The following is a 922746-nucleotide window of genomic DNA, read 5'->3' as shown; positions in this document are numbered from 1 at the left end:
TGGAACTGGGCGAGCGGAACGACCGCCGGACGCAGGACGGTCCGCGCCCCGCTCCTCCTGCTCGAAGGCTGCGGAGCCGCCGGAGAAGCGGCGCGCAGACACGCCGACCTCGTGGTCTGGGTCGAGGCGGACGACGTGCTGCGGAGGGCGCGTGCCCTCGCGCGGGACGGCGAGCTGTTCGCGCCGCACTGGGACGCCTGGGACAGGAGCTTCCGCGACTACTGCGCCAGAGAGCAGCCCCGCGAGGGAGCCGACATCGTCCTCGACACGAGCGACGACGGGAGCCTGCGTCAGGCCCAGCCGAGCTCGTGCAGGCGCTCGTCGTCGATGCCGTAGAAGTGTGCGATCTCGTGCACGAGCGTCACGTGGATCTCCTCCCGGAGTTCGTCGAGGTCCTCGCACGCCGCGAGGTGCGGTTCGCGGAACAGCACGATCCGGTCGGGCATCTCACCGAAGCCGTAGCGCTCGCGCTCGGTCAGGGCGACGCCGTCGTAAATGCCGAGCAGATCGAGCGAGCCGTCTTCAGGCCGGTCTTCGACGACGAACACGAGGTTGTCCAGTCCGTCGACCATGTCGTCCGGCAGCGCGTCGAGCTCGGCGACGACGAGCGCCTCGAAGGCGGCCTCATCGATGTCGAGCATCGGTTTCACCTCTCTCCGGGAGATCCGGCGCATGGCACGGGAGCGCTTCCGGGCCGGGATGCGAAGAGGCCCGGAGTCTGCGACTCCGGGCCTCTTCCGCTGCATACACAGCCACTGGGGTGAGTAACGGGGCTCGAACCCGCGGCCTCCTAGACCACAACCAGGCGCTCTGCCAACTGAGCTATACCCACCAGGAGTGCGTTCCGCGAGGCGCACCCCGCGAAGCAACTGTACGAGAGTACTACATCCGAGGAGCGAACTCGTCCACCACCGCGGCCGAGACGGCCTGCACCTCGGCTGTCGTCGGGCCTGGCTCCGCCACGAACACGGCACGACGGTAGTAGCGGAGCTCACGGATGCTCTCAAGGATGTCCGCGAGGGCACGGTGACCGCCGTGCTTCGCCGGCGCGTTGAAATAGATGCGCGGGAACCAGCGGCGGGCCAGCTCCTTGATCGTGCTGACGTCGACGTTGCGGTAGTGCAGGTGGGAATCGAGCCGGGGCATGAACTTCGCGAGGAAGGCCCGGTCGGTGCCGATCGAATTGCCGGCGAGGGGGGCGTGCTGTTCGGAGGGCACGTGCTTGAGCACGTACTCGAGCACTTCGTACTCCGCCTCGGCGACACTCACGCCGGAGGGGATCTCAGTGAGCAGACCCGATGTCTCGTGCATGCTGCGCACGAAATCGCCCATGTTCTCGAGCGCGGTCGTGTCGGGCCGGATCACGATGGAGAGGCCTTCATCGAGGGGCTCGAGATCGAAGTCGGTGACGATGACGGCGATCTCGACGAGTTCGTCGACGGAGAGGTCGAGCCCCGTCATCTCGCAGTCGATCCAGACAAGACGGTCGGGGGCGCTACTCATGGCGGCAGTCTATCCGCGGGCACGGACAGCGGCGTCCGGAGCCGGTGGAGCCTCCTACACTGGACCCTCGTGATGACGCTCGTTTGCTGGACCCTGATCGTCAACGCCGTGTGGAACGCCGTCGTCTGGCCGCCGTTCCTCCGCCGCGTGCGCAGGGACCCGCGCGCCCGCGGTGTGGACGGTCGCGCGACGACCTTCCTGCGGGTTCACACCGTCCTGATCGGGATCTCGCTCGCCCTGGCCGCGATCTCCCTGGTGGTGGGCGTCCTCGGCCTGGTGCGGGGCGCCTGACCGTCCCACGACGAGGACGCCGCACTCCCGTCGCCCGGTATCCTGATCGACGCACGCCCCCGTAGCTCAGCGGATAGAGCAGGAGCCTTCTAATCTCTTGGTCGCAGGTTCGATTCCTGCCGGGGGCACCACGCTGGCGAAGGCTGTTCGCCCTTGCTCTTCTCCCTCTCCGGCAGAGTACGCACGATTCCTCCCGACCCGTTTCTCCGGTCCCGATCGGGAGCGCTGCACGATGACCTTTGCCTCCTCTTGGTCAGACCCTCTCCGGCTGCACTGTCGGGTCATCGTGTCCAGATACGGGAGTTCCTCCGCTGCCCTGCCCTTCGGATGAGGAATCGCGGGTCGTGCACCACTAACACACCGGTAAATCAGAGGCAACACCGGCGTGTTTCCCACCCGATGGCGTTTGAGTGTCGTTCAGGCACCTAGTCTTGGGGTGACCGGAATTACAACGACGTAACGAACGGAGGTACGACCATGCTGCTCCTCGCCATCCTCGGTGGAATCGCCGTCGCGTGGACGATCGTCGCGGCGCCACTCGCCGTGCTGGTCGGCCGAGTTGCCCGTGCACGAGATGCACACAGCTGAACCGTACGAGATGCACCACCCGCACGACAGAGAGGGCCCCGACCGCGTCAGCAGTCGGGGCCCTCTCTGCATCCTCCGTTCGGGAGCTCGCTCAGATCGGGTCGGTCGCAGAGACCGGCTCAGTCGGAGGGACGGCCGTCGTCGACCGAGGGCCTTCCAGCATCGTCGGCGCTGGACCTCGCGAAGCGCGCCTCGTCGGCTCGGACGACCGCATCGTCCTCGTCCGCTGAAAGGCTGCTCGGCCCCTGGTCCTGGGTAGCCTCCGTCGGCTCGGGCGTCTCGGCGGGCGCCGGCGACGATTGCTGCGAGCCCTCGACAGGAGCCGTCCGGTTGGTCTCGACGGGAGGGAGCTCCTCGACGGGACGTTCCCGAGACGTCACCTCCAGGCGGTCGACATCGGCGAGGAGCCGGCTGGTCTCGTCCTGCGACGGGTCGGCGTCTGCCGGCGGAAGAACGATGGTCGGGGTGGGTCGCTGGTACTCGTCCGGTCGCGCCGGGGCGGCTCCGACGACGACGGGCGACGCGGCCGGGGCTGCCGTGTCCGCGACGGCGGCCGGGGGCTGCTGGCCAGCGACAGGTCGGTCCGGCATCAGGAGCTGCTCGGCGTCGGTGGCCTCGGCCTCGTGGTCGCGGCCGGTCTCGGAGAAGCGCCAACGCTCGAGGTCGGCGAGAAAAGCCTTGCGTGCACGGCCGGGCCTGTCCCGCCACTGCACGAGACGGTCGCGGAACTCTCCCACGCTCGCCTGCGTCTGATAGCCGCCGGTGCTCGACGTGTGCTTCAGCTCGGCCAGTTCGTGCGCGGCCCAGTTGGCGGCGACGCCGGAGCCCTTGACCGGCAGCAGTCTGAGATGGGTCTCCGCTTGAGCAGAGGCGCGATCGCTCAACACCCGCTCGGACTGGCTCAGCACGTTCCAGGCGGAGGCGTCGACCGCTGCATCCACCAGCGTCGCGATGATCGCGTTCTTGCGCTCGTGGTCCTGCTGGCGGATCAGCCGTGCGATCGACGCGCGGAACACCGACGCGGTGACGACGACGCCGATCACCACCGCGAGCAGGATGACCGCGGCGGTGAAGATCGCCTGATGCCCGTCGCTCGTGCGGATCCAGGACAAGAACTCGTTCCACTGCATGAGGCGAACGCTAGCCGCGGCGACCTGCGCAACGGCGTCGGCACGCCGCCTGGCGGGGGATCGACCTCCTGCGGCGCGGGCCCGGACGGCCACGGGGGATCTCGCGCCCGCTCATCACCCCGGTGGGCACGGTCGCGCTGCGCTCAGGCGACCCGGAAGACCTCGACGGCGTCGTTGACGTTCCAGAACTCACCGAGCTGGGCACCCGCCGGCATTCCGGCGCGCAGCAGCCGGGCCCGGTAGCGCTCGCCCTGCGGATCGTCGACCAGCTCGATGTGGCCGACGACGGCTCCGGAACCCGTGCTGACGCGCCAGAGACGGGAGTTGACCCGGGTGAGAGTCGGCGGTGTGCGGGTCGCCTGCAGCGTGGACAAGGACATCGGTTCCTCCTGCTCGAGTCTCGGAGCACCCCTCGGCCGAGTGCTGTCGCAGACTACGGCCGACCTCCGACATCCCCGCCGGCGATCAGCGGAGGGTCGTCCCGTGCACCGCGAACTCCTCGATCGCTTCGATCTCGTCAGCGGAGAGTGGTCCGGCGTCGAGAGCGGCGACGTTCTGCTCGAGCTGCGCGACACTCGAGGCTCCGATGATCGCGCTCGTCACTGTCGGGACCCGCAGCACCCAGCTGAGCGCGAGCTGTGCAAGGGATTGCCCGCGTTGCCGGGCGAGGGCATTCAAGCCGCGAGCGCGGGTGAGGTAGTCCTCGTCGATCCGCTCCGAGGAGAGGAAGCGTGAGGTCGCCGCGCGCGACCCCTCCGGCACGGATCCGTCGAGATAACGATCGGTCAGCAGGCCCTGAGCGAGGGGCGAGAACACGATGCAGCCGGTGCCGAGCTCGTCGAGCACGGAGAAGAGGCCGTCCTCGGGTCCGCGGTCGAAGAGCGAGTAGCGCGGCTGGTGCAGAAGGAGGGGGACACCGGCAGCGGCGAGCGCCGCCTCCGCCGCACGGGTCTGCTCGGGAGAATAGTTCGAGACGCCGACGTAGAGGGCCTTACCCTGCTGGACCGCCGTGGCGAGTGCGCCCATCGTCTCCTCGACGGGTGTCTGGGGATCGGGTCGATGCGAGTAGAACACGTCGACGTAGTCGACGCCGAGCCGCTGGAGGCTCTGATCGAGCGACGAGAGCAGGTACTTCCGCGAGCCGCCGTCTCCGTACGGACCGGGCCACATGTCGTAGCCGGCCTTCGAGGAGAGAACGATCTCGTCGCGGTACGGCCGAAGGTCCTCGGCGAGGATCCGGCCGAACGCCGTCTCGGCGGCGCCGTAGGGGGGGCCGTAGTTGTTGGCGAGGTCGAAGTGGGTGATCCCCAGGTCGAAGGCGCGGCGGAGGATGGCACGCTGCGTGTCGAGCGAGCGGTCGGATCCGAAATTGTGCCAGAGCCCGAGGGAGAGGGCGGGCAACTGCAGGCCACTCCGTCCGGTGCGTCGGTAGTCCATGCGGTCGTAGCGGGTGGGGGCGGCGGCGTAGCTCACGCCGTGACTCTAATCGAGTCGGAGCCGCGCGCGGAATGCGGCGGCTCCCGAGGGTGTTTGATTCAAGGACGTGCCCGGCGCCCCGGCCGCGTCGACGCGACAGGAAGTGAGTGACCACGCAATGCGCACATTCGTACTCGCCGGAGGATGCTTCTGGTGTCTGGACGCCGTGTACCGCGTCCTCGACGGCGTGACCGAGGTCGTCTCCGGCTACACCGGCGGACGCACGACCGAGCCCGACTACGAGGACGTCTGCTCCGGACGCACCGGGCACGCCGAGGCCGTCGCGGTCACCTTCGATCCCGATGTCATCCCCGAGCAGGTCATCCTCGACGTCTTCTTCACCCTCCACGACCCGCGGCAGCTCAACCGGCAGGGCAACGATGTCGGCACGCAGTACCGTTCGGCGATGTTCTACTCGACCGACGAAGAGAAGGAGCTGTTCGAGGCCGCCCGAGATCGCGCATCGGAGTGGTGGGACGGCCAGATCGTCACGGAGATATCCCCGCTCGGCGTGTACTACCCGGCGGAGGACTACCACCAGGACTTCTTCGCGAAGAACCCCGGTCAGGGGTACTGCCTCGCTGTCGCTCTGCCCAAGGTGAACAAGATCCGGAAGTCCTACTCGACGTACATCAGGGCTTCATAGGCCTCCTCCACAGGGGCCGATATCTGCGATCCCTCCCCAGAAGGGCCCTTCTCCACCCCGGAGGCGGGCCCTTCGTCATGACACTGTTCCTGCGGCGCCCGAGTGGTACCAGCCCCCTCCACTCGGGCGTCGCACCCGGCGCATCAGCGGCGGGTGCCCAGAACGAGAGGACACCACCATGACCGACACGCTGACCGTCATCGGAGTCATCGGCACGGAGCCACGGAGCATCGACACGACGAGCGGTGCCGCGATGACCAGTTTCCGCCTCGCCTCCGCGCAGAGGCGTTACGACCGCGCCGAGCAGCGCTGGGTGGACGGCTCGACGAACTGGTACACCATCACCGCCTTCAACGGCCTGGCCGGAAACGCCCTGGCCTCGCTCGCGCGAGGCGACCGGGTGGTCGTCACCGGGCGTCTCGCGGTGAAGGCGTGGGACTCTGGAGGCAGGACGGGCACCGACGTCGTGGTCACCGCCGAGGGCATCGGCCACGATCTCGCCTGGGGAACGACGCGCTACACGAAGACCATCGCGCGCGCATCCGCTCCTCACGCCTCCGCCACGACGCCCGGGTGGAGTGAGGACCAGCCGAATGGTCACGAGGCACCGAAGGACTGGGGCGCTGCCCCCGAGAGTGCGCCGACGGCGGCCGGCGTGGAGGAGGGCGGTGCGACGCCCTCGCTAGAATCCGGTGACACCCCGTTCTGAGGGGTCGGAGCGAGGTCCGCTCCTGTCAGGAGGAACCGGGTGAGGACACAGACGCAACGGCTCCGGCTCGTACTCGCGATCGGCGCCCTGACCCTCGTCCTCGTCGGCTGCACGGAGTCGGATGTGACGGAGCCTCTCACCACCCCCAGCTCCGCGGAGGCCTCGAGTGCGGCCCCCGCACCGGTCGCCTACCTCGCGGGCGGCACCGCCGAGCAGAACCTCCCGGTCTTCGATCGGACACTGCGCGATGTCGCCGAAGCGGATCCGCAGGTGGCGGGCTCTGCGGTCGTCGACGCACTCGTCGCGGCGGGCTTCCCCCGCGACTCGATGCAAAGGACGGCCGATGAGACCTCCGTAGGCCTGGACGCCGATTCGGTCCAGGTTGCGGTGAAGCTCGGCGACTCCTGCCTGGTCGGTCAGTACGGTCCGCGCAGCGGCGGCGTGCGTGCGGTCGTCGCGGCGCCGATCGCGACGGGTGCCTGCCTGATCGGACGCACTGTTCCTGTCGACGGCTGATCCGCAGTGATCCGCGGCCGGTCGAGCGATCTCGAGGGCCGGAGATGCGGACGCTCCGCGGGTCGGCGGGGTCTTCTCGCGCGATAGTCGGAAGCATCCCGATCATCAGCGCGCTCGATGATGTTCACTGGGAAGTCGGAGAACCGCTCACCGGCTCTCCGTCGAGTCGCCGAATGATCTCTCCAGCGAAGAGGAGTGTTCCGAAGAATTCTCCGAACCTCTTCACCCGTCGATCTCCGCCGTGCGATGCGGGGAATTGCAGTGCCGGATAGGATTCGATGTCTGATCAGTGGCGAGCTCCTGTGCGGCGCTTCGCGAGATCGACGCTCCGACGGCTGACGTCGGTGCACCACGACGACGGGGGAGCCACCGTATGACCGCTGACCGATCGCACCGGACGCCCCGAGCGAGATGGCTGCGCACGGCGATAGCGGCGGCAGGCGTCGCCGCTCTCGTCGCCGCGGGCGTGACCAGCGGAGCAGGGACGGCCTCCGCGGTCACCCGCTCCGTCTTCGTGGCGGGTTCGCCGTACGACTGGTCCATCACCGAGGACTACGCGGCCGCGCAGGTCGCCCCGGTCGCGGGCAACGCGACCGAGCTCGAGGTCACCCTCTCCTCGTCGGCGCGACCGAGCACGCCCTACCCGGACTTCTCCCAGGTCCAGTGGGCGCTCGGGGGCAGTGCCCTGACAGGCACGAGCACCCTGACCGGCGGCAGTCGGACGTTCCGCATTTCGATGAACCGCACGCTCTCCTCCTTCGGAGGCGGGACCGTCCCACTGCGGATCAGCGCGCAGAAGGAGCCGCTCAGCTCCGTCACGCTGCCGCTGGGCCAGCCGTTCGACATCGGGTACGACCTGTTCACCACCGCGATCCTGACCATCGGACCTGGCACAGGGGGCACGCTCGGACGCGTCGACCTGTCGGCCGACGCCGCATCTCTCCAGCGGGGCGGATCGTTCTGGGGCGGCAACGCCTCTGCGACCGACATCGCGGGCAGCGACGTCGTCGTCCTCGAGACCAGCGTGCCCGGCTTCTTCGATCTGCAGGGCATCAGCGCGAACGTCGGTCCCAGCAGGTCGGAGCGGGTGCCGGCGCAGGCCGTCGTCGACAGTGACAAGTCCTCGATCGCGGTGACCATACCCGCCGAGGCCTACAGCGCTTTCGCCGGCAGGACGGGCAGTGCAGTGCAGGTGTCCGGCGTGAGCCGGGGCGGCACGCAGCCCGCAGGCGCCACCGTGAACGTCGATACGGCCGTCCGCGTGACGGGAGCGGGTCCGACCACACCGCCCACGACTCCGCCCACGCCGACTGCTACGCCCACGCCGACCGCCACGCCTACGCCGACTGCCACGCCCACGCCGACGCCTACCGCGACGCCCGTGCCCGGCAAGCCGACCGTCTCGCGCATCGCCGGGACCGACCGCCAGGGCACTGCGGTCGCCGTCTCGAAGCGCACCTTCGGGTCGAACGTCCCCGTCGTCTACATCGCCACGGGCGAGAACTTTCCCGACGCGCTCAGCGCAGGTCCCGCCGCCGCGAAGCAGGGCGGGCCGCTGCTGCTCGTCGATCGCGGATCGATGAGCCAGGTGGTGCGGGATGAGCTCATCCGCCTGAAGCCCGCGAAGATCGTCGTCGTCGGATCCGAACTCAGCGTCGGCAACCAGGTCTACGCGGAGCTCGCGGGCTATGCGAAGAACCGTGACATCAGGCGCCTGGGCGGCGTCGACCGGTACGACACGTCGAAGCTGATCATGCAGTACGCGTTCTCCGGCGGATCGTCGAGGGCCTGGCTCGCGACGGGCGAGAAGTTCCCGGATGCTCTGAGCGCCAGCGCGGCGGCGGGCTCGGTCGACTCCCCGGTCGTCCTCGTCAACGGGACTCTGAGCGCTGCCGACCCAGTCACCCGCGGGATCGTCAGCGGTCTGGGGGTGATGACCCTCACCATCGCGGGCTCCGAGCTCTCGGTGAGCGCGGGCATCGAGAGCTCGCTGCCGGTGCCGACGATCACGCGCATCGGCGGAATCGACCGGTACGACACCTCCGAGAAGCTGAACAGGGCGGCTTTCACCTCGGCGAAGACGGTCTACCTCGCCACCGGCGAGAAGTTCCCCGACGCCCTCGCCGGAGCAGCGGCGGCCGGATACACGAGCAGCCCGCTCTTCGCTGTCCAGCCGACCTGCGTGCCCCGTGCTGTGCTGGCCGACATCACCTCGTCCGGCGCCACCGAGGTCATCCTGCTCGGCAGCGCTGCGACACTGTCCGACTCCGTCGCGGCTTTGACGCCCTGCGGCTGAGACGCTCCTCCTGTCGATGACGGGCCTCCGCCCGCCCAGCCGACCTGCGCCGGAGGGGTGGGCGGAGGCGGCCCGCGCGGCCGACGCACGACACCGACTTCCCGTTATCCTCGATACGTGCGGACGGTCACGCGCCCCGCGTACCGCGTCGGGGCCAGGCCGGCGTTGCTTCCCCGCCCCAGACTCCGACAGCCCTGTGGCGCGGAGCGTGCGGCGAGCGGGCGTCGCGACTCCGCGCAGACCTTCGGAACGTGAGGATTTGGTGTGGCTGAATACATTTACTCGATGGTGCGCGCTCGGAAAGCGGTCGGCGACAAGCTGATCCTGGACGACGTCACCATGTCGTTCCTGCCGGGCGCGAAGATCGGCGTGGTCGGCCCCAACGGCGCCGGCAAGTCGACGATCCTCAAGATCATGGCGGGGCTCGACACCCCCAGCAACGGAGAGGCGCGGCTCAGCCCGGGCTACTCCGTCGGCATCCTGATGCAGGAGCCCGAGCTCGACGAAACGAAGACTGTACTCGAGAACGTGCAGGAGGGCGTCGGCGAGATCAAGGCCAAGATCGATCGCTTCAACGAGATCTCCCTGGCGATGGCGGATCCGGATGCGGACTTCGACAGCCTGCTCGCCGAGATGGGAACCCTCCAGGAGGCCATCGACGCCGCGGACGCGTGGGACCTCGACTCCCAGCTCGAGCAGGCCATGGACGCGCTACGGACCCCGCCGGGGGACTCCCTCGTCACGAACCTCTCCGGAGGCGAGAAGCGCCGAGTGGCGCTGACGAAGCTGCTGCTCCAGAAGCCCGATCTGCTGCTGCTCGACGAGCCCACGAACCACCTCGATGCCGAGAGCGTGCTCTGGCTCGAGCAGTTCCTCTCGAAGTACCCCGGCGCCGTGCTCGCCGTCACCCACGACCGGTACTTCCTCGACAATGTCGCGGAATGGATCGCCGAGGTCGATCGCGGTCACCTCTACCCCTACGAGGGCAACTACTCCACCTACCTCGAGAAGAAGCAGGCGCGTCTCGAGGTGCAGGGCAAGAAGGACGCGAAGCTCGCCAAGCGCCTCAGCACAGAGCTCGACTGGGTCCGCAGCAATGCGAAGGGCCGTCAGGCCAAGTCGAAGGCCCGCCTTGCCCGCTACGAGGAGATGGCGGCCGAGGCCGAGAAGACGCGTGTCCTCGACTTCGAGGAGATCGTGATCCCGGTCGGCCCTCGACTGGGCGCCCAGGTGATCGATGCGAAGAAACTGCACAAGCAATTCGGCGAGCGGGTCCTCATCGAGGACCTCAGCTTCACCCTGCCCCGCAACGGCATCGTCGGCGTCATCGGCCCCAACGGAGTCGGCAAGACCACGCTGTTCAAGACGATCGTCGGGTTCGAGCCCCTCGACTCCGGCGACCTCAAGATCGGCGAGACGGTCGACATCTCGTACGTCGACCAGAGCCGCGGCGGCATCGATCCGAGCAAGAACCTCTGGGAGGTCGTCTCTGACGGCCACGACTACATCACGGTCGGCAAGACGGAGATCCCCTCGCGCGCCTACGTCTCGCAGTTCGGCTTCAAGGGGCCCGACCAGCAGAAGAAGGCGGGCGTGCTCTCCGGTGGAGAGCGCAACCGCCTCAACCTCGCCCTGACGCTCAAGCAGGGCGGCAACCTCCTCCTGCTCGACGAGCCGACCAACGACCTCGACGTCGAGACCCTCGGCAGCCTCGAGAACGCGCTGCTCGAGTTCCCCGGCTGCGCCGTGGTGATCACCCACGACCGGTGGTTCCTCGATCGGATCGCGACGCACATCCTCGCCTACGAGGGCACGGAGGAGGACCCCGCGAACTGGTACTGGTTCGAGGGCAACTTCGAGGCCTACGAGGAGAACAAGATCGAGCGCCTGGGCCCCGACGCCGCGAAGCCGCACCGCTCGGCCTACCGCAAGCTCACCCGCGACTGATGCGCCTGCACGTCGCCATTCCGCTCCGCTGGTCGGACTTCGACGCCTACGCGCACGTCAACAACGCCGAGATGCTGCACCTGCTCGAGGAAGCGCGGATCCAGGCGTTCTGGCGGCCCGATTCGCCGGGCGAGGGCGGGCAGGCGACGGCGGTGCTCGACGCCAGGCCGGGTGCGCCCACCATCACTCTGATCGCGCGACAGGAGGTCGAGTACGTCGCACCGATCCCCTACATGAAGGCTCCGATCGACGTCGAGCTGTGGATCGGGCGGATCGGCGGCGCGAGCCTCGAGGTCTGCTATGAGCTGTACTCACCGGACGGCGTCTCGCCTCGGGTTCTCTACACCCGGGCGATGACGACACTCGTCATGGTGACGGCGGCGACCGGGCGCCCGGAGCGCATCTCGGACGCGCTCCGTGAGGCCTGGGACCCGTACGTCGAGGAGACGATCGCCTTCTCGAAGCGGAGCTGAGGGATCAGCGTCCCGGGACGCGCACCATGCCCTCCTGGGCGACGCTCGCCACGAGCCGGCCGTCCCGTGCGTAGATCCTGCCGAGCGAGAGTCCGCGGCCGCCGGACGCGCTCGGCGCCTCCTGGACGTAGAGGAGCCACTCGTCGACCCGTGCCGGTCGGTGCCACCACATCGCGTGGTCGAGGCTCGCCATTCGCAGGCCCGGTGTCGTCCAGGCGATGCCGTGGCGACGGAGGGTCGACTCGAGGATCGTGTAGTCACTCGCATACGCGAGGGCGGCGCGGTGCAGCAGGGGATCGTCCGGCAGTGCTCCGAGCGAGCGCATCCAGATGCTCTGGTGCGCGACTCGCTGCGGATCGGCGCGGAGGTAGACGGGCTGCTCGACGTGGCGGACGTCGAAGGGCCGCTGCGTCGCCCAGAAGTTGCCCACCGGGTGGTCGATGCCGGCGAGGACCTCCGCAGTGCTCGGCAGCGACTCCGGCTCGGGAACTCCCTCCGGCATCGGTGCCTGGTGCTCGAGCCCCTCGTCCTCGGTCTGGAACGACGCGATCATCGACAGGATCGGCTGACCGTTCTGGTAGGCCTGCGTCCGTCGGGTGCAGAAGGATCGGCCGTCGTGGATCCGGTCGACGGAGAAGGTGATCGGGAGGCTGACGTCGCCCGGGCGGAGGAAGTAGCCGTGCATCGAGTGCACCGGGCGCTCCTCGACGGTGCGCCCCGCTGCGACGAGCGACTGGGCGAGCACCTGGCCGCCGAAGACCCGTCCCTCCGGCGTCCACTGGGAGGGGCCGGTCGAGATGTCCTCGCTGGTGCGTGCACCGGTGTCGGTCAGATCGAGTGCGGCGAGGAAGGAGGACAGGGGATCGGGCACGGTACCTCCGGGGTGTCGGACGGCGGGCCGGGCGGCCTCCGGGTAAGTTTACCGACGCGATGAGTTCGTCCTTCTCCCTGGCGGATCCGCCGAGCCTCTCGGATCTGCGCGTCTTCCTCGGCCGATCGGCACGGGTCGAGGACGGCGCCGTCCGCCTCCTCGCCGAGGATCACGTGCTCGCGGCCTACACAGCCGTGCTGCAGCCGAGGGGGCTGCTCGACCGCTCGGCGACGATCCTCGGGCTGCGGGTCTTCGCGCTCGAGGAGGCCGCCGGGTTCGACCGGGTCGTCCCGATTCGCGCTCTCTCGGACCGCCTCGCCCGCCTGCAGTGGGAGCCGGGCGGTGCCGACGGCAAGCCGGTCGTCCTGCCCGACGGCGATGACGCGACGGCCGGGGCCTGGGCGGGGATCTCGCCTCCGCGGGGTGGCTGGACGCGCCGTGAGCCCGTGGACCCCGCCGTCCTCGAGGCCGTCGCCCGAGCGGGCATCGACGAGATCGCCGCCGCAGTGGGTTCCGAGACCGGTGAGCAGATCGTGGGGCGCGTGCGGACGACGGTCTGGGGGCGGCCGATGGAGGGTCTCGAGGACGTGCCCGCCGGTGCCGCCTTCGCACTCTTCGCGCTCGGTTTCCTCGGAGGGGACGATCCCGTGGCACTGCTCGAGAGCGGATCCTGGCGCCGCCTCACGTCGCGTCGCGGTCATGTTCTGGTGCGCACGCCCGGCTGACGACGCTACTGGCCGATGCTGTTCACCATCGCGTGTGCGGCCCGCTCCAGGTAGTCCCACAACAGGGTCTCGTCAGCGGGCGCGAGTTCGAGCTCGTCGACCGCGACCCGCATGTGCTGGAGCCAGTGGTCGCGCGCGTCGGGAGTGATGCGGAACGGCTGATGCCGCATCCTCAGCCGCGGGTGCCCGCGCTCCTGGCTGTAGGTGCCCGGCCCGCCCCAGTACTGCTCGAGGAAGCCGGTCAGCCGCTGGATCGCTCCCTCGAGATCCTCCGCCGGGTACATCGGCCAGAGCAGGTCGTCCTCGCGGACGCCCTCGTAGAAGCGGCGCACAAGACGCTCGAAGGTGGGCCTGCCGCCCACGTGCTCCCAGAAGCTGCGCAGCGGAGGCGTGCCGCCGATCTGCAGGCCGCTCACGACTGCGGCCCCTGCACGGGAGACGTCGCGCCGCTGTCGCCGGGCGGGCGCTGCTCCCTGGGTCGCCGCACGGCGCGGGGCAGGCGCACCGGCTTACCGTGCTCTGTGGTGATCGTGGGCGACGGCGTCGTCCGTGGCGGCTTCGCGCCTCCGACGCTCGTCGCGCCGTCGAAGCCCTCGAGGACGACGGTCGAGAGCGAGGGCAGCTTCACGTCGAGCGCGTCGAGCGCCTTCTTCACGCGGAGCCGCAGCTCGCGGGCCACATCGTCCTTCGCAGTGGTGCGGGTCTTGACGACCACCCGGACGACGAGGGCGTCGTCGGCGATCGACTCGAGCCCCCAGAGCTCGGGCCTGTCGATGATCCGTGCTCGCCACCGGCTGCTCGCCGCGAGCTCGTTCGCCGTGGCGAGGACCGTCGACTGCACCTGCTCGAGATCGGTCTCGTACGGAACGGCGAGATCGACGATGACGCGCGACCAGCCTTGCGACATGTTGCCGACGCGAACGATCTCGCCGTTGCGGACGAACCAGAGCACGCCGTTGACGTCGCGGATCTGGGTCACGCGCACCCCGACGGACTCGACCACCCCCGTGGCCTGCCCGGTGTCGACCACATCGCCGACCCCGAGCTGATCCTCCGCGACCATGAAGAGGCCGTTGAGCACGTCCTTGACGATGTTCTGGGCACCGAAGCCCAGCCCCGCGCCGAGCGCGGCGGTGAGCAGCGCGAAGGAGCCGATGAGGTCCTTGTCGATGGTGCTGATGATCATCACCAGGGCGATCACGACGATGAGGATCGAGCTGATGTTGTTGAGGATCGAGCCCAGGGTTCGGGTGCGCTGCACCACCCGGACCGCGGCGAGCGGTGAGGCCGCGATGGCCTGCGTGTCTTCCACGCGCTGACGGCGCTTCACTCCCGACACGATCTGATCGACCACGCGCCCGATGAGGACGTGCGCGATGACGCGCACGATCAGCGCGCCGAGCACGATCGCGAGGACCCAGACCACCTTCCAGAAGGCGGGGGAGTCGAAGAACGACACGGTGGCGGCGACAGGATCCGGGGTCGAGGTCTCGAGAAGCAGCATGACTCCTCCAGGCTACGGGACGCCTCCCGCGGGAGTGCGAGCGCGAGGCTGGGCGCAGGCGGTCCGAGCCCCCGCCGTCGCCGCCATATAGATTCAGAGCAGGGCCCGCCCGGCCCCACGAACCGCCCCCAGGGGAAGGACGCCCGATGCTGCACTCCACCCGGACTCCCGCCGAGAAGCGGCGCCTGTTCCGTGAGCGCCTCGCGTCACAGGAGCTGTTGCAGCTGCCCGGCGCTTTCACTCCGCTCTCGGCGCGCCTGATTGAGGCGAAGGGCTTCGACGGCGTCTACGTCTCGGGCGCCGTCCTCTCGGCCGAGCTGGGCCTCCCGGACATCGGCCTCACCACACTCACCGAGGTCGCCGCCCGGTCTCAGCAGATCGCGCGGATGACCGATCTGCCGGTCCTCGTCGACGCCGACACCGGCTTCGGCGAGCCGCTCAACGTCGCGCGCACGGTGCAGACGCTCGAGGACGCGGGAGTCGCGGGCCTGCACATCGAGGACCAAGTGAACCCCAAGCGCTGCGGTCATCTCGACGGCAAGGCGGTCGTCGACGAGGCGACGTCGGTCAGGAGGATCGCCGCCGCGGTCGACGCTCGGCGCGACCCGGATCTAGTGATCATGGCCCGCACCGACATCCGCGCGCTGGACGGCCTGCCGGCCGCGATCGAGCGGGCCCAGCGCCTCGTCGACGCCGGTGCCGATGCGATCTTCCCCGAGGCGATGCGCGATCTCGCCGAGTTCGAGGCAGTCCGCGCCGCGATCGACGTGCCGATCCTGGCCAACATGACCGAGTTCGGCAAGAGCGAGCTCTTCACCGCTCGTCAGCTCGCCGACATCGGCGTGAACGTCGTGATCCATCCGGTCTCGCTGCTCCGGATCGCCATGGGCGCCGCCATGCGGGCGCTCGACACGCTGAAAACCGAGGGGTCCCTCCGCGCGGAGGTGCCGGGTATGCAGACGCGCGCCGAGCTGTACGAGCTGCTCGACTACGCCTCCTACAGCCGCTTCGACGAGGGCGTGTTCGACTTCTCGCTCGCCGAGCACTACGGCGCCTGAACTCGTCGGCGCCCGTCGGACGGGCGTCCGGCATGACCCGGCGGCGCTCCCCGGCGCCGACGTCCCCTCTCGCGAAGGAGCGAAGGATGAGCACGACAGACCAGGACATCCGCAAAGGCCTCGTGGGGGTCGTCGTCGACACGACGGCGGTCTCGAAGGTCGACCCGGCGTCGAACTCGTTGCTGTACCGCGGCTACCCGGTGCAGGAGCTGGCCGCCGCGAGGCCGTTCGAGGACGTCGCCTGGCTGCTCTGGAACGGCGAGCTGCCGACCCGCGAGCAGGCGACCGGGCTGGCCGCCGTCGAGCGGGCGCATCGGGCGCCGGCACCGGAGGTCAGCGCGGTGATCGACCTGCTGCCGGTCTCCGCGCATCCGATGGACGTCGTGCGCACCGCAGTGAGCGTCCTCGGCGCGCTCGACCCGGATCCGGACGCTGACGCGCCGGAGGCGGTGCTCGAGCGCTCGGTGCGCCTGTGGGCGGCTCTGCCCGGCATCGTCGCCCTGGCGCAGCGCCGGCGACGCGGGCTGCGGCCGATCGAGCCCCGCGATGATCTCGACTACTCCGAGAACTTCCTCTGGATGACGTTCGGCGCGGTTCCCGACCCGGTCGTCGTCGATGCGTTCCGGGTCTCGCTCGTGCTCTACGCCGAGCACTCGTTCAACGCCTCTACCTTCACCGCGCGCGTGGTGACCTCCACCCTCTCGGACGTGTACTCCGCGGTCACGGCCGCGGTCGGCGCGCTCAAGGGGTCGCTGCACGGAGGCGCGAACGAGGCTGTGCTGCACGTTCTCGACGAGATCGGACAGGGTCCCGACGCGGCGTGTCGATCGGAGGAGTGGCTCGCCGGCGCCCTCGGCGAGCGCCGCAAGGTGATGGGCTTCGGGCACCGGGTCTACAAGTCCGGCGATTCGAGGGTGCCCACCATGGAGGCGGCGCTGCGCCGGCTCGCCGAGCACGAGGGCGCCGCCGAGCTGATCGAGTTGTACGACGCGCTGGCCGCCGCGATGGCGGAGCGCACGGGGATCCTGCCCAACCTCGACTACCCGTCCGGACCCGCGTACCGGCTGATCGGCTTCGACACCGAGATCTTCACACCGCTGTTCGTGGCAGCACGGGTGGTGGGGTGGACGGCGCACGTGATCGAGCAGCGCGCCTCGAACGCGCTCATCCGACCGCTGTCCGCGTACGACGGGCCGGCGCGGCGCTCCGTGCCGGGGATCTGACCCGATCGGAGCACCGAGCCGACCGGAGCCTCGACCCGCCCCGGTTGCGCGAGCACCTGAGCGTCGAGCAGACGGGGCCGGTGGTGCGGGTCAGCTCTGCGCGTCGCGCGCCTGCGCCCGCAGCGCGCGCTCGACACCGGCCAGGTTCTCGATCACGAGGCGCCGCAGCGCGGGTACCTCGGGGTTCGCGTCGAGCCACGCCCGCGTCGCGTCGACGATCTCCTGCGACGGTGCGGCTGCCGGGTAGAACCCCACGACCAGGTACTCCGCGATCTTGTAGCTCTTCGACTCCCACAGCGAGCGCAGTGCGCCGAAGTACACCGGGACCATCGTCTCGAGCAGGTGCGGGTCCGCGACCCGCTGGAAGCCGAGCCCTGTCGAGCGGACGATCGTGTTCGGTGCCGAGTCGTCGGCGGTGACCGACTCCCAGGCTGCGAGTTTCGCCTCCGCCGTGGGCAGCGCCGCGCGTGCGTGCGCGGCCGACTGCTGCCCGCTGGCAGTGGTGTCGGAGTCGAGTGCCGCGTCGATCTCGTTCGCACCGGCCCGCCCGCCCGCGACGAGCGCGATCAGCAGCTCCCAGCCGAGGTCGGTGTCGATGTCGAGCCCGTCGAGCGCCGTGCCGCCGTCGAGCAGCGCCTGGACCGCCTCGAGGTGAGCGGGCGTCGAGGCGATCGCCGCGAAGAACCTCACGAACTGGAACTGCGCGTCGCTGCCGGCCTCCGCCTGCTGGGCGAGCGTCCACAGCTGGTCGCCCACCTCCTCGACGACCTCGGCCCGGTGCTCCGGGGCGACGTACTGGCCGGCGGTGGTCACCAGCTGGTTCAGCACGGTGCGCAGCGTGGTCGACTCGGTCTCGGTCGCGATGTTCCCCAGCACCAGGCGCACGAAGTCGCGTGGCGCTGACTCTGCGTCCCGGGTCGCGTCCCAGGCCGAACCCCAGACCAGCGAGCGGGCGAGCGGGTTCTCGATGCTCGCCAGATGCTCGATGGCGACGGCGAGCGACGCGTCGTCGAGACGGATCTTCGCGTAGGCGAGGTCGTCGTCGTTGAGCAGGACGAGCGCCGGCCGGGTCCGGCCGATCAGCTCGGGCACCTCGGTTCGCTCGCCGTCGACGTCGAGCTCCAGGCGGTGCACCCGCACGAGGCGGTCGCCCTCGAAGTCGTAGAGGCCGATCGCGAGGCGGTGCGGGCGGACCGTCGGATAGTCCTCGACAGCGCTCTGCAGGATCGCGAACGACGCGATCGATCCGCTCTCGTCGACCACGATCTCGGGACGCAGCGTGTTCACCCCGGCGGTCTCGAGCCACTGCGCCGACCACTGCGTGAGATCGCGCCCGCTCGTGGCCTCGAGCTCGACGAGCAGATCGCTCAGCTCGGTGTTCGAGAACGCGTGCTTCACGAAGTACTCGTGCACGCCCGCGAGGAACTCCTTCTCGCCGACCCACGCGACGAGCTGCTTCAGAACCGAGGCGCCCTTCGCGTAGGTGATGCCGTCGAAGTTGACCTGGACGTCCTCCAGATCGTTGATCGTCGCGACGATCGGGTGCGTCGACGGCAGTTGGTCCTGACGGTACGCCCAGCTCTTCTCCATCGCCGCGAAAGTGGTCCACGCCTCGGTCCACTCGGTCGCCTCGGCCGTTGCGAGGGTGGAGGCGTACTCGGCGAACGACTCGTTCAGCCAGAGGTCGTTCCACCACTTCATCGTCACGAGGTCGCCGAACCACATGTGGGCGAGCTCGTGCAGGATCGTGACGACCCGGCGCTCCCTGACCGCCTCGGTCACCTTCGAGCGGAACACGTACGTCTCGGTGAAGGTGACCGCTCCGGCGTTCTCCATCGCCCCGGCGTTGAACTCGGGGACGAACAGCTGGTCGTACTTCGCGAACGGGTAGGGGACTCCGAACTTCTCCTCGTAGAAGGCGAAGCCCTGCTTGGTCTTCTCGAACACGTAGCCGGCGTCGAGGAAGGGCGCGAGCGAGGCACGCGCGAAGACACCCAGCGGGATCGTGCGCCCGTCGGAGGAGACCAGCGAGTCCCTCTCGACGACGTAGGGTCCCGCGATGAGGGCGGTGACGTACGAGGAGATGCGCGGGGTGGGCGCGAAGCGCCAGGTCGCCGTCCCCTCGCCCGCGGGAACCGGCTCCGGCGTCGGCTGGTTCGAGACGACCTGCCACGCCTCGGGCGCCGTCACGGTGAAGCGGAAGGCCGCCTTGAGGTCGGGCTGCTCGAACACCGCGAAGACGCGACGCGAGTCCGGCACCTCGAACTGCGAGTACAGGTAGACCTCGCCGTCGACCGGATCGACGAAGCGGTGCAGGCCCTCCCCGGTGTTCGTGTACATCGCCTCCGCCACGACCGTCAGCTCGTTGTCGGCGGCGAGCGAGTCCAGGCGGATGCGCACGCCGTCGGCGACGTCCGCGGGGTCGAGCTCCGCTCCGTTCAGCGTCACGGAGTGCACGGTCCTGGTGATCGCGTCGAGGAAGGTCGACGCCCCCTCGGTCGCTGAGAAGCGCACGGTGGTGGTGCTGAGGAAGGTCTCCGGTCCTCGCGTCACGTCGAGGACGATGTCGTAGTCGTGGACCTGGATCAGCGAGGCGCGCTCCTGCGCCTCGCTCCGGGTGAGGTTGTCTCCTGGCACGGGGTGCTCCATCCGTTCGTCTCGGGCGCTGCCGCGGGCGCCTGGGTGCGGACGCCGCCGATCCACCCTAGAGCCGTCGGTGGTTTCCGGAGGCGTGGACCGTCCGATCGCCCAGGGGGTCCCTGAGCGTCACCGCGGCCCCGCACGGCGGCGTACCGTGGAGGCATGACCTCCGTGGATTTCTGGTTCGATCCCTCCTGCCCCTGGGCCTGGATGACCTCGCGTTTCGTGGACGAGGTGACCCCCGCCCGCGAGCTCGACGTGCAGTGGCACATCATGAGCCTCGCGGTCCTCAATGAGGACAACGACGTCGACGAGGCTTACCGCGCCTTCTTCCCGCGGGCGCTGCGCTACACCCGCCTCGTCTCCGCCGTCGCCGAGCGCGAGGGCCGCGAGCACGTGAAGCCGCTGTACGACGCTCTCGGCACGCGGATCCACGTCGGCGGACGCTCCGACGCCGAGGCGATCATCGCGGAGTCGCTCGCCGAGGTCGGCCTCCCCGCCGAGCTGTCCGCCTACGCCGACTCGGACGAGTACGACGGGCCCATGCGTGCGTCCCACTTCGACGGCATCGGCCGGGTGGGCCAGGACGTCGGGACTCCCGTGATCGCCCTGGGCGACGTCGCCTTCTTCGGTCCCGTCATCTCGCCCGCTCCCCGTGGTGAGCAGGCACTGGCGCTCTGGGACGGCGTCGTGGCGGCGGCCTCCTACGACGGCTTCTTCGAGCTCAAGCGCTCGCGCACCCGCGACCCGCAGTTCGACTGAGCCGACCCGCGGTACTCTGACTCCCGGCCCCGGCATCACGGGCCTCAGACGGCTTTCCGGGAGGACGAGCGCGTGCGCATCCACATCGCCACGGACCACGCAGGGCTGGACTTCAGCCGGCACCTGATCGAGCACCTCGGCGCCGCCGGTCACGACGTGATCGACCACGGCCCCACGTCGTACGACCCGCTCGACGACTATCCCTCGTTCTGTATCAACGCGGCGGCCGCCGTCGTGCGCGATCAGCAGGCGGGCGTCGAGGCGCTCGGCGTCGTGTTCGGCGGCTCCGGCAACGGCGAGCAGATCGCGGCGAACAAGGTCCCGGGCGTGCGCGCCGCCCTCGTGTGGAATCTGAGCACCGCGGTCCTCGCTCGCCAGCACAACGACGCGAACGTCATCTCCATCGGTGCCCGCCAGCACTCGGTCGAGGAAGCGACCGGCTTCATCGACGCGTTCGTCGCCGAGCCCTTCAGCTTCGAGGAGCGTCACGCGCGCCGGATCGCCCAGCTCGCCGAGTACGAGGCCACCGGCGCCATCGCGGGTCGCGTGATCGACTCCGCCGAGAAGGGCCGCTGAGTGCCCGAGGGGCACTCCGTCCACCGGATCGCACTCCAGTTCGAGCGCGACGTCGTCGGGCACCGCGTCGCCACGAGCAGCCCCCAGGGCCGTTTCGCCGAAGGGGCGGCGCTGCTCGACGGCCGCCTGGTGCTGGAGTCGACAGCCGTCGGCAAGCACCTCCTCCTCCGCTTCGAGGGCGAGCTGACGCTGCACGTCCACCTCGGCCTCTACGGCGCCTGGGACTTCCTCGGCAGGGTGTCGCCGCTGTTCCCGGACGGCACGGCGGGCAGCAGCATCGGAGCGCCCCGCCGCCGCCGGGCTGTGCGCCTGTCCGAGACCGAGCATGAGACCGACGGCGACCTCGACGAGTTCCCGCCGCCCCCCGTCGGCGCTGTGCGCGTGCGCATCCGGACGGAGGAGACGGTCGCCGACCTGCGCGGCCCCACCGCCTGCGAGGTGATGGACCCCGCCCAGGTCGACGCTCTGCTCGCCCGGCTCGGACCGGACCCGGCGGCGGACGACTCCGACGAGGCCCGCGACCGCTTCGTGAACCGGCTGCGCCGGACGGCGACGCCCGTCGGTCTGGTGCTGATGGACCAGTCGATCGTGAGCGGGATCGGGAACATCTACCGTGCCGAGCTGCTCTACCGCGCCGGGCTCGATCCGCACACCCCCGGCAAGCAGGTGCCGCTTGATGTCGCCCGCGAGCTCTGGAGCGATTGGGCGCACCTGCTCGAGGACGGTATCCGAACGGGGATGATGATCACCCGGCGCGACCTGACCGCGCCGGAGCGCGCGAAGGCCGTGCGCAGCCATGCCGAGCGCAACTACGTCTACAAGCGCGAGGGACTGCCGTGCCGAGTGTGCGGCACGCACGTCCTGCTCGAGGAGATCGGCGCGCGCAAGCTCTACTGGTGCCCGGTGTGCCAGTCGTGACCGGCTGAGCACGAGGAGAGGACCGCATGCTCCACGACGACCACTGGGCGAACGGGCGGGACGAGCGATGACCCCCGGGCTCCTGCTGCGCGACGCGCGCCTGCTCGGTTCCTCCGGACCGGTGCCCGTGCTTCTGCGGGGCGGCCGGGTGGAGGCGGTCGGCGCCGCTGCCGAGGCCTCACCGGGAGACGACGTGCGCGAGCTCGACGGGCGCTGGCTGATGCCCGGCCTCTGGGACGAGCATGTGCATTTCTCGCAGTGGGCGATGACGGCACCGCGACTCGACCTGTCTGCCGCCTCCTCCGCCCGCGAGGTGGCGGTCACGGTGCGCCGTCGGCTGGCGGAGACCAGCGGGCCGGCCACGCTCGTCGGCTTCGGGTTCCGCGACGGCCTGTGGCCGGAGCCGCCGACGACGGCGCTCCTCGACGAGGTGTCGTTCGAGCGCCCGATCGTGCTGATCAGCGGGGACCTGCACTGCGCCTGGCTGAACACGGCCGCCTACCACCGCTACGGCTTCGGGCGGCAGGACGATCTGCTCCGCGAGGATCCGTGCTTCGAACTGGTCACGGCGCTCGGCGCCCTCAGCGACGACGATCTCGACCTCCTCGTCGACGAGGCGGCGCGTCGAGCGGCGACGCGCGGCGTCGTCGGAGTCGTGGACCTCGAGATGCGGTGGAACGTCGGAGACTGGACGCGTCGGGTCGCCCGGGGCACCCGAGCCCTCCGGGTCGAGACGGGCGTGTACCGAGACCATCTCGACCGCGCGCTCTCCGAGGGGCTGCGCTCGGGCGACGAACTGCCGGCCGGAGAGGGGCTGCTCCGGATGGGCCCGCTGAAGGTCCTGATCGACGGCTCTCTGAACACGCGGACGGCGTACTGCGCGGACCCTTACCCAGGGCACGAAAGCCGCGGCACGCTCACGGTCGACCCCGGTGAGCTGGACGCCCTGCTCGCCCGTGCCGCGGACGGCGGCATCCGCGCGACCGTCCACGCGATCGGAGACGCAGCGGCGACGGTGGCGCTCGACGCCCTGGGGCGGATCGGCGGCGGCCGGATCGAGCACGCCCAGCTGGTCGCCGACGCCGATCTGCCGCGCTTCGCCGCGCTCCGCGTTGAGGCGGGAGTCCAGCCGGCGCACGCCCTCGACGATCGCGACGTGGCGGAGCACTACTGGCCGGGGCGCACGGGACGCGCTTTCGCGCTGCGCTCCCTGCTCGACTCCGGTGCGAGCGTGGTGTTCGGCTCGGATGCGCCGGTGGCCCCGCTCGACCCCTGGGTCGCTGTCTCGGCGGCGGTCGCTCGGGCGCGGCCGGGGGAGGAGCCGTGGCACCCGGAACAGCGGGTCAGCGTCGAAGAGGCGATCGTGTCCTCCACGCGGGTGCGCCGTCTCCGCCCGCGGGCCGGCGATCCCGCCGACCTGGTCGTGCTCGACCGTGATCCGCTCAGCGCCGATGCGGAGGGCCTGCGCTCGATGCCGGTCGCCGCGACCCTGCTGGCGGGACGCCTCACCCACGGAGACTGACGGAGCATCCCTCGAGCTGTCCCGCGGGGAGCGAACTGTCGCCTCGGGCGACGCACCAGCGGCGCGGGTGGCCGCTCACCGCGCCAGGCACGTCCTGGAACGACGCACGGCCCGCCGGATCCGTGGATCCAGCGGGCCGTGCGGGGGACCGGTTCTCAGCTCTCGCTGACGTGAGCGAAGAGGAACCAGCGGTCCTTCTCGAGGCCGCGGCCGATCTCAATCGCGACGTCCTGGCTGCTCGCGTCGATCTCGGCGAGCTCGGCGATCGCCGTGTTGACGGTCGCGATCGCGACGTCCATCTGGCGGATGATCTCGACGATCGCGTTCTCGGAGCGCTGGAATCCTGGGGTGAGCGGCTCGGACTGCGTAGCGGACGCGACCGTCTGAATGCGTGCGTCGACGGGCAGGCCGAGGGCGACGACCCGTTCGGCCGCGAGGTCGGCCCACTCGATCGAGTGCGCGACGATCGTGTCGAGCAGCTCGTGCACGCCAATGAAGTTGGCGCCACGGACGTGCCAGTGCGCCTGCTTGCCGTTGACCGCGAGAGCCGTCATCTCGACGACGACGGGGCTGAGGAACTGCGCGACTCCGGATGCGACATCCGGGTTCGACGAGGTGAGCGACGTGACGGATGTGGTGGACATCGTCTGTTCCTTTCGAGAGGGGGTGACTGATCGTCAACAGTACGCAGATCCTGGGGCGTCGCAAGCAAGCGCAGGCTCGGCTCAGTCGGGAGAAGGAGAGGCTCACCTGGCCGCGAGGAGCACTGATCCGGCGGCCCACCCCGGGTCTCGCGCGGCCTCCGCCGCTACGCTCGAGCGGTCACCGCGGCGGTCGCGGGTGCGAGGAGGATCGGATGAGCGCGGCACCGACGGCCCTCGGTGAGGCGATCCGCGGGTACTTGCAGCTCTGGCGTCGGATGCCGCGGGAGGCGCTCTCGCTGGTGCTCGCGGTTCCGCTCGCACTGGTCGGCTCTTTCTGCGCCACCGTCGCGCTCGCTCTCGCGGTCGGTCTCGTCGGAGTGCTGATCGGCCTGGCCTTCTTCCCCGCCGCCCTGCACACCGGTCGCTTCTTCTCGCGCGGAGCTCGGCGGCTCGATGTCCTGGCAGGCAGACCGGCGGTGCCGGATCCGCAGTGGCGCCGTCCGCCCGCCTCGGTCTCGCCCGCCACCTTCGCCTTCTACGGCCCGGTCATCGACGGGCACTACTGGCTGGCACTGCTGCACACGATCCTCGTCGCCCCGATGCTCGCCCTCGTCTTCGGCGCCGTTCTCGCGCTGTGGAGCTGGACGGGGATCGGCACGCTGGTCTCCGCCCTCGACGGGACCGCCGCGGTGAGCCCGGTCGAACTCGTCCTCGGTGTCGGCACCTCCGTCCTCGGCCTGCCGGGGCCGCCGGCCGGGTTCGTCTCGGCGGCGGCGGTCGCGATGACGGTCCTGTTCATCTCCACCCTCCCGTTCGCCACCCGCGGGCTCACCCTGGCGCGCTACCTCGTCGATCGCCTGCTGCTCGGGCCCTGGGAGTCGGAGGCGCTGCAGCGCGAGGTCGCCGAGCTCAGTGCGTCGCGCGGCGCAGCCGTCGCCGCCGAGGACCGGGGGCTGCGGCAGCTCGAGCGCGACATCCACGACGGCCCGCAGCAGCGTCTGATCCGCGTGCAGATGGATCTCGCCTCCGCTCGGAACCGCCTCGCCAGCGATCCGGACTCGGCCGCCCGGCTCGTCGACGAGGCGCGCGAGCACGTGGGGACCGCCCTCGACGAGCTGCGCGCACTCTCCCGCGGAGTCGCGCCGCCGATCCTCCAGGACCGAGGCCTCGAGGCCGCCGTGCAGTCGCTCGCCGCCCTCAGCCCGGCCCCGGTCGAGGTCGTCACCGAGCACCCGGTGACCGATCTGCCCCCGGAGGTCGAGCGCAGCGTCTACTTCGTGATCGCAGAGCTGCTCGCGAACGCCTCCAAGCATGCGTCTGCGCGCTCGATCAAGGTGCACCTCGACTCCCGGGAGGCGGGTGCAGCGGGGGAGCGCTGGCTCGATGCATGGGTGGTCGACGACGGAGTGGGCGGTGCCGTACCGGTCACAGGACACGGCCTCGAGGGGGTCAGCGGTCGCGTGCGGGGACTGCGCGGGGTGATCGCCGTCCAGTCCCCAGTCGGCGGCCCCACCGCGATCGGCGTCCACGTGCCGTACCGGCCCGTCCTATCCTGAGGTGGTGTCCGTGATCCGCGTCGCCATCGCCGAGGATTCTGTGCTTCTCCGCGAGGGCCTGGTCCGTCTCTTCGAGGACGCCGGTTTCGCCTCGGTCGGCGCGTTCGGCGACGCAGACAGCCTGCTCGCGGTCCTCGTCCGCGACCCGGGCTCCGTGGATGTCGCCGTGCTCGATGTGCGGATGCCGCCGACCTTCCGTGACGAGGGCGTCCGTGCTGCGCTCGAGATCCGTCGTCGCCACCCGGGCATCGCCGTTCTTCTGCTCAGCCAGTACGTCGAGGTGACCTACGCACAGGAGCTGCTCGGCTCGGGCGAGGGCGGCCTCGGCTACCTGCTCAAGGACCGCGTCGCCTCGTTGGAGGAGCTGCGCGACGCTGTCGAGCGGGTCGCGGCAGGCGGGACGGTCCTCGACCCGCAGGTCGTCGCCTCCCTGCTGCAGCGCAACCGCGACCCACTGGCCGCGCTCACGCCTCGCGAGCGAGAGGTGCTCGAGCAGATGGCGCAGGGCCGCACCAACGCGGGGATCGCCTCCGCTCTTTTCGTCGGAGTGGGGGCTGTCGAGAAGAACGTGACCGCGATCTTCCAGAAGCTCGGGCTCGAGGATTCGGGCTCCGACCACCGGCGCGTCCTGGCCGTCCTGGCCTGGCTCCGCGCCCGGCGCTGACGCCGTGGTCCACGTTTCACGACCCGAGAGGACCATCGAGATGGCATCGATTCCCGCCGAGGGCGCACGCGTGCTCTCCCTGCCCGGCGGCCGGACACCGCAGATCGCGCCGTCCGCCTGGATCGCCCCCGGCGCGACGCTCGTCGGCTCGGTCGGCCTCCGCGAGCGCGTGAGCGTCTGGTACGGCGCCGTCCTGCGCGCCGAGCACGCGCGGATCGAGGTGGGAGAGGGCAGCAACCTGCAGGACGGGGTGGTCGTGCACGTCGACGCGGGCAGGGACGCCGTCATCGGTGCGGGCGTCTCGGTCGGTCACAACGCGGTCCTGCATGGCTGCACCGTCGAGGACGAGGTGCTCGTGGGGATGAACGCGACCGTCCTCAACGGCGCCGTCATCGGCACCGGCTCCCTCGTCGCCGCCGGCGCGGTGGTGCTGGAGGGGACGGTCGTGCCGCCCGGCTCCCTCGTCGCCGGCGTCCCGGCGAAGGTTCGTCGGGAGCTGACGGAGCAGGAGCGGGCGGACATCCGCCGGAACGCCGCCTCCTACCTCGGACTCGCGCAGGAGCACCGGGAAGCGGACCACTGACGCGGGAGGGTGAGGGACGGTTCGAGGAAAGGAGGCCGTTCTTGCCGAACACGGTCGCGCCGGGCAGCCCCGTTCGTGCACAGCGGCTCTGTTCGTGCCAGACGGAACCGTTCGTGCCAGAAAGACCCGCTCGCGCGCGGACCCGTTCGTGCCAGGCAAGAGGAAAACGGAGGGGCTGACGAGAATCGAACTCGCATCATCTGTTTGGAAGACAGAGGCTTTACCACTAAGCTACAGCCCCGAATCGCGAGGCCGAGAGCCTCAGGCTCCGGATCTCGGATTGGATGACCCGCTCTCGCGAACGGGCACCAGAACACAGTAGTACATCCGTCGGCCGTCGCCGACATCGCACACGCCCGCTGCCGGAGCCGTCGCGCAGTTCCGGCCGCCGCGGCTGCTGTGCAGTACACTTGCGAAGGCCATTTCGGCGTGTCGCGCGAGCGGACGTGCGGGGACGGCTCGACGAGAGTCTCACCGCACGGTCCCCAGGCCCGCGCATCCGGGGCGTAGCTCAGCTTGGCTAGAGCGCCCGCTTTGGGAGCGGGAGGTCGCAGGTTCGAATCCTGTCGCCCCGACCACGAGAACTCATCGTGACGACATCGACCCGTGACGACCGGTCATCCGGCGCCGACACCAACCAGCACAGGAGATCCCCTCACGTGAAGACCACGGTAGAAAAGCTGAGCCCGACGCGCGTGAAGCTCGCGATTTCGGTCACCCCGGACGAGCTCGGCCCCAGCATCACCCACGCCTACGGCCACATCGCCGAGCAGATCAACGTCCCCGGCTTCCGCAAGGGCAAGGTCCCGCCGGCGATCGTCGACCAGCGCGTCGGCAAGGCCGCCGTGCTCGAGCACGCGGTGAACGAGGGCCTCGACGGCTTCTACCGCGAGGCCGTCCGCGAGTCGGAGGTGCGCCCGCTGGGCCGCCCCCAGGCCGACATCGTGACCTGGCCGAACGACAAGGACTTCACCGGCGACCTCGAGCTCGCCATCGAAGTGGACGTGCGCCCCGAGATCACCGTCCCGGAGTACGAGGGCATCGCGCTCACCGTCGAGGCGGCCGCGATCGCCGACGACGACGTCGACGCAGAGCTCGACAAGCTCCGCAGCCGCTTCGGCACGCTGGTCACCGTCGACCGCCCCGCCACCACCGGCGACTTCGCGCAGATCGACCTGGTCGCCTCGATCGACGGCGTCGAGGTCGACACCGCCAACGCGATCTCGTACGAGCTCGGCTCGGGCGAGCTGATCGAGGGCATCGACGAGGCGCTGGATTCGCTGACCGCGGGCGAGAGCACCACCTTCACCGCGCCGCTGCTCGGCGGCGACCACGCCGGCGAGCAGGCCGAGATCGCCGTCACGCTCACAGCGGTGAAGGAGCGCGAGCTCCCCGAGGCCGACGACGACTTCGCGCAGATCGCGAGCGAGTTCGACACCATCGCCGAGCTGCGCGAGTCGCTCAAGGAGCAGGCCGCTCAACAGAAGACCTTCAGCCAGGGCGGCGAGGCGCGCGAGAAGCTCGTCGACGCTCTCCTCGCGCTCGTCGAGATCCCCGTCCCGGCGGCGCTCGTCGAGGACGAGGTGCACCGCCACCTCGAGGGCGAGAACCGCCTGGAGGACGAGGCGCACCGCGCCGAGGTGGCCGAGGCCAGCGAGAAGACCTTCAGGACCCAGATCCTCCTCGACCACATCGTCGAGCAGGAGAAGGTCCAGGTCAGCCAGGACGAGCTGACGCAGTACCTCATCCAGGGTGCGGCGCAGTACGGCATGGAGCCGAACGAGTTCATCAAGATCCTCTCCGAGAACAACCAGATCGGCCAGATGGTCGGCGAGGTCGCCCGCAACAAGGCACTCGCGATCGTCCTGGGCAAGGCGAAGGTCACCGACACCGAGGGCAACGCCGTCGACCTGACTGCGTTCACCGCGGTGCCGGGCGACGGCGAGGCGGGCGATTCCGCCGACGAGGCCGTCGCCTCGGACGAGGCCGAGGTCGTCGAGGAGGCCCAGGCCGCCGCCGACGCCGAGGTGCCCGCCGAGCCCGACGCCGAGCAGATCGCCGCCGAGGAGGAGCCCGCCCCGGCTCCGAAGAAGAAGCGTGCGCCGGCCAAGAAGAAGGCCGCAGCTCCCGCCGAGGAGACCCCGGCCGCGGAGTAGTCGCCGCGAGCACGACCAGGAGCCGCCCCCGATCCGTCGGAGGGCGGCTCCTGCCGTTTCCGGATGCTCGGTCCGCCCCGGGCGAACACGGACCCCTCCCGCTCCGCCCCCGGCGAACACGGGCGGATCGGCCTGGCGGCGTCCGATAGATTCGCCTCCGAAGCGACAACTGAAACGGAGCAATACATGGCCGACATGGTTATGCCCAACAGTGTTTTCGACCGCCTCCTGAAGGACCGGATCATCTGGCTCGGTTCCGAGGTGCGCGACGAGAACGCCAACGAGATCGCCGCGAAGCTCCTGCTGCTCGCGGCTGAGGACGCCGAGCGGGACATCTACCTCTACATCAACTCGCCCGGTGGCTCGATCACCGCGGGCATGGCGATCTACGACACGATGCAGTTCGTCCCGAACGACATCGTGACCGTGGGCATCGGGATGGCGGCCTCGATGGGCCAGCTCCTGCTCACCGCCGGTACCCAGGGCAAGCGCTACATCACGCCCAACGCCCGCGTGCTCCTGCACCAGCCGCACGGTGGCTTCGGTGGCACCGCCTCCGACATCCAGACCCAGGCGCAGCTCATCCTCGACATGAAGAAGCGCCTCGCCGAGATCACCGCGAAGGCGACCGGCAAGACTGTCGAGCAGGTCAACGAGGATGGTGACCGTGACCGCTGGTTCAGTGCCGAGGAGGCTCTCGAGTACGGCTTCGTCGACCACATCCGCTCCTCGGCGACCGACGTCGCCGGCGGTGGCGGAACCGCCATCGCCGACTAGTCCAGCGAACGCGCCGAGAGATCAGGAACAGACAATGACCACACCCACCTTCGGCGGAACGGCTTTCGGCTCGGGAGCCGCGCCGTCCTCGCGCTACATCCTCCCCACCTTCGAAGAGCGCACGGCCTACGGCTACAAGCGCCAGGATCCGTACGCCAAGCTCTTCGAAGACCGCATCATCTTCCTCGGAGTGCAGGTCGACGACGCGTCCGCGGACGACATCATGGCCCAGCTCCTCGTGCTCGAGAGCCAGGACCCGGACCGCGACATCGTGATGTACATCAACTCGCCCGGCGGATCCTTCACCGCGATGACGGCGATCTACGACACGATGCAGTACATCCGTCCGCACATCCAGACCGTGGTCCTCGGCCAGGCCGCTTCGGCCGCTGCTGTGCTGACCGCCGCGGGAACGCCCGGCAAGCGGCTCGCTCTACCCAACGCGCGCATCCTGATCCACCAGCCGGCCGTCCAGCAGGGCGGAGGCCAGGCCTCGGACATCGAGATCCAGGCGGCCGAGATCATGCGTATGCGCGAGTGGCTGGAGGAGACCCTGTCGAGTCACTCGAACCGCTCGATCGAGCAGGTGAAGAAGGACATCGACCGCGACAAGATCCTCGGCGCGAGCGATGCGCTCGAGTACGGACTGATCGACCAGGTCCTCACCAGCCGCAAGAGCCTTCCGGCTCTCACGGTCTGAGCACCGTTCGGAGGGGCCGGGCGTCGGAGCGATCCGCCGCCCGGCCCCTCCGTGTCTGCTGTCGTGCCGTAGCAAAGCGCCACACTCAGCGCAAGGCGCGGCCAATCCGGCCCGCCTGCCGAGGCGTCGTGCCTCAGCGGCTAGGCTCGGAGCACAGCTCGGTGGGACGGCACTGTTCTCACTGCCGGGGCGTCGTCGCTCCGCGCACGACTCGACCGACGCACGACCGATCAACGCACGACAAGGAAGTGGGGCATCCCCGTGGCACGTATTGGCGAAAGCGCCGACCTGCTGAAGTGCTCCTTCTGCGGCAAGAGCCAGAAGCAGGTCCAGCAGCTGATCGCAGGGCCGGGTGTCTACATCTGCGACGAGTGCGTCGAGCTCTGCAACGAGATCATCGAGGAGCGGCTCTCGGAGTCGAGCGAAGAGACGAGCCACGAGTTCGATCTGCCGAAGCCGAAGGAGATCTACGGCTTTCTCGAGGAGTACGTGATCGGGCAGGACCAGGCCAAGCGGGCGCTCGCGGTCGCGGTCTACAACCACTACAAGCGTGTCCGCGCCCGCAACACCATCACGGCGGCCGACGCGATCCATGACGAGGTCGAGATCGCGAAGAGCAACATTCTGCTGATCGGCCCGACGGGCTGCGGCAAGACGTACCTCGCGCAGACCCTGGCGAAGCGGCTGAACGTGCCCTTCGCGGTGGCGGACGCCACGGCCCTCACCGAGGCGGGCTACGTCGGCGAGGACGTCGAGAACATCCTCCTGAAGCTCATCCAGGCCGCAGACTACGACGTCAAGCGGGCAGAGTCCGGCATCATCTACATCGACGAGGTCGACAAGATCGCGCGGAAGGCCGAGAATCCCTCGATCACCCGTGACGTCTCCGGTGAGGGCGTGCAGCAGGCGCTGCTCAAGATCCTTGAGGGGACGGTCGCCTCGGTGCCGCCGCAGGGCGGGCGCAAACACCCGCACCAGGAGTTCATCCAGATCGACACGACGAACGTCCTCTTCATCGTGGCGGGAGCGTTCGCCGGGCTGGAGGACATCATCTCCTCTCGAGCGGGGAAGCGCGGCATCGGCTTCGGTGCCCCCCTGCACAACAAGGAAGACGAGATCAACATCTTCAGCGAGGTCCTCCCGGAGGACCTGCACAAGTTCGGGCTGATCCCCGAGTTCATCGGCCGCCTCCCCGTGGTGACCACGGTGACGCAGCTCGATCAGGATGCGCTGATGCAGATCCTCACCGAACCTCGCAATGCGCTCGTGAAGCAGTACCAGCGGATGTTCGAGATCGATGGAGTCGAGCTCGAGTTCGACCGCGGCGCGCTCGAAGCGATCGCAGATCTGGCCGTGCTGCGCCAGACCGGGGCCCGAGGGCTCCGCGCGATCCTCGAGGAGGTCCTCGGGCCGATCATGTTCGAGGTGCCCTCGTCGGACGAGGTCGCCCGCGTCGTCGTGACCCGTGAGGCCGTGCTCGACAACGCCGCTCCGACGATCGTGCCGCACGCTCCGCGCCGCCAGGAGAAGAGCGCCTGAACCGCAAAACCCGGCGCTGAGCACGTCCGGCTGCGCGCCAGTTGGCCGAGATTGGCCCGCCTGATCGCTGAGCCCGGCGCGGCACCGTCCCTACTCTGGCAGGGCGCGCCCCCGGTGCGCCCGACGGCCGAGGGCCGCGGCTCGTCCCGACCGGAGGCTCCGCCATCGTCCAGCCGCTGCTCGCCGGAGTCGTCGCCGCCCTCACCGGCTTCTCGAGCTCGTTCGCGATCGTCCTCGCGGGAGTCGTCGCGGTCGGTGCCACCGACTCGCAGGCGGCCTCGGGGCTCCTTGCGGTCTGCGTGCTGCAGGGACTGCTCTGCATTCTGCTGAGCCTGCGCTACCGAGTGCCGATGACCTTCGCGTGGAGCACCCCGGGAGCAGCCCTCCTCGCCGCCACGGCGACGCTGCCCGGCGGGTTCGACCGCGCGGTCGGCGCATTCCTCGTCGCCTCCGCCCTGCTCGTCGTGACCGGGCTCTGGCCGGCACTCGGGAGGCTCGTGGCGCGCATCCCGCGACCGCTCGCCACCGCGATGCTCGCCGGCATCCTGTTCCCCCTCGTTCTGGCGCCGGTCCGTGCCGCAGTCGAGATCCCCGTCCTCGCGGTCCCGGTGATCGTGCTCTGGCTGTTGCTCGTGCGGCTGCTGCCGCGCTGGGCGGTACCGGCCGCGATCGCGCTCGCGATCGTGCTGCTCCTGGTGACCGACGGTTCCGCACTGGCGGGTGCGCCGCTTCTCCCTGTGCCGCAGTTCGTCGCACCGGTGTTCGAGATCGGGGCGATGGTGGGCGTCGGTCTGCCGCTCTACGTCGTCACGATGGCGGGGCAAAACATCCCGGGGATCGCCGTGCTGTCGAGTTTCGGCTACGACGCGCACGCCCGAGCGGGCATCGTGTCTTCGGGAGCACTTTCGGGCGTCGCCGCCGTGTTCGGGGGAGTACCGGTCAACTTCGCTGCTCTGAGCGCGGCTCTGACCGCAGGGCCCGAGGCCTCGCCGCGGCCGGAACAGCGCTGGATCGCTTCGGTGTCGGCGGGCGCCTCCTATCTGGTGCTGGGCCTCGTGGCGGGAGCGGCCGCCGCACTGGTCTCGTCGGCAAGCCCTCTGCTGATCGAAGCGGTCGCCGGACTCGCGCTCCTGGGAGTGTTCGTCTCTGCCGTTCAGTCCGCGGTCGAGGAGCCCCGGCTGCGGCTCGCAGCCGCCGCCACTCTCCTGGTCACCGCCTCAGGCACGTCGATCGCCGGGATCGGATCCGCGTTCTGGGGACTCGTCGTCGGACTCGTGGTCCTCGCCTGGGTCGTCCCCGCGCGTCGTCTCTAGACGAGCCCGCGCCGCTCGAGAAGGGGCTCGGTGCGAGCGTCACGGCCACGAAAGGCACGGTACGCGTCGAGCGGGTCGCGGGATCCGCCGAGCGCGAGCAGCCCTCGTCGGAACCGCTCCCCGGCTTCGCGCGTCAGGCCCCCGGTCTCCTCGAACCACTCGCCGGTGTCGGCGTCGAGTATCTCGCTCCAGATGTACGAGTAGTACCCCGCCGAGTAGCCTCCCGAGAACACGTGGGCGAAGTAGGTGCTGCGGTACCGGGGCGGTACCGCAGGCAGAAGGAGTCCGGCTCCGGCGAGTACTTCCTCCTCGAAGGCAGCCACGTCACGCGGCTCGACCGGGGCGGGCAGCGCATGCCAGGCGAGGTCGAGCAGGGCAGAGGCGAGGTACTCGCTTGTCGAGAAGCCCTCGCCCCAGAGGGTGGCCGCCTCCAGCCGCTCGACGGTCCCGGACGGCAGCTGCTCGCCGGTCTCGACGTGCCGGGCGTACGACTCGAGCAGTTCGGGCCGCAGCGCCCACATCTCGTTCACCTGGCTCGGGAACTCGACGAAGTCGCGGAAGACGGCGGTGCCGGCGAAACGCGGATAGCGCGTGCTCGCGAAGAGCCCGTGCAGCGCGTGGCCGAACTCGTGGAAGAGGGTCCTGACCTCGTCGAGGCCGAGCAGGGCGGGCTCGCCCGGGGCCGGGGCGGACAGGTTGAGGTTGTTGACGACGACGGCCGAGTCGCCCAGGAGCGACGTCCGCGAGGAGAGCGAGTTCATCCACGCGCCTCCTCGCTTGCTGTCGCGGGTGAACGGATCGAACAGGAACAGTCCCAGCGGCGCACCGTCCTCCTCGAGCACCTCGACGACGCGGACGTGCGCGCTGTAGCCGAGGAGGTCGGGCCGCTCGACGAAGCGGATGCCGTAGAGGGCCGTCGCGGCGGCGAAGACGCCGTCGTGCAGCACGCGCTCCAGCTCGAAGTAGGGGCGGAGGGCCCCTGAGTCCACCGCATAGCTCTCGGTGCGCACCCGCTCCTCGTAGTAGGCACGGTCCCACGGCTCGAGCGTGAAGCGCGGGCTGCCCGCCGCGTCCTGCTCGGCGTCGGCGAGCTCCTGCATGCGCTCGAGTTCTACGCGAACATTGCGAGCGGCAGGAGCAGCGAGCGTGTGCAGGAGGGTGAGGACCCGCTCGGGTGAGCCTGCGGTCTGTCCCGAGATCACGAAGTCCGCGTGCGAGGAGAAGCCGAGCAGTCCGGCCCGTTCGGCGCGGAGCCCGGCGATCTGCTGCACCAGAGCGGCGTTGTCGTGCTGTCCGCCCTCGGAGGCGCGACCCGTCGAGGCGCGCAGGAGACGTTCGCGGACGCCGCGGTCGCGCAGTCGCGACAGCCAGGGATGCCCCGAGTAGAGGGGGAGGGCGATCAGCCATCCCGTCTCGCCGCGGCTCTCGGCCGCGCGCGCGGCGGACGAAAGGTCGGAGGCGTCGAGCCCGTCCAGTTCGGCCGGGTCGGTGATCAGCACGGCGCGATCGTTCGACTCGGCGAGCAGATTCTTCTCGAAGCGCGTGGTGAGGCTCGAGAGCTGCTCGTTGAGCTCGCGGAGCCGCGCCTTGCCGTCGTCGTCGAGAAGGGCACCCGCCCGTTCGAATCCGGCGAGCCGCCGCTCGAGGAGGTAGGCGGTCTCGGCGTCCAGCCCGAGCGAGGGCGCCCTGTCGGCGAGGTCGCGCAAGCGCGAGAAGAGGCGGGGTTCGAGAGTGACAGCGTCGTCGTGGGCCGACAGGAGCGGCGCGAGCTCCGCCTCCAGAGCGTCGGTCAGCGGTGTGCGGTCTGAGGCGCTGACGGTGAAGAAGACGGCGCTCACTCGGCGCAGCTCGCGGCCCGCGCGCTCCAGGGCGACGAGAGTGTTCTCGATGGACGGGGACTCGGACGACCCGGCGATGGCCTCGATCTCGGCCCGGTGCCTCCGCATCGCCTCAAGGAAGGCCGGCCGGTACGCCTCCGGATCGACGGAGGCGAAGTTGGGGAGGCCGTGCGGGAGGACGCTGGGCTCGAGCAGGACGGCGACGGGATCGGGAGCGCTCACCCTGTGAGCCTAGGGCTGCGAGGGAGGCGGACGGCGCGGCCCCGCGCCGTGGGGCTCAGCCCCAGTCGTCGTCCTCGTCATCGACACGCCCCTGCGGCTGCGTGATGTACGCGGCATCCTCGTCGGCGCGGTGGGTGATGGTCGTGCCGTCATCGAGCTCGAGCACCGGGCGGCCCTCGAGCCACGTGAGCGTCCAGTGCCAGTCGGTCGTCGTGGTGCCGGCCGCGGCCAGCTCTCCTTCGACATCGCGGATCGCGGTGACCACGATCTCGGGCAGGGTCTGCGGCGGCGTGCCGCCGAGCGTCCACCGGGTTCCGAGCTGCATCGGTCTTCCTCTCGTCGCTGCGGGGGGAGGCGGGTCGTCCCGCCTCCCGGGGGAGCCTCCTACGCCTCGGTCTCGAGCTCGACGCTCACCGTGAGCTCGTCGCCCTCGGCGAACTCGAGTTGCGCGATCCGTCCGACGGCGGCGAGGTCGCCTGCGGCGAGGCGCAGAGAGGCGACCAGCGGCGCCGGAGCGGTGACCACGGCCGAGCGTGCCGGTGTCTTCTGCGAGGCCTTCGCGTCGGTCTTCGCTCGGCGGACGGCGGTGAGGACGGTGCTCGCCGCGGCGAGCACGGCCGGGTCGCCGCCGAGGCCTGCGACGGTCGGCCACGGTCGCAGGTGCACCGAGTCGTCGTGCGACCACGACCACGTCTCCTCCGTCGCGAAGGGCAGGAACGGCGCGAACAGGCGCTGCAGAGCGTCGAGCGCCCGGTGCAGGGCAGCGGCAGCGGAGACACCGTCCTCGCCGTACGCGCGCTCCTTCACCAGCTCGAGGTAGTCGTCGCAGAACGTCCAGAAGAACGCCTCGATCGTCTCGAGAGCGCGGGCGTGGTCGTAGTTCTCGAGAGCGCTCGTCGCCTCGGCGATCACTGTGTCGAGCGTGGCGAGCATGCTGAGGTCGAGCGGGTCGGCGACTCCGGCGCTCTCGGCGAGCGGGAAACCGTGGATGAACTTGGCGGCGTTGAGGATCTTGATCGCCAGGCGGCGGCCGATCTTGATCTGCGTCGGGTTCTGCGGGTCGAACGCGGCGTCGGTTCCCAGACGCGAGGAGGCGGCCCAGTAGCGCACCGCATCGGAGCCGTGCTGCTCCAGCATCGCGGCGGGGGTAACGACGTTGCCCTTCGACTTCGACATCTTCTTGCGGTCGGGGTCGACGATGAAGCCCGAGACGGTGGCGGTGCGCCACGGCGCCCTACCGTCCTCCAGCTGCGAGCGTAGGAGGGTCGAGAAGAGCCAGGTGCGGATGATGTCCTGACCCTGCGGGCGCAGGTCGTAGGGAGCGACGAGCTGCCAGAGCTCGTCGTCGCGCTCCCAGCCGCCTGCGAGCTGCGGGGTCAGCGAGGAGGTCGCCCAGGTGTCCATCACGTCGAGCTCGCCCTGGAACCCACCCGCGACTCCGCGCTGGTCCTCGGAGTAGCCGGGGGCCGGGTCACTGGACGGATCGACCGGCAGAGCCGCCTCGTCCGGCACGATCGGCGAGTCGAAGACGGGGTTGCCGTCGCCGTCGAGCGGATACCAGACGGGGATCGGCACGCCGAAGAAGCGCTGGCGTGAGATCAGCCAGTCGCCTGAGAGTCCGTTCACCCAGTTCTCGTAGCGCACGCGCATGAACTCGGGCACGAAGCGTACGTCCCGGCCGAGCTCCAGCAGACGCTCCGAGAGGGCGGCGTCACGTGCGCCATTGGTGATGTACCACTGACGGGTCGAGACGATCTCGAGCGGCTTGTCGCCCTTCTCGAAGAACTTCACCTGATGGGTGATGGGGCGGGGATCGCCCACCATCTCGCCCGATTCGGTGAGCAGCGCCACAACAGCCTGCTTGGCCGAGAAGACCGTCTTGCCGGCGAGCTGGGAGTAGGCCTCGCGGCCGGCCGGGCTGGTGATCACCGCGGGCGCCTCCGACACGAGCCGGCCGTCGAAGCCGATGATCGCGCGGTTCGGCAGGTCGAGTTCGCGCCACCACACGACATCGGTGATGTCGCCGAAGGTGCAGATCATCGCGATGCCCGAGCCCTTGTCCTTCTGCGCGAGGTGGTGGGCGAGCACCGGCACCTCGACGTCGAAGAGCGGCGTGCGGACGGTCGTGCCGAAGAGCGCCTGATACCGCTCGTCGTCGGGATGCGCGACGAGCGCGACGCAGGCGGGCAGGAGCTCCGGTCGGGTCGTCTCGATGAAGACGTCCTCGGCTCCGTCGCGGTGGAAGCCGAGCCGGTGGTAGGCGCCGGGTTGATCCTTGTCCTCGAGCTCGGCCTGCGCGACGGCGGTCCGGAACGTGATGTCCCAGAGGGTGGGAGCCTGGGCCTGGTACGCCTCGCCGCGGGCGAGGTTGCGGAGGAAGGCGCGCTGGGAGGCGGCCTGCGACTCGTCTCCGATGGTGCGGTAGCTCTGCGACCAGTCGACCGAGAGCCCCAGCGTTCGCCAGACGTCCTCGAACTGCTTCTCGTCTTCGACGGTGAGGCGTTCGCAGAGCTCGATGAAGTTGCGGCGCGAGATCGGCTTCTGATCCGCGGCCCTGCTGCTCTTGGTGTCGCCGCCCTCGAACGGAGGTGTGAATCCGGGATCGTACGGCAGGGTCGGGTCGCAGCGCACGCCGTAGTAGTTCTGCACGCGGCGCTCGGTGGGCAGGCCGTTGTCGTCCCAGCCCATCGGGTAGAACACGTGCTTGCCGCTCATCCGCTGGAATCGTGCGACGACGTCGGTGTGCGTGTAGGAGAACACGTGCCCGATGTGGAGCGAGCCGGACGCGGTGGGCGGCGGGGTGTCGATCGAGTACACGTGCTCGCGGGTGAGCCCGGTGCGGTCGAACCGGTAGGTGCCGTCGGTCTGCCAGCGCAGCCCCCACGTGCTCTCGAGGCCTTCGAGGGCGGGCTTCGCAGGGAGGCGGTCGGCGTGGTTCATGATGCTCCGGTTCGCTATGGGCGGCACCGTGTCGGTGGTGATGGTGCCTGGATGGTGGCTCCGGAGCGGGGCGCTCACCGGCCGTCCCGATCCTACCGCGAGCCTCGGAGTCGCCTCCCGAGGCGGGTCGGGCGAGCGAGGGAGGGAGTTCAGCCGAGCGAAGCGGCGAAGCCGGCGCACACGGGCGCGAGCGCCTCGTCGAGGTAGGGCACCAGCTCCCCGCGGGTCGCTCCCGCGCCGGCCCACGCCTGCACGGCCGCCACGGCGGCTCCGACGCTCGCGTAGGCGATCGCCCGGGTGAGGTGGGAGGGCAGCGGACGCGCCGCGCGCTCCTCGACGAACCGCGCGATGACCGCGGCCTGCCGCGCGAGCCTCGAGAGGGCGGACGCCTGCAGCTCGTGCACACTCCCGATCAGCTCGGACTGCGTGAGCACCCACGGCACCGTCGCGGGTCCGAAGCCGGCGCCGATCGCGAGCAGGGCCTCGCGGAGCGCCTCCATCACCGGACGCTCCGTCGGGACCGCGGCGAGAGCATCCGGGAGCTCGGCCAGCCTGTCGTCGACCAGAACCCAGAAGACGTCGCTCTTGGAGTCGAAGTAATTGAAGAACGTATTCCGTGAGACCCCGGCGCGCTGGGCGATCTGCTCGATCGTGGTGCCTGCGTAGCTCTGCTCCACGAACAGGTCCAGCGCCGCGTCCTCGAGCATCGAGCGCGACGACGCGCGCGGCCGTCCCCGCTGCATTCCTGGCACCATGACCGCTCCTGCTCCGCATCCGTCGACGCGCTAGGATATCGACTGGACGACTTCGACCCGGCCATCACCGGCGAGTCTCCGGAAGAACGGCGCCGGTCCCGGCCTGCGCCCAGTAGAACCGGACGGGTGCGGCCCGTGACAGCCGATCGAGTGGGAACGCGTCAGCGGGAGCTCCTCCGGGAGGATCCGGCCGACCGGTCCAAGCGAGGTGGTACCGCGACCCGGCCCGGGGTCTGAGATCCGGGCGGGCCGTCCTCGTGCAGACCAGCAGCACTGCCAGGAGACCGCACGTGACCTACCCCCTGACCCCGCCCACCCCGCACGGTGCCGAGCCCGCCGAGGGCTCCGCGTTCGGCCTCGGGGTGACTCCGTCGCCGCGCTTCCCCGAGATCGAGGAGCATGTGCTGGCCTACTGGAAGGCGGACGACACCTTCCGGGAGTCGATCCGACAGCGCGAGGGCGCACCGGAGTGGGTGTTCTACGACGGCCCGCCCTTCGCCAACGGTCTGCCGCACTACGGGCACCTCCTCACCGGCTACGCGAAGGACGTCTTCCCCCGCTTCGAGACGATGCGCGGGAAGCAGGTGCACCGCCGCTTCGGCTGGGACACCCACGGGCTGCCCGCCGAGCTCGAGGCGGAGCGGCAGCTGGGCATCACCGACAAGTCCCAGATCGAGGAGATGGGCGTCGCGGCCTTCAACGCCGCGGCGAAGGAGTCGGTGCTGCGCTACACGGGGGAGTGGCAGGAGTACGTCACCCGTCAGGCGCGCTGGGTCGACTTCGACGACGACTACAAGACGCTCGACCCCTCCTTCATGGAGTCGGTGATCTGGGCGTTCAAGCAGCTCTACGACAAGGGCCTCGCCTACGAGGGCCACCGGGTCCTGCCCTACTGCTGGCGCGATCAGACCCCGCTGTCGAACCACGAGCTGCGGATGGACGACGACGTCTACAAGGCCCGCCAGGACCAGACGGTCACCGTCACCTTCCCCCTGGTGGGCGAGACGGCCGAGGCGTTGCAGCTCACGGCGGTGCGCGCGCTGGCGTGGACCACGACTCCGTGGACGCTGCCCACCAACATGGCTCTCGCCGTCGGCCCCGACATCGAGTACGCCGTGGTGCCCGCCGGCCCGGACGGCGCGGCCGACGGCAGGGGCGAGCCCGAGGAGCGCGAGCTCTCGGCTGAGTACCTCCTGGCCATCGACCAGGTCGGCGCCTACGCGAAGGACCTCGGCTATCCGGACCCGGAGTCGGCCCTGGCCGCCGTCTCGCGCACCCACCGCGGCTCCGAGCTGGAGGGGATCAGCTACGACCGCCTGTGGGACCACTACGCCGACACCGAGGCCTGGGGCACGCAGAACGCGTGGCGAGTCCTCGTCGCCGACTACGTCACCACGAGCGAGGGCACGGGCATCGTGCACCAGGCCCCTGCCTACGGCGAGGACGACCAGAAGGTGTGCGAGGCGGCGGGCATCCCCGTGATCATCTCCGTCGACGACGGTGGGCGATTCCTGCCGCAGATCGCCGAGGTCGCGGGCCTCCAGGTGTTCGAGGCGAACAAGCCGCTCACGCAGCTGCTGCGAGCAGGGCACCGCCTGCTCCGCCAGGCCAGCTACGAGCACTCCTACCCGCACTGCTGGCGCTGCCGCAATCCGCTGATCTACAAGGCGGTCTCGAGCTGGTTCGTCCGGGTCACCGCGATCCGCGACCGGATGGAGGAGCTCAACCAGGGAATCACTTGGGTCCCCGAAAACGTCAAGGACGGCCAGTTCGGCAAGTGGCTCTCGGGAGCGCGCGACTGGTCCATCAGCCGCAACCGCTACTTCGGCTCGCCGATACCGGTGTGGAAGAGCGACGACCCCGAGTACCCGCGGATCGACGTGTACGGCTCCCTGGACGAGCTCGAGCGTGACTTCGGCGTGCGCCCCGACGACCTGCACCGCCCGTTCATCGACGAGCTCACCCGGCCGAACCCGGACGACCCCACCGGTCGCTCGACCATGCGGCGGATCAGCGACGTCCTCGACGTCTGGTTCGACTCCGGATCGATGCCCTTCGCGCAGGTGCACTACCCGTTCGAGAACGCCGACTGGTTCGACACCCACAACCCGGCCGACTTCATCGTCGAGTACATCGGGCAGACCCGCGGCTGGTTCTACACGCTCCATGTGCTGTCGACCGCGCTCTTCGACCGGCCCGCATTCCGCAACGTGGTCAGCCACGGCATCGTCCTCGGCGAAGACGGACAGAAGATGTCGAAGTCGCTGCGCAATTACCCCGATGTGGCGGAGGTCTTCGACCGCGACGGCTCCGACGCGATGCGCTGGTTCCTCATGTCGAGCCCGGTGCTGCGCGGAGGCAACCTCGTGGTCACCGAGGAAGGGATCCGCGAGGGCGTGCGCCAGGTGCTGCTGCCGCTGTGGAGCACCTGGTACTTCTTCTCGCTCTACGCCAACGCTTCGGCGGGCGGCGGCTACCAGGCGACCCGGCGCACCGACTCCGAGGATGTGCTCGACCGCTACCTCCTGGCCAAGACGCACGACCTCGTGGCCACGGTCACCGCACACCTCGAGGGCCTCGACTCGACACTCGCGGCCGCCGCGCTGCGCGACTTCGCCGACGTACTCACCAACTGGTATGTCCGCCGCTCGCGCGGCCGGTTCTGGCAGGGCGTCGACGCCGACGGCCGCGGCTCTGAGGCGTTCGACACCCTCTTCACGGTCCTCGAGACCGTGTGCCGGGTCGCCGCGCCGCTCCTCCCGCTCGTCACCGAGGAAGTCTGGCAGGGCCTCACGGGCGGTCGCAGCGTGCACCTGACCGACTGGCCAGAGGCGGACGAGTTCCCCGTCGACGACGCGCTCGTGCACGCGATGGATGCCGTGCGCGCCATCTCGTCGACGGCCCTCTCGCTCCGCAAGCAGGCCGGGCTCCGCGTCCGGCTGCCCCTCGCGCGCCTGACGGTCGTGGTCACCGACGCCGCCGAGCTGGCGCCCTTCGAGGCGATCCTCCGCGACGAACTGAACGTCAAGCAGGTGTCGCTGGTGCCGCTCGTCGACTCCAGCGCCGCCGCCTACGGAGTCACCTCCCGGCTCGCCGTGAATGCGCGCGCTGCCGGTCCACGACTCGGCAAGGGGGTGCAGGCCGTGATCCGCGCGGCGAAGACGGGGGACTGGAGCGAGACGGAGGGTGTCGTCACCGCAGGCGGCGTCGACCTGGTCGAGGGGGAGTACGAGCTGACGCTCGAGGTCGGCGGCTCGGCCGGCGACGACCGCGCCATCGCCCTGCTGCCGCACGGCGGCTTCGTCCTGCTCGACACCGCGACCACGCCCGAGCTCGAGGCGGAGGGCCTCGCCCGCGATCTCATCCGCGCCGTGCAGGACGCTCGCAAGGCGGCGGGCTTCGAGGTCAGCGATCGGATCGTCCTGGAGGTCGTGCTGGACGAGCCGAGCCTGCGCGCACTCGAGCCGCACGCGCTCTGGATCGCCGAGGAGACCCTCGCCACCGGTTGCTCGTTCACCCCGCTCACTGTCGCGCTCGAGGGCGGCGAGGGTGCGATCACGTTCGGACCCGCGGGCACCGCTATCATCCGCGTCGAGAAAGTCGAGGCCGCCGATGTCTGATCCGGTCGAGGGCGATTCCGCCGACCGCGACGCCGCGAACGCCGTCTACGCGGCGCTCCTGGATCGCCTCGGCGAGGCGAGCGTCCGCCCGCGCCTGGCGCCGACCCGTCGCGCCGTGGAGATCCTCGGAGACCCGCAGCGCGCCTATCCGGTCATCCAGATCGCCGGCACCAATGGCAAGACCTCCACCAGCCGGATGATTGAGAGCCTGCTGAGGGCTCACGGGCTCCGCGTGGGCCTCTTCACCAGCCCGCACCTCGAGCGCGTCAACGAGCGCATCGTGATCGACGGCGAGCCGATCTCGGACCGCAGCCTCGCGGACAACTGGCAGGACATCGAGCCCTATCTGCGCATGACCGATGCCGAGCTCGCGGAGCAGGACGAGGCTCCGCTCTCGTTCTTCGAGGCGATCACGGTCCTCGCCTATGCGGCCTTCGCCGATGCTCCCATCGACGTCGCCGTCATCGAGGTCGGCATGGGGGGCGAGTGGGACTCCACCAACGTCGCCGATGCGCAGGTCGCCGTCTTCACGCCGATCGCGCTCGACCACACCGATCGGCTCGGCTCCACCGTCGAGGAGATCGCGCGGACGAAGTCGGGCATCGTGAAGCCGCTCGCGTCCGTCGTCTCGGCACGGCAGGCGCCCGAGGCGGAGGCGGTGCTACGACACGCGGCCGCGGTCACCGAGTCGACCATCGCGATCGAGGGCGCCGACTTCGACGTCGACTCGACGACCGTCGCCGTCGGTGGCCAGGTGGTCACCGTCCGCGGCCTGGCGGCCACCTACGAGCACCTGCTGCTGCCGTTCTTCGGCGACCACCAGGCAGAGAACGCGGCCGTCGCGGTCGCGGCGGTCGAAGCCTTCCTCGGCGGAGGTACGCAGGAGCTCACCGGCGATGTGCTCGACGAGGGCTTCGCGGCAGCGAGCTCGCCCGGGCGCCTCCAGCTCGTCGGCCTCGCCCCGCGGACGATCGTCGACGCCGCGCACAACCCGCACGGAGCAGCGTCGCTCGCCGCTGCACTCGGCCGCTACTTCGACTTCGACCGGGTGACGGTCGTGCTCGGCGTGCTGGCCGAGAAGGACGCCGAGGGGATCCTCCGAGAGCTCCTGCCGGTCGTGGATGAGCTGATCGTCACCACGGCTCCGAGCGCGCGCGCACTGCCTGCCGAGGACCTCGCCGCCCTGGCACGCACGATCTTCCCCGCGGACGCGGTGCGGGTCGCGGAGGATCCGCGCGGCGCTCTCACGGCGGGTCGGCTCCTCGCGGCCCGCACCGAGAAGGGCGCTCTCCTGGTCACCGGCTCGATCACCCTTGTCGGCCACACGCTCACCGTCTCCCGCGACGAGGGCTGGCTGGGCTCGTGAGGGCCGGCCGCCCACGCCGAGCCCGGACCGTGCGAGAGAGCCTGGGCTCGATCGTGCTCGGCTTCGAGTCGGTCATCGTCTTCCTCGCGACGCTCGTCGCCTTCGGTCTGAAGGTCGCCGATCCGGTGATCGTCCTGGTGGGAGGCGCGGTGGTCTGTCTCGCGCTCGTAGCCACCCTGGGGCTGCTGAGCCGTCCGCTCGGGTTCCGCCTCGGCTGGGCGCTGCAGTTCGTTATCGTGGCGTCGGGCCTGCTGGTACCCATCATGTACGTCATCGGCGCCGCTTTCGTCGCTCTGTGGACGTACTGCATGGTGACCGGCACCCGTCTCGACGCCCAGGCGCGTCGGGCGGGGGAGCCCACCGACCCCATCGAAGGAGAACGCTGAACCATGGCTACCCAGGAGACCCTCGTCCTCGTCAAGCCCGACGGTGTCGCCCGCAACCTGACCGGTGAGATCCTGCGCCGGATCGAGGCGAAGGGCTACTCGCTCGTCGACGTGAAGCTCGTCGAGGCCGACCGTGCGCTGCTCGCGGCCCATTACGCCGAGCACGAGGGGAAGCCGTTCTACGAGCCACTCGTCGAGTTCATGGAGAGCGGCCCGATCGTGGCCCTCCGTATCGCGGGCGACCGCGTGATCGAGGGCTTCCGAGCTCTGGCCGGCACGACGGACCCGACGACCGCCGTTCCCGGCACCATCCGCGGTGACCTCGGCCGCGACTGGGGCCTCGCGGTCCAGCAGAATCTGGTCCACGGCTCCGACAGCGTCGAGTCCGCCGAGCGCGAGCTCGCACTCTGGTTCGCCTGAGTCCCTCCGCCGTCGGCGACCCGCGCTGCAGGACGCGCTCACTCCTCCCGAAGCGCTGCTTCAGAGGTAGGCGAGCACGTTCAGGCGGAGCTGCGCGATGACCGCGATCCCGAGGTAGCAGACCAGAGTGATGAAGGGGATCCAGCCGTAGGCGGCGCCTGCGGCCCGGCGGACAGCGGCAGGGACGGGGAACACGCCCTCACGCAGATTGCGCAGCGTCACGAGCCAGAACCCCGGGATCACGACCGACCAGGTCAGCATGCACCAGGGGCAGAGCGTCCCGAGCGCGAAGACACTCGTCGCGATCAACCAGCCGACGAACACCAGCGCCAGCACGAAGCCGAGGTTGAAGACAGCCCAGAACCAGCGGTCGAAACGGGCGCCCGCGAGCAGGCCGGCACCCACCACGATCGGGGCGATCCACGCGGCGACTCCGATCAGCGGATTGGGGAAGCCGAAGATCGCGCCCTGTGGCGAGTCCAGATTGGCGCTGCACTGCACCAGCAGGCTGAAGTCGCAGCCCAGGCCCGCCTCCGGGCTCTCCAGGGCCGCGAACTTGTCGTTCGTCAGGGCGAACGCCGCGATCCAGCCGATGACGCCGAGGACGATCAGCAGGACGGCGAAGACGACGGGGCGCGGCTGGGTAGGGGCGTCGCGCACCCCGGAATCGCTGGACACCGGGGGATTATGGCACGCGCCGGATCAGCGCCTCTGGGAATGCGTGCGATAATCGGAGCCGTCGGTCCGGGGGATCCCGCACCGACGCGAAGAAGGTTTACCGGGCGAGCACCGGGCCACAGGAGATCGACAGCGTTCCGCGAATGGACGCGCCGGGTCTCCGCTCCACTGCGAGACGACCACCGGTCGCACCGCGGGGGAGCGCGTGTCGGATAGTCAGTTCCGAGTGAAGCTGCAACCGGAGTCCCGCGCCCTGTGAGCGACGGGACCGGGGGAGCGGAAGGATTCGCGACGGGCCGAGGCCCCTCGCACGAGAGAAGCATCCGGGGAGAAGGCGCGGCGAACGACCCGGCCGAGGAGTGCACCAGGAATGGTGGAAGACAACAGTACGAGCGGATCCGATCCGGACCGCGACGAGCCCCGCAGCGGGGCCAGGAAGATCAGCCGCCTCTTCGGTGGTCGCCGGGCTTCCCGGCGCACCGACTCGAGCGCGCCAGCGACAGGGGAGACGATCATCGACAGCAACGAGACCGACCAGACCGAGACCGACCGGACAGAGACCGCCGCGGCGGGTGAGCAGCACGCAGCGGTGGAGGCCGCGCGGACGAGCGCCGAGCCCTCCGGCGCGGAATCCGTGGACGAGCCGGACCACGCCTCGACGGTCGCCGCCGTCGTCGACGCCCTGCCGTCGAGCGTCGAGCCCGAGGAGCCGCGGCGCCCCGCTCTGCCGAGCACGTCGCTCCTGTTCCAGGCCCCGATCCTGCCCGACTATGTCGAGCTGGCCCCGCTGCCCCCTCGCGGGGTTCCCCTCGGCCTCCAGGACGAGCGCGAGAGCTCCCCGGAGGAGCAGGGCTCCGTCCGCCGCCGTTCGCGCCGCCGGAGCGGTGAGAGCGAGCGCACCGGCTCCGACGACCCCCAGAACACCGTCGTCCGTGTGCGGCAGCCGCGCGAGCCCCGCGAACCGCGCGAGCCCGAGCTGATCACCGAACCCCAGCGCATCAAGGGCTCGACCCGCCTGGAGGCGAAGAAGCAGCGTCGCCGCGACGGCCGCGACGCCGGGCGCCGACGCACAGTCGTCACCGAGTCCGAGTTCCTCGCGCGCCGCGAGGCCGTCGACCGGGTGATGGTCGTCCGATCCAAGGAGGACAGCATCCGGATCGGCGTGCTCGAGGACGGTGTCCTCGCCGAGCACTACGTCGCCCGCTCGCAGGAGGCGTCCCTCATCGGCAATGTCTACCTAGGCCGCGTGCAGAACGTCTTACCGAGTATGGAGGCGGCTTTCGTCGACATCGGTCGAGGCCGCAACGCCGTGCTCTACTCGGGCGAGGTCGACTGGGACGCTGCGAACAATGCCGGTGGACCCCGCCGGATCGAGCTCGCGCTGAAGCCGGGCGACCGGGTCCTCGTCCAGGTCACGAAGGACCCCGTCGGGCACAAGGGTGCGCGACTGACCAGCCAGGTCTCGCTACCCGGCCGCTACCTCGTCTACGTGCCGAACGGCTCGATGAACGGGATCTCGCGCAAGCTGCCCGACACCGAGCGCGCTCGCCTGAAGAAGATCCTCAAGGAGGTGCTCCCCGAGAACGTCGGCGTCATCGTCCGCACGGCGGCCGAGGGCGCCACCGAGGAGCAGCTCACCGTCGACGTGGAGCGCCTCACCGCGCAGTGGACCGCGCTGAGCGCCAAGGCGGCGACCGGGCAGGCGCCGGCGCTCCTGCACAGCGAGCCTGACCTGCTCATCAAGATCGTCCGCGACGTGTTCAATGAGGACTTCGAGAAGATGGTGATCGCCGGCGACGACGCCCGCGAGACGATCGAGCTGTATCTCAGTCAGGTTGCCCCCGACCTGCTCGAGCGGGTCGAGGTCTACACCGGAGACAGGGACGCCTTCGACGAGTTCCGCATCACCGAGCAGATCGAGAAGGCGCTCGAGCGCAAGGTCTGGCTCCCGAGCGGCGGCTCGCTCGTCATCGACCGCACCGAGGCGATGACCGTCGTCGACGTCAACACCGGTAAGTTCGTCGGCTCGGGCGGAAACCTCGAGGAGACGGTCACCAAGAACAACCTCGAGGCGGCCGAGGAGATCGTCCGCCAGCTGCGTCTGCGCGACATCGGTGGCATCATCGTGGTCGACTTCATCGACATGGTTCTCGAGTCCAATCGCGACCTCGTGCTGCGTCGACTCGTCGAGTGCCTCAGCCGCGACCGGACGAAGCACCAGGTGGCGGAGGTGACCTCGCTCGGACTCGTCCAGATGACCCGCAAGAAGCTGGGTCTGGGCCTGCTCGAGACCTTCAGCGAGAACTGCGAGGTCTGCGCCGGCCGCGGAGTGATCGTGCACCACGATCCGGTCCTCAAACACCGGTCCGCCGCCGCTCCGCAGCAGGAACAGCGTCGTCGGGGAAAGGGCGGCGACCAGCCGTCCGCCTCCTCCGGTCGCTCCTCCGCGCCGGCGACGAAGCCGATCAGCACGCACGCGATCACCGACGACGCCAAGAACGCCCTCGCTCAGATCGCGGCGAGCACGATCCAGCCCCCGGCCGTCCGTCAGGCGGCCGAGGAGGCCGCCGCTCTCGTCGAGGATGCGACGGACGCCGCCGGGGCAGCGGAGGCTCCCGAGGAGTCGACGGCGCCCGTCGAGACCGCCGACGAGCAGCCGGCCGAGTCGGGCCGTCGCGGCGAGCGCCCCGCCAGAGGGGAACGCCGTCGCCGCAGTCGCGATCGCGAGCCCGGTCAGGAGCGCCTCGAGGTGCCCGCCGAACACGGAGAAGCCCCCGCGGCCGCTCTGCTCGACATACCGATCGCGCCGGTGACGCCGCCTCGCAGGGTGCGCAGCGAGGTCGCGGAGCACCTGCTCGACTCCGTCCTCGACGCACTGCCGGAGCCGAAGCAGCCGGGGCAAGGCCGCGCGAAGAGCCGTCGCGTGACCACCGCAGCCCTCACGGGAGTCGCGGTCATCCCCGAGCAGACGCCCCGGCGCTCCGATCAGGAGTAGCGGGTCCCACGCGGGTCAGGAGGGCTCGGTGCCCGGCGGAAGCCGGCACCGGGCCCTCTCCCGGTCGCGGCCCCGCACCCGCAGGCCGCTGGCGTGCAGGCGCTCGACCAGTTCCCGCGCGCCGACCGGCAGCGCGCCGGCCGCGATCAGCTCGACGAGCCGCTCCTCGGGAACGTCGTAGTGGTCCAGATCGAACGCGCGCTCGGGCACCCCGGTGCGGAGCGCGAAGGAGTGCAGCTCCTCCAGCGACACATCGCTCACGAGGTGCGCCCAGAGAGTGCCGTGGGCCGGCCAGCGCGCTGCGTCGACGAGGATGACCACTCGTCGATCCTAGGCGGCGCGCCGTCGCGGCGGGCGGGCGCCTCTCCACTATCGTGACGAGGTCGCCGGTCGGGGGACGCAGCCCCCGGGGGTGCGTGCGTTTGACCGTGGAGCACGGATCCCGTACTCTTGACCGTTGGTGTGGCGCGATCCATGTGCTCACGCAGATTTCCGCTGTCGCTCCGCTCTTCACGGGGTGCGAGCCGCGGTGCCGGTTCCCTCGGTCTCATGAGGAGACGGGTACGAACCGGAAGACCGGGGCACCGCCCCGTCCATACAAGCCCCGGATGGCGCCTCCGCTCCGTCCAGACGAGAAACAGGTACGAGAAGTGGTTTACGCAGTTGTGCGCGCCGGCGGTCGGCAGGAGAAGGTCGAGGTCGGCACCATCGTGACGATGGACCGTGTCAAGGCCGACAAGAACGGCACCGTGCAGCTTCCTGCCGTGCTGCTCGTCGACGGCGAGTCGATCACCTCGGATGCGGCGACCCTCGCGGGCGTCACGGTCACCGCCGAGGTGCTCGAGGACCTCCGTGGTCCGAAGATCATCATCCAAAAGTTCAAGAACAAGACCGGTTACAAGAAGCGCCAGGGGCACCGTCAGGACCTCACGCGCGTCAAGGTCACTGGCATCAAGTAGTCCCTGCACGAATTGAGCTGACCTGCGGAGCGAGCCATCGCCCCACAGGAGATCAGCATGGGGCTGCGGCCCCACGGTCTCGAGGAGATGAGAAATGGCACACAAGAAGGGCGCAAGCTCCACTCGCAACGGTCGCGACTCGAACGCGCAGCGTCTCGGCGTCAAGCGCTTCGGCGGTCAGGTCGTGAACGCGGGCGAGATCATCGTCCGCCAGCGCGGAACCCACTTCCACCCGGGTGCGAACGTCGGCCGTGGCGGCGACGACACCTTGTTCGCCCTCTCGGCGGGCGCTGTCGAGTTCGGCAGCAAGGGCGGCCGCAAGGTCGTCAACATTGTGGCGGCCGCCCAGTAGGGTCGGCTCTTCCGCCGCACAGGCACAGGACGCAAGGGGCGGGCTTCGGCTCGCCCCTTGCTCGTCTCCCGGGGCGCACGCCCCCGGCGTCGCAGCCCGACACCGCACACCCCCTTGATCGGACGGACACACACCATGGTCACCTTCGTCGACAACGTCACGCTGCACCTGCGTGCCGGCCACGGCGGCAACGGCTGCGTCTCCGTCCGCCGCGAGAAGTTCAAGCCGCTCGCGGGCCCCGACGGCGGCAATGGCGGCCACGGAGGCGACATCGTGCTCGTCGCCGATCCGCAGACCACGACGCTGCTCGGCTACCACCGCCACCCCCACCGCAGCTCGCAGAACGGTGGGCCGGGAATGGGCGATCACCGCGCGGGTGGGAACGGCGAGCTCCTCGAGCTCCCGGTGCCCCTCGGCACGGTCGTCAAGTCGCCCGACGGTGACGAACTGATCGACATGGACGAGCCTGGTCTGCGGTTCGTGATAGCTCCCGGCGGTCAGGGCGGGCTCGGCAACGCGTCCCTGGCGACCACGAAGCGCAAGGCTCCTGGCTTCGCGCTGCTGGGCACCCCCGGCTGGGAGGGCGACGTCGTCCTCGAGCTGAAGACGGTCGCCGACGTCGCGCTCGTGGGGTTCCCCTCCGCGGGGAAGTCCAGCCTCGTCGCTGCGATCTCGGCGGCGAAGCCGAAGATCGCCGACTACCCCTTCACCACTCTCGCGCCCAACCTCGGCGTCGTGCAGGCGGGTGAGTCGCGCTTCACCGTCGCCGACGTCCCTGGCCTCATCGAGGGCGCGAGCGAGGGGAGAGGCCTCGGCCTCGAATTCCTCCGCCACGTCGAGCGGTGCACCGCCCTGGTCCACGTCCTCGACTGCGCCACTCTCGAACCCGGCCGCGATCCGCTGACCGACCTCGACATCATTCTGCGCGAGCTGGCCGCCTACCCCGTCGGCGACGGCCAGATCCCGCTGGTCGAGCGGCCGCAGCTGGTCGCCCTCAACAAGGTCGACGTCCCCGAGGCGCACGAGCTCGCCGATTTCGTCCGGGCCGATCTGGAGGCGCGCGGGTACCGCGTCTTCGAGATCTCCACCGTCAGCCACTCCGGCCTGCGGCAGCTGACCTTCGCTCTCGGCGAGATCGTCGAGAAGCACCGCCTCGAGCTCGCGGCCGAACCGCGCGTCGAGCGGATCACGATCCGCCCGCGCGCGGTCGACGAGAAGGACTTCGAGATCAAGGTCGAGGGGGGCTCCTACGGGAACGTCTACCGCGTCCTGGGCACCAAGCCCGAACGCTGGGTCGCGCAGACCGACTTCACCAACGACGAGGCGGTCGGCTTCCTCGCCGACCGCCTGGCGAAGCTCGGCGTCGAGAACGGGCTCTTCTCGGCTGGAGCGGTGGCAGGGTCGACGGTCGTGATCGGCCCGGGCGACGGCGTCGTGTTCGACTGGGAGCCGACCCTCACGTCGACCGCCGAGCTCATCACCGCCCCCCGCGGGACTGATGTCCGGCTCGACGAGAACCGCCGCAAGACGCGCAACGAGCGGCGCGAGGACTACTTCGAGCGGATGGACGCGAAGGCCGAGGCCCGCGCCGAGCTCGAGCGGGAGCGCCAGGGAGGCGTCTGGCGGGTCGCCGACGAGGACGACGGCACGGAGTCCGACCGGGAGCACTGACTCCGGTCCGCCGGGTCGTCTGCGAATACACTGGCCGGATGCCGCAGACGACCCCGGACCCGAGCGAGCTGACCGCGCGCTTCGCCGCCTCCCGCACCGCCTCCCGCTCTCTCCGCAGCGCGACGACCGACCTCAAGAACCGGGCGCTCCTGGCCATCGCCGATGCGGTGCGCTCGAGCGTCGATCGCGTCGTGCCGGCGAACGAGCTCGATCTCGAGCGCGGCCGCGCCGATGGGATGAGCGCCGGCCTGCAGGACCGCCTCCGGCTCGACGAGGCTCGCCTGGGCTCGCTCGCCGACGCCGTCGTCGCGGTCGCCGGTCTGATCGATCCGGTCGGGCAGACCGTGCGCGGCTCGAACCTGCCCAACGGCGCCTCGCTGTCACAGGTCCGGGTGCCGTTCGGCGTGGTAGGGGCCATCTACGAGGCCCGGCCCAACGTCACGATCGACATCGCCGCTCTCGCCCTCAAGAGCGGCAACGCGGTGATCCTGCGCGGCGGCAGTGCTGCTGAGAGCACCAACCGCGTCCTGGTCGAGCTGTTGCAGGAGGCCGTCGCGTCCGTCGGGCTCCCGGCCGACCTGGTGCAGACGGTCGACGACCACGGCCGTGACGGTGCCAAGGCGCTGATGCGGGCGCGCGGCTACGTCGACGTCCTGGTGCCGCGGGGGAGCGCCGGCCTGATCGAGTCCGTCGTGACGGAGTCCACAGTGCCCGTCATCGAGACCGGCGCGGGAGTCGTCCACGTCTTCCTCGACGCGAGCGCCGACGAGCAGTGGGCGGTCGACATCGTGCACAACGCCAAGGTGCAGCGGCCGAGCACCTGCAACGCTCTCGAGACGCTCCTGGTACACCGTGACTCGGCAGACCGCCTGCTCCCACCCGTGCTCAGCCGGCTCGCGGAGGCAGGGGTGACTGTCCACGGCGACGAGCGCGTCGTGGCGCTGTGGCCCGACGCAGTCCCCGCCAGCCGGGAGGACTGGTCGGCCGAGTACTACTCCCTCGACGTGGCGGTGGCGATCGTCGACGATCTGGACGCCGCAATGGCGCACATCGACCGGTACTCGACGCACCACACGGAGTCGATCGTGACGAACGACCTCGTGAGCGCCGAACGCTTCCTCGCTGAGGTCGATTCGGCCGTCGTGATGGTCAACGCCTCCACCCGCTTCACCGATGGCGGAGAGTTCGGCTTCGGAGCCGAGGTCGGGATCTCGACGCAGAAGCTGCACGCCCGGGGACCGATGGGACTCCCCGAGCTGACCAGCACGAAATGGCTGCTGCGCGGAGCGGGGCAGGTCAGGGCCTGATAGAGCGCGGGGGAGGGACGCCGATCCGGGACCTCGCGGCATCCGGGTAGACTCGTCGGAGCCCCGCCGGGGCGTCCACGACCTCCAAGGAGCACTGCATGTCCCTCGCGACGACCGTCCTCGCCGAAGCAGCGGCCCACGCGGAGCTTCCGTTCCCCCCGATCGTCTTCGGCCTGATCGCCGCCGTCGCCTTCACGGCGCTCGGCTTCGTCACCTGGAGCTACCGCGACGTCGCGAACCGGCACTCGCACAAGACCGGTGCCGGGTCGCACGACCAGCACGGTCACGGCCACTAGCAGGGAGCCCCGCGATCGTGACGTCCGCTGCGAGCGGAGGCCCGCGGCGCCCGCGAATCGGAGTGATGGGCGGCACCTTCGACCCGATCCATCACGGGCACCTCGTCGCCGCGTCCGAAGTGGCGCAGTCGTTCGACCTCGACGAGGTCGTCTTCGTGCCGACGGGTCGGCCGTGGCACAAGAAGACGGTGACCTCGGCCGAGCACCGTTACCTGATGACGGTGATCGCCACGGCGTCGAATCCGCGGTTCACTGTGAGTCGGGTCGACGTCGATCGGGTGGGGACGACCTACACGATCGACACCCTGCGAGACATCCACGCGGCGCATCCTGACGCCGAGCTCTTCTTCATCACCGGAGCCGACGCCGTCGCGCAGATCCTGAGCTGGAAGGACTACGACGAGCTGTGGGAACTGGCCCACTTCGTCGCGGTCAGTCGGCCGGGACACGTCCTCAACGTTTCGGGATTGCCGGCCCAAGACGTATCCTTGTTGGAAATTCCGGCGCTAGCGATTTCCTCGACGGACTGTCGGAGCCGCGTGAACCGGGGTCATCCGGTCTGGTATCTGGTTCCCGACGGTGTCGTCCAGTACATCTCGAAGCACCACCTGTATCGGAGTACGTCATGACAGTTCAGCCCGAGGAGAAGCCGCTCACCCGGCGCGAGATCCGCGAGCGCGAGAGGCGCGAGGCCGGTACGGCCCCCGCCGCCGCCGCTCCGACCACGTCCCGCCGGGCTGCCACCGCATCCGTCACGGCCGCGGGCGAGATGCCCGTCCTCACGGCGACCCAGGCTCTGCGCATCACTCCCGTCGACCCCCGGCCAGCGAGCGAACCGGACCTTCGCACGTCCTCCCTGGAGATCGTCGCCACTGAGAACGCCACCGGGCGCCCTCTCACGAGACGCGAGCTGCGCGCGCTCCTGGCACAGCAGCAAGCCGAGAAGGTCGCCGCCGCGCCCGACGCCGAGTCGCCCTCTCGCGAGAGCCCCGAGCAGTCCGGCGAGGTCGAGGAGGCGCTCGAGCGCGCTTCGTCCCTGGCGCCGACCGGTTCCGTGCCGGTCGTCGAGGCCGCGGACGAGGAGCCGACGCTCGCCGACTCCGCATCCGCGGAGGATCCGGCCGCCCAGAAGGAGACTCCCGACGCCGACGGGACCTCCGAGACCGGATCGTCCGCGGAGCGGACCGGCGCTCTGCCCGACTCCGAGCAGACACCTGCCGCCGGCACGTCCTCGGCCGAGGAGGACACGACCACAGGCCGCGCCGAACCGGAGCAGCCGCACCTCAACACCGCCCTCTTCGCCACCGTCGGGGGCTCGCTCGATATCGCCGACGAGAAGGCGACCGAGATCACCGGCAGCTTCCAGCCGCCGATCGAGCACCTCGCCATCACCGAGGAACTCGACAGCAAGTCGAAGGAGGAGGTCGACGCGTCGTTCGACTCGCTGATCGCGAGCGGCGTGGCGGCGACGGGAGCGGCCACGACCACGAACGCGCTCATCCTGCCGACGACCGGCGCAGGGACCGCTCCCGGCACCGACACCGGTGAGATCCTGGTCACCGGCTCGTTCGACCTGCCACGCAGCCTCGGCTCAACCGGTCAGCATCCCAACCTCTACGACTCGCCGGACGTCGACCGCTACGTCGATCGCATCGACCGCGAGCAGCCGGCCGCCGACTCCGAGCCGGTCCGAGCCTCCAGTGCCGTGTCGACCCACGCGGCGGGCACCTCGATGATCGCGCCGCAGAAGCGCGCCGGCATCAGCGTGCCCGTCGTCCTGGCGATCACCGCCGCCGTCCTGCTGGTCGCGTCGATCGCGCTGTTCGTCGGCGGCTTTGTGCTCAACATCTTCTGATCTCCACCACCGACACTGAAGGCTTCATGACTGCGACCGATTCCGCCCGCGCACTGCTCCAGCTCGCGGCCACTGCTGCCGATTCCAAGGGCGGAGAGGATCTGGTCGCACTCGACGTCTCGGGTCCGCTGCCGCTGGTCGACATCTTCCTCCTGGCCACGGGGCGCTCCGAGCGCAACGTGGTCGCCATCGCGAACGAGGTGGAGGACCGCCTCAACGACGCCGGAGCGAAGCTCCTGCGTCGCGAGGGCCGGGCGGAGGGTCGCTGGATCCTGCTGGACTTCGGCGACCTGGTCGTGCACGTCTTCCACGAAGAGGACCGCATGTACTACTCGCTCGAGCGCCTCTGGAAGGACTGCCCGACCGTGCCCTTCACGATCGACCAGCCGGTCGTCGCCGACTCGTCCGCGCCGTCCTCCTGACGAACACGCCCGGCGGCTGGGCTCGATTTCGCATCACAGAGTTTGTGTTGTAGTTTGTTCGAGTTGCTTCCGCCGGTCGGGGCCTCAAGTCGCAAGGCGGAGAAGCACGCTAGGGTCCGTGGCGCAGCTGGTAGCGCACCTGCATGGCATGCAGGGGGTCAGGGGTTCGAATCCCCTCGGATCCACCGAAGAGGTCCGCACTTCCCAGGGAGTGCGGACCTTCGTCGTTCCCCCACCACTATGGCTCGCGCGCTCGCGCACAGCGGAGGAGCGGCCACCCCTACCCTGGGACCATGCCCCTGCTGCGCGACGTCCACGCTGTCATCGACCGACTCTGGCCGGAGGCGGCCGCAGAGAGCTGGGACACGCCGGGTCTCGTCACCGGCGACCCCGACTCCTCGGTCGAGCGCATCCTGTTGACCGTCGATGTCGTCGCCGACACCGTCTCAGAGGCGGTGGACGGCGGCTTCCAGCTCCTCGTCGCGCACCACCCGCTGCTGCTGCGCGGCGTGACGTCCATCGCCGAGGACGGCTACAAGGGCCGCTTGCTCGCCGAGCTGATCCGCGGAGGCTGCGCCCTGGTCTCGGCGCACACGAACGCCGACATCGTGACCGACGGCGTCTCCGATGTGATCGCGACCCGGCTCGGCCTGACCGGCACTACTCCGCTCGTCCCGGGCGCGGAGCCGTCGATCGGACTCGGCCGGGTCGGGGATCTGCCCGAGGAGGTCACGCTGGGCCGCTTGGCCGCCGCCGTTGCCGAGCTGTTGCCGGCCACGGCCGGGGGAGTGCGCGCCGCTGGCGGGTACGAGACTCCGGTGCGCCGCGTCTCCCTCTGCGGAGGCGCGGGCGACTCACTCCTGGACGCTGCAGCGGTCCGCACGAGCGATGTCTACATCACCGCCGACCTCCGTCACCATCCGGCCTCGGAGGCGCGGGAGAAGGCCCTGCACGGCACCGGGCCCGCTCTCATCGACGTCTCGCACTGGGCGAGCGAGTGGTTGTGGCTCGACGTGGCTGCTGCCGCGCTGCGCGAAGCCCTCCCGACCGTCGCAGTCGAGGTCAGCGAGACCCGCACCGACCCCTGGGATTTCGCGATCGTGCACTGAGCCGCCACAGGCACGGGAGAATGGTGGCGGCACGCCCACCCTGTGTGCCGGGAACGAGGACCGCCACGTGAAAGCCAGCCCCGCAGACCAGCGCGAACTCCTGACTCTGGCGAGTCTGGACACGAGAGGTGCGCAGCTGCGCCACGCCCTCGCGACGCTCCCGCAGATCGCGAAGATCCAGGCGATGCAGGTCCGCGACAACGAGACCCGCCGTGCGCTCGCGGAGCGCACGGGACGCCTGGAGGACGTGCGCACAGAACTCGGACGCATCGAGTCCGACGTCGCCATCGTCGAGAACCGGCTGAAGCGCGATCAGGACCGCCTGCAGACGGCGTCCTCCGCCAAGGACATCGCGGCGCTGGAGAGCGAGATCACGTCGCTCACGAAGCGCCGCGGCGACCTCGAGGAGATCGAGCTGACCCTGATGGAGCGCATCGAAGGGCTCGACGCCGAGGTCGCCGCTGCGCAGGCCGAGCGCGATGATGTCGTGGCGTCGGCGAAGACCCTCGCCGAGGAGCGGGACGCTCAGGCTGCGAAGCTGCACGACAAGCAGGAGGCGCTCGCCCGCGACCGCGCCGATCTCGTGGAGAGTCTCCCCGAGGACCTCGTCGAGCTCTACGAGAAGCAGCGCGCCCGTTACGGCGTCGGTGCCGCCCTCTTGCGAGGAAAGGTCTCGGAGGGCAGCGGGGTCGCGCTCACCGAGTCCGACCTCTCCTGGATCCGCGCCTCCGCCCCCGACGACGTGGTCCTCTGCCCGGACAGCGGCTGCATCCTGGTGCGCGGCGAGGAGTCCACCCTCGTCTGAGCCGTACACTGGTCGGGCGAATGGGCCGGCAAGACGGTCGCGTCACCCGAGCGAGAGCTCAGGTGCCGAGGAACGTCCGGGCTCCGCAGAGCAGGGCGGTGGGTAACACCCACCCGGGGCGACCCGCGAGACAGTGCCACAGAGAACAGACCGCCGCGGGCTCAGGCACGCGGTAAGGGTGAAACGGTGGTGTAAGAGACCACCAGGGGCCGGAGTGATCCGGTTCGCTCGGTAAACCTCGCCCGGAGCAAGGTCAGACAGAGGACGATGCGGCTGCTCGTCGGGTCCTCGGGTAGACCGCTGGAGGGTCACGGCGACGTGACTCCGAGAGAGATGGCCGTCCAGCGCCCGCCGAGAGGCGCGGCGTCAACAGAACCCGGCGTATCAGCCGACCCTTTCGCCTCGAGAGGCCTCGCCGCGGCGGGGCCTCTCGAGTATCGATGGCTGCGCTGCCCAGCAACGGTGCCACGAGGAGCACCGGCTCTGCGAAGGCTCTAGTGCTGGCCTGCGAGCGCTGCGGCGCCCAGGATGCCCGCGTTGTTGCGCAGTGCGGCGGGCACGATGGGGGTGCGCAGATCGAGCAGGGGCAGGAACTCCTCGTGGTGCTTCGAGATGCCGCCGCCGACGATGAACAGGTCGGGCCACAGCAGTGCCTCGAGATGGGAGTAGTAGCGCTGGAGACGCTTCGCCCAGTGCTTGTAGTCGAGGTCGTCGCGCTCCTTGGCGGCGAACGAGGCCTTCTTCTCGTAGTCGCCGCCGTGGATCTCCAGGTGCCCGAGCTCCGCGTTCGGGATCAGCACGCCGTCGTAGATCTGAGCGGTGCCGATGCCGGTGCCGAGGGTGGTCATGATGACCAGACCGCTCTTGTCCTTCGCAGCGCCGAAGCGCGACTCCGCGTACCCTGCGGCATCGGCGTCGTTCACGAAGAAGATGTCACGCCCGATCGCGTCCTCGAACATCTTCTCGGCCTCGAGGCCGATCCACTCCTCCGAGACGTTCGCCGCGGACATCGTGCGACCGTGCACGACGGCGGCGGGGAAGCAGATCCCGACGGGGGTGTTGGACGGCAGGCCGGGGATCTTGTCGAGGATCTGCTGCACCGTCGCGACGATGTCCTTCGGACGCCCGCCCTCGGGGGTGGCGAGCTTCATCCTGTCGCTCAGCAGCGACCCTCCCGCCAGGTCGACCGACGCCCCCTTGATGCCCGTTCCCCCGATGTCGATCCCGATGGCGGTCGTAGCAGAAGTCATACCGGTCATGCTAGCGAAGGCGAGGGAGTCCGGCTCGGTGGAAGGCCCCGGCGTAGGATCGCCGCATGGCTGACGGCGACGCGAACTCCTGGTGGTACAACCTCACGACCGGCTCGGTGGAGCAGGGCTTCGTGTCCCCCTCCGTCGATCGTGTGGGCCCCTTCTCCTCCCGTCAGGAGGCGGAGCACGCTCTCGAGCGGCTGCACGAGAACAGTCGAGCGTGGGCCGAGGAGGACGCGGCGGAGGATCGCTAGCCGCTACTCGTAGCTGTGCTCCGCGCCGGGGTACGCGCCGGACTCGACGTCGTCGCGGTACGCGGTGACCGCCTCCGTCAGCACGCCGCGCAAGTCGGCGTACTGCTTCACGAAGCGCGGGATGCGTCCGGTCGTGAAGCCGGCGAAGTCGGTCCAGACCAGCAGCTGGCCGTCCACGTGCGGCCCGGCGCCCACTCCGATCGTCGGAATGCGGAGCTCCTCGGTCACCTGGCGCGCGGCGTCGGTGGGAACCATCTCGAGGACGACGGCGAAGGCGCCCGCTTCCTGGACCGCGCGGGCGTCGGCGAGGAGCTGATCGAGCCCGTCGCCGCGGCCCTGCACCATATGCCCGCCGAGGCCGTGCTCGCTCTGGGGAGTGAATCCGATGTGGGCCATGACCGGGATGCCCGCCTCGACGATGCGGCGGATCTGCTCGGAGGAGCGGACGCCCCCCTCGAGCTTCACGGCGTGTGCGTGCGTCTCCTTCATGAAGCGGAACGCTGTGTGCAGGGCGTCGTCAGGTCCGGACTCGTAAGAGCCGAACGGCATGTCGGCGACGACGAAGGCTCGCTCGACTGCGCCCGCGACCGCGCGCGCCAACGGGATCAGCTCGTCGACCGTGACCGGGAGGGTCGTGTCGTAGCCGAGCACCGTGTTGCCCGCGGAGTCTCCCACCAGGAGGAAGTCGATGCCCGCCTCGTCGAAGATCTTCGCGGTCGCCTGGTCGTAGCTGGTCAGACCCGTGATGCGGACACCCGAGTCCTTCGCGTTCTGGAAGTGGCGCGTTCGAACGCGTTTGACGGGCTGCGCTGACATGGCGGCCATCCTAGCGGCGCGCCCGCGGGGCCCCGCGGGCGTCGTTCGGAGGCAGTAGCCTGAGGGGCGAAACAGAAGGGGTCTGGATGGACAAGCAACGGGACTTCGTTCTTCGCACCATTGAAGAGCGAGGGATCAAATTCGTTCGCCTCTGGTTCACCGACGTCGTCGGCACGCTGAAGTCGGTCGCCATCGCGCCGGCCGAGGTGGAGGGCGCGTTCGCCGAGGGGCTGGGATTCGACGGCTCGGCCATCGAGGGGCTGACCCGGTCGTTCGAGGCCGACGTCCTCGCGCACCCCGACCCGTCGACGTTCCAGATCCTGCCGTGGCGGGGCGAGATCGATCCGACGGCGCGGATGTTCTGCGACATCACCACGCCGGACGGCCAGCCCGCCGTCGCCGACCCGCGCAACGTTCTCAAGCGGACGCTAGCGAAGGCGGCGGAGCGCGGCTTCACCTTCTACACGCACCCCGAGATCGAGTTCTACCTCCTGAAGTCCTCGACATTCGGCACCGAGGGCCCCGAGCCCGTCGACTCCGCGGGGTACTTCGACAACGTCCCGGGGGGAACGGCGCACGACTTCCGCCGCCGCTCCGTGCGGATGCTGGAGGACCTCGGCATCTCGGTGGAGTTCAGCCACCACGAGGCGGGTCCCGGCCAGAACGAGATCGACCTCCGCTACGCGGACGCTCTGACGACGGCCGACAACATCATGACCTTCCGCACCGTCATCAAGGAGGTGGCGATCGAGCAGGGCGTGTACGCCACCTTCATGCCCAAGCCGCTCTCCGGCCACCCGGGCTCCGGCATGCACACCCACCTGTCGCTCTTCGAGGGCGATGTGAACGTCTTCTACGAGCAGGGCGCGCAGTACCAGCTCTCGAAGCTCGGACGACAGTTCATCGCCGGCCTGCTGAAGCACGCTCCCGAGATCACGGCGGTCACGAACCAGTTCGTGAACTCCTACAAGCGCCTGTGGGGTGGCGACGAAGCCCCGAGCTACGTCTCGTGGGGTCACAACAACCGCTCCGCTCTGGTCCGCGTGCCGCTCTATAAGCCCAACAAGGGGCAGTCCTCTCGAATCGAGTACCGAGCCCTCGACTCGGCCGCGAACCCCTACCTCGCCTACTCGCTGCTCCTGGCCGCCGGATTGAAAGGCATCGAGGAGGGCTATGAGCTCCCGGCGGAGGCGGAGGACAACGTCTGGGCGCTGTCGGACGCGGAGCGTCGAGCACTCGGCTACGGGGCTCTGCCGCCCAGCCTCGACCGGGCCATCTCGCTGATGGAGGAGTCGGAGCTGGTCGCCGAGACGCTGGGCGAGCAGGTTTTCAACTTCGTCCTGCTCAACAAGCGGAAGGACTGGGCCGAGTACCGCGCACAAGTCACGCCGTACGAGCTGCGCAGCAACCTCGAGATGCTCTGATCGCTCGCCCATGACGCGTGAACGGTCCCTCCGCGACATCGCGCGCCTCGGCTTCGCCGCGCTGGGTGAGGCAGGGGTTCGTCTGGACGAGGCCGAGGAGCTGGCGGGGCGCGGGCTCGAATCGGTGCTGCCTGCCTTCGCCGGGGTCGCCGATCCGGATGCTGCCCTCGGTGCACTGGTCGATCTGCTGCGACGGCATCGCGACCGGATGGATGCGGTGCTCGCCGACGACGAGGCCTTGACGCGTCTCCTCCTGGTCGTCGGAGCCTCCTCCGGTCTGGCCGACTTCCTGCAGCGGCGGCCCGACGAGCTCGGAAGCCTGCTCCACTCGGTGCCGGTCCTGCCGGGGCGGGTCGAGATGACGAGGGAGATGCTCGAATCGGTCGGCTCCGTCGACGGCTTCTCGACTCTGCCGGAGGAGGAGGGCTGGACCGCGCTGCGCGTGCTCTACCGGCGCCTGTTGACGCGGATAGTGGTGCACGACCTTGGCCAGGCCGACCCGGTGGCGGCGATCGACCGGGTCACCCGTGCCCTGGCCGACCTCGCGGGAGCAGCACTCGAAGCGTCGCTTGCCGTCGCTCGCACCGAGCTCGTCGAGGGCACAGGTCCCGGCCGCTTCGGTCGCGACGAGGTGGCCGCGACCCGCTTCGCCGTGATCGGCATGGGAAAGGCCGGCGCCTCCGAGCTGAACTACGTGAGCGACGTCGATGTGATCTTCGTCGCGGAGGGGGATGCCGATCGCGGTCTCTCGAACGCGCGGGCTATCGACATCGCCACGCGCCTCGCCGTCCTGCTCATGCGCGGCACGTCCGCGCTGGCTCTGGAGCCCGAGCTGTGGGAGGTGGACCCGAATCTGCGACCCGAGGGCAAGCAGGGAGCTCTCGTGCGGACGCTCGAGTCGCATGTGACCTACTACGAGCGCTGGGCCAAGAGCTGGGAATTCCAGGCGCTGCTCAAAGCACGCCCGCTCGCCGGCGATCAGCAGCTCGGCCGCGCCTACGTCGATGCCGTCGCACCGAAGGTGTGGTCGAGTGCGTCCCGCGAGAACTTCGTCGAGTCCGTGCAGCGCATGCGCGAGCGGGTCACCGAGAACATCCCGCAGAACGACGTGCACTACCAGCTCAAGCTCGGACCGGGCGGTCTGCGCGACATCGAGTTCACGGTGCAGCTGCTGCAGCTGGTGCACGGGCAGAACGACGACGAGATCCGGATGCCCGGGACGCTCCTCGCCCTCGGTGCACTCGCTGATGGCGGGTACATCAGCCGGTCAGCGGCTGAGGAGTTCTCTCAGGACTACCGCGCGCTGCGGCTTCTCGAGCACCGCCTCCAGCTGAGGCGTCTGCGCCGCACCCACTTGATGCCGCGGGACGAGCATGAGCTGCGCACTCTCGCTCGATCGAGCGGCCTCGCGCGGACGGCCGAGGAACTCCTCACCGTCTGGAACGGTATCAAGCACCGGGTCCGCGGCCTGCACGAGCGGCTCTTCTACCGGCCGTTGCTCTCGGCCGTCGCCGCCCTCTCCGACGGCGGGGCCGAGCTCTCGGCGGGCCAGGCGGAGGCACGCCTCGCCGCCATCGGCTTCGTCGACTCCCGCGGTGCCCTCGGCCACATCGCGGCGATGACCTCCGGAGTCTCGCGCCGCGCCAGCATCCAGCGCCACCTGGTCCCGGTGATGCTGCAGTGGTTCGCGGACGGCGCAGACCCCGACTACGGCCTCCTCGCCTTCCGCCGGCTGAGCGACTCGCTCGGCGGGACGCCGTGGTTCCTGCGGATGCTGCGCGACTCCTCGGGCGCCGCCAAGCGGCTGACCACAGTGCTCTCGGGGTCGCGTTTCGTCGGCGAGCTGCTCGACCGAATCCCCGAGTCGGCCGCGTGGCTCGAGGACGACGAAGCCCTCCGCCCCCGCACCGCGGCGCAGCTCGGCGAGGAGGTGAGGGCGGTGCTCGGCCGTCACGACACTCCCGACGCCGTGGCCTCGGTGTTGCGGTCGATGCGGCGACGCGAAGTGCTGCGGACCGCGATCGGCGGTGTCCTCGGGATCACGACGATCGAGGAGATCGCCACCAGCCTGACCGACATCATCACGGCGCTCCTGAACGGGGTGCTCTCGGCCGTCCGCCGCGCGAGCGCGACCCGACCGGGTGCCGACCTGGAGTTCGCGATCATCGGCATGGGCCGCTACGGCGGCGCCGAGCTGGGCTTCGGCTCCGACGCGGACGTGATGTACGTGCAGCGGCCCGGCACTGCGGAGCCCCACCAGGCGCAGCTCTACGCGCAGTTCCTCGTCGGCGAGCTGGTCCGCCTGACCGAGGACTCCCGCCTCCCTCTCGATCTCGACGCAGATCTGCGTCCCGAGGGGAAGAACGGGCCGCTCGTGCGCTCACTCGACTCCTACCGCGCCTATTACGCCCGCTGGTCCCTGACCTGGGAGGCGCAGGCGCTGCTGCGTGCCAGAGGAGTGGCCGGCGACCGATCCCTCATCGCCGACTTCGAGGCGCTCGCCGACAGCGTGCGGTATCCGGCGTCGATCTCGGATCGCGACATCCGTGAGGTCAAACGGATCAAAGCCCGCGTCGAGAGCGAGCGGCTGCCCCAGGGCGCCGACCCTCGGCGCCATCTCAAGCTCGGCCGAGGCTCCCTCAGTGACGTGGAGTGGCTGGTCCAACTGTTCCAGTTGCAGCACGCCCGGACCACGCCCGAGCTGCGCACGACGTCGACGCTCACCGCTCTCGCGGTCGCCGAGAGTGCGGGACTCGTCGACGCGAACGACGCGGAACGGCTCCGCGCGGCCTGGCTGCTCGCCTCCCGTGTCCGCTCGGGCACCACACTGTGGTCGAACCGCACGAGTGACGTGCTCCCAACCGACCGCCGCCAGCTCGACGGACTCGCCCGCCTGCTCGAGTACCCGGCCGACTCGGCGACGGCTCTCGAGGACGACTATCTCGGCGTGACCCGCCGCTCCCGCTCCGTCTTCGAGCGGCTCTTCTACGGGCCTGCCGACGGGGAGTAGCCCCTCATGCGCCTCGTCCTTGTCCGGAAAGCGACTGCAGGGCCGCCCCTCCGAGGAGGGACGGCCCTGCAGTCGTTGCAGAGGGATCAGACGCCGTAGTACAGCTCGAACTCGAACGGGTGCGGGCGCTGCGCGAGCGGCTTGATCTCCTTCTCGCGCTTGTACTCGATCCAGGTGTCGATCAGCTCCTGTGTGAACACGCCGCCCTGGAGCAGGAAGTCGTGATCGGCCTCGAGGGCGTCGAGCGCCTCGCCGAGGGTCGCGGGGACCTGTGGGATGAGCTTCGCCTCCTCGGGGGGGAGCTCGTAGAGGTCCTTGTCGACCGGCTCGTGGGGCTCGATGCGGTTCTTGATGCCGTCGAGGCCGGCCATCAGCTGAGCGGCGAAGGCGAGGTACGGGTTACCCGACGCGTCGGGCGCTCGGAACTCGATGCGCTTGGCCTTCGGGTTCGTGCCGGTGATCGGGATGCGGATCGACGCGGAGCGGTTGCCGGCCGAGTACACGAGGTTGACCGGCGCCTCGAAGCCCGGGATCAGACGGTGGTAGGAGTTCACCGTCGGGTTGGTGAACGCGAGCACTGCGGGGGCGTGCTTGAGCAGGCCTCCGATGTACCACCGCGCGATGTCCGACAGGCCGCCGTAACCGTTCTCGTCGTAGAAGAGCGGCGTTCCGTCGTTCCACAGCGACTGGTGGGTGTGCATGCCCGAGCCGTTGTCTCCGAAGAGCGGCTTGGGCATGAACGTGGCGGTCTTGCCCCACTGCTCAGCCGTGTTCTTCACGATGTACTTGAACTTCAGGATGTCGTCGGCCGCGTGGACCATCGTGTCGAAGCGGTAGTTGATCTCGGCCTGACCTCCGGTGCCCACCTCGTGGTGCGAGCGCTCGAGGATGAGGCCGGCGTCGATCAGCTTGAGGCAGATGTCGTCACGCAGGTCGGCCTGCTTGTCGACCGGGCTGACGGGGAAGTAGCCGCCCTTGTACGGGGTCTTGTTGCCGAGGTTGCCACCCTCCTCGACGCGTCCCGAGTTCCAGGCGCCCTCCACCGAGTCGACGGAGTGGAAGGCCGAGTTCTGCGTGATCTCGTAGCGGACGTCGTCGAAGATGTAGAACTCGGCCTCGGGGGCGAAGAACGCTGTGTCGGCGATGCCGGTCGAGGCGAGGTACTTCTCGGCCTTCTTGGCGACCTGACGCGGGTCCTTCGAGTAGATCTCGCCGTTGCGCGGGTTGTAGATGTCGAAGACGAGGATCAGAGTGCGCTCGACGCGGAACGGGTCCACGTAGGCGGTCGTCACGTCAGGGATCAGCTGCATGTCCGATTCGTGGATGTTCGCGAATCCGCGGATCGAGGACCCGTCGAAGAGCTGGCCGACGGAGAAGAACTCCTCGTCGACAGTCGAGGCGGGGATGTTGAAGTGCTGCTGGACACCGGGGAGATCGGTGAACCGGATGTCGAGGAACTTGACGTCCGTGTCCTTGATGAACGTGAGCACCTCGGAAGAATCTTTAAACATGCAAAGGTCTCCAATGGCGTAACGGGTGGCTGCAGAGCGCAGCCGTTTCAGGGTAGTGACGAGGGGTTTCCCCGCCGTGTCCCTGTTGTTTCCGGCATGTTACGCGGTGCGCCTGGGCCCGGGCTCGGGACCCGATGTCGGACCGGTGCCGCCCGGATAGGATCAGGGGATGCCAGCAGCCGACCGCAGGACCTTCGCCGATGCCGCGCCGAGCGGATACCCGGGGGAGCGCCTGGGCCTGCCCCGCGAGGGTCGCCTCTCCGTCGGCCGCCCCGGGCGCCGGATCGCGGCCCTGACTGTCGATCTGGCGGTCGCCGCCCTGACCTCACTGGCGTTCTTCGACTACGACCGCTGGGCGAGCCTCGTGATCTTCGTCCTCCTCCAGGCCGTCTTCATCCCCACCATCGGAGGCAGTATCGGCCACCGCGCCCTCGGCATGCGGGTCGTCCGCCTCGGCGGCGGCTGGGTCGGCGCCTGGCGTCCGCTCGTGCGCGCCGTGCTGCTGGCCGTGCTGGTACCCGCCCTCGTCTGGGACTCCGATCAGCGCGGCTTCCACGACAAGGTCGCGGGCACCGTGCTCGTGCGCTACTGACGATCGACCAGCACGTACCGGACGGGCCGACGGGAGTGGTCCCGACGGGCCCGTTGCGCTGAGCGTCAGCGCGAACGCTGCGGCCGCACCTTGAACGGATCGACGCCCTTCGGGATCGGCAGCGACGTGTTCAGGGAGGCGAGGCGGTTCTTGACGGCGAGCACCTCGGCCTTGGTGAGGACCTTCTTGGTCCTGGCGAGCTCGCGCGGCACACGGTGGAGCGGAACGGCGTCCGCATCCGGGCCGACGTTCACGAAGGTGACGGGCACGTTCGGCAGGATGCGGGAGATCTTGCGGCGCTCGTCCTCGAGCATCCGCTTGGTACGCCCAGCAGGGCCCTCGGAGATCAGCACGACGCCCCCGCGACCGACAGCACGGTAGACGGCGTCCTGGGTCTTTCCGTTCACCGCGACGGGCATCTCGCCACCCGTCCACGTGCCGCGGAGGCCGCTGCGCAACACGGCGCCGACCGCTCCGGGCTGCCCCGCGATCTGGCCGTAGGCAGCGCGCTCGGCGCGTCGGGAGAGGACCGCCAGACCCGTGACAAGACCCGCCATCACTCCGACCAGGATCCAGAGCGCGATGACGAAGCCGTTGCCGTTGCCCAGGAGCACCCCGAGCAGCACGCCGAGGAGGATCGGCAGCAGGAGCGCGAGCAGGATGATCCAGACGGCACTGCTGTCGTAGCGGCGGGTCATCTGGAACACCTGCCACATCTGCTTGAGACGTCCGGGTTCCTTGACCGCCTTCGTCGACGGTTCCGTGCTGCGTGCCATGCCGTCAAGGATACCGAGCGTGGGCCCGGCGACGGACCTGCACGGAGTATCGCGCTCCTTCACAGGCAAAGAGTCCGGCCGTGCGTCCACCGATCCTCCTGCGCAGGACCCGCGCAGCATCCCCAGACGCCACGATCGCCCCATGAGATCGAGAAGCGGGCGTGGCGGGCAGCGGGTCGGCGGCTGCCGCGTGAGAGAGCGCACGCCGCTCGGACACGTCGTCGTCGACGACGATGCGGTCACTCTTTCCGCCCGATGCCTCAGTCGGCTCGCCGCGGAAGCAGTCCGGAGCTCGCCGATGGGCTCGCTGCCCGCGCACAGGCACCGCGAGTCGTTCGTCCGCCTCGTCGCATCGCGGGGGCGGCGCATCCTGCTCGCCGCACCGCCGACCGTTGCGACGGCCGACCATCTGCTCGATCCGGCCCGGCATCTGCGCCTGGGAGCCGCGGTCACGCTTCTCGCGCCGATCGTGGGCGCCGTCCGTTCCGCAGGCGCCCGCGGTGTTCATCTCGCGCCCACGGCGGCGGATGTGGGATTGACGGCGGACGGGCGACCCGTACTGCTGCTCACGACACCGGCGGTCGGCTCGGCAGGGGAGGCCCGGACGGCGCTCCGGGGGCTGGTCGCGCGGGTCGGCGAGCACTGCTCGGAGCTCCCGGTCGCGCTTCTCACCGAGCAGCGGGATTCCCTCGCGCTCGAGGGACGGCTATACGGGCTCGCCGAGCCGGAGGGGCTGGGAGCAGCGGTTCGAGAGATCGAAGGGCCGAAGCGACCGCGTGCCGGCGTGCGAACGGTGGCCGATCCCGCTCCGCAGCAGGCGCGCCACCGCCGTGCGCATCCGTTCGACGACGGGATCGCGCGGCTCGGCGCGATCCTCCGTCGCCGACGAGGGCCGGTGGCGGCGGGTTCGGCGATCGTGATCGGAGCCGTTCTCGCGGGTGCGATGGGCACTCCTCCGTCGGGCGGTGCGAACGGCCGGGACCCCGTGCCGACCGTACCCTCCACCGTCGGTGTGGCGGCGGCGCACCCCGCTCGGCCGGCGAGCACGCCCGCGGCGCCAACCGGGGGTGCTCCCTCCGCCCCCGGCGTCGGAGCTGGTCACGGGCCATCGTCCGATCTCCCCGCGGAGGAGGCCGCGAGCCTGTTGGTGACGGCGGCAATGAGCTGCTCCGACATCCTCTGCGCCCAGGCCCTGACACTCGACGACTCGCCGTTGCACGGCTCCCGGGAAGGTCTCGCGACAGCACTGCCGGTGGGGGCGAGCGTCTCGGAGGTCCTGGTGCAGGGCGCCTCGGCCGTTGTCGACCTCGGGACTTCTCCGGAGACGACAGCGGCCTCCGTCCTGATGATCAGGACGGAGGCCGGCTGGCTCATCCGTGACGTCTACGTCGGAGAGACCCCGTGACGGGCCGCCTCAGCGTGAGCGTCTCAAACGCCGAGGTCGTTCTCGAACGAGCCCTCCTCCAGGCGCTCCTTGATCGCGACCAGGAAACGGGCTGCGTCGGCGCCGTCGACTGTGCGGTGGTCGTACGAGAGAGCGAGGTAGACGGTGGAGCGGATCGCGATGGCGTCTGCTCCGTCGACCTGAACGACGGCGGGCTTCTTGGTGACGATGCCTGTGCCGAGGATGGCCGTCTGCGGCAGGAACACCACGGGAGTGTCGAACAGAGCTCCACGCGACCCCGTGTTGGTCAGGGTGAACGTGCCACCGGCCAGCTCGTCGGGCTTGAGCTTGTTGTTGCGGGTGCGCTCCGCGAGGTCGCCGATCGTGGTGGCGATCTGCGCGAGCGTGAGCTCGGAGGCGTTCTTGAGGACCGGGGTCAGCAACCCGCGCTCGGTGTCGACAGCGATGCTGATGTTCTCGTGATCGGGGTAGACGATCGACTCTCCGTCGAGGGTCGAGTTGATCACGGGGTAGGCCTTCAGGGCCTCGGCGGCCGCGAGCGCGAAGAAGGGCAGGAAGGACAGTTTGGCGCCCGTCTTCTCCTGGAAGCTCTTCTTGACGGCGTCACGGAAGCGGGCGACGGCGGTGACGTCGACCTCGATCACCGAGGTGAGCTGAGCGCTGGTCTGCATCGACTCGACCGCTCGCTGCGCGAGCACCTTGCGCAGACGCGACATCGGCTGCGTCGTGCCGCGGAGGGGCGAGGTCTCGAGCGGGGTGCGGGCTGCCTTGGCGGCAGCGGCCGCGGGGGCAGACACGGGGGCGGCGGGAGCCGACTTCGCGGCTTCGACGGCGTCGAGGACATCCTGCTTACGGATGCGGCCACCGACTCCGGTGCCCGTCAGGGTCGAGAGGTCGATGCCGTTCTCGCCGGCGAGCTTGCGCACGAGCGGGGTGACGTATCCGGGGTTGGAGTCGGTGGCCTCCGGGGACGAGGCGGGAGCGGCGGCGGCCGGGGCGGGAGCCGACGGAGCCGGAGTCGATGCGACGGGAATCGACGGAGCCGGAGCAGCAGCCTCGGGGGCGGCGGGCTTCTCGGCGGCCGGGGCGGGTTCGGGCTCGGCCGGGGCGGGAGCCTCGGTGTCACTCTCGGCGTCGACCGACGCAGTCGCCTCTTCCGTGGGCTCGGTCTCGGCGGCCTGGACCTCAGGGGCCTCCTCGGCGGGAGCCTCGGGCTCGGACGCCGACGCGGCTCCAGAGCCGTCACCGATGCGAACCAGCTCGGCGCCGACCTCGACGGTCTCGTCCTCCTGGACGAGGATCTCCTCGATGACACCGGCGACGGGCGAAGGGATCTCGGTGTCGACCTTGTCGGTCGACACCTCGAGCAGGGGCTCGTCGACCTCGACGCGATCCCCGACGTTCTTCAGCCAGCGGGTGACCGTTCCTTCCGTGACACTCTCTCCGAGTGCCGGGAGGCTGACGGATTCGCTCATGAGCCTGTCTCCTTAAGACGCTTGTGTTTCGATGTCCAGCTTACTGATGCGGAAGCGGCGGGTCGCCGCACCGCAGTGGTTCTAGAGTCCGTGCAACGGCTTCCCGGCAAGAGCGAGGTGCGCCTCGCCGAGCGCCTCGTTCTGGGTGGGGTGCGCGTGCACGAGGGGGGCGACGTCCTCGGGATGCGCCTCCCAGTTCACGATGAGCTGCGCTTCGCCGATCAGCTCGCCGACCCTGGCGCCGACCATGTGCACACCGACGACGGGACCGCCCACGACGCGGACGACCTTGACGGATCCGGTGGTGCCGATGATCGTGCTGCGGGCATTGCCACCGAGCCCGTAGTCGTACGTGGCGACACGCTCGGCCCCGTACTCGGCGACAGCGCGGGCCTCGCTGAGCCCGACCGACGCCACCTCCGGGTCGCTGTAAGTCACCTTCGGGACGTTGATGTCCGAGACGACCTGCGGGGAGAGCCCGGCGATCTCCTCGGCGACGAAGATGCCCTGCTGGAAGCTCCGGTGCGCAAGCTGGAGGCCCGGCACGATGTCGCCTACCGCGTAGACGCCGGGCACGGAGGTCCGGAGCCGCTCCGTCGTCAGCACGTAACCGCGATCGACGGCGACGCCGACCTCTTCGAGACCGATGCCCGCGGTCACGGGACCACGCCCCACGGCGACGAGCAGCAGCTCGCCCTCGACCGAGGCGCCACTCTCGAGCGACACCGAGACACCGCTCTCGTCCTGGGCGACCGACGCGACACGCGAGCCGAGCTGGAAGGCGATGCCCCGACGACGGAAGGCGCGTTCGAGCTGCTTGCTCACGCTCTCGTCCTCGTTCGGCACCAGGTGCGGCAACGCCTCGACGATGGTGACCTCGGCTCCGAAGGAGCGCCAGACACTCGCGAACTCGACTCCGATCACTCCTCCGCCCAGCACCACGACCCGCGACGGGACGTGGTCGAGCTCGAGGGCCTGGTCGCTCGTGATCACGCGCCCGCCGATCTCCACCCCTGGGAGGGTGCGGGAGGCGGACCCGGTCGCCAGCACGACCGCGGAACCGTGCAGCACATGCTCGCCCACCGTCACCGTTCCGGGTGCGGTCAGCCGACCCTCACCGGTGACGACGGTGATCCCGCGGGACGAGACGAGGCTCTGGAGTCCTTTGTGCTTGCCCGCTACGACGCCCTCGCGATAGCGGGTGACGCCGGCCATATCGATGCCCGCGAGGCTCGAGAGCACGCCGTACTTCTCGCCGTCGCGGGCGCCGTCAGCGAGCTCAGCGGCGTGCAGGAGAGCCTTGGTCGGTACGCATCCGCGATGCAGACACGTTCCGCCGAGCTTGTCGCGCTCGACGAGCGCAACGCTCATCCCGAGCTGTGTCGCCCGCAGGGCCGCCGCGTACCCGCCGCTGCCACCTCCGAGCACGACCAGGTCGTAGCGCTCTTCCGACACCCAGTGACTCCCTCGCGACATGCGGTCCCGCTGCCTCGCCGAGCGGCTCCGACAGGGAGCATCCGGGCGGTGAGAGAGGGGGACGAGGCGGAATCTCCCGCCCCGTCGACCCTACTACGCGCTCGCGAAGCGCTCGGCCAGAACGATCAGCGCCCGGACCGAGACGCCGGTCGCCCCGGCGCCGGTGAAGCCGTAGCCGCTGCCGCCGTTGCTCGACGGGCCGGCGATGTCGAGGTGTGCCCAGGGGATCACGGTCGCCTCGTCGCCCTCGCCGCGCGTGCCGACGAACTCGCGGAGGAAGTGACCGGCCACGAGCATCCCCCCGGCCGTGTTGCCCGGCTTGACGTTCGCGATGTCGGCGACGTCGGAGTTGAGCAGCGGACGCAGCTCGGCCGGGAGCGGCATGTGCCAGAACGTCTCTCCCGCGGTGCGCGCAGCGTCGAGGACGCGCGCGACGAGCGCGTCGTCGCCGAGAGTGCCCACGGTGCGATTGCCGAGGGCGACCACGGAGGCTCCCGTCAGCGTCGCGACGTCGACGATCGCGTCAGGCTGCTCCTCGCTCGCGGCGACAAGGCCGTCGGCCAGCACCAGCCGGCCCTCGGCATCGGTGTTGAGCACCTCGACAGTGGTCCCGCCGCGCACGGTGAGCACGTCGTCCGGGCGGATCGCTGTGCCCGAGGGCAGGTTCTCCGCAACGCAGAGCCAGGCGGTCGCCCGCAACGGCAGGTTCAGCTCGGCGATCGCGCGGACCACGGCGTACACCGTCGCCGCACCGGCCATATCGGTCTTCATCCCGATCATCGAGGTGGGCGGCTTGAGCGAGAGTCCGCCGCTGTCGAAGGTGATGCCCTTGCCGACGAGGGCGAGGTGCGTGGTCGCGCCCTCGGGCGTATACGCGATCTTCACCAGGCGGGGTGGGCGCGAGGAGCCGCTGCCGACGCCGAGGATGCCGCCGAAACCCTCCTCCGCGAGTGCCTTCTCGTCCCAGACCGTGACCTCGAGGGGCAGGCCCTCGACGCCGTCCTGCACGGCCTCGGCCAGGGTCTGGGGGTAGAGGTGCGACGGGGGAGTGTTGACCAGATCCTTGACCGCCGACACCGCACGGCCGAGCACGAGCGCCCGGTCGAGTACCGCACTGTCGGCGGAGTCGCCGGCGCCGAGGAGGACGACGTGCTCTACAGGGGACTTCACGCCCGACGCGGTACTTCTCCGGAAAGCGGTGAAGGCGTACGACCCGAGCGCAGCCCCCTCCGCGACAGCGCCCAGAGTGCCGTCCGATCCGGCAGGAAGTGCGAGGGCGACGGAGGCGGATCCCGCCAGCAGACGGACGGCCGCGCCCGCCGCCGAGCGCAGGCCCGCGTCGTCGGGCTCTGTCGACCCGAGACCGACGAGGACGACGACGCCCGCGCGGACCGACGAGGGCACGCGCACGAGCGAGTCGGCCGCTCCCGAGACACCGAGCGCCACGAGGGAGGAGGCCAGCTCCTCGAAGCCCTCCACGCCGACGAGCCGAGGGCCGTCCGCCCCAGGGGCGACGCCGAGGACGAGAGCGTCGGTGTCGATGTCGGAGGCCGGAACGGTCGAGTACTCGAGAGAGGAGAGGGGCATGGCGGCAATGCTAAGCGCTGTTCGCTGAGGGCTCAGCGGACCGGGCCGGGGCGGGCGCACCCCCGTCTAAACTGGGCGCCATGCTGGATCCGGAAGACCTGTTCGAGATCGAGGGCGACCTCTCCGAGATCCCGGGAGGACTGCACCTCGTCGCCGGGCTCACGGGCTCCGCCGACGCCGGCGGAGCCGTCGGGCAACTCGGCGAGTACCTGCTCGAGACGCTGGAGCACCGTCCCGTCGCCGTCTTCGACCAGGACCAGCTGCTCGACTACCGCGCCCGGCGACCCATCATCACCTTCGATCAGGACCACCTGACCGACTACCGCCCGGCGACGCTGAGGCTCTCTCTCGCCTACGACGAGCTGCATCAGCCCTTCCTCCTGCTCACAGGCTTCGAACCCGACTTCCAGTGGGAGCGGTTCACTCGCGCCGTCGTGTCGCTGCTCGACCGGCTCGACGTCGCTTCGACGACGTGGGTCCAGGCGATCCCCATGCCCGTCCCGCACACCCGGCCCGTCGGCGTCACGGTCAGCGGCAATCGCGAGGACCTGATCGAGGCGATGTCGGTCTGGAGACCGCACACCCAGGTGCCCGCGAACGTGCTGCACCTGCTCGAGCTGCGCCTCTATGAGCGCGGACTCGGCGTCGTGGGCTTCGCGCTGCTCATTCCGCACTACCTGTCCGACACGGAGTACCCGCAGGCCGCCGTCGCCGCACTCGAGAGCATCGCAGCAGCGACCGGGCTGATCTTCCCGACGGATCGTCTCAGGGAGGGCGGACGCCAGTTCCTCGGGAAGGTCGACGAGCAGGTGGCCGGCAACGAGGAGCTGCAGAAGCTCGTCGCCGCACTCGAAGCCCGGCACGACACCTACATGGAGGGGACCAGCCTCCGCTCGCCGCTCACCGACGAGGACGGCTTCGTGCCGAGCGCCGACGCCATCGCCGCCGAGCTCGAGAAGTTCCTTGCCATCCGTCGCCCGGGTGAGGAGCCCACCGCCCCGTGAGCGACCGCGCTCGGTAGGATCGGGCGAGTGCGAGATCGTCGGGCCTGGTTCGTCTTCGGCGCCGGGGCCTTCGCGTACCTCGTCGCCGTCCTCGACCGCACCACACTCGGTGTCGCCGGCGTCGATGCGGCTGAGCGGTTCGCAGTGACGGCGGCCGTCCTCTCGTCGCTGGCGGTCGTCCAACTGATCGTCTACGCGGCCATGCAGATCCCGGTGGGGATCCTGATCGACCGCTTCGGCCCTCGCACGCTCATCCTCAGCGGCACGGCTCTGATGATGGCGGGCCAGATCGTGGTGGCCGTGGCACCGAGCATCGGAGTCGCGATTCTCGGCCGCATCCTGCTGGGAGCGGGCGACGCCGCGATCTTCACCTCGGTGATCCGGCTCACCGTCACCTGGTTCAGCGGACCGATCGTGCCGCAGCTCTCGCAGTGGATCGGCAACATCGGCCAGGTCGGGCAGATCCTCTCGGCGCTGCCGTTCGCCGCGGTGCTGCACACGTCCGGCTGGACGCCCGCCTTCCTCTCCGCGGCGGGCCTGGGGGCGGTGGCGTTCCTCGCCGTTCTGCTGCTGATCAGCGACGTGCCTCCGCGGACAGAGCCGATCGTTCTCGTTCCGCCGACCCTGCGCGCGACCATCGCCCAGCTGGGCGTGAGCCTGAGACGGCCGGGGACGCAGCTCGGCTTCTGGTCCCACTTCGTCACGCAGTCCTCCGGCACGGTCTTCACCCTCCTCTGGGGGTACCCGTTCCTCGTCTACTCGATCGGGCTGTCCCCGGGCGTCGCTGCGCCGACGCTGACGATCGTCGTCGTGGCAGGCATCGTCGTGGGTCCAGTGCTCGGCGTCCTCACGGCCCGCCATCCGATGAGGCGCAGCAACCTCGTCCTGGGCATCGTCTCGGTGATGGCGATCGCGTGGACCGTTGTCCTGCTGTGGCCGGGGGTGCCGCCGTACTGGCTGGTCGTGCTGCTGCTGATCGTGGTGGGCGCCGGAGGGCCGGGATCGATGATCGGCTTCGACTTCGCCCGCACCTTCAATCCTTCTCGGAGTCTCGGCGCGGCCAACGGAGTCGTGAACGTCGGCGGTTTCCTGGCGAGCTTCACGATGATGTTCGCAATGGGTCTGATCCTGGACGCGCTCGCCGGTCCGGGCGCCTCCTCCGAGCAGACCTACTCCCTCGAGCACTTCCGGCTGGCGTGGTGTGTGCAGTACATCGTCATCGGAGCAGGAGTCGTCGGCCTCCTGATCGCACGCCGCCGCACGCGGCGCCGGTTGGCGGAGGACGAGGGAATAACGGTGGCCCCGCTCTGGGTTGCATGGAGTGACCGTCTGCGCCGCGGCCGCGCACGGCGCTGAGCGTCACCTGCGTCGTTCCACTCCCCGCAGACACCATGTCCCTTCGGATCCGCCCGGATCTCCGCGGAACGAGCCTCGCTCGCACCCGACCGCACGGCTGCACTACTCAGACGTGCAATAATTGTCAATAGGACCCGTTCGGGTCGAGGAGCACCAGGCCCACGACGGGCGTGTGAGGTCCTCGACTTGACATGGGTCCTCGTAATGCCCACCGACGGACGGCGCCCTCCCGGCGCCGCCGCCTCCGGGACGCAACGGATGGAGAGGTGCCGCCATGGCCACCAGAGCTACCAAGACAGCAACGCTCGACGCCGTCGACGACGACGTGACGACGACCGCCAAGAAGCCCGCAGGGCGCAAGCCCGCGGCCAAGACCACGGTGGCGAAGACCGCCGCAGCGAAGACCACGCGATCGCGCGCCACCACCAAGGCCGCCGCGGTCACCGAGGACGAGCCGACCGATGCGGTCGAGCCCGATGAGGCGGACGTCGACGAGGAGACCGAGGTCGTCGTCGAGGACACCGAGGCGGCGAAGGACGACACGGAGACGCCGGAGGTTCCCGCTGCTGCTGCGGCCGTCGCACCCGCGGAGCCGCTGCCGAGCGGTGCGCTGGTCCTCTCCTTCGGGGGCGAGGACGACGAGGTCCCGGTCTACTCGACCGCGATCACCGGCGCCACCGCCGATCCGGTCAAGGACTACCTGAAGCAGATCGGCAAGGTCGCGCTCCTCAACGCGGCTGAGGAGGTCGAGCTCGCGATGCGCATCGAGGCCGGCCTGTTCGCCGAGGACAAGCTCGCCAACTCGAGCGACCTCAGCCCGGAACTCGTGCGCGAGCTGCGCTGGGTCGCGAAGGACGGGCAGCGAGCCAAGAGCCACCTGCTCGGAGCGAACCTCCGGCTCGTGGTCAGCCTTGCCAAGCGCTACACGGGTCGCGGCATGCAGTTCCTCGACCTCATCCAGGAGGGCAACCTGGGCCTGATCCGTGCGGTCGAGAAGTTCGACTACACCAAGGGCTTCAAGTTCTCGACCTACGCGACGTGGTGGATCCGCCAGGCGATCACTCGCGCAATGGCCGACCAGGCCCGCACGATCCGCATCCCCGTGCACATGGTCGAGGTCATCAACAAGCTCGCCCGCGTGCAGCGTCAGATGCTGCAAGACCTGGGCCGCGAGCCCACGCCCGAGGAGCTCTCCCGCGAGCTCGACATGACCCCCGAGAAGGTCATCGAGGTGCAGAAGTACGGCCGTGAGCCGATCTCGCTGCACACCCCCCTGGGCGAAGACGGCGACAGCGAGTTCGGTGACCTGATCGAGGACACCGAGGCGGTCGTCCCGGCCGACGCCGTCGGCTTCACCATGCTGCAGAAGCAGCTGGAGTCGCTGCTCGACTCCCTCTCGGAGCGCGAGGCCGGCGTGATCCGCATGCGCTTCGGCCTGGGCGACGGTATGCCGAAGACACTGGACCAGATCGGCGACACCTTCGGCGTCACGCGCGAGCGGATCCGCCAGATCGAGTCCAAGACGATGGCGAAGCTCCGCCACCCGTCCCGATCGCAGTCGCTGCGCGACTACCTCGAGTAGGCCGGTGATCCGCTACGCGCCGGCGGTCCTCCTCGGGAGGGCCGCCAGGTTCGCTGCGCGAGTCCGGAAGCCCGGCGGTGGGTCCGCCGTACCCGGACTCGTGGTGAACCGCGTCGCACCCGGGTTCCTCCCCGCGGTGCTCAACGGCTTCCCTGAGGGTCTGGTCGTCGTGACGGGGTCAGCGGGGAAGTCGACGACGACGAAAATGCTCGTCGCCGTCCTGCGGGCGCACGGTCTGCGCGTCTTCACCAACCCGTCGACGGCGAACATCGCCCAGGGCCTCACCTCGGCACTGCTCGAGCGGGCCGATCTGCGCGGAGGCATCGACGCGGACATCGCCGTCCTCGAGATGGACGAGGGACACGGAGCCCGGCTCGCTCCACGGATGCGCCCCCGCGTCGTGCTCCTGACGAACGTGGTCGTGGATCAGATCGACCGCTTCTTCGACCCCGCGATGGTCGCGCGCATGCTCGCGACGATCGCGGGACGCGCCACCGGCCGCGTCGTGCTGAACGCCGACGACCGCCACGTCGCCGACATCGCTCGGGGACTCTCCGACGACCTGGTCCGTTGGTACGGCGTCTCCGACTCCGTGCGCGCGGGCGCCACCGGTGGGCTCGGCTACGCGGCCGCCGCCGACGGCGGCTCCGACCGCGCCACCACCCTCGTCGAGAGCACGACTGGGGCGGCCGCCTCGATCCGCAGCGACGGCGACGCGCTCGACGTACGCCTCCCGGCCCGCGGCGTGCACTACGCGGTCGACGCCGCTGCCGCCGTCTCCACCGCGCGCGCCGTGCTCGCCGACCGCTTCGACCCGGCGGTGACGGCCGCCGCCCTGTCGGCGATCGACCCCGTCTTCGGCCGCGGCGAGATCGTGCTCGTGCGGGGTCAGGAGGTCGAGTTCGTGCTGGTGCAGAACCCCGCGAGCTACCGGCTCAACATTGCTGAGATCCCCGAGGGCACCGAGCAGATCATGCTCGCGATGGGCTCGGACGTGCGCGACCCCTCATACTTCTGGCCCGTGGACACGTCGGTGCTGCGGCGGGTTCGCGTGGTCTCCGGCTCGAAGGCCCACGAGGCCGCGCTGCATCTGCGCTACGACGGAGTCGTCGTGGATGAGGTCGACGAGGATCTGGCGCGGGCACTCGACGGCTTCCTCGCCCTGCCGACACCGGAATCCGGACGCAAGACGATCGTCTTCTCGGCCGACTCGATGCGCCGGACCCGCGCGCATCTCCACCTCGTCACGAACGGCGAGGAGACCTCGTGACCATCCTGCGCATCGCGGTGCTCGCCCCGCACCTCCTCGACAGCAACGGGGATGCGGCCAATGCGCGCGTCCTCGCCGCCCGGGCCCGCTGGGCGGGCATCGAGACCGATGTGGTCCCGCTGATCACTCCTGCCGACGCCGTGACTCGGCCGGACGTGCTGGTCGCGGGTACCGGCGCGGACGAGGACCTGCCCGCCGTACTGGACCTGCTCACGTCGGTTCGTTCCGACCTGCACGAGTGGGCCGAGCAGGGTACGCAGGTCGTCGCGGTCGGAGCCGGCTGGGAGCTCCTCGCCGAATCGATCGCCATGACGACCGGAACCGTCGCGGGCATCGGCCTCTTCCCCGGCCGCTCCGTCGCGGGGGAGCGCGCGACCGACGACCTCCTCCTCGAGAGCGCGGACGGCGTCCTCGTCGGTTTCGAGAACCACGAGCGCCGCATGACCGGGATCGCCCCCGAGGACGCGCTGGGTCGTGTGCTCCACGGAACCGGCGACGGGGCCGGCTTCGACGGATTCCGCTCGGGAGGCCTGCTCGGCACGCACCTGCACGGACCGCTCCTGGCCAAGAATCCGGTGCTGGCGGACGCGATCCTGCGGCGCGCGCTCGGCGACGCCTACGCAACCACCGACGGGCGCATCCGAGAGGTCGACGAGACGGCACGAGCCGCCCGCGATGTCATCACGAAGCGGCTCGGTGTCGACCGGTAGCGCGTCGACTGGTAGCGTGTCGATCGTCAGATGTCGGTCATCAGACGCCAACGCCCCGACCGGGGCGAGCGCTAGGGGCGCTGCTCTTCGAAGAGCCGCGCGGACTCGTCGTGCCAGCTCTGCGCGATGCTGGAGAGCTTCTCCTGGTACTTCTTGCCGTGGTGTGCGCAGAACAGAAGTTCTCCGTTGTTCACGACCACGCGGATGTACGCCTGCGCGCCACAGCTGTCGCAGCGGTCGGCGGCGGAGAGCTGGTGGGCACCGGCGAGTTCGTCCACGCCGTTCTGGGTTGCTGTGGTCGACATGACTTGGCCTCCTGCACTCGTTCTTCGATCTCTGCTTAGTAGAGCCCATCCAAGCACGCGATTGTTTCCGCGCGGAGTCGATCGGGCGGCATTTCGCTCTGCGCGTAGGGGCACCGCGTCGCGGGGCTGCCGTGCCAGCGCCGTGCGCCATGCGACGGCGGCCCGAGCCGATCGCGAAAGTAGACTGGGCGGATGGCCTCCACCGACTACAACGCCCGGCACCTCTCCGTCCTCGAGGGCCTCGAGGCGGTCAGGAAGCGCCCCGGCATGTACATCGGTTCGACCGATTCGCGCGGCCTCATGCACTGCCTGTGGGAAGTCATCGACAACTCCGTCGACGAAGCGCTGGCCGGGCACGGCACCGAGATCAGCGTGCTGCTGCACGCCGACGGGAGCGTCGAGGTCCGCGACCGGGCGCGCGGCATTCCGGTCGACATCGAGCCGAAGACGGGACTCTCCGGGGTCGAGGTCGTGTTCACGAAGCTTCACGCGGGCGGCAAGTTCGGCTCCGGGTCCTACGCGGCGTCGGGCGGCCTGCACGGGGTCGGGGCGTCGGTGGTCAACGCGCTCTCGGAGCGCCTCGATGTGGAGGTCGACCGCAACGGCCGCACCTATCGGATGTCGTTCCACCGGGGGGAGCCGGGCCGCTTCGCCGATGCGGGGGAGCCCACCCCGGACGCGCCGTTCACCCCGTTCGAGAACGGCTCCGAGCTGACGGTGGTCGGGAAGGTCGCGAAAGGCGTCACCGGCACCCGTGTGCGCTACTGGGCCGACCGCCAGATCTTCACCAAGGGCGCGTCGTTCCAGACGGACGACCTCGTGACGCGAGCTCGGCAGACCGCTTTCCTCGTTCCCGGGCTCACGCTCGACATCGTCGACGACCGGGCGGAGGAGCGCCGCGCCGAGATGTTCCGCTACGACGGCGGCATCTCGGAGTTCGTCGAGTTCCTCGCGCCCGACGCGCCGGTGACCGAGGTGCTGCGCTTGACCAGGTCCGGAACCTTCACCGAGACGGTCCCCGTGCTCACGCCGGGCGGGGCGATGGTCCCGACCGAGGTGGAGCGCACCTGCGAGGTCGACATCGCGCTGCGCTGGGGAACCGGCTACGAGACCGTGATGCGCAGCTTCGTCAACATCATCGCCACGCCCAAGGGCGGGACCCACCAGACCGGGTTCGAGCAGGGCCTCCTGAAGCTGCTCCGTTCACAGGTCGAGGCCAACGCGCGCCGTCTCAAGGTCGGCTCGGACAAGCTAGAGAAGGACGACGTGCTCGCCGGTCTGAGCGCGGTCCTGACCGTCCGCCTCCCCGAGCCGCAGTTCGAGGGCCAGACCAAGGAAGTGCTCGGCACCCCGGCTGTGCGCGCCATCGTCGCCTCCACGATCGTGTCGACGCTCGGCGCGGTCTTCTCCTCGACGCGGCGCGAGGACAAGGCGCAGACCGCTCAGCTGCTCGACAAGGTCGTTGCCGAGATGAAATCGCGGATCTCGGCGCGCGCTCACAAGGAGACCCAGCGCCGCAAGAACGCGCTCGAGTCGTCCTCGCTGCCGGCGAAGCTCGTGGACTGCCGCAGCAACGACGTCGAGAACAGCGAGCTGTTCATCGTCGAGGGCGACTCGGCGCTCGGAACGGCCAAGCTGGCCCGGAACAGCGAGTACCAGGCGCTGCTGCCGATCCGCGGCAAGATCCTCAACACCCAGAAGGCGAGCATCGCCGACATGCTCTCGAACGCGGAGTGCGCGTCGATGATCCAGGTGATCGGAGCCGGCTCCGGCCGCTCGTTCGACCTGTCTGCCGCGCGCTACGGGAAGATCATCCTGATGAGCGACGCCGATGTCGACGGCGCGCACATCCGCACGCTGCTGCTCACCCTGTTCTTCCGCTACATGCGCCCGTTGGTCGAGGCGGGGCGGGTCTTCGCCGCGGTGCCGCCCCTGCACCGGCTCGTGGTGATGAACGCGGGGAAGAAGCCGAACGAGACGATCTACACCTACTCCGAGAAGGAGCTGCAGAGCGTGCTCGCCGCGCTCGGCAAGGCCGGACGCCGCTACCAGGACCCGATCCAGCGCTACAAAGGCCTGGGCGAGATGGACGCCGACCAGCTCGCGACGACGACGATGGACCGGTCCCGCCGCACGCTGCGCCGTGTGCGGGTCGCCGACGCCGAGAACGCGGGGCGTGTCTTCGAGCTATTGATGGGCAATGAGGTGGCGCCGCGCAAGGAGTTCATCGTGCGCGGCTCGGAGTCGCTCTCGCGGGACCGCATCGACGTGTGAGCCGCGACGGCCGAGCGATCAGAAGAGCTCGGGCGCCGCACCGATGCTCGCGATGGGCGCCGAGAGCGCGACTCCCGAACCGTCGCGCTTCATCCCGGAGTCGGGAAGCGATGCGACCGAGCCGTCCGCTTCGAGCGCGTGGGCGGGGCCGGGGCCGACCCAGGCGACGCCGAGGGCGGTCTCACCCTTGAGGAAGCGGTGCGCACGAACGCCGCCCGTCGCTCGGCCCTTCGCCGGGAACTCCGAGAACGGCGAGACCTTGGCGCTGCCGGTGTCGGTGCCCGAGAGCGCCCAGCTGTCGACGGCGACGGTCGCGACCACCGCCTCCTCACGGTCGGAAGCGGCGACGACGGCGAAGTGGACCACGTCGTCGGTCTCAGCGAGCTTCACGCCCGCCATCCCCGCTGCGGTGCGGCCCTGCGGCCTGACTGAGGAGGCGCCGAAACGCAGAAGTTGGGCCTCTCCGGTCACGAAGACCAGCTCGTCGTCGTCGGTCGACGGGGCCGCTCCGACCACGGCGTCTTTGGGCTTGAGCGCGATCAGGTCGATGTCGGGCCGGTTCGGCAGGTCGCCAGGAGCGACGCGCTTGACGATGCCCTGCTGGGTGCCGAGCGCGATCGGACGAGTGTCGTCGAGGGCGACGAGCGCGAGGATCCGCTCGTCCTTCGCGAGATGAGGGAGGTAGTCGGCCATCCTGACTCCCGCGCCCAGCTGCACGGAGGAGGCGGGCACGGACGGGACGTCGACGGGGGAGAAGCGCAGAAGGCGCCCCGCCGTCGTGACGGCACCGATCTCTGTCCGTGTGGTCGTGTCGAGCGTGCTGATCACAGCGTCGTGCTGGGAGCGGCGGGTCGCGCGCTCGGGGTGCGGCGCGGCCGCCGGGTCTCGGTCGACGCGCACCATGCGGCCCGTCGTGCTGAGCAGGACACGACACGGCACGTCGGCGATCTCGAGCACGGCCGCAGCGGCCTTGCGCCCGGTCGTCGCGACGGAGGCGCGGGCCTCCGTCAGCAGCGTCCGGCGCGGCGTCCCCAGGCGCTGGGCCACCTCGTCGAGTTCGTCGGAGACGAGCTCGTCGATGCGGGCTCGACTGGCGAGCAGCGCCTCCAGCTCGGCGATCTCGGCGAGCAGAGTGTCGCGCTCGGCCTCGAGCTCGATGCGTGAGAACTTCGTCAATCGGCGCAGCTGGAGTTCGAGGATGTAGTCGGCCTGCAGCGTGCTGAGGTCGAAGACCTCGATCAACCGGGCCCGTGCGGCGGCCGTGTCGTCGCTGCCGCGGATGAGCTGGATCACCTCGTCGATGTCGAGGATCGCGACGAGCAGACCCTCGACGAGGTGCAGGCGCTCCTGGCGCTTGCGCAGCCGGTAACGGGAGCGGCGAGTGACGACCTGCACGCGATGGCCGATGTAGACCTGCAGCAGCTCCTTCAGGCCGAGAGTCCGGGGGCCGCCGTCGACCAGGGCGACGTTGTTGATCGAGAAGGCGTCCTCGAGAGGCGTGTAGCGGTAGAGCTGCTCGAGCACCGCCTCCGGGCTGAAGCCGGTCTTGATGCCGATGACCAGGCGCAGGCCGTTGTCGCGGTCCGTCAGATCGGTGACGTCCGAGATGCCGCTGAGCTTCTTGTTCTGCACGCCGTCCTTGATCTTGTCGATCACCTTCTCGGCGCCGACAAGATACGGCAGCTCGGTGACGACGAGGCCCGACTTGCGTGCGGTGATGCTCTCGACTGAGACCCTGGCGCGGGTCTTGAAACTACCGCGACCGGTCGCGTACGCATCGCGGACACCCGCCAGACCGACGATGGTGCCGCCGCTCGGGAAGTCCGGGCCGGGCACGAACGACATCAGGTCGTCGAGGGAGGCGTCGGGGTGCGCGATGAGGTGGCGTGCCGCTCCGATCACCTCGATCAGGTTGTGCGGAGCCATGTTCGTCGCCATGCCGACAGCGATGCCGCTCGCGCCGTTGACCAGCAGGTTGGGGAACGCCGAAGGCAGCACCTCCGGCTGGTCGTGGGAATTGTCGTAGTTGGGGACGAAGTCGACGACGTCCTCGCCGAGGTGCTCGGTCATCGCCGTGGCGGCGGGCGCGAGTCGGGCCTCGGTGTAGCGTGCAGCCGCCGGGCCGTCGTCGAGCGAGCCGAAGTTGCCGTGGCCGTCGACGAGCGCCACCCGCATGGTGAAAGGCTGCGCGAGCCGGACGAGGGAGTCGTAGATAGACGCGTCCCCGTGCGGGTGCAGCTTGCCCATCACCTCGCCGACCACCCGCGCCGACTTCACGTGGCCGTGGTCGGGACGCAGGCCCATCTCGCTCATCATGTAGAGGATGCGGCGCTGCACGGGCTTCAGTCCGTCACGCGCATCGGGCAGGGCCCGCGAGTAGATGACCGAGTACGCGTACTCGAGGAACGAGCCCTCCATCTCGGCCGAGACGTCGACGTCCTCGATGCGCTCGGTGAGCGAGGATCCGGGGGAGGGGGCTGCTGCGTTCATGACTCACTTCGGTGGCGGGCGCGGGACGTCGGTGGGGCGATGACCCGCGCCGGTCGTGACGGGCGGCTCCCGGCGGGAGCGACGAGCGGAGACGGTACCGCGCCGACGGGGCCGGCACCGCTGCGGCGCCGCCGTGCCCGTGCGCGTCGACCCGGCCGGGCGATGGGCTGTGCGACACTGGGCGCAATGACCCCTATGCTACCGCCCGCCCCCACCGGGCGACGGAGCCTCGCCGACGTGCTGCCGGGAGCCCTCGATGCGCTCCTCGGGCGTCCCGGGCTCCTCGGGTCGCCGCGGGTCGAGCGGATCGTGGTGGTCCTGGTCGACGGCCTCGGTGCCGCGAACCTGCGGCAGCGATCCGGGCACTCGCGCCTCCTCGCTCCCGCACTGAACCGCGCCACCACGCTGGTCTCGGGCTTCCCGACTACGACAGCCGCGGCCCTCGCGAGCCTCACGACGGGTCTGCGGCCCGGGGGGCACGGGATGGTCGGCTACCGTGTGCTCGATCGGGCGTCGGATCGACTGGTGAACCAGCTCTCCGGCTGGGACGAGCGGATGGTGCCCGAGCTGTGGCAGCCGCGGTCGACCGTGTTCGAGCGGGCGACCGCGGCCGGCGTGCGGGCGGGCGTGATCGGTCCGGCACGCTATGCACGCTCGGGACTCACGCGGGCGATCCTCCGCGGCGCCGAGTATCACTCGGCGGGGTCGGTCGCCGAGCGGTTCGCGGCCGCCCGGGCCCTGCTCGACGAGGGCGGCCGGCAGCTGGTGTACCTCTACGTCCCGGAGCTCGATCAGGCCGCGCACGCTCGGGGGTGGCAGTCAGCCGAGTGGACGGCAGCGCTGGAGCAGCTCGACGGCGAGCTCGCGGTCGCCGTCCGGCGCCTCCAGGGCCGCGAGGGCCTGCTGGTCACGGCCGATCATGGAATCGTGGACGTGCCAGCCTCCTCGCACATCCTGATCCAGAGAGGTCCGCTGCTCGAGGGAGTGCGGCACCTGGGCGGTGAACCGCGATGCCTGCAGCTGCATCTCGAGCCCGGTAGGAACGCCGACGAGGTGGCGCGCCGCTGGCTCGACGCAGAGGGCACCCGTGCGTGGGTCGCGACCCGCGCAGAGGTGGAGGCCAGCGGCTGGTTCGGCGACATCGGGCCCGAGGCCGCGGGGCGGATGGGTGACGTCTTCGTCGCCGCACGCAAGACGATCGCGTACTACGCGGCCGACGATTCCTCCGGGCGCTCGATGATCGGCCAGCATGGATCGCTCACGCCCGAGGAGACGCAGGTGCCCCTGCTCGGGTTCGGAGCGGTCTCGACCGGCTGATCCACACGGCGACCGGCAGGAGCCCGCGGGCCCCGGCCGATCAGTCGTCGCTGCGCGCCCCGAAGACGATCTCATCCCAGCTGGGCATCGACGCCCGACCTCGGCGGACACTTCCGCGCATACCGGACGGCTGCTCGGGGGCCGGGGGAGCGGTGCGGGGCGGCTCAGGAGCCTTCTCGGCGACCGGAGCCTCCGGTTGCTGTACAGGCTCCTCCCGCCCTCGAAGAGACGATGCGGTATCGCGCTCACCGCGTCGGCGCCGCAGGGCGTCGAGCAGGTCGGCCGTGTCGTTGAGGTTGCGCTCCCTCTGCTCCGTGGTGCTGCTGACGGGGCGGGGGAGCGTCGAGACGGGGCGCGGAGTCTCGGCGAGTGCCGGCTGCGGCTCCGTGTCGGAGGGGCGGACGGCGGCGGGTCGCGCATGGGGCATCGCAGCCGGCCGACCGGCTGTGGGGTGCTCGGACCGCGGGGAGCGCGGCTCCGGCTGCGGGGTGGCGGGAGCATCGGGATCGAAGCGGGTCGCGAGCTCGTCGACGGCGGCCGGGATCACCGCACGCAGGCGCGGGATCAGCGTCGGACGGATCTCCCCCTGCTGCGAGAGCGTGATCGCCTCGGAGGTGAGCGGGGCGAGGAGGGCCTTCCTCGGGTCGAAGCGCCAGCGCGCATCGTGGTCGATTTCGTCGGAGCGGAAGAGGAGTTTGACGACCCAACCCTCCTCCTCCTTCCAGCTCGACCACTGCTCGCCCTCGGCGCCGAGGGCGGCGAGACGCTCGCGGATGACGTCGCCGAAGGGTGTTCCCTCCTCGAGCGGGTCCGGGTCGGTGGTGGTGTACACGCGCACGGCCAACGCGGAGGCGACGACGTGCTCTCGCTCGGCGGTCACCGGCCCCTCGAAGCGCTGCACGTAGTCGAGGTCGGCTCCCGTGAGCTCGGCGACCTCGTCCGCCGAGAGCCCGGAGCGGATGTGCGCCTGGATCTCGCGGGGCGAGACGCGCTTCTCGCGCGGCGGGAGGGAGTGCACCCGCGGCCGGAGCTGGCTCTGCAGCGTCTCGTCGATGCGCACCGAGAATCGCTCGCCGCCCTCCGACACGAGGACGAGCGATCCGCCCTCGACGCCGATCACCTTCAGTTCCATCATCGCGGGGACCCTCCTTCTGGACGCGGACCGGGCCAGGATGCCACGCGCCCGGCCCGTTGGCCGGGAATACCCCGGGCGGGTCGAAAGTTGGTGCGGAAGGAAGCGGGGCGAACGGGTGTCAAGCGCCGTTCGAGGTGGTTTGCGAATCGATGCGTCGTGATGCACACTGACCCCGCCGATTTGTTGAACAGCAGAAATAAGAAGTGGATGGGAATGGCTACGGACTACGACGCCCCCCGCAAGACCGATGACGACTCCGAGTCGATCGAGGCCCTGAAGGAGCGAGTCCCCGACAAGATGTCCGGAGTCGTGGACGTCGATGACGCCGACAACCCGGGCGGATTCGAACTGCCCGGCGCCGATCTGTCCGACCTCGATCTGGACGTCGTGGTCCTTCCGCCCCAGGCGGACGAGTTCACGTGCGTGAGCTGCTTCCTGGTGAAGCACCGCTCGCAGATCGACCACGAGGAGAAGCTCGGTCCGATCTGTCTGGAGTGCGCCGCTTAAGCGCCTCCGGGCTCCGAAGGACGACCGCTCCGTCGCCGTGATCCCTGGATCGCGGCGACGATGTCGTTCGGGCGCCGGCTCGAGAGAAGCCAGTACGGAGTCGGGTCCTCCGGGTCGTCGAGGGGAACCCGCACCACGTCCTTCACCCAGCCGCGGATGACCAGATAGGCCCGAGCGTCGAGTCGCGGTCCGCGCTCGGCGAACGCCTGCCTGCCGGTGTGCGCCGTGGGCTCGCCGACCAGCTCGAGCGGGATGTGCGCTCGCCCCGCGCGCAGCTCTCCCTCCGCCACCTCGATCACGGGCGACAGCGCCAGCAGCGAGAGGACGCAGCCCGCGTAGAGCACCACCGCGACGATCACCCCGACCACGAGGTCGATGGGTGCGAACACCAGGATGCTGGCGGGCACGACGAGGGCGGTGGCGATGAAGAGCCAGGGCGCGGGCCACAGCCTCTCTCGGTAGGACGGCATACCCCTATTGCACCAGACGAAGTGGTCTACCCTCGTCACGTGCTTGCAACCGTCGACGTCCCGATCCGCGCAGACCAGCTCCCGTCCTACGCCCGACCGGGCGACGCCGGAGCCGATCTGCACTCCACGGAGGACGTGGTCCTCGCTCCCGGCGAGCGTGCCAGCGTCGGGACAGGAGTCGCAATCGCACTGCCGGAGGGACACGCCGGCCTGGTCGTCCCCCGCAGCGGCCTGGCCTTCACGCACGGCATCACCGTCGTCAACGCCCCCGGCACGATCGACGCGGGCTACCGCGGCGAGATCCGGGTGGCGCTGCTGAACACGGACAGTCGTGAGAGCTACCACGTCTCGACGGGGGATCGGATCGCGCAGCTCGTGATCGTCCCGGTGGTCCAGGCGCGCTTCACGAGCGTCGACGAGCTTCCGGAGTCGGTCCGCGGCACGGGCGGCTTCGGATCGACCGGGTACGCCGTCGACGCCCAGGAGACCAGAATCCACGAGGAGAGCGCATGAGCGACATCCAGCCCACCGCCGACGAGTCCGTCGAGCAGATCCAGCAGGACTTCGAGAAGTCGGCCCCGGACGACCGCGCCGAGGCCGGTCCGCTCGACGAGCTCGAGGCCAACCCCGTCCGCCCCTACATCGACCTCGGCGGGGTCAAGGTGCTGCCTCGCGAGGGCATGCACATCCGTCTCGAGGTCGAGGAGGGCACGAAGCGCGTGATCGCCGTGGGCCTGGACTACGCGGAGTCGACCCTGCAGGTGCAGCCCTTCTCGGCGCCGCGCTCATCCGGCCTCTGGCACGAGATCCGCGGTCAGATCGCCGAGCAGATCGGCCGCCAGGGTGGATCGACCACAGAGCGCGAGGGCGTCTTCGGTCCGGAGCTCGTCGCGGAGCTGCCCCTCGCGGGCGGTCAGACCCGCGTGGCGCGGTTCGTCGGAGTCGACGGCCCGCGCTGGTTCCTGCGCGGGGTGATCGCCGGAGCGGGCGCCGTCGACGAGAAGGCAGCAGCCGCGGTCGAGGAGCTGTTCCGCAGCATCGTTGTCGTCCGCGGCAGTGGTCCCATGCCTCCGCGCGACCTCATCCCGCTCAAGGTCCCCACGGGCGGCCAGACCCAGCAGAGCGCGAGCTGACCGGCATGGAGCCGCCGCGCCCCGAGCACGAGGAACCCGCGCGCCCGGAGGTGGCGGACGCGATCGCGCAGGCGGCGCGCCGCTCCGGTCTCGGAGCGGTCGCCGACGGCGAGCCTTTCGACGGGAGGGCGCTGCTGCGCACGATGGGCGGAGTCCGGGGCATCCTCGAGGCCGTCGTCCCGGGCATCGCCTTCGTGCTGCTCTACACGGTGACCTCGGAGCTGGTGCTCTCGCTGGTCGCCTCCGTCGGCCTTGCGGTGGCGTTCACTGTCGCGCGGATCCTCGGAAGGACCCCGGTCATTCAGGCCGTCGGCGGCCTCCTCGGCGTCGTGGTCTCGGCGGCACTTGCACTGGTCACCGGCCGGGCGGTGGACAACTTCGTGCCCGGCCTGATCACCAATCTCGCCTACGGACTCGTCTTCCTCGTCTCGGTGCTCGTGCGCTGGCCGCTGATCGGCGTGGCAGCCGGCTACCTGATGGGCGACGGCACGGGCTGGCGAGACGACCGCCGCAAGCGCCGTCTCTTCGGGGCGCTGACGCTGGCGTGGGCCGGGCTCTTCCTCCTGCGCCTCGCTGTGCAGTACCCGCTCTTCCTGGCCGAGGACACGACGGCGCTGGGCACCTGGAAGCTCGTGCTCGGACTCCCCCTCTACGCCCCGTTGCTGGTCCTCACCGTTCTCGCCGTGCGGGCGGAGTACCGCGGGGCCTCCGAGCGCGACGATGACGACGTGCGTCCGGAACATGCGTAGAATTGTCTCGACGTCGAGATAAATAGTGCTCGCCTTCCCGCACCGTCGCGGCGAGGACGACCGGGGGCTGCGGCGTCGCAGAGTTAGGTCCTCCTTGGTGGCAGGTCGACGTGCGCGGTCGTCAAGATGAGGACGGAGAGCGGCTCCGCCCGTCGGTGGTGGTCGCAGTCAGCGAAGGAGAGGGCGACGTGTCCGCGGTAGACAGCTTTGGATCGAAAGACACCCTGAAGGTCGGCTCGACCGACTACGAGGTGTTCCGCATCGACCGGGTCCCCGGTCACGAGAAGCTCCCGTTCAGCCTCAAGGTGCTGCTCGAGAACCTCCTCCGCACCGAGGACGGCGCCAACATCACGGCCGACCACATCCGCGCCCTCGGCGAGTGGGTCCCGGAGTCGGAGCCCGACACCGAGATCCAGTTCACCCCGGCCCGCGTGGTGATGCAAGACTTCACCGGCGTGCCCTGCATCGTCGATCTCGCCACCATGCGCGAGGCCGTCGCGGCCCTGGGCGGGGACGCGAACAGGATCAACCCGCTCGCCCCGGCCGAGATGGTCATCGACCACTCCGTGATCGCCGACCTCTTCGGCACCGAGGACGCCCTCGAGCGCAACGTGGAGCTCGAGTACGAGCGCAACGGAGAGCGCTACCAGTTCCTCCGCTGGGGCCAGACCGCCTTCGACGATTTCAAGGTCGTCCCGCCGGGGACCGGCATCGTGCACCAGGTCAACATCGAGTATCTCGCGCGCGTCACCATGACGCGCGAGGTCGACGGCGCGCTGCGCGCCTACCCGGACACCTGCGTCGGCACCGACTCGCACACCACGATGGTCAACGGGCTCGGCGTGCTCGGCTGGGGCGTGGGCGGCATCGAGGCCGAGGCCGCGATGCTCGGCCAGCCCGTCTCGATGCTCATCCCGAAGGTCGTCGGCTTCAAGCTGTCGGGTTCCATCCCGACGGGGGTGACGGCGACGGACGTCGTCCTCACCATCACGCAGATGCTGCGCAAGCACGGCGTCGTCGGCAAGTTCGTCGAATTCTACGGAGCGGGCGTCGCCGAGGTCCCGCTCGCGAACCGCGCGACGATCGGCAACATGAGCCCCGAGTTCGGGTCAACCGCCGCGATGTTCCCGATCGACGACGTCACCCTCGACTACCTGCGCCTGACCGGGCGCAGCGATGAGCAGATCGCTCTCGTCGAGCAGTACTCCAAGCTGCAGAAGCTCTGGCACGACCCCGCGGTCGAGCCCGTGTTCAGCGAGTACCTCGAGCTGGACCTCGGCACCGTCGTCCCCTCGATCGCCGGACCGAAGCGCCCGCAGGACCGCATCGAGCTCTCCGCAGCCAAGACGCAGTTCGAGTCGGACCTGAACAACTACGCTGACGTCTCGCACGACATCGTCGACCTCACGATCTCGGAGTCGTTCCCCGCCTCCGACCCGGGAGAGCTGCAGCCGCAGGACGCTCACAGCTCGCACGAGCACACCCACCGCTCGCACGCACCGGCCACGGCGTCCAAGCCGACGACGGTGGAGCTGGGCGACCGGGGCGAGAGCTTCACCATCGACCACGGAGCTGTCGCGATCGCCGCGATCACCTCGTGCACGAACACGTCGAACCCCTCGGTGATGCTCGCGGCCGGCCTGCTGGCCCGCAACGCCGCGCAGAAGGGCCTCAAGGCCAAGCCGTGGGTCAAGACCACGCTGGCGCCCGGCTCCAAGGTGGTCACCGACTACTACGAGAAGGCGGGGCTCACCGAGTCGCTCGAGGCGCTCGGCTTCTACACCGTCGGCTACGGCTGCACGACCTGCATCGGCAACTCCGGCCCTCTGCTCGAGGAGATCTCGACCGCTGTGCAGGACAACGACCTCGCGGTGACCGCTGTGCTCTCGGGCAACCGCAACTTCGAGGGCCGCATCAACCCCGACGTCAAGATGAACTACCTCGCGAGCCCTCCGCTCGTGATCGCCTACGCGCTCGCCGGCTCGATGAACTTCGACTTCGAGGTCGACGCGCTCGGCACCGACGCCGAGGGGAACGACGTGTTCCTCAAGGACATCTGGCCCGACGCGGCCGAGGTGCAGGCGACGATCGATTCCTCGATCGACAAGTCGATGTTCGACACCCAGTACGCGGGCGTGTTCGACGGCGACGAGCGCTGGCGCGCGCTGCAGACCCCCGAGGGCTCGATCTTCGAGTGGGACGAGTCGTCGACCTACGTGCGGAAGCCCCCGTACTTCGACGGCATGACGATGGAGACCACCCCGGTCACCGACATCGCCGACGCCCGGGTGCTGGCCAAGCTGGGCGATTCCGTCACCACCGACCACATCAGCCCGGCCGGCTCGATCAAGGCCGACAGCCCGGCCGGCCGCTACCTGGACGATCACGGCATCGACCGCAAGGACTACAACTCCTACGGCTCGCGACGCGGCAATCACGAGGTGATGATCCGGGGTACCTTCGCGAACATCCGCCTGCGCAACCAGCTGCTCGACGGAGTCGAGGGCGGCTACACCCGCGACTTCACGCAGCCGGACGCTCCGCAGTCGTTCATCTACGACGCCTCGCAGAACTACCAGGCCGAAGGCACGCCCCTCGTGATCCTCGGCGGCAAGGAGTACGGCTCTGGTTCGTCGCGCGACTGGGCGGCCAAGGGCACGAGCCTGCTCGGAGTCAAGGCGGTCATCGTCGAGAGCTTTGAGCGGATCCACCGCTCCAACCTCATCGGAATGGGCGTCGTCCCGTTGCAGTTCCCGGCCGGCCAGAGCTGGGAGTCGCTCGGGCTGGACGGCACAGAGTCCATCAGCATCTCGGGGATCGCGCAGCTGAACGAGGGTGTGACCCCCAAGACGGTGCACGTGATCGCCGAGCCGACGGCGCATTCCGCCGAAGGCAAGCAGACCGTCGAGTTCGACGCGGTCGTCCGCATCGACACCCCGGGCGAGGCGGACTACTACCGCAACGGCGGGATCCTGCAGTACGTGCTCCGCTCGCTCGTCTGATCAGCCGCAGAACGTGTGCGCCTCCCCTTCGGGGGAGGCGCACACGCGTTCGCGGGGACCCCGTGCGTAGACTCGGACAACGTTCCCACCCCTCGACTCGACCCTGGAAGGCGACGCGCATGGCTGTTCTCGAGACCATCGGCGGTCCGCGCGATCTCGATCGCCTGACCACGGCCGAGCTCGAGACACTCGCGCAGGAGATCCGCGACTTCCTGGTGCGCGAGGTCTCGAAGACCGGCGGGCATCTCGGTCCCAATCTCGGAGTCGTCGAGACGACGATCGCGATCCACCGCGTGTTCGACTCACCGCGCGATGCGATCATCTTCGACACCGGCCACCAGTCGTACGTGCACAAGCTGCTGACCGGTCGCCAGGACTTCTCGCGTCTGCGTGAGCGCGGCGGGCTCGCCGGCTACCCGCAGCGCGCGGAGTCGCCGCACGACATCGTCGAGAGTTCGCACGCCTCCAGCTCGCTCTCGTGGGCCGACGGTATCTCCCGCGCCTTCACCATGACCGGACAGAGGGACCGCCACGTCGTCGCCGTCGTCGGTGACGGTGCCCTGACCGGCGGGATGACGTGGGAGGCGCTGAACAACATCAGCGATGACAATTCCCGTGGCCTCGTCATCGTCGTCAACGACAACGGGCGCTCCTACGCCCCGACCATCGGCGGAATGGCACGGTTCCTCAACGGCGTGCGGACCCGGCCCACCTACCGCACGATGCACCGTGGGTCCCGCGCCGTATCGGAGCGGCTGGGCGGCCCCGCCGCGGCCGTCTACCGTGGCGTGCGCGGAGGACTGCACGGGTTCCTCAGTCGCTTCATCAACAACGAGGCGCTCTACTCGAACCTCGACATCAAGTACCTCGGCCCGATCGACGGTCACGACGTGACGGCGATGGAGGAGGCTCTGCAGCAGGCGAAGGACTACGGCCAGCCCGTCATCGTCCACGCGATCACCCAGAAGGGCAGAGGATTCGGGCCCGCGGTCGACGACCTCGCCGACCAGTTCCACGCGGTCGGGCAGATCGATCCCGAGACGGGCGAGCCGCTGAGCGCCGCCGGTGCCCGCTCGTGGACCTCCGTCTTCGCGGAGGAGATCGTGACGCTCGCCGATGAGGACCCGACGATCGTCGGGATCACGGCCGCGATGCTCCGCCCGGTCGGGCTCGACCGTCTCGCCGAGAAGTACCCCGAGCGCGTGTTCGACGTCGGCATCGCCGAACAGCATGCCGTCACCTCCGCGGCGGGGCTCGCCTTCGGAGGCCTCCACCCCGTGGTCGCTCTGTACGCGACCTTCGTGAACCGCGCGTTTGACCAGGTGCTGATGGACGTCGCCCTCCACCGGGCCGGCGTGACCTTCGTGCTCGACCGCGCGGGCGTGACCGGCCCCGATGGGCCGAGCCACCACGGCATGTGGGATCTCGCCATCCTCCAGGTCGTGCCAAACATCCGCCTGGCGGCGCCGCGCGACTCCGTCAGGCTCCGCGAGGAATTGCGGGAGGCAGTCGGGGTCACCGATGCGCCGACCGTCGTCCGCTTCTCGAAAGGGAGCGTCGGCGACGAGATCGACGCGATGGAGCGCCTCGGCGACGGAGTGGACGTGCTCGCCCGCGCCGAGCGCCAGGACGTGCTGATCGTCACCGTCGGACCGATGGCCGCGATGGGCCTCGAAGTCGCGCAGCGGCTCGCCGCGCAGGGCATCGGAGCGACCGTGGTCGATCCGCGCTGGGTCGTTCCTGTGCCCACCAGCATCATCGAGCTCGCCCGGGAGCACCGCCTCGTCGTCTCGATCGAGGACGGCGTGCGCGTCGGCGGAATCGGCACCCGGATCCGCCAGGATCTGCGCGAGGCGGGTGTGGACACCGCTGTCACCGAACTCGGGCTCCCCGACCAGTTCCTCGACCACGCGAAGCGCGAGGAGATCCTCGAGGACGTCGGGCTGACTCCGCAGCACATCGCTCGCGACGTCGTGGCCCAGGTGCTGGGCAGCAAGATACCCGTCGCGCGTCCGCTGCCGGACGAGGTGTCCGCGCGCAACGACGCCCGCAGCGACTGACGCCTCTCCGGTCGGAGCGCGATCCGCCGGCGATCGGGGCTTCCTCACGACGGGATTCGCTGAGATCCGGCGTCGCGGGCCGGAGGGAGCGGCGCCGAAGTGTCCCCGGCGCCGCTCCGGGTCAGTCGACGCCGCGGACGGCGGGGTGGTGGAACGTGTCGCCGAAAGCGCGAGCGCTCGCGCCGACGCGGTCGAGATACGGAGTCAGCCCGCCCATCTGGAACGGATAGCCGGCGCCGAGGATGAGACAGAGGTCGATGTCGTCCGCCGCGTGAACCACGCCGTCGTCCAGCATCCGCTTGACCTCGTCGGCGAGCCCGGTCTCGACGCGGAGCCGTAGCTCCTCGGCGGTCATCGGCTCGGTGCCGCCCGCGACGATCGCGGCCGCCCGCTTGTCGACGCCCTTGACCCGCCCCTTCGCGTCGCGCTCGAACACGTGGCCGAGCTCCGCGAGCCGATGCAGGTTCGGACTGTCGAAGAAGCGCTCCGGGAAGGCCGCGTGGTGGGTGTCGAGAACGTGCGCGCCCACCTTGAGACCGACGAGCTCCAGTAGCTCGAAGGGCGTCATCGGTAGACCGAAGGGGGCGAGCGAGCGCTCGACCACCTCGAACGGCGTACCGGTGTCGACGGCGTGCATCGCCTCGCCCAGGACCTTCGCGAGCAGGCGGTTGACGACGAAACCAGGAGTGTCGCGGGTGATAACCGCGTTCTTCTTGAGTGTCGCGGCGGTCACCATCGCAGTCGAGAGCGTCTCGTCATCGGTCTGCGGTGTGCGGACGACCTCGATCAGCGGCATCACCGCGACCGGGTTGAAGAAGTGGAAGCCGACGAGGCGCTCCGGGTGCTCCAGCCTCTCCCCGATCAGCTCGACCGACAGGGACGAGGTGTTGGTGGCGAGGACCGCCGTCGGCGACACGTAGCGCTCGAGGTCGGCGAACACCTCCTGCTTCACGGAGAGCTCCTCGAAGACGGCCTCGATCACCCAGTCGGCGTCCGCGAAGTCGGTGCGATCGGTCGTGCCGGTGATCAGCGCCCGGAGGCGGTTGGCGTCGTCGAGCGAGACGCGGCCCTTCGCCAGCAGGGCATCGATCTCGCCCCTGATGGCCGCCACTGCCTTGTCGACCCGCTCCTGGTCGAGGTCGGTGATGACCACCGGGACCTGGAGACGGCGCACGAAGAGGAGCGCGAACTGCGTGGCCATCAGCCCGGCGCCGACCACGCCGACCTTCGAGACCGGCTTCGCGAGCGCCTTGTCCGGCGCCCCGGCGGGACGCTTCGCCCGCTTCTGCACGAGATCGAAGGCGTAGATGCTCGCGCGGAACTGGTCGCCGGAGATCAGGTCGGCCAGCGCCTCGTCCTCGGCGGCGAAGCCCTCCTCTCGAGTGGTGTTCTTCGCCGCTTTCAGCAGGTCGAGGGCACGGTAGGGGGACGCGGCCACCGAGCCGATGCGCGACTTCAGCTGCTTGCGGGCGACCGAGATCGCAACGTCCCACGTGACCAGCCGCTCGAGCATGCCGGGCGCGTTCGGTCGCTCGACCTTCACCGTGCCGCCGAGCACTCCGTCGGCCCACCGGAGCGAGTCCTCGAGGAAGTTCGCCGGAGCGAACAGCGCATCGGCGATCCCGAGGTCGAACACCTCCTGTCCCTTGAGGGTGCGGTTGTTCTTCAACGGGTTCTCGACGACGACCTTGAGCGCGTTCTCGATGCCGATGAGGTTGGGCAGCAGCCAGGCACCGCCCCACCCGGGGATGATGCCGAGGAACACCTCAGGGAGCCCGAGCGCCGGGATCGACGAGTCGACCGTGCGGTAGTCGGCGTTGAGGCCGATCTCGGTCCCACCGCCCAGAGCCAGGCCGTTGATGAAGGCGAAGGACGGGACGCCCAGCTCCGCGAGCATCCCCAGCGTGCGGTGCCCCAGCCGGGCCAGCTGCCGGCCGAGCTCTCGGCTCGGGATCTGACCGACCTTGCTGAGATCGGCACCGGCGGCGAGGATGAAAGGCTTGCCGGTGATACCCACCGCCTGGATCTCACCCCGGGAGGCGCGCTCCTTCTGCCCGATCAGCACGTCGGCCAGCTCGAAGAGCGACGCGGGCCCGAAGGTGTTGGGGCGGGTGTGGTCGCGGTCGTTGTCGAGGGTGATCAGGGCGAGCGTGCGTCCGCTGGGCAGCGGCACGTCGCGGACGTAGGAGTGGGTGACCACCTCGCCCTCGGCGAGGTCTGCCAGGTTCTCGAATCCGTCGAGCATGGGTCAGCGTCCCTTCCGTCGTGAGCGCTTGCCGTCGAAGTGCGGGTTCTCCCAGATGACGGTTCCACCCTGGCCGAGGCCGACGCAGAGGGCGGTCAGACCGTACTGGACCTCAGGATGGGCCTCGAACTGCCGGGCCAGCTGGATCATCAGCCGCACGCCTGAGGAAGCGAGCGGATGGCCGACGGCGATCGCTCCGCCGTACTCGTTGACGCGCAGATCGTCGTCGTCGAGGCCGAAGTGGTCGAGGAACGACAGCACCTGAACGGCGAACGCCTCGTTGAGCTCGAAGAGCCCGATGTCCTCGATGCCCAGGCCTGCCTTGCGCAGCGCCTTCTCAGTCGACGGAACCGGGCCCAGGCCCATGATCTCGGGCTCGACACCGGCGTAGGCGAAGCTCACCATCCTCATCTTCGTCGTGAGGCCCAGCTCCTTCGCCGCCTCGGCGCTGGCCAGGAGCGACACGGTCGCTCCGTCGTTCAGCCCGGACGAGTTGCCCGCGGTCACCCGGCCGTGCGGGCGGAACGGGGTGCGGAGGCCCGCGAGACCCTCGAGGGTCGTCTCGGGTCGCGGCGCCTCGTCAGCGGTCGCGAGGCCCCAGCCGGAGGCGCTACGGGTGGCGACCGGCACGAGGTCCGGCTGGATGCTCCCCGCTGCGTACGCGGCGGCGAGCTTCTGCTGACTGCGCAGGGCGTAGTGGTCGGCACGCTCCTTGGTCAGGTGCGGGAACCGGTCGTGGATCCGCTCGGCGGTCCGTCCCATATTCAGGGCATCCTCGCCGACGAGCCGCTCCGACAGGAAGCGCGGATTGGGGTCGGCACCGAAGCCCATCGGGTGCCGGCCCATGTGCTCGACACCGCCCGCGAGGACCACATCGTAGGCGCCGAAGGCGATGCCGCCCGCGGTCGTGGTCACGGACGTCATCGCTCCGGCGCACATGCGGTCGATGGCGAAGCCCGGCACCGATTTCGGCAGGCCGGCGAGCAGTGCCGTGGTGCGGCCCAGGGTCAGGCCCTGGTCGCCCTGCTGGGTGGTGGCGGCGATGGCCACCTCGTCCACCCGCTCCTTCGGCAGCGCCCCGTTGCGCTCGAGCAGACCGATCATCGCTTTGACGACGAGGTCGTCCGCTCGGGTCTGCCAGTACATGCCCTTCTCGCCGGCACGCCCGAACGGAGTACGGACTCCGTCGACGAACACGACTTCGGATCTCTCGGCCACAATGCCTCCCAGGAACTCACGGTCGCCGTCGATCGTAGGAACCGCTACCGCCCGGCCGGAATCCTTTGCCGCTTCCTACGAAGGGGTTTCCGCGCGGTCGGCCGGCGCTTGGGCCGCTTCGACAAACGCGGTCGCGAGAGAGCCCGCGGTCGCCTCGACCTGCCAGGGCCGCGCGCCGGCCCTGGAGAGCTCCTCCGCGACCGAAGCGGCGTCCAGGGGCTCGGGCGGGTTCCACGCCAGTCGGCGGAGCAGCTCGGGCGTGAGCAGGTTCTCGACCGGCAGCGACAGCAGCTCGGCGATCTCGGTGACGACGGCGCGTCCGGCCTTGAGCCGCGCGTCGGCCGCCGGGTTACGGTCTCCCCATGCGCGTGGGGGCGGAAGTGTGTCCGCGGCCGGCCGCGTCGGGCTCGGCAGATCCTCCGTCGTCATCCCTCGCTCGATCGCGGCCCACCAGCGATCGACCTCGCCCCGGCTGGCCCGGCCGGTGAAGTCGCGACGGCTCGCGAGCTGCCCGGCACTGGTCGGGATGTTGCGGGCGACCGCGATGATCGAGGAGTCGGGGATGAGACGACCAGGAGCGATGTCGCGCTCCCGGGCGAACGCATCGCGGGCGAGCCAGAGCTCGCGCGCCACCGCGAGGGGCCGCGGGCCGCGCAGGGAGTGCGTGCCGGACAGACGTCGCCACGGATCAGGCGGCAGGAGCTTCGGTGCGCGCGCCAGGGTGGCCTCGAACTCCTCGCGGGCGATCCGCGTCTTGCGCGCTGCGACGAGCATCTCCTCCATCCGGTCGCGCAGATCGACCAGGAGCTCGACGTCCTTCGCGGCGTAGACGAGCCAGCTCTGGGGGAGCGGACGCGTCGACCAGTCGGCCGCCGAGTGCTCCTTGGCGAGGTGGATCCCCAGCAGATCCTCGACGACGGCGCCGAGCCCCACCTTGGGCAGGCCGAGCAGGCGAGCGGCGAGCTCCGTGTCGAAGATGCGGCTCGGGTCGAGCCCGACCTCGCGCAGACAGGCGAGATCCTGGCTGGCCGCGTGCAGGACCCACTCCTCGTCGCCGATCACCGCCTGGAGGGCGTCCATCCGCCCGATCGCGGGCGGGTCGAGGAGGAAGGCGCCGGCTCCGCGGCGGTAGACCTGGATCAGATAGGCGCGCTGAGAGTAGGTGAAGCCGGAGGCGCGCTCGGCATCGACGGCGACAGGACCCTCGCCGGCAGCGAGGGCGTCGACCGCGGCGAGGAATTCGTCGGTCGTGGAGAGGACACGGTAATCAGTCACGGTTGTTCCGTCGGAAGGCGAGCGAGGTCACACCGTCGCCCGATACGGGCGGGAGACCCGCGAGCATGCACAACAGCTCCCCCCAGCCTTCCACGTGGGCGGCGAGACGCGCATCCTCGGGGCTCCAGGAGGCGCGGATCTCGATCTGCGCACCATCGCCCTGAGCGGCGAGCTCGCCGAACCCGGTGGAGAGGACCTTGGTCGCCGTGCCGGAGGCCGCGGAGTACGCCGCCCCGCGCACCTCGAGCGCGTCGATCAGCCACGACCACGCGACCTCGGCGAGGAAGGGATCTGTGCCGATCTCGACCTCGAGCGGCGCCTGAGCGAAGCAGACCACGCGATAGGGGCCACCCCACTGGTCGGGCTCCTCGGGGTCGTAGAGCAGGATGAAGCGCCCCGTGCCCAGCTCGGAGTCGCGGCCGTGGGCCCGCGGTGAGACGTCGCCGGCGAGGGCGAGGGCCCACGGCGCGAGGCCGGTGGGCGATGCGATCTCGGACACGGTGAGCTCGTCGCGCGTCGCTGCGGCGCGGATCGACTCCGTCGCGACCCGGAACTCCTCGGGGAGCTGGGACGACGCTGGGAATTCGGGCACGTCCGCAGACTAGGGTTCCGGCCCGCCCATGAGACGGAGGCACGCCGCGCAGCGGCATCAGCGGATGCGGCTCCACCGGGCGTAGGTGCTGCCGGAGTCATCGACCGCCAGGGCGGTCAGCGCGTAGGAGTCGTCCACCGGCGCCTCGTCGGCGGCGAGGGGGAGCGCGGGCAGTACCACTCGCGCAGCGGTGGTCAGGCAGATCTCGTCGACCCGGCCGGAGGCGAGGAACTGCCCCGTGAGGGACGCGCCTCCCTCGCAGACCACGCGATGCAGCCCTCGGGCCTCGAGGGCATCGAGAAGGGCGTCCACGCTGAGGCGGCCGGACTCGGACGGGATCGCCACCACCTCGACCCCGGGGGGCGGAGCGGAGGTCGCGCCTCGCGGCTCAGGAACGAGCAGCAGCACCCGAGAACCCTCCTGCAGCTCGAGCCGGTGACCGGCGAGATCCCCGGAGGCCGAGACGACGGCCAGCGGAACGCGGCGGGGAACGCGGTAGCCCTCAGCGCGCACGCTCGCCGCTCCGACCAGCACGACATCGGCCTGCTCGCGGATGACGCCGAGGATCGTCCGGTCGACGCGGTTCGTCAGCGTCTCGCTCGTGCCGTCGGAGCCGATGCTGGACCCGGTCACGCTGGCGATCATGTTGATACGCACGCGCGTCGCACCGCCCGGGCGGTAGGCCTCGGCGATCGCGGCCCGGGCCCCGTCCTCACCGAGCCGGATCGGGGGCCCCGGGGGGACGAGCGGCTGGAGGATCACGCCGCCAGGTGCGCGCGGACCTGGCGCTTCGTGCGGCCGAGGAGCGCGCTCATCCCGCGCAGGCGCAACGGAGAGACCGCCTCGGCGAGGCCGATGGTCTGCGGGAAGTCGTCGGGCACCGCCAGCACCTGCTCGGGCGTGAGGCCGGCGAGACCCTGGGCCAGGATCGACGCGAAGCCGCGGGTGGTCGGGGCTTCGCGAGGAGCCGTCGCGTGCAGGTGCACGATCCCGCCCTCGACGTCGACGACGATGAAGACCGGTGCCTGGCACTCCTCGACCCGCTCGAAGAGGTCGGGGTGGTCGCGGTAGCGCTCCGGCAGCTCGGGGAGCTCGTTCGAGAACTCGAGGAGGAGCTGCAGTCGCTCCGGCTTCTCGAGGGCGAGGAACTCGTCGCGGATCTCACGGAGTGCATCGGGAAGGCTGTCGTCGGTCATCGGGATCCATTCTTCCATCCGCAGATCACCTCCCGGCGCGGGGCCGTTCGGTCGGCGCTGTCGAGGAGGGCCCGGTCGAACCGGGCCGCGGAGGGGGCGGAACCACCGGAAGGCTCCGGGGCATCGCTCGGGCTCACGCATGGAGCCCGGCGCCGGAGTCGCTCGTCCACGACTCCGGCGATCGGCTCTGGCGCGGGCGGGCCCGCTCCCACGAGCCTCAGCGAGCGAGAGGGGCCTCGCCGGGCTCGGAGCCCTGCACGATCGGGACCCGCACCGCGCTGCCCCACTCCGTCCAGGAGCCGTCGTAGTTGCGGACGCCCTGGAACCCGAGGAGATGGGTCAGCACGAACCAGGTGTGAGCCGAGCGCTCGCCGATGCGGCAGTAGGCGATCACCGAGTCGCCGTCCTTCAGGCCCGCGCCCTCGCGGTAGATGCCGTCGAGCTCCTCGAGGGGGCGGAAGGTGCCGTCCTCCGCTGCGGCCCGGCCCCACGGCACGTTGTGCGCGCTGGGGATGTGGCCGGCGCGCAGAGCGCCCTCCTCCGGATAGGCTGGCGCGGAGGTGCGCTGGCCCGAGAACTCCTCGGGGGAGCGCACGTCGATCAGCGGGCTACCGAAGTGCGCGAGAACGTCCTCCTTGAACGCACGGATCTCGGAATCGCTGCGCTCGACGACCGGGTACTCGACCGTCTCGGGAGAGGAGGCGTCGGTCGTGACCGGGCGGCCCTTCGCGATCCATTTGTCGCGGCCACCGTCGAGCAGGCGCACGTCCTCGTGGCCGAAGAGGGTGAAGACCCAGAGTGCGTAGGCGGCCCACCAGTTGTTCTTGTCGCCGTAGATCACGACAGTGGTGTCGCGGGCGATGCCCTTGCCGCCGACCAGTGCGGCGAATGCGGGTCCGTCGATGTAGTCGCGCTGAACCGGGTCGTTGAGGTCGGTGTGCCAGTCGATCTTGACGGAGCCGGGGATGTGGCCGGTCTCGTAGAGCAGGACGTCCTCGTCGGACTCGACGACGACCAGGCCGGGCGTGCCCAGACGTTCCTCGAGCCAGTCCGCGCTCACTAGCCGCTCGGGGTGCGCGTAGGAGGCGAACTTCGGCGACGGATCGGTTTCGACGGACAAGGAGGACCTCCAGGATCGTGCGCTGAGCGCGGGCGTGATTCCACGAGCGGGCTACGCTGGAGCCCGCCCTTCAGCGACAGTACGCGTCCGCGGACTCTGCCGCACGGAGAGCGGCGTAAGAGTTCGACACAGAACAGGTCGACACAGAACCGGTCGACACACAGAGCGGTCGGAGCCACGACCGTTCGGACATGGTCCTCCTGTCGGACTCACGACCACTTCGACACAGGACCAGTTCCACACAGGACCAGTTCCACACAGGACCAGTTCCACACAGGCCGGAGTCCGGCCCCGTCCATGCCCCCGAGCGGGACACGACGAGTCCGGACCCCGCCGGACGCAGGATGCGAGACGCGAGTGAGCCACGAGGACGTCCGAGCAACGAGCAGCCTGACGGCGCGCTCCCCACAGATCAGCGGCCACGAGATCGCTTCGGCGCTGGTGCCTCCGCGCCAGTTCGAGGGTGCGACCTTCGAGAGCTACCGTCCCGACCCGGAGTACCCCTCACAGGCCGAGGCCGTCGAGGCGTTGCGGGCGTTCACTGCGGGCGGCGGCTCGAAGGGCGGCGGCGGCGGCTTCCTCGGGTTCGGCCGCCGGAAAGCTCCGGAGGCGAAGCCCGGCGTCTATCTCGACGGCGGTTTCGGAGTGGGCAAGACGCACCTGCTCGCGGCGATCTGGCACGCGGTGCCGGGGCGCACCTACTTCGGCACGTTCATCGAGTACACCGCGCTCGTCGGAGCGCTCGGCTATGCAGCGACGGTCTCGCTGCTCAAGGGCTCGGCGCTGCTCTGCATCGACGAGTTCGAGCTGGACGACCCGGGCGACACGATGCTGATGACACGCCTCCTGGGCGAGCTGGTCGCCTCCGGCACCCGCATCGCGGCGACCTCGAACACGCCGCCGAACGCGCTCGGCGAAGGCCGGTTCGCCGCCGCCGACTTCCTCCGCGAGATCCAGTCGATGGCCGCGCACTTCGAGACGAGGCGGATCGACGGCACTGACTACCGGCGCCGCGACATCGAAGGGCACGCCGTCGTCCGCACCGACGACGAGATCGCCTCGATCGCCTCGGCGGCCCCCTCCGGCAGCGTCGTCACCGACGACTCGTTCGCCGACGCGATCCGGCACCTCGGGACCGTGCATCCCTCGCGATACATCAAGGTGATCGACGGAGTGGACGCGATCGTGCTCCGCGACGTCACTGCGCTCACCGACCAGACCGACGCACTGCGCCTGGTCGCCTTCATCGACCGCGTCTACGACGCGCAAATCCCGGTGCTCGCCTCCGGGACCGCACTCGACGAGGTGTTCGGCGGGGACATGCTGAGCGGCGGCTACCGCAAGAAGTACCTCCGCTCGATGTCGCGTCTGATCGCCCTGACCTCGATGACGCCCTTCGGACCGGCTCGCGCGGGGGAGTAGGCCCCGATCGGGAGGAAGCGCGATCCTCCGACACCGGCGACCGGGTCGGCACGCGAGCCGAGCGATGCGGCTCACGGCGTTCCAGCGGCATTCGTCATGCCGATCGCCAGCGCTCTGTAACGCGGTTTTTACCTGAGGGCCCCGGCCGTAACCTCCACGAAACGCGGTACCGCACGGGACGAAACGTCCCGCCGCAAGACTGTGGGCTACCCGAGGTGACCCGACACCAGCGTGTCCCGAGGACGTGCATCGACGCCGCGTTCCCGCTCCGGGTTTTTCTCTGCACACTCACGAGAGGTTCAACTATGGATCAAGGCAATACCGCGTTCCTGCTCATCGCAGCCGCGCTGGTCCTGCTCATGACCCCCGGACTCGCCTTCTTCTACGGCGGTCTGGTCCGCGCGAAGAGCGTCATCAGCATGATGATGCTCAGCTTCGGCGCCATGGGGCTCATCGGTGTCCTCTGGGTCCTCTACGGCTACGCGATCGCGTTCGGGAACGGGCCGGACGGCCCCGCCGGCGCGGACACCTTCGTCGGCATCGACGGCGTCCTCGGCATCGACACCGCCCAGATCGGGCTGCAGGGTGTCTACACGGATGCGCTCGGCGAGCAGACATCGGCCTTCCCGACCCTCGCCTTCGCCGCGTTCCAGGCGACCTTCGCGATCATCACCGTCGCGCTGATCTCGGGGGCCATCGCCGACCGGGCCAAGTTCGGCGCGTGGATGGTCTTCGCCGGTGTCTGGGCGACGGTCGTCTACTTCCCGGTCGCCTCGTGGGTCTTCAACTTCACGCTCGACCCCGACACCGGATCCGTCGTCGACGGCGGCTGGATCGCCTACGGCGTCGGCGCGATCGACTTCGCGGGCGGCACCGCGGTCCACATCAACGCCGGCGCGGCCGCCCTGGCCCTCGCCCTGGTGCTGGGCAAGCGCGTGAACTTCACCAAGGGCGCGCACCAGCCGCACAACCCGCCGTTCGTGCTGCTCGGCGCGGGTCTGCTCTGGTTCGGCTGGTTCGGCTTCAACGCCGGCTCGGAGCTGGCAGCCGATGGGATCGCTGCAGTCGCCTTCCTGAACACCATCGCCGCACCGGCCGCCGCGATCCTCGGCTGGCTCGTCGTCGAGAAGATCAAAGACGGCAAGCCGACCTCGATCGGCGCTGCCTCCGGAGCGGTTGCCGGTCTGGTCGCGATCACCCCGGCGTGTGCGAGTCTCTCGCCCTTCTGGGCCATCGTGCTCGGCGTGATCACCGGTGCCGTCTGCGCCCTGGCGATCGACCTCAAGTACCGCCTCGGCTACGACGACTCCCTCGACGTGGTGGGCGTGCACCTGGTCGGCGGCCTGATCGGCACGCTGTACATCGGCTTCTTCGGGACCGACGTCGGCCTGTTCCTCGGCGGCGGATTCGCCCAGCTCGGCGCGCAGGCGCTCGCGGCCTTCACCGTCCTGATCTACTCCTTCGTGATGACCCTGCTGATCGGCTTCGTGATCCAGAAGACGATGGGATTCCGCGTGAAGAACGAGGACGAGATCGCGGGCATCGACACCGCGATCCACGGCGAGGCGGGCTACGTCCTCGCGGACTAGACCCTCACGACACAGCACTCGGCGGGGTGCCGGCTCCTCGGGTCGGCACCCCGCCGTCGTTCGTGCGACGCCTCCGACCGGCCGCGACGCATCCGGGCTAGGGTGCCGTGGTGCCTTCCTCGCGTTCGGTCCTCTCCCTGCTCCTCCGACTCTTCGGACGGGCGAGTGCCCCTCGTGCCGATGCCGGACCACTCCCGCAACGCCCGTACCTGACGACGACCGCACCGACTCCCGGCGCCAGCGGCGTGGGGCGCACGGTCGAGGTCGACCCGTCGCGGCTGCGCGGAGTCCGACTGGACTACGCCCCCACCCCCGACGGCGATCCGGACCCCGGCGAGGTCGTCTGGACCTGGGTGCCCTACGAGGAGCACGACGGCCGCGGCAAGGACCGGCCGGTACTGGTGCTGACCGTCGAGAAGGCGGGGACCGTCCTGGCGGTGCGCCTGAGCTCAAAGGAGCATTCGGGCTACCTCGCGGTCGGGACGGGGGCCTGGGACTCGGAGGGGCGGCCGAGCTGGGTCGACCCGGAGCGCGTCTTCCGCGTGCATCCTGCGGGGATGCGGCGCGAGGGCGCTGCTCTCGGGCGCGCGCGGTACGACGCGGTCGCCCGCGTCCTCTCCGCTCGGTTCGGCTGGAGCTGATCGCAGGGGTCAGACCGGCTCGATCGGCACGAACGCCGCGTACTTCGCCGCGCGCCCGTCTCCGGAGGAGGTCCCGGTGAGCCGCCGGTGCACCCAGGGGGCGACGTGCCGGCGGTAGTAGTGAGTGGAGGCGACACGGGAGCGGGCGCCCCGCTCGGGCGCCGTCCCCTCGAGGGCCGACGGCGTCATCCCCAGCGCACGGAGCACCCTCTCCGCCACTCGGACGTGCCCGCGCGGGCCGAGGTGCAGGCGGTCCTCGGACCAGAGCGCGGGATCGGCGAAGGCCGGGTCGTGCCAGTTGTCGGCGACCACGACGTCGCTGCGATGCCCCAGCCGGCGCAGGACGGCGTCGGTGAGAGCGTCACCGCGCCGACGGACAACCGCGCCGAGAGGAAGCCGGGGTGAGGGATCCGCGCCGGCGAGGGCGATCAGTGTGACCCCCTGCTCGTCGCAGCGCTCGAGCACGCGCAGGTAGGCATCGGCGATGCGCTCGATGTCGGCGCGTGGGCGGAGCATGTCGTTGCCCCCTCCGTTGAACGACAGGTGAGTGGGGCCGAGCGCCAGGGCGGGCTCGAGCTGCTCAGCCAGGATCGGCGCGATCAGACGCCCGCGGATCGCCAGGTTGGCGTACTCGATCCGCTCGCCGCCGGCCCGCGCCCAGCCCTGCGCGACGAGGTCGGCCCAGCCCCGTGGAACGCCGTCGGGGCGCTCGTCCCCCACGCCCTCGGTGAAGGAGTCGCCGATCGCGACGTAGCGGACGGCGGTCATCGGAGGGAGCCCGGGGAGTGCATCGTCGCACTGTACCGCCCCACCGGCAGGGCTCAGCCCCGCTGCGGCAGCATGCTCACAGGCGCGAGGATCTCGATCTCGGGACGGATCGGCACGACCGGGCGCACGGCGATGTCGAGCGGGTCGCGCCGCGGCGAGACACGGAACCAGGCTGCGAGTGCCGAGCTGCGCCTGAAACGCCGGTGGTCGCGGTCGAGCTCGGCCGCACCCCGGTATCCCGCGCCCCGGGCGATCCGCTCGAGGCCGCCCAGCGCGACGGGCGTGCTGGCCATCAGCACTTCGGCGAGCTCGAGGCGGCGCAGGGCCAGGTGCTCGTCGAGCGCGAGGCCGTAGAAGCGGCGGAAGCGCATCTTGAGCAGCAACACGCTGACGCGGAGCTCGGCGGCGAGACCCGGCAGGGTGAAGCTCCGGTCGAGATATCGCTCGTTCACGAGAGCGGCCGCCGCGATGGCGAGCACGTCGAGACGGCGCCCACGGCGGCGGGGGACGGAGGAGCGGGTGGGGGAGTCGGGGGCAGCGTGCAGCAGGGGCATAGTAGGGGGACTCGCCCGACCGCTCACTATGACGCGGTGGCGCAAGATACGCGTCACGTGGCGGATTCGGCGCCGGAGCGAGACGGCATCGTGCTCGGGCGCCCCGGAGCGGGGAGGGAGTCCCTCCGCCGCCCGCGGGACGCGCCCGGGCACCGATCCCGCTGCGCACCTGCAGGGACGCTCGCTCACACCTCGGCGAGCGAGGCGGTCAACGCGTCGTCGGCGGCCTTCAGGACTCCTGCCGCGACCTGGATGCCCTCGATACGGTCGAGCTCGACATCCTCGTGCTCGATGTTGACGAGCATGTCCTCGTCGACCTCGCGGAGGGCGCCGAGGAACTCGGTCCAGTAGGCCACATCGTGCCCCTTGCCCAGAGCCACGAAGTCCCAGGACGCGGGCCGGGGCCACTCGTTGGCCCACTCGTCTCCTCCCAGGCCGGTGCGGGGCTCGTCGGGGGAGAGGCGTCGGAAGCTGTTGTCGAGCACGCCATTCAGGTCGGCCGTCGCCGGATTGATCCTGACGTCCTTGGCGGCGGCCTGAACGACCAGCTCGCCGAGGTGGCGGACGACCGCGATCGGATCCATCTGCTGCCAGAACAGGTGCGATGCATCGAGTTCGACGCCGAGGTGGGTGGCGCGGGTCAGGTCGAGGAGCTTGTGGACGTCGGCCGAGTTGAAGACCACGTTCTGCGGGTGGAGTTCCAGCGCGATCTTCACGCCGTGGTCGGCGGCCAGTCGGTCGGTCTCGCGCCAGAAGTCCGCGGCGATCTCCCACTGGTAATCGAGCACGTCGAGCGCGGCGGAGTTCCAGGCGTTGACAACCCAGTTCACCCGTGTCGACCCGGGCTCGCCTCCGGGCAGGCCCGACATCGTGACGACGCGGTCCTGGCCCAGACGCTCGGCGAGGCGGACCGACCGGCGGATGTCCTCCGCGTGCTTCTCGCCGATGGCCCGTGTGGGATGCAGAGGATTGCCGTTGCAGTTGAGGCCGGCGAGGGAGACGCCCGTGCCCTCGAAGAGACCCAGGTAGTCGTCGCGGGCGGCGTCGCTCTCGAGGATCCGGTCGAGGTCGGGGATGTGCACGGGAGGCAGGAAGCCGCCGGTGTTGAGCTCGAGGCCGGTGAGACCGGCGTCGGCGATCGCGTCGATCGCCTCGGGAAGGCTGCGGTCGTGGAGGATCGCGTTGTAGAGGCCGAGTCGCACGATCAGTCTCCGATCGTCTGGGTCGCGCCACCGGCCGCGGCGGAGCGCGTGACGGCGTCGAGGATGAGCATGTTGTGCAGGGCCTCGTCGAACCCGGCGTTCCGGGGGAGGGAGTCGGCTTCGGGCAGCCCCGCCACCTCCTCGAGGAACGCGCGGGACTGGAAGACGAAGCCCTCGTTCTGACCGAAGCCCACGCCGGAGACATCGAGGGGGAGGCCGCCGGCGATGTACGGGTGGTCGTGCCCCAGGGGAATGGTGCGGTAGCCGCGCTGCGCTGCCGGTCCCTCCGAGAGGTAGAGCTGCACCTCTGCCGGGCGCTCCTGCGTCCAGCGCACCGCGCCCCGGGACCCGAAGACCTCGAGTTGCAGGGTATTCGGATGCCCGGCCGCGACCCGGGAGACCTCGACCGCACCGGCCGCTCCGCTCTCGAACCCGAGGGAGAAGGCCGCGTAGTCGTCGTTCTCGACGGTGTCGAGCTCGTCGCTCACGGCGGTGGTTCCGTGCCCGGAGACGGCGCCGAGGGGCCGAGGGCGCTCGGGGATGACCGTGCGGAACCGTCCTCCGCTGACCTCGGAGACCGGTCCTGCCAGGAACTCGGCGAGGTAGGACACGTGGCTGCCGACGTCAGCCAGGACCCCGGATCCCTGGGGGCCCTTGAAACGCCAGCTGATGCCGACACCCGGGTCTGCGGCGTAGTCGGTCCAGTAGCGTGCGCTGAAGTGCAGGACGTCGCCGAGCACGCCCGTCCCGATGAGCTCGTGGAGGTAGGCGATCCCGGGCGCACGACGGAAGGTGAGTCCGATCCGAGCGATCCGATCTGCTCCGCGGGCGGTCTCGGCCATCGCGCGGGCGCTGGCGATCGAATCCGAGAGCGGCTTCTCGCAGAGCACGTGCTTGCCTGCGGCGAGGAGCCCGTCGACGATCTCGCGGTGGAGGTGGTTGGCGACGACGACCGACACGACGTCGATGTCCTCCGCGTCGGCGATGGCCCGCCAGGAGGTCTCGTGCCGGGAGTAGCCGAACCGCTCGGCCGCTGACCTCGCGAGGGGTTCAAAGGTGTCGGCGATCGCGACGAGGCGGATCGGAGGGAGGGTGTTGCCGTACACGGCGGGGGCGGTGCGGTACGCGGCCGCGTGCGCCTTGCCTGCCATGCCTGCGCCGATGACGGCGACACCGATGTCGGTCGTGCTCAAGGATCCTCCTGGGAGTGGTCGGCAGCCTCTCACGGCGCCGGTGCAGTGATGGGGCCTCGTCCGAGATCCTCGGGACGACTGTAGAGATGTATGTATGTCCTGTCAAACTTCCACGCCGTCGGATCCACGCCAGGTGCTCGCCGGCGCGGCGACCGCCCAGCCGAGCGAGCGATAGAGAGCGTGACCGTCCGCGCTCGCGAGGAGCAGTCCGGTCCGCGCGCCCTCGCCTCCTGCCCAGGAGGTCAGCGCACCGACCACGAGACCTCCGAGCCCGCGCCGCCGGAACTCCGCCCCGGTCTCGATCCGGTCCAGCACCGCATCGCTCCCGCTCACCCCGACCTGGCCGCGGGCGGCGAGGACACCGTCCACCTCGATCCGGGCGACGGCCCCGGCCCTCCACCTGGACACGCCGGTCCCGCGGGCCGGGTTCGAGCTCCTCCATTCGCCGAGCGTAGCCAGGAGGATCCCTCCGACCCGCCGGGAGCGGATCTGTCAACCGTCGTGCCTTGCGCGACCGGCCGCGTCTAGCGTTCGGCGCCGCGGAGGAGTTCCGCCGCTGACACGCCGACGGCAGTATCCACAAACGAGGTGAGCCGATGCCGATGGGGGAGGGCGACCTGCGCAGCACCGCTCGTGTGCTCAGCGCGCTGGCCGCCGCGTTCGACGATCCTGGAGCCGCCCATCCCGGTCTCGCGCGACGGGTGAGCGCGGACGCCCGCGGGCTGCTCCATCAGCTCGAGCACGCGCGCGAGCGGTGACCTGGCCGAGTGCCGCTGCCGACCCTGATGGTTCCGCGATCGGTGGTCGACGAGGTGCCCGATCCGCCTCCGGTGCCGCCCGCCGCACTGTGAGGCCGTCGCAGACCTACACTCGGACGATGCGACACGGCATCGTCATCCTCCCGCAGGACCCGTGGGCCGTCGCCCGCCGGAAGTGGCAGTCCGCCGAAGGGCTCGGCTTCGACCACGCGTGGACCTACGACCACCTCTCGTGGCGCTCCCTGGCCGGCGAGCCGTGGCACGCGACGGTACCGACACTCACCGCGGCGGCCCTCGTCACCGAGACGCTGCGTCTGGGCACCTTCGTCGCGTCGCCGAATTTCCGACATCCCGTCCCGTTCGCCAAGGAGATCGCGACGCTCGACGAGATGGCCGGCGGCCGGATCCTCCTCGGGGTCGGCTCCGGCGGAACCGGCTTCGATGCCGGCGTCCTCGGCCAGCCGTCGTATACACCGCGGGAGCGCCACGAGCGCTTCGCCGAGTTCGTGACGGCTCTCGACGTCCTGCTCCGCTTCGAGAAGCCGGGCTCGGACGGCGTCGACATCGCAGGGGAGTGGTTCACAGCGCGCGCTGCACGCATGGTGGGGGAGCCGGCGCAAAGACCGCGTGTTCCCTTCGTGCTCGCCGCGAACGGCCCGCGCGGGCTCGCGCTGGTCGCCGAGCACGGTCGGGGCTGGGTCACCACCGGGCCCGCCGAGCGGACGGGGGAGGAGTGGTGGAGCGGCGTTGCCGACCTCGCCGGCAGACTCGACCATGCCCTCGAGACCGCGGGCAGAGACCCGAGGAGCGTCGAGCGCCACCTCTCGCTCGACTCAGGAGGCGACTACTCGCTCGAGAGCGCGTCCCGCTTCGACGACATGGTCGGCCGCGCCGGCGAGCTCGGCTTCACCGACGTCGTCTCGCACTGGCCCCGTCGGGACGGCATCTACGCCGGCGACGACGACGTGCTGTACGACGTCGCCTCCCGCTTCTGACCCATCGAGACAGGAGAGAGCGGCAACGCGAGTGTCGAACGCACGAGCTCGTCGAAGTCGCGGAGGAGACGGCCAGCCGTGGACGTAGAGCACGTCCACCCGTCACGAGGCGCGTCCTGGCCGACCAAGACGGGCCGTCGTTCCAGATCGCCGACAACGTTCTGCTCGGTCTCGCCCGCACCCGGGAACCGGGTGCGCTTGTGCACAACCACGAACACGAGGCGCAGGGCGATGAACGCGAGCACCAGTGCCGGCAGAAGCAGAAGTCGAGTGGCCGGTCCACAACCTCGCCGTCTCCCTCGAACTGACATAATGTGCATTATCGGATAAAGCGAAGCGGCCCCGGAACTCGTCAGCAGCCCGCTGTCCCTGCTCGGACGAGCGGAGCGGTCAGGCGAAGTCCGAGACGTCGCCGACGAGGCGCGTGTTGTCGGCCGGGATCGGCTCGACGGCCGCGAGGGCGACCTCGGCCGCGAACTCCTGCACGTTGTAGAGCTTGCCCGCAGATTCGCGGCGCGAGCTGATCGCGCCCGGGTTCGAGCGTTCGAGCAGCGTCGCCGTGATCGTACCCTCGATCATGTCGCCCGAGACGACGACGAACTCCACGCCGCGCTCGGCGAGCTCGCCGATCCTCGCACGCAGAGCGTCCTCGCCGGCGCGCTTCGAGAGGGCGACGGGCTCGTACTCGGGCATGGTCGGCGTGCTGCGGATGAAGTGCGCCTGGTGGCTCGTGACGAACACGACGCGGGAGCCCTCGCCGAGCAGCGGCAGCGCCGCATCGAGGGTCGCGACCTGCGAGTCGCGGTTGAGGACCATCGCGTAGTCCTCTCCCCTGTTGCTCTCCATGCCGCCCGAGGCGTTGAGCACCAGCACGTCGAGTCCGCCGTACTCTTGCTCGACCCGCGAGAACAGCGCGGCACGCGACTCGGCGTCGGTGAGATCGGCTCCGACAGCGATGGCCGTGCCGCCGGCCTCGGCGATCTGGGCGACGAGCTTGTCGGCGCGGGGGGCCTTCGAGCGGTAGTTGACGACCACGCGTGCACCCGCTTCGGCGAGGTAGCGGACCGTGTCGGCTCCGATGCCGCGGGACGATCCGGTGACGAGGGCGCGGATGCCGTCAAGGGAGCCGGGTGCGAGGGGGTTGGACACGAGGGTTTCCTCCAGGACGCCGGCGCGGGGCCGGATCGGGCACGATGACGGGCCGCAACCCGACGGATGAGCTTACCAAGCGTCCCGCACCGCCCGCTTCCCTCCCCCTCTCTCCCAGCGCTCGCCCGGGGCCTGTTGCTACCGTGGAAGTGCTCATCGAGGGGAAGGAGCAGTCAGCATGGACGCTGTCACCCAGTACGCGTGGATCCTCTGGCTCGCGCTGATCCTGATTTTCGTCATCGTCGAGATGATCACTCTCGAGTTCACCTTCCTGATGCTTGCCGTCGGCAGCGTCGGCGGTCTCGTGACGGGCCTCATCGGCGCTCCGTTCTGGATCCAGGTCCCCGTCGCCGCGATCCTCGCCGCCCTGCTGCTGTTCACGGTCCGCCCGCCGCTGCTCCGCCTTCTCAAACGCGGCGGTGATCCCACTCCGAGCGGCGCGGATGCGCTCCTCGGTCTCGCCGGCAGCGTCGTGCTCGCCGGCTCCGGTGCCGGCCAGGTGAAGCTCTCGAACGGTGAGACCTGGACGGTCCGCCTCTCTTCCCTCGTCGAGGACCGCGCACTCGGAGTCGGCGAGCGCGTCGTCGTCACCGCCATCGAGGGCGCGACCGCGGTCGTCGTCCCCGCCGAAAGGAGCACTCCGTGACCACCTCAGCACTCGTGACGCTCATCGTCGTCGCCGTCATCGTCCTGTTCGCGCTGGTCGTCCTGTTCCGGGCGGTCCGCATCATCCCGCAGGCGACAGCGGGGGTGGTCGAGCGGCTGGGCAAATACCACAAGACCCTCCTCCCCGGCCTCAATCTGGTGGTGCCCTTCGTCGACCGTGTGCGTCCACTGATCGACCTGCGCGAGCAGGTCGTCTCGTTCCCGCCACAGCCCGTCATCACCGAGGACAACCTGGTCGTCTCGATCGACACCGTTGTCTATTTCCAGGTGACGGATGCGCGTGCCGCGACGTACGAGATCGCCAACTACCTCGGTGCGGTCGAGCAGCTCACGACCACGACCCTCCGCAACGTCGTCGGCGGACTGAACCTCGAGGAGGCACTGACCTCCCGCGACAACATCAACGGTCAGCTGCGCATCGTCCTCGACGAGGCGACCGGCAAGTGGGGCATCCGCGTCGGTCGCGTCGAGCTCAAGGCGATCGACCCGCCCCTGTCCATTCAAGACTCGATGGAGAAGCAGATGCGTGCCGAGCGTGACCGCCGTGCGGTGATCCTCACCGCCGAGGGCACCAAGCAGTCGCAGATCCTCAACGCGGAAGGTCAGCGTCAGGCCGCGATCCTCGCCGCCGAGGGACAGGCGAAGGCGGCGATCCTGAGGGCTGAGGGTGAGGCGAAGGCCATCACGACCGTATTCCACGCGATCCACGAGGGCCGCCCGGACAGCGAGCTTCTCGCCTACCAGTACCTCCAAACCCTCCCGAAGATCGCCGAGGGCAGCGCCAACAAGCTCTGGGTCATCCCGAGCGAGCTGACGGAGGCCCTCAAGGGCGTCGGCGGTGCGTTCGGCCAGCGCGTGCAGGGATCGACCGAGAGCCGCACGCAGGACGTCGGCGGTGCTCCCCCGGCGCCGTCCGCCTGACCCCCGCTCGGTTCGACCCGCGATGCGCGCACCCGATCGGCCGCTGTTCCTGAGCGGCCCGACACCCAGGGTGATCGCGCACCGCGGTTTCGGTCCGGCCGTCGAGGCCAACACTCCGGCCGCCTTCGAGCGGGCCGTCGCGGCCGGCGCAGATCTGCTCGAGACCGACGTCCGCGCCTCACTCGACGGGGTCGCCGTGCTGGTGCACGACGCCGAGGTCGTCGACTCGTCGGGTCGGACGCATCGCGTGGCCGCCGAGCGCTGGGAGGAACTCGCCTCCCTCGATCTCGCGGGCGGCGCCCGGCTCGCCTCCCTCGAGCAGGTGTTGCTGCAGTTCCGGACGGCTCGTCTGAACATCGACGTCAAGTCCGCCGATGCGGTGGTGCCCGTCGCCGACGCCGTCCGGGATGTGCGCGCCCTCGGACGCGTGCTGATCACTTCTTTCTCGGAGCGCCGCCGGTCCGCGACGATCCGCCTGCTCCCCGGCGCGGCGACGTCTGCCTCCGCTGCACGATTCGCAGTCGCCCTCGTCGCGGCGCACCTCGGGATCGCCTGGCCGATCCGACTCGTTCTCGACGGGATCCACGCGCTGCAGGTCCCCGAAAGCGTGCTCGGCCTGCGCGTCACCGAGCCGCGAATCCTTCGGCGTCTGCGCGGGAGCGGATGCGAGATCCATCTCTGGACCATCGACGATCCGACTCGGATGGCGGAGCTGCTGGCACTCGGTGTCGACGGACTCGTCACCGATCGCACGGATCTCGCCCGGACCGCCGTGGACACCGTGCTGACCGACGGCCGGGCGAAGCGCCCGCAGAGGCGGAATACGCCTCCGACCTGAGGATTTTCTGGCAAAGGCAGGGACCGGAAGTCCACCTCCAGGTACGACGTTGACACTGGTGGAGCACAGCGAGAGGAGACCACACAATGGCAGATCGAAGCTTGCGAGGAATGCGGCTCGGATCCCAGAGCCTGCAGAGCGAAGAAGGCGTCGTCTTCTCCCCGCGATCGACCTACGAGTACCACTGCGCCAATTGCGGCCACGACACCGACATGGTGTTCTCGGCCGATGCCGAGGCGCCAGAGACCTGGGAGTGCCGCTCGTGCGGACACGAGGCGACTCTGATGGTGGACTCGAAGCCGGTCGTCGTGGACAAGGGCGAGCAGAAGGCTCCCCGAACCCACTGGGACATGCTGCTCGAGCGCCGCACCCGCGCCGAGCTGGAGGAACTGCTCGAGGAGCGGCTCGCCTACCTTCGTGCGCGTCGCGGCGAGCACAAAATCGGCGCTTAGCGCAGCTCAGCGGGAGCGGCGGCGCGGCACGCGAGTCCTGAGGACGAACGAGACCGTGCCGACGAGGCCGACGGCCAGGAAGTACCAGCCGAGGTCGCGAGCCCACACGAGAGCCGGGGTCGTGGTGGAGGCGAGGGGGACCTCGTCCACCATGGCACCCGGCTCGAACCATGTCAGGGAATCGATCGTCGACCCGTCGGGTGCGATGATCGCGCTGGTTCCGACGGTGGAGATGTTGACGACGCTGCGCCCGGTCTCGATGGCCCGGAGGCGCGCGATCGCGAGCTGCTGCACGCTCTCGTCCGTGCGGCCGAAATCGGCGTTGTTGGTCTGCCCGAGGATGACCTGCGCTCCCCCGTCGATCATGGCGTTGGTCAGGGCGTCGTCCGAGATGTCGAAGCAGATCGCGATGCCGGCCAGCACTCCGTTCACGTCGAACACATTCGGCCGAGTCCCGATCGAGTAGTCACGACTGACCAGATCGACGAGGTCGGGGGCGAACAAGCGCCAGAAGGCACGATCGGGCATGTACTCGGCGAAGGGAACGGGGTGCATCTTGTCGTAGACCTGGGTCGCTCCCTCCCCCGCCTTCCACAGCAGCGAGCTGTTGTAGAAGACGTCGTCGGAGGGGTTGGTGATCGTGCCGACGATGAAGGGGACGTCCATCGTGCGGCTGAGGTAGTCGAGAACCGCCGCCGACTGAGCGTTGCGCGTCGGGTCGATGTCGACACCGTTCTCGGGCCAGACGACCATGTCGACGTCCTCGTCGAGGATCGGCAGGGTCGCCGAGGTGTGATCCTCGAGGATCTGCCCCCGATAGCTCTGCGAGAACAGGCCCGCATCGGAGTCACCCTGCACCGCCGCGATCCGCGTCGTCCCCTCCGTCGGAGCCGGCCAGGCCGGGAAGACGAGCGCCACGACGGCGAAGCCCACGAGCGCGGTCGAGCGCGACGAGGCCGGCACCGAGACCGTGCGAACCGCTTGGGCGAGCACAGCCGCGAGGAACGCGACGACGAAGCCGAGCCCGGCGAAGCCGACCCAGGCGGCTAATCCGGCGAGCGGACTGATGGACTGGGAGAGGGCCAGCCTGCCCCAGGCGAATCCGCCGTACGGCCAGACGTTCGTGACCGTCTCACGCCCGATCCACAGGGCGGCGAGCACAGCGGGCAGGCCCACCATCCGGCCGAGCGGACCCGTCCAGACCCGGTAGCCCCGCGTCGACGCGACCGCCATCAGGCCTGCGGAGAGGGAGAAGAAGATCGCCTGGAGCACGGCCAGAGCGGCCCACGGGACCAGACCGAGGTAGAGGGTCAGCCAGGAGATGTGTACGCCCCAGAAGACGCCTCCGCCGACGAGGCCGACGAGGGCACCGCTCCAGAAGCCGCGCCCCGCGAGAGCGAAGAGGATCGCGGCCGTTCCGACGATCGCGAGCGGCCAGACATCGGAGTCGGGGAAACCGCGGTCGAGCACCGCCCCGCCGAGCGCAGAGAGGGGCACCGCGACCCACAGCGGGACTGTGCGCCCGTCCGCTGGAGGAGGAAGCGGCCTCATGCGACCGTCGAGTGGGCGACGATCCCTCGGCGCACCAGATCGAGGGCGGTCCGCGCGGCCCGCCCCACCTTGCCCTCGGCAACCACCGAGAGCTGATCGAGGAGGTCGATGGTCTGCTTAGCCCAGCGCACGAAGTCGCCGGCGGCCATGTCGGATTCACGGAGCACCGCGTCGAGCGGCATGCCCTTCGCCCACATGTTCATCGACAGGGCGAGGCTCGTCGAGAGAGGACTGCTGCCCGGGAGACGGTGATCGCGCTCGACGTCGTCGAGGCGGGCCCACAGCAGCTGCGTCCTCTCGAGCGCCTCAGGGAACGCGCCTCGGGGAAGGAACCTCTCACCGAGAGTCCCCTCCTCTCGCCGGGGCTCGAAGACGAGGCAGCACGCCATCGCGGCGAGGCCCGCGGGATCGAGTTCGGTCCAGGCCTGCTTCCGCAGGCATTCGGCGACGAGGAGATCGCGTTCGCCGTAGATGCGGCGCAGCGTCCGACCATTCGGCGTGAGCGAGAGCTCCGCGAGGTCGTCGCGGCGGAAGTAGCCGAGCTCGAGCAGAACCTCGGTGATGCGGTCGAAGATGCGCGCCACAGCGCCGGTGCGCGAGCGGATCTGCCGTTCGATCTCATCGGTCTCGCGGCGCAGCTTCCACCAGCGCTCGGCCCAGCGAGCGTGCTGCTCGCGGTCGGAGCAGGCATGGCAGGGGTGAGCCTTCATCCGACGGCGAAGACTCGTCAACTGGCCCTGGCGCTTCTCCCGCTCGGCGTGCGAGGCCGATTCACCGCGCACCGCTCCCCTGCGTTCGAGATCGCCGATCTCGCGTCGGATCGCCGCGTACTGCTCGAAGTCGCCGAGATGGCACTGCATCGCCGTGACGTAACCCTCGAGCGACTCCTCTTGCTGCCGTACCCGACGCGCGAGGTCGACCACGGAACGGTCTGCCTGGAACTGCGCGAACGACGACTCGAGGATCTCGCGGGTGCGCGCTCGGCCGAACTGCTCGATGAGGTTCGCCGACATGTTGTAGCTGGGCCGGAAGCTCGAGTTGAGGGGGTACGTGCGGCGGGAGGCGAGGGAGGCGACGGCCTGCGGATCCATTCCGCCGCGCCACTGGATCACCGAGTGGCCCTCCACGTCGATCCCGCGGCGTCCGGCCCGGCCGGTGAGCTGCGTGTACTCCCCCGGTGTCACAGGGACCCGCGCTTCGCCGTTGAACTTCTCGAGCTTCTCGAGCACGACCGTCCGCGCGGGCATGTTGATCCCCAGGGCGAGTGTCTCGGTCGCGAAGACGACGCGAACCAGACGGCGTAGGAACAACTCCTCCACGACCTCCTTGAAGGCCGGTAGCATCCCGGCGTGGTGGGCGGCGACACCGCGCTGTAGCCCGTCGAGCCATTCCCAGTAGCCGAGCACGGCGAGGTCCTCGTCGCGGATGGTGCGACAGCGCTCCTCGACGATCGCGCGAATCTCGTCGCGTTCGTGCCGCTCCGTGAGCCGCACTCCCGAGCGCAGCACCTGACGCACGGCCTGATCGCATCCCGCCCGGCTGAACACGAAGAAAATGGCCGGCAGCAGGTTCTTGCCTCGGAGGATCTCGACGACGTCCGAGCGCAGCACCGCCTCCTCCCTCGGCGCGGCCTGGTACGGCCCACGCCCACCACGACCGGAACCGCGTCCGCCTCTGGCGCCGCGCTCGACCCTCGAACCGCCCTGTGCCATCCGCGCGAGCTCGGGGTTCACCCTGTTGGTCGCGGCGCGGCCGGACGAGTCGAACAGATCGACCAGCTTGCCGCCGACCAGCACGTGCTGGTCGAGCGGCACCGGACGCTCCTCCGAGACGATCACCTCCGTCTCGCCGCGGACGGTGTGGAGCCAGTCGCCGAACTCCTCGGCGTTCGACACGGTCGCGCTCAGCGAGACCAGCCGGACGCGCTGCGGGAGGTGGATGATGACCTCCTCCCACACGGCGCCGCGGAACCGGTCGGCCAGATAGTGCACCTCGTCCATGACGACGTACGCCAGATCGCGGAGCAGATCGGAGTCGGCGTAGAGCATGTTGCGGAGGACCTCGGTCGTCATCACGACGATCCGAGCACGGGCATTCACATTGGAGTCGCCCGTGAGCAGGCCGACCTCGGACGCTCCATAGTCCTGGACGAACTCCTGGAACTTCTGATTGCTGAGCGCCTTCATCGGCGTCGTGTAGAAGACCTTCGCCGCCGGATCCTGCATGGCGAGGTGGATCGCGAATTCGGCGACCGCTGTCTTGCCTGCGCCCGTGGGTGCGGCGACCAGGACGCTGTGCCCGTCGTCGAGCGCGCTGCACGCCTCGTACTGGAACGGGTCGAGGTCGAATGCGAGGGTCGAGCGGAACGCCTCGACCCTCGCATGGCCCTGTCGGGTGCGGAACGCGGCGAAACGCTCTGCAGGAGACGGTTCGGTCACGCCGGCAGGTCGGAGGGACTGCCGTCGAACACGATCTGGCGCTTCGCTGCTCGTCTGTCGTGCAGGATCGCGATCCCGCAGGCCAGGAAGAACAGGAAGATGATCGGGATGGCCAAGAGGAACATTGAGATCGGGTCGGCCGCCGGCGTCGCGATCGCGGTGAACAGAACGATCGCCATGATCGCCAGTCGCCACGACTTGAGGATCAGCATCCCGGGCAGGACGCCGAGGAAGTTGAGCAGCACGAGGAACACCGGAAGCACGAAGGCGATTCCGACAACGAGGACGAGCTTGAGCACGAACTCGTAGTAGATCTTGGCGTCGAGGAAGCTCGCCGCGTCGGAGCCGGTGAAGCCGGTCAGCAACTCCACGATGTGCGGGAACACGAACCAGCCGGCCGCGCATCCTGCGAAGAACAGCGGAATGGCGGTCAGGATGAACCCGAGGCCGTACTTCATCTCTTTGCGGGTGAGCCCCGGGACGAGGAACGCCCAGACCTGGTAGAGCCAGACCGGGCTCGCCAGGACGATTCCCACCGTGATCGCGATCTGCAGCCTCAGGTCGAAGGCTCCGGCGATGGTCGGGAAGTTGAGGATCGCCTCTTTGCCCTGGCTTGCGGCAACGACGGCGATGGGAGCCTTCAGCGATTCGAAGACCCATTCCGAGGCGAACCAGCCGACGACGCAACAGATCACGATCGCGATCGCCGATTTGAAGAGCCTGTTGCGAAGCTCGATCAGGTGCGCCCCGAGCGACATGCGCCCATCGGGGTTCTTCGATCGCTTCGTCCGTGGCTTCTTCTCTGCCACGGAGGTCATTACTTGATCGGGGACTCGGGCGGCGTGGTGGTGCCGGTGGCGGTGGTCGAACCCGTGGAGCCCGCGGCGGTGCCGGTGGTCCCCTCGGCCGACTCACTGCGCTCAGTGCCGTCCTCGTCCTTCATGGTCTTGACCTCGCTCTTGAAGATACGCATCGACTGCCCGACGCTGCGGGCGAGCTGCGGGAGCTTGGGCGCACCGAAGAGCAGGAGGATCACGGCGAGGATGATCAGGAGGTGCCACCCCTGGAGGCCAGCGAACATTACAGACTCACTTCACTTGTCGGTTGCGGTGTATCAGGAGCTTACCCCGTTCGACCCGCGACGACCGAGAGTGGTCGATCCTGTCGCGCCGGGCGTCGCGCCGCGCCTCGTGCCGGCGCCGGACCGCATCCCGATCCGCGAACAGCGACGACCCCGGTCGTGGCGGTGCTGCCTCGATGGCGCCAGGGCTCACCGCCTCGAGTTTCGCGGTGACCTCTGCGAGCTGACCGAGCAGGAGCCTTCCCTTGCGCCAGTAGGAGAGTGCGAACAGGACGAGCACGGCCAAAGCGGCCAGCACGAGCACCAGCCAGATCAGGATCCACGACCACCAGGTCACGACGCCTCCTCTTCGTTCGCGGCCAGAGCGGCCGCCGCCCACTGGGCTACCGCGGAACGCGCCTCCGAGGGCGCCACCACCGTCACCAAGCCCGCGAGCGACGAAACCAGGCGGGTCAACCCCTCCAAGTGCGCTACGCGGAGCCGCACGAGGACAGCGCTGTCCTCGTCGCTCGGTGCAGGATCGGGGAACTCGGCATCCACCGCGTAGTCGCCGAGCAGGACCACAGCGCTCGGCGCGACGCGCAACTCCACGACGAGGTCCGAATCGGAGGCCTCGAACAGCCGCTCCGAGAGGGTCACCTCGTTCCGGCGGCGGACGATCGGGGTCCCCGTGTCGCGGAGCGAGCTCATCCGGTCGACCCGGAAGGTCCGCACTCCCTCCCGTAGATGGTCCCAGCCACGGAGGTACCAGTCGCGGTCGACGGACTCGAGCACGAAGGGGTCGACGAGCCGGGACTCCGTCTCGCCCCGCGCGCTGCGGTAGTCGAAGGCGACCTGGGTGGCGGAGGCCATCGCCGAGCGGAGCAGCGCTACGGTGCTGTCGGCTGTGCCGCGCGAGACGGCCACGGCGCTGGGCGCGGACGAGGCTCCTCGCGAGAGCTTGCCCATCAGGGAGGCGATCCGATCGTTGCCCTGGTTCTCGGGGAGCGCCGCGAGGTACTGCATACCGGCGATCAGAGCGGCGGCCTCACGCGCCGAGAACCGGGGCGACTCGTCTATCGCGACCTGCTGGGTCAGGACGATGTGGTCGTTCTCCTCGAAGTCGTCCCAGCTGATGTCGAACAGGTCGTTGGCCTGGTACTGCGCCGTCTCGCCGGGGATCCCGGAGACGGCGATGAGGCGCACGGCGCGGCGCACCTCCTCCTCGGGGATCTCGAAGTGCTCGGCCACCTCGTGCACCGAGACGCGCCCGCGGTCGAGCAGGTAGGGCACGAGCGAGAGCAGCACGGCGAGGCGATCGCGAGCCTGAAGCGAGCGAGGCCTAGCCATGGACGCCTCCTGCGTGGTCGTCGAGGCTGCGGCGGAGGCGGTCGAGGACGCGCGTGCGCAGCTCCAGAGGCTCGAGGACGCGCACCTCGGGGCCGTAGCCGGCGAGCTCGTCCGCGAGGATGTCGGCGTCGGTGTAGTGCAGGCGCAGCGTGTCGTTCTCGTCGCCGGCCGGCTCGGCACGGCCGCGCAGACGGAGCGCGGCGTCGGAGGCGGGAGCGATCCGCACCAGCGCGCTGTTGCGCTGGAGGATCTCGTCGAGCTGGGCGAGCGCCGTCGCGGCGTGATCGCCCCCGGCCTCCGGCGCGGGACCGCCGGTCGTGACCGGTCCGACGATCCGGGAGAGCAGGAAGGTCCGCGTTCCCGCGGCGCCCTCGTCCCAGCCGTACAGGTGCCACCGGCCCTGGTGGTTGACCAGGGCGCGGGGCTGCACGGTGCGGATCCGCGGCTCCTCGCCTCCGGGCTTGAGGTAGGGGAAGCGCACGACCTGGCCGCGGTCGAGCGCGGCGGTCAGCGGCTCGAAGGAGGCCTCCCTGACCCGGATCGACGGGCTGATGCCGATGACCGGATCGACCGAGTCGACGCCGATCGAGCGCAACTTGATCAGCGCGCGCCGCGACTCGGCCGAGAGGGTGCCCTCGCGCCAGACCGCCCCCGCCAGACGCAGGAGGGCCAGCTCCTCCGGATCGAAGGTGAGATCGGCCGGGAGATCGTAGCTGTGCTTCGCGATCCGATAGCGGACCGTCTGAGTGTTCCCCGGGTCTCCCGGGGCGTCCACTGTCTCGATCGGGATGCCGAGCTCGCGCAGGTCGTCCTTGTCGCGCTCGAACTGGCGCTCGAGCGATGCCCGGTCGCCCCGATCGGACCGCTGCCGGTAGCCCTGCACCGTCGAGAGCACATCGGCCTTCGTCAGGCCGTTCTCTGCGGCGACGAGCGCCAGCACGAGATTGAAGAGACGCTCCTCGGCCGGGACGCGGCTCGAGGACGGGGCGTCGGCAGGCACGCCCTCCAGTCTAGGGCCGGGCCGGGTCAGGCCTTTCCGAGGATGTCGGCGACGAAGATCAGCGTCGCGCCGCCGGGGATCCCGCCCTGCGGCGAGCCCTGGGCTCCGTAGCCCTGGTCCGGAGGAATGACCGCGATCACCTGGGATCCGACGGGCTGGCCGACCAGCGCCTTCGCGAAGCCGGGGATGACGCCTCCCTGGGTGGTCGAGCCGTCGGCGGCGGCGAACACCGCGGGCCCGCCCTTCTCCCAGCTGGAGTCGAAGACCTTGCCGTCGCTCCACGTCCAACCCGTGTACGCGACGACCACCTGGTCGCCCTCGGCGATGACGTCGCCGTCGCCCTTCTTCAGCTGCGCTATACGCAGATCGGTCGGAGCGTCGCCGGAGGGCTTCGCGAGACCCGGGCGGCCGTCGGTGCCCAGCGTCACGTTCGGGAAGCCGTCGGGCACGGGCTGGGCCGCTCCGTCGGCGCGGGCGAGGGAGGCGCTGCGCACGTCGGCGACGAGGACGAGCGTGTCGTCGGGCGAGATGCCCAGCTGCGCGGAGGCCTGGCCGAAGCCGTCCTCCGGAGCGATGGCGATCGCCACCCGCGAGCCCACCCGGGTGCACAGCAGGCCCTCGTTGAGGCCGACCAGCCCGGCACCGCCGACGCCGAATCGCGCGCTGCTCGATCCGTCGTAGGGCGATGTCTCGAGCACGGTGCCGTCGGCTCCGTTCACCAGCGTGTAGTCGATCGTGACCAGCTGCCCCTTCTCGAGCGGGGATCCCGAGCCCTCGATCAGAGTGCTGACCTGGGTGCCGTCAGCCTTGAGCGGCGTCGGCACGGTGACCTCGGGCTTTGAGCCGAAGTCTCCCGTCGCGCTGACCGCCGACGAGGAGTTCCCGGAGGAGAAGGGTGCGTCGCAGTCCGCCTGTGAGGAGGACGCGGAGCATCCCGTGAGTGCGGCGACGATGCCGATGCCGGCGATGAGCGCGGTGGTCCTGCGCACGGGTCCTCGATTCGGGAGAAGGGGAGCGGTGACGCCCGGGGTGGTGACGGCCCGGAGGCCGGGAACAGCTTAGAGGATGCCCTCGTCGCCGCCGGCTCCGGCCGCCTCCTCGCCGAAGCCGCGCGCCCGCGAGAGCTCGGCACTGGCGGCGGACTCGCGCACGCGCTTGCGCAGGCTCTTCGGGCTGACGGCGCGTTCGCCGAGCGCGCCCGGCGTCCAGGCTTCGACGTCCTCGTCGCTGAAGTCGGTCTTCGAGGGACGGCGCTTGAGTTCGGGGAGGACGGTGTCCGGCGCGAGCCGACGAGCAGTGATCAGGAAGCCGGTGTGGCCGATCATCCTATGGTCGGGGCGGACGGCGAGTCCCTCGACGTGCCAACCGCGCACCATCGTCTCGTTCGAGGAGGGGTTCGTGAAGAGTCCGGACGACCGGATCGCCTCGGCCACCCGCGAGAGCTGCGTGACGGTGGCGACGTAACAGAGCAGCACTCCCCCGGGCGTGAGCGCCTCGGCGGCGACATCGAGGCACTCCCAGGGCGCGAGCATGTCGAGGACGACACGGTCGGCCTCACCGGAGGGAACGGTGCCGGGCAGCGCCTCCACCAGGTCTCCGACGGTGACGCTCCAGTTGTCCGGCGCGTAACCGAGGAACGTCTCGACGTTGGCGCGGGCGACCTCGGCGAACTCCTCCCTCCGCTCGAACGACGCCAGGCGACCCGCGGGGCCGACCGCGCGCAGCAGCCAGAGCGAGAGGGCCCCGGAGCCGACGCCCGCCTCGACGACGCGAGCGCCGGGGAAGACGTCGGCCAGCGCGAGGATCTGGGCGGCGTCCTTCGGGTAGACGATCGCTGCTCCGCGGGGCATCGACATGACGAAGTCGGCGAGCAGGGGACGTAGCGCCAGGTGGTCGACGCCGACGGTGTTGGTGACCACGGAGCCGTCGGGCAGGCCGATGACGGTGTCGTGCTCGATGCCTCCGCGGTGGGTGTGGAACACCTTGCCCGGAACGAGCGTGATGGTGTTCATCCGTCCCTTCGGGCCGGTGAGCTGGACGCGGTCGCCAGCACGGAAGGGGCCGGAATGCTGCAGTGCCTCACCGGTCATCGGCGGGCCTCCGTCTCGGTCGTGACCGGGCACGAGCCGCGGTGCTCGGAGGACACCGACGCGAGGTCTGCGAGGGTGCGGCCCGTGAGGGTGGGCCAGAGGGCGTAGGGGGCCGCTGTGTCGAGCTCGAGCTGGTGTGGCACTCCGATCGCGGCGGCACCCGAGGCGACCGCGGCGCCGAGACCGGCGTGGGAGTCCTCGATCGCCACGCACGCGGCGATGTCGACGCCGAGCGTGCTCGCCGCGAGGAGGTACGCCTCGGGGTCGGGCTTGCTGCGCTCGACCATGTCACCGCTCACGACGGCCGCGAAGGCGGGGAACGGGAGGCGGTCGACGACGGCGGAGGCCATCCGGCCGATCGACATGGTGACGAGCGCCTGCGGAACATTTGCCCGGCGCACGGCCTCCAGGAGCTCGAGGGCGCCGGGGCGCCACGGGATGCTGACGGCCAGCCGGGCGATCACCTCGTCCGTCATCCGATCGATGATCGCCTCGACAGACAGGTCGACGCCCTTGCCCTGCACAATCCGAGCGGACGCAGGCAGGCCGGAGCCGACCAGGCTCATCGCATCCTCGTGTGTCCAGACCCCGCCGAACGACGAGACGAGGGCGTGCTCCGAGGCCATCCAGTAGGGCTCGGTGTCGACCAGCGTGCCGTCCATGTCCCAGAGCACGGCTGCCGGGCCGCCCAGAGGGACGTGCTCGGAGGTCTGTGGGCGGGCGGAGGTCTCGGGAGTCACGAGCGACCATGGTACCGGCAGGGCGGAGGCTCCTCGGGGTCGGAAGCCGGGAGCGAACAGTGCCCCGAATCCGCGGGCCCGGGCGGACTGCGTCGGAGGCGGGTCTTATCCTGGACCGACGGGGCAGGCGCGATGTCCGCTCCCCCGACATCGAGCCGAACGCGGAGACCCTGCCTATGAACGTGATCACGGGGAACGTCCTGGTCGTGGCCTTCGAGGGCTGGAACGATGCCGGCGATGCCGCGAGCGGTGCGCTGCGCCTGGTCAAGGACGCCGGGGACTACGTGCCCCTCTTCGCGGTCGACGCCGAGCAGTACTACGACTTCCAGTACACCCGTCCGATGCTATCCATCGGCGAGGACGGGCGCCGCAGCCTCTCGTGGCCCGGCACGCAGATCTTCGGCCCGGCCGAGACCTCCGTCGACGCCGAGAGCGCCCTCTACCTCATGATCGGGACGGAGCCCTCTCGGAGCTGGAAGAGCTTCGCGGCCGAGGTCGTGGACGCCATGCTGGCGATCGACATCTCGGCGGTGGTCTTCCTCGGCGCGATGCTCGCCGACGTCCCGCACACCCGCCCGATCTCGATCTTCGCCTCCAGTGAGAACGCCGAGCTGCGCACCTCGTTCGAGCTCGAGCGCTCCAGCTACGAGGGGCCGGTCGGCATCCTCAGCGTGATCGGCGAGGCCGCCCAGAAGGTGGGCATCCCGGCCGTTTCGATCTGGGCCTCCGTTCCGCACTACGTGCACAACGCGCCGTCGCCCAAGGCGATGCTGGCGCTACTCGAGAAGCTCGAGGAGATCGTCGGACTCGCGATCCCGCGCGGCGACCTCGTCGAGGAGGCCGAGGAGTGGGAGCGCGGCATCGACGCCCTGGCGGCCGAGGACGAGGAGATGGCCGCGTACATCGCGCAGCTCGAGCAGGCTCGCGACACCGTCGACTCCCCGGAGGCGAGCGGTGAGGCGATCGCGCAGGAGTTCGAGCGCTACCTCCGCCGCCGCGGCGACGGGCGCTCGGGCGAGGAGCCTTGGCGGCCGTAGCCGCAGGCGCAGACGGCCCTGCCGAGGCAGGCTCAGGCCGGGCGCACGCCGAGCAGTGCGTCGAGCGTGTCGCGGAGGAGCGCGGGGTCGTCGACCCCGTCGGTCAGGGCGGCGTCCACCACCGCAAGAGCTGCGGGAGTGTCGAGGTCGTCCGCGAGTGCCGCCCGCAGCTGCGCCAGCACCTCGAGACTCGAGCGCGGGCCGGAGGCGGTGAGCGACTCCTCCCAGCGGTTCACGCGCGCCTGAGCGGCCGGCAGATCGTCGGGCAGCCACTCCCAGTCGGAGCGGTAGTGGTGGGCGAGCAGCGCGAGGCGGACCGCCCTCGGGCCGACTCCCTCGCCCCGCAGCCGCGACACCAGCACCAGGTTGCCGAGCGACTTGCTCATCTTCTCGCCCTGGTAGGCGACCATGCCGGCGTGGGCGTAGGCACTCGCGAGCGGACGGCCCGAGAGCGACGCCGCGTGGGCAGCGCTGAACTCGTGGTGCGGGAAGGCGAGGTCGCTCCCTCCGCCCTGGAGCGTGAACTCGGGGCCGAGACGGTCGAGCGCAATCACGGAGCATTCGATGTGCCAGCCCGGACGCCCCCGGCCGACGGAAGCGTCCCACGCCGGTTCGCCCGCGCGCTCCGCCCGCCAGAGCAGCGGATCGAGCGGGTCGCGCTTGCCCGCACGCCCGGGATCTCCCCCGCGCTGCGTGAACAGCGACTCCATGGCCTCCCTGTCGAGAGCGCTCTCGCTCCCCAGGTGCCAGACGGCGCTCTCCGCGGCGGCGACGTCGTAATAGAGGTCGGCCGCGCCGGGCGCCGCTGCGTCGGAGGCGGGAACTCGGTAGGCGACGCCGTCCCGCTCCAGCCGGGCCACGGCCTCCGCGATGGGCGCGATGGTCTCGGTGACACCCACGTAGTGGGAGGGCGGCAGGATGCGCAGCGCGGCCATGTCGCCGCGGAACAGCTCGACCTGCTCCTCGGCGAGCTCTCGCCAGTCGACGCCGGTGGCCGCGGCGCGCTCGAGGAGTGGATCGTCGACATCGGTGACGTTCTGCGCGTAGTCGATCGAGTACCCGGCGTCGAGCCAGAGCCTCTGCACCGTGTCGAAGGCGAGGTAGGTCGACGCGTGGCCGAGGTGCGTCGCATCGTAGGGCGTGATGCCGCAGACGTAGAGGCGCGCGACTCCCTCGTCGGCGGCGAGATCGACGAGACCGCCGGTGGGCGTGTCGTGGATCCGGGGTACAGGCCCGCGGCCCGGCAGCGCGGGGACGACGGGGGCGTTCCAGGCGCGCATCTAGGCGGCGATGAGGCCGGTGCCGAGCGCAACCATCAGGACGACGCCGAGCACGATGCGGTAGACCACGAACGGGAGGAAGCTGCGACGCGAGATGTAGCTCATGAAGAACGCGATCACCACGAAGCCGACCACGAAGGCCACGACCGTCGCGACCAGTGTCTCGAGCCCGCCGACCTGGATCTGGTTGGGCAGCACCTCCGGGTCGCTGATGCTCTTGTACAGCTGGTACAGGCCGCTGCCGAACACGGCGGGGATGGCGAGCAGGAAGGAGTAGCGTGCCGCCGCCTTGCGCTCGTAGCCGAGGAAGAGGCCGGCGGTGATGGTGCCGCCCGACCGCGAGACGCCGGGGATCAGCGCGAGCGCCTGCGCGCCTCCGTAGACGAGGCCGTCGCGCACGCCGAGATCGCGCAGGCGGCGCTTCTTCGCGCCCACCGCGTCGGCGATGCCGAGGAGGATGCCGAAGACGATGAGCGTCGTCGCGACCACCCAGAGCGAACGGAGCGTCGTCTCGATCGCGTCCTGGAACACGAGGCCGAGGACGATGATCGGAAGGCTGCCGATGATGATCAGCCAGCCCATCCGGGCGTTCGGATCGGAGCGGGGCACGCGACCCACGAGCGAACGGCACCAGTTCGACACGATGCGCACGATGTCGCGCCAGAAGTAGATGATGACCGCGGTCTCGGTGCCCAGCTGCGTGATCGCGGTGAACGCGGCTCCGGTGTCGCGCCCGCCCAGACCGGGCAGCAGTTCGCTGACGATCCGGAGGTGGGCACTGGAGGAGATGGGGAGGAATTCGGTCAGACCCTGGACGAGTCCCAGGATCAGAGCGTCGAGCAGGCCCATGCGTCACTTTCGAGGAGGGCTGGTGCGTCGTCGGCCAGCAGGCGGTCGGTGTCGGTCGGAACTGACCTCAGGATCGCAGCAGGAGATCGGTCAGGACCTTCCTGCCAAACACTAGTGCGTCGAGTGGGACGCGCTCATCGACCCCGTGGAAGAGTGCCGGGAAGTCCAGTGACGGCGGGAGCTGGAGTGGCGCGAAACCGTATCCGGTGATGCCGAGTGTCGAGAGGGCCTTGTTGTCGGTGCCCCCCGAAAGCAGGTAGGGCAGCACCTCCGCCTCCGGATCGAACCGCCGGAGCGAGGCGGCCATGCTCTCGACGAGCGGCCCGGCGAAGGGCACCTCGAGCCCGATGTCGCGGTGCTGCACTAGTATCTCGACGTGCTCGCCGGCGAGGACCTTCAGCCGCTCGAGGACCGCGTCCTCCTCCCCCGGCAGCACACGGACGTCGATCGTCGCCTCGGCGGTGTCCGGGATGACATTGGCCTTGTAGCCGGCGGAGAGCATCGACGGGTTGGCCGTCGTGCGCAGCGTGGCCGCGATGAACCGGGAAGCGGTACCGGTGGCGAGGGCGAGCTCCTCCGGTGTGCTGCGTTGCGGGTCGTGACCGAGCAGGCGTGCCACCTCGTCGAGCAGCTCACGTGTGGTGTCGGTGAGACGAGTGGGCCACTCCTCACTGCCGATGCGCGCGATGGCCTGCGCGAGTCGCGTGACCGCGTTCTCGGTGTTGATCTGAGAGCCGTGCCCGGCGGTGCCGTGGGCACGCAGGGTCAGCCACATCAAGGCCTTCTCGCCGGTCTGCACGAGGTAGGCGCGTTTGCCCGCCAGCTCGATCGAGTAGCCGCCGACCTCGCTGATGGCCTCGGTCGCCCCGGCGAACAGCTCCGGTCGGGTGCGGACGAGGTGGGCGGACCCGCGCACTCCTCCGGCCTCCTCGTCGGCGAAGAAGGCGACGACCAGGTCACGGGACGGGCGGCGGCCCTCGCGGAGGATGTCGCCCAGTGAGGCGAGGATCATGGCGTCCATGTTCTTCATGTCGACCGCGCCCCGGCCCCAGAGCATGCCGTCCTTGATCACGCCGCCGAAGGGATCGACGCTCCAGTTGTCAGCGATGGCGGGCACCACGTCGAGGTGCCCGTGCACCACGAGCGCGCCGCGCTCGCGATCCTCACCGGCGACCCGGGCGACGACACTGGTGCGTCCCGGATCGGAGTCGATCAGCTCGGGCTCGAGGCCGAGATCGCGCAGCTTCGCGGCGACGTACTCGGCGGCCGGTCGCTCGGGTTCGGCCTTGCCGTCGCCGTAGTTGCTCGTGTCGAAGCGGATGAGGTCCCGCGCGATCAGCGCGGTCTCGTCGAGGCGTGCATCGGTCCGGTCTGCGCTGTCGGGCATGCGAGCAACGGTACCGCGCAGGCGCCGCCCGCCTCCGCACCCGCACGAGAGAGGCCGCCCGACGGCCGGGCTGCGGAGGGTGCGACCGCGTTCCCGGAGGTGGCGGAACGGCTCTCCGAACCGTGCTAATGTCTTCTTCGGCCGCGGAAACGCAGGCCGAAAACAACACCCGTCCGGGTGGCGGAAATGGCAGACGCGCTAGCTTGAGGTGCTAGTGCCCGTATAGGGCGTGGGGGTTCAAGTCCCCCCTCGGACACAGGATCTTCCCCCGCGGCTCATCGCCCGGGGGAAGTCGTGGTTAACGGGCCGAGGAACAGCCGGAAGGTCTCGTCCTCCCGGGCCATGCCCGCCTGCTGCTCATGAACGTCGGCGTCTGTCGACCTCTGCCCGGTACAGGGCCTCGTAGCGACCCGTCCGAACGAACCCGTGCAGCCACGCGATCGCCCCGTCGAGGTCGTCGAACTCGCCCGCCTCCTGCGCGCGGACGGAGGCGGTGACCACCGGCGCCATGCCGATGCCGGGCCGGACGCCGGCGTCGAGGAGGTGCCGACCGCGCAGAAGCGGTGCAGCGGCTGCTCCGCCCGGCAGGGTCGCCGCGACAGCGAGCCACAGGGGTCCGGGAGCCGGCTTCCGGCCGGCTTCACGACCGGTCAGATCGGCCTCGACCACGCGCGCCCAGGTCGCGAGCGACGGGCCCGCGCCGGAAGGCCCCGCGAGGCGATGCAGGAGGCGACGCACGGCGGGTCGAGTGGGACCGCTGAGGTGGCTCATGTGCTCCGCGATGAGGACCCCGACCTGGTCGATGAGCTCAGCGGGCGCGCCCACCCGGGACAGGAGCGCACGAGCAGGGGCGACGCCCGCGTGAGCGTGTCCGCGAGAGGTGATCCGCCCGTCGTCCTCCCGGTGGGTGTGCGTCGCCTTCCCGAGATCGTGAAGGAGGGCCGTCGTGACCAGGAGGAGGCGTTCGTCATCGTCGAGTCCGTCACGATCGGCGATCGCCACCGCCGCATCGGCCGCGAGGGCGAGGTGCCGGTGCACGTCGCCCTCCGGGTGCCAGACCGGGTCCTGCGGGACGCCGCGGGTGGCGGCGAGTTCGGGCAGGTGCCGCTCCCACCCGGTCTCCTCGAGTGCGGTCAGCGCGTGGGAGAAGGATCGGCCGCGGGTCAGGAGCTCCACCAGCTCGGCCCACACCTGCTCTCGGACGAGGGACGGGACGGCCTCGGCGGTCGACCGGGCGAGTGCGGCCGTCTCGGGGGCGATCGTGAAGCCGAGCCGGCCCGCGAGCGTCACCGCACGGAGCACCCGGAGCGGATCGGTGGCGACGTCGACGGCGATGTGTCGCAGGACACCCGCGGCGAGGTCGGCGACTCCGTGATGCGGGTCGATGAGGTGTCCCGTCGTGGGGTCCCAGCCGATGGCGTCCACCGTGACGTCCTGGTCGCCGAGCGCGTCCGCGGCGTCGAGCGCGTCCGCGGCGTCGAGGCGCTGAGACGTCGCTCGGTGTCGGTTGGAGGAAGCGCGCCGCGGCAGGCGCACCTCCACGTCCCCGCCGGGCGCGTGCACGATGACGGCACCCGAGGACTCGCCGGGTTCGTCCACTCGGCCGACGGCCTGAAGGGCGCCGACGAGCTGCCGGACGTCCAGGGGGCCGAGCGTCTGGATGGCGACGGTGCCGTCGTGATCAGCCCCCGTCAGCGCATCTCGGACGGCTCCGCCGACGATCAGGGGGTGCCCGCCCGCTCGGACGACGGCGGCGACGATCGCGCGCGCGGCCGGCGTCAGGACGACCAGGTCCGGGTGGGTCATGCCTCGACTATGCCCGCTCGCGGCGCACTCGTTTCCTGCGGGTCGCTCTGAACGGCGTTCCCGACATCGACCGACTGGCCCGGCAGCAGAACGCGGCGCGTCCGAGGAGATGCGACGTCAGCGGCGCACGACGACCGCGACGCTCGAGCGCCGATAGCATCGGCCCGTGCTGATCCTCCCGCGCCACCCGCTCGCCTCGACCGACGGCGGATCGACGGTGCTCGCGGACGAGAGGGGAACGGTCGTCGTGTTCGTGCACCCGCGCATCAGTCCGCCGGAGGGTGCGCCGGCGGGGTGGGACGAGATCCCCGGCGCGCGCGGCTGCACCGCGGAGTCGCGCTCCTTCCGCGATCTCGCCGCGGACTTCGGTGCACTGGACGTCCGCGTCATCGGCCTGTCGAGTCAGTCGCCGGAGGAGCAGCGCGAGGCGCACGCCCGTCTGCACCTGGGGTATCCGCTCGTGTCCGACGAGGAGCTGCACCTGCGGGATGTGCTCAACACGATCGAGGTCGAGGGACGCACGCTGTATCAGCGCTGCACTCTGATCCTCGACGAGGGCGTGGTCGCGCACCGCATCGACGACATCACCGATCCGGAGGCTCACCCCTCGGACGTTCTGCGCATGCTCGCGGCTCGTTCCACAGCAGCGCGACGCCCCTGAGTCAGGCCGAGCCACTGGCCGTCGCGATCGATCGCCGCGCGCCGCAGCTACGCTGCCCGAGTCACTGTCGCCGGGGCCCAGCCCAGCGCCGGCGCGATGGAGTCCGCAACGGTGCGCAGGAGCCGGGCGTTGTACTCAACGCCGAGCTGGTTGGGGACGGTCAGCAGCAGGGTGTCCGCCTCCTGGACGGCGACGTCCCCCGCGAGCTCCGCGGCGAGGACATCGGGCTCGCCCGTGAAGCTGCGGCCGAAGCGTGCGCGCACGCCCTCGAGGGAGGTGATCTGGTCGCGTTCGCCGCGGCCGCCGAAGTAGAGGCGGTCGAGGTCGCTCGTGATCGGCAGGACGCTGCGCGAGACGGAGACGCGAGGAGTGCGGTCCCAGCCCGCCTCCTCCCACGCCGACCGGTACTCGCGGATCTGACGCGCCTGGAGCTCGTCGAAGGGGATGCCCTCCTCCTCGAGCAGAAGGGTGGAGGACTGGAGGTTCATGCCCTGCTCCGCCGCCCAGCGGGCGGTGGCGAAACTGCCGGCGCCCCACCAGATGCGGTTCTCGAGACCGGGCGAGCGCGGCTCGATCGAGAGCGGGACCGACTGGCCCGTCATCGCGGGGTCGGACTGAGCGACCGGTGCGCCTGCGAGCGCCTCACGGAAGAGCTGCACCTTGTGTCGGGCGAGATCGGCGTCGGTCATTCCCTCGGGAGGGACGAAGCCGAAGGCCTCCGAGCCGCGCAGCGCGGTCTCGGGCGATCCCCTGCTGACTCCGAGTTCGAGCCTGCCGCCCGAGAGCAGGTCGGTCGCGGCCGCCTCCTCCGCCATGTAGAGCGGGTTCTCGTAGCGCATGTCGATCACGCCGGTGCCGATCTCGATGCGGCGCGTGCGTGCGGCGATGGCCGCCAGCAGTGGGAACGGCGACGCCAGCTGCGGCGCGAAGTGGTGGACGCGGACGTAGGCGCCGTCGAGCCCGATCTCTTCGGCCGCCTCGGCGAGTTCGACCGTCTGGAGCAGGACGTCTCGCGCGGTGTGCGTCATCGACCCGGGCACCGACTGGTAGTGACCGAAGGAGAGGAAGCCGATGCGCGAGACCATGCTCCGTTCAGCGTCCGACCGGTCGGCGGTATTCCCCGGTCGCTCCGCAATGGTGGGGCGACCGGCGTCGACGACGGGCCTGAAGGTCAGCGGCAGAACGCGTCGAGGAGCGATCGACACTCGTGGGGATGCAGCGGTACCGCACCACCGTGGACACCGCACCGCCCTGGACACCGCACCGGACTCAGGAGGCGTCGAAGTCCACGGAGAGCGAGGCGGTGACCTCGATGTCCTCCGGCTTGAGGGCGAGCGACTCCTCCGACGAACCGAACGTCGCGGTGCGGCTCATCAGCGCCGGCCCCCCTCGATGCGCGTGTTCGGGCGCAGGCCGGGCTCGAAGAGAGCCAGCAGGCGCACGTCGGGGCGCCCGAGGGCTGCGGCGTAGGCCTCCGCTCGCTCCCGGGCATCGCGCACGGCGGCCATGCGGACATCGCGCTCGATGCTCGCTCGTCGAGCGGCCGTGACGTCCCAGTCGACTCCGGAGACCTGGACCCCCGGGACCTCCGCGATCGACCCGACCCACTGCCCGAGAGCTGCGACATCGCGGTACTTCACCCGCACTCCGGCGGCCGCGACAGGGAACAGCTGCGCGACATCGGAGTCCTTGAGGAACCGGCGGACCATCGAGACGGAGACCTGGTCGGCGGACCACCAGGTGGCGACGCCCGAGGCCCGCTCGGCCGCCGCCTCCTCGCGCATCCGCGCGTGCAGGACGCTGACCTCGGACAGCGCCTGCGGCCGCGAGCGCGATTCGCGCCGGATCTCGAGGCGGACCGTTCCGCGCTCGGCGGGATGGAAGTGCTGGGCGAGACCGGCGACGGCGATGGCGCCCATGGCCCCATCGTGCCGCGCGCACCCCTCAGCCCCGCGCGGTCATCATGCTTCGGATCCGCTCGGCCAGCGCTCGCTCGGTCGTGAGGTTGCTGAGCAGCTGCGCACGGTGGCCGCCGCAGGCGCCGGGGATCACCTGGCCGGTGCTCGGGTCGATCCGGCCGCGCAGAGCACGCTCGCCCTGGGCGATCGATTCCTCGAGAAGCGCGAGCCGACGCGCGAGGCGCTCGGACTCGAAGCTCTCGACCGAGATGTGGTACTGGGAGGTGTGGCCAGCGGTGAATGCGGGGACGCTCATCATCATCCGTTTCGTCGGGGCGCCCATCATCGGCACCTTCATCAGAGAGACGTGCGGGATCGGCGATCATGACGCGGCGGCGCGAAACGCACGATCAGGTGACACCCCCTTCCTCGATCAGGACCGGAGAACAGCGAGGTCCTCGTTCTCGACGATGGCGAGAGTGCGCACGAGACGGGTGTAGCGCTCGACCAGACTGCGTTCTTCCGAAGCCTGGCCCAGCAGAGCGGTGATGCTCTCGGCGGGGAAGAGGGAGACGATCTCCATCGCGACGGCGCGGGCGTGCTCGGAGGACAGAGCTCGGGCGTACTCGATCGCGCGGGTCAGCTGCGGGCGCTGCTCCGGATCGGCAGTGGGGTCGGCCGCCGCGGAGGCGGCATGGCCCAGGACGGCCACGAAGACCCGGGCGATCTCGTCGACCCGGAGCGCCCTGACCAGGGTCAGCAGGCGGGAGGAGACGCGCGAGACGCCGCGCGCGAGGAGTTCGCCGCCCAGCGCGCGGACCTCGATGACGTCGCCGCCGCCGAAATCGCCCGAGACGCGCTTGATGCCGGAGGCGAACAGGCTCGATCCCGCGGCGATGCTCCGCTCGGCCTCGAGATTGATCTCGACACGGCCCCGCGCGGTGGCGACCCCCGAGATCCAGCGCTGCTCGATCGGAGGATGCGCATGAACGGCGCGCACGAGCGTCCCCGGGCCGGGGCCCTCCAGAGCGCCGAGGATGACGTCGGGGGTGCGCGATCCGGCGATCCTGGTCGAGACGCCGTTGTGCGCTGCGAGCTCAGCGGCGCGCAGCTTCGAGCGGATCCCGCCACGACCGGTGCCGCCCTTCTGCACCCCGATCCGGCGCAGCTCCGCGATGCCCAGCTCATCGAGATGCACCCCCTCGGCGATGCTGCCCGCGAAAACGCCGGGCACATCGGTCAGCAGAAGGAGCAGATCTGCACCGAGGAGCATGGCCAGGCCTCCTGCGACACCGTCATTGTCCGAACCGGCGGAGTCGATGGTGTCGTTGCCGTTGACCACCGGCACGACGCCTGCGTCGAGAGCGTTGCGGATCGCTTCCGCGACGTGCGACATCTGCCCGGGTGAGGCCAGATCGGACTCGCCGATCAGGATCTGCGCGACCAGTGAGCCAGAGAGCTCGGCGACCGAGCGGTAGAACCCCATGAGCACGGTCTGACCGACGGCGGCGGCCAGACGCGGGCTGATCGGCTCGTCCTGGGAGCGAGCGAAGAGCGCCCGACCGGAGGAGACGGCGCCCGAGGAGACGAGCACGACGTCCCAGCCCAGAGTCCTGGCGGCGAAAGCGCTCTCGAGGGCGCTGGCCAGAAGCACGGGATCGGGGCCGGACTGCTTGGTGACCGAGCTGGAGCCCATCTTGACCACGAGGGTGCGTCGACGCGGTGCGGCCGGTGCGTCGGGAGCGGTGACGTCGAGGTCGGCAGGGTCGGTCAGGGCGTCGGGCATGGCTCCCATGCTAGAGGCGGCGACAGGGGCGGCTCGGCTCGGTGACGCGGCTGTCGGCGCCCGCCCTGGCCGTGTCGGAGGAGGGTGGCAGACTGCGCGGAAGCGCTTTCACCAGTGGCGCGGAGGCTCCTCCACAGGCGGCCCCTCCGAAGCGTTCTCCCCTCCCTCCGCGGGACCCTCGGCGGATGTCGGTAGCGATTGACATACTCGAACACATGTTCGAATATGGGCAGATGAGCCCCCCTTCCACCCCTGTCTCCACGGAGACGGCCGAGGTCGCAGAACCCCTCCTGCGGCAGCTCGCGTCGGTGAAGGAGCTGCAGTCACGGATCCGGGACATGCAGGTGACGAGGCTCGAGACCACGGGCCTCGCCACGCTGCCCGCTTTCTCCTCGGTGCTTCCCGGCGGTTCGCTCAAGCAGGGCGCTGCCTACTCGGTCGAGGGATCCATGAGCCTGGCGATGGGCCTGCTCGCCGGCCCCTCGTCCGAGGGCTCCTGGTGCGGAGTCGTCGGTGTGCCGGAGTTCGGTGCCGAGGCGGCAGCGGGCATGGGCATCGACCTCGAACGGCTCGTTCTCGTGCCCTCGCCCGCCGAGCACTGGCTGACCGTCACCGCCGCGCTGGTCGACGTGCTCACCGTGGTGCTCACGCGTCCGCCCGCCTCCGTCTCGTCGGCCGATGTGTCCCGGCTCGGAGCACGGCTGCGCCAACGCGGCGCGGCACTCGTGGTCCTCGGCGAGTGGCCGCAGGCCGAGGCCAGGCTGAGCATCCGCAGCAGCCGCTGGGAGGGTCTGGGCGCCGGACACGGCTACCTCCGCTCGCGGGAGGCGATGGTCGATGTCGTCGGCCGTGCCGGCACACGGGTGCGCACCGTGAGGATGAGCATGCCCGGCGTCGAGCAGGTCTTCGGCACCCTGGGCGAGCACGCCCGTCTGCACGAACGGGCGGTCTGAGATGACGAGCGCACCCGAGCTGCGCCGGACGATCCTCGTCTGGTGCCCGGACTGGCCCCTCCTCGCGGCGGCTGCCGAGGCGAGACTCGGCGCAGAGGAGCCGCTGGTCCTCTCCGAGAAGAGCCTCGTCTTCGCCTCCTCCCCCGCGGCCCGGGCAGAAGGAGTGCGTCGGGGGATGCGGATCCGTGAAGCGCAGTCCCGCTGCACCGGTCTGACGGTGCTGCCGTACGACCCGGTGCTCGACCACCGGGCGTTCGAACCGCTCATGCAGGCGCTCGAAGAGATCACCCCGGGGGTGCAGCTGATCCGTCCTGGTCTCTGCGCCCTCCGCGCCAGGGGTCCCCGGCGCTACTACGGCAGTGAACAGTCAGCCGCCGAGGCCATCCTGCAGAGGCTGGCAGAACGGGGCCTTCTCGACGTGCGGATCGGCATCGCCGACGGACTCTTCGCCTCCGAGCTCGCCGCCAAGCACTCCGGTCGTCCGGTGACGATCGTCCCGCAGGGAGCGGCTGCGGCGTTCCTCTCCCCTCTCCCCCTCGACGCGCTCGAAACCGAGGCCGTCGCCGCTCCGTCTCGGGTGCCGGCCCGCGGAGACGGCCTCGTGGCCCTGCTGCGCAAGCTCGGCGTGCGCACCCTGGGCGCCTTCGCGGCTCTTCCCCGGGAAGACGTCGCGGCTCGCTTCGGTCCCGACGGGGCCCGGGCCCACCAGCTCGCCGCCGGGGGTGAGACAGCGACGGTGGTGCCGAGGCTGCCACCTGAGCGGCTCGACCGCGCGATGGAGTTCGAGCCGCCCCTGGACCGCATCGATCAGGCCGCCTTCGCCTTCCGCGTCCCCGCCGAGGAGTTCGTCGCCGGGCTCACCCGGGCGCAGCTGGTCGCGACCGCGATCCGCATCGAGGTCGTCAGCGAACGCGGTGAGATCTCGTCGCGGAGCTGGCTGCACCCGCGCTGGTTCAGCCCGGGTGACGTTCTCGACCGCGTCCGCTGGCAGCTGCAGGGCAGCGGAGCGATCGACACCGGGCTCGGTGCTCCGATCGCACGGCTCTGCGTCGAACCCGAGTCCGTCGACGCGATCGGGCACCACGAGCAGGGTCTGTGGGGCACTGCTCCCGAGGAGCGCGTGCATCACGGGCTCAGCCGCGTGCAGAGCATGCTCGGGCACGAGGCCGTGATGACCGCATCGATCGGAGGAGGACGAGCGCTGCGCGATCGCCAGCACCTGATCCCCTGGGTCGACCGCGAACCCGGTGATGCGCGGCCCCTGGGCCTACCGTGGCCCGGGTCGCTGCCGCCGCCGCTACCACCGACCGTCTTCGCCGAGCCCGCTGCCGTCGTGGTGCGCGGGCCGCAGGGCGAACCCGTCTCGGTCGATGAGCGAGGCGCTCTCACTGCCGCGCTCGCCTACTTCGCTCCGGGCACCTCCCGAAGCCGTCTCGAGGCGGTGGCGGGCTGGGCAGGACCCTGGCCGATCGACGAACGGTGGTGGGATCCGCGCACCGCAGTCCGCTACGACCGCTTCCAGGTGGTCGATTCCGCGGGAGTCGCCTGGCTGCTGCTCTGCCTCGACGGGCAGTGGGCGGCCGAAGCCCGCTACGACTGAGCCCGCACCTGATATGCCCCGCACGGAACACGATCCGACATGGGGCACCATCCCTCGCGCACCCCTTGCGCACTGCACGTCCCGAGTACCGAAGGAGCCCCTATGGGCTGGAACAATCCGCCGATCCCGTGGTCGGAGTTCGAGCGACGCCTCTCCAGCGGCCGCCGCGCCGACGGCACGATCGTCCGCGGCGACGGCGGCGACAGCCCCGCATGGTCGCACAAGCGTCCCGCCTACGTCCCCGGCGACGACGTCCGGCCACCGGTGCGGAGTGTGCCCTACGCCGAGCTGCACGCCCACTCCCACTTCAGCTTCCTCGATGGTGCCAGCAGGCCCGAACATCTGGTCGAGGAGGCGGTCAGGCTCGGCATCGACACCCTCACCCTCACCGACCACGACGGGCTCTACGGCATCGTCAGGATGGCCGAGGCCGCACAGGGCCAGGGCGTGCGCACGGCCTTCGGTGCCGAGCTCTCGCTCGGACTCACAGCACCACAGAACGGCGTCGCCGATCCGGAAGGGTCGCACCTGCTGGTCCTCGCCCGTCGCGAGGCGGGCTACCACCGCCTCGCCCGCGCCATCACGGCGGCTCAGCTCGCCGGTGCCGAAAAGGGCAAGCCGAGCTACGATCTCGAGGAGCTCGGCCGAGCGGCCGAGGGGCACTGGATCGTCCTCACGGGCTGCCGGAAGGGAGCCGTCCGCCAGGCCCTCGCCGCCTCAGGCGAAGCAGCCGCGGAGCGAGAGATCCGCGAACTCGTCAGGCTCTTCGGAGCACGCAACGTCCTCGTCGAGCTCTACGACCACGGTGATCCGCTCGCCTCGCGGTACAACGACCTGCTGATGGGGATCGCCGAGCGCCTCCGGCTGCGGCCGGTGGCCACCGGGAACGTGCACTACGCCCGCCCGGAGGAGCGACCTCTGCAGACGGCGCTCACCGCGGTCCGGGCGCGACGGAGCCTCGACGAGATGGACGGCTGGCTGCCCGCGGCCGGCGGCGCGCACCTGCGCTCGGGAGCCGAGATGGCCGAGCGCTTCGCCCGCTATCCGGGCGCCGTCGAGAACACCGTCCTCGTCGCCGACGAGATCGCCTTCGAACTCGGCCGGGTGCGGCCGCGTCTACCCCGCCAGGAGGTTCCCGAGGGCCACACCTCGATGAGCTGGCTGCGCGCCCTCGTCCGGGAAGCGGTGCCCACCAAGTACTCGCGCGACGACCCCGAGGTCCTCGCCAGGCTCGACAAGGAGCTCGCGGTGATCGAGGAGAAGGACTTCCCCGGCTACTTCCTGATCGTGCACGACATCGTCCAGTACGCCAAGCGCAACGGCATCCTCTGCCAGGGCCGCGGCTCTGCAGCGAACTCGGCTGTCTGCTACGTGCTCGGGATCACCGCGGTCGACTCGATCTTCTACGACCTACCGTTCGAGCGTTTCCTCTCCAGCATCCGCGACGAGGAGCCCGACATCGACATCGACTTCGATTCCGAGCGGCGCGAGGAGGTGATCCAGTACGTCTACCGCACGTACGGACGCTTGAACGCAGCCCAGGTGGCCAACGTCATCACCTACCGCCCCAAGTTCGCCGTGCGCGACATGGCCAAGGCTCTCGGCTACAGCGCCGGGCAGCAGGACGGCTGGTCGAAGCAGGTCGAACGCTGGGGCTCGATCACCGAGAGCACCGACCACGACATGCCCGAGGACGTCGTCTCGCTGACCACCCGGGTGCTCGGGACCCCTCGACACCTGGGCATCCACTCCGGCGGGATGGTGCTCACCGAGCGCCCGGTGGGCGAGGTCTGCCCCATCGAACCCGCGCGGATGGAGAACCGGACGGTCCTCCAATGGGACAAGGACGACTGCGCCTGGATGGGCCTGGTCAAGTTCGACCTGCTCGGGCTCGGGATGCTCGCGGCGCTGCAGTACACCTTCGATCTCGTCGCCGAGCACGTCGGTGAGAAGTGGGACCTCTCGACGATCCCGAGGGAGGAGAAGGGCGTCTACGACCAACTCTGCCGCGCCGACTCCATCGGAGTGTTCCAGGTCGAGAGCCGCGCCCAGATGGGCACGCTCCCCCGTCTGCAGCCGAGGCGCTTCTACGATCTGGTGATCGAGGTCGCCCTCATCCGGCCCGGGCCGATCCAGGGCGGAGCAGTCCACCCCTACATCCGACGCAAGCTCGGCGAGGAACCGGTCACCTACCAGCACCCGCTGCTCGTCACTCCGCTCAAGCGCACCCTGGGTGTCCCGCTCTTCCAGGAGCAGCTCATGCAGGTCGCTGTGTCGGTCGGCGACTGCACGGCGGAGGACGCAGACCTGCTGCGACGCGCGATGGGCTCCAAGCGCGGGACCGAGAAGATCGAGAGCCTGCGCGAGCGGCTCTACGAGGGGATGGCGCGCAACGGAATCACGGGTGAGGTCGCCGACGACATCTACCTGCGGATCCAGGCGTTCGCCAACTTCGGTTTCGCCGAGAGCCATGCGATCAGCTTCGCCCTGCTGGTCTATGCCAGCGCGTGGCTCCGTCTGCATTACCCGGCAGCCTTCACCGCAGCGCTGCTGCGGGCCCAGCCGATGGGGTTCTACGCTCCGCACACACTGGTCGCCGACGCCCGACGGCACGGGGTCGAGGTCGAGTCCCCCGACATCAACCGTTCGCTGGCCCCTCCTGGTCTCGAGGCGCGGGAGGGCGCGCCCCCGTATCAGGGAGGTGCGGCCTCCGGAAGGGACGAGTGCCTCTGCGCCGATCAGCCTCCCACCGGGCTCTTCGACCGCTCCGAGCACTTCGACACGGACGACCACCGCCGAGACAGCGGCTTCGTGATACGACTCGGGCTCGCGGGGGTGAAGGGCATCGGCACCGAGCTGGCCGACCGTATCGTCTCAGAACGGGAGCGCGGTGGACCCTACTCGAGCATGGCCGACCTCTCGCGGCGGGTGGGCACCAGCGCCGCCCAGCTCGAGGCGCTCGGTGCTTCAGGAGCCTTCGACTCGCTCGGGCTCGAGCGCAGGCAGGCGCTCTGGGAATCGGGGACGGCTGCAGGCGATCGCGAGGAGTTCCTCGCCGGCTCGACGGTCGTCGTCCAACCGCCCTTGCTGCCCATGCTCTCGCCTCAGGAACGGGTCGTCTTCGATTTCTGGGCCACCGGGATCTCGCCGGACGACCATCCACTGCGGCATCTGCGCGAGGCCCTCGCACGCCGCGGAGCGCGGTCGACCGCCGACCTCCGCGGAACCCCCTCCGGGACCCGGATCGAGGTCGGCGGGGTCGTGATCCACCGTCAACGTCCCTCCACAGCCGGCGGAGTGACCTTTCTTAACCTCGAGGACGAGCACGGGATCCTCAACGTGATCTGCTCCGTCGGAGTATGGAACCGTCACCGCCGCGTTGCACGCGAGGCACCCGCCCTGCTCGTCAGAGGGATCCTCGAGCGCTCCGACGAGGGGGTGACCAATCTGCTCGCCGATCGGTTCGAGACCCTCACGGTCGGCGCGCATACCACGTCCCGCAATTTCCGATGACCCACCAGAAGCGACTACTCGCACCACGAGAAAGCGACACCATGACGACCCTCGACCGCGCCGATCCGCCCCCGCACCTCGATGCGCCGCTCCTTAACGATCGCGAGCTGCGCGAGCGCGTCTCGTCGCTGATCGGACCGGCCTATCGCCGCGCGCTCTGGCCGATCTTCCTCGACCGCACGGGTGTGCAGCTGCCGATCCTCTACCCGATCGAGGGGCTGCCCGTGCATCCCGACGAGGAGAAGACCGAGCGGATCGTCGCCACGCTGGCGAAGGCCGTCGCGCACCAGGACGTCGGCTCACTGGCCTTCGCCCTCGAACGACCGGGTCGGGCGTTCCTGGGTGAGGCCGATCGCGTGCTCGCGCGTGACCTCGCCGCGGCCTGCCACCGCCGGGCCATCCCACTGAGGGCCCTCCTGCTCGTCCACGACGATGGAGTACGGGTCGTGACCGCGACGGAGTACTCCGCGGTCACGACGTGAGACCTCAGGCGGGGGCGCCCAGAATCACCAGCAGCGAGGAGGCGCCGAGGTCGACCTCGGTGTCACCCGGCTGCACGGCGCACTCACCGACGCCCAGGAGCGACTCCGTCACCTCGGGCAGCGGCACCCGCGCCGCCGCCTCGCCCACGTTGATCGCGAGAGTGACGCGACCTCGTCCGAGCGTCAACCAGCGATCCTGCTCGTCGAGATCCACCCGCACCGAGCCGAAGCGAGGATCCGTGAGCTCCGGGAAGCGGCGGCGGATCGCCGCCAGCTCGCGGTACACGGCCAGGACGCGGGCGTGGCGTCCCTCCCCGACCTCGGACCAGTCGAGCCGAGAGTGGAGGAAGGTCTCGGGGTCCTGGGGGTCGGGCACGACCTCCGGGTCCCAACCCATCCTGGCGAACTCGGCGATACGGCCCTTCGCTGTCGCCTCCCCGAGTTCCTTCTCGGGGTGCGAGGTGAAGAACTGCCACGGGGTCGATGCCGCCCACTCCTCCCCCATGAAGAGCATCGGAGTGAACGGTCCGAGCAGGGTCAGCGCGGCGGCGATCGCCAGACGGCCCTCGTCGAGCGTCGCCGTCAACCGGTCCCCGATCGCCCGGTTGCCGATCTGGTCGTGGTTCTGGCTGCAGACGACGAGCCGCCAGGTGGGCATGAGCTCGGTGTCGACAGGGCGGCCGTGGTGACGGCCGCGGAACGTCGACAGGGTGCCGTCGTGGAAGAAGCCCTTCGTCAGGACCTTGCCGAGGGCGCCCAGTGGGGCGAAGTCCTGGTAGTACCCGGTGGTCTCTCCCGTCACCGCGACGTGCACAGCGTGGTGGAAGTCGTCGCTCCACTGCGCATCCAGACCGTAGCCGCCGGCCTCGCGCGGGGTGATGAGCCGTGGGTCGTTGAGATCCGACTCGGCGATCAGGGTGAGGGGCCGCCCCACGCGCGCCGAGAGCACGGAGACCTCGGAGGCCATCTCCTCGAGCACGTGCACCGCTCGCTCGTCCGACAGGGCGTGCACCGCATCCAGCCGCAGGGCGTCCACATGGTAATCGCGCAGCCACATCAGGGCGTTGTCGATGATGTAGCCGCGAACGGCATCCGACCCGTCGCCGTCCAGATTGATCGAGCTGCCCCAGGTGTTGGCCTTCTCGCTCTTCAGGTACGGACCGAACTCCGGGAGGTAGTTCCCGCTGGGTCCGAGGTGGTTGTACACGACGTCCTGCACGACCCCGAGGCCCACGCGGTGCGCGGCGTCGACGAAGCGCTGGTAGGCCTCCGGTCCGCCGTACGGCTCGTGGACGGCGTACCAGAGCACTCCGTCGTAACCCCAGTTGTGGGTCCCGTTCACCGCGTTCACCGGAAGCATCTCGACGAAGTCGACCCCGATCGAGCGCAGGTGCTCCAGCTTGCCCGCAGCAGCGTCCAATGTGCCTTCCGGCGTGAAGGTCCCGATGTGCAGCTCATAGATCACGGCGCCGGCGAGTTCACGGCCGGTCCACGGCCCATCCGTCCACTCGTGCGACGAGGGATCGTACGTCCGCGAGAGCTCGTGCACGCCCTCCGGCTGGCGGCGCGAGCGCGGATCGGGGAACGGGCCGCTGCCGTCGATCCGGTACCCGTAGTCGACGTCGCCCGAGACCGGAGCCGATGCGGGGGCACGCCACCAGCCCTCCTCACCGAGCCGGGTCATGGGCAGGGGCGAGTCGGCACCCAGGACGAGCTCGACGGCGGACGCCGCGGGAGCCCAGACGTCGAAACGCTCAGGTCCGGTCGCCGGACGTGCATAGCGGTAGGGAGTCGTGCGGGTCACGGCGGTCTCCAGGAGGTGTCGAAGGGGTCGGGGAGAGGGCTGCTCGGCCGATCAGGAGACCGGGGCGAGCAGGGCGACGGGGTAGTCGACGAGAAGCTCGGCTACAGGAGTCGCTCCGCCCGCGAAGGTGCGACCGGTGAGGACGTCCTCGACAGGGTGCCCGGGGAGGACGATCACGGTGTCGCGCCATCCGCCCGCGACGGCGAGCCCCTCGGGCAGACGCGTGGCGAGCGTCAGAGCGCCGCCGCGGTCGAAGGCGATGGCGTGCTCAGAGGCCGGACCGATCGCCGGAACGGCGGCATAGCGGGTGAACAGCTCTGGGCGATCGCGGCGGAGGCGGAGGGCGCGCGAGGTGACGAGCAGCTTCGCGGCCCCTTCTGCGTCGATCTCGGGCTTCCAGCCGCCGTCGATCCGCTCGAGCAGAGCGCGACGACGGTCGAAATCGACCTCGCGGCGGTTGTCCGGATCGACCAGCGACGTCTCCCAGAGCTCGCTGCCCTGATAGACGTCGGGGATGCCGGGAGCGGTGATCTGCACGAGCTTGGCCGAGAGACCGTTCGACCAGCCCGCGGCCGAGACGCGCTCGACGGTCTCCTCGATCAGACGGCGTACCTCCGGTTCGTCGAACGCGGCATCGACGGCGGCGTGCATCCGCTTCTCAAACGCCTCATCGGGGGCGGTCCAGCGCGTCGAGCTGCCCGCCTCGCGCGAGGCCTTCTCTGCGTACGCGTGCAAGCGGTCGCGCGCGGCCGGCCACGCGCCCACGATCGCCTCCCAGAGCAGGTGCTCGACCGGGCCGTCACCGAAGCCAGCCCGGACATGCAGGTCGCGCAGTGTCGACGCCCACGCCTCCGGGTCCTCGGCCAACGCCGTGATCCTGGCCCGCGTGTCCTCGCCGCGCTTGGTGTCGTGCGTCGAGAGGGTCGTGAGCGACGCGGGGAACGCTGCCTGGCGCACGCCCTGACGACGATGGAACTCGACGAGGTCGATCGCGAACTCATCGGGATCCGCTCCGACCTCGTTGAGGGACGTGAGGCGGCTGAAGCGGTAGAACGCGGTGTCCTCGACACCCTTGGCCATGACCATGCCGGACGTCTGCTGGAATCGGACGGACACGGGAGAGCCCGTCTCGGCGAGCGCCGCGGCGACGTCGTCGACGGTGGCAGCGATCTCGGGACGGCGACGGACCGCCTCGACCCGCGCATGCTCGAGGTGCTCCGCGCCGTAGGGCAGGTAGCTGCGATACACGGGATACGTCGCGAGGAGCTCCGCCAGGGCGTCGTCGGCCCCCTCGATCCCGGGCAGCAGCCGCGCCAGGCGCAGCACCTCCGAGCGGAGGATGCCGTCCGCGATTCCGCGCTTGGTGTCGTGGATCAGGTCGGCCCAGACCACCGGTGGTCCTCCCCCGCCCAACTCGGCGTCGAGGCCCTCGAGCACAGGGCGGGCATAGGGATCGACGAGGATCCGGTCGATGTCGGCAAGAGCGTCGTACCCCGTCGTGCCCACGGTGGCCCAGTGAGGAGGAAGCTCCTCGTCTCCCTCAAGGATCTTCTCGACCCACACCGGCGCACCGCCGATGGCGCGCGACAGGTCGTCGAGGTATCTCCCGGGATCCGCCAGACCGTCCGGGTGGTCCACTCGGAGGCCGTCGGCGAGTCCCTCCGTGAACCAGCGGACGATCTCGCGGTGCGAGGCGTCGAACACCTCCGGCCGTTCGACAGCGATGGCGGCGAGGGTGTTGACAGCGAAGAAGCGACGGTAGTTCAGTTCGGCGTCGGCGCGGCGCCAGTTCACCAGCTCGTAGTTCTGCCGCTCGTGCACCGTCCGACCGGAGTCGCCCGGCCGAGCGGTTCCCGGCGCGAGGGGCAGGCGGTTCTCGTAGTAGTGGAGCTCGTCTCCCACGACCTCGAGCGCGTCGAGCTCGCTCTCGCTGTCCCCCTCTGCCGCACCGTCGCCCAGGAGCGGGATGCGCAGCCTGCCGCCGCCCGCCTCCCAGTCGACGTCGAACGCCGTGGCGTAGCGAGAGGACCGGCCGTTCTTCAGCAGGTCCCACCACCACGAGTTCTCGCTCGGAGTCGCGACGCCCATGTGGTTCGGCACGATGTCGATCAGGACGCCGAGTCCCTCGGTCCTCGCCGCCCGTGCTGCGGTCGCCAGACCCGCCGCACCACCGCGCTCCGGATCGACCTCGCTGTGATCGACGACGTCGTAGCCGTGGTCCGAGCCGGGCTCGGCCCGCAGCAGCGGAGAGAAGTACAGCCAGTCGGCTCCGAGGGTGCGCACGTAGTCGGCGACGCGCGCCGCCTCGTCGAGGCCGAACGCGGAGCGGATCTGGAGGCGGTAGGTGGAAGCGGGCAGACGCACGTCAGGCTCCTGTCGAGGGGGCGGTCGCGGAATCGGTCGACTCGGCGGAGGGACTGGTCCGCCCCGTCGAGGTCACGATCGGGATCGCCGATGTCGCGGCGAGCGAGGCGAGGGAGGCGGCGACCGAATGGTCGACCTCGGGTTCGGGGGCGCTGTGCTCCTGCAAGATGACGAGCGACTTCGCCTGGACGGTCAGGGTCGCGCCGGCGGGGCGCGGGATCGAGTCCGCCTCGGCGCCGGCGGTGTCGACCAGGACGCTCCAGGCCAGCGCGTACTCGTCGCTCGGGATGGAGAACTCGACGTCGACGTCGTCGGCGTTGAAATACAGCAGGAAGCTGTCATCCGTGACGGGCCGGCCGCGCTGATCGCGCTCGCGGATCCCGTTGCCGTTGAGGTAGATGCCGACCGACCGGCCCAGCCCCGAGTCCCAGTCCGAGGGCGCCATCTCGGTACCCGCTGCTGTGAACCAGACGATGTCCGGCAGCGGCTCGCCGGTCCCGCGCAGCACGGGTCGCCCATCGAAGAAGCGCATCCGCCGGAAGGTCGGGTGCTCGGCACGCAGGCGGATCAGTGCTGCCGTGAACTCCAGCAGCGGCCGGTCGGCGTGCGCCCAGTCGACCCAGGTCAGCTCGCTGTCCTGGGCATAGGTGTTGTTGTTGCCGTTCTGAGTGCGGCCGAGCTCGTCGCCGTGCAGGATCATCGGCACGCCCTGCGAGATGAGCATGGTCGCCAAGAAGTTGCGCTGCTGCCGAGCCCGGAGAGCGAGCACCCTCGGATCGTCCGTCGGCCCCTCGACGCCGTGGTTCCAGGAGCGGTTGTGCGACTCGCCGTCGTTCCCGTCCTCGCCGTTCGCATCGTTGTGCTTCTCGTTGTACGAGACGAGGTCGCGCAGCGTGAATCCGTCGTGAGCCGTGACGAAGTTGATCGAGGCGACAGGGTAGCGGCCCGAGTGCGCATACAGATCGGCCGAGCCGGTCAGCCGGGAGGCGAACTCCCCCAGCGTCGAGGGCTCGCCCCGCCAGAAGTCGCGCACGGTGTCGCGGTACTTCCCGTTCCACTCCGTCCACTGCGGTGGGAAGTTGCCGACCTGGTAGCCGCCGGGTCCCACATCCCACGGCTCGGCGATCAGCTTCACCTGCGACACCACCGGATCCTGCTGGACCAGCTCGAAGAAGGTCGAGAGCCGGTCGACGTCGTAGAACTCCCGCGCCAGAGCCGAGGCGAGGTCGAAGCGGAAGCCGTCGACCCGCATCTCGGTCACCCAGTAGCGCAACGAGTCCATGATCAGTTGCAGCGAGTGCGGGTGGCGCACGTTCAGGGTGTTACCGGTGCCGGTGTAGTCCATGTAATAGCGCTTGTCGTCGTCGACGAGCCGATAGTAGGCCTCATTGTCGATGCCGCGGAAGGACAGCGTGGGGCCGAGATGGTTGCCCTCGGCCGTGTGGTTGTAGACCACATCGAGGATGACCTCGATCCCGGCCGCGTGCAGGGCCTTCACCATGCTCTTGAACTCCTGGACCTGATGGCCCTGATCGGCCATGGAGGCGTAGGTGTTCTGTGGCGCGAAGAAGCCGATGGTGTTGTATCCCCAGTAGTTCGAGAGGCCCTTCTCGATCAGCGTCGAGTCGTTGACGAACTGGTGCACCGGCATGAGCTCGATCGCCGTGATGCCGAGGTGCTTCAGGTGGTCGATGACCGCCGGATGAGCGACGCCCGCGTAGGTGCCGCGCAGCTCCTCCGGAACCTCGGGGTGGCTCTTGGTGAGGCCCTTCACGTGGGCCTCGTAGATCACAGTGCTGTCGTAGGAGGTGCGCGGACGCCGGTCACCCGCCCAGTCGAAGAACGGGTTGATGACGACGCCGAGCATCATGTGCGGCGCCGAGTCCTCGTCGTTCGTCGAGTCCGGGTCGCCGAAGGTGTACGAGAAGAGCGATTGGTCCCAGTCGATCTCGCCGGAGACGGCCTTGGCGTAGGGGTCGAGCAGAAGCTTGTTCGGGTTGCAGCGGTGACCGGTCGCAGGATCGTACGGGCCGTGGATCCGATAGCCGTAGCGCTGACCCGGCTGCACCTGCGGCAGGTAGCAGTGCCACACGTAGGCATCGGACTCGAGGATCTCGACGCGGGTCTCGGTGCCGTCCTCGTCGAACAGGCACAGCTCGACGCGCTCGGCGATCTCGCTGAACAGGGCGAAGTTCGTGCCGCTTCCATCGAAGGTCGCGCCCAGCGGGTAGGCGGTTCCGGGCCAGGTCTCCACGAGACTCCTCAGGGGATCATTCTCGGGCGATCCGGGAGAGGCCGATGTGCGGTCTGCGGATGCCCGACGTCGGGGGTGAGGGTCCGGCGTCTCCACGACGGACCGACTGCCCACCTTAGCGAGCGTCTCTCGAGCATTCCCCTGACGGTCAGCGCTCATCGAGCCTCCCTCCTCCGGCGGTCTCGACCCGCGGCCGGAACCGCCGCTCGCATCGTGCCACGGCCCGGGCGGCGGGCAGGACGATCCGGTGGGTCACGCTCGAACAGTACGGTCGAGCCGTGGGCTGCGGCGAGGGCTGGCGCCGGGGCGGCTCGATCGGCTAGCGGTCAGCCTGAGCAGGCCGCCGCGGGTTCAGTGCGAGCCGAGCCTGCGCCGGAGCAGATCGATCCGCGCCTGCAGCTGGGTCACACTGGCCTGTGCCACAGCCGGCCCCCCGCAGAGCCGGCGCAGCTCGGTGTGCACCTGCCCGTGGCTCTCGCCGGTCCCCCGTGCCCAGAGCCCGACCAGCGAGTTCAGAAGACTCCGCTGCTCCTTGAGCGTGCGGTACAGCGGCGCGGGGATCTCGCTCTCCTTCGCCTCGGGGGCTGCCGCAGCTCCGGGACGCGAGCCTGCCCGCTTCGCCTGGCGCTGCTGACGGTGCTGCAGCAGCTCACGCACCTGGTCGGGCTCCAGCAGCCCGGGAAGCCCGATGAAGTCGAGCTCCTCCTCGCTCTCGACCTCGACCTCCATGCCGAACTCGGCGCCCTCGTAGACCACGCGGTCGAAGGTCGCCGCCGAGCCGAGCGACTCGAAGCGCCCCTCCTCGAGGAGCTCCGACGAGGCCTTCTCGGAGCGCTCGGCGTCGCCCATCAGGTCGGCCTCGGGGTACTCCTCGTCGTCCGACGTCCTGCGGTCGAGAGCATGGTCGCGCTGCTGCTCCATGGAGCTCGCGAGCGCGAGCAGCCCCGGCACGTTCGGGAGGAAGATCGAGGCGGTCTCGCCGCGGCGCCGGGCCCGCACGAAGCGGCCGACGGCCTGGGCGAAGAACAGCGGAGTCGATGCCGATGTCGCGTAGACGCCCACGGCCAGACGCGGAACGTCCACCCCCTCCGACACCATGCGCACCGCGACCATCCACCGGCCGGTGTCCTTCGAGAACTCCTCGATCCGGTCGCTCGCCTCTTTCTCGTCCGAGAGCACGACGGTGACGGGCTCTCCGCTGATCTCGCGGAGCATGGCGGCGTAGGCCCGGGCGGAGTAGTGGTCGGTGGCGATGACGAGCCCGCCCGCGTCCGGGACGGAACGACGCACCTCGCTCAAACGTGTGTTCGCCGCGCGCAGCACCGAGGGGATCCAGTCTCCTCGGGGGTCGAGCGCCGTGCGCCAAGCCTGCGCCGTGACGTCCTTGGTGTTGCCCTCGCCGAGCCGCGCCTCCATCTCGTCGCCGGCCTTCGACTTCCAGCGCATCTGGCCGGCGTACACCATGAAGAGGACGGGCCGGACGACGCCGTCGGCGAGCGCGCGGCCGTACCCGTAGGAGTAGTCGGTGAGCGAGGTGCGGATGCCCTCCTCGTCGGGCAGATAGTTGACGAACGGGATGGGGGCGGTGTCCGAGCGAAAGGGCGTCCCGGTGAGCGAGAGGCGCCGCACCGCGGGCTCGAAGGCCTCGCGGATCGCGTCCCCCCAGCTCAACGCGTCACCGCCGTGGTGCACCTCGTCGAGGATCACGAGCGAACGCCCAGAGAGCGTGAGCTCACGGTGGAGCTCCGGCCGCACCGCTACCTGCGCGTAGGTGACGGCCACGCCGTGGAAGTGCCGCGCGTGCCTGCCCATCCGGTTGGTGAAGGTGGGGTCGAGGCGGATTCCGACGCGGTGCGCCGCCTCCGCCCACTGGCGCTTGAGGTGCTCGGTGGGCGCGACCACGGTGATGCGCTCGACCGTGCGGTTGTGCAGCAGCTCGGCGGCCAGGCGCAACGCGAAGGTCGTCTTGCCCGCACCCGGGGTGGCGGCGGCGAGGAAGTCCCGCGGCTCGTGCTGGAAGTACGCCTCGAGAGCCTCCGCCTGCCAGGCCCGCAGCTTGTTCGCCGTGCCCCACGGGGCCCGCCCAGGGAACGACGGGGACAGGTGCTCGGCGGCGGAGGTGCCGACCTGATGACCGAAGCTCGAGGGACTGTTCACGTGGACCGAATCTAGCCGACGCCTCCGACAGCGCACGGTCCACCGCGACCCTGCGCGGGACGTGCGGCGTGTCGCCCGGTGACACCCGTGCCCGGGCTCGGAGCACAATGGAGGGATGGTCGAACAGCGTCATCCGTGGTCCCGCTATGTCGCCCTCGGCGACTCCTTCACCGAGGGCATCGGCGATCCCGAGCCCGCGAGCCCGGGCGGTCACCGCGGTTGGGCCGATCGCGTCGCGGAGGTGCTGGGACGTCAGAACGACGACTTCGCCTACGCGAACCTGGCCGTGCGCGGCCGCCTCCTGCAGCAGATCGTCGACGAGCAGGTCGAGCCCGCGCTCGAGCTGCGACCCGATCTGATCACCATCTCGGCGGGCGGCAACGACGTCATCCGCCCCGGGACCGATCCCGACGACATCGCCGCGCGCTTCGAGTCCGGCCTGGCGCGCCTGCGCTCCAACGGTGCCACCGTCGTGCTCTTCACCGGAGTCGACGTGGGCTTCTCGCCCGTCTTCGGGCGCATCCGCGGCAAGGTCGCCATCTACAACGAGAACCTCCGCGCCCTGGCCAAGCAGTACGACTGCATCGTCGCCGACCAGTGGTCGCTGCAGGAGATCCAGGACGTGCGGATGTGGGCCCCCGACCGCCTGCACCTCAATCCGCACGGGCACCACGAGGTCGCGCGCATGGTGCTGGAGGCGCTCGCCGTCGAGAACGACCTGCGTCCTCTCGCTCCGGAGCCGCTGCCCGCCCGCACCTGGCGCGCCGCTCGCACGGAGGACATCCAGTGGGCCAGGGAGTACCTCGTCCCGTGGGTCCTGCGCCGCGTCCGCCACCAGTCCTCCGGCGACTTCATCACCGCCAAGCGGCCGTCGGCTCAGCTCTGGCGCACCGACCCGTCCGCGATCCCTCCGGTGGTCCCCGGCAACGCGACGCCGGAGCAGGTCGCCGAGGACATCGCGACCGCCGGCGTGCGGATCGTGATCGACGGCGACTAGCCGAAGAGCTCACCGGGGTGCACGAGGCGCCAGCCGAAGCCCGGATCCTCGATCACGCCGTCGGCGACGAGCGGAAGCTCGTAGGGCGTCCCATTGACCTGGACGGTCGCCGTCCCGACCCGCTGGCCGTCGGCGACGACCTCGAGCGGGTCGAGCGCGACGGAGGCGGTCGTCGAGACCGCTCCCCAGACGAGCACCGAGCGAGCCTCGGCCGTCTCCGCCGTCGCGGTCTCGCCCCACGCGCTCGTGAGGCTGCCGTAGTCCTGGCCCGCTGTCGTCAGCGGAACGGAGCGGAATCCTGCCTCGACCGTCGGGATCAGCGTGAGCACGTCGGCGGCGAGCTGCGGATGCGTGCCCGCCCCCACCACCACGCCCACCAGGGTCACCGGCTGCCCGTCCACCGTCGCGTCCACTGAGAAGAGGAGGCAGGCCCCCGCCTCGTCCGTCGTCCCCGTCTTGATGCCGTCGACGCCCGACCGTCCGAGAAGCGAGTTCGTGTTCTCGATCGTCCCGACGCCGGGGACGACCGCGCTCGGCAGCGCGACGATCGCGGCGAGCACGGGGTCGCCGATCAGCAGCTCGCCGAGCCGCACCATCTCGGCCGTCGTGCTCACGGTCGCGGGCGAGAGTCCACTCGTGTCGGCGAGGGAGGTGCGCGACAGGCCCTGACCGTCGAGCCAGGTCCGCGAGGCGGCGAGGAACGCCTCCTCGGAGCCGTAGGCCCAGACGGCGAGCGACTTCGCGTAGTTGTTGGCGGAGGGGAGCATCATCGCCGTCAGCGCCTGCCGCTCGGTCAACTGGAGCCCCGCGGTCACCGGGGCGTTCGAGCCGTTCTCGGCGAGGGTCTCGTTGTAGTACTGCACGTCGGCAGTGGAGAAGGTGATCGTCTCGCCGTCCGTGCCGTCCGCGATCGGCTTCGCAGCCAGGATCATCAGAGCGGTGACGACCTTCGCGATGCTCCCGGTCGGGAGAGTGTCGTCGGAGCCGTAGCGCGCGAGAAGCCCGCCCTCCTCCGCACCGGCGATGCCGACGGCCGCCACCGCTCCGGAGCCGTAGGACGGCCAGGCGAGGACCGGCGCCTCCGTCGTGGTCGCCGCCGGCTCCACGGCGAGGGCGCTCGCCGCGGGCAGCTCGGCGGTCGCCGCGTTCGTCGCGTAGGCGCCTCCCGCGCCGACCAGGACGACCGCGAGCACCGCGCCCGCGATGGCCGTGCGGCGCCGTCGCCGACGGACCGGCACTGCAGTGCCCGACAGGTCGAGCGCATCGTCGGGCCTGCTCGGGGAAGTCACCCCGTCATCGTAGGGGCGGGACCCCCGCCCTCCGGCCGATCACGCCCGCCTCAGCCGCTCCTGAGGGCTGATGACGCCGGGAGCGGGCGCGAACCGGCCTTCCGAGCGACGCGCGAGCGCGTTCCGCGACCGTTCGGGCGCGGAACCGGGTGGGTCAGTGGGTCAGCGCCCAGAGCGCAACGGCGCCGGCCGAGGCCACGTTCAGCGAGTCGACGCCGTGCAGCATCGGGATCGTCACCACCGTATCGGAGGCGTCCACCGCCGCCCTGCTCAGCCCGTCGCCCTCCGCGCCGAGCACGATCGCCACCCGCTCAGGGCGTCCCGCGGCGAACTCGTCGAGCGGTACCGCCTCGGGCGCCAGGGCGAGCGCCGCGACTGAGAAGCCCGCGGCGAGCAGCGACTCCCTGGCGGGCCCCCACTCCGGCGTCCGCGTCCACGGCACCTGGAGCACCGTTCCCATGCTGACCCGGACGCTGCGACGGTAGAGCGGATCCGCGCAGCGCGGCGTCACCAGCACCGCGTCGGCGCCCATCCCGGCAGCCGCGCGGAACACCGCGCCGACGTTCGTGTGGTCCACCAGGTTTTCGAGGATCACGACCAGCCGGGCGTCCTCCAGGAGCTCGGCCATCGGCCGCAGCGGCGGGCGGTGCATCGAGGCGAGGGCGCCGCGGTGCAGGTGGAACCCGGTGAGTTCCTCGATCAGCGGATCCGGCCCGACGAAGACCGGCGCCTCGGGGAAGCGCTCGAGCACCGCTGCCGCCTCGGGGAGCCTTTTCTCCTGCACCAGAACCGAGCGCGGGCGATGGCCGGCGTCGAGCGCTCGCCTGATCACTTTCGCCGACTCCGCGATGTAGAGCCCGCCCTCCGGCTCCAGCACCCGACGCAGCGCCACATCGGTGAGGCGGTGGTAGTCCGCGAGGAGGGGGTGGTCGAGGTCCGTGATGTGCACGATCGGCATCCCGGCAATCTAGGGCACGCCGCGGACTAAACTCGGCGGAGGACCGCTCGGACGGTCCTCGAAGGAGGCGCGGATGGAGTCGAGTCCGACACCGGTCGCCGAGGGCCACGAGGCCCTGGCGATCGAGCAGGCCGTCGAACTCCTCCGCGGGCGCCGCATCGCCGCCGTCACCGGCGCGGGCATGAGCACCGACTCGGGCATCCCCGACTACCGCGGAGCGGGTGCGCCGGTCCGCAGCCCGATGACCTACTCGCAGTTCGTCGCCGACCCCGACTACCGCCGCCGCTACTGGGCCGGCAGCCAGCTCGGCTGGCGCCGCTTCACCAGCACGGTCCCCAACGACGGCCATCGCGCGCTGGCCCGCCTCGAGGAGCGCGGACTGCTCACCGGGGTCGTCACGCAGAACGTCGACGGCCTGCACGTGCGGGCCGGATCCCGTCGCGTCGTCGACCTGCACGGCTCCGCCGACCGTGTGCGCTGCATGACGTGCGGCCAGTACTTCGCCCGCGACGCGGTCGCCGAGCGGATCGAGGAGCTGAACCCCTGGCTCGACGACCCGGGTGTCTCCTCCCTCAACCCGGACGGCGACGCCGAGGTGCACGACGTCTCGGCGATGACGGTGCCCGAGTGCACGGTCTGCGGCGGGATCCTCAAGCCCGACATCGTCTTCTTCGGCGAGTTCATCCCCACCGAGCGGTTCCAGGAGGCTCGCGCCATCGTCGCCGGCGCCGACGCGCTGCTCGTCGCCGGCTCCTCGCTGGTCGTCAACTCCGGTATCCGCTTCCTCGAGATCGCTCGACGGGCGCGGATGCCGATCGTGATCGTCAACCGCGGCACCACCAAGGGCGACTCGCGCGCGACGATCAAGATCGACGGCGGTACGAGCGAAGTACTCCGCGACCTCACCGAGCGCCTGCCCGCCCTGCGGTCCGCGGCCCTCTGATCCGGCTCCCGACCTCCCGAGAGGCCCCTGTGACCCAGCTCACCCTCGTCCGACACGGCCAGACCGAATGGAACGCCGCGCGCCGCATCCAGGGGCGGAGCGACATCCCGCTCAACGCGGTCGGCCGCGCGCAGGCCCGCGCCGCCGCCCGCCTCCTGGGCGAACGGAGCTGGGACGCCGTGGTGGCGAGCCCGCTGCAGCGCGCCTACGACACGGGCGCCATCATCGCCGACTCTCTGGGCCTGGAGGCGCCGCTGGCGGTGCCCGGTCTGGCCGAGCGCTCCTACGGCGAGGCCGAGGGGATGACCGGCCCGGAGCTGAGCGAGCGGTTCCCGAGCGGCATCGAGGGAGGCCCCATCCCCGGATGCGAGACCCGCGCCGAGGTCGTCGCGCGGGCGACGGCGGCACTGCTCGAGGTCGCGGAGCGGTTCCCGGGTGCCTCCCTGGTGGTCGCGACCCACGGCGCCGTGATCGGCAGCCTGATCCGCACGCTCAGCAGCGATGAGCTGCCGCCGCACGGCATGTCGGTCGGAAACGGCTCACGGCACGACTTCGCGATCGTCGACGGTGCGCTGCGCGTGGTCGGCATCGACGACTCCGGCGACGTGGTGGTCGCCGACGTCGACCTCGACGACGTCGTCAGCCCTGCGGCCGGAGCCCGATCCGTCGGTTCAGCGCCCGTCCGCTGAGCGCTCGCCCAGGTCGGTGAGCAGCTCGAAGAGCACCCGGGCGGAGTCGCGCCACGAGAACGCCGCTGCGCGCTCGCGGGCGCGGGCCGACTGCGCGCGCCACACGGCGCCGTCCTCGAGCGAGCGCACGCCGTCGGCGATCGCCTTCGCGCTCGACGGATCGACGTAGACCGCCGCCTCCTGCGCGATCTCGCGGAAGATCGGGATGTCGCTGACGACCACCGGCGTTCCGAGGGCCATCGCCTCGACCAGCGGGATCCCGAAGCCCTCGTCGCGACTCGCGGTGACGAGCGCGGTCGCGCGCGCCAGCACGGCCCGGTACTCGGCGTCCGGCGCGCCCTGGTGGAACACGAGCTCGGCGGTGGGGGCGAGAGCACGGAGCGTCTCGACCGTCTCGTCACCGGCCCGGCTCATCAGGTGCAGCTCGTAGTCGGGCAGGAGGCGCATCGCCCGCGCGAGCGACTCGACGTTCTTGTACGGCATGAACGAGCCCATGTAGACCAGCGAGCGGGCGTCGGAGCGGTCCGGCAGGGAGGCGGCGAGTGCGACGCTCGCCTCGTCCGGCTCGGTCGTCGCGTTCGGCACGACCACCACGCGCCGCGTGGTCAGGCGGTTCGCGCGGAGGAGCTCGCGGGTGGTCTCCGAGACCGTGACGACCGCATCAGCGCGCTGGAGGAGCCTCCGCTGCGGCCACCAGGCGAGGTGGTAGAGGCGCCAGAGCCCGCGTATGGGCGCCGGCAGGTCGCGCGGGGGCGTGCGGTGACGGTAGTAGATGAGGTCGTGGACCGTGAGCACCAGCCGGTAACGGCGTCCGAGCGAGCCCATGGTCTGCATCGGCGAGAACACCACGTCGGGTCGCAGCCGGTTCACGAGCAGCGCGACGAAGGGCTCGAACGGGCTCGTCGGCCCGGTCACACGCTCCCACGGCAGCGAGGGCAGCATCGCGAGCTGGCGGCGGTCGCTGATCAGCATCGTCACGTCGTGCAGCAGCGCGAGCTCGCGCACCAGCTCGGCGGTGTAGCGGCTGATGCCGTCGTGGCGCTCGAGCCGGGTGTACCGGCAGTCGACGACGATCCTCATCGGTCGATCCCCCCTTCGAGGACGCTGCGCAGCACCGAGGCGGCCTCGTCCGGTGTCTCGTAGTGGATCAGGTGGCCGACTCCGTCGATCACGTGCAGGCGGGCGTGTGGCAGCCGCTCGAGCAGGCGGTACTGCGCCGAGAGCGGAGTGATGTCGTCCTGCGCCGCCGCGATCAGCAGCGTCGGCACGCTAATGCGAGCCGCGTACTCGCCGACGTCGTGCGAGACCGACGCGCGGAACGCCTCCAGCACGGTGTCGCGCGAGGCGAAGGCGCTGAAGTAGCGGTCGTGCTGGTCGTGCACGAAGCGGCGCAGCGCCGGATCCTTCGTCTTCACCATCGCCAGGCTCATCACCCGGACGATCAGGGGGTCGCTCAGGAGGCGGTGGCCGAGGCGGCGGGGCAGCACCGCGCCGAGGCGGTAGTAGAGCACGGCGAGCCTCGTCAGAACGCCGCGAGGCCCCGCCAAAGCCGGAGCGCCGATGGGGTTCACCAGCACCAGGAGGGGCGTCGGCAGTCCGCCGGCGACCGCGCCCGCCGCGACGATGGAGCCGAAGGAGTGGCCGAGCACGACCGCCGTGCCGCGCAGCCCGAGCGCGTCCAGGAATTCGCCGAGCCAGGCCGCGTAGCCGTCGACGTCGTGCGCGTGGGCCGTCATCGGCGCAGAGGCCCCGAAGCCGGGAAGGTCCGGGGCGACGACCCGTGCGTCTGCTCCCCCGGCCAGCAGCCGGGCGATCACCGGCTCGAGCCCGTGGTGCTCGCCCCGGAACCCGTGCACGAGCACGAGCACCGTCGCAGCCTCCGGAGAGCCGTAGGTCCAGTAGGCGGTGGCCGATCCGGCGACGTCCACCGAGGCCTCCCGCACGGGGAGGCGGCCGAGATCGGCGGCGTAGGGGGAAGCTGAGGTCATCGCAGTTCCCATCGTAGGGAAAGCCTGTCGAACTTCTCGCCGCAACGCCTTGCGTGGCCGCGATCCGAGCCGGGAGCATGAGCAGGCGCTCGCTTCGGGGCGCACCGCCCGCCCGTCTCCCCCGACGGTCATCCGCTCAGCGTCTCCTCCGACGGTCATCCGCTCAGGGTCATCCGCTCAGGGGTCATCCGCTCAGGCAGCAGCAGAAGGAGCACCGTGAGCTTCACGTCGCCGATCCAACTCCCCGGTCTCGCCCTCGACCCCCAGTGGTACCGCCGCGCGGTGTTCTACGAGGTGATGATCCGGTCGTACTACGACTCCAACGGAGACGGCGCTGGCGACATCAACGGGCTCGCGTCCAAGCTCGACTACCTGCAGTGGCTCGGCATCGACGCGCTCTGGCTCCCTCCGTTCTACATGTCCCCGCTGCGCGACGGCGGCTACGACGTCTCGGACTTCACTGCGATCCTCCCCGAGTTCGGCACCATGGAGGACTTCCGCGACCTGGTGCGCAAGGCGCACGAGCGCAACATGCGCATCGTGATGGACTTCCCGCTCAACCACACCAGCGACCAGCACGAGTGGTTCCAGCAGTCGCGCTCGGACCCCGAGGGCCCCTACGGCGACTTCTACGTCTGGAACGACACCGACGACAAGTGGCCGGACATCCGCATCATCTTCGTCGACACCGAGGACTCCAACTGGGCCTTCGACGCCGAGCGCCGCCAGTTCTACTTCCACCGTTTCTTCTCGCACCAGCCCGACCTGAACTTCGAGAACCCGGCGGTCCACGAGGCGATCCACGACGTCGTCAGGTTCTGGCTCGACCTGGGCGTCGACGGGATCAGGCTCGACGCGATCCCCTACCTGTACGAGTCCGACGAGGGCAATGGCGAGGGTGAGCCGCCGACCCACGACTTCATCAAGAACCTGAGGCAGATGGTCGATCGCGACTACCCCGGCCGCATCCTCATCGCGGAGGCGAACCAGTGGCCGCGCGAGGTCGCCGCGTTCTTCGGCACCGAGGAGGAGCCGGAGTGCCACATGGCCTTCGACTTCCCGGTCATGCCGCGGATCTTCTACTCCCTCCGCGCCCAGACAGCCAACGAGCTGAAGAAGGTGCTCTCCGAGACCTTCGACATCCCGAGCGGAGCCGCATGGGGGGTCTTCCTCCGCAACCACGACGAGTTGACGCTCGAGATGGTCTCGGAGGAGTACCGCCAGGCGATGTACGGCTGGTACGCCTACGACCCGCGGATGCGCTCCAACATCGGCATCCGGCGCCGTCTCGCGCCGCTGCTCGACAACTCCCGCGCCGAGCTCGAGCTCATCAATGCGCTCCTATTCTCCCTCGCCGGCAGCCCGTTCCTCTACTACGGCGACGAGATCGGCATGGGCGACAACATCTGGCTCAACGACCGCGACGCCTCCCGGACCCCGATGCAGTGGACCCCGGACCGCAACGCCGGCTTCTCCGCCGCCGACCCGGGCAAGCTCGTGCAGCCGATCGTGCAGTCGCTCGTCTACCACTACAACCAGGTCAACGTGGAGGCGCAGCTCGCGCAGTCGCGCTCCCTGCTGCACTGGATGCGGAACGTCCTGCACGTGCGGCGAGGGCACCCCGCGTTCGGTCTCGGCTCGATGCGCGTGCTCGAGACCGACCACGAGTCGGTTCTCGCCTTCGTGCGTGACTACGCCGGATCCGGCAGCGAAATGGGCGATCAGCCCGAGGAGGTGCTCTGCGTCTTCAGCTTCAACCACAATCCGGTCTCGGTGACGATCACCGATCCCGAGAATCCGGGCTCGAGGCTCACCGATCTCTTCGGCGGCGGACGCTTCCCCGGCTTCACCGACGAGGGTGCGCTGACGATGACGCTCGGCACCCAGGGCTTCTATTGGCTGCACGTCGCCAAGGCCCCCGTGGCCCGCTGAGCCCTCCGCCTCAGAGGATGTCGGAGGCCCCGCCTATGCTGTCGGCGTGAGCAGCACCGCAGCGACCGAGCCCACCCTGTTCGACGACGCCGATCTCGAGGTCCCGAGCGAGCGCGCCCCCGAAGCGGGCGCACGCTGGTTCGATCACCTCGCCGTCTTCGATCTCGAGACGACCGGGATCGACGTCCGCACCAGCCGCATCGTGACAGCGCACGTCGGCGTGCTCGACACCGCCGGTCAGCCGGTCGAGGGAACGACCTGGCTGGCCGATCCGGGCGTCGAGATCCCCGAGGGCGCCAGCGCCGTCCACGGGATCAGCACCGAGCACGCCCGGGAGCACGGCCGGCCGGCCGGCGAGGTCGTCGCCGAGGTCTCGGAGGCGCTGCGCTCCCTCCTGGCCCGCGGCGTCCCCGTCGTCGTCTACAACGCCCCGTACGATCTCTCGCTCCTGGCCCACGAAGCCCGCCGCTGGGGCGTGCCGGTCCTGCTCGATCCGAGCCCGGTGATCGATCCCCTCGTGATCGACAAGGCGGTCGACCGCTATCGCAAGGGCAAGCGCACGCTGACGCTCGCCGCCGAGCACTACGGAGTCGCCCTCACCGAGGCGCACGACGCCGGCGCCGACGCCGTCGCGGCCGGCCGCGTCGCCCAGGCACTCGGCCGCGCCTTCGCCGACGAGCTCGGTGTCGATGCTGAGGCGCTGCATGCGCTGCAGATCGACTGGTGCCGCACCCAGGCCGAGTCGTTCCAGGAGTACATGCGCCGGGTGCGAGACAACTCCTTCGTCGCCGATGGATCCTGGCCCGTCCGGCACTGAGCCGACGCGCCGGCGAGAGTGCCTAGGTGAGCGTCCGCCCCTCCCGCAGCAGCACCAGGTACTCCTCGATCCGCCGCGCACGAGTCTCCGCCCGCTTGAGCTGAGAGAGCCGGAAGAGGAACGCGAACCGCTTCTGACCGCCGACCGTCGCGAAAAACGCCTGGGCTGCCGGATCCGCGTCGAGCGCTGCCTGGAAGTCGTCGGGCACCTCGGCGTCCCGCTGCCGGTACGCCGCGTCCCAGCGACCATCGGCCCGCGCCCGCTCGACCTCTGCGAGCCCGGCGGGCAGCATCCGCCCCTCCGCGATCAATCGGGCGACGTGGTCGCGGTTGACCTTCGACCACGGGCTCGCTCGGCGCCGCGGCGTGAAGGCCTGGAGCTTGAACTGCTCATCGAAGGCTCCCGCCTGCCCGTCGATCCAACCGTGGCAGAGCGCGACGTCCAGCGCCTCGACGTAGGTGATGCCGGGGTCCACGGCCGCCTTCTTGCGCAGCTTCAGCCGGACGCCTCCCGTGTCCGGCTCGCCGCGCAGGTAGGCGTCCCACTCCTGCGGAGTGGTGAACGGCAGGATCAGCTTGTCAGCGAAGGACACCATGCCGGGACGCTACCGCGCCCACTCGCGAAACGGCGACGGTCGGAGATCCGCCGCAGACCCCTCCACCCACGGACCGCTCCGCAACCGGAACGCGAGGGCCGCGCGTTCCCCCGCAGGACGAGACGCCGCTTCCCTCGAGGAACGACGGAGGGCCCCCGACCGCGAGGTCGAGGGCCCTCCGAGAGGAGCTGCTACTTGCCGAAGTTCTTGTAGCGGCTGTTGAACTTCTCGACGCGACCGGCCGAGTCCATGATGCGCTGCTTGCCCGTGTAGAACGGGTGCGAAGCGGAGGAGATCTCGACGTCGATGACGGGGTACGTGACGCCGTCGAGCTCGATGGTCTTGCTGCTCGTCGCGGTCGAGCGGGTGAGGAAGGTCTCACCCGACGCGAGGTCGCGGAAGACGATCGGCGCGTACTCGGGGTGGATGTCGGTCTTCATGGTCGTGTCCTGTCGCTTGATGGTCCTGAACCGCACCTGTCGTCGACGGGAACGGGTGGAGGGGGCGGGCGCACCGCGAACGGGCCCGAACCGGCTACCGAGAATACCAGACCGGCTCCGCCACGAGAAGGCGCGCCGCGCCCGAGAGGAGTAGTACCCCGCCCCGGTCAGCCTCGGGCGCGAGCCGAGAAGCGGCCGCTGTCTCGGTTCAGAGCGATGTCGAGCCCGAAGGTCTCGGCCAGCGTCGCCTCGGTGAGAGACTCCTCGAGCGGCCCCGCCGCGACGACGGCGCCCTCGCGGAGGAGCAGCGCGTGCGTGAACCCGTCGGGGATCTCCTCGACGTGGTGGGTCACCATCACGATCGCCGGCGAACCCTGGTCCTTCGCGAATCCGCCGAGCAGCTGCACGAGCTCCTCGCGGGCACCGAGGTCGAGGCTGGCGGCCGGCTCATCGAGCAGGAGCAGCTCGGGATCGGTCATGATCGCGCGCGCGATCTGGACGCGCTTCTGCTCGCCGTCGGAGAGCGTCCCGAAGGTGCGGTCGGCGAGATGCTCGAGCCTCCACTCCGCGAGCACGCGGCGGGCACGGCGGTCGTCGATCGCGTCATAGCCCTCGTTCCACCGGCCGGTGACGGCATAGGCGGCGGTCATCACGACATCGAGCACACTCTCGCCGGGCGGGAGCCGACGAGCCATGGCGGTCGAGGCGTAGCCGATCCGCGGACGCAGCTCGAACACGTCGACGCGGCCGAGGGTCTCCTCGAGGAGGTGGACGGCTCCGGTCGACGGATAGTTCTGCGCGGCGGCGAGCTGGAGGATCGACGTCTTGCCCGCCCCGTTGGGGCCCAGGACCACCCAGCGCTCGTCCTCGGCCACGTCCCACGACACGTGGTCGAGGATCCGCTTGCCGTTCCGGACGAAGGACACATCGACGAACGAGACAACGCTGGGCATGAGAGCCATCCTAAAGGGGGCGACCGGAGGCTCAGACGAGCGATTCGTAGATCGCGCGGGTGTCGTCGGCGATCCGGGTCCAGCTGAAGTGGCTCTGCGCTCGCTCCCGACCCGCAGCGCCCATCCGCTTGGCGGCCTCCGGGTCCGCCACCACCTCGGCGAGGGCGGCGGCCAGGTCGGCGACGTAGCGGTCGGGATCCACGGGCGTGCCGGTCCCGTCCGTGACCTGCTCGATGGGCACCAATCGTCCGGTGACGCCGTCGACGACGACCTCGGGGATGCCTCCGGTCGCGGTGCCGACGACCGCAGCGCCGCAGGCCATGGCCTCGAGGTTCACGATGCCGAGCGGCTCGTAGATCGACGGGCAGACGAAGGTGGTCGCAGCCGTGAGGACCGCCGAGAGCTGGTGCCGCGGCAGGTGGCGGTCGATCCAGACCACTCCCGTGCGCTCCTCCTGGAGACGGCGCACGAGCGAGGTCACCTCGGCCATGATCTCGGGAGTGTCGGGAGCGCCCGCGCAGAGGACGAGCTGTACCTCGGGGGGCAGTGTCGCGGCCGCCCGGAGCAGGTACGGCAGCCCCTTCTGACGGGTGATGCGGCCGACGAAGACCACGGAGGGCCGAGACGGATCGAGGCCGAGCCCGGCCAGGACCTCGTGGTCCTCGACAGGGTGCCAAGCGTCGAGATCGATGCCGTTGTAGACGACGTGCACCTTGGCCGGGTCCAGGGCGGGGTACGAGCGGAGGATGTCCTCGCGCATGCCGCCGGAGACGGCGATCACGGCGTCGGCGTTCTCGTAGGCCTCGCGCTCGATCCAGCTCGAGACGCGGTAGCCGCCGCCGAGCTGCTCGGCCTTCCACGGGCGCAGCGGCTCGAGGCTGTGCGCCGAGACGACGTGCGGGATGCCGTGGAGGAGCTGCGCGAGCCGTCCCGCCGCGTTCGCGTACCAGGTGTGGGAATGGACCAGATCGGCGCCGGCGGCGTCCTGCGCGATCTGCAGGTCGACTCCGAGGGTCTGCAGCGCACCGTTCGCGCCAGACAGCTCGGCGGGGACGGGGTAGGCGAAGGTGCCCGCCTCCTCACGCGGAGCACCGAAGCAGCGGACCACGACCTCGAGGTCGCTGCGCAGCGCCTTCGTGAGCTCGGCCACGTGGACTCCGGCTCCCCCGTACACCTCGGGCGGGTATTCCTTGGTCAGCAGATCGACTCGCACCCCCGAACCGTAGTACAGCGTCCTCTCACGGCGACAGCCCGGTCCACCGGCAGGCCCGAGCCTCTACTGTTGTGGCATGCAGTCAAAGAAGATCTTCGGCATCGTCCTCGCCGGCGGCGAGGGAAAGCGGCTCATGCCCCTCACGGCCGACCGGGCCAAGCCCGCGGTGCCGTTCGGCGGCCAGTACCGGCTGATCGACTTCGCACTGTCCAACCTGATCAATTCGGGCCTGACCCAGATCGTCGTGCTGACGCAGTACAAGTCGCACTCGCTGGACCGCCACGTCTCGCAGACCTGGCGCCTCTCGGGGCTGCTGAACTCCTATGTCGCCTCGGTTCCCGCGCAGCAGCGGCTCGGCAAGCGCTGGTTCAGCGGCTCGGCCGACGCCATCCTGCAGAGCCTCAACCTGATCCGCGACGAGAAGCCCGACATCGTCGTCGTGGTCGGCGCCGACCACGTCTACCGCATGGACTTCTCGCAGATGATCGACGCCCACATCGCATCGGGCGCCAAGGCGACCGTCGCCGCGATCCGACAGCCGATCGAGCTCGCCGATCAGTTCGGCGTGATCCAGCTCGCGGGCGACGAGGCCGGAGACGGCATCGTCCCGACGAAGATCGCCGAATTCCTCGAGAAGCCCAAGGACGCGGTCGGTCTGGCCGACGCTCCGCACGAGGTCCTCGCCTCGATGGGCAACTATGTCTTCGACGCCGACGCCCTGATCGACGCGGTCATCCGCGACGGCGAGCTCTCCACCTCCGACCACGACATGGGCGGCGATATCATCCCGGACTTCGTCGCACGAGGCGAGGCGGGCGTCTACGACCTCAAGCTCAACGAGGTCCCGGGCTCCACCGACCGCGACCGCTACTACTGGCGCGACGTGGGCACGATCGACTCGTTCTTCGAGGCGCACCAGGACCTCATCTCCGCCCTCCCCGTCTTCAACCTCTACAACCAGCAGTGGCCGATCTTCTCGTCGCAGCTGAACTCGCCGCCGGCCAAGATCGTCCGCGACGGCAAGGGCAACATGGGCTCGACCGTCGACTCGGTCGTCTCCCTCGGCACGGTCATCTCGGGAGCGCACATCGAGCGCAGCGTGGTCGGCCCGTGGACCGTCATCGAGTCGAACGCGACCGTGACCGACTCGGTCGTCTTCGACAAGGTGCGGATCGGTCCGGACGCCCTGGTGGTGCGCGCTATCCTCGACAAGGATGTCGTCGTCGAGCCCGGCGCCCGTGTCGGCGTGGACCACGACCACGATCGCGAGCGAGGGTTCACCGTCACCGAGTCGGGCATCACCGTCGTCGGCAAGGGCGTCGTCGTCCACCCTTAGCACCCCCGCGGGTCGAGTCCCGCGCGACCACCCGACCGATTGGCCCGGCCCCATGAGTGAGCGTCCGACGACGCCTGCCCGCTTCCTCGTCGTCCTCGATGCCGACTCGACCCTCCTCCGCGACGAGGTCATCGAGCTGCTCGCCGAGCACGCAGGATCGGAGGAGCGCGTCGCTGCCATCACCGAGCGGGCGATGCGCGGCGAGCTCGACTTCAGCGAGAGCCTGCGTGAGCGCGTGGGCACTCTGGCCGGGGTGCCCGCCTCTGTCTTCTCCGGCGTCAGTGCCGGTGTCCGGGTCACGCCTGGCGCGCTCGAGCTCGTGGACGGCGTCCATGCCGCAGGCGGGCGCGTCGGAGTCGTCTCCGGCGGCTTCCACGAGGTGCTCGACCCCGTCGCGGGCGGGCTCGGCCTCGACTTCGTCCGCGCGAACCGTCTGGGCTGCCTCGACGGCGCCCTCACCGGGGCCGTCGCCGGACCCGTGATCGACGCGGGGGCCAAGGCGGAGGCGTTGCGCGAGTGGGCGACGGCGTCCGGCGTCCCCCGGCAGCGCACGGTCGCGGTGGGCGACGGCGCCAATGACCTCGAGATGATGGCGGTCGCCGCCCTCGCGGTCGCCTTCAACGCGAAGCCCGTGGTGCGCGAGCGCGCAGATCTCGTGGTCGGCGGCCTCGATCTGGCGCAGCTGCTCCCGGTGCTCGGCCTTCGCGGCTGACGCCTCTCGCGTGGGATCCGCGGCTGATGCTCGCGGGCCCGCGAGCGCGATCAGCCCCGCACAGCCGAGGGTCGGCGGCTACCTCCCGGCGAGATCGACCCCTGCTCCTTCTGCGACGCGCCGGGCAGCCTGCCGAGAGCCCCGGTCAGCGGTCACGAGCGCTGGGGGCGCCGACCGGGGCGTCGGGCGCCTGCCCGATCGGCCAGAGAGCCGGAGGTGACCGGGTCCAGGAGGACCGCGACGACGTCGGACGAGCTCATGGCCTAAGGCCACGCGCCTTGCGTCGGCGAAGGGACGTGTATCGGCCGACGATCAGCGTGTTCACCGACGATGAGGTCGCCGCTCATCGATCAGTGGCCCATCCCGAGGCCGCCGTCGACGGGGATCACGGCGCCGGAGATGTACGCCGCCTCATCGCTGGTCAGCCAGCGGGTCACCTGCGCGACCTCGGAGGCGGTCCCGTAGCGCCCCAGCGGGATGCTCGTGCGGTACTCGGCCTGCTGGTCGGCAGGCAGCCCGGCGGTCATGTCGGTCTCGATGAAGCCGGGAGCGACGACGTTCGCAGTGATGTTGCGTGCGCCGAGCTCCCGGGTGAGCGAGCGGGCGAAGCCGACGAGAGCGGCCTTCGACGACGAGTAGTTGGTCTGGCCGGGCGAGCCATAGAGGCCGACGACGCTCGAGATCAGCACGACGCGGCCGAACTTCTGCTTGAGCATGCCCTTCGAGGCGCGCTTCACGACGCGGAAGGCCCCGGTGAGGTTGGTGTCGACGACCGAGGTGAAATCCTCCTCCGACATGCGGAGAAGGAGGGTGTCGCGGGTGATGCCTGCGTTCGCCACGAGGATCTCGACGGGGCCGAGCTCGGCCTCGACCTGGGTGAAGGCGGCGTCGATGGACGCGGTATCCGTCACGTCGGCGACCACGGTGAGCGATCCCTCCGGCCCCGAGCCCGAGCGCGCCGTCACGGCGACCCGGTGACCGGCGGCCACGAACTCCTCGGCGATCGCGTAGCCGATCCCCCGGTTGCCTCCGGTGACGAGGACGGTGCGCGGCGTGGTCATGGTGTCCCTCCTGCCGGCGCTCGTGCGGCGCCCGGCGACGCGTACATCTTAGAGGCGCCCCGCGCAACTGATTCCGGGATGCAGCCCGCTCGGCTTGCGCACCTCCGTCGGGACGTAGGCTTGCAGGGCTGTGAAACCACGCGAGACACTCACCTCCCTACCGCCGTCGCCGAGCGCCGAGCGGCGCTCCCGTGCGATCAAGTATTCGATCGCGATGGGCATACGTATGCTCTGCGTGATCTGCCTTCTCTTCGCCCACGGCTGGTGGCTGCTGTTCTTCGCGATCGGAGCCGTGGTCCTCCCGTATTTCGCAGTCGTGCTCGCCAACGTCGGCAGCGTCGGCGAGCGGGGCAACGTCGAGCGGCCGGGGGCGATCGTCCTCTCCCGTCCGGTTCCGCCCGCGCCGAGCGCTCCCGACTCTCCGCAGGAGCAGGGCACCGAGGGCGGCGATCCGCGGGGAGAGCGGTGATCCCCCTGGGCCGCGTGCCCGACGCGCACGCCTGCTCGCGTGCCGGCTGCCCGAACACGGCCACGTGGGCTCTGGAGTGGCGGAACCCGAGGATCCACGCCGAGGACCGCCGGAAGACGTGGCTGGCCTGCGGCGAGCACCTCGAGTTCCTCCGCGAGTTCCTCCTGGCCCGGGATTTCCCGCTCGAGGTGAAGCCGCTCTACACGGTCGACCGCGGAGCAGTGCGGTGAGCGACGACACGGCCCGCCCCTCCTGGCGCTTCGTCTTCTCGCGCCGATGGTTCGGCTACCTCGCACTCGCGGTCGTCTTCGCCGTCGCCTGCGTCCTGCTCTCGCGCTGGCAGGTGGCGCGCCTCGATCAGGCCGCCTCGACCAACCGACTGGTCACTGCCAACTGGACCGCCGATCCCGTCGCGCTCGACGGACTCCTGCCGGCCGACTCCGCCTGGGACGACGCACTCGAGTACCGCCCCGTCGAGGTCAGCGGCGTCTACGAGACCGAAGGCCAGACCCTCGTCCGTAACCGGCCCTACAACGGCAATCCCGGCTTCGAGATCCTGACGCCCCTCCGGCTCAACGACGGCAGCGTTTTCGTCGTGGACCGCGGCTGGGTCCCGGTCGGTTCGACTCAGGATGCACCCGATGCGATCCCCGCGCCGCCCGAGGGCGAGGTGACGGTCGTCGCTCGTCTGAAGCCAGCCGAGGGGCGGATCGACGGACGCTCCGCCCCGGCGGGCCAGATTGCGACGATCCAGCTCGACGACCTGTCGGCCCAGCTCGACGAGCCGCTGCGCACCTCCGCCTACGGCCTGTTGGTCGCTGAGTCGCCCGCACCGATCGACGCTCGCCCTCTGGCCGCGATCAAGCCCGTCGCCGACGAGGGCCTGCACATCAGCTATGCGATCCAGTGGGTGCTCTTCGCCGTCATGGGGTTCGGCGGGCTCGGCTGGGCGGTCAGGCACGAGTACCGGCTCCGCAACGCGGACGATCCCGAGGTCGTCGCGGCAGAAGAACGGCGCGAGGAGCGCCGCCGACGCCGCGGACGCAGCGACGCCGAGGTCGAGGACGAGCTGCTCGACGCCCGTTAGGCCAGCGTGATCAGATCGAGGTAGTCGGCCGCCCAGTGGTCCTCGGTGCCTTCGGGCATGATGAGCACCCGCTCGGGGTTCAGTGCCTCGACCGCGCCCTCGTCGTGGCTGACCAGGACGACCGCGCCCTCGTAGTGCGCCAGGGCGTCGAGGATCTCCTCGCGACTCGCCGGGTCGAGATTGTTGGTGGGCTCATCGAGCAGCAGGACGTTCGCCCCGGAGACGACGATCATCGCGAGAGCGAGTCGCGTCTTCTCGCCCCCCGAAAGCACTCCGGCAGGCTTGTGCGAGTCGTCCCCGGTGAACAGGAACGAGCCGAGTACACGGCGCGCCTCGGTCTCGGTGAGGTTCGGGCTGGCCGACACCATGTTCTCGAGCACGGAGCGCTTGACGTCGATCGTCTCGTGCTCCTGGGCGTAGTAGCCGATTCGCAGGCCGTGACCCGCTTCGATCACCCCGGTGTCCGGCTTGTCGACACCGCCGAGGATGCGCAGCAGGGTCGTCTTGCCCGCTCCGTTGAGCCCGAGGATGACGACCTTCGAGCCCCGGTCGATTGCCAGGTCGACGGCGGTGAAGATCTCGAGCGAGCCGTAGCTCTTCGAGAGGTTCTCGGCGTGCAGTGGAGTGCGGCCGCACGCCATCGGAGTCGGGAACCGGAGCTTCGCGACGCGGTCGACCGCGCGCACCTCCTCGAGGCCGCTGAGCATCTTCTCGGCGCGAGCCACCATCTGGTGCGCAGCTGCCGCCTTCGACGCCTTGGCTCCGAAGCGGGCGGCCTGGAGCTGGAGGGCCCCCGCCTTCTTCTCGACGTTGGCGCGCTCCTTCTTGCGGCGCTCTTCGTCGGCGGCGCGCTGACGCTGGTAGTTCTTCCAGTTCATGTTGTAGACGTCGATGACCTGGCGGTTCGCATCGAGGTAGAAGACGCGGTTCACCGTCTCACCGACCAGCTCGATGTCGTGGCTGATCACGATGAAGCCGCCGCGATACGTCTTGAGGAACTCGCGCAGCCAGACCACGGAGTCCGCGTCGAGGTGGTTGGTCGGCTCGTCGAGGATGAGAGTGCTCGCGTCCGAGAACAGGATGCGTGCGAGCTCGATGCGTCGGCGCTGGCCACCGGAGAGCGTTCTGAGCGGCTGGTCGAGGATCCGGTCGGGCAGGTTGAGATTGCTCGCGATCGACGCGGCCTCGGCCTCCGCCGAGTATCCGCCCAGGGCGAGGAAGCGGTCGGTGAGGTTGCCGTACTTCTTCATACCGGCCTCGCTGACGGCCGTGTCGCTGCTCGACATGGCGACCGTCGCCTCCTGCATGCCGAGGACGAGCTGCCCCAGCCCGCGGGCGTCGAGGATGCGCGTGCGCGCCAACTCGTCCGGGTCGCCCGAGCGCGGGTCCTGCGGCAGATAGCCGATCTCGCCGCCGCGGTCGACCGTCCCCTTCGCCGCGATGAGGTCGCCGGCGAGGACCTTGGTCAGCGTCGTCTTCCCCGCGCCGTTGCGGCCGACGAGGCCGACCTTGTCGCCGTCGCCCACCCGGAAGGAGACGTTCTCCATCAGGAGTCGGGCGCCGACTCGGAGTTCGAGGTCGTGCACGCTGAGCACAGTGCTGTCCGTTCCCGCCAAGAAATGGCGTTCGGTTCGGGAGGAGTGGGGCAAGGGGCCGCGACGCGGCAGCCCCCTAGTATATTTCCTGAGCCGCGGGGCGGATCCACGTCCGCTCACCGCGGACGCGCTCGCTCCTCGCTCTCGGGCGACCAGGACTCCGGAGATCAGTCATGTCCTCTTCCTCTTCCGCCCTCTCGCGCCCGGTCCTCGCCGACCGCCTCGTGACGCGCTCCGTCGCGTCCGATGCGCTGCTCGTCCTCGCGGGCGCCGGTCTCACGGCGGCGATGGCCCAGCTGTTCGTCCCGATGTGGCCGGTCCCCTTCACCGGCCAGACCTTCGCCGTCCTCCTCGTCGGCACGACCCTCGGCGCTCTGCGCGGGGCGCTCTCCATGGTCGTCTACGCGCTCATCGGCGCACTGGGCGCCCCGGTCTTCACGGAGGGTTCGCACGGCTGGGCGGTTCTCGCCGGCCCCACCGGCGGCTACATCGTCGGCTTCGTCCTCGCCTCGCTCGTCACCGGCTGGCTGGCCCAGCGCCGGTGGGACCGCCGCGTCGTCGGCACCCTGGTGAGCTTCCTCGCCGGCACCGCGACCATCTACCTCGTCGGACTCCCCTGGCTCGCTGCAGCCCTCGGCACGCTGGGCCTGCCCGCCGACCCCGGATCGGTGCTCTCCGCGGGCCTCGTTCCGTTCCTCGTCGGCGACGTCCTCAAGGCTGTGCTGGCCGCCGTGCTCCTGCCCAGCACCTGGGCTCTGCTCTCTCGCCGCTCTCGCTGAGGGAGCGCCGACGCCGAAGGGCCGGGAGGACGATTCCTCCCGGCCCTTCGGCGTTCAGGAGAGGTCGAGCTGTCCGGTCGTCCGGCTCGACCTCAGCGCCCATGTCCACGCCACGCCTCCGACGACGGCCCAGATCGCTCCTGTGAGCGCTGACAAGCACAGCAGGCCGAGACTGCGGTCAGCATGTCCCACCAGGAACTCGTCGACGGCCTGCACCGACGATGTCAGCGGGAACATATAGGCAGGAATCCGAGCGACGGCGTCATAGGAGGAGATCGGCGCTACGACTCCTCCGAGCAGGATCATAAGGCTCACCACAATGCTCGCACGAAGAAGTGCGTCGCGCAGGCGGAGGCTCAGGGCGGCGACCGCGAAGCCAAATCCGGCGCTGGCCAGTGATACGACAATGACAGCCAGAAGTGAGAGGACGAGCGGGAAGTCGGCCGTCGGGCCGAAGAGGATGGAGGCGAGAACGAGCCCGGCACACCCTGAGACGATGCCGACGCCGGTGGCGGCTAGGACATGGCCCAGCCAGACCAGCGCCGCGGGAAGTGTTGAGAGTACGACGGCGGACAGTACTCCGTCGCGGCGGCTCGTCGCCAAAGTGACGGCAGTGCTTTCCACCGCCACGACCGCGCCGGCGAGCAAAAGCGCGGCGATCGCAACTCGCACGCTCGCCCCGCCGGTCGCTCCACTCATCCCGACCAAGTAAACGATCTGGAGGCAGGGACCGACGGCGAGGGAGACAATGATGGCGCGCAGCGATCGGGTCACATCGAATGTTCTCAGGCCGATCCTCGCGGCAGCCGAAACGACATCTGCCGCTAAGGCGAGAGACGCACGAGTCATGACAGCTGAAGAGTCCCCTCGACCCGGGCCCGCTTCCGGGCGATGTGCAGTATGACTCGGGCCGCTACCAGGAGGAGAACGCTGGACACCGAGAATTGGAACAGCCAGAAGCTATCGAGGGTTCCCTGAGGGCTCGACGCGGCGTGGAGGACTGCGACCGCACCGGTCAACGGATGGAGTGCAGCCACAGTGCACCACGGCTGCACGATCGACGCGAGAGCAACCACGGCACTGCAGAGCAGAAGAACCGGCGCGACCAAGACGGGCTCGTAGACGATCGCATGGCGTGTGACGACAAAGAGGCCCGACAGACAGAGTGCAGAGAGCGAACAGGCGACAGCAACCATAATCGTCCCCACCGCGAACAGAAGCGCCCCCTCGACAGCCAGACCTCCCCTCGCGGTGGCGACCACGAGCGCGGTGACCGGGACTGCCAGAAATCCGAGGACCCGTCCGGGCCAACTCGGGCGGCAAGTGCGTCGTAATGAGAGCTGTGACCTTGCCGACCCCTCCAATCTCAGCGATCCGCGGAACAGAGCCACGAGCGACGATGCGGCCATCAATGATCACGGCCACATCATCTGCGAGCGACTCTGCTTCAAAGAGGTAATGCGTCGTCAGTAGCACCGTACAACCCCGGGCCTTGAGCTCCCGGATCAATCCGCGCAGCGCTAGCGCAGCTTCAGGATCAAGCCCGATCGTCGGCTCGTCGAGAAGTAGAAGGGCAGGATTCGACAGCAGGCCGCGTGCGATGTGCAGCCTCTGCTTCAAACCCCTGGAAAGCGTCTCGACAGGATCGCGGCGCCTGTCCTGCAGATGAACGGCATCGAGCACCTCTGTGATAGTGTCCGCTCGGCGGCCTCGATCCACTCGGGACAGCGAAGCGAAATACCGGAGGTTCTCCTCGACCGTCGCCCGCAGATAGAAGCCGCGGTCGCCACCAAGAACGAGACCCGTGCGTGCGCGCACCTCGCGCTCGTTCCGTCGGGAGTCGAAACCATCGACTCTGATCGATCCGGATGACGGATCGAGGAGAGTGGCGATCATGCGGATGAGAGTGATCTTCCCTGCGCCGTTCGGCCCGAGGAGCGCGAGTACTTCTCCGCTCGCGATCGAAAGATCGACACCGTCCACCGCGACGACTCTCCTCCCGCCTCTGGAGAATTCTCGAGAGACACCGGAGACGTTTAGAACAGTGCGGTTCACGATCTGTCGCCTCCAAGAGCTGCGTCGAAATCGAGCGGATCCCGCATCAGCCTCTCTGCGAGGTTATCGGCCTCATCGTGGCGACCTTGCGCCCGAAGAATTCCGACACCGATTTTACGGACCGTCGCGAGCCTCCGTGGCGCGCGCTCATCCGAGACCAACGCGTACGCCTCGGACACGAGCGACCAGGCGCGATCCAATTGGCCGTCGAGATAATAGTAAAAGCCGGCTATAGAAAGCGTCTCGCTCCGTGACGCACGATGCTTCACGCTGGCCAATTCGAGGTTTTCCTCAATATTCGCAAGCGCTCTCGACCGGTCTCCAATCTTCCATCGAATCTGGGCGAGGTTCGTCTGAATCTGAGTTCGGTAATGATACGCCGCATCGAAATTCACAGCAACCCACAATTCCCCAGCCGACAAGCGCCGCGCCTCGACCATCGCAGCGAGCGCGCGAGTCTGATCTCCACGAAGACCGTCGCGACGCTTGCCTCCATGTTGTCACCATAAGTGTGGTGTATATACGCGGATTCCTCAACCTCTGCGTCGTGATTGCGCCAGGACGCTCATCATTCGGCGCTAGACCACAACGTGAGACCGACCAGCTGGTCCGCGGTAGGCGACCACCGCCCTTGACACTGGAGCCCCGACCACCGCTGAGATGCCGCGACCGGCCGGAGTGAGCACCGACGCCGAAGGGCCGGGAGGACGATTCCTCCCGGCCCTTCGGCGTTCGTCTGCAGCGTCTAGATCGAGAAGCCCAGGGCGCGCATCATGTCACGGCCGTCCTCGGTGATCCGCTCCGGACCCCACGGCGGCATCCAGACCCAGTTGATCCTGAAGGCTTCGACGATGCCGTCGAGGGACTCCGCGGTCTGCTCCTCGAGCACATCGGTGAGCGGGCAGCCCGCCGAGGTGAGAGTCATGTGGATGACCAGCGCGTCGTTCTCGTCGTCCCAACCCAGGTCGTAGATCAGGCCGAGATCGACGACGTTGACCCCCAGCTCGGGATCCATAACGTCCTTGAGAGCCTCCTCGACCTGGTCGAAGAGCTTCGGCTCGAGCGTGGTGACTGCCATGCTCAGACCGTCGCCGAGGTCAGGAAGCGGTCGTAGCCCTCGTCCTCGAGTCGCGTCGCCAGCTCCTTGCCGCCCTGCTCGGCGACGCGACCGGCGACGAAGACGTGCACGAAATCGGGCTGGATGTAACGGAGGATCCGCGTGTAGTGCGTGATCAGCAGGACCCCGAGCCCCGTGCTCTGATGGGCGCGGTTCACGCCGTCTGACACGATCTTGAGCGCATCCACGTCGAGCCCGGAGTCCGTCTCGTCGAGGACCGCGAACTGCGGGGCGAGCAGCTCGAGCTGGAGGATCTCGTTGCGCTTCTTCTCGCCGCCCGAGAAACCCTCGTTGACATTGCGTGCCGCGAAGGATGAATCCATGCGGAGGTTCGCCATCGCGGACTTGACGTCCTTGGTCCACGTGCGGATCGCAGGCGCCTCACCGGCGATCGCGGTCTTGGCGGTGCGGAGGAAGTTGGTGTTGGTCACTCCGGGGATCTCGACCGGGTACTGCATGGCGAGGAAGAGGCCTGCGCGGGCGCGCTCGTCGACCGACATGTCGAGGACCTCGACGCCGTCGAGCGTGATGGAGCCGCCGTCGACGTGGTACTTGGGGTGCCCAGCGATCGTGTAGGCCAGGGTCGACTTGCCGGACCCGTTGGGACCCATGATCGCGTGGATCTCGCCCTGGTTGATGGTGAGGTCGACACCGCGGAGGATCTGCTTGGTCCCCTGCTCGGTCTCGACACTGACGTGGAGATCGCTGATCTGGAGAACGGACATTCAGACTTCCTTCGTGACGGTCGGGTCGATGTAGACGTCGCCGTCGATGATCTCGACGACGAAGACGGGGACCGGCTCGTAGGCCGGGAGATTCAGCGGCGTGCCGGTGCGGAGCGAGAACTGGGAGCCGTGCGCCCAGCATTCGAGGCTCTCGCCCTCGACGAAGCCCTCGGAGAGGGAGATCTCGCCGTGCGTACAGGTGTCTCCGATGGCGTGGATCTCGCCGGCCGAATCCTGAACGACGGCGATCGCGACCCCGTCGACCTCAACCCGCATGGCCTGGTTGGGGATCAGCTCGGAAACCGAGCAGATCATCGCAGCATTGCTCATGCGCTGACCGCCGCTCCCTGCGCGGAACCGGTCTGGCCGGCGCTGCCAGCCAGCTCGGCCTCGATCGCGAGCTGCAGACGGTCCTCCAGCTCCGCGACCTTGATCTGCTGCACGATCTCGCCGAGGAAGCCGCGCACGACCAGGCGACGCGCCTCGTCCTCGCGGATGCCCCGCGACTGCAGGTAGAAGAGCTGCTCGTCGTCGAAGCGCCCGGTCGCCGAGGCGTGGCCTGCTCCGGCGATGTCGCCCGTCTCGATCTCGAGGTTCGGAATGGAGTCGGCACGTGTGCCGTCGGAAAGGACCAGATTGCGGTTCTGCTCGTAGCTGTCGGTGCCGGTAGCGCTGTTGCGGATGAGGACGTCGCCGATCCAGACGGTACGCGCCCCCTCACCCTGCAGCGCACCCTTGTAGGTCACGCGGCTGCGGGTGTCGGGAGCGTCGTGGTCGACGTACACCTGCTGCTCGAGGTGCTGGCCGCCGTCGGCGAAGTAGAGGCCGAAGAGCTCGCCGTCGGCCCCCCGCTCGACGAGGTGGGCCGAGGGGTTCACTCGGACGATGGAGCCGCCGAGGGTGACGACGATGTGCTTCACCCTCGCGTCGCGCCCCACGCGGAGGAAGTGATTGGCCAGGTGACGGGCGTCGTCCGCCCACTCCTGCACGGTGACCACCGTGAGCTGGGCTCCCTCGCCGACGAGGATCTCGACGTTCTCGGCGAGCGTCGCCTGACCCTCGTTCTGGAGCACCACGACTGCTCGCGCGTAGGGCGCCGCGTCGATGATCGTGTGCGCGGCGCGGGGACTGGAACCGAGACCGGAGCGGAGCAGGGTCGCGACCTTCTCGTCCTCGCCCGAGACGCGCACGGCGAGCGCCTGCTCGAAGCTCGACCACGCGTTCGCGGCAGCGCGGTCCTCCGGCAGGCCGGCGGTGCCGATCCGCTCGTCGTCGCGACCGACCCACGAGACGTCGACGCCGTCGACCGCGGTGTGGTCGACCGCAGTCGGCGAGCCGTCGAGGGTGCCGTCGATGAGGTCGGCGAGGCGCGCGACGGGCGTCAGCTTCCAGGCGATCTCGCGACCGGTGACGGCCTCGAAGGCCTCGACATCGGTCGACGCGAAGCGCTCGGATCGGGTCTGCACGGGAGTGAACGCCCCGTCGGAGTGGGCGCTGATGCCCAGACGCTCGGCAGCGGTCGCGCCGTCAATCTCGGGGGTCGTCGCGGCGCTCGTGGGGACCGTCATCAGGCGGTGGTTCCTTTCGATGGGTGCGGGGTGCCCCGTTCGGGCATCCCTTCGAGGGGGGAGACGAGCGTCAACCGACGCTGCCCTCCATCCCCATCTCGATGAGCTTGTTGAGCTCGAGGGCGTATTCCATGGGCAGCTCGCGCGCGATCGGCTCGATGAATCCGCGGACGATCATGGCCATGGCCTCATCCTCGGGGAGTCCGCGCGACATCAGGTAGAAGAGCTGCTCCTCGCTGACCTTCGAGACGGTCGCCTCGTGACCGAGCTGGACGTCGTCGACGCGGATGTCGATGGCCGGGTAGGTGTCCGAGCGCGAGATCGTGTCGACCAGCAGAGCGTCGCAGCGCACCGTGTTCGCCGAGTGGTGAGCGTTCGCATCGACCCTGACCTCGCCGCGATAGCCGGCCCGGCCGCCTCCGCGCGCGATCGACTTCGAGACGATGGACGACTGCGTGTACGGCGCCATGTGGATCATCTTCGCGCCGGCGTCCTGGTGCTGACCGGGACCGGCGAAGGCGACCGAAAGGGTCTCGCCCTTGGCGTGCTCGCCGACCAGGAAGATCGACGGGTACTTCATGGTGACCTTCGAGCCGATGTTGCCGTCGATCCACTCCATCGTTGCGCTCTCGTGCGCGATCGCGCGCTTCGTGACGAGGTTGTAGACGTTGTTGGACCAGTTCTGGATCGTGGTGTAACGCACGCGGGCGTTCTTCTTCACGATGATCTCGACGACGGCCGAGTGCAGCGAATCCGACTTGTAGATCGGTGCGGTGCAGCCTTCGATGTAATGGACGTAGCTGTCCTCGTCGGCGATGATCAGGGTCCGCTCGAACTGGCCCATGTTCTCGGTGTTGATGCGGAAGTACGCCTGCAGCGGGATGTCGACGTGCACGCCCTTCGGGACGTAGACGAAGGAGCCTCCCGACCAGACGGCTGTGTTGAGCGCAGCGAACTTGTTGTCGCCCGCCGGGATGACCGTCCCGAAGTGCTCCTCGAAGATCTCGGGGTGCTCGCGGAGCGCGGTGTCCGTGTCCATGAAGATGACGCCCTGCTCCTCCAGATCCTCTCGGATCTGGTGGTAGACGACCTCGGACTCGTACTGGGCCGCGACGCCGCCGACGAGGCGCTGGCGCTCCGCCTCGGGGATGCCGAGCTTCTCGTACGTGTTCTTGATGTCGTCGGGGAGGTCGTCCCAGGTCTGAGCCTGCTTCTCCGTGGAGCGGACGAAGTACTTGATGTTGTCGAAGTCGATGTCCGACAGGTCGGCACCCCAGGTCGGCATCGGCTTGCGCTCGAAGAGCTTCAGCGCCTTCATGCGGCGGTCGCGCATCCAGGCCGGCTCGTTCTTGAGCGCGGAGATGTCGGAGACGACCTCCGGCGAGATCCCCCGGCGAGCGGAGGCTCCGGCGGAGTCCGAGTCGGACCAGCCGAACTCGTAGACGCCCAGGCTCTCGAGCTCGGGGCGGTCGATCAGAATGTCTGACATGTGTACCTCGTTTCCTACCCACTGCTAACCGGTCGGGTCCCGGACTCATTCCCCCGGGGGTGACCCGCGGGTGCTCTCCGGCCGGTCGCGCGATCCCTGTGATGCGCGGAGCGGGTGATGTGCGTCCCTGGGATTCCTGAGGTGTGCTGCGGCGCTCCGTCGGGCCGACGGCGCCGGCCCCCGCGCCCATCGCGCGCACTGGCGCGTCACGCGCTGGACCAGAACCAACTCCTTATCGTACGGGCGTCACGCGGTGAGCGGAACCTCCGCACCTGGGTGTCGGCCGGGTGCGGTCGGATTGCTCATCAGACAAGCGTGACCATACGAGTGTCGGTGGTCCGTGATGGAGTCAGCAGATGATGAACGACTCTCCACTCCCCCTCTCCGCCCGTCTCCTGATCATCCTGCTCGCCCATGGGCTGAGCGGCGACTCCGACCGCTCTTTCCGCGAACTCGCCGAAGCTCTCGGAAGAGAACTCGCACCGCGGGCGCTCCCCCGCCTGCTGCTCGGGCTCCGGCGCCACCTGCTCGCGACGGAGCGCAGAGCGGGCCGGGCGGTCACGCCGCCGGCTGCAGCTCCGGCGCCGCCTCGCGACGCTGCGCTCGGACGGTGAAGAGCCTCGGATTCACATCGAGGAGCACCCGGATCGCACCGACCCACACGAGCGCCGAGCCCAGCAGGTGGACGGCCACCAGCGTTTCCGGGAGCGCCGTGACCGACTGGACGACACCCACCAGGGCCTGGACGACGACGACGACGAGGAAGGTCACGATCCGTCGTCTCGCGAGCTCGGAGTGCGCGATCGTCGAGAGTCGGACGAGCAGCGCGCCACCGAGGACCAGCACCGCTGTTCCGAGCACGCCGTGCACGACGGCCACACTCTCCCAGTGGAACCTCATCCGTGGCACCTCGGCGGAGTCGCCCGCATGCGGACCCGTCCCCGTCACGAGGGTCCCCACAAGGATCACCAGCAGGGTGAGAGCGACCAGGGCGATGCTCACCGTCCGCGTCACGCGGTCCGGCTCGAACACCACGGACTGCGAGTGGTGCGCCCGGTGCCAGGTGAGCGACGTCGTGGTGAGCAGCGCGATGGCGAGGACGAAGTGACCCGCGACAATGTACGGATTGAGCCCGGAGTGCACGGTCGCCCCTCCGGCGAGGGCGTTCGCGACAACGAGCCAGAACTGCGACCACGCGAGCCGCGTCATCGTCCGGTCACGCGGCTTCTGCAGGCGGGCCGCCGTGATCGCCCACCCCACCGCCACGATCAGGACGCCGGTGAAGGCCCTATTGGTGAACTCGATGAAACCGTGGATCCCGAGCTCGGGCGTCGAGGTGAGCGAGCCGGCATCGCAGGCCGGCCACGTCGGACAGCCGAGCCCGGAGCCGGTGAGGCGCACGACTCCGCCGAAGAAGATGATCAGGATGCTCGCCACCAGCGCCGCAGTGGTACCCCAGCGGAGAGCGCGCGGACTCAGGCTGACCCGCTCGGCCAGGAACGAGAAAGGAGTGACCATCAGAAGGGCAGCAGCGGGTCGATCCCGACCGCGAGGAAGAGGAGGGTGAGGTACCCGACGGACCCGTGGAACACCCGCATGGGCGAGACGTGCTCGTGACGGATCGCCAAGCTGTAGAGGCGGTGCGTCTCGGCGATGAACCAGACACCGCTGCCGAGCGCTACGACCGTGTAGACGACACCCATCCCTGCGACGGGGATGAGCAGCAACGAGCACGCGACGGTCGCCCACGCGTACAGGATCACCTGGAGCCCCACGATCGTGCGTCCGCGCACGACGGAGAGCATCGGTACACCGGCCGCCTGATAGTCGTCGCGGTACTTCATCGAGAGCGGCCAGTAGTGCGGCGGGGTCCACAGGAAGATCACCGAGAACAGGATCACAGGGGCCCAGTCGAGCGAGCCGGTGACCGCCGCCCAGCCGATCAGCACCGGCATGCAGCCCGCGATGCCCCCCCAGACGATGTTCTGGGGCGTGCGGCGCTTGAGGAACAGCGTGTAGAAGACGACGTAGATGAGGATCGCGAGGAGCGAGAGTCCGGCGGCGAGCCAGTTCGCGGTCAACCCGAGCCAGACGATGGAGAGCACGCCGATCGTGGTCGCGAAGACGAGAGCGGAGCGGTCAGAGATTTCGCCGGTCACCAGCGGCCGGTTCTTCGTCCGGTTCATGATCCGGTCGATGTCCCGATCGAAGTAGCAGTTGAAGGCTCCGGCCGACCCGGCGCTCAGCGCGCCTCCAATGAGGACGTTGAGCACGAGGAGCAGATCGGGGATCCCCCCCTGAGCCAGGATCATCGTGGGAGCCGTCACGACCAGGAGGAGCTCGATGACGCGGGGCTTCGTCAGGGCTATGAACGCCTTCACCGTGCCCGAGAGCGTCGTCCGCGACGGCCCGCTCCGCTCGACAGCGGTGGTCTCTACGACTACGTCCATTGCTCCTCTAACGTTCGACGATCCCGAACGAGTGTAATGCGCGCGTCAGGGAGCCGGGCCCGGTGTGCACGCTTGCCCAAACGAACGCAGACATATGCGACCGCGCAACCCCAGGTGAGCGGCAGGGGCCCCTCCGTATACTCGACACTGCTCGCAAGAGCACCCGGCACGCATCCCGAGCCCGCCCGACGATCGTCGGCACGAGGCCGAGAGGATCGTCGCCGGAGCATCGTGCCGAAGTCGTCATGCGGTGTGCTCCACCATGCGAGAGGACGGACGGTCTGCGTCTGCCCCACGTCTCGAGAAGGGTCAGTACCAAGTGACAGAACTGCAATGGGAATCCATTGACGAGAAGGCAGTCGACACGGCGAGGGTTCTCGCCGCGGACGCCGTGGAGAAGGTCGGCAACGGCCACCCCGGAACCGCCATGAGCCTCGCTCCTGCCGCCTACCTCCTGTTCCAGAAGGTCATGCGCCGCGACCCGTCCGACGCGACCTGGATCGGCCGCGACCGCTTCATCCTGTCGGTCGGCCACTCCTCGCTGACCCAGTACGTCCAGTTCTACCTGGGCGGGTACGGCCTCGAGCTCGACGATCTGAAGGCGCTGCGCACCTGGGGATCGAAGACGCCGGGCCACCCGGAGTACGGCCACACCGACGGCGTCGAGATCACGACCGGGCCGCTCGGTCAGGGGCTCGCCTCCGCCGTCGGCTTCGCCTACGCCTCGCGCTTCGAGCGCGACCTGTTCGACCCGGAGGCGGCCGCGGGCAGCTCCCCGTTCGACCACTTCGTGTACGTGATCGCCGGCGACGGCGACCTGCAGGAGGGCATCACCAGCGAGGCGTCCTCGCTGGCCGGCCACCAGAAGCTGGGCAACCTGGTCGTCATCTACGACTCCAACCAGATCTCGATCGAGGACGACACCAACATCGCCTTCACCGAGGACGTCAAGGCCCGCTACGAGGCCTATGACTGGCAGGTGCAGGTCGTCGACTGGAAGAAGACCGGCGAGTACCACGAGGACGTCGCCGAGCTCCACGCCGCCATCGAGGCCGCCCAGGGCGAGACCGACAAGCCGTCGCTCATCATCCTGCGCACGATCATCGGCTGGCCCTCGCCGAAGAAGCAGAACACCGGCAAGATCCACGGCTCGGCCCTGGGCGCCGACGAGCTCCGAGGCCTCAAGGAGGTGCTCGGCTTCGACCCCGAGAAGACCTTCGACGTCGCCGACGAGGTCATCGAGCACACCCGCGGGGCCGTCGAGCGCGGCCAGGCACAGCACGCCGAGTGGGACGAGCAGTTCGCCGCCTGGGCGTCGGCCAACCCGGAGAAGAAGGAACTGCTCGACCGGGTGCTGAGCGGCGAGCTCCCCGAGGGTGTGCAGGAGGCGCTCCCCGTCTTCGAGTCGGGTAAGGAGGTGTCGACCCGCGCCGCCTCCGGCAAGGTCATCAACGCTCTCGCCGGCATCGTCCCCGAGCTCTGGGGCGGATCGGCCGACCTGGCCGAGTCGAACAACACGACGATCGAGGGAGCCGGCTCCTTCGTCCCGCCGGAGTTCTCGACCCACGAGTGGACCGGCACGAAGGGCGGCCGCGTGCTGCACTTCGGCATCCGCGAGCACGCCATGGGCGCGATTCTGAACGGCATCGTCCTGCACGGAAACACCCGCCCCTTCGGCGGCACCTTCCTGATCTTCTCCGACTACATGCGCCCCGCCGTCCGTCTCGCGGCGCTCATGAAGGCGCCCGCCATCTACGTCTGGACCCACGACTCCGTGGCCCTCGGCGAGGACGGCCCGACGCACCAGCCGATCGAGCAGCTGGCCGCCCTCCGCGCGATCCCGGGTCTAGACATCGTCCGCCCCGGCGACGCGAACGAGGTCGCCTACGCCTGGAAGACGATCCTCGAACGCCGCGAGGGACCCGCGGGCCTGGCTCTCACACGTCAGAACATCCCCGTGTTCGAGCGCGGCGACGGCGAAGCGGAGGGCGAAACCTTCGCCTCGGCCGCGAACGTCGCCCGCGGCGCTTACGTCCTGGCCGAGGCGCCGAACGGCACCCCCGACGTGATCCTCATCGCGACCGGCTCCGAGGTCCAGATCGCCGTCGAGGCGCGCGAGGCCCTGAGGGCAGAGGGCATCAACGCCCGCGTCGTGTCAGCTCCGTCGCTCGAATGGTTCGAGGAGCAGGACGCCGAGTACCGCGAGAAGGTGCTGCCCTCCGCAGTGAAGGCCCGCGTGTCGATCGAGGCAGGCCTGAGCCTCGGCTGGCAGAAGTACGTCGGTGACGCCGGCCGCTCGGTCTCGATCGAGCACTTCGGAGCGTCCGCCGACTACAAGACCCTGTTCCGTGAGTTCGGGATCACCACCGAGGCGGCCCTGGCCGCCGCCAAGGAGTCGCTCGCAGCCTCCTGACCCGAAGGCCGCGTCCAGCACGGACGCGGCCTTCGCCGTCGGAGCCCGGCTCCCCCACGCCACGCACCACCTACGCAGAAGAAGAAGAGACATGACCGAGAACACCCCTACCGCAGAGCTCTCCGCCGCCGGCGTCAGCATCTGGCTCGACGACCTCTCCCGCTCCCGCATCTCCTCCGGGGGACTGCAGACGCTCATCGAGGAGAAGAACGTCGTCGGAGTCACCACCAACCCCACGATCTTCGCCGCGGCGCTGACCAACGGCGAGTCCTACGACGCCCAGGTCCGCGACCTCGCCGCGGCCGGCACGTCGGTGACCGACGCCGTCTTCGAGATCACGACCGACGACGTCGCCGCCGCGTCCGACATCTTCCGCCCGATCTACGACGCCACCCACGGCTACGACGGACGCGTCTCGATCGAGGTCGAGCCCGGCCTCGCTCACGATGCGCAGGGCACGATCGCGCAGGCGAAGGCACTCTGGGCCAAGGTCGACCGCCCCAACGCGATGATCAAGATCCCCGCGACCGTCGAGGGCCTCGAGGCCATCACCGAGGTCATCGGCTCCGGCATCTCGGTGAACGTCACCCTGATCTTCTCTCTCGCCCGCTACCGCGCCGTCATCAACGCGTATCTGGCGGGCCTCGAGAAGGCGAAGGAGGCCGGCATCGACCTGTCGACCATCCACTCCGTCGCCTCGTTCTTCGTCTCGCGCGTCGACACCGAGATCGACAAGCGACTCGAGGCCGTCGGCACCGACGAGGCCCGCGCCCTCACGAGCAAGGCGGGCGTCGCGAACGCGCAGCTCGCCTACGAGGTGTTCGTGGAGGCGTTCGCGACCGAGCGCGCGCTCCTGCTCCAGGAGTCCGGCGCCAACCGTCAGCGTCCCCTCTGGGCCTCGACCGGCGTCAAGTCGACCGACCTCCCCGACACCCTCTACGTAACCGAGCTCGTCGCAGCCGGCGTCGTGAACACCATGCCCGAGAAGACCCTCGAGGCGACCTTCGACCACGGCGAGATCACCGGCGACACCGTCACCGGCTCCTACGCCGACGCGAACGCCGTCCTCGACGCCGTCGCGGCGCAGGGCGTGTCCTACGCCGACGTCACCGAACTGCTCGAGAAGGAAGGCGTCGAGAAGTTCGTCGTCTCGTGGAACGAGCTGCTCGACACCGTCACCGCGGCGCTCGAGGGCGCGAAGGCGCAGGCCTGATCATGGCGATCCAGATCCACGTCAGCGGAGACGCCGAGAAGGCGGTCGACCGCATCGTCCCCGAGCTGGTCGCCGACGAGGTCGCGTCCGGCATCACCGCCCAGGTCCCCACCCTGTGGGGCGCGACGGCGGAGGAGGAGGCGGCCAAGCGGCTCGGCTGGACCGAGTCGACCACGGTCTCCCGCCCCCTGATCGCCGAGATCCTCGCCCTGCGTGAGGAGTTCCAGACCAAGGGCATCGACCACATCGTGCTGGGCGGCATGGGCGGCTCGTCGCTCGCGCCGGAGGTCATCACGCGCACCGCCGGAGTCGCGCTGACCGTGCTCGATTCCACGGCCCCCGGGCAGGTGATCGCGGCCCTGAACGACCGCCTCGCCTCGACCGCGGTCGTCATCTCCTCCAAGTCGGGATCGACCGTCGAGACCGCGAGCCAGAAGAAGGCCTACGAGAAGGCGTTTACCGAGGCGGGCATCGACCCGCTGGAACGCATCGTCATCGTGACCGACCCCGGCTCGCCGCTCGACTCGTCCTCCCGCCAGGCGGGCTACCGGGTGTTCAACGCCGACCCGAACATCGGCGGGCGCTTCTCGGCGCTGTCCGCGTTCGGCCTCGTCCCCTCCGGCCTGGCCGGCGCCGACATCGAGGCGCTGCTCGACGAGGCTGCCGAAGCCTCGCTCGGACTCGCCGTCGACTCCCCCGAGAACCCGGGCCTGATCCTGGGCGCGGCGATCGCCGCGACGAGCCCGCGGCGCGACAAGCTCGCGATCGTGGCCGACGGCACAGAGATCGTCGGCTTCGCGGACTGGGCCGAGCAGCTCATCGCGGAATCCACCGGAAAGGACGGCGCGGGCATCCTTCCCGTCGTGCTAGGCACGCTCGCCCCCGAGCTCTCGGAGGACCTACCCGATGTGCAGGTCGTCCGCCTCGTCGAGGACGCCAGCGCCCTGCACCTGTTCCCGCGCGACCGCCATGAGGGCGAGATCCTCCTCTCGGGCTCGCTCGGTGCGCAGATGTTGACCTGGGAGTACGCGGTCGCCGTCGCCGGCCGCCTCCTGGGCATCAACCCGTTCGACCAGCCCGACGTCGAGTCGGCGAAGATCGCCACCCGGGCCCTGCTTGAGAAGCGCCCCGAGCCGGAGGCGCCCGCGTTCAGCGACGCGGGCATCGAGGTCACCGGCAGCAGCAGCGTCACCGAAGGCGTCTCGACCGTCGCCGCGGCCGTCGACCGCCTCCTCGCCCAGGTGGGCGACGGCGGCTACGTCTCGATCCAGGCCTATGTCGACCGCCTCGCGCTTCCGCAGCTCGAGGGCGTGCGCGACCTGCTCGCGGCGCAGGCGCAGCGCCCCGTCACCTTCGGCTGGGGACCCCGCTTCCTGCACTCGACCGGGCAGTACCACAAGGGTGGCGCGCCGACCGGTGTCTTCCTCCAGATCACCGAACGCTCCACCGTGGACCTCGAAATCCCGGACAGCCCGTTCACCTTCGGTCAGCTGATCCTCGCGCAGGCAGCGGGCGACGCGAGCGTGCTCGCCGAACACGGCCGACCGGTGCTGACCCTCAGGCTGACCGATCCCGAGGCCGATCTCGAAGCGCTCTTCGAGGCGCTCAACACCTGATCCGACGGGCACGCTGCTCCCGCCTCCACGCCGGCGAGCAGCGTGCCCGCGGCAGTCCTCTCGGACGTCCTCCACGTCGGAGCGCGCCGCCCCGCGACTCCGCCGCCCTCCCCCCCTCCTCACCGATAGCAGTGCGCCGGACCCACCGGCACACAGAAGGACACTGCACATGTCTGTGGACATCACCCCCGAGTTCAACCCCCTGCGGTTGAGCTTCGACCGCCGGTTGAACCGGATCGCCGGCCCCAGCGGTCTCGTCATCTTCGGCGTGACCGGAGACCTCTCGCGCAAGAAGCTCATGCCCGCGGTCTACGACCTCGCCAACCGCGGCCTGCTGCCCCCCGGATTCGCGCTCGTTGGCTTCGCCCGGCGCGACTGGGACGACCAAGACTTCGAGAAGGTCGTCCACGACTCCGTCAAGAAGTACGCGCGCACCGAGTTCCACGAGGAGGTCTGGACTCAGCTCGCGCAGGGCATCCGCTTCGTCCAGGGCGAGTTCGACGATCCCGAGGCCTTCACCCGTCTGAAGACGACCGTCGATGAGCTCGATCGCGAGCGGGGGACGAACGGCAACTTCGCCTTCTACCTGTCCATCCCGCCGAAGTCTTTCCCTCAGGTCACCGAGCAGCTCCGCAACTCCGGCCTGGCCGAGCAGAAGGAGGGCCAGTGGCGCCGCGTCGTCATCGAGAAGCCCTTCGGCAGCGACCTCACGACCGCGCGCGAACTCAACGACGTCGTCGAGTCGGTCTTCCCGCCCGACTCCGTCTTCCGGATCGACCACTACCTGGGCAAGGAGACGGTCCAGAACATCCTGGCGCTGCGCTTCGCGAACATGATGTATGAGCCGCTGTGGAACTCGAACTACGTCGACCACGTGCAGATCACGATGGCCGAGGACATCGGTGTGGGCGGTCGTGCGGGCTACTACGACGGCATCGGAGCGGCGCGCGACGTCATCCAGAACCACCTGCTGCAGCTTCTCGCGCTGACCGCGATGGAGGAGCCGATCTCGTTCGACGCCGCCGACCTGCGCGCCGAGAAGGAGAAGGTGCTCGCCGCGGTCCGCCTCCCCGCCGATCTGTCGACCGCGACCGCTCGCGGTCAGTACTCGGGAGGCTGGCAGGGCGGCGAGAAGGTCCTCGGCTTCCTCGAGGAGGACGGCATGAGCCCCACCTCGACGACCGAGACGTACGCCGCCATGCGACTCGACATCGGCACGCGCCGCTGGGCCGGGGTCCCGTTCTACCTGCGAGCCGGCAAGCGCCTCGGCCGCCGCGTCACCGAGATCGCGGTCGTGTTCAAGCGCGCTCCGCAGCAGCTTTTCGCCGAGAGCCAGACCACCTCGCTGGGGCAGAACGCGCTCGTGATCCGAGTGCAGCCCGACGAGGGCGTCACCATCCGATTCGGCTCGAAGGTGCCCGGCGCCGGCATGCAGGTGCGCGACGTGACCATGGACTTCGGCTACGGGCACGCGTTCACCGAGGCGAGTCCCGAGGCCTACGAGCGCCTGATCCTCGATGTCCTCCTGGGTGAGCCGCCGCTGTTCCCGCGGCACGAGGAGGTCGAGCTCTCGTGGAAGATCCTCGACCCGATCGAGGAGTTCTGGACCACACAGGGCCAGCCCGAGCAATACCGCCCCGGAACCTGGGGCCCCGAATCCGCCGACGAGCTCCTCGCCCGTGACGGCCGTACCTGGAGGCGTCCATGATCGTCGATCTGCCCGACACCACGACGAGCGAGGTCTCGAAGACCCTCGTGAAGATCCGTGAGGAGGGTGGCGCCGTCGCCCTCGGCCGCGTGCTCACCCTCATCATCGCGACCTCGCGGGGTCACGAAGAGGAGGCGATCGAGGCCGCCAACGACGCCTCCCGCGAGCACCCGATGCGCGTCATCGTGGTCTCGAAGGACGACGGGACGACGACCGTGCCCGTCGACGCGTCCGCCCGGGTCGACGCCCAGATCCGCGTCGGAGGCGATGCCGGCGCGAGCGAGGTCGTCGTGCTCCGCCCCTATGGTGACGCCGCCGAGGACGAGGAGAGCCTGGTCACCGGACTGCTGCTCCCCGATGCGCCCGTGGTGGCCTGGTGGCCGAACAGCGCGCCGGAGGACGCCTCGGCGTCGCCCATCGGCCGCATCGCCACTCGGCGCATCACCGACGCTTCCGCTCAGTCGAACCCGGCGGAGGCGCTGCATCACCTCGCCTCCACTTACGCCCCCGGCGACACCGACTTCGCCTGGACCCGACTGACCCTCTGGCGCGCACAGCTCGCCGCGGTACTCGACCAGCCGCCCTACGAGGCGATCACCGCCGTCGAGGTGTCGGGGGCTCCCGATTCGCCCTCGACGATCCTGCTCGCCGCGTGGCTGCAGCTCGAGCTCGACATCCCCGTCGACCACGAGCTGACCATCAGCGCGACGGGCTCGAGCGGGATCCACGGAGTGCGGCTGATCCGCGAGTCAGGTGTCATCGAGCTGGAGCGGTCAGTACCCAACGTGGCGACGCTCACCCAGCCCGACCAGCCGGTGCACGACATCTCCCTCCCCCGCCGCAACCTCCGGGACTGCCTGGCGGAGGAGCTGCGTCGCCTGGACCCGGATGACCTGTACGGTGAAGTGATCTCGCGTGGTGTCGACATGCTCGCCGAGAAGGCCGACGCCCCCAGCGCCTCCTGAGGCGGGGCGCCCGGAAACGGGCGCCCCGCCCCCTGCTCCCCCGACACGGAGCCGAACCGCCGCCGATCGGCAGCCGAACCCGAAGGAGACCCCCAGATGACCACAGAACGCCGCGTTCTGGTCCATCGCGACAAGCAGACACTCGCCGGCTCGGTGGCCGCCAGGTTCTTGACCAAGACGATCGACGTCCTGGACGACCTGGGGTCGGCCAACGTGGTGCTCACCGGCGGGACGATGGGAGCAGCGACCCTCAGGGAGATCGCGGGCTCCTCGGCCGCGGGGAACGTCGACTGGACCAGGGTGCACTTCTGGTGGGGGGACGAGCGCTGGGTACCGAGCGGTCACGAGGACCGCAACGACGTCCAGGCCGGCGACCTGTTCGAGGTCCTCGAGGTGCCGTCCGGGAACGTGCACGCCTATCCCGCCTCCGACCAGGGTCTCGACCTCGATGCAGCGGCCGCCGCCTACGACGCGGAGCTGCGCGCGCATGCGACCGAGGGCTGCGACTACCCGCGCTTCGATATCACCTTCCTGGGGGTGGGCCCCGACGGCCACATCGCCTCGCTCTTCCCCGAGCGCTCGGCGATCCGCTCGACGCAGCCCGGCGTGCTCGCCGTCCGCAACTCCCCCAAGCCGCCTCCCGAGCGTCTCACGCTCACGCTGCCGCTCATCAACCAGTCCGACCGGATCTGGATGGTGCTCGCAGGGGCCGATAAGGCGTCGGCCCTCGGGCTGGCCCTCGCCGGTGCCAGCACGAACGAGGTTCCCGCCTCGGGCGCCTTCGGGCGCAAGCGCACGGTCTTCTTCGTCGACCAGGAGGCGGCCGCAGAGGTCCCCGAATCGCTTATCGCACCGAGCTACTGAGCTCGGAACGCCGCAAGGCCCGTCCTCTCTCGGGGGCGGGCCTTGCGGCGTTGCGATGCTTTCTGCCTGTCAGGAGCGGCGCGGTTCAGGAGGGAGTCGCGGTGCCGCGACGGGCACGCAACTGCTGGAGCGCCTCCTCGAGGAGCTGCGCAGCCTCGGCCTCGGTACGACGCTCCTTCACGTACGCGAGGTGCGTCTTGTAGGGTTCGGCCTTCGCGACCTGGGGCGGATTGGCCCGGTCACGGCCCGCGGGGAGACCGGACTGCGGCGAGTCGATCACCTCGGGGATCTCGTCCTCCGGGAGGGCCGCCGAGAAGTGGCGCACGGTCTCATTGCCGAGAGCGTCCCAGTACGAGATCGCGATCCGCTCCGCGTGGAAGCCCCGGTCCTGTTCGCCCATCGGTCCTGCGCCGACGCGCGAACCGCGGATTGCACTGCCGCCTGATGCCATTGCGTGTACCCCTATGCTCCGGTAGTGAACTTGGTGATGAGGCCCAGAACCACGATGCAGGCGAGCCAGACGAGGCCGAGGATCACCGTGATGCGGTTCAGGTTGCGCTCCGCGACGCCCGAGGCTCCGAGGTTGGAGGTGACTCCGCCCCCGAACATGTCGGAGAGACCGCCGCCACGCCCCTTGTGGAGCAGGATCAGCATGGTGAGCAGGAGGCTCGTGATGCCCAGGATGACCTGGAGCACGACCTGGAGGATGTCCACGCGGTACCTTTCGAAGTTCCGGCGCGTTGCGCGCCCCGACGAGTATAACGGCGCCTGCGAATCCCCGAGGAATCCGTCCGCCCGTGTCCATGCCGCTGTATATAGCCGAGCCGGCGACCGTGACCTACTTGGTCCGCCGCTGCCGGCGGCTGAACGCTGAAGGGGTGAGCCCTTCCGGGCCCACCCCTTCAGCGGCGAGGATCAGACGCCGATGTGGTTGCGGTAGCGCGCAATCGCCGCGAACTCGTCGACTTGGAGGCTCGCACCTCCGACGAGGGCACCGTCGACGTCGGGCTCGCGCATGAAGCCGGCGATGTTGCCGGACTTCACGGAACCGCCGTAGAGGATCCGGGTCGCCGCAGCAGTGTCGGCGCCGAGGACTTCGGTCACCACTGCGCGCAGCGCCTTGCAGACCTGCTGAGCCTGCTCGGGCGTCGCCGCCTGACCGGAGCCGATGGCCCAGACCGGCTCGTACGCCACGACCAGGTCGGCGTCGGTCGGGAGACCTGTGAGAGCTTCCTTCAGCTGCGCGACCGGGACGGCCGAGGGACCGTGCTTCTCGAGGTCCTCCGCCGTCTCGCCGACGCAGATGATCGGAGCGACGCCGTGCTTCAGCGCCGCCGCCGACTTGGCCGCGATGTCCGCGTCCGTCTCGCCGTGCAGCGTCCGACGCTCCGAGTGACCCACGATCACGTAGTCGCAATCGAGCTGCTTCAGGAACTGCCCCGAGATCTCGCCGGTGTAGGCACCGCTGTCGAACTTCGAAAGGTCCTGCGCTCCGTACTTCAGCGGCAGCCTGTCCGAATCGACGAGGATCTGCACCGGCCGGAGGTCGGTGAAGGGAGGGAACACAGCGACCTCGACGGAGTCGAAGTCGTGGTCGGCGTCCTTCAGGCTCCACGCGAGCTTCTGCACGAAGGCGATGGCCTGGAGGTGGTCCAGGTTCATCTTCCAGTTGCCGGCGATGAGCGGGGTGCGGGCCGATGCGGTGTCTACCATCCGAGGACCTCCAGTCCGGGGAGGCGCTTACCCTCGAGGAATTCGAGGCTCGCTCCGCCTCCCGTCGAGATGTGGCCGAACTGGTCGTCCTCGAAGCCGAGGGCGCGAACGGCGGCGGCGGAGTCGCCTCCGCCGACGACGCTGAGCCCGTCGACCTCGGTGAGGGCCTGCGCGACGGTCTTCGTTCCGGACGCGAACGGCTCGAACTCGAAAACGCCCATGGGGCCGTTCCAGAACACCGTCTTCGACGCCGAGATGATCTCGGCGAAGCGCTTCGCGGTGTCCGGTCCGATGTCGAGGCCGAGGCCCTTCTCGCCGAAGGGCGTGCCCTCGATCGCGTCCGCCGCGGCGACCTCGTGCTCGGCGTCGGCGCCGAACGTCGAGGCCACGACCACATCGGTCGGCAGCACGATCTCGACCCCGAGCTCCTTCGCCTTCGCCAGGTAACCCAGCACCGTGCCGACCTGGTCGGCCTCGAGGAGGCTGGCGCCGACCTCGTGCCCCTGAGCCTTGAGGAAGGTGAAGAGCATCCCGCCACCGATGAGGATCGAGTCGACCTTCGGCAGTAGGTGCTCGATCACGCCGAGCTTGTCCGAGACCTTGGAGCCGCCGAGCACGACCGTGTATGGGCGCTCGGGCTTCTCCGTGAGACGCTCCAGCACCTCGAGCTCGGCCGCGATCAGCGTGCCGGCAGCGCTGGGAAGCAGCTGCGCGAGCTCGTAGACGCTGGCCTGCTTGCGATGCACGACACCGAAGCCGTCCGAGACGAACGCGTCGCCATGGGCGGCGAGCTTCTCCGCGAAGCCGCGGCGCTCGGCCTCGTCCTTGCTCGTCTCGCCGGCGTTGAAGCGCAGGTTCTCGAGCACGACGACCTGTCCGTCCTCGAGCGCGTCGACAGCGGCCGAGGCGGAGTCGCCGACGGTGTCCTCGGCGAAGGACACCGGAGAGTCGAGCAGCTCGCCGAGGCGAGTGGCGACGGGAGCGAGGCTGTACTTCGCGTCGGGCGTCCCATCGGGGCGACCGAGGTGGCTCACGACCACGACGCGCGCGCCCTCGGAAACGAGACGCTGGAGCGTGGGCACCGACGCACGCACGCGGCCGTCGTCCGTGATCGTTCCGTCCTTCAGCGGGACGTTCAGATCACAGCGGACGACGACCCGCTTGCCTGCGAGGGAGCCCAGCGAGTCCAGAGTGCGGAACGTCACTGCGCGCAGCCCTTAGAGCTTGCCGGCGACGAGCTCGGCGACGTCGACGAGGCGATTGGAGTAGCCCCACTCGTTGTCGTACCAGGAGGCGACCTTGACCTGGTTGCCGATGACCTTGGTGAGGCCGGAGTCGAAGATCGACGAGTGCGGGTCGGTTACGATGTCGCTCGAGACGATCGGGTCCTCGGTGTACTTGAGGATGCCCTTGAGATCGCCCTCGGCCGCGGCCTTGTACGCCGCGTTGATCTCCTCGACGGTGGCCGGGGTGGTCAGCTCGACGGTGAGGTCGGTGATCGAGCCGGTCGGGACCGGGACGCGCAGCGCGTAGCCGTCGAGCTTGCCGACGAGCTCCGGAATGACGAGGCCGAGCGCCTTGGCGGCACCGGTCGAGGTCGGGATGATGTTGACCGCGGCGGCGCGCGCGCGACGGAGGTCGCTGTGCGGGCCGTCCTGCAGGTTCTGGTCGGCCGTGTAGGCGTGGACCGTGGTCATGAGGCCGCGCTCGATGCCGAAGTTGTCGAGCAGCACCTTGGCGAGCGGCGCAAGACAGTTCGTGGTGCAGGACGCGTTCGAGACGATGTCGTGAACCTGGGGGTCGTAGGTGCCCTCATTGACGCCGAGGACGATGGTCGCGACGTCGCTGCCCGAGGCGGGTGCCGAGACGATGACCTTCTTGGCGCCGGCGGTGATGTGCTTGCGCGCATCCTCCGACTTGGTGAAGCGGCCGGTCGACTCGATGACGACGTCGACGCCCAGCTCACCCCACGGGAGGTTCGCCGGGTCGCGCTCCTCGAGGACGATGATCGGCTTGCCGTTGACGACGATCTTGTCGCCGTCGAGCTCCACCGTCGCGTCGAGGCGTCCGGTGATGGAGTCGTACTTCAGGAGGTGCGCGAGCGCCTTGTTGTCGGTGAGGTCGTTGACCGCGACGATCTCGAGGTCGCTGCCCTTGGCGAGGGCCGCACGGAGGAAGTTACGGCCGATACGACCGAAGCCGTTGATGCCGATCTTGACGGACACAGATATCTCCTGATGAGGAAGGGCACCTCGACGGTGCAGTGGAGGGTGTTGATCGCAGTGGGCCGGCGTCAACCGGCCCGGGCGTCCCGGGCGCAGAGGCCCGGGACTCCGAGATCGCTATGACAGTAGCAGCAGGCCCGACGTCTTCTCGCGGGCCTTCTCGAAGCGCGCGGAGACGTCGGCCCAGTTCACGATGTTCCAGAACGCCTTGACGTAGTCGGCCTTCACGTTGACGTAGTCGAGGTAGAAGGCGTGCTCCCACATGTCGAGCAGCAGCACCGGCACTGTGGCCGCGGCGAGGTTGCCCTGGTGGTCGTAAAGCTGCTCGATGATGAGCTTCTCTCCGAGTGAGTCCCAGGCGAGGATCGACCAGCCGGAGCCCTGGATGCCCAGGGCCGAGGCGGTGAAGTGGGCGCGGAACTTGTCGAACGAGCCGAAGCCGTCGTCGATGGCCGCGGCGAGCTCGCCGACAGGCTTGTCGCCGCCGTCCGGCGAGAGGTTGTTCCAGAACACGGTGTGGTTCACGTGTCCGGCGAGGTTGAAGGCCAGATCCTTCTGGAGCTTGTTCACGTTCGCGAGGTTCTCGCTGTCGCGAGCCTCCTGCAGCGCGGCGAGGGCGGTGTTCGCCCCGGTCACGTACGTCGCGTGGTGCTTGTCGTGGTGGAGCTCCATGATCCGCCCACTGATGTTCGGCTCAAGGGCCGAGTAGTCGTAGGGCAGTTCGGCGAGCGTGTAGTCAGCCATGTGCGATCTCCTGTTCGTGGTCGTCGCTCCCGTGCGACCCGCCGGCGTCTCGGCGTCCTCCGCGAGGCGGAGAAAGAGGGCCGGGAGTGTCCTGAGCGACCCTTCCAGTCTAGCGAGAGGCACCCCGCGCATTCGGAGCGCTCGCGCCGTTCGACCAGGGGACACTCAGCATTCGCCGACAGGACGGGCCGGCGACTCAGGACTAGAGGTCGTGCAACTCGGCCGGTAAGTTCGCGTCGGTGCCCGGAATGTCGAGGTCGGAGGCACGCTTGTCGGCCATGGCGAGGAGGCGGCGGATGCGACCGGCGACGGCGTCCTTCGTCATCGGCGGGTCGGCGTGGTGGCCGAGTTCGTCGAGGCTCGCGTCGCGGTGGGCGAGGCGGAGGCGCCCGGCGTAGCGGAGGTGCTCGGGGATATCCTCGCCAAGGATCTCCATCGCCCGCTCCACGCGAGCGCACGCCGCGACGGCGGCCTGAGCCGACCGGCGGAGGTTGGCGTCGTCGAAGTTGACGAGACGGTTCGCGGTCGCGCGAACCTCCCGGCGCTGTCGCAGCTCCTCCCAGCTGGCGACGGTCGCGGTCGCTCCCATCAGCGTCAGCATCGCGCTGATGCTCTCGCCGTCGCGGACGACCACGCGGTGCACGCCGCGCACCTCACGCGACTTCGCTTGAATGCCGAGACGCCCCGCTGCGCCCACGATGGCCATCGCCGCCTCGTTGCCGGGGCAGACGACCTCGAGCGCTGCGGAGCGGCCGGGATCGGTCAGCGAGCCCTGCGCCAGGAACGCGCCACGCCAGACGGCGGCCAGTTCCTCGCGGGAGCCCGTGGTCAGCCGGTTGGGGAGGCCTCGGACGGGCCGGCCGCGCTGGTCGAGCAGGCCCGTCTGGCGCGCGAGCGTATCGCCGCCCTCGACGACGCGGACGAGCCAGCTCGTGGTCCGCCGGGATCCGCCGGCCGAGACGATGCTTCCCTCGCTCCGCACGCCGTAGAGCTCGGCGAGGTCACGTCGGACACGGGTCGCCAGGGGAGCCGAATCGAGCTCGACCTCGACTGCGAGGCGATGCGAGATGATGTGCAGTCCTCCGGAGAAGCGGAGGATGGTCGCCAGCTCGGCGGCACGGACGGTGTTCTTGCGCGAGACGATCGCGACCAGTTCGCCCTTGACGTCTGCGGTGAGGGCCACGGAGTCTTCCTTACGTCGGGTGCGCGGCGGAGCGCGCGGTGATCATTCTCGGCCGAGGTCGCGATGCGCCACGTTGACGACGACACCCGGGAGCTCGGCCAGCCGGGCCGCAATGCGGCCGGCCACCGCGACGGAGCGGTGCTTGCCTCCCGTGCAGCCGACGGCGATGGTCGCGTGGCGCTTGTTCTCGCGCTGGTAGCCGTCGAGCACGGGGCGCAGAGCACGAGAGTAGGAGTCGATGAACTCCTCGGCGCCCTGCTGGGCCAGCACGTAGTCTCTCACCTCTTCATCGAGACCCGTGTGCGGGCGCAGCTCCGGGATCCAGTAGGGGTTCGGCAGGAACCGCGCGTCCGCGACCATGTCGGCGTCGGTCGGCAGCCCGTACTTGAAGCCGAAGCTCATCACCGTGATCTGGAGCCCGGCCCGGCCGGCCTCCGCGAACCGCTCGGTGATGCTCGTGGCGAGCTGGTGGATGTTGAGGTCGGAGGTGTCGATCACGATGTCGGCCGACTCTCGCAACTGGGCGAGTCTGGCCCGCTCGGCCGAGATGCCGTCGAGCAGTGTCCCCCGACCCTGGAGCGGATGCGGCCGACGCACCTGCTCGAAGCGTCGGACGAGAGCTGCGTCGGTCGCCTCGAGGAACACCACCCGAAGGTCGACCCCTGCACGGAGCTCCCGGACGATCTCACCGAGGTCAGCGAAGAAGTCGCGTCCACGCACATCGACGACGGCGGCGATCTTCGGGAGGGTGTCCCCCGCGCGCTGAGCGAGGTCGACGAGCGGCCGCAGCATCTGCGGCGGCAGATTGTCGACGACGTACCAGCCGAGGTCCTCCAGCGCGTTCGCGGCCGTCGATCGGCCGGCACCGGACATCCCCGTGACGATCAGCACGTCCTGCTGCTCGCTCTCCGTGCTCATGCGCTCTCCGTGCTCGTGTCTGCTCGTGTGATCGGTGCGGGGCACCGGCCGCCTCCCCCGGAGGGCGGGCCTCCAGCCTAGGGCGTGCCCCGGACGGGCGCCCCGTCCGGATGAAGGTGCGCGTGGATCGCCGCGGCCAGGGTCGAACCGATGCCCTTGACCTCCGCGATCTCGGCGTCGCTCGCCTCGCGTAGACGCGTGACCGAGCCGAAGTGCTTGAGCAGATCGCGCACCCGCGCGGCACCGAGTCCGGAGACCTCCGCCAGCTGAGAGGAGATGTCGCGCTTGCGGCGCTGCCTCTGATGCGTGATGGCGAATCGATGCGCCTCGTCGCGGATCCGTTGGAAGAGGAACAGTGCGTCGCTGTTGCGGGGCAGGATCACGGGGAAGTCGGAGTCGGGCAGCCAGATCTCCTCGAGCCGCTTGGCGATACCGCACAGGGTGATCCCGGACACTCCTGACTCGTCGAGCGCGCGCTGGGCCGCGGCCACCTGGGGCTGACCGCCGTCGACGATCAGCAGCTGCGGCGGGTAGGAGAACCGGCGCCGCTTCGCCTCGCCCGTCTCCGGATCGATGCCCGCGGGCTCGGCCGGCTCGCGCAGGTAGGCCAGCCTGCGGGTCAGCACCTGGTGGAGCGACTCCGTGTCGTCGGACGACTCCGCGATCGAGAAGCGGCGGTACTGGTCCTTGCGAGGGAGGCCGTCCTCGAAGACCACCATCGACGCGACGATGTTCGTGCCGCTGAGGTGCGAGACGTCGTAGCACTCCATCCTCAGAGGCGCCTCTTCCATCCCGAGGGCGTCGCGGATGTCCTCCAGCGCCTGGGTGCGGGCGGTGAAGTCGGCCGAACGGCGGGTCTTGTAGAGCATGAGCGAGTGCCGGGCGTTCTGGGTCGCCGTCTCGAGCAGGGCGGCCTTGTCACCGCGTTGAGCGGCGCGCAGGCGCACGTTCGTGCCGCGGAGCCCGCTCAGCCACTGCTCGAGGGCGTCCGTGTCGTCCGGGAGCTCGGGGACGACGACCTCTCGGGGTGGGATGTCACCGGTCTCGTAAGCAGCTTGGAGTGCCGTGTCGACCAGCTCGGCGGTGCTCATGTCGAGCTCCTTGTCGACCACCCAGCCCCGCTCGCCACGGATCCGACCACCGCGGACGCGGAACTGCTGCACCGAGGCGGCGAGCTCGTCGTGGACGATGGCGTAGAGATCGACGTCGACGTTGTCCTTCAGCACGACCGCGCTCTTGGCGAGAACGGCGTCGAGGGCGGATGCCTGATCGCGCAGCTTCGCGGCCCGCTCGTACTGGAAGTCGGCCGCTGCCTCGCGCATCTCCTTCTCGAGCTCGCCGATCATCCGCCGGTCGTGACTGCCCATGAAGGCGACGAAGCGGTCGACCATCTCGCGATGCTCGGCGAAGGTGACGCGGTGCGAGCACGGCCCGCCGCAACGACCGATCTGGGAGGCGAAGCAGGGCTTGCCGCTCTGCATCGCGCGCTTGTAGTTCGAGTCGTTGCAGGTCCGTATGGGGAAGGCCTTGATCATCAGGTCGATGGTCTCGTGGATGGCCCAGATCTTGGGGTAGGGCCCGAAGTAGCGGGCCTTACGGATCTTGGCGTTGCGGGTGACCATCACCCGCGGTGCCTCGTCCCCCAGGGTCACCGCCATATAGGGATACGACTTGTCGTCTCGGAACTTGACGTTGAAGGGAGGATCGAACTCGTTGATCCAGGTGAACTCGAGCTGGAGCGCTTCCACGTCGGTGCCGACGACGGTCCACTCGACGCCCGAGGCGGACGTGACCATCCTCCGGGTGCGCTCGTGCAAGCTCGGCAGCGGAGCGAAGTAGTTGCTCAGGCGGGCGCGGAGGTTCTTGGCCTTGCCCACATAGAGCACCCTGCCCCGGGAGTCCCTGAAGCGGTACACCCCGGGGAGTGTAGGGATCTCGCCCGGCTTCGGCCGGAAGTCGACTGTCTGGGTCATTCCTCGCGCTCGTCCGTCGCCACGCTCAGCCGAGGATCTCGGCCAGGAACATGCCCGTGTGGCTCCCCTCGACCTTGGCCACATGCTCGGGTGTGCCGACCGCGACCACCTGGCCGCCGCCCGCGCCACCCTCGGGGCCCATGTCGATCAGCCAGTCCGCCGACTTGATCACGTCGAGGTTGTGCTCGATGGTGATCACGGTGTTGCCCTTGTCGACCAAGCCGTTGAGCACGAGAAGGAGCTTCCGGACGTCCTCGAAGTGCAGGCCCGTCGTCGGCTCGTCGAGCACGTAGACGCTGCGGCCGTTGGAGCGACGCTGCAGCTCGGTGGCGAGCTTGACCCGCTGCGCCTCGCCTCCGGAGAGCGTGGTCGCGCTCTGTCCCAAGCGGACGTAGCCGAGGCCGACATCGACGAGGGTCTTGAGGAAGCGGTGGATCGCGGTGATCGGCTCGAAGAACCCTGCGGCCTCGGCGATCGGCATGTCAAGGACCTCCGCGATGCTCTTGCCCTTGTAGTGGACGGACAGCGTGTCCCGGTTGTAGCGCGCTCCGCCGCAAACCTCGCACGAGACGTAGACGTCGGGCAGGAAGTTCATCTCGATCTTGATCGTGCCGTCTCCCGAGCAGGCCTCGCAGCGACCACCCTTCACGTTAAAGCTGAACCGGCCAGGGAGGTAGCCGCGCGCCTTCGCCTCCGTCGTCTCGGCGAAGAGATTGCGGATGCGATCGAAGACGCCCGTGTAGGTGGCGGGGTTCGAGCGCGGAGTGCGGCCGATCGGGTTCTGGTCGACGTGCACGACCTTGTCGAGGTTCTCGAGCCCGGTGACGCGGGTGTGCTTGCCCGGCACCTTGCGCGCACCGTTGAGCTGGTTGGCCAGCACCCGGTAGAGGATGTCATTGACGAGCGTGCTCTTGCCCGAACCCGACACGCCGGTGACCGCGACGAAGGTGCCCAACGGGAACTCGGCATCGACCTTGCGAAGGTTGTTGGCGTTCGCGCCGACGACCTTGATCATGCGCCTGCGGTCGATCTTGCGACGCTTCTTCGGAACCTCTATCGCCCTCCGGCCCGAGACGTAGTCCCCCGTCAGGGAGTGCGTGTTCTCGAGCAGGGACTCGTAGGAGCCTGAGTGGACGACCGTGCCGCCGTTGACTCCGGCTCCCGGGCCGATGTCGACGATCCAGTCGGCGGTGCGGATGGTGTCCTCGTCGTGCTCGACCACGATCAGCGTGTTGCCGAGATCGCGCAGCTTGATCAGGGTGTCGATCAGTCGACGGTTGTCTCGTTGATGCAGGCCGATGCTGGGCTCGTCGAGGACGTAGAGCACGCCCGTCAGGCCTGAGCCGATCTGGGTCGCGAGGCGGATGCGCTGTGCCTCACCGCCCGACAGGGAGGCCGCGGCGCGAGAGAGGTTGAGGTAGTTGAGGCCGACCTCGATGAGGAAGTCGATGCGGGCGCGGATCTCGCGGAGGACCTGAGCGGCGATGTGGGCCTCGCGGTCGGTCAGCTCGAGTCGGCTCATGAACTCCTGGGCGTCACCGAGGCTTAGGTCGGCGACGTCGGCGATGCTGGCACCGTGCACGAGAACGGCGAGGACCTCGGGCTTGAGGCGCGAGCCCTTGCAGACCGGGCAGGGCACTTCGCGGAGGAACTCGGACCAGCGGGTGCGCTGGACGTCGGTCTCGGCCTGGACGAACTGGCGCTCGATGTAGGGGACGACGCCCTCGAAACCCGAGGTATAGCTCATCTCTCGGCCGTAGCGGTTCTTCCACTTGACCTTGACCTCGAAGTTGTCCCCGTGCAGGACCGCCTGCTGCACCTCGGTGCTGAGGCGTTTCCACGGGGTGGACAGTGAGAACCCGAGATCGCGCGCCAAGCCGTCGAGAAGCTTCTCGTAGTACTGGAAGAGGCCCTTGCCCTGCGTCGTCCACGGGATGATGACGCCCTCGGCGATGCTGAGATCGGGGTCGCCCAGGAGCAGCTCGTCGTCGACGGACATGCGCGTCCCGAGACCGGAGCACTCGGGACACGCTCCGAACGGCGCGTTGAAGGAGAAGGTGCGCGGCTCGATCTCGGTGAGGGAGATCGGGTGGTTGTTGGGGCAGGAGAGCTTCTCGGAGTAGGTGGTCCACGCGCCGTCGCCCTCGCCGTCGACGAAGTTGATCTGCACGATCCCGTCGGTGAGGCGCAGGGCGGTCTCGAGAGAGTCGGTCAGGCGGCCGAGGATGTCGGGCCCCGCGACGAGGCGGTCGACGACGACCGAGATGTCGTGCTTGAACTGCTTCTTGAGGGTCGGTGGCTCGCTCAGCTGGATGAGCTTCCCGTCGACCAGCGCGCGCGAGTAGCCGCCGGCTGTCAGCTCCTTGAAGAGGTCGACGAACTCGCCCTTCTTCTGGGAGACGACGGGGCTGAGGATCTGGTACCGGGTGCCGGACTCGAGCTCCATCAGCTGGTCGGCGATCTGCTGGACGGTCTGCGCCGAGATCCGCTCGCTGCAGATCGGGCAGTGCGGCACGCCGATGCGCGCCCAGAGCAGCCGCATGTAGTCGAAGATCTCGGTGATCGTGCCGACCGTCGAGCGCGGGTTGCGGTTCGTCGACTTCTGGTCGATCGACACCGCGGGGCTGAGTCCCTCGATGAAATCGACATCGGGCCGGTCCACCTGTCCCAGGAACTGCCGGGCGTAGGCCGAGAGGGACTCGACGTACCGGCGCTGGCCCTCCGCGAAGATCGTGTCGAAGGCGAGGGACGACTTGCCCGAGCCCGACAGACCGGTGAACACGACCATCGAATCACGCGGAATCTCGAGGTCGACGTTCTGCAGATTGTGTACTCGGGCGCCGCTCACCACCAGCTTCGAGACGGACTCGTCGAGCGAGGACACGAAGCGGTGGAGCGAGGGGGACGGGGTGGAGGAGGGGTCCGTAACGGCGTTCAGGATCGACACTCCGAAAGTGTAAGCGGAGCCACCGACATCGCCCGCGACGTTCGCTGGACGCTGATCCCGAGGCCTCTCGTCTGGAGAATCACGAGAGGTGACCCGCCTTCTCCATCTGCCTCAGCTCGCGCTTGAGCTCCTGGACCTCGTCGCGCAGACGCGCGGCCAACTCGAACTTGAGCTCGCCCGCAGCCTGCAGCATCTGGCCGTTGAGGTCGGCGATGATCTCCTCGAGATCGTTGCCTCCGTTGGCCGCGAGGCCCTGTCGGCGGAGGTTCGGCGTCGGGCTCTTCTTCGTGGAGTCGCGGCCGGCCAGAAGCTTCGCGGTGTCGGCTCCCTCACGCGCGAGCGCGTCGGTGATGTCGGCGATCTTCTTGCGCAGCGGTGTGGGATCGATGCCGTGCTCAAGGTTGTAGGCGACCTGCTTCTCGCGCCGGCGATCGGTCTCGTCGATGGCGAGGCGCATCGAGTCGGTGATCTTGTCGGCGTACATGTGCACCTCACCCGAGACGTTGCGGGCCGCTCGCCCGATCGTCTGAATGAGCGAGGTGGACGAGCGGAGGAAGCCCTCCTTGTCGGCGTCGAGGATCGCGACGAGCGAGACCTCTGGCAGGTCGAGGCCCTCTCGCAGCAGGTTGATGCCGACGAGGACGTCGTACACCCCGGCGCGCAACTCCGAGAGGAGCTCGACCCGGCGGAGCGTGTCGACATCGGAGTGGAGGTAGCGGACGCGCACGCCGGCCTCGGTGAGGAAGTCGGTGAGCTCCTCCGCCATCCGCTTGGTCAGCGTCGTGACGAGCACGCGCTCATCGCGCTCGGTGCGCCGCGTGATCTCCTCGAGGAGATCATCGATCTGGCCCTTGGTCGGCTTCACGACGATCTCGGGGTCGATGAGACCCGTCGGGCGGATGATCTGCTCGACGATCCCGTCGGCGATCCCCATCTCGTAGCGGCCGGGCGTGGCCGAGAGGTAGACGGTCTGCCCGACACGGGTCTTGAACTCCTCCCACTTCAGCGGGCGGTTGTCCATCGCCGAGGGCAGGCGGAAGCCGTGCTCGACGAGCGTGCGCTTCCGAGAGGCGTCACCCTCGTACATCGCGCCGATCTGTGGCACCGTGACGTGCGACTCGTCGATGACGACGAGGAAGTCGTCCGGGAAGTAGTCGAGCAGGCAGTGCGGCGCCTCGCCCGATTCACGGCCGTCGATGTGCCGCGAATAGTTCTCGATGCCGGAGCAGAAGCCGATCTGCTGCATCATCTCGAGGTCGAACGTCGTGCGCATCCTCAGCCGCTGCGCCTCGAGGAGCTTGTTCTGCTTCTCGAGGTCGGCCAGCCGCACCTCGAGCTCCTGCTGGATGGTGTCGATCGCGCGGTGCATGACGTCCTGGCTGGCGACGTAGTGCGAGCCGGGGAACACGGACACGGAGTCGAGCTTGCGCACGATGTCGCCGGTGAGCGGGTGCAGCGTGTAGAGCGCCTCGATCTCGTCGCCGAACATCTCGATCCGGATCGCGAGCTCCTCGTACATCGGGATGATCTCGATCGTGTCGCCCCGCACCCGGAAGGTGCCGCGGGCGAAGTCGACGTCGTTGCGGGCGTACTGCATCGAGACGAACTTGCGGATCAACCGGTCGCGATCGACTCGCTGGCCGACCTGGAGCGCCACCATCGCTTCGAGGTACTGCTCGGGCTGACCGAGGCCGTAGATGCAGGAGACGGTGGACACGACGATCACATCGCGACGGCTCAGGAGCGAGTTGGTGGTGGAGTGTCGGAGCCGTTCGACCTCGGCGTTGACCGAGCTGTCCTTCTCGATGAAGGTGTCGGTCTGGGGCACGTAGGCCTCAGGCTGGTAGTAGTCGTAGTACGAGACGAAGTACTCGACAGCGTTGTTCGGGAAGAGCTCGCGGAACTCGTTGGCGAGCTGAGCGGCGAGCGTCTTGTTGTGGGCCAGCACGAGCGTCGGGCGTTGCACCGCCTCGACGAGCCAGGCGGTGGTCGCCGATTTGCCGGTTCCGGTGGCGCCGAGGAGGACGACGTCGGTCTCTCCGGCGTTGATCCGGGCGCTCAGGTCGGCGATCGCCGCCGGCTGGTCACCGCTCGGCTTGTACTCGCTGACGACCTCGAACGGGTGCACGGCACGGGTTGGCTCCATGGTTCGAAGCGTAGCCGCGACCACCGACACGAGAGCTCTGGTGCGCTTCCGGCGAACGGACTCCTGCCCCCGACGTCTCGAACCGCTCGAGCGGCAGGGATCCCGTCACCCGTCGACCGGGTACAGCGAGGCAAGCGCTCCCGTGCACGGACGCCCTGCGGATCGCACGGGGTCAGCGTGCGAGGTTCGCCCAGAGCGCGTCCGTCCGCGCGAGCGTCTCCTCGAGGGTTCCGGAGGAATCGATCACGACGTCGGCGAGGGCCAGCCGCTCCTCATCGCTCGCCTGCGACGAGATCCGGGCGCGCGCCTCCTCCTCCGTCATGCCGCGCAGAGCGACCAGGCGCTCGACGCGGACCTCCTGCGGGGCGTGCACCACGACGACCTCGTCGAACTCCCCTGCGCCTCGACCCTCGGCGAGAAGGGGGACGTCGTAGACCACGACGGCGTCAGGATCCGCCGTGGACGCCTCCGCGAACAGGCGCTGCGAGCGGAGAGTCACCGCCGGGTGGGTGATCGCATTCAGGTCGGCTCGAGCAGCCTCATCCGAGAACACGATCGCCCCGAGCGCCGCACGGTCGAGAGATCCGTCGGAGCGGATCACGGAGGGTCCGAAGCGCTGGGCTATGGCCGCCAGTGCGGGCTCACCCGGCTCGACGACCTCTCGGGCGAGCCGGTCGGCGTCGACCACCACGGCCCCGCGCTCGGCGAGTCGACGGGCGACGGTGGATTTGCCCGAAGCGATGCCTCCGGTGAGCGCGACGAGATGCACTGGACCAGCCTAGCCACTGCTCCGGAGACGCCGAACGGCCGGCCCCGAGGGGACCGGCCGTTCGATGCGTGGTGCTCGCAATCAGTTGCTCGAGGAGAGCTTCTCGCGGAGTGCGGCGAGCGACTCGTCGTCGGCGAGAGTGCCTCCGGTGGTCGACTCGCCGGTGAACCCGGCACCGACCGAGACGCCCTCGGAGACGGTGGCCGCTTCCTCCTGCGACTTGGCGACCTGCGCCTTGTGGGCCTCCCAGCGAGCCTGAGCCGAGGCGTACTCGAGCTCCCAGGCCTCGCGCTGGGTCTCGAAGCCCTCGCGCCACTCGTTGGTCTCGGGGTCGAAGCCCTCGGGGTACTTGTAGTTCCCCTGCTCGTCGTACTCGGTCGCCATGCCGTAGAGCGCGGGATCGAACTCCGTGCCCTCCGGGTCGACGCCCTCGTTCGCCTGCTTGAGCGAGAGGGAGATACGGCGACGATCGAGATCGATGTCGATGACCTTGACGAACACCTCTTCACCGACCGACACGACCTGCTCGGCGAGCTCGACGTGCTTGCCTGACAGCTCGGAGATGTGGACGAGGCCCTCGATGCCGTCCGCGACGCGGACGAACGCACCGAACGGGACCAGCTTCGTGACCTTGCCCGGCGCGACCTGACCGATCGCGTGGGTGCGGGCGAAGACCTGCCACGGGTCCTCCTGGGTCGCCTTGAGCGAGAGCGACACGCGCTCGCGGTCGAGGTCGACCTCGAGGATCTCGACGGTGACCTCCTGGCCCACCTCGACGACCTCGGAGGCGTGCTCGATGTGCTTCCACGACAGCTCGGAGACGTGCACGAGACCGTCGACGCCGCCCAGGTCGACGAACGCACCGAAGTTGACGATGGAGGACACGACGCCCTTGCGGACCTGACCCTTGTGCAGGTTGTTCAGGAACGTGGTGCGGCTCTCGGACTGCGTCTGCTCGAGGAGCGCGCGACGCGACAGGACCACGTTGTTGCGGTTCTTGTCGAGCTCGAGGATCTTCGCCTCGATCTCCTGGCCGAGGTACGGCGTGAGGTCGCGCACGCGTCGCAGCTCGATGAGCGAGGCCGGGAGGAAGCCGCGCAGGCCGATGTCGACGATGAGACCCCCCTTGACAACCTCGATGACCGAGCCGGTGACGACACCGTCGGACTCCTTGATCTTCTCGACGTCGCCCCAGGCGCGCTCGTACTGGGCGCGCTTCTTCGAGAGGATCAGACGACCCTCCTTGTCCTCCTTCTGCAGGACGAGGGCTTCGACGCTGTCGCCCACGTTGACGACCTCCGACGGGTCGACGTCGTGCTTGATGGAGAGCTCGCGCGAGGGGATGACACCCTCGGTCTTGTACCCGACGTCGAGGAGGACCTCGTCGCGGTCGATCTTCACGACGGTGCCTTCGATGAGGTCTCCGTCGTTGAAGAACTTCAGTGTCTTTTCGACCGCGGCAAGAAAGTCTTCAGCAGACCCGATGTCGTTGATCGCGACCTGCTTGGTTGCCTTGTCGGTCGTTGCGGTTGTCATTAAGGGATGCTCCAGGATGGATGGGTCTCGGGCTGCGGGCACCGGCCGGCCTGTCGGCTCAGCGGAGTGGTGACCACTGCGATGGTGAGGAGGGTGACTCCGGCCCGGAGGCGACGATCGGCACGACCGGCGGGCCGGCCCTCCTCGCGCGCCGCAGGCACGGCGACGCCACAGATGTGACACCCCAGCGTAGCCGGACCGGGAGGCGGGTGGCAATCTCCGGCGGTGGTCGGTCCTCAGCCGGCGAGGCTCGTGCGCAGCGTGTCGAGGCCGACTCCGCCGAGATCGAGTGCGCGCTTGTGGAACGCGGCGAGTGAGAAGGCGGCACCCTCTCGGGCCTCGGCCTCGTCGCGCAGCTGCTCCCAGATCCGCTGACCGATCTTGTAGGACGGCGCCTGACCCGGCCAGCCGAGGTAGCGGTTCACCTCAAAACGCACGAACGCGTCATCCATGTTCACGTTCCCGCGGAGGAATTCGAGCGCGGACTCGGCGGTCCACGCCGTTCCGGAGCCGGGCATCGGCTTCTGCAGGTGCACGCCGATGTCGAGGACGACGCGGGCGGCGCGCATCCGCTGGCCGTCGAGCATCCCGAGCCGGTCGGCCGGATCGTCGAGGTAGCCGAACTGTTCCATCAAGCGCTCGGCGTAGAGCGCCCAGCCCTCGGCGTGGCCCGAGGTCCCCGCCAGTTGACGGCGCCAGGTGTTGAGCCGCGCACGGTTGTGGACGGCCTGCCCGATCTGCAGGTGATGGCCGGGTACTCCCTCGTGATAGACCGTGGTCAGCTCCCGCCAGGTCGCGAACTCGGTCACACCGGTCGGCACGGACCACCACATCCGGCCGGGCCTGGAGAAGTCGTCGCTCGGGCCGGTGTAGTAGATGCCGCCCTCGTGGGTGGGTGCGATCCGGCACTCGAGACGGCGCACCTCCTCCGGAATGTCGAACGCCGTGCCGGCGAGTTCGCGGACGGAGCGGTCACTCGTCTCCTGCATCCAGCGCTGCAGGGCCTCGACGCCGTGCAGCGTGCGCGCCGGATCGGTGTCGAGGTGGGCGATGGCCTCGGCCACGGAAGCGCCAGGCAGGATCTCGCGGGCGATCGCCTCCTGCTCGGCGGTCATCCGGGCGAGCTCCTCGATCCCCCACTCGTACGTCTCGTCGAGGTCGACGACGGCACCGAGGAACCGACGGGAGTGCAGGGCGTACATCTCCCGGCCGACGGCGTCCTGCTCGGTGGCCGCGGGGGCGAGCTCATTCTGGAGGAACTGCGCGAGCCCGCCGTAGGCGGCGGAGGCGCGGCGTGCGGCGTCCTCGAGTCGCTGCGCGAGCGAGGCGGGCAGCGAACCGGCGGCAGGCGCGGCCTCGGCGGCCAGCTCGGCGAAGAAGCCGCGCGGGGCGGCGATCTTCTCGGCCTGCTCGGCCACGAGCGCCACCTGCCGGCGCGCCGGCACCACTCCAGTGCGGATGCCTTCGCGGAGGGTCTCGGCGTAGCCCGCCACAGCGGCAGGCAGAGCGAGGAGGCGCTCGGCGACCGCCTCCCAGTCGGCGACGTCGTCGGTCGGCATCAGATCGAAGACGTCGCGCAGCTCCTGAGCGGGCGAGGCGATGACGTTGATGTCGCGCAGTGCCAAGCCGGCGTCGTGCGCCTCAAGCGAGAGCCGCAGCCCGGCGCCCAGATCGGCGACGGTGACGACATCGACGTCGTCGAGCGGCTGGGTGCGCTCGAGCTCGGCGAGAGCAGCGGCTGTCGCGGCGCGGACCCGTTCGAGGCCGTCGGGCGAGTAGTCGCCCAACCGGCCGTTCGCCTCTGAGCGGCCGATCGCGGTGCCGAGGGTCGGGTCGAGATCGACCAGCGTGTCGACCCAGCGCTCGGCGACGCGATCGACGGCGGAGGGCTCGCGGGGAATGTCGGTGCTCATGCCTCAGAGCCTAGCCAGGCGCTCCTACGTCCTCCGGCTCAGTGCGCTGCGACGTCCCAGTCCGCTCCGTGACCGACCTGGACCTCGAGCGGCACGCTCAGATCGGCGGCGCCCGCCATCCGTGCGCGCACGATCTCCTCGAGAACCGACTCCTCGCCGGGAGCAACGTCGAAGATGAGCTCGTCGTGCACCTGGAGCAGCATCCGCGAGCCCAGCTCGCGCTGCTGGAGATCGGACTGCACGCCGATCATCGCGCGCTTCATGATGTCGGCCGCCGAGCCCTGGATGGGCGAGTTGAGAGCGGCTCGCTCCGCGTTGTCGCGGAGGACGCGGTTCGTGCTCTGGAGGTCGGGGAAGGGTCGACGGCGTCCAAAGATGGTCTCGGTGTAGCCGGTCTCACGAGCCTGCTCGACCACGCTGCGGAGGTAGTCGCGGACGGCGCCGAAGCGGACGAAGTAGTCGGTCATCAGCTGTTTCGCCTCGGCGCTCGAGATCCGGAGCTGCTTCGAGAGGCCGAACGCGCTCAGACCGTAGGCGAGGCCGTAGGACATCGCCTTGACCTTGTTGCGCATGGCCGAGGTGACGTCGCCCGGCTCGACACCGAAGATGCGGGCACCGACGAAGCGGTGCAGGTCCTCGCCGCTCTGGAACGCTTCGATCAATCCGGCATCGCGCGACAGATGCGCCATGATCCGCATCTCGATCTGCGAGTAGTCGGCCGTGAGCAGAGTGCTCGCCTCGGCGCTGTGCACGAAAGCGGTGCGGATGCGACGACCCACGTCGCTGCGGACCGGGATGTTCTGGAGGTTCGGGTCGTTCGACGAGATGCGGCCCGTGGCCGTGCCGGTCTGGTCGTAGCTGGTGTGGATCCGGCGGTCGGCGGTGACCGACTTCTCGAGCGTCTCGATGATCTGCTTGAGCTTCGTCGCGTCGCGGTGCTCGAGCAGCAGGCCGAGGTAGGGCTGGGAGTGCGACTCTTGCAGATCGGCGAGGGCGGAGGCGTCGGTCGTGTAGCCGGTCTTTGTCGCGCGGGTCCGAGGCATGTCGAGTTCACCGAACAGCACCTGCTGGAGCTGCTTGGGCGAGCCGAGGTTCATCTCATGCCCGATCTCGGCGAAGGCCCGACTCGCGAGCTCGGCGGCGGTGAGCGTCAGCTCGCCGCGGAGGCGTGCGAGGACCTCGGCGTCGATCGCGACCCCCGTGAGCTCCATCGTCGCGAGGACCTGCACGATCGGCAGCTCGATGTCGACCAGCACCGACAGCATCCCCTCGCCGAGCCGCTCCGTGAGCGCGCCCACGAGCCGGTACGCGTACCAGGCCTCGGTGGCCGGACCCATCGGCTCGACCGCGGGGACGAGCTGGTCCGGGTCTCCCTGAGCCATGGTTTCGTCGAGGTGTTGCGCGACCTGCGCGGCCAGGGTCGCCGGGTGCCCGGAAGGCTGCAGCAGCCAGGAGGCGACCCGGGTGTCGAAGGCCAGGCCCGCGACCGGCAGTCCCGCCCGGCGGAGCGCCTTGATCTGCGGCTTGGCGTCGGCGAAGTACTTGGGCGCGCGGCCCGCAAGCCACTCCTCGAGTGCGGTGTAGTCAGGCCGCTCGGCCGCCCAGGGCACGAAGGCGGTCTCCCTCTCGACGGCGAGGCCCACTCCCTCGAGTCCATCCGCCCCCAGCTGCACCTGCACGGCGACGGGCGCCGTTCCCTGCGCGGACACCCGGTCGAGCCAGTGCGCGAGCTCCTCGTCGACCAGCGTGCGCACCGCGGGGGCGGTCGTCGTCACGACGTCGCCGGCGAGAGCGGCGGCTGCGCCGTCGACGCCCTCCTCGGCGGCGATGGTGAGCACCCGCTCCTGCAGGGTCTTGAACTCGAGGCGGCTGAAGATCTCGCGGACGGCTTCGGGATCGATGGGGCGGCGAGCGAGGTCGACGGGGCCCAGCGGCAGCTCGACATCGGTGATGAGGCGGTTGAGCCGGCGGTTGCGGAGGGCGTTCTCCTTCTGCTCGCGCAGCTTCTCGCCGACGACACCCTTGATCTCGTTCGCGTGCGCGATGATGTCGGCAACCGTGCCGTATTGGTTCACCCACTTCGCCGCAGTCTTCGGACCGACCTTGTCGACTCCGGGCAGGTTGTCGCTCGTCTCGCCGACGAGCGCGGCGATCTCGGGGTACTGATGCGGTTCGACGCCGTACTTCTCGAACACCTTGTCGCGGTCGTAGCGCGTGAGCTGCGAGACGCCCTGCGTGGAGGGGTAGAGCAACGTGACCTCGGGGGTGACCAGCTGGATGGTGTCGCGGTCGCCCGAGACGACGAGCACGCGGAAGCCGGCCTCGGCCCCCTGACGGGCGAGGGTGGCGAGGATGTCGTCGGCCTCGAAGTCCTCCTTCGAGACGGTGCGGATGTTCATCGCGTGCAGCGCCTCCTCGAGGAGGGGGACCTGGCCCTTGAACTCGGGCGGGGTCTCGCCGCGGGTGCCCTTGTACTCGGGGTACTCGCGGGTGCGGAACGAGTACCGCGAGATGTCGAACGCGACGCCGAGGTGGGTGGGCTTCTCGTTCTTCAGCAGCAGAATCAGCATCGACAGGAAGCCGTGGATGGCGTTCGTGTGCTGGCCGTCGCGGGTCTGGAAGCTGTCGACCGGGAGCGCATAGAAGGCCCGGAACGCCAAGGAATGGCCGTCGACGAGCAGGAGGGTAGGCTGTTCCGGATCTGACACACGGCCAGACTACACAGCGCCTCCGACACCGGATCGGCCCGCTCGCGCCCGCCGGTCAGGGCCGTTCCGAGGCTCCAGCGCGAGGAGCGACGTGACCGAGCCGACCCCCAGCACGACCGCCTGGATCCGCCCGCCCTCACTCGACCTGGTCACCGGGATCGGCCGCGGCATGGGCGAACTCGCCGAACGGATGGGGATCGTCTGGCACGAGCTCACGCCGCGGCACTCGGTCGCGTCGATGCCCGTCGAGGGCAATCGGCAGCCGGTCGGCATCCTGCACGGCGGTGCTCACGTGGTGCTGGCGGAGTCGATGGGGTCGATCGCGGCGAACGTCCACGCGGGCAAGGGCCGGCTCGCGATGGGCATCGAGCTGAACGCGAGCCACAGCCGCTCCGTGCGCTCGGGTTTCGTGATCGCCACCTGCGACGCCCTGCACCTCGGCACCACCCTGACCACGCACGAGATCGTCGTGCGGGATCAGGAGGGGCGCCGCCTCTCCACCGTCCGGATCACCAACATCCTCCGCGACGCCCGCTGAAGGGGCCCCGCCTCGACCTGTCAGGCCTCGCTACGGGAGGTGATGTCGAGGGCCGCTCCGAGGACTGCGACGACTCCCGCCGCGACGAAGGACGCCATCGGCACTCCGAGCTGAAAGGCGAGCACCATGCCTGCGACGCCTATCGCCAGCTGGACGTAGTACGCGCGCGCCGCGGACGCCGTGCTGATTCGTTCAAGGAACCATGCCCACTTCCCTTCCGAGGATGGCGGGATCGCTCGAGGTAGGAACGCGAGGAGCAGTAGACCGCCTATCAGGACCACAGCGGGCGCCGTCGTCTCGATGACCGATCGAGATGCCCCGACCGCGAGCACGATGACGAGCGAGACTGTGAAGAGAAGTAAGCCGAGCCTGGTCCGAGGTTGACCCCATCTCGACTCGCGAACTGCAGAAGTGTGCGACATTTCCTACTCCCTGCAAGGTTCCACGACGGGGAAAGATGCGGCAGCCACGTAGTGCAAATGGCGGATTCCGACGCATTTTCCCTCATTATCCGCCCGGTTCGCGGCATCGATCGCAACCCCCGCGGCAAGACCGCAGGCCCAGGCTGCCGACCCACACGCGGCCGAGAGCACCGCGGCGGCGAAGTTAGACTCATTTGCTAGACGCTGAGTGTCCGAGCGACTGTACAGTAGCGTGCACAACGCGGCATCACATTCGAGACTGGGATCAGCGACCACTGGATAACTAGCACCGGCGTGCTGCACATGCTGCACGAGTTCGTCTCCGTCTACCTCGTACCAGGTTTCGACATCGGCGCCGTCAGAGCCTCGAGCCCACGGCGGCGCGACCGAATTCAGGACGTTTCCCTCCTCGTCCTTGATGAGCACACCACCCCTACTGGTTAACTCGAGTTCGGCAGGGGCATTATTTGCTGTAAAAGAGAACCGATACTCAGTAGGAGAATCTGCTCCCGGGATGACAACATAGCCCGCCGCCGCCGACGCATCTTGAGAGCTAGTCATGACTACATTTGCGTGCTCGTCTGGGAAGAGCATGACGCCGGAGTCGACCCGCCTTCCCTTGCCGAGATTTGCAGGGGTCATACCCACCTCGCCCTGAGGAGTCGAGATTGAGAGTCCGTCGCTCTCACTGAGAGTCTCAGAAGCCAGGGCGGAATTCTTTTCCCCGCCGAGACGTGCCTGCTTGTCTACCTCAGGGGCCGTGAGCGCACGGTCAGACAGCAGAGAATCGGTCGCGAGTAGGTTAAGAGAATCCAGCGCTCGAATTGCTTCGTCTGCCGCGGGAAGCACTTCGCCCGATTGCGAGTTGCTTCTTTGCGATATCTGAGCATCCGCCACGTGGGCGGAACCGAAAATTGAACCTGCGACAGTCACTGCCGCAAGCATAAGAGACAATGTTTTTCTTTCAGCATATGTACCCCACGCTTATTGATGTGAAATAGAAAAGCCACCCAAAATTTTTCTGCTGGTTCACAACCAATACAACGTTATTAGTATGAATTGTGCATTGATTCGAGAAAACCCCCTCATGAGCGGCCTTCTTCACCGTAACACTGGTTTCGGTGGCGCTGTCAAGCGACCGCGCGCGACTGTCCTCTCCGAGCCCGAGGGGCGACACTGAGCGGGTGAGCCTTCGCCAACTCCTCAAGAGCCTCCCGCCCCTGCCCTCCGAGCTGCCTCCGTTCGACGCGGAGGCGGCTCCGGCCAACCCGATCGAGCTGTTCGGGCTGTGGCTCGAGGAGGCGAAGGGCGCGGGGCAGCTCCTCCCCCACGCCGCGACGCTCTCCACCGCCGCCGACGACGGCACCGTCTCTGCACGCGTGCTCGTGCTGCGCGAGATCGACGAAGCGGGCTGGGCGTTCTCGACCCACGCCTCCAGCCCGAAGGGGCGCGCGATGGAGGCGAACCCGCATGCCGCGCTCACCTTCTTCTGGCCGGTGCAGGGCCGGCAGGTCCGCGTCGAGGGCCGCAGTGAACGCGCCTCTGCACAGGAGTCCGCCGACGATTTCCGCCGCCGCTCTGAACCTGCGCGCACGGCTCTCCTCGTCGGGCGCCAGAGCGAGCCGATGCGCAGCGCCGCGGACTTCGGACTCGTCACGCTGCAGACCAGCGTCGCCATCGGATGCTCGCCCGCGACGCTCGATCGCGACTGGGCGGTCTACCGGGTGGTCCCGGAGCGGATCGAGTTCTGGCAGGGGTCGAGCGCCCCCGAGCAGGACCACACCCGCCTGGAGTACCGCCCGGTAACGACGGACGCAGGCGATTCCCCGTGGGAGCGCACCCGCCTCTGGCCGTGATCGCCTCGGGCCGTGAGCCCCGCGCCAGGGTGAGCGCTCGACCGACGAGCGCTGGGCCTGAGGAGCGCTAGGCCTGAGGAGCGCTAGGCCTTCTTCGGGCTCAGCTGCTCGATGATCGCCTGCGCGACGTCGTGCATCGTGAGGCGACGATCCATCGACGCCTTCTGGATCCAGCGGAAGGCTTCGGGCTCGGAGAGCCCCATCTTCTCGTTGAGCAGGCCTTTGGCGCGGTCGACGAGCTTGCGAGTCTCGAAACGCTCGACCATGTCGGCGACCTCGGCCTCGAGGGTGAGGATCTGGGCGTAGCGCGAGAGGGCGATCTCGATCGCCGGCAGCAGGTCGCTGGGAGTGAAGGGCTTCACGACGTAGGCGAGGGCACCCGCCTCGCTCGCCCGCTCGACGAGCTCCTTCTGGCTGAAGGCGGTGAGGAGGACGACCGGGGCGATGTGCGCCTTCGAGAGGCGCTCGGCCGCGGAGATGCCGTCGAGCTGGGGCATCTTGACGTCCATGATCACCAGGTCGGGACGGAGCTCGGTCGCGAGGGCCACGGCGGTCTCGCCGTCTCCGGCCTCGCCGACGACCTCGAAGCCGTTGTCGCGGAGGATCTCCACGATGTCCATGCGGATGAGCGATTCGTCTTCGGCGACGACGACCCGACGGGGTGCGGTCGACGAGGGTTCCTGGTCAGTCACGCACGGAAGCCTACGGTATTCTCAGCTGGCTCGTTGTGCGCCGGTGTGGCGGAATGGCAGACGCGGGGCACTCAAAATGCTCTGTCCGAGAGGGCGTGCGGGTTCGAGTCCCGCCACCGGCACAGGAGCGGCACGACCGGCACAGGACCGGCGCGCCGGGTCGCCGGGCGCGCGCCTCCGGTTCGCTACCGTCGTCGGATGAGCATCGATCCCTGGCCCCTGTTCTCACTGGAACTGCGCACCCCTCGCCTCAAGCTTCACCCGGTGCGCGACGCCGACCTCGGCGGGCTCGCGGCAGCGGCGCTCGCGGGCATCCACGAGATCGGCCGCTCGCCATTCCCCTCGACGTGGGCCCAGGCGCCGGCCGACCTGCTTCCCGCCGAGTACGCACGCTTCCACTGGAAACAGCGGGCGGGGATCACCAGGGAGTCGTGGCACGTGGCGTTCGCGGTCGTCGAGAGCGGAACGGTGATCGGCTGCCAGGACATCGTCGCCGAGGCGTTCGCGGCCACCCGCACCCTGACCTCGGGGTCGTGGCTCACCCGGTCGGCGCAAGGACGCGGGCTCGGCCGCGAGATGCGGGCAGCCGTGCTGCTCCTCGCCTTCGACCACCTCGGAGCCGAGGTCGCCGAGAGCGCCGCCCTCGCCTGGAACACCCGTTCGATCCGCGTCTCGGAGGCGCTGGGCTACCGGACCAACGGGACGAGCCGCATCGTCGGCTCGGACGGGGCAGGCGTCGAGGAGGTGCGCTTCCGGGTGACACCCGAGACGTTCGTGCGTCCGGAGTGGCCGCTCGAGGTCTCGGGAGTCGACGCGGCACGCACGATGCTCGTCGAGAACTCGGCGAGGCTTCCCCGCAACCCGCCTCCCGGGTAGCCGCGGCGGAGGATGCCCCGCCGTCGCAGGATCGGCACGAGCTCGTCCAGCATCTGGTGCAGCGTGGTCAGGTCGAAGTCTCCAGAGAAGGCGAGCCCGTCGTTGTACGCGTCCTCGCCCAGCTCCTGGACGACGTCGGACACCTCCTCCGCGGTGCCCACGAACGCGCTCCGCTCGGCGATCAGCCCGAGCCGGGCCTTCGCGGTCAGGAGCTCACGCGCTCGAGGTCGCGCGACGGCCCGGCGGCGATCGCCAGCAGAGCATCATCGCCGAAATGCGCGGAAGCAGCGACCAGCCGCACAGGATCCTCGACCGCCGCCGGGCGCAGCTGCCGGGTCGCGAAGCCCCACTCACCCGCGATGCTCGCCGCGTCCGCCATCTGTCCCGCCTCCTCGCCGCCGACCACCGGCGGTGCGGCCAGGGTTCCACGGCGGTACCCGCGGCGGTGCGGTGTCACCCGCTGTGTCACCCTCGGCGCTGTCGGAGGCGCAGCCCTCGGATCACCAGCCCATCGTGCCGGGCGACCCCTTGAAGGGACCGACCACGCGGGACGTGATCCAGCCGCCGTAGAAGTCCCCCGGCTGGGGCTGCACGCTCTCGCCGTCGACCGTGCACGAGTCCATCCGCCCCGGGTAGAGCGCCACCGTGCCGCGGAGCGCCTCGAAGCCGGGCGCCGGCTCCGGGTAGGTCCAGCCGGCGCCCTCGGCCACAGCTCCTGAACCGCCCCGCACGGTGAGGTACGCCGCCGCCCCCTTGAACTCGCAGTAGCTGCGACCCGGCGCCGGTTCGAGCGCTTCCGCAGCGAAGGACGCGAGAGGGAGGTAGTAGACGGGTGGATGACTCGTCTCGAGCACACGGAGCGACGCCCGGGTCTCGGCGACGACGACGCCGCCCAGCCGGACGACGACGTGCTCGGGGGTCGTCTCGACCCTCGGCGGTCGCGGATAGTCCCAGACGGATTCCTGGCCCTCGGCGGGCCGTACGCGCTTCATGCTGTTCACGCTACGCGTCGGCCGAAGCCCCGCGCCCGCTTCCCGGGAGACGCCCGGCCGGGCGTCGCGCGCCCGCTGATCGCCGCCGCCGAGCCGCTCGATCGCCGAGGTCGCGTAACGTCGTCCTTGCGCCGGACCCCCGAGACCGCCCGCAGAAGGATTCCAGAGTGCCCACCGAATGCATCCACGGCCTCGACATCGCGCTCTGCGACGTCTGCTCCCCCGCCAAGCTCCCCGAGCCCGTCGGCCGCGCCACTCGCGCACCCGCCCGCGTGCCCGGCACGTCCCGAGCGGCGACCGCGCGTGCCGCGGCCCGCGGAACGGCGCGTGAGAAGCCCCTGCCGAAGGTCGACATCGCGGCCCAGCGGATCTACCACGTGACCCACCTCGACAACCTCGAGGCGATCGTCGCCGCCGGCGCCATCCTCGCCGATGAGCTGCTCGACTCCCGTCCCGCCGTCGACGTCAGTGCACCGACCACTCGCGAGCACCGCCGTGCCGTGCAGGTCAAGGACGGCGTGAGCGTCGCGGGATTCGTCCCCTTCTTCCTTTCCCCCGATGCCGCCCTCTGGGCCGATCTGCGCGGAGAGCGCGTCGCGCCGCACTGGTCGCCGAGCGCTCAGGGCACGACGGCCTCGCAGTTCGTGGTCCTCGTGGGATCGCTCGCCTCCGCCCCCGTGCTGAGCGACGGCGACGCCTCCCACGTGCTCACCCGATTCACGGAGGGCGACGCGCTCGTCCGCACGTTCGCGCGACTGCTCGTCGACGAGCCGGCGCTGCGCAGTGCCGAGGCCCTGGTCCCCGAGCGCTTCCCGCTCGACGGCATAGCGACGGTCGGAGTCGCCTCGGTCGCCGCGCGGAAGCGGGTCAAGGCACTGTTCGAGAGCGTCGACGCCTCGCCGAGGGTCGCCGTGTACCCGCCGTGGTTCCACCCGGTCGACGAGGAGGAGTGACCCGGAGCTAGTCGGCGTCGAGCAGGTCGAGTCGGTCGGCGAGGTAGCGGCGCAGGGGCATCAGGCCCTGATCGCCTAAACCCGCTGCCCAGCGCACGAGCACGTCACCGCCTCGCAGCACCAACGGCTCCTGGCCGCGCTCGAGCGCGGCCGCGTCGGTCGCGAGGCGACGCCAACCGTAGTTCACGATCTCGCCCTCGCGGAACGGTCCGTCGAACGCTGCGCGCCGGATCTCGCGGCGCGCCTCCTGCGACTCCGACTGGTTGTTGGCGTGCAGCGGAGCGACGGCCCGAGTGACCGAGCCCGTCGCGGCGAGCTCGCCGTCGTGCCCCAGCAGCACGACTCCGAGGCGCCAGGCGCGGGCGACCGGTGCCATCACGGGCTTCCTCCGGAAACCGAGGACGGGGCGCGGGGTACGCAGCTCGGCGAGAGCCTGATCCGCGACCCCTCGGGCCGACAGCTCGGCCGAGACCTCGCTCAGCAGCGACGCCAGGTCGAGGGCGGCCTGCTCGGCTCCGGGCATCGTCCCTCCTCGCCTCGTCCGACCAGCCTACGGGCGCCGCCGTCACCGGCCTCACCGCCGAGCACCGTTACGATCACCTGACGACACCGAGGAGGACGAGCGATGCGCGTCATCATGATGGGCCCGCCCGGCGTGGGCAAGGGCACCCAGGCGACGATCCTGGCCCGCGACCTGGGCGTGCCGGCGATCTCGACGGGCGAGCTGTTCCGCGCGCACGTGGCCGACGGCACGGAGCTGGGCCGGCGTCTGCGCTCTCTGGTCGAGGCCGGCGAGTACGTCCCCGATGAGGTGACGAACACCCTGGTCGCGGAGCGGCTCGACGAACCGGACGCGCACGAGGGCTTCATCCTCGACGGCTACCCGCGCACACTCGCGCAGGTGGACGAGCTCGAGCGGATGTTGCGGGAGCGCGGAGCCGAACTCTCCTGTGTCGTGATGCTGAGCGCCGATCCCGAGGTGGTCCTCTCACGCCTGCACACCCGCGCGGCGGACCAGGGCAGGGCCGACGACGATCCCGAGGTCGTCCGCACCCGGATCGCCGTCTACGAGCGTGAGACCGCCCCGCTCGAGCAGGTCTACACCGAGCGGGGCCTGCTCGTGCGCATCGACGGCTCGGCGACTCCGGAGGAGGTGGCCGAGAGGATCATCGCGGCGTGCCGGCCCGAATGAGCCGACCTGCCGCCACGGGAGGTCAGATCGCCGAGGCGAGGACCTCGTCGAGCGTGGCCGAGGCCTCCTCGTCGGTGCCCTTGAGAGCGAGCGAGAGCTCGGACACGAGGATCTGACGGGCCTTGAGGAGCATGCGCTTCTCACCGGCCGAGACCCCGCCGGCCTGCTCGCGGCGCCATAGGTCGCGGACGACCTCGCTGACGCGGTAGACGCTGCCGCTGGCCATCTTCTCCTGATTGGCCTTGAAGCGGCGCGACCAGTTGCTGGCCTCCTCGGCAACATCGCTGCGCAGGACGTCGTAGACGGCCTGAACGCCCGCGTCGTCGATGATCTCGCGCACGCCGACGAGCTCGGCGTTCTCGACGGGGAGGGTGATGGTGAGCTCGCTGGTGTGCACGTTCATCGTCATGAACGTCTTCTCGACGCCTTTGACCGAGCGCTTCTCGAGTCCCGTGATCGTCACCGCTCCGTGGTGGGGGTAGACCAGGGTCTCGCCGACCTCGAATGTCATCATGTCGTGCCTTTCATCGTGGGGCGTGGGGGGAGTGGGGAAGCAGGGGGCCGCAGCGGCGCTTCGGCGAGCCAGGGCGGGAGGAGCGCCACCAGGTGGTCGACGATCTCCTCGTCGGTGCCGTCGAGCGAGCCGGCGAGCCAGGCTCCCGCTACGGCGAGCACCCCTCCCGCGGCGAAGGTCGCGGTGAGGTCGGTGTCGACCTCGGCGGGGACGTCGACCCGGCCGAGCACCTCGCGGTGCAGGGCGAGGGCGGTGCCGAGCACGGCGTCGTCGGAGGCGACGCGGGCAGAGGAACGGGCGCGCAGTCGGGCGTGGAAGGCGTGGCGGTCGACCAGGCGCTCGACCAGACGGGAGTATCCGCGCTGCAGAGCGTCGGCGCCCGTGCGGTCGGCGGAATCGGACTCGGTCACGTCGGCGACCACCAGGTCCTCGCGGAGCAGGGCGGAGGCGACTCCCGCCGCGTCGTCGAAGTGCGCGTAGAACGAGCTGCGGCTGATGCCGGCCTCGCGGACGATGTCGCTCACCGCGATGCCTTCTGCCCGATCCCCGTCGCTCTGCATGACGATGCGCTCGACTGCGTCGAACACGCGTCGCCGGGTGCGGCGGGCACGCGGATCGGCGGATCCCGGTGACGAGGGGGACTCCGCCGCGTGCATGGAGGCGAGGCGAGCGGAAGTCATCGACGGAAGCATACCACTTCCCGGACAGGTGTTCGAGAACGGCCGCTCAGGAGCTGCGAGCGGCCGTCTGCTCCAGACCGGCGATGCGGTCGAGGGCCGCCCGCTCGCTCGGCAGGACGCGACCGAGGTGACGCCGCAGGACCACGAAGAGGAGACGAGTGGCCGTGATCGCCGGCCACCACGGCCGCCGCAGACCGAGCAGGCGCCGCACCTCGGGGGTGAGCGAGGCGACAGCGCCGGCGAAGAGCAACGGATAGACCACGCCCGCCTCGCCGGGCAGCCGGATGTCACGGAGGAAGCCGACCGCCTCGCGAACCCGCTCATCGGGCTTCAGCTCGCCCGCGAAGCCGGCCAGCTGGGCCCGCAGCTCCGCCTCGGTCTCGGGCGGGTGCTCGACGCCGAGCAGACGTCCCGAGGCCGCCCATTCGCGGACGTAGGCATCCGGTCCGCCCGGGATCGCGCCTCCCCAGATCTTGTGCGCCCCGAGGAACGCCTCGGTGAAGGCGTCGTGCACCCAGAGCAGCAGCCGCGGGTCCTGGGCGGAGTAGGAGCGCTCGTGACCGTCGGCGTCGTCGTAGGAGCCGACGATCCGCTCATGGACGCCCGTGACCCAGCCGGCGGCGTCACGCGCGGCGGTCGTGTCGCCGAAGCTCGTCGTCAGCACCCAGCGCACGGTGTTGTCGAGGCGGCCCATCGGATCCTCGCGGTAGCGGGAGTGGTCGTGGACACCGGCCATCGCACCGGCGTGCAGGGTCTGCATCAGCAGAGCGCGCACCCCTGCGACCATCGTGGGCAGGCCGCCGTTGACTGCCCACACCGCACTCCCCGGTCCGAAGAGGCCCGCGTCCTCCCCCGTCTCGAGGGCGACGACCCAGTCGGCGCGGGGACGGGGTCGGCGGCGGCTCATCCGCTCAGTGTGCGCTCGGAGGCTGGGTCGCGGCTGGCGATCCGTCGGAGGGGTCGTCACTCGGCGAGGAGCTCCCGCAGGTCGCCTGCGGTCAGCGTCCGGGCGAAGAGCTCACCCTCGTCGAGGACCGCCGCGCTCAGCCGGCCCTTGCGCTCCTGGAGCCGAACGATCTTCTCCTCGATCGTGTCCTGAGCGATGAGGCGGTACACGTTGACCCGCCGCTCCTGACCGATGCGGTGGGCCCTGTCGACCGCCTGGGCCTCGGCCGCGGGGTTCCACCACGGATCGAGGATGAAGACGTGATCGGCCTCGGTGAGGGTCAGGCCCGTGCCGCCGGCCTTGAGGCTGATCAGGAAGACGGGTGCCGCTCCGGAGCGGAACTCGTCGATCACCCCGACCCGATCCCGCGTCGATCCGTCGAGCTGGACGAACGGGATCCCGCTCGCCCGCAGCCGCTCCCCCGCCCGCTCGAGGTAGGAGGTGAACGTGCTGAAGACGAGCGCTCGCCGTCCCTCGGCGAGGACGTCACCGAGCTGCTCGACCAGCGCCTCGAGCTTGGCGGACGGCACGTGCCGGTACGCCGGGTCGATGAGGGAGGCGTCGAGCGCCAGCAGGCGCAGCAGTGTGAGCGAGCGGAACACGGTGAAGCGCTGACGGTCGAGGTCGTCGACGAGGCCCAGCAGCTTGCGCCGCTCGCGCTGGAGGTAGCCGTCGTAGAGCACCCGATGGCTCGGGGCGAGCACGACCTCGACGGTCTGCTCCTGCTTCTCCGGCAGCTCCGGCGCCACCGCCTCCTTGGTGCGACGGAGGAGGAACGGGCGGAGTCGTCGGCGCAGACGTTCGACCCGGCGGCGCGCTCCCTCGGTGTGGGCGACGGTGCGACCCTCGGAGAGATCGGGCGAGGCGATGCCGACCGGCGCCTCCGCGTGCAGGATCGGCCGGGTGTACTCCTCGCGGAACCGTCGCAGCGGCGGGAGCAGACCGGGCGCCACCAGCGCCACCACCGCCCAGAGTTCGTCGAGGGAGTTCTCGAGCGGGGTGCCGGTGAGAGCGAGGGTGACGGGCGCCCCGACTCCGCGAGCGGCGCGATGCGTCTCTGAGGCGGGGTTCTTCACGAACTGGGCCTCGTCGAGGATGAGAGCCGACCATGTCCGCGATGCCCACCGCTCGCCGCCGAGCCGGAGAACGGCGTAGCTGGTGAGCACCACGTCGGCGTCGGCCGGCACGGCCTCGAGCGAGCCCTCGCGGGAGCTGCGGACGATGTGCACTCGCAGGCTCGGCGCGAAGCGCTCGGCCTCCGAGCGCCAACCCGGCACGACCGACGTCGGCGCCACGACCAGGAACGGCGCGCGGCGCTCCCCCGTGCGACGCGCCTCCTCGACCGCCTCGAGCATCATCGCCAGCGCCTGCAGGGTCTTGCCCAGGCCCATGTCGTCGGCGAGGATCCCGCCCAGACCGCTGCGGAGGCGGTGCACCAGCCAGGCGTACCCCACGCGCTGATAGGGCCGAAGGCCGGTGCGGAGACCTGCCGGCGGCTCCACCTCGGTCGGCGAGCCCGCCGCCAGCGCGGACGCGAGAACATCACGCCACGCGTCGGAGGCGATGCTCTCGTCGGCCAGCTCCTCCAGCTCGTTCCAGAGCGCGGTCTGGTGACGGCCGAGCCGGGGGCCCGTCTCCCACTCGCCGAGCTCGTCGGCGCGGGTCAGCAGCTCGCGCAGGCGGTCGAGGCCGGGGTGGGCGAGCGAGAGGTAGGAGTGGTCGACGAGGCGGATGCGGTCGCCGCCGGACGACAGGGCTCGGAACAGAGGGAGGAAGGGCACGGTCGCGTCGCCGATCGTGACGACCACCCCGAGGTCGAACCAGTCGGCGCTCTCGGTGTCCACAGCCGTGACGGTCATCGTGAGCGGTCCGTTCAGGAGGCGGTAGTCGGGAGCCACGCCCTCGCGCTCCACCCGCACTCCGCCGACACCCTCGAGCACCGGCAGCTGCTCGACCACGAACACCGCGGCCTCGGCTCCCCGCAGGACGGCGCTCGACCCCGGCTCCGGGACGAGCGCGGACCCGGCCTCGGCGAGCACAGAGCGCGCCCTGAGCAGGACGGCGCGCTCGTGGGCCGCGTCGGCGGTGCCGTCGATCTCGCCGGCGCGATCGGGGGATCGCCGCCAGTGCCAGTCGACCCGCACGTCCCGCCGGGGCTCGAACGAGACGGTGCACACCAGTCGGGGCGGCTCGGGCTGGTCGAGCGCGGGCGCCACCCCTTCGTCGCGCAGCGCCACCCGGCTTCGCAGCGCGGGAAGGTGCTCGCGGACGAACTCGACGACGTCGTGCGCGGGCACCACCGTGCTGCCGGGGTGATCGAGCAGCCTCAGCTCCTCGTCGCCGAAGGGCAGGGGAGCCGGTGCCAGCACGAGCGACGAGGGATCGTCCGACGTGACGGCGTAGATCCCGTGCCGGGCGATCGGGCGAGCGGACTCGAGCGGATGCTCGGCGCCGTCGATCCGCAGGACGGGCCGCAGGTGCAGCGCGCCCTCCTCCTCGGACACGGTCATCGCGAGGCGGGCGTCGCCCGCGAGCCGGACGGTGCCCTTCTCGGGTGCAAGGAGGGGGATCGCGGCCGCGTGGGCGTGCTCGAGCAGCTGCCAGAGCAGCGGGCTCTCGTAGTCGTCGAGGTGGATCCAGTCCGGATCCTGGCCGAGGTGGACGGTCCGGGTGGCGCGGTGCAGCGCTGCGAATTCGGCGAACCAGCGCTGATGCTCGGGATCGAGCGCGAGCCGGTGGGTCTGGAAGTTCAGCGACTTCCAGGTGAGCGTGCTGCGGTTCCACGCCCCGCCCCTCCCCCGCACCACCGGGCGCGTCGCGAGCCGGTACTCCCGCCGCTCGTCGGGGTCATAGCCCTTCGCGCTGATGCGCTCGCTCGCAGGGGCCCGCCACGGATCGTCGGCGCGACGCACCAGCCGCCGCAGCTCGAACTGCAGGCCGATCGGCGTCAGCACCGGAGCGGCCTCGCCCTCGAGGGAGCCGCTGAGCTCGGCGACGCGGGCACGCCACGGAGCAGAGGGCGTCTCGGAGGGCATCGCACCATCGTGCCACGCACCCCCGACACGCTCGCCGAGCGCCCGCGCGATCCGGGTGACGGGCAGAATCGGAGCATGAGCAGCAGCGACTCCCCCGAGCCCACCGTTCTCACCGTCGGCAGCGAGAGCCTGCGCATCGCGCTGACGACAGCCGGTGCCGAGATGACGTCCCTCCGGGACGGCGAGGGCCGTGAGTACCTCTGGCAGGCCGGCCCAGAGTGGCGCCGCCACGCCCCGGTGCTGTTCCCGATCATCGGCCGGCTGCCGAACGACACGCTCCACCACGAGGGGCTCGACTACCCGATGGGCCAGCACGGCATCGCTCGCGATCGGGTCTTCGAGCTCGCGGGAGTCTCGGCCGACGAGGCCGTCTTCCGTCTGCGGAGCGACCAGGACACCCGTGCGGTGTTCCCCTTCGACTGGACTCTCCTGATCGCGTACGCCGTCACCGGTGCGACCGTGCGGATCACTCAGACCGTCGAGAACCGCGGCGCGGGCCCGCTCGGAGTGTCGGTGGGCAACCACCCGGCCTTCGCGCTGCCGCTGCCGGCGGCACGCGGCGAGCACCGCATCCGCTTCGCGCAGCCCGAGCCGGAGGGGTTCCGTCGCGCGCCGGAGAACCTGCTGCTGGAGCAGCGTCACCCGGCGCCGCTCGAGAACGGTGCGCTGAGGGTCGACGACACGCACTTCGAGCAGGGCGTCATGATCTTCGACGAGTCGCGCCGCCGCTCGCTCCGTCTCGAGGCCGAGGGAGCCGCTCGCTCGGTCGAGGTCGACACGGGCGACTTCGATGTGGTGGGCGTGTGGAAGCCGGTCGGCGCCCCCTTCGTCTGCCTCGAGCCCTGGCGCGGCGTGCCGACGCCGGAGGGCTGGGACGGCGACATCGTCGACAAGCCGCGGCAGCTCGTCCTGGGCGCCGGCGAGCAGCGTTCCCTCTCCTACAGCATCGCGCTGGTCTGACGCTCCTCGCGCTGGATCTGCGCGTCGAGCAGTTCGAAGCGCCGGATGATCAGCCCCTCGCGGGTCGCCCACGGGCAGATCACCAGCGTCTCGACGCCGAGGGCGTCCATCGCCGCCTCGGCCACCAGCGCACCGGCGAGCAGCTGTGGCGCCCGCAGGGCCGAGACGCCCGGTAGGGCCGACCGGTCGGCGGCGCTGATGGCGGCGAGCCGCGAGGACCACAGGCGCAGGTCGACCAGGTGCAGCTCCCGGCGCACCAGCGGTCCCGCTGCACTCGGTGCAGCACCTGTGATCCGCGCGAGCGAGCGGAAGGTCTTGGAGGTGCCCGCGACGAGGTCGGGACGGCCGAGGGAGAGGAAGGCGCGCACCGGCTCCGCGAGCAGCTCGCGGGCGTGACGGCGAGCTGCCTTGACGCTGGTGGCGGAGGCGGGATCGCCGACCAGCAGGTCGCGGGTCACGCGCCCAGCACCCAGCGGCACCGAGACTGCGAGCTCGGGCACTTCGTCGACCCCCCTCGCCAGCTCGAACGAACCCCCGCCGATGTCGAGCCCGAGTATCGAGCCCGCCCCCCAGCCGAACCAGCGGCGCACGGCGAGGAACGTGGCCGACGCCTCCGCCTCCCCGCCGAGCTCCTGCAGGTGAACCCCGGTCTCGGCGCGCACCCGCTCGAGGACCGCCGCGCCGTTCCCGGCCTCCCGGACCGCGGAGGTGGCGAAGGCGAGCAGGTCCTCCGCGCGGTGCTCGCGGGCGACCTCGGCGGCCTCGGCGACGAACGAGATCAGCTCGCGCTGGCCCTGCTCGGTGATGTCGCCGGCCGTATCCAGGTGGGCGACGAGCGCGAGGCTGCGCTTGTGCGAGCGGTAGGGCACCGGGCGGGCTCCGGGATGCGCGTCGACGAGGAGCAGGTGGACCGTGTTGGAGCCGATGTCGAGTACGCCGAGTCGCATCCGACCACCGTATCCGGCTGAGGAGGGCCGGCTCGTCACCGCGCTCCCGCGGACGACGGAGGGCCCGGCCGCCGAGGCGACCGGACCCTCCGGGGTGTTGGACTCAGTGGTCCCAGTTCTCGACCTTGTCGGCTGAGCTCGAAGAGCCGACGATGTGCACCCGCATGTCGTTGGTGGTGCCTGCGCGCCCGGGGGGCGATCCGGAGACGACGACGACGGTCTCGCCGGGTTCGGCGAGGCCCTCGCGGAGCAGGACCGCGTCGACCTGGGCGAACATCGCGTCGGTGTGGTTCACCCGCGGGGTGACGAACGATTGCACTCCCCAGTTCAGAGCCATCCGGCGACGGACAGCCGGCTCCGGAGTGAAACCGATGATCGGGATGCCGTGGCGCAGGCGCGTCATGCGGCGCACGGAATCGCCGGACTCCGTGAAGACGCAGAGGAATTTGGCCTCGACGAACTCGGCGACCTCGGCGGCGGCCAGCGTGACCGATCCGCCCTGGGTGCGAGGCTTGCTGCCGAGCGGAGGGATGCGCTCGAGGCCGTGCTCCTCGGTGGACTCGACGATGCGGGCCATGGTCTGGACGGTGACGACCGGCCAGGCCCCGACGCTGGTCTCGCCCGAGAGCATCACGGCATCGGCGCCGTCGAGGATGGCGTTCGCGACGTCGGAGGCCTCGGCGCGCGTGGGGCGCGGGCTCTCGATCATCGACTCGAGCATCTGCGTCGCGACGATGACCGGCTTCGCCCAGCGACGGGCGAGCTCCACCGCGTGCTTCTGCACGATCGGCACCGCCTCGAGGGGCAGTTCGACACCGAGGTCGCCGCGGGCGACCATGATGCCGTCGAAGACGTCGATGATCTCCTGCAGGTTGTCGACCGCCTGCGGCTTCTCGATCTTGGCGATGACCGGAGCCTTGCGGCCCTCCTCCGCCATGATCTCGTGCACGCGCGTGATGTCGCTCGCGTTGCGCACGAACGAGAGCGCGATGATGTCGGCGCCGAGGCGGATCGCCCAGCGGAGGTCGTCCTCGTCCTTCTGCGAGAGGGCGGGGACGTTGACCGCGACTCCGGGCAGGTTGATGCCCTTGTTGTTCGAGACGTTGCCGGGCACGACGACCTCGGTGACCACGCGCTGGCCCTCGACGGAGGTGACGCGGACAGCGACCTTGCCGTCGTCGATGAGCAGCATGTCGCCCGGGTTCACGTCGTCCGGGAGGCCCTTGAACGTGGTGCCCGACAGCTCCTTGGTGCCGAGGACGTCCTCGGTGGTGATGGTGAAGACGTCGCCCTCGGCGAGGGCGTACGGCCCGCCCTCGAACTTGCCGAGGCGGATCTTGGGACCCTGCAGGTCGACCAGGACAGCGACCGCGCGACCGGCGTCGTCCGCCGCCTTGCGCACCGTGCGGTAGACGCCCTCGTGGACGTCGTAACTGCCGTGGCTGAGGTTCATGCGGGCCACGTCCACACCGGCGTCGATGATCGCACGAATGGTCTCGTACGACGACGTTGCCGGGCCGAGGGTGGCGACGATTTTCGCTCGTCTCATTGAGGGGGTGCTCCGTTGTTCTGCGCTCGGGGGCGCGTCGTTAGCGGGGAGGGTGAGCTGATTGCTGGCGGGGCGAGACTACCGCGTCCGCGTGGCTAGAGCGTGAAGCCGCGGTCGCCAGGGCGCACCGGCGCGGGCAGCTGAGTGGTGCCCTCCAGGTAGCGGTCGACCTCGGCGGCCACGGAGCGGCCCTCCGCGATCGCCCAGACGATCAGGGACTGCCCTCGACCGGCGTCGCCGGCCACGAACACGCCGGGAACGCTCGTCTCGAAGGCCTCGCCGCGCGCGACGTTGCCGCGCTCGGTGAAGGGCACCTCGAGCTGGCTGCCGAGGTGGTCCGACTCCGGTCCGGTGAAGCCCAGCGCCAGGAGCACCAGGTCGGCCGGGATCTCGCGCTCGGTTCCCGCCTTGGGGACGCGGCGTCCATCGAGATACTCGGTCTCGGCCACGCGAACGGCGCGGACCTCGCCGACCTCGTTCGCGAGGAACTCCACCGTGGAGGCCAGGAAGACTCGCTCCCCGCCCTCCTCGTGCGCGCTCGAGACCTCGAAGACCGTCGGATCCATCGGCCAGGGCTGGCTGTCGGGACGGCGCGAGGGGGGCTGCTGACCGATCGCGAGGTTCGTGACCGAGGCGGCCTTCTGGCGGTGCGCGGTGCCGATGCAGTCGGCACCGGTGTCGCCTCCGCCCAGGACAACGACGTGCTTGCCCTCGGCCGAGATCTGCTCGAAGACGCGGTCGCCCGCGATCGCATGGTTGGACTGCACGAGGTACTCCATGGCGAAGTGCACCCCCGCGAGGTCGCGGCCCGGGATGGGCAGATCGCGCGGCACCAGGGCGCCCGTAGCGATCACGACGGCGTCGTAGCGCGCACGCAGGTCGTCCCAGGTGATGTCCTTGCCGATGTCGACACCGGCGCGGAACCGGGTCCCCTCCGCCTTCATCTGGTTCAGACGCAACTCGAGGTGCTTCTTCTCCATCTTGAAGTCCGGGATGCCGTAGCGCAGGAGCCCGCCGATGCGGTCGTCACGCTCGTAGACGGCGACGGTGTGCCCGGCGCGGGTCAACTGCTGCGCGGCCGCAAGCCCTGCGGGGCCGGAGCCGACGACGGCCACGGTCTTCCCGGTGAGGCGTTCGGGCGGGTGCGGCTGGACCCAATCGTTGCCGAAGGCCTGATCGATGATCGAGACCTCGATCTGCTTGATCGTGACGGCCGGCTGATTGATGCCGAGCACGCACGACGACTCGCACGGAGCCGGGCAGAGCCGACCCGTGAACTCCGGGAAGTTGTTCGTCGCGTGCAGGCGCTCGATGGCCTGGCGGCCCTCGCCGCGCCACATCAGGTCGTTCCACTCGGGAATCAGGTTCCCGAGCGGGCAGCCCTTGTGGCAAAACGGGATGCCGCAGTCCATGCAGCGTCCCGCCTGCCGGCGCAGCACAGCGGAGTCGCCCTGCTCGTAGACCTCTTTCCAGTCCATCAGGCGAACGGACACGGGACGCCGCTGGGGCAGCTCCCGGTCCTGCACCTTCAGGAACCCCTTGGGATCAGCCACCGGTCACCTCCAGAATCCGTCCCCAGACGACGTCGCCGTCAGGATCGAGCCCCTCCTTCGCCGCCGATGCACGCGTCGCGAGCACCGCAGCGAAGTCGCGGGGCAGTACCTTGACGAAACGCGAGACGGTTCCGTCGATGTCGTCGAGCATCCCCTGAGCCAGGAGCGACCCGGTCTCGACCACGTGCCGCTCGAGCAGGTCGCGCAGGATCTCCACGTCGGCGCTGCCGAGCTCGGAGAGCGTGAGCTCGCCGGACGCGAGCGCCTCGCGGTTGACGAGCTCACGACGCAGGCCGTGGATGTAAGCGGTCCCACCCGACATCCCCGCGCCGAGGTTGCGCCCCGTCTCGCCGAGGATCACCGCGAGGCCGCCGGTCATGTACTCGAGCGCATGGTCGCCCACACCCTCCACGACGGCCGTCGCGCCGGAGTTACGGACCAGGAAGCGCTCGCCGACCATGCCGCGCAGGAACATCGTGCCCTGCGTCGCGCCGTAGCCGATGACATTGCCGGCGATGACGTTCGCGGAGGCGTCGAACGTGCTGCGACGGTCGGGCCGCACCACGATCTGGCCGCCCGAGAGCCCCTTGCCCACGTAGTCGTTGGAGTCCCCCTCGAGGCGCAGCGTGATGCCGGCCGGCAGGAAGGCTCCGAACGACTGCCCAGCCGACCCGTGCAGCGAGACGACGATGGAGTCGGCCGGCAGGCCGTTCTCGCCATAGCGGACGGTGACCTCGTGGCCGAGCATCGTGCCGACCGCGCGCTCGGTGTTCTTGATCTCGCGCTCGATGGAGACGGTGCCGCGGTGGTCGAGGACGTTCGCGGCGAGACGGATGAGCTCGTTGTCGAAGTGGTGCTCGAGCTCGTGCTTCTGCTGCCGGGCGTTGCGGCGGGGCTCCTCCTCGGAGAAATCGGGGCCGACGAGGATCGGTGTCAGGTCGAGTCCACTCGCCTTCCAGTGCTCGACGGCGCGGTTCACGTCGAGCAGCTCGCGGCGGCCGACGATCTCGTCGAGGCTGCGGTAGCCGAGCTGAGCGAGGTACTCGCGCACCTCCTGGGCGATGAACTCGAAGAAGTTGACGACGAACTCGGGCTTGCCGGTGAAGCGCTTGCGCAGCTCCGGGTTCTGCGTCGCGACTCCGACCGGGCAGGTGTCGAGGTGGCAGACCCGCATCATGATGCAGCCCTCGACGATCAGCGGAGCGGTGGCGAAGCCGAACTCCTCCGCACCCAGCAGCGCCCCGATGACGACGTCGCGGCCGGTCTTCATCTGGCCGTCGACCTGCACGACCACGCGGTCGCGCATGCCGTTGAGCATGAGGGTCTGCTGGGTCTCGGCCAGCCCGAGCTCCCACGGCGTGCCCGCGTGCTTGAGAGAGTTGACGGGGCTCGCGCCCGTTCCGCCGTCGTGACCCGAGACGAGGATGACGTCGGCCAGAGCCTTCGCGGTGCCCGCGGCGACCGCTCCGATACCCGACTGGCTGACCAGCTTGGCGTGGATGCGGGCCGAGGGGTTCGCGCGCTTGAGGTCGAAGATCAGCTGCTTGAGGTCCTCGATCGAGTAGATGTCGTGGTGCGGGGGCGGCGAGATCAGTCCGACTCCCGCAGTCGCATGGCGGGTGCGGGCGATCCACGGGTACACCTTCGTCGGCGGCAGCTGACCGCCCTCGCCGGGTTTGGCGCCCTGGGCGAGCTTGATCTGGATGTCGTCGGCGTGGGTCAGGTACATGCTCGTGACTCCGAAGCGCCCCGAGGCGACCTGCTTGATCGCGGACCGGCGCTCGGGGTCGAGCAGCCGCTCCGTGTCCTCTCCGCCCTCGCCGGTGTTCGACTTGGCGCCGAGGCGGTTCATCGCGATCGCAAGAGTCTCGTGGGCCTCGGGCGAGATGGAGCCGTAGCTCATCGCTCCCGTGGAGAAGCGCTTGACGATCGCCTCGACCGGCTCGACCTCGTCGATCGGGATCGGCGTGCGTCCAGCGGTGTCGAGCGCGAACATGCCGCGGAGGGTCATCAGCGCGCTGGACTGGTCGTCGATCATCGAGGTGTACTCACGGAAGATGTCGTAACGACGGTTCCGCGTGGAGTGCTGCAGACGGAACACCGTGTCCGGGTTGAACAGGTGCGGTGCGCCGTCGCGGCGCCACTGGTACTCGCCGCCGACCGCGAGACGCTCGTGCGCGACCACGGCGCCATCCTCCGGGTAGGCAGCGCGATGGCGCGCGGCGTTCTCCTCGGCGACGACGTCCATCCCGATGCCGCCGAGCTTCGAGACCGTCCCGGTGAAGTACTGGTCGACGAACTCCTGGCTGAGACCCACGGCCTCGAACGTCTGCGCTCCGGCGTAGCTCGACACGGTCGAGATGCCCATCTTCGACATGATCTTGAGCACGCCCTTGCCGAGTGCCTTGATCACATTCTTGACGGCCTTCTCGGGAGAGAGGTCCGAGATCATGCCACTGCGCACCAACTGCTCGCACGTCTCCATCGCGAGGTAGGGGTTCACCGCGGAGGCGCCGTAGCCGATCAGGGTGGCGACGTGGTGCACCTCGCGGACGTCGCCGGCCTCCACCACGAGCCCCACGCGCATCCGGTTCTCGGTGCGGATGAGGTGGTGGTGCACGGCCGCGAGCATCAGCAGCGAGGGGATGGGCGCGAGGTCCTTGGTCGAGTCGCGGTCCGACAGCACGAGGAACTGTGCTCCGGCGGCGATCGCCTCGTCGGCCTCGTCGCACATCGCGTCGATCCGCTCCTGCATCGCGCGGGGGCCCGCGTCGACGCGGTAGAGGCCGCGGATCGTCGTGGTGATGTGGCTCAGCGGGCGCGGAGCGATGTGCTGGATCTTCGCCAGCTCGTCGTTGTCGATCACCGGGAAGTCGAGCACCACCTGGCGCGCGTGCTCGGCTCCGGCCGAGAGCAGGTTGCGCTCCGGGCCGAGACCGAGGCGGAGCGATGTGACGACCTCCTCGCGGATCGAGTCGAGCGGCGGGTTGGTGACCTGCGCGAACGCCTGGGTGAAATAGTCGAACAGGAGGCGGGGGCGCTGGGAGAGCACCGCCACCGGGGTGTCCGACCCCATGGCGCCGAGCGGCTCTGCGCCCGCGCGGGCCATCGGCAGCAGCAGGACGCGGACCTCCTCCTCCGTGTAGCCGAAGGTGCGCTGGCGGCGGTTGACCGAGGCGGGCGTGTGCACGATGTGCTCGCGCTCCGGCAGGTCCTTGAGGTTGATGCGGCCGTTCTCGAGCCACTCCTCGAACGGACCGGACTCGGCGAGCTGCCCCTTGATCTCCTCGTCCTCGACGATGCGACCCTGCTCGGTGTCGACCAGGAACATGCGGCCGGGCTGGAGGCGTCCCTTGCGGACCACCTTCGCCGGGTCGATGTCGAGCACGCCGATCTCGCTCGCGAGGACGACGAGTCCGTCGTCGGTGACGACGTAGCGGCCCGGGCGGAGCCCGTTGCGGTCGAGCGTGGCACCCACGAGCACGCCGTCGGTGAATCCGATCGCAGCAGGACCGTCCCACGGCTCCATGAGCATCGAGTGGTACTCGTAGAACGCGCGGCGCTTGGCGTCGAGCGCTCCGCCCTGGTTCTCCCAGGCCTCGGGAACCATCATCATCACCGCGTGCGGGAGCGAGCGGCCGGCCAGGTTGAGCAGCTCGACGGTCTCGTCGAACGACGCGGAGTCGCTGCGGCCGGGCGAGACGATCGGGAGCAGCGGCGCGAGGTCGCCCAGCTCACGGCTCTTCAACTGCGATTGGCGGGCGCGCATCCAGTTGCGGTTGCCCTGCACGGTGTTGATCTCGCCGTTGTGGGCGATCATCCGGAACGGCTGGGCGAGCGGCCAGGACGGGAAGGTGTTGGTCGAGTAGCGCGAGTGCACGACCGCGAGCTTCGAGGCGAAGCGCTCGTCGGAGAGATCGGGGTAGAACGGCTCCAGCTGCAGCGTCGTCACCATGCCCTTGTAGACGAGCGTGCGGCTCGACAGCGACATGAAGTACACCTCGAGCTCGCGCTCGACGCGCTTGCGGAGGCGGAAGGTCAGGCGGTCCAGGCGGACGGCGGCCAGCGGCACCCCGTTCTCGTCCGTCAGCTCGCTCGTGACGTAGAGCTGCTCGATCGCCGGCATCGCGGCCCGGGCGAGGGTGCCGATCTCGTCGGGCTGCACAGGCACGGACCGCCAGCCGAGCACCGTGAGGCTCTCCTCGCGGGCGATCTCGGCGATCGTCGTCTTCACCCGCTCGCGGGCGAAGAGGTCGACGGGCAGGAAGGCGTTGCCGACCGCGTACTGCCCCACGGGAGGCAGCTCCGCCGGAGCGACCGCGCGGAGGAACTCGTCGGGGATCTGCGTGACGATGCCGGCACCGTCGCCGGTCCCCGCGTCGGAGCCGACGGCACCGCGGTGCTCGAGGTTGCGCAGCGCGTTGAGCGCGGAGTCGATGATGTCGTGGCCTGCGGTGCCGCGCATGGTGGCGACCATCGCGAGACCGCACGCGTCCTTCTCTGCGGCCGGGTCATACATCCCCCGGGCCGACGGCGCGCCGAGGAAAGGCACGACGGGGACCTGGGGCGAGGGCTGGGCGGAGGCCATGGGAACCGTCCTCACGGGGGTGATGGCTGATCGGGACGTCGCTGGCCCGCGGAGGTGGAGGAGGGACGGCTCCCCGATCAGGAGGGCCGCGGGGTTCTGCCGCGGTGCGAGCGTCGCGCGCCGCCGGCGGTGCCTGCACGTCCGCTGATCCGCGGCAGCGCTCGTGGCTGCGCCGCGGTGGGGCGGTCGTGAGGGTGTCCGGCACCAGGCGGGCGATCGCGGAGTCTCCGCGACCTCCGTCAGGTGCGGGAGACCGTCGGCTTCTCGGCGTCGGTGCCGGAAGCAGGGGTGGTGGTGCCGTCGGAGTCTGACTCGACGTCCTCGAATTCTATCCCAGCGGGAGCCGGCGTCCACTCCCGACCCGGCCGGTACGCCGAGGGTTCGGCTCCCGGGTGCTCGCGCTTCTGGATGACGACCAGCACGAGTCCGATGACGACGGCGAGCAGGGCGGCCCAGACATTCGTGCGGATGCCCCAGAAGAACTCGCTGGGGTCGATCCGGATCGACTCGAACCAGACACGGCCCACGCCGTACCAGATCAGGTACGCGGCGAAGACGGTGCCCCACTGCAGCCTGAGGCGGCGTTCGAGCAGCAGGATCACGGCGATCCCGACGACGTTCCAGACGACCTCGTAGAGGAACGTGGGGTGGAAGAGCGTGCCCGCGGGGAGGCCGACCGGGAACGCCGGGTTGGTGGTCTCGATCTCGAGACCCCACGGCAGGGTCGTCGGCAGGCCGAAGAGCTCGTGGTTGAACCAGTTTCCGATCCGGCCGAGCGCCTGAGCGGCGAGCAGGCCTGGCGCGAGAGCGTCGGCGAAGGTCCAGAAGCGGACACCGGTCCAGCGGCAGCCGATGAACGCGCCGACAGCGCCTCCGATCAGACCGCCGAAGATCGCATTGCCACCGTTCCAGATGCGGATGACCTCCCACGGGTCGGCACCGTCGAAGAAGTAGTCGCCCGGGTGCGTGAGCACGTGGTAGACGCGCGCGCCGACGATGCCGAGCGGGACGGCCCAGATGATGATGTCGAGCACGACCCAGGGCTCGGCACCGCGACGCTTCAGGCGCTGGTTGGTCATGATCGTCGCCACGATGATCCCCGCGAGGATGCACAGCGCGTAGGTGTGGATCGCGAGCGTCCAGTTGCCGATCGTGAGGTCGTACTGACTCCACGCTTCGGGGGGGCTCGGGATGCTCAGCGGTACGGACACCGGTACTCGACCTTTCGAAGGAGGGGGTCCCCCGGGCACGGCTGGGCCGCTGCCCCGGTGGGCATCCCGATTGTAGCGGGAGGGGTCAGCGCCCGGAGCGCAGGCGCGTGCCCTCGGCGAGGCCGCGGGAGGTGTCGGCGACGGCGGCGACGCCTCCGGACGCGAGGGCGCGCACGAGAGCGGAGCCGACGATCGCGCCGTCGGCGTACGCGAGGATCTCGGCGACCTGCTCCCCCGTCGAGATGCCGAGGCCGACGCAGGCGCTCTCGGAACCGGCGGCCCGGAGGCGGTCGACGAGCGTGCGCGCGGCCGAGTCGACGTCGGTACGGGCGCCGGTGATGCCCATGGTGGACACCGCGTAGACGAAGCCGCGACTCGAGTCGACGGCCTGGCGCAGGCGCGCATCGGTCGAGGAGGGGGCGGCGAGGAACACGCGATCGAGCCCGAGCCGCTCCGAGACGGCGAGCCACTCGGCGCCCTCGTCCGGGATGAGGTCGGGAGTGATCAGTCCGGATCCGCCGGCCTCGGCGAGGTCGGTCGCGAAACGCTCGACGCCGTACTGGAGGACCGGGTTGTAGTAGGTCATCACCAGAACCGGCACGTCGACGCGCGCCCGGATCTCGCGAACCGCCTCGAAGCCGTGGCGCAGACGGAAGCCGTTCGCGATCGCCGCCTGGGTCGCCTCCTGGATCACGGGGCCGTCCATCACCGGATCGGAGTACGGCAGGCCCAGCTCGATCGCGTCGACGCCGTTCTCGGCCATCGCCACCGCGGCGTCGATGCTGGTGGGCAGGTCCGGGAACCCGACGGGCAGGTAGCCGATCAGCGCTCCCGCCGCCTCGGCGTTGCGCCGTCGGACGGTCTCGGCGACGCTCGGTCCGCGGCCGCTCACGACTGCACCGCGCCCTGGTCCATCAGGCCGAAGTAGTGGGCGGCCGTCGTCATGTCCTTATCGCCGCGACCGGACAGGTTCACCAGGATGGTCGCCTCCGGACCGAGCTCTCGACCGAGCTCGAGCGTGCCGGCCAGAGCGTGAGCGGACTCGATTGCGGGGATGATCCCCTCGGTCCGGCTGAGCAGCATCAGCGCGTCCATCGCCGCGGAGTCGGTGACCGCGCGGTAGTCGGCGCGGCCGATGCTGGCCAGCCAGGCGTGCTCGGGGCCGATCCCCGGGTAGTCGAGGCCGGCCGAGATCGAGTGCGACTCGACGGTCTGACCGTCCTCGTCCTGGAGCAGGAAGCTGCGGGCCCCGTGCAGGACGCCGGGTCGGCCCTTGCTGATGGTCGCGGCGTGGCGCGGGGTCTCGATCCCGTCTCCGCCGGCCTCGAACCCGACGAGGCGCACCTCCGGGTCGTCGAGGAACGCGTGGAAGATGCCCATCGCGTTCGAGCCGCCGCCGACACAGGCCGTCACCGCGGTGGGCAGCGATCCGGTCAGCTCGAGGACCTGCTCGCGCGCCTCCTCGCCGATGATCTTCTGGAAGTCGCGCACGAGCGCCGGGAAAGGGTGCGGGCCCGCGACGGTGCCGAAGATGTAGTTGGTGGTGCCGACATTGGTGACCCAGTCGCGCATCGCGTCGTTGATCGCGTCCTTCAGGGTTCGCGAACCGGTGGTGACGGGGATGACCTCGGCACCGAGCAGGCGCATCCGGGCTACGTTCAGCGCCTGCCGCTCGGTGTCGACCTCGCCCATGTAGACGACGCAGTCGAGCCCGAAGAGCGCGGCGGCCGTCGCGGTGGCGACACCGTGCTGGCCCGCGCCGGTCTCGGCGATCACCCGGGTCTTGCCGATGCGCTTCGTGAGGAGCGCCTGGCCGAGCACGTTGTTGATCTTGTGCGAGCCGGTGTGGTTGAGGTCCTCGCGCTTGAGGATGATCCGGGCTCCGCCCGCGTGCTCGGCGAAACGCGGCACCTCGGTGATGATCGACGGGCGTCCGGTGTAGCTGCGGTGCAGCTCAGCGAGCTCGGCCGCGAACGCCGGGTCCGCCTTCGTGCGCTCGTACTCGGCGCTCAGTTCGTCGAGCGCCTCCACGAGCGACTCGGGGACGTAGCGCCCGCCGAACTCGCCGAAGTAGGGTCCGAGTTCGTCCCGGAGTGCCATGGGGTACCGCCTAACGGTGATCAGGAGGCCAGGAAACTGGCGAGGGTGGAGACGGGATCGCCCCCGGTGACGAGCGCCTCGCCCACGAGGACGACATCGGCGCCGGAGCGGCGGTAGTGGGCGACGTCGTCGGCCGAGAGGACGGCCGACTCCGCCACCTTCACCGCGTCGCCGGGGAAGCGCTCGGAGAGGCGACCGAAGAGGTCGCGGTCGAGCTGGAAGGTGGAGAGGTCGCGGGCGTTGACGCCGATGAGGCGCGCACCGAGATCGGCAGCGCGCTCGAGCTCGTCGGCCGAGTGGGTCTCGACGAGGGGGGTCATCCCCAGCTCGAGCACCAGCGCGTGCAGCTCGGCGAGCAGGGGCTGCTCGAGCGCCGCGACGATGAGCAGGACCAGGTCGGCGCCTGCGGCTCGGGCTTCGAGCACCTGATAGGGCTCGGCGATGAAGTCCTTGCGCAACACAGGGATCGCCACGCGCCCCCTGACCGCCTCGAGGTCGGCGAGGGACCCCTTGAAGCGGCGCTCCTCGGTGAGGACGCTGATCGCGCTCGCTCCCCCGAGCTCGTATTTCCCGGCCAGCTCGGCGGGGACGGGGATGTCGGCGAGTGCCCCGCGCGACGGGCTGGCGCGCTTAACCTCGGCGATGATCTTGACCCGTTCGGCCGAGGCCAGGGCCGCCAGCCCGTTGAGGGCGGGCGACTGGGCGAGAGCCCGACGCTCGACGGTCGCGAGCGGGACGCTCTCGCGGCGGCGGGCTGCGTCGGCGAGGGCTCCGGCGGTCAGATCGGCGAGCACCTAGGCGCGCGCCTTCGGGTTGGCCTTCGCGCCGTCGACGCCGTAGCCCGCCTTGGCCATGCCGATCCCCACGAGCAGGCCCACCACGACCAATCCGGCCGAGAGCCAGACCACCAGCGGCACGTCGAACCAGAACGCGATCGTGCCGATAGTGAACCCGGCCAGCATGATGACGACGGCCGTCCACGCTGCGGGCGAGTGGCCGTGATTGTCGTCGTCGTGCTCGGTGCTCATGGGTCTCCTCCTGGGGGGCATCGGGACCAGAGCAGTCTAGCGTGCGGGCTCAGCGGACCCGGTCCGGGGTGTGGCGCGGCGGCGGGACGCCGACGCCTCAGCGGGCGGACGTCGGATCATCACCGCGGGAGAGCTCGTCCCACGAGAGGACCGGATCGATGTCGCCGTCCTCCGTCTGCACGCGGGAGGCGCCCTGGCCGTAGCCGTCGGCCGGCTCGAACCGCGAAGCCCGCTTCGCCGCAGTGCCGGGCCAGCGGCGCACGGTGACCAGCACGCCGATACCGAGCACGGCCGTCGACACCCCGCAGAGCAGAGCGACGACCGGCCATGCCGTCGACGAGGACGAGGCGACCAGTGCCGCGACGGACTGCTCGCCGGCGATCGCCGTCGCGTCGGTGACGAGCGACGCACCCGCGCGGACCGGGTCGCCCAGCGCGGTCGCCGCCGCGAGGACGACCGAGCCGCCGAGGACCACCTGGAGCAGTCCCAGCACGACGCGGAAGGCCGGGCCCGCGATCGCCAGAGCCGCGGCGAGGGCCAGGCCGGCCAGGGCGAGGGCCGAGAGCGCCGGAGCCGCGACCGTGCCTGCCACGTCGATCCGCTGGCCTTCGCCCTCAGTCGCCGCGAGGGTGAGTGTGAACCACGGCTGGGTGGACGCGGTCAGCTCGAGCGCGGCCAGCAGGACGATCGCGAGGATCGCCGAGTACTTCAGCCGCCGGCCGCTCATCCTCACTCCCCCGAACCGGGGCCGAGGGCGGTGACCGGGGCGAGCGGATCCACGTCGAAGCAGGCGTGCCTCCCCGTGTGGCAGGCGGCCCCGATCTGCTCCACCTGCACGAGCAGCGTGTCGGCATCGCAGTCGAGCGCGGCTCCACGCACGTACTGCGCGTGGCCGGAGGTGTCGCCCTTCCGCCAGTACTCCTGCCGAGACCGGGACCAGAAGGTGACCCGGCCCTCGGTCAGAGTGCGGCGGAGGGCCTCGCGGTCCATCCAGCCCATCATCAGCACCTCACGACTGTCGTGCTGCTGGATGATCGCGGGCAGCAGTCCGCTCGCGTCGAAGGCGGCACGGTCGAGGACCTCGTCGAGCTCCGCGGGCGTCATCGGATCTCGACCCCGGACTCGGCCAACGCACGCTTGACGTCTCCGATCGTCAGCTCGCGGTTGTGGAAGACGGAGGCGGCGAGCACGGCGTCGGCGCCCGCCTCGACGGCGGGCGCGAAGTGCTCGACGGCACCTGCGCCTCCCGAGGCGATCACCGGCACGCTGCTCAGCTCACGCATCGCGGCGATCAGCTCGAGATCGAAGCCCTGCTTCGTGCCGTCGGCGTCGATGGAGTTGACCAGCAGCTCCCCGGCGCCGCGATCGACGGCCTCCGCCGCCCAGGCCAGAGCATCGACGTCCGTCTCGCGGCGACCGCCGTGGGTGGTGACGACGAAGCCGGAGGCGGTGGCGTCGCTCCGCTTGACGTCGAGCGACAGCACCAGCACCTGGGCTCCGAAGAGGTCGGCGATCTCACCGAGCAGCTCCGGGCGGGCGAGCGCGGCCGAGTTGACGCCGACCTTGTCGGCCCCGTGCGCGAGCAGCCGCGAGACGTCGTCGGCGCTGCGGACTCCTCCGCCGACCGTCAGCGGGACGAAGACCTGCTCGGCCGTCGCCCGGACGACGTCGTAGGTGGTGGAGCGGTCGTCGACCGTGGCGGTGACGTCGAGGAAGGTGAGCTCGTCTGCTCCCTGCTCGACGTACAGGCGCGCGAGCTCCACAGGATCGCCTGCGTCGCGCAGGTTCTGGAAATTGACGCCCTTGACCACGCGGCCGGCGGCGACGTCGAGGCAGGGGATGACGCGGACGGCGAGACTCATCGCTCCTCCTCTACAGGCGCGCGGCGTGGATCGAGGTGACCAGGATCGCGCGGGCGCCCAGGTCGTACAGGCGATCCATCACCTGATTCATGTCGGCGCGCGGCACCATCACCCGGACGGCGACCCACTCGGGGTCGTGCAGCGGCGAGACCGTCGGCGATTCGAACCCGGGGGCGGTCGCGGTGGCGCTCTCGAGGAGCGAGACGGGGCAGTCGTAGTCGAGCAGCACGTACTCTCGGGCGACGAGCACGCCCTGGAGCCGGCGCAGCAGCACGGGGATGCCCTCCGGCTCGCCGGCCGCCGAGACCAGCACAGCGGTGGAGTCGAGGATGACGGGGCCGAAGATCTCCAGGCCCGCCTTGCGCAGCGTGGTCCCGGTCTCGACGACGTCGGCGATCACGTCGGCCACACCGAGCTGGATCGCGGATTCGACCGCTCCGTCGAGGCGGATCAGGGTCACCTCGACACCGTGCTCGCGAAGGAAACGGCCGACGAGGCCGGGGTAGCTCGTGGCGACCCGGAGCCCGTCGATCTGGGCGAGCTCGGAGTAGCGTCCCGCGGGCCCGGCGAAGCGGAACGTCGAGTCCGCGAAGCCGAGGCTCGCGATCTCGCGCGCCTCGGAGCCGGAGTCGATCAGCAGATCGCGGCCAGTGACTCCGACGTCGAGGGCGCCGGAGCCGACATAGGTCGCGATGTCGCGCGGACGGAGGTAGAAGAACTCCACGCCGTTGCGCTCGTCGACGACATGCAGCTCCTTCGGGTCGCGGCGGCCGGTGTAGCCCGCCTCGGCGAGCATCTGCCCGGCGGTCTCGGAGAGGGATCCCTTGTTGGGGACGGCGACGCGCAGGAGCGCGGAAGTGGTGGTCACGGGACGTCCTTCAGGACTCGACAGCGGATCGATGGGCGGCACGACTCTCCGAGAAGCGTGCGGGCGCGACGGCGCGGATCGGCGGCGCACCCCGGCGAGCGGGGCGGAGCTCACAGATGTCGGTAGACGTCGGCTGTCGTCAGGCCCTTGGCGAGCATCAGCACCTGGAGGTGGTAGAGCAGCTGCGAGATCTCCTCTGCGGTGCGCTCGTCGCCCTCGTACTCGGCCGCCATCCACACCTCAGCGGCCTCCTCGACGATCTTCTTGCCGATGACGTGCACGCCGGCGTCGAGTTCGCGTACGGTGCCCGATCCCTCGGGACGGGCGGCGGCCTTCTCGCCCAGCTCCGCGAAGAGGTCGTCGAAAGTTTTCACCGGGGAAGTCTATACGGCGGCCGGGAGGGGGGTGTGTGGCCACGGGTGCGGCGCGATCCACAGGAGCAGGTGCCACCCCCGGCAGGGATGCCCTCCCGCGCTCGTCACGCGGCAGGAGCGGCCTTCCTGCACGGCGATCCCGCAGAGCGGACACGTCCCCGCCGGTCGGACAGTGTCCTGCGCATCGCATCGGATCCCTCACGGCCGCAGGGATTCCTCACCGGCGCGCGGACACAGGGTGGCGCGGACCGCCTCACCGCCGGTGCAGGTGGGCGGTGGCGGTGGCGCGCAGGGCAGCGATCGCCGCCTCCGGGTCGTCGGCGCCGAAGACGGCGGAGCCGGCGACGAACGTGTCGGCACCCGCCTCCGCCGCGATCTCGATCGTGCCCGGAGCGATGCCGCCGTCGACCTGGAGCCACACGTCGAGCCCGGTGCGGTCCACGACGTTCCGCAGCGTGCGGAGCTTGGGCATCGTCTCCTCCATGAACGACTGGCCGCCGAAGCCGGGCTCGACCGTCATCACGAGGATCTGGTCGAACTCGGGCAGCAGGTCGAGGTACTCGTCGACCATCGTGCCGGGCTTGAGAGCGAGGCCTGCGCGGGAGCCGATCTCGCGCAGGCGCCGAGCGAGGACCACGGCGTCGCGCGCCGCCTCGGCGTGGAACGTGACCGAGTAGGCGCCGGTCTCGGCGTAGCCGGGTGCCCAACGGTCGGGGTTCTCGATCATCAGGTGCAGGTCGAGGGGCCGGGGCGAAACGTCCTGGAGACGCTGGACCATGGTGAGACCGAAGGTGAGGTTCGGCACGAAGTGGTTGTCCATCACGTCGACGTGCACGAGGTCGGCACCGGCGATGCGCTGCAGCTCGGCCTCGAAGTTCACGAAGTCGGCGGAGAGGATGCTGGGGTTGATCCGTGCGGGCATGGCCCCAGCCTAGGGCGGGGTCCCAGCCCCGCCGCCCCTCCGCAACGCACCGCCGGTGACGACGACAGGGGACGGTACACCGGGGAATGCGGTCACTCGTGGCAGCAGGTCACGGGGATCACGGTCGGCGGCGCAGGAGCTGGATGAACATGGCGTCCGTGCCGTGGCGGTGGGGCCAGAGCTGCACGTGCGTCGTGCCCTCCGGCAGCGGGAGCGGCGCCGCGGTCACGCCGCCCAGCACCGCGGGCGTGTCGAGGAGCTCGAGCTCGTGCCGCTCCTGAGCCAGCGCGAGCACGCGCCGGGTCTCGCCCAGGTGCGGCGAGCAGGTGACGTAGGCCAGCAGTCCGCCCGGCGCCAGCGCCGCGAGCGCGGAGTCGAGCAGTTCGCCCTGGAGCGCCGCGAGCTGCTCGACGTCGGCGGCCGACTTGCGCCAGCGCGCCTCCGGGCGGCGCCGCAGCGCTCCGAGTCCCGTGCAGGGCGCGTCGAGCAGGATGCGGTCGAAGACCCCCGGCTGCTCGACGCCCAGCTCGCGGCCGTCGCCGACGCGCACCTCGACGGAGGGATCGACGGCCGCCAGAGCCTGGCGCACCAGGCCCGCTCGCGCCGGCACCACCTCGTTGGCGAGCAGGGCCGCTCCCCCGGCGCGCGCCTCCGCTGCGAGCAGGGCGGCCTTGCCGCCCGGCCCCGCGCAGAGGTCGAGCCAGCGCTCTCCTGTCCGCACCGGGCGGGCCCGGGAGAGCGCGAGGGCGGCGAGCTGCGAACCCTCGTCCTGCACGCGCAGCCGGCCTTCGTGCACCGCGGGGAACGCCTCCGGATCGCCTCCCGTGCTGGTCAGACCGACCGGCGAGAAGCGATCGGGCTCGGCACCCGGAAGGTCGTCGGACGAGGCCAGTCCGGGCAGGGCGACGAGGTTCACCCGGGGTGCGGCGTTGTCGGAGGCGAGGAGCGCGTCGAGCTCGTCGGCCGCGCCCTCTGCGGCCAGGGCTCGACGCAGCGCGCGCACGATCCAGACGGGATGCGAGTGCAGAGCGGCGATCCGGTCGTCCCCCGAGACAGCCGCCTCGGAGACCCGCTCGCGCCACTGCCGAGCACTCGAGCGCGAGACCGTGCGCAGGACGGCGTTGGCGAACGCGACCGCTCCCCGGGAGGAACCGGCGGCCACGAGTGCGACGCTCTCGTTGACGGCGGCGTGAGGCGCGATGCGCGTGGCCAGCAGCTGATGCACGCCGAGTCGCAGAGCGTCGAGGACCGGTGCGTCGATGGCGTCGACTGCGCGACCTGCTGCAAGCGCGATCACGCGGTCGTAGTAGCCGGACATCCGCAGCGTGCCGTAGCACAGCTCGGTCGCGAGCCCGGCGTCAGCGGACGAGAGCGCGGCCGCGCGGATCCGCGCGGGCAGGACGAGGTTCGCGTAGGCGTCAGACCCGCTCACCGCGAGGAGCACGTCGTAGGCGACTCGGCGGGCGGGAGCGGCACCGGCGCTCACGCGAGGACCGTGCTCTCGCGGAGACCGCGCGCCCACGCCGCCCCGGGCATCGGAGTCCTCCCCGCCGGCTGGACGGTCACCAGCTCGACGGCGCCGTCGGCCGTGCCCACCAGTGCGCGCCCGGAGTCGAGCAGCACCCGCCCCGGCTCGAGCGCGCCCTCGGCCGCGCGCACGGCGAGCACCTTGAGGCGCACGTCGCCCGCGGCCGTGGAGGCGCCGGGCTCCGGCGTCACGCCGCGCACCAGCGCGAGGATCCGCGTCGAGGAGAGACTCCAGTCGATGCGGCCGTCCGCGGCGTCGAGCTTGGGGGCCAGCGTCACCTCTCCGGTCTGCGGAGTCGCGACCGCGCGCCCCTGGTCGAGCCCGTCGACGACGCCGAGGGTGAGCCCCGCGCCGCTGACGGCGAGGACCTCCAGCAGCTCGCCGGCCGTCCGCTCCTGCGCGTCCTCGGCGAGCTCGGCGTAGACGTCTCCGGCATCCAGCTCGGCGACCAGCTGGAACACGCTCGCGCCGATCCGCGACTCGCCCGCCATCAGCGCGCGCTGGACCGGAGCCGCTCCCCGCCAGCGTGGCAGCAGCGAGAAGTGCAGGTTGATCCACCCGAGCCGAGGGACGGCCAGCAGCCGCGCGCGGACGAGCCCGCCGTAGGCGACGATGACGCCCAGGTCGGGGGCCAGCGTCGCGATCCGCTCGGTCACCTCCTCGTCGAGCCGGTTCGCCCGGATCACCGGGAGACCCAGCTCCTCGGCGACGACGGCCACGGGCGAGGGAGTGAGCACGCGCTTGCGCCCGACCGGAGCGTCGGCCCGCGTGACCACGGCGACCACCTCGTGCGGCGAGGCGGCCAGGGCGCGGAGGGTCGGGACAGCGGCGGCGGGGGTACCGGCGAAGACGAGGCGCACGGGGTTCTCCTGGGGCGTCGGGGAGGGGTGACGGAGGATCCGGGGATCGGTGTCGTCAGAGGATGTCCGGGTCGTCGAGACGGACCCGCAGCTTCGGGGCCGGCCGGAAGCGGCCGGGCGTGGTGGGCGGCCGTCGGCGGCGCGTCGCGTTGCGGATGACAGCGGAGCGCAGGCGGGCGGCCACCTCCGCACCGCGAGCGTAGTCGAAGCGCACGATGGCCCGGACGGAGCCGTCCTCGAGCCCGACCGGGCCGAGCACCTCCTGCCGGTCGCTCTCGTCGAGCGTTCCGAGCGCCTCCTCCACCGCGTGCGCGTCTCCGCTCACCGTCGCGAGCCGCACGGCCGGAGGGAAGCGCAGCGCCCGCCGCTCGACCAGCTCGGAGCGGAGGTACTCGGCCTGCCGCCAGGTGGCGAGCGCGGTGGCGAGCCGCCCACCCACCCCCACGAGCAGTACGGGCGCACCGGGGCGTGCGAGCGCGGCCGTGTTCGACCAGGTGCGGAGGGCGTCGTCGGCGACCCGCAGGCTCTCCCGCGCCAGCATCCGCTCGCCGTCGAGCAGGAGGATCGCGTGGTACCCGCCGTCGACCCGGGGCTCGGCACCGCGCGTGGCGACCACGAGTGCGGGCTCGTCGGGCAGGCTCAGCACCGGACGCTGCCCGTCCGCCACGATCACCTTCACACCGGGGAACGCGCGGCCCAGCTCCTCGGCGGTGCGGCCCGCGCCGAGCGTCACCAGGCGCAGGCCCGTGGCCTCGCACACCGAGCAGGTCCAGTCGGCCGCGATCAGGCCGCACCAGCCGCAGCTCGGCCGCGCTCCGGAGGCGTGAACCGCGAGCGGGCCCTGGCAGCGGTTGCAGCGGGCGACGGTCCGGCAGCGGGCGCAGGCGACGACCGGGGCGTAGCCCGGGCGGGCGACCTGCACGAGCACCGTGCCGGAGTCCAGGCCCTTCCGCGCCTCCCTCCAGGCAGACGACGGGATGCGCGCGCCGGCGTCGTGCTCGTCGGCCGCCCACTGCTGCGCGGTCGGCACCACGTGCGGCCGCCGAGCCGGACGCGGCTCGACCTCGGCGGCGAAGCCGATCTCGACCAGCCGTTCGACCTCCACGGTGCGGGCGTTTCCGAGGAGCACGAGGCCGGCACCGCTCTGCTCCTGCCGGACGAGGGCGACGTCGCGGGCGTGCGCGTAGGGCGCCAGCGGTTCGGCGAAGAGCGGGTCGCCGTCGTCCCAGAGTGCGATCAGGCCGAGGGAGGACGAGGGCGCGTAGAGCACCGAGCGATTGCCGACGACGATCCGGGGCCCCGGGTCGAGGCATCGGACGAAGGCCGCGTAGCGCTCGGCGCCCTTCTGCCGTGCGTCGAGGCGGACGACCGCCTCGGGCGGGACGAGCGCGGCGAGGGCGAGCTCGAGCTGCTCCTGGTCGCGGTAGTCGGGCACGGCGAGGATCGTGTCGCGCCCGGCGGCCAGGGCATCCCTGGCCAGCTCGGCGAGAGTGACCGCCCAGCCGCCCACCCAGGCACCGGAGGCGAGCCTCGCCGGCGCCGGGACTGCCCCGACCGCCAGCCGACCGCCCTCCGCGAGCCCGGCGAAGGCGTCCGCCGCGTATCCCGATACTCCTCCCGGTTCGACGGGGGGTGACGCGGGAGCTGGGCCGGCGGCGAGACGCGCCTTCTCGACGCGCACGTGCCGGCGCGGCACGGCCAGGCGGAGCACATCGCTCGCCCCTCCGGACGCGCGGTCGGCGACCCTCCGGGCGAGCGCCCACACCTCGGGAGTCAGGACGACCAGCGGCGAGACCAGCTCCTCGATGTCGCTCAGCGCACCGACGTGCTCGGAGTCCTCCCCCGTCTCGACGACGAAGGCGTCGGCGATCCGCCCGCCGGTGCGCAGCGGCACCCGCACGCGCACGCCGGGCCGCACCTCGTCGCGCAGCGCGTCGGGGACCGCGTAGTCGAGGAGTCGGTCGAGCTGCGGGAGCGGCGAGTCCAGAAGCACACGCGCGACGCCTCCGCTCGTCGCCATCGCCGCGCGGCCCGCTAGGACAGGCCTGCGGCGGAGCGCAGGTCGTCGACGCGGTCGAGCCGCTCCCAGGTGAAGTCCGGGAGCTCGCGGCCGAAGTGGCCGTACGCCGCGGTCTGGGCGTAGATCGGGCGCAGCAGGTCGAGCGCGTGGATGATCGCGGCCGGGCGCAGGTCGAAGACGGAGCGGATGGCTTCGGTGATGGTCTCGTCGCTGACGGCGCCGGTGCCGAAGGTCTCGACGTAGAGACCGACCGGAGCCGCCTTGCCGATCGCGTAGGCGACCTGCACCTCCATCCGCGACGCGAGGCCCGCGGCCACCGCGTTCTTGGCGACCCAGCGCATCGCGTAGGCCGCCGAGCGGTCCACTTTCGACGGGTCCTTGCCCGAGAAGGCACCGCCGCCGTGGCGGGAGGCGCCCCCATAGGTGTCGACGATGATCTTGCGGCCGGTCAGTCCGGCGTCACCCTGCGGACCCCCGATCTCGAAGCGCCCGGTCGGGTTGATCAGAAGGCGCACGGCGGAGGAGTCGAGTTCGACCGTCTCGAGCACCGGGCGGATGACATGGGCCTCGATGTCCGCGTGGATGGTCGCGGTGCTGACGTGCTCGGCGTGCTGGGTCGACAGCACGACGGTATCGATGCTCGAGGGGGTCGTGCCGTCGTAGCCGATGGTGACCTGGGTCTTGCCGTCGGGGCGGAGGTAGTCGAGCTCACCCGACTTGCGGACCGCGGCGAGGCGCTCGGCCAGGCGGTGCGACAGCCAGCTGGGCAGCGGCATGTACTCGGCGGTCTCATCGGTCGCGAAGCCGAACATCAGGCCCTGGTCCCCCGCGCCCTGACGGTCGAAGACGTCCTCGCCCGCCTCGTCCGATCGCACCTCGAGCGCGGTGTCGACACCGGCCGCGATCTCGGGCGACTGTTGGCCGATCGACACCGACACGCCGCAGGAGCGGCCGTCGAAGCCCTTCGCCGAGGAGTCGTAGCCGATCTCGACGATCGTGTCTCTGACGATCGTGGGGATTTCGACGTAGCCGCTGGTCGAGACCTCGCCTGCGACGTGCACGAGCCCGGTGGTGACGAGGGTCTCGACCGCGACGCGACTGTGCGGGTCCTCGCGGAGCAGGGCGTCGAGGATGCGGTCCGAGATCTGGTCGCAGATCTTGTCCGGATGTCCTTCCGTGACGGACTCGGACGTGAACAGGCGGAGGGGACCGGAGGTCATGCTTCTCTTCTCATCCCGGAGTCGTGCGGACCGGGTCGTTCGTACCGGGGGCGGCGGGGCGCGGCAGCCCCCAGGCGCCGGGGCCGGGCGGCCCGACGGCTAGCGCGCGACCACGTCGAGGACGCGATCGGCGACCGACGCCTTGCTGCCGGAAGCCTCGCTCACTATAACGCCGGCCCGATCCAGGACCACGACGGCGTTGCTCCCGCTCTGGAAACCTTCGGCCCAACCGACCCTGTTGAGGACGAGCAGGTCGCAGCCTTTGCGCGCGATCTTGGCGCGGCCGAGGGCCAGCATCGCCTCGCGGTCCGGCTCCGTCTCGGCGGCGAAGCCCACCACGAGCTGCCCCTCGTGCCTGCCCGCGGAGATCTCGGCGAGGATGTCGGGGTTCTTCACGAGCTCGAGCACCAGGCGCTCGCCCTGCTGCTCCTTCTTGATCTTCGCCTCGGCGACCTCGATCGGCCGGTAGTCGGCGACGGCCGCGGCCATGATCACGATGTCGACTCCGGGAGCGGCGGCGAGGGCCGCCTCCCGCAGCTCAAGCGCGGTGCCGACGTGGTGCACCGTCACTCCGGCGGGGGCTTCGACGTCGAGGTGGGCGGCGAGGAGGGTGACCCGTGCACCGCGCGCGGCGGCGGCCAGCGCGAGTGCGACGCCCTGGCGTCCGCTGGAGCGGTTGCCGACGAAGCGCACCGGATCCAGCGGCTCCCGGGTGCCGCCCGCGGTCACGAGTACCGTCAGGCCCTCGAGATCGCGACGGGCGCCGGCTGCCCGGGCCTGCACGGCGAGGGCCTCTGCCACGATCGTCTCCGGCTCCTCCATCCGCCCCGCCCCGGAGTCGGCGCCGGTGAGGCGCCCGACGGCCGGGCCGACGACGTGCACGCCGCGCGAGCGGAGGGTGGCCACGTTCGCGACGGTGGCGGCGTTCGCCCACATCTCCGTGTGCATCGCGGGAGCGACGACCAGGGGAGCCGTGCTCGCGAGCACGGTGGTGCCGAGCAGATCGTCGGCGAGACCGGCCGCGAGCTTGGCCAGCGTGTGCGCGGTCGCCGGCGCGATCACGATGAGGTCGGCGGACTGGCCGATCGCCACGTGCCGCACCTCGGCGACGCCCTCGTAGAGCTCGGTGTGCACCGGATTCCGCGAGATCGCCTCGAGGGTCGGCCGACCGACGAAGCGCAACGCCGCCTCCGTCGCGATGACGTGCACGTCGTGGTCGGCGAGGACGAGCGCGCGGACCACTCCGACCGCCTTGTAGGCGGCGATGCCGCCGGTGATGCCGACGACGACGGTGAGTCGACGAGCGGACTTGCGCGAGGAGCGCACCCGGACCGGGTTACTCGGCGAGGGGCTGGGCGACGAGCTTGTCCTCGTTGATCTCGTGCAGCGCGACCGAGAGGGGCTTGTCGTCGATGGTCGAGTCGACCAGCGGGCCGACGTTGTCGAACAGGCTGCCCTCGTGGAGGTCGGCGTAGTAGTCGTTGATCTGGCGGGCGCGCTTGGAGGCGAAAATCACGAGCGCGTACTTCGAGTCCACCTTCGAGAGCAGCTCGTCAATGGGGGGGTCGATGATGCCGAGGTTGTTGGCCATGGGGAGTCTCCTTGCGGGGCGCATCAGCGCCGATCTGCGGCTCCGGAGCGGCACGACGCGCGGGCACCGCAGGGGGTGGCCCTGTCGGCGTCCGGGGCGTCGGCCCGGAGGTGGTCGGTGGCCCGGTCTCAGCGACCCGGGTCAGCGGGCGCGCCGTCGGCACGAGGCGACATCAATTCTACGACCTCGCGGGCCGCTTCGGGCACGGTGCTGTTCACGACGGCGAAATCGAACTCGTCCTGCGCGGCCAGCTCGACCTTCGCGGTGGCCAGCCTGCGCTCCTGCTCCTCGGGGCTCTCGGTGCCACGGCCGACCAGGCGGCGCACGAGCTCGTCCCAGCTGGGCGGCAGGAGGAAGACGAGGCGGGCGTCCGGCATCCGCTCGCGCACCTGGCGGGCGCCCTGGATGTCGATCTCGAGCATCACCTGGCGCCCCTGCTCGAGCGCGACGTCGATCGGGCCCCGCGGCGTGCCGTAGCGGTACGCGTTGTGCACGACCGCGTACTCGAGGAACTCCCCCGCCTCGACCATGCGGTCGAACTCGGCGTCGTCCACGAAGTAGTAGCTCACCCCGTCGACCTCGCCGGGGCGCGGGGCCCGGGTGGTCGCCGAGACCGAGAGCAGCACGTCGGGGTAGTTCTCGCGGATGTAGGTCGAGACGGTGCCCTTGCCGACCGCGGTCGGCCCGGCGAGCACGAGCAGGCGGTTCCGGCCGGAGCGGCGCTGGCGCGACTCGCGCTCCTCCAGGAACGAGCGCAACCCCTCGACCTGTCGGCGGCCGAGACCGCCGAGCCGCTTCGACTCGGCGATGTGCAGCTGGTCCATCACCCGCGGGGTCTTGACCACGCCGAGTGCGGGCACGGCGCGCAGCAGATCGCTGACGCGCATCCGCCCCTCGACGCCCAGCGGCTCGGCCTGCGCGGCGGCGAGTACCGCCGTGGCCGGGCGACGGCCGGAGGCGACCGCCTTCTTCACGACGGCGCGGGCGCGGCGGGCGGCGATGGCCGCCTCCGAGGCGGCCCGGCGATCGACCTCCGGAGGCGTGGACCGGCGCACGGCGGGGACGACCTCGGGGCGTGACTCGGACGCCGCATCGGATCCGGGATCGGGGCTGACGGTTTCAGCGGACAAGGGACTCCTGGATCTCGGTGGCGCGGCGGTCGATCTCGGCGGCGATCCGGGAGGGGCCGGCGCCGAGCACACTGCGCGATTCGCTGACGATGGTGGCGGAGCTGAGGGCACCGAACAGCCGCGGTGCATCCGCGGCGGAGGCGCCCTGGTGGCCGAAGCCGGGCGCGAGCACCGGGAGCGCGGGGCGGCGCTCCTCGTCGGTACCGATGCCGTAGTCGCCCAGGGCGACGGTGGCGCCGAGCACCACGCCGACCGAGCCGATCGGCGAGTGTGCGTGTTCGTGGTTCCAGGATGCCACGTCCGTCAGGACTGCGCGTGCCACGCTCGATCCCGAGCGCCGGCCGTCCTGCACCACGGCGCGCTGCACCGCGCGCGCCTCCGGGTTGGAGGTGGCCGCGAGGACGAACACGCCCTTACCCGCCTCCTCCGCCAGCGTGAGCATGCCCTCGAGCGAGCCGAGGCCCTGGTAGGCCGCGGCCGTCATCGCATCGGCCTCGAGCGGCGAGCCCGGTCGGAGCCACGCTTCGGCGTAGGCGGTGACGCTCGTGCCGATGTCACCGCGCTTGGCATCGGCGATCACCAGCAGCCCGGCCGCGCGGGCGTCGCCGAGCACACGCTCGAGCGCGGCGTAGCCGGCGGAGCCGTGCCGCTCGAAGAAGGCGACCTGCGGCTTCACGATGCCCGCCCGCCCCGCAGCCGCCTCGACGACCGTCCGGCCGAAGCTCTCGAGCCCGGCGGCGTCGTCCGCGAGGCCCCAGGCCTCGAGCAGGAAGGCGTGCGGGTCGATCCCGACGCAGAGCTGACCGTGCGCGGCGAACGCCGCCTCGAGGCGTGAGCCGAAGGAGGAGGCGGCGCCCGCCGCGCCGTCGGTCACGCCGTCCGCTCCGCGCGGCGAAGCGCGTAGTCCTGCAGGCTCGTCACCTCGAAGGGCTCGTTGGCGGCGTCGAGCGAGGCGACGGCTGCCGCGAGCTGGGCGATCGTGGTGAACAGCGGCTTGTCGGCGGCGACCGCGGCGGCACGGATCTCGTAGCCGTCGGCCCGGGTGGCGCCTCCGCTCGGCGTGTTGATGACGACGTCGACCTCGTCGCGGCCGACCAGCTCGACGATCGAGGGCGCGTCGCCCTCGGCGGTCTCGCTGTACTTGCGCACGACTCGGGCCTGGATGCCGTTGCGGTTGAGCACCTCGGCCGTGCCCTCGGTCGCCAGGATGTCGAAGCCGAGCTGACTCAGGCGCAGCGCCGGCAGCACGATCGCCCGCTTGTCGCGGTCGGCGACCGAGATGAACACCGTGCCGCTCGCGGGCATTCCGCCGTAGGCGGCCTCCTGGCTCTTGGCGAAGGCGCGGGGGAAGTCGCGGTCGATCCCCATCACCTCACCCGTGGAGCGCATCTCGGGGCCGAGCAGGGAGTCGACGATCTGACCCTCCGAGGTGCGGAAGCGCTTGAACGGGAGCACCGCCTCCTTCACCGCGATCGGCGAGTCCATCGGCACATCGGAGCCGTCGCGCTCCGGCAGCAGGCCCTCGGCCTTCAACTCCGCGATGCTCTCGCCCACCATGAGCCGCGAGGCGGCCTTCGCGAGGGGGATGCCGAGCGCCTTCGAGACGAAGGGCACCGTGCGGGAGGCGCGCGGGTTCGCCTCCAGCACGTAGAGCACGCCCTGGCCTATGGCGAACTGCACGTTGAGCAGCCCCCGGACGCCGATGCCGCGCGCGATGGCGAGGGTCGCCTCGCGCACCTGATCGATCTGGCGACGGCCGAGCGTCACCGGCGGCAGGGTGCACGCCGAGTCGCCGGAGTGGATGCCGGCCTCCTCGATGTGCTCCATCACTCCGCCGATGTAGAGCTGCTCGCCGTCGTAGAGAGCGTCGACGTCGATCTCGATCGCGTCGTCGAGGAATCGGTCGACCAGGAGCGGGTGCGCGGCGTCGATGATCCCCTCGCCGGCCATCCGCTCGAAGTAGTCCTCGAGCTGCTCGGTGCCGTAAACGATCTCCATACCGCGTCCGCCGAGCACGAAGGAGGGGCGGACCAGCACGGGATAGCCGATCTCGACCGCCACCGTGCGGGCGCCGTCGAGGTCGGTCGCCGTGCCGTTGCGCGGCGCAACCAGACCCGCCTCGTCGAGGATGCGCGAGAACGCACCGCGCTCCTCCGCGAGGTCGATGTCGGCCGGCGTGGTGCCGAGGATCGGCACGCCGGCCGCCTCCAGGCCGGCCGCGAGGCCGAGCGCCGTCTGACCACCCAGCTGCACGACGACTCCGACCAGCTCGCCCGACTGCGACTCCGCGTGGATGACCTCGAGCACGTCCTCGAGCGTGAGCGGCTCGAAGTAGAGGCGGTCGGAGGTGTCGTAGTCGGTCGAGACCGTCTCGGGGTTGCAGTTGATCATGATCGTCTCGAAGCCCGCGTCCGAGAGCGCGAACGAGGCGTGCACGCACGAGTAGTCGAACTCCACCCCCTGGCCGATGCGGTTCGGGCCGGAGCCGAGGATGACGACCTTGCGGCGGTCGGCGGCGACGACCTCCGTCTCCTCGTCGTAGGAGGAGTAGTGGTAGGGCGTGAGGGCCGGGAACTCCCCCGCGCAGCTGTCGACAGTCTTGTAGACCGGGCGGACGTCGAGCGAGTGGCGGGTGCGGCGCACCTCCGCCTCGTCGAGACCGCGCAGCTCGGCGATCTGAGCATCCGAGAAGCCGTGGTCCTTGGCCAGGCGGAGCAGCCCGGCGTCGAGGCCGTCGTGCTCGCGCACCAGGTCAGCGATCTCGTTGATCAGCACGATCTGGTCGAGGAACCACGGGTCGATCTTCGTCGCATCGAACGCCTGCTCGACGCTCGCGCCTCGGCGCAGCGCCTGCTGCACGGTGACGATACGGCCGTCGGTCGGTGTCTTCGCGATCTCGAGCAGCTCCTCGACGGAGCGCTCCTGAGCGCCCCAGTGGAACGAGGACCCGCGCTTCTCGAGCGAGCGGAGCGCCTTCTGCAGCGCCTGCGCGTAGTTCCGACCGATCGCCATCGCCTCGCCGACCGACTTCATGGTGGTGGTCAGCGTCTTGTCGGCGGCGGGGAACTTCTCGAAGGCGAACCGCGGCACCTTGACGACCACGTAGTCCAGCGTCGGCTCGAAGCTCGCCGGGGTCACCTTGGTGATGTCATTCGGGATCTCGTCGAGGCGGTACCCGATGGCGAGCTTCGCGGCGATCTTGGCGATCGGGAAGCCGGTCGCCTTCGAGGCCAGGGCCGAGGAGCGGGAGACGCGCGGGTTCATCTCGATCACGATGATCCGCCCGTCGGCGGGGTCGATCGCGAACTGGATGTTGCAGCCGCCGGTGTCCACGCCCACGTCGCGGATGATCCGGATGCCGATGTCGCGCAGCTTCTGGTACTCGCGGTCGGTGAGGGTCAGCGCCGGGGCGACGGTGATCGAGTCCCCGGTGTGCACGCCGACCGGGTCGACGTTCTCGATTGCGCAGACGACGACCGTGTTGTCGGCCGTGTCGCGCATCAGCTCGAGCTCGTACTCCTTCCAGCCGAGGATCGACTCCTCGAGCAGGACCTCGGTGGTCGGGCTCTGGTGCAGGCCGTCGCCGACCATGCGCACCAGCTCCTCGCGGGTGTAGGCGAAGCCGGAGCCGAGGCCGCCCATAGTGAAGGACGGACGGATGACGAGCGGATAGCCGAGGTCCTCCGCGTACTCGATCGCCTCCTCCACGGTGTGCGCGATGTACGACTTGGCGACATCGGCGCCCGCGTCGAGCACCAACTGCTTGAAGATCTGGCGGTCCTCGCCGCGATTGATCGCCTCGAAGCTCGCACCGATCAGCTCGACGTCGTACTTCTCGAGGATCCCCAGGTCGTGCAGCTGGATCGCCGCGTTCAGCGCCGTCTGGCCGCCGAGGGTCGGCAGGATCGCATCCGGCTTCTCCTTGGCGATGATCGCCTCGATCGCCTTGGGGGTGATCGGCTCGACGTAGGTGGCGTCGGCGAAGTCGGGGTCGGTCATGATCGTCGCCGGGTTCGAGTTGACGAGGATCACGCGCACCCCTTCGGCCCGCAGCACGCGGCAGGCCTGGGTGCCGGAGTAGTCGAACTCGACGGCCTGCCCGATGACGATCGGGCCGGAGCCGATGACCAGGACGCTGTTGATGTCTTCCCTGCGCGGCATTAGTTCTGCTCTCCGGTCGTGCTGGTCGAAGGATCGGTGGGCTCTGCGCCGCCCTGCGCGGCCGTGCGCTGCACGACCATCGCCCGGAAGCGGTCGAAGAGGTAGTTGGAGTCGTGCGGGCCGGCAGCCGCCTCCGGGTGGTACTGCACCGAGAAGGCGGGGATGTCGAGGCAGCGCAGCCCCTCCACGACGGAGTCGTTGAGGCTGTAGTGGCTGACCTCGACCCGGCCGAAGCCCTGCGGGGACTCGAGTTCGCCCTCGATGGGAGCGTCGACCGCGAATCCGTGGTTCTGCGCCGTGATCTCGACCCGGCCGGTGAGCTTGTCGAGCACCGGCTGGTTGATCCCGCGGTGGCCGAACGGCAGCTTGTAGGTGCCGAATCCGAGCGCGCGGCCGAGCAGCTGGTTGCCGAAGCAGATGCCGAAGAACGGCAGATCGGCGCGCAGCGTCGTGCGCAGCAGATCGACATGACGGTCGGAGGCCTCGGGGTCTCCGGGGCCGTTCGAGAAGAACAGCGCGGAGGGATCCAGCTCGAGAACCTGCTCCGCCGTCACCGACTCGGGGAGGACGTGCACGTCGAAGCCCCGCTCCGAGAGGTAGTGCACCGTCGAGGTCTTCACGCCGAGATCGATCACGGCGACCGAGCCGACCCGCTCGCCGCGGGCCGGAACCGTGTACTGCTCGTCGGTCGAGACCGCCGACGAGAGGTTCAGCCCCTGCATCGACGAACCGCCGAGGACCAGCGCGAGCTGCTCCTCCTCGGGGAGGGCGAGAGCGTCGCCGGAGAACACGCCGGCTCGCATCGAGCCGGCCGAGCGGATGTGGCGGGTGATCGCCCGGGTGTCGACGCCCGAGATCCCCACGATGCCGTCGGCCTCGAGGTCGTCGTCGAGCGAGCGCTGTGCACGGAAGTTCGAGACGACGCGCGAAGGGTCCCGCACGACGTACCCGGCGACCCAGATGCGGCGCGACTCCCTGTCCTCGTCGTTGGTGCCGGTGTTGCCGATGTGCGGCGCGGTCTGCACGACGATCTGACCGGCGTAGCTCGGGTCGGTCAGCGTCTCCTGGTAGCCGGTCATACCGGTCGCGAAGACGATCTCGCCGAGCGTGCGGCCACGGGCGCCGTAGGCCTGACCCCTGAATCGTCGTCCGTCCTCGAGGACGAGGACGGCGGTGGGTTCGGTGCTGAGGCGTGTCGTTGGCACGGACTAGGAGCCCTTCTGGGTCGTGGCGGGGCCGCCGTCGGCGGCTCCAGGATGGGAGGGGGAGGAATCGGGGCCGGCGAGGCGCTGCAGCTCGGCGACCAGGTGCGAGCGGAGGGCCGGCTCGGCCACACGGAGGTAGCTGTCGACGCTGTCGCCGCCGCGGGGCGACCACGAGATCACGAGCAGGCCCCCCTCCTCGACCGCACGGTCGATCACGTAGCTGCCCTGCCCCGCGCCGCGCAGCAGTTCGGCGGGGATCACGGTCTCTCGCTCGCCGACCGGGGCGATCACGACTCCGCGCTCATGGAGGCGGAGGGCCGCCCGGCCGCGGAAGCCGAGGCCCGGCAGCACGACCCGCTCGAGCGGCTGCTCGAAGCGCGTGGTCGCCACGTACGGCAGATCGAGGGTTTCGCGCACGGCGCCGAGGGAGGCGGCGGGAACCGGCTCCGGCACGAGATCCGCCGACCGGCGGCGACGGGCGCGCCACGAGAGCAGCATCCCGACGAACACGAGGACGACGACCGCGGCGATGACGATCGTGATCGCGGCCCTATCCACGGGAGGCCTTCGCGGAGGCGGCCACGACCGCACTGTCGACGAGCGCGCCGTCGAGTACGGTCGGGAAGCCCCGGTGCAGCGTCGCGACGACGCGGCCCGGCAGCTCGCGGCCGAGGTACGGCGAGTTGCCGCTGCGGCCGCGCAGATCGCCGCTCGAGAAGCGGTGGCGCGCCTCCGGGTCGTACAGCAGTACGTTCGCGGCGGCACCGACCGCCAGCCCGCGGTCGTAGCCGTCGAGCCGGCCGATGCGCGCAGGAGCGGAGGAGAGCACCCGCGCGACGTCCGTCCAGCTCATCCGGCCGTCCTCGACGACGGCGGCGTGGACCACGCTCAACGCGCTCTCGAGGCCGACCATGCCGAACGCGGCCGCGTCCCACTCGCACTCCTTCGCCTCGACGGGGTGCGGGGCGTGGTCGGTCGCGACGATGTCGATGGTGCCATCGGCGAGGGCCTCGCGGAGCGCGAGCACGTCCTCGTCGCGGCGCAGCGGCGGGTTCACCTTGAAGCGGGCGTCGTAGCTCGGTCCGCCCTGGCCCGCGACCGCCTGCTCCGTGAGCAGCAGGTGGTGCGGAGTCACCTCGGCGGTCACGTCGATCCCGCGCGCCTTCGCCCAGCGGATCACGTCGACCGAGCCCGCGGTCGACACGTGGCAGATGTGCAGGCGTGAGCCGACGTGCTCGGCGAGGAGCACATCGCGCGCGATGATCGCCTCCTCCGCCACGGCGGGCCAGCCCTGCAGACCGAGGGCGCTCGAGACGGCGCCCTCGTTCATCTGCGCGCCGACCGTGAGGCGCGGCTCCTGCGCGTGCTGGGCGACGACTCCGTCGAACGCCTTCACGTACTCGAGCGCGCGGCGCATGAGGAGCGCGTCCGAGACGCACGTCCCGTCGTCCGAGAAGACGCGCACGGCCGCGCGGCTGCGGGCCATCGCGCCGAGCTCGGCGAGCGACTCCCCTGCCAGGCCGACCGTGACCGCGCCGATCGGGCGGACCGTCGCGTAGCCCGCGTCCTCGCCCAGGCTCTGCACCTGCTCGACGACGCCCGCGGTGTCCTGCACCGGCGAGGTGTTGGCCATCGCGAAGACCGCTGTGAAGCCTCCGGCGGCCGCGGCGCGGGTGCCCGTCAGGATCGTCTCGCTCTGCTCGAAGCCTGGCTCGCGGAGGTGGGTGTGCAGGTCGACCAGGCCGGGCAGCGCCAGCAGGCCGTCGGCGTCGATCACGCGCGCCCCGCTCGAATCGAAGCCGGCGCCGATCTCGACGATCACGCCCCCGTCGATCAGCAGGTCGGCGGTCGACTCGTCGGCGAGCGTCGCTCCCGAGATCAGGATCCGCTCCGTCGGCGCAGTGCTCATCAGTGGACCTCCCGTTCGCCGGACAGCAGCAGATAGAGCGCGGCCATCCGGACGGACACGCCGTTCGTGACCTGCTCGAGCACCGTGGAGCGGCTCGAATCGGCGGCCGCCGAGGAGATCTCGACGCCCCTGTTCATGGGTCCCGGGTGCATCACGATGGTATCCGGCCCGAGGCGCGCCAGCCGCTCGTCGTCGAGTCCCCAGATCCGCGCGTACTCGCGCCCGTTCGGGAAGAAGCCGCTCGACATCCGCTCGAGCTGGATGCGCAGCAGCATCACCACGTCCGGCAGCCCCGTGTCGATCGCCTCGTCGAGGTCGAAGCGGACGGTCGCCGGCCAGTCGCGGGTGTCGACCGGCACGAGGGTCGGCGGCGCGACCAACGTCACCTCGGCGCCGAGAGCCGTCAGCAACCAGACGTTGGAGCGCGCCACCCGCGAGTGCAGGATGTCGCCGACGATCGTGACGGCGACGCCGTCCAGGCCCTTCCCCCGGGAGGCGGCGGGGCCGTGGAGGCGGCGGCGGATCGTGAAGGCGTCGAGCAGCGCCTGCGTCGGGTGCTCGTGCGTGCCGTCGCCGGCGTTCAGGATCGACGCGTCGATCCAGCCGCTCGCGGCCAGCACCGCGGGTGCGCCGGAGGCGCTGTGGCGCACCACGACGCCGTCCGCTCCCATCGCCGCGAGAGTCTGAGCGGTGTCCTTCAGGCTCTCGCCCTTCGAGACGCTGGAGCCTTTCGCGCTGAAGTTGATGACGTCGGCGGACAGGCGCTTCGCCGCCGCCTCGAACGAGATGCGCGTGCGGGTGGAGTCCTCGAAGAACAGGTTGACCACGGTCTTCCCGCGCAGGGTGGGCAGCTTCTTGACCTCGCGGTTCTGCACGTCGGCCATGTCCTCGGCGATGTCGAGGAGGGCGATCGCGTCGGCACGGTCGAGGTCGCGGGTCGAGAGCAGGTGCTTCACGAGGTCGTCCCCTCGTCCGCGGCGTTCGACTCGATCGCGACCAGGTCCTCGCCGTCGGTCTCGACCAGGCGCACGTTGATCCGCTCGCTCAGGCTGCTCGGCAGATTCTTGCCCACGAAGTCAGCGCGGATCGGCAGCTCGCGATGGCCGCGGTCGACCAGCGCGGCCAGCCGCACGGCCCGCGGGCGGCCGATGTCGCTCAGGGCGTCCAGAGCGGCCCGGATGGTGCGTCCCGAGAAGAGCACGTCGTCCACGAGGACGACGGTGCGCCCGTCGATGCTCGCGGGCACGGCAGTGCGTGCGGGAGTACGGACAGGATGCCGAGCGAGGTCGTCGCGGTACATCGTGACGTCGAGCGAACCGGCGAAGACCGGCTCCGCGTCGGGCTCGATCCGGGCGATCGTCTCGGCGATGCGCTGAGCGAGGGCGACACCGCGGGTGGGGATCCCGAGGATGACGAGCGACGCGGGGCCGCGGTTCGACTCGAGGATCTCGTGAGCGATGCGCGTGAGCGCACGCGTGATGTCAGCGCCGTTCAGCACGATTCGTGCCGTCACACCGACCTCCTTCCCCGCCTCACAGGACGGCTGTTAAAGGAAAAGCCGTGACGAGTATAGAGGGCCGCGCGCCTGCTCCGGACGACTCGAGCTCGCCCCGACGCCTCCGGCTCGCAGGGTCCTGCCGCTCCTGCGAGCCAGAGGCGATCCTCCGAGCCTGAGGTCAGGCCGTGGCGCGCGTCTCCGCGACGGAGGCGAGCAGGCCGTTGATGAAGCCGGCGGAGTCGTCGGTCGACAGCGACGTCGCCGCCTCCACCGCCTCCGAGATGGCGACGCCGTCGGGCACCTCGTCGTTGTGCAGAATCTCCCACACGCCGATCCGGAGGATCGCGCGGTCGACGAGGGGCATCCGGGCGAGGGTCCAGCCCTTGGCGAGCTGCGCGATCATCGCGTCGATCTCGTCGGCGTGGTCGATGACCCCGTCGACGATCTCGCGGGCGTAGAGCCACGAGGCCTCACGCGCCGGCTCGTTCACCGCGCGTTCGGCCTCGGCGCGCAGGGATTGCGCGACGGGGATCTGCCGGACGTCGGCGTTGTAGAGGATGTCGAGGGCGCGCTTGCGCGCCTTCGTGCGAGCACTCACGGGCGCCCCGGCTCAGCTGACACGGCCGAGGTAGTCACCCGTGCGGGTGTCGACCTTGACCTTGGTGCCCTGCTCGAGGAAGAGCGGGACCTGGATCTGGTAGCCGGTCTCGACGGTCGCCGGCTTGGTGCCGCCGGTCGAGCGGTCGCCCTGGAGGCCCGGCTCGGTGTAGGTGATCTCGAGCACGACGGACGCGGGGAGGTCGATGTAGAGAGGGTCGCCGTCGTGCAGGGCGAGGGTGACGTTCTGGTTCTCGAGCATGAAGTTGGCCGCATCGCCAACGACCGCCTCGGGGACGGTGATCTGGTCGTAGTCGCTGGTGTCCATGAAGACGAAGTCCGCGCCGTCGCGGTAGAGGTACTGGAAGTCGCGACGGTCGACGTTAGCCGTGTCGATCTTCGCTCCCGCGTTGAACGTCTTGTCGACCACCTTGCCGGTGAGGACGTTCTTCATCTTGGTGCGGACGAACGCGCCGCCCTTGCCCGGCTTGACGTGCTGGAAGTCGATGACGTTCCAGAGCTGCCCGTCGATGCTGAGGACGGTGCCGTTCTTGATGTCGGTGGTAGAGGCCATGCGAAGGGGGATCCGTTTCGGTGGAAGTCTGCGCCGGCGAGCCCGTACGCGGGCGCGGCGATATCGGCCGGTCCGGCTGACCCGTCGAGTGTAGTCGAAGACCCCTCCTGCGCCGAGGGCGTCGCAGCATCGCGGAATCCGACCGGCCCGCCCGGGCGACGGAGACGGGCGCGGCCCTCCCCGCTCAGAGCCCCGACCGTCATCCCGCGCCAGCCCGCGCGTCGAGCGCTCGCCTGGGTACCGTTATCGAGTCTTCCTCGGTTCGCCCCGGCCGACCGGGACTGCCGCGCGATCGGCAGGAGCAGGGCACCGGATCCCGTGCAGCGGGTGGTCGGTCTCGCGTCGGGAAGGGGAGGAGACACTGTGGCGGACCTGGGTGCGATCGAGGACGACGTGCGCTTCAGCCATGCGACCGCCGAGCGGCTGGTCGGAGCGGCCACGGCCGCGGCGGCGGCGATCGACGCGCAGGCCGGCTCGCGCGCCGGCCTGGTGACGACGGCGAGCGCCGAGTTCCGCGGGCTCTTCGCCGAGATCTTCACCGAGAACGCGCGCACCGCGAAGGCCGATGCCGACGAGCTCTCCGCGCGCCTGCGCGAGGTCGCCGACGGAGCACAGCAGCTGGCGCGGGAAGCCCTCGCCGAGCAGAGGCGGCGCCTCCTGGCGCGGGAGTGGAAGCGCGAGCAGGATGCGCGGAACCTGCTCGAGCACCTCCACGACGGCCTCTTCGGCGGAGAGGACCCTCCCGTCGGTCCGCCCGCCCAGGAGCCGAGCGTCAGCGTGTCCCCGCCGCCGAACATCTCCCGGCAGACGCCCCTGCCCGGCGCAGGCGGCTCGGGCTCCGGCACCTCCTCGGCGCGTCCCGACGACCTGCGCTCCTTCGCGAGCACTTCCGCAGCGGCGAACGGCGAGCTGCGCGGGAACCTCGGCACCGTCCGCGGCGCGCTGACCGACTTCACCGACTCCTGCCACTGGGGTGAGCTCTCGGCCGACGGAGTGGTCTCGGGCTTCGAGCAGTGGCTCACGGCGAACGACCAGGACGTCGCGTGGGCCGGGACGATCGCCGACGCCTTCTCCGCGGCCGGAGGCGATGGGGCCGTCACGGCTCTTCCCGATGCCGCCCTGTCCGCCGCGCTCTCCGCGACGGGCGTCACGCTTGTGCGCCGCGATCTCACCATCGCTCCCCCGCAGGCGTTCGGCGCACCGCCGACCACCGGCTACGCCGACGATCCGGTCAACACCTCCACCGGCAACTTCCTCGAGACCGAGGTCGACCTCGGATTCAGCGGAGGAACAGCGTCGCTGCGCTTCGCCCGCACCTACAACTCGCTCGATGAGCGCGTGGGAGCCTTCGGCCGCGGCTGGTCCTCCGAGGCCGAGCAGCAGCTCCGGCTCGAGGACGACGGGGCGGCACTGGTGCTGGCCGAGGGCCGCGAGATCGTCTTCCCCCGCCTGGGCGATGCCTGGGACCGAGCCGACGGCGAGAACCTCTGGCTCGCGCGGGTCGGCGAGGGCCTCGTCGTCTCGGCCAACGACGGGCGCCGCTGGGAGTTCACGGCCGGTGGGCGCTGGTCGTCGACGAGCTGCGGTCCGGGCACCCGGGTGAGCGCCGAGTACGACGAGACCGGCCGACTGAGCGGACTCCGCCACGAGCGCGGTCGGCGCATCGACCTCGTCTGGTCGGGCGAGCGGATCGCCGCCGTACAGGCCTCGGATGGTCGACGCGTGGTCTTCGACTACGAGGGCGAGGCCCTCGTCGCGGCCACCGGGCCGTCCGGGACTCGGCGGTACGGCTGGGACCGGGCGGGGCTGATCGCGACCGTGACCGACGCGGCTGGCGTCGACGAGGTGCGCAACCGCTACGACTCTCGGCGCCGCGTCGTCGCGCAGACCTCGCCGTTCGGGCGCACGACGCGGTTCGCGTACCTCCCCGGCCGGATCACCGTCGCCTCCGATGAGGACGGCGCCCGCTCGAACAGCTGGATCGCCGACAAGCGGGGGCGTCTCGTCGGGGTGCTCGACCCCGAGGGCCGCCGCCAGTCGATGAGCTTCGACGGGCACGGCAACCTCGTCTCCGCGACCGAGCGGGACGGATCCACGACGGTGCACGCCTACGACGAGCGAGGACGCCGGATCCGTTCGGTCACCCCCTCCGGCGCCGACATCACCGTGGGTTGGGACGAGCACGACCGCGTCACCACGGTGGTCGCGGAGTCCGGCGCCGTGACGCGGTACGAGTACGCGGAGGAATCCGACCGGAACCCGAGCCTGATCGTCGACCCGGAGGACGGGCGAACGTTCCTCACCTGGATCGATGGTCTGCTCACCGAGATCGTCGATCCGGTGGGCGTCCGGCTGCGCTTCTCCTACGACGAGCACGGCGACCTCGTCGCCACGACCGACGCCGACGGAGGCAGCGCCCGGCTGGAGCGCGACGAGGCCGGTCGCGTCGTCGCCGCGATCACCCCGTCCGGAGCCGTCACCCGGTTCCGCTACGACGCCGCCGGTCGGCTCGTCTCGACGCGCGACGCCCTCGGCGCCACCTGGCGCTACGAGTACGACGCCGGCGGGCGCAGGGTCGCCGTCGTCGATCCGCTCGGCGAACGGACCACCGTCGAGCACGGCGAGCACGGCGCCCCCGTCGCGACGATCGACCCGCTCGGCCGGTCCGTGACCCGCGTCTTCGACGACCTCGGCCGAGTGAGCGAGACGATCCTGCCGGACGGCTCGTCCTGGCGGTCACGATGCCCTCTCCCGACTGACCGAGACGGTCGACCCCAGCGGAGGCGTCTGGCGTCGCGAGCACAGTGCGACGGGTGCCCTGACGGCCACCATCGATCCCACCGGCGTCAGGCGCGGCCTCCACCACGAGCCGCAGTCCCTCCGGATCGATGACGGCGGCGCGCAGCAGCTGAGCCGCTTCGATTCGCTGGGCAGGCTGATCCGCGTCGAGGAGCAGGACGAGACGGTCGCTCTCGCCTCCTACGATCTCTGCGGCCGCCCGATCGAGCTGGTCGACGGCGAGGGCTCGGTCACGATCCTCCACCGTGACGCTGCTGGACGGGTCGTCGAGCGGGTCTCCCCCACGGGCGCCGTCACCGTCGTCGAGTACGACCGCTGCGGCCGGCCGTCCGCCGTCATCGATCCACTCGGTGCGCGCACCGAGATCGGGTACGACCGCGACTCGCGCCGCGTGCGGACCGTCCTGCCCACCGGCGAGGTCGAGCGCATCGAGTACGACGCCGTCGGCCGTGTCGTGCTGCGCTCGATCCCCGGGCTCGGCACGGCCCGGTTCGCGTACGACGCTCTCGGACGCGTGGTCCGGACGAGCGACCCGCGGACCGGACGGCGGCGCTTCCGCTACGACGCGGCGGGCCAGCTCGTCGAGGCGGTCGACGGGCTCGGCGGCGTCACCCGCTTCGAGTACGACGAGCGCGGTCGCAACACCGTCATCACCGACCCGATGGGCGGAGTCACCCACCGCCGCTTCGACGCCTCCGACCACGCCGTCGAGGTGATCGATCCCCTCGGCCATTCGACGACCGGCGGCTACGACGCCGCGGGCCGCCAGATCTGGCAGCGGGATCGGGACGGATCGCGATGGGAGCGGCGCTACGACGGCAACGGCCGCGAGAAGAGCTTCCTGGTCGACGGCCGCGTCGTCTCGGAGACCCACCGGGACATCCGTGGCCGCGCCCTCCGCGTCACCGACCACACGGCCCCGGGCGGGCCGGTCGAGCACGAGCTGCGCTGGGACCGCTGCGGCCGGCTCGTCGAGCGCCGCCGAGACGGCCGCGGAGTCTCGTGGGAGTACGACGCCGCCGGCTCCCGCGGCGCCGTCGTGCATCCCGACGGGAGCCGTACCGAGTACGAGCGCGACATCCGCGGTCTGGTCACCGCCGTGGCCCGTCCCGGCCTGGGCCGCGCGACGTTCGGCTACGACGGTTCCGGTCGCCTGGTCCGCTCCTCCGCGGGGGGCCTGGCCCAGGAGTGGGTGTTCCGAGACGGCGCGCTCGTCGAGCACCGCCGCAGCGGCGACGGGCGCCGCACCAGAACCGTCCTGGAGCGGGACGAGGACGGACGCCTCACGGGAGTGAGCGGGCCGGACGGTTCGGTCTCGTACCGGTACGACGACGCGCACCAGCTGGTCGCGGCTGTCCCGGACTCGGGCGACGCCCGGGAGTGGAGCTACGACGCGGCCGGGCGCCTCGTGCGGGAGCAGGTGGGCGGGGTCGTCCGCTCCCGGCACTACGACGCGGGCGGCCGACTGATCGCCGCGGAATCGAGCGACGGCACGCGGATCGAGTACGTGCACGACGGGCTCGGTCGCCGTATCCGCGAGGTCTCCTCCGACGGCACCGAGCGCACCTACGCGTGGTCGGCGATGGGCGGGCTGGCGTCGGTCTCCCAGTCGCAGCCGGGGTCCGGACCTCGGACGACCGCGCTGTGGGTGGACGTGCTCGGCGATCTCGCCTCCGTCGATGGCATGGACGTCTGGTGGGACGACGCGAGCGGCGCCCCCGACCTTCTCGCCGTCAGCGATTCCCCCGTCCTGCGCACGCCCGGCGGCGTCACCGGCATCGACGACCGGTGGAGCGACCCCGGCTGGCGCACCGAACGCTCCACCAGCGCCCAAGACCCGTGGAACCCCTCCGCCGCCACCACCGTCGCCGACGGCATCGGCCTCACCCCCAGCGGCGCCCTCACCTTCGCCGGCCTCGAATGGATGGGCCAACGCGCCTACGACCCCACCACCCACGGATTCCTCTCCACCGACCCCCTACCACCCACCTGGGGCGCCGCCTGGTCCGGGAACCCGTACTCCTTCGCCGGCAACGACCCCGTCCACTCCCTCGACCCCACGGGCCTGAGCCCGATCACCGACGCGCAACTACAGGCCTACCGCGACGGGAACAACGGAGCCTTCGCCGCAGCCGGCGACTGGTTCGCGCAGAACGCGGAGTACTTCGCCGGTGCCGGGCTGATCGTCGCCGGCGGTCTCCTGATGTACACGGGAATCGGCGGACCCATCGGCCTGGGCCTGATCGGCGCCGGAGCCGACGTCATCATCCAGAAAGCCACCACCGGCTCCGTCAACTGGACACAAACCGCCCTCACCGCCGTAGCAGGCGGAGTCGGCGGCGGCATCGCCGCCGCGCGCCTCGGCGCCCTCGGCATCAAAGGAGCACAAGCCGCCGTCACCGTCAGCGCCGCATCCGGCGCCTCCAGCGGCGGAGCAGGAAGCGCCTACACCTACGCAACCAGCCCCGGACCCCACACCGCCGGAGACTTCATCGGAGCCACCGCCGGCGGCGCCTTCACCGGAGCAGCACTCGGCGCCACAGGCGGAGCACTCGGCGGTGGACTCTCCCGCGCCTACTCGAGGCTCGGAAGTCGGCTTCCTGCCAGTGCAACCTCACCGGAGACCACCCCATCCTCGTTGCAGGAAGATATCGCGGCTACCTTCACCGGCTCGCGATACACCTCGTCCGAGTTGGCTGAGCCGACCACGCTGTTCCGAGCCGGATCTTTCGAGAAGGGAGCATTTGGGCAGTTCTGGACCGAAACCCCGCCCTATAGTATTATCCAGACCAGAATTGATCGGGCCCTTCCGCCAGTCTGGCCAACGGGGGAAACGGCATATCTAGACACCGGATATGCGGTTCGCTTTCCCGCCGGTACAACGGTATATTCAGGAGAGATAGCCAACCAAGGAGGATTTTACATGGGAGGAACAACACAGCACGTCATTATTGCTCCGTGGCTTATGGATGACGTGGAAATTCTCGGCTATTGGGGGCTCAAGTGAGCATCGATATCATGCGCGAAACACTCCGGTCATTAGAAGAACTCTTCATTAGTGGCAAAGATAACTTCTGGGCCAGCGTGATGCATTCTCTGCTCAATGAATTAGATGCCTCACTCCATCCCGAAGACATCAGCAACCTTTCGCGGAAGATCATTCACATGTATGGCGGAATGGGCACTTTCGGCGATGCGATTATCTACAGCAATGGCAAATATCCTCGAGAACTCAACAATGATCTAAGTCTCCTACGTACACAACTATACAAGATCGCCAATCACCTTGCGTGAAACATGAGATTCGGACTCAAAGAACCAAGCGAGCCGTTCAGAGCAGATCCCGAAGATGTGACTTCACGAAGAAGGATGCTCACGCAAAGCGCGCTTTAAGGTAATGCATTCGGGTGCGTCGGTCATGAATAACTTCGATTGATCCGCTTTGCTTGATAGGTACTTTTCAAAAAAGCTTTCGCAAAGGAGTACGTCGCGGGCGGCGCGATGGTCGTCGCCGGAGGCGTCCTGATGGCGACCGGAGTTGGCGGCCAATCGGCGCAGGCCTCGTCGGCGCCGACGTCGACGTCATCGTCCAGAAGGCCACGACCGGCTCCGTCAACTGGGGACAAACCGCCCTCGCAGCCGTCACCGGAGGCCTCGGCAGCAGCATGACAGCGGCACGTCTCAGCGCCGCCGGCATCAACGGCCTCAAAGCCGCCGTCACCTCCGAAGCAGCATCCGGCGCCGCATCCGGTGCCGCAGGCGACGCCTACGCGTACGCCACCGGCCCCGGACCCCACACCGTCGACGGCTTCCTCCAAGCCTCCGGCGGCGGCGCACTCGCCGGCGCCGCCATGGGCGCCGGCGGACCACTACTCGGGCGCGGCCTCTCTGGAGCCGGAGGCGCCGGCAGATCCCTCCTCGGCAAGGAAGCAGACGCCCTCACACCAGACATCACCACATCAAACGAACCTCTCAACGCCGTCACACCCTCTCCCGAGGAATACGTCAACCTCGCCAGCCCCTCACGAACCAGGCATATCCTCGACGGCGACGGGACCTCCGCAGGTAAAGCTGGAGGACATCGGTGGACAGACTCCCCAGACCGGGACCCAAATAAGTCTATGTTCCCCGCGGGGTGGTCCGATGCAAAAATCATGCATGAGGTCTCGGACGTCGCAACAGACCCACCCTTGCCCTGGAAACAGAACAAAGGGCCGTTAGGAAGCGACTACGCAAAAAATGGCGAACCCTCAAGAATCTTGGTCGAGGGGCTGCGGGATGGCATAACCATTCGCGTCATCGTCGAACCGATTGGAGAAGGGATAATAACCGCGTTTCCAATTGATTAAGGAGAACAAGTGGATAAAAAACTTCAAGCCCTGCGCGAGCAGCAGCTAAGCGACTTACTCGAACGGACGATCGGCATGATGAACCCCGATCAAGCCCAGCGCGTCACGGACTACCTCGACCACGGGGAGTACGCGCTCTGCCTTGATCAGCTTGCTTATGAGCTAAGCGAGATCGACGAACCGCTTCCGACCAATGTTATTCAGACAATAGTCTCGCTCGGAACCACGATGGGCCTTGACCCCAGATCCTGGCAAGTTCTGAGATCGGAATGAGCAAAATACCTTATAGAAGGAGGCTTATGCAAAACTCAGGATTTGTCGACCCGGGAGACTATTCACATTGCGTTTCGGTAGAAGTGAGGCTTATGCAAAATTGGTTTCGTTCTGGGTGAAGAAGATTAGTCCGCGGACGGCGTTGAAGGCGTCTGGGAAAGTGAGGCTTATGCAAAAATCGATTGACCCAGTATAAATTAGTGCGTGTCGGTCACGAAAAACACCGGCTGATCCGTTTTGCTTGAAGAGCAACTTCCAACAGAAACTCTTCGCAAAGGAACCAGCCGGTGCACAAGCAGACTACTACAGGGATGACGACCGAGCAATATGCGATTCTCGCCGAACGGATCGAAAACGAATTCCTGTGGCAGCGGCGGCGAGGACGGCCACGCAGACTGTCGCTCGCCGGGGCACTACAGGTCACTCTTCTCTACTATCGCCACAACGTCACCGAACAGTTGATCGCCGATGTGGTCGGTGTCAGTCAGTCGACCGTGTCGCGAACAATCGCGCTAGTGGAAGCGATGCTCACTGTCGTGACCGACGACGAGCAGCCGGACGTCGAGGCTGCGGTCGGCGAGACGACGGCCGTCATCGACGGGACCCTCCTCCCGTGCTGGTCCTGGGCAGACGCGCCCGAGCTGTACTCCGGCAAGCACAAGACCACGGGGCACACCTGCCAGGTCCTCGCCGATCTCTCCGGTCGGCTGATCCACATTTCGGATCCGATTCCGGGCAAACACCATGATGCTCACGCATTCCGAGAATCACACTTGGCCGACATCATCAACCTCTCGAATACTTTGGCCGACAAAGGCTAGGCGATGTCAAGTCGTCTAAGCAACGGCTTCGTCGAGGAGTAGCCGCTCGAAGACTTCGCGCGGGGTTCGGAAGCCGAGGGTCTGCCTGGGTCGGTCGTTGAGTTCGTCGGCGATCGCGTTGAGGTAGGGCTGGTGGTTGGTGATCTCGATGCCCTTGGGGAGGTATTCGCGGATCAGACCATTGGTGTTCTCGTTCGAGGGCCGCTCCCACGGGGACCGCGGGTGCGCGAAGTAGACGGGCAGCTCGGTGGCGAGGGTGAGCTGCGCGTGCCGGGCCATCTCGGTGCCCTGGTCCCATGTGAGGGAGCCGCGCAGATGCGCGGGCAGATCGTCGACCCGGTCGATGAGAGCGTCGGCGACGCCGTCGGAGTCTTTTCCGTCGGGTAGTCCCAGGATGATCGCGAAGCGCGAGTGCCGCTCCACCAGGGTGATCGCCGCGGTCTTGCCGTGCGCTCCGATGATCAGATCTCCCTCCCACGCGCCGGGAACACGCCGGTCCGACGCCTCCTCGGGCCGGTCATCGATGGAAACCATGCCCACAATGCGTCCGCCGGTGCGTTCCCCGAGCGGCCGGCGTCGCTTGCGGGTCGTCTGTTTCGAGCGCAACAGGATGCCTTCGCGGGCGAGTTCGCCCTTGGGGTGGGCGTAGATCCATCGGTAGATCGCCTCGTGGGACACGGTGCGGCCTGCGGCGTCGGGTGAATGCGTCATCGTGTCAACGCTCGCGTCCGCCGCCTCCAGGCGCAACCGGCCCGCGATCTGCCGCGGCGTCCGCGAACGCTTCAGATCCGCTCGAACCCGCGCCGACAGCACAGAATCGGCATCGATCAGTCGCTCCTGCGGACGGGCTCGCCGCTTGCGAGCCTTCGTCTGCGCCGAGACGGGCTGATACCCGCGGGTCTTGAGCGAGTTCCGGCTCCGCTCACGCCACACGACCGTCCGGTCGCGGTCGATCAACTCGGCGATCTCCCGATCGCTCAGCCCCTGCTTGATCCCGACCGCGATCTGAGCCCGATCCTCAAACGACAACTGCCGACGCACCACCAGCAACCCCCTCCGTTGCTACGACGCTATGACACCGCCCTACCAAGGCGCCGGAATGATCACACCAATAAAAAGGAGACCCGGCGAAGAACATTTGCCAGAGCACGCGAAACAGCACAACCGTTTCGTGAACACTCACCGCTACGTGATCGAGAGAACAATCGCTAACATTAAAACCTGGCGAATCTTCCACACCGACTACAGACGACCACTGCACACTTTCCCAGACGCCTTCAACGCCGTCCGCGGACTAATCTTCTTCACCCAGAACGAAACCAATTTTGCATAAGCCTCAAGATAGTAGATCTTTGGATTATTGATCTATATCTGGACTCTGCAGAGTACCATTAAGCGCGATAAGCACAAGAGCCAATAATGAGGCTCAAACAGAACTCGCGTGGCAGTTCCGGTCACATCACGCATCATCATGCGCAGGAGAACCGTGGACGATCAGCGACTCCGCCGTGTGCGCACCGACCTCCGCACGGTGCTCCACCGGGTGCGACGGCGACTCGATCTCTAGACCGAGGTGTACCTGCGGCATCCCCCGAGCCGAGAAGATTTCGCCCTCTGCCTGGAGGAGCTCCTCCACGGACTGGACAGCGAGAACTGGCCGGACGTCCTGACCCGGCACTACCCTGTCGCGTCCATCGTGAACCTTGACATAGTGATGGATCGAGTCCCGCGGTGTGCGGGTACCCATGCCTCGTCCGGGACGGAGGAGGAGGGAGCCGGGCCGATTGCTTCCCTCCGCGCGAGGGGCCTCTGGCGCCACAAGTACCGCGGGCCGATGCGTCCGGAGACCGAGCACATTCTGCGCAGGAGCCTAGGCATGCTGTACTCCGAACGGATGGAGCGCGCCCTCGACCACCTGCTCGATCGGCTGGAGGAGCGTTTCGATCCCGACTGGTTCGCCTGGTGCCGAGACTTCAACAAGCACACGGAGTACGTGCTCTGCCTGGAGACGGCCGTCGATGCCCTCGACGACTCCGACTCGAAAGTCCCCGCTCTGCTTCTCGACCGGATCCATGAGCTCGCGCGCATCATGAGGATGTCGGGTCGGGGTCTGGATCGCCTCCCATCGTTGTGAGCCGGGGCGACGCCGCGCGCATACCTCCGCACCGACGACGACCCGAGAAGGACCACGACCACGAGCGTCCGTCCAGGAGCCCGGACCTACGACCCGATCTCCTGATACGCCGCGAACAGCAGCGACGTCTCCGGCCCCTGCAGGATGCTCGGCCGGGCGATGTCGTCGAGAACCACGAAGCGGAGCATGCCCGCGCGGGTCTTCTTGTCGCGCTGCATGGCGGCGAGGAGCGTCTCCCACCGGCCGAGCGGGTAGCTCGTCGGTAGCGTCAGCGACTCGAGGACGCTGCGCTGCCGGTCGACCACAGCGTCGCTGAGCGAGCCAGTCAGGCGCGAGAGCTCGGCGGCGAACATCATCCCGACGGAGACTGCCGCACCGTGGCGCCACTGGTAGCGTTCGGCGTGCTCGACCGCGTGCCCGAGGGTGTGCCCGTAGTTCAGGATCTCGCGCAGGCCCTTCTCGGTGAAGTCCTCGCCCACGACGCGCGCCTTGATCCCGATCGAGAGTTCGACCAGGCTGCGGAACTCCTCGGATGTGGGATCGGTGGCCAGGTCGATGTCGGACTCGATGATGTCGAGGATGCGCGGCTCGGCGATCATCCCGTACTTCACGATCTCGCCGAAGCCGGCGAGGATCTCGTTGCGCGGGAGGCTGGTCAGCACGTCGAGGTCGGCCACGACGGCGCGCGGGGCGTGGAAGGCCCCAACCAGGTTCTTGCCCTCGGCCGTATTAATGCCGGTCTTACCGCCGACGGCCGCGTCGACCATCCCGAGCACGGTGGTCGGCACCTGCACCAGGTCCACACCGCGGAGCCAGGTGGCGGCGACGAAGCCGGCCAGATCGGTGATCGCGCCTCCGCCGAAGCCGACCACGACGTCCGTGCGGGTGAAGTCGGACTGGCCCATCACCTGCCAGCAGAAGGCCGCGACCTCGACGCGCTTCGCGGCCTCGGCGTCCGGCACCTCGGCGAGCAGCACCTCGTAGCGCTCGAGCAGGCTCTCGCGGATCTCGGCGGCCAGCACCGCGAGGGTCGGCGGGTGCACGATGAGCACCTTCGCGGCGCGCGGGCCGATCGCGTCGGCCAGGCCGTCGAGGAGTCCGCGCCCGACGTGGATGTCGTAGCCGTTCTCTCCGCTGACGGTGAGGGCGGTGGTGCCGTCGTTCATGACTGTCTTCCGCTCGGGCGGCTGGGCGCCGCCGGGTCCGATGGTGCAGGGATGTCGGAGGGACGCTGCGCGCGCACCCACTCCGCGGTCTCAGCAGCGATCACGGTGATCGGTCGCCGCGAGGTGTCGACGACGAAATCGGCGAGGGCCTCGTAGATCGGGCGTCGCGCGTCGAAGATGCGGGTCCAGTCGGCCACGCCGCCGCGCACCAGGGGTCGGGAGCCGGAGCCGAGCCGGTCGCGGACGGCCTCGGCCGTGGTGGTCAGTAGCACGACCGGCACGACCGCGAGGTCGGCGCGGGTGGCTGTGTCGAGCACCGCTCCCCCGCCGAGGCTGAGGACAACGTCGCGACGGACGGCGCGTTCGACGACGCGGCGCTCCTCTCGGCGGAAAGCGGCCTCGCCGTGGGCGTCGAAGTAGGGGGCGATCGGTCCGTGGCTGCGCACGAACTCGGCGTCGGAGTCGACGAAGTCGGCGCTCAGCGCCTTCGCGACCCGCCTGCCGATCGTCGTCTTGCCGGCACCCATCGGGCCGATCAGGACGACGCGGGCGCGGGCCGCGCCGGTATCGTGTCCCGCCATCAGCGTGCGGCCGTCGGGCGCGGCATCAGGCGAGCCCGAGCGCCGGGTCGCTCTCGGACACCGTGCGCAGCTCGTCGGGGATGGCGGCGAGGTAGCCCCGGAGGTTGCGCCGGGTCTCCGCGACGCTGTCGCCGCCAAACTTCTCAAGGACCGCGTTCGCGAGAACCAGCGCGACCATCGCCTCGGCGACGACGCCCGAGGCGGGGACGGCGCAGACGTCGGAACGCTGGTGGTGCGCACCGGCCGCCTCCCCGGTCGCGACGTCGACGGTGCGCAGCGCGTGCGGCACCGTCGCGATCGGCTTCATCCCGGCGCGCACCCGCAGCACTGTGCCGGTGCTCATCCCGCCCTCGGTGCCGCCGGCCCGGTCGCTGGAGCGCGCGATGCCCGCTGCCGCCCGGAAGAGCTCGTCGTGCGCCTCGGAGCCGCGGCGGGTCGTGGTGAGGAACCCGTCGCCCACCTCGACGCCCTTGATGGCCTGGATCCCCATCACTGCGGCGGCGAGCTGTGCATCGAGGCGGCGGTCCCAGTGCACGGAGGAGCCGAGCCCGGGCGGGAGGTCGTAGGCGAGCACCTCGACGACCCCACCGAGGGTGTCGCCGTCGTCGTGGGCGCGGTCGACCTCCGCGACCATCAGCGCGCTCGTCGCGGCGTCGTGGCAGCGCAGCGGATCGGCGTCGAGCGTCCCGACGTCGGCGGGCGTCGGAAGCGGCGAACCCTCGGGCACGCGCACCGGGCCGATGGCGAGGGTGTGGCTCACGAGGGTGATGCCCAGCTCGCCGAGGAACCGACGTGCCACGGCGCCGAGCGCGACGCGCGCGGCTGTCTCGCGGGCAGAGGCGCGCTCCAGCACGTTGCGCGATTCGGAGAAGCCGTACTTCTGCATGCCGACGAGGTCGGCGTGACCGGGACGCGGCCGAGTGAGCGCCGCTCCCCGGCCCTTGGGCAGCGACTCCGGGTCCCGCGGTTCGGCCGACATGACGTCCACCCAGCGCGGCCACTCGGTGTTGCCGATCCGCAGGGCGATCGGGCTGCCCATAGTGGCGCCGTGACGGATGCCGGAGGAGATCGTCAGCTCATCCTGCTCGAAGTTCATGCGGGCGCCGCGACCGTAGCCGAGCTTCCGGCGCGCCAGATCGGCGCGGATGTCGTCGAGGGAGACGGGGACACCCGCCGGCAGTCCTTCGAGGACGGCGACGAGTTCGGGACCGTGGGATTCCCCGGCCGTGAGCCAACGGAGCATCCTCCGATTCTGGCATACGCCCTCAGTGCAGCGGGCCCGGTGCTACCGCTCGCCGCATCGCGGCCAGCACCTCGTCCTCGTGCTCGAGGGCCGCGGCGGGATCGCCGGCGACGAAGATGCGGACCTGGACGAGCGCCTGGTGGAGCAGCATTCCCAGGCCCGAGACGACCGGCGACCCGGCCGCCTCCCAGTGCCGCGCGAGTGCGCTCGGCCACGGGGAGTACGCGACGTCGAAGAGCGTCGAGGCGGCGACGACCGCCTCCGGGACCTCGAGCGCGTCGGCGGCCCCGCCCGGCAGGGTCGAGACCACCAGCGGAGCGGGCTCCCCCGCGGCCCACGCGGAGAATGGCCTCACGTCGAGCGCCAGGTCCAGCGCGGCCGCCACGGGAGCGAGAGCAGCCGCCTTCTCGGGCGAGCGCAACGTCAGTGTGACGCGGCTCGCGCCCAGCTCGGCGGCCGCGGCGAGTGCGGACGCGGCGGTCGCGCCTCCGCCCAGCACCTCGATGCGGGGGACGGAGCCGACTCCAGCGTCACGCAACGCCCGCACGATGCCCGCGACATCGGTGTTGAAGCCGCGGAGCCTGGGACCCGCGCCCGAGCGGTCGACGAGCACCGTGTTCACCGCTCCGGTCGTCCGCGCGACAGGGTCCTCCTCGGCGAGCAGAGGCCGGACGGCGTGCTTCAGGGGCATGGTCAGCGAGAGGCCGTGCCAGCGCTCGCCGGACACGACCGCGGCGAGCGTCGCCTCCGTGGTCTCGACGGCGCTGTAGCTCCAGTCGAGCCCGAGCACCCGGTAGGCCGCCGCATGCAGGGCGGGCGACTTCGAATGCGCGATCGGCGCGCCGAGGACCGCGAGGCGGTACCCGGCGGCCGTCACTGGTACTCCGGGTGGTCCCGCATCCACGCCTGCCACTGGGCGACGGCGGCGTTGTGCTCGGCGTCGGTCGTCGAGTAAACCGTCTCACCGGTCTGCAGGTTCACTGTGACGAAGTACATCCAGGTGCCGTCTGCCGGATGCAGGACCGCGTCGATCGCGACGTCGCCCGGGTTCGAGATCGGTGCGGGCGGCAGGCCGTCGCGCTGGTAGGTGTTGTAGACGTTGTTCACGTCGTTCCGCTCGGCGTCGGTCGTCGAGACCCGATCGGTCGCTCCGGTGCCGTAGGCGACCGTCGCATCGGACTGGAGGCGCCAACCCTGATCGAGCCGGTTCTGGAACACGCGCGCAACCTTCGGGAAGTCCTCCGCGACGCGGGCCTCGCGCTGCACGAGGGAGGCGAACACCACAACGCGGTAGCGGTCGTCGACGGGCACGCCGGCCCGGTCGAGGGAGGCGAACATCCGGTCGACGAGGGTCTTGAGGATGTCGTGCGCAGATGTGGACGGATTGATGTCGTACGTCGCGGGGAACAGGAATCCCTCGAGGCTGGTCGCGCCCGCCGGGAGTCCGAACGAGCCCCAGTCGGCGGCCGCGGCCTCGAGATCGGCCAGCGCCACACCGGTTCCGTCGGCGATCAGCGGCAACGCCGCCTTCAGTGCCGTCCCCTCGGGAATGACGAACGTGTTGGCGAGGCGGGTCGACTCGGAGTCGAGCAGCGCCGAGAGGGCGGCCTTCGCGCTCATCTCGGCCTTGAGCGAGTAGGCGCCGGCCTGGAACACGGGCTCCGGGCTCTGCGCGAGGAGAAGCTGGTAGAACGGCGCGTACGACCTGATGACGCCGTCCGAGACGAGATTGTTGGCGATATCGCTGCCGTCGTCCCCCTGATGGATGGTGAAGATCACCTCGCTCGTCCCCGTGCCGGTGAAATCCGCGGGCTCCGACTCCGCGAACAGGCCGCGGACGGGCTCGATGAAGATGGTGACGGCGATCGCCACGAGAGCGGCGAAGACGCCGAACGCGAGCAGCCCGCCGATCAGGCCCCGGCGCGTGCGGCGCTTCCGGGTGCTGCGCGAGCGGCGGCGGGAGGAGGAGGGCCGGGCGACCGGATCGATCGGGACCGCTTCGCCGCGGCCCCTCGCCTCCGGAACCGCCGGTCCGGTGAAGAGCCGGTCGAACGGATCGCGCGCTCCCGCCTCACTCAAGGCGTGGGCACGGTCCGGGTTCGGACGCTGCGGAGCCGACTGCGCGGACTCGGCGGCGCGGACGTCGCGGCGGCTCGGGGGGACGTCGGTCACGAATTGGTCCTTCGTTCGTTTCGAGCGCGGCTCCGGCCGGGGTGCCGGCCGAGCGTTCGGAATCGATGGCGTGCTGCAGGATCACCACGGCGGCGACCTGGTCGATCACGGCGCGGAAGCCGCGTGTACTGCGTCCGGAACGGTGCAGAGCGCTCTGGGCGGTCACCGTCGACAGCCGCTCGTCCACGAGCCGCACCGGGGCGGTCGGAATCGCTTCGGCGAGCCGTCGAGCGAATCCGCGTGCATCCTCGGTGGAGGCCGTCTCGGAACCCGACAACGACAACGGCAGGCCTACGATGATCGCCTCGGCATCGTACTCGGCCGCCAGGAGAGCGATCCTGGAGATGTCCGAGGAATCGCCGTCGCCCGAGCGGGCGACCGTCTCGATCGGCACGGCGAGCAGACCGTCGGCGTCGCAGCGGGCGACTCCGATGCGGGAGCGCCCCACATCGATACCGAGCCTGACACCGAACCTCGGCATTCAGCGGGTCGCTTCCTGTACCACGACCTCGAGCGCGGAGCCGATCATCGAGGCGTCCGAGCCGCCGCCCTGGGCGAGGTCGTCCTTGCCGCCGCCGCCACCACCGAGGATCCCGGCCGCGCGCTTCGCGAGTGCTCCGGCGCGGCGGCCCCGGTCGCGCGCCGCCTGGTTGGTCGCAACGATGACCGCCGGCTTGCCTCCGACCTCGGCCGCGAGGGCGACGACGACGGGGTCCTGGCCCAGCCGCTCCCGGACGGAGGTGACCAGCGAGCGCAGCTCGTCCGTCGAGCCCGCGGTACCGATGCTCTCGGCGACGACGGTCGTCCCGTTGATGCTGCGGCGGTTCGCGGTGATCGCGGGCACGCGATCGGCGAGCGCGCGCGCCTCGAAGGCGGCGATCCGCTTCTCGGCGGCCTTCAGGCTCGCGACGAGCTCGCCGATGCGCTCGGGCAGCTGCTCGCGAGGCGTCTTGAGCGACGACGAGATGGTGCTGACCAGTGCGCGCTCGGCGGCGAGTCCCCGGAACGCCTCACGGCCCACGAGCGACTCGACGCGGCGGTTCGTCGACCCGACGGAGGACTCGCTGACGACGCTGATCAGGCCGACCTCGGCGGAGCGACCGACGTGGGTGCCTGCGCAGAGCTCGCGCGACCACGGTCCGCCGATGTCGACCACGCGCACGACGTCGCCGTACTTCTCGCCGAAGAGTGCCATCGCGCCGAGCGCTTTGGCCTCGTCGAGCGGGAGCTCGCGGGTGACGACCTCGAGATTGTCGCGGATCGCGGAGTTCGCGATCTCCTCGATCTCGCTGCGCGTCTCGAGCGAGAGCGCCTGGTTCCAGGAGAAGTCCAGACGAAGGTACCCGGCCTTGTTGTAGGAGCCGGACTGGTGCGCCTGCGGGCCGAGCACCTGGCGCAGCGCGGCGTGGATGAGGTGCGTGCCCGAGTGGGCCTGCGTGGCGCCCCGGCGCCAGTCGCGGTCAACGACGGAGGTGGCGGCGTCGCCCACTCCGACCTCGCCGCTGGCGACCTGCACCGTGTGGCTGATGAGCCCCTTGACCGGCTTCTGCACGTCGAGGACCTCGAGATCGAAGCCCGAGCCGACGATCCGGCCGGCGTCCGCCTCCTGGCCGCCCGACTCCGCGTAGAGCGACGTGGCCTCGAGGATCACCTCGGCGATGTCACCCGCGACCGCCTTCGTCACGGAGTGACCGCCGACGATGAGGCCGACGATGCGCGACGGGGTGTCGAGCATGTCGTACCCGGTGAAGACCGTCTCGCCCTGCGCACGGAAGTCCGCGTAGACCGACAGATCGGCCAGCGCGGACTTCTTGGACTTCGCGTCGGCTTTCGCCCGCGTCCGCTGCGCCGTCATCAAGGAGTCGAACGCCTCGCGGTCGACCGAGAGGCCCGATTCCTCGGCGATCTCGAGGGTGAGGTCGATCGGGAAGCCGAAGGTGTCGTGCAGAAGGAACGCGGTGTCGCCCGGCAGCGTCGGCGATTCGGCCTTCTTCGTCTTGAGGACGGCGAGGTCGAGGATCTCGGTGCCTGCAGCGAGGGTGCGCAGGAACGCCTCCTCCTCGCCGTACGCGCTGGTCGACAGGCGCTCGAACTCGGTGGAGACCTCGGGGTAGGCCGCCGCCATCGCGTCGCGCGAGGCGGTGAAGAGCTCGGGGAACGTCGCGGTGTCCACGCCGAGCAGGCGCATGGCCCGTACGGTCCGGCGCATCAGACGGCGGAGGATGTAGCCGCGGCCCTCGTTCGAGGGCGTCACGCCGTCCGACAGGAGCATGAGCGAGGAGCGCACGTGGTCGGCGATGACGCGCATCCGCACATCGTCCTCGTGCACCGCGCCGTAGCGTCGGCCCGAGAGCTCGGCCGCGCGGTCGAGGACCGGGCGCACCTGGTCGATCTCGTACATGTTCTCGACACCCTGTTTGAGGAACGCGACCCGCTCGAGGCCCATGCCGGTGTCGATGTTCTTCCGCGGCAGCTCGCCCAGGATGTCGAAGTCGACCTTGCTCGTGCCCTCGCCGCGGAGGTACTGCATGAAGACGAGGTTCCAGATTTCGACGTAACGGTCATCGTCCGTGGCGGGGCCACCGTCGGCGCCGTAGGCGGGCCCGCGGTCGAAGAAGATCTCGGAGCACGGTCCGGCGGGGCCCGGCTGACCGGTGGACCAGTAGTTGGTGTCTCTCTCGAGGCGCTGGATGCGCTCGTCCGGCAGTCCCGCGATCTTCTTCCAGAGTGCGATGGCCTCGTCGTCGTCCTTGTAGACGGTGACCCAGAGGTCCTTCTCGTCGAAGCCGAGACTGCCGTCGCTCTCGGCGCCGGTCAGCAGCTCCCAGGCGTAGCCGATCGCGCCCTCCTTGAAGTAGTCCCCGAAGGAGAAGTTGCCGTTCATCTGGAAGAACGTGCCGTGACGCGGGGTCTTGCCGACCTCCTCGATGTCGTTCGTCCGGATGCACTTCTGCACACTCGTCGCTCGCGGGTACGGCGCTGGGACCACTCCGGTGAGGTACGGCACGAAGGGCACCATGCCGGCGACGGTGAAGAGGAGGCTCGGGTCCTCGCTGACGAGGGAGGCGGAGGGCACCACGGTGTGGCCGCGGCTTCCGAAGAAGTCGAGCCAGCGGTTGCGGATGTCTGCGGTCTGCATGGGTTCCGTTACGGTTCGGTCGGTGACGACGCGGATGTCGGACGGCGGGGCGTCAGCCCTCGCCGATGGCGGCCTTCAGCTCGGCCTCGCGCTGGTGGTAGCCCTCGGAGACGGCCTCGCCGAGCTCCTTCGCGGTGCGGTTGATGTCGGCGAAGAAGCGGGCGCCCGCCTCGGTGCGGGAGACCCGGTGGGCGAGAGCGAATCCGAGGCCGATCCCGAGGACGATCAGGGCGAGGTTCTTCACGGGGGTTCCTTCCACGGCGGTGCGGCGGGCGCGGGGGCGCGGCGGCCCTCTCGATTCTAGGGCGCGGAATCCGAGCTACTCGGAGGAGCGGCGGCGCGCGCGCGTCGAGCGTTTCGCGGCGCGGCGTCCGGCGACCGCTCCGGACGTGTCGGCGGTGCGACCGGCGACCAGGACCGCGCGGACCCCGGCCGTGAAGCCGGCGAGCTTGATCAGGGGGCCGCCGACGGTCGCAGCGGTCAGGGCGACCAGCGCGTTGACGTTGCCGGTCACCTCGGCCACGTCCTTTGTGATGACGTCGACTCGGGCGAGCTGGTGGTTCGCCTCGCGGAGGGTCGACGCCGATTCGTCGAGGATCGGAGTCAGGCCGTCGCTGGCCTGCTTGATCGCCTCGCTGGTGCTGTCGAAGACCCGTCCGAGCTTCCAGAGCGGGATGGCGATGATCCCCACGAGGATCGCGAACACTCCTGCCGCGATGAGCCCTGCGATGTCTCCACCGGACACGGTGACCTCCGTTCGTCGCCGCCAGATGCGGCACTCCACCCTACTGACGGCTTATGGGCGGGACGGACGTCGGCCGCACGACGGCCGCCTCGCGATCTGCGGGAGCTTCGACGAGAGTCGGCCGTTCCACCGCGGATCGGCAGGTCGCGCGGTGACATCCCCTGCTGATCACACAGGCACTGCACGTCGTACGAGCTCCCGAAGACCACATCGAAGCGTGCACATCGCACGACCCCGGGAACGGGAAAGGCCCCGGCAGGACACCGGGGCCTTCCTCGTGCGGTGCTGGAGTCAGCGGGCCGCGTAGTACTCGACGACGAGCTGCACTTCGCAGGTCACGGGGACCTCGGCGCGCTTCGGGCGGCGGAGGAGAGTCGCCTGCAGCTTGTCGATCTCGACCTCGAGGTAGCCCGGGGTCTTGGGGAGGACGTCGACATGCCCGCCAGCAGCGGCGACCTGGAAGGGCTCGGTTCCCTCGGAGCGGGTCTTGACGTGGATGACCTGGCCCGGCTTCACGCGGAAGGAGGGGCGGTCGACCGTCTTGCCGTCCACCATGATGTGGCGGTGGGTCACGAACTGGCGGGCCTGCGCGGTGGTGCGGGCGAAACCCGAGCGCAGGACGAGGGCGTCGAGGCGCATCTCGAGGAGCTCGACCAGGTTCTCACCGGTCAGGCCCTGGGTGCGGCGCGCCTCCTGGAAGGCGATGCGCAGCTGCTTCTCACGGATGCCGTACTGGGCGCGCAGACGCTGCTTCTCACGCAGGCGGACCGCGTAGTCGGAGTCGGCCTTGCGCTTCGAGCGGCCGTGCTCACCGGGAGCGTAGGGACGCTTCTCGAGGTAGCGGGCCGCCTTCGGGGTCAGGGGGATGCCGAGGGCGCGCGAGAGGCGCGTCTTCGAACGGGTGCGGGAGGTGGTCGACACTGTGGTCCTTCCAAGGTCTGAGAGGTTCGGTCGCAGCACTCGACCGCCGGCTCCGGGAGGAGGGCGGCCGCCGAGGTCGTGTCCGCTCGCGGGCGCGAGGGGAAGGGTGACCGCGGTGGCGTGCTGCGCGATTCAGAGGGATGCGCTGCTCCGCTCGGCTACAGAGCGGTGGGCAACCTCGCAAGGCTATCAGGTGCGGGCCACTCCCACACACGGATCTCCGGACCGGCTCAGCCCCGCGTCCCGCGGATGATCCGGAGCAGCTTCGCCCAGCGGGCCGAGACGTCGCGCTCGTTGCCGTGCTCTGTGGGCTGGTAGTACCGGGCGCCCCGGAGGGAGTCCGGAAGATACTGCTGCTCGAGAACGCCGAGCTCGGCGTCGTGGGGATAGCGGTAGCCGTCGCCGTGCCCCAGGCGCTTGGCGCCCGGATAGTGCGCGTCGCGCAGGTGGGCCGGCACCCGGCCTGCCTTTCCGGCGCGGACGTCGGCGACGGCGGCGTTGATCGCCGAGTAGGAGGCGTTGGACTTGGGCGCGGTGGCGAGGTGCACGACGGCCTGCGCGAGGGGGATCCGCCCCTCCGGCATCCCGATGAGCTGCACCGCGTCGGCCGCGGCGATGGCGACGACGAGCGCCTGCGGGTCGGCCATCCCGATGTCCTCGGACGCCGAGACGATGATGCGGCGGGCGATGAAACGCGGGTCCTCCCCCGCCTCGATCATGCGCGCGAGGTAGTGCAGCGCGGCGTCGACGTCGGAGCCGCGGATCGACTTGATGAAGGCGCTGATGACGTCGTAGTGCTCGTCGCCGTTGCGGTCGTAGCGCAGGAGGGCGCGATCGACCGCCCGCGCGACGACATCGGTGGTGATCACCGGCAGGTCCGGCTCCTCGGCGAGGGCATCGGAGGGCTCGTCACCGTCCTCCTCCTCGTCGTCCTCCGACTCGGCTGCGGCCCGTGCGACGCGATCGGCCTCTCGCGCCTCCGAGCGTGCGGAGGTCGCCGCCGCCTCGAGGGCGGTCAGCGCACGCCGAGCATCGCCCGAGGCGAGACGCACGATGCTCGCTCGCGCCTCCTCCTCAAGCACGACGGCATCGCGCAGACCTCGCTCGTCGTGCAGCGCCCGGTCGACCAGGACGCCCAGATCGTCGTCGCTCAGCGGTTCGAGGGTCAGCAGGAGCGAGCGGGAGAGGAGCGGCGCGATGACCGAGAACGACGGGTTCTCGGTCGTCGCGGCGATGAGGATCACCCAGCCGTTCTCGACGCCCGGGAGCAGGGCATCCTGCTGCGCCTTCGAGAAGCGGTGGATCTCGTCGAGGAACAGCACGGTGGAGGTGCCGTAGAGATCGCGGGTCGACAGCGCCTCTTCCATCACCTGCCGCACGTCCTTCACCCCTGCCGTGACCGCCGAGAGCTCGACGAAGCGCCGCCCGCTCGAATGGGCGACGGCCTGCGCGAGCGTCGTCTTGCCCGTGCCGGGAGGGCCCCAGAGGATGACCGAGACCGCGCCGCGCTCGCCCGTCGTGTCGGCCGCGAGGGCGACCAGCGGCGACCCCGGGGTGAGCAGATGCCGCTGGCCCGCCACCTCGTCGAGACTGCGCGGCCTCATCCGGACGGCGAGCGGAGTCGCGCCCGAGCGGAGCCCGGCCTGCTGCATGGTCATGCGACCAGCGTAACGACGGCCTCCGACACTGCTGCGGAGCGGCGTTTGTCCGGTCTTCGAGGAGTCTCGTAGGCTCGACCCGGCCTGCGCGCGCGGGTCGCCGCGCCGACGGAGCGCGGTCGAGGACGTCGGAGGAACACGTGGCCCAGGGCAAGTCGAACGACCGCGAGGCGCGCACCCGGCTCCGGGCCTACCAGGCCCGCCAGAGCCTGCACCGCGCGCGGCAGAGGCGCCGCGTACGCGACAACGTGCTCGGCTCGATCGCCGCGGTCGTCGTGATCGCCCTGGCCGTGGTCGCGCAGCTCTTCTACTTCTCGGGCGGCCCCGGCACGCCGGTCGCCGAGCCGACACCGTCCGGGTCGGCCTCCGCGACTCCGGTGCCGACCGGCGAGAACAGCGGGGACGTCCCCTCCGCCGACATCGCCGAGGGCCGCGACTGGACCGGAACCCTGACGATCAACGACGACCCGCTGGAGCTCACCCTCGCCGGGGCTTCCGCCCCGCAGGCGGTCTCCTCCTTCATCTCGCTGACCCAGTCCGGCTTCTACGACGGGACCCCCTGCCACCGCCTCACCACGGAGGGCCTCTACGTTCTGCAGTGCGGAGACCCCGACGGCACCGGCACCGGCGGACCGGGCTACAGCTACGGACCGGTCGAGAACGCACCGGAGGACGGCGTCTACCCCGCCGGGACCATCGCGATGGCCCGCCAGAGCGGCAACGGCTACAGCCAGGGCAGCCAGTTCTTCGTCGTCTACCAGGACACGACCCTCCCCGCCGACGCCGCCGGCGGCTACACCGTGATCGGCCGGGTCGTCTCCGGGCTCGACGCTCTCGTGAACGACGTGGTGGCCAAGGGCACCGCCGACGGGTCGACGGACGGCGCCCCGGCCGAACCGGTGGCGATCACCTCGGTCTCCGTCCAGTAGTCGCACCGCCGCCACGAGCACGAACCTCCCGCGCAGCGAGTGCAATAGGCTTGTCGTCACTGCCCGTTCGCGGCCGAACGCGGTCTTCGGCCCTTCGGCCGTCGAGCCCCGCCGGCCGACGACGCGACAGGCACCGAGAAGCACGACATCGAACAGCAAGGTGAGGCTCCGAGCGATGAGTGACCAGCAGCCGTGGGGACGGGTCGGCGACGACGGGACGGTCTATGTCCGCGTCGGCGACGGGGAGCGCGAGGTCGGCCAGTACCCCGATGCGACTCCCGAGGAGGCGCTCGCCTACTACGAGCGCAAGTACACCGAGCTGGCCGGGCAGGTCTCCCTGCTCGAGCAGCGCGCCAAGCGCGGTGCTCCGGCCGGAGACGTCGCCCGAGCGGTGCAGTCGCTGTCCGCGGCCGTCGCTCAGGCGAACGCGGTCGGCGACCTCGAAGCCCTGCAGGCCCGCATCGACGCGCTCGGAGGCTCCGTGGAGGATCTGACCGAGCAGCAGGCCGCGGAGACGAAGGCTGCTCTCGCCGAGGCCCTCGCCCACCGCGAGTCGATCGTGGCCGAGGCCGAGGCCCTCGCCGCGGTGGACCCGGCGAAGACGCAGTGGAAGCAGGCCAGTGCCGCGATCGACGATCTCTTCGCGCGCTGGCAGAACCACCAGCAGCAGGGGCCGCGCCTCCCCAAGAACGAGGCGAACGAGCTCTGGCGCCGGTTCCGCGGAGCGCGGACCACGATCGAGCAGAACCGCAAGGCGTTCTTCGCCGATCTCGACTCGGCACACCGCGAGGCCAAGCAGGCCAAGCAGGCTCTGATCGATCAGGCAGAGGCCCTGGTGCCCCAGGGCGCAGATGCTATCCCCGACTACCGGGCCCTGCTCGAGCAGTGGCGGGTCGCCGGGCGGGCGGGCAAGCGGTTCGACGACGCGCTCTGGGCCCGCTTCAAGGCCGCCGGAGACGCGATCTACGGGGCGAAGGCCGAGATCGTGGCACAGGAGAGCGTCGAATACACCGAGAACCTCGACCTCAAGCTCGCCCTGCTCGAGGAGGCGGAGCCGCTGCTCCAGGAGCAGGACCGGGAGAAGGCGAAGCGGACGCTACTCGCGATCCAGGAGCGCTGGGACGCGATCGGCCGTGTGCCGCGCGAGCAGGTGCGCACCATCGAGGACCGCCTCCGCAAGGTGGAGGCGCACGTGCGCAGGCTCGACGAGGAGCACTGGAACCACAGCAACCCGGAGCGCAAGGCGCGTTCGGAGGGCCTGGCCTCGCAGCTCACTGCGGCGATCCAGAAGCTGCAGGACGAACTCGACGAGGCGAAGTCACGCGGCGACCGCGCGGCCATCGCTCAGGCCCAGGAGGCGCTCGACGCCCGCAAGGTGTGGCTGGACGCGATCGGCTGATCGGCATCGGGGCGATCTCTCCACAGATCCGCCCACCGTCCTCCGGAGGGGAGGTGTATCGGCCACGATGGCGGAATGCGCCTCCCCTCCGTTCTCGTTCCGGGAGACCTGCCCCTCGCCGAGCTGTGCGCGGCGCGGCTCGACGGTGAGCTGATCGCCGTCGACGAGGGGTTCCTCCTCGCCGATCTACCTCTGGGGGCCGCCGAGCGGGCGGCCTCGCTCGCGGCGCTCCTCCCCCGCGGCGTCGTCGCCGACCGCCTCTCCGCGGCGTGGGTGCACGGCGCCCTCCTCGTCCCGCCGCGGATGCACAGCGCAGCGATCGATCGGAGGAAGCGCCTGCGTCCGCCAGCGACGACGAGACTGCGCTGCCACGAGGTGCTGCTCGGCGACGGCGACGTGGTGGTGCTCTCCGGCACCTCCGTCACCACACCCGTGCGCACTCTGATCGACCTGGCGCGGACGGAGGAAGACCCTCGCACGCTCCGCGCACTCTCGCGCGCCAGCCGTACCGGTCTCGACCGGCTTCTCGATCGTCTCGCGAGCGGCCCGACGATCGCCGGGCGACGGATCGTCGAGCGTCGACTGCGGACGGCGCTCGAGTCGGCACCGCCCGGGGATCAGCCCGCGTTCACCCGGTAGACGTCGTAGACCGCGTCGATCCGCCGCACGGCGTTGAGCACACGGTCGAGGTGCGTGGTGTCTCCCATCTCGAAGACGAAACGGCTGATCGCCAGCCGATCGCTCGACGTCGAGACCGTCGCCGAGAGGATGTTCACGTGGTGCTCGGAGAGCACACGCGTCACGTCGCTGAGCAGTCCGGAGCGGTCGAGGGCCTCGACCTGGATCTGGACCAGGAAGATGCTCTTGGAGGAGGGCGCCCACTCGACGTCGACGATCCGCTCCGGCTCCTTGAGGAGGTCCTGCACGTTGTGGCAGTTCGCCTGGTGCACCGAGACGCCGGCGCCGCGGGTGACGAAGCCGACGATCTGGTCACCCGGCACCGGCGTGCAGCACTTCGCGAGTTTCACCAGGATGTCCGGGGCGCCCTTCACGAGCACGCCCGACTCGCTGCTGCGGCTGCGCGGGCGGGGTGAGCGCGGAAGGGTGACCTCGTTCTCGTCCGACTCCGGATCGCCCTGGATCGACGAGACGACCTTCTCGAGCACCGACTGGGTCGAGACGTGACCCTCTCCGACGGCGGCGTAGAGCGCCTCGACGTCGTTGTAGCGCAGCTGACTGGCGACCTCGGTGAAAGTGTCCTGGCTCATCAGCTTCTGCAGCGGCAGGTTCTGCTTGCGCATCGCGCGGGCGATGGAGTCCTTGCCCTGCTCGATGGCCTCGTCGCGCCGCTCCTTGGTGAACCACTGACGGATCTTGTTGCGCGCCCGCGGGCTCTGCACGAAGTGCAGCCAGTCCTGGCTGGGTCCCGAGTCCGGGTTCTTCGAGGTGAACACCTCGACGACGTCGCCCGTCGTCAGCGACGACTCCAGCGGAACGAGGCGGCCGTTGACCTTGGCACCCATCGTCCGGTGGCCGACCTCGGTGTGCACGGCGTAGGCGAAGTCGACGGGAGTCGCGCCGGTCGGCAGGCCGATCACGCGACCCTTCGGCGTGAAGACGTAAACCTCCTTCGCGCCGATCTCGAAGCGGAGGGAGTCGAGGAACTCGTTCGGGTCTGTCGTCTCGGACTGCCAGTCGGAGAGGTGGGCGAGCCAGGCGAGGTCGGTGTCGTTCGATCCGGAGGTGGGCACCTTTCCGGTGGCCATCTGCTCCTTGTACTTCCAGTGCGCCGCGATGCCGAACTCGGCGTGCTGATGCATCTCGTTCGTGCGGATCTGGATCTCGACGGCCCTGCCCTTGGGGCCGACGACGGTCGTGTGCAGCGACTGGTAGAGGTTGAACTTCGGAGTCGCGATGTAGTCCTTGAAGCGCCCCGGCATCGGCGTCCATCTGGCGTGGATCGAGCCGAGAACGGCGTAGCAGTCGCGCACGGAGTTGACCAGCACGCGGATGCCGACCAGGTCGTAGATCTCGTCGAACTCTCGTCCGCGCACGACCATCTTCTGGTAGATCGAGTAGTACTGCTTCGGTCGGCCGACGACGCGTCCGCGGATCCTGCCCGCCCGCAAGTCCTCACCGATCAGGTCGATCACACTCTGCACGAACTCCTCGCGCTGCGGAGTCCTCCGCTTCACCAGGCTCTCGATCTCGTTGTAGATCTTGGGGTACAGGACCGCGAACGACAGGTCCTCGAGCTCCCACTTGATCGCCTGGATCCCGAGCCGGTGCGCGAGCGGAGCATAGATCTCGAGGGTCTCCGTCGCCTTGCGGGCCGCCGACTCGGCCGGCACGAATCCCCAGGTGCGGGCGTTGTGCAGCCGGTCGGCGAGCTTGATGATCAGCACGCGGATGTCCTTCGACATCGCCACGATCATCTTGCGAACGGTCTCGGCCTGCGCGCTGTCGCCGTACTTGACCTTGTCGAGCTTGGTGACGCCGTCCACGAGCATCGCGACCTCGTCGCCGAAGTCGGCGCGGAGCTCGTCCAGCTGGTAGTCGGTGTCCTCGACGGTGTCGTGCAGCAGGGCCGCCGCGATCGTCTTGGATCCGATGCCGAGATCGGCGAGGATCTGCGCGACCGCGAGCGGGTGGGTGATGTAGGGCTCGCCGCTTCGTCGCTTCTGATTCGCGTGCGCACGCTCCGCGACTGAGTACGCGCGCTCGATGAGGGCGATGTCGCTCTTGGGGTGGTGCATCCGAACCGTGCGGACCAGGGTGTCGACCGCGCCCGAGGGCTGCGCGCGCGAGAAGATCCGAGGGACCAGTCTGCGCAGGGCAGCGGTCGAGGACGTCGTCGTTTCCGTCACGCGGGGATCTCCATCGCCCCATTATCGCCCGCGCGGAGGGCACCGACGACCGCTCCGCCCCGGGCGAACGGGTACGGGCTCAGTCGACGCGGCCGGGTCGGCCCTCGTCGTCGACCACGGCGCCGCCGGCCGCGGCCCACGCGGTCATTCCCGCCTGCACGTTCGCGGTCTCATAACCGGCTCCATGGAGCGCCTGGACGACCATCGCCGAGCGGACTCCGGAGTGGCAGACCGCGAGGATCGGCACGTCGGAGGGGAGCTCGCCCTGACGAGCGCCGATCTGTCCCATCGGGATGTGGTGGGCCCCGGGCGCGTGGCCCAGCGCCCACTCGTGCGGCTCGCGGACGTCGAGCAGCCAGACCTCGTCGCGCTCGACGAGGCCGATCGCATCCGGCGCCGACACCTCGGCGTGATCGGCCACGCGTCAGCCCTCCACGGGAGTCGGAGTGGAGGCCTTCGCCCGCGCGGCCTCGACCCGCTTGTCGTGCTTCGCGATCTCGGGCTCACGGCTGCGCAGCTGCGCATAGAGCGGAGCCGCGACGAAGATCGTCGAGTAGGTGCCGACGATGATGCCGATCAGCAGGGCGAGCGAGATGTCGCGCAGGGTGCCGGCTCCGAGGACGAACGCGCCGATCACGAGGATCGCCGCCACCGGGAGGGCCGCGACGATCGACGTGTTGATCGAGCGCACCAGAGTCTGGTTCTCGGCGAGGTTCACCGTCTGCGAGAAGGTCCGCGTGGTGCTGCCCATCGCCTCCGCCGTGTTCTCGCGGATCTTGTCGAAGACCACGACGGTGTCGTACAGCGAGTAGCCGAGAATCGTCAGCAGCCCGATCACCGCCGCGGGCGAGACCTCGGTGCCCGTGATGCCGTAGACGCCGGCCACGATGACGAGATCGTGCAGAAGCGCGACGATCGCTGCGAGCGACATCTTCCAGGTGCGGAAGTAGGCCCACATCGCCAGGGCGGCGAGGACCACGAAGATGATGAGGCCGCGGATCGCCTGCTGCGTGACGTCGTTGCCCCAGGCCGCTCCGATGAAGGAGGACGCGACCTGCTCGGCGGGGACGTCGTACGCCTCGACGAGGGCGTTGCGGACCGCGGTCGAGTCGTCGGTCGAGAGCTGGCCCGTCTGCACCCGGATGGAGTCGTCGCCGACGATGGAGACGCGTGGCACCGTCTCGGGGGCGACCGAGGTCACCGCATCCGTCGCCGTGGCCTGGTCCAGGCTCGACGGTGACGAAACCGTGAACTGCGAGCCGCCGGTGAACTCGATGCCGAAGTTGAACCCGCCCCGCGCGACGGTCCCGAGCACGGTGAGCAGGATCAGCACGAGCGAGATGAGATACCAGGTGCGGCGTCGGCCGACGAAGTCGATCGAGCGCGCACCGGTGTAGAGGTCGTTGCCGAACTGCGAGAAGCTGGCCATCACGCGTCCTTCCCGGTCGAATCGGCGGTGCCGCGCGCTCCGGCCGCCTCGGCGGCCTTACGCTCGGCGATGGTCTGACGCCTGGCCGCCTCACGCGCCGCGGACGCGCGCTTGCCGGTCGTCGCCTGGTCCTGTGGACGGAACGCGGCTCGACCGCGGTAGACCGCTCCCAGCGCGCGCGGGTCGAGACCCGAGGCGCGGTGCCCCTCGGCGAAGAACGGTCTCGTCGCCATCAGCTGCAGGATCGGGTGGGTGAAGAGCGCCACCACGATGAGGTCGATGATCGTCGTGATGCCCAGGGTCAGCGCGAAGCCGCGGACGCTGCCGACCGCCAGCAGGAACAGCACGACCGCCGCCAGAAGGTTCACCATGTCCGAGGCGAAGATCGTCCGGAGCGCACGACGCCACCCCGCCTCCACGGCCGACTCCAGGCCCCGGCCGTCGCGGAGCTCGTCACGGATGCGCTCGAAGTAGACGATGAAGGAGTCGGCTGTGATGCCGATCGCGACGATCAGACCGGCGACTCCCGCGAGCGACAGGCGCAGCCCCTCGCGCCATGAGAGCAGCGTGACGACCAGGTAGGTGACGATGGCGGCGACCATGAGGGATGCGATCGTCACCGCGCCGAGCACGCGGTACTGCGCGATCGAGTAGACGATCACCAGGATCAGCCCGATGAGGCCGGCGAGCAGACCGCTGGCGAGCTGGGCCGAGCCGAGCGTCGCCGAGATGCTGTCGGAGCTCTGCACCTGGAAGCCGATCGGTAGCGCACCGTACTTGAGCTGATCGGCCAGCGTCTTCGACGACTCCTGTGTGAACGAGCCCGAGATCTGGGCGTTGCCGTCGGTGATCGCGGCGTTCGTCGAGGGGGCGGAGATGACCCGCCCGTCGAGGACGATCGCGAACTGGTTCTGCGCGCCCTGGAGAGCCACCAGGCGCGACGTCACGTCGCCGAAGGCCTGGGTGCCCTGCTCGTCGAAGGAGAGGTTGACGGCCCAGGTGCCCGTGCTCGCGCCGGACGAGGTCGTCATCAGCCCGTTCGAGGCGTCGGAGATGTCCTCACCGGTGATCTCGACCGGTCCGAGGACGTATTTGACGGTCCCGCTGTCGTCGCAGGTGATCAACGGCTGGTCTGCCGGGGCGAGGTTCGGGTCCTGGCCGCTGAGGAACGCGCAGTCGAACGCGGTGTACTGCGCCTCGAGCGCGGGAGTGAGGTAGGCGAGATCGCTCGCGCTGGTCGGCGAGGCGGTCGGCTCGGTCGAGAGCGAGGGATCGACAGGCGTCGGCGTGGGCGACGACGTGGCGTCGCCTCCGACCGCGCTGTTCGTCGCCTGGCTCGCGACCAGCACCGGGCGGAAGTCGAGCTTCGCCGAGGCCTCGATGCGCTGCAGAGTCTCGTCATCGGGGGTGCCGGGGATCGAGACCACGATGTTGCTGGAACCCTGGGTGGTGATCTCGGCCTCGGAGACACCGGACGCGTCGATGCGCTGGCGGATGATCGAGACGGCCTGCGTGAGCTGCTCGGACGAGACGGAGTCGCCGTCGGTCAGCTGCGGCTGGAGCACGATCTGCGTGCCGCCCTCGAGATCGAGCGCGAGCTTCGGGGTCCAGGATCCGCCGCCCCACAGGACGGCGGCGGTATTGAGTCCGACGAGCGCGAGGATCAGGACACCGAGCCAGCTCAGGGAGCGGCGGGCCTTCCGGACGGGGGTTGATGCGGCCACCCAGGGCTCAGCTTTCTCTTCGGTCGGCGGTGATCGATCCGGGGGTCGCCCGGACGCGGAGAAGGGCGGGCGGGCGTGGAGGCGCCCGGCCGGCCCAGGAGACTACTGCGCGTCTGGACGGCGGTCGCGCTCGACCGGGTCGACCAGCGGGTCGCGGTGTGCTGCGTCGCGCTCGCCGAACTCAGGCGACTCGGCCAGGGCGTCCGGCTCAGCCGCGTCCTCGTCGGTGACGACCTCGTTCTCGCTCGGGTCGATCAGGCGGGCGATCGCCTGGCGGTGGATCGTGAGCAGCGTGCCGGGAGTCGACTCGATGACGATCTTGTTCGCCTCCTCGTCGATCGACACGACGGTGCCGAAGAGGCCGGAGCCGGTCATCAGCTCCACCCCGGGGACGAGGTTGTTCTTCATGCTCTCGGCGTCGCGCTGGCGCTTCTTGTTGTTGCGGAACATGAAGATGATCATCACGGCGAGCAGCAGGACGAGCAGGATGATCGTCGGATCCATGGGTGGGCCTTCCGGAAGTGGAGTGGCGATCCGCCGCTCGGCCTCTGAGGAAGGCGGGGCGGATCGGGCGGCCCGTCGGGCCTACAGAATTATAGGTCATCCCCGAACAGCGGCGGCCGGATCGCGGCCGCCCGAGGATCGACGCCGAAGTGCCGGTAGGCAGCGGGAGTCGCCACACGCCCCCGCGGAGTGCGGGTCAGCAGGCCGATCCGCACGAGGAACGGCTCGACGACCGCTTCGACGGTCTCGGCCTCCTCCCCCACCGAGACGGCGAGCGTGTTGAGGCCGACCGGCCCCCCGTCGAAGCGGGTCAGCACGATCTCCATCACGGCGCGGTCAAGGCGGTCGAGTCCGAGGGCGTCGACGTCGTAGAGCTCGAGCGCCGCCCGCACCGCGGTGACGTCGGCCCGACCGCCGTGCACGAGCGCGAAGTCGCGCACGCGCCGCAGCAGCCGGTTCGCGATGCGCGGAGTACCCCGGCACCGACCAGCGATCTCGGCCACCGCCTCCGCATCGATGTCGAGCTCGAGCAGCCGCGCCGCCCGAGCGAGCACCTGCCGCAGCTCGTCCTCGGCGTAGAACTCGAGGTGCGCGGTGAAGCCGAAGCGATCGCGCAGCGGGTTGGGGAGCAGGCCGGAGCGGGTGGTCGCCCCCACCAGCGTGAACGGAGCGAGATCGAGCGGGACGGAGGTCGCTCCCGCGCCCTTGCCGACCATGATGTCGATCCGGAAGTCCTCCATGGCGAGGTAGAGCATCTCCTCGGCCGAGCGCGCCATCCGGTGGATCTCGTCGATGAAGAGGATCTCGCCCGGCAGGAGCGACGAGAGCACCGCGGCCAGGTCGCCGGCGTGCTGGATCGCGGGGCCGCTGGAGAGCCGCAGCGGCGAGGAGCTCTCCTCCGCGACGATCATCGCGAGCGTGGTCTTGCCGAGACCGGGAGGGCCGGCGAGCAGGATGTGGTCGGGCGTCCGCCCCTGCATGGCCGCGGCCTTGAGCAGCAGCTCGAGCTGGCCGCGCACCTTCCGCTGGCCGACGAACTCGCTGAGGCTCTTGGGCCGCAGCGCGCCCTCGAAAGCGATCTCGGCCTCGGAGGCGACCTCGGGGCCGAGCGGATCGTCACCGCTCACGAGCGCGCCGCCGGGCCGAGACGGGTGAGGGCGAGACGGAGCAGGGCCTGCACGTCCGCGGCATCGGACGCCTGCGCGTCGAGCAGGATCTCGTCGACGACCTCGGCCGCCGTGCGCTCGGGCCAGCCGAGTCCGACGAGCGCGGACAGCACGTTCTGCGCCGCGGTCGCCGCCGGGCCGGAGCCGCGGGCCGCACGCGGGCGGACGGCGAGCTTGCCCGCGAGCGACAGGACGATGAGCTTCGCGGTCTTGGGACCGATCCCGCTGACCTTGCGGAACACGCCGTCGTCCTCGTCGGCCACCGCCTGGGCGATGCGGTCCGGCTCGACCGCGCCGAGGACGCCGAGGGCCGACTTCGGGCCGACCCCCGTCACTCCGATCAGCAGCTCGAAGATCTCGAGCTGCTCCTCATCGGGGAAGCCGTAGAGGGTCAGCGAGTCCTCGCGGACGATGAGCACGGTGCTGACGGTGGTCTCGTCACCGACGCGCATCTCGAGCGCGTGCTGCGGGGTCACGTTGACCGCGTAGCCGACTCCGTGGACGTCGAGGACGGCGAGACCGCCGCGGGCGGAGAGAAGGGTGCCGCGGAGGGAGGAGATCACCGCGTCAGTCTAGATGCTCGAACAGGCGTTCGAGTCGCGGCTTCGGCGGCGCGCCACGCGCGCTGGGCGGCGGTCTCGGCGCCCTCCACTCCGGGGGCCGGCGCGAGGGGTGCGCGCCAGGCGTGGCAGACGGCGAGCGCGAGGGCGTCCGCGGCGTCGGCGGGCGTGGGCGGCGCATCCAGGCGCAGGACCCGCTGGATCATCGCGGTCACCTGGCGCTTGTCGGCCGCACCGTAACCGGTGACCGCGGCCTTCACCTCGCTCGGTGTGTGCATCCCCACGGGGAGGCCGCGACGGGCCGCCGCGACGAGGGCGACTCCGCTGATCTGGGCGATACCCATCACGGTCCTCACGTTGTTCTGCGCGAACACCCGCTCGATCGCCACCGCATCCGGACGGTACTCGTCGAGCAGAGCCTCGAGCCCGTCGCCGAGGGCGAGGAGGCGGCGCTCGAGGGCGTCGCCGGCCGGCGAGCGGAGGACGGTGACGTGCACGAGCGTCGCGCGCCGGTCGCGCGCGATGTCGACGACGCCGACGCCGCAGCGGGTGAGCCCGGGGTCGATCCCGAGGACACGCATCAGTGCGCCCTCGGTGAGCGGAGCGGGCTCACCGGCTCACTCCTCGTTCTCGAGCTCGGCGCGCACCTCGGGAGTGATGTCGAGGTTGGTGTAGACGTTCTGCACGTCGTCCGAGTCCTCGAGCGCGTCGATGAGGCGGAACACCTTGCGGGCCGTCTCGGCGTCGGCCTCGACCTGGAGCGAGGCGACGAATTCGACGTCGGCCGAGTCGTAGTCGATACCCGCCTCCTGCAGCGCGGAGCGCGCGGGAACGAGCTCACTCGGTTCGACTCGGACCTCGAAGCTCTCACCGTGGTCGAGCACGTCGTCGACGCCGAAGTCGAGGACCGCGCCGAGCACGTCGTCCTCGGTGACGCTCTCGCCGTGCGGCACCGAGATGACGCCCTTGCGCGCGAAGTTGTACGCGACGCTGCCCGGGTCGGCCATGGTGCCGCCGTTGCGGGTCATCGCGGTGCGGACATCCGCTGCGGCACGGTTCTTGTTGTCGGTGAGGCACTCGACCAGGAGGGCGATGCCGTTCGGGCCGTACGCCTCGTACATGATCGTCGTGTAGTCGATGACCTCGCCGGTGAGGCCCGCGCCGCGCTTGATGGCGCGGTCGATGTTGTCGTTCGGCACCGAGGTCTTCTTTGCCTTCTGAACGGCGTCGACGAGCGTCGGGTTGCCGGAGAGGTCGGCGCCGCCGATCTTGGCGGCCACCTCGATGTTCTTGATCAGCTTGGCGAAGGACTTCGCGCGACGCGAGTCCTTGATCGCCTTCTGGTGCTTGGTCGTGGCCCACTTGGAATGCCCGGACACGGTGCTCCCTCGGAATTCGTTCGGCGCGGCTCCCCCGAGGGTGCCGCTGATAGCCGTCTCAGTGTAATCGGGAGCCGGTCCCCGCCCGGCTCCACGCGGTCAGCTTGTCGAGGCGGGCGCGCAGGTGGAGCGAATCGCGAACGGCTACGACGATCCGCTGACACGCGGATCGACGGTCCGCCTGCACCCGGGAGCCGGTCCCTGCCCGGCTCCACGCGGTCAGCTTGTCGAGGCGGGCGCGCAGGTGGAGCGAATCGCGAACGGCTACGACGATCCGCTGACACGCGGATCGACGGTCCGCCTGCACCCGGGAGCCGGTCCCCGCGGAACGGGTGCCGGTCAGATCCGGCGTCCTGTCTGCGACCGAGGCCGGGAGAGCTCGAGGCGTCCGAGCAGCTGCCGAGCTCGGTCGCGGCCCGCTCGCACTGCACAACGAAGGCTGAGCGCGCTGATCCGGGCGAGAATCGCGAGATCGCGTCAAGGAGCCTCCGTTCTGACGTCCGCCCGAGGACACCCGACACCGCCGGAATGCCGAGGGACCGGCTCGGCGACGAGGCTGCCGACGCAGCATGGTGCGTCGACTACTTCAGCAGCCTCGAGAGGACCCGATCGGCGAGGACCTTGCCGCCGGTCTGGCAGGTGGGGCAGTACTGGAGGGTCGAATCGTGGAAGATCACCTGGCGGATCGTGTCGCCGCAGACCGGGCAGGGTTCGCCCGCTCGGCCGTGGACGCGCATCCCGAGCTTCTTCTCGCGCTTGAGGTCGGCTGCGTGCAGGCCCTCGGCGCGGGCGAGCGCCTCCTCGAGCGTGGAGCGGAGAGCGGAGTAGAGGCGCTCGAACTCTTCGGGGGTGAGCGCGGCGGGCTTGAACGGCGACATGCGGGCCACGTGCAGGATCTCGTCGGAGTAGGCGTTTCCGATCCCCGCGATGCGCGACTGGTCTCGGAGGACCCCCTTCAGCTGCGCCCTGCCGGCCGTGGCGAGGATGGCGCCGAAGATCTCCTCTGTGAAGTCCGGGTCGAGCGGGTCCGGGCCCAGCCGGGCGACGCCGGGCACGTCGAGCGGATCGGTGACGATCGAGAGCGCGAGGCTCTTCTTGGTTCCGGCCTCGGTCACCTCGAAGCCCGAGCCGTCGGCGAGGACCAGTCGCGCGGCGAGCGGGCCCCGTCCGGGCCGAACCGGTGCAGTCGGCCGCTCGGGCCGCCACCGGACCCAGCCGGCGCGGGCCAGGTGCAGCAGGACGTGCGCGTCGCCGACGGCGAGGTCGAGGAACTTGCCGTGCCGCGTCACTCCGTGCACCGTCTCGCCGGCGAGGGCCGACGGTGGGATCGCCACCGTCTTCAGCGCGGAGATCGCGAACACATCGAGCCGGTCGAGGACGCGTCCGCCCAGACGCGCGTCCAGATCGAGGGCGAGCGCCTGAACCTCGGGGAGCTCCGGCATGCGACCACCCTGCCCTGCACCTCCGACACCGTCCACCCCTGGCCGACGCGCGACGGGCGCGTCAGGCTCCGAAGCGCGTCGCCGCGACCTTCCGCAGGAACAGCTCGTGGAAACGGTAGTCGCCGGTGATCTCGGGATGGAACGCCGTACCGAGCAGGTTACCCTGCTCGACCGCGACCACGCGGCCATCGACGAGGCTCGCCAGCGCCGTCGCCCGCTCCCCCAGCACCTCGACCACGGGAGCGCGGATGAAGACCGCGTGCACCGGAGGATCGCCGATCGCCGGCACGTCGAGGTCGGTCTCGAAGGAGTCGAGCTGGTTGCCGAACGCGTTCCGCCTCACCGAGACGTCGAGACCGCCGAAGCTGCTCTGCCCGTCGATGCGGTCGAGCACCCGGTCGGCGAGCATGATCAGTCCGGCGCAGGTGCCGTAGACGGGCAGGCCCGCCTCGATCGCCTCGGCGACCGGCTCCGCGAGCCCGAAGAGCCGGGAGAGCTTGTCCATCACCGTCGACTCACCACCCGGGACGACCAGGCCGGCGACGGACGCGAGCTCATCCGGGCGGCGCACGAGCACCACCTCGGCGCCGAGCTCGCGCAGCACGTGGGCATGCTCGCGGAAGTCGCCCTGCAGCGCCAGAACGCCCACGCGCAGTCCCCCGAGGGACTCGCGCGTCTCGCCCTCGCCCGCGATGGGCGCGCTACTACCAGCCACGCTCGGCGAGGCGGTGCGGCGCGGGCACATCGGCCACGTTGATGCCGACCATCGCCTCGCCCAGGCCGCGCGAAGCCTCCGCGACGACCTTCGCGTCGTCGAAGAAGGTGGTCGCCTTGACGATCGCGGCAGCGCGCTTGGCCGGCTCGCCAGACTTGAAGACGCCGGAGCCGACGAAGACGCCGTCGGCACCGAGCTGCATCATCAGCGCGGCGTCGGCAGGAGTCGCGACGCCGCCCGCCGTGAAGAGGACGACCGGGAGCTTGCCGGTCTGCGCGATTTCGACGACCAGATCGTAGGGCGCCTGCAGCTCCTTGGCCGCGACGTAGAGCTCGTCCTTTGTCATCGCCTTCAGGCGGTTCACCTCGGCCGAGATGGTCCGGATGTGCTTGGTCGCCTCGGAGACGTCTCCGGTGCCGGCCTCGCCCTTCGAGCGGATCATGGCGGCGCCCTCGGTGATGCGGCGCAGCGCCTCGCCCAGGTTGGTCGCTCCGCAGACGAAGGGGACGGTGAAGTTCCACTTGTCGATGTGGTTCACGTAGTCGGCCGGCGAGAGGACCTCGGACTCGTCGATGTAGTCGACGCCGAGCTCCTGAAGGATCTGCGCCTCGACGAAGTGGCCGATGCGCGCCTTCGCCATGACGGGGATCGAGACGGCGGAGACGATGCCGTCGATCAGGTCGGGATCGCTCATCCGGGCGACGCCGCCCTGCGAGCGGATGTCTGCCGGAACACGCTCGAGCGCCATGACGGCTACCGCGCCGGCGTCCTCGGCGATGCGGGCCTGCTCGGCGGTGACGACGTCCATGATGACGCCGCCCTTGAGCATCTCGGCGAGACCGCGCTTGACGCGGCTCGAGCCGAACTGCTCCGAGGCGGACGAGGACGGAGTGCTGGTGTCGGTCATGTTCGCGAGTCCTGTTCTGTGCGGCGTCCCACGCCGACGTCTGCGCGCGGCGTCTCCCGCCGTCGGCGCCGTCCAGTCTACGGGGGACAGGAAGGGACTATTCGGCCGGCCAGGCCTGCGCGAGGCTGGCCCGGACGTCGCCGAGCAGCTGGGGCAGTGCCTTCGTGCGGGCGATGATCGGGAAGAAGTTGGCGTCGGTCGCCCAGCGCGGGACCACGTGCTGGTGCAGGTGCGCCGCGATCCCGGCTCCGGCAACGGCGCCCTGGTTCATGCCGAGGTTGAATCCGTCGTTGTTCGAGACGGAGCGGACGACGCGCATCGCGGTCTGGGTGATCGCTCCGATCTCGGCCACTTCCTCGGGAGTGGCCTCGTCGTAGAGCGGGATGTGCCGGTACGGGCAGACCAGGAGGTGTCCAGAGTTGTAGGGGAAGAGGTTGAGCAGGACGTAGGCGTGCTCGCCGCGGGCGACGATGAGCGCCTCCTCGTCGCTCAGCGTGGGAGCGACGCAGAAGGGACAGTCGTGCGCTCCGGGCTGCCCCTTCTGGATGTAGACCATCCGGTGCGGGGTCCAGAGGCGCTGGAACTCGTCGGGTACGCCGGCGAGGTGCGCCGAGCCCTCCGCACCGTCGGGCACCAGGTCGGACACGCTCAGACCTGCGCCTTCGTGGCGACGGCCTCGCGGATGCGTGCGACGGCGTCGGCGACGGGGATGCCGTTCTCCTGCGTCCCGTCGCGGAACCGGAAGCTGACCGCCCCGGCGTCGCGGTCCTTCTCGCCGACGATGATCTGGAACGGCACCTTCTGCAGCGTCGCGTTGCGGATCTTCTTCTGCATGCGATCACTCGAGTAGTCGATCTCGGCGCGGACACCCGAGCGCGTGAGCTCGCCGACGACATCCTCGAGGTAGGGCAGGTACTCGTCGGCGATCGGGATGCCGACGACCTGCACCGGCGAGAGCCACACCGGGAACGCTCCGGCGTAGTGCTCGGTCAGGATCGCGAAGAAGCGCTCGATCGAGCCGAACAGGGCGCGGTGGATCATCACCGGCCGCTTCTTCGAGCCGTCAGACGCCGTGTACTCGAGCTCGAAGCGCTCGGGCTGGTTGAAGTCGAGCTGGATCGTCGACATCTGCCAGGTTCGGCCGATCGCATCGCGGGCCTGCACCGAGATCTTCGGCCCGTAGAACGCCGCTCCCCCGGGATCCGGCACCAGCTCGAGGCCGGATTCGACGGCGACCGCGCGGAGGGACTCGATGGCCGCTTCCCACTGCTCGGGCTCGCCGACGAACTTCGGATTGCCCTCCTCATTGGTGGAGAGCTCGAGGTAGAAGTCGTTCAGGCCGTAGTCGCGCAGGACCTGCAGCACGAACTCGAGGTTGCGGGTCAGCTCGGCCGACACGTCCTCCTGGGCGACGTAGATGTGCGCGTCGTCCTGCGTGAGGCCGCGCACACGGGTGAGGCCCTGGAGAGTGCCGCTCTTCTCGTAGCGGTAGACGGTGCCGAACTCGGCCAGGCGCAACGGCAGTTCGCGATAGCTGCGGCCGCGCGAGCGGAAGATCAGGTTGTGGAACGGGCAGTTCATGGGCTTGAGGTAGTAGTCCTGGCCCTGACGGGTGATCGTTCCGTCCTCGTCCTGCAGCTCGTCGAGGTGCATCGGGGGGAACATGCCCTCGGAGTACCACTGCAGGTGCCCGCTCGTCATGAACAGGTCGCCCTTGGTGATGTGCGGCGTGTAGACGAGCTCGTAGTCGTGCGCGAGCAGCTGCTCCCGCATGTACTGCTCGATCTCGTAGCGGATGATGCCACCCCTGGGGTGGAAGACCGCGAGGCCGGACCCGATCTCGTCCGGGAACGAGAAGAGGTCGAGCTCGTGCCCGATCTTGCGGTGGTCGCGGCGCGCCGCCTCCTCGAGCCGCGCCTGATGAGCGCGCAGCTCGTCCTTCGTCGGCCACGCGGTGCCGTAGACCCGCTGGAGCTGCGGGTTCTTCTCGGAGCCCCGCCAGTACGCGGCGGCGTTGCGGGTGAGCGCGTAGCCGTTGCCGATCATCCGGGTGTTCGGGAGGTGAGGTCCGCGGCACAGATCCTTCCAGACCGTTTCACCCGAGCGCGGGTCGACATTGTCGTAAATGGTGAGCTCTGCGCCGCCGACCTCGACGTCCTCGCCGTCGGCGCCTCCTCCCTTGAGCCCGATCAGCTCGAGCTTGTAGGGCTCGCCGGCGAGCTCGATGCGCGCCTCCTCCTCGGTGACGACGCGGCGCACGAAGCGCTGACCCTGGCGGACGATGCGGTCCATCGCTTTCTCGAGCGCCTTCATCGCCTCGGGCGTGAACGGCTCCTCGACGTCGAAGTCGTAGTAGAAGCCGTCGGTCACGGGCGGGCCGATGCCCAGCTTCGCCTCCGGGTTGATCTGCTGCACGGCCTGCGCGAGCACGTGGGCGGCGGAGTGGCGGAGGATGTCGAGTCCGTCGGGCGAGGAGATCAGGACCGGCTCGATGCGGTCGCCCGGGACGACGTCGGCCGCGAGGTCCTTGAGCTCGCCGTTGACGCGGATCGCGACGACCGCCCGGTCGGTGAAGTGCGTGAATCCCGTGCCCGCCTCGGTGACGACCGAATGCGACTCGGACTCTGCGGGATTCGACGGTTCGTTCGACACGTGCGGACACTCCTCGGGCTCGGTTGACCCCTCGACTGTAGTCGGCGGCGGGCGCTCAGGCCGGTCGGGGCAGCTCTCGCGCGAAGCAGACGGAATGCTCGGAGCCGACGTAGGCGCCGAACAGCGGGATCGGGACGTAGCCCTCTCGCACGTAGAAGCGCATCGCGTCCGGCTGGAGCGTCCCGGTCTCGAGCACCAGGCGCGTCGTACCGAGCTCCGCGGCACGCTCCTCGAGCGCGCGGAGCACGGCGGTGGCCGCTCCGGTCCCCCGTGCGGACGGAGCGGCGAACATCCGCTTGACCTCGATCGCTCCCGGCCCGAGCACGTCGTCCGGGAGCGGCCGAAGCCCTCCGCACGCCACCGCACGTCCCTCCTCGTCGCGGGCGAGCAGGAAGACAGTCACATCGCCCGCCGAGGGGGCGAGGCCCGGCTCGTGGTCGTCGCTGCCGTAGCGCTCGTCGAGCTCGCGTCGCTGCGCGGCACGGAGGCGCTCGGCGTCCGGGTGCGTCCACGGCACCTCGTCGATCGTCCAGGCCACCGCTGCTCCTCCCGCCGGTCGGCGCGCGCCGACCGTCCCATTCTGCCGTCCGCTGAGGGCGGTCTCCGGGCCGCAGCACAAGGCGCCTCTAGAATCGGCCCATGCCCGACGCCCCCGTCCCCTCTCCCGCCCCCGGCTGGTACCCGCATCCGGCCGACATCGGCTCGGAGCTCTACTGGGACGGCGCAGCCTGGACCGACCGCTCGCGACCGGCCGGAGGAGCGGCGCCCGTCTCCGGCGCCTTCGAGAACGCGTCCCAGCAGGAGCTGTACGCCTACCCCTCCGCGCCCTCCTCCGCAGCCGGCCGCAATCCGATGGCGGTGGCGAGCCTGGTGCTCGGCATCATCGGCCTCCTGATCAACCCCCTGCTGATCCCCTCGATCCTCGCGATCGTCTTCGCGGTCCGTGGCCGCGCCGCCGCGCCGATGGTGGGGTCAGGGCGCGGACTCGCCACCGCGGGCCTGGTCATCGGCATCCTCGGCGGCGTCTCGGGCGCCGTCAGCGCCCTGCTCAATCTCTCCGCGCTCTCCGGCTGATCCCGGTGCGCGCCACAGCCAGCACTCCTCCCGCGACTCGCACGACGGCGTACAGGAGCGCGCCCTGGCTCTTCGTCGTCGCCGTCGCGCTGGTCGCCCTGGTGCTCCGCGGGCCGATCGTCGCGGTCGCGCCGGTGATCGACGCCCTCCGCGGAGACCTCGCGCTCTCGTCCGGTCAGGCCGGGGTGCTCACGAGCATCCCGGTGCTCTGCTTCGCCCTGGCGACTCCCCTCGCTCTGCTGGTGATCCGTCGCGCCGGCCCCGACGCTGCGGTGACGGCGACGGTCCTCGGGGTCGCGCTGGGCACGATCGTCCGCTCGTCCGGCGGGATCGTCGCGGTCGTCGTGGGAACCGTTCTCATCGGAGTGTTCATCACGATCGGCAACGTCGTGCTCCCTGTCGTGATCCGCCGCGATGTCGCGGCCGAGCGCGTCGACATGACCACGGGCGTCTACACGGCTGCCCTCAACGTCGGATCCACGATCACCTCGCTCGGGACCGCCCCGCTCGCGCTCGCCCTCGGCTGGCGTGGTGCGCTGCTGATCTGGCTCGCGCTGAACGCCCTAGCCCTGCTCGGCTGGCTGCTCGCCGTCGGTCCGCGGGCTGCGCTGCGCCCGGCTCCGCGCCCGTTACCCGCGGAGGGGGAGGCAGCCGCGCCCGCACCGCGCATCTGGCGCAGCGCGACCGTCCTGGCGCTGGCGCTGTGCTTCTCGAGCCAGGCCTTCTCGTACTACGGGGTGACCGCCTGGCTCCCCTCACTCCTGGTCGACCGCAACGGGTTCTCGATCGCGGCGGCGGGAGCGAGCTCGTCGGTCTTCCAGCTCGCCGCGGTCGCCGGCGCGCTCGGCGTGCCGATCCTGGTGCGCCGCCTCGGCCCCCTCGGCAGCATCCTCCTCGTCGGCGCGCTCTGGTGCACGGTGCCGCTGGGGCTTCTGCTGGCGCCCCAGCTCTGGGCACTGTGGTGCGTGCTGGGCGGGACGGCCCAGGGCGGCGGGTTCACCGTCGTGTTCGTGCTCGTCGTGCGGCTCTCGCGCTCGGATGCGCACGCGTCGCGGCTCTCGGCGACTGTGCAGGGCATCGGCTACGCCGTCGCTGCGACCTCGCCGACGGTGCTCGGGTTCGCCCATGACGTCAGCGGCGGGTGGGAGGCACCGCTGCTGACCGTGCTCGCCGCCACCTCCTCCTTCCTCGTCTTCGGCTCCCTCGCCGCCGTCCGGCAGGCCCGTCGCGGCTGAGACCGGTCGACCGCGGCCCGCCCCGTCGTCAAGGGGGCGGCACGGGTGCTCCGGCACCCCGTAGCGTGTCGGCATGGCCGAGCAGAGCACGACCCGCGAGAAGACCTCACCCGATCCCGACGACGCCCGCAAGCCGGACGCGCTGACTGACATCACCAAGCGCTCCTGGTTCTACGTGCTGAAGAAGACCGCCCGCGAGTTCGGCGCCGACCAGTGCACCGACCTCGCGGCGGCGCTGACCTACTACGCCGTTCTCGCCCTGTTCCCCGCGCTCCTCGCGATCGTTTCGGTGCTCGGACTGTTCGGGCAGGCCCAGGCCACCACCGATCTGGTCCTCGATCTCGTGGGGAACCTCGCCTCGACCCAGGTCGTGGACCTGCTGCGCGACCCGATCCAGGCGCTCACGAGCTCCTCGGCCGCGGGGCTCGCCTTCGTGACCGGTGTGGTCGGCGCGATCTGGTCGGCCTCCGGCTACGTCGGCGCATTCGGCCGGGCGATGAACCGCGTCTACCAGATCGACGAGGGCCGTCCGTTCTGGAAGCTCCGTCCCACGATGCTCGCCGTCACTGTCGTCACCGTCGTCCTGATCGTCGTCGCCGCCCTGATCCTGGTGCTCAGCGGGCCGGTCGCCACGGCGGTGGGCGATGTGGTCGGACTCGGCCCGGCCGCGCTGACCGTCTGGAACATCGCGAAGTGGCCGGTGCTCGTGGTCCTCGCCGTCCTGATCGTCGCGATCCTCTACTACTGGGCGCCGAACATCCGGCAGCCGAGGTTCCGCTGGGTGAGCGTGGGCTCAATCCTCGCCCTGGTGATCTGGCTGATCGCCTCGACCGGCTTCGCCTTCTACGTCGCCAACTTCTCGAACTACAACAAGACCTACGGCTCGCTCGGGGCCGTGATCGTGTTCCTCCTCTGGATCTGGATCACCAACATCGCCCTGCTCTTCGGCGCCGAATTCGACGCCGAACTCGAGCGCGGTCGGCAGCTCCAGGCGGGTATCGAGGCCGAGGAGACCATCCAGCTGCCGCCCCGCGACACGGCAGCCAGCGACAAGAAGGCGGCCGCGCACGAGAAGGACGTCCGCGACGGTCGCTGGCTGCGTCTCGCGAGCGAGAACCGCACCGACGAGAGCGCGGCGGAGGCGCAGAACGGCGCGGATCCGAAGGACGACGGGGCCCCGCAGCGCTGACGCCGCCCGGCCCGGCCCCTCGTGCCGAGCCCGAGGACGCGGCGATCCGCATCCTCGAATCTGAGAGGATTCTCGTCCTTCTTTCGGTGACAGCCGGGTCCTCCCGGGGAGGCGCCCCTACTCTGTCGGGCGTGCCGGAGCAGCCGCGCGGCGCGAACCGGTGACGAGGGGGAGCCTCCGTGACGCAGAGCGAGACCGACCAGACCGGGGCCTCGCAGCCCGACTTCTCGAGGGAGCAGGAGGGCTACCGCCCCGCACTCAAGCCCCGCCAGCTCCAGATGATCGCCATCGGCGGGGCCATCGGCACAGGTCTGTTCCTCGGCGCCGGCGGCCGGCTCGCCTCGGCCGGTCCGTCGCTGGTGATCGTCTACGCCGTCTGCGGCGTCTTCGCCTATCTGATCCTGCGTGCGCTCGGCGAGCTCGTGCTGCACCGTCCGAGCTCCGGCTCGTTCATCTCGTACGCCCGCGAATTCCTCGGCGAGAAGGCGGCCTTCGTCGCCGGCTGGATGTACTTCCTGAACTGGGCGATGACCGCGATCGCCGACGTCACGGCCGTGGCGCTCTACGTGAAGTACTGGTCGCTGTTCTCCTCCGTGCCGCAGTGGCTCCTGGCCCTCATCGCGCTGATCGTGGTGCTCTCGCTCAACCTCGTCTCGGTGAAGGTCTTCGGCGAGCTGGAGTTCTGGTTCGCGCTGATCAAGGTCACCGCGCTCGTGGTGTTCCTCGTGATCGGCGTCGTCGTGCTGGCCGCGGGCTGGCCCCTGCAGTCCGGAGGCGTCGCGGTCGACCCCGGCATCAGCCTGTGGGACGACAACGGCGGGATCCTCCCGGGCGGCCTCATCGCGACCGTGCTCGTCGTGCAGGGCGTCGTCTTCGCCTACTCCGGTGTCGAGCTCGTGGGTACCGCCGCCGGCGAGACTGCCGAGCCGGCCACGGTCATCCCGCGCGCGATCAACTCCGTGATCCTGCGCATCGCGGTGTTCTACGTCGGCTCGGTGCTGCTGCTGACGCTGCTGCTGCCCTTCACGGCCTACTCGAAGGATCAGAGCCCCTTCGTCACGTTCTTCACCGCGCTCGGCGACGGCTCCTCCGGCGAGATCGCCGGCTCGATCATGAACTTCGTCGTGCTGACCGCCGCGCTCTCGAGCATCAACGCCGGCCTCTACTCCACTGGCCGCATCCTGCGCTCCATGGCCCTCAACGGGTCCGCACCGGCCTTCACCGGCAGGATGAACGCCCAGGGCGTGCCGTTCGGCGGGATCCTGCTCACCGCGAGCATCACCCTGATCGGCATCGTGCTCAACCTCTTCGTGCCGGCGGAGGCGTTCGAGATCGTCCTCAATGTCTCGGCGCTGGGCATCGTCACGGGCTGGGGGATGATCGTGCTCTGCCAGATGCAGTTGCAGCGCTGGGCCGCGGAGGGGCGCCTGCAGCGCCCCTCCTTCCGGATGCCGGGAGCACCGGTGACCTCGTGGGTCACGCTGGCCTTCCTGGTCCTCGTCGTCGTGCTGATCGCGGTCGACTTCCCGACCGGCACCTGGACGGTCGGCATCGTCGCGGTGGTCGGCGTCCCCGCCCTCGTCATCGGCTGGTACATCGCGAAGCCGCGCATCCTGGCGATCGCCGCCGCCCGAGACGGCTTCACGGGTGCGCACCCCGTCATCGCCGCCCGGCCCGCCTCCGAGGCGAAGCGCGACGAGAACGAGCGCCGGCACGAGTAGCCGGACGGGGTCGGACCCTCAGCGTCGCCGGAGGTAGCGCAGGAGGAGCGTGTCGCCCGCGGCGAGGACGTGCGCGAGGCGTTGCGGGCGTGCCTCCGGGATCCCGCCGCGGGCGAGCCGACCCGACTCCCCCGCTTCGAGCGACGGACTGACGGTGAGACAGAGCTCGTCGACCGCATCCTCCGCGAGGAGGGCGCCGAGCAGAGAGGGACCACCCTCGCAGTGGATCCGGCTCAGGCCGCGCTCGGCGAGGCGCCGGCGCATCAGGCCCGGATCGAGCGACTCCTCGCCGCAGACGAGGATGTCGGCCACCTCGGCGAGTTCTGCCCTGCGGTGCGCCGGGGAGGAGCCGGTCGTGACCACGACGGGACGCACCGGCGCCTCCGTGAAGATCGGCGAGGCGGGATCAAGGCCGAGCGAGCCCGAGACGATGGCGAAGACGGGATGCGGCGGCATCCTCGAGCGGCCGCGCGCGGCCGCAGCCGTGTCACCGAGCACCATCGGGCCGTAGCCCTCGGTCCGCACCGTCCCGGCCGCGACGAGGACGACGTCGGCGAGCCGGCGGAGGAGGTCGAAGACGCGCAGGTCGGCAGCACCCCCGAGGTCGCCCGAGACGCCCGCACGGGTGACCGCTCCGTCGACGCTCGCGACGAAGTTGACCCGCAGCCACTCCTCGGCCGCGCCCTGGGCGTAGAGCGCCAGCAGCGCCTCGTCCGAGAGATCGAGGGCGGCGGGTGAGAGCCCGTCGATGCGGGCGCTCACGCCGCGGGCTCCACGTTGTGGCGGAGGTGGGGCGGGGCACGCCAGCCCAGGACCGCCTCCGTCAGCCGGACCGCGTCGACCGCCTCGCGCACGTCGTGCATCCGGACGATCCGTGCGCCGTTGAGGATGCAGATCACCGCTGCCGCGAGAGAGCCCTCCAGCCGCTGCCCCTGCGGCCGGTCGAGCGTCTCACCGACGAAGTCCTTGTTCGAGACGGCAGCGAGCACCGGGTAGCCCAGGGCCGCGACCTCGCCGAGGCGGCGGGTGAGCTCGAGAGTGTGCAGAGTGTTCTTGTTGAGGTCGTGGCCCGGATCCACCACGATCCGCTCCGCAGGCACCCCCGCGGCCAGCGCCCGCTCGACCCTGCCGCGCAGGTACTCGACGACGGTCGCGACCACGTCGTCGTACTCCGGACGGATCGGCTCGCTGCGCGGAGCGCCCATGCTGTGCGTGATCACGAGCTGGGCAGAGGAGGAAGCGACGACGTCCAGCATCCCCGGGTCTTGCAGACCACTGGTGTCGTTCACGACGCTGGCCCCCTCGGCGATGCTCGCCCGCGCCACCTCAGCGCGTGTCGTGTCGACCGAGATCACCACGTCGCTCCGCTCGGCGATGCCCGCGACCACCGGCACGACGCGGTCCAGCTCCTCCTGCAGAGAGACAGCGGGGCCGCGGCCGAACGGGACACCACCGATGTCGACCCAGTCGGCACCCTGATCGGCGGCACGCACGGCGGCCGCGACCGCGCTCTCGAGCACGAACGTCGCACCCTTGTCGTAGAAGGAGTCGGGAGTGCGGTTGACGACCGCCATCACGGCCACCTGCCGCTCGAAATCGAACTCGCGTCCACCGATCTGCCGCGTGGTCATGGCGCCTTCCTTCCGCTCGGAGTGCCGGGCCGATCCCGGCGCCGCTCACCTGAGACGAGCGGGATCGTCGGGGGCTGGAGCGGCCGATCCTCGAGCAGCGCCTGGAACAGCACGTGGTCCTGCCAGTCGCCGGCGATGCGCAGGTAGCGACGGGCGACGCCGATCCGCTCGAAGCCGTTGCGCAGGAGCACGGTCTGCGAACCGACGTTGTGGACGAGCGTGCCGGCCTGCACCCGGTGCAGACGCAGATCGTCACGGGCGAGGAGGAGGGCGGCCCCGACCGCGCGTGTCATCAGGCCCCTGCCCTGGAGCGAATCGTCGAGCCAATAGCCGAGGTCTGCACTGTCGAAGGCGCCGCGGACGATGTTCGCCACGGTGACCCGTCCGACGATCCGTCCGTCGCGCTCGAGGACGAGCGGGAGGCTGCTGCCGGAGCGGTGGGCGAACAGGGCATCGGCCACCGCGTCGCTCTGCCCACCGGCCTCGAAGAAGCGGGGCGACCGGGTGGGCTCCCACGGGGCGAGGTGACGGCGGTTGCGCCGGTAGGCGGCGGCGAGGGCCGGCCCGTCGTCACGGGCGACGAGGCGCAGAACCGTGCCGTCGTCGTCGACAGGGATCGGAGCGGGCACTCCTCGAGGCTAGCGTCATGCCGCGAAGGCGTGGCGCACGGCGACGGGCCGCCGCTCCGCGCGGCGGGCACGACCGCCCACAGACGAGGACCCCCGGCCGCAGCTGGGGGTCCTCGTCTGTGGGCGATACTCGATCTGTGGGCGATACTGGGATCGAACCAGTGACCTCTTCCGTGTCAGGGAAGCGCGCTACCGCTGCGCCAATCGCCCGCTGCTCCGTGAGGAGCGCCTCGTTCGATGAACGATCGAGGTGGATACGGGATTCGAACCCGTGTATACGGCTTTGCAGGCCGCTGCCTCGCCTCTCGGCCAATCCACCGTGTACGGGTTTCGGTGTCGGCGGACCTGAGGCCCACCGGATGGGACACACCCAGGGGTGCCGTCCCGATGACGCCGGTCCGGAGACCGGTGTTCGAGCGGATGACGAGATTCGAACTCGCGACCCTCACCTTGGCAAGGTGATGCGCTACCGCTGCGCCACATCCGCATGTCTGTCGTGCTGCTTCGGTCGAGCCGTGCCACCGGCCTTACCGGTCTCGCCGACGCTTTCGCTGCCCGGCTCGACCTAGAAGAATGTATACGACGAGACGGTGAGATTCCAAATCGAACGACGGCGGACCGCATCGGGGTGACGGACGTTCGGCGTCTTTCCGCACCAAACCGACCGGTCGCCGTCCGTTCACCCGGGCGTGGCGCTCCGCCACGGTGCGTCCGGACCCCGCGGATCCGCTACGATCATTGTTCGGGTCGTCCAGTACGTCCCCCTGGGCGATTGGCGCAGTTGGTAGCGCGCTTCCTTCACACGGAAGAGGTCATCGGTTCGAGTCCGGTATCGCCCACTCCCTCAGCCTGGAGCAGAAGGAGCCTCTGAGCGATGATGGGCCGCTCGCACGCCGTCTCGGGTGCGCTGGCCTGGGCCCTCACCACCTCGGTCCCGGCGATCGCCGAGCCGCTCGGCCTCGATGCTCTCCCGCTCGACCTGCGCCTCATCGGGCTCGGAGTCACGGCGGGCTGGGCGCTGGTGCCCGACGCGGACCACGCCCGCGCGACCGTGTCCCGCTCGGCGCCGGGCGCCTCCCTCCTCACGGCCACGGCGGGCCGCATGAGCGGCGGCCACCGGCACGGGATGCACTCCCTGCTCGCGATCGCCGTCGTCTGGTGCGTCGTCCCACTGCTGACCCAGGTGCGCCTCGCCCTGCCCGGAGTCGAACCCGTCTCGCTGGCCGCGCTGCTGACCCTCCCCGCGCTCGCGTTCGCGGCGAAGGCGATCCGAGCGGCACCCTCGTGGCCGGTCGCCTGGGCAGGAGCGAGCGTGGTGACGATCCTCCTGATCGTTCTCGCCGACGGGACGTGGACGTGGCTGCGCGTCGCCGCGACGCTGGGCTACGTGGTGCACGTCGCCGGTGATGCGCTCACCACGGAAGGCGTCAACTGGCTGTGGCCACTGCGGGTACGCCTGCCGCACCGTCTGCGGCGCACACCGCTGCGGTGCTTCTGGACCTCCGGCGGCTACAGTGCGCTCCCTCTGCTCGGCTCCGCCGGATCACGGCGGGAGACGATCCTGTACGGGCTGATGTCTGCCGCGACGACCGCTCTCGCGGCCTCGGCGGTCCTCCGGTGACGCGCCTCGGACGCGCCAGTCGCCGCCGAGCGAGCCGCGGGGCCCTACTCTCGTCCGCGACGCGGGCGCTGCACCAGCTGTCCGTAGGGGGGCCCGAGCGGCCGCGGTACGGCGAGGAGCGGATGGACATGATGGACGCGTGGGACACGACGGACGGATCGGCGCAATGAGGATCTTCGCGGCGATGACCGTGAAAGACGAGGCCGACATCGTCGCCGACGTCATCACCGCGGCCACCGCGTGGGCCGACCTCGTGATCGTCATGGACAACGGCAGCACCGACGGCACCTGGGAGATCCTGGAGCGCCTGGCTGCCGACGACGACAAGGTCGTGCTCTGGGGCCGGTTCCTCGGCCGCTTCCGGGATTCGCTCCGCCAGCAGATCTTCGCCGACTTCCGGCACCTCTCCGAGCCGGGTGACTGGTGGTGCCGCCTCGATGCCGACGAGTTCTACCTCGACGACCCCCGCGAATTCCTCCAGGCCCTGCCCGCGCGGACGGACCATGTCCTGAGCGCGTCCTTCCAGTTCTTCCTCACCGAGGAGGACGTCGCCCGTGAGCAGGCGACGGGCCCCGACTACTCGGCGATGTCGTGGTACCTCTGCAACCACTCCGAGATCCGTTTCATGCGGCATCTGGCCCGGACGGTCTGGCCACCGTCAGCCGTCTGGCCGATCGGTCTCGCGCACCCCGCGAGCACGAGGATCAGGCTGAAGCACTACCAGTACCGCACCGCCCAGCAGGTCGAGGGGCGGATCGCCCTGCGCGCCGAGAGCGGGCCCGGCAGCACCCTCTTCGTGCACGAGAAGGGCTCGGCCGAGCAGTGGTACCAGAGCCGCGGATTCACGCCCCCGGACGACCCGGCGCTGCGGGCGAGCAGGGTCGTGCTCACGCGTGAGCTCGAGAGCTCCACCGAGTTCGACCCGACGCGGACGTTCCCCGATCCGCCGGCGGGCCGCTCGCCCCAGCGCGCGCTCGCCGATGGCGTGGTCCGCCTCGCCGACGCCATGGCGGCTCCCATCCTCCGACGGCTGGCGGGCTGATCGCGCTCTAGAAGACGACTCCGGGGTTCATGATCCCGAGCGGATCGAAGACGGCCTTGATCCCGCGCTGAAGGGCGAGCGAGTCCCCGCCCACCTCCTCCTCGAGCCAGCGCCGCTTGAGCCGGCCCACTCCGTGCTCACCGGTGAGAGTGCCGCCGAGCGCGACGGCGGTGCGGAACAGCTCGGCCGCCGCCTCCCAGACCTCCTCGCCCGCCGCGTCGGCGCCCGCCGGCAGGACGAAGTTGGGATGCAGGTTGCCGTCGCCCGCGTGCGCGACGGTCGGGATGCGCAGGCCCGTGCGCGCCTCGATGCCGCGGATCGCCTCGAACATCGCAGGAAGGGCCGAGCGTGGCACGCAGACGTCCTCGATCAGCACTTCTCCCTCGGCCTCGAGCGCCGGGTGGAACGCCCGGCGGACCGCGAGCAGGGCCTCACCGGCGTCCGGGTCCTCGGTTGTCTCGGCGTCGCCCCCGGCGGCGGTGACGATGCGCAGGATCCGCTCCGCCTCGTCCGCCGCTCCCCCGCCATCGGTCTGCACGAGCAGATAGGCCCGCCCGCGGTCCAGTGCTGCGCCGGTGTATCGCCCGACCGCGGCGAGCGCCGCCTCGTCCATCAGCTCCATCACGGCGGGGCGCAGACGCGCGGCCGTGATCGCGGCGGAGGCAGCGGCTGCGCCGACGACGCTCGGGAAGAAGGCCCCAAGAGTCACCACCCGTCCGGTCGGGATCGGCCGGAGCCTCACCGTCGCCTCCACGATGACCCCGAGGGTCCCCTCCGACCCCGTGAGGAGTGCGGTGAGGTCGTAGCCGGTCACACCCTTCACGCTGCGGCGGCCCGTGCGCAGGAGACGGCCGTCGGCGAGGACGACAGCGAGCCCGAGCACCGCCTCGCGGGTCACCCCGTACTTCGCGCAGAGTAGACCGCCGGCGTTGGTCGCGATGTTGCCGCCGATGCTCGAGATCGCCTTGCTCGCCGGGTCGGGTGAGAACACGAGTCCGTCCGGGGCGACCGCGTCCGAGAGAGCCTGGTTGAGGACTCCCGGCTCGACGACGGCGAGTTCGTCCTCGAGCGAGATCTCGAGGATGCGGTCCATCTCGGCGGTCGAAACGACGAGGGCGCCCTCGCCGGCCACTCCCCCGGCCGCCAGTCCGGTGCCCGCCCCGCGGGGCACCACCGGCACGCGGTACTCGGAGGCGAGCCGGAGGGCGGCCTGCACGTCGGCGATGGAGGCGGCTCGGACGAGGGCCAGGGCGCGCCCCGGGCTCCGCCAGCCGGACTTGTCGGTGTGCACAGCCTCGAACGTCGGCCCCTCGGTCACCAGGCGCTCGCCGAGCGCGTCGCCCAGCCGCCGGAGGATCTCGGTGTCGCTCATGGTTCACTCCGTGCAGTCGAGGGCGGGTCGCCCCGATCCTGCCACGGTGGCGCGGCAGGATGGCGGAATGAGCGGAGCGAGACGATGGCGACGGTGATGAGCGCGGGAGTGCTCCTGTACCGCGAAGCGGCCGGCGGCACCGAGGTGTTCCTCGGGCGGATGGGCGGACCGTTCTGGACGCGGCGGCCACGGGCCTGGTCGATCCCGAAGGGCCTGCAGGAGGCGGGCGAGGCGCCGCTCGACACCGCCCGGCGTGAGTATGAGGAGGAGATCGGTGCACCGCCTCCGACCGCCCTCGCCCTGTTGGGCGTTTTCCGGCAGAACTCCGCCAAGACGGTGACGGTCTTCGCCGGACGCGGCGAGGAGAGCACGGTGTTCGTCTCGAGCACGACGGTGGAACTGGAGTGGCCGCGCGGCTCCGGTGTGTTCCGCGTCGTCCCCGAGATCGAGACGGCGCGGTGGCTCTCGCTCGTCGAGGCGCGCGGACTGATCGTCGCCGGTCAGGTGCCGGTACTCGACGCGCTCTCCGCCCTGCTCGCGAGCACGGGTCAGAGCAACTCGTCGTCGACCGGGTCGAATGGCACCGAGACGTCATCGGCCGAGTAGACCGGTGAGGGGCTGCGCAGGCGATCCGCGCGGTCCTGCAGATCGGCGACGAGCTCGGTGTCGACGATCTCGTCGACGACACTCGGTTCGTCTTCCACGAACATCTGGCTCGCCGGGCCCAGCAGCAGCTGGACGGAGCGGATCCCGTCGCCGTGCAGCACAGGCACCTCGACGGTGTCGGCGGTCGACGTGACGGCGAGCATGCGTGCGTACTCGAGCACGGCGAGCGCGATCTCGTCTCCCGTGACGATGCTGTCCTCTGCGTAGTGGATGCGTCTCACGGGTGTCTCCCTCTGCTGCGGGGAGCCCTGTCCCCGCCCGCACCTCAGAGTCGCACGCGCTGCGTCGGGCGGACGCAGCCGGCCGGATGTCCGGCGGGGGCTTCCCCTCCGGGCGGCGACGTGCTCGCTCAGGTGCGACGGGCTCGCTCAGGTGTACAGCGACAGGGGCTGCACCTCGCCGGTCAGGAAGGCGGCGCCGACCTCGAGCTTCTTGTAGTCGACCGGATCGTGCAGCGAGTGGGTGCGCACGTTCCGCCAGTAGAGGTCCAGGCCCACCGAGCTCTTGGCCGAGCTCGACCCCGTCGCCTCGTAGACGCGCGAGGCGGCATCCAGCGCGAGGTCGTTGGTGACGACCTTCACCTTCGCGATCTCGATGGCGAGGGCAGCACGTGAATCGGCGGTCACCGCGCTGCCCCTGGCGATCTCGGCGTCGTGCAGCGCGGCGACCCGGTCGGCGAGCGCCTCCGCCGCTGCGGTGTGCGCGACCAGCTCGCCGTAGAGCCGGCGCACGAACGGGTCCTCGGAGTAGCGCTCAGCGCTGCTGAGGAACCACGCGTTCGGCCGAGCGAGCGTGATCTCACGGGCCCGGGCCAGAACTCCCTCTGCGATGCCGAGGTAGAGGTTGCCGAAGCCGAGCTGGATGCTGGGGGTGATCAGGGTCGCGAACGGCTCGTCGGTCAGCGGCCCCAGCAGGTCCTCCCGCTCGACGCGCACCGACGAGAAACGGACCGAGCCCGACGCGCTCTGACGCTGCCCGAGGTAGTCCCAGTCGCCGAGCGGCTCGACGCCGTCCCGATCGCGCTCGATCACGAAGGCGATCGCCGTACCGGCGTCCGGGCCCTCGGCGATCACCGCGTTGACGAGGGCTACGTCTCCGGCCGAGACGCCGGTCGAGAAACGCTTCAGGCCGTCGAGGCGGTAGCCGTCGCCGTCGGGCGTGAGACGCAGGTCGGGGTCGACGGGATTCACGGAGTCGCCCCAGAGATGCCTGCCCTGGATCGTCGCGCGGTAGAACCGCTCGCGCTCCGACTCCGGGGCGGTGAACGCGATGTTGGCGGAGTTGACGTAGTGGTAGAGCAGCAGCTGGGCGAGGGAGGCGTCGGCGCGCGCGAGGATCCGCACGACGCGGAACGCCGTGCTCCAGTGCGCTCCGCCGCCGCCGAGCTCGGCCGGGTCGAGCAGGTTCACGAGTCCGGATTCGCGCAGCGGCGCCAGCTCCGTGGTCGGGTCGAGGCCGGCGCGGTCGCGCTCGAGCACGTCGAGGGCGAGTACGCGGCCCACCTCCTCGGCGACGGCGCTCCAGCGCGCGGATTCCGCTGCGTCGGCGGCGCCGATCCAGTGGGTGCGCGGACGGGCGAGGGTGCTGTCGAGGGTCATCGTGCGTTCTCCTGGTCGGGGGCGGCGGTAAGGGCAGCGGGGACAGCGGCGGTCCCGGGGTCTGCGGGGAGCACCGCCAGTACCTCGGGAGGCAGTCCGTCGGCCGCTGACGGGCCGCCGGCGTACGCGCCGCGGTAGGCGGCTGCGGGATGGCTGTCGGCGACCCGGGCGTGACCGGGCCCCTGGAGGTACTCGCGGAGAGTGGATCCCTCGTACTCGTCCCAGACGCGCCCGCGTCGGCGCAGCTCCGGCACGGCGAGGTCGACGAAGTCCTCGAACGTGCCGGGCGTGATCACGTAGGCGAGGTTGAATCCGTCGATCCCGCCCACGTCCACCCACCTCTCCAGCTCGTCAGCGACGGTCGTGGGGCTGCCGACGATCACCGGGCCGATGCCGCCGATCGCGAGGAACTCGGCGACGTCGTCCGGCGTCCACTCGCGGGTCGGATCCGCCTTCGTGAAGATCGAGAGCGCGCTGCGGACCGCCTCGGTGTCGACGTAGCGCAGCGCCTCCTCCGGGTCGTAGAGCGAGAGGTCCAGACCCGACCAGCCCCCGTAGAAGGTCAGGGCGCCCTCGCGGCTGGCGTAGCCGAGGTATTCCTGGTGCCGCGCGCGGGCGGCCTCGTCGGTCTCGGCGACGATGACGGTGGCGAGCACGAGGATCTTGATCGCGTCGCGGCCTCGGCCCGCCGCCTCGGTGCGGTCACGGATGTCGTCCGTGGTCCTCCGGGTCAGCTCGGGCGTGACTCCGTTGATGAAGACAGCCTCGCCGTGGCGCGCGGCGAAGTCACGGCCCCGTGGCGACGCTCCCGCCTGGAACACGACGGGGGTGCGCTGGGGCGACGGCTCAGCGAGGTGGATGCCGGGGACGCGGTAGAAGCGTCCGTCGTGCGCGACGGGATGCACCTTGCGCGGATCGGTGAAGACGCCGCGCTCACGGTCGCGCAGCACAGCCCCCTCCTCCCACGAACCCTCCCAGAGCTTGTACGAGACGTCGAGGAACTCCTCCGCCAGCTCGTAACGGTCGTCGTGCGGCATCTGCGTCGGAAGGCCGAGGTTCGTCGCGGCGCTCTCGAGGTAGGAGGTGACGACGTTCCAGCCGATCCGGCCCTTCGTCAGGTGGTCGAGGCTCGAGAGGCGGCGGGCGAGCGCGTAGGGCTGCTCGTACGTGGGGGCGATGGTCACTCCGAAGCCGAGGTGCTCGGTCACCGCGGCCATGGCAGGGATCTGGAGGATCGGATCGCCGACCGGGATCTGCGCGGAGTCAATCAGAGCGGGGCCGGCGGAGTCGCGGTAGACGTCGTAGACACCCAGCACGTCCGCGAGGAACAGGGCGTCGAAGGTGCCGCGCTCCAGCGTCCGGGCGAGCGATGTCCAGTACTCCAGGTCGGTGTACCGGTGCGCCTGGCTGTCGGGATGGCGCCAGAGGCCGGGCGCCTGGTGGCCGACGCAGGTCATGTCGAAGGCGTTGAGCACGATGCGGCGCGGCCGTGCGCCGGTCGCTCCGTGCGCGAGCGGCGTGGGGCTACTCGACGGGACGTCCGAACGGGACGGGGTGCTGGGGGCCATGGAGCGGGATCCTCTTCGTCGCAGGTGGCGCGGCAGCGCCTCGGCGGCTCGACCGTAGCCCCGGCGAGGAACGGGCTCCGGCACTCGCCGCAACGTTTCGTCACACGGGGCGAATATGACGAACGGTGAAGCGGCGACGCGACGGACGGGCCGCGCGTCCAGCACGATCGGTGCCGACTCCCCACGAAGACCCGGCCCCGGCCCGACCGATCAGGACAGACCCATGCGACGCTCCCGCACTCTCACCGCCTCCGTGGCGCTTCTCGCCGCTGCAGCGCTCGTGCTCTCGGGCTGCAGCCTCAAGACCGACGCCGCGGCGGACGACTCCGGCGCCGCTCCGGCCGCTGCGAGCGCCGCCGTCGACGTGCCCAGCCTCGAGGGGAAGACGATCGGCGTCGCGGCGAAGGACATCGTCCACGACTTCAGCCGCATCGTGTACGAGAGCGTGCAGAACCGCATCGAGGCACTCGGCGGCGAGGTCGTCGCGACGCAGGCCGAGGCCAAGGACGACAAGCACGTCTCGGACATCGAGAACCTCGTCTCGCAGAAGCCCGACGCCATCATCGTGATCCTCGGCGACGCGACGACCCTCGCCCCGGCGCTGCAGGAGGTGGACGACGCGGGCATCCCCCTGTTCACGATCGACAACGTGTCACCGCTCTCGATCAACAACGCTACGAGCGACAACTGGCAGATCGGCTCGACGCTCGCCCGCACCATCGCCGAGGACATCGGGGGCCAGGGGCAGATCCTCGTCTTCAACGGCTTCCCCGGAGTGGCCCCGTGCCGTATCCGCTACAACGAACTCGCACTGGTCCTCGAGGACTACCCCGGCATCACGCTGATCCAGCCCGAGCTGCAGGACAAGTACGAGGGAACGATCGAGGACGCCAAGCAGCAGATCACCGACGCGCTCTCGCGCTATCCGAAGGGCGAGATCTCGGCGATCTGGTCGTGCTGGGACACCCCGCAGATCGGAGCGGCGCAGGCGGTCGACGCCGCGGGCCGCGACGAGATCAAGATCTACGGAGTCGACGCCGACCAGGGAGCCCTGGATCTGATCCAGGACCCCGCCTCCTCCTACACCGCCACGGTCGCCCAGCAGACCGAAGCGATCGGGAACGGCTCGGCCGAGAACGTCGCCCGCTACCTCGGCGGCGAGGCGGACAGTGTCCCGACCACGAGCTACTTCGCGCCGGTCCTGATCACGAAGGACAACGCCGCCGCGACGATCGAGGAACTCGGACTCGATGGCTGACCTCCTCTCCCCCGCCGCGGCGGTCGACGGGGCCGCACCGGCCCTGGAGATGCGCGGCATCCGCAAGGCGTTCGCCGGCGTCCCGGTGCTGCGCGACGTGGACCTCGACCTCGGTGCGGGCGAGATCGTCGCACTCGTCGGCGAGAACGGCGCGGGCAAGAGCACTCTGATCAAGATCCTCACCGGCCTCTACTCGTCCGACGCCGGCTCCATCGCAATCGATGGGACGACCGCTGCGATCACGAGCCCCCGCGACGCCGAACGCGCGGGCGTGCAGGTCGTGCACCAGGACCGCCACGTGGCAGGCCGCCTGACCGTCGCCGAGCAGCTCTTCCTCGGGCGGTCGGAGGGACGACGCGGTCTCGTCTCTCCGCGTGCCCTGCGGCTGCGCGCCGAGCGCGAGCTGCTCGGACTCGTCGGGCTGGACCTGCGCGGGGACACGCTCGTCGACGACCTGACGGTGGCGGAGCAGCAGCTCGTGCAGGTGGCGCGGGCGCTCTCGCAGGAGCCGCGGGTGCTCGTTCTCGACGAACCGACCGCTCCTCTCGCCGCGGAGGAGGTCGGCATGCTGTTCTCCGCGCTCCGGCGCCTCGCCGAGCGCGGCACAGCCGTCGTCTACATCTCGCACTACCTGCAGGAGGTGCGTCGCGTCGCCTCGCGCGTCGTCGTCCTGCGCAATGGAGCGAACGCCGGCGAGGTGCGCCTGCTCGGCGGCCCCGGCGAGCTCGACGAGATCGTGCGGCTCATGCTCGGCCGCGATGTCGAGGAGTTCGCCGACGGGCCCGACCGGGCGCCCGACACCTCCGCCCCCGCTCTGCTCGAGCTCGTCGGGCTCTCGGCTCCCGGACTCGAACCGCTCACCCTCGCCGTCCGACCGGGCGAGGTCCTCGGAGTGACGGGGCTCGTCGGCTCCGGAGTCGAGACGCTCGCCGACGCTGTCGCGGGCGTCGTATCCCACGGCGGCAGAGTGCTGCTCGGCGGCCGCCGCGTCGCCTCCGCCCGTGCGTTCGTCGCCGCCGGCGGCGCCTACGTGCCCAGCGACCGGCGCCGCGACGGCGTACTCCTGCGGCACACCGTCGGCGAGAACCTGTCGATCGCCGCTCTCGGCGCCGTCTCGCGCTTCGGCGTCGTCTCGGACCGCCGTCGCGAGCGCGCCCTCGCGGCACGCTGGATCGGGGCACTAGACATCCGTCCTGCCGACCCGGAGGCCGTCGTCGGCACACTCTCGGGCGGGAACCAGCAGAAGATCGCTCTGGGCAAGTGGCTCGCCGCGGGCTCGCGGGTCTTCGTGCTCGACCAGCCCACCGCCGGCGTCGACATCGGAGCGCGCACCGCGCTCTACCGCCAGATCGAAGCGCTGGTGCACGCCGGCGCCGCCGTCCTGCTCGTGAGCCTCGACCTCGAGGAGCTCGTCGGGCTCTCGGACCGCGTCGTGGTCCTGCACCGGGGATCCGTCCGCGCCGAGCTCCCGCGCCGCGTGGCGACGAGCGATCGCATCCTCGCCCTCGCCTCCGGTGCCGACGACGCACCCCTCGACCAGGAGACACGATGACCGCTCTCACCCTGACCCGTGCGCCCTCCGGCGCCGCCCCACGCCGGCGCGGCATCGGCGCGCTCGCCGTGATCGGCTACCTCGTGGTCGCTGCCGAGATCGTCGTCTTCTCGCTCGCCTCGCCGGCGTTCCCCACTGCGTCGAACGCGGCCACCGTCCTCCTGCAGGCAGCCGTGCCCGCGATCGCCGGCTTCGGCCTGGCGATCGTCGTGATCACCGGAGGCGACGACGTGGTCACCGGCGGCATCGACCTCTCCTCAGGCCCGGTCGTCGGGCTGTCGGGGGTCGTGGCGGCCGTCGCCGTGCAGTCCGGCTGGCAGGCGCTCCCCGCCATCGCCCTGGCGCTGCTCGTCAGCGTCGGCTTCGGCGCCGTGAACGGCACGGCCGTGATGCTCGGGCTGCGTCCGCTGCTCGCCACGCTCGCCACCTCCGGGATCGTCACGAGCGTGGTCTTCCTCGCGACCGACAACGTGAAGGTGCCGTTGACGGACCCCCTCTTCGCCTGGCTGCGCTCCGGCACGGTCCTCGGCGTCCCCTCGCCGGTGGTCGTCCTCGGTATCACCGCGGCGCTCACCGGTCTGCTGGTCGGCCGCACGCCGTGGGGCGTCCGAAGCTACGCGGTGGGCCAGAACCGCACGGCGGCCAGCGTGGCCGGTATCGCCGTCTGGCGGTACGTCGGCGGCAGCTACGTCCTCGCGGGGCTTCTGGCGGGGGTGGCGGGCATCCTGCTCGCCGCCCGCCTCGCCGCGGCGGTCCCGGGCATCGGCGCTCAGATCCTGCTCGACATCATCCTCACCGCGTTCCTCTCGGTGGTCTTCTCCCGTCGCCTCGTCGTGACGATCGGAGGCACGCTGCTCGCCGCCGTGTTCGTCGCTGCGCTGGGCAACGGCTTCACCCTCCTCGGGGTGGGTAGTCAGTGGGTCGGAGCCATCAAGGGCGTCCTGATCCTGCTGGTGCTCGGCCTCGCGGCCGTCAGAGAACGGGGCTCCCGTCGATGAGCACCCTCACCCCCGCACCTCCGAGCGCACCGGCGATCGTCGACCCGGCGGTGCGCTCCGAGCGCCGCCGCGCCCTCGCCGTCCGGCTGCTCGCCCCCGGCACGGTCGCGGCGATCCTGCTCGTCTTCGGCACGCTCGCGCCCGGGTACTTCGCCGCCGGAAACCTGCTCAGCGTGCTCAGCGCCGGAGCGATCCTGATGATCGCCGCCTCCGCGATGACCGTCGTCGTCCGCACAGGCGGCATCGACCTCTCGATCGGAGTGGCCATCGACCTCGCCGCACTCGGCGCGGCGGGCCTGATCGCCGACGGCTACGTCGGCTGGTTCGCAGTCGCGGTCGGCCTCGGGTGCGGGGCGCTCGCCGGTCTGGTCAACGCCGTCCTCATCGTCGTCCTGCGCATCCGCGCCTTCCTCGCCACGCTCAGCGTCTGGTTCATCGGCACGAGCGTCGAGCAGCTGCTGACGGGCGGAGGCGCGCCGGTCTACCTCCGCCGCGGGACCACCCCCGACGACTTCGCCGCGATCGGGAACGCGACGCTCGCCGGGGTGCCGGTGCCCGTGGTCATCACCGTGCTGCTGGCCGTCGCGGTCTGGCTCCTGCTCGACCGCACCCGCTGGGGCCGGGTCCTCACGGCGGCCGGCGAGCAGCCCACCGCGACGCGCATCGCGGGGCGCCGGACGGGGCTGGTGCTCGCGTCGGCGTCCGTCGTCGCCGCTGCGATCGCCGCGGTCGGCGGAGTGGTCCTCGCCTCCCGCAGCTACGGCTTCTCGCCCGCGGGAGGTCAGCCCTACGTGCTGGACGCCATCGGCGCGGTCTTCATCGGCGCCACCCTCAGCCGGCTCGGGCGCCCGAACGTCCTGGGCACCGCGGTCGGAGTCCTGATCTTCGGCCTCCTCACCAACGGCATGGTTCTGATCGGGCTCTCGTTCTACTGGCAGGGCCTGATGCGCGGCCTCGTGCTGCTCGTGCTACTCCTGGCGACCGCCGCTCTCCGTCGCGAGAGCATCGCCCCGGCGCTCCGCTCGCTCGCCGGCAGCGGGTCGCCCTCGAGGCGGGTCGCACGTCAGTCCGCAGTGGAGTAGACGCGCAGAGCCAGTCGCACGATGCGCACCGAGGCCTCCTCGTAGCCGTCCCGCCGTGCGTCGAAGACTTCGGTCTCGCCGTCGTGTGCCCAGCCCGGATCCTCGCCCCCGGGGCGCCGCACCGCGACGCTCGATCGGCCGGTCGAGTACGACTCCACCACCGGGGCCCGCCAGCCCGGCACCCTCCCGATGATCGGAGTCGCCGTGCGGCCGAGCATGAGCGAGATCGCGCCGCGCAGGCGCGGCCGGCGCCCCGAGTGCAGGATGCGCACGTCCAGCTGTCCGTCGTCGAGGCGCCGGCGGGCGAGCGGCGCGGCCGTGCGCGGGTGCTCCTGGTTGACGCCGACGAAGTACGACCAGACCTGCTCGGTGCGCCCGTCGCGACGCAACTCGAAGGGATCCGCGTGCCGGACCACCGAGAGCGCGGCGATCACCGCTGCGAGCGGCTTGCCGATCGCCTTCTCGCGCTTCTCCCGTGCCGCGACGAACTCGGGGTAGACGCCGATCGACACCGTGTTCAGGACGGTGACGGGCTCACCGCCGTCGGCGACCACCTCGGCCACGTCGACGTCGCGGCGCTCGCCGACCGCCGCGGCGTCCAGCGCGTCCTCGACCGTCAGCAGCCCGAGAGCCTTCGCGAAGTGGTTCATCGTTCCGCCGGGTAGCACCAGCAGGGTCATCCCCTCCGCGCGCGCGACGCTCGCGCCGACCGACACGGTGCCGTCGCCGCCGTAGACGCCGAGCACGTCGGGAGGCGTCGCACCGGCCCGCGTGGCCCGGACCACCGCACGCAGCTCCTCGCCCTCGGACAGCCGGTGCACTCGAGCCCGGGGGAAGCGCGCGCGGATCAGCGGCTCCGGATCGGGCCGGTGCGAGTCGCGGCCCGCACCGGGGTTGAGCACGACCAGCAGCGCGGAGCCGTCGCCGAGCGGCCGGCGGTCGACGGGCGGCCTCCCCGCTCGCTCCGACACCGGAACGTGCCGGGGGCGAGCGGGCACCACGACCCGGCCGATGCCCGCGACGACCGCGCCGAGCACGGCGCCGCCGACCACGTCAGAGAGCCAGTGCACCCCAACGTGCAGCCGGGAGAAGGCGACGGCGGCAGCGAGCGGAGCGACGGCCGCACCGGCTCGCGGCGATTCGGCTGCCACGCCGACGGCGAAGGCGGCGGCGCTCGCCGCGTGCCCCGACGGGAAGGACGGCGACGTCGGCATGCGGGTCAGCCGGCGGCCGACCGGAACGTCTACGAGCATCGGGCGGACGCCTCCGAAGAGCCGCTTGCCCACCAGATTGGCCGTCGCACTGGCCACAGCGAGCGAAGCGACGCCGCGGGCGGCCTCACGGGGACGCCCGGCCACCACCAGCAGCGCCCCCGCAGCCATCCAGAGCAGACCGTGATCCGCCGCACGCGAGAGGCCGACCAGAGCGCCGTCGACGAGCGGGGAGTCGCGGCGCGCGTTGATCCGCCGGGCCGCCCTGGCATCGGCTCGGCGCACTGCGCGGGGAACGGTGACGAGCCGCCGGAGCAGCACGGACGGGGGTCGGGTTCCGCGGAGGGCCATCCGCCCAGAGTAGGAGGACGGCCCCCGCCGCGCCTGGACTAGACCTCGCCGAAGCCCGACTCGACCAGCGCGGCCAGACGGCCGACCGCCTCCTCCGCCTGGGGACCGGTCGCCGTGAGGACGACCTCGTCGCCGCGGTCGAGGCCGAGCGACATCACGCCCAGCAGGCTCGTCGCGTCCTTGCCGTTCGCGTCGATGCGCGCATCGAACGTGGTCGCGAGGGTGACGAAGTCAGCGGCGGGCCGGGCGTGCAGGCCGTTCGGGTTGATCAGGAGGACGCGGCGCTGCGCTCGGTCGGCGGCCGGATCCGACACGGCGGCGGACGGCGCCGCGACGGCCTCGCCCCGCGCGGACTCGGCCGCCGCCAGGACCGCGTCGAGCGCGGCTCCCGTACCTGCGGCGACCGCGGCAGCGACCGCTCCCTCGACCAGCGGCGCGTCCGCGATGCGCACGCGCCCCCGCGCCTCGTCGTCGAGGAACTCCACCGCCGTCTCCGCCGTCATGATCGCGGAGCCCAGGTCGCAGAGGACGACGACGCCGTCACCGGACTCCGCCTCGCCCAGCGCCGCCGTGATCCGGTCGAAGCTGGTGCCGATGCCGCCGTCGTCCGTGCCCCCCGCCGCGATCAGCGCCACAGCGCCGGCCATCTGCTCCGCGAGCTCGACGAGCCCCTCCGCCAGACGAGCGCTGTGCGAGACGAGGACCAGCCCGACGCTCACGCGGCCGCCTCGGCCGCCGCGCGCAGGAGCAGCACTGTCGACACGCTGCCGGGGTCGCGGTGCCCGATGGCGCGCTCGCCGAGGTAGCTGGCGCGCCCTTTGCGGGCGACGAGCGGATCCGTCGATTCGGCTCCTCCTTCCGCGGCGTCGGCGGCCGCCTCGAGCACGGCCCGAGGAGCCGCCCCCTGCCCGGCGGCGGACGCCGCGGCGTCGACCGCGGGCGTCCACGCGTCCACCATCGTCTTGTCCCCCACCTCGGCCTTGCCGCGCAGGACGATGCCGTCGCGCGCCGCGGCGAGCAGTGCGGCGATCGCGGAGCCGTCGAGCACCTCCCGGCCCGCGACAGCCCCGGACGCTTTGAGGAACGCCGTTCCGAACAGCGGTCCGGAGGCGCCGCCGACCGTCGAGATCAGCGTCGTCGCCACCAGCGTGAGCACCTCCGCGGGCGTGGCGGCGGCCGGCGCCGCGTCGAGCTTCGCGACGACGGCCTGGAAGCCGCGGTCCATGTTCTCCCCGTGGTCGCCGTCGCCGATCGCCCGGTCGAGCGTGATCAGCTCGACCCGATGCCCCCCGATCGCCGCAGCAGCGCGGCGGATCCACACCGTCGCCCATGTCGCGTCGAGTCCCGCCGCCCGCTGTCCGTCCTGCATCGCCGTGCCCTTCTCCTGTGCCGCTCCCGCGGCTGTCGTCCCTGTCATCGTCCGTGCACCGGTGCTCAGCGTCCCCACCGCAGCGCGGCCGTCTGCACGGGGGCGTCCCAGAGCTCGGTCAGCCGCTCGTCGAGGGTCAGCAGCGACAGCGAGAAGCCCTGCATCTCGAGCGAGGTGGTGTAGTTGCCGACGAGGCTGCGAATGACCGTGATGCCCTTCTCGGCCAGCGCCTCGGCGGCACGGCGGTAGGCGATGTACAGCTCGATCTGCGGAGTGCCGCCCATCCCATTGACGAACAGCAGCACCTCGTCTCCGGAGGAGAAGGGGAGGTCCTCGAGGATCGGCTCGAGGATGCGGTCCACGATCCGGTCGGCCGACTCGAGGCGGATCTTCTCGCGCCCGGGCTCTCCGTGGATCCCGATGCCGATCTCGATCTCGTCCTCGCCCAGCTCGAAGCTCGGTTCGCCGGCGTGCGGCACGATGCACGGCGTGAGCGCCACGCCCATCGATCGGACGTTCGCGACGACCCGCTGTGCGATCGCGGCGACCTCGTCGAGCGAATCGCCGCGCTCGGCCGCCGCACCCGCGATCTTCTCGACGAGCACGGTCCCCGCCACGCCGCGCCGTCCCGCGGTGTACAGCGAGTCTTTGACGGCGACGTCGTCGTCGACGATGACCGAGCGCACCTCGATGCCCTCGGCGCCCGCGAGCTCGGCGGCCGTCTCGAAGTTCAGCACGTCGCCCGTGTAGTTCTTGACGATGTGCAGCACGCCCGCGCCGCCGTCGACGGCCTTCGTCGCCCCCACGATCGGATCGGGGGTGGGCGAGGTGAAGACGGCCCCGGGGACCGCCGCGTCGAGCATCCCGACGCCGACGAATCCCGCGTGCAGCGGCTCGTGACCGCTGCCGCCTCCGCTGACGATGCCGACCTTTCCGGCGCGCGGGGGGTCAGCCCGCACGACGAAGAGCGGATCCTCCTGGACGCGCACGAGGTCGGAGTGGGCCAGGCCGAAACCGGCCACGGACTCGGTCACCACGTTCTTCGGGTCGTTGATGAGCTTCTTCATCGAGGTCTCCTCCAGGGTCGGGCCACCACTCGGGCGTCCCGTGACCTCCGGGCGAACCTGCACGTGGTGGATCGCCGCCCGCACCGTCGCGGACAGCGCTCCCACGTTACGCCCTGCGCTCTCGCGGCCGGCGGCGGCTACCCGGCGCGCTGGGTCTCGCGCACCCACTCCTCGAGCTTCCTGGTCGCGGCTCCGGAGTCGACCGCCTCGGCAGCACGCTCCATCGCGGATCGCAGCCTGTCGAGGATCGGGGTGCGCACGAGGTCCGGCTCCCGCGCGAGGTCGAAGGCGGCGAGACCGGCCGCGGCGTTCAGCAGGACGATGTCGCGGACGGCCCCCTCCTCACCGCTGAGCACCGAGCGCACGACACCGGCGTTGTAGGAGGCGTCGCGACCGCGCAGCTCCTCGATGCGGGCGCGGCGGATCCCGAGGTCGCGCGGGTCGAGGTCGTGCTCGACCACCGAGCCGCGGGACACCTCCCAGATGTGGCTGTGCCCGGTGGTCGTCAGCTCGTCGAGACCGTCGTCGCCGCGGAACACGAGAGCCGTGGCGCCGCGGGTCTGGAACACGCCGACCACGAGTGGCACCCGATCCAGGTGCGCCACGCCGACGGCCGAGGCCTCCGGACGCGCCGGGTTGCAGAGCGGCCCAAGGAAGTTGAAGACGGTCGGCACGCCCAGTTCGGCACGGACCGCGCCCGCGTGCCGGAAGCCGGGGTGGAACATCGCGGCGAACACGAAGGCGATGCCCGTCCGACGGAACACCTCCGCGACGCGCTCGGGCGAGAGCGAGAGGTCGACCCCGAGCGCGGCTAGGACGTCAGAGGAGCCCGATGACGACGAGGCGGCCCTGTTCCCGTGCTTGACGACCGGGGTCCCGGCCGCCGCCGCGATGATCGACGCGGTTGACGAGATGTTCACGGTCCCGAAGCGGTCGCCCCCCGTCCCCACAATGTCCAGAGCCATCGGATCCACCTCCAGCGGCACCGCGTGGTCGAGGATCGCGTCGCGGAAGCCCACGATCTCGTCCACCGTCTCGCCCTTCGCCCGCAGCGCGACGAGGAGCCCGGCGAGCTGTGCGGGGGTCGCCACGCCCTCCATCACCTGCTCCATCGCCCACGTCGCCTCCGAGACGCTCAGATCCGAGGAGTCGAGGAGTGCGCTGAGAAGATGCGGCCAGGACAGGGTTTCCGACATGGCTCACAGATTATGCGACGAGGATCGCCTCCCGGGAAGTGCGACTTCCCCCCTCGGGCATCGGCCATAATGGTCTGTGTGACGAGCACCTCTCTCTCCCCCACGGCCACCGCGCCCGTAGTGAACCGACCCAACCCGGTCGCGGTCGGAACGATCGTCTGGCTGGGCAGCGAGGTCATGTTCTTCGCGGGCCTCTTCGCGATCTACTTCACGCTGCGCAGCACCTCTCCCGAGCTGTGGGGCGCCGAGACGCAGATCCTCAACGTGCCCTATGCGGGCGTCAACACGGTGATCCTCGTGGCCTCGTCGTTCAGCTGCCAGTTCGGCGTGTTCGCGGCCGAGCGGCTCCAGCCCCGCGCCACCGGTCTGAGCCCGTTCAAGTGGGGAATGGTCGAGTGGTTCTTCGTCACCTACGCGCTCGGCGCGGTCTTTGTCTCCGGCCAGGTCCTCGAGTACGCGACCCTGGTCTCCGAGGGCATCACGCTCTCGAGCAACGCCTACGGCTCCGCCTTCTACCTGACGACCGGCTTCCACGCCCTGCACGTCACCGGCGGCCTCCTCGCCTTCCTCCTCGTGATCGGCCGAGCCTTCGCGGTCAAGAACTTCGGCCACAAGGAGGCGACCAGCGCGATCGTCGTCTCCTACTACTGGCACTTCGTCGACGTCGTGTGGGTCGGCCTCTTCGCCGTCATCTACTTCCTCAAGTGACGCGCTCTCCGTTGAACAACCCCACCACCGATCCCCGCAGGAAGGACGCCTCGATGGCCTCCCCGAAGACCAAGAGCCGAGCCAAGAAGGGTCGCCGTCATCCGCTCGCCACAGTGGCCCTGATCGCCATCGGGCTCGGACTCACCGGCGGAACCTATGCCGCGGTCGGCGTGGCCACCTCGGCATCGGCAGAGACGTCCGCGACCAGCCAGCAGACGATCGACGAGGGTTCCAAGCTCTTCGCCGCGAACTGCGCCACGTGCCACGGTCTCGACGCCGCAGGGACCGACAACGCGCCGACGCTGATCGGCGTGGGCGCCGCCTCCGTCGACTTCCAGGTCGGCACCGGCCGCATGCCCATGCAGATGCACGGCCCGCAGGCGCTCGAGAAGCCGGTCCAGTTCACCGATGACCAGGTCGCCGAGCTGGCCGCCTACGTCGCCTCGCTGGCGCCCGGGCCCGCGATCCCCGAGGGCGAGGTCCTCGACGGACAGGGCGACAGCGCCAACGGCGCCGAGCTGTTCCGCATCAATTGCGCGATGTGCCACAACGTGGCCGGAGCCGGCGGCGCGCTGACCGAGGGCAAGTTCGCTCCTCCGCTGGGAGGCGTGACCGAAGCGCACATCTACGAGGCGATGGTGACCGGCCCGCAGAACATGCCGGTCTTCAACGACCTCAACATCTCGCCCGAGGACAAGCGCGACATCATCTCGTACCTCAAGTACATCGAGGCCAACCCGTCCCCGGGCGGATTCGCGCTCGGCTCGCTCGGGCCGGTCGCGGAGGGCCTGTTCCTCTGGATCTTCGGCCTCGGCGCGATCGTGGCGCTGACGGTGTGGATCACCGCCCGATCCAACTAGACGACCTCGACGCCCTGACGGGCGCGACTGACCCACGGCACCGTCCGGTGCCGATACGGCGCGAAAAGGAGAACCATGGCAGAGCACGATGAGGGTGGCACGGACCTCGCCACCTCGTCGGCCACCGGGCACGGGACGGCTCCGGCCGGCACCGCGGTCGTGACGCGGGATCGCGTCCAGGACCCGGGCCTCCCGCCGCACCGCCCCCGGATGACCGATCTCGACCCCAAGGTCGAGAAGCGTGCCGAGCGCACGGTGTACACGCTCTTCTACCTCTCCTTCGCGGGCTCCCTGTTCGCGGTCGCCGCGTACATGGCGTTCCCGATCACCGAGGACGTCTCCTCCGTCCGGCTGAACACGCTGTTCATCGGTCTGGGCATGTCACTCGCCCTGCTGGGGATCGGCATCGCGGCCGTCCACTGGGGGAAGCAGCTGATGTCCGACCACGAGGGCATCGACATCCGGCACCCCGTCCGCAGCGCCGAGCCCACCCGGGCCCGTGCGCTCGAGATCTTCGACCAGTCCGACAAGGAGTCCGGCTTCGGCCGTCGCTCGCTCGTGCGCAACAGCCTGATCGCCTCGCTCGTCGTGTTCCCGCTGCCCGCCGTGATCCTGTTCCGCGGCCTCGGCCCGCAGGACCAGAACCCCGTCGACCTCCTCAAGACCACGCTGTGGCAAGAGGGCACGAGGCTCACCCTGGACCCGTCGGGAGCGCCGATCCTCGCATCGGACGTGACCATCGGCTCCGCCTTCCACGTCATCCCCGAAGGCCTCAACGACGCCGAGGGCAAGCTGGAGGAGAAGGCCAAGGCCGCTGTCCTCCTGATGCGCCTGAAGCCTGAGGACCTCGTCGTCAGTGAGGGTCGCGAGACCTGGAACTACGACGGAATCGTCGCCTACTCCAAGATCTGCACGCACGTCGGCTGCCCTGTGGCACTGTACGAGCAGCAGACCCACCACCTGCTGTGCCCGTGCCACCAGTCGCAATTCGACATCACGCGCGAGGCCGCCGTCATCTTCGGCCCGGCGAAGCGTCCGCTTCCGCAGCTCCCCATCACCATTGACGCCGAGGGATACCTGGTCGCCCGCAGCGACTTCACGGAGCCCGTCGGACCGTCCTTCTGGGAGCGATGACTCACATGTCCACCACCACCCCTTCCCGCCCCTCCAGCTCCCCCGCGGAGCCCGGAGACGGCGTCATCCTCGGCAGCGGCAAGCTCCAGAAGGGCTATGTCGGAGCCGCGTCGAACTACATCGACGAGCGCACGAGCATCTCCGCGGTCGTGAAGGAGTTCGGCCGCAAGATCTTCCCCGACCACTGGTCGTTCCTCCTCGGCGAGGTCGCGCTTTACAGCTTCGTCATCATCCTGCTGTCGGGCACCTTCCTCACCTTCTTCTTCCAGGCCTCGATGGTCGAGACGCACTACGAGGGCAGCTACCTGCCGCTCAAGGGCATCGAGATGTCCGCGGCCATGGCATCGTCGCTCGACATCTCGTTCGACATCCGCGGCGGCCTCCTGATGCGCCAGATCCACCACTGGGCGGCGCTGCTGTTCGTGGCGTCGATCGGCCTCCACATGCTCCGGATCTTCTTCACCGGAGCGTTCCGCAAGCCCCGCGAGCTCAACTGGGTCATCGGCTTCGTCCTCTTCATCCTCGCGATGGCCGAGGGCTTCACCGGCTACTCCCTCCCCGACGACCTGCTCTCGGGAAACGGCCTCCGCATCATCGACGGCATGGTCAAGGGCATCCCGATCGTGGGCACCTGGATCTCCTTCCTCCTCTTCGGCGGGGAGTTCCCGGGGACAGACATCGTCGGCCGTCTGTACACCCTGCACATCCTGCTTCTGCCGGCACTGGTGCTCGCGTTCATCGCCCTGCACCTCGTGTTCGTGGTCGTGCACAAGCACACCCAGTTCCCGGGCGCGGGCAAGACCGAGCAGAACGTCGTCGGCTACCCCGTCCTTCCGGTGTACGCGGCCAAAGCCGGTGGGTTCTTCTTCATCGTGTTCGGTGTCGTCGTCCTCATCGCGTCTCTGTTCACGATCAACCCGATCTGGAACTACGGACCGTACGACCCCTCCCCTGTGTCTGCGGGAACCCAGCCCGACTGGTACATCGGCTTCGCGGACGGCGCGTTGCGTCTCGTTCCGCCGGGGCTGGAGTGGGCGATCCCGGGGATCGGCACCCTGTCGTTCAACATCCTCATCCCGCTCGTCGGCCTGGGCCTGTTCATCGTCGCGGTCATGCTCTACCCGTTCCTCGAAGCATGGATCACCGGTGACAAGCGGGAGCACCACCTGCTCGACCGCCCGCGCAACGCCGCGACGCGCACCGCGATCGGAGCCGCGGGAGTCACCTTCTACGCCGTGCTCTGGGCCGCCGCCTCGTCCGACCTCATCGCGACGCACTTCCACCTCACGATGGAAGGCGTGATCCACGGACTGCAGTTCCTGCTGATCGCTGGACCGTTCATCGCGTACTTCATCACGAAGCGGATCTGCCTCGCGCTGCAGAAGAAGGATCGCGAGATCGCTCTGCACGGTTTCGAGTCGGGCCGTATCGTCCGGCTCCCGGGTGGCGAGTTCATCGAGGTGCACCAGCAGCTCGACGAGTACGAGCGCTGGAAGCTGGTCGGCCAGGAGGAATACGAGCCTCTGATGATCCGTCCGGATTCCCGCGGCCGCATCACCGCACCGCAGCGCGTCCGCGCCGGCCTCTCCCGCTGGTTCTTCGAGGACCGCATCACCCCGGTCACCCAGAAGGAGCTCGAGAGCTCGCACAGCGAGCACTGACTACGAAGGGCCCGGACGATCCGCGTCGTCCGGGCCCTTCGTCGTGCGTGCGGGATGGTGTGCCTGCTAGATAGCGCCGATGTCAGCCCGAGTGGCCGAGCAGCCAGCGCACTCCGAACCGGTCCATCACCTGGCCGTCGTGGTCGCCCCAGGGCCGCTCCTGTAGCGGATCCGTGACGGTGCCACCGTCCGCGAGCCGCCTGAACCAGGCGGCGGTCGTGACGGCGTCAGCAGCACCCAGGAGCGCGAGGACGAGCCCGTCCATCCGCAGCTCCGCGCCGTGCTCATCAGCCGCGAAGATCGCGACAGAGCCGCTGAGCGCGCCGTGCGCGATCGCCTCCGGGCTGCCATCGGAGCGCCCGAACTCCTCGAGGGTGTGCAACTCGAGCTCGCCCCCGAAGACCCCGCGATAGAACGTCAGCGCCTCTCGGGCGCGACCGTCGAAGAACAAGTACGGAACAGAGCTCATGCGCCCATCCTCCCCCGCCCGTGACGACAGTGAGGGAACCCGGGCCCGTTGAGGCCGCCCGGACGTGCCGGCTCCCTCGACGGTTCGGGGTTCCCTCGGTGCCGGGTTGCGACGGGCCCTAGGAGCCGTTGCCGATCAGCTGCAGCTGCGAGCCGTCGATGTCGACCAGGAACCCGGCACGCAGCCCCCAGGGCTGCCTCCGGACGGGAACGAGCCGTGGATGGCCGCTGCTCCGCTCCGGCACCCCGGAGTCCCTGATCCGCGCATACAGCGCGTCGACGTCGTCGACCCGGATGCTGCACATGGCGTTGCTCTCGGCGGGGACGAGGTCGGCGAAGAGGAAGAACTCAAGCTCGAGCCCTCCTGAGCGGAGGATCAGCCAGCTGTCGCCCCGATACGTCGGGCTGAGTCCGAAGCCGCCGTAGAAGGCGATCGTGGAGTCGAGGTCGCGTGACGGCAGGTTCGGCACCGCACGGTCGGTCATCGCGCGAGCCTACTCCGACCGATGATCGCATCGCCCGGTCGCAGTGCTGAGCCGGATGCCGGAGGACGAGTCCACCTGCACCCGACCCTCACCGGGGGCGACACCTAGCGGGCGAAGTACCCGCGGTAGTACTCGTACACCCATCCCGCGATCGCGACCAGGAAGAGTCCGACCGCGATGTAGGTGATCCAGAAGCCGACCGCGAGGCCCAGGAAGCCCAGCGCGGCCGAGGCTCCCAGGATCAGGGGCCACCAGCTCCACGGGCTGAAGAAGCCCAGCTCGGGGTCGCCGTCGTCGATGTCGGCGTCGAGACGATCCTCGGGGAGCTCGCCCTGCTGAGCCTTGTGGACCCGCCCGACATAGAACGCGATGAAGGCGCCCAGCACCGACGAGAGGCCGATACCGACCGCTCCCACCCACTCGACCTGGCCGGTGTCGATCAGCGACCAGGCGATGTAGATGATGTCGGCGAGCAGGAAGAAGCCGGCCAGAAGCCAGAACAGGTTGACATTGGCGCGCATGGCCCTACTTCACCGTGCCTTCGGACTTGTCGTACGTGGGGGCGTCCGGAGCGTCCTTCGCCGGACCGATGCCGACGGGGATGCCGGCCTCGGGGTGGTTGAGGTCGAAGGCCGGAGCCTCGCTGCGGATACGCGGGATGGACGTGAAGTTGTGGCGGGGCGGCGGGCACGACGTGGCCCACTCGAGCGAGCGCGAGAAGCCCCACGGGTCGTTGACCGTCACCTTCGGCGCCTTACGGGCGGTGATGTAGACGTTCAGGAAGAACGGGATCAGCGAGACCGCGAGGATCATGGCTCCGACCGTCGACACCTGGTTCATCCAGGTGAAGCCGTCCTCGGGCAGGTAGCTCGCGTAGCGGCGCGGCATTCCGACGACACCGAGCCAGTGCTGGATGAGGAACGTGGTGTGGAAACCGATGAACAGCAGCCAGAAATGCCACTTGCCCAGCGTCTCGTTGAGCATCTTGCCGGTCCATTTGGGCCACCAGAAGTAGAAGCCCGAGAACATCGCGAAGACCACGGTTCCGAAGACGACGTAGTGGAAGTGCGCCACCACGAAGTAGGAGTCGGATACGTGGAAGTCCAGCGGCGGCGAGGCGAGGATGACGCCGGTCAGTCCGCCGAAGGTGAAGGTGATCAGGAAGCCGATCGCCCAGATCATCGGGGTCTCGAACGTCACCGATCCACGCCACATGGTGCCGATCCAGTTGAAGATCTTCACGCCCGTCGGAACCGCGATGAGCATCGTCATCAACGAGAAGAAGGGCAGCAGGACCGAGCCGGTGACGTACATGTGGTGCGCCCAGACCGTCACGGAGAGGGCAGCGATCGCGATCGTCGCGTAGATCAGGGTCTTGTAGCCGAAGATCGGCTTGCGGCTGAAGACGGGGAACACCTCGGACACGATTCCGAAGAACGGCAGCGCGATGATGTACACCTCGGGGTGGCCGAAGAACCAGAAGAGGTGCTGCCAGAGCAGGACACCGCCGTTCGCCGCGTCGTAGATGTGCGCGTCGAACACGCGGTCGGCACCGAGCGCGAACATCGCCGCGGCGAGGACGGGGAACGCGAGCAACACGAGGATCGACGTGACGAGGATGTTCCACGTGAAGATCGGCATGCGGAACATCGTCATGCCCGGGGCGCGCATCGTGATGATCGTGGTGATGAAGTTCACTGCGCCGAGGATCGTGCCGAAGCCCGAGAGCGCGAGCCCGAACACCCAGAGATTGCCGCCCAACCCCGGGGAGAAGGTCGTGCTCGACAGTGGCGCGTACGCGAACCAACCGAACGACGCCGCACCCTGCGGAGTGACGAAGCCGGCCACCGCGATGAGCGAGCCGAAGCTGTAGAGCCAGTAGGCGAAGGCATTGAGCCGAGGGAAGGCGACGTCCGGTGCCCCGATCTGGAGCGGCATGAGGACGTTCGCGAATCCCGCGAAGAGCGGCGTCGCGAACATCAGCAGCATGATCGTGCCGTGCATCGTGAAGAGCTGGTTGTACTGCTCACGCGTCTCGACGACGTTGAGGCCGGGCTCGAACAGCTGGGCGCGGATGACGAGCGCCATCACGCCGGCGATGCAGAAGTAGATGAACGACGTGATCAGGTACATGTACCCGATGACCTTGTGGTCCGTCGAGGTCATCCAGCGAACGAGGACGTTCGCCTTGCGCTGTACGGGTGGGGTCCCGAGTGCGCGGGTGGGGGCGGGTGCCGTGGCGGTGCTCATGCTCCCTTACTCCTCGTTCTCTGTTCGGGCCGGCGCGCCGGTGCCGGGAAGGTTGCTGTTGCGGTCGTAGTCGGCGCCGAGCTGGCCCGTCTGCCCCGCATCGCGGAGGGACTCGATGTAGTCGTCGTACTCGCCCTGCGAGACGACCTTGACGTTGAAGAGCATCGCGGAGTGGTACTCGCCGCAGAGCTCGGCGCACTTGCCCGCATAGGTCCCCTCCTTGAGCGGCGTGACGTACATGTAGTTCGTCTTGCCGGGGATCATGTCTTTCTTGTAAAGGAAGTCGACGACCCAGAAGGAGTGGATCACGTCGCGCGAGTCGAGCTGGATCTTGATCTTCTGCCCGACGGGCAGGTACAGGGTGGGCACCTCGGACTCGACGAGCGCTCCAGCGGCGTCTCCACCCTCCTGGTACTGGCCCTGGATCCCGGCCGAGTAGACGTCTTCATCGACGTAGTTGAAGTCCCACGCCCACTGCTTGCCGTAGACCTGGATGGTCTCGTCCGGGTCGTCATAGGCCTGCTCGATGGCGGCCTGGTCGCGCGCGGTGAAGGCGAAGAATCCGATGACCAGGATCAGCGGCACGATCGTGTAGAAGATCTCGATCGGCATGTTGTACCGCAGCTGGACCGGCAGACCCGTCTGCCCCTTGCGGCGTCGGTAGACCACCACCGCCCAGATGGTGAGACCCCAGGTGACGACACCCACGGCCAGTAGGACGATCCAGGAGGTGACCCAGAGTCCGATCACCCGGTCGACATGGTTCGTCGTCCCGGGTTCGGTGGGGAGCCAACCCTGGAGCTGCTCCTGAGTGCAGCCCGCGAGGACGAGGGCGAGGGCTCCTGCGACGGGGGCAGCGACCCATCTGCGGATTCGGCGATTGAAGCGCACCGGTGACCTTTCGGAAGACTGGGGACCAGTTCACACGAAACTGTATTAGACCGGGTCCAGCCTACCCTTCCGCTTCGGCGGCTCGGTGCACGTCCGCGCGCTCTTGACCTCGCGCCCGAGGGGTGCAGTCACGACGAACGGCGCCCAGCTGGCCGCCGGAGCAGCCTGTCGGGCGCCGTCCGAGGGCGATCCTGCGGCTCACGCCGCGGCGCGTCAGTGGAAGCTGTCGCCGCAGGCGCAGCTGCCGCCCGCGTTGGGGTTGTCGATCGTGAAGCCCTGCTTCTGGATGGTGTCCTCGAAGTCGATCGAGGCTCCGTCGAGGTAGGGGACGCTCATCTTGTCGACGACGAGACCGACTCCCTCGAACTCGACAGCGGCATCGCCGTCGAGGGTGCGCTCGTCGAAGTAGAGCTGGTAGATCAGGCCGGAGCAGCCTCCGGGCTGCACGGCGACCCGCAGACGGAGGTCGTCGCGCCCCTCCTGCTCGAGGAGGCTCTTGACCTTGGCCGCGGCGGTGGGGGTCATCGAGACGCCGTGGGCCGCGTCGGCCCGGGTGGCGACGGGGGTCACTGTCTGGTCGGTCAGTGTCGTGTCGGACATGTCACTCCTCAGGGGAACGGGCGGAACGGTCGTCGTGCTTCCGGGATTCTACGGCTGCAACCCGCGTGCGGGCCGGGGTATTCCGCAGAGCCCGGGATCCGCAGAGCCCGGAGGTGCTCCGCGGATCCCCTAGCCGTTCCGCAGGGTTGCGCGTCAGCCTCGGCGGGCGGCCGCGCGGAGCAGGAAGAGCGCCTCCGCCTGTGCAGCCCGCTTGAAGACGCCCAGGTGCAGCGACTCGTTGGGGCTGTGCGCGCGCGAGTCCGGGTCCTCGACTCCTGTGACCAGGATCTGCGCCGCCGGGAACTCGCGGACCAGATCAGCGATGAAGGGAATGCTGCCGCCGATACCCGTCTCGAGCGGCTCACGGCCCCAGGCGTCCGCCATCGCCCCCTTGACCAGGTCGACGGCCCAGCCGGAGGCGTCGACGAGGAAAGGCTCGCCGGTGTTGACGTCGTCGATGGCAAGGTGCGCACCGAACGGAGCGTGCGCCCGCAGGTGCCGCTCGAGGGCGGTGAACGCCTCCGACGCGTCCTGGCCCGGCGCGATGCGCGCGCTGATCTTGACGCGCACCGAGGGGAGGAGCGTGTTGGAGGCGTCGACGACGCTCGGCGCGTCGATCCCCGTCACCGTGACGGCCGGCTTCGACCAGGTGCGCGAGAGGATCGGACCGGTCCCGATCGGCGAGACTCCGTCGAGCAGGCCCGAATCGCGGCGCAGGTCGGCCTCGGTCGTCTCGGGGACGGCTCCGGTGTGCTCGATGAGTCCCTCCACCGCGACCGAGCCGTCCTCTCTCCAGAGAGTCGAGAGCAGGCGCACCGCCGCGAGCATCGCATCGGGCACCGCTCCCCCGAGCATCCCGGAGTGGGAGGCGTGAGCGAGCGTGCTCACCGTGAGGGTGAATGTGACGTTGCCGCGCAGTCCGACCGTCAGCGACGGAGTGTCGACATCCCAGTTGTCGCTATCGGCGACGATGATCGCGTCGGCGCGCAGCGCCTCGTGGTGGTCGCGGAGGAACGTCGGGAACGAGCGGGAGCCGAACTCCTCCTCGCCCTCGATGAACAGCACCAGGCCGAGGTCGTGCTCGTCACCGGCCACCTCGCGCAGAGCGCGGACCGCGGCGAGGTGGGACACGACTCCGGCCTTGTCGTCGGCGGCGCCGCGCCCGTACAGACGGTCGCCGCGCACGGTCGGCTCGAACGGCGGCGTCTCCCACGCCGCTTCGGCGCCCTGAGGCTGCACGTCGTGGTGCGCGTAGAGGAGGATCGTGGGCGCGCCGTTGCGCGCCGAGCGTGTCGCCAGGACGGCCGGCTGACCGAGGACGCCGGAGTCGCCGATCGTCGCGCTGTGGATCGCCACATCGTCGAAAGCGCCGGACTCGCGCGCGAGCTCTGCGATCGCCTCCGCGCTGGCAGCGACCCGCGACGCGTCGAAGCCGTCCCACGAGACCGACGGGATGCGGACCAGCTGCCCCAGTTGCGCGAACGAGCGCGGCAGGTCGTCGCGCACGGCGGAGAGGACGGCCTCCTCCTCGGACGAGAGAGCGGACGGAGTCGGAGCGTCGTGAGCCATGGAGGTAATCTTAAGAGACCCCCGATTCCAAGGACGTTCACCGTGGCCAAGCACCCGATCGCACCCGACACGCCCGATGAGGCCGGCCCCGCCGCAGGCAAGGGGCGGCCGACGCCGACACGTCGCGAGCAGGAGCTGGCGCGCAAGCGTCCCCTCGTGGTGACCGACCGCAAGCAGGCTGCGCGCGACGCCCGCGAGAAGGCCGCGGTCGCCCGCGAGCAGGCCAGGGTCGGCCTCGCGGCCGGCGACCAGCGCTACCTGCCGTTGCGCGACAAGGGCCCGCAGCGCAAGTTCGTCCGGGACTGGATCGACGCGCGCTTCAGCCTCGGCGAGTTCCTCATCCCGGTGATGGTGGTTGTGCTGCTGCTCAGTTTCTTCCCTCAGCCCGAACTGCAGTCGATCTCGCTGATCGTGATCTGGGTGTTCTTCCTCGTCGCGGTGGTCGACTGCGTCCTGCTGGGCGCGCGCATGCGCCGCAAGCTGGGCGACCGTTTCGGCCCGGCGAACGTCGAGAAGGGCATTCGCTGGTACGCGGCGACCCGCGCGCTCCAGCTGCGGGTGATGCGCCTCCCCAAACCGCAGGTGAAGCGCGGCGCGTTCCCCGAGTGAGCTCGGAGCCGCGTGCGGCTCCGGTCCTGCTCCCCGGTGCCCGAGGCGGGGGTCTGCGCTCAGCGCGTGCGCAGCCCGATGGTGACCTCCCGCGCCCAGAGCGGGCCCCGGTAGACGAAGGCCGTGTAGCCCTGCACAAGGGTGGCCCCCGCGTCGAGGCGGCTCTGCACGTCGGCGGCGGTCTCCACTCCGCCGACCGAGACGACGCAAAAGTCGGCGGGGACGACCGCTCGGATCGACCGCAGCACGTCGAGCGCTCGGGCGCCGAGCGGGGCGCCTGAGAGGCCGCCGGCTCCCGCCGCCTCGACGACGGCCGGATCCGTCCGCAGTCCGTCGCGCGAGAGCGTCGTGTTGGTGGCGATGATGCCGTCCAGGCCCAGACGCACCGCGAGTTCGGCGACGCGAGCGACCTCCTCGTCCGAGAGGTCAGGAGCGATCTTGACCAGGAGAGGTGTGGTTCCGGCCGCGTCCTCCACCGCGGCCAGGAGCGGCTCGAGCCTGTCGATCTCTTGGAGGCCCCGGAGCCCGGGGGTGTTCGGCGAGCTGACGTTGACGACGAGGTAGTCGGCGAGCGGCGCCAGGAGGCGTGTGCTGACCAGGTAGTCCTCGATCGCATCGTCGACAGCGACGATCCGGCTCTTGCCGATGTTCACTCCGATGACCGGCCTGCGCCGGACGCGGCGGAGCCGGGTGAGACGGCGAGCGGCCGCCTCGGCCCCGAGATTGTTGAAGCCCATGCGGTTGACGAGGGCACGATCAGCAACGAGCCGGAACAGGCGCGGCCGCTCGTTGCCAGGCTGCGCACGCGCCGTCACCGTGCCGACTTCGACGTGGCCGAAGCCCAGCGCGCCCAGGCCGAGGACGGCGGTCGCGTCCTTGTCGAAGCCGGCCGCCATGCCGAAGGGCGTCTCGAAGCGCAGTCCGAGCGCCTCGACCGAGTGATCGGCGCGCGGGAGGGTGAAGCGGCGGACCAGCGGAGCGGCGATTCCGAGCGCGCGGATCACCGGGAAGGCGAGGTGGTGCGCCTGCTCAGGATCGAGGCGGCGCAGGAACGTGCGGAAGAGGAGGGGGTACACCAGGACCTCAGTTCTCGTCGGCGCCCTGCGGCACCGCCGTCCGCTCGGCGCGGAGCAGAGCGATGGCGGATTCGAAGTCGTCGAGCGAGTCGAAGGCCTGGTACACGCTCGCGAAGCGGAGGTACGCGACCTCGTCGAGCTCACGCAACGGCGCGAGGATCGCGAGCCCGATGTCGTTCGCGTCGATCTGCGACGCACCGGTCGAGCGGATGTTCTCCTCGACCCGCTGGGCGAGCACCGCGAGATCGGAGTCGGTCACGGGTCGGCCCTGGCAGGCCTTCCGCACGCCGCTGACGATCTTCTCCCGGCTGAACGGCTCGACGACTCCGCTGCGCTTGATCACGACGAGACTCGCGGTCTCGGTCGTGGAGAAACGGCGACCGCAGGAGGGGCACTGGCGGCGACGCCGGATCGACAGACCGTCGTCGCTGGTGCGCGAGTCGATCACTCGGGAGTCGGGGTGCCGGCAGAAGGGGCAGAACATCGTGGCCTCTCGTGATCAGGCGAAGCGGGCGTCGACGGCGTCGCCGTGGGCTGGCAGCGCCTCGGCGTCGCTGAGCGCTCGGATGTGCGGCGCGACCCGCTCGAGCGCCGAACGGTCGTAGGAGATCACCTGTTGCGGCCTAAGGAAGGTGTACGCGCCGAGGCCGGAGGAGAAACGCGCCTGGCCGAGGGTCGGCAGCACGTGGTTGGAACCGGCGAGGTAATCGCCGAGGCTCACGGGAGCAGTCGGGCCGAGGAAGATCGCGCCGGCGTCGTGGATCCGCTCGGCCGTCGCGGCGGGATCGATGGTGTGCAGCTCGAGGTGCTCCGGACCGTAGGCGTCGCTGAAGGCGCAGGCCAGCTCGAGGTCGTCGACGATCACGAGGGCCGACTGCGGCCCGTCGAGGGCGATCGCCACGCGCTCGGCGTGGTGCGTGCTCGCGGCCTGCGCGACCACTTCGCGGCCGACGGCGGCGGCGAGCTCGGGGCTGTCGGTGACGAGGACGGCCGACGCTGCTTCGTCGTGCTCGGCCTGGCTGACCAGGTCGGCGGCGATGAGGCGGGCATCGGCGGAGTCGTCGGCGATCACCAGGATCTCGGTCGGGCCGGCCTCGGAGTCGATGCCCACCTGCCCAAGGACCTGGCGCTTGGCGGTGGTGACCCAGACGTTTCCCGGCCCGGTGATGATGCTGACGGGATCGAGACCGAGGGACTCGACACCGTACGCGAGTGCGGCGACCGCCCCCGCGCCTCCGAGCGCATAGACCTCGTCGATGCCGAGCAGAGCTGCGGCGGCGAGGATCGTCGGGTGGACGGATCCGCCGAACAGCTTCTGCGGGGGCGAGACCAGCGCGATGGAGGCGACCCCGGCGGCCTGCGCGGGGACCACGTTCATCACGACGCTGGAGGGGTAGACGGCCTTGCCACCGGGGACGTAGAGGCCGGCGCGCGCGATCGGCTGCCAGCGCTGGGTGACCGTCGCGCCGGCGTCCAGCTCGGTGGTGCGGGGCGGCGGGATCTGCGCCGCGCTCGCGCGGCGGACGCGGGTGATCGCCTCCTCGAGGGCGAGGCGGATCGAGGGTTCGAGCTGCTCGAGGGCCTGTGCGATCTTCTCGGCGGGCACGCGCAGCTCCGGCGGACGCACGCCGTCGAGACGTTCCGACTGGTCGAGCAGCGCCTCGGCTCCCCGCTCACGGACATCGGCGATCAGTTCGGCGACGACCGGCCCGACCGAGGCGGAGGTGCCCGGATTGCGGGGCACGAGGGCGAGGAGTTCGGCGGCGGACGGACGCCGCCCACGAAGATCGAGAGTCTGGATCATGGCCGCCCCAGTCTACGCGGCGCCCTCCCCCGCTCTTTCGCCGCCGCTCATCGCGGGTCTCGAGATGCCGCGGAGGGCTGCTCGACCACCGCAACACGCCCCACGGAACCCCGCCACCCCCACGAGCCGACCGCGCCGAGCCGGGCAGGGACCGGCTCACCACACACACGACGAACCGGCGATCCGCGTCCCAGCGGATCGTCGTAGCCGACCGCAACACGCCCCACGGAACCCCGCCACCCGCACGAGCCGAGCCGGGCAGGGACCGGCTCGGAATTCAATACAGACAGTTGGGGCCCAGCAGGCTCTTCAGCTCGCCGAAGAGGTCGGGGGTGATCCGCACCGGGAACGGCACCTCGAAGATACGGGCCGTGTCGCCCTTGATCAGCTTCAGCCGTACCTCCGTCTGCCCGGAGTGCCGGATGAGCACGTCGCTGAGCTGTGAGACGGTGTCGGTCGTCGCGCGCGATTCCGGCATCGAGACGGTGAGCGGGCCGGAGTCGCCGTCCTGGCTCAGCTCGGGGGCGAAGAGGCTGAACGCGTGCAGGTTCATCCCGTCGTCGCGCATGCTCACGCGGCCCCGGACCACCACGATCGAGTCGTTGGTGAGGGCGGGGGCGAACTCCTGGTACGCCTTGCCCATGAACATGCAGGTGATCTCGCCGCCGAAGTCCTCGACCTGGATCATCCCGTACTGGTTGCCCGAGGTCTTCGCCATCCGGTGCTGCACGCTCGTGACGAGCCCGGCGACGACCACGGTTTCGCCGTCGGCGACGGTCTCGGAGATGAGCAGGTCGGCGATCGTGGTGCTGTAGTGCTTGGCCAGTTCGGTCTCGAGCCCGGCGAGTGGATGGTCGGACACGTAGAGGCCCAGCATGTCGCGCTCGAAGGCGAGCTTGTCGCGCTTGGCCCACTCGGGTCTCTCCGGCACCTGGACGGCGGCCTGCGGTTCGTCCCAGAGACTGTCGAAGTCGAAGCCCACCTGGCCGTTGGCCTCGTTGCGCTTCTCGCCGACCGCTGCCTCGACCGCGTCCTCGTGCACCTCCACGAGTGCGCGACGGGTGGGCCCGAGCGAGTCGAAGGCTCCGGCCTTGATCAGGGACTCGACCGTGCGCTTGTTCGTCACCTGCAGCGGCACTTTGCGGAGGAAATCGTGGAACGACTCGAAGCGCCCCTTCTCCTCGCGCGCCGCGCGGATGCCCTCGACCACGTTCGTCCCGACGTTGCGCACGGCACCCAGGCCGAAGCGGATGTCGGTGCCGACCGCGGTGAAGAAGCCGATCGACTCGTTGACGTCCGGCGGGAGCACCTTGATTCCCATGCGCCGGCACTCGTTGAGGTAGGCGGCCATCTTGTCCTTGGAGTCGCCGACGCTCGTGAGAAGCGCCGCCATGTACTCCGCGGGGTAGTGCGCCTTGAGGTAGGCCGTCCAGTACGAGACGACTCCGTAGGCGGCCGAGTGCGCCTTGTTGAAGGCGTAGTCGGAGAAGGGCAGGAGGATGTCCCAGAGCGTCTTGACGGCCTCCATCGAGTAGCCGTTGGCGGTCATCCCGCCCGAGAAACCCTCGAACTGCTTGTCCAGCTCGGACTTCTTCTTCTTGCCCATCGCGCGCCGCAGGAGGTCGGCCTGCGCGAGCGTGAACCCCGCGAGCTTCTGCGCGATCGACATGACCTGCTCCTGGTACACGATCAGGCCGTAGGTCCCGCCGAGCACCTCCGCGAGCGGCTCCTCGAGCTCCGGATGGATCGGAGTGATCTGCTGCACGCCGTTCTTGCGCAGCGCATAGTTGGTGTGGGAGTCGGCGCCCATCGGGCCCGGCCGGTAGAGCGCGAGCACCGCGGAGATGTCCTCGAAGTTGTCCGGCTTCATCAGGCGCAGCAGACCGCGCATCGGGCCGCCGTCGAGCTGGAAGACGCCGAGCGTGTCCCCCCGGGCGAGCAGGTCGTAGGCGGCTTGGTCGTCGAGCGAGAGGTCTTCGAGCACGAGATCCTGCTCGCGGTTCGCGCGGATGTTGTCGAGCGCGTCGTCGATGATCGTGAGGTTCCGCAACCCCAGGAAGTCCATCTTGATCAGGCCGAGGGACTCGCAGGCGGGGTAGTCGAACTGCGTGACGATCTGGCCGTCCTGCTCCCGCTTCATGATCGGGATGATGTCGAGCAGCGGATCGCTTGACATGATGACGCCGGCCGCGTGCACGCCCCACTGGCGCTTGAGGTTCTCGAGACCGAGCGCGGTGTCGAAGACGAGCTTGGCCTGCGGGTCCTCGGCGATGACGTTCCGGACGTCCACCGCCTCCTTGTAGCGGCCGTGTGCGGGATCGTTGATTCCGCTGAGCGGGATGTCCTTGCCCATGATCGCGGGCGGCATCGCCTTGGTGAGCTTCTCGCCCATCCCGAAGGGGAAGCCGAGCACGCGCGAGGCGTCCTTGAGCGCCTGCTTCGCCTTGATCGTGCCGTAGGTGACGATCTGCGCGACACGCTCGTCGCCGTATTTCTCTGTGACGTAGCGGATCACCTCGCCGCGGCGACGGTCGTCGAAGTCGACGTCGAAGTCGGGCATCGAGACGCGGTCGGGGTTGAGGAAGCGCTCGAAGATCAGTCCGTGGTGCAGCGGATCCAGGTCGGTGATCCGCATCGCGTAGGCGGCCATCGAGCCGGCACCGGAGCCGCGACCCGGTCCGACGCGGATCCCGTTGCGCTTGGACCAGTTGATGAAGTCGGCGACGACGAGAAAGTACCCCGAGAAGCCCATCTGGCGGATGACGCCCATCTCGTAGTCCGCGCGCTCGCGGACCTCCTGGGTGATCCCGCCGGGGTACCGCTCGCGCAAGCCCGCCTCGACCTCCTTGGTGAACCAGGTGTCCTCCGTCTCGCCCTCCGGCACGGGGAAGCGGGGCATGTAGTTCGCGGAGGTGTCGAACTGCACGTCGCAGCGCTCGGCGATCAGCAGCGTGTTGTCGCAGGCCTCGGGGTGGTCGCGGAACACCTGGCGCATCTCCCGCGGAGACTTGAGGTAGAACTCGTCCGCGTCGAACTTGAATCGCTTGGGGTCGTCGAGAGTGGTGCCCGACTGCACGCAGAGCAGCGCCGCGTGCGACGTGGCGTCGTGGGCGTGCGTGTAGTGCAGGTCGTTGGTCGCGACGAGCGGCAGGTCGAGGTCTTTGGCGAGTCGGATCACGTCCGCGATGACGCGCCGCTCGATGTCGAGCCCGTGGTCCATGATCTCGGCGAAGAAGTTCTCCTTGCCGAAGATGTCGCGGTAGTCGGCGGCCGCCTGCCGCGCCTCCCTGTACTGCCCCAGCCGGAGGCGGGTCTGCACCTCGCCACTCGGGCAGCCGGTGGTGCCGATCAGCCCCTCGGAGTACTGCGAGAGGATCTCGCGGTCCATCCGCGGTTTGAAGTAGTAGCCCTCGATCGACGCCTTCGACGAGAGGCGGAAGAGATTGTGCATGCCGGTCGTGGTCGAGCTCAGCAGCGTCATGTGGGTATAGGCGCCGGAACCGGACACGTCGTCCCCTCCGCCGTCGCCCCAGCGGATGCGCGTCTTGTCGGTGCGGTGCGTGCCAGGAGTGAGGTAGGCCTCGGTGCCGATGATCGGCTTGATCCCTGCCGCGGTCGCCGTGCGCCAGAAGTCGAAGGCGCCGAACACGTTGCCGTGGTCGGTCACGGCGATCGCCGGCATGCCCTCCTCGACCGCCGCATCGATCAGCGGCTTCACCCGGGCGGCGCCGTCGAGCATCGAGTACTCGCTGTGCACGTGCAGGTGGACGAAGGAATCGTTACTCGGCAAGGATGCGCCTCCAGCGGACTGCGGGCAGGGGGCCGGGGACCCGGGAAGGGTCGCGGACACGGCGGGGAAAAGTCTAGCTGCGCTGACGGATGCTCGGGCCGGGTCCGCCCGGATCACTCGCCGCGCAGAAGCTCGAGCGAGCGTGCGAGATCGTCGGGGTACGAGGCCTCGAACTGCACCCACTCCCCCGTGCCGGGATGCGTGAAGCCGAGTCGCACCGCGTCGAGCCACTGGCGCGTCAGTCCGAGCCGCTTCGAGAGCGTCGGGTCCGCCCCGTACATCGCGTCGCCCACGCAGGGGTGGCGCTGCGCTGCCATGTGCACGCGGATCTGGTGGGTCCGCCCGGTCTCGAGGTGGACCTCGAGGAGGGACGCGAAGGGGAACGCCTCGATGGTCTCGTAGTGCGTGATCGACGGCTTGCCGTCGGCGCGGACCGCGAACTTCCAGTCCGAGGACGGATGGCGGCCGAGGGGCGCGTCGATCGTGCCTGCGAGCGGATCGGGGTGGCCCTGGACGACCGCGTGGTACACCTTCTCGACCGTACGGTCGTGGAAGGCGCGCTTGAGGTGCGCGTAGGCGCGCTCGGACTTCGCGACCACCATCAGCCCGCTGGTGCCGGCGTCGAGTCGGTGCACGATGCCGGCGCGCTCGGCCGCTCCGGAGGTGGCGACGGTGAAGCCGGCGGCGGCGAGTGCGCCGAGGACGGTCGGCCCCTCCCATCCGACGGCCGGGTGGGCGGCGACGCCCACCGGCTTGTCGATCACGACGATGTCGTCGTCATCATGGACGATCGCCAGATCGGGCACCGCGAGCGGGACGATCGTCGGCTCTCGGCGAGGGCGCCATTCGACGCTGAGCCAGGTGCCCGCGCGGACCCGGTCGCTCTTGTCGAGGACGCGTCCGTCGGCGCTCACTCCTCCCGCCTCGGCGACCTCGGCGGCGAAGCTGCGCGAGAACCCGAGCAGCTTGGCCACCGCAGCATCCGCGCGGAGACCGTCCAGCCCGTCCGGCACCGGCAGGGAGCGCGACTGCGCCATCAGCGTCCGCCGCGGCGATCGACGTCGCTCGCGGCCTCCTCCGGCGGGGCCGCGTCGTCCGTCGTCTCTGCGCGCGACCCGCGCTCGGCACGGGTGCCGTCGAGCGCCACGCCGCGCAGGCTGAGGACGACGAAGACAGCCATCGCCGAGCAGATGGCGATGTCGGCGACGTTGTAGATCGCCGGGAGCAGCCATGGCGTGAAGAGGAAGTCGACCACGTGACCGAGCCCGAAGGAGGGCTCGCGGAACAGGCGGTCGAAGAGGTTGCCGAGCGTGCCGCCGAGCAGCAGCCCGAAGAAGACGGCCCAGGCCAGGGAGCGGATCCGGCTGGAGAACCAGAGGACGGCGACGACCACGCACGCGGCGATGATCGAGAAGATCCACGTCGATCCGCTGGCGAGGGAGAAAGCGGCACCCGGATTCTTCACGTAGTGCAGGATCAGGACGTCTCCGAGGATACGCACGTCCTCGCCGAGGGCGAGGTTCGTGGTAACCAGGTACTTCGCGGTCTGGTCGATCGCGAAGACCGCGAACGCGACGAGGCCGAGGGCGACCAGCACCCTCGGCCTGACGTCGGCTGCGGCGGGACTACGCCCCAAAGCCCGACAGCGAGGACTCAGCCGCTGCCGGCTGGGTGTCGAGGTCGCGGAGCTGACCCTCGATGTAGCTCTTCAGCTTCTGGCGGTACTCGCGCTCGAAGGTGCGGAGCTCGTCGATGCGGTGCTCGACGGTGGCACGCTCCTCTTCGAGCTTCGCCACCTGCTGGCGCTGCTTGGCCTCGGCTTCGGCGACGAGGCGCGCGGCTGTGGCGCGGCCCTCGGCGATGAGCGCGTCGCGCTTCTCGGTGCCCTCGCGCACGTGCTCCTCGTGGAGTCGACGGGCGAGCTGCAGCAACCCGCTCGAGCTCTCGGCCTCGTCGGCCGGGGCCGACTGCTGCGGGGCGACCGGAGCGGTCACCGGGGCGGCGATCGGCACGACCTCGGGCTGCGGCTCGGGCTCGGCGGCGACCGCCTCCTCCGCGACGGGAGCGGGGATGCTCTCGCGCGGCGCGTCGGACACGCGGGTGTCGGATGTGCGGGAGTCGCCGGACGAGAGCCGCTGACGCAGCTCCTCGTTCTCCTGGTTCAGGCGACGCAGCTCAACGACGACCTCGTCGAGGAAGTCGTCGACCTCGTCCTGGTCGTATCCCTCGCGGAACTTGGTCGGCTGGAACCGCTTATTGACAACATCTTCGGGAGTGAGCGCCATGGCTTTCCACCTTCGATTTCAAGTAGGTACACGTTTATCAACGTTCGACTAAAGCTAGCAACTTCAGGCGCACGGCGCAGTGCTGGCACCGCGGAGAACGTCCGATCGTCGCCAACGATACAGGGACCGTCAGGCGCGCTGGAGCCACGTGGCGATGTACATGCCCACGATGACGCAGAGCATGGTCAGGCTCCAGCCGAAATCGAGGGCGATCGGGCCGATCGAGACCGGCTTGATCAGCCTGCGGAAGAAGCCGATCGGTGGATCGGTGACGGTGTAGACACCCTCCGCCGCGACCAGACCTGCGCCACGGGGGCGCCAATCACGCCGGATGACCCTGACGAGGTCGAGCACGAACCGGGCCCACATCGCGAAGAAGTACAGGAGCAGGACGAAGTAGAGGACGCTCCCGAGGAGCGAGACGACGGAATTCACCGCGAGCCAGGGCTCCCGGGATCAGGACTTCGCGAAGAACGACGCGTCGGCATCGTTCTCGGCGGAGGCGGAGTCGCCGGCGACCGTGATGTGCGACGGGGACAGCAGGAAGACCTTGCTCGTCACGCGCTCGATGCGGCCGAAGAGGCCCTGCGAGAGCCCGCTCGCGAAGTCGATCAGACGACGGGCGTCCGCGTCGCTCATCTGCGAGAGGTTGATGATCACGGGGATGCCATCGCGGAAGTTCTCCGCGATGACCTGCGCGTCGCGGTACTGCTTCGGGTGGACGGTGAGGATCTCGTTCATCTCGGCGTGTGCCGTCGCCTTCGGTGTCTGGGGGGTGGGCTTGCGGAGCGGGGTGACCGTCGCGCGGGGCTGCGGGGTCGGCTCGACCGGCGGAACGGGCTGGACCGGCGAGACCGGAGCCCGGTGAGCGGTCGCGGGAGCCGCCTCGACGGGTTCGGCGCGCTCGTACTCGACCTCTTCGTCGGCGAGTCCGAGGTAGACCATCGTCTTCTTCAGCGGGTTGGCCATGGGTGTCCTCCGTGTCGTGTGTGCTCCCACAGGTGGGTCACCACGAGGTTAGGTGCGGACGGGGCGTTCTCCGGTGATTGCCGACCCGATTCGCAGGTGTGTCGCGCCCTCGGCGATCGCGTCGGCGAAGTCGTGCGACATGCCCGCCGAGATGGCCGTCGCACCGGGGTCGACGGCGCGCACGCGGTCCGAGATCGCCCGCAGACGCGCGAAGGCCGGGCGCGGATCCTCGCCCAGCGGAGCGACCGCCATCACCCCGCGCAGGCTCAGGCTGCCGGCGTCCGCGAGCGCCTCCGCGAGGGGCTCGACATCGGCGGGCGCCGCTCCGCCGCGATCGGGGTCGTCCGTGAGGTTGACCTGGAGGTAGACGTCGAGTGCATCCTCGCCGGTGTCGAGCAGCGGGACGAGGGCGAGCCGGTCCACGGAGTGCACAGCGCGCGCATAGCGGCGCACCTGGCGCGCCTTCTTGCTCTGCAGCTGCCCGATGAAGTGCCAGCGTGCGGCCGTGCCGGCGAGGTCGAGGGACTTCTGCTGCGCCTCCTGGTGCCTGTTCTCACCGAAGTCGGCGACGCCGAGCTCGAGCAGGTCGCGGAGGAGGGAGACCGGATGGAACTTCGTCACGACGATCGTCGTGACGGACGAGGCCGCACGACCGGACGAGCGGGTCGCCTCGGCGACCCGCTCGGAGACCGCGGCCCAGCGCGCGGCCAGCTCCGGATCGGGCACGGCTACTTGAGGAAGTCCGGGATGTCCAGATCGCTCTCGTCGTCGTCGAACGACGGGTCGGCGACAGGAGCCGGAGCAGCGGCCGGGGTGCTCGACCAGATCGAACCCGCGACCGGCGGAGCGGCGGGAGCCGGAGCGGGCTCGGCGGGCGACTCGCTCGCGATGCTCTGCTGCGGCCGGGGCTGGGCGACCGCTGCAGGGGCCGCGCCGCCGGGCTCGCCGCCGTCGAAGCCCGCCGCGATGACGGTGACGCGAACCTCGTCCCCGAGAGTGTCGTCGATGACCGCTCCGAAGATGATGTTCGCCTCGGCGTGCACCGCCTCCTGCACCAGGCGAGCGGCATCGTTGATCTCGAAGATGCCGAGGTTCGATCCGCCCTGGATCGAGAGGAGCACACCGTGCGCGCCGTCGATGCTGGCCTCGAGCAGGGGCGAGGCGACGGCGAGCTCGGCCGCCTTGATCGCGCGGTCGGCGCCCCGGGACGAGCCGATGCCCATCAGCGCGGATCCGGCTCCCTGCATGACCGACTTGACGTCGGCGAAGTCGAGGTTGATCAGGCCCGGGGTCGTGATGAGGTCGGTGATGCCCTGGACACCGGCGAGGAGCACCTGGTCGGCGGTCGCGAAGGCCTCGAGCATGGAGATGCCGCGGTCGCTGATCTCGAGCAGGCGGTCGTTGGGGACGACGATGAGGGTGTCGACCTCATTCTTGAGCGTGGCGACGCCGGCCTCGGCCTGGGTCTGGCGGCGACGGCCCTCGAAGCCGAAGGGCTTGGTCACCACACCGATCGTGAGAGCGCCGATCGACTTGGCGATGCGCGCGACGACGGGCGCGCCTCCGGTGCCGGTGCCGCCCCCCTCGCCCGCGGTGACGAAGACCATGTCGGCGCCCGCGAGGACCTCCTCGATCTCCTCGGCGTGGTCCTCGGCGGCACGACGGCCGACCTCGGGGTCGGCACCGGCACCGAGACCACGGGTCAGCTCGCGTCCGACGTCGAGCTTGACGTCGGCGTCGCTCAGCAGGAGCGCCTGGGCATCCGTGTTGATCGCGATGAATTCGACACCGCGCAGACCGAGCTCGATCATGCGATTGACAGCGTTGACGCCGCCACCGCCGATGCCGACGACCTTGATCACGGCGAGGTAGTTCTGGTTTGAAGTCACGTCTCCGGCCTCCGGGCTGAACATTAAACCTGTAGTTGAGGCTTAAAGTTATACTGAGTATGCATAGTGGGTGCGGCTCCGACGGTAGGCCGAGGAGGGGCGCGCTCCCGGCAGACACGCCCGCAATCGGGAAACAGCCGGACGGATCAGTCCCACGTCACGACCGCGGGGCGACCACGGCCGCCTCGGGCGAGGAGACGTCGTAGGAGGCGACAGTCGCGGGATCGGTCGCCGCCATCAGCTTCTCGAGCACGACGGCCTTCACCGCGGAGGCGTCCGAGCCGCCCCACACCACCTTCGCCCCGCCGGCGAGCGTGAGCGAGACGTCGTCGCCGGTCGTCGCGGCCGCCGCGGTGACCTGTTCGGCCAGCGCTCGCGGCAGGGCCCGCAACACGCCTGCGGTCGCGCGGAACCCGGCTCCGGAGGCGTCGCTCGACGGCGTGGTGAGCAGCGGATAGCCGGGCTGCGCCGCGTCCGCCGTCTCGATGACCACGCCAGCGGCGTCGACGAGATCGAACCGGCCGTCCCGCTCGATCACGCCCAGCGGTGCGCGCTCCACGACGGTGATCACCAGCGTGCCCGGCGGCCGGGTCTGCACGGAATAGCTCTGGACGAGCGGGTAGGCGCCGAGCACGCGGCCGACCTCCCCCCGGTCGACGAGGGTGAGCGGAACACCGAGCTGATCGTCGAGCGCGCCCTGCACCGTCGCCGCATCGACGCGCTGTGTGCCCGTGATCTCGATGGTGCGCACCGCCATCAGCGGCGAGAAGGCCGCGATGCCGACGATCAGGGCCAGCGCCACCAGCGACCCGGCGACCACCAGGGCAATCCGCCGACGACGACGCGAGCGCTGCGTGAAGCGGCGGACCTCGCCGCGCTCGAAGCGCCTCCGCTCGCGCTCGGCCCGCTTCACCGCACGGTTCTCGGCGCCGGGCAGGCGGACGTCGGGCACGCGGACACCGGCGAGCGCGGCGCGGGCCGCAGCGATCCTGCCGCTCGTGCGCTCCGGAGCGCTCGGCTCTGCCTCGGTGCGCACCCGGAGCGAGGAGACGATGCGCACCGGTTCGGTGGGCTGCTCACGGTCGCCCGACGGCGGCGCAGGTGGACGCACGCTCGGCCGGCGGTCGGCGTCGGGCCGCTTCATGCGCGCTCCCCGCGGAGGTGCCCGGCGCTGGCCGCGGTCATCGTGCGACCGGAGCGCCCTCGCTCGCGCCGAGCGACTCGAGGACCTGCGGGATGATGCGGTAGACGTCCCCGCACCCGAGCGTGATGACGAAGTCGCCCTCGCGCGCGATCTCGGCCGTGCGGCGCGCCGCCTCCTCCCAGTCGGGGACGAACGAGACGTGGGAGGGGTCGGCGAACTTGTCGCTCACCAGCGCTCCGGTCACCCCGGGCTCGGGATCCTCGCGGGCGCCGTAGACGTCGAGCACGACGGTCTCATCGGCGTAGCGCTCCAGGGTCTCGGCGAACTCGCGCGCGAACAGGCGGGTGCGGCTGTAGAGGTGCGGCTGGTGCAGCGCGATGATGCGTCCCTCGCCGACCACCGTGCGGGCGGCGGACAGTGCAGCGGCGACCTCGGTCGGGTGGTGGGCGTAGTCGTCATAGACGCTGACGCCGCGCACCGAGCCGTGCAACTCGAACCGGCGCTCGGTGCCTCCGAAGGCCGACACGGCCTCGAGGGAGGCGGCCGGGTCGAAGCCGAGGCCCACGAGCACGGCGAAGGCACCGGCCGCGTTGACCGCGTTGTGTCGCCCCGGGATCCGCAGGCGCGCGGCGTAGCGGCGGCCCTCGTACTCGAGGGCGAAGCCGACCGGCCCCACGAGCTCGAGATCGACGACGCGGACGTCCGATCCCTCGGACTCGCCGAAGGTGATCACCCGGCGATCGCCGAGACGCTCGGAGACGCGGACCGCGCCCGCATCGTCGGAGGAGATCACGACGAGTTCGCTCGCGGAGGAGGCGAAGGTGACGAACGCCTCCTCGAAGGCCTCGAGCGAGCCGTAGTGGTCGAGGTGGTCGGGATCGACGTTGGTGATCAGGGCGACCGCGGCGTCGTAGAGCAGGAAGCTGCCATCGGACTCGTCCGCCTCGACGACGAAGACCTCGCCGGAGCCGGCCGCGGAGGACGTGCCGAGGCTCTCGATGATCCCGCCGTTGACGAAGCTCGGATCGGCGTCCACCCCGAGCAGACCGGTGACGATCATGCCCGTCGAGGTGGTCTTGCCGTGCGCGCCGGCGACCGCGACCAGACGCTTGCCGCGCACCAGCCAGGCGAGGGCCTGCGAGCGGTGCAGCACGGGGAGGCCGCGCTCCTTCGCGAGGACGTACTCGGGGTTGTCCGGCCAGAGCGCTGACGTGACCACCACCGCCTCGGCGTCCCCCAGGTGCGCGGCGTCGTGGCCGATGGCGACGGGGATCCCCAGCTCGCGCAGCTGCTCGATCGGGTGCGATTCGCGCACGTCCGAGCCGGTCACCCGGTGGCCGGCGTGCTGGAAGAGCCGTGCGATCCCGCTCATCCCGGAGCCGCCGATGCCGATGAAGTGCACCGAGCCGAGCTCGTCGGGGATGGTGATGCCGAGGTCGGGCTTGATCACGGGGCTCTCGCTTTCGGGTGGTCGGCGCTGCGCGCGAGGGGCCTCGCGCCGGGCGCCGGATCAGTGTAGACGGTGGGCGGGAGGGCTCTCCCGAGCAGCGCGGAGCGCGGTCACCGCGGCGCGGTCAGGCTCGATCCGATCAGGTCGACCAGCCTCCCTGAGCCGTCCCGGACCCCGACTCGCGCGGCACGGCGCGCCATCTCGTCGCGGCGGGCGGAGTCGCCGAGCAGCGGCACGAGCACTCGCTCGACCCAGACGGGCAGGAACGCCGCGTCCTCGACGAGGAGCGCTCCTCCGGCGTCCACCACGCCGCGCGCGTTGACGCGCTGCTCGCCGTTGCCGACCGGATACGGGACGTACACCGCGGGCAGGCCGAGCGCGCTGAGCTCGCTGACGGTCGCCGCTCCCGCGCGCGAGACCGCGAAGTCCGACGCCGACAGGGCGAGATCCATCCGGTCGCAGTAGGCGAGGAGGTGGTACCCGTCGATCCCCGGATCGGTGATCTCGGCGCGGTCGCCGGTGATGTGCAGGATCTGGAAGCCCGTGGCGACGAGGGCGGACGCGGAGGCGTGCACGGTCGCGTTGATCCGCCGGGCGCCGAGCGAGCCTCCGGTGACCAGCAGCGTCGGGCGCTCGGGATCCAGGCCCAGCGCGAGGCGCCCCTCCTCGCGTCGAGCGGAGCGGTCGAGCTCGGCGATCTCGCGCCGGAGCGGCATGCCGACCACCTGCGCGTGCGGGAGCGGGGTGCCCTCGAACGCGACACCGACGTGAGGCGTCGCGCGAGCGCCGAGCCGGTTCGCAAGACCAGGACGCGCGTTCGCCTCGTGCACGACGAAGGGGATGCGGGCACGGCGCGCTGCGAGATACGCGGGAGCCGCCGCATAGCCGCCGAAGCCGACCACGGCATCGATCCCGCGCTCACGGATCGTCCGGACGATGCCGTCGATCGTCGCGCGGAACGCGAGCGGGAAGCGCAGGGCGGCGGCGTTCGGCCGCCGCGGGAAGGGCAGCCGGGGGATGACCGAGAGTTCGTAGCCCCGGAGCGGGACGAGGCGCGCCTCCAGGCCCTCCGCCGTGCCGAGCACGAGGACCTCGTCCCCGGGATTGCGGAGGCGGATCTCGTCAGCGGTGGCGAGCAGCGGATTGACGTGGCCGGCCGTGCCGCCGCCCGCCAGCAGGTAGCGGGTCACGACGCAGCGGCCTTCGTCGAGCGTCGTCGTAGCGAGCCCAGCACGGGCAGAGCGGTCGTCTGCTCGCGGGCGAACGAGAGGACGACGCCGATGGCGAGGAGCGAGCTGAGCAGAGCGGTGCCTCCGGACGAGATGAGCGGCAGCGGCACCCCGAGCACCGGCAGAACCCCCAGCACCACGCCGATGTTCACGAACGCCTGACCGATCAGCCAGACCATGACCGCACCGGTGCTGATGCGCACGAACGGGTCGGTCGAGGCGTGGATCACCCGGAAGAACGCGACCGCGAGGACCACGAACAGAGCGAGGACGACGACGGCGCCGATGAGGCCCAGCTCCTCCCCGATGATCGCGAAGATGTAGTCGTTGTCGGCGGCGGGCAGCCACGACCACTTGGCCTTGGAGTTGCCCAGACCGACCCCGAAGATGCCTCCGGAGGCCATCGCCCAGGTGCCGTGCACGGGCTGCCAGCACGAGTTCTCGTACTGCTCCGATCCGGAGCAGTCGCCGAAGAACGACAGGATGCGGGTCACGCGGTTCGAGCTCGTGAGTGCGAAGAGCACGGCTCCGACCGCCCCGGCGACGATGAGCGGGATGATGATGCGCACGCGGACGTTCGCATAGAAGAGCGCGGCGAGGAAGATGCCCGCCATGATCATCACCGTGCCGAGGTCGCCGCCTGCGAGGACCAGCACCAGGGCGATCCCTCCGAAGGGCAGGACGGGCAGCAGAGCGTGACGCCAGTCCTGCTCGCGCCGCAGTCGGCGCTCCAGCGTCACCGCCAGCCAGAGGACCAGGGCGAGCTTGAGGATCTCGGACGGCTGCATCGAGAGTCCGCCGAGGTCGAGCCAGTTGCGGTTGCCGCCGATCTCGGTGCCGAGAGGAGTGAAGACCAGCAGCTGCAGGAGGCAGCCGACGATCAGCAGCGGACCGGCGATGCGCTTCCAGAACCGCACAGGGAAACGCGAGGCGATCAGCATGAGGGGGACGCCCGCCACAGCGAAGACGCCCTGGCGCATGAACCCGCCGAAGGAGTCGTCGTCCTTCAGATAGGAGGTCACCGACGAGGAGGACAGCACCATCGTCAGGCCGAACAGCACCAGGAAGAACGTGGTTCCGAAGAGCAGGTAGAAGTTGGGCGACTGCGAGGCGAAGACCTTCGACAGGACGATTCGCGCCGTGCGCATCCCGCCCCTGTCCTTCTCTCGCGGCTCAGTGCGCGAGCGGCCCGCGGGGCGGCTCGTCGTCGGAGCGGTCATCGGCTCCTCCTCCCAGGTGGGTCGCCACGGCGGCCGCGAAGGAGCGGCCCCGAGCCGCGTAGTCGCGGAACTGGTCCATCGATGCTGCGGCGGGTGCGAGCAGGACGACGTCGCCCGAGCGGGCGAGTGCCGCAGCGGCCTCGACGGCCGCCTGCATCACCGCACCAGTGTCGTCCGGGACCACCTCGCTGACGGGGAGGGCGGGCGCGTGTCGTCGGAATGCCTCGAGGAGCGCCGAACGGTCGGCTCCGATGACCACGGCGCCGCGCAGGCGGTCGACGTGGGCGGAGACGAGCGTGTCGACGTCGACACCCTTGAGAAGCCCGCCGACGAGCCAGACCACCGACGGGTAGGCGCGCAGCGAGGCGTCGGCCGCGTGCGGATTGGTGGCCTTGGAGTCGTCGACCCAGGTGACTCCCGATCGCTCCGCGACCACCTGGATGCGGTGGGCGTCGAGCTCGAAGCCGGCCAGAGCACGGCGGATCGCAGCGACCTCGATCCCGCAGGCGCGGGAGAGAGCGGCGGCGGCGAGCACGTTCTGCACGATGTGCGGCGCGGCGAGGTGGCGCTCGGCGAGTTCGTCGACAGTGGCGATCTCGAGAGCGCTGGTGCGGCGATCCTCGAGGAACGCGCGATCGCAGAGGATCCCGTCGACGATCCCAAAGTCGCTGGGACCCGGCACGCCGAGTCCGAAGCCGATCGCGCGAGCGCCCTCCACGACCTCCGCGTCGAGCACCATCTGCTCCGTGGCCGCGTCGGCCCGGTTGTAGACGCACGCGAGGCGGGTCCCCGCATAGACCTTGCCCTTCGCGGCGCGGTACGCCTCGACCGAGCCGTGCCAGTCGAGGTGGTCGTCGGCGATGTTGAGGCAGGTGCTCGCGATCGGCGAGATCGCACCGAGATAGTGCAGCTGGTAGCTGGAGAGCTCGACGACCAGCACGTCGAAGCCCTGCGGGTCGCGCACGGCGTCGAGGACCGGGATCCCGATGTTGCCGCACGGCGCGGCGCGCAGACCGCCGGCCACGAGCATCGTCGCCGTCAGTCGCACCGTCGTGGTCTTGCCGTTGGTGCCGGTGACCGCCACCCAGTCGGCCGGCGTGCCGTCGGCGCGGAGCACCTTGTCGCGCACTCGCCAGGCGAGCTCGACATCGCCCCACACGGCGATCCCCGCCTCTGCCGCCCACAGCAGAATCGGATGCGTCGGCCGGAACCCGGGCGACACGACGACCAGGTCGGGCGCGAACGCGCTGAGTTCGCCGGGCACGGAGTCGAGGCGTTCGGCGCGGTGCAGGCGCGCGCCGATGACCTCGAGAAGGCGCTCGCGCTCCTCGTCGACGCGGTCCGCCAGGACCAGCACCTCCGAGCCGAGCTCGGTCAGCGTGTCGGCGACCGAGAATCCGGTGACTCCCAGACCCAGCACGGCGACCCGCAGGCCCCGCCAGTCCGAGTGCCAGCTGCGGAGGGAGTCGAGACGGGCGGGATCAGTCATTCCAGCGAGAGCCATTCCAGGTAGAAGAGCCCGACACCGGTCGCCGCGAGGATACCCGCGATGATCCAGAAGCGGACCACGACGGTGATCTCGGCCCAGCCCTTGAGCTCGAAGTGGTGGTGGAGGGGGCTCATCAGGAAGATGCGCTTGCCCCGGGTCAGCTTGAAGTAGATCCGCTGGACGATGACCGAGCCGGTCACGATCACGAACAGGCCGCCGATGAGGATGACGAGCAGCTCGGTGCGGGTGAGGATCGCGAGGGCGGCAAGGGCGCCGCCGAGGCCGAGTGAGCCCGTGTCGCCCATGAAGATCTGCGCGGGCGAGGTGTTCCACCAGAGGAAGCCGACCAGCGCCCCCGAGATCGCCGCGGCGATGATAGCCAGGTCGAATGGGTCGCTCACCTGGTAGCACTTGTCGACGACTTCGGGGTTGAGGTGCTGATCGAAGCACCACTGGTTCGACTGCCAGAACCCGATGATGACGTAGGAGCCGATCGCGAGGATCGACGAGCCCGTCGCCAGGCCGTCGAGACCGTCCGCGACATTGACGCCGTTGGACGTGCTCGTGACGATGATGCAGATCCACAGCACGAACAACCCGATGCCGACCCAACCGAGTACGGCGAAGTCGAACGGCAGATCGCGGATGAACGAGATCGAGGTCGACGCCGGCGTCAGCCCGTTCGAATCGCGCACCATGATCGCGATGACGGCGAAGGCCGCCGCGACGATCACCTGACCGGCGATCTTCGCCCAGCCGCCGAGCCCGAGGCTGCGCTGATTGCGGGTCTTGAGGAAGTCGTCGGTGAAGCCGACCAGCCCGAGGCCCACCATCATGAACAGCACCAGGAGGGCCGAGGGGGCGAGCGACCGGTTGCCGAACAGCATCCCGAGGAAGTAGCCCACCACGGTGCCGAGGATGATGACGATGCCGCCCATCGTGGCGGTGCCGTGCTTGACATGGTGCGACTTCGGCCCGTCCTCGCGGATGAACTGGCCCCACTGGAGCCGGTGGAAGAGGCGGATGAACAGGGGCGTCATCAGGAGCGTGAACGCTCCCGAGAACGCGCCGGACAGCAGCAGGGCCCTCATCGGTGACGCTCCCCGAGACGCTCGGCGAGGAAGCGCAGCCCCGCGGAGTTCGACGACTTAACGAGAACGGTGTCGCCGGGACGGAGGTACCCCTCGAGGAACGCGAACGCGGCGTCGGAGTCCTCGGCGAAGACAGACTCGCCGCTCCAGGAGCCTTCGCGCTCGGCGGCCACGTGGATGCGGCGGGCGCCACGGCCCACCACGACGATCTGGGCGATGTTCAGGCGCACGGCCAGGAGCCCGACGCGCTCGTGTTCCTCGTCGGCCCACTCGCCCAGCTCGCTCATCTCTCCGAGGACGGCGACGGTGCGGCCCTCGGGCCGGGCGATCTGGGCGAGGGTGCGCAGCGCGGCGGCGGTGGAGTCGGGGCTCGCGTTGTACGCGTCGTTGATGACGCGGACGTCCTCGCCGCCGAGGACCTCCATGCGACCGCGCTCGGCGAGCGTCACAGTCGCCAGTGCGTCGACGATCGCGGGCAGAGCGACTCCGACCGAGAGAGCGGCGGCAGTGGCCGCGAGGGCGTTCATCACGTGGTGCTCGCCGAGGACGCGCAGGAGCAGCTCGGCACGGCCGGCCTCGCGGCCCTCCCCCGCCGAGACCTCGATGGTGAAGCGGGTGCCATCGGCCGTCGGCTCGATGTCGACCGCGCGCACATCGGCTCCGTCGCCGCGGCCGAACCACAGCACGCGTGCCGCCGTGCGCCCGGCCATGGAGGCGACGCGGCCGTCGTCGGCGTTGAGCACGGCCACGTCGTCGGCGGTGAGGTCGGTGACCATCTCGGTCTTCGCCTCGAGCGTCCGCTCGATCCCGCCGAACTCACCCGCGTGCGCGAGGCCGACCGCGAGGACGACTCCGACGTCGGGCTTGGCCATCCGCACCAGGCGGCGGATCTCGCCGACGGCGCTCGCACCCATCTCGGCGACGAGGAAGCGGGTCGACTCCGAGACCTGGAGCATTGTGATCGGTGCGCCGACCTCGTTGTTGAAGGAGCCGCGCGGCGCGACCGTCTCGCCCACCCGCTCGAGGATCGTGCGCAGCAGGTTCTTGGTCGTGGTCTTGCCGTTCGATCCCGTGACGCCGATGACGGTGAGGCCGCCCTTCGCGCGGACCCGGCGGACCACCTCGGTCGCGAGTGCCCCGAGCGCCTCGACGGAATCGTCGACCAGGACCTGCGGCACATCGAGATCGAGGGGACGTTCGACGATCAGGAGCGCCGCGCCCCGCTCGAGCGCCGCCGGTGCGAAGAGGTGACCGTCGGTGTGCTCGCCGCGCTTGGCGACGAAGACTCCGCCCGGAGCGATCTCGCGGGAGTCCGTCTCGGTCGCTCCGACGACCACGGTGGAGGCGCTCGCCGACGAGCCGGCGAGGTGGAGGCGTCCCGAGACGGCTGCGGCGATCTCGGTGAGGGTCAGCGCGATCATCTAGAGCCAGCCCGCCTCGCGCAGAGCCTGCCGGACGTCGTCTCTGGCCGAATACGGCATGTGCACTCCTGCGATCTCCTGGTAGTCCTCGTGGCCGGGGCCGGCGTAGAGGATCGAGTCGCCCTCGCGCGCGAGCGCGACGGCGGCGCGCACGGCGGCGCGCGGATCCGGTATCTCGTGGACCTCCCGGCCGGGGACGGCCGCGCGAGCCGCCTCGAGCAGGACCGCGCGGATCGCCGCGGGGTCCTCCCAGCGCGGGTGGAAGTCGGTGACGATGACGACATCGGCGAGTCGGGCCGCGATCGCGCCCATGTCGCCGCGCTTGGTGGTGTCGCGGTCGCCGTCGGCGCCGAACACCATGATCAGCCGCCCAGGTGTCAGGGCCCGCAGGGCCTCGAGGGCGTTCTGGAACGCGTCCGGCGTGTGGCCGTAGTCGACGTAGACCCGGGGTCCGCGATCGCCGGACACCAGCTCGGCGCGACCCGGGATGTAAACGTCGAGCCGGCTCTCCTCGAGCGCGTGGGTGATCGCGTCGAGGTCGAAGCCCGATTCGACCAGCATCACGATCGCCAGTGCCGCGTTGGCCGCCATGTACCAGCCGATCAGCGAGACAGTGACGACGACGGAGCGGTTCTCCGGCCCGTCGAGACGGAAGGTCGTGGAGTCGGCGGTCGCGTCGACCACGGTCATCGACCAGTCGGCCGGCGTCTCGGGCGGCACGCCGAGCACCGCCGAGCTGGCGAGGGTGGCGACCGGGATCCTGCTGCGCTCGGCGAGCTCGCGGCCCCAGGTGCTGTCGACCGTGACGACTCCACGCCGCGCACGCTCGGGCTCGAACAGGTCGGCCTTCGCCTCGAAGTACTCGCGCATGTCGCAGTAGTCGTCGAGGTGGTCGTGGCTGAGGTTCGTGAACCCGACGACATCGAAGACGAGCCCGTCGATGCGGTGCCGGCTGAGCGCCTGCGCCGAGACCTCGATCGAGACGGCCCGGACGGCCGACTCCCGCATCCGCGCGAGCAGCCCGTGCAGTTCGCTGGCCTCGGGAGTGGTCAGCGAGCTCACCACGGCGACGTCGCCGATGCGGCGCTCGGCCGTCGAGCTCAAGCCGGAGACGACTCCCAGGCGGCGAAGCAGCGCGTCGAGGAGGTAGACGACGCTCGTCTTGCCGTTGGTGCCGGTGACACCGAAGAGGGTCGGTACGTCCTCGCGAGTCCGGTGGATCCACGCCGCCACATCGCCGAGGGCGGCGCGCGGGTCGGGGGTCACCAGGACGGGGAGTCCGCTGTCGGCGGCGAGATCGGCTCCGGCCGGGTCGGTCAGCACGGCGACTGCTCCGGAGGAGGCGGCCGCCGCCGAGAAGGCCGCGCCATGCGCGCGTCGTCCTGCGACTCCCACGTAGAGGTCCCCCGCTTCGACCCGGTTCGAGTCGAGCGTGACCCCGCTCACCTCGACGCCCTCGATCCCGCGGACCGGCCCGAGCGAGAACTCCGCGACGAGCTGGGAGAGGCTCCGCGGCACCGGGTGCTCGGGACGGAGGGAGGACTGCGGGCGAGGGTCGTGCAAAGCCCGCTCTTTCTCTCGTGCTGATGCGTACGGTGCTGATTCGTACGGTGCTGGGTCGTACGGTGCTTGTTCGTACGGGGGTGCTGTCCCGGCTCCGGTCACCACGTGGTGGGGTACTCCACGGGCGGCACCGTGGACGGCTCCACCCGGTTGGTCTTGAGCACCTGCGTCATGACCTGCTGGAAGACGGGAGCCGTCGCCTGGGACGTGTTCATCTTAACCGGATCGGCGATGGTGACCGTCACGACGTACTCCGGGTCCTCCGCGGGCGCGAGTCCAGCGAGCGAGACGGTGTAGCTCTTCGAGTAGCCGCCCTTGCCGTCGGGCTGCTGCGCGGTGCCCGTCTTGGTGGCGATGTTGTAGCCGTCGACGTGGATGTCGTCCGCCAGCCAGCCCTCGTTGTAGTGGGTCTGCAGCATGTCGACGACCTGCTTCGCCGCCGAGCTCGAGACCACCTGGCTGCCTGCGGAGTCGGGCACGTCGACGACGGAGCCGTCGGGCATGGTGCAGCCCGCGACGAGCTGCGACGGGAGCCGGACGCCGCCGTTGCCGAGCGTCTGGTAGATGCTGGCGACCTGGACCGCGGTGGCGGAGACGCCCTGACCGAACATGGTCGTGTAGTTGGTCTGGTTGTCCCAGTCCTGGTAGTCGGCGAGCAGGCCGCCCTCTTCACCGGGGAAGCCGCTCGTCGTGGGCGTGCCGAGGCCGAACTTCTGCAGGTAGTCGTAGCGGGTCTGGGCCGAGAGGCGCGAGCCGAGCATCGAGATGCCGACGTTCGAGGAGTCCTTGAGGATCCCGGTGAGGGTGTAGTTGGTCGGAGTGTGCGCGAAGTCGTCGCTGAAGGAGGCACCGTCCTTCTCGAAGCTGTCGGGGACGACGACCTGCGTCGTCGGACCGGCCTGGCCCTGGTCGATCAGCATCGCCGCCGTCATCGGCTTGAAGGTGGAGCCCGGCTCGAACGGCGCGCGGAAGGCCCGCGAGCTGCGGTCTGCGGAGGGACTGGCCTCGACGTTGTTGGGATCGACCGTGGGGGTCTCGGCGACCGTGAGCAGCTTGCCCGTCTTGACCTCCTGCACGACGACGATGCCGTAGCTGCCGCCGACCTCGGCGACCCGCTTCGCGAGCACCTGCTGCGAGTAGTACTGCAGGTCGGAGTCGATGGTCAGCTGGAGCGTGCCGCCGTCGACCGCAGGCTTCTCCGAAACGGTGCTGCCGGGGATCCGCACGAAATCGGCGCTGCGCTCGTAGCTCTCGGAGCCGTTCTGCCCGGCCAGGCAGGTGTTCTCGCCGTACTCCACCCCCTCCTGAGCGACTCCGTCCGAGCCGACGTAGCCCACGAGGTTCCCTGCGACCGCGCCGTTGGGGTAGCTGCGACCCTGCTGGGTCTCGAAGTAGGTCCACGGGATGTCGAGCGCGACGAGCTTCTGGTACGCCTCGAGATCGAGGCCCTCCGCTAGGACCAGGTAGTTGGATGCGGCGTCCTTCGCGAGGGCCGCGTCGACCGCCCCGGTGATCTGCTCGATCGACTGGCCCGTGATCGCTCCGATCTCGGAGGCGGCCTGCTGGACGCTCACCACGACCGTCTGGTCGCCCGCGAGCTCCCGGTCGAACTCGCCGACGTTCTTCGGTGACGTGGTCAGTCGGTAGCGGGTGGTCGTGTCCGCCAGGATCGTCCCTGAGCGGTCGACGATCGGACCGCGCGTGCCGTAGGTGACGACGCTGTTCGACTGGTTCTGTGCCGCCGCGTCGGTGAGCTCGTTCGCCCGCACGATCTGGATGTCGACGAGCTTGCCGATGAAGAGGCCGACAACGGCGAGGATGATGACGAATGTGACGGCGGTGCGGCGTCTGTTCGAGCGGTGGTGTCTCACTGCGGCGGTGTCCCTCGTGCTCCGGGCGGTCGGGCCGCCGGTAGGTCGTATCCGGTTGGTCGTCATGGGCCCCCGAGGGGCCGTGCCGTCGCGCCCACCCCGCGGCGGGCGCTCCCGCCAGATCAGTGCGTGATCGGCGCGGGCAACTCGCCCTGCAACGGTACGGCCGCCGTGCCTGCAGCCGGGGAGGACGCGCTCGCTGCGGCGGTTCCCGGCTGGAGGGCAGGCACCAGCGCGTTCGGCACCAGCGGCGCGGCGGCGGTGCCGCCGACTTCGCTCGAGGACGCCGAGGTCGGATCGCCGAGAACGGCGCCGTCGGACAGGCGCAGATAGACCGGCGCCGTGTTCGCGACCATGCCCAGGCCCTGCGCGGCGGAGGCGAGGTTCTGCGGCGAGCTCAGGGTGTCGACCGCGTCCTGTTTCTCGGCGTTGCTGCGGGTCAGGGTCCTCTGCTCGGTCTGCAGAGCGGAGATCTGGTAGGCGCCCTGCGAGAGACCCACACTGACCAGCAGCTGGACCACGATGATCGCGAAGAGGCCGGCGACGGCCACAATCCCGTAGACGAGGCGGGGACGGCCGGGCTTCTCCGTCGGGGGGACGGCCTCGATGCTCGGCCGCGGCGAAACCTCCTCCGGCCTGGCCCGGCGCGCGGTGTCGATGACGGCGGGGTCGATGACGGCGGTAGCGCTCATGCGGTGCTCCTGATCCTCTCGGCCGCGCGCAGACGCACGGGGGTCGCTCGGGGATTGCGGGCCTTTTCGTCGTCCGACGCGAGCTCCGCGCCGCGGATGACGAGCCGGAACTCGGGTCGGTGCTCCGGGAGCTCCAGGGGGAGACCGGCCGGTGCCGTGGAGGACGACGCGGCCTGGAGCGCGCGCTTGACGATGCGGTCCTCGAGCGACTGGTACGCCTCGACCACGATGCGCCCGCCCACGGCGATCCGACCCAGTGCAGCGGGAATCGCGCGCTCGAGCACCGAGAGCTCCTGGTTGACCTCGATGCGCAGAGCCTGGAACACCCTCTTGGCGGGGTGGCCGTTGCGCTGGATCGCCACCGGGGTCGCGGCCTGGATGATCTCGACCAACCTGCCCGAGCGCTCCAGCGGCGCCTCACGGCGGGCCTCGACGATCTTCTTCGCGTAGCGCGAGGCGAGTCGCTCCTCGCCGTACTCGTGGAAGATCCGGCGGAGCGCACCCTCGTCGTAGTCGGCGAGGATGCTCGCCGCCGTCAGCGGAGCGGTCGAGTCCATCCGCATATCGAGCGGGGCGTCCTTGGAGTAGGAGAAGCCGCGCTCGGTCTCGTCGAGCTGCAACGACGAGACGCCGAGGTCGAAGAGCGCCCCGTCGATCGTGCCGATGCCCAGCTCGTCGAGCACCTCGGGCAGCTCGTCGTAGACGGCGTGCACGAGGTCGATCCGGGAGGCGTGGGCCGCCAGCCTCTCCCCCGCCAGGTGCAGGGCCTCGGGGTCGCGGTCGAGACCCACGAGATGCAGGCGAGGGAAACGCTCGAGCAGTGCCAGCGAGTGGCCACCCATGCCCAGGGTGGCGTCGACGACGACCGCGCCGTCGCGCTCGAGAGCGGGAGTCAGAAGCTCCACGCAGCGCTCGAGCAGAACGGGCAGGTGGCGCTCCTCGGTCGGGCGCGGGTGGTCCTTCGGCGTGTTCTCTGCCATGGCGGTCCCGCTGCTCCGTTCCTGTCGTCCGATCCCCATCCACCTCGCGTCCGGACACCGGGGAAGGTGCGTCCGGGCGCCGAGTGGCTGGGAGTCGCGCGACAGGAGCTAGAACAGGCCGGGGATCACCTCCTCCTGGGTGTCGGAGAACACGGACTCCTGCTCCTGCAGGTAGTCCTCCCAGGCGCCCTGCGCCCAGATCTCGGCCCGGTTGCCCGCTCCGATGACCGTCAGGTCGCGGTCGAGGCCGGCGTAGGCCCGCAGCGGCGCCGGGAGGGTGATGCGGTTCTGCTTGTCCGGCGTCTCGGCGCTCGCCCCCGAGAGGAACACCCGGAGGAAGTCGCGCGCCTGCTTGCTGGTCACCGGCGCCTGCCGGATCTTCTCGTGCATCACCTCGAACTCGGCCTGGCTGAACACGTAGAGGCACCGCTCCTGGCCGCGCGTGACGACGACACCGGAGGAGAGCTCGTCGCGGAACTTGGCGGGGAGGATCACGCGGCCCTTCTCGTCGAGCTTGGGGGAATGGGTACCGAGGAACAACGGGCTGTCCCTCACTTCTTCCGGCCGGGGTGGTGTGGCCTCCACGGTACTCCACTTCCCACCACCTTCAACCCTGGCACGGCCTCAGGCGCGCTGAAGGACGGGCCGATCTGCCCGGTATTCCGGGAATCCGAGCCGGTGGGGCGAAGTGGAGGAGAAATGGTGCGCGAGGGAGGGTCAGGGCACGAAAAAAGGGCCGATCCGTGAGGATCGACCCTGTGGTGGAGCGGAGGGGAGGCTAGCCGCGGCCGTCGCCGCGGTTGTCCCACCTGTCGTTCAGACGGTCCATGAATCCGGAACCCTGACGATTGCCGGAGCGGGGCTTCGACGGACGACCGACGTTCGGAAGGCCGGACTCCGTCGGCCCACCGGCGGACGGCCGCATCGCGATCACGACGCCGCCGAGCATGAACGCGAAACCGAGGATGCCGACGAGCGGCTGGCGCACGATCACTCCGGTGACGAGGACGGCCAGGCCCACGATGCCGAGGAGGATGCCCAGGACGAGCGCACGGTAGTTGGTTCCACCGCTCCCCTTGGCGACCGCCGCCACGAAATCGGCGTCGTTCTGATAGAGGTTGCGCTCCATCTCGTCGAGGAGCCGTTGCTCGTGTTCCGAAAGCGGCATCTTGACCCCTTCAGGGTGTGACGCCGACCCTCTCGGGGATCGACGCCGGAATTGGCGACACTGGGCACGACCGGTCGGACGGCGCTTCAGTGTAGACCGAGCCCGGCACAGGCGCCAGGCGCCTTCCGTGCATAGGCTGGTCGGGTGAACCACAGCTCTCGACTGGTCGATCGCGTCCAGCTCAGAATCGATGAATTCCTCACGGGCCGCTTGCCAATTCTGCGCTCGATCGGCGAGGACGTCTCCGCCCTCGGCGACCTTTCGCGGGACTTTCTCAGCGGGGGCAAACGGTTCCGGGCGCGCTTCTGCGAAGCGGGCTGGAACGCCGTCTCGAGCACACCCAGCGACGCGCATCCGAGCGGCTCCGACCCGGTCGCTCGAGTGGGTGCCTGCCTCGAGCTGTTCCACGCCGCGGCTCTGGTGCACGACGATGTGATCGACAACTCGGACACTCGCCGCGGGGCTCCCGCGGCGCACCTCCGCTTCTCCGCTCTGCACTCCGAGGGCGGCTGGGCGGGAGACGGCGAGGAGTTCGGACGCTCGTCCGCGATCCTGCTCGGGGATCTCCTCCTGGTCTGGTCGGACGAGATCTTCGCGGAGGCGGAATGGTCACTCGAGGACCGGGTGTCCGCGGCACGCGCCCGCTCAGAGTTCAACCTGATGCGCACCGAGGTGACGCTGGGCCAGTACCTCGACATCCTCGAGGAGAGCGCCTGGGGCCAGCACCCCGAGCACGAGCATCTCGAGCGCGCCGAACGCGTCGTCGTCTACAAGAGCGCCAAGTACAGCATCGAGGCGCCGCTCGCCATCGGCGGCTCCCTCGCGGGAGGCGACGACGCGCAGATCGACGCCCTGCGCCGCTTCGGGCTGCCCGTGGGTATCGCCTTCCAGCTGCGCGACGACGTCCTCGGAGTCTTCGGCGACCCGGCGGTCACGGGCAAGCCCGCGGGCGACGACCTGCGCGAGGGCAAGCGCACGGTCCTGCTCGGCCTGGCCAGAGGAGCCTGCACGGCGACCGAGCGGGCCGAGCTCGACGCCGTCGTCGGACGCAGCGATGCGAACGCTGCCGGCATCGCCCGTGCTCAGGAGATCGTGGCCGGCAGCGGAGCGCTCGAGCTCCTGGAGGAGCGCATCTCACGGCAGGTCGAGGCCGCTCTCGCCGTGCTGTCCGAGGCGCCCCTGCGGCCGGAGGGCGTGCTCGAGCTGCGTGGACTGGCCGAGCAGGTCACGGTCCGCTCCTCCTGAGACCACTTCGGGTGACGGTCGTGGCTCAGGCCAGAGCTTGGGCCACGCGGCGGACCTCCGCCTTGCGGCCGGCGCGGAGAGCGAGGACAGGGCTCGTGCCCAGGCTCTCCTCAGTGCTGAGCATCCAGTCGACCGCTTCGTCATCGGTGAAGCCGGAGTCGGAGAGCAGGATCGCGGTTCCGCGGATCTCGGTCATCGGCTCGCCGTCGCGGAGGAACAGGGAGGGCACGACGACGACGCCGTTGCGCCGGGTGCCCAGCAGGTGCCGCTCCTCGAGGAGGCGGCGGACCCGGCCGACGCCGAGGCCGGTCAGCTCCACGAGGTCGGGGATGGTGAGCCACTCGAGCTCGGGGGTGGTCGAGGAGGCAGGGGAAGCGGACGAGTCGGTCACCCGTCAAGAGTGCCACGGCGCCGCAGGGCGTCCAAGCGCACAGGGAGCGAGCCGGCTCGCGCCGCCCGGGCGTCGCTCACCGGTTCCGCGGGGGGTCTTGCCTAGACTCATCGCGTGACCACCAGCCAGCTCGACCCTCTTCTCGGCCGTCTCGTCGACGGCCGGTACGAGGTGCGCTCGCGGATCGCGCGCGGCGGGATGGCCACGGTGTATCTCGCGCACGACCAGCGCCTGGAGCGCCGGGTCGCGATGAAGGTCATGCACGGGCACCTCTCTGACGACGCGACGTTCAAGAACCGCTTCGTCCAGGAGGCGCGCTCGGCCGCGAGGCTCGCGCACCCGAACGTGGTCAGCGTCTTCGATCAGGGCCAGGACTCGGACATGGCCTACCTCGTCATGGAGTACCTGCCCGGCATCACGCTCCGCGACCTACTGAAGGAGCGCGGGCGGCTGACGCCCCAGCAGGTCGTCGACATCATGCACTCGGTCCTGTCGGGGCTCGCAGCCGCGCACCGCGCGGGGATCCTGCACCGCGACCTCAAGCCCGAGAACGTGCTGCTCGCCGACGACGGCCGCATCAAGATCGGGGACTTCGGCCTCGCCAGGGCGGCGACGGCGAACACCGCCTCCGGCCAGGCGCTGCTGGGTACCATCGCCTACCTCTCCCCCGAGCTCGTCACCCGGGGCACCGCCGACACCCGCAGCGACATCTACGCCATCGGCATCATGATCTACGAGATGCTCACGGGCGAGCAGCCGTTCACCGGCGAGCAGCCGATGCAGATCGCCTACCAGCACGCGAACGATTCCGTCCCGTATCCCAGCGCCACCGTGCCCTCCGTGCCGTCCTCTCTCGACGAGCTCGTGATCTGGGCGACGGAGCGCGACCCGGACATGCGTCCACGCGACGCCGGAGTCATGCTCGCGCAGCTCCTTGAGGCCGAGCGGCTGATGGGGATCACGCCGAGCGATCGTCGCGGCGACACCCAGGCGGTCGCCCCGCTCCCCTCACCCTCCCCCGAAACCGATCGAGCCACGGCCCTCCTCGACGCGGAGGAGCCGGGCCGCACGTCGGTCCTCGCGAGCGCTCCCGCGGCCGCAGCCGTGGTCCTGGTCGACGAGGACGACGACACCGTCGCGCGTCTCGCGGCCCGGCGCCGCATCCGGCGCCGGCGCGGCGTCGTGCTCACCGTCGTCGTGCTGCTGCTCGCGCTGATCGGCGGCGGCACCGCGTGGTGGTTCGGCGAGGGACCGGGCGCGATCGTCTCGATCCCCGACGTCGTGAGCCAGTCGCAGGAGGAGGCCACGGCGCAGCTGCAGGCCCAGGGCTTCGAGGTGCAGCCCCAGGAGACGCCGGACCTCACCGCGCCCGCGGGGACGGTGATGAGCTCCGACCCGCCTGGCGGTCAGGGCGTGCACAAGGGCTCGGTGATCACGCTGACGGTCTCGACAGGGCCGCGCCAGCTACCCGTGCCCACTCTGAGCGGACTCTCGGAGGCCGACGCCTCCGCGGCGATCACGAACGGATCCTTCACCGTCGGCGAGGTCTCGCGCGTCTTCGACGAGGACGTCGACGCGGGAGTGGTGATCTCCGCCTCCCTGCCGGACGGCTCGGCGCTCCCGGAGACGATGTCCGAGACGAGCACCATCGCGATGGTCGTCAGCCTCGGTCCGATCCCGAACGTGGTCGGCCTCTCGGTCGAGGAGGCGACGGCGAAGGCGAAGGAGGCCGGACTCGCCCTCGACCGCAGCGGCGAGGACTGGAGCGACACCGTCGCGGCCGGCATCGTCCTGACCCAGGCGAACCCCGAGGCCCCAGCCGTGACCGGGGACACCATCTCGGTGGTCGTCTCGAAGGGGCCGCAGCCCGTCGCCGTGCCGAACGTGGTCGGTATGACCCGGGACCAGGCGAAGGCGGCGCTCGAGGCGGCAGGACTCACGTCGAGCTACTCGCTGACGACGCTCGGGCCGCTGATCGACGCGGCACCGAACGAGCTCACCAGGGTCACCAATCAGTCGAACACGTCGGGAGACCTCGTGCAGCGCGGGACGACGATCCAGCTCTCCATCACGATCACGACCTGACGTCGCCCCCGCGCGACCGGGACGGCGCTGCACCGCCCTCCCGACGCGCCGGGTTCCTGGCTGATCGGGGGGGGCAGGCGTCAGATGGCGCTGCCGCGGAGCTCCTCCGCCACCAGGAAGGCGAGCTCGAGCGACTGCATGTGGTTGAGCCGCGGGTCGCAGACCGATTCGTAACGCGTGGCGAGCGTCGCCTCGTCGATCTGCTCCGAGCCGCCGAGGCACTCGGTCACGTCGTCGCCGGTGAGCTCGACGTGGATGCCGCCCGGATGCGTTCCCGCCGCCCTGTGCGCCTCGAAGAAGCCCTTGACCTCGTCGACCACGTCGTCGAAGCGACGCGTCTTGTAGCCGGTGGGCGTGGTGAGGCCGTTGCCGTGCATCGGGTCGGTGACCCACAACGGCAGGGCGTCACTCCGCTTGACGGCCTCGAGCAGCGGCGGGAGGGCGTCCCGGATCGTGCCTGCGCCCATCCGCGTGATGAAGGTCAGGCGGCCGGGCTCGCGGTCGGGGTCGAGCTTCTCGATGAGCTGGAGCATCGTCTCGGGAGTCGTGGAGGGGCCGAGCTTGACACCGATGGGGTTACGGACCCTCGACAGGAAGTCGACGTGGGCGCCATCGAGGTCGCGGGTGCGCTCGCCGATCCAGATGAAGTGGCTGGACGTGTTGTACGGCGTGCCGGTGCGCGAGTCGATCCGCGTCATCGGACGCTCGTAGTCCATCAGCAGGCCCTCGTGCCCGGTGTAGAACTCGGTGCGCTTCATGCCCTCGAAGTCTGCTCCGCAGGCGACCATGAACTTCACCGCTCGGTCGATCTCCCGTGCGAGCTGCTCGTAGCGCTGGTTCTGCGGGTTCTCGGTGAAGCCCTTGTTCCAGTAGTGGACGAGGCGGAGGTCGGCGAAACCGCCCTGGGTGAACGCCCGAATGAGATTCAGCGTCGAGGCGGCGGTGTGGTATCCCTGCACGATGCGGCGCGGGTCGGCCGCTCGCGACTCCGGAGTGAAGTCGTAGCCGTTGACGATGTCGCCGCGGTAGGCGGGCAGCGTCACGTCGCCGCGCGTCTCGAGGTCGCTCGAGCGCGGCTTGGCGAACTGCCCCGCCATCCGGCCCATCTTGATGACGGGCATGCTCGCGCCGTACGTGAGGACAACGGCCATCTGCAGGACCGTCTTGACGCGGTTGCGGATCTGATCGGCCGTGGCCCCCGCGAAAGTCTCGGCGCAGTCACCGCCCTGAAGCAGGAACGCCTCGCCCCGGGCTGCGGCGCCGAGGCGCTCGCGCAGCTGATCGACCTCGCCGGCGAACACCAGCGGAGGCAGCGAGGCCACCTCGGCCGAAGCCTCCTCGACGGCCCGGGCATCGGGCCACTGCGGCTGCTGCTTGATCTCGAGCTCGCGCCAATAGTCCAGGCCGGCGACCACGGAGGGGGCGGCGAGGACGTACGGTTCGTTCGGATCGATGACCACGAGAGTGTTCCCGGTTCTGACGGGCGCGAGCGGCGCGCGGGGATCCGCCGCCCGGTCGGACGGCAGCGATTGAGGATCTTATCGTCTGCGAAGACGCTCAGTCGGGACGAGCGCACGGCACCCGGCCGGCACTCAGCGGGTGAGGGCGGCGCGCTTCTCCTTGACCGAGGTGGCGTAGACGTCGAGGTACTCCTGGCCGCTCAGGGCAAGCAGCTCGTACATGATCTCGTCGGTGATCGAGCGGAGGATGAAACGATCGCCCTCCATGCCCTCGAAGCGGCTGAAGTCGAGCGGCTCGCCGAACACGATGCCGATGCGGCCGAGCCTCGGGAGTCGCCGACCGATCGGCATGATGCGGGCGGTGTCGATCATCGCGACGGGGATGACGGGCACGCGCGCCTCGAGGACCATGCGGGCGACTCCGGTGCGACCGCGGTACATGCGGCCGTCGGGGCTGCGCGTTCCCTCGGGATAGATGCCCAGGGCATGACCACCGGCCAGGACTCGCAGTCCTGTGTTCAGCGAGGCTTCGGACGCCTTCCCCCCCGAGCGGTCGATCGGCAGCATGCCCGTGGCCGTGAAGAACATCCTCGTGGCCCAGCCTTTGAGGCCCCTGCCGGTGAAGTAGTCGCTCTTGGCGAGGAAGACCATGTTCCGCTCGATCACGAGCGGGAGGAACACCGAGTCGATGAACGACAGATGGTTGCTCGCGAGGATGACGCCGCCGGTCTGCGGAACACGATCGGCGCCCACCACCCACGGTCGGAAGATCGTCTTCAGGAGCGGGCCCGCGACGATGTGCTTCATGAACCAGTAGAACATCGGGCTCCTCGGCGGTGCGGTGGTGGCGGGTTCTGCGGGCGCCGGATCAGAGCGATCCGGCGTGCAGGCGGGCTAGATCGGCGGCTCCCACGACTCCGGCATCGTTGACGAGCTCGGCGATGCGGAACTCGGGCTCGGGGTGGTACCCGCGGGCCGGCAGGTTGTCGAGGTAGGCCTGACGGATCGGGTCCAGGAGCAGGTCGCCCGCCTGAGCGACCCCGCCCCCGATGACGAACATCTGCGGGTCGAGGACTGCGCTGAGGCTCGCTGCGGCCTCGCCGAGCCAGTGGCCCAGCTGCCGCAGCGCCGCGAGAGCGCCGAGGTCGCCAGCGGTGATCAGCTCCGAGATGAGGCGGCCGTCGAGTTCGCCTCCGTTCCGCTGTCGCGCGTCGGCGAGACCCTGGCCGATCCCGCCCGCGTCAGCGAGCTCGCCGGCGAAGCGCTGGAGGGCGCGGCCCGAGCCGTACTGCTCGATGCAGCCGCGCGCTCCGCAGCCGCAGGGCAGGCCGCCAGGGACCACGCGCATGTGGCCGATCTCGGCGGCGGCGCCGAACCCGCCGCGGAGCAGGCGGTCGTTGATCACGATGGCTCCGCCGACTCCGGTGCCGATCGTGAGCATCAGCATGTCGCTCACGAGGCGCCCCGACCCGTAGCGGAACTCGGCCCAGCCCGCGGCGTTGGCGTCGTTCTCGATGATGATCGGCAGGTCGATCCGGGCCGAGAGCTTCTCGCGGAACGGCTCGTTGCGCCAGTTGATGTTGGGGGCGTAGTAGACGATCGACTGCGAGGCATCGATGAAGCCGGCCGCAGCGACTCCGACCGCCGCGACATCCGCCTCTGGCAGGCCCTCGCGCAGGTGCTCGACCATCTCGACGACGACGTCGACGATCAGCTCGGGGTGTCCGGCGGGGGTGGGGCGGCGATCCTCTCGGAGGATGCCGCCGAACTCGTCGACCAAGGCTCCGGCGATCTTCGTCCCGCCGATGTCGATCCCGATCGCGTGCACGCGAACCGCCTTTCCGATGCCACCGGCACGGACGCGACGGCGGGTCCGCCAGAGCGGCGACCAGAACGAGTGTAGTGACCGGGAGGAGTCGGGTGCCGCTCGCCGAGCGCGGTGCAGGGGCGTGTCGAGCGCCGCCCGCCGCCGCCTCCGCGAACGGATCGCGTCACGATCCGGGACCGGTGGTCCTGAAAAGATCCACAGCTTCGACGACGCCGGTAGGGTGAGACGACGTTGATTCAGGTGCCGAAGGAGTTGCCGTGAACCAGTTCGATTCACCCCGGGTGGTGGCGGCCGATCCGCAGGCCAACACGACGGCCCTCCTCCTCGACCGCGTACGCGAGACGCCCGATCGCCCGCTCTTCGCGCTGCCGGACGGCGCGGGCTGGCGCGACGTGACGGCGCAGGAGTTCCTCGACCAGGTCACCGCGCTCGCCAAGGGCTTCGTCGCCGTCGGCCTCGAGCCGGGCGAGAAGATCGGTCTGATCTGCAAGACCCGCTACGAATGGACCTTGATCGACTTCGCGGTCTGGTTCGCCGGCGGCGTCCTCGTCCCCGTCTACGAGACGTCCTCCCCCGCCCAGGTGCAGTGGAACCTCGCCGACTCCGGCGCCCACGCCGTCATCGTCGAGACGCCGGAGCACTTCGCCCGCTTCGACGAGGTGCGCGCCGATCTGCCGGACGTACGCATCGCCTGGCAGATCGGCCTGGGCGACCTGGACAAGCTCGTCGCCCGCGGAGCCGAGGTCCCGGACGCCGAGATCGAGCGTCGCCGCTCCCTCGCCACCGGCGCCGACATCGCGACGATCATCTACACCTCCGGCTCGACCGGCCGGCCCAAGGGCTGCATCATCCGCCACTCCAACTTCGTCGAGCTCAGCCGCAACTCCGCGGTCGCCATCACCGAGCTGATCCATCAGCCGGGCGCGTCGACACTGTTGTTCATCACGACGGCGCATGTGTTCGCTCGCTTCATCGCGATCCTCTGCGTGCACGGCGGGGTGAAGGTGGGACACCAGGCCGACACCAAGCAGCTGCTCCCCTCCCTCGCCTCGTTCAAGCCGACGTTCCTGCTCGCGGTGCCGCGCGTGTTCGAGAAGGTCTACAACTCGGCCGAGCAGAAGGCGGAAAGCGGCGGGCGCGGGAAGATCTTCCGCCGCGCCGCCGACGTCGCGGTTGCGCACTCGATGGCCGTCGAGGCGGGCTCGGTGCCTCTCGCGCTGAAGCTGCAGTTCCTCCTCTTCGACCGGCTCGTGTACTCGAAGCTGCGCACGGCGATGGGCGGCAACGTGCGCTTCGCCGTCTCGGGATCCGCGCCGCTGGGCGACCGGCTGGGTCACTTCTTCCACAGTCTCGGCATCAAGATCCTCGAGGGCTACGGGCTCAGCGAGACCACGGCGCCGGCGACCGTCAACCGGACGGAGCGGTTCAAGATCGGAACGGTCGGTCCGGCACTGCCCGGCGTCTCGATCCGGATCGCCGCAGACGGCGAGATCCAGGTCCGCGGCATCGACATCTTCGGCGGGTACTGGAACAACGAGAAGGCGACGGCGGAGGCGTTCGACGGCGAGTGGTTCCGCACAGGCGACCTCGGCACTCTGGATGACGAGGGCTACCTCCGCGTCACGGGCCGCACAAAAGAGATCATCGTCACGGCCGGCGGCAAGAACGTCGCTCCGGCCGCGCTCGAGGATCCGATCCGCTCCACTCCGCTCGTCGGCCAGGTCGTCGTCGTCGGCGACCAGCGGCCCTTCATCGCCGCGCTGGTGACCCTCGACTCGGAGATGCTGCCGACCTGGCTCGCGAACAACGGTCAGGACGCCTCGCTCTCGCTCGAGGACGCGGCCGTGAACCCGGCCGTGCTCGCCGAGGTGCAACGCGCCGTGGACGCCGCGAACGACCGCGTCTCGCGCGCGGAGTCGATCCGCAAGTTCGTGGTCCTGCCGATCGAGTTCACCGAGGCGAGCGGCCATCTCACCCCCAAGATGAGCATCAAGCGGAACGTCATCCTCGCTGACTTCGCCGACACCATCAGCGCCGTGTACTCCGCCGCCCCCGCGACCGAGGGAATCTCCCTGCGCTGACGCGCCCCCGCGAGGGAACCCGTACCGGTCGAGGCACCCGCTCGTCCGGGCTCCCTCGCCGGTGCGGGGTTCCCTCGCACGACCACGCGACCGCGACGAGCCGGCCGGGACCGGCTCGGAATCAGAACCAGTCCGACTCCCGCACCGCCTTCATGGCGGCGCGGCGGTCGTCCTTGGTGAGGCGGTCGAGGTAGAGGCGGCCGTCGAGGTGGTCGCACTCGTGTTGGAGGGCCTGCGCCATCAGGCCGTCGCCCTCGAGGACGATCTCGGTGCCGTCGAGGTCGATGCCCCGCACCGTGGCGCGCGGGTACCGGATCGCCGGGTACCAGAGGGAGGGCACAGAGAGGCAGCCCTCGTCGACCGGCTGCGACTCGCCACTCAGATCGACGATCTCGGGGTTGAGGATGTAGCCGACGACGCCGTCGACGTTGTAGCTGAACGCGCGGAGGCCGACCCCGATCTGAGGCGCGGCGACGCCCGCGCGTCCGGGCGGACGGACGCTGTCCAACAGGTCCTCGACGAGTCCGCGAACGCCGGCGTCGACCGTCTCGATCCTCGCGGACGGGGTCTTCAGCACCGGGTCCCCGAAGAGGCGGATCTGGCGTTCGGTCATGTGGTCCGCTCCCTCAGGGCCTCCTCCGCGCTCAGGAGGGCGTTCTCGACGACTTCGCTCGCCGCGGGGTGCGGCCAGTACTGGCTGCGGGCGAGCCCGCGGATGCCGATGCCGGCACTGGCGGCCTGGACGAGCGGCTGAATGAGGATACTGGCCTGCGGGCCGATGATGTGCGCGCCGAGGAGCGCGCCGTCGAGTCCGACGACGAGGAGGCAGGCGCTCGACTCGTCCTCGAGGGCCCAGCCGAAGGCGGTGGAGCCGTACTCCTGCGTGACCGTGACCACCTGGAGCCCCTGCTCGCGGGCCTCGGCCGCGGTGAGGCCGAAGTGCGCGATCTGCGGGTGGGCGAAGATCGCACCGGGCACGGGCGCCAGCCTGTTCGAGAGCAGCTCCCCGGGGTGGAGGAGGTTGTGCGCGACGAGGCGCGCCTCGTGGTTCGCGACATGCTTGAGCTGCCACTCGGAGGAGACGTCGCCGAGGGCGAAGAGCCCGGGAACGGGTCTTCCGCCCGAGAGCACCCGTTGCTCGGTGTCGACGCGGATACGGCCGTCGTCGTGCAGATCGATCCCGACGGATGCTGCGGCGACCGTGTCGCTGTTCGGCTCGCGTCCGAGGGCGACGAGCACGACATCGGTCTCGACGACCGAGCCGTCGTCGAGCGTGACGACGAGGCCGCCGACGCCCGCGTCGATCGTCTCGGCCGAGACTCCGGTGCGAACGGTGTACCGCTCGGCGGCGAGGGCGGTGAACCGGCGGGCGATGTCCTCGTCGAGGGCGCGGAGCAGGCGGTCACTGCGCACGGCGACCGTCACGGCCGTTCCGAAGGCCGAGAAGACGTGGGCGAACTCCACCGCGACCGCTCCCCCGCCGAGGATCAGCATCCGCTCGGGGAGCTCGTCGAGGCGCATCACGGTCGAGGAGTCGTGGATACGGCGGTCCGGCTCGTAGGCGGCGAGCAGCGGTCTCGGCCGGGAGCCGGAGGCGACGACCACCTGCGGAGCGCTGATCCGCCGGCCGCTCGCGCTGACCAGGACGTGTGGACGGGAGCCGTCGCCGAGCGATTCGAAGCCGAAGCTCTCGCGCAGGACGGTCACGTTGGGTGATCGCTGGTCTCGGTACTCGAAGCCACCCTCGCTGATCGCGTCGATGCGCCCGAAGACGCGGTCTCGCACCTCGGCCCATTCCGGCCGCGCGAGACGACCGTGTACGCCGACGCCGCCGCCCTGGTCGACGTCGGTCACCACGTCGGCGACGTGCACGAACATCTTGGTCGGGATGCATCCCGCGTTCAGGCACGTGCCGCCGAACCACCGGCCGTCGTCGAGGATCGCGACGCGGAGGCCGTCGAAATCGGGCCCGACGATCGAGTTGCCCGATCCCGCGCCGATGACGACGAGGTCGAAGGCGTCGACGGGCTCAGGCACGCCGGACCGGAATACCCTCGACGACGAGCGCGGCCAGCAGGCGCGCCGCCTCCCTGGTTCCCTGGCGCAGCTGCTCCCACTTGACGATCGAGCCGGCGGCGAGCACCGGGTCGTAGGGGATGCGCACGATCTCGCGCACCCGCGAGCGGAAGTGCGACTCGATCTCCTCGAGCTTGACCAGGCTGGTGCCCGGCGTCGCCGTGTTCAGCGCGACCACCGCGTTGCGCACCAGCGCTCCGTAGCCGTTCGCGTCGAGCCAGGTCAGCGTCTCGGAGGCGAGGCGCGCCTCATCGACGCTGCCGCCCGAGACGATCACGACGGTGTCGGCGCGCTGGAGCGTCGGGCGCATCACCGAGTGGACGATGCCGGTCCCGCAGTCGGTGAGCATGATCGAGTAGAAGCGCTCGACCAGATCGGCGACCACGTTGTAGTCGTCCTCATCGAAGGCCTCGGAGAGCTGGGGGTCGGTGTCCGAGGCGAGCACGTCGAGCCGAGTCTCGTCGCGCGAGACGAGGGTGGAGAACTCGGTGAAGCCGGTGACCCCGGAGGCGCGGTTCACCACGTCGCGGACGGTCGCCCTGGTCTGCTTGGGCACTCGCTCGGCGAGCGTGCCGCGGTCGGGGTTCGCGTCGACCGCGATGATGCGGTCTTCGCGCGAGTCGGCCAGCGCCATACCGAGCAGCGTGGTGACGGTCGTCTTGCCGACGCCGCCCTTGCGGGTCATCACCGGCACGAAGCGCGTTCCGCCGTCGAACTGCCGGCCGATCCGCTCGTCCATCGCCTTCCACGCCCGAACGGCCGCGGAGTCGCCGAGGTTGACCGTGTGGAAGGTGAGCCCGTAGAGGAACCGGTTCCAGCCGCCCGTGGGAGCCGGCCGCGTCTTGCGGTTCACCTCAAGGAGGCGGTCGGGCGTCAGCATCGACGCCGACTCCGGAGTGGAGGCGCCCGGCGCGACCGGGGACGGGGCCGGGGGCGAGCCGGCGGACTCGGCGCGAAGGCGGTCGCGGCGGGTGGGACCGGCGGCCGGGTCCGCGGACTCGGGAGGCGCGGACGAGTCGGACCGACGCGGGGTGACCGGAGTCGGGAAGGGCCGGCTCGGTGCCGGAGGCTCCTCGCCGGCCGACGGCGGCGGCACGAGGGCATGCGAACGAGCAGGCGGGAGACCGAGGCGACCGACATCGATCGCGTCCTCGTCCTCGACCGGCGCGGGAGCCGTCGAGCGGCGGCGCGGACCGGGCGGCGGCATCCGCACGCCGTCAGGGAGGAGAGTGGGGGCCGTGTCGCTCGCGCGCGGGGCGTACTGCCCCGACTCCCGAGCCGCATCCATCGCGGTCCGGGGCGTGGGACCGGTGTCGGTGTCGGGCTGGTCGTCGTTGCGCTCATCCATGCGAACGAGCCTCCTTCCGCTTGCGGTCAGTGTAGCGGCGGGCACGGATCACGCGAGGCGGGACGATCGGCGACGCCAGGAGCGACGGGGAGCGCGCCTCGTGGCGACTCGAGCGCGGCGTGTGCAGCCGACGGTTAGGTTCTGCCGCCCGCGGGACCGTAAAGTAGTCAGCCATGCATGTACTCAGCGTGAGCTCCCTCAAGGGCGGCGTCGGCAAGACCACGGTGACCCTCGGCCTTGCATCCGCGGCGTTCTCGAAGGGCCTGCGAACGCTGGTCGTCGACCTCGATCCCCAGTCCGATGTGTCGACCGGCATGGACATCAATGTCGCCGGTCACCTCAACATCGCCGACGTCCTGACGTCGCCGAAGGAGAAGATCGTCCGCTCGGCGATCGCGCCCTCCGGCTGGACGAAGGAGCACCACGGCACGATCGACGTGCTGATCGGCAGCCCGTCGGCGATCAACTTCGACGGACCGCACCCCAGCATCCGCGACATCTGGAAGCTCGAGGAGGCCCTCGCCAGCGTGGAGGCCGACTACGACCTGGTGCTGATCGACTGCGCTCCCTCCCTCAACGCGCTGACCCGCACCGCGTGGGCGGCGAGCGACCGCGTCGCCGTCGTCACGGAGCCCGGGCTGTTCTCGGTGGCTGCCGCTGACCGTGCGCTCCGGGCGATCGAGGAGATCCGCCGCGGCCTGAGCCCGCGACTCCAGCCGTTGGGCATCATCGTCAACCGCGCTCGGGTGCAGTCGCTCGAGCACCAGTTCCGGATCAAGGAACTCCGCGACATGTTCGGGCCCCTCGTCCTCAGCCCGCAGCTACCCGAGCGCACGTCGCTCCAGCAGGCGCAGGGTGCCGCGAAGCCGGTGCACGTGTGGCCCGGAGAGAGCGCTCAGGAGATGGCGCACAACTTCGATCTTCTGCTCGACCGCGTCATCCGCACGGGTCGCATCGGCGAGCAGGTCTCGGCCACGAAGTAGCGATCGACACGCCCGTCGGGGAGGCGGTTCCTCGCACGAGGAGACGGGCGGATGGCCGCGACACGACGTTCGAGCGCGATCGGCCCCTGCTGCTGAGCGGGAGCCCCGGGGTCGGTGCGGCTCAGCCGACGCGGCGGGAGGCGCGGCGCTGGGCCAGCTCGTCGGTCGGGTCGACCGACTGGTGGTCGAGCTCGACGAGACTCGATTCGACCTCTCGGAGGACCTTGCCGACGGCGATGCCGAAGACACCCTGGCCGCGGCTGAGGAGGTCGATGACCTCGTCGTTCGAGGTGCAGAGGTAGACACTCGCGCCGTCGCTCATCAGGGTCGTCTGAGCCAGGTCGTCGACACCGGACTCACGGAGCTGATTGACCGCGGTGCGGATCTGCTGGAGCGAGATCCCTGTGTCGAGCAGCCGCTTCACGAGCTTGAGGACCAGGATGTCGCGGAATCCGTAGAGGCGCTGGGTGCCGGACCCGGACGCTCCGCGCACGGTCGGCTCGACGAGCTCGGTACGCGCCCAGTAGTCGAGCTGGCGATAGGTGATCCCTGCCGCGCGAGCCGCGACGGCGCCGCGGTAGCCGGCATCGGCGTCGAGATCGGGGAGTCCGTCGGTGAAGAGGACGAGGTCGCGCTGGCCGCTGACGTCGCGGCTGACTTCTCTCATCCCTGTGCCTCTCGGATCCGGACGCCCGATCCTCGGAACGCGCTCCCTACCGTACTCACCGGGGCATGCCGAGTAAACGACATCGGGCTCCGGGCCGCGGCGTGTCGCGGACGGCCGTCCTCCGGGGTGGGCTGCGGGCTCACGCCCGGCCGATCCGCGACAGCGCGCTGCGCACCATCGCCCCACGGATCGTGCCGAGCTGAGCAGCCAGACCGATCGCGGACTCGGCCGCGCTCGCCGAGCCGGAGGCCTCGCCCCGCCGTGCGCTGGAGGCGACGACACTCTCGATCAGGGCCATCTCGCGCTCGACGGCGACGCGGAGCGGGCGCAGGTGTCGGGGCTCGATCCCCGAGCGGCCGAGCTCGACGAGGGCCTTCATGGTGGTGACGGCCTCGTCGCCGAAGACGTCGCCGCCGCGCACGAGTCCCGCGGAGACCGCCTCCTGGACGAGAGCCGAGCTCGCTCCCGACTCGCTCGCCAGGCCGGCTCGCGTCAGCCGCGTGGCGGGCCCGAGGAGCGAGGCCGCAGGACCGCCCACGCCCGCGGGCAGGGCGGGCTCGCGACCCGCGTCGATGTCGTCGAGATAGCCGCGGATCACCTTGAGCGGCAGATAGTGGTCGCGCTGGAGGGCGAGGACCATCCGCAGGCGCTCGACGTCGGCGGAGGAGAACTTGCGGTAGCCGGACTCGGTGCGCGCCGGTGAGACGAGACCCTGCTCCTCGAGGAAGCGCAGCTTCGACGGAGTGACGTCCGGGAACTCGGAGGTCAGCCTGGCCAGCACCTGACCGATGCTCAGCAGAGCGGCGGAGCCGGTGGGGAGGGCGCGCGCGGAGGAACGGCCCACGGCTTACGCGTCCGGGGCGGCGACGAGGTCGGCGCGGGACGCATAGAAGGTGAGGCGGAACTTGCCGACCTGCACCTCTGAGCCGTCGGTGAGGATCGCGGACTCGATCCGGACACCGTCGAAGTAGGTGCCGTTGAGCGAGCCGAGGTCGTGGACCTCGAACGACGTGCCGCGGCGGACGAACTCGGCGTGACGGCGAGAGACTGTGACGTCGTCGAGGAAGATGCCCGCCTCGGGGTGCCGGCCGACCGTCGTCGAATCGGTATCGAGGAGGAAGCGGGCTCCCGTGTTGGGGCCACGGCGCACGACGAGCAGCGCGGAGCCGGACGGCAGGGCGCCGACCGCCTCAGCCTCCTCCCGCGATGCGCGGTTGTCGAGCGCGGCAAGCTGGGCACCGATGTCGTCGGTGAACGTCAGCGTCGTCTCCGTCGACGGCTCGCCGGGAACGGACTTGTGCTGGGCGGGTGATGCTCCACCGACGGGCTCGACCAAGACGTACCTCCTACCGGTCAAGCGTATCCGAATCGTGACCCTCGTCGGACCCCTGATCGCCGGTGCGCGTCCCCCGGAGGAGGCCGCGGGTCTGCGCGGCGTAGACGATCCCCGCCCACCAGTAGAGGAACGCACCCCAGAGCACGAAGGCCCAGGCGAGGGGAAGGGAGGCGGGTGCGAGCGCCGGGAACGCCTGGCCGAGCATGATCAGCGGGAGCGCGTAGAACAGGCAGAAGGTGGCGAATTTGCCCAGGTGGTGCACCGGAAGCGGACCGTAGCCGTTGTTCGCCAGGATCACCGCGAGGACCACGAGCATCAGATCGCGCGCGAGCAGGACGGCGACCAGCCACCACGGCACGAGCCCTCGAGCCGCGAGGCCCAGGACGGTCGCGAAGATGTAGAGGCGGTCGGCAGCGGGATCGAGGATCCGGCCCAGGCGCGTCATCTGGTCGAAGCGGCGCGCGATCCAGCCGTCGAGGTAGTCGGTCAGGCTCGAGACGACGAGCGTGAGCAGGGCGAGCGCGTCCTCGCCGAGGACCACCAGTACCAGGAACACCGGCACGAGGGCGAGGCGCACCATGCTGAGGACGTTCGGGACCGTCCAGATGCGGTCCTCCCCGGTGCGCGCCATGCGCCCAGCCTAGGCGCGGCTCCGCGAGACCCCGCTGATCCGCCCGCGCCCGACTGCCGACCGGACGACGGATCAGCGCTTGTCGCGCCAGACCCGCTCGAACGGCAGGCGCCACGCGTGAGGGGCGATCAGCTGGTGGATCGCATTGGGACCCCAGGATCCGGGCGCGTAGAGCCGCACGGGCGGCGGATCCTGCAGGAGCGGCGCCGACACCTCCCAGAGGCGCTCGATGCCCTCGGCCGTGGTGAACAGCGTGTGGTCGCCGCGCATCGCGTCGAGGATGAGCCGTTCGTACGCCTCGAGCGCGTCGCCCGCCCGATCGGTCTCCTGCAGCGCGAACTGCATGCTGAGCTTGTCCAGTCGCATGCCCGGGCCCGGCCGCTTGCCGTAGAACGACAGCGAGACCTTGGAGGCGTCGGCGAGGTCGAAGGTGAGATGGTCCGGCCCGTGCGCGCCGACTCCCGAACCCTGCGGGAACATGCTCTTCGGAGGCTCGCGGAACGCGATCGAGATGATGCGCTGCCCCTCCGCCATGCGCTTGCCGGTGCGGAGGTAGAAGGGCACGCCTGCCCAGCGCCAGTTGTCGATCTCGCACTTGAGGGCGACGAAGGTGTCGGTCTCGGAGTCGGGGGCGACTCCGGGCTCGTCGCGGTAGCCGATGTACTGCCCGCGCACCACGTTCTCGGGGTTGAGCGGTCGCATCGAGCGGAAGACCTTGTTCTTCTCCTCGCTGATGGCCTGTGGCTCCAGGGCGGTCGGCGGCTCCATCGCCATGAAGGCGAGCACCTGGAAGAGATGGGTGACGACCATGTCCTTGTAAGCGCCGGTCGACTCGTAGAACTCGGCGCGGCGATCGAGGGTGAGCTTCTCGGGGATGTCGATCTGGACGTGATCGATGAAGTTGCGGTTCCAGATCGGCTCGAAGAGGCCGTTCGCGAAGCGGAACGCGAGGATGTTCTGCGCCGGCTCCTTGCCCAGGAAGTGGTCGATCCGGAAGATCTGCTCCTCGCTGAACGTCTGGTGCAGCTCGGCATTGAGCACGACGGCGCTCTCGAGGTCGACGCCGAACGGCTTCTCCATGATGATGCGGGAGCGTTCGACGAGACCGGCCTCGGCGAGCATCCGCACCACCGAGAGCGCCGCCCTGGGCGGGACGCTCAGATAGTGCAGGCGGCTGACGTCCGGGCCGAGGGCCGCCTCGGCATCGGTGACCGCCTCGGCCAGGGCGGCCGGGCCCGCGGACTGCGGGACGTACCGCAGCTTCGAGGCGAACTCGTCCCACTGCGCGGACGTGAGCGAGCGGCTGCCGAACTCGTCATAGGCCAGCTTGGCGAAAGCGCGGAACGATTCGTCGTCGTGCTCCTCCAGCGAGGTGCCGACGATCTGCAGATCGGGGGCGAGGGAGGAGAGCGCGAGGTGCGCCATCCCCGGGATCAGCTTGCGCCGGGCCAGATCGCCGACCGCTCCGAAGAGCACGACGACGTGCGGTGCCGCCTGCTCGGTCTGGACAGCGGGGACGGGGGGTGCGGTTGTCACGGTCACCCCACGATCATTCCAGTTCGGATCGTGACGGCGGCGTCATGTGCTCGATACACACCGCCGCTAAGGTCTCTCCCGTGCCTCCGTTCACCGACGCGTCCGCCGCGACCGCAGCACCCGCCTCCTCCGCCCCCACCTCGGCCGACGGGACCACCGCCCCACCGCTCGACGAGCGGATCCGGGCCGACGTCCACCTGCTGGGCGAGCTCCTCGGCCAGGTCCTCCGCGAATCCGGCGACCTCTCGCTCTACGACGACGTCGAGAGGCTGCGGGCGCTGACGATCAGCGCCTACGACAGCGGCGAGGCCGACGAGATGGCCGAGGCGGAGCAGTTCGTCGCGTCCCTGACGCTCGAGCGCGCCGAGGAGGTGGCCCGAGCCTTCACCTGCTACTTCCACCTGGTGAACGTGGCCGAGGAGTTCCACCGGGTGCGCGTGCTGCGGCGGCGCGAGGCCGATGCGGGCGCACAGTCGCCGGAGGACTCGATCCTCGCCTCGATGCGCCGCCTCACCGGCGAGCTCGGCGAGGACGAGGCCTTCGACCGCCTCTCGCGCCTCGAGTTCCGCCCGGTCCTCACCGCGCACCCCACCGAGGCGCGCCGCCGAGCGGTCGCCTCGACCATCCGCCGCATCAGCGATCTGCTCGAGCAGCGCGACGACCCGCGCATGGGCGGGGTCGTGCTGGTCGAGATCCGCCGCCGCCTGCTCGCCGAAGTGGACACCCTCTGGCGCACGGCGCCCCTGCGCGAGTCGAAGCCGACTCCGCTCGACGAGGTGCGCACGGCGATGAGCGTCTTCGACGAATCGCTCTTCTCGGTCCTCCCCCGCGTCTACCGCCGGCTCGACGACGCGCTGCTGGGCGAGGGATCGGGCACCCGGACTCCGGTCGCACCGGCCTTCGTCCGCCTCGGCACCTGGATCGGCGGCGACCGCGACGGCAACCCGTTCGTGACCGCCGAGACGACCCTGGAGGCCGTCGACATCGCCTCGGAGCACGTGCTCATCGGCCTGGAGCGGGTCGCCCGCCGGGTTGGCCGGGCATTGACGCTCGACGGCTCGACCACTCCTCCCTCGCCGGAGGTCGAGGCGCTCTGGGCCTCGTGCACCCGGCGCGCGCCCGAGCTCGCCGCCGTCATCGCCGAGCGCTCGCCGAACGAGACCCACCGCCGCGTGCTGCTGTTCGCGGCCGACCGTCTCGCCGCAACGCGGTCGGAGGGGCCGCTGGCCTACTCCTCCGCCGCGGAGCTGCTCGACGAGCTGCGCACGCTCCAGGAGTCGTTGGTCGCCGCCGGCGACGTCCGCGCTGCCTACGGCGATCTGCAGGACTTCGTCTGGCAGCTCGAGACGTTTGGTTTCCACCTCGCCGAGATCGAGGTGCGTCAGCACTCGAAGGTGCACCGCGAGACCATCGCGGCGGTGCGCGAGGGCGGCGAGCTCGACGAGCGGAGCCTCGAGGTGCTCGCGGTGTTCCGCGCGATCGCGAAGGTGCAGGAGCGCTTCGGCACCGCGGCCGCCCGCCGCTACATCGTCTCGTTCACGCAGTCGGCCGACGACCTGCGGACCGTGTTCGAGCTCGCCGAGGCGGCGACCGACGGAGCCCCGCCGGTCATCGACGCCGTCCCGCTGTTCGAGACCTTCGCCGATCTGGACGCGTCGACCGACATCCTCGCCGAGATGATCCGCCTCCCCCAGGTGCAGGCACGCCTCGCCGAGACCGGGAACCGCCTCGAGGTGATGCTGGGCTACTCCGACTCGTCGAAGGACGTCGGACCGGTCTCGGCGACACTCGCCCTCTACGACGCACAGGCGCGCATTGCGAAGTGGGCCGCGGACGAGGGCATCGTCCTGACGCTCTTCCACGGCCGCGGCGGTGCTCTCGGGCGCGGTGGCGGCCCGGCCAACCGCGCCGTGCTCGCGCAGCCGCCGGGGTCGGTCGACGGCCGGTTCAAGCTCACCGAGCAGGGAGAGGTCATCTTCGCCCGGTACGGCAACCCGGACATCGCGACCCGTCACATCGAACAGGTCGCCGGAGCGACGCTGCTCGCCTCCTCCCCCGCGGTCGGCGAGCGCAACGCGGGCGCCGCCGAGCGATTCGCAGAGGTCGCCGCGACGATGGACAGGGAGTCGCGCCGCCGCTTCTTCGAGCTGGTCAAGGCCGACGGCTTCGCGCCCTGGTTCGCCCGGGTCACGCCCCAGGAGGAGGTGGGCCTGCTCGCGCTCGGCTCGCGACCCGCGCGCCGCGGACTCTCGGTCGAGTCGCTCGAGGATCTGCGGGCGATCCCGTGGGTCTTCGCCTGGACGCAGGCCCGCGTCAACCTGACGGGCTGGTTCGGTCTCGGCAGTGCGCTCGAGGCCGTCGGCGATCTGGAGCTGCTCCGCGAGGCTTACGCGTCCTGGCCGCTGTTCACGACGATGGTCGACAACGTCGAGATGTCGCTCGCGAAGACCGACGAGGGCATCGCCCGTCGCTACCTCGCGCTCGACTCGCGTGAGGATCTGGCTGGGCTCGTGCTCGACGAGATGGAGCTCACCCGCCGCTGGGTCCTCTCGATCACCGGCGAGGAGAGCCTCCTCACCGGGCACCGCGTGCTGGGCCGTGCCGTGCGCCTGCGGACTCCCTACGTCAACGCGCTCTCGCTCCTCCAGCTGCGCGCTCTGCGGGCCCTGCGAACCGACCCGGGCGGCTCGGGGACCGAGCAGAATCAGCGGCTGCTGCTGCTCGCGGTCAACGGCGTCGCGGCTGGACTGCAGAACACGGGCTGAGCTGGGCCCGGAACGACGGAACCCCCGGCGGCCTCACGGCTGCCGGGGGTTCCGTCGTGTGTCGGTGGGTTCACGCCTGCGGAGCGGCGCCCGCCTCCTGAGCGGCCTTCGCCTCCTCGTACTGGCGGCGCACCTCGACCATGTCGAGGCCGCGGACCTGCTCGATCAGGTTGTCGAGGGCCGGAGCCGGCAGCGCGCCGGGCTGGGCCATCAGCGGGATGCCGTCGCGGTAGACGACGAGGGTCGGTATGGAGGAGATGCCGTAGCTCGCGGCGAGCTGCTGCTGGTCCTCCGTGTCGACCTTCGCGAAGGTAATGTCGGCGTTCTTCTCGCTCGTCGCCTCGAAGACGGGAGCGAACTGCTTGCAGGGGCCGCACCAGTCGGCCCAGAAGTCGATCAGGACGATGCCGTCGGCGATCGTCCGGTCGTGGGAGTCGAGGGTCATCGCAGTCGTAGCCATGCGGGATGCAACCGGGCTCCTCCGCGGCCTATTCCCGGGCGGCGTCGAGGACGTCGAGCAGCGAGCGCGGGCCGACGGCGACGGCGCCGAGGGCCTCGACGCGCGCGACGAGGCCGCGGTCGGCCGTGACGACGACCGACGACTCCCGGCCACCGACGAGGTGGACGATCGCGTCGTCGCCCGAGGCCTCGGCGGAGTGGACAGCCAGGCGTCCGGCCGGCGCGGCGGCCACCGCGGTGGCGGTGTCGGCGGCCCGCGCCGCTCCCTCCAGCACCACCGCGATGCACGGCCACACTCTGTCGGCGTCGATCCCCAGCAGCCGGCCGGGGAGCCCAACGACCGCCACGCGGGCGAGAGCGGCGAGGAGGCGCTCGGCGGCGCCGGCGCGATCCCGCCACCAGCCGTCGGGGCGCGAGCCCACCACGTTCGCAGCATCCACGACGAGAACCGGCACGGACGAGCCCAGCGCGCGCAGACCCGGCCACGCGGCGCCGAACCCCGGGTGCAGAGGGAGGGAGTTGACGTCCTCGGGTGCGACCCAGCGCAGCTCCGTGCTCTCGGCGTCGCTGATGCGGGGGGTGAAGTGCTCGCGGGCCTCGGCCAGCACCGTGGAGTAGCTCCACGGGCCGATCGTGACGACGCTGGAGAGGACGGGCAGGATCAGCTCCGCGGGCACGCCCGCCTCCTCCTCCGATTCGCGGAGGGCTGCCTCGAACGCCGACTCCTCGGGATGACGTGCACCGCCGGGCAGGCCCCACGTGTCGCCGAAGTGGCTCCAGCTCACGCGGTGCTGGAGGAGGACGCGGCCGGACGGGTCGCGCAGCAGGAGGCCTGCGGCCCCGAAGCGGCCCCAGAAGCGGCGCCCGTCGCCGACCTCGACCCAGCCGTCGCCGAGGGAGGCGTTGAACGGAGGGCGCGGGGGCACGGCGCCCTCGCCGGTGTCCTCGCTGGTCATGCCCTCCAGCCTCCCACACCGGGCGCGCCGCACCCGACGCCCGCAGGCTGGCAGAATCGGACGATGCGCCGCTCGAGACTGCTCCCCCTTGCGACGCTCGTGTGGCTCGCGGTGATCGCCCTGATCACCCTGACTCCCGCGCCGTACCCACCGGGCGAGCCGAACAGCGTGATCCGCGGGATCATCGCGTTCCTCGGCTCCACCCCGCTGACGGGCTGGTTCGACTTCGACGTCGCCGAGTTCACCGCGAACGTCCTGCTGTTCGTGCCGCTCGGGGCGCTCCTCGCCGCGCAGCTGCCTCCGCGCCGCCGTCTGCTCGGAGCGGTGATCGGCCTGGGCGTCTCGGCGGTGGTCGAGACCTCGCAGCTGCTCTGGCTGCCGACCCGCGTCTCGGATGTGCAGGACCTGGTCTCCAACGGCAGCGGCTCTCTCCTGGGCGCCCTGCTGACGATCGTGCTCCTGCGCCGCACCCCGCGACGCAGCCCCCGGAAGGACCGAACCGACCATGCCCGCTGAGACCCTCGTCGTCCTCGACAGACCCTCCCTCGACGCGGAGGGCCGTCATCCCGGGAGCCCGCGGCACCGGGTCGAACCGAGCGGGCGGACCGGCCTCAAGGTGACCGACCTCGGCTTCACCCGTGGAGACGGGATCTTCGAGACGATCAACCTCGTCGACGGTCGGCTCCAGGCGCTCGACGCGCACCTCGACCGCTTCGAGCGTTCGGCGCGGATGCTTGATCTCCCGCGCCCGGATCGCCCTGCCTGGCTCGACGCGATCCACGCCGCCGCCGCAGCGCATCCGCGGGTCGCGGAGGCGATGCTGAAGACGATCCTCACCCGCGGAGTGGAGGGCGACGGACGCCCGACCGGCGTGGTGTTCGTGCAGACGAGCCCCGATTTCGGGCCGGCTCGGCGCGAGGGTGTGCGGGTGGTGCTCCTCGACCGAGGGCTTCGATCGGACGTGCAGCAGACCTCGCCCTGGCTGCTCGTGGGGGCGAAGACGCTCTCCTATGCGGTCAACCGCGCGGCCTCGCGGGAGGCGGCCCGGCGCGGCGCGGACGACGCTGTCTTCGTCTCGACCGACGGGTATTTGCTCGAGGGACCGAGCGCGAACCTGGTCCTGCTCGTCGGCGACGAGCTGGTGACTCCTCCGCCGAGTCTCGGTCTCCTGCCGGGCACGACGCAGGGCGACCTGTTCGAGCTCGCTCCGGTCCTTGGGCTCCGTTCGGCGGTGCGCCCCGTGCGCGCGCCGGACCTCGAGGCGGCGGCTGCGGCGTGGCTGGTGTCGAGCGCGCGCAACGCCGCTCCCATCCGCGCGGTCGACGGCACAGACCGCCGCATCGACGTGGAGCTGTCGGCCCGCATCAACGCGGCGCTCCTCGCGCGCTGAGCGAGGCATCCGGCCCGCGAGACGCCGCGCGAGGAGCGCACGCGGCAGCTCGTCAGCGTCATCCCGAGGGCGGACGGTGTCAGTCGGCGGGCCCTCGCGTGATCAGGCCGCCGCGGACGTGCTCGACGGTCGGATCGATCTGCACGGGGCCGCGCTGGTCGGCGGCCTCGTCGTTGATGACCGCGGAGACGAGGCCCCGCCAGTCGGTGCCTTCGGCGACCGCGTCCTCGGAGCCGGCACGACGCGTCACGAAGACCGCCTCCGCCTCCTCGCCCGCGTGGGAGATGATCGCCAGCACGCCGACCGTGCGGCCGTCCGGATGCTCGATCCGCCACTCCTCATGGCCCGACGGGACGAGTGCGAACTCGAGGCCGGCGTGCGGGAACCCGGTGGGACGCGGCTCGGACGGCGAGCCGCTGTGCGGCGGTGCTCCGCGCGTCGGGACGCCGGTGCCCACTCCGCTCGTGGTGCTCATCCCGACGTCGGAGCGGGTGCCGCCCGCTCCGGAGTTCTCGTTCGCGGCCGCCATCCGGCTGTCGCCGCTGCGGATCGCGTCGTCCCCGCGGGGATCGTTCGTCCCGGAGTAGATGCTGTTGTCTCGGGTCATGGGAACCTCCTGGTCGGCGGCCGTTGAGGGGCCGCAGGTGAGTGGCGAGCGGGCGCCGTTTCGTAGACTGTCGGGATGCAGATCCCGGTGACCGGTACCGTGCGGGTGGACGCCTGGCTGTGGGCTGTCCGCGTGTACAAGACGCGCTCGGCGGCGACCGCGGCGGCGCGGGCCGGCCACGTGCGCGTGAACGGTGAGCGCGCGAAGGCGGCGCAGACGGTGCGGGTCGGCGACGAGGTGCGCGCGAGGATCGGCGGGTTCGACCGCGACCTCGTCGTGCGCGGACTCGTGGTCAAGCGGGTGGGTGCGCCGGTCGCCGCCGAGTGCGTCGAGGACAGGACGCCGCCGCCCCCGACGCGCGAGTCGGCTCCGGCCGTGATCGCCCGCGACCGCGGCGCCGGGCGCCCAACGAAGCGCGATCGTCGCGACATCGAGCGGCTCCGCGGATTCTGACCGGGCCCGGTCACGGCGCGAGCGCGCGCAGGCGCTCGAGCAGCCCCTCCGCCGCCTCGTCGAGGAAGCGCTGCTGAAGCTCGTCGCCGACCTGGACCAGCGCGATGTCGGTGAAGCCCGCCTCGAGGTAGGGCACGACGCTCTGCGCGAGCTCGTCGAGATCGGGGCCGCAGGCGATCTGCTCGGCGACGTCCTCCGGACGGACGAACTGGCTCGCCCCCGCGAAGCCCGCCGGCGTGGGCAGATCGGAGTTGACGGCCCAGCCGCCGGCGAACCAGCGGAACTGCTCGTGCGCGAGGGTCACTCCCCGCTCCCGGTCAGGAGCCCAGCAGATCGGGATCTGCCCGATCGTGCGCGAGGGGGCAGCGTCGGCGCCGCGGACCGCAGTCCATTGCGCGATGAGCTCGGGATCGGGATCGGTGGTGATCAGGTGGTCGCCGATCGGGGCGAAGCGCTCGATCGACTTCTGGCCGGAGACGGCCAGGCCGATCTCGACCGGTGTGTCCGGCAGGTCCCAGATCCGCGCGGAATCGACTCGGAAGTACTCGCCCTCCCAGGTCACCAGCTCGCCGGTGTGCAGCTCGCGGATCAGGTGCACGGCCTCCTCGAGCATGTCCTGCCGGACGGCGACCGAGGGCCAGCCCTCACCGACGACGTGCTCGTTGAGGTTCTCGCCCGAGCCGAGGCCGAGGGTGAAGCGGTCGTCCGAGAGGATCGCGAGCGTCGCGGCCTTCTGGGCGACGACCGCCGGGTGGTAGCGGATGGTCGGCGCCGTGACGTAGGTGGTCAGGTCGATGGTCGATGTCGCCTGGGCGACCGCGCCCAGCAGCGTCCAGGCGTAGGAGGCGTGCCCCTGCTCGGTCAGCCAGGGCGAGAAGTGGTCGCTCGAGACCGCGAAATCGAAGCCGAGCCTCTCGGCGTCGACCGCGTAGCCGACCAGCTGCTTGGGCCCGCTCTGCTCGGTCATCAGGGTGTAGCCGAATCTCGCCATCGTCCGTCCTCGTTCCGCTCGTCGTCGTGGGATGCCCGGGTGGGGCACCTCCCCATCGTGATCCGCGGGCGGCGGGCGCGCTAACCCCTTGCCCCGGTCGCGGTCGGCGGCTAGCAGAGCGGATCAGACGAAGCGGATGCGGTTCTGCACGCGGGTGCGCACCTCGAACGACTCGCCGTATCCGCCGAGACGCGGGTCGTCGGTGCCGGAGCGGAGCAGCTGCGGCAGCAGCGAGCGGCGGATGACGACCGCGCCCTGGTGCCGGCCGCGCTCCACCTGCTCGAACGGCTGCTCCAGCGCCTCGTCCGGGACGACGACCACGCTCGCTGAGAATCGCACGCCGAGCTCGCGGCCGAGCCGGCGCGCGGCCTTCGCGAGCACGGCGATCGGCTTCTCGTCCTCGGCGATGCCCGCGCCCACGATCTCGCCCTTGCGGACGCGGACGGGATCGCCCCAGTCGGCCGAGGTGAGCGCGAGCAGCCCGGCCGGGCCGAGAACGAGATGGTCGATCTTGAGGCCGCCGTCGCCCACGGCCACGTCGTTCCAGATCGTGTAGGCGATGCCGAGGGCGCCGACGAGCGCGGCTGTCGCCTCCTCGGCCTGCGCCTTCGCGAGCCACGAGCGCACCTCCCGCGGGGCGGAGCGGACGATCGCCGGGTCGAACGGATCATCGGTCGCGACTCCACGGCCCAGCCACTCGCGGACGAGACGCAGGTAGTGCTCGCGAGCGGCGCCGCCGGGGTGGCCGTAGGAGCGGGCGCGCACGGCGGAGGCGGTCGGCGGGCGGGGCGAGCCCGTGTACGGCGACTGCGGCGAGGCGGTACCGGGAGCGGGAGCGCCCCGGTCGTAGTCGCTGCGAGCGGAGGCACTGCCGATCCTCTCCCAGGCGAGCTGCACCTCGTGGAAGGAGGCGGCGTCGCCTCCGGTGTCGGGGTGCGTCTCGCGCAGGAGCCGACGGTAGGCCCGGCGCAGCTCGTCGTCGGACGCCGTGGCGGCGACGCCCAGCACCTCGTAGGGGGTGCGGGCGGCGTGGCTGTCGGGCATGGGCTTCCGGGAGGGTCGGGGCGGAGGGACCTCCGAGTGTATCGACGACGGCCGAGCGCTCGATGGGAGCGGGCACGGTGCAGGCTCGGAATCCGGGGCGCCTGGACCCGGCGCTCAGGCGCGCGCGAGCAGCTCGCGCACGCGCGGGATCACCTGCGTGCCGTAGAGCTCGATCGCGCGCATGATCGCCGAGTGCGGCAGCGTGCCCGCGCTGTACTTCAGGTCGAAGCGGTCGATGCCCAGCGCAGAGACGGTGCCCGCGATCTTGCGGGCGACCGTCTCGGGCGATCCGAGGTGGATCGCCCCGTCGGGGCCCGACTCCTCGTCGAAGCGCTCGCGCGTCATCGGCGACCAGCCGCGCTCGCGGCCGATGGCGTCCATCATCGCCCTGTGGTGCGGGTAGTAGAGCTCGCGCGCCTCCTCGTCGGTCTCGGCGACGAAGCCCGGCGAGTGCACGGCGACGGGGAGGCGGGGCTGCTCCAGCTGGTCGAGCGCGCGTCCGAAGAGATCGACGTAGGGACGGAAGCGGGCGGGCGAGCCGCCGATGATCGCGAGCACCAGCGGGAAGCCGTGGCGCGCAGCGCGGACGACGGATTCGGGGCTGCCGCCGACGCCGACCCACGTGCGCAGGTGCCCGTTCTCGACCGTCGGGAAGACGCGCTGCTCGGTCAGCGCGGGGCGGGTGGTGCCCTGCCACGTGACAGGGCCGCCCTGGATCAGAGCGTGGAAGAGCTCGAGTTTCTCCTCGAAGAGGACCTCGTACTGCGTGAGGTCGTAGCCGAAAAGGGGGAAGGACTCGGTGAAGGAGCCGCGGCCGAGGATGACCTCGGCGCGACCGCCGGAGAGCCCGTCGAGGGTGGCGAAACGCTGGTAGACCCGCACCGGGTCGTCGGAGGAGAGGACGGTCACTGCGGAACCGAGGTGGATCCGCTCGGTGCGGGCGGCGATGGCGGCGAGCACGACGTCGGGTGCGCTGACGGCGAAGTCGGCTCGGTGGTGCTCGCCGATCCCGAAGAAGTCGATGCCGACGGAGTCCGCCAGCACGCCCTCCTCGACGACGTCGCGGAGCACCTGGCCGTGCGGCAGGAGGCTGCCGTCGGGGCTGGCCGTGACGTCTCCGAACGTGTCGACGCCGAACTTCACTTCATGCATACTCATAGATCTCTGCAACCTCCGGCGACGGACGGCTATTCCTCCGGGACCTCGGCGACGAGTCCGGCGGCGATCGCCGGCTCCCGGTACGCGCGCCCGAGGGACGCGACGCTGTCGTGGGCGTTCAGGCCGCTCGGGTTCGGCAGGACCCAGAGCGGAACACCGGCGATGTCCTCCTCCTGACGGCCCTGCTTCGCGTCGCGCCGGCCGAAGGCGGCCCGGTAGGCGGTGATGCCGACCATCGCGACGGCGGCGGGACGGACGCGCTCGACGGTGGCCACGAGGCGCCCGGCTCCGGCTCGCAGCTCCCCGGTCGTCAGTTCGTCGGCCCGAGCCGTGGCTCGGGAGGCGAGGTTCGTGATGCCGATCCCTCGCGAGACGAGGGCCTGGCGGTCGGTCGCGCTCATCCCCTCCGAGACCCGCAGCGGATGTTCGAGGATGCCCGCGGCGACGAGCGCCGGGTAGAAGCGGTTGCCGGGGTGCGCGAAGTGGGCGCCGGTCGCGGCCGTCCAGAGGCCGGGATTGATGCCCACGAAGAGGAGGCGGACCTCGTCACCGAGCAGATCCTCGACCGTGCGGTCCCGGAAGGAGGCGAGCTCGGCGCGGGTGAAGGGCATGCCCTCATCCTGCCGTGCGGCGCCGGCGCAAGTCCTCTCGGCCGGCTCGCGCGAGTGCCAGCATGAGGGCATGACGAACGCATCCCAGGACCACCCGATCCAGCACGGCAGCGACGACGCGCAGCTCGACGAGAAGCTGCGCGGAGTCCTGCTGCAGGTCGCCGGCGACGCCGAGCTGCGGCCGGAGGAGGACGTCGAGGCCCTGCTGCGCCAGCGCCTGCGCGACACGAAGATCTCGATCGCCGAGGAGGCGATCCCCGGACTCGCCGCGCGCATTCCCAGCCTGACGCGGCGCGGCGGCGGAGACCTGACCCCCGGGGCGCACTGACTCCGCCCAGCCGCTACTCCGGGACCGCCGGACCCTTGCGGTGGTGATCGAACACCAGGCTGGTCCGCGTGGAGGCGACCGCCGGGTGCGCCGAGAGGTTCGAGACCACGAAGTCGCGCACGTCGTTCGAGTCGCGGACGGCGACGTGGATCATGAAGTCCTCGGATCCGCCCAGGAAGAACAGCTGCACCACTTCGGGGAGGGCGCGGATCTCCTCCGCGAACCGGGTGATCGCCTGCCGCTGCCCGACGCGGATGTTCACGCTGATGAGCGCCTGCAGCGTCAGTCCGAGAGCGGCCGGGTCGAGTTCGGCGGTGAAGCCGGTGATGACGCCGCGCTCGACCAGAGCGCGAACGCGGGTGACGCAGGTCGACGGAGCGATCCCCGCCCGCTCGGCGAGGCGGCTGTTGGGGGTGCGCGCATCGGCCCGGAGCAGGCGCACCAGCGTGCGGTCGACCGGATCGAGGTCGTCGAGGTCGTGCAGATCCTTCGGTCGCATGCGCCCGCTCTCCTCCTGAGCCGCGGCTTCTGCGGAAGGATCGCGGCCTGCTGATCGATCATGCGGAAAACCCCCGCACAGGAGACGATCTTTGCACGATAGGAGCAGTGCCGGCGCAGGATCGGCGTCCACCGCCCGCCCTCGGGCCGCAGCGAAGGAGCCGCCGTGCGCGTCGGGATCCCCACCGAGATCAAGAACAACGAGAACCGTGTCGCCGCCACACCGGCCGGTGTGCACGAGCTGGTCCGCCGGGGGCACGAGGTGCTCGTCGAGGCGGGGGCGGGCCACGGCTCGCGGGTCCGCGACGAGGACTTCGCGGCGGCCGGCGCGCGCATCGCGACCGAGCCGGACGAGGTCTGGGGCGAGGCCGATCTGGTGCTCAAGGTGAAGGAGCCGATCGAGGCCGAGTACCCGCGGATGCGGCGCGGCCAGGTGCTCTTCACCTACCTGCACCTCGCCGCCTCGCGCCCCTGCACCGACGCTCTGCTGCGCGCGGGGACGACCGCCATCGCCTACGAGACGGTCCAGCTCGCCGACCGCCGGCTCCCGCTGCTGTCGCCGATGAGCGAGGTCGCGGGCCGGCTCTCGATCACGGTCGGCGCCTACCACATGATGAGCGCCACCGGAGGTCGCGGAACCCTCCTGGGCGGCGTGCCCGGTACCCCCAAGGCGAAAGTCGTCGTGATCGGAGGCGGCGTCGCCGGCGAGCATGCGGCGGCCAACGCGCTCGGGCTCGGCGCCGATGTGACGATCGTCGACCTTTCCCTCCCCCGCCTCGGCGAGCTCGAGAACCGGTTCCAGGGGGCGATCCAGACCCGCGCCTCCTCGGCCTACGAGATCGCGGCGCAGCTCGCCGACGCCGACCTCGTCATCGGCTCGGTCCTGATCCCCGGCGCGAAGGCGCCCAAGCTCGTCACCGACGAGATGGTCGCGTCGATGAAGGCGGGCTCGGTGCTCGTCGACATCGCCATCGACCAGGGCGGCTGCTTCGAGGGCTCGCGCCCGACGACGCACGACGACCCCGTCTTCGCCGTGCACGACAGCGTCTACTACTGCGTCGCCAACATGCCGGGAGCCGTGCCCGAGACCTCGACCCGCGCGCTCACCAACGCGACGCTCCCGTACGCGATCGCTCTGGCCGATCGCGGCTGGGAGGCGGCACTCGCCGCCGATCCCGCGCTGGCCCGCGGACTCAGCACACACGACGGGCAGGTGACCAGCGCCTCCGTCGCGGCCGCCTTCGACCTGCCTGCGACGCCGGTGGAGTCGCTCCTGCACTAGCTGCAGTGCCCCGCACCAGCTGCAGTTCGGCGCCGGCTGCAGGTCCGCGGAGCGGTGGCCCGGCCGGGGTGAGCCTCGCGATTCCCGGCAGAGCGCCCTCGCCAGGAAAGGCCTGCTAGACGCCCTGCGGTGAGGCGCCGGCCGGGGCGAGGCCGAGCCGGTCGAGGATCTCGGTGATCTCCTCGTCGGGCGCGCGCCCCACGTCGACCAGGACGTGGAACTCGTCGTCGTCGAGCGGCTCGAGCGCGTCGAACTGCGAGTCGAGAAGCGTCGTCGGCATGAAGTGCCCGACGCGGGAGGCGAGGTGCTCGCCGATGCGGTCGCGGGAGCCAGCGAGGTGGGCGAAGACTAGGTCGTCGCGGCGCAGGACGTCGCGGTAGCGGCGGCGCAGAGCCGAACAGGTCACGACGACCGGGCGCCCGGCCGTGACGCGCTCATCGACCACCCGGGCGATCTCGGCGAGCCACGGCGCGCGGTCCTCGTCGGTGAGCGGGACCCCGGCGTGCATCGTGTCGACGTTCGCCTGCGGATGCAGGTCGTCCCCCTCGAGGAACTCCCAGCCGAGCCGCTCAGCCAGGAGCGACGCGACTGTCGACTTGCCACTGCCGGAGACGCCCATGACGACGACGACGCGGACGGGGACGGTGGGCAGAGCGGTCATCAGATACCTCCTACGAAGAGACCGATCACGAGGACACCGGCGAGGCCGGTCACCGAGACCAGGCACTCCATCACGGTCCAGGTCTTGAGGGTCTGGCCGATGCTGAGTCCGAGGTACTCCTTCACCAGCCAGAAGCCGGCGTCGTTGACGTGCGAGAGGAACACGGAACCGGCGCCGATCGCGAGCACCATCAGCGCGACCATCGGACCGTCCATCGACTCGGTCAGCGGCTGGAGGATCCCGGCCGCCGTCACCGTCGCGACCGTCGCCGAGCCCGTCGCGATGCGGATCACGACCGCGACCAGCCACGCCAGCAGAAGCGCCGAGGCCCCGCTGCCCTCGGCCAGCTGGGCGACCACATCGCCGATGCCCGTGTCGACGAGGACCTGCTTGAAGCCTCCGCCCGCGCCGACGATGAGCAGGATGCCTGCGATCGGCGGGAGCGAGCTCGAGAGCGAGGCCTGCAGCTCGGCACGGTCCATCCGGCCGCCGCGGCCGAGGAGCACGAGGCCTGCGAGCAGCGCGATGCCGAGCGCGATGGTCGGGGTGCCGAGGAAGTCGAGGGCACCCTTCCACGCGTCGGTGGATCCGGGGGCGGCGATGTCGGCGACGGCCTTGCCGAGCATCAGCACCACCGGGAGCAGGATGCTGACGACCGCGACGACGAACCCGGGGCGGTGCTCGCGGGTCTCCCCCGCTCCCTCTCCGAAGAGCGGAGGCGTCTCGACCGGCGCCCAGCGCGCGGCCAGCCGGCCGAAGAGCGGGCCGGCGACGACCACCGTCGGGATGGCGACCAGGACTCCGAAGGCGAGGGTCACCCCGAGGTTCGCGCCGAGCGCGTCGATCGCGACCAGCGGCCCCGGGTGCGGCGGAACGAGGCCGTGCATCACCGAGAGGCCGGCGAGCGTCGGGATCGCGACCTTCATCAATGGCAGGCCGCTCCGTCTCGCCACGAGGATCACGACGGGGATCAGGAGCACCAGGCCGACCTCGAAGAACATCGGCAGGCCGATCAGCGCGCCGACGAAGCCCATCACCCAGGGCAGCGCGCGGACGCTGGAGCGGGCGACGAGGGTGTCGACGATGCGGTCGGCGCCTCCGGAGTCGGCGAGGAGCTTGCCGTACATCGCCCCGAGGCCGATCAGGATGCCGACACCGCCCATCGTGTTGCCGAAGCCCAGGGCGAAGCTCGCGACCGCGTCGGAGGCGGCCATGCCGCCGACGAGGCCGGTCGTGAGAGCGCCGATCAGGAGCGAGACGAACGGATGCAGTTTGAGCCAGGTGATCAGCACGACGATCACGGCGATGCCGAGGATCGCGGCGAGGATCAGCTGTCCCTGCGGAGCGGTGGCCGCTGCCTCCTCGCCTGCGGCGGCGCGGAGAGCGGTGAGGGTCGATGTCATGAGCGTCCTTGATCGGTGCGGCGGTCAGCGGACAGCAGTGCTGCTTTTGTCCGACATAACCTGCGTGCCCCGATCATGCCCGAAGATCGTCGGCGGCGCGACCCCCGCCGATGGCAGGATGACCGCATGCCCGCGCCGCCGCCCTCGCTGCACCTCTCGGTCCTGGACGAGCTCGGCTCCCAGATCGTCCGCGGCGAGCTGGCGCCCGGGAGCACGTTCAGCGCCGACGAGCGGGCCGAGCGCCGCGGAGTCTCGCGCTCCGTGATGCGCGAGGCCGTGCGCGTCCTCGAGACGCTGGGCCTGGTCACCTCGCGGCGGCGCGCAGGGACGCGGGTGCAGCCTCCGGAGCACTGGAACGCGCTCGACACCCGCGTGGTCGCCTGGGGGCTGGACGGACCGGACCGCCGCCGGCAGCTCCACCAGCTGAGCGAGCTGAGGCTGGGAATCGAGCCGCTCGCAGCCCGCCTCGCCGCGACGCACGCGACTCCCGAGCAACGACGGACGCTCACGCACGCGGGAGAGACGCTCGCGCAGCAGTCGCGCGCCGCCGACCAGGCCGCGTACCTCGCCGCCGACACGGCGTTCCACCGTGCTCTGCTGGACGCCTCCGGCAACCGCATGCTCGCCCAGCTCGGCGACCTCGTCGCCGAGGTGCTCGCGGGGCGGACCCGGAACGCGCTGATGCCCCGGGAGGCCGACTCGACAGCGGTGCGCCTGCACCGGGCGGTCGCCGCGGCGATCGCGGCCGGCGACGGTGAGGAGGCCGAGGCGGCCATGCGGGCGATCGTCGAGGAGGCGGACCGCGCGGTCCAGGAGACCTGACGCCCCTTGCACCCGACGCGCGCCGAGCGCACAGTGGACCCATGGTCGAGGGATACACGTCCGCGCAGGTGCGGGCAGCGGAGGCACCGCACCTCGCCCGCCGCGAGCCGCTGATGCAGCGGGCGGCCGGCGGTCTCGCCCGCGAGCTGCGGCTGATCCTCGCCGGACGGCGCGACCACTCGGCGCCCGGCACGGTGCTCGTCCTCGTGGGCCCCGGCGACAACGGCGGCGACGCACTCTACGCAGCGGCGGAGCTGGCCGCCTCCGGGATCGACGTGACCCTCGTTCTCGCCGCAGAGCGCGCGCACCGCGGCGGCCTCGCCGTCGCCCTGGACGAGGGCTGCGCACGAGTGCCCGACGGCGACACCAGTGCTCTCGCCGCCGCGATCGCGCGCTCGGACGTGATCGTCGACGGGATCCTCGGCATCGGAGCGACGGAGCCAGCGCTGCGCGGGCGGCCCAGAGAGGTGGTCGCCGCCGTCCTCGACGCCCTGGGCCGGAGGGCGGAGCGCCCGGCGATCGTGGCGGTCGACCTGCCGAGCGGCATCCATCCGGACGACGGTTCGGTGCCCGACAGCACCGTCCTCCGGGCCGACGTGACGGTGACCTTCGGGGCGATCAAGGCCGGTCTGCTGCTGCCGCCCGGCGACTCGTACGCGGGCCGGGTGCGCCTGATCGACATCGGGCTCGGCCCGGACCTGGCCGGGGTGGAGCCGGCGGTCCGCCGCTGAGACGCCGACGGGCTCGCCGGCGCTGAGCCGTGACGCTCAGGCCGATGCCAGCAGGTGCGCCTTCTCGGGATGCTGGTCGAACCACTGGCCGACGTACCAGCACATCGGCACGATCGCCCGTCCACCGCGCGCCTCCACGTCGTCCACAGCGAAGGCGACGAGCTCGCCGGCGAACCCGCGGCCGCGGAACGGCGGAGTGGTGAAGGAGCGCACGAGTGAGACGCTCGCCTCGTTCTCGCGGTAGTCGAGCACTCCCACGAGGGCGCCGTCGAGATGGAGCTCGTAGCGCGACGCGTCGTCCGCCCGGAGGAAGTCCTTGGCCATGCCTCCCAGACTAGGACGGCTCAGGGGCTCACGACCCGTCGCCGAGCATTTCGCCGTCGAGGTAGAGCCAGCGCCCGGTCTCGCGCACGAAACGGCTCCGCTCGTGGACCAGACCGGCCCCGGCGGGCGAGTGGTAGGAGGCGCGGAACTCGACGAGCCCCTCCTCATCGCCCTCACCTCCGCCCACCGTGTCGACGATCTGGAGGCGGCGCCAGCGCACGTCGTCGTCGAGGTCGATGCGAGAGGGCCGGGTCGAGGGGTGCCAGCTGGCCAGCAGGTAGGGCGCGCTGCCGAGCACGTTGGCGCTGAAGCGGCTGCGCATCAGGCGCTCCGCGGTCGGGGAGGGCTCCTCGCCGAGGTGGGCGGGACGGCAGCAGTCGGCGTAGTGCCGACGGCTTCCGCACGGGCAGGAGTCGGCGGGGTGCATCCGCTCAGTGTGGCAGGCGGAGCGGGAGCGGCCGGCGGAGCGGGGCGGCGCCCGGGTGTGCATCCCCTCCACATCCGCCGGGGTGCCTTGAGGACGGGAACGGTTCTCGGCAACGTTGCCCCCTCATCGACCACGGACGGAAGGAACGACCCGATGCTCACGCTCACCGACAACGCCAGCACCGTCGTCAAGACCATCACCGGACAGACCGAGACCCCCGTCGAGGGCGGCCTGCGCATCAGCGGCACCGACCTCGACGCCCGCAACTTCGCGGTCGCCGTCGCGGCGGCCCCCGAGACGACGGACGCCGTCGTCGAGAAGGACGGAGCGCGCGTCTTCCTCGACGTCGCCGCCTCCGTCGCCCTCGGCGACAAGGTGCTCGACGCCCAGGTGGACGAGGGCGGCGGCGTGAGCTTCGGGGTCACTCCGCAGGACTGATCGCGCGGTCCCTCGGCCGGCCACCTCGACCGCTCAGCGGGAGGGGCGGCCGGCCGTCGTCGCAGGGGCCGACGGGAGGTGACGCGGCTCAGGAGAGGATGTCGCGGGTGGTGAAGCGCCCGATGGCGAGCGAGCCGAAGACGGCGACGTAGGCGAGCTGCAGGAGGGCGTTCTCGCCGAACGAACTCCATGCGATCGGATCGCGCAGCAGATCGGCGAAGTCGAACCAGCGGTCGGTCAGCAGGAACGGGTGCAGAGCATCGAGCTGCGAGAGCGACCCGACGATCTGCGACGCGATCGAGACGACGACGGTCGCCGCCATCGCCCCCACCGGAACGTCGGTCAGCGTCGAGAAGAAAAGCCCGACGGCGACGAGAGCGACCAGCGAGAGCGCCGCGTAGACCGCGATCACCAGCGCCCGACCGATCGCGTCGACGAGCGGCACAGTGCTGCCCGAGAGGAGGGTCACCGGCCCCGCGGGGAAGAGCACCAGCCCGATCAGGATGCCGACGATCATCACCGTCAGCGCCGCCGCCAGGCAGAAGGCGACGGAGGCGATGAACTTGACCGCGAGCAGCCGCACTCGACCGACAGGGGTCACCAGGAGGTAGCGCAGCGTGCCGAGCGAGGCCTCCCCCGCGATCGCGTCGCCCGAGACGACTCCGACGGTCAACGGCAGGAACAGGGGCACGGCGACGGTGATCGCCGCGAAACCGGCGAAGAGCCCGTTGCCCGCAATGGCGCTGACGAAGACCGGGCCGGCGCCCCCGCCTCCGGACAGCCGCACTGCGACGGACAGGAGGATCGGGATCGCCGCGAGTGCGGCCAGCAGGGCCCACGTGCGGCGGCGGCCGAAGAGCAGGGCGAGCTCCGAGAGCAGCAGGGGGCCGACCCCGGTGCGGCGGCGCACCGCCGCGTCAGCGCTCGACATCGAAGCCCTCGCCGGTCAGCTCGACGAAGCGCTCCTCGAGGGAGGGGCGGCGCACCGCGAAGCCGCGCACACGCACCTCGGCCGCGACGAGCGCCGAGACCAGCGCCTCCGGCGCCAGCCCGGGAGGCAGCGCGGCGACGACCAGCGGCGGGTCGGCCGGGTGCGGCCCCGGAGCGGTGCGCGGCTCGAGGCCGCGGCCGGCGAGGGCGGCGAGGGCGCGCTCGGGATCGGGCGTGACCAGCTCGACCGAGGCGGCGACGCCCCGGAGCTCGTCGAGGCCGCCCTGCGCGACCAGACGGCCCGTGCGCATCACGGCGGCGTGCGTGCAGATCTGCTCGATCTCGGCGAGGAGGTGGCTCGAGACCAGCACAGTCGTGCCGTCCTCGTTCAACCCGCGCACGAGGGAGCGGACCTCCCGCGTTCCCTGCGGATCGAGTCCGTTGGTCGGCTCGTCGAGCACGATCAGCTCGCGCGGGGAAAGCAGGGCGACGGCAATGCCGAGCCGCTGCTTCATGCCGAGGGAGTAGGAGCCGACTTTCTTGCGACCGGCGGCCGAGAGTCCCACGCGGGCGAGCGCCTCCGTCGCCCGCGCATCGCGCGTGCGAGAAGAGGTTCCGGGCTCGGCGGCGTCGAAGCGGCGCAGGTTCGCGACTCCCGTGAGGAACGGGTAGAAGCCCGGGCCTTCGACGAGGGCGCCGACCCGTGGCAGGACCTCGGCCGAGCGGCGGGGCATCGCAGAACCCAGAACCGTGATGGTCCCCTCGGTGGGCGCGGCCAGCCCGAGCAGCATCCGGATGGTCGTCGTCTTGCCCGAGCCGTTGGGCCCGAGGAAGCCGAAGACGGCTCCGCTCGGAACCACGAGATCGAGCGCGGAGACCGCCTCCTGACGGCCGAAGCGCTTGGTCAGGCCGCGGGTCTCGACGGCGAGCCCGGCCGTCGTCACCGAGCGGCAGCCGCGTCGCGCAGGGCCTCGACCGGGACGGAGCCGGCGAGCACGCGCCCGTCGTCGGTGAGGAGGACGGTCACCAGTGCGGACGAGAGCACCCGGCCGCCCTCGGTGGGCGTGGTGACGGCCTCGAGTGGGCCGAGCGCTCCAGGGTCTCCGGCGGGGAGCTCGACGATCGTGCCCCAGCCGGTGCCGGTCGTGGTGACGTCTTCGCGGTTCGTGTCGACGGGAGCATCGGGAGCGGGGGTCGGCGCGTCGGTCGTGCCCTGCTCGGGCGCACCCTGCTCGATCACTTCGGCGCCCGCAGGCGGCGTGAACGAGAAGAGCGAGGCATCCGGGGTGGAGAGGTCGATGCTCGTGTAGGCGATGCTGAAGGCGGGAGCGGTCGCGCCCCTGGCGGTCACGGCGACGCCGAGCGGGAGACCGGTCTCGCCGTCGACCGAGACGGTGGCGGAGCCGACCAGGGTGGTGCTGTCCCGCGGCGTCAGCACCAGCTCGTAGGCGTCGCGCCCGGCGACGCGCACATCGGAGCCGACGGCGACCGAGGTGGTCGGGTCGATCGAGGAGAGCAGGCGCTCAGCGGCGGCCGAGGGAGTCAGCACGCCGTCGACCGGAGCCTGCTCGGCGGGGGCGTCCGGGGAGGGTGCGGCGCCGTCCGGCGGAAGGACGTGCGTGGCGGAGTTCGCGTTCGAGTCGTAGACCCAGACGCCCCCGCCGGGGGTGGCGATCACGTCGCGCTCGGCGAGGCGGTCGAGCACCTGGAAGCGCACGCCCTGCTCGGCATCGACGTAGACGCGCGCCTGGTGGGATCCGGTGGCGAACTCGACCAGGGCGTTCGTCGCGGAGGCGTCGGCTGCGGTGGGTGCCGTGGTCGCGAGCCCCGAGAGGTCCGGCAGCCCGAGGTCGGAGGTCTGCTGGATCTCTCCGGAGAACGCGGTCGTCTCGCTCTGGGCGACGAAGGCGAGGAGGTCTGCGGCCGACCTCTCGGGGAGGTCTCCCGCGGCAGTGGCGGAGAGGGGGAGGGCGACGGCCGCTGCGACGACGACCGCGGGGACGACGGCGACGGGCGTCCAGCGCTTCCAGTTGGTGCTCATGGGCGGGAACGCTACGCCTCGAACCGTCGAGGCGGCTGCGAATCCCACGGCGCTCCGGGAGCGCGCGACGGGGGTGCGGCCCGCGACGAGTCCGGGGATGATCGGGGCATGGACCTCCCGTTCGCGCTCCCGCTCGCCCCGATGCTCGCCAAGGCGGTGGCGGCGGTGCCGGCGCAGGACGCCGTCGCCGGCGGCTACTCCTACGAGCCGAAGTGGGACGGCTTCCGGGCGATCGTCTCGGTCGCCGGGGGCGAGTGCCGGATCGGCAGCCGCGGCTCGAAGCCGTTGACGCGGTACTTCCCGGAGCTGGTCGAGGCGTTCCTGCGGCTCCTGCCGGACGGTTGCGTCCTCGACGGCGAGATCGTAGTCGCGACCGGCGCCCCGGGTGCGCAGCGGCTCGACTGGGAGCTGCTCAGCCAGCGCATCCACCCCGCGGCCAGCCGGGTCGCGGTGCTGGCGGAGACGACGCCCGCGATGCTGGTCGCGTTCGACCTGCTGGCGCTCGACGGGCGGAGTCTGCTCGAGGAGCCGTACTCGGCGCGGCGGGAGGCGCTCGCCGCGCTGCTGACGGGTCTGCCGCATCCGCTCCACCTCGGACGCACGACGGCCGACGACGCGCTCGCGCGCGACTGGCTCGAGCGCTTCGAGGGAGCGGGACTGGACGGAGTCGTCGCGAAGCCCCTCGCCGCGCCCTACGCGCCCGGCAAGCGCACGATGCTGAAGGTCAAGCACCACCGCACGGCCGAGGTGGTCGCGATCGGCTACCGCGAGCACACCTCCCAGCCGGGCGTGGGGTCGATCCTGCTCGGGCTCTACGGCGACGACGGCGAGCTGCGCCAGGTGGGCGGAGCCTCCGCCTTCAGCGATGAGCGGCGGGTGCGGCTCGTCGAGGAGCTGACAGAGGCGGTCGAGCGCGACGACGCCGGAGACGCGGTGCGCGGCGACGGCGAGCGGAGCCGCTTCTCGGCGGGCCGAGACAGATCCTTCGTGCGCCTGCGGCCCGAGCGGGTGCTGGAGGTGCGCTACGACCAGCGCGAGGGCGCCCGATTCCGGCACACCGTGCAGTTCGAGCGCTGGCGGCCGGACCGCGACGCACGCTCGTGCACGCTGGAACAGCTGGAGCAGCCGACCGCGTACGACCTCGGCGACGTGCTGGGCTGAGCGGTCGGTCAGGCCTTCTTCGCGCGACTCGGCTGCACGCGGGGCGGCTCCCCCGGCATCTTGGGGAAGTCGGGCGGGAACGGAAGCTCGCCGTGCCCGTCGGCGAGGTCGCGCTCCCACCAGCCGAGCAACACGTCGAGACGCCCGGGCGATTCGTGCATCCGAGCCCACGGGTCGCCCCGCTCACCCAGCCGCGCTGGAACCGTGCGGACGGTGAACTCCCGCGGATCGACGCCGTCGAGTTCGTCCCACTCCAGCGGAGTCGAGACCGGAGCGTGCGCGAGGGGTCGCGGGCTGTAGGCGCCGGCCATGGTGCGATCGCGGTTCGCCTGGTTGAAGTCGACGAAGATCCGCTCGCCGCGCTCCTCCTTCCACCACGCGGTCGTGACCTGCGCGGGCATCCGCCGCTCGAGCTCGCGCGCCGCGGCGATGACCGCGTGCCGCACGTCGAGGAACTCGTGCTCGGCGATGATTGGCGCGAAGACGTGCAGTCCGCGGTTCCCGGAGGTCTTCACGAAGGACTCGAGCCCGGCCTCGCGCAGAACGTCGCGGAGGGCGTGCGCCGCGACGACGGCGTCGGCGACATCGGTGCCGGGCTGAGGGTCGAGGTCGATGCGGAGCTGGTCGGGCAGGTCGGGCGCCTCCGCGCGGGAGGCCCACGGATGGAACACGACGGTGTTCATCTGCGCCGCCCAGACTGCGGCGGCCGGCTCGTCGATGACGAGCTGCGGATGCACGCGCCCGCTCGGGTAAGTGACGGGAACGGAGCGCACGTACTCCGGCGCACCCTGGGGCGGGTTCTTCGAGAAGAACTGCGCGCCCTCGATCCCGGAGGAGAAGCGCTGGAGCGAGACGGGGCGGGAGCCGTTCGCCGCGACGAACGCCTCACCGACCTCGACGAGGTACTCGGCGACGTCGCGCTTGGTGATGCCCGACTCGGGGAAGAGGACGCGTCCGGGACTGGAGAGCCGCACCTCCCGATCGCCGTGCGGTCCGGGGACGGTGAGGACGACGGCGTCGCTGCTGGGCATCTGCTGAGGCTAGCCCGCACTGCCGCCGGGCGACAGGGGGCCGCCGGGCCGCCTGCGCAGCCGGATCGGGCCCTTGGCACGCGAGGGATCGATTACCTGGCCACCCTGCACGATGTCGATCTCGCCCCGGTCGACCAGACGGCGCGCGGCGCGGCGGACCGGCTCCATCAGCGGACGCCACTCCTCCCCGCCCACGCGGCGGGCGACCTCGGACGGGCAGGCGGTGGAGGAGGCGGCACGGGCGAGCAGGAGCGAGCGGATCTCGTCCTCGAGACGCGCCTCCTCCGGGCCGACCCCGCGGCGACGGCAGGCGTCGGAGCAGTAGCGGACCTCGTCCCAGTCGCGCGTCCACTTCGCGCGCCACTGGATCTCGCGGCCACAGGAGGCGCAGGTCTTGCTCTCGGGACGTGCGGCGGAGGTGCGCGGACGGTGGGCCATGCCCCCGAGTGTGCACGCGTCGGAGACGTGGGGCGACGGGTTGCGCTCGGGCGGGGTCGAGGGGGTGATCCGCACGATGTTCCGAGTGCTGTGAGGCGGAATCGCGGCGCGCCATCCCGCGGAGGGATCCCCTGCGGACCGGAAGGGGACGGTGACGACGAGGCGGGGCGGCGCGGAGTCGGCATCAGCGGAGGTGTCGGCGTCATACTCCGCAATGGGGCGCCCCTCCCCCGAGCGGTGCGACAGGCTGGAGGGGCCGCGCTGCGGCGCGACGGCGGACGACGCCCGCGCCGCACCCTCGATCGATCAGGAGCCCCCGATGAGCCGCGAGAACCTCGCCACCAGCGCCGATACCGAGCAGCACGCCTTCGCGGGGCTCTCGCCGGAGGAGTTCAAGCTGGCGTTCCGCAACCACGCCGCCGGAGTCGCGCTGATCACGGCGGACCCGGGGACCGGCCCCGTCGCCCTGACCGCGACGTCCGTCTTCTCCGTGAGCGCCGAGCCTCCGCTCTTCGTGTTCTCGCTGTCATCGGCGTCGTCGAGCTCGCCCGCGATCCAGGCCTCGGAGACGCTCGTCGTGCACCTGCTGGGCGCCGAGCAGCTCGACCTGGCGCGACTGGGCTCGACCAGTGGCATCGACCGCTTCGCCGACACGTCGCTCTGGTCGCGACTGCCCACGGGCGAACCGTACTTCCCGGGAGCGGCCGCGTGGATCCGCGGGACCGTCATCAACCGCATGGAGGCGGGATCATCGACGATCGTCGCGGTGCACGCGCTCGAGGCGCATGTGCCGGAGGACTCGGACACGACCGCTCCGCTCGTCTACCACAACCGCACCTGGCACCACCTCGGCGAGCACTCCCGCCTGGGCTGAAGCGCGCACCTCTCCGACCTGACACCCTCGCCGGCGCGAGACTCCAGACGTCGTCGTACTCGAACGTCGAGTACGACCACTCCTGCGTACTCGAAGGGGACGTGGCGGCAGAGGGCGGTCGGGCGGACCTGAGCGCCCCCGACACGGTGCGGTAGTCGACGCGACTACCGCAACGTGTGAGGAATCGGGGGGGGGCGTCGCGCCTACGCGGACGGGCCCGTCGCGACGGGGCGGCCGGGGGTGTTCGACCACTGCGACCAGGAGCCGGGGTACAGGCGGGGCGCGAATCCGGCGAGGGTCAGCGCGACGGCGTCGGCGGCGGCCGTCACCCCGGAGCCGCAGTAGACGCCGACGGGGGCGTCGGACCGCACGCCGATCGCCTCGAAGCGGGCGCGCAGATCCGACGACGGCAGGAAGCGCCCGTCGGGGTCGACGTTGTCGGTCGCCGGGGCGTTCAGCGCCCCCGGGATGTGCCCGGCCCGCGGGTCGATCGGCTCGACGTCGCCGCGGTAGCGCTCGGGCGCACGGGCGTCGAGCAGCACGCCGTCGGACGGCAGCGCGGCAGCCGCGTCAATGTCGAGCACCGGCAGCGCGCCGTAGGCGAGCTCCACATCGCCGGGCACGGGCACCACGGGGCCGGCCTCCAGCGCGCGACCCGAGCCCGTCCACGCGCGCAGCGATCCGTCGAGCAGGCGCACGTCGGCGACTCCGGCGGCGCGCAGCAGCCACCAGGCGCGGGCCGAGGAGAGGTTCTTGAGGTCGTCGTAGACCACGACCGCCTGACCGCGGCGGAGCCCCCAGCGGCGCGCCGCCTCCTGCAGCGCCTCGATCTGAGGCAGCGGGTGCCGCCCGTCGCCGGGCTCGCCGTGCGCCGCGAGCTCGTGGTCGAGGTCGACGTAGACCGCGCCGGGAATGTGCCCCTCGAGGTACGCGGGTCGGCCGTCCGGGCGGTCGAGGCGCCACCGCACGTCGAGGACCAGCGGCGGCTCGGGTGACGCGAGGGCCGCCTCCAGCTCGTCGGGCATCACGAGGACGGCGGTGCGGTCGGGGATGTCGGTGTCGGTCATGACCGTCCTTTCGAGTGCGCTCACAGCGCGGTTCCGGGATTCAGGATGCCCTGCGGATCGAACAGCCGCCGCACCGCGCGCTGCAGGGCGACGACGTCGGGTCCGAGCTCGCGTCGGGCCCACTCGCGTTTGAGCCCGCCGACGCCGTGCTCGCCGCTCACGGTGCCGCCGAGCTCGAGGGCCAGCGCGAAGACGGCCTCGGCGGCGGCATCGGCCTGCGCGCGCGCCTCCTCCGACTCGTCGCGCAGGCGGATGATCGGGTGCAGGTTGCCGTCGCCCGCGTGGGCGAAGACGTAGACGTCGGCGCCGGTGTCGGCGGCGATCGCGTGGATCCGTCGGATCGCCTCGGCGAGGCGCGAACGGGGCACCGCGATGTCCTCGATCAGCACCCGGCCTCGCGCCTCGATCGCGGGCAGGGCGTCGCGGCGGGCTGCGGCCAGCGCGAGGCCCTCCTCGGCATCGAGCGTGGTCTCGACGCGGGTAGCGGTCGGCGCGAGCACGGCGCGCACCGCCTCGATCTCCTCCGCCGCACCGAAGCCGTCGGTCTGCACGAGGAGGAACGCACCTCCGCGCGTGGCGAGAGCGGAGCCGCGCAGGGCGTCGATCGCCTCAAGGGTGCGTCCGTCGACGAGCTCCAGCACGCTCGGTCGGAGGCCCACGAGGGCGAGCGCGACGGCCGCGTCGGCTCCGGCGGCGACATCGGTGAAGAACGCGGCGGCGGTGGCGGTCAGCCGCGGGCGCGGCAGGAGGCGGAGGGTCGCGCCGACGACCACGCCGAGACTCCCCTGCGACCCGACCAGCAGGGCGGTCAGGTCGAGGCCGACGACGCCCTTCACCGTGTCGCGGCCGAGGTGCACGAGGGAGCCGTCGGCCAGCACGACGTCGAGGGCGAGGACGGCGTCGCGCGTCACTCCGTACTTGGCACCGCGCAGCCCGCCCGCGTTGGTGGCGATGTTGCCGCCGATGGTCGAGATCTCGACGCTGCCCGGATCGGGGGCGTAGAGCAGGCCGTGGCGGGCCGCTGCGCGGTCGAGATCGGCGGTGATCACTCCGGGCTCGACGCGCGCGATGCCGTCGACCGGGTCGATCGAGAGGATGCGGTCGAGACCGGAGACGTCGAGGACGATCGCACCCTCCCCCGCGCTCGCGGCGCCCGCGAGTCCGGAGGCGGCGCCGCGGGTCACCACGGGGATCCCGTGCGCGGAGGCGTGGGCGAGCGTCGCGCGGACCTCGTCGACGTCGCGGGCGCGGACGACCCCGACGGGATCACCGGCGGGCGACCAGCCCGAGCGGTCGGCGCGGGCGACGGACGGGTCGAAGACCGGCGCAGCAATGCTCACGCGTCCACCCGCGTGATGATCTCCGCAGTGGCCGCGGAGGCCTTCACCCGCTCGAGGAACAGCACCACGGTCGCGGCGGCGGAGCGGTGGGTCGCGTCGTTCAGCGCATCGTGCCGGCCGCCCGCGAGGAGGTGGACCTCGGCGCGCGGGGCGGTGCGATACACGGCCACCGCCTCCTCGGCGGGACTGATCGCATCGGCCTCGCCGTGCAGCGCGAGTAGCGGGGCTCGAACGGCGCTCGCCGCGACGGCCAGCAGCTCGGGAGGCAGCACCGCGTCGCGCGCACCGGCGTCGGCCTCGCGCTCGAGCACCCCGGCGTGGGTGGGGCAGGCGGTCCGCTCGGCGATGCCCTCGCCGCCCTCGGCCCGGACCGGCAGACCTGCGACGATCACCGCGTCGACCGCGTCGGGCAGGGTGGCGGCGATCTCGAGGGCGACCGAGGCTCCCGCGTCGGAGCCGACGAGCACCACGGGCGAGACCGCCTCGGGGTCGCCCAGGAGGGCGAGCGCCTCCTCGCGGACGCCCGGTGCCGTGGCGTCGCCGAGGGCGCGCACGCGGTAGGCGTCGCGGGCGATCCGGGTGCCGAACCTCTCGTAGACGGCGGGGGTCTCGCCGCGACCGCCGAGGACGATCAGGGTGCCGCGGGCGGCGATCCCCTCCGGCTCGTCGAAGTGCCGGGCGGTGTGCGGGGAGGTGGGGGCGGTGAGGGTCATGCGGGGACTCCTTCGGAGAGGGGGACGAGGAGCTCGGCGAGCGGGAGCGGCGCGACGGCCGCCTCCCGCCCGCGGAGCCCGAGGAGGAACTGCAGCCGCTCGCTCACGGGCACGGCGACGCCCGCCCGGCGGGCGAGCAGCACGACGTCGCCGGTCAGGTGGTCGACCTCGCTCCCGGCGCCGCGGGCGAAGCTCTGCCAGGTCGAGAGGCGGCCGGGGGTGTGGCCGGGCACGGGGTCGACGCGGAGGCGGGTGCCGTCGTCATCAGCGATCGCGCGGCCGTTCGCGGTGAGCGCGAGGCGCGCCTCCGCCACGAGGGCCTCGCGGGCGGCGGCGTGCTCACTGTCGGAGCCGGTGAAGAGGTCGAGGCCGTTCACGGCGTTGGCGAGCAGCTTGCGGGCTTTCCACGCGCCGATGTCGGCCACGGCTCGGGCGGCGAAGCCGGCGTCGCGGAACGTCGCGGCGAGCGCCTCGGCCCGGGGATCCTCGGAGTCGGGGTGGCGCCCGATCCACAGCACGCCGACCGTCGGGAACGACGGCGACACGACCTCTCCGGGCGTCAGGAAGCTGGCCGCGATGCCGATCGAGACGCCGAGCACGTCGGAGAAGCGGCGGAGCGCCAGGTCCTCGGCGGCGAGCCCGTTCTGGAAGGTGAGCACCGGCAGCTCGCTGGCCGCTCCCCCGCCGGCCAGCGGCGTCCACGCCCACTCGGCGAGCGCCGCCTCGGCGTCCTGCGCCTTCACGGTCAAAACGAGGACGTCCCCGCGCCGCGGTGCCGCCTCCGCGGGGGTGCCCGCGACCGGCACGCGCACGGTCTCGTCGCCCGCCGGCCGTCGGAGGCGCAGCCCGCGGTCCCGGACCAGGCGGAGGTGCTCACCGCGCGCGATCAGGACGACGTCCTGCCCCGCCAGGTGCAGCTGCGCCGCGACCACGGAGCCGACGGCGCCTCCGCCGATCACGAGGAAGCGCGCGCTCACGAGACCACCGCTGCAGCCCCGGGGATCGCCGCGAGCAGCGTCCTGGTGTACTCCGCCTCGGGCGAGCGGAAGACGCGGGAGGTGCTGCCCGCCTCCTCGACCCGGCCGCGGTTCAGCACCACGATCTCGTGGGAGACCTCGGCGACGACCGCGAGGTCGTGCGAGATGAAGAGGTAGGCGACGCCGAGGTCGCGCTGCAGCTCGACCAGCAGCTCGAGGATCTGCGCCTGCACCGACACATCGAGCGCCGACACCGGCTCGTCGAGCAGGACGAGGTCGGGGCCGAGCGCGAGCGCCCGGGCGATCGCCACCCGCTGCCGCTGACCTCCCGAGAGCTCGGCGGGCAGGCGGGAGAGGAAGGAGTCGGGCAGCCCGACCCGGTCGAGCAGCTCGTGCGCGCGCGCGAGTCGGGTGACGCGGTCGCCTACTCCGAAGGACACGAGCGGCTCGATTACCGACTCGAGAACCGTGAACCGCGGATCGAGCGCTGCGAACGGATTCTGGTGCACCAGCTGGATGCGGCGCCGGAGCGGCCGCCACTGCTTCTCGCGGGCGGCGGTGAGATCGGCTCCCTCGACGAGGACCCGACCGCTCGACGCGCGCTCGAGTCCGAGGGCGATCCGGAGCGCCGTCGTCTTGCCCGATCCCGACTCCCCCACCAGAGCGAGCGTCTGCCCGGCGCGCACCGAGAACGACACGTCGTCGAGCGCGCGGAAACCGCCGCCGCGCCTCCCGGGGAGCGCGAATTCCTTGACGACGTTCTCGATCCGCAGGATCTCGGGGGCCGGAGCGACGTGCTCGAAGCGCGGCACGACCCGCCCGCGACCGCGACCCAGACCGGGCGCCGCGGCGATCAGGGCGCGGGTGTACTCCTCGCGCGGCGCGACGAGGATCTCGGCGGGCGGACCCTGCTCGAGCACCCGGCCGGCGCGCATCACGAGCACGCGGTCGGCCCGGTCGGCCGCGACGGCGAGGTCGTGCGTGATGATCAGCAGCGCGATCCCCTGCTCGCGGACGAGCGACTGCAGGTGGTCCAGGATCCGCTTCTGCACCGTCACGTCGAGGGCGGAGGTGGGCTCGTCGGCGATGATCAGCCGCGGCTTCCCCGCGAGGGCGATCGCGATCAGCGCACGCTGGCGCAGGCCCCCGGAGAGCTCGTGCGGGTACTGCCTCGCCCGCAGCTCCGGATCGTCGATCCCCGCCTGCCGGAGCGCCTCGAGCACCTCGGCGTCGACAGACCGGCGGTCGACACCGCGCAGGCGCACGGCCTCGGCGACCTGCGCGCCGATCCGGAGGGTCGGGTCGAGCCCGACCATCGGGTCCTGCGGCACGAGACCCACGACCCGGCCGCGGAGGCGTCGCAGCTCCTTCTCGGAGGCGTGCGTCACGTCGTCCCCCGCGATCTCGATCGAGCCGCCGGTGATCCGGCCGTTCGCCGGCAGCAGACCGAGCACGGCGTTCGCGGTCGTCGACTTGCCCGACCCCGACTCGCCGACCACGGCCACGATCTCGCCCGGTGCGATCTCGAGCGAGACCTCGTGCACCACGGTCTGCTCGCCGTAGGCGACCGAGAGGCCCTCGAGCCGCACGAGCGCGCTCACGACCGCACCTCCTCGACGGTCTTCGCCACGTGGTTCAGCGAGAAGACCAGGAGTCCGACGAACAGTCCCGGGAGCAGCGAGAGCCAGGGGCTCGTCACCAGGTAGTTGCGGCCGCTCGAGATGAGGGTGCCCCACTCCGCCGCGGGAGGCGCCGCGCCGAAGCCGAGGAAGCTCAGCGCCGCCACCGCGATGATCGCGGTGCCGAGATCGAGCACCGCCAGCACGGCGACCGGGCCCCACGAGTTGGGCAGCACGTGCCGCACGAGGAGGCGGAGCCGGGTGGCGCCTCCGGTGCGCGCGGCCTCGACGTAGGGCAGCGTCTTCACCCGCAGCACCTCGGCGCGGGTGGTCCGCGCGAATCCCGGCAGGATCCCGATGCCCACGGCGAGCGCCACCGGCAGCGTGCCGAAGCCGATGGCGGTGACGATGGCGAGCGCCAGCAGCAGCCCGGGGATGGCGAGCAGCACGTCGACGATCCGCATGATGACGGCGTCGACGACTCCGCCCGCGTAGCCCGAGACGACCCCGAGTGCGAGACCGCCGACCAGGGCGATCGCGATCGCGATGACCGTGGCCTGGATGGTCAGGGCCCCGCCGTGCAGGACCCGCGCGAACAGGTCGCGGCCGAGCTCGTCGGTGCCGAAGAGGTGCGCGGCGCTGGGCGCCTGCAGCTTGTCGACCGGAGCCGTCGCGTACGGGTCGTAGCCGGTGAAGAGCGCAGGTGCGATCGCCGACGCCAGCACGAAGACGACGAAGGCGAGCGCGATGACGAATCCGGGGCGGCGGAGGAGGAGCCGGAGCGTCCGCAGGCGCCGGGCGCTCCTCCCGTGGGCGGCGCGCTCACGGGGTTCGGAGGCGACCGGGACGGCGGTCTCGGGTCGGGTCAGTTCGAGCGTCATGGCCGGCTCGCCTTCGCTGTCGTGGTGATGCGCGGATCGAGGAGGGGGTAGAGCAGGTCGACGAGGAGGTTGATCCCGACGAAGACGGCCGCGGCCAGCACCACGATCGCCTGGACCACCGGCACGTCCTGGGTGAGCACCGACTCCTGGGCGAGCGTGCCGATGCCCTGCCGGGCGAAGATCGTCTCGGCGACGATCGCGCCGGTGACGGTGTTGCCGGCCAGGATGCCGAGGATCGTCAGCGTCGGCAGCGAGGCGTTGCGGAACGCGTGCCGCCACTGCACCGCCGCGCGGGAGAGCCCGGTGGCGCGCGCGGTCGTGATGTACGCCTCCCGCTCGACGTCGGCGAAGCTGCGGGTCAGCACCTGGGCGAGCATCGCCGAGGTGGGGATCGCCATCGTCACCGCCGGCAGGATCAGGGACGCCGGAGTCGCGCTGCCCGTGGAGGGCAGCAGGTGCAGGGTGAAGGCGAAGAACTGGATGAGCAGCAGGCCGATCCAGAACCCGGGGAACGCGACTCCCGCGGACGGCAGGCGGCTGAGCACCACCTTGAGCGGCTTCCACTGGACGTACGCCGCCAGGTAGGCGAGCGCCGTGCCGCCGACCAGCGCGAGCCCGATGGCGAGGGCGCTGAGCTGCAGCGTGCCGGGCAGCTTCTCGCCGATCAGCTGCGTGACCGGGATCCCCTTCGTGATGGAGGTGCCGAAGTCGCCGCGGAGCGCGGTGCCGAGCATGTGCAGGTACTGCTGCCAGACCGGCTGGTCGAGTCCGTAGCGCGCCTGCGCCTCGGCGAGCTGCTGCGGAGTGAGGGAGTCGAGCTCGACGTTGTTGGCCGAGAGGAGCAGCGCCAGCGGGTCGCTCGGCAGCAGCCACAGCACCGCGAAGGTCACGGTGTACGCGGCCCACAGCACGAGGACCGCCTGGCCCAGCCGGCCTGCGAGGTAGCGGCCGAGGCCCGAGGGGGCCGAGCGGGTGCCCGGCCTCCCCGGTGCGGTGGGAGTGACGACGGTGGTCACGGCTGGATCCAGGTCCCGGCGAAGTCGCCGAACGCCTCCGAGGTGAAGCGGAAGCCGTGCACCGCCGACGAAACTCCGGCGAGCTGCACCCGCTCGGCGAAGGGGAACACCAGGGCGTTCTCGAGCAGGTAGTCCTGGAGCTCGGCGTAGACGGCGGCCCGGGCCGCGGTGTCGACGGTCCGCACACCGCGGTCGAGCAGCGCCTGGACCTCGGTCGCCTGCTCGGTGGTGAAGTTGTTCACCGCCTGCGCCTTCGATCCGGCGTAGCGGGAGTCGATGATCCACTGGATCACTCCCGGGTCGGCGCGGGTGTAGTAGGTCGAGATCAGGTCGTAGTCGCCGCTGTTCAGCACGTCGGCGCGCTGCGCGTTCGTGATCACGTTCAGCTCGAGATCGATGCCGACCTGCTTGAGCTGGTCCTGGATCAGCTGGTCCCCCGCTCCGAACTGCGTCACGATCGGCACCGAGAGGGTGAGCTTCCGCCCGTCCCGGTAGCGGTAGCCGTCGTCGCCCAGCGCCCAGCCGGCCTCGTCGAGGAGCTCGCCCGCGCCTTCGGCGTCGAAGGCCAGCGTCGACGACTCGTCCTGATAGAACGGCGTGGTCGTGTTGTAGACGCTCGTGACGGCCGGATAGTCGGCGCCGAAGATCGTCGACGCGTAGGTCTCGCGGTCGATCGCCTTCTGCACGGCCTGCCGCACCTTCTCGTCCGAGAGGATCTTCCCCTCCGCGACGTTGGGGTAGTAGTTGCTCGCGGGGCCCGGCAGCGATCGGCTCTCGACGGTGTCGCCGTTGCCGGTGATCACCGCCTGGTCGTTCTCCGAGATCGGGTTCCGCGGCCAGGCGATGTCGATCTCGTCGCTCGTGAGCTGGCCGACGCGCACGCTGTCCTCGGCGACGTAGCTGACGTCGATCCCGTCGAGGTACGCCTCGCCGGTGTTCTCGCGGAGCGACGAGCCCCAGGCGTAGCCGGCGCGCTTGTCGAGGGTGATGCCGGTGCCCGGCGTGTAGTCGGTGAGGGTGAAGGGCCCGGAGCCGACCACGGCTCCGAGGCAGCGCTCCTCGGGCGTCCTCTCGTACGAGGAGGCGGCGAGGATCGCGAGGTTCGTGGTCGAGGTGCCCTGCAGGAACGCGGCGTTGGGAGTCGCGAAGGCGACCTTCACGGTGTCGGCGTCGACGACCTCCGTGCCCGAGTAGCCGGCGAGGTAGACGCCGCCGTAGGCCCCTGGCAGCTGCGCGAGGGTCGCCGCGTCGCTGTCGAAGGCCGTCTTCACGCTGTCGGCGGTGAACGCGGTGCCGTCCGAGAAGGTGACGTCGGTGCGCAGGTCGAAGGTGTACTCCGTGCCGGCGTCGTTCACGCTCCAGCCGGTCGCGAGCCACGGCCCGATCTCGCCCGTCTCCGGGTCCTGGTCGGTGAGGGAGTCGGCGACATTGCGGATGACGGTGCGGTGCTCGATCCAGTAGGTCTGGAACGGGTCGACGCACGAGAACGCGGCGTTGTCGGGGAAGAACGCGAGCGAGAGGCGGCCCCCGGAGACCGGGTCCGCGTCATCGGAGGCGGTGCCGGCCTCGGAGGTGCCGGAGCAGGCGGTCAGGGCGAGGGAGGCGGCGAGGGTGAGCGCGGCAACGCCGGCCCAGCGGGATCGTCGGTGAGTCATGGCTGTGGGTCCTCAGGGGTGACGGGGTCAGCGCGCGGCGAGGGTGCGCGTGCCGGCGATCAGGAGGGCGGCGTCGTCCTGCGGGGGGTGCACCCGCGAGGCCAGGACGTCGCGGAGGTGGCGCTCGAGCGGGTGGTGCCGCGTGAGCCCCGGGTTGCCGAGGGCGGCGACGGCGGTCTCGACGGCGGTGATCGCCGAGCGGGTGGCGAGCAGCTTCCCGACGACGACGCGGTCGGCGGCCTGCGGATCACCCGCGTCGACGCGGGCGGCGAGCGAGAGCAGCACCTCCTCGGCCTGGACGAGCTGCGCCTCGATCTCGCCGGCGACCGAGCGGATCCGCTCCGTCGTCGCGATCGGGCGACCGAGCGAGGTCGGGACCCGCTCGTTCGCGAACCGGACGAAGAAGCTCTGCGCCGCCCGCCCGATGCCCACGTAGAGCGCGGCGACCGCGAGGCCGAAGCCTCCGGCCGCCCACGCCTCGGGAGCGAGCTGCGAGCGCGGGGTGCCGCGGAAGTGCTCGAGCGGCAGGCGGACCTGCTCGTAGACCACGTCGTGCGTGCTCGAGGCGCGCTGGCCGAGGTGATCCCAGGTCTTCTCGATCCGCACGCCCGGAGCATCGCCGGGCACGATCGCGTGGCCGAGCTCGGGCTCGCCCGAGGCGCCCCGGAGGTCGACCGCCCAGACGAGGTGGTAGGCCAGGCCCTCGGAGCCGGTCGCGAAGCCCTTGCGCCCCTCCAGCACCCACTCGTCGCCGTCGCGGCGGATCGTGGTGGCGGGCAGTCCCCCGCGCGCGGGGGCGCCCCACTCCGGCTCGGCCCGCACCGCGTTCAGCAGCACCGGCCGCTCGGCGGAGTCGGCGAGGACGGAGCGGTAGAGCTCCTCCGGCCAGGTCACCCCGCGGTCCTGCGCGGCGTGCTGCAGCACGGTCATCGCCGAGATCAGCGCGACCGCCGGGTCGCCCTGGCCGAGCGCCCCGAAGATCCGCACGAGATCGACCGTCGAGGGCGGAGTGCCACCGTAGCGGGAGCCGACTGCGACGGTGAGCAGCCCCGCGTCGTGGACGGCGCGGATCCCCTCCCACGGGAACTCGGCGGTGCGGTCGTAGTGCTCGGCGGTCTCGGCGAGACGGGCGGTCACCCGGGCCAGTGCCCGGTCGGAGAGATCCGGGACGAGGCGGGCGGGGGCGTCGAGGAGCGTCACGCGATCGCTCCGACCAGCTCGGTGCTCTCGAGCGGAGGCTGCGCGACGATCTCGCCGCGGCGCCCGGTGGCCTCGCGGTGCGCGAGCTCCTCCCGGACGAGCGGGATCACGTAGCGCCCGTAGTCGACCGCGTCGTTGAGGTTGTCGTAGCCGCGGATCGAGATCAGGTCGGCGCCGAGGTCGACGTAGTCGAGGATCGCGGCGGCCACGGTCTCGGGAGTGCCGACGAGAGCGGTGGAGGCGCCCTGCGCGCCGGTCGCGGTCGCGGTCGGCGTCCAGAGGGCGCGGTCGTGCAGATCCTTGCGGCCCGCGATGTCGAGCAGGCGCTGCGAGCCGACGTTCGCAGGTCCCTTCGCATCGGGGGTCTGCACCCAGAGCCCCTTCTCGCCCTTGCGCGGGTTCGCGGCCGCGGCGGAGCGGCCCTGCAGGATGCCGAGGATCCGGTGCGCCTTCTCCCACGCCAGCTCCTCGGTCGGCGCGATGATCGGCCGGAAGGTGACCCAGGTGCGCGGTGTGTCGGCGCGGCCGGCCCCGAGGGCGGCGTCGGCGATCCGGTCGATCTGCTGCTGCGTGTCGGCGAGCGGTTCGCCCCACAGCCCGAAGATGTCGGCGAGCGCGCCGCCCTGGCGGTAGGCCTCGTCGCTCGAGCCGCCGACCGAGACGGGGATGCTCCCGCGCACCGGCCGCACCCGCGAGACGAAGTCCTCGAAGCGGTAGTAGGTGCCCTCGTGATCGAAGGGCTCCGTGGCCGACCACACCCGGCGCAGGATCCGGATGTACTCCTCCTGGCGGGCGTAGCGCTCGAGCTTGCCGAGGCGGTCGCCCTCCCGCGCCTGCTCGTGGTCGTTCCCTCCGGCGATGAAGTGGACGACAGCGCGGCCGTTCGAGAGCTGGTCGAGCGTGGCGAGAGCCTTGGCGGCGACGGTCGGGTAAACCGTGTTCGGCCGCAGCGCCACGATCGGCTTCAGGTGCTCGGTGTACTGGGTGACCGCGGCGGCGATGGTGAAGGGGTCGTGCCCGGCCGAGCCGTAGGGCACGAGCGTGTAGTCGAAGCCGCCGTCCTCGAGGATGCGCGAGTAGCGGCGCAGGTGGGCGACGTCGATGCTCGAGTCGGCGAGGCCGTTGACCTCGTTGGAGCTGTTGACGTTGATGGCGGAGATGAACTCGACGGCCATGAGGGTGGTCCTTTCGAAGGAGGCGGGCGGAGGCGCGGAGAAGGTGCGCGGGCGCGGCGGAGCGGCGCGGCGGAGGAGGCGACGGCGCTGCTCGTGGAGCGCGGTCGCAGACTGCTGAGTGGAACGGGCGACCCAGAGGCGTCAGTGCCGGCGACGCACAGGCGTCAGCGCCGGGCTGTCAGAGAGAGACCGGACAGGAACATCCGCGCACCGACGCGAAGGGGTTCCCGCCCACGAGCATTCGGCGCATCCGCACGGCGGCCGTCGAGTCGACGCGCACCACCCGGACCGCGCCGGAGGGCACGGTCTGGACGAGGGCACGCGGAGAGGTCATGTCATCGACGCTACGGGCGGCGCGCCCCGGGCGTCCAACGATGATTCCGGATGCGTTCCGATCGGCGAACCCGATCGTTGGTAAGAAACCGTCATGTTCGCGGTGGCTCACGCGGGCACCTCGCGGAGCGGCGTGCGAAGGCGCGACGGGCCGAACAGCTCGGCGAGCGCCGCGAGCGCCGTGTCCTCGACATCGGGCGCGAGTCCGCGGCGCGAGACCAGGCGGAGGTTGACCGAGCCCAGGGCGGGCAGGTCGCGCCGCGCCTCGAGGCCGTCGGCGACGTGGCCCTGGTGCGAGGTCGGCAGCACCGAGACTCCGATCCCCGCTCTCGCCGCCGCGATCACACCCTCGAGACTCGCGGACTCGGCGACGACCCGCACCTCGTGCCCGAACGCGCCGAGCTGCTGCAGGGCGCGCTGGCGCATGCCGCACGGCTCGGAGTAGGCGACGAGCGGGATCGGCGCACCCTCCGGCGCCTGCCAGCCGGGCGCCGCGTACCAGTCGAGCGGCAGCGTGGCCACCTGGCGGCCCGGCAGATCGCCGCCGACTCCGAGGATGACCGCGAGGTCGACGACTCCGCGGACCACCGCCTCCGCGAGCTGGGTGGAGCGATCGAGGGTGACGGTGAGCGGCCGGTCGTCGAAGGCGCGGCGGAGCGTCTCGAGCAGCCGGGGCAGCAGCTGCTCGGCGGCCGGCTCGGTCAGTCCGACGGCGAGCGGGTTCTCACTGGCGGCGTCGAGGGTCTCGAGCGCGTCGTCGTGCACGGCGAGGATGCGGCGCGCCTGCACGAGGAGGCGCTCGCCGGCCGGCGTGAAGCGGGCCCGGCGCCCCACCTTCTCGATGAAGGTGCGCTCGAGCCGGCGCTCGAGGGTCCGGACGTGCTGCGAGACCGTCGGCTGGCTGATGTGCAGCGCCACGGCCGCCCGCCCGAAGCCGCCGCAGTCGGCGATCGCCACGAGCGTGCGCAGGTGGACGATGTCGAGGGTCTCGGGCATCCCCCGACGGTACCGAGGGGCCTGGAGCGTCTCGACCGCCGCCGCAACACGCCGACATGTCGCGGGAGACGACGGAACGGACGGGCCCCCGGAAGGTCCCGTCCGCTCCCGAGGTCTCAGTGCGCGATCACTGGCTCCGCTCCGGCCGTGGGCGCGACCGCGGCGGACGTCCGGCGGAAGAGCAGCACCGACAGCACCGCGCCGAGGGCGAAGAAGCCCGCGCCCCAGCCGTAGGCCACGGCGTAGCTCTGCACGGCGGCCTCCGCCGCCGTGGTCGCCGTGACAGGCGCGTGGGAGGCCAGATAGTCGGTGACCGCGGTCGCGGCGAGCGTGTTGAGCAGGGCCGTGCCGATCGAGCCGCCGACCTGCTGGCTGGTGTTGACCATCGCTGAGGCGACTCCGGCGAAGCGCCTGTCGACTCCGCGCGTGGCGGTCTGCATCGAGCCGGGCATGATCGTGCCCATGGCGAAGCCGAGCACCATCAGCGCCGGCAGCACATCGGCCGCATACCCGCTGTCGAGGGCGAGCCGGGTGAGCAGCAGCATGCCCACCACGCCGAGCACCATCCCGGACGGGACCATGATCTTGGGGCCCAGGCGCGGCAGCAGCAGGTTGGTGCCGAGCTGCGCGGCGAGCACGAGCATCGCGATCATGGGGAGGAACGAGAGGCCGGTCTGGATCGGCGAGTAGCCCAGCGACACCTGGAGGTAGTAGGTGACGAAGAGGAAGATCCCGAACATGCCGGCGCCGGCGATCAGCACCGAGAGGTAGGCGGCCCCGCGGTCGCGATCCAGCACGATCGGCAGCGGCAGCAGCGGATGCTCGGTGCTGCGCTGGCGCAGGACGAAGCCGACCAGCAGAACCACAGCGGCGGCGAGCGGCCCCCAGGTCGTCGGCGAGTCCCAGCCGTCGGTCTCGGCGTTGGCGAAGCCGAACACCAGGCCGAACAGAGCGGCCGAGACGAGGACCGTGCCGGGTACGTCGAGCTTCGGTCGCGGGCCGGTGCGCTCGATCGGCGGGACGAACACGATCGCACCGACGACCGCGACGACGGCGATGAGAACGTTGATGTACAGGTTCCAGCGCCAGTCGAAGCTCTCGGTGAGCACCCCGCCCAGGAGGAGGCCGACCGCGCCGCCGGCTCCCGCGATGGCTCCGAAGACGCCGAAGGCGCGCGCCCGCTCCTTCGGCACGGTGAAGGTGGTGGTCAGCACGGCGAGTGCCGTCGGGGCGAGCAGAGCGCCGAAGACGCCCTGCAACGCCCGGGCGGCGATGAGTGTCTCGAAGGTCGGCGCCGCTCCGCCCAGAGCGGAGGCGAGGGCGAAGCCGACCAGGCCGATCACGAAGGTGCGCTTGCGGCCGAGGAGGTCGGAGAGGCGCCCTCCGAGCAGGAGGAGGCTGCCGAAGGCGAGGGAGTAGGCGGTGACGACCCATTGGCGGTCACCGTCGGAGAAGCCGAGGTCGGCCTGCGCGGCCGGCAGGGCGATGTTCACCACGGTCGAGTCGAGGACGACCATCAGCTGGGCGAGGCCGACGGCCACGAGCGTCCACCAGCGGCGGGTCGAGGGAGCCGGTGCGGCGGGAGCGGCGATCACCGGCTGCGGGGAGGTCTGCGTCATGGGAGCGACCATATACGAGACCGTCTAGTTTCGGAACTAGTGAGTCTCTCAATTAGCATGGCAGGCACGCGCGCCCACGTCGGGCCGCCGGAGAACGACAGGAGCAGCCGCGATGACGCCGCCCACTCCCCCCAGCACAGCCGCCTGCGAGGCCGCCCGCCCCGGCCGCCGCCGCGACCCCGGCCGGGACGGCGAGATCCTCACCGCCGCGCTCGACGTGCTCGCCGAGACCGGCTACGAGGGCATGACCATCGACATGGTCGCCGCGCGCGCGAAGGCCGGCAAGGCGACCGTCTATCGGCGCTGGGAGTCGAAGGCGGAGCTGGTCCTCGAAGCACTCTCCTGCCTCCGGGGCGCCGACCTGGCCGAGGACTCCCTCCCCGACACCGGCTCGCTCCGCGGAGACCTCGTCGCGCTCGTCAAGCCGCACGCGATCGTCGACGCCGAGCGCAAGCTCCGCATCATGTCCGGAGTGGTCGCCATGATCTCGAAGGCGCCCGAGCTTGCCGACGCGGTGCGGACGGCGATCGTCGAGCCGCGCGCCCGGGCGAACCGCCTGCTGCTGCGGCGCGCGATCGCCCGCGGCGAGGTCTCGGCCGACATCGACGTCGAGCAGCTCGCGCTGGTCACGCCGTCGATGGTGGCCTACCGCGTGCTGCTGCTGCGCGAGCCGGTGACCCGCGACTACCTCATCTCGCTGATCGACGGAGTCATGCTGCCTGCGGCGGGAGTGCGCGCGGACGGGTAGGACCGGCCCTCCCCGTCCGAACGGGAACGGCGAAGGCCCGCCTCCCTGGAGGGTGAGGCGGGCCTTCGGGTGCGATCAGTTCGCCTCGCAGGCGATCCGGTCATTGTCGTAGTCCAGCCGTGCAATGTCTCCGTAGGAGGGGTAGTAGGTGTCGAACCAGGCCTGAGCTTCGGCCTGGGACCCGAAGTCGTCGCAGTTCTTCGAGTCACCCGGGTTTCCCGGAGGCGTGGGCGCCGGCCGGTTGCTCTGCCAGAGCGCGCGGTTCTGAGGCGAGTAGATCACCAGGTTGCCGTCGTTCTGCATCACCATGCGCGAGCCCGAGTTGTTGCCGGTGCCGGACTGCCAGAGGACGCGGCCCGAGGGCGCGTAGACCACCGCGTTGCCATCGGCCTGCATCTCGAGGCGGTTGCCTCCGCCCGAGGTCCCCGCGCTCCAGCGGACACCGCCGCCGGAGTACACGACGAAGTTGCCGTCGCCCTGCATGGCCGCCTCACTGCGTCCATCGGTCGAGCGCAGGCGCTGGTCGGCAGTGAGCCGGTTCGCGCCGAACAGCGTGTCGCCGAAGGTGGGCGCGGGCGGGGCCGGCGGCGTGTAGCTCGACCACAGCGCACGGCCCGAAGCCGAGTAGACGACGAGATTGCCGTCGTTCTGCATCACCAGGCGCGCACCCGGGTTACCCGCGGTGCCCGACTGCCACAGCGCGCGTCCCGAGGCCGAGTACACCACCGCGTTGCCGTCGGTTTGCACGGCCAGGCGCTCCCCCGCTCCCTGAGTGCCTGCACTCCAGCGCACGGCACCGCCGGACGAGACGACGAAGTTCCCGTCGCCCTGCAGGGCGGCGCGCGATCCGCCATCGGTCGAGGTGAGCTGCTGCCCGCGACGCAGCTCCGTGCCGCCGACGAGCACGTCGCGGACCACGGGTGCGATCGACGTGGAGCTCGACCAGAGCGGGCGCCCGGAGCTCGCGTAGACGACCAGATTGCCATCGTCCTGCATCACCATCCGCGCACCAGGGTTGCCCTGGGTGTTCGACGCCCAGCGGGAGCCTCCGCCCGGGGCGTAGACGACCGCGTTGCCGTCGGGCTGCATCTCGAGGCGGTTGCCGCCTCCGGAGGTGACCGAGCTCCAGCGCGCCGAGCCGTCGATGTACACGACGAAGTTGCCGTCGCCCTGCATCGCGGCGCGTGCGCGCCCGTTCGAGGACGTGAGCTGCTGACCTGCGAGCAGAGCGCCGCCTCCGGAGAGCACGTTCTGTGCCGCCAGGGCCTCGGCTGTGGCGGCGGGAAGGGCGGAGGCGGCGGGCGCGAAAGCGGCCGCACCTCCAGAAGCGAGGAGGCAGGCGAGGGTGATCGCCGCCAAGCGGCGAGTGGGAGACTGCGGCACGGAAGGCCCTTTCGAGAGGAACGGCGGGGCCGCTCGCCAGTGAGCGGCGGGCGGAGCCTGACACGGGCGGGATCGGCCGTCCAGAGGGTGTGAGCGGAACCACCCAGCGGCGATCGACGGTCGTCCGGCGATCCGCGCCAGCGATGCGACCTCTCGGCGGCGGGACGCGAGCGCGCCTCGGCATGCGGCGCGGATCTGCCGGACGAGACACCGCGGAGGCGCTGCTCCGGCGCACCGCGGCCGCGGCGCGAATCGACGGGACATCGGGTCCCGAGTTGCCGCGCCACCGGCGACGGGGCGCCCCTCGCCTCCGCTCGACGGCCCGACGGCGCGGAGCAGGTCCCCGAGTCTCCTAAAATCGGAGCCATGTCGAAAGTGTTGAGCAGTCTGCCCGTGGGCGAGCGTGTCGGAATCGCATTCTCGGGAGGCCTCGACACATCCGTCGCCGTCGCCTGGATGCGCGAGAAGGGTGCGGTTCCCTGCACCTACACGGCCGACATCGGCCAGTACGACGAGCCCGACATCGGGAGCGTCCCCTCGCGCGCCTCGCAGTACGGTGCCGAGATCTCGCGCCTGGTCGACGCCAAGAGCGCGCTGGTGGAGGAGGGGCTGGTCGCCCTCCAGTGCGGCGCCTTCCACATCCGATCGGGCGGCAAGACGTACTTCAACACCACCCCCCTGGGTCGCGCCGTCACCGGCACCCTGCTCGTGCGCGCGATGCGCGAGGACGGCGTGGACATCTGGGGCGACGGCTCCACCTACAAGGGCAACGACATCGAGCGCTTCTACCGCTACGGGCTGCTCGCCCACCCGCGCCTGCGGATCTACAAGCCGTGGCTCGACGTGCAGTTCGTGAACGAGCTCGGCGGCCGCACCGAGATGTCGGAGTGGCTCGTCGCCCGCGGCTTCCCCTACCGCGACGCCACCGAGAAGGCCTACTCGACCGACGCCAACATCTGGGGCGCCACCCACGAGGCGAAGCGCCTCGAGGAGCTCTCGAGCGGTCTCGAGCTCGTCGAGCCGATCATGGGAGTCGCCTCGTGGCGCGACGAGGTCGAGATCGCCTCCGAGGTCGTCTCGGTGCGCTTCGAGGCCGGCCGACCGGTCGCGCTCAACGGAGTGGAGTTCTCGGACGCCGTCGCACTCGTGCTCGAGGCCAACGCCATCGGCGGCCGCCACGGCCTGGGCGTCTCGGACCAGATCGAGAACCGCATCATCGAGGCGAAGAGCCGCGGCATCTATGAGGCACCGGGCATGGCCCTCCTGCACATCGCGTACGAGCGCCTGCTCAACGCGATCCACAACGAGGACACCGTCGCCCAGTACCACTCCGAAGGCCGACGCCTCGGCCGCCTCATGTACGAGGGCCGCTGGCTCGACCCGCAGTCGCTGATGCTGCGGGAGTCCATCCAGCGCTGGGTCGGCTCCGCCGTGACCGGCGAGGTCACCCTGCGTCTGCGCCGCGGAGACGACTACACGATCCTCGACACCACCGGACCGGCGCTGAGCTACCACCCCGACAAGCTCTCGATGGAGCGCGTCGGCGACGCAGCCTTCGGCCCCGAGGACCGCATCGGGCAGCTGACGATGCGCAATCTCGACATCGCCGACTCCCGCTCGCGGCTCGAGCAGTACGCGGCCGCCGGACTGGTCGGCGGGCCCACCGCCGAGCTGGTCGGCACGCTCGAGATCGGCGAGGCCGACGCCATCACCGAGGGCGGCGGCTCGGCGGCCGCCGACGCGCTCGGCCGCGCGACCGACCTCGCCTCCGAGGGCGCCGCGTTCGACGCCGGCACGGACTGACCCGCTCGCTCGGATGCCGACGCTCCCGGCCCGGAACGCCGCCTCCGTCTCGGCGAAAGCCGCTCAGGGCGCCGCTCTGCGCACCTGAGTCAGCGCGGCGTCGACGGTCGCGAGCGACTGGACGGAGTCGACCCGCGCGAGCACCAGCGCGGCGACCAGGAGCGAGACGAGGACGTCGGCCTGCGCGGACGCCCACTCCGGGCTGCCGGGCCAGCGGGCCAAAGCCCCTGCCCGCAGCGCCCGCCACAGCTCGGCCCGGTAGTCGGCGATCACGTCGCGGACCGCCTCGTCGCGCGCGATCGGCGCGCCCGCGGCGTTCAACAGGAGGCATCCGCTCCGCGCCGAGAGCGAGCGCGGGTCGGCGAGCGCCGTCCGCAGCCCCGTGAAGTACTCCTCGAGCGCCGTGGGCGACGCACCGGAGGGAGCGACGAGTGGAGCCAGCCGCGGCCGCACGACCTCGTCCAGGTAGCTCTGCACCGCGGCGTCGAAGAGCCCGCGCTTGCTCCCGAAGGCGTGGTACAGGCTGGAGCGGCCCAGGCCCGTCGCGGCCTCGAGGTCGGGCAGCGCCGCCTCCTGGAACCCGTTCTCCCAGAACACGGCGCGCGCGGCACGGACCACCTGCTCGGTGTCGAAGCCCTGCGTGCGTCCCACGACGCCTCCTCTGCTCACCGCCTCCGCGGTCTCGATGGAGCTCCCCGGAGGGAGCAGCGCTGTCCACTGGCGCGCACTGCTTCGGCCAGTCTATTGTGGACTGACCGATACACAATCGGGTGGGGGTCCTCCGCCCGGTCGACTCGCCAGGAGGCCCGCCGTGATCGTTCTCGGACTGGTGCTCGCCGCTCTCGCCGCGGTGCTGCACGTCTACATCTTCGTGCTCGAATCGGTGCTGTGGACCACGCCCCGCGCCCGCTCCGTCTTCGGCACGACGGCCGGCGAGGCCGAGTCGACCAGGGAGATGGCGTTCAACCAGGGGTTCTACAACCTGTTCCTCGCGATCGTCACGGTCATCGGCATCGTTGCGGTGGCGGGCGGAGCGACCGCCGTCGGCGCCGCACTCGTCTTCGCGGGGGTCGGCTCGATGGTCGCCGCCGCGCTCGTCCTGCTGCTGTCGGCGCCGACCAAGCGTCGCGCGGCACTCACGCAGATGACTCCCGGGCTCCTGGCGGCGATCACCCTCGCCGTCGGCCTCGCACTCTGACCCCCGCCCACCACCACTCGAAAGGCCCCATGCCCTCCGTCACTAGCACCCAGATCCAGCTCGTCCGCCGCCCCGACGGGTGGCCCGTCGCCGAAGACTTCCGCACCTCGACCGTCGAGTACGGCGATCCCGCCGCCGGCGAGATCCGCGTCGAGAACGCCTTCCTCTCGGTCGACCCCTACATGCGCGGCCGCATGAACGACGTGAAGAGCTACACCCCGCCGTTCGCGCTCGGCGAGACCATGACGGGCGGCGCCGTCGGCCGTGTCACCGTCTCGGACGACCCGGCGTTCCCCGTCGGCAGCGCGGTCCTGCACCAGCTCGGCTGGCGCGACATCGTGCAGGCGGAGGCGTCGCAGTTCCGCGTCGTCCCCGAGATCCCCGGGGCGCCGCTCTCCCTGCGCCTCGGCATCCTCGGGATGACCGGGCTCACGGCCTACGTCGGCCTCACCACGATCGCCGGCATGAAGGAGGGGGACACCGTCTTCGTCTCGGGTGCTGCGGGAGCCGTCGGCTCGGCCGCGGGGCAGATCGCCCGTCTCCTGGGCGCCGAGCGGGTCATCGGCTCGGCCGGCTCCGCCGAGAAGGTCGCCCTGCTCACCGGCAAGTACGGCTACGACGCCGCCTTCGACTACCACTCGGCGCCCGTGCGCGAGCAGCTGGCGGCGGCTGCGCCCGACGGGATCGACGTCTACTTCGACAACGTCGGAGGAGATCACCTCGAGGCAGCGCTCGACGCCTTCCGCGACGGTGGGCGAGCGGCCCTCTGCGGGGCGATCGCCGGCTACAACAGCACCGAGAAGGCACCCGGTCCCGACAACATGGCGACCATCATCACCCGCGGCCTCACCCTGCGGGGCTTCACTCTGTCGGGCTACCTCGACCAGGCGGCGGAGTTCAACCGGCTGATGGCCGGCTGGTTCGCCGAGGGCCGGATCGCCTACGACGAGACGGTCGTCGACGGCATCGACCACGCGGTCGACGCGTTCCTCTCGATGATGCGCGGCGGCAACACCGGGAAGATGATCGTCCGTCTCTAGCCCGGCGGGGAGTCCCGGGGCACAGCCCGGGGCTCCCTCCAGCGGTCTCGCCGGTCGCCGGACGACGCGACAGCGGCGGTGTCGATCCTCCGGCGCGGTGGCAGACTGCGACGATGAGCATGTCCACGCGGCGGATCGCCGCCCCCGTCCTGGCAGCAGCCTCCCTCGTCCTCCTCCTCAGCGGCTGCGCGGGCGGCGGAGGCGCGGCGACGTCGCAGAGCCCGCTCCCGCGCCCGAGCGCGACGCGCACCCCGGATGTGCCGACGCGGACTCCGAGTGCCGCGGCTCCGACCGCCGCCCCGACTCCGACCGCTGCCCCGGCTCCCGAGCAGACCGCCCCCGATGCACCCCCGGTGTCCGCTCCGGACTCACCGGATCAGTCCCCCGCCGAGTCGTCGACGCCGCGGTGCAACGGCTCCGACCTGGCGATGGAGTACCGGCCCGACCCAGAGGCGTCCGGAGCCGGCAGCAGCGCCTTCGACCTGGTGCTCACGAACACGGCGTCCGAGCCGTGCACGCTGACCGGCATCCCCGGCGTCTACGCCACCGATGCGGGCGGCGCCCGCATCAGCGCCGTCGCAGAGGCCTCCGGACCGAACCCCGACACCCTGATCGCCCTCGCCCCGGGCGCGCGCGCCGACGTCCGACTCGCCTGGCACTCCCCCGGCGCGAACGGCTGCGCGGCCGCCACCTCCGCGTACCTGGTCGCCGAGGTCCGTGACGCCGCGGACGGCGCCGTCCGCGCCCCCGCCGAGATCGAGGTCTGCACCGACGGCACGGTGATGATGGAGGCGTCCACCTACACGCTGCTCTGAGTCGTCGGGCTCTGAGTCGTCGGGCTCTGAGTCGTCGGGCTCACGGTCGTCGGGCTCACGGTCCTCGGACGTGGTGTCGCGAGAGCGGCTCGGCGCCGATGCGCTCGGGTCGGTGGCCCCGGGGAGACGCCGCGCGACCCCTTGACCGGGGCCCGCCGACGCGCGAGCCTCGCACTACACGTCCCCACCCCTCCGGAGGTCATCATGCAGGTCGGTTCGCTTCTTCTCCGTCTCGCCGTCGGCGGGCTCTTCGTCGGTCACGGCCTCCAGAAGCTGCGTGGGTCGTTCGACGGCCCGGGGCTCGAGGGCACCGAGCAGATGATGGCGAGCCTGAAGTTGCATCCCGCGCGCCGGAACGCCGTTGCGGCGGCGGTGACCGAGACCGCGGGAGGAGCTGCCCTCGCCCTCGGCGCGGCGACCCCGCTGGCTGCCGCCGGCCTGATCGCGACGATGGTGACCGCGGTGCGCACGGTGCACTGGAGCAACGGACTGTGGAACGCGGGGGGCGGGTGGGAGTACAACGGTGTCCTGGTCGCGGCGACGGCGGCGATCGTCGCCGACGGGCCGGGTGCCCTTTCGTTCGATGCCCTGCTCGGCAAGCGGACGTGGGGGGCCGGCTGGGCTCTGCTCGCCCTGGCGGGCGGAGCCGTCGCCTCGACCGTGCTCGTCGAGGCCGGCCGTCGCGCCGCACCCTTGGAGCTCGACCCCGCGTCCTCCGCGGACGCGTCGACGGACTCCTGAGCAACCACTGGTGCCGAGGTAGCGTCGGAGTCGTGGTCGATTCACCCCTCCCCTCCGACCGGGCGCGCCTCGGGCCGTCCGCTCGTGACGTCGACGAATCGGCCCGGTGGCAGGCGGCGGTCGATCGCCTCGGCGCGCAGGTCGACCCGGACGGTGTCGTCGAACGCATGCGGGTGCTCGCCGCGCGGTACCCGGGGACGGACGGGGTCGCCGCGTTCGAGCTGGGCGGCGCGCTCGACAGTTCGGGCCGGGAGGCGGAGGCCGCGGCCGAGTACGAGCGCGCCCTCGCCGCCGGGCTCGATGACGAGCGCCGGGCGCGGCTGCTGATCCAGTACGCGTCCACCCTCCGGAACCTCGGCCGCGCGGAGGAGGCCGTCGCGCTGATGAGCGAGGCCGACTCGCACCCCGCCGTCGGAGCGGCCCGCGAGGTGTTCCTCGCGCTCGCCCTGCACAGCGCAGGTCGAGCGGACGACGCCCTCCGCGTCGCCCTCGAAGCGCTGGTACCGACACTCCCTCGCTACCAGCGCTCCGTCCGGGCGTATGCCGCCGCTCTCACCGGCGCCACGACTCCGGAGGTAGGAGCGCCCCGGCCCACTCAGCCCTCCAGCAGCAGCGGGTCGATCTGACCCAGCGCGAGTCGCATCCCCTCTTCCATCCCCATCTCGACCATCTGCTCAAGCTGCTCCGCCGACTCGAACCGGGTGCGGATCGTCATCCGGGTGCGGGTCGACGAGATCTCCTCCAGGGTGACGACGGCGTGGGTGATCCCCATCGCGTCATCCGGCTCGCCCTCGTCGTCGGCGAAGCCGTCGTCGAACTCGAACCTCGTCGGCTCGTCGACGGCCGTCACCCGCCACCAGCCCCTGGCCCTCTCGCCGCCGGGTCCCGTCATCACATAAGCGCTGCGTCCACCCTCGACGGGTTCGTGCCGCTCGAAGGCCGCAGGCCAGGTCGGCGGCCCCCACCAGCGCTCGAGCCTCCTCGGGTCGGTCCAGAGGAGCCAGACGCGCTCGATGCCCGCCTCGAACTCGCTGGTGATGGTCAGGGTCAGGTTCTCGATGTCCTTCACGGACTCCAGCACGGTCATCGTGCTGCTCCTTCCACTCGGTTCCCGGGAGCCGGTCGGCTCAGGGGTGGTCACTGCACATCGCTCGCCTCGCCGTCGAGGAGACCGGTGAGGCGGTCCACTCGGCCGAGCCAGAGCTGCTCGAGGGAGTCGAGCAGGCGCGAGGCTCTGCGCACCTCGGCGACCTCGCCCCGCACCAGCTGCTCGCGTCCGCGACGGCGCTTCTGCACGAGATCGGCGCGCTCGAGCACCGCCACGTGCTTCTGAACGGCGGCGAACGACATGTCGTAGCGAGCGGCGAGATCAGAGACGGACAGCTCACGCTCGAGCACCCGGGCGACGATGTCCCGCCGGGTGGCATCGGCCAGCGCCCGGAAGAGCCGGTCGATGTCCGCGTCCGTCCTCTGATCTGAAACCATGTGGTTGCACGATAGACCTCGACAGCGCCGGAGACAAGACAGCGCCGGTCGCAGGCGCGAGCCTCAGGCCCGCTGTGCTGCGGCGTCCAGCGACTCCGCTGCGGCGCCGATCACCCAGTCCGGGATCTGCCGCGCAGCGAAGAGGGAGGCGTACAGCTGCGCCATCGAGTTGCCCGGGTCCAGCGCCAGGGCCTCCTCGAGATGGACGCTCGCGAGGGAGGAGACGCCGCGCGCCCACCAGCACCACGCGAGGACCGTCAGGACCGCCGACCGCGCCTCCCGAGGAGCGAGTGCCGCGAGTCGGGCGAGGGCGGTGGTGGCGCGGTCGAGACGCTCGCGGTCGGGCGCCGGGCCCGTCCCGAGCAGGAGCGCCGTCGCCTCGACGTCGTGCGCGTCGCGCGCGCCGGCCAGGAACTCGCGCTCGGCGATCTCGGAGACGCGCTCACCGGTGGCCGCGCTGGTCTCGTCCAAGCGGCGCCGGCGGCCTCGTTGCGCCTCGGCAGTCGCGGCTCCGCGGGCGATCTGCAGCGTCGTCTGATCGCGCAACGGCGCCGACTGCAGGATCCGGACCACCATCGCCTCGCGGCGCGGTGTCGACGAGCCGGTGAGCCAGCGCTCGACCAGCGGCACGACGTCCGGCATCGAGTGCGCACTCCGCCGCAGCACCTCCTCCACGATCGCGCGATCGGCGTCGTCGACGAGCGGCGGCTCGGCGAGCCGAGCGAGGTCGAGGGGCTCCTCGGCGAGCGCCCTGGCGAACAGACCGGCCTCGCTGCCCTCGATCTCGACCAGGGGCCGCGGTTGCCGACACTCGGCAGCGTCGGTGTAGCGGCCCCAGCCGTCACCCGCCACGCAGGCGACGGCGACGATCCCCAGCTCGGTGCGCTCGAGCGTGCGCAGCACGGCACGGCCGAGCTCAAGCTGCGGGACGCCCCTCGCCTCGGCATAGGTCGCCCTGGTGTAGACGACGACCAGGGCCGCCGTCGCCCGGGGCATCGTCTCCATCACACCCGCGCAGCCGCGCGCCAGCACGGCGACCTCCGCGCGGTTCGGACCCTGCGGCAGCGGGATGCGGAACCCTCCGCCCGCGCGCGAGCCGAGGAAGGGCACGACGACGAGCGACTCCTCCGGCCGGATGCCGATCAGAGTCGGCACGCTCGCGAGCAGGTCGTGGACCCCGCTCGCGCGGACGATCTCGGGCTCGCGCGGCGCGGACGGGTGGGACGGGGATCGGTGAGTCGATGTCATGCCCGCCACCCTCGTCGGTGGAAAAACCCGGCGGAGCCTGCAGAACGCCATCCGGGGAGAAGCGGGCCGCATCCGCGCCTGTGGAGGAGCGCGCATCGACACCACCCGCACGTGCTCGGCCCGACAGGGGTCAGACGGCCGCGGGCATCGGCCGGAGCACCTTCACCATCGGTCGGCCCTTCGCGAGCTCGTCGATCAGCTTGTCGAGGTAGCGGATGCGCTGCATCAGAGGATCCTCGACCGTCTCGACCCGGATGCCGCAGACGACCCCCGTGATCGCCGAAGCGTTCGGATGCAGGCGTGCGGCGGCGAAGAAGTCCTCGAGCGTCGTGCGCTCCGCGAGATGGTGCTCCAGCTCGGCCGCGTCGAATCCGGTCAGCCAGCGGACCGCCTCGTCGACCTCGTCGCGCGTGCGCCCCGTGCGCTCCGCCTTCGCCACGTAGTGCGGGTAGACGTCCGCGAACGCCGTCGAGAAGATCCTGCTCATGCCGTCGAAGGGTACTCGCGCGGACACCTCCTGCCGAGCCCCGGTCGGCCGCTGCGCGCCGGGCCGGGCGGAGGGCGTCGCCGCGCCGCTATCCTCCCGAGTGGCCCTGCGCCTCCCCACCGCCGACAGAGAGAGTGCCCGTGAGCGTCTTGCGCACCAAGTCCGTCGAACAGTCGATCGCCGACACCGATGAGCCGGAGTACCGGCTCAAGAAGTCCCTGACCGCACTCGACCTCACGGTCTTCGGGGTCGGAGTCGTGATCGGCGCCGGCATCTTCACCCTCACGGGCCGAGCGGCGCACGACATCGCCGGCCCCGCCATCGTGCTGAGCTTCGTGGTCGCCGCGTTCGCCTGCGCCCTGGCCGCCATGTGCTACGCCGAGTTCGCCTCCACCGTGCCGGTCTCGGGATCCGCCTACACCTTCTCCTACGCCTCCCTCGGCGAGCTCTTCGCCTGGATCATCGGCTGGGACCTCATCCTCGAGCTCTTCCTCGGCGCGAGCGTGGTCGCGCAGGGCTGGAGCGCGTACCTCGGCTCGTTCCTCCAGCAGCTCGGCATCGTCCTGCCGTCCGCGATCTCGTACGGCGGGGTGGTCGATGTGCCGGCCATCCTCCTGGTGCTGGTGCTCGGCGCGCTGATGACCGTCGGCATCAAGGAGTCGCTGCGGGTCAATCTGGTGCTCGTCGCGATCAAGCTGTTCATTGTCCTGTTCGTCATCATCGCCGGCCTCCAGTTCGTGAGCACCGCGAACTACTCGCCGTTCGTCCCGCCGGCCGAGGCCTCGCAGTCTGCCTCCGGACTGACCCAGCCGCTCCTCCAGTTCCTCTCGGGCATCGAGCCGGCGACCTTCGGAGTCGGCGGCATCATCGCCGGGGCCTCGCTCGTCTTCTTCGCCTACATCGGCTTCGACGTCGTCGCCACGACCGCGGAGGAGACGCGCCGCCCGCAGCGCGACCTGCCCATCGGCATCATCGCCTCGCTCATCATCTGCACCGTCCTCTACTGCGCCGTCGCCCTCGTCGTGACCGGCATGGTGCCCTACCGCGAGCTCGACCCGTCGGCCGCACTCGCCAACGCCTTCGCCTACCACGGGCAGACCTGGATGGCGACGGTCATCTCGGCCGGCGCCGTCGCCGGTCTCACCACCGTCGTGCTGACACTGCTGATCGGAGCGACCCGCATCATCTTCGCGATGGCGCGCGACGGCCTGCTCCCCCAGCGCCTCGCCTCGGTGCACCCGCGCCTGCGTACCCCGTGGTTCACCTCGGTCGTCGTGACGCTCGTCGTCGCGCTGCTCGCCGGGCTCACGCCGATCGGCGTGCTCGAGGAGATGGTGAACATCGGCACGCTCTCGGCGTTCGTTCTCGTCTCGGTCGGCGTGATCGTCCTCCGCCGCAAGCGCCCCGACCTCCAGCGCGGTTTCCGGGTCCCGCTGAACCCGTGGCTCCCGCTGCTCTCGGCCCTGATCTGCAGCTACCTGATGCTCAACCTGTCGATCGAGACGTGGCTGCGCTTCCTGATCTGGCTGGTGATCGGCTTCGCGATCTACTTCGCGTACTCGCGCAGCCACGCGAAGATCGGGACGTAGCGCCTACTCGGCCAGGCCCACCTTGGGCCTGGCCCACGAGCGCCCGCGGGTGTCCTTCAGGATGTCGTACTCGACCTCGACGTGCGGCTCGATCGCGCTGTACTTGTCGTTCGGAGCGCCGATTACGAGCTGGAAGCCGAGACCGCGCCAGGCGCCGATCGCCCGCTTGGTGAAGTGCGCGTCCGCCTTGATCAGCGCCTCGTCCATGAAGACCGGTGCGTAGCGCGGGCGGTCGGCGCCCGCGTCGCCGAGCTGGTAGCGCAGCGCCGCTCCGACGATGAACGCGATCAGCTCCTGCGACTCCCCGCCCGACTTCTCGCCGATGTGGTCGTAGAGAGCGATGTGCTCGCGGGTCTGCGCGTCGATCCGCTCGGCGCTGACGCGGACGTGGTTGCGCACGTCGACGAGGTCGCCGAAGTCGGGCGCCGTGCGCCGCAGCCGCTGGATGAGCCGCGACATCCGCCGGTAGACCTGCTCGCGCTCCTCCTCCGTCGAGACCGCCTGGATCTGCGCGCGGACCTCACGGAGCTCGCGGCGGAAGCGGCGGCGAACCTCCGACTGGTTCTCGCGAGTGGTGATCTGGAGGCGGTGCCCGTCGTCGTAGAACGGCAGGTCCTGCATGATCACGTTGATCGGCTCGATCCGCTCGCGGATCTCGCGGAGCGAACGGCCGAGCGTCGAGTCGAAGTTCGTCAGATCGTTGCCGGAGAGGGTGAGCAGGCTGTCGCGCCACTCGGTCTCGAGCCGGTGCAATCCGCTGGTCTCGAGCGCGTCCAGCAGGCGCTCGAAGTCTCCGGCAGACGCCTCCGGGTCGGCCAGCAGGTTCGGGTTCGGCCAGCGGTCGAGGAAACCGGCCATGATCCGCCCGGCCGTCTCGCGCTGCTGCTCGTGCGCCTCCGAGGCCGCCCTACGGTCTTCCGCCAGCCGCTGCGCCGCTGTCGCGAGCGCAGCGTCGAAGCGCACCAGCACGTCGGAGGCGCTCCCCGAGGCGGCCGCCTCGGTCAGCGTGAACCGCGCGTCGAGGAACGCGCGCTGATCGTCGTCGAGCTCGCGCTCGGCCCGCTCGGCCGCGTCGAGAGTCGCCTGGCTCGCATCGACGTCGTCGGCGACCACGGCCCACTCTGCCTCGATGCGCTCGCGCTCTACGCCGTTGCGCGCGATCTCCTGGCGCAGCCGCTCCGTCCGCCCGCGCAGCTCGGCGATCTGCTCCTGAAGCCCGGCGAGCTCGGGATTCTCCTCCGCGACCTCGGCGCCGACGGCTGTCCAGCGCTCCTGCTCGGCGAGGAGGGACTCGACATCGACCTGGTCCCAGGTCGTCCCGGCGAGACGGGCGAGCCGGGTGAGGCGCTCGTCGAGCGCGTCGAGCGCCTCCTCGGCGCCGTGAGCCGCCGCGGTCGCAGTCGCACTGCGGGCGCGGGCGGCCTCGAGCAGCGCGGCCACCTCGCGGAGCCGCCGCGAGTTCGAGAAGCCGAGGACGTTCGCCGTGCCATGACCGCCGTGCGCGCCTCGCCGGCCCTGCGAGAGCTGACCGGTGAGCGTCAGCGCCAGGCGGTGCCGCCCGAGCTCGTCGGCCCGGTCGACGCAGACGAACCCGAACCGGTCGACGAGGCGGTCCTGGAGCCAGCCGGTGAAGGGAGTGGCGCGGTAGTCGAGCCGGCCGGGCAGCGTGCGCTCGTCGAGGCCGCGCACCTCCTCAAGGCCGGTCTGCACCCCCTCGTAGCGGAGACGGACCGGGAGGCGCACCCGATCGATCGCCGCGCGGAAGCGGTCGAGGTGCTCCACGTCGATCATCAGGGTCGTCGCGAAGCCGCCGAGGGCGAGGGTGAAGGCCTCGCGCCACGGCTCGAACTCGGCCCGCACCTCGACCAGCTCGCCCACGAAGGGCAGGTCGTCCTCGCTCAGACCTGCGGCCTCGGCCACCCGCGCCCTGGCCTCGTGCAGCGGTCGCGGGATGCTGTCGCGACGTCCCGACGCGGATCGCTCCTCCGCCTCGAGCTCGGCGAGCTCACGGGCGGCGGCCTTGCGCTCCGCGACCGCGTCCGACCAGGCCGCGCGGGTGTCGCGCTTCGCGTCCGCCGCGCTCAGCGAGTCGGAGGCGCGCGCCAGCACGGCCTCGAAGCGCTCGCGGGTGGTCTCCGGCTCGCCGAGCGCCCGCAGATCCTCGTCGAGCCTGGCGCGGTTCTCGCGCACGCTCGCCAGCCGGCGCTCGACCTCGCGCAACTCACGCTGCGCGGTCTCGAGCCGGTCGCCGCCGGAGACGCGCAGCACCTCGGCGAGCCCGTCGCGCTCCGCCTCGGCGGCCTCGGCGAGAGCCCGCTTCTCGCGAAGGAGGGAGTCGACCGCCCGGGTGCGATCGCGCAGCTCGGCCTCGACATCGCGCAGGAGGCCGAGACGCTGCTCCGCCCGCCACACGGCCGCCGGCGAGAGGGAGGCGTCGAGATCGCCGAGGGCATCGATCAGCCGCACGCGTTCGGCTGACGCGGCGATGCGCAGCCGCAGGCCTCGGAGCGGCTCCAGCGCCGCCACCTGCTGCCGGGCGGTGAGCATCCGCAGCCGGGTGCTCTCGAGCTCGTCGAAGTGGGCGACCACCGCGTCGGCGGCGGCGAGCGACTCCGGCTCCTCGAGCACGAGTCGCTTGTAGAGATCGTCGACAGTGGTGATCTGCTGGCCGGCCTGGATGCGCGCGAGCAGGCTCGTCGCCTTCGCTCCGGCACCCGCGGCTCCGATGCCGAGGACCGCGTGCAGACGCGCCGAGAACTCGCGGTCGGTCGCGAGCGGATCCAGCCCCGCCGCGCGCAGCGACGCGTCCGAGAGGCGCTGGGCAGCGGCCTCCTGGAGCGCCCCGAGATCGAGTGCGCCCTCGGCGGTCGCCCGCACGCGCACCGTCTCCTCGAGCACGCGGGCGCCGGCGGGCACGTACCAGGCGCGCACGGCGCTGAAGCGCGAGCCGTCGTGGTCGACCCAGGTCATCGCGACAGCGGTCCAGGTGTCGGTGCCGTCTCCGCGGAGCACGCGCACGGCCGTGCCCTCGTCGGTGCGCGACTCGTCGAGCTTGCCGCGCGCGTACGAGAGGATGTTGCGCTGGTCCTCCCCGCGCGGTCGTCCCGTCACGCCTCCGTTCGAGGCGCCGTTGAACGGAGTGGTGTGCGGCATCATCAGGGCGATGTAGGCGTCCATCAGCGTCGACTTGCCCGAGCCGGAGCCGCCGCACAGCAGCGTCGCACCGGGCGAGAAGCGCACCCGGTGGGCGCCGTCGTAGCCACCCCAGTTGACCAGCTGCAGGTCCTCGGCGAGCCACTGCTGCCCGCGCGAGGCGGCCGGGATGAGTCCGAAGAGGGTCTCGAGCATCGTCATCGGGGATCGTCCTCCTGGTCGGCGTCGTCGAGGTCGTCGGTGAGGGAGTCGTCCTCGTCGGCGGAGGCGCCGGCGGGCGCGGAGGCGGCGGGCGCGGAGGCGGCGGCGGGCGACTCCTCCCGCCCCCTGCCGCGCAGCCACTCGCTCAACTCGCGCAGCTTCCCGGCGCTCAACACGATCTCGACGACCGGGCTGATCCGGTAGCGACCCGCCGACTCCTCGTCGACGATGCCGTCGCGGCCCAGCCGCTCGAGCGCCTTGCGGACCATCCGCTGCCGCCGGGCGGTGTCGCGCTCGGCATCGGCGAAGTAGCTGAGGACGGTCTGCTCGACCTCCTCCACGTCCACCCGCGCCGACGGCTCGCCCGAGGCCGACTCCCGCTGGTGCACGGTGCGCAGATGCACCAGCACCAGCGTCTCGGCGCGGGTGTAGGGCAGATCGCGCAGCAGCACCGGCATCTCGACCTCGTCCGAGCGGACCTGCTGCTTGTAGGCGACTCCGCGCTCGTGGTCGACGACGAGCCGGACGAACAGATCGTTCAGGCGCGACTCGATCAGCTGCCGGTGCTCCAGCAACACGGTCCACTGCTCGCGGTGCCGGTCGGCGAGGAGGAAGCGCCGCTGGAGCACGTGCACGAGAACGCGGCGCACCTCGGTGTCGAGGACGCCGCGATCGCCCGGGAAGAGCTCGTCCGGGTCCTCCTCCATTGCCACCGGGGCGATGAACGGATCGACGGCGGACTCGGCGGGCTCAGTCATCGTCGGTCTCCTTCTCGGTGAGGGCGGTGACGGAGCCGAAAGCGAAGCGGCGCACGGTCCCGTCGGGTCGGCGGGCGCTGACGATGGAGTAGCCCTCGCCCTCGCGCAGTCCACCGCGGTGGGCGATCTCGAGCAGGCCGAGCAGGTCGACGGGGCGGCGCGTCTGCTCCGGAGCCCCGCTGAACGCCTCGCCGAGGTCGAACTCGCCGCCGAGGCTCGCGACGTAGGCCTCCAGCTCGGCGTAGCGCGGACCGCCCCAGGCCCGGCTGTCGTCGCCGACGAACTCTGCTTCGCCGTGGTCGTCGGCGAGCGGAGCCGGTCCGCCGGCCGGCCGGACATCGCCGAGCGTCTGCCGGAGGTGGCCGATCCCGGCGACGGGCAGGTGCCGCAGCGGCGCGACCGGCGCGTCCGGCGACGCGCGGGCGGTCCACTCCTGGAGGCCCGCCATCACCTCGCGCAGCAGCTCGTCGACCTGCCGGTCCCGCGCCGGATCATGGGTGCGCACCTGGCCGGTGATGACGTGGGAGGCGCGCCGCTGGGCGGTCAGCACCTCCTGCACACCCAGCTCCACCCGGCGCCCGATGGCGCTGAGCTCCGCACGCTGGGCGGGGTCCATCAGGCGCGAGAAGGGCTGGACGAGAACCGTGTGCAGTTGGTCGGTGAGGGCGTCGATCCGCTCGGGGTCGCCGAGCAGCCGCAGCGCGCCGGCGAAGGCCCGCCCCTCGCTCGTGGCCTGCATCACGTGCTGTCCGCGCTCGAGGTACTCGCGGAGCACCTCGCCGGTCGGGCGCACGTCGCGGCGCAGGTCGGCGACCACGTCGCGCTGCATCGCCTTGATCGACTCGGCGACCCTCGCGAAGTCCGCCGGCAGTTCACGCGCCAGGTGCACGACGTTCTCGGCCTCCTCGAGCAGCTGCTCGTCGTCGGTCGGCTCGATCCCGGCGCCCTCCTCGAGCGCCGCGATCTCACCGTCCAGGCGCGCCCGCTCCTCGCGGAGGCGCGCCAGGCGGGCCTCCGGGTCGGGCTCGACGTCGGCGGCGAGGCGCTCGACCGCCTCCAACAGCGTGCGCACCCGCGAGTTCGACACGCGGGTGCGACCGCCTCCGGTGCGCCCCGTGATCTCGAGCGCGCTGACGGCGTGGGCGCTGAGGCGGTACACCTCCGCTTCGCCCTCGATCTGCGGCACCAGCCAGCCGACGCGCACCCAGTAGCGGCACACGTCGCGGGCCGTCCCGGTCGGCAGAGCCCGCTCGCCCTCGTCGTAGCCGGCCGAGCGCAGCTCCTCCAGCAGCTCGCCGACCTCGGCGTGCGCGTCGGCGACGGCGACCACCTGCCGGTCGACGGTGAACACGAGCGAGAGGGCGGCGACGACGAAGGGGGCGTAGCGGCCGTGCAGGAGATCGAGCGTCGGGGTCCGGAACGCGCCGAGCGAGCGCAGGTAGGCGGCCTCGGCGCGAGAGTTCGACATCGCCCTCCAGGATAGGCGGCGGGCCGGAGGCGCGCGGACGGCGCACGCCAGCGCTGCGCCGAGCGTGACGCACGGGACGCTGGAGTGTCAGCGACCGCCCTCGATCCACCGCGCGACGAGACCGCCGAAGACCTCCCAATTGGCCGCACGCCCGAGACCAGCGTGGTCGAGGTCGACCGGATCGACACGCAGCCGCCCGTCGATGCGCGCCCGCCACTCGGCATCGCGCCGCGCCGCCGTGTCGGCTCCGACACCCCGCGTCGCCGCCACCAGCAGCGTGTCGGTGTGCGCCGAGACCGTGAGCGGGGGGATCGACAGCCGCAGATGACGCGCGAACGTCGCGATCAGGCGCTCCCGCGCCTCGGCATCGAGGTCGGCCAGCACGGGATCGTCGGCGATGCTGCGCACGAAGCCGGCGACCTGCTCGTCGACCGACGCGTCGGTCTCATCGCCGGCGCCGTCCGCGTAGGCGTCGAGAAGGACGATCGATGCCACCTCGTCGCCGAGCCGAGCGGCGATGACGTGCGCGAGCTGCCCGCCGAACGACCACCCGAGCAGGTGGTACGGCCCGTGCGGACGGACGGCGCGGATCCGCTCGATCTGGTCGGTGACGATGGCCTCCACCGACGTCAGCTCGGGGCCACCCGACAACGCCGGATCCTGCAGCGCGTAGACCGCGTAGCCGGAGTCGAGGTGCCGACAGAGACCGGCGTACGCCCACCCCAGGCCGCCGGCGGGCTGCAGGCAGAAGACCGCCGGGCCCTCGGCGTCGCGCAGGCGCAGAACGGGGGCGAACATCGTCTCGCTGCGCTCGCCCGCCGCCGCGCGCGCGAGGCCCGCGACGGTCGGCGCCCCGTACAGGTCGCGCACGCTCAGGTCGAGGCCCGCCGATGACCGCAGTCGCGAGACGACGCGCACAGCGAGCAGCGAGTGACCGCCGAGCAGGAAGAAGTCGTCGTCGCGGCCCACCTCGTCGAGTCCCAGCACCTCCGCCATCGCGTCGGCGATCAAGTACTCGACGTCGCCGATCGGGCGCTGCCTCTCGACGGGCTCGCGCACGGGTTCAGGCAGGGCGCGCACGTCGAGCTTGCCGTTGACGTTCAGCGGCAGCTCGTCGACGGCGGTTACCGTAGCGGGCACGAGATAGTCCGGTAGCCGCGACCGCAGGGCGGCGGTGATCTCGGCGGCCGAGACCGGAGCCCCGTCGGGCACGACGTACGCCGCGAGCTCGGTCCCGTGCGGACTGCGCACGGGCACGACCGCGGCCCGCCGGACCCCGCTGAGCGCGACGAGCGCCGAGGCGATCTCCGCGGGCTCGACGCGGTGCCCACGGATCTTGACCTGGTCGTCGCTGCGCCCGAGGTAGGTGATCAGACCGTCTGAACCGACCATCGCGAGGTCACCCGTGCGGTACATCCGCTGTCCCGGCATCCCGAACGGATCGGCGACGAAACGCTCTGCCGTCAGGTCGCTGCGGCCCAGGTAGCCGCGGGCGAGGCCGACGCCCGACAGGTACAGCTCGCCCGGCACGCCCGGCCGCACCGGGCGGAGGCCGTCGTCGAGCACACGCGCGACCGTTCCCGTGATCGGGCGGCCGACGGTCGACGTGGGGCGCTCGTCGACGTCGGCGCCGAGCGCGTTGATCGTGTACTCGGTCGGGCCGTACAGGTTGTAGCCGTGGACGCCGGGGGCGTCGCGCAGGGCCGTCCACAGAGCGTCGGGCACGGCTTCTCCGCCGAGCGAGACGAAGACGACGCCCGGCCCGTCGACGATGGGGTCGGCGCAGCGTTCGCGAGCGAGCAGCCCCTCGTCGACCAGGACGGCGCCGTAGCTCGGAGTCACATCGAACCCGTCGATCCGGTGGTCGTCGAAGTACGCCAGGAGCGCCCGCGGGTCACGGCGCATGTCGTCGTCGATCACGTGGACGCTGTGGCCTTCGAGCAGCCACAGCAGCTGCTCCCACGAGGCGTCGAAAGCGAACGACGTGGTGTGCGCGATCGCGAGGCGTCGCCTGCCTGCGGCGGCCACCACGGGCGAGAAGATCTCGGCGCGGTGGTTGACGAACATGTTGGTGAGCCCGCGGTAGGGCACCGCGACCCCCTTGGGCTTTCCCGTCGACCCCGACGTGAAGATCACGTACGCGAGGGCGTCGAGCGCGCGCTCGGGCTCGACGAGCGGGCCTCCTCCCGCCGCATCGGGCGGCACCACGCGAACGCCAGAGGGCACCGCGACGGCGAACGCGTCGTCGGCGACGACGACCGCAGGGTCGGCCTCCCGCAGAATGTCGGCCACGCGGGTCGGCGGCAGCGTGGGGTCGATCGGCACGTAGGCCGCGTGGGCGGCGAACACGGCGAACAGCGCGACGATCATGCGCGCATCCCGCGGGAGGTAGAGCGCCACACGCGACTCGGGCCCGATCCCCCGCTCCTGCAGGGCGGTCGCCAGACGCGTGGCGCGGTGGACGAGCTCGGCGAAGGTCCAGCGCACGGGTCCCGCGACGATGGCGAGACCGTCGGGATCGACGAGCGCACGCTGCACGAGCAGCTGCCACACCGTCGCGTCGAGCAGCGCCGCGTCGTCGTCGCTCGGCGTCGCCCCCTCGAGAGCGGCCGCGCCGGTGACGCCCTGGTCGCCGACATCGAGCGCGGCGAGCGCGCCGGTGTGATCGGCGAGTCCCTCAAGCGCCCGCACGAACGCGGAGACGAGGCGCTCGGTCGCGGCATCGGCATCGGCATCACTGGGCCACGAGCCCGGGCGCGACAGGACACGGATGCGCGCACCCGCGCGCTCGTCGCCCGGGTTCACCACGATGGTGAGCGGGTAGTGCGTCGCGTCGCGGACCGTCTGCGCACGGTGACGCAGGGCGCCGTCAGGACCGAGCCGCTCGGTGGGCGGGGTGACGGGGATGTTCTGGAAGACGAACAGGGTGTCGAACAGCTCGCGGTGGCCCGATGCCGCGAGGATCTCCGACAGCGGCACGTCGGGGTGGGCGAGCATCACGCGGCGGAACCGCGTCAGGTCGTCGAGGTGGCTCTGCACGTTCGCGCCGGGGCGGACGCGCACGCGCACCGGGACGGTGTTGAACAGCAGCCCGAGCAGGTCGTCGATGCCCGGGATCTCGGGGGGTCGGCCCGAGGTCACCGTGCCGAAGAGGACGTCGGCGCGACCCGTCTCGTGCCGGAGCGCGAGCGCCCAGGCGAGCTCGTACACCGCGCTGAGCGGCGCGCGTGCCGCCGTGCCCGCGTGCCGCAGCCGCGCGGTCAGGGCCACATCGAGCGTCAGCACGCGCTCGGACGAACGTCGGTCGGCGGTGGGAGCGGAGGAGGAAGGAGCGACCAGGAGAGGCCCCTCGACGCCCGCCAGAACGTCGCCCCACGCCGAGCGCGCAGCGGCCCGATCGCGGGCGGTGAGCCAGGAGACGTACGCCGCATACGGCGGCCCCGACCGCTCGATCGCGGATCCGTGACGGGTGTACTCGTCGAGGATGCCGCGCAAGAACCGCCAGATCGACCAGCCGTCGAGGATCGCGTGCTCGACGGTCAGCACCCACGTGTGCTGCTGACCGTCCGGCGCGGTGAGGAGGCCGAACCTCAGCAGCGGTCCGTCGCCGTCGAAGCCGTGCTCGCGCTGCTGCGCGAGGAACCGCTCGCGGTCCTCGCCCGTGCTCACGTCCCACGCGATGTCCGGCGATCGCGGCACGACGAGCACCGTTCGCTCCCCGACGCGGCGGAAATGGCCCGCGACGTGGGGGTGCTGCGCGATGGTGCGCGCGGCCGCCGCGCGCAGTGCCGCCACGTCGAGCGGGCCCGTCAGCTCGGTGATCGTCTGCGAGAGGTAGACATCGGTGTCGCCCGAGAGGTCGCGGTGGAACAGCAGACCCTCCTGGAGGCCGGTCGCCGGGTGCACCGCGGCCAGCGGCCCCGCCGCCCGCTCGATGTCGCGGATCGCCGCGATTCCGACGCCGGCGGTGTCCTCCACCCGCACCTCTGCGGGACGGACGATCGCGGTGAGCGCGCTCGGCGGCCCGTCGGAGACGACGTCCCGCGCCACGGCTGCGGCGATCGCTCCGGCGAGGGCCGCGGCATCCTGGTGCCCCGCCACCGTCAGCAGCCAGCGGTCGTCGGCGAAGCTCGCGGTCACAGCGACCCGGTCCGGGGAGGGCGCGACCGGCCGCTCGGAGACGTGGATGTCGACGTGCACGTCGGGGCGCACCAGGCCGTCGAAGACCCCCGGGGTGTGCGGGCTGAGCTCGCCGGCGATCGTGAAATCGCGGGCCGCATCGGCCGTGGGCTGGACGATCGCGCCGTCATCGCGGACGAACACCGGGAAAACGCGTCGCCGGACGCCGACCGCCGCGGCGCGGGCGGGGTCGTCACGATCCGGCTCGCCGACCATGGCGAGGACAGGGCCGCGCCCGACCTCGGCCAGGCCCGACAGCACGGCGGTGCGGAACGCGATCACCGTGGCCGGCGGCACGGGCACCTCGGCATCGGCCGACGCGGTGGGGTCGAGGGCCGACCAGGTCGCGCTCGGGACCGACGGCGGTACCGACTCGATCACGTCGAGCCACGCCTCCGCGGCGTCGACGATCTCGAGCGCGTCCGCGCGGCGAGCGCGCGCGTCGGCGTACTCGGCCGCGTCGTGGATGCCGCGGATCGAGCCCGTCGCGAGCGCAGCGAGCAGCGCGGGCCAGGATTCCTCGTCGATCGCCTCGCACGCCGCGGCGAGGACGACGCCGCCGGGTGCAGCCGAGGCGGCGATCGTGCGTCCGGTCATCGGGTCGGGATGCCGCGGATCGGTCGTCACCTCGGCGGCGACGAGCAGTTCGTCGAGCGTCAGCGGGACGTATGCGTCGCCGTCGCGGCGCGTGCCGACGGCGTCGCTCGACGCGTACACACCGACCAGGGCGGCGGCGACGTGGTGACGGGGTAGGGCGACCAGCCTGCTCGTCACTGCGGTGCATGGCGGCTGCGGCGCGGCGCGGCGCCCGGCCGTCCGGATCAGCACGAGGTCGTCGGAGGGGGCTGCGGCATCCCCCGTCAGCGCGATCAGGGCGAGGACCACCGAGTCGAGCAGTGCCGCCGCGGTCTCGGAGGAGAAGATCTCGGTGCGGAAGAGCACGTCGACCACGAGACCGTCGTCGCCCTCGCCGATGGCGAATGTGAGGTCGAACTTCGCGGTGGGCTCGGCGTCATGACGCACCTCGGCGATGACATCGCCCAGACCGACCGACCGGGTGCGGCGGTCGACCTCGGCGATCATGACCTGGAAGAGCGGGTGCACGCCCGCGATGCGCGGGGGCGCGACGTCGGCGACGAGTTCATCGAACGGCACCGCGCGGCGCTCCCACGCGTCGAGCGCGCCGTCACGCACGCGGGCGACCACCTCGCCGACGGTCGACGCACCGGTGAGGTCGGCGAGACCCACGACGGTGTTCAGGAACAGACCGACGCCGGCGACAGAGTCCTCGCGCAGATCGGCGACCATGCCCAGCGGGATCCGGTCACCCGCTCCTCTCGACCGCAGCGCGAGGACGACGGCCGCGTTGAGCAGCATGAGGCGCGACACCCCGAGCCGGCCCGACGCCTCGGTGAGCGCCCCCGCGACCCAGGCGGGGAGCAGGTACTCCTCCGTGGCGGCGGCCGAGCTCGGCGCAGGGCTGCGCGGCCGGTCGAGGGGCAGGCTGATCGCCGCCGGCACCCCGGCGAACAGCGGAGCGAGCCCCTCCGCGGACGCGCTGGGCGGCTCCGAGGTGTACGCGGGCGGTTCCGGCCACCTCGGGGCGCGGCCCGCGAGCCGCTCCCGATACGCGTGCTCGAGGTCGTCGAGGATCGTCGGCATCGACTGTCCGTCGGCCGCGACGTGGTGGACGACGATCACGACGTGCCGGGCGTACACCGCTGCCGCTGTCGGTACCTCGCAGCGGGGATCAGGTGCGAGCGGAAGGCGCCCGTCCCACTCGTGGGCCGACCGGTCGAGGACGGGTGCCTCCTCGGCGTCCCGCACGTTCTCGACCCACCCGTCGCCGGTCTTGTCGAACGCTGTCCGGAGGCTCACGTGGCGCCCGACGACGTCGCGGAGGGCGGCGGCGAAGACCTCGACATCGACGCGGCCGTCGACGACCCTGAGCACAAGAGGGATCGCGTAGGCGCCGGGCGAGTCCTCGAACTCGGCGAGGAACAGCATGCGCGCGCGGGCACCCTCCACGCGCGCCGTCTCGATCACGTTCTCACTCATGCCCGTCCCTCTCCTGCCCGCACCGCATCATCGATCTCCGTGACCAGACGATGCACTCCCTGCTCCGCGTCAGCGGGGAGTGCCATCCGGTGGACGACGAGGCGCACCTCGTCGTCGGCGACCTCGACGGCGGCGAGCCGCCCCTCGGTCACGCTGACCCCTTCTCCGGGCGGGACGTCGTCGAGCTGGAACGCCCGCCAGAGCCGGGCGCGGCTCCGGTCAAGGCGCACACGCAACTCGGGACGGGCCGCGACGACCGTGACGAGGGCACGGCGCGCCGCGAGGGCGTCCGGGGTCCCGAGAGGGACCGACACGCTCATCGCGTCGACGTCGGTGCCGTCGGCCCGCGCTGCGGCGAGGAGCGCCGGAAGCGGAACCGGGCGCCCCGCCGCCGGTGCCGCCGCGGGCGCGCATCGGACCGCCAGCGCCTCGACGGTGCGGGTCTCGAAGAGATCGATGACCGACATCCTGATGCCGGCGCGCTGGGCCGCGGTGACGACGGCGATGGCCGAGATGCTGTCGCCGCCGAGGGCGAAGAAGTCGGCGTCGGCCGGCACCGACGCGACCCCGAGCGCTGCGGCGAACGCCTCGGCCACTGCGACCTCGGTCGCCGACGCGGGCGCACGGCCCTCGGCCGCCACAGGGAGGCGGTCGAGGGCGGGCAGCGCTGCGCGATCGAGCTTGCCGTGCGGGGTGAGCGGCAGCGCAGGCACGGCGGTGAGACGCGAGGGGACGAGCGCGACCGGGACGACCCCCGCAGCGTGGGCGCGCACGGCCTCGGGCGCGGCCCGGCCCGTGTAGACCGCGACGAGCGTGCCACCGACGACGAACGCCGCCGCACCCTCGACGCCGATAGCCGACGTCAGCGCCGCCTCGACGTCGCCCAGCTCGATCCGCTGGCCGCCGACCTTGACCTGCTGGTCGCGTCGGCCGAGGTAGTCGATCGTGCCGTCGGGACGCTGCCGGGCGCGGTCGCCGGTGTCGTACATGCGGGCGCCGACGTCGAACGGGTCGGCCACGAACCGCTCTGCCGTCAGCGTGGGCCGGTTCGCGTAGCCGCGGGCCAGGTGCACGCCGCTCAGGTAGAGGTCGCCCACGGCACCGGGCACGACCGGGCGGAGCGCGGCGTCGAGGATGCGGCATCCCACCCCCGCGATCGGCAGACCGATCCCGATCGGCCGGTCGGCGCTGACGCGCAGAGCCGCGGTGACGTCGACGGCGGCCTCGGTGGGCCCGTAAAGGTTGTCGACGTGGACGCCGGGGAGCAGCTCGGGCAGCCCGCGCAGATGGTTCGCGGTGAGCGCCTCGCCACTGCAGACGATGACGCGCAGGCTCCGCGCCACCGCGGCGGCCGTCGCGCGCGCTCCCGACAGGTGGTCGAGGAACGCGGCGAGGACCGAGGGCACGAAGTGCACGACCGTGACATGTTCCGCCGAGATCGCGGCGGCGATCTCGGCCGGGTCGCGGTGGGCGTCGGGCGGGGCGATCGCCTGGCGCGCGCCGATGACGGCCGGGAGGAACAGCTCCCAGAGCGACACGTCGAACGTGAACGGAGTCTTGTAGAGGATCACGTCGTCGGCTCCGATCCCGTGCAGGCCGGGAGCCGCGAGCAGACGGTTCACGATCGCGCGGTGACTGACGACGACTCCCTTCGGCCGTCCCGTCGAACCCGACGTGAACAGCACGTAGGCCGCGTCGTCGGGCCGCGGCGCCGTCGGCTCGGCGACGGCGGCCGCGCGATCGGGCGCGGCGTCGAGCACGAGCTCGGCGCCCGCGTCAGCAACGACGGCCTCGCGACGCGCGGACGGCCACGCAGGGTCGATCGGCACGTACGCCGCGCCCGCGAGCACGATGCCGTGCACGAGGTCGACCTGCACGGCGCCGCGGGCGGTGCACACCCCGACCACCGCCCCCGGACCGATTCCCCGGGCCGCGAGGGCGCCCGCAATGCGATGGGCCTCCTCCGAAGCGCGGGGGGCGATCAGCTCGGTGAGCGTCCGCGGGCCGCCCGCGTCGATCGCGTCGCCGCCGTCGAGGAGCGCCCGGGTCGCGATGTCGACCGCGTCGACGTCGTCCGCGGTGCCGTGGAGCGCCGCGCACGCGTGGCGCAGGAAACGCTCGGCCTCGTCAGGGGCGATGGCGTCCATGGCGTACTCCAGCTCGACCGCGATGTCGTCGCCGACCTCGGCCACCGTGATCGTCGCGTCGAACTTGGCGGTGCCCGTCGAGATCGGCACGCGCGCTCCCCCATGTCGGCCGAGCACGAGACGGTCGAGGCGTCGCGACTGGTGGACGACCATGATGCGCGGCGCCGCGCGGTCGCGCAGCTCCGGTGCGGCGGTCACCAGATCGGCGACGTCCGCCCGCGTGTCGAGGGCCGAGACGATCTGGGCCCGCAGGTCGACATCGCGCCCGACCGCGAACAGGGTCGTCGTGACGTGGCATCCCACGATTGCGTCGTCGGGCGTCGTCCGCGCGACGGGGGCGGCGATCAGCAGCTGCGACGGTCCGCCCAGCCGCTCGACCGCGGTCGCGACCGCGCGGACGGCGAGTTCGAAGACGGTGGCGTCGACCGAGCGGCGGCGCACCGCCTCGGCAGAGGGGCCGGTGAGCACGCGGGTCCGCGTCGCCCCGGCGCGCCCGAAACCCGTCGTGGTGGTCGCCCAACCGGGGATGTCGGCCCGGTCGGGCAGGGGTCCGAGGCGGGTCACTGCGTCGGCCGCGCTCTCGCCGGTCGGCGGGTCGACCGTGGCGTCCGCAGTGCGCCAGACGGGGGCCGTCCCTGCGAGACGGGCGGCCATGGCATCCGAGATGCTCTGCAGCAGGGTCGGTTCGGATGCCTCGTCGACGGCGCTGTGGTGCAGTGCGAGGACGAGGAGCCAGCCGTCGACACGTCGGCTCAGGCCGATGCGGATCGGGATGGCGGATGCCAGGTCGAACGGACGCCGCACAAACGCATCGACGTCGGAGATCTCTTCGACGACCGGAGCCGCCCGGGGGTCGTCGGCCGCGAGCCGCTCGGCGACCAGGGCGTCGGGCCCCGGCGACAGCAGGGTCCGGAGGGCCGCGTGCCGCCGTGTCGTATCGGCGAGGGCCTGCGTCAGCGCGGCACGGTCGGGTTCGGTGTCGAAGAGGAACGCGAGGGGGACGGTGTAGGTCGCCGCAGTCGTGTCGAGCTGCGTGGCGAGCCACATGCGCCGCTGGCCCGGGGTCGCCGGGAGGGTGGCTGCGCCGTCGGCGGACACGACGGTGCGGGGGCGGTCCGTCGCGGCGTCGGCGAGCGCGACGAACCGGCTGAGATCGGCGACCGTGGGGTTCTCGAACACCGCGCGGGTCGGCACCGTACGCTGCAGGGCGCGCGACAGCCGGTTGGCGAGCCGGACCGCGGCGAGGGAGTCGCCGCCGAGGGCGAAGAAGCCGGTGTCGGGGCCGACCGCGGCAAGGTCGACGCCGAGGACCGCGGCGATCTCGTCGGCGACGGGTCGCTGCGCAGCGGTCAGGGCGCCCGGGCTCGCCGTCTGCTGCGCCGGCTCGGGCAGGGCGGCTCGGTCGACCTTGCCGTTCGCGGTCGTCGGCAGGACGTCGAGCGCGGTCACCCACGCGGGCACCATGTGCCGGGGCAGGGTGTCGGCCGCGCGCTCCCGGGCAGCTGTCTCGGCCTCTGCCGCAGACGTGCCGGGGCCGGGGACGACGTAGGCGTGCACGCGAGCCGTGCGCACGACCACGACGCAGGCCCGCACGGCGGGCGCCGCGGCGATCGTCCGCTCGATCTCTTCGAGCTCGACGCGCATGCCGCCGATCTTCACCTGGTTGTCGGCGCGGCCGAGGAACTCCAGTTCGTCGCCGTTCCACCGGGCGCGGTCGCCCGTGCGGTACAGCCGCAGAGTGCTCGCGGGGTCGGCCGGGTCGTGGAACGGGTTCGCCACGAACCGCGACGCGGTCAGCGAGGGGGCGTTGACGTATCCCCGACCCAGCAGGTCGCCCGCGGCGTAGAGCTCGCCCGCCATTCCCGTCGGCACCGGGCGCAGGGCACGGTCGAGCACGTACAGGCGGCATCCGGGGTTGGGACGGCCGATCGAGGTGGTGCTGCGCACGTGATCGCCGCGGTACACCACGTGCGAGACGCCGATCGTGGCCTCCGCGGGTCCGTAGCCGTGGTACATCGTGGCCTCCGGGAGCTGCTTCCGGAACCGGTCGAACAGCTCGGGCGTCAGCAGCTCCCCGCCGCACCAGACGTGCCGGAGGCCCGCCAGGCGGGGCCGCGAGGCGAGGGCGTCGTTGTCGAGGATCGCGTCGAGCATCGACGCGACGAGGTACGTGAAGGTGACGCCGTGCTGCGAGATCAGCTGCAGCAGACGCTCGGGCTCGCGCTCCTCGCCGTCGCGGGCGACGACGACGGCGCCGCCGGAGCAGAGCGGCAGCAGCACCTCGTTGATCGAGATGTCGAACGAGAGCGGCGCCTTGAACAGGCTCGCGTCGTCGGCACCGAAGCGCAGCACCTGGTCGATCTGCCATCGCATGCGGCTGGCGATGGCGCCGTGGCGGATCATCGCGCCCTTCGGTGCGCCGGTCGAGCCGGAGGTGAAGATGACGTACGCCAACGACTCCGGGTCGCGTCGTTCGAGGTCGGCTGCAGGCTCGGTCCGCTCGAGGTCGACGACGTGCGCGGGCAGGTCGAGCGATGCTCCCGCGCCGGGGCCGATGAGGCGGGCGCGCGCTCCCGAGTCGGCGACGACGCCCGCGCGGCGGCGGTGCGGCCACGCCGGGTCGAGCGGCACGAACGCCGCGCCCGAGATCAGGATGCCGAGGATCGCGGCGACCATCTCGGCGCTGCGGTGCATGTCGATCGCGAACACCGTCTCGGGACCGGCCCCGAACTCCTCGCGCAGCACGCGGGCGATCCGCGCCGCAGCACCCAGCAGCGTCTGGTAGTCGATCGACCGGTCGCCGTCGACGACCGCGGTCGCGGACGGATCGCTCTGCGCTCGGGCGACGATCATCTCGACGACGTCGCGGTCCGACGGGCAGCGTCCCGTGTCGTTGCGTGTGGCCAGCAGCAGCGTGCGTTCGGCATCGTCGACGAGGCGGTGCGCGCTCAGCGGCGCGTCGGAGGCATCGACGGCGGAGGCCACGAAGGCGGCGAGCGCCGACGCGTGGGCCGAGAGCTCGAGACGATCGGCTCGGCCGCGCACGACGATCCGCAGTGAACGGCGGTCGATCTCACCCTCAGCCACGACATCGAGATCGGTCGAGGGCCCCACCCAGGTGGACCGCGAGATGCCGTCGTCACCGCCCGCCCCGAGCAGGACATTGATGCCCGGCGCGACGAGCGCGGGGGCACCGAACCGGCTTCGGAGCGCCCGGGCGACGGCGTCGGGGTCGGCGCCGTGGTGCGGACGCCCTGCGCGGAGCGCGTCGTCGAACGAGCGCAGATACGCCTCGACGGTCGTGTCGCGGTCGACGACGGGCACGAGCGGCACGACCGCGGAGCGCATCTCGACCGCGTGCGGGTCTCCGGGGCCGGCCACCGCGAGACGCACCGCGTGCGCGCCGCCCCCTCGGACCGTCGCCGTATAGGCGCCGATGAGTCCGGCGAGCGTCCGCCCGATGCTCAGGCCGCACCGTGCGGCGAGTACGGGCAGGGCGCCGACGAGGTCGGGGGCGAGCTCGACGGCGCTGCTCCGGATGCCACGCGTGGGGCGCTCGATCAGGCCGTCGTCCGCGGTGGTGAGGGCGGCGGCGAGCGCCTCCGCCGAGGCGTCGTCCGCGCCGACCGTCCGCGGGTCGTCCGCCGGGCGCGGCGCCGGCGCCGCCGCATCGCGCCCCTCGAGGTCGGCGAGCACCCGCCGCGTCAGCTCGTGGATCGATCGGCCGTCGACGAGCACGTGGTGGTACGCCTGCGCCCACACGCAGCCGTCGGACACCACGAGGATCTCGTGGCGGTGCAGCGACCGGGCTGCACCGAGTGAGACCTCGTCGCGCAGCCGGTCGACGCGGACGGCGACCGCGGCGTCTGGGCGGCTCTCACCGCGGAGGTCGATCACCGCGGGCGCGTCCGGCGCGGGGCACGTCGCCCACTGCGGCTCGCCGCCGTCGACGACGACCGTCTGCGACAGCCGCGGTTCGGCGCGGAGGACCCGCGCGACCGCGTCGGCGACCCGGGCGGGGTCGTGCGCCGACGTGAAGTGGGTGGTCCACCCGAGGTGGAAGTCCGTCGCCGCGTCGGGATCGACCTCGGATGCGACCCAGACGGCGCGTTGCGCCGGCGAGAGGGCGGTCGTGCCGGTGGGGCGGGGCGGGGCGAGGGGCAGCTGTCCGTGTGCGGTCACCGGTCACGCGCTCCGCACGAGTTCGAGCTCGCGGGCGCGCAGTCCGGCGGCGATCGACTCGGCGATCTCGGCCGAGCGCACGGCGATGTTCGACAGCAGCGACGAGGTGAGGCCGTGCGTGTCCTCGGTGCCGCCTTGCAGGTACACGCCCCCCGGAGTCGGGCGCGTCGTGTGCAGGCGGTAGTCGCGAGACACGCGCGTGCCGTGCTCCGGGGCCTCTGGCGCGTAGAGGTCGCCGAGGATCTCGCCGAGCGGCATCGAGGTGAAGCCGGTCGCGTAGACGACGGCATCCGCGTCGATCCGCTCGACCGCGCCGGTCAGGCCGTTCTCGATGCGCACCGACACTCCGTCGGGGTTCTCCTCGGTCTCGGCGAGCGCACTGGCGCCGTGGACGAACAGGCGTCGGGCGCCCGCGACGCGTTCGGCGTACTCGATCTCGTAGAGGCGCTCGATGAGGTCGAGGTCGACCGCCGAGTAGTTCGTGCCGCGGTGGTACGAGAGCAGACGTGCCTTCATCTGCGCACTACCGGCGTGGTAGGCGTCGACGGCGTCGGCATCGAAGATGCGGTTCGCGTACGGGCTGTCGTCGGCGGGCGTGTAGCCGTACTTGCCGAGGACGGCGTGCACGCGGGCGGCGGGGTACTGCTCGTGGAGGTAGTGCGCCACCTCGGCGGCGCTCTGCCCCGCGCCGAGAACCACGAACGCGTCGTGGGTGGGCGCGGGCAGCCCGGCGAGCCTGCTCAGCAGGGAGTGGTTGTGGAACTGCCGGGCGCTGGCCTGCACTCCCTCGGGGAGACGCGCCGACAGCCCGCCGGCCAAGACGACGTTGCGGGCACGCAGCGAACCGCCGCGGGCACCCTCGAGCACCACCTCGAAGTGATCGGAGCGGTCGAGGATCGTCGTTGCGCGAGTGCCGTAGCGCACGTCCGCGGCGACGCGGTCGGCCGCCCACACGAGGTACTGGTGGAACTCGATCCGGGTCGGGAAGAACGTCTGCCGGTTGATGAAGTGGTGCAGCCGGTGACTGTCGTGCAGGAACGTGAGGAAGCTGTACTCGCTGGCCGTGTTCCGTTGCGTGACCAGGTCTTTCAGGAACGAGACCTGCATCGTCGCGCCCGGCAGCAGCATGTCGGGGTGCCACGCGAAGGCGGGCTTCGACTCGACGAAGGCCGAGGTGATCGGCGTGTTCCCCGGGGTGGCATTGCGTTCTCGCAGCGCGATCGCGAGGCCGAGGTTCGACGGGCCGAACCCGACGCCGACGATGTCGATCACCTCGTCGCGGGTGCTGCCGTCCAGTGGTTCCTGCGCCGTCACTCGGGCGTCCGTCATCCGTCACTCCTGTTCGTCGCCGCCCGTCACGAGGGCGTGTGGGCGTTATGCTAATTTAGGTTAGCCTTCCATACCTTAGGTAAGGCTAACCAACTATCCACCGAGAGGAACCCGCTACGGCGGACCGGCTCGGAGGGAGCGAGAGGGAGATCACATGCGGGTCGCGATGTTCGGGTACCAGAGCTGGGGCCACCGCACGCTGCAGGCACTCCTGGGATCCGGGCACAGCGTCGTCGGCGTCGTCACCCACCCCACCAGCGAGCAGGCCTACGAGAAAATCTGGGACGACTCGGTCGAGCAGCTGGCCCACGAGCACGGCATCCCCGTCCACATCGCCCGCCGCCCCGACGACGCCCTGGTCGCCCGGCTGACTGGCTGGCATCCCGACATCATCGTCGCCAACAACTGGCGCACCTGGCTTCCGCCGGAAGTGTTCGACCTGCCCCCGCACGGCACCCTCAACCTGCACGACTCGCTCCTGCCCGAGTTCACCGGCTTCTCGCCGGTGCCCTGGGCCCTGATCAGCGGAGCGGATCAGGTCGGCATCACGGCCCACCGCATGGACGGCGGTCTCGACACGGGAGACATCGCCGCACAGCGCGCCGTTCCGATCGGTCCGCGATCCACCGGCACCGAGCTGGTACGCGCGACGATCGACCTCATCCCCGACGTCCTGCTCGACGCCCTCGCGCAGATCGAGGCGGGCACGGTCGTCTGGCGCCCTCAGGACCTCGAGCGGCGGACGTTCTTCCACCGGCGGACCGAGTTCGACAGTCTCATCGACTGGTCATGGCCCGCCGAAGACCTCGACCGGCTCGTCCGCGCCATGTCCGACCCCTACCCGAGCGCGCACACCTACTGCCGCGGCGAACGCGTCGAGGTGATCGAGGCACACGTCTCGACGTTCCGCTACGGCGGCACCCCGGGCCGCATCTTCATCAGGGAGGGCGACGGCATGGCCGTCGTCGCCGGCGGAGACGCGCACCGCGGCGGCCGGCGCGCGCTGGTCATCGACCGGGTGCGCACGCCCGACGGCGTCGAGCACCCGGCGTCCGAGTACTTCCCAACCGGTGGCGGCTACCTGAGCAGGGAGCCGTGACCGCGCCGACGATCCGCGCGGGGAAAGACGTCATACGCCGAACGATCGCTCGCAACAGGAGGGCGCTCCTGATCGGCACGGTGCTGCTGTGCGTCCACCAGCTGGCGGAGACCTCGGTGGCCGTCGTGATCGGTGTGCTCATCGACACGGGAGTCGCCCCGGGGCACGTCCCGGGCATCGTCGCCGCGGTCGCTGCCCTGGCGGGGGTCTTCCTCGTCCTCACCGCCTCGTACCGCCTCGGCATGCGGCGCCTCAACGTGGCGCTGCAGAACGAGGCCCACCTGCTCCGCCTCGACGTCGCCGAGAAGGCGCTGTCGCCGCACGGCATGCGCACGGAGCTGACGCCGGGCGAGCTGGTCACGGTGTCGGGCAGCGACGCCGATCAGGCGGCGTGGTTCCTCGATCTGCTCCCGCGCATGGTCGCCGCCGCCGCCGCGGTCGTCGCGACCGCGATCGCGCTGCTCGTCGTCGACGTCACGCTGGGCGTCGCCGCCCTCGTCGCAATGCCGGTCTTCTTCGCCCTGGCGCACGCGGCGGCGCCGCGCATCACCCGGAGGGCGGTGCTGCAGCAGTCCTCCGTGGCCGCAGCGACCGCGCTCGCCGGCGACCTGATCTCGGGTGCGCGGTCGATCACGGGTATCGGCGCCGAGGACGCCGCTGCGCGCCGGTATCGCCTCGCGAGCCGGGAGGCGCTGTCAACGGCGATGTCGACGAACCGATCGATCGCGGTGCAGCGGGGCGTCACGGCGGCCCTGAGCGGTGTGGCCGCGGCCACGATCGCCTCGGCCGCCGGCTGGTACGCACTGACCGGGCGCATCACGACGGGCGAGCTGGTCACCGTCGTGGGACTCGCGCAGTTCCTCATCGAGCCCCTCACCACCCTGTCCGGGCTGCCGGCCACCGCCGCGAAGGCGCGGGGATCGGCCGAGCGGGTGGCCACTGCCCTCGCCGCCGAACCCCTCCTCCCGTCGACGGCGCAGGCGGCGACCAGCGGTGAACCCGGGCTGCGGCTGCGCGACGTGCACCACGGCCCGCTCGTCGGGCTCGACTTCGAGGCGCGACCGGCCGAGATCACCGCGGTGTTCGCGCACGACCCCGCCGACGGCGACGCCCTGGCATCCCTTCTCGGCGGGCGCGTCTCCCCCGAGGCCTACCGCGGCCGCGTCGAGGTGTGCGGCGCCGATCTGCGTAACGACCCGATCGACGCGCTCCGCGGGCACCTCATCGCCGAGCCCCACGAGGCCCATTTGTTCAGCGGCAGCATCCGCAGCAACCTGACCGTCGCGACCGACACCGTCGATCCCGCCCGCCTGACGCACGCGCTCCGCGCCTCCGGCGCCGATCAGGTCGTCGGCCTGTTCGACGCCGGGCTCGACCACCTCCTCGTCGATCGCGGTCACAACCTCTCGGGAGGCCAGCGCCAACGTCTCGCCCTCGCGCGCGCCCTCTACGCCGACGCTCCCGTGCTGGTCCTGCACGAGCCGACGACCGCGGTCGACTCGGTGACCGAGCAGCGCATCGCCGCTGGGCTCCGCGCACTCCGCGGCTCGGCGGACGGCGCGCAGTCGACGACGGTCGTCATCACCGGCTCGCCGGTGCTGCTCGCCGTAGCCGACCGCGTCGCCGTCCTCCGGCACGGCCGCCTCGCCGCTGAAGGAACGCACCGGCGCCTGCTCGAAGACGACCCGTTCTATGCCGAGGCGGTGGCGAGATGACACCGCCGGACCACGTCGCGCTGCCGGTGGCACGCTACCGCGACTCGCTGCACTGGCTTGGCCGAACGACGCGGCGACACCCGGTCCTCCTGACCGCCGCCGTCGGAACGGGTGCGCTCGCTGCCGCGGTCACCCTGGTCCCGGTCTACGCCATGGGCTGGCTCGTCGACGCCACGGTCTCCGGTCGACCGGCATCGGACATCGCCGTGCTGGCCGTCCTGCTCGTGGCCGCCGCCGTCGCCGCCGGGGCCCTTTCGGGCGTCAGCACCTACGTCGTCGTCCGACTCGGGGAGACTGTCGTCGCGATCCTGCGCGAAGACGTCGTCCACGGTGTGCTGGAACTTCCGTCGCGGGTGGCCGAGCGCAGCGGACGCGGCGATGTGCTGTCGCGGGTCGGCGACGACATCACCCGCATCACCCGCGCGAGCGGAGAGGTGGTCCCCGCCGTTCTCTCCGCGGGCCTGCTCGTGGCCGTGTCGCTGGGCTCGCTGTTCGGCGTCGACCCCGTTCTCGGCGTCGCCGGGCTGTTGACACTCCCCCTCTATGCGGCGGCTCTGCTCTGGTACCTGCCGCGCAGCGCCCACGTCTACGCACGGGAGCGCGTCGCCGCCGGTGAACGCACCGAGGCGCTCGTGTCGAGCCTGTACGGCCGCGACACGGTGCACGCGTACGGAATGGAGGCGGCGCGGGTCGGCGAGATCCGCACCGCCTCGGATCGCATGAGAGAACTGTCGGTCTCGGTGTTCCGCCTGCTGCTGGGATTCGTCGGACGCGCGAATCTGGCGGAGTTCTGCGGCATGGCCGTGCTGTTCGTCACCGGGTTCGTGCGCTACACGAACGGCGATGTCACGATCGGCGCGGTGACAACGGCGATCCTGCTCTTCCATCGCCTGTTCACTCCGCTCGGAACGGTGCTGTTCCTCTTCGACGAACTGCAGTCCGCCGGCGCGGCCATGAACCGGCTCGTCGGCGTCGTCGAGATGCCGCGGGTGCGGACCCGCGCGAGGACGTCCCCCGCGGGGCGCGCGCTGACGGTCGACGACGTGTCCTTCGCCTACGGCCCGGGCGGCGACGTACTCCGCGGCGTCTCGTTCACCGTGCCGGACGGTCGACGACTCGCCCTCGTGGGCGCCTCCGGCGCCGGTAAGACCACGGCCGCCTTGATCGCGGCGGGACTGCTGGAGCCAGACTCGGGAACCGTCCGGCTGGGCGGGACGCCGCTGTCGGACATCGGTACCGAGGCCCGGCGTTCCCGGGTCGCCGTCATCAGCCAAGACGTCCACGTCGTGGCGGGACCCCTGATCGACGATCTTCGACTCGCCGACCAGGATGCCGATGAACCGACGATCTGGCGGGCGCTCGAGACGGTCGGCGCAGACGGGTGGGTGCGCGCACTCCCCGCGGGGGTCCACACCGAGGTCGGCGCCCACGGTCACCGCCTGAACGCCGCGCAGAAGCAGCAGATCGCCCTGGCTCGGCTCGTGCTGAAAGACGCCGACGTCGCCATCCTCGACGAGGCGACCGCGGAGGCGGGGAGCTCTGGCGCGGTCGCCCTTGAGCGGTCCGCCCTCGCGGCGACCGCGGGACGGACGACGCTCATCGTCGCCCACCGGCTCACCCAGGCCGCGACCGCCGACGCCGTCGCGGTCTTGGAGGCGGGGCGCATCATCGAGTTCGGCTCCCACGAGGATCTGCTCGTCCGAGGCGGACCCTATGCGCGCCAATGGCAGGCCTGGAGCGCCGCGGCGCCCGGCGACGAACCGCTGCGCTGAGCAGTCCCCGCGACGCCCGGCCGATGCGCCGGAGACAGACCCTCCATCCGACACACCCAGAGCAAAGGCAGTAACGATATGAAGACCAGACGGAAGACCACGACACGAGCCCTCGCGGCTCTCGCGCTGGGGGCGCTCCTGCTCGTGCAGACGGCGTGCGCATCCGGCGCCGACAGCGGTCAGGCCGACTCCACCTCGACGTCCGGCGGGTTCCAGTACACCGACGCGCGCGGCGAGACAGTCGCCCTCGATGCGGTTCCGGACACGATCGTCATGAGCGAGCAGGCGGCCGCAGCGCTGATCCCGTACGGCATCCGCCCGGTCGGAATCTGGGGCTCGAGCACGCCCGACACGAGCGGAGTGCTGAAGGGCCTCGATCTCTCGGGCATCGAGACGCTCGGTGTGTCGTACGGCGACGTCGATGTCGACAAGCTGGCCTCACTCGAGCCCGACCTCGTGATCACGGGATGGTACGCGGGCGACTACCTCGGCGGGCTCGGCGCTCAGGACGCGGAGGTGTCGAAGCAGATCGAGCAGGTCGCGCCGATGGTCACCGTGTCGGCCCAGAAGAGCGCGTCGGCCTCGCTCGACGACTGGCGTGCCCTCGCGTCGACGCTCGGCGCCGACGTCGACTCGGGCACGATCGCGACCGAGAAGACCGCCTACGACGAGGCAGTCGAGCAGCTGAAGGCGGCTCTCGCGGCGCGTCCGGGGACCACCGCCTATGCCGTGGCTCCCTCGACCCAGTTCTATGTCGCGATCCCCGACGAGTTCGCCGAGCTGATCGACTACGCGGGCTGGGGCCTCGACGTCCGCCAGTCGTCGGTCGCGCGTGACGCCACCTCGGGGTCGTTCAGCCCCGTGAGCTGGGAGAACGCCGGCGACTACGCCTCCGACCTGCTGCTCTACGACACCCGGTCCTGGACGACACCGCTGGCCCAGGTGGAGCGTGACCACCCGACGGTCGCTACGCTCGAGGCGGTCGGCCAGGGGCATGTCGTCGACTGGACCACCGACGCGACGTTCAACTACGCCAGCTACGCCCAGCAGATCGCACTGCTGACCACCGCCGTCACGGCTCTGCCCGCGAGCGGCACGTAAGAGGCGGCCTTCCCTGTGACGGAATCGAGGAGCGCGATGACCCTGACCGATCTGGTGCCCGCGGCGCCGGGTCAGCCGGATCGCGTTCCCGATCCGCCGCGAAGGGCGCAGCGGGCGGCCGCACGCACCATCGACGTGCTGCTGCCCGCGGTGCCGGCGGCCATGGCCCTCGCCCTGATCCTCGCGATCCCGGATGAGCGCGGGCCGTGGCAGAGCGACCGGATCGTGGTCGCCGTGGCCGGCCTCCTGCTCGTCGCCGCGCTGATCGGCGTGAACGTCTCGCGTGGCCGGCGCGGCCAGAGCATCGGCATGGCGGCGCTCGGGCTCGTTCGCGCGCCCGGCCTCGGTGTGCGGTCGGTGGCGGCGCTCCGCCGCGCGCGAGTCGACGTCGATGCGCTCGTCGTCCGCCCGCGCCGGACGACGGGCATCGTCGCCGTGCTGGTCGCGGTCGTCGTCGGCGTCGCGATGATCGCCATCGCGATCGGGTCGCGCACCGTGACGCTCCCCGAGGTCGCGCACGCCTTCCTGGGATCCTCCACCACCTACAACGACATCGTCGTCCGCGAGCGAGCCCCCCGAGCGATCGTCGCGATCGCCGCGGGCCTGGCGCTCGGCGCAGCGGGCGCGATCGTGCAGGCGCAGACCCGCAACCCGCTCGCCGACCCCGACCTGATGGGCGTCACGCGCGGCGCGACGCTGGCGACGGTGCTCGCGATCGCGCTGGGAGGCCTCACCAGCCCCGCCGAGTACACAGTGTTCGCGCTGCTGGGCGCGCTCATCGTGACGACGCTCGTCATCGTGCTGGCCGAGACGAGGGGCGACTCGCTCATCGCGTTGCCGCTGATCGGAGCCGCGGTCTCGTCGGTGCTCGGCAGCGCCACGGCGATGCTGCTCCTGCTCGACCAGACGGTGCAACAGTCGTTCCGGCGCTGGATGATCGGCGGGCTGTCCGACGGCCCCCTCTCGACCTACGCCGTGCCGCTCGCGGCGATCGGTGTCGGCCTCGTGATCGCGATGGTCTGCGCACCCTCGCTCAATACCCTGAGCCTGGGCACCGAGATGGCCATGTCGCTCGGCACCGATGTGCGCCGTTCCCGCATCGGAGGGCTGCTCGCCGTGGGGCTGCTGGCGGGGGCCGCGACGGCCGCCTGCGGTCCGCTCGCGTTCCTCGGGCTCATCGCGCCGCACACAGCGCGCCTCCTGGTCGGCACCGACCACCGCGTGCTCCTCCCGGCTTCGGCCCTGATCGGCGCCGTCGCGCTGCTCGTCGCCGATGTCGTCGGGCGCAGCGTCGCCCGCCCCGCCGAGGTCCCCGCCGGCATCGTCTTCCTCCTCGTCGGCGCTCCGCTGTTCATCGCGCTGGCCCGTCGGACGGCGGGCACGCGATGAGCGCGGGCATGGGCGTCGTGCGGCTGGGGCCGCTGTCGGTGCGGATCCGGATCCGGCCGCTGGTGGCGTTCGCTGTGCTGCTCGTGGTCGCCCTGGTGCTGTTCTGCCTCTCGATCAGCGCGGGGAGCACGTGGGTGGCGCCCGCCACCGTCGTCGACGCCCTCAGCGGCGGGAGCGGGCAGGCCGTCCGCTACCAGGTGCTCGGGCTACGCCTCCCCCGCGCGGCGATCGGCACGCTCGCGGGCGCCGCGCTGGCCCTCGCCGGCGCTTTCCTGCAGTCGATCGCCCGCAATCCGCTCGCAAGCCCCGACGTGCTCGGCATCACGACCGGTGCCAGCGTCGGCGCCGCGGGTGTCTTCATCCTGGGCTGGCGCGTGTTCGACGCGCCCCTCACCGTCTCACTCCCGCTGGCGGCGTTGATCGGCGGGTCAATCGCGGCGGCCGCGGTGTTCTGGGCCTCTCGGGGAGCCGCCGGCGGGATGCGGCTCGTTCTCGTCGGCGTCGGCGTCAACGCCGCCCTGCTCGGGCTGCTGCACGGACTCCTCGTCGTGGGCGGTACCTACGACGTCCTGCAGGTGCAGGTGTGGCTCACGGGCGACCTGTCGTCGGACGCCCCGCGCATCGCTCCCCTGGCCGTCGTCCTCGTCGTGGCCGCGATCATCGCCGTGGCGACCTCGCGATCGACGGCAGCCATGCACCTCGGCGACGACATCGCCCACGGCGTGGGTGTCGCCGTCGGCCGCACCCGCGGGGTGCTGCTGGCCGGCTCGGTGCTCGCGGCCTCCGCCGCGGTCGGCGCGGCCGGACCCCTCGGTTTCATCGCCCTGTCGGCACCGCAGATCGCGCGCTTCCTGACGCGCGAGTCCCGCGTCCCGCTGGGGTGCACTGCCGTGTGCGGGGCGATCCTCGTGCTCGCGGCCGATCTGGTGGCGCGCACCCTGTTCTCGGGCCGCGTCTCGGTGGGACTTCTCACCGCGATCGTCGGCGGCCCGATCCTGATCTCCCTGATGCTGCGACGACTGAGGAGCAGGGCATGACCGAACGGGATACGCACACCTTGACGGCATCCGGCCTGCGGGTCGGCTACGGCGGCCGCGAGATCCTGAGCGGCGTCGATCTGACGTTCCGCGCGGGCACGGTCACCGCGATCATCGGGCCGAACGGCAGCGGCAAGTCGACGCTGTTGCGCACACTCTGCCGGCTGCTCTCCCCCGACGAGGGCTCGGTCGCCGTGGACGGCCGCCCGCTCTCGACGATGCGCACGCGCGATCTCGCGAGGACGATGGCTTTCCTCCCGCAGGCGCCGACCGCGCCCGAGGGCATGACGGTGCGCGAGCTCGTCGCCCGCGGCCGCCACCCGCACCAGACGCTGTTCCGTCAGTGGAGCACCCAGGACGCCGCCGAGGTCGACGCCGCGCTCGAGCTCACCGGCCTCGCCGACCTGGCCGATCGCGACGTCCAGACGCTCTCGGGCGGACAGCGGCAGCGCGCCTGGATCGCCCTGAGCCTGGCCCAGGACACCGGCCTCCTGCTCCTCGACGAGCCGACCACGTATCTCGACATCGCGCACTCGATCGAGGTGCTCGATCTCGTCGACCACCTCTGCGTCGACCTCGGCCGCACGGTCGTCATGGTCATCCACGACCTGAACCTCGCCATCCGCTACGCGGACGAGCTCGTCGTCGTGCACGACGGCCGCATCGCCGCGCAGGGACCGCCCCACCGGGTGATCACCGAGTCCCTGCTCGACACCGTCTTCGGCCTGACGGCTCGCGTGGTCCCCGACCCGGTCTCGGGGCATCCTCTCGTCGTCCCCGTCGGACGACGGCGCGCCGGCACACGCCACGAAACCCCCCGAGAAGAACAAAAAGAGACAGGAGACACCCATGTCGCGTAACCCGTTCGACGACGAGACCGGCCGCTTCCTCGTGCTGGTCAACGCCGAGGAGCAGCACTCGCTCTGGCCGGTCTTCGCGCCCGTACCGGATGGCTGGAGCGTCGCCTTCGGGGGTCCCGACGGTGTGGACCGCGCCCACTGCCTGGCCTTCGTCGAGACGAACTGGACCGATCTGCGGCCCCGCAGCCTCCGCGAGCAGACGCCTACGACGACGCCCTGAGCCGACTCCGTGCGGACGATGATCGAGGCGATCCTGCCCGTCGGCGTGCACGCGGCCGAGGAGTTCGGTGAGGCACACGGAGGCACGCTCCTCCCCGAAGAAGAGGCGGTCGTCGCGAATGCCGCACCGAAGCGCCGCGACGAGTTCGCCGCCGTCAGGCGGTGTGCGCGGCGCGCCCTGATCGAACTGGACCGCCCGCCGGCGGCGCTGCTGCCCGGTCCTGGCGGCGCTCCGGTGTGGCCCGACGGCGTCGTGGGCAGCATGACCCACTGCAGGGGCTACCGCGGGGCGGTGGTCGCCGACCGTTCGCGCCTCGCGACCATCGGTATCGATGCGGAGCCGGATGAGCCGCTGCCCGCCGACGTGCTGCCCGTGATCGCCCGACCCGACGAGATCGGCCCCTTCCGGGCAGCCGAATCGGTCTGGCCCGTCAACGGGGACCGGCTGCTGTTCAGCGCCAAGGAGTCGGTCTACAAGGCGTGGTATCCCCTGACGCAACGCTGGCTCGACTTCGACGACGTCTCCGTGACGCCCGATCCACACCGCCGCCGGTTCTCCGCGCGCGTCCTCGCAGAGGCTCCTGATGACTGTCAGCACTTCTCCGGAACCTGGACCGCAGCGAACGGTCTGATCCTCACCGCCTGCGTGCTGTCCCGTCTCTGAGATCGCTCCGCGTCGACGGCGCCCACGTGCGATCCGGCGGCTGAGCACCTGTGCTGCCGGTCGCCAGCTCACCTCTCGGCGAGGGCTGCTCTCGTTGCGGCGGTGCCGAGAACTCAGCGGCTCTGCGGCGACGCTCGGTGCGGCGGGGCGGCGGAGGCAGCTGCCGCGGGTCCACCTCGCGCTGACCTCGGGCCGCGCCGTTCGACGGAGAACCTAACGGTCGCGAGACCGGGTTCTGGCCGTCTTCCTCCGCCGAGGCTGCCGGTGCACCTGACGGGCAGGGCACCGCGAAGGCGGCGCAGCCGCGGGCCGAAGTCTCCCGCCGCGGGCTGCGGTCGGCAGTAGAGGCTTTCGTCCAGACCATGACCCTCCGCGCTCCCGAAGTCCTCCCTTACTTCGACGGCCCGGTGACCTCGGACGGGCCCGCCTACGCGATCAACGTCGACGGACCAGCCCATTCGACTACGAAAAGTGCATCAGCTTTGACGCCTAAGAGGTCGTTGAGACGCTGCCGGTCCGGCCGGGCATAGATCACGCGATGCTTAGCAATCGCCCCGGCGAAGAACGCACGCCAGGCGAGCTGTGTCGTGCCTGGACGGGCGACCAAACGTCTGAGAACCTCGCCGTCGAACCGCTTTTGAGGCGTTACGACAACGATGGAACCGCGATGTTGCTCCAGAAGCCATTCGACGGCGCGCGCGTTCTGAGACTCGCGTGAACCTCGGTCGCCCAGTTGGGAAACCGCAACCGGGAACGGGTACTCGGTCGATGACATGCCACAACTCCTCGCTCAGTTCAGTGCTCGGGACCTACCGAGAATCTTCCCGGGTCACTTCTGGAGGTACTTCCTAATGCGCTTCTGCCACTCGGTCAGGCGTGTCAATTCTCGTTCGAGGTCTGCGAGTTCGGGTGCGACGTAGTTGGTCTCAGCAGCTTTGTCGTGACGCCGTCCCCATAGCGATGTCGAGCCGTAGCCGTCCTGAACGTCCTGGTTATCGACGTCTGTGATGTCTGCGAGCAGCCGGAACTTCATCATTCGCACCTGTGAACTGCCACGGTCGAACAGTTGGTTCATGATCTCGGTGGTGACGCTGCGCTCCCAGGTCTCAGACAGGTACCCGGCCCATCTGGCAACTCGCTCCTCCCATTCGTCCTGAACGAGGCTGGAGCGCTCCTTCTTGAGTTTCGCGAGTTCGCTCGTGAGGTGGTTGACGCGCGAACCGAAGTCCTTTGCTTTCCACGGGAAGCTCTCGATGCAGATGCCAGGCTCCATGCCGCGGCGTTCAATTGCACGTTCCGCGAGAGCAACGCCTTCACGTTCTGCCGCGGCAGCAAGGTCGCCTGTGAAGGCGACATCGTGCGTGAAGACCACCACCTGCCGGTCCTGGGCAAGTTGGGCTAACCGCTCGGCGACTTTGTCGCGTCGAACATGGTCTAGCGATGTGACCGGGTCGTCGAACACGAGCGCTGACTTCGACTGATCAAAGATTGCTTCTGTGAAGAACCCAGCAAGACCAAGGGCAGTCTGCTCACCCTCGCTCAGTACGCTCCGCGCAGCCACGCTCTTAGCGGCACCGAGCAGGCCTGGCTTCTGGTTGAGCTGACCTTTGCGGCCCCCGAGATCCTGCAATGTCACTTTCTGAAGCCGCAGACGTTCGGTCTCGCGAGTGAAACGGTCAAGGATGCGATCAGTGGCGTACTCACGAGTGAGAGCAGAGGCCTTCTGCGTGATGTTGTTCGTATCTGCGCCGCTTCGCGCGGCCTTCAGAGCCTTCAACTGGCGTAGACGCTGGACCTCAACTGTGACCTTGTCCACCGACTCTGACAGGCGAACGCGCCCCTGCAACTCTGCCTTCTCGTTGCTCAGGTCCGTCACCGCGGCTTGAAACTGGGCCACATCCGTTGCCGCGGCTCGATCTCCGAGCCGCGTAGCGAGAGCGATGAGCATGCCGGGGATCTCGACTTTCGATAGTGCTGCTAAGGAGGCGTCCTCGCTGGTCAGGTGCTCCACGACAGCATTGCGCTGTTCCTCAAGTTTGTTGACCAGTGCAGCCGATGCGGCCCCGAGCTGCGCATCGTGCGCGTCCAAGGCTGTGAGCGCGGCGGTCCGCGCTGGGGTCGCGAACTCCAGTGCTCGCAGTTCGCCGAGGGTCGCGGCGAAGTTCTGCTCGGCGGTGACCGCATCACGTTCAGTGGTGTCGGTCATGTACTGGTCGAACCGGTGGAGGCGGGTCTTGGCATCGTCGTCGAGCGGCTGCTGGCAGAGGACGCAGACGGCATCCTTGCCCGTGACCGGGAACTGATGATCGTGATACGCCTCGGCGACGGAGTAGTTTCGTGCTGCGCTCCACAGCAAGCGCCAAGTCTCAGAACCCACGCCCGTCAGCGGCTCGTCATCGAAGGAGGACGCTGCCGCAACCGATGCTGCCGCTCGTGCTGTGTCCGCTGCGGACCGGAGCTCCGCCCGCCCTGATGTCGTCTCCGCTCCCAGAATATCGAGCAGACGAGCCAGATCATTACCCAACGTCGTCACCTGGTTCGCGAGCGTCGTGAGTCGCGATTTTTCCTTCTGTGGGTCGGTCGCCGCTAGCCTCGCCTCCTCTTGGAGTACTTCGGCCAACCGCTCGTTAGTCCCCTCATCCAGGGCGGTAGCGGCCTCGACCTGCGTCTGAGTGGTCGTTGCGGAAAGAGTCGCTAAAAAAGCTCCCGCTGTCGTTGCGGGAGGCAGATCTAGGGCGAGGGCCTTGGTTTCGTTTGCCTTAATCCGCAGGGCGAACTCGCGTCGAACCTCATCGCAAACTCGGATTAGACCGTCGAGGAGGGTCAGAGCCGACGGGCGGTATGAGATTGTCGATTCTTTAGTCAGGTACTCGTCTCCGCAGTGCTCGTCGTAGAAGCTCATCTTCAGCAGTTCCGGTGGTGGAACTGAAGGAAATGCGAGCGTCTGGTTGTTGCCTCCGACACGGTAGTGCAGAACGCAGGAGGGCTCCTCTAACGAGTCCTTGAACACGTTGGGAAGGATGTCGGAGCTGTGTCGGGCATTGACCATTGCTTTGATGAGGCGTGCGTACCCCGATTTGCCGCTGCCGTTATTGCCATAGATAACTGTGATGCCTGCTGTGGCGACGTTGAGACGCTGTCCGTCCACGAGGGCGTTCACTCCGCGAAGATCAGCGACCGCCACGAGGCCAACTTGCTCGACTACGGCTGACTTCATCTGAATACGCTTGGACTCTTGGCTCGGCGCACTGTTAGAGCCAGCCAAGATCTCGTCAACGAGGACCTCGACCTGCTCCGGACCGTACGGCTCGCCATTGGCGAGAGCGACTAGCACGTCCTGTTGCCATCCAGGACGCTCCAGTCCCCATGTGATGATGTCGCTCTCGATCGTCATGGCTGATGATATCACCGCCCGAGGGTGAGACGCGCGAGTTGCGCAGCCCGGCCGAATTCGAGCAAGAGTTCATCCACGGTGGGGACTGCTGAGGGCTTCGTTGACTCGTTCTCTCTGCCGCGAGTGCGGCGGTTTTCGTTGTCTCGAACTCGATCGGGGGAGGCGACCGAGACCGCGTTGGCGGCGTCTTCGGTAGTAGGCGCTCTCGGTCCAGGTGATGATCGCCAGGCGCAGGTCTTGCCGTGTCGCCCACGGTTGGCGGTCGAGGATTTTCCTCTGCGGTAGAGCGACGAACGACTCCATCGCGGCGTTGTCCGCGCGGGCCCTGACGCGGCCCGTTGACCCGGTCAGCTCGTGTCGACGCGGGGCCTTGACGAATGTGTTCGAGCGGAACTGCGATCCGCGGTCGGAATGAACGATCGTACCGGCCATGCGGCGCAGTATCGCATTGTTCTCCGCGGTGACCGCGAGGGACGCTTCATCCGTGAGTCGATCGAGTAGCCCGCAATCCGGTTCGAGTGCATGTCCTTGATCGCGCACAAATACAGCGTGCTCTCGCTGGTGGGGTGCGGGGACCAGAATGGGACCAGAAAATACGACTCTCCGAAAACAACAAAACCCTGATGAAAATCGCTCCTCATCAGGGCTTTTCTGTCGGGCTGACAGGATTTGAACCTGCGACCCCTTGACCCCCAGTCAAGTGCGCTACCAAGCTGCGCCACAGCCCGTGGCAGTCCAGGCCGAGGCCCGGGCAACTCGACTACCTTAGCGGATCCTGGCGGCGGAAGTGAAAACGAGCGAGCCCCGTAGAATCGCCCGCGGTACGCATCGACACGGGTCGGGGCGCCGGGAGCGGCTCAGGAGGCAGCAGCAGTGGACGCGCGGCAGAAGCGATCGCAGGTGGCCCTGCACCGAGCCATCATCGAACTCGCGACCACGCGCGACGTCTCCACCCTCACCGTCTCCGAGATCACCGGTCTGGCGGGCGTGAACCGCTCGACCTTCTACGCTCACGCGTCCTCCGCCGCCGAGTTGCTGTGCGCGGCACTGCGGGACGAGCTCGACACGATCCGCGACGAGTACCTCACCCTGCTGCGCAGCGGAGCGGCGACCGACTCCAGCATCCGCGAGGGCACCGCCCGTGTGCTCGGGCATCTCGAGCGGCACCGCGAGCTCTATCTGCGGGCCTTCGACGCGGTGAGCGGCGACTCCGGGCTGCGCGCCATGCTCGCCGTTCACTTCCGCACGGCCGTGGCCGCGACCCTAGCAACGGGAGTGCTCGATGTTCCCGCCACCGACGCGCCGGCGGGCTTCCTTGAGGACGGCACCGCCTCGTTCCTCGCGGCGGGCTCCGTCGGCCTCATGGAGCAGTGGCTGCGACTCCCGGAGCCCCGCGAACCCGACAGCTACCTCGCCGCCTACCGCCGGCTCCTGCCGCTCTGGTGGCCCTTCGCCAACGCCGACTGACCAGCGCCCACTCCGGTCGACGCGGTGACGCGTCGCGACAGGCCGACCGGGAGGCGTCCGCAGAATTCCGTTGCGTGGACGCGCAGAAACCCGTCCGAGCCGTCACGAGCAGCGTCCGGTCGCGCTCGACCTTCGACGCACGAAGCCTCGCCGCTCCTGGCGAAGCGCGTTCGCGTCAATGTCGCCGCTGCGGCCGCCGGCTCGCCACTCCTCGGCCGCGTCGTTCCTCGCACCGGGGATCGCGCGCGGGCGCCCGTCCGCTCCCGGACCTACCGGGCCACGCCGAACAGCGTCCGGTCCGCAGGATCCGCGGCCCGGGCGCACGCGCCGACCAGCTCAGCGCGCCCGCTTCTCCCGCACGCGCATGGTGACGTTCACCGGCGACCCCTGGAACCCGTAGACCTCACGCAGGCGTCGAGCGATGTAGCGGCGGTAGCCCGGGTCGAGGAAGCCGGTCGTGAACAGCACGAATGTCGGGGGGCGCGACGACGCCTGGGTGCCGAAGAGCACACGCGGCTGCTTGCCTCCACGCAGCGGGTGCGGGTGCGCCGCGGTGAGCTCGGCCAGGAAGGCGTTGAACTTGCCGGTCGGGATGCGGGTGTCCCACGACTCGAGGGCGAGCTCGAGCGCCGGCACGAGCTTCTCGAGATGGCGGCCCGTGCGGGCCGAGATGTTGACGCGCGGCGCCCAGGCGACGTGCGCGAGGTCGGTCTCGATTTCGCGCTCGAGGTAGCGGCGGCGCTCGTCATCGAGCAGGTCCCACTTGTTGAAGGCGAGGACCAGCGCGCGGCCCGACTCCAGCACCAGGTCGATGATGCGGACGTCCTGCTCCGAGATCGGCTGCGAGACGTCGAGGACCACGACCGCGACCTCCGCCTTCTCGAGCGCGGTCGAGGTGCGCAGCGACGCGTAGAAGTCGGCTCCCTGCTGCAGGTGCACGCGGCGGCGGATGCCGGCGGTGTCGACGAAGCGCCACACCTTCCCGGCGATCTCGACCTGCTCGTCGACCGGGTCGCGCGTGGTTCCGGCGAGCTCGTTGACGACGACCCGCTCCTCCCCTGCGGCCTTGTTGAGCAGGCTGGACTTGCCGACGTTCGGTCGGCCGAGGATCGCGACCCGCCGCGGTCCGCCGACCTCGCGCTTGGCGACGGCGGACTCGAGCGGCAGCTTCTCGAGGACCGCGTCGAGCAGGTCTGCCACGCCGCGGCCGTGCACGGCGGAGACGGGGCGGGGCTCGCCGAGGCCGAGGGACCAGAGCGAGGCGGCGTTCGGCTCCTGCCTGGCGTCGTCCACCTTGTTGGCGGCGAGGAACACCGGCTTCTTCGTCTTGCGGAGCAGCTTCACGACGTGCTCGTCGGTCGCGGTCGCGCCGACGTTCGCGTCGACGACGAAGATCACCGCGTCGGCCAGGTCGATCGCGATCTCGGCCTGCATGGCGACGGAGGCGTCGATGCCGCGGGCGTCGGGCTCCCAGCCGCCGGTGTCGACGATGGTGAAGGAGCGGTCGATCCACTCCGCCCTGTACGAGACGCGGTCGCGGGTCACTCCCGGGGTGTCCTCGACGACGGCCTCGCGGCGCCCGAGGATGCGGTTGACCAGCGCCGACTTGCCTACGTTGGGGCGGCCGACGATCGCCACGACCGGGAGGGCCGGGAGGTAGCGGACCTCGTCCGAGTCCTCTCCGGCGAACTCGAGGAGGTCGAGGTCCTCCTCGTCGAGGTCGTAGTCCTCAAGACCACTGCGCAGCGCCTGCGCGCGTGAGGAGGCGAGCTGCTCGTCGAGGTCGCCGAGGCGCTCGACGAGGTCGTCGTCTCCGAAGTTCAGCTCGTCGTCACCGACGTGCGTGTCCTGTGCCATGACCGGCCCTTGCTCTCGAGGTTCGGACCTCGGCGACGACCGCGTCGACGGTCTGCTCGAAGTCGAGATGAGTGGAGTCGAGAAGAGTGACTCCTTCTGCGGCGTTCATGAAGTCGACCACCTGCGAGTCGGCGCGATCCCTCGACCGCAGCGCCTGACCCGTCGCCTCAGCGGATTCCGTGGTGACCTCGCGCGAACGCCTCGCCATCCTAGCCTCTTCGCTCGCCGTCAGCAGGATCCGCACCGGAGCGGTCGGCGCGACGACGGTCGTGATGTCGCGCCCCTCCACGATGATGCCCTCGCGCCGGGTCTCACCGATGATCCGGCGGAACAGCAGCGTGATTCGCCGCCGCACCTCGGGCACCTTCGCCACGGCCGAGACCCGCTCGGTGACCCGGGGCTCGCGGATCGCGGCCGTCACCTCGGTCGGCCCCACCCAGACCGAGTACGACTCGGGGTCGGTGCCGATGGAGTAGTCGAAGCCGTCGAGCGCGTCGACGATCTCGTCCTCGTCGCCGAAGTCGAGCCCGCGGTCGAGGCCGTGCCAGGCGAGCGCCCGGTAGGCGGCCCCGGTGTCGAGGAACTCGAAGCCGAGTCGGCGCGCGGCCTCGCGCGAGACGCTCGACTTGCCGCTGCCCGCGGGGCCGTCGATGGCCACCACGGTGGCCGCTCCGAAGTCCGCCGATTCGTCCGATTCCGGCCGGTCGGCGCGCTCGGGGGCGGGGCCGCCCTCTTCGGGGATGCTCTGCTGTGCTCGGCGGGCGGGCGTCATCCGGTTCAGTCCGCCCTCCTGCCTGTTCTGCTCGGTGCTCATCCGGCGATCCTCCAGCCGCGTGCGGTCAATTCGTCTGTCAGCGGCGCGACCGCCTCGGGCACCACCGAGATCTCGGCGAGCCCCACTCGTCGGCCCTCGGCGTGCTCGAGGCGCACGTCCTCGAGGTTGACCCCCGCCTCGCCGATCTCGACGAGCAGGCGCGCGAGCTCGCCCGGCGAATCGTCGACGAGCACGACCAGGGTCGAGAGGCGCTGGTCCTGGCCGTGCTTGCCGGGCAGACGGGCGACACCGGCGTTGCCCGCCGCGAGGTGCTCGGCCAGCACCCGGCGCGCGCCCGGCGTCTCGAGGTCGCGCAGCGCGTCGGCGACCTCGGCGACGTCGTCGCGGAAGGCGTCGAGCACGGCGACGACGTGCTCGCGGTTGGCGGTGAGGATCTGCACCCAGAGTTCCGGAGCGGAGGCCGCGAGACGCGAGACGTCGCGCACGCCCTGCCCGGCTAGGCGGAGCGCCGCGTTCGGGGCGTCGAGGAGTCGCTGTCCGAGGAGGGACGAGATCACCTGCGGGGCGTGCGAGACGAGTCCGACCGAGAGGTCGTGCTCCTCCGGGTCCATCTCGACGATCGTGCCGCCGAGGTCGAGCGCGAGCGCCTCGACCCGCGCGAGCGCCTCGGGGGTGGTCTCGCCGTCGCGGCAGATCACCCACGGGCGGCCCACGAAGAGGTCGCCACGCGCCGACACCGGACCGCCGCGCTCGCGTCCGGCCATGGGGTGGGAGCCGATGTAGCGGGTGAGATCGACGCCGCGGGAGCGCAGCTCGCGGAGCGGCTGGATCTTGACGCTCGCCACGTCGGTGACGACCGCCTCGGGGTGCGCCGCGAGCTCGCGCTCCACGACACCCGCGGTGACGTCCGGAGGCACGCACACGACGACCACGGACGGCCGGTCGTCGACGGAAGCGGCCCGGCCGGCCCCGTAGTCGATGGCGAGGGACAGGCTCGCGGGCGACGCGTCATCGAGCACGACGTCGATCCCGCGGGAGGCGAGCCCGAGGCCGATGGAGGCTCCCAGCAGTCCGGAGCCGACCACCCGCACCGTCCCGCTCGTCCGCATCGCGGGCGGGGCGGGGTGCAGGAGCTCGTTCACCCGGACAGCCTAGCGATCGGGGCGGCGCTGCTTGTCGGCGCCGGAGCGGCGCGGAGGAGCGTCCCGCCGCTGACCGCCTGTGGAGGAGCCTCCCTGGTCGGAGGACCGCCCCGTGGAACCGCGTCCGGCCGACCCGCTGCGTTCCCCGGAGTCCGGCCGCGGACGCCTGGCCCCGGCGCTCGCCTTCTTCGTCGGTTGCGGAGGCGCGGCCGCCACGGCCTCGCCGCCCTGCCGTGCGATCGTCAGCAGCGCGCCCAGCTCGTCGCGGGTCAGATCGCGCAGGTCTCCCGAGCGCAGGGTCCCCAGGTGCAGCGGCCCGAACTGCCGGCGCACGAGCTCGATCACCGGATGCCCGACGGCGGCCATCATCCGCCGCACGATCCTGTTGCGCCCCGAGTGCAGCGTGATCTCGACCAGCGACGCGTTCGAGCGCCCCTCCGGTCGGCCCAGCAGCCGTGCCTTGTCGGCCGCGACCGGCCCGTCGTCGAGCTCGATGCCCGCCGTCAGCGTCGCGATCGTCTGCGGGAGGACCTGCCCGTGCACCTTGGCGATGTACGTCTTCGTCACGCCGAACGACGGATGCGCGAGCACGTGCGCCAGCTCGCCGTCGTTCGTCAGCACCAGGAGGCCCGAGGTCTCGGCGTCGAGGCGTCCGACATTGAACAGCCGCTCCTCGAAATTCTGCGTATAGGTACTGAGGTCGGCGCGCCCGTTCTCATCGGCCAGCGAGCTGACGACTCCGACCGGCTTATTCAGCATCACGTAGCGGCGGGAGGTGTCGAGCTGCACCGCGACCCCGTCCACCTCGATCCGGTCGGTCGCCGGGTCGATGCGGCGACCGAGCTCTCCCGCCACCTCGCCGTTCACGCGGATCCTCCGCGCCACGATCATCTCCTCGACCACTCGGCGGGAGGCGACCCCCGCTGCCGCGAGGACCTTCTGCAGTCGTTCACCCTCGGGGCCGCTGTCAGGCGCGCTCATCGAATCCGTCTCTTCCGTCGCTCAGTAAGGGGGAGATCTTCGGCAGCTCGTCGAGCGAGGCGAGGCCGAGGTGCACGAGCAGTTGCTCGGTGGTGCCGTAGAGGACCGCACCCGTCTCGGGGTCGTGGCCGACCTCCGCTATCAGGCCGCGGCCGAGGAGTGTGCGCGCGACGGAGTCGACGTTGACCGCGCGGATCTGCGCGACCTGGCCGCGCGAGACGGGCTGCTTGTACGCGATGACCGCCAGCGTTTCGAGCGCCGCCTGCGAGAGCCGCGTCGGATTCTGCGTCAGCACGAAGTCCGAGACGACCGGGTCGTACTCGCGGCGCACGTAGATGCGCCAGCCTCCGCCGACCTCGCGCAGCTCGAAGCCGCGACGGATCGACCCGTCGGTGCCGTCGAAGTCGGCGACGAGGCGCTCGATCGACTGGCGCACCACGGCGATCGGGCGCGAGAGAGCGGTCGCGAGCGCCGCGAGCGGCTGCGGTTCGTCGGCGACCATCAGGATCGCCTCGACCGCGCGGTCGATCTCGAAGGCCACGGTGCCCGCTCCGGCGTCAGGAGTCATAGTCGGCTCCGAGCGCGGCGAGGCTCTCGTCGTTCCAGCTCTCGGCGACCCAGCGCAGAGTGAGCTCGCCGAGCGGCTCCTCCTGCTCGAAGGAGAGCGCGGCGTGCCGGTACAGCTCGAGGACCGCGATGAAGCGCGCGACGATCACGCCCCGCTCCTCAGCGCCCGCGACCAGCTCGCCGAAGGTCGCCGACTCCTGCCCGCGGAGCACGGCGACCACGTGGGCGGCCTGCTCGCGGATGCTGATACGGGGTGCGTGCAGGTGCTCGAGCCCCACGGTGGGCAGCTCGCGGGGAGCGAGCGCCACGGTGGCGAGGGCCGCGAAGTCGGCGGCCGAGAGTGTCCAGACGAGTTCCGGCTTCCGAGCGCGGTACTCCTCTTCCAGCGGCACGTCGCGCACATGCCGCCCCGCCTCGATCTCCATCCGCTCGGCGAACCACGTCGAGACCTGCTTGAACGCGCGGTACTGCAGGAGGCGGGCGAACAGCAGGTCTCGCGCCTCCAGCAGCGCGGCGTCCTCGGCATCGACCAGCTCGCCCTGCGGGAGCAGCCCGGCGATCTTCAGATCGAGGAGGGTCGCAGCGACGACCAGGAACTCGGACGCGCGGTCCAGCCCCTCGATCGTGTCGATCCCGTGCAGGTAGGACAGGAACTCGTCCGTCACCGCGCTCAGCGCGATCTCCGTGATGTCGACCTGGTGCTTCGCGATGAGGCTCAGCAGCAGGTCGAACGGGCCCTCGAAATTGGTCAGCGCGAGATGGAAACCGGGCGGAGCAGGACGCTCCTCGAGCACGGCCTCAGGCGACCGCGCCACGCGAGATCAGCTCCCTGGCGAGCTTGCGGTACGCCTTCGCAGCGTTGTGCTCGGGCGCGAACTGGGTGATCGGCACACCGGACACGCTGGCGTCCGGGAACTTCACCGTGCGTCCGATCACGGTCTCGAGCACGCTGTCCCCGAAGGCGTCGACCACGCGGTCGAGCACCTCGCGCGAGTGCAGGGTGCGGGAGTCGTACATCGTGGGCAGGATGCCGTCGAGCTCGATCACAGGGTTGAGCCGGTCCCGCACCTTGTCGATCGTCTCGATCAGCAGCGCCACCCCCCGCAGGGCGAAGAACTCGCACTCGAGCGGGATGAGGACGCCGTGGCTCGCAGTGAGAGCGTTGACCGTCAGGAGCCCGAGCGACGGCTGGCAGTCGATGAGGATCACGTCGTAGTCGGCGCTGACCTTGCGCAGCACGCGCGCGAGGATCTGCTCGCGGGCGACCTCGTTGACGAGGTGCACCTCCGCGGCCGAGAGATCGATGTTGGCCGGAATGACGTCCAGACCGGGCACACGGGTCGTCCGGATCGCTTCGGCGGGGTCCTTCACGGTGCCCAGAAGGAGGTCGTAGATCGTCACCGCGTCGTAGGTGGCGACTCCCAGACCGGCCGAGAGCGCCCCCTGGGGGTCGAAGTCGATCGCCAGCACGCGGCGGCCGTATTCGGCCAGCGTCGCGCCCAGGTTGATGGTGGTCGTCGTCTTGCCGACGCCGCCCTTCTGGTTGCAGAGCGAGATGATCCGCGCGGGGCCGTGACCGGTGAGCTCCACCGGCAGCGGGAAGTCGCGCAGGGGGCGGCCGGTCGGGCCGAGCGTCGGGGCTTCGAGACCGGAGAGCTCGGCCTTGTCGTCCGTCTTGCGTGTCACCTGCGTCGCCCTCGCTTCCCTGTCGGCATGCGCTCCCGCGCGGCCTGCGTCGAGTGTACCGGCGCCCCGCGGCTCGACCGCCGCGCCCCGCCGGTCGAGCCGCGCAGCTCAACGACGCGCACGCGGGTGCGCCGAGGTGTACACGTCTCGGAGCGTGTCCGCGGTCACCAGCGTGTAGATCTGCGTGGTCGCCACGGAGGCGTGCCCCAGCAGCTCCTGCACGACACGCACGTCGGCGCCTCCCGCCAGCAGGTGCGTCGCGAACGAGTGCCGGAAGGTGTGCGGCGAGATCTCGCGGTCGAGCCCGGCCTTCTCGGCGACCGCCCTGATCACGAGCCAGGCGCTCTGCCGGGAGAGGCGGCTGCCGCGTACCCCGAGGAAGAGCGCCGGAGTCGCCCGGCCGCGCCGCGAGAGCTCCGGCCGCGCGCGCACCAGGTAGTCGTCCACCGCCTCCCGTGCGTAGCGCCCGAGGGGCACCATCCGCTGCTTCGAGCCCTTGCCCGTGAGCCGCACGACGTCCGCGTCGACAACGTCGTCCACGTTCAGGTCGACCGCCTCCGAGATGCGCGCGCCGGTGGCGTAGAGCAGCTCGAGCAGCGCACGGTCGCGGAGGTCGGCGAGCTCCTCGCCGCGTGCCGCCTCGAGCAGCCCCGCCATCTGCTCGACGGTCACAGCCTTCGGGAGTGTCATCGGGAGCTTCGGCGGCACCACGTCGTGCGCGACGTCATCGGCGACGACGCCCTCCTCCAGGGCGAACCGATGCAGGCCGCGCACGCTCGAGAGGATCCGCGCCCGCGAGCTCGCCGCGAGCGGCCGCTCCGGTCGGGCCGCGAGCCAGGAGGAGAACTCCCCGACGTCGGCGCGCCGCAGGGTCCCGAGATCGTCGGTCCCCCGGGAGTCGAGCCAGCCCAGGTAGAGCTCGAGGTCGCGCCGGTAGGCGGAGAGGGTGTGCGCCGAGAGACCGCGCTCGACGCTCGCCTGGCGGAGATAGGCGTCGGCGCAGGCGCGCGGGGTCACCCCCGGCGCGCCCGCGGGTGCCGCGTCCACTCTGAGGAGGCGTCGCCGAGTCCGCGCCAGTCGCGGGCGCGCAACGCGTGCGCCGCCAGCACCGCGATGGTCAGCGACGGGTTCTGCACCCGGCGGGCGAGCACCGCCTCGACGACCCCGTCCAGTGGTACCCAGCGCAGCTCCATGTCCGCTTCCTCCGCCTCACGCTCAAAGGCGGAGCCGGTGGCGGAGAGGCCTCGTGCGAGGTAGATCCGGATCGCCTCGTCGCTACCCCCCGGCGAGGTCGCGAACTCGGCGAGCAGGTCCCAGCGCTCGGCCTGCAGGTCGGTCTCCTCGCCGAGCTCCCGCTGCGCGGCGAGGAGGGCGTCTTCGCCGTCGATGTCGAGCAGTCCCGCGGGGATCTCCCACTCGCGGGCGCGAACCGGGTGCCGGTACTGCTTGATCAGGGCGACCCGGTCCTCGTCGTCGAGCGCCAGCACCGCGACGGCACCGGTGTGGTCGAGGAACTCGCGGCGCAGCTCCCCTCCGCCGTAGCGGAAGGTCTCGGCGCGGACGCCCCAGACCATGCCGTTGAAGACGCGCTCGCTGGTGAGGATCTCGGGTTCGACCGGCTCGTCCGAGAGCGGCTCACTCATCGGCGTCCGCATCCGAGGCGGGGAAGAGGCGCGAGGACTCCTGGCGCTCGAGGGCCGCGGTCACCAGGCCGCGGAAGAGCGGATGCGCGTCGTTCGGTCGCGAGCGGAGCTCCGGGTGCGCTTGGGTGCCGACGTAGTAGGGGTGCTTCTCGCGCGGCAGCTCGACGTACTCGACGAGATGCCCGTCGGGCGAGGTGCCAGAGAACCACAGCCCGGCCTCGGCGATGCGATCGCGGTATCCGTTGTTCACCTCGTAGCGGTGGCGGTGGCGCTCCGCCGCCTCCGGGGCACCGTACACCTCGGCCACGATGGAGCCCTCGGCGAGCGTCGCGGTGTACAGCCCCAGCCGCATCGTGCCGCCCATGTCGCCGGAGGCGAGGATCTCGACCTGCTCGGCCATCGTCGCGATCACCGGGAACTCGGTGTCCGGGTCGAACTCCGACGAGGAGGCGCCCTCGAGTCCCGCCTCGTGGCGCGCGTACTCGATCACCATGCACTGCAACCCCAGGCAGAGCCCGAGCGTGGGGATTCCGTTCTCGCGTGCGAAGCGGAGCGCACCGAGCTTGCCCTCGATGCCGCGGATTCCGAAGCCCCCGGGCACGCAGATCCCGTCGAGTTCCGAGAGCGCCTTCGCCGCGACCTCCGGGTCCTCGAGCCCGTCCGACGCGATCCAGCGGATGGCGACCTTCGTCTGCTGCGCGAAACCGCCGGCCCGCAGCGCCTCCGTCACCGACAGGTAGGCGTCCGGCAGGTCGATGTACTTGCCGACCAGTCCGATGGTCACCTCGTGCTTGGGCTCGTGGACGGCCTGGAGCAGCGTGGCCCAGCCGTCCCAGACCACCTCGCCGGCCGGGAGCCGGAGCTGGTCGATGATGTAGGAGTCGAGGCCCTGCTCGTTGAGCATCTGCGGGATCTCGTAGATCGAGGCGACGTCCTTGGCGTTCACCACGGCCTGCTCGTCGACATCGCACATCAGCGCGATCTTGCGCTTGTTCGACTCCGAGACGGGCCGGTCGCTGCGGAGCACCAGGGCGTCCGGCTGGATGCCGATCGAGCGGAGCGCGGCGACGGAGTGCTGCGTCGGCTTCGTCTTCTGCTCACCGGAGGCGCCCATGAACGGCACGAGCGACACATGGACGAAGAACACGTTCGCGCGGCCGAGCTCGTGCCGCACCTGACGTGCGGACTCGATGAACGGCTGGCTCTCGATGTCGCCGACGGTGCCGCCGATCTCCGTGATGATGACGTCGGGCTGCGGGTCGTCCTCGGCCTGGAGCCGCATCCGACGCTTGATCTCGTCGGTGATGTGCGGGATGACCTGCACTGTGTCGCCGAGGTACTCGCCGGCGCGCTCGCGGGCGATGACCCGCGAGTAGATCTGGCCGGTCGTGACGTTAGCGGCCTGATTCAGGTTGATGTCGAGGAAGCGCTCGTAGTGCCCGATGTCGAGGTCGGTCTCGGCGCCGTCGTCGGTGACGAAGACCTCTCCGTGCTGGAACGGGTTCATCGTGCCCGGGTCCACGTTGAGGTACGGGTCGAGCTTCTGCATGACGACGCGCAGTCCGCGCGCCGTGAGCAGGTTGCCCAGGCTGGCCGCCGTCAGCCCCTTGCCGAGCGATGAGACGACACCGCCCGTGACGAAGATGTGCTTCGTGACCTTCGTGGGGGCGTCCTGCCCGGCCTGCGAAGCATCCCGGCTCGACGCTCGGGAGGATCCCCCGGAATCCGAGGGAGAAGAAGAGGAAAGGCCCGCGTTCGTAAAGTCCACCACGGGCTTCCACCCTAACAGCAGATCAGGAGCAGCGGCCGTCCAGGGCCGGATCGGTCGCTCGACGCCGCGGTGCCGGTGTCAGAGCACCCGGCTCGTCTCGAGCAGCTCGCGTGCGTGGGCGAGGGCGTTCGCCGAGTCGGTGAGCCCCGAAAGCAGCCGCGCCATCTCCGAGACCCGCTCCTCCGCGTCGAGCTGCGTCACCGCACTCGACGTCACCGAGCCGTCCGAGCCCTTCTCGACCCGGAGGTGGTTGGTCGCGAAAGCCGCCACCTGCGCCAGGTGCGTCACCACGATGACCTGCGAGGTCTCGGCCAGCCGTGCCAGGCGCCGTCCGATCTCGATCGCGGCGGCGCCGCCCACCCCGGCGTCGACCTCGTCGAACACGAAGGTCGGCACGGGGTCGTTCGCGGCGACGACGACCTCGAGCGCGAGCATCACCCTCGAGAGCTCGCCGCCCGAGGCGCCGCGGGCCAGTGGCCGCGGGGTCGCGCCGGCGTGCGGCTGGAGCATCATCTCGACGGAGTCGCGGCCATGAGCCGCCGGTTCACCGGTCGCCGTCACTTGGACCCGCAGTCGGGCGTCCGCCATCGCGAGCGCGGTCAGCTCCCCACTGACCCGCTCCCCCAACTGCGCCGCCGCCGCTATGCGCAGCTCGGTGAGCCTCGTCGCCAGCCGGTCGACGAGGTCCGCGTCGGCCGCGGTCTCGGCCTCCAGCGCGGCAATCCTCTCGTCATCGCCGTCCAGCTCCAGCAGGCGCAATCCGGAGGAGTCGACGAGGTCGAGGACGTCGTCGAGCGTCGGCCCGTAGGCACGGGCAAGCAGCGAGAGCTGGGCACGCCGTTCCTCGATGAGCTCGAGATCGTGGGCTCCGTCGAGATCGAGCTCGGCAAGGTAGGACGAGAGGCTGCCCGCAGCGTCGGCGAGCAGCACGGAGGCGTCTCCGAGCGTCTGCACCGTCGGCTGGAGAGCGGCGTCGTGCCCGGCTGCCCGCTCCAGCACTCGGCGCGCCGTCTCGACGAGTCCGAGGGCGTCTCGTCCGTCCAGCTCGTCCGACGACACGGCCTCCCTCGCCTCGCCGGCAGCCAGCCGCAACTGCTCGATGCTGCCGAGGCGCTCCGACTGCGCGGCGAGCTCGACGTCCTCCCCCCGCTGCGGGGCGACCGCCTCGATCTCGGCCAGGGCCGCACGGAGGCGCTCCGCCTCCTGAGCGCGCGCCTCGCGGGCCGCGGTGAGCCCGTCGAGCTCGTCGCGTCTCGCACGCCAGCGCTCGAAGGCGCGCGTGTACTCGCGCAGCGCCTCGCCGAGCTCCGGCCCGCCGAAGCGGTCGAGCGCGTCGCGTTGCGCGGCGGCCGAGCGGAGCCGGATCTGATCGGACTGGCCGTGCACGACGACGAGCTGGTCGGCCAGCTCGCTCAGCACGCTGACCGGGGCGCTGCGGCCGCCGACCACGGCGCGTCCCCGGCCCTCCGCCGAGACAGAGCGCGCGAGCAGCAGCTCCGGCCCGTCGAGGTCGCCGCCCGCGTCACGCACGCGTTCGGCGATCGGCCCGTGCTCGGGTACCAGCCAGCGGCCGGACACCCACGCTTGACGCGCACCCGAGCGCACGGCGGAGGCGTCCGACCGCGCACCCAGCACCAGGCCGAGCGCGGTCACGACCATCGTCTTGCCCGCTCCGGTCTCGCCCGTGACCGCGGTGAACCCCGGTCCGAGCGGGAGCGTCGCCTCCGCGATCACTCCGAGATCACGGATCTGCAGCTCTTCGAGCATGAGGACTTACTCCGTCTCCGCCGACCCCCGCCATCCGCGGATGGGGAGACCGAACTTGTGCACGAGTCGATCGGTGAAGGGGGCGTCGTGCAGTCGGGCGAACCGCACCGGCACCGGCGACCGCCGGTAGACCACACGTGCTCCCGGCGGCAGCTCGTAGGTGCGCCGGCCGTCGGCCCAGAGCACACCGACGCCATCGGTCCGCTCCTTCACCTCCACGGCGAGGCTCGACTCCGGACCGACCACGAGGGGCCGGGCGAACAGGGCGTGTGCGCTCAGCGGCACCAGGAGCATCGCCTCGAGCGTCGGCCAGACGACCGGGCCACCACCCGAGAAGGCGTACGCCGTCGATCCCGTCGGAGTCGAGACGACGATCCCGTCGCAGCCAAAGCTCGACAGCGGCCGACCGTCGACCCCGACCATCACCTCGAGCATCCGCTCTCGGCTGCCCTTCTCGACGGTCGCCTCGTTGAGGGCCCAGGTCTCGTAGACGACGACCTCGTCGATCTTGACGCGCACCTGCAGCGTCATCCTCTCCTCGACCGAGTAGTCGCCGTCGAGGGCGCGGGCCACCGCGTCGTCGAGATCGTCGCGCTCGCTCTCGGCGAGGAAGCCGACGTGCCCGAGGTTCACTCCCAGCAAGGGCGCCGTCCCGGATCGGACGATCTCCGCAGCCCGCAGGATGGTGCCGTCGCCGCCGAGCACGAAGACGAGTTCGATCGACTCCAGTGGGACATCGACGCCGAGTACGTCGACGTCGGCGAGATCCGGGGCGACGGCGACGATGTCGACCTTGTCGTCCGCGCAGAGAACAGGGCGCGCGCCGGAGCCGCGCAGGCGCTCGACGACGAGGACCGCCGAATCGAGGGAGTCCGTCCGGCCGGTGTGGGCGATGACGAGGATATTGCGCTCGTCAGGAGGGGACTGCATCGAGAGGGTGTCCTTCAGGTCGATCGGAGGCGGCGCACACGGTCGCGTCATCCGGGGGTGAGCGCGGTGACCGCGTCCCTCCATTCTGTCGGAATCGTCCCGCTGTCGCGGTGGAGGTGCGCGAGATACTCGTGATTGCCAGCGGTGCCTGGGAGTGGTGACTCCGTGAGGCCGACTACTCCGAGCCCCACATCCCAGGCCGACCAGAGCACGTCCGAGAGCGCCTCCCGGCGCAGCGCCGGGTCGCGGACGATGCCCTCGCGGATTCCGGTCCGCCCGACCTCGAACTGAGGCTTCACCAGCACGATGAAGTCCGCATCCGGAGAGACCGAGGAGGCGACGGCCGGCAGCACCATGGTCAGCGAGATGAACGACACGTCCGACACCACGAGATCGGGCGCGATGTCGCTCCGTGCAGCCTCCGCGAGTCGCTCCCGCGTCATGTCACGCGCGTTGAAACCCTCCACTACCCGCACTCTCTCATCGGATCGCAGCCGTGGAGCGAGCTGAGAGTGACCGACGTCGAGTGCGACGACCGAAGCGGCTCCTTTCTCCAGCAGCACCTGCGAGAAGCCCCCGGTCGAGGCGCCGACGTCCAGGGCGTGGGCTCCCTCGACCCGTACCGATCTGAACGATTCGAGCGCAGCCAGAAGCTTGTGCGCCCCGCGACTCACATAGTGGTCGAGCGCGGCGACCGCGACGTCCTGATCGTCGCGCACTCGCAGTGACGCCTTGAGCGCCGGCGATCCGTCCACGGTGACAAGACCGTCCGCGATCAGTCGAGCTGCGTGCGTCCGGGACCGGGCTATCCCCCGTTCCGCCAGCACGGAGTCGAGACGTGCGCCCGCGCTCACCGCTCGCGATCCGCGTTCTCGAGACGGCGGCGCAGGTGCTCCTGCAGCCGGGAGTACTCGGAGGACCGCGCCGCCAGGGGCTGCTCCTCGATCACCAAGAGAGCATCAGTGAGATCGTCGAGTGCGGCGTCACCGGTCGGGACCGCTTCTCGTGGCTCGATCTGAGAGTCCTCCCGGACCACTGCGGCTCCTTCTCTCTCGGGACTTGTGGGACGACACGATTCGTCGTGCCGGACGGACCACTTCGTCATCGAGATCGATCCGACCGGTGCTGTCCTGGTCCAGTACTGTCCTGGTTAAACAGCGATGGCCACCCAGGTGTCTGGGTGGCCATCGTGAATGGTGTCCGGCGGTGTCCTACTCTCCCACAGGGTCCCCCCTGCAGTACCATCGGCGCTGAGAGTCTTAGCTTCCGGGTTCGGAATGTGACCGGGCGTTTCCCTCTCGCTATAGCCGCCGTAACCCTCGCGACCGACCCGCACCGAGGCGGGTGGTCAAATCTTGGGGTTACACGTCATGCGTGTCTTCAATTATGTTCCGCACCTTGCAGTGCCGGGGTACCCGTATTCTGGGAACCACAAAGTGGACGCAAGCAATCTTTGACCACTCCTACCAGCCTTCACAACGGTATGAGTGTAATGATTATCAAGTTATCGGCTTATTAGTACCGGTCAGCTCCGACAGTCTTTAGTCCTGTCTTCCACATCCGGCCTATCAACCCAGTCGTCTGGCTGGGAGCCTCTCCCCCGAAGGGATGGAAATCTCATCTCGAAGCCGGCTTCCCGCTTAGATGCTTTCAGCGGTTATCCGTTCCGAACGTAGCTAATCAGCGGTGCTCCTGGCGGAACAACTGACACACCAGAGGTTCGTCCATCCCGGTCCTCTCGTACTAGGGATAGATCTTCTCAAATTTCCTACGCGCGCAGCGGATAGGGACCGAACTGTCTCACGACGTTCTAAACCCAGCTCGCGTACCGCTTTAATGGGCGAACAGCCCAACCCTTGGGACCTACTCCAGCCCCAGGATGCGACGAGCCGACATCGAGGTGCCAAACCATGCCGTCGATATGGACTCTTGGGCAAGATCAGCCTGTTATCCCCGAGGTACCTTTTATCCGTTGAGCGACAGCGCTTCCACAAGCCACTGCCGGATCACTAGTCCCGACTTTCGTCCCTGCTCGACTTGTCAGTCTCACAGTCAAGCTCCCTTGTGCACTTACACTCGACACCTGATTGCCAACCAGGTTGAGGGAACCTTTGGGCGCCTCCGTTACTCTTTAGGAGGCAACCGCCCCAGTTAAACTACCCATCAGGCACTGTCCCTGAACCCGATTAGGGTCCGAAGTTAGATATCCAGAGTGACCAGAGTGGTATTTCAACAATGACTCCACGAACACTAGCGTGCCCACTTCAACGTCTCCCACCTATCCTACACAAGCCACACCGAACACCAATACCAAACTATAGTAAAGGTCACGGGGTCTTTCCGTCCTGCTGCGCGTAACGAGCATCTTTACTCGTAATGCAATTTCGCCGAGTTCGCGGTTGAGACAGCTGGGAAGTCGTTACGCCATTCGTGCAGGTCGGAACTTACCCGACAAGGAATTTCGCTACCTTAGGATGGTTATAGTTACCACCGCCGTTTACTGGGGCTTAAATTCTCAGCTTCGCCTCACGGCTAACCGTTCCTCTTAACCTTCCAGCACCGGGCAGGCGTCAGTCCGTATACATCGTCTTGCGACTTAGCACGGACCTGTGTTTTTAGTAAACAGTCGCTTCCCACTGGTCTCTGCGGCCATCGAACGCTCCCGGAGCAAGTCCGTTCACGCCTCAGGCCCCCCTTCTCCCGAAGTTACGGGGGCATTTTGCCGAGTTCCTTAACCACGATTCTCTCGATCTCCTTGGTATTCTCTACCTGACCACCTGAGTCGGTTTGGGGTACGGGCAGCTAGAACCTCGCGTCGATGCTTTTCTTGGCAGCAGAGGATCACCGATTTCGACTTGCGTCTACCCATCAGATCTCAGGCTCATGAACGACGGATTTGCCTATCGTTCGCCCTACATCCTTAGACCGGGACAACCATCGCCCGGCTCGGCTACCTTCCTGCGTCACACCTGTTAACACGCTAAACGCACCAGCACGGGGTCGTACGCTAGGCCCAACGCTTCACCCCGAAGGGATCCATCACTGGGATTCAGATACTTAGCACTACTGGATTATCTTGGGCGGTTCTTCGCCGGTACGGGAATATCAACCCGTTGTCCATCGACTACGCCTGTCGGCCTCGCCTTAGGTCCCGACTTACCCAGGGAAGATTAGCTTGACCCTGGAACCCTTGGTCTTCCGGAGGACGGGTTTCTCACCCGTCTTTCGCTACTCATGCCTGCATTCTCACTCGTGTGGCGTCCACGGCTGGTTCACACCGCCGCTTCACTCGCCACACGACGCTCTCCTACCCATCAACACGGCTGGACCACGAAGGCCTACCACTAATGTCAATGCCACAACTTCGGTGGCGTGCTTGAGCCCCGTTACATTGTCGGCGCGGAATCACTTGACCAGTGAGCTATTACGCACTCTTTCAAGGGTGGCTGCTTCTAAGCCAACCTCCTGGTTGTCTGTGCAACTCCACATCCTTTCCCACTTAGCACGCGCTTAGGGACCTTAGTTGGTGGTCTGGGTTGTTTCCCTCTCGACTATGAAGCTTATCCCCCACAGTCTCACTGCTGCGCTCTCACTTACCGGCATTCGGAGTTTGGCTGACGTCAGTAAGCTTTTGGGCCCCATCGGCCATCCAGTAGCTCTACCTCCGGCAAGAAACACACAACGCTGCACCTAAATGCATTTCGGAGAGAACCAGCTATCACGAAGTTTGATTGGCCTTTCACCCCTATCCACAGCTCATCCCCTCCATTTTCAACTGAAGTGGGTTCGGTCCTCCACGACGTCTTACCGTCGCTTCAACCTGGCCATGGATAGATCACTTCGCTTCGGGTCTAGACCCTGCGACTACATCGCCCTATTCGGACTCGCTTTCGCTACGGCTGCCCCACACGGGTTAACCTCGCCACAGAGCACTAACTCGCAGGCTCATTCTTCAAAAGGCACGCCGTCACCCCAACAAGGAGGCTCCGACGGTTTGTAAGCAAACGGTTTCAGGTACTATTTCACTCCCCTCCCGGGGTACTTTTCACCTTTCCCTCACGGTACTTGTCCGCTATCGGTCATCTGGGAGTATTTAGGCTTATCAGGTGGTCCTGACAGATTCACACGGGATTTCTCGGGCCCCGTGCTACTTGGGATACTCTCCACGCCATAACACCATTTCGACTACGGGGCTCGCACCCGCTCTGGCCAGGCATTCAAACCTGTTCGTCTATGATGCGCTGTAACGCTCCGTGCTCGGCAGAACACGACGAAAAGTCCCACAACCCCGACCATGCAACCCCTGCCGGGTATCACACATGACTCGGTTTAGCCTCTTCCGCGTTCGCTCGCCACTACTAACGGAATCACTGTTGTTTTCTCTTCCTGTGGGTACTGAGATGTTTCACTTCCCCACGTTCCCTCTACCCGCCCTATATATTCAGGCGGGAGTCACCAGGTCACCACAAAGGGCCTGGCGGGGTTTCCCCATTCGGAAATCCTCGGATCACAGCTCGTTTATCAACTCCCCGAGGCTTATCGCAGATTACGACGTCCTTCTTCGGCTCCAGATGCCAAGGCATTCACCGTTTGCTCTTAAAAACTTGCTAATCACATGAGTTAAGAAACTACAACTCGAAAAGTTGCAGATCCAATGATTTGCACAACCCAGCCCAAAAGCCGAATCATGCGAATCTTGTCGATCCGACACCTGCAAGGGTGACGGATCTAAGATGCTCGCGTCCACTGTGTAGTTCTCAAAATACGGGCGGTACCCCTCCCCCACACACCCAGGCATGAGAAAAGGATCCAGAGAGTCGAGATCCAGCCGCCTTCCGAAGAAGCCAGCAGGCCCGGTCCCTCAGGACCCAACAGCGTGCATGCACCCAACTCCACCCGACCATGCGTTCCCAACCCGAAGGCCGTACTAACACGAGACGAATCTCATCAAGCACCTAGTCCAATGTTCCACCCATGAGCAACCAGCGAAGACATTCGCTTCGATCTGGCGCCTGGAACCGACACGCCCCGTAGAGCGCCGTATCCAGATGCTCCTTAGAAAGGAGGTGATCCAGCCGCACCTTCCGGTACGGCTACCTTGTTACGACTTAGTCCTAATCACCGATCCCACCTTCGACAGCTCCCTCCTCACGGTTAGGCCACTGGCTTCGGGTGTTACCGACTTTCATGACTTGACGGGCGGTGTGTACAAGGCCCGGGAACGTATTCACCGCAGCGTTGCTGATCTGCGATTACTAGCGACTCCGACTTCATGAGGTCGAGTTGCAGACCTCAATCCGAACTGAGACCGGCTTTTTGGGATTCGCTCCACCTTACGGTATCGCAGCCCTTTGTACCGGCCATTGTAGCATGCGTGAAGCCCAAGACATAAGGGGCATGATGATTTGACGTCATCCCCACCTTCCTCCGAGTTGACCCCGGCAGTCTCCTATGAGTTCCCACCATAACGTGCTGGCAACATAGAACGAGGGTTGCGCTCGTTGCGGGACTTAACCCAACATCTCACGACACGAGCTGACGACAACCATGCACCACCTGTATACCGACCTTGCGGGGCAACCATCTCTGGAAGTTTCCGGTATATGTCAAGCCTTGGTAAGGTTCTTCGCGTTGCATCGAATTAATCCGCATGCTCCGCCGCTTGTGCGGGCCCCCGTCAATTCCTTTGAGTTTTAGCCTTGCGGCCGTACTCCCCAGGCGGGGAACTTAATGCGTTAGCTGCGACACGGAGACCGTGGAAAGGTCCCCACATCTAGTTCCCAACGTTTACGGCGTGGACTACCAGGGTATCTAATCCTGTTCGCTCCCCACGCTTTCGCTCCTCAGCGTCAGTAACGGCCCAGAGAACTGCCTTCGCCATCGGTGTTCCTCCTGATATCTGCGCATTCCACCGCTACACCAGGAATTCCATTCTCCCCTACCGCACTCTAGTCTGCCCGTACCCACTGCAGGCCCGAGGTTGAGCCTCGGGTTTTCACAGCAGACGCGACAAACCGCCTACGAGCTCTTTACGCCCAATAATTCCGGACAACGCTTGCACCCTACGTATTACCGCGGCTGCTGGCACGTAGTTAGCCGGTGCTTTTTCTGCAGGTACCGTCAAGCCGAAGCCCTTCTTCCCTACTAAAAGAGGTTTACAACCCGAAGGCCGTCATCCCCCACGCGGCGTTGCTGCATCAGGCTTGCGCCCATTGTGCAATATTCCCCACTGCTGCCTCCCGTAGGAGTCTGGGCCGTGTCTCAGTCCCAGTGTGGCCGGTCACCCTCTCAGGCCGGCTACCCGTCGTCGCCTTGGTGAGCCATTACCTCACCAACAAGCTGATAGGCCGCGAGTCCATCCTTGACCGAAAAACTTTCCACCCACACCCGATGCCGGGGCAGGTCGTATCCGGTATTAGACGCCGTTTCCAGCGCTTATCCCAGAGTCAAGGGCAGGTTACTCACGTGTTACTCACCCGTTCGCCACTAATCCACCCAGCAAGCCAGGCTTCATCGTTCGACTTGCATGTGTTAAGCACGCCGCCAGCGTTCGTCCTGAGCCAGGATCAAACTCTCCGTAAAAAAATTACGACCCCCAACCCCGAAGAGAAGGAAAGTCAAGTTTGACCTCCAGCAAATACGACATCCCTCCGACCCGAAAGCCGGAAACTGACATCAATTTCCAAAGGAAACCCAACCAGATCCGAAAACCTGACCAGGATATAAAATTGGCATTGAACATAGTGCACGCTGTTGAGTTCTCAAGAATCGGACACACCCCGCCTCCACACCACAAAAGATGCTTCACAACGAGAGTGATCGAAAATAGTCTTACAAGTACTGCACCTCGAAGGCCTGAACCGTTCGATTTGTCTTACTCGCCGATACCGGTTAGGCTAGTCGGAACCGAGGTTCCGATCGCCCCGTGGCAACTCGACTAACTTAGCACACCCGCGGGCCGTGTCAAATCCGGCTTCTTCGTGATGTCCGCGGTACGATCGAGGATCGTCTCGCTCCACCCCTGCGCGGCCATCAAGCCGAACAACGAAGCCGGGACCGAGATCCCGTGGAGGCTCTACATCCTACGCTCACGATCCCTGGTCTTCAAGAGACGAATCTCTAACAGATGTTAGGAGGTGAGGAGATGGTCCCCTCTTGAGGTGGGCCAGCTGGTCTTGGCGCTCTGCGCCGTACTCTCGCTTGCCGCTCCTTTGGGGTGACGAGGAGTTACACTACGTCGGCGCTCCTGCGGCGGGCAAATCAGGCGTCTCCCGGGCGTGTCGCGTTTCGACGCCGGCACGGGGCGACCTGCCTGCCGAGTCGCCTCAGCGGACGAAGGCCCCGGCGAAACTCCTCTTGCCGCGGCGCAGGACCGCGATGCCCTCGATCAGCGGGAGCTCGCCGAGCAGGGTCGACTCCGAGGGTACGGGCGAGTTGTTCACCGAGAGCCCACCCTGCGCGAGCGCGCGTCGAGCCTCCCCCATGCTCGACACGAGTCCGGTCTCGAGGAACGCCTGCAAGACGGGAGTGGTCGGCTCAGCCTCGACAGTGGGGACCGCCTCCAGCGCTCCGCGCAGGATCGCGGGGTCGACGTCTTCGAGCGCCCCTTTGCCGAAGAGCGCGGTCGCCGCGTCGATCACCGAGCGCGTCGTGTCGGCGCCGTGCACGAGAGAGGTCACCTCCCACGCCAGGGCGCGCTGCGCCTCCCTACGGAAGGGCTCGTCGACGCTCGCCCGCTCGAGCCGCTCGATCTCGGTGCGCGGCAAGAAGGTGAAGACCTTCAACCGGTCCACGACGTCCCGATCGTCGGTGTTGACCCAGAACTGGTAGAACGCGTACGGGCTGGTCAACTCCGGGTCGAGCCAGACGGCGTTGCCCTCGCTCTTGCCGAACTTGGTGCCGTCGGAGTTCATCACGAGCGGCGTGCCGATCGCGTGCACCGAGACCCCTTCGGTGCGGTGGATCAGATCGGTCCCGCTGGTGAGGTTGCCCCACTGGTCGCTTCCTCCGGTCTGCAGCACGCATCCGTACTGCCGGTACAGCTCGAGGTAGTCGAGTCCCTGCAGGATCTGGTAGCTGAACTCGGTGTAGCTGATCCCCGCGTCCGAGTTGAGCCGTGCGCTCACCGCGTCCTTCTTGATCATCGTGCCGACACGGAAGTGCTTGCCGATTTCGCGGAGGAAGTCGATCGCCGAGAGCGGTGCCGTCCAGTCGAGGTTGTTGACCAGGCGCAGGCCGTTGCCACCCTCGACGGCCAGGAAACGCGAGACCTGCACCTGGAGGCGCTCGACCCAGTCGGTGACGGTCTCACGGGAGTTCAGCGTCCGCTCCGCGGTCGGTCGCGGGTCGCCGATCAGACCGGTGGAGCCTCCGACCAGTCCGAGCGGTCGATGGCCCGCGAGCTGGAGCCGGCGCATCACGATGAGCTGGACCAGGTTGCCGAGGTGCAGACTCGGGGCGGTGGGGTCGAACCCGCAGTAGTACGTGACCGGGTCCCCGCTGAGCACCTCTCTGAGCGCATCGCGATCGGTCGACACGTGGACGGAGCCGCGCCACACGAGCTCGTCCCAGACGGAATCGAAGGAGCGGTCGAGCAGCGGGGTCGTCGCGGAACCTTGGACGTCCTGGTCGGTCACGGCTCCAGGGTAGCGCGACGGCGGGATGCTTGAGCGATCAGGGCAAGCCTGTGGGCTTGATTCAGGCAGATCAAGTGTTGATACTTGATCGCGGAGGTCCCATGTTCGTCATCACCGCGGATCAGCGCGACAGTCGGCACGACGACGACCGCGTGGAGCACACCATCGGGCACCTGGTTTCGGAGGCGGGCGCGTCGTTCGTCCTCCCCCCGGAGCGCACGGCCGGCGACGAGTTCCAGGTCGTCCTCGATCGGGCGGAGGCGGTCGTCCCGCTCGTGCTCGAGCTGCACCGCGCTGGACACTGGAGCATCGGACTCGGCGTCGGCTCGGTCGAGCGTCCGCTCCCCGCCACCACCCGGGCAGCACGGGGCGAGGCGTACTTCGCGGCCCGCCGTGCGGTCGAGGCGGCCAAGGGCCGGCCGACCCGCTTCTCCCTCGACCCCGACGCACCCGGAGGCACGACGCCGACGACCGCCGATGTGCAGGCACTGATCGATCCGCTCCTGCTGCTGCGCGACTCCCGGACCGACGCCGGCTGGCAGATCATCGATCTGCTCGAGAGCGGACTCTCGCAGAAGGACGCCGCCGAGCGCCTCGCCGTCAGCCCCCAGGCCGTGAGCCTGCGGGTGCGCGCCGCGAGCGGCCGCGTCGACGGACCGGCACGCGACGCGATCGCGCGCCTGCTGACGGTGGTGGACCGTACGCTCGATCCGACCCCCGACCCCACCGACGAGAGGACCTCCCGATGACGGAGACCCCCGGCTCCCCCGCGCTGCTCCTCGCCTCCGCGCTGCAGTCAGCCTCGTGGACAGGCGTCGTGCTCGTGCTGCTCGCCGGTCTGATCGGAGCTGTGCTCGCGGTGCGGCTGCGCCGGCCGCAGCTGGCGTGGATCGGGCTCGGCTCGACCGGCGCGGCATTCCTGCTGACGGCGATCGCCGGAGTCTCGGCTCCTCCCGCGCACACGGTACTGGTCGCGGTCCTGGCCTTCGCGCTGGCCGTGGTCGGCGGTGGGCCCGTCGTGCTGCTCACCCTCGACCTCGCGACCGCCGATGCGCGCACGGGCCGGCACGGCGGGATCATGGTGGCGGGAGCATCCCGCCCCTCGACGTCGGGCACGCCCACCGCCGTCGGCCAGCCGATCGAGGTGCTCCGCGGCGGCACGACCATCGGCGTGCTGGAACGGATCACGACCGCGGGCGCGCTGATGAGCGGGCTGCCGGAGGGCATCGCCGTGGTGGTCGCGATCAAGGGCGTCGGCCGGTTCAGCGAACTCGCCTCACCGGAGGCGCGAGAGCGATTCATCATCGGCACCCTGGCGAGCCTTGCGTGGTCAGCGGCACTCGGAGTGCTCGCCCGCCTCTACCTCGTCGGCTGAGCTCAGCGCCGAACACTCCCGGATCCACGCCGCGGCGCAGCCGCCCGGTACGGCGAGACGGTCGGGTCGCCCGGGATGCTGAAGCGCCAGGGGTACTCCTCGCCGCCGCCCGGACCGGAGACGCCCGTCCGCACGGTCGCGACGACCGCGGCCGGCGACGGTGCCCCCCGCAACTCGAACGCCGCGCCGAGCGGATCCCCGGACTCGGCGAGCCGCACCCCGAGCGCCTTCGCCAGTCGCGCCGGACCGCGAGCGAGGTCCCTGATCGGCACCGATCCGCGGCGCGCCAGTGCCAGCTCCTCCCCCACCACCACCTCGCCCGCGCGCACCAGCACGGCGGAGGCGGTGCCCGCGGGCGAGCAGACGATGTTGACGCAGGTGTGCATCCCATAGGTGAAGTAGGCGTAGACCGAGCCGGGCGCACCGAACATCGGTGCGGTCCGCGGGGTGGGGCCGCGGTGCGCGTGCGAGCCGGGATCCTCTCCCGTGCCCAGGTACGCCTCCACCTCGGTCAGGCGAACACCGACCACGCCCTCCTCGGTGCGGTGCAGGAGGACGCAGCCGAGCAGCTCCGGCGCGACCTCGAGCGCCGAGCGGGACAGATCCGGGATCGACACGCCTAGAAGAAGCTCTGCCCCGACACCAGCGTGACGATGATCACCGCGACGATCACAACCGTCGCGACGATCACGAGGGTCCGCTGCTGCCAGGGCCGCAGCGGTGGACGGCCCTCGTCGCCCGGCGCCCCGCCGAGGGTCATGCGCGTTCTCCGCGGAGAGCAGCGCGGACGACACGCACCCGCTCGGTGAGCCGGCCGAGCTGCTCCGCGACGCGGTCAGGGGCCGTCCCTCCGACGCCGTCGCGGCTCGCGACCGAACCCTCGATGCTGAGGACCGAGCGGACATCCGGGGTGAGCGACGGGGACACCGATGCGAGCGTGTCGTCGTCAAGCCCGTCGAGCCCGAGGCCGCGCGACTCAGCGAGCTTCACCAGTTCACCTGTGATCTCGTGCGCGTCACGGAAGGGGACGTGCTTCTTCACGAGCCACTCGGCGACGTCGGTGGCAAGAGAGAAGCCCTGCGGCGCGAGCTCGGCCATCCGGTCCGTGTGGAAGGTGAGTGTCGCGATCATCCCGCTGAAGGCCGGGAGCAGAACCTCGAGGGTCGTCACCGAGTCGAAGACCGGCTCCTTGTCCTCCTGAAGGTCGCGGTTGTACGCGAGCGGGAGCGCCTTGAGAGTCGCCAGTAGCCCGGTCAGGTTGCCCAGTAGACGGCCGGCCTTGCCCCGCGCGAGCTCAGCGATGTCGGGGTTCTTCTTCTGCGGCATGATCGAGGATCCGGTCGAGTAGCCGTCGTCGAGGGTGACGAAGGCGAACTCCCGCGTGTTCCAGAGGATCACCTCCTCGGCGATCCTCGACACGTCGACTCCGACCATCGCGGCGACGAAGGCGAACTCTGCGACGAGATCGCGACTGGCGGTGCCGTCGATCGAGTTCGGCACGCTCTCCGCGAAGCCCAGGTCACGGGCGACCGCCTCGGCGTCGAGCCCGAGCGTCGAACCGGCGAGTGCTCCGGAGCCGTAGGGCGAGACGTCGGCGCGCGCGGTCCAGTCGCGCAGACGCTCCAGGTCGCGCAGCAGAGCCCAGCCGTGGGCGAGCAGGTGGTGAGCGAGCAGGACGGGCTGCGCGTGCTGCAGGTGCGTGCGCCCGGGCATGATCGCGGTCGGATGCGCGGTGGCCTGGGCAGCGAGAGCGTCGATGAGCTGCACCACCAGCTCCGAGACGATCACGGCGTGATCGCGGAGATACATCCGCACAAAGGTCGCGATCTGGTCGTTCCGCGAGCGCCCGGCGCGGAGCTTGCCGCCGAGCGCCGGGCCCGCCTCGAGCATCAGACCCCGCTCGAGGGCACCGTGGACGTCCTCGTCGGCCTCCTCTGCCGTGAAGCTGCCGTCGGCGACGGCCGTGCCCAGCCGATCGAGCGCGTCGAGCATTCCCATCAGCTCGGCCTCGTCGAGGTAGCCTGCGGCCGCGAGCGCACGGGCGTGCGCCCGAGATCCGGCGAGATCATAGGGCGCGAGCTGCCAGTCGAAGTGCGTCGATTTCGAGAGGGCGGCGAGTTCGGGGGACGGGCCGCCGGCGAAGCGCCCGCCCCACAGGGCCCCGGCCTCGCCCGCGCGGGCGGAGGGTCGTTCCGTCATGGTTCTCCTCGGTGTCGGCAGTCGAGTCTACGCAGCGGTGCCGACGCTGCCGGCGCGCTCGAGGAGCCACACCAGGAGTGCCTTCTGCGCGTGCAGCCGGTTCTCCGCCTCGTCCCAGATGACGCTCTGCGGGCCGTCGATGACGTCGGCCGTCACTTCGTAGCCGCGATCGGCGGGGAGGCAGTGCAGGAACAGCGCGTCCGGGACGGCGGCGGCCATGGTGTCGACGTCGACGCGGTAGGCCCCGAACGTCGCGACGCGCTCGGCCTTCTCGTCCTCCTTGCCCATCGAGACCCAGGTGTCGGTGATGACGATGTCCGAGCCCGCCGCGCCCTCCGCAGGATCGGTCGTGGTGAGCACAGAGCCGCCTGTCGTCGCGGCGATGCGCTCGGCGTCCGCGAGGACCGACGACGACGGTGTGTACGACTCCGGGGAGACGATGCGCACGTGCATGCCCGCCGTCGCACCGGCGAGGAGGTAGGAGTGCGCCATATTGCTGGCCCCGTCGCCGAAGAAGGTGAGGGTCAGGCCTGCGAGGCGTCCGCGGTGCTCGCGGATCGTCAGCAGGTCGGCGAGCAGCTGGCAGGGGTGGAACTCATCCGAGAGCGCATTCACCACAGGGACCCGGGTGTCCCGCGCCATCTCCTCCAGACCGGACTGCGCGAAGGTGCGCCACACGATGGCCGCGACCTGGCGCTCGAGGACCCGCGCTGTGTCGGATGCGGTCTCCTTGCCCCCGAGCTGGCTGCTCGCGGTCGAGATGATCAGCGGGCTCCCGCCCAGGTCGGCGATGCCGACCGCGAAGGACACGCGGGTGCGGGTGGAGGACTTGTCGAAGATCACGGCGACGGTCTGCGGACCGGCGAGCGGCTTCCGCGCGAAGCGGTCGCGCTTGAGCTCGAGCGCGAGATCGAGGATCTGGGCCTGCTCGGCGGGGGTGAGGTCGTCGTCGCGGAGGAAGTGGCGGGTCACGGTACTGGTCGCTTTCGGTGGGAGGTGCAGGGTCAGAGGGAGTGCAGGGCACGGCCGAGGCGGTCGGCGAACTCGTCGACGTCGGCGGCGGTGACGATCAGCGGCGGCGCCAGACGGATGCTGGACTCGTTCGCTGCGTTCACGATCAGCCCGGCCTCGAGTGCGGCCCCGGCGAGGTCGGCAGCCACCGGGCGAGTGAGGGCGAGGCCGAGGAGCAGGCCCGCGCCTCGGACGCCTCCGATCAGTGGGGAGCGGAGCGCGGTCACCGCTTCGACGATCTGAGCCCCGCGCACGCGCGCGTTGGCGAGCAGGTCGGCCCGCTCGATCTCGGCGATCACGGCGGCGGCGACCGCGGTCGCGAGCGGATTGCCGCCGAAAGTGCTGCCGTGATGGCCCTTCTGCAGCAGATCGGAGGCGGCGCCAACGGTGACGAGCGCGCCGATCGGGAAGCCTCCGCCGAGCCCCTTCGCCAGAGTGACGGCATCGGGGAGGATGTCTGCCGCCTGATAGGCGAACCAGCGGCCGGTCCGACCGATTCCGGTCTGGATCTCGTCGACGATGAGCAGCGCTCCGTGCTGGTGTGTGAGCTCCCTGGCCCGCTCGAGGAAGCCGGCGGGCAGCGGGATCACGCCCGCCTCCCCCTGAATCGGCTCGACGACCAGCGCAGCAACAGAGTCGTCGAGCGCGCCCTCGAGCGCTTCGACGCTCGCGTCGATGTGCTCGACGCCGCCCGGCATCGGCTCGAACGGGGCGCGCATCGCAGCCTTGCCCGTCAGCGCGAGCGAGCCCATCGTGCGTCCATGGAACGCGTTCTGCAGAGCCAGGATGCGGTGCCGACCGCCCGCCGCGTTCAGCCGGGCGAGCTTGAAGGCCGCCTCGTTCGCCTCCGTCCCGGAGTTGGCGAAGAAGACCCGGCCGGTGGCACCCGCGCCAGTGAGCCTCCGGAGGGTGTCGGCCAGCTCGATCTGCGGCGCGGTGGCGAAGTAGTTGGAGACGTGCGCGAGCGCGCCGGCCTGGCGCGAGACGGCCTCGACGAAGACCGGATGCGCGTGACCGAGCGCATTGACGGCGATGCCGCCGAGGAAGTCGAGGTACTCGCGACCGTCGACATCCCAGACGCGGCAGCCCCGACCGCGCTCGAGCACCGCGAGCGGCGGCGCGAACGTCTGCATCATCGTGGCGGAGTAGTGGTCGCGCGCCGACTCGGTGTGCGACGCGGTCGGGACGGAGGGCGTGGACATGGGGGCCTTTCGATCGGAGCGGTCCGGCCTCGAGGGCCGTCGGAGCGCCACCCGGACGGGTGGACGCGCGGAGCCGGGGCCGCTGAAGATCAGCGGCCCGACATTCGCTCCCGGTCGCGCGGATCGCCGGAGGCGACGACCTCGGTGCCGATCCCCTCCGAGGTGAACACCTCAAGCAGGATCGAGTGCGGGATCCGGCCGTCGATGATGGCGGCCTTGGGCACTCCCCCTAGCACGGCGTCGAGGCACGCGGTCATCTTGGGGATCATCCCCGATTCGAGGGAGGGCAGTAGCGCCGCGAGCTCGTCGGAGCGGATGTGGGACACGAGGGACTCGCGGTCGGGCCAGTCGGAGTAGAGCCCGGCGACATCCGTGAGGACGACGAGCTTCTCGGCGCCCAGCGCGACGGCGAGGGCGGCCGCGGCGGCATCGGCGTTGACGTTGAGCGACTGCGTCGGGTCGTCGGAATCGGGGGCGATCGAGGAGACGACCGGGATCCGCCCGGCCTCGAGCTGCGCGAGCACCGCTGCGGGATCGACCGCGATCACGTCGCCCACAAGGCCCAGGTCGTGCTCCTCCCCGTCGATCACGACGCCGCGCCGGCGGCCGACGAACAGCCCCGCGTCCTCACCCGAGATCCCCGCGGCGAGAGGGCCGTGCTCGTTGATGCGCCGCACGATGTCGCGGCTGATGCTGCCGGTGAGCACCATGCGCACCACCTCCATCGCCTCGGGACTCGTCACCCGGTATCCGCCGCGGAACTCGCTCGCGATGCCGAGCCGGTCGAGCATCCGCGAGATCTGCGGGCCGCCGCCGTGCACGACGACCGGGCGGATGCCGGCATAGCGGAGGTAGACGAGATCCTGGGCGAAGGCTCGCTGCAGTTCCTCCGACACCATGGCGTTGCCGCCGAACTTGATCACCATGGTTCGGCCGTGGAAGCTCTGCAGCCAGGGAAGCGCCTCGATCAGGGTCGCCGCCTTGCCGGGGGCCGCGTCGCGCAGCGCACGGCTCTCCTCCGCAGTGGGGGTCTCGTCTCTCATCGTCGCCTCAGCTCGAGTAGGCCGAGTTCTCGTGCACGTAGTCGTGCGTGAGGTCGTTGGTCCAGATGGTCGCCGTCGCATCGCCGGCGTGCAGGTCGATGTCGACCGACACCCCCCGCGGGGTGAGGTCGACGAGGTCGCGGCTCTCGTGCGACTCTCCGGCACGGCAGACCTGGACGCCGTTCATGGCGACGTCGATGCCGTACGGGTCGAACTGCGCGTCGGTGGTGCCCACGGCCGCGAGGACCCGGCCCCAGTTGGGATCGTTGCCGAAGATCGCGGCCTTGAAGAGGTTGCTGCGCGAGACCGCCCGGGCGACGTCGACGGCCTCGTCCTCGCTGGCGGCGTTCAGCACGCGGATGGCGACGTCGTGAGCGGCGCCCTCGGCGTCGGCCTGGAGCTGCAGCGTCAGGTCTCGGCAGACCTGGGTCAGCGCAGCCGTGAATCCGGCCGCGTCGGGGGTCACTCCGCTCGCGCCGCTCGCGAGCAGTGCGACCGTGTCGTTCGTCGACATGCAGCCGTCGGAGTCGAGCCGGTCGAAGCTCATCCGGGTCGCCTCGCGCAGCGCCGCGTCGAGGTCGACGGAGTCGAGGGCCGCGTCCGTCGTGATGACCACGAGCATCGTCGCCAGGCCCGGAGCGAGCATGCCGGCGCCCTTCGCCATGCCGCCGACGCTCCAGCCCTGCTCGGAGCGCACGGTCGCCTGTTTGGGGACCGTGTCGGTCGTCATGATGGCGCGGGCCGCCGCCTCGCCCGCCTCCGCGCCCGTCTCGAGCTCGACCGACGCGTCCCTCACGCCCGCGGTGAGCTTCGCGAGGTCGAGCTGATCGCCGATCAGGCCAGTGGAGCAGACGAGGACATCACCTGCCGAGACCTCGAGGTGCTCGCCCACGAGCTCGGCGGTGCGGTGGGTGACCTGGAAGCCCTGCGCCCCGGTGTAGCAGTTGGCACCGCCGGAGTTGAGCACGATCGCCGAGACGACGCCGTCCGCGATGACCTGTTCGCTCCAGAGCACGGGGTTGGCCTTGCAGCGGTTGCTCGTGAAGACCGCCGCCGCGGACTGCAGCGGGCCGAGGTTCTGCACGAGCGCGACGTCGCGCGCACCGGTCGACTTGAGCCCGGCGACGACACCGGCGGCGGTGAATCCTGCTGCTGCAGTGATGCTCACGGAGCGACTCCGTTCATGCTGAGGCCCAGGGACTCGGGGAGCCCGAGGGCGATGTTGGTCGACTGGAGGGCTGCCCCGGCCGTGCCCTTGACCAGGTTGTCGATCGCCGAGACGACGACGACCCGACGGGCGCGCTCGTCGATGCTCAGGCCGAGCAGAGCGGTGTTCGCTCCGACGACGTCGGCCGTGCGGGGGAAGGAGCCCTCGGGCAGCAGCTGCACGAAGAGCTCGTCGCCGTAGGCGGTCTCCCACGCGGCGCGGACGTCCTGCGCCGAGACGCCGGGGGCCAGCCTGGCCGTCGAGGTGGCGAGGATGCCCCGCGCCATCGGGACGAGCACGGGCGTGAACGAGATCGAGACCGGCCCCGCCCCCGCCAGGAGCAGGTTCTGCCGGATCTCGGGATTGTGGCGGTGGGCTCCTCCCAGACCGTAGGCATGGGCGGACCCGAGGAGTTCGCTGGCGAGCAGGTCGGTGCGCAGGCTCTTCCCGGCGCCCGAGGGGCCCACGGCGAGCACGGACACGAGGTCGGAGGGTTCGATGACACCGGCGTGCAGGCCGGGGGCGAGGCCGAGGGTGACGGCCGTCACGTTGCAGCCCGGGACGGCGATACGACGCACCCCCGCCAGCCGATCGCGCTGCTTGTGTCCGCCACCTCCCAGGAGCAGCTCGGGAAGGCCGTACGGCCAGGCGCCGGCGAAGGCTCCGCCGTAGTAGTCGTCCCAGTCCTGCGGATCGGTCAGCCGGTGGTCGGCGCCGCAGTCGACGACCAGGACGTCGTCGGGCAGGGTCGCGGTGATCTCGCCGGACTTGCCGTGCGGCAGCGCGAGGAAGACCACGTCATGGCCGGCGAGGTTCTCGGTGCTGGTGTCGACGAGGACGAGCTCGCGCAGAGACCGCAGGTGCGGGTGCACGGCGACGAGCGGCTGCCCGGCATTGGCGTGCGCGGTCACCGTGCGCACCTCGAACTCGGGGTGATCCGCGAGCAGACGCAGGAGCTCGCCGCCCGCGTACCCGCTCGCACCGGCCACCGCCACGGAGAAAGTCATGCCCGAGAGCCTAGCCGGTGCGGATCGGCGGCCTCGCCCGGTGCCGCTGGTCGCTCACTCCCGCAGCCGGGCGCCGAAGCGCTCCGCAGCGAGCCGCACTCCGCTCTCCTTGGCCGCAGTGGCCTCGGCCGCTGTCAAGGTCCGGTCGGCGGCGCGGAAGCGCAGTGCGAAGGTGAGCGACTTCGTGCCCTCCGCCAGTCCGGAGCCGCGATAGTCGTCGACGAGACGGATCGCCTCGAGCAGCGCGCCCGCCCCCTCGAGGACGGCAGCACGCACGTCGCCCGCGGCGGTCTCGATCGGCACGACGAGGGAGAGATCCTGTGTGGCGGCCGGGAGGGAGCCGACGGGGCGGGCGACCAGGACCGCTCCGGTGCGTGCGATCACCGGCTCGAGGCTGAGTTCGACCACGGCGACACGTCGTGGCAGGTCGAGCTCGTCGGCGAGCGCCGGCAGCAGCTCGCCCGCGTGTCCGATCACGGCACCGTCGAAGAGGATCTCGGCGGTGCGGCCCGGATGCAGAGCCGCATGCGAGCCCTGGCGCAGGACGAGGTCCGCGCCGGTGGCAGCGGCGATCGTGCGGACGACGTCGAGCGCGTCGCGCCAGTCGGCGTCGCGGCCGGCGACTCCCGGCTGACGCAGGAGTGCCGAGCCTGTGAGCAGCGCCGCGAGGTGCAGCGGCTGTGGCGGGATGCCGGCGTTCAGCGCCGCCTCGACCTCCGCGGGCGGGCGGGCACCGCCGACCGGAAGCGCGTCGGACCCGAACGGCCGCCCTCTCTCCGGGAGGAACACGGAACCGAGCTCGTAGACCGCGAGATCCACGAGTCCGCGGGAGCGATTGCGCGCAGCGGCCTGCGCCAGACCGGGGAGGAGAGAGATCCGCAGCTGGGCGGCGGTCGCATCCAGCGGGTTGGCGAGGGTGATCTGCTCCTGCGGCTCGCCCGTCGCCGACCCGAGCCGGTCGTTGATCGGCCGCGAGAGGAACGGGTAGGAGAGGATTTCCGTCAGCCCCGAGGCGGCGAGCGCCTGGGCGACGGTACGGCGCAGGCGCTGCCCTGCGGTCAGCCCGCGTCCAGGAGGCGCGACGGGCAGGATCGCGGGGATGCGGTCGTACCCGGTGATCCGGGCGACCTCCTCGGCGAGGGTCGCCCGATCGGTGAGATCCGGGCGCCAGCTCGGCGGCGCGACCAGCAGGCCCGCTCCGCCTGCCTCGACGGAGGCGCCGATCTCGGCGAGCGCACCTCGGATCTCCTCGGGCGCGTACTCGACTCCGATCAGCCCGGAGACGTAGCCGTCGGGCAGCTCGATCGGCTCGATCGTGCGCGGGTCGGCGAGCACCGACCCGAGCTCGTCGGCCGTACCGCCCGCCAGGTCGACCAGGAGCTGCACGGCGCGGGCGGCGGCGACGGGAGCCACCAGCGGGTCGACGCCGCGCTCGAAGCGGCGCGAGGCCTCGCTGGGCAGCTTGTGTCTCCTGGCCGTGCGGGCGACCGACACCGGGTCGAAGTTGGCGGCCTCGATCACCACGTCGGAGGTGCCGGCCGAGATCTCCGTCCGCGCGCCTCCCATGACACCGGCGAGACCGATCGCACCGGCGTCGTCCGCGATGACCAGGTCTTCTGCGTGCAGTCGGCGGGTCTGCCCGTCGAGCGTTTCGAGGGTCTCACCGCGGCCGGCGCGACGCACCACGATGCCTCCCCTGAGCGTTGCGAGGTCGTAGCCGTGCAGCGGCTGGCCGAGCTCGAACATCACGTAGTTGGTGATGTCCACCACCAGCGAGACCGAGCGGACTCCGGCCAGGCGGAGCCGCGCGAGCATCCAGGGCGGAGTGGGTCGGGAGGTGTCGACTCCGCGGACGACGCGCGTGACGAAGACGGACGAGCCGACGCGCCCGCGGATCGGCGCCTCATCGGCGACCGTCACCGGGAAGACCGGAGCAGACTCCGACCGCGTGTACGCGAGCACGGCGTGCGCGGGATCACGGAACGCCGCTCCGGTGGCATGGGCGTACTCGCGGGCGATTCCGCGGATCGAGAACGCGTAGCCGCGGTCGGGCGTCACGTTGACCTCGACCGCCGCGTCATCAAGTCCGAGGAGCGCGATCGCGTCGGCGCCCGGCTCCGCGTCGACTCCGAGGGTCGCCAGGCGCAGGATGCCGTCGTGGTCGTCGCCGAGCCCCAGCTCGCGGCTCGACGCGATCATCCCGTCGGAGACGTGCCCGTACGTCTTCCGCGCCGAGATCGGGAACGGACCTGGCAGGACCGCGCCCGGGAGCGAGACCACGACCTTGTCCCCGACCGTGAAATTGTGGGCGCCGCACACGATGCCGCGGACGTCCTCACCGCCGTCGGCGGCCCGCTGCCCGGCAGGAGCCACGCGGACGTGGCACCAGTTGATCGTCTTGCCGTTCGTCTGCGGCTCCGGCGCGAGGTCGAGGACCTCGCCCACGACTACAGGGCCCGTCACCTCGAAGCGGTGGACGTCCTCCTCCTCGAGCCCGACCGACACCAGGGCCGCGTGCACGGCCTCGGTCGTGACGTCATGCTCGAGGTCGACGTACTCCCCGAGCCAGCTCAGCGGGACGCGCATCAGATCACCATCCCGTACTGCTCGCTGAAGCGGACGTCACCCTCGACCATGTCCCGCATGTCCTTCACGTCGTTGCGGAACATCAGGGTCCTCTCGATCCCCATGCCGAACGCGAACCCGGAGTACTCATCCGGATCGATGCCGGCGGCGCGGAGCACGTTCGGGTTGACCATGCCGCAGCCGCCCCACTCGATCCAGCGGGCGCCGCCGACGAAGGTGGGGTGCCAGACGTCGAGCTCGGCACTGGGTTCGGTGAAGGGGAAGTAGTTGGGACGCAGGCGGATCCTGGCGTCGTCGCCGAACAGGATCCGTGCGACGTGCTCGAGCGTGCCGCGCAGGTGCGCCATCGTGAGCCCACGGTCGACCGCGAGGCCCTCGAACTGCGTGAAGACGGGGGTGTGCGTCGCGTCGAGCTCATCCGTGCGGTACACGCGGCCCGGAGCAATGACGTAGAGCGGCAGCGGTCGCTCGAGCATCGAGCGGATCTGCACGGGCGATGTGTGCGTGCGCAGCACCAGGTGGGAGCCGACCGGGTCGACGAAGAAAGTGTCCTGCATCGCGCGGGCCGGGTGGTCCTCGTCGAAGTTGAGGGCGTCGAAGTTGAACCACTCGTTCTCGAGCTCGGGTCCTTCGGCGATCTCCCACCCCATGCCGACGAAGACGTCGGCGATCGATTCCTGGAGCAGCGAGAGCGGGTGGCGCGCTCCGCGCCTCACGAAGCTCGCCCCCGCGGTCACGTCGACCCGCTCGGCCTCGAGGGCCGCTGACTCCTCGGCCGCGACCAGCTCGGCCTCCCGAGCGGCGTAGGCGTCGCCCACCTGCTTGCGGGCGCCGCCGATGATCTTGCCGGAGGCAGCCTTGTGCTCGGGAGGGACGGAGCGCATCTGCGCGTTCAGCCGGGCGAGGGCAGAGCCCTCGGCGAGATGGGCGGCTCTGGCCGCCTTCAGTGCGGCGGAGTCGTCCGCCGCAGCGATGGCGGCGAGGGCATCGGCGACCGCTGCGGAGACGGCCTCGTCGGTGATCGGGTTGCTGTCTGACACGGTTCCCCAGTGTAGGCGAGCCCTTCCGCCCCGCCGGGCAGCCGACTACTCGCGCTCCTCTCGGCCGGGAGAGCACACCGACCGAGCCCGCACCCTCATCGAGCCCGGGGAGGCGCACGCCAGAGGCTTCCCCGTCCGGGCCTCGGAGCCGATCCAGAGACCGACCCCCGCAGCAACAGCACGGATCGCGCTCCGTGCCCTTCAGTCCTGCACAGCGAGGAGCTGCGTGTCGGTGGTCGCGCGTGCCGCCGGGTGCCCGCCGATGGTGCGGCCGCCGCGGCCGCCGCTCTTGGTACGGACCTCGATCCACTTCGCGAGGCCGGAGAGGAGGAGGCAGATACCGATGTAGATCGCGCCGATGACGATGGCCGCCGGAATGATCGGGCTGTCCAGGCTCGACTGGTTGCCGAGGTAGCGCGCGTAGTAGAGCAGTTCGTTGTACGTGATGATCGAGCCGAGCGCCGTGTCCTTGAGGGCGACGACGAGCTGGGCGATGATCACGGGCAGCATCGAGCGGATGGCCTGCGGGAACAGGATGAGCCGCATCACACCGGCTTTGCGCAGCCCGATCGCGTAGCCCGCCTCCTTCTGGCCGCGCGGGAGCGCTTCGATGCCGGCGCGGAAGATCTCGGAGAAGACGGAGCCGTTGTAGAGAGTGAGCGCGATCACGACGGCGAGGTACGGGCTGAGCTTGAGTCCCGCGAACGGCAGGCCGTAGTACATCAGCATCATCAGGATCAGGACGGGGATCGCCCGGAAGAGCTCGATGAAGAGCGTGACCGGGATGTTCACCCAGCGGCGGTCCGAGAGGCGGCCGATCGCCAGGACGAGACCGAGGACGAGACTGGCGACTCCGGCGGTCGCGAAGGCGGCGAGTGTCTGGCCGAGCGCAGCTCCGATGCTCTGCCATACCAGCGGGTAGCCGAACGCACGCCACTTCGAGGCGCTGAACTGGCCGGACTCCGCGAAACGCCAGATCACGAAGGCGAGGAACGCCGCGATCACCAGAACGACCACCGCGCCGATGATGCGATTGCGGGCGATGGCCCGCGGACCGGGGTTGTCGAAGAGGACGGAGCTCATCGGGCGACCCTCCACTTCTTCTCGAGCTGACGTTGGACGAGTGAGAGCAGGGTGACCAGGACCACGAAGACCAGGGCGACCCAGAGAACGACGATGAGGCTGTTCTCGCCGCGCTCGTTGAGCACGCGGACGATTGTGCCCGCCTCGGCGACGGAGAAGCCGGCCGCGACGGTCGTGTTCTTCAGCAGGGCGATCAGCACGCTCATCAGCGGAGGGATCACCGAGCGGAAGGCCTGGGGCAGCACGACCTGGGTCATGGTCAGGCCGAAGTCGAGGCCGATCGCCCGTGCGGCCTCCGCTTGCCCGATCGGCACCGTGTTGATGCCGGACCGCAGGACCTCTGCGACGTAGGTCGCGGTGTAGAGGCTCAGAGCGCAGATCGCGAGGTTCGTGTAGTCGACGTCCGGCAGATCGAGCTTGGGATACCCGAACGCGAAGAAGAACATCACCAGGGTCAGCGGGGTGTTGCGGATGGTGTTCACGTAGACCGTGCCGACCGCGCGGGCGATCGGGATGGGCGAGACGCGCATCGCGCCGACCACCGTGCCGATCAGCAGAGCGAACACCAGCGAGACGCTGAAGAGGATCAGGGTGTTGCCGAAGGCCGGGACGTAGACGTCGAGGTTGTTCAACAGGACATCCATACGGCGGGCCCTTCTGTCGGATCGTTCAGGTGGTCGAGGGAGGAGGAGACCCCCGGACGGCGCGGACGCCGCCCGGGGCGCCTGCTAGTAGTCGTCGACCGACGGCTGGGTGACGGTCGTGCCGGACTGTCCGAGCGTCTCGTCGTAGATGGTGCTCCAGGTGTCGCCACCCTCGGTCAGCATCGTGTTGATGAAGTGGCGCAGCGCGTCGTCGTCCTTGGCCAGGCCGATGCCGTACAGCTCGGTGCTGAAGGGCTCGCCGACGACCTTGAGCTCGTCGGGCTTCTGCGCGGCGTAGCCGATCAGGATCGCGCCGTCGGTGGTGACGGCGTCGACGGTGCCGTCCGAGAGGGCGTCGACGCACTGCGAGTACGTGTCGAACTCCTCGGTCTTCACCTCGGGGTAGTTGGTGCGGATGTTCTGGATCGGGGTCGATCCGGTCGCCGAGCACACGGTGGTGTCCGCGCTCAGGTCGTCCGGCCCCGTGATCGAGTCGTTGTCGGCTGCCACCAGCAGCTGCTGTCCGGTCTCGAAGTAGGGTCCGGCGAAGCCGACCTGCTCCTTGCGCTTGTCGGTGATCGAGTAGGTGCCGACGTAGTAGTCGATGTCGCCGTTGACGATCGAGGCCTCGCGGTTCGCGGAGGGGATCGAGGTGTAGTTGATCTTGTCCTCGGAGAAGCCGAGGGATGCCGCGACCCACTTGGCGATCTCGATGTCGAAGCCGGAGCGCTCCCCGGTCGCCGCGTCGAGGTAGCCGAGACCGGGCTGGTCCTCCTTGACGCCGATGGTGATGGAGTCGTCGGCCTTCATCGACTCGAACGTCGGGCTGCCCTCGACCGTCACGTCCGAGGCGACCTCGTAGGAGGAGCCTCCCTCGGAGCCGGAGCCGGCCGAGCCGGAGTCACCGGCGCAGCCGGCGAGAGCGAGAGTCGCTGCTGCGAGTCCCGCGGTCATGAACATGAGCTTCGTGCGCATGATCGTCCTTCCTGGGGTGTGGCCCGCCGGGGCGGGCGATGTCGGATCGACCTCCGGAGGTCCGGGGCCCGATCTGTCGGATGGCTTCTGGTCGCGCCGGGACTAGTGCGTGATGAGCTTCGAGAGGAAGTCCTTGGCCCGGTCGGTGCGGGGCGCCGTGAAGAAGGACTCGGGGTCGGTGTCCTCGAGGATCTCGCCGTCCGCCATGAACACGACGCGGTCGGCGGCCTTGCGGGCGAAGCCCATCTCGTGGGTGACGACGATCATCGTCATCCCGTCCTTGGCGAGCCCGACCATCACGTCGAGCACCTCGTTGATCATCTCGGGGTCGAGGGCCGACGTCGGCTCGTCGAAGAGCATGACCTTGGGCTTCATCGCGAGGGCGCGCGCGATGGCGACCCGCTGCTGCTGGCCGCCGGACAGCTGGGCGGGCGTCTTGGATGCTTGGTGTCCGACTCCCACCCGGTCGAGCAGCGCCCGGGCCTGAGCCTCGGCCTCCTTGCGGGGCAGCTTGCGCACCTTGATCGGACCGAGCGTGACGTTCTCGAGGATCGTCTTGTGCGCGAAGAGATTGAATGACTGGAAGACCATGCCGACATCGGCGCGGAGGGCGGCGAGGCCCTTTCCCTCCTCGGGAAGGCGCTGGCCGTCGATCGAGATCGTGCCGCCGGAGATGGTCTCGAGCCTGTTGACGGTCCGGCACAGGGTCGACTTGCCGGACCCGGAGGGGCCCAGCACGACGACGACCTCGCCGCGATGGACCGTGAGATCGATGTCTTTCAGCGCCTGGAACTCGCCGTAGTGCTTCTGCACACGCTCGAGGACGACGAGGGGTTCACCGGCGGGAGCGGCGGAGCGCTCGTCCTGGGGGGCTGCAACCATGCCGTCAGAGAAGCACACGGGGATGGGCCGGTCAAATCATGAGGGAATTCTTAACCCAAGGGTAACAACCCACTCGTTCTCCAGCTTCGCGACGCCCTGGCGCCGGATCCTCTCAGGAACGGAGCGCAAAGGCGCTCTCGTAGAGGCAAACCGAGGCCGCGGTGGCCAGATTGAGCGATTCCGCCGCTCCGTAGATCGGCACCGCGACGACACCGTCGACGAGCTCGAGCGAGTCGTCCTCCAGCCCTCGGGCCTCGTTGCCGAACACCCAGACCGTCGGCTGGGCGAGGTCGCCCCGCGCGCGCACGTCGAGCAGATCCTCGCCCTTCACATCGGCCGCCACGGAGCGCAGACCCACGGACCCCAGGCGCTGGAGGACGTCGGCGAGATCAGCGCCGACAGCGACCGGGAGGTGGAAGAGCGATCCCGTGGTCGAACGCACCACCTTGGGGTTGTAGAGGTCGACGGAGCGGCCGGACAGCACGACGGCGTCGGCACCGGCGGCATCGGCGGCGCGGATGATCGTGCCGAGGTTGCCGGGGTCGCGCACCTCTTCGAGAACGGCGACCAGGCGCGGCTCCGAGGCGACGACGTCCTTGAGCGAGGTCGGGAACTGGCGGCAGACCGCGACGAATCCCTGCGGAGTGACCGTGTCGGCCATCGCATCGAGGACGTCCTCCGTGACGTACTCGATCTCGACGGCCGCATCCTCGGCCGCCGCGACGATCTCGGGGTGCCTTTCGAGGGCCGTCGGGGTCGCGAAGGACTCGACCAGCAGCTCCGGCCGGTACTGCAGCGCCTCCGCCACCGCCTGAGGGCCTTCCAGGAGGAAGAGCCCCGTCTCCTGCCGAGCCGGGCGCCGGGTGAGCTTCGCCACGGAGCGGACGCGGGGAGAACGGGGATTGTCGAGCATGCCGCGAGCCTATCGGCGGGGCCCTTCCGCACCCGGCAGACACGTCGCGCGGGAGGGACGCGGCCGGGAACGACGGAGGGGGCCTCGACCTCTCGGTCGCGACCCCCTCCGGGAGGCTCAGCCGACTACGCGGCCTTCGGGGCCGAGGTGTCAGCGGGCAGGGCGCTCTTCGCTGTCGCCACGAGCGAAGCGAAGGTCGCGGGCTCGGTCACGGCGAGGTCCGCGAGGATGCGGCGGTCGACCTGGACTCCGGCCAGGGCGAGGCCCTGGATGAAGCGGTTGTAGGTCAGGCCGTTCGCGCGGGACGCGGCGTTGATGCGCTGGATCCAGAGACGACGGAACTCGCCCTTCCTGGCTCGGCGGTCGCGGTACGAGTAGACGAGGGAGTGGGTGACCTGCTCCTTCGCCTTGCGGTAGAGGCGCGAACGCTGCCCACGGTATCCCGAGGCGCGCTCGAGGATGACGCGACGTTTCTTGTGGGCGTTGACCGCCCTCTTCACTCTTGCCATTGCTGTTTCTTCCTATCGATCCTGGTCGGTGAGGTAGCGGACTGCGTGGGCAGTGAGCTACAGACCGAGAAGCTTCTTGGCGACCTTCGCGTCCTGCGGAGCGAGGACCTGGTCCTGGTTGAGGCGGCGGGTGCGGACGCTGGACTTCGACTCCAGGTTGTGACGCATACCGGCCTGCTGCTTCATGACCTTGCCGGAGCCGGTCACCTTGAAGCGCTTCTTGGCACCCGAGTGGGTCTTCATCTTGGGCATGTTCTCTCCTTGTGAACGTCACACCGCGCACAGCGGGGCGAAACCGGTGCCCCACGAACGGGGCGTTCACCGGCCCCGAGGCCGGGGCGGCGAAGTACTAGACGGACTCGGCCTCGGCCGTGTCCTCGGGGGTGTTGGCCTCTCGGCGAGCGGCGCGGACCGCATTGGCCTCGGCCTTCGCCTCGGACTTGTTCTTCAGCGGGCCGATGACCATCACCATGTTGCGACCGTCGATGGTCGGGGTGGACTCGACCTGGCCGAACTCGGCGACGTCCTCCGCGAAACGCTGGAGGAGGCGGACGCCCATCTCGGGGCGGGACTGCTCGCGACCGCGGAAGAGGATCATCGCCTTCACCTTGTCGCCGGCCTTGAGGAAGCCCTCGGCGCGCTTGCGCTTGGTCTCGTAGTCGTGCTTGTCGATCTTCAGACGGAAACGAACCTCCTTGAGGATCGTGTTCGCCTGGTTACGACGGGCTTCCTTGAGCTTCTGCGCCTGCTCGTACTTGAACTTGCCGTAGTCCATGATCTTGGCGACGGGCGGCTTGGAGTTGGGGGCGACCTCGACCAGGTCCAGGTCTGCGTCCTGCGCGAGTCGCAGAGCGACCTCGATCTTGACGACGCCGACCTGTTCTCCGGCGGGACCCACGAGGCGGACCTCGGGGACGCGGATACGGTCGTTGGTACGGGGATCGCTGATTGCGTTTCTCCTCTGATCTCGGTGAGTGCAGCTGCGCTGCCGGAGTCTTCTCCAGTGCACCCGAGAGAGGTGATCGTCCCGTCCGTGTCGCGCATGCAACACGGCACTCGCACCCTGTGACGCGGTTCCCGAGGCGGACCTCGGGAGCCGCAGCCCTGCCGCCACCGGTCTGGTCGACCGTCGGAGGCGGAGTGCTTCTAACCCGGTAACCTTGTGAAGCGGTCAAGCGCGGGTGGGAGAATCTCCACTTTCGAACCGAGGACATGCCTCGGAGCCCGGACAACCATAGCAGACCTGCAGCCCACGCGACAGCGCGGACCCGGCCGCAGTGCATGCTGTCGTGTGCGCCCCGCGACCCCTCTACGCACGGACGACGAACGAAGGACCCATGGCTCAGCACGACGACGACTACGCACGACGCTTCGGCGACGGCGGGAACGCCTCCGACGAGGACGCCGCCCGCGATATCGCGGAGGTCCCGGCCGTGGAGATCATCACCACGGCGGCCGTGCACCTCATGAGCGCCGCCGCCGTGAAGTGCGGACTCGCCGACGAGCCCGGAGCACAGGTCGACCTCGACGAGGCCCGCAAGCTCATCAACGCACTCGCCGGGCTCGTCACCGCCGGTGCACCCGACATCAGCGACATGCACGCGCGGAGCCTCCGCGACGGGCTGCGCACTCTCCAGCTCGCCTTCCGCGAGGCCTCGCCCATCGCCGACCCGATCGGCAAGGGTCCCGGCGAGAAGTGGACCGGCCCGGTCACCTGACTCCGGGTCAGGAGGCGGAGGCGAGCTGCAGGGTCAGGGAGTCGACTCGTGCGGCCACGACCGCATCGGCCGCCCACCGCTCGCCCAGGCGGGCGATCAGGGCGCCGAGCGCCTCCTGATCGAGTCCCGGTCGTAGGTGCAGCACGACGACGAGTTCCGGCCCGGTGAGCCGCTGCGCCGGGTCGCCCGCGCGGACGTCGAGCGACGCGACGATCGGCTCCCCCGCCGCGCCCGCGCGCAGCGCGTCGATCACGTCCGGGTCGTCCGCCGAGGGACGCCAGTCGCCGCCCTCGGCGATCGACCACAGCGCCGGACGCCGCACCGCGAACTCCCGCTCCGATCCCGGGTCGAGGACCATCACCTCGGTGCCCTCCGCGACGGCGGCCAGAGCCGCGCGGCGGCCGTCCACCGGGACCGGACGGGCGAAGGGGTCCCACCGCCGCATGCTGTCGACTCCGCTGAAGACGGGGAGGACCGTGCGGCCATCGGGGCCCGCCACCGTGACGATCGCGAGCTCCTGCGTCTTGTCCGCCCGAAGACCCGCTGTCCCCTCGCCTTCCTCGCCGACGCGGGCGACCAGGGGGATGAGCAGCCTGGACGTGCGCAGCGCGTCGATGACGGCCTCCGGACCCCGCGATCCCTCGGCGAACTCGTCGAGCGCCGCGACCAGCGCCTCCGGAGCGCTGCCGTCATCGGCCGGCGCCGCGCTCGGTTCGAAATGCCGGCCGGCCCACGGAGCCCCCGCGGAGTCGGTCAGGTGCGCCGGGAGCGGCCGGGGCTCACTCGGATGCGACATCCAGCGCCTCCGCGAGCGTGAACGCGCCCGCGTACAGCGCCTTGCCGATGATGGCGCCCTCGAGGCCCTGCGGGACGAGATCGCGCAGAGCAGCGATGTCGTCGAGGTTCGAGACCCCGCCCGAAGCGATGACCGGTCGGTGCGTGCGCGCCATGACCTGCTCGAGCAGCTCGAGGTTCGGACCCTTGAGGGTGCCGTCCTTCGTGACGTCGGTGACGACGTAGCGGGTGCAACCCGCCTCCTCCAAACGATCGAGGACGTGCCAGAGGTCGCCGCCCTCCTTCGTCCAGCCGCGGGCCGCGAGGGTGGTTCCGCGCACATCGAGGCCGACCGCGATCTGATCCCCGTACTGAGCGATGACGCTCGCCGCCCACTCCGGGTTCTCGAGAGCCGCCGTACCGAGATTGATCCGCTTGGCGCCGGCGCTCAGTGCCGACTCGAGGCTGCGGTCGTCGCGGATGCCGCCGGAGAGCTCGACGTTGACGCCCTTGACCTGGCGGATCACCTTCTTCATGATGCCGTGGTTGTCGCCCCGGCCGAAGGCGGCGTCGAGGTCGACGAGGTGGATCCACTCGGCGCCCTGGTCGGCCCAGTCGCCGGCGGCGTCGATCGGGTCGCCGTAGTTGGTCTCGGTTCCCGCCTCGCCCTGGGTGAGTCGCACGGCCTTGCCGCCGGCCACATCGATAGCGGGCAGGAGGACCAGGCCCGGGGCCTTCGTGAACTCGCTCATCGTCATCCTCAGTCTCGGATCCGCTGCCGGCCGCGGGAGGCGCCGACCACCGGCCGATCCTAGTTCGTGCGGAGGGTGCCCAGCCAATTGGCGAGTAGGCGCAGCCCGGCAGCGCCGGACTTCTCGGGGTGGAACTGCGTCGCCGAGAGCGGCCCGTTCTCGACGGCCGCGATGAACGGCCCGCCGTGCTCGGCCCAGGTCACCGCGGGCCGGGGGAACGGCGGCATCACCTCGAGCGACCACTCCCGCGCACCGTAGGAGTGCACGAAGTAGAAGCGCTCGTCGGCGATCCCCTCGAACAGCAATGAGCCCTCGGGAGCGGAGACGGTGTTCCAGCCCATGTGCGGCACGACCTCCGCCGGCAGGAGATCGACCGTTCCCGGCCACTCCCCCAGCCCCCGGCTCTCGACACCGCGCTCGACGCCGCGCTCGAAGAGCACCTGCATCCCCACGCAGATCCCCAGCACAGGTCGCCCGCCGGCGAGCCGCGTCTCGATGATCTCGCCTCCGCCCGCACGGGTGAGGGCGGACATCACCGCGTCGAAGGCACCGACACCCGGCACAAGGAGGCCGTCGGCCTCGAGCGCGCGCCGACGGTCGCCTGTCAGCTCGACGTCCGCTCCCGCGAGCTCGAGCGCCTTGACGGCCGAGTGCACATTGCCCGAGCCGTAGTCGTAGACGACGACCGACGGGCGGGCCGGGCTCACAGAGCGCCCTTGGTCGACGGAACGCCGGAGACGAGCGGGTCCAGCGCCTTGGCCTGGCGGAAGGCGCGCGCGAAGGCCTTGAACTCGGCCTCGGCGATGTGGTGCGGGTCGCGTCCGCCGAGCACGGTCACGTGCACGGTCAGACCGGCGTTGAAGGCGATGGCCTCGAAGACGTGACGGACCATCGAGCCGGTGAAGTGCCCGCCGATCAGGTGCAGAGCGAAGCCCTCCGGCTCGCCGGTGTGCACGAGGTACGGGCGCCCGGAAATGTCGACGACAGCCTGGACCAGTGCCTCGTCGAGCGGGACCAGCGCGTCGCCGAAACGCGAGATCCCGGCCTTGTCGCCGAGGGCCCGACGGATGGCGGTGCCGAGCACGATGGCGATGTCCTCGGCCGTGTGGTGGATGTCGATCTCGATGTCGCCCTGTGCGCGAACCCGCAGGTCGGTGAGCGAGTGCTTCGCGAAGGCGGTCAGCAGGTGGTCGAAGAACGGCACGCCCGTCTCGAGGTCCGCGACGCCGGTGCCGTCGAGGTCGAGCGAGAGCTCGATACGCGACTCGCTGGTGGCGCGGCTGAGAGAGGCTGTGCGCCCGGGTGCGGCGCTCGGGGGGGTCATGCCCCCAGTCTATTCGCGCGCGAGGACCGCTCCCGGGAGAGCGCTCACTCCCGGGAGAGCGCCACGGCCGCGGCCGCCGCCGGCGCCGGCAGCGAGCCGAGCGCCTCCAGGAACGCCGTCGTCTCGGCCTCCGTGCCGGCGCTGACGCGCAGGTGCCCGGGTATGTCGACGTCCCGGATGAGGACTCCGCGGGCGAGCAGCCCCTCGAAGACGGCCGCCGGATCCTCCACTCCGCCGAAGAGGACGAAATTGCTGCCGGTCGCGTGCGGACGGTACCCCAGCTCTCGAAGGCCGGAGACCATGCGGTCGCGCTGCTCGATGATCTCGCCGACCATAGCGAGCATCTCCTCGGCGTGCGCGAGCGCCGCGGTCGCCGCGGCCTGCGTCAGCGCGGACAGGTGGTAGGGGAGCCGCACCAGCCGCAACGCGTCGACGACGGCGGGGTCCGCCGCGAGGTAGCCGAGGCGGACGCCCGCGAAGGCGAAGGCCTTGCTCATCGTGCGTGAGACCACGAGGCGCGGCCGACCGGGCAGGAGGCTGAGGGCCGTCGGCGCCTCGCGCCCGGCGAACTCGGCGTACGCCTCGTCGACCACGACGACTCCCTCGGTAGCCTCGTAGACGGCCTCGATCGTCGCGAGATCGAGCGGCGTGCCGGTGGGGTTGTTGGGTGCGCAGAGGAACACGATGTCCGGACTGACGCGTCGGACCTGCTCCGCCGCGTACGCCGCCCCGATCGCGAAGTCGGCCTCACGCTCGACAGGGATCCACTCTGTGCCGCTGCCGGACGCGAGGATCGAGTACATCGAGTAGGTCGGCGCGAAACCGAGCAGCGAGCGGCCCGGTCCGCCGAAGGCCTGCAGCACGTGCTGAAGAACCTCGTTCGACCCGTTCGCCGCCCAGACGCCGTCAGCGGTGACCCCGTGGCCGAGGTACCCGGCAAGCGCCTCGCGCAGCTCGCGGAACTCGCGATCCGGGTAGCGGTTGACCGTGCGGAGCGCCTCAGCGACGCGTTCCACGATGTCCGCGATCACTCCGTCGGGAATCGGATGCGTGTTCTCGTTGACGTTGAGGGCCACGGGCACGAGGGCCTGCGGGGCACCGTAGGGGTGCTTACCCCGGAGATCGTCGCGGAGGGGAAGGTCATCGAGTGTGGTCACCCCGAGATGCTATCGGGGGGCACGACGCGAACTCGAGGGGCCGACCCGCTCAGCGCCCGGTCTCGTAACGTGCCGGGATCGCGAGGCGCTGACCCGGCTCGAGGCCGGCGCTCGAGAGCTGGTTGAGAGAGAGGATGTCGTCGACCACGTCTCGGGGATCGTCATGGGGAGCGAGCTCCTCCGCGAGCGACCAGAGCGACTGCCCCGCATGCACGGTGACGTACTGGAACTCGACTCCGGCGGGGTCGCCCGACGCCACCGCTCCGCCTCCGTTGAGGCCGAAGACGAAGGCACCCGCCACGATCGGCAGAGCCCCCAGAATCGCGACGACGGCACGGCCGCGCCGCGTCAACCTCAGGTGCGTGCGGGCGACGAGCGCACCCTCTTCGAACGACGGCGTCGCGAACGCGGGCTGCGCCGTGCTGGAGTGCAGCGTGGTCATGAGCTGTGCGGTCATGTGATCGCTCCTTTCACCAGGATCCGGGGTGGCCCTCGGCCGGGAGGGCCACCCCGAACGCCTGTACCGAACATATCTTCGAGTCACGCGTTCGTCAAGTGACGTGCACGCGGCATCCGTACTAGACCTGCGGCGCGACACACTCGAACGAATGTTCCGCTCCGCGGCTCCCGACGGATACAGTTTCGAGAGCCTGGTTGCAGTACAGCAGCGACCACCGACATTCGACGTCGGCTCGTGACCGGGCGGGCGCGCACGCGGCGTGCGCGCCGAGAGAGGGAGCATCGTGAGCGACGCGCAGAGGGCCGGGACCTCGGCCGCCAAGACGAAGTCGGCGGCAGGCCGGCGCCGAAAGAATCTGAGTGCCAAGCAGCTCGCGATCCTCGAGGCGATCCAGCGCTCGGTGTCGAGCCGCGGCTACCCGCCGAGCATGCGCGAGATCGGCGACGCAGTCGGGCTCGCCTCACTCTCGAGTGTGACCCATCAGCTCAATCAGCTCGAGCTCAGCGGCTACCTCCGCCGCGACCCGAACCGCCCGCGCGCTCTCGAGATCCTGATCGATGTGCCGAGCTCGACCGAGGACGACGGGTCCTTCGAGTCGACGGCGACAGTCGGCGACGCGGCGATGGTGCCGCTCGTCGGGCGGATCGCCGCCGGTGTGCCGATCATGGCCGACCAGCAGATCGATGAGGTCTTCCCGCTCCCCCGCCAACTCGTCGGCAAGGGCGAGCTCTTCATGCTCAAGGTGGTCGGTGAGTCGATGATCGACGCGGCCATCTGCGACGGCGACTGGGTCGTCGTCCGCTCGCAGCGCACCGCCGAGAACGGCGAGATCGTTGCGGCCATGCTGGACGGCGAGGCGACCGTCAAGGTGCTCCGCCAGCGCGACGGCCACACCTGGCTGCTTCCCCGCAACTCCAACTTCGAGCCGATCCTCGGCGACGAGGCCGAGGTGCTCGGCAAGATCGTCGCGGTCCTGCGCTCGGTCTGAGCGGCCCGGACGAGAACGGGGTCGATCGGCGTGTAGCCGACCGACCCCGTTCTCATCGCCCCTCCCCTCAGACCGCCGCGGTCTGCACGAGCGAAGAGCGTGCAGCGGCCGCCGCGATGACCATCGCCCGTAGCGACGCGACCGTCTCGGCGTAGCCGCGCGTCTTCAGACCGCAGTCCGGGTTGATCCAGAGCTGGCGAGCCGCGATCGATGCCAGCGCGGTGGCGACGAGCTCGGAAAGCTCTTCACTGCCGGGAACCCTCGGCGAGTGGATGTCGTACACCCCCGGGCCGATCCCCCGCGCGAAGCCCGAGCGCTCGATGTCGCCGACGACCTCCATCCGCGAGCGCGCCGCCTCGATACTCGTGACGTCCGCGTCGAGCCTGTCGATCGCGTCGATCACCACGCCGAACTCGGAGTAGCAGAGGTGCGTGTGGATCTGGGTCGCCGGAGCGGCTCCCCCGGTCGCCAAACGGAACGCACCGACCGACCACTCCAGGTAGTGCGGCTGAGCCCCCGTCTCGAGCGGCAGCAGCTCGCGCAGGGCAGGCTCGTCGACCTGCACGATTCGGATCCCGGCCTGCTCGAGATCGGCGATCTCGTCCCGCAGCGCGAGAGCGACCTGATCCGCCGTCTCGGCGAGCGGCTGGTCGTCGCGCACGAACGACCATGCGAGGATCGTGACAGGCCCGGTCAGCATGCCCTTCACCGGCCGATCGGTGAGTGACTGCGCGTACCGAGACCACTCGACCGTGATCGGCGCGGGGCGGGCGACGTCCCCCCACAGCAGTGAGGGCCGAGTACACCGGCTGCCGTACGACTGGACCCATCCGTTCCGGGTGACCGCGAATCCGTCGAGGTTCTCGGCGAAGTACTGCACCATGTCGTTGCGCTCCGGCTCCCCGTGCACCACCACGTCGAGGCCGATCTCCTCCTGGAGCCGCACGACCCGTTCGATCTCGGCGCGCATCCGCTCGACGTACTCGCCGGACGAGAGGGCTCCCCGACCCGCCGCCGCCCGCGCGGTTCGGATCTCGCGGGTCTGCGGGAACGAGCCGATCGTGGTCGTCGGCAGCACGGGAAGGCCGAGCGCTTCCTTCTGCGCCGCTCGGCGCTCCGGGGCCGGAGCTCGGTGACGGTTCTCGGGCACCAGGGTCGCTGCGCGGCTGCGGACGGAGCCGTCCCGCACTCCAGGCGCGTTCCGCCTGTCCTCGAGGGCGGCGGCCGCGGCGGCGAGCTCGCTCCCGATGGCACCGCGTCCCTTCTGCAGCCCCCGGGCGAGCACCGCGATCTGCTCGACCTTCTGGTCGGCGAAGGCGAGCCAGGAGGCGAGCCGCGGGTCGAGGTCCGGCTCGTCGGCGACGTCGTGGGGCACATGGAAGAGGGACGTGGAGCTCGAGACCGCGAGGTGGGCGGCGATCGGCCGCAGCGCCTCCGCCCGCTCGAGAGCGGCTGACAGGTCACCGCGCCAGACGTTGTGACCGTCGATCACCCCCGCGACGAGCACGGTGCGGTCAAGACCGGGAACGTGCTCGGGGGCGGAGCCCTTGACCAGGTCGAGGCTCACCGCCTCGACACCGGCCGAGACGAGCACCGGGAGGGCGTCACCGAGGCTGCCGTACGGCGCGGCGACGAAGATCGCGGGGCGATCCTCCGCCTCCGACAGCAGTGCGTAGGCCTCCTCGGCGGCGGCCAGCACTCGTTCGCGGGAGACACCGAGCGACTCGGAGACCAGCGCAGGCTCGTCGAGCTGCACCCAGTCGGCGCCGGCGGAGCGGAGCCGGGCGATCAACTCCCGGTAGACGGGGAGGAGATCGGCCAGGCGGGACAGCGGCTCGAAGCCCGCGGGCGCCCTGTCGCTCGGCTTCGCGAGCAGGAGGTAGGTGACCGGTCCGACCAGCACGGGACGCGTCCGGAACCCCGCTGCACGCGCCTCCTCGACCTCGCGCACCCGACGGTCGTCGGCGAGCGAGAACGCGGTCTCCGGTCCGATCTCGGGAACGAGATAGTGGTAGTTCGAGTCGAACCACTTCGTCATCTCGAGCGGTGCGCGCTCGCCGTCCCCTCTCGCGAGGATGAAGGACCCGGCGAGGTCGACAGCGCCGTCGACCACGAGATCCGCGAAACGCTCAGGGATCGCGCCGACCGCGAGCGTCGTGTCGAGCACCTGGTCGTAGAACGAGTGCGCCTCGGGGATCGACGAGTCGTCACGACCGAGTCCGAGGGAGTGCAGACGCCGGCGAGTCTCGCTGCGCAGGGCGGCGGCCTCCACCTCCAGCTGGTCGGCGGTGATCGTGCCCGACCAGAAGCCCTCGACGGCCTTCTTCAGCTCGCGACGGCGCCCGATGCGGGGGTAGCCGAGGACGGTTCCGGTCGGGAAGGCAGATGTCGTGCTCATGCGGTTCGCTCCTGGAGTGACGGGGTGGATGGAGGGAGGGCGGTCGGGCGGGACGTGGAGCCGGGCAGTAGCCCGCTCTCGGCCAGCACGGCCAGCACCGGCTCGTGACGGTTGAAGGCGTAGAGGTGGACGGCCGGCGCGCCGCCGTCGACGAGTGTGCGGACGAGTCGGGCGGCGTGGTCGACTCCGATGCGGCAGCGTGCCTCGTCGTCGGGCTCAACATCGAGGGCGATCGCCAGCTCGGCCGGCACGTCCTCCCCGCTCAGCTCGAGCATGCGGCGCAGTCGAGCGGGGCTCGTCACCGGCATCACGCCCGGAACGATCGGCATGCGCAGACCAGCAGCACGCGCGCGATCGACGAAGCGAAGGTAGTCCTCAGCATGGAAGAAGAGCTGGGTGAGAGCGAAGGACGCGCCCGCCGCCTCCTTCGCGAGCAGCACATCGATGTCCTGGGTACGCGAGCGGGAGCGAGGGTGCCCGTTGGGGAACGCCGCGACCGCGACCTGCGCGTGCGGCCGAGCGGACACCTCCACCCGTTGGGCGTGGGGCAGGCCGGGCACCGGCAGCGCTCCATAGGGCTCCCGCTCGGCCTGGACCCGGTGGATGAGCTGCACCAGCTCGGCGGCGCTGCCGAGTTCACCGAGGAACGGCTCCCCCTCGGCAGCGTCGGCGGGAGGGTCGCCGCGCAACGCGAGGAAACGGGTCACCCCGGCCTCGAGGAACTCGCGAACCAGGCGGCTCGCCTGCGCAGGAGTGGAGCCTGCGCAGGTCAGGTGCGCGAGCGCCTCGGTGCCCGTGTGCTCGCGCACGTACCGCAGGATGTCCAGTGACGCGCCTCGCGAGGAGCCTCCTGCACCGTAGGTCACCGACACGAACGAGGGTCCGGCCGCGGCGAGCCGGTCGACGGTCCTCGTCAGTGCGGCAGCACCCCCGGACGTCCGCGGCGGATAGATCTCGAACGAGAAGGGGACGCTCGGACACGCGGGATCCGCAGCTGTCCCTGATCGGTGCACTGACACGGCTGTGCCCTCCGTTCCTCGGCCCGGTCCCCGCGAGGGGTCGGCTGGGTTCGGGCGGGTGCCGGGCTCGGCTGTCGCTCCGTGCGCCGGATGGCGCCTCGCGGATCAGAGTAGGAAGGCAGCGGGGTGGCGTCGAGGTCCATGACGATCTGTGAACCGGCGTGACGCCGTGTGTCGCGCCGGGATGCACGAAGCGCCCGCCTCGACGAGACGGGCGCTTCGAGTGCGGATCAGGCCTCGACTGCCGCGGGCGGCGCGGCGAATCGGGCGAGGGAGCCCGCGAGATCGGCGTGCACGAGGGCGCTCACTCGCGTGCCGCCCTCGACGTACTGCGTCGAGAGGATCCGGCCGCTGCGGTGGAGATTCGAGATCACGTCACCGCGGTCGTAGGGCACGAGCAGATCGATCTCGACGTCCGGCTCGGGCAGGATCCCGGCGATCCTCGCCTCCAGCTCGTCGATCCCCTCGCCGCTGCGCGCCGACACGAAGACCGCGTCCGGGGCGAGCCCCCGGAGCACGAGGCGCGTGCCCTCGTCGACCAGGTCGGCCTTGTTGAAGGCGATGATCTCGGGGATGGTACGCGCACCGACCTCGCCGATCACGTCGCGGACCGTGGCAATCTGCCCCGCGGGGTCGGGGTGCGACGCGTCCACCACGTGGACGATCACATCGGAGTCGGCCACCTCCTCGAGCGTCGAGCGGAACGCCTCGACCAGCTGATGCGGCAGCGCGCGGACGAAGCCGACCGTGTCGGCCAGCGTGTACAGGCGTCCGTCACTGGTCTGCGCCTTGCGGACGGTCGCGTCGAGGGTCGCGAACAGGGCGTTCTCGACCAGGACGCCCGCGTGCGTCATCCGGTTGAGCAGGCTCGACTTGCCCGCGTTGGTGTACCCGGCGATCGCCACCGACGGGACGGAGTTGCGCTTGCGATTGGCGCGCTTCGCCTCCCGGGCCGGCTTCATCGCGGTGATCTGCTTGCGCAGCCGCGCCATGCGCGTGTGGATCCGGCGGCGGTCGAGCTCGATCTTGGTCTCACCGGGACCGCGCGAGCCCATGCCTGCGCCGGCGCCGACCTGACCGCCGGCCTGGCGGGACATCGACTCGCCCCATCCGCGGAGTCGAGGGAGGAGGTACTCGAGCTGCGCGAGCTCGACCTGCGCTTTGCCTTCGCGGCTCTTGGCGTGCTGGCTGAAGATGTCGAGGATCACCGCTGTACGGTCGATCACCTTCACCTTCACGACGTCTTCGAGGGCTCTGCGCTGGCTGGGGGCGAGCTCGGTGTCGGCGACCACCGTGTCGGCGCCGAGCGCCGCGACGAGGGCTGCGAGCTCCTGCGCCTTGCCCTTGCCCAGATAGGTGCTCGGGTCGGGGTGCGGGCGCCGCTGCAGCAGCCCGTCGAGGACGGTCGCCCCAGCGGTCTCGGCGAGGGCGGCGAGTTCGTGCAGAGAGTTCTCCGCATCCTCGAGGGAGTTCTGCGAGTACACGCCGATCAGGACGACGTTCTCGAGTCGCAGCTGACGGTACTCGACCTCGGTGACGTCCTCGAGCTCGGTGGAGAGGCCGGCGACGCGACGCAGAGCTTGCCGGTCATCGCGATCGAACTGCTCGCCGTCGCTGTTCTCGCCCTCCTGGCCGGTGCTCTGCAACGCCTGGGCTCCGCCCGCGACGAAGCGCGAGTACCCTGCCGACCGCGACTGCGCGTTCGCCAGGACCCTCGAGACGACGTCGACGCCCTCGGTCGTGCCGGTCTCGTTCAGGTCTTCCGTCATCCGGATAACACTAACTCCTCAGGTGTTGATAGGTTCACTTCTCATGGCCGCCGAGCACTACTTCTCGAGTACTCCTGACGGTGATCTCAAGCCCCGCAGGATCCCGGTCCGCCTGGCCGGTCGCGACCTCGAGGTCACGACGGCCGGAGGGGTCTTCAGTCCCGGCCACCTCGATCTCGGCACCCGTGTCCTGCTGAGCGCTGTTCCGGATGCTCCCGCCGACGGCGACCTGCTGGACCTCGGCTGCGGCTGGGGGCCGATCGCTCTCGCGCTCGCCCTCGGCTCCCCCGACGCCCGGGTGTGGGCGGTCGATGTCAACCAGCGTGCGCTGGAGCTCGTTCGTCGCAATTGCGACGAACTCGGCATCTCTACCATCAACGCGGTGCTGCCCGAGGATGTTCCCGAGGACATCAGCTTCCGCACCATCTGGTCGAACCCGCCGATCAGGATCGGTAAGGAGGAGCTGCACCTGCTGCTCGAGCGCTGGCTTCCCCGCCTCGAGGAAGGGGCCGACGCCTGGCTCGTCGTGCAGCGCAACCTCGGCTCCGACTCGCTCCAGAGCTGGCTCGAGCAGGCGTTCACAGGACGACTCGACGTCGAGCGCTCCTCCTCCGCGAAGGGCTTCCGGGTCCTCCGGACCACCCGACTCGACTGAAGCGGCGTCGGCCGGTCAGTCGATGCGGATGGTGCCGGTGAAGACGAGCTCGGCCGGGCCGGAGAGGCCGACGTGCTCGCCCTCCTCGGTGGCGAACATGCTGACGCCCAGCACGCCGCCCGGCACCTCGACGCGCCAGGACTGAGGCGCACGGGCCCCTGCCCAGTAGCGCACGGCCAGGGCCGCCGCGGCCGCACCGGTGCCGCAGCTCAGCGTCTCGCCGCTGCCGCGCTCGTGCACCCGCATGCGGATGCGGCCGATGCCGTCGTGCACGAGGGGCTCACCCGGCACCACGAACTCGATGTTGGCGCCGTCGGCCGGCTCGGGCTCGAGCTGCGGGATGTAGGTGAGGTCGGCCGAGTCGAGTTCCTCGTCGTTGCTCAGCGCCACGACGACGTGAGGGTTGCCGAGGTCGATCCCGAGACCCGGACGCGCGACCTTCAGCTCCTTCGCCCGGACGAGCGGCTCGCCACCGGCGAGCTGCCAGCGTCCCAGGTCGACCTGGAAGCCGGCGCCACTGCGGGTCACATCGCGGACCCCGGCACGGGTGCCGATGGGCAGAGTGTCGCCGGGTTCGAGGGAGGCGAGACCACCGGCGAGGAGGAAGGCGGCGTACACGCGGATGCCGTTGCCGCACATCTCGGCGACCGATCCGTCGGCGTTCCGGTAGTCCATGAACCACTCCGCCTCGCTCTCCTCCGCGAGCGCGACGGCCCCCTCGGGCAGTGCTCGCGAGCGGACGGCCCGGATCACTCCGTCGGCGCCGACGCCGAAATGGCGGTCGCAGATCATCGCGACCTGCGCGGGCGAGAGCTCGACCTCACCGTCGGGGTCGCTGTAGAGCACGAAGTCGTTGCCGGTGCCCTGGCCCTTGGTGAAGTGCAGCTCGATGGTCATGGCGCACAGCCTAGCGAGGAGCCGCAACGGCGACCTGGGCGGCGGCGCGCGCTCGCGCCGCGAGGTCGGGGGCGTCGTACGGGAGGCGGTGCGCGCCCGCGTACCGCCGGAACCAGCTGTTCTGCCTGCGGGCGTATCGGCGCGTGAGCGCCTGGGTGGCCGCTATCGCCTCCTGCTCGGTCAGATCGCCCGCACGCTGTGCCAGGGCCTGGGCGTAGCCGATCGCGCGGCCCGCGGTGACGCCCCGCTCGATGCCGCGAGCGACGAGACCCTCGACCTCCTCGAGCATGCCACCGGCCCACATCCGTTCGACGCGGCGGTCGAGGCGCCGCACCAGCTCGTCGCGCGGCGCTTCGAGGAGCAGGATCGCCGCCGACCGCCACGCGAGGGGGTCGTCGGACATCAGGCCGCTGTGCGTGCTTCCGCCGTTCAGCTCGGCGATCTCGAGGGCTCGGATGATCCGCCGCGCGTTGTGCGGGCCGATCCGCTGGGCGACGGCGGCGTCGATCCTCCGCAGCCGCTCCGTAAGGACGCCGAGGCCCTCCCGTTCCGCCGTCTCTTCCAGCCGTCGGCGGACCTGCGGGTCGGTTCCGGCGAAGGAGAACTCGAAGAGGACGCTCGAGACGTAGAGTCCGGAACCGCCGACAAGGATCGGCGTCCCACCCCGCGCGAGGATCCCCTCGATCGCGGCCCGCGCCTCGCGCTGGTAGCGAGCGACCGAGGCCTCCTCCGTGACGTCGAGCACGTCGAGCAGGTGGTGCGGCACGCCCCGGCGCTCGTCAAGCAGAAGCTTGGCGGTGCCGACGTCCATGCCGCGGTAGAGCTGCATGGCGTCGGCATTGACGACCTCGGCCGACCCGCCGTCCGCGCACACCGACTCCGCGAGGTCGAGGGAGAGCTCGGACTTACCCGTACCGGTGGCGCCGACGATCGCGATCAGCTGGGGAACGCGAGCCGCAGGATCAGCGCTCGCCATCGGCGGCGTCGTAGATCGGCGTCGTCAGGGTGCTGCTGCCGCGGACCCGGAGCGACGGCAGACCGAGCGAGACCCGGGGGGCGCCGGGCGCACCGACAGTTGCGGGCGCTCCGCACGACTCGGTCTGCGCGCGATCCCAGGCGTCGCCTGCGCGCGTGCGACGGATCGTCAACGGCGCACCGTCCGGCGAATCGGCCAGCAGGTAGAAGGGCGCAGCGCGAGTGACGAGCACCGAGACGACATCGCCGGGGCGGGGCCGCTCGGAGCCGGTCGGCACGTCGAAGTGGACGAGGCGGCTGTCCTCCGCCCGCCCGCTCAGCCGACGGGTCTCGGTGTCGCGGCGGCCCTCGCCCGTAGCGACGAGGACCTGGACCTGGCGGCCGACGACCGCGCGGTTCTCTTCTTCGCTGATCGCGTCCTGCAAGGCGACGAGGCGCTCGTAACGCTCTTGCACAACGGCCTTGGGGATCTGGTCGGGCAGGCCCGCTGCGGGGGTGCCGGGTCGGATGGAGTACTGAAAGGTGAAGGCCGAGGCGAAGCGCGCCTCCGCGACCACGCGGAGCGTCTCCTGGAAGTCCTCCTCGGTCTCGCCGGGGAAGCCGACGATGATGTCGGTGCTGATGGCGGCATTCGGGATGCGCGCCCGAACGCGGTCGAGGATCCCGAGGAAGCGGTCGGAGCGGTAGGAGCGCCGCATCGCCCGCAGGATGCGGTCGGAACCGGACTGCAGCGGCATGTGCAGCTGCGGCATCACGGCCGGGGTCTCGGCCATCGCGTCGATCACGTCATCGGTGAAGGCGGCGGGATGCGGGCTGGTGAAGCGGATGCGCTCGAGCCCGTCGATGGTGCCCGCCGCGCGCAGCAGCTTCGAGAACGCCTGCCTGTCACCGAACTCGACACCGTAGGAGTTGACGTTCTGACCGAGGAGGGTCACCTCGATCGCGCCGTCGTCCACGAGCGCCTGGATTTCCGCGAGGACATCGCCCGGACGGCGGTCCTTCTCCTTGCCGCGCAGCGAGGGCACGATGCAGAAGGTGCAGGTGTTGTTGCAGCCGACCGAGATCGACACCCAGCCGCTGTAGGTGGAGTCGCGCTTGGTCGGCAGGGTAGACGGGAAGACGTCCAGTGATTCGAGGATCTCGAGCTGTGCTTCGTCGTTGTGCCGCGCGCGCTCGAGGAGGCTGGGCAGAGCGCCCATGTTGTGCGTGCCGAAGACGACGTCGACCCAGGGGGCTCGTTCGAGGATGACGTTCTTGTCCTTCTGCGCGAGGCAGCCTCCGACGGCGATCTGCATCCCCTCGTGCCGCCGCTTGACCGATGCGAGGTGCCCGAGGTTGCCGTACAGCTTGTTGTCGGCGTTCTCACGCACGGCACAGGTGTTGATCACGACGACATCGGCCTCCACCCCATCCGCCGGAACGTAACCGGCCGCTTCGAGGGAGCCGCTGAGGCGCTCGGAGTCGTGGACGTTCATCTGGCACCCGAAAGTGCGGACCTCGTAGGTCCGAGGCCGGGAGTCGGCGACGGAGGACGGGGCGGTACCGGGCGTGCTCATGGAGTGGGATTCTACGCGCCGTGCCGCGCCCTCCGGCCCGGGGACGCTCACCGGAAGCGGACGCCCGAGCCGGAAGAGCGAACGGTCTCGCGCACAACGCGCTGAACCAGCGCTCCCGCATAGCCGCGGCGGGCGAGGAAGCCCGTCAGCCGGCGCTCGGCGACCTCGTCCGAGAGTGAACGCAGGCTGGGAAGACGCTTGCGAGCCAACTCGAGAGCCGTACGGTACTCGTCGTCGCCGTCGAGCTCGTCGAGCGCCGATGCGATCGCGTCAGGATCGAGCTTGCGACTGCGCAGCTCCTGCTGGATGGAGGAGCGGCCCAGCTTCTTGCGGTCGCGCAGGGACGCGACGAGCTGCTCCGCCATCCGGAGGTCGTCGAGGTAGCCGAATCGGGTGAAGCGCTCGACGATGTCCACCGCGTCCTTCTCGGCGACGCCCTCGGTGTAGAGGCGGGCCTGGACCTCGGCGACCGAAAGGCTCTTGCGGGAGAGCCCTCGCACGATGCGGTCAGCGACCTGCTCGGGATCGATCTCCTCCCGCTCGACCTCGTCGGAGTCGACCCAGGAGGAATCATCCGGGGCGCCCTCTTCTCCGACAGCGTCGAACGCAGGTGCCCGCCGAGCGACGTGGGCCGAGAGCTCCGCGATCCGCTCCGAGGAGGCGAGGCCGGGCAGAGACCGTGCCTCGCCCTCACCGCCCGACCTCGGCGACGAAACGGCCGGACTCTCCCGGTCGACGGGATGCGCGGTCGCCGAGTCCTGATCGACCCAGGGCAGGAAGGCCACCGGACGACTCCCGGCTCCTTCCGTGGCCTCATCGGGCACGGGCTAGGCGCCCTTGCGTACGGGCTGCTTGGTCTCGATCGCGACCGGAGCGGCCTCGACGGCCGCGTTCGAGTCGGCGATCACGCCGAGCTTCACCAGGAGGCGCTTCTCGATCTCGGCCGCAACATCGGGATTGTCGATGAGGAACTGACGAGCCTTCTCCTTTCCCTGGCCGAGCTGGTCGCCGTCGTAGGTGTACCAGGCACCGGACTTGCGGACGATCTCGTGCTCGACACCGAAGTCGATGAGGCTGCCCTCGCGCGAGATGCCCACGCCGTAGAGGATGTCGAACTCGGCCTGCTTGAAAGGCGGCGCCATCTTGTTCTTGACGACCTTGACGCGGGTCCGGTTGCCGACCGCCTCAGTGCCGTCCTTCAGCGTTTCGATGCGCCGGATGTCGAGGCGGACCGAGGCGTAGAACTTGAGCGCCTTACCGCCCGCGGTCGTCTCGGGGCTGCCGAAGAACACGCCGATCTTCTCGCGCAGCTGGTTGATGAAGATCATCGTGGTGTTCGTGGTGTTGAGCCCACCGGTGAGCTTGCGCAGCGCCTGGGACATGAGCCGGGCCTGGAGGCCGACGTGCGAGTCGCCCATCTCACCCTCGATCTCGGCGCGCGGCACGAGGGCCGCGACCGAGTCGATGACGATCAGGTCGATCGAACCCGAGCGCACCAGCATGTCGGCGATTTCGAGAGCCTGCTCGCCCGTGTCGGGCTGCGACACGAGGAGCGAGTCGATGTCGACGCCGAGCTTCTTGGCGTACTCGGGGTCGAGCGCGTGCTCCGCGTCGATGAAGGCAGCGATGCCTCCGTTGCGCTGGGCGTTGGCGATGGCGTGCAGGGTGAGGGTGGTCTTACCGGAGGACTCGGGGCCGTAGATCTCGACGATGCGGCCGCGGGGCAGCCCACCGATGCCGAGTGCTACGTCGAGCGCGATGGAACCGGTCGGGATCACCTCGACGGGGGCGCGCTCATCGCTGCCGAGGCGCATGACAGCGCCCTTGCCGAACTGGCGGTCGATCTGGGCGAGTGCAGTCTCGAGGGACTTCTCGCGGTCGGAGGAACTGGGCATGGCCGTCTCGCTCTCGTGTTCGTGGTGGTGCCGCCTACAGGCTGTCGCGACATGCCGGTGGCTGTCGGAGTGACAGTGCCGGCCGGCTGCGACAAGACGGTGAAGCAGATCCGTTCAGGTGTCTCCGACGGTACGACCGACCACCGACATCGGGGCCGTGCGAGAGCGACTCCGTGGAGACGGAGCCGATCCTGCTTCTGTGGAGGAGCCTAGACCCGTTCGAACACGGATTCGAACACGGCCGCTCGGCGTGTCGAACGCGACTTCGGGACCGAACTCAGCGGTGCCGCTTCCTGGGATCCACCCCGTGCCAGCGCGACTGAGGAACATCGCTCGCGCGGCAGAGGGCGAGCCAGACCTCGCGCGGCTCCGTGCCGTCGCTGAGTGCGCGCTCGGCGGTGCGCCCGCCGAGTTCGGTGAGGACGAGGTCCGACACGAGGACGCGGGCGTACGCTCCGCCGAACTCGTCATCGACCAGTTGCCGGAACTCGCTCAGCCGCATGCCCCCACGGTAGCCGCTCGCCCGTGCTCTGCTCCGAAGACGACGAAGGGCGCCCGGCCTAAGCCTGGGCGCCCTTCGGGGGGAACGGGGTGCGGTGAGTGGAGGGAACGGGCGGCTACTGCGTGACGAGGTCCGCGTCGAAGCCGGCGACCATGTCGGCCGGGATGGTGTCGGGAATGGTGTCGATGCCCTCGATGACGGCGAGACGATCGCCGACCTCGCGCATGATCACCGAGATGGGGGTGTCGAGGGCGTCGGCGACAGATGCGAGGATCTCCGAGGAGGCCTCCTTCTGACCACGTTCGACCTCGCTCAGGTAGCCGAGCGCAACGCTCGCCTTGCTCGCCACCTGACGGAGTGTACGACCTTTCTGCAGGCGAAAGTCCCTGAGGACATCGCCGATCTCCTGACGAACTAGAACCACTGGACCCTCCTTCTCCACGTCAACCGCTTGTCGCGCACCTGCTCCGTGAGCACACGCCCGGCCAGGGAGGACGGGAGAGGTGATCGGGGGGCTGGGACGAGAGAACCGGATAGCTGTTCACTACCCGGTTCGTCTTGCGTCGACTCTAATACCGGATGACTGGACTTTGCGTGTGAGCGACACCAGTTGTAACCGGGCCGCAACGCAGCGCATTCCGCGCAGAGGCCGCGCGCGCCTGAGGATCCGCCTCACGCGGTCGGAGCGAGCGCTTCGCGGGCCAGGGCGAGGACTGCGACGACCGCCGCCGATCGGACGTCGGCTCGATCGCCGGCGAACCTGTGTTCGCGCACGAGCTCCTCGTTCCCCAAGACCGCGGCGACGAACACGGTGCCGACGACCGCGTCCCCCTGCGGATCCGGACCCGCAACGCCCGTCGTGGCGAGGCCGAGCGTCGGTTGTCCTTCGGCGGCGAGACGGGACGCGGCGCCCCGCGCCATCTGGACGGCCACGATCGGGTGCACCGGACCCTCCGCAGCGAGAAGATCGGAGTCGACCCCGAGGAGGCGGTGCTTGAGCTCGGTCGCGTAGCTCACCACTCCCCCTCGGAAGACCGCGGAGGCGCCCGGCACTTCCACGAGGGCCGAACTGAGCGCGCCACCGGTCAGGGATTCCGCGACCGCGAGGCCGACACCGCGCCGACGGAGCTCGGCGATCAGCTCCGGGGGCGTCACGGCCGCGCGCGTGCAGCGCGGCTCTGCCGAGCAGCATCGGCCAGGTAGTCGATCCCCGTCGCGATGGTGAGCACGACAGCGGCCGTCATCGTGATGCCGTTCAGCCAGTGCACCCACTCGCCGAGGACGACCCACAGCGGCAGAAGCGCGAGCGAGATCGCCACCGACTGCACGATCGTCTTGAGCTTGCCGCCTCGGGAGGCAGGGATCACCCGGTCGGAGAGCACGGCCATCCGGAACACCGTGATGCCGATCTCGCGCACCAGGATCAGCAGAGTGACCCACCACGGCAGCTCGGCGAGGAGGGAGAGTCCGACGAGTGCGGCGCCGGTCAGGACCTTGTCGGCGATCGGATCGAGAAGCTTGCCGAGGTCGGTGACGAGGCCGCGGCTGCGCGCGATGTGGCCGTCGATCCCGTCTGTCGCGATCGCCACGATGAACAGCAGCGCCGCTGCGATGCGCAGACCGCCGTCTTCTCCGTTGTCGGCCAGGAGAAGCCAGAAGAAGATCGGAGCGAGCAGGATGCGCACCACCGTGATCGCGTTGGGCAGGTTCCAGTTGCCCGAGCGGGCCGAGGAGGGTGCCGTGGGGGTGCTCATCGTGCTCCGCCGTTCGTGGTCGTGTCGGGAGCAGCCGGGGCGGTCACTCGCGTCCGGTCAGGCCCCAGGCGTCCTCGCCCGAGCCTTCGTCGTCGTGGTAGTCGGTGGCGACGGGCCCCGAGGGCTCTGCCAGGGGGTCTGCGTAGGGATCGGGCGCGACGGCGGACGGGGCCGAGGCCGCCTCGCCGGGCTCCTCGCCGCGCATCCGTGCCAGCACCCCCGGGAGCTGCTCGGCCGTGACCAGCACGTCGCGAGCCTTCGATCCCTCGGAGGGACCGACGACCTCTCGCGACTCGAGCAGGTCCATCAGGCGACCGGCTTTGGCGAAGCCGACACGGAGCTTGCGCTGCAGCATGGAGGTGGACCCGAACTGCGTGCTGACGACGAGTTCGGCCGCCGCCATGAGCAGCTCGAGGTCGTCGCCGATGTCCGAATCGATCTCCTTGCGCTGCGCCTGGACGGTGATGTCCTGGCGGTACTCCGGCTGCGCCTGCCGGGTCACGTGCTCGACGACCTTGGCGATCTCGTCCTCGCGGACCCAGGCGCCCTGCACCCGCATCGGCTTGTTGGTGCCCATCGGGAGGAACAGACCGTCTCCCTGGCCGATCAGCTTGTCGGCGCCGGGCTGGTCGAGGATGACCCTCGAGTCGGTGACGCTCGTCACGGCGAAAGCCAGACGGCTCGGCACGTTGGCCTTGATCAGACCGGTCACGACATCGACACTCGGGCGTTGCGTCGCGAGCACCAGATGGATGCCGGAGGCTCGTGCCAACTGGGTGATGCGGACGATCGAGTCCTCGACGTCGCGTGGCGCGACCATCATCAGATCGGCCAGCTCGTCCACGACGACGAGGAGGTAGGGGTAGGGCTTGAGCACGCGGTTGCTGCCGGCCGGCAGCGTGATCTCGTCGCCGCGCACCGCCGCGTTGAAGTCGTCGATGTGACGGAAACCGAACGACGCGAGGTCGTCGTAGCGCATGTCCATCTCCTTCACGACCCACTGCAGCGCTTCGGCGGCCTTCTTGGGGTTCGTGATGATCGGAGTGATGAGGTGCGGCACGCCGCCGTAGATGGTCAGTTCGACGCGCTTGGGGTCGATCAGCACCATGCGCACGTCCTGCGGGCGGGCCCGCATCAGGAGGCTCGTGATCATGGAGTTGACGAAGCTCGACTTGCCGGAGCCGGTGGACCCGGCGACCAGGAGGTGGGGCATCTTGGCGAGGTTCGCCACGACGTAACCGCCCTCGACGTCTTTCCCGACACCGATCGTCATCGGATGGGTCGAGGTGGTCGAGGCCGGCGAGCGCAGGACGTCGCCGAGCGAGACGATCTCGCGGTCGGTGTTGGGGATCTCGACACCGATGGCGCTCTTGCCCGGGATCGGCGAGAGGATGCGCACCTCGTTACTGGCAACGGCATAGGAGAGGTTCTTGCTGAGCGCCGTGACGCGCTCGACCTTCACGCCCGGGCCGAGCTCGATCTCGTAGCGGGTCACTGTCGGGCCGCGCGAGAAGCCCGTGACCGTGGCGTCGACGTTGAACTGCTGCAGAACCTCCGTGATGGCGCGGACCATCTCGTCGTTGGCGGCGGAGCGCGCCTTCGATGGAGTACCGGTCGAGAGGGCCGCTGCCGAGGGCAGACGATAGGGCGCGTCGTCCTCGAACGACGAGTCGAAGTCGGCCGTCGGGTCGACCTCGACGAGAGGCGCTATGGGGCCCGTCCCGATGACGGGTGGGACCGGCACGGCGGGCGCGACGTCCAGGTCGTCGAGGCGGATGACGTCGGTCGCGTCGTCATCGACCACCCCGGTGAGACCGCCGGCCGCCACGCTCGGACCGCGGCGCGCGAGCGCGGTCTCGGCATCGACGAGCACCTCGGTCGCGGTGGGCCGGGTGGGCGGATCGGCCGGCGCGTCACGCTCCTCCAGGGTGGTGTCGAAGCCCTTCGCTCGACCGCCCGGTCGCTTGGAGCCCTCGATCACCTCGGTGAAGGACTCGATGGGGAGCTCGGTCTGCGCTGTCGGCTCGTCCTCGCGACCGGATTCGGTCCGCCGCCACCAGGGCAGATCGCCGCCGTCCTGCTGCGCCTGCGCCTCCTGCTCCGCCTCCGCCTTGGCCGCGGCCTTCGCCGCCGCCCGCTCAGCCTTCAGGCGGGCCCTCTCCTCGTCGTCGAGCACGGGGGCGCCGAAGAGGTAGCCGTAGAGCTCGCGCGAGCGTGCGCCGACGCGGTTCGGCGGAGTCTTCGTGATGATGAACAGCGAGAGCAGGATGACGAGCGAGAGCACCACGGTGGCGCCCGGGACGGTCGCGATCGCCGCGAGCGGTGCGCCGACCAGCCAGCCGAGGACGCCTCCGGCCGCGGCCATCGTCTCGATGCCCTGACCGGGCTGCGGCTGACCGAGATGCGCGTGACAGAGGCCCGCCGAGGCGACCAAGAGGGCCGTCAGGCCGACGCCGATCCGGCCGTTGTCGTCGACCGAGCGCGGATGGCGGAACAGCCAGAGGGAGAAGAGGAGCAGCACCACCGGCAGCACATAGGCGACACGCCCGAAGACCCCGCCGAAGGTCCAGGCGTCGAGCACGAGTGCGACAGGATGCGTCGCGAGGAACCACTCGACCACGGCCCCTGAGATCGCGAGCAGAAGGAGGAGGAAGGGAACGCCGTCGCGGCGCTCCTCCTTGGCGAGCCGCTCGGGGCCGAGAGCGCGCGCCGCGCCTCCGGCGAGATGGGCGAGGCTCATCCAGACGCGGACCGCGAGGTTCGTGCGGGGCGCCGCCTCGAAGGCGACGGTGTTCGTCGAGGCGGCCGCCTTGCCCGAGCCGCGGCTGGATCGCGGCGCGCCGGAGCGTGGAGCGCTACTGCTGCGCCCGCGCGAGGTGGTCTTGGTACTGGTCGCCATGCTGCCACCGTACCCGCCGCCCCGGTCGAGACCGGTGACCCGCGCCGGAGGCGGCACAGCCTGGCCCAGACGGGCGCCTGTGGAGGGAGGCCTACCGCTCAGGCCTCGGTCGACCACCAGGATCTTGCCGTCGATCTCGAAGATCGTCCTGTTGCGACCGATCTCGCCCACGCCGCCGAGGGGGATGATGCGGAGGCTGCCGGGCGCAAGGCGGGGCGATCTCGGCACTGGGCATGCGCCCTCCCCTTCTCGGGGATCGTCGGACGTGCCGACCGAGCGGCGTCAGCGGGTGGTGCCCGCGACCTTCGGGAGCGCGCCGCCCGCCGCGGCGTTGCGGTCGGGGCGGAAGTTGCGGAAGTCGACGCCCGGGATGTCGCGGACCAGGCCGAGCTCATCCTCGATGAGGGCGGCCTCGGACTCCTCGGGCCCGACGAGCGGGAGTCTGACGCGGGGGGACGAGATCCGGCCGAGACCGTGGAGGATGTACTTCGCGGCGACGGTGCCCGGGACATGCGTCATCACGGCCCGCACGAGGGGCTCGAGCTGCTGGTGTGCGCGGGTCGCCGCGTGCAGGTCTCCGGCGTTCACGGCGTCGACGATCGTGCGGTAGGGCGAGGCGGCGATGTTCGCGGTCACGCCGATGAGACCGGTGGCCCCGATGGCGAGCTCGGGGAGCACGTTGGCGTCGTCTCCGCAGAAGTACATCAGGTCGGTCTGGTTCAGCACACGGCTGACCTCGGCGAGATCGCCCTTCGCATCCTTGACCGCCAGGATGTTCGGGTGCTTCGCCGCACGGAGGATCGTCTCGTAGCGGATCGGGACGCCAGTGCGCCCCGGGATGTCGTAGAGAACGACCGGCAGGTCGGTCGCGTCGGCGATCATCCGGAAGTGGGTCAGAATGCCGGCCTGCGTGGGCTTGTTGTAGTAGGGCGTCACGATCATGTTGCCGTCGGCGCCCGCCTTCTCGCTCTGGCGGGCGAGCTGCATGGCGTGCGCGGTCTCGTTCGATCCGCCTCCGGTGATGATTTTCGCCCGGCCGGCAGCGACGGAGCGACCGACCTCGACGAGGCGGATCTTCTCGGGGTCGGTGAGAGTGCTCGTCTCGCCGGTGGTGCCGGTCACCACGATGCCGTCGGCTCCGGCGGCGATGCAGTCGTCGATGTGCTTCTCGACTCCGGGCCAGTCGACCTCGCCGTCGGCGGTGAACGGGGTGACCAGCGCTACCAGGACCTGGCCGAAAGGATTCTCCGGAGTTGACACGCTGCCAGGGTAGCGGGTCGCTGCGTCGACCCCGGGAAGGGTCGGCGGCGGCGTCCGCGCCGCGGGTGGGAGAGGTGCGATCTGCAGGAGCGGGTGCGATCCGCCGGACGGCGTGCGATCGACAGGCGATGGGTGCGGGTGAGCGCTCTCCGCCGCTCGCTCGTCGTCGCGGAGGGGATTCCCCGCCCCGAGGGAGCCGGTCGGGCCGGCACCGCCGGTCGGCCTACGGAGCGACGCGGCCGTTGGCGTTGAAAGCGGCGTAGGTCAGGGGCATGAGCTCCTCGAAGCGCTGCTCCATCTGCTCAGCGGCCATCTCTATCTCGCGCTGCGGGAAAGAGGGGAACGTCGAGTCCTCGCGCTTGGTGCGCAACGAGAGGAAGTTCATCAGCGAGCGGGCGTTGAGCGTCACGTACATCGACGAGTAGATGTTCAGCGGCAGCACGATGCGGGCGACCTCACGTGCGACGCCCTCGCTGAGCATCCTCTGGTAGGCCTCGAACGCCTGGGTGCTCGCGCGGCGGGTCTCGGCGACGACGAGCTCGGTCTGCTCCGGAGTGCCCGGCTCGAACGAGTACGCGCCGGGCTTGCCGACCTGCACGAGATTGCGCTGAGGGCCGGGCACGTAGAAGACGGGGCGCAGCTCGCGGTACCGGCCCGACTCCTCGTTGTAGGAGGCGATGCGGTGTCGCATGAACTCGCGGAAGACGAAGATCGGGGCCTGCACGTAGAAGGTCATCGAGTTGTGCTCGAAGGGCGAGCCGTGCCGGTCGCGCATCAGGTAGTTGATCAGGCCGCGGTCGCGCTTGCTCTGCTTCTCGGCGTCCCCCTCCTCGCCGTCGAGGGCCTCGGTGAGCGTCTTCTCGCCCTGCGTCGAGACGCGGGCGGCGAAGAGGACATCGGAGTCGTGGGCGCTCGAGCGGACCAGCTCGACGACGACGTCGGAGCGGAAGACGGGGGCGTTCTGATCGGTGCTGGGGGTGCTCTGGTCGGTCACGGCTTCGACCCTAGGGCACCTGCGCGGCGACTCCCGACGTCACGATCGGGTGCGCGCCTGTCTGCGCGCCTAGCCTTCCTCCATGGAACCGGTGCCGATCGCAGCCTCCCTCGTGGCGCTCGTCATTCTCGGCACGGCGCTCGGCCTCCTGCACCGCCATGCGGCCGGACGCGTCTCCACTCGCTCGCCTACCGGCGAGGCGCCGATCGATCCGGGCGAGCTCGTCCCGGGTGCGCTGCTGGGCTCGAGCGCCACCGTGCTGCAGTTCTCGACCGAGTTCTGCTCCCGCTGCCCCGCGGTGCGGCGGATGCTCGCCGACGTCGCGCGGGAGCGGCCCGGAGTCGCGCACCTCGACGTCGACCTGACGCATCGGGCCGACCTCGCCGAGCGGTTCCGCATCCGGCAGACCCCGACCCTGCTCGTGCTCGATGCGGCGGGCATCCCGCGCAGCCGCATCGGCGGCCCGCCCGCCCGCGCCGTCGTGACCGCCGAGCTCGACCGACTCCAGGAGACGCAATGACCATCCCTCCCCCGTCCGGCACCGTCGACCCTCGCGGCCCGCGCTTCGCCGCCTCCCTCACCGCCGTCCTCCTGCTCGCCACGGTCGCACTCGGCCTCGCGGCCCCGAGCGGCGCGGGCCCGGCAGAACGTGCGCTGCAGCCCGGCTTCCTCCTCCTCGTCATCCTCGCACTGCTCTTCGCCTGGTCGGCGGCGCGTGGAGTCGGCTCGGGACCGTGGTCGGCGCTCTTCCGCCGACTGATCCGGCCGCGCCTCGCTCCGCCCCAGGAGTGGGAGGACGCCCGGCCGCCGCGATTCGCGCAGCTGATCGGGCTGGTCGTGACCGGGGTCGGCGTGCTGCTGCATGTGGCGGGCGTCTCCTCGGCCGTGCCGGTCGCCGCATCCGTCGCGTTCCTCGCCGCATTCCTCAACGCCGCCTTCGGGCTGTGCCTGGGCTGCGAGCTCTACCTCGTGCTCGCACGGGCCGGCCTGCTCGGGCGCTCGGCCGGCTCCCGGGCATGAGGCTCTAGGCTGGATCCCTCGCGGGCGGCCCGCGACCGGCCTCGGGAGGCACCATGAGCGACGCAACCGCACGGCACTCCGACCAGGACGGGACGGGACCGTCGGCCGGATCGCCCCGCCGGGCCGCGCGATCGGCGTCGGAGCACGTGTCGGCACCGCAGCCCTCGCCGGAGTCGGATGCTCCGGCACCTCGGCTCAGGGTCTTGATCTCGGGAGCGAGCGGGATGATCGGCTCCGAGCTCACACGCCAGCTGCGCGCCGACGGGCACGAGATCCTCAGGTTGGTGCGTCACGCGCCGACCGGGCCGGACGAATTCCATTGGGCGCCGACCTCGCACATGCTCGACTTCAGCGTGCTGGAGCGGGTCGACGCGGTGGTCAACCTCTCGGGCGCCTCGATCAGCCGACTGCCCTGGACCGCCTCCTACCAGCGGAAGATTCTGGATTCACGCGTCCAGGCGACGCAGACCATCACGGATGCCATGCGGATGTCATCCGCTCCTCCCGCAACCCTGATCAACGCCTCCGCCGTCGGCTACTACGGTGACCGGCCCGGCGAAGAGCTGACCGAGCAGTCGCCGCGCGGGGAGGGGTTCCTCGCCGATGTCGTCGAGCGCTGGGAGCAGGCGGCCCACCTCGCACCGGAGTCGACCCGCGTCGCGACCGTGCGCACCGGCCTGGTGCTCGGCGACGGAGGCGCGCTGAAGCCGCTCCTCCCCCTCACCCGGCTCGGACTCAGCGGCCCGCTCGGCGGCGGACGGCAGTCGTGGCCCTGGATCAGCCTCTACGACGAGGCTGCCGCGATCCGCCACCTGCTGACGTCGTCCCTCTCGGGCCCGGTGAACCTGGCCGGTCCCGTGCCCGCGACGGCGAACGACGTCATGCGCACCCTCGCCGAGCTGCTGCACCGCCCGTTCGCTCTCCCGGTGCCGGAGAAGGTCATCGAGCTGGCCCTGCGGGACGCCGGCCACGAGCTGCTGCTCTCGAACCAGCGGCTCGTCCCACAGCGGCTGCTCGACGACGGCTTCGAGTTCCGGCACCGCACCGTCGCCGAGGCGCTCGACTGGGTGCTCGCCTGAGCACCCGGTACCGGCCGGAGCACCGCGCGTTCGCCTCTCAGGCCGGAGCGTCGTGCTCCAGCGCGATCGCACGTCGGATCGCTCCGCGGGCCCGCTTGCGGTCGCCGCTCGCATCGTAGGCGAGACCCAGCCGGTACCAGGCGCGCCAGCTCCTGGGCTGCGCGTCCACCGCATCGGCGTAGCTCGGGAACAGGGCGTCCGCCTCCTCGCGCAGCGGACGGCCGCTGGCCCGGGAGTCGAGCACCTCCTGCGGAAGGCCGTCCTCGCCCTCGAGGCGGCGGGCCAGGCGCTCGGCCCGGACTCCGAAGAGCAGTTCGCGCACGAGACCCCACACGCCGACTCCACCCAGGATGAGCAGGCCTGCGCCCATGACGACGCCGGGTACCGTCGCCGCGGCGAAGGCGACGACGGAGTACTGGAGGCAGACGACGAGGTAGAGGGCGAGCAGGACCGCCATCAGGACGACTCCGACGCGGGTCCTCACGGCGCCCTCGTCGCCGCCGCGGCCTGGCCCGACGGCGCCTCATCGGCGAGCGGCGGCTCCTCGAGCGGGCGCTCGGCCAGCGGGGCTGCATCGAAGGCGGCGCGCAGATCGATCAGCGCGTCGAGGCCGACCACCACTCCGGTGGCCGTGCGGACCACATCGAGCGCCCGAAGCACGCCCTGCTCGTACGAGGCCTGCGACGTGGTGTCGTGGCGAATGGTGACGGTCTCGCCGGTGCCGCCGAACACGACCTCCTGGCGCGCCTCCACCCCGGGCAGTCGGAGGCTGTGCACCGGCACGCTGGCGACCTGCTGGCCCCGGGCTCGCTGATCGGTGTGCGGAGCCTGCACCGGTCCGAGCTCGGCACGGGCTCGGAGCAGGAGTTCCGCCGTGCGCACCGCGGTGCCGGACGGCGAGTCGACCTTGCGTGCTCCGTGGGTCTCGATGATCTCGGCGGCATCGAAGAAGCGGGCAGCGACGGTCGAGAGAGCCGTGGCGAGGACGGAGCCGAGCGAGAAGTTCGGGATGATCACGACGCCCGCGAGCGGCTGCTCCTCGACGGTGCGGCGCAGCGCCGTAATACGGTCCCCGGTCCACCCCGAGGTCCCGACCAGGACCTTCTTGCCGTGCGCCACGGCGAGATCGACGATCTGCTGGCTGACGGCCGGCACGGTCATGTCGACCACGACGTCGGCGGCGAGCATCGCACGGGGATCGTCGCGCGACCCGAGCCGGGCGACGAGCGTGAACTCGCTCGACGCCTCGATGAGGGAGCAGGTGAACGAGCCGAGTCGGCCGGACGCGCCGACCACGGCGACGGAGGTAGTCACCGCCTCAGCGTAACAACGCGGCACCCGTCAGGGCGTGGCGGCACGACCCCAGCTCCGCACCAGAGTGAGCATCGGGGCGCCCGAGAGCGGATGCGGCACCGGCGGCCCCTCCGGCTGCCAGCCCGCCGAGGTGTACAGGGAGACGGCGCCCGGATTGGCCGTGAGAACGTGGAGCACGGCCGAGGAGGCACGAGCGGCGGACGCCTCCTCCGCTCCCGACAGCAGGAGTCGAGCCAGTCCTCTGCCCTGCGCCCGCGGATGCACAGCGAGGAGGGCGAGGTGGGCCGCCTCCGGCGGGTCGGTCGCGAATCCGCTCCCCGGGGGGAGGACGAGCGCGAAGCCCTGGAGCAGCCCGTCGTCCTCGGCGACGACGAAGGCGAGGGGATCTGCGCTCAGCATCGTCCACGCGCGCTGAGCGGTTCCCGCTGCAGGAGGATGGCCGTCACGGGCGTCGAGGGCGGTGCACCACAGGTCGACGCAGGCCGCACGCTCGGCGCGCCCGCCCGTCCTGAGCCGAGTACTCATGTTCAGCCCGGTGCTCCCGCATCGCCGCTCAATACGGCTGCGCCTCCGGCAGCCCGGTGCGCAGCTCGACGGGGAGGTGCGAGAGATCGTTGTGCACCACGAGCACCGGTGGCTTGCGCGAGCGGACGCGGATGATCGTCAGGCCGCAATTGGCCTGGTTCACTCCCAGCCAGCGCCAGTCCGGAGCGTCGAAGACATGGCGCACGAACCAGCCGATGACGAAGTTGTGGGTGATCAGGAGGTCGTGCCGGTCATCACGGGAGGGGGCAAGGAACTCCGCGACCGCGTCCTGCATCTGCGCGTGACCCGCTTCGATCTCGGCCGAGGTGACACTGCCGAAGAACGGCTCGAACGCTTTCGGCATGTCCGGAGTCGGGCCCGACGGGATGCAGTCGAACAGCAGCGAGGAGGGCTGCAGCGGAAGACTCGGGAGCAGCGCCTGGAACCGAGCGGCCGTCTCCTCCGCCCGACGCAGCGGCGAGTGCCACGCGCCCGTGAACGGGACGCCGCCCAGACGCTCGGCGATGAGCCGAGCCTGACGCTCGCCGCGCGCCGACAGCGGCCCGTCGGGCAGGCCGTGTTCGGCGTCCTGCTGCTCGCCGTGGCGGACGAGGTAGATGTAATGGGACACGGGAGTCCTCCCTGGTGCGGCGCGACGGTGCGTGATCAGCGGGCGAGCGACGATCGGTCAGATCGCGGAGACGCTCGCGACCCCGGTGATCCCGGCGAAGGTCGACGGGTCGATCGCACCGACGGCCGAGATCGACAGAGGCCCCCCGGCCAAGTCTGCCGCGAGTGCCTGGACGTCCTCCGCGCCGACGAGGGCGAGTCGCCGCAGGCTCTCGTCGAGGTCGACGAACTCGCCGAACGTCAGCTCGGCGCGGCCCAGGCGTGACATGCGGGTATCGGAGTCCTCGAGCGCGAGGGCGGCGGCTCCCGAGAGCTGGCCGCGAGCTCGGGTCAGCTCGTCGGCGCTCACGCCCTGCTCGGCCAGACGGTGGAACTCGGCCAGCAGGAGCTCGGCGACAGTGCCAGCCTTCGCGGGAGTGCAGGCGGCGTAGAGGCCGAACAGTCCGGCATCGGAGTAGGACGGGGCGAAGGAGTAGACGGAGTAGGCGAGTCCGCGCTTCTCCCGCACCTCCTGGAAGAGACGCGATGACATGCCGCCGCCGAGGATGGAGTTGAGGACTCCCATGGTCATGCGGCGGTCGTCGCCGGCAGCCAGGCCGGGGAAGCCGAGGAGGAGGTTGGCCTGCTCGGTCGGACGGTGGACCACCGAGAGCGCGCTGCCGCGGGCGTACACGGCGGTACCCCCGACTCGACGCTCGACCGGGGCCGACGGAGTGCCGAGGTCCCAGCCGTCCGAGGCGAGGACGCGCGTGAGCAGACCGACGAGAGCGTCGTGGTCGACGGCTCCGGCAACGGTGACGACGAGGTCGCGCGGGCGGTAGGCGGCACGGTAGTGGGCCCAGACCGCCTCGCGGGTGGCCTCGCCGATGGTGGCGGCCGTGCCTCCGATCGGCCGTCCGAGGGCGTGGTCGCCGAAGACGGCCTCGAACAGCCGCTCCCCCGCGACATCGGCGGGATCGTCGTCGGCCATCGCGAGCTCCTCGAGGATGACCCCGCGCTCCGTCTCGAACTCGTCCTGGTCGATCAGGCTCGAGGTGACCATGTCGGCGATCACCTCGACCGCCATCGGTAGGTCGCGGTCCTGGATCTTGGCGTAGTAGCAGGTGTATTCCTTGGCGGTCAGAGCGTTGTGCTCGCCGCCCACGGAGTCGAAGGCCACGGCGATGTCGAGCGCCGAGCGCGTGCGCGTCCCCTTGAACAGCAGGTGCTCGAGGAAGTGCGTCGACCCCACGTTGGAGGGCACGGCGGGCTCGGAGCCGGACGCCGAGCGGCCGGCCCTCTCATCGCGCGAGCCCGCGGCCACCCAGAAACCGATCGTCGCGCTCCGCGCGCCAGGCACCGCCTCGCTGAGGATGCGGACCCCGCTCGGGAGGACGGATCGGCGGACCAGCGATCCGCCGGCGGCTGGAATGGTCGTCTCCGGTTGTTCGAGTGGGAGTGGGACACCGTGATTCATCGTGCCCACCCTAGGCCACAGGACCGGAGGCACCGTCAGCACTGGCGCGCTCGGCGGGCGCACCGTCGGAACGCGGTCAGCGGGCGCGCTCGTCAGCGTCGGGCGCGATCGAGGGCGGCGAGGTGGCCGTCGTCGAGGTCGAGCGAGACCGCGCGCATCAGCGCATCGACCTCGGCCGTCGAGCGCGGCGCGACCGTCGCCGCGGCCAGACGCGGCCTGGCGAGGAGCCAGGCGAGGGCGACTGCGGCCGGCGCGGCCGAGAGCTCGGCTCCGATCGCGTCGAGGGCGGTCAGCATACGGCGACCGCGACGGCCGAGGTGGGCGGCGGCGAGGTCACCGTCCGGGAGGCGTCCGAGCTCGCGGCGAGTCCGCTCCACTCCACGGAGGAAGCCGTGCGCGAGCGGGACCGTCGAGAGCAGCGAGAGTCCCTGGCCCGCGGCGACGAGTCCGAGGTCGCCCTCCGCCTCGTGACTCTCGAGCAGGTTGTAACGGACCTCGACCGCGGCGAAGCGCGGGAGGCCGTGGGCGGCCAGCACGCGCGCCTCGAAGAGCTCCTCGGCGACGAAGCCGGAGGCGACCGCCGAGCGGACGAGTCCGCGCGCGAGGAGCACCTCGACGGCACTGAGCAGTTCGTCGAGGCGACCCGCGCCGTCGGGGCGGACCGCGAGCACGTCGAGGCGGTCGGTGCGCAGGCGCCGCAGCGCCTCCTCGACCCGGGTGACCAGCGCACGCGGAGTCGCGGCAGCGCCTGCGGGGGCGCCGAACCGGCCCACGAGGAGGAAGCGGTCGCGGTCGCGGCGTCCGGTGAGCCAGCCGCCCGTCTCCTGCTCGCCGACCGCGGACGAAGCGGCGTCGGTGACGACGACGCCGTTGCCTCCCCAGGCGGCGAAGCGCTCCAGGAGGGCCGCACCGCCCTCGTGGCCGACGGCGGAGGCATCGAGGACGAGGGGGAAGAGAGCGTGCGGGGAGTCGCCGAGCGGGCGGCGGTGCGTCTGGACGACGACGGTCGTCTCGACCGGCCCGGTGGCGGACAGGACGCCGCCGCGACGCGACGCCTTCACGGCTGCAGCGGTCCTGACCCTGGGCACGTCACCACTCTCCCTGAGGCGGTCCGGGTGCCCGCCTCGGGAGAGAGTATCCGAGCGCGGGAGTCGCCGATGCGTCGGAGACGGGACGGTTCACCAGATCGTTACACGGGTGGCACGCCACGGTGCGAAACGCGCCTGCGACCCGTACGACGAGCCCGCCGGTGTCGGTCCTCCCGGCTAGATTCGCCCCCATGGAACCCGTCTCCTCGAGCTCGTCGACCCCCTGGTGGACCAGCGCCGTCGTGTACCAGATCTACCCCCGTTCGTTCGCCGACTCCAACGGCGACGGCATCGGCGACCTCGGCGGCGTCCGCGCAAAGCTCGACCACCTCGCCGACCTCGGCGTCGACGTGATCTGGCTCTCGCCGATCTACCCCTCGCCGCAGCACGACAACGGCTACGACATCTCGGACTACCAGGAGATCGACCCGCGCTTCGGCACCCTGGCCGAGTTCGACCTCCTGCTCACCGAGGCTCACGAGCGCGGGATCCGCATCCTGATGGACCTCGTCGTGAACCACACCAGCGACGAGCACGCCTGGTTCGTGCAGTCGCGCTCCTCGCCGGAGGACCCGAAGCGCGACTGGTACTGGTGGCGTCGCGGGCGCCCTCTCGCCCCGTCCGGGCGGGTGCCGGAGGCGGCGGACGAGGCGCGTCTCGACGTCGCCGAGCCCAACGGCTGGCGCTCGTACTTCTCTGGGCCCGCGTGGACGCTCGATCCGGGCACCGACGAATACTTCCTCCACCTCTTCGCGGTGCAGCAGCCCGACCTCAACTGGGAGAACCCGGAGGTGCGCCACGCGGTGCACGCGATGATGAACTGGTGGCTCGACCGTGGCGTCGACGGCTTCCGGATGGATGTGATCAACCTGGTCTCGAAGGATGTCGACGCGATCGACGGCCCAGCGGGCGGGACGGGAATCGTCGGCGGTGTCGGTCCGCGGCTGCACGAGTTCCTCCGCGAGATGAACGAGGCGGTGTTCGCCGGGCGCGAGGGAGCCTTCCTGACCGTCGGCCAGATGCCCGGCGTCACGCTCGACGAAGCGGTGCTCGTCACCGATCCCGAGCGTCGCGAGCTCGACATGGTGTTCCAGTTCGAGCACGTCGCGATCGACCACGGCGTCGACAAGTTCCACCCGGTTCCGCTAGACCTCGTCGCGCTGAAGGCCAACCTCGCGCGGTGGCAGGACGGGCTCGCGGAGCGCGGCTGGAACAGCCTCTACCTCGGTAACCACGACCAGCCCCGCCTCGTGTCCCGCTTCGGCGACGACGGCGTCCACCGCTACGAGTCGGCGACACTCTGGGCCACCCTTCTGCACCTGCAGCGCGGCACCCCCTACATCTATCAGGGTGACGAAATCGGGATGACGAACGTCCCCTTCGCCGGGATCGACGACTTCCGTGACGTCGAGTCGCTGAACTACTGGGTCGAGGCCGTCGACGGGCGGGGAGAGGATCCCGAGACGGTGCTCGCAGGACTGCGAGCGCAGAGCCGCGACAACGCCCGCACCCCGGTGCAGTGGGACGACGGCCCGCACGCAGGATTCACGACGGGCGAGCCCTGGATCGCGGTGAATCCTAACGCCGCCGAGGTCAACGCGGCCGCCGACCGCGCAGCCGAGCGCTCGGTGTTCGAGTACTACCGCGCGCTCATCGCGCTCCGGCACGAGGACGAGACCGTGCAGCTCGGGCGCTTCTCTCTGCTGGAGCCGGAGCATCCCACCCTCTTCGCCTTCACCCGCAGCGGGCCCGGCGATCTGCTCGTGGTCGGCAACGTCTCGGGCGACCCCCTCGAGGTGCCGCTGCTCGACGAGTGGGAGGGAGCCGAGACGGTGCTCGGCAACGTCGTGGGCGCCACCGGGTCGACGCTCGGGCCGTGGGAGGCGCGCATCCTGCGCCGCTGAGCCCCCGCCTCCCCCGGCTCCGTGGAGCTGCCGGCTCACCGACGACCCGGCGGAAGGAGCCGGTCGTCAGGCGGAGACGCGATCGAGCTGGGCGATGTCGCTGCGGGTGAGCGGCAGTGACGCGGCCTCGAACAGCGACTCCAGCTCTGCTGCGCTGCGGGCACGGACGATCGCGGCCGAGACCTCCTGGTGCGACAGTACCCACGCGAGCGCCACCGTCGCCGTCTCGGCGCCGAGTGCCGCCGCGATCTCGTCGACCGCGCCCAGCACCCGGGTCCCGTGCCGTCCGATGTAGTCGAGACCGGCCTCGAACATCGCCGACTCGGGCTCGTCCGAGCGGTTCCGCAGCGCGCCGGTCAGGAACCCGCTCGCGAGCGGGAGGCGCGCGAGGGTACCGAGGCCGAGACGCACCACCTCGGGAGCGACGTCGACCTCGTAGTCCTTGCGCTCCATCAGGCTGTACTCGGCGACGACCGCCGAGAACGCAGGCAGGGCGAACGCGGTGGCGGCCTCCTGTGCTGCCGCCAACGCCGGCCCGCTGAAGTGGGAGGCGCCGACCGCGCCGACCGAGCCGTCGGCGAGGAACGGGGCGACGGCGGCCAGGCTCTCGCCGATCGGGATCTCCGGGTCCTCGCTGTCGAACGAGAGCAGGTCGATCCGGGTGCCGAGCCGCTCGAGGCTGCCCTCGACGGCGAGGCGCACGTCCTCGGGTGCGAGCCCCGGCGCGTCCGGATGGCGGCCCACCTTCGTCGCGATGAGCATCCGATCGCGCAGGCCGCTCGACTCCAGCCAGCGACCGATCATGTACTCGCTGCGACCGGTCGCGTAGTGGTCGGCCGTTGAGATCAGGGTGCCCCCCAGACGTCCGAAGGCGTCGAGCACCTCCGTGGTGTCGCCGATGCCGGCGGCCCAGCCGAAAACGGAGCCGTCGAGGGCGAGCGGATGCACGGGGAGGCCGGTCCGTCCCAGGGTGCGCGAGAGAGGGGGCGTCTCCGGCTCTGCGGCCGGGGGCGTCGGGTCGGTCACGGAATCCTCCGGTCGGGGCGGTACGACGGCGCTGTCCGGCCACCGTACCCCATGCCCGGAAACGGCGGACGCCCGCCCCACCGGAGGGGGACGGGCGTCACGGTCGTGCGGGAGTGATCAGCTCTGGACGGGGGCCTCGACTGCGGCCTCGGCCTCCTCGGCCACGACGGGCGCGAGCGAGAGCTTGCCGCGGTCGTCGATCTTCGTGATCGAGACCAGCAGCTTCTGGCCGACACCGAGGACGTCCTCGACGTTCTCGACGCGCTTGCCACCGGCGAGCTTGCGGACCTCGCTGATGTGCAGCAGTCCGTCCTTGCCGGGCAGGAGCGAGACGAACGCGCCGAACGTCGCGAGCTTGACGACGGTTCCGAGGAACTGCTCGCCGACCTCGGGGTTCGTCGGGTTCGCGATGGCGTTGACCTGGGCGCGAGCGGCCTCGGCCGACGGTCCGTCGACGGCGCCGATGTAGACGGTGCCGTCCTCCTCGATGGAGATGTCGGCGCCGGTCTCGTCCTGGATCGCGTTGATCGTCTTGCCCTTGGGGCCGATCAGCTCGCCGATCTTGTCGACGGGGATCTGCACCGAGATCACGCGGGGCGCGGTCGGGGCCATCTCGTCGGGCTGGTCGATGGCTGCCGTGAGCACCGCGAGGATCGTGGTGCGGGCGTCCTTGGCCTGCTTGAGCGCGGCATCGAGGACCGACGACGGGATGCCGTCGAGCTTCGTGTCGAGCTGGATCGCCGTGACGAACTCGGACGTGCCGGCCACCTTGAAGTCCATGTCGCCGAGCGCGTCCTCGGCGCCCAGGATGTCGGTCAGCGCCGCGTAGCGGGTCTGACCGTCGACGACGTCGGAGACGAGGCCCATCGCGATGCCCGCGACCGGGGCGCGCAGCGGCACACCGGCGTTGAGGAGCGACAGGGTCGAGGCGCAGACGGAGCCCATCGAGGTGGAGCCGTTGGAGCTGAGCGCCTCGGACACCTGACGGATCGCGTAGGGGAACTCCTCGCGGCTGGGCAGCACCGGCACGAGGGCGCGCTCGGCGAGGAAGCCGTGCCCGATCTCGCGACGCTTCGGCGACCCGACGCGACCGGTCTCACCGGTCGAGTAGGGCGGGAAGTTGTAGTGGTGCAGGTAGCGCTTCTTGGTGACGGGCGACAGCGAATCGATCTGCTGCTCCATCTTGAGCATGTTCAACGTGGTGACACCCAGGATCTGGGTCTCGCCGCGCTGGAAGATCGCCGAGCCGTGGACGCGCGGAATGACCTGCACCTCGGCGTCGAGCGGTCGGATGTCGGCGAGGCCGCGTCCGTCGATGCGCACGCCGTCACGGAGGATGCGGCCACGGACAACCACCTTCGTGACGGACTTGTACGCGGCACCGACCTGGCCGTAGGCCTCGGCCGGGAGCTGGCCCGAGGCGATGCGCTCGGCGATCTGCTCCTTGACCTTCGCCTTCAGCGCGTCGTCGGCGTCCTGTCGCTCGACCTTGTCGGCGATCTGGTAGACGCGGACGAGCTCGTCATAGCTGAGCTCCGCGACGTTGTCGTAGGTCTCCTGCGCGTAGGGCAGGAACACCGGGTAGTCCTTGACCGGCTTCGCCGTCTCGGCCGCCAGCTTCGACTGCGCCTCGACGAGGGCGCGGAGGAAGGGCTTCGCCGCCTCGAGGCCCTGGGCGACGACGTCCTCGCTGGGCTTGGTCGCTCCCGCCTTGATGAGGTTCCAGGAGGACTCGGTGGCCTCGGCCTCGACCATCATGATGGCGACGTCGGAGGAGCCGTCCTGGTTGGTGACGACGCGGCCCGCGACCGTGAGATCGAAGACGGCGTTCTCGAGCTGCGAGGCCTTGGGGAACGCGACCCACTGGTCGTTGCCCGATCCGTCGGACATGAGCGCGAGACGCACGCCGGCGACGGGGCCGGAGAAGGGCAGGCCCGAGATCTGGGTCGAGGCGCTCGCGGCGTTGATCGCGAGGGCGTCGTAGAACTCGTCCGGCGCGATGCTGAGGACCGTGATGACGATCTGGACCTCGTTGCGCAGGCCATCGACGAACGACGGGCGCAGCGGCCGGTCGATCAGGCGGCAGACCAGGATCGCCTCGGTCGAGGGGCGGCCCTCGCGGCGGAAGAACGAGCCGGGGATCTTGCCGGCGGCGTAGGAGCGCTCCTCGACGTCGACGGTCAGCGGGAAGAAGTCGAAGTTGTCCTTCGGGTTCTTCGAGGCCGACGTGGCCGAGAGGAGCATGGTGTCCTCGTCGAGGTAGGCGGCGACGGCTCCCTGGGCCTGCTGCGCGAGGCGGCCGGTCTCGAAGCGGACGGTGCGGGTGCCGTACGAGCCGTTGTCGAGAACGGCTTCGGCGAATGTGATTTCAGGACCTTCCAAGAGGTCTGTCTCCTTAACGTCTGCAGCGGCGCCCCTTCTGGGCGCCGGCGTTCGTCGGAGCAGCGGTCCGGTCAGGAATCGAGACGATCCCACGGCAGGGCTTCGCGCCGAGCCGTCGTGTGGAGGGCGTTCCTGCTGGCCACCAGTAGAAAAGCTCCGGGCTGCCGCGACGGGTGTGCCGTGTGAGAACACCTGCCGTGGGGGCGACACTGTGCCGCCGTCCGGGACTCCACCACCGAGGACCAGCTTCCTGCCAGCCTGCTCCGTGGTTCGAACCCGGTGTCGACCGGCGGTCGCTTTCGGGTTCGGAACCGGTTCATGCTATCAGCAGCGGCGCGGTTCATCCATGAATCCGTCGCGGCGATCCGGGCCGGCCCGAGCGCGGGAGGAGACGTCAGCCATCGGTCTCGTGCATCAGCCACGGGTCTCGTGCATCAGCAGCTGGACGCGCAGCTGACCCTTCGCCGTCACGATCCGGGCCGGGATGCGCGGCGACCTCCCCGTCTCCGAGAGTCGGGCGAGGGCCGCGTCGACGACGTTCTCGAGACCACGAGGCACCTGACCGACGAGTCCGGAGGGGCGCTGGGCGGCGAAGAGGCGCACCGGCATCGGTGCGTCGACGCGCTCCTCCTCGAGGGTGCGGCGAGGGATGACGGCGGTGACCTCGTCCTCGCCGAGCGCCAGCACCCGGGCGATCTCCTCCTGGTGCGGTCGGGAGTCAGCGAGCACGAGGAGCGTGCTCCCCCGTCGGGACGTGGGGCGCAGCTCGTAGTCGTAGTCGTCGAGCGTGCCGGAGCCGCGGTCATCGGCGGGCAGGGGGTTCGCATCACCGCGACCGAACGAGAAGAGCTTCATGGCTCCATTGTGGAGCGCAGGAGCCTGCGCACGCTCCGGTCAGGCGGTGCAGCGCATCCGCGCGATGGCCGCCAGCGCCAGGAGCAGCACCACGGCGACGAAGCCGAGCAGACCGGGCACGGCGGGCAGGAGCGCGAGCGCGGCTCCGATCGCCAGAACCGGCACGGCGAGGCGCTGCGGGCGGTAGGCGGGCAGGATCTCGCGGCGCTCGACCGTCTCTGGTACGAGGGCGACCCCGATCAGGAGGACGAGGAACACGGCGTAGGGAGCAACCAGGGGCTCTCGCACGGTCCCGGCGAACACGCCTCCGTGAACGGGCCGCGAGCGAGCCGCCCATGCTGACGAGGGTCGAGACCGCGCGGGAGGTGCCCGGCCTCCCTCCGGACGGGCGATGGCGCGCAGATCCGAGAGGTGCGCGGTGGCCGTCGCGGTGAACGCGCCGACACCGAGCCCGGTCAGCAGGCGAGCGATCGGCAGCGGTTCAGGCGCTGACCGCGTTACTGGCGCAGCGCGCGGGAGTTCCGCAGTGAGCGGTGCCCGGGTGCGCCGCGACCGCTGGCCGAGAGGGCCGTCCCGGTCTAGCCTCCGAGCAGGAGGTGCGGCGATGGGCAGACGCGGCGTAGCGCTCCTCCTCGCTGCGGTGGCACTCGCGACCGCCGCTGCAGCGGGCGTGCACGGGGCGCTGAACGCCTCCGATGAGCCCCGCCGGGCGGCGCCCGCTCAGTGCGTCCAGGCACGGGAGTTGTTGGCCGCCTCGTCCGCTCTCGAGGGTGGTGCCGGAGTACCGGCCGGCCACCTCGTCGCCTGCGTCGACGAGGATCACCGCCGGCTGACGATCCACAACCGCACGCCGGTGGTCTGGAGCCTCGGCGACGCCTCCGTGCGTGGCGTGGCGAGCGGGACCGACGGAGTGACGGGGCTGCTGAGTCTGCACGCGTCGCAGTCCTCGTCCGGGCTGCTGCTCGCGCCGGACTCGGCCGCGTCCGTGTCGGCCGGGGACGGGTGGATCCGGCCGCGGCCGGACGATGCCTCCACGCGCCTCCAGCTCGCCCTCGCGTCCGTCGTGGCGGCGCAGGATCAGGCGATCGGCCCTTCAGCAGGACCCGACAGCATCATCCGGGGCGCCGCGCTGACCTGCGCGGTCGCGGTGGCGGAGTCGGGGACGAGCTGGGCGGTGACCTCGCCGTCGGCCCTCGCGGCCGCCGCGGCCGACCCGGTCTGCAGCCGCGATTGGGAGCGAGCGCAGCGCAGCGCGGCGGCCTGGAGGGTTGCGCTCCCCGCGCTCGCCGACGCGGTTGAGGCTCCCGGACGACGGGAGGCCGATGCGGCGCTAGAGCGGGCGGCGGCCGAGTGGTTCTCGGCGTCGAGCGGTTTCTCGTGGGGTGCCGTCGAGAGGCCCGCACCGCTGCCGTGAGGTGGAAACGCGGAACGGGCCGCCCTCCGCGAGGAGGACGGCCCGAACGGCTCAGAAGTTCGCGGTGTCATCGAGACCGCGCCCTGCTCCCGGAGGAACTAGCGGCGCAGACCGAGACGCTCGATCAGCGAGCGGTAGCGGTTGATGTCCACATCCGACAGGTAGCCGAGGAGTCGACGACGCTGACCCACGAGCAGAAGCAGGCCACGACGCGAGTGGTGGTCGTGCTTGTGCTCCTTGAGGTGCTCGGTGAGGTCTTTGATCCGCTTGGTCAGGACGGCCACCTGGACCTCGGGGGATCCGGTGTCACCGGGGTGGGTCGCGTACTCTTCGATGATCGCCTTCTTGACATCTCCTTCGAGTGCCATATATGGGATCCCCTCTCTCTCGTTGCGCGGTGCCCGGCGCCTGATGCGTGGGCTCTCTTGATCCGCGGCCGTCGAACGGCAACCGGACGAGCCTACCAGAGCAGGGGCAGGATCAGGCGCCGACAGGGGATCAGGCGCCGATCGCCCGGTTCCAGAGCACGACCAGCCACGGCGACACCAGCAGCTCCCAGTAGATGAGCACGATGGCGTTCAGGACGATGCCGATCCAGCCGACGATCGGGACGATCTTCTCGCGGCGGCGAGCGCGGATCGAGGAGACTCCGAGCAGGATCCCGGCGAGGAGGATCGAGTGCACGATCGCCGTGTAGAGGACGCCGATGAGCAGATCGCTGACCGCCTGGTCGCCGGGGTACGCACCGAGCGAGATGAGGGCGTACCACACGAAGAAGGAGAGCGGGACGGCAAGGATCGCCAGCACGATCGAGAGGATCGCAGGACCGTGTCGGCGCCACACGCTCCGCCCTCCGCCGGCCCGCGCAACGCCACGGCGCACGCCCGTCGTCCTCTCGGCACGTCGCGGACCCTCCTGGGCGGCGGTGCGGACCGAGCGTCGCGAGGGGGTGGATCCGGCCGCTCGCGGGGCAGGCGGAGCCTGGTACCCGGGCGCGCCGTCGGGTGACGTGCTCATGCCTCACACCCTAGGGGATGCGTGCTGGGCAGTCGGATCGGCGGCGCGGTGCCCCTCGGCCGGTGGCGGTGACCAGAACAGAACGGCTGACCAGGACTGTTCGCGCCGGAGCCACGACCGCATCCGCGACGTCTCGCCGCTGCACGACTCCCCTCGCGACCGCATGAGTGCGGGGCGGACGGGCGAGCGGGCACGGACTGGCGTGTGGGAGAGCCCGGGGCCCGGTCGACGTCCTCTCGTGCGACGGCGGGCCGGTTCTCGGAGGTCAGTCGCCCGAGGCCGCACCCGCACCGCCGCCGGCGGTGAGCTGCTCGTCCGAGACGGCACCGCTGTCGTCGTCGCGGCCCTCGACGCGGACCGGGCGGTAGACGTGGAAGCCGTCGTCGTCGGGCTCAAGCTCCCAGACGACCTCCACCTCCTCGCCGTCGATGTCGGCGACGCGGGTGAAGGAGCGCTGCGGGGAGCCGTCGATCATCTCGAGGCGGATGCTCTCCCGCTCCGCCCCGCTGTCGAGAATGGCCGTGTAGGTCGAATCGGTGTCCATGCCTCGACCGTAGGCACTGCCACGACGAAGTCACCACCCCTTGCGGCCCTCACCCGCACGCGTAGCGTCGCACCCATGACCGACACCGAGATCCCTCCCGCCGACTCCGACGACCGCGCCCAGATCATCGAGCTGGTGAAGAGCGCGCGGATCGGGCTGCTCACCACCGTCACCGGGACCGGGCAGCTCGTCAGCCGCCCGCTCGCCGCACAGGACATCGACTTCGACGGCGAGCTCTGGTTCTTCACGCAGGATCCCTCACCCAAGGTCGACGACATCCGCGCGAACCCGAGCGTGAACGTGGCGTTCGAGTCGAAGAAGGGCTACCTCTCGGTGGCCGGCTCGGCGACCGTCGTGCACGACCCCGCGAAAGTGGACGAGCTGTGGTCTCCCGCGGTCGCCGGCTGGTTCCCCGACGGCAAGGACGACCCGAGCGTCGCGCTGATCCGCGTCGAGGCCGAGACGGTGGAACTGTGGGCGAGCGACGAACCGCGCCCCGTGGTGCTGTTCGCGGTCCTCAAGGCCGCTGTCACAGGCGGCCGGCCCGACGTGGGCGAGAACCGCACCGTCTCCTTCGAGTGATCCTCCCCTCCGCGAGACGCCGCGTGTGACAGCCGCGCGGCGTGGTTCCGTTCCCACGCTGCGTCCCGCAGGCAGTGCCGTCAGGCTCCGCCGAAGCGCTCCGTGCGGACGCGCTCGGGGGCGTGGCCCTGGTCGACCAGGGCGGTGGCGACCGCCTCGACGAACGACGTCGGGCCGCAGACATAGACGGTGGGCTCGAGCGAGGCCGGGAGCACGGCGGCCGCGAGCAGGTCCGGAGTAACGCGGCCGGCCGGGCGCGCCCCACCCGTCGGCGCCACCCGGGTGAACACGCGGTCCACTGTGACCCCGCCCGAGGCCGCCGAACGCTCGGCGAGCGCCGCCAGCTCCTCGCGGTAGTAGACGAACGCGGGCGAGCGCACGGAGTAGAGCAGCTGCATCCGCGCCGCGCTCCCGGCCCGCACGTGCTCGCGCGCCATCGCCATCAGCGGCACCACGCCGCTCCCGCCGGCGATGAGCTGGACCGGTTCGGTCTGCTCGGGGCGCCAGACGAACCAGCCGCCGACCGGCCCGCGGACCTCGAGCCGGTCACCCGGCTCCAGAGCGTCGACCAGGTACGGCGAGACCTCGCCGTCGTCGAGCCGCTCGATCGCCAGCTCGACCCGCTCGCCCTCGGCGGGCGCGCCGATCGAGTACGAGCGGCTCGCCTGATAGCCGTCGGGAGCGGTCAAGCGCACGTCGAGGTGCTGCCCGGCGAGGTGGCCGGGCCAGCCGGGAACGCGGAGCGAGAGCAGGCGCGCGGTGGGCGTGAGCGGAGTGACCGACTCGGCCACCGCCTCCGTCCAGATCACCAGTAGCGCTCCTCCTTCCACGGGTCCCCGTGCATGTGGTAGCCGTTCTGCTCCCAGAAGCCGGGCTCGTCGCCCGGCATCAGGCGCAGCGTCCTGACCCATTTGGCGCTCTTCCAAAAGTAAAGGTGCGGCACCAGAAGCCGTGCCGGGCCACCGTGCTCGGCGGCGAGCGGCTTCCCGTCGAACTCGGTCGCGACCCACGCCTTCCCGCCCCGGATCTCCGCGAGCGGGAGGTTGGTGGTGTAACCGCCGAAGCTCTGCGCCATCACGAAGCCGGCGTCGCTCTCAATGCCCTCGAGCAGGGTGTCGACCGAGACTCCTCGCCAGCTCGTGCCGAGCTTCGACCATCGCGTGACGCAGTGGATGTCGGTGTGCACGTCCTCGTGGGGCAGGGCGGCGAACTGCTCCCAGCTCCACCGTCGGACGCCGGACGGACCGGCGTCGATCGAGAAGGCCCACTCGTGGATGTTCGGGGTCGACCCGACCGAGAGGACGGGGAAGCCGTTCTCGAGGTACTGACCCGGCGGGAGGTCCGGATTCGTCTCCCTCTTCCCGAAGAAACCCCGGGTGATGATGCCCATGTCCGCCCTCGTCCTCGGGGCTGCGCCCCGGCTCGCTGGATACCGCTCGTCGCGCTCACGCTACCGCCCGCCCGGCCGCCGCTACAGCATCGGGGCCGCTCCGGCGAGCCCGGGACGGTGTCGGAGGTCGGTGCCAGGATCGGGACATGAGACGAACCGTCGTGCCGCCGTACCTCCTCGTCCGCATCGCCCGCCTCGACGACCCGGCGTTCGCCAGGGCCGCGCGGGCCGCGAGCCGCTCCCTCGAGCAGGACGTGCCCTTCCGCCGCGTCCGGCCCGGCGAGCCCTCCCCCGACCGCGGTGCGCCGACCGCCGCCGCGACACCCTCCCCGCGCAACCGGACACAGTCGCTGCAACGCACCATCGCTGACGCCGCGACGCGCGAGACCCTGCCCGGCACCGTCGTGCGTCGCGAGGGCGCGCCTGCAACGGGTGACGTGGCCATCGACGAGGCCTACGACGGCCTCGGCGCCATGTCGGCGTTCCTCCAGGAGGCGTACGGCCGCGACTCCATCGACGATGCCTGGCTGCCGCTGAACGCGACCGTGCACTTCGGCGACGACTACGACAACGCCTTCTGGGACGGCTCCCGGATGGTCTTCGGCGACGGCGACGGGCAGGTGTTCCGCCGCTTCACCGTCTCGCGGAGCGTGATCGGGCACGAGCTCGCTCACGGCATCACCGAGTACACCGCCAACCTCGTCTACCGGGGCCAGTCCGGAGCGCTCAACGAGTCGGTCTCGGACGTCTTCGGTGCCCTGCTCGAGCAGTTCGGCGCCGGGCAGAGCGCCACGGAGGCGAGCTGGCTGATCGGGGAGGGCCTCTTCACCGACGAGGTGCAGGGCACGGCGCTGCGTTCGATGATCGCACCCGGCACCGCCTACGACGACGACGTGCTCGGCTCGGATCCGCAGCCCGGCTCGATGGCCGACTACGTCGACACCGAGGACGACAACGGCGGCGTGCACATCAACTCCGGTATCCCCAACCGTGCCTTCGCGGTCGCGGCGACCGCCCTCGGGGGGGCCGCCTGGGAACGCGCAGGGCAGGTCTGGTACGACGTGCTCACCGGAGGGGTGCTCACCGCGACCGCGGGCTTCGAGGCCTTCGCCGCCCTCACCGTCGAGGCCGCGGCCGCCCGCTACGGCTCGCGCTCCGAGGTCGAGGTGGCGGTCCGCCGGGGCTGGGAGACGGTGGGAGTGACGCTGCAGGGATGAGCGCGCTCCACTGCGCGACGGCGGCGGGTAGCATCGCGCGCATGGACGTCATCGTGTCGCGCAGTGGCGGCTTCGCCGGTCTGCGCCGGGTGTGGCGCGTGGATGTCGAGCAGCAGCCCGACGAGCGCGCGTGGCGCGAGCTTCTCGGCTCCTTGCCGTGGGACGACGCCGACGGCGACTCCCCCGGCAGGCCGGACCGGTTCGTCTACGAGATCCGGGTGCAGACCCACCGGGTGCGACTCGGCGAGAGCGAACTCGACGGGGCCTGGCGCGAACTCGTCGACCGCGTGAAGAAGGCGCAGCCCCGCTAGGAGCTGCGCCTTCGTCGAGGACTCGGACTACGCGGTGCCGAGCAGGTCGATCACGAAGATCAGGGTCTTGCCCGAGAGCGGGTGCCCTCCGCCGGCCGGACCGTAGGCCAGCGCGGGCGGGCAGATCAGCTTGCGACGGCCACCGACCTTCATGCCGGGGATGCCCTGCTGCCAGGCACGGATCAGGTTGTTCAGGGGGAAGTTGATCGACTGGTCGCGGCTCCAGGAGGAGTCGAACTCCTCGCCGGTGTCGTACTCGACCCCGAGGTAGTGCACCTCGACGGTCGAGCCGGGCTGTGCCTCGGCTCCCTCACCGAGGACGAGGTCCTCGACGACGAGAGCGTCGGGGGCCGGGCCGTCGGGGGCGTCGAGCTCGGGCTTGGTCAGGTTCTCGCTGCTCATGCCTCGATCCTACGGCGCGGACGGGTCGAGCCTGGGAGCCCGCTGCGAGCGCTCACTCCACCAGAGTGAGGCGCTGAGTCGGCCGGGTCATCGCGACGTAGAGCGAGGCCGCGCCGCGGTCGCCGGTCCGCGCGATCAGGCGCGGGCGCGCGATGACGACGGAGTCGAACTCGAGCCCCTTGGCGTCAGTGGTCGAGAGTACGGCGATCGCGCGGTCGAGCCCGGCGGCTCCGCGCCCGACGTCACGGCCGAACTCCGCCTCGAGCCGCGCCGCGATCGCGGCCAGCTCGTCATCCGGCGCGATCACCGCGAGGGTCCCCTCCGCCTCGAGCGCGCGGTCCTCGGTCACGGCGGTGAGCACCCGCTCGGTCAGCGGCGCACCACCGCGGTCGCGGATCGTCCGCACCGGCCACTCCGTCGAGCGCACCGCCTCCCCCGGCGTGATCTCGAGTCCGTTCTCGCGTGCCGTGCGCTCGGCGAACGCGACGATCTGCACAGGCGTGCGGTAGTTGACCGTCAGCTCCTCCAGACGCCACGGCGCGGCCTCGACACCGCGGCCCTGACGGCCGAAGGTGTCGCGCAGGGCGGCGTCCCAGCTCGAGGCGGAGGAGGCGCCCGACGCCTGCGCGACGTCTCCCACGATGGTGAACGAGCGCATCGGGCAGCGGCGCAACAGCACCCGCCACTGCATCGGCGAGAGCTCCTGTGCCTCGTCCACGACGATGTGACCGTAGGTCCAGCTGCGATCGGCCGCCGCACGCTCGGCGGTGGTGCCGACGATCGTCCGCTCGGCGAAGCCCGCCGCGAGGTCCTTGGCGTTCACGAGACCGTCGACGCCCATGTTGCGGATCGCCGCCTCGGCGTTCTCGATGTCGCGGCGGCGCTGCTCCTTCTCGGCCTTCTTCGACGCGTCGGCATGGTCGTCGTAGGCGCCGAGGAGTTCGGCCGCCTCGTCGAGCAGCGGCACGTCCGAGACGGTGAAGGGAGCGTCGCGGTCGCGGCGCAGGAGGGCGCGCTGAGCCGCGGTCCAGCGCGGTGTGAGGGTCGCGAACCAGTTCGGGCGGGCGAAGAGATCCTGGAGCAGCTTCTCGGGGGTGAGGGGCAGCCAGGCGGTGTTGAGCGCGACGCGCACGTCGTACGCGGTGCGGACATCCTCGCGGAGCACCGCCTCATCGGCCTCATCGACCGTGCTGCCGTGGCTGCGGAGCTGGTCGGCGAGCTGCCGGGTGAGCTGGGAGAGGAGGGTCTTCACGAATGTGACGCGCGCCTCGTTGTGCGGCTTGCGGGAGTCGCGGGCGCGGCCGATCGCGCGCTCCACGTCCTGAGGTTCCAGGCGCAGCTTCTCACCGTTCACATCGAGCAGCTGCGCCTCGGCGGGCACGACCTGGCGGGAGCGGACGGCGCGCTTGAGCAGCTCCGCCATCCGCGCCGAGCCCTTCACACGGGCGACGGCGGGCTCGTCCTCCTCGACGAGGTCGAGCCCGGGGTAGAGCTGCCCGAGCGTCGCGAGCACCACCCCGGTCTCGCCCAGCGAGGGCAGCACCGCCTCGATGTAGCGCAGGAACGAGCGCGAGGGGCCGACCACGAGCACGCCGGAGGAGGCGATCCGGTCGCGGTGGGAGTAGAGGAGGTACGCCGCGCGGTGCAGCGCGACCGCGGTCTTTCCCGTGCCCGGGCCGCCCTGTACGACGAGCACGCCGCGCAGCTCGGAGCGGATGATGCGGTCCTGCTCGCTCTGGATGGTCGCGACGATGTCATGCATCCGACCGGTGCGCTGGGCCCCGAGCGCGGCCATCAGCGCGCCCTCGCCCTGGAGCACCGTGCCCTCGCGCAGCAGCTCCTCGTCGAAGACCTCGTCCTCGAAGCGGAGGACCTCGCGGCCGCGAGTGGTGAGGTGGCGGCGGGCGCGCGTCCCCATCGGCCGGGCGGCGGTGGCCTGGTAGAAGGCCGCGGACTGCGGAGCGCGCCAGTCGAGCAGCAGCGTGTCCTGCTCGTCGTCGCGGAGTCCGATGCGCCCGATGTAGCGGTGCTCGGAGTCGCCGTCGGCGAGCGTGAGGCGGCCGAACGCAAGGCGGTCGTCGGCGCCGGTCAGCGAGCGGATGCGGTCCTCGTAGAGCCGGGCGTACGCGTCGCGCTCGGACCGGCTCTGGTGGTTGCCGCCGACGCTCTCGATGCGGACCGTGTCCAGCGCCTGGCGGGCGTGGGCGATCAGCTCGTCGAGGCGGGCGTAGAGCGCCGCCACGTACTCGCGCTCCCTCGAGAGCTCGGACTCGAGGATCGTGTTCCCGTCCGTCATCGTGCGCCCTTCCCGTGCGTCGCCGTCGCGGCCGGGAGGCGGATCGCGCTCCGAAGGCCGCAGAAAAACAGGCGGTCCAGTCTACCGAGGGTTCGAGCGTGAGCCGCGCGGCAGCGCGATCCGGGAGACTCTTGCATTCGCCGGAACTGAGCCCTTGCGCTCACCGGGGACTCAGGAGGATGCTCGACAGCACGAAAGAGCCCGACACCCCGTCAGAGCAGCCGGCCGCGCCGCTGCCGCAGGGTGCCGGGCTCTTTCGTTGCAGCCGACGGCATCGGAAGGCCGCCATCCGGCGGTGCGGGAAGAGAGTCGGCCCCGGGCGCGTTGCACGCCCCATGGCCCTCTCGAGCAGCATCACTGCCCCCTCCCGCGCCTCGATCGACCTCACGGAGTCGGCGCGCGCCGGCTGGGAGGCGTGGCTCGCCCGCCGCGCCGAGCGGGTCACCGGCCCGCGCGGCGACCTCGCCCTGGTCGAGACGCGCTGGCTCGACGCCGGCGAGAGCGTCGACGACGAGCAGGCCCTCGCCGGGTACGGCCCCTCCGCCACCCTCACGCGGATGCAGCGCGAGAACCTCGACACGGGCGAGCCGGAGTATGGGTACCGCATCTGGGACGCGGCCTCCGAGGGCATCCGCTCGTTCGACGCCATCGAGACCTTCGCCTTCGACGCCGCCTGGGTGCTCGAGGCGTGGTTCGAGCCGGTCGGCGAGGACCGCACGATCCCGTTCGAGCACCTGAGGGACAACGGCGCCACCCGTGATCTGGTGGTGCCGGGGGACATCACCTTCTCGCTCGTGGACGACGGCCGCGCCCGGGAGTACACCGTGGCCGCGTTCGACGACGGCGGCACACTCCTGGTGCCCTTCGGCGACCCGACGAACCGCAGCGGCGACCCGGAGCTGCAGAGCTACCCGGTCGGCCGCTTCCTGGTCGTACAGCGGATCGGCGGAGCGGCCGACGCCGGCACTCCCGGCCCGGTCCTCCTCGACTTCAACCGCGCCTACATCCCGCCGTGCGGATTCTCGCCGCACTACAACTGCCCCCTCCCGCCCGCGCAGAACCGCCTGGGCGTACCGGTGACCGCCGGCGAGCGCCGGGTGCTTCGCGCGGCGGCATGAGAACGGCCGCCGCGGGACGCCCTCGGTTCGGTCGCCGTGGCAGCTTCTGGATCGCGACCCTCGTCCTCGCGCTGTGCCTGTGGTCGAGCGGGTCGCCCTCGGTGCTCTACCCGAGCTACGCCGAGGAGTGGGACCTCTCTCCGGTGGTCGTCACCTCGGTGTTCGGCGCGTATCCCGTGGCCCTGCTGCTCGCCCTGCTCGTGGTGGGCGACCTCTCGGACGTCATCGGCCGCCGCCGCACGATGCTCCTGGGGATGGCGCTGATCTCGGTCTCGGCCGTCGCCTTCTCGTTCGCCGCCGGCGTGGGCCTGCTCTACCTGGGCCGGGGCCTGCAGGGGCTGGGAACGGCGCTCGCGCTCAGCGCAGCGAGCGCGTCGCTCGTCGACAACAACGTCTCGGCCCGGGATCGGCTCCCCGCCGCGCTGACGACCGTGTCGACCTCGGCCGGGCTGACCCTCTCGCTCCTGCTCTCGGGCGCGCTCGCGCAGTACGCGCCGCTGCCGCTGCAGCTCAGCTACTGGGTGCTCGCCGGCGTCGGCGTCGGCTCACTGGTGCTGCTTGCGCTGACCCGCGACGACCGGCCGACGGCGGCCGGCCGGTGGCGTCCGCGCCTCCCGCACGTGCCGACAGGCCTGGGCCGGGCCTTCGCCTGCGCCACGCTGGCGGTCTCGGTCGCCTACGCCACCGGCGCGCTCGTGCTCTCGCTCGGCGCCCAGATGGCGCGCGAGCTCACCGGCACGACCGATCTGCTCGTGATCGGCGCGGCGCTCGCGCTCTCGCCGGTGGTCATCGGAGTGACGGCCCTCGCGATCCAGCGCCTGCACCCGCACGTGTCGATCGTGATCGGCGCGGTCGTCGCGGTGGCCGGTCTCGCCCTGATGGAGTGGACGGCCGCCGCCGGGTCGCTGCCACTGTTCCTGGCCTTCGCGGCGGTGAGCGGAGTGGGCTACTCGCTGAGCTTCTCGGGCGGTCTCGCCCTGATCGGACGGGTGGCGCCGGCCGAGCACCGCGGCTCGATGATCTCTGCCGTCTACCTCCTGAGCTACCTCGGCCAGGCCAGCACTGCGGTGGCGGCGGGCGCCGTGGCCACAAGCCACGGACTCGAGCTCGCGATCGACGTCGTCGCTCCGGCCGTCGCCCTGCTCTGCCTCGCGGCGGGCGTCGTCGCGCTCGTCGACCTGCGCCACCGCCGGGTGGCGCGACCCGTCAGCGTGTGAGCGCGGCCCGGCGGGCGACCAGCTCGTCGAGCAGGACGCGCTCGTCGGCAGCGGCCGAGCCTCCGACCCTCCCCAGCAGCTGGTGCTGACGGAGGTGCGCCAGGCGGGTCGCCGCACCCAGGAACGCGCGCATCGCCTGCGGGCGGTCCCCGCCTGCGGCCCGGGCCCAGCGCGCGGCGGTGCGGCGCCCCTCCGCCGTGCCGATCATGCGGACCTCGGCCGGCGAGAGCCAGCCGGCGTCGGCGTAGTCGCCGAGCCGCTCGAGGGTGACCCGGCGCTCCTGGCGCCGCAGCAGCACGACCACGACCACCGCAACGGCGAACAGCGGCACCTGCACGACTCCGTAGAAGCCGAACCAGTCCGACACCAGGAACGACGAGCCGTTCCACAGGGCGTGCAGGAAGGCGGCGAGCGCGAGGCCGAGCAGCGCGAGAGGGAGGCGCGCGACGGCCGGCCGGTTCGAGGCGAAGCCCAGCGCCGCGCCCGTGCACGCGGTGAAGAGCACGTGCGCGAAGGGGGAGAGCACGCCGCGGAGGAAGAAGGTGACGGCGAGCGAACCGAGGCCGCCCTCCACCAGCGCAGTGCCGAAGTAGAGGACGTTCTCGACGAACGCGAACCCGGAGGCGACGACCGCCGCGTAGACGATGCCGTCGACCGGGCCGTCGAAGGTGCGGCGCCAGATCAGCAGCACCAGCAGGACTCCGAGTCCCTTCGCCGACTCCTCGACAAGGGGAGCCTGGATCACGGCGCCCACGAAGTCCGAGCCGCTGGGCTGCTGGCCCGAGGCGTAGACCGCGATCTGCACGCCCAGATCGACCAGGAGCGAGATCGCGACCGAGCCCGCTGCTCCCCACAGGAACGCGAACCAGAGTCCGAGCGGGGGCTCGGGCTCCCAGCGGTCGACCCAGCGCACGCCGAGGAGCACCACGGTCAGCGGCACCAGCGCAACCACGGCGCAGACCGCGGCGGCGCTCACGCCCAGTCCGCGGACGACGTAGGCGAGGACGAGCAGCAGCAGGATCCCGAGCAGCGCGACTCCGATCGAGCCGAGCACGGTCGGCACGACGGAGCGGCGCACGGCGGGCGGGGCGGGCGGCGGATAGGCGCTCATGGGGCCGAGAGTAAAGCACGGGCCGAGGGAGTCGCGCCAGGCAGACCCGGGTGACCCGTGTCCGATTCCCGCCATCGTCCGGGCGTCCGCTGTGCGAGGCTCGGGGGGTGCCCGAGTCCGATCCGCTCTTCGAGGAGCGCTACCGCGCTGTCGCCTCGCGCGATGCCCGCTTCGACGGGCGATTCCTGACCGGTGTGCACTCCACCGGGATCTACTGCCGCCCGAGCTGCCCCGCGACCACTCCCCAGCCCGGGAACGTCCGCTTCTACCCGACCGCCGCCGCCGCGCACGAAGCGGGGCTGCGCGCCTGCAAGCGCTGTCTCCCGGATGCGGTGCCCGGATCGCCCGAGTGGAACCTGCGTGACGACACAGCGGCCCGGGCGATGCGTCTGATCGGCGACGGAGTCGTCGACCGCGAGGGCGTCGAGGGGCTCGCCTCCCGACTCGGCTACGGAGCACGGCACCTCGGCCGGATCCTCCGCGAGGAGCTGGGGGCGCCTCCGCTCGCCCTCGCCAGGGCGCAGCGCGCGCAGACCGCTCGACTGCTGCTGACCGGCACCGATCTGCCGGTGTCGGAGGTCGCGTTCGCAGCCGGCTTCGCGAGCATCCGCCAGTTCAACGCCACGATCGCCGAGGTCTACGAGCGGACGCCGACCGCACTGCGCTCCTCGGGGCGCGGCGGTCGCACCGGTGTCGGGACACAGGCTGGGGCGACGACGCTCGAGCTGCGGCTGCCGGTGCGGGCCCCGTTCGACGCCGGAGTCCTCGACGGGCTCGGGGCGCGCGCCGTCGCCGGGATCGAGGAGGCGGCGCCCGGGTCGTACGCCCGCTCGCTGGTCCTGCCCGGCGGTGCGGCCCTCGTCCGCCTCGACGCCGACGCGAGCGCGGTACGGTGCACGGCGACCCTCGCGTCGATCGCCGATGTCGGCCCGCTCGTCTCCCGGGTCCGACGCCTGCTCGACCTCGACGCCGACGCACAGGCGATCGACGAGGCGCTCGGCGCGGATCCGCTGCTCGCCCCGCTGGTCGCCGCCGTGCCCGGCATCCGCCTGCCGGGTTCCGTGGACCCCGCCGAGACGCTGGTGCGCACGCTGCTCGGGCAGCAGCTCCCCGTCGCTGCCGCCCGGACGACCCTGGCGCGCCTGGTCGCTCACCTCGGCGACGAGCTGCCCGAGTCGATCGCCACGGCCTCGATCACCCGCACGTTCCCCTCCCCCGGTGCGATCGCCGAGCGCGGCGCGGAGGTGCTCCGCGGCCCGGCCCGGCGGCGCGAGACCGTGCGCCGCGTCTGCGCGTTGCTCGCCGAGGGGAGCCTGCGCCTGGACGCCGGCTCGAGCCGTGAGGAGCTCTCGGAGCGCCTGCTCGCGGTCCCCGGCATCGGAGCCTGGACCGCAGGCTCCGTCGCGATGCGGGTCACCGGCGACCCCGACGTGCTCCTGACCGGCGATCCCGCACTGCGGAGCGCGGCGGCGGCGCTCGGCCTGCCGTCCGATCCGCACGCCCTCGCCGAGGCGGGCCGGCGGTGGGCGCCCTGGCGCAGCTACGCCGGGCTGCACCTGTGGCGCGCGTCCGGCCGCCCGTCTGCGTGAGACCGTCCCCCCGCGCGGCGCGTCACCCGGCGCGCGTCACCCAGCGCTCGGGACTCGGATGCGGCTAGCCCTCCTCGGCAGGAGGGATGATCGGCAGGGCCGCGGTCATCGCCTCGATCCCGGAGAGGCGCGCGGGCGAGATCAGCCGCAGCACCTCCTCCCGCGACATCAGCCCCGCCTCGACGACCAGGTCGGCGATGTTGCGGCCGGTGGCGAGCGCCGCCTTGGCGAGGGCAGCGGAGGCGGTGTAGCCGATGCTCGGAGTCAGCGCGGTCACCACTCCGACCGAGGAGGCGACCATCGCCTCGAGCCGGTCGACGTTCGCCGTGATGCCGTCGATGCAGTTCTCACGGAGCGTCGTGCAGGCCTGGGTCATCCAGGTGATGCTCTGCAGCAGCGAGTGCGCGATGACCGGCTCGAAGGCGTTGAGCTGGAGCTGCCCCGCCTCGGCCGCCATCGTGACGGTCACGTCGGCGCCGGCGACCGAGTAGGCGACCTGGTTGACCACCTCGGGGATCACCGGATTCACCTTGCCCGGCATGATGCTCGAACCGGCCTGGCGCGGAGGCAGGTTGATCTCGCCGAAGCCGGCCTGCGGTCCCGAGGAGAGCAGGCGCAGGTCGTTGCAGATCTTCGAGAGCTTGATCGCCGAACGCTTCAGCGCGCTCGAGAACGACATGAAGACTCCGGTGTCGCTGGTGGCCTCGACCAGGTCCTGCGCCATCTCGAGGTCGAGGTCGGTGATCTCGTTGAGGTGGCGGACCGCGGCGGCGCCGTAGCGCGGGTCCGCGGTGATGCCGGTGCCGATCGCGGTCGCGCCGATGTTGACCTCGGCGAGCAGCCAGATGGTCTCGGAGAGCCGCGCGTGGTCCTCGCCCAGCGTGGTGGCGAAGCCGTGGAACTCCTGCCCCAGGGTCATCGGCACCGCGTCCTGGAGCTGGGTGCGGCCGACTTTGAGCACGCTGCCGAACTCGACGGCCTTGCGCGAGAACGATTCACGGAGGAGCGCGAGCTCGTCCAGCAGGCGGCGCAGCGACCAGGTCATCGCGATCTTGATCGCGGTCGGGTAGACATCGTTCGTCGACTGGCTCCGGTTGACGTCGTCGAGCGGATGCAGCTGCGCATAGTCCCCCTTGGCATGACCGCCGATCTCGAGGGCGACGTTGGCGACGACCTCGTTCGCGTTCATGTTGGTGGAGGTGCCTGCTCCGCCCTGGATCACTCCGACCACGAACTGCTCATGGAACTCGCCGTCGAGGATCCGACGGCACGCGGCCTCGATCAGCTCGGCCTTCGCCGGTGAGAGGCTACCGAGCTCGGTGTTCGCGCGGGCCGCGGCGAGCTTGACGGTGGCGAGCGCTCGGACGAGGTCCGGGTAGATCGAGATCGGCCGCTTCGAGATCGGGAAGTTGTCGAGAGCACGGGCCGTGTGGATGCCCCAGTAGGCCTCGGCGGGGATCTCCTTCGCGCCGAGCGAGTCGGTCTCGGTGCGCGTGGCGGGGGTCTCGGTGTCGTCCAGGGCTCTGCCTTCCGTTTCTCGATCGGGGAGGGTGCTCGGTGCGAGGGTCACGTCCAGCTCCGTTGCTGTCGTCGTGCGGCCCCGGTGGGCAGGGGGTCCGCGAACTGCGCAGCCAGCCTAACGCCGGGCCGCAGGCGCGCCGGCGGAGGCACGGCACGACGGGACCGCTGAGCACGCGCACGCACGAGGACCCGCGCCCTGACCGCTGAGCGGGTGGGGCGCGGGTCCTCGGAGTCGGCCGGCGAGCGCGGGCGGCCGGTAGGCGCGGGGCTGTCAGAGGTAGTCGGAGCCCGACACGACAGCCAGGAACGGGATCACCAGAGTCACGAACAGCAGGCCGACCAGGAACAGCAGAACGATCCCGAGCATGACCGCGTTGAGGACGATGCCCCAGATCGAGAGGGTGCGTCCGGTCGGCTCGCGGCGGAGGCCGAGGATGCCGAAGACGAGGCCCGCGACGGGAGCGATGACGGTGAGGCCGAAGAAGACCGAGGTCACGCCGAGGATCAGGCTGGTGAGCGAGAACGGGGTCGACGGAGCCGCGGACGCGGTGGCCGGCGGTACGGGCGGAGTGCCGTACGCGCTGCGCGGGGAGCGCTGCTCCTCGGGACGCTCCTGCGCCGGCTCGTCGACCGGCGCATCGGTCGGCTTCTCTGCTCCCTCGCCCAAGGACCGCTGCTCACCAGAGGGGAGCTGCTCAGGCTCGAGGAGGACCACGGTCGTGCTGAGGTCCTCGGTCGGGCGCTCGTCGGCGGTGGGGAGGCGGAGGGTGCGGTCGTCGGTGGGCACGGGGTGCTCCTTCTGGGCTGGAGGGCGCTCTGCTCGGCGGGATGCGGCGGATGCGCGATGACTCCACGCTACGGACGGCCCGGCGGGCGCCCCATCCGGTGAACCCCCGGAAGGTGAGGGGCGATCCCCTCCGGGGCGGTGCGAGACTGGAGGGGTCGGCTCGGCCGACGCGCGAGGAGGCGGTGGCCGATGGACGACGACGAGCAGCGGTGCCGCACCCGCGACCATGCGGGCGCGCGCGCCGTCTGGCTCGCGGGGCTCTGGGCGCTGGCCGGCTTCGTCGTCCTCTCGCCGCTGATCTCGCTCACCGCGACGGTGATGGTGTGGGGAGCGCGCCGCCGCACCGGCACCCTCAGCGACCGCAACGGGCTCGTCGCGGTGAACTGGCAGCTCACCTACCTCGCTCTGCAGCTGATGCTCGTCCCGCTGCACCTCGCCCTGGTGTCGGTGCGCGACTCGCTCGGCGCCGACTGGCCGCTCGTGACGATCGGGGCGATCCTCCTCCTCGCCGTGCTCAACCTGGTGCTCTGCGTGCTGCTCGGCGTCCGCTCCGGCCGAGGCCGCCCGGTGCGCCTCTGGATCGCGGTCCCGTTCGTGCACTCCTCCCGCCCTCCCCGCTGAGCCCTGCCTCGACGCGGACGCTGCGGTCGCTCCTCCGACGGCGTGTCGCGCCTGTGGACGACCGGCGGCGGGCAGGGTCGAGGGATGATCGCCTTCCCTCCGCCCGTGTACGTCGTGGCCGATGACGGGGTGCGGCTGGCCACCTACTCCGTCGGCGACGACGACGCGCCGACCGTGCTCGCGGTGCACGGTTTCGCCTCGAACGCCGTGCTCAACTGGGAGACGGCGGGCTGGCTGCGCACCCTGAACCGCGCCGGCTACCGGGTCGTCGCCCTCGATCAGCGCGGGCACGGCGCGAGCGAGAAGCCGCACCACCCGGACGCCTACAGCGTCGCGGCGATGGTCGCGGACATCGCGCGGGTGATCGACTCCTACGATCTGATCGCCCCGCACCTGCTCGGCTACTCGCTCGGCGCGCGCATGAGCTGGGTGCTCGGCCTCGAGCGCCCCGATCTCGTGGCCTCGCTGAGTCTGGGAGGGCTCACGGTCGGCGAGCCGCTGCGGCACTTCGACGCGGAGGCGGCGCGGGCGCGGCTGGCCGACGGCGGCGAGATCGACCACGGCTTCACCCGCGCCTTCATCGGCATGGCCGAGGGCGTGCAGGGCAACGACCTGGCCGCGCTGGTCGCGGTCGCGGACGGCGTGCGCGGCGGCGCGCATCCCGAGCTCGGCCGGCACCCGAGCGTGCCGACGCTGCTGGTGACGGGCGGCGCCGACCCGATCGCCCCCGGAGGCGAGCAGCTGGCCGAGGAGGCGGGGGCGCGCTTCGTGAGCGTCCCGGGCCGCGACCACACCAGCACCGTGCCCGCACGCGCATTCAAGGACGCGGTGCTGGGGTTCCTCGCCGAGCGGGGCTGACGGGCGGCGTAGCATCGCCGACATGCAGGCGATCCGCGTCGAGAACCCCGGCCCCGACTCCCGACTCGTGCTCGAGGAGGTGCCGACGCCCGAGCCCGGCCCCGGCGAAGTCCTGCTCCGGGTCGCGGCGGCGGGGGTGAACCGCGCCGACCTGGGCCAGCGCGCGGGCGTCTACCCGCCGCCGCCGGGCGTCTCCGAGATCCTCGGCATGGAGGTGTCGGGCTCGGTGGTCGCGCTCGGAGCCGGCACGACGGGGCCGCGCCCGGGCGACGAGGTGTGCGCGCTGCTCTCAGGAGGCGGCTACGCGGAGTACGTCGCCGTCGACGTCGGGCTGCTCCTGCCGGTACCGGAGGGGGTCGGCCTGGTCTCGGCCGCGGCGCTGCCGGAGACAACGGCCACCGTCTGGTCGAACCTCGTCATGGTCGCCGGGCTCGGTGCGGGCGACACGGTCCTGATCCACGGCGGCGGGAGCGGCGTCGGCACCACCGGCATCCAGATCGCGGCCGCCCTCGGCGCTCGGGTCGCCGTCACCGCCGGGAGCCCGCGCAAGCTGGACGCCTGCAGCGCGCTCGGTGCGGACATCCTGATCGACTACCGTGCCGAGGACTTCGTCGACCGGATCCGCGACGAGACGGACGGCCGCGGGGTGGACGTGATCCTCGATCCGGTCGGCGGCGACTACCTCGCCCGCGACCTCGAGGCGCTCGCGACGGGCGGGCGGGTGGTGTTCATCGGCAACCAGTCCGGCGGCCTCGGCTCGCTGGACCTGGGCGTGCTGATGCGCGCACGAGGGTCCGTGCACGCCACGACGCTCCGCGCCCGGCCGCTCGACGAGCGGCGGGAGATCGTGGAGCAGGTGCGGTCGCGGGTCTGGCCGCTCGTCGCCGACGGGACGGTGCGCCCGGTGGTCGACGAGGTGATCCCGCTGGCCGAGGTCGAGCGGGCCCACGAGCGGATGCGCACGTCCGGGCACATCGGCAAGCTGCTGCTGACCCCGTAGCCGCGGGGCGTGCAGGGCCGGCTCAGGTCCCCGAGCGCAGCAGCCCGAGCGAGCGGTTGATGCCGTCGACATCGACCGCGGCGGGATCGAAGGAGGCGCCGGCCGCGAGACCGAGCGCGTCGAGCGCCTCCGCGTGGTCGGGCGAGGACGGGTCGGTCGCCGCGCGCACGGTGTCGGCCCAGGCGGCCGGCCCGCCGGAGGCGTCGAGCGGAGCGGCGCCGCGCGCCTGCGTGCAGCGCGGGAGCGCGGCCGTGAGCGGAGAGATCGCCTCGAGGCGGATGACGTGTCGCCACTCGTCCTCGAGGTCGTACACGTAGAACAGTTCGTCCTGCTCGGCCTCGAGCACCTCGGCGAGCACGACGGACGACTCGTCGATCATCGCGGCGCCCAGCTCCTCGGCGTCCGAGGGTGAGCCGATCGGCGCCTGCTCCTCGTCGGGCACGTCGACGCTGAAGTAGTGCGGCTGCGCGTCGGTCCAGCCGAGCGAGAGCTGGAGGGCGAGGTGCAGATCGCGCAGCGACGACTCGGACGAGAGCTCGAGGCGGCGCCAGACGACGGGCTTGGTGCCGAGGAGCGCGACGTGGAGGGTGTAGGCGGTCGCGGTGTCCTGCGTCGCCTCGTCGAGGATCTCGAGGCGGGTGGCCTCGCGCTCGCCCAGGAGCACGACGGTCGCGCGGACGACCGAGGCGAGGACGGGGGCCAGGCCCTCGGGCACCACGTAGCCGAACTCGGGAGAGTGCAGGAGCAGGCCGAGCTCGGCGGCGTCGTCGAGCATCCGCTCGGCCGAGCCGACCGCGCGCTCGCGCTCGTCGAGCGCCTCGTCGAGCGCGACTCCGATCTCGGCGGCGAGCTCGTCGACCAGCTCGCCCACGACCAGGCCCGGGTGCATCGCGGCCTGACAGGCGACGGCGATGCGCACGAGCACCGCGTCGGTCGTGGTGACGGCGCGCTCGGCGGGCGAGAAGGCTCCCTCCTCGTCGTCCGAGGCGATGAGCGCGGCCTGCGCGCTGAGGGTCCAGAGCTCGAGGAACCGGGCGACGTAGGCGACACGCTCCGCCACCGCCTCGTGCGCGTCGGAGCTGCGCCAGAGCACGGCGGCCTCGCCGAGGCTCGCACCCGAGCCCTCGGACTCGAGGACGGCCGAGCCGACCAGGGCGTCCCACCAGGCCGAGACTGGGATGCGCACGGCGTCGTCGCTCGGGGTCGATCCGGCTGAGGGGATGCCCGCCTCGACCGCGATCTCGCGGGCGGTGCGCTCGGTCAGACGCGCCTCCTCGGCGGCGGCGAGGTGCTCGACGACGACATCGGCGGCGTGCACGAGGACGGTCGCCCGCACGGCCGACAGCTGCTCCTCGGCGGGGACCTCCTCGAGGTCGGACAGGTCGTCGAGGACGGCTTCGACGAACGAGCCGGCGAGGTCGAGGACCTCGTCGAGCACGGCCTGGCACTCGTCCAACTCTTCGTCGGTGCCGGTCCAGAGGTCCTCGTCGCTCAGGAAGTCGAGGAAGTGCTCGATGACCTCGGCGACGGTGAACAGGGTGTCGTCGAGATCGGCCTCGTTCTCCTCCCCCGAGAGGTCGGCCTCGATCTGGTCGAAGACGGCCTCGAGGAGCTCGGCGTCGGGCTGCGCGAAGGAGCCGCGGGGCCGGAGATCCCGGGTCATCGCGAAGAGGTCGGTCAGCACTTCGACCGTCTCGTCGACCTCGAGGTGCTCGTGCAGAGCACCGACATCGGCGAGATGCTTCCGGTACCAGCTGCGGAACCTGACCATCAGCGCGGTCTCGGCGGTCCGACCGCCTCCCGACCCGCCCTGGTCGCCCGACCGGCCACTGCCGGATCGTCCCTGATTGCGCTTCTTGCCCATGATTCCTCCGCGACCGCTCCACATCCCGACGAAGCGCTCTACCTTATCGGAGCGGCGGCGTCGGGACCCCGGCCGCGGACGGTCACGATCGGGCCCGTGCAGGTGCGGAGACGGTGCGTCGGACGATGCGTCGGACGATGCACGGCCCCGGGATCCTCGACGATGCCGGCGCCCTCAGCGCTCCGCCGCGACGAGCGCGACCAGCGCGTCGATGACCGCGTCGGGCGTCGCGCTCCACATCTCGGACGAGAGGTGGCCGCTCGCCTCCATGCTCGCGACGCCGTGCACGCCGGTCAGGAGGATCGCTCCGGCGAGGTGCGCGCGCTCGGCCCCGACGACTGCACCGACGATGCGGAGGAACTCGGCCTGCGCCCGGGAAGCGGCCTCGATCGCGAGCTCAGGGTCCGCGGCGGGGACGGTGAACATCATCCGGTAGACCTCGGGCTCGTCGCGTCCGACGGCGAGGAGCGCCGCGAGCGCCGCCCGCAGCGGCTCCGCGCGCCCGGGGGCGTCCGACCGCCCGAGGTGCTCGAGGACCGCGGTGATGCGGTCCCAGCTCTCGGCGCCGACCGCCGACAGGAGGCTCTCTTTATCGGCGAAGTGCCGGTACGGGGCTCCGCGGGAGAGCTCGGCGCGCGCTCCGACCTCGCGCAGCGTGACCTTCTGCGGGCCGCCCTCGTTCAGCAGCTCGCGAGCGGCGGCGAGCAGTGCGCGGCGCGTGGCGGCGGTGGATTCGGAGCGACTGACCATGCTCCGATTCTACAGTTGACATTGTCAGCCCACATGCTCTGGTTCTGAGATGACAATGTCACCTGAACCCGACTCCCTATCGTGCTGATGAGCTCCGTCGCGGGGCGCCTCGCCCAGCCCACCTACGGTGCCTACTCCGGATCGAAGTACGCGCTCGAGGCGATCGGTGACGCGCTGCGTCGCGAGCTCGCTCCGCAGAGTGTCGGGGTGGTGCTCGTGGAGCCGGGCGCCGTGCGCACCGAGATGGTCGGCCGCGGAGGCGTGACCGCGCGCACGCTGATCGCCGACATGACCCCAGACCAGGAGCGCCGCTACGGCGGGCTGATGCGCGCGGTCCTCGCGCAGTCCGAGGGATTCCTCCGCACGGGGGTCGACGCGCAGGACGCCGCGCGCATCATCGCCAATGCCGCCACTCGCCCCCGGCCGCGGACCCGCTACACGATCGGCGGCGACGCCGCCCTGCTCACCCGACTCGCGCGGAGCATGCCCGACCGTGTCCTCGACCGCGTGCTCGCCGCAGCCCTGCGCCGCTGAGCCGGCTCCACGTCGCCCCTCTCTCGCACCCCTCTCCAGAAAGCAGATCCCATGCCCTCCTTCACTGACGCCGTCGTCCTCGTCACCGGAGCGAACGGCGGCATCGGCACCGCCTTCGTGCACGCCGCTCTCGCCGCGGGTGCCGCGACGGTCTACGCCTCAGCCCGAACGCCCCGCGACTGGGCCGACGACCGCGTCGTCCCGCTGGCCCTCGACGTCACCGATCCCGCCTCGCTCGCCGCTGCCGCCGAGCAGGCACCCGATGTCTCGGTGCTGATCAACAACGCCGGCGTTCTGCCGCCGACAGCGAGCCTGATCGATATCAGCGAGGAGGCCCTCCGCCGCACGATGGAGGTGAACTTCTTCGCTCCGCTGCTCGTGGCGCGCGCCTTCGTTCCGGCCCTCGCTGCGGCCGCCGACGGTGTGCTCGTCGACATCCACTCCGTGGCGAGCTGGTACGCCGGAGCGGGCGTCTACAGCGCGTCGAGGGCGGCACTCTGGTCGGCGACGAACTCGCTCCGCCTCGAGCTGGCTCCGCGCGGGATCCACGTGACAGGCGTGCACATGAGCTACGTCGACACCGCGATGGCCGCGCACACCGATGAGGCGAAACTCACGCCGGCCGCGCTCGTCGCCGCCGTCGTCACCGGCGTGCAGCACGGGGCGTTCGAGATCGTCGCCGACGGATTCACCGCGCAGGTGAAGGCCGGGCTGGCCGGTCCGATCGAGTCGCTCTACCCGTCGGTCGCGCCCGCCTGAACACCCGCGCGGAGGTGCCGGGAGCGGTCGCGAGTGTTTCGACTCTGAAAAATCTCGCAGCTCCTCCGCGTGCTGGCTTGCGTTCAGCTCCTCGGATCGGTGGAGTTGCCGGATGACCGACACGACGAGCACGACCGGCGAGGACTCACCGGACACCGGCACCCGATCGCTCAAGAAGGTGATCACCGGCCCGCTGCTGTTCGCCTTCATCGTCGGCGACACCCTCGGCGCGGGCATCTACACGCTGGTGGGGACGATGGCGGCGGACGTCGGCGGCGTGATCTGGCTGCCGCTGCTCATCGCCCTCGTCATCGCCCTGCTGACCGCGGGCACCTACGCCGAGCTGATCACGAAGTACCCGCACGCCGGCGGCGCCGCCCGCTACGTCGACCGCGCGTTCGGCACACCGTACCTGTCGTTCCTCGTCGGCTTCCTGATGATGGCGTCGGGCATCACCACCGCCGCCTCGCTTGCCAACGCCTTCGCCGGCGACTACCTCGGCGCCCTGCTCGAGGTGCCTCCTGCGCCGACCGCGATCGTCTTCATCGCGATCCTCACCCTGGTGAACCTGCGCGGCGTGAAGGAGTCGCTGACCGCGAACCTGGTCGCCTCGGTGATCGAGGTCAGCGGCCTGGTGATCGTGATCGTCTGCGCGGCGGTCTTCTTCGGCGGGGGCAACGGCGACGCCTCCCGCGTGCTCGAGTTCAACCCGGACGTCGCTCCCCTGCAGGGCGCGTTCGCCGCCTCGATCGTCGCCTTCTTCTCGTTCCTGGGTTTCGAGGCCGCGGCGAACATGGCGGAGGAGGTGCGGAACCCGTCGAAGGTGTATCCGCGAGCCCTGTTCGGCGCGCTGATCACGGCCGCCGTGGTCTACCTCCTGATCGCGCTCGGCGCGGTGATCGTGCTGCCCAACGAGGAGCTCGCCTCGTCGAGCGGTCCGCTGCTCGACGTGGTCGCGGCGAGCGGAGTGGCCGTGCCGCCGTGGCTGTTCGGCCTGATCGCGCTGGTCGCCATCGCCAACGGCGCGCTGCTGTTCATGGTCATGGCGAGCCGGGTGGGCTTCGGCCTGGCGACGTCGGGCCTGCTGCCGAGCGCGTTCGGCCGTGTGCTGCCCGGGCGCCGGACTCCGTGGGTGTCGATCGTGGTCGTCGGGGGCGTGACGATGCTGCTCACCCTGATCGGCGACGTCGGCACGCTCGCCGAGACGACCGTGCTGCTGCTCCTGCTGGTGTTCATCGCGGCGAACGTGTCGGTGCTGGTGCTGAAGAAGGACCGCGTCGACCACCCGCACTTCTCGGTGCCGCGCGCGGTACCCGTGCTGGCGACCATCGCGAGCGTCGTGCTGCTGACGCAGCAGACCGGCGTGGTGTGGCTGGCGACGGCGGGGTACGTGGTGGTCGGGACGCTGCTGTTCCTGGCGACGCGCTTCGGCAAGAAGGCGCACGCGGACCGGAGTGCGTCGGACCGCGGCTGAGCGCCGATCTGGCATCGTGGAGCGATGACCGTCTCGCTCGCGCCGATGCCCGCCTCCGCCCTCGCCGCGTGGGTGCGAGTGCAGCGCGCGGCGTACATCAGTGATCGGATGCGCGCCGGCGACGACGAGGCGGCCGCGACCCGCACCGCCGACGCCTCCTACGAGACGTACTTCCCCGACGGCTCCCCCGCGGCCGGTCACGACGTGCTGAGCGTCCTCGACGGGGGCCGACCGGTGGGCTCGCTGTGGCTCGGGCCGCACCCGAGCGACCTCGACGGGGTGTGGTGGGTGTGGGACGTGCAGATCGACGCGGCCGAGCGGGGCCGCGGCCTCGGCCGGGCGGCGATGCTGTTGGCGGAGTCGCACGTGCGCTCCCGCGGTGGGTCGGCGCTCGCCCTGAACGTCTTCGGCTTCAACACTCCGGCTCGCGCCCTGTACGCGTCGCTCGGCTACGAGCCGACCGCTCTGCAGCTGCGCAAGCCGCTCTGAGCAGCGCCCCCGCCGGCGGGCGGGCCGGATCGGCCGCGCGAGGCGGACGGGAGGGCGTCGTCAGCTGGTCGAGGGGATGACCGTCGCGTCGCCACTGCCGGACGGACGCGTCGCGTCACCGGTCCCGGCCGTCCCCGTCGCGGACGCCACTCCGCGGCCGAAGGCCTGGCCCTGGAGGATCGCCCCGAGGTCGACGCCGGTCGCCGACTTCACGCTGTCGAACGTCGCGGCGAGGCCCGCGGCCTGCTCCCGGGCGATGTGCGCGCCGGCGGTGTCGCCGCCGATCAGGGTGACGGTGCCGACGTTCTGGTAGCCCTTGGCGAACTCGGCCATGAGGGCCGGGAGCTGCCCGATCAGCTCGCGGCCGAGGACCGCCTCCTGGTTCTCGCGCAGCGCCTCCGCCTCGGCCTGGATCGCCGCCGCGCTCGCCTCGCCCTTGGCCCGCAGAGCCTCGGCTTCCGCGGCGGCCTTGGCGCGCAGGGCTTCGGCTTCCGCTCCGGACGTCGCGCGGAGGGCGTCCGCCTCCGCCTCGGCGCGTGCGCTCACGGCGGCGGCCTCGGCGGCGGCGGAGGCCTGTCGGGCCTCGGCTTGACGCTGAACGGCGTACGCCTCGGCGTCGGACACCTGCTGAGCGACCTGCCGGTCGGTCTCGGCCTTCTTCTGGCGCCCGTAGGCGTCGGCGTCGGCCTCGGTCTGCCGGCGGTACTTCTCGGCATCGGCGACGCGCTTGACGTCGGCGTCGAGCTCGGCCTGGCGGTTCTCGGCGCGCTGGACGAGGACGGCCTGCTCGCGCTCGGCGCGTGCGAGGTTCTCGGCCTGCTCGGCCTCGGCGTTCGCCCGGCCGACCTCGGACTTCGCCGCGGCGGTGTTCTTGTCGTAGGCGGTCTGCTCGATCAGGTTCGCCTCGTCGGTGGCGAGCTGGCGGGCCTTGACCTCGCGGGCCGCGTTGATCCGGGCGACGTCGGCTTCGCGTCGGACGCGCTCGATCTCCTGCGCGCCGAGAGCCTCGATGTAGCCGTTGCGGTCGGTGACGCCCTGGATCGCGAACGAGTCGAGGACGAGGCCCTGGGCGAGCAGATCGCCCTTGATCCCCTCGGCGATCTCGTCGCCGAGCTTCTGCCGGTCCTGCATGACCTCCTCGACACTGAGCTTCGCGACAACGCCGCGGAGGGCGCCCTCCAGCTGCTCCGTCGTGAAGACGTCGATCGACTGGTCCTGCGAGGCGAAGCGCTCGGCGGCGGCGCGCACCTGATCGGCCGTGGAGCCGATCTTGACGAGGGCGACGCCCGCGAGGTGGATGGTCACGCCGTTCTTCGTCTGCGCGACCGGCTCCATCTTGATCTGGCGCGAACGCAGCGAGATGCGGTCGGAACGCTGGGTCAGCTTGTTGACGAACGCGCCGCCGCCGGTGATGACGGTCATGTTCGACGTCAGCCCGTCCTCGCCCTTCTGCTTCTTGCCGACGATCACGATCGCCTCGTCGGCCTGCGGCACCTGGTACCAGGCTCGGAAGAGGAAGAAGCCGATGAGGGCGATCAGCAGGAGGGCGCCGACGACGATGCCGGCGATGACGATCCAGAACAGGTCAGATTGCATGGATGAGATTCCCCCTTGTCGGGAACCGCGGGAGGCGGGTTCCTGAGTGATGTGCAGGTTCATGGTCGCATGGGTCCGCCCGCGGCGGAGGTACGGGTGGATGCTGAGACCATTCACTTGGCCGCGAAGTACGAAGCCGGTGCCACGATACGCGAGCTTGAACGATGTCATACGCTCTCGCACGGCGCGGTGATGAGAGGGCTCCATCGAAGCGGACTGACGATGCGAGCGAAAGCGCCTCGGCGTAAGTCAGCGTGGATTCCATCGCCACTCATTGCGTTAGTGGGTGTTCCATACGTGAAGCCGACGTCTGCTGTTGAGCACGATCAGTCCACCAGTTGCGCAAGCGGCGCAACGGCGGGATGCAGTGTTCCTCCGACTAACAGCACGATGATCCGCTGACGAGCGCGAGAGAAAACGACGTAGAGCAACCTGCTCGTCGTCGGAAAGGGCTCGACCTCCTTGCCCATGAAGTCTCCTTCGCGAAGAACGACAATGGTCGCGTCTGCCTCGCGGCCCTTGGTTTGATACAGATTCATCAACTGCACTTCTCGCGGGCTGAGGACCGAGTCGGTGAGAGCGGCGTACCCAGCCTCGCGCGCTTCAGCCGAGATTGTCGCGACGATCTGCGTACTGATCTGGTCCCTCGATTGGCGACTCGCACGGGCATGCATCACCGCAACCAGAACGCCCGCCTGCGCCCATGCGCCTGACTTCTGCGGTAGTCCGAGCGCGTCGTGGGCCGCACGCGCTTCGCCGAGCGCCGCCTCGACTGCTACGGCGTCAGTCAACCGGCCGCGAAGTGCAGTCAGCCGTGCGAGCAGCGTCTGCGGGCCGGTGCCGTTCAAGATCTGCGTTGCCAGCACCGGTACCTGGGCACCACGCTGTGCGCTCGTAAGAAAGACCGCGAGCGACTCGAGCACGTCCTCCCACGAAGCGTCGCCGAATCGGAACTGCATCATCGACACTTGGGCGTTCAAAGCAGTCGCGAGCGCATCACTCAGCCCGGCAATTTCGTGCTCAATGCCCTCTGCTTCGAGCGCATCCGACAGTGAAGCAAGCATGTCGTTGTGGTGGGTGAAGACCGCCACGCCGAGCCCCTCGCTGCTGAGTTCGGTGACGAGCTTTGCCACGCTAGACGCCTCGTCGCTGAGAGCGATCCCGCTCCGGACGATTAATCGGCCCCCTTCGATGGCGCTCGCCAGGGCTGGCGCATCGAACTGACGCGTTCGAATGGCGTTCGCCACTGCCGGGATGACGCCGGAGGGGTCACGGAATGATGTCTGCGGGAGCACGATCGTGTGCTCCTGTCCGGCGGCCGCACACGCCTCGTTGATTCGTTCGACGCGGACGCCATCCGCGACGAGAAAGGTGTAGATGCACTGGTTGGGATCGCCGAGCAAGATCGTGCGGCTGCTCGGGGTGATCAGCTCGAGCAGTTGCTGCTGCGCATCGCCAGTGTCTTGGAATTCGTCCACGATCACCAGGCCCCAGCGCGAGCGAAGGTGAGCCGCAACCGCAGGCGACGCTCGTGCGATCTCAAGCGCCAACGGTAGAAGACTCCCGTAGCCGATCTCATTGTCCGCCAGGCCGAGCTTTTCCCGGGCAGGGCTGACGAGCACCACGTCACCGCGTCCGATCATGCTCCCAAACCTCCGGACGATTGAGAAAGCAAGGGAGTGGAAGGTCATCACATCGACGCGATCGGCGCCCTTCCCGAGCACCTCGCTCGTCCCGGACGCGATCCGGCCGACGGACGCACGAGAAAAAGAAAGAAACAGCACCCGCTCGTGGGGCTTCGCATCTTGAACCCGATCAAGGTGCGCGGCGGCGGCCGCCAGCGCGCTCGTCGTCTTGCCAACTCCCGCACCTCCGAGCACAACCGTGAGCTCGGCCTCTGTCCCGACGACCTGAGCTTGCTCGGGGTTCTGGGCTACCCACTTCATAAGAGCGCAGGAATGTCGATGCGCCCCAGCTCACCGACGCAGAGCGCTTCGATCACGGCGCCGGCGGTCGGCGGCCGCACCGTGAGTGCCTCGACCCACGCGGGCCCGAGCCCCTGCTTTTTCAGGATCTTCTTGGAGATCAGGTGTTCGGCGATCGCATCGTCGGCGAGATCGTCTGGCAGAGGCGGCATGCCGAGCGTGGCCAGCGATTTGACGACCTCCCGCAGATTCTCACCCGGTACTCCTCGAATGAGCGCCGCCTCAACTGCTGTGCGACCAGGAAGCACCACAATCTGCTCGGTCAGCGCCTCCAGCGCGGCGACGGCCGGATGCTCTTGCCCAGGCTTGTCGTTGTCGACAATCGCACGCACATGGAAACCAAGCTGTAGCGCAACCTCAGCTATCGCCGGCAGCCGTGAGATACCCCCGTCAGTACCCGGTGGCGCGATCAGACGAATGCCGTTTGCGGCCAACCCATGCTTGCGCTTGCCGGTCTTCCTAAACAGCCTCGCGGCCAGCGCGCCGTAGCCCTCGACGTCGAGGGGGCCCTCGACCAGCGCGACCGTTCGCGCGCTCAGCGCAGCCAGGAGCTGGTCGAGTACGAGCCGACGCGTGACACGGGCCGCCTTGTCCGTCACGTCAGGAAGCTGATGCTGCGCTCGGCCACCGTCGGTGCGTGTCAGGCGAACAAGCTCCTCCGCCTTGAAGGCGCGCACGACTTCTGGGCGACGCGTCGTGAGGATCGACTGGCCCGCGGTCGCGTGCAGTAGGCCTGCCATGTACTCGGACGACGACGCATCCAGACCATCACCGAAGTCATCACCGATAACGACGACCCCGGACTCCCCCGCGCGCGCTGCCGCGATGGCTTCGGCCACCGAAAACACACTCTGGATCGTCGACCCGTGCGAACGGATTGGCAAGGGCCCTGCCGCATCGAGCGACAGCGCTGGCTGCAGCGCGCGAAGAAGGGCTGCACGCGAGCCGTCATCCGCGACGAAGTCAACTGCACCGGGATCGTCCACACCGAACAGTGTCTTCGGACCGGCGTCGAGTACCTGCTTGAGCACGTCCGTCACGACAGATGCGCCCGCGAAGTCACCCGTTGCTGATCGCACACCGTCATCCAGGCCAGCGAGTGCATCGTCGAGTCCACTCGAATCCGAAACGGCCAACAGGGTTCGAAATGCCCCCTCGGCGCGAAGCTGCAAAGCGGGCGCACTATCGATGAACTGCACGGGCAACGCCTCGCGTTCCACGCGGCCGACGCGCTTGAACGAGTTCGCCGCGGCGTCGCTCCGTGCGGGGAAGTCGACCCAGTGATCGCCGCTGTCGGCGTCAAGGTCGTAGCGGATGCGGTAGCAGAGGCGAACGCCGAGCACGGCACCCGCGCCGCCGCCCGTGCCTGCGAGCGTCGCAGCCTCAGGGTCAAATGCTTCGAGGCTGTCGCTCAGCAGGGTCTCGAGCTGCGCGCCGAGCTCGAGGAGCGTTACCTCCACCTCAGTCAGGGTTTTGTTCGCGATGGGGCGGTGGATGTCGAGCGGATTGACACGCGCCCGTGTGCTGCGTGTGTCGAGCACGCGCCGAAGCGCCGCCACAAGGTCGCTGCGGCCCGCCTGCGGCTCCCCCGCGATGACGACATCGGCGGGGATCACCAATTCGGCTTGTTCAAAGCCACGGAAGCGCTGGATCCGGATTCTTGCGACTCTCATGACATCGCCTCTCTCAGAGCGGCCGTCACCGGAACCCGCGACGCAGCGACGGCATAGAGTCCAACGGGTAGCCCCGAACCAGCGAGGAATGAGGCTTCGTCCACTCCAGCCTCATAGAGCACCTCACGCGCGCGCGGCAGCATCGACGGCATCTCCAGTGACGAGATCCGCCCCGGCTCCGCTCGGCGCCAACCGTTTTGTGACATGCGGATAACTGCGTTGCGGTAGGAGACGTCGCTCATGATGCCCAGCGCACGCGCGCGGTACAGGAGCGCCGCAAGACTCACGCCCCAGTACTCCTTCAACTCTGCGAGGTACGCCCAGGCTTTTCCCGCGGTAGAAACCGGGAGGGACGGCGCGATCTCCTCGGCTGGCATCAGGAACTCGGATGCGAACCGGTTGGCTTGCTCCTCCGCAACCTTTCCTCCAGGCTCGGCGTCGTGATGCATGATCAGGTGGCCAAGCTCGTGGGCCACGTCGAAGCGCTGCCTGTAGTAGTCATCTTTCACCGGGTTCAACACGATGATCGGCCGGGTCGACGAATGGAGCGAATACGCATCAATCGCGGCAACGCCAGGCTCGCTGAACACCACGACGACTCCGCTGCGTTCGACGAGACGGACGACATGCTGCACCGGCCCCGGCACGACGCCGAAGAAGGCGCGCGCCTCGCGTGCGGCCTCCTCGGGCGTCATCGAACGCTCATCGGGGTCGACCGGGAGGTCCGGCAAGAGGGCCTCAGGAAACTCGACGGCGTTCTCCAGCATCCCCGCGACCTCAGCTACGAATCGTCCGTACGCTTCAGCCTCGTCCTGCGCGATCTGTGGTGTCGAACGGAGCGAGCGAAAATGCGGCCTATTTGTCTTCGGCGGCGCTCCTCCCCCAAAGAACTGCGGTTCGACTTGAAGCGCTAGCGCGAGCTTGGCCACCGTCGCGCGGTTGGGCTGCTTGGCGCCGCTCTCCCAGGCCGTCACGGACGCCGGCGACATCTCGATGAGGGTCGCGAGGTGGGACTTCTTGAGTCTCTTGAGCTGGCGTGCCATGGTGAGGCGCTCACCGTTGAAGAACGAGGCTGCGGCGGCAAGCGTCTGGGACGGCCGGCGCACCTCAACCATTTGCCGCGCCCGACCCTTCGCCCGCACCCGTCCGCTTGATCCGCACCGGCACATCGTCGACTTCCGTCGAAGCGCCACCGTTCGGCATCGTGGGCGCAACGGGAATTCCACCGGCACCCGCCGGGGTACCGCCGGACAGCAGCAACTTCTTCCAGTGCCAGCAGGAATCGTCTGCATGCTCCGGGTTCTTGCTTTGGCCGAGGTAGAGCTCGAACTGCTTGGTGGTCGGGTTGAAGGCATGGGCCGCGATCAGCGTCACGCCAGTGAAGTCGTCGTCGTCCGGGATACCCGGGATGGACTCGAGCCCAAACTCTTCGTCGGAGAAGAGCGTGTTGTCGCCGACGAACAGTTGGTCCGCGACGCGCCTCTTCGCGTCGCTGCGCTGCACCCACTTGATGTCGTCGACCTTGCCGAAGGGGTAGGACTGCAACAGCACCCGGTAGCCCTCCACCGCCCACCCAGGAGACTGCTTGTAGTCCCGACGCCTGACGGCATCCGCCGCCAGACGCGGCATCGTGTTGAATGCCTCCGGCGTAATCCCGCGCGCGAGCACGTCCCCACCGAAGCTGTCGAGTCCCTCACCCAGCTTGAACCGCCCGTTGGAGGTCGCCCGGTCGACGAGATCCCGTAGGTGCTTGAAGTTGAGGTAGCCTACGACACCTTGGTCGTGGCCCTGGTTTTCGTCGTAGAGCTGATCCGTCGCCTCGAACGCCACCGGCGCCCCCCACTTCAGGACATCGAGGAGCGTGGAAGCCTGGAGTGCGGAGAGAGCGTCATCTTCTGCGGTCATAAGCCCAGAGTATACGCGGGTCAGTAGATGGCGCGTCTGTTTTTACTCTCGGCGTGTCGAGCACGCCGATACGATCACTAGCGCGGTCTGCGAGCGCGCGATCGACTAAGGAGTCCCACCTCACGCACTTGATGCAGTTCCAAAAGGTGCGCGACGCGCTCCCCGGTGGAGCGGAAGGCGGTGTCATAGCGTCGTAGCAACGGAGGGGGTTGCTGGTGGTGCGTCGGCAGTTGTCGTTTGAGGATCGGGCTCAGATCGCGGTCGGGATCAAGCAGGGGCTGAGCGATCGGGAGATCGCCGAGTTGATCGACCGCGACCGGACGGTCGTGTGGCGTGAGCGGAGCCGGAACTCGCTCAAGACCCGCGGGTATCAGCCCGTCTCGGCGCAGACGAAGGCTCGCAAGCGGCGAGCCCGTCCGCAGGAGCGACTGATCGATGCCGATTCTGTGCTGTCGGCGCGGGTTCGAGCGGATCTGAAGCGTTCGCGGACGCCGCGGCAGATCGCGGGCCGGTTGCGCCTGGAGGCGGCGGACGCGAGCGTTGACACGATGACGCATTCACCCGACGCCGCAGGCCGCACCGTGTCCCACGAGGCGATCTACCGATGGATCTACGCCCACCCCAAGGGCGAACTCGCCCGCGAAGGCATCCTGTTGCGCTCGAAACAGACGACCCGCAAGCGACGCCGGCCGCTCGGGGAACGCACCGGCGGACGCATTGTGGGCATGGTTTCCATCGATGACCGGCCCGAGGAGGCGTCGGACCGGCGTGTTCCCGGCGCGTGGGAGGGAGATCTGATCATCGGAGCGCACGGCAAGACCGCGGCGATCACCCTGGTGGAGCGGCACTCGCGCTTCGCGATCATCCTGGGACTACCCGACGGAAAAGACTCCGACGGCGTCGCCGACGCTCTCATCGACCGGGTCGACGATCTGCCCGCGCATCTGCGCGGCTCCCTCACATGGGACCAGGGCACCGAGATGGCCCGGCACGCGCAGCTCACCCTCGCCACCGAGCTGCCCGTCTACTTCGCGCACCCGCGGTCCCCGTGGGAGCGGCCCTCGAACGAGAACACCAATGGTCTGATCCGCGAATACCTCCCCAAGGGCATCGAGATCACCAACCACCAGCCCTACCTCAACGCGATCGCCGACGAACTCAACGACCGACCCAGGCAGACCCTCGGCTTCCGAACCCCCCGCGAAGTCTTCGAGCGGCTACTCCTCGACGAAGCCGTTGCTTAGACGACTTGACATCGCCGAAGGGTGCTGCGCGATACAACCTCGCGAGTCGCTCGTCGAGCTCTGAGTGGGCCTCGCGGAGAGCGCGTGGCATCGTCGTAACGCCATTCAAGGGCTCTATCGGGGTGGCTCGCCCGAGCAGTCAGCACTGCGCCAGCCAGCATTGTGAGTTCGTCGCCCGCCTAGGCGTCGAAATCGGGGAAGACAAAGTTGTTGTAGACGACGTCCTTCGAGTACCTCTAGTCGCTCTTTAGCCGACCGCCCACCGTTCGCACCCCCGCAGTAGCCGACTGCTCTACTCCCAAACCACCGGCCGTGGCGGGACCTACGAATACCTCATCTGTGCCGCCCACCAGCGTCGACTTTGCTCGATGGTGAATGGTCGGGTCGAAGAGATCGAAGCAGCCATCATCCCCACCGTGGCCCAAGAGCGACTCGCGGAAGACGTTCTGGACGGTATCTAGGCTGCCGTCAACGGCTCCGTGGCGAACATCCTTGCGCAGGACCGCGACACCCGAACTCAACTCAAGAGGCAACTCGACAAGCTCGAAGCCCAAGAGGAGCGCCTCATCGAGCTCGCCACAACCGGCGCGCTCCCCATGAGCAAGATCCGGACACGCATCAAAAAGACTGCGATGCAACGCGCGGCCGTCGAAGAGAAGCTCGAGTTCACGATCGACCGACTCCAATACACGGCAGAGGGCATTCTCAGCTTCCTGAAGCTCCTCGTCGGCCCAGGCTCACTCTACGAGCGCGCCACTGACGCGGTCCGACGGGACCTCCTCAGCGCCTACTTCAATTGCCTCGTTGCCTACGCGACAGACGAGGGGATCAAGATCAAAGTGGAGCGTCAAGACCCGAATGCGCGAATCCGTGAGATTCACGGCCGCGTCGCGCTCGCGCGCGAGAACAGCACGCCGACGCAAAATAAAACTCCCCGCGCACAGGCGGGGAATTTAGCTTTACACCCAAACGAGCTCAGTTCATTTGACCGGGTTTTGAGTAACTACGATGTGGCTGGGGTACCTGGACTCGAACCAAGAACAACTGAACCAGAATCAGCCGTGTTGCCAATTACACCATACCCCAATGGTCATCCGGAGCTGAGGCCGGGACCACGTGGCAGCCGGATCAGGACCCGAGCGCCGAGGTACGACAGTACCCTACGCAGGCATCCCGCTCAAATCGAGCCGCGGACGACCGTGCCCTCCGACTCCGGGGCGGCCTCGCCGAGGCGGGCGCGCACGAGGTCGCGGTTGAGCGCCGAGGCGACCTGTGCGCCGGAGCCCGCCGCCACGATCAGCTGCTGCGGGCCCGGTGCGGTGACCTCGCCGGCGGCGTAGAGGCCGGGCACGGTCGTCCGGCCGCCCGCATCCACGCGGAGGAAGCCGTCGGCGTCGCGTTCGGGGCCGGCCGCGTCGAGGTAGTCGAGCACGGGGACCCAGATCGGGCGGACGAAGGCGCCGGTGCGCGGGACGACATCGCCGTCGACGAGGCGGACGCCGGTCATCTCGGCGCGCTCGCCCGCGAGGTCGGCGACGGGGCGGCGCTCGACCCGGATGCCGATCGAGCCGAGCAGGGACTCGTCGGAGTCGCTGACGACTCCGATGCCGTTGGTGAAGACGATCAGATCGGTCGACCACTGCGAGAGCAGCATCGCGCGCTCGGCGAGGTCGTCGGTCTCGCCGATCAGGGCGAGCGCCTCCCCCGCCTTCTCGTAGCCGTCGCACTCCATGCAGCTGTGCACGGCGGTGCCGTAATACGCGCGGAGGCTGGGCAGCGTGGGCAGTCTCTCGCTGAGGCCGGCGGCGACCACGACGGCGGTCGCGACGACGGAGCGGTCGGCCGCGCCGCGCACGCCGCGCGCGGAGACGACGAACTCGCCTCCGGAGCGCTCGACCGAGGTGACGAGGGCGGTGTGCACCTCGGCGGCCTCGTAGCCCTCGAACTCCTCGCGGCCGAGACGGCGCAGCTCGAGGGGTGAGATGCCGTCGCGGGTGAGGAAGCCGTGCGAGTGCAGGGTGGCCGCGTTGCGAGGGCGGTTGCTGTCGAACAGCAGGACGCTGCGGCGCGCGCGGACAAGGTTGAGCGCGGCCGAGAGCCCGGCGGGGCCTCCCCCGATGACGACGACGTCGTACTCGCCGCCTCCGATCGCCTCCGCCATGCTCAGACCGGCCGGGAGGCGCTGAGGCGGTCCAGGCGCGCGATCGACTCCTGCTTGCCGAGGATCTCCATCGACTCGAACAGCGGCGGCGAGACGCGGCGGCCCGAGATCGCGGTGCGCAGCGGCCCGTAGGCGACTCGGGGCTTGAGGCCCAGGCCCTCGATCAGCGCGGCGGCGAGCGCCTCCTGGATCACGGCGGTCAGCCACTCCCCCTCCGGCACCTCCGACAGGGCGCTGATCGAGGCGGCGAGCACCTCGCCGGCGTTCGCGGGCAGGCCCTTCAGCGCGTCCTCGTCGTAGGCGAGCGCATCGGCGGTGGTGAAGAGGAAGCCGAGCATGCCGGGCGCCTCGCCGAGCAGGCCGATCCGCTCCTGCACGAGGGGCGCCGCGGCGTCGAGCACCGCGCGCTGCTTGGGGGTCGGCTCGCCTGCGAGCACGCCCGCCGCGACCAGGTAGGGCACGGTGCGCTCGGTGAAGTCGTCGACGGGCAGGAGGCGGATGTGGTCGCCGTTGATCGACTCCGCCTTCTTGAGGTCGAAGCGGGCCGGGTTCGGGTTCACGTCGGCGACGTCGAACGCGGCGACCATCTCGTCGATCGAGAAGACGTCGCGGTCGTGGGTCAGCGACCAGCCCAGCAGTGCGAGGTAGTTCACCAGGCCCTCGGGGATGAAGCCGCGGTCGCGGTGGTGGAACAGGTTCGAGGACGGGTCGCGCTTCGAGAGCTTCTTGTTGCCCTCGCCCATGACGTACGGGAGGTGGCCGAAGCGCGGCACGAAGGTCGTCACTCCGATGTCGATCAGCGCGTGGTACAGCGCGATCTGGCGGGCGGTCGAGGGCAGGATGTCCTCGCCGCGAAGCACGTGGGTGATCTGCATGAGGGCGTCGTCGACCGGGTTCACCAGCGTGTAGAGCGGCTGGCCGTTGGGGCGCACGACGACGAAGTCGCTGAACGAGCCCGCCGGGAACGTGATCGGGCCGCGGACGAGGTCGTCGAAGGAGAGATCGGCGTCCGGCACGCGCAGGCGCAGAGCCGGGGCGCGGCCTTCGGCACGGAACGCCTCGCGCTGCTCCGGGGTCAGCGAGCGGTCGTGGTTGTCGTAGCCGTGCTGCTTCGCGCGGCCGGCGGCCTCGTTGCGCGCGTCGATCTCCTCGGCCGTGGAGTAGCTCTCGTAGAGGTGACCCGAGGCGAGGAGGCGCTCGATCACGTCGCGGTAGACGCCGGTGCGCTCGGACTGGCGGTAGGGACCGTGCGGGCCACCGACTCCGACGCCCTCGTCCCAGTCGAGCCTCAGCCAGCGCAGCGCGTCGACGATCTGCTCGACGCTCTCCTCGCTGTCACGAGCCGCGTCGGTGTCCTCGATGCGGAACACGAACGTGCCTCCGGTGTGCCGCGCGTAGGCCCAGTTGAACAGGGCGGTGCGGATGAGGCCGACGTGCGGCGTTCCGGTCGGAGACGGGCAGAAACGGACGCGGACGTCGCTCCCCGTCGCGGTCGTGAACGGGTGCGCGTCGCTCGCGCGATCCAGGGGCGGAGTGAGCTCAGACATACGCGCCAGATCCTACCGGCGCGCAGCCCCCCGGCGCCGGGCTGGCGGGCGATGCCACCCCGAGATGGGGGACGCGCCTTCTACCGCGAAGCACTGCTCCGCGTCAACGGACTCCCCGAGAAGCAGGAGCAGTGGTGCGCTGTGCCCTGGGCCTCGCGTCGAGAGGGTCCGAGCGCCGCACCGCACGCCGCGCCGGACTCGAGCGCAGGCATGCGCGGAAGGAGCACGGATGAGCACGATCGATCTCGACACCAGCACGCACCTCCCGGCCACTCCCACCGGATCGGCCCGCGAGGAGAAGGACGCCCGCACACTCTCGCTCTTCCACGCCGCGGCCGGCGCCGAGGGCGCTGAAGGCGAGCGGATCCGCGAGCGGATCGTGCTGGACCACCTCGGGCTCGCCGAGGCCATGGCGCGGCGGGTCTCCCGCGGAGGCGGTGACTGGGCGGATCTGCGCCAGGTCGCCTACGTCGGGCTCGTCAAGGCCGCCCGGCGCTTCACGCCCGAGCGCGGCGAGAGCTTCGCCGCCTACGCGGTGCCCACGATCACCGGCGAGCTCAAGCGCCACCTCCGGGACCTGGGCTGGATGATCCGCCCGCCCCGCGGGGTGCAGGAGCTGCACCGCCGCTCGGCCGTCGTCGCCGCAGAGCTCGCCCAGGAGCTCGGCCGACACCCCGCCGACCACGAGATCGCCCACCGGCTGGGCGTCGAGACGGCAGAGGTGGCGGACGCCCGCTCGGCCGGGCACCCGCTCTCGCTCGACGAGAGCGTCGGCGAGGGCGGCGTCAGCCTCGGCGAGACGATCGGCGGCGAGGACGCCCGCCTGCTCGAGATCGACCGGCGGCACGGGCTGGCCGAGGCGCTCGCCGAGCTGGACGACGGGCAGCGCGAGCTGCTCCGGATGCGCTTCGTCGAGGAGCGCACGCAGCAGCAGATCGCCGACGCGCTCGGAACCACGCAGATGCAGGTCTCGCGGCTGCAGCGCAGGATCCTCGCCCAGCTCGCCGATCGGCTCGGTGCATCCGCGCCCGGCCATCAGCCGCGGACGTCCCGCAGTCGCGTGGCCACCGTCACTCCGGTGCGCCCGACGGCGCAGCTGAAGACCGCCTGAGGTGGGCTGCGGCACGGGTCGGCAGCGAGGCGAGGGCCTCGAGCACGTCGTCGACCTGGACGGCGAGGAGCGCCGGATCGGGCTCGGCCGAGAAGACATCGCCCCGGCGCAGCGAGGCGTCGGTCAGCACACGGTGCGGGCCGGTCGCCGGCGGCCCCCACGCCTCGGGCGGTGCCGGCCCGAAGATCACGACCGAGGGGATGCCGTAGGCGGAGGCGAGATGCGCGGCTCCTGTGTCGACGGTGACAACGACCTCGGCGGCCGCGACGACCGCGGCGAACTCGCTGAGGGTCAGCACGCCGGCCAGGGCCTCACCGGTGCCGGCCAGCTCGGCGACCCGGCGCGCCCGGTCGGCCTCGCTCGCGCCTCCGGTGTAGACGACGCGGTGACCGGCGTCGGCCAGCGACCGGGCGACGGCGGCGAAGCGCTCGGCGGGCCACTCCCGCGAGCCGTAGAAGGCGCCGATGTGCACGACGGCCGCGCCGGCGACCGGGGCGGGCGCCTCCGGGACGGTGATGGCCACCTCCTCGGGGTCGGCGTCGAGGCCGATCGAGTTCACCAGGCGGGCCCAGCGCGCGCGCTCGAGTTCGCCATCGATCCAGAGCGGACGAGGATCGCCGGGGCCGGCGCCCGGGTCGAGCGCCGGCACCCGGAACTCGAGCGTGCGCTCGGGGGCGGTCTCGCGCAGCCGCAGCCGCGACTCCGCTCCGTTGCCGTGCAGGTTGACCGCGAGCTCGACACGGCCGACCGCCATCGGGAGCGGATCGTCGAGGCCGTGCAGCGTCGGCACCAGGGCGTCCACTCCCGCGACCAGGTCGACGATCGGCTCGAGCCACGGCGTCGTGGCCAGGATCAGCCGGTGCTCGGGGAAGCCGCGGCGCAGCGCCGTCAACGCCGGGACCGCGACCAGCAGGTCGCCGAGCTTGAGGGCGCGCAGCGCGAGGATCTCCGGAGTCCCGTCCGGGGCGGTGAGAGGGCGCACGGCGCCTCCTTCCTGTCGGCTCCCCCGTACCCCGGTCGGCGGGTCTCAGACGCGGCCGTCGCGGATCGAGCGGGCGACGCGCCCGGCCGCGCCGACTTCGGGGCGAGGGGGTTTACCGCGGCGGACGAGGGGTACGAGGAAGAAGTGAACGACTCGTTGATCCGGAGCGCCGAGGGCGCCATCGATCGCGAGAGGGCTCCGCGGCTGCGCGGGATCCTCTTCGATCGCGACGCGACGCTTGTGGTCGACGTGCCCTACAACGGCGACCCGGCGCAGGTCTCTCCGATGCCGACCGCGCTCGACGCGGTCGAGCGGGCGCGGGAATCGGGGCTGGCGCTGGGAGTGGTGACGAACCAGTCCGGCATCGCCCGCGGCCTGATCGACCGCGCGCAGGCCGACGCGGTGAACCGCCGCGTGGACGAGCTCTTCGGCGGGTTCGACGTCTGGATGCTCTGCCCGCACGGCCCCGAGGACGGCTGCACCTGCCGCAAGCCCGCGCCCGGCATGGTGCTCGGTGCCGCCGAGGCGCTGGGGCTGCCGGCTGACTCCCTCGCCGTCATCGGCGACATCGGCGCCGACGTGGGAGCCGCCACGGCGGCCGGCGCCCGCGGCGTGCTCGTGCCGACCCCGACCACCCGCGGCGAGGAAGTGGCCGCCGCTCCGCTCTGCGCCGCGACCCTCCTCGAGGCCGTCGAGCTGCTGCTGGCGATGCAGCCCGACGGGGACTCCGAGTGACCCGCCGCGTCCTCGTCGCCCGCCTGGACAGCGCGGGAGACGTGCTGCTCTGCGGACCCGCGGTGCGCGCGATCGCGGACGGCGCCGAGGTGCTGCTGCTGAGCGGTCCGCAGGGCGCGCCCGCCGCGGCGCTGCTGCCCGGGCCGACGGCCGTGCGCACCTGGTGGTGCCCCTGGATCGGCGACGCCTCGCGTCCCGTCGACGCCGCGCTCGTGGCCGAACTGCGCGCGATCGTCGAGGAGTTCGCTCCGGACGAAGCCGTGATCCTCACCTCCTTCCACCAGTCGCCGCTCCCGCTCGCGCTGCTCCTGCGCCTGTGCGGAGTCGAGCGAATCACCGGCGCCTCGGTCGACTTCGCCGGCGCTCTGCTGGATGTGCGGCTGGTGCCCGGCGAGACGCTCGAGGAGGACCAGCCAGAGCCCGAGCGCGCCCTCGCCATCGCCGCGGCTGCCGGATTCACGATGCCCGCGGGCGACGACGGCCGGCTCCGCGTGCGGCGCGAGGGCGCCCTGCCCGCCGCGCTCGAGGGGATCGGCCCGTACGTGGTCGTGCATCCCGGAGCAGCAGTGCCGGCCCGGATGTGGCCCGCGGCGAGCGCGGCGCGCGCCGTCGAGCTGCTGGCCGACGCGGGCCTCGCGGTCGTCGTCACCGGCGGCCGGGGCGAGCGTGCCCTCACGGCCGACGTCGCCGGAGCCCGGGGCGTCGACCTCGGCGGAGCGACCGACTTCGCCGGCGCGGCCGAGGTGCTGGCGGGTGCCGACGTGGTCATCAGTGGCAACACCGGCCCGGCACACCTCGCCGCGGCCGTCGGCACCCCGGTCGTCAGCCTGTTCGCGCCGGTCGTCCCGGCGGTGCGCTGGGCGCCCTACGGGGTCCCGGTCGTGCTGCTGGGCGATCAGGAGGCGCCGTGCGCCGGCTCACGCGCGCAGGTCTGCCCGGTCCCGGGCCACCCCTGCCTCACGGGGGTGAGCGCCGAGGAGGCGGTCGCCGCCGCCCTCCGACTCCGACAGACGACTGCTCCGAGAGAGGCGATGGCATGAGGATCCTGCTCTGGCACGTGCACGGCGGCTGGGCCGACGCCTTCGTCCGCGGCGCGCACACCTCCCTGCTGCCGACCACCCCGGCCCGCGACGGCTGGGGCCTGGGCACGGGGGGCCGCGACTGGCCGAACGCCGTCGAGATCCCACCGGAGGAACTGCACGACACCGACGTCGACGCTGTGCTCCTCCAGCGCCCCGAGGAGCTGGCGGAGGCCGAGCGGCTGCTGGGCCGCCGGCTCGGCCGTGACGTGCCGGCCGTCTACGTCGAACACAACACCCCGCGCGGCGACGTGCCGGACAACCGGCATCCGCTCGCCGATCGCGACGACCTGCTGATCGTGCATGTCAGCCACTTCAACGCCCTGATGTGGGACACCGGCTCGACGCGCACGACCGTGATCGAGCACGGGATCCACGACCCCGGTCCGCTCTACACGGGCGAGCTCGCGCACGTTGGAGTCGTCGTCAACGAGCCGGTCCGCCGCGGCCGGGTCGCCGGCACCGACCTGCTCCCCCGCTTCGCCGCGGTCGCTCCGCTCGACGTGTTCGGGATGAAGACCGACCAACTCCCCTCGCTGCCCGGCCTGGCCGATGTCACGGTGCTCGGCGACGTGCGCACGCAGGCGATGCACGCGGCGCTGGCCCGCCGCCGCGTGTACCTGCACCCGTTCCGCTGGACCTCGCTCGGCCTGGCGCTGCTCGAGGCGATGCACCTCGGGATGCCCGTGGTGGCGCTCGACGTCACCGAGGCGGGCCGGGCCGTGCCTCCCGAGGCAGGCGCGATCTCGAACGACCTCGAGGAGCTCGTGGCCGCCTCCCGCCGGCTCGTCGAGGACCCGGAGCTCGCCGCGCGGGCCGGAGCGGTGGCCCGCGAGGCCGCCCTCGCCCGCTACGGCCTCGCCCGATTCCACCGCGACTGGGACGAGCTGCTCGCCGACCTCCCGCGTCGCCGCTCGACGCCGGCCCCCACTCTGCAAGGGAGCACCCGATGAAGCAGCACCTGCGCGCCGCCCGACCGCTCACCATCGCGATGGTCTCGGAGCACGCGAGCCCGCTCGCCACACTCGGCGGAGTCGACGCGGGCGGCCAGAACGTGCACGTCGCGGCCCTGGCCGACGCGCTCTCCCGCCGCGGGCACCGCGTGGTGGTCTACACCCGCCGCGACGACCCCTCCCTCCCCCGCCGCGTGCCCTTCGCCTCGGGTGTCGAGGTGGTGCACATCGACGCAGGACCGCCGAGGCGCGTCTCGAAGGACGAGCTGTTGCCGTTCATGGGCGACTTCGCGATCGACCTCGCCGAGGAGTGGCTGCAGGAGCGGCCCGATCTCGTGCACAGCCACTTCTGGATGTCCGGCGTCGCCGCGCTCGACGCCTCCGAGCAGGTGGAGCGGGCGACCGGACGCCGGGTTCCGGTGGTGCACACCTTCCACGCCCTCGGAGTGGTCAAACGCCGGCAACAGGGTGCGCTCGACACCAGCCCCGAGGAGCGCGCCTGGCTCGAGCCGGGCGTCGGCCAGCGGGCCGACGGGATCGTCGCGACCTGCTCCGACGAGGCGTTCGAGCTCAAGGGCCTCGGGGTGCCGACGGCGCGCATCTCTGTGGTGCCCTGCGGAGTCGACATCGACCGGTTCTCGGTGCGGGGCTCCCTCGCGCCGCGCGGCGAGCGCGCCCGGCTGATGACGATCGGGCGCCTAGTGCCCCGCAAGGGCATGGGCATCGCGATCGAGGCGCTGGCGCGGCTCGTCGAGGCGGGGCACGACGCCGAGCTCGTGGTCGTCGGTGGCTCTGGCTCGGGCGACGCTCTCACGGCCGACCCCGAGTACCAGCGGCTGCACGCGGTCGCCTCGAGCCTCGGAGTCGCGGACCGCGTCGACTTCGTCGGCCAGCTCTCGCAGACGGCGATGCCCGCGATGCTCCGCTCGGCCGACGTGGTGGTCTGCGCACCCTGGTACGAGCCGTTCGGCATCACCCCGCTGGAGGCGATGGCGTGCGGCGTGCCGGTGGTCGCCTCCTCGGTCGGCGGACTGATCGACACGGTGGTCGAGGACGTCACCGGGGTGCACGTGCCTCCGCGCGACCCCGGCGCCCTGGCCGCCGCCCTCGCGTCGCTGCTCGCCGACCCCGAGCGGGCCCGCGGCTACGGGGCCGCCGGCCGAGAGCGCGTGGAGTCCCGCTACTCCTGGGACCGCGTCGCCGCGGACACCGAGCGCGCCTACCGCTCGACCCTCGCCGCGATCGGCGACGAGGCCGTCCTCACCGGCGCCACGAGCGCCCCCTCATCCCCCACCACCCGGAAGGCGGCTCCGCGACGATGACCATCGACACCGTTCTGGACACTCCGACGGACGCCGCCCGGCGCCTCGTCGACGACCACGTGGCGCTCGCGGTCGACGCTGTCGCGCAGCTCCAGCACCATTCCGAGCGGATCGCCGCCTGGGGCGTCGACCTCGCCGACCGTCTGCACTCCGGCGCCCGCCTTCTCGCCGCAGGCAACGGCGGCTCGGCCGCGGAGGCGCAGCACCTCACCGCGGAGCTGGTCGGCCGCTTCGACGGCGACCGGATCCCCTTCTCGGCGATCTCGCTGCACGCCGAGACCTCGAGCCTCACCGCCATCGGCAACGACTACGGCTTCGACCACGTGTTCTCACGCCAGGTCACTGCGCACGCCCGCGCCGGCGACGTGGTGGTGCTGCTCTCGACCAGCGGGCGCAGCGCCAACCTCCTGCATGCGGCGGAGGCCGCCCGCGCCGCCGGCGCCCGCTCCTGGGCACTGACCGGCGGCGGACCGAACCCGCTCACCGAGCTGTGCGACGAGTCGATCGCTCTCGAGGGCCACGGCGCCAACGTCCAGGAGGCGCAGCTGGTGCTCGTGCACGCGCTGTGCCGCGCGTTCGAGCATCGGATCCGCGCCCGGACGGCGGCCGCCTCGTGAGCCGGCTGCGGCTCGCGGTCGTGGGCGACGTGATGCTCGACGTCGACCTCTCCGGTCCGGCCGAGCGGCTGAGCCCCGACGCACCCGTGCCGGTGGTGGACGTGTCGGCCCGCAGCGCCCGGGCCGGCGGCGCGGGACTCGTCGCGCGGATGCTCGCCCGCGACGGGCACGACGTGACGCTGGTGACGGCGCTGGCCGCCGACTCCGCCCCGGACGCGGCGGAGCTGCGGGCCGAGCTCGCCGGCATCCGGGTCGTCGCCGGGCCCTCCTCCGCGCCGACCCCCGTGAAGACGCGGGTCGCCGCCTCCGGCCAGGCGGTGGTCCGGATCGACCGCGGCTGCGGGACTCCGCCGGTCCCTGGCGTGAGCGACGCGATGCTCGCCGCCCTCCGGGAGGCCGACGCGGTGATCGTCGCCGACTACGGCCGCCGCCTCACCGAGGAGCCGTCGCTGCGCGCCGCGCTGGACGCGCTCACGGTCCCGCTGGTCTGGGACCCGCATCCGCACGGCTCGCAGCCGGTCGCCGCGACCACGCTGGCGACTCCCAACCTCGCCGAGGCGAGCGCCTTCTCGGGAGCGGCCGGCCGAGGAGTCACGCGCGCCGACGATGCCGCGACCACGCTGCTCGAGCGCTGGGGCTGCGGCGCCGTCGCGGTGACGATGGGCTCCTCCGGCGCGCTGCTGCGCGCGCGGGGCGCGGGCGTGCCCGTGGTCGTGCCGGCCGCCTCCGTGCCGCCGACCGACCCGTGCGGGGCGGGTGACCGGTTCGCCGCCTCCGCCGCCGTCGCGCTCGCTCGGGGCGCCGGGCCCTCGGAGGCGGTCCAGGCGGCCGTCGCCGACGCGGGCGCCTACCTGCTCGCGGGCGGAGTCGCCTCCCTCGCCGCTCCGGCCGACGCGGCACCGCTCCGCGGCGGCGGAGTCGACGCCCTCCGCGTCGCCGAGGCCGTCCGCGCCTCGGGCGGCACGGTGGTGGCGACGGGCGGCTGCTTCGACCTGCTGCACGCCGGCCACGCCCGCACGCTCTCGGCCGCCCGGGCGCTCGGCGACTGCCTGATCGTGTGCCTCAACTCGGACGACTCCGTGCGCCGCCTCAAGGGCGCCGCGCGGCCGATCATCCCCGAGGGCGACCGCGTCGACCTGCTGCTCGCGCTCGAGTGCGTGGACGCCGTGCTGGTCTTCGGCGAGGACACGCCGGACGAGGCGCTGCGCCGCATCCGCCCCGACGTCTGGGTAAAGGGCGGCGACTACTCCGCCGAGTCCCTCCCCGAGACTGCGACCGTGGCCCAGTGGGGCGGCCGTGTGCTGACCGTGCCCTACCACCCCGGCCGCTCGACCACCCATCTCGCCGCCGCGCTCGCCCGCGTCGGCTGACCCGCGGCCCGCGAGGCCCGCACGCCACCCCGGAAGGAAACCATGAGCACCACTCCCACCCCCCTCGGCCGCGTCCTGATCACCGGAGGAGCCTCCGGGCTCGGCGCGGCCGTCGCCGCCGCGGTCACCGCCGGCGGCGGCACCCCGATCGTGCTCGACCGCGACGTCTCGGACGTGCCGGAGGGCGTCGCCGCCTACCAGGTCGACGTGGCTCGGACCCGCGAAGCCGAGAAGGCCGTCGCCGAGATCGCTCGCGCGCACGGCGGGCTCGACGCCGTCGTCACCGCGGCCGGCATCGACCGCTGCGGTCGGCTCGTCGATGTGGAGCCGGAGGAGTGGGAGCGGGTCATCTCGGTCAACCTCCTCGGCACGGCTGCCGTCGTGCGTGCGGCGCTGCCGTTCCTCACCGAGACCCACGGCCGCGTCGTGACCGTCGCCTCCTCGCTGGCTCTCAAAGCCGTCTCGGACGCGACCGCCTACTGCGCGTCGAAGTTCGGTGTGCTCGGCTTCACCCGGGCGCTCGCGGCCGAGACGAAGGGCGAGATCGGCGTGACCACGCTGATCCCCTCCGGCATGAAGACACGCTTCTTCGACGATCGCGACGAGCAGTACAAGCCCGGCCCCGACGCGCTCCTCAACGACCCGGAGAACGTCGCGAACGCCGTGATGTTCGTCCTCGGCCAGCCCCGCGGCTGCGAGGTCCGCGAGCTCGTCATCACCCACGAGGAGGAGCCCTCCTGGCCCTGACCCCCTGCCCCTCGGCGCACCTCGGATCCCCTCCGCGAGATGCCCACTTGGGTACGCCCGCTCCGGCGTGTCGCGTACTCACGTGGCATCTCGCGGTTCAGCGGGTGGACGCGAGGACGGCGCGGACGTCGTCGAGGACTGTGGAGACGCGGACGTCGCCGACGAAGGTGACGTCGTGCTCGCAGCGCGGGGCGGTCCAGCCCACCTGCGTCGCGTCCACGCCGCAGACCGGGCAGTGCGTGGTCCAGCTCACCTGCACCCGGTGGCGCTGGCGGCCCAAAGGAGCGGCGTTGATCGCGTTGCCCACCCAGAAGACGCCGACCGTCGGCGCGCCGACCGCGGCGGCGAGGTGCCGGGGTCCGGAGTCGTTGCCGAGCACCAGGTCGGCGAGCGAGAGCAGCGGAGCGAGATCCGGCAGGTCGACGACGCCGGCCCACGAGACGGCGCCTCGTGCTCCCGCGACGATCTCGTCGGCCGCGGGCACATCGGAGTCGTCCCCGACCACGAGCACGCGCGCCCCGTCGGCCAGCAGCTGCGTCGCCACCGCGGCGAAGGAGGCGGCCGGCCAGCGCCGCCGCGGATCCGTCGCGCCGGGGTGGATCAGCACCAGCGGCCCGCCGTCGGGCAGCGCGGCGGCCAGGCGGTCGCGCCGCTCGGGGTCCACGGCGAGCGCCGGCTCCAGCCGGACAGCGGGAGCACCGGCCAGGCCGACGACTTCGAGCGCCCGCAGCATCTCGTGCTGGTAGTAGACGTAGGGGATCGTGCGCTCCAGCTCCTCCGCGTCCGGTGTGCGCGAGCCGATCGTGTGCCGCGCGCCGAGCCGGAGCAGGAACGGGTTGGAGTAGCGCCCGCCGCCGTGCACCTGCACGGCCAGGTCGAAGCGGCGCGCCCGCATCCGCTCGGTGAAGTCCTCGACGACGCGTGCGTCCTCTCCCTCGCCGTCGCGGACGCCCTGCGCGACGGGCAGGACCTCGACGTCGGCGACCGGCGATCCGACGCCACCGAGCAGGACCCGGTGCGCGGGCGTTCCCAGGAGCGTGATCTCGGCCCCCGGATACGCCGCCGCGAGCGCGTCGACGGCGGGGAGGGCGAATAGCAGGTCGCCGAGTCCGCCGCCGCGCAGGACGGCGATCCTCTCGACTCCGGCGAAGGGCTCTCGGAGGGGGGCGATGGCCACCACGGCGGGTTCCTCTCTGGTGCGGGAGGCGCGCGGGCGCGGCTCCGGGGACGGTGCACTCCTCCACTTCCCCGCGGAGCCCGATCCAAAACCGGATGCGCGGCCAGCACCGCCGGCGGAGAGCAGGTCTCGTCAACACCGGCGGCTGAGACCTGCTCTCAGCCGCCGGTGTGCGGAGGACGAGCCGTCTTCTGCCGTGGTGGACGCCCGACCGGCCGATTCCCCGGGGACCGGCCGGATCGGCGTCTCCCGCCCCCGCACCGCGCACCGGCTCCGATCCCGCGCCCGCGCTCGACACCGCGACCGGGTTCCTCCCTACTCTGAGCGGATGTTCTCTCACTTTCCGGCCGCGGCCATCGCGGTCGCGGCCTCCGTCGCCATTCCCGCGACCGTCGTGCTTGTCATCCGCCGCCGCGATCGCGCCCACCCCGACGAGCGGATCGAGCCCCCGGCGGACGACGCGGTCGTCCTCACCTTCCGGCGCTGGCAGGTCGTTCTGACCCGGACCGCCGGCATCCTCGTCGCCGCAGTGAGCGCCCTGATGACCGCAGTGGCGATCACGAGACCGGGCGAGACCGGCATGCTTCTCGCCGGCATCGTTCTGACGGTCGTCGGGGGCCTGCTGATCGGGCTGGCCAGCGGGATCGGGCGATTCTCCGTCACCCTCCGCGACGACCGCTTCGACATCGTCCCCGTGGCGGGTCGCCCGCGCTCGGTCCCCGTCAGCGACATCGCCAGGATCACGCCCACCTCCGGCCGCTACGGCGGACTGACCGTCTACGACGTGCGACGCAAGCGCCTCTTCTCCGTCACGACCATCACGCTCGGCTTCCCGCACCTGGTGCCGTTCCTGCAGTGGAACGCTCCGCTCGCCTGGGAGGAGTTCGCGCGCAAGCACGAGCGGAACCTCCGCGCCATCCTCGGACCGGCGGCACCGCGCCCCCGCGAGCGCTGAATTCCCGCCGTCTCGTGTCTAGGCCCGCACCACCCGGGTACCGGACGGATGCGCCCGCCACTCCGCGGGCGCCGCCGACCGAGAGGTGCCTGTGACCGTCGACATCACCACCAGTGCCACCACCGCGGCCGTCCGCCACGCGCGGGAGGCGTTCCCCGCGTGGGCCGCGACCGCGCCCGCCGAGCGCGGCGCCCTCCTCCGTGCCGCCGCCCACCGCGTGGCCGAGCACGAGCAGGAGCTCGCCGACCTCAACACGCAGGAGACGGGCAAGCCCGCGGGCGACGCCCTCGGCGGCGTCCGCGCCGGGGTCGACACGCTGCTCCAGTACGCCGAGCTCGGTCCGCTGCACCGCGGGAAGAGCCTGCGCGGAGGCGCCCTCAACGTCGATCTGGCCCTCCCGCACCCGCGCGGCGTGGTCCTCGCCCTCACTCCGTGGAACGATCCGGTGGCGGTCGCCGCGGGCCTCCTCGGCGCCGCGATCGTCTCGGGCGACGTCGTCGTGCACAAGCCGAGCGAGCGCAGCCCAGGCACGGGCGCGCTGTTCACGTCGATCCTCGCCGAGGCGCTGCCGGACGGCGTGCTGACGCTGGTCGAGGGCAACGGCACGGTCGGTGACGAGCTCGCGCGCACCGAGGGCGTCGACGTCCTCGCCCACGTCGGCTCGACCGCCACAGGCCGCGCGCTGGCCCGCGTCGCCGCCGTGACCGGCGCGCACGTGATCCTCGAGAACGGCGGCAACGACGCGCTCGTCATCGACCGCGACGTCGATCCGGTCTGGGCAGCGGAGCAGGCCGCCCTGGGCGCCTTCGCCAACGCCGGCCAGATCTGCACCTCCGTCGAGCGGATCTACGTCCACCGCGACATCGCCGACGCGTTCACCGCCGCGCTCGTCGTCGAGGCCGACCGCTGGAGCGCCGGCTCCCTCCCCCGCCTCGTCGACGCCCGGATGCGCGACGCCGTGCACGAGCACGTCACGGAGGCCCTCGGCAGCGGCGCCCGCGCCCTCACCGGCGGCACCCCGGGCGAGGGCACCTTCTATCCCGCCACCGTCCTCGCCGACTGCACCGAGTCGATGCTGGTGATGACGGAGGAGACCTTCGGCCCCGTCGCGCCGATCGCCGTCGTGGACTCCTTCGACGAGGGCCTCGCCCGCGCCGCCGCGAGCCCCTACGGCCTGGCCGCCTCGATCCTCACCGCCGACATGGAGCACGCGCACCGCGCGGCCGCGACCCTCCCCGTCGGCACGGTCAAGGTCAACGGCGTCTTCGGAGGCGCGCCGGGCGGCAGCGCGCAGCCCCGCGGCGCTTCCGGCTCCGGCTTCGGCTACGGCCCGGAACTGCTCGACGAGATGACCACCACCACGGTCGTCCATTTCGGCCTCCCCGTCCTCCCGGGAGGCGCTCGATGAGCCTCGAGGGCTCGGCGCTCCAGCGGGCGAGCGCGCTCCTCGCGCACGTCCACGAGCGTCCACCGGTGGTCGCCGTGATCGGCGACCTGATCCTCGACTCGTGGTGGCTCGGCGACGCCGAACGGGTCACTCGGGAGGCGCCCGCGCCGGTCCTGCAGCTCGAGGACGTCGTCGACGTCGCGGGCGGTGCGGCCAACACCGCCGCCAATCTGCGCGCGCTGGGGGCCGTGGTCCGCGCGGTCGGAGTCGCCGGCCGCGACTCCGAGGGCGACCGCCTCGTGCGTGCGCTCGAGCGGGCGGGCCTGGACACCTCCGCGATCGTGCGCACCGGCGCCGCCACCACGATCAAGACCCGGGTGGTCGGCGGGGACAGCGTGATGCTGCGCGTCGACTCCGGCCCGCACCGCCCCGCCGAGGACGAGCTCGCCCTGCTGGCCGACGCCGCCGCAGCGGCCACCGCGGGCGCCGACGCCGTGCTGGTCTGCGACTACGGCTCCGGGATCCTCCGCGCCGCCGTCGAGCGCGTCCTCGCCGCCGAGCGGCCCGGGCTCCTCGTGATCGACGCGCACGACCTCGCCGACTGGGCCTTCGCCCGGCCGGACCTCGTCACTCCGAACGCCGCGGAGGCGGAGCGGCTGCTCGGCGCCTCCCTCGGCCGCGGCTCCGAGCGGGCCGCCGCCGTGCGACGCGCCGCCGAGGAGCTGCGCGCACGATCGGGGGCCCGGCATGTCGTGGTCACCCTCGACCGCGACGGCTCCACCGCGCTCGACGCCGACGGCACTCTCAGCCGCACCTTCGCGCAGCCCGCGGAGGAGAAGCAGGCGTCCGGAGCCGGCGACACCTTCGCCGCAGCCGCCACCCTCGCCCTCGCCGCCGGCCGCTCCCTCGCCACCGCCGTCGACCTCGCGCAGGCCGCCGCCGACGTGGTCGTCCAGCGCCCCGGCACCTCGGTCTGCTCGGCGGACGACCTGCTCGCCTCGCTCGCCGCCCCCGGTGCCGTCGTGCTCGGCGAGGAGGCTCTTGTCGAAGTGCTCGCGGAGCAGAGCCGTCGCGGACGCCGTGTCGTCTTCACCAACGGCTGCTTCGACGTGCTCCACCGCGGCCACACCGCCTACCTCCGTCAGGCACGCGAGCTGGGCGACGTGCTCGTGGTCGCGGTGAACGACGACGACTCCGTGCGCCGGCTGAAGGGCCAGGGCCGGCCGATCAACCCTGAGGGCGACCGCGCCGGAGTCATCGCGGAGCTGGGCTGCGTCGACTTCGTGACCCTCTTCGGCGGCGACACCCCGATCCCTCTGCTTGAGCGCGTACGGCCCGACGTCTACGTCAAGGGCGGCGACTACAACCCCGACATGCTCCAGGAGGCGGCGGTCGTCCGCTCCTACGGCGGCACCGTCACCACGGTCGGCTACGTCTCCGAGCACTCCACGACCGAGATGGTGCAGCGCATCCGATCGGCCGCGCCGTGACCAGCCGCCGCTGGTCCGGGCGCTGGGGGCTCGCGGGGACATCCGAGCAGCCGCTGATCGACGTGCTCGTCCGCACGTCGCCGCCGGGCTCGACGTCCCGGAGGGCGCCTGGCGCGCGTACCGGATGGCCTGGCTGGGCGCGTGCGTCCTCTCCCGGCGCGACGCCCACGACGGTCACCGACCGGCGCGTCGACGCCTTCGACGGGCTCTTCGCCGAAGAGCACTCGTCACACTCAGCACGGCGACGAAAGGACAGCACGATGGACGCCCCCAACCCGATCCAGATCCAGAAGTACCTCTCGGGCATCGACTACCCCGCCTCGAAGGACACGATCGTCGAGACCGCCGAGAAGGAGGGAGCAGACGGGGACGTCCTGGAGGCCCTCCGCGCGATCCCGGACGGCGACTACGCGAAGCCCACCGACGTGAGTTCGGCCGTCTCCAAGGTCTGACCTCCCCTCCGCGAGATGCCACGTGAGTACGCGACACGCCGTGTCGGACGTACTCACGTGGCATCTCGCGGCCGGGAAAGCAGGGAGGGAAGCAGGGTCAGGCGGAGGCGTGCTCGCGGAGGATGCCGGAGGCGAGGGCTTGGAAGGAGAGCACCTTGTAGCCCTCGGACTCGAAGAAGACCGTCGCCCGGTCGACCTCGACGCTCATCACGGTGCCGGCGCCCCACTCGCGGTGTTCGACCGCCTCGTCGACCCTGAGCGGAGCATCCACCTCGGTGGTCTGGGGCGTTTCGGCGTCGGCGTCGGCCTCGTGCCGCTCGCAGCCGTCGCAGTTGCCGCACCATTCCGGCGACTCCACCCCGAAGTAGTCGAGCAGCACCCGGCGCCGGCACTGGGTCGTCTCGGCGTAGGCGCGCATCATCGCCAGACGCGACTCCGCGATCCGCTCGCGCGAGGCGAGCGCCTCCTTCACCGCGTCGACGGCCTCGTCGCCGGAGACGTCGCATGTCGCTCGCAGGCCCGAGCCGGTCTCGACGAGTCCGGCGTCCGCGAGGTCGTTCACGAGGCGCGCGATCGTGCGTGCGGGCCTGTCCAGCTCCTTCGCGAGCGCGGCGGAGTCGAGCCCCGGCTGCCCCGAGACGGCCGCCCAGACCACGCGCAGGGCCGCCTTGTCGACCGAGCGCTTGGCGAAGAAGCGGCGCAGCCCCAGGTCCTCCGCGCGGTAGTGCAGGGCGGCGGTCGCGGGCTCGCCGTCCCGCCCGGCCCGGCCGATCTCCTGGTAGTACGCGTCCAGCGACTCGGTGGTCGTCGCGTGCAGCACGAAGCGCACGTCGGCCCGGTCGATGCCCATCCCGAAGGCCGACGTCGCGACCACCACGTCGAGCTGTCCCGCGCGCCACTGCTCGTGCACGACCTTCCGTTCCGAGACCGTGAGTCCTGCGTGGTAGGCCGCGACCCGGCGCCCCTCCGCCGCGATCTCGGCCGCGTAGCTCTCGGTCTCCCTGCGGGTCGCCACGTAGATCAGGCCAGGAGCGGTCCAGCTGCGCGCTTCCTCGACCACCGCCGCGCGCTTGTCGTTCTCGCTCTCGTGGCGGTGCACGACCAGGCGGATCTCGGGCCGGTCGACGCCGTGCACCTGCACCTCGGGGTCGGTCATCCGCAGCCGCTCGATGATCTCGTCGCGCACCGGCCCGGAGGCGGTGGCCGTCATCGCGAGCACCGGCGGGTCGCCGAGCTCGCCGCGCACGTCAGCCAAGCGGAGGTAGTCGGGGCGGAAGTCGTGGCCCCAGGAGGAGACGCAGTGCGCCTCGTCGACGACCAGGAGCGACACTCCCGCGGCAGCGAGGCGGGCCACGTTCTCGGGCCTGGCCAGCTGCTCCGGAGCGAGCAGTACGGAGAGCGGCCCGCCCTCGTCGATCCGGTCCCACGCCCGGGCGACCGCTGCGGCGCCCTGGGACGAGTTGATCGCGACGGCGGGCGGAGCCGCGGGCGCCGCCTCGATCGCGGCGACCTGGTCGGCCTGGAGAGCCACGAGCGGAGAGACGACGAGGACGACTCCGCCGCGCTCGGCTCCCGCGATCTGGTACACCGCGGACTTGCCGCCGCCCGTCGCCAGCACCAGCAGCGTGTCGCGGCCCGACGCCGCCGACTCGATCGCCTCACGCTGGCCGGGGAGCAGCGACGACCAGCCGAAGTCCTCCCTGGCGATGCGGTTGACGGAGTCGGTGCGGGGGGAGGTCATGGCTCGACGCTACGACTCGCAGACCGCCGAGAGCGTCGGCTTGACACGGCCAGGGAGCTCGGTAAAGCGAGACGACGACACCCCGAACACCGGAGGCGCGAAGACCGTGCTCCCCGGCGAGGACGCTGCCGACGCCTCCGGCCGCAGAGCCTGATCGGTCCGTCTCCGGCCCGCGGGTCCGCCCGCGCCGCCTCCGGGCAGTCGACCCTAGCGCCGCACGACCACCGGGTTGAACAGCGTCCCGATCCCCTCGACGTCGACCGCCACCGTGTCGCCGTTCGCGATCGGCCCGACCCCCGCCGGGGTCCCGGTGAGGATCACGTCGCCCGGGAGCAGCGTGAAGATCCGCGAGACGTACGCGACGATCTCGGGCACCCCGTGGATCATGTCGCCCGTGCTGCCCGACTGCTGCACCCGCCCGTTGACGCGGGTCTCGATCGCGCTCTCGTTCCAGATCAGCTCGGTCTCGATCACGGGCCCCAGCGGGCAGAAGGTGTCGTAGCCCTTCGCCCGCGTCCACTGCCCGTCGGAGCGCTGGAGGTCACGGGCCGTCACGTCGTTGGCGATCGTGTAGCCGAACACGACGTCCTCGTAGTCCTCCGCGCGGACGTTGCGGGCGACGGCGCCGATCACGATCGCCAGCTCGCCCTCGAACTCCACCTGCTGGCTGTCCTCGGGTAACACGATCGCCTCGTCCGGCCCGATGACGGAGGTGTTCGGCTTGAGGAACACCAGCGGCTCGGTCGGAGCGTCGCCACCCATCTCGGCCGCGTGGTCGGCGTAGTTCTTGCCGATACCGACCACTTTGGAGCGCGGGATCACCGGCGCGAGCAGCTTCGCCTCCGCGATCGGGACACGCTCGCCCGTCGTGTCGAATCCGGCGAACATCGGGTCTCCGGCGAGCACGACCAGGTCGTCCTCGTCGACGATCCCGAAGTGGATCGCTCCCCCGTTGTCCCCGTCGCGCTGCGTCGCGAATCGTGCGATCTTCATACGTCCACCCTCGTCATCCAGCCGTGCCTGTCCTCCCGGCGTCCGTACTGGATGCCGGTCAGTTCCTCGCGCAGCGACATCGTCAGCTCGCCCGCGGGTGCGCCCGCGTGGCCGGCCGAGAAGCCCTCGCCCTTCAGCTCGGCGATCGGCGTGATCACCGCCGCGGTTCCGCAGGCGAAGACCTCGACCACGTCTCCCGAGGCGACCCCGTCGCGCCACTCATCGATGCTCACGCGGCGCCGCTCGACCCGGTGACCTCGGTCCTCGGCGAGCTGAAGCACGCTGTCGCGGGTGATCCCCTCGAGGATCGAGTCGGACTCCGGAGTGACGAGCGTGCCATCCTTCTTCACCAGCACCACGTTCATCCCACCGAGCTCCTCGATCCACTGCGACTCCTGCGAGTCGAGGAAGAGCACCTGCGCGCAGCCGTGGCTCGCGGCCTCCTGCTGCGGCAGGAGCGACGAGGCGTAGTTGCCGCCGGTCTTCGCCGCTCCGGTGCCGCCCTTGCCCGCGCGGGCGTAGGAGGTGGAGAGCCAGATCGACACGGGGGCGACGCCTCCCGAGAAGTAGGCGCCGGCCGGGCTCGCGATCAGGTAGTAACCGACGTCCTCCGCCGCGCGGACGCCGAGGAACGCCTCCTGCGCGAACATGAACGGCCGGAGGTAGAGGCTCGTCTCGGGCTCGGACGGCACCCAGTCGCCGTCGGCGGCGATGAGCCGGCGCAGCGACTCGAGGAAGAGCCCGGTGGGCAGTTCGGGCAGGGCCAGCCGGCGGGCCGAGCGCTGGAGACGCCGCGCGTTCGCCTCGGGCCGGAACGTCCAGATCGAGCCGTCCTCGTGCCGGTAGGCCTTCATCCCCTCGAAGATCTCCTGCGCGTAGTGCAGGACAGCGGCCGCAGGGTCGAGCGCGAGGGGACCGTACGGCTGGACGCGGGCGCTGTGCCAGCCGTCGGCGCGGGTCCAGCGGAGTCCGACCATGTGGTCGGTGAAGTGCACGCCGAAGCCGGGGTGGGCGAGGATGCGCGCGCGCTCCTCGGCGGATCGCGGGGAGGGGGCGGGGGTCACCTCGAAGTCGAGGTCGGTCAGGGCGGAGTCGGTGCTCATCGTGGTGGTGTCCTTCTGCGAGGGGTCAGCGGAGGCGGGCGACGACCGAGTCGCCGATCGCGGCCGTCGAGCGCGGGGTTCCATCGCGCGACTCGATGTCGACGGTGACCGCGGCCGTGACCCGGGCGGCCTCGTCGCTGCGGCCGAGGTGGTCGAGCAGCATCGCCGCCGAGAGGATCGCGGCGGTCGGATCGGCGAGCTGTCGTCCGGCGATGTCGGGCGCGGATCCGTGGACCGGCTCGAACATGCTGGGGAACGCGCCGTCGGGGTTGATGTTGCCCGAGGCTGCGAGTCCGATGCCGCCGCTGATCGCGCCGGCCAGATCGGTCAGGATGTCGCCGAAGAGGTTGTCGGTGACGATGACGTCGAACCTAGCAGGATCGGTCACGAGGAAGATCGTCGCGGCGTCGACGTGGAGGTAGTCGACGGCCACGTCGTCGTAGGCGGCCCCGACCTCGTCGACGACGCGCTTCCAGAGCGAGCCGGCGAAGACGAGCACGTTGGTCTTGTGCACCAGGGTGAGCCTCGAGCGACGCGAGCGGGCCAGCTCGAACGCGTGCCGCACCACCCGCTCGACCCCGTAGGCGGTGTTCACCGAGACCTCGTTCGCGATCTCGTGCGCCGTGCCCCGACGGATCGCTCCGCCGTTTCCGACGTAGGGTCCCTCCGTCCCCTCCCGGACGACGACGAAGTCGACCTCGCCCGGGGCGGCCAGCGGCGACCGCACACCCGCGTACAGGCGGGTGGGTCGCAGGTTCACGTAGTGGTCGAGCTCGAAGCGCAGCCGCAGCAGCAGCCCGCGCTCGATGCCGGCGTCCTTGAGCCGGGGGTCGCCGGGCGCACCGCCCACAGCACCCAGGAGGATCGCGTCGTGTGCCCTGATCGCCGCGAGGTCCTCGTCGGTGAGCACGTCGCCGGACTCGAGGTAGCGGGCGGCGCCGAGCGAGAACACGGTCTTCTCGATCACCAGGTCGGAGGCGGCGGTGACGGCGTCGAGGACCTTCACGGCCTCGGCGGTCACCTCCGGCCCGATCCCGTCTCCGGGGATGACGGCGAGCTTCACAGTGCGGGGCATGTCGATCCTCAGGCGTGCGGGGTCAGAGACCCCCTCAGCGTACTCGTGGGCGCTGTCCGGGCCTTCGCGACACTCGCCAGCGAACCCGCGCAATCCTCGTTATTGTGTCACTGGCCCGCCGACGAAAACAGACCGAACGAGGAGAACATGAAAAGACACCGCGCTACCGCCGTAGGAGTGGGCCTTGCGCTCCTCCTCATCGGAATCACACTGGTTCCTGTAACTGCAACAGCGGCTACTCAGACCAACTCCGTCGAGGCACCTGCCGAGTTGAAAGGCAACAATGGCCTGACCTCCTCGAACGCACGCACAAAGTTGGTAATGCAGGCCGACGGCAATGCCGTAATCGTCTACACCACGACTAACCAAGTTCTCTGGGCGACGGCTACCTCCGGCAACCCGGGTGCTCGTCTCGCAGTTCAGACCGACGGAAATCTCGTAATCTACTCCTCGTCTAATCAAGTCCTATGGACTTCATCAAGCCGCGGTTCAGGGAGGTCTCTCGTGATGCAGGACGATGGAAACCTTGTATTCTATGCCAGCGGTGGAGAACCGTTGTGGGACACCGGAACGAGTATTCGTGACATCCGAGATTCATTCTCGGGGAGCGTACCCGTCAACTACGAACTCAGCGATGGTGATACCATAACGGCGCCAAATGGCTTTTTCCGTCTAACAATGCAGTCGGACGGCAACCCGGTCATTTACAGCTCAGATGGAAACGTAATGTGGGCAGCGGGCGTCAGCAGCCCCCATGCACGGCTGGTACCGCAGGCTGACGGCAACCTTGTCATCTACTCGGCAAAGAACCTTGCGATCTGGTCTACCAACACGAAGGGTTCGGGCAAAAGCCTCTCGATGACCGACGACGGCCGGGCTGTATTGACCTCTGGCGCAGGCTCCACCATCTGGGAGACCGCGCCAGCTTCCACGACCGCTCGGCAATTCGTATCCGCCGGCACCATCGGCTCCGCAGTGTCTGCTGCGATCGATAGCACGCGCCGTGCCACATCGGAGGAACGAGCGGTGATCGTGCCTTCGTCCTCGATCGACATGGTCCGCGAGGCGGCGGTCATGGCAACACTGTGGGACGCGTCGCTCATCGTTACCGATTCGGACACGGACGCGTCACAGACCAATGCTCGCATGTCGTCTCTGAACACGACGAGGGTGCGGCTCTACGGAACATCCCGCGCCTTCCCCAGTAGTTTCATCAGCGGATTGAAATCCGGGACAACGATCGATAAGTCGATTCTCGCAGACAGAGCCTACGACCGGACGAGTCAGATGTGGGACCTCAGCACGAGGAAGGAGCAGCTCGTCATCGCCGCAACGAGCTCCGCGGAAAATCTTCCGATGGCCGCAGCTCTGGCAATGGAACGCAAAGCGCCACTCCTCATCGTCGGCGACCAATCGGACAATCAAAAGCTCTACAACTCCCTTAACTCGAGCCTCAAGGAAAAAACCCATCCAGGCATCGTTCAGATCGGTAACGCCCTTGATCTGTCGCAATTCACAGCAGACGAGGTGAAAAAGAAGATTGAAACCTTCGATGTAGGCGAGCGGGACTCCGCCTGGCTGCGAATATCCACCAGGGCAATGTCTGCCCATTCCTCAGGCCTTGACCTCTGGACCGCCCCGTCCGACCAACCAGCACACATCATCGTGCAACATTTGCGGCGGCTCGAAGCAACGCGGTCTTCATTCCAGCTGGCGTCTCTACCTCGCTGGGAACAGCAAGCCCGGCATCCTCGTATCTGAATCTGGTTAGGAATGAAGCACAATCCGTCAGAATGATAGGAACGGGCAAGGCGACGAATTCGACATTTGCTTCCTTTGCAATTCCGCCGTCGATGAGTCGACGAGGAGTAGCGCCACAATTCCGCGTAACGGACTCGACCTTGAAAGATTCGCGAATTACTTTCTCGTTAACAAAGCGCGACGGTGCGGTCAAGTACGAGGCTCGGGGCATCGGGGAGCAGGTTCTTGGATCCTCCAGTTCGCCATCGATCTCTCTTCCCGCGGAGAAACTGAAAGCGACTGCCATAGTTGCACTCGATGGCTCCGGAAAAATTGTGGACTTTTTTCCTTTCCGAATCAATAAGTACGAGACCTCGACGGACCGGGACTCTGTCGTCTATGGACAGGAAAAGAACGGTGCTCACTACGTACGTTGGCTCAGCGACGTCCGAACGCCCAGAATCGTTACTCGCTATGTCACGAATCCATTCACTTCCGACGCACCTTCCAAAGGAGAGGCTATCGCGATAACGTGCCTGAGCGAATTCGTCGACACCGACCTCGACGAGACGAAACAGTACGAGTACAAGGTCGAACCGCTTACCCTTAACGGCGGAAGAGAATGCGGAGGCTCCGCATACCCGAGCGCCGTCACAGAACGCCCGGCAGGAGGGGTGACACTGCCCTTCACTCGGTACCCGGTGAGCGAGGATCGTCAATCGGGTAAAAATAATGTCAACGGCGAGAACGATAGCACCCGCCTTGGACAAGAAGTCGCTTCAGTGGGTACGAGCGGGCACACGTTGGCGGACCTGTCAATTGAGGGCGCCGGAACCCCGAAGGATTCTCGTAGCGCTAATGGACGCTCTTCTGAAAAGAAGGAAGACGATCAAACTACTCAGTCGACGCAATCCGGTAATGATATCCAGCCGATGGAAGTTTATTATGAACAATACATTCCCGATGACAAGGTCTGGATGCCCGGTTTCTCGGGAGACCTTCAGCGCCCAGCAATATTCCTTCACGGTGACGGCAGAGAGTGGTTCGACCTGAACGGCTCAAACCGCGTGAAGAATCAGGTCTCGGTGACTTTCGGGCGCAACCACGGGATCTATCCACACACACCGAGCATCGGTGAGTCGCGCGCCTACGCCTGCGATCTCGGCGGAAACAACTGTCGGCAAAAAGCAGCCGAAACGGCGTCCTCTAACGGGGCATCGACAAACATCATCTACTCGTCGGAATCCTTCGCTTCCTTCCATATGGCTGTCAACGCAACTATCCCTTCGTCAGTGTATTGGCCGGCTCCTGCGATCAACGGACAAGTCACGGTCGTCTTGCAACCCGGAGGAAGCAGAGCTTATGGTACTCACGACATGATGCCTCGTCATCAGGTCTGGTACGGCAACTCAAACGCCGACGCATATCTGGCGTATCAGAACGACGACTACTTCCCGCTCGGTCTCTTCGGAATTCCTCCGACAAGCTTCAACGTTTCTTTCTGACCGAATAGGAGCCGGTGAATTCGGCGGGTGTCCAGCTGAGTCAACTGCTGGTTCTGGGCACCCGCCGATCCGATACCAAAAAAGTTCTCCGAGCAGCAAAAAACAGCGTAGTAGTGTGCAAAATAAGTCCCACGATGAAGTACACAGTGTAGCTCGTCAACCCATCAGACGGGGACGTCAAGAAGGTCGGGATGCTCGCGAAAATGGCAAAAGTCGCGGCCGAGAAGCCGCCGACCAGCATGCTGAAGGTCAGACGACCACGTTCGCGTCGTCCGCGCCGACCGATCGACTGGAAGACCAAGCCCCCTATGACACCTCCCACGCTAGCGGCTATCAGCAGAATCGGAATGAGATAGGCCAGGATCCATGTGTACTCACTAAGAGCATGCCAGAGGTCGTAGTCATACCCTCGGATCCGTCTACTTGTTGGGCCGACGACTACACAAGCAAGAATCACTAGACCGACAGAGAGAATGACGGTGATAAAGCCCGCAGAAGCCAGGCTCAAGGAAGTGGACCGCCAGAGTGAAATTCGGCTTGCTGGAACGTGAGGCGTCGTCATGACAAATACCATACGCCCTGCGCACGGCGCGAACGCACGGCTCCCTTCGAATGCCTGGGAAGCTCCTTGAGCAGTGCGACTGCGACGCCTCGATCTCCTCCGTCTGCTGTAGCCGACGGAGGGACCGCGTGGGCACCGTCAGCCGCCAAACCTATCGCGAGGCACCGCAACACCGAGGAACGTCGTCCCGAGTGAGACCGCACGAGACGCGGAGACCGCCCAGTGCGCGGCGGGCACGCCACGTGCTTGATTCATCCTCATCTGCGAATCGGACGGTCGCCATATGCTCCTCTCCGCACCTCCTTCCCCGCCCGCCTCGCTCCCGAGGAGGCGGCCCGCCGATACCCGCGCCTGCGCCGCCGGGTCCTCGTCGCGATCTTCCTCGGCCTCGTTTGAAACTCCGCCCCTCTGGTCGCCCCACTGATGCAACGCGAGCACGGATTCGCCACTGTCGACCTCGACTGATCCCCAACGGTGTCCTGCTGGCCTACGGCGCATCGAAGTTGCTCAGCGCGATGGTCAGCGACGCGCAGCTCTTCCTTCCGCTCGTCCTCCCCCCTCTCGGCCTTCGCCAGCCTGGCGGTCACCGCCTTCCCCGCCGTCAAGGCCTGTCGCAATCTTCGTGCTCGTGATGCTGGTCAACGGCCTCTTCCAGGGGATGGGGTGGCCGCCCTGCGGGCGCACGCTCGTGCACCGGTGTCTCGACGACCGAGCGGGGCAGCCGGACGGCGCTCTCGAACGTCGCGCACAACGTCGGCGGAGCGGGTTCCGGCGCCGTCGCCGCGGCCGCCCTCGCGCTCGTCGGCGACTGTCGCGTTCTAGCTCCCCGCGATTGTCGCCCTCGCCATCGCCGCCGTCGCCCTCGGCCTCCTTCGGGACACTCCGGAGTCGCAGGGCCTCCCGCCGATCGAGGAGTACCGCGAGCTGAGCGCTCCTCCGGACGCACGTGCTGTCCAACTCGACGATGATCGGCCTAACCTTCGCGAACGTCTTCGTCTACACGCTCCGCTAGGGGGGAGCTGGTCTGGCTGCCGGCCTACCTAGCCGAGGTCCGCACCGCGAGCCTGAGCGAGGGGAACGCTGGCGTATCACTCTTCGAGCTCGCGGGGATCCCGGGCGCCCTGCTCTACAGCTGGATCAGCAACCGGGTGTTCCGCGGGCGCCGCTCGCCCGCAGGAGTGGCATTCCTCGTCGGGGCTGGGGCCGTCCTCCTCTCCTATACTCGCTCTTGCCGACGTGAGGCGCGCTCGACGTCTCGCTCTCGGCGCTGGGCGCGATCGGCGGGCTAATCTACGGCCCGTCATGCTGATCGGACTCCAGGCCCTCGGCGTCAGCCCCGCGAGGTTGCGGGCACCGCCGCCGGGCTCACCGGCCTGTTCGGCTACGTCCTCGGGACGACACTCCCATCCACCGGCGTCGGGCTGGTCGTCCACGCCTTCGGCTGGGACGTCACCTTCACCCTCATCCTCGGCTGCGTCGCCGCCGCCGTTGCCCTCATGCTCGCCGTCGGCCGCTCCGAGCGCACCCTGCACTCCTCCCGCCCCTCTGCCCGCGCGCCTTCGCTCCCCGCCGCGAGATGCCACTTGAGTACGCGACACGCCGAGGAACGCGTACCCAAGTGGCATCTCGCAAGAGGGAGGAGGGGCGTCTCAGCTCCGGCGGAGCCGCCAGGCGCCGATCACGGCGGCGGCCAGCACGAGCCCCGCGCCCAGCCACGCCGACCAGCCGACGCCCGCGTCGAACGCCGCGCCCGCCGAGGCGACGAGGCTCGAGGCGGAGTCGGCGGGTAGCTCGCCCGCGACCGACACGGCCCCGCCGAGGGTCTCGCCCGCGCGCTGCGCCTGCGCGGCGTCGAGGCCCTCCGGCAGGGCCACTCCCCCGCGGTAGACGGCCGTGAGCACCGTGCCGAGCGTCGCCGTGCCCAGCACGGCTCCGAGCTCGTACGCCGTCTCGGAGACGGCGGAGGCGGCGCCTGCCTTGTCGGCGGGCGCGTTCGCGAGGATCAGCTCGTTCGACACCGTTTCGGCCGCGCCGATGCCCAGGCCGAGGAACGCGAAGGCCACGGCGACGGTGAGCGCCGACGCGCCTCCGGGGGCCGCGCTGCCGACCGCGAGCAGCACGTAGCCGACGACCGAGATCACCAGGCCCGCCGGCACCACGATCCGCGGGGCGACCCTCCGGGCGATCGGCACCACGCCCAGGCCCGCCACGATCATCACCGCGAGCCCCGGGACCAAGACGAGCCCCGCGGCCAGCGGCGAGAGTCCGACCACGAGTTGAAGGTGCTGCGAGAGGAAGAACAGCCCGCCCACCAGCGCGGTCACGCTGAGCAGGTTCACCACGATCGCCGCGCTGAACGACCCGCGGCGGAAGAGCGACAGATCGAGCATCGGTGACCGGCGACGCTGCTGCCGGCGCACGAAGAGCACGCCAGAGGCGACTCCGACCACGAGTGCCACGGCGCCCGGCACATCGACTCCGTGCTCGGCGAACGACTTCACGGCGTAGACGACCGGCGCCATCGTCGCCAGGGAGAGGAGGATGCTCGCCACGTCGACCGGTCCGGGCTCCGGGTCGCGCGACTCCGGCACCAGGATCGGCACGAGCACGACCAGCGGCAGCAGCACGGGCACCGCGAGCAGGAACACCGAACCCCAGGCGAAGTGCTCGAGCAGCACACCGCCGACGAGCGGGCCGATCGCGGATCCGACGGCGAAGCCCGTCGCCCAGATCGCGATGGCGAGTCGGCGCTGATCGCGATCGGGGAAGAGACTGCGCAGGAGCGAGAGGGTCGAGGGCATCAGCATCGCGCCGAAGAAGCCCAGCGCGGCGCGGGCGCCGATCAGGGCCGCAGCGGTCGGCGCGAAGGCGGCAGCGACCGAGACGACGGCGAATCCGATCGCACCGACCAGCAGGAGGCGGCGCCGCCCGATGCGGTCGCCGAGACTTCCCATCGCCACCAGCAGGCCGGCCAGCACGAGCGGGTACGCGTCGACGATCCAGAGCAGCTCGGTGCCCGACGGACCCAGGCTCTCGGCGATCGAGGGCAGCGCGAAGTTCAGCACTGTGTTGTCGACCGAGACCAGCAGCACCGGCAGCATCAGCACCGCGAGGGCCACCCACGCACGGCGTCCGACCCGGTCGGCGGCGCCGGACGGATCGACGGCGGGAACGGGAGCGGTACGCGCGGACACAGGGGACGACCTTTCACGGAGAGGAACGGGGCGAGTATACCGTCCAGCCGGTACACTCGCCAGGATTCCGCCGTAGGATGGTCGCCGTGACTGCTCCCGCACGCGACCGCGTCCTCGACGCCTTCGAGCAGCTCCTGATCAAGCAGGGCGAGCGCGCCGCCACCCTCGACGCCGTCGCCCGCACCGCCGGCGTCTCGAAGGGCGGGCTCCTCTACCACTTCCCCTCGAAGGACGCCCTCGTGGACGGCCTGCTGCAACGCCTCGACGCGCGCCGCGAAGAGGACGTCGCCCAGAGCCTCGCCGCGCCGGAGGGCGTGGTCGCCTACCTCCTGCGGACCTCGTTCGCCGCCGACTCCGCCTTTGACCGCACGATCCTCGCCGTGGCGCGCATCGCACAGGGTCACGACGAGCGCGCCAGCGGCGGCCTCGCGCGCATCCACGACAGCTGGAACGCGGTCGTCGCCGACGCGGTGGGCGACCCTCTCGTCGCCCGCGCGATCGTGCTGATGAGCGACGGCCTCTACTACAACTCCGCCCTGCTCCCCACGGGTCAGGAGTCGCGCGGCGAGGCCGAGGACGTCCTCGCCGTCGTGCGCCGCCTCCTCGGCACCTGACGCCGCGTCAGAGCCGCGTCACCAGGCGCTCGCGGTCGAAGCGTCGCACCACGGCGAAGAACAGGGCCAGGTCGATCACCACGAGCACGACCGCGCCGCCCCCGGCGACGGCGAGGTTGAAGAGCGAGAGCCCCGCCGTCTGCGCGACGACCAGGCCCACCAGCGGAAGCACGAGGAACGCCGCGGTGCCCTGCGCGCCCTGCACGGTCGTGGCACGCTGCGACACCGCCACGATCAGGCAGATGGCGAGGAACGCGATCAGCGGTGCGAGCACGAAGGCCGAGACGATCCAGGTGGCGGTCGGGAAGACCAGTCCGCCGAACAGCGGGTAGCCCACCAGGTTCACGACCAGGCCGTAGAGGAGGAACGCCGCCCAGGTGACGAGCACCGCCGGGACCAGCGAGACGAGGATCTTCGCCAAGACCAACTCGCTGTTGGTCAGCGGCGTGTAGAGCAGCCCCTCGATCGTCCGCTTCTCCTTCTCGCCCACGAAGCTCGCGCTCGCGGTGACGCTCGCCACCATCACCGGGATGAGGAGGAAGATCGGCGCGAAGAAGTAGATCACCATCGCGTAGGCGGTGGACTGCGCCAGGTCGTAGTCGGCGGGGACGATGCCCGCGGGCAGGTTCGCGAGGAACTGCTGCATCCCGTTGATCGATGCCATGAGCGTCTGGTTGCGGCCCAGGAGCAGCACGAGCACCGGGAGCACCGTGACGAAGAGGATGGGCACCACGATGATCGGCGCCAGAGCCTGCTTGTTGCGCAGGATCTCGCGGAAGTCCTTCTGGACGAGGGCGGTGACGCGGCGGCGGTTCATCGTTCTTCTCCGATGGTCGTGAAGTAGTACTCCTCGATGGTGTGGCGCCGAGGGACGATCGAGGTGATGCGCACGCCTCCGGCGACGAGCGCCTCGACCAGAGCGGGTACCTCGGCCTCGCCCGCGACGCGCAGAGTCATGACTCCGTCGTCCGTGGAGCCGGGCGCGGAGGCGAGGCGGTCGACGATCGCGAGCGCGGCCGCCGGATCCCCCTCGACGGTGAGCTGCACCGTCGTGTCCGGCCAGCGCTGCTCGAGGAGCTGCGCGACAGGGCCCGAGGCGACCAGGCGGCCGCGGTCGAGGATCCCGATGCTGTCGCAGAGCGTCTCCAGGCCCTGGAGCTGGTGGGTGCAGATCACCACGGCGACGTCGCTCGAGGCGGTCAGCGACGAGAGATAGCCGATGAGGTCGGCGGCGGCCTCCGGGTCCAGCCCCGAGGTGGGCTCATCCAGGAACAGCACGTCCGGCTCGTGCAGCATCGCGCGGGCGATCGCCACCTTCTGGCGCATGCCCTTGCTGAACGAGCCGAGCACGTCGTCCGCGCGGTCCGAGAGGCCGAACAGCTCGAGCACCTCGTCGATGCGTGCGTTCCGGCGGGCCGTCGGCATCCCGAACAGCTCGCCCCACGCCGTGAGGTTGTCCCGGACGGTGAGCAGGTCGTAGAGGTTCCCGTCGGTCTGCACGCCGATGCGGTGGCGGAGGTGGTCGGCCGACGCCGCCGTGAGCGCCTCGCCGAACAGCTCCACAGAACCCGCGGTCGGAGTGAGGAGCCCCGTCAGCAGCCGGACGGTCGTGGTCTTGCCCGCGCCGTTGGGTCCGAGCAGGCCGAACGCGGATCCGCGCCGGAGCGAGAAGGACACGTCGTCGACGACGGTCCTCCCGCCGAGGGTCTTGGTGAGGCCGTGCACGCCGATCAGCTCCTCGGAGCGTCGTGCGGTCGGCGTCGGGGTCGCTGTCTCGATCATGTGCTTCGGTGTCCGTTCGATCGGATGCGGATGAGGAGGACGCTCGCGATCGCGGCGGTCAGGACCACGAGAGAGGCCAGCACGGCCCCCCACTGGTCGGGCCCGTCGCCGGCGATCAGGCCGGACGGCGACAGCAGGGCGGTCGGGGACCACCGCTGGAACCCCTCCGCGCCCGCGAACAGCCCGCCGAGGAAGACGACAGCCGCGATCACGATCGCGGACAGGAAGGGAGCGTTCGTCCAGCACGCCAGCACTCCGGCCAGGAGGACGAACACGACGAGCGCGCCGGCCTGCAGGGCGAGCCCGCCGACGAGGAGCCCCCAGTCGAGGTCGGGGTGCAGGACCACGGTCTCGTAGCCGGCCATCAGTGCGCCGACGAGCGCCCCGATCGAGGCGACGATCGCCGAGACTGCGAGCCGCGGGCCGAAGATCTGCCACGGCCCCGTGGCCCGCGAGCGGTAGAACAGGCGCAGGCGCTCGTCCGGCCCGAGCGCGCAGGCCCAGCCGACCAGGTACCCCGAGAGCAGCAGCGCGAGCTGCGACGAGTTCTTGAAGTAGGAGTCGACGAGGTTCTGCCAGGTGGGGGCCGAGACGGTGATGGTGACGGTCTCGGTGGCGCCGAGAGCGCCGAAGATGTCGGCGCTGTACTCGGCGATGAGCGGCGAGGTGATGCCGGAGAAGAGGAAGAGGAGCGCGACGACGAGGAGCCGCCGCGTGCGGTTCCAGCGCTTGAACTCGACGGAGAGGCTCACGATCGCTCCCCCGCCCCGGCCTCGGCGAGCGCGCCGAGGCGATTCATGAACGCCTGCTGGAGGGAGTTCTCCCCGAAGCTGACCGAGCGGATGTCACCACTGCTGCGCGCGATCACCGCGAGGAGCGGCTCGACCGCCCCCATCGGCACGAGCAGCTCGCGGACCGAGCCCAGCGCCGGCTCCGACGGGACCCCTGCCGCGGCGAGGCGGGTGCGGAAGGCGGAGGCGTCCTCGAACGAGGACACGACGATGCTCGAGCGCACCGAGGCCGACTCGATGAACGCGCCCTTGTCCCCCGCGAAGACCAGGTGCCCGTGGTCGAGGACCACGAGCCGGTCGGCGACCGAGTCGACGTCGGTGAGGATGTGGCTCGAGATCACGACGCACATCTCGCGGCCGAGGCTGCGCACGATCTCGAGGATCGCCTCGCGCCCGACCGGGTCGAGGGCGCTCGTCGGCTCGTCGAGGATGAGCAGCGAGGGCCGGCGCACCAGCGCGGCGGCGATCCCGAGCCGCTGCTTCATGCCGCGGGAGAACCCGCCCACCCGGCGCCGTGCCGCGTCCTCGAGCCCGACCCGCGTCAGCAGATCGCTGATCGCGCGCCGAGTGGCGACGCCGCCTGCGGGTGCGCCGAGCCGTGCCGACTGCGCCATCACCTCGAGCGGAGTGAGGAAGGGCTCGAAGCTGGGGGTGTCGGGGCAGTAGGCGATCTCGCCGGAGCCGCGTTCGATCCGCCCCGACGTCACTGGGATCAGTCCCAGCAGCGCATGGATGAGGGTCGTCTTCCCCGCACCGTTCACCCCGATCAGACCGTGCACGCCGGTCCCCGAGAACGAGCAGTCGACGCCGTCGAGCGCCGTGAAGGAGCCGAACCGCACCGTGGCGCCGTCGGCGCGGACGAGCACGCCGCTATTCGGCTGCACGCTGCTCGGTCCGGCCGAAGATCAGGTAGAGGATCCCACCCAGCGGGATCGAGATCGCGCAGATGATCGCCCACGCCCACTTCGGCAGGTGCCGGGTGCCCGCGCTGCGGATCAGATCGACGTAGCAGTAGATCAGGAACGCCAGACCGAGCAGCAGGACGGGGAGCAGGATTTCGATCTTCATGACATCACCTTCGGTCTCAGGGCTTCGCTGATCTGCTGGAGGTCGTCGAGGGCCGCCTCGTCGCCGTGCACCGTCGCCACCGCCGTCGGGTTGACGACCACCTCGTCGATGCCGTGCGCGCCGATGTCGCGGATCTGCTCCGCGACCTCCTGCGCGTCTCCGACGACGAACACGTTCCTGCGCACGAGCTCCCGCGCGCCGGAGGCGATGTCGGAGGGGTGGGCGTCGATGCCCGCGCGGCGGAGCATGTCGGAGTAGTGGAAGCGCGCGAGGTGGTTCGAGCAGCCGGCCTGCGCGAGGAGGTTCGGCGAGCGCCCCGGCCCTGCAAGGGCCACGTGCACGTTGGTCACCACTCGGGCACGCGTACCGTCCGCACGCGTCAGACGCGGCAGGAGGACGTCGCGCACGTAGGTCCGCGGCGTCATCCAGGTCACGACGAAGTCGACCAGATCACGGGACCGGGAGGCCATGCCCGGTCGCAGCACGCCGGTCCCGACCTCGACCGGTCCGGTCTCGAACGCCGGCAGGCGCGCCTCGCGAGCCTCGAGGCCGGGCTCGGTGCTCGTGACGGAGCGCCCAGCGAGAAGGTCGCGGACGATGCCCGCGTAGGCGGCGGTGTAGCTGGCCGGGCGCTCCAGCGGAGCTCCGCGGGTCGCCGTGACGAAGTCGGGGTCGGAGGCGCCGTAGGCGACCGAGACGGGCCGGCCGAGGACCGCCGCGAGCGAACGGGCCTGGAGCGCGGCGTCGTAGGGGGTGCGCAGCGGAGCCAGCGCGGTCCCGATCCCGACCGGGACCGCGTCCTCCGTTCCGCCAAGACCGGCCAACGCCATATGGCTCTCGATCTGGAAGGACTGCCCCGTCCACAGGCGGGCGTATCCCCCCTCGCGGACGGCTCGGGCGTAGCGGCGGACGACCCCGGAGCCGCTCGGCTGGTGCGGACAGAGCAGCGAGACCTCGCTCACGCGGCACGATCCCCACTCGCGCCGGGCGCGAGGTTGCGGGCGACGTCGTCCGGGTCGATGCCTGCTTCGGCGAGCGCATCACGGAGGCGGCCGACCAGCGGACCGCCCGCGGTCACGGCTGCGGCGACTCCGACGGCCAGTGCTGCGCACCGGCTCTCGCCGAAGCTCTGCTCACGCCCGGAACGGAGCGGATCGGCGGCGACCCGCAACCCGGGAACGACCTCCGCGCAGAGCGGCGACCCGCTCGTCTCGGCCCCCGAGGAGGCGACGAGACCGCTCAGGGCCTCGGCGACCGACTCCGCGTCGACCGAGGAGTAGTACACGAGGGAGTCGTTACGCGGGAACGCGTCCGGCCGCGAGAGCATCTTGGTGCGGAACGAGAGGCCGAGCCGGGCGAGCTCGTGCACGCTGGCGGCCCAGAACCGGAGGGCCTCGTCCGGGTCCTCGAACCGGACGTAGTGGCGCACCATCGACCCCGGGGCCGCCGGCCGGTCGGCGCGCTCGTGCACGAACATGAAGAATCCCGGAGTGAGGTTCGGGCGCAGGCACGAGACCCGCGCGCGCCGGGCACCCGCCTCCCCTGTCAGGTCGTCCTCGTCGAACCGCACCCGCACGCGGTGCAGCTCGACGAGCCCCGCGGATGCGGACGCGCCGAGCGGCGCCTCCACGGGCACGATCACCCCGGGGTCCGGCAGTGCCGCGCGGATCTCCTCCTCGAACGCCTCGTCCGGGAGCAGCGACGTCGTCGCGAAGACGTCCGGGTTGCCCGCGTGCAGATTCGCGTAGAGCCAGGTCGAGAGTCCGCGACGGGGGTCCAGCGCGTCGAGGTCGAGGCGGGCGTCGCCGAGGGTCAGCACTCCGCGGTCGGCGTCCAGGTCGAGGAGTCGGGCGAGATCGGCCGCCGAGGGCCCCGCGGCGCTCATGCGGTCACCTCGCCCAGGAGGAGGGCGGCGCTGCCCGGCTCGAGCATCGCCTGGCGGCCGATGCCCGCCAGCGCTCGGTCGGAGGCCGACATCGAGTACGACAGCATCGACCGGGCGATGACGCGTTCGATCACGTACCAGCCGATGCCCCGCGCGACCTCGTCGCGATCCAGCTCCTGATCGGAGCGGGTGCGGTAGCCGGCGAGGATCGCGGCGGCCACCGGCCGCGCCCGGTCGAGCATCGTCTCGCCGCGGTCGAGGAGGAGGTTGTGGAAGTCGAGGGCCGAGCTCTCCGGCGAGTCGACTCCAGTGAAGGCGCGCGCGATCGCGTCGAAGAGCACCGCACCGAGCAGGCCGGCGACATCGCGGTGCGCGGGAGCGACCGTGAACTCCTCCCAGTCGATCAGGACGGGCTCGTCGTCGGCACCGACGAGGAACTGGTCGGGGCGCAGATCGCCGTGCGAGGGCACCATCGCGAAACGCCGCTGGCCCGTCGTCCAGGTGCGGACGGCCTCGACCAGCTCGGCGTCGTGCTGGAACAGCCGCCAGCACTCGAGCTCGCCGCCGCTCGCCCTGGCATAGGCGGCGGGAGTGAGCCAGTCGAATCCGTGCAGCGGCTCGTCCTCCGAGCCGCCGGCGTCGAGGGACGGCTGCAATCCCGCGATCGAGTGCAGCTCGCCGAGGATCGCGCCCGCCCGGCCGAACAGGCGCTCGGCCTCGTCCGTCTCCTGGGCGCTGTCGAGCACCTGCTGGAGCGAACGCGCCTCCAGGAGGTAGGGGAAGACGACCGTCCGCGCCTCGGCGTCGCTCGAGAGCATCGCCGGCGAGAACGTCAGCGAACGCGTCCGGCGGACGTCTTCCCAGTGCAGGGTGTTGCGGAAACGCCGGTCGGCGTCGGCCCGCTCACCTGAGAACACTTTGCGGAAGACCAAGCCCTCCGCAGACGTGACGACCGTGGAGCGGTTGCGCCCCACCAGCCTGTCCGTGATCGCCTCAGTCAGCATCAGACCCCCCTCGTCCCGTCGCTCTGCGACACGTCCCCCGTCGTGAGCACCGCCTCGGCGCACGTGAATGCATAGACTTCCTCGATCGCACCGAGCGGCTGATCCCCATTCAAGCAGAAAGTCAGTCCCCTCACCGAATCGGGGGCCACGAGCAGCCATGAACCGGCGAGGACGCCCGGCGCGGAGCCGCCTTTGAACTGCACGATCGGCGCACTTTCGGATCGATTCTCCGTCAGCCACGGAGTCCACGGCCGCTCGGACAGGCGGCGCATCACGCTGTCGACCGACTCGAGTGTCATGAAATAGTCCAGACCGTCCGTGTACCGGATCTCCTCCAGAGCGTTCGCGCGAAGAAGGGCGTCGATATCGGCATGGTCGGCGGCTGGATCCATTCCCGCACCCCAGGCGCGGCTGAAGTAGTCCCTCGTCGAGAGAAGTGGAGTGTTGATCGTGCGCGACAGGCCGTGCGATTCGGCTGTGGAGAGAATCCTCTCTGGACCGAGAATGCGAAGAAGAATGTCTGCAGCACTATTGTCGGACCGCAGGATCATCAGCGAGCAGAGATCGCGGATCGACACGGGCCTGCCGATGTGCGCGGTCGTCAGGCCGCTGCTCAGATACGAGATGTCCGACGCGCGGATGAGGCATTCGGTGGCGAGAGAGAACTCGCCGGACTCGACGGCGCCCAGCGCCGCGTCGAGGAGGAACAGCTTCATCAACGACGAGCCGGCGACGACATCGGCGCCCGCGCGCTCGAGGCCGGCTCCGTCGCGGATCAGCACCGAGACCGTCCTCGCCACGGCCGAGAGAGCATGGTGGAGGTCCTCCGCGCCGACGAGGCGGGGAACGGGAGTGGCCAGACGCAGGCCCTCGAGCCTGCCCTCCGCGGTCTCCTGGACGTAGACGACGCCCGGAATTCCGGCCTCCGACTCGACATGGAGGGCTGTGAGACGGTCGGATTCGCGCGTCGAGCGCAGGAGTCGGGGGCGGCTGAGGCGGATCGCCTGGACGGTCTGGAGCACGGCCGACTCGGGGCCGATGCGGTGCGCAGGGCTCAGACGGCGGTCGATCTCGTCCTGCGAGACCGGCTCCCAGGAGGTGAGCAGGTCGATCGCCGCGGCCGTCGTCGGGCTGGTCGTCATCACCGGAGACCTCGCAGTTCCTGTCGTGTTCTCGGGTGGGGAGAAGTCCGCCGGGCGGGGTGGCTCCGGTCGCCTCCACCGGGAAGGCGCGCACAGTCCGTCTTTCTCGATCTCTCTTCTGCTCACCCGAGAGAAGAGCCGGGAGAAACGAGATCGACGACGGCGGACAAGGAATTCGACTCGAACGGGGATCACGATCGAGAAGAGGGAAGTCGGCGCCGAGCCGCCGTGGGGGCGGCCCGGCGCCGATCAGGAACCCGTCGTTAGACGGATCAGGTCCAGGACCAGGACCAGGAGAACGACAGCGAGTAGCTCACGCTGACGCTGAGGCTGACAGACGTTCCGACGTCTCCCAGCTCTGCGTCGTTGAGCACGATGCTCTGGATCTCCGTCGGCGACGCATAAGCGGTGTAACCGCTCAGCAGGCTCCGTTCCATGACTTCCCCCTTGCTTGTTGTGTGATTAGGAATGCGAGCCAAGGCCGACGCTTTCGCCACCCTCCCCGGCAAGCTCTCGAACCCTAGCAGTACGTGAGATGATCACGTCAAGACCCGAACGGAGTACTACTTATGCCCTCGACGACGACCACTTCTGTCTTGACAGGATTCGACGCAGAGGGCATACGCGCGCTGTGCGTGCGAGCGGGCGGAAGAGAGCGCGAGTCGACCGAGGGAGTGGTCGTCTTCGCCGACCGAGCACTTCTCACGGCCCCCTCGACGAAGGCTCTGCTCGCGGCAGTGGCGTGGGACTCGCGCGAGCCTCTCGTGCGCCCGGTCAGCGGTCCACCCGAACTCGAGGCGGTTCTCGAGGATGCGCGTGCGCTTCGAGGATTCTCAGCCGTGCTAGCGTTCGGCGGGGGGTCGGTCATCGACCGCGCGAAACTGGCACGAGCAGCGGCGGCGGGGGCCGAGCTGCGGTCGGCGACGGAATCGGCTCCCGGCCACGTGCGCCTCGACACGGCGGCCTCGCCGCTACCCCTGATCGCCCTCCCGACCACCCTCGGCACCGGATCCGAGCGCAACACCAACGCCGTCCTCGACGCCGCGGACCGTCGCTTCCTCGTCTCGGGCGAGGTGCTGCGCCCGGAGGCGGCTGTCCTCGACGCCGCGTTCACCCGCTCGCTCGGCACCGACGCGATCCTCTCCGGCGTCTACGAGGCCCTCGCGCGCACGATCGAGCCCTACGCCAGCCCGTCCTCCCATCCGGGCGCGGACCAGCTCGCCCTCGCCACCGCGGGCAGGCTCGCCGTGCTCGGCGACACCGTCTCCTCGCGGCGCGGTGAGCCGGTCGGCGATGAGGTGCTGCTCGAGATCGCCCGGCTCAGCGGGCTGAGCCACGCACCCGCCATGCACGCGGGGCGCACCGCATTCGCCTTCCCCGGCTGGTTCCTCGCCCACGAGCTCGCCTCCGTCACCGGAGCGTCCAAGGTCAGCTGCCTCAGCGCGCTGCTCCCCGTGATCGATCGGCGAGCGCGGCTCGGTGCGCGAGCGTGGGGATCCGCCCGACGTCGCGGTACCGCCTCCGGCGCGGTCCTGAGCGCCATCGGCCTGCCGCCGGGAGACGAGTCGGCCCTGGGCGTCCTCGCGGCGCGATGGTCGCTGCCCGCCCCGTCCGCCGAGGTGGACGTCGACGCCCTGACCGCGCGGATCCTGTCGGCGTGGGGACCGCCGTCGCCGCACCTCGCCCGCGTCGGTCGAGACGAGCTGCTCGCCGTGCTGAGCGAGGCGACAGGCACCGGAGGCGCGTCACCGCGGACGCCAGCACCGCCCGCACAGTCCTAGAGCGCCACGGTCCCGTCGATCAGCGTCGCCGTCGCGCCGCCGATCCAGACGTCCTCGCCCGCGCGCTCGACCAGGACCCGGCCGCTGCGGCCGAGAACGGTCCCCTGAGCCGCGGTGTACCGCTCGGGGAGGACGCCGTTCCCGATCAGCCACTGCGCGATCCCCGCGTTCAGACTCCCCGTCACCGGGTCCTCGGGCACCCCGACGTCCGGGACGAAGGCCCGCACCTCGATAGCGCACTCGCCGCCCTCGGGATGCTCCCCGACGACGCCGACCGCCAGTCCGGCGAGCAGTGCCTGGTCCGGGTCGAGCGCGAGCACCTGCTCCGCCGAGGCGAGGCGCACCGCGAGCCAGCCAGGACCGTTGTCGACCCACTCGTGGTCGAGGATCTCGACCCGCGGGATCCGCAGCGCCACCGCCACCCGCTCCAGGATCGACTCGTCGACCGGGCCGGTGCGTCGCCGCGGAGGTGCCGCGAACGCGATGCCCGCCTCGCTCAGCCGCAGCCGCACGAGGCCCACCGCGCACTCCTGCACCAGCACGCCCTCGCTCCGCGGCGCTCCCCCGGCGGCCAGCCAGGCGTGCGCGCTGCCGAGCGTCGGGTGGCCGGCGAAGGGGAGCTCGCCTCCGGGGGTGAAGATCCGCAGCCGGTAGTCGGCGGCGGGATCGATCGGCCGCAGCAGGAAGGTCGTCTCCGAGAGGTTCGTCCACCGCGCGAACGCCGCCATCGCGTCGTCGTCGACGCCGTCTGCGTCGACCACCACCGCGACCGGGTTGCCGCGGAACGGCTCCGCCCCGAAGACGTCGACCTGCGCGAACCTCCGCGCGGCTACGGCGCTCACTGCTCGGTGATGTCGATCTCCCGCATGAGGTCGGCGTCGATCGCGACTCGGACCTTCTCGAGCAGGCCGTCGGGGGCGGGCGAGTCGATGGTGATCACCGAGAGGGCCTTGCCGCCCGCCTCGGTGCGCGCGATCTGCATGCCTGCGATGTTCACCTCGGCCTCGCCGAACTCGCGACCGTAGACCGCGACGATGCCCGGCCGATCGACGTAGCTCATCACCACGAGGTGCTTCGCGATCGGCACTTCGACGTCGTAGCCGTTGATCGCGACGATCTTCTCGACCTGCTTCGTGCCGGTGAGCGTGCCGGAGACAGAGATCTGCGATCCGTCCGAGAGCGCGCCGCGCAGGGTGATCACATTGCGGTACTCGTCCGAGACCTCCTCGGTGATCAGGCGCACCTCGATGCCGCGCTGCTCGGCGAGCACCGGGGCGTTCACGTACGAGACCGTCTCGGACACGACGTTGGTGAACACGCCCTTGAGCGCCGCGAGCTTGAGCACCTTGACGTCGTAGCCGGCGAGCTCGCCGCGCACCTCGACGTCGATCGAGGTGATCGGCGAGTCGGCGAGGCCGGAGAAGACCTGGCCGAGCTTCTCGATCAGCGGGATGCCGGGACGCACGTACTCGTCGATAACACCGCCGGCGACGTTCACCGCGTCGGGCACGAGTTCGCCGGAGAGGGCCAGGCGCACCGAGCGGGCGACCGAGACGCCGGCCTTCTCCTGCGCCTCATCGGTCGACGCACCGAGGTGCGGAGTGACGACCACGTTCTCGAGGGCGAGCAGCGGCGAGCCCACCGGCGGCTCCTTCACGAACACGTCGAGCCCGGCGCCGGCGATCGTGCCCGCGACGAGGGCGCGGTGCAGCGCCTCCTCGTCGATCAGACCGCCCCGAGCGACGTTGACGACGAACGCCGTCGGCTTCATCAGTGCGAGCTGCTCGTCCGAGATCATTCCCGTCGTCTCCGGCGTCTTGGGCATGTGGATCGTGATGAAGTCGCTCTGCGCGAGCAGGTCCTCGAGGGAGACCAGCGTGACGCCGAGCTGCTGCGCGCGCGCGCTCGTCACGTAGGGGTCGTAGGCGATGACGTCCACCCCGAAGGCCTGGAGGCGCGCGGCGATCAGCGCGCCGATGCGGCCGAGGCCGATGATGCCGACGGTCTTCTCGTAGAGCTCGACGCCGGTGTACTTCGAGCGCTTCCAGAGGCCCTGCGCGAGGGCGCTGTGCGCGGCCGGGATGTGTCGGGCGAGGCTGAGGATGTGGCCGACGGTCAGCTCCGCCGCCGAGATGATGTTGGACGTCGGCGCGTTCACGACCATGACGCCCGCGGCCGTCGCCGCGGTGATGTCGACGTTGTCGAGGCCCACGCCCGCGCGCGCGATGACCTGGAGCGAAGGGGCAGCGGCGATCGCCTCCGCGTCGACCTGCGTCGCCGAGCGGACGAGGATCGCGTGCGCCGAGCCGAGGGCCTCGAGCAGCGCCGGGCGGTCGGTGCCGTCCACGGAGCGGACCTCGAAGTCGGGACCGAGAGCGTCCACGGTGGCGGGAGAGAGTTCTTCGGCGATCAGGACGACCGGCTTTGTCACGAGAGGCGCTTCCTTCGGAGAGGGGACGGAGCGGGCACCGAGGCGGGGGCGTCGGCAGCCCCCCGTCACTGTAGCGGAGGCGTGCCCGCGCCCCGCGCGGTGTGACGCCCGCTGCGCTCAGCTCAGCGAGACCAGGCTCTCGACGCCGAGGATGAGCTGCACGTCGAGCGAGAGCGCGGCCGAGAGACAGAGCGCCGCGGCCAGGATTCCGGCCCGCACCGCGACTCCCCGCCGTCGGCCGAGCACGAGCGCGACGACGAAGCAGAGCACCGGCAGCACCAGGCCGAGCACGAGCACCGTCCAGCCGGTCGGATTGAGATCGGTGCCCAGCGAGGCGGCATAGGCGCGCAGGCCCAGGAGGTTGCCGACCGCCTCCCAGACGTCCCACGCGAAGAACAGGGCGAAGGCGGCAGCGATCAGCACGGAGGCCAGCAGGCGGCGGCCCGGCCGATCGCGCGGCCCCCTCCCGCCGAGAGTGGCCCGGGTCGATGCGGTCATCACGCCCCCTTCAGGAACGGCAGCGGGGCGAGCAGCACGAGCCCGGCGACGAGCCAGAGCACGCGGGTACGCACCCGAGACCCGCCCGAGGCGAGCAGGACGACGGCGAACCACGTGGCCGGCGCGGCGACCGCGAGCCAGAGGCCGAGCGAGTAGAGCCCGCCGCCGAGCGGATCACCCGCGAAGGACGAGTCGGCCACCGGCCCCTGCCGCGTGGCGGTGATGAGCCAGGCGATCGTGTACAGGAGGTAGAGGCCGGCCGCGATGCCCGCGCCGATCAGGAGGGCGGAGGACGAGGCGGCGTCAGCGACGGACTCGTCCTCGACGTCCTCCGCCGCGACGCGCGGGACGCGGCGCACGCGCGCCTCGCCGGGGGACAACGTCGGATCCGCGTCCTCGCCCGCCCACTCCAGCGCGTCCGCGTCGATGCCGTCCTCGTCCTCGCCCTCCGGGGAGCGACCCCGTCTGTCCTCGATCACCGCAACACCCTAGCCGCGCGCACCTCGCAGGAGGCTCCGAGCCCGCCGCCGTCCGCCGGTCACCCCGCGGACACCCGCCGTCCTCCCGCGCGGGGGAGGCTGGGCGGATGGGGGAACGCCGTCGCCGCTACGTCGCTCTCGGCGACTCCTTCACCGAGGGCGTCGGCGATCCGCACCAGCGCCTGCCCAACGGCGTGCGCGGCTGGGCCGACCGGGTCGCGGACCGCCTCGCACGGGCCGAGCCGGGCTGGGAGTACGCGAACCTCGCCATCCGGTCGAAGCGCCTCGCGGCGATCGTCGACGAGCAGCTCGCTCCGGCACTCAAGCTCGAGCCCACCCTGGTGACCCTCTACGCGGGCGGCAACGACATCCTCGATCTGGGCACCGACATGGCCGACATGATCGAGCGCTACGAGGCACTGGTCGACGCGCTCGCCACGACCGGCGCCTCCCTCGTTCTCTTCACCGGCTTCGACATCCCCGGCCTGCCCGCACCGCGGATGTTCGTGCGCCGCAACCGCCTCTACAACAGCGCCGTCCGCCGGATCGCCCGCGAGCGCGGTGCGATCCTGATCGACTACTGGCGGATGCAGGAGTTCCGTTCTCCGATGATGTGGGCCCCCGATCGGATGCACCTCTCGAAGCGGGGCCACCGCGTCCTCGCCGGACGGGTGCTCGACACCCTCGGCGTGCCGCACACCCTCTCGACCGGCCCGTGGGAGGCACCCGAACCGCTCACTCCGCGCGAGTGGCTCCGCGACCAGCAGCGCTGGGCAGCCGACTGGGTCCTCCCCCTCGTCGGACGCAAGCTCCGCCGCGTCACCCTCGGCGACGACCTCAGCCCCCGCTGGCCGACCCCCGTGCTCGTCCCGCCCCGGGGTGGCCTGCGCCGCCTCCCCCGCTGACCTCCCGCTCTCTCCGCCCTGAACGCGAGGGAACCCCGGCCCGTCGAGGGATCCCGCTACAGCGGGTTCCTTCGACGGACCGGGGTTCTCTCGATCGCCCGAGCGACTAGCGCGCGACGCTTCCGTCGGTGTAGTCCTCGTCGGTCTGCTTCCAGGCGAAGAGCTTGCGCAGCTCGCGGCCGGTCTCCTCGATCGGGTGCTTCTCGCCCTTGGCGCGCAGCTCCTGGAACTCGGGGGCTCCGGCGTCCTGGTCGGCGATGAAGCGCTTCGCGAACGCCCCGCTCTGGATGTCGCCGAGGACCTCCTTCATGTTCTCCTTCACACGCGGGTCGATGACGCGCGGGCCCGAGACGTAGTCGCCGTACTCCGCCGTGTCCGACACGCTCCAGCGCTGCTTGGCGATGCCGCCCTCCCACATGAGGTCGACGATGAGCTTGAGCTCGTGCAGCACCTCGAAGTAGGCGATCTCAGGCTGGTAGCCGGCCTCGACGAGGGTCTCGAAGCCGTACTGGACGAGCTGCGAGGTGCCGCCGCAGAGCACGGCCTGCTCGCCGAACAGGTCGGTCTCGGTCTCCTCGGTGAAGGTGGTCTTGATGACGCCGGCGCGGGTGCCGCCGATGGCCTTCGCGTAGGACTTCGCGGTCTCCCAGGCGGTGCCGGTCGCGTCGTTCTCGACGGCGATGATGTCCGGGATGCCGCGGCCGGCGACGAACTCGCGGCGCACGGTGTGGCCGGGGGCCTTCGGCGCGATCAGGATCACGTCGACGCCCGCGGGGGCCTCGATGTAGCCGAAGCGGATGTTGAAGCCGTGCGCGAAGGCGAGCGTCTTGCCCTCGGTCAGCTTGTCCGCGATCTGCTCGCTGTAGATGGCGCGCTGGTGCTGGTCCGGCGCGAGGATCATGATCAGGTCGGCCCAGTCGGCGGCGTCGGCGACGCTCTTGACCTCGAAGCCGTCGTCCTCGGCCTTGGCGGTCGACTTCGACCCCTCCTTGAGTGCGATGACGACCTGGACGCCGGAGTCGCGGAGGTTCTGCGCGTGCGCGTGGCCCTGCGAGCCGTAGCCGACGATCGCGACCTTCTTGGACTGGATGATGGAGAGGTCGGCGTCGGCGTCGTAGATGAGCTCGGTCACGTGGTGAGTCCTTTTCTGTAGTGGAGAGTTCGCGGTCAGTTCTTGAAGACGCGCTCGGTGATCGACTTCGAGCCTCGCCCGATGGCGAGCAGGCCCGACTGCGCGATCTCCTTGATGCCGTAGGGCTCGATCACGCGCAGGAACGCGTTGGTCTTGCCGGTGTCGCCGGTGACCTCAATCACCAGGGCGTCCGTCGCCACATCGACCACGCGGGCGCGGAAGAGGGTGACGGCCTCGAGCACCTGCGAACGGGTGACGTTGTCGACGCGCACCTTCACGAGCAGGTGCTCGCGCTGCACCGACTGGTCGGTGTCGAGCTCGACGATCTTGATCACGTTGACGAGCTTGTTGAGCTGCTTGGTGACCTGCTCGAGCGGCAGGTCCTCGACGTCCACGGCGACCGTGATGCGCGAGAGCCCGTCCAGCTCGGTCGGGCCGACCGCGAGCGATTCGATGTTGAAGCCGCGGCGGGCGAACAGCCCCGCGACACGGGTGAGCAGTCCCGGCTTGTCCTCGACGAGCAGGGAGAGAACGTGGTGCGTCATGCGGATCTACTCCTCGTCGTCCCAGGTCGGGCTGTGGTCTCTGGCGTACTGGACGTAGCTGTTCGAGACCCCCTGCGGGACCATCGGCCAGACCATGGAGTCGCGGCTGACGACGAAGTCGATCACCACGGGCCGGTCGTTGGTGGCGATGGCGAGGCGGATGGCGTCGTCGATCTCCTCCGGCTTGGTGACGCGGATGCCGAGGGCGCCGTACGCCTCGGCGAGCTTCACGAAATCGGGCACCCGGATGGTGTCGTGACCCGTGTTGAGGTCGGTGTTCGAGTAGCGGCCCTCGTAGAACAGCGTCTGCCACTGGCGGACCATGCCGAGGGAGGAGTTGTTGATCACCGCGACCTTGATCGGGATGTCGTTGATCGTGCAGGTGGCGAGCTCCTGATTGGTCATCTGGAAGCAGCCGTCGCCGTCGATCGCCCAGACGGTGCGGTCGGGCTCGCCGACTTTGGCACCCATCGCCGCGGGTACGGAATAGCCCATCGTGCCGGCCCCACCGGAGTTGAGCCACGAGTTCGGGCGCTCGTACTGGATGAACTGCGCCGCCCACATCTGGTGCTGGCCGACTCCGGAGGCGAAGACGCCCTCGGGGCCGGTGATCTCGCCGATCCGCTTGATGACGTACTGCGGCGAGAGCAGACCGTCGGCGGGCTCGGTGTAGCCGAGCGGGAACTCGGCCTGCAGGCCCTGGAGGTAGCTCCACCATTCGGAGGTGTCGGCGCGGCCGGCAGCGCTCGCGCGGGCGAGCGCCTCCGTGAGATCCGGCAGCACGTCCTTGAGGTCGCCCACGATCGGCACGTCTGCGGTGCGGATCTTGGAGATCTCGGCAGGATCGATATCGACGTGCACGACCTTCGCGTGGGGCGCGAAGAGCGCGGCCTTGCCCGTCACACGGTCGTCGAAGCGCGAGCCGAGCGCCAGGATCAGGTCCGCCTCCTGCAGCGCGAGCACCGCAGGAACGGTGCCGTGCATCCCGGGCATGCCCAGGTGCTGTTCGTGCGAGTCGGGGAACGCACCGCGCGCCATCAGTGTGGTGACGACGGGCGCGCCGGACGCCTCCGCGAAGGCCTTCAGCTCGTCGGCGGCGCGGGCCCGGATGATGCCGCCGCCCACGTAGAGCACCGGCTTCCGCGACTCGACCAGCAACTGGGCCGCGGCCTGGATCTGCTTGCCGTGAGCCTTCGTGACCGGCCGGTAGCCGGGCAGATCGATCTTCGGCGGCCAGAGGAACGGCGCCCGGTCCTGCTGCGCGTCCTTCGTGATGTCGACCAGCACGGGGCCGGGGCGGCCGGTGGTGGCGATCAGCGCGGCCGAGGCGAGTGCCGAGGGGATGTCCTCGGGTCGCGTCACGAGGATGGAGTGCTTCGTGATCGGCATCGTGATGCCGACGATGTCCGCCTCCTGGAACGCATCGGTGCCCATCAGCGTCGAGAACACCTGGCCGGTGATCGCGAGCATCGGGACCGAGTCCATGTAGGCGTCGGCGATCGCGGTGACGAGGTTGGTCGCTCCGGGGCCGGACGTCGCGATGCAGACGCCGAGCTTGCCGGTCGCCGAGGCGTAGCCCTCGGCGGCGTGGCCGGCACCCTGCTCGTGGCGGACCAGGATGTGCCGGATCTTCGACGAGTCCATCAGCGGGTCGTAGACCGGGAGGATCGCGCCGCCCGGCAAGCCGAAGACGTCCTCGATCCCGAGCATCTCGAGCGAGCGGACGACCGCCTGCGCTCCGGTGAGGACCTCGGCCGCGGGGGCGGCCCCCGGGGCTGCGGCGGGACGGGGTGGCTGGGGCGTCGGTGCGGGCTGCACGGCGGACGGATCCGGAGTCATGCGGGTGTCGATTCCTTCAGGAGGTGGTGCGGCGGCGGGCAGGGGCCGGAGGCGAGTGCCCGGGAGACGCGGATGCGCGGCCGGCCGGAGCGGGCCGGGTCACCCGGTGGTGGCACCCTCGGCGGCCGAGCGGACGAGCTTGGCGTACTTGGCGAGGACACCGCGGGTGTAGCGCGGAGGGAGAGGCGCCCAGCCCTCTCGGCGGGCGGCGAGCTCGGACTCGTCGACGAGTAGGTCGATCGAGCGAGCGGCGATGTCGACCCGAATCGGGTCTCCGTCGCGGACGAATGCGATAGGACCTGCGTCCACCGATTCGGGAGCTATGTGGCCGATGCACAGGCCGGTTGTGCCGCCTGAGAATCGTCCGTCGGTCAAGAGTAGTACATCTCTGCCGAGCCCGGCCCCCTTGATGGCGGCAGTGATGGCGAGCATCTCCCGCATGCCCGGGCCGCCCTTCGGGCCTTCGTAGCGGATGACCACCACGTCGCCCTTCTCGATCCGGCCCTCCGTCAGCGCGTCCATCGCGGCCCGCTCGCGCTCGAACACCCGCGCCGGGCCCTCGAAGACCGACGCGTCGAAGCCGGCCGTCTTCACGACCGCGCCCTCGGGGGCGAGCGTGCCCTTGAGCACGGTGAGGCCTCCGGTCGCGTGGATGGGGTTGTCGAGGGTGCGGATGACCTCGCCGTCGAGCGGAGCGATGTCCATCTCTGCGAGGTTCTCGGCGACGGTCCTCCCGGTGACGGTGAGGCAGTCGCCGTGCAGGAGCCCCGCGTCCAGTAGCGCCTTCATCACAGCGGGGACACCGCCGTGGCGGTCGACGTCGTTCATCACGTACTTGCCGAACGGCTTGAGGTCGCCGATGTGGGGGATGGTGTCGCCGATGCGGTTGAAGTCGTCGATCGTCAGGTCGACCTCGGCCTCGTTGGCGATCGCGAGCAGGTGCAGGATGACGTTCGTGGAGCCTCCGAACGCCATCGCCACGGCGATCGCGTTCTCGAACGCCTCCTTGGTGAGGATGTCGCGCGCGGTGGTGCCTCTGCGCAGCAGCTCGACGACCGCCTCGCCGGATTTGCGGGCGAAGTAGTCGCGGCGGCGGTCGGCCGCGGCGGGCGAGGCGGAGCCGGGCAGGCTCATCCCGAGCGCCTCGGCGACGCTGGCCATCGTGTTGGCCGTGTACATGCCGCCGCACGAGCCCTCGCCCGGCGCGAACGCGCACTCGATGCGCTTGGCGTCCTCCTCCGACATGATGCCGGCCTTGACGCCGCCGACCGCCTCGAAGGAGTCGATGATCGTGATGTCCTTCTCGGTGCCGTCCGAGAGCTTGACCCAGCCCGGCGCGATGGAGCCGGCGTAGACGAAGACGGCGGCGAGGTCGAGGCGCGCGGCCGCCATCAACATCCCGGGCAGCGACTTGTCGCAGCCGGCGAGCATGACGGTCCCGTCGAGCCGCTCCGCCATCATCACGGTCTCGACGGAGTCGGCGATGACCTCGCGGGAGACGAGCGAGAAGTGCATGCCCTCGTGTCCCATCGAGATGCCGTCAGAGACGGAGACGGTGCCGAACTGGAGCGGGTAGCCGCCTCCGGAGTGCACGCCCTCCTTCGCGGAGCGCGCGAGGCGCTCGAGCGAGAGGTTGCAGGGGGTGATCTCGTTCCACGACGACGCGATGCCGATCTGCGGCTTCTCCCAGTCGTCGTCGCCCATCCCGACCGCCCGCAGCATCCCGCGCGACGTGGTGGCTTCGATGCCGTCCGTGACGGTGCGCGAGCGGGGCTTCCAATCGATTTCCGGCATGCGTCGAGGCTACCGCTTCGCGCGCGCCGCTCCCGCGCGATCCAGGAGGAGCGGCTCGTCGGGATCGGCCGCCTCCGGGCCAGGAGCGGCCCTCCCCGACGAACGGCCAGACACCCCTCCCATGCCAACGCTACGACGTCGCAGTACAGCCTTCCTGCCCGGGACCTCTCGTCGAAAACGCGCGCTCCAGTGCCGCGAGCTCCTGCCGGACAGCGTGCGCGTGCAGCCCTGCAGCAGCGGCGTAGGCCTGACGAGCCGCCCCCGACGGGGTCCACCACCGCGCTGCGCTCCTGCGCGACCCGGCCAGCGCCGGCAGGAGCAGCAGCGGTAGCGCCGAAAGAGAGACGACCAACACATTGACGGCCAACGATGCAGGGCCACTCTTCGGCCAGACGAAAAAACCGGCCACGAGAACAGAAGCAGACACCGGCAGCAGGACGGAGTAGCCCCTCAGCGCCGCATTCGCCTCCCGGCTGATCACCCGATGCCGATCTCTCGCCACGACGACAGCAAGAGGTGCCGTCACGAGGTGTCGACGACAGGATGCTGCATAAACACAGCGTGCGGAAACACTGAGCAATCATCGCTGGCGCGTCTCCCTCTGAGGGACACGATCCGAATCGTCTTTACACCATCCGGGTCAGGGAGCCCCGCAGGACACGGATTGTCAGGGAACCCCGGCCCGATCGCACCGGGGGCTCAGAAAGACACCTCACAGTGTTCGACATGATCAGATCTCACGGTGTCCTCGCCCCCCTCGTCCGCACCGCCGTCGTCCTCGCCGGTGTCTCGATCCTGGCGGGATGCCAGAGCACCGCGGAGGCCGCACCGGAGCCGTCCTCGTCCCCCTCATCGTCGGCGAACGGTCGCGACGAGGGCGGCTCGATGGGCGACCGCGGCGATTCCCAGACGGAGCAGGCGAACCTCGCGGCCGTGCTGAAGCTCTACACGGACGCCTTCCCCGACCCCGCCTCCTCGACGGCGGTCGCCACGGCCGGCGAGGTCGTCGCGCCGGACGCGGTCGCGCACGGTTCTGGGCAGACGGCGGGACCGGACGGACTGCTGGCCGAATTCACCTCCGACCGCGAGCGGGTCCCCGGCGCCCAGGCGGTCGTCAAGCGCACGGCGGCCGACGGAGACCTCGTCGCCGTGCACTACCAGGTCGCCTCCGATCCGGCCGACGAGCGGACCGGCGAGGCGGCCGTCGACCTGTTCCGTGTGCAGGACGGAACCGTCGTCGAGCGGTGGTCCTTCGATCAGCCGATCGCGACCGGCACCCCGGCCAGCGGCAACACCAACACGATGTTCAGCGATCTCTACGACCCTCCGAAGCCCGCGGTCGCCCCGTCGGAGTCGCAGGAGGAGAGCGACCGCGTGTTCGCCGTGAACGCCTACGACACGCTCTTCCGCGACCAGGACGTCTCGATCCTCGACACGGCATTCGACCCCGCGTACCTCCAGCACAACCCGGTCGCACCCAACGGCACGGACGCCCTCAGGTCGTTCTTCTCAGGGTCGGCCGGATTCCCGCCGCAGGAGTCGGTGATCTCCCTCAGCGACGGTGACCTCGTCTGGACCTTCTCCCAGAGCGTGGGAGCGGAGTCCGGCGACCCGGTCCTCGCGGCGGACATCTTCCGCGTGGACGACGGCCTCATCCGCGAGCACTGGGACGTGGTGCCGACCGCCGGCTGAGCCCGCAGCGAGGGCACGCCGCCTCACGGACGCCGGGCTGCCGAGCGCAGCCCGGCGAGCAGCGAGAGCGCGTGCGCGACCTGCTCCGGGCCGCGGACGCGGAAGGCTGCGGCGGTGGTGCCCTCACCGCTCTTGATGCCGAGATCCCCGGGGCCGAGGACGGCGAAGGCGTCCTCGTCGGTCACGTCGTCGCCCGCGTAGAGCACGGCGGTCGCGCCGGTGTAGCGGCGGAGGTGCTGGACGGCCTCGCCCTTGGTGGTCGAGCGCACCGAGAACTCGAGCACATTCTTGCCCTCGCGGACGGTGACTCCCTGCACCTCGGCGCGCGCCTCCGAGAGGGCGACGACGTGCGCGACGCGGCTGTGCCGCTCGGTCGCGAGGCGCGTGTGCAGGGCGAAGCCCGCGGGCTTGTCCTCGATCCAGACGTTGTCGATGCCGCGCGCGATGCCCTTGAGCACGTCCTCCAGCACGCCGACCTTCTCGAGCTCGTCGTCGTCGAGGCGCACGGCGTCCTCCTCGGGGTCGAGGCGGATCTCGATGCCGTGCGAGCCGACCAGGAGCGCCTCGTCGGGCAGCTGCGAGACCTCCTCCAGGCTGCCGAGGGCGCGGCCCGAGACGAGGGCGACACGGGTGGCGGGCAGAGCGAGCAGCCGCAGCACCGCCTCGCGCGCCTCCGGGAGCGCCCTGGCGCGGGCGGGATCGTCGACCTCCGGGGCGAGCGTGCCGTCGAAGTCGAGCGCCACCAGGAGGCGATCGGTGTCGGCGAGCCGGCGCAGCGCTGCCTCGAGTCGCTCCGGGACGCGCTCGCTCATCGGGCACCGCCGTCGAGTTCGCGGTCGTGCACGGCCACCCGCTCGAGCTCGGACGCCTGGCCGTGCGCGGAGTCGTCGCGGTGCTCCGCCTCCTGGCCGTGCGGCGCCTCCTGCCCGCGGGCAGCGGGGCGGACCCCGAGCTGCAGCCCAGCGGCGTGCTCGGTGAGCGCCGCGAGGAACGACTCCGACCAGCGCGCGACGTCGTTCTCGAGCACACGGCGGCGCAGCGCCCGCATCCGGCGAGTGCGCTCGACGCGCGGCATCCGGGCGGAGGCCTCCATCGCGTCCTTGAGTCCGGCGATGTCGTGCGGGTTGACCTGGACGGCCTGCTTGAGCTCGTCGGCCGCTCCGGCGAACTCGCTCAGCACGAGCACCCCGTCGTTGTCGAAGCGGGAGGCGACGTACTCCTTCGCCACGAGGTTCATCCCGTCGCGCAGCGCGGTGACGAGCATCACGTCCGCGGCGAGGTAGAGGGCCACCATCTCCTCGCGAGGGTAGCCGTGGTGCAGGTAGCTGATCGCGGGATGGCCGAGAGTGCTGTAGTCGCCGTTGATGCGGCCGACCTGCAGCTCGATGTCGTCGCGGAGCTGGCGGTAGGTGTCGACGCGCTCACGGCTGGGGCTCGCGACCTGCACGAGCACCGCGTCCTCTGAGGTGAGGCGGCCGTCGCCGAGCAGCTCGCCGAAGGCCTTCAGGCGGTGGCCGATCCCCTTGGTGTAGTCGAGCCGGTCGACCCCGAGCATGATCGTCTCGGGATCGCCCAGTTCCGCGCGGATCTCACGGGCCCGCGCCTGGATCTCGGGGGTGCGTGCCATGGCCTCGAACGAGGCGGAGTCGATCGAGATCGGGAAGTGCCGTGCGACCACGGGCCGGACGCTGGCTCCGCGACGCGAGCGGTTGATGCGGCGCGTGCCGCCCACCGCATCCTCCTCGACCGGAACCTCGACCACGGTGCTGCGGGTGTCGTAGCCGAGCAGGCGGCGGACTGCGCGCAGGAAGCTGCCCGCGTCGCCCTGACGCTGGAAGCCGATCACGTCCGCGCCCAGCAGGCCCTCGACGATCTGCCGCCGCCAGGGCAGCTGCGCGAAGATCCCGTAGGGCGGGAACGGGATGTGGTTGAAGAAGCCGATGGTGATGTCCGGCCGGAGCTCGCGGAGCATCTTCGGCACGAGCTGAAGCTGGTAGTCCTGCACCCAGACCACGCCGTGCTCCTCCGTCACGGCCGCGGCCGCCTCGGCGAAGCGGCGGTTGACGCGCACGTAGGCGTCCCACCAGTCGCGGTGGTAGGTGGGAGGCGCGATCACGTCGTGGTAGAGCGGCCACAGGGTGTCGTTCGAGAAGCCCTCGTAGTAGTCCTCGAGCTCCTTCGCGCTGAGCGCGACAGGCACGATCTGCACGCCGTTGTCGACGAACGGAGCGACCTCCTCGTCGGCGACACCCGGCCAGCCGACCCAGGCGCCCTCGTTCGCGCGCATCACCGGCTCGAGCGCGGTGACCAGTCCGCCCGGAGAGGTCTTCCACGTGGCGGTGCCGTCCTCGGCGACGACACGGTCGACGGGGAGGCGGTTCGAGACGACCACGAACGCGTTGCGCTCGGTCGTCCCGGTCTTCGTCGCCGGATCGGCGGCGGGGGAGGCGGAAGCGGAGTGCGGAGGAATGGTGGTCCCAATCGTCGGTCGAGCCGTCGTCGTGCCTGTCGAGGCTACCAGCCGGCCCCCGATGGGGGACGTGCTCAGCCGTGCACGAGGGCGAGCGCGAGCGTGGCTCCGCCAACCGTCGGCACGATCGCGACGAGGCCCAGCAGAGCGTATTGGCGCCACGAGAGGTGCACGCCCAGCGCGGTCAGCCGCTGATGCCAGAGCAGCGTCGCGAGCGAGGCCCACGGCGTGATGAGCGGTCCGGCGTTGACCCCGATCAGCAGGGCGACCAGCCGCAGCGGGTCCGCGGCGACCGGTTCGAGAGCGAGGTACGCGGGCAGATTGTCGACCAGGTTCGCGGCGACCGCTCCGGAGCCGGCGAGCCGCAGCAGATCGAGCGTGCCGCTCCCCTCGCCCGCTACTACGGCGAGCGCCGCGCCCAGCCCGAGCTGGTGCGCAGCCTCCATCGCCACGAACAAGCCCGCGGCGAAGACGACGAGCTGCCACGGAAGGAGTGAGACGCGCAGTGCCGATGGGCGCCGGAACGCGAACAGTACGACGAGGGCGACCGCGGCGACCGCAGCGGGGATCCACACCTCGAGCCCGGAGACGAGAGCGGGCAGGAGCAGCGCCACGACGATGCCTGCGCCGAGGAGCAGCACGCGGTCCCCGACCGGCGTGCGCTCCCCCGCCAAGTAGCGCCCGGCGAGCTCGCGCCGGTAGCGAACGGCGAGGATCACCACGGGGACCGACGCGGCGACGAGCGCCGGGAACGCCGTCAGCCCCGCGAACTCCAGGGGCCCGTCGACCCCGAGCCGGCGCTGAGCGAGCAGGTTGGTGAGGTTCGAGACCGGCAGGAGGAGGGAGGCGCAGTTCGCCAGCCACACCGTCGCCATCGCGAACGGCAACGGAGAGACGCGCACGTGCGCCGCGAGCAGCACCACGACGGGCGTCAGCAGGACCGCTGTCGTGTCGAGCGAAAGGAACACCGTGCTGACGACCGCCATCGCGACGACGAGCAGCCAGAGAACGGCGGTGCGGCCCCGACCCCAGAGCGCGGCCCGCTCGGCGACGACCGTGAAGACGCCCGCCTCCGAGGCCAGCTCGGCGACGATGCTCACCGCGACCACGAAGGCCAGCACGGGAGCCGTGCGCTCGACCAGCTCGCCCAGCGCCTCCGGGGGGAGGATCCCGGTCACGACGGCTGCTGCTCCGACGAGGAGCAGGACCGCTCCGATCACAGCCGTGCGCATGTCGTTCCGTTCTCCTCGGCCTGCGCCAGCGCCGGGATGAGGTCGCGGTGGCGGTCCACCGTAGCGGCGGACGCCCCCGTGTCGCGACGCGTTCCTCTGAGAGCTTTCGCACCCGCTAGCGTCGGAGTGAACACAGGAGGCACACGTATGCGCAAGTTCATCCTCAACTCCAGCGTCATCAGCGCGATCGTCGGCGGCTGGTCGATCCTGCAGACCACGCGCAAGGGCCCGCGCGACTGGCGTCTCGCCCTGCAGTGGGTCAGCTGGGCCATCTCGGTCACCGTCGCCATCGGCTCCGTCTCGTACGACTCGAAGAAGCTCGTCGCAGAGGACCAGGGCGCCGCGCGCGACCGCTGACACCGGACCGGCACGCCGCCTCCCGCCGGGGCGGCGTGTCTCCCTCGTGGTGGGGCCACCGGCAGCGACACTGGAGTCCGTCGCTGCTTGCACGGGAAACGGGGTTCGTCATGAGGTTTCGTCTGAGGCGCCGTCCGCCGGCCCCCGAGCTCGTCGCGGCCCCCGCGCTCACCCAGGATCAGCTCTTCGCCGTCGTGCACGAGCGCCTCGCCGCCTTCGTCGGCACCGAGGGAGCCTGGGTCGTCACCCGGCGCAGTCACGACGACCGCGATCCGATCTTCCACGGCATGCTCGCCCGCTCTCTCGCGCACGAGCTGTCGGCCGCGATCCAGGAGGAGCAGCTGCGCGCCGGAGTCGAGGCCACGGCCAACCCGGTCACCGCCGCGATCCCGGTGATGCGTGCCTCGACGCCTCCTGTCGAGCCGGCCGCCCTCACCTGGGAGCCGCAGCCGATCGCCGTCTGGGCCGAGCCCGCCTCGACCGACGCCGCTCCCGCCGAGCCGTCCGCCGTGCGCTGAGCGCACCACGGGGCCGCCCCGCCGCGGCCCTTAGACCTGAGGCCAGCCCTCCGGTCCGGACGTCCCGGCCGGGTACTCGTCGAGCGGGACCGTGCCTGCCCGCCAGGCGTCGAGAGCCGGCTGCACGATGCGCCAGCACTCCTCCGCAGCGTCGCCGCGCACGGAGAGCGACGGGTCGTCGTCGAGGATGCCGGAGATGACCTCCCCGTAGGCGAGCAGCTCTCCGGCGCCGAAGGTCGCCTCCAGCGACGCGCGCTCCAGTGTGTACGGGTCGCCCGGGCCGTTGATGTTGAGTTCGAGTGCCATCTGGTCGGGGGCGAGGAACAGCCGCAGCACCGAGGGCGACTCCGTGCCGTGGAAGCCCGCCGGGAGGTGCGGCACCGGCTTGAAGCGGATGACCACCTCACGCCGCCGCTCCCCCAGTGCCTTGCCGGAGCGCAGCGTGAACGGGACTCCCGACCAGCGCCAGGTGTCGACCTCGACGGTCAGCTCGGCGAGGGTCTCGGTCCCGCGGGCGGGGTCCACCCCGTCCTCCTCGGCATAGGCCGGCAGTGCGCGCCCGTCGATCGAGCCCGCCGCGTAGCGGGCACGGCGGGAGCTCGCCGCCGGATCGTCGCCCGCGAGACGCGTGGCCCGAAGGACGATCGATTTGGCATCGCGCAGGTCGGCCGCGTCGAGCGTCGAGGGCGGCTCCATCGCAATCACGGCGAGCACCTGGAGCAGGTGGCTCTGGATCATGTCGATCAGGGCGCCCGCGCCGTCGTAGTAGCTCGCCCGCCCCTCGAGCGCCAGCTGCTCGTCGTAGACGATCTCGACGCTCTCGATGTGCTCGGCCGACCACAGCGGCTCGAGGATCCGGTTGGCGAACCGCAGCCCGAGCACATTCATCACGGTCGCGCGCCCGAGGAAGTGGTCGACGCGGTGGACGCGGTCCTCGGGGACGAGGGCGGCGAGGCGCCCGTTCAACGCGCGGGCGCTCTCCTCGTCGGTGCCGAAGGGCTTCTCGAGGGCGAGCACGGTCCCCTCGGGCAGATCGTGGGCGGCGAGCGCATCGCAGGCCCTCGCGGCGATCGCCGGAGGCAGCGCGAAGTAGACGGCGACCGGGCCCTCGCAGCTCGTGAGCAGGGCAGCGAGCGCCTCCGGATCGGTGACGTCGACCTGCTGGTAGCGAGTGCCGGCCACCAGCTCGTCGACTCCCTCGCCCGTCGCCTCGACCGTGCCGAACGACGCGGCGAGCACCTCGTGCCAGTGCTCCTGCGTCCACTCCTCGCGACCGGCACCGACGAGGTGCACCCGGCGGTCGGCCTCGCGGGTCAGCAGCTGGCCGACGGCGGGGAGGAGGAGACGCGAGGACAGGTCCCCCGTCGCACCGAGGATGAGCAGGGTCGAGACGGTCTGTGCCATGCCGTTCACCCTACGGCGAGCCTGCGAGGCCACGCTCCGCCTTGACCGGGAGGCCCCAGCCGCGCCTGCGAGGATCACCGCATGGTCTCCCCGATCGAGGACTACGCTGTCCTCTCCGACTGCCGCACCGCCGCCCTCGTCTCCCGCGACGGCGGCATCGACTGGCTGTGCCTGCCCCGTTTCGACTCCGCCTCCGTGTTCGGCGCCCTGCTCGGCGGCGACGACCAGGGGCGGTGGTCGCTCCGACCCGTGGACGGCGACGCCGCGAACGAGCGCCACTACCTCGGCGAGACCCTCGCCCTGGTCACCCGCTGGACGACCGCTACCGGCGTGGTCGAGGTCACCGACGTGATGCCGCTGCGCGACGAGCGCGCCGAGCTGGTGCGGCGCGTGCGCGGGATCTCCGGCACCGTCCGGATGCGGCAGGAGTTGCGCATCCGCTTCGACTACGCCCGCACTCTGCCGTGGGTGCGGCAGGAGGGGTCGGACGAGGACCCGCTGCTGGTCGCCGTCGCCGGCCCCGACGCGGTGGTCGTCCGCGGGGTTCGCCTGACGGCGACCGATCATGTGCACTCCGCCGAGTTCGAGGTGGCGGCCGGCGCCGTCGTCGACCTCTCGATGGCGTGGTTCCCCTCGCACCAGCGGGCGCCGAAGCGCCTCGACGTCGACCACGCCATCGAGCGCACGCTCGCCTGGTGGTCGGAGTGGGCGTCCAGGATCGACTACGACGGTCCGCACCGGGCGGCCGTGGTCCGCTCGCTCCTCACCCTGCGCGCGCTGACCGACGACGAGACGGGCGGCATCGTCGCGGCGGCCACCACCTCACTGCCGGAGCAGTTCGGCGGCAGCCGCAACTGGGACTACCGCTACGTCTGGCTCCGCGACGCGGCGCTGGCCCTCCAGGCGCTCCTCGCCCACGGCTTCGAGCAGGAGGCGCAGAAGTGGCGGACCTGGCTGCTGCGGGCGGTAGCCGGGGCTCCAGAGGACGTGCAGATCATGTACGGCCTCGCCGGCGAGCGCGATCTGTCGGAGCGCACCATGCCGAGCCTGCCCGGGTACGACGGCGCCTCCCCCGTGCGGATCGGCAATGCCGCCGTGGACCAGTATCAGGCCGACGTCATCGGTGAGGTCATGGTCGCGCTGCACGAGGCGCGACGGGTCGGAGTCGACGAGACGGAGTTCTCCTGGCCGCTCCAGCGAGCGCTGCTGGGCTTCGTCGAGGCGAACTGGCGGCGGCCCGACAACGGGATCTGGGAGATCCGGGGCGAACCGCGGCACTTCACGCACTCGCGCGCGATGATCTGGGCGGCGCTGGACCGCGGCGTCCGCGCGGTGCGAGAGAGCGGCCTGCCCGGCCCGGCCGAGACCTGGGAGCGGCTGCGCGACGAGGTGCGTGCCGAGATCGAGGCTCACGGCTTCGACGCCCAGCGCGGGCACTTCGTGCAGTCGTACGGCTCGGCCGAGGTCGACGCCTCGCTCCTGGTTCTGCCGATGGTCGGCTTCGTCGCCGCCGACGATCCACGGATGCTCGGCACCGTGGCGGAGCTGGAGCGCACTCTGCTCCAGGACGGACTGCTGCACCGCTACCGCACCGAGTCCTCCGTCGACGGTCTGGCCGGCGGTGAGCATCCGTTCGTCGCGTGCTCGTTCTGGCTGGTGCGGCAGTACGCCTACTCAGGCCGGCTCGACGAGGCTCGCACCCTGATGGACCGCCTCGTCGGACTCTGCAACGATGTGGGCCTACTCTCGGAGGAGTACGACGTCGAGGGCCGACGCCACGCCGGCAACACTCCGCAAGCGCTCTCGCACCTCGCTCTGGTGCAGGCGGCCGATGCGATCGCGGCGCAGCGGTGAGGCGGCGCAGAGCGGTGCTGGCGGGAGTCGGCGGTCTCCTCGGGCTGGCTGTGCTCGGCTTCCTCACCTGGACCTCGATCGTCAGCGGCCCGGATGAGGAGGCGCTCGCCCGGGTGCGCGCCGACCCGGCGATCGCCGTGCACCGCACCGCCAACGCCCTGGTGATGACTCCGACCTCCCCCGGGTCGCTCGACGGCACGGGGCTTGTCTTCGTCCCGGGTGCCAAGGTGGAGGCGTCGTCCTACGAGGCCACGCTCGCTCCGCTGGTCGACGCGGGGGCGACCGTGGTGATCACCCGGCCGATCCTGCACCTGGCGTTTTTCGACCTGCGCTCGCTCGAGACGTTCACCGACCAGGCCGAGGGCGTCGACCGGTGGCTGGTCGGCGGCCACTCCCTCGGCGGGGTCAAGGCCTGCCAGTGGGCGGAGGACCCGGAGGTGTCCGGGCTCGTCCTGCTCGGGAGCTACTGCGCGAACGACCTGTCGGGCTCCGACCTGCCCGTGCTGAGCGTCAGCGGCTCCGAGGACGGGCTGAGCACCCCCGCGAAGGTGTCGGCCGCGCGCGGCCTGCTCCCGGCCTCCGCCGCCATGGTCGAGATCGAGGGCGCCAACCACGCCGACTTCGGCTGGTACGGGCCGCAGGCCGGCGACGGGACCGCGACGATCAGCCGCGAGGAGGCGGACCGGCGCCTCACCCAGGCCCTCCTCGGTTTCTCCGGCCGAGTCGGCTGAGTGAAGGCGCCCGGCTCGACCTCGAGCGCACTCGACACCGGAGGTCGACGCCAGGTCCACCGGCGCCCCGGCCGAGTCGGATGCATTGTCGATCTCGCGCGCGTCGTCTCGCCGAGGGTCAGTCCTGCTGGGGAGTCTCGCGCAGGTCGATCAGGCCGGTGAAGAGGGCTCCACGCTCGTTCGAGCGCTCGTCGCCCGAGAACAGGTTGTCCGGGGCGGAGGGGGTGTGGCGGCGCGGAGTCGCGGACGGCGCCGGCTCCCGCTCCATCTCGACGCGCTGGCGCGGCAGGGCCACGGGATCGTTCTCGTGCAGCCACGAGACCAGTCGCTCACGCACGTAGCAGCGCAGGTCGAACAGGGTCGGCGCGTCCTTCGCGGTGACCAGCACCCGGATGCGGACGAATCCGCCCGTCGCATCCGTCACCTGGAGCACGCTGGTGCGCCGGTCCCACAGGTCGGTCTCGTCGAGCAGACGGTGCAGTTCGTCGCGCATCTGCTCAGGGCTCACCCGCCAGTCGAGGTCGAGTTCGACGGCGCCCAGCAGTTCGGAGCCGGTGCGCGTCCAGTTCTGGAACGGCTGGGTCGTGAAGTAGTTGGTCGGCAGCACCAGGCGGCGGTCGTCCCACAGGTGCACCACGACGTAGGTCAGCGTGATCTCCTCGATCCGCCCCCACTCGTCCTCGACGATCACCACGTCGTCCAACCGGATCGCATCGCTGAAGGCCAACTGCATCCCCGCGAAGATGTTGGTGAGGCTCGACTGCGCCGCGAGACCGGCCACGATCGAGAGCACACCGGCGGAGGCGAGCAGGCTCGCCCCCGCCGTGCGCGCCTCGGGGAAGGTCAGCAGCGAGGCTCCGATGGCGATCACGACCACGGCCGCGACGGCGACCCGCCGGATGATCGTCATCTGGGTGCGGAGGCGACGGGCGCGCCGGTTGTCGGCGGTGTCGGTGCGGTAGCGCTCGGCGCCGAGATCCTCCAGGAACACGAACAGCGCGCCCACCACCCACGCCGCTGCTCCGATCGTGGCGATCTGGAAGATCCGGTCGACGAGCGTCGGCCAGGTGTCGCCGGACACTGTCGCGGCCAGTGCCGCCCAGACGGCGATGGTCATCAGCAGAACGCGGAACGGGATGCGCAACCGGCGGATGAGCAGGCGCGCCCAGGCCTTGCGTGCGCCGATCGAGCGGAGAACGAGCGCGGTGACGGCGGTCACCACGACGGCGATCACGACCGCGATCACAACGGCGAGAGCGATGGAGCCGATCTCGGGGAGGACGTCTTCGGGCACAACTGTCCTTTCGTAGGCGGAACGGAAGCGAACGGAAATCCTTCCACGCGAACGGGCCTGAGGCGGCGTTGCGCGCCGGACCCCGTGCGGATGCCCAGCCGGCTGCTACCGTCGCAGCACGAAACCGAGGGAGAATCATGTCTGAACGTTCCATCGCGTCCGCTGTCGTCGCCGTCACCGCCGCTCTCGCCCTCGCGGGCTGCGCCGCAGCGGGAGGAGACCCCGCAGCGCATCCTTCACCGTCGTTCTCGTTCCCGCCGGCTGAGGCGCCGGCGCAGTCGTCGCCCGCCACCACCGACTCCTCGGGCGGGTCGCCGATCACCGACGAGGAGATCGCCGGTGCGGCGGACGCCCTGAACGCGTCCGGCACGACCACCTTCGAGGACGGCTCCGCCTTCGCCGCCGAGGACGAGGTGTACTGGAACCTCTCGAGCTCGACGCTCAGCGACCATGGCTTCGAGATGGACGCCGCCGCGTCCGACCTCGCGAACGGCCGCTGGTCGTACGTCGCTGCCGACGGAGCGACGATCGTCGCGCTGCAGCAGCGGGTCAGGGATATCGACCCAGCGCAGGGCGACGAGGAGGCGACCCGGGAGATCCTCTCGCACGCCGGGCTCTCCGGCGATCCCCGACCGGCCTCCTTCGGCCGATCGGCCGGCGGAGAGGTGCAGGCCCTCGCCGGCGAGCTCGCCCCGGGCGGCGACGGCCGACCGGTCGGCCTGGTCTCGCGGACCTTCGCCCGCACCGGCATCAACCTGACCTTCTTCGGAGCGGCGTCCGGCCAGGATCGTCTGACGGAGACCCTCGATGTCGCGAAGCAGGCGGTGACGGTGGGAATCGACCGCAAGGGCTGACCGCCGCCTGTCCGGCGCCCGCGGTCAGTCGGCCGGTTGCGCGAAGACCCGGAACAGCACCCGGAGGATCAGGCTGAAGCCGGCGAGCGCGACGACGCCGGCGAGGTACCAGGTCCACGGGACCGTGCTGGTCATCATCGGGCCGCCCTGCACGCCCAGCAGCAGCACCGCGGCGACGACCAGCACTCCCGCGACGAGCGTCCCGATCACATCGCCGACCGCACGTGCCCCCCAGGCGGCGAGATCCGCACCGACCCTGCGGGTGGAGGCGAGGCGCCCGTCGACCAGCTGCTGCGACAGAGCGCCGATCTGGCCCGGTAACCGCTCGAGGACCGAGAGCGAGGTCAGCGAGCGCGAGAACGCGGTCGACTTCAGTCCGTCCGGCGAGAGCACCTGCGCGGCGATACTGGTCGTGCTCTCGCGGATCAGCGCCATCTGGTCGATGCCCGGCGCGAGGATCTCGAGGCAGCCCTGCAGGGTCGCGAAGGTGCGCAGCGCTGCGGCGACGTGCGGAGGCAGCGCCAGACGGTGCGTCCGGAACACGTCGAGCAGACGCGCGATCCCCGCGGGTCCGAGCCCGTCCGGGCCGGCGACGACCGTCATCGCCGCGCCGAGATCGCGGCGGAGCGCGTAACCGTCGATGTCCGAGGGCGGCACGAGCTGGAGCAGCAGGGTCGCGGCCGACTCGGTGTCCTGCGCGTCGAACGCCGTGAGCATCCCGAGCAGCACGCCGCGGAGCTGCTGGTCGAGGATCCCGACCGATCCCAGGTCGAGCAGAGCCAGACGACCGTCGGTCTGCAGGACCACGTTGCCCGGGTGCAGATCGGCGTGGAACACGCCCTCGACCAGCACCTGCCGGAGCACGTTCTGCAGGAGGGTCCTCGCCAGCGCGTCGCGATGATCGCGCTCGAGTTCGTCGAGACGGGCGGAGGCGCGACCCAGCGTCGTTCCCGCGATGAACTCCATCACGATGACGTTCGGCGTGCTGAGCTCGACGTGCACGCGGGGGACGTCGACGGCGTCGCCGACAGCGGCGGCGAGCCGGAGCGTGTTCGCGACCTCCAGCCCGTAGTCGAGCTCCTCGAGCAGTGCATCGCCGAAGCCGTCGGCGAGCGCGGACACCCGCATCTCGCGGGCCCAGAGGGCGCTCGCCTCCAGCCGCTTGCCGAGACGGCGGACGATGTCGATGTCGACGCGGACGCTCTCGCGCGCGCCGGGACGCTGCACCTTCACCACCACGGTCTCCCCCGTCGCCCTGATCACTGCACGGTGCACCTGCGCGACGGAGGCGGCAGCGAGCGGCTCCGACTCCACGTCGAGCTGGTCGCGGAGCGCGCCGAGATCGGACGTGAGAACGGCATCGATGCTCTCCCACGACTCGGGGGACGCGCTCGTCTGCAGGGCCGAGAGCTCTGTCGCGAGTGCAGGCGGGATCACATCGCCGCGCGTGGACAGCACCTGGCCGAACTTGACGAACGTCACCCCGCAGGCGTTCAGCGCGCCGACGAGCGCAGCTCCGACGGGAGACCCTGCGTCCTGACGCGGGTCGCGCCGCAGCATCGACTGCAGGCCGAACCGCGCGAAGATCATCGTCACCTGGAGGTAGCGGCGGGTCCGTCGGCGCAGTGCCAGCTGATCCCGGATCCAGCGGATCGGGTTCCGCACAGAGCCGGTCGGGACCAGCGCCTCCGCCGCCACGAGCAGCGCGACCCCGGCGACGAACGCCCAGGCGAGCGCGAGCGCCATCAGGAGAGCGATGACCTCGACCCCGACGAGGATCACCGGTTGCCCCTCCGACTCGCCGAACAGACCGGCCGGCACGACGACCGTCTGGACGGTCGGCGACGCGATCGACAGGATCGCGACTCCGACCACGAAGGAACGCACCGCGCCGACCGGGACGCCCAGAAGCCGCCTGGCGGCAGCACGGGCACCCGCCCCCACCACGAGACCCACCACGACCGTCACGAGGACAAGAGAGATCGACACCAGTCGAGCCTGCCACAGCAGCTGAGAACGGCTCCGGAGCTGTCGCACCGCCGCTCGAGAAGCGGCGGGATCGGCTCCCGATCGCCGAGCGTCGCCTCCGGAAGCACGTCACCTCTGAAAGAGCAGGAACGGGGCGAGCGTGTGCACCCTCTCGGACGTGAACCGAGAACCCGCTGTCTCCATCAGTTCGTCCACACGCAGCCGTACGGGTGCGCTGGTCCCGACAGTCCGGGGACCTGAGACGAGAACCCCCGGAATGCCGGGATCGTGCGGTAAACGGTGCGGGGGTTGGCGGTTTCTGGTTGGTGGTCTTTCGGAGCGGCCGGTGAGGGTGATCGCGAAGGCGTTCAGGGCGGGTTTCCAGCGGGTGATCCAGCCTGCCGTGCCGCCGGTGGGGTCAGGGGACCGGGTGATGAGGTGGAGACATTTCAGCGCGGCCGCCTCGTTCGGGAGGTGGTCTCGGGCGCGGGTCGCCCGGCGGTAGCGGGTGTTGCTCGATTCGATCGCGTTCGTCGTGCAGATCACCCGGCGGGTCTCGACGTCGTCTTCAAGGAACGGCATGAACTGCGCCCACGCGCTCTCCCAGAGCGTCACGATCGCCGGATAGCGGGCGCCCCCCTCCGCCGCGAACTCGACGAACCGGTCCTTCGCGGCCTGCTCCGAGGGGGCGGTACAGACGGGTATCCACGCTTTCACGATCCCGTCGCCGTGGCCCGCTCATCGTCGTCGTCCTGTCAGACACAGCCATCTCCCCTCGGATCAGGCCAAACCCCGCACACCGTTACCCAGACAGTCCCGCCTCGACCACAGCACCGTGTGGAGAGTTCCTCCTGCGGTCGCGGCGCTGAGCGTCACAGCTGCACCCGGGCGTCCGTGAAGATCGCTCCGGGAGCCGGCATTAAGCGGTGCCGCTGGACAGCGGTAGTGCTGGAGTGCTGTGCGCGGCGGGCTCCCGCCACTCGTGCCGCTACGGCGTGCGGTGCTCGACCGCGGATACACATGCCCAGGCCTCGCGGGTGCTGCCGGTGTCGTCCCATTGGAAGCGCGCGGCTTGGGGGCCAGGCGAGGGCGAAGCCACCGACGCGGCCGCGGTACGCGATAGAGAAGCCTCTTGACCTCTGGTCGAGGTCGTGGGTTGACTAAGCGCACGCCAAGTCTGGTCGGGTGCGTGAGGGATGCGAGCCAGGTGCTCCGCGTCGAGGGAAATCCAGAGGGGGAACAAGTGGAAGCAGAGTTCGTGCAGCCGGTCGCGGTGCAGGAAGCTCCTGTTTTTCGCGTTCGACTGTGGATGCCGCCGGTCGAAGACGGCTTCGCGTGGCTTGTCGATGATGGGGAGCTCACCCGCGGTGACCTCGACGAGGTCCTTGTGTGGGCGGAAGAACATGCCAGGGGGAACCCGTACGAGTTATTCGTGCGTGCGGGGTCGCCTGACTTCTACGGTCTCCGTGGCCGACCGGCCGATGATGGCGGCGCCCAAGAAACCGTCATTCTGCGCACTGATTTTTCGCCCAATGAGTGAATAAGTGAAAGGTGCGATCCACGCGTGCTCTTCGCGAGAAGAAGACACTGAGGCTTATGCAAAAATCGATTGACCCAGTATAAAGATTGACCCAGTATAAATTAGTGCGTGTCGGTCACGAAAAACACCGGCTGATCCGCTTTGCTTGAAGAGCAACTTCCAACAGAAACTCTTCGCAAAGGAACCAGCCGGTGCACAAGCAGACTACTACAGGGATGACGACCGAGCAATATGCGATTCTCGCCGAACGGATCGAAAACGAATTCCTGTGGCAGCGGCGGCGAGGACGGCCACGCAGACTGTCGCTCGCCGGGGCACTACAGGTCACTCTTCTCTACTATCGCCACAACGTCACCGAACAGTTGATCGCCGATGTGGTCGGTGTCAGTCAGTCGACCGTGTCGCGAACAATCGCGCTAGTGGAAGCGATGCTCACTGTCGTGACCGACGACGAGCAGCCGGACGTCGAGGCTGCGGTCGGCGAGACGACGGCCGTCATCGACGGGACCCTCCTCCCGTGCTGGTCCTGAGCAGACGCGCCCGAGCTGTACTCCGGCAAACACAAGACCACGGGGCACACCTGCCAGGTCCTCGCCGATCTCTCCGGTCGGCTGATCCACATTTCGGATCCGATTCCGGGCAAACACCATGATGCTCACGCATTCCGAGAATCACACTTGGCCGACATCATCAACCTCTCGAATACTTTGGCCGACAAAGGCTACCAAGGCGCCGGAATGATCACACCAATAAAAAGGAGACCCAGCGAAAAACATTTGCCAGAGCACGCGAAACAGCACAACCGTTTCGTGAACACTCACCGCTACGTGATCGAGAGAACAATCGCTAACCTTAAAACCTGGCGAATCTTCCACACCGACTACAGACGACCACTGCGCACTTTCCCAGACGCCTTCAACGCCGTCCGCGGACTAATCTTCTTCACCCAGAACGAAACCAATTTTGCATAAGCCTCACTGACTACTCAACCACCACGCCGAGGGCGCACTCGTCGCCGCGCGATGGCGTCGGCGTTGATGGCGGTTGCGCTCACCATCACGGGCCTAACCGTGGGTGCTACCCCGGCACACGCCGTTGTGGTTGATGCTTGCACGATCAAGGCCAACAACCCCCATCCGTCCGGGCATGTTTCCGGTGCGGTCAACGCAGAGGGATCTTTGCGTTGATCGGTCGGGATGACCGAAATCTACATCCGGGCCTACCTCGAAAAGTCGGGAGGTTCCTCCTGGGGCGGGAACACGGAGTCTGGTTGAATACTCCTGCGGGCAAGACTTACAGCAGCTTTGCGAACACCTCGTGTTCGCAGGCGCCAGGCACCTTCCGAGCCCGCGTCTCGTACACGTTCACGTCGCCTTCTGGAGTGAGCCCCGCTTACACGGCGAACACCATCTATTCACCGAGGACAGGAGTCGCCTGCGGCGTGTCTCGCGTCGCGCCGCACTCGACTGACGGTGCCGATACGAAGTGGACCAGCGAAAAGGCGCTTCCCGATGGGGTCACCCTGAAGAATGCCCCCGGCGACGCGGAACTGACCTTCACGTTCCAGAACTGACCGTCGCGAAATCTTCGCGGCGGTCAGTTCTTGTTCGTGCACCGACACAGGCGTACTCACGCGGCCGTCGCCGGGGCTCTGCGGCCGGCGTAGCCAGACGCCCGCCTCGGCCCAGGTAGATCGCATGACACGGAAGGTCTTCGGCACGGCCCCCGCCACACAGCCTCAACGCCGAGCGCCGTTCTCCGACGACATCGTCGGCCGATCCAGAAGCGGACGAGCGGTCGACGGCATCGCGCAATCCCCTCAAGGAGTGGCGCGTCACCACCGGCGACCCCGACGTCGCCGCGCGAGCGGTGACGCTACTCAAAAGTGGGGGAATCACGGAGGAGGAGGGCCTCGAAGTGTTCACCGCCTCGCCGGCCGACGACATCGTTATCGAGGGCCCGACGTCGCTCCGCCAGCGGATGCAGCTCTGGAAACAGGCACGCAAGCTCGTGATCAACTCAGACGGCGAGACCCTCGCCGACGGCACACAGGACCCGGATGCCGACCTCACCTTCGCGCAGCGCAACGAAAAGGCCCAGAACCAAAACACCCAGAACGAAAAAGCACAGAACGAAAAAGCACAGAACGGCGTAGGCCCCGAGCCGTCGATCACCCTCCTCTTCCGCCTTGCGGCCGACCTCGACCTGGGCATCGTCGAGTTCCGCTCCAGCTCCTGGGGCCTGGCTCGCGAGCTGGCCGCGGAGGACGTGGACGGCACGCTGACCGAGGCAGACGGCCCCTCCGACGCCGTGCTCGGCCTGGAGGAGGTCTCGTTCGTCGCAGAGAACGGCCCCGTGCCGACCAGTCGGTCCGCTCCACTAAGGGCGCAATCTCGGACGTCCGCCCGGTGCAGTCAACACATCACGGACGACGCGAATCGAACACCTCGCAGGCAGGGTTGCCGCCAGCCTAAAGTGCGCAAGGCCCGGATCCTCGCGTCCCCGCGAGATTCCGGGCCTGACCGTGCACCCCCTCGGACTTGAACCGAGAACCCACTGATTAAGAGTCAGTTGCTCTGCCGATTGAGCTAGAGGTGCGTTGCAGTCGACGCATCGTGCGTGCCGAACCGAGGAGTCACACTATCAGCGCCTCCCCCCTGCTCGTCAAATCGGGAGCGGCGGACCGCACCGGTATCGTGAGCGTGTGACCCCGAGCAGCGACGACACGAGCCTCGACGACGACCTGCGACTCGCCCTCCGGCTCGCGGACGCCGCCGATGCGATCTCGAGTGAGCGGTTCCGCGCCCTCGATCTCGTGGTCGACACCAAGGCCGACAGCACCCCCGTCACGGACGCCGATCGTGCCGTCGAGGAGGCGATCCGCTCCCTGCTCGGCGCCGAGCGGCCCGACGACGCGATCCTCGGCGAGGAGTTCGGCACGTCGGGCGCGGCCTCGCGGCAGTGGATCGTCGATCCGATCGACGGGACGGCGCACTTCCTCCGCGGCATGCCGATCTGGGCGACGCTGATCGCGCTCGCTGTCGACGGCGTGCCGGTGGTGGGGGTGGTCTCGGCCCCGGCGCTCGGCAAGCGCTGGTGGGCGGCCGCGGGATCCGGGGCCTGGACGGTGGAGACGGAGTCGCGCGCTGCGCCACGGCGCCTCCGCGTCTCGGGCATCGACACACTGGCCAGGGCGGCCTTCAGCTACAACAGCATTCAGCAGTGGGCCGGAGCGGGCCGCCTCGATCAGTTGCTCGCGCTCGCCGACGCGGTCTGGCGCGACCGAGCCTACGGCGACGCCTGGCCGTACATGCTCGTGGCGGAGGGGCTGCTCGACGGGGCCGGCGAGTTCGACGTGAAGGCCTACGATCTGGCCGCCCTCGTGCCGATCGTCGAAGAGGCCGGTGGCCGCTTCACCTCGGCCGACGGCGAGGACGGCCCCTGGCACGGCAGCGCGATCGCGACCAACGGGGCCCTGCACGACGAGGTCCTCGCGATCGTGGCGCGGCGATGAGAGGTCGAGCTGCGGCGCTCGCCGGGGCATCGCTACTGCTGGCCCTCTCGGGCTGCGCCTCCCCGGTCGGCCCCGACGGCCCGGAGGCGGTCCGCGACGAGGCCGGCACGGTCATCGCCTCCGGAGTCGCGGACGTTTTCTCGCTGCGCCGCGGCGACTGCCTGCGGAGCCCGGCCGAGGACAGGATCGCGGATGTCGAGGTGGCCCTCTGCTCCGAGGAGCACGCGCTCGAGGTCTTCCACTCTTTCCCGCAGGCGGGCGATCGCTACACCAGCCGCAACACCCTGATCGCCCAGGCCGCCGCGGGCTGCGAGCCGGAGTTCGGCGCGGTGATGGGCATCGCCTACGGCGACTCGGCGCTCGAGTACCGCGCACTGGTCCCCTCCGAGGTCAGCTGGCGGAACGGCGATCGCACGATCGTCTGCGCGGTCTTCGATCCGGCCGCGGAGGAGACCACCGGCAGCCTCTTCGGCTCTGCACGCTGACGCCGCGGCCTCGGTACGAGGCACTGCCCGGGGAGTGTCCAGCCCGAGGAGAAGCGGCCCGAGGAGAAGCGGAGGACGGCTCCTGTGTGCGACGGACTCCTGTGTGCGACGACGACCGGGTGTGGAGATGGGGGGAATCGAACCCCCGTCCATCGCTGTGATTCTGCGCCTTCTACGGGTGTAGCCGATGAGAGCGTTCTACTCGGCCCCGACCGTTACCACCGGCGCATCGGTCGACGGGCCCAGCCCGAGTGCAAGTCCCGCGTCGCCCTCAGGCGTAACGACGCAGCAAGTCCTCTCAATGACGCCAGGACCCGGGGCGAGGACGCACCCACGGGCTGACGGACTATCTACTCTGGCTTAGGCAGCGAGAGCGAAGTCGGTGCGCTTCTGTTCGGCACCTGTGTTTTCCAGGGATCGTTAACGAGATGACCTTGGATCCTCGACCCGCTTCTCGCAGTTTCGCAGGCAATGTCGAAACCGATCATCCCCGCGAGCACTCGTCGGCCCGAAGGGCCGGAGGAGTGGGTCGTCGTCGCACACTGTGGAGTTACGGGGTCGAGTCTACCCCAGCTCACGGGCGCTCACCCGGAGTCGGCGCAGGTCGAGCAGTCCGAGCACGAGGGCCAGCGCAATCAGCCCGAGCGTGACGACGTAGCCGTTGCGGAACGCATCGTGGTAGCGGTCGAGACCCTCCGCCATCCCCTGCTCGCTCGCGAGGGTGGCGAAGAACACAGCGGAGGCGCAGGCCGTGCCGACAGCGGTCCCCACTCGCTGCCCGAGCTGGCCCACCGAGCCGGCGACTCCGCCCTGCTCGGGAGGGATCTCGGCGAGGGTCAGCGTCTGGTTCGGTGAGACCACGAAGCCTCCACCGGCTCCCGCGACGAGCATCGCCGCTGCCATCCCGTACGCCGCCGTCTCGGCCGGCAGGAGCTCTGCCGCGAGCAGCACCAGCGTGAAGCCGATCACGACCAGCACGATCCCGAGCACCACGAGCGCTCGGCCGTAGCGCTGCACTAGCGTGCCGCCGTACCAGGCGGTCACGGCCGAGGTCAGTGCGAAGGGAATGCTGACCATGCCCGCGAACACCGGCGCGAGCCCGAGGCCCTGCTGGAGGAACAGCGTCGTGAGGAGGAAGGTCGCCGGGATCGCCGCGAAGTACGAGGTCGCCACCAGGATCCCGTTGCGGTACGAGCTCGTGCGGAAGATGCGGAAGTCGATCACGGGCGTGCGTCCGGTGGCGGCGTAGCGCGCCTCCCAGCGCACGAACGCGGCCGCAGCGACCGCCGCCAGCGCGAGCCAGAACCAGCGGTACGGCGAGTCGTCGGCGGAGCCCGTCGTGAGCAGGAACGGCAGCATGAACGCGAAGACGGCGACCGCGAGCAGCAGCAGTCCGATCGGGTCGAGCGAGGTGTCGCCGCTCGGACTCCCCTGCCGGCGAGGGAGGAGCCGCCACGCGAGGACGAGCGCGGCGATCCCCAGCGGGATGTTCATCCAGAAGAGAAGACGCCAGCCGTCCTGGTCGCCTCCGATCGCGATCAGGAGCCCACCGAGGGTCGGACCGAACGCCGTCGAGAGCCCGATGGTCGCGCCGAAGACGCCGAAGGCCCGCGCACGCTCCGCGCCCGTGAACATCTGCTGGACCAGACCGAGCACCTGCGGCATCTGGATGCCGGCCGCGACTCCCTGGAGGAACCGGGCGACGACGAGCATCTCGATCGACGGGGCGATCGCGCACAGCAGGCTCGTCGCGGTGAACGCGATCAGCCCGATGAGGAACAGGAGCCGCCGCGAGCGGATGTCGCCGAGGCGACCGGCCGGCACGAGCGCCAGCCCGAACGCCAGCGCGTACCCGGCGACGATCAGCTGCAGCTGACTCGCGTCGGCCGAGAGCGAGCGCTCGATCGCCGGCAGGCCGACGTTCACCTTCGAGAGATCGAGGATCGTGATGGCGGCCACCGCGACGCTCACCGCGAAGGCGCGCCAGCGCGTCCTCTCGTCGTCGGCGCTGAGGGCGGCGGGGGCGCTGTTGTCTGAGGTGGTCACAGACTCAGTCTCGCAGTCCGGCACCTGTCGAGTAGACGACGTGCGCGAGAGGCACCGGATGCCCTCCGTCCGATGTCGCGAACGACGCCCGCAGCACGCACCGGCTTCTCCGGAAGGAGGCGGAGCGGCGGCGGGACCGGCCGCGCTGCTCCGTCGGCTCGGAAGGCGCGCCCCTACTCGCCGAGGCGGCGGCGGGTGGCCATGGCGCGGTCCGCCTCGCGGCGGTCCTGGCGCTCACGGAGGACCTGGCGCTTGTCGTAGTCCTTCTTGCCCTTCGCCACCGCCAGCTCGACCTTGGCCTTGCCGTCGCTGAAGTAGAGCGAGAGCGGGATGAGCGTGTACCCGCCCTCCTTCACCTTGTTGTGGATCTTGAGGATCTGCGCCTTGTGCAGCAGGAGCTTGCGCTTGCGGCGGGGCGGGTGGTTCGTCCAGGTGCCCTGCGCCCACTCGTTGATGTGGACGGCGTCGAGCCACGCCTCTCCCCCGTCGACGAACGCATAACCGTCGACCAGCGAGGCGCGGCCGGCGCGGAGCGACTTCACCTCGGTGCCCGTGAGCACCAGACCCGCCTCGTAGGTGTCCTCGATGAGGTAGTCGTGGCGCGCCTTGCGATTGGTCGCGACGACCTTCTGTCCCTGTTCTCTGGGCACGGCTGCTCCTCGGGTCGCGAGCGGATGAAGGGGTGGGCATCGCCGGAGGATGCACCGATGGGCCGCCCCGAAGGGACAGCCCACCAGTATACGTCGGGCGCTGATCAGACCCGCAGATACCGCGCGATCGCCACGTTCGCCGAGATCGCCGCCAGCACGATGCCGACCACGATCAGGATCGGCACGACCAGCAGCGCGTCGTCGAGGCCCACGAACGAGGTCAGCGGGATCCGGTAGGCGAGGAAGCCCTGCACGAAGACCTGGACGATGACCACGACCGCGACTCCCGCGAGCACCGAGCCGACGAGGGCGGCGAAGACGCCCTCGAGGATGAACGGGGTCTGGATGAACCTGTTCGAGGCTCCCACGAGCCGCATGATGCCCAGCTCCCGTCTCCGCGAGAACGCCGAGAGGCGGATCGTGGTCGCGATGAGCAGGACGGCTGCGACGAGCATGAGCACGGCGATGCCGATGGCCGTGTAGCTGGCCGCGTTCAAGATGGAGAAGATCTGGTCGAGGTACTGCCGCTGGTCCGTGACGCTCTCGACTCCCGAGACGCTCGACAGGCTCTCGACGATCACGTCGGACTGGGTCGGGTCCTTGAGGTTGATCCAGAAGGTCTGGTTGAGCAGCTCGGGGGTCACGTACTCGGCCACCGGATTCCCGGCGAACTGCTCCTGGAAGTTCGCGTAGGCCTGGTCGTGGTCCTCGAAGTAGGAACGGTCGATGTAGGGCGCGAGGGTCGGGCCGTCGAGCTGACTCTGCACCGAGTCGATCTGCTCCTGCGTCGCGTCCGAGCCACTGCAGTTCGAGCCTCCGGAGGTGGCGGTGCACATGTAAACCGCGACCTGTGCCTTGTCGTACCAGAAGTTCTTCATCTGGCCGATCTGCATCTGCAGCAGGATCGCCGTGCCGACGAAGGTGAGGGAGATGAAGGTCACCAGGACCACCGAGACGACCATCGAGACATTGCGTCGGAGGCCGCTCGCGACCTCCGACCAGATCAGTGCGAATCTCACTTGACGGGTCCTACGTTCTGCTGGTCGTCGCCGTTCTCGTCGCCGTCGGCCGCGGGAGCGCGCAGGCCCAGGCGGGCGGCGAGGGACTCCTCGGGCAGGGCGCCGGTGTCGGCGGGGAGGAAGATCGGGCCGGTCTGGCTCTGGATCTCGACGACGCGCGGGGCGGCGGGAGCCTCCGGGGCAGCGGCAGCGGTCTCCGGCTCGGGGGCGGCGGAGCGGCGTCCCTCCGGGATCCGCGGCTGGGGCGAGGTCTGCGGGAAGGCGACCGGCTCGGGCAGCGCGGCGGGCGCCTCCTGACGCAGATCGACCTCGGGGACCTCGGCGGGCGCCAGTTCGCTGTCGATCAGCGCGGGAGGCGCGGGCTGCTCAGCGACCGCGTGGTCGTCGGCCGCCACCACCACGACGCCGTCGTGCACGACCGTGATGCTCTCGGTCTGGCCGTAACCTCCCCGACTCTCGTCGCGGACGATGCTGCCCGCCGAGAGCTCGATGACGCGCCGCTTCATCTGGTCGACGATGCCGGCCTCGTGCGTGGCCATGATGACGGTCGTGCCGCCGGCGTTGATCCGCTCAAGCAGCGCCATGATGCCGGCGCTGGTCGTCGGATCGAGGTTGCCGGTGGGCTCGTCGGCGAGGAGGACGGCGGGCTTGTTGACGACGGCGCGGGCGATCGCCACGCGCTGCTGCTCACCGCCCGAGAGCTCGTGCGGGAGGCGCGAGGCCTTGCCCGCCAGGCCGACCATCTTCAGCGTGTCCGGGACCGCCTCCTGGATGTAGCCCTTCGACTTGCCGATCACCTGGAGGCTGAACGCGACGTTGTCGAAGACGGACTTGTTCGGCAGGAGCCGGAAGTCCTGGAAGACCACGCCCATGTTGCGACGGAAGTAGGGGACCTTGCGACTCGAGATCTTGCCGAGGTTCTGCCCGAGGACGTGGATCGAGCCGGAGGAGGGGCGCTCCTCCTTCAGGATTAGGCGGAGGCAGCTCGACTTCCCGGAGCCGGAAGCGCCGACGAGGAAGACGAACTCGCCCCGGAGGATCTCGAGATCGATGGCGTTGAGGGCGGGTCTCGTGCCGCCCCGATACTGCTTGGAGACGTTGTCGAAGCGAATCATGTCGGTACGAGGGTAAGCGACGATCCCGAAGAGTCTGCCGAGGGGGCGTGCGGCGCGTCGGACCAGGCGCCCCGAGGGCCGCTAGGCCGACTTGCGCCAGCGGATCCCCGCCGCGATGAAGCCGTCGAGGTCGCCGTCGAACACGTGCGAGGGGTTGCCCACCTCGTGATCGGTGCGGAGGTCCTTGACCATCTGGTAGGGCGCGAGGACGTAGCTGCGCATCTGGTCGCCCCAACTCGCAGTGATGGTGCCGGCGAGCTCCTTCTTGGTCGCCGCCTCCTGCTCCTTCTGGAGCAGCAGCAGACGTGACTGGAGGACCCGCATCGCCGCGGCGCGATTCTGGATCTGGCTCTTCTCGTTCTGCATCGACACGACGGTGCCGGTCGGCAGGTGGGTGATGCGCACGGCGGAGTCGGTGGTGTTGACCGACTGGCCGCCCGGCCCGGAGGAGCGGAAGACGTCGACCCGGATGTCGTTGTCCGGGATCTCGATCGCCTCGGTCTCCTCCATCAGCGGGATCACTTCGACCGCCGCGAAGGAGGTCTGGCGCTTGCCCGCGGCACCGAAGGGACTCATCCGCACGAGGCGGTGGGTGCCGGCCTCGACCGAGAGGGTGCCGAAGGCGTACGGGGCGTCGATCTGGAACGTGGCGGACTTGATGCCCGCCTCCTCCGCATAGCTCGCGTCCATCACGGTGGCCGAATACTTGTGCTTCTCGGCCCAGCGCAGATACATGCGCATGAGCATCTCGGCGAAATCGGAGGCGTCGACGCCGCCGGCGCCGGCCCGGATGGTGACCACCGCAGGGCGGTCGTCGTACTCGCCGTCGAGGAGCGTCTGCACCTCGAGCTCACCCATCACCTTCTGGAGCGACGCGAGCTCGGCGACCGCCTCCTGCTCCGACTCGGCGTCGTCGGCCTCGTTCGCCATCTCGACCAGGACCTCGAGGTCGTCGAGGCGCCGGTCGATGGCGGTGATGCGGGCCAGCTCGGACTGCCGGTGGCTGAGGGCGCTCGTCACCTTCTGCGCGTTCGCTGTGTCGTCCCAGAGATCGGGGGCGCCCGCCTGCTCGCCCAGCTCGGCGATCCTGGAGCGGAGCCGCTCCACGTCGATGACGGCTCGGATGTCGGCGAAGGTGGAGCGCAGAGCAGTGATCTGCTCGGTGAAGTCGTTGTCCAGCATGGTGAGCCCAGACTACCGGGGGTCGCCGCGCAGCCGGGCGTACCCTGGAGACGATGACCAGCACCGCCCCGCGCCCCTTCCCCGTCGGGCCACTGCTGCTGTCGACGTTCCTCCCCACCCTCCTCTTCTCGATCGGCGAGGGCGCGATCATCCCGCTGCTCCCCGCCGCGGCGGGCGATCTCGGTGCATCGCTCGCGCTCGCGGGGCTCGTCGCCGGGATGATCATGATCGGCGAGCTCGCCGGCGACATCCCGAGCGGCTGGATCGTCTCGCGGATCGGCGAGCGCGGGGCGATGCTCGGCGCCTCGGCCGCGTCGATCCTCGGACTGGTGGTCTGCCTCCTGTCGACCTCGTGGATCGGATTGACGGTCGGAGTGTTCGTGATCGGGCTCGCGACGGCGGTGTTCGCGCTGGCTCGGCACGCGTTCATGACGTCGTTCGTCCCGGTCAGCCACCGCGCGCGGGCGCTGAGCGCGCTCGCCGGAGCGTTCCGGGCCGGCTGGCTGGTCGGCCCGTTCCTGGCAGCAGGAGTGGTGCACCTCACCGGCTCGGTCGAGTCGGTGTTCTGGGTGCACATCGTCTGCTGCATCGCGGCGGTGATCGTGCTGCTCCTGGTGCCCGATCCGGCGACGGTGCTGCGGCGCGCGCAGGCGAGGGCCGCGGCCGAGGAGCCGTCGGTGCCGAGCGAGGCGCCGGAGGAGGCGCCGGTGCCGGAGTCGCCGCACTCGCTCGTGAAGACCCTTCGGGAGCACCGCGGCGTGCTGGCGCGGATGGGGTCCGGCGCCGCCGTGATCGGCGCATTGCGCGCCAGCCGGACACTGATCCTCCCTCTGTGGGCGGTGAGCATCGGGCTGGCCGAGACCGACACGGCGATCGTCATCGGCATCGCCGGAGCCCTCGACTTCGCTCTCTTCTACGCGGGTGGACAGCTGATGGACCGCTTCGGCCGGGGCGCCACCGCGATCCCGTCGATGATCGGGCTGGGTCTCGGGCACCTCGCGCTCGCCGCCTCCGTCCTCGCCGCCGACCCGGTGCCCTGGTTCGTCGCCGTGGCCTGCGTGCTCGCGGCGGCGAACGGCATCGGGTCCGGGATCCTGATGACCATCGGCTCGGATCTGGCGCCACCGACCGACCCGGCGCCGTTCCTCGGCGCGTTCCGCTTCACCGGTGATGCGGGCAATGCCGCCGCGCCCCTCATCGTGTCGGCGCTGACCGCCGTGGTCTCGCTCCCCTTCGCCGCCGCAGCGATGGGGGTGCTCGGGCTCACCGGTGCAGGGGCGCTCGCCCGGTGGATCCCGCGCTATCTGCCGCGCCGTGCTCCCCGGAGCTGACGCCGCACGGCCGCCTTCTACACTGGATCCCGCACGCGGGAGTGGTGGAATGGCAGACACGCAGGATTTAGGTTCCTGTGCCGCAAGGCGTGGGGGTTCGAGTCCCCTCTCCCGCACTCGTTGAGCACTGCCGCGCGGCGGGCCTGCGGTGGCTCGCAGACTCCGCGGCCGGTCGTCGCTCCGTCCGTCACGGGGTCACGCGACGGGTCGAGACGGATCGCGCATCCACGGTCGGGATCGGGGCTCGACGGGTACGCTGAACGCTGTCACGCGTTCGCCCCACTGCTCACCGGCCGAACGGCACCGCCGACGACTGGAGAACCGTTGAACCACGCCGCCCTCATCCCCTGGCTCGACCCGGAGACGATCCTGACGTCGTTCGGTCCCTGGGGCGTGGTCGTCGTGTGCCTGATCGTCTTCGCCGAGACGGGCCTCCTGATCGGCTTCCTCTTCCCCGGCGACACGCTCCTGATCATCACCGGCCTCCTCGCCCACGAGAACGCCTCCAACGGCGGGCTCGGCGTGCCGATCTGGCTGATCTGCCTGGCCATCGGGTTCTCGGCGTTCGTCGGAGGCGAAGTGGGCTACCTGATCGGGCACAAGGCCGGTCCGCGCATCTTCGAGCGCAAGGAGTCGGGTTTCTTCAGCGTCGAGAACGTGCGACGGACCAACGCCTTCTTCGAGCGCTTCGGCGGTCTCGCCGTGATCCTCGCCCGCTTCGTCCCGATCGTGCGGACCTTCGCGCCGATCGCTGCGGGCGTCGCGCACATGAACTACAAGAAGTACAGCCTCTACAACCTCGTCGGCGCCCTCCTCTGGGGAAGCGGCGTCACCCTCCTGGGCTGGCTGCTCGCCTTCATCCCGCCGGTGGCCGACTTCGTCTCGCACTACATCGACGTGATCCTGATCTGCGCCGTGGCGCTCGCGGTCATCCCGACGGTGTTCCACTTCATCCAGCAGCAACGCCGCGCCAAGCGCGCCGTCGACCCCGAGACCGATGCCGCGGAGGCGAGCGCGCTCGTGCTCGACCCGTCGGCGGTCGACGACAAGCGACGCAAGCGCTGAGGCCGTCGCATCTGCGCCGTCAGCGTCTGCGCCGTCAGGGCAGGCGGTCGGCCAGCGCAGCCAGCTCGGCGCCGAGAGCGGTGAACGCTCGGGCCCGATGGCTCACCGCGTTCTTCTCCGCGGGCGAGAGCTCAGCGGCCGTGCGGCCCGAGCCCTCGGGCAGGAAGACCGGATCGTAGCCGTGGCCGTTCGCGCCGCGCGGCGCGGTCACGATCGCGCCGGCCCAGCGGCCCTCGACCACGCTCTCCTGGCCGCCGGGCAGCACGGAGTCAGGCACGACGAGCGCGATCGTGCAGCTGAAGTGCGCTCCGCGGTGCTCGGCCTTCACCTCGCGCAGCTGCGCGAGGAGGAGCTCCAGATTGGCCGTCGCATCGTGCGCGCGCCCCGACCAGCGGGCCGAGAAGATGCCGGGGGCGCCGCCGAGCACGTCGACGCAGATCCCGGAGTCGTCCGCGAGCGCCACGAGACCGGTGTGCGCAGCAGCGGCGCGCGCCTTGATCAGCGCGTTCTCAGCGAAGGTGACGCCGTCCTCCACCGGCTCCGGGCCGTCGTAGGCGCGCACGCCCACTCCGGGCAGAGCATCCGTGAGCATCGCGCGGAACTCCTCGACCTTGCCCGCGTTGTGGGTGGCGAGGACGAGCTCGACGCTCACGCGCCGAGCGCCTCGGCCTGGACGCGGGCGAGATCGGCGGCGCCGCCGACGGCGAGGTCGAGCAGCGCGTCGAGCTCGCGGCGGTCGAACGGGGCGCCCTCTGCGGTGCCCTGCACCTCGACGAACAGACCGCGGCCGGTGACGACGACGTTCATGTCGGTCTCGGCGCGGACGTCCTCGACGTAGGCGAGGTCGAGCATGGGCACGCCGTCGATGATGCCGACCGAGACGGCCGAGAGGCTGTCGATCAGAGGCTGCGCCTTCTGGCCCACGTACTTCTTGCCGCGCGCCCACTCGATCGCGTCGGCCATCGCCACGTAGGCGCCGGTGATCGCGGCGGTGCGGGTGCCACCGTCGGCCTGGAGGACGTCGCAGTCGATGACGAGCGTGTTCTCGCCGAGCGCCTTCGTGTCGACCACAGCGCGCAGGCTCCGGCCGATCAGCCGCGAGATCTCGTGGGTCCGCCCACCGACCTTGCCCTTGACGGACTCGCGGTCCATCCGCGAGTCGGTGGCGCGCGGCAGCATCGCGTACTCGGCGGTCACCCAGCCCTTGCCCTTGCCCTGCAGCCAGCGCGGCACCCCATTGGTGAAGGAGGCGGTGCAGAGCACCTTCGTGTTCCCGAACGAGACCAGCGCGGAGCCCTCGGCCTGCGTGCTCCAGCCGCGCTCGATCGTCACGGCGCGCAGCTGGTCGGGCGCGCGCCCGTCCTTGCGGGTGGCCTCGGATGCGGTGCTGTCGGTCACTCGTGTCTCCCTCGATCGTGCGTGAGCGCGGCCCGGTCGAGCTCGCGCAGGTTGATGGTGCCGGTCTCGACGAGGTCGACGCTCGCGACCTCGGGGCCGAGGAAGCGGCGGGCGAGGCGGACGAAATCGCTCGAGCCCGTCTCCTCCCACCGGTAGGTCGGCGGCTCGGAGGAGGTGCGCCGCAGACCGTGGGCCACCAGCGTCCGGTAGACGTCGAGCGCGGTCTCCTCGGCGCTCGAGACGAGGCGGACGTCCGGCCCCATGACGTAGGCGATCGCGCCGCGCAGCAGCGGATAGTGCGTGCAGCCGAGCACGAGCGTGTCGACTCCGGCCGCCTTCATCGGGGCGAGGTACTCCTCCGCCACGGCGAGCAGCTCATCGCTCCAGGTGACTCCCGACTCGACGAACTCGACGAAGCGCGGACAGGCGGCTGTCACCAGCTCGAGGTCGGGAGCCGCGACGAAGGCGTCGTCGTAGGCGCGGGAGCGGATCGTGCCGACCGTGCCGATGACGCCCACACGTCGGTTCCGGGTATCGCGCACAGCGCTGCGCACAGCAGGCTGGATGACTTCGATCACCGGGATGCCCCGCCCGATCGTGTAGCGCTCACGGGCGTCGCGCATCATCGCCGCGGAGGCGGTGTTGCAGGCGATGACGAGCAGCTTCGCACCCTGATCGACCAGGGTGTCCAGCGTGTCGAGGGCGTAGGCGCGGACGTCGGCGAGCGGCTTGGGGCCGTAGGGCGAGTGGGCCGTGTCGCCGAGGTAGACGATCGACTCGTTCTGGAGCTGGTCGATCACGGAGCGGGCGACGGTGAGCCCACCGACTCCGGAGTCGAAGATGCCCAGCGGTGCGTCCGTCACGGAGCAACAGCCTACCCGCGCCCGCCCCGGCGACCGCAGGGCGGGCGCCCGCGCTGGTCCCGTGCCGCGCCACCGCACGGGCACCGGCCGACGCCGGCCCGTGGAACACTGACGGGATGGACTCGACGGCCTTCCTCACCGACCGCTACGAGCTGACGATGGTCGAGGGCGCCCTCGGCAGCGGCACCGCCGACCGCCGGTGCATGTTCGAGGTGTTCGCCCGGAACCTTCCGCCCGGACGGCGCTACGGCGTGCTCGCCGGCACCGGCCGCCTGCTCGAGCTGATCGCGCGCTTCCGCTTCGGCGACGGGGAGCTGGCGTGGCTCCGCGAGAACCGTGTCGTCGACTCCCGGACGCTCGACTGGCTGGCCGACTACCGCTTCCGCGGAGACGTCTGGGGCTACCGGGAGGGCGAGGTCTATCTGCCCGGCTCCCCCGTGCTGATCGTCGAGGCGCCCTTCGCCGACGGCGTTCTGCTCGAGACCCTGGTGCTCAGCGTGCTCAACCACGACAGCGCCGTGGCGAGCGCCGCAGCGCGAATGGTCTCGGCCGCCGACGGGCGCCCGCTCGCCGAGATGGGCTCGCGCCGCGCCGGCGAGCGCTCGGCCGTTGCCGCGGCCCGCGCGGCCTACATCGTCGGATTCGGCGCCTCCTCGAACCTGGAGGCGGGGCGCAGCTTCGGTGTGCCCACGATGGGCACCTCGGCCCACTCCTTCACCCTCCTGCACGACTCCGAGGAGGAGGCGTTCCGCACGCAGGTCGCGGCGCTCGGGCCCGGCACGACCCTTCTGGTCGACACCTACGACGTGACCGCGGCCGTGGACCTGGCGGTCCGCGTCGCGGGCACCGGCCTCGGCGCCGTGCGGATCGACTCCGGCGACCTCCCGCAGCAGGTCGCCGCCGTCCGGCAGCAGCTCGACGCGCTCGGCGCGACCGGCACCCGCATCACGGTCACCAACGATCTGGACGAGTACGGGATCGCTGCGCTGGCGGCCTCCCCCGTCGACTCCTACGGCGTCGGCACCTCGGTGGCGACGGGCTCGGGGCACCCGACCGCCGGCATGGTCTACAAGCTGGTCGCCCACGAGGACGACGAGGGCGAATGGGTCGCCGTGGCCAAGAAGTCGGTCTCGAAGGCGTCGATCGGCGGGCGCAAGGCCGCCGGGCGCCGGCTCTCGGACGACGGTGTCGCCGAGGCCGAGATCGTGCACGTGGGTGCCGGCCCCGAGGGCGCCGTGGGCGAGGGTGAGCGGGCGCTGCTCGTGCCGCTGATCGAGGAGGGCGTGATCCGCGCCGAGCACCTCGGCGTCGAAGGAGTGGCGACCGCCCGCGAGCACCATGCGAATGCGGTTCTCGAACTGCCGCTCGACGCACTCCGGCTCGGCCGGGGCGACCCCGTCATCCCGACCCGCTACGAGTGAGCGGGCGGGACGTCACGTCATCTTCGAGTAGATCTCTTTGCACGCGGGGCAGACCGGGAACTTCTCCGGGTCGCGGCCAGGGAGCCACTTCTTGCCGCACAGAGCGCGCACCGGCTTGCCCGTGATGGCGCTCTCGAGGATCTTGTCCTTGGGCACGTAGTGGGAGAAGCGCTCGTGGTCTCCCGGCTCGATCGACTCCTGGTTGAGGAGCTCTTCGAGCTCGCGGTCGAGGGTGGCGGTTCCTCCGCCTCCCTCAAGGGGATCGGTGCTGCTGTTCTCGACGCTCGGAATCATGCCGACGATCCTACGCGCGGAGCAGGAGAGCGGGCGGGGCGGGCGGCAGCCGGCTGCTAGTACCTGCTCGTGAACGCCACGAGCTCGGTCGCGCGGCGCTCGAACAGGCGTCCGCCGATCAGCACGCCCAGCGCGAAGACGACCACGGCGCTGCCCAGACCGACGGCGACGGCGGCGCCGGTCGCCTCCTGGTCGACGAAGATCGCGCGCACGGCGAGCGCCACCGCGGGCGCCGACAGCAGCAGCCCGAGGCCGAAGGCGAGCGACTGCGAGCCGGCTCCGCTGGCGCCCGGCGACTGGGGCTGGGCGAACGCGCTGTCTCCCGGCCGCGGAGCCGGGTAGGCGAGCCAGGCTGAGACGGTGCTGGCGACTCCCGCGGGCACGAGGAGGAGGCACGCGTTCGCCGCCAGGATCACGGGCAGGGCACCCGGCCGACCGGAGGTGGCGCTGCTCACGAGCGAGCCGAGCAGCACAACCGGCAGCCCGAGCAGGAGCGTCGGGAACGCGCGGCCGAGTCGATCCGACCAGCCACGGACACCGGCGGCTACATGCAGCCAGAAGGCGGAGCCGTCGTAGGCGACGTCGTTGTGCAGGAACCAGCCGAGGAAGAGGGCGATCAGGGGGACCGGCAGCAGCGAGAGGAGCGGGAACGGCACGCCGACGACGGCGAGCAGCAGTAGCGAGACGATCGGGAGCAGCGGGACCGCGACGAGCGACGCCTGGTAGCGCGGGTCTCGCAGCCAGTAGGTGATGCTGCGCGCCGCGATCGCCCCCGTGCGAGTGGAGCCGAGGAGGTCGAACCAGCCCAGGCGTAGACCCCGCGGCGAGCGGTGCGTGCGCTCGGGGCGCCCGGTGAGGATCCGCACGACGAGCCACCAGATCGCGGCGGCCGCGGCGAGCGTGAGCAGCGCGATCAGGAGCGGCTCGACCGCTTGCCCCGACCCCGCACGGGGTGCGACCGCCCAGGCCGCACCGAACGGCGTGGTACCGAGCACCGAGCCCCAGCGCTCGAGCACGGCGGTCTCGCCCGCGTCGAGCAGAGCCGAGACCGCGAGCACGGCAGGTCCGCCGAGCAGGAGCACCAGCCCGAGGACAGCGAGCAGTTCACGGGCGGTGCGGGACGGGACGAGAGCGGCGGAAGCGGCGAGCCCGATCCGGGCGAACAGAGCCGTCGTCGCGACGCCGAGCAGCGGACCGATCACAGCGAGCGCTCCCGCGTCGGGGAACAGCGGGACCGTCGCCAGCCCGAGGACCAGCAGCGCGAGGACCGGCAGTGAGACGAGACCGGCGAGCGCGAGCGCACCGGCCAGCCGCAGCGGAGGCAGGCCGAAGAGGCGGAACGCGCGCGGATCCATCGGGTCGAGCGGGCCGAGGAGGAACGGCAGCACCAGGAAGCCGAGGGAGACGAGACCGCCGCCGGTCACCACCGCGCCCGAGGCCGCGCCCGGTGATGAGCCGAGACTCCCGACCACGGCGAGGAGGCCCACGGTGACCGCGACGACCACGAGCACTCCGGCCACCGCTCCAGCGGAGCGCGCGGGCCCGGAGCGGAAAGCCCCGAGGAGGACGTCGATCCTCAGCCGGAGAAGTCGTGCAGCCACTGCAGCCCCTCGGCGATCTGCTTGCCGCCCGCCAGCTCGAGGAAGCGCTCCTCGAGGGTGGCGGTGCCCGCGACCTCGGCGACGGACCCCGAGGCGAGCACCCGACCGCCCACGATGACCGCCACGTCGTCGCAGACCCGCTCGATGAAGTCCAGGCCGTGACTGGAGAGCACGACGGTGCCGCCGCCCGCGACGAAGCGGCGCAGCACGGTGATCACCGCGGCCGACGAGACGGGGTCGACCGATTCGAACGGCTCGTCGAGCACGAGGACTCGCGGAGCGTGGATCATGGCAGCGGCGAGCGCCACCTTCTTCGCCATGCCCGCGGAGTAGTCCGAGATGAGGCGTTCGAGCGCATCGGTCAGGCCGAGCGCCTCAGCGAGCTCGGTGGTCCGCTGCTTCGCGGTCGGCAGATCGATTCCGCGCAGGGCGGCGGAGTACGCGAGGAACTGGGCGCCGGTGAGCCGGTCGAAGAGCCGGAGCCGGTCGGGGAGCACGCCGATCAGCGGCTTCGCGGCCGTCGGGTCCTTCCACACGTCGACGCCGTGCACGAGGACCCGGCCTGTGTCGGGCCGCAGCAGGCCCGTCATCATCGAGAGGGTGGTCGTCTTGCCTGCGCCGTTGGGGCCGATGATCCCGCAGAAGGTCCCGGCGCGCACCGCCAGATCGAGTCGGTCGACCGCGACGGTGCGGCCGAAGGTGCGGGTCAGCTGGTGCAACTCGAAGACGACGGGCGCGACGTCCTCACGCTCCGCGGCGCCCTCGGCCTCACGCTCGGCGGGTTCGGCGTTCGTGGCGGACGTCATCCGGCTACGGTACCAACTCGCTCGCGGCGCCTCGGCGCCCGCGCCCGTCCGACGACACGGCGAGACGTCAACCACCCCCGCCCGCGCGCGCCGGAACTGTACACTAAGGATCGACCCGAGGAGCAATCAGATCGAGACGCAGCGGTTAATTCGAGGAGAAGACGACATGACGCACAGAGTTTCCCCGGGACGCAGAGTTTCCCCTGGACGCGGAGGCTTCACCGGTCGCAGCCGTTCCACGGAGCCCGGCATCGCTGCTGAGGGCTCGAGGGCGACGGGCCGGTCCGCGGGCGTTCCCGCCTCCGTCGTCATCCTCGCCGCCGGGATGGGCAGTCGGCTCGGCCGTTCCCTCCCGAAGCCGCTCACGCCGCTCAGCGACGGCCGCACGATCATGCAGCAGCAGTTCGACAACATCCACCACGCTTTCGGCACGTCGGTGCCGGTCAGCATCGTGGTCGGCTACAAGCTCGAGCACATCATCGAGGCCTTCCCCTCGGCCTCGTTCGTCTACAACGAGCAGTACGACCAGACCAACACCTCCAAGAGCCTGTTGCGCGCGCTCCAGGCCAGTGGTCAGGGCGGGGTGCTCTGGATGAACGGCGACGTCGTGTTCGACCCCCGCATCCTCGACCGCGCGGCCGGCCTGATCGCGAAGGACGTCTCCTTCGTCACGGTCAACACCGCGAAGGTCTCGGACGAGGAGGTCAAGTACACGACGAGCGCCGAGGGTTTCATCGATGAACTCTCCAAGACGGTGCGCGGAGGCCTCGGCGAAGCGGTCGGGATCAACTACGTGTCCGCCTCCGACAAGGCCGCGCTGGTGCGCCAGCTCGCGCGGGTGGACGCTCAGGACTACTTCGAGCGTGGCATAGAGTTGGCGATCGAGCAGGACAGCCTGCTCGTCGAGCCGATGGACATCTCCGACCTCTACGCCGTCGAGGTGGACTTCGCCGAGGACCTCGAGCGGGCGAACCTCTTCGTCTGACACTCCCGGCTCCTCCCCCGGCTCGACCAGGGTCTGTCGGGAGGAGTCGCGCGCAGTGAGCACCGATGTCCTCGCCGCCGAGACCGCCCTGCGCCACCGCCGCTCCCGCGGTTGGCGCTACCGGCATTCGCTCTGGCTGCTGACCAAGCGCGACCTGACGGTCCGATACGCCACGAGTGCACTCGGCTACGTGTGGTCGGTGCTCGACCCGCTCGTGATGTCGGGCATCTACTACTTCGTGTTCACGGTCGTCTTCGAGCGCACGGTCGGCGAGGACCCGTACATCGTCTTCCTCCTCGCGGGACTGCTGCCCTGGATGTGGTTCAACCAGGCGACCTCCGACGCCACCCGTGCGTTCCTCCGCGAGGCGAAGCTGGTGCGCTCGACGTCGATCCCGCGCACCATCTGGGTGGGGCGGATCGTTCTGTCGAAGGGCATCGAGTTCGTGGCGAGCCTGCCGGTGCTGGTGCTCTTCGCCGTGATCGCTGGGGCGCACACGACCTGGGCGGTGCTGCTGTTCCCGGTCGCGATCCTCCTGCAGGCGGTGCTGACTCTCGGGGTCGGGCTGCTCGTCGCTCCGCTCGTGGTGTTCTTCCGCGACCTGGAGCGGGCGGTCAAGCTCGTGCTGCGTTTCCTCTTCTACGCATCGCCGATCATCTACTCGACCGCCAACCTGCCCGAGCAGATCCGGCCGCTCGCGGCGCTCAACCCGCTCAGCGGGATCTTCGCGCTCTACCGCTCGGCCTTCTTCCCGAGCGAACTCGACCTGCCGCTGATCCTCTCCTCGGCCGTCGTCTCGGCCCTGGTGTTCGCGCTGGGCCTGATCGTCTTCCGCCGCTCCGAGCGCGCCGTGCTGAAGGAGCTGTGATGGGTGACGCACCCGTGGTGATCGAGTGCCGCGGCCTCGGGATCCGATTCCGCCGCAACCGGCGCGGCCGCCGCTCCTTCAAGGACCTCTTCGCCGGGCGCTCCCGGCGCTCGCGTCCGGGCGAGTTCTGGGCGCTGCGCGGGCTCGACGTGCAGGTGAGGGCGGGCGAGGCGATCGGAGTGGTCGGCAGGAACGGACAGGGCAAGTCGACGCTGCTCAAGCTGGTCGCGGGCGTGGTGCTGCCGGACGAGGGCACCGTGGAAGTGCGCGGCGGCGTCGCTCCGCTGATCGAGATCACCGGCGGCTTCGTCGCCGACCTGAGCGTCCGCGAGAACGTCTACCTCACGGCCGGACTGCACGGGATGTCGAAGCGGGAGGTGGACGCCCGCTTCGACTCGATCATCGGGTTCGCCGAGATCGGCGAGTTCCTCGACACGCCCTACAAGCACCTCTCCAGCGGCATGAAGGTGCGCATCGCGTTCTCGGTGGTCTCACGGGTCGAGGAGCCGGTGATCCTCGTCGACGAGGTGCTCGCCGTCGGCGACAGGGCGTTCCGCGAGAAGTGCTACGCGCGGATCGAGGAGCTGCTCGCCTCCGGCCGCACACTGTTCTTCGTCTCGCACAACGAGCGCGACCTGCGCCGCTTCTGCACGCGCGGGCTCTACCTGGACAAGGGCCGCCTCGTGCTGGACGCGCCGATCGAGGAGGTGCTCGCGCGTTACGCTGAGGACTACGCGCCGACACCGCGGAGCAGCGCGGCGCCGTCCACCGAGGGGTCTCCCGCCGAGGCGCCCGTCGCCGGCGACTGAGCGCTCCCGCACCCGGCACCCGAGGACGCAGGAGTGCACGACATGGCCCAGAAGGACCGCAAGCGCGATCGCGCCGCCGAGAGGGCGCGGGTCGAGCAGTCCCGAGAGATCGAACAGACCGAGGACTTCGGCACCGCCGAGAATGCGCAGCTCGCGAAGATGCTCGACCGCCTGCTCGCCGTGCAGCGACCCGCCGTGCTCGCGAACATCCGCCTGTTGCGCCGCCGCCGGCCGGGCGCAACTCCCGAGCAGATCATCAGCTCGCTCGAGCGCCAGTACCTCTCGAGCGTCGCCGCGGGCGGCGCGGCGATCGGAGCGACGGCCGTCGTCCCCGGCATCGGCACCGCCGCCTCCGTCGCACTCTCCGGCGCGGGCGCCGCGGGGTTCCTCGAAGCCAGCGCCCTCTTCGCCCAGTCGGTGACCGAGGTGCACGGCATCCCCCTGGAGGATCCGGACAGGGCGCGGGCACTCGTCCTCACCCTGATGATGGGCTCCTCCGGCAGCGAGATGGTGCGTCAGGTGGCAGGGCAGGCGGTGGGCGGAGGCAGCGGGCTCAACCAGTACTGGGGCTCGGTGGTGACGAAGGGGCTGCCGTCGTTCCTCGTGGGTGAGCTGGCCGATCGGGCGAAGAAGTCGTTCGCCAAGCACTTCCTCGCGCAGCAGGGCGCGGGGCTCGTCGGCCGGGCGATGCCCTTCGGCATCGGGGCGGCTCTCGGAGGGGTCGGGAACGCCATGCTCGGCCGCAAGGTCGTGCAGAGCGCACGCGACGCGTTCGGGCCGGCGCCGCAGGCGTTCGGCAACACCCTCGTGCTGGAGCCGACCCGCGCTGAGCGGAAGGCGCTGGCCGCGGGGCCGATCGAGCCGCTCCCGCTCTACGTCCGCGACTACGGCGGAGCGGGCGAGCGGGTTGCGCTCCTCCTGCACGGACTCGGCGCCGACTCCCGCATCTGGTACGCCCTCGTGCCGACGCTCCAGGAGCGCGGCTACCGCGTGCTCGCCCCCGATCTCGCAGGCCACGGCGGGTCACCGAAGTCGCCGGTCTACTCCCCCGAACGCTGGGCGGGGGATGTGCGCGCCTCCGTACGGCTGACACCCGACCTGATCATCGGCCACGGCCTCGGCGCCGTCGTCGCAGCACGGCTCGCGCCCGACTACCGGGCGCACCAGCTGGTGCTCCTCGACCCGGCGTACTCGGATGCTCGCGGCCTCACGGGCGCCCTGCGCCGCGGAGGATCGGTCGCCCACGTCGAGAAGGGCGACGCCGACTCCCTCCGCCACCGCCACCCGATCTGGACCGACGAGCAGATCGAGCTCGACGTCTCGGCGCTCGAGCTCTGGGATCCGGAGTCGACCGCGGGTCTCACCGCGCGCGGTGCGGCCGAGGCGCCCGACGGTTTCCCCGTGCCGACGCTCGCGGTGCTGCCGGAGGATCGGCTCGGTCACGACTCGCTCACGGGGGTGCTCGACAGCCGCGGCGTCGAGGTTCGCACGGTGCCGGGCGGCGGAGCGTCGATCCTCCGCGAGGACCGCGCGGCACTGATCGCGGCGCTGGAGGACCGGCTCTAGCCGTCCGGGCCTGCACAACACAGGCTGAGCGGGCGGATCGGAGCGCTGAGGCGCGGATTGTGACGCTCAGCCTTCGTTGTGATGGACCTCGGTCTCAGCGAGCGGCATCCCGAGCACGGTGCGGACGAGTGCTCCGCCGTCGCGGTCCTCGCCGAGGACGCGGAGACCGATCTTCTCGGCGACGCGCCTCGACGCGGTGTTGTCGGGGTGGATGATCGCCACGAGGCGAGCGGCGAGTCCGTGGGCGAGTGCCAGGTCGCGGCAGGCGGCAGCCGCCTCGGTCGCGTAGCCATGGCCGTGCAGATCGGGTCGCACATGGTAGCCGACCTCGAGCTCGAGACCGCCGGCGACTCTCTGCCAGGTCAGACCGCAGTCCCCGACGAACGCGCCGTCGACCGTCTCGACGATCCAGAGCCCGAAACCGTGCTCCCGGTAGTTCCGCCGGTTCCACTCGATCCAGGCGGACGCCTGCTCGCGACTCTTCGGCGCCGGGTAGTACCGCATCACCACCGGGTCGCCGAGAAGCTCCGCCATCAGGGTGAGGTCCGCGGCCGCCATCTCTCGGAAGCGCAGCCGGGCCGTCGCGGAGGGGAGCATCCGCACCACGCTACCGGCCGCGGTGCTCAGGTGCTCCCTCCCGACGCGGTGCACACGGGCAGAGGGTGGCGCAGCCTCGCGGCCAGCGCGCTACCTCTCCGCGCGAGCGGCGGCCTTCGCCGCCTGCTTGGTCGCGCGGACCTTCGCCAGCGACTCCGGCGAGACGATGTCGGCGACAGAGCGGAACGAGCCATCGTCTCCGTAGGCCCCGGCGGCCTCGCGCCAGCCGGCGCCCGAGAAGCCGCGCTGCTTCCCGAGCAGCGCCAGGAAGATCCGTGCCTTCTGATCGCCGAAGCCGGGCAGCGCCGTGAGGCGGGCGAGGACCGTACGGCCGTCGGGGTCACCGCGGGTCCAGAGGGCGGAGGCGTCGCCGCCCCAGTCGTCGACGAGCGCGCGGCAGAGCACCTGCACGCGGCCGGCCATGCTCGCGGGGTACCGGTGGATCGCGGGCGGCGTGCGGCAGAGCTCCGCGAACGCGTCCTCGTCGACGCCGGCGATCGAGGCCGAGTCGAAGGAGGTGCCGACACGGGCCAGGCGTTCCTCGATCCTGCGCGGACCCGCGAAGGCCGTCTCCATCGCGACCTGCTGGTCCAGGAGCATCCCGATGAGCAGGGCGAGCGGATCGCGGCTGAGCAGCGCATCGGCCTCGGGATCGTCGGTGATGTGCAGCGAGGAGTCACGGGTCATCCTCCAGGGATACCACGGCTCAGCGCACGGACGGTGCGGTCGACGAGGGCGAGGGCGGAGGAGAGCTCCAGGTCTCCGGCGTGCCCGTAGCCGAGCACCAGCGCCTCAGTCGAGGCGCGGCCCGAGAAGGCGTACTCATGCAGGGTGGCGACCAGCAGACCCTCCTGGAGCAGCGCAGCCGCGACGGCGTGCGCGTCCAGCGGCGCGGGCAGCGAGAGCACGACGTGCAGCCCGCCGTCGAGTCCGCTCGCCCTCCCCAGGGCACCGAGTCGGCGAAGGTGCGCACGAGCTCGCGCCGGTGCGCATACCTGCGCCGCGCGCGTGTCAGGTGCCTTCGGAAGGCTCCGCTCGCCATGAACTGCGCGAGCGCGGCCTGCGTCGGCCCCGACGCGGACGCGTCGCGCTCGTCGTCGAGCCCGACCAGCGCAGCGTGCAGCCACGACGAGGGCGGCACGGCGAGGTAGGCGATCCGGAGCCAGGGCGAGACCGTCTTCGAGAACGAGCCGACGTGCGCGACTCCGCCGCCCGAGTCGAGCGAGGCGAGCGCCGGCAGCGGAGCGCCGACGTAGCGGAACTCACTGTCGTAGTCGTCCTCCACCACGAGGAGCCGCCCGCCCGAGGCTCGGCGCACGAGCTCGAGCCGCTCGGCCAGGGCGAGGCGCCCGCCGGTCGGGTACTGGTGCGAGGGAGTCACGACGACCAGGTCGGCGCCCGAGGAGGCGAGCGCGTCGAGGTCGATGCCGTCGCCGCGCACCGGGACGCCGACCACCTCGTGCCCGTCCGCGCGCAGACGGCGCCGCACGGCCGGGTAGCCCGGGTCCTCGACGGCGATCCGCACGCCGCGTCCGAGCGCGCCGGAGGCCGCGCGCGCGAGGAGCGCGACCGCCCCGGCGGTGCCGCTGGTGACCACCACGTCGGACGCCTGCACGTCGACACCGCGGGACCGGCGCAGCTGCTCCGCGATCTGCCCGCGCAGGTCCGGGTCGCCGGAGCCGCGGGGCGGGGCGGACGGAGGCGCCGAGAGTGCGCGTCGCCAGGCCGCCCGCCACTCCGGGGTGTCCAGCGAGCGGGTGTCCGGGCGTCCGGGGCGCAGGTCGGTGCCGGCCGGTGTCGACGGAGCCGTCCCGACCACCCGGTGCGGGGCGGGCCGCGCCGGACAGAGAAGCCCGTCGGAGGCGACCGTGACCGCCGCGCGCGGCTGGGCGACGAGGTACCCCTCGCCCACGAGCTGGTCGACGGCGGCGACGACCGATCCGCGCGAGACTCCCAGACGCTCGGCGAGCACGCGGCTCGACGGAATCGGGTCACCCGCCTGGTAGCGGCCGTCGAGGACCGCCTGGCGCAGCGCCTCAGCGAGCGCCGCCCGCACGGATCCGCGCGGCGCGGGGCCGAGCAGCAGGGGGACCTCGAGATCGCCGGACGCCATCGGTCGCTCCATTCTGGACCATTCGAATCGTGGTCCAGTGGCATCCTGACAGATCCAGCGGTGCGGGAGGATCGCTGACATGGATACGCTCCCCCTCACTGACCGCACTCGCCTCACCCGACTCCGCGACCGCCAGCACACCGATCCCGCCGCGCTGCACGCGATCCTGGACGAGGCGCTGATCGCGCACGTCGCCGTGGTCCGCGACGGCGTCGCGATCGTGCTGCCGATCCTGGCCGCGCGCGACGGCGACAGCCTGCTGCTGCACGGGTCGAGCGGAGGCGGCCTGCTGCGCGAGGCGGCCCGCGGATCCCTCCTCACCGCCTCCGTCACGCTCGTGGACGGCCTGGTGGTCGCCCGATCCACCTTCGACAGCTCGATGAACTACCGCTCGGCGATGATCGTCGGCCGTGCGGAGGCGCTGGAGGGCGACGAGAAGGCTCGGGCGCTCGATCTGCTCGTCGCGCGCCTCCTGCCCGGACGCGCCGAGGAGGTGCGGCCGACCACGGCCCGCGAGGTCGCGGCGACGCTCGTGCTGCGCCTTCCGCTCACCGAGGCGAGTGTGAAGGTGCGGGCGGCAGGAGCCGGAGACGAGGCGGAGGAGGGCGTCTGGGCGGGAGTGGTGCCGCTGGTCACCCGCACGCTGCCGCCGGTGCCCGCGGAGGAGCGGGGGCCCGCGCTGCCGGACTCCGTCGCGCGCTTCGCCGCTGCGGTGGACGGCTCCGTGCCACCCTTCTCCTGAGCGTTACTTCGCGTCTTGGCGTGGGAAGACGACCTTCTGCACGACGATGATCACGGAGGCGGCGACCGGGATCGCGACGAGCGCGCCGAGCACACCCGCGATGGTGCCGCCCGCGACCGCCGCGATGACGACGACCGCGCCCGGCACCGAGACGGCCTTGTTCATGATCCGCGGGCTGAGGACGTACGCCTCGACCTGCATGTAGACGAGGTAGTAGATCGCGGCCACCAGCGCTGTGAGCGGCGAGGCGAGCAGGCAGGCGAGCGAGATGATCACGGCGGCCGAGATCGTGCCGACGAGCGGGATGAGCGAGCCGAGGAACGCCACGCACGCCAGCAGGGCCGGAACCGGTCCGCCGATGATCAGCAGGAGCACGAACGAGAGCACGCCGTTGACGCCCGCGAGCGACACCTGCCCGACCACGTAGCGTCCCACCGCTCCGGTGATCTCGTCGCCGACCTCGTGCGCCTTGGCACGGTGCGAGGCAGGGGCGAAGCGGTAGGCGACCGCCTTCATCGAGCGCAGCGATGCGAGGAAGTAGAGGGTCAGGATCAGCACGATGATCGCGCCGGTGACGCCGCTCGCGATGCCCGTGCCGACCGCGATCAGGCCGCCGCCGAGCGAAAGCAGGTTGTTCGGGTCGCCGATGAAGCTCTGCACGCTCTGGATCAGCTCGTCGACGTCGACGACTCCGCGCAGCTGCTGCTCGAGATCGAGCACCCACTTCTGCGAGGCGATGTCGTTCACGATCTGCGGGGCGCTGGTGACGAACAGCGTGAGCTGCTCGACGAGGATCGGGATGATGTAGATCAGCAGGCCGGCGAAGATCAGCACCACGGCGGCGAAGACCGCCGTGATCGCCAGCGGGCGCGGCAGGCGCTTGCTCTCGAGCCACGAGACCAGAGGGTCCAGGCCCAGGGCGAAGAACATCGCCACGAAGATGTAGGTGAGCACGGTGCCCAGCTCGACCACGAGACCGCCGAGGACCAGAGCGACCAGGACGCCCAGACCGCCGAACAGGCCGATCCGGAACGGGCGGATGGTGAACACCGGCTTGTCCGGGTCGGTCGAGACCACGAGGTCGGGCTCGACCGCGGGCTGAGCGGGAGCCGTCCGACGCCGGCGGGAGCGGGCGAGAGCGCGCGGGAGCATCATGCGTCGAGCGTAGCGGGGCGGCGGAAGGCCGCCGGCCGGTGCCCACGCCCGTGACCTGGTGGCCGGCGCTCAGCCCTCGGGGTCGTGCTCGTCGACGGCGGCGTCACCGCGGTGCAGGTCCGCGTGGCGCTCCCACTCGGCGAGGAGGTGCTCGATCGCCGTGTGGAAGCGGCGTGTGGCCGCGCCGGGCGCCGTGTCGCCGAAGTAGTGGAACACCCAGCGCTGGAGGCGCTCGACGGCCTCGGCATCGTGCTCGACGCTCTCGATGCGCCCGACGATCCCGGAGGCGTCCTCGGCCCGCAGCCACTCGGCATCGCCCAGGTAGCCGGACTCGTCCACCTCGGCCACCGAGCTGACCGGCCGTGTGACCAGCAGCGGACGCCCGGTCGCGAGCCGGTCGTAGACCATCGCGGACACATCGAGCACGGCGAGGTCGGCGGCCGCCAGCTGCCAGCCGAGCTCGGGCCCGGTGTCGTGCACGTGGCGGGCCTCCGGGTCGGCGGCGTTGGCGGAGGCGATCATCGCGATGATCTCGCGGTCGGCCGCACCGTAGTCGGCGTCCACGGCGCCGCTGCGCGGGTGCGGGCGGTAGATCAGGCGGAAGCGGCGGTCGGCGAGCAGGGATCGCACGAGCGCGACGCCGTGACTCCGGATCGAGCCGTAGCCGGCGGCCGGCCGATCGCCCTCCCAGGTCGGCGCGTACAGCACGACCTGGCGCTCGTCCGGCTCGAACGGCGTCCGTCCGGCGAAGTGGTCGGCCTGCGGGCGCCCGATCGCCAGAGCCCGCCGGTCGACGTCGTAGTCCCAGAGGACCCGCTGCAGGCGGGCGAGCGCCGCGTCTCCGGCGATCAGGCTGTAGTCGTAGGCCTTGAACTGGTTGGTCGTCATGTACATCTTGTCGCTCTCGCCGTGGTTGACGAAGACATGCCAGCGGCGCCCGTACCGCATCATCTGGAAGTTGCGGGCGTTCTGGTTGACGTACAGGATCAGGCGCAGCGGTTGACTCTCGACGGTGCTCTCGAGGTCGGCGACCGAGCGGACGTACGCGACCGGCACCGGACTCTCGCTCAGCAGCACCTGGGCCGCGCTCGCGGCGCGGCTGAGCAGCACCACCGGGTGGCTTTGCGCAAGCTCGGCCAGCGGCCGGTACCACTGCCGCACCTGGTAGAGGTTGATGTCGCCGTCGGCGAAATAGACGCCGATCTCGAAGCGCCCCTCGGGCAGCGGCCCCCGCTCGGCGACCAGACGCGCGACGGCGCCCCTGGCCCTCCGTGAAGCGAGCAGCTCGCCTCCCACTCTGCGGGCGAGTCGCGCATCGGTCAGGAGGCGGTCGAGGAGGGCGCGGGGGGCAGGAGTCATCTCCTCCAGGCTACCGGCGGAGGCGCTCGGATCGGGGCCGGCTCCTCGCCGAGGGCCAAGGGCTCAGTGCGGCGCGACCCGGAGCCAGACGAACTGCAACGGCCCCAGCCGGAAGCCCTCCCGCAGGTCGACGTCGACCTCGGTCACGAGGTCGACCGCTTCGGGCGCGAATCCGCCGAACCGCTCGGCGGACACCTCCTGCACTTCGTCCGAGACGTTCGCGAGCACGAGCACCGCCTCGCCGTCTCCGGGCCGCTGGTAGCCCAGCACGTGCGGGTTCACCGCGTCGAAGACGGTGAGCGCCGTGCCGGCGAAGAGCGGAGTCGCCTTGCGCACGGCGATCAGGTGCAGGAGCCCGCCGAAGACCTCGCTCGCGGCGGTGCCGGGGAGGTCGCGGTCGGCGTAGCCGCCGACCGGACGTCGGGGCCGGTTGACCCAGCGCGAGTCTCCCGCCGTCGTCGGGTCGTCGCGGTAGCCGTAGTCGTTGAGCTGGGCCACCTCGTCGCCGAGGTAGAGGAGCGGGAGTCCGCCCGTGCTGAGCGCGATCGAGTGCGCGAGGAGCACCCGGTCTATGCCGTAGGGGTCGCCCGCCTCGACTCCCGCCAGCGACGCCGTCGTACCCGAGACGCGTCGATCGCCCGTGCGCGGGTTCTCCTGGAACGGCACGCCGCGGGCGAAGGAGCCCTCGAAGCGGTCGGTGTAGAAGTCGTTGAGGAAGCGCCGGTGGCCGGCCGCGTCGATCCCGAGTTCGGCCGCGTCCTCGTCGGCGAAGGTCCAGCCGATGTCGTCGTGACCGCGCACGTAGTTCACCCAGGCCGTGCCCTCGGGGAGCGCGTGTCGGCGCTCGAGCGCCTGCGCGAGGAGGCGGACGTCGCGGGTGGCGAGCGCCTCCCACGTGAGCGCCATCTGCAGGGGGTTGTACGAGAGCTGGCACTCCTCGACGTCGATGTACTCGACCACCTCGTCGGGGTGCACGATCGCCTCGGACTTGAACAGCAGTGCCGGAGCCGCCAGGCGGCAGACCTCGTTGAAGGCGCGCAGCAGGAGATGCGCCTCCGGCTGCGACTCGCAGCTCGTGCCGAGCTCCTTCCAGATGAAGGCGACCGCGTCCATCCGCAGGGCGTCGACGCCCTGGTTCGCGAGGAAGAGCATCTCGCCCGCCATCGCGCGGAACACCTCGGGGTTGGAGTAGTTGAGGTCCCACTGGTACCGGTGGAACGTCGCCCAGACCCACCGGCCGTCCTCAAGCTGCACGAAGGAGCCCGGGTGGTCGTCGGGGAAGATCTCGCGGGTGGTGCGCTCGAAGGCGTCGGGCTGCTCGCGGTCCGGCGAGATCCAGTAGTAGTCCTCGAAGCGCTGCTCCCCCGCGAGTGCCCGCCGCGCCCAGTCGTGCTCGTCCGAGGTGTGGTTGAAGACGAAGTCGACCACGAGGGCGATCCCCTGCCCGCGCAGCTCGGAGGCGAGCAGGCGCAACTGGTCCATGTCGCCGAGGTCGGGGCGCACCCGCCGGTAGCTCGACACCGCGTAGCCGCCGTCGGACTCCCCCTCCGGTGCGTCGAAGAGCGGCATCAGGTGCAGGTAGTTCAGCCCGATCTCGCGGAAATAGGGGATCTCGGCGCGCAGGCCCTCGAGGTCGCCTGCGAAGCGGTCGACGTAGCAGACGCCACCGAGTGCCTTGTTCGAGAGGAACCAGTCCGGATGCGCCTCCCGCGCGCGGTCGAGGGCGCGCAGCTCCTCCGGCCGCTCGTCCCACGAGGACGCTGCGAGCTCGACGATCGCGACGAGCTGGTCGGCCAGGTCGGTGCGCCGGCGGTAGACCGACGCCAGCAGCTCGACCAGCCGCGGGAGGTGGACGTCGAGCCGCCCCCGGAACTCGGCGTCCGCGTCGAGGCCGGTGAGGCGTCCCCTGACCTCGTCGAGGAGGTCCGGCGCCGCCTGCTCCGAGGCGGGCTCGAGCGGGGAGAGCTGGGTCGAATCGAACACCGTCGTCCTTTCGGGGGCCCTTCGGGGCGGATTCCCCGATGCTAGACGATCGGCGGACGCCCGGCGAACGTCATCCGGAGCACGGTGCGCAGCGAGAGCACCCGCCGCTCGCCCGGATCGACGCGCCAGCCCTCCCGCCAGCCGGCGAACCAGGCGCTCAGTGCAGGGCCCTCGCGGCGCCAGCGGAGGCACTGGATCGCGGTCCACGAGGCGACGTAGACGAGGACCAACGGCACCGGCAGATTGCGCCGCGCGAGCCAGACCCGGTTGCGCGCGTTCAGCCGGTAGTAGTCGGCGTGCCGGGTCGGCTGGATCACAGGGTGCTGCGCCACGAGCTCCCCTGCGTACCACGCGATGCGCCCAGTGTCCCACACCCGCCAGGCCAGCTCGATCCCCTCGTGGGCGTAGAAGAACGGAGCCGCCCAGCCGCCCGTCGACGCGTACACGTCGCGGCGCAGCACGACCGCCCCCTCCCAGACCGAGAACACGGGTCCCGAGCGACGCGGGTCGCCCTTGAGGATCCGCGGGGTCCAGCGCCGTGGGCTCGGCGAGCCGTCGAGACTGTCGACCCGGGGCTGCACGAGGCCGATCCGGCGGGACGAGGCGAGCAGGGCGACCGCCTCGAGGAGGAAGCGCGGTGAGGGCACCCGGGCGTCGTCGTCGAGGAAGAACAGGTAGTCGCCCTCGACCGCGCCGGCTCCGGCGTTGCGGCCCGCCGGGATGCCGTGGTTCTCGGCGAGCGCAAGCGGTCGGACCCCCACCGGCAGGCCCTCGGGCGCCCAGCCGTTGCCGACGCAGACGACGTCGAGCACCACGCCCTCCTGAGCGAGGACGCTCGCCAGGCCTGCGGCGAGGTCGTCGGGGCGGGTCCCCTGGGTGAGGACGACGACTCCGACCCGCGGCTCAGGAGCGGACACGCTGCGAGGCCATGATCGCGACGAAGTGCCCGACGAGGGCGAGGAGGGCGAGCGGGAGCAGCGCCCCGACCAGCACGCGGTCGGCGGTGCCGGCTCCGACGACGAGACCCGCCAGGGCGGCCACGAACGCCAGCATCGTCAGCTCGACCGAGTGGTAGAGGCGGTGGAAGGGCACGAAGCGCGCCGCGCGGCGCAGCCGGGCGAGGCCGGAGGAGGAGGGGACCGCCTCCCCCTTCGTGTCGGCCAGCTTCGCCAGCCCCGCGTGCGCCCGAGCCACGTGCACCATGTCGTTGAGCGCCTTGTTCAGCACGATCACGAGCGCGAGCGCCAGGCCGACACTCGTCCAGAGGAAGTCGCCGGGGGTCTCGAAGGGGATACCCGCTGCCCGGAGCCCGAGCGCGAGGGGGAGGAGCGCCTCGGTCGTGTAGTGCCCCACCTTGTCGAGGAACACGCCCGCCGGTGAGGAGGTGCGACGCCAGCGCGCGACCTCGCCGTCGGAGCAGTCGACGAGCATCTGCAGCTGACCGAGCAGCAGCGCCAGGGCGGCCCCGGCGATCCCGGGGATCAGCAGCGCGGCGGCGGCACTCCAGCCGACCAGGATCATCAGCCCCGTGACGCCGTTCGCCGAGATCGACGTGCGCAGGAGCAGCCAGGTCAGGTACGGCGATAGGCGCCGGAGATAGAGCGAGGCCGTCCAGTGCTCGGCGTTGCGGCGTCCTCGCACCTCCGGCGGCTGCGCGACAGCGCGGAGCTCGGCGAGGGAGCGGGGTCTCGTCGTCGTGGTCATGCGCCCCTCGGCGGATCGGACCGCGGCTGGTGGCGGTGAGCGGAGATGTTGCTGGTCAGACCGGCGACTCCGAGCACGAAGCCGGTCCCCCAGGCGACGTGGATCGCGGGGACGACCACGGTGAACCACAGCATCGCACGGGCCCCGTCCCGCCGCGCGACGGCGATCGTCGCCGCGACGACCAGGAGGAGGTAGCCGGCCGGTACGGCGAAGCCCAGCAGCAGCCAGGGGGCGGCGCCGACGAGCGCCTGCACGATCCCGACGAGTCCGACGAGCAGGCCCAGCGCGAGCAGCGACACGAGCAGCGGCGGCGCGAAGTAGCGGACGGAGCGCGACGCCGGGAACATCCGTGTGAGCTCACCGCGCCACATCCCCGTCGAGAGGAACTGCCGCAGCAGGGCGCGCAGGGTCGGCCGGGGCCGGTAGGTGACGGTGAGCCGTGGAGTGAACCAGACGATCTCGCCGCTCTCCCGCAGCCGCCGGTTGAGCTCCCAGTCCTGGCCGCGCTTGAAGCGCTCGTCGAAGAGCCCGGCGCGCTCGAGGGCGGAGCGGCGGAAGACGCCGAGGTAGACCGTGTCGGCCGGCCCCTCGTGACCGCCGACATGGTGCGGAGTGCCGCCCAGGCCGATGCGCGAGCCGTAGGCACGGGCGACCGCGCGCTGGAACGGGGTGAGCCCCTCCGCTGCCATCACCCCGCCGACATTCGCGGCTCCGGAGCGCTGTAGTGCCTCGACGGCGACGCGCGCGTACTCGGGCGGAAGCACCGAGTGCGCGTCGACGCGCACAACGACGGGATGGCGGGAGGCGCGGATCGCCGCGTTCAAGCCCGCGGGGGTGGATCCGACCTCGTTGGGCACGACGCGGATCCGCGGGTCGGCGGCGCTGAGCTCGGCGACGAGCTCGTCGGTGCCGTCGATGCTCGGTGCCAGCGCCAGCACGATGTCGACGGGCCCGGCGTAGTCCTGGTGCAGCAGCGAATCGACCGCCGCGCGCACGTGGGTGACCTCGTTCAGCACCGGCATCACGTAGGAGACGCCGGGTAGGTCGGACAGATCGTCCGTCGGAGTCTCGGGCTGCATGGGTCCAGTTCGTGCGGGAGGAGCGCGGGCGCAGGGATCCATCACCCTACCAGCGAGCTGCGCGGCGCCTCGGGGCGCGGGAGTCGGCAGCGCAGGTCGGGCCTGTGGGCTGCAGCAGTCGCTCGGCAGACCTCCGGCCCGAACCCGTCGGCCGGCAGGCGTCAGGATCGCAGCACCGACGCGAGCACGAGGTCGTGCCAGCCGCCGTCGCGCCACTGGGCCCGGCGGAGCACACCCTCCTCCTCGAAACCCGCGCGCCGCAGCGCCCGGCGCTCCGCCTCGTTCTCGACATCGGTGAAGGCCTGGATGCGCTCGGCCCGTGTCGAGGCGAAGAGGTGCTCGACCAGCAACGCCTGGGCCCGCGTGCCGACGCCCCGCCCGCGGTGCTCGGCGGCGATCCCGATCGCGATGCTCCAGCACGATGAGGAGGCCCTCCCCCAGCTGCTCGCGAACCACTCCACCCGCCCCACGGCCCGGCCCGCCGAGTGGACGGCGAGCATCCCGCCGTCGGGACCGAGGAGCCCGTCCTCGTCCAGCCTCGAGCGCAACCGCACCGCGGAGGTGAAGCCGAACCACTGGAAGGTCCCGGTCCCCTCCGGCGAGAGCAGTGCGCGGTCGAGGAGGGCGAGATCCTCCGCGGTCATCGGGCGGAGAGAGACAGTGCCGAGGGTCACGGAGGTCGAGTCTGCCGGTCCTGGTCGGCGCCGTGCGGGGGCGCGCCGATCGCTGTGCCACGGACCCGAGGGCCGTACGCACGCCGGCCCCCGAGGGCGGATGCTCGGGGGCCGGCGTGCGTACGGACGGTCAGTTGGTGGCCATCTGACCCAGCGTCGCCTTCGCCTGGTAGGTCTGGCCGCTGCGGACGTAGGTCAGCTCGACCTCCGCGTTCGCGGCCTGCGCACGGACCTGCGCGGTGAGGTCGGACGCGCTCGTGATCGGCGTGCCGTCGATCGCCGTGACGATGTCGCCCTTGGCAAGACCGGCGGCCTGCGCCGCGCCTGCGCCGGTGACCTCCTCGATGCGCGCACCGAGGACATCGGCGGTGGAGTCCGAGACGCTCGCGCCGAGCAGGCCGTGCGAGGCGGACCCGGTGGCGATGATCTCCTTCGCGATGCGCTCGGCGACCGCGCTGGGGATCGCGAAGCCGACTCCGATGTTGCCGGACTGCCCGCTCGAGGAGGAGGACTGGCCGGCGCTCGCGATCGCGACGTTGACGCCGATGAGCTCGCCGTCGCTGTCGAGCAGGGCACCGCCGGAGTTACCCGGGTTGATCGCCGCGTCGGTCTGGATGACCGGGAGCGAGATCGTGCTCGTGGCCTGCGTGGGCTGCTGCTGGCCCGGGATGTCGAAGTTGAAGGGGCTGTCGGTGCTGCCGCTCGAGCTGTCGCCCGACTCCTCCGGAGCGGCAGAGGAGGCGACCTGGATGCTGCGGTTGAGGGCGCTGATGATGCCATCGGTGACCGTGCCGGAGAGACCGAGCGGTGCGCCGATGGCGACCGCCGTGTCTCCGACGTTGATCTTGGTGGAGTCGGCGAAGGTGATCGGGCTGAGGTCGGTGGCATCGCTCAGCTTGATCACCGCGAGGTCCAGCGTGGGGTCGGTGCCGACCACAGTCGCGTCGAAGATGCGTCCGTCGCTGGTGGTGACTGAGACGGTGCCGTTCGAGACCTCGCCGTCGAGCGTGACGACATGGGTGTTGGTGAGGACGTAGCCGTCCTTCGAGAGCACGATGCCCGAGCCGGTGCCCGCGGAGGAACCGCCGCTGACGGCGATGGTGACGACGCTCGGTGTGGCCTTCGCGGCGACGGCGGTGGCGGTGGTCGCGTCGTCGGCGTTGTTGACCGTGATCGTCTGCGAGCCGCCGGACGAGACCACCCGGGTCCCGGATCCGTTGGAGGCGGACCACAGACCGAACACGCCCGCTCCGGCGACGCCTCCGACGACCGCGCCGATCGCGAGCGCGGCGACGACTCCCACACCGGCGCGGCGCTTGCCTGCGGTGGAGGCCGGGGGCTCCTCGCCGCCGGGACCGAAGGCGCCGGACGCGGGCGGCTCGCCGGAGCCGTGCAGGGTGTTCGCGGCCGGAGGCGCGTACTGGCCGTAGCGCGCCGGCTGGGAGACAGGCTGAGCCTCGTTGCCGGCTGCGGCGTTCGGCGTGTACGGCGGCTGCGCAGCCGCGGAGGACGGGGAGGGCTCGGTCGGGTTCTCGCGGTGCGCCCCGCCCTGGTGGATCGGCTCGGTGGGCCCGGTGGTCGACGACGACGCTCCGGAGCTCTCGCCGTAGCGGCGCCCGGCCGCTTCTGGGGCGCCGGACTCCGTCGGCGTAATGGGTTCCTCCGGCTGACGAGGACCCTCGTGACTCTCGGTCATGGGTGCTGCTCCTTCCAAGCGGGGATAGCTTGTCGAGCGTACCTGGAGGTTTCTTATGACGGGCCTGCGAGCGGGAATTGAAAGAGGTGGACGCCCGTGAGCGGGCACACTGGGGGCGTGAGCATTCCCGGATCCTGGACCCGTGCCGCCGCCGGCGCCGGCCTCCTCGGCCCCGGCGGCGAGGTCGCCGCGACCGTCTTCAGCGAGATGAGCGCCCTCGCGCTGCGAACCGGGGCGGTCAATCTCGGCCAGGGTTTCCCGGACGAGGACGGCCCGCGCGAGATCCTCGATGCCGCTCGAGAGGCGATCGCGTCCGGCGTGAACCAGTACCCGCCCGGCCCCGGCTTCCCCGTGCTGCGCGAGGCGATCGCCGCCCACCAGAGCCGCTTCTACCGTCTCGACCTCGACCCGGACGGCCAGATCCTCGTCACGACCGGTGCCACGGAGGCGCTCGCGGCCACCCTGCTCGCGCTCCTGGAGCCGGGGGACGAGGTCGTCACCTTCACTCCGCACTACGACGCGTACGGCGCACTGATCGCGCTCGCCGGAGGCGTGCACCGCACCGTCCCGCTACGGGGCCTCCCCTTCACCGTCGATCACGACGAGCTCGTCGCGGCCGTGACCGACCGCACCCGCGTCATCCTGGTGAACGACCCGCACAACCCGACCGGCGCCGTCCTCCCGCTCGAGACGCGCGAGCTGATCGTGCGGCTCGCCGAGCGGCACGACGCCCTGATCGTGACGGACGAGGTGTACGAGCACCTGCGCTTCGACACTCCGCACGTGCCACTCGCGACCCTCCCCGGGGCGTTCGAGCGGACGCTCTCGATCTCCTCCGCGGGCAAGACCTTCAGCACCACCGGGTGGAAGATCGGCTGGGTGAGCGGGCCGAGGGCGCTGGTCACCGCCGTCCTCGCGGTGAAGCAGTTCCTCACCTACGTCAGCGGCTCGCCGTTCCAGGGTGCCGTCGCCCTGGGGCTCGGACTCCCCGACTCCTTCTTCACGACCGTGGCGCAGACGCTCTCGGCGAAGAAGGACCTGCTGTCGGCGGGCCTCGCTGCGGCGGGCTTCGGCGTCGCCGCGTCCTCCGGAGGGTACTTCGTCGTCGCGGACGCCGCTCCCCTCGGCTACGACGACGGTGTCGCGCTCTGCCGGGCGCTCCCCGAACTCGCGGGAGTGGTGGCCGTGCCCGTGTCCGCCTTCTGCCGGTCGGAGGACGCGGCTGAGTACAGGTCGCTCGTGCGCTTCGCGTTCTGCAAGCGGTTCGAGGTGCTGGAGGCCGCCGTCGCCGGCCTGGCGCGCATGGGACGCTGAGCCGGTAGTCCTCGACGGGAGCGCGGAGCGGCTGCACCCGTACCGACGGACGAGAGCCGATCGCTGCCGGCGATGGGATCAGAGCGGCTGCACCCGGAAGCGCCGCAGGGCGAGCGCCGGGTTCTTCGCTCGCGCCGCGTCGATCCGCTCGCGCGAGACCCAGGCGACCGCGACGTCCTCGACCTCGCCGAGGGTCGCGATCTCGACGCCCATCGGGTCGACAACCATGCTCGTGCCGACGCCGATCGGAGGCGTCTGATCGGCCGCGACGAGGTAGACGGTGTTCTCGAGGGCACGCGCGGTGACGAGCGTCCGCCAGTGCGCCTCCTTGAGCGGGCCGCGCACCCATTCGGCGGGTGCCGCGATGACGTCGACCCCGGCGTCCACCAGCCACCGGCTCACCTCGGGGAAGCGCAGGTCGTAGCAGGTCTGCAGGCCGACGACGAGGCCGCCGACCTCGAACGTCTCGGGTGCGGCGATCTCGCCGGGCGCGACCCACTCCGACTCCGTCTGCCCGAAGGCGTCGTAGAGGTGCAGCTTGCGGTAGCGGGCGACCAGCGCGCCCGCGGGATCGATCGCCACGAGGGTGTTGGCGATCCGCCGCCCGTCGAGGGTCTCGACCATGCCCGCGACGAGGTGGACGCGGAGCTCGCGGGCGAGGGCGCCGAGCCCCTGGACGAACGGCCCGTCGAGGGTCTCGCCCGCCGCGACCAGCTCGGGGCCGAGCGGGTCGGTGAAGGCGGAGCTGTACTCCGGCAACACTACCAGGCTCGCGCCGCGCCCGACGGCGACGCGGACCAGGCGCCCGATCGCCGCGAGGTTGGCCACGCGGTCCTGTGTGGGAGCGAACTGCGCGACGGCCATGCCGACGGCGCCGGGCATCAGCTCGGCGGGTAGAGGAAGAGCGCGACCTGCGAGGCCGGGATCGTGCGCTTGTGGTAGGCGTGGTCGTTGCCCCAGTTGTACTCCTCGAGCGAGACGGTGCCGTCGGAGTTGACCGCCTGCACGTACGCGACGTGGTTACCCGTGAACCAGGCGACCGCACCGGGCACGGGCGTGCTGCTGGTCACCCAGCCGTGCGACGCCCACTGGCCGGCCCAGGCGTAGGCGCTGCCGCCTCCGGGGGTCATGTTGCCCCAGGTCCATCTGAAGGGAGACCCGGTGGAACCCTGATCGCGGTTGATCCGCCAGGCGACGAAGTCGACGCACTCGCGGTAGTAGTAGCGCAGCGGAGAGAGCCCGCCGCCCTGGTCGTCGGTCAGCTGGTCGCGCCAGGGGTAGTCGTCGCCCTCCTCGCGAGGCGTGACGGAGGTGCTCGTGCCGGTGCTGCCGGCCGCGGCACCGCCCACGGAGGTGCCGGCGGTCGTCCCGGCTGCGGCCTGCGCCTCCTGGGCCAGGCGCGCCGTCTCGGCATCGCGGGCCGCCTGCTCGGCCGCCGCAAGGGCGCGGGCCTGCGCGGCCGCCTCGTCGAGCTGAGCCTGCGTGGGAGCAGTGTAGGAGTCGCGGACGACCTGCTCCGGCACCGCGTCGGAGGCGACGGTGAGCTTCTGGTTGCCGAGGGCCTGGATGCGGGCGGCGGCCTCGACGGCGGCCTGCGAGTCCGGAGCCGGGTCGAAGGAGTAGGCGGGCAGGGCCGACACGGCGACCAGACCCGCGATCGCCGCGACGGCGACGGTGCTGATCGCCGTGCGCAACGCACGACGGCGGCGCACGGGCCGGACAGGGCTCAGGATCGGCGTGGCGACGCGGGCCGCGGGGAGCGCCGGAGTGACGCGCTGCGCCTCTCGCAGGCTCCGCCGGGTCGGGTGGCGGCCGACCCCGTCGGGGTTCGGGCTCTCGTCCACCTGCTCGTCCGTCACACCTGCACCCTTCACGTCGCGGTCGAGGCTACCGTGCGGACCCACCCGACACACCGTGTGGCACGAGCGTGTCACCGCGTGTCGGGACTCGGTGTCCGATCACCCGCGCGGGGCGTACCTCCGCCGGTCGACAGGCTCAGGAGGAGCGCAGCGGGAGCGCGATCTCGTCCGGCCCCGCCGTGCCAGCGGCAGGGTCAGGACCGCCGGGGGCGATCACCCGCCAGACCACCGACACCGGCCAGACGCCGCTGGACGGCAGCGAGAGAGCGAGCGCGAGCCACCGGTAGCCGACGGTCTCGACGGGCCGGAGCGCGCGGGGCGCGGCACGCCGCGCGACAGGGCTCCTTCGGACTCGATGGTGACGCGGGCAGCCGACCGGAGTAGCGTCCGCGAGCAGGGACACGACGAGGCGACGGGGAAGAAGAGGTCGGCGATGATCCGGTGCGAGCGGGCCTTCAGCGGTTTCAGCGTGGATGACGTGGAGGCGGCCCGCGCCTTCTACGGCGGAGTGCTCGGGCTCGAGGTGGCGGTGAACGCGATGGGGATCCTCGAGATCGAGCTGCCGGGCGGCGGGCACGCGATCGCGTATCCGAAGCCGGGTCACGAGCCGGCCTCGTTCACGATCCTGAACTTCTCGGTGAAGGACGTCGACGCCGCGGTCGCCGAGCTGAACGCCGCGGGCGTGGTCACGGCGATCTCCGACGATCCGTCGCTGCCGACCGACGCGAACGGAGTGATGCGCGGCCACGGTCCGACGATCTGCTGGTTCCGCGATCCGGCGGGCAACGTGCTGAGCGTGATCGAGGGCGACTGAGGATTCGACCCGCGCACCGTCAGCAGGCCGCGGACAACACGTCCGCGCACCCGCGTTAACGACGAAGGCCGGTCCCTCTCGGGACCGGCTTTCGCTTTCTTGTTGCGGGGGCAGGATTTGAACCTACGACCTCTGGGTTATGAGCCCAGCGAGCTACCGAACTGCTCCACCCCGCGGCACAAGAAGAGACATTACACGCGTTCTCAAGCCGGTGCAAATCGGCGGAGGCGAGCGCCGGCGTCAGGCGGGCTTCGCGGCGCTCAGGACGGCGTCGCCGCCGACGGTCAGCCCGACAGCCGTCAGTGCTGCGGCGAGGTCGGCGGACGGGCGGATCCAGGTCCGCACCTGAGCGCCCTCCTCGGGCGCGGAGGTCGCAGGACCGACCAGGACCGCGCCGCCCGGGGCGACGAACCACTCCACCAGCCGCGCCCACTCCTCCAGGTCGGGGAGCCACGAGACGACGCCGGCGCTGCACAGCACGACGTCGAAGGAGTCGGGCTCCGGCAGCATGTGCCGCAGCTCGTAGATGTTCGCGCAGACGAAGCGAGCGGAGCCGCTGAAGTCGAGGTCCGCGGCGGCGGCCCGTGCTCGGCGGACGGCCGGCATCGAGAAGTCGACGCCGACCACGCGAGCGCCGCGCTCCGCGAGGACGAGCGCGTCGCGCCCGTCCCCCGAGCCGAGGTGCAGGACCCGGGGCTCCGGGACACCGATCGCCGCCGCGACGAACTCCGGGTGGAGCGCACCCTCGCCGGTGCGCCCCTCCCAGTGCGTGCGGTTCAGCTCGAGCCACTCCCCCGAGCGGAGGTGCTCGCCGCGGTCGACCTGCACCACCGGGGCTACTGCCCCTCGTTCTGCAGCGCGCGCGCCAGAGCGTCCGTCAACTGCTTGTCGGCCGCGGCGAACGCGGTCAGGTCGCCCGACTTCAGGGCCGCCTCCCGCGCCGCCAGAGCGTCGCGGGCGTCGTTCAGGGCCTGCTGGAGCGCCGTCGGGTCGCCGGTCACTCCTCCGGTGCCCCCCGCGTCGCCACCGGTGGTGCCGCCCGCATCGCCGCCGGTGTCGGTGCCTCCGGTATCGGACCCCGTGCTCGGAGTCGTCGGCGTACCGGTGTCGCCCGCGTCCGCTCCCGAGTCGCCGCCGAAGAGGCTGTCGAGCGCGGCATCGAGGGTGTCCTCGAAGGCGATGTCGTCACCGAACGCGACCAGGACCTTCTGCAGGAGCGGGAAGCTCGTGTCTCCGTTGGAGCGCACGTAGATCGGCTGGACGTAGAGCAGGCCGCCGCCGACCGGCAGGGTGAGCAGGTTGCCCCTCGTGACGGTCGTATCGCCGCGCGAGAGGATGTTGAGCTCGTTCGCGACCGTGGGGTCGGTCGTGAACGCGTTCTGCACCTGACCCGGGCCGGGGACCGTGTCGTCCTTCGGCAGCTCGAGCAGGCGGAGCGTGCCGTAGCCGTCGGCCACGGTGCCCGCCTCGGAGCCGGCGTCGGAGTCGGCGACCAGGTAGCCGGTCAGCACGTTGCGGCTGGCCTGCGCGCCCTGGACGCTGGCCGGGATGTACGTCGAGTAGAGCGAATACGACGGCACCTCCTGGTCGGGCGTCTGCAGCGTCAGGTAGTAGGGCGGCTGCAGGCTCGTGCCCGTCGCGGCGGCCGTGGTCGCGGCTCCGCTCGTGGGGTCGTTCGGCGTCGCCCACGCATCCTCACGGGAGTAGAACGAGCCGGCGTCGGTCACGTGGTAAGTGCCGAGGACCGCGCGCTGGACCTTGAAGAGGTCCTCCGGGTAGCGGACGTGGCTGAGCAGCTCGGCCGACATGTCGCTGACCGGCTTGACCGTCGTGGGGAAGATCTTCTGCCAGGTCTGCAGGATCGGGTCCTCGGTGTCCCACGAGTAGAGCGTCACCTTGCCGTCGTAGGCGTCGACGGTCGCCTTGACCGAGTTGCGGATGTAGTTGACGTCGTCGGTCGGGAACTGCTGCTGCGTGTTCGTGTCGGCGATCGCCTGCGAGAGGCTCTGCACCTCCGAGTACGGATAGTCGGCCGAGGTGGTGTACCCGTCGACGACCCACACCACGCGGCCGTCGACCACGGTCGGGTAGGCGTCGGAGTCGAGCTTGAGGTAGGGAGCGACCTTCTGCACGCGCTGCACCGGATCGCGGTCGTAGAGGATCTGCGAGTCGTTGTTCACGCCGTTCGACAGGAAGATCTGCTCCGACTGGAACTTGATCGCGTAGACGAGCTTCTTGAAGACGTTGTCGAGCGCGGGCCCGCCCTCGCCGTCGAAGGTCGTGTAGGTCTGCTGCGCGCCGTCGGTCCCCGAGGGGTAGTCGAGCTCGATGTCGCGCGAGCCGTCGCCGCCGACGATCGAGTACGCGGGCGAGTTCTCGCCGAAGTAGATCCGCGGCTCGTAGTCGCCAAGGTCGCCCGTGGTCGGGACTCCGGACTCGATGAACACCGGCTCACCGTCGGCCGAGCGCTGGTTGCCGTAGGCCGCCACCAGTCCGTAGCCGTGGGTGTAGACGAGGGTCTGGTTGTACCAGGTCTGGTTGGCGCCGAGCCCGCTGAGGTTGAGCTCCCGGACGCCGACCACGGCATCCTGCGTCGAGCCGTCGATCGAGTACCGGTCGACGTCGAGGGCGTTCTGCGCGTCGCCGAACTTATAGTACTGGCGGAACTGCTGCAGCTGCGAGAACGCATCGGTGACGACGGCGGGGTCGAGGATGCGGATGTTCGCCGTGGTCTCGGCGTCGGAGCGGAGGGCGCCCGGCTCGGCGTCGGTCGTCGCGTCGTAGGGGATCACCTGGACGTCGCTCACCCCGTAGGCCTCGCGGGTCATGTCGATGTTGTTCTGGATGAAGGGCTGCTCGAGCGTGCGCTCGTTCGGCTCGACCTGGAACTTCTGCACGATCCAGGGGTAGAGGGATCCGACCAGGAGGCTCGACACGATCAGGAGCGCGGTTCCGATCACGGGCAGGCGCCACCGGCCGATGAAGGCGGTGACGACGAAGAGCACGGCGACCAGGGCGGCGATGCCCGCGACGATCTGCAGCCCCGGGATCGTCGCATTGACGGTCGAGTAGGTGGCTCCGGTGATGCGCGGGCCCTGCTGAGCGAGCGTCGCGTACTGGTCGAGCCAGAAGCTGACCGCCTGCACCGCGAGATAGAGGGCCGCGATGATCGCGAGCTGGATGCGCGAGGCCTTCGAGACGCGGATCTCGCGGCCGTTGACGCGGATCGCTCCGTAGAGGTACCCGGTGGCGAGCGTCGCGAACCCCGAGATCAGCAGGACGGCCGAGGCGAACCCGACGATGCTCTGGTAGAAGGGCAGCTCGAAGAGGTAGAACGACGTGTCGAGCCCGAACTGCGGGTCGGTCGTGCCCGAGGGAGTGCGGTTCCAGAAGGTGAGGCTCGTCTGCCAGCGGGTGGCCGAAGAGACTCCGGCGAAGAGGCCGAGAACCGCGGGGATCCCGAAGGTGGCCAGGCGCCGCAGCGGCTCCACAACCTGCTGGTAGCGGTCGATTTGCGAGTTGAGCTTCGCGTAGACCGGGCGGAGCCGGTAGGCGAGCAGCAGGCTGACGAACACGGGCACGGCCATGGCGACGAAGCCGATGACGAAGAGCCCGCCGGCCGCGGCCCACTGCGTGGTCAGCACGGACAAGAAGCCGAGCTGGTCGTACCAGAGGACGTCGGTGTAGAGACCGGAGAAGACGAAGAACGCCACCACCAGGACGGCCACCACCACGACAGTGACGGCGAGGACGCTCCGTCTCTTCCGCGGCGGCGTTTCGGTTGCTGTGGAACTCACGTAGGGGCCTCTTGCTGTCGAGATGTGAGGGGAGGCCACCCATGCTATGCGACCGGTGTGCGGGTCACCTGTGCGTCACCCCCGCGGGCGGGGTCAGTCGATCGGGGTCGCGGTGCTGCAATCGGGCAGGTCGGCGGTGTCGCCGGCGGCGATCGACCGGAGTGCGGCGAGGGCGTCGTCGAGCGTCGCGACCGAGACCACATCGAGACCCTCGGGCACGTGGCCGACCACCTCGTTGCAGTTGTCGGCGGGAGCGAGGAAGTACTGCGCACCCGCGCCCTGCGCTCCGTAGAGCTTCTGGCGGATCCCGCCGATCGCCCCGACCTCGCCCGCCGCGTCGATCGTGCCGGTCCCGGCGACGTTCCGGCCGCCGTTGAGCTCGCCCTCGGTGAGCTTGTCGATGATCCCGAGCGCGAACATCATGCCCGCGCTCGGGCCGCCGACGTCGTCGAGCCGGATGTCGACCTCGAACGGGAACTCGAAGGTGGCGCCGGGGAGGATGCCGATGACGGCCGCTCCGTTGGAGTCACGGGGCGTGACCTGCACCTCCTCCTGCTCACCGCCGCGCTCGATGCTGAGCTGGACCGGCGCGCCGGTGCCGAGCGTCTGCAGGGTCGCGCGGAGCGCCGTGGCATCCGCGACGGCGGTGCCGGCCACGGCGAGGATCTCGTCCCCCGGCTCCAGGACGCCCTCGGCCGGTGACCCCTCCGGGACCTGCACCACCGACACCTTCTGCTCGACCGGGTAGCCGAGCTCGGTGAGCGCCGCGGCGATCGCCTCCTGCTGCGAATCGGTCATTTCGGCCTGGTTCACCTCATCGCGCTCCTCGACCGTGGTCGAGGGCGGGAAGATCGCGTCGACCGGGACGACGGCCTTGGTGCGGTCGAACCACGCGCTCGCGACCTCGACCCAGGTGGGCAGGCTTTCGGGGTTGCCGACGACCGACACCGTGAGCATGGCGAGCGTTCCACCCGTGGGATAGGTCGTCTCGTCCGGGATGGAGATGAGGGGGACGTCCTTGCTGCTGCCGAGCGTGTCGAAGACCGGGCCGGGCTGCTCGATCACGTACGGAGCCGGCGTGACGCCGAGGCCGACCACGAGAGCGACTCCCGAGAGGAGCACGACCGGGCCGACCCACGCGCGCCTCCGGGAGGAGGACGGGCGCAGGTCGTCGGAGAACAGCGTCACGGGGGCCTTTCTGACGGCGGGCGGAGCGGCTCCGCCGGGATGTTCGCGGCGGGCGGAAGCGGGCTGGGCGCGGGCGGCTGTCTGCACGCCGCGGCCCGGGGCGCTCGGGCTAACGTAGCTTGCACGACTGGGAGTCGCGCCCGAACCGGCGCCCGATGCTGGGCCGCCGACGCGGCGCGACGCCCGACTTCACCAGAACGACGGAGGGCTGACCCGATGGCCGATGGCGACAGTGCGGACCGAGCGGGCGGCGGCTCCGAGGACGACTTCCAGGAGATGCTGCGGCAGTTCCTCTCGGGGAACGGACCCGTCGACGCCTCGCAGCTCGCGGGCGCGGCCGGCCTCCCCAACGACCCGGTCGCGCTGCAGAACCTGCTCGCGCAGCTGCAGAGCGCGATGCAGCAGAACGGCTCGGGGGGCGTCAACTGGACGCTGTCGCTGGAGCAGGCGAAGCAGCTGGCTCGGGCCGAGTCCACGCCGGTGACCGACTCCGTGCGCGCGCCCGTCGACGGCGCCTTCGGAGTCGCGGCGCTGTGGCTCGACGAGGTCGCCTACGTCTCTGAGCTGAGCCGCACCCCGCGCTCGATCAGCCGCCTCGAGTGGATCGCCCTGACCATGCCGGTGTGGACGCAGCTCGCGGAGCCGGTGGCTCTGAGCATCTCGGACGCGCTCACCCGAGTGCTGCGCGAGCAGGCCCCCGAGGAGATGCAGGAAATGATCGCCGGCGCCGAGGGCATGATGCGCGGCATCGGCGGGACGCTGTTCGCCCTCCAGCTCGGCCAGGTCGTCGGGCAGCTCGCGGCCGAGGTCGTCTCGGGAGGCGACATCGGCATCCCGCTCCTGGAGGAGAACGACGCGGCGATCCTGCCGCAGAACGTCGCAGAGTTCGGCGAGGGCCTCGACATCCCGATCGACCAGGTGCAGCTGTACCTGGCGGTCCGTGAGCTCGCCCACGCCCGCCTGTTCCGGCACGGCAGGTGGCTCCGCCTGGCGCTGATCTCGCAGATCACCGACTTCGCGCGCGGCATCAGCATCGACACGACCCGCCTTGAGGAGCTGGCCGAGAACTTCGACCCCTCGAACCCGGAGGAGCTCCGGGACGCGATGACCTCGGGCGCGCTGATCCCACCGAAGACCGACGAGCAGCTCGCAGCGCACGGTCGCCTCGAGACGGTTCTCGCCCTCATCGAGGGCTGGGTCGACGTCGTGACGGCCGCCGCGACGACCCGCCTGCCCAGCGCGGGAGCCGTCGCCGAGACGGTGCGCCGCCGCCGCGCCTCCGGTGGGCCCGCCGAGTCGGCCTTCGCGACGCTCGTCGGCCTCGAGCTGCGCCCCCGGCGCCTCCGGGAGGCCGCCGCGATGTGGCAGGCCGTCACCGACGCCGTGGGGCCGGAGGCGCGCGACAGCCTGTGGTCGCACCCCGATCTCCTCCCCGGCTCGGACGACCTGGACGACCCGAGCGCGCTGGTCGCCCGCCTCACCGCGGAGGCCAGCGGCCAGAGCCCGGAGCCCGACGAGATGGACCGCGCTCTGGAAGACCTGCTGAACGGCACGATGCCGGATGCCACGGAGGGCGACTCCGGCGACGAGGGCCCGGACCCGACGGGCGACCGCCCCGTGTGATCGACACCCGGCGCCCCGCCTGTGGACAACTCGCGCGGCGCCGGAGCGATCTCGGCCATGATCGGCCGATGGTCCTGCGACTCGACCCCCGCCTCCCCCTGCTCTGGCGCTCCGCGAACGCGCTGCAGCTCGGCCTCGACCGGCCGCTGGTGATCCTCGACGACGTCGGCTACGCCGAGGAGCTCCTGCTCGACGCTCTGCGCCTCGGGACGAGTGCGGGCACGGTCCGGCTGATCGCGACCCGGGCCGGAGCGAGCGACGCCCGCGTCGACGAGGTGCTGGCGGCCCTGCGGCCGGCGCTGCTCAGGACGATCCAGGCGGCACCGCCTCCGCCGCCGCGCATCGTGGTGGAGGGGGTCGGCGCGGCACCCGACGCCCTGCGGACGCTGCTGCGGAGCGAGGGCTGCGAGCTGCTGCCTGACGACGAGGTCCCCGACCTCGCTGTGCTCATCGCCGACTTCGCGGTCTCCCCCGCCCGCGCCGCGCACTGGCTGGCGGCCGACGTACCGCACCTGGCGGTGGTGTTCGGTGACGAGGCGGTCCGCATCGGCCCCCTGGTCGAGCCGGGAGAGGGACCCTGCCTGCACTGCGCGGAGCGCGACCGGATCGACCTGGACCCGGACCGGGCGCGCCTGGTGATCCAGGTGCTCGGGCGGACGGCTCCCACCCGCACACCCCTGGCCAGCGCCGCGATCGCGGTCGCGACGGCCGACGCGGTGCTGCGACGCCTCCTGACCGGGTGGCGCGGACTGCGCGCCGTCGAGCGTAGCTACAGCGACGCCTCGGGAGCGTTCAAGACGCGGGAGCAGGAACCGCACCCCGACTGCGCGTGCCGAGCTCTTCGAGGAACCGCGACGGTTCCCTCCGAGTGACGCGGCCGACCGTCGAGCGCGCCCACGAGAGCCGGAGTCGCCGCCGCGCGCGGGTGATGCCGACGTACAGGAGCCGCCGCTCCTCATCGACGGCCTCGAGCCCGTTCGCGTAGGAGATGGGCAGCAGGCCCTCGGCGAGACCCATCAGGTGCACCGACTCCCACTCGAGGCCCTTGGCCGAGTGCAGGGTGGCGAGGGTCACGGCCGCCCGATCCGGCTCGTGGTGGCCCTGCTGCCGGGCGATGAGGTCGTCGGTGAACCGGCGGAAGCTCCAGTCGGCCGGCGCCTCGTCGACGAGGCGGGCCAGGGTGTCCAACGACTCCCAGCGGTCGCGCACGGCGCCCGGGGCCGACGGCGGCTCGGCGCTCCAGCCGAGTGAGCGGAGCACGTCGCTCACCGACTTGAACAGCGGCTCGCCGCCGATCGAGACGGACGCGGCGCGCAGCTGCATGACGGCCTGCTTCACCTCGGGCAGGTCGAAGAAGCGCTTGCCGCCTCGCACGTGGGCGCTCACCCCGCGCTCGTGCAGGGCGTGCTCGATCATCGCGGACTGGCTGTTGGTGCGGAACAGCACCGCGATGTCAGAGGGGCGCACTCCCGCGTCGACGTCGGCGGCGACCCGCTCGGCGACTCCCCTGGCCTCGGCGATGTCGTCCGGGTAGGCGTCGATCGCCGGCTCCGGCGCCTCCACCGCCGCGACCGCGTGCAGCGAGAGCGCACCGGGACGTCCGCGCATCAGGCGGTTCGCGGTCTGCACGATCGGCACGGCGGAGCGGTAGTTCTCCTCCAGGCGCACGACCGTCGCGGCGGGCCAGCGCGCCGGGAAGTCGAGGAGGTAGTCGGCGCGCGCTCCGGCGAAAGAGTAGATGGTCTGGCTCGCGTCCCCCACGACGCAGAGATCGCTCCGGTCTCCGAGCCAGAGCTCGAGGAGGCGCTGCTGTAGCGGGGAGACGTCCTGGTACTCGTCGACGACGAAGAAGCGGTACTGCTCGCGCACCTGCATCGCCATCGCCGGCTCCGACTCGAGCATGCCCGCGGTCACGAGCAGGACGTCCTCGAAGTCGATCTGGCGCCGCTGGTCCTTCAGGCCCTCGTACTCGTCGACGAGCGCGACGGTCTGCTCGAGGGTGAGCCTCCCCGGGAGCGCACGGGTCCGAGCGGCGACCGCGTACTGCTCGAGGGAGAGCGCCGAGACCTTCCGCCACTCGATCTCGGCCGACAGATCGCGCAGGGTCGCCGTGTCGAGCCTCAGGCGGAGGCGCTCGGCCGCGTGCGCGAGCAGGCGCGCCTTGCCGTCGAGCAGCGTCGGCATCGTGCCGCCGACCAGCTGGGGCCAGAAGTAGCCGAGCTGCGAGAGCGCGGCGGCGTGGAAGGTGCGGGCCTGCACGCTGCCGGCACCGAGCACCCGCAAGCGCGAGCGCAGTTGGGCCGCCGCACGACTGGTGAAGGTGAGCGCCATGACGCGGGCGGGCGTGTAGACGCCGGTCTCGACTCCGTGCGCGATGCGGTGCGTGATGGTGCGGGTCTTGCCGGTGCCGGCTCCGGCGAGGACGCAGACGGGGCCCAGCAGAGCCTCCGCCGCCTGGCGCTGACCCTGGTCGAGGCCGTCGAGCAGGCTCACGCGATCGGGCCGTTCTCGAGCTCGCCTCCGTACCAGTCCTCGATCATGGCGCGGGCGATCGACGAGCGGCCCGGCAGGAGCACCGAGTCGAGCGAGTCGTGCAGCTGCTCGCGGGTGAACCAGCGGAGCTCGACGATCTCCTCGCCGTCCGGGAGCAGGTCCTCGGGCGACTGGTCCTCGGCGAGACGGGCCGTGAAGCCCACCATGAGGGAGGCGGGGAACGGCCACGGCTGCGAGCCGAGGTAGTGCGGGTCGACGACGCGCAGGCCCGACTCCTCCCCGATCTCGCGGACCACCGCCGCCTCGAGCGACTCGCCGGGCTCGACGAAACCGGCCAGGAGCGAGAAGCGGCCGGTGCCCCAGAGAGCGTTCGCGCCGAGGAGGAGGCGGTCGTCGGCGTCGAGGACGCAGACGATGATCGCCGGATCGGTGCGCGGGAAGACCTGACTGCCGTCGGTCGATGCGCGCCGCACCCAGCCGCCCTGCTCGACGACGGTCGGTTCTCCGGTGCGGGGCGAGTAGCCGTGGGAGGCGTGCCAGTTGACCACGGCCAGCGCCTCGGTGAAGAGACCCGCGTCGCGGTCGCTCAGGCGCTCGGCGATCGGACGGAGGCCGCTCCAGAGCTCCTCATCGGGCTCGAGCTCGGCGGCGGCCGCATCGGTGAGCACGGTCGCGACGACGGGGGTGCCCGCAGGCTCGCCCGGGGCGTCGACCGTCGTGCGGCCGAGGTAGACGCGGAGGGTGCCCGCGGTGACCTCGGCGGTCGTCCGGAGCGCGAGCCGGTCGGCGGCGATCAGGGTGCGGTCGCGGTGCAGCGGCAGCACGCGGGTGGCAGGGTCGGCGAGCAGCTCGTCGAAGAGCGCCGGCCGGGCGCGGCCGACGTGGTCGCGGTCGACGGCCTGCCGCGAGAGCGGGAGGCGATCGGCGAAGGGCAGTGACATCCGGGGCTCATTTCATGACGGAGCCGCGAGGACCGCTGTCACGGGCCCTCGACGGCATCGGCGGGACAGCGCGTGGCGGCGGGCCGGCCGGGCACGAGCCGCCTACCCTGGAAACCATGGCCAGATCCCACCTCACTCTAGCCGCGCTGGCCACCTCGGCCGTCGAGGGCCTCGACGTCCGCACCGCGCGACCCTTCACCTCCTCGACGCACGGCGACTTCGACTCCGCGATGGTCACGACGCGCGACGGAGCCCGCCTCCTGGTGCGCGTCCCGACCTCACCGCTGGCCGAGCAGGAGCAGCTCGGCGACCTCGTCGCGCTGCGGGCGCTGTCCGCCGGCATCCGCAGCCGCCTGCCCTTCGACCTGCAGGAGAGCATCGGGCAGACTCCCTTCGACGGCACCCGCGCCGTGGTCTACGAGTACCTCGAGGGCGAGCGGGTGCTCCTCGACGACATCGCGCCGCAGAGCGGTCTCGCCGACTCGATCGGCCGGGCGATCGGGGCGATCCACTCGCTGCCCGCCTCGTTCGTCCAGGAGGCGGGACTGCCTCTCGCGACAGCCCGTGACAGCGTCAACGAGACGGTCGCGGTCATCGAGCGCGCCGCCGACACCGGGCACGTCCCCGCCGCTCTCGTCGCCCGGTGGGAGTCGGCCTCGTCGGACGAGGCGCTCTGGCAGTTCGACCCGACGGTGGTCAACGGCTCGATGACCGCCGACTCGTTCCTGCGCTCGGGCGACGTCGTCTCCGCCGTCCTCGGGTGGGCGGCCCTCCGGGTCGGCGACCCGGCACGCGACCTGCACTGGCTGCTCAGTGCCCCCGGCTCCGCGACGGCGCTCTCGGCCTACTCCCGGATGCGCGCGGGCGCGGTCGATCGCACGATCCGCCAGCGCGCCCAGCTCTACGCCGAGCTCGAGCTCGCGCGCTGGCTGCTGCACGGCACCGGCACCGACGACTCCGCGATCGTCGACGACGCGGTCGCGATGCTCGACACCCTGGTCGACAGCGTGCTCGGCGATCTCTCGGCGCCGCTCTCGAGCGACACCGGCCCGGTGCTCGAGGTCTCGGAGGTCGAGGAGCTGCTGAACCGCACCCCGGGGGCCCGAACCGGCTCCTCCGCTCACGGCCGCGGGCTCGCCCCCGTCGCCGAGGAGAGCGACTCCGCCAGCTCCCGCTCGGAGTAGAAGCGCTCGGGTCGCAGCACGAGGTCGTCGGCGACGAAGAAGAACACGGCGTCGACGCTCTCGAGCGGCACCCCTCGCCAGCGGGAGTAGGCGAGGCGGTAGAGCGCGAGCTGGAACTGCTTGAGCTCGAGGTCGGCGGCATCCCTCGGCGCTCTGCCGGTCTTCCAGTCGACGATCTGCACGCCGTCCTCCGTCGCGTACACCGCGTCGAGCTTGCAGACCACCACGTGACCGGCGAGCTGGAGGTGGATCTCGATCTCGACGGCCTCGGGTCGGCGGTCGGCCCACTCCGACCGCTCGAAGGTCTCGATCAGGGCGTCGAGGCGCTCCTGCTCGACACTCGTCGGGCCGGAGTCGTCGAACTCGTCGGGGAAGGTGTCGACCGCCTCCGCCCCGCCCTGGATCCCGAAGCGGTTCTCGACCCAGGAGTGGAACGTGGTGCCGAGGCGGGTCTGCCGGTAGGGCCGCTCCGGCATGGGTCGCCGCAGCTGCGCCGAGACCGCGTCGGGAGCGCTCACGATGTCCTTGAAGCGCGACGCCGGGATGCGGGCGGGCAGGGCCGGTCGTTCGCCGCCGGCGAGGCGCTCCGCCCGTTCGGCGAGCAACAGGCGGATGTCGTCGCCGCGGGCTCCGAGCAGGGCCGGCTCGGCGCGGCGCACACGCTCGGCGGCGGCTCGCACGCGGGCGCCGCGGGAGCCCAGCGGATCGTGCGGCCAGCTGAACGTGCGCGGCGCACGCTCGAGCGGGTTCTCGAGGTCGGCCGGCTCGGTGGGCAGCGGCGGGATCGTGCCCGCCTCCGCCAGATCGCGGAGGAAGACGCCCGGGCCCCTCGGCTTCGCCTGGCCGGCCCACCACGAGCCGCTGAGCAGGAGGTGATGGCGCGCCCGGGTGACGGCGACGTAGGCGAGCCGCCGCTCCTCCGCCTCGTTGCGCTCGCGGAGGGTCTCGCTGAAGGCGCCCATCGCGTCGACGACCTCCTTCTGGGTGGCGCAGCCGCGCCAGGCGAGATCCGGGAGCTCGGCGGAGTCGCCGCGGAAGGCGTACGGCATCGCGCCGAGTCGCAGCCATCCGCGGAAGCCCTCGACAGGGGTGCCGGGCAGCTCACCGTCGACCATGCGCGGCACCGCGACGAGGTCCCACTCCAGCCCCTTGGAGCCGTGGACGGTCAGCAGCTGCACGGTCCCCGGCTCCGGGTCCTCGGGGCGCGGGGCGAGACCGTCGCGCTTGTCGGCGAGCACGAGCCAGCGCAGGAACCCCCGGAGCGAGGACGCCGTGCCCGCGCCACGGTCGTCGGTCTGCAGGTAGCCCGCGACCGCGTCGCGGAACGCCTCGAGGTTGGCTCGGCCGTCGCCCCGCGATTCGTTGGCCTCGACCTCGATGTCGAGCCCGAGCTCCTGCTCGACCAGCGTGACGAAGTCGAGGAGGTCGAGCCCCGACCTCGCCCGGAGCCGGGCGAACAGGGTCCCCGCGTCATGGAGCCGGCGAAGCCCCTCCGTACTGAACGCGGCGAGCGCGGAGTGGTCGAGCCGGCCGTCCTCGCCAGGACGGCGTGCGGCGATGAAATCGAGGGCCTCGACGAGGGAGCCGCCCTCGCCCTCGGTGACGGAGGCGCGCATCCGCTCGCGCACGTCGTCCGGCAGCAGCCGGTGCGCGTGGTCGCGCGCGGCGAGCCAGGAGGCGAGGTCATGCAGGGCCTTGAGGTCGCGCACACCCAGCCGCCAGCGCGCACCGGCGAGGAGCCGGACCAGCTCGCTGCCCGCGGCAGGATCCTCCACCACGGTGAGGGCGGCGACCAGGTCGGCGATCTCGGGCTGCCGGAGCAGGCCGCCGATCCCGAGGATGTGGTAGCGGACGCCGTGCCGGGCGAGCGCCGCGGCGAAGCGCTCCATGTGCGCCCGCACACGGAAGAGCACGGCGGCGGACGGCGGCTCGGCGCTCTCGCGCAGGCGCCCGGCGAACCAGCGCGCGACGTCGTCCGCCTCCTCGTCGATCGTCTCGGGGAAGGTGAGCTCGACCGGATGCCCGCTCGCGCCGGGGCCGGCGGTCAGGGTGTCCACTGCGACCGCGCTGCCCGCCGAGAGAGGCTCGACCACGGCGTTGGCGGCGGCGAGGACACCGTGCCCGTTACGCCAGCTCGTGCTCAGCGAGAACCGCGCCGGTCCTTCGAAGTCGGTGCCGAAGCGGCCGAGCCCCTCGGCGCTGGCCCCCCGCCAGCCGTAGATCGACTGATGCGGATCACCGACCGCCATCACGCCCTGCCCGGAGAAGAGCCGCGCCAGCAGCCTGGTCTGCAGCACCGACGTGTCCTGGTACTCGTCGAGGAGCACGACCCGGTAGCGGGCGCGGTGCTCGTCGACGATGCGCGGCACGCGGTCGACGATGCGGAGCGCCAAGGCCACCTGGTCCGAGAACTCGACGAAGCCGCGCTCGGCCTTCGCCTCCTGGAAACGCTCGGCCAGGGCCGTCAGCACGGGCAGCGCGGCCACCGCCTGCAGAGCCTTCTCGAGCTCGCGGTAGAGCCCCGAGCCGCTGCCTCCGCGGGGCAGCTCGCCGAGGCGGAGGAAGTCCTCGGCGAAGGCCGCGACCTCGGCCGGATCGGCGAGGTTGTCGGCGAGGTCGTGTGCCAAGGAGACCACGAGATCGGTGAGTCGGTCGATCCCGGCCTCGACGTCGAGTATCCGCGGGTCGGCGGTGTCGGCCACCACTCCGCGCGCCAGATGCCAGGCCGAGGCCTCCGAGAGGACGCTCGCGTCGCCCTCACGGCCGATCAACACGGCGTTGTCGCGGAAGATCGTGTTCGCGAAGGCGTTGTAGGTCGAGACGGTGGCGGCCTCGAACGGATCCGGCGCGGTCTGCCCGGGCGGCAGCGGGAGCAGGCCCGCCTCGCCGAGCTGGCCGATCCGCCGCCCGATGCGCTCGCCGAGCTCGGCCGCCGCCTTGCGGGTGAAGGTGAGGCCGAGCACCTCGGACGGAGCTGCGAAGCCGTTGGCGAGCAGCCAGAGGACCCGGTTGGCCATGGTCTCGGTCTTGCCACTGCCTGCACCCGCGACGACGAGCGCGGGTTCGAGCGGCGCCTCGATCACCGCGCGCTGCTCGGGAGTCGGCGGGCGCAGATCGAGCCGTTCGGCGATGGTCAGGGCGTCGATCACGGCCCCGCCCCCTCCGGCTCGTCGTCGCGCGAGTCGTCGTCCTCGGGGACGTCGACCGCCAGTAGGCCGTCGCCCGGAACCTCGGGCACTGCGTGGATGCGGTACCGCAGGGCATCGCCGGGCGAGAACGGCACCGCGTCGAGCAGGCCGGAGAAGCGGGCCGCCGCCATCCCGAGCGCTGCGTCACGGACGCGCTGGCGCAGACGCTCCAGCTCCTCCTCGCCGAAGCGCTGCTGCACCACCTCGCGGTAGGGCTTGCCCCGCACCCCTGTCGCGACGAAGAGCAGCTTCGCGCCGCCACCGGCCGCCGGGTCCGCCGCCTCGAGCGCTCCCTCGGCCACGGCGAGCTGGTAGCTGCCGAGCTGCGCGTGCCCGGCGACATCGGCCTGCCGCGGAGCGCTGCGGCCGGTCTTGAGGTCGACGATCGTCACGGAGCCGTCGGCCGAGCGCTCGACGCGGTCGATCGACCCGCGCACCCGCGCCGGCGGGACGTCGAGCTCGAACTGCCGCTCGCGGCCGAGCACCTCGCCGCCACTGCGCTCGAAGTCGGCGAGGTAGCCGGCCAGGCCGTCGATCAGCCGGCGCGTGACGCGCTTCTGCCGCTCACCGAGCCAGGGCGACTCGAAGACGAGCTCCGGCCAGCGCGACTCGAGCGCGGCCCAGAGCGCCTCGGGATCGGGGCCCTCGGCGTTCTCGAGAACCCAGTGGACCAGGGTGCCGACCCCCATCGCCGTACTGGTGGTCGAGCCGGACACCGCGTCGACGAACCAGTCCAGCGGTGAGCGCTCGAAGGCCTCGAGCCTGCTCGGCGACACCGAGACCGGCCGCTCCGGGTCATCCGTGTCGACGAGCGGCTCGAGCGTCGACGGGTCGAGCAGTCCGGACCACGACGCCGGGTCGGCGCCGGGCACCTCCTCACGGGCGAGCACGCTCAGGCCCCTGACCGCCGCGGGCGCCTCGGGAGAGCCCGGGGTGGTGGCCGTGCGCCTCAGGGCCGCGACCGCTCCGCGGAGGGTCAACGGCACCGCGGAGGCCGCGTCGAGCCGGGGCGCATCGGGCGGGCTGATCCGGAAGAAGAGGGAGGGGCTCTCGTCCTCGCCTGCGACGGCGGTCAGCACCACCTGCCGACGGGCACGGGAGGCGGCCAGCGCGAACATCCGCAGCTCGTCGTCGAGGGTCGCCTTGCGCGCATCGAGCGGCAGTGCCCCCTCACCGCGGGCGTGCCGCAGCAGGCCGTCGGGGTCGAGCAGCGAGCCGCGCGGGCGGAGGTTCGGCCAGATGCCGTCCTGAAGGCGCGCCACGACCACGACGTCGAACTCGAGCCCGACGACGGACGAGGGCGTGCCGATGAGCACAGCGTCCTCGGTCGAGCGGGGCGCGAGGGTGTCCTCCGGCACCTCCGCCTCGAGGATCTCCGTGACGAAGCCGATCGCCGAGGTCCCCGACGCGCGCTCGACGAATCGCCGAGCGGCGCTGAACAAGGCGACGACGCCGTCGAGGTTGCGGTTCGCCTCGGCGGCCGTGAGCCCGGTTCCGAGCGCGACCTCGCGCCACGACGCGGCGACCCGGCTCGACTCCCACGCCGACCACAGCAGCTCCTCGATGGAGCCGTGCTCGGCCTGCAGGCTGCGCACCCGGTCGATCGTCAGGGCGAGCCGCTCGGCCTGGCGCGCGGGGGCGGAGTCGATGGTGGCGAAGCGGCCAGGAGCCGACAGCGCCTCGACGAGGAGCGGATCGCTGGCGCGGACGCCGCCCGCCGCGAGCTCCTCGGCGCGCAGGGCGAGCCGGAGGCGGCGCAGGCCGAGGCGGTCGACCCCACCGAACGGACCGAGCAGCAGCTCTGTCGCGAGCTCGGCGTCGAGGGGCCGCTCGCCGATCGCCACCCCCACGAGCACGAGCAAGGCCCGCGCCGCATGGTCGTCGCGAAGGGCACGCCCGGCGAGCACCGACCGGGTGGGCACCTCGGCGACGGCGAGCGCCTTGACGAGGGGCTGCACAGCCGCGCCGGAGCGCACCACGACCGCCATCCGCCGCCACGGCACGCCGTCGCGCAGGTGTCGTTCGCGCAGCATCCGCGCGATGGTCGCCGCCTCACGGGCCGCCGTGGGGGCGTGCAGCACCAGCACGGCGGGGTGGGAGCCGGGCGGATCCGGCTCGGCGACGGCTGCGCGCTGCCGCCCGGCCGCCGCGGTGCCGATGCGCTCGGTCGCGGCCGACACGAGCGCGCGCAGCGCCCCTCCGTGCCGGTGAACGCGGGCCAGCACGAGCGTGCTGACCTCCGCCAGCCCGAGGCTCGCGGCGAAGCGGCCCAGCGTGTCGGAGGCGGCACCGCGGTAGGCGCTCGTCGCCACGTCGGGATCGCCGAAGGCCACGACGGTGACGCCGCGCTCGGCCAGAGCGCGTAGCAGCACGAGGGTCGATCCGCTCGCCTCCTGAAGGTCGTCGACCACGACGAGGCGCAGCGCGTCGATCCGCTCGCCGCCCCTGCCCGAGCGGATCGCCTCGGCCGCGAAGGCAGCGAGCTCTGCGGAGTCGAGCCTGGTGCCGGCCAGGGGTGCCATCCAGTCGACGACCTCGCGCAGCTCGTCGAGCACGTCGGCGGCGGCGCACCACTCACCGCGGTCCGCGTCGACTCCGAGCGCGCGGATCGCCGCGGTGTCGAGCCCGTGCTCGGTGGCGCGCATCCCGAACTCGCGCAGCTCGGTGCGGAAGGTGCGCAGACGCCGCACCTCGGGGCTGAACTCGTCCGGCCAGCGCGGCCCGGTGCCCTCCTCGAGGTGGCCCTCGATCACCTCGGCGAGCAGGGCGTCCTGCTCGCCGCCGGTCAGGAGGGTGGGCCGCTCGAGTCGTTGCCCCTTCGCCGACGCGGTGACGGCCTCGAACGCGAGCGAGGTGGCCGTGCGCGCCAGCGGGCCCTGCGTCGGCACGCCCAGCCTCAGGGCGAGCACATCGCGCAGGCTCGTCGCGGTGGTGCGGCTCGCCGTCAGGACGAGGATCGACTCGGGCGCGTACCCGCGCTCGTGGACGCGTTCGGCGACCAGCTCGATCGCCGTGGTGGTCTTGCCGGTACCCGGTGCTCCGAGGACCGCGGCGCTGCGCCCGTCCGGCAGGGCGAGCACCGCACGCTGCGATGAGTCCGGCTCGATCCTCGACCCGGGCGCAGTGGCGGTCGACCTGGCGGCCGGCAGCTCGTCCGCGGGCAGCGAGGTCGCAGGAGCAGTCACACGCACACGCTAGCCACGACCACCGACACTCCCGTGCGCACCACCGGAGAGCATCGCGCCGCCCACTCCGCTCAGCGCGAAACCGGAGCCGGCGCGCCTGCCCGGTCCCGTATCCTGACACCCTCGTCCCCTCCCGAAAGGCACTGCTGGTGGAAATCCGTATTGGAATGGTCAACACCCCTCGCGAGCTCAACTTCGAGTCGTCGATGTCCGTGACCGAGGTCGAGAAGACGGTGACCACCGCTCTCGAGGCGGGCACCGCCGTCCTGCGTCTGCGCGATGAGAAGGGCAAGATCTACATCGTCCCGACCGACACCATCGCCTTCGTCGAGGTCGGCTCCGAGGAGTCGCGCCGCGTCGGCTTCGTCGCCTAGCCCGCCGGCCGCGGACACGTCGTGGAGCTCCTCTTCATCACCCTGTTCGGGGGCCTGATCGGCCTCGGCGCCCGCTACGCACTGCCGAACCGCCACCTGCACGGCTCGGTCCTCGTCCCCGCGCTCGGCGGTCTCGTGGCCGCAGCGGTGTGGGTGGCACTCACGTGGGCGGGGCTGCCGTGGGACGGCGGCCTGATCTGGGTGATCACTCTGGTGGTCGCGGCGATCGCGGTCGTGCTGATCGACCTGTCTCTCGGCCGCTCGCGCGCCCGCCACGACGAGGCGTCGCTCCAGGCGATGCTGTCCGGCCGCGTCGCACCGTGATCGTGCCGGGTGAGGCGCGGGAGTCGTCGGCTCCCCCGCCTCACCCGGCTCCGGGCTCGGACGTCGCAGTCCTCATCCCCGCGCCACAGAGATGCCGCGACGGCCCGCCGAGGGCCGATTCCCGCGCCGCGGAGAGCGATACCGACAGGTCGGCAGGCGCGATCGAGAGCGATCACGACGAGGGATCCGCGACATCGCGCCACGGATCTCGCACCGCTCGCGTGCACGCGCTATGCCCGACAAGAATCGGATAAGCATCACTCATACGGGGGGTACACGATGCTCTATCGACTCGGACGAACCGTCACCACGACCCGGCGTGCTGTGCTCCGCGCAGCGTCGGTCGGACTCGCCGGCGCCACCGCCCAGACGGTGCTGGCGCCCGCCGCGGAGGGCGGAGAAGCGCAGCCCGGGGCCAACGCACCGGTGAGCCGGGCCGTGCCCGTCCGCTCCTCCGCTGCATCGTTGACGGGATCCCGGGTCCCGCAGTCCATCGCGCTCTACACACCGATCTGGTCCGACGCCGACGCCGTCTACGTCGCCGACTCGATCCCTGAGGGGCAGTGGTGGACGATCCAGAACCGCCACCCCCTCGCCCGCTCCGGCGTCTGGCGCTTCCCCAAGAACGGGGCCGCTGCGACATTCACCGAGCTCACGACCGGCAGCGGAGTGGAGTTCGACGGCACCAACCCCGGGCACCGCGGGGCCAGCGTCACGGTCACCGACTCCGGACGCGTGCTGGTGCAGCCGCCCCTCCACAAGCTGGTGTCCCGGGGAGGAACGGGTTGGCGCAACGCGCCGCTCTCGGTGGCTGCCTCCCGTGCGCCGCACGACCTCGCCTCCTTCTCCCCGGTCCCGGCGCCGTCGGGCGCGCGCACCGGAGTCTCGTACTCGCGCTTCTTCCGCGACCCGGCGAGCCGGATCACCTACCTGCTGATCCGCGGCTCCGACTACCAGGCCCTCCTCTTCACCTGGGACGACACCGCGGGCATGCTCCGCCCCCTCCACCGCGAGGACACCCGGTACGACGCGTCGCAGCCCGACGGCTACGGCGTCCGGGACGGGCTGAACCTCCATCCGCTGACGGGCCTGCGAACCGGAGCGTACGGGCACGAACTCGCCTTCCACCGTCCCGCAGGAGCGACGACGAGCACTCTGTGGTGCGCGGCGGAGTTCCGGGTCAACTCCGATCTCGATCAGTCCGGCTTCCCGCGCCGAGACATCGCCCTGGCGCGCAGCGACGACGGCGGCCGCACCTGGAAGGACCCGCGCACCGGAGTGACCGCGGCGCAGCTCTTCCGGCCCGCGATCCCGGCTGCGGCGAACTCCAACCTCCTCATCGTCTTCGACGGGCCGACCGCCACGACCGGCGTCTCTGATGACGCCCGCCATGACAGCGTCGGCGCCCGGATCGGAGTGGCCACCGGCGGAAATGTCGTGGTCGTCGCCGCCTGGGCGCGGCGCCCGGCCGACTCCCGCGACACCGGCGTCGCCCTCGGCACCCCCCTACCGACCGACTACCGTTCGCTCTGGGCCGCGGTGTGGGATCCGAGCACGAAGACGCTCGAACGCACCTGCCTGCACAACCCGGGATCCCGGCTCGCCGACGGCACCTGGATCTCGAACCACCACGTCGGGCTGCCCACGCTCGCCTACTCTCAGTCGGGAACGGTCGTGGTCGTCGCATCGACCCACGACGACCACGAGCACTGGCCGGGCCGGGAGAACTGGGGCCTGGTGTCCGAGGACGGCCAGCAGACCGCCTTCCCCTCTGATGCGCGGCTGCATGTCTACTCGAGCACCGACGGGCGGAACTGGACCGATTCCGCGGTCACCACCGCCTCCGGCTCCACCCTGGACACGTCCGGCACCTCGGGCGCCGCGATCGACCCCGAGTGCCTCGACCGCGACGGGCTGCTGCGGATCTACCCCGTGTTCCCGAACGACCCGTCGCGCGCCGACTTCTGGGAGCTGCCCGTTCCCGGCCGCTCGTTCACCACGGTGTCCAAGCGGCTCGACCGGCCCGCGGTCGTCGCCCGGCCCCTCGCCGGGGGCATCTCGGTCACGTGGAGCCCTCCTCCGTCGGACGCCGGCTCGACGATCTCGCAGTACGTCGTGCATTACAGCAACGGCACGAGCGCGAACAGCGCATCGCCCGCGTTGGCGGTCGTCGCGGGCACGTCGCGCGGCCTCGTCGACAGGAGCGCGCCGACGGGGAGCCCCCGCAGCTACGTCGTCTTCGCGCGGAACTCCGCGGGGATGTCGCTCGCCTCCAACACCGTCACCGCGACCCGCGGCGCGGTCACGGAGGTCCGGCCTCCGGACGTCCCGCCGGCCTACTGGTACCGCGCGAGCGATCTCGCGCTCGGTGAGGGAGATCGCATCGCCTCGGCCCCCGCCGCGCCGGGGGCGACGACGCGCACAGCCGCGGTCCAGTCCGTCGTCACCCGGCAACCGCGGTTCCTGGCCGACGGCCCGGGAGGCATGCCCGCGATGCGGTTCGACCGAGGCGACGCGAGCCAGCTGCTCCTCCCGGTCCCACTCCGGTTCGCGGGAGTCTCGACGGTCCTGATCGTCGCCCGGGTGCGCGACTACGACTGGTCGCAGCTGCTGGCGGCGACCGACGCGAGCGGAGTCGTGGTGCCTCGCGCTCCCTCCGCCCGGACGAGCTATGTCGGGCACGAGACGCGCTCGGCCGGCACTGCGGCGGACGGTACCCAGGGCTTGAGCGTCCCTGACACCAGGCTCGAGATCTCGCACAGGGTCGAGACGTCCGCCGGGATCGGGGCCTGGAAGGTCTACGTCTCCCAGTGGCGGGTCGATCCGTGGTCGAAGCTGCGGGTCAGTGGGCAGATCAACCGCTGCGGCGGATCGCAGATCGAGCTCCCGGCGACGGCCGGCGCGATCCTCACCGGGTCGGACGAGCCCGCAACGGCGCAGATGGCGATCGGCAGCGCCCGCTCGCGTACCGGCAGCGTGCTCACCAGTGCGGTCGACATCGCCGAGATCATGCGCTTCGACGGCGCGATGCCGCGCGAGCGGATCCAGGACACCGTCCTCTACCTGTTGGCCCGGCACCGCCTGCCGTCCACCAACGTCGTCGAGTCCGAGCTGCGCCGGCGCTGGGATCGGAGCACGCCGCCGGACTGCTTCGACGTCGTGCGCACCGAAGCGGCGATGTCCGCCGGATCCACAGCGGGAGCGCTCCAGCACGACTCCTGCACGCGCCTGCTCCCGACGGGCACCTACCGGCCGTCCTGATCCCTGGGCGCTGCTGGTCAGGCCGTCAGGCCGAGCGCGTCCATCCGCCGCGTGTGCGAGGCGATCAGCTCGGTGAACACCGGCTCGATGCGCGACTCGTCGGAGTCGTGGTTGCCCGACCCCATCAGTGCCGAGCGGGCGACGAGGAGGGTGTCGCCGACCAGGCGGCGGCCCCAGACCGCGAGCCGCGAGCCGAGGCGCTCGTCGGCCCCGATCTCGCGACGCAGGATCGCGACCACTCCCTCGACACCGGTGTCGGCCCCGAGGGTCTGCGCGATCCGCGGGCCGACATCGCTCGGCAGACCGCCCGTGAGGCGGATGAAGAAGTCGTCGAGCAGTCCGGCGGTGATGTAGGCCGAGAGCAGGGTCTCGTGCAGATCCGCACCGCGGGTGAGACGCTCGAAGGTGTCGATCGCCGGCCGGAACGGCGCCATCGCCTCGCCCGGCTCCACCTCTCGTCGGCGCAGCTCAGCGACCACCGCGTGGTGCTTGGCGAGCGCCGTTCCTGCGGCGGAGGAGATCGCCTCCTTGTCGGCGAGGTCCTCGGACTCGGCGACGGCGCGGGCCAGCGCCTCGAAGACCGCGAGCTGGAGATACGCCACCTGGCCGAGGTACGGCAGCACCTCGGGGGTGAGGTCGGCGAGGTCGACGCGGTCGCGCTTGAGCGAGGGCTCGCCGCGGGGCGTCAGGCGGGGGACGTCGAGCAGGGGACGTCGACGTCGGAACCAGGCAGCCATTTCTTCAGCATAGGGCGACGGGCGAGGCCGCCTCCCGGGCCGACGCGGGCGGGAGCAGTAGACTCGCCGGGACGTCACCGGCGCTGGATCGGTGACCCTGCGCCCGGAGTCGTAACAGGGGCGTAGACCGTTCGACACGACAGGCGCTTCACTCCCGTGACTTTCTCCGATCTGACCATCGACGACGACATCGTCGCCGCTCTCGCCGCCAAGGGCATCCTCGAGCCGTTCCCCATCCAGGAGCAGACCATCCCGCTGGCCCTGCAGAAGCAGGACATCATCGGCCAGGCGAAGACCGGCACCGGCAAGACCTTCGGCTTCGGCCTCCCCCTCATCCAGGCCCTCGGCACCGATCCGGAACCGGGCGTCAAGGCGCTCATCGTCGTCCCGACCCGCGAGCTCGCGGTCCAGGTGACCGAGGACATCGAGCTCGCCGCCTCGAACCGGCCGACCAAGATCGTCTCGATCTACGGCGGCAAGGCCTACGAGGGCCAGATCGAGCAGCTGAAGGCGGGGGCACAGATCGTCGTCGGCACGCCCGGCCGGCTTCTCGACCTCGCCGGCCAGCGCCTGCTCTCGCTCGCGAACGTGCAGGTGATGGTCCTCGACGAGGCCGACAAGATGCTCGACCTCGGCTTCCTCTCGGACATCGAGAAGCTGTTCGCGCAGACGCCCGCCACCCGACACACCATGCTCTTCTCGGCGACGATGCCGGGGGCGATCGTCGCCCTCGCGCGCCGGTTCATGAACAAGCCGATCCACATCCGCGCGACCGACCCCGACGAGGGCATCACGCAGGCCAACATCAAGCACATCGTCTACAGGGCGCACTCGCTCGACAAGGACGAGGTCATCGCTCGCATCCTGCAGTCGGAGGGTCGCGGCAAGACGGTCATCTTCACCCGCACCAAGCGCGCGGCCGCCCGCATCGTCGAGGAGCTGAACGACCGCGGCTTCAACGCGGCGGCCGTGCACGGCGACCTGAACCAGGAGCAGCGCGAGCGCGCGATGGCAGCGTTCAAGGCCGGCAAGAAGGACATCCTCATCGCGACCGACGTCGCAGCGCGCGGCATCGACGTCAACGACGTCACCCACGTCATCAACCACACCATCCCGGACGACGACCAGACCTACCTGCACCGCGTCGGCCGCACCGGGCGTGCGGGCAAGACGGGCATCGCCGTGACGTTCGTCGACTGGGAGGATCTGCACAAGTGGGCCCTGATCAACCGCGCCCTCGAGTTCGGCCAGCCGGATCCGGTCGAGACCTACTCCTCCTCACCGCACCTCTACACCGACCTCGACATCCCCGCGGGCACGAAGGGCCGACTGAAGCCGACTCCGATCCCCGCGGAGGCGAAGGCCGACGCCCGCCCCGAGCGCGGTGACCGCCAGCGCGAGCCTCGCCGCCGCACCCGTGGAGACTCCGCCGAGGCTGCGGCCCCGCAGACCGGGCCCGCGCCCTCGAGCGAGAGCAGGGAGCACCACGACGGCAACAGCGAGCCTCGCCGCCGCACCCGCTCGCGGCGCCGCGCCCCGCGCCCGGACACGCAGGTCTGAGCCGCCTCGCGGCTGCGACGTCAGCGGGCGGAGGAGCGGATGGCGTCCACTGTCGCGCGCGACGTCGTGTTCTCGCCGAGCCGGTTCGGCTTGCCCGTGCCGTGGTAGTCGCTCGAGCCGGTGGTGACGAGGGAGTAGCGGGCAGCCAGCTCGCGCAGACGGATCTTGCCGCCGGCGGTGTTCTCTCGGTGCTCGACCTCGAGCCCGAACAGGCCGGCCTCGACGAGCTGCGGGAGGATCGGCTCCACGGCGATCCCGCGCGTGCTGGCGGCGGGATGCGCGATCACCGGGACCCCGCCCGCGGCGCGTACGAGCCGCACCGCGTCGATGGGATCGGGCGCGTAGTGCGGCCGGTAGTAGCCGCCGCGCCAGTCGAGGATCCCCGCGAAGGCGGCGGAGCGGTCGGTCGCCAGCCCCCGCGCCACGAGAGCGTCGGCGATGTGCGGCCGGCCGATGGTCGTCCCCGGGCTGGTCTGCGCGAGCACGTCCGCCCAGGTGAGGTCGTAGTCGGCCGCGATGGCGGTCACGATCGCCTCCGCCCGGTGGGCGCGCGCCGAGCGGATCCGCGCGGTCTCGGCGAGGAGCCCCGGATCGTCCGGATCGACGAGGTAGGCGAGCACGTGCACGCTCATCCAACCGACGCGCGACGACAGCTCCATGCCGGGGAGCAGGTCGATGCCCGCATCGACGGCGGCAGCGAGCGCCTTCGTCCAGCCCCCCGTCGTGTCGTGGTCGGTGAGCGCCACTCCGGCGAGGCCCGCCTGGGCGGCGGCTCGCACGAGGACTTCGGGCGCCTCGGTGCCGTCGGAGACGACGGAGTGGGTGTGGAGGTCGTACGCGCCTCCGTCGACATGCATGCGCCCCATCGTAGACGCGCCGCCCGCATCCCCTCCGATGCCCTAGCCTGAGCCGGGATGGGGACGAGACTGGTGAAAGCCGCTGTGGCGGTCGTAGCGGCGATCGCGCTGCTGGTGGTGGCCGCTCCGGCCTTCTTCGGCGTCGCGAGGGAGGCGCCGTTCGCTCAGCTCGTGCCGTTCCGGCTGGCGACCGGGCTGGCCGCGGTCGGCGCCGCTGCCGTGCTGGTCGTGATCGCCGTCCTGGTCGCACCGATCCGCCGCCTCTCGCTCGCACTGGCGGCGCTGGGAGTCGTCTTCGCGCTGATCCTCACCGGCGTGCAGGGGGTGCGCGGCTACGAGTCCGCTCCTGCGCGCGCGCACCGGTTGGCCGATGTCCGTGTCGCGAGCTGGAACATCCTTCACGACGGCGTGCCCGCCGAGACGATCACCGCGCTCGCGCAGGAGAACGCCGTCGATGCCGTGGCGCTGCTCGAAGTGTCGACCTCCCGTGCGCAGGAGGTGGTGGACGCCCTCGCCGCCGCCGGCCGTCAGATGACGCTGCACTACGCGGGCCAGGGCGGTGACGACGGCACGGCGCTGCTGCTCTCGCCGTCGCTCGGCGGCTACAGCGTCGACACCGCGAGTCTCGTCACGGGCGTCACCCCCTCCCTCGTGGTGCGTCCGGACACGCCCGACCGACCAGTCCTCGCCGCCGTTCACACGATGGCCCCGGTCCCCGGGCGCCTCGCCGAGTGGCGGAACGACCTGACCGCCCTGTCCGGCCTCTGCGCCGCGGAGGAGGACGTGGTCGTGATGGGCGACCTCAACTCCACCGCCGACCACTGGGCCGGGCTGCCGGGCTCGGCGGCACTCGGCGGTTGCGAGGATGCGGCGGAGCGCGCGGGCGGCGCCGCCCTCGGCACGTGGCCGACCTCGGTCCCGCCGGCGCTCGGCGCTCCGATCGACCACGTGCTCTTCTCCGGCCGCTGGGACGTCTCGGGCTACCGCGTCGTCGACGACCGCGACGACGCGGGGAGCGATCACCGTCCGCTCATCGTCCAGCTCTCGGTGCGCGGCATGGTGAAGGACTCCTCCTGAGGGTCCTCCCCAGGCGCTGACCGACGGGCGACTCTCCGACGGGCACCGGTGCAGGCTGCGCGCGGCGACGGGAGGAGGACAATGGCGGGCATGACGAACACGGAGGAGCGGACCGCCGCTCAGACGCCCGATCCCGCCGCCGCTCCCCGCCCCCGCGCGACGGCGAACCGCTCGACCACCCCCGCGTCCGAGCGCTTCCGCGACTTCATCGCCTCCGGCTGGGCAGAGCGGGACGAGCCGCTGCCCGCCCCGCGGGAGCAGGCCTCCTTCGCCGCCGCTCGCCGCGAGCGCCTCTCGGCGCTGCACACCGGGGTCCGTCTCATCATCCCGGCGGGCCGGCTCAAGCAGCGCGCCAACGACACCGACTACCCGTTCCGAGCGCACTCTGCCTTCACCTGGCTGACCGGCTGGGGCTCGGACTCCGAGCCCGGCGCCGTCCTCGTGCTCGAGCCCGGCGAGGCGGGGCACAGCGCCGCGCTCTACTTCCGCGAGCGCGCGGGCCGCGACTCCGACGAGTTCTACGCGAACTCCGAGATCGGCGAATTCTGGATCGGCCCGCGCCCCTCCCTCGCCCAGGTGGCGAGCGACCTCGGCCTCGAGACGCGCGGCATCGACGAGCTCGACGCCGTCCTCGACGCGGACGACGGCGTACCGGTCGCCGTGCTGCGCGAGGCGGATCCGCTGGTCGCGGGTCGCCTGGCGGCCGGAGCCGACGTCCGGTCCGATCGCGACGCGACGCTCGAGCGCGACATCGCCGAGCTGCGCCTGGTGAAGGACGCCTACGAGATCGCCGAGCTGCGCGCCGCGGTCGCCGCGACCGGTCGCGGCTTCGAGGACGTCCTCGCCGAGCTCCCCCGCATCGTCGCGCACGAGCGCGGCGAGCGCCTGATCGAGGGAGTCTTCACCGGCCGGGCCCGCGCCGACGGCAACGCGGTCGGCTACGACACCATCGCCGCCGCCGGCCACCACGCCTGCATCCTGCACTGGACCCGCAACGACGGCCCGGTCCGACCCGGCCAGCTGGTGCTGCTCGACGCCGGCGTGGAACAGGAGAGCTATTACACCGCCGACATCACGCGCACCTTCCCCGTGGACGGCCGTTACACCGAGGCGCAGCGCCGCGTGCACGAGACGGTCCGGGAGGCGGCCGACACCGCCTTCGCGGTCGTGCGGCCCGGCATCCGCTTCCGCGAGGTGCATGCGGCGGCGATGGCCGTCATCGCTCGCCGCACCGCCGAGTGGGGCCTGCTGCCGGTCAGCGCCGAGGAGGCGCTCGAGGCCGACAATCAGCAGCATCGCCGCTACATGGTCCACGGCACCAGCCATCACCTCGGTCTCGACGTCCACGACTGCGCGAAGGCGCGGCGCGAGATGTACCTCGACGGTCTGATCGAGGAGGGCATGGTCTTCACGATCGAGCCCGGGCTCTACTTCCAGCCGGACGACCTCACCGTGCCGGAGGAGCTCCGCGGCATCGGTGTCCGGATCGAGGACGACGTCCTCGTCACGGCCGACGGTGTCGAGAACCTGTCGGCCGGCATCCCGCGGAGCGCCGACGAGATCGAGGCGTGGATGGCCCGTCTGGCGCGCTGACCCCCGACGGCCCCTGGAAGGGCGCTGCTCCGGTCAGGCCGCGACAGGCGACGCGAACTCGCCGCGGGAGGCGGCGAGCGCGAGCCCATCGAGCAGGGTCGCGAGCTGTCCGGCCGGCGCACCCGGGTCCTCCGGGTGCCACTGCACTCCGACGATCGGCGCCGAGGCGTGCTCGGCCGCCTCGACCACGCCGTCCTCGGCCTGCGCGACAACCCGCAGACCAGGGGCGAGCGCGTCGACCGCCTGATGGTGCGCGCTCTGCACGTCGAGCTCCCGGGCTCCGTAGAGCCCGCCGAGAATCGAGTCGGCCGCGAACTCGACCCGGTGGCGGTGCATGCGCCGGTGCGCGGGTGCCGCGGCGTTGACATGCGACGCGTCCGGGCCGAGATCCTGCACCAGCGTCCCACCGAGGGCGACGTTGACGATCTGCAGCCCGCGGCAGATGCCCAGGAGCGGCGTGCGCTGAGCCAGCGCCCGCCGAACGAGCGCGATCTGCGCGGCGTCGGCCCGCTCGGCGTGCGGTCCCTCGGCCGGGTACCCCCGCCGCGCACCGTAGCGCTCGGGGGCGATGTCCTCGCCACCGGCCAGGACCAGGGCCTGGGTACCCGCGGTCCGCTCGAGCAGCTCCTCAGTGCCGAGCTCTTCGGCCGGGAAGCGCTCCGCGTCCCAGCCCCGCTCGCGGGCGAGGGTCAGGATGCGGCCGTTCAGGACCTGCACGTAGGCGTGGTACTCCTCGCGGCCGGGACGCGCGCGGGCGACCTCGACGATGGCGAGTGAGCGGCTCATGACTCCATCGTGCGCATCGGGGCCCACGCGGTCGAGCCGACGTGTCATCCGGTGTCACACTCCGGCCGTACGATCGCCAGGTGATTCTGCCGCCCGCGTCCCACCCGGAACGGCTGCACCGTGTCCGGGCCGAGGTGTCGGCCCTCGCCGGCAGCACACCCGAGCGCCAGGTCAGGCCCCTGCGCGAGGCGGTGGAACTGGTGGCGGCGGGCGACGCCTCCGACGCGGACGCCCTGCTCGACGCCGTCGAAGCGTTCGCCCTGCTGCTCACCCGGGCTGAGGCACAGCTCAGCGGGCTCGAGCGCTCGGTCCGGGACGACCTCGAGCGGGCCGCGAGTCTCGCCAGCCTGCGCACCGCCTCGCAGCTCGCCTCCGCCGCCGATGCAGCCACCGCCGGCGCCGCGGCGCGTTCCCTCCTCCTCGATGCCGACGAGGCCCGCGCTGCGGGCGCCCGTCACGACCCCGCCGCGATCCTCGTGCTGCTCCTCGACGCCGACGCGGCACTCGACACCGTGGTCGCCGGCTACCGCGGGCCTCGGGCGCAGGCCGAGCGACAGCTCCTCCTCTTCGAGGCGGCGCGCACCGTCGCTCTGCTGGGCGCCGATGCGGTGCACCTTCTGGGCGCCGTGCACGGCGAGCGGGTGACCGACGCGCCCCGCATCCTCGCGGAGGAGACGCGCGCGCAGCTCTCCGGAGCAGCGCGCCGCGCCGCGGGGGATCCCCTCGGCGCACTGGAACTCGCGCGGGCGGCCGCCGAGCGCGCGCGCACGGCTCTCGACGAGGCTCTCGTCGACCTCGACGGCGTGCCTCCCGCGCGCGGCCCGAGCCCCATCCCGGGGAGCTCGCCCGCCGCCTGAGCACCGAGGCGTCCCTCGCTGGCGCCCGTGCCATAGTGAGGGGCATGGCCTCCTTCCTCGTCGTCCCCCAGTGGCAGGGCTCGGCGTCGACGCGCGCGATGCGCCTCGTCGACGGAGCGGAGGCGATCCGGGGCGATCTGCCCTCCTCCGCCACCGTCTCGATCGAGGTCCCCGCCGAGGCGGGCGACGCACAGGACACCGGGATCCGCCGCTACGCCTCCGTCGCCACCACCGCCGAGCGGATCCGTGAGACGCTCGCAGGACGCGGCGAGCCCGTGATCACCATCGGCGGCGACTGCGGCGTCGAGTTCGCCGCGATCGGCCACGCCGTCCGCACCGCCCCCGGCCCCGTCGCGCTGGTCTGGCTCGACGCCCATCCCGACGCGCACACCCCGGAGTCCTCGTCCAGTGGCGCCTTCTGCGGCATGGTGCTCGCGGCGGTGCTCGGCCGCGGGGTCGGTCTGCTCAGCGCGCCGGCCGGCGAGCGGGTGGCGGAGGAGCGCGTCGTGCTCGGAGGCGTCCGAGCGGCCGAGAGCGGCGAGCTCGAGCCGCTCCTCGAGGGCGGTGCCGCGCTGCTCGGAGTCGAGGCGCTCGATCCCGACGCATTGGTCGCGGCCGTCGAGGCGACCGGTGCCGCCTCGGTCTACGTGCACATCGACCTCGACGTGCTCGACCCCGCGGATCTGGCGGGGCTCTTCGATCCGATGCCGTTCGGCGTCCCAGCATCGCGCCTGGTCGCGAGCATCGAGGCGCTGCGGGCGCGGTTCCCGCTCGCCGGTGCAGGCGTCACCTCCTTCGCCCCCTCGTCCGCGCTCGCCGCCGAGGACGACCTGCCGACCATCCTGCGCATCCTCGGCGCCCTGTCCCGCGGGGCCTGAGCACCGACCCCCAATCGCCGCGCAAGCCCCGGCGCATGTCGGTGGCACCCGGCAAGATGGCGTGAGGCGAACGAGCGGAGGAACGATGAGCGACGAGCGGCCTCGCGTGCGCACCGAACGGCACGGCACCGTGCTGGCGATCGTGCTCGACCGCCCCGAGAAGCGCAACGCAGCCGATCTCCGTCTCCTCTCGGAGCTGGCGGCCGCCTACGGTGAACTCGACCGCGATCTCGGCCTGCGGGCGGGCGTCGTGCTCGCCGAAGGCGGGCACTTCACGGCAGGCCTCGACCTCGCCGATATCGGTCCGCGCCTGGGCGCCGACGGCCTCGACTTCGTTCCCGAGGGCGGCCTCGACCCGTGGGGTCTGCGTACCCGTCCGGTCGCCAAGCCGGTCGTCATCGGCCTCCAGGGCACGTGCCTCACTCTGGGCATCGAGCTCGCGCTCTCGAGCGACATCGTCCTCGCCGAGGAGTCGACGCGCTTCGGGCAGATCGAGGTCGCACGCGGCATCCTTCCCTTCGGCGGAGCGACACTCCGCTTCCCCCGCGCCACAGGCTGGGGTGACGCGATGCGGTGGATCCTCACCGGGGACCCGTTCGACGCCGCAGAAGCGCACCGCATCGGCCTCGTCCAAGAGGTGGTCGCCGACGGCACGGTCGCCGAGGCCGCCCATGCGCTCGCCGCGCGCATCGCGGCTCAGGCCCCCCTCGCCGTCCAGGCCGCTCTCGCCAACGCCCGCCTCGCGCTCGCCGCCTCCGATGCGGAGGCCGCCGCAGCACTGCCGGTCGAGCTCGCGCGCCTCGCTGCCTCCGACGACGCCCGAATCGGAACCGAGGCGTTCCTGGCACGCTCGACCGCGGAGTTCACCGGCCGATGAGCGATGAGACCGGCACCGCCACGGCACCCGATGCGTTCTCCCTCGAGGCGCAGCGCGCCCGCGCCGCCGAGCAGCTCGAGATCAGGCTGCGCTACGGCGACCAGGTCTGGGAGCTGCGCGAGGTCGACCACTTCGCCGTCTTCTCCCGGCGCAGCGCCGCGCGTCGCGCCGGCCGGACGCTCGTCGCCTCCGGCTTCGAGATCGCGATCTCGCGCCTGCGCCTCAGTCAGGTGCTGGTCGCCAGTCACCACTCCGCGGTCGACGAGGAGTCGACCAGCGCCTTCCTGCGTCAGGTGATCGAGGCGGTCGAGAACGAGGGCGGACGCTACGACGGCTGGCGTGCCGAGATCGTGCCGGCGCATTGAGGCCCCAGCCAGCGCGGAGCCTCCTCCCGCGCACCCCAGCCGACGGGCCGAGCGCCCCCGAGTCCCCCCGGGAGGGACCATGAGCAGCACCACCACCGACGAGTTCGACCTGATCGTCATCGGAGCCGGGCCCGTCGGAGAGAACATCGCCGACCGCGCCGTCCAGGGCGGGCTGACCGCAGCCGTCGTCGAGAGCGAGCTGGTCGGCGGAGAGTGCTCGTACTGGGCCTGCATGCCCTCGAAGGCGCTGTTGCGCGCTCCGATGGCATTGCGCGCCGCCCGCGACCTACCCGGAGCCGCGCAGGCGGTCGGCGGAGGAGTGGACGTCGCCGCGCTCCTCGAGCACCGCGACTCCGTCACGAGCCACTTCGACGACCGAGGGCAGGTGCAATGGCTCGAGGGCGCCGGGATCGAGCTCGTCCGCGGCCACGGCCGCCTGAGCGGTGAGCGGGAGGTCACCGTCACGGGGCCCGAGGGCGAGGTGCGGGTCCTCCGGGCCCGTTCGGCCGTCGCCGTCGCCACGGGCACCACCGCGGTCGTGCCCGACATCCCGGGCCTGCGCGCAGCCTCCCCGTGGACGAGCCGCGAAGCCACCTCGGCCGAGGAGGTGCCGCCGCGCCTCATCGTGATCGGCGGCGGAGTCGTCGCCTGCGAGATGGCCACCGCGTACGCCGGGATGGGCTCCTCCGTCACCCTGATCGCACGGAGCGGGCTGCTCTCGCCGTTCGAACCGTTCGCCGGTGAGCTCGTCGGCAGCGCGCTGCGCGAGCTCGGAGTCGACCTGCGCGTGGGCGACTCGCCCGCCTTCGTGGAGCGACGGGCCGACGGCACCATCGCGGTGACGCTCGACGACGGTGACGTCATCGAGGCCGACGAGATCCTCGCCGCCACCGGCCGCGCACCGCACACCGCCGATCTCGGCCTCGACGCCGTGGGCCTCGAGCCCGGCTCCTCCCTCGCTGTCGACGACACGATGCTCGTGCTCGGCGCCGACGGAGCGCCCCTCGGCGGCGACCGGCCCTGGCTCTACGGTGTCGGTGATGTCAACCACCGTGCGCTCCTGACCCACCAGGGCAAGTACCAGGCGCGGGCGGCCGGAGACGTCATCGTTGCGCGGGCCACCGGCGCCGAGGTGCGCGACGCACCGTGGGGAGCCCACGTCGCGACGGCCGACCACGAGGCCGTCCCGCAGGTGGTCTTCACCGATCCCGAGGTCGCCTCCGTCGGCCTCACCGCGGCGGCGGCCGAGGGGGCGGGCTACCGCACCCGTGTCGTCGACTACGAGATCGGCTCCGTCGCGGGCGCCTCCCTCGCCGCCGTCGGCTACACCGGCACCGCGCGGATGGTCGTCGACGAGGAGCGGAAGGTCGTCCTCGGTGTGACCTTCGTCGGCAAGGAGGTGGGCGAGCTGCTCCACTCGGCGACCGTCGCCGTCGTCGGAGAGGTTCCGCTCTCGCGCCTGTGGCACGCGGTCCCGTCCTATCCCACCATCAGCGAGATCTGGCTGCGCCTGCTCGAGACCTACGGTCGCGACAGCGCGTGAGCAGCCTCCGCAGTGCCGTCGCCCGGGTGGCCCTCGACCCGGCGATCACCCGCCCCGGGTATCTGTTCGCGTGCGCGGTCGGGCTCGCCTGGGGCGCGGTGTGGAGCACGGGGCCGATTCGGCGCAGCCACGGGCTCGTCGTCTTCACCGGGCTCCCCTCCTGGGCGTTCGGCCGAGGAGGTTCGTGCGTGGGCACCAGCTATCTGACGGGCACGAACGTGTCCGAGCGCGTCCTCGAGCACGAGGCGGTGCACAAGCAGCAGTGGCAGCGCTACGGGATGTGGTTCCCGTTCGCGTACACCGTGGCGGGTCGCGATCCGCTGCGCAATCGATTCGAGATCGAGGCAGGCCTCGAGAAGGGCGGGTATCTCCGTGGTCGCTGACATGACGGGGCGCGTCGTCGTGCTCACCGGAGCGAGTTCCGGCATCGGACGGGTCGCGGCGGGGGCACTGGCTTCGGCCGGCGCCAGGGTCGCCGTGGTCGGGCGCAATCCCGAGCGGACGCGTGCGGTCGCGGCGGAGGTGGGAGGAGACGCGTTCCTGGCCGACTTCGACCGGCTCGACGACGTGCGCGAGCTGGCCGCCGCGTTGCTCGAGCGCTATGAGGGAATCGACGTGCTCGCCAACAATGCGGGCGGACTCGTCTCGACCCGCGCCGACACGGTCGACGGTCACGAGCGGACGATCCAGAGCAACCATCTCGCGCCGTTCCTGCTCACTCGGCTGCTCCTCCCTCGTCTCGTCGAGACCTCGCGTGATCACGCAGGCGTGCGCGTGGTCTCGACAGCCAGCCTCGCGAACCGGTTCGGCCGTCTCCGGCTCGACGACCTCGACAGCCGCCGGGGCCCGTGGCTGGGCGGTTGGCGCGCCTACGGCACGTCGAAGCTGGTGACGATCCTGTTCATCCGCGAGCTGGCGGAGCGTCTGCTGCCGACCGCGGTGGACGCCTACTCTTTCCACCCCGGCGTGGTCTCGACGAGCTTCGGCGCCGACAGCAGGCTGATGAGGGTGATGACGGGCCTCTCGGTCGGCTCCTTCGGCATCTCCCCCGAGGCGGGCGCAGTTCCTCTGATCACCGTGGCTTCCGAGCCCGATGTCGGCGCCGCGAGCGGCACCTACTTCGACCAGCTCACCCCGCACGGCTCCCTCAACCCGCAGGCCCGCGACCGCGCTCTCGCGCACGACCTCTGGAACCTCTCCAGCCGCCTCGTCGGAGTCGCCCCCACCCTCTGACCCCGCCTCCCGCTCCCCACCCGCACACACCCAACGACCCGCACCACCCGTCCCCATCCCCGTCCGCCCCCGCGGCCGCGGAGCCCCTCTCCCCACCCGCACACCCCGCCCCCGCACACCCCCACCCCGGCCACACCCCCTCGGCCGCGCCGCCCCCGCGGCCGCGCCGCTTCGGCGGCCGCGCCGCCTTCGGCGCGCCACCCGCTCCCCGTTCGAGCCTCCGGCGCGTCGCAGGACGTCACTCTGCAAGGCGGAGGAGGAAGCGATACCGGCGGTATCGCGCCCGACGACAACGCCGCAGAGTGGCGTCCTGCGACGCGCCGGATCAGGGGGATTCGGGGCGGCCGGTGCGCCAATATCCCATGAACGCCACCCGCCTCCGGTCCAGTCCCAGCTCGGTGACGAGGCAGCGGCGGATGAGCTTGACCGCGCCCGCTTCGCCCGCGATCCATGCGTAGAGGCCCGGGTCGGTGTTCTCTTCGGGGATCTCCCAGAGGATCTCGGTATCGACGTCGACGTCGGAGACCTCGATTCCGCGGTGGTGTGCTGTGAGGAAGCGGGTGGCCCATGCGCGGACGGCGTCGCCGAGGGCTGCTCCGGGTGCGGCGGCGGGCTCGCGGACGATCCAGGTCATGCTCACGCCAGCCGGATGGTGGAGGGCCAGGCGGTCGAGCACGGTGGGAACCTCGAGGAACGCGGCTCCGGTGGCGTCGTCGTCGAGGCTTTCGAGGATCGCCGCGATCGCGGGAACGGCGGTTTCGTCGCCGGCGAGCAGGAGCGAGGTGGCGGCTCCGGGGTGGAATTCCACTCCGCCGCCGGGCAGTTCGGAGCGGGTGTCGGGGGCGATGATGACGACCTGCTGGCCGGCGTGAGCCGACTCCGCCCAGGCCGACGCAGGGCCGGTGTCGCCGTGCGCCGCGAAGTCGACGTCGACCTCGGCGAACTCGGGGCGGGTGGCGCGGATCGTGTAGGTGCGGAGAGGGTTCCGCCATTCATCGGGAAGCTCGCGCCAGCGGGTGTACCAGTCGGGAGCGAGCCCGTCGGGTCCGTCCTCGTCGGCGACGGACGCCATGAAGTCCTGCGCGTCGGAGGTCGCGGTCGGTACGACGAGCTTGATCCGCTGGTCGGGCCCCGTGCAGCCGACGCTGTCGAGATCGGCTCCTGTGAGGGTGACCCGGATGAAGTGGGGAGCGATCCGTGTCGCGCTGGCGACGGTGGCGAGGTACGGCCGGTAGGCCGGGCGGGCGGGAGCGTCGGTCTGAGGCATCGATCCAGTCTGACACAGAAGGTTAGGCTTGCCTAACGTCGTCCTCAGTGTGCGGCGTGGTCGGCGGAGCTGCGCAGACGCGCCTCGACGTCGATCGCGAGTTCGGAGATGACGGCGCCCGCCCCACCGATCCAGGCGCAGAAGTCGTGGCGCGCATCCGCCCACGGATAGTCGCCGTCGACGACGGACATCTCGCCCATCCAGGCGCGAACGGCGCGATCGAGAGCGACCCCGCGGAAGCAGCGCTCTCCGGTTCCGGGGGCACCGGACCGCTCCGAGCGTCCGAGCCAGGTGACGCAGACCCGGCCGGGGGCCGCGAGCGGAGGCAGTCCGCGCGCGTCGTCGACCTCGATGAAGACCTGCCCGCGCGCGTTGATCGGCAGGGCGTCGAGGATGCTCTGGATCCACGGCACGACGGTCTCGTCACCCGCGATCAGGAACTGCTTCACGTCGACCGGCGCGGAGCCGTCGCGGTCCTCGAACATGCACATCGCGTCCGAGTATAGGCAAGGCTTACCTCAATGCCTAGGCCTCGCGGCAGACCGTGTGCCCGAGGTGCTCACCACTGCGGCGGATGCCGTCGCTGCCAGCGCGCCCGCCGCTCAAGCTGGGCGCCGATCGCGAGCAGCACCGCCTCGCCTCCCGGACGGCCGATCAGCTGGACGCCCATCGGCAGCCCCTCGCGTGTCGTGCTCAGCGGCAGCGACACGGCCGGCAGCCCGCTGACGTTCACGAAGGACGTGTAGGGCGTGTAGAGCACCTGCTGCTCGAAGTTGCGCTCGGGATCCTCGAGGTCGTACCAGCCCACGGGCCGCGGCGGCATCGTCAGCGTCGGGGTGAGGATCGCGTCGAACCCCGAGAACGCGGCGATCACGGCGCGCTCGTATCCCGAGAGCCAGGCGGCCGCCTCGACGATCTCGCGGGCGGAGCGGCGGCGTCCCTCCTCGACCAGCCAGCGCGTCAGCGGCTCCAACAGCTCGAGGTCGGCTCCCTCGACGGGCAGGGTGGAGGCACCGCTCTGCCACAGCGTCCGGAAAGCGGCCGGATACGCGGCACTCGGCGGCAGCGCCGCCTCCTCGAGGCCGTGACCGAGCTCGGCGAGGGCCGCTGTCCCCTCGTCCAGGGAGGCTCGGGCCTCGGCCGACAGGACGATGTCGTACTCCTCGTCCCACGGCGAGGCGGTGAGCACGCCGATCTGGAAGCGGCCCTCGCCGCGCACCGCCGCGCCGAGGAACGAGCCCTCGCCGTCGCCGGGAGCACCGAGGGACCAGCGCTGCGGGAGGCGACCGCGGCTGCGCTCGAGCATGCCCTCGAGCAGGAGCGCCGCATCGGCGACCGAGCGCGCGATCGGACCGCCCACGGTCAGCCCGCCGACTCCGCCGATGCCCGAGAGTGCCGCCACCCGCCCGCGCGACGGCTTCACGCCGACCAGCCCGCAGGCGGCGGCGGGGATGCGGATGGAGCCTCCACCGTCCGAGGCGGGCGCGAAGGGCAGCAGGCCCGCGGCGACGGCCACCGCCGCTCCGCCGCTCGAGCCGCCCGCGCCGAGGCGCGTGTCCCAGGGGGTGACGGCCGGCGGCCCGATGCGGGTCTCGGTGTACGAGGGCATGCCGAACTCGGGGGCCGCGGTCTTGCCCACGCTGACGGCTCCTGCCGCGTCGAGCACCTCGACGATCTCGTCCGATGCCGTCGGCACATGGTGCTCACGCACCCGCGACCCGGACGTCATGCGCACGCCGGCCCGGCGCCACAGGTCTTTATCGCCGCTCGGCAGGCCCCAGAGAGGCGCGGTGCGCGGCACGGAGGCGAGGGACGCGGCCCGCTCGCGCGCTGCGTCGGGCGTGACCGTGGTGAAGGCACCGAGCTCGCCGTTCCACCGCTCGATCCGGCCGAGGTAGTGCTCGGCGAGCTCCAGCGGCGTGACCTCACCGCGCTGCAGCCAGTCCCACTGCTCCTGTGCGCTGAGATGGTGGAGTTCGAACATGGAACGACCCTATTCCGCCGGTCGTCGAGACGGCGGAACAGGGTCGGGGACTCACGCGGCGCGACTGCCGCTCTCGCGGGCCTCGTCGAGGCCGAGACGGGTACCGGAGGGGACCACGGTGTCGCGGTCCACGCGGGCACCGGTGGCGATCACGGCAGAGCCGCCGATGCGGGAGTAGCTCCCGATCCGGGCTCCGGGCCCGACGATCGCCTCGGGTCCGACGTGCACATTGGCGCCGATGAAGGCACTGTGCCCGATCATCGCATCGCGATCAACCCAGCTGCCGGCGCCGACCCAGGCGCGCTCGCCGACGGTCGCTCCGGGCTCCACGTAGGCGCCGGTCTCGATGTACGCGGTCGCCGAGACGCGCGAACCGGGAGCGACCATTCCGCGTCCGTTCGCGTGGCGGCGATAGACGATCTCCTCGTCTCCGCTGCGCGCCCCTCGTCCCTTGGTCATCCGTGTTCCTGCCATCTGTCTCTGGCTCCTCCGAGCTGTCCGGTGGACGGGGCTCGGCGCCCCGTCCCGTCATCCGTAGACAACATCGAGGCGTCGGCGGTCATTCCCCGGTCGAGAGCCGCGGCGCACGACGCGGGACGGGGCTCACTCGACGGCGGCCGCGACCGCGGTGACCACCGCGCGGAACCGCTCGGGCGCCTCCCGGATCGAGCGCCGCGCGAGTACTCCGGCGAGCGCCGACGAGGCGGGAGAGGCGAGCAGCTCGCACTCGACGCGCGAGCCCTCCTCGTCCTCGATCACGCGCCACTGCTCCCGCCCCAGGACGGGCAGCCGGCGCTCGAGCCCACTCCCCCGGAGCTCGAACCGGGCGTCCTCCTGGACGAGCAGGTCGGCGAGCGCGGCCAGCACAGGAGCAGGAGAAGCGTGGAGGACGGAGGCGAGGGCGAGGAGGCTGCGCACGGCCGCAGTCTCGCACGACCGCGGGTCAGGAGCGGGCGTCGAGGACCCTCCTCAGCCAGTCGAACGACGCCTTCGGCACCCGGTCGTGGCTCCGCGCGTCGAGCGCGACCAGACCGTGCGGCCGAGTGTAGCCGTGCTGCCACTCGAAGGCGTCGACCAGAGTCCACAGCTGCACCGCCTCGACGGGCAGCCCGTCGTGGACCGCCTCGGCCAGGGCTGCGAGGTGCGCGCCGAGCCAGCGGATCCGCTCCGTATCGATGATCGCGCCGTCGCGATCCGGCTCGTCGGGGTAGCTCGCGCCGAGTGCGGTGACGACCAGCGGAGGCAGCGCCTCGCCGTAGCGCTCGACCAGTGCACCGAGGACCGACACGACAGCCCACGGTGCTACCGGCGATCCGTCTCCGGTGCGGTCGAGGTCGGGCCACGGCGCAGTGTGGAACGGGAGCACGGGAGGTGCGCCCACTCCTGTCGGGGCTGAGGGGTCGCGCCCGGCGACGATGCGCTGCGGCGGCAGCGGCGCGACGGCGTAGAAGTCGAGCGGAACGGCGATGCGCGCGAGGTCCACCGGGTCGGCCTGCGCGAGGGGGGCGAGGAACGACGGCAGCTCCTCCGGACCCGGCGGGTAGGCGCCGGTCAGCACGGCATCGGCGACCAGGCGGTTGCGCAGCACGTCGGCCAGCGCCGCCCAGGCGCGATCGTGCTCGTCGTCCGAGGCCGCCTCCACCACCGAGAGCGCGTCGACCAGGCCGATCCTGCCCGTCACCTCGGCGGCTCGCAGCGCCTCGACCGCTACACCGTGCCCGAGGAGCTGGTGGTGCAGCGCGGGAAGAGCGCTGAAGAGGCGCCCGGCGGCAGGCGCCTGGCGGGTCAGGGCGTAGCCCTCGAGCATCACGGACGAGGGGGAGTCCAGCGTGATCCAGTCGGAGACGCGGTCGCCCAGCCGGGAGCCGAGCTCGAAGGCGAGGTCGCCGAAGCGGAAGGCGGTGTCGCGATGCAGCCAGCCCCCGCCGAGCGCCGACGGCGTGTCACGGTGGTGCAGCGTGAGCGCCACCCGGAGGCCCGCCTCGGCGAGCGCGTCGAGGACCCGGTCGTAGAAGCCCAGACCCCCGGTGTCGAGAGGTCCGCGCCCGTCCGGCTGCACGCGCGGCCACGCCACCGAGAGCCGCAGCTCGTCGACGCCCAGATCGACGAGCAGCGCCAGGTCCTCGCGCCAGCGCAGGAAGAAGTCCGTCGCCACCTCGGGAGTCGCCTCGTCGGCGATGGTGCCGCGCCGCAGAGCGAAGTCGTCCCAGACGGAACGACCCCGCCCGCCCGCGTCGAGCGAACCCTCAGTCTGGAAGGCGCTCTGGGCGAGCCCGATGCGCAATCCGGGCGGCAGGAGCCTCCCCAGCTCGCGCGGATCGTCGAAACGCGCTGCGTCGGCGCGCACCTGCCGCCGATCGCGCCCGCGGGCGTCGTCTCCACGCATGCTGTCCTCCGGGTTCTCGTTGCCGGGTATATTCTCGCGGAAGCGCTCTCCCGGAATCTCCCGACCCCTTCCCGTCCGGCCGCGTCCGTCATCCTCAGGGTGTACATCCGGCAACGGGGGTGCGGCGAGCTTGACAGCGCCGTCGGGCCACCGTGCAATGGACCCATCGTGAAATCGGGCGTCGGCAGGGCAGTACCGGGGAGTTCACCGGTCGCCCCGGTGCCCCGGCTCCGTCGATCCCGCAGGAGCACCGCAGCGTTCTTGCTGCTCCTCGTCGCCGCGGTCACCTCCGTCTCCGGCCTCGCCGCTCCCGCTGCCGATGCCGCAGCGCTCGCGATCAGCGCCCCGGCCGACGGGGTCGTCCTGACGACGGGCAGCACCACCGTCTCGGGCACCGCCACGGCGGGAGACCAGGTCCAGGTCGGCATCCGCGGCGGTGGCGACCCCCTCTGCATCGCGACGACGGCCGCCGATGGCGGCTGGAGCTGCGCGGTGACGCTCAAGGACGGTCCGGTGACCCTCGTCGCCGTCGAGCTCCTCGCCGGAGGCGGGACCACCTCGACCGCCGTGAGCATCGGCGTCCTCAGCGCTCCGGTCATCCAGTCCGTCGACGGCTCCGCCACATCGGCGGGCTCCGTGCGCGGCACGGCGTACGCGGGAGCGAGTGTGGCGGCGGTCTCGGACGGCGGCGCCTCCTGCCTGGCGACCGCCGACTCCAGCGGAGCCTGGTTCTGCCAGCTCGCACCCACACCTGCTCCCGGCAGCTACCGGGTGACCGCCACGCAGACCGCCTCCTTCGCCGGCAGCACGGCCTCGCCTGCGAGCGCCCCGGTCACGCTCGTCGTCGACACCGCCGCCCCTGCCGCACCCACCCTCACGTCGCCGAGCGGAGGCGCGACCCTGCCGCTCAGCGGCGCCTCCTACTCGGGCACCGGCGTCGACGGCACCCGCGCCTATGTCTACGTCGACCGCGTCAACACCTGCGACGCAGCGGTCAGCGGAGGCGCCTGGAGCTGCACCGGCGGCACGATCGCGGCCGGAACGCATCGCGTCTCGGCCATCGCGGGCGACACCGCGGGCAACTACAGCTCGCCGAGCCCGTGGGTCGACGTGACCTTCGCGACCTCCACGCCCACCCCGACCGGCACGCCGACCGCGACGGCGCCCACGACGCCGGGCGCGAGCCCCACACCGACGCCGACGAGCGCCTCCCCCGCTCCGAGTAGCCCCTCGCCGCGCCCGACCGGTACACCGACGCCCGGCCGCACGAACCAGGCGGCTCCCGCTCCGCCGAGCACGCCCGGCACCGACCCGGCACCGGCACCCGCGCCGGCACCGGCCCCCGGGACTCAGCCGCCGGTTCCGGTTCCCGCACCCGATGCCGGCTCCGAGCCGGGTGGCTGGAGCTCCGCGACCGGGATGACGACCGCGCTCTCGGCCGGGACTCCGATGGTCTCGATGGCCGACTGGATGCGCTCACTCGCGCTCGCGCTGCTGTCCCTCGCTCTCGTCGTCGTGCCCGCGCGGCTGGCCGCTGCCGGGCGCGCCCCGCGCGTGGCCCGCACCTGGCGCCTCACCGGACGCAACCGTGCCGCCGTCGAGTACGACGACACGCCGGAGACTCGCCCCGTCTCACCGAGCCTGATGGTGGTCGGGATGATCGGCTGCGCTGCCGGGCTCGTGCTGCTCTCCGGCCGCGTCGACAGCCAGCCGGCCTACCTGCGACTGCTGATCGCCGTGATCGTCGCGGTCGCCCTGGTCAACGCGGTGGCTGCCGGAGTCCCGGCCGTCGTCGCCCGCCGCCTCGGTCTGTCCGCCGTCGGCGTGGTCGCCGCTCCGCGCGCGCTCGTGCTGGTCGCCGGAGCCGCGCTGCTCTCGCGCTTCGCGGGCCTGGACCCCGCGTTCCTCTTCGGAGTCGTGATCGGGCTGGTCCTGCCGCACGGCGCCTCGACCGTGGACCGCGCACGGCTGGCCACGGTCCGCGTGGTCTCCCTGCTCGCCCTCGCCGGAGCGGCCTGGGGAGCCTCCGCGCTCGTGACCGTGGACGGCACGTTCGGCACGGTGCTGGCCGCCGAGATCCTGAACGCGACCACCCTGGTATCCGTGGGCTCGAGCGTGGTGCTCCTGTTCCCGGTCGGACGACCCGCGGGCCGCAGCATCCTGCAGTGGTCGCCGCTGCTCTGGCTGGGCCTCACCCTGCTCGCGACGACCATGCTCTTCGTTCTGCTCACTCCGACGATCACCGCATGGAGGACCGACGGCGGTGCGGGCCCCGTGGTCTTCGCCGTCGTCGCGTTCAGCGCGGTCTGCACCTCGATCTGGGCCTGGCGCCGCTACGTCGAGTAGCGGGGGCGCTCACCCGATCGAAACGGGCTGATCGAGGTCGTCGTCGGGGAGCAGATCGACGACGGCGCTGACGACGAGCTCGTCGAGCGTCGCGATCCCGCCGTAGACGCCCAGGAACGCGGTGTCGGCGGCGTCGCGCCCCGTCGCGATCCGGACCAGGCTCGAGCGCGGGGCGAGGGTCGTCGCGTCGACCACCCGCCACTCCCCCTCGATCCAGGCCTCCGCGACGGCGTGGAAGTCCATCGGCTGCAAGCCCGGCGCGTAGACCGCGGCCAGCCGGGCGGGTACGTCGAGAGCACGCAGCAGCGCGACGACGAGGTGCGCGAAGTCGCGGCAGACCCCGCGGCGGGCGAGCAGCGTCCGCTCGGCGCCGTCGGTCGGGAGGCTCGACCCGGGCACGTAGGCCAGACGGGTCCCCACCCACGAGCTCACGGCGGTGAGCAGCCCGGTGCCCGAGAGCCCGGCGAACTCCGCGCGCGCCGTCGCCCACAGCACGTCCGACTCGGAGTAGCGGCTCGGCCGGAGGTAGCGCAGCCGATCCACCTCCTCCCCCGCGAGAGGCGCGAGGCGGCCGGAGACGCGCGCCGCGTAGTCGACGACCAGGCGGCCGACGGGGGCGTCGAGCACGTGCAGCCGGGTGCCGTGCTGATCGAGCACCTCGCGCGCGACGAGGGGCCGGCCGTCGACGCTCAGAGCGAGCGTCTCCTCGGCGCCGTACGCCTGGGCGACGGCGACCGAGAGGACGAGCGCAGCCGGAGCCGCGACGTCGAGGCTGAGGTGGACCGAGACGTCACGCTGCATGCGGGCTCCTTGTCGACGGAATGGGGGTCAGGCTCCCTGCTCGCCCTTCGGCGGCGGGGTCGGTGCCGCGTCCGGCTCCTGCACGAGCTGAAGGCCGCCGGACGAGTTCGCCGAGACGGTCAGCAGGTCGATCCAGGTGCGGTTGATCGACGGGACGCGGCCGCCGAAGTACTTGAAGTAGAGGGGCACGGAGGGGTCGAGCCAGATGCTCGAACGTCCGTCGCCCACCGCCGGGTCGTCGCGCCAGGAGAAGAAGAAGCTCTCGCGGCGGCGCAGCTTGTTGGCGATGACGATCTGGACGTGCGTGAGTGTGCGGTCGTCGAACTCGATCTCGACTCCCGAGGCTCCGTAGAGCAGCTTCCCCATGGGGGCCTCCCGGCCGCCCGTCGCCGGGCGGTGTGTGACGGTGCCCGAGGGCACGAGAAGCGGGTACCGTTCGCGACACCCGCCGTGGACCGGAGGGACCGCCTCCGGACGCGAGCGCCCGGGCGTGGAACCGCCTGGCACGACTCTATGCGAGGTGGCGCGAGCGCGCGGGGTCGACAGCCGATTCCCGCACGCGACGCTCCGCCGCACTCGTACGCCGCCGGTCGGGGGCTCGGTCAGAGAGGACGGATCCGAGCGCCCCGATCACCCGGAGCACCTCTCCACCTCGATGGCGAAGAAGCCCCAGGGCCGACCCGCTCCGGACGCGCCGCCGCGCCGCCCCGGCACTGTCGGGGGTCGCACGTACGGTACCCCCATGATCGAATGCGCACTCTGCGGAACCGACGCCGTCGTCCTCGACCGCTCCGGCGGCAGGGACACCGAGGAGGAGCTCGTGGTGCTCTGCACCGACTGCACCCCGGGCGAGATCACCGAAGCGCTCGAGTCGACGCTGCTCGAGTCGACGCTCATCGAGTCGACGCTCATCGAGTCGGCCCGCAGAGGCGCGAAGGCGCGAGCGGCCTAGGCTCACCGACGCGCACCAGACCGGTGCGGAGGTGCCCCCACTGGGACTCGAACCCAGACTGAGACGATTTTAAGTCGTCTGCCTCTGCCGATTGGGCTATGGGGGCGACCATCGGGAGGAGCGTGCCTCCCGACGGTGGTGTCAGGACTTGGCGGGCTCGCCGCCGACCGGAACGGGAGCACCGGCCTGGCCGGGGATCTGCGCCGGAGCCTGCGCGGCAGGAGCCTCGGCGGCGGGCGCCGCCGGGCGCGGGCGCGACGCGTAGGTCTCGAAGGAGCCGCGCGGGTACTCACGGGCCTCGATCGAGGCGATGTCGCGGCCGAGCCAGAGGTTGTTCCACCAGCCCCAGACCACGCGGAACTTGCGCTCCCACGACGGCATCGCGAGACCGTGGTAACCGCGGTGCATGACCCAGGCGGGGAAGCCCTTGATCGCGATCTTGCCGGACTGGAAGACGCCGATGCCGATGCCCAGGCCCGCGACGGCTCCCGCGTTCTTGTGGACGTAGTCGACCGGCTTCTCGCCGCGCAGGACCGCGGTGATGTTCTTGGCCATCAGCTTGCCCTGGCGGACGGCGTGCTGCGCGTTGGGGACGCAGAAGCCGCCGACGCCTCCCCCGGTGAGGTCAGGGACTGCCGTCGCATCGCCGGCGCCCCAGGCGCCCTCGACGAGCACGTCGTCGTAGCCGACGCGGAGGTCGGCGCGCACGCGCAGACGGCCGCGCTCCTCGATCGGGAGGTCGGAGTTCTTGATGGACGGGTTGGCCATGACGCCCGCGGTCCAGATGATGAGGTCGGACTCGAAGCTCTCGCCCGTGGAGAGCTGGATGACGCCGTTCTCGGCCGACGTGAGCTGCGTGTCGAGGTGCACCGTGGCGCCGCGCTGGTCGAGGTTCTTGAGCACCCAGTGGCTCGTCTCGAGCGCGACCTCCGGCATGATCCGGCCCATCGCCTCGATGAGATGGAACTGCGTCTCCTCGAAGTCGATCTCGGGGTAGCGCTTGAGCAGAGCGCTCGCGAAGGAGCGCAGCTCGGCGAAGACCTCGATGCCGGCGAAACCACCTCCGACGACCGTCACGGTCAGCAGGCGCGAACGCTCAGGGCCGGCCGGGAGGGACGCGGCCTTGTCGAAGTTGGTGAGGATGCGGTCGCGGATCGCGGTCGCCTCCTCGATCGTCTTGAGGCCGATCGCAGTGTCGGCGACGCCGGGGATCGGGAAGGTGCGCGAGACGGATCCGGCGGTCACGACGATCTGGTCGTACACGAAGTCGTAGGGCTCGCCGATGGTCGGGGTGATCGTCGCCGTGCGGTTCGCGTGGTCGATCTTCGTCACCTTCGCGGCGAGGATCGCCGTCTTCTTGAGGTGGCGGCGGAGCGACACGATCGCGTGACGGGGCTCGATCGATCCTGCAGCGACCTCGGGGAGGAAGGGCAGGTACGCCATGTAGGGCAGCGGGTCGACGATCGTGACCTCTGCCTCGTTCGGGCGGAGCTGCTTCTCGAGCTTCCACGCAGTGTAGAAACCGGCGTAGCCGCCTCCGACGATCAGGATTTTGGGCACGGTTGACTCTCCAAGAGGGATGGACAATGCGAACACCCCCACTCAACGCGAAGTGCCCGCTCTCGACGCGGGTGGCAGCACTGACCCCGACAGGGAAAGAGCTTAGCGAAGAGGACGCCGGTGGTGGCGTCTTCGCGGCGCTGGGGGCGCTCAGTCCTCGACAGGCCTGCAGGCGCAGCGCTCGGGCGACCAGTCGGCCCGGGAGAGCGCCAGGTCTCCGATCGGATTGACGCCGGGGCCCGCAGCGAGGGCGTGCGCGGCGAGGGCGTGCAGGCACTTGACCCGGGTGGGCATGCCTCCGGAGGAGATGCCCGCGATCTCGGGGACGGACCCGACACTCTCACGGTCGGCCAGGAAGGCGCGATGCGCAGCGGCGTAGGCCTCGCGCACCTCCTCGTCCTCCCCCAGCAGCGCGGTGTACTCGACCATGACCTGCGTCGCCTCGAGCTGCGAGATCGCAGCCGTCGCGGCGGGATGGGTCAGGTAGTAGAAGGTCGGGAACGGAGTGCCGTCCGACAGGCGCGGGCTCGTCGAGACCACCGTCGGATCGCCGCAGATGCAGCGAGCGCTGATCCCGACGACGTCGCGGGCAGGGCGGCCCAGCTGCGCGGAGACGATCGCGATGTCGCGCTCGGACGGCGGATCGAAGGGGGGCGTGGTCACGGGGGCTCCAGAGGATGGACGGCCGGAAGGACGCTCCAGTGTACGCGGCGGCCGATCAGGGGGCCGGCGCGAGCTCCCCCGTCGTCGGCTCGCCCAGTCCCGACGCGGCGATCGACGAGAGCAGCGAGCCGGCCCAGTCGGTCTTCGTCTCCTGCACGGTGTCGCTGGCGGCCTGCGTGTCCTGCTGCGCGACGGTCACATCGTCGAGCACCAGGTAGCTGACCTCGCCCGGCATGACGAAGTAGAGCCGCTCGCGCGCCTGCGCCCGGATGAACGCCGGATCGGACCAGCGCCCGCGCTCCTCGTCGAGGTTCTGCGACTGGGTCTTGGCCGCATCGACCGAACGCTGCAATTCGGCGATCTCGGCGCGCTGCTCGACGAAGTTCTTGATGCTCGGGGCGAGGACGACGACCGCGAGGATCATGATGCCCATCACCAGGAGGGTGAAGCCGGAGCCGCGGACACCGGCGAGCCAGGCCGACGACGGCGGGGCGGACGGCTGCTTCGTGCGCGGAGGTCGGGAGGCGGCGGGGCGCGCCGCCGCGGGCTTCGACGGCGCTGACGAGGACCTCGCTGCGGGGGCCTTCGTCGAGGGCAGCTTCGCGGAGGACGGCTTCGAGCCCGACGCGCTGCCCTTCGCACCCCCGTGTTTCACGGGAGGCGAGGGGGTGCGCGGCGCGTTGCCGGGAGCCGAGGGTCGGCGGGGCGGACGGGCCATGGGCGGGTGCCTCCTCGAGCGCGACGGGGGTGGGACGAGGAGCGGCCCCGGTGCCCGCACCGAGGTGCGGGGCTCCGGGGCCGCTCCGGCGGGGAGAGACTACGCCGAGAAGCGCGGGAAGGCGGAGCGACCCGCGTAGGTGGCCGCACCTCCCAGGATCTCCTCGATGCGCAGCAGCTGGTTGTACTTGGCCACGCGGTCGGAGCGGGCTGGGGCACCGGTCTTGATCTGGCCGGCGTCGGTCGCGACGGCGAGGTCGGCGATGGTCGTGTCCTCGGTCTCGCCGGAGCGGTGCGAGAGGATCGCCGTCATGCCGTTGCGCTGGGCCAGGGCCACGGCATCGAGCGTCTCGGTGAGCGTGCCGATCTGGTTCACCTTGACCAGGATCGAGTTGCCCGCCTTCTCGGCGATGCCCTTCGCGAGGCGCACCGGATTGGTGACGTAGAGGTCGTCGCCGACGATCTGCACCGTGTCGCCGATGGTCTCGGTGAGGTGGGTCCAGCCGGCCCAGTCGTCCTCCGCCAGCGGGTCCTCGATCGAGACGAGCGGGTAGTTGGCGACGAGGTCGGCGTAGTAGGCCGAGAGCTCCTCGGCAGAGAGCTTCTTGCCCTCGAACGAGTAGGCGCCGTCCTCGAAGAACTCCGAGGACGCGACGTCGAGCGCGAGCCCGATGTCGGTGCCGGGCGTGAATCCGGCCGACTCGACGGCCTTGAGGATGAAGTCGAGCGCCTCGCGGTTGGTGGGCAGGTCGGGGGCGAAGCCGCCCTCGTCGCCGAGGCCGGTGGCGAAGCCGGCCTTCTTCAGCTGCGACTTGAGCGCGTGGTAGATCTCGACGCCCCAGCGCAGGCCCTCCGAGAACGACTCGGCGCCCAGCGGCACGGCCATGAACTCCTGGATGTCGACACCGGTGTCGGCGTGCGCGCCTCCGTTGATGATGTTCATCAGCGGCACGGGCAGGGTGTGCGCGTTCAGGCCGCCCACGTAGCGGAACAGATCGAGGTCGGCCGACTGCGCGGCGGCCTTCGCGACGGCGAGGCTGACGCCGAGGATGGCGTTCGCGCCTAGACGGGACTTGTTCTCGGTGCCGTCGAGCTCGATCAGCTCGGCGTCGACGAGGCGCTGGTCGGTCGCGTCGAAGCCCTCGATGGCCGGGCCGATCTCGTCGATGACGGCGTCGACCGCCTTCTGCACGCCCTTGCCGAGATAGCGCTCGGAGTCGCCGTCGCGCAGCTCGTACGCCTCGAACGCGCCGGTGGAGGCGCCGGAGGGAACGGCCGCTCGCGAGGACGCGCCGTCCTCGAGCAGGACCTCGACCTCGACGGTCGGGTTGCCCCGCGAGTCCAGAATTTCTCGGGCGACGACTGCCTCGATAAGGGCCACAACTATCTCCTCTTGACGGGTGGGCTCCCGGAGGGCGGGAGCGGTCGCAAGGAGTCTACTGACCACCTCCCGGCAGACGGGCGCACCGGCGGCCGTAGACTCCCAGGGCCCGATCGCCCGGACGGCCCTCGGTGCTCCCGCCGACCCGGAGGTTCCCCGTGACCACGACCGCCGCTGACCTCGTCGACCGCCTCACCGCCGTCGTCCCCGACTTCCCGAAGCCGGGGATCCTGTTCCGCGACCTCACTCCCGTCTTCGGTGACGGCGACGCTCTGCGCGCCGTCGCCGACGCGCTGATCGAGCCGTACCGCGGCCGGATCGACGCGATCGCCGGGGTGGAAGCCCGCGGCTTCCTGCTCGCTGCGGCTGCCGCCTACTCGGCCGGGCTCGGCGTGGTGACGATCCGCAAGCCCGGCAAGTTGCCGCGCGCGGTGCTCGAGGAGCAGGCGACGCTCGAGTACGGCACGACCACGCTCGAGGTGCACGAGGACGCCGCTCCGCGCGGGTCCCGGCTGCTGCTCGTCGACGATGTGCTGGCCACCGGCGGAACCCTCGATGCGAGCCGTCGGCTGATCGAGCGCGCCGGGTGGCGGCTCGAGGGGATCGCCGTCGTGATGGAGCTCGACGGGCTCGGTGGGCGCGATCTGCTGGCCGGCCATCGCGTCGACGCGATCGTCACCGTCTGACGCGGCCCCGTCGCCGCGTTCCGCACCTCTCTCCCCGGCGGCCCGTCGAAGGGGCGCCGGATCAGCTCAGGGCGAGCGACATGCGCGAGAGGACGAAGGTCTCGAGCACCTGCACGAGCATGTAGAGCACGAGCGACACGCCGGTCACGAGCACGACGGCCGACCACACGTCGGCGAAGCGGGCCTGGGCCGACCAGGAGTTGATCGCGCCGCCGATGCCGTCTCCGGTCGAGAGCCACTCGGCGAGCAGCGCTCCCGTGATCGCTCCCGGCACCGAGATCCGGATGGCGGCGAAGAGGGAGGGCAGGGAGCCGGGGATCGCGACCTTCCGGATCGCCGTCAACGTGCTGCCGCCGTAGACCGCGACCACGTCGAGCATCTGCGGGGAGGCGCTGTTGAGGCCGAAGGCGATGGTCACCAGCGCGGGGAACAGGACGACGATCCCGCCGATGACAGCGACGGAGGCGACCGAGCCGGTCCCGAAGACCAGGATGATCAGCGGCGCCATCGCGATCAGCGGCACCGAGCGCAGCAGCATCGCGAACGGCATCAGCGCGTGCTCGAGGCCCTTGGACAGACGGAACAGGACTGCGCCGAGGATCGCCACGACCAGACCGGCCGCGAAGCCGATCAGCGCGTCGCCCATCGTCACGGCGAAGAGGCCGCCGAGCTCCGCGCGGTGGTCGGCCGCCTTCGCGTCGGTGACCAGGTGCTCCCAGACGTCCCACGGGCCCTTGACCACGAGAGGCGAGACCCCGCTGAAGAGGACGACGGCGATCCAGATCGCGAGCACGATCACGACCGTCGACAGAGCCACCAGCAGGCTCTTGCGCACGGTCTTGAGGGTCGCGCCGAGAGCGGCCGTCCGCAGTTGCCGCCGCAGCTCGTCGACCGCGAGGATCGACGTGGCCGTGGACTGCTCGGTGCGGTCGGGGACGGTGGTCGTCATGGTCATGCCCGCTTTCCGGAGGACCAGGGCGCGACGAGGCGCCCGATCGCTCCGACGATGCCGTAGCCGAGGAGCGCGACTCCCGCGCAGAGGAGGAACAGCGCCCAGACGCGGGGCGAGTTCAGCGAGACCTGCGCCGCGACCAGGATCGGGCCGACGCCCGTCTCGATCTTGCCGAAGTACTCGCCGAGGATCGCGCCGAGGAACGCCGCGGGCACCGCGATCTGCAGCGCCGACAGGATGTTGGGCAGCGCTGCGATCAGGCGGACCTTGCGCAGCTGGGTGAAACGCGAGCCTCCGTACACCGTGACCACGTCGAGCGCCGCCCTGTCGGCCGCCTTGAGCCCGAGCAGGCTGCCGACGACCGTGGTGAAGAAGACGGAGAGGCCGGCGAGGAAGATCGCGGTGGGACTCGCCTTCCCCGGCGCGTCCGCGCCGCCGAGGATGAGCAGCACGATCGCGCCGATGGCGACGATCGGCACGCAGTAGGTGATGACCGCGAGCTGCGAGACGACCCCCTCGAGCCAGGGCAGGACCAGCACGAGCGCCGAGAGCACGAGCGCGATCAGATTGCCCCAGAAGTAGCCGACTGCGGCCTCGCCGATCGTGACCGAGAAGTTGCGCCAGTAGAAGCCGGCACCGTCCTCCATCGCGGTCTGGACGACCTGCACGGGAGTGGGGACCGGCGCGTAGGTCGCCGCGCCGGTGGGAGCGGTGACGAGCGCCACGATCCACCAGACGGCGACGATCGCGGCCACGCCGATCAGGCCCGTGAGCCATGGTGGGAGGGACAGGGCGCGGCGCGGGGCTGCGGGGAGCGTGGTGGCCACGGGACTCCTAGTGGTCGTCGGCGGCCGCGCCGCCGTCGCCGAACAGCAGCTCGGAGGCCTGGTCGACGTAGGCGTGGAACTCGGGGGTCCGCTGCATCTCGGGGGTGCGCGGGCGGGGCAGGTCGATGTCGATGATCTCCTTGACCCGGCCGGGGCGCGGGCTCATCACCGCGACGCGGTCGGAGAGGAAGATCGCCTCCGAGATGCCGTGCGTGACGAGGAGTGTCGTCGCGGGCTTCTCGGTCCAGATCCGCAGCAGCTCGAGGTTGAGCTTCTGCCGGGTCATGTCGTCGAGGGCGCCGAAGGGCTCGTCGAGCAGCAGGACCTCGGGCTTGAGGATCAGGCAGCGGGCGATGGAGACGCGCTGGCGCATGCCTCCCGAGAGCTGCGCCGGCTTGGCCTTCTCGAAGCCGCGCAGACCCACCAGGTCGATCAGCTCGTCGATGTACGACTGGTCGACCGGCGAGCCTGCGATCTCGAAGGGCAGCCGGATGTTGGCCGTCACACTGCGCCAGGGCAGGAGCGCGTGGTCCTGGAAGGCGATGCCGAGCTTGTTGTCGCGCCGGAGCTCCTGCGGAGTGCGACCGTCGACCCGGATCGAGCCGGCGGTGGGCTCCTCCAGGCCGGCGAGGATGCGGAGGATCGTCGACTTACCGCAGCCCGACGGGCCCAGCAGAGCGAGGAAGCTGCCCTGGTCGGTGTGCAGGTCGGTGTCCTGCAGCGCGGCGACGCTGCGCGAGCCCATCCGGAACGTCTTCGACAGGCCGTGGATCTGGATGCCGGTGCCGCCGGCACCCTGATCGCGCAGGGTGCCGGCGTCGGTCGTGTCGGTCACGAGTGGTGCCCTTCGTGGATCTGGATCAGGCCGAGTACTTCAGCAGCTCGGGGTTCTCGTCGTAGACCTCGGCGAGGAGGGTCAGGTCGAAGAGGTCCTCGGCCGTCACGTCGATCCCGGCGCCCGCGAGGGACGCGATGGTCTCGGACTGCAGCGTCTCGGAGATGGTGAACAGGCCGTTCGAGGCCGTCTCGTCCGAGACGACCAGCTCCTCGGCCTGGATGGTGGCACCCTTCTTGGAGGACTCCTCGTTGAGGCCGAGATCCTTGCCGTAGTTCTCGACGGCGAGCATGGCGCCCGCCTCCGGGTCATTGACGGCGTCGGTCCAGCCCTTGATCTCGGCGACGAGGAACGCCTTGAGGGCCTCGCGCTTCTCGGCGATGGCCTGCTCGGTGACCGAGAAGGTCTCGGCGACGAACGGGAGCCCGTTGTCGGCGAACGGCAGGTTGACCACCTCGTAACCCTCGGCGGCGACGGTGATCGACTCGTTGGTGAGGTAGGCGATGAAGCCGTCGACGGTGCCGTTGACCAGCACCGAGGGGTCGTACTCGACCGGGACCACGGTGAGGTCGGACTCCGAGAGACCGTTCGCCTTGAGGAGCGCCTGGAAGAGCGAGGTGTTCGACGCCTGGACGCCGATCTTCTTGCCGGCGAGGTCGGCCGGCGTGGCGATGTTGCCGGCGGTCTTGATCGAGAGGACGGTGAAGGGGTTCTTCTGGTAGGTCGCGCCGAGGATCTTCAGCGGCGCCTCCTGCTGGGCGATCGCGGTGCCGATCGAGACCGCGTCGCTCAGCGCGACGTCGGCGCTGCCCGAGAGGAGTTCGGCGACTCCGGTCGAGGGGCCGGGGGTGAGCGTGATGCCGGAGAGGCCCGCGTCGGTGAAGTAGCCCTTGGAGTCGGCGAAGAACTCGCCCGCGAACTCCTCGTTCTTGATCCACGAGAGCTGGACCTTCAGGGTGCCGAGGTCGCCTCCGTCGGCGGCCGTCGCACCGGAGGAGTCGGAGGCGCACGAGGCGAGGACGGAGGAACCGCCGATCGCGAGGCCGGCCACGCCCGCCATCCGGAGGAGGCTGCGGCGGTCGAAGTGCGGAGCGGAGCGGAGGGGCGACAGGGTCAAGGGGGACTCCTCGGGTGGGATCGTCGGGGCTGCTGCGGTGCGGTGCGCGGGGTCGCGTCGATGTGCCCGTGCAGGCGCGCCAAGCCGCGCCGATCGGGTGCCTCGACGCTAACCTCGGGAGATTTCTCAGGTGTGTCCGCAGATTTCGCGGGTATTAAGGCTCTCACGGATCCGACAAGGATCCGACCATCGGGACCCGATCCACCGACGGATCGTCTGAGTCCCTCCTCAGATCAGCCCGGCTCGGCGACCCTCAGGCCAGCTCCTTGAAGCTCACATCGCCGAGCGCGGTGGCGTCGCGCGGCACGAGCGCGAACCGGGTGAACCCGGCGGCGGCCGCCCGGTCGAGCAGCGGGGTGAGGTTCTTCGAGCGGCGCTCCAGTCGCACCCGCGCCCCCGCGGCGATCAGCTCCTGCTTGAGGGCGAGCAGCAGTTCGGGCGGGGCGTCGCGCTCGTGCACCAGGACCACGGCGTCGGCCCGGGCGGACTCTGCCGGCTCGATCAGCTCGACGATCCGCTCGAAGCCGATCGAGAAGCCGCAGGCCGGGACGTCCTGTCCGAGGAAGCGGCCGATCATCCCGTCGTACCGGCCGCCGCCTCCGACCGAGGAGCCGGAGGCGGGGTGCGCGATCTCGAAGATGGTCCCCGTGTAGTAGCCCATGCCGCGCACCAGGGTGGGGTCGAAGCGGAGCGAGACGCCTGCGGGCAGCGAACGGAGGGAGCGAGCGAGCGTCTCGAGGGCGAGCACCGCCTCCGGGTCGACGCCCTCGGGCAGCACGTCGAGGATCGCGGACTGCTCGAGCGCCACTCCCCCGGCCACGACAGCGGCCTCGATGCGGGCCAGGTAGCCGCCGAGCACCGCAGCGGCGTCGGGGCCGTCGGCCTCGAGTTCAGCGACCACTCCGGAGGCGCCGATCTTGTCGAGCTTGTCGATCGAGATGAGGGCGGGATCGAAGCGCTCGGGGGCGAAGCCGCAGTGCTCGAGGATCCCGAGGAGGATGCGGCGGTCGTTGATGCGGATCGTGCAGTCCCGCAGCCCGAGGGTGTCGAGCGCATCCGCCGTGGCCGTGATCAGCTCGACCTCGGCGAGCTGCCCAGGCTCGCCGATGATGTCGATGTCGCACTGCACGAACTGGCGGTACCGGCCCTTCTGCGGACGCTCGGCCCGCCAGACCGGGGCGATCTGCACAGCGCGGAACACCGTCGGCAGCTCGGCACGGTGCGAGGCGTAGAAGCGGGCGAGCGGCACAGTGAGGTCGAAGCGGAGCCCGAGGTCGGCCAGGGAGGAGGGATCGTCGGCGGCCGCGAGGTCCTCGCGCGTGAGTCCGCGGCGCAGGACGCTGAAGGCGAGCTTCTCGTTGTCGCCGCCCAGCCCGGAGTGCAGGCGGTCGAAGTCCTCGACCACGGGCGTCTCGATCTCGTCGAACCCGTGGGCCGCGTACACGCGGCGGATCACGCCCAGCGCGTGCTCGCGCTTGGCCTTGTCGGCGGGGAGGAAGTCGCGCATGCCGCGGGGTGGGGTGATCGGGGAGGCCATGACGGCGATTCTCCCAGATCGGCCGGGGCGAGTCGGCGATGGCTGGAGCGCAGCGTCAGCCGGAACGGGTCTCCTCCGACCTCGTGGAGAAGGTGGGCTCTCAGTTGACGGCGCGTCGCCGTCAGCCCTCGCGCTGCTCCTGCTCGACGGCGCGGATCTCGTCCTGCAGATCGCGGGTGGCGGTGCGCAGAGCACGCTCGGCGTCGAGTCCCTGAGCGCGGGCGGAGGCGACGATGGCCAGCAGCAGCGGGCCGAGATCCTCCTCCGACTCGATGGGCAGCGGCCCCTGGCCGGCGTCGACGATGCCCAGCGTGGTCGCCTTGCCGATCACCTTGTCGGCGAGCGCGAGGGCGGGCATGCCCTGCGGGATGCCGTCGAGCACGCTGGTGCGGTGCGGCTTCTCGGTGCGCTTGAGCTCGTCCCACACCGCGATGACGTCGTCGGCGGTCTCGGCGGTCGCGTCACCGAAGACGTGGGGGTGCCGGCCGATCATCTTGGCGTTCATGTGCTCCGCGACGTCCTCGATGGTGAAGGGCTCCGCGCTCTCGGCGGCGAGATCGGCGTGGAACAGCACCTGGTAGAGCACGTCGCCGAGCTCCTCGATCAGATCGGCCCGATCTCCCGCCTCGATGGCGTCGACCAGCTCGTGCGACTCCTCGATCAGGTAGCGCACGAGCGACTCGTGGGTCTGCTCGGCGTCCCACGGGCAGCCGCCAGGAGCGCGAAGGAGGTGGACGGTGCGGATGAGCTCGTCGAGCCGGGGATGCGCGGTCACCCGGCCATCCTCGCATCCGGGTGCGGGCGGATCGGGCACGAGCACCGGGGCAACGGTCAGCCCCCGGCCTCAGGCGCGGGCGAGGCGACGGCGTGCGACGAGGAGGCAGCAGGCCGCCACGAGCGGTACCCCCGCTACCAGCGCGGGCGCGGAGGCGAGCGCCACCGCCGCCGCCGCACTGACGAGGACACCCGCCAGATTCCAGAGCAGCACCACGGCACCCGCACCGTCGCCGAACGGCAGCGGGACCGGCCCGAGCAGACTCGGCGGCAGCGGACCGCGGGTGGCGTCCATCGCGCGGGCCGCGACAGCGACCACGGCCTTGGCTGCGGCCACCGGCAGCGCCGACCCGGGCAGCAGCAGCGAGGCGGACAGTGCGCCCAGCAGGGCGACTGCGACCGCGAGCACGACCGGCAGCAACCCGTGCAGGAGCAGCAGCTCGAAGGGCGGCGGCGCGACGAGCGCCGGCTGGCCCGCGGTCGCCGCCGCATGGCGGAACCCGTCGCTCCACACCCCCGCCCCGAGATAGGCGAGCACGCCCGCGGCTGCCGCGGGCACCGCGAGGAGGGCGGACGGGACGACCGCGGCCAGCACGACGGCGGCTCCAGCAGCACCCAGAGCGACCAGCGCGGACGCCGAGCGTCCCGGCGTCCGCAGCGCACCGATCGCGTCGCGGACCGGCACGGCGAGGGCGAACGGGGCGACCCTCACCGCCCTGAGCCGCCGGCCCCGGCTGGGCAGAGCGCGATAGCCGCTGAGCGAGTCGGCGAGATCCCCGGTCGCTCCGAGTCGAGCGGTCGAGGACCACTGGCGGGCCTGCGCGAGCAGCAGCGGACCGCGGGCGAGGTCGAGCATCCGCGGAGCAGCCGGGAGGAGGGCGACGGCGAGCGCGACGAGCGCGACGACGGCACCGACCGGCTCCCGCCCGGCGACGGCCGCGGCGACCAGACCCGCGGGGAGCACCGGAAGCACGGCAGGCACGAGCAGGCCGAGCACGGCGACGGCAGTGAGCACGGCGGCGAGCACCGCGGGCAGGCGCGCCGGGAGGCACTGCCCCGCCAGCCAGGCGAGGGCGAGCAGCACCGAGAAGGCGGCGCCTCCGATCGCAGCGGGCCCGACGGGTGCGGCCGCCGCGAGAGCAACGAGCGCAGAGGCGACCGTTCCAACGAGCGCGAGCGCGGTCGTCGCGGTGAGCGCCGGACGCCGGAGCACCCGCCAGCGCCGCAGATCGGTCGCGAGCAGGACGGCGGTGGTGTGCGGCTCGCCCACGGCCGGACCGCGCACCCTGCCGAGGACGACGACGGCCGGCAGGGCGAGGCCGGCGACCGCCGCGACCGCGGGGGCGGGATCGAGCACGCCTGACGCTCCCAGCTCGGCGGAGGCGATCGCCAGCGCCCGGCCGACGGGGAGGACGACCACGATCACCGTCATCGCCACCAGGTACGCCGCGTAGGCGCGCGGCCGGGCGCGAGCTCCGGCCCGACCACGGTGCAGCGCCCGAACAGCGCAGACGCGGTTCACCGGCGCCCCAGCTCGACGACTCGGGCGCCGAGTCCCTCGATCAGCAGCGAGCTGTGCGTCGCGACCACGAGCGCGCGCTCGCCCGCGACCCGCCGCAGCACCTCGGCCACGAGCGGCACGCGCTCGACGTCGAGCCGCTGCTCCGGCTCGTCGAGCAGCAGCACAGAGCACGGCCGCGCGAGCACGAGGGCGAGCGAGAACAGCTGGGTCTGGCCGGAGGAGAGCTCGTGCGGGAACCGGCGGGCGAGCGGGGCGAGCCCGAGCCCGTCGAGTCCGGCGGAGGCGCTCCGCTGCGCCGCGGCGACCGTCGACCCCCACGAGACCGCGACCATCGCCAGGTGCTCCTCGAGGGTGAGATCACGCTCGAAGGGAGGCGTCCCGATCAACGCGACTGCACGGCGGTGCCGGGCGGAGCGCTCATCGGGGACGCCGCCGGCCACCTGGACGGAGCCCTCGGTCGGCCGCACGAGGCCCGCGAGCACGCGCAGGAGGGTCGTCTTCCCCGTGCCGTTGCGCCCGGTCACCGCTACCCGCTCGCCCGCCGCCACCGTCAGCGACAGCGGAGCGAGCAGATAGGCCTCGGCCGAGCGCACGGCGACGCCGCGCACGGAGACCATCGAGCCGGCGAGCGGCTCCCGGTCACGATCACGGCGAGCGGCGAGGAGCGGCGGCATGCCTCCATCCTGCCAGCCGCCCGCGAGCGGCCGCGCAGATCGCCGCTCAGACGGGGACCGGCTCCGGGAAGATCGCATCGAGGAGCGACGCCACCCACTCGATGAGCGCCCGATCACCGAGCGGCACGCCGTCGAGCACCGGCATCGGCACCACGACCGCATCGGCCTGCTGGAGGTACTTCGCACCCGGGTACATCCGGCGCAGGCGCGCCTGGATCGAGTCGGGCAGGTGCGCGGGGGCGACCCGCACGTTCGAGCCCATCGCAACCACGTCGCTGAGGCCCGCCTTCTGCGCGCGCATCCGCAGCCGCGACACCAGGATGAGGTTCTCGACCGCCTCGGGAAGCTCGCCGTAGCGATCGGTCAGCTCCTCGACCACCAGGTCGATGCTCCCCTCCTTCGCGGTCGGCGACGACGCGGCCGACAGCTTCTGGTACGCCTCCAGGCGCAACCGCTCGCTGTCGACGTACTCCTCCGGGATGCGCGCGTCGACGGGCAGCTCGAGTCGGAGCTCGGTCTGCCCCTCGGCCACCTCGCCGCGGAAAGTGTCGACGGCCTCGCCGATCATCCGCAGGTAGAGGTCGAAGCCCACGCCCTGGATGTGGCCGGACTGCTCGCCGCCGAGGAGGTTGCCCGCGCCGCGGATCTCGAGGTCCTTCAGCGCGATCTGCATGCCGCCGCCGAGGTCGGAGTTGGCGGCGAGCGTCTGCAGCCGATCGTGCGCGGTCTCGCTGAGCGGCTTCATCTCGTCGTAGAGGAGGTAGGCGTAGGCGCGCTCTCGCCCGCGCCCCACGCGTCCGCGCAGCTGGTGCAGCTGCGAGAGCCCGTACTTGTCGGCGCGGTCGACGATCAGCGTGTTGGCGTTGGGGATGTCGAGACCGGTCTCGACGATGGTCGTCGAGACCAGCACATCGAACTTGCGCTCCCAGAAGTCGACGATGATCCGCTCGAGCTGCGCCTCGCTCAGCTTGCCGTGCGCAACCGCGATGCGCGCCTCCGGCACGAGCTCGGCGAGCTGCGAGGCGACACGGTTGATCGTGGAGACGCGGTTGTGCACGAAGAACACCTGACCCTCCCGCAGCAGCTCGCGCCGGATCGCGGCCGAGATCTGCTTCTCGGAGTACGGGCCGACGAAGGTCAGGATCGGGTGGCGCTCCTCCGGCGGCGTGGCGAGCGTCGACATCTCGCGGATGCCGGTCACCGCCATCTCGAGCGTGCGCGGGATCGGCGTGGCGCTCATTGCGAGGATGTCGACGTTCTTCTTCAGCGCCTTCAGCTTGTCCTTGTGCTCCACGCCGAAGCGCTGCTCCTCGTCGATGACGAGGAGGCCGAGGTCTTTGAAAGCGATGTTGTCGGAGAGGAGGCGGTGGGTCGCGATGACCATGTCGACCGTGCCGTCGGCCAGGCCGTCGATCGTCTCCTTCGACTCCTTGGGCGTCTGGAAGCGGCTGAGCGCGCGCAGGTGCACGGGGAACCCGGCGAAGCGCTCCTGGAACGTCTCGAGGTGCTGGCGGACGAGCAGCGTCGTCGGCACGAGCATCGCGACCTGCTTGCCGTCCTGGATGGCCTTGAACGCGGCGCGCACGGCGACCTCGGTCTTGCCGAAGCCGACATCGCCCGAGAGCAGGCGATCCATCGGGATGGGCCGCTCCATGTCGGCCTTGACCTCGTCGATCACGGTGAGCTGGTCGGGCGTCTCCGCGAAGGGGAAGGCCTCCTCCAGCTCGCGCTGCCACGGGGTGTCCGGTGGGAACGCGTGCCCACGGGAGGCCATCCGGGCGGAGTAGAGCTTCACCAGCTCGACCGCGATGTCGCGGACCGCGCGGCGCGCCTTGCTCTTCGCCTGCGCCCAGTCGCTCCCGCCCATCTTGCTCAGCGCCGGGGCCTCGCCGCCGACGTAGCGCGAGAGCAGGTCGAGCTGGTCGGTCGGGACGAGGAGCTTGTCGCCCGGGAACCCGCGCTTGCTCGGGGCGTACTCGAGCACGAGGTACTCGCGCTTGGTCTTCACTGCGTTGCGCCCGCCGCTCGAGACCTCGCGCTGGGAGAGCTCGACGAAGCGGCCGATGCCGTGGGTGGCGTGCACCACGTGGTCGCCGGGCGTCAGCTGCAGCGGATCGACGACGTTCTTGCGACGCGACGCCAGTTTCTTCACGGCGCGGGAGTCGTAGCCGACGGCGCGCCCGTAGAACTCGGTGTCGGTGAGCAGCGCGAGCTTCGCCTCCTCGACCTCGAAGCCGTGATCGACGGAGGCCTGCACGACGTAGGCGAGACCCGGCTCGAGAGCCGGCGGCAGGTCGGCGACGATGCGGGCGGCGACCTCGTGCTCGGCGAGCACCTGGTCGGTGCGCTCCACGGTGCCCGTGCCGGGGGCCGTCAGCACGACCGTCCAGCCGTCGGCGAGCCGCGAGTGGACGTGCGCGAGCGCGCCCTCGACGTTGGCGCCGAATCCGGGGACCGGCTCGCCCTCGACCCGAACGGCGAGGATTTCGTCGATGCCGAGCTCCTCCGGCAGCACCTCGGCCTCGCCCGCGGCGGGACCCTGGCGGAACGTGCTCATCGTCCACCACGGGTGATCGGGAGCCTCGGTGCCGGGGGCGCTGACCGTCACGGAGTCGCGCAGCGCGCCGAGCGAGATGAACTCGCCCGACGCGAGATCGATCGGCGCCTCCGCCCCGGCCGTCGCCGCGCTCCACGCGGCCTGGAGGAACTCGCGGTTCGTCTCGGCGAGGCTGATCGCGCGGGTCGCGACCCGCTCGGGGGCGAGCACGGCGACGGCCGCGCCCTCGGGGAGGTAGTGCGAGATCGGGACGAGCCGCTCCAGGAGCGCGGGCGCGAGGGACTCCATCCCCTCGACCGGGATCCCCTCGGCGATCTTCGCGAGCATGACCGACAGGCTGGGGAACTCGTGCAGCATCTCGCGCGCACGCTGGCGGACGGCCGGCACGAGCAGCAGTTCGCGGCTCGGGGGCAGGACGACGGACTCAGCCTCGCCCGGCAGCGAGCGCTGATCGGCGACGGAGAAGCCACGGAGGGAGTCGACCTCGTCCCCGAAGAAGTCCACCCGGCTCGGATGCTCGGCGACGGCCGGGAACACGTCGAGGATGCCGCCGCGCACCGCGAACTCGCCCCGCCGGGTGACCATGTCGACCCGCGCGTACGCCAGATCGACCAGCTCGGCGGCGATGCGGCCGAGATCGTAGCCGCGCCCGCCCTTCACCAGGCGGATCGGCTCGATGTCGGCCAGGTTGTCCGCGACGGGCTGCAGGGCGGCGCGCACCGAGGCGACGACCACGAGCGGACGCTCCCCCGACCAGTGCTTCATCCGCCGCAGCGCGTCGAGCCGCCGGCCGACGATCTCGGCGCTCGGGCTCAGGCGCTCGTGCGGCAGCGTCTCCCACGCGGGGAACTCGACCACATCGGCCTCGGGGAGGACGCAGCCGAGGGAGGCGCGCACGTTCTCGGAGTCGCGGCCCGTCGCGGTCACGACGAGCGCCGCCTGCGGGCGACCCGCCTCCGCCCGCCGCTCGAGGAGGCCGGCCAGCAATGGCACCCGGAGGCCGTCGGCGACCGAGAAGTCGGCGTTGCGGGTCGCGTACGCCAGTGCGTCGTCGAACGTGGAGGCGCGCGACAGCGCCGAGATGATCTCGTTGAGGGGCACCTGTGTAGTTTACGGCCGCCCCCCGCGCGGGCCGCAGCGAGGGAACCCCGGTCCGGGGTTCCCTCAGTGGCGGGGTCGGCGGTGGCGGGTCAGGCGCTGGTGTGGAACTTCAGCTGGGCTGCCGAGAGTCCGGAGTCGGCGATCAGCTCGACGGCGTCGGCGGCGTCCGACACGAGGATCGGCAGCGCCTCGCGCTCGGGGCCCGCGAAGTCCTTGAGCACGAAGTCGGCGGCCTGTTGGCGGCCGGGCGGGCGGCCGATGCCCACGCGCACGCGCAGGAACTCGGCCCCGTCGGTCGCCGCCAGGATGTCGCGGATGCCGTTGTGGCCGCCATGGCCGCCGCCCTGCTTGAGGCGCAGAGTGTCGAACGGGATGTCGAGCTCGTCGTGCACGACGATCAGGCGAGACGGGTCGACCGAGAAGAAGTCGAGCAGCTGCGAGGTCGGGCCGCCCGAGAGGTTCATGAAGCTGTTCGGCTTGCCCAGCACCAGCTTCGGGCCGCCCGGGCGGAGGAAGCCCTCGGCGACCAGGGCGTTCGCGCGGGTGTGCCGCCGGAACGAGCCGCCGATCCGCGTCGCGAGCTCGTCGAGCACCATCTGGCCGACGTTGTGCCGGTTGCGCGCGTACTGCGCGCCCGGGTTGCCGAGGCCGACGACCAGCCAGGTGTCGCTCATGCGGTTCCTCTTCTCATGGCGGCGGGAGTTCTCGTGGCGGCGGGAGTCCTCGTGGCGGCGGGAGGCGGCTCCCCGGATGCGGAACGGGCCCGCTCGCGATCGCGGCGGGCCCGTCCGGACGGTGCGGGTGGTGCGGACTACTCCGCGGACTCGGCGACGACGTCGCCCGACGCGGGCGTCTCTTCGCCGTCGCCCAGGTCCTGCTCGACCTCGGCGGTGACGTTGACGATGAGGATCTCGGCGTCGGTGACCAGCGTCGCGCCCTCGGGCAGCGTGACGTCGGCGGCGGTGATCTGCGTGCCCGCCTCGAGGCCCTCGACGGAGACGACGATGTTCTGCGGGATGCGCGTGGCGTCGACCTCGAGCGAGAGGGTGTTCGACTCGATCGAGACGAGGGTGCCGGGAGCGGCGTCGCCCTCGACGTGCACGGGGATGTCGACCTCGACCTTCTCGCCCTTCTTGATGACGACGAGGTCGATGTGCTCGATGATCTGGCGCACCGGGTCGCGCTGGATGTCCTTCACCAGGGTGGTCTGCGACGCGCCCTCGATGTCGAGCTCGAGGATCGCGTTGGCCTTGCGGGTGAGCAGGAGCACCTGGTGGCCGGGGAGGGTGAGGTGCTGGGGCTCGGTGCCGTGGCCGTAGAGGACCGCGGGGATCTTGTCCTGCGCCCGGATCTTGCGGGCGGCGCCCTTGCCGAACGAGGTGCGGACCTCGACGACGACCTTGTTGGTCAGTTCAGCCATGATGTTCTCCTTGGGCGGCGCACGGCGCCACCGGATCGGGTCGTGGCCTCGCGGCCACGGACGGTTTGTCGACTCGAACGCATGTCAGCGTGAGGAGAAGTCCGTGGCGCCCCGTGGGGGCCTCGCCTGCTTCCACCGCGTCGATCACGGATGCACGTGCATCCCTCGCCGAAGTTCAGCTGCCGATCCTACCCGGCATCCCGGCCACCCGCCAGCACTCGTCCGTGCTGCCCCGCTCGGAGCCGGAAGTCCAGGCTCGCTGACTACCGTGCCGGTATGACGAGCGACGACTTCGGCTCCTACGTCGAGAAGAACGGCTTCCACCGCGACACCACCTACATCCCGACGCGGATCACCGCCGACGGCCGGGACGGCTACCCGGCGGAGGCGGGGCGCTACCGCCTCGTCGTCTCCCGCGCGTGCCCCTGGGCGAACCGCGCCGTGATCGTGCGGCGGCTGCTCGGACTCGAGGACGCCCTCTCGATGGGCATCTGCGGACCGACCCACGACAAGCGCAGCTGGACCTTCGACCTCGATCCGGGCGGGGTCGATCCCGTTCTGGGCATCCCGCGCCTCCAGGACGCGTTCTTCGCCCGCTTCCCCGACTACCCGCGCGGGATCACCGTGCCGGCCGTCGTGGACATCCCGAGCGGGCAGGTCGTCACCAACGACTACCCCGTGATGACGCTCGACTTCTCGACCGAGTGGACCGCGTTCCATCGCGAGGGCGCCCCGGACCTCTACCCCGAGGAGCACCGCGACGAGATCGACGAGGTCGCCGAACTGGTCTTCCACGACGTCAACAACGGGGTGTACAAGTGCGGCTTCGCCGGCTCGCAGCGCTCCTACGATCGGGCCTACGGCCGCCTCTGGGCGCGGCTCGACTGGCTGGAGGAGCGGCTGAGCACCCGCCGCTACCTCGTCGGCGACACGATCACCGAGGCGGATGTGCGCCTGTTCACCACGCTCGCCCGCTTCGACGCGGTCTACTACAGCCACTTCAAGACCAACCGGAACCTGCTCTCGGCGATGCCCGCGCTCTGGGGCTACGCGCGTGACCTGTTTCCACTCCGGGGTTCGGCGACACCATCGACTTCGTGCACATCAAGTCGCACTACTACGAGGTGCAGCGCGACATCAACCCGACCGGAGTCGTGCCGAAGGGCCCCGATCTGTCCGGCTGGCTGGTCCCCTCCGGCCGCCAGGAGCTCGGCGGCCGCCCCTTCGGCGACGGCACTCCCCCGCCGCCGCCGATCCCGTCCGAGCGCGTGCCCGCGGGGCACGGAGCGTGAGCGGTCCGACTCCTCGAACGCCGTCCGCGGAATCCCGCGGACGCGCAAGAGCGTGCGTGCGCGCAACGACCGATGTGCAGCCGGGAGACGGCTCGGACCCGGGCTCCCACCGGCGGCCCGGGGCTAGCCTGGAGGCGCCCCTGAAAGCGTATGTCGAGGAGAACCGTGTCTGACAAGCCCACCGCCACAGCCAACATCGGAGTCGTCGGTCTGGCGGTGATGGGGTCGAACCTCGCCCGCAACCTCGCCAGCCGCGAGGGCAACACCGTGGCGGTCTACAACCGCTCCTACGGCCGCACCGAGACCCTCATCACCGAGCACCCCGAGGCGGCCTTCGTCGCCTCCGAGACGATCGAGGACTTCGCCGCCTCGCTCGCCACACCCCGCACGGCGATCATCATGGTCCAGGCCGGTCGCGGCACCGACGCCGTGATCGAGCAGCTGACGAAGGTCTTCGAGCCCGGCGACATTATCGTCGACGGAGGAAACGCGCTCTTCACCGACACCATCCGCCGCGAGAAGGCCGTCCGCGAGACCGGCATCCACTTCGTCGGCACGGGCATCTCGGGGGGCGAGGAGGGCGCGCTCAAGGGCCCGTCGATCATGCCCGGAGGCTCGGTCGAGTCGTACAAGACCCTCGGCCCGATCCTCTCCTCGATCGCCGCGGTCGCCGAGGGCGAGCCCTGCGTCACCCACATCGGCACGGACGGCGCCGGCCACTTCGTCAAGATGATCCACAACGGCATCGAGTACGCCGACATGCAGCTCATCGCCGAGGCGTACGACCTGCTCCGCACTGTCGGCGGCCATGAGCCCGCCGCCATCGCCGAGGTCTTCGACGCCTGGAACAAGGGCGACCTCGAGTCGTACCTGATCGAGATCACGGCCGAGGTGCTGCGCCAGGTCGACGCCGAAACGGGCAAGCCCTTCCTCGACATCGTGCTCGACCAGGCCGGCTCGAAGGGCACCGGAGTCTGGACCGTGCAGAACGCGCTCGACCTGGGCGTGCCCGTCGGCGGCATCGCCGAGGCCGTCTTCGCCCGCGCCGTCTCGTCGAAGCCGGAGCAGCGCTCCGCCGTGCAGGCGCGCGTCGCCTCGCGGCCCACGCCCGTCGAGAAGTACGACGGATTCGAGGACGACGTGCGCGCTGCGCTCTACGCCTCGAAGGTCGTCGCCTACTCGCAGGGCTTCGACGCGATCATCGCGGGGGCCGAGAAGTACGGGTGGGAGATCGACAAGGGAGCCGTCGCCAAGATCTGGCGGGCCGGCTGCATCATCCGCGCGCAGTTCCTCAACCGCATCGTCGACGCCTACGACGAGAACGCCGAGATCTCGACCCTCCTCGAAGACCCCTACTTCGCCGAGGCCGTCGCGAACGGCGAGGCGGCCTGGCGCCGCATCGTCTCGACCGCCGCGCTCTCGGGCGTCCCGATCCCGGGCTTCGGTGCCGCGCTCTCGTACTACGACTCGCTCGCGTCGAAGCGCCTCCCGGCCGCCCTCGTGCAGGGCCAGCGCGACTTCTTCGGCGCGCACACCTACCAGCGCGTCGACAAGGAGGGCACCTTCCACACGCTGTGGTCGGGCGACCGTTCCGAGGTCGAGCAGGACCCCTCGACACACTGACCCCGCCGCACCGCTTCCGGTGCGCACCAGGCGCCCCTGCGCAGCGGATCCGTCGATCCGAGGCGCAGGGGCGCCTGTGCCGTGGCCCGCGGCCGTCGATGTGCGCCGACGACCGCACGGGACTGGCAGAATCCAGTGCTCGATGTCCTGTCGCAGCCGATCCGGCCCGGGGCCGCGAGGGAAGAGGGAGCGGATGCCCGAGAGCACGTTCTCCTCGCAGCGCCGGCGCACCGCGCTCGACGTGCTCGCGAGCGCCTGGAGCGGTGAGCCGGTCACCGCCTCCGGTCTGATCGCCGCTACCGGGCTCACCCGCTCGACGGTCATCGGGGTCTGCGACGATCTGGTCGGCCTCGGCTGGCTCGAGGAGCTCGCGAACCAGCGCGAGGCAGGAGACTACGTGAAGGGCCGCCCGGCCCGGCGTTACGCGCTGCGCAGGAGGGCCGGCGTGCTGGTCGGCGTGGACGCCGGGCAGCACAGCGTCGATGTACTCGTCACCGATCTGCTCGGCGAGACCGTGGTCCGGCGCGTCGAGAGCGTCGATCACGAGCGGATCGAGGACCTCCCACGGGAGCGGCGCCGCGCCGACGTCGAGCGTGTCCTCAATGCGGCCCTCCGCGACGCCGGCGTCGGCGACTCCGCCGTGCTCGCGATCACCCTCGGGGTCCCGGCACCGGTCGACGCCCGGGGCGACTCCCCTGACGACGCGAAGGGCTTCTGGAGCGCGATGAACCCGGGGCTCACCGAGCACTTCGCCCGGCGCGGCTGGGCACCGGTCATCGACAACGACGCCAACCTCGCGGCCCTCGCCGAGGGCTGGCGGGGTGCGGCCGTCCGCTCCGACGACTATGTCGCTCTCCTCTCGGGTGAGCGGTTGGGGGCGGGAGTCGTCCTCGGCGGCTCCCTGCTCCGCGGCGCCCGCGGACTCACCGGCGAGATGCGCTACCTTGAGCTGGTCGAGGGTGTGGGCTCGACCGAGGGCCTCGCCGCGCTGGCCCGCACCTGGGCCGGCGAGGCGCTCTCCCGGCCGGGTCGGCGCGCCTCCCTGCTCGACCCGGCGCAGAATCCCGGAGCCGAGCAGGTGCTCGAGGCCGCTCTCGCCGGCGACGCCCTCGCCGGAGCGGTCGTGGAGCGCCTCGCGGAGCGGCTCACGCGGATCACCGCGACGCTGGCCACCCTGCTCGACGTCTCGCTGATCGTCGTCGGCGGCGCGCTCGCTAGCTCCGCGGCTCCCCTGCTCGACGAGGTGTCGACCCGGGTGGCCGCGCACGTGCACGCTCCCGCCCCGCGGATCGTGCCCTCCACCCTCGGAGATCGAGCGGTCGCGCTGGGAGCGATCAGAGCGGGGCTCGACCGGGTCCGTGCCGATCCGCTCGCCCTGCTCCTGCCTGCACGCGCGCGGGAGTCGGCAGCGGGCTGATCGGGGGTCAGCGGCGGAACCCGCGCACGATCAGCAAGCCCGCCAGGAGCACGGCCGCTGCGGCAGCGGTCGCCGCCGGGAGGGCCAGCAGCAGGAGCAGCGACACGGACGCCGAGGCGATCCCCGGCCAGCGTGCACCCGCCGCTCCGTGCGCGAGGCGGCGGACGATCGTGGCGAGCAGCAGAGCGGCGACGGCGAAGGCGAGCAGCGCGTCGGCGTCGAGGATCACGACCGCGAGCACCGCGACGAGGCAGAGCACGGACTGGGCCGCGGCCGGCACACCCGTCCGGCGGTGACGGGAGGCGAACGGGGCGGGGATCTCCCCGGCGTCGGCGAGCCGGACGAGGGCGCGGGAGTCGCTCCGGGCGAGCCCGAGCAGCGCCGGCGGCGCGGCGAGCACCGCGGCAGCCCCGACGAGCGGGGCGGCGGCCGTGCCGTCGGCGAGCGAGCGCAGCGGAGTCGAGGTGGCGGCGAGGACGGTCGGCCCGGCGAGGAGCAGCACCCCCGTTCCGAGCGACGCCGCGGCGAGGGCCGACACGCCGATGCGCAGCAGCGCGGGCCGCAGGGCGGGCACAGTGCCGGGACGGGGAACCGGGAAGAGGATCAGGAGGAAGGCAGCTGCCGTGCCCGCGCCGAGGAGTCCGCCCTCGGGGCGCACCTCGACGACGGGACGTTCGACCGGGATCACGGCGAGCACGACGGCTGCGGCGGCCAGGAGCAGCACGACCAGTCCGGCGAGCAGCAGTGCGGCGCGGGGCGGCAGCGTTCCGCCCCGCAGACCGACGACCGCGACTCCCAGCAGAAGGAGCACGGCGACAGGTCGTGCCGCAGCCTCGAGCACCGAGTCGGCTGCCGTCAGCGCGATCGCGGCGGCGGCGAAGGCGCGGCCCGCGAGTCCGAGCCACTCGGACGAGGGGCCGTCGTGCACCGGGCGCCCGGCATCGGCGAGGGCGCCCAGCGCCGCGGTCGCCGCGGCCAGCGCGACTCCGAGCAGGAGCCACCAGCCCGCCGCCCCGGCGGCCGGCGCCCAGACCAGGAACAGCGCGGCGAGCGGGAGGGTCGCATCCGTTCGCAGGGGCACGGCCTCACCCTAGGGCGCTGCCGCCTGCGGGGGCCGGAAGCCCTGCCCCGAACCTCCGCTACGCGTCCCCGTCGAACATCGAGGTGACGGAGCCGTCGTCGAAGACCTCGTGGATGGCCCGCGCCAGCAGCGGAGCGATCGGCAGCACCGTCAGGCGGTCCCACTTCTTGTCGTCCGGCAGCGGCAGGGTGTCGGTGACCACCACGGAGTCGATGAACTCCGAGCTCAGCAGCTCGACGGCCGGGTCCGAGAACACCGCGTGGGTCGCCGCGACGACGACGCCGATGGCTCCGGCCTTCTTCAGAGCCTCCGCGGCCTTGGCGATGGTGCGGCCGGTGTCGATCAGGTCGTCGACGAGCAGGCAGACGCGACCCTGCACCTCTCCGACGATCTCGTGCACCGAGACCTGATTGGCGACCTTGGGGTCGCGGCGCTTGTGGATGATGGCGAGCGGGACGCCGAGCTTGTCGCTCCAGATGTCGGCGACGCGGACGCGGCCCATGTCGGGCGAGACGACGGTGAGCGTCGCCGGATCGAGCTTCTCGCGGAAGTGCTCGAGCAGCACGGGCATCGCGAAGAGGTGGTCGACGGGGCCGTCGAAGAAGCCCTGGATCTGAGCGGCGTGCAGGTCGACGGACATGATGCGATCGGCGCCGGCGGCCTTGAACAGGTCGGCCACGAGGCGGGCCGAGATCGGCTCGCGACCACGGCCCTTCTTGTCCTGGCGGGCGTACGGGTAGAAGGGGGCGACCACGGTGATCCGCTTGGCGGACGCCCGCTTGAGGGCGTCGACCATGATCAGCTGCTCCATCAGCCACTCGTTGATCGGCGACGTGTGCGACTGGAGGACGAACACGTCGCCTCCGCGGACGCTGTCGCCGTAGCGGACGTACAGCTCGCCGTTGGCGAAGGTCCGGCCCTCGGTGTTCACGAGTTCGGTGCCGAGTTCGGCCGCGACCTGCTCCGCCAGTGCCGGATGCGCCCTGCCCGAGACGAGGACCAGGCTCTTCTTGTTGCTGGCGGTGATGGCCGTCACTGTGCTCCGCTTCCTCCTGTGACCGGCTCGGTGCCCGCGGGCTCCGACGCCTGGGCTGCCTCGGCGGCGGTGGCCGACGCGGTGCCCGGGCGGTGGGCCTCGACCCACCCGGCCATGTTGCGCTGCGGAGCGACGGTGATCCCGAGGGCTCCGGCGGGGATGTCCTTGCGGACGACCGTGCCGGCGCCCGTGTACGCTCCGTCACCGATTCTAACGGGGGCGACGAAGACGGTGTGCGACCCGGCCCGCACGTGCGAGCCGACGACGGAGGACGCCTTCGTCACTCCGTCGTAGTTGGCGAAGATCGAGCCGGCGCCGATGTTCGACTCCTCGCCGATCGTCGCATCGCCGACGTAGGAGAGGTGCGGCACCTTCGAGCCGTCACCGATGGTGGCGTTCTTGGTCTCGACGTAGGCGCCGATCTTGCCGCGAGCGCCGAGCACGGTGCCGGGGCGCAGGAACGAGAACGGCCCCACCTGAGCCTTCGCGCCGATCACGGCGAGCGTCGCGTCCGAGCGCTTCACCACGGCGTCCTCGCCGACCTCGCAGGAGTCCAGGGTGGTGTCCGGTCCGATCACCGCGCCGGTGGCGATGACGGTCGGGCCCTTGATCTGCGTGCCGGGGAGGATCTCGACGTCCGGGGCGAGCACCGCGTCCACGTCGATCCAGGTCGTCGCCGGATCCTGGATGGTGACGCCCTCGAGCTGCCAGCGGCGCACGATCCGCGCGTTGAGCTCGAGCGCCGCGTCGGCGAGCTGGGCGCGGTCGTTGATGCCGGCGACGAGCCAGCGGTCCTGCACGGGGACCGCCTCGATCGCGCGGCCGGCGGCCTTGAGCGCAGCGGCGGCATCGGTGAGGTACTTCTCGCGCTGAGCGTTCTCGGTGCCGATCGCGCCGATCACCGAGCGGAGCGCGGCGGCGTCGAAGGCGTAGACGCCGGCATTGATCTCGGTGAGGGCCAGCTCGTCGGCGCTCGCGTCCTTCTGCTCGACGATCGAGGCGAAGGCACCGTCGCCGCCGCGGACGATGCGGCCGAAGCCGGTCGGGTCCTCGAGCACGCAGGAGAGCATGGTCAGCGCGTTCGCCGCGACGAGGTGCTCGTCGACCAGGCGGCGGAGGGTCGGCGAGTCGAGCAGCGGCACGTCGGCGCTGAGCACCACGACCGTGCCGGCGAAGGACTCCGGCAGAGCGGCGAGACCCTGCTCGACCGCGCGACCGGTGCCGGGCGTCTCGTCCTGGTCGACGACCAGCGCGCCGGGCGTGTGCTCGAGCACCGCCTCCGCGACCCGCTCGCGCTCGTGGCGCACGACCGTCACGACGTGCTCGGCGTCGAGCGAGGCGGCCGTGTCGAGAACGTGCCCGAGGAGCGGACGGCCGGCGAGGCGGTGCAGGACCTTCGGGGTGCGGGACTTCATGCGGGTGCCCTGGCCTGCCGCCAGGATCACGACGGCGAGCGTGCTGTCTGCCATGTTCTTCGCGTTCTCCTCCGTGAGCGCACCGGTGCGGTGCCGCTCCGCCACCAGGATTCGAACCTGGACCGGACAGCTCCAAAGGCTGCCGTGCTGCCGTTACACCATGGCGGACCGCGCTCTCGCGCGCCGTCCATCCTGCCATCCGCCGACCCTTCCCCCCAGCCGCGACGCCACGGGCGCGACTCGCGAGTCGACGTCGACCGGTGGTGGCCGCGCGTCGCCGCGCCGGAAGCAGGACGGCTCCCGGCGTCTCGCGAGGTGACCAGCCGCCACAATGGAGGGGTGAGTGCGAATGACGAGGTCGACGGGATCGTCGACGCCTGGGTGCGCGAGCGCCCCGACCTCGACTTCACGCCGTTGCAGGTCTTCTCGCGGATGCGCAGACTGGCCAAGCAGCTGGAGCGTGCGCGCGGCAGCGCCTTCGGCCGGTCCGAGCTCGAGACGTGGGAGTTCGACGTGCTCTCGGCCCTGCGGCGCGCGGGGGCTCCCTACCGGATGAGCCCGAAGCAGCTGCTCCAGGCGACCATGGTCACCAGCGGCACGATGACCAACCGGATCGACCGCCTGGTCGAGCGCGAGCTGGTCGAGCGGCTCGACGACCCCAACGACGGCCGCGGTGTGCTGGTGCAGATGACGCCGTCGGGGCTCGCGCGGGTCGACGCCGCGATCACTCGGCTCGTCGACGCGGAGCAGGAGCTGCTCGGAGCGCTCACGCACGCGCAGCAGGAGCGGCTCGCGCAGCTGCTCCGCAAGCTCTCTCTCGACTTCGGTTGAGCGCGCGGTCCGCGCCTACCTCGAGAGAGGGCGTCGCGGTGGTCGGCCGCGGGGACCGCGACCTCCGCCGAATCGAGCAGCAGGACACCCGAGCGTCAGCCCTCGAGCTGCTCCGAGAGCTCCAGCCAGCGCAGCTCGAGCTCGGCGGTCTCGTCCTCGTACGCGCGGAGCGTGGCGTTCAGCGCCAGGATGCCGTCGTAGTCGTCCTGGTCGTGCGTCGCCATCTTCTCGTGCACGGTCTTCGTGAGCTGGGTCAGCTTGTGCAGGCGCCGGTCGATCGCCGACACCTCCTTCTCGGCGGTGCGGCGCTCGGCCCCCGCCAGCCCGGACGGGGCGGGCGACGAGGAGGAGCCTGCGGACGCGGCCGACGTCCCCTTCTCGAGCGCGCGTCGCAGATCGAGGTACTGCTCGACTCCGCCGGGCAGGTGCCGGAAGGCGCCCTCCATCACGGCGTACTGCTGGTCGGTGACCCGCTCGAGCAGGTAGCGGTCGTGCGAGACGACGAGCAGGGTGCCGGGCCAGGAGTCGAGCAGGTCCTCGATCGCGGCGAGCATGTCGGTGTCGAGGTCGTTGGTCGGCTCATCGAGGATCAGCACGTTCGGCTCGCTGAGCAGGATCAGCAGCAGCTGGAGCCGCCGGCGCTGCCCGCCCGAGAGGTCCTTCACCGGCGTCGACAGCTGGGCGCTCGAGAACCCGAGCCGCTCGAGGAGCTGCCCGGGAGTCATCTCCTTGCCGCCGATGGCGTAGCTGGTGCGCTGCTGGGCGATGATCTCGCGGACCGGCTGGTGCTGCACCTCCGTCAGCTCGCGCAACTGCTGGTCGAGGATCGCCACGCGCACGGTGGTGCCGCGCTTCACCCGACCGCTCGTCGGCTGCACGCTGCCGGCGACGAGACCCAGGAGGGTCGACTTCCCCGCGCCGTTGACGCCGAGGATCCCGGTGCGCTCACCGGGCGCGATCCGCCACTCGACGCGGTTGAGGACGGTCCGCTCGCCGTAACGGACGGTCACGTCGAGCAGGTCGACGACGTCCTTGCCCAGGCGCGAGACGGCGAGCTGCGAGAGCGAGACCGAGTCGCGCACGGGAGGCTCGTCCTCGATCAGCTGATTGGCCGCGTCGATGCGGAACTTGGGCTTCGCGGTGCGGGCCGGAGCGCCGCGGCGGAGCCACGCGAGCTCCTTCTTCATCAGGTTCTGGCGCTTGGCCTCCATCGTGGACGCCATCCGGTCGCGTTCGACCCGCTGGAGGATGTAGGCCGCGTAGCCGCCCTCGAAGGGCTCGACGATGCGGTCGTGCACCTCCCACGTCGCGGTGCAGATCTCGTCGAGGAACCACCGGTCGTGCGTCACGACCGCGAGACCGCCCGAGGAGGTCGCCCAGCGGCGCTGGAGATGCTCGGCGAGCCAGGCGATGCCCTCGACGTCGAGGTGGTTGGTGGGCTCGTCGAGGAAGACGACGTCCCAGTCGCCCACGAGCAGTTTCGCGAGCGCAACGCGACGGCGCTGCCCGCCCGAGAGCGAGCCGACGACTCCGTCCCACGGGACGTCGCGGAGCAGACCGGCGATGACGTCGCGGGTGCGCGCGTCACCCGCCCACTCGTGCTCCTCCAGACCGCCGACGACGGCCTGGGCGACGGTGAGCTCCTCGTCGACCGTGTCCGCCTGGTCGAGCATCCCGAGTGTCACCCCTCGGCGATGGGTGACCCGGCCGGAGTCGGGCTCGATGCGCTGCGCGAGCAGACGAAGGAGGGTGGACTTGCCGTCGCCGTTGCGGCCGACGATCCCGATGCGGTCGCCTTCCTCGATGCCGAGGGAGACCTCGTCGAAGATCACGCACGTGGGGTACTCGAGTCGCAGCGCCTCGGCGCCCAGCAGATGTGCCATAGGGGTCCAGCCTAGGCGCTGGCACCCGACCGCCTACCGCTTCGAGGGCGCCGGCGAGACCGAGACCGACCGCCGGTGCAGGCCGGTCGCGCCGTCCGGCGCGGGCGGGCGCTCGACGATGGTCTGCACCGTGCCGTCCGCGTCGGTGGCGCGGACCGTGACGACATGGTCGCCGGGTGCAGCCTCCCACTCGTGCACCCACTGGATCCAGGTGTCGGCGGTGACCGCCTCGGCGAGGCGCGCCTCCTTCCAGGCGCCATCGTCGATCTGCACCTCGACCTTGGCGATGCCGGTGTGCGGCGCCCAGGCGACTCCGGCGACGGCGACCGTGCCCGCCTCGACCGGCTGCCCCTGCCGCGGGACATCGATCCGCGACTCGATCTTGATCGGGCCGCGAGCGGTCCAGCCCCGTGTCGACCAGTAGGCGAGGTCCTCGGCGAACGTCGTGACCTTCAGCTCGACGACCCACTTGGTCGCCGACACGTAGCCGTAGAGCCCCGGCACGACCATCCGCACCGGGAAGCCGTGCTCGACGGGGAGCGGCTCGCCGTTCATCCCCACGGCGAGGAGGCTCGCGCGGGCCTCGTCCTGGAGCACGTCGAGCGGAGTGGACGCGGTGAAGCCGTCGATGCTGCGCGAGAGCACCATGTCGGCGCCGGCCGTCGGCCGGGCCCGGGCGAGCAGCTCGCGGATCGGATGGCCGAGCCAGCGCGCGGTGCCGATGAGGTCACCGCCGACCTCGTTCGAGACGCACGAGAGGGTGACGAGGTGCTCCTCCAGCGGGAGGGCGAGGAGCTCGTCCCAGGTGATCTCGATCTCCTCCTCGACCATGCCGGTGATGCGCAGCGTCCAGTCGGACGGCTCGACGGAGGGCACCGAGAGGGCGGTGTCGATCCGGTAGAAGTCGGAGTTGGGGGTGATGTACGGGCTGATGCCCTCGATCCCGTCGAGGACGGCGGAGGCGGGAACGGCGGGCGCGCTCGCCGCGGGGGTCGGCAGGGTCACGGCCTCGCGCACAGCTGTCACGGCGGCGGAGGCGGAGGTGACGACGCGTGCGCCGATGCCGACGGCGACGGCGACGACTCCCGAGACTCCGATCAGCCTCAGGAACGAGCGGCGATCGGTCGCGGCGCTCTCCTGCTCCCCCTGCCAGCCGCGGAGGCGGACCGAGGCGGAGCGCAGCACCGCGGCACCGGCGACCATTCCGACGACGCTCGGGGCCGCATCGATCCCGGAGGCGCCCTCCCGGCTGACGGCGGCCAGCGAGCCGAGCCCGGCGGCGACGGCGAGCAGGAGGACTCCGAACGGCGGCCGGCGGAACTCGAGCAGTCCGGCGCCGACGGCGAGCAGGACGAGCGCGAAGCCGATCGAGACGAGGAGCACAAGCTTGTCGGCGGTGCCGAATAGGGCGATGACCGTGTCCTTCACGCCGGGAGGCACGATGTCGATGACGAAACCGCCGACGGCGAACAGAGGGCTCCCCGCTGCCCCCGTGAAGACCGCCACGACCTCGGCGGCCGCCAGGGATACGGCGGCGGCCACGATCCCCGAGAGGATCGCGAGGAGGGTGGCTCTTCTGGGGGGCATGAGCGGCACTCTAAGCCACGGCGTCGGATCTTCTCTGCGGGAGGCGCCAGGACTGCGCCCATCAGCGGGGGCCCACGTCCGGTGTTCACGAGATCCGCGCGGAGGCAGCACAGGTGCTGGCCCCTCCGCGCGGCGCGGACTACGTCGACAGCAGTCGCGCCCCGTGCACCGGGCCCGCCACGCGCACCGCACGCAGACGCGCGGAGCTCAGCTCGAGCTGCAGATCGAGCGCAGCGTCGGCATCGGCGGCGAGGAACGCCACGGTCGGGCCGGAGCCCGACACCAGCCCGCCCAGGGCGCCGCGGCCCTCCCCGAGCTCGAGGATCCGCGCGAGCCCCGGCTGGAGGTGCAGAGCCGGCGCCTGGAGGTCGTTGTGCATCGCGTCGGCGAGCATGGCCGCGTCTCCGGCCCGCAGCGCCTGCAGCACGTTCGGGTCGATCGTGGGAGTCGCAGCGATCGGGCGGAAATCGTGCAGGTGCCGCTCGCGGTGCCGATCGAGCTCGCTGTACACCTCCGGGGTCGACAGCCCCTCCTCCGAGAGCACGATGACCCACTCGAAGCGGCCTTTCGCCAGCGCGGGGCTCAGCTCGTCACCCCGGCCGACTCCGACGGCGGTGCCTCCGGTGAACGAGAAGGGCACGTCGGCACCGAGACTCGCGGCGATACCGAGCAGCTGCTCGCGCGTGCAGGCTGTTCCCCAGAGCGCGTCACAGGCCAGGAGAGTCGCGGCCGCGTCGGCCGAGCCGCCGCCCATCCCGCCGGCGATCGGCACGTTCTTCTCGATCTCGAGGCGTACGCCGCCGCGGTAGCCGGTGGCACGGGCGAGAGCGCGGGCCGCCTTGATCGCGAGGTTGGAGCCGTCGACCGCGAGGGCGCTCGTGTCGATCGAGCCCGAGAACGAGACGGAGAAGTCCGAGGCCTCGCTCGCGAAGACGTCCTCGTAGAGCGAGAGCGACTGGAAGGCGGTGGCCAGTTCGTGGTACCCGTCATCGCGCACGGCGCCGACCTTGAGGAACACGTTGATCTTGCCGGGGGCCCGCGCGTGGACCCGGGTGGAGGTCTCGCGGTGGGCCATGCATCCACGCTACAGGGTGGTGGAGGCGCGCCTGTCCGCGTCCGAGAGCGCCCCCGCCTCGGCGTCGTCGAACCCTCCGTCGGTCCCCGCCAGGCGCCCGTCGGACGCCGCCAGCGACCCCTCCGGCACCGCGGCACCGCGCACCGGGACCCGCTCGGGATCGAGTGTCCGGCCCAGGCGGACGAACGCGGCGACGTCGAGTTCCTCTCCGCGAGCGGTCTGCGCCACCCCCGCCGATTCGAGCGCCGCGATGGCGGCAGCACTGTCTCCGAAGAGGGCGGCGAGCGACTGGCGGAGCATCTTCCTCCGCTGAGCGAAAGCTGCGTCGACGACCGCGAAGACCGCGCGGCGCAGGGTCTCGTCGCCGGGCTCCTCGTGGCGCTCGAACGAGACGAGCACGCTGTCGACATGGGGCACGGGCCAGAAGATCTGACGCGAGACCGTGCCGCCGGTCGACCACGAGCCGAACCAGGCGGCCTTCACGCTCGGCCCGCCGTACACCTTCGAGCCGGGGCCGGCCGCGAGGCGGTGGCCGACCTCGGACTGCACCATGACGACTCCGGACCGGATGCTGGCGAAGTGCTCGAGGAAGTGCAGCAGCACGGGCACCGAGATGTTGTACGGAAGGTTCGCGACCAGTCGCACGGGGTCCCCCGGCACGTCGAGGATCTTCATCGCGTCGGCCTGCACAACCGCGAGGTCGGCACCCGGCGCCATCAGCTCGACGGTCAGCGGCAGCTGCTCGGCCAGGCGCCGGTCGATCTCGACCGCGACGACCCGTGCCCCCGCCTCCAGGAGCCCCAGCGTGAGGGAGCCGAGCCCAGGGCCGACCTCGACCACGGTCTCGCCCGGCCGCACGCCGGCGAGCTTGACGATGCGGCGCACCGTGTTCGCGTCGTGCACGAAGTTCTGCCCGAGCTTCTTGGTGGGAGTGACCTCGAGCAGCGAGGCGAGATCGCGGATCTCCGCGGGGCCGAGCAGGCGCGGGACGCTCCCGGCGCTCGGCTCGGCGGCGTGACGGCCGCTCATGCGAGCGGCCCGACGGGCTCCGTCGGCTCGGCGCCGACCTGACCGCCCCACTCTCCGTACACCGCCTCCGTGTTGGAGGCGATCGTCGCCGCCAGGTGACCGACGTCGGTCTCGAGGGTCGCGGCCATCGAGCGCAGGGTGTGCGGGAGGAGGTAGGGCGCGTTGGGCCGCCCGCGGAACGGCGTCGGCGCGAGGTAGGGGGCGTCGGTCTCGACGAGGATGAGGTGGCGCGGAGTGGCTGCGAGCGCCTCTCGCAGCGGCGCGGCATTGGTGAAGCTGACTGTGCCCGCGAAGGAGAGGTACCAGCCCTCGTCGGCGCACATCCGGGCCATCTCGGCATCGCCGGAGAAGCAGTGGAAGACGGTGCGGTCGGGGGCACCCACCCGGCGGAGGGTGTCGATGACCTCGCGGTGCGCGTCGCGGTCGTGGATCTGGAGCGCGAGGTCGTGCTCCTTGGCGATGCGGATGTGCTCCTCGAAGGAGCGGAACTGAGCGGCCCGGCCGCTCTCGCCGGTGCGGAAGAAGTCGAGCCCGGTCTCGCCGATCGCCCGCACCCGAGGCTGCTCGGCGAGCTCGGCGATGACGGCGAGCGCGGCGTCGAGCGCGTCGCGCGCCTCCAACTCGGGGGCCTCGTTCGGGTGGATCGCGACGGCCGCGAGCATCCGCGGCTCGGAGGCCGCACGCTCGGCCGACCAGCGGCTGGTCTCGACGTCGGTGCCGACCTGGACGACACCGCGGACGCCGACCGTGGACGCTCGGTCGAGCTGCTCGCGGTAGTCGAGGGGGTCGAGACCGTCGGCGATCTCGAGGTGGGTGTGGTTGTCGTAGACGGGTACCACGAGGGCCTCGGGCAGCGGCGGGTACGTCAGGTCGCGGCCGGAGGCCGCCTCGCGGGCGCGGACGTGCTGGCTCTCGGTCATGCGCTCCAGGGTACCGGGAGGGCCGCGAGGGGGCGGGCGGGCCTGCTGCTGGTGAGCCAGAGTCGTGTTCGGCTCCGCGGGGACGATCGGGAATCCCGACCGCTCACGCGGCGAGCGCGGCGTCGAGCGCGGCCTGGATGTCCTCGATCCGCTCGAGCTGGATCGCTTCGCCGTTGACGAAGATGGTCGGGGTGCCCTGGACGCCCAGATCCACGCCCGCGTCAAAGTCGAATCGCACCCGCTCGAGAGTGGACGGGTCGGCGACGTCCGCGTCGTACTGCTCCATGTCCAGGCCCATCTCCTGGGCGAAGCCACGGAACACCTCGGCCTTCGAGTCCTGGCTCTCCCCCCAGCTCGCCTGCGTCTGGAACATCCGGTCGTACATCTCCTCGAACCGGTTCTGCCGAGCAGCCGCCTCGACGGCGACCGCTGCGTTCTCCGAATTCCGGTGGGAGGGGATGGGGAAGTACCGGGTTGCGAAGGTGACGCGGCCCGCGTACTCCTCGCGCAGCTGCTCGATCGTCGGGTAGACGGCCCCGCAGACCTCGCACTCGAAGTCGAGGAACTCCACGAGGGTCACCTTCCCGTCCTCCGCCTCATCGAGCACGTGAGTGTTCTGCGCCATGACGGGGGGCGCGGCGGCGAGCTCTTCTCGGGAGGGGGAGAACGGCCGGAACACAGCGATCGCGGCGACGACCGCGACGACGAGGAGAGCCGCGGCGATCGCGATCAGGTTGACCTTGGTGCTGGTTGTCACAGTGGTGCTTTCTGTCAGGGCCGGGGCCGGCACGACGGGAGGTGGGGTCGGGTCAGGGCCGGGAGGAGTCCGCGGCGGGATGTTCGTCCGCTTCACCGGGCGGAGGGGCCGGGGCATCGCGGACGGGTCCCGCACCGGCGGACGCTCGGAGCGGAGCGAGGGGTGCCGGAGGTCATGAGTGCCTAGACGAGGGTGGTGGTCTCGGTGGGCGGGTCGGAGAACCGCTGCACCGCCTCGACGATCACGTACCCGGCGACAGCGAAGAGCAGGATCCCGTTCGCCAGCGCCGCGAGCACCTCCAGGCGGTAGAAGCCGTAGGTGCGCTGCGAAGTCGCCGCGCGGGACGCGAGCGTGATAGCGGCCAAAGCCATGCCCAGCCCGAGAACGTCCGTGCCCATGTGCGCGGCATCGGAGATGAGGGCCAGCGAATCGAGGGAGAACCCGACGACGAACTCGACCACCATGTACGCCGCCGTGAGGCAGAACGCGACGACGAGCGGCCGGCGGTGCTTCCCGGCTGCGGAGACGGCGGAGCCGTGCGGGTGATCAGAGCCCACGACGCCCTCCGACCACACCTGATCGAACGAACGCGGGGACGGCCGCGCCTGCTCCTCGTCGGTGGCGCAGGTCTGCTTCAGGCGGCATGACGGGTGAGCCAGGCGTAGGGATCGATCGGATCGGTGCCGTTCTCCCACACCTCGAGGTGCAGATGAGGACCGGTGCTCTGCCCCGTGGACCCGACCGCGCCCAGGCGCTGGCCGGCCTTCACCGGTTGTCCTTCGGAGACGGCGAGGGACCCCCACTGCATGTGGGCGTAGAGGGTGCTCACCAGTTCGCCGCCGACGACATGGTCGATGACGGCGTAGTTGCCGAAGCCCGTGTCGGTCTCCCCGGTCTCCCGGACGATGCCGTCCGCGACCGAGCTGATCGGGGTCCCGGCGCCGGGTGTCATGTCGAGGCCTTTGTGGAAGGTGGAGCATCCGTCGCAGGGTGCCGTGCGCGGGCCGTAGTCGTCCGAGACGCGGACGCCGACCGGGAAGGGCCAGCGGACGGCGCTGCTGCCGATCTCGGCTCCGGTGGAGCCGGTCTCGGAGGCGGCGCCCGTGTCGTCATCGGTGGCCGTCTCGTCCTCGGCGGCCGCGGCGCTGTTCTGAGCGGTGATCTCGACGATGCGAGCGGGCGCTGCAGCGGCGGAGAAGTTGTCGCGGATGACGATGCTGTCCGGCAGGTCGGAGGCGACGAAGGCTTGAGCACCGACAGTGGTGGCGACCCCCGGAGTCGGCGCGGCGGCCTCGCTGGAGGGCGGAAGCAGGACGCCGGGGAGGGCCGAGACCGCGGCGAGCGCGAGTGCGGAGAAGGCAGCGGCCGCCGGCAGCACGCGACGAGCGGGTGGCGTTCGAGGCGGCCGCCGGAAGGAGCGTCGCAGAGGGGTGGCGTGCTGGCGCTCGAGAACGCGCGCGGCTCTGCGGCTGCCGGGAACGGGTGAGCGGAAAGGAGAGGAGTGGGGCATGGCGTGTCCAGGGTCTGCGGAAGGTCGGTCGACGGCGGGACCTGACACCGGTCGCGGGCGCGCGAAGGCGCGCCGGCCGACAGGGTCGTCAGATCGGCGTAATCGGCCTACAGCCGGAGGGGGACGCAGCTCGCGGCATGACTCGGCCGCACCCGCGCCGCGGGTGGGACAGCGTGCAGCGCCTTCGCCGGGGGTGCCGTGCTGGCGATGGCCCCCTGCCCGGGCCGCGCTCGGGCGGCGAGAGCGACGGCGGCGACGACGACCAGGCAGACAGCGGCGAGCATCGCGCACAGTTCCGCGAGTCCGCCGAGCGTCGCGGAATCCTCGACGCCCGGGACGCTCGCCGACGCCACCGGCGCGTCTGCGGCCGTGCCCGTGGACGCGGAGACGGACGTGGCGGGAAGAGCGTCGTGCAGGCGCTCCAGCGGGTGGCCGAGGAGAAGGGCGAGAGCCGTGACGACGACGAGGAGGACGAGAGCGAGGGTTCGCTGCGCACCGGCGCGCGGGGCGTCCGGGTGCGGGTTCGTCACGAGGGCGTCTTCCTGGTCGTGCGCGGAGCGCGCGGCGGAGCGGCGGGTGTCGACGTAGCGTACCAAGGGCGCCTGGTGGTGATCACCGGGCTCGACCCGGAAGGTCGGCTGTCGTCGGAACCGGGCGCGCCGGCGTCGCCATCGGCACTGGTGCGCGCGGCGCGGTCGCGCGGCGGGCGGCGCGGACGCCGTTGGCGATGATGACCACCTCGGCGAGCTCGTGCACGAGCACCACTCCCGCCAGGCCCAGCACTCCCGTGAGGGCGAGGGGGAAGAGGACGACGATCACGCCGAGCGCGAGCAGCAGGTTGGCAGTCATGATCCGGCGGCCCCGGCGCGCATGCAGGAGAGCGGCGGGAATCAGGCGCAGGTCGGTGCCGGTGAACGCGACGTCCGCGGACTCGATGGCGGCCGCGGATCCGGTCGCACCCAGGGCGATCCCGACGTCCGCACTCGCGAGCGCGGGGGCGTCGTTGATGCCGTCTCCGATCATCGCGACGCGGCGGTGCCTGCGGATCTGCTCGATCGACGCCGCCTTGTCCGCTGGTTTCTGCTCCGCGCGCACATCGGAGATCCCCGCCTCGCTCGCAATCGCGTGCGCGGTGCGGGTGTTGTCGCCGGTGAGCAGGAGAGTGCCGATGCGGTGGCGCTCGAGCTCCGCGATCGTCTCGGCCGCTTCAGGCTTGAGCTGGTCAAGTATCCCGATCACACCGAGCACGGTGCCTCCTCGCTCGACGACGACGGCCGTCATTCCGGCGCCCTCCATCGCTTCCAGCTGCACGGACAGGGCGCCGGCGGGCACCCAGCGGGGGCTGCCGACCCGCACCGGGACGCCAGCGAGAACACCGGTGATCCCGTCGCCGGGATGCTCCGTCACGTCCACCACCGGAGCAGGCGTCGAGGTGGCGGCGAGGATCGCTGCGGCGAGCGGGTGCGTGCTGTGCGCTTCGAGCGCGGCGGCGACCGCGAGCACGTCCTCGCGGGACGCACCGGCCGCAGTGGCGACGTCGGTGACGCTCGGGCGGCCCGCGGTGAGCGTGCCGGTCTTGTCGAACGCGACCACCTGCACCGTGCCCAGGCGCTCGAACGCCTCTCCGGACGTGATGATCAGCCCGAAGCGGCTGCCTGCACCGATCGCGGAGATGACCGTCACGGGTACCGCGATCGCCAGGGCGCACGGGGATGCAGCGACGAGCACGACGAGGGCTCGCTCGGTCCACGTCCCGGCGTCGCCGATCAGGACGCCGAACAGGGCGATGCCCGCGGCGAGCAGGAGCACGGCGGGCACGAGGGGCTTCGCGATGCGGTCAGCGAGCCGCGCACGATCGCCCTTGCGGGCGTGGGCCTGCTCGACCAGGTGCACGATCGTCGTCAGGGAGTTGTCGGTCCCCGCTGCAGTCGCTTCAACCTGGAGGGCGCCGCCGCCGTTGATCGAGCCGGCCGCGACGACATCGCCCGGATCGACCTCGACCGGGATCGACTCGCCCGTGATCGCGGAGGTGTCGATGCTGCTGCGTCCGGAGACGACCACACCGTCCGTCGCGATCCGGTCGCCGGGGCGCACGACGAGGACATCGAGCTCGCGCAGCTCACGCGCAGGGATCGTGACGTCACCGTGCAGGCGGGACACGATCGCGGTGGCCGGAAGCAGGTCCAGGAGGGCGCGCAGGCTCCCGCGGGCCTTGTCCATCGCGCGGTCCTCGAGCGCCTCCGCGATCGAGAAGAGGAATGCCAGGGCCGCCGCCTCGCCGATGTGGCCGAGGAGGACGGCGCCGACCGCGGCGATCGTCATCAGCAGGCCGACACCGAGAGTGCCGCGCAGCAGTCGCCGCACGGCGCCGGGCACGAACGTCGATGCGCCGGCGACCAGGCTCGCGCCGAGCACGATGGTCCCGGCGATGTCCAGCCCCGTCCACTCCAGGAGGTAGCCGACAAGCAGCAGGACGCCCGCAGCGAGCGGGATGAGGACGCTCCGGTCCTGCCACCACGGGACGAACTCCTCCGCGGAGTCACCGTCGTGGTCGTCGGCGTGCTGATCGTGGTCCGAGCCGGAAGGGCCGACGTGGTCGTGCCGCTCGCGCTCCGCAGACGCCGGGCGGGCGCGCCGACCCCCTTCGGACGGCGCCTCGTCGGCCGCACAGCACGCGTCCACCGCGCGGGGCGACCGCATCACGAGTGCGCGGCGCGGGGCGGCCGGCTCGTCCCCACCGCAGCACTCCGCGCTCACTCGGACACCCCGCAGCACAGCGGGACATCGCAGTCCTCGTCCGCGCACTCCACGCCGTCATCGACCGCGAGCACCACATCGACCATCGACGTCAACGCCTTCGACAGATGCGGATCCGCGATCTCGTAGCGAGTGCCGCGCCCCTCCGGGATCGCCACGACGATGCCGCATCCTCGCAGGCACGTCAGGTGATTCGACACGTTCGAGCGCGTCAACCCGAGAGTCTGCGCCAGCTCGCCGGGATGCCCGGGCTGCTCGATCAGGGACAGCAGAATCCGCGAGCGCGTCGGATCCGCCATCGCCCGACCCAAGCGGTTCATGACGTCGAGACGGGAGGCACTGGTCAGCATGCAGTGACTATACAGCGATGACTGACATGTCCACGGGACGGAGCCGGACGCACCACCACTCCGCTGCGACCCGACAGGCATACGGTCTCCGATGAGGAGCGCGGATGTCGCCGCTCCTCCGGCGCACAGAGGGCCTCAGCTTCGACCCCGCGATGCGACAGCACCGCTCGAGGAGCGGACGCTCAGGCGGCCGGCGCCTCGATCCGCGGGAAGAGCGGCGCGAGGGCGCCGACGGCCGTGCCGACGGGAAGGATGCCCCAGCGACCCGCCTCGCGCAGGGGCTGCGCGGTGAGCGCGCCCAGCGACTCCGCGACGCCCAGCGCCTCCCACAGGGCGGTCGTCGCCCGAGGAACGACCGGCGACAGCAGCACGGTGAGCGCCCGCAGCCCCTCCGTCGCGGTGTAGAGCACGGTGCCCAGACGCTCGCGGTCGCCGCGCTTGGCGAGCGCCCACGGCTCCTGCTCGGTGATGTAGCCGTTGAGTTCCTCGACGATGCTCCAGACGGCGGTGATGGCGTCGTGGATCGCGAGCGCCTCGATCGACCGGTCGGCCGAGACGACGGCCTCGGCGACGGTGCGCTGGATGCGCTCCTCCGAGGCGGTGAGCGCGCCCGGCTCGGGCACGACTCCCTCGTAGTAGCGGTGCAGCATCGCGATGACACGGGAGGCGAGGTTGCCGAAGCCGTTGGCGAGCTCGGACTGGTAGCGCGCCGACAGGTCCTCCCACGAGAACGAGCCGTCCTGGCCGAAGGTGATCGCCCGCAGGAAGTAGTAGCGGAACGCGTCGGAGCCGAAAGTGTCGGTGATCTGCTCGGGCGCGATGCCGGTGAGCTTCGACTTCGACATCTTCTCGCCGCCGACGAGCAGCCAGCCGTGCCCGAAGACCTGCTGGGGCACGTCGAGCCCGGCGGCCATGAGCATGGCCGGCCAGATCACCGCGTGGAAGCGGAGGATGTCCTTGCCGACGATGTGCGTCGCGGGCCAGCGGCGCGCGAACTCGGTCTCGTCCTGGCCGTAACCGACGGCGGTGATGTAGTTGAGCAGCGCGTCGAACCAGACGTACACGACGTGGGAGTCGTCCCACGGCACTTTCACGCCCCAGTCGAAGCTCGAGCGCGAGATCGACAGGTCGGCGAGGCCCTGGCGCACGAAGCTGACGACCTCGTTGCGCGCCGACTCGGGCTGCACGAAGTCGGGACGCTCCTCGTAGAGGGCGAGCAGGCGCTCGGTGTACTCGCTCATCTTGAAGAAGTAGTTCTTCTCGCTGAGCAGCTCGACCGGCTTGGAGTGGATCTTGCAGACGTACTGGCCGGCGTAGTCGCCGGCGCCCTCCTCGAGGTCGGACGGCTGCTTGTACTCCTCGCAGCCGACGCAGTAGTAGCCCTCGTACTCACCCGTGTAGATCGCGTCCTCGTCGTAGAGCTTCTGGAGGAACTTCTGGACATTGACCTCGTGCCGCGCGTCCGTGGTGCGGATGAAGTCGTCGTTCGCGATGTCGATCGTCTCGAGCAGCGGCTGCCAAGCGGTCGCGACGAGGCGGTCGGCCCACTCCTTGGGAGTCGTGCCGTTCGCGGTGGCGGTGCGGAGGATCTTCTGGCCGTGCTCGTCGGTGCCGGTCAGCAGCCAGGTGTCGTCTCCGGCCTGCCGGTGCCAGCGGGTGAGGACGTCGGCGGCGACCTCGGTGTACGCGTGCCCGATGTGCGGGACGTCGTTCACGTAGAAGATCGGGGTCGTGAGATAGAAGGAGGCGCCGTCGGACATGGCGACCATCCTATGGTTCGCGCGAGTCGCCGCCTCCCGTGTGACGGGAGCGACCGCGGCTGCCGGGTAGCCACCTCTGCTCGACCGAGCGACACCATGTCGCGGGACATGACGTCTGCTCAGCGGGCCTCCTAGCCTGGTCGCATCCACGACGCCGCTCGAGACGGAGACTCCCATGACGCACGCCGCGCCCACCTCGACCGATCCGCTGCTGCGCCGGCGCACCGCCCTCGCCGCCGCCTGGACCCTGCCGGTCATCGCTCTCGCCACCGCGACTCCCGCCGCCGCCGCGAGCGCGGCCGCGCGCTTCGACCTGCAGATGCAGAACTTCTCGGGCGACGACGGATCCTGGTACAACGACGACCGCACCCAGTACCTGCGCTACAACTCCTTCTTCTCGCCGACCGTCCGCAACGCCGGGCCCGACGCCGCGCCGGCCGGGACGGTCGTGGTCATGCGCTCGGACGACCGTGTCCTCGGCTCCCCGTCCCTGAGGGTGGCCGACGGCTCGGACATCCCCGCGAGCGCGATCGCGATCAGCGGGCCCGTCGTCGAGGGCAACCGCTCCACATTCACCGCCGTGATCTCGGTGCCGATCCCGGCCGGGGCCACCGTCCTGTTCTCCCCGCGGTTCGACCGGGTCCTCACCCAGGAGGACGCCTCCGCGATCCACGACCTCCGGGCGGCGTTCCCGGACCTGACCCCGCACTCCTTCTCGCTCTCCTCGCCGGCCGGCGCAGACGCCGATCCCTCGAACGACTCGATCTCGTGGTCGGCGGAGGTGGGCACGGTCGTCCCGTGGAACGGCGCGATCAGTGCCGAGTGGGCCTCTCTCACGACCGGGAGCTGCACCTACCCCTCCGTGAGCGCGTTGGTCGTCACCAGCACCGGAGCGAACGCCGTGCCGACCGGGACGCAGGTGTACTACTCCTTCGACACCCGCTTCGTCACCGCAGTGTCGGTCGCGTCCGCGACGATCGACGGCGCTCCGACCACGATGCGGCTGGGCGGCGTGGACACCCGGTCCACGAGCGGTTTCGCCTACTGGTTCACCACCGAGCCCGTGGCTCCGGGCTCCGTGCTGCGCATCGAGCTCGCCTCGGTCACGGATGCGTCGGCCACCGCGTCCAGCCCGGTCACCACAGCCTCGGGCGGGCTGGGCACGGACGTCAGCCAGAGCGACACCTCCGACGACTCGTTCCGCCGGGAGGGCACCTGCGCCTGAGCGGGCGTCAGCCGCGCCGGGAGGCGAGCGCCGCCTCGTAGAGCGCGCGGCGCGAGAGTCCGGTGATCTCGGCGACCTCGGCCGACGCCTCCTTCAGGCGCGAGCCGGCGGAGACGCGGGCGAGCACGTCGACCAGCGCGTCCTCGAGCGAGGCCTCGCGGACAGGAGCGCCCTCGACGACCAGGCAGATCTCGCCGCGCAGCCCGCCCGCCGCCCACTCCGCGAGCTCGGCGGCGGTGCCGCGGCGCACCTCCTCGAACATCTTGGTCAGCTCGCGGCAGACCACCACGCGACGCTCGGGGCCCATCGCCTCGACCAGGTCGGCGAGCGCGTCGCCGATGCGGTGCGGCGACTCAAAGAAGACCATGGTGCGGCGTTCGTCGGCGACACTGCGGAAGGTCGAGACGCGCTCGCCGTGACGGCGCGGCAGGAAGCCCTCGAAGCTGAACCGGTCGGTCGGCAGGCCGGAGACGGCGAGCGCCATCAGCACTGCCGAGGGGCCGGGGAGCGCCGTCACGGCGACTCCGGCCGCCACGGCCGCCTCCACGAGGTGGTACCCCGGGTCGGAGACGGTCGGCATGCCCGCGTCGCTGAGCACCAGGAGGTCCTCCTCGCGGGCGAGCTCTACCAGCTCGGCGGCGCGCTCGCGCTCGTTGTGGTCGTGCAGCGCGTAGAGCGCGGGGCGGTTCTCGACCCCCAGTGCGCGAAGGAGTTGGATCGTCACGCGGGTGTCCTCGGCGGCGATGTGGCGGGCGGAGGAGAGCGCCTCCACGAGCCTGCGGGAGGCGTCGCCGAGGTTTCCGATAGGCGTGCCGGCGAGGATGATCATGGGGCCAGTCTCCCAGGGCGCCGCTCCGCATCCCTCGGTGCGACGGCCGGACCGAGCGGGTCCGCCCTCGAGTTCGGGCATGCGGAGGCGGCCGGGGACGGGGGCTTCCCGCCGTTCGGACCTCGGTTCCGCGCACGCGGCGCAGTAGCGGCCGGCGGCGCGGGGACGCGCGGTTAGCATGGCCGGGTGACGGACCGACCGCAGCGCGACTTCGACGATCTGCTCCTCGACGCCGCCGGGTCGACGCGCTCCGTCCCGGTCGAGCCTGCGGAGGCGGCAGCGCCGCGCGAGCGGACGCCCTCCCCCGACGTGCCGCGCGGATCCTGGTTCGACGACCTGCACACGCGCCTCGTCGCCTCCCCCGCCCGCCGTCGGCTCTACGAGCTGGGTCTACCACTCGTCGTGGTGGCGCTGGCCGCGGTGCTGCGGCTGTGGAACCTCGGCCACCCGCGTTCGCTCGTCTTCGACGAGACGTTCTACGTCAAGGACGCCTGGACGCTCTGGAACCTGGGCTTCGAGGGCGCCTGGCCCGAGAGCCCGGACTCGGGCTTCGCGGCCGGCGACGTCGACACCTTCACCGGCGCACCCTCGTTCGTCGTCCATCCTCCGCTGGGCAAGTGGATCATCGGGCTCGGGATGGGCGCGCTCGGAGCCGACGACAGCGTGGGCTGGCGCCTCTCGACCGCGATCGTCGGGATCCTCGCCGTCGCGCTCGTGATCGCGATCGGCCGACTGCTGTTCCGCTCCACCGCCCTCGCCTCCCTGGCAGGCCTGCTCCTCGCCATCGACGGGCACGCGATCGTGATGTCGCGGGTCTCGCTGCTCGACGGGATCCTGATGTTCGTCGCCCTGTGCGGTGTGGCGGCCGTGCTGCTCGACCGGAGCTGGGCCGAGCTCCAGCTCGCGCGGAAGGTGGCGGCGGGGACCCTCCCGAGCTGGGGGCCCGTCCTGTGGTGGCGGCCGTGGCTGCTCGTCGCGGGGCTGCTGTTCGGGCTGGCCGCGGGAGTGAAGTGGACGGGGGTGTACTTCCTCGCGGCCTACGGGCTCTACGCGGTGGTCGTGGATGCGCTTCTGCGCCGCCGCGCGGGCGTGCCGTTCTGGGCGAGCGGGGCGATCCTCAAGCAAGGTCCGGTGACCTTCCTCCTGGTCGTGCCGATCGCCCTGGTCGCCTACGTGGGCACCTGGATGGGGTGGCTCCGGACCAGCGGCGGCTGGGCGCGCGACTGGGCGACGGAGGCGCCGGGCAACGCCTGGACCGGCGCCCTGGCCTGGGTGCCGCACTGGGCTCAGAGCCTCTGGCACTACCACGTGCAGATGTACGACTACTCGATCAATCTGCGCGCCTCGCACCCGTACGAGGCGAACCCGCTGACCTGGCTGTTGATGCTCCGGCCGACCAGCATGTACTTCGTCGACCAGGCGGGCGGAGTCGACGGCTGCACCGCCGGACGCTGCGACGAGGCGATCACCTCCGTCGCGAATCCGCTGATCTGGTACGCCGGCGTGCTCGCGCTCGCGTACCTCCTCTACCGCCTCGCCCGCTACCGCGAGTGGCGGGCCGGCTTCGTGCTGATGGGGATCGTCGCCGGCTACCTGCCGTGGCTGCTCTACCTCGACCGCACGGTGTTCCAGTTCTACTGCGTGGTGTTCGAGCCGTACATGATGCTGGCGCTGGCGCTGACGGCGGGGATCGTGATCGGCAGGCCGGGAGACGAGCGCAGGAGGCGCACCCGCGGGATCCTGCTGGTGCTCGTGTTCGGAGTCGCCGCCGCGGCGCTCACGGCCTACTTCCTCCCGCTGTGGACGGGGCATCAGACATCCTTCTCGTTCTGGCAGGCGCACATGTGGCTGCCCTCGTGGGTCTGATCGGGCGGCTGGGCCCGGGAGTCGCGGCCTGCGCACTCGCGGCGGTCGTCGCCGCCCTGGTGCACACAGCTGTGCCCGCCGTGCCGATGCTCACGGCGGCGGTGGTGCTCGGGATCCTCGTCGCGCAGCTGCCGGCGGCCCGCCCGCTCCTGGGAGGAGCGCTCGCGCCGGGCCTGAAGACCTCGTCACGCACGCTGATGCGAACGGGCATCGTGCTCCTCGGGCTCAAGCTCTCGCTCCTCGACATCGCGGCCCTGGGCTGGGAAGCGATCGCGGTCGTCGTCGGGATCGTGGTCGCCACCTTCGCCCTCACCTGGGCCCTCGGCCACGCGCTGCGGCTACCCGGGCGCGAGCCGGTGCTCCTCGCGGCCGGCTTCTCGATCTGCGGAGCCTCCGCGATCGGGGCGATGGCCGGAGCGACCCGGGCGAGGGACCAGGAGCAGGCGACTCCCGTCGCGCTGGTCACCCTCTGCGGCACACTCGCGATCGCGGTGCTCCCGGCGCTGCAGCAGCCGCTCGGGCTCTCGGATGTGCAGTTCGGCCACTGGGTGGGTGCCTCCGTGCACGATGTGGGCCAGGTGGTCGCGACGGCGCAGGTCGCCGGCGCCTCCGCCCTGGCGGTCGCGGTCGTGGTGAAGCTGACCCGCGTGGTGCTGCTCGCGCCGATGGTGGCGGTGGCCGCGGCCGTCACCCGCCGAGGTGGGGAGGAGGGAGGGTCGCGACCCGCGATCGTGCCGCTGTTCGTGGTCGGGTTCCTCGCGGCGGTGCTGCTGCGGACCGTCCTGCCGCTGCCGGACGGACTCCTCGCCGCAGCCGACACGGCGCAGACATGGCTCCTCGCGGCGGCTCTCTTCGCGCTCGGCAGTGCGGTGCGGGTGCGAGCGCTTTTGGCCACGGGCTGGCGGGCGCTGATCGTGGCGCTGGTCTCGTGGGCGGCGATCGCAGCGATGGGGCTGGCAGCGGTGCAGCTCGCGCTCTGAGCGGCACGGCGGGCGACGGGATCCGCTCTGTTACGGGATGCGTCCGAGCGGCACGACCATGTCGATGCTGACCGCTACCGTCGATCGCATGGCAGATCGCGAGTACGGCTTCAAGACGCGGGCAATCCACGCGGGGAACATCCCCGACCCGGTGACGGGGGCGCGGGCGCTGCCGATTTACCAGACGAGCGCGTTCGTCTTCGACGACACCTCCGATGCGGCCGCGCGGTTCGCGCTGCAGAAGTACGGCAACGTCTACTCACGCCTCTCGAACCCCACCGTCGCCTCGTTCGAGGAGCGGGTGGCCAGCCTTGAGGGCGGGCTCGGTGCCGTCGCCACCGCCTCCGGGCTCTCGGCGCAGTTCATCACCTTCGCGGCGCTGGTGGGAGCGGGCGACCACGTCGTCTCCTCCGCCAACCTCTACGGCGGCTCGATCACCCAGCTCGACGTGACCCTGCGGCGCTTCGGAGTCGACACCACCTTCGTGCGCTCGAGCGACCCGGCCGATTACGCGGCCGCGATCACCCCCGCAACCAAGGTGCTCTACGCCGAGACGATCGCGAACCCCTCCGGCGAGATCGCCGACATCGAGGGTCTCGCCGCCGTCGCGCACGCCGCAGGCATCCCGCTGATCATCGACTCGACGGTCGCGACCCCCTATCTCGTGCGTCCCATCGAGTGGGGCGCCGACATCGTCATCCACTCGGCCACGAAGTTCCTCGGCGGGCACGGCACCACGCTCGGCGGTGTCGTCGTCGAATCGGGGCGGTTCCACTACTCCCGCGAGAAGTTCCCGCTGCTGCACGACCCGGTCGCCTCCTACGGAGACCTGTCGTGGGACGGCAACTTCGGTGAGTACGGCTTCCTCACCCGGCTGCGCGCCGAACAGCTGCGCGACATCGGGCCGGTCCTGGCCCCGCACTCGGCGTTCCTGCTCGCGCAGGGCGTCGAGACACTGCCGTACCGGATCCAGGCGCACGTCGACAACGCCCGCCGCGTCGCCGAGTGGCTCGACACCGATCCCCGCATCGAGGCGGTCTACTGGGCGGGCCTCTCCGGACACCCGCACCACGACCGCGCGCAGAAGTACCTGCCGAAGGGTCCGGGCTCGGTGTTCAGCTTCGTCGTGAAGGGCGGCCGCGCAGTCGGTCAGACCTTCATCGAGTCGGTCGACCTCGCCAGCCACCTGGCCAACATCGGCGATGCGAAGACGCTGGTCATCCATCCCGCCTCGACGACCCACGCGCAGCTCACCGAGGAGCAGCTGCTGCACGCGGGCGTCCTGCCGGGCCTCGTCCGCCTGTCCGTCGGCATCGAGGACGCGGACGACATCATCTACGACCTCGATCAGGCACTCGACCGCGCGCTCGAGAAGCACGGCACCCCGGAGGCTCCCACCGAGCTGCCCGCCGACACGACGACCACCCTGCACACCCCGGCCGTGGAGGTCTGAGCATGAGCACCACCGAGACCGTCGTCCAGCTCTCCAACGGGCTGAGCTGCTCCGTCCCCGCCGACTCTCCTCTCGCGAAGACTCTGCGGTCGCAACGCACGTGGGTCGGCCCCGACGCGCGGGCGCGCCTGGACATCCTCCGGCGGGCGAAGACCGTCGCGATCGTGGGAGCCTCGCCCAACCCGGCGCGCTCCTCCTACTTCGTCGCCACCTACCTGCAGCAGTCGAGCGACTACGAGCTGTACTTCGTGAACCCGAACGCCACCGAGATCCTGGGGCAGCCGGTCTACCGCAGCCTCGCCGATCTCCCGGTGGTCCCCGACATCGTCGACGTCTTCCGCAGAGCGAGCGACATCCCCTCGGTGATCGACGATGTGCTCGCGATCGGCGCGCCCACGGTGTGGGTGCAGCTGGGCATCTGGAATCAGGAGGCGGCCGAGTACGGCGAGTCGAAGGGCCTGACCGTGGTGATGGACCGCTGCATCAAGGTCGAGCACGCCCGGTTCCACGGCGGGCTGCACCTGCTGGGCTTCGACACCGGCCAGATCTCGGCCCGCAAGACGCTGCGCTAGGTCCATCTCCGCGAGATGCCACTTGTGCACGCCTCTCCCGGCGTGTCGCGTACACAAGTGGCATCTCGCGGCAGGGATCAGTCGCCCTTCACATTCACGAGCTGGCGGAGGGTGTGTCGCACCTCCACCAGGTCGGCCGCGTCGGCCAGCACCCGGTCGATCGGCTTGTAGGCCGCAGGGATCTCGTCGATGAAGGCGTCGGTGTCGCGGTACTCGATCCCCTCCATCGCCTCCCGGAGCTGATCCCGGGTGAAGGTGCGGCGCGCGGCGGACCGTGAGTACTCTCGACCGGCTCCGTGCGGCGAGGAGTTCAGCGAGAGCGCGTTCCCCCGGCCGACCACCACGTACGACGCGGTCCCCATCGACCCGGGGATGAGCCCCGGCCGCCCCGCATCCGCCTGGATTGCGCCCTTCCGGCTGACCCATACGTCCCGGCCCCAGTGCCGCTCCTTCTCGGTGAAGTTGTGGTGGCAGTTGATCCGCTCCGCCTCCTCCACCTCGCGGCCGAGCCACTCGGAGAGCTGCCGGACGACGCGGTCCATCATCTCCTCGCGGTTCAGCAGGGCGAAGTGCTGTGCCCAGCGCAGCTCGGCGATGTAGCGGTCGAATTCGGCTGTGCCCTCGACGAGGTAGGCGAGGTCGGAGTCGGGCAGGGTGATCCAGTGGCGCGCGCAGTATTCGCGGGCGACTCGGATGTGCGCGGTCGCGATCCGGTTGCCGACTCCGCGGGACCCCGAGTGCAGGAACAGCCAGACGGTGTCCGTCTCGTCGACGCTCACCTCGATGAAGTGGTTGCCGCTGCCGAGTGTGCCCACCTGGAGCCGCCAGTGCTTCGCGCGGCTGTCGGGATCGACGCCGGCCCGGGCGGCGAGTACCTCCAGCTCCGCGATGCGCGGTTCGGCGGTGGCGACGACCCTCCGGTTGGCGGCGCCGGCCGAGAGGGGGACGGCGCGTTCGATCTGCTGCCGGAGCTCGCCGAGGTCGCGGCCCGTGAGGTCGTCGCGGGTGAAGCGGGTCCGCACGGCGATCATGCCGCAGCCGATGTCGACGCCGACGGCGGCCGGGATGATCGCAGCGTCCGTCGGGATGACGGAGCCGACGGTCGCGCCGAGTCCGAGGTGGGCGTCGGGCATGAGTGCCAGGTGGGGGAAGACGAACGGCATGCGGGAGGCCGTGAGGGCCTGCTCGCGTGCGTTGTCGTCCAGGATGCTCGCCCAGGAGACGAGTCGATCGGTGATCCTCTGCATGGTCCTTCCTCCGATGAGGTTCCGGCGGTCGCCGGGGTTGGGGTGGAGACGCGTTCCATGCGGCGGGATGCCGCGGACCGGTCGTGCGTCGCCTCCCCTGCAGAGGAGCGCGGGCGGGAAGGGTCCTCAAACGTATGTCGTCCGGGGCCCTCGGCGGGTGCTAAGGGTGCCGGACGACGGGCTGGAGTTCTGCCTGCGAGCGCTTCGAGCGCTCGATCATCGGCTGGAGCCGACGGTCAGCCGGGAGCGGCATGCTGCGGTACTGGTGCACGGCGCGCTCCCTCCAGGTGTCGATCGCGCACTCCGGCGGTGCGCCCGGCGAAACTAGCAGCCCGGGCGTGTCGCGGGCAAGCCGGGCGTGTCGCCACTACCGGACGTGGGCGCAGTCTGGCGCGCGGAGCACGCGCCCACCTCCCCCGCGCGACGGAGACGCCTCCGCATTGCGTGGACGCTCTCTGGATGCTGCATCCCAAAGCCGTCGGACCGGCGACGCGCAGGAGTAGGCCTGAAGGGCAAGGAGAAACGACTCTCCAGATCGTGACAACGAATCCGGCCGCATCACGGCCATGAAGAGGTGTACGAACGATGAGACAGTCCACTTCCACCCCCGACTTCACCGCACACGAGTCCCGCCGCCCGCGGGGCCGCCTGCTGATCGCCGGAGTCGCGTGCGGCGCTCTGGCCTTCGGATCGCTGGCCACAGCGCCGATGGCGTTCGCCGCCCCCGCGCAGGTGTCCGCCGTCTCGGCCGCCGCGGCCGCCTGGCCCGTCGTCGCGCAGGGCGAGAACAGCGCCAATGTGCGCACGCTCCAACACCTGCTGACGGCCGCCGGGCAGCCGGTCGACGCCGACGGGATCTTCGGCAGCGGCACGGCCGCCGCGGTCACCGCCTTCCAGAGTGCCCGCGGACTCTCGGCCGACGGGATCGTCGGCGAGCAGACGTGGTCGGCGCTCATCACGACGGTGTCCTCCGGAGACTCCGGCGACGCGGTCACGGCGCTCCAGGTGCAGCTGAACAAGACCGGCGCGGGCCTGACCGTCGACGGCCAGTTCGGAGCTGCGACGCGCGCCGCCGTCGAGAGCTTCCAGTCGGCAGCCGGGCTCACGGTCGACGGCGTCGCCGGACCGCAGACCTGGCAGTCGCTCGTCGGATCCGGCTCGGGGACGACTCCCGAGCCCGGCCAGCCGGGTGAGACCTTCGCCACCCTGAGCGACGAACAGCTCTCGAACGTCCGCACGATCATCGCCGAGGGCAAGGCCGCAGGCGTCCCCGAGTACGGCTGGGTGATCGCCATCGCCACGGCGATGCAGGAGTCGCGCCTGCGCAACCTCACGGGCGGCGATCGCGACTCGGTCGGGCTCTTCCAGCAGCGGCCCTCGGCCGGCTGGGGCAGCGCCTCGGAGCTGGTCGACCCGGTGTACGCGTCGCGTGCGTTCTACGGCGCGGCGAACAGCCCGACGAGCAACAGAGGGCTGCTCGACGTGCCGGACTGGCAGTCTCTGTCGGTGACCCAGGCCGCGCAGGCGGTGCAGGTCTCCGCCTATCCGGACGCCTACGCCCAGTGGGAGACCCTGGCCCGTGAGGCCGTCGCGAGCGAGGGATGAGAACCATGACCATGATGACCACGGGCACCACGACCACGGGCACCACGACCACCGAGGCGACGACCGCTGGAGGGCGCAGCCTCCGAGCCCGCGTCCTCGCGATCGTCACCGCACTCCTGCTCGCCGTCGGCTTCGTCGCCGGAGGGACCGCGAGCGCCCAGGCCGCCGACTGGCCGGTGCTCTCCTCCGGTTCCACGGGCGACGATGTGACGACGGCGCAGTACCTGCTCCGCGGCTCCGGGCAGTCGCTCGATGTCGACGGTGCCTTCGGGCCGGGGACGGCGGCCGCCGTGACGGCCTTCCAGTCCGCGAAGGGGCTCGCCGCTGACGGCGTGATCGGCCAGGCGACCTGGGGCGCCCTCACCGTGACCGTCCAGAGCGGGTCCTCGGGTGATGCCGTGCGCGCCGCGCAGACTCAGCTGAACGCGAACGGCTCCTCGCTCGCCGTCGACGGCGTCTTCGGGGCGGGTACCGCCTCCGCCGTGACGAGCTTCCAGGGCTCTGCAGGCCTGACGGCCGACGGGATCGTCGGGCCGGCCACCTGGAAGGCGCTGATCGCGGGCACCGGCGGAGGCACCACTCCCCCGCCGAGCGGCGGCGCGGCCGCCACCGCCCAGGCGATCCTCGACAACCCGGGAATCGAGCTGTACGAACTCGGCGACGACAAGGCCTCGAGCTCGCTGTCCAACGTCCGCGACACCGCGGCGGGACAGCCCGCGAAGACGAGCCCCTTCGGCGATGTCGGCGTGACCGACGTGGCCCTGGATCCCGCGATGCTCGACGGCCTGCTCGCGCTGAACACCGAGTACGGCTTCGACCTCCGCGTCACCTCGATCGCCGGTGAGGACCACTCCAGCACCTCGCGCCACTACACGGGGCACGCGGTCGACATCGACCGCATCGACGGAGTGACGGTCTCGGGCGGTGCGGACCACACGGCCGTGCAGAACGCGTGCTCGGCCTTGGGCGCGACGCTCACGCTCGGCCCCGGTGACCCCGGCCACTCGGACCACGTGCACTGCGAGTGGTGACCCGGGCGGAGCGCTGAGCTCCTCCTGACCACCGGCTCGAGGGGGCGGGCGCCCGTCACGGCGCCCGCCCCCTCCGCTGCGCCCCGCGCCGTCCCCGACCCGGGCGTACTCTCAGTGGATGAGTGCCTACGTCTCCGTCCTGGACCTGTTCAGCGTCGGGATCGGCCCGTCCAGCTCCCACACCGTCGGGCCGATGCGCGCGGCGCTCGCCCTCGCCGAGCGGGTCCGCGAGGCCGGGTTCCTCGGGCGAGTGACCCGGGTGGGCTGCACGCTCTACGGTTCGCTGGGCTCCACCGGGATCGGCCACGGGACTCCCGACGCCGTCGTCGCCGGACTCTCAGGGCTCGACCCGGAGACCTGCGAACCCGACCGGGTGCGCGGAGCGTGGCAGCGGCTCGGCGAGGACGGCGCGATCCTGCTGGCGGGCGAGCAGAGCCTTGCGATGACCCGCGACGACATCGTCTTCGAGCCCCGCACCCGCCTGCCGGAGCACCCGAACGCCCTGACCTTCAGCGTCTGGGTCGGCGAGGACGCGCTGCCGGTGTGGGAAGAGACGTACTACTCCATCGGCGGCGGTTTCATCCGCAGGGCCGGAGAGCGCGCGGAACTCGCGGCCCTCGCGCCGCACCCGCACCCCTTCGTGTCGGGGCTCGATCTGCTGGCGACCTGCGACCGCACGCGTTCGAGCATCGCGGATGTCGCGGCCGCGAACGAGCGGGCTCTGCATCCGGCGATCGACCTCGACGCCCGCCTCGACCGCATCTGGGACGCCATGGCAGCGTGCGTCGAGCGCGGCCTCGAGACCGACGGCGTGCTCCCCGGCGGCCTGGGCGTGCGGCGGCGCGCGTCCGTGCTGCGTCAGCGCCTCGAGGCCTTCGAGGAGGATCCGCTCGACCGCGCCCGTGCGACCTCGGTCGAGTGGCTGCACGCGTTCGCGCTGGCCGTCAATGAGGAGAACGCGGCCGGCGGGCGCGTGGTCACGGCGCCCACCAACGGAGCCGCCGGCATCATCCCGGCGGTAGCGCACTACTACCTCCGCTTCGTTCCGGGGGCGGACCGCGCCGGTATCCGCAGGTTCCTCCTGACGGCGACCGCCCTCGGCTCGCTCTGCAAGACCAATGCGTCGATCTCGGGAGCGGAGGCGGGCTGCCAGGGCGAGGTCGGCTCGGCCTGCGCGATGGCGGCCGGCGCGCTCTGCGCCGTGCTCGGAGGCTCGCCCCGACAGGTCGAGAACGCCGCGGAGATCGCGATGGAACACCACCTCGGGCTCACCTGCGATCCGGTCGGCGGGCTGGTGCAGATCCCTTGCATCGAGCGGAACGCCATCGCCTCGTCGACCGCGGTGAGTGCCGCCCGGCTCGCACTCCACGGCGACGGCGATCACCGCGTCTCGCTCGACGCGGTGATCGAGACCATGCGCCAGACCGGCATCGACATGTCCTCGAAGTACAAGGAGACGAGCGAGGGCGGGCTGGCCGTCAACGTCATCGAGTGCTGACGCACCGCCGCGCGGTCGGCCCGGTGCGCATGAAGCTCCGTGACGCAGGGGGGCGCGGATGTCGGCGGTCCGCCCTAGCGTGGGACGGGTGAGCAGCACTTCGACCCCCTACCTCGCTCGGCCGATCGTCTCGACCCAGTGGCTCGCCGACCAGCTCGGCCGCGAGAACCTCGTCGTGGTCGACGCGAGCGTCCTGCTCGTGCCCGGCTTCGACGGGCGCCCCGGCTATCTCAGCGGCGACGAGCAGTACCTCCTCGAGGGCCACGTGCCCGGCGCCGTCTTCGGCGACCTCCTCGAGCAGCTCTCGGACGCTGCGGCCCCGTTCCCCTTCTCCCGGCTCGACCCCGAGCGGTTCGCCCGGGCGACGGCCGAGCTCGGCATCGACGACGACTCGGCGGTCGTGGTCTACGACTCCGCCGTCGGCCAGTGGGCCTCGCGCCTGTGGTGGCTGCTGCGCGCCGCCGGTCACGACGCTGTCGCGGTTCTCGACGGCGGCCTCACCGCCTGGAGGCGCGAGGAGCGGCCGGTCGAGACCGGGCACGTCGAGCCGCGGACGAGCCCCGGCATCACGGTCCGCGAGGAGCGACCGCTCTGGATCGACAAGGCGGGCGTCGAGAGCGTGGTGCGCGGCGAGACGCCCGGAGCTCTCGTCTGCGCGGTGCCGCCGAAGGAATTCACCGGAGAAGAGGGGCGTCGCCCGCGCCGGGGCCACCTCCCCGGCTCCCGCAGCGTGCCGGCCGGCCGCCTGGTCGACCGCGCGGACAACACCCTGCTGCCGCCGCAGCGCCTCCGCTCGCTCTTCGGCGAGAGCCTCGAGGCCGAACGGATCATCCTCTACTGCGGCGGTGGGATCGCGGCGACCGCCGACGCCCTCGCACTCGCGGTGCTCGGTGTCGAGACCGCGGTCGTCTACGACGGATCGCTGAACGAGTGGGCGGCCGACCCGGAGGCGCCGCTGGCCGTCACGACCGCGTGACGATCGCGTCCGGGAGCCGCGTGGTCGGCAGCGCGCAGACGAACGACTCGCAGGAGTAGGCGGTCGGCAGCCCGTCCCGCGACGAGCGGCCCTCGAACAACTCGAATCCGGCGGACGCCCACTCCCGGGCACCCGCGTCCGTGACGGCCGCCAGCACCCCCAGCCCGCTGGTCCGGGCCCCGCTCAGCAGCCCGGTGAGCCCGGCCTCGTCGGGGGCCACCAGCACCAGCTGCCGCACGGGCTCGGCGAGCCGCGACGCCAGGGCGAGCACCGCGCCGAAACCCATCGGCTGCTCAAGCGCGCCCGGAGCGACCGCGGCGACCACCGCCTCCGCGGCCGCCCGATAGCGCTGCTCCCCGGTCAGCAGGAACAGCTCGTATGCGGCCTCGGCGGTCGCCGAGAGACCGGAGGGAGTGGCCCCCTCGGAGGGATCGGCCGCAAGGAGCAGGCCGCGTGCCGCAAGCGCTCGGTCGCCGCCTCCGGGCAGGGCGAAGGGGAGCGGGCCCTCGGCCGCGTCGAGAGCCCCGTCGATCAGTGCACGGGCGGCGATGGCGTAGCGCGGCCGTCCCTCCGCGAGGGCCAGCTGCACGAGTCCGCCGGCGAGCATCCCGAGATCCTCGAGCGCCGGCCGGGCCGCCGACACCTCCTCGTCCAGCGACGCTCGCACGCTCACCCGTCCCTCGTCGAGGTGCCGATCGAGGAGGAGGTCGGCGGCGCGGCCCGCCGCGACGATCCACTCCTCCCGCCCGAACGCACGGCCCGCGCGGGCGAGCGCGCCGATCGCCAGGCCGTTCCAGCCCGTGACGATCTTCTCGTCGAGCGGAGGCGGCGCGAGCCGCGAGCGGTCCTCGGCGAGGTAGTAGCCGCCTTCTGAGCGCCGGCCCCCGACGAGGCTCTCGGAGTCCTGCGCGCTCGCGAAACCGCCGCTCGGGCGCTGAAGAGTCCCGAGGACGAAGGAGGCGACCCCCTCGGCCACCCGAGCGAGCTCGCCGGAGCCGACTCCCGCGCGACCGAGCAGGCGGCTCGCGACGTCGAGCAGCTGAGCGTTGTCGGTGAGCATCCGCTCGTAGTGCGGCTCGCTCCAGTCGGCACGGGTCGCGTAGCGGAAGAAGCCGCCGTCGCGGTCGCGCAGTGGCGACGCCGCGAGGGCCAGGAGGGTGCGCTCGGCGAGGGCCGCGCCCGCGTCGCGCCCGGCGAGGAAGCCGAGCACCGGCGCAACCGGGAACTTCGGGGCGCCGCCGAAGCCGCCGTGCTCACGGTCCTCCTCGGCGGCCAGCCCAGCCACGGCGGCGTCGAGGGCTGCGTCATCCGGCAGCGCGGAGGCGGTCGGCAGCGCGGCGATCGCCTCCCGCAGCGCCGTGGCCAGCGATCCCGCCGTCGCCTGCACCTCGTCGCGGCGCTCGCGCCACGCCTCGGACACGGCGTCGAGCACGTCCGAGAAGGCAGGCACGCCCCCGACGGCGCGGGGAGGGAAGTAGGTCCCGGCGAAGAACGCCTCGCCCGCCGGAGTCGCGAAGACGGTCAGCGGCCAGCCGAGGTTCCTGGTGAAGGCGCTCGCGGCGGCCAGGTAGGCGGTGTCGACGTCGGGATGCTCCTCGCGGTCGACCTTCACCGCGACGAAGTCGGCGTTCAGTCGCGCGGCGAGCACCGGATCCGAGAACGACTCCCGCGCCATCACATGGCACCAGTGGCAGGTGGCGTAGCCGATCGAGACCAGCACGGGCACGTCGCGACGCGCGGCCTCGGCGAGCGCCTCCTCACCCCAGGGGAACCAGTCGACGGGATTGTCCGCGTGCGAGCGGAGGTAGGGGCTGACACTGGAGCGCAGTCGTTCGGCCATGCGTCCACGCTAGACGCGCGTGCGGCCGGGGTCAGGGGGTTGCCCGAGACGGGAGGCGGCTCAGCGCTCGAAGAACCAGCCGCTCGGCCGCTCGGTGCCGCGCACGACCGTGCCGCCGCCTCCGCCGCGCCCTCGACGGCCGAACACCAGGTAGGCGATGCTCCCGATGAACGGCGCGATCACGATGAAGGCGACCCACGCAACCTTGCCGACCTTCGACAGCCACGGGTTCGCGAGCACGCCCTGGATCGCGAACAGGAGCAGCACGATGTTGAGCACCACCAGCAGTGATTGCGCGTTCATCGCTCGGCTCCACGGGTTTGGGGGTCCCGCGGGAGGAGGCGTGCGCCTGCGGGCTGGACGGGACGTCGCCGGTATTCGCGCGACAGGGCATTGTCGCACGCGACGTAGGATGGAGGGCTCATGTCAGACGTGCTCAGCATCCGCTACCCACCCGAACTCCCCGTGTCGGCGCGGCGCGACGACATCGCGGCGGCGATCCGCGACAACCAGGTGGTCATCGTGGCGGGCGCCACCGGCTCCGGCAAGACCACCCAGCTGCCCAAGATCTGCCTCGAGCTCGGCCGAGAGAGCATCGCGCACACCCAGCCCCGCCGCATCGCGGCCCGCACGATCGCCGAGCGCATCGCGGAGGAGCTCGGCGACGAGGTCGGCGGGATCGTCGGCTACCAGGTGCGCTTCACCGACCGCGCGAGCGCGTCGACGCGGATCAAGCTGATGACCGACGGCATCCTGCTCAACGAGATGAACCACGACCGGATGCTCAGCCGGTACGACACGATCATCATCGACGAGGCGCACGAGCGCAGCCTCAACGTCGACTTCCTGCTCGGTTACCTGCACCGCCTGCTCCCGCAGCGCCCCGACCTCAAGGTGATCATCACCTCGGCGACCATCGATCCGCAGAGCTTCGCCGCGCACTTCGCCGACGCCTCCGGGGAGCCCGCGCCGATCATCGAGGTCTCGGGGCGCACGTTCCCGGTCGAGATCCGCTACCGCCCGCTGGTCGCCGAGGAGCCGGAGGAGGACGACGACACCGACGTGCCCGATGCGACGAGCGGCAGCCGCGACCTGATGACGGGGATCGCCGACGCGCTGGCCGAGCTGGCGCGCGAGGATCCGGGCGATGTGCTGGTCTTCCTCTCGGGCGAGAACGAGATCCGCGACGCCGAGGACGCGATCCGCGGCAGGAACCTGCCGGGCACCGAGGTCCTCCCCCTCTACGGGCGCCTCTCGGCCGCCGACCAGCACCGCGTCTTCGAGCGATCGCGCACTCCGGGCGTGCGTCGGCGCGTCGTCCTCGCGACCAACGTGGCGGAGACGAGCCTCACCGTTCCGGGGATCCGGTACGTGATTGACGGCGGGACGGCGCGCATCTCCCGCTACAGCGCGCGCTCGAAGGTGCAGCGCCTCCCGATCGAGGCGGTCTCGCAGGCCTCGGCGAACCAGCGCTCCGGGCGGTCGGGGCGCACGAGCGCGGGCGTCGCGATCCGGCTCTACTCGGAGGAGGACTACCTCCGGCGCCCCGAGTACACCGACCCCGAGATCCTCCGCACCGGCCTGGCCGCGGTGATCCTGCAGATGATCTCGCTCGGCCTGGGCGACATCGCCTCCTTCCCCTTCCTCACTCCTCCGGATTCGCGCGGCATCAAGGACGGCCTCGACCTCCTCACCGAGCTCGGCGCCCTCCGCGCCCCCGGCTCCCCCTCCGCCCCTCCCACCCCTCCGCGAGATGCCACTTCGGTACGCGACACGCCGGAGAACGCGTACCCACGTGGCATCTCGCGGAAGGGGGAGGCGGCGGCGCCGCAACTCACGCGGATCGGGCGCGATCTCGCGCGGCTCCCCATCGATCCGCGCTTCGGGCGCATGGTCATCGAGTCGCGCCGGCACGGAGTGAGCCGGGAGGTGATGGCGATCGTCGCAGGGCTGACGATCCAGGACGTCCGCGAGCGTCCGCTCGAGCGCCGTGCGCAGGCCGACCAGCAGCACGCGCGCTTCGTGGATCCGACCAGCGACTTCCTCACCCTGCTCACGCTCTGGAACTACCTGGAGGAGAAGCAGCAGGAGCTCTCCTCGAGCGCGTTCCGACGCCTCTGCAAAGCCGAGTACCTCAACTACCTGCGCGTGCGGGAGTGGCAGGACGTGTTCCGCCAGCTCCGGCAGCTCGCGCGCCCGTTGAAGCTCGAGATCGGCGACCCGAAGGTGGATCCGGACGGGATCCACCGGAGCCTGCTCGCCGGCCTGCTCTCGCAACTGGGCATCAAGGACACCACCTCGCAGCAGGCGCAGCGCGCAGCGAAGAACCGCGAGCGCCAGAACGTGCAGTACGTCGGTGCCCGCAATGCCAAGTTCTCGATCTTCCCCGGCAGCGCGCTCGCCAAGAAGCTGCCGGACGCGGTGATGAGCGCCGAGCTCGTCGAGACCAGCCGCCTCTTCGCCCGCTCGAACGCGGCGATCGACCCCGCCTGGGCCGAGGCGATCGCCGGCGATCTGGTGAAGCGGCAGTTCAGCGAGCCGCACTGGGAGAAGTCTCAGGGCGCGGCCGTGGCCTACGAGAAGGTCACCCTCTACGGAGTGCCGATCATCGGGCGCCGCCGCGTGCAGTTCTCGCGGATCGACCCGTCCTACGCCCGCGAGCTGTTCATCCGGCACGCCCTCGTCGAGGGCGAGTGGGAGTCGCGGCACGCCTTCGATCGCACGAACCGGGCCCTGCGCGCCGAGCTCGAGCGGCTGGAGGAGCGCACCCGTCGCCGCGATCTGCTGGTCGACGACGAGGCCGTCTTCGACTTCTACGACCGCCGCCTCCCGCGCGATATCACCTCGGTGCGCTCCTTCGACTCCTGGTGGCGCACCGCCCAGCACGACGAGCCCGACCTGCTGACGATGACGCAGGAGACGCTCCTCCCGGAGGATGCGGAGGAGATCGACGAGACCGCGTTCCCGACCCAGTGGCGCCAGGCCGACCAGCGCTTCCGCCTCTCGTACCGGTTCGAGCCGGGCACGGAGGAGGACGGAGTGACGGTACATGTGCCGCTCGCGCTGCTGCCCCGCGTCACGCCGCTCGGCTTCGACTGGCTCGTGCCGGGGCTCCGGGCCGAGCTGGTGACCGCGATGATCAAGGCGCTGCCCAAGCATCTGCGGCGGAACGTGGTGCCCGCGAACGACTGGGCGCGGAAGCTGACCGCTGCGCTCCCGCACGATGTGCCGAACCCGCCGACGGAGTCGTTCGCCGCGACCCTCGCGGGAGCGATCCGCCGCGAGGCGGGCGTCGTCGTGCAGCCGGACGACTTCGACCTCGAGCGCATCCCCTCGCACCTGCGGGTCACCTTCGCCGTCGCGGACGAGCGCGGGCGCACGATCGCCGCGGGCAAGGAGCTGGCGCCGCTGGCCGAGCGGCTGCGCGGCCGGGTCCGCGACGAGGTCGCCCGCGTGGTCGAGGCCCGCGTCCCCGACGCGCTCGAGCGTCGGAGCCTGACGACGTGGGACATGCCGGAGCTGCCCCGCGTCACCGACACCCGGCAGGGCGGCAACACCATCCGCGCCTATCCGGCCCTGATCGACGACGGCGACTCCGTGTCGATCCGCCTCCTCGCCACCCCCGAGGACCAGGCGCGCGAGCATCCGCGCGGCGTGCGCCGCCTCCTGCTGCTCGCGACGCCGAGCCCCGTCGCCTACGTGCAGCAGCACCTCACGTCGCACGAGAAGCTCGTGCTCGCGCAGAGCCCGTACCAGAACACCACGGCGCTCTTCACCGACTGCCTGCTCGCCTGCGTCGACGCGGTGCTCTGGCGGATGAAGCCCGACGGGATGCTCTTCCTCCGCGCCGAGTTCGACGCCGTGCGCGACCGGGTCTCGGCGAGCGTCATGGACGCGATGTTCGAAACCGTGAAGACGGTGACGACGATCCTCACCACGGCCCGCGGGGTCGAGAAGGCGCTCAAGGCCTCGACGAGCATGGCGCTCCTGCCGGCGCTGACCGATGCGCGCGAGCAGCTCTCGGGCCTGGTGTACCCGGGTTTCGTCTCGGCGACGGGCGTGGAGCGGCTGCGGCACCTCCCCCGGTACCTCGGAGCGATCACCGAGCGCTTCGGCAAAATCGCCGAGAACGTGGGCCGCGACCGCGTCTGGCTGAACGAGGTGCAGGCCGCACTGGAGCTGTACCGATCGGCCGGCGGCGTCCTGCCGCTGCCCCCGCACTCGCCGGAGCGCCTGGCCCGCGCCCGCTGGATGATCGAGGAGCTGCGGGTGAGCTTCTTCGCGCAGCCTCTCGGCACCGCCGAGAGCGTCTCCCTCCAGCGCATCCGCAAGGTGCTGGCGACCTGACGGTCCCTCCTCTGCCGAGGGAACCCCGACCCGTCGACGGAGCCTCCGGGAGCGGGTTCCCTCGACCGCCCGGGGTTCCCTCAAGGGGCGCTAGTGTCGTCCGGTGGGCAGCTACACCGATCTTGTGAAGACCCCCGGGGTGGGGCGCATCATCCTCGCGCAGCTGACCGCGCGGTTCCCCTTCGGGATGCTCTCGCTGGCGTTCCTCCTGCACGTGGAGCGGGTGCACCACTCCTACGCCGCCGCGGGCCTCGTGCTCGGCTCGATGTCGCTCGGGCAGGCCATCGCGGGCCCCCTGACCAGCCGGCTGATGGGCAGGCTCGGGATGCGCCGGGTGCTCACAGCCACCCTCGCTGTCTGCGCGAGCGCGATCGTCGCGATGGCTCTGCTCCCGCTCGAGGTCTGGCAGTTCGTGGTCGTCGGATTCGTCGCCGGCCTCAGCATGCCGCCGGTGCAGCCGGCGGTGCGCACCATCTACCCCAAGATGGTGACCAGCTCGCAGCTGACTCCGCTCTTCTCGCTCGACGCCTCGGCCCAGGAGATCATCTGGGTGCTCGGCCCGGTGCTGGCGACGCTCGTCTCGATCCAGGTGTCGACGGTCGCGGGCATCCTGACGGCCGCCGCGTTCCTGATCGGAGGCGGGATCTGGTTCATCGCGTCGCCCGAGGTCGGCCGGGTGCGCATCCCGCGCTCCAAGCGCCGGCTCGGAGTGGTTCTGACCAAGCCGCCGGTGCTGCTGGCCACGGTCGTCGGCTTCCTCCTGATCGGCGCCTGCTCGGCCGTGGAGGCGGGTGTCGTCGCGGTGTTCGGCGAGGGCGGCGTGGAGTCGGGCGTCGTGCTGGCCGTGTTCGCCACGGGCTCCCTCGTCGGCGGCCTCGCACTCGGCCACATCCCGATCAGCCGGTGGGCGACGGCGCGGCGGATGCTGATCGTCACCGTCGGCATGGGCCTCGCCGCGGTCTCGACCGACTTCTGGTGGCTCTGCGCCACCCTCTTCCTGGCGGGGATCGGCATCGCTCCGGCCCTCGCCGCACTGTTCGCGATCACCGCGTCGAGCGTGCGCTTCTCGGACACCGCGGAGGCGTACGGCTGGGTCGGCACCGGGCAGCTCATCGGCGCCGCACTGGGCTCGGCGATCGCCGGAGTGCAGATCGACCAGGCTGGTCCGACGGCGGCCATCGTCGTCGCGGCCGCCTTCGCGCTCGTCGGATTCCTGGTGCCGGCGGTCGGCCGCCGCTACCACCCCGACCTCCGCGGCCGCGATGCGAGCCCGCTGCCCGACACCGAACCCGTCACCCTGCCCACCTGAGGCGCCACCGCGTGGCGACCGTGGCGCCGCCGCCCTAGTGTGGGCGCGACGACACGGGAGGACAGGCCATGGGACTGCGGGAAGACGCGGAGGAACTGGTGCGTGAGCACCGGCGCGCCGCCGCGCGCACCGACGTGCTGGAGCCGTGGTCCGACCCCGAAGCGCCGGAGTGGTGCACCGAGCTCGCGGCCGCCCTCTGGCAGGGCTCGTTCCGCCCGAGCCCGGTCTACTTCCGTCGTCCCGACCCCGTTCACGGCTGGCGCGGGCCGCACTCGGCGAGGCTGCACCACCTCGGCTACGGCTGGCAGCTGACCGCCCATCGCGAGCATCGGGGAGTGATCAGCTCCGAGACGGCCGTCGTCCTCGAGACCGGCTCGCTCTGGCGCGGGCTCGGCCTGGGCCGCCGACCGGCGCGCGGCCTCCGCGGCAGGTCGAGCGTCGAGGGGCTCCAGGCCGGGCACGATGCGCACTTCGCCGTGCGCGGCATCGCCGACCGGAGCGAGGCCGCGCGCGCCGAGCGCCGCCTCCTCTTCGGCGTGGCCGGCCTGGCCGCGCTGATCGAGGACGGCGTGCACGTCGGCCTCCAGGGCGAGCTCGACTGGAACGTCTGAGTCGACGTGCCAGCATGGGAGGCATGAGCGCTCCCCTGATCCCCCTCAACGACGGCCGCGCGATCCCGCAGCTCGGGCTCGGCGTCTACAAGATCGGCGACGAGGAGGCGGCGCGAACCGTCGCGGTCGCGCTCGACGCCGGCTACCGGCACGTCGACACCGCGACGCTGTACGGCAACGAGCGCGGCGTCGGAGCGGGCATCCGCGCGAGCGGCGTCCCTCGCGAGCAGGTGTTCGTGACGACCAAGGTCTGGAACGACGACCACGGCTTCGACGAGACCCTGGCCGCCTTCGACCGCAGTCTGGCGCTGCTCGGCACCGATTACGTCGACCTCTACCTCGTGCACTGGCCGATCCCCTCCCGCGACCGCTACGTCGACACCTACCGTGCGCTCGAGCGGCTCCAGCGCGAGGGGCGCGCCCGCTCGATCGGCGTCTCGAACTTCGCCCCCGAGCACGTGCAGCGACTGCTCGACGAGACCGGGGTCGTGCCCGCGATCAATCAGGTCGAACTGCACCCGCGACTGCCGCAGGAGGAGCTGCGCGCGTTCGACGCCGAGCACGGCATCGTGACCGAGGCCTGGTCGCCGCTCGCGCGCGGACGTCTGCTCGAGGAGCCGGTGCTCGCTCGGATCGCGGCGAAGCACGCGGTCTCGCCCGCGCAGGTCGTGCTGCGCTGGCACCTCCAGCTCGGCGTGGTCGTGATCCCCAAGTCCGTCACTCCCGAGCGCATCCGCGAGAACCTCGACGTGTTCGGTTTCGAGCTCGACGGCGAGGATCTGGCAGGAATCGCGGGGCTCGCGACCGGAGAGCGCACCGGGCGCGACCCCCGACTGGACTGACGCGCCCTACCCTGGCGTCATGACGACGCGGACCGCTCTCCTCCTGCACGGGCTCGGCGGTGCCGCCGGCACATGGTGGCGGGTCTCGGAGGCGCTGACCGCCGCAGGCTGGACGGTCTGCGCACCGGACCTGCGCGGTCACGGCGAGGGGCCGCGCGGAGGTTCGTCGCGCCACGACGACTACGCCGACGACGTCCTCGCGAGTGGTGGTGGGCCGTGGGATCTCGTCGTCGGGCACTCCCTCGGCGGCGCGGTCGCCGTCCGGGCCGCTGCGCGCGCGGGCGGCTGGGCTCGACGACTCGCGCTGCTCGACCCCGTGCTGCGGCTGAGCCGCGAGCAGGCGGCCGAGGTGCGGGCGAGCGAGCTGGCTGATCTCACGATCAGCCCGGACGAGCGCGCCGCGGCGCATCCGCTCTGGCACGAGCGGGACCTGGCCGAGAAGGCGGCGGCGGCGCACGCGGCCGACCCCGCCTCCATCGCGGCCGCGATCGACGACAACGACCCGTGGGATCTGCTGGACGACGTGCCCGCGCTGCGGATCCCGGTGCTGGTCCTGGCAGGGGATCCGCAGGTCTTCACCTTCTTCCCGCCGGCCCTCGCGGCCGAGGTCCTCCGCGCCGGTCCGCGGGTGCGGTACACGGTCGTCGCCGGAGCCGGGCACAGCCCGCACCGCGACGCGCCGGTGGAGACCCTCGCGATGCTCCGCGAGTGGGCCGAGAGCCCCGCGACCGCCTGAGCGCCGGCTCCGCCGGTGATCGCCGTGTTTCCGGCCTGTGAATTCTCGCGGGAGGGGGGATGGACCGCTCTGTTTCCTGTGAATACCCTCGCAGAACACGCGATTCCCTCCCAGTTTTCAGGAGGGGCGCGGCCGGGTCGTCGAGGCGACGGCCCGTTCTCGACACCAAGGGGGCCCTCGTGGCGCGAACCACCACCATCCGAGCGGACGGCGCCCGCCGGGCCCGCTCACTGATCGGCGCCGGCGCGATGATCGGCGCCGGCGCCCTCGTCGCAGGCGCCGCGCTCGTGCCCGCGGCCAGCGCCGTCGAGCCGGCCGGTTTCGCCGAGACCGTGACGGTCGACGGCATCATGACCCACGTGGAGGCGTTCCAGTCGATCGCGGACACCCATGGCGGCACCCGCGCGATCGGCACTCCCGGCTATGAGGAGAGCGGCCGGTACATCGAGTCGGTCCTCGCCACCGCCGGCTACACGACCGAGCGGCAGGAGTTCGTCACAGCGACCCAGAGCATCGGGGCCTTCACCCTGACGACCGCCACCGGCGCGGTCGGCATTCCGATGGAGTTCACGCCCTCAACGCCCGAGAGCGGTGTGACAGGAGAGCTCCTCACTCCGGTCGACCCCCTCGGCTGCACCGCCGACGCGTGGACCGGCCTCGACGCCACCGGCGCGATCGCGCTCGTCAGCCGCGGCACGTGCAGCTTCCTCGAGAAGTCGATCGCCGCCGGAGCCGCCGGAGCCTCGGCGATCCTGATCTACGACAACGTTCCAGGCGACGCCCTGAACGGCACCTACGGCGGACAGGACACCGCCGCGATCCCGGGAGTCGGCGTCACTCAGGCCGAGGGCAGTGCTCTGCTCGCTGCGCTCCCCGCGAGCGCCGGCGTGCTGATCGAGCAGACGACGACCGATGTCGAGACGTTCTCGCTCGTGACCGAGACGGCGGGCGGCGACCACGAGAACGTGGTCATGCTCGGCGCGCACCTCGACAGCGTGCCCGAGGGCCCCGGCATCAACGACAACGGCTCCGGCTCGGCGGCACTCCTCGAGACCGCCGTGCAACTCGCCGCCGCGGGCGAGACCGCCAACGCGGTGCGCTTCGCCTGGTGGGGCGCCGAGGAGGTCGGCCTCGTCGGCTCCTACACCTACGTCGACTCTCTGACGGAGGAGGACGCCGCGGCGATCGCGACGTACATGAACTTCGACATGGTCGCCTCGCCGAACTACGTGGTCTCTGTCTACGACGCCGACCAGTCCACCTACGAGGCTCCCGTCGAGGTGCCCGCCGGCTCGATCGCGACCGAGAAGGCGTTCACCGACTACTTCGACTCCATCGATCAGCCCTGGATCGATACGGCGTTCGACGGCCGCAGCGACTACGACGGCTTCATCTCGGTGGGCATCCCCTCCTCGGGACTCTTCACCGGCGCCGACGATGTCAAGACGGAGGAGGAAGTCGCGCTGTTCGGCGGCACAGCGGGCATCACCCACGACCCCCAGTACCACTCGGCAGCCGATGACATCGACAACATCAGCCAGGAGGCGCTCGGCATCACCTCGAAGGCCATCGCGTTCGTGACGGCCTCGCTCGCCGCGGACACCTCGGCGATCGACGCCGAGAAGAACCCGGCTCCGAGCCCGGAGCCGACGGAGACGCCGACCGCGGCTCCCACCGCGCAGCCGACGACTCCGCCCACCGCCGCTCCCACCGCGGAGCCGACGCCGAGCAGCACGCCGACCGCCGTGGCGCCGCACCCCGGTGCCCGCCCGCCGCTGCCCTCGACAGGAGCCGACATCGGCCTCCCGCTGGGTCTCGGCGCCCTGCTGCTCGCAGCCGGAGGCATCGCCCTCGCCCGGGCCCGCCGCCCGCGCGCCGAGCGCTGAGCGTCCCCGTCCGGAGCCGCCCGGCCGTCGTGTTGCACGACGACCGGGCGGCTCCGTCGGCGCCGGGCGGCTAAGCTGCCGGAATCCGCCGCCGGAAGGACCTCCTGTGACTCCCGACCTGATCGTCCTGAACGGGGGATCGAGCTCGGGCAAGAGCACGATCGCCCGCCACCTCCAGGCCGTGCTCTCCGAGCCCTGGCTCAGCTTCTCGATCGACGATCTGGTCGACGCCCTTCCGCCGCACCTCGACGGCGGCCGCAACGGAGTCTCGTACGGGGAGGACGGCGAGGTGGCGCTCGGCGACGGGTTCCGCCGGCTCGAGGCGGCCTGGCTGGCCGGCCTCGCCGCGACGGCCCGCTCCGGCGCCGGGATCGTGCTCGAGGACGTACTGCTCGACGGAGGCGCCTCGCAGGATCGGCTTCGCGGCCACCTCGCGGGGCTCGACGTGCTCTGGGTCGGCGTACGCTGCAGCCCCGCGGTCGCGACCGCGCGGGAGGTGTCGCGCGGCGACCGGACTCCGGGCATGGCCGCGCGCCAGGCCGACGCCGTGCACGCCGACGTACGCTACGACGCCGAGGTCTGGTCCGATCGCGACCCGCCCGCCGAATGCGCTCGCCTGATCGTCGCTGCCCTCCACTCCCGCCCGCCGTCGTGACGGGACCCCCGGACCGTCGAGACAGCCCGCTCCGACGGGCGCCCTCGACGGTCCGGGGTCGCCTGAGGGGCGCCAGGGCTTCCAGCCGCAGAGGACACGGTGTTCACTGAGCCCATGCGAGCCATCTGGAAGGGCGCGATCACCTTCGGCCTGGTCAACGTGCCGGTGAAGGTCTACAGCGCGACCGAGGACCACGACATCGCACTGCACCAGGTGCACGACCGCGACGGCGGACGGATCCGCTACCAGCGCAGGTGCGAGGTCTGTGGCGAGGTGGTCGGCTTCGACCACATCGACAAGGCCTACGACGACGGCGAGCGCACGGTCGTGCTCACCAAGGACGAGCTGAAGGCGCTGCCGGAGGAGCGCGACCGCGAGATCGACGTGGTGCAGTTCGTGCCGAGCGAGCAGGTCGATCCGATCATGTTCGACCGCGCGTACATCCTCGAGCCCGACTCCTCCTCGCCCAAGGCCTACGTGCTGCTGCGGCGGACGCTCGAGCAGACCGACCGCACGGCGATCGTCGAGTTCGCCCTGCGGCAGAAGACGCGTCTCGCCGCGCTCCGCGTGCGCGGCACGACGCTCATGCTGCAGACACTGCTGTGGGCCGACGAGGTCCGCGAGGTGGAGTTCCCAGCGCTGCAGGGGACGACGAGGATCGCGGCCCGCGAGCTCGAGATGTCGGCGAACCTCGTCGACTCCTACTCCGAGGACTTCGACGCCGCGAAGTTCCACGACGCCTACCAGGAGGAACTGCGCACCCTCATCGACGCGAAGATCGACCAGGGCGACGCGCTCGACACCGCCGCGACCTTCGGCGACTCTGCGGAGGAGGAGGGCGGCGGAGAGGTGCTCGATCTGATGGAGGCGCTCAAGCGCTCGGTCGAGCGCAGCCGCGGCGCCCGGGTCGGTGACGGCGCGGCGACGAACGCGGGCGCGGAGAAGCCCGGGGCGAAGACGAGCACCACCACGACGACGACACCGGCGAAGAAGACACCAGCGAAGAAGGGTCCGGTGCGGACGACGCCAGCGAAGAAGACCGGCGCGGCGAAAACGACGGAGGAGGCTCCCGCGACCGCCGAGACGCCCACGAAGAAGACATCGAGGACGAGGAAGAGCACACCCGCGAAGGCCGCCTCCTGACGCGTCCGGCGGCTCCGCCGCGCGGTCAGACGGGCTCGTCCATGTCATCAAGATCGACCGCGACCGAGCCGACCAGCGTGAGTAGCGCCTCCGCGTAGGCGTTCTCGGCCGTCAGCGCCTCGAACTCGTGGGGTCGGCCGCTCAACTCCGCCTCGACGACGAAGCGCACCTCACCGTCGGCGATGATGCGCTGGAGCGATCGGAACGTGCCGCGCAGCAGCTCGCGCAGCTGGTCCTCGCGCGGCAGCCAGAGCGAGTCCTCCAGCGAGACGGAGTCGAGCGCCCACTCGGTGGTGCCGTTGAAGCCCAGCTCGGTGCCGCTCGGATACTCGTGCGCCTCGATGGTCATGTCGCTCACGGTGAAGACGTCGCCGTCGAAACCCTCGCGCTCGATGCGGAAACGGTCGCCGGTGGCGGGGGTCCAGCGCAGGCCGGAGGTGCGCAGCGCTCGAGCCAGCTCGATGGAGATCATCGGATGAGTGTGCCGGGCGAAGCCGGGTGCCCGCCGCGAGAATCCGCACGACCGCCGAGCCGGGCACCGCCGCCGTTTTTCTGCACCCGGTTGATCAATGCCATGATGGTCGAGAGCCTTGGGGGAACGCGATGCCGGACGCAGCGATCTCAGACGCCGCGCAGGCTGCCGCCGACAGGGTCGTGGATCTCGTCGTGGCCACGCGGGAGCAGCTCGAGGGCGTGCCGTTCTCGACGCCGCCCGAGGAGGTCTCCTCCGCGCTGGGCGCCGCCTCGGCCTTCGGGTTCGACGTCTGGGCCCCCTTCGGCGTCGATCCGGCAGAGGACGCCCGGCGCGTGGCCCGCTACTGGGAGTCGCTCGGGATGTCGATCCGGTTCTCGCACGCCGGCCCGTCGCCGGTCGTGCACGGCGACGGTGGGCCGGTCCGCAGTGCCGAGTTCGACACCGGAGTCCTGCAGGACCTCTACGGCATCGTCGCCGTGCTGCCGTGGCAGCACGATGACGAGGCGTGGCCGGCGAGCACGGACCGGCTCGTCGGCGACTGATCCGTACCGCAGGCGTCCGAATGTCGGTGGATGAGTTTACGTTCATGAAACGTCCGGTTCACAGGCCGGGCACCCGCAGTGCATAGCGTGGCGATGCCCGCCCCTCCGGGGTTCGGCTGCCGCGCCGCGCAGCGACGATGCCGCGACCGCTCGATCGAGCGGAGATCGAGAGGACCACCATGCCCGACGCCTCCCCCCAGCCCGGCCGCCGACGCAGGCGCGGCCTCGGTCTGGCCGCCCTCACGGGCCTGTCCCTCGTCGCGACTCCGCTCGCCGCTGCCCCGGTCTCGGCCGCCCCTGCCGGTGACGCTCTCGTCATCAGCGAGGTCTTCGCCCGCGGCGGCTCGGCCGGAGCCGCCTACAGCAACCGCTACGTCGAGCTGTACAACCCGACCGGTGCCGAGATCGCGCTCGGCGGGCTCTCGATCCAGTACCGCTCGGCGACCGGCACCGCCGCCCCGACCACCACGGTCCCGCTCACCGGCGCGGTGCCCGCGGGCGGGCACTTCCTCCTCGCGGGCGCCAGCAACGGGACCAGCGGCGCAGCGCTGCCCGCCGCCGACCAGAGCGCCAACGGGCTGAACATGGCCGCAGCGGGAGGCACGCTCTTCCTGGTCGACGGAGTGTCTCCGCTCGCCGCCCCTCCCACCGGCGCGGCCGACCAGCCGGACGCCGTGCTCGACCTCGTCGGCTACGGCAGCTCGAACACCTACGAGTCGGCCGTCGCGACGGCCCCCTCGCTCACGCAGACGATCGCCAGAGCCGAGACCACGACGGGCGACACCGACGTCAACGCCGCCGACTTCGCCCTCGGCGCACCGACCCCGCAGACGGCCGGCGCGGGCGGCTCGCCCGAGCCGACCACGCCGCCGACGACCCCGCCCGCCGAGGTCCCGACCGTCGCTGTCCGCGAGATCCAGGGCACCGGAGACGCGTCCCCTCTCGTCGGCCGCACCGTCACCACCACCGGCGTGGTCACCGCCCGTTACCCGTCCGGCGGCTACAACGGTTACGTGATCCAGACCGCGGGAACCGGTGGCGAGAGCGCACGCACCGCCTCCGACGCGGTCTTCGTCTTCTCCTCCGCCTCGGTGGGCTCCGTCGCGGTCGGCGACCACCTGCGGATCACCGGCGTCGTCAGCGAGTACAACGGACTCACCGAGCTCACGCCGACCTCGGCCGCGGCCGTGGTGCGACTCGACGGCCCCGCCGCCGCTGCCGTGCCCGCCGCCGTGACCGTGCCCCGCACGGACGCCGAGCGCGAGGTGCTCGAGAGCATGCTGATCGCTCCCCAGGGCGCGTACACCGTCACCGACACCTTCGACCTGAACAGCTTCGGCTCGATCGGCCTGGCCGCCGGTGAGACGCCGCTGCTCACGCCGACCGAGGTCGCACGACCCGGCTCCGCCGAGCTGGCCGCGGTCGTGGCCGACAATGCCGCCCGCGCGATCACCCTCGACGACGGCGCCTCCCTGAACTTCCTCGGCGCCGCGGCGAACAAGGCGATCCCCCTGCCCTACCTCACGCCGACCGAGCCGATCCGCGTCGGGGCTCCCGCCGTCTTCAGCCGCCCCGTCGTCCTCGACTACCGCAACGGCGGCTGGGCCTTCCAGCCGACCACGCAGCTGACCGTCGAGAACGCCGCCGAGGTGCAGCCCGCCACGTTCGCGAACACCCGGCAGGCGCAGCCCGAGGCGGTCGGCGGCGACGTGTCGATCGCCTCCTTCAACGTGCTGAACTACTTCACGACCACCGGCGACTCGATCGCCGGCTGCACGTTCTACACCGACCGCGACGGCGATCCCGTCACGGTCAACAGCGGCTGCGATGCCCGCGGAGCGGCGAACGCCGACGACCTCGAGCGCCAGCAGGCCAAGATCGTGACCGCGATCAACTCCCTCGGCGCCGGCGTCGTCTCGCTGGAGGAGATCGAGAACTCGGCCAAGTTCGGCGAACCCCGCGACGAGGCCCTCGCCACGCTGACCGCCGCACTCAACGCGGCACTCGGCTCCGAGGTCTGGGCCTACGTCCCCTCCCCCGCCGCACTCCCCGCGCTCGCGGACGAGGATGTCATCCGCACGGCCTTCATCTACAAGAAGTCCGCGATCGAGCCCGTCGGCGAGTCGGTCGTGCTCAACGACACGGTGAACTTCTCGAACGCCAGGAAGCCCCTCGCGCAGGAGTTCCGCCTGATCGGCGACTCCGCCAGCGAGTTCGTGGCGATCGTGAACCACTTCAAGTCGAAGGGCTCCGGTTCGGGCGCCGACGCGGATCAGGGCGACGGCCAGGGCGCGTCGAACGCGTCGCGCGTCGCGCAGGCGACCGCCCTCGTGGCCTTCGCCGACCGCCTCCGCGCCGAGAAGGCCACCGAGCTGGTGTACCTGCTCGGCGACTTCAACGCCTACTCGAAGGAGGACCCGGTCAAGGTCATCACCGACGCGGGCTACATCGACCAGGGCGCCAAGGACGGCAAGTACTCGTACTCGTTCGACGGCGCGGTCGGCTCGCTCGACCACGTGTTCGCCTCACCCGCCGCCGACGCGACGGTGACCGGTGTCGACACCTGGAACATCAACAGCGGCGAGTCGGTGGCGCTCGAGTACAGCCGATTCGACTACAACGCGACGATCTTCTACGACACCTCCGCCTACCGCTCCAGCGACCACGATCCCGTGGTCGTGGGGCTCGACCTGCCCGAGACGGCTCCCGTGACGATCGACGTGGCCACCACCGCCTCGACGAAGCGCCTCGCGGTGCTCCGAACGCTGACCGTCTCGGCGGTCAACAACGGGCCGGAGACGGTCTCGATCGAGATCACCACGGTCTACGGCTCGAAGACGCGGACGTCGGTCAAGCCCGGACAGTCCTTCACCGTGAAGACGGTGACCCTGCTCTCACCGATCAAAGCGGGGACGGCGGCCATCGCGGTCACCTCGCCCGATGGCAACACGCGGACCTACCAGCAGGCGTACCGCGGCGCCTGATCCCGCGCGCTCCCTGACCTCTACGAGCCTCGGCTCATAGAGGTCAGGGATGCCCCAGGGAGACAGTGGGCATCGTCTCGCCCGCCTCGGACCGGCGGCGGACGGTCGCACCGTCCCCACGGGCGAGCTGCGCTCCGGGGACGCGGCCGGCACCTCTGCCACCGGCCTGCGGATCCTCGGGGACGAGACGCACGGCAAGAACCTCCTCACCCGCTTCTCCAGCGGATCGCCGCTGCACACCCACCTGCGGATGCAGGGCTTCTGGAGCGCGACACCTCCGGCCGCGCTGTCCCCCGCTCGGTGCAGAAGGACATCCGCCTCCGCCTCGACGACGGCTCTACACTCTGGAGCCGACCTCCACCTCGTCGAGCTCCCGCCGCCCGCGACGAGTCCCACGACCGGCGACACCCGCCGCGGCGAGAGGCTCGGGGTCGCCGGGCGCGGGCAGCCCGCGCCTGCGGCACACTGCCCTATCCGGGATTATCGAAGATATATCGCTAGGGCGGGGAGGCCTGCTGGCGCGAGGCGCGGCACAATCGTGCGCATGATCAACCAGCGGCCTGGACCCGAGCTCGTGGCCGAGCTCCGCTCCACCGGGTGCCGGATATGATTGGCGCTTCACGAGGGACGATCTCGGTGCGGAATATTCCGGGACTGCTGGGGTAGCGCATATGCTGGACCGCATGGCAGTCGATCGGCGAATCATCGATCCCTTCACGCAGGAGGAGTTGCTAGTCCCTGAATGGGCAACTGATGAAGACGCGATCCAGAGAGCAAGTGCGAGGCGATCGTCTGCTTGGCGAGTGCTCAACATCTTTCCCGAGTGGGGCCACGATTGGCCGATCTGGGAAGCCGGGGTGAGTCACGACGGTTCAGACGCGGACGACCTCGAACTTCCGGCTTCCTTGCGTCAGGAAATCAGCGAGTGGTATCGAGAGTGGGCCGAGAAAACCCGTCCGATGATTGGATGGGACAATCATGACGACAGGACAAGGTGGGTTCAGCATGGGAACGCACTGTTCGATCAGGTTGAGAAATCGGTGTGGCTTTTCGCCGACGTGAATCGAAAGTTCTCAATCAGGAACCCACCCGGGAGCCTTGACGCAAAAGTGGCTTGCGGCAACAATGCTCCCGCTGAGGGTTACCAGAGCTGCGTGTAGTTACTCGGGCAGGTGGTTCCGGACTGCGGGAAGGATGTGATCAACCGTTCGGTCGTGTTGGAGAAGATGGTCCTGTAGTTGAATGTCCCCAGCTCGGCCCCGGAGAAGGCGTCGTAGAAGACGCCGATCGCAATGAGGCACGTGGTGCCTCCCTTGGGGTCGACAGCGCGCATGTGATCAGGCCAGAGACCGGCGTTACCTCCGGATGTGGCCATGAGATCATCCCACGATTCGAAGCCCTGACTCTCCGGTACCCACCCTAGGGCCAGACCCTCGTTGAACTTGTCCTGCCAGTTCTGTTCGTGATCCTCGCGGATGTGCTTGTAGCCCCATCCGCCCTTACCCGACGCATCGTCGGGCTGTCCGCACCGCAGCTGGTAGTCCCAGTGCTCCCCGCTCCACCAGTGCACGTACTCCGCGAAGAGATCTTCGGAGTGGTTGAGACTGAAGCAGCCCTACCACTGGTTCCAGTCGATAAGCTGAGGCGTAACCGTCCCAGGCGGAGTCGCCGCGGGCTCGTCAGCGTCGACACTCCACGTCTGAAGATCTTCGGCCGGAACGATCTCATCATCGATCCGGAACCCGAATCCGACAGTCTGCTCGGACGGAGCATCGACTATCGACGCTGAGGCCAACGGAGCGGTGATCGTCGTCACGCCGACGGCGAGGAGAGCGGCCGTCAGTGCTCGCAGAACTCTCTTGGTCATGGCAATGGACGCCTGTCTCGTTGAGTGAAGAGTCGCGGTCGTCCGAATCGAAACCGCTTGCCCAACTTACTGAGATATCGCTCAGTAATGCATGTCGGCTCTTGAGGGGACCGATCGGGGGACAGAGCCGCGTGCCGTCCGTCCGTCCGTGGACGCTGAGTGCCTCGACCGGAGTGACGCGCATAGCGCGTTGCGCGGGAAGGGCGGCCGAGATGACGGTGATCAGGGTGCCGATGACGAGGACGCCGAGCAGCATCGGGATCGGGACGCGGCGAGTTCCCCCGTTCGCCGGCGAGGTCCTCGACGTCGACCTCCAAGCGGGCGGCAGGGGAATCGCCTCCTGCAGGCCGGAATTCATCTCCGGTCAGATCGAGTTCGAGTTCCGTCGCCTCGAGGGCGACGGCTACCTCCGTGGCCGCGACGTCCACGGCGTCGCCGAGGGCCTCGCGGATCACTGGGGCGAGATCACCGCGGTCCGCCCCTTCCGAGACGGCAACACCCGCAGCCAGAGCGCCTTCGTCACCCTTCTCTCCGGCAGCGCCGGTTGGTCGATCCAGCGGCCGGACGTCGATCCGTCATACGGCTCACCAACCTCCCTGAGCAGTACGGCTAGGCCCTGCTTACCGCCCGGTGGCCCTCCTGCGTAGGCTGGCCGCATGACGAACGAGTGGGGTTCCCCGGATCCCTCGGCGCGACGCAGTCCGGCGTCCGCACCGGCGAGCGCCTCCGGTGACGACATCGAGGGGCCCCGGGTCGAAGACGCGGAACGCGCGCTCGCCGTGCGCGAGGTCAAGCGGCGCCGCGACTTCCTCGGGTCGGTCGGCGGCTGGGCGAGTGTCTCGGCGATCACCACCGCGGTCTGGGTCGCCTCGGGCGCCGACGGCTACTTCTGGCCGATCTGGCCGATGGTCGGCATCGGGATCGGCGTCGTGGGCCAGGCCGCGTCGATCTGGGGTCCGACCCGCAAGGAGATCACCGAGGCGGACATCGCCGCCGAGATGAAGCGCCGGCAGAAGCGCAGCCCCTGATCAGTCCAGCCGGCCCACCGAGGTGACGCGGACGACGGCGGATCCCTGCTCGTCCGACTCCGCCAGATCGACGGTCGCCGAGATCCCCCAGTCGTGGTCGCCCGCCGGGTCGTCGAGGATCTGCCGTACCCGCCACTGCGTCGGCTCCTCCTCGACCAGCAGCATCGCGGGGCCGCGCGCATCCGGACCGGTGCCGATGCGGTCGTGTTCGTCGTAGTAGTCGTCCAGCGCCGCACCCCACGCGTCCGCATCGAAGCCGGCGGCCGCGTCGAGCCCGCCCAGGGCCTCGTGGTCGTCGAGGGCGGCAAGCGTGACCCGACGGAACATCTCGTTGCGCACCAGGACACGGAAGGCGCGGTGGTTGGCGGTGAGGCGGCGCGGAGCGGGCGGCACGATCGACTGGTCCGCCGCGTGCCGAGCCGGGTTCACCAGTTCCTCCCACTCGTCGACGAGCGAGGAGTCGACCTGACGGACCAGCTCACCCAGCCACTCGATCAGGTCGTGCAGCTCCTCGTTCTTCAGCTCGTCCGGGATGGTCTGCCGGGCGGCGCGGAACGCGTCGGACAGGTAGCGCAGCACCAGTCCCTCCGAGCGCGAGAGCTTGTAGAAGGCGGTGTACTCGCCGAACGACATCGCCCGCTCGTACATGTCGCGCACGACCGACTTGGGCGAGAGTTCGAAGTCCTTCACCCACGGCTGCGCGGCCGTGTACGTCGCGAAGGTCGCCTCCAGCAGCTCCTCAAGCGGCTTCGGGTGCGTGACCGACTCGAGCAGCTCCATCCGCTCCTCGTACTCGATCCCCTCCGCCTTCATCGCGGCAACGGCCTCGCCACGGGCCTGGAACTGCTGGGCGCCGAGGATCGGCCGCGGGTCGTCGAGCGTGGCCTCGAGTACCGAGACCACGTCGAGCGCGAAGCTGGGAGACTCGGGATCGAGCACGTCGAACACCGCGAGCGCGAACGGCGAGAGCGGCTGGTTGAGCGCGAAGTTGGGCTGCAGGTCGACGGTCAGGCGGATGCGTGTCACGCCGTCTGCGTCGACGCTCTGCTCGATGACACCCGCCTCCCGGAGCGTGCGGTAGATGCCGAGCGCGCGGCGGGCGAGCTGCAACTGGTGCTTCCACGGCTCGTGATTGTCGAAGATGAGCGCGTGCACGTTCGCGTAGGCGTCACCGCCGCGCGCGATCACGTTCAGCAGCATCGCCGAGGTGATGGTCATGTGCGAGGTCAGTGTCTCGGGCTCCGCGTCGACGAGCTTGCGGAAGCTCGGCTCGCCCCAGCTGACGAAGCCCTGCGGGGCCCGCTTGGCGACCCACTTCCTCCGCTTCTTCGGATCGTCGCCCATCTTGTCGAGAGCCTTGCGGTTCTCGGACTCGTGCTCGGGAGCCTGAACCACCACCGTGCCCGCGGTGTCGTAGCCGGCTCGCCCGGCGCGCCCCGCGATCTGGTGGAACTCGCGCGCCGAGAGCTGGCGCATCCGGGTGCCGTCGTACTTCGTCAGCGCGGTGAGCAGCACCGTACGGATGGGGACATTGATGCCGACGCCGAGCGTGTCGGTCCCGCAGATGACCCGCAGCATCCCCTGCTGGGCGAGCTGCTCGACCAGGCGGCGGTACTTGGGCAGCATGCCCGCGTGGTGCACGCCGATGCCGAGGCGGAGCAGGCGCGAGAGCGTCTTGCCGAAGGCGGTGGTGAAGCGGAACCCGCCGATCACCTCCGCGATGCGGTCGCGGTGCTCCCGGGTCGCGATGTTCGCGCTCGTCAGGGCCTGCGCGCGCTCGAGTGCCGAGGCCTGCGAGAAGTGCACGACGTACACCGGCGACTGGTTCGTCGCGAGCAGCTCCTCGATGGAGTCGTGAATGGGAGCGATCTCGTAGAAGTAGTGCAGCGGCACGGGACGCTCCACGCCGGTGACGCGCGCGGTCTCGCGGCCGGTGCGGCGGCTCAGGTCGGCGGCGAGCGCCGTCACGTCGCCCAGGGTCGCTGACATCAGCACGAACTGCACGTGAGGGAGGGTGAGCAGCGGCACCTGCCACGCCCAGCCGCGCGCTGGGTCCGCGTAGAAGTGGAACTCGTCCATCACGACCTGGTCGACGGGAGTCTCGGCGCCGTGCCGTAGCGCAAGATTCGCGAGGATCTCGGCCGTGCAGCAGATGATCGGGGCGTCCGCGTTCACCGAGGAGTCGCCGGTGACCATCCCGACGTTGGAGGCTCCGAAGACGTCGACCAGCGCGAAGAACTTCTCGGAGACCAACGCTTTGATCGGCGCGGTGTAGAAGCTGCGCCGCCCGGAGGCGAGGGCCGCCGCGTGTGCACCGATCGCGACCAGCGATTTCCCCGTCCCGGTCGGTGTCGACAGGATCAGGTTCGACCCGGAGGCGATCTCGAGCATCGACTCGTCCTGCGCCGGGTAGAGCGGCAGGCCCCGCGACTGCGCCCACTCGGCGAAGGCCAGGTACACCGCGTCGTCATCGACACGCCCGTCGGCGTCGGGCGTCGGCATCCGGTCGAGCAGCGTCGAGGTCATCCCCCCATCCTCCCAGCCCCGGCCGCGCGCCTCACCGTGCAGCGGCATCCGCGGCGCTGCGCCCGGTCGTCGAGCACCGAACGCACCGGCGGGCGCTCGGTGCGATGCCCGGCGGGGTCGTTTCGGGACACGTCCCGCAGACGGCATCCACAACCTCGCGGGAGCTACAGCTAGGCCGCTGGCCGGGAGCGGCGCTCGAGCAACCGGGTGAGCGCCCGGCGCCCGAGCAGGAAGACCGCGAGCACGATCGCCGTCACGACGACGAAGCTCGGCTGCACGCCCTGAGCCGAGACGAGCCGCAGCAGCATCCCGCCCGCAACCGTCACCGCCCACATCACGAGCCCGGCGGGGACGATCCGGTCGGGTGCTCGCCATGAGCGCGACACCGCCCAGCCGATGAGCAGTGCGAGAAGGAACGGCCAGAGCGTGCCGAGCAGCCCAAGCAGCGCCGGCCCCTCGTCGTGGCTGCGGCGGCCGATGAGCGCGAAAACCAGCACGAGGGCTGCGTCGAGCGAGAGGCCGCGCCACGCCGCGCGGGTCACGCCGGCTCCGTCACGAAGTCGATCAGCTGTTCGACGCGGCCGAGCAGCGCCGGCTCGAGGTCGTGGAACGTGCTCACTCGGCCGAGAATGCGCTGCCAGGCCCGGGCGATGTCGGCCTGCTCCTCGTGCGGCCAGCCGAGCGCCTCGCAGATGCCGTGCTTCCACTCGATGCCGCGCGGGATCTCGGGCCAGCGCTCGAGGCCGATCCGGGCGGGCTTCACGGCTTGCCACACATCGATGTAGGGGTGGCCGACGACGAGGACGTGGGCGCCGTGCGGGCCGGCCGCGACCTGGTCGGCGATGCGCGACTCCTTCGAGCCGCGGACGAGGTGGTCGACGAGGACACCGATGCGCCGACCCGGACCGGGCCGGAACTCGCGCACCAGCGCATCGAGGTTGTCGACGCCCTCGATGTACTCGACGACGACGCCCTCGATCCGCAGGTCGTGGCCCCAGACCTTCTCGACCAGCTCGGCGTCGTGGCGCCCCTCGACGTAGATGCGGCCGGGCAGGGCCACCCGCGCCTTCGCATCGGCGACGTGGAACGAGCCGGAGGCGGAGCGGGCGCGGCCGAGGTTCGCGTCGCGCTTGAGGCCGGGAGCCTTGAGCGAGACGGGCCTGCCGTCGAGGAGGAAGCCGGGCCCGAGCGGGAAGACGCGGACCTTACCGAACCGGTCCTCCAGCCGCACCATCCGCAGTTCGACGCCGAGCACGGCGCCGACGAAACCGGAGGAGACCTCCTCGACCACCAGGTCGCGCTCGGCCTCGACGACGGCCACCTCGACCCTGTTCCTCGCCCGCCAGTCACCGGCGAGCACGTCCTGCCCGTACCTGTCCTCGTCCATCGCACCGAGGGTAGTCGGAGGCGCGCCCCGGCCCGCGCGGACACGGCGCATGCACCTCTGGTTACATGAGCGGATGACCGAGGATCTCGAACCCGCCGCAGAGCTCTTCAAGGTGCTGTCCTCCGCCTCGCGGCTGCGACTGCTACGCGCCCTCGCCGAGGAGACCTCGACCGTCGGCCGGCTGGCCGAGGTGACCGGGCTCTCGCAGCCGCTCGTGTCGCAGCATCTGCGCACCCTCCGCTCGGCGGGGCTGGTGGCGGTGGAGAGGGTGGGCCGGGAGGCGCACTACTCGGTCGCCGACACGCACGTCAGCCACATCGTGGACGACGCGGTGCGGCACGCGCTCGAAGGCTGACCGGCCCTGGCGATGACGATCATCGCTCTCAATTGGGCGCATCTATTGCAATGTGTTTATAACTCTGGTCAGCTGGGTGCCGCCGCTCCTCCGCGGCGCCCGCATCCGGAAAGGCACGACACATGAGCACCACCGACATCCACGCCGAGCACGCCGTCGCCGAGCACGAGCACGGCGAGAACTGCGGCCACCCGGCCGTGCAGCACGACGGTCACGTCGACTACGCGCACGGCACGCATCACCACGCCCTGCACGGCGATCACTACGACGAGCACGAGACCGAGGCCGAGCACTCGACGGCCGACCACGAGCACGGCGACGCCTGCGGCCACGAGGCCGTCTCGCACGACGACCACATCGACTACGTGCACGACGGCCACAAGCACGCAGTGCACGCTGATCACTACGACGAGCACTGAGCGGAGCCGCGACGGGAGGGCGCCGTCCGCCGCGGACGGCCCCTCCCGTCGTCGTCAGCCCTGACGCGCCTTGAAGCGCGGGTTCAGCTTGTTGATCACGAAGACCCGCCCACGGCGGCGGACCACCTGAGACCCGGGCTGGCTCTTCATCGACTTGAGGGAATTGCGGACCTTCACGGCGACCCTGCTCTCTATTGATAACGGTTATCGATAGAGTAACCCGCCATGGAGCCCTTCGTCCCCCTGCCGCCCGTCCTCGCCGTCACGCTGGTCAGCGCGACCGACGCGCGCGATGCCTCCCGCACGGCCGCCCTACTCGCCGGCCAGCCGGAGGGCGCGATCGACATCGACCTCGACCTGCCCGGCTCCGACGGCCCGCAGTTCGCCGATGAGCTGGCCCACCGTCTCGCCGCGCAAGCGGACGACGGCCGGCGCGGACACACCGTCGTCGCCCTCGACCCCGGGGCCGACCCGCTCGAGATCGGGCTCGTCCTCGAGCACCTCTGCTCGCAGCGGCACCCCGGAGACACGCGGATCGCACTGCTCGACGTGGTCGCCGTCACCTCGGCGGCCGAGATCCTGCGCGTGCTCTGCCGCAGCGGCGGCCCCTCAGCCGACGCCGGCGAGCGCCTCGCAGCGCGCCTGGAGTTCGCGAGCATGATCGCCCTCACCGACCCGATCGACGCCCCGGTGACCGACGACGGCGCGCTCGTCCTCGACCTCCTCCACGCGATCGCCCCCTCCGCCGAGGTGATCACCGCCCACGAGCGGCCGGCGACGCGGAGACTCCTCCCCCGCCGCGCGCACGCGCTCGCGTCGTCCATGGGCTGGCAGTGCGCACTGAACGGCACCTCCCGGCCACGCTCGACGAGCGTGCAGGAGTTCGTCTTCCGCGATCCGCTGCCCTTCCACCCCGCGCGCCTCAGCGCAGCCGTGGCCGGCGAGCTGGTCCCGGAGAAGGTGGGCCGGATCCTCCGCTCGCGCGGGCTGGTCCGCCTCGCGACCCGCGCCGACCGGGTGGGGTCGTGGTCGGTCGCCGGCGACGTGCTCGCGCTCGACCCGACGAGCCTGCGGAGCTGGGACGTCGACGCGCCGCTGGGCCAAGAGATCGCGTTCTTCGGAGTGGACCTCGACCAGCGCGCGCTGGCCGACGTGCTGTCGGGCTGCCTCCTGACGCCCCGCGAGCTGCTCGCCGGGCCGGACGCCTGGGCGTCCTTCGCCGATCCCTTCCCGCGCTGGGTGGACGAGCACCGGCACTGACACCGCGCCGCCTCCGGCGAGCCCCTGCGAGCGCCTGTCCTCGCGCGGGCACGCGTCCGTCAGGATCGGGCCGCTCGTCGGACCGCGACCGGCTGCCGGTCAGTGGCTGCCGGCCAGTGGCTGCCGGTCAGCGGCTGCCGGTCAAGGCGAGCGTCCCCTCGGCGCGGGCGCGGCAGAAGCGGAGTCGAGCGTCCGGTCGACCGCACACGTCCGACGCGAGGCGGATGTCGCCTTCTGTATACAGAAGCGGAACGGCCTGCGCGCACGGAGAGGACAGAGGGCTCGATAAAACAGGTTGTGCTGAGGTTGTAGCAAGGGCGAAACCTGCCGGAAACCACATCCGGGATACAAAAGACGTGTCCTCGCGGCAGCCTCTCCTTCGAAGCCGCCCCACACCTCGCCCCGCTGGGAGCTACACATGACTGCTGTATCCCGCACCACCGCTCCGCCCGCCTCCGGCCACTCGGTCGCCTCCGTCCTCGACTCCATCGGATTCACTCGTGCGCAGTTCTGGGTGTTCCTGCTGATCCTCGCCGGGGAGTTCTTCAACACCCTCGAGCAGAACTCGGTGGGCGCCATGGGCAGCCACATCAAGCAGACGCTGCAGATCGGCGACATCCAGCTCACGACGATCAATACGGCGACGGTCATCGGCGGCCTGATCGGGCGCGTGCTCGCCGGCTACCTCGCCGACCGCTACGGCCGCCGCTTCTCGCTCAGCCTCAACCTGCTGATCTACACGCTCGGCGGCCTGATCAGCGCCCTCGCCGTGAACTACGAGATGCTGCTCGTCAGCCGCCTCATCGTCGGGATCGGCATCGGCGGCGAGTTCATGATCGGGCTCGTGATGCTCTCGGAGATGGTCTCGACCCGCTTCCGCGGCACCGCGATCGGCGCCGTCAACGTCGGCGCCGGCGGCCTGGGCAACTTCCTCTCTTACGGCCTGTTCCTCCTGCTGCTCGGACCGCTGGAGACCCCGCTCGGCGGACCCGACACGGTCTGGCGCTGGTCGTTCGTCATCCTCGCCGTCCCCGCTCTGCTGGTCGTCTTCTACCGCCGGAAGCTGCCAGAGACCCCGCGCTGGCTGCTGTCGCAGGGCCGTGTCGAGGACGCCAACCGTTCCCTCGCCGTCCTCTCCTCGAACTCGCTCACTCCTACCGGCGTCCGTCCACCCGTGGAGCTGACGCAGGACGATCTGCTCCCCGCGCGGATGTCCGCCTCCCCCGCCGCCGTCTTCAGCCGTCCGGTGATCCGCCGCACCGCCGCCCTCGGCGTCGCGTCGTGGATGGCGTTCGGCTCCCAGGTCACCCTGAACTTCCTGATGCCCACCCTTCTCGTCGAGCGCGGCTACTCCGTCTCGCAGAGCCTGCTCTACACGATGATCATGAACGTCGGATCGCTGCTCGGAGCGACCACTGCAGCCCTCATCGCGGGACGGGTTGGTCGGCGCACCGCGGTCGGCGCCGCCGGAGTGCTGGGCTGCCTCACGGCGCTCGCCTTCGCCGGCTTCGGAAACGGCACCGGAGCAATCCTCGTGCTCGGTGCACTGTTCCAGTTCTTCACGATGGTCACCAACACCACGCTCGCCACCTGGACGGCCGAGGTCTTCCCGACGGCGATCCGCGCCTCCGGAGCCTCGATCGTCAACGGCATCGGCAACATCGCCGGAGCGGTCATGCCGTTCCTCGCGGTCGCGCTCTACGGCACGTTCGCCTTCGCCGGAGTCTTCGGCCTCGCAGCAGTGATGTACGCGGTGCTCGTCGTCGCCTCCCGCTTCGCCCCCGAGACCCGGGGACGCTCGCTCGAGGACGTCAACGAGAACGCGATCGCCGCCGCCCACTGACCCCTTCCACGCCCCCGGCGCTCCGGCGTCGAGGGCTCACCCCACAAGGAGCACCATGGACACCCTCACCGTCTCGGCCACCGCGAACGGACTCAACTACCTCCCCGAGTACGTCGCCGACGTCGGCGGCCTGTTCGCCGAGCGCGACCTGACCGTCACCGCCACTGCCTGCGACCCCTGGACCGGTGTGCTCGACGACCTCGACTCCGGCGCCGCGGACCTCGCGCTGGGCGGCCTCTGGGTACCGGGGATGTACGCCGGCACGAGCCGGAAGCTCACCGTCGTCGGCCAGCTCAACCACCGCTTCCCGATGACCGTCGTCGCCCGCGATGCCTCCGGTCCCGCGGGGCTCGGCTGGCTCGCCGGCAAGGTCGCCCTCGCTCCCGGCGCCGGCGGCAGCGCTCCGTTCGAGTTCACCGCGGGCCTGATCCGCGAGGCCGGACTCGACGTATCGGCGACCCGGTGGGTGCGCGATCTCTCGACCGCGATGATGCTCGAGCTCTACCGCGACGGCCTCGGCGACGCGATCGTGCTCGATCTGCTGTCGGCGAAGGAGCTCGTCGCCGCCGACGGCGGACGGATCGTCTTCCGCCATCTCGACGCGGGCGTCATGCCCAACAGCGTCTACTACACCCGCACCGACCGCGTCGAGGAGCTCGCCGACCGGACGGGCCGCTTCGTCGACGCGATCGAGACCGCCATGCAGAGGATCACCGCCGGTCGGGCCGGACCCGAGATCGACGCGGTGCTCGCCGCCCGCTGGCCCGACCGCGACTCCGTGCTCCTGCACGAGGCCGCCGACGAGATGGCGGCGGGCGGAGTCTGGGACACGACCGTCATCGACGAGGCTGCCTCCGACCGCTGGATGCGGATCCTCGCCGAAGCCGGACTCGTGACCTCCGCGCCCTCACTCGCCGAACTCAGCGGCTCCGCACCGGCCGGCGCGCGCCGATGACCCTCGTCCTCGCCTCCGAGCAGATCGCGGGCCTGCTTCCCGACGTCGACGTCCTCGGCATCGTCGAGGAGGTGTTCGCCGACCTCGGCTCGGGGGTTCTGGACCAGCCCGCCCCCACGGCTCTCTCGGGCGAGGACGACGGACTGATCCTGCCGATGGCGGTCCGCTCCGACGCACTCGGCCTCGCAGCCGTGAAGCTGATGGCCGACCTGCCCGGGAACTCCGCACGGGGACTGCCGACGCAGCGCTCGACGATCCTGGTCACCTCAGTGCGGACGGGCGAGTGCGTCGCGGTGCTCGACGGCGCGCTGATCACCCGGGCCCGCACGGCCGCCGCCTCCGCGGTCGCGACCAGGCACCTCGCCCGCCCCGACAGCAGCGTGCTCGGGCTGATCGGCGCCGGCAATCTCGCCGTCGAACACGTCCGAGCCCTGACGGCCGTCGCCTCCGTCGGAGAGATCGTGGTGTGGTCGCGGTCCTCCACCACGCTCGACCGGTTCTCGGAGGCGGTGGGCCGTCCCGTGAGGATCGCGGCCGATCCGCGCGAGGTGGCGGCGACGAGCGACATCCTCTGCACCCTCACCCCCTCGGTCGATCCGATCGTGCGGGGATCCTGGCTGCACCCCGGGCAGCACCTGAACGCCGTCGGCGCGCGGCCCCGCCCGACGCACCGCGAGCTCGACTCCGCGGCCATGGCAATCGGGACGCTCGTCGTCGACAGCGCCGCGACGGCCCGCGCCAAGTCCGGTGATCTCGTGCAGGCCATCGCCGAGGGCGCGCTGAGCTCGCTCGACGGACTGCGCGAGCTGGGGGACGTGGTGGCGGGCACCGCACCGGGCCGCGCGAGCGCGGCGGAGATCACGGTGTTCGACTCCGTCGGCCTCGCCGCTCAGGACCTCGCGGTCGCGGCGGCGCTGATCGATCTCGCCCGCCTCCGCGATGTGGGGTCCGCCGTCCTGCTCTCGGCGACTCCGGTGACGGTCTGATGCGTATCGCCGTCGCCACCTGAAGCGCCCCCGAGCGCGCCGCCGCTCGCGCCCGGGGGCGGGCGGCACCGAGATCGTCGCGGTCCTGCCCGCCCGGGGACTCGCCTCCGCCGAGGGCCGGCAGGCAGCGTCCTCAGCGCCGCGGCCGTGGTGATCCGCCTCGGCTGCGCAGGACGCGAGGAGGACCTGGGCGCCCGCCTCACGACCAGCCGACCCGACAGCTCTGCCCGCCCCTGCCGGAGGAGCGCAGCCGGCCCGGCGGCTGAGCGTGTTGAATGGTGGGGCCGGCGTCGCGAGGAGGACCGTCATGACACTCGCCACCACCGAGGAGTCGCTCGCGAGCCAGACCTACCGCAGGCTGCGCCGACAGATCATCCTCGGCCACTATCCGCAGGGGTCGCGGCTGGTCGAGGCCTCACTCGCCGCTGAGCTCCACGTGTCGCGGTTGCCGGTGCGCGAGGCCGTCCCGCAACTCGCGCACGAGGGCTTCGTGCGGATGCTGCCCCGACGCTCCACCCGCGTCGCCCAGTGGAGCACCGAGGACGTCGTCGAGCTGTTCGACGTACGGCTCGGCCTCGAGACGCTGGGCGCGCGCCTGGCCGCTCAGGCCGTCTCCGCCGGCGCATCGCTCCAGCCGCTGCTCGACGCGATCGACGCGGAGCACCGCGCGCTGGACAGCGAGGACTGGCTGGAGGTCGCCGAGACCTCGACCGTCGTGCATGAGGCGATCGTCGAGGTCGCCGGCAGTGCCCTGCTCGCCTCGCTGATGCGCGCGGTCACCGGCCGGATGACCTGGCTGTTCTACCTCACCAGCGCTCGCGACCAGCGCCAGCAGTCCGAGGAGCACCACGGCCTCCTCGACGCGATCCGATCCGGCAACGACCGGCTCGCCGAGTCGACCGCCTTCACCCACATCGAGAAGGGCCGCGCGCCCTCGCTCGCGATGATCAGCCGGCGCACGAACATCTCGGCCACTGATTAGCGGGATCCCGCAGGCAACGCTCTCGGAGGCGTATCCGCCGGACGAAGGATCAGCTGCCGCGTCGCCATCGACGCGCGTGTCCCGTCGTCGTCCACCGTCGTCGCGACCCAGCACGGGTCACCGCGGACGGACACGGCCGGCCTCGACCTGCTCGTCGTCCGCGACGGCAGAGCTCGTCGCCGTTCCGGTCCGCGTCACCGCCGAGGAGTCATGCCCCGCACGGCGGCGGAACCCGCCAGCACGACAGGCCACGCGCCACCCCGGCATCCTCCCAGCTTCGGGAGTCGAGCTGGCCCCTAGAATCGGGCGCAGCAAGGGGAGTACTCCCGTCCGCGATGTGCCCGTCACTACGAGTGTGAATCCACGCTCCGGGCCATCGGTTCCAGTCGCCACACCTCGTTGGTCGGCGCTAGAACGGAGGAGACCTTGGTGTCGTTCCGAACACTGAACCCCTTTGGAGTACGTCCGTGCAGGTCACCACCACCGTCTGGCTCATCACGATCGCTGTGACGATCGCCTTCTTCGTCTACGAGTTCTTCGTCCATGTGCGGAAGCCGCACGAACCGACCATCGGCGAGTCCGCCCGCTGGTCCGCCTTCTACATCGGCCTCGCCCTGCTCTTCGGAGTCGGCATCGGCATCGTCTCCGACTGGCGCTACGGCGGCGAGTACTTCGCCGGCTACCTCACCGAGAAGGCGCTGTCGCTCGACAACCTCTTCCTCTTCCTGATCATCATGTCCGGCTTCGCCGTGCCGAAGATCTATCAGCAGAAGGTGCTGATGATCGGCATCGTGATCGCCCTGATCATGCGCGGCATCTTCATCGCCGTGGGGGCGGCGCTGATCGAGAACTTCTCCTGGGTGTTCTACCTGTTCGGCGCGCTGCTTTTCGTCCTCGCCTACCAGCAGATCAAGGGCGACCACGGAGATCCCTCGAACAACGCGTTCATGCGCTTCGTCCGCCGCATCCTGCCCGTCACCGACGAGTACCACGGCGACAAGCTGACGGTGAAGAAGAACGGGACGCGTTTCGTCACGCCGATGCTGCTGACGATCGTCGCGATCGGCTTCATCGACCTGGTCTTCGCCCTCGACTCGATCCCCGCCATCTACGGTCTGACCAACGAGGCCTACATCGTCTTCACCGCGAACGCCTTCGCCCTGATGGGACTGCGCCAGCTGTTCTTCCTCATCGGCGGACTCCTCGAGCGCCTCGTCTACCTCAGCCAGGGACTGGCGGTCATCCTCGCCTTCATCGCCGTGAAGCTCGTCTTCCACGCCCTGCACGTCAACGAGGTGCCCTTCATCAACGGCGGCCAGCCGCTGCTGTGGGTCCCCGAGATCCCCATCTGGTTCTCGCTCACCTTCATCGGCACGACGATCGCCGTGGCGACCGTCGCGAGCCTCCTCAAGACACGCGGCACGCGCAGCGTGTCGAGCCACTAGTCCCGTCGCGGAGGCGGTCACCGTGCGATCCTTCGAGGCGACTCAGGTCCGACTCGAGAGGCATCGTCACGGTGACCGCTCGTCACTGGCGAGCAGGACGACACGAGTGAGCACAGCGATATGCCGAGCACTCGAGACCTCGGTTCGGACGTGCGGCAGGAGCCGCAGAACCCCGTCATCGAAGGCACAGCGATCCTCCACGGCGCAGTCGCGGTTCTCCGGCTCGCGTTCTGGTTCACCGACGCGCGCGCCGCTCTCGCGCCCCTCACGGGCCCAGGGATGACCCGTGTCCCCGTCGGCTCCGCCGCAGCGGTGGCGCAACGGGCACCGAAGCGGCTGCGCGCGAGCGAGTGCAGCAGCTGATCCTGTTCCCGAGCCGACCACTCGCCGGGAGTGTGACGCTCGGATGCTCACTCCCGCGCGCGGTCGGTAGGCTGGCCCCCAGCACGTGCTCCGGGGTCGGTGAGAATTCCGAACCGGCGGTGACAGTCCGCGAACCGCAACCCCGTCGAGGGGCTGCGGTTGACCTGGTGGAACTCCAGGACCGACGGTGAAAGTCCGGAGGAGAGGCAGCACGAGCGTCGCGCAGCAGCGCGAAGCTGAGCGACGGTGCCCGCGCACCGCCGATCGAGACCCCGGAGTTCGGCGACGAACGGAAGACCGGGAATGACGATCGACTACGAGCACGCCATGCGCCGAGCGCTGGCGCTCGCCCAACGCGGGCCCGCCCGCGGACTGAACCCGCGCGTGGGCTGCGTGATCCTCGCGCCCGACGGCAGCGTCCTCAGCGAAGGCTGGCACCACGGAGCCGGGACAGCGCACGCCGAGGTCGACGCGCTGTCCTCCCTCGCCCCGGGCGCCGCCTCCGGAGCCACCGCCGTGGTGTCGCTTGAGCCCTGCGACCACACCGGCCGCACCGGCCCGTGCAGCCGCGCGCTGATCGAGGCCGGAGTCGCGCGCGTGGTCTACGCGGTCGCCGACCCCGGCGAGCGCTCCGCGGGCGGCGGGCGCACCCTCCGCGACGCGGGGGTCGACGTGATCGAGGGAGTCCTCGCCGACGAAGCGGAGGAGTTCCTCCACGTCTGGCTCACCGCCACCCGCCGCCACCGCCCGTTCGTCACCCTCAAGTGGGCCTCGACCCTCGACGGCCGCACCGCCGCCGCCGACGGCAGCAGCCGCTGGATCACCGGCGCCGCAGCCCGACAGCGCGTGCACGAGCAGCGCGCCTCCCACGACGCGATCCTGGTCGGCACCGGCACCGTCCTGGCCGACGATCCGGCGTTGACCGCCAGGGGCGACGGCGGCGCGCTGCTCGCCCACCAGCCGGTTCCCGTCGTGGTCGGCACCCGACCCGTCCCGGCGGGCGCTCGCGTGCACGCCCATCCGCGCGCCGCGATGCTGGAGCGCGATCGCGATCTGGCCGCCGTGCTCGCTCGCCTGCACGCCGCCGAGATCCGCTCCGTCTACGTCGAGGGCGGGCCGACCCTCGCCTCCGCCCTGGTCGCCGCCGGACTCGTCGACGAGTACCTGGTCTTCCTCGCCCCGGCGCTGCTGGGCGGCCCCCGCCTCGCGCTCGGAGACCTCGGCGTCCCGAGCATCGCCGGGGCGCACCGCCTCAGCCTGCGCTCGGTCGAGGTCCTCGGCGACGACCTCCTCGTGACTGCGCGCCCCGGCGCGCTCCCCGCTGGCGGCACCGGAACTCCGGCCCGCCTCCCCCACGCCCTGCAGATGGAGACCCACTGATGTTCACCGGAATCATCGAGGAGATCGGCGTCGTGACGACGATCGAGACGGGTGCCGACGCGATCCGCCTCGGCATCCGCGGACCGCTGGCCGTCGAGGGCGTGCGACACGGTGACTCGGTCGCCGTCTCGGGCGTCTGCCTCACCGTCGTCGAGCACACCGACGAGGGCTTCACCGCCGACGTGATGGCGCAGACGCTGCGGATGTCGACGCTCGACCGCGTGACGATCGGCGATCTCGTCAACCTCGAGCGCGCGGCACAGGTCGGCGACCGGCTCGGCGGGCACATCGTGCAGGGCCACATCGACGGCACGGCGACGCTCCTGACGGTCACGCCCGGCGGGGCCTGGCGGGTCCTGCGGTTCTCGCTGCCGCCCGAGGCGGCTCCGCTGGTCACCGACAAGGGCTCGATCGCGGTCGACGGGGTCTCGCTCACCGTCTCGGCGATCAGCCCGGCGGAGGCTCCCGAGCAGTGGTTCGAGGTCTCGCTGATCCCCGAGACGCTCGCGGCCACCACCCTCGGCGGGCGCGCGATCGGCGATCGGGTCAACATCGAGACCGACATCCTGGCCCGGCACGTCGAGCGGATGCTCGCACTGCGCGGAGTCGCGGAGGCCCGCGCATGAGCCTCGCGAGCATCCCCGAGGCCGTCGAGGCGCTGCGGGCCGGACGGCCGATCATCGTCGCCGACGACGAGGGACGCGAGAACGAGGGCGACGTGATCGTCTCGGCGCAGCTCGCCAGCCAGGAGACGATCGCCTGGATGGTCCGCCACTCCTCCGGGTTCATCTGCGCCCCGATGACCAACGAGATCGCCGACCGCCTCGCGCTCCCCCTGATGGTCGTCGAGAACGAGGACCCGCGCGGCACCGCCTACACGCTCTCGGTCGACGCGGCCGACCGCCTCTCGACAGGCATCAGCGCCTCCGACCGCGCGCACACCCTCCGGGTGCTCGCCGATCCGGAGGCGACGCCCGCCGGGCTCCACCGGCCCGGCCACATCCTCCCCCTGCGCGCCGTCGACGGCGGCGTGCGCGAGCGTGACGGGCACACCGAGGCCGCGGTGGATCTGATGAAGCTGGCGGGACTGTACCCGGTCGGTGCGATCTCCGAGATCGTGGCGGAGGACGGCGAGATGATGCGCCTGCCCGGGCTGATCGCGCTCGGCGAGCGCGAGGGAGTGCCGGTGACGACCGTCGCCGCCCTCGTGGCCTACCTCCAGGAGTTCCACTGCGACACCGAGGTGCCCGTCTCGGTCTCGGTCCCCGAGAGCCCCCGCGTGAGCTTCGAGGTCGAGACCACGGTCCCGACCACGCACGGGCCCTTCCGGATCCGCGCCTACCGCGACCGGCAGACGGGAGCCGATCACGTCGCGATCCTCGCGGGTGACCTCGGAGCGGGCCGGCCGGCCCTGGTCCGGGTGCACTCGGAGTGCCTCACCGGTGAGGCGTTCGGGTCACTCAAGTGCGAGTGCGGCCCGCAGCTCGACGCGGCACTCGACACGATCCAGCGCGACGGCGGAGTCGTGGTCTACCTCCGCGGCCACGAGGGCCGCGGCATCGGCCTGATCAACAAGCTGCGCGCCTACCGCCTCCAGGAGGACGGGCTCGACACGCTCGACGCCAACCTCGCGCTCGGGCTGCCCGCCGACTCCCGCGACTACGGCGCCGCCGTCGGCATCCTCGAGGACATCGGCCTCGGCGAGGTGCGCCTGCTCACCAACAACCCCGAGAAGGTGCGCCAGCTCACCGACCGCGGCATCGTCGTCACCGAGCGCGTGCCACTCGTGGTCGGCGTGGGCGCCTTCAACGAGGGCTACCTCGAGACCAAGCGCGACCGGATGGGCCACGCCCTCGACCGTGTCCTCGACCCCGACCACCTCGACGCCGGGATCCCCGGCCTCACCCTCGACGCCGGGATCGCCGGCGCCACCACGAAGGAGTAGCAATGGCCGGTAGCGGCGCCCCCACCACCTCCCCCCTCGACGCCTCTGGTCTGCGCGTCGTCGTCATCGCGGGAACCTGGCACGAGCAGATCACCGACGGTCTGATCGCCGGCGCGAGCCGCGCGCTCGACGAGACGGGCGCCTCCTGGTCGCTGGTGCGCGTGCCGGGCTCGTTCGAGCTCCCGGTCGCGGCGAAGGCGGCGCTGGAGGCGGGGGCCGACGCGGTCGTCGCGCTCGGCGTGATCATCCGCGGCGGCACCCCGCACTTCGAGTACGTCTCGGACGCCGCCACCTCGGGTTTGACGACCGTCTCGATCCAGACCGGCAAGCCGGTCGGCTTCGGCGTGCTCACCCTCGACACCGAGGAGCAGGGCATCGACCGCGCCGGACTCCCCGGCTCGAAGGAGGACAAGGGCCGCGAGGCGGCGGAGGCGGCGGTCTCGACCGCGCTGCTGCTCCGCTCGCTGCGCAGCTGACCGGCGCCCGTGCTCGAGGCCCCACTCCGGGGTCCCGGGCACGGGAAGCCGAGGACTCGGGCAGCCGAAGCTGGGAGAACGCGCAGTAAAGTAGGGAGGTCGTCACAAGCGACCGCTCGCCTTCCTCCCCCTCGCCCCAGCGGCCCGCGACGCCCGACCGACGCCTCGCCCGCCGGCTCCGGGAATCCGCCGTCCACACGGAGCACTCCCCATGACCTCCTCCCCCGCCGTCTCCGACTCGTCGGCCGCCGCACCGCAGAACTCCCGAGGCCGGGTGATCCTCGCCAGCCTCATCGGCACGTCGATCGAGTTCTACGATTTCTACGCCTACGCGACCGCCGCCGTCCTGGTCTTCCCGGCGCTCTTCTTCGCCAACCAGGACCGGTCCACCGCGCTGCTCGCCTCGTTCGCCGTCTTCGGAGTCGCGTTCATCGCGCGCCCGATCGGCTCGATCATCTTCGGCCACTTCGGCGACCGCGTCGGCCGCAAGGGGACCCTCGTCGCCTCCCTGCTCACGATGGGGATCGCGACCTTCCTCATCGGCTGCCTGCCCACCGCGCTCACGCCAGGGTGGGAGTTCCTGGCCCCGTTCCTGCTCGTCGTGATGCGCTTCTGCCAGGGCCTCGGCCTCGGCGGCGAGTGGTCGGGAGCCGCGCTGCTGGCGACCGAGAACGCCCCGGCCGGCAAGCGAGCCATCTACGGCACCTTCCCCCAGCTGGGAGCGCCGATCGGCTTCATCGTCGCGAACCTGCTGTTCCTGGTGCTGGCGAGCACCATGAGCGACGAGACCTTCGCCGCCTGGGGCTGGCGCGTGCCGTTCCTGGCGAGCGCCGTGCTCGTGATCATCGGCCTCTACGTCCGCCTCACCCTCGTCGAGACTCCCGCGTTCCAGAAGGTGGTCGAGAGGGGCGAGGTGGCGAAGCTGCCACTGGCCCGCGTCTTCGTCACGAGCTGGCGGCCGCTCATCCTCGGCACGTTCATCATGCTCGCGACCTACGTCCTCTTCTACCTGATGACCACGTTCACCCTGACCTACGGGACGGCCCCGGTCGACGGCGCGGTCCCCGGGCTCGGCTACAGCCGCAACGACTTCCTGATCATGCTGATCGTCGGCGTCGTGTTCTTCGGGATCTTCACCCTCGTCTCCGGCCCGCTCGCCGAGCGGTTCGGGCGGCGGAGGACACTGCTCACGGTCACCGGCGCGATCCTGGCGTTCGGCCTGCTCTTCGTCCCTCTGTTCAGCGGCGGCTTCGCGGGGACGATGGCGGTTCTCATCCTCGGCTTCACGCTGATGGGCCTGACGTTCGGTCCGATGGGCGCCGTGCTGCCCGAGCTGTTCCCGACGAACGTCCGCTACACCGGGTCGGCGATGGCGTACAACCTGGCATCGATCCTCGGAGCGGCGGTCGCCCCGATCATCGCAGTCGCCCTCTGGCGCGCGGCAGGCGGCAGCACCGTGCTGGTGGGCCTCTACCTCAGTGCCGCCGCGGTGCTCACGCTGGTCGCGCTGCTGCTGTCGAAGGAGACGAAGAACCTCTCGTACACCGACAACGTCTCGTAGGAGGCGCTGCACGAGGACGGCCCGTCGGCGCTCCCGACGGGCCGTCCTGGTTCTGAGCGTCGACGCTCTCCGCTGGCGGCCTGCTCGCAGCGATCACGGGGCAGAATGGGAGGCGATGAGCACCACCACCCCCCGACGAGGCGGACGACGCCCCTCCCGCGACGACGGCCCTCGCGCCTCCTTCTCGCAGCTGGTCCCCTACCTTCTCGAGCACCGCGGCATCCTCTCGATCGTCGTCCTGCTCAGCCTCGTCGGAGCGGTGGCGAGCCTCGGGCAGCCGCTCCTCGTCGGCCAGGTCATCACGCGCGTGCAGGACGGGCTCGACCTCGGCCCACTGGTGTGGGCGCTGGTGGGCCTCGTCGTCGCCTCCGGGCTGATCTCGGGCTTCGCCCACTACCTGCTCCAGCGGACCGGCGAGGGCATCGTCCTCTCAAGCCGCCGCCGCCTCGTCGCGCGGATCCTGCGCCTCCCGATCCGCGAGTTCGACGCTCGTCGCACCGGGGACCTCGTCTCGCGGGTCGGCTCCGACTCGACCCTGCTGCGTGCCGTGCTCACCCAGGGGCTCGTCGACTCCATCGCCGGCTCGCTGATCTTCGTCGGCGCGATCATCGCGATGGCGATCATCGACTGGGTGCTGCTGCTGATCATCGTGGTGGTCGTCGCAATCGCCCTGGGGCTCGCGCTCACGCTGGGGCGCGGGATCCGCACCGCCAGCCGCAAGGCTCAGGAGAAGGTCGGCGATCTGGCCGCCGCGGTAGAGCGCGCCATCAGTGCGGTCCGCACCATCCGGGCGGCCGGGGCCACCGACCGCGAGATCGCGGTGGTCGAGCAGCACGCGACGGAGGCGTACCGCCTCGGCATCCGGGTCGCGCACGTCTCTGCGCTGGTCGTCCCCGTGGCGGGCATCGCCATGCAGGTCGCGTTCCTCGCCGTCCTGGGCGTCGGCGGCTACCGTGTCGCCTCCGGAGCGATCGACATCGCGCAGCTGGTCTCGTTCATCCTCTTCCTCTTCATGATGGTGATGCCGCTGGGCAACTTCATCGGCGCGATCACCTCGGTCAACTCCGCGCTGGGCGCTCTCGGGCGCATCCAGGAGATCATCGATCTGCCGATCGAGGGCGACGGCGACACGTCCGCCAGCGGGCTCGGCGCCGGCGTGGCCGGCGACGCGATCTCGTTCGAGGACGTGGTGTTCTCGTACGACGAGGGCGCGGTGCCGGGTGCGGACGGACCCGACGCTGATCGGCCGGGCTCGGACGGCGTGGCTCCCAGGCCCCTCTCGCAGGAGCGCGACCGGACCGTGCTGCGGGGCGTCTCCTTCACGGTGCCGCGCGGCAAGCGCACCGCCCTGGTCGGACCCTCGGGCGCCGGCAAGAGCACGGTCCTCGCACTGATCGAGCGCTTCTACGACCCCGACGCCGGCGTCGTGCGGCTCGGCGGAGTGGACATCACGGCGATCGACCGCGACGCCCTGCGCGCTCAGATCGGCTACGTCGAGCAGGACGCGCCGGTGCTCGCAGGGACGATCCGCGAGAACCTCGTCCTCGGCCGGCCCGACGCCGACGACGCGGAATGCCTCCGCGTGCTCGAGGCGGTCAATCTGACCGACGTGCTCGAGCGCGATCCTCTCGGCCTGCACGCTCCGGTCGGCGAGAGCGGAGTGATGCTCTCGGGCGGCGAGCGCCAGCGCCTGGCGATCGGACGGGCGCTCCTCGCGGCACCGCCCATCCTGCTCTTGGACGAGTCGACCTCGAGTCTCGACGGCCTCAACGAGCAGCGCCTGCGACTGGCCATCGACGCGGTGGCCGAGAACCGCACGCTGCTGGTCATCGCGCACCGGCTCTCGACGGTGGTCGACTCCGATCGCATCGTGGTCCTGCAGAAGGGCGAGGTCATCGGAGTCGGCACCCACTCGGAACTCGTCGAGTCGACGCCGCTCTACCGCGACCTCGCGAAGCACCAGCTGCTGGTCTGACCGTGCGGCGCCGGGCGTCAGCGGGGCGGCATCCGCAGCGCACCGTCGAGGCGGATCACCTCGCCGTTCAGCATCGGGTTCTCGACAATATGGCGCACGAGCGCAGCGAACTCCTCCGGCCGCCCGAGCCTCGCCGGATGGGGCGTCGCCGATCCCAGCGCCATCCGTGAGCGCTCGGGGAGAGCGGAGAGGAGCGGCGTGTCGAAGGTCCCCGGCGCGATCGACACCACGCGGATCAGAGCCGAGGCCAGCTCGCGCGCGAGCGGCAGGGTCAGCGCCGCGACCGCTCCCTTCGACGCGGCGTAGGCCGCCTGGCCGATCTGCCCCTCGAAGGCGGCGACGGAGGCGGTGGTGACCAGCACTCCGCGCTCGCCGTCCACCGGCTCCCGCTCGGCGACGGAGGCGGCCGCGAGCCGCAGCACGTTGAGCGTGCCGGTGGCGTTCACCCGCAGGACCCGCTCGAAGTCCTCGAGTGCCAGCGGTCCGTCCCGCCCCAGGAGGCGTCCCGGAGTCGCGATGCCCGCGCAGCTCACCGCGACCCGGAGCTCGCCCGCCAGCGCGACGGCGCGGGCGACGGCCTCCGAGTCGAGGACGTCGCCCGCGACGAGTCGCATCGTGCTCGGCAACCGGGCCGTCTCGACCGCCGGCGGCAGATCGAGGACCACCACCTGGGCGCCCGCCTCCGCCAGCGCGATCGCCGTCGCTGCGCCCAGCCCGGAGGCGCCTCCCGCGACCAGCGCGGAGCTGCCGTCGAGCCGCATCGTCAGCCTGCCGCAGGAGGGCTCGCGGGATCCGTGGGCTGGTCGCTCTGCTCGGAGGTCGGGCTCCCGAGCGCTTCGGCCGAGCAGTTCGTGAGGGTCGCGTCGTAGGAGTCGCGGAGACGCTGCGCCATCACGCGATCCTGCTCGTCGCCCAGCGGATCGGGCGCCGGCGGTCGTTCGTTCAGGCCGTAGCGGGCGAGGCAGGCGTTGATCAGCCGGGTGACCCGCGCACCATCGGTCCCGCCGGGCGTCGCGGAGTCGGTCGAGGTCGCGGAATCGGTGGAGGTCGCCGAGGTCGTCGGCGTCGAGGTGACGGGACGCGGCACGGCGTCGTCCGGGACGTCGGCCGAGTGCGAGGTGCAGGCCGCTAAGCCGAGCGCGAGCACGGCGCCGACGAGCAGCGTGGGCACCTTGCGGAGCCTCGGGCGCGGAACCATGGGCGACCTCGTTCACGACGGTAGTGGCGGGAGTGCGGCTACGGTAGCGCAGCGCAGCGGCTCCGTCGCTGCGGGGCGCGCACTCAGGCGGGCCGCGCCATCGGATCGGTGTCGCATGTCACGGGGGTGCCGCCAGTGCCCACATCGCCACGGCGGAGGCGGCAGCGACGTTGAGCGAGTCGATGCCGTGCCGCATCGGGATGCGGACGGCGACGTCGGACGCGGCGAGCGCCTCCGCGGTCAGGCCGTCGCCCTCCGTCCCGAGAACCAGGGCGACACGCTCCGGAGCCGCCGCCGCGAAGGTCCGCAGCGGCACCGCCTCCGGAGTGAGCGCCATCGCGGCGATCGTGAATCCCGCGCCGTGCAGGAGCCGACGGGTCACGGTCCAGTCGCCGACCCGCGTCCAGGGCACCTGCAGCACCGTCCCCATGCTCACGCGGATGGCACGGCGGTAGAACGGATCGGAGCAGCGCGGCGTCACCAGCACGGCATCGGCCCCGATGGCCCCCACCGAGCGGAACACGGCGCCGACGTTCGTCGGGTCGACCACGTCTTCGAGCACGACGACCCGCCTCGCCGCAGTGAGCAGCTCGGCCGGGTCTGCGAGGACGGGGCGGTCCATCGCCGCGATCAGTCCCCGGTGCAGCGTGTAGCCGGTGAGCTCGGCGAGAAGCTCGCCGGAGCCCGTGAAGACGGGCACGTCCCGGGTGCCGACCAGGCGCTCCGCGTCGGCGACCGATCCGCCGAGCGCGAGCACGGACCGCGGGCGGTGGCCCGCGGCCAGCGCCCGCTCGAGCACGAGCGCGGACTCGGCGATGTAGAGACCGTGCGGGCCGCGCGCGTTCTTCAACGCGACGTCTGTGGCATGCGCATAGTCGCGCAGCCGTGGATCCTCGAGCGAGGTGACGACGATCGTCTGCACGGAATCAGGCGAAGGGGTCGGGAGTCAGCGTGTACTTGGTGCTCAGGTACTCGTGGATGCCCTCGAGCCCGCCCTCCCGGCCGAGGCCGGACTGCTTCACACCGCCGAACGGCGCCGCCGCGTTCGAGACGACGCCGACGTTGAGCCCCATCATCCCGGTCGCGAGACGCTCGATCATCCGCTGGCCGCGCGCGAGGTCGCGCGTGAACACGTAGGAGACGAGACCGTACTCGGTGTCGTTGGCGAGCGCGACCGCCTCGCCCTCGTCGCGGAACGGCACGATCGCCATGACGGGGCCGAAGATCTCGGTGCGCAGGATCTCGCTGCCGGCATCGACTCCGGAGAGCACCGTCGGCTCGTAGAAGTGCCCCGGGCCCTCGATGCGACCACCCCCGATGCGCAGGCTCGCCCCGCGAGAGACCGCGTCCTCGACCAGGGTGGCGGCCTTCGCGACGGCACGGTCGTCGATCAGCGGTCCGATCGCCACCCCCTCGTCGGTGCCCCGGCCGATCCGCAAGCCGCGAACCCGTTCGGTGACCCGGGCGGCGAACTCCTCGGCGATGCCCTCGTGCACGAAGAAGCGGTTGGCGGCCGTGCAGGCCTGCCCGATGTTGCGGAACTTCGCGAGCATCGCGCCGTCGACCGCCCGATCGAGATCCGCGTCGTCGAAGACGACGAACGGCGCGTTGCCGCCCAGCTCCATCGAGGTGCGCAGGACGTTCTCGGACGCCTGCTGAAGCAGCGTCCGCCCCACCGGGGTGGACCCGGTGAAGGAGAGCTTGCGCAGGCGCGGGTCCGACAGGATCGGAGCGGAGACCGCTCCGGCCGAGGAGGTGGTGATCACGTTCACGACGCCGGCGGGCACACCGGCCTCGGCGAGAAGGCCCGCGAACGCGAGCGTGGTCAGCGGCGTGAGCTCGGCCGGCTTCACGACGACGGTGCAGCCCGCCGCCAGCGCGGGGGCGATCTTGCGCGTCGCCATGGCCAGGGGGAAGTTCCACGGGGTGATCAGGTAGCACGGGCCGACGGGGTGCTGCGAGACGATCATCCGACCGCTGCCCTCGGGAGAGACGCCGTAGCGACCCGAGATGCGCACAGCCTCCTCACTGAACCAGCGCAGGAACTCGCCCCCGTAGGCGACCTCGCCGAGTGCCTCCGCGACCGGCTTGCCCATCTCGAGAGACATCAGGAGGGCGAAGTCGTCCTTGCGCTCCTGGAGCAGGTCGAAGGCGCGGCGCAGGATCTCGCCGCGCACCCGCGGCGCCGTCGCCGCCCAGTCCGCGCCGGCCTCCGCGGCTGCGTCGAGCGCCCGCAGACCGTCCTCCGGCGTCGCATCGGCGATCGAGACAAGGACAGCGCCGGTCGCCGGGTCCTCGACGTCGATCGTGCCGCCTCCCGACGAGTCGACCCACTCGCCGCCGATCAGCAGCTGCGTGGGGATGCGCGCGAGCAGAGCGCCCTCGGCGGCACGGGCGGCGACGGAATCAGTCACGGGAGGCGACTCCTTCTTCGGATCGGAGCGCAGAGGATGCGCCGGGGAGGTCTTCTCGTCGTCCGAGTCTAGAACGGGGAGCTCGCGTCAGGGCCTCGCGACGGGTGGACGGGACGATCCGAGGTGCCGGGGCCCCTGTGGAGGGAGATCCCGCCGTCGACACGCGTCGACCGCAGCCGTGACACGCGAACGGACAGTGCGACCGTGCAGGGCCACCGCTCAGTGCGACCGCTCGATACGCACCCCCACGGCGGCGAGCTCGCGCAGGGCGGCACTGCTCGACTCCGGAGAAACGCCCGCGACGAGGTCCTCGAGCACTCGCACGTCGAGCCCCGACAGCCGGGCGTCGAGCGCGGAGGCGCGCACGCAGTGATCGGTCGCCAGACCCACGACGTCCAGGGCGGTCACCCCGAGGCGCCCGATCGCGTCGAGCAGCGACTCCCCCTGCGCCGTCACACCCTCGAAGGCGGAGTAGGAAGGTCGACCCTGTCCCTTGAGGATTTGGACGTCGATCCGCGTGACGTCGAGAGCCGGATGGTAGCCCGCTCCGGGCGTTCCTGCCACGCAGTGCTCGGGCCAGCTGTCGACGTAGTCCGGCTCCGGAGAGAAGTGCCCCCCGTTGTCGGAGGTGCCGTCGTGCCAGTCGCGCGAGGCGAACACTGTCGCGTAGTGGTCGTGGTGCGCCGCGAGGTGCGCCGAGACGCCTGCTGCGACGGCCGCTCCACCTGCGACGGCGAGCGCACCACCCTCGGTGAAGTCGTTCTGCACATCGACGATCAGGAGTGCCGTGGTCATCGTGGTCCTTCCGGTCAGGAGTCGGAGAGTGAGCCGCCGCAGCGGTAGAAGCCGGTGACGAGGGTGTCGATCGCGGACTTGGCCGAATCGCCGACGTCGCCGAGAGCGTAGACCGCGAAGGTCAGCGCCGTGCCGTCCTGCGCTGTGACGGCGCCGGCCAGCGTGTATCCCGTGTCGATCCACCCGGTCTTCGCGCGGACGGCGCCGTCGGCGACCGCATTGTCGCCGGCGAAGCGGTCGGCGTACGCCAGTGATCCTGTCCGGCCCGACACTGGAAGTCCATCGAGCAGCACGCCGAGCTGCCCCTCGCGCGCGAGAACCTTCCGCATCAGCTCGGTGAAGTACGCCGGGGCCACGGCGTTGTCGTCGCTCAGGCCGGAGCCGTCCACGATCGTGATGCCCGCGGTGTCCACTCCGTAGCCGGCGAGGCCCTGCAGAACCCCAGCCTGCTCGGCGCCGAAATCGTTTCCCGACCCGGTGCGGACGGCGACGAGCCGAGCGAGCATCTCGGCGATCGCGTTGTCCGAGACGAGCAGCATCTGCTGCACGAGTGTGCTCACCGGGGCCGACTCGACCGTCCCGAGCACCTGCGCACCGGCCGGAGCCGCACCGGTCGAGATCGAGGGCGATCCGCTCAGCTCCTCGGCGAACGCCGCACCCGCCCGACCGACCGGGTCGCTGCCGCGCTCGGAGGTGGAGGCGGTCGGGTCCTCGCGGTCGCCGTCGACCTGCAGGGCGGTGATCTCGGGCATGTAGCCGTCGACCTGCTCCGTGCGATTCCAGCTGGGCTGCCAACTCTCGCCCGAGTAGAGAGAGGCGTCGAGGACAAGCCGCGTGATCGGGGTTCCTGCGGTCGCCGGATCGGCCTCCCGGGCGGCTTCGACCTGGGCGGCGAGGTCGTCGAGGTGCGCCGCCCCGGCGTACGTCGACTCCTGCCCGCTCGGCAAGCGGGTCAGCGTCAGGTCGCCGCCGCCGACGAGCACGACCGTCCCCGGCTCGGCCCCGCGCACGACCGTGGTGGCGATGCGCGTGTCCGGGCCGAGCACAGCGAGAGCGGATGCCGCGGTCAGGATCTTCAGGGCCGAGGCGGTGCGCGAAGGGGTGGCGCCGCCACGGTCGAACAGCACTTCGCCGGTGGCCGCGTCGACGACCCGTGCCTGCATCGATCCGAGGCGCGGATCGGCGGCGAGCTCGGCCACCGAGCAGGTGCGCAGCGCTCGAGTCCCGCCCTCCGCGGTCGGCCGTGCCGTGGCGGTCGGCGTCGGGGTGGCGGACGGAACCGGCGTCGTCGTGGCGGCCGCCAGCGCCTCCGGTTCGGCGTTCCGGCCGAGGGCTGTGCCCGCGCCGAACGCGCCGACTCCCAGCGCGGCCACGACGAGAGCCGAGACGACCAGGATCGTTCTGCGGCGTCGGGGAGGGGTCTCGGTCATCCGTGCCAGGGTAGTCGCGACGCGTCGACGACGCCTGGGCGTGGCGGGGAGAAGACGTGGAGCCGCCTGTGGGAATCGAACCCACGACCTTCTCATTACGAGTGAGACGCTCTGCCGACTGAGCTAAGGCGGCGTGCACACGGGGCCGGAGCCTCGGACACGATTACACAGCATAGCCTGCTCGCACGCGACGGCGTGAATCCGCGCGAGCGTCAGGCGAGCGCGCAGCGCAGCTCCTCGAAGGAGCGTGCGATCCGGCCGGGCAGAGCCTCCCGGCCGTCGTGATCGACCCAGGCCGCCCATGCGTGTCGCATGGCGGCGAGGCCGAGCAGGGTCAGCATCCGCGCACGGCTGCGCACCCGCTCCTCGTCGTCGTCGGTGCTGCCGAGACGTTCGGCGATGAGGCCCTCGATCGCGAGCTCGAACTCACGCATCCCGGCGATCTTCAGGCCCACGAGGTGCGGATGCTCGCGGAACAGCGCCCGCCGGAGCACGTGCAGCTCACGGTCCTCCTCGAGCGGCTCTTCCATGGCCGAGACGAAGACGGCTTGGAGATCCTCCAGCACCGCGCCCCTGCCCGCGACGAACACGGCCGCGGTGTCATCGGCGATCACAGGGAGACCCCCGACGAGCGCGTCCTCCTTTGAGGCGAAGTAGTTGAAGAAGGTGCGGGTCGAGACCTCGGCCGCGCGCGAGACGTCCTCGATCGTCACCCGCTCGGGCCCGCGTTCGCTCGCCAGACGGAGCACGGCGATCTCGATCGCCCGCCGCGTTGCGAGCCTCTTGCGCTCGCGGAGCCCCGGACGCTCCGGCCCCTCCTCGGTCAACACTGTGGGTCCTCCTCCGGGACGACGCCCTCGAGCAGGTACGCATCCACCGCATCGTTGACGCACGAGTTCGACTTGTTGTAGGCGGTGTGGCCCTCGCCGTCGTAGGTGACCAGATGGCCGTCGGCCAGCTGCCCGGCGAGCGCCTGGGCCCAGACGTAGGGCGTGGCCGGGTCGTTCGTGGTGCCGACGACGAGGATCGGCGCGGAGCCCTCGGCCGTGATCGGAGCGCGGGAACCCTCGAAGGACGCCGGCCACTCGCCGCAGAGGATGTCCCCGTAGGCCATGTAGCGCCCGATGGTCGGAGCCGCCTCCTCGAGAGCCGCCGCGTCGGCGCGCATCGAGGCGGCGTCGGCGTCGTAGGAGTAATCGACGCAGTTGATCGCGAGGAAGGCTTCGGTCGTGTTGTCGGAGTACTGACCGTCGGCGCCGCGGCCGTTGTAGGCGTCGGCGTACTGGAACGCGACCTCGGCCTCCCCCCGGCGAACGCCGGAGAGCATCGCGCTCAGCGCGCTCCACGCAGTCGCGTCGTAGAGCGGATAGACGATGGCCGTGAACAGGGTGCTGGCCCCCAGCTCGCGACCGTCGTTCGCGCGGATCGGCGAGGCGTCGACACCCTCGAGCATCGCTCGCAGCTGCGCCATGGCCTCGTCGACCGAGCCCGTGAACGGACAGTCGGAGGAGCCCAGGCAGTCGGCGAGGTAGGCGCGCAGGGCGCTTTCGAAGCCTTCGGCCTGCTCACGGACGACGTCGAACGAGGTCGCGGAGGGATCGATGGCGCCGTCGAGCACGAGGCGGCCGACCCGCTCGGGGAACAGCCCCGCGTAGGTGGCGCCGAGGAAGGTGCCGTAAGAGTAGCCGAGGTAGTGCAGACTCTCGTCGCCCAGCGCGGCGCGGAGCACGTCGAGGTCGCGAGCGGCGCTCGCGGTGCCGACCTCGGACAGGAGCGGGCCGCTGCGCTCCTCACAGGCAGCGGCGAAGGCCGCGGCGGAGCTGCGCTGGGCGGCGATCCACTCGTCGCTGCCGCGCTCCCCCGGTGTGATGTCGTAGAGGTAGGAGTCCAGGCCGGCGGCGTCGAGGCACGAGACGGAGGTCGAGGCGCCGACACCGCGCGGGTCGAAGCCGACGATGTCGTACTGCGCGGCCAGTTGCGCGTCGACCGCGTAGTCGGCGCTGTCCCTGATGAAGTCGACTCCCGAGGCTCCCGGGCCACCGGGGTTCACCAGGAGGGAGCCCAGGGCGGGACCCCGAGTGGCGGGACGGCGGACGAGGGCGATGGCCGCGGTCTCGCCGGCCGGATCGTCCCAGTCGAGCGGTACTGTCGCATCGGCGCAGAGCGCATCGTCTCCGCAGTCGTCCCAGACGAGCACCTGCGAGTAGTAGCGGGCGAGGTCGGCGTCGACCGCCTGCGGAACCGGAGTGGACGTGCGGTCGACCGTGGGTCCGGGAGCGATGCAGGCCGTCAGCAGGGCGGAAGCGGCCACCAGGACTGCGACGGACCAGGATCGGCGCGCGCGGCTCATGCGGCCACCGGCCGGCGGGCAGCGACGACGAGCAGCGCCTCGAGGGCGAGCACGGGAGACACATTGGCGTCGATCCTCTGCCGCGCGGTGCTGACCGCGTCGAGCACAGCGAGTGTGCGCTCGGGCGGGGTCGACTCTGCGAGCGCGCTCATCTCGCGGCGGACCTCCTCATTGATCACACCGCCGGGCGCTCTGAGCTGGAGGCGCACCACATCGCGGTAGAGCGAGAGGAGATCGACGAGGATGCGGTCGAGGCCGTCGCGGAGGCTGCGCGTCGCACGCCGCTTCTGGTCCTCCTCGAGCGCGCGCAGCTGCGAGCGCAGCTGCGCCGGGACGGTGCCGCCCGGCTCGACGCCGAGCGAGCGCAGCGCCTGCTGCCGCTCGGCCTCGTCTCGCTCGAGGGTGATCGCCTTGGCGTCCTCGGTCGCGACCTCGACGAGGCGCGCGGCTCCGAGGACCGCGTCCGAGACTCCGCGCAGCCGCAGGGCGATGCGGAGCGTCTCCTCCCGGCGCTCGCGCGCGTTCTCGTCGGTCGCGAGCCGGTGAGCCATCCCGATGTGGCTCTGCGCCTGGCGGGCGGCGCGCTCGGCCGTCTCGGCGTCTACACCGTCTCGGCGTTGGAGCAGCCCCGCCACGTCGTCGACGCTCGGCACTCGGAGCCGCACCGAGCGCACCCGCGAGCGGATCGTCGGCAGGAGGTCGGCCTCGCTGGGCGCGCAGAGGATCCAGACCGTGCGCTCCGGGGGTTCTTCGAGCGCCTTGAGGAGCACGTTCGACGTGCGTTCGCTCATCCGGTCCGCGTCCTCGATGACCATCACGCGGTAGCGCGAGACGGAGGGCGAATACTGCGAGCTGCTCACCAGCCTGCGCACCTCGTCGATGGAGATGATGACGCGCTCGGTCGAGAGGACGGACAGGTCGGGGTGCGAGCGGGCGGCGACCTGTCGGCAGTCGGGGCACTCTCCGCAGCCTCCTCGGCGGCAGAGAAGGGCCGAGGCGAAGGCGTAGGCGAGGTTCGATCGGCCGGAGCCCGGCGGACCGGTGATGAGCCACGAGTGCGTCATCGAGGTCGACTCGCGGCCGCCCTCGTCCCGCGGCGTGGAGGCGTCCTGCAGGGCGCCCATCGCGTGCTCCTGCCCGACGAGCTGGCTCCAGACGGTCATGCCACCAGGCTAACCGCGAGCACTGACAGTGGACCGCTGCTCGCGGAGGTGCTCGACCCGGTCGCGCACCTCCGCGGCGATCTCGGCGACCGGACGCGACGCGTCGACCACCAGGAACCGCTCCGGGTCCGCGGCTGCGAGCGCGAGGAAGGCGTGTCGGACGCGACCGTGGAACTCCGCCTTCTCGGACTCGAGTCGGTCGAAGCGGGTGCGCGAGGAGTCGAGCCGGGTGCGCGCGACGGACGGGTCGAGGTCGAGCAGCACGGTGAGGTCGGGGCGGAGGTCGCCGGTCGCCCACTCCGAGAGCCGCCGGACCTCGGCGGCATCGAGCACTCGTCCGGCACCCTGATAGGCGACGGAGGAATCGATGTAGCGGTCCTGCACGACGATCTCGCCGCGCTCGATCGCCGGTCGCACCAGCGTGCCGATGTGCTGCGCGCGGTCGGCCGCGTACAGCAGCGCCTCGGCCCGGGGGTCGATGTCGCCGCGGTGGTGCAGGACGATCTCGCGGATCCGCACGCCGACCTCCGTGCCGCCGGGCTCGCGCGTGCGCAGCACTGTCTCGCCGCGCGAGCGCAGCCACTCCTCGAGGAGGGCGGCCTGCGTCGTCTTGCCCGCGCCGTCCCCGCCCTCGAGGGTGACGAACAGCCCGGTCACGACTCCGTCGCGCCCGTCGTCTCGGTCGAGGCGGTGCGGCTCGCCGCGGTCCTGCGCGGCGCAGCAGGCGCCTTCGCGGCCGTGGTCTTGGCGGCCGTCTTCGCCGCGGGCTTCTTCGCGGCGGGCTTCTTCGCGGCGGCTGTCTTCGCCGCAGCTGTCTTCGCCGCAGCTGTCTTCGGCCCGGCCTGAGCAGCCGGCGTCTTGGCAGCCGCTGTCTTGGCCGCAGGCTTCTTAGCCGGTGCGCGCTTCGCGGGAGCCTTCTTCGTCGGCCCCTTCGCTCGCTTGTCGGCGAGCATCTGGACGGCCTGGTCGAAGTCGATCTCCTCGATCGTGAGACCCTTCGAGATCGTGACGTTCGTCTCGCCGTCGGTCACGTAGGCACCGAAGCGTCCGTCGCGGATCCGGATCGGCTTGCCGCTCACGGGGTCGGCGTCGAACTCCTTGAGGGCGCTCGACGCACGGCGAGCTCCGTACTTGGGCTGGGCGAAGATCTCGAGCGCTGTCGGCAGATCGACCTCGAAGATCTGGTCCTCGCTGGTCAGCGACCGACTGTCGGTCCCCTTCTTGATGTAGGGACCATAGCGCCCGTTCTGCGCGGTGATCGCCTCGCCGCTCTCCGGGTCCTCGCCCACGGTGCGGGGCAGATCGAGCAGGCGCAGCGCCGTGGCCAGGTCGATCGACGCGACGTCCATCGACTTGAAGAGGGAGGAGGTTCGCGGCTTCACGACCGCAGGCTTCTTCGCGCCCCGCTTGGCAGGAGCGGGCTCGACGACCTCGCCGGTAGCGGGGTCGGCGACGGTGTCGGGCTCGGGGTCGACCTCGGTGACGTACGGGCCGAAGCGCCCGTCCTTCACGACGACGGTCTTCCCGGTGACGGGGTTGCTGCCGAGCACCCGATCGGTCTGCACAGGAGCATCGATGAGCTCCTGCGCCTTCTCGGGGGTGAGCTCGTCCGGCGCCAGCTCCAACGGCAGGTTGACCCGGCGGGGCGTCTCCTGCCCCTCCTCCTGCGCGACTTCGAGGTAGGGGCCGTACTTGCCGATGCGCAGCGTGATGTCATCGGTGATCCGGAGCGAGTTGATGCTCTTGGCGTCGATGTCGCCGAGGTTGTCGACCACGTGGCGAAGGCCCGGGTGGCTGCCGCCGCCGAAGTAGAACCGGTTGAGCCAGTCGACGCGGTCCTCCTCGCCACCGGCGATCTTGTCGAGGTCGCCTTCCATCTCGGCGGTGAAGTCGTACTCGACCAGGTCCGAGAAGAAGTCCTCGAGCAGGCGCACCACCGAGAACGCGATCCAGTTCGGCACGAGTGCCGTGCCGCGGGGTGTGACGTAACCGCGGTCGACGATGGTCGAGATGATCGACGCGTAGGTCGAGGGTCGCCCGATGCCCAGCTCTTCCAATGACTTCACGAGGCTGGCCTCCGTGTACCGCGGGGGCGGTGAGGTCTCGTGGCCCTTCGCCTCGACGTCGGCGACGACGAGGCTCTGGCCCACCTCGAGCGGAGGCAGTTTGGCGTCCTTCTCCTCGCGGGCGCCATGGCGCTCCTCGTCACGGCCCTCCTCGTAGGCGAGCAGGAACCCGCGGAAGGTGATGACCGTACCGGAGGCAGTGAACTCGGCTGTCTCGGCGACGTCACCCGCCGGCTCCGCGAGCAGGGTCACGGTGGCGGTGGAGCCCTTGGCGTCGGCCATCTGCGAGGCGACGGTGCGCTTCCAGATGAGCTCGTAGAGTCGCAGGTCGTTGCCGCGGAGCGTACCCGAGAGCTGCTCGGGCGTGCGGAAGGTCTCGCCGGCAGGCCTGATCGCCTCGTGCGCCTCCTGCGCGTTCTTGTTCTTGCCGGAGTAGAGGCGGGGCTTGTCGGGAACGGTCGCGGCGCCGTAGAGCGAGGCCGCCTGCGTGCGCGCCGCAGTGAGTGCCTGCTGCGAGAGCCCAGGCGAATCGGTCCTCATGTAGGTGATGAAGCCGTTCTCGTAGAGCGACTGGGCGACGCTCATGGTCTGGCGTGCCGAGAAGCGGAGCTTGCGTGCGGCCTCCTGCTGCAGGGTCGATGTGGTGAACGGCGCAGCCGGACGCCGCGAGTAGGGCTTGGATTCGAGCGCTGAGACGGTGACCGTGGTAGCCGGATCGCGCAGCGCCTCCGCGAGCGCCCCGGCAGACGCCTCGTCCAGGACGGTGACGTCACCCTTGAGCCGACCGCGGTCGTCGAAGTCGCGCCCGCTTCCGATGCGCTTGCCGTCGAGCCGCGCCAGGCGGGCGTCGAAGCCCGCCGCAGTGTCCGACTCGGGTGCAAGCACGGTCGCGAGGTCCCAGTAGGTCGCCGACACGAACGCGAGGCGCTCGCGCTCGCGATCGACCACCAGACGTGTGGCCGCGGACTGAACTCGACCGGCAGAGAGGCCCGGCCCGACCTTGCGCCAGAGCACAGGGGAGATCTCATAGCCGTAGAGGCGGTCGAGGATCCGGCGGGTCTCCTGCGCGTCGACGAGGGAGGTGTCGATATCGCGAGTGTTGTCGCGCGCCTTCTGGATCGCGTCCTTGGTGATCTCGTGGAAGACCATCCGATGCACGGGGACCTTGGGCTTGAGCTCCTCGAGGAGGTGCCATGCGATGGCCTCACCCTCGCGGTCCTCATCAGTGGCGAGGTAGAGCTCGTCTGCGTTCTTCAGAGCGCGTTTGAGGTCGGCGACCGTCTTCTTCTTCTGGTCGGAGACGACGTAGTAGGGCTCGAACCCGTTGTCGACATCGACTGAGAACTTGCCCAGGGGACCCTTCTTGAGCTCCGGAGGCAGGTTCTTGGGCTCGATGAGGTCGCGAATGTGCCCGACCGAGGCGAGCACCTCGTACCCGTCGCCCAGGTACTGGGCGATGGTCTTGGCTTTCGCCGGCGACTCGACGATCACCAGCTTCTTCGTGCCGGACACAGTTCTCCTCGATTGATGCTGTCGGATCGGACGACCAGTGGTCCGACGGTCCCCTGCTGTGGGGAGGCGGAGCGCGGCCGGATCAGGGGAGCGGCGACGCGTCCGAGTCGGTCGGGGCGCCCGACAGGCACACCATACACACTGACTCCGGGCGTGCCGCGCTCGCCGCGCATCGCGGACAGGCGGTCAGCTGACTCCGCGTGTCGGGTGGCACGGGCGGCTGACGGGGTGACGAAGGGCGCCGATCGGCGCATGATGAGCGCATGGCAACGACGCACCCCACCACTGCTTCCACTACTCCGGCCTACACGGCGAAGCTCGTCGATGGCCCGTTGGAGGGCAAGACCCTCCGCCGCATCTACGGCGCGGATTCCGCACCTGCTGCCCGCCTCGAGATCCCGGGCTCCCGCGAGGGCTCCCGCTACATCTACTTCCTCGCGGGCGGCCTCGAGCACGACGAGGGCGCGGGTGCCCGGCCGACGGCGGCGGCGTACCGCTACCAGCGGCTCAGCTCGAACTGACCGGTCGATCCCGCCCCACCACGGTCGCTCGATCCTGCGCGCCGCCGTCCCTGCCGCTCACGGCGGCGAGCCGAGTCCTCCCTCCGGCGGCCCGGCCCGCGATCGAGCGGCGAGGGGCAGCGGCCCCACCGCGACCGTCACCTCGACGCTCGCGACGCCTCCTTCGAGCTCACAGCGGCTCAGTGTTGCTCCTCCTGCCCGCGCCACCCGCCCCGCCGCCGCGCAGGGCTCTCCGGGGAGCAGCCCTGATGCGACGTCCGCGGCGGCGAGCGCCGAGGCGTCCGCCGCCGCGATGGACCGTTGATGCCCGACGAGGACAACGCACCCGGCGAGCACGGCCGCCGTCACGAGGACGGTGCCCGCGATCACTCCGACGGCGACCACGGTGGCGGAGCCCGCCTCCTCCGAGCACCGCTGCAGCGGCCTCGGCTGCACCCGCCGCCCCCGCATCAGCCGCCACCGCCCAGCGCACACGACCGGACGGCGACGGGCAGTGAGACGGCCGGGATCGGCCGCAACGCGGCGGTGACCTCCACGCAGACCAGCCCCTCCTGCTCCACTGTGGACACGGAAGCGTCGCCCTGGACCCGGTCGACGGGGGCACGCGGGTCGTCGCCCCGCGACGCCGAGCGGGCTCCATCGGCGGCTGCGTCGACCAGTCGCACGTACTGCGCCGCGGAGGCGACCGACCCCAGGCACAGAGCCAGAACCACGACGACCGCCGGGAGGACCAGCGCGAGCTCCGCGGTGGCCGACCCCTCCTCCTGCGCAGACCGTCCGTGCAGGAGGCTCAGCGGTCTCATCCCGCCGCCGTGAGCGCGCGCGTCACGAGATCGGTCAGGATTCCCCGCACCTCGTCTCCCTTGAGGATCACCACAAGCAGTCCGGCGAAGCCGACCGCGGCCATCGTGGCGATCGCGTACTCCGCCGTCGCCGAACCCTCGTCCTCGGACAGCCTGTCCGTCCACGCCCGCGCTGGTCCTCCCCGGTCGAGCCGGCTCTCGACGCGCGCGAGGTCTCCGCCGCCCGTGCTGCGGCCGCCACCGTTCATCCTGTCGATTCCCATCGTCGTACTCCGTTCCGCCCCTGCTCTGTGCCCCCTCCTCCGAGGATCACCGAGTGCGAGTTCGGCCGGAGCCGGACCGAGCGGATCGGTGGACGACTCCGTGATCCGGCCGCTGTGGAGGAGCCACCACCACTCACCTCGGCACCGAGAACGTCGTCAGGAGCACCGAGACGACCATCGGAGCGACCCCCAGCAGGAGGAATGCAGGCAGGACGCATGCGCCCAGCGGCAGCATGAGGGTGACGCCGAGCCGCGCAGCCCGCTCTCGGGCGCCGGACGCCGCACGTGTCCGCGTGAGAGCCGCTTCGCTGCGGAGGAGACGCCCCGCGGGAACCCCCGCGGCCGACGAGAGCGACAGGACGACATCCGCGTCGGCGAGGACCCGCTCGTCCGCCCTGAGCCCGCACTCGGCGAGCGCGTCGAGCACGCGGCTCCGTGCGGAATCGATCGAGCCGCCGCCCGCGAGCGCGACAGCGAGCAGATCGAGCGCGAGCCCGGGCGCGGGATCGCCGGGAGTGGCGCCGCGCACGAGCCGGCGCGTCCACAGATGCCCAGCGACCATCAGTCCTGCGCCGCCGCCGAGGCAGACCAGACCCGGGGCCGTCCCGAGGAGGACACCGATGACGTCGAACCCGAGCAGGGCGCCGAGCCCGAGGGCCGCGAGCGGGAGCGCGCCGACCACCCGCCCCGTCGCCGAGGGGCCGGCCAGCGCGACCTCGATGTCGCGGCGAGCGCGCGCCAGCTCGCGCAGCGACTCCGCCAGCTCGCTCAGGGCTCCGGCCACGGGAGCGCCCGAATCCGCCGCCACCCGCCACGCGGCCGCGAGCGCCGCCCAGGCGGTCTCCTCCCCGCGGTCGCGCCCCCGCGCCGTGCGGCCGCGCACCCGCGGCACCGATCGGGTTCGGCCGGGCCGTCCGCCTCGCATCTCTGCACCACCTCGCCTCGACGCGGGCGCTCCGCGAAGCAGTGCCTCCGTCACGTCGCCGCCCCGCGCGGCCTCCTCGGCCACGGCGCGCAGTCGCCGCCGTCGCGCCGCCCCGCCGCCCCGGTCCTCCGCGGTCGCGAGGTGGCTCAGGGCAGAACCGGGCGCCAGACCTGCCGCCAACAGCACCGCGAGCCGGTGGACGATCGCCGCCACCTCATCGAGGCCGTCGCCGCGCTTCATCGGCCTGACCGCGAGCGCCGCGGCAGCGTGCCCTCCTGCACGCGCAGGCGCCCTGCCTGGTCGAGCACGAACCCGCCGAAGGCCCCGAGGCGCCGACGTCCGCCGCGCCGTTCCAGGTGCAGCACGAGGTCGATCGCGCTGACCGTCTGCCGAGCGATCGCCTCCGGCCCGAGGCCTGCGAGTGCGCCGAGCGCCTCGAGACGGGCGGGCACGTCCTCGAGAGAGTTCGCGTGCAGCGTGCCCGCACCGCCGTCGTGCCCGGTGTTCAGCGCAGAGAGCAGCTCGCGCAGCTCGACTCCGCGGCACTCCCCCAGCACGAGTCGGTCGGGCCGCATCCGCAGCGCCTCCCGCACGAGCCGATCGAGACCGACAGCCCCGGCGCCCTCGAGGTTCGACTGCCGCGATTCGAGCGAGACGACGTGCGGATGCGCGGGGCGCAGCTCGCCGACGTCCTCGATCGCGATGATCCGCTCCGATGCGGGCGCAGAGCTCAGCAGCGCTCCGAGCAGAGTCGTCTTCCCCGATCCGCCGGCGCCGGTGATCAGCAGATTCCAGCGCTCGAGAACCGCGCGGCGCAACAGCCGGACCCCCGGAGCGTCGAGCATCTCTGCCCCCTCGAGCCCCTCGAGCGTCCACGACTCGGCGCGCGGCACCCGCACCGAGATCAGCGCACCGCCGGTGGCGACGGGCGGCAGGACGACGTGCACGCGCACCCCGTGGCGCAGCCGCACGTCCACGCAGGGGCTCGCCTCATCGACGTGCCTGCCTCCGGCGGCGACGAGTGACACCGCGAGCCGCCGGGCGCCTGAGGAGTCGAGCGTCCACTCGGGCACACGCTCCGCGCCACCCCCGCGATCGACCCACAGGCCGGCTCCACCATTGACGAAGAGATCCGTGACCGCAGGGTCGGCGGCATGCGGGGCGAGGAGGCCGAGGCTCACCGCGGCCGGCCGGACCGGTCTCGGCTCGCGGCGATGCTCGGCGGGGATGAGGGGCACGAAATCGGGACTCATCCCCGCACGCTAGGAGCCGGCGCCACCGACCGGAGCACGACGACTCCGATCGGTGGAGAGGACCGTGATCGCCCCAGCTGTGGAGGAGCCGCTGCACCGCGTCGAGCGGAAGACCGGGCGCCCGGTGGCCGGTTGCCCGGGGCCCACGACGAACGCCCCCGCGAGCAGGGCTCGAGCGGGGGCGTGCGTCCCGGCGGGAGGAACCGACGGGAAGAAGGGGGCGGCACCCATTGGGGGGAACAGGTGCCGCCTCGGCGGCGCTGGATTGGGGGGAATCGCTTGCGCCGCAGAGCCGAACTTTCGTCCGGCCGTACGCCACTGTAGGGGAAGGACGGCGAATCGCCAAGTCCAGCCGCGCACCTCTGCGGAATCTGAGGAGAACTGGGCCGGACATTCAGGTTCGGCTCCCGCCTGATCCTGACCGGGGTCGAGCGCTACGGTGGTGCGAGGCCGACCGCGTGGGTCGGCTAACGTCGCACTCGCGAAGGAGCGAATCGCAGATGTCCACTTCCTCCGGAGCCGGCGGCACGACCGCCATCGACAATCTCCTCCACGAGACTCGGCGCTTCCCGCCGCCGGCCGAGTTTGCGGCCGGCGCCGTCGCGACGGGCGCGCTCTACGAGGAGGCCGCGACCGATCGGCTCGCTTTCTGGGCCGCGCGCAGCCGCGAGCTGCTGCACTGGCACACGCCGTTCACCAGGACCCTCGACTGGAGCGAACCGCCCTTCGCGACGTGGTTCGACGACGGCGAGCTGAACGTCGCCTACAACTGCCTCGACCGGCACGTGCTCGCCGGGCACGGCGACCGCGTCGCGATCCACTGGGAGGGCGAGCCCGGCGACTCCCGCTCGCTCACCTACGCCGAGCTCACTGCCGAGGTGAAGCGAGCCGCCAACCTGCTGACGAGCCTCGGCATCCGAGCGGGCGACCGGGTCGCGATCTACCTCCCGATGATCCCGGAGGCGGTGGTCGCCATGCTCGCGGTCGCCCGCCTCGGCGCGGTCCACTCGGTCGTCTTCGGCGGCTTCAGCGCCGAGAGCCTGCGTGCTCGCATCGACGATGCGGAGGCGAAGCTCGTCATCACCGCCGACGGCGGTTGGCGCAAGGGCGCCGTCTCGCCTCTCAAGCCGGCGGTCGACGCGGCGCTCGCCCTCGGCGGCGAGTCCGGCGTGCGGCACGTCCTCGTGGTGCGCCGCGGAGGCAACGAGGTCGACTGGCACGGTGGCCGCGACCTGTGGTGGCACGAGGAGATGGTCGCGGTCGACGCCGACCATGTCGCGAAGCCCTTCCCGGCCGAACAGCCGCTGTTCATCCTCTACACGAGCGGCACCACCGGGAAGCCGAAGGGCATCCTGCACACCAGCGGCGGCTACCTGACCCAGGTGGCCTTCACCCACCGCGCCGTCTTCGACCTCCGCCCCGAGACGGACGTCTACTGGTCGACCGCCGACGTGGGCTGGATCACCGGCCACAGCTACGTCGTCTACGGCCCACTCGCCAACGGAGCCACCCAGGTGATGTACGAGGGCACCCCCGACAGCCCGCACCCCGGCCGATGGTGGGAGATCGTCGAGAAGCACGGCGTGACGATCCTCTACGCGGCGCCCACCGCGATCCGCTCGTTCATGAAGCTCGGACGGCAGATCCCGCAGCGCTTCGACCTGTCGAGCCTGCGTCTGCTCGGCTCGGTCGGCGAGCCGATCAACCCGGAGGCGTGGATCTGGTATCGCGATGTGATCGGCGGCGGCCGGACTCCGATCGTCGACACCTGGTGGCAGACCGAGACGGGCGCGATGATGGTCTCGCCTCTGCCGGGCGTCACCACACTGAAGCCCGGATCTGCTCAGGTGGCCCTGCCCGGAATCTCGATCGACGTCGTCGATGACGACGGAACCCCGGTGGGCCCCGACGAAGGCGGACTCCTGGTGGTCACCGAGCCGTGGCCGTCGATGCTGCGCGGCATCTGGGGTGACCGGGAGCGGTACGTCGAGACGTACTGGTCGACGTTCGGCGACCGCTACTTCGCCGGAGACGGCGCCCGCCGCGACCGCGACGGCGACCTCTGGCTGCTCGGTCGCGTGGACGACGTGATGAACGTCTCCGGCCACCGCCTCTCGACGGCCGAGATCGAGTCGGCCCTGGTCTCGCACCCGGTCGTGGCGGAGGCGGCGGTCGTGGGAGCGGCGGACGAGACCACCGGACAGGCGGTCGTCGCCTTCGTCATCGCCAAGGCGAGCCGGGCCGAGGAACTCGCCGACGGGCACGACGAGCTCGAGGCCACGCTGAAGTCCCACGTCGCCGAGCACATCGGCGCGATCGCCCGCCCCCAGCGCATCATCGTGGTGCAGGAGCTGCCGAAGACCCGCTCCGGCAAGATCATGCGCCGCCTGCTCCGCGATGTGGCGGAGGGGCGTGCCGTGGGCGACACGACGACCCTGGCCGACACGCAGGTGATGGCGGTGATCACCTCCGCGATGGCCGCGGACTGACAGGGGTCCCGGGCGGAGCCGCGCCGGCGGGGAGGCCGCCCGGGGCACGACGCGGTCGGGATCAGTCGAAGGCGACGATCAGCTCGACCTCCACCGGAGCGCCGAGCGGCAGCTCGGCCACGCCCACGGCCGAGCGCGCGTGACGGCCCGCCTCACCGAACACGTCTCCGAGCAGCTCCGAGGCACCGTTGACCACTCCGGGCTGACCGGTGAAGCCGGAGGCGGAGGCGACGAACCCCGTGAGCTTGACGATGCGCGTCACGCGGTCCAGCGATCCGATCGCGTCGGCGACCGCCGCGAGCGCGTTGAGCGCGCAGATGCGGGCGAGATCCTTCGCCTGCTCGGGCGACACCTCAGCACCGACCTTGCCCGCCAGTGGCAGCGCGCCGTCGACGAAGGGGATCTGACCGGCCGTGTACACCACTCCGCCGTGGACGACCGCCGGGACGTACGCGCCGGCCGGGACAGCGACGTCGGGGAGCTCGATGCCGAGCTCCGCGAGCCGCTCGGCGATCACGCGTCGGCCTCTGCGACGGGACGCTTGAGGTAGGCGACGAGCCCTCCCTCGGGCCCGGTCACGATCTGCACGAGCTCCCACCCCTCGGAACCCCACGTGTTGAGGATCGCCGTGGTGTTGTGGATCATCAACGGGGTGGTGACGTACTCCCAGCGCGGGACGGACATGGCTCTCCTCGAGTGCGGCCGGTGCGGGACGACTGCTGAGCGCCGCACATCGGCGGGATGGGGGCCGCGGCTCGTCCGAGCGCGGCGACTACGCTGATTCTATGTCGGGGCAGGGCGGGACCAGAGTCGTGAAGACCATCGGAGGTGCCGTCGGCAGCCTGATCGGCATCGTCGCGATGAGCATCGTCGCAGGGGTCCTGGTGGCCGCCTCCGTCACGCCGGCGATCGCGCTGAGCGGCATGGCCGCCGGCAATACGGTCGAGATGTTCGACAACCTCCCCGAGTACCTCGAGATCGGCACCCTCGCAGAGAAGAGCGACGTCTATGCCAAGGACTCGGCCGGCGGCGACGTGCTGCTCGCCTCCTTCTATGCGCAGAACCGGGTGCAGGTCGGCTGGGACGAGATCTCGCCGTTCGTGATGGATGCGGTCATCGCCTCGGAGGACCCGCGCTTCTACGAGCACGGCGGCGTCGATCTTCTCGGGACGGTTCGCGCGGCGGCGACCACCGCCCTGGGCGCCGACGTGCAGGGCGGCTCCTCCATCACCCAGCAGTACGTCAAGAACGTTCTCGTGCAGAAGGCGGAGGGGCTCAGCGATCCGATCGAGCGCGACGCGGCCTACCGCGAGGCGACCGAGACCACACCGGAGCGCAAGGTGGCCGAGATGCGCTTGGCGATCGGCCTCGAGAAGGAGTACGCCAAGAACGACATCCTTCTCGGGTACCTCAACATCGCGCTGTTCGGAGGCACCGTCTACGGCATCGAGGCCGCCGCCCGCTACTACTTCGGCGTCAGCGCGAAGGACCTCTCGCTCGCGCAGTCGGCGGCGCTCGTCGCGATCGTCAACAACCCCGAGAAGTTCCGCTTCGACCGACCGGACGATCCGGCGAACCTCGCGGCGGAGGGCTACCCGAGCACGCTCGATCGGCGCAATTACATCATCAACCGCATGGACCTCGAGTCGAAGGTGACGACCGAGCAGGTGCAGGAGGCGGCCGCGACGCCGGTCTCCCCCAGGATCACCGAGCCCAGCACCGGCTGCCAGACAGCCGGAGTCGCCGCCTTCTTCTGCGACTACGTGACCTGGGTGATCAAGAACGACGACGCGTTCGGCGCGAGTCAGGACGAGCGCGACGCGACCTTCAAGCGCGGCGGCTACCAGATCTACACGACCCTCGACTCCGATCTCCAGCAAGCGGCCGTGTCCGCCACCGACGCGTGGGTGCCGAAGTCGATGGCGAACGTGAACATCGGCAGTGCGAGCGTCTCGGTCGAGGTCGGCACCGGCCGAATCCTCGCGATGACGCAGAACAAGGACTACTCCAACGACCCCACCGTGACGGGCGCGAACTACACGAGCGTCAACTACAACACCGACTTAGGCCACGGCGGCTCCTCCGGCTTCCAGGTGGGCTCGACCTACAAGGTGTTCACCCTCGCGGAGTGGCTCCAGGAGGGGCACTCCCTCAGCGAGAGCGTCGACGGCACCCGCCGCGCGTACACGACGTTCCGAGACAGCTGCGAGCCCGGCGGGGTCTACTACGGCGGTGAGCCCTGGAACCCCGGAAACGACGAGGGCGGCAACGGAGGTGTCACCACGGCGCTCCAGGCCACCACCGGTTCCATCAACACCTCTTTCGCCGCAATGGCGCAGCAGCTCGACCTCTGCGGTATCCGCAACACGGCACTCTCGATGGGCGTGCATCGCGCCGACGGGACGGAGCTGCAGAAGCTGGCCCCGGCCATCCTCGGCACCAACGAGATCGCACCGCTGACGATGGCCACCGCCTTCGCGGGTTTCGCCAACAAGGGAACCGTCTGCACCCCGATCGCCATCGACCGGATCGTGGATCGCACGGGCGCCGATATCGCTCCGCCCTCCTCCGAGTGCACGCAGGCCCTCTCGGAGGATGTCGCGGCTACAGCCGCGTTCGCGCTCCAGCAGGTGGTGTCAGGAGGAACCGGCGCGCCGTCGAACCCGAAGACGGGCGTTCCGCACCTCGGCAAGACCGGCACCACCGACAAGGCGGTGCACACGTGGATGGTCGGTGCGAGCACCGAGGTCGCCACGGCGACCTGGGTCGGCAACGTACGGGGGTCGAGCTCGATGCGGTCCTTCTTGCTCAAGGGAGTCAACGCTGGTCAGGTGCGCCACCAGATCTGGCCGCGGATCATGCGGGTCGCCGATGCGAAGTACGGAGGCTCAGCGTTCCCCGCCCCCTCCCAGGCCCTCGTCGACGCGTCGCAGCAGGCGGTTCCGCAGGTGACTGGCCAGAGCCCCGCTGTGGCCACCGCCCGACTGCGGTCGGTCGGATTCACGGTGAGGGTCGACGCCGCCCCCGTCCCCTCCGACCGGCCCGCCGGCACCGTCGCCAGGACAGACCCGCCCGCGGGGTCGCGCGTCGCCAAGGGCGCGCAGATCACCCTGCGGATCAGCGCGGGCACGGCGGCCCCGTCGCCGGGCGGCTGACACGGGGCGTGCGCTCGGAAGCGTCCGGCAGAATGAACGCGGTCGCGCTCGCGGCCGAGTCGCGAGAGAAGGACCCATGACCGGACGGACCCGTCGCCCCCTCACCACAGCCCTCGCGTCGGCCGCTGCGGCAGGCGCCGCCGCCGCCGCCGCGTGGGGCATCGGCGTCGAGCGCACGCTCTTCACGGTGCGGCGCACGTCGTTCCCCGTTCTTCCCTCCGGAGCCGACCCGATCCGCATCCTGCACGTCTCCGACCTGCACATGGCTCCGTGGCAGTCGAAGAAGCAGGAGTGGATCCGCTCGCTGCTCGCCCTCGCGCCGGACGTCGTCATCGACACCGGCGACAACCTCGGCCACCGCGACGGCGTGCTGGGTATCCGCCGTGCCCTCAAGCCCTTCGCCGGGATCCCCGGAGCGTTCGTGAACGGCTCCAACGACTACTTCGGGCCGCGGCTGAAGAATCCGCTCCGCTACTTCCGCGGACCCTCGAAGAATCCGGAGCAGCACGAGGCCGATCTCGACACCGAGGGACTCACCGACTTCTTCGCCGGGGCACTCGGCTGGATCGACCTGAACAACCGCGCTCAGAGCATCACGGTGAAGGGCACGCGGATCGAGCTCTTCGGGGTGGACGACCCGCACATCGGGCTCGACCGCATCGACCTCGTCGCAGGAGCGGTCGACGAGCTGCGCGCAGCCGAGGAGGAGCCGGTCGGAGTCAGCATCGGCGTCGCCCACGCGCCGTACCAGAGGGTCCTCGACGACTTCGTCGCGCGGGGAGCGGAGGTGATCCTCGCCGGTCACACCCACGGCGGCCAGGTCTGCGTGCCCGGCTTCGGCGCGCTGGTCACCAACTGCGACATCCCGCGCGACAAGGTCGCGGGCTCGAGCACCTGGAACAACGGCCTCCGCAGCTCCCACCTCAACGTCTCCGCCGGAGTCGGCACCTCCATCTACGCTCCCGTGCGCTTCGCCTGCCGCCCCGAGGTGACCCTGGTGACGCTGGTCCCCTCGGCCTGACGACCGGTGTCCGACGGGAGGCCGGAAATCGGCTACTATTGATGAGGCTCGTGAGCGGTTCTCCGTGATGAGTACGCCGGGGTGTGGCGCAGCTTGGTAGCGCGCCTCGTTCGGGACGAGGAGGTCGTGGGTTCGAATCCCGCTACCCCGACCGGTGAGAAGCCCGGCCAGGATCAATGATCCGGCCGGGCTTCGTCGTTGCCGGGCGCCTCGCTGACGGGCACCTCGTTGCCGGCTTCGCCCGGCCGCGCCTCGGGAGTCTCCCGGTGCGACTCCCGGCCCGGTCACAGCCGCGTCGGGAAAGAATGTTCTTCCGCCGTCGTCGTCGACTCCGCCCGCCGATCGACGAGAGGAGCACCGTGCCCCGGTCGCTCACCCGCCTCAGCCTCACACTCCTCCTCGGCGTGCCCTACCTCGCCGCCCTCGCCGCGATCGCCTTCTGGCCGACTCCGGTCGACGCCGCGATCGACGGCGACCTGGGGCGAGTCACGTCCTGGTTCGCCCGTCACGGACTGCCCGCGGTCGACTACGGCTTCATCGAGTCGGCGGCGAACATCGCGCTCTTCATCCCCCTGGGTCTGCTCGTCGCGCTCAATCTGCGCCCACGACGGGCATGGATCGCCGTGTTGGTCGGCGCGGTCACCAGCAGCGTGATCGAGCTCGGTCAGCTCCTGTTCCTCGCTGCCCGATTCGCCACGGCGCACGACGTGCTGATGAACACCTCGGGAGCCGCGCTGGGTGCCGTCGCCGGTGTCCTTCTGAGCACCGTCATGAGCGCACGCGAACGCCGGAGGGCCGCGGAGTGGGACGACGCCTTCGCGCACCTACCTCTCCACGGCGCCTCCGGCGTCGCGGCGGACGGGCCCGGTCGCGCGAGCTGAGACGCCCCGCGACCGCCCGGCTCAGCGACCCAGGCCGCGGTACTCCCAGCCGGCCGCACGCCAGGCGGCGGGGTCGAGGCAGTTACGTCCGTCGACGATGAAGGGATTGCCGACCTTGGCCGCAGACGCGACGGGGTCGAGACCGCGGAACTGCTTCCACTCGGTGACCACCACGACGGCGTCGGCCCCCGCGAGCGCCTCGTCGACATCGGCCGTGTACGTGATCTCGGGGTACTTGCGGCGGGAGTTCTCGATCGCCTCGGGATCGGTCGCGACGACGATCGCGCCGAGATCGTGGAAGCGCGCCGCAACGTCGAGTGATGGCGAGTCGCGGATGTCATCAGACTCCGGCTTGAAGGCCAGGCCGAGAACCGCAATACGCCGGCCGGCAACCGAGCCGCCGAGACCCTCGGAGACGAGGTCGACGACCCGCTGACGGCGGCGGAGGTTGATCGCGTCGACCTCCTTGAGGAAGGCGACCGAGTCGCCGACACCGAGCTCGTCGGCACGCGCCGAGAACGCGCGGATGTCCTTCGGGAGGCAGCCGCCGCCGAAGCCGATGCCGGCGTTGAGGAAGCGACGTCCGATGCGCACGTCGTAGCCGATCGCGTCTGCGAGCTGCGTGACGTCGGCACCGGTCACCTCCGCGATCTCGGCGATCGCGTTGATGAACGAGATCTTGGTCGCGAGGAAGGCGTTGGCCGAGACCTTGACCAGCTCGGCGGTGGCGTAGTCGGTGACGACCAGCGGTGTGTCGGCGGCCAGCGCGGTCGCGTAGACCTGGTCGAGGGTCGCCGTCGCCGTCGCTCCGGCCTCGCCCTCCGGCACACCGTAGACGAGGCGGTCGGGGCTGATCGTGTCCTGCACGGCGAACCCCTCCCTCAGGAACTCGGGGTTCCAGGCGAGCGTCGAGCCGGAGGACGCGATGCGCTCAGCGAGGCGGGCCGCCGTGCCGACCGGCACGGTGGACTTGCCCACAACGAGCGAGCCGGGCTCGAGGTGCGGCAGAAGGGCATCGATCGCGGAGTCGACGTAGGTCATGTCGGCCGCGTTCTCGCCCGGCTTCTGGGGGGTGCCGACGGCGACGAAGTGCACGGCGGCACCGGCCGCATCGGCCATGTCGGTCGAGAAGCGCAGACGGCCGGACGCGACGCCCGAGGCGAGCAACTCGGGCAGTCCAGGCTCGAAGAACGGGGCGGTTCCGGCCGAGAGGGCGTCGATCTTCTTCTGATCGACGTCGATGCCGATGACGTCGTGGCCTAGTTCGGCCATCGCAGCAGCGTGGACGGCACCGAGATAGCCGCAGCCAATCACAGAAAGCTTCACAGAGGGTCTCCGAATCGTGGCAGGTTCGTGTCGCGGACGCGACGGTGAGGAGGAGCGGTGTGACGCGACGGTCGTGTCTGCGCGCGCCACCGCGCGACTACCGCCGCGCCAATGCTCTCAGATCGCGGGACACGTCGGCGACCGCGGCAGCGATCTGCGCGGCGACACGCTCATGAGTGGCCTCGCTGCGGCCGATAGGGTCGTCGATGTCGTCGCCGCCGTCGCCTCGCGGCGCTCGGCCCCGATGAGCGGCGGCGAGCCGGACGACGGCCCGGAGCCGAGCCGCCGGATCCTCGATGACCGGGAGCGGCACCTCCCGCAGCACGAAGGGGAGCACCCGGGCGAACTCAAGCAGGGTGAAACCGCGAAGAAGGAGGGACGGAAAGCTCCGAGACGCATCGACGAGGTGCTCGCGAGTCATTGTGAGCAGGAGATCGGCCCCGCCGACGAGCGTCTCGTTCAGCACCGAGCTCCGGTGCGCCGAGGGGTCGCCGCCGTGGACGACGGAGAACCGCGCCGACATCGGATCCATCGGGACACCATCACGAGTGCGTACGCCGGCGCTCGTGAAGGCGAACAGCGGACCTCCCTCGGGCGATGTGGCCTCGGCGAGCGACGCGCGGAGCAGCTGCTCCGACATCGGCGAGCGGCAGATGTTGCCCGTGCAGACCGAGAGCACGGTGAAGACAGGACTCTCGGAGGCCGCATCGGACTCGTCCGGGCGCCAACCCCGACGTGCGCGGCGGGACGGGTCGTCGCCCGGGAACATCATCGCCGGCCGCTCAGGCCGACGTCGGAGTCGGCTCGGCGGCTGCGTCCGGGCGGGCGCCGGAACGCTCCGAACCGTAGTAGCTCGTGTAGTAGTAGCCGTAGCCGCGGCCGACCTGCCCGCGCGGCGGGACGCGGTTCAGGATCACGCCGAGGGTGTGTCCGCTGACGCGCTCGAGGTTCTGAATCGCCTTGCCCAGCTCGTCTGTCGTGGTTTTGCCAGCCGAAATCACGACGAGGGCACCATCGGTGCGAGCCGTGAGGATCGCTCCGTCGGTGACGGGGAGCAGCGGCGGCGCATCGACGATGACGATCGCCTCGCGAGCGATCTCGTGCAGCAGGATGTCCATACCGTTGGAGCCGAGGAGCTCGGAGGGGTTCGGCGGGATCGATCCGGCACCCAGCACCCACAGGTTGCCCGACGGGCCCCAGGGCTGGAGGACGTCCTGCAGCTCGGCCTTGCCGATCAGCAGGTCGGTCAGGCCGACGCCGGGCACCAGCCCGAAGGACTTGGCCACCGTGGGCTTGCGGAGGTCGCCGTCGACGACGACGGTGCGCTGACCGGAGGCGGCGAGGGTGACGGCGAGGTTGGCGGTCACGGTCGACTTGCCGTCCGAGGGGAGCGGGCTTGTGACGACGATGATGCGCGGCGGACTGTCGATGTTCATGAACTGGAGGTTGGTGCGCAGTTCGCGCAGCGACTCGGCCAGCGCGTGCTTGCCATCCGACTTCACGTAGTCGGTCGTGTCGGCCTCGGGGACGATGCGGTTGGTCTCGTTCAGCCGCTTGTCCACGGGGAGCGTGCCGACGACCGGCAGGTCGAACAGGCGCTCGACCATCTCGGCCGTGCGGATGCGGCGGTCGAGAGTGTTGCGGACGAAGGCGTAGACGAGGCCGATGACGAGACCGGCGAGCGCGCCGACCGCGAGGACCAGACGGAGGTTCGGGAAGGCCGGCGAGGAAGGCAGGGCCGCGGTCTGGAGGACGGTGAGTGTGACGGTGTCGCCGACGCCCGTCTCCTGGTTGACCTGCTGCACCTTGGTGGCGATCGCCGAGACCCAGGCGTCGGCGAGCTTCTGCGCGCCCTCGGGGGTCGAGGCCGTCGCGCTGACCTTGAGGACGGGAGCGACCGTGTCGGGCTGCACCGAGATCGCCGCGATGAGCGTGGCCGGCGAGACGTCGAGACCAAGGCTGTCGATCGCGATCTGCGCCACGTCACGCGACGTGGCGATGGGCACATAGGTCGCAAGGCTCGACTTGGCGACCGACTGGGCGATCTGCTGCGTGTAGATCTCCTGGCTCTCGTCCGTGCCGCCCGTCGTGGCGACCGAGACGAGGCCCTGCGAGTCGGCGACGTAGCGCGGAGTCTGGGTCAGCGACCAGCCGAAGGCGACGAGGGTGCCGAGGAGGATCGCGGCGACGATCGGGATCCAGTGGTCCCGCAGAAGCCGGAGGACGTCTCGTAGTTCCACAGGGTCAGATTCCTTCGCTGATCATGATCGCACGGCACGTGACGAAGACGGGTGCTGTCGAATTCTGACACAGCGCCCGCACCCCTCAGACGCAAGGCGCGTCATGCGTGCCACCCGTCGGGGGTGGTCGGAAGAGGAGGCGTTCTCGTGATCACGCCGAGGTCCTCCAGTTCGCTCACCGCGGCCTCCACAGCGGCCTCGGCATCGACGCCGACGGGCGGGGGGCCGACCTCTTCGAGGACCGACGCGACCAGACCGGCGACATGAGCCCCACGATCGGCGTGCCGCCACACCACGGGCCCGATCCCGGAGAGGCGCACGAGGACATCGTTGCAGAAGACGAGCAGCTGTCCGTCGGGCAGCTCGACCGCGTCGTCGGCCGGAGTGCGCACGAGCGCGCCGGGAGGTACCTCCCCGGCAGCCCCGAGCGGCACTGCGCTCACGTCGCCCCACGCCGCGGGAGCCGGCGCGCCGAGCCCGGCGAACGCCTCCTCGACGAGGTGCACCACGCTCCCCGCCTCGGAGTAGACCAGGCGACGCACTCCGCCCAGAGCGGTGAGAGTGCGCACCAGCCCGGTGATGGGGCGGGGCCTGGCCGAGAGGTAGGAGGTCTGCGGCACGAGGTCCTCGATCGCCTCGATCGGATCGACGGGCTCGAGGTAGGGCGCGTCGACGGCGTCGCGGCGCTCGAGCAGCACGACGCCCGCGAGCACGAGGGGCACGTCCGGCGCGGGCCGCAGCCCGAGCGCGGTGGGGGCCAGTTGGGCCTTGGGCGCGGAGCCGCTGAGCGGCTTCACCGAGAGCGGCTTCGGATAGGGCAGGACTCGCCCCTCGGAGGTGACCCCGACCGTCTCGTCCGTGACATAGCCGAAACGGGATCCGAGCGTGCGGGCGATCGTGGTCTTGCCTGTCCCCGAGGCGGCGACGAACGCGAGTACATGACCGTCCTCGTCGGCGATGCCGCAGGCGTGCAGCATCAGCAGGTCGCCGCGCCGTTCGCCGATCGCTTCGACGGTCAGGGTCGAGGTGAGCGACTCCTCCAGCTGGGCGACACTGGTCGAGGACACGCGCATCCCGGTGCCGACCTGCCGGGTCGGGGTCGGTGCGACTTCGGCGAGCACGTCGCGGGCGGCGGAGTCCGGGTCAGCCGCGCAGCACGCCCAGCTGTCCGCGATCCTCGCCGCGTCCTCCTCGCTGACGCCCGCACCGAAGACGACGCGGAACGGGGTCTCGAGCACCGAGACGGACAGGGTTCTGGGCGCAGAGGCCCTCACGCCGGCGATCAGTACGCTCCGTCGCGGGCGAGCACGGCTCGCGCGGTCTTGAAGAGGATCACGACGTCGCCGGTCATCGACCAGTTCTCGACGTAGTAGAGGTCGAGGCGCACGGTGTCCTCCCACGACAGATTGGAACGCCCGCTGACTTGCCAGAGGCCGGTGATGCCCGGCTTCATCAGGAAGCGGCGGTGCACGTGCTCCTCGTACTGCTCGACCTCGCGCGCCAGCGGCGGGCGGGGGCCGATCAGCGACATGTCGCCGCGGAAGACGTTGAGGAACTGCGGCAGCTCGTCGAGGCTGAAGCGTCGGAGGAACGCTCCCACGCGGGTGACCCGCGGATCCTTGGCCATCTTGAACAGGATCGTGTTGCCCTCCGCCCGCTGCTCGGAGGCCAGCGCGGCCAAGCGGGCCTCGGCGTCGACGACCATCGAGCGGAACTTGAGCATCTCGAACGTCGCGCCGTTCAGGCCGATGCGCTCCTGACGGAACAGCACGGGTCCGGGACTCGTCGCCTTGACCAGCACGGCGACCACAACGAGGACCGGTGCACTGAGCAGGATCAGCATGGTCGAGGCGAGGATGTCGAACAGCCGCTTGGCGAAGCGCTGACGACCGTCGAAGCGCGGAGTCTCGACGTGGATCAGCGGCAGTCCGGCGACCGGGCGGGTGTGGATCCGGGGTCCGCCGATGTCGGTCAGGCTCGGCGCGACGACCAGGTGCTCGCGCCCGGGCTCGAGAGTCCAACTCAGCTCGCGGATGCGCTGCGGGGCGAGCTCGTCCGAGCTCGTGACGACGACAGTGTCGGCCCCGGTGGCGTCCATCACAGCGCGCACGCCGTCGACCCCGGCGAAGCCGTGGACCGCGAGGCCGGAGAGCTCCGGCTCGTCGCGCAGTGCCTCCGCGCCTCCGACCGAGGTCGAGACCGCGCCGACGAGCTTGTAGCCGGCCTCACTCCCCCGGCGCAGCTCGCGGGCGGTGTGCAGCACGCTCGCGCGAGAGCCGAGCAGCACCACCTGGCTCGAGAAGCGGCCGGACCGGCGCTGGCGGGTGAGCCACGAGCGCCAGACCACGCGCCCGACGCAGATCAGCACGATGCCCGCGGGGAACGCCGTGATGATGTAGCCGCGCGCCAGCAGGATCTGCAGGAGGTAGGCGATGATCGCGACGATGCCGAACAGCCAGATCGAGGCGTCGACGACCCGGCGGTACTCGACGTAGCCGGTGCCGACGATGCGGCGGTCGCGGGTGTCGAACACCTGGAGGGCGAGGAGCCAGCCCACAGAGAGCCCGACCGACACCCACGTGTAGCTGATGGCGATGTCTGCGGGGTTCTGGAATCCCACGTCCGAGTTCAGGTTCAGGTCGAACCAGTACAGCTGAGTGCCGAAGACGGAGAGGATGATCGCGATCACGTCGGTGATCAGCAGACGCCGGCGGTAGTCCTGCTCCCACGACGGACGGCGCTTCGGCGTGGTCCCCTGCGCCGTCATCGTTCCCCCCGCCCTGTCCTGCTGCTGTGCCGAAAGGCGTAATTCCGTTTCCGGTGATGTCACTTCGCCAGGCTACCCACTTCCTCGTTTCCGATGGGTGTCGGAGAGGCGAGCGTTCCTCCCCGGGTCATCCGCGGAGCCGTCCGCGACTCTCCTGGAGGTAGCACGCGCCGCAGAGAGCCTCGTAAGTCACCGCCGCTCCGTCGATCGCGACCTGATCTCCGTCGAACACGAACCGACCGTCGAGCACGCGCCCGTTGAAGATCGCTTTGCGCCCGCACCGGCAGATCGTCTTGAGCTCCTCGAGGGCATGGGCGATTTCGAGCAGCCGGCGGCTCCCCGGGAAGGCCGCAGTACGGAAGTCGGTGCGGATGCCGTAGGCGAGAACGGGGACGTTCTCGAGGATCGCGATGCGGAGCAGATCGTCGACGTGGGACTCGGCGAGGAACTGGGCCTCGTCGACGAGCAGGGCGCTCACGTCGCGCGCCGACTCGGCGAACACACGCTCGCGCGCGGCGGTGAAGACGGCGACAGGATCGCCGTCGGGCTCGAAGAGGATGTCCACCGGACGGGTCGCACCGAGACGCGAGACGATGAGCGCGTCGCCCTTCGTGTCGACCGCCGGCTTCGCGAGCAGCACGCGGTGGCCGCGCTCCTCGTAGTTGTGCGCCGCCTGGAGGAGCGAGGTGCTCTTGCCGCTGTTCATGGCGCCGTAACGGAAGTACAGCTTGGCCATCAGGTCTCCTCGGGGCTGGTGCGGAGGCGGCTGCCCCGATGCGGGTCGACGGGGCTCACGGGAGGAGCCCGTCCTCGCCGGCACGCCTGATGAGGTCGGCGCGCCGGCCGGCGGGGCGCCCTGCCGCGCTGTACTTCCGGCGCACCCGCTGGAGGTAGGTCTTCGCCGTCTCGAACTGCACGTTCATCTTCGCGGCCACCTCGGGAGTCGTGGAGCCGGACGCGTAGAGCCGCAGCGCCTCCAGCTCTCCCGCGCTCAGCCGCGGGCGCTGCTGGGTCGCGACTCCCGACGGCAGTGGCCGCCACTGCGCCGCGGAGACGTCGGCGGAGCGCATCTCGAGCGCAGCCCGGGTCTGCTCCATCACGTCGCGCATCGGCCGAGACTTGGCGAGATGCCGCAGGGCGCCGGCCCGGAGCGTGCGCTCGTGGATCTCGTCGTCCTCGCTCTCAGAGAGGACGACGACCGCGGCGCCCGCCGCGCGGCAGGTGCGGATCCGTGCCTCGATCGAGATCGGCTCGCGGACCTCGACGTCCATGATGACGACCTGGGTGGGGAAGACATCGCTCGTGACGAGATCAGGCCAGGTCGCGGCTCCGATCACCAGCTCGAAATCGGGTGCGTGCGATCGGATCCACGTGCTCATCGCAGCGAGGAGGTCCTCGTGGGTGTCGAGGAGCCCGAGCCGGACCGGCCTCCGGGCCTCGACATCGAGGCTCCCGGCCGAGGGGCCCGACGCGGAGGAGCCGGGCGCGGGCTCACCGGAGCGGGTGACCATGCCGACGATCCTACTGGCGGGTGGTCGAGCCGCCGGCTCAGAAGAGGGTCGGCTGGCCGACCCCCGGCAGGAGCGCCGCCTTGTCGGGACCGAGCTCTCCGATCAGCAGGCCGTCGTGCTGCAGCGCGTTCCGCTCGCCGCCGAGTGTGCGCAGCGTGCCCAGCGACCCGAGAGCGGAGGAGCGGACCGAGCCCGTGGCGGGATCCTCCTCGCCGCGCTCAAGCCCGTGATCGCGCATCAGGGGACGGATGCGTGCGGACAGCCAGCGGCGGTACTCCTGTGGCGCGTAGACGGCGCGGCCGGGGTAGAGCGAGCGGTAGCGCTCGAGCACCTCGGGGTGCTCGTGCGCGAGCCACTCGAAGAACCACTCCTTCACGCCGGGCTTGAGGTAGAGCGTCGAGTACATGATGCTGCTCGCGCCGGCGTCACGGCACGCACGCAGAGAAGCGTCGAGGTGGGCGCGCGTGTCGGTGAGGAACGGCAGGATCGGCATCAGGAACACCGAGCACTCGAATCCCGCCTCGCGCGCGGCCGTGACGGTCGCAAGCCGGGCCGCCGCCGTCGGCGCTCCCGGTTCGACGGAGCGCTGCAGGTCCTCGTCGTACACAGCGATCGAGACTCCGAGGTCGACCGGCACGTGCTCGGCGGCCTCACGGAGCAGCGGCAGGTCGCGGCGGAGCAGCGACCCCTTCGTGAGGATCGACAGGGGCGTGCCCGAGGCGGCCAGCGCCGCGATGATGCCGGGCATCAGCCGGTAACGACCCTCTGCCCGCTGGTAGGGATCGGTGTTCGTGCCCAGAGCGACGGGGTGCCTGCCCCAGCTCGGCTTCGCCAGCTCGCGCGTGAGCACCTCGGCGACGTTCACCTTGACCACGATCTGCGAGTCGAAGTCGCGACCGCCGTCGAACTCGAGGTACTCGTGGGTGGGCCGCGCGAAGCAGTAGGTGCACGCGTGGGTGCAGCCGCGCATGGGATTGATGGTCCAGCCGAACGGCATCTTCGACGAGGTGTGCACCCGGTTGAGCGCCGACTTCGCGAGCACTTCGTAGAAGGTGATGCCGTCGAACTCCGGAGTCCGCACCGTCCGCACGAGATCGGTGAGCGTGACGAGCCCGGGTAGCGCGGCCTCGTCCGCCGTGCCGATCGACTGCCCGCTCCACCTCATGAAGCTATGAGAACATATGTTCGAACGACACGCCCGGGGATCGTCTAAACGGAGGCGGAGAGGTCCAGCGTCCGAGCGGTCGCTCCCACGGTGGTCTCGGCCTTCTCAGGAGCGTCGTTGAGGGTCGAGCCGTAGCTCGGCACCAGAGCGCGGATCCGCGGCTCCCACTGCGCCATCCTGCCGGGGAAGCACTTCTGCACGATGTCGAGCATGATCGGCACCGCGGTCGACGCACCGGGCGAGGCGCCGAGGAGGCCTGCGATGCTGCCCTCGGCCCCCGTGATGACCTCGGTTCCGAACTGCAGCACTCCGCCCTTCGTCGCGTCCTTCTTCATCACCTGCACGCGCTGACCGGCGGTGATGAGGTACCAGTCCTCGTCGCGGGCGGCGGGCAGGAACTCGCGCAGCGCCCTCATCTTCTTGCCGCGCCCGGCCAGCACCTCGCCGATGAGGTACTTCATCAGGTCGAAGTTGTCACGCGCGACCGCGAGCATCGGGCCGATGTTGTGCGGCCGGATCGAGAGCGGGAGATCGAGCCAGGAGCCGCGCTTGAGGAACTTGGGCGTGAATCCCGCGTACGGCCCGAAGAGCAGCGAGGCCTCGCCGTCGACGATGCGGGCGTCAAGGTGTGGCACCGACATCGGAGGCGCTCCTACCGCGGCCTTGCCGTAGACCTTCGCGCGGTGCTTGGCGACCAGCTCGGGGTTGTCGGTGCGGAGGAACTGCCCCGAGATGGGGAAGCCGCCGAAGCCCTTGATCTCGGGGATTCCCGACTTCTGCAGCAGGTGCAGCGCTCCGCCGCCCGCACCGACGAAGACGAAACGAGCGGTGACGCGCTTCGGGGTGCCTCCGACGACCTGCTTGAGGTCGAGGCGCCAGGTGCCGTCCTTCTGCCGGGTGATGTCGGTGACCTCGTGGCCGGTGTCGAGCGTGCCTCCGTGTGCGACCACGTGGTCGAAGAGCTGACGGGTGAGCGAGCCGAAGTCGACGTCGGTACCGGCCGGCACTCGGGTCGCCGCGTAGGGGCCGCCTCCCGCGGGACGCTGCTCCATCAGCAGCGGCGCCCACTCGTGGATGGTCTTGATGCTCTCGGTGAACTCGATGCCGGCGAACAGCGGCTGGTCCTTGAGCGCCTCGTAGCGCTTGCGGAGGTACTCGACGTTGGCCTCGCCGTGCACGAAAGTCATGTGCGGGGCGGGATGGATGAAGCTCGACGGCTCGCGGATGTCGCCGGACTCGACGAGGCTCGACCAGAACTGACGCGAGATCTGGAACTGCTCGTTGATCTGGATGGCCTTGGCGGGGTCGACGGAGCCGTCGGCCGCCTCGGGCATGTAGTTCAGCTCGCAGAGGGCGGCGTGGCCGGTGCCCGCGTTGTTCCACGGGTTCGACGACTCCTGGGCCACGTCGCCGAGGCGCTCGTAGGCGGCGATGGTCCAGTCGGGCTGCAGCTGGGTGATGAGTGCGCCGAGAGTGGCGCTCATGATGCCCCCACCGATGAGGGCGACGTCGACCGGTTCCGAGGAGTTCACGAGAGTCGAGTTTACCGTCGCCGAAGCGCGCAAGGCTCGGTCGGGTACGAGCTTGCGCATCAAATTCGGGGCTTTTCCACGCGAGCGGGGCGAATCCGGAATGGGGCAGACCCTCCCCTCGCGTCAGGAGACGGGCTGCTTCGCCGCGATCAGCTCGGCGATCTGCACGGCGTTGAGGGCGGCGCCCTTGCGCAGGTTGTCGTTGCTGATGAAGAGCGCGAGCCCGCGGCCCTCCGGAGCGCCTTCGTCGGCGCGGATGCGGCCGACGTAGCTGGGGTCCTTGCCCGCGGCCTCGAGCGGCGTCGGCACCTCGCGGAGGACGACTCCCGGCGCTTCGGCGAGCAGCTCGCGCGCTCGCTCGGGGGTGAGGGCGGAGGCGAACTCGGCGTTCACCGACAGGGAGTGGCCCGTGAAGACGGGGACGCGCACGCAGGTGCCGGAGACCAGCAGCTCGGGGAGTTCGAGGATCCGACGACTCTCGTTGCGCAGCTTCTTCTCCTCGTCGGTCTCGTTCGAACCGTCCTCGACGAGGTTGCCGGCGAAGGGGATCACGTCGAACGCGATCGGCGCGACGTACTTGTCGGGCGCGGGGAAGGCGACCGCGGAGCCGTCGTGCACGAGGTCGAGCAGGTGCTCATCGGCGACGGCGGCGCGGACCTGGCCTGCCAGCTCGTTCGCTCCGGCGAGCCCGCTGCCCGAGACGGCCTGGTAGGTGCTGACGATGAGGCGCGTGAGGCCTGCCTCCCGGTCGAGGACCTTGAGGACCGGCATCGCGGCCATCGTGGTGCAGTTGGGGTTCGCGATGATGCCCTTGACCGCCTGGTCGATGGCGTGCGGGTTGACCTCGCTCACGACGAGCGGGACCTCGGGGTCCATCCGCCACGCGCTGGAGTTGTCGATCACGAGGGCGCCGGCCGCGGCGAACCGGGGGGCCTGCGCGCGAGATCCCGTGGCTCCCGCCGAGAAGAGGGCGATGTCGAGGCCCGAGGGGTCCGCGGTCTCGACGTCTTCGACGACCACGTCCTCGCCGCGGAAGGGCAGAGTGGAGCCGGCCGAGCGCGCGGTGGCGAAGAAGCGGATCGACGCAACGGGGAAGTCGCGCTCCTCGAGGAGGCGGCGCATCACCTTCCCGACCTGGCCGGTCGCGCCGACGACGCCCACGTGGAGGGGGGTGCTACTCATGCTGTGCTCTTTCGTCCGTGCGGCGCGCGGGCCGGTCTGGCGGAGGTAGTGAAGGAGAAGGTACCGAGCGGTCCGGGCCGACGCGCAGGCGCGGCCGGATCTCGCGGGTGGGTGGCCGTCAGCGGCCGGTTCCTGCGTAGACGACGGCCTCGTCGTCTCCATCGAGCCCGAACGCCGTGTGCACGACGCGCAGCGCCTCGTCGACGGTGTCGGCGCGGGTGACGACCGAGATCCGGATCTCGCTGGTCGAGATCATCTCGATGTTGATCCCGGCCTCGTAGAGCGAGCGGAAGAGCTTGGCCGAGACGCCCGCGTTGGTGCGCATCCCGGCACCGACGAGCGCGAGCTTGGCGATCTGATCGTCGTACTGGAGCGATTCGAAGCCGACCTCGTCCTTCTCGGCGTTGAGCGCCATCAGGACGGTCTGGCCGTCGGCCTTGGGAAGCGTGAACGAGATGTCGGTGCGCCCGGTCGCGGCGGCCGAGACGTTCTGCACGATCATGTCGATGTTCGAGCCGGTCTTGGCGACGATCGTGAAGATCTGCGCGGCCTTGCCCGGGATGTCGGGGACGCCGACGACGGTGATCTTCGCCTCGTTCAGGTCGGCGGCGACTCCGGCGATGATGGGCTCTTCCACGGCTTGTCCGTTCTGCTCGGCGCCGGCGGTCTCGGCGTTGTAGACGATGGTGCCCTCGTTCGGGCTGAAGGAGGAGCGCACGTGGAGCGTGACCCCGTGGCGGCGGGCGAACTCGACGGCGCGGATGTGCAGCACCTTGGCGCCGGCGGCGGCGAGCTCGAGCATCTCCTCGCTCGAGATGCGGTCGAGCTTGCGGGCGCGTTTGACCACGCGGGGGTCGGCCGTGAACACACCGTCCACGTCGGTGTAGATCTCGCAGGTGTCCGCGCCGAGTCCCGCCGCGAGCGCGACGGCCGTGGTGTCGGAGCCGCCGCGGCCGAGGGTCGTGATGTCCTTCGTGTCGCGGTTGAAGCCCTGGAATCCGGCGACGATGACGACGGCGTTCTCGTCGAGCGCCTCCCGCAGCCGCACCGGGGTGATGTCGACGATGCGGGCGGCTCCGTGCCGGGCGTCGGTGATCATGCCGGCCTGGCTGCCGGTGAACGAGCGTGCCTCGTAGCCCATGCTCTTGATGGCCATGGCCAGGAGGGCCATCGAGATGCGCTCCCCGGAGGAGAGCAGCATGTCGAGTTCGCGGGGCGCCGGCAGAGGAGTGACCTGGTGGGCCAGCTCGAGCAGATCGTCGGTGGTGTCACCCATCGCGGAGACGGCGACGACGACATCGTTGCCCGCCTGCTTCGTGGCGACGATGCGCTTGGCGACCCGCTTGATGCTCTCCGCATCGGCGACGGAGGACCCTCCGAACTTCTGGACGATCAGGCTCACGTGCTGCTCCCGGGTCTGTGGCTGGACCGCCGTCGCGACCCGACGGGCGAGTCTACCGGGCGGGTGCATGCCGACGGCGTCATGTTGCGTGCGTCGGCGGCGGGGTCAGTTCTCGATCAGGCGGCGACCTTCGAAGGCGCGGCCGAGGGTGATCTCGTCGGCGTACTCGAGATCGCCGCCGACGGGGAGCCCGGAGGCGAGGCGCGTGATGCGGATGCCGAGGGTGCTCAGCATTCGCGAGAGGTACGTGGCCGTCGCCTCGCCCTCGAGGTTGGGGTCGGTCGCGATGATGACCTCCTGCACCTCGCCGTCGGCGAGCCGCTGGAGCAGCTGGCGGATCCGCAGCTGGTCGGGCCCGATGCCGTCGATCGGGCTGATCGCGCCGCCGAGCACGTGGTAGAGCCCGCGGAACTCGCGGGTGCGCTCGATCGCCGGGACGTCCTTCGCCTCCTCGACGACGCAGATGACGGAGCGGCTGCGACGCGGATCGCGGCAGATGCCGCAGGTCGCCTCCTCGGCGACGTTGCCGCAGATGTCACAGAAGTGCACTCGGCCGCGCAACTCGAGCAGGATCTCGGCGAGACGGGTGACGTCGAACGTCTCGGTCTGCAGGATGTGGAACGCGATGCGCTGGGCCGACTTCGGTCCGATGCCGGGGAGTCGACCCAGCTCGTCGATCAGCTCCTGGACGATGCCTTCGTACATGCGGTCGCCTCCTCTCGGGTGGGACGGACGGGGGTGGCGACGGTGCGGAGCGGGCCGCGGCTCATGCGCCGGTCACGCGGGGACCGCGGGGCGTGTGCGGCTGCTCCTCGATGAACTGGGCGCCGAGGATCTCGCGCACCACCGCCTCGCCGTAGCGCTGTCGCCCGTCAGCCGTGGCGGCGCGGGTGGTCCGGGTGACGGGTCGGGCCGGCGGCGCGGGACGCTCGGGAGCGGCGCCGGCTCGCGGCGGAGCGATCGGCTCGGCGGCCACAGGCGGCTCGCCCGGAGGCGTCACCGTCGCCCAGGAGCCGGGCATCGGCGGCTCGACCGGCGGCATGTCCTCCTCCGGCGGCTCCTCGTCGAACGGCGGCTCGTCCGCTGAGGGGCGCTCCGCGGGTGACGGGCGCTCGGGGCGCGGCTCAGCAGCGGCGCCCGGTGCGGCGGCAGCGGGTGCGGCGGCAGCGGGTGCGGCGGCGGATTCGACCGCAGGAGCCGGGTCGGCGGGGATCGCGGCCGTCGCCCAGCCGTCGCCGTCGGTCGAAGCAGCGGAGGGAGCGGAACGATCGGAGGGAGCAGGAGCCGGCGGGGCTTCGGTGGCGGCGCGTTCGGCCTCGGGGGCGACGGCGCGCGGCTCCACTCGGGCGATGTACTTCACCCGCAGGCCGAGGACCTGCTGGATCGCCTGCCGCAGGTGCTCGCTGACGCCCGGCTGCCCCGCGGTGCCCGGCATCTTGAACGACTCGACGTCGTTCTGGCTCGGGAACGAGAGCGTGAGCACGTCGTCCTTGAGCGCCCGGACCTGTGCCGTGTAGGCGACCAGCCAGGCGGTCATCTTGGCCTTCTGGACGACCTCGAGGATCTCGGGCCACGTGTCCTTCATGCGCTGGAGGGTGACCGGCGCGTCATCGGAGGACGCCTCCGCGGTGCTGGCGGCAGCGGGAGTGGCGGGCTCCGCTCCCGGCGGGACGGGAGCCTCTGCAGGCGTCGGCATCCCCGTCGCCATCCCGGGCCGCACGCCCTCGGACGGCGCGGCGTCGGCCGGCGCGGGCTCGCCCGGCGCGGGCTCAGGGATCGCCACCGCGGGCGCCGAAACCGGCGCGGCGGCCGTCACGAGCGCCTCCGTGCGGGGAGCGGCCGCGATCGACTCGGGCACGGAGCCGGGGCTCGCGGCGTGCGAGGCGCGGTTCGGCTCAGCCTCGCGCGGCGGCTCCGATGCCGGAGCCGCGGGGCTCGCGGCGGCGGCCGACGGCGCGGGACGAGACTCGGCGACGTGCCGGGGCCGCTCCTCCTGCTGCGGAGCGGGCGCGATGCCGGCGCCGATGCCGTGGACGAGCGTGCGGGCGATCATCAGCTCGAGGTGGAGACGCGGCGAGGTCGCGCCGGTCATCTCGGTCAACGCCTCGTTGACCACGTCGGCGATGCGCGAGAGCTCGGCCAGCCCGAGCGCCCGCGACTGGCCGGCCATGCGGTCGAGTTCGTCCTGCGAGACGCCGCGCAGCACGGCCGAGGCCGCGCCTCCGGTGGCGGCGACGACGATGAGGTCGCGGAGCCTCTCGAGCAGGTCCTCGACGAAGCGCCGCGGGTCCTGACCGGTCTGGATCACGCGGTCGACCGCTCCGAACGCCTCGGCGGAGTCGTGCTCGGCGAGCGCGTCGACGACCTCGTCGAGGAGGGCGCCGTGGGTGTAGCCGAGGAGCGCGACGGCGCGCTCGTACTCGACGGTCTCGTCCTCGGAGCCTGCCATGAGCTGATCGAGGAGGGAGAGGGTGTCGCGCACCGAGCCGCCGCCCGCGCGCACCACGAGCGGGAGCACCCCGGCGGCGACCCGCACGCCCTCGCGCCCGCAGAGCTCCTGCGTGTAGTCGAGCATCTGCGCCGGCGGCACGAGCCGGAACGGGTAGTGGTGGGTGCGCGAGCGGATGGTGCCGATGACCTTGTCGGGCTCGGTCGTCGCGAAGATGAACTTCACGTGCTCCGGCGGCTCCTCGACGATCTTGAGCAGGGCGTTGAAGCCCTGGGGGGTGACCATGTGTGCCTCGTCGAGGATGAAGATCTTGAAGCGGTCGCGCGCGGGGGCGAAGATGGCGCGCTCACGCAGATCGCGCGCGTCGTCGACTCCGTTGTGGCTCGCGGCATCGATCTCGACGACATCGAGCGAGCCCTGGCCCTCGCGGCTGAGCTCGACGCAACTGTCGCAGACGCCGCACGGGGTGTCGGTGGGGCCGGCGGCGCAGTTGAGGCAGCGGGCCAGGATGCGAGCCGACGTGGTCTTGCCGCAGCCGCGCGGGCCGCTGAAGAGGTAGGCGTGGTTGACACGGTTGGTGCGCAGCGCCGTCATGAGCGGATCGGTCACCTGCGACTGGCCGATCATCTCGGCGAACGTCTCGGGCCGGTACCGGCGATACAGGGCTGCTACCACCCGACAAGAGTAGCCGCGACCTCCGACACCGGAGCCGGTCCGCCCGGGCCGGCCCGCGCGTACCCTCGGAGCCGTGATCGACCGGCACGCGCTCCCCCGCTTCGACGCCGTGCTCCTCGCGGGAGGTCGCGCACGCCGCCTCGACGGTGCGGACAAGCCGCTGCTCGTGCATCGCGGCACCACTCTGCTGGCGGCCGCGCTCGCGGCCGCACACGGTGCCGAGCGGACAGTGGTGGCAGGGCCGGTGCTGCTGCGGCGGTCTGTCGGCGGGGCCCTGCTGGTGCAGGATGATCCACCCTTCGGCGGTCCGGTCGCGGGTCTGGCCGCCGCCCTCCCAACGCTCGAACGCCCTGACGCACCGGAGTGGGTGCTCGTGCTCGCGACCGACCTCGTCGGTCCGGCCCCGGCCGTGCACCGCCTGCTCACGGAGGCCGCGCGCACGCGAGCCCAGTCCCTGCTCGCCGTCGACGCGAACGGCCGCACGCAGCAGCTCCTCGGTGTTCACCGGCGACGCTCGCTCTCCGAGGCGCTCCGCGGCCTCGACACCGTCGACGGAGCATCGGTGCGCGCTGTCCTCGCTGGGACGCGGATCGAGCTCGTCGGCGTGCCCGCCGGTTCCACCGACGACGTCGACAGCCCTGCTGACGCGCGGCGGCACGGCATCGACCTGCCGCGCCGCACGAACGAGAATGAGCGGATGGACGAGACGCGCGACGACCGACCCACCGACGATCTGCTCAGCACCTGGTGGGACGAGCTCTGCGCAGCGCTCGGCCTCGGTGAGGTTCCGATCGATCGCGACGCGCTGCTCGCGCTGGCGGGAGATGCCGCGCACGCAGTCGTGCGGCCCGCGGCACCGCTGACGACGTTCCTCGCGGGCTACGCGGCAGGCCTCCAGGGCGGGGGCGGATCCGCGCTCGACGCCGCCATGGCGACGTCCCGCGACGCGATCCGCGGGCGGGCGCACACCGCCTGACACGGTACTCCCCCGGTCTCGATGTCGCTCCAGGCGGTGGGCGTAGCGTTCTCGCGAGCCCCGACGTCGCGGCCGGTTCCGAGCGGCGCCGCGGGGGTCCCGCGGAGCGCGCGCCCCGCGGTCGTCCACGTGAAGGAGAACCGCATGTCAGGCAACAGAGCCGTCGCCTACAAGAGCCCCGGAGTCGTCGAGGTCATCGACATCGACTACCCGACCTTCGAGCTGAAGGACGGACCGGGAGTGAACCCGGCCAACATCGGGCGGAAGCTGCCACACGGCGCGATCCTGCGCACCGTGTCCACCAACATCTGCGGATCGGACCAGCACATGGTGCGCGGCCGCACGACCGCACCCTCCGACCTGGTGCTCGGGCACGAGATCACCGGCGAGGTGGTCGAGGTCGGTTCCGACGTCGAGTTCGTGAAGGTCGGCGACATCGTCTCGGTGCCGTTCAACATCGCCTGCGGCCGGTGCCGCAACTGCAAGGAGCGCAAGACGGGCATCTGCCTGAATGTGAATCCCGACCGCCCCGGCAGCGCCTACGGCTACGTCGACATGGGCGGCTGGGTCGGCGGGCAGGCCGAGTACGTGATGGTGCCGTACGCGGACTGGAACCTGCTGGTCTTCCCCGACCGCGACCAGGCGCTCGAGAAGATCCTCGACCTCACGATGCTCTCGGATATCTTCCCGACCGGCTTCCACGGCGCCGTCACCGCCGGCGTCGGCGTCGGCTCCACCGTCTACGTCGCGGGCGCTGGTCCCGTCGGCCTCGCCGCGGCCGTCGGAGCGCAACTGCTCGGCGCCGCGGTCGTCATCGTGGCCGACCTCAACGAGGAGCGGCTGGCGCAGGCCCGCTCGTTCGGCTGCGAGACGGTCGACGTCTCGAAGGGCGACCCGGCCGGCCAGATCGAGCAGATCCTCGGCGTTCCCGAGGTGGACTGCGGTGTCGACGCGGTCGGCTTCGAGGCGCACGGCAACGGCCCCGACTCGGGGTCGGAGGCGCCGGCGACGGTGCTCAATTCGCTCATGTCGATCACCGCGGCGGGAGGCGCGCTCGGCATCCCCGGCCTCTACGTCACGGGAGACCCGGGTGGAGTGGACGACGCGGCGAAGGAAGGATCGCTCTCGATCCGACTCGGCCTCGGCTGGGCGAAGTCGCTGTCGTTCACCACGGGCCAATGCCCGGTGATGAAGTACAACCGACAGCTGATGATGGCGATCCTGCACGACCGCGTCCACATCGCCGATGCCGTGCAGGCCACGGCGATCTCGCTCGACAACGCTCCGCGCGGCTACGCCGACTTCGACAAGGGTGCGGCGAAGAAGTTCGTGCTGAACCCCAACGGCTACCTGGGCTGAGCCGCCGGCGGGGTCCGCTCGATGCGGGCCCCGCTCCGGCGCACCGCGAGAATGAGGAGATGAGCGCGCACCGGCACGAGGCGACTGACTGGGACGAGGCCAGGCGGATCGTCGGCGAGACCGTGCTGCGCAGTCCCGTGGCCCGAGTCCCACTCCTCGACGCCCGCGGGTGCGTCCTCGACCACGCCGTCGTGGCGAGCCGCCCGCTCCCCCACTACGATTCCTCGGCCATGGACGGCTGGGCCGTTCGGGGCCCCGGCCCCTGGCGACTCGGGGCCGGCTCTGCCGCTCCGATCGTCACCGGCGCAGCCGTTCCCGAGTGGAGCGACGCGGTCCTGGCGACGGAGCAGGGTTCGGAGGCGGGCGGGCTGCTCACGGCGTCGGTCGAGCTCCCGCCCGGACGCCACATCCGGCGCGCGGGCGACGAAGTCCCGGCTGGAGGAGTGCTCGTCGACTCCGGTACCCGCCTCACTCCCGCGCATCTCGCCCTCCTCGCGATCGCGGGGGTCGATGCGCTCGACGCCCGCGGGCCGTGCCCCGTCGATCTCGTCTTCACCGGCGACGAGGTCGATACCGAGGGAGTGCCGCGCGCAGGACGGGTACGCGACGCCTTCACGCCGCTGCTGCCCGCTTTCGTCGAACTCTCAGGCGGAGTCGTCGGCGACATCCTGCGCCGGGGCGACGACGACGAGGCGATCGCGGAAGCCCTGTCGGCGGGTTCGGCTCCGATCCGGGTCACGACGGGCGGGACCGGGCACTCGCGGGCGGATGCGGTGCGCCGCGCCCTGGACCTGATCGGAGCGACGACGCTCGTCGACGGCGTCGACATGCGACCGGGGCACCCGACGATACTCGCGGTCCTGCCGGGCGGCGCCCTCGTGGTCGCCCTGCCGGGCAATCCACTCGCCGCCCTGCTCGCCGCCCTCTCCTTCCTTCCGCCCGCGTTCGACGCGGCCGCGGACGCCACGGTCCGCCCGCTTCGCGAGGGGGTGCTCGGCGAGCCGCTCGGACGCGCGGAGACGACGATGCTCGTGCCGGTCGCGCGCGGCGAGGGCGGCTGGCGGGCTGCGGCGAGCATCCGCTCCCACATGCTCGCGGGGCTGGCCGCCTCGGAGGCGGTCGCGGTCGTGCCTGCCCGACGCAGCCGCGCAGGCGACTCCGTGCGCCTGCTGCCGCTGCCGTGGTGAGGCGCGACCGTCGTCTGCCGCGGCCGTGACGGGGGCCGCGGCCGTGACGGAGGCCGCGACCCCTGAGAGGAGTGGCGTGCCCGCAGCGTCTCCACAGGAGGCGGTCATGACCCACCCTGCCGCCCCGCCGATTCCGTCGGAACGCGACAGACGGCGTCCAGGACCGGCGTCCTGACGGAGGACATACGCCACCGGCTCACGAGAGGGTGTCGTGGAACTGATCGGGGGCTGCGCAGGCGGATGTTCCGGCCCAGCTGGTCATCGGTTCACCAGACAGACATTCGTTGTCACGATGCGGAGAACTCGTCGTCCGATGATCGAGTCGGCAGAATTCCAGGGTGTGTTCCGAACAGCTGACTCCGGAGTCGCACCTGTTCGATCGACAGCCGATCGGTGGGTTTTCGACAGACGATTCGCTCGCCCCGAAGAGGGGACAGAGGACCCGTTGACCGCCGACTGCGCAAGGGAGACGATAACGCTACTCTCGAGCGAGATGCCAGACACAGATCACCGTCCAATGGGGGAACAATGATCGATTCACAGAGCACAGAAACACGCGCATTCGCCGAACGCGAATTGGCGGAGTGGACCGAATGGCTCGGGTTCGATGTGAGACAGCTGCTCATCGACGGCGACGAGGGTCGAGCTCTCGGAATCATGAGAAGCGCACAGGCAGCACTCGACGTCATCTTCTCCGAGACCTCGGCCGACGACCGTGGCGCGCAGGAGGATTCCTTTCTTCTCGCGATCCAGGGCGACGGTCGCGCTCTCGTGCCTAATTGGACAGTGAACTCCGAGACGTTTCTCGCGATGCGCGGCATGCAGGGCGAGGATGTGAAGAAGTACGTGCAGGTCACCGAGAACCGCCTCAAGCTGATGTCCCAAGCGGGCGATCCCGAGGCGCTTGCGCTCCAGATGCTCGCCGGCGGAATCCTGTCGATCACCGTGCCGATGGTGGTGGGCGTGGCCAAGGAAGTGATTGCGGGCACTGCTCTGCGAGCGGCCGTGGTGGCGGGGATCAAGAGCATCGGCTTCAAGACCGCGATCGGTGCAGTGGTGATCGCCGCATTCACGCTGCTGAGCTGGCTCGTCACGAGCAACCCGAAAGAGATCATGGGGCTCGTGGCGAACAACACCTCGATGGACCTCACGATCGGCGGAGACACGTACATGAACTGCGGCGAGATGACGTCCATGATGGACAACTTCCCCGACCCGGTGCAGCTGACGAAGCGCCTCTCCGTCTCCTCCGAAGGAACAGTGACCACTTTCGTCTCCGTCGGCGTCTACAGCGCACAGAAGAAGTTCGGTCTTTTCGGCGCGGAGGGCATCATGCGATTCACCGACCCGACGTCCGGATTCGCATTCGACCAAATGTTCGCAGTGCCCTACAGTAAAGACAACGGTATCAATGTCAGGGAAGCGCGCGGCGAGGGACTGCCTGATTCGTTCACACAGCTGTATGCGAGTCGGGATGTGCGCGTTTCCACAAGGGTGGGGGATTCCGTTCACCTGACGAGCACGGTGAATGACACGAGGGGAGGACAAGCAGCCACGATCACCACCATCTCCGACACGCCGTAGGAGAGCCGACGATCGGGCTGCCCGGCATCCCGCTCGCCGCGCTGCCGTTCCTGCTTCCGGACCTCGACCGGGACTCTGTAGCAGGCTCACCCGCCGGCGCGGTGAGGCTCAGGCTGCAGGCTCCAGCCGGATCACCACCGATTTCGACGTCGGGGTGTTGCTGACCCGGGCGGTCGAGTCCAGCGGCACCAGGACGTTCGTCTCGGGATAGTAGGCGGCGGCGCAGCCGCGTGGAGTGTCGTAGGCGACGATCCGGAACGCCTCCGCCCGCCGCTCGACGCCGTCCGGCCACTCCGAGACGAGGTCGACCATCGCCGCGTTCGCGAAGCCCAGCGCCGCGATGTCGTCGGCGTGCACGAAGACCACCCGTCGGCCGTCGTGAATCCCCCGGTAGCGGTCGTCCCTGCCGTAGATCGTGGTGTTGAACTGATCGTGCGAGCGCAGGGTCTGCAACAGCAGCCGACCCTCGGGGACGAGCGGGTACTCGAGCGGGTTCGCGGTGAAGCGGGCGAGACCGGAGGCGGTGTCGAAGCTCCGGGAGTCGCGCGGCGGGTGCGGGAGGACGAAGCCGCCGGGCACCTCGATCCGCTGCTCGAAACCCTCGAAGCCGGGGACGACCCGTGCGATGTGCGCTCTGATGAGCCGGTAGTCGCCGCGGAGCCCCGCCCAGTCGACCCGGGGTGTGTTCTCGCGGTCTGCGAGCACCCGCTCCGCGAGGGCCGTCAGTATCGCCACCTCCGAGCGCAGCGCCGGGCTCGGCGGGCGCAGTCGGCCGCGGGAGGCGTGCACAGCGCTCATCGAATCCTCGACGGTCACCCGCTGCTCACCGCTCACCTGCACATCGGCGTCGGTTCGCCCGAGCGTGGGCAGGATCAGCGCGCGACGACCGGTGACCACGTGTGAGCGGTTGAGTTTGGTCGAGATGTGCACCGTCAGCGCGAGCGAGCGCATCGCGGCCTCGGTCACTCCGCTGTCGGGCGTGGCGCGGGCGAAGTTGCCGCCGAGCCCGACGAAGACCCTGGCGCGGCCGTCGCGCATCGCGCGGATCGCGGCGACGGTGTCGGTGCCGTGCTCGCGAGGGGAAGCGAAGGAGAACTCCCGGTCGAGCGCATCGTGGAACGAGTCCGGCATCCGCTCGAAGATGCCCATCGTGCGGTCGCCCTGCACATTGGAGTGGCCGCGGACAGGGCAGACGCCGGCGCCGGGCTTGCCGATGTTGCCGGTGAGAAGGAGGACATTGACGACGTCCTTGAGCGTCGCGACCGAGTGCGCGTGCTGCGTGAGGCCCATCGCCCAGCAGACGACGGTGCCCTCGGCCGCGGCGATCAGCTCGGCGACAGCGCGGATGCGCGCCTCGTCGATCCCGCCGCCCCGCTCGATCTCGGACCACTCGGTCGTGCGCAGCTCGTCGAGGTAGGCGTCGAGGCCCTCGGTGCTCTCACGGATGAAGGCGTGATCGAAGACGTCGCCGCGCGCCTCCTCCGCGTCGAGCAGCGCCTTTCCCAGGCCCTGGAACAGGGCTTGATCGCCGCCGAGCCGCACCTGGAGGAAGTGGTCGGCGAGCACCGTCCCCTCGCCCACCGTCCCCCGCACGGTCTGCGGGTTCTGGAAGCGGAGCAGGCCCGCCTCGGGCAGCGGGTTCACGGCCACGATCGTGCTGCCCGCCCGCTTGGCGCGTTCCAGCGCGGTGAGCATCCGCGGATGGTTGGTGCCCGGGTTCTGCCCCGCGACGATCAGCAGCGGCGCCCGCTCGACGTCACGGAGGCTGACCGAGCCCTTGCCGATGCCGATCGTCTCGGTGAGCGCGGATCCGCTGGACTCGTGGCACATGTTGGAGCAGTCGGGCAGGTTGTTCGTGCCGAAGCCGCGGACGAGCAGCTGGTAGACGAACGCGGCCTCGTTGGACGTGCGGCCGGAGGTGTAGAAGATCGCCTCGTCGGGACTCGCGCAGGCCCGCAGCTCCTCGGCGACGAGGTCGAGCGCCTCGTCCCAGCCCACCGGCCGGTAGTGGGTCGCGCCCTCCTCGAGCAGCATCGGCTCGGTCAGGCGCCCCTGCTGGCCGAGGGCGAAGTCGTCCCAGGTCTCGAGCTCCGAGAGCGGATGCTCGGCGAAGAACGCCGCGGTGACGGTGCGCAGTGTCGCCTCCTCCGCCACGGCCTTCGCCCCGTTCTCACAGAACTCGGCAACGTGCCGCTTGTCGGACTCGGGCCACGCGCAGCCGGGGCAGTCGAAGCCGGTCTTCTGATTCACGCGGAGGAGCGTCTCGGCACTGCGGACCGGGCCCATCTGCTTCAGCGAGATCTGCAGTGCGTGAGCGACTCCCGGTATGCCGACCGCCCTGCGCTTCGGCGCGCGGACGGACAGGCGACTCTCGTCGATCGGACTCTCGCGGGGCTCGGCGTCATCGACCATTCCAGCATCGTACGTCGGAAGGGTCGCGACGCTCCCGGGCCGCGGTGGGAGGATGACCTCCACCGCACGAGGAGAACCATGAGTCGCAGTGTCGCCCGCACCCGCCTGACCGCCGTCCGCGGCGCCGAGCCGCCCCGCCGCCGCGAGGACGTGCTCGCCGTCGAGGAGCCGCTCGAGATCCGCGTCGGCGGCCGCCGCTTCAGCGTCACCATGCGCACGCCGGGTGACGATTTCGACCTCGTCGCCGGGTTTCTGGTCTCGGAGGGAGTGCTCACGGCGAGCGAGCAGCTCGCGGCGATGCGCTACTGCGCGAGCGGGGCGGGGCCGGCCGAGAACACCTACAACGTGGTCGACGCGACCGTGCGCGGCGGCCGGGCGGCGGTGCTGCTCGAGCGCGAGCGCTCGGTCTACACGTCGAGCTCGTGCGGGGTGTGCGGCCTCGCCTCGCTGGAGGCGGTCGCGACGGAGTCGGCCTGGAGCGTCACGGAGGACCCGCTGCGGATCGACCGCGGCCTGGTCGTCGCGCTGCCGGAGCGGCTCCGCGAGGCGCAAGCCGTGTTCGAGCGGACGGGCGGAGTGCACGCGGCCGGTCTCTTCGACTCCGACGGATCGATGCTCGTACTGCGCGAGGACGTGGGCCGTCACAATGCTGTCGACAAGGTGGTCGGCTGGGGACTCCGCGAGGGGCGGCTGCCCCTGCGCGGAACCCTGCTCCAGGTGTCGGGGCGCGCCTCGTTCGAGCTCGTGCAGAAGGCGGTGATGGCCGGGATCCCCCTGCTCGCCGCGGTCGGCGCGCCCTCATCGCTCGCGGTCGACCTCGCGCGGAGCTCGGGGCTGACCCTGCTCGGCTTCAGCCGTGCCGACGGCTTCAACGTCTACTCCGGTCAGGAGCGGGTGCTGGAGGACGCTGCCCGCTGAGGCGGGCGGAGCCGGGGCCCTCCTCCGGAGGAGGCGAGCACGCGTCGGACCTCAGTCGCGGCGAGCAGCAGCGCCGAGGTACTCGTCGAGCCGGTACTCGAGGTCGAGCCCGACCTTCTCGGCGAGGGCCTGGCCGGCTGCCGCGCGGGCCGAGAAGCCGGGAAGGCTCATCGAGTGCCAGAACTCGCGGTAGGCCGCGGCGAGGTCGGCGTCCGGCGGGAGGGTCGCCCGATTGATCTGCGCCTTGGCCGAGGCGAGCGCCGTGCGGTCGAAGGAGGCCAGGCGCGCCACGATCGCCTCGACGAACGCGTCGAGCTCGGTATCCGGCAGGGCCCGGGTGACCCAGCCCCACTGCTCCGCGAGGGTCGCGTCGTAGTCGTCGGCGGTGAGGATCGCCTCGAGGGCACGGTCGCGCCCGATCACCCTCGGCAGGCGCTCGCTGCCACCGCCACCGGGGAGGATCGCGGAGCCCACCTCCGGCTGGCCGAACAGCGCCTTCTCACGGCTGGCGTAGCGCAGGTCGAGAGCCAGCGCGAGCTCGTCGCCGCCTCCACGGGTGCGCCCCCGGATCACGGCGACGGTGACGTAGGGGGCCTTCGACAGCGCCAGCACGAGCGTCGTCCAGATCCCGGCCTCGTTCTCGTCCTCCGGCGGAGCGAAGTCACCTGCGGCGGCGAGATCGAAGTGGTTGTAGAAGAAGTCGGGCACCGAGCTGTCGAACACGACGACCTGGATATCGGGATCGGTCGAGAGCCGCTCGACGATCTCGGCGAGGCGGAGCACCGTCTCCCCGGTGACGAGGTTCACCGGCGGGTTGGCGAAGGTGATGCGGGCCACCTGCGCAGACGTGCGCTCGAAGGTGATGGTGGAGGTCGTGGTCATGTCGGGGTCCTTGTCTGATCGGTGCTGGGGACGGCCTCGTGCGCGGCGCGGCGGTGTGGGGAGGGGGCCGCGCCCTGCGGCGGCGATGGATGCGGTCTCAGGCCGCCAGGAACGACACGGCGACCGGCGCGAACGTCTCCCAGTACTGGAAGATGCCGCCGTGACCGGAGTCGGGGTAGATGATCAGCTCGGAGCCGGCGATGCGCCGGTGCAGGTCCTCGGACAGCACGGACGGGACCATGCGGTCGGTATCGCCGTTGGCGATGAGGGTGGGCTGGGTGATCACCGACAGGTCGGACGGAGTGGAGCGGCCGAAGCGCTGGATCGCCTTCAGCTGGGTGGCGAAGGCCTTCGGGCTGATCGCCGTGTCACGGTCGACCGTCCGCTCCGAGAGCCGACGCACGAAGTCCTTCGCCGCCTTCTTGCCGGCGGCGTCACGGGGGAAGAAGAGGAACTCCTTCACATCCGAGCGCGTGAACACGGAGCGAAGGATGTCCCGGTAGGTCACGCCCACCACCTTGTCCATGTCCTTGCCGCCGCGCGGGCCGGTGCCGGTGAGCACGAGCCTGCGGACAAGAGTCGGATGCTTCACGACGAGGTCCTGCGCGATCATCCCGCCCATCGAGAACGAGAAGACGTCGATGGTCTCGTAGCCGAGACCGCGGATGAAGAGGTAGGCGTCGTCGGCCGCCTCCTCGAGTGTCTTCGGGAACGTGCCGCCCGAGGCTCCGACGCCCTGCTGATCGAAGGTGATCACGTGCCGGTTCTTCGCGACGGCGTCGACGATCCGGGGATCCCAGTTGTCGAGGGTCGCGGCGAGGTGCACGAAGAAGACGACGGGGATCTGCTCCTTCGGCCCGAGTTCGCGGTACGCGAAGGTCGCGCCTTCGGTGGTGAGGGTCTTCGTGGGCGCGAGTGCGTACGACGTGACGACGGGGGTGCGGGTGCTCATGGTGCTCGTTCCTTCTGGAGTGGTGGGGGTCAGAGGCCGAGGACGACGGACTTGCCGCGTGTCCCGGACGTGCCGAGGGAGGCGAGCGCGCGGGGTGTCTGCTCGAACGGGAAGGTCGCTCCGACGACGGGGTGGACGGCTCCGGAGTCGACGAGCTCGGCGATGCGCGCCAGCTGCTCACCGTCGGCGCGCATGAACAGGAACTCGTACGAGACGCCGAGCTTCTTCGCGCGGGAGCGGATGCGGCGGCTGAGCGCGGTGATCGCCAGTCGCAGGACCGGGTTCAGGCCCTTCTCGGCGGCGAAGGCGGGATCGGGGGGACCGGAGATCCCGACGGCCTTGCCGCCGGGGGCGAGCACCCGGAGCGACCTGTCGAGGTTCTCGCCGCCGAGGCTGTCGAGCACGAGGTCGTAGCCGCTCAGCTCCCTCTCGAAGTCCTGGGTGCGGTAGTCGATCACGACGTCAGCGCCCAGCCCGCGGACGAACTCCACGTTGCCGCCGGAGACGGTCGTCGCGACATGAGCACCGAGGTGCTTCGCGAGCTGGATCGCGATGCTGCCCACTCCCCCGGAGCCGGCGTGGATGAGGACCTTCGAGCCGGGGCCGACCGCTCCCCGCTCGACGAGGGCCTGCCACGCGGTCAGCGCCACCAGGGGCAGCGATGCGGCTTCGGCGAGGTTGATCGAGGTCGGGGCGAGGGCGACGTCCTGCTCGTCGATGGCGATGCGCTCGGCGAAGGTGCCGATCCGCTGGTCGCGCGGACGGGCGTAGATCACGTCGCCCGGCTTCACGCTGCGCACGGCCGAGCCGGTCCGGATGACGGTGCCCGCGACGTCGTGGCCGAGCACGAGAGGGGTCTTGTAGGGGAGGATCGCGCGGAATTCGCCCACGCGGAGCTTCTCGTCGAGTTGGTTGACCCCGGCGGCGGCGACCGTGACGAGAACGTCGCGAGGGCCCACGGCGGGCTCCGGGACCTCGGTCTCGTGGAGGGACCCCTTGTAGGTGTCGATGGCGAAGGCGCGCATGGTGTGTCTCCTGATGGGTGTCGGTGCCGAGGTCAGCGGCGGAGGAAGGATCGGACGGTGTCGACGACGGCCCGGCGGTTCTGGGGGACGACGCCGTGCCCGGAGTCGGGGAGGACCACCAGTCGCGCATCGGTGAACCGGGCACGCAGCAGATCGGCGTTGACCGGCGGCACGAGACGGTCGCCGTCGCCGTGCACGATCAGGGCTCGATGGGGGAACAGGCTGTCGGCCGGCGGCTCCTCGCCCCAGCGCCGGACCGCACCGAGCTGCCGCCGGACGACGCCGAGGGTGACCGCGGAGTCGCGATCGACTCGGCGGCGCGTCAGGCGAGCCGCGAGCGCCTTCGCGGCGCTCCTCCCGTTCGGCGTCCGCGTGAAGAAGAGGAGCGCGATCGGGTCGGTGGCGGTGAGGACGCCGCGCAGGATGCCGCGGATCATCACTCCGCCCATGGTCACGAGCCCGGGGCCGCCGCGGGGACCGCTGCCGGCCAGCACCACCCGGTCGACGAGCTGGGGAGCGCGCTCAAGCACAGCCTGAGCGACCATGCCGCCCATCGACTGGCCGAAGAGGTCCACGCGCTCGACGCCGAGCGCCCGGATCACGGCGACGACATCGTCCGCGGCCGCCTCGAACGACTGCTGCGCCGCTCCGGAGGAACCGCCGACGCCTCGGTATCCGATCAGCAGGACACGGCGGTCCTCGGCCAGCGGGTCGACGACCTCGGGGTCCCAGCTGTCGAGGTTCGCGCCCAGGTGGGTGAGGGCCACGAGAGGGAGCGCGTCGCCACTGTCCGCTCCGAGCTCGCGGTAGACGAAGTCGGCTCCTGCGGCGCGGACCCGTTGCGTGGGGGCGTTGATGACAGGAGCGGATGCCGCTCCCCTGCCCGGTGACGCTGTCATGTCGGTCTGCTCTCCTGCGCGATCCCGGCGGCGAGGAGATCTCTCCCGCTTATCCGAGTAGACTCAATTGTGAGCTCACTCAGTAAGTTTGTCAAGGAGGAACCGTGATGGAGTCCGAGGAGGTCCCGCAGGGGCGGCGCGAGCGCGCGAAGGAGGACAAGCGGAGGCGGATCGCGGACGCTGCGCGCGAGCTATTCGCCGAGCGCGGAGTGGGCGGAGTCACGACGCAGCAGATCGCCGATCGGGCCGACGTCGCCATCGGCACGCTGTACCTCTACGCCGCCACGAAGGCGGAACTGCTGATCATGGTGCAGAACCGCACGTTCGCCGCCGCCATCGACGACGGCCTCGCCGCCTCCGGCCTCTCAGCGGGAGCGCTCGATCAGGTCCTCGCCCTCGTGACGCCCGTCGTCTCGTGCCTGCGGGAGCAGCCGGAGAACGGTCGCACCTACCTGCACGAGCTGGTGTTCGGCGATCCGGCGGAGCCGTGGCGCAGAGAGGGGCTCACCCTCTCGATGCGCCTTGAGGAGGCACTGCGGGCGATCGTCGTGCGCGACGCTCGGCTCAATGACGACGATGCGGCTCCGCTGGCACGTGTGATCACGTCGATCATCCACCTCACGACCACCGCGACCCTGCACCTCGAGGATCCGCTGCCCGTGATCCTCGGCCACATCAGGCGTCAGATCGGCGTGGTGCTCCGCCCGTGACAGCCCGCCGACCGGTTCTCGGGAGGTGCCGATTCCCGCTAGACCACCGACAGCGACTGGCGCGCGATCTCGAGCTCCTCGTCGGTGGGGATCACGAGCACGGCGACGCGGGAGTCGTCGCTCGAGATGCGGCGGGCACCGCGGTCGCGAGCGGCGTTGCGCTCCGGGTCGAGCTCGATGCCGAGCCCCTCGAGCCCACGCAGGGCGCCCGCGCGCACGGCGGGGACGTTCTCGCCGACTCCCGCCGTGAAGACGATCGCGTCGACGCGGCCGAGCTGGGCGTAGAAGGCGCCGACGTAGTGGCGGAGGCGGTGGTAGTAGACCTCGAGCGCGGCGCGGGCCCGCTGGTCTCCTGCATCCGACGCCTCCTGCACGTCGCGCATGTCGCCGCGGCCGGAGAGACCGAGGAGGCCGCTGCGACGGTTGAGGAGCGTGTCGAGGTCGTCGATCGAGAGGCCGGCCTTGCGGGCGAGATGGAAGACGACAGCCGGGTCGAGATCGCCGGAGCGGGTGCCCATCACGAGGCCCTCGAGCGGTGTCATGCCCATCGACGTCTCGACGGAGGCGCCGCCGTCGACGGCGCACACGGAGGCGCCGTTGCCGAGGTGCAGGACGATCGTCTTGAGATCGGAGCGACGGCGGCCCAGGAAGGCGGCGGCCGCCTCGGACACGAACTTGTGCGACGTGCCGTGGAAGCCGTAGCGCCGGATCCGGTGCTTGTCGGCGAGCTCGACAGGGATGGCGTAGGTGGAGGCCTCCGGGGGGAGGGTGTGGTGGAACGCCGTATCGAAGACGGCGACGTGGGGGACGTCGGGGAACGCCTTCTGCGCCGCCTCGATGCCCTCGAGGTTGGCGGGATTGTGCAGCGGAGCGAGGTCGGAGAGGTCCTCGATGTTGATCTTGACGAGGTCGGTCACGACGGTGGGCTCGAAGAAGCGCTTGCCGCCGTGGACCACACGGTGGCCGACCGCCACCGGCGGGAACGCGTCGAGGCTCGGTCCGTGCTCGGCGAATGCGCGGATCATCGCGTCGAAGCCGGCCGTGTGGTCGGGGATGGGCGTCTCGAACTCGACGCTCTCGCCGTCGTGGCTGTGACGCGTGCGGCCCGTCTCCTCGCCGATCCGCTCGACGAGGCCGCTCGCGAGCGTCTCCTCGGTCGTCATCTCGATGAGCTGGTATTTGAACGACGACGAACCGCTGTTGACGACGAGGACGACGGACATGGGGGACTCCTGGGGGGTCGGGGTCGGAGGGGCGGCGACGCGGGTGGTGTCAGCGCACGACGGGGATGGCGGAGGTGGGCGGCACGATCGCCTGCGTCGCCGCCTGGATGGCGGTGATCGCGACGGTGTTGACGATGTCCTGCACGAGGGCGCCGCGGCTGAGGTCGTTCACGGGCTTCCTCAGCCCCTGGAGCACCGGGCCGATCGCGACCGCGCCAGCGGAGCGCTGCACGGCCTTGTAGGTGTTGTTGCCCGTGTTGAGGTCGGGGAAGATGAACACCGTCGCGCGCCCGGCCACCTGCGAGCCGGGCATCTTGGAGGCGGCGACGGCCGCATCAGCTGCCGCGTCGTACTGGATCGGGCCCTCGACGAGCAGATCGGGTCGGCGCTCGCGAACGAGCGCGGTCGCGGCGCGGACCTTCTCGACGTCGGCTCCTGCTCCGCTCTCGCCCGTGGAGTACGAGAGCATCGCGATGCGCGGGTCGATGCCGAACTGCTGCGCGGTCTCGGCGGAGGAGATCGCGATGTCGGCGAGCTGCGCCTCCGTCGGGTCGGGGTTCACCGCGCAGTCGCCGTAGACGAGCACGCGGTCGGCGAGGGCCATCAGGAACACGCTCGACACGACCGAGACGCCGGGGCTGGTCTTGATGATCTCGAAGCCCGGGCGGATGGTGTGCGCGGTCGTGTGCGCGGCCCCCGAGACCATCCCGTCGGCCAGGCCGAGCTGCACCATCATGGTGCCGAAGTACGAGACGTCGGTGACGGTGTCGTAGGCGTGGTCGTAGGTGATGCCCTTGTGCGCGCGGATGCGGGCGTACTCGTCGGCGAAGCGCGCGCGGTGCTCGGGGTCGAGGGGACTGAGCACGCGGGCGCCGTCGAGGTCGAGGCCCAGGCCGCCCGCGCGGGCGCGGATCTCCGCCTCCTCGCCGAGGATGGTGAGTCGGGCGATGCCTCGCTTGAGCACGGTGGCGGCGGCGCGGAGGATGCGGTCGTCTCCGCCCTCCGGCAGGACGATGTGCCGGTCGGCGATGCGGGCGCGCTCGATGAGGCCGTACTCGAACATCAGCGGTGTGACGACCTCGGAACGGCCGACGTCGAGCAGGGTCAGCAGCTCGACGACGTCGACCGCCTCCTGGAAGAGGGCGAGCGAGGTGTCGCGCTTGCGCGGCGAGTCGGCGGCGAGCCGGCCTCGCGCGGCGGTGACCCGCACCGCCGTGTCGTAGGTGCCGAGCTCGGTCATCACGATCGGCAGGCGCGTGTCGATCCCCTCGATCAGGCGCACGATCGGCTCGGGGAGTTCGAATCCTCCGTTGAGGATGATGCCCGTGACCGTCGGGAAGGTGCCGGAGGCGTAGGCCATGATCACCGCGAGGACGACCTCTGGCCGGTCGCCGGGGACGATGACCACTCCGCCCTCGGTGAGGCGCGGCAGGACGTTGACCATCGACATGCCTGCGACGACGACGCCGAGAGCCTCGCGGCCCAGCAACTCGGGGTCGCCGGCCACGACGACTCCGTCGACCGCCTCGACCAGCCGGGACAGGCTCGGAGCAACGAGGAACGGGTCCTCGCGGATGGCCCACACCGGGACCGGCACCGGGAGGCCCTCGCGGATCGCAGTGACCGCCTCGGCGGCGGCGGCGGGATCGGCCCGGTTCGCGATGACTCCGATGAGGCTGGCGTGCGCGGTGCGCAGCTCGACCGCGGCGAGCTCGGTGATCTGGCGCATCTCTTCTGGTGTGCGGGCGGGCGCCTGGCCGAGCTGCTCGCTGCGGGAGGGGTCGCGGCCGGTGAGGACGAGCAGCACCGGCGCGCCGAGATTGGCGGCGATGCGGGCGTTGTAGCCCAGCTCGGTGGGGCTGCCGACGTCGGTGTAGTCGGAGCCGAGGACGACGACGGCGTCGCACTGCGCCTCGACGCCCTTGTAGCGCTCGACGATGCGGGACAGGGCGGCCTCGCCGTCGGCGTGGACGTCTTCGTAGGTGACGCCGATGCAGTCCTCGTAGACGAGCCCGGAGTCGGCGTGGCCGAGCAGCATCTCGAGCACGTAGTCGCGCTCGGAGGTGGAGCGCGCGATCGGGCGGAAGACGCCGACCCGCTGCACCTGGCTGCTGAGCGCATCGAGGACGCCGAGGGCGACCGTGGACTTGCCCGAATGACCTTCGGCGGACGAGATGTAGATGCTCTGAACCATCGGATCCAGCCTACCGAGGGGGCACCTCCGCCTGGCTGAGTAGAGGCCAGAGAGCGAAGGGCGTCCACGTGCGGTGCGCTGTGGAGGAGCGTTCACCGAGGGCGCGGGCTGGACGACCGGGGCAGCGAGGAGGCCGAGCGAGGAGGCGCCCGTTAACGGAGAAAGACCCCCCGCGCACCCGCCAGAGCCCGGTTACCCTTGCTGCGTTTCCGCCCTGGGGGAGTTGGCCTGGATGGCGCCACGCGGGGAGCCGGAGGACAGTGTATCCGACACCAGGCCCGTGCGGGAGCGGCCTCGAGGCGCCATGGTCTGCGGGAGCCGCCGACACGGGCTAGTATCGATGAGTCGCGGCCCCGGTCGCGCCAGGAGGATTCGCCTAGTGGCCTATGGCGCACGCTTGGAAAGCGTGTTGGGTGAAAGCCCTCGGGGGTTCGAATCCCCCATCCTCCGCGAACGGTGTCCGTTGCTCTCGCCAGCACGGGCACCGTTTTCGTTCGTGCGGGCTCCGCGCGGGGTCAGTCGGCGATGCGCTCGAGCCACTCGTCGAGCAGGAGGCGCTCCCCCGGGCTGAGCGGCTCGATCCCCGGGAGGGCGGTGCGCAGCGCGACCGCGTGCGCGACGACGGCGCGGGCCGCGGGATCGGCGGGTCCCGCCTCCGCCGTGGTCACGGCCGCGAGGACGGACTCGCGCGAGCGGGAGGACAGCTCGTCGTCCGGCTCGGCGAGGGCGGAGAGCGTGAGGGTGCAGCCGAGCGCGGCGGACTGCACGAGGCGCGAGGCGCGCTCGACGTCGACGGTGAGGCGGCCGGCCTCCGCGACGGCGCGGACCGCGTCGAGGAGGACGCCCCGGGACAGGCGCGCCGCTTCCGACTCCTCCCCCGGTCGCGCCGTGAACATCAGCGCGTAGAGGTGCGGCTCGGCGAGACCGAAGGCGACGTGGTGGTTCCACGCGGCGCGCAGGGCGTCGACCGGGTCCTCGGGGGCCTCGCTCCGCTCGAAGTCGGCCAGGGCCGAGGCGAAGCCCGCGGCGGCGGCGGAGTCGAGCAGCCCGCGCAGATCACCGAAGGTCCGGTAGATGGTGGGCGCCTGCACTCCGGCCGCTGAGCTGATCGCCCGCGTCGACACCGCGTCCCGCCCGCCCTCGGCCAGCAGCTCCGTCGTCGCCCGGAGGATCCGCTCCCGCGTCGTCCCGCTCTCACTCACGCTACCGACGCTAACACGGAGCCGTTAGCACCATGCATCACGCCGGAAGGCCGTCAGCGGCGTCGCGCGGTCCCGAAGATCCCGCGCACCACCTCGCGCAGCAGCGTCTTACCGACGCTCGAGCCCAGGACCTCCTCGACCACCGTCTTGTCGCGGCGGGTCGAGCGGGAGGTGGGCGCGGTGCGGCGGCGGGAGCGCTCGGCGGCCTGGTCGGCGGCGCGCTCGGCGGCGGCACGTTCCTTGTCTCGGCGAGCGGATGCGGCGGCGTCCTCCTTCGCGCGCCGGGCCTCGTCCTTCGCGCGATCTGCCTCGTCGGCGGCGCGCTGCTCGGCGGTGACGCGCGCCTCCTCAGCGTCGGCGGCGGCGTCGAGCCGACGGGCGAGGATCTCGCGGGCCGACTCTCGGTCGAGCGCGGCGCCGTAACGGGCGAGGAGCGGCGAGCGCCGAACGCTCGCCTCGCGGTCGGCCTCGGGAGTGGGCTTCATCGAGCCCTGCGGGGCGCGCAGACGCGTCCACGCGACGGGAGTCGGAGCGCCGCGCTCGTTCATCACGGTCACGATCGCCTCGCCGATCGGCAGGGCCTGGAGCACCTCGCCGAGCTCGTAGTCGCTCTCGGGGTAGGTGGAGACGGTGGCGCGCAGGGCCTTCGCGTCGTCGGGCGTGTGCGCGCGGAGCTGGTGCTGGAGGCGCGAGCCGAGCTGGGCGAGCACCTCGCTCGGCACATCCTTGGGCGTTTGGGTGACGAAGACGATGCCGACGCCCTTTGAGCGGATGAGACGCACGGTCTGCGTGATCGCCGCGAGGAAGTCCTTCGACGCGTCGCGGAAGAGCAGGTGCGCCTCGTCGAAGAAGAAGACGAGTTTGGGCCGGTCGAGGTCGCCGACCTCGGGGAGGTCGTTGAAGAGATCGGCGAGCAGCCACATCAGGAAGGTGGAGAACAGCGCCGGCCTGTCGGCGACTCCAGGGACCTCGAGGAGGCTGACCACTCCCCGGCCGTCGGCGGCGAGACGGAGGAACTCGGCGGTGTCGATCTCGGGCTCGCCGAAGAAGACGTCGGCCCCCTGATCGGCGAACGCGATCAGCTCACGCAGGATCACACCGGCCGTCGCCTTCGAGAGACCGCCCAGCTCGGCGAGCTCGGCCTTGCCCTCGTCTCCGACGAGGTAGGTGAGGACGGCGCGGAGGTCGGAGAGGTCGACGAGCGGAAGCCCGGCACTCTCGGCGTAGTGGAAGACGAGGCCGAGGCTCGACTCCTGCGTGTGGTTGAGGCCCAGGACCTTCGCGAGCAGTAGTGGACCGAATCCGGTGACCGTCGCCCGCACGGGGATCCCGGTGCCAATGCCGCCGAGGGCGAAGTACTCGGCGGGAGCCGCCTCCGGGCGCCAGTCCTGGCCGATGCCGCGGGTGCGGGCGAGCAGAGCGTCGCTCGGAGTACCGGGCGTGGCCAGGCCAGAGAGATCGCCCTTGATGTCGGCGGCGAAGACGGGGACGCCCTGCGCTGAGAGCTGCTCGGCGAGGACCTGGAGCGTCTTGGTCTTGCCGGTGCCGGTCGCGCCGGCGACGAGTCCGTGGCGGTTGAGCATCCCGAGGGGGATGCGGACCGGGACGTCGGCGCGCGCCTCGCCGTTGACGAGGGCACCGAGCTCGAGGGCCGGCCCGGAGAAGGCGTAGCCCGAGCGCACGACGTCGACGGCGGCCTCGGCGAGCGGCCCGGCTGCGGGGGCCGCAGCGTCGGCGGAGACGGCCGGGGCCTGCACAGCGGCGGGAGCCTGGCTCGACGGTGCAGCCGACGGGTGCGCCTCCGGGGGTGTCTCGTCGGGATCGGCTGCCGCGTTCACCGCAGCGGCCGCCGCCTCCGCCCTCGCCAGCGCCTCCGCGGCCTCGGCCTGCAGTCGGCGGGCGGCCTCCAGGGCCGCGCGCGCCTCGTCCCTCGCCGCGGCGAGCACGTCGTCGTCACTCATGCGCTCAGCCTAGGGTCGGAGCCGATCCGTCCTCGCGCACGTGCCACGCCTGCCCGTAGCCGCCGTCGGCGACGGGCCGCGCCATCAACTCGAGGAACGGGGCGGCGTCGAGAGCCTCGGGGCCGAGCACGCCCGCGCCGGACCAGGCGCCCGTCGCCAGCAGCTCGAGGGCGATCACCGGGTTGAGCGCGGTCTGCCAGACGACGCACTGCGTGCCGTACTCGGCCATCGTCCACTCGTTGTCGCTCACGTGATAGAGGTACACCTCTCGGCGAGCGCCGTTCTTCGTGCCCGTCACGCGGACGCCCGCGCAGGTCTTGCCCGTCATCCGCGGGCCGATGCCGGCCGGGTCGGGCAGCGCTGCGGCGACGACGTCGCGCGGGGACACCAGCACAGGGCCGTCCACCGAGCGCACGCGCAGAGGCTCGGTGCGGTCGAGCCCGAGCAGATTCAGGGTGCGCAGAACGCCGATGAACTGCTCGCCGAGTCCGTACTTGAAGGTGACCTTCTTCGCGTCGAGCCAGCGGGGCATCAGCAGCACCTCCTCGTGCTCGACGTTCACGCACTCGACGGGGCCGATCCCCTCGGGGAACTCGAAGACCTCGGGTTCGGAGAAGGGCGGGGTCGTGTACCAGCCGCGGTCGCGCTCGAAGACCACCGGCGGGTTGAGGCACTCCTCGATGGTGGTCCAGATCGAGAAGGAGGGCGCGAAGATCTCGGCGCCGTTCTCGTCGCGCACCACGAGGTTCGCGCCGTCCCGCACGCCGAGCTCGTCGATCTCGTCGAAGAGGTGGTCGGAGGCGTAGCGAGCGAACACGTCCGACAGCCCGGGCTCGACGCCCATCCCGACGAGGGCCAGGCGACCGCGCGAGCTCCACTCATCGGCGGCGGCGAACTGCTCGTCGCCGAGCCGGACGCCCGTCCGTGCGTGCGGCTCCTCGGGGTGCGGGAGCGACAGGCTCATGGCCATGTCGAGGTAGTCGGCCTTGGCGGCCAGCGCTCCGGCAAAGACCGTCGGCACGAAACGCGGCTCAACCGCGTTCATCACGTGGGTCGCCCGGTGGGCTCGAGCCACGGTCTCGACGCTCCCGGCGTCGGAGGCGTCGATCCGCGCGACGACGAAGCGGTCGTCGACCCCGTGACGCTCGGCGATCCACGCGACCGTGCGCTCGGCCCGACCGAGCTCGTAGTCGCAGACGATGATCTGCTCGAAGAAGGAGCGACGGGCAGCGATCTTCGCGAAGGCGTCGCCGACGCCTCCGGCGCCGACCAGGAGGATTCTCATGGGGCTACCGTAGCGACGGATTCGCGTGCAGAACAAGGAGGAGACCGGGGAAACTGTGGGATTACAGCTCTTCTCGCGACGGAATCCGTCATCGCGGCGCCTCCGCTCTCTCGAGCAGGCGGATGAACCGGGAGAGCCGCTCGAGGGCGACCATCGAGGTCGGCAGCGAGGCTGCCAGGGCCGGCGAGTGCACGAGGTAGGCGGCCCACTGGGCCCGCGAGATCGCGACGTTGAGCCGGTTGGGCAGGAGGAGGAACTCGAGGCCGCGCGGGACGTCCGCTCCCGACGAGGCGGCGAGCGAGACGATGGCGACCACCGCCTCCCGGCCCTGGAAGAGGTCGACCGTGCCGACCGCGGTCTCCCCGAGCCCCGCGGCGTCGAGCGCGGCTCGCAGGAGTCCGCCCTGCGCGTTGTACGGCGCGACGACGATCACGTCCGCGGCGGTGAGGCTCCGCCGGCCGTGCTCGTCGACCCAGGTGCGGCCGATCATGGAGCGGGCGATCTCGACGACGCGGCGCACCTCGTCCGGCGAGGACGTGGTGTCGCCGGCGTGCACGACGGGCACGGAGTGCAGGCCCGGTGCCACGCCCTCGAGGCGGCGCTCGCGCGGCGCCCGCGAGACGAGCGCGCCCTCGTAGGAGAGCTCGGAGACGGCGGCCGCCAGAGCCGGGTGCATCCGGTGGGTCTGCGCGAGGAAGTAGCCGTACTCGGCAGGGAGGACGTCGTGCCCGTCGGCGAGCCAGCCGAGTGCCGACTCATCGACCGGCTCGGGGTGCGAGCCCTGGCTGACCTGCGGCAGTTGCTGCGGGTCGCCGAGCAGGAGCAGGCGCTGCGCGGCCACGGAGGAGGCGATCGTCGGCGCGAGCGAGAACTGGCCCGCCTCGTCGACGACGAGCAGATCGAGGGAGCGCCGCGCGACCGCGCCCGCGTTCGCGAACGTCCACGCAGTGCCTCCGACGACGCAGCCGCCGTCCTCCTCGAGGACAGCGGCGAGCGCTGCCGCGGTCGCGACCGGAGTCCACATCACGGCCTCCAGAGCCTCGGCCGGACTCCTGCCCTTGGGCCGTTTCACGACGCGCGACGGATCCACGCCCCGGCCGACGACCGCCGTCAACACGTTCTCGACCACCGCGTGGGACTGGCCGACCACACCCACGCGCCAGCCGTGCTCGCGCACGAGCCGGGCGATGACGTGCGAGCCGACGTAGGTCTTGCCGGTGCCCGGCGGACCCTGGACGGCCAGAGTCGCCCGCTCGAGCCCGAGGAGGGTGGCGACGACCGCGCCGATGACGTCGTCCCCGGCGATCGGGACGACGGCTCCGGGCGACACGCGGCGCAGGATGTCGAGCGCCGGGTCGGGCAGAAACCGCGGCAGGGCGTCGAGCACCTCCTCACCCCACGCGGCGATCGCCTCGGGCTGCGGGGTCGCGCGCGGTGGCGGAACGGGCGCGAGGGCAACGGGAGCGTCGTCGTGGGGTTCCTCCCCCGCCTTCAGACCCTCCTTGACGAGCAGGACGATCCTCTCGCCGTCCTCGTCCACCGCGAGGATCTCGGAGCGGTCGGAGGCTCCGCGGAGACCCGGCCCGGGCGACGGTGCGCCGGCAGGCGGCGGCGCCTCGTAGACGAGGTAGGGCGACGAGCCGATGCTCAGCCGGCTGCCGGGAGCGAGCCGACCGAGGATCCGCAGCTCACGCGACTCCGTGCGTGCCCTCGGCGGTCTCGACCAGTCCCGGACCACCTCGACCCGGTCGACCACGACGACGTCGCGGGTCTGGGCCCACTCGTCGAGCGGCTGACGGAGCCGGTCGAAGTGCTCCTGCCAGAACGTCTTGGCCTCGCGGCGGTGGTAGTCGATCGCCGCGCCGGCGAGGGCGAGCGCGGTCTGATCCGCTGTGCGCTCGCGCGGCTCGACCCCCTCGACCCGCTCGAGAAGGGCGACCGCGACCGGATGCGGCTCTCGCGGAACGGGGATGTCGACCTCGACGAGCGGACGCTGCTCCTCGCGCGGCGGTGCGAGCGAGAGCAGCCAGTCGCGCAGCCGCAGGGTGGAGCGGCAGTCGTACGCGTTGTACTCGGCGACGAGGTCGAGCTGCCGCTGCCCCTCCTGCGGATCCTCCGCGAGGGCCGCTCGCGCTCGCACGTAGGCGTCGATGCTGTCGGCCGCGGTAGTCACTCCGGAGGTGTCGCGCGCCTGCTCACCCATGTAGAGCGGCTCCAGTTTCTTGAGCGAATAGCTGCGCGACCCCACCCGCAGGGCCCGCCGGACGACCGGGTAGAGGTCGACCAACACGCCCTCTCGCAGCAGGGCGTCGACCTCCTCCTCACCGACGCCGTGCCGGAGTGCGAGAGAGAGCAGGTGCGTGCGCTCGTAGGCGGCGTAGTGGTAGACGTGCATCCGCGGGTACTGCTCGCGGCGCTCGCGCACCAGCGCCAGGAAGTCGAGGAGCGCCCGCCGCTCGGCGGCGAGGTCGTGCGCCCACAGGGCGGTGAACTGCTCGCGCTCGTCGACCATCCCGAAGAGGTAGTCGAGCCCCCACTCCCGGTTGTCCTCGGTGTGCAGCGGATCGCCCTCGAAGTCGAAGAAGAGGTCTCCCGGATCGGGAGAGGGCAGCGCGGCCAGGACGGCGGGATCGACGAGCTCGACGGCCGGCACGGGCGAGGATTCGGACCGCAGCTGGAGCCGCGCCTGCGCGCGCAGCGACTCGAGGCTGCCTGAACCCATCCCGGGAACCGGCCCGACGTGCTCGGCGAGGGCGTCGAGCGTCATGACGCCGGCCGCGGCGAGCGCGGCACGCTGGTCGAGCCGCAGACCGGCGACCAGGAGCGGATCGCGGTGCGCCTGCACCTCGGGCGCGCACACGGCGCAACGTCCGCAGGAGAGGTACCGCGGGTCTCCCCAGGCGAGCGGCGCTGAGGCGGCGAGCCGCTCCTCCAGGACGGCGCGCAGCCGCGCACGCTGCACGCGCTGCACCGGCGCGACGACCGCCAGCTCGTGGCTCGTGACGGAGCCGTCTCCGAGCACGAGGTGCACGCGCTCGCCGACCCGGATGCCGCGCGCCGCCATCTGCTCGGCGTAGGCCGCGAGCTGGAGGAGCGCGGGGATCTTCGCGTGACGCGCGAGCTTGGTGTCGTACACCTCGTAGGCGCCGTCGGCGGTGCGGAGGAGGAAGTCGGAGAACCCGAGGAACCCGCCGTCGTAGAAGGTGGCCTGGTAGAGCACGTCGACTCCGGCGCGCATCGCCTCGACCGCGGCGTCGGCCGCCGCGGCGTAGTCGGCCGGTTCGGGCCGCGCGAACTCGACCACCCGGTGCGACTCCTTCAGCTCGGCGAGGAAGCGGCGCTCGTGCTCGTCGCCGAGAGCGGCGGTGCGCTGGAGCAGGGAGTCCTCGGCGATCTCGAGACGCGGTGCGCGCCCGAGCACCGCATCGAGGCGGCGGAGGACCGCCCACTCGCACGCCGCCCAGTCCGAGAGATCGCTCGGGCTCGTGACCACGCGGCCGGATTCCAGGTACACGCGACTCCTTCCGCGACCACCGGACGGCGACCGCCTCCAGGCTAGGGCGACCCTCCGACACCGGGCCGCCACGACCGGTCGCGAACGGGCCTCCGGGGACGGAGCCCGTCCTGCGCCCGCTCACGCCCCGGAGCGGGAGAGAGGGGTGCGAGAGCCGCGAGTGCGTCAGCGGGAACGGCGGACCCAGATCGGCGGATGCGGCAGCTCCGACTCCGTCCGCAGCCGCCCCGCGAGGGGCGCCCAGACGACCAGCGCGACTCCGATGCCCAGCAGCAGGCCGCCGACGGTGTCGCTCAGCCAGTGCGCACCGAGATACGTGCGGCTCGCCATCATCGCCAGCGTGTAGAGGAAGCCCGCGATCCAGACCCAGAGCAGCGGGAAGATCAGCGCCAGCACCATCGCCGTGGTCGCGGCGTTGGCGGTGTGACCGGACGGGAAGGAGCCGTAGTCGCTGGTCACCAGGATGTCGGCGGGCCGCTCACGACCGACCAGCTCCTTGACGAGCTGGGTGGCGCCCACGCTGACGAGCGCCGCCACCGCGTAGTACAGCGCGGCCCACCGTCTCCGGAACACGAGCAGGACGACGACGATGGCCAGAGGGATGACCGCCGTGCCGACGACACCGGCACCGACGGTGTTCATGATCAGAGCGGGGACGTCCCAGACCGGCGAACGGTGCTCGACGATCTCGTCCATCCACTCGACATCGACGCCGAACGCGGCGGTCGGGCGGGCGACGATGAGCACGGCCAGGAGCCCGGTGAGCAGCAGTGCCAGCGACGCCGAGACCAGCGGCCAGCGACGGGAGACGCGGTGCGCGGCCTCCCGGCTGAGCAGCCGCGCGGCGACCCCCTCCGACGGGACCTGCTCGCCGAGCCTCTCGCGTTGCACGGCGTCGGGGCGGGCGATGCCGGGCTCGGTCCGGAGGCGGTCGTCGCGGTGTTCCATCCGGACATGATGCCCTCACGCGGGGCCTCAGCGCTGGGGCTTGCGGCGGCGGTCGGGCACGCAGTCGCGAGCTCCGGCTCACGGACGGCTCACCGGAGGAGGCGACACCCGAGGCACGTCGAGCGCGGGGCGCCGGTCGGCGTCAGTCCTGGAGGGCGGGCACGCTCCGGGGTCGGACGATCAGCCAGAGCGCCAGGATCGACACCGCCGCGGTCGACATCATCACCACGGCCATCGGCACGGCGGAGGCGGCACCGAAGATCCCGGAGATCGGTGAGAGCAGACCCGCGGTGCCGAAGTTGACCGCTCCGAGCAGCGACGCAGCGGTGCCCGCCTCCCGGCCGTGGTTCACCAGGCCGAGCACCTGCACGCACGGAAAACTGAAACCGCAGGACGCGATGAAGAACCACAGCGGCACCAGGGTCCCCCAGAGTCCGAGTCCGAGGACGTCGAAGAGCGCGATCAGGCCGGCGGAGGTGAACAGCGTCACCGTCGTGATCGCGAGGATCCACTGCGGTCCGATGCGGCGGCTGAGGTACGACGAGGCCTGCACGCCGAAGACGACGCCGAGCGAGTTGACCGCGAACAGCAGTCCGTACTGCTGCGCATCGAATCCGTAGAGGCCCTGGAACAGGAACGACGAGCTGGAGAGGTAGGTGAACAGTCCGGCGAAGGTCATCCCTCCGATCACCGCAACGCCGACGAAGACGCGGTCGCTCAGCACGGCCCGGTAGCGCTGCACGAGGGAGGTGCGCTCGCGCTCGTGGCGGGCGGCGCGCGGGCGGGTCTCGACGATGAGCAGCGCCACCGCGGAGACGACCAGCACGCCGTAGGCCGCGAGGAAGACGAAGATGCCGCGCCAGTCCATCACCAGCAGCAGCTGCGAGCCGATCACCGGGGCGAGCACAGGCGCCAGCCCCGACACGAGGGCGAGGCGCGAGAGCATCCGCACGAGAGGCCGCCCGCCGAAGAGGTCGCGGACCATCGCCATCGCGACGACTCCACCCGCGGCGGCTCCGGCTCCCATCAGGAGGCGGAAGACTCCGAGCGTGACGATCTCGGGAGCGAGCGCCGCACCGACGCAGGCCAGCACGTGCAGCGAGGTCGCGAGCAGGATCGGGAGGCGTCGCCCGACCGCGTCGCTCCACGGCCCGACCACGAGCTGCCCGAGCGCGAAGCCGAGGGTGGTGCCGGTGAGGGTCAGCTGCACCGCTGCCTCCGACACGTTCAGCTCGCTCTGCAGCGCGGGGAACGCCGGGAGGTACAGGTCGATCGTGAAGGGGCCGAGCGCGGTCAGGGCGCCGAGGACGATCACGTAGATCAGGCGCTGGCGGGCCGAGAGGGCGTCGCCCGGGTGGCGGTGCACGGGTATCGATCCGGTGGGCGTCGAGGCGAGAGTGGACACGCATGCCTTCCTGCGCGGGGCGCAGCGGGGTGGGAGGAGGAGGGTCGGCCGGTGTCGTCCTCGGCCTGAGCGGTGGTCGGCCACGGCATCGCGCCGGCCGGTCGAATCAATTCGACCACGAGCGGCGGCTCGGCGCCACCTCCGGTCGGCGGCAGGCGCGAGATGCGCGGGGCGCCGACGTCAGACCGGGTGCAGCGGCGTGGCGAGCGGATCAGCGAGCAGGTGCTCGAACGCGAGCTCGGCCGCTCCGAGCATGAGCAGGTCGGCGCCGAGCTCGGTGCGGACGATGCTCACGGAGTCGAGCGCGACGCGGAAGGGACCGCCCCGGGCGAGCCGCTGCTCGAGGACACCCGGCGCGACTCCGATCAGAGCGCCCAGGAACCCGCCGAGAACGACCAGCTGAGGGTTGAACACGTTGATGACGTTGCGCAGCGCCACCGCGAGGTGGCCGAGCTGCCGCTCGACCTCGGCCCGCACGGCGGGGTCGTCGGAGGCGGCCAGCGCCTCCTCGAGCCGCTCGCTCTCGTCGAGTCCGAGCACCGTGAGCAGCTCGGCGCGCCCCACCTCGGTCTCGAGGCAGCCGACGGCGCCGCAGTGGCAGTCGACTCCGGCACTGTTGACCAGGGTGTGGCCGATCTCGCCCGCGTAGCCGTCGATGCCGTGCAGCGGCGCGCCTCCGACGATGACCCCGGCGCCGACGCCGCTCGCGCCACCGTTGAGGTAGACGAGGTGGGAGACGTCGCGGCCGGCGCCGAGGACGCTCTCGGCGAGCGCGCCGAGGTTCGCGTCGTTGGCCGAGAGCACGGGAAGGCCCGTGGCGTCGGCGAGCATCCGCGAGAACGGCTCGTCGCCCCAGCCGAGGTGCGGGCCGACCCGGACCAGACCGTCGGCGTCACGCACGAGTCCGGGGACGGCCACACCGATCCCGACCGTCCGGGTGTCCTCCGGGAGCTCGGCGAGCAGCGCGGTGACCGCCTCGGCGGCCAGGCGCGCGGCGGCCTCGGCGGTGGGCACGGAGACGGCGAGGCGGAGGCGGTGGCGCACCGTCGCGTCGACTCCCACCACCGCGACAGTGACGGCATCGATCTCGGGATTCACGGCGAGCGCCACCACACCGGGCGCCGCCTCGACGATCGGGCTCGGCCGACCGACCTGGTTGGGCGTGGCCGGCTCGCGCTCGCGCACAATGCCCAGCTCGACCAGCTCGCCGACCAGCGCGGCGATCGTGGAGCGGTTCAGGCCCGTCAGGCGGGTCAGCTGCGAGCGGGAGCGCGGCCCGCCGCGGTGCACGAGCCGCAGGATCGCGGAGAGATTGTGGCGTCGCACCCGGTCGAGGTTGTTGCCGCGCGTGGCGTGGTCGGGCATTCCGCGGTCTCCTCTGCTTGCGGAGGTCAGCCTATCCGCGGAGGAGGAGCCTGCCACGCGATGTGACATCGGCCGCTCAGGCGGCGGAGCCGGCCCCGACGGCACGCCAGCTCCAGGAGCCGTTCGGCCCGTCCACCGTCACCTCGCCGCCGGAGCGGGACACCGTGAACACCGTCTCCTTCCCCGTGTCGTGCGCGACGACCCGGACCGGCGTCACGCCGTCCACCCCCGGGAACACCCGCAGCTCGAGTCCGTCGAGGTAGTCGTACTCGGCCGCGTCCTCGCGCGCGCCCACCGGGATCACCGCGCCCTCGCGCACGTACAGCGGCAGAGAGTCGAAGCCGTGCCTCTCGCGGCGCCACCCCCCCGACGAGTCGATCGTCTCGCCGGTCCACCAGCTCGTCCAGCGCCCGCGCGGCAGGTAGAACTCGACCGTTCCGTCCTCCGTGAAGACCGGGGCGACGAGGAGGTCGTGCCCGAGCAGGTACTGCGTGTCGAGGTGCGCGGCGTTGCGGTCGTCCTCGAACTCGAGCGCCATCGGCCGCATCAGCGGGAGGCCGGTGCGCGCCGCCTCCGCCCCCGCCGCGTAGAGGTAGGGCATCAGCGACAGCTTCAGCCGGGTGAAGCGCCGAGTGACGTCGACCGCCTCCTCGTCGAACGCCCACGGCACACGCACCGAGGAGGAGCCGTGCAGCCGGGAGTGCGACGAGAGCAGGCCGAACGCCAGCCAGCGCTTGAAGACGCCGGGATCGGGCGTTCCCTCGAAGCCGCCGATGTCGTGCGCCCAGAAGCCGAAGCCGCCGAGCGCGAGCGAGAGTCCGCCGCGCAGGGTCTCGGCCATCGACACGTACGAGGAGGTGTTGTCTCCGCCCCAGTGCACCGGCAGCGACTGGCCGCCGACCGTGGCGCTGCGGGCGAAAAGCACGGCCCGACCCTCGCCGAGCTCCTGCTCGAGCACCTGGTGCACCGCACGGTTGTAGAGCTGCGTGTACCAGTTGTGCATCGCCTCCGGATCGGCGCCGTCCGCCCAGACCACGCCCGACGACGGGATCCGCTCGCCGAAGTCGGTCTTGAAGGAGTCGACGCCCTGGCGCACGAGGACGCGCAGCTTCTCCTGGAACCAGGCGGTCGCCTCCGGGTTCGTGAAGTCGATCAGGGCCATGCCCGCGACCCACATGTCCCACTGCCAAACGTCACCGGACACGGTGCGCAGCAGGTAGCCCTTCTCGCGTGCCTCGGCGAACAGGGGCGACGCCTGCGCGATGTAGGGGTTGATCCACACGCAGGTGTGCAGCCCGCGCTCGTGCAGGCGGGCGAGGATCCCCTCGGGGTCGGGGAACGTGCGCGGGTCCCACTCGAGGTCGGTCCACTGGAACTCGCGCATCCAGAAGCAGTCGAAGTGGAAGGCGGAGAGGGGCAGCTCGCGCTCGGCGAAGCCGTCGATGAAGGAGTTGACGGTCTCCTCGTCGTAGCTCGTGGTGAAGCTGGTGGTCAGCCAGAGGCCGTAGCTCCAGGCCGGTACGACGGAGGGGCGGCCCGCCAGGCCCGTGTAACGCCGCAGCACCTCCTTCTTGGTGGGGCCCTGGATCACCAGGTACTCCAGCGCCTCGCCGCCGACCGAGAACTGGACGCGCTCGACCGCCTCCGAGCCGATCTCGAACGAGACGAGGCCCGGGTCGTTGACGAGCACGCCGTAGCCGCGGCTGGAGAGGTAGAACGGCACGTTCTTGTAGGCCTGCTCCGACGAGGTGCCGCCGTCGGCGTTCCAGACGTCGACCGACTGGCCGTTCTTGACGAAGGGGCCGAAGCGCTCGCCGAGTCCGTAGACCAGCTCGCCGACGCCGAGGTCGAGCTGCTCGTGCACGTAGGCCCGGCCGTCCGGCCCGGTGAGGTAGCCCTGCGCCTTATGGCCGGAGCCGGTGAGGCGCGTGCCGGTCGAGGTGTCCCAGAACTCGAGCGACCAGGGCGCGCCCTGGGCCACGCGGACCTCGAGGTCGCCGGTGCGCAGCACGCCGCCCGCCTCCGCCACGCTCGCCTCCCCCACCGCGCCGTCGACCAGCTCGAAGCCGGGCCGAGTCGCGGTGCCACGCCAGTGCTCGATGCGCACCTTCGCGACTCCCTCGGCCGGCGACGAGATCGTGACGGTGAGGGCCGGGCGGTTGAGCACGTCACCCCGGCTCTGGATGACGCGGGTCGGTGCGATCACCTCGAGCGAGGCGCCGTCGGTGCGGATGTCGTAGGCCTCCTGCGCGAACAGGGGCGAGAATCCGGCCCGCGTCTGCCAGAACCCGTCGGTGAACTTCATGAGGGAGCCTTTCGATGGCGCGCCGGCGGGTTCCGGGCGGGGACCCGCCGGCGGTGGAGGGGGAGGGCTACTTGACCGCGCCGGCAGTGATGCCGCGGGTGAGGGTGCGCTGGAAGATCAGGAAGAAGACCAGTGTCGGGAGCAGGCCCAGCAGAGCGCTCGCGCTGGTCGTGGTGACGTCCATGATCTTGTCGCCCTGGAGGCTCGAGATGGCGATCGGCACGGTCTGCGTCGCATCGCTCACCAGGAACACCAGCGGGATCAGGAATTCGTTCCAGGTCCAGATGAAGAAGAAGATCATCAGCACCGAGAGAGTGGGCCGCGAGATCGGGACGATCACCCGGGTGAGCACCTGCCACTTCGAAGCGCCGTCGAGAGCGGCCGCCTCGAGGATCTCCTTGGGGAAGGTGCCGTACACGCTCGAGAGCAGGTAGGTGCCGAACGCCGACTGGACGACGGTGAAGATGATGATCACCGACAGCTGGCTGTCGTAGATCCCGACCGCCTTGAACATGTAGTACAGCGGGTAGAGCAGGGCCTCCTGCGGGAGCATGTTCGCGAGCAGGAACAGGACGATGATCCAGCTCCGGCCCCGCACCCGCCCGATGCCGATCGCATAGGCGTTGAGCACCGAGAGGGCGACCGCGAGGATCGCGACCGACCCCGAGATCAGAATCGAGTTGCCGAGCTTCTCGGGGAAGTTCACCCGACTCCAGAAGGTCGACAGACCGTCGAAGGAGAGACCGGTCGGGAAGGCGAGCGGCCCGTTCGCCGAGTACTCGGCCGGAGTCTTGAACGAGTTGAGCAGGATCAGAAGCACCGGGCTGATGATCACCAGTCCGATCACGACGGCGGCAGCGAGGATCACCCAGTCGCCGACGGTGCGTTTCGTGGCTCCCCTGGGTGGGCGCGGAGCCCGCTTCGACACCGTCAGATCGGTGTCCGCCATGCCGGCCTGGGTGACGGGCAAGGTCTCGATGGCCGACATCAGCGGGCTCCTTCACTGCGCTCGACGCGCTCCTGGGCACGGATGAACAGCACGGCCAGGATCACGATGACGATCGTGAGCGCGGTCGCGATGGTCGCGCCGTAGCCCACCTGCTGCTTCTGGAAGAACTCGGTGTAGGAGTAGTAGGAGGGGACGATCGTCGCATCACCGGGTCCGCCGCGGGTCAGCGCGTAGATCGGGCCGAACACCTTCAGCGCTGCGATGGTGCAGGTCAGGGTGACCACGAAGATCTCGGGACGGATGATCGAGACGGTGATCCAGCGGAAGCGCTGGTACCAGTTCGCCCCATCGAGCTCGGCGGCCTCGTAGAGCTCGGGATCCACCCGCTGGAGCGCCGCCATGAAGATGACGACCGGATAGCCCAACTGCACCCAGATCATCACGACCATGATCGAGAGCATCGCTGTGTCGGGCTTGCCCAGCCAGTCGTGGGCGAGGGAGCCCAGCCCGACAGCCTCCAGGATCGAGTTGAGCGCGCCGTTGTCGGGACGCAGGATCCAGCCGATCACGATCGCGGCGATGACGGTCGGCAGGATCTGCGGCAGGTAGTAGGTGGCCCGGAGGAAGCTGGCGAGGCGCCCGCCGAACTTCTTGCCGACGAGATCGAAGAGGATCGCGGCCAGCAGCAGGCCCAGGAGGGTCGGCACGATCACCATCGCGATGATCATGGAGACGGAGTTGAGGAACGAGGTCCAGAACTGGCCGTCGCCCATCAACTCGATCCAGTTGTCGAGGCCGATGAAGATCGGCGGCTTGATCCCCCGCCACGAGGTGAAGCTGATGTACACGTTCCACACCAGCGGGATCAGCACGATGAACGCGAACAGCACGAACCCGGGGATCAGGTAAAGCCAGTAGCCGCCGGAGCGCTTCTCGCGCGGCGGCGTCGTGGGAGGCGGCGCGCTCTCCGCGCGACGAGGTGCAGTCGTCGTCATGGGTACTCCTACTTCGGACGGGTTCGTGCGGTGGGCTGCCGCGAGATGCCACTTGGGTACGGGTTCGACGGCGTGTCGCGGACCCAAGTGGCATCTCGCGGAGGGGGGTGGGGATGAGGGGGCAGGGCTACTTGATATCGTCGACCCCGTCGTCGTACTTCGACTGGAGGTCCGAGAGCATCGAGGACTCGTCCGTGGAGCCGTTGATGAGCTCCTGGGTCGCGGCGACGAGGTCGTCGTAGAAGGTGGCGGTCGGCCAGTCCGGGTAGAACGAGAGCTGGTCGCCCTCGACCACCGTCTTCCACTGCGAGAGCAGCTCCTTGCTCTTCTCATCGGTGATGGCGGTCTCGTCGACGACCAGCGGGATTCCTCCGTTGTTGCCGATGAGGTTCTGGATCTCGGGGCGCATGGTGATGTCGATCCACTTGTAGGCGAGATCCTTGTTCTTCGCCGTCTCGGGTACCACCCAGTGGTTGCCGGCGGAGCCCATCGTGAACTCGGCGCCCGGGAACAGGAACGTGTTCCAGTCGAATCCGGTGATCTCGGTCGTGAAGCGGCCGAACCACCAGGAACCCGAGAAGAAAATTGGGTACTCGCCCGAGATGAACGCCGTGCCCGCGTCCTCCGCCTTCAGGCCGGAGGCATCGGCCGAGAAGTAGCCCTTGTCGACGTAGGTCTTCAGCTGGTCGGCGGCGTAGCTCCAGGCCGCGTCCTCGAAGTCGACCTCGCCGCTGTAGGTCTGGTAGTCGGTGATCCAGGAGCGGTCGGCCTTGAGCAGCGCGAGCTGATAGAAGAGCTGCTGGAGGGGGTACTCGGCCCCGGCCTCGGCGAGCGGGGTGATGCCCTTCGCGACGAAGGCGTCGAGCACCGCGATGAACTCCTCGTAGGTCGTCGGCACCTCGAGGCCGTTCGCGACGAAGGCATCCTGGTTGTAGTAGACGAAGGTGAATTCGCCGTAGTTCGGGATCCCGTACCAGGAGCCGGAGCCCATGATGCCGTTCTCGTCGTACTTGGCCGTGGTCTGCAGGGCGCCGGGCACCAGTGCGTCCCAGCCGTAGAAGGTGACCGCCTCGTCGAGGTTGGTGAGCAGCCCCTGGCTCGAGAGCAGTCCGCTGGTGGCGTTGCCCTTGTTGTACTCGACGACGTCGGGCGCCGAGCTCGAGTTGAAGATCTGGCTCGCGCCGGTGCGCAGCTGCTCGAAGGCCTTGAACTCGTAGGCGATCTCGGCGCCGGTCTCCTTCGTGAAGATGTCGCGGGCAGCGAACCAGGCGATGCCTCGGTCGCTGTCAGGGGTCTCGAAGTCCCACATGGTGAGGGTGCGGCCGGCGCCGTCGACGGAGGTCGAGAGCGCGTCGGAGCCGGCGTCGGAGCCTCCCCCCGAGCAGGCGGCCAGCGCGACCATCGCGCTGAGGCCGACACCGCCGGCGAGCAGGTTGCGCCGGCTGAGGCCTGCGGCGGGGCGGTGGAACGCGGAGCTGGATCGGAGCGACATGGCGGGGGTTCTCCTTCGAACGGGTGCTGCGGTAGGGGATGAGGGAGCGCTCTCTGCTGAGCGCGAGTCGTCGAAGCGTTTCGACAGTGCGCCGCGGGCAGAGAGGAGAGGAACAGGCAGAGGGGTCAGAGGGTCGCCGGCACTCGCGCGCCAGACGGGGCGAGCGCGAGGGATCCGCGATCGACGTAGGAGGGCGGGAGCAGCTCGACGCCGGCGGTGCGGCCGGAGTCGATCTGCTGGAGGGTCCGTGCGACAGCCGCGCGGCACATCGCGTCGAACGGGAGCGGGAGGCTGCTGGTAGGGATCGGGAGGGCGCCGCCGTCGTAGCTGGCGCAGGCCGCCAGGAGCGAGAGGTCGCCGGGAACGGAGAGACCGCGCTCGGCGATCCGCTCGATCGCCGCCTCAGCGACGGGCTCGTTGCAGTGCAGCACGAGGGCGGTCGGGGCGATGGGGGCGGCGAGGACCGCGTCGACCGCGGCCGAGGCGCTGGCGCGGCCGATATGGGGACGCTCGACAGCGACAGCGACACCGAGCCCCCTCGCCTCGGCGCGGAACGCCTCATCGAAGCGGCGGACGAAGCCCGCGTTGCGGTCGGTGTAGGACTGCGGGTGCTCGAGCAGACCGAGGGAGCGGTGACCCAGCTCGACGAGGCGGCGGACGCTCTGTCGCGCCGCCTCCGCGAAATCGAGGTCGACGCAGGCGAGATCGCGGGAGTCGGCGGGCACGCCGATGAAGGTCGCCGGCGCCCCTGCCTCGCGGATCAGCTCGGCGCGGTCGTCGTCGTCATCCACTCCCATCAGCACGATGCCGTCGACGAGCGACGAGGACGAGACGCGGCCGATGCCGCTGGACGCTTCGTCGGTCACGAGCAGGAGCACGTCGTAGTCCGACTCGCGGGCCCGCTCGAGCACTTCGGTGACGAAGCGCATGTGGGTGGGGAGGTGCAGCTCGCCGCGCATAGGTGCCGAGAGAGCGAGGATGTGCGTCCGCGCTCCGGCGAGCATCCGGGCTCCAGCGTGCGGCCGGTAGCCGAGCTCGCGCACCGCGTCGTCGACCCGCTGCCGGGTGGTCGCGGCGATGGACCGCTTGCCGGAGAGAGCGTAGGAGACGGTGCTGATCGAGACTCCGGCAGCGCGGGCCACGTCGTGGATGGTCGCCATCGTTCCTCCTGCCGGACATCGTCGTCGGACCCGGAGAAGGCTCGAAGCGCTTCGATCGGGCTGTGCTGCTGAGCACTGTACGCAGAGTCGAAGCGCTTCCGCAACAGGTTTGTCGATCAACCCGACATATCGGTCGGCGGAGTCGTCCGACCACTCCCGAGCATTGCGCCGACGCGACGGGGTCGATATGTTGGCCACAACAACAATTCGGCGACGTCGCCGGAAAGGATTCGGATCCATGTCTCTGACCCCCACCCGCGCCGACAAGTTCTCGTTCGGCCTCTGGACCATCGGCTACAACGGCACGGACCCGTTCGGCGGACCGACCCGCGAGCCCCTCGACGTCGTGCACGCAGTCGAGAAGCTCGACGAGCTCGGCGCGTACGGTCTCACCTTCCACGACGACGACCTCTTCGCCTTCGGCTCCACCGACGCCGAACGCCAGACCCAGATCGACCGTCTGAAGGGCGCGTTGGAGTCGACCGGCCTCGTCGTGCCGATGGTCACCACCAACCTCTTCAGCGCCCCGGTCTTCAAGGACGGCGGCTTCACCTCGAACGATCGCGACGTCCGCCGCTTCGCGCTGCGCAAAGTCCTCCGCAACATCGACCTCGCCGCCGAGCTGGGCGCGAAGACCTTCGTCATGTGGGGCGGCCGCGAGGGCGCCGAGTACGACTCCGCCAAGGACATCCGCGCCGCGCTCGAGCGCTACCGCGAGGCCGTCAACCTGCTCGGCGACTACGTCACCGACAAGGGCTACGACCTCCGCTTCGCGATCGAGCCCAAGCCGAACGAGCCCCGCGGCGACATCCTGCTGCCGACCCTCGGCCACGCGATCGCGTTCATCGACTCCCTCGAGCGCCCCGAGCTCGTGGGAGTGAACCCCGAGGTCGGCCACGAGCAGATGGCGGGCCTGAACTTCACCGCCGGCATCGCCCAGGCGCTCTACCACGGCAAGCTCTTCCACATCGATCTCAACGGCCAGCGCGGCATCAAGTACGACCAGGACCTCGTCTTCGGCCACGGCGACCTGCACAACGCGTTCTCGCTCGTGGACCTCCTCGAGAACGGCGGCCCCGGCGGCGTCCCGACCTACGACGGCCCCCGCCACTTCGACTACAAGCCCTCGCGCACCGAGGACGAGACCGGAGTGTGGGACTCGGCCGCCGCCAACATGCGCACCTACCTGCTGCTCAAGGAGCGCGCCGCGGCCTTCCGCGCCGACCCCGAGGTGCAGGAGGCGCTCGCGGCCGCGAAGGTCGCCGAACTCCTGACCCCGACGCTGAAGGAGGGCGAGTCGTACGACGACCTGCTCGCGGACTCCGCCTCCTCCGAGTCGTTCGACACCGACGTCTACCTCGGCGGCAAGGGCTTCGGCTTCGTGCGCCTGCAACAGCTCGCCACCGAGCACCTGCTCGGCGCCCGCTGACCCCGACCCGCCCCGCGATCCGTCGCGGGGCGACCCCTGACGGGCGAGGTCCCACGCCGCCGCGCGGGGCCCCGCCCGTCGCCGTCTCTCGGCGCGACTGCGCCGAGCACCACAGCACAGGAACGGATATGCGATGACACTCGTCGCCGGAGTCGACTCCTCGACCCAGAGCTGCAAGGTCGTCGTGCGCGACCTCGAGACCGGGGCCGTCGTCCGCACCGGTCGGGCCGGTCACCCCGACGGCACCGAGGTCGATCCGGCCGCCTGGTGGGAGGCGCTCCAGCGCGCGCTCGCGGACGCCGGCGGACTCGACGACGTCGCCGCGATCTCCATCGGCGGTCAGCAGCACGGCATGGTCGTGCTCGACGAGGACGGTGCCGTCATCCGCCCCGCTCTGCTCTGGAACGACACCCGCAGCGCTGCCGCCGCTGCCGCGCTGATCGAGGAGCTCGGCGCCCAGGCCTGGGCCGAGCGCACCGGATCGGTGCCGGTCGCCTCCTTCACCGCCACCAAGCTCCGCTGGCTGCGCGACGCCGAGCGTGAGAACGCCGCCCGCGTGGCCGCCGTTGCGCTCCCCCACGACTGGCTCACCTGGCGCCTGCTCGGCTACGGCCCCGACTCCCCTCGCGGCCCGCGGCTCGACGCGCTGACCACCGACCGGTCGGACGCGTCCGGCACCTCCTACTGGGGTGCGGACGGCTACGACCTCGACCTGCTTGAGCGTGCGCTCGGCCACCGGCCGCAGCTCCCCCGCGTCCTCGGCCCGTCGGAGGAGGCGGGCCGGACCGACAGCGGCATCGTGGTCGGCCCCGGCGCAGGGGACAACGCGGGCGCGGCGCTCGGGCTCGGAGCGGGTCCCGGCGATGTCGTGGTCAGCATCGGCACGAGCGGCACCGTGTTCGCGGTGACGGACGACCCGGTGCGCGATGCCTCAGGAACCGTGGCGGGCTTCGCGGACGCGAGCGGACGGTTCCTGCCGCTGGTCGCCACGCTCAACGCCGCGCGGGTTCTGGCCTCGACCGCGACCCTGCTGGGCTGCGACGTCGATGGCTTCGCCGCGCTGGCGCTCGAGGCGGAGCCGGGGGCCGGCGGCCTCGTGCTCGTCCCCTACTTCGAGGGCGAGCGCACCCCGAACCTGCCCGAGGCGACGGCGAGTCTGCACGGGATGACCATCGCATCGACCACCCGCTCGAACCTCGCGCGCGCGGCGATCGAGGGCATGCTCTGCGGGCTCGCCGACGGGCTCGACGCCGTGCGCGCACAGGGCGTCGAGGCGCGGCGCATCCTCCTGATCGGCGGAGCCGCGCAGAACCGCGCGGTGCAGCTGGCCGCCTCGCAGGTGTTCGATGTGCCCGTCGTGGTGCCGACTCCCGGGGAGTATGTGGCCGACGGCGCCGCCGTCCAGGCCGCGTGGGCGCTGACCGGCTCGCGACCGGACTGGGCCCTCACCTCGGTGGCCGAGCCATCACCGGACCATCGACCGGAGATCCGGGACCAGTACGCGGCCGCCCGCGCCTGAGCGCCGGCCTCCCCCGCCGCGCCCCCGGGTCGCGACCCGCCTCCGCAAGCCCCCGAGAACGGGGAGGAGAAGAGCGCTACGCTCATTACTCAGCTAGCTGACTAATGGAGGAGCGAGATGACTGCCACACGAACCCCCGACCGCACCGACCGCACTCGGCAGGCGGTCGTCGCCGTGAGCGCAGTGCTCGCCGTCATCGGGTCCTTCATCGGCTCGGGCGCCGCGGGTGGCACGCAGATCCAAGACGCGGCCGGAGGCGCGCTGACCGCGTCCTCGACGCCCGTCGCGCCGGACGGTCCCGCCTTCGCGATCTGGAGCGTGATCTACGCCGGTCTCATCGCCTACGCAACCTGGCAGTTCCTGCCCTCGCAGGCCACACGGGAGCGCCACCGGCGGCTCGGCTACTGGGCGGCAGCGAGCCTGATCCTCAACGCCGCATGGATCCTGGTCGTGCAGGCCGGCCTGCTCACGCTCAGCGTCGTCGTGATCGCCCTGCTGCTCGCCGTGCTCGCCCGCATCTTCGTGATCCTGCGGGCGACCCGTTCAGGCGGAGCGGTCGACGCCGTCGTGACCGACGGAACCTTCGGCCTCTACCTCGGCTGGGTGTGCGTGGCGACGGCGGCCAACGTCACGGCCGGCCTGGTCGGGGCCGGAGTCGGCAGCGCCGACGGGCCGGGCGCCGCAGCCTGGGCGGTCGTCGTCCTCGCCGTCGCCGCCCTGGTCGGAGTGCTCCTCGCCGTCACAGGCCGCGGCCGGATCGCTCCGATGCTCTCGCTGTGCTGGGGACTCGTCTGGGTCGCCGTCGGCCGCTTCGCCGGAGAGCTCATCTCGGTGCCCGCCGGGATCGCCGCACTGGTCGCCGCCGCCGCCGTCCTGGCGGTCACCGTCCTCGTCCGCGTCACCGCGGATCGCCGGGTCAGCGCCGCCTGAGCCTGCACAACGAAGGCTGAGCGGCCGGGAGAGCCCTGGAGACGGGCACCCCGGCCGCTCAGCCTTCGTTGTGACGACGATCAGGAGACGAGCGAGTCGACGTACTCCCGATGATCGGCGATCCACGAGGCGAGGGCCGCGTCGCGGTCGTCGGCGCCATCGTTGAAGAGCGCGTTCTCGAGCGAGTAGAGCGTCTCGGAGTCCATGCGGAAGTCGCGGATCCAGCTGCTCATCGTCGGGTAGTCGCTGTCGAAGTCGGCCGAACCGAACGAGTGGATGCCCTCGGCCTGGCCGAGCAGGCCCTTCGGGTCCTCGAGGTCCTTGATCGGGAAGGCGTCGTAGGCCCAGTGCGGGCGCCACAGCGTGACCGCGATGTTCTCGCCCGACGAGACCGCGCTCGAGAGCTCCTGGAGCATCGCCGGCGTCGACGAGGTGAGGTAGTCCATCCCCTCCAGGCCGTAGCCCGGGATGACGGCCTCGGTAGTCGTCTTGTTCAGGCCGGAGCCGGGCTCGATGCCGACGAGGCGGTTCCCGACGACTCCCGGGTTCGCGGCGAGATCCTCGATCGAGTCGATCGGGGCGCTCTCGTTGACCGCGATCGTGAGCTTCGCCTCGTCGTTCCACGCACCGAGGTCGACGATCGAGTCGCCGTACTTCTCGACGAAGCTGGCGTGCGTGAGCGGCAGCCACGTGTCGAGCGCGAGGTCGTAGTCGCCGGTCGAGAGCCCCTGGAATCCGGGCGCGACGTCGGCGTTCTGCAGAGTGACGTCGTAGCCCTTCTCCTCGAGCACCGCCTCCCACAGCGCGGACACGGCGATGCCCTCGTCCCAGCCCTGGAACACGGCGACGGTGATGTCGGGGCGGTCGCCGTTGTCGACGGAGGCGGCGGTCGCCGGCGCCGCGAGGGTCGCGGCACCGAGCGAGGCGACGAGACCGATCGAGACGGCTCCGATGGCCGAGCGGGTCGCGATCACGGCGCGCCGGTTGCCGGCGCGCGCGAGGCGGGCGGGAGACGGCCGGCCGAGCGCTCCGGTCATCCGGTCGAGGACGACGGCGAGGATCACCACGGCGATCCCGGCCTCGAAACCAAGAGCGACATCGATCCGGTTGAGGCTCGCGACAACGTCGCCGCCGAGCCCGCCGGCTCCGACCATGCCCGCGATGACGACCATCGAGAGCGAGAGCATGATCACCTGGTTGAGGCCGGCCAGGATCGACGGCAGCGCCAGAGGCAGCTGGATCTGGCGCAGGATCCGCCACTTCGACGAGCCGAACGACTCCCCCGCCTCGACCAGCTCGGGGTCGACGCCGCGGATGCCCAGCTCGGTCAGCCGGACGCCCGGTGCCATCGCGAACACGATGGTCGCGACGATGCCCGGAACGACTCCGACCCGGAACAGGATCAGCGCGGGGATGAGGTAGACGAAGGCCGGCATCGTCTGCATGAGGTCGAGGATCGGGCGGATGACGGCGGAGGCCGTCCGGTTGCGCGCAGCGATCACACCCAGAGGCACGCTCAGCGCGATCGCGATCACCGAGGCGACCAGCACCAGCGCGAGCGAGTCCATCGCGTTCTCCCACTGGTCGACCGCGACGATCAGGAGGAGGCCGACGGCCGTGCCGATCGCGAAGACCCAGCCGCGCACGGCGTAAGCCAGCACGGCGATGAAGGCGATGACCACCCAGAACGGCGGCGTCGCCAGAACGAGATCGACGCCGTCGTACAGCGCACCGAAGACGGTGCGGAGGAGGTCGAAGATGGGCTGGAACGTCTGCGTGAGGACGTTCACGGCGCCCTCTGCGAGCGCCCCGAGCGGAAGGCGGAAGCCGAGATCGGTCATCGGCGGCCTCCGTCCGTCGCGAGGGCGGCATCGTCGACGGCGCCGCCCGTCGCGTGCAGGGTGGCGGTCACGAGGTCGATGGAGAGGGTGGCGGGGGGCTCGACCACGGGCTGCTCACCCGTGTGCGAGGTGATGTTGCCGAGGGCGGCGAGCAGGGTGACCCGCGGGATCGCGCCGAGCAGCCGTCCGTCCCCGTCGACCACGGCCACGGGGAGTGCCGACTCGACGGCGGGTTCGATGACCTCGCTCAGCGCGGTGTCCGGCGAGACCGTGACCACGTCCGAGGTGAGGACCGCCGAGAGGTCGCTGACGTTGCGGCGCACCTGCTCGATGACGTCGCGGTCGCGGACCGTGCCGAGAAGACGCCTCCCGCTGCCGACCACGAAGGCGGCCGACGTCTGGAGGTCGCGCATGCTGCGCAGGGCCGCGCGGGGACCGGCGGCGAGCGTGACGACGGAGCGCACCGGCTCCATCACGGCGGAGGCGGTCAGCACGCGGGCGCGGTCGACGTCCTGCACGAACTGCGCGACGTAGTCGTTGGCGGGATCGGTGAGGATCTCCTCCGGAGTGCCGATCTGCACGATGCGGCCGTCGCGCATGACCGCGATGCGGTCGCCGAGGAACATCGCCTCGTTGAGGTCGTGCGTGATGAAGACGATGGTCTTGCCGAGCTCGTGCTGCAGCTCGACGAGCTGCTCCTGCATCTCGCGGCGGATCAGGGGGTCGAGCGCCGAGAACGCCTCGTCCATCAGCACGATGTCGGTGTCGGCGGCGAGGGCGCGGGCGAGTCCGACGCGCTGGCGCATGCCTCCGGAGAGCTCGTCGGGCATCTTCTCGTGCCAGCCGGCGAGGCCCGCCCGCTCGACGGCGAGCAGAGCCCGCTCGCGGCGCTCGGCCGAGGGGACGCCCTGGATCTCGAGCGGGTAGGCGACGTTGTCGAGCACGGTGCGGTGCGGGAGCAGGGCGAAGTGCTGGAACACCATCGAGATCGACGAGCGGCGCACGCGGCGCAGCTCCGCCTCCGAGACGTCGGTGATCGTGCTGCCCTCGATGAGCACCTCGCCGGCGGTCGGCTCCTGGAGTCCGTTGAGCATCCGGATCAGCGTGGACTTGCCGGAGCCCGACAGGCCCATCACGACGAAGATCTCACCGCGGCGCACCGAGAAGGAGGCGTCGATCACGGCTGCCGTGCCCAGGCCCGCCAGTTCGTCGCGGTCGGCACCGCCCCGGAGGCGGCGGACCACCTCGTCGGGCTTGCGGCCGAACACCTTGAAGAGATTGCGGGCCTCAAGGGCGGGAGTCGCGGAATCCGCGCCCGCCTCACTCCGGGGCTCGCTGAGGGTCTGCTGGTTCTGCTGCACGTACACTCCGTCGGCGCGCGGGGGCGAAGCCCTGCGCTCATCTCGTGGTGCCGGGTCGGGAGCGTGGGACAGACAGCCGTACGTCGAGCCTCCGCGTGCGTCCGGCCGCTCTGCGCGGCAGGGGATGGAGGCGATTCCCGTGCGTCCGAGGCGACCGCGGGGCCGCCTCCACTCCCGTTGACCGTACGCTCGCGGCGCGTCGTGAGGGGACGCCGTGCGAGCGCGGACCGGATCATCGGGGCCCGTGAGGACCGCAGACCACGGTAGCGGCGGCGGGGACGAGGAGCAAACGTCGGACTAGTGAGAAGGGTGCCCGGGAGGAGTCCCGAGCACCCCTCAGAGACGGGTAAGGGCCGGTGGGAGCACGTTTTCGGCACCGTTGCCCGATCGTTACCCGGCTGGCACGAGCAGAGGCACCCGGGATGCTCGATCGACGAACCGGGGTCGTCAGCCGCGGACGGCGGCGGGAGGCGCGCTGCGAGGCCCGTCCGGCCTCGGTCGCGAACGGGGCCGCTCAGGCGATCGTCTCCCCGGCCGGACCCGACGGGGCCGCGGCACCGACTCCGCCGATCGGCTCACCCTGCCACGAGACGAGTGTCCACTCGCGGGCCGAGCCCTCGAGGACGACGACGCCGGTGTTGTCGAGGAGGTGGTCGGCGATGAAGCGGGCGTCGAGGTCGAACGAACGCAGACCGGCCCAGCAGCGGATGGCGGCGCCGTGGCTGACCAGCGCGACGACCGCATGGCCGAGCGACTCCGCCTCCGCCACCACCGCGTCGTAGCGGGCCGCGAACTCGTCGCCGGTCTCGCCTCCTGCGAGGCGCAGTGCGGTCTCGCCGGCCGCCCACCGAAACACGGTGCCCATGTACTCCTCCACGGAGGCCTCGTCGCCGCGCATCTCCAGGCCTGCGGCCGCGATCTCGCGGATCCCGTCGCGCTCGATCGGCTCAAGGCCCAGGGCAGCGGCGAGTGGAGCGGCGGTCTCGAGGGTGCGCCGCATGGTCGAGACGAACAGGGCGCCGATCCCCTCGCCGGCGAGCCGGGCGGGCAGCGCCTCGGCCTGGCTGCGGCCGAGCCCGGTGAGTCCGGGGCCGGGGATGCGGGTGTCGAGAAGGCCGGCGACGTTGGAGGGGGTCTGGCCGTGGCGGATCAGGAGGAGGCGCATCAGGCCACGGTACCGGCGGCGGGCTGAGCGGGGCCCGGACCGGTTGACGGAGCATCCCCGTGAGCATCCGACGACAGCGTGCGGTCGCGACGGCGCCGACCGTCTTCTCGAGCGGGCGGGCCATGCGCACGGCCCTGCGCGCTCACGATGGTCGGCTGACGTCTCCGAGGGCCCTCCTGGGCCGCCGAGCGCGGACACCGCGCCGTTGTGGCGGCAGGCGGACGCTGCCACCATGTAGCGGAGGCGGCCGTCCGGACGGACGGCGCCGCGAGCAGGACGGGTGGACCCATGGCCACGGACGACGGTTTCTCGAAGGACGAGCGCGCAGCGATGAAGCAGCGCGCCGCCGAGCTGCGGGCCGAGGCGAAGAGGCAGAAGAGCGCCGACAAGGCCGCCGCCGAGAAGAACGATGCCGAGGCGGCGATCGCGGCGATGACGGACGACGAGCGCCCGATCGCACAGATGGTGCACGAGGTGGTGGCCGAGCACGCTCCCGAACTACTCCCCAAGACCTGGTACGGGTTCCCCGCCTACGCGCGCACCGACGGCAAGGCGATCGTCTTCTTCCAGCCGGGCGCGAAGTTCGGCACCCGGTACTCCACCCTCGGCTTCCAGGACGGCGCGCAGCTCGACGACGGCACGATCTGGCCCACCTCCTACGCCCTGACCGCCGCCGACGACGGGACACGCTCGGCCGTCGCCGAGCTGGTGCGCCGCGCGGCCGAACCCGCGTAGGGCGCGGCATGGCGCACGTCTACGACTCCCTCGACGAGAGCCTCGCGGCCTGGATCCGCGAGCAACCGATGTGGTTCGTGGCCACCGCCCCCCTGACCGCCCAGGGCCACGTGAACATGTCGCCGCGCGGGCACGACTCGTTCTCGATCCTCGGGCCGCACCGCGTCGGCTGGGTGGACTACACCGGTAGCGGCGTCGAGACCATCGCGCACTTGCGCGAGAACGGCCGCGTGTGCCTGATGTTCGCGTCGTTCGGACCGAAGCCGCGCATCGTGCGTCTGCACGGCACCGGCACGGTGCACCTGCCGGGGACGGAGGCGTTCGCCGAGGTCACCGCGCAGCATCCGGAGCACCCGAGCACCCGCGCCGTGGTCACCGTCGAGCTCACTCGCATCAGCGACGCCTGCGGTTGGGGCGTGCCCGTGATGCAGCCGGTCGGCGAGCGCGATCTGCTCCTCCTGCAGGCCGAGAAGAAGGGCCCGGAGGGCATGGCGGCGTACCGTGCCACCCGCAACGCGGTGAGCATCGACGGCCTGCCGGGGTATCCGCCGGAGTGAGGGCCGTGGTCCGCCCCGGCCGCTGAACCGCCCGTCGCGCGACACCTGGCGGCTCCGCGTGGGTGCAGCACCCGGGCGGCGCCGCCACTGGTGGTCGCGCCGCCGCTAGTCGGCGACGATCTCGCACTTGTAGCCCGCCGAGTTCTCCAGCCACCCCGCATAGTGCAGCGGCCCGCCGGCGTGCGGGTAGCGCTCGTGGTAGAGCGGGCGCCAGCCGAACTCCTGTGCCCGCGCCATGATCGCGTCGACCTGCTCAGCCGGCCCACCGCGGAAGGCGAGGTGATTCATCCCGGGTCGCCGCCGGTCGTGGACGGGGTCGGAGAGGGCGGGCGGCACCGTGATCGTCACGGAGGCGCCACCGGCGGCCCACGACCGCCCCGACGGCCACTCGCCGGCCGGCTCGAAACCGAGCAGCGGCAGGAGCCGGCCCCACTCGGCGAGCGCCTCCTCGAGATCGGCGACCCAGACTTCGATGTGATGCAGACCCGGCATCAGACGAGTGTCGCAGCCCGGCAGCGCTCTCGTCGTCGCCGGCGCGGCAGCGCACCCCGTCACTGCACCGCGGACACGGCTGACCCTCGGTCTGGGGTGCCGGCCGCGGAAACCAGCCGGGAGTGCGCTTCCGAATCATGCGAACACATGAAGTCGCGGGCACCCGGCGTCGCGAGCCCATGTCGTCGACGACCGGAGTCCGCATGCTCAGCACGACCACCAGCCCTCGCCCGCCCGCACCCCGGCCCGCGCCGGCGGCCGCCCCTCCCCTCGCTCTGCTCGAGCCCGACTCCGACCGGATGCTCGTCATCCGCGCTGCCGCAGGCGACGACCGCGCCTTCGCGACCATCGTGCGCCGCTATTCGAGCCTGCTCAGGGCGACCGCGGCGCGCACGCTGGGCAGCAGCGCCGACGTCGACGATGTCGTACAGGAGACGTTCCTCGCCGCCTGGACGCAGGTGGACAGCGTGATCGACGGCGACACGATCGCCGGCTGGCTGGTCACGACCGCACGCCGGCGCTGCTACGACCGGCTCCGTGCCCGCGTCTCGCGGCTCAGGGCCGAGCTGGACGACGAGCTCCCCGCCTCGGTCGAGGACGACCCCGAGCACGCCGTGCACTGCGGCTCGCTCGCCGCCGACGCCCGCCGGGTGCTCGCCGCGATGCCCGAGGCCCAGCGCCGCTGCTGGCAACTGCGCCAGCTCGACCAGCACAGCTACGACGCGATCGCCCGCGAGCTGGGCCTCTCGGCCTCGACCGTCCGCGGGCTCCTCGCCCGCGCCCGGGCGACCCTGCGCACCGAGCTCGCCCACTGGCGCTGACGGCGCGGTGCCGGGCCTGCGGGTGCACGATGATGGCGGGATGACTCCGCGCGCCGTGCTCCCCGGGGTGCTCTGGATCGTGAGCGCTCTCGCCTATCTGCTCGCTGAGGCGGTGGCTGCCTCGGCGTTCCCGGGGTACAGCTACGCCCAGAACTACATCTCGGACCTCGGCGTCCCCGAGGTCGGAGTCTTCGAGGGACGGATTATCGACTCGCCTCTGCACGCGGTGATGAACGTGGGCTTTCTGGTTCAGGGGGCGCTCTACCTCGCTGCGGCCGTCGCGACCGTGAGGGCCTTCGGCCGGGGGAGGCTGTTCCTCGCTCTGGCCGTCGTCTACGCGGTCGGGATCGCGCTGGTCGGCCTCGTCCACGGCAGTAGCGCGAGCGCCGAGAGCGGCGTCGGCGGCCTGCACGTGCTAGGCGCGGGCCTCGCCATCGTCAGCGGCAACGCGGCGTCGATCGTGGCCGGAGTCTCGGCGCGACGCGGTCGCCCTCCGTGGGCGTCGGCGCGGCTGGGCGTCGTGCTCGGGATCGTCGGCCTGCTCGGCCTCCTGCTGCTCCAGGTCGACTCCCGGGTGGCGGGCGTCGACCTACTGCCGGACGGAGCCTGGGAACGTCTCGCGGTCTACGCGGTCACCATCTGGCAGCTCGCGACGGGCGCGCGGCTCCTCCTGCGCCAGCCGGCCGCAGCCCAGGGGTAGCCTCCGGGGTGCCGGCGGGAAACGCGCGCGAAACAGGGGGCGGCTACCGTCACGAGCACCGCCGCTCCGCCGCGGTCTCGCCCGCTCTCCGGAGGACGCCACATGCCCCGCCCCGCCTTCCCCGCTCCGCCGAGCGCCGAGCTGCACATCCACCTCGAGGGCACGATCGAGCCCGAGCACATCGTCGAGATGGCGCGGCGCAACGCAGTCGCCCTGCCGACAGAGGACCTCGACGCGCTCCGAGCGCGGTACGCGTTCACCGACCTCGCCTCATTCCTCGAGCTGCACTACTCCAACCTCACGGTGTTGCGGACCGAACGCGACTTCTTCGAGCTCGCCACCGGCTACCTCGATCGCGCGAGCGCGGCGAATGTGCGCAGGGCAGAGATCTTCTTCGATCCGCAGACCCACCTCGGCAACGGGGTGCCGCTCGCGACGGTCATGGCCGGGATCACCCGCGCTCTCGGGGCCAGCGTCGAGACGCACGGTGTCTCGACCGCGCTGATCATGTGCTTTCTGCGCGACCTCGGGGCGGAGGCGGCCGACGAGATGCTGACCGCGATCCTCCCCTACCGCGAGCACATCATCGGCGTGGGTCTGGATTCGAACGAGGTCGGCTTCGGCCCCGAGCTGTTCGTCGACGTCTACGCCCGCGCCGCGGCGGAGGGACTGCGCCTGGTCGCGCACGCCGGCGAGGAGGGCGGTCCCGAGACCGTCGCGGCCACCGTCGACCTGTTGAAGGTCGAGCGGATCGACCACGGGATCCGCGCCATGGAGGATCCGGCCGTGGTCGCGATGCTGCGCGAGCGGCGCATCCCGGTCACAGTCTGCCCGCTCTCGAACGTGGCCCTGCGTGCCGTCGACACGATGGCGGACCATCCGCTTCCCGCGATGCTCCGGGAGGGTCTGGTGGCCACCGTCTCGAGCGACGACCCGCCCTACTTCGGCGGCTACGTGGACGAGAACTACCGTGCCCTGGTCGAGGAGCTGGGGATGGACGATGCGCAGCTCGAACGGCTCGCCCTCAACTCCTTCGACGCCGCGTTCATCGAGGAGGCGGACCGCGAGCGGTGGCAGACCGAGGTCCGCGCGCACTTCCGGCACTGAGGCGGACGGCGCCCGCTGCCACGCGGTGCCGTCCTGGTCGCCATCGACCACCCGTGACCCGCGATCGCGGAGGAACCGACGCACCCCCGCGACGTCCGCCGCGATCCGCGTGAGCGCCCTGCTCGTCGCCGAGCTGCTCGTCGAGGGCGAGCGCGTGTCCGACGGTCTCGAGCCCGCTCACGGCTCCGGGGGCGCGCATCGGGGTCGCTGCACAAGGCGGAGCAGGTGATCGGGACACGACATCCCGCGACGGACCGAGCAGGCACCGGAACCCACCGGTCCGCGTGCGCGAGGATGGATCCCATGCCCACGCGCGTCGACGGCCTCTCGGTCTACCCGGTGAAGGGCCTGTCCGCGCAGCCGCTCGCGCAGGTCGCGCTCACCGCAGGCCGCGGCATCCCCTTCGACCGCACCCTTGCTCTCGCCCGCCCCGGAGGCGCCTACCGCTCCGGGATGCGGCACGGGATCTCCAAGCGCGAGTACTTCGCCCTCGTGGCCGAGGCGCGCCTCGCCGGCCTCAGCACGCACCTCGACCCCGAGTCCGGGCTCCTCACCGTCGACGTGCGCGGCCGCCGCGCTCTCACCGCCGACCTCGGCGCCGAGAGCGGCCGTGCCCGCGTCCGCGCCTTCTACGCCCGGGTACTCGACCTGCCGCCCGGAGTCGAGCCTGTGCTCGCGCAGGACGAGGGCCGCCGGTTCACCGATACAGCGCATGCCTCGGACGTCGAGATGGAGTACGTGTCGCTGATCAACCTGGCGAGCGTCCGCGACTTCGCCGAGCGCATCGGAGCGGAGGTGGATCCGCTGCGGTTCCGCGGCAACATCCACCTCGAGGGCCTGCCCGCGTGGAGCGAACTCGACCTCGTCGGGCGCGAGCTCACCGTCGGCAGCGTGCGGCTGCGGATCACGAAGCCCACCGAGCGCTGTGCGGCCACCGAGGTCGAGCCGGGCACCGGGAGGCGCGACCTGCCGGTCCCGCGGCTGCTGCACAGCACCTACGGCCACGACCTGATGGGCGTATACGCGGAGGTGCTCGACGGCGGCACGCTCCGCGTCGGCGACGAACTGGTGCTCCGTGCCTGACCTGCGACTCGTCGTGGCTGAGCGGGAGGTGCTCACGCCCGCGGTCACGCGCTTCGTCCTCCGCAACGCCGACGACGCGCCCCTCCCCGGCTACAGCGCCGGCGCGCACCTCACTCTGACGACCCCCTCCGGCGCCCGGCGGAGCTACAGCCTCGTCGAGCCCGGGTCGGTGGAACCGCCGCACTACGTGATCGCCGTGCGCCGAGAGCCCCACGGGCGGGGCGGGTCGCGGAGTCTGCACGACGACGTGCGCGTCGGCGACGTCCTCGCGGCGGCGCCTCCCGCGAACACCTTCGCCCTCGAGCCCGCGCGTCGCTACCTGCTGATCGCGGGCGGCATCGGGATCACCCCGATCCGAGCGATGGCGGCCGAGCTCCGGGCACAGGGCTCGGCGGCGCAGGTGGTCTACCTCAGCCGCAGCCCCGCGGACACCGCCTGGCGCGACGAGTTCACCACCGGCGGGGCCCTCGTGCACCACAGCGCCGAGCACGGACGGCTCGATCTCTGGCCGTTCGTCGCCGAGCCGGACGACGACGCTCGGATCTACTGCTGCGGGCCGTCGGCGCTGATCGACGAGGTGCTCGCACTCACGATGCACTGGCGGCCGAGCCGGATCCACGTCGAGGACTTCGCGGGAGTCGACGCCCTCGGCGGCCGGGTCGCCCCGTTCACCGCGGTCTGGGAGCCGACCGGTGCGGCCGTCGACGTGGGCGCAGACCGCTCGATGCTCGCGTCGCTGCGCTCGGCCGGCATCGACATCGACTCCTCCTGCGAGTCGGGCACCTGCGGCACCTGTCGGCTCCGCCTGGTCCGCGGCACGGCCGATCACCGCGACCTCGTGCTCTTGGCCGAGGAGCGCGAGCACTGGATCATGCCGTGCGTGTCGCGGGCGGCGGGCGGCGAGCTCGTCGTCGGACCCGTCGGATCGAGTCGGCCGCTACCGTCGGAGGCATGACCGCACACTCCTCCACCCCGCTCGCCGCCGTGCTCTGGGACATGGACGGCACCATCGTCGACTCCGAGCCCGCGTGGATCCGGGCGCAGGCCGCGCTCGCCGCCGAGCACGGCGCGCGCTGGGGCGCCGAGGACGCGCAGGCCCTGATCGGCTCGACCATGGAGCAGACGGTGCGGTCCCTGCAGTCCGCCGGAGTCGCGCTCGACGACGAATCCGTCGCCGAGCGCCTTGAGAACGAGGTGATCGCCGCCCTGCACGAGGGCGTCTCGTGGCGGCCCGGTGCGCTCGAGCTCCTGCGCGAGACGGCGGCGGCGGGCGTCCCTCAGGCGATCGTCACCACCTCCTCCCGGCGCCTGGCCGAGGTGGTGGTCGCCGCGCTCGGCGTCGCCCTCGCGACCGTCGTCACCGGCGACGACGTCCGCCACGGCAAGCCGGACCCCGAGCCCTACCTGCTCGCGGCGGAGCGCCTCGGAGTCGCCATCGCCGCGTGCGTGGCGATCGAGGACTCCCCCACGGGCCTCGCCGCCGCGATCGCCTCCGGAGCCACCGCGGTGGGGGTGCCGCACGACGCGGTCCTCGAGGAGGGCGCCGACCGCACGCTCCTGTCGACGCTCGCCGGCACCGGGGTCGAGGACCTGCGCCGGCTCGTGGCCCGCCGAGCGGAGTGACGCAGCCGCAACGATCACGCTCCGCCCTCCTGCGCACCCCCTCCCCGACCCGGCCCCCGATGCCTAGGCTCGAGCCGTGACAGCGGAGACGGACGTGCTCGTGGTCGGTGGCGGTCCTGTCGGGCTGTTCCTCGGCGCGCTCCTCGCGCGGGCCGGCGTCGACGTGCAGGTCTGGGAGCAGAGCGTCGACCCGCCCCGCGGTTCCCGCGCCATCGGCATCCACCCGCCCTCGCTCAACGCCTTCGCGGCCGTCGGCGCCGACCTGCCCGTGCTCGGCGAGGCCGCCCGAGTGCACGAGGGGGTCGCGCGCAGCCGCGGCCGCACCCTCGGCGCGCTCTCGTTCGCCCGCGCGTCCGCGACCCACCCGTACGTCGTGACGCTCGACCAGCACCGCACCGAGGCCGTCCTGCGCGAGCGGCTGCACGCCGCGGCTGCGGAGGCGCTGCGCCCCGGCACCGCGCTGACCGGGCTCCGCCTCCCTCGCGGCCGGGTCGAGGCGTCCGGCACGGGCCCCGGCGGCGAGCCCCTCGCCCTCCGCGCGGCGTTCGTCGTCGGAGCCGACGGAGCCCGCAGCACTGTGCGCGAGCTGCTCGGCATCGGCACCTCCGGCCGCGACTACCCGGACCGCTATGTGATGGGTGACTTCGCCGACCCCGAGCCGGCACGGCTCGTCGGCACCGCGCTGGTCGACGTCGGCCCGGCGGGTGTCGTCGAGTCGTTCCCGCTTCCTGGCGGGCGGAGGCGCTACGTCGCGCTGAGCGGTCCCGACCGAGCTCTCGGCGCGCCAGCGTGGCGGCCGGAGGAGGCCCCCGATCAGGTGGCGGCGCTCGCGCTCAGCGCCGCTGTCCGCGAGCGGACCGGCGCCGCCGCGGATCCGGGCTCGTGCAGCATGCTCAGCGGCTTCCGCGTCCGTCGTCGCGAGGCGGAGCGGATGGGGTCTGGCCGCGCCGTACTCATCGGCGACGCGGCACACGAGATCAGCCCGATCGGCGGGCAGGGCATGAACCTCGGCTGGCTCGACGCCGCCGAGCTCGCGCCCCTGCTGGCCGAGGCCGTCCGCGACGGGGCCGCAGGCCCGTGGCCCGGCTTCGCCCGGCGCCGCACCGCCGTCGCCCGGCGCGCGGCGCGGCAGGCGGAGGCGAACATGGCCCTCGGACGCCCGCTCGGCGTCGTCGCGCACCGCGGCCGCGAGGCGTTCCTCCGCGCCGCTCTCGCTCTGCCGACAGCCGACGTGCTCGCCCGCATCTACGCGATGCGCTGGTCCTGAGCGCTCAGGCCACCAGCCGGGCGCCCGCCAGCCCGAGCTCGATGACGAGCACCAGTGAGGCCGCGATCACCAGCCGGAACAGCGTGCGTGTCGGCGGCCCCGTGAGCACCAGGCGGATGCCCGCTCCCGCGAGCCCGAGCACCGCGAGCGTGCCGGCGACCGCCAGCAGCATTCCCGCGCCCTGCACCGCTTCGCCGGCGAGCAGCTGGCCGCCGAGCACGAGCAGCGCCGCGACCACCAGCGAGCCGAAGGCGACCACGCCCGAGAGCCGGAGCCCCAGACGGTGCGGAAAGCCGCGCACACCGGTCGCCTCGTCGTCGACCAGGTCGGGGAGGACGTTGGTGCAGTGGATCGCGACGCCGAAGACGGCTCCTGTCGCGATCGCCCAGCCGGCCGGGAGCCTGCCGTCGCCGGCCGAGACGGCGACCACCGGCAACAGAGCGAACGCCACCACGAACGGAGCGACCGACCAGACCGTGCGCTTCAGCCCCGCGTCGTACGCCCAGCCCGCGCCGACGAGCACGACGTGCGCTACCGCCGCCACCGGGCCGAGCGACAGCGAGAGGAGAACCGCCGCGAGTCCGGAGCCGATGGCCGCCGTGCGCACCGCGCCGACGCTGATCCGCCCCTGAGCGACCGGTTTGTCGGTGCGGCCGACCGCGCGGTCGCGGTCCGCGTCGATCCAGTCGTTCGCCAGCCCGATCGAGAGCTGCCCGACCAGCACGGCGAGCGCCACCAGCACGACGAGACCGAGCGGATGCCCGGACGCTGCGGCGATCACGGTCGCCAGCACCGTGACCGTGACGGTCGGCCCGGGGTGCGAGGAGGCCAGCAGGAGTCGCACCCGGGACATCATCCCGCCAGCCTACGGTCGCCGCGGGCGTCAGCCTCGTCGTGAGCGCCGGGCCGCACGGTCCGCGGCGTTCGGACATCGTGCGGCGCCCGCCTCCGCCTGCGCCGGGGAATGGCCCGACACGGGGCAGGGTTGCACCACCCGGCATCCCGACTCAGGAAGAAGGCCTCGTGGACCTCGTGCACTGGCTGTTCGACGCGCAGATCGTCCTCGGCGATCAGACCGTGCTCTGGCGGGAGGTCATCGGCAACGTGTTCGGGCTGCTCAGCGCGCTCGGCGGGATGCGGAGGAAGGTCTGGGCCTGGCCGGTCGGCCTGATCGGCAACGTGCTGCTGTTCACCGTCTTCATGGGCGCCCTCTTCGGCACCCCGAACCCCGTCACCCTGCTCGGCCAGGCCGGTCGGCAGGTGATGTTCATCCTCGTCAGCGTCTACGGCTGGTACCGCTGGACGCACCGCCCCGCCGACTCCGCGACCCTGATCGAGCCGCGCTGGGCCTCCTGGCGCACGCGCGGCCTTCTGGTGCTGGGCATGGTCGGCGGCACCGCGGCACTGACGCCCGTGTTCCGCGCCCTCGGCTCCTACGAGCCGGTGTGGGGCGACGCCTGGATCTTCGTCGGCTCGGTCCTCGCCACGTACGGCATGGCCAAGGGCTGGGTCGAGTTCTGGCTGATCTGGGTCGCGGTCGACCTGGTCGGCGTGCCCCTGCTGTTCTCGGCCGGCTACTACGCGTCCGGCCTGATGTATGTGTTCTACGGCGCCTTCACCCTGGTCGGCTTCGTCGTCTGGATGCGGCAGGGGACGCGTCCGTCCGCCGCCCCGGTCACGGTCGGCTGAGCTCGAGCGGCCCGGGAAGAGCCCGTGCGGGCTGGTGCTCACCCATCGGCTCCGACCTCCCGGCGAGCTCCCGCGTCGGCCGACGCGTCCGCCGCGCACGACCGGCTCCGGCACGACGACCACCGAGTCCTCGGGTGTCGACCCGGCGGAGGCCGACGGCGTCGTCGACCCCGCCCCGCCCTGCGCCATACCGCTGCACCTCTGAGGCCCCGCCCGGCCGGAGCAGCGGCACGCAACGCTCTCTCCCAGCCTCCGAGCATCCGTCGGTATGCAGGCCCCCGCGTCGAGGGACGTAAAGTGTGCTCACACGCGCCCGAGGACGGGCGAGGCCCTGCACAGGCGCAGGGCCCGCGACGAGGCGCTGATCACAGGAAGCCGCACAGTGCCGATGCCGGAAGACAAGCCCGCAGGCCGGGCGCCGAGCATCTACGACGTCGCTCGCGCTGCCGGAGTCTCGCATCAGACGGTCTCGCGCGTGCTCAACGACCATCCGAGCCTCCGGGCCGAGACCAAGCGGCGCGTCCTCGCCGTCATGGCCGAGCTCGACTACCGCCCCAACCTCGCCGCTCGGGCCCTGGTCACCAGCCGGACCCGCACCATCGGCGTTCTCTCCTCGCAGAGCCTCCAGTACGGCCCTGCGTCCAGCATCCAGGCGATCGAGGTCGCCGCGCGCGACGCCGGCTACCTCGTCGTCACGGCGAACGTCGACGGCACCGACGGCACCTCCATCCAGGCCGGGATCCGCCACCTGCTCAATCAGGCGGTCGAGGGTCTCGTGGTCGTCGCGCCGCAGATCCGCGTGTTCGACATCCTCTCGGGAGTCGCGCTGCGCATCCCGCACGTCACCCTGCAGACCAGCGAGGACGACCGCGACGACGCCCTCTACGTCGACCAGATAGCGGGCGCACGGATGGCGACCGGCCACCTGATCGACCTCGGCCACACCGAGATCGTGCACCTCGCCGGTCCCCAGGACTGGATCGAGGCGGAGGCGCGGATGCGCGGCTACCTCGCCGAGCTCGATCATCGCTCGATGCCGCTGCGCCCGCCGCTCCTGGGCGACTGGAGCGCCGAGCGGGGACACCACGTCGGAGTCGAGCTCTCGCGCTTCATCGACTTCACCGCGGTCTTCTCGGCCAACGACCAGATGGCCCTGGGGCTGATGAGCGCCTTCCACGAGCGCGGCGTCCGCGTGCCGGAGGACGTCAGCGTGATCGGGTTCGACGACATCCCGGAGGCGGCGTACTACTGGCCACCGCTGACGAGCATCCGTCAGGACTTCGCCGAGATCGGCCGCCGCTGCGTGGCCGCGCTCCTCAGCATGATCGACGGCGGACCTCCAGAGGTGACCGCGCCGATCTCGCCGCAGTTGATCGTCCGCGGATCCACGACCGTCCCCCGCTCCGCCGTCGCGCGCGCGGCTCGCGCATGACCGGCGTCCGCGGCGCCCGCTGTGCCGTTATCGAGTCGAGACATCCCCGTTGACATTGAGGGCGTCCGCGGGTCTAGCATGACGAAATGTGATCGCTCACATAGCGCGATCGCACCGCCTCCCCGAGGCTGCCCTGCATCCACTGCATTCAATGACGAAGGAACCACAGTGACCACAATGAAGCGCGCTCTCATCGCCGGCATCGCCGGCGGAGCGATGATCCTCTCCCTCGCCGCCTGCTCCTCCGGAAGCGGCGGATCGGGCTCGGGATCCGGCGACGGCGGCCTCGTCGGCGTCGCGATGCCGACCAAGTCGTCCGAGCGCTGGATCGCCGACGGCAACAACGTCAAGTCGCAGCTCGAGGAGGCCGGCTACCAGGTCGACCTCCAGTACGCCGAGGACGACATCCCCACCCAGGTCTCGCAGCTCGAGAACATGATCACCAAGGGCGCCAAGGCCCTGATCGTCGCCTCGATCGACGGCACCACCCTCACGAGCGTGCTCGAGGAGGCCAAGGCCAATGACATCCCCGTCATCGCCTACGACCGCCTCATCCGCGACTCCGAGAACGTGGACTACTACGCCACCTTCGACAACTACAAGGTCGGCGTCCAGCAGGCTACGTCGCTCCTCGCGGGCCTCGGCCTGACCGATCTCGAAGGCGCCGCGGCCGCCAGCGCACCCGCCGGCCCCTTCAACGTCGAGCTGTTCGCCGGAAGCCCCGACGACAACAACGCCACATTCTTCTTCAACGGCGCGATGGACACCCTCAAGCCCTTCATCGACGCGAAGACGCTCGTCGTGAAGTCGGGCGAGACCGACTTCAACACGGTCGCCACGCTCCGCTGGGACGGCGAAGTCGCCCAGAGCCGCATGGAGGACATCCTCACCAAGACGTACTCCGACGGCTCCAAGGTTCAGGGCGTCCTCTCGCCCTACGACGGCCTCAGCCGCGGCATCATCTCGGCGCTGACCGATGCCGGCTACACCGTCGGCTCCGACTTCCCGATCATCACCGGTCAGGACGCCGAGCTCGACTCCGTCAAGGCCATCATCGGCGGCGAGCAGTACGCCACCATCTACAAGGACACCCGCGAGCTCGCCGCCGAGGCCGTGAAGATGGCCCAGGCCGTCCTCGAGGGCACCGAGCCCGAGGTCAACGACACCGAGACGTACGACAACGGCAAGAAGGTCGTCCCGGCGTTCCTGCTCGACCCGGTCATCGTCACCAAGGACCAGATCCAGTCGGTCCTCGTCGACGGCGGCTACTACACCGACGCCGAAGTCAACGGCTGATCCGAACGCGGCCCTCAGCGGGGCGATCTGCGGCGTTGTCGTCGGTCGCGATACTCCGGTATCGCTCCCTTCTCCGCCTTGCAGCTCACCCCGCTGAGAACCGCGGAGACGTTCCCGGGGACGGGGACGGTCTGAACTCGCGTCACCTGCGGTGACGGGCACACTTGCGCCGGGCCTCCGAGAGGGGGCCCGGCTCTACGAAGGAAGGGAGGCGGCGTGACCTCGAACATCCTCGAGATGCGCGGCATCACCAAGACGTTCCCGGGTGTGAAAGCGCTCCAGGACGTCACCCTCAACGCTCAGCGCGGCGAAGTCCACGCGATCTGCGGGGAGAACGGCGCCGGCAAGTCGACGCTGATGAAGGTCCTCTCGGGCGTCTATCCCCACGGCACGTACGAGGGCGACATCGTCTTCGAGGGCGAGGTGATGCAGTTCGGCAATATCCGCGACTCGGAGGCGAAGGGCATCGTCATCATCCACCAGGAGCTGGCCCTCAGCCCTTACCTCTCCATCGCGGAGAACATCTTCCTCGGCAACGAGGTGCGCGGTTTCGGCGGTCTGATCGACTGGAACAAGACCAACCAGGAGGCGGCAGCACTGCTCGCCCGGGTCGGCCTGCGCGAGAATCCGACCACCAAGATCCTCGACATCGGAGTCGGCAAGCAGCAACTCGTCGAGATCGCGAAGGCCCTGTCGAAGCGGGTCAAGCTGCTGATCCTCGACGAGCCGACAGCGGCGCTGAACGACGAGGACTCCGACCACCTGCTCGACCTGATCCTGCACCTCAAGGAGCAGGGCATCACGTCGATCATCATCAGCCACAAGCTGAACGAGATCAAGAAGATCGCCGACACCGTCACGGTCATCCGCGATGGCAAGACCATCGAGACGATCGCGCACGACGATGTCACCGAGGACCGCATCATCAAGGACATGGTGGGCCGCGACCTCGACCACCGCTATCCGGATCACACGCCGCACATCGGCGAGGAGATCCTCCGCGTCGTCGACTGGACGGCCCACCACCCGCAGGACCCCACCCGGGTCATGGTCGACAAGGTCAACCTGTCGGTGCACCGGGGCGAGATCGTCGGCATCGCCGGGCTCATGGGCGCCGGTCGCACCGAGTTCGCGATGAGCCTCTTCGGCCGCTCGTACGGCAGCCGCATCTCGGGCCAGGTCTTCAAGGCCGGCAAGGAGATCAAGATCCGCAACGTGTCGGAGGCGATCGCCCACGGTCTCGCCTACGCCACCGAGGACCGCAAGCACTACGGCCTCAATCTGATCGACGACATCAAACGGAACATCTCGCTCGCCTCCCTCGACAAGGTGGCGCGCGGTGGACTGGTCGACGACAACCGCGAGTTCGAGGTCGCCAACGAGTACCGCGGCAGCATGAACATCAAGTCGCCGACCGTGCTCGCCAAGACCGGCAAGCTCTCCGGCGGCAACCAGCAGAAGGTCGTCCTGTCGAAGTGGATCTACTCCGACCCGGACGTCCTCATCCTCGACGAGCCCACCCGCGGCATCGACGTGGGAGCGAAGTACGAGATTTACACCATCATCAACCGGCTCGCGGCGCAGGGTAAGGGGATCATCGTCATCTCCTCCGAGCTGCCGGAGCTGCTCGGCATCTGCGACCGCGTCTATGCGCTGTCGGAGGGCCGGATCACGGGCGAGCTGCCCATCGCCGAGGCGACCCCCGAGGCGGTCCTCACCCTCATGACCCAGGAGAAGCAACGATGACCGATCTGCAGAACGAACCGTCCACCGCGGCGGGTGCGCAGGTGAAGCCCACCGAGAACGCGTTCACGAAGCGCCTCAGCCACGTGCTGGGCGACCTCGGCAAGAACGGCATCTTCATCGCCCTGATCGTGGTGGTGGTGCTGTTCGAGATCATGACCGGCGGGATCCTGCTCCGCCCGCAGAACATCTCGAACCTGATCGTCCAGAACGGCTACATCCTCATCCTCGCCATCGGCATGGTGATGGTCATCGTGGCCGGGCACATCGACCTCTCGGTCGGCTCGGTCGCCGCGTTCGTCGGAGCGATCTCGGGAGTGTTCGCGGTCAACATGGGTCTCCCGTGGTGGCTGTCGATCATCCTCTCCCTCCTGATCGGTGCAGCGGTGGGGGCCTGGCAGGGCTTCTGGATCGCTTACGTCGGCATACCCGCGTTCATCGTGACCCTGGCCGGCATGCTGATCTTCCGCGGCCTTGCGCTCGTGGTCCTCGGCAACGCGAACATCGGCTCCTTCCCCACCGAGTACCGCGCCCTGGGCAACGGATTCCTCACCGACCTGTTCGGCGAGACCGATCTCGACCCGCTGTCGCTCGGAGTCGGCGTGCTCGCCATCATCGCGTTCACCGTGCAGTCCGTCCGCACCCGCCGGGGTCGCCAGAAGTACGCGCAGACCGTCGAGCCGGGTGCTTGGTTCGTGACCAAGCTCGTCCTCGTCGCCGTCGTGATCGGCGCCTTCGCCTTCGCGCTGGCCACCTTCAAGGGCATCCCGGTCACCCTGATCGTGCTGGCCGTGCTGGTGCTGATCTACGGAGTGGTGATGAACCGCTCGGTGTTCGGCCGTCACGTCTATGCGATCGGCGGCAACCTGCACGCCGCGGAGCTCTCGGGCATCAAGACCCGCAACGTCACCTTCTGGCTGTTCGTCAACATGGGCGTCCTCGCCGCGCTGGCGGGCCTCGTCTTCACCGCTCGCCTCAACCTCGCCGGACCGAAGGCGGGTGACGGCTTCGAGCTCGAGGCCATCTCTGCCGCCTTCATCGGCGGCGCGGCGGTGCAGGGCGGTGTCGGCACCATCGGCGGCGCGATCATCGGCGGTCTCATCATCGGCGTCCTGAACAACGGCATGTCGATCATGGGCATCGGCATCGAGTGGCAGCAGGCGGTCAAGGGCCTCGTCCTCCTGCTCGCGGTCGCCTTCGACGTCTACAACAAGCGCCGCTCGGGCGGACGCTAGGCCCTGCGGTCGTGCCCGACTGGTCGCGGTTCCTGCCGCTGAGCACCGGACCCTCCGTCGACGAGTCGGGCGTCAGCAACGACTGGCGCCCCCTCGTCGCCGAGAGGCTCGACCGCCTCGCCGTCCTGGCCGCCTCACCCTCCTTCGCGGAGGAGGAGGCGGTCAGCGCCGTCTCCCGGGACACCCTGCTCGGGGAGCTCGTCGTGCGGCTCTCGAGCAGCGGCGGCCAACGCCTGGCCACCCGCGTGGGTGCTCGCGAGGCCTCCGCCCCTCCCCCGCCGGCCCGGATCCCGTCGGCCCTGGCGGCTCTCGCCTCCGCTCGACGCGCGGGCGAGGGTCCCCGCTCGGTCGCCGAGCTCGTCGAGGTGGTGCGCGTCGAGCTCGCCCTCTCCCCCGCACCACTCGCCCTCTCCTCCCGCATCACCGGAGGCGTCGCGCTCGACCGCCTGCAGCGCGCGCCGCTCGCCATCCGCGCCGCTGTCCGCGGCCGCACGCTCGCTCCCACCGATTCGGACTGGGAGCTGGGCTCCGGTCCCGCCCTGCGCGTGCCGTCCGACGCGATCCTCCGCTTCCTTCTCGGTCTCGGCCCCTTCCCGGCCGACCCGGAGCGCTGATCGGCCGGCCGAGCTCCCGTCCGTAGCATCGTGGGATGACGCGCTCACTGCCGAGAAGCACCCCGTCCGCCCGCTCCTTCGATGCCGAGGGCGTCCTCGCCTTCCTCGACGCGGTCGAGGGCGCTCCCGGTGTCGAGCTGCACGGTCTGATGGTGGTGCAGGGCGGCGACGTCGTCGCCGAGGGCTGGTGGGCGCCGTACACCGCCGAGCGCCTGCACCTCTTCTACTCGCTGAGCAAGAGCTTCGCCTCGACCGCCGTGGGCCTCGCGGTCGCCGAGGGGTTGGTCGACCTGGACGCCACCGTCCTCTCCTTCTTCCCCGAGCTCGACGCCGAGGTGACGGATGCGCGCTCCCGCGCCGTCCGCGTCCGGGACGTCCTCGCGATGGCCAGCGGCCACTCCGCCGAGACCATCGACCGCGCCGAGGCTCTGGACGCCGTCGACCTCGTCCGCGGCTTCCTCCTCCTCCCGCCGGAGCAGGAGCCGGGCAGCGTCTTCGCCTACAACCAGCCCTGCACCTTCGCGGCCGCCGCGATCGTGCAGCGCGTGAGCGGACAGTCGCTGACCGATTACCTCCGCCCGCGCCTGCTCGATCCGCTCGGCATCGGCGAGGTCGCCTGGCAGCGCGACGCCTCCGACCGGGAACTCGGCTACAGCGGCCTGCACGCCACCACCGAGGCGGCCGCCGCGCTGGGGCAGCTCTACGCGCAGGAGGGCCGCTGGGGCGACCGGCAGCTTCTGTCATCGGAGTGGGTGCGCGAGGCCTCGCGCGCGCACGTGTCGACCGCCGCCGAGGGCGACTCCGACTGGCAGGCGGGCTACGGCTTCCAGTTCTGGCGCTCCCAGCACGGGTACCGCGCCGACGGCGCCTACGGGCAGTTCAGCCTGATCGTGCCGGAGCGGCAGCTGGTCGTGGCCCTGACCGGCCAGACCACCGACACGAAGGCGCTCCTGGCACTGGTGTGGGAGCACCTGCTGCCCGCGGTGGGTCGGGGATCGTCGGCGACCGCGGACGCGCGGCTCACCGAACGGCTCTTCGGGCTCGCCCTGCCCGCGCTCGACGGAGCCCGCCCGGCCGCTGGGACCTACACGCCGGCCGACGCCGGGTCGCAACTCGCGGCCGCCGAGGTGTCGGCGGACGCCGACGGCTGGACGCTCTCCCTCCTCGACGGCGGCGACACCCTGGTGGTGACGCCGGGCTCGGGATCGTGGACGACGGCGGGAGCGCTGGCGGCGAGCGGCGGCACGGCGGAGGACGGCACGGTGCGGGTGGACCTGGTGTTCCTCGAGACGCCGCACCGACTGCACGTGACCCTCTCGCCCGAGAACGGCAGCTTCACGACCCGGTGGGAGACGGCTCCGCTGCACGGCGGGCCGCTCGCAGAGCTGCGCGCGCCGCGGTGATCGGAGGCGTGCCGCACGCCGCGGGCGAGCCCGAGAGGCACGACGTGGATCTCCACTGACACGAACCCCCGGACTCGATCGCCGCTCCTCGCGTTCGCGGCCGGCGGAGGGATGCGAGCTGCCGGGAGGCGACATAGGGTGCAGGGATGGATGGATCCTCCCTGGCGACCAGCCTCCTCGTGGCCGTGGTCGGCGCCGCGTACGTCGCCTTTGCGATCCTCGCCCTGACCCGGATCGTCGGATCGACCCTCGATCCCCTCCGGACGCTCGCCTGGGTTGTCGCCGTCGTGGTCGCTCCGTTCCTCGGGTCCCTCGCCTGGTTCACTCTCGGCCGCCCGCGGCCGGTGGTGTCCGCCGCTCGGCTCCGCCGCTGATCCGCGAGACGCCGACGACGATCGGCGCCTCGTCGCCGGAACGGAGCGGCTCCCACCGCGGTCATGGACCTCTCCTCCCTCCCCGACAGCACGGGGCTCCGCCTCCGCCTGACCAACGCGGCGACCACGTGACAGTCGATCTCCGAGGTGCAGATCTGGGGCACCGCTCCCCCGAACAACGTCCGCCGGGTGAAGGGCGCCGCCGACTCGGCGTCGTTCAGCCAGTCGAAGTGGGCGACGTTCCCCGCCTCGAACGCCTGCGACGGGACCGTCACCACTCCGCGGTCGACGTGGACCTTCTCGACACCGATCGACGTGGCGATCACCTCGGCGTACGGCTCGACCTCGCGCGCCGGTGTCGCCGCGGGGTCGAACGCGTCGCCCGCGCTCACGACGCGCCTGACGAGCATGCCCGGCCGCCGGAGGAGGGGCGGGCTGCTCCGCCTCCCGCGGCCGGACCTCACGCCTCCGCGACGGCCACCGCCACGACGAGCGCCGAGTGCACCGCCGGCTCCGAGACCGCGAAGTACCGGCCGGACCCCTCGATCCACGCCTCCGTCGCGCCCCCGCGCGTGCGGAACCGCACCGGCTCGACGCTCGAGGTGCCGCGCCCGTCGGCCTTCGCGACCGCCTGGACGCGCAGGGCAGAGAGCACCCGCTC

At 70.8% G+C, this 922746-nt stretch carries 823 protein-coding genes, 21 tRNA genes, 3 rRNA genes, 3 other RNA genes, 5 pseudogenes and 1 riboswitch (2 of these 856 only partly in view); of the genes and pseudogenes, 318 read left to right on the top strand and 537 right to left on the bottom strand.

Annotated elements, in window-relative coordinates; translation table 11 throughout:
* On the top strand, positions 1-336 hold the 3' portion of the coding sequence (locus GSU10_RS08050; protein WP_153038767.1) for a nucleoside/nucleotide kinase family protein. The gene continues 312 nt to the left of window position 1, outside the view; 336 of the gene's 648 nt are visible here — the last part of the coding sequence; its start codon lies off the left edge, out of view; it ends in the stop codon at positions 334-336.
* Here GSU10_RS08050 and GSU10_RS08045 read toward each other — a convergent pair.
* From GSU10_RS08045 to orn, 3 genes are all read right to left on the bottom strand, one after another.
* Positions 291-641 carry a metallopeptidase family protein gene (locus tag GSU10_RS08045; protein WP_068207449.1) on the bottom strand — a complete coding sequence of 117 codons (351 nt, stop codon included), beginning with the start codon at positions 639-641 and terminating at the stop codon, positions 291-293. The two genes, GSU10_RS08050 and GSU10_RS08045, sit on opposite strands and share 46 nt — an antisense overlap.
* Before the next feature lie 115 nt (positions 642-756).
* A tRNA-His gene (locus tag GSU10_RS08040) sits at positions 757-832 on the bottom strand.
* A 50-nt stretch (positions 833-882) separates the two neighbouring features.
* The gene (gene orn, locus GSU10_RS08035) at positions 883-1503 is read right to left on the bottom strand and encodes an oligoribonuclease (protein ID WP_068207398.1); all 621 of its coding nucleotides are present in this window, start codon (positions 1501-1503) and stop codon (positions 883-885) included.
* A 72-nt stretch (positions 1504-1575) separates the two neighbouring features.
* On the opposite strand from orn, the gene GSU10_RS08030 reads away from it, so the two are divergent.
* Positions 1576-1794, top strand: coding sequence for an SCO4848 family membrane protein (locus GSU10_RS08030; RefSeq protein WP_068207395.1), 219 nt, complete (start codon positions 1576-1578; stop codon positions 1792-1794).
* A gap of 55 nt (positions 1795-1849) precedes the next feature.
* Positions 1850-1925, top strand: a tRNA-Arg gene (locus GSU10_RS08025).
* Positions 1926-2501: 576 nt separating this feature from the next.
* Here GSU10_RS08025 and GSU10_RS08020 read toward each other — a convergent pair.
* From GSU10_RS08020 to GSU10_RS08010, 3 genes are all read right to left on the bottom strand, one after another.
* Positions 2502-3512 carry a hypothetical protein gene (locus tag GSU10_RS08020; protein ID WP_132504263.1) on the bottom strand — a complete coding sequence of 337 codons (1011 nt, stop codon included), beginning with the start codon at positions 3510-3512 and terminating at the stop codon, positions 2502-2504.
* A gap of 143 nt (positions 3513-3655) precedes the next feature.
* Positions 3656-3892, bottom strand: a complete 237-nt coding sequence (locus tag GSU10_RS08015; RefSeq protein ID WP_068207390.1) for a hypothetical protein — start codon at positions 3890-3892, stop codon at positions 3656-3658.
* Positions 3893-3977: 85 nt separating this feature from the next.
* Complete coding sequence (locus GSU10_RS08010) at positions 3978-4985, bottom strand: aldo/keto reductase (protein ID WP_068207387.1); 1008 nt, start codon at positions 4983-4985, stop codon at positions 3978-3980.
* Between the two features lie 121 nt (positions 4986-5106).
* Here GSU10_RS08010 and msrA point away from each other — a divergent pair, with 121 nt between their 5' ends.
* The 6 genes from msrA to GSU10_RS07980 all read left to right on the top strand — a co-directional run bounded on the left by msrA (position 5107) and on the right by GSU10_RS07980 (position 11575).
* Complete coding sequence (msrA, locus tag GSU10_RS08005; protein ID WP_068207384.1) at positions 5107-5634, top strand: peptide-methionine (S)-S-oxide reductase MsrA; 528 nt, start codon at positions 5107-5109, stop codon at positions 5632-5634.
* Between the two features lie 178 nt (positions 5635-5812).
* Entirely contained in the window at positions 5813-6343 is a 531-nt protein-coding gene (locus tag GSU10_RS08000) for a single-stranded DNA-binding protein (protein ID WP_068207381.1), read from the top strand.
* Positions 6344-6382: 39 nt separating this feature from the next.
* A complete protein-coding gene (locus GSU10_RS07995; RefSeq protein ID WP_068207378.1) occupies positions 6383-6859 on the top strand; it encodes a DUF6993 domain-containing protein in 477 nt (158 codons plus the stop codon).
* Between the two features lie 373 nt (positions 6860-7232).
* The gene (locus GSU10_RS07990) at positions 7233-9155 is read left to right on the top strand and encodes a cell wall-binding repeat-containing protein (RefSeq protein WP_068207375.1); all 1923 of its coding nucleotides are present in this window, start codon (positions 7233-7235) and stop codon (positions 9153-9155) included.
* Positions 9156-9419: 264 nt separating this feature from the next.
* Positions 9420-11102, top strand: a complete 1683-nt coding sequence (gene ettA, locus GSU10_RS07985; RefSeq protein ID WP_068207373.1) for an energy-dependent translational throttle protein EttA — start codon at positions 9420-9422, stop codon at positions 11100-11102.
* Positions 11102-11575 carry an acyl-CoA thioesterase gene (locus tag GSU10_RS07980; RefSeq protein ID WP_068207371.1) on the top strand — a complete coding sequence of 158 codons (474 nt, stop codon included), beginning with the start codon at positions 11102-11104 and terminating at the stop codon, positions 11573-11575. Before ettA ends, GSU10_RS07980 begins: the two co-directional genes overlap by 1 nt.
* 4 nt (positions 11576-11579) lie before the next feature.
* On the opposite strand, the gene GSU10_RS07975 is transcribed toward GSU10_RS07980, so the two are convergent.
* Entirely contained in the window at positions 11580-12446 is an 867-nt protein-coding gene (locus tag GSU10_RS07975) for an acyl-CoA thioesterase (RefSeq protein ID WP_199220810.1), read from the bottom strand.
* Positions 12447-12505: 59 nt separating this feature from the next.
* On the opposite strand from GSU10_RS07975, the gene GSU10_RS07970 reads away from it, so the two are divergent.
* The gene (locus GSU10_RS07970; protein ID WP_068207368.1) at positions 12506-13171 is read left to right on the top strand and encodes a DUF8185 domain-containing protein; all 666 of its coding nucleotides are present in this window, start codon (positions 12506-12508) and stop codon (positions 13169-13171) included.
* Positions 13172-13176: 5 nt separating this feature from the next.
* Here GSU10_RS07970 and GSU10_RS07965 read toward each other — a convergent pair whose 3' ends face one another.
* Together GSU10_RS07965 and GSU10_RS07960 are read right to left on the bottom strand one after the other, a co-directional pair.
* Positions 13177-13587, bottom strand: coding sequence for a globin (locus GSU10_RS07965; RefSeq protein WP_277871421.1), 411 nt, complete (start codon positions 13585-13587; stop codon positions 13177-13179).
* Positions 13584-14675 carry a mechanosensitive ion channel family protein gene (locus GSU10_RS07960; protein ID WP_068207365.1) on the bottom strand — a complete coding sequence of 364 codons (1092 nt, stop codon included), beginning with the start codon at positions 14673-14675 and terminating at the stop codon, positions 13584-13586. The genes GSU10_RS07965 and GSU10_RS07960 overlap by 4 nt, the downstream gene beginning before the upstream one ends.
* A 146-nt stretch (positions 14676-14821) precedes the next feature.
* Here GSU10_RS07960 and prpB point away from each other — a divergent pair, with 146 nt between their 5' ends.
* Both prpB and GSU10_RS07950 read left to right on the top strand, forming a co-directional pair.
* Positions 14822-15733: a methylisocitrate lyase gene (prpB, locus tag GSU10_RS07955; RefSeq protein ID WP_132504265.1), complete on the top strand. Its 912-nt coding sequence runs from the start codon at positions 14822-14824 to the stop codon at positions 15731-15733.
* A gap of 86 nt (positions 15734-15819) precedes the next feature.
* Complete coding sequence (locus GSU10_RS07950; protein ID WP_132504267.1) at positions 15820-16956, top strand: bifunctional 2-methylcitrate synthase/citrate synthase; 1137 nt, start codon at positions 15820-15822, stop codon at positions 16954-16956.
* A 90-nt stretch (positions 16957-17046) separates the two neighbouring features.
* Here GSU10_RS07950 and pepN read toward each other — a convergent pair whose 3' ends face one another.
* Entirely contained in the window at positions 17047-19593 is a 2547-nt protein-coding gene (gene pepN, locus GSU10_RS07945; RefSeq protein WP_068207439.1) for an aminopeptidase N, read from the bottom strand.
* Between the two features lie 165 nt (positions 19594-19758).
* Here pepN and GSU10_RS07940 point away from each other — a divergent pair, with 165 nt between their 5' ends.
* The 4 genes from GSU10_RS07940 to GSU10_RS07925 all read left to right on the top strand — a co-directional run bounded on the left by GSU10_RS07940 (position 19759) and on the right by GSU10_RS07925 (position 23374).
* Positions 19759-20358: a mycothiol-dependent nitroreductase Rv2466c family protein gene (locus GSU10_RS07940; RefSeq protein WP_068207362.1), complete on the top strand. Its 600-nt coding sequence runs from the start codon at positions 19759-19761 to the stop codon at positions 20356-20358.
* Positions 20359-20430: 72 nt separating this feature from the next.
* Positions 20431-20934: a ribose-5-phosphate isomerase gene (locus GSU10_RS07935; protein ID WP_068207360.1), complete on the top strand. Its 504-nt coding sequence runs from the start codon at positions 20431-20433 to the stop codon at positions 20932-20934.
* Positions 20935-21852 carry an Fpg/Nei family DNA glycosylase gene (locus GSU10_RS07930; RefSeq protein ID WP_132504269.1) on the top strand — a complete coding sequence of 306 codons (918 nt, stop codon included), beginning with the start codon at positions 20935-20937 and terminating at the stop codon, positions 21850-21852.
* Between the two features lie 67 nt (positions 21853-21919).
* Positions 21920-23374, top strand: coding sequence for an amidohydrolase (locus GSU10_RS07925; protein ID WP_068207357.1), 1455 nt, complete (start codon positions 21920-21922; stop codon positions 23372-23374).
* 155 nt (positions 23375-23529) lie between these two features.
* On the opposite strand, the gene GSU10_RS07920 is transcribed toward GSU10_RS07925, so the two are convergent.
* The gene (locus GSU10_RS07920) at positions 23530-24018 is read right to left on the bottom strand and encodes a Dps family protein (RefSeq protein WP_068207354.1); all 489 of its coding nucleotides are present in this window, start codon (positions 24016-24018) and stop codon (positions 23530-23532) included.
* A 212-nt stretch (positions 24019-24230) separates the two neighbouring features.
* Between GSU10_RS07920 and GSU10_RS07915 the strand changes: the two genes are divergently transcribed.
* Genes GSU10_RS07915 through GSU10_RS07905 form a run of 3 tightly spaced genes read left to right on the top strand, consistent with a single transcriptional unit; the run spans position 24231 to position 26821 of the window.
* The gene (locus GSU10_RS07915) at positions 24231-25574 is read left to right on the top strand and encodes a sensor histidine kinase (protein WP_068207351.1); all 1344 of its coding nucleotides are present in this window, start codon (positions 24231-24233) and stop codon (positions 25572-25574) included.
* Positions 25575-25578: 4 nt separating this feature from the next.
* The gene (locus tag GSU10_RS07910) at positions 25579-26238 is read left to right on the top strand and encodes a response regulator transcription factor (RefSeq protein ID WP_068207436.1); all 660 of its coding nucleotides are present in this window, start codon (positions 25579-25581) and stop codon (positions 26236-26238) included.
* Between the two features lie 40 nt (positions 26239-26278).
* Positions 26279-26821, top strand: coding sequence for a gamma carbonic anhydrase family protein (locus GSU10_RS07905; protein WP_132504271.1), 543 nt, complete (start codon positions 26279-26281; stop codon positions 26819-26821).
* A 170-nt stretch (positions 26822-26991) separates the two neighbouring features.
* On the opposite strand, the gene GSU10_RS07900 is transcribed toward GSU10_RS07905, so the two are convergent.
* Positions 26992-27062 (bottom strand) — tRNA-Gly (locus tag GSU10_RS07900).
* A gap of 259 nt (positions 27063-27321) precedes the next feature.
* Here GSU10_RS07900 and GSU10_RS07895 point away from each other — a divergent pair.
* From GSU10_RS07895 to GSU10_RS07870, 6 genes are all read left to right on the top strand, one after another.
* Positions 27322-27399, top strand: a tRNA-Pro gene (locus tag GSU10_RS07895).
* A gap of 81 nt (positions 27400-27480) precedes the next feature.
* Entirely contained in the window at positions 27481-28977 is a 1497-nt protein-coding gene (gene tig, locus GSU10_RS07890) for a trigger factor (RefSeq protein WP_132504273.1), read from the top strand.
* A gap of 186 nt (positions 28978-29163) precedes the next feature.
* Positions 29164-29754, top strand: coding sequence for an ATP-dependent Clp protease proteolytic subunit (locus GSU10_RS07885; RefSeq protein WP_068207349.1), 591 nt, complete (start codon positions 29164-29166; stop codon positions 29752-29754).
* Between the two features lie 34 nt (positions 29755-29788).
* A complete protein-coding gene (locus tag GSU10_RS07880; protein WP_068207347.1) occupies positions 29789-30454 on the top strand; it encodes an ATP-dependent Clp protease proteolytic subunit in 666 nt (221 codons plus the stop codon).
* Positions 30455-30715: 261 nt separating this feature from the next.
* Positions 30716-31993, top strand: coding sequence for an ATP-dependent Clp protease ATP-binding subunit ClpX (gene clpX, locus GSU10_RS07875; protein WP_132504275.1), 1278 nt, complete (start codon positions 30716-30718; stop codon positions 31991-31993).
* Between the two features lie 95 nt (positions 31994-32088).
* Complete coding sequence (locus GSU10_RS07870) at positions 32089-33306, top strand: benzoate/H(+) symporter BenE family transporter (protein WP_082844905.1); 1218 nt, start codon at positions 32089-32091, stop codon at positions 33304-33306.
* On the opposite strand, the gene GSU10_RS07865 is transcribed toward GSU10_RS07870, so the two are convergent.
* The 4 genes from GSU10_RS07865 to GSU10_RS07850 all read right to left on the bottom strand — a co-directional run bounded on the left by GSU10_RS07865 (position 33303) and on the right by GSU10_RS07850 (position 39061).
* Complete coding sequence (locus tag GSU10_RS07865) at positions 33303-35366, bottom strand: M3 family metallopeptidase (protein ID WP_241972886.1); 2064 nt, start codon at positions 35364-35366, stop codon at positions 33303-33305. The genes GSU10_RS07870 and GSU10_RS07865 overlap by 4 nt on opposite strands.
* A gap of 55 nt (positions 35367-35421) precedes the next feature.
* Positions 35422-35691, bottom strand: coding sequence for a hypothetical protein (locus GSU10_RS07860; RefSeq protein ID WP_068207341.1), 270 nt, complete (start codon positions 35689-35691; stop codon positions 35422-35424).
* A gap of 59 nt (positions 35692-35750) precedes the next feature.
* Positions 35751-38306, bottom strand: coding sequence for a valine--tRNA ligase (gene valS / locus GSU10_RS07855; protein WP_132504437.1), 2556 nt, complete (start codon positions 38304-38306; stop codon positions 35751-35753).
* 149 nt (positions 38307-38455) lie between these two features.
* Complete coding sequence (locus GSU10_RS07850) at positions 38456-39061, bottom strand: TetR/AcrR family transcriptional regulator (RefSeq protein WP_068207338.1); 606 nt, start codon at positions 39059-39061, stop codon at positions 38456-38458.
* A 290-nt stretch (positions 39062-39351) separates the two neighbouring features.
* Here GSU10_RS07850 and ileS point away from each other — a divergent pair, with 290 nt between their 5' ends.
* Genes ileS through ndk form a run of 4 tightly spaced genes read left to right on the top strand, consistent with a single transcriptional unit; the run spans position 39352 to position 44853 of the window.
* On the top strand, positions 39352-42681 hold the full coding sequence (gene ileS / locus GSU10_RS07845; protein WP_199220811.1) for an isoleucine--tRNA ligase: 3330 nt from the start codon (positions 39352-39354) through the stop codon (positions 42679-42681).
* Entirely contained in the window at positions 42674-44047 is a 1374-nt protein-coding gene (locus tag GSU10_RS07840; RefSeq protein ID WP_132504277.1) for a bifunctional folylpolyglutamate synthase/dihydrofolate synthase, read from the top strand. The genes ileS and GSU10_RS07840 overlap by 8 nt, the downstream gene beginning before the upstream one ends.
* 29 nt (positions 44048-44076) lie before the next feature.
* Positions 44077-44433: a DUF4233 domain-containing protein gene (locus GSU10_RS07835; protein WP_236713477.1), complete on the top strand. Its 357-nt coding sequence runs from the start codon at positions 44077-44079 to the stop codon at positions 44431-44433.
* Positions 44434-44436: 3 nt separating this feature from the next.
* On the top strand, positions 44437-44853 hold the full coding sequence (ndk, locus tag GSU10_RS07830; RefSeq protein ID WP_068207332.1) for a nucleoside-diphosphate kinase: 417 nt from the start codon (positions 44437-44439) through the stop codon (positions 44851-44853).
* 60 nt (positions 44854-44913) lie between these two features.
* On the opposite strand, the gene GSU10_RS07825 is transcribed toward ndk, so the two are convergent.
* A complete protein-coding gene (locus GSU10_RS07825) occupies positions 44914-45531 on the bottom strand; it encodes a vitamin K epoxide reductase family protein (RefSeq protein WP_241972887.1) in 618 nt (205 codons plus the stop codon).
* A gap of 370 nt (positions 45532-45901) precedes the next feature.
* Here GSU10_RS07825 and GSU10_RS07820 point away from each other — a divergent pair, with 370 nt between their 5' ends.
* Positions 45902-48526 carry an Rne/Rng family ribonuclease gene (locus GSU10_RS07820; protein ID WP_132504279.1) on the top strand — a complete coding sequence of 875 codons (2625 nt, stop codon included), beginning with the start codon at positions 45902-45904 and terminating at the stop codon, positions 48524-48526.
* A 15-nt stretch (positions 48527-48541) separates the two neighbouring features.
* Here GSU10_RS07820 and GSU10_RS07815 read toward each other — a convergent pair whose 3' ends face one another.
* Positions 48542-48847, bottom strand: coding sequence for a DUF4031 domain-containing protein (locus tag GSU10_RS07815; RefSeq protein ID WP_068209100.1), 306 nt, complete (start codon positions 48845-48847; stop codon positions 48542-48544).
* Between the two features lie 329 nt (positions 48848-49176).
* Here GSU10_RS07815 and rplU point away from each other — a divergent pair, with 329 nt between their 5' ends.
* From rplU to rnpB, 12 genes are all read left to right on the top strand, one after another.
* Positions 49177-49485 (top strand): 50S ribosomal protein L21, encoded by a 309-nt coding sequence (gene rplU, locus GSU10_RS07810; protein ID WP_068209104.1) that lies wholly within the window; start codon positions 49177-49179, stop codon positions 49483-49485.
* 94 nt (positions 49486-49579) lie between these two features.
* Positions 49580-49837: a 50S ribosomal protein L27 gene (rpmA, locus tag GSU10_RS07805; RefSeq protein ID WP_068209107.1), complete on the top strand. Its 258-nt coding sequence runs from the start codon at positions 49580-49582 to the stop codon at positions 49835-49837.
* A gap of 135 nt (positions 49838-49972) precedes the next feature.
* Positions 49973-51508, top strand: a complete 1536-nt coding sequence (obgE, locus tag GSU10_RS07800; RefSeq protein WP_068209111.1) for a GTPase ObgE — start codon at positions 49973-49975, stop codon at positions 51506-51508.
* Positions 51509-51546: 38 nt separating this feature from the next.
* Positions 51547-52815 (top strand): glutamate-5-semialdehyde dehydrogenase, encoded by a 1269-nt coding sequence (locus tag GSU10_RS07795; protein WP_068209114.1) that lies wholly within the window; start codon positions 51547-51549, stop codon positions 52813-52815.
* Between the two features lie 98 nt (positions 52816-52913).
* Positions 52914-53111 carry a hypothetical protein gene (locus GSU10_RS07790; protein WP_068209119.1) on the top strand — a complete coding sequence of 66 codons (198 nt, stop codon included), beginning with the start codon at positions 52914-52916 and terminating at the stop codon, positions 53109-53111.
* Positions 53112-53176: 65 nt separating this feature from the next.
* Positions 53177-53740 (top strand): nicotinate-nucleotide adenylyltransferase, encoded by a 564-nt coding sequence (gene nadD, locus GSU10_RS07785; RefSeq protein WP_068209121.1) that lies wholly within the window; start codon positions 53177-53179, stop codon positions 53738-53740.
* Positions 53737-54966 carry a hypothetical protein gene (locus GSU10_RS07780; RefSeq protein WP_068209123.1) on the top strand — a complete coding sequence of 410 codons (1230 nt, stop codon included), beginning with the start codon at positions 53737-53739 and terminating at the stop codon, positions 54964-54966. Before nadD ends, GSU10_RS07780 begins: the two co-directional genes overlap by 4 nt.
* A 26-nt stretch (positions 54967-54992) precedes the next feature.
* Positions 54993-55388 (top strand): ribosome silencing factor, encoded by a 396-nt coding sequence (rsfS, locus tag GSU10_RS07775; RefSeq protein ID WP_068209126.1) that lies wholly within the window; start codon positions 54993-54995, stop codon positions 55386-55388.
* Positions 55389-55500: 112 nt separating this feature from the next.
* Positions 55501-55573 (top strand) — tRNA-Ala (locus GSU10_RS07770).
* 108 nt (positions 55574-55681) lie between these two features.
* Positions 55682-56497, top strand: a complete 816-nt coding sequence (locus GSU10_RS07765) for a Nif3-like dinuclear metal center hexameric protein (protein WP_068209129.1) — start codon at positions 55682-55684, stop codon at positions 56495-56497.
* A gap of 67 nt (positions 56498-56564) precedes the next feature.
* On the top strand, positions 56565-57302 hold the full coding sequence (locus tag GSU10_RS07760; RefSeq protein ID WP_068209132.1) for a zinc ribbon domain-containing protein: 738 nt from the start codon (positions 56565-56567) through the stop codon (positions 57300-57302).
* A gap of 21 nt (positions 57303-57323) precedes the next feature.
* Positions 57324-57702, top strand: an RNA gene (gene rnpB / locus GSU10_RS07755) — RNase P RNA component class A.
* 94 nt (positions 57703-57796) lie between these two features.
* Here rnpB and ppgK read toward each other — a convergent pair.
* Positions 57797-58552, bottom strand: coding sequence for a polyphosphate--glucose phosphotransferase (gene ppgK / locus GSU10_RS07750; RefSeq protein WP_068209135.1), 756 nt, complete (start codon positions 58550-58552; stop codon positions 57797-57799).
* A gap of 65 nt (positions 58553-58617) precedes the next feature.
* Between ppgK and GSU10_RS07745 the strand changes: the two genes are divergently transcribed.
* Positions 58618-58806 carry an SPOR domain-containing protein gene (locus GSU10_RS07745; RefSeq protein WP_068209138.1) on the top strand — a complete coding sequence of 63 codons (189 nt, stop codon included), beginning with the start codon at positions 58618-58620 and terminating at the stop codon, positions 58804-58806.
* 3 nt (positions 58807-58809) lie between these two features.
* Here GSU10_RS07745 and panB read toward each other — a convergent pair whose 3' ends face one another.
* Positions 58810-59631 carry a 3-methyl-2-oxobutanoate hydroxymethyltransferase gene (panB, locus tag GSU10_RS07740; RefSeq protein WP_068209141.1) on the bottom strand — a complete coding sequence of 274 codons (822 nt, stop codon included), beginning with the start codon at positions 59629-59631 and terminating at the stop codon, positions 58810-58812.
* 77 nt (positions 59632-59708) lie between these two features.
* Between panB and GSU10_RS07735 the strand changes: the two genes are divergently transcribed.
* Positions 59709-61046 (top strand): glutamine synthetase family protein, encoded by a 1338-nt coding sequence (locus tag GSU10_RS07735; protein ID WP_068209144.1) that lies wholly within the window; start codon positions 59709-59711, stop codon positions 61044-61046.
* A 10-nt stretch (positions 61047-61056) separates the two neighbouring features.
* Positions 61057-64056 carry a bifunctional [glutamine synthetase] adenylyltransferase/[glutamine synthetase]-adenylyl-L-tyrosine phosphorylase gene (locus GSU10_RS07730; RefSeq protein ID WP_132504283.1) on the top strand — a complete coding sequence of 1000 codons (3000 nt, stop codon included), beginning with the start codon at positions 61057-61059 and terminating at the stop codon, positions 64054-64056.
* A gap of 86 nt (positions 64057-64142) precedes the next feature.
* On the opposite strand, the gene glnA is transcribed toward GSU10_RS07730, so the two are convergent.
* Positions 64143-65567, bottom strand: coding sequence for a type I glutamate--ammonia ligase (gene glnA / locus GSU10_RS07725; RefSeq protein ID WP_132504285.1), 1425 nt, complete (start codon positions 65565-65567; stop codon positions 64143-64145).
* A gap of 169 nt (positions 65568-65736) precedes the next feature.
* Between glnA and GSU10_RS07720 the strand changes: the two genes are divergently transcribed.
* Complete coding sequence (locus GSU10_RS07720; RefSeq protein WP_068209147.1) at positions 65737-66159, top strand: RDD family protein; 423 nt, start codon at positions 65737-65739, stop codon at positions 66157-66159.
* A gap of 65 nt (positions 66160-66224) precedes the next feature.
* On the opposite strand, the gene GSU10_RS07715 is transcribed toward GSU10_RS07720, so the two are convergent.
* Positions 66225-66935: a DUF4191 domain-containing protein gene (locus GSU10_RS07715; protein ID WP_068209151.1), complete on the bottom strand. Its 711-nt coding sequence runs from the start codon at positions 66933-66935 to the stop codon at positions 66225-66227.
* 298 nt (positions 66936-67233) lie between these two features.
* Here GSU10_RS07715 and GSU10_RS07710 point away from each other — a divergent pair, with 298 nt between their 5' ends.
* Positions 67234-68340 (top strand): hypothetical protein, encoded by a 1107-nt coding sequence (locus GSU10_RS07710; protein WP_068209153.1) that lies wholly within the window; start codon positions 67234-67236, stop codon positions 68338-68340.
* A 23-nt stretch (positions 68341-68363) separates the two neighbouring features.
* Here the strand turns inward: GSU10_RS07710 and sucB are convergent, their stop codons facing one another.
* The 3 genes from sucB to GSU10_RS07695 all read right to left on the bottom strand — a co-directional run bounded on the left by sucB (position 68364) and on the right by GSU10_RS07695 (position 72878).
* Entirely contained in the window at positions 68364-69815 is a 1452-nt protein-coding gene (gene sucB, locus GSU10_RS07705) for a 2-oxoglutarate dehydrogenase, E2 component, dihydrolipoamide succinyltransferase (protein WP_068209156.1), read from the bottom strand.
* A gap of 81 nt (positions 69816-69896) precedes the next feature.
* The gene (gene lpdA / locus GSU10_RS07700) at positions 69897-71270 is read right to left on the bottom strand and encodes a dihydrolipoyl dehydrogenase (RefSeq protein WP_068209158.1); all 1374 of its coding nucleotides are present in this window, start codon (positions 71268-71270) and stop codon (positions 69897-69899) included.
* 114 nt (positions 71271-71384) lie between these two features.
* On the bottom strand, positions 71385-72878 hold the full coding sequence (locus GSU10_RS07695) for a leucyl aminopeptidase (protein WP_132504287.1): 1494 nt from the start codon (positions 72876-72878) through the stop codon (positions 71385-71387).
* Between the two features lie 80 nt (positions 72879-72958).
* Between GSU10_RS07695 and GSU10_RS07690 the strand changes: the two genes are divergently transcribed.
* The 5 genes from GSU10_RS07690 (at position 72959) to GSU10_RS07670 (ending at position 78800) form a co-directional block, all read left to right on the top strand.
* Positions 72959-73882: a proteasome assembly chaperone family protein gene (locus GSU10_RS07690; RefSeq protein WP_068209161.1), complete on the top strand. Its 924-nt coding sequence runs from the start codon at positions 72959-72961 to the stop codon at positions 73880-73882.
* Between the two features lie 27 nt (positions 73883-73909).
* Positions 73910-75238 carry an MFS transporter gene (locus tag GSU10_RS07685; protein WP_068209164.1) on the top strand — a complete coding sequence of 443 codons (1329 nt, stop codon included), beginning with the start codon at positions 73910-73912 and terminating at the stop codon, positions 75236-75238.
* 274 nt (positions 75239-75512) lie between these two features.
* Positions 75513-76820: an RNA polymerase sigma factor gene (locus GSU10_RS07680; protein ID WP_068209168.1), complete on the top strand. Its 1308-nt coding sequence runs from the start codon at positions 75513-75515 to the stop codon at positions 76818-76820.
* A gap of 103 nt (positions 76821-76923) precedes the next feature.
* The gene (locus tag GSU10_RS07675) at positions 76924-78090 is read left to right on the top strand and encodes a MurT ligase domain-containing protein (protein ID WP_132504289.1); all 1167 of its coding nucleotides are present in this window, start codon (positions 76924-76926) and stop codon (positions 78088-78090) included.
* Complete coding sequence (locus tag GSU10_RS07670) at positions 78087-78800, top strand: type 1 glutamine amidotransferase (RefSeq protein WP_068212872.1); 714 nt, start codon at positions 78087-78089, stop codon at positions 78798-78800. The genes GSU10_RS07675 and GSU10_RS07670 overlap by 4 nt, the downstream gene beginning before the upstream one ends.
* Positions 78801-78871: 71 nt before the next feature.
* On the opposite strand, the gene GSU10_RS07665 is transcribed toward GSU10_RS07670, so the two are convergent.
* On the bottom strand, positions 78872-79105 hold the full coding sequence (locus GSU10_RS07665) for a DUF7455 domain-containing protein (protein WP_068212876.1): 234 nt from the start codon (positions 79103-79105) through the stop codon (positions 78872-78874).
* A 192-nt stretch (positions 79106-79297) separates the two neighbouring features.
* Here GSU10_RS07665 and GSU10_RS07660 point away from each other — a divergent pair, with 192 nt between their 5' ends.
* Complete coding sequence (locus GSU10_RS07660) at positions 79298-81379, top strand: DNA gyrase/topoisomerase IV subunit B (RefSeq protein ID WP_132504291.1); 2082 nt, start codon at positions 79298-79300, stop codon at positions 81377-81379.
* 18 nt (positions 81380-81397) lie between these two features.
* On the opposite strand, the gene GSU10_RS07655 is transcribed toward GSU10_RS07660, so the two are convergent.
* Entirely contained in the window at positions 81398-83869 is a 2472-nt protein-coding gene (locus tag GSU10_RS07655; RefSeq protein WP_068212879.1) for a DNA gyrase/topoisomerase IV subunit A, read from the bottom strand.
* 186 nt (positions 83870-84055) lie between these two features.
* Between GSU10_RS07655 and GSU10_RS07650 the strand changes: the two genes are divergently transcribed.
* The gene (locus tag GSU10_RS07650; RefSeq protein ID WP_199220812.1) at positions 84056-85186 is read left to right on the top strand and encodes an alkaline phosphatase family protein; all 1131 of its coding nucleotides are present in this window, start codon (positions 84056-84058) and stop codon (positions 85184-85186) included.
* A gap of 40 nt (positions 85187-85226) precedes the next feature.
* Here GSU10_RS07650 and sepH read toward each other — a convergent pair whose 3' ends face one another.
* Positions 85227-86321: a septation protein SepH gene (gene sepH / locus GSU10_RS07645; protein ID WP_132504293.1), complete on the bottom strand. Its 1095-nt coding sequence runs from the start codon at positions 86319-86321 to the stop codon at positions 85227-85229.
* Positions 86322-86534: 213 nt separating this feature from the next.
* Here sepH and GSU10_RS07640 point away from each other — a divergent pair, with 213 nt between their 5' ends.
* Positions 86535-86828, top strand: a complete 294-nt coding sequence (locus GSU10_RS07640; protein ID WP_055792269.1) for a DUF4193 domain-containing protein — start codon at positions 86535-86537, stop codon at positions 86826-86828.
* Here GSU10_RS07640 and GSU10_RS07635 read toward each other — a convergent pair.
* Entirely contained in the window at positions 86825-87298 is a 474-nt protein-coding gene (locus GSU10_RS07635) for a DUF3093 domain-containing protein (protein WP_068207126.1), read from the bottom strand. The two genes, GSU10_RS07640 and GSU10_RS07635, sit on opposite strands and share 4 nt — an antisense overlap.
* 39 nt (positions 87299-87337) lie before the next feature.
* Here GSU10_RS07635 and dut point away from each other — a divergent pair, with 39 nt between their 5' ends.
* From dut to dxs, 5 genes are all read left to right on the top strand, one after another.
* Positions 87338-87811 carry a dUTP diphosphatase gene (gene dut / locus GSU10_RS07630; protein WP_068207124.1) on the top strand — a complete coding sequence of 158 codons (474 nt, stop codon included), beginning with the start codon at positions 87338-87340 and terminating at the stop codon, positions 87809-87811.
* On the top strand, positions 87808-88431 hold the full coding sequence (locus tag GSU10_RS07625) for a DUF3710 domain-containing protein (protein ID WP_068207121.1): 624 nt from the start codon (positions 87808-87810) through the stop codon (positions 88429-88431). Before dut ends, GSU10_RS07625 begins: the two co-directional genes overlap by 4 nt.
* A gap of 5 nt (positions 88432-88436) precedes the next feature.
* A complete protein-coding gene (locus GSU10_RS07620) occupies positions 88437-89180 on the top strand; it encodes a DUF3159 domain-containing protein (protein ID WP_068207110.1) in 744 nt (247 codons plus the stop codon).
* Between the two features lie 188 nt (positions 89181-89368).
* Positions 89369-92182: an aconitate hydratase AcnA gene (gene acnA, locus GSU10_RS07615; protein WP_068207153.1), complete on the top strand. Its 2814-nt coding sequence runs from the start codon at positions 89369-89371 to the stop codon at positions 92180-92182.
* A 119-nt stretch (positions 92183-92301) separates the two neighbouring features.
* Positions 92302-94242 (top strand): 1-deoxy-D-xylulose-5-phosphate synthase, encoded by a 1941-nt coding sequence (dxs, locus tag GSU10_RS07610; RefSeq protein ID WP_068207107.1) that lies wholly within the window; start codon positions 92302-92304, stop codon positions 94240-94242.
* Positions 94243-94363: 121 nt separating this feature from the next.
* Here dxs and GSU10_RS07605 read toward each other — a convergent pair whose 3' ends face one another.
* From GSU10_RS07605 to GSU10_RS07575, 7 genes are all read right to left on the bottom strand, one after another.
* On the bottom strand, positions 94364-96487 hold the full coding sequence (locus GSU10_RS07605; protein ID WP_068207104.1) for a 3-hydroxyacyl-CoA dehydrogenase NAD-binding domain-containing protein: 2124 nt from the start codon (positions 96485-96487) through the stop codon (positions 94364-94366).
* 3 nt (positions 96488-96490) lie between these two features.
* Positions 96491-97705 (bottom strand): thiolase family protein, encoded by a 1215-nt coding sequence (locus tag GSU10_RS07600; RefSeq protein WP_068207101.1) that lies wholly within the window; start codon positions 97703-97705, stop codon positions 96491-96493.
* Between the two features lie 75 nt (positions 97706-97780).
* Positions 97781-98980, bottom strand: coding sequence for a ribonuclease D (locus GSU10_RS07595; RefSeq protein WP_068207098.1), 1200 nt, complete (start codon positions 98978-98980; stop codon positions 97781-97783).
* Positions 98973-99572 (bottom strand): DUF3000 domain-containing protein, encoded by a 600-nt coding sequence (locus GSU10_RS07590; protein WP_068207095.1) that lies wholly within the window; start codon positions 99570-99572, stop codon positions 98973-98975. Before GSU10_RS07590 ends, GSU10_RS07595 begins: the two co-directional genes overlap by 8 nt.
* A gap of 57 nt (positions 99573-99629) precedes the next feature.
* Positions 99630-100334, bottom strand: coding sequence for a dihydrofolate reductase family protein (locus GSU10_RS07585; RefSeq protein WP_241972888.1), 705 nt, complete (start codon positions 100332-100334; stop codon positions 99630-99632).
* A complete protein-coding gene (locus GSU10_RS07580) occupies positions 100331-100768 on the bottom strand; it encodes a SufE family protein (protein ID WP_068207089.1) in 438 nt (145 codons plus the stop codon). The genes GSU10_RS07585 and GSU10_RS07580 overlap by 4 nt, the downstream gene beginning before the upstream one ends.
* Before the next feature lie 217 nt (positions 100769-100985).
* Positions 100986-101888: a sulfurtransferase gene (locus GSU10_RS07575; protein ID WP_068207086.1), complete on the bottom strand. Its 903-nt coding sequence runs from the start codon at positions 101886-101888 to the stop codon at positions 100986-100988.
* Between the two features lie 357 nt (positions 101889-102245).
* On the opposite strand from GSU10_RS07575, the gene zapE reads away from it, so the two are divergent.
* From zapE to GSU10_RS07560, 3 genes are all read left to right on the top strand, one after another.
* Positions 102246-103310, top strand: coding sequence for a cell division protein ZapE (zapE, locus tag GSU10_RS07570; protein ID WP_068207083.1), 1065 nt, complete (start codon positions 102246-102248; stop codon positions 103308-103310).
* Between the two features lie 305 nt (positions 103311-103615).
* Positions 103616-104899 carry an ammonium transporter gene (locus GSU10_RS07565; protein ID WP_068207080.1) on the top strand — a complete coding sequence of 428 codons (1284 nt, stop codon included), beginning with the start codon at positions 103616-103618 and terminating at the stop codon, positions 104897-104899.
* A 110-nt stretch (positions 104900-105009) separates the two neighbouring features.
* Positions 105010-105540 (top strand): type II toxin-antitoxin system PemK/MazF family toxin, encoded by a 531-nt coding sequence (locus GSU10_RS07560; protein ID WP_082844893.1) that lies wholly within the window; start codon positions 105010-105012, stop codon positions 105538-105540.
* A gap of 9 nt (positions 105541-105549) precedes the next feature.
* Here GSU10_RS07560 and GSU10_RS07555 read toward each other — a convergent pair whose 3' ends face one another.
* From GSU10_RS07555 to GSU10_RS07535, 5 genes are all read right to left on the bottom strand, one after another.
* On the bottom strand, positions 105550-106308 hold the full coding sequence (locus tag GSU10_RS07555; RefSeq protein WP_068207077.1) for an SGNH/GDSL hydrolase family protein: 759 nt from the start codon (positions 106306-106308) through the stop codon (positions 105550-105552).
* 53 nt (positions 106309-106361) lie between these two features.
* Positions 106362-106862 carry a helix-turn-helix transcriptional regulator gene (locus tag GSU10_RS07550; protein ID WP_068207075.1) on the bottom strand — a complete coding sequence of 167 codons (501 nt, stop codon included), beginning with the start codon at positions 106860-106862 and terminating at the stop codon, positions 106362-106364.
* Positions 106863-107047: 185 nt separating this feature from the next.
* Positions 107048-108064: a sugar phosphate isomerase/epimerase family protein gene (locus GSU10_RS07545; RefSeq protein WP_068207072.1), complete on the bottom strand. Its 1017-nt coding sequence runs from the start codon at positions 108062-108064 to the stop codon at positions 107048-107050.
* Positions 108065-108066: 2 nt separating this feature from the next.
* Positions 108067-109215: a Gfo/Idh/MocA family protein gene (locus tag GSU10_RS07540; RefSeq protein WP_068207144.1), complete on the bottom strand. Its 1149-nt coding sequence runs from the start codon at positions 109213-109215 to the stop codon at positions 108067-108069.
* 144 nt (positions 109216-109359) lie between these two features.
* Positions 109360-109665, bottom strand: coding sequence for a GNAT family N-acetyltransferase (locus tag GSU10_RS07535; protein ID WP_068207068.1), 306 nt, complete (start codon positions 109663-109665; stop codon positions 109360-109362).
* A gap of 188 nt (positions 109666-109853) precedes the next feature.
* Between GSU10_RS07535 and GSU10_RS07530 the strand changes: the two genes are divergently transcribed.
* Together GSU10_RS07530 and GSU10_RS07525 are read left to right on the top strand one after the other, a co-directional pair.
* Positions 109854-110015, top strand: coding sequence for a hypothetical protein (locus tag GSU10_RS07530; protein ID WP_158286064.1), 162 nt, complete (start codon positions 109854-109856; stop codon positions 110013-110015).
* A 119-nt stretch (positions 110016-110134) separates the two neighbouring features.
* Positions 110135-111010 (top strand): LLM class flavin-dependent oxidoreductase, encoded by an 876-nt coding sequence (locus GSU10_RS07525; protein WP_132504295.1) that lies wholly within the window; start codon positions 110135-110137, stop codon positions 111008-111010.
* Positions 111011-111400: 390 nt separating this feature from the next.
* On the opposite strand, the gene GSU10_RS07520 is transcribed toward GSU10_RS07525, so the two are convergent.
* Entirely contained in the window at positions 111401-112159 is a 759-nt protein-coding gene (locus GSU10_RS07520) for an SDR family oxidoreductase (protein ID WP_068207063.1), read from the bottom strand.
* A 178-nt stretch (positions 112160-112337) separates the two neighbouring features.
* Here GSU10_RS07520 and GSU10_RS07515 point away from each other — a divergent pair, with 178 nt between their 5' ends.
* From GSU10_RS07515 to GSU10_RS07500, 4 genes are all read left to right on the top strand, one after another.
* Positions 112338-112805: an NfeD family protein gene (locus GSU10_RS07515; protein WP_068207060.1), complete on the top strand. Its 468-nt coding sequence runs from the start codon at positions 112338-112340 to the stop codon at positions 112803-112805.
* A 14-nt stretch (positions 112806-112819) separates the two neighbouring features.
* Positions 112820-113746 (top strand): SPFH domain-containing protein, encoded by a 927-nt coding sequence (locus GSU10_RS07510; protein WP_413784012.1) that lies wholly within the window; start codon positions 112820-112822, stop codon positions 113744-113746.
* Positions 113747-113768: 22 nt separating this feature from the next.
* On the top strand, positions 113769-114584 hold the full coding sequence (locus GSU10_RS07505) for a glycerophosphodiester phosphodiesterase family protein (protein WP_068207054.1): 816 nt from the start codon (positions 113769-113771) through the stop codon (positions 114582-114584).
* A gap of 86 nt (positions 114585-114670) precedes the next feature.
* The gene (locus GSU10_RS07500) at positions 114671-115036 is read left to right on the top strand and encodes an RNA polymerase-binding protein RbpA (RefSeq protein WP_068207052.1); all 366 of its coding nucleotides are present in this window, start codon (positions 114671-114673) and stop codon (positions 115034-115036) included.
* A gap of 6 nt (positions 115037-115042) precedes the next feature.
* Here GSU10_RS07500 and lnt read toward each other — a convergent pair whose 3' ends face one another.
* The 10 genes from lnt to GSU10_RS07450 all read right to left on the bottom strand — a co-directional run bounded on the left by lnt (position 115043) and on the right by GSU10_RS07450 (position 125187).
* Entirely contained in the window at positions 115043-116533 is a 1491-nt protein-coding gene (gene lnt / locus GSU10_RS07495; protein ID WP_158286065.1) for an apolipoprotein N-acyltransferase, read from the bottom strand.
* Positions 116534-116583: 50 nt separating this feature from the next.
* Complete coding sequence (locus tag GSU10_RS07490) at positions 116584-119025, bottom strand: DEAD/DEAH box helicase (protein WP_132504301.1); 2442 nt, start codon at positions 119023-119025, stop codon at positions 116584-116586.
* On the bottom strand, positions 119022-119843 hold the full coding sequence (tatC, locus tag GSU10_RS07485) for a twin-arginine translocase subunit TatC (RefSeq protein ID WP_413784011.1): 822 nt from the start codon (positions 119841-119843) through the stop codon (positions 119022-119024). The genes GSU10_RS07490 and tatC overlap by 4 nt, the downstream gene beginning before the upstream one ends.
* Positions 119843-120106 carry a Sec-independent protein translocase subunit TatA gene (tatA, locus tag GSU10_RS07480; protein WP_068207049.1) on the bottom strand — a complete coding sequence of 88 codons (264 nt, stop codon included), beginning with the start codon at positions 120104-120106 and terminating at the stop codon, positions 119843-119845. The genes tatC and tatA overlap by 1 nt, the downstream gene beginning before the upstream one ends.
* Before the next feature lie 7 nt (positions 120107-120113).
* Positions 120114-120443, bottom strand: coding sequence for a hypothetical protein (locus GSU10_RS07475; protein ID WP_068207046.1), 330 nt, complete (start codon positions 120441-120443; stop codon positions 120114-120116).
* Positions 120440-121435, bottom strand: a complete 996-nt coding sequence (locus tag GSU10_RS07470) for a helix-turn-helix transcriptional regulator (protein WP_132504303.1) — start codon at positions 121433-121435, stop codon at positions 120440-120442. Before GSU10_RS07470 ends, GSU10_RS07475 begins: the two co-directional genes overlap by 4 nt.
* Complete coding sequence (locus GSU10_RS07465) at positions 121428-122435, bottom strand: helix-turn-helix transcriptional regulator (protein WP_068207039.1); 1008 nt, start codon at positions 122433-122435, stop codon at positions 121428-121430. Before GSU10_RS07465 ends, GSU10_RS07470 begins: the two co-directional genes overlap by 8 nt.
* A 26-nt stretch (positions 122436-122461) precedes the next feature.
* On the bottom strand, positions 122462-123424 hold the full coding sequence (locus GSU10_RS07460) for an FKBP-type peptidyl-prolyl cis-trans isomerase (RefSeq protein ID WP_068207036.1): 963 nt from the start codon (positions 123422-123424) through the stop codon (positions 122462-122464).
* A 69-nt stretch (positions 123425-123493) separates the two neighbouring features.
* Positions 123494-124525: a tRNA (adenine-N1)-methyltransferase gene (locus GSU10_RS07455; RefSeq protein ID WP_068207033.1), complete on the bottom strand. Its 1032-nt coding sequence runs from the start codon at positions 124523-124525 to the stop codon at positions 123494-123496.
* Positions 124522-125187 (bottom strand): HAD family hydrolase, encoded by a 666-nt coding sequence (locus GSU10_RS07450; protein WP_068207139.1) that lies wholly within the window; start codon positions 125185-125187, stop codon positions 124522-124524. The genes GSU10_RS07455 and GSU10_RS07450 overlap by 4 nt, the downstream gene beginning before the upstream one ends.
* A 254-nt stretch (positions 125188-125441) precedes the next feature.
* Between GSU10_RS07450 and GSU10_RS07445 the strand changes: the two genes are divergently transcribed.
* Positions 125442-126302, top strand: a complete 861-nt coding sequence (locus GSU10_RS07445; protein WP_132504305.1) for a proteasome assembly chaperone family protein — start codon at positions 125442-125444, stop codon at positions 126300-126302.
* 32 nt (positions 126303-126334) lie between these two features.
* On the opposite strand, the gene mshC is transcribed toward GSU10_RS07445, so the two are convergent.
* The 3 genes from mshC to GSU10_RS07430 form a co-directional block, all read right to left on the bottom strand.
* The gene (gene mshC, locus GSU10_RS07440; RefSeq protein WP_068207030.1) at positions 126335-127582 is read right to left on the bottom strand and encodes a cysteine--1-D-myo-inosityl 2-amino-2-deoxy-alpha-D-glucopyranoside ligase; all 1248 of its coding nucleotides are present in this window, start codon (positions 127580-127582) and stop codon (positions 126335-126337) included.
* Positions 127583-128431 carry an undecaprenyl-diphosphate phosphatase gene (locus GSU10_RS07435; RefSeq protein ID WP_068207027.1) on the bottom strand — a complete coding sequence of 283 codons (849 nt, stop codon included), beginning with the start codon at positions 128429-128431 and terminating at the stop codon, positions 127583-127585. It lies immediately after the preceding gene.
* 67 nt (positions 128432-128498) lie between these two features.
* A complete protein-coding gene (locus GSU10_RS07430; RefSeq protein WP_068207018.1) occupies positions 128499-129818 on the bottom strand; it encodes a M20/M25/M40 family metallo-hydrolase in 1320 nt (439 codons plus the stop codon).
* A gap of 171 nt (positions 129819-129989) precedes the next feature.
* Between GSU10_RS07430 and GSU10_RS07425 the strand changes: the two genes are divergently transcribed.
* Positions 129990-130074 (top strand) — tRNA-Leu (locus GSU10_RS07425).
* Between the two features lie 101 nt (positions 130075-130175).
* Here GSU10_RS07425 and GSU10_RS07420 read toward each other — a convergent pair.
* Complete coding sequence (locus GSU10_RS07420) at positions 130176-131624, bottom strand: HD domain-containing protein (RefSeq protein ID WP_068207016.1); 1449 nt, start codon at positions 131622-131624, stop codon at positions 130176-130178.
* 166 nt (positions 131625-131790) lie between these two features.
* Between GSU10_RS07420 and GSU10_RS07415 the strand changes: the two genes are divergently transcribed.
* Complete coding sequence (locus tag GSU10_RS07415) at positions 131791-132285, top strand: peroxiredoxin (protein ID WP_068207014.1); 495 nt, start codon at positions 131791-131793, stop codon at positions 132283-132285.
* A gap of 47 nt (positions 132286-132332) precedes the next feature.
* Here GSU10_RS07415 and GSU10_RS07410 read toward each other — a convergent pair whose 3' ends face one another.
* The 4 genes from GSU10_RS07410 to proB form a co-directional block, all read right to left on the bottom strand.
* Positions 132333-133370, bottom strand: coding sequence for an LLM class flavin-dependent oxidoreductase (locus GSU10_RS07410; protein WP_132504307.1), 1038 nt, complete (start codon positions 133368-133370; stop codon positions 132333-132335).
* A 288-nt stretch (positions 133371-133658) separates the two neighbouring features.
* The gene (locus GSU10_RS07405; protein ID WP_068207012.1) at positions 133659-134204 is read right to left on the bottom strand and encodes an SIMPL domain-containing protein; all 546 of its coding nucleotides are present in this window, start codon (positions 134202-134204) and stop codon (positions 133659-133661) included.
* A gap of 25 nt (positions 134205-134229) precedes the next feature.
* Complete coding sequence (locus GSU10_RS07400) at positions 134230-134529, bottom strand: hypothetical protein (protein ID WP_153038763.1); 300 nt, start codon at positions 134527-134529, stop codon at positions 134230-134232.
* Positions 134530-134616: 87 nt separating this feature from the next.
* Positions 134617-135969, bottom strand: a complete 1353-nt coding sequence (proB, locus tag GSU10_RS07395) for a glutamate 5-kinase (protein ID WP_158286066.1) — start codon at positions 135967-135969, stop codon at positions 134617-134619.
* A 233-nt stretch (positions 135970-136202) separates the two neighbouring features.
* Here proB and GSU10_RS07390 point away from each other — a divergent pair, with 233 nt between their 5' ends.
* The 4 genes from GSU10_RS07390 (at position 136203) to GSU10_RS07375 (ending at position 142517) form a co-directional block, all read left to right on the top strand.
* The gene (locus GSU10_RS07390) at positions 136203-136922 is read left to right on the top strand and encodes a hypothetical protein (protein ID WP_132504311.1); all 720 of its coding nucleotides are present in this window, start codon (positions 136203-136205) and stop codon (positions 136920-136922) included.
* 1 nt (position 136923) lies between these two features.
* Positions 136924-138522, top strand: a complete 1599-nt coding sequence (locus tag GSU10_RS07385; RefSeq protein WP_068207136.1) for a DNA polymerase Y family protein — start codon at positions 136924-136926, stop codon at positions 138520-138522.
* Positions 138523-138624: 102 nt separating this feature from the next.
* Positions 138625-142035 carry an error-prone DNA polymerase gene (locus GSU10_RS07380; protein ID WP_068207003.1) on the top strand — a complete coding sequence of 1137 codons (3411 nt, stop codon included), beginning with the start codon at positions 138625-138627 and terminating at the stop codon, positions 142033-142035.
* Positions 142036-142076: 41 nt separating this feature from the next.
* The gene (locus GSU10_RS07375) at positions 142077-142517 is read left to right on the top strand and encodes a hypothetical protein (RefSeq protein WP_132504313.1); all 441 of its coding nucleotides are present in this window, start codon (positions 142077-142079) and stop codon (positions 142515-142517) included.
* Between the two features lie 4 nt (positions 142518-142521).
* Here the strand turns inward: GSU10_RS07375 and treZ are convergent, their stop codons facing one another.
* From treZ to GSU10_RS07355, 4 genes are all read right to left on the bottom strand, one after another.
* Complete coding sequence (gene treZ, locus GSU10_RS07370; RefSeq protein ID WP_068206997.1) at positions 142522-144321, bottom strand: malto-oligosyltrehalose trehalohydrolase; 1800 nt, start codon at positions 144319-144321, stop codon at positions 142522-142524.
* Positions 144322-144372: 51 nt separating this feature from the next.
* Positions 144373-146685 (bottom strand): malto-oligosyltrehalose synthase, encoded by a 2313-nt coding sequence (treY, locus tag GSU10_RS07365; RefSeq protein ID WP_068206994.1) that lies wholly within the window; start codon positions 146683-146685, stop codon positions 144373-144375.
* A 1-nt stretch (position 146686) separates the two neighbouring features.
* Complete coding sequence (glgX, locus tag GSU10_RS07360) at positions 146687-148939, bottom strand: glycogen debranching protein GlgX (protein ID WP_068206991.1); 2253 nt, start codon at positions 148937-148939, stop codon at positions 146687-146689.
* 351 nt (positions 148940-149290) lie between these two features.
* Positions 149291-151096, bottom strand: a complete 1806-nt coding sequence (locus GSU10_RS07355; RefSeq protein WP_068206986.1) for a DEAD/DEAH box helicase — start codon at positions 151094-151096, stop codon at positions 149291-149293.
* Between the two features lie 115 nt (positions 151097-151211).
* On the opposite strand from GSU10_RS07355, the gene GSU10_RS07350 reads away from it, so the two are divergent.
* The gene (locus tag GSU10_RS07350; protein WP_132504315.1) at positions 151212-152093 is read left to right on the top strand and encodes an SGNH/GDSL hydrolase family protein; all 882 of its coding nucleotides are present in this window, start codon (positions 151212-151214) and stop codon (positions 152091-152093) included.
* Here GSU10_RS07350 and GSU10_RS07345 read toward each other — a convergent pair.
* Together GSU10_RS07345 and GSU10_RS07340 are read right to left on the bottom strand one after the other, a co-directional pair.
* Positions 152090-153382, bottom strand: a complete 1293-nt coding sequence (locus GSU10_RS07345; protein WP_132504317.1) for a D-alanyl-D-alanine carboxypeptidase family protein — start codon at positions 153380-153382, stop codon at positions 152090-152092. The two genes, GSU10_RS07350 and GSU10_RS07345, sit on opposite strands and share 4 nt — an antisense overlap.
* A gap of 154 nt (positions 153383-153536) precedes the next feature.
* On the bottom strand, positions 153537-154340 hold the full coding sequence (locus tag GSU10_RS07340; protein ID WP_068208034.1) for a TrmH family RNA methyltransferase: 804 nt from the start codon (positions 154338-154340) through the stop codon (positions 153537-153539).
* A gap of 73 nt (positions 154341-154413) precedes the next feature.
* Here GSU10_RS07340 and GSU10_RS07335 point away from each other — a divergent pair, with 73 nt between their 5' ends.
* Positions 154414-155283 carry a Sir2 family NAD-dependent protein deacetylase gene (locus tag GSU10_RS07335; RefSeq protein ID WP_132504319.1) on the top strand — a complete coding sequence of 290 codons (870 nt, stop codon included), beginning with the start codon at positions 154414-154416 and terminating at the stop codon, positions 155281-155283.
* 29 nt (positions 155284-155312) lie between these two features.
* Positions 155313-155972: a histidine phosphatase family protein gene (locus GSU10_RS07330; protein ID WP_132504321.1), complete on the top strand. Its 660-nt coding sequence runs from the start codon at positions 155313-155315 to the stop codon at positions 155970-155972.
* Here GSU10_RS07330 and GSU10_RS07325 read toward each other — a convergent pair.
* A complete protein-coding gene (locus tag GSU10_RS07325; protein WP_068208028.1) occupies positions 155955-157052 on the bottom strand; it encodes a glycosyltransferase family 4 protein in 1098 nt (365 codons plus the stop codon). The genes GSU10_RS07330 and GSU10_RS07325 overlap by 18 nt on opposite strands.
* Positions 157049-157960, bottom strand: coding sequence for an alpha/beta fold hydrolase (locus GSU10_RS07320; protein WP_068208025.1), 912 nt, complete (start codon positions 157958-157960; stop codon positions 157049-157051). The genes GSU10_RS07325 and GSU10_RS07320 overlap by 4 nt, the downstream gene beginning before the upstream one ends.
* Positions 157961-158176: 216 nt before the next feature.
* On the opposite strand from GSU10_RS07320, the gene treS reads away from it, so the two are divergent.
* Both treS and GSU10_RS07310 read left to right on the top strand, forming a co-directional pair.
* Positions 158177-159892, top strand: a complete 1716-nt coding sequence (treS, locus tag GSU10_RS07315) for a maltose alpha-D-glucosyltransferase (protein WP_132504323.1) — start codon at positions 158177-158179, stop codon at positions 159890-159892.
* Positions 159893-159938: 46 nt separating this feature from the next.
* Positions 159939-160709, top strand: coding sequence for a 3'-5' exonuclease (locus GSU10_RS07310; protein WP_082844943.1), 771 nt, complete (start codon positions 159939-159941; stop codon positions 160707-160709).
* 22 nt (positions 160710-160731) lie between these two features.
* Here GSU10_RS07310 and GSU10_RS07305 read toward each other — a convergent pair whose 3' ends face one another.
* From GSU10_RS07305 to glgA, 4 genes are all read right to left on the bottom strand, one after another.
* A complete protein-coding gene (locus GSU10_RS07305; protein ID WP_068208022.1) occupies positions 160732-161304 on the bottom strand; it encodes a YdeI/OmpD-associated family protein in 573 nt (190 codons plus the stop codon).
* A 191-nt stretch (positions 161305-161495) separates the two neighbouring features.
* A complete protein-coding gene (locus GSU10_RS07300; RefSeq protein WP_068208037.1) occupies positions 161496-161744 on the bottom strand; it encodes a type B 50S ribosomal protein L31 in 249 nt (82 codons plus the stop codon).
* Between the two features lie 167 nt (positions 161745-161911).
* Entirely contained in the window at positions 161912-162697 is a 786-nt protein-coding gene (locus GSU10_RS07295; protein WP_068208019.1) for an ABC transporter ATP-binding protein, read from the bottom strand.
* Between the two features lie 31 nt (positions 162698-162728).
* Positions 162729-163910 carry a glycogen synthase gene (glgA, locus tag GSU10_RS07290; RefSeq protein WP_068208016.1) on the bottom strand — a complete coding sequence of 394 codons (1182 nt, stop codon included), beginning with the start codon at positions 163908-163910 and terminating at the stop codon, positions 162729-162731.
* A 76-nt stretch (positions 163911-163986) separates the two neighbouring features.
* On the opposite strand from glgA, the gene GSU10_RS07285 reads away from it, so the two are divergent.
* Together GSU10_RS07285 and serB are read left to right on the top strand one after the other, a co-directional pair.
* On the top strand, positions 163987-165246 hold the full coding sequence (locus GSU10_RS07285; RefSeq protein ID WP_132504325.1) for a glucose-1-phosphate adenylyltransferase: 1260 nt from the start codon (positions 163987-163989) through the stop codon (positions 165244-165246).
* A gap of 52 nt (positions 165247-165298) precedes the next feature.
* On the top strand, positions 165299-165958 hold the full coding sequence (gene serB / locus GSU10_RS07280; RefSeq protein WP_132504327.1) for a phosphoserine phosphatase SerB: 660 nt from the start codon (positions 165299-165301) through the stop codon (positions 165956-165958).
* A 350-nt stretch (positions 165959-166308) separates the two neighbouring features.
* On the opposite strand, the gene GSU10_RS07275 is transcribed toward serB, so the two are convergent.
* The gene (locus GSU10_RS07275) at positions 166309-167019 is read right to left on the bottom strand and encodes a beta-ketoacyl-ACP reductase (protein ID WP_068208014.1); all 711 of its coding nucleotides are present in this window, start codon (positions 167017-167019) and stop codon (positions 166309-166311) included.
* Between the two features lie 196 nt (positions 167020-167215).
* Here GSU10_RS07275 and GSU10_RS07270 point away from each other — a divergent pair, with 196 nt between their 5' ends.
* The 3 genes from GSU10_RS07270 to GSU10_RS07260 are packed head-to-tail and all read left to right on the top strand — an operon-like array spanning position 167216 to position 168575.
* Positions 167216-167488, top strand: a complete 273-nt coding sequence (locus GSU10_RS07270) for a DUF3099 domain-containing protein (RefSeq protein ID WP_236713503.1) — start codon at positions 167216-167218, stop codon at positions 167486-167488.
* The gene (locus GSU10_RS07265) at positions 167485-167718 is read left to right on the top strand and encodes a hypothetical protein (RefSeq protein WP_068208009.1); all 234 of its coding nucleotides are present in this window, start codon (positions 167485-167487) and stop codon (positions 167716-167718) included. Before GSU10_RS07270 ends, GSU10_RS07265 begins: the two co-directional genes overlap by 4 nt.
* Positions 167715-168575, top strand: a complete 861-nt coding sequence (locus GSU10_RS07260) for an SURF1 family cytochrome oxidase biogenesis protein (protein WP_068208005.1) — start codon at positions 167715-167717, stop codon at positions 168573-168575. Before GSU10_RS07265 ends, GSU10_RS07260 begins: the two co-directional genes overlap by 4 nt.
* Here GSU10_RS07260 and GSU10_RS07255 read toward each other — a convergent pair.
* Positions 168572-170170, bottom strand: coding sequence for an ABC-F family ATP-binding cassette domain-containing protein (locus tag GSU10_RS07255; protein WP_132504329.1), 1599 nt, complete (start codon positions 170168-170170; stop codon positions 168572-168574). The two genes, GSU10_RS07260 and GSU10_RS07255, sit on opposite strands and share 4 nt — an antisense overlap.
* Before the next feature lie 173 nt (positions 170171-170343).
* On the opposite strand from GSU10_RS07255, the gene GSU10_RS07250 reads away from it, so the two are divergent.
* A complete protein-coding gene (locus tag GSU10_RS07250; RefSeq protein ID WP_068208002.1) occupies positions 170344-170949 on the top strand; it encodes a biotin transporter BioY in 606 nt (201 codons plus the stop codon).
* A 54-nt stretch (positions 170950-171003) separates the two neighbouring features.
* On the opposite strand, the gene GSU10_RS07245 is transcribed toward GSU10_RS07250, so the two are convergent.
* From GSU10_RS07245 to GSU10_RS07200, 10 genes are all read right to left on the bottom strand, one after another.
* Positions 171004-171723: an ABC transporter permease gene (locus GSU10_RS07245; RefSeq protein WP_068207999.1), complete on the bottom strand. Its 720-nt coding sequence runs from the start codon at positions 171721-171723 to the stop codon at positions 171004-171006.
* Between the two features lie 186 nt (positions 171724-171909).
* Positions 171910-172932 carry an ABC transporter ATP-binding protein gene (locus GSU10_RS15720; RefSeq protein WP_158286067.1) on the bottom strand — a complete coding sequence of 341 codons (1023 nt, stop codon included), beginning with the start codon at positions 172930-172932 and terminating at the stop codon, positions 171910-171912.
* A gap of 68 nt (positions 172933-173000) precedes the next feature.
* Positions 173001-173399 carry a hypothetical protein gene (locus tag GSU10_RS07235; protein ID WP_132504331.1) on the bottom strand — a complete coding sequence of 133 codons (399 nt, stop codon included), beginning with the start codon at positions 173397-173399 and terminating at the stop codon, positions 173001-173003.
* Positions 173400-173749: 350 nt separating this feature from the next.
* Positions 173750-174082 (bottom strand): metal-sulfur cluster assembly factor, encoded by a 333-nt coding sequence (locus GSU10_RS07230; protein ID WP_068207993.1) that lies wholly within the window; start codon positions 174080-174082, stop codon positions 173750-173752.
* 2 nt (positions 174083-174084) lie between these two features.
* Positions 174085-174846, bottom strand: a complete 762-nt coding sequence (gene sufC, locus GSU10_RS07225; RefSeq protein WP_068207990.1) for a Fe-S cluster assembly ATPase SufC — start codon at positions 174844-174846, stop codon at positions 174085-174087.
* Positions 174847-175176, bottom strand: a complete 330-nt coding sequence (locus GSU10_RS07220) for a non-heme iron oxygenase ferredoxin subunit (RefSeq protein ID WP_181109971.1) — start codon at positions 175174-175176, stop codon at positions 174847-174849.
* Positions 175173-176414 (bottom strand): Fe-S cluster assembly protein SufD, encoded by a 1242-nt coding sequence (gene sufD, locus GSU10_RS07215; protein WP_068207987.1) that lies wholly within the window; start codon positions 176412-176414, stop codon positions 175173-175175. Before sufD ends, GSU10_RS07220 begins: the two co-directional genes overlap by 4 nt.
* Positions 176415-176484: 70 nt before the next feature.
* A complete protein-coding gene (gene sufB / locus GSU10_RS07210; protein ID WP_068207984.1) occupies positions 176485-177903 on the bottom strand; it encodes a Fe-S cluster assembly protein SufB in 1419 nt (472 codons plus the stop codon).
* A 558-nt stretch (positions 177904-178461) separates the two neighbouring features.
* On the bottom strand, positions 178462-179421 hold the full coding sequence (locus GSU10_RS07205) for a COX15/CtaA family protein (protein ID WP_068207976.1): 960 nt from the start codon (positions 179419-179421) through the stop codon (positions 178462-178464).
* Positions 179421-180353 (bottom strand): heme o synthase, encoded by a 933-nt coding sequence (locus GSU10_RS07200; protein WP_132504333.1) that lies wholly within the window; start codon positions 180351-180353, stop codon positions 179421-179423. The genes GSU10_RS07205 and GSU10_RS07200 overlap by 1 nt, the downstream gene beginning before the upstream one ends.
* 319 nt (positions 180354-180672) lie before the next feature.
* Between GSU10_RS07200 and tkt the strand changes: the two genes are divergently transcribed.
* From tkt to pgl, 6 genes are all read left to right on the top strand, one after another.
* On the top strand, positions 180673-182766 hold the full coding sequence (gene tkt, locus GSU10_RS07195; protein WP_132504335.1) for a transketolase: 2094 nt from the start codon (positions 180673-180675) through the stop codon (positions 182764-182766).
* A 91-nt stretch (positions 182767-182857) separates the two neighbouring features.
* Positions 182858-183979: a transaldolase gene (gene tal / locus GSU10_RS07190; protein WP_068207975.1), complete on the top strand. Its 1122-nt coding sequence runs from the start codon at positions 182858-182860 to the stop codon at positions 183977-183979.
* Between the two features lie 2 nt (positions 183980-183981).
* Positions 183982-185595, top strand: a complete 1614-nt coding sequence (locus tag GSU10_RS07185; protein ID WP_132504337.1) for a glucose-6-phosphate isomerase — start codon at positions 183982-183984, stop codon at positions 185593-185595.
* Between the two features lie 169 nt (positions 185596-185764).
* A complete protein-coding gene (gene zwf, locus GSU10_RS07180) occupies positions 185765-187303 on the top strand; it encodes a glucose-6-phosphate dehydrogenase (protein ID WP_068207973.1) in 1539 nt (512 codons plus the stop codon).
* Positions 187300-188268 carry a glucose-6-phosphate dehydrogenase assembly protein OpcA gene (locus GSU10_RS07175; RefSeq protein WP_132504339.1) on the top strand — a complete coding sequence of 323 codons (969 nt, stop codon included), beginning with the start codon at positions 187300-187302 and terminating at the stop codon, positions 188266-188268. Before zwf (GSU10_RS07180) ends, GSU10_RS07175 begins: the two co-directional genes overlap by 4 nt.
* 96 nt (positions 188269-188364) lie before the next feature.
* Positions 188365-189132: a 6-phosphogluconolactonase gene (gene pgl / locus GSU10_RS07170; RefSeq protein WP_068207970.1), complete on the top strand. Its 768-nt coding sequence runs from the start codon at positions 188365-188367 to the stop codon at positions 189130-189132.
* An 85-nt stretch (positions 189133-189217) separates the two neighbouring features.
* On the opposite strand, the gene GSU10_RS07165 is transcribed toward pgl, so the two are convergent.
* The 15 genes from GSU10_RS07165 to polA form a co-directional block, all read right to left on the bottom strand.
* Positions 189218-189583: an RNA polymerase-binding protein RbpA gene (locus GSU10_RS07165; protein ID WP_068207968.1), complete on the bottom strand. Its 366-nt coding sequence runs from the start codon at positions 189581-189583 to the stop codon at positions 189218-189220.
* 11 nt (positions 189584-189594) lie between these two features.
* Positions 189595-189846 carry a preprotein translocase subunit SecG gene (gene secG, locus GSU10_RS07160; RefSeq protein ID WP_068207965.1) on the bottom strand — a complete coding sequence of 84 codons (252 nt, stop codon included), beginning with the start codon at positions 189844-189846 and terminating at the stop codon, positions 189595-189597.
* A gap of 201 nt (positions 189847-190047) precedes the next feature.
* A complete protein-coding gene (gene tpiA / locus GSU10_RS07155) occupies positions 190048-190845 on the bottom strand; it encodes a triose-phosphate isomerase (protein WP_068207962.1) in 798 nt (265 codons plus the stop codon).
* Positions 190839-192050 (bottom strand): phosphoglycerate kinase, encoded by a 1212-nt coding sequence (locus tag GSU10_RS07150; protein WP_132504341.1) that lies wholly within the window; start codon positions 192048-192050, stop codon positions 190839-190841. Before GSU10_RS07150 ends, tpiA begins: the two co-directional genes overlap by 7 nt.
* 12 nt (positions 192051-192062) lie before the next feature.
* Positions 192063-193070, bottom strand: a complete 1008-nt coding sequence (gene gap / locus GSU10_RS07145; protein ID WP_068207959.1) for a type I glyceraldehyde-3-phosphate dehydrogenase — start codon at positions 193068-193070, stop codon at positions 192063-192065.
* Between the two features lie 117 nt (positions 193071-193187).
* Positions 193188-193814, bottom strand: a complete 627-nt coding sequence (locus GSU10_RS07140; RefSeq protein WP_132504343.1) for a superoxide dismutase — start codon at positions 193812-193814, stop codon at positions 193188-193190.
* A gap of 202 nt (positions 193815-194016) precedes the next feature.
* Positions 194017-194997 (bottom strand): DNA-binding protein WhiA, encoded by a 981-nt coding sequence (gene whiA / locus GSU10_RS07135; protein ID WP_132504345.1) that lies wholly within the window; start codon positions 194995-194997, stop codon positions 194017-194019.
* Between the two features lie 42 nt (positions 194998-195039).
* Positions 195040-195915 carry an RNase adapter RapZ gene (gene rapZ, locus GSU10_RS07130; protein WP_068207884.1) on the bottom strand — a complete coding sequence of 292 codons (876 nt, stop codon included), beginning with the start codon at positions 195913-195915 and terminating at the stop codon, positions 195040-195042.
* 77 nt (positions 195916-195992) lie between these two features.
* Positions 195993-197888, bottom strand: a complete 1896-nt coding sequence (uvrC, locus tag GSU10_RS07125; RefSeq protein WP_068207887.1) for an excinuclease ABC subunit UvrC — start codon at positions 197886-197888, stop codon at positions 195993-195995.
* A 25-nt stretch (positions 197889-197913) separates the two neighbouring features.
* Positions 197914-200772, bottom strand: a complete 2859-nt coding sequence (gene uvrA, locus GSU10_RS07120; protein ID WP_068207937.1) for an excinuclease ABC subunit UvrA — start codon at positions 200770-200772, stop codon at positions 197914-197916.
* 142 nt (positions 200773-200914) lie between these two features.
* A complete protein-coding gene (gene uvrB, locus GSU10_RS07115) occupies positions 200915-202981 on the bottom strand; it encodes an excinuclease ABC subunit UvrB (RefSeq protein ID WP_068207890.1) in 2067 nt (688 codons plus the stop codon).
* Positions 202982-203153: 172 nt separating this feature from the next.
* Positions 203154-203750 carry a dephospho-CoA kinase gene (gene coaE, locus GSU10_RS07110; RefSeq protein ID WP_068207893.1) on the bottom strand — a complete coding sequence of 199 codons (597 nt, stop codon included), beginning with the start codon at positions 203748-203750 and terminating at the stop codon, positions 203154-203156.
* An 81-nt stretch (positions 203751-203831) separates the two neighbouring features.
* Positions 203832-205286 (bottom strand): 30S ribosomal protein S1, encoded by a 1455-nt coding sequence (rpsA, locus tag GSU10_RS07105; protein WP_132504347.1) that lies wholly within the window; start codon positions 205284-205286, stop codon positions 203832-203834.
* 236 nt (positions 205287-205522) lie between these two features.
* Positions 205523-207199: a DUF885 domain-containing protein gene (locus GSU10_RS07100; RefSeq protein ID WP_068207896.1), complete on the bottom strand. Its 1677-nt coding sequence runs from the start codon at positions 207197-207199 to the stop codon at positions 205523-205525.
* A gap of 38 nt (positions 207200-207237) precedes the next feature.
* A complete protein-coding gene (gene polA / locus GSU10_RS07095) occupies positions 207238-209907 on the bottom strand; it encodes a DNA polymerase I (RefSeq protein ID WP_132504349.1) in 2670 nt (889 codons plus the stop codon).
* A gap of 91 nt (positions 209908-209998) precedes the next feature.
* Between polA and GSU10_RS07090 the strand changes: the two genes are divergently transcribed.
* A complete protein-coding gene (locus GSU10_RS07090) occupies positions 209999-210445 on the top strand; it encodes a PaaI family thioesterase (RefSeq protein ID WP_413784017.1) in 447 nt (148 codons plus the stop codon).
* A 20-nt stretch (positions 210446-210465) separates the two neighbouring features.
* Here GSU10_RS07090 and GSU10_RS07085 read toward each other — a convergent pair whose 3' ends face one another.
* Both GSU10_RS07085 and GSU10_RS07080 read right to left on the bottom strand, forming a co-directional pair.
* Entirely contained in the window at positions 210466-210867 is a 402-nt protein-coding gene (locus tag GSU10_RS07085; RefSeq protein ID WP_132504351.1) for a hypothetical protein, read from the bottom strand.
* Between the two features lie 3 nt (positions 210868-210870).
* Complete coding sequence (locus tag GSU10_RS07080; protein WP_132504353.1) at positions 210871-211800, bottom strand: hypothetical protein; 930 nt, start codon at positions 211798-211800, stop codon at positions 210871-210873.
* A gap of 251 nt (positions 211801-212051) precedes the next feature.
* On the opposite strand from GSU10_RS07080, the gene GSU10_RS07075 reads away from it, so the two are divergent.
* Entirely contained in the window at positions 212052-212723 is a 672-nt protein-coding gene (locus GSU10_RS07075; protein ID WP_158286068.1) for a pyridoxine/pyridoxamine 5'-phosphate oxidase, read from the top strand.
* 83 nt (positions 212724-212806) lie between these two features.
* On the opposite strand, the gene GSU10_RS07070 is transcribed toward GSU10_RS07075, so the two are convergent.
* Positions 212807-213415 carry an ANTAR domain-containing response regulator gene (locus tag GSU10_RS07070; RefSeq protein ID WP_068207899.1) on the bottom strand — a complete coding sequence of 203 codons (609 nt, stop codon included), beginning with the start codon at positions 213413-213415 and terminating at the stop codon, positions 212807-212809.
* A gap of 39 nt (positions 213416-213454) precedes the next feature.
* Between GSU10_RS07070 and GSU10_RS07065 the strand changes: the two genes are divergently transcribed.
* Together GSU10_RS07065 and GSU10_RS07060 are read left to right on the top strand one after the other, a co-directional pair.
* A tRNA-Leu gene (locus tag GSU10_RS07065) sits at positions 213455-213537 on the top strand.
* Positions 213538-213613: 76 nt separating this feature from the next.
* Positions 213614-214291 carry a GNAT family N-acetyltransferase gene (locus GSU10_RS07060; protein ID WP_068207902.1) on the top strand — a complete coding sequence of 226 codons (678 nt, stop codon included), beginning with the start codon at positions 213614-213616 and terminating at the stop codon, positions 214289-214291.
* 205 nt (positions 214292-214496) lie between these two features.
* Here GSU10_RS07060 and GSU10_RS07055 read toward each other — a convergent pair whose 3' ends face one another.
* Together GSU10_RS07055 and GSU10_RS07050 are read right to left on the bottom strand one after the other, a co-directional pair.
* Positions 214497-214748, bottom strand: coding sequence for a hypothetical protein (locus GSU10_RS07055; RefSeq protein ID WP_132504355.1), 252 nt, complete (start codon positions 214746-214748; stop codon positions 214497-214499).
* A gap of 43 nt (positions 214749-214791) precedes the next feature.
* Entirely contained in the window at positions 214792-215283 is a 492-nt protein-coding gene (locus tag GSU10_RS07050) for a DUF427 domain-containing protein (RefSeq protein WP_068207944.1), read from the bottom strand.
* Between the two features lie 167 nt (positions 215284-215450).
* Here GSU10_RS07050 and GSU10_RS07045 point away from each other — a divergent pair, with 167 nt between their 5' ends.
* Positions 215451-216236, top strand: coding sequence for a DarT ssDNA thymidine ADP-ribosyltransferase family protein (locus tag GSU10_RS07045; RefSeq protein WP_158286069.1), 786 nt, complete (start codon positions 215451-215453; stop codon positions 216234-216236).
* Between the two features lie 7 nt (positions 216237-216243).
* Here GSU10_RS07045 and GSU10_RS07040 read toward each other — a convergent pair whose 3' ends face one another.
* Positions 216244-216759 carry a hypothetical protein gene (locus tag GSU10_RS07040; RefSeq protein WP_068207908.1) on the bottom strand — a complete coding sequence of 172 codons (516 nt, stop codon included), beginning with the start codon at positions 216757-216759 and terminating at the stop codon, positions 216244-216246.
* Between the two features lie 102 nt (positions 216760-216861).
* On the opposite strand from GSU10_RS07040, the gene GSU10_RS07035 reads away from it, so the two are divergent.
* Positions 216862-217428, top strand: a complete 567-nt coding sequence (locus GSU10_RS07035; protein ID WP_068207910.1) for an adenylate kinase — start codon at positions 216862-216864, stop codon at positions 217426-217428.
* Between the two features lie 22 nt (positions 217429-217450).
* On the opposite strand, the gene GSU10_RS07030 is transcribed toward GSU10_RS07035, so the two are convergent.
* Genes GSU10_RS07030 through GSU10_RS07015 form a run of 4 tightly spaced genes read right to left on the bottom strand, consistent with a single transcriptional unit; the run spans position 217451 to position 222603 of the window.
* Positions 217451-217939, bottom strand: a complete 489-nt coding sequence (locus tag GSU10_RS07030) for a CarD family transcriptional regulator (protein WP_068207950.1) — start codon at positions 217937-217939, stop codon at positions 217451-217453.
* Entirely contained in the window at positions 217939-218622 is a 684-nt protein-coding gene (locus tag GSU10_RS07025) for a TetR/AcrR family transcriptional regulator (protein ID WP_158286070.1), read from the bottom strand. The genes GSU10_RS07030 and GSU10_RS07025 overlap by 1 nt, the downstream gene beginning before the upstream one ends.
* Positions 218623-218668: 46 nt before the next feature.
* On the bottom strand, positions 218669-219529 hold the full coding sequence (locus GSU10_RS07020; protein ID WP_068207916.1) for an oxygenase MpaB family protein: 861 nt from the start codon (positions 219527-219529) through the stop codon (positions 218669-218671).
* 56 nt (positions 219530-219585) lie between these two features.
* Positions 219586-222603 carry a DEAD/DEAH box helicase gene (locus tag GSU10_RS07015; RefSeq protein ID WP_132504361.1) on the bottom strand — a complete coding sequence of 1006 codons (3018 nt, stop codon included), beginning with the start codon at positions 222601-222603 and terminating at the stop codon, positions 219586-219588.
* 75 nt (positions 222604-222678) lie between these two features.
* Between GSU10_RS07015 and GSU10_RS07010 the strand changes: the two genes are divergently transcribed.
* The gene (locus GSU10_RS07010; RefSeq protein WP_068207953.1) at positions 222679-223563 is read left to right on the top strand and encodes an aldose 1-epimerase family protein; all 885 of its coding nucleotides are present in this window, start codon (positions 222679-222681) and stop codon (positions 223561-223563) included.
* Here the strand turns inward: GSU10_RS07010 and GSU10_RS07005 are convergent.
* From GSU10_RS07005 to efp, 31 genes are all read right to left on the bottom strand, one after another.
* Positions 223542-224510, bottom strand: coding sequence for a Ppx/GppA family phosphatase (locus tag GSU10_RS07005; RefSeq protein ID WP_132504363.1), 969 nt, complete (start codon positions 224508-224510; stop codon positions 223542-223544). The genes GSU10_RS07010 and GSU10_RS07005 overlap by 22 nt on opposite strands.
* 103 nt (positions 224511-224613) lie before the next feature.
* Positions 224614-226059: a pyruvate kinase gene (gene pyk / locus GSU10_RS07000; protein WP_068207926.1), complete on the bottom strand. Its 1446-nt coding sequence runs from the start codon at positions 226057-226059 to the stop codon at positions 224614-224616.
* A 95-nt stretch (positions 226060-226154) separates the two neighbouring features.
* On the bottom strand, positions 226155-227612 hold the full coding sequence (locus tag GSU10_RS06995) for a glutamate synthase subunit beta (RefSeq protein WP_068207929.1): 1458 nt from the start codon (positions 227610-227612) through the stop codon (positions 226155-226157).
* The gene (gene gltB / locus GSU10_RS06990; protein WP_132504365.1) at positions 227605-232200 is read right to left on the bottom strand and encodes a glutamate synthase large subunit; all 4596 of its coding nucleotides are present in this window, start codon (positions 232198-232200) and stop codon (positions 227605-227607) included. Before gltB ends, GSU10_RS06995 begins: the two co-directional genes overlap by 8 nt.
* Before the next feature lie 239 nt (positions 232201-232439).
* Positions 232440-233411, bottom strand: a complete 972-nt coding sequence (gene lgt / locus GSU10_RS06985) for a prolipoprotein diacylglyceryl transferase (RefSeq protein WP_068207955.1) — start codon at positions 233409-233411, stop codon at positions 232440-232442.
* Positions 233412-233496: 85 nt separating this feature from the next.
* Entirely contained in the window at positions 233497-234303 is an 807-nt protein-coding gene (trpA, locus tag GSU10_RS06980) for a tryptophan synthase subunit alpha (protein WP_132504367.1), read from the bottom strand.
* A complete protein-coding gene (gene trpB, locus GSU10_RS06975; RefSeq protein WP_132504369.1) occupies positions 234300-235511 on the bottom strand; it encodes a tryptophan synthase subunit beta in 1212 nt (403 codons plus the stop codon). The genes trpA and trpB overlap by 4 nt, the downstream gene beginning before the upstream one ends.
* A 20-nt stretch (positions 235512-235531) precedes the next feature.
* The gene (gene trpC, locus GSU10_RS06970; protein ID WP_068207931.1) at positions 235532-236305 is read right to left on the bottom strand and encodes an indole-3-glycerol phosphate synthase TrpC; all 774 of its coding nucleotides are present in this window, start codon (positions 236303-236305) and stop codon (positions 235532-235534) included.
* A complete protein-coding gene (locus GSU10_RS06965) occupies positions 236306-236539 on the bottom strand; it encodes a DUF6704 family protein (RefSeq protein ID WP_068207933.1) in 234 nt (77 codons plus the stop codon).
* Positions 236540-236636: 97 nt separating this feature from the next.
* The gene (locus GSU10_RS06960; protein WP_132504371.1) at positions 236637-237266 is read right to left on the bottom strand and encodes a Trp biosynthesis-associated membrane protein; all 630 of its coding nucleotides are present in this window, start codon (positions 237264-237266) and stop codon (positions 236637-236639) included.
* Between the two features lie 2 nt (positions 237267-237268).
* Complete coding sequence (gene hisI / locus GSU10_RS06955) at positions 237269-237643, bottom strand: phosphoribosyl-AMP cyclohydrolase (RefSeq protein ID WP_068213329.1); 375 nt, start codon at positions 237641-237643, stop codon at positions 237269-237271.
* Positions 237640-238401 carry an imidazole glycerol phosphate synthase subunit HisF gene (gene hisF / locus GSU10_RS06950; RefSeq protein WP_068213326.1) on the bottom strand — a complete coding sequence of 254 codons (762 nt, stop codon included), beginning with the start codon at positions 238399-238401 and terminating at the stop codon, positions 237640-237642. Before hisF ends, hisI begins: the two co-directional genes overlap by 4 nt.
* Before the next feature lie 10 nt (positions 238402-238411).
* The gene (hisG, locus tag GSU10_RS06945) at positions 238412-239197 is read right to left on the bottom strand and encodes an ATP phosphoribosyltransferase (RefSeq protein ID WP_068213341.1); all 786 of its coding nucleotides are present in this window, start codon (positions 239195-239197) and stop codon (positions 238412-238414) included.
* 182 nt (positions 239198-239379) lie between these two features.
* Positions 239380-239643 (bottom strand): phosphoribosyl-ATP diphosphatase, encoded by a 264-nt coding sequence (locus GSU10_RS06940; RefSeq protein ID WP_068213323.1) that lies wholly within the window; start codon positions 239641-239643, stop codon positions 239380-239382.
* A 253-nt stretch (positions 239644-239896) separates the two neighbouring features.
* The gene (gene rpe / locus GSU10_RS06935) at positions 239897-240565 is read right to left on the bottom strand and encodes a ribulose-phosphate 3-epimerase (RefSeq protein WP_068213320.1); all 669 of its coding nucleotides are present in this window, start codon (positions 240563-240565) and stop codon (positions 239897-239899) included.
* Positions 240566-240683: 118 nt separating this feature from the next.
* Entirely contained in the window at positions 240684-242051 is a 1368-nt protein-coding gene (locus tag GSU10_RS06930) for an RsmB/NOP family class I SAM-dependent RNA methyltransferase (protein WP_132504373.1), read from the bottom strand.
* Positions 242048-242953: a methionyl-tRNA formyltransferase gene (locus GSU10_RS06925; RefSeq protein ID WP_132504375.1), complete on the bottom strand. Its 906-nt coding sequence runs from the start codon at positions 242951-242953 to the stop codon at positions 242048-242050. Before GSU10_RS06925 ends, GSU10_RS06930 begins: the two co-directional genes overlap by 4 nt.
* 55 nt (positions 242954-243008) lie before the next feature.
* Positions 243009-244973, bottom strand: a complete 1965-nt coding sequence (locus GSU10_RS06920; RefSeq protein WP_132504377.1) for a primosomal protein N' family DNA-binding protein — start codon at positions 244971-244973, stop codon at positions 243009-243011.
* A gap of 14 nt (positions 244974-244987) precedes the next feature.
* Positions 244988-246193: a methionine adenosyltransferase gene (gene metK / locus GSU10_RS06915; protein WP_068210228.1), complete on the bottom strand. Its 1206-nt coding sequence runs from the start codon at positions 246191-246193 to the stop codon at positions 244988-244990.
* 99 nt (positions 246194-246292) lie between these two features.
* Positions 246293-247519: a bifunctional phosphopantothenoylcysteine decarboxylase/phosphopantothenate--cysteine ligase CoaBC gene (gene coaBC, locus GSU10_RS06910; RefSeq protein WP_068210225.1), complete on the bottom strand. Its 1227-nt coding sequence runs from the start codon at positions 247517-247519 to the stop codon at positions 246293-246295.
* Between the two features lie 10 nt (positions 247520-247529).
* Positions 247530-247784: a DNA-directed RNA polymerase subunit omega gene (gene rpoZ / locus GSU10_RS06905; protein ID WP_055791825.1), complete on the bottom strand. Its 255-nt coding sequence runs from the start codon at positions 247782-247784 to the stop codon at positions 247530-247532.
* Between the two features lie 128 nt (positions 247785-247912).
* Positions 247913-248839, bottom strand: a complete 927-nt coding sequence (gene gmk, locus GSU10_RS06900; RefSeq protein ID WP_068210233.1) for a guanylate kinase — start codon at positions 248837-248839, stop codon at positions 247913-247915.
* A 64-nt stretch (positions 248840-248903) separates the two neighbouring features.
* Positions 248904-249788 (bottom strand): orotidine-5'-phosphate decarboxylase, encoded by an 885-nt coding sequence (gene pyrF / locus GSU10_RS06895; protein WP_068210223.1) that lies wholly within the window; start codon positions 249786-249788, stop codon positions 248904-248906.
* A complete protein-coding gene (carB, locus tag GSU10_RS06890; protein WP_068210221.1) occupies positions 249785-253075 on the bottom strand; it encodes a carbamoyl-phosphate synthase large subunit in 3291 nt (1096 codons plus the stop codon). The genes pyrF and carB overlap by 4 nt, the downstream gene beginning before the upstream one ends.
* Positions 253075-254280, bottom strand: a complete 1206-nt coding sequence (carA, locus tag GSU10_RS06885; protein ID WP_132504379.1) for a glutamine-hydrolyzing carbamoyl-phosphate synthase small subunit — start codon at positions 254278-254280, stop codon at positions 253075-253077. The genes carB and carA overlap by 1 nt, the downstream gene beginning before the upstream one ends.
* Before the next feature lie 3 nt (positions 254281-254283).
* Entirely contained in the window at positions 254284-254838 is a 555-nt protein-coding gene (locus tag GSU10_RS06880) for a PH-like domain-containing protein (RefSeq protein WP_132504381.1), read from the bottom strand.
* Complete coding sequence (locus GSU10_RS06875; protein ID WP_068210217.1) at positions 254831-256189, bottom strand: dihydroorotase; 1359 nt, start codon at positions 256187-256189, stop codon at positions 254831-254833. Before GSU10_RS06875 ends, GSU10_RS06880 begins: the two co-directional genes overlap by 8 nt.
* Positions 256189-257145 carry an aspartate carbamoyltransferase catalytic subunit gene (locus tag GSU10_RS06870; RefSeq protein WP_068210215.1) on the bottom strand — a complete coding sequence of 319 codons (957 nt, stop codon included), beginning with the start codon at positions 257143-257145 and terminating at the stop codon, positions 256189-256191. The genes GSU10_RS06875 and GSU10_RS06870 overlap by 1 nt, the downstream gene beginning before the upstream one ends.
* Entirely contained in the window at positions 257142-257702 is a 561-nt protein-coding gene (gene pyrR, locus GSU10_RS06865; RefSeq protein WP_068210213.1) for a bifunctional pyr operon transcriptional regulator/uracil phosphoribosyltransferase PyrR, read from the bottom strand. Before pyrR ends, GSU10_RS06870 begins: the two co-directional genes overlap by 4 nt.
* A 163-nt stretch (positions 257703-257865) precedes the next feature.
* On the bottom strand, positions 257866-258285 hold the full coding sequence (gene nusB / locus GSU10_RS06860) for a transcription antitermination factor NusB (RefSeq protein WP_068210210.1): 420 nt from the start codon (positions 258283-258285) through the stop codon (positions 257866-257868).
* 12 nt (positions 258286-258297) lie between these two features.
* Positions 258298-258858 (bottom strand): elongation factor P, encoded by a 561-nt coding sequence (gene efp / locus GSU10_RS06855; protein WP_068210208.1) that lies wholly within the window; start codon positions 258856-258858, stop codon positions 258298-258300.
* Positions 258859-259221: 363 nt separating this feature from the next.
* On the opposite strand from efp, the gene GSU10_RS06850 reads away from it, so the two are divergent.
* The 6 genes from GSU10_RS06850 to GSU10_RS06820 all read left to right on the top strand — a co-directional run bounded on the left by GSU10_RS06850 (position 259222) and on the right by GSU10_RS06820 (position 267100).
* On the top strand, positions 259222-261750 hold the full coding sequence (locus GSU10_RS06850) for a DUF6531 domain-containing protein (protein ID WP_068210206.1): 2529 nt from the start codon (positions 259222-259224) through the stop codon (positions 261748-261750).
* The gene (locus GSU10_RS06840; protein ID WP_482822438.1) at positions 261677-264664 is read left to right on the top strand and encodes an RHS repeat-associated core domain-containing protein; all 2988 of its coding nucleotides are present in this window, start codon (positions 261677-261679) and stop codon (positions 264662-264664) included. The genes GSU10_RS06850 and GSU10_RS06840 overlap by 74 nt, the downstream gene beginning before the upstream one ends.
* On the top strand, positions 264661-264951 hold the full coding sequence (locus GSU10_RS06835) for a DUF6966 domain-containing protein (RefSeq protein ID WP_132504383.1): 291 nt from the start codon (positions 264661-264663) through the stop codon (positions 264949-264951). The genes GSU10_RS06840 and GSU10_RS06835 overlap by 4 nt, the downstream gene beginning before the upstream one ends.
* Positions 264952-265322: 371 nt before the next feature.
* Positions 265323-266006: an EndoU domain-containing protein gene (locus GSU10_RS06830; RefSeq protein ID WP_082845079.1), complete on the top strand. Its 684-nt coding sequence runs from the start codon at positions 265323-265325 to the stop codon at positions 266004-266006.
* Positions 266007-266015: 9 nt separating this feature from the next.
* Complete coding sequence (locus GSU10_RS06825; protein WP_068210199.1) at positions 266016-266279, top strand: hypothetical protein; 264 nt, start codon at positions 266016-266018, stop codon at positions 266277-266279.
* A gap of 311 nt (positions 266280-266590) precedes the next feature.
* Positions 266591-267100 carry a transposase family protein gene (locus tag GSU10_RS06820; RefSeq protein WP_159316549.1) on the top strand — a complete coding sequence of 170 codons (510 nt, stop codon included), beginning with the start codon at positions 266591-266593 and terminating at the stop codon, positions 267098-267100.
* A gap of 15 nt (positions 267101-267115) precedes the next feature.
* On the opposite strand, the gene GSU10_RS06815 is transcribed toward GSU10_RS06820, so the two are convergent.
* On the bottom strand, positions 267116-268144 hold the full coding sequence (locus tag GSU10_RS06815; protein WP_159316544.1) for an IS30 family transposase: 1029 nt from the start codon (positions 268142-268144) through the stop codon (positions 267116-267118).
* A gap of 28 nt (positions 268145-268172) precedes the next feature.
* Between GSU10_RS06815 and GSU10_RS15715 the strand changes: the two genes are divergently transcribed.
* Both GSU10_RS15715 and GSU10_RS06805 read left to right on the top strand, forming a co-directional pair.
* Entirely contained in the window at positions 268173-268433 is a 261-nt protein-coding gene (locus GSU10_RS15715; RefSeq protein WP_159316548.1) for a transposase family protein, read from the top strand.
* 543 nt (positions 268434-268976) lie between these two features.
* Positions 268977-269234 (top strand): hypothetical protein, encoded by a 258-nt coding sequence (locus GSU10_RS06805; protein ID WP_132505087.1) that lies wholly within the window; start codon positions 268977-268979, stop codon positions 269232-269234.
* An 86-nt stretch (positions 269235-269320) separates the two neighbouring features.
* On the opposite strand, the gene aroB is transcribed toward GSU10_RS06805, so the two are convergent.
* The 11 genes from aroB to GSU10_RS06750 all read right to left on the bottom strand — a co-directional run bounded on the left by aroB (position 269321) and on the right by GSU10_RS06750 (position 280859).
* Positions 269321-270400 (bottom strand): 3-dehydroquinate synthase, encoded by a 1080-nt coding sequence (gene aroB, locus GSU10_RS06800; RefSeq protein WP_068212436.1) that lies wholly within the window; start codon positions 270398-270400, stop codon positions 269321-269323.
* On the bottom strand, positions 270397-270981 hold the full coding sequence (locus GSU10_RS06795; RefSeq protein ID WP_132505089.1) for a shikimate kinase: 585 nt from the start codon (positions 270979-270981) through the stop codon (positions 270397-270399). The genes aroB and GSU10_RS06795 overlap by 4 nt, the downstream gene beginning before the upstream one ends.
* A gap of 25 nt (positions 270982-271006) precedes the next feature.
* Positions 271007-272224: a chorismate synthase gene (gene aroC / locus GSU10_RS06790; RefSeq protein WP_068212433.1), complete on the bottom strand. Its 1218-nt coding sequence runs from the start codon at positions 272222-272224 to the stop codon at positions 271007-271009.
* A gap of 22 nt (positions 272225-272246) precedes the next feature.
* Positions 272247-273101 carry a shikimate dehydrogenase family protein gene (locus GSU10_RS06785; protein WP_241972917.1) on the bottom strand — a complete coding sequence of 285 codons (855 nt, stop codon included), beginning with the start codon at positions 273099-273101 and terminating at the stop codon, positions 272247-272249.
* Positions 273098-274396, bottom strand: coding sequence for an endolytic transglycosylase MltG (mltG, locus tag GSU10_RS06780; RefSeq protein WP_068212431.1), 1299 nt, complete (start codon positions 274394-274396; stop codon positions 273098-273100). Before mltG ends, GSU10_RS06785 begins: the two co-directional genes overlap by 4 nt.
* Positions 274296-274877: a Holliday junction resolvase RuvX gene (gene ruvX / locus GSU10_RS06775; protein WP_132505095.1), complete on the bottom strand. Its 582-nt coding sequence runs from the start codon at positions 274875-274877 to the stop codon at positions 274296-274298. The genes mltG and ruvX overlap by 101 nt, the downstream gene beginning before the upstream one ends.
* A complete protein-coding gene (gene alaS / locus GSU10_RS06770; RefSeq protein ID WP_132505098.1) occupies positions 274878-277535 on the bottom strand; it encodes an alanine--tRNA ligase in 2658 nt (885 codons plus the stop codon). It lies immediately after the preceding gene.
* A gap of 52 nt (positions 277536-277587) precedes the next feature.
* On the bottom strand, positions 277588-277779 hold the full coding sequence (locus GSU10_RS06765) for a hypothetical protein (protein WP_068212441.1): 192 nt from the start codon (positions 277777-277779) through the stop codon (positions 277588-277590).
* A gap of 75 nt (positions 277780-277854) precedes the next feature.
* Positions 277855-278280: a DUF948 domain-containing protein gene (locus GSU10_RS06760; protein ID WP_068210516.1), complete on the bottom strand. Its 426-nt coding sequence runs from the start codon at positions 278278-278280 to the stop codon at positions 277855-277857.
* A gap of 291 nt (positions 278281-278571) precedes the next feature.
* Positions 278572-279201 carry a 30S ribosomal protein S4 gene (gene rpsD, locus GSU10_RS06755; RefSeq protein WP_068210518.1) on the bottom strand — a complete coding sequence of 210 codons (630 nt, stop codon included), beginning with the start codon at positions 279199-279201 and terminating at the stop codon, positions 278572-278574.
* A gap of 230 nt (positions 279202-279431) precedes the next feature.
* Entirely contained in the window at positions 279432-280859 is a 1428-nt protein-coding gene (locus tag GSU10_RS06750) for a replication-associated recombination protein A (RefSeq protein WP_082845092.1), read from the bottom strand.
* Between the two features lie 140 nt (positions 280860-280999).
* Between GSU10_RS06750 and GSU10_RS06745 the strand changes: the two genes are divergently transcribed.
* From GSU10_RS06745 to GSU10_RS06735, 3 genes are all read left to right on the top strand, one after another.
* Complete coding sequence (locus GSU10_RS06745) at positions 281000-281788, top strand: peptidylprolyl isomerase (RefSeq protein WP_068210521.1); 789 nt, start codon at positions 281000-281002, stop codon at positions 281786-281788.
* A 175-nt stretch (positions 281789-281963) separates the two neighbouring features.
* Positions 281964-283187 (top strand): DUF349 domain-containing protein, encoded by a 1224-nt coding sequence (locus tag GSU10_RS06740; protein WP_068210524.1) that lies wholly within the window; start codon positions 281964-281966, stop codon positions 283185-283187.
* A gap of 75 nt (positions 283188-283262) precedes the next feature.
* Complete coding sequence (locus tag GSU10_RS06735; protein ID WP_068210526.1) at positions 283263-283826, top strand: Rieske (2Fe-2S) protein; 564 nt, start codon at positions 283263-283265, stop codon at positions 283824-283826.
* On the opposite strand, the gene GSU10_RS06730 is transcribed toward GSU10_RS06735, so the two are convergent.
* From GSU10_RS06730 to GSU10_RS06660, 15 genes are all read right to left on the bottom strand, one after another.
* Complete coding sequence (locus GSU10_RS06730) at positions 283805-286054, bottom strand: RelA/SpoT family protein (RefSeq protein ID WP_132505101.1); 2250 nt, start codon at positions 286052-286054, stop codon at positions 283805-283807. The two genes, GSU10_RS06735 and GSU10_RS06730, sit on opposite strands and share 22 nt — an antisense overlap.
* A gap of 79 nt (positions 286055-286133) precedes the next feature.
* A complete protein-coding gene (locus GSU10_RS06725; RefSeq protein WP_236713595.1) occupies positions 286134-286475 on the bottom strand; it encodes a rhodanese-like domain-containing protein in 342 nt (113 codons plus the stop codon).
* A 3-nt stretch (positions 286476-286478) separates the two neighbouring features.
* Positions 286479-287483 carry a protein translocase subunit SecF gene (secF, locus tag GSU10_RS06720; protein WP_068210529.1) on the bottom strand — a complete coding sequence of 335 codons (1005 nt, stop codon included), beginning with the start codon at positions 287481-287483 and terminating at the stop codon, positions 286479-286481.
* Positions 287483-289207: a protein translocase subunit SecD gene (gene secD / locus GSU10_RS06715; RefSeq protein WP_132505104.1), complete on the bottom strand. Its 1725-nt coding sequence runs from the start codon at positions 289205-289207 to the stop codon at positions 287483-287485. Before secD ends, secF begins: the two co-directional genes overlap by 1 nt.
* A 102-nt stretch (positions 289208-289309) precedes the next feature.
* Entirely contained in the window at positions 289310-289711 is a 402-nt protein-coding gene (gene yajC / locus GSU10_RS06710; RefSeq protein ID WP_068210531.1) for a preprotein translocase subunit YajC, read from the bottom strand.
* 89 nt (positions 289712-289800) lie between these two features.
* On the bottom strand, positions 289801-290838 hold the full coding sequence (gene ruvB, locus GSU10_RS06705; RefSeq protein WP_068210535.1) for a Holliday junction branch migration DNA helicase RuvB: 1038 nt from the start codon (positions 290836-290838) through the stop codon (positions 289801-289803).
* Entirely contained in the window at positions 290835-291440 is a 606-nt protein-coding gene (gene ruvA / locus GSU10_RS06700; RefSeq protein WP_068210538.1) for a Holliday junction branch migration protein RuvA, read from the bottom strand. Before ruvA ends, ruvB begins: the two co-directional genes overlap by 4 nt.
* A complete protein-coding gene (ruvC, locus tag GSU10_RS06695; protein ID WP_068210541.1) occupies positions 291437-292018 on the bottom strand; it encodes a crossover junction endodeoxyribonuclease RuvC in 582 nt (193 codons plus the stop codon). Before ruvC ends, ruvA begins: the two co-directional genes overlap by 4 nt.
* 36 nt (positions 292019-292054) lie before the next feature.
* Positions 292055-292816, bottom strand: coding sequence for a YebC/PmpR family DNA-binding transcriptional regulator (locus tag GSU10_RS06690; protein WP_056867236.1), 762 nt, complete (start codon positions 292814-292816; stop codon positions 292055-292057).
* 581 nt (positions 292817-293397) lie between these two features.
* Positions 293398-294258: an Fpg/Nei family DNA glycosylase gene (locus GSU10_RS06685; RefSeq protein WP_068210544.1), complete on the bottom strand. Its 861-nt coding sequence runs from the start codon at positions 294256-294258 to the stop codon at positions 293398-293400.
* Positions 294259-294319: 61 nt separating this feature from the next.
* Positions 294320-294973, bottom strand: coding sequence for a pyridoxal 5'-phosphate synthase glutaminase subunit PdxT (gene pdxT, locus GSU10_RS06680; protein WP_413784025.1), 654 nt, complete (start codon positions 294971-294973; stop codon positions 294320-294322).
* Complete coding sequence (gene pdxS / locus GSU10_RS06675; RefSeq protein WP_132505107.1) at positions 294963-295880, bottom strand: pyridoxal 5'-phosphate synthase lyase subunit PdxS; 918 nt, start codon at positions 295878-295880, stop codon at positions 294963-294965. The genes pdxT and pdxS overlap by 11 nt, the downstream gene beginning before the upstream one ends.
* 97 nt (positions 295881-295977) lie before the next feature.
* Positions 295978-296526, bottom strand: a complete 549-nt coding sequence (locus GSU10_RS06670; RefSeq protein ID WP_068210546.1) for an HIT family protein — start codon at positions 296524-296526, stop codon at positions 295978-295980.
* 2 nt (positions 296527-296528) lie between these two features.
* Complete coding sequence (gene thrS, locus GSU10_RS06665; RefSeq protein WP_236713596.1) at positions 296529-298430, bottom strand: threonine--tRNA ligase; 1902 nt, start codon at positions 298428-298430, stop codon at positions 296529-296531.
* Positions 298431-298587: 157 nt separating this feature from the next.
* Entirely contained in the window at positions 298588-299070 is a 483-nt protein-coding gene (locus GSU10_RS06660; RefSeq protein ID WP_068210552.1) for a GNAT family N-acetyltransferase, read from the bottom strand.
* A 101-nt stretch (positions 299071-299171) separates the two neighbouring features.
* Here GSU10_RS06660 and GSU10_RS06655 point away from each other — a divergent pair, with 101 nt between their 5' ends.
* The 4 genes from GSU10_RS06655 (at position 299172) to GSU10_RS06640 (ending at position 303751) form a co-directional block, all read left to right on the top strand.
* Positions 299172-299606, top strand: coding sequence for a DUF2510 domain-containing protein (locus GSU10_RS06655; protein ID WP_068213020.1), 435 nt, complete (start codon positions 299172-299174; stop codon positions 299604-299606).
* Between the two features lie 5 nt (positions 299607-299611).
* Positions 299612-300841 (top strand): MFS transporter, encoded by a 1230-nt coding sequence (locus GSU10_RS06650; protein ID WP_068213022.1) that lies wholly within the window; start codon positions 299612-299614, stop codon positions 300839-300841.
* A gap of 73 nt (positions 300842-300914) precedes the next feature.
* Entirely contained in the window at positions 300915-302030 is a 1116-nt protein-coding gene (locus tag GSU10_RS06645) for a YihY/virulence factor BrkB family protein (RefSeq protein ID WP_068213024.1), read from the top strand.
* 179 nt (positions 302031-302209) lie between these two features.
* A complete protein-coding gene (locus GSU10_RS06640) occupies positions 302210-303751 on the top strand; it encodes an amino acid permease (RefSeq protein WP_068213027.1) in 1542 nt (513 codons plus the stop codon).
* Between the two features lie 18 nt (positions 303752-303769).
* Here GSU10_RS06640 and GSU10_RS06635 read toward each other — a convergent pair whose 3' ends face one another.
* The 6 genes from GSU10_RS06635 to GSU10_RS06610 all read right to left on the bottom strand — a co-directional run bounded on the left by GSU10_RS06635 (position 303770) and on the right by GSU10_RS06610 (position 306498).
* Positions 303770-304513, bottom strand: a complete 744-nt coding sequence (locus GSU10_RS06635) for a pyrimidine reductase family protein (protein WP_132505110.1) — start codon at positions 304511-304513, stop codon at positions 303770-303772.
* Complete coding sequence (gene folP, locus GSU10_RS06630) at positions 304510-305382, bottom strand: dihydropteroate synthase (protein WP_068213017.1); 873 nt, start codon at positions 305380-305382, stop codon at positions 304510-304512. Before folP ends, GSU10_RS06635 begins: the two co-directional genes overlap by 4 nt.
* Positions 305379-306011 (bottom strand): GNAT family N-acetyltransferase, encoded by a 633-nt coding sequence (locus GSU10_RS06625; RefSeq protein WP_068213016.1) that lies wholly within the window; start codon positions 306009-306011, stop codon positions 305379-305381. Before GSU10_RS06625 ends, folP begins: the two co-directional genes overlap by 4 nt.
* A gap of 138 nt (positions 306012-306149) precedes the next feature.
* Positions 306150-306221, bottom strand: a tRNA-Val gene (locus tag GSU10_RS06620).
* A 38-nt stretch (positions 306222-306259) separates the two neighbouring features.
* Positions 306260-306330 (bottom strand) — tRNA-Cys (locus tag GSU10_RS06615).
* A 96-nt stretch (positions 306331-306426) separates the two neighbouring features.
* Positions 306427-306498: transfer RNA gene (locus tag GSU10_RS06610), tRNA-Gly, on the bottom strand.
* Positions 306499-306777: 279 nt separating this feature from the next.
* Here GSU10_RS06610 and GSU10_RS06605 point away from each other — a divergent pair.
* From GSU10_RS06605 to GSU10_RS06595, 3 genes are all read left to right on the top strand, one after another.
* Positions 306778-306850 (top strand) — tRNA-Val (locus GSU10_RS06605).
* 35 nt (positions 306851-306885) lie between these two features.
* Positions 306886-307632, top strand: a complete 747-nt coding sequence (locus tag GSU10_RS06600; RefSeq protein ID WP_132505113.1) for a metal-dependent hydrolase — start codon at positions 306886-306888, stop codon at positions 307630-307632.
* Between the two features lie 166 nt (positions 307633-307798).
* The gene (locus tag GSU10_RS06595; RefSeq protein ID WP_132505116.1) at positions 307799-308674 is read left to right on the top strand and encodes a glycosyltransferase family 2 protein; all 876 of its coding nucleotides are present in this window, start codon (positions 307799-307801) and stop codon (positions 308672-308674) included.
* Between the two features lie 7 nt (positions 308675-308681).
* Here GSU10_RS06595 and GSU10_RS06590 read toward each other — a convergent pair whose 3' ends face one another.
* Entirely contained in the window at positions 308682-310046 is a 1365-nt protein-coding gene (locus GSU10_RS06590) for an FAD-binding oxidoreductase (RefSeq protein WP_132505119.1), read from the bottom strand.
* Positions 310047-310130: 84 nt separating this feature from the next.
* Here GSU10_RS06590 and GSU10_RS06585 point away from each other — a divergent pair, with 84 nt between their 5' ends.
* Entirely contained in the window at positions 310131-310652 is a 522-nt protein-coding gene (locus GSU10_RS06585; protein WP_082845234.1) for an NUDIX hydrolase, read from the top strand.
* Here the strand turns inward: GSU10_RS06585 and GSU10_RS06580 are convergent.
* The 3 genes from GSU10_RS06580 to GSU10_RS06570 form a co-directional block, all read right to left on the bottom strand.
* Positions 310595-310933, bottom strand: coding sequence for a hypothetical protein (locus GSU10_RS06580; protein ID WP_068212359.1), 339 nt, complete (start codon positions 310931-310933; stop codon positions 310595-310597). The genes GSU10_RS06585 and GSU10_RS06580 overlap by 58 nt on opposite strands.
* A gap of 147 nt (positions 310934-311080) precedes the next feature.
* On the bottom strand, positions 311081-312310 hold the full coding sequence (locus tag GSU10_RS06575; RefSeq protein WP_068212357.1) for an acyl-CoA dehydrogenase family protein: 1230 nt from the start codon (positions 312308-312310) through the stop codon (positions 311081-311083).
* Positions 312307-313767, bottom strand: a complete 1461-nt coding sequence (locus GSU10_RS06570) for an LLM class flavin-dependent oxidoreductase (RefSeq protein ID WP_068212363.1) — start codon at positions 313765-313767, stop codon at positions 312307-312309. The genes GSU10_RS06575 and GSU10_RS06570 overlap by 4 nt, the downstream gene beginning before the upstream one ends.
* 334 nt (positions 313768-314101) lie before the next feature.
* Between GSU10_RS06570 and GSU10_RS06565 the strand changes: the two genes are divergently transcribed.
* From GSU10_RS06565 to GSU10_RS06550, 4 genes are read left to right on the top strand one after another with little or no spacing between them, the layout of a single operon-like run.
* Positions 314102-315136, top strand: coding sequence for a sugar ABC transporter substrate-binding protein (locus GSU10_RS06565; protein WP_158286116.1), 1035 nt, complete (start codon positions 314102-314104; stop codon positions 315134-315136).
* Positions 315129-316688 (top strand): sugar ABC transporter ATP-binding protein, encoded by a 1560-nt coding sequence (locus GSU10_RS06560; protein ID WP_068212355.1) that lies wholly within the window; start codon positions 315129-315131, stop codon positions 316686-316688. The genes GSU10_RS06565 and GSU10_RS06560 overlap by 8 nt, the downstream gene beginning before the upstream one ends.
* Positions 316685-317686, top strand: coding sequence for an ABC transporter permease (locus tag GSU10_RS06555; protein ID WP_068212353.1), 1002 nt, complete (start codon positions 316685-316687; stop codon positions 317684-317686). Before GSU10_RS06560 ends, GSU10_RS06555 begins: the two co-directional genes overlap by 4 nt.
* The gene (locus GSU10_RS06550; RefSeq protein ID WP_068212351.1) at positions 317683-318768 is read left to right on the top strand and encodes an ABC transporter permease; all 1086 of its coding nucleotides are present in this window, start codon (positions 317683-317685) and stop codon (positions 318766-318768) included. Before GSU10_RS06555 ends, GSU10_RS06550 begins: the two co-directional genes overlap by 4 nt.
* Here GSU10_RS06550 and GSU10_RS06545 read toward each other — a convergent pair.
* The 5 genes from GSU10_RS06545 to trpD form a co-directional block, all read right to left on the bottom strand.
* Positions 318750-320330 (bottom strand): bifunctional phosphatase PAP2/diacylglycerol kinase family protein, encoded by a 1581-nt coding sequence (locus GSU10_RS06545; protein ID WP_132505122.1) that lies wholly within the window; start codon positions 320328-320330, stop codon positions 318750-318752. The genes GSU10_RS06550 and GSU10_RS06545 overlap by 19 nt on opposite strands.
* 38 nt (positions 320331-320368) lie before the next feature.
* Entirely contained in the window at positions 320369-321049 is a 681-nt protein-coding gene (gene dhaM, locus GSU10_RS15320; protein WP_132505125.1) for a dihydroxyacetone kinase phosphoryl donor subunit DhaM, read from the bottom strand.
* Positions 321046-321699 (bottom strand): dihydroxyacetone kinase subunit DhaL, encoded by a 654-nt coding sequence (dhaL, locus tag GSU10_RS15315; protein WP_132505257.1) that lies wholly within the window; start codon positions 321697-321699, stop codon positions 321046-321048. The genes dhaM and dhaL overlap by 4 nt, the downstream gene beginning before the upstream one ends.
* A 65-nt stretch (positions 321700-321764) precedes the next feature.
* Positions 321765-322766 carry a dihydroxyacetone kinase subunit DhaK gene (dhaK, locus tag GSU10_RS06530; protein ID WP_132505127.1) on the bottom strand — a complete coding sequence of 334 codons (1002 nt, stop codon included), beginning with the start codon at positions 322764-322766 and terminating at the stop codon, positions 321765-321767.
* A gap of 137 nt (positions 322767-322903) precedes the next feature.
* Positions 322904-323962, bottom strand: a complete 1059-nt coding sequence (gene trpD, locus GSU10_RS06525) for an anthranilate phosphoribosyltransferase (RefSeq protein WP_132505130.1) — start codon at positions 323960-323962, stop codon at positions 322904-322906.
* 69 nt (positions 323963-324031) lie between these two features.
* On the opposite strand from trpD, the gene ctaE reads away from it, so the two are divergent.
* From ctaE to qcrB, 4 genes are all read left to right on the top strand, one after another.
* Positions 324032-324670: an aa3-type cytochrome oxidase subunit III gene (gene ctaE / locus GSU10_RS06520; RefSeq protein WP_068211958.1), complete on the top strand. Its 639-nt coding sequence runs from the start codon at positions 324032-324034 to the stop codon at positions 324668-324670.
* A 53-nt stretch (positions 324671-324723) separates the two neighbouring features.
* Positions 324724-325530: a cytochrome bc1 complex diheme cytochrome c subunit gene (gene qcrC, locus GSU10_RS06515; RefSeq protein WP_068211959.1), complete on the top strand. Its 807-nt coding sequence runs from the start codon at positions 324724-324726 to the stop codon at positions 325528-325530.
* 75 nt (positions 325531-325605) lie between these two features.
* Complete coding sequence (qcrA, locus tag GSU10_RS06510) at positions 325606-326664, top strand: cytochrome bc1 complex Rieske iron-sulfur subunit (protein ID WP_068211961.1); 1059 nt, start codon at positions 325606-325608, stop codon at positions 326662-326664.
* Between the two features lie 5 nt (positions 326665-326669).
* Complete coding sequence (gene qcrB / locus GSU10_RS06505; protein ID WP_068211963.1) at positions 326670-328325, top strand: cytochrome bc1 complex cytochrome b subunit; 1656 nt, start codon at positions 326670-326672, stop codon at positions 328323-328325.
* A gap of 82 nt (positions 328326-328407) precedes the next feature.
* Here the strand turns inward: qcrB and GSU10_RS06500 are convergent, their stop codons facing one another.
* The 7 genes from GSU10_RS06500 to GSU10_RS06470 all read right to left on the bottom strand — a co-directional run bounded on the left by GSU10_RS06500 (position 328408) and on the right by GSU10_RS06470 (position 334588).
* Positions 328408-328794, bottom strand: coding sequence for a VOC family protein (locus tag GSU10_RS06500; RefSeq protein ID WP_068211965.1), 387 nt, complete (start codon positions 328792-328794; stop codon positions 328408-328410).
* A 118-nt stretch (positions 328795-328912) separates the two neighbouring features.
* Entirely contained in the window at positions 328913-329278 is a 366-nt protein-coding gene (locus GSU10_RS06495; RefSeq protein ID WP_068211968.1) for a bleomycin resistance protein, read from the bottom strand.
* A 104-nt stretch (positions 329279-329382) separates the two neighbouring features.
* Positions 329383-329799 carry a cytochrome c oxidase subunit 4 gene (locus GSU10_RS06490; protein WP_068211971.1) on the bottom strand — a complete coding sequence of 139 codons (417 nt, stop codon included), beginning with the start codon at positions 329797-329799 and terminating at the stop codon, positions 329383-329385.
* 4 nt (positions 329800-329803) lie between these two features.
* Positions 329804-331528 (bottom strand): aa3-type cytochrome oxidase subunit I, encoded by a 1725-nt coding sequence (gene ctaD / locus GSU10_RS06485; protein ID WP_068211973.1) that lies wholly within the window; start codon positions 331526-331528, stop codon positions 329804-329806.
* Between the two features lie 6 nt (positions 331529-331534).
* Positions 331535-332419, bottom strand: a complete 885-nt coding sequence (gene ctaC / locus GSU10_RS06480) for an aa3-type cytochrome oxidase subunit II (protein ID WP_132505133.1) — start codon at positions 332417-332419, stop codon at positions 331535-331537.
* A 213-nt stretch (positions 332420-332632) separates the two neighbouring features.
* Complete coding sequence (gene erpA / locus GSU10_RS06475) at positions 332633-333019, bottom strand: iron-sulfur cluster insertion protein ErpA (RefSeq protein ID WP_068211977.1); 387 nt, start codon at positions 333017-333019, stop codon at positions 332633-332635.
* Positions 333020-333172: 153 nt separating this feature from the next.
* Positions 333173-334588 carry a dipeptidase gene (locus GSU10_RS06470; protein WP_068211980.1) on the bottom strand — a complete coding sequence of 472 codons (1416 nt, stop codon included), beginning with the start codon at positions 334586-334588 and terminating at the stop codon, positions 333173-333175.
* A 42-nt stretch (positions 334589-334630) separates the two neighbouring features.
* Here GSU10_RS06470 and GSU10_RS06465 point away from each other — a divergent pair, with 42 nt between their 5' ends.
* A complete protein-coding gene (locus GSU10_RS06465) occupies positions 334631-335197 on the top strand; it encodes a DUF3043 domain-containing protein (RefSeq protein ID WP_132505136.1) in 567 nt (188 codons plus the stop codon).
* Positions 335198-335256: 59 nt separating this feature from the next.
* Here the strand turns inward: GSU10_RS06465 and GSU10_RS06460 are convergent, their stop codons facing one another.
* The 24 genes from GSU10_RS06460 to GSU10_RS06345 all read right to left on the bottom strand — a co-directional run bounded on the left by GSU10_RS06460 (position 335257) and on the right by GSU10_RS06345 (position 362328).
* Complete coding sequence (locus GSU10_RS06460; protein ID WP_132505139.1) at positions 335257-336273, bottom strand: quinone-dependent dihydroorotate dehydrogenase; 1017 nt, start codon at positions 336271-336273, stop codon at positions 335257-335259.
* 7 nt (positions 336274-336280) lie between these two features.
* On the bottom strand, positions 336281-336757 hold the full coding sequence (gene nrdR / locus GSU10_RS06455) for a transcriptional regulator NrdR (protein WP_068213510.1): 477 nt from the start codon (positions 336755-336757) through the stop codon (positions 336281-336283).
* A 15-nt stretch (positions 336758-336772) separates the two neighbouring features.
* Positions 336773-338077 (bottom strand): histidinol dehydrogenase, encoded by a 1305-nt coding sequence (gene hisD / locus GSU10_RS06450; RefSeq protein ID WP_132505142.1) that lies wholly within the window; start codon positions 338075-338077, stop codon positions 336773-336775.
* 277 nt (positions 338078-338354) lie between these two features.
* Positions 338355-341816: a DNA polymerase III subunit alpha gene (dnaE, locus tag GSU10_RS06445; RefSeq protein WP_068212837.1), complete on the bottom strand. Its 3462-nt coding sequence runs from the start codon at positions 341814-341816 to the stop codon at positions 338355-338357.
* A gap of 164 nt (positions 341817-341980) precedes the next feature.
* Positions 341981-342904, bottom strand: coding sequence for an RluA family pseudouridine synthase (locus GSU10_RS06440; RefSeq protein ID WP_132505145.1), 924 nt, complete (start codon positions 342902-342904; stop codon positions 341981-341983).
* Positions 342904-343464 carry a signal peptidase II gene (gene lspA / locus GSU10_RS06435; protein WP_330220174.1) on the bottom strand — a complete coding sequence of 187 codons (561 nt, stop codon included), beginning with the start codon at positions 343462-343464 and terminating at the stop codon, positions 342904-342906. The genes GSU10_RS06440 and lspA overlap by 1 nt, the downstream gene beginning before the upstream one ends.
* Before the next feature lie 28 nt (positions 343465-343492).
* Positions 343493-344152: a DivIVA domain-containing protein gene (locus GSU10_RS06430; protein ID WP_068212830.1), complete on the bottom strand. Its 660-nt coding sequence runs from the start codon at positions 344150-344152 to the stop codon at positions 343493-343495.
* 129 nt (positions 344153-344281) lie between these two features.
* Positions 344282-344521, bottom strand: coding sequence for a YggT family protein (locus tag GSU10_RS06425; protein ID WP_082845269.1), 240 nt, complete (start codon positions 344519-344521; stop codon positions 344282-344284).
* Positions 344522-344608: 87 nt separating this feature from the next.
* Complete coding sequence (locus GSU10_RS06420; RefSeq protein WP_068212826.1) at positions 344609-345121, bottom strand: cell division protein SepF; 513 nt, start codon at positions 345119-345121, stop codon at positions 344609-344611.
* Between the two features lie 48 nt (positions 345122-345169).
* A complete protein-coding gene (locus GSU10_RS06415; RefSeq protein ID WP_132505148.1) occupies positions 345170-345847 on the bottom strand; it encodes a YggS family pyridoxal phosphate-dependent enzyme in 678 nt (225 codons plus the stop codon).
* A 2-nt stretch (positions 345848-345849) separates the two neighbouring features.
* The gene (ftsZ, locus tag GSU10_RS06410; protein ID WP_068209170.1) at positions 345850-347010 is read right to left on the bottom strand and encodes a cell division protein FtsZ; all 1161 of its coding nucleotides are present in this window, start codon (positions 347008-347010) and stop codon (positions 345850-345852) included.
* A 157-nt stretch (positions 347011-347167) separates the two neighbouring features.
* Positions 347168-348154, bottom strand: coding sequence for a cell division protein FtsQ/DivIB (locus GSU10_RS06405; protein ID WP_082845024.1), 987 nt, complete (start codon positions 348152-348154; stop codon positions 347168-347170).
* Between the two features lie 37 nt (positions 348155-348191).
* Complete coding sequence (murC, locus tag GSU10_RS06400; protein ID WP_068209173.1) at positions 348192-349604, bottom strand: UDP-N-acetylmuramate--L-alanine ligase; 1413 nt, start codon at positions 349602-349604, stop codon at positions 348192-348194.
* 110 nt (positions 349605-349714) lie between these two features.
* Complete coding sequence (locus GSU10_RS06395) at positions 349715-350794, bottom strand: UDP-N-acetylglucosamine--N-acetylmuramyl-(pentapeptide) pyrophosphoryl-undecaprenol N-acetylglucosamine transferase (RefSeq protein WP_068209176.1); 1080 nt, start codon at positions 350792-350794, stop codon at positions 349715-349717.
* Positions 350791-352053 (bottom strand): putative lipid II flippase FtsW, encoded by a 1263-nt coding sequence (ftsW, locus tag GSU10_RS06390; RefSeq protein ID WP_132505151.1) that lies wholly within the window; start codon positions 352051-352053, stop codon positions 350791-350793. Before ftsW ends, GSU10_RS06395 begins: the two co-directional genes overlap by 4 nt.
* Positions 352007-353542 carry a UDP-N-acetylmuramoyl-L-alanine--D-glutamate ligase gene (gene murD, locus GSU10_RS06385; protein WP_068209185.1) on the bottom strand — a complete coding sequence of 512 codons (1536 nt, stop codon included), beginning with the start codon at positions 353540-353542 and terminating at the stop codon, positions 352007-352009. Before murD ends, ftsW begins: the two co-directional genes overlap by 47 nt.
* The gene (mraY, locus tag GSU10_RS06380) at positions 353539-354633 is read right to left on the bottom strand and encodes a phospho-N-acetylmuramoyl-pentapeptide-transferase (protein WP_068209188.1); all 1095 of its coding nucleotides are present in this window, start codon (positions 354631-354633) and stop codon (positions 353539-353541) included. The genes murD and mraY overlap by 4 nt, the downstream gene beginning before the upstream one ends.
* The gene (locus GSU10_RS06375) at positions 354630-356054 is read right to left on the bottom strand and encodes a UDP-N-acetylmuramoyl-tripeptide--D-alanyl-D-alanine ligase (protein WP_068209191.1); all 1425 of its coding nucleotides are present in this window, start codon (positions 356052-356054) and stop codon (positions 354630-354632) included. Before GSU10_RS06375 ends, mraY begins: the two co-directional genes overlap by 4 nt.
* Entirely contained in the window at positions 356055-357617 is a 1563-nt protein-coding gene (locus GSU10_RS06370) for a Mur ligase family protein (RefSeq protein ID WP_132505154.1), read from the bottom strand.
* A 98-nt stretch (positions 357618-357715) separates the two neighbouring features.
* Positions 357716-359488: a peptidoglycan D,D-transpeptidase FtsI family protein gene (locus GSU10_RS06365; protein ID WP_241972918.1), complete on the bottom strand. Its 1773-nt coding sequence runs from the start codon at positions 359486-359488 to the stop codon at positions 357716-357718.
* A 122-nt stretch (positions 359489-359610) separates the two neighbouring features.
* The gene (gene ftsL, locus GSU10_RS06360) at positions 359611-360180 is read right to left on the bottom strand and encodes a cell division protein FtsL (RefSeq protein ID WP_068209194.1); all 570 of its coding nucleotides are present in this window, start codon (positions 360178-360180) and stop codon (positions 359611-359613) included.
* Positions 360177-361160: a 16S rRNA (cytosine(1402)-N(4))-methyltransferase RsmH gene (gene rsmH, locus GSU10_RS06355; RefSeq protein ID WP_068209197.1), complete on the bottom strand. Its 984-nt coding sequence runs from the start codon at positions 361158-361160 to the stop codon at positions 360177-360179. The genes ftsL and rsmH overlap by 4 nt, the downstream gene beginning before the upstream one ends.
* Before the next feature lie 108 nt (positions 361161-361268).
* Positions 361269-361700 carry a division/cell wall cluster transcriptional repressor MraZ gene (gene mraZ, locus GSU10_RS06350; protein ID WP_068209200.1) on the bottom strand — a complete coding sequence of 144 codons (432 nt, stop codon included), beginning with the start codon at positions 361698-361700 and terminating at the stop codon, positions 361269-361271.
* 238 nt (positions 361701-361938) lie between these two features.
* A complete protein-coding gene (locus GSU10_RS06345; protein WP_068209202.1) occupies positions 361939-362328 on the bottom strand; it encodes a DUF3040 domain-containing protein in 390 nt (129 codons plus the stop codon).
* Positions 362329-362472: 144 nt separating this feature from the next.
* Here GSU10_RS06345 and GSU10_RS06340 point away from each other — a divergent pair, with 144 nt between their 5' ends.
* Entirely contained in the window at positions 362473-363573 is a 1101-nt protein-coding gene (locus tag GSU10_RS06340) for a polyprenyl synthetase family protein (RefSeq protein ID WP_068209205.1), read from the top strand.
* A 25-nt stretch (positions 363574-363598) separates the two neighbouring features.
* On the opposite strand, the gene GSU10_RS06335 is transcribed toward GSU10_RS06340, so the two are convergent.
* Positions 363599-363964 (bottom strand): Rv2175c family DNA-binding protein, encoded by a 366-nt coding sequence (locus tag GSU10_RS06335; protein ID WP_068209208.1) that lies wholly within the window; start codon positions 363962-363964, stop codon positions 363599-363601.
* A gap of 114 nt (positions 363965-364078) precedes the next feature.
* Between GSU10_RS06335 and pknB the strand changes: the two genes are divergently transcribed.
* Positions 364079-366049 (top strand): Stk1 family PASTA domain-containing Ser/Thr kinase, encoded by a 1971-nt coding sequence (gene pknB, locus GSU10_RS06330; protein WP_068209211.1) that lies wholly within the window; start codon positions 364079-364081, stop codon positions 366047-366049.
* A gap of 80 nt (positions 366050-366129) precedes the next feature.
* Here pknB and GSU10_RS06325 read toward each other — a convergent pair whose 3' ends face one another.
* From GSU10_RS06325 to GSU10_RS06315, 3 genes are all read right to left on the bottom strand, one after another.
* Positions 366130-367464 carry a class II 3-deoxy-7-phosphoheptulonate synthase gene (locus GSU10_RS06325; protein ID WP_068209229.1) on the bottom strand — a complete coding sequence of 445 codons (1335 nt, stop codon included), beginning with the start codon at positions 367462-367464 and terminating at the stop codon, positions 366130-366132.
* 177 nt (positions 367465-367641) lie between these two features.
* Complete coding sequence (locus tag GSU10_RS06320) at positions 367642-368331, bottom strand: lysophospholipid acyltransferase family protein (RefSeq protein WP_068209214.1); 690 nt, start codon at positions 368329-368331, stop codon at positions 367642-367644.
* Between the two features lie 46 nt (positions 368332-368377).
* Positions 368378-369337: an ROK family glucokinase gene (locus GSU10_RS06315; protein WP_068209217.1), complete on the bottom strand. Its 960-nt coding sequence runs from the start codon at positions 369335-369337 to the stop codon at positions 368378-368380.
* Between the two features lie 257 nt (positions 369338-369594).
* On the opposite strand from GSU10_RS06315, the gene GSU10_RS06310 reads away from it, so the two are divergent.
* Positions 369595-371418 carry an AMP-dependent synthetase/ligase gene (locus GSU10_RS06310; RefSeq protein ID WP_068209220.1) on the top strand — a complete coding sequence of 608 codons (1824 nt, stop codon included), beginning with the start codon at positions 369595-369597 and terminating at the stop codon, positions 371416-371418.
* A 121-nt stretch (positions 371419-371539) separates the two neighbouring features.
* Here GSU10_RS06310 and def read toward each other — a convergent pair whose 3' ends face one another.
* The 3 genes from def to GSU10_RS06295 are packed head-to-tail and all read right to left on the bottom strand — an operon-like array spanning position 371540 to position 374842.
* A complete protein-coding gene (def, locus tag GSU10_RS06305) occupies positions 371540-372031 on the bottom strand; it encodes a peptide deformylase (RefSeq protein WP_068209223.1) in 492 nt (163 codons plus the stop codon).
* Positions 372028-373455, bottom strand: coding sequence for a mycothione reductase (locus GSU10_RS06300; protein WP_132505160.1), 1428 nt, complete (start codon positions 373453-373455; stop codon positions 372028-372030). The genes def and GSU10_RS06300 overlap by 4 nt, the downstream gene beginning before the upstream one ends.
* Complete coding sequence (locus GSU10_RS06295; protein WP_241972919.1) at positions 373448-374842, bottom strand: MinD/ParA family ATP-binding protein; 1395 nt, start codon at positions 374840-374842, stop codon at positions 373448-373450. The genes GSU10_RS06300 and GSU10_RS06295 overlap by 8 nt, the downstream gene beginning before the upstream one ends.
* 173 nt (positions 374843-375015) lie before the next feature.
* On the opposite strand from GSU10_RS06295, the gene GSU10_RS06290 reads away from it, so the two are divergent.
* Complete coding sequence (locus GSU10_RS06290; protein ID WP_068212122.1) at positions 375016-375825, top strand: ParA family protein; 810 nt, start codon at positions 375016-375018, stop codon at positions 375823-375825.
* Positions 375826-375946: 121 nt separating this feature from the next.
* On the opposite strand, the gene GSU10_RS06285 is transcribed toward GSU10_RS06290, so the two are convergent.
* The 5 genes from GSU10_RS06285 to zwf (GSU10_RS06265) all read right to left on the bottom strand — a co-directional run bounded on the left by GSU10_RS06285 (position 375947) and on the right by zwf (GSU10_RS06265) (position 379995).
* Complete coding sequence (locus tag GSU10_RS06285) at positions 375947-376492, bottom strand: MerR family transcriptional regulator (protein ID WP_068212124.1); 546 nt, start codon at positions 376490-376492, stop codon at positions 375947-375949.
* 139 nt (positions 376493-376631) lie between these two features.
* Positions 376632-377336, bottom strand: a complete 705-nt coding sequence (gene ftsR / locus GSU10_RS06280; protein ID WP_068212126.1) for a transcriptional regulator FtsR — start codon at positions 377334-377336, stop codon at positions 376632-376634.
* A 3-nt stretch (positions 377337-377339) separates the two neighbouring features.
* Positions 377340-377828 carry an FHA domain-containing protein gene (locus tag GSU10_RS06275; RefSeq protein ID WP_068212128.1) on the bottom strand — a complete coding sequence of 163 codons (489 nt, stop codon included), beginning with the start codon at positions 377826-377828 and terminating at the stop codon, positions 377340-377342.
* 10 nt (positions 377829-377838) lie between these two features.
* Positions 377839-378459, bottom strand: a complete 621-nt coding sequence (locus GSU10_RS06270) for a CDP-alcohol phosphatidyltransferase family protein (protein ID WP_132505163.1) — start codon at positions 378457-378459, stop codon at positions 377839-377841.
* Between the two features lie 72 nt (positions 378460-378531).
* Positions 378532-379995, bottom strand: coding sequence for a glucose-6-phosphate dehydrogenase (gene zwf, locus GSU10_RS06265; RefSeq protein ID WP_068212139.1), 1464 nt, complete (start codon positions 379993-379995; stop codon positions 378532-378534).
* 44 nt (positions 379996-380039) lie between these two features.
* Between zwf (GSU10_RS06265) and GSU10_RS06260 the strand changes: the two genes are divergently transcribed.
* Positions 380040-382760: a phosphoenolpyruvate carboxylase gene (locus GSU10_RS06260; protein ID WP_082845215.1), complete on the top strand. Its 2721-nt coding sequence runs from the start codon at positions 380040-380042 to the stop codon at positions 382758-382760.
* A gap of 70 nt (positions 382761-382830) precedes the next feature.
* Here the strand turns inward: GSU10_RS06260 and trxA are convergent, their stop codons facing one another.
* Both trxA and GSU10_RS06250 read right to left on the bottom strand, forming a co-directional pair.
* A complete protein-coding gene (gene trxA / locus GSU10_RS06255; RefSeq protein WP_068212130.1) occupies positions 382831-383220 on the bottom strand; it encodes a thioredoxin in 390 nt (129 codons plus the stop codon).
* A gap of 28 nt (positions 383221-383248) precedes the next feature.
* Positions 383249-384175, bottom strand: a complete 927-nt coding sequence (locus GSU10_RS06250; RefSeq protein ID WP_068212131.1) for an NUDIX domain-containing protein — start codon at positions 384173-384175, stop codon at positions 383249-383251.
* A 63-nt stretch (positions 384176-384238) separates the two neighbouring features.
* Here GSU10_RS06250 and GSU10_RS06245 point away from each other — a divergent pair, with 63 nt between their 5' ends.
* Both GSU10_RS06245 and GSU10_RS06240 read left to right on the top strand, forming a co-directional pair.
* On the top strand, positions 384239-384691 hold the full coding sequence (locus tag GSU10_RS06245; protein WP_068212133.1) for a VanZ family protein: 453 nt from the start codon (positions 384239-384241) through the stop codon (positions 384689-384691).
* Entirely contained in the window at positions 384681-385565 is an 885-nt protein-coding gene (locus GSU10_RS06240; RefSeq protein ID WP_068212135.1) for an aminotransferase class IV, read from the top strand. The genes GSU10_RS06245 and GSU10_RS06240 overlap by 11 nt, the downstream gene beginning before the upstream one ends.
* Before the next feature lie 79 nt (positions 385566-385644).
* Here GSU10_RS06240 and GSU10_RS06235 read toward each other — a convergent pair whose 3' ends face one another.
* Positions 385645-386172, bottom strand: a complete 528-nt coding sequence (locus GSU10_RS06235; RefSeq protein WP_068212137.1) for a hypothetical protein — start codon at positions 386170-386172, stop codon at positions 385645-385647.
* 75 nt (positions 386173-386247) lie between these two features.
* On the opposite strand from GSU10_RS06235, the gene GSU10_RS06230 reads away from it, so the two are divergent.
* Positions 386248-386625 (top strand): RNA-binding S4 domain-containing protein, encoded by a 378-nt coding sequence (locus GSU10_RS06230; RefSeq protein WP_132505165.1) that lies wholly within the window; start codon positions 386248-386250, stop codon positions 386623-386625.
* Positions 386626-386635: 10 nt separating this feature from the next.
* Here the strand turns inward: GSU10_RS06230 and GSU10_RS06225 are convergent, their stop codons facing one another.
* The 4 genes from GSU10_RS06225 to GSU10_RS06210 form a co-directional block, all read right to left on the bottom strand.
* On the bottom strand, positions 386636-387616 hold the full coding sequence (locus GSU10_RS06225; protein ID WP_068212171.1) for a TIGR03557 family F420-dependent LLM class oxidoreductase: 981 nt from the start codon (positions 387614-387616) through the stop codon (positions 386636-386638).
* A gap of 123 nt (positions 387617-387739) precedes the next feature.
* Positions 387740-388660 (bottom strand): J domain-containing protein, encoded by a 921-nt coding sequence (locus GSU10_RS06220; protein ID WP_068212169.1) that lies wholly within the window; start codon positions 388658-388660, stop codon positions 387740-387742.
* Between the two features lie 114 nt (positions 388661-388774).
* The gene (locus tag GSU10_RS06215; protein WP_132505266.1) at positions 388775-389812 is read right to left on the bottom strand and encodes an LLM class flavin-dependent oxidoreductase; all 1038 of its coding nucleotides are present in this window, start codon (positions 389810-389812) and stop codon (positions 388775-388777) included.
* A 35-nt stretch (positions 389813-389847) separates the two neighbouring features.
* Positions 389848-390429, bottom strand: a complete 582-nt coding sequence (locus GSU10_RS06210) for a mismatch-specific DNA-glycosylase (RefSeq protein ID WP_068212167.1) — start codon at positions 390427-390429, stop codon at positions 389848-389850.
* 70 nt (positions 390430-390499) lie between these two features.
* Here GSU10_RS06210 and GSU10_RS06205 point away from each other — a divergent pair, with 70 nt between their 5' ends.
* Positions 390500-390757, top strand: coding sequence for a hypothetical protein (locus GSU10_RS06205; protein WP_132505168.1), 258 nt, complete (start codon positions 390500-390502; stop codon positions 390755-390757).
* Positions 390758-390770: 13 nt separating this feature from the next.
* Here GSU10_RS06205 and GSU10_RS06200 read toward each other — a convergent pair whose 3' ends face one another.
* Entirely contained in the window at positions 390771-391256 is a 486-nt protein-coding gene (locus GSU10_RS06200; protein ID WP_068212163.1) for an Lrp/AsnC family transcriptional regulator, read from the bottom strand.
* A 165-nt stretch (positions 391257-391421) separates the two neighbouring features.
* Here GSU10_RS06200 and ald point away from each other — a divergent pair, with 165 nt between their 5' ends.
* Positions 391422-392537 (top strand): alanine dehydrogenase, encoded by a 1116-nt coding sequence (ald, locus tag GSU10_RS06195; RefSeq protein WP_068212160.1) that lies wholly within the window; start codon positions 391422-391424, stop codon positions 392535-392537.
* Between the two features lie 115 nt (positions 392538-392652).
* Here the strand turns inward: ald and GSU10_RS06190 are convergent, their stop codons facing one another.
* Together GSU10_RS06190 and GSU10_RS06185 are read right to left on the bottom strand one after the other, a co-directional pair.
* Complete coding sequence (locus tag GSU10_RS06190; protein ID WP_068212158.1) at positions 392653-393198, bottom strand: gluconokinase; 546 nt, start codon at positions 393196-393198, stop codon at positions 392653-392655.
* Positions 393198-394601, bottom strand: coding sequence for a GntP family permease (locus GSU10_RS06185; protein WP_068212157.1), 1404 nt, complete (start codon positions 394599-394601; stop codon positions 393198-393200). Before GSU10_RS06185 ends, GSU10_RS06190 begins: the two co-directional genes overlap by 1 nt.
* A 126-nt stretch (positions 394602-394727) precedes the next feature.
* On the opposite strand from GSU10_RS06185, the gene GSU10_RS06180 reads away from it, so the two are divergent.
* On the top strand, positions 394728-395423 hold the full coding sequence (locus tag GSU10_RS06180) for a FadR/GntR family transcriptional regulator (protein ID WP_068212155.1): 696 nt from the start codon (positions 394728-394730) through the stop codon (positions 395421-395423).
* Between the two features lie 41 nt (positions 395424-395464).
* On the top strand, positions 395465-396154 hold the full coding sequence (locus tag GSU10_RS06175; RefSeq protein ID WP_068212153.1) for an NAD(P)H-hydrate epimerase: 690 nt from the start codon (positions 395465-395467) through the stop codon (positions 396152-396154).
* A 36-nt stretch (positions 396155-396190) separates the two neighbouring features.
* Here the strand turns inward: GSU10_RS06175 and GSU10_RS06170 are convergent, their stop codons facing one another.
* Complete coding sequence (locus tag GSU10_RS06170; RefSeq protein ID WP_068212151.1) at positions 396191-396478, bottom strand: GNAT family N-acetyltransferase; 288 nt, start codon at positions 396476-396478, stop codon at positions 396191-396193.
* Between the two features lie 28 nt (positions 396479-396506).
* A complete protein-coding gene (locus GSU10_RS06165; RefSeq protein ID WP_068212172.1) occupies positions 396507-396905 on the bottom strand; it encodes a YchJ family protein in 399 nt (132 codons plus the stop codon).
* Between the two features lie 153 nt (positions 396906-397058).
* Between GSU10_RS06165 and GSU10_RS06160 the strand changes: the two genes are divergently transcribed.
* On the top strand, positions 397059-397343 hold the full coding sequence (locus GSU10_RS06160; protein ID WP_068212145.1) for a hypothetical protein: 285 nt from the start codon (positions 397059-397061) through the stop codon (positions 397341-397343).
* Positions 397344-397431: 88 nt separating this feature from the next.
* On the opposite strand, the gene GSU10_RS06155 is transcribed toward GSU10_RS06160, so the two are convergent.
* From GSU10_RS06155 to GSU10_RS06145, 3 genes are read right to left on the bottom strand one after another with little or no spacing between them, the layout of a single operon-like run.
* A complete protein-coding gene (locus GSU10_RS06155; RefSeq protein ID WP_132505171.1) occupies positions 397432-398274 on the bottom strand; it encodes an ABC transporter permease in 843 nt (280 codons plus the stop codon).
* A complete protein-coding gene (locus tag GSU10_RS06150) occupies positions 398261-399217 on the bottom strand; it encodes an ABC transporter ATP-binding protein (RefSeq protein WP_132505174.1) in 957 nt (318 codons plus the stop codon). The genes GSU10_RS06155 and GSU10_RS06150 overlap by 14 nt, the downstream gene beginning before the upstream one ends.
* Entirely contained in the window at positions 399214-400314 is a 1101-nt protein-coding gene (locus GSU10_RS06145; protein WP_132505176.1) for a LolA family protein, read from the bottom strand. Before GSU10_RS06145 ends, GSU10_RS06150 begins: the two co-directional genes overlap by 4 nt.
* A 108-nt stretch (positions 400315-400422) precedes the next feature.
* Between GSU10_RS06145 and GSU10_RS06140 the strand changes: the two genes are divergently transcribed.
* Positions 400423-401475 (top strand): ATP-dependent DNA ligase, encoded by a 1053-nt coding sequence (locus GSU10_RS06140; RefSeq protein WP_068212960.1) that lies wholly within the window; start codon positions 400423-400425, stop codon positions 401473-401475.
* A gap of 8 nt (positions 401476-401483) precedes the next feature.
* Here the strand turns inward: GSU10_RS06140 and ligD are convergent, their stop codons facing one another.
* Together ligD and GSU10_RS06130 are read right to left on the bottom strand one after the other, a co-directional pair.
* Entirely contained in the window at positions 401484-402506 is a 1023-nt protein-coding gene (gene ligD / locus GSU10_RS06135; protein ID WP_199220866.1) for a non-homologous end-joining DNA ligase, read from the bottom strand.
* A 9-nt stretch (positions 402507-402515) separates the two neighbouring features.
* Positions 402516-402944, bottom strand: coding sequence for a DUF2256 and DUF3253 domain-containing protein (locus tag GSU10_RS06130; RefSeq protein WP_068212966.1), 429 nt, complete (start codon positions 402942-402944; stop codon positions 402516-402518).
* A gap of 319 nt (positions 402945-403263) precedes the next feature.
* Here GSU10_RS06130 and GSU10_RS06125 point away from each other — a divergent pair, with 319 nt between their 5' ends.
* Positions 403264-403818 (top strand): flavin reductase family protein, encoded by a 555-nt coding sequence (locus tag GSU10_RS06125; protein WP_068212956.1) that lies wholly within the window; start codon positions 403264-403266, stop codon positions 403816-403818.
* A gap of 203 nt (positions 403819-404021) precedes the next feature.
* Here the strand turns inward: GSU10_RS06125 and GSU10_RS06120 are convergent, their stop codons facing one another.
* The 12 genes from GSU10_RS06120 to GSU10_RS06065 all read right to left on the bottom strand — a co-directional run bounded on the left by GSU10_RS06120 (position 404022) and on the right by GSU10_RS06065 (position 418409).
* Positions 404022-404885, bottom strand: coding sequence for a sulfurtransferase (locus tag GSU10_RS06120; protein WP_199220867.1), 864 nt, complete (start codon positions 404883-404885; stop codon positions 404022-404024).
* A 20-nt stretch (positions 404886-404905) separates the two neighbouring features.
* Entirely contained in the window at positions 404906-406225 is a 1320-nt protein-coding gene (locus GSU10_RS06115; RefSeq protein WP_132505179.1) for an FAD-binding oxidoreductase, read from the bottom strand.
* A complete protein-coding gene (locus GSU10_RS06110) occupies positions 406222-406938 on the bottom strand; it encodes an alpha/beta hydrolase (RefSeq protein WP_068213592.1) in 717 nt (238 codons plus the stop codon). The genes GSU10_RS06115 and GSU10_RS06110 overlap by 4 nt, the downstream gene beginning before the upstream one ends.
* Positions 406935-407915: a ketopantoate reductase family protein gene (locus tag GSU10_RS06105; protein WP_132505182.1), complete on the bottom strand. Its 981-nt coding sequence runs from the start codon at positions 407913-407915 to the stop codon at positions 406935-406937. Before GSU10_RS06105 ends, GSU10_RS06110 begins: the two co-directional genes overlap by 4 nt.
* Positions 407912-409516 (bottom strand): dipeptide ABC transporter ATP-binding protein, encoded by a 1605-nt coding sequence (locus tag GSU10_RS06100; protein WP_132505185.1) that lies wholly within the window; start codon positions 409514-409516, stop codon positions 407912-407914. The genes GSU10_RS06105 and GSU10_RS06100 overlap by 4 nt, the downstream gene beginning before the upstream one ends.
* Positions 409513-410415, bottom strand: a complete 903-nt coding sequence (locus GSU10_RS06095) for an ABC transporter permease (protein WP_082845178.1) — start codon at positions 410413-410415, stop codon at positions 409513-409515. The genes GSU10_RS06100 and GSU10_RS06095 overlap by 4 nt, the downstream gene beginning before the upstream one ends.
* On the bottom strand, positions 410412-411431 hold the full coding sequence (locus tag GSU10_RS06090) for an ABC transporter permease (RefSeq protein ID WP_082845177.1): 1020 nt from the start codon (positions 411429-411431) through the stop codon (positions 410412-410414). Before GSU10_RS06090 ends, GSU10_RS06095 begins: the two co-directional genes overlap by 4 nt.
* A complete protein-coding gene (locus tag GSU10_RS06085; RefSeq protein WP_132505188.1) occupies positions 411428-413086 on the bottom strand; it encodes an ABC transporter substrate-binding protein in 1659 nt (552 codons plus the stop codon). The genes GSU10_RS06090 and GSU10_RS06085 overlap by 4 nt, the downstream gene beginning before the upstream one ends.
* A 27-nt stretch (positions 413087-413113) precedes the next feature.
* Positions 413114-414286 carry an acyl-CoA dehydrogenase family protein gene (locus tag GSU10_RS06080; protein WP_132505191.1) on the bottom strand — a complete coding sequence of 391 codons (1173 nt, stop codon included), beginning with the start codon at positions 414284-414286 and terminating at the stop codon, positions 413114-413116.
* Positions 414283-415461, bottom strand: a complete 1179-nt coding sequence (locus GSU10_RS06075; RefSeq protein WP_068211747.1) for an LLM class flavin-dependent oxidoreductase — start codon at positions 415459-415461, stop codon at positions 414283-414285. The genes GSU10_RS06080 and GSU10_RS06075 overlap by 4 nt, the downstream gene beginning before the upstream one ends.
* A gap of 441 nt (positions 415462-415902) precedes the next feature.
* On the bottom strand, positions 415903-416790 hold the full coding sequence (locus GSU10_RS06070; protein WP_068211745.1) for a LysR family transcriptional regulator: 888 nt from the start codon (positions 416788-416790) through the stop codon (positions 415903-415905).
* Positions 416791-416906: 116 nt separating this feature from the next.
* Positions 416907-418409, bottom strand: a complete 1503-nt coding sequence (locus GSU10_RS06065) for an MFS transporter (RefSeq protein WP_068211749.1) — start codon at positions 418407-418409, stop codon at positions 416907-416909.
* Positions 418410-418521: 112 nt separating this feature from the next.
* Here GSU10_RS06065 and GSU10_RS06060 point away from each other — a divergent pair, with 112 nt between their 5' ends.
* Positions 418522-419157 (top strand): TetR/AcrR family transcriptional regulator, encoded by a 636-nt coding sequence (locus GSU10_RS06060; RefSeq protein WP_132505194.1) that lies wholly within the window; start codon positions 418522-418524, stop codon positions 419155-419157.
* A gap of 75 nt (positions 419158-419232) precedes the next feature.
* Here the strand turns inward: GSU10_RS06060 and GSU10_RS15310 are convergent, their stop codons facing one another.
* Entirely contained in the window at positions 419233-420540 is a 1308-nt protein-coding gene (locus GSU10_RS15310) for an excalibur calcium-binding domain-containing protein (protein ID WP_158286117.1), read from the bottom strand.
* Between the two features lie 366 nt (positions 420541-420906).
* Between GSU10_RS15310 and argG the strand changes: the two genes are divergently transcribed.
* A complete protein-coding gene (gene argG / locus GSU10_RS06050; protein ID WP_132505200.1) occupies positions 420907-422343 on the top strand; it encodes an argininosuccinate synthase in 1437 nt (478 codons plus the stop codon).
* A gap of 63 nt (positions 422344-422406) precedes the next feature.
* Here argG and GSU10_RS06045 read toward each other — a convergent pair whose 3' ends face one another.
* On the bottom strand, positions 422407-422994 hold the full coding sequence (locus tag GSU10_RS06045) for a TetR/AcrR family transcriptional regulator (protein ID WP_132505203.1): 588 nt from the start codon (positions 422992-422994) through the stop codon (positions 422407-422409).
* A gap of 160 nt (positions 422995-423154) precedes the next feature.
* Here GSU10_RS06045 and GSU10_RS06040 point away from each other — a divergent pair, with 160 nt between their 5' ends.
* The 5 genes from GSU10_RS06040 to GSU10_RS06020 all read left to right on the top strand — a co-directional run bounded on the left by GSU10_RS06040 (position 423155) and on the right by GSU10_RS06020 (position 426763).
* On the top strand, positions 423155-423541 hold the full coding sequence (locus GSU10_RS06040; protein WP_068213576.1) for a DUF1304 domain-containing protein: 387 nt from the start codon (positions 423155-423157) through the stop codon (positions 423539-423541).
* Positions 423542-423570: 29 nt separating this feature from the next.
* Positions 423571-424581 (top strand): NADP-dependent oxidoreductase, encoded by a 1011-nt coding sequence (locus GSU10_RS06035; protein ID WP_068213579.1) that lies wholly within the window; start codon positions 423571-423573, stop codon positions 424579-424581.
* 113 nt (positions 424582-424694) lie between these two features.
* A complete protein-coding gene (locus GSU10_RS06030) occupies positions 424695-425396 on the top strand; it encodes a DUF4232 domain-containing protein (RefSeq protein WP_132505206.1) in 702 nt (233 codons plus the stop codon).
* A 204-nt stretch (positions 425397-425600) separates the two neighbouring features.
* A complete protein-coding gene (locus GSU10_RS06025) occupies positions 425601-426137 on the top strand; it encodes a DoxX family protein (RefSeq protein ID WP_068213531.1) in 537 nt (178 codons plus the stop codon).
* Positions 426138-426169: 32 nt separating this feature from the next.
* Positions 426170-426763 (top strand): tetratricopeptide repeat protein, encoded by a 594-nt coding sequence (locus GSU10_RS06020; protein ID WP_068213532.1) that lies wholly within the window; start codon positions 426170-426172, stop codon positions 426761-426763.
* Here the strand turns inward: GSU10_RS06020 and GSU10_RS06015 are convergent.
* The 4 genes from GSU10_RS06015 to GSU10_RS06000 form a co-directional block, all read right to left on the bottom strand.
* Positions 426733-427224 (bottom strand): SRPBCC family protein, encoded by a 492-nt coding sequence (locus GSU10_RS06015; protein WP_068213535.1) that lies wholly within the window; start codon positions 427222-427224, stop codon positions 426733-426735. The genes GSU10_RS06020 and GSU10_RS06015 overlap by 31 nt on opposite strands.
* A gap of 50 nt (positions 427225-427274) precedes the next feature.
* Entirely contained in the window at positions 427275-427622 is a 348-nt protein-coding gene (locus tag GSU10_RS06010) for an ArsR/SmtB family transcription factor (RefSeq protein ID WP_068213538.1), read from the bottom strand.
* Positions 427623-427685: 63 nt separating this feature from the next.
* Positions 427686-428870: a DUF4192 family protein gene (locus GSU10_RS06005; protein ID WP_158286118.1), complete on the bottom strand. Its 1185-nt coding sequence runs from the start codon at positions 428868-428870 to the stop codon at positions 427686-427688.
* A gap of 130 nt (positions 428871-429000) precedes the next feature.
* Complete coding sequence (locus tag GSU10_RS06000) at positions 429001-429357, bottom strand: DUF2200 domain-containing protein (protein WP_068213088.1); 357 nt, start codon at positions 429355-429357, stop codon at positions 429001-429003.
* Between the two features lie 140 nt (positions 429358-429497).
* On the opposite strand from GSU10_RS06000, the gene GSU10_RS05995 reads away from it, so the two are divergent.
* Entirely contained in the window at positions 429498-430946 is a 1449-nt protein-coding gene (locus GSU10_RS05995; RefSeq protein WP_068213091.1) for an amino acid permease, read from the top strand.
* Between the two features lie 3 nt (positions 430947-430949).
* Here GSU10_RS05995 and GSU10_RS05990 read toward each other — a convergent pair whose 3' ends face one another.
* The 6 genes from GSU10_RS05990 to GSU10_RS05965 all read right to left on the bottom strand — a co-directional run bounded on the left by GSU10_RS05990 (position 430950) and on the right by GSU10_RS05965 (position 450421).
* Positions 430950-434300 (bottom strand): ATP-binding protein, encoded by a 3351-nt coding sequence (locus GSU10_RS05990; RefSeq protein WP_132505212.1) that lies wholly within the window; start codon positions 434298-434300, stop codon positions 430950-430952.
* Positions 434297-435058, bottom strand: coding sequence for a DUF4194 domain-containing protein (locus GSU10_RS05985; protein WP_132505215.1), 762 nt, complete (start codon positions 435056-435058; stop codon positions 434297-434299). Before GSU10_RS05985 ends, GSU10_RS05990 begins: the two co-directional genes overlap by 4 nt.
* Entirely contained in the window at positions 435051-436526 is a 1476-nt protein-coding gene (locus GSU10_RS05980) for a DUF3375 domain-containing protein (protein WP_132505218.1), read from the bottom strand. The genes GSU10_RS05985 and GSU10_RS05980 overlap by 8 nt, the downstream gene beginning before the upstream one ends.
* An 87-nt stretch (positions 436527-436613) precedes the next feature.
* On the bottom strand, positions 436614-442763 hold the full coding sequence (locus GSU10_RS05975; protein ID WP_132505221.1) for a non-ribosomal peptide synthetase: 6150 nt from the start codon (positions 442761-442763) through the stop codon (positions 436614-436616).
* The gene (locus GSU10_RS05970; RefSeq protein ID WP_132505224.1) at positions 442760-449092 is read right to left on the bottom strand and encodes a non-ribosomal peptide synthetase; all 6333 of its coding nucleotides are present in this window, start codon (positions 449090-449092) and stop codon (positions 442760-442762) included. The genes GSU10_RS05975 and GSU10_RS05970 overlap by 4 nt, the downstream gene beginning before the upstream one ends.
* Positions 449093-449095: 3 nt before the next feature.
* Positions 449096-450421 carry a lysine N(6)-hydroxylase/L-ornithine N(5)-oxygenase family protein gene (locus GSU10_RS05965; RefSeq protein ID WP_068211036.1) on the bottom strand — a complete coding sequence of 442 codons (1326 nt, stop codon included), beginning with the start codon at positions 450419-450421 and terminating at the stop codon, positions 449096-449098.
* Positions 450422-450575: 154 nt separating this feature from the next.
* Here GSU10_RS05965 and GSU10_RS05960 point away from each other — a divergent pair, with 154 nt between their 5' ends.
* From GSU10_RS05960 to GSU10_RS05920, 9 genes are all read left to right on the top strand, one after another.
* Positions 450576-451520, top strand: a complete 945-nt coding sequence (locus tag GSU10_RS05960; protein WP_068211033.1) for a methionyl-tRNA formyltransferase — start codon at positions 450576-450578, stop codon at positions 451518-451520.
* Positions 451517-453235, top strand: coding sequence for an ABC transporter ATP-binding protein (locus tag GSU10_RS05955; RefSeq protein WP_199220869.1), 1719 nt, complete (start codon positions 451517-451519; stop codon positions 453233-453235). Before GSU10_RS05960 ends, GSU10_RS05955 begins: the two co-directional genes overlap by 4 nt.
* Positions 453232-455007, top strand: a complete 1776-nt coding sequence (locus GSU10_RS05950) for an ABC transporter ATP-binding protein (protein WP_132505227.1) — start codon at positions 453232-453234, stop codon at positions 455005-455007. Before GSU10_RS05955 ends, GSU10_RS05950 begins: the two co-directional genes overlap by 4 nt.
* 78 nt (positions 455008-455085) lie before the next feature.
* The gene (locus GSU10_RS05945) at positions 455086-456108 is read left to right on the top strand and encodes an ABC transporter substrate-binding protein (protein ID WP_068211027.1); all 1023 of its coding nucleotides are present in this window, start codon (positions 455086-455088) and stop codon (positions 456106-456108) included.
* 36 nt (positions 456109-456144) lie between these two features.
* Positions 456145-457497 carry a FecCD family ABC transporter permease gene (locus tag GSU10_RS05940; RefSeq protein WP_132505230.1) on the top strand — a complete coding sequence of 451 codons (1353 nt, stop codon included), beginning with the start codon at positions 456145-456147 and terminating at the stop codon, positions 457495-457497.
* Positions 457494-458534 (top strand): FecCD family ABC transporter permease, encoded by a 1041-nt coding sequence (locus GSU10_RS05935; RefSeq protein ID WP_068211024.1) that lies wholly within the window; start codon positions 457494-457496, stop codon positions 458532-458534. Before GSU10_RS05940 ends, GSU10_RS05935 begins: the two co-directional genes overlap by 4 nt.
* Positions 458531-459394, top strand: coding sequence for an ABC transporter ATP-binding protein (locus GSU10_RS05930; RefSeq protein WP_068211022.1), 864 nt, complete (start codon positions 458531-458533; stop codon positions 459392-459394). The genes GSU10_RS05935 and GSU10_RS05930 overlap by 4 nt, the downstream gene beginning before the upstream one ends.
* Positions 459384-459614, top strand: coding sequence for an MbtH family protein (locus GSU10_RS05925; RefSeq protein WP_068211019.1), 231 nt, complete (start codon positions 459384-459386; stop codon positions 459612-459614). The genes GSU10_RS05930 and GSU10_RS05925 overlap by 11 nt, the downstream gene beginning before the upstream one ends.
* A gap of 18 nt (positions 459615-459632) precedes the next feature.
* Positions 459633-460277 carry a 4'-phosphopantetheinyl transferase family protein gene (locus GSU10_RS05920; RefSeq protein WP_068211016.1) on the top strand — a complete coding sequence of 215 codons (645 nt, stop codon included), beginning with the start codon at positions 459633-459635 and terminating at the stop codon, positions 460275-460277.
* A 427-nt stretch (positions 460278-460704) separates the two neighbouring features.
* Here the strand turns inward: GSU10_RS05920 and GSU10_RS05915 are convergent, their stop codons facing one another.
* The 4 genes and pseudogenes from GSU10_RS05915 to GSU10_RS05905 form a co-directional block, all read right to left on the bottom strand.
* Positions 460705-461052, bottom strand: coding sequence for a hypothetical protein (locus GSU10_RS05915; protein ID WP_132505233.1), 348 nt, complete (start codon positions 461050-461052; stop codon positions 460705-460707).
* A gap of 54 nt (positions 461053-461106) precedes the next feature.
* Complete coding sequence (locus tag GSU10_RS05910) at positions 461107-463671, bottom strand: AAA family ATPase (RefSeq protein WP_068211014.1); 2565 nt, start codon at positions 463669-463671, stop codon at positions 461107-461109.
* A gap of 115 nt (positions 463672-463786) precedes the next feature.
* Positions 463787-464240, bottom strand: a pseudogene (locus GSU10_RS15500) (transposase); the annotation flags it as partial.
* 85 nt (positions 464241-464325) lie between these two features.
* Positions 464326-464399 (bottom strand) — tRNA-Pro (locus GSU10_RS05905).
* A 172-nt stretch (positions 464400-464571) separates the two neighbouring features.
* Here GSU10_RS05905 and GSU10_RS05900 point away from each other — a divergent pair.
* The gene (locus GSU10_RS05900; RefSeq protein WP_132505236.1) at positions 464572-465138 is read left to right on the top strand and encodes a TetR/AcrR family transcriptional regulator; all 567 of its coding nucleotides are present in this window, start codon (positions 464572-464574) and stop codon (positions 465136-465138) included.
* Positions 465139-465474: 336 nt separating this feature from the next.
* Here GSU10_RS05900 and der read toward each other — a convergent pair whose 3' ends face one another.
* From der to tyrS, 18 genes and pseudogenes are all read right to left on the bottom strand, one after another.
* Positions 465475-466995, bottom strand: coding sequence for a ribosome biogenesis GTPase Der (gene der, locus GSU10_RS05895; RefSeq protein WP_132505239.1), 1521 nt, complete (start codon positions 466993-466995; stop codon positions 465475-465477).
* The gene (gene cmk / locus GSU10_RS05890; protein WP_236713607.1) at positions 466970-467809 is read right to left on the bottom strand and encodes a (d)CMP kinase; all 840 of its coding nucleotides are present in this window, start codon (positions 467807-467809) and stop codon (positions 466970-466972) included. The genes der and cmk overlap by 26 nt, the downstream gene beginning before the upstream one ends.
* Positions 467806-468879 (bottom strand): prephenate dehydrogenase, encoded by a 1074-nt coding sequence (locus GSU10_RS05885; RefSeq protein ID WP_132505272.1) that lies wholly within the window; start codon positions 468877-468879, stop codon positions 467806-467808. The genes cmk and GSU10_RS05885 overlap by 4 nt, the downstream gene beginning before the upstream one ends.
* A 231-nt stretch (positions 468880-469110) precedes the next feature.
* Positions 469111-469893 (bottom strand): annotated as a pseudogene (locus tag GSU10_RS05880) (pseudouridine synthase); the annotation flags it as partial.
* Positions 469880-470461 carry an SMC-Scp complex subunit ScpB gene (gene scpB / locus GSU10_RS05875; protein ID WP_068212474.1) on the bottom strand — a complete coding sequence of 194 codons (582 nt, stop codon included), beginning with the start codon at positions 470459-470461 and terminating at the stop codon, positions 469880-469882. The pseudogene GSU10_RS05880 and the gene scpB, both read right to left, overlap by 14 nt.
* Positions 470451-471275 (bottom strand): segregation and condensation protein A, encoded by an 825-nt coding sequence (locus tag GSU10_RS05870; RefSeq protein WP_068212473.1) that lies wholly within the window; start codon positions 471273-471275, stop codon positions 470451-470453. Before GSU10_RS05870 ends, scpB begins: the two co-directional genes overlap by 11 nt.
* The gene (locus tag GSU10_RS05865; RefSeq protein ID WP_132505242.1) at positions 471259-472146 is read right to left on the bottom strand and encodes a ParA family protein; all 888 of its coding nucleotides are present in this window, start codon (positions 472144-472146) and stop codon (positions 471259-471261) included. Before GSU10_RS05865 ends, GSU10_RS05870 begins: the two co-directional genes overlap by 17 nt.
* Positions 472147-472254: 108 nt before the next feature.
* A complete protein-coding gene (xerD, locus tag GSU10_RS05860; RefSeq protein ID WP_241972920.1) occupies positions 472255-473193 on the bottom strand; it encodes a site-specific tyrosine recombinase XerD in 939 nt (312 codons plus the stop codon).
* Positions 473160-473789, bottom strand: a complete 630-nt coding sequence (locus tag GSU10_RS05855; protein WP_132505245.1) for an NUDIX domain-containing protein — start codon at positions 473787-473789, stop codon at positions 473160-473162. Before GSU10_RS05855 ends, xerD begins: the two co-directional genes overlap by 34 nt.
* Complete coding sequence (locus GSU10_RS05850; RefSeq protein ID WP_068212475.1) at positions 473782-475434, bottom strand: CTP synthase; 1653 nt, start codon at positions 475432-475434, stop codon at positions 473782-473784. Before GSU10_RS05850 ends, GSU10_RS05855 begins: the two co-directional genes overlap by 8 nt.
* 204 nt (positions 475435-475638) lie before the next feature.
* Positions 475639-477327, bottom strand: coding sequence for a DNA repair protein RecN (gene recN, locus GSU10_RS05845; protein WP_132505248.1), 1689 nt, complete (start codon positions 477325-477327; stop codon positions 475639-475641).
* A 6-nt stretch (positions 477328-477333) separates the two neighbouring features.
* A complete protein-coding gene (locus tag GSU10_RS05840; protein ID WP_068213628.1) occupies positions 477334-478257 on the bottom strand; it encodes an NAD kinase in 924 nt (307 codons plus the stop codon).
* Positions 478258-478304: 47 nt separating this feature from the next.
* A complete protein-coding gene (locus tag GSU10_RS05835; protein WP_068213625.1) occupies positions 478305-479111 on the bottom strand; it encodes a TlyA family RNA methyltransferase in 807 nt (268 codons plus the stop codon).
* A complete protein-coding gene (locus tag GSU10_RS05830; RefSeq protein ID WP_068213622.1) occupies positions 479108-479293 on the bottom strand; it encodes a hypothetical protein in 186 nt (61 codons plus the stop codon). The genes GSU10_RS05835 and GSU10_RS05830 overlap by 4 nt, the downstream gene beginning before the upstream one ends.
* A 162-nt stretch (positions 479294-479455) precedes the next feature.
* Positions 479456-479572: ribosomal RNA gene (gene rrf, locus GSU10_RS05825) — 5S ribosomal RNA — on the bottom strand.
* Between the two features lie 180 nt (positions 479573-479752).
* Positions 479753-482867: ribosomal RNA gene (locus GSU10_RS05820) — 23S ribosomal RNA — on the bottom strand.
* A gap of 449 nt (positions 482868-483316) precedes the next feature.
* A 16S ribosomal RNA gene (locus GSU10_RS05815) occupies positions 483317-484839 on the bottom strand.
* Together the 16S, 23S and 5S rRNA genes form the textbook arrangement of a ribosomal RNA operon.
* Positions 484840-485582: 743 nt before the next feature.
* Positions 485583-486893 carry a tyrosine--tRNA ligase gene (gene tyrS, locus GSU10_RS05810; RefSeq protein WP_068207461.1) on the bottom strand — a complete coding sequence of 437 codons (1311 nt, stop codon included), beginning with the start codon at positions 486891-486893 and terminating at the stop codon, positions 485583-485585.
* A gap of 101 nt (positions 486894-486994) precedes the next feature.
* Here tyrS and GSU10_RS05805 point away from each other — a divergent pair, with 101 nt between their 5' ends.
* Positions 486995-487642 (top strand): DNA-binding protein, encoded by a 648-nt coding sequence (locus tag GSU10_RS05805; RefSeq protein WP_199220892.1) that lies wholly within the window; start codon positions 486995-486997, stop codon positions 487640-487642.
* On the top strand, positions 487639-488268 hold the full coding sequence (locus tag GSU10_RS15495; RefSeq protein WP_068207463.1) for a hypothetical protein: 630 nt from the start codon (positions 487639-487641) through the stop codon (positions 488266-488268). Before GSU10_RS05805 ends, GSU10_RS15495 begins: the two co-directional genes overlap by 4 nt.
* A 2-nt stretch (positions 488269-488270) precedes the next feature.
* On the opposite strand, the gene GSU10_RS05795 is transcribed toward GSU10_RS15495, so the two are convergent.
* The 18 genes from GSU10_RS05795 to infC form a co-directional block, all read right to left on the bottom strand.
* Positions 488271-488885 (bottom strand): DNA-3-methyladenine glycosylase, encoded by a 615-nt coding sequence (locus GSU10_RS05795; RefSeq protein WP_068207466.1) that lies wholly within the window; start codon positions 488883-488885, stop codon positions 488271-488273.
* Between the two features lie 2 nt (positions 488886-488887).
* Positions 488888-489028: a hypothetical protein gene (locus GSU10_RS05790; protein ID WP_158286135.1), complete on the bottom strand. Its 141-nt coding sequence runs from the start codon at positions 489026-489028 to the stop codon at positions 488888-488890.
* Entirely contained in the window at positions 489025-490467 is a 1443-nt protein-coding gene (argH, locus tag GSU10_RS05785) for an argininosuccinate lyase (protein WP_068207469.1), read from the bottom strand. The genes GSU10_RS05790 and argH overlap by 4 nt, the downstream gene beginning before the upstream one ends.
* Before the next feature lie 27 nt (positions 490468-490494).
* Positions 490495-491439 carry an ornithine carbamoyltransferase gene (gene argF, locus GSU10_RS05780; protein WP_132505648.1) on the bottom strand — a complete coding sequence of 315 codons (945 nt, stop codon included), beginning with the start codon at positions 491437-491439 and terminating at the stop codon, positions 490495-490497.
* 32 nt (positions 491440-491471) lie between these two features.
* Positions 491472-492680: an acetylornithine transaminase gene (locus GSU10_RS05775; RefSeq protein WP_082844908.1), complete on the bottom strand. Its 1209-nt coding sequence runs from the start codon at positions 492678-492680 to the stop codon at positions 491472-491474.
* Positions 492681-492769: 89 nt separating this feature from the next.
* Positions 492770-493723, bottom strand: a complete 954-nt coding sequence (gene argB, locus GSU10_RS05770) for an acetylglutamate kinase (protein WP_068207471.1) — start codon at positions 493721-493723, stop codon at positions 492770-492772.
* Between the two features lie 7 nt (positions 493724-493730).
* Positions 493731-494891, bottom strand: a complete 1161-nt coding sequence (gene argJ / locus GSU10_RS05765; RefSeq protein WP_132505645.1) for a bifunctional glutamate N-acetyltransferase/amino-acid acetyltransferase ArgJ — start codon at positions 494889-494891, stop codon at positions 493731-493733.
* Positions 494888-495937, bottom strand: coding sequence for an N-acetyl-gamma-glutamyl-phosphate reductase (gene argC / locus GSU10_RS05760; RefSeq protein WP_068207474.1), 1050 nt, complete (start codon positions 495935-495937; stop codon positions 494888-494890). Before argC ends, argJ begins: the two co-directional genes overlap by 4 nt.
* A gap of 54 nt (positions 495938-495991) precedes the next feature.
* Entirely contained in the window at positions 495992-498523 is a 2532-nt protein-coding gene (pheT, locus tag GSU10_RS05755; protein WP_132505642.1) for a phenylalanine--tRNA ligase subunit beta, read from the bottom strand.
* Positions 498523-499563, bottom strand: coding sequence for a phenylalanine--tRNA ligase subunit alpha (gene pheS / locus GSU10_RS05750; RefSeq protein WP_068207478.1), 1041 nt, complete (start codon positions 499561-499563; stop codon positions 498523-498525). The genes pheT and pheS overlap by 1 nt, the downstream gene beginning before the upstream one ends.
* A 201-nt stretch (positions 499564-499764) precedes the next feature.
* Positions 499765-500646 (bottom strand): amino acid ABC transporter permease, encoded by an 882-nt coding sequence (locus GSU10_RS05745; protein ID WP_068207591.1) that lies wholly within the window; start codon positions 500644-500646, stop codon positions 499765-499767.
* Positions 500643-501290 carry an amino acid ABC transporter permease gene (locus GSU10_RS05740; protein ID WP_068207481.1) on the bottom strand — a complete coding sequence of 216 codons (648 nt, stop codon included), beginning with the start codon at positions 501288-501290 and terminating at the stop codon, positions 500643-500645. Before GSU10_RS05740 ends, GSU10_RS05745 begins: the two co-directional genes overlap by 4 nt.
* Positions 501291-501374: 84 nt before the next feature.
* Positions 501375-502265: a glutamate ABC transporter substrate-binding protein gene (locus GSU10_RS05735; protein ID WP_132505639.1), complete on the bottom strand. Its 891-nt coding sequence runs from the start codon at positions 502263-502265 to the stop codon at positions 501375-501377.
* Positions 502266-502367: 102 nt separating this feature from the next.
* Positions 502368-503147: an amino acid ABC transporter ATP-binding protein gene (locus GSU10_RS05730; RefSeq protein WP_068207593.1), complete on the bottom strand. Its 780-nt coding sequence runs from the start codon at positions 503145-503147 to the stop codon at positions 502368-502370.
* A 112-nt stretch (positions 503148-503259) separates the two neighbouring features.
* Positions 503260-504060 (bottom strand): TrmH family RNA methyltransferase, encoded by an 801-nt coding sequence (locus GSU10_RS05725; protein WP_068207486.1) that lies wholly within the window; start codon positions 504058-504060, stop codon positions 503260-503262.
* A gap of 125 nt (positions 504061-504185) precedes the next feature.
* Positions 504186-504569: a 50S ribosomal protein L20 gene (gene rplT, locus GSU10_RS05720; protein WP_068207490.1), complete on the bottom strand. Its 384-nt coding sequence runs from the start codon at positions 504567-504569 to the stop codon at positions 504186-504188.
* A 57-nt stretch (positions 504570-504626) separates the two neighbouring features.
* Positions 504627-504821: a 50S ribosomal protein L35 gene (gene rpmI, locus GSU10_RS05715; RefSeq protein WP_055793295.1), complete on the bottom strand. Its 195-nt coding sequence runs from the start codon at positions 504819-504821 to the stop codon at positions 504627-504629.
* Positions 504822-504918: 97 nt separating this feature from the next.
* Entirely contained in the window at positions 504919-505467 is a 549-nt protein-coding gene (infC, locus tag GSU10_RS05710; protein WP_374952931.1) for a translation initiation factor IF-3, read from the bottom strand.
* 439 nt (positions 505468-505906) lie between these two features.
* Here infC and GSU10_RS05705 point away from each other — a divergent pair, with 439 nt between their 5' ends.
* Entirely contained in the window at positions 505907-506287 is a 381-nt protein-coding gene (locus GSU10_RS05705; protein WP_068207492.1) for a DUF1844 domain-containing protein, read from the top strand.
* A gap of 7 nt (positions 506288-506294) precedes the next feature.
* Here the strand turns inward: GSU10_RS05705 and GSU10_RS05700 are convergent, their stop codons facing one another.
* From GSU10_RS05700 to GSU10_RS05675, 6 genes are read right to left on the bottom strand one after another with little or no spacing between them, the layout of a single operon-like run.
* On the bottom strand, positions 506295-507083 hold the full coding sequence (locus tag GSU10_RS05700) for an SseB family protein (protein WP_068207495.1): 789 nt from the start codon (positions 507081-507083) through the stop codon (positions 506295-506297).
* Entirely contained in the window at positions 507067-507813 is a 747-nt protein-coding gene (priA, locus tag GSU10_RS05695) for a bifunctional 1-(5-phosphoribosyl)-5-((5-phosphoribosylamino)methylideneamino)imidazole-4-carboxamide isomerase/phosphoribosylanthranilate isomerase PriA (RefSeq protein ID WP_068207599.1), read from the bottom strand. The genes GSU10_RS05700 and priA overlap by 17 nt, the downstream gene beginning before the upstream one ends.
* A gap of 59 nt (positions 507814-507872) precedes the next feature.
* Entirely contained in the window at positions 507873-508520 is a 648-nt protein-coding gene (hisH, locus tag GSU10_RS05690) for an imidazole glycerol phosphate synthase subunit HisH (protein WP_068207497.1), read from the bottom strand.
* Positions 508517-509137, bottom strand: coding sequence for an imidazoleglycerol-phosphate dehydratase HisB (gene hisB, locus GSU10_RS05685; protein ID WP_068207500.1), 621 nt, complete (start codon positions 509135-509137; stop codon positions 508517-508519). The genes hisH and hisB overlap by 4 nt, the downstream gene beginning before the upstream one ends.
* Positions 509138-509181: 44 nt before the next feature.
* On the bottom strand, positions 509182-510294 hold the full coding sequence (locus GSU10_RS05680; RefSeq protein ID WP_068207503.1) for a histidinol-phosphate transaminase: 1113 nt from the start codon (positions 510292-510294) through the stop codon (positions 509182-509184).
* 49 nt (positions 510295-510343) lie between these two features.
* Positions 510344-510751, bottom strand: a complete 408-nt coding sequence (locus GSU10_RS05675) for a LysM peptidoglycan-binding domain-containing protein (RefSeq protein ID WP_236713479.1) — start codon at positions 510749-510751, stop codon at positions 510344-510346.
* 286 nt (positions 510752-511037) lie between these two features.
* Here GSU10_RS05675 and lexA point away from each other — a divergent pair, with 286 nt between their 5' ends.
* The gene (gene lexA / locus GSU10_RS05670) at positions 511038-511742 is read left to right on the top strand and encodes a transcriptional repressor LexA (RefSeq protein WP_082844917.1); all 705 of its coding nucleotides are present in this window, start codon (positions 511038-511040) and stop codon (positions 511740-511742) included.
* A 67-nt stretch (positions 511743-511809) separates the two neighbouring features.
* Here lexA and metE read toward each other — a convergent pair whose 3' ends face one another.
* The 3 genes from metE to hflX form a co-directional block, all read right to left on the bottom strand.
* Entirely contained in the window at positions 511810-514140 is a 2331-nt protein-coding gene (metE, locus tag GSU10_RS05665) for a 5-methyltetrahydropteroyltriglutamate--homocysteine S-methyltransferase (RefSeq protein WP_068207506.1), read from the bottom strand.
* The gene (locus GSU10_RS05660) at positions 514137-515153 is read right to left on the bottom strand and encodes a methylenetetrahydrofolate reductase (protein WP_068207508.1); all 1017 of its coding nucleotides are present in this window, start codon (positions 515151-515153) and stop codon (positions 514137-514139) included. The genes metE and GSU10_RS05660 overlap by 4 nt, the downstream gene beginning before the upstream one ends.
* 236 nt (positions 515154-515389) lie before the next feature.
* A complete protein-coding gene (gene hflX, locus GSU10_RS05655) occupies positions 515390-516928 on the bottom strand; it encodes a GTPase HflX (protein WP_132505636.1) in 1539 nt (512 codons plus the stop codon).
* A gap of 43 nt (positions 516929-516971) precedes the next feature.
* Here hflX and GSU10_RS05650 point away from each other — a divergent pair, with 43 nt between their 5' ends.
* Positions 516972-517583, top strand: a complete 612-nt coding sequence (locus GSU10_RS05650) for a class I SAM-dependent methyltransferase (protein WP_068207510.1) — start codon at positions 516972-516974, stop codon at positions 517581-517583.
* 15 nt (positions 517584-517598) lie between these two features.
* Here the strand turns inward: GSU10_RS05650 and dapF are convergent, their stop codons facing one another.
* From dapF to thyX, 12 genes are all read right to left on the bottom strand, one after another.
* Positions 517599-518480, bottom strand: coding sequence for a diaminopimelate epimerase (gene dapF / locus GSU10_RS05645; protein ID WP_068207512.1), 882 nt, complete (start codon positions 518478-518480; stop codon positions 517599-517601).
* 10 nt (positions 518481-518490) lie between these two features.
* Positions 518491-519456, bottom strand: coding sequence for a tRNA (adenosine(37)-N6)-dimethylallyltransferase MiaA (miaA, locus tag GSU10_RS05640; RefSeq protein WP_068207515.1), 966 nt, complete (start codon positions 519454-519456; stop codon positions 518491-518493).
* Positions 519443-521011, bottom strand: a complete 1569-nt coding sequence (gene miaB / locus GSU10_RS05635; RefSeq protein WP_132505633.1) for a tRNA (N6-isopentenyl adenosine(37)-C2)-methylthiotransferase MiaB — start codon at positions 521009-521011, stop codon at positions 519443-519445. The genes miaA and miaB overlap by 14 nt, the downstream gene beginning before the upstream one ends.
* Positions 521012-521058: 47 nt before the next feature.
* On the bottom strand, positions 521059-521796 hold the full coding sequence (locus GSU10_RS05630; RefSeq protein ID WP_158286134.1) for a regulatory protein RecX: 738 nt from the start codon (positions 521794-521796) through the stop codon (positions 521059-521061).
* 42 nt (positions 521797-521838) lie between these two features.
* A complete protein-coding gene (recA, locus tag GSU10_RS05625) occupies positions 521839-522906 on the bottom strand; it encodes a recombinase RecA (protein WP_068207518.1) in 1068 nt (355 codons plus the stop codon).
* 277 nt (positions 522907-523183) lie between these two features.
* On the bottom strand, positions 523184-523408 hold the full coding sequence (locus GSU10_RS05620) for a DUF3046 domain-containing protein (protein ID WP_068207521.1): 225 nt from the start codon (positions 523406-523408) through the stop codon (positions 523184-523186).
* Between the two features lie 115 nt (positions 523409-523523).
* Positions 523524-523832, bottom strand: coding sequence for a helix-turn-helix domain-containing protein (locus GSU10_RS05615; protein ID WP_068207524.1), 309 nt, complete (start codon positions 523830-523832; stop codon positions 523524-523526).
* Positions 523833-524080: 248 nt separating this feature from the next.
* Positions 524081-524563 carry a CinA family protein gene (locus tag GSU10_RS05610; protein WP_132505630.1) on the bottom strand — a complete coding sequence of 161 codons (483 nt, stop codon included), beginning with the start codon at positions 524561-524563 and terminating at the stop codon, positions 524081-524083.
* Complete coding sequence (gene pgsA / locus GSU10_RS05605) at positions 524560-525162, bottom strand: CDP-diacylglycerol--glycerol-3-phosphate 3-phosphatidyltransferase (protein ID WP_068207527.1); 603 nt, start codon at positions 525160-525162, stop codon at positions 524560-524562. The genes GSU10_RS05610 and pgsA overlap by 4 nt, the downstream gene beginning before the upstream one ends.
* Positions 525163-525205: 43 nt before the next feature.
* Positions 525206-528061, bottom strand: a complete 2856-nt coding sequence (locus GSU10_RS05600) for a DNA translocase FtsK (protein WP_132505657.1) — start codon at positions 528059-528061, stop codon at positions 525206-525208.
* Positions 528062-528343: 282 nt separating this feature from the next.
* The gene (gene dapA / locus GSU10_RS05595; RefSeq protein WP_068207530.1) at positions 528344-529321 is read right to left on the bottom strand and encodes a 4-hydroxy-tetrahydrodipicolinate synthase; all 978 of its coding nucleotides are present in this window, start codon (positions 529319-529321) and stop codon (positions 528344-528346) included.
* A 223-nt stretch (positions 529322-529544) separates the two neighbouring features.
* A complete protein-coding gene (gene thyX / locus GSU10_RS05590) occupies positions 529545-530315 on the bottom strand; it encodes an FAD-dependent thymidylate synthase (RefSeq protein WP_068207532.1) in 771 nt (256 codons plus the stop codon).
* 82 nt (positions 530316-530397) lie between these two features.
* Between thyX and GSU10_RS05585 the strand changes: the two genes are divergently transcribed.
* The 3 genes from GSU10_RS05585 (at position 530398) to GSU10_RS05575 (ending at position 532414) form a co-directional block, all read left to right on the top strand.
* Entirely contained in the window at positions 530398-530835 is a 438-nt protein-coding gene (locus GSU10_RS05585; protein WP_068207535.1) for a thioredoxin family protein, read from the top strand.
* Positions 530832-531335: a DUF4395 domain-containing protein gene (locus GSU10_RS05580; RefSeq protein WP_068207538.1), complete on the top strand. Its 504-nt coding sequence runs from the start codon at positions 530832-530834 to the stop codon at positions 531333-531335. Before GSU10_RS05585 ends, GSU10_RS05580 begins: the two co-directional genes overlap by 4 nt.
* A 224-nt stretch (positions 531336-531559) precedes the next feature.
* Positions 531560-532414 carry a TIGR01777 family oxidoreductase gene (locus GSU10_RS05575; RefSeq protein WP_236713481.1) on the top strand — a complete coding sequence of 285 codons (855 nt, stop codon included), beginning with the start codon at positions 531560-531562 and terminating at the stop codon, positions 532412-532414.
* A 37-nt stretch (positions 532415-532451) separates the two neighbouring features.
* Here the strand turns inward: GSU10_RS05575 and GSU10_RS05570 are convergent, their stop codons facing one another.
* From GSU10_RS05570 to GSU10_RS05545, 6 genes are all read right to left on the bottom strand, one after another.
* Positions 532452-532898, bottom strand: coding sequence for a tetratricopeptide repeat protein (locus tag GSU10_RS05570; protein ID WP_068207544.1), 447 nt, complete (start codon positions 532896-532898; stop codon positions 532452-532454).
* A complete protein-coding gene (gene dapB, locus GSU10_RS05565; RefSeq protein WP_132505627.1) occupies positions 532895-533728 on the bottom strand; it encodes a 4-hydroxy-tetrahydrodipicolinate reductase in 834 nt (277 codons plus the stop codon). The genes GSU10_RS05570 and dapB overlap by 4 nt, the downstream gene beginning before the upstream one ends.
* Before the next feature lie 27 nt (positions 533729-533755).
* The gene (locus tag GSU10_RS05560) at positions 533756-534253 is read right to left on the bottom strand and encodes a GNAT family N-acetyltransferase (protein WP_082844912.1); all 498 of its coding nucleotides are present in this window, start codon (positions 534251-534253) and stop codon (positions 533756-533758) included.
* 28 nt (positions 534254-534281) lie between these two features.
* Positions 534282-534884, bottom strand: coding sequence for a histidine phosphatase family protein (locus GSU10_RS05555; protein ID WP_068207549.1), 603 nt, complete (start codon positions 534882-534884; stop codon positions 534282-534284).
* Between the two features lie 57 nt (positions 534885-534941).
* Positions 534942-536339, bottom strand: coding sequence for a M16 family metallopeptidase (locus GSU10_RS05550; protein ID WP_132505624.1), 1398 nt, complete (start codon positions 536337-536339; stop codon positions 534942-534944).
* Positions 536340-536431: 92 nt separating this feature from the next.
* The gene (locus GSU10_RS05545; protein WP_082844913.1) at positions 536432-537427 is read right to left on the bottom strand and encodes an aldo/keto reductase; all 996 of its coding nucleotides are present in this window, start codon (positions 537425-537427) and stop codon (positions 536432-536434) included.
* A gap of 191 nt (positions 537428-537618) precedes the next feature.
* Between GSU10_RS05545 and GSU10_RS05540 the strand changes: the two genes are divergently transcribed.
* Entirely contained in the window at positions 537619-539331 is a 1713-nt protein-coding gene (locus tag GSU10_RS05540; protein ID WP_068207555.1) for a glycoside hydrolase family 13 protein, read from the top strand.
* Positions 539332-539397: 66 nt separating this feature from the next.
* On the opposite strand, the gene GSU10_RS05535 is transcribed toward GSU10_RS05540, so the two are convergent.
* The 4 genes from GSU10_RS05535 to GSU10_RS05520 all read right to left on the bottom strand — a co-directional run bounded on the left by GSU10_RS05535 (position 539398) and on the right by GSU10_RS05520 (position 543897).
* Positions 539398-540357 carry an aldo/keto reductase gene (locus GSU10_RS05535; protein ID WP_068207558.1) on the bottom strand — a complete coding sequence of 320 codons (960 nt, stop codon included), beginning with the start codon at positions 540355-540357 and terminating at the stop codon, positions 539398-539400.
* 117 nt (positions 540358-540474) lie between these two features.
* Positions 540475-542739, bottom strand: coding sequence for a polyribonucleotide nucleotidyltransferase (locus GSU10_RS05530; RefSeq protein WP_068207563.1), 2265 nt, complete (start codon positions 542737-542739; stop codon positions 540475-540477).
* Between the two features lie 414 nt (positions 542740-543153).
* Positions 543154-543594, bottom strand: coding sequence for a hypothetical protein (locus tag GSU10_RS05525; protein WP_068207567.1), 441 nt, complete (start codon positions 543592-543594; stop codon positions 543154-543156).
* Positions 543595-543633: 39 nt separating this feature from the next.
* Entirely contained in the window at positions 543634-543897 is a 264-nt protein-coding gene (locus tag GSU10_RS05520; protein WP_068207570.1) for a hypothetical protein, read from the bottom strand.
* Positions 543898-544198: 301 nt separating this feature from the next.
* Between GSU10_RS05520 and GSU10_RS05515 the strand changes: the two genes are divergently transcribed.
* Entirely contained in the window at positions 544199-545008 is an 810-nt protein-coding gene (locus GSU10_RS05515) for a hypothetical protein (RefSeq protein WP_068207573.1), read from the top strand.
* 98 nt (positions 545009-545106) lie between these two features.
* Here the strand turns inward: GSU10_RS05515 and rpsO are convergent, their stop codons facing one another.
* The 3 genes from rpsO to GSU10_RS05500 form a co-directional block, all read right to left on the bottom strand.
* Entirely contained in the window at positions 545107-545376 is a 270-nt protein-coding gene (gene rpsO / locus GSU10_RS05510) for a 30S ribosomal protein S15 (protein WP_056042292.1), read from the bottom strand.
* A 130-nt stretch (positions 545377-545506) separates the two neighbouring features.
* Positions 545507-546025: a hypothetical protein gene (locus GSU10_RS05505; protein WP_132505618.1), complete on the bottom strand. Its 519-nt coding sequence runs from the start codon at positions 546023-546025 to the stop codon at positions 545507-545509.
* A 265-nt stretch (positions 546026-546290) separates the two neighbouring features.
* Positions 546291-546569 carry a hypothetical protein gene (locus tag GSU10_RS05500; RefSeq protein WP_068207580.1) on the bottom strand — a complete coding sequence of 93 codons (279 nt, stop codon included), beginning with the start codon at positions 546567-546569 and terminating at the stop codon, positions 546291-546293.
* A 75-nt stretch (positions 546570-546644) separates the two neighbouring features.
* On the opposite strand from GSU10_RS05500, the gene GSU10_RS05495 reads away from it, so the two are divergent.
* The gene (locus GSU10_RS05495; protein ID WP_068207584.1) at positions 546645-547151 is read left to right on the top strand and encodes a pyridoxamine 5'-phosphate oxidase family protein; all 507 of its coding nucleotides are present in this window, start codon (positions 546645-546647) and stop codon (positions 547149-547151) included.
* An 80-nt stretch (positions 547152-547231) separates the two neighbouring features.
* On the opposite strand, the gene GSU10_RS05490 is transcribed toward GSU10_RS05495, so the two are convergent.
* On the bottom strand, positions 547232-547960 hold the full coding sequence (locus GSU10_RS05490; RefSeq protein WP_241972932.1) for a ferredoxin reductase: 729 nt from the start codon (positions 547958-547960) through the stop codon (positions 547232-547234).
* Entirely contained in the window at positions 547957-548541 is a 585-nt protein-coding gene (locus GSU10_RS05485; RefSeq protein ID WP_132505612.1) for a molybdopterin-dependent oxidoreductase, read from the bottom strand. Before GSU10_RS05485 ends, GSU10_RS05490 begins: the two co-directional genes overlap by 4 nt.
* A 146-nt stretch (positions 548542-548687) precedes the next feature.
* Between GSU10_RS05485 and GSU10_RS05480 the strand changes: the two genes are divergently transcribed.
* Both GSU10_RS05480 and GSU10_RS05475 read left to right on the top strand, forming a co-directional pair.
* A complete protein-coding gene (locus tag GSU10_RS05480) occupies positions 548688-549758 on the top strand; it encodes a M4 family metallopeptidase (protein WP_132505609.1) in 1071 nt (356 codons plus the stop codon).
* Positions 549755-550069, top strand: coding sequence for a protealysin inhibitor emfourin (locus tag GSU10_RS05475; RefSeq protein ID WP_082845275.1), 315 nt, complete (start codon positions 549755-549757; stop codon positions 550067-550069). The genes GSU10_RS05480 and GSU10_RS05475 overlap by 4 nt, the downstream gene beginning before the upstream one ends.
* A gap of 27 nt (positions 550070-550096) precedes the next feature.
* Here the strand turns inward: GSU10_RS05475 and GSU10_RS05470 are convergent, their stop codons facing one another.
* Both GSU10_RS05470 and GSU10_RS05465 read right to left on the bottom strand, forming a co-directional pair.
* Positions 550097-550471: an FKBP-type peptidyl-prolyl cis-trans isomerase gene (locus GSU10_RS05470; protein ID WP_132505606.1), complete on the bottom strand. Its 375-nt coding sequence runs from the start codon at positions 550469-550471 to the stop codon at positions 550097-550099.
* A gap of 52 nt (positions 550472-550523) precedes the next feature.
* The gene (locus GSU10_RS05465; protein WP_132505603.1) at positions 550524-552767 is read right to left on the bottom strand and encodes a HelD family protein; all 2244 of its coding nucleotides are present in this window, start codon (positions 552765-552767) and stop codon (positions 550524-550526) included.
* 335 nt (positions 552768-553102) lie between these two features.
* Here GSU10_RS05465 and GSU10_RS05460 point away from each other — a divergent pair, with 335 nt between their 5' ends.
* Both GSU10_RS05460 and GSU10_RS05455 read left to right on the top strand, forming a co-directional pair.
* Positions 553103-553885: a DUF1684 domain-containing protein gene (locus tag GSU10_RS05460; RefSeq protein WP_068212925.1), complete on the top strand. Its 783-nt coding sequence runs from the start codon at positions 553103-553105 to the stop codon at positions 553883-553885.
* Positions 553882-555102, top strand: coding sequence for an MFS transporter (locus GSU10_RS05455; RefSeq protein ID WP_132505600.1), 1221 nt, complete (start codon positions 553882-553884; stop codon positions 555100-555102). Before GSU10_RS05460 ends, GSU10_RS05455 begins: the two co-directional genes overlap by 4 nt.
* On the opposite strand, the gene GSU10_RS05450 is transcribed toward GSU10_RS05455, so the two are convergent.
* The gene (locus GSU10_RS05450; RefSeq protein WP_241972931.1) at positions 555092-556213 is read right to left on the bottom strand and encodes a PrsW family intramembrane metalloprotease; all 1122 of its coding nucleotides are present in this window, start codon (positions 556211-556213) and stop codon (positions 555092-555094) included. The genes GSU10_RS05455 and GSU10_RS05450 overlap by 11 nt on opposite strands.
* Positions 556214-556320: 107 nt before the next feature.
* Between GSU10_RS05450 and GSU10_RS05445 the strand changes: the two genes are divergently transcribed.
* Entirely contained in the window at positions 556321-557802 is a 1482-nt protein-coding gene (locus GSU10_RS05445; RefSeq protein WP_199220891.1) for a DNA-3-methyladenine glycosylase 2 family protein, read from the top strand.
* Between the two features lie 64 nt (positions 557803-557866).
* Here GSU10_RS05445 and GSU10_RS05440 read toward each other — a convergent pair whose 3' ends face one another.
* Positions 557867-559321 (bottom strand): aspartate ammonia-lyase, encoded by a 1455-nt coding sequence (locus tag GSU10_RS05440; protein ID WP_068213664.1) that lies wholly within the window; start codon positions 559319-559321, stop codon positions 557867-557869.
* Positions 559322-559594: 273 nt separating this feature from the next.
* The gene (locus tag GSU10_RS15490) at positions 559595-560110 is read right to left on the bottom strand and encodes a hypothetical protein (protein WP_236713723.1); all 516 of its coding nucleotides are present in this window, start codon (positions 560108-560110) and stop codon (positions 559595-559597) included.
* Positions 560111-560299: 189 nt separating this feature from the next.
* Here GSU10_RS15490 and GSU10_RS05430 point away from each other — a divergent pair, with 189 nt between their 5' ends.
* From GSU10_RS05430 to GSU10_RS05420, 3 genes are all read left to right on the top strand, one after another.
* Positions 560300-560731, top strand: coding sequence for a magnetosome magnetite crystal formation protein family (locus tag GSU10_RS05430; RefSeq protein WP_132505594.1), 432 nt, complete (start codon positions 560300-560302; stop codon positions 560729-560731).
* An 84-nt stretch (positions 560732-560815) separates the two neighbouring features.
* The gene (locus GSU10_RS05425) at positions 560816-561589 is read left to right on the top strand and encodes an alpha/beta fold hydrolase (RefSeq protein ID WP_132505591.1); all 774 of its coding nucleotides are present in this window, start codon (positions 560816-560818) and stop codon (positions 561587-561589) included.
* A 22-nt stretch (positions 561590-561611) separates the two neighbouring features.
* Positions 561612-562589, top strand: coding sequence for an NAD(P)H-quinone oxidoreductase (locus GSU10_RS05420; protein WP_132505588.1), 978 nt, complete (start codon positions 561612-561614; stop codon positions 562587-562589).
* 22 nt (positions 562590-562611) lie between these two features.
* Here the strand turns inward: GSU10_RS05420 and GSU10_RS05415 are convergent, their stop codons facing one another.
* Both GSU10_RS05415 and GSU10_RS05410 read right to left on the bottom strand, forming a co-directional pair.
* Positions 562612-564453, bottom strand: a complete 1842-nt coding sequence (locus GSU10_RS05415; protein ID WP_132505585.1) for a plasmid pRiA4b ORF-3 family protein — start codon at positions 564451-564453, stop codon at positions 562612-562614.
* A 174-nt stretch (positions 564454-564627) separates the two neighbouring features.
* Positions 564628-565203: a TetR/AcrR family transcriptional regulator gene (locus GSU10_RS05410; RefSeq protein WP_132505582.1), complete on the bottom strand. Its 576-nt coding sequence runs from the start codon at positions 565201-565203 to the stop codon at positions 564628-564630.
* An 87-nt stretch (positions 565204-565290) separates the two neighbouring features.
* On the opposite strand from GSU10_RS05410, the gene GSU10_RS05405 reads away from it, so the two are divergent.
* From GSU10_RS05405 to GSU10_RS05390, 4 genes are all read left to right on the top strand, one after another.
* Positions 565291-565737: an SDR family NAD(P)-dependent oxidoreductase gene (locus tag GSU10_RS05405; protein ID WP_082845261.1), complete on the top strand. Its 447-nt coding sequence runs from the start codon at positions 565291-565293 to the stop codon at positions 565735-565737.
* Positions 565738-565788: 51 nt separating this feature from the next.
* On the top strand, positions 565789-566496 hold the full coding sequence (locus GSU10_RS05400; RefSeq protein WP_132505579.1) for an SDR family oxidoreductase: 708 nt from the start codon (positions 565789-565791) through the stop codon (positions 566494-566496).
* Between the two features lie 112 nt (positions 566497-566608).
* Positions 566609-567970, top strand: a complete 1362-nt coding sequence (locus GSU10_RS05395; RefSeq protein ID WP_068212706.1) for an APC family permease — start codon at positions 566609-566611, stop codon at positions 567968-567970.
* Positions 567971-567994: 24 nt separating this feature from the next.
* Entirely contained in the window at positions 567995-568459 is a 465-nt protein-coding gene (locus tag GSU10_RS05390; protein WP_068212710.1) for a GNAT family N-acetyltransferase, read from the top strand.
* A gap of 60 nt (positions 568460-568519) precedes the next feature.
* Here GSU10_RS05390 and GSU10_RS05385 read toward each other — a convergent pair whose 3' ends face one another.
* The 5 genes from GSU10_RS05385 to GSU10_RS05365 all read right to left on the bottom strand — a co-directional run bounded on the left by GSU10_RS05385 (position 568520) and on the right by GSU10_RS05365 (position 575618).
* On the bottom strand, positions 568520-570055 hold the full coding sequence (locus tag GSU10_RS05385; RefSeq protein ID WP_132505576.1) for an SPFH domain-containing protein: 1536 nt from the start codon (positions 570053-570055) through the stop codon (positions 568520-568522).
* Between the two features lie 326 nt (positions 570056-570381).
* Positions 570382-572001, bottom strand: coding sequence for a UvrD-helicase domain-containing protein (locus GSU10_RS05380; RefSeq protein ID WP_132505573.1), 1620 nt, complete (start codon positions 571999-572001; stop codon positions 570382-570384).
* Positions 571998-573713 (bottom strand): OLD family protein, encoded by a 1716-nt coding sequence (locus GSU10_RS05375; protein ID WP_132505570.1) that lies wholly within the window; start codon positions 573711-573713, stop codon positions 571998-572000. The genes GSU10_RS05380 and GSU10_RS05375 overlap by 4 nt, the downstream gene beginning before the upstream one ends.
* Positions 573710-574828, bottom strand: a complete 1119-nt coding sequence (locus GSU10_RS05370; protein ID WP_132505567.1) for an XRE family transcriptional regulator — start codon at positions 574826-574828, stop codon at positions 573710-573712. The genes GSU10_RS05375 and GSU10_RS05370 overlap by 4 nt, the downstream gene beginning before the upstream one ends.
* Complete coding sequence (locus GSU10_RS05365) at positions 574821-575618, bottom strand: hypothetical protein (protein ID WP_068212869.1); 798 nt, start codon at positions 575616-575618, stop codon at positions 574821-574823. Before GSU10_RS05365 ends, GSU10_RS05370 begins: the two co-directional genes overlap by 8 nt.
* 215 nt (positions 575619-575833) lie before the next feature.
* Between GSU10_RS05365 and GSU10_RS05360 the strand changes: the two genes are divergently transcribed.
* Positions 575834-576862, top strand: a complete 1029-nt coding sequence (locus tag GSU10_RS05360; protein WP_159316544.1) for an IS30 family transposase — start codon at positions 575834-575836, stop codon at positions 576860-576862.
* 236 nt (positions 576863-577098) lie between these two features.
* On the opposite strand, the gene GSU10_RS05355 is transcribed toward GSU10_RS05360, so the two are convergent.
* The 4 genes from GSU10_RS05355 to gltX all read right to left on the bottom strand — a co-directional run bounded on the left by GSU10_RS05355 (position 577099) and on the right by gltX (position 580570).
* Positions 577099-577548 carry a hypothetical protein gene (locus GSU10_RS05355; protein ID WP_068213042.1) on the bottom strand — a complete coding sequence of 150 codons (450 nt, stop codon included), beginning with the start codon at positions 577546-577548 and terminating at the stop codon, positions 577099-577101.
* 325 nt (positions 577549-577873) lie between these two features.
* Positions 577874-577948 (bottom strand) — tRNA-Gln (locus GSU10_RS05350).
* Between the two features lie 91 nt (positions 577949-578039).
* The gene (locus tag GSU10_RS05345) at positions 578040-579023 is read right to left on the bottom strand and encodes an NAD(P)/FAD-dependent oxidoreductase (RefSeq protein WP_132505753.1); all 984 of its coding nucleotides are present in this window, start codon (positions 579021-579023) and stop codon (positions 578040-578042) included.
* A 2-nt stretch (positions 579024-579025) separates the two neighbouring features.
* Positions 579026-580570, bottom strand: coding sequence for a glutamate--tRNA ligase (gltX, locus tag GSU10_RS05340; protein ID WP_068213053.1), 1545 nt, complete (start codon positions 580568-580570; stop codon positions 579026-579028).
* A 229-nt stretch (positions 580571-580799) separates the two neighbouring features.
* Between gltX and GSU10_RS05335 the strand changes: the two genes are divergently transcribed.
* Positions 580800-581681: a sigma-70 family RNA polymerase sigma factor gene (locus GSU10_RS05335; protein WP_068213057.1), complete on the top strand. Its 882-nt coding sequence runs from the start codon at positions 580800-580802 to the stop codon at positions 581679-581681.
* Here the strand turns inward: GSU10_RS05335 and GSU10_RS05330 are convergent.
* On the bottom strand, positions 581641-582663 hold the full coding sequence (locus GSU10_RS05330) for a glycosyltransferase family 9 protein (RefSeq protein WP_132505759.1): 1023 nt from the start codon (positions 582661-582663) through the stop codon (positions 581641-581643). The two genes, GSU10_RS05335 and GSU10_RS05330, sit on opposite strands and share 41 nt — an antisense overlap.
* 144 nt (positions 582664-582807) lie before the next feature.
* Here GSU10_RS05330 and GSU10_RS15265 point away from each other — a divergent pair, with 144 nt between their 5' ends.
* Genes GSU10_RS15265 through GSU10_RS05300 form a run of 7 tightly spaced genes read left to right on the top strand, consistent with a single transcriptional unit; the run spans position 582808 to position 589486 of the window.
* The gene (locus GSU10_RS15265) at positions 582808-583398 is read left to right on the top strand and encodes an HAD-IIIA family hydrolase (RefSeq protein WP_166971895.1); all 591 of its coding nucleotides are present in this window, start codon (positions 582808-582810) and stop codon (positions 583396-583398) included.
* On the top strand, positions 583395-584438 hold the full coding sequence (locus GSU10_RS05325; RefSeq protein WP_166971892.1) for a glycosyltransferase family 9 protein: 1044 nt from the start codon (positions 583395-583397) through the stop codon (positions 584436-584438). Before GSU10_RS15265 ends, GSU10_RS05325 begins: the two co-directional genes overlap by 4 nt.
* Positions 584435-585430 (top strand): glycosyltransferase, encoded by a 996-nt coding sequence (locus GSU10_RS05320; RefSeq protein ID WP_068213465.1) that lies wholly within the window; start codon positions 584435-584437, stop codon positions 585428-585430. The genes GSU10_RS05325 and GSU10_RS05320 overlap by 4 nt, the downstream gene beginning before the upstream one ends.
* A complete protein-coding gene (locus tag GSU10_RS05315) occupies positions 585427-586752 on the top strand; it encodes a glycosyltransferase (protein WP_132505762.1) in 1326 nt (441 codons plus the stop codon). The genes GSU10_RS05320 and GSU10_RS05315 overlap by 4 nt, the downstream gene beginning before the upstream one ends.
* Positions 586749-587369, top strand: coding sequence for a D-sedoheptulose-7-phosphate isomerase (locus tag GSU10_RS05310; protein ID WP_132505765.1), 621 nt, complete (start codon positions 586749-586751; stop codon positions 587367-587369). Before GSU10_RS05315 ends, GSU10_RS05310 begins: the two co-directional genes overlap by 4 nt.
* 5 nt (positions 587370-587374) lie before the next feature.
* Positions 587375-588739, top strand: a complete 1365-nt coding sequence (locus GSU10_RS05305; protein ID WP_132505814.1) for a PfkB family carbohydrate kinase — start codon at positions 587375-587377, stop codon at positions 588737-588739.
* 42 nt (positions 588740-588781) lie between these two features.
* Complete coding sequence (locus GSU10_RS05300) at positions 588782-589486, top strand: SDR family oxidoreductase (protein ID WP_068213713.1); 705 nt, start codon at positions 588782-588784, stop codon at positions 589484-589486.
* Positions 589487-589583: 97 nt separating this feature from the next.
* Here GSU10_RS05300 and GSU10_RS05295 read toward each other — a convergent pair whose 3' ends face one another.
* Positions 589584-590666 carry a glycosyltransferase family 9 protein gene (locus GSU10_RS05295; protein ID WP_132505768.1) on the bottom strand — a complete coding sequence of 361 codons (1083 nt, stop codon included), beginning with the start codon at positions 590664-590666 and terminating at the stop codon, positions 589584-589586.
* Between the two features lie 325 nt (positions 590667-590991).
* On the opposite strand from GSU10_RS05295, the gene GSU10_RS05290 reads away from it, so the two are divergent.
* The 4 genes from GSU10_RS05290 to GSU10_RS05275 all read left to right on the top strand — a co-directional run bounded on the left by GSU10_RS05290 (position 590992) and on the right by GSU10_RS05275 (position 594947).
* On the top strand, positions 590992-591618 hold the full coding sequence (locus GSU10_RS05290; protein ID WP_068213718.1) for a hypothetical protein: 627 nt from the start codon (positions 590992-590994) through the stop codon (positions 591616-591618).
* 91 nt (positions 591619-591709) lie between these two features.
* The gene (locus tag GSU10_RS05285) at positions 591710-593026 is read left to right on the top strand and encodes an aldehyde dehydrogenase family protein (protein WP_241972935.1); all 1317 of its coding nucleotides are present in this window, start codon (positions 591710-591712) and stop codon (positions 593024-593026) included.
* Positions 593023-594495: a D-glycero-beta-D-manno-heptose 1-phosphate adenylyltransferase gene (gene rfaE2 / locus GSU10_RS05280; RefSeq protein ID WP_132505774.1), complete on the top strand. Its 1473-nt coding sequence runs from the start codon at positions 593023-593025 to the stop codon at positions 594493-594495. The genes GSU10_RS05285 and rfaE2 overlap by 4 nt, the downstream gene beginning before the upstream one ends.
* A 260-nt stretch (positions 594496-594755) precedes the next feature.
* Positions 594756-594947, top strand: a complete 192-nt coding sequence (locus tag GSU10_RS05275) for a DUF2795 domain-containing protein (RefSeq protein WP_068212180.1) — start codon at positions 594756-594758, stop codon at positions 594945-594947.
* A 97-nt stretch (positions 594948-595044) separates the two neighbouring features.
* Here GSU10_RS05275 and GSU10_RS05270 read toward each other — a convergent pair whose 3' ends face one another.
* From GSU10_RS05270 to GSU10_RS05255, 4 genes are all read right to left on the bottom strand, one after another.
* Positions 595045-596688: a RecQ family ATP-dependent DNA helicase gene (locus GSU10_RS05270; RefSeq protein WP_132505777.1), complete on the bottom strand. Its 1644-nt coding sequence runs from the start codon at positions 596686-596688 to the stop codon at positions 595045-595047.
* Positions 596689-596895: 207 nt separating this feature from the next.
* Positions 596896-597681 carry a fumarylacetoacetate hydrolase family protein gene (locus GSU10_RS05265; RefSeq protein ID WP_068212177.1) on the bottom strand — a complete coding sequence of 262 codons (786 nt, stop codon included), beginning with the start codon at positions 597679-597681 and terminating at the stop codon, positions 596896-596898.
* The gene (locus GSU10_RS05260) at positions 597678-598784 is read right to left on the bottom strand and encodes a branched-chain amino acid aminotransferase (RefSeq protein WP_132505780.1); all 1107 of its coding nucleotides are present in this window, start codon (positions 598782-598784) and stop codon (positions 597678-597680) included. Before GSU10_RS05260 ends, GSU10_RS05265 begins: the two co-directional genes overlap by 4 nt.
* A 25-nt stretch (positions 598785-598809) precedes the next feature.
* Entirely contained in the window at positions 598810-599859 is a 1050-nt protein-coding gene (locus GSU10_RS05255; RefSeq protein WP_068212176.1) for a 3-isopropylmalate dehydrogenase, read from the bottom strand.
* A 504-nt stretch (positions 599860-600363) separates the two neighbouring features.
* Between GSU10_RS05255 and GSU10_RS05250 the strand changes: the two genes are divergently transcribed.
* Both GSU10_RS05250 and GSU10_RS05245 read left to right on the top strand, forming a co-directional pair.
* Positions 600364-601620, top strand: a complete 1257-nt coding sequence (locus GSU10_RS05250) for a hypothetical protein (RefSeq protein ID WP_158286136.1) — start codon at positions 600364-600366, stop codon at positions 601618-601620.
* Between the two features lie 140 nt (positions 601621-601760).
* Positions 601761-603104 (top strand): hypothetical protein, encoded by a 1344-nt coding sequence (locus GSU10_RS05245; RefSeq protein ID WP_159316547.1) that lies wholly within the window; start codon positions 601761-601763, stop codon positions 603102-603104.
* A 2211-nt stretch (positions 603105-605315) separates the two neighbouring features.
* Here the strand turns inward: GSU10_RS05245 and GSU10_RS05240 are convergent.
* A complete protein-coding gene (locus GSU10_RS05240) occupies positions 605316-606860 on the bottom strand; it encodes an MFS transporter (protein ID WP_241972936.1) in 1545 nt (514 codons plus the stop codon).
* An 86-nt stretch (positions 606861-606946) separates the two neighbouring features.
* Here GSU10_RS05240 and GSU10_RS05235 point away from each other — a divergent pair, with 86 nt between their 5' ends.
* Complete coding sequence (locus tag GSU10_RS05235; RefSeq protein ID WP_236713520.1) at positions 606947-607474, top strand: TetR/AcrR family transcriptional regulator; 528 nt, start codon at positions 606947-606949, stop codon at positions 607472-607474.
* 7 nt (positions 607475-607481) lie between these two features.
* On the opposite strand, the gene GSU10_RS05230 is transcribed toward GSU10_RS05235, so the two are convergent.
* The 10 genes from GSU10_RS05230 to GSU10_RS05185 form a co-directional block, all read right to left on the bottom strand.
* The gene (locus tag GSU10_RS05230; protein WP_068208524.1) at positions 607482-608291 is read right to left on the bottom strand and encodes an ABC transporter permease subunit; all 810 of its coding nucleotides are present in this window, start codon (positions 608289-608291) and stop codon (positions 607482-607484) included.
* Positions 608288-609256: an ABC transporter ATP-binding protein gene (locus GSU10_RS05225; protein ID WP_068208522.1), complete on the bottom strand. Its 969-nt coding sequence runs from the start codon at positions 609254-609256 to the stop codon at positions 608288-608290. Before GSU10_RS05225 ends, GSU10_RS05230 begins: the two co-directional genes overlap by 4 nt.
* Positions 609253-610008 (bottom strand): hypothetical protein, encoded by a 756-nt coding sequence (locus GSU10_RS05220; protein ID WP_068208520.1) that lies wholly within the window; start codon positions 610006-610008, stop codon positions 609253-609255. Before GSU10_RS05220 ends, GSU10_RS05225 begins: the two co-directional genes overlap by 4 nt.
* Positions 610005-610931, bottom strand: coding sequence for an ABC transporter ATP-binding protein (locus tag GSU10_RS05215; RefSeq protein WP_082844971.1), 927 nt, complete (start codon positions 610929-610931; stop codon positions 610005-610007). The genes GSU10_RS05220 and GSU10_RS05215 overlap by 4 nt, the downstream gene beginning before the upstream one ends.
* Complete coding sequence (locus GSU10_RS05210) at positions 610918-611115, bottom strand: PLD nuclease N-terminal domain-containing protein (RefSeq protein ID WP_068208515.1); 198 nt, start codon at positions 611113-611115, stop codon at positions 610918-610920. Before GSU10_RS05210 ends, GSU10_RS05215 begins: the two co-directional genes overlap by 14 nt.
* The gene (locus tag GSU10_RS05205; RefSeq protein WP_068208514.1) at positions 611112-612077 is read right to left on the bottom strand and encodes an LLM class flavin-dependent oxidoreductase; all 966 of its coding nucleotides are present in this window, start codon (positions 612075-612077) and stop codon (positions 611112-611114) included. Before GSU10_RS05205 ends, GSU10_RS05210 begins: the two co-directional genes overlap by 4 nt.
* Complete coding sequence (locus GSU10_RS05200) at positions 612074-613000, bottom strand: T3SS effector HopA1 family protein (RefSeq protein ID WP_068208510.1); 927 nt, start codon at positions 612998-613000, stop codon at positions 612074-612076. The genes GSU10_RS05205 and GSU10_RS05200 overlap by 4 nt, the downstream gene beginning before the upstream one ends.
* Complete coding sequence (locus tag GSU10_RS05195; protein WP_068208508.1) at positions 612997-614004, bottom strand: phosphotransferase; 1008 nt, start codon at positions 614002-614004, stop codon at positions 612997-612999. The genes GSU10_RS05200 and GSU10_RS05195 overlap by 4 nt, the downstream gene beginning before the upstream one ends.
* Positions 614004-614786: a serine hydrolase gene (locus tag GSU10_RS05190; protein WP_159316546.1), complete on the bottom strand. Its 783-nt coding sequence runs from the start codon at positions 614784-614786 to the stop codon at positions 614004-614006. The genes GSU10_RS05195 and GSU10_RS05190 overlap by 1 nt, the downstream gene beginning before the upstream one ends.
* 632 nt (positions 614787-615418) lie before the next feature.
* A complete protein-coding gene (locus GSU10_RS05185; protein WP_068208500.1) occupies positions 615419-615583 on the bottom strand; it encodes a signal protein in 165 nt (54 codons plus the stop codon).
* Positions 615584-615715: 132 nt separating this feature from the next.
* Between GSU10_RS05185 and GSU10_RS05180 the strand changes: the two genes are divergently transcribed.
* The gene (locus tag GSU10_RS05180) at positions 615716-616927 is read left to right on the top strand and encodes an iron-containing alcohol dehydrogenase (RefSeq protein ID WP_082844969.1); all 1212 of its coding nucleotides are present in this window, start codon (positions 615716-615718) and stop codon (positions 616925-616927) included.
* Here GSU10_RS05180 and GSU10_RS05175 read toward each other — a convergent pair.
* The 4 genes from GSU10_RS05175 to GSU10_RS05160 form a co-directional block, all read right to left on the bottom strand.
* Positions 616924-617769, bottom strand: coding sequence for a PhzF family phenazine biosynthesis protein (locus tag GSU10_RS05175; protein WP_068208493.1), 846 nt, complete (start codon positions 617767-617769; stop codon positions 616924-616926). The two genes, GSU10_RS05180 and GSU10_RS05175, sit on opposite strands and share 4 nt — an antisense overlap.
* Complete coding sequence (serA, locus tag GSU10_RS05170; RefSeq protein ID WP_068208491.1) at positions 617766-619358, bottom strand: phosphoglycerate dehydrogenase; 1593 nt, start codon at positions 619356-619358, stop codon at positions 617766-617768. The genes GSU10_RS05175 and serA overlap by 4 nt, the downstream gene beginning before the upstream one ends.
* Positions 619359-619475: 117 nt before the next feature.
* A complete protein-coding gene (locus tag GSU10_RS05165) occupies positions 619476-619856 on the bottom strand; it encodes a hypothetical protein (RefSeq protein WP_082844968.1) in 381 nt (126 codons plus the stop codon).
* On the bottom strand, positions 619856-620335 hold the full coding sequence (locus GSU10_RS05160) for a hypothetical protein (protein ID WP_132505792.1): 480 nt from the start codon (positions 620333-620335) through the stop codon (positions 619856-619858). Before GSU10_RS05160 ends, GSU10_RS05165 begins: the two co-directional genes overlap by 1 nt.
* Before the next feature lie 107 nt (positions 620336-620442).
* Between GSU10_RS05160 and GSU10_RS05155 the strand changes: the two genes are divergently transcribed.
* Positions 620443-621240, top strand: coding sequence for an SGNH/GDSL hydrolase family protein (locus GSU10_RS05155; RefSeq protein ID WP_068208484.1), 798 nt, complete (start codon positions 620443-620445; stop codon positions 621238-621240).
* A 106-nt stretch (positions 621241-621346) separates the two neighbouring features.
* On the opposite strand, the gene ilvC is transcribed toward GSU10_RS05155, so the two are convergent.
* The 4 genes from ilvC to ilvD all read right to left on the bottom strand — a co-directional run bounded on the left by ilvC (position 621347) and on the right by ilvD (position 626550).
* Positions 621347-622372, bottom strand: a complete 1026-nt coding sequence (gene ilvC / locus GSU10_RS05150) for a ketol-acid reductoisomerase (protein WP_068208481.1) — start codon at positions 622370-622372, stop codon at positions 621347-621349.
* 35 nt (positions 622373-622407) lie between these two features.
* A complete protein-coding gene (gene ilvN, locus GSU10_RS05145; RefSeq protein WP_104314053.1) occupies positions 622408-622917 on the bottom strand; it encodes an acetolactate synthase small subunit in 510 nt (169 codons plus the stop codon).
* Positions 622918-622923: 6 nt separating this feature from the next.
* Positions 622924-624756, bottom strand: a complete 1833-nt coding sequence (locus tag GSU10_RS05140) for an acetolactate synthase large subunit (protein WP_132505795.1) — start codon at positions 624754-624756, stop codon at positions 622924-622926.
* 99 nt (positions 624757-624855) lie between these two features.
* Positions 624856-626550 carry a dihydroxy-acid dehydratase gene (ilvD, locus tag GSU10_RS05135; protein WP_132505798.1) on the bottom strand — a complete coding sequence of 565 codons (1695 nt, stop codon included), beginning with the start codon at positions 626548-626550 and terminating at the stop codon, positions 624856-624858.
* Between the two features lie 726 nt (positions 626551-627276).
* On the opposite strand from ilvD, the gene GSU10_RS05130 reads away from it, so the two are divergent.
* Entirely contained in the window at positions 627277-628242 is a 966-nt protein-coding gene (locus GSU10_RS05130; RefSeq protein ID WP_132505801.1) for a nuclear transport factor 2 family protein, read from the top strand.
* Positions 628243-628265: 23 nt separating this feature from the next.
* Here the strand turns inward: GSU10_RS05130 and otsB are convergent, their stop codons facing one another.
* The 3 genes from otsB to GSU10_RS05115 form a co-directional block, all read right to left on the bottom strand.
* Positions 628266-629054 (bottom strand): trehalose-phosphatase, encoded by a 789-nt coding sequence (gene otsB / locus GSU10_RS05125; RefSeq protein WP_132505804.1) that lies wholly within the window; start codon positions 629052-629054, stop codon positions 628266-628268.
* Positions 629051-630634 (bottom strand): alpha,alpha-trehalose-phosphate synthase (UDP-forming), encoded by a 1584-nt coding sequence (locus tag GSU10_RS05120; RefSeq protein WP_132505807.1) that lies wholly within the window; start codon positions 630632-630634, stop codon positions 629051-629053. The genes otsB and GSU10_RS05120 overlap by 4 nt, the downstream gene beginning before the upstream one ends.
* Before the next feature lie 152 nt (positions 630635-630786).
* Positions 630787-631944, bottom strand: coding sequence for an ArsB/NhaD family transporter (locus GSU10_RS05115; RefSeq protein WP_068208476.1), 1158 nt, complete (start codon positions 631942-631944; stop codon positions 630787-630789).
* A gap of 147 nt (positions 631945-632091) precedes the next feature.
* Between GSU10_RS05115 and GSU10_RS05110 the strand changes: the two genes are divergently transcribed.
* Both GSU10_RS05110 and GSU10_RS05105 read left to right on the top strand, forming a co-directional pair.
* Positions 632092-632301 (top strand): hypothetical protein, encoded by a 210-nt coding sequence (locus GSU10_RS05110; protein WP_068208473.1) that lies wholly within the window; start codon positions 632092-632094, stop codon positions 632299-632301.
* A 110-nt stretch (positions 632302-632411) separates the two neighbouring features.
* Positions 632412-632819, top strand: a complete 408-nt coding sequence (locus tag GSU10_RS05105) for a hypothetical protein (RefSeq protein WP_068208470.1) — start codon at positions 632412-632414, stop codon at positions 632817-632819.
* 30 nt (positions 632820-632849) lie between these two features.
* On the opposite strand, the gene GSU10_RS05100 is transcribed toward GSU10_RS05105, so the two are convergent.
* Positions 632850-634223 (bottom strand): glucose-6-phosphate dehydrogenase, encoded by a 1374-nt coding sequence (locus tag GSU10_RS05100; protein WP_199220898.1) that lies wholly within the window; start codon positions 634221-634223, stop codon positions 632850-632852.
* A gap of 81 nt (positions 634224-634304) precedes the next feature.
* Between GSU10_RS05100 and GSU10_RS05095 the strand changes: the two genes are divergently transcribed.
* Both GSU10_RS05095 and GSU10_RS05090 read left to right on the top strand, forming a co-directional pair.
* The gene (locus GSU10_RS05095; RefSeq protein ID WP_068208464.1) at positions 634305-636077 is read left to right on the top strand and encodes a glycoside hydrolase family 15 protein; all 1773 of its coding nucleotides are present in this window, start codon (positions 634305-634307) and stop codon (positions 636075-636077) included.
* Positions 636074-636808, top strand: a complete 735-nt coding sequence (locus GSU10_RS05090; protein ID WP_068208462.1) for an alpha/beta hydrolase — start codon at positions 636074-636076, stop codon at positions 636806-636808. The genes GSU10_RS05095 and GSU10_RS05090 overlap by 4 nt, the downstream gene beginning before the upstream one ends.
* A 118-nt stretch (positions 636809-636926) precedes the next feature.
* On the opposite strand, the gene GSU10_RS05085 is transcribed toward GSU10_RS05090, so the two are convergent.
* Positions 636927-638102, bottom strand: coding sequence for a mechanosensitive ion channel family protein (locus GSU10_RS05085; protein WP_199220899.1), 1176 nt, complete (start codon positions 638100-638102; stop codon positions 636927-636929).
* A gap of 137 nt (positions 638103-638239) precedes the next feature.
* On the opposite strand from GSU10_RS05085, the gene GSU10_RS05080 reads away from it, so the two are divergent.
* Complete coding sequence (locus GSU10_RS05080; RefSeq protein ID WP_068208459.1) at positions 638240-638956, top strand: hypothetical protein; 717 nt, start codon at positions 638240-638242, stop codon at positions 638954-638956.
* Between the two features lie 24 nt (positions 638957-638980).
* On the opposite strand, the gene GSU10_RS05075 is transcribed toward GSU10_RS05080, so the two are convergent.
* Together GSU10_RS05075 and GSU10_RS05070 are read right to left on the bottom strand one after the other, a co-directional pair.
* Positions 638981-640945 (bottom strand): ABC1 kinase family protein, encoded by a 1965-nt coding sequence (locus GSU10_RS05075; RefSeq protein ID WP_068208456.1) that lies wholly within the window; start codon positions 640943-640945, stop codon positions 638981-638983.
* Between the two features lie 318 nt (positions 640946-641263).
* Positions 641264-641626, bottom strand: a pseudogene (locus tag GSU10_RS05070) (transposase); the annotation flags it as partial.
* Positions 641627-642167: 541 nt separating this feature from the next.
* Here GSU10_RS05070 and GSU10_RS05065 point away from each other — a divergent pair.
* From GSU10_RS05065 to GSU10_RS05050, 4 genes are all read left to right on the top strand, one after another.
* Positions 642168-642464 (top strand): hypothetical protein, encoded by a 297-nt coding sequence (locus GSU10_RS05065; protein ID WP_132505811.1) that lies wholly within the window; start codon positions 642168-642170, stop codon positions 642462-642464.
* 191 nt (positions 642465-642655) lie between these two features.
* Positions 642656-642994, top strand: a complete 339-nt coding sequence (locus GSU10_RS15305) for a helix-turn-helix domain-containing protein (RefSeq protein WP_208859919.1) — start codon at positions 642656-642658, stop codon at positions 642992-642994.
* Positions 642995-643009: 15 nt separating this feature from the next.
* On the top strand, positions 643010-643435 hold the full coding sequence (locus GSU10_RS05055) for a transposase family protein (RefSeq protein ID WP_208859926.1): 426 nt from the start codon (positions 643010-643012) through the stop codon (positions 643433-643435).
* 946 nt (positions 643436-644381) lie between these two features.
* A complete protein-coding gene (locus GSU10_RS05050) occupies positions 644382-645008 on the top strand; it encodes a recombination directionality factor (RefSeq protein WP_082845196.1) in 627 nt (208 codons plus the stop codon).
* Here the strand turns inward: GSU10_RS05050 and GSU10_RS05045 are convergent.
* Positions 644990-645062: transfer RNA gene (locus tag GSU10_RS05045), tRNA-Lys, on the bottom strand. The two genes, GSU10_RS05050 and GSU10_RS05045, sit on opposite strands and share 19 nt — an antisense overlap.
* A gap of 106 nt (positions 645063-645168) precedes the next feature.
* Here GSU10_RS05045 and GSU10_RS05040 point away from each other — a divergent pair.
* On the top strand, positions 645169-645978 hold the full coding sequence (locus GSU10_RS05040) for an inositol monophosphatase family protein (protein WP_068211884.1): 810 nt from the start codon (positions 645169-645171) through the stop codon (positions 645976-645978).
* Positions 645975-646463 (top strand): septum formation family protein, encoded by a 489-nt coding sequence (locus GSU10_RS05035; protein WP_068211882.1) that lies wholly within the window; start codon positions 645975-645977, stop codon positions 646461-646463. Before GSU10_RS05040 ends, GSU10_RS05035 begins: the two co-directional genes overlap by 4 nt.
* A gap of 119 nt (positions 646464-646582) precedes the next feature.
* Here the strand turns inward: GSU10_RS05035 and ssrA are convergent.
* The 6 genes from ssrA to prfB all read right to left on the bottom strand — a co-directional run bounded on the left by ssrA (position 646583) and on the right by prfB (position 652475).
* Positions 646583-646955, bottom strand: a transfer-messenger RNA (tmRNA) gene (gene ssrA, locus GSU10_RS05030).
* 72 nt (positions 646956-647027) lie between these two features.
* Positions 647028-648509, bottom strand: coding sequence for an MFS transporter (locus GSU10_RS05025; RefSeq protein WP_068211880.1), 1482 nt, complete (start codon positions 648507-648509; stop codon positions 647028-647030).
* A 173-nt stretch (positions 648510-648682) separates the two neighbouring features.
* Entirely contained in the window at positions 648683-649159 is a 477-nt protein-coding gene (gene smpB, locus GSU10_RS05020; RefSeq protein WP_055793597.1) for an SsrA-binding protein SmpB, read from the bottom strand.
* Between the two features lie 104 nt (positions 649160-649263).
* On the bottom strand, positions 649264-650178 hold the full coding sequence (ftsX, locus tag GSU10_RS05015; RefSeq protein ID WP_068211878.1) for a permease-like cell division protein FtsX: 915 nt from the start codon (positions 650176-650178) through the stop codon (positions 649264-649266).
* Positions 650175-651293, bottom strand: coding sequence for a cell division ATP-binding protein FtsE (gene ftsE, locus GSU10_RS05010; protein WP_068211876.1), 1119 nt, complete (start codon positions 651291-651293; stop codon positions 650175-650177). The genes ftsX and ftsE overlap by 4 nt, the downstream gene beginning before the upstream one ends.
* A gap of 81 nt (positions 651294-651374) precedes the next feature.
* The gene (gene prfB / locus GSU10_RS05005) at positions 651375-652475 is read right to left on the bottom strand and encodes a peptide chain release factor 2 (protein WP_068211874.1); all 1101 of its coding nucleotides are present in this window, start codon (positions 652473-652475) and stop codon (positions 651375-651377) included.
* Between the two features lie 53 nt (positions 652476-652528).
* Here prfB and GSU10_RS05000 point away from each other — a divergent pair, with 53 nt between their 5' ends.
* From GSU10_RS05000 to GSU10_RS04990, 3 genes are all read left to right on the top strand, one after another.
* Positions 652529-653806: an MFS transporter gene (locus tag GSU10_RS05000; protein WP_068211871.1), complete on the top strand. Its 1278-nt coding sequence runs from the start codon at positions 652529-652531 to the stop codon at positions 653804-653806.
* Positions 653807-653841: 35 nt separating this feature from the next.
* A tRNA-Leu gene (locus GSU10_RS04995) sits at positions 653842-653922 on the top strand.
* Between the two features lie 208 nt (positions 653923-654130).
* Complete coding sequence (locus GSU10_RS04990; protein ID WP_068211869.1) at positions 654131-654871, top strand: DedA family protein; 741 nt, start codon at positions 654131-654133, stop codon at positions 654869-654871.
* Positions 654872-654905: 34 nt separating this feature from the next.
* Here the strand turns inward: GSU10_RS04990 and GSU10_RS04985 are convergent, their stop codons facing one another.
* The 3 genes from GSU10_RS04985 to murI are packed head-to-tail and all read right to left on the bottom strand — an operon-like array spanning position 654906 to position 657132.
* Positions 654906-655463 (bottom strand): non-canonical purine NTP pyrophosphatase, encoded by a 558-nt coding sequence (locus GSU10_RS04985; protein WP_236713638.1) that lies wholly within the window; start codon positions 655461-655463, stop codon positions 654906-654908.
* 56 nt (positions 655464-655519) lie between these two features.
* The gene (rph, locus tag GSU10_RS04980) at positions 655520-656269 is read right to left on the bottom strand and encodes a ribonuclease PH (protein ID WP_068211867.1); all 750 of its coding nucleotides are present in this window, start codon (positions 656267-656269) and stop codon (positions 655520-655522) included.
* The gene (gene murI / locus GSU10_RS04975; protein WP_132504566.1) at positions 656266-657132 is read right to left on the bottom strand and encodes a glutamate racemase; all 867 of its coding nucleotides are present in this window, start codon (positions 657130-657132) and stop codon (positions 656266-656268) included. The genes rph and murI overlap by 4 nt, the downstream gene beginning before the upstream one ends.
* 116 nt (positions 657133-657248) lie before the next feature.
* Between murI and GSU10_RS04970 the strand changes: the two genes are divergently transcribed.
* The gene (locus GSU10_RS04970) at positions 657249-658553 is read left to right on the top strand and encodes a nicotinate phosphoribosyltransferase (protein WP_132504564.1); all 1305 of its coding nucleotides are present in this window, start codon (positions 657249-657251) and stop codon (positions 658551-658553) included.
* 12 nt (positions 658554-658565) lie between these two features.
* Here GSU10_RS04970 and GSU10_RS04965 read toward each other — a convergent pair whose 3' ends face one another.
* From GSU10_RS04965 to GSU10_RS04955, 3 genes are read right to left on the bottom strand one after another with little or no spacing between them, the layout of a single operon-like run.
* Positions 658566-658847 (bottom strand): DUF3039 domain-containing protein, encoded by a 282-nt coding sequence (locus GSU10_RS04965; protein ID WP_068210733.1) that lies wholly within the window; start codon positions 658845-658847, stop codon positions 658566-658568.
* A 56-nt stretch (positions 658848-658903) separates the two neighbouring features.
* Entirely contained in the window at positions 658904-660448 is a 1545-nt protein-coding gene (locus GSU10_RS04960; RefSeq protein ID WP_132504562.1) for an ABC transporter permease, read from the bottom strand.
* Positions 660424-661254, bottom strand: a complete 831-nt coding sequence (locus GSU10_RS04955; protein WP_068210736.1) for an ABC transporter ATP-binding protein — start codon at positions 661252-661254, stop codon at positions 660424-660426. The genes GSU10_RS04960 and GSU10_RS04955 overlap by 25 nt, the downstream gene beginning before the upstream one ends.
* A 325-nt stretch (positions 661255-661579) precedes the next feature.
* Between GSU10_RS04955 and GSU10_RS04950 the strand changes: the two genes are divergently transcribed.
* From GSU10_RS04950 to GSU10_RS04935, 4 genes are read left to right on the top strand one after another with little or no spacing between them, the layout of a single operon-like run.
* Positions 661580-662239 (top strand): phosphocholine cytidylyltransferase family protein, encoded by a 660-nt coding sequence (locus GSU10_RS04950; protein ID WP_241972894.1) that lies wholly within the window; start codon positions 661580-661582, stop codon positions 662237-662239.
* 55 nt (positions 662240-662294) lie between these two features.
* Positions 662295-663107 carry an ABC transporter permease gene (locus tag GSU10_RS04945; RefSeq protein WP_422395421.1) on the top strand — a complete coding sequence of 271 codons (813 nt, stop codon included), beginning with the start codon at positions 662295-662297 and terminating at the stop codon, positions 663105-663107.
* Positions 663107-663916, top strand: a complete 810-nt coding sequence (locus tag GSU10_RS04940) for an ABC transporter ATP-binding protein (protein ID WP_068210744.1) — start codon at positions 663107-663109, stop codon at positions 663914-663916. Before GSU10_RS04945 ends, GSU10_RS04940 begins: the two co-directional genes overlap by 1 nt.
* 42 nt (positions 663917-663958) lie before the next feature.
* Positions 663959-665482: an alpha/beta fold hydrolase gene (locus GSU10_RS04935; protein ID WP_068210747.1), complete on the top strand. Its 1524-nt coding sequence runs from the start codon at positions 663959-663961 to the stop codon at positions 665480-665482.
* 66 nt (positions 665483-665548) lie between these two features.
* Here GSU10_RS04935 and GSU10_RS04930 read toward each other — a convergent pair whose 3' ends face one another.
* From GSU10_RS04930 to pdxR, 3 genes are all read right to left on the bottom strand, one after another.
* Positions 665549-666079 carry a GNAT family N-acetyltransferase gene (locus tag GSU10_RS04930; RefSeq protein ID WP_068210776.1) on the bottom strand — a complete coding sequence of 177 codons (531 nt, stop codon included), beginning with the start codon at positions 666077-666079 and terminating at the stop codon, positions 665549-665551.
* 90 nt (positions 666080-666169) lie between these two features.
* A complete protein-coding gene (locus GSU10_RS04925) occupies positions 666170-666766 on the bottom strand; it encodes an HhH-GPD-type base excision DNA repair protein (protein ID WP_068210750.1) in 597 nt (198 codons plus the stop codon).
* Positions 666767-666785: 19 nt separating this feature from the next.
* Positions 666786-668192 carry a MocR-like pyridoxine biosynthesis transcription factor PdxR gene (gene pdxR, locus GSU10_RS04920; RefSeq protein ID WP_158286079.1) on the bottom strand — a complete coding sequence of 469 codons (1407 nt, stop codon included), beginning with the start codon at positions 668190-668192 and terminating at the stop codon, positions 666786-666788.
* Between the two features lie 79 nt (positions 668193-668271).
* Between pdxR and GSU10_RS04915 the strand changes: the two genes are divergently transcribed.
* On the top strand, positions 668272-668934 hold the full coding sequence (locus GSU10_RS04915) for a pyridoxamine 5'-phosphate oxidase family protein (RefSeq protein ID WP_068210760.1): 663 nt from the start codon (positions 668272-668274) through the stop codon (positions 668932-668934).
* Between the two features lie 3 nt (positions 668935-668937).
* On the opposite strand, the gene GSU10_RS04910 is transcribed toward GSU10_RS04915, so the two are convergent.
* The 8 genes from GSU10_RS04910 to GSU10_RS04875 form a co-directional block, all read right to left on the bottom strand.
* Entirely contained in the window at positions 668938-670089 is a 1152-nt protein-coding gene (locus tag GSU10_RS04910) for an AI-2E family transporter (RefSeq protein WP_236713601.1), read from the bottom strand.
* 69 nt (positions 670090-670158) lie between these two features.
* The gene (locus tag GSU10_RS04905) at positions 670159-671448 is read right to left on the bottom strand and encodes a hypothetical protein (protein ID WP_068210762.1); all 1290 of its coding nucleotides are present in this window, start codon (positions 671446-671448) and stop codon (positions 670159-670161) included.
* Positions 671449-671511: 63 nt separating this feature from the next.
* Entirely contained in the window at positions 671512-673431 is a 1920-nt protein-coding gene (locus GSU10_RS04900) for an amylosucrase (RefSeq protein ID WP_068210765.1), read from the bottom strand.
* Positions 673432-673472: 41 nt separating this feature from the next.
* Positions 673473-674348 carry a glycosyltransferase family 2 protein gene (locus GSU10_RS04895; protein WP_132504556.1) on the bottom strand — a complete coding sequence of 292 codons (876 nt, stop codon included), beginning with the start codon at positions 674346-674348 and terminating at the stop codon, positions 673473-673475.
* Positions 674335-675135 carry a CDP-alcohol phosphatidyltransferase family protein gene (locus GSU10_RS04890; protein WP_068210767.1) on the bottom strand — a complete coding sequence of 267 codons (801 nt, stop codon included), beginning with the start codon at positions 675133-675135 and terminating at the stop codon, positions 674335-674337. Before GSU10_RS04890 ends, GSU10_RS04895 begins: the two co-directional genes overlap by 14 nt.
* Positions 675132-676214 carry a glycosyltransferase family 2 protein gene (locus GSU10_RS04885; RefSeq protein WP_068210770.1) on the bottom strand — a complete coding sequence of 361 codons (1083 nt, stop codon included), beginning with the start codon at positions 676212-676214 and terminating at the stop codon, positions 675132-675134. The genes GSU10_RS04890 and GSU10_RS04885 overlap by 4 nt, the downstream gene beginning before the upstream one ends.
* A 161-nt stretch (positions 676215-676375) precedes the next feature.
* Positions 676376-676888, bottom strand: coding sequence for a GNAT family N-acetyltransferase (locus GSU10_RS04880; protein ID WP_199220829.1), 513 nt, complete (start codon positions 676886-676888; stop codon positions 676376-676378).
* Positions 676889-677018: 130 nt separating this feature from the next.
* Positions 677019-678584 carry a S1C family serine protease gene (locus GSU10_RS04875; protein WP_132504554.1) on the bottom strand — a complete coding sequence of 522 codons (1566 nt, stop codon included), beginning with the start codon at positions 678582-678584 and terminating at the stop codon, positions 677019-677021.
* A gap of 117 nt (positions 678585-678701) precedes the next feature.
* Here GSU10_RS04875 and GSU10_RS04870 point away from each other — a divergent pair, with 117 nt between their 5' ends.
* Positions 678702-679898: an aminotransferase class I/II-fold pyridoxal phosphate-dependent enzyme gene (locus GSU10_RS04870; RefSeq protein WP_132504552.1), complete on the top strand. Its 1197-nt coding sequence runs from the start codon at positions 678702-678704 to the stop codon at positions 679896-679898.
* Between the two features lie 78 nt (positions 679899-679976).
* On the opposite strand, the gene GSU10_RS04865 is transcribed toward GSU10_RS04870, so the two are convergent.
* The 3 genes from GSU10_RS04865 to GSU10_RS04855 all read right to left on the bottom strand — a co-directional run bounded on the left by GSU10_RS04865 (position 679977) and on the right by GSU10_RS04855 (position 682160).
* Positions 679977-680780 carry a carbon-nitrogen hydrolase family protein gene (locus tag GSU10_RS04865; RefSeq protein ID WP_068213476.1) on the bottom strand — a complete coding sequence of 268 codons (804 nt, stop codon included), beginning with the start codon at positions 680778-680780 and terminating at the stop codon, positions 679977-679979.
* Positions 680780-681757: a CHAP domain-containing protein gene (locus GSU10_RS04860; RefSeq protein WP_158286078.1), complete on the bottom strand. Its 978-nt coding sequence runs from the start codon at positions 681755-681757 to the stop codon at positions 680780-680782. The genes GSU10_RS04865 and GSU10_RS04860 overlap by 1 nt, the downstream gene beginning before the upstream one ends.
* Positions 681758-681893: 136 nt before the next feature.
* Positions 681894-682160, bottom strand: coding sequence for a hypothetical protein (locus GSU10_RS04855; protein ID WP_068212785.1), 267 nt, complete (start codon positions 682158-682160; stop codon positions 681894-681896).
* A 30-nt stretch (positions 682161-682190) separates the two neighbouring features.
* Between GSU10_RS04855 and GSU10_RS04850 the strand changes: the two genes are divergently transcribed.
* A complete protein-coding gene (locus GSU10_RS04850) occupies positions 682191-682571 on the top strand; it encodes a VOC family protein (RefSeq protein WP_068212772.1) in 381 nt (126 codons plus the stop codon).
* 102 nt (positions 682572-682673) lie between these two features.
* Here GSU10_RS04850 and GSU10_RS04845 read toward each other — a convergent pair.
* The 4 genes from GSU10_RS04845 to GSU10_RS04830 all read right to left on the bottom strand — a co-directional run bounded on the left by GSU10_RS04845 (position 682674) and on the right by GSU10_RS04830 (position 687556).
* Positions 682674-682747 (bottom strand) — tRNA-Met (locus GSU10_RS04845).
* Between the two features lie 64 nt (positions 682748-682811).
* Positions 682812-683402 (bottom strand): class I SAM-dependent methyltransferase, encoded by a 591-nt coding sequence (locus GSU10_RS04840; protein WP_068212769.1) that lies wholly within the window; start codon positions 683400-683402, stop codon positions 682812-682814.
* Positions 683403-683407: 5 nt separating this feature from the next.
* Entirely contained in the window at positions 683408-686368 is a 2961-nt protein-coding gene (locus GSU10_RS04835; protein WP_199220828.1) for a UPF0182 family membrane protein, read from the bottom strand.
* Between the two features lie 93 nt (positions 686369-686461).
* A complete protein-coding gene (locus tag GSU10_RS04830; RefSeq protein ID WP_068212766.1) occupies positions 686462-687556 on the bottom strand; it encodes a YlbL family protein in 1095 nt (364 codons plus the stop codon).
* A 216-nt stretch (positions 687557-687772) separates the two neighbouring features.
* On the opposite strand from GSU10_RS04830, the gene GSU10_RS04825 reads away from it, so the two are divergent.
* Both GSU10_RS04825 and GSU10_RS04820 read left to right on the top strand, forming a co-directional pair.
* Positions 687773-689179, top strand: a complete 1407-nt coding sequence (locus tag GSU10_RS04825; RefSeq protein WP_132504548.1) for a zinc-dependent metalloprotease — start codon at positions 687773-687775, stop codon at positions 689177-689179.
* A 68-nt stretch (positions 689180-689247) separates the two neighbouring features.
* Entirely contained in the window at positions 689248-690051 is an 804-nt protein-coding gene (locus tag GSU10_RS04820; protein ID WP_132504546.1) for a hypothetical protein, read from the top strand.
* Here GSU10_RS04820 and GSU10_RS04815 read toward each other — a convergent pair.
* Together GSU10_RS04815 and nudC are read right to left on the bottom strand one after the other, a co-directional pair.
* On the bottom strand, positions 689972-691708 hold the full coding sequence (locus GSU10_RS04815) for an ATP-dependent helicase (protein ID WP_132504580.1): 1737 nt from the start codon (positions 691706-691708) through the stop codon (positions 689972-689974). The two genes, GSU10_RS04820 and GSU10_RS04815, sit on opposite strands and share 80 nt — an antisense overlap.
* A complete protein-coding gene (gene nudC, locus GSU10_RS04810; RefSeq protein WP_068212978.1) occupies positions 691669-692613 on the bottom strand; it encodes an NAD(+) diphosphatase in 945 nt (314 codons plus the stop codon). Before nudC ends, GSU10_RS04815 begins: the two co-directional genes overlap by 40 nt.
* A 116-nt stretch (positions 692614-692729) precedes the next feature.
* On the opposite strand from nudC, the gene GSU10_RS04805 reads away from it, so the two are divergent.
* Positions 692730-693797: a phosphotransferase gene (locus GSU10_RS04805; protein ID WP_068212981.1), complete on the top strand. Its 1068-nt coding sequence runs from the start codon at positions 692730-692732 to the stop codon at positions 693795-693797.
* On the opposite strand, the gene GSU10_RS04800 is transcribed toward GSU10_RS04805, so the two are convergent.
* Positions 693734-696946 (bottom strand): ATP-dependent helicase, encoded by a 3213-nt coding sequence (locus tag GSU10_RS04800; RefSeq protein ID WP_132504544.1) that lies wholly within the window; start codon positions 696944-696946, stop codon positions 693734-693736. The two genes, GSU10_RS04805 and GSU10_RS04800, sit on opposite strands and share 64 nt — an antisense overlap.
* Positions 696943-700170 carry an ATP-dependent DNA helicase gene (locus tag GSU10_RS04795; protein ID WP_241972892.1) on the bottom strand — a complete coding sequence of 1076 codons (3228 nt, stop codon included), beginning with the start codon at positions 700168-700170 and terminating at the stop codon, positions 696943-696945. The genes GSU10_RS04800 and GSU10_RS04795 overlap by 4 nt, the downstream gene beginning before the upstream one ends.
* 167 nt (positions 700171-700337) lie before the next feature.
* On the opposite strand from GSU10_RS04795, the gene GSU10_RS04790 reads away from it, so the two are divergent.
* From GSU10_RS04790 to GSU10_RS04780, 3 genes are all read left to right on the top strand, one after another.
* Positions 700338-700544, top strand: a complete 207-nt coding sequence (locus tag GSU10_RS04790; RefSeq protein ID WP_202129475.1) for a DUF3107 domain-containing protein — start codon at positions 700338-700340, stop codon at positions 700542-700544.
* A 21-nt stretch (positions 700545-700565) separates the two neighbouring features.
* A complete protein-coding gene (locus GSU10_RS04785) occupies positions 700566-700868 on the top strand; it encodes a hypothetical protein (RefSeq protein ID WP_068212462.1) in 303 nt (100 codons plus the stop codon).
* A gap of 279 nt (positions 700869-701147) precedes the next feature.
* Positions 701148-704129, top strand: a complete 2982-nt coding sequence (locus tag GSU10_RS04780; RefSeq protein ID WP_132504542.1) for a sialidase family protein — start codon at positions 701148-701150, stop codon at positions 704127-704129.
* A 17-nt stretch (positions 704130-704146) separates the two neighbouring features.
* Here the strand turns inward: GSU10_RS04780 and GSU10_RS04775 are convergent, their stop codons facing one another.
* The gene (locus GSU10_RS04775) at positions 704147-704866 is read right to left on the bottom strand and encodes a ferritin-like fold-containing protein (RefSeq protein ID WP_068212458.1); all 720 of its coding nucleotides are present in this window, start codon (positions 704864-704866) and stop codon (positions 704147-704149) included.
* A 156-nt stretch (positions 704867-705022) separates the two neighbouring features.
* Between GSU10_RS04775 and GSU10_RS04770 the strand changes: the two genes are divergently transcribed.
* Positions 705023-706426, top strand: a complete 1404-nt coding sequence (locus GSU10_RS04770) for a DEAD/DEAH box helicase (RefSeq protein ID WP_068212457.1) — start codon at positions 705023-705025, stop codon at positions 706424-706426.
* Positions 706427-706446: 20 nt separating this feature from the next.
* On the opposite strand, the gene GSU10_RS04765 is transcribed toward GSU10_RS04770, so the two are convergent.
* The gene (locus tag GSU10_RS04765; RefSeq protein ID WP_082845244.1) at positions 706447-707283 is read right to left on the bottom strand and encodes a PHP domain-containing protein; all 837 of its coding nucleotides are present in this window, start codon (positions 707281-707283) and stop codon (positions 706447-706449) included.
* 57 nt (positions 707284-707340) lie between these two features.
* On the opposite strand from GSU10_RS04765, the gene GSU10_RS04760 reads away from it, so the two are divergent.
* Complete coding sequence (locus tag GSU10_RS04760; protein ID WP_132504540.1) at positions 707341-708360, top strand: endonuclease/exonuclease/phosphatase family protein; 1020 nt, start codon at positions 707341-707343, stop codon at positions 708358-708360.
* A gap of 90 nt (positions 708361-708450) precedes the next feature.
* Positions 708451-709953, top strand: a complete 1503-nt coding sequence (locus GSU10_RS04755; RefSeq protein WP_068213442.1) for an aminopeptidase P family protein — start codon at positions 708451-708453, stop codon at positions 709951-709953.
* A gap of 33 nt (positions 709954-709986) precedes the next feature.
* On the opposite strand, the gene GSU10_RS04750 is transcribed toward GSU10_RS04755, so the two are convergent.
* Complete coding sequence (locus tag GSU10_RS04750; protein ID WP_068213436.1) at positions 709987-710739, bottom strand: gamma-glutamyl-gamma-aminobutyrate hydrolase family protein; 753 nt, start codon at positions 710737-710739, stop codon at positions 709987-709989.
* An 80-nt stretch (positions 710740-710819) separates the two neighbouring features.
* On the opposite strand from GSU10_RS04750, the gene GSU10_RS04745 reads away from it, so the two are divergent.
* From GSU10_RS04745 to GSU10_RS04715, 7 genes are all read left to right on the top strand, one after another.
* Entirely contained in the window at positions 710820-711596 is a 777-nt protein-coding gene (locus GSU10_RS04745) for a hypothetical protein (protein WP_132504536.1), read from the top strand.
* Between the two features lie 44 nt (positions 711597-711640).
* Entirely contained in the window at positions 711641-712474 is an 834-nt protein-coding gene (locus tag GSU10_RS04740; protein WP_068213068.1) for an arginase family protein, read from the top strand.
* 85 nt (positions 712475-712559) lie between these two features.
* Positions 712560-713351 carry a crotonase/enoyl-CoA hydratase family protein gene (locus GSU10_RS04735; RefSeq protein ID WP_132504534.1) on the top strand — a complete coding sequence of 264 codons (792 nt, stop codon included), beginning with the start codon at positions 712560-712562 and terminating at the stop codon, positions 713349-713351.
* Positions 713348-713716 carry a ribonuclease E inhibitor RraB gene (locus tag GSU10_RS04730; RefSeq protein ID WP_068213065.1) on the top strand — a complete coding sequence of 123 codons (369 nt, stop codon included), beginning with the start codon at positions 713348-713350 and terminating at the stop codon, positions 713714-713716. The genes GSU10_RS04735 and GSU10_RS04730 overlap by 4 nt, the downstream gene beginning before the upstream one ends.
* 79 nt (positions 713717-713795) lie before the next feature.
* On the top strand, positions 713796-715259 hold the full coding sequence (locus tag GSU10_RS04725; RefSeq protein WP_068213062.1) for a dihydrolipoyl dehydrogenase family protein: 1464 nt from the start codon (positions 713796-713798) through the stop codon (positions 715257-715259).
* Positions 715256-715642, top strand: coding sequence for a Fe-S oxidoreductase (locus GSU10_RS04720; protein ID WP_068213059.1), 387 nt, complete (start codon positions 715256-715258; stop codon positions 715640-715642). The genes GSU10_RS04725 and GSU10_RS04720 overlap by 4 nt, the downstream gene beginning before the upstream one ends.
* Positions 715632-716492, top strand: a complete 861-nt coding sequence (locus GSU10_RS04715) for an SDR family NAD(P)-dependent oxidoreductase (RefSeq protein WP_236713696.1) — start codon at positions 715632-715634, stop codon at positions 716490-716492. Before GSU10_RS04720 ends, GSU10_RS04715 begins: the two co-directional genes overlap by 11 nt.
* A 325-nt stretch (positions 716493-716817) precedes the next feature.
* On the opposite strand, the gene GSU10_RS04710 is transcribed toward GSU10_RS04715, so the two are convergent.
* From GSU10_RS04710 to GSU10_RS04685, 6 genes are all read right to left on the bottom strand, one after another.
* The gene (locus GSU10_RS04710) at positions 716818-717759 is read right to left on the bottom strand and encodes a siderophore-interacting protein (RefSeq protein WP_068213631.1); all 942 of its coding nucleotides are present in this window, start codon (positions 717757-717759) and stop codon (positions 716818-716820) included.
* A 44-nt stretch (positions 717760-717803) separates the two neighbouring features.
* Positions 717804-718250 (bottom strand): SIP domain-containing protein, encoded by a 447-nt coding sequence (locus GSU10_RS04705; protein ID WP_132504532.1) that lies wholly within the window; start codon positions 718248-718250, stop codon positions 717804-717806.
* Between the two features lie 68 nt (positions 718251-718318).
* The gene (locus GSU10_RS04700) at positions 718319-719743 is read right to left on the bottom strand and encodes an amidase (RefSeq protein ID WP_132504530.1); all 1425 of its coding nucleotides are present in this window, start codon (positions 719741-719743) and stop codon (positions 718319-718321) included.
* A gap of 51 nt (positions 719744-719794) precedes the next feature.
* A complete protein-coding gene (locus tag GSU10_RS04695; protein ID WP_068213240.1) occupies positions 719795-720202 on the bottom strand; it encodes a hypothetical protein in 408 nt (135 codons plus the stop codon).
* Positions 720203-720346: 144 nt separating this feature from the next.
* Positions 720347-720661 carry a hypothetical protein gene (locus tag GSU10_RS04690; protein ID WP_068213242.1) on the bottom strand — a complete coding sequence of 105 codons (315 nt, stop codon included), beginning with the start codon at positions 720659-720661 and terminating at the stop codon, positions 720347-720349.
* Positions 720662-720686: 25 nt separating this feature from the next.
* The gene (locus GSU10_RS04685; RefSeq protein WP_132504528.1) at positions 720687-722129 is read right to left on the bottom strand and encodes a glycoside hydrolase family 1 protein; all 1443 of its coding nucleotides are present in this window, start codon (positions 722127-722129) and stop codon (positions 720687-720689) included.
* Between the two features lie 261 nt (positions 722130-722390).
* Here GSU10_RS04685 and GSU10_RS04680 point away from each other — a divergent pair, with 261 nt between their 5' ends.
* Complete coding sequence (locus GSU10_RS04680; RefSeq protein ID WP_132504526.1) at positions 722391-724475, top strand: Ig-like domain-containing protein; 2085 nt, start codon at positions 722391-722393, stop codon at positions 724473-724475.
* 9 nt (positions 724476-724484) lie between these two features.
* On the opposite strand, the gene GSU10_RS04675 is transcribed toward GSU10_RS04680, so the two are convergent.
* Positions 724485-725276: a transglutaminase-like domain-containing protein gene (locus GSU10_RS04675; RefSeq protein WP_068211886.1), complete on the bottom strand. Its 792-nt coding sequence runs from the start codon at positions 725274-725276 to the stop codon at positions 724485-724487.
* Between the two features lie 27 nt (positions 725277-725303).
* Complete coding sequence (locus tag GSU10_RS04670) at positions 725304-725642, bottom strand: DUF7882 family protein (RefSeq protein ID WP_068211888.1); 339 nt, start codon at positions 725640-725642, stop codon at positions 725304-725306.
* 376 nt (positions 725643-726018) lie between these two features.
* Here GSU10_RS04670 and GSU10_RS04665 point away from each other — a divergent pair, with 376 nt between their 5' ends.
* The gene (locus tag GSU10_RS04665) at positions 726019-726228 is read left to right on the top strand and encodes a hypothetical protein (RefSeq protein ID WP_132504524.1); all 210 of its coding nucleotides are present in this window, start codon (positions 726019-726021) and stop codon (positions 726226-726228) included.
* Between the two features lie 32 nt (positions 726229-726260).
* Here the strand turns inward: GSU10_RS04665 and GSU10_RS04660 are convergent.
* The 5 genes from GSU10_RS04660 to eno form a co-directional block, all read right to left on the bottom strand.
* Positions 726261-726334, bottom strand: a tRNA-Leu gene (locus GSU10_RS04660).
* Positions 726335-726369: 35 nt separating this feature from the next.
* The gene (locus tag GSU10_RS04655; RefSeq protein WP_068211892.1) at positions 726370-727788 is read right to left on the bottom strand and encodes an NAD(P)/FAD-dependent oxidoreductase; all 1419 of its coding nucleotides are present in this window, start codon (positions 727786-727788) and stop codon (positions 726370-726372) included.
* A 150-nt stretch (positions 727789-727938) separates the two neighbouring features.
* On the bottom strand, positions 727939-728451 hold the full coding sequence (locus GSU10_RS04650) for a DUF501 domain-containing protein (protein WP_068211894.1): 513 nt from the start codon (positions 728449-728451) through the stop codon (positions 727939-727941).
* Between the two features lie 55 nt (positions 728452-728506).
* The gene (locus tag GSU10_RS15485; RefSeq protein WP_236713639.1) at positions 728507-729169 is read right to left on the bottom strand and encodes an FtsB family cell division protein; all 663 of its coding nucleotides are present in this window, start codon (positions 729167-729169) and stop codon (positions 728507-728509) included.
* Positions 729170-729268: 99 nt separating this feature from the next.
* Complete coding sequence (gene eno, locus GSU10_RS04640) at positions 729269-730549, bottom strand: phosphopyruvate hydratase (RefSeq protein WP_068211896.1); 1281 nt, start codon at positions 730547-730549, stop codon at positions 729269-729271.
* A gap of 158 nt (positions 730550-730707) precedes the next feature.
* Between eno and GSU10_RS04635 the strand changes: the two genes are divergently transcribed.
* On the top strand, positions 730708-731235 hold the full coding sequence (locus GSU10_RS04635; RefSeq protein WP_068211898.1) for an adenine phosphoribosyltransferase: 528 nt from the start codon (positions 730708-730710) through the stop codon (positions 731233-731235).
* A 61-nt stretch (positions 731236-731296) separates the two neighbouring features.
* On the opposite strand, the gene GSU10_RS04630 is transcribed toward GSU10_RS04635, so the two are convergent.
* The 11 genes from GSU10_RS04630 to GSU10_RS04580 all read right to left on the bottom strand — a co-directional run bounded on the left by GSU10_RS04630 (position 731297) and on the right by GSU10_RS04580 (position 744551).
* The gene (locus GSU10_RS04630; protein ID WP_199220827.1) at positions 731297-732190 is read right to left on the bottom strand and encodes an ABC transporter permease; all 894 of its coding nucleotides are present in this window, start codon (positions 732188-732190) and stop codon (positions 731297-731299) included.
* Positions 732187-733014 (bottom strand): ABC transporter permease, encoded by an 828-nt coding sequence (locus GSU10_RS04625; RefSeq protein WP_068211900.1) that lies wholly within the window; start codon positions 733012-733014, stop codon positions 732187-732189. Before GSU10_RS04625 ends, GSU10_RS04630 begins: the two co-directional genes overlap by 4 nt.
* A 7-nt stretch (positions 733015-733021) precedes the next feature.
* The gene (locus GSU10_RS04620) at positions 733022-733759 is read right to left on the bottom strand and encodes an ABC transporter ATP-binding protein (protein WP_068211910.1); all 738 of its coding nucleotides are present in this window, start codon (positions 733757-733759) and stop codon (positions 733022-733024) included.
* Between the two features lie 115 nt (positions 733760-733874).
* A complete protein-coding gene (locus tag GSU10_RS04615) occupies positions 733875-734966 on the bottom strand; it encodes an ABC transporter substrate-binding protein (RefSeq protein WP_236713640.1) in 1092 nt (363 codons plus the stop codon).
* Positions 734967-735219: 253 nt separating this feature from the next.
* Complete coding sequence (gene hisS, locus GSU10_RS04610; RefSeq protein WP_068211902.1) at positions 735220-736503, bottom strand: histidine--tRNA ligase; 1284 nt, start codon at positions 736501-736503, stop codon at positions 735220-735222.
* Between the two features lie 121 nt (positions 736504-736624).
* The gene (locus tag GSU10_RS04605; protein ID WP_199220826.1) at positions 736625-737278 is read right to left on the bottom strand and encodes a nucleoside triphosphate pyrophosphohydrolase; all 654 of its coding nucleotides are present in this window, start codon (positions 737276-737278) and stop codon (positions 736625-736627) included.
* A 69-nt stretch (positions 737279-737347) separates the two neighbouring features.
* Positions 737348-738799 carry a hypothetical protein gene (locus GSU10_RS04600; protein WP_132504522.1) on the bottom strand — a complete coding sequence of 484 codons (1452 nt, stop codon included), beginning with the start codon at positions 738797-738799 and terminating at the stop codon, positions 737348-737350.
* Positions 738796-739473, bottom strand: a complete 678-nt coding sequence (locus GSU10_RS04595; protein ID WP_236713654.1) for an ABC transporter ATP-binding protein — start codon at positions 739471-739473, stop codon at positions 738796-738798. Before GSU10_RS04595 ends, GSU10_RS04600 begins: the two co-directional genes overlap by 4 nt.
* Before the next feature lie 46 nt (positions 739474-739519).
* The gene (gene mfd, locus GSU10_RS04590) at positions 739520-743131 is read right to left on the bottom strand and encodes a transcription-repair coupling factor (protein WP_068212222.1); all 3612 of its coding nucleotides are present in this window, start codon (positions 743129-743131) and stop codon (positions 739520-739522) included.
* An 89-nt stretch (positions 743132-743220) separates the two neighbouring features.
* Positions 743221-743805 carry an aminoacyl-tRNA hydrolase gene (pth, locus tag GSU10_RS04585; RefSeq protein ID WP_068212223.1) on the bottom strand — a complete coding sequence of 195 codons (585 nt, stop codon included), beginning with the start codon at positions 743803-743805 and terminating at the stop codon, positions 743221-743223.
* Positions 743806-743942: 137 nt separating this feature from the next.
* The gene (locus GSU10_RS04580) at positions 743943-744551 is read right to left on the bottom strand and encodes a 50S ribosomal protein L25/general stress protein Ctc (RefSeq protein ID WP_082845222.1); all 609 of its coding nucleotides are present in this window, start codon (positions 744549-744551) and stop codon (positions 743943-743945) included.
* Between the two features lie 276 nt (positions 744552-744827).
* Between GSU10_RS04580 and GSU10_RS04575 the strand changes: the two are divergent.
* From GSU10_RS04575 to GSU10_RS04565, 3 genes and pseudogenes are all read left to right on the top strand, one after another.
* Positions 744828-745843 (top strand): annotated as a pseudogene (locus GSU10_RS04575) (glutathione S-transferase family protein).
* 219 nt (positions 745844-746062) lie between these two features.
* Complete coding sequence (gndA, locus tag GSU10_RS04570) at positions 746063-747466, top strand: NADP-dependent phosphogluconate dehydrogenase (protein WP_241972893.1); 1404 nt, start codon at positions 746063-746065, stop codon at positions 747464-747466.
* 193 nt (positions 747467-747659) lie between these two features.
* Positions 747660-748883, top strand: coding sequence for an ROK family protein (locus tag GSU10_RS04565; protein ID WP_158286077.1), 1224 nt, complete (start codon positions 747660-747662; stop codon positions 748881-748883).
* A 7-nt stretch (positions 748884-748890) separates the two neighbouring features.
* Here GSU10_RS04565 and GSU10_RS04560 read toward each other — a convergent pair whose 3' ends face one another.
* From GSU10_RS04560 to GSU10_RS04545, 4 genes are all read right to left on the bottom strand, one after another.
* Positions 748891-749964: a hypothetical protein gene (locus GSU10_RS04560; protein WP_132504516.1), complete on the bottom strand. Its 1074-nt coding sequence runs from the start codon at positions 749962-749964 to the stop codon at positions 748891-748893.
* 58 nt (positions 749965-750022) lie between these two features.
* Positions 750023-751000: a ribose-phosphate diphosphokinase gene (locus tag GSU10_RS04555; RefSeq protein WP_132504514.1), complete on the bottom strand. Its 978-nt coding sequence runs from the start codon at positions 750998-751000 to the stop codon at positions 750023-750025.
* Complete coding sequence (glmU, locus tag GSU10_RS04550; protein ID WP_132504576.1) at positions 750997-752469, bottom strand: bifunctional UDP-N-acetylglucosamine diphosphorylase/glucosamine-1-phosphate N-acetyltransferase GlmU; 1473 nt, start codon at positions 752467-752469, stop codon at positions 750997-750999. The genes GSU10_RS04555 and glmU overlap by 4 nt, the downstream gene beginning before the upstream one ends.
* A 42-nt stretch (positions 752470-752511) precedes the next feature.
* Positions 752512-752583, bottom strand: a tRNA-Gln gene (locus GSU10_RS04545).
* Between the two features lie 171 nt (positions 752584-752754).
* Here GSU10_RS04545 and GSU10_RS04540 point away from each other — a divergent pair.
* Entirely contained in the window at positions 752755-753246 is a 492-nt protein-coding gene (locus GSU10_RS04540; protein ID WP_068211795.1) for a MarR family winged helix-turn-helix transcriptional regulator, read from the top strand.
* A 95-nt stretch (positions 753247-753341) separates the two neighbouring features.
* Here GSU10_RS04540 and GSU10_RS04535 read toward each other — a convergent pair whose 3' ends face one another.
* The 12 genes and pseudogenes from GSU10_RS04535 to metG form a co-directional block, all read right to left on the bottom strand.
* Positions 753342-755129, bottom strand: a complete 1788-nt coding sequence (locus GSU10_RS04535) for an ABC-F family ATP-binding cassette domain-containing protein (RefSeq protein ID WP_068211796.1) — start codon at positions 755127-755129, stop codon at positions 753342-753344.
* 33 nt (positions 755130-755162) lie between these two features.
* A complete protein-coding gene (locus GSU10_RS04530; protein ID WP_068211803.1) occupies positions 755163-756716 on the bottom strand; it encodes a molybdopterin-dependent oxidoreductase in 1554 nt (517 codons plus the stop codon).
* 139 nt (positions 756717-756855) lie between these two features.
* On the bottom strand, positions 756856-757791 hold the full coding sequence (locus tag GSU10_RS04525; RefSeq protein ID WP_068211798.1) for a 4-(cytidine 5'-diphospho)-2-C-methyl-D-erythritol kinase: 936 nt from the start codon (positions 757789-757791) through the stop codon (positions 756856-756858).
* A 174-nt stretch (positions 757792-757965) separates the two neighbouring features.
* Positions 757966-758820 (bottom strand): annotated as a pseudogene (gene rsmA, locus GSU10_RS04520) (16S rRNA (adenine(1518)-N(6)/adenine(1519)-N(6))-dimethyltransferase RsmA); the annotation flags it as partial.
* Positions 758817-759740, bottom strand: a complete 924-nt coding sequence (locus tag GSU10_RS04515; protein WP_132504512.1) for a TatD family hydrolase — start codon at positions 759738-759740, stop codon at positions 758817-758819. The pseudogene rsmA and the gene GSU10_RS04515, both read right to left, overlap by 4 nt.
* Before the next feature lie 103 nt (positions 759741-759843).
* The gene (locus GSU10_RS04510; RefSeq protein ID WP_068211800.1) at positions 759844-760497 is read right to left on the bottom strand and encodes a DsbA family protein; all 654 of its coding nucleotides are present in this window, start codon (positions 760495-760497) and stop codon (positions 759844-759846) included.
* 182 nt (positions 760498-760679) lie between these two features.
* Complete coding sequence (locus GSU10_RS04505) at positions 760680-761054, bottom strand: cation diffusion facilitator family transporter (protein ID WP_082845191.1); 375 nt, start codon at positions 761052-761054, stop codon at positions 760680-760682.
* Positions 761055-761131: 77 nt separating this feature from the next.
* Complete coding sequence (locus GSU10_RS04500; protein ID WP_082845187.1) at positions 761132-761875, bottom strand: M23 family metallopeptidase; 744 nt, start codon at positions 761873-761875, stop codon at positions 761132-761134.
* 239 nt (positions 761876-762114) lie between these two features.
* Positions 762115-762603, bottom strand: a complete 489-nt coding sequence (locus tag GSU10_RS04495; protein WP_068211801.1) for a hypothetical protein — start codon at positions 762601-762603, stop codon at positions 762115-762117.
* Positions 762604-762619: 16 nt separating this feature from the next.
* A complete protein-coding gene (locus tag GSU10_RS04490) occupies positions 762620-764707 on the bottom strand; it encodes a heavy metal translocating P-type ATPase (protein ID WP_132504508.1) in 2088 nt (695 codons plus the stop codon).
* A 53-nt stretch (positions 764708-764760) separates the two neighbouring features.
* Complete coding sequence (cmtR, locus tag GSU10_RS04485) at positions 764761-765114, bottom strand: Cd(II)/Pb(II)-sensing metalloregulatory transcriptional regulator CmtR (RefSeq protein WP_068211556.1); 354 nt, start codon at positions 765112-765114, stop codon at positions 764761-764763.
* A gap of 182 nt (positions 765115-765296) precedes the next feature.
* Positions 765297-766874, bottom strand: coding sequence for a methionine--tRNA ligase (gene metG, locus GSU10_RS04480; RefSeq protein ID WP_068211553.1), 1578 nt, complete (start codon positions 766872-766874; stop codon positions 765297-765299).
* A 175-nt stretch (positions 766875-767049) separates the two neighbouring features.
* On the opposite strand from metG, the gene GSU10_RS04475 reads away from it, so the two are divergent.
* Positions 767050-768099 carry a hypothetical protein gene (locus GSU10_RS04475; RefSeq protein ID WP_068211551.1) on the top strand — a complete coding sequence of 350 codons (1050 nt, stop codon included), beginning with the start codon at positions 767050-767052 and terminating at the stop codon, positions 768097-768099.
* A gap of 7 nt (positions 768100-768106) precedes the next feature.
* Here GSU10_RS04475 and rsmI read toward each other — a convergent pair whose 3' ends face one another.
* On the bottom strand, positions 768107-768928 hold the full coding sequence (rsmI, locus tag GSU10_RS04470) for a 16S rRNA (cytidine(1402)-2'-O)-methyltransferase (RefSeq protein WP_068211548.1): 822 nt from the start codon (positions 768926-768928) through the stop codon (positions 768107-768109).
* A 186-nt stretch (positions 768929-769114) separates the two neighbouring features.
* Between rsmI and GSU10_RS04465 the strand changes: the two genes are divergently transcribed.
* The 4 genes from GSU10_RS04465 to GSU10_RS04450 all read left to right on the top strand — a co-directional run bounded on the left by GSU10_RS04465 (position 769115) and on the right by GSU10_RS04450 (position 773799).
* Positions 769115-770794, top strand: a complete 1680-nt coding sequence (locus tag GSU10_RS04465) for a dolichyl-phosphate-mannose--protein mannosyltransferase (protein WP_236713617.1) — start codon at positions 769115-769117, stop codon at positions 770792-770794.
* Positions 770773-771774 (top strand): YeiH family protein, encoded by a 1002-nt coding sequence (locus tag GSU10_RS04460; protein ID WP_068211545.1) that lies wholly within the window; start codon positions 770773-770775, stop codon positions 771772-771774. Before GSU10_RS04465 ends, GSU10_RS04460 begins: the two co-directional genes overlap by 22 nt.
* Before the next feature lie 88 nt (positions 771775-771862).
* Entirely contained in the window at positions 771863-773227 is a 1365-nt protein-coding gene (locus GSU10_RS04455; protein ID WP_082845164.1) for an O-acetylhomoserine aminocarboxypropyltransferase/cysteine synthase family protein, read from the top strand.
* 2 nt (positions 773228-773229) lie between these two features.
* Positions 773230-773799, top strand: a complete 570-nt coding sequence (locus tag GSU10_RS04450) for a CoA-binding protein (protein WP_068211541.1) — start codon at positions 773230-773232, stop codon at positions 773797-773799.
* 77 nt (positions 773800-773876) lie between these two features.
* On the opposite strand, the gene GSU10_RS04445 is transcribed toward GSU10_RS04450, so the two are convergent.
* Positions 773877-775046, bottom strand: a complete 1170-nt coding sequence (locus GSU10_RS04445) for an RtcB family protein (protein ID WP_068211533.1) — start codon at positions 775044-775046, stop codon at positions 773877-773879.
* A gap of 585 nt (positions 775047-775631) precedes the next feature.
* On the opposite strand from GSU10_RS04445, the gene GSU10_RS04440 reads away from it, so the two are divergent.
* The 4 genes from GSU10_RS04440 to GSU10_RS04425 all read left to right on the top strand — a co-directional run bounded on the left by GSU10_RS04440 (position 775632) and on the right by GSU10_RS04425 (position 780156).
* Positions 775632-776651, top strand: coding sequence for a peptidoglycan-binding domain-containing protein (locus GSU10_RS04440; protein WP_082845163.1), 1020 nt, complete (start codon positions 775632-775634; stop codon positions 776649-776651).
* A gap of 5 nt (positions 776652-776656) precedes the next feature.
* Entirely contained in the window at positions 776657-777682 is a 1026-nt protein-coding gene (locus GSU10_RS15300) for a peptidoglycan-binding protein (protein WP_241972891.1), read from the top strand.
* Between the two features lie 118 nt (positions 777683-777800).
* Positions 777801-779180, top strand: coding sequence for an L-serine ammonia-lyase (locus GSU10_RS04430; protein ID WP_132504506.1), 1380 nt, complete (start codon positions 777801-777803; stop codon positions 779178-779180).
* Between the two features lie 88 nt (positions 779181-779268).
* Positions 779269-780156, top strand: coding sequence for a sulfurtransferase (locus GSU10_RS04425; RefSeq protein WP_158286076.1), 888 nt, complete (start codon positions 779269-779271; stop codon positions 780154-780156).
* Here GSU10_RS04425 and GSU10_RS04420 read toward each other — a convergent pair.
* Both GSU10_RS04420 and GSU10_RS04415 read right to left on the bottom strand, forming a co-directional pair.
* Complete coding sequence (locus GSU10_RS04420; protein ID WP_132504504.1) at positions 780143-781996, bottom strand: thioredoxin domain-containing protein; 1854 nt, start codon at positions 781994-781996, stop codon at positions 780143-780145. The two genes, GSU10_RS04425 and GSU10_RS04420, sit on opposite strands and share 14 nt — an antisense overlap.
* A 60-nt stretch (positions 781997-782056) precedes the next feature.
* Complete coding sequence (locus tag GSU10_RS04415; RefSeq protein ID WP_068213633.1) at positions 782057-782299, bottom strand: PLDc N-terminal domain-containing protein; 243 nt, start codon at positions 782297-782299, stop codon at positions 782057-782059.
* A gap of 120 nt (positions 782300-782419) precedes the next feature.
* On the opposite strand from GSU10_RS04415, the gene hrpA reads away from it, so the two are divergent.
* The 8 genes from hrpA to ku all read left to right on the top strand — a co-directional run bounded on the left by hrpA (position 782420) and on the right by ku (position 793525).
* Positions 782420-786343 carry an ATP-dependent RNA helicase HrpA gene (hrpA, locus tag GSU10_RS04410; RefSeq protein ID WP_132504502.1) on the top strand — a complete coding sequence of 1308 codons (3924 nt, stop codon included), beginning with the start codon at positions 782420-782422 and terminating at the stop codon, positions 786341-786343.
* Between the two features lie 103 nt (positions 786344-786446).
* Complete coding sequence (locus GSU10_RS04405) at positions 786447-787652, top strand: MFS transporter (protein WP_068213528.1); 1206 nt, start codon at positions 786447-786449, stop codon at positions 787650-787652.
* Between the two features lie 68 nt (positions 787653-787720).
* A complete protein-coding gene (locus GSU10_RS04400; RefSeq protein ID WP_132504500.1) occupies positions 787721-788263 on the top strand; it encodes a hypothetical protein in 543 nt (180 codons plus the stop codon).
* Between the two features lie 23 nt (positions 788264-788286).
* Positions 788287-789105, top strand: coding sequence for an aldo/keto reductase (locus GSU10_RS04395; protein WP_068213388.1), 819 nt, complete (start codon positions 788287-788289; stop codon positions 789103-789105).
* A 19-nt stretch (positions 789106-789124) separates the two neighbouring features.
* Positions 789125-789841 (top strand): alpha/beta fold hydrolase, encoded by a 717-nt coding sequence (locus tag GSU10_RS04390; RefSeq protein WP_068213385.1) that lies wholly within the window; start codon positions 789125-789127, stop codon positions 789839-789841.
* Positions 789842-790020: 179 nt separating this feature from the next.
* On the top strand, positions 790021-791727 hold the full coding sequence (locus GSU10_RS04385) for a M28 family peptidase (RefSeq protein WP_132504498.1): 1707 nt from the start codon (positions 790021-790023) through the stop codon (positions 791725-791727).
* Between the two features lie 106 nt (positions 791728-791833).
* On the top strand, positions 791834-792382 hold the full coding sequence (locus tag GSU10_RS04380) for a chloramphenicol phosphotransferase CPT family protein (protein ID WP_199220825.1): 549 nt from the start codon (positions 791834-791836) through the stop codon (positions 792380-792382).
* A gap of 114 nt (positions 792383-792496) precedes the next feature.
* Complete coding sequence (ku, locus tag GSU10_RS04375) at positions 792497-793525, top strand: non-homologous end joining protein Ku (RefSeq protein WP_068210234.1); 1029 nt, start codon at positions 792497-792499, stop codon at positions 793523-793525.
* Positions 793526-793550: 25 nt separating this feature from the next.
* Here ku and GSU10_RS04370 read toward each other — a convergent pair whose 3' ends face one another.
* Entirely contained in the window at positions 793551-793997 is a 447-nt protein-coding gene (locus tag GSU10_RS04370) for a pilus assembly protein CpaE (RefSeq protein WP_068210236.1), read from the bottom strand.
* 131 nt (positions 793998-794128) lie between these two features.
* Between GSU10_RS04370 and GSU10_RS04365 the strand changes: the two genes are divergently transcribed.
* From GSU10_RS04365 to GSU10_RS04355, 3 genes are all read left to right on the top strand, one after another.
* Entirely contained in the window at positions 794129-794542 is a 414-nt protein-coding gene (locus GSU10_RS04365) for a hypothetical protein (protein WP_068210238.1), read from the top strand.
* Between the two features lie 179 nt (positions 794543-794721).
* Positions 794722-797526 (top strand): ExeM/NucH family extracellular endonuclease, encoded by a 2805-nt coding sequence (locus GSU10_RS04360; protein WP_132504496.1) that lies wholly within the window; start codon positions 794722-794724, stop codon positions 797524-797526.
* Positions 797527-798209: 683 nt separating this feature from the next.
* Positions 798210-798686: a hypothetical protein gene (locus tag GSU10_RS04355; RefSeq protein WP_132504494.1), complete on the top strand. Its 477-nt coding sequence runs from the start codon at positions 798210-798212 to the stop codon at positions 798684-798686.
* Here the strand turns inward: GSU10_RS04355 and GSU10_RS04350 are convergent.
* Together GSU10_RS04350 and GSU10_RS04345 are read right to left on the bottom strand one after the other, a co-directional pair.
* Positions 798668-799096: a hypothetical protein gene (locus GSU10_RS04350; RefSeq protein ID WP_068210246.1), complete on the bottom strand. Its 429-nt coding sequence runs from the start codon at positions 799094-799096 to the stop codon at positions 798668-798670. The two genes, GSU10_RS04355 and GSU10_RS04350, sit on opposite strands and share 19 nt — an antisense overlap.
* A 45-nt stretch (positions 799097-799141) precedes the next feature.
* On the bottom strand, positions 799142-799393 hold the full coding sequence (locus GSU10_RS04345; RefSeq protein ID WP_068210248.1) for a hypothetical protein: 252 nt from the start codon (positions 799391-799393) through the stop codon (positions 799142-799144).
* A 212-nt stretch (positions 799394-799605) separates the two neighbouring features.
* On the opposite strand from GSU10_RS04345, the gene GSU10_RS04340 reads away from it, so the two are divergent.
* Positions 799606-800040, top strand: coding sequence for a hypothetical protein (locus tag GSU10_RS04340; RefSeq protein WP_068210250.1), 435 nt, complete (start codon positions 799606-799608; stop codon positions 800038-800040).
* A 9-nt stretch (positions 800041-800049) separates the two neighbouring features.
* Positions 800050-800421, top strand: coding sequence for a 2TM domain-containing protein (locus GSU10_RS04335; RefSeq protein ID WP_132504492.1), 372 nt, complete (start codon positions 800050-800052; stop codon positions 800419-800421).
* Here the strand turns inward: GSU10_RS04335 and GSU10_RS04330 are convergent, their stop codons facing one another.
* From GSU10_RS04330 to GSU10_RS04320, 3 genes are all read right to left on the bottom strand, one after another.
* Positions 800422-802947 (bottom strand): DEAD/DEAH box helicase, encoded by a 2526-nt coding sequence (locus GSU10_RS04330; RefSeq protein WP_068210251.1) that lies wholly within the window; start codon positions 802945-802947, stop codon positions 800422-800424.
* 170 nt (positions 802948-803117) lie between these two features.
* Positions 803118-803489, bottom strand: a complete 372-nt coding sequence (locus GSU10_RS04325; protein ID WP_068210252.1) for a DUF3054 domain-containing protein — start codon at positions 803487-803489, stop codon at positions 803118-803120.
* Positions 803486-804334 (bottom strand): DUF3097 domain-containing protein, encoded by an 849-nt coding sequence (locus GSU10_RS04320; RefSeq protein ID WP_068210253.1) that lies wholly within the window; start codon positions 804332-804334, stop codon positions 803486-803488. The genes GSU10_RS04325 and GSU10_RS04320 overlap by 4 nt, the downstream gene beginning before the upstream one ends.
* Positions 804335-804407: 73 nt before the next feature.
* Between GSU10_RS04320 and GSU10_RS04315 the strand changes: the two genes are divergently transcribed.
* Together GSU10_RS04315 and GSU10_RS15480 are read left to right on the top strand one after the other, a co-directional pair.
* Positions 804408-804689: an ArsR/SmtB family transcription factor gene (locus tag GSU10_RS04315; RefSeq protein ID WP_068210254.1), complete on the top strand. Its 282-nt coding sequence runs from the start codon at positions 804408-804410 to the stop codon at positions 804687-804689.
* A 122-nt stretch (positions 804690-804811) separates the two neighbouring features.
* Positions 804812-805108: a hypothetical protein gene (locus tag GSU10_RS15480; protein WP_068210255.1), complete on the top strand. Its 297-nt coding sequence runs from the start codon at positions 804812-804814 to the stop codon at positions 805106-805108.
* 54 nt (positions 805109-805162) lie between these two features.
* On the opposite strand, the gene ykgO is transcribed toward GSU10_RS15480, so the two are convergent.
* Positions 805163-805285, bottom strand: coding sequence for a type B 50S ribosomal protein L36 (ykgO, locus tag GSU10_RS04305; protein ID WP_068210256.1), 123 nt, complete (start codon positions 805283-805285; stop codon positions 805163-805165).
* Between the two features lie 48 nt (positions 805286-805333).
* On the opposite strand from ykgO, the gene GSU10_RS04300 reads away from it, so the two are divergent.
* From GSU10_RS04300 to GSU10_RS04240, 13 genes are all read left to right on the top strand, one after another.
* Positions 805334-806368 (top strand): CobW C-terminal domain-containing protein, encoded by a 1035-nt coding sequence (locus GSU10_RS04300; protein ID WP_068210263.1) that lies wholly within the window; start codon positions 805334-805336, stop codon positions 806366-806368.
* A 418-nt stretch (positions 806369-806786) separates the two neighbouring features.
* A complete protein-coding gene (locus GSU10_RS04295) occupies positions 806787-808211 on the top strand; it encodes an MFS transporter (protein WP_236713588.1) in 1425 nt (474 codons plus the stop codon).
* 55 nt (positions 808212-808266) lie between these two features.
* Positions 808267-809166 (top strand): ABC transporter substrate-binding protein, encoded by a 900-nt coding sequence (locus tag GSU10_RS04290; RefSeq protein ID WP_068210266.1) that lies wholly within the window; start codon positions 808267-808269, stop codon positions 809164-809166.
* Positions 809163-810152, top strand: a complete 990-nt coding sequence (locus GSU10_RS04285; protein ID WP_068210269.1) for an ornithine cyclodeaminase family protein — start codon at positions 809163-809165, stop codon at positions 810150-810152. The genes GSU10_RS04290 and GSU10_RS04285 overlap by 4 nt, the downstream gene beginning before the upstream one ends.
* Positions 810153-810459: 307 nt before the next feature.
* A complete protein-coding gene (locus GSU10_RS04280) occupies positions 810460-811134 on the top strand; it encodes a GntR family transcriptional regulator (protein WP_068210272.1) in 675 nt (224 codons plus the stop codon).
* A gap of 467 nt (positions 811135-811601) precedes the next feature.
* Complete coding sequence (locus GSU10_RS04275; RefSeq protein WP_068210275.1) at positions 811602-812579, top strand: TerC family protein; 978 nt, start codon at positions 811602-811604, stop codon at positions 812577-812579.
* A gap of 120 nt (positions 812580-812699) precedes the next feature.
* Entirely contained in the window at positions 812700-812942 is a 243-nt protein-coding gene (locus tag GSU10_RS04270) for a hypothetical protein (RefSeq protein WP_068210277.1), read from the top strand.
* A gap of 82 nt (positions 812943-813024) precedes the next feature.
* A riboswitch (FMN riboswitch) is annotated at positions 813025-813158 on the top strand.
* A gap of 87 nt (positions 813159-813245) precedes the next feature.
* Positions 813246-814322 carry a bifunctional diaminohydroxyphosphoribosylaminopyrimidine deaminase/5-amino-6-(5-phosphoribosylamino)uracil reductase RibD gene (gene ribD, locus GSU10_RS04265; protein ID WP_241972890.1) on the top strand — a complete coding sequence of 359 codons (1077 nt, stop codon included), beginning with the start codon at positions 813246-813248 and terminating at the stop codon, positions 814320-814322.
* Positions 814322-814948: a riboflavin synthase gene (locus tag GSU10_RS04260; RefSeq protein WP_132504490.1), complete on the top strand. Its 627-nt coding sequence runs from the start codon at positions 814322-814324 to the stop codon at positions 814946-814948. The genes ribD and GSU10_RS04260 overlap by 1 nt, the downstream gene beginning before the upstream one ends.
* Complete coding sequence (ribA, locus tag GSU10_RS04255; RefSeq protein WP_132504488.1) at positions 814945-816267, top strand: GTP cyclohydrolase II; 1323 nt, start codon at positions 814945-814947, stop codon at positions 816265-816267. Before GSU10_RS04260 ends, ribA begins: the two co-directional genes overlap by 4 nt.
* A gap of 2 nt (positions 816268-816269) precedes the next feature.
* Complete coding sequence (gene ribH / locus GSU10_RS04250; RefSeq protein ID WP_068210384.1) at positions 816270-816743, top strand: 6,7-dimethyl-8-ribityllumazine synthase; 474 nt, start codon at positions 816270-816272, stop codon at positions 816741-816743.
* A 211-nt stretch (positions 816744-816954) separates the two neighbouring features.
* A complete protein-coding gene (locus GSU10_RS04245) occupies positions 816955-818304 on the top strand; it encodes an MFS transporter (RefSeq protein ID WP_068210381.1) in 1350 nt (449 codons plus the stop codon).
* A gap of 115 nt (positions 818305-818419) precedes the next feature.
* Positions 818420-820279, top strand: a complete 1860-nt coding sequence (locus tag GSU10_RS04240) for an ABC transporter ATP-binding protein (protein ID WP_068210379.1) — start codon at positions 818420-818422, stop codon at positions 820277-820279.
* Positions 820280-820296: 17 nt separating this feature from the next.
* Here GSU10_RS04240 and GSU10_RS04235 read toward each other — a convergent pair whose 3' ends face one another.
* From GSU10_RS04235 to topA, 12 genes are all read right to left on the bottom strand, one after another.
* Positions 820297-821040, bottom strand: coding sequence for an SDR family NAD(P)-dependent oxidoreductase (locus GSU10_RS04235; protein ID WP_068210372.1), 744 nt, complete (start codon positions 821038-821040; stop codon positions 820297-820299).
* 2 nt (positions 821041-821042) lie between these two features.
* Positions 821043-821477, bottom strand: coding sequence for a hypothetical protein (locus tag GSU10_RS04230; protein WP_068210369.1), 435 nt, complete (start codon positions 821475-821477; stop codon positions 821043-821045).
* A 118-nt stretch (positions 821478-821595) separates the two neighbouring features.
* Entirely contained in the window at positions 821596-822399 is an 804-nt protein-coding gene (locus GSU10_RS04225) for a TrmH family RNA methyltransferase (protein WP_068210356.1), read from the bottom strand.
* A 4-nt stretch (positions 822400-822403) separates the two neighbouring features.
* On the bottom strand, positions 822404-823891 hold the full coding sequence (locus GSU10_RS04220) for an NAD-dependent succinate-semialdehyde dehydrogenase (RefSeq protein ID WP_068210353.1): 1488 nt from the start codon (positions 823889-823891) through the stop codon (positions 822404-822406).
* 219 nt (positions 823892-824110) lie between these two features.
* Entirely contained in the window at positions 824111-824686 is a 576-nt protein-coding gene (locus tag GSU10_RS04215; protein ID WP_068210350.1) for an isochorismatase family protein, read from the bottom strand.
* Positions 824687-824700: 14 nt separating this feature from the next.
* On the bottom strand, positions 824701-826116 hold the full coding sequence (gene dacB / locus GSU10_RS04210; RefSeq protein WP_132504486.1) for a D-alanyl-D-alanine carboxypeptidase/D-alanyl-D-alanine endopeptidase: 1416 nt from the start codon (positions 826114-826116) through the stop codon (positions 824701-824703).
* Positions 826117-826173: 57 nt separating this feature from the next.
* Positions 826174-826249: transfer RNA gene (locus tag GSU10_RS04205), tRNA-Thr, on the bottom strand.
* Between the two features lie 79 nt (positions 826250-826328).
* A complete protein-coding gene (locus tag GSU10_RS04200; protein WP_068210349.1) occupies positions 826329-826946 on the bottom strand; it encodes a TetR/AcrR family transcriptional regulator in 618 nt (205 codons plus the stop codon).
* Entirely contained in the window at positions 826940-828466 is a 1527-nt protein-coding gene (locus GSU10_RS04195; RefSeq protein WP_068210348.1) for an alpha/beta hydrolase, read from the bottom strand. Before GSU10_RS04195 ends, GSU10_RS04200 begins: the two co-directional genes overlap by 7 nt.
* A complete protein-coding gene (locus GSU10_RS04190) occupies positions 828463-829629 on the bottom strand; it encodes a DNA polymerase III subunit delta' (RefSeq protein ID WP_068210347.1) in 1167 nt (388 codons plus the stop codon). Before GSU10_RS04190 ends, GSU10_RS04195 begins: the two co-directional genes overlap by 4 nt.
* Before the next feature lie 9 nt (positions 829630-829638).
* Positions 829639-830286, bottom strand: a complete 648-nt coding sequence (tmk, locus tag GSU10_RS04185) for a dTMP kinase (protein ID WP_068210346.1) — start codon at positions 830284-830286, stop codon at positions 829639-829641.
* Positions 830283-833207: a type I DNA topoisomerase gene (gene topA / locus GSU10_RS04180; RefSeq protein WP_068210335.1), complete on the bottom strand. Its 2925-nt coding sequence runs from the start codon at positions 833205-833207 to the stop codon at positions 830283-830285. The genes tmk and topA overlap by 4 nt, the downstream gene beginning before the upstream one ends.
* Positions 833208-833470: 263 nt before the next feature.
* On the opposite strand from topA, the gene GSU10_RS04175 reads away from it, so the two are divergent.
* The gene (locus GSU10_RS04175) at positions 833471-833728 is read left to right on the top strand and encodes a hypothetical protein (RefSeq protein ID WP_132504484.1); all 258 of its coding nucleotides are present in this window, start codon (positions 833471-833473) and stop codon (positions 833726-833728) included.
* A 57-nt stretch (positions 833729-833785) separates the two neighbouring features.
* Here the strand turns inward: GSU10_RS04175 and GSU10_RS04170 are convergent, their stop codons facing one another.
* From GSU10_RS04170 to GSU10_RS04150, 5 genes are all read right to left on the bottom strand, one after another.
* The gene (locus GSU10_RS04170; RefSeq protein ID WP_236713589.1) at positions 833786-834163 is read right to left on the bottom strand and encodes an Rv3654c family TadE-like protein; all 378 of its coding nucleotides are present in this window, start codon (positions 834161-834163) and stop codon (positions 833786-833788) included.
* A 14-nt stretch (positions 834164-834177) separates the two neighbouring features.
* Positions 834178-834531 (bottom strand): TadE family type IV pilus minor pilin, encoded by a 354-nt coding sequence (locus tag GSU10_RS04165; RefSeq protein ID WP_068210331.1) that lies wholly within the window; start codon positions 834529-834531, stop codon positions 834178-834180.
* The gene (locus GSU10_RS15655; RefSeq protein ID WP_330220137.1) at positions 834528-834794 is read right to left on the bottom strand and encodes a DUF4244 domain-containing protein; all 267 of its coding nucleotides are present in this window, start codon (positions 834792-834794) and stop codon (positions 834528-834530) included. Before GSU10_RS15655 ends, GSU10_RS04165 begins: the two co-directional genes overlap by 4 nt.
* Before the next feature lie 133 nt (positions 834795-834927).
* Positions 834928-835959, bottom strand: coding sequence for a type II secretion system F family protein (locus GSU10_RS04155; RefSeq protein ID WP_132504482.1), 1032 nt, complete (start codon positions 835957-835959; stop codon positions 834928-834930).
* A complete protein-coding gene (locus GSU10_RS04150) occupies positions 835956-836972 on the bottom strand; it encodes a TadA family conjugal transfer-associated ATPase (protein WP_068210152.1) in 1017 nt (338 codons plus the stop codon). The genes GSU10_RS04155 and GSU10_RS04150 overlap by 4 nt, the downstream gene beginning before the upstream one ends.
* 500 nt (positions 836973-837472) lie before the next feature.
* Here GSU10_RS04150 and acs point away from each other — a divergent pair, with 500 nt between their 5' ends.
* Positions 837473-839461 carry an acetate--CoA ligase gene (gene acs, locus GSU10_RS04145; protein ID WP_068210155.1) on the top strand — a complete coding sequence of 663 codons (1989 nt, stop codon included), beginning with the start codon at positions 837473-837475 and terminating at the stop codon, positions 839459-839461.
* A gap of 61 nt (positions 839462-839522) precedes the next feature.
* Here acs and GSU10_RS04140 read toward each other — a convergent pair whose 3' ends face one another.
* Positions 839523-839978, bottom strand: coding sequence for a RidA family protein (locus tag GSU10_RS04140; protein WP_199220824.1), 456 nt, complete (start codon positions 839976-839978; stop codon positions 839523-839525).
* Complete coding sequence (gene sp36 / locus GSU10_RS15260) at positions 839975-840145, bottom strand: Sp36 family protein (protein ID WP_166971887.1); 171 nt, start codon at positions 840143-840145, stop codon at positions 839975-839977. Before sp36 ends, GSU10_RS04140 begins: the two co-directional genes overlap by 4 nt.
* Before the next feature lie 101 nt (positions 840146-840246).
* On the opposite strand from sp36, the gene GSU10_RS04135 reads away from it, so the two are divergent.
* The 4 genes from GSU10_RS04135 (at position 840247) to GSU10_RS04120 (ending at position 844518) form a co-directional block, all read left to right on the top strand.
* On the top strand, positions 840247-842616 hold the full coding sequence (locus tag GSU10_RS04135) for a penicillin-binding protein (RefSeq protein ID WP_068210158.1): 2370 nt from the start codon (positions 840247-840249) through the stop codon (positions 842614-842616).
* Between the two features lie 76 nt (positions 842617-842692).
* Complete coding sequence (locus GSU10_RS04130; RefSeq protein WP_068210159.1) at positions 842693-843637, top strand: metallophosphoesterase; 945 nt, start codon at positions 842693-842695, stop codon at positions 843635-843637.
* A 77-nt stretch (positions 843638-843714) separates the two neighbouring features.
* A tRNA-Pro gene (locus tag GSU10_RS04125) sits at positions 843715-843788 on the top strand.
* Positions 843789-843996: 208 nt separating this feature from the next.
* On the top strand, positions 843997-844518 hold the full coding sequence (locus GSU10_RS04120) for a VanZ family protein (protein WP_158286075.1): 522 nt from the start codon (positions 843997-843999) through the stop codon (positions 844516-844518).
* A gap of 21 nt (positions 844519-844539) precedes the next feature.
* Here the strand turns inward: GSU10_RS04120 and GSU10_RS04115 are convergent, their stop codons facing one another.
* The 13 genes from GSU10_RS04115 to GSU10_RS04055 all read right to left on the bottom strand — a co-directional run bounded on the left by GSU10_RS04115 (position 844540) and on the right by GSU10_RS04055 (position 860767).
* Positions 844540-845844 carry a UDP-glucose dehydrogenase family protein gene (locus GSU10_RS04115; protein WP_068210165.1) on the bottom strand — a complete coding sequence of 435 codons (1305 nt, stop codon included), beginning with the start codon at positions 845842-845844 and terminating at the stop codon, positions 844540-844542.
* Positions 845845-845941: 97 nt separating this feature from the next.
* Positions 845942-846616, bottom strand: a complete 675-nt coding sequence (locus GSU10_RS04110; RefSeq protein WP_082845077.1) for an arsenate reductase/protein-tyrosine-phosphatase family protein — start codon at positions 846614-846616, stop codon at positions 845942-845944.
* 10 nt (positions 846617-846626) lie between these two features.
* Positions 846627-848084, bottom strand: a complete 1458-nt coding sequence (locus tag GSU10_RS04105; protein WP_132504480.1) for a tyrosine-protein kinase domain-containing protein — start codon at positions 848082-848084, stop codon at positions 846627-846629.
* 101 nt (positions 848085-848185) lie between these two features.
* A complete protein-coding gene (locus tag GSU10_RS04100; protein ID WP_068210169.1) occupies positions 848186-849322 on the bottom strand; it encodes a hypothetical protein in 1137 nt (378 codons plus the stop codon).
* Positions 849323-849366: 44 nt separating this feature from the next.
* Entirely contained in the window at positions 849367-850851 is a 1485-nt protein-coding gene (locus GSU10_RS04095) for a sugar transferase (RefSeq protein WP_068210172.1), read from the bottom strand.
* Positions 850852-850978: 127 nt separating this feature from the next.
* The gene (locus GSU10_RS04090) at positions 850979-851587 is read right to left on the bottom strand and encodes a thymidine kinase (RefSeq protein ID WP_068210175.1); all 609 of its coding nucleotides are present in this window, start codon (positions 851585-851587) and stop codon (positions 850979-850981) included.
* Positions 851588-851642: 55 nt separating this feature from the next.
* Entirely contained in the window at positions 851643-852362 is a 720-nt protein-coding gene (locus GSU10_RS04085; protein WP_068210177.1) for a helix-turn-helix transcriptional regulator, read from the bottom strand.
* A gap of 37 nt (positions 852363-852399) precedes the next feature.
* Complete coding sequence (locus GSU10_RS04080; protein ID WP_068210180.1) at positions 852400-853527, bottom strand: Rv2578c family radical SAM protein; 1128 nt, start codon at positions 853525-853527, stop codon at positions 852400-852402.
* A gap of 44 nt (positions 853528-853571) precedes the next feature.
* Positions 853572-855119 (bottom strand): malate:quinone oxidoreductase, encoded by a 1548-nt coding sequence (locus GSU10_RS04075; protein ID WP_082845078.1) that lies wholly within the window; start codon positions 855117-855119, stop codon positions 853572-853574.
* 63 nt (positions 855120-855182) lie between these two features.
* Complete coding sequence (locus tag GSU10_RS04070) at positions 855183-856241, bottom strand: aspartate-semialdehyde dehydrogenase (RefSeq protein ID WP_068210183.1); 1059 nt, start codon at positions 856239-856241, stop codon at positions 855183-855185.
* Positions 856242-856359: 118 nt separating this feature from the next.
* Positions 856360-857643: an aspartate kinase gene (locus GSU10_RS04065; RefSeq protein ID WP_068210186.1), complete on the bottom strand. Its 1284-nt coding sequence runs from the start codon at positions 857641-857643 to the stop codon at positions 856360-856362.
* A gap of 105 nt (positions 857644-857748) precedes the next feature.
* A complete protein-coding gene (gene recR / locus GSU10_RS04060) occupies positions 857749-858348 on the bottom strand; it encodes a recombination mediator RecR (RefSeq protein WP_068210188.1) in 600 nt (199 codons plus the stop codon).
* Between the two features lie 61 nt (positions 858349-858409).
* Complete coding sequence (locus GSU10_RS04055; protein ID WP_132504478.1) at positions 858410-860767, bottom strand: DNA polymerase III subunit gamma and tau; 2358 nt, start codon at positions 860765-860767, stop codon at positions 858410-858412.
* A gap of 73 nt (positions 860768-860840) precedes the next feature.
* Between GSU10_RS04055 and GSU10_RS04050 the strand changes: the two genes are divergently transcribed.
* From GSU10_RS04050 to GSU10_RS04035, 4 genes are all read left to right on the top strand, one after another.
* Complete coding sequence (locus GSU10_RS04050; RefSeq protein ID WP_082845286.1) at positions 860841-861743, top strand: NTP transferase domain-containing protein; 903 nt, start codon at positions 860841-860843, stop codon at positions 861741-861743.
* A 144-nt stretch (positions 861744-861887) separates the two neighbouring features.
* Complete coding sequence (gene fdhA, locus GSU10_RS04045; RefSeq protein ID WP_068213188.1) at positions 861888-863102, top strand: formaldehyde dehydrogenase, glutathione-independent; 1215 nt, start codon at positions 861888-861890, stop codon at positions 863100-863102.
* Positions 863103-863161: 59 nt separating this feature from the next.
* A complete protein-coding gene (locus tag GSU10_RS04040; protein ID WP_132504476.1) occupies positions 863162-864289 on the top strand; it encodes a molybdopterin molybdotransferase MoeA in 1128 nt (375 codons plus the stop codon).
* Positions 864290-864817: 528 nt separating this feature from the next.
* Entirely contained in the window at positions 864818-865873 is a 1056-nt protein-coding gene (locus GSU10_RS04035) for a DoxX family protein (protein WP_132504474.1), read from the top strand.
* A 108-nt stretch (positions 865874-865981) separates the two neighbouring features.
* Here GSU10_RS04035 and GSU10_RS04030 read toward each other — a convergent pair whose 3' ends face one another.
* On the bottom strand, positions 865982-868285 hold the full coding sequence (locus GSU10_RS04030; RefSeq protein ID WP_068211650.1) for an FdhF/YdeP family oxidoreductase: 2304 nt from the start codon (positions 868283-868285) through the stop codon (positions 865982-865984).
* Between the two features lie 78 nt (positions 868286-868363).
* Between GSU10_RS04030 and fdhD the strand changes: the two genes are divergently transcribed.
* Positions 868364-869203 carry a formate dehydrogenase accessory sulfurtransferase FdhD gene (gene fdhD / locus GSU10_RS04025; protein ID WP_068211654.1) on the top strand — a complete coding sequence of 280 codons (840 nt, stop codon included), beginning with the start codon at positions 868364-868366 and terminating at the stop codon, positions 869201-869203.
* A 51-nt stretch (positions 869204-869254) separates the two neighbouring features.
* On the opposite strand, the gene GSU10_RS04020 is transcribed toward fdhD, so the two are convergent.
* The 4 genes from GSU10_RS04020 to GSU10_RS04005 all read right to left on the bottom strand — a co-directional run bounded on the left by GSU10_RS04020 (position 869255) and on the right by GSU10_RS04005 (position 872961).
* Positions 869255-870085: an enoyl-CoA hydratase/isomerase family protein gene (locus GSU10_RS04020; RefSeq protein ID WP_068211657.1), complete on the bottom strand. Its 831-nt coding sequence runs from the start codon at positions 870083-870085 to the stop codon at positions 869255-869257.
* A 97-nt stretch (positions 870086-870182) separates the two neighbouring features.
* Positions 870183-871037, bottom strand: coding sequence for an alpha/beta fold hydrolase (locus tag GSU10_RS04015; protein WP_068211660.1), 855 nt, complete (start codon positions 871035-871037; stop codon positions 870183-870185).
* Positions 871038-871066: 29 nt separating this feature from the next.
* Positions 871067-872062 (bottom strand): NADP-dependent oxidoreductase, encoded by a 996-nt coding sequence (locus tag GSU10_RS04010; protein ID WP_068211662.1) that lies wholly within the window; start codon positions 872060-872062, stop codon positions 871067-871069.
* Positions 872063-872094: 32 nt separating this feature from the next.
* Entirely contained in the window at positions 872095-872961 is an 867-nt protein-coding gene (locus GSU10_RS04005; RefSeq protein WP_068211666.1) for an alpha/beta fold hydrolase, read from the bottom strand.
* A 107-nt stretch (positions 872962-873068) separates the two neighbouring features.
* On the opposite strand from GSU10_RS04005, the gene GSU10_RS04000 reads away from it, so the two are divergent.
* On the top strand, positions 873069-873671 hold the full coding sequence (locus GSU10_RS04000; protein WP_068211668.1) for a TetR/AcrR family transcriptional regulator: 603 nt from the start codon (positions 873069-873071) through the stop codon (positions 873669-873671).
* 38 nt (positions 873672-873709) lie between these two features.
* Here the strand turns inward: GSU10_RS04000 and GSU10_RS03995 are convergent, their stop codons facing one another.
* The 3 genes from GSU10_RS03995 to ffs all read right to left on the bottom strand — a co-directional run bounded on the left by GSU10_RS03995 (position 873710) and on the right by ffs (position 877343).
* A complete protein-coding gene (locus GSU10_RS03995) occupies positions 873710-874894 on the bottom strand; it encodes an acetate/propionate family kinase (RefSeq protein WP_132504472.1) in 1185 nt (394 codons plus the stop codon).
* Positions 874895-874943: 49 nt separating this feature from the next.
* Positions 874944-877088 (bottom strand): phosphate acetyltransferase, encoded by a 2145-nt coding sequence (pta, locus tag GSU10_RS03990; RefSeq protein WP_068211672.1) that lies wholly within the window; start codon positions 877086-877088, stop codon positions 874944-874946.
* A gap of 158 nt (positions 877089-877246) precedes the next feature.
* An RNA gene (gene ffs, locus GSU10_RS03985) (signal recognition particle sRNA small type) lies at positions 877247-877343 on the bottom strand.
* Positions 877344-877453: 110 nt separating this feature from the next.
* Here ffs and GSU10_RS03980 point away from each other — a divergent pair.
* Positions 877454-877538 (top strand) — tRNA-Ser (locus GSU10_RS03980).
* Between the two features lie 65 nt (positions 877539-877603).
* Here GSU10_RS03980 and GSU10_RS03975 read toward each other — a convergent pair.
* The 12 genes from GSU10_RS03975 to GSU10_RS03920 form a co-directional block, all read right to left on the bottom strand.
* Positions 877604-878290, bottom strand: a complete 687-nt coding sequence (locus tag GSU10_RS03975) for a TetR/AcrR family transcriptional regulator (protein ID WP_068211675.1) — start codon at positions 878288-878290, stop codon at positions 877604-877606.
* 53 nt (positions 878291-878343) lie between these two features.
* Entirely contained in the window at positions 878344-880251 is a 1908-nt protein-coding gene (locus tag GSU10_RS03970; RefSeq protein ID WP_132504470.1) for a helicase HerA-like domain-containing protein, read from the bottom strand.
* Between the two features lie 4 nt (positions 880252-880255).
* Positions 880256-881536: a saccharopine dehydrogenase family protein gene (locus GSU10_RS03965; RefSeq protein WP_068209332.1), complete on the bottom strand. Its 1281-nt coding sequence runs from the start codon at positions 881534-881536 to the stop codon at positions 880256-880258.
* 88 nt (positions 881537-881624) lie between these two features.
* On the bottom strand, positions 881625-885050 hold the full coding sequence (locus GSU10_RS03960; RefSeq protein WP_132504468.1) for a TM0106 family RecB-like putative nuclease: 3426 nt from the start codon (positions 885048-885050) through the stop codon (positions 881625-881627).
* A gap of 165 nt (positions 885051-885215) precedes the next feature.
* Positions 885216-885998: a phosphatase PAP2 family protein gene (locus GSU10_RS03955; protein WP_082845030.1), complete on the bottom strand. Its 783-nt coding sequence runs from the start codon at positions 885996-885998 to the stop codon at positions 885216-885218.
* Positions 885999-886140: 142 nt separating this feature from the next.
* On the bottom strand, positions 886141-887403 hold the full coding sequence (locus GSU10_RS03950; protein WP_199220823.1) for a multidrug effflux MFS transporter: 1263 nt from the start codon (positions 887401-887403) through the stop codon (positions 886141-886143).
* A 180-nt stretch (positions 887404-887583) separates the two neighbouring features.
* Entirely contained in the window at positions 887584-888768 is a 1185-nt protein-coding gene (locus tag GSU10_RS03945; RefSeq protein WP_068209329.1) for an ROK family transcriptional regulator, read from the bottom strand.
* 76 nt (positions 888769-888844) lie between these two features.
* On the bottom strand, positions 888845-891073 hold the full coding sequence (gene yicI / locus GSU10_RS03940; RefSeq protein WP_068209326.1) for an alpha-xylosidase: 2229 nt from the start codon (positions 891071-891073) through the stop codon (positions 888845-888847).
* Between the two features lie 67 nt (positions 891074-891140).
* Positions 891141-892061, bottom strand: a complete 921-nt coding sequence (locus GSU10_RS03935; protein ID WP_153038797.1) for a carbohydrate ABC transporter permease — start codon at positions 892059-892061, stop codon at positions 891141-891143.
* Positions 892061-893017: a carbohydrate ABC transporter permease gene (locus GSU10_RS03930; RefSeq protein ID WP_068209323.1), complete on the bottom strand. Its 957-nt coding sequence runs from the start codon at positions 893015-893017 to the stop codon at positions 892061-892063. Before GSU10_RS03930 ends, GSU10_RS03935 begins: the two co-directional genes overlap by 1 nt.
* Before the next feature lie 127 nt (positions 893018-893144).
* Positions 893145-894509, bottom strand: a complete 1365-nt coding sequence (locus tag GSU10_RS03925) for an ABC transporter substrate-binding protein (RefSeq protein WP_132504466.1) — start codon at positions 894507-894509, stop codon at positions 893145-893147.
* Positions 894510-894634: 125 nt separating this feature from the next.
* Positions 894635-895669 (bottom strand): LacI family DNA-binding transcriptional regulator, encoded by a 1035-nt coding sequence (locus GSU10_RS03920; RefSeq protein ID WP_158286074.1) that lies wholly within the window; start codon positions 895667-895669, stop codon positions 894635-894637.
* A gap of 238 nt (positions 895670-895907) precedes the next feature.
* Here GSU10_RS03920 and xylA point away from each other — a divergent pair, with 238 nt between their 5' ends.
* The 3 genes from xylA to GSU10_RS03905 all read left to right on the top strand — a co-directional run bounded on the left by xylA (position 895908) and on the right by GSU10_RS03905 (position 899547).
* Positions 895908-897098, top strand: a complete 1191-nt coding sequence (gene xylA / locus GSU10_RS03915) for a xylose isomerase (protein ID WP_068209320.1) — start codon at positions 895908-895910, stop codon at positions 897096-897098.
* Positions 897099-897231: 133 nt separating this feature from the next.
* Positions 897232-898617, top strand: coding sequence for a xylulokinase (gene xylB, locus GSU10_RS03910; protein ID WP_132504462.1), 1386 nt, complete (start codon positions 897232-897234; stop codon positions 898615-898617).
* A 117-nt stretch (positions 898618-898734) separates the two neighbouring features.
* A complete protein-coding gene (locus GSU10_RS03905; protein ID WP_068209317.1) occupies positions 898735-899547 on the top strand; it encodes a tryptophan-rich sensory protein in 813 nt (270 codons plus the stop codon).
* Between the two features lie 80 nt (positions 899548-899627).
* Here GSU10_RS03905 and GSU10_RS15710 read toward each other — a convergent pair whose 3' ends face one another.
* The 3 genes from GSU10_RS15710 to GSU10_RS03890 form a co-directional block, all read right to left on the bottom strand.
* Complete coding sequence (locus GSU10_RS15710) at positions 899628-901388, bottom strand: ABC transporter permease/substrate binding protein (protein ID WP_068209314.1); 1761 nt, start codon at positions 901386-901388, stop codon at positions 899628-899630.
* Positions 901385-902749 carry a quaternary amine ABC transporter ATP-binding protein gene (locus GSU10_RS03895; RefSeq protein WP_068209335.1) on the bottom strand — a complete coding sequence of 455 codons (1365 nt, stop codon included), beginning with the start codon at positions 902747-902749 and terminating at the stop codon, positions 901385-901387. The genes GSU10_RS15710 and GSU10_RS03895 overlap by 4 nt, the downstream gene beginning before the upstream one ends.
* A gap of 514 nt (positions 902750-903263) precedes the next feature.
* Complete coding sequence (locus GSU10_RS03890) at positions 903264-903914, bottom strand: histidine phosphatase family protein (RefSeq protein WP_068209311.1); 651 nt, start codon at positions 903912-903914, stop codon at positions 903264-903266.
* Between the two features lie 288 nt (positions 903915-904202).
* On the opposite strand from GSU10_RS03890, the gene GSU10_RS03885 reads away from it, so the two are divergent.
* Together GSU10_RS03885 and GSU10_RS03880 are read left to right on the top strand one after the other, a co-directional pair.
* Positions 904203-904649, top strand: a complete 447-nt coding sequence (locus tag GSU10_RS03885; protein WP_068209309.1) for a hypothetical protein — start codon at positions 904203-904205, stop codon at positions 904647-904649.
* An 8-nt stretch (positions 904650-904657) separates the two neighbouring features.
* The gene (locus tag GSU10_RS03880; protein ID WP_068209307.1) at positions 904658-905206 is read left to right on the top strand and encodes a pyridoxamine 5'-phosphate oxidase family protein; all 549 of its coding nucleotides are present in this window, start codon (positions 904658-904660) and stop codon (positions 905204-905206) included.
* Between the two features lie 105 nt (positions 905207-905311).
* Here GSU10_RS03880 and GSU10_RS03875 read toward each other — a convergent pair whose 3' ends face one another.
* A complete protein-coding gene (locus GSU10_RS03875; protein ID WP_068209304.1) occupies positions 905312-905698 on the bottom strand; it encodes a VOC family protein in 387 nt (128 codons plus the stop codon).
* A 203-nt stretch (positions 905699-905901) separates the two neighbouring features.
* Here GSU10_RS03875 and GSU10_RS03870 point away from each other — a divergent pair, with 203 nt between their 5' ends.
* The 7 genes from GSU10_RS03870 (at position 905902) to GSU10_RS03840 (ending at position 912299) form a co-directional block, all read left to right on the top strand.
* The gene (locus tag GSU10_RS03870; protein WP_158286073.1) at positions 905902-906519 is read left to right on the top strand and encodes an RNA polymerase sigma factor; all 618 of its coding nucleotides are present in this window, start codon (positions 905902-905904) and stop codon (positions 906517-906519) included.
* A 40-nt stretch (positions 906520-906559) separates the two neighbouring features.
* Positions 906560-907219 carry a DUF998 domain-containing protein gene (locus GSU10_RS03865; RefSeq protein WP_068213094.1) on the top strand — a complete coding sequence of 220 codons (660 nt, stop codon included), beginning with the start codon at positions 906560-906562 and terminating at the stop codon, positions 907217-907219.
* A gap of 102 nt (positions 907220-907321) precedes the next feature.
* Positions 907322-908326 carry an adenosine deaminase gene (locus GSU10_RS03860; protein ID WP_068213097.1) on the top strand — a complete coding sequence of 335 codons (1005 nt, stop codon included), beginning with the start codon at positions 907322-907324 and terminating at the stop codon, positions 908324-908326.
* Positions 908327-908629: 303 nt separating this feature from the next.
* The gene (locus GSU10_RS03855; protein ID WP_158286072.1) at positions 908630-909409 is read left to right on the top strand and encodes an MOSC domain-containing protein; all 780 of its coding nucleotides are present in this window, start codon (positions 908630-908632) and stop codon (positions 909407-909409) included.
* Positions 909402-910364, top strand: a complete 963-nt coding sequence (locus GSU10_RS03850; protein WP_068213105.1) for a PDR/VanB family oxidoreductase — start codon at positions 909402-909404, stop codon at positions 910362-910364. The genes GSU10_RS03855 and GSU10_RS03850 overlap by 8 nt, the downstream gene beginning before the upstream one ends.
* Positions 910361-911032 carry an HAD family hydrolase gene (locus GSU10_RS03845; protein ID WP_068213109.1) on the top strand — a complete coding sequence of 224 codons (672 nt, stop codon included), beginning with the start codon at positions 910361-910363 and terminating at the stop codon, positions 911030-911032. The genes GSU10_RS03850 and GSU10_RS03845 overlap by 4 nt, the downstream gene beginning before the upstream one ends.
* Positions 911033-911108: 76 nt before the next feature.
* Entirely contained in the window at positions 911109-912299 is a 1191-nt protein-coding gene (locus GSU10_RS03840) for an FAD-dependent oxidoreductase (RefSeq protein WP_132504458.1), read from the top strand.
* 4 nt (positions 912300-912303) lie between these two features.
* On the opposite strand, the gene GSU10_RS03835 is transcribed toward GSU10_RS03840, so the two are convergent.
* The gene (locus tag GSU10_RS03835; protein ID WP_068212226.1) at positions 912304-913155 is read right to left on the bottom strand and encodes a UbiA family prenyltransferase; all 852 of its coding nucleotides are present in this window, start codon (positions 913153-913155) and stop codon (positions 912304-912306) included.
* Positions 913156-913322: 167 nt separating this feature from the next.
* Here GSU10_RS03835 and pnuC point away from each other — a divergent pair, with 167 nt between their 5' ends.
* From pnuC to GSU10_RS03795, 8 genes are all read left to right on the top strand, one after another.
* A complete protein-coding gene (gene pnuC / locus GSU10_RS03830; protein WP_068212227.1) occupies positions 913323-913988 on the top strand; it encodes a nicotinamide riboside transporter PnuC in 666 nt (221 codons plus the stop codon).
* A 388-nt stretch (positions 913989-914376) separates the two neighbouring features.
* Positions 914377-915420 carry a LacI family DNA-binding transcriptional regulator gene (locus tag GSU10_RS03825; protein ID WP_068212228.1) on the top strand — a complete coding sequence of 348 codons (1044 nt, stop codon included), beginning with the start codon at positions 914377-914379 and terminating at the stop codon, positions 915418-915420.
* Positions 915421-915597: 177 nt separating this feature from the next.
* On the top strand, positions 915598-916716 hold the full coding sequence (gene chvE, locus GSU10_RS03820; RefSeq protein ID WP_068212230.1) for a multiple monosaccharide ABC transporter substrate-binding protein: 1119 nt from the start codon (positions 915598-915600) through the stop codon (positions 916714-916716).
* A 216-nt stretch (positions 916717-916932) separates the two neighbouring features.
* Positions 916933-918462 (top strand): multiple monosaccharide ABC transporter ATP-binding protein, encoded by a 1530-nt coding sequence (gene mmsA, locus GSU10_RS03815; RefSeq protein ID WP_068212232.1) that lies wholly within the window; start codon positions 916933-916935, stop codon positions 918460-918462.
* On the top strand, positions 918459-919694 hold the full coding sequence (gene mmsB / locus GSU10_RS03810) for a multiple monosaccharide ABC transporter permease (protein WP_068212234.1): 1236 nt from the start codon (positions 918459-918461) through the stop codon (positions 919692-919694). The genes mmsA and mmsB overlap by 4 nt, the downstream gene beginning before the upstream one ends.
* 11 nt (positions 919695-919705) lie before the next feature.
* The gene (locus GSU10_RS03805; protein WP_068212236.1) at positions 919706-920308 is read left to right on the top strand and encodes a hypothetical protein; all 603 of its coding nucleotides are present in this window, start codon (positions 919706-919708) and stop codon (positions 920306-920308) included.
* A gap of 35 nt (positions 920309-920343) precedes the next feature.
* Complete coding sequence (locus GSU10_RS03800; RefSeq protein WP_132504456.1) at positions 920344-921711, top strand: serine hydrolase domain-containing protein; 1368 nt, start codon at positions 920344-920346, stop codon at positions 921709-921711.
* 146 nt (positions 921712-921857) lie between these two features.
* Complete coding sequence (locus GSU10_RS03795) at positions 921858-922085, top strand: PLDc N-terminal domain-containing protein (protein ID WP_068212238.1); 228 nt, start codon at positions 921858-921860, stop codon at positions 922083-922085.
* A gap of 460 nt (positions 922086-922545) precedes the next feature.
* On the opposite strand, the gene GSU10_RS03790 is transcribed toward GSU10_RS03795, so the two are convergent.
* Positions 922546-922746 carry the 3' end of a 4'-phosphopantetheinyl transferase family protein gene (locus GSU10_RS03790; protein WP_068211846.1) on the bottom strand. 435 nt of this gene lie beyond the right edge of the window, so 201 of the gene's 636 nt are visible here — the last part of the coding sequence; its start codon lies beyond the right edge, outside the window; the stop codon is at positions 922546-922548.

Origin of the sequence: Rathayibacter tanaceti (assembly GCF_009834165.1) — a bacterium.
Taxonomy (GTDB): Bacteria; Actinomycetota; Actinomycetes; order Actinomycetales; family Microbacteriaceae; genus Rathayibacter; species Rathayibacter tanaceti.
Note: the sequence above shows the minus strand (reverse complement) of the source record. Positions and strands in the feature narration are given on the sequence as shown.

What these genes read in the sequence shown, in the direction of transcription:
- GSU10_RS04430 (WP_132504506.1), top strand. Translation starts at nt 777,801, where the DNA reads ATGAGTGCCTACGTCTCCGTCCTGGACCTGTTCAGCGTCGGGATCGGC.
- GSU10_RS04885 (WP_068210770.1), bottom strand. Translation starts at nt 676,214, where the DNA reads ATGCAGCCCGAGACTCCGACGGACGATCTGTCCGACCTACCCGGCGTC.
- GSU10_RS06345 (WP_068209202.1), bottom strand. Translation starts at nt 362,328, where the DNA reads ATGCCGCTTTCGGAACACGAGCAACGGCTCCTCGACGAGATGGAGCGC.
- GSU10_RS05225 (WP_068208522.1), bottom strand. Translation starts at nt 609,256, where the DNA reads ATGATCGAGACAGCGACCCCGACGCCGACCGCACGACGCTCCGAGGAG.
- fdhA (WP_068213188.1), top strand. Translation starts at nt 861,888, where the DNA reads ATGTCAGGCAACAGAGCCGTCGCCTACAAGAGCCCCGGAGTCGTCGAG.
- otsB (WP_132505804.1), bottom strand. Translation starts at nt 629,054, where the DNA reads ATGAGCGAGCGCGTCCCGGAGCGACTCGAGGCAGCGCTGCGCCGGCTC.
- GSU10_RS04710 (WP_068213631.1), bottom strand. Translation starts at nt 717,759, where the DNA reads ATGCCTCAGACCGACGCTCCCGCCCGCCCGGCCTACCGGCCGTACCTC.
- ctaE (WP_068211958.1), top strand. Translation starts at nt 324,032, where the DNA reads ATGGTCTGTGTGACGAGCACCTCTCTCTCCCCCACGGCCACCGCGCCC.
- GSU10_RS06805 (WP_132505087.1), top strand. Translation starts at nt 268,977, where the DNA reads ATGCTGTACTCCGAACGGATGGAGCGCGCCCTCGACCACCTGCTCGAT.
- GSU10_RS04705 (WP_132504532.1), bottom strand. Translation starts at nt 718,250, where the DNA reads ATGTGCATGTTCGAGGACCGCGACGGCTCCGCGCCGGTCGACGTGAAG.
- GSU10_RS04665 (WP_132504524.1), top strand. Translation starts at nt 726,019, where the DNA reads ATGATCGAATGCGCACTCTGCGGAACCGACGCCGTCGTCCTCGACCGC.
- GSU10_RS06000 (WP_068213088.1), bottom strand. Translation starts at nt 429,357, where the DNA reads ATGAGCAGGATCTTCTCGACGGCGTTCGCGGACGTCTACCCGCACTAC.
- GSU10_RS07745 (WP_068209138.1), top strand. Translation starts at nt 58,618, where the DNA reads ATGGCTGACGGCGACGCGAACTCCTGGTGGTACAACCTCACGACCGGC.
- GSU10_RS06320 (WP_068209214.1), bottom strand. Translation starts at nt 368,331, where the DNA reads ATGTTCTACTGGTTCATGAAGCACATCGTCGCGGGCCCGCTCCTGAAG.
- GSU10_RS07650 (WP_199220812.1), top strand. Translation starts at nt 84,056, where the DNA reads ATGACCCCTATGCTACCGCCCGCCCCCACCGGGCGACGGAGCCTCGCC.
- prfB (WP_068211874.1), bottom strand. Translation starts at nt 652,475, where the DNA reads ATGCTGGACAACGACTTCACCGAGCAGATCACTGCTCTGCGCTCCACC.
- GSU10_RS04000 (WP_068211668.1), top strand. Translation starts at nt 873,069, where the DNA reads ATGGAGTCCGAGGAGGTCCCGCAGGGGCGGCGCGAGCGCGCGAAGGAG.
- GSU10_RS07860 (WP_068207341.1), bottom strand. Translation starts at nt 35,691, where the DNA reads ATGCAGCTCGGAACCCGGTGGACGCTCGGCGGCACGCCGCCGCAGACC.
- GSU10_RS03885 (WP_068209309.1), top strand. Translation starts at nt 904,203, where the DNA reads ATGGCCACGGACGACGGTTTCTCGAAGGACGAGCGCGCAGCGATGAAG.
- GSU10_RS04085 (WP_068210177.1), bottom strand. Translation starts at nt 852,362, where the DNA reads ATGGTCACCCGCTCCGGTGAGCCCGCGCCCGGCTCCTCCGCGTCGGGC.
- GSU10_RS04890 (WP_068210767.1), bottom strand. Translation starts at nt 675,135, where the DNA reads ATGACCACGACGACGAGACCCCGCTCCCTCGCCGAGCTCCGCGCTGTC.
- GSU10_RS07325 (WP_068208028.1), bottom strand. Translation starts at nt 157,052, where the DNA reads ATGAGGATCGTCGTCGACTGCCGGTACACCCGGCTCGAGCGCCACGAC.
- GSU10_RS04695 (WP_068213240.1), bottom strand. Translation starts at nt 720,202, where the DNA reads ATGACCAAGGGACGAGGGGCGCGCAGCGGAGACGAGGAGATCGTCTAT.
- GSU10_RS05450 (WP_241972931.1), bottom strand. Translation starts at nt 556,213, where the DNA reads ATGAGCGCCTATCCGCCGCCCGCCCCGCCCGCCGTGCGCCGCTCCGTC.
- GSU10_RS06960 (WP_132504371.1), bottom strand. Translation starts at nt 237,266, where the DNA reads ATGAGCGGCCGGCGGCTGAAGTACTCGGCGATCCTCGCGATCGTCCTG.
- GSU10_RS04420 (WP_132504504.1), bottom strand. Translation starts at nt 781,996, where the DNA reads ATGGCCGAACGACTGCGCTCCAGTGTCAGCCCCTACCTCCGCTCGCAC.
- GSU10_RS15485 (WP_236713639.1), bottom strand. Translation starts at nt 729,169, where the DNA reads ATGGCCCGTCCGCCCCGCCGACCCTCGGCTCCCGGCAACGCGCCGCGC.
- GSU10_RS04765 (WP_082845244.1), bottom strand. Translation starts at nt 707,283, where the DNA reads ATGCATGTCGACGGAGGCGCGTACGACCTCCACACCCACTCCGTCGTC.
- GSU10_RS05380 (WP_132505573.1), bottom strand. Translation starts at nt 572,001, where the DNA reads ATGAAGTGGGTAGCCCAGAACCCCGAGCAAGCTCAGGTCGTCGGGACA.
- GSU10_RS04620 (WP_068211910.1), bottom strand. Translation starts at nt 733,759, where the DNA reads ATGGGCTCGCGCAGCGTCGCCGCGCTGCAGGACACCGACCTGCACACC.
- GSU10_RS04910 (WP_236713601.1), bottom strand. Translation starts at nt 670,089, where the DNA reads ATGATGCTCCCGCGCGCTCTCGCCCGCTCCCGCCGGCGTCGGACGGCT.
- ftsE (WP_068211876.1), bottom strand. Translation starts at nt 651,293, where the DNA reads ATGATTCGCTTCGACAACGTCTCCAAGCAGTATCGGGGCGGCACGAGA.
- valS (WP_132504437.1), bottom strand. Translation starts at nt 38,306, where the DNA reads ATGAACCACGCCGACCGCCTCCCTGCGAAGCCCGCCCTCGAAGGCCTC.
- GSU10_RS05775 (WP_082844908.1), bottom strand. Translation starts at nt 492,680, where the DNA reads ATGTCCACGCCCTCCGTCCCGACCGCGTCGCACACCGAGTCGGCGCGC.
- GSU10_RS05320 (WP_068213465.1), top strand. Translation starts at nt 584,435, where the DNA reads ATGAGGATCCTGCTCTGGCACGTGCACGGCGGCTGGGCCGACGCCTTC.
- GSU10_RS06225 (WP_068212171.1), bottom strand. Translation starts at nt 387,616, where the DNA reads ATGGCGAGATTCGGCTACACCCTGATGACCGAGCAGAGCGGGCCCAAG.
- GSU10_RS07790 (WP_068209119.1), top strand. Translation starts at nt 52,914, where the DNA reads ATGTCCCTCGCGACGACCGTCCTCGCCGAAGCAGCGGCCCACGCGGAG.
- glmU (WP_132504576.1), bottom strand. Translation starts at nt 752,469, where the DNA reads ATGGCAGACAGCACGCTCGCCGTCGTGATCCTGGCGGCAGGCCAGGGC.
- GSU10_RS04950 (WP_241972894.1), top strand. Translation starts at nt 661,580, where the DNA reads ATGGGCAGTCGGCTCGGCCGTTCCCTCCCGAAGCCGCTCACGCCGCTC.
- GSU10_RS06430 (WP_068212830.1), bottom strand. Translation starts at nt 344,152, where the DNA reads ATGGCGCTCACTCCCGAAGATGTTGTCAATAAGCGGTTCCAGCCGACC.
- GSU10_RS15480 (WP_068210255.1), top strand. Translation starts at nt 804,812, where the DNA reads ATGAGCACCACCGACATCCACGCCGAGCACGCCGTCGCCGAGCACGAG.
- tatC (WP_413784011.1), bottom strand. Translation starts at nt 119,843, where the DNA reads ATGACCTCCGTGGCAGAGAAGAAGCCACGGACGAAGCGATCGAAGAAC.
- GSU10_RS06600 (WP_132505113.1), top strand. Translation starts at nt 306,886, where the DNA reads ATGATGGGCCGCTCGCACGCCGTCTCGGGTGCGCTGGCCTGGGCCCTC.
- GSU10_RS05730 (WP_068207593.1), bottom strand. Translation starts at nt 503,147, where the DNA reads ATGGTTGCAGCCCCCCAGGACGAGCGCTCCGCCGCTCCCGCCGGTGAA.
- GSU10_RS04245 (WP_068210381.1), top strand. Translation starts at nt 816,955, where the DNA reads ATGACCTCCTCCCCCGCCGTCTCCGACTCGTCGGCCGCCGCACCGCAG.
- GSU10_RS15655 (WP_330220137.1), bottom strand. Translation starts at nt 834,794, where the DNA reads ATGGGAATCGACAGGATGAACGGTGGCGGCCGCAGCACGGGCGGCGGA.
- GSU10_RS05315 (WP_132505762.1), top strand. Translation starts at nt 585,427, where the DNA reads ATGAAGCAGCACCTGCGCGCCGCCCGACCGCTCACCATCGCGATGGTC.
- GSU10_RS06110 (WP_068213592.1), bottom strand. Translation starts at nt 406,938, where the DNA reads ATGACCCTCACCGCCCCCACCTCCCCGCACACCGCCCGGCACTTCGAC.
- GSU10_RS03925 (WP_132504466.1), bottom strand. Translation starts at nt 894,509, where the DNA reads ATGTCGCTCCGATCCAGCTCCGCGTTCCACCGCCCCGCCGCAGGCCTC.
- GSU10_RS07230 (WP_068207993.1), bottom strand. Translation starts at nt 174,082, where the DNA reads ATGGCAGTCACCACGCTCGAGCCGAAGCTCTTCGACCAGGTCGAGGAG.
- GSU10_RS05745 (WP_068207591.1), bottom strand. Translation starts at nt 500,646, where the DNA reads ATGAGCTCCGTCCTCTTCGACAACCCCGGTCCGCGGGCCATCGCCCGC.
- proB (WP_158286066.1), bottom strand. Translation starts at nt 135,969, where the DNA reads ATGCCCGACGCCCTGACCGACCCTGCCGACCTCGACGTCACCGCTCCC.
- dacB (WP_132504486.1), bottom strand. Translation starts at nt 826,116, where the DNA reads ATGACCGAGACCCCTCCCCGACGCCGCAGAACGATCCTGGTCGTCTCG.
- GSU10_RS04790 (WP_202129475.1), top strand. Translation starts at nt 700,338, where the DNA reads ATGGTCAACACCCCTCGCGAGCTCAACTTCGAGTCGTCGATGTCCGTG.
- GSU10_RS03860 (WP_068213097.1), top strand. Translation starts at nt 907,322, where the DNA reads ATGCCCCGCCCCGCCTTCCCCGCTCCGCCGAGCGCCGAGCTGCACATC.
- GSU10_RS05950 (WP_132505227.1), top strand. Translation starts at nt 453,232, where the DNA reads ATGACACCGCCGGACCACGTCGCGCTGCCGGTGGCACGCTACCGCGAC.
- zwf (WP_068207973.1), top strand. Translation starts at nt 185,765, where the DNA reads ATGTCTGTGGACATCACCCCCGAGTTCAACCCCCTGCGGTTGAGCTTC.
- GSU10_RS06035 (WP_068213579.1), top strand. Translation starts at nt 423,571, where the DNA reads ATGCCCTCCGTCACTAGCACCCAGATCCAGCTCGTCCGCCGCCCCGAC.
- mshC (WP_068207030.1), bottom strand. Translation starts at nt 127,582, where the DNA reads ATGCGCGCCTGGAACGCCCCCGTCGTCCCCGCGCTGCCGGGCCGCGGG.
- GSU10_RS06295 (WP_241972919.1), bottom strand. Translation starts at nt 374,842, where the DNA reads ATGGATGAGCGCAACGACGACCAGCCCGACACCGACACCGGTCCCACG.
- GSU10_RS05460 (WP_068212925.1), top strand. Translation starts at nt 553,103, where the DNA reads ATGGCCCTCTCGAGCAGCATCACTGCCCCCTCCCGCGCCTCGATCGAC.
- GSU10_RS05705 (WP_068207492.1), top strand. Translation starts at nt 505,907, where the DNA reads ATGGCTCAGCACGACGACGACTACGCACGACGCTTCGGCGACGGCGGG.
- GSU10_RS04035 (WP_132504474.1), top strand. Translation starts at nt 864,818, where the DNA reads ATGATCGATTCACAGAGCACAGAAACACGCGCATTCGCCGAACGCGAA.
- GSU10_RS03865 (WP_068213094.1), top strand. Translation starts at nt 906,560, where the DNA reads ATGACTCCGCGCGCCGTGCTCCCCGGGGTGCTCTGGATCGTGAGCGCT.
- pgsA (WP_068207527.1), bottom strand. Translation starts at nt 525,162, where the DNA reads ATGAGCACCCCCACGGCACCCTCCTCGGCCCGCTCGGGCAACTGGAAC.
- GSU10_RS05940 (WP_132505230.1), top strand. Translation starts at nt 456,145, where the DNA reads ATGACCCTGACCGATCTGGTGCCCGCGGCGCCGGGTCAGCCGGATCGC.
- GSU10_RS06375 (WP_068209191.1), bottom strand. Translation starts at nt 356,054, where the DNA reads ATGATCGCGCTGACCCTCACCGAGATCGCCGCAGCCGTCTCGGGACGC.
- mmsB (WP_068212234.1), top strand. Translation starts at nt 918,459, where the DNA reads ATGACCGATCTGCAGAACGAACCGTCCACCGCGGCGGGTGCGCAGGTG.
- GSU10_RS04875 (WP_132504554.1), bottom strand. Translation starts at nt 678,584, where the DNA reads ATGACCGAGAGTCACGAGGGTCCTCGTCAGCCGGAGGAACCCATTACG.
- GSU10_RS07165 (WP_068207968.1), bottom strand. Translation starts at nt 189,583, where the DNA reads ATGGCATCAGGCGGCAGTGCAATCCGCGGTTCGCGCGTCGGCGCAGGA.
- GSU10_RS05925 (WP_068211019.1), top strand. Translation starts at nt 459,384, where the DNA reads ATGTCGCGTAACCCGTTCGACGACGAGACCGGCCGCTTCCTCGTGCTG.
- GSU10_RS05185 (WP_068208500.1), bottom strand. Translation starts at nt 615,583, where the DNA reads ATGGAACGGAGCCTGCTGAGCGGTTACACCGCTTATGCGTCGCCGACG.
- GSU10_RS05000 (WP_068211871.1), top strand. Translation starts at nt 652,529, where the DNA reads ATGACCAGCACCGCCCCGCGCCCCTTCCCCGTCGGGCCACTGCTGCTG.
- rplT (WP_068207490.1), bottom strand. Translation starts at nt 504,569, where the DNA reads ATGGCAAGAGTGAAGAGGGCGGTCAACGCCCACAAGAAACGTCGCGTC.
- GSU10_RS06590 (WP_132505119.1), bottom strand. Translation starts at nt 310,046, where the DNA reads ATGAGCGACACCGAGATCCTCCGGCGGCTGGGCGACGCGCTCGGCGAG.
- GSU10_RS04630 (WP_199220827.1), bottom strand. Translation starts at nt 732,190, where the DNA reads ATGACCATGACGACCACCGTCCCCGACCGCACCGAGCAGTCCACGGCC.
- GSU10_RS05100 (WP_199220898.1), bottom strand. Translation starts at nt 634,223, where the DNA reads ATGGCACAGACCGTCTCGACCCTGCTCATCCTCGGTGCGACGGGGGAC.
- GSU10_RS04535 (WP_068211796.1), bottom strand. Translation starts at nt 755,129, where the DNA reads ATGGCACATCTGCTGGGCGCCGAGGCGCTGCGACTCGAGTACCCCACG.
- GSU10_RS05915 (WP_132505233.1), bottom strand. Translation starts at nt 461,052, where the DNA reads ATGTCATCGACCGAGTACCCGTTCCCGGTTGCGGTTTCCCAACTGGGC.
- uvrB (WP_068207890.1), bottom strand. Translation starts at nt 202,981, where the DNA reads ATGGAGCCAACCCGTGCCGTGCACCCGTTCGAGGTCGTCAGCGAGTAC.
- GSU10_RS05385 (WP_132505576.1), bottom strand. Translation starts at nt 570,055, where the DNA reads ATGCAATCTGACCTGTTCTGGATCGTCATCGCCGGCATCGTCGTCGGC.
- GSU10_RS05210 (WP_068208515.1), bottom strand. Translation starts at nt 611,115, where the DNA reads ATGAAGATCGAAATCCTGCTCCCCGTCCTGCTGCTCGGTCTGGCGTTC.
- GSU10_RS04675 (WP_068211886.1), bottom strand. Translation starts at nt 725,276, where the DNA reads ATGCAGCGTGACGTCTCGGTCCACCTCAGCCTCGACGTCGCGGCTCCG.
- GSU10_RS07880 (WP_068207347.1), top strand. Translation starts at nt 29,789, where the DNA reads ATGACCACACCCACCTTCGGCGGAACGGCTTTCGGCTCGGGAGCCGCG.
- qcrC (WP_068211959.1), top strand. Translation starts at nt 324,724, where the DNA reads ATGGCCTCCCCGAAGACCAAGAGCCGAGCCAAGAAGGGTCGCCGTCAT.
- GSU10_RS05115 (WP_068208476.1), bottom strand. Translation starts at nt 631,944, where the DNA reads ATGCGCACGGCTGTGATCGGAGCGGTCCTGCTCCTCGTCGGAGCAGCA.
- metE (WP_068207506.1), bottom strand. Translation starts at nt 514,140, where the DNA reads ATGAGCACGACATCTGCCTTCCCGACCGGAACCGTCCTCGGCTACCCC.
- GSU10_RS04285 (WP_068210269.1), top strand. Translation starts at nt 809,163, where the DNA reads ATGACCCTCGTCCTCGCCTCCGAGCAGATCGCGGGCCTGCTTCCCGAC.
- xylA (WP_068209320.1), top strand. Translation starts at nt 895,908, where the DNA reads ATGTCTCTGACCCCCACCCGCGCCGACAAGTTCTCGTTCGGCCTCTGG.
- GSU10_RS04490 (WP_132504508.1), bottom strand. Translation starts at nt 764,707, where the DNA reads ATGCGGTCGCCCCGCGCGGTGGACGCGTGCTGTGCGGCCGACGAGGCG.
- ruvX (WP_132505095.1), bottom strand. Translation starts at nt 274,877, where the DNA reads ATGCCGAGGTTCGGTGTCAGGCTCGGTATCGATGTGGGGCGCTCCCGC.
- GSU10_RS06260 (WP_082845215.1), top strand. Translation starts at nt 380,040, where the DNA reads ATGTGCTCGATACACACCGCCGCTAAGGTCTCTCCCGTGCCTCCGTTC.
- GSU10_RS07960 (WP_068207365.1), bottom strand. Translation starts at nt 14,675, where the DNA reads ATGCTGCTTCTCGAGACCTCGACCCCGGATCCTGTCGCCGCCACCGTG.
- GSU10_RS07385 (WP_068207136.1), top strand. Translation starts at nt 136,924, where the DNA reads ATGACGAGCGCACCCGAGCTGCGCCGGACGATCCTCGTCTGGTGCCCG.
- GSU10_RS05805 (WP_199220892.1), top strand. Translation starts at nt 486,995, where the DNA reads ATGTTCGTCATCACCGCGGATCAGCGCGACAGTCGGCACGACGACGAC.
- GSU10_RS15710 (WP_068209314.1), bottom strand. Translation starts at nt 901,388, where the DNA reads ATGACCGATCTCGGCTTCCGCCTTCCGCTCGGGGCGCTCGCAGAGGGC.
- GSU10_RS05465 (WP_132505603.1), bottom strand. Translation starts at nt 552,767, where the DNA reads ATGACGGACGGGAACACGATCCTCGAGTCCGAGCTCTCGAGGGAGCGC.
- GSU10_RS06920 (WP_132504377.1), bottom strand. Translation starts at nt 244,973, where the DNA reads ATGGCGACGAGCGGAGGCGTCGCGCGTGTGCTTCTGGACTCGCCGCTC.
- GSU10_RS04750 (WP_068213436.1), bottom strand. Translation starts at nt 710,739, where the DNA reads ATGAGCCGCTCACTCGCCATCGTCGAGGTCGCCCGCGCGCGTCCCGGC.
- gltB (WP_132504365.1), bottom strand. Translation starts at nt 232,200, where the DNA reads ATGGCCTCCGCCCAGCCCTCGCCCCAGGTCCCCGTCGTGCCTTTCCTC.
- rapZ (WP_068207884.1), bottom strand. Translation starts at nt 195,915, where the DNA reads ATGAGCACGGAGAGCGAGCAGCAGGACGTGCTGATCGTCACGGGGATG.
- rpmA (WP_068209107.1), top strand. Translation starts at nt 49,580, where the DNA reads ATGGCACACAAGAAGGGCGCAAGCTCCACTCGCAACGGTCGCGACTCG.
- GSU10_RS06595 (WP_132505116.1), top strand. Translation starts at nt 307,799, where the DNA reads ATGAGGATCTTCGCGGCGATGACCGTGAAAGACGAGGCCGACATCGTC.
- GSU10_RS06425 (WP_082845269.1), bottom strand. Translation starts at nt 344,521, where the DNA reads ATGTGGGCCCGGTTCGTGCTCGACCTCGTCAGGGTCATCCGGCGTGAT.
- GSU10_RS04150 (WP_068210152.1), bottom strand. Translation starts at nt 836,972, where the DNA reads ATGAGTCCCGATTTCGTGCCCCTCATCCCCGCCGAGCATCGCCGCGAG.
- GSU10_RS05420 (WP_132505588.1), top strand. Translation starts at nt 561,612, where the DNA reads ATGCAGGCGATCCGCGTCGAGAACCCCGGCCCCGACTCCCGACTCGTG.
- hisG (WP_068213341.1), bottom strand. Translation starts at nt 239,197, where the DNA reads ATGCTCGCCGAGGCGGGCTACACCGGCCGCCGCGACCCGAAGGAGCTG.
- GSU10_RS06120 (WP_199220867.1), bottom strand. Translation starts at nt 404,885, where the DNA reads ATGACCGACACCGACATCCCCGACCGCACCGCCGTCCTCGTGATGCCC.
- GSU10_RS05365 (WP_068212869.1), bottom strand. Translation starts at nt 575,618, where the DNA reads ATGACCGCAGAAGATGACGCTCTCTCCGCACTCCAGGCTTCCACGCTC.
- ndk (WP_068207332.1), top strand. Translation starts at nt 44,437, where the DNA reads ATGGCTACCCAGGAGACCCTCGTCCTCGTCAAGCCCGACGGTGTCGCC.
- gndA (WP_241972893.1), top strand. Translation starts at nt 746,063, where the DNA reads ATGGGGTCGAACCTCGCCCGCAACCTCGCCAGCCGCGAGGGCAACACC.
- GSU10_RS06645 (WP_068213024.1), top strand. Translation starts at nt 300,915, where the DNA reads ATGGCCGAGCAGAGCACGACCCGCGAGAAGACCTCACCCGATCCCGAC.
- serB (WP_132504327.1), top strand. Translation starts at nt 165,299, where the DNA reads ATGAGTGAGCGTCCGACGACGCCTGCCCGCTTCCTCGTCGTCCTCGAT.
- dapF (WP_068207512.1), bottom strand. Translation starts at nt 518,480, where the DNA reads ATGACCATCGAGCTGCACTTCACCAAGGGCCAGGGCACCGGCAACGAC.
- GSU10_RS06575 (WP_068212357.1), bottom strand. Translation starts at nt 312,310, where the DNA reads ATGACCCTCGACAGCACCCTCGCCCGTCCGCGCACCCACTGGATCGGC.
- hisD (WP_132505142.1), bottom strand. Translation starts at nt 338,077, where the DNA reads ATGATCCAGACTCTCGATCTTCGTGGGCGGCGTCCGTCCGCCGCCGAA.
- argB (WP_068207471.1), bottom strand. Translation starts at nt 493,723, where the DNA reads ATGAGAGACGAGACCCCCACTGCGGAGGAGAGCCGTGCGCTGCGCGAC.
- cmk (WP_236713607.1), bottom strand. Translation starts at nt 467,809, where the DNA reads ATGAGCACCGAGCAGAACAGGCAGGAGGGCGGACTGAACCGGATGACG.
- cmtR (WP_068211556.1), bottom strand. Translation starts at nt 765,114, where the DNA reads ATGCTGACCAGTGCCTCCCGTCTCGACGTCATGAACCGCTTGGGTCGG.
- ppgK (WP_068209135.1), bottom strand. Translation starts at nt 58,552, where the DNA reads ATGACTTCTGCTACGACCGCCATCGGGATCGACATCGGGGGAACGGGC.
- GSU10_RS04780 (WP_132504542.1), top strand. Translation starts at nt 701,148, where the DNA reads ATGCTCTATCGACTCGGACGAACCGTCACCACGACCCGGCGTGCTGTG.
- recN (WP_132505248.1), bottom strand. Translation starts at nt 477,327, where the DNA reads ATGCTCGAAGAGCTGCAGATCCGTGATCTCGGAGTGATCGCGGAGGCG.
- ribD (WP_241972890.1), top strand. Translation starts at nt 813,246, where the DNA reads ATGACGATCGACTACGAGCACGCCATGCGCCGAGCGCTGGCGCTCGCC.
- rpsA (WP_132504347.1), bottom strand. Translation starts at nt 205,286, where the DNA reads ATGACAACCGCAACGACCGACAAGGCAACCAAGCAGGTCGCGATCAAC.
- GSU10_RS06565 (WP_158286116.1), top strand. Translation starts at nt 314,102, where the DNA reads ATGCGACGCTCCCGCACTCTCACCGCCTCCGTGGCGCTTCTCGCCGCT.
- GSU10_RS05270 (WP_132505777.1), bottom strand. Translation starts at nt 596,688, where the DNA reads ATGACCTCCCCCCGCACCGACTCCGTCAACCGCATCGCCAGGGAGGAC.
- sucB (WP_068209156.1), bottom strand. Translation starts at nt 69,815, where the DNA reads ATGAGCGAATCCGTCAGCCTCCCGGCACTCGGAGAGAGTGTCACGGAA.
- ctaD (WP_068211973.1), bottom strand. Translation starts at nt 331,528, where the DNA reads ATGAGCACCGCCACGGCACCCGCCCCCACCCGCGCACTCGGGACCCCA.
- GSU10_RS04955 (WP_068210736.1), bottom strand. Translation starts at nt 661,254, where the DNA reads ATGACGTCCGCCACGAACGCCGAACCCGCCGAGCGTGAGGCCGAGGGC.
- GSU10_RS07940 (WP_068207362.1), top strand. Translation starts at nt 19,759, where the DNA reads ATGACCTCCGTGGATTTCTGGTTCGATCCCTCCTGCCCCTGGGCCTGG.
- GSU10_RS03890 (WP_068209311.1), bottom strand. Translation starts at nt 903,914, where the DNA reads ATGCGCCTCCTCCTGATCCGCCACGGCCAGACCCCCTCCAACGTCGCC.
- xylB (WP_132504462.1), top strand. Translation starts at nt 897,232, where the DNA reads ATGACACTCGTCGCCGGAGTCGACTCCTCGACCCAGAGCTGCAAGGTC.
- erpA (WP_068211977.1), bottom strand. Translation starts at nt 333,019, where the DNA reads ATGTCCGACACGACACTGACCGACCAGACAGTGACCCCCGTCGCCACC.
- GSU10_RS04565 (WP_158286077.1), top strand. Translation starts at nt 747,660, where the DNA reads ATGCCCGAGAGCACGTTCTCCTCGCAGCGCCGGCGCACCGCGCTCGAC.
- GSU10_RS05165 (WP_082844968.1), bottom strand. Translation starts at nt 619,856, where the DNA reads ATGACCGCATCGACCCGGGCCACTCTCGGCGGGAGGGGGCCGCGCGAT.
- GSU10_RS04415 (WP_068213633.1), bottom strand. Translation starts at nt 782,299, where the DNA reads ATGAACGCGCAATCACTGCTGGTGGTGCTCAACATCGTGCTGCTCCTG.
- nudC (WP_068212978.1), bottom strand. Translation starts at nt 692,613, where the DNA reads ATGTCACTGCCCTTCGCCGATCGCCTCCCGCTCTCGCGGCAGGCCGTC.
- GSU10_RS06490 (WP_068211971.1), bottom strand. Translation starts at nt 329,799, where the DNA reads ATGCGCGCCAATGTCAACCTGTTCTGGCTTCTGGCCGGCTTCTTCCTG.
- hisF (WP_068213326.1), bottom strand. Translation starts at nt 238,401, where the DNA reads ATGAGTCTCGCCGTCCGCGTCATCCCCTGCCTCGACGTCGCCGCCGGC.
- GSU10_RS06830 (WP_082845079.1), top strand. Translation starts at nt 265,323, where the DNA reads ATGACAGCGGCACGTCTCAGCGCCGCCGGCATCAACGGCCTCAAAGCC.
- GSU10_RS04820 (WP_132504546.1), top strand. Translation starts at nt 689,248, where the DNA reads ATGGTCCTGCGACTCGACCCCCGCCTCCCCCTGCTCTGGCGCTCCGCG.
- GSU10_RS03935 (WP_153038797.1), bottom strand. Translation starts at nt 892,061, where the DNA reads ATGTCGGCCATCGAGACCTTGCCCGTCACCCAGGCCGGCATGGCGGAC.
- GSU10_RS05600 (WP_132505657.1), bottom strand. Translation starts at nt 528,061, where the DNA reads ATGGCGACCAGTACCAAGACCACCTCGCGCGGGCGCAGCAGTAGCGCT.
- GSU10_RS04010 (WP_068211662.1), bottom strand. Translation starts at nt 872,062, where the DNA reads ATGCGCGCCTTCGCCATCGACACCTACAAGGGGTCCCTCCACGAGACC.
- GSU10_RS04865 (WP_068213476.1), bottom strand. Translation starts at nt 680,780, where the DNA reads ATGCCCGGCGCCGTCGGCATGGCCGTCGCGCAGTTCGCTCCCACACAG.
- ku (WP_068210234.1), top strand. Translation starts at nt 792,497, where the DNA reads ATGCGAGCCATCTGGAAGGGCGCGATCACCTTCGGCCTGGTCAACGTG.
- GSU10_RS06215 (WP_132505266.1), bottom strand. Translation starts at nt 389,812, where the DNA reads ATGCATGAAGTGAAGTTCGGCGTCGACACGTTCGGAGACGTCACGGCC.
- GSU10_RS04075 (WP_082845078.1), bottom strand. Translation starts at nt 855,119, where the DNA reads ATGCGCAAGCTCGTACCCGACCGAGCCTTGCGCGCTTCGGCGACGGTA.
- GSU10_RS04475 (WP_068211551.1), top strand. Translation starts at nt 767,050, where the DNA reads ATGACGCACGCCGCGCCCACCTCGACCGATCCGCTGCTGCGCCGGCGC.
- GSU10_RS04270 (WP_068210277.1), top strand. Translation starts at nt 812,700, where the DNA reads ATGCCGAGCACTCGAGACCTCGGTTCGGACGTGCGGCAGGAGCCGCAG.
- GSU10_RS05455 (WP_132505600.1), top strand. Translation starts at nt 553,882, where the DNA reads ATGAGAACGGCCGCCGCGGGACGCCCTCGGTTCGGTCGCCGTGGCAGC.
- GSU10_RS06065 (WP_068211749.1), bottom strand. Translation starts at nt 418,409, where the DNA reads ATGACGCAGACCTCCCCGCAGCCGGTGATCGCCGCTCCCGCCGCACCG.
- GSU10_RS04775 (WP_068212458.1), bottom strand. Translation starts at nt 704,866, where the DNA reads ATGGCTGCCTGGTTCCGACGTCGACGTCCCCTGCTCGACGTCCCCCGC.
- GSU10_RS05560 (WP_082844912.1), bottom strand. Translation starts at nt 534,253, where the DNA reads ATGAGTACTCGGCTCAGGACGGGCGGGCGCGCCGAGCGTGCGGCCTGC.
- GSU10_RS15715 (WP_159316548.1), top strand. Translation starts at nt 268,173, where the DNA reads ATGACACCGCCCTACCAAGGCGCCGGAATGATCACACCAATAAAAAGG.
- GSU10_RS03870 (WP_158286073.1), top strand. Translation starts at nt 905,902, where the DNA reads ATGCTCAGCACGACCACCAGCCCTCGCCCGCCCGCACCCCGGCCCGCG.
- GSU10_RS04400 (WP_132504500.1), top strand. Translation starts at nt 787,721, where the DNA reads ATGGGACTGCGGGAAGACGCGGAGGAACTGGTGCGTGAGCACCGGCGC.
- GSU10_RS07550 (WP_068207075.1), bottom strand. Translation starts at nt 106,862, where the DNA reads ATGCCCCTGCTGCACGCTGCCCCCGACTCCCCCACCCGCTCCTCCGTC.
- GSU10_RS07435 (WP_068207027.1), bottom strand. Translation starts at nt 128,431, where the DNA reads ATGGGCCTGCTCGACGCTCTGATCCTGGGACTCGTCCAGGGTCTGACC.
- GSU10_RS03825 (WP_068212228.1), top strand. Translation starts at nt 914,377, where the DNA reads ATGCCGGAAGACAAGCCCGCAGGCCGGGCGCCGAGCATCTACGACGTC.
- GSU10_RS05840 (WP_068213628.1), bottom strand. Translation starts at nt 478,257, where the DNA reads ATGCAGTCCCCTCCTGACGAGCGCAATATCCTCGTCATCGCCCACACC.
- GSU10_RS07780 (WP_068209123.1), top strand. Translation starts at nt 53,737, where the DNA reads ATGACAGTTCAGCCCGAGGAGAAGCCGCTCACCCGGCGCGAGATCCGC.
- pdxS (WP_132505107.1), bottom strand. Translation starts at nt 295,880, where the DNA reads ATGACCGACACCAGCACTCCGTCCTCGTCCGCCTCGGAGCAGTTCGGC.
- GSU10_RS06185 (WP_068212157.1), bottom strand. Translation starts at nt 394,601, where the DNA reads ATGACATCGACCCTCACCGCTCTCCGCGCCGCCGCAGGCGAGGAGGCA.
- argG (WP_132505200.1), top strand. Translation starts at nt 420,907, where the DNA reads ATGTCGAAAGTGTTGAGCAGTCTGCCCGTGGGCGAGCGTGTCGGAATC.
- hisI (WP_068213329.1), bottom strand. Translation starts at nt 237,643, where the DNA reads ATGACGCCCGCGGAGCTCGACGAGGTCCTCGACCGTGCCGCCTTCGAC.
- GSU10_RS03965 (WP_068209332.1), bottom strand. Translation starts at nt 881,536, where the DNA reads ATGAGAATCCTCCTGGTCGGCGCCGGAGGCGTCGGCGACGCCTTCGCG.
- GSU10_RS04395 (WP_068213388.1), top strand. Translation starts at nt 788,287, where the DNA reads ATGAGCGCTCCCCTGATCCCCCTCAACGACGGCCGCGCGATCCCGCAG.
- GSU10_RS04110 (WP_082845077.1), bottom strand. Translation starts at nt 846,616, where the DNA reads ATGATGTTCCCGGGCGACGACCCGTCCCGCCGCGCACGTCGGGGTTGG.
- GSU10_RS06795 (WP_132505089.1), bottom strand. Translation starts at nt 270,981, where the DNA reads ATGGCGGGACACGATACCGGCGCGGCCCGCGCCCGCGTCGTCCTGATC.
- GSU10_RS04175 (WP_132504484.1), top strand. Translation starts at nt 833,471, where the DNA reads ATGGCAACGACGCACCCCACCACTGCTTCCACTACTCCGGCCTACACG.
- GSU10_RS05945 (WP_068211027.1), top strand. Translation starts at nt 455,086, where the DNA reads ATGAAGACCAGACGGAAGACCACGACACGAGCCCTCGCGGCTCTCGCG.
- GSU10_RS04020 (WP_068211657.1), bottom strand. Translation starts at nt 870,085, where the DNA reads ATGACCACGACCTCCACCATCACCTTCGAGCGCACGTCTGCGCAGGTG.
- tatA (WP_068207049.1), bottom strand. Translation starts at nt 120,106, where the DNA reads ATGTTCGCTGGCCTCCAGGGGTGGCACCTCCTGATCATCCTCGCCGTG.
- GSU10_RS05485 (WP_132505612.1), bottom strand. Translation starts at nt 548,541, where the DNA reads ATGGGCATCATCACCCGGGGTTTCTTCGGGAAGAGGGAGACGAATCCG.
- rfaE2 (WP_132505774.1), top strand. Translation starts at nt 593,023, where the DNA reads ATGAGCCTCGAGGGCTCGGCGCTCCAGCGGGCGAGCGCGCTCCTCGCG.
- GSU10_RS07660 (WP_132504291.1), top strand. Translation starts at nt 79,298, where the DNA reads ATGGCCTCCACCGACTACAACGCCCGGCACCTCTCCGTCCTCGAGGGC.
- GSU10_RS05130 (WP_132505801.1), top strand. Translation starts at nt 627,277, where the DNA reads ATGATCAGATCTCACGGTGTCCTCGCCCCCCTCGTCCGCACCGCCGTC.
- GSU10_RS07405 (WP_068207012.1), bottom strand. Translation starts at nt 134,204, where the DNA reads ATGGGCGCCATCGCCGTCGCCGGTCTCGCCCAGCACTTCCATCCCGCC.
- aroC (WP_068212433.1), bottom strand. Translation starts at nt 272,224, where the DNA reads ATGCTCCGTTGGCTCACGGCCGGGGAATCCCACGGTCCCGAACTCGTC.
- GSU10_RS07390 (WP_132504311.1), top strand. Translation starts at nt 136,203, where the DNA reads ATGAGCCCCCCTTCCACCCCTGTCTCCACGGAGACGGCCGAGGTCGCA.
- GSU10_RS06235 (WP_068212137.1), bottom strand. Translation starts at nt 386,172, where the DNA reads ATGACCCGAGACAACAGCATCTACTCCGGGACGAACGATCCCCGCGGG.
- GSU10_RS04015 (WP_068211660.1), bottom strand. Translation starts at nt 871,037, where the DNA reads ATGAGCACCCGCACCCCCGTCGTCACGTCGTACGCACTCGCGCCCACG.
- GSU10_RS04280 (WP_068210272.1), top strand. Translation starts at nt 810,460, where the DNA reads ATGACACTCGCCACCACCGAGGAGTCGCTCGCGAGCCAGACCTACCGC.
- GSU10_RS04355 (WP_132504494.1), top strand. Translation starts at nt 798,210, where the DNA reads ATGGCAGTCGATCGGCGAATCATCGATCCCTTCACGCAGGAGGAGTTG.
- sufB (WP_068207984.1), bottom strand. Translation starts at nt 177,903, where the DNA reads ATGTCAGACATTCTGATCGACCGCCCCGAGCTCGAGAGCCTGGGCGTC.
- GSU10_RS06180 (WP_068212155.1), top strand. Translation starts at nt 394,728, where the DNA reads ATGCCCGCGCCGCCGCCCTCGCTGCACCTCTCGGTCCTGGACGAGCTC.
- GSU10_RS04685 (WP_132504528.1), bottom strand. Translation starts at nt 722,129, where the DNA reads ATGCGTGGAGACGACGCCCGCGGGCGCGATCGGCGGCAGGTGCGCGCC.
- GSU10_RS07025 (WP_158286070.1), bottom strand. Translation starts at nt 218,622, where the DNA reads ATGACTTCCGCTCGCCTCGCCTCCATGCACGCGGCGGAGTCCCCCTCG.
- GSU10_RS04370 (WP_068210236.1), bottom strand. Translation starts at nt 793,997, where the DNA reads ATGATCTCCATCGAGCTGGCTCGAGCGCTGCGCACCTCCGGCCTGCGC.
- GSU10_RS05935 (WP_068211024.1), top strand. Translation starts at nt 457,494, where the DNA reads ATGAGCGCGGGCATGGGCGTCGTGCGGCTGGGGCCGCTGTCGGTGCGG.
- GSU10_RS05910 (WP_068211014.1), bottom strand. Translation starts at nt 463,671, where the DNA reads ATGACGATCGAGAGCGACATCATCACATGGGGACTGGAGCGTCCTGGA.
- pth (WP_068212223.1), bottom strand. Translation starts at nt 743,805, where the DNA reads ATGAGCGACACCTGGCTGGTCGTCGGCCTCGGCAACCCGGGCGCGCAG.
- GSU10_RS07020 (WP_068207916.1), bottom strand. Translation starts at nt 219,529, where the DNA reads ATGAGCCGCCGCCGACCCCGTCCCCGCGCCGACTGGGTCGTCGCCCTC.
- GSU10_RS05290 (WP_068213718.1), top strand. Translation starts at nt 590,992, where the DNA reads ATGTTCTCTCACTTTCCGGCCGCGGCCATCGCGGTCGCGGCCTCCGTC.
- GSU10_RS04755 (WP_068213442.1), top strand. Translation starts at nt 708,451, where the DNA reads ATGACGAACACGGAGGAGCGGACCGCCGCTCAGACGCCCGATCCCGCC.
- GSU10_RS04335 (WP_132504492.1), top strand. Translation starts at nt 800,050, where the DNA reads ATGACGAACGAGTGGGGTTCCCCGGATCCCTCGGCGCGACGCAGTCCG.
- GSU10_RS07005 (WP_132504363.1), bottom strand. Translation starts at nt 224,510, where the DNA reads ATGCGACTCGGCGTACTCGACATCGGCTCCAACACGGTCCACCTGCTC.
- GSU10_RS07220 (WP_181109971.1), bottom strand. Translation starts at nt 175,176, where the DNA reads ATGAGCAATGCTGCGATGATCTGCTCGGTTTCCGAGCTGATCCCCAAC.
- aroB (WP_068212436.1), bottom strand. Translation starts at nt 270,400, where the DNA reads ATGAACGACGGCACCACCGCCCTCACCGTCAGCGGAGAGAACGGCTAC.
- GSU10_RS07205 (WP_068207976.1), bottom strand. Translation starts at nt 179,421, where the DNA reads ATGGTCACTCCTTTCTCGTTCCTGGCCGAGCGGGTCAGCCTGAGTCCG.
- recR (WP_068210188.1), bottom strand. Translation starts at nt 858,348, where the DNA reads ATGTACGAAGGCATCGTCCAGGAGCTGATCGACGAGCTGGGTCGACTC.
- rpe (WP_068213320.1), bottom strand. Translation starts at nt 240,565, where the DNA reads ATGCCCGCACGGATCAACCCCAGCATCCTCTCCGCCGACTTCGTGAAC.
- GSU10_RS07765 (WP_068209129.1), top strand. Translation starts at nt 55,682, where the DNA reads ATGCCCCTGCTGCGCGACGTCCACGCTGTCATCGACCGACTCTGGCCG.
- GSU10_RS04365 (WP_068210238.1), top strand. Translation starts at nt 794,129, where the DNA reads ATGCCGGACGCAGCGATCTCAGACGCCGCGCAGGCTGCCGCCGACAGG.
- GSU10_RS03930 (WP_068209323.1), bottom strand. Translation starts at nt 893,017, where the DNA reads ATGACGACGACTGCACCTCGTCGCGCGGAGAGCGCGCCGCCTCCCACG.
- GSU10_RS06270 (WP_132505163.1), bottom strand. Translation starts at nt 378,459, where the DNA reads ATGGCGCGCACCGGGGAGGACCGCATCTGGACGGTCCCGAACGTCCTC.
- GSU10_RS04390 (WP_068213385.1), top strand. Translation starts at nt 789,125, where the DNA reads ATGACGACGCGGACCGCTCTCCTCCTGCACGGGCTCGGCGGTGCCGCC.
- argH (WP_068207469.1), bottom strand. Translation starts at nt 490,467, where the DNA reads ATGACGGAACGACCCTCCGCCCGCGCGGGCGAGGCCGGGGCCCTGTGG.
- GSU10_RS04455 (WP_082845164.1), top strand. Translation starts at nt 771,863, where the DNA reads ATGGCAGATCGCGAGTACGGCTTCAAGACGCGGGCAATCCACGCGGGG.
- GSU10_RS05335 (WP_068213057.1), top strand. Translation starts at nt 580,800, where the DNA reads ATGAGCACGATCGATCTCGACACCAGCACGCACCTCCCGGCCACTCCC.
- argC (WP_068207474.1), bottom strand. Translation starts at nt 495,937, where the DNA reads ATGACTTTCTCCGTGGCGGTGGCCGGTGCGAGCGGGTACGCGGGCGGC.
- GSU10_RS06550 (WP_068212351.1), top strand. Translation starts at nt 317,683, where the DNA reads ATGAGCACCCTCACCCCCGCACCTCCGAGCGCACCGGCGATCGTCGAC.
- yajC (WP_068210531.1), bottom strand. Translation starts at nt 289,711, where the DNA reads ATGGATCCGACGATCATCCTGCTCGTCCTGCTGCTCGCCGTGATGATC.
- rpmI (WP_055793295.1), bottom strand. Translation starts at nt 504,821, where the DNA reads ATGCCCAAGATGAAGACCCACTCGGGTGCCAAGAAGCGCTTCAAGGTG.
- GSU10_RS06220 (WP_068212169.1), bottom strand. Translation starts at nt 388,660, where the DNA reads ATGCCCGACAGCCACGCCGCCCGCACCCCCTACGAGGTGCTGGGCGTC.
- hisB (WP_068207500.1), bottom strand. Translation starts at nt 509,137, where the DNA reads ATGACCCCCCCGAGCGCCGCACCCGGGCGCACAGCCTCTCTCAGCCGC.
- GSU10_RS05155 (WP_068208484.1), top strand. Translation starts at nt 620,443, where the DNA reads ATGGGGGAACGCCGTCGCCGCTACGTCGCTCTCGGCGACTCCTTCACC.
- GSU10_RS04260 (WP_132504490.1), top strand. Translation starts at nt 814,322, where the DNA reads ATGTTCACCGGAATCATCGAGGAGATCGGCGTCGTGACGACGATCGAG.
- ftsW (WP_132505151.1), bottom strand. Translation starts at nt 352,053, where the DNA reads ATGACCGCTCCGACGACGAGCCGCCCCGCGGGCCGCTCGCGCACTGAG.
- efp (WP_068210208.1), bottom strand. Translation starts at nt 258,858, where the DNA reads ATGGCCTCTACCACCGACATCAAGAACGGCACCGTCCTCAGCATCGAC.
- GSU10_RS06820 (WP_159316549.1), top strand. Translation starts at nt 266,591, where the DNA reads ATGACGACCGAGCAATATGCGATTCTCGCCGAACGGATCGAAAACGAA.
- GSU10_RS06470 (WP_068211980.1), bottom strand. Translation starts at nt 334,588, where the DNA reads ATGGCTCACGACGCTCCGACTCCGTCCGCTCTCTCGTCCGAGGAGGAG.
- GSU10_RS05470 (WP_132505606.1), bottom strand. Translation starts at nt 550,471, where the DNA reads ATGAGCAGCGAGAACCTGACCAAGCCCGAGCTCGACGCCCCCGACGGC.
- GSU10_RS04330 (WP_068210251.1), bottom strand. Translation starts at nt 802,947, where the DNA reads ATGACCTCGACGCTGCTCGACCGGATGCCGACGCCCGACGCCGACGGG.
- GSU10_RS04740 (WP_068213068.1), top strand. Translation starts at nt 711,641, where the DNA reads ATGGCCTCCTTCCTCGTCGTCCCCCAGTGGCAGGGCTCGGCGTCGACG.
- GSU10_RS04340 (WP_068210250.1), top strand. Translation starts at nt 799,606, where the DNA reads ATGACGGTGATCAGGGTGCCGATGACGAGGACGCCGAGCAGCATCGGG.
- GSU10_RS06190 (WP_068212158.1), bottom strand. Translation starts at nt 393,198, where the DNA reads ATGACCGCTCTGCCCACCGTCCCCGTCCGCGTCGTCGTCGTCATGGGC.
- GSU10_RS07530 (WP_158286064.1), top strand. Translation starts at nt 109,854, where the DNA reads ATGCCGATGGGGGAGGGCGACCTGCGCAGCACCGCTCGTGTGCTCAGC.
- ftsL (WP_068209194.1), bottom strand. Translation starts at nt 360,180, where the DNA reads ATGAGCGCTACCGCCGTCATCGACCCCGCCGTCATCGACACCGCGCGC.
- GSU10_RS05425 (WP_132505591.1), top strand. Translation starts at nt 560,816, where the DNA reads ATGATCGCCTTCCCTCCGCCCGTGTACGTCGTGGCCGATGACGGGGTG.
- GSU10_RS05540 (WP_068207555.1), top strand. Translation starts at nt 537,619, where the DNA reads ATGGAACCCGTCTCCTCGAGCTCGTCGACCCCCTGGTGGACCAGCGCC.
- obgE (WP_068209111.1), top strand. Translation starts at nt 49,973, where the DNA reads ATGGTCACCTTCGTCGACAACGTCACGCTGCACCTGCGTGCCGGCCAC.
- GSU10_RS07695 (WP_132504287.1), bottom strand. Translation starts at nt 72,878, where the DNA reads ATGCCCCTCTCCTCTCTCGAGTACTCGACCGTTCCGGCCTCCGACATC.
- GSU10_RS05395 (WP_068212706.1), top strand. Translation starts at nt 566,609, where the DNA reads ATGACCGACACGACGAGCACGACCGGCGAGGACTCACCGGACACCGGC.
- trxA (WP_068212130.1), bottom strand. Translation starts at nt 383,220, where the DNA reads ATGGCTACGACTGCGATGACCCTCGACTCCCACGACCGGACGATCGCC.
- tal (WP_068207975.1), top strand. Translation starts at nt 182,858, where the DNA reads ATGACCGAGAACACCCCTACCGCAGAGCTCTCCGCCGCCGGCGTCAGC.
- GSU10_RS05920 (WP_068211016.1), top strand. Translation starts at nt 459,633, where the DNA reads ATGATCGAGGCGATCCTGCCCGTCGGCGTGCACGCGGCCGAGGAGTTC.
- GSU10_RS07050 (WP_068207944.1), bottom strand. Translation starts at nt 215,283, where the DNA reads ATGAAGCGCGTACGGCCCGCCGAGGGCCAGGAATCCGTCTGGGACTAT.
- GSU10_RS06165 (WP_068212172.1), bottom strand. Translation starts at nt 396,905, where the DNA reads ATGCACCCCGCCGACTCCTGCCCGTGCGGAAGCCGTCGGCACTACGCC.
- GSU10_RS05495 (WP_068207584.1), top strand. Translation starts at nt 546,645, where the DNA reads ATGACCGACACCGAGATCCCTCCCGCCGACTCCGACGACCGCGCCCAG.
- GSU10_RS05480 (WP_132505609.1), top strand. Translation starts at nt 548,688, where the DNA reads ATGAGACGAACCGTCGTGCCGCCGTACCTCCTCGTCCGCATCGCCCGC.
- rpoZ (WP_055791825.1), bottom strand. Translation starts at nt 247,784, where the DNA reads ATGGCCAACAACCTCGGCATCATCGACCCCCCCATTGACGAGCTGCTC.
- GSU10_RS04315 (WP_068210254.1), top strand. Translation starts at nt 804,408, where the DNA reads ATGACCGAGGATCTCGAACCCGCCGCAGAGCTCTTCAAGGTGCTGTCC.
- GSU10_RS05035 (WP_068211882.1), top strand. Translation starts at nt 645,975, where the DNA reads ATGAGAGGTCGAGCTGCGGCGCTCGCCGGGGCATCGCTACTGCTGGCC.
- GSU10_RS05275 (WP_068212180.1), top strand. Translation starts at nt 594,756, where the DNA reads ATGGACGCCCCCAACCCGATCCAGATCCAGAAGTACCTCTCGGGCATC.
- GSU10_RS07185 (WP_132504337.1), top strand. Translation starts at nt 183,982, where the DNA reads ATGGCGATCCAGATCCACGTCAGCGGAGACGCCGAGAAGGCGGTCGAC.
- GSU10_RS04930 (WP_068210776.1), bottom strand. Translation starts at nt 666,079, where the DNA reads ATGCTCCCCTCCGCGACGGCCCGGCTGCGCTTCCGAGAGATGGCGGCC.
- GSU10_RS07100 (WP_068207896.1), bottom strand. Translation starts at nt 207,199, where the DNA reads ATGAGCACCGACATTCCCCGCGAGCCCTCCGCCGTCGATCGCGTCGCC.
- fdhD (WP_068211654.1), top strand. Translation starts at nt 868,364, where the DNA reads ATGAGTCGCAGTGTCGCCCGCACCCGCCTGACCGCCGTCCGCGGCGCC.
- GSU10_RS06125 (WP_068212956.1), top strand. Translation starts at nt 403,264, where the DNA reads ATGAGCCGCGAGAACCTCGCCACCAGCGCCGATACCGAGCAGCACGCC.
- GSU10_RS05650 (WP_068207510.1), top strand. Translation starts at nt 516,972, where the DNA reads ATGGCCGCCGAGCACTACTTCTCGAGTACTCCTGACGGTGATCTCAAG.
- GSU10_RS07320 (WP_068208025.1), bottom strand. Translation starts at nt 157,960, where the DNA reads ATGACCTCAGCTTCCCCCTACGCCGCCGATCTCGGCCGCCTCCCCGTG.
- GSU10_RS06015 (WP_068213535.1), bottom strand. Translation starts at nt 427,224, where the DNA reads ATGACCGTGCTGGAGTCCGTGAAGGACATCGAGAACCTGACCCTGACC.
- GSU10_RS06070 (WP_068211745.1), bottom strand. Translation starts at nt 416,790, where the DNA reads ATGCCCGAGACCCTCGACATCGTCCACCTGCGCACGCTCGTGGCGATC.
- GSU10_RS07140 (WP_132504343.1), bottom strand. Translation starts at nt 193,814, where the DNA reads ATGGCTGACTACACGCTCGCCGAACTGCCCTACGACTACTCGGCCCTT.
- GSU10_RS07500 (WP_068207052.1), top strand. Translation starts at nt 114,671, where the DNA reads ATGGCAGATCGAAGCTTGCGAGGAATGCGGCTCGGATCCCAGAGCCTG.
- msrA (WP_068207384.1), top strand. Translation starts at nt 5,107, where the DNA reads ATGCGCACATTCGTACTCGCCGGAGGATGCTTCTGGTGTCTGGACGCC.
- dnaE (WP_068212837.1), bottom strand. Translation starts at nt 341,816, where the DNA reads ATGCTCGACGGCGCCGCCCGGGTGAAGCCGCTGATCGATGCGGCGGTC.
- GSU10_RS03835 (WP_068212226.1), bottom strand. Translation starts at nt 913,155, where the DNA reads ATGATGTCCCGGGTGCGACTCCTGCTGGCCTCCTCGCACCCCGGGCCG.
- GSU10_RS04095 (WP_068210172.1), bottom strand. Translation starts at nt 850,851, where the DNA reads ATGACGGCGCAGGGGACCACGCCGAAGCGCCGTCCGTCGTGGGAGCAG.
- GSU10_RS07690 (WP_068209161.1), top strand. Translation starts at nt 72,959, where the DNA reads ATGCTGGATCCGGAAGACCTGTTCGAGATCGAGGGCGACCTCTCCGAG.
- GSU10_RS07850 (WP_068207338.1), bottom strand. Translation starts at nt 39,061, where the DNA reads ATGGTGCCAGGAATGCAGCGGGGACGGCCGCGCGCGTCGTCGCGCTCG.
- GSU10_RS06495 (WP_068211968.1), bottom strand. Translation starts at nt 329,278, where the DNA reads ATGACCGACCGTGCGGTGCCGAACCTGCCGTCACGCGACCTCGACTCC.
- GSU10_RS06205 (WP_132505168.1), top strand. Translation starts at nt 390,500, where the DNA reads ATGACGAACGCATCCCAGGACCACCCGATCCAGCACGGCAGCGACGAC.
- GSU10_RS07710 (WP_068209153.1), top strand. Translation starts at nt 67,234, where the DNA reads ATGGGCTCGCTGCCCGCGCACAGGCACCGCGAGTCGTTCGTCCGCCTC.
- def (WP_068209223.1), bottom strand. Translation starts at nt 372,031, where the DNA reads ATGACCGAACGCCAGATCCGCCTCTTCGGGGACCCGGTGCTGAAGACC.
- GSU10_RS06740 (WP_068210524.1), top strand. Translation starts at nt 281,964, where the DNA reads ATGAGTGACCAGCAGCCGTGGGGACGGGTCGGCGACGACGGGACGGTC.
- der (WP_132505239.1), bottom strand. Translation starts at nt 466,995, where the DNA reads ATGGCACAGGACACGCACGTCGGTGACGACGAGCTGAACTTCGGAGAC.
- GSU10_RS07410 (WP_132504307.1), bottom strand. Translation starts at nt 133,370, where the DNA reads ATGGTCTCGCGCATCGGCTTCCTCTCCTTCGGTCACTACCAGTCGGTG.
- GSU10_RS08030 (WP_068207395.1), top strand. Translation starts at nt 1,576, where the DNA reads ATGACGCTCGTTTGCTGGACCCTGATCGTCAACGCCGTGTGGAACGCC.
- GSU10_RS04825 (WP_132504548.1), top strand. Translation starts at nt 687,773, where the DNA reads ATGGCCGATGGCGACAGTGCGGACCGAGCGGGCGGCGGCTCCGAGGAC.
- miaA (WP_068207515.1), bottom strand. Translation starts at nt 519,456, where the DNA reads ATGGCGAGCGCTGATCCTGCGGCTCGCGTTCCCCAGCTGATCGCGATC.
- GSU10_RS04155 (WP_132504482.1), bottom strand. Translation starts at nt 835,959, where the DNA reads ATGAAGCGCGGCGACGGCCTCGATGAGGTGGCGGCGATCGTCCACCGG.
- GSU10_RS05885 (WP_132505272.1), bottom strand. Translation starts at nt 468,879, where the DNA reads ATGCGGACGAGCGGGACGGTGCGGGTGGTCGGCTCCGGACTGCTGGGA.
- GSU10_RS06030 (WP_132505206.1), top strand. Translation starts at nt 424,695, where the DNA reads ATGAGCATGTCCACGCGGCGGATCGCCGCCCCCGTCCTGGCAGCAGCC.
- ribH (WP_068210384.1), top strand. Translation starts at nt 816,270, where the DNA reads ATGGCCGGTAGCGGCGCCCCCACCACCTCCCCCCTCGACGCCTCTGGT.
- GSU10_RS06285 (WP_068212124.1), bottom strand. Translation starts at nt 376,492, where the DNA reads ATGAGAGAAGTCAGCCGCGACGTCAGCGGCCAGCGCGACCTCGTCCTC.
- GSU10_RS07680 (WP_068209168.1), top strand. Translation starts at nt 75,513, where the DNA reads ATGGCCACCAGAGCTACCAAGACAGCAACGCTCGACGCCGTCGACGAC.
- GSU10_RS05430 (WP_132505594.1), top strand. Translation starts at nt 560,300, where the DNA reads ATGGACGACGACGAGCAGCGGTGCCGCACCCGCGACCATGCGGGCGCG.
- pheT (WP_132505642.1), bottom strand. Translation starts at nt 498,523, where the DNA reads ATGCGCGTCCCGCTGAGCTGGCTCGGGGAGTACGTCGACCTCGAGCAT.
- trpB (WP_132504369.1), bottom strand. Translation starts at nt 235,511, where the DNA reads ATGGCACTCCGGGACGAACTCGGACCCTACTTCGGCGAGTTCGGCGGG.
- GSU10_RS04725 (WP_068213062.1), top strand. Translation starts at nt 713,796, where the DNA reads ATGAGCAGCACCACCACCGACGAGTTCGACCTGATCGTCATCGGAGCC.
- GSU10_RS06095 (WP_082845178.1), bottom strand. Translation starts at nt 410,415, where the DNA reads ATGACGCTCGAACTGACCCGACCCGAGACCGCCGTCCCGGTCGCCTCC.
- GSU10_RS06585 (WP_082845234.1), top strand. Translation starts at nt 310,131, where the DNA reads ATGGCGACGGTGATGAGCGCGGGAGTGCTCCTGTACCGCGAAGCGGCC.
- GSU10_RS04005 (WP_068211666.1), bottom strand. Translation starts at nt 872,961, where the DNA reads ATGACAGCGTCACCGGGCAGGGGAGCGGCATCCGCTCCTGTCATCAAC.
- GSU10_RS04240 (WP_068210379.1), top strand. Translation starts at nt 818,420, where the DNA reads ATGAGCACCACCACCCCCCGACGAGGCGGACGACGCCCCTCCCGCGAC.
- GSU10_RS04730 (WP_068213065.1), top strand. Translation starts at nt 713,348, where the DNA reads ATGAGCGATGAGACCGGCACCGCCACGGCACCCGATGCGTTCTCCCTC.
- GSU10_RS07295 (WP_068208019.1), bottom strand. Translation starts at nt 162,697, where the DNA reads ATGCCCAGCGTTGTCTCGTTCGTCGATGTGTCCTTCGTCCGGAACGGC.
- GSU10_RS07905 (WP_132504271.1), top strand. Translation starts at nt 26,279, where the DNA reads ATGGCATCGATTCCCGCCGAGGGCGCACGCGTGCTCTCCCTGCCCGGC.
- GSU10_RS05405 (WP_082845261.1), top strand. Translation starts at nt 565,291, where the DNA reads ATGAGCTCCGTCGCGGGGCGCCTCGCCCAGCCCACCTACGGTGCCTAC.
- GSU10_RS06245 (WP_068212133.1), top strand. Translation starts at nt 384,239, where the DNA reads ATGCGCCGCTCGAGACTGCTCCCCCTTGCGACGCTCGTGTGGCTCGCG.
- GSU10_RS07200 (WP_132504333.1), bottom strand. Translation starts at nt 180,353, where the DNA reads ATGGACGTAGTCGTAGAGACCACCGCTGTCGAGCGGAGCGGGCCGTCG.
- GSU10_RS05930 (WP_068211022.1), top strand. Translation starts at nt 458,531, where the DNA reads ATGACCGAACGGGATACGCACACCTTGACGGCATCCGGCCTGCGGGTC.
- GSU10_RS07730 (WP_132504283.1), top strand. Translation starts at nt 61,057, where the DNA reads ATGACGCGTGAACGGTCCCTCCGCGACATCGCGCGCCTCGGCTTCGCC.
- GSU10_RS07175 (WP_132504339.1), top strand. Translation starts at nt 187,300, where the DNA reads ATGATCGTCGATCTGCCCGACACCACGACGAGCGAGGTCTCGAAGACC.
- GSU10_RS06735 (WP_068210526.1), top strand. Translation starts at nt 283,263, where the DNA reads ATGCGCCTCCCCTCCGTTCTCGTTCCGGGAGACCTGCCCCTCGCCGAG.
- GSU10_RS07885 (WP_068207349.1), top strand. Translation starts at nt 29,164, where the DNA reads ATGGCCGACATGGTTATGCCCAACAGTGTTTTCGACCGCCTCCTGAAG.
- GSU10_RS04235 (WP_068210372.1), bottom strand. Translation starts at nt 821,040, where the DNA reads ATGCGGCTCGACGGCAGCTCCGCGCTGGTCGCGGGAGGCGCCTCCGGG.
- uvrC (WP_068207887.1), bottom strand. Translation starts at nt 197,888, where the DNA reads ATGACCCAGACAGTCGACTTCCGGCCGAAGCCGGGCGAGATCCCTACA.
- carB (WP_068210221.1), bottom strand. Translation starts at nt 253,075, where the DNA reads ATGCCGCGCAGGGAAGACATCAACAGCGTCCTGGTCATCGGCTCCGGC.
- prpB (WP_132504265.1), top strand. Translation starts at nt 14,822, where the DNA reads ATGCTGCACTCCACCCGGACTCCCGCCGAGAAGCGGCGCCTGTTCCGT.
- GSU10_RS04530 (WP_068211803.1), bottom strand. Translation starts at nt 756,716, where the DNA reads ATGCCCCCCAGAAGAGCCACCCTCCTCGCGATCCTCTCGGGGATCGTG.
- GSU10_RS06130 (WP_068212966.1), bottom strand. Translation starts at nt 402,944, where the DNA reads ATGGCCCACCGTCCGCGCACCTCCGCCGCACGTCCCGAGAGCAAGACC.
- GSU10_RS03795 (WP_068212238.1), top strand. Translation starts at nt 921,858, where the DNA reads ATGGATGGATCCTCCCTGGCGACCAGCCTCCTCGTGGCCGTGGTCGGC.
- GSU10_RS04595 (WP_236713654.1), bottom strand. Translation starts at nt 739,473, where the DNA reads ATGCCGCCGCTCCTCGCCGCTCGCCGTGATCGTGACCGGGAGCCGCTC.
- qcrA (WP_068211961.1), top strand. Translation starts at nt 325,606, where the DNA reads ATGGCAGAGCACGATGAGGGTGGCACGGACCTCGCCACCTCGTCGGCC.
- GSU10_RS05575 (WP_236713481.1), top strand. Translation starts at nt 531,560, where the DNA reads ATGATCGGCTCCGAGCTCACACGCCAGCTGCGCGCCGACGGGCACGAG.
- sp36 (WP_166971887.1), bottom strand. Translation starts at nt 840,145, where the DNA reads ATGTCCGTCCCGCGCTGGGAGTACGTCACCACCCCGTTGATGATCCAC.
- GSU10_RS05200 (WP_068208510.1), bottom strand. Translation starts at nt 613,000, where the DNA reads ATGAGCGCCGCGGGGCCCTCGGCGGCCGATCTCGCCCGACTCCTCGAC.
- GSU10_RS05505 (WP_132505618.1), bottom strand. Translation starts at nt 546,025, where the DNA reads ATGAGCACGTCACCCGACGGCGCGCCCGGGTACCAGGCTCCGCCTGCC.
- GSU10_RS04805 (WP_068212981.1), top strand. Translation starts at nt 692,730, where the DNA reads ATGGCCAGATCCCACCTCACTCTAGCCGCGCTGGCCACCTCGGCCGTC.
- GSU10_RS05585 (WP_068207535.1), top strand. Translation starts at nt 530,398, where the DNA reads ATGGAACCGGTGCCGATCGCAGCCTCCCTCGTGGCGCTCGTCATTCTC.
- hrpA (WP_132504502.1), top strand. Translation starts at nt 782,420, where the DNA reads ATGTCAGACGTGCTCAGCATCCGCTACCCACCCGAACTCCCCGTGTCG.
- folP (WP_068213017.1), bottom strand. Translation starts at nt 305,382, where the DNA reads ATGACCACGCGGCAGATCGGTGGACGCGAGTTCGATTTCGAGCGGCAG.
- GSU10_RS05790 (WP_158286135.1), bottom strand. Translation starts at nt 489,028, where the DNA reads ATGACCCTCGGCGGGGCGCCGGGCGACGAGGGCCGTCCACCGCTGCGG.
- GSU10_RS07920 (WP_068207354.1), bottom strand. Translation starts at nt 24,018, where the DNA reads ATGTCCACCACATCCGTCACGTCGCTCACCTCGTCGAACCCGGATGTC.
- GSU10_RS04670 (WP_068211888.1), bottom strand. Translation starts at nt 725,642, where the DNA reads ATGGGGAAGCTGCTCTACGGAGCCTCGGGAGTCGAGATCGAGTTCGAC.
- GSU10_RS04525 (WP_068211798.1), bottom strand. Translation starts at nt 757,791, where the DNA reads ATGGCCCACCGCGAGACCTCCACCCGGGTCCACGCGCGGGCCCCCGGC.
- GSU10_RS04290 (WP_068210266.1), top strand. Translation starts at nt 808,267, where the DNA reads ATGGACACCCTCACCGTCTCGGCCACCGCGAACGGACTCAACTACCTC.
- GSU10_RS05980 (WP_132505218.1), bottom strand. Translation starts at nt 436,526, where the DNA reads ATGTCGAACTCTCGCGCCGAGGCCGCCTACCTGCGCTCGCTCGGCGCG.
- GSU10_RS04935 (WP_068210747.1), top strand. Translation starts at nt 663,959, where the DNA reads ATGGCCCAGAAGGACCGCAAGCGCGATCGCGCCGCCGAGAGGGCGCGG.
- GSU10_RS03955 (WP_082845030.1), bottom strand. Translation starts at nt 885,998, where the DNA reads ATGGAACACCGCGACGACCGCCTCCGGACCGAGCCCGGCATCGCCCGC.
- gltX (WP_068213053.1), bottom strand. Translation starts at nt 580,570, where the DNA reads ATGTCTGAGCTCACTCCGCCCCTGGATCGCGCGAGCGACGCGCACCCG.
- GSU10_RS05975 (WP_132505221.1), bottom strand. Translation starts at nt 442,763, where the DNA reads ATGAGTGAGAACGTGATCGAGACGGCGCGCGTGGAGGGTGCCCGCGCG.
- GSU10_RS05080 (WP_068208459.1), top strand. Translation starts at nt 638,240, where the DNA reads ATGTCTGAACGTTCCATCGCGTCCGCTGTCGTCGCCGTCACCGCCGCT.
- GSU10_RS04985 (WP_236713638.1), bottom strand. Translation starts at nt 655,463, where the DNA reads ATGCTCACGGATGCTCTGCCCGGAGTGGGCGTGCGCGCCTACGACGGC.
- GSU10_RS07980 (WP_068207371.1), top strand. Translation starts at nt 11,102, where the DNA reads ATGCGCCTGCACGTCGCCATTCCGCTCCGCTGGTCGGACTTCGACGCC.
- GSU10_RS07540 (WP_068207144.1), bottom strand. Translation starts at nt 109,215, where the DNA reads ATGGCAGGCAAGGCGCACGCGGCCGCGTACCGCACCGCCCCCGCCGTG.
- panB (WP_068209141.1), bottom strand. Translation starts at nt 59,631, where the DNA reads ATGGCCGCCATGTCAGCGCAGCCCGTCAAACGCGTTCGAACGCGCCAC.
- GSU10_RS05260 (WP_132505780.1), bottom strand. Translation starts at nt 598,784, where the DNA reads ATGAGCACCGACTCCGCCCTGACCGACCTCGACTTCGAGGTGACCCCC.
- GSU10_RS08020 (WP_132504263.1), bottom strand. Translation starts at nt 3,512, where the DNA reads ATGCAGTGGAACGAGTTCTTGTCCTGGATCCGCACGAGCGACGGGCAT.
- GSU10_RS04760 (WP_132504540.1), top strand. Translation starts at nt 707,341, where the DNA reads ATGGGGACGAGACTGGTGAAAGCCGCTGTGGCGGTCGTAGCGGCGATC.
- GSU10_RS05415 (WP_132505585.1), bottom strand. Translation starts at nt 564,453, where the DNA reads ATGGGCAAGAAGCGCAATCAGGGACGATCCGGCAGTGGCCGGTCGGGC.
- GSU10_RS03995 (WP_132504472.1), bottom strand. Translation starts at nt 874,894, where the DNA reads ATGTCCGTCGTCCTCGTCGTCAACAGCGGTTCGTCGTCGTTCAAATAC.
- GSU10_RS07015 (WP_132504361.1), bottom strand. Translation starts at nt 222,603, where the DNA reads ATGCCCTCCGAGACGCCCTCTGCTCCGTGGCGTGCCCGCGTCGCCGAG.
- GSU10_RS06250 (WP_068212131.1), bottom strand. Translation starts at nt 384,175, where the DNA reads ATGACCAGCGAGGACACCGGCGAGGGCGCCGTGCCCCCGCGCCCTCCG.
- yicI (WP_068209326.1), bottom strand. Translation starts at nt 891,073, where the DNA reads ATGAAGTTCACCGACGGGTTCTGGCAGACGCGGGCCGGATTCTCGCCC.
- GSU10_RS04320 (WP_068210253.1), bottom strand. Translation starts at nt 804,334, where the DNA reads ATGGACGAGGACAGGTACGGGCAGGACGTGCTCGCCGGTGACTGGCGG.
- GSU10_RS04165 (WP_068210331.1), bottom strand. Translation starts at nt 834,531, where the DNA reads ATGAGACCGCTGAGCCTCCTGCACGGACGGTCTGCGCAGGAGGAGGGG.
- GSU10_RS04345 (WP_068210248.1), bottom strand. Translation starts at nt 799,393, where the DNA reads ATGACCAAGAGAGTTCTGCGAGCACTGACGGCCGCTCTCCTCGCCGTC.
- GSU10_RS07380 (WP_068207003.1), top strand. Translation starts at nt 138,625, where the DNA reads ATGGGCTGGAACAATCCGCCGATCCCGTGGTCGGAGTTCGAGCGACGC.
- GSU10_RS06570 (WP_068212363.1), bottom strand. Translation starts at nt 313,767, where the DNA reads ATGACCTGCGTCGGCCACCAGGCGCCCGGCCTCTGGCGCCATCCCGAC.
- GSU10_RS05525 (WP_068207567.1), bottom strand. Translation starts at nt 543,594, where the DNA reads ATGAAGCTCTTCTCGTTCGGTCGCGGTGATGCGAACCCCCTGCCCGCC.
- GSU10_RS03800 (WP_132504456.1), top strand. Translation starts at nt 920,344, where the DNA reads ATGACGCGCTCACTGCCGAGAAGCACCCCGTCCGCCCGCTCCTTCGAT.
- GSU10_RS04040 (WP_132504476.1), top strand. Translation starts at nt 863,162, where the DNA reads ATGAGCGCGCACCGGCACGAGGCGACTGACTGGGACGAGGCCAGGCGG.
- GSU10_RS04915 (WP_068210760.1), top strand. Translation starts at nt 668,272, where the DNA reads ATGGATACGCTCCCCCTCACTGACCGCACTCGCCTCACCCGACTCCGC.
- murD (WP_068209185.1), bottom strand. Translation starts at nt 353,542, where the DNA reads ATGACTGATCCCGCCCGTCTCGACTCCCTCCGCAGCTGGCACTCGGAC.
- secF (WP_068210529.1), bottom strand. Translation starts at nt 287,483, where the DNA reads ATGGCCAGCTTCTCGCAGTTCGGCAACGACCTCTACACCGGTGCGCGC.
- ligD (WP_199220866.1), bottom strand. Translation starts at nt 402,506, where the DNA reads ATGCCCAGCAGCGACGCCGTCGTCCTCACCGTCCCCGGACCGCACGGC.
- GSU10_RS07060 (WP_068207902.1), top strand. Translation starts at nt 213,614, where the DNA reads ATGAGCATCGATCCCTGGCCCCTGTTCTCACTGGAACTGCGCACCCCT.
- GSU10_RS05375 (WP_132505570.1), bottom strand. Translation starts at nt 573,713, where the DNA reads ATGAGAGTCGCAAGAATCCGGATCCAGCGCTTCCGTGGCTTTGAACAA.
- GSU10_RS04195 (WP_068210348.1), bottom strand. Translation starts at nt 828,466, where the DNA reads ATGAGCCGCGCGCGCCGATCCTGGTCCGTCGCAGTCCTGGTGGCCGCT.
- GSU10_RS07250 (WP_068208002.1), top strand. Translation starts at nt 170,344, where the DNA reads ATGTCCTCTTCCTCTTCCGCCCTCTCGCGCCCGGTCCTCGCCGACCGC.
- GSU10_RS07350 (WP_132504315.1), top strand. Translation starts at nt 151,212, where the DNA reads ATGGTCGAACAGCGTCATCCGTGGTCCCGCTATGTCGCCCTCGGCGAC.
- GSU10_RS06060 (WP_132505194.1), top strand. Translation starts at nt 418,522, where the DNA reads ATGACGCCGCCCACTCCCCCCAGCACAGCCGCCTGCGAGGCCGCCCGC.
- GSU10_RS06560 (WP_068212355.1), top strand. Translation starts at nt 315,129, where the DNA reads ATGGCTGACCTCCTCTCCCCCGCCGCGGCGGTCGACGGGGCCGCACCG.
- GSU10_RS07010 (WP_068207953.1), top strand. Translation starts at nt 222,679, where the DNA reads ATGAGCAGCAGCGACTCCCCCGAGCCCACCGTTCTCACCGTCGGCAGC.
- GSU10_RS06075 (WP_068211747.1), bottom strand. Translation starts at nt 415,461, where the DNA reads ATGGCCGTCGAGTTCATCTCCGCCATCAACGTCAACAGCTCCAACGAG.
- GSU10_RS06555 (WP_068212353.1), top strand. Translation starts at nt 316,685, where the DNA reads ATGACCGCTCTCACCCTGACCCGTGCGCCCTCCGGCGCCGCCCCACGC.
- ribA (WP_132504488.1), top strand. Translation starts at nt 814,945, where the DNA reads ATGAGCCTCGCGAGCATCCCCGAGGCCGTCGAGGCGCTGCGGGCCGGA.
- GSU10_RS05230 (WP_068208524.1), bottom strand. Translation starts at nt 608,291, where the DNA reads ATGAACCGCCGCCGCGTCACCGCCCTCGTCCAGAAGGACTTCCGCGAG.
- trpD (WP_132505130.1), bottom strand. Translation starts at nt 323,962, where the DNA reads ATGTCGGAAACCCTGTCCTGGCCGCATCTTCTCAGCGCACTCCTCGAC.
- sufC (WP_068207990.1), bottom strand. Translation starts at nt 174,846, where the DNA reads ATGTCCGTTCTCCAGATCAGCGATCTCCACGTCAGTGTCGAGACCGAG.
- GSU10_RS07820 (WP_132504279.1), top strand. Translation starts at nt 45,902, where the DNA reads ATGGTGGAAGACAACAGTACGAGCGGATCCGATCCGGACCGCGACGAG.
- GSU10_RS07950 (WP_132504267.1), top strand. Translation starts at nt 15,820, where the DNA reads ATGAGCACGACAGACCAGGACATCCGCAAAGGCCTCGTGGGGGTCGTC.
- GSU10_RS05110 (WP_068208473.1), top strand. Translation starts at nt 632,092, where the DNA reads ATGCGCAAGTTCATCCTCAACTCCAGCGTCATCAGCGCGATCGTCGGC.
- GSU10_RS05400 (WP_132505579.1), top strand. Translation starts at nt 565,789, where the DNA reads ATGCCCTCCTTCACTGACGCCGTCGTCCTCGTCACCGGAGCGAACGGC.
- GSU10_RS07430 (WP_068207018.1), bottom strand. Translation starts at nt 129,818, where the DNA reads ATGCCCGACAGCGCAGACCGGACCGATGCACGCCTCGACGAGACCGCG.
- pdxR (WP_158286079.1), bottom strand. Translation starts at nt 668,192, where the DNA reads ATGGCGTCCGGCGATCTCGAGGTCCCCCTGCTGCTCGGCCCCGCGCCG.
- GSU10_RS07030 (WP_068207950.1), bottom strand. Translation starts at nt 217,939, where the DNA reads ATGACATTCGAGGTCGGCGAGACCCTGGTCTACCCCCACCACGGAGCG.
- GSU10_RS05265 (WP_068212177.1), bottom strand. Translation starts at nt 597,681, where the DNA reads ATGAAGATCGCACGATTCGCGACGCAGCGCGACGGGGACAACGGGGGA.
- GSU10_RS03970 (WP_132504470.1), bottom strand. Translation starts at nt 880,251, where the DNA reads ATGAGTGACGACGACGTGCTCGCCGCGGCGAGGGACGAGGCGCGCGCG.
- glnA (WP_132504285.1), bottom strand. Translation starts at nt 65,567, where the DNA reads ATGTTTAAAGATTCTTCCGAGGTGCTCACGTTCATCAAGGACACGGAC.
- GSU10_RS05580 (WP_068207538.1), top strand. Translation starts at nt 530,832, where the DNA reads ATGACCATCCCTCCCCCGTCCGGCACCGTCGACCCTCGCGGCCCGCGC.
- GSU10_RS07915 (WP_068207351.1), top strand. Translation starts at nt 24,231, where the DNA reads ATGAGCGCGGCACCGACGGCCCTCGGTGAGGCGATCCGCGGGTACTTG.
- GSU10_RS06085 (WP_132505188.1), bottom strand. Translation starts at nt 413,086, where the DNA reads ATGACTCACCGACGATCCCGCTGGGCCGGCGTTGCCGCGCTCACCCTC.
- GSU10_RS03880 (WP_068209307.1), top strand. Translation starts at nt 904,658, where the DNA reads ATGGCGCACGTCTACGACTCCCTCGACGAGAGCCTCGCGGCCTGGATC.
- GSU10_RS06240 (WP_068212135.1), top strand. Translation starts at nt 384,681, where the DNA reads ATGCCCGCTGAGACCCTCGTCGTCCTCGACAGACCCTCCCTCGACGCG.
- GSU10_RS04130 (WP_068210159.1), top strand. Translation starts at nt 842,693, where the DNA reads ATGACCGGACGGACCCGTCGCCCCCTCACCACAGCCCTCGCGTCGGCC.
- GSU10_RS07565 (WP_068207080.1), top strand. Translation starts at nt 103,616, where the DNA reads ATGGATCAAGGCAATACCGCGTTCCTGCTCATCGCAGCCGCGCTGGTC.
- GSU10_RS07455 (WP_068207033.1), bottom strand. Translation starts at nt 124,525, where the DNA reads ATGACCGGTGAGGCACTGCAGCATTCCGGCCCCTTCCGTGCTGGCGAC.
- orn (WP_068207398.1), bottom strand. Translation starts at nt 1,503, where the DNA reads ATGAGTAGCGCCCCCGACCGTCTTGTCTGGATCGACTGCGAGATGACG.
- dxs (WP_068207107.1), top strand. Translation starts at nt 92,302, where the DNA reads ATGGCTGTTCTCGAGACCATCGGCGGTCCGCGCGATCTCGATCGCCTG.
- GSU10_RS05370 (WP_132505567.1), bottom strand. Translation starts at nt 574,828, where the DNA reads ATGGTTGAGGTGCGCCGGCCGTCCCAGACGCTTGCCGCCGCAGCCTCG.
- GSU10_RS07445 (WP_132504305.1), top strand. Translation starts at nt 125,442, where the DNA reads ATGAACGTGATCACGGGGAACGTCCTGGTCGTGGCCTTCGAGGGCTGG.
- GSU10_RS08015 (WP_068207390.1), bottom strand. Translation starts at nt 3,892, where the DNA reads ATGTCCTTGTCCACGCTGCAGGCGACCCGCACACCGCCGACTCTCACC.
- GSU10_RS07035 (WP_068207910.1), top strand. Translation starts at nt 216,862, where the DNA reads ATGCGCGTCATCATGATGGGCCCGCCCGGCGTGGGCAAGGGCACCCAG.
- alaS (WP_132505098.1), bottom strand. Translation starts at nt 277,535, where the DNA reads ATGCAGACCGCAGACATCCGCAACCGCTGGCTCGACTTCTTCGGAAGC.
- sepH (WP_132504293.1), bottom strand. Translation starts at nt 86,321, where the DNA reads ATGATGGAACTGAAGGTGATCGGCGTCGAGGGCGGATCGCTCGTCCTC.
- GSU10_RS04080 (WP_068210180.1), bottom strand. Translation starts at nt 853,527, where the DNA reads ATGAGGTGGAGCGGGCAGTCGATCGGCACGGCGGACGAGGCCGCGCTA.
- GSU10_RS07305 (WP_068208022.1), bottom strand. Translation starts at nt 161,304, where the DNA reads ATGGTGTCCTTCGCTGACAAGCTGATCCTGCCGTTCACCACTCCGCAG.
- mraY (WP_068209188.1), bottom strand. Translation starts at nt 354,633, where the DNA reads ATGAGGGCCCTGCTGCTGTCCGGCGCGTTCTCGGGAGCGTTCACGCTC.
- dhaK (WP_132505127.1), bottom strand. Translation starts at nt 322,766, where the DNA reads ATGAAGAAGCTCATCAACGACCCGAAGAACGTGGTGACCGAGTCCGTG.
- GSU10_RS07620 (WP_068207110.1), top strand. Translation starts at nt 88,437, where the DNA reads ATGGAGCCGCCGCGCCCCGAGCACGAGGAACCCGCGCGCCCGGAGGTG.
- GSU10_RS07990 (WP_068207375.1), top strand. Translation starts at nt 7,233, where the DNA reads ATGACCGCTGACCGATCGCACCGGACGCCCCGAGCGAGATGGCTGCGC.
- GSU10_RS05855 (WP_132505245.1), bottom strand. Translation starts at nt 473,789, where the DNA reads ATGAGTGAGCCGCTCTCGGACGAGCCGGTCGAACCCGAGATCCTCACC.
- qcrB (WP_068211963.1), top strand. Translation starts at nt 326,670, where the DNA reads ATGTCCACCACCACCCCTTCCCGCCCCTCCAGCTCCCCCGCGGAGCCC.
- GSU10_RS05095 (WP_068208464.1), top strand. Translation starts at nt 634,305, where the DNA reads ATGGTCTCCCCGATCGAGGACTACGCTGTCCTCTCCGACTGCCGCACC.
- GSU10_RS05475 (WP_082845275.1), top strand. Translation starts at nt 549,755, where the DNA reads ATGAGCGCGCTCCACTGCGCGACGGCGGCGGGTAGCATCGCGCGCATG.
- GSU10_RS07375 (WP_132504313.1), top strand. Translation starts at nt 142,077, where the DNA reads ATGACGACCCTCGACCGCGCCGATCCGCCCCCGCACCTCGATGCGCCG.
- GSU10_RS06010 (WP_068213538.1), bottom strand. Translation starts at nt 427,622, where the DNA reads ATGGTTTCAGATCAGAGGACGGACGCGGACATCGACCGGCTCTTCCGG.
- GSU10_RS05345 (WP_132505753.1), bottom strand. Translation starts at nt 579,023, where the DNA reads ATGGCGGAGGCGATCGGAGGCGGCGAGTACGACGTCGTCGTCATCGGG.
- GSU10_RS07335 (WP_132504319.1), top strand. Translation starts at nt 154,414, where the DNA reads ATGGAGTCGAGTCCGACACCGGTCGCCGAGGGCCACGAGGCCCTGGCG.
- GSU10_RS06170 (WP_068212151.1), bottom strand. Translation starts at nt 396,478, where the DNA reads ATGGCCAAGGACTTCCTCCGGGCGGACGACGCGTCGCGCTACGAGCTC.
- GSU10_RS05195 (WP_068208508.1), bottom strand. Translation starts at nt 614,004, where the DNA reads ATGCTGACTGAGGCGATCACGGACAGGCTGGTGGGGCGCAACCGCTCC.
- GSU10_RS04360 (WP_132504496.1), top strand. Translation starts at nt 794,722, where the DNA reads ATGCCCGACGCCTCCCCCCAGCCCGGCCGCCGACGCAGGCGCGGCCTC.
- GSU10_RS04735 (WP_132504534.1), top strand. Translation starts at nt 712,560, where the DNA reads ATGAGCGACGAGCGGCCTCGCGTGCGCACCGAACGGCACGGCACCGTG.
- GSU10_RS05735 (WP_132505639.1), bottom strand. Translation starts at nt 502,265, where the DNA reads ATGCGCACGAAGCTCATGTTCATGACCGCGGGACTCGCAGCAGCGACT.
- hflX (WP_132505636.1), bottom strand. Translation starts at nt 516,928, where the DNA reads ATGACGGAAGACCTGAACGAGACCGGCACGACCGAGGGCGTCGACGTC.
- GSU10_RS04925 (WP_068210750.1), bottom strand. Translation starts at nt 666,766, where the DNA reads ATGACCCGTGACTCCTCGCTGCACATCACCGACGATCCCGAGGCCGAT.
- GSU10_RS06005 (WP_158286118.1), bottom strand. Translation starts at nt 428,870, where the DNA reads ATGACATCGACTCACCGATCCCCGTCCCACCCGTCCGCGCCGCGCGAG.
- GSU10_RS07515 (WP_068207060.1), top strand. Translation starts at nt 112,338, where the DNA reads ATGGACGCTGTCACCCAGTACGCGTGGATCCTCTGGCTCGCGCTGATC.
- GSU10_RS07275 (WP_068208014.1), bottom strand. Translation starts at nt 167,019, where the DNA reads ATGACCACGCCGCGCACCGTCCTCGTCACCGGAGGCAACCGGGGGATC.
- GSU10_RS06025 (WP_068213531.1), top strand. Translation starts at nt 425,601, where the DNA reads ATGCAGGTCGGTTCGCTTCTTCTCCGTCTCGCCGTCGGCGGGCTCTTC.
- GSU10_RS04070 (WP_068210183.1), bottom strand. Translation starts at nt 856,241, where the DNA reads ATGAGTAGCACCCCCCTCCACGTGGGCGTCGTCGGCGCGACCGGCCAG.
- GSU10_RS06145 (WP_132505176.1), bottom strand. Translation starts at nt 400,314, where the DNA reads ATGAGCACCAACTGGAAGCGCTGGACGCCCGTCGCCGTCGTCCCCGCG.
- GSU10_RS03920 (WP_158286074.1), bottom strand. Translation starts at nt 895,669, where the DNA reads ATGGCGACCATCCACGACGTGGCCCGCGCTGCCGGAGTCTCGATCAGC.
- GSU10_RS05550 (WP_132505624.1), bottom strand. Translation starts at nt 536,339, where the DNA reads ATGAATCACGGTGTCCCACTCCCACTCGAACAACCGGAGACGACCATT.
- GSU10_RS07470 (WP_132504303.1), bottom strand. Translation starts at nt 121,435, where the DNA reads ATGGCTAGGCCTCGCTCGCTTCAGGCTCGCGATCGCCTCGCCGTGCTG.
- GSU10_RS07525 (WP_132504295.1), top strand. Translation starts at nt 110,135, where the DNA reads ATGCGACACGGCATCGTCATCCTCCCGCAGGACCCGTGGGCCGTCGCC.
- GSU10_RS07605 (WP_068207104.1), bottom strand. Translation starts at nt 96,487, where the DNA reads ATGCTCGACGGATTCGAGAACCTGGCAGACCTCGCCGAGGGCGAGGTG.
- GSU10_RS06500 (WP_068211965.1), bottom strand. Translation starts at nt 328,794, where the DNA reads ATGAGCTCTGTTCCGTACTTGTTCTTCGACGGTCGCGCCCGAGAGGCG.
- GSU10_RS07555 (WP_068207077.1), bottom strand. Translation starts at nt 106,308, where the DNA reads ATGACCGCCGTCCGCTACGTCGCGATCGGCGACTCCTTCACCGAGGGC.
- GSU10_RS06230 (WP_132505165.1), top strand. Translation starts at nt 386,248, where the DNA reads ATGCAGATCCCGGTGACCGGTACCGTGCGGGTGGACGCCTGGCTGTGG.
- GSU10_RS04135 (WP_068210158.1), top strand. Translation starts at nt 840,247, where the DNA reads ATGTCGGGGCAGGGCGGGACCAGAGTCGTGAAGACCATCGGAGGTGCC.
- GSU10_RS07420 (WP_068207016.1), bottom strand. Translation starts at nt 131,624, where the DNA reads ATGACCCACCCGGACCTGGTCGTCCTGACGCCGGCCGCGCGCGCGATC.
- GSU10_RS06965 (WP_068207933.1), bottom strand. Translation starts at nt 236,539, where the DNA reads ATGAGCACCGAGCACGACGACGACAATCACGGCCACTCGCCCGCAGCG.
- GSU10_RS04295 (WP_236713588.1), top strand. Translation starts at nt 806,787, where the DNA reads ATGACTGCTGTATCCCGCACCACCGCTCCGCCCGCCTCCGGCCACTCG.
- GSU10_RS07285 (WP_132504325.1), top strand. Translation starts at nt 163,987, where the DNA reads ATGCAGTCAAAGAAGATCTTCGGCATCGTCCTCGCCGGCGGCGAGGGA.
- GSU10_RS07640 (WP_055792269.1), top strand. Translation starts at nt 86,535, where the DNA reads ATGGCTACGGACTACGACGCCCCCCGCAAGACCGATGACGACTCCGAG.
- GSU10_RS05180 (WP_082844969.1), top strand. Translation starts at nt 615,716, where the DNA reads ATGCCCTCGACGACGACCACTTCTGTCTTGACAGGATTCGACGCAGAG.
- sufD (WP_068207987.1), bottom strand. Translation starts at nt 176,414, where the DNA reads ATGACGGTCCCCACGAGCGCCGCGACGACCCCCGAGATTGACGGCGCG.
- GSU10_RS04440 (WP_082845163.1), top strand. Translation starts at nt 775,632, where the DNA reads ATGAGACAGTCCACTTCCACCCCCGACTTCACCGCACACGAGTCCCGC.
- GSU10_RS07925 (WP_068207357.1), top strand. Translation starts at nt 21,920, where the DNA reads ATGACCCCCGGGCTCCTGCTGCGCGACGCGCGCCTGCTCGGTTCCTCC.
- GSU10_RS05740 (WP_068207481.1), bottom strand. Translation starts at nt 501,290, where the DNA reads ATGGATGTCCTGTTGAACAACCTCGACGTCTACGTCCCGGCCTTCGGC.
- GSU10_RS07040 (WP_068207908.1), bottom strand. Translation starts at nt 216,759, where the DNA reads ATGCCCGGAGCCGAGCAGGCCGCCCTCGACCTGGCGTCGCTGCTGAGC.
- GSU10_RS06685 (WP_068210544.1), bottom strand. Translation starts at nt 294,258, where the DNA reads ATGCCGGAGCTCCCCGAGGTTCAGGCGCTCGCCCTCGATCTGGACGCG.
- GSU10_RS15495 (WP_068207463.1), top strand. Translation starts at nt 487,639, where the DNA reads ATGACGGAGACCCCCGGCTCCCCCGCGCTGCTCCTCGCCTCCGCGCTG.
- GSU10_RS08000 (WP_068207381.1), top strand. Translation starts at nt 5,813, where the DNA reads ATGACCGACACGCTGACCGTCATCGGAGTCATCGGCACGGAGCCACGG.
- GSU10_RS05985 (WP_132505215.1), bottom strand. Translation starts at nt 435,058, where the DNA reads ATGACTGAGCCCGCCGAGTCCGCCGTCGATCCGTTCATCGCCCCGGTG.
- rpsO (WP_056042292.1), bottom strand. Translation starts at nt 545,376, where the DNA reads ATGGCACTCGAAGGAGATGTCAAGAAGGCGATCATCGAAGAGTACGCG.
- GSU10_RS05675 (WP_236713479.1), bottom strand. Translation starts at nt 510,751, where the DNA reads ATGACCGCACAGCTCATGACCACGCTGCACTCCAGCACGGCGCAGCCC.
- pgl (WP_068207970.1), top strand. Translation starts at nt 188,365, where the DNA reads ATGACCACAGAACGCCGCGTTCTGGTCCATCGCGACAAGCAGACACTC.
- GSU10_RS07625 (WP_068207121.1), top strand. Translation starts at nt 87,808, where the DNA reads ATGAGCGACATCCAGCCCACCGCCGACGAGTCCGTCGAGCAGATCCAG.
- GSU10_RS06750 (WP_082845092.1), bottom strand. Translation starts at nt 280,859, where the DNA reads ATGACCATGCAGCAGGCCGGGCTCCGCTCGGGCGCGACTCCGCTCGCC.
- GSU10_RS07665 (WP_068212876.1), bottom strand. Translation starts at nt 79,105, where the DNA reads ATGTCGACCACAGCAACCCAGAACGGCGTGGACGAACTCGCCGGTGCC.
- GSU10_RS07715 (WP_068209151.1), bottom strand. Translation starts at nt 66,935, where the DNA reads ATGGCACGCAGCACGGAACCGTCGACGAAGGCGGTCAAGGAACCCGGA.
- GSU10_RS07795 (WP_068209114.1), top strand. Translation starts at nt 51,547, where the DNA reads ATGCCGCAGACGACCCCGGACCCGAGCGAGCTGACCGCGCGCTTCGCC.
- miaB (WP_132505633.1), bottom strand. Translation starts at nt 521,011, where the DNA reads ATGAGCACGCCCGGTACCGCCCCGTCCTCCGTCGCCGACTCCCGGCCT.
- GSU10_RS04030 (WP_068211650.1), bottom strand. Translation starts at nt 868,285, where the DNA reads ATGGTCGATGACGCCGAGCCCCGCGAGAGTCCGATCGACGAGAGTCGC.
- GSU10_RS04940 (WP_068210744.1), top strand. Translation starts at nt 663,107, where the DNA reads ATGGGTGACGCACCCGTGGTGATCGAGTGCCGCGGCCTCGGGATCCGA.
- GSU10_RS06155 (WP_132505171.1), bottom strand. Translation starts at nt 398,274, where the DNA reads ATGTCGAGCGCTGACGCGGCGGTGCGCCGCCGCACCGGGGTCGGCCCC.
- GSU10_RS06200 (WP_068212163.1), bottom strand. Translation starts at nt 391,256, where the DNA reads ATGCGACCGAAGGATCTGCACGACCTCGACGACCTCGATCCGGTCGAC.
- GSU10_RS04700 (WP_132504530.1), bottom strand. Translation starts at nt 719,743, where the DNA reads ATGTTCGAACTCCACCATCTCAGCGCACAGGAGCAGTGGGACTGGCTG.
- GSU10_RS07735 (WP_068209144.1), top strand. Translation starts at nt 59,709, where the DNA reads ATGGACAAGCAACGGGACTTCGTTCTTCGCACCATTGAAGAGCGAGGG.
- GSU10_RS07085 (WP_132504351.1), bottom strand. Translation starts at nt 210,867, where the DNA reads ATGTCGCACACTTCTGCAGTTCGCGAGTCGAGATGGGGTCAACCTCGG.
- GSU10_RS04450 (WP_068211541.1), top strand. Translation starts at nt 773,230, where the DNA reads ATGAGCACCACCGAGACCGTCGTCCAGCTCTCCAACGGGCTGAGCTGC.
- GSU10_RS07970 (WP_068207368.1), top strand. Translation starts at nt 12,506, where the DNA reads ATGAGTTCGTCCTTCTCCCTGGCGGATCCGCCGAGCCTCTCGGATCTG.
- GSU10_RS06160 (WP_068212145.1), top strand. Translation starts at nt 397,059, where the DNA reads ATGCTCACGCTCACCGACAACGCCAGCACCGTCGTCAAGACCATCACC.
- nadD (WP_068209121.1), top strand. Translation starts at nt 53,177, where the DNA reads ATGGGCGGCACCTTCGACCCGATCCATCACGGGCACCTCGTCGCCGCG.
- GSU10_RS05725 (WP_068207486.1), bottom strand. Translation starts at nt 504,060, where the DNA reads ATGCTCGACAATCCCCGTTCTCCCCGCGTCCGCTCCGTGGCGAAGCTC.
- GSU10_RS05410 (WP_132505582.1), bottom strand. Translation starts at nt 565,203, where the DNA reads ATGGTCAGTCGCTCCGAATCCACCGCCGCCACGCGCCGCGCACTGCTC.
- GSU10_RS04965 (WP_068210733.1), bottom strand. Translation starts at nt 658,847, where the DNA reads ATGATTCCGAGCGTCGAGAACAGCAGCACCGATCCCCTTGAGGGAGGC.
- GSU10_RS04445 (WP_068211533.1), bottom strand. Translation starts at nt 775,046, where the DNA reads ATGCAGAGGATCACCGATCGACTCGTCTCCTGGGCGAGCATCCTGGAC.
- GSU10_RS07340 (WP_068208034.1), bottom strand. Translation starts at nt 154,340, where the DNA reads ATGCCGATCGTGCACATCACGGACCTCGACCACCCCCTCCTCGCGGAC.
- pta (WP_068211672.1), bottom strand. Translation starts at nt 877,088, where the DNA reads ATGGTTCAGAGCATCTACATCTCGTCCGCCGAAGGTCATTCGGGCAAG.
- GSU10_RS04580 (WP_082845222.1), bottom strand. Translation starts at nt 744,551, where the DNA reads ATGGCTGAACTGACCAACAAGGTCGTCGTCGAGGTCCGCACCTCGTTC.
- GSU10_RS05960 (WP_068211033.1), top strand. Translation starts at nt 450,576, where the DNA reads ATGCGGGTCGCGATGTTCGGGTACCAGAGCTGGGGCCACCGCACGCTG.
- GSU10_RS05965 (WP_068211036.1), bottom strand. Translation starts at nt 450,421, where the DNA reads ATGACGGACGCCCGAGTGACGGCGCAGGAACCACTGGACGGCAGCACC.
- GSU10_RS08045 (WP_068207449.1), bottom strand. Translation starts at nt 641, where the DNA reads ATGCTCGACATCGATGAGGCCGCCTTCGAGGCGCTCGTCGTCGCCGAG.
- GSU10_RS05500 (WP_068207580.1), bottom strand. Translation starts at nt 546,569, where the DNA reads ATGGACACCGATTCGACCTACACGGCCATTCTCGACAGCGGGGCGGAG.
- GSU10_RS03855 (WP_158286072.1), top strand. Translation starts at nt 908,630, where the DNA reads ATGCCCACGCGCGTCGACGGCCTCTCGGTCTACCCGGTGAAGGGCCTG.
- scpB (WP_068212474.1), bottom strand. Translation starts at nt 470,461, where the DNA reads ATGACTCCTGACGCCGGAGCGGGCACCGTGGCCTTCGAGATCGACCGC.
- GSU10_RS03945 (WP_068209329.1), bottom strand. Translation starts at nt 888,768, where the DNA reads ATGCCCGACCACGCCACGCGCGGCAACAACCTCGACCGGGTGCGACGC.
- GSU10_RS07720 (WP_068209147.1), top strand. Translation starts at nt 65,737, where the DNA reads ATGCCAGCAGCCGACCGCAGGACCTTCGCCGATGCCGCGCCGAGCGGA.
- GSU10_RS06440 (WP_132505145.1), bottom strand. Translation starts at nt 342,904, where the DNA reads ATGGCGCAGTCGCGCTCCCTGCCGGTGCCGGACGGGCTGGACGGTCTC.
- dhaL (WP_132505257.1), bottom strand. Translation starts at nt 321,699, where the DNA reads ATGCAGGACGGACAGCGGGCGGCGGGACTCGACGCGACATGGGCGACG.
- metG (WP_068211553.1), bottom strand. Translation starts at nt 766,874, where the DNA reads ATGTCCGACGGCGCCTCCTTCTATCTCACGACCCCGATCTTCTACGTG.
- rsmI (WP_068211548.1), bottom strand. Translation starts at nt 768,928, where the DNA reads ATGATCATCCTCGCCGGCACGCCTATCGGAAACCTCGGCGACGCCTCC.
- GSU10_RS05310 (WP_132505765.1), top strand. Translation starts at nt 586,749, where the DNA reads ATGACCATCGACACCGTTCTGGACACTCCGACGGACGCCGCCCGGCGC.
- GSU10_RS07635 (WP_068207126.1), bottom strand. Translation starts at nt 87,298, where the DNA reads ATGCCGTCCTACCGAGAGAGGCTGTGGCCCGCGCCCTGGCTCTTCATC.
- GSU10_RS06545 (WP_132505122.1), bottom strand. Translation starts at nt 320,330, where the DNA reads ATGGCCCTCCGCGGAACCCGACCCCCGTCCGTGCTGCTCCGGCGGCTC.
- GSU10_RS03905 (WP_068209317.1), top strand. Translation starts at nt 898,735, where the DNA reads ATGACTGCCACACGAACCCCCGACCGCACCGACCGCACTCGGCAGGCG.
- pyk (WP_068207926.1), bottom strand. Translation starts at nt 226,059, where the DNA reads ATGAGACGAGCGAAAATCGTCGCCACCCTCGGCCCGGCAACGTCGTCG.
- recA (WP_068207518.1), bottom strand. Translation starts at nt 522,906, where the DNA reads ATGCCCAGTTCCTCCGACCGCGAGAAGTCCCTCGAGACTGCACTCGCC.
- GSU10_RS04300 (WP_068210263.1), top strand. Translation starts at nt 805,334, where the DNA reads ATGGAGCCCTTCGTCCCCCTGCCGCCCGTCCTCGCCGTCACGCTGGTC.
- GSU10_RS06290 (WP_068212122.1), top strand. Translation starts at nt 375,016, where the DNA reads ATGCATGTACTCAGCGTGAGCTCCCTCAAGGGCGGCGTCGGCAAGACC.
- rsfS (WP_068209126.1), top strand. Translation starts at nt 54,993, where the DNA reads ATGACTGCGACCGATTCCGCCCGCGCACTGCTCCAGCTCGCGGCCACT.
- GSU10_RS03875 (WP_068209304.1), bottom strand. Translation starts at nt 905,698, where the DNA reads ATGCCGGGTCTGCATCACATCGAAGTCTGGGTCGCCGATCTCGAGGAG.
- GSU10_RS04970 (WP_132504564.1), top strand. Translation starts at nt 657,249, where the DNA reads ATGGACTCGACGGCCTTCCTCACCGACCGCTACGAGCTGACGATGGTC.
- GSU10_RS07505 (WP_068207054.1), top strand. Translation starts at nt 113,769, where the DNA reads ATGCGCGCACCCGATCGGCCGCTGTTCCTGAGCGGCCCGACACCCAGG.
- GSU10_RS04230 (WP_068210369.1), bottom strand. Translation starts at nt 821,477, where the DNA reads ATGGTTCCGCGCCCGAGGCTCCGCAAGGTGCCCACGCTGCTCGTCGGC.
- GSU10_RS05700 (WP_068207495.1), bottom strand. Translation starts at nt 507,083, where the DNA reads ATGTCGCATCCGAGTGAGCCCCGGCCGCTCCCGGCGCACCTGACCGAC.
- acs (WP_068210155.1), top strand. Translation starts at nt 837,473, where the DNA reads ATGTCCACTTCCTCCGGAGCCGGCGGCACGACCGCCATCGACAATCTC.
- GSU10_RS07450 (WP_068207139.1), bottom strand. Translation starts at nt 125,187, where the DNA reads ATGGACGGCACGCTGGTCGACACCGAGCCCTACTGGATGGCCTCGGAG.
- GSU10_RS07840 (WP_132504277.1), top strand. Translation starts at nt 42,674, where the DNA reads ATGTCTGATCCGGTCGAGGGCGATTCCGCCGACCGCGACGCCGCGAAC.
- ruvC (WP_068210541.1), bottom strand. Translation starts at nt 292,018, where the DNA reads ATGCGTGTCCTCGGGATCGACCCCGGGCTCACCCGCTGCGGCGTCGGC.
- GSU10_RS07400 (WP_153038763.1), bottom strand. Translation starts at nt 134,529, where the DNA reads ATGATGGGCGCCCCGACGAAACGGATGATGATGAGCGTCCCCGCATTC.
- GSU10_RS07655 (WP_068212879.1), bottom strand. Translation starts at nt 83,869, where the DNA reads ATGAACGCAGCAGCCCCCTCCCCCGGATCCTCGCTCACCGAGCGCATC.
- GSU10_RS04905 (WP_068210762.1), bottom strand. Translation starts at nt 671,448, where the DNA reads ATGACTCCTGCCCCCCGCGCCCTCCTCGACCGCCTCCTGACCGATGCG.
- GSU10_RS07300 (WP_068208037.1), bottom strand. Translation starts at nt 161,744, where the DNA reads ATGAAGACCGACATCCACCCCGAGTACGCGCCGATCGTCTTCCGCGAC.
- GSU10_RS15300 (WP_241972891.1), top strand. Translation starts at nt 776,657, where the DNA reads ATGACCATGATGACCACGGGCACCACGACCACGGGCACCACGACCACC.
- hisS (WP_068211902.1), bottom strand. Translation starts at nt 736,503, where the DNA reads ATGGCCTCCCCGATCACCCCACCCCGCGGCATGCGCGACTTCCTCCCC.
- rsmH (WP_068209197.1), bottom strand. Translation starts at nt 361,160, where the DNA reads ATGGCAGAGAACACGCCGAAGGACCACCCGCGCCCGACCGAGGAGCGC.
- ilvD (WP_132505798.1), bottom strand. Translation starts at nt 626,550, where the DNA reads ATGCCGGAAATCGATTGGAAGCCCCGCTCGCGCACCGTCACGGACGGC.
- GSU10_RS04850 (WP_068212772.1), top strand. Translation starts at nt 682,191, where the DNA reads ATGATCCGGTGCGAGCGGGCCTTCAGCGGTTTCAGCGTGGATGACGTG.
- GSU10_RS03845 (WP_068213109.1), top strand. Translation starts at nt 910,361, where the DNA reads ATGACCGCACACTCCTCCACCCCGCTCGCCGCCGTGCTCTGGGACATG.
- GSU10_RS06875 (WP_068210217.1), bottom strand. Translation starts at nt 256,189, where the DNA reads ATGAGCACTGCGCCGACGGAGCGGATCCTGATCTCGGGAGCGACGCTC.
- GSU10_RS05140 (WP_132505795.1), bottom strand. Translation starts at nt 624,756, where the DNA reads ATGACTCCGGATCCGTCCGCCGTGCAGCCCGCACCGACGCCCCAGCCA.
- GSU10_RS06210 (WP_068212167.1), bottom strand. Translation starts at nt 390,429, where the DNA reads ATGCCCTTCACCCGCGCCGAGCTCGCCTCCTTCCGGGACCGCACGGTC.
- GSU10_RS05390 (WP_068212710.1), top strand. Translation starts at nt 567,995, where the DNA reads ATGACCGTCTCGCTCGCGCCGATGCCCGCCTCCGCCCTCGCCGCGTGG.
- chvE (WP_068212230.1), top strand. Translation starts at nt 915,598, where the DNA reads ATGAAGCGCGCTCTCATCGCCGGCATCGCCGGCGGAGCGATGATCCTC.
- GSU10_RS05105 (WP_068208470.1), top strand. Translation starts at nt 632,412, where the DNA reads ATGAGGTTTCGTCTGAGGCGCCGTCCGCCGGCCCCCGAGCTCGTCGCG.
- nrdR (WP_068213510.1), bottom strand. Translation starts at nt 336,757, where the DNA reads ATGTTCTGCCCCTTCTGCCGGCACCCCGACTCCCGAGTGATCGACTCG.
- GSU10_RS05515 (WP_068207573.1), top strand. Translation starts at nt 544,199, where the DNA reads ATGGGCAGACGCGGCGTAGCGCTCCTCCTCGCTGCGGTGGCACTCGCG.
- metK (WP_068210228.1), bottom strand. Translation starts at nt 246,193, where the DNA reads ATGACCTCCGGTCCCCTCCGCCTGTTCACGTCCGAGTCCGTCACGGAA.
- GSU10_RS06405 (WP_082845024.1), bottom strand. Translation starts at nt 348,154, where the DNA reads ATGAAGCGGCCCGACGCCGACCGCCGGCCGAGCGTGCGTCCACCTGCG.
- GSU10_RS06140 (WP_068212960.1), top strand. Translation starts at nt 400,423, where the DNA reads ATGGACCTCCCGTTCGCGCTCCCGCTCGCCCCGATGCTCGCCAAGGCG.
- GSU10_RS04190 (WP_068210347.1), bottom strand. Translation starts at nt 829,629, where the DNA reads ATGACCGTCTGGAGCCAGCTCGTCGGGCAGGAGCACGCGATGGGCGCC.
- GSU10_RS05620 (WP_068207521.1), bottom strand. Translation starts at nt 523,408, where the DNA reads ATGCGGCTGAGCGAGTTCCGGCAACTGGTCGATGACGAGTTCGGCGGA.
- GSU10_RS06175 (WP_068212153.1), top strand. Translation starts at nt 395,465, where the DNA reads ATGGTCGAGGGATACACGTCCGCGCAGGTGCGGGCAGCGGAGGCACCG.
- GSU10_RS04515 (WP_132504512.1), bottom strand. Translation starts at nt 759,740, where the DNA reads ATGACCGAGAGCCAGCACGTCCGCGCCCGCGAGGCGGCCTCCGGCCGC.
- GSU10_RS04215 (WP_068210350.1), bottom strand. Translation starts at nt 824,686, where the DNA reads ATGACCACGGCACTCCTGATCGTCGATGTGCAGAACGACTTCACCGAG.
- GSU10_RS06655 (WP_068213020.1), top strand. Translation starts at nt 299,172, where the DNA reads ATGCCCGACGCCCCCGTCCCCTCTCCCGCCCCCGGCTGGTACCCGCAT.
- GSU10_RS05990 (WP_132505212.1), bottom strand. Translation starts at nt 434,300, where the DNA reads ATGACGATGCTCGAGACCCTCTTCGGACTCATCCCGGCCGCCTCGCGC.
- GSU10_RS05255 (WP_068212176.1), bottom strand. Translation starts at nt 599,859, where the DNA reads ATGCCCCGCACTGTGAAGCTCGCCGTCATCCCCGGAGACGGGATCGGG.
- tpiA (WP_068207962.1), bottom strand. Translation starts at nt 190,845, where the DNA reads ATGGTAGACACCGCATCGGCCCGCACCCCGCTCATCGCCGGCAACTGG.
- GSU10_RS06420 (WP_068212826.1), bottom strand. Translation starts at nt 345,121, where the DNA reads ATGGCCAACCCGCTGAAGAAGACGATGGTCTACCTCGGACTCGCCGAC.
- priA (WP_068207599.1), bottom strand. Translation starts at nt 507,813, where the DNA reads ATGAGCGAGTTCACGAAGGCCCCGGGCCTGGTCCTCCTGCCCGCTATC.
- GSU10_RS05300 (WP_068213713.1), top strand. Translation starts at nt 588,782, where the DNA reads ATGAGCACCACTCCCACCCCCCTCGGCCGCGTCCTGATCACCGGAGGA.
- GSU10_RS07580 (WP_068207089.1), bottom strand. Translation starts at nt 100,768, where the DNA reads ATGACCGACGACAGCCTTCCCGATGCACTCCGTGAGATCCGCGACGAG.
- ilvN (WP_104314053.1), bottom strand. Translation starts at nt 622,917, where the DNA reads ATGACGCACCACGTTCTCTCCCTGCTCGTCGAGGACAAGCCGGGACTG.
- GSU10_RS04090 (WP_068210175.1), bottom strand. Translation starts at nt 851,587, where the DNA reads ATGGCCAAGCTGTACTTCCGTTACGGCGCCATGAACAGCGGCAAGAGC.